The organism is Marinobacter sp. M1C, assembly GCF_023314135.1.
Taxonomy (GTDB): domain Bacteria; phylum Pseudomonadota; class Gammaproteobacteria; order Pseudomonadales; family Oleiphilaceae; genus Marinobacter.
The window spans coordinates 285391-1208136 of record NZ_CP092289.1; the positions used below are offsets into that span (position 1 = coordinate 285391).

General features: G+C 54.4%; 875 protein-coding genes, 18 tRNA genes, 6 rRNA genes, 1 other RNA gene, 25 pseudogenes and 1 riboswitch (2 of these 926 cut by a window edge). Of the genes and pseudogenes, 546 read left to right on the forward strand and 379 right to left on the reverse strand.

From position 1 onward, the window contains the following. From MIH19_RS01300 to MIH19_RS01310, 3 genes are all read right to left on the reverse strand, one after another. Positions 1-910, reverse strand: partial view of a TRAP transporter large permease gene (locus tag MIH19_RS01300; protein WP_249007193.1) — the 5' portion only. The gene continues 371 nt to the left of window position 1, outside the view; only the first 910 of its 1281 coding nucleotides appear in the window; it begins with the start codon at positions 908-910; the stop codon falls past the left edge of the window. A gap of 2 nt (positions 911-912) precedes the next feature. Further along, complete coding sequence (locus MIH19_RS01305) at positions 913-1506, reverse strand: TRAP transporter small permease (protein WP_249007194.1); 594 nt, start codon at positions 1504-1506, stop codon at positions 913-915. 70 nt (positions 1507-1576) lie between these two features. Continuing rightward, positions 1577-2650: a TRAP transporter substrate-binding protein gene (locus MIH19_RS01310; RefSeq protein WP_249007195.1), complete on the reverse strand. Its 1074-nt coding sequence runs from the start codon at positions 2648-2650 to the stop codon at positions 1577-1579. A gap of 424 nt (positions 2651-3074) precedes the next feature. On the opposite strand from MIH19_RS01310, the gene MIH19_RS01315 reads away from it, so the two are divergent. Both MIH19_RS01315 and edd read left to right on the forward strand, forming a co-directional pair. Continuing rightward, positions 3075-3725, forward strand: a complete 651-nt coding sequence (locus MIH19_RS01315) for a bifunctional 4-hydroxy-2-oxoglutarate aldolase/2-dehydro-3-deoxy-phosphogluconate aldolase (RefSeq protein ID WP_249007196.1) — start codon at positions 3075-3077, stop codon at positions 3723-3725. 91 nt (positions 3726-3816) lie between these two features. Continuing rightward, positions 3817-5637: a phosphogluconate dehydratase gene (gene edd, locus MIH19_RS01320; protein WP_249007197.1), complete on the forward strand. Its 1821-nt coding sequence runs from the start codon at positions 3817-3819 to the stop codon at positions 5635-5637. A 165-nt stretch (positions 5638-5802) separates the two neighbouring features. Here the strand turns inward: edd and MIH19_RS01325 are convergent, their stop codons facing one another. After that, on the reverse strand, positions 5803-6417 hold the full coding sequence (locus MIH19_RS01325; RefSeq protein ID WP_249007198.1) for a histidine phosphatase family protein: 615 nt from the start codon (positions 6415-6417) through the stop codon (positions 5803-5805). Further along, positions 6410-7501 carry a nicotinate-nucleotide--dimethylbenzimidazole phosphoribosyltransferase gene (gene cobT / locus MIH19_RS01330; RefSeq protein WP_249007199.1) on the reverse strand — a complete coding sequence of 364 codons (1092 nt, stop codon included), beginning with the start codon at positions 7499-7501 and terminating at the stop codon, positions 6410-6412. Before cobT ends, MIH19_RS01325 begins: the two co-directional genes overlap by 8 nt. A 189-nt stretch (positions 7502-7690) precedes the next feature. Between cobT and cobU the strand changes: the two genes are divergently transcribed. The 10 genes from cobU to bluB all read left to right on the forward strand — a co-directional run bounded on the left by cobU (position 7691) and on the right by bluB (position 17937). Beyond that, positions 7691-8209, forward strand: a complete 519-nt coding sequence (cobU, locus tag MIH19_RS01335) for a bifunctional adenosylcobinamide kinase/adenosylcobinamide-phosphate guanylyltransferase (RefSeq protein ID WP_249007200.1) — start codon at positions 7691-7693, stop codon at positions 8207-8209. Next, entirely contained in the window at positions 8209-9171 is a 963-nt protein-coding gene (gene cbiB / locus MIH19_RS01340; RefSeq protein ID WP_249007201.1) for an adenosylcobinamide-phosphate synthase CbiB, read from the forward strand. The genes cobU and cbiB overlap by 1 nt, the downstream gene beginning before the upstream one ends. Then, entirely contained in the window at positions 9171-10190 is a 1020-nt protein-coding gene (gene cobD / locus MIH19_RS01345; RefSeq protein WP_249007202.1) for a threonine-phosphate decarboxylase CobD, read from the forward strand. The genes cbiB and cobD overlap by 1 nt, the downstream gene beginning before the upstream one ends. A gap of 28 nt (positions 10191-10218) precedes the next feature. Continuing rightward, positions 10219-10429, forward strand: a riboswitch (cobalamin riboswitch). 160 nt (positions 10430-10589) lie between these two features. Next, positions 10590-12410: a TonB-dependent receptor gene (locus tag MIH19_RS01350; protein ID WP_249007203.1), complete on the forward strand. Its 1821-nt coding sequence runs from the start codon at positions 10590-10592 to the stop codon at positions 12408-12410. A gap of 104 nt (positions 12411-12514) precedes the next feature. Continuing rightward, complete coding sequence (locus tag MIH19_RS01355) at positions 12515-13336, forward strand: cobalamin-binding protein (protein ID WP_249007204.1); 822 nt, start codon at positions 12515-12517, stop codon at positions 13334-13336. Positions 13337-13366: 30 nt separating this feature from the next. Beyond that, positions 13367-14326 carry an iron ABC transporter permease gene (locus tag MIH19_RS01360; RefSeq protein WP_249007205.1) on the forward strand — a complete coding sequence of 320 codons (960 nt, stop codon included), beginning with the start codon at positions 13367-13369 and terminating at the stop codon, positions 14324-14326. After that, positions 14326-15093 carry an ABC transporter ATP-binding protein gene (locus MIH19_RS01365; protein WP_249007206.1) on the forward strand — a complete coding sequence of 256 codons (768 nt, stop codon included), beginning with the start codon at positions 14326-14328 and terminating at the stop codon, positions 15091-15093. Before MIH19_RS01360 ends, MIH19_RS01365 begins: the two co-directional genes overlap by 1 nt. 25 nt (positions 15094-15118) lie before the next feature. Continuing rightward, positions 15119-15730 carry a cob(I)yrinic acid a,c-diamide adenosyltransferase gene (gene cobO / locus MIH19_RS01370; protein ID WP_249007207.1) on the forward strand — a complete coding sequence of 204 codons (612 nt, stop codon included), beginning with the start codon at positions 15119-15121 and terminating at the stop codon, positions 15728-15730. Between the two features lie 3 nt (positions 15731-15733). Continuing rightward, the gene (locus tag MIH19_RS01375; RefSeq protein ID WP_249007208.1) at positions 15734-17242 is read left to right on the forward strand and encodes a cobyric acid synthase; all 1509 of its coding nucleotides are present in this window, start codon (positions 15734-15736) and stop codon (positions 17240-17242) included. Next, positions 17239-17937, forward strand: coding sequence for a 5,6-dimethylbenzimidazole synthase (bluB, locus tag MIH19_RS01380; protein ID WP_249007209.1), 699 nt, complete (start codon positions 17239-17241; stop codon positions 17935-17937). The genes MIH19_RS01375 and bluB overlap by 4 nt, the downstream gene beginning before the upstream one ends. A 71-nt stretch (positions 17938-18008) precedes the next feature. Here bluB and MIH19_RS01385 read toward each other — a convergent pair whose 3' ends face one another. After that, positions 18009-19424 (reverse strand): ATP-binding protein, encoded by a 1416-nt coding sequence (locus tag MIH19_RS01385; protein ID WP_249007210.1) that lies wholly within the window; start codon positions 19422-19424, stop codon positions 18009-18011. Then, complete coding sequence (locus MIH19_RS01390; protein ID WP_249007211.1) at positions 19415-20101, reverse strand: response regulator transcription factor; 687 nt, start codon at positions 20099-20101, stop codon at positions 19415-19417. Before MIH19_RS01390 ends, MIH19_RS01385 begins: the two co-directional genes overlap by 10 nt. 151 nt (positions 20102-20252) lie before the next feature. Between MIH19_RS01390 and MIH19_RS01395 the strand changes: the two genes are divergently transcribed. The 3 genes from MIH19_RS01395 to MIH19_RS01405 are packed head-to-tail and all read left to right on the forward strand — an operon-like array spanning position 20253 to position 23893. Next, on the forward strand, positions 20253-20972 hold the full coding sequence (locus MIH19_RS01395; RefSeq protein WP_249007212.1) for a thermostable hemolysin: 720 nt from the start codon (positions 20253-20255) through the stop codon (positions 20970-20972). After that, a complete protein-coding gene (locus tag MIH19_RS01400) occupies positions 20956-23124 on the forward strand; it encodes an AMP-binding protein (RefSeq protein WP_249007213.1) in 2169 nt (722 codons plus the stop codon). The genes MIH19_RS01395 and MIH19_RS01400 overlap by 17 nt, the downstream gene beginning before the upstream one ends. After that, positions 23111-23893, forward strand: coding sequence for an SDR family oxidoreductase (locus tag MIH19_RS01405; protein WP_249007214.1), 783 nt, complete (start codon positions 23111-23113; stop codon positions 23891-23893). Before MIH19_RS01400 ends, MIH19_RS01405 begins: the two co-directional genes overlap by 14 nt. Here the strand turns inward: MIH19_RS01405 and MIH19_RS01410 are convergent. Genes MIH19_RS01410 through MIH19_RS01470 form a run of 13 tightly spaced genes read right to left on the reverse strand, consistent with a single transcriptional unit; the run spans position 23888 to position 35586 of the window. Then, positions 23888-24796 (reverse strand): FoF1 ATP synthase subunit gamma, encoded by a 909-nt coding sequence (locus MIH19_RS01410; RefSeq protein ID WP_249007215.1) that lies wholly within the window; start codon positions 24794-24796, stop codon positions 23888-23890. The genes MIH19_RS01405 and MIH19_RS01410 overlap by 6 nt on opposite strands. Beyond that, positions 24780-26420 (reverse strand): F0F1 ATP synthase subunit alpha, encoded by a 1641-nt coding sequence (locus MIH19_RS01415; protein ID WP_249007216.1) that lies wholly within the window; start codon positions 26418-26420, stop codon positions 24780-24782. The genes MIH19_RS01410 and MIH19_RS01415 overlap by 17 nt, the downstream gene beginning before the upstream one ends. Positions 26421-26426: 6 nt before the next feature. Continuing rightward, positions 26427-27197, reverse strand: coding sequence for a F0F1 ATP synthase subunit delta (locus tag MIH19_RS01420; protein WP_249007217.1), 771 nt, complete (start codon positions 27195-27197; stop codon positions 26427-26429). 38 nt (positions 27198-27235) lie between these two features. Further along, on the reverse strand, positions 27236-27523 hold the full coding sequence (locus MIH19_RS01425) for a F0F1 ATP synthase subunit C (protein WP_249007218.1): 288 nt from the start codon (positions 27521-27523) through the stop codon (positions 27236-27238). Continuing rightward, a complete protein-coding gene (locus tag MIH19_RS01430; protein ID WP_249007219.1) occupies positions 27520-28284 on the reverse strand; it encodes a F0F1 ATP synthase subunit A in 765 nt (254 codons plus the stop codon). Before MIH19_RS01430 ends, MIH19_RS01425 begins: the two co-directional genes overlap by 4 nt. Then, positions 28284-28595 (reverse strand): ATP synthase subunit I, encoded by a 312-nt coding sequence (locus tag MIH19_RS01435; protein ID WP_249007220.1) that lies wholly within the window; start codon positions 28593-28595, stop codon positions 28284-28286. Before MIH19_RS01435 ends, MIH19_RS01430 begins: the two co-directional genes overlap by 1 nt. After that, entirely contained in the window at positions 28585-28923 is a 339-nt protein-coding gene (locus MIH19_RS01440; protein WP_249007221.1) for an AtpZ/AtpI family protein, read from the reverse strand. Before MIH19_RS01440 ends, MIH19_RS01435 begins: the two co-directional genes overlap by 11 nt. Next, positions 28920-29330 carry an ATPase gene (locus MIH19_RS01445; RefSeq protein WP_249007222.1) on the reverse strand — a complete coding sequence of 137 codons (411 nt, stop codon included), beginning with the start codon at positions 29328-29330 and terminating at the stop codon, positions 28920-28922. The genes MIH19_RS01440 and MIH19_RS01445 overlap by 4 nt, the downstream gene beginning before the upstream one ends. Further along, positions 29327-30766 carry a F0F1 ATP synthase subunit beta gene (gene atpD / locus MIH19_RS01450; RefSeq protein ID WP_249007223.1) on the reverse strand — a complete coding sequence of 480 codons (1440 nt, stop codon included), beginning with the start codon at positions 30764-30766 and terminating at the stop codon, positions 29327-29329. Before atpD ends, MIH19_RS01445 begins: the two co-directional genes overlap by 4 nt. Before the next feature lie 37 nt (positions 30767-30803). Continuing rightward, positions 30804-31709, reverse strand: coding sequence for a carbamate kinase (arcC, locus tag MIH19_RS01455; protein WP_249007224.1), 906 nt, complete (start codon positions 31707-31709; stop codon positions 30804-30806). A gap of 34 nt (positions 31710-31743) precedes the next feature. Then, positions 31744-32745 (reverse strand): ornithine carbamoyltransferase, encoded by a 1002-nt coding sequence (locus MIH19_RS01460; RefSeq protein WP_249007225.1) that lies wholly within the window; start codon positions 32743-32745, stop codon positions 31744-31746. 60 nt (positions 32746-32805) lie between these two features. Next, positions 32806-34035: an arginine deiminase gene (locus MIH19_RS01465; RefSeq protein WP_249007226.1), complete on the reverse strand. Its 1230-nt coding sequence runs from the start codon at positions 34033-34035 to the stop codon at positions 32806-32808. 45 nt (positions 34036-34080) lie between these two features. Then, positions 34081-35586, reverse strand: a complete 1506-nt coding sequence (locus MIH19_RS01470; RefSeq protein ID WP_349292885.1) for a YfcC family protein — start codon at positions 35584-35586, stop codon at positions 34081-34083. A 254-nt stretch (positions 35587-35840) separates the two neighbouring features. On the opposite strand from MIH19_RS01470, the gene MIH19_RS01475 reads away from it, so the two are divergent. The 5 genes and pseudogenes from MIH19_RS01475 to MIH19_RS01495 all read left to right on the forward strand — a co-directional run. Continuing rightward, positions 35841-36509: a DNA-3-methyladenine glycosylase I gene (locus MIH19_RS01475; RefSeq protein ID WP_249007227.1), complete on the forward strand. Its 669-nt coding sequence runs from the start codon at positions 35841-35843 to the stop codon at positions 36507-36509. 99 nt (positions 36510-36608) lie between these two features. Then, positions 36609-37169, forward strand: coding sequence for a YSC84-related protein (locus MIH19_RS01480; protein WP_283164082.1), 561 nt, complete (start codon positions 36609-36611; stop codon positions 37167-37169). Between the two features lie 326 nt (positions 37170-37495). Beyond that, positions 37496-38138: pseudogene (locus MIH19_RS01485) on the forward strand (class I SAM-dependent DNA methyltransferase); the annotation flags it as partial. A gap of 63 nt (positions 38139-38201) precedes the next feature. Continuing rightward, positions 38202-38675, forward strand: a complete 474-nt coding sequence (locus tag MIH19_RS01490) for an N-6 DNA methylase (protein WP_249007228.1) — start codon at positions 38202-38204, stop codon at positions 38673-38675. Positions 38676-39142: 467 nt separating this feature from the next. Beyond that, a pseudogene (locus MIH19_RS01495) lies at positions 39143-39313 on the forward strand (restriction endonuclease subunit S); the annotation flags it as partial. Between the two features lie 426 nt (positions 39314-39739). On the opposite strand, the gene MIH19_RS01500 reads toward MIH19_RS01495, so the two are convergent. Beyond that, the gene (locus MIH19_RS01500) at positions 39740-40015 is read right to left on the reverse strand and encodes a type II toxin-antitoxin system RelE/ParE family toxin (RefSeq protein WP_249007229.1); all 276 of its coding nucleotides are present in this window, start codon (positions 40013-40015) and stop codon (positions 39740-39742) included. Continuing rightward, positions 39993-40193, reverse strand: coding sequence for a stability determinant (locus MIH19_RS01505; protein ID WP_249007230.1), 201 nt, complete (start codon positions 40191-40193; stop codon positions 39993-39995). Before MIH19_RS01505 ends, MIH19_RS01500 begins: the two co-directional genes overlap by 23 nt. Positions 40194-40419: 226 nt before the next feature. Between MIH19_RS01505 and MIH19_RS01510 the strand changes: the two genes are divergently transcribed. Next, positions 40420-41211, forward strand: a complete 792-nt coding sequence (locus MIH19_RS01510; RefSeq protein ID WP_249007231.1) for a type I restriction endonuclease — start codon at positions 40420-40422, stop codon at positions 41209-41211. A 90-nt stretch (positions 41212-41301) separates the two neighbouring features. Continuing rightward, positions 41302-41835, forward strand: a complete 534-nt coding sequence (locus MIH19_RS01515; protein ID WP_249007232.1) for a type I restriction enzyme endonuclease domain-containing protein — start codon at positions 41302-41304, stop codon at positions 41833-41835. Between the two features lie 15 nt (positions 41836-41850). On the opposite strand, the gene MIH19_RS01520 is transcribed toward MIH19_RS01515, so the two are convergent. The 3 genes from MIH19_RS01520 to cobS form a co-directional block, all read right to left on the reverse strand. After that, a complete protein-coding gene (locus tag MIH19_RS01520) occupies positions 41851-42699 on the reverse strand; it encodes a DUF3037 domain-containing protein (RefSeq protein WP_249007233.1) in 849 nt (282 codons plus the stop codon). After that, positions 42696-43448, reverse strand: a complete 753-nt coding sequence (locus MIH19_RS01525) for a HipA family kinase (protein ID WP_249007234.1) — start codon at positions 43446-43448, stop codon at positions 42696-42698. Before MIH19_RS01525 ends, MIH19_RS01520 begins: the two co-directional genes overlap by 4 nt. 80 nt (positions 43449-43528) lie before the next feature. Further along, positions 43529-44314, reverse strand: coding sequence for an adenosylcobinamide-GDP ribazoletransferase (gene cobS, locus MIH19_RS01530; RefSeq protein ID WP_249007235.1), 786 nt, complete (start codon positions 44312-44314; stop codon positions 43529-43531). A gap of 265 nt (positions 44315-44579) precedes the next feature. On the opposite strand from cobS, the gene MIH19_RS01535 reads away from it, so the two are divergent. From MIH19_RS01535 to MIH19_RS01545, 3 genes are all read left to right on the forward strand, one after another. Continuing rightward, the gene (locus MIH19_RS01535) at positions 44580-45452 is read left to right on the forward strand and encodes an MBL fold metallo-hydrolase (protein ID WP_249007236.1); all 873 of its coding nucleotides are present in this window, start codon (positions 44580-44582) and stop codon (positions 45450-45452) included. 7 nt (positions 45453-45459) lie between these two features. Further along, positions 45460-47187, forward strand: a complete 1728-nt coding sequence (gene sulP, locus MIH19_RS01540; RefSeq protein ID WP_249007237.1) for a sulfate permease — start codon at positions 45460-45462, stop codon at positions 47185-47187. Between the two features lie 61 nt (positions 47188-47248). Then, the gene (locus tag MIH19_RS01545) at positions 47249-47908 is read left to right on the forward strand and encodes an energy-coupling factor ABC transporter permease (RefSeq protein ID WP_249007238.1); all 660 of its coding nucleotides are present in this window, start codon (positions 47249-47251) and stop codon (positions 47906-47908) included. A 45-nt stretch (positions 47909-47953) separates the two neighbouring features. On the opposite strand, the gene MIH19_RS01550 is transcribed toward MIH19_RS01545, so the two are convergent. The 5 genes from MIH19_RS01550 to gdhA form a co-directional block, all read right to left on the reverse strand. Beyond that, positions 47954-50071, reverse strand: coding sequence for a bifunctional diguanylate cyclase/phosphodiesterase (locus MIH19_RS01550; RefSeq protein ID WP_249007239.1), 2118 nt, complete (start codon positions 50069-50071; stop codon positions 47954-47956). A gap of 91 nt (positions 50072-50162) precedes the next feature. Beyond that, positions 50163-50696, reverse strand: coding sequence for a response regulator (locus MIH19_RS01555; protein ID WP_249007240.1), 534 nt, complete (start codon positions 50694-50696; stop codon positions 50163-50165). A gap of 22 nt (positions 50697-50718) precedes the next feature. Beyond that, positions 50719-51996, reverse strand: coding sequence for a HAMP domain-containing sensor histidine kinase (locus tag MIH19_RS01560; RefSeq protein WP_249007241.1), 1278 nt, complete (start codon positions 51994-51996; stop codon positions 50719-50721). 30 nt (positions 51997-52026) lie between these two features. Next, on the reverse strand, positions 52027-54621 hold the full coding sequence (locus MIH19_RS01565; RefSeq protein WP_249007242.1) for a PEP/pyruvate-binding domain-containing protein: 2595 nt from the start codon (positions 54619-54621) through the stop codon (positions 52027-52029). Between the two features lie 9 nt (positions 54622-54630). Next, a complete protein-coding gene (gdhA, locus tag MIH19_RS01570; protein WP_249007243.1) occupies positions 54631-55980 on the reverse strand; it encodes an NADP-specific glutamate dehydrogenase in 1350 nt (449 codons plus the stop codon). Between the two features lie 246 nt (positions 55981-56226). On the opposite strand from gdhA, the gene MIH19_RS01575 reads away from it, so the two are divergent. The 8 genes from MIH19_RS01575 (at position 56227) to MIH19_RS01610 (ending at position 71714) form a co-directional block, all read left to right on the forward strand. Continuing rightward, positions 56227-58254: a TonB-dependent receptor gene (locus MIH19_RS01575; protein ID WP_249007244.1), complete on the forward strand. Its 2028-nt coding sequence runs from the start codon at positions 56227-56229 to the stop codon at positions 58252-58254. A gap of 263 nt (positions 58255-58517) precedes the next feature. Next, positions 58518-59609: an efflux RND transporter periplasmic adaptor subunit gene (locus tag MIH19_RS01580; protein ID WP_349292886.1), complete on the forward strand. Its 1092-nt coding sequence runs from the start codon at positions 58518-58520 to the stop codon at positions 59607-59609. Continuing rightward, complete coding sequence (locus MIH19_RS01585; protein WP_249007246.1) at positions 59606-62974, forward strand: efflux RND transporter permease subunit; 3369 nt, start codon at positions 59606-59608, stop codon at positions 62972-62974. The genes MIH19_RS01580 and MIH19_RS01585 overlap by 4 nt, the downstream gene beginning before the upstream one ends. A gap of 17 nt (positions 62975-62991) precedes the next feature. Further along, positions 62992-64236 carry an HlyD family efflux transporter periplasmic adaptor subunit gene (locus MIH19_RS01590; RefSeq protein WP_249007247.1) on the forward strand — a complete coding sequence of 415 codons (1245 nt, stop codon included), beginning with the start codon at positions 62992-62994 and terminating at the stop codon, positions 64234-64236. Further along, on the forward strand, positions 64233-67430 hold the full coding sequence (locus MIH19_RS01595) for an efflux RND transporter permease subunit (RefSeq protein WP_249007248.1): 3198 nt from the start codon (positions 64233-64235) through the stop codon (positions 67428-67430). The genes MIH19_RS01590 and MIH19_RS01595 overlap by 4 nt, the downstream gene beginning before the upstream one ends. Continuing rightward, on the forward strand, positions 67427-68104 hold the full coding sequence (locus MIH19_RS01600) for an ATP-binding cassette domain-containing protein (protein ID WP_249007249.1): 678 nt from the start codon (positions 67427-67429) through the stop codon (positions 68102-68104). The genes MIH19_RS01595 and MIH19_RS01600 overlap by 4 nt, the downstream gene beginning before the upstream one ends. A 5-nt stretch (positions 68105-68109) precedes the next feature. Continuing rightward, the gene (locus tag MIH19_RS01605; protein WP_249007250.1) at positions 68110-70593 is read left to right on the forward strand and encodes an ABC transporter permease; all 2484 of its coding nucleotides are present in this window, start codon (positions 68110-68112) and stop codon (positions 70591-70593) included. Beyond that, complete coding sequence (locus tag MIH19_RS01610; protein WP_249007251.1) at positions 70590-71714, forward strand: lipocalin-like domain-containing protein; 1125 nt, start codon at positions 70590-70592, stop codon at positions 71712-71714. The genes MIH19_RS01605 and MIH19_RS01610 overlap by 4 nt, the downstream gene beginning before the upstream one ends. An 11-nt stretch (positions 71715-71725) precedes the next feature. On the opposite strand, the gene MIH19_RS01615 is transcribed toward MIH19_RS01610, so the two are convergent. The 7 genes from MIH19_RS01615 to MIH19_RS01645 all read right to left on the reverse strand — a co-directional run bounded on the left by MIH19_RS01615 (position 71726) and on the right by MIH19_RS01645 (position 78025). Continuing rightward, positions 71726-72643 (reverse strand): flagellar motor protein MotB, encoded by a 918-nt coding sequence (locus MIH19_RS01615; RefSeq protein WP_249007252.1) that lies wholly within the window; start codon positions 72641-72643, stop codon positions 71726-71728. Positions 72644-72646: 3 nt separating this feature from the next. Then, the gene (locus MIH19_RS01620; protein WP_249007253.1) at positions 72647-73432 is read right to left on the reverse strand and encodes a MotA/TolQ/ExbB proton channel family protein; all 786 of its coding nucleotides are present in this window, start codon (positions 73430-73432) and stop codon (positions 72647-72649) included. A gap of 72 nt (positions 73433-73504) precedes the next feature. Beyond that, complete coding sequence (locus tag MIH19_RS01625) at positions 73505-73903, reverse strand: YkvA family protein (RefSeq protein ID WP_249007254.1); 399 nt, start codon at positions 73901-73903, stop codon at positions 73505-73507. Between the two features lie 27 nt (positions 73904-73930). Further along, positions 73931-75256 (reverse strand): DASH family cryptochrome, encoded by a 1326-nt coding sequence (locus MIH19_RS01630; RefSeq protein WP_249007255.1) that lies wholly within the window; start codon positions 75254-75256, stop codon positions 73931-73933. Between the two features lie 203 nt (positions 75257-75459). Beyond that, a complete protein-coding gene (locus MIH19_RS01635) occupies positions 75460-76209 on the reverse strand; it encodes an SDR family oxidoreductase (RefSeq protein WP_249007256.1) in 750 nt (249 codons plus the stop codon). Positions 76210-76242: 33 nt separating this feature from the next. Next, the gene (locus tag MIH19_RS01640) at positions 76243-77370 is read right to left on the reverse strand and encodes an alkene reductase (RefSeq protein WP_249007257.1); all 1128 of its coding nucleotides are present in this window, start codon (positions 77368-77370) and stop codon (positions 76243-76245) included. 67 nt (positions 77371-77437) lie between these two features. Then, entirely contained in the window at positions 77438-78025 is a 588-nt protein-coding gene (locus MIH19_RS01645) for a TetR/AcrR family transcriptional regulator (RefSeq protein WP_249007258.1), read from the reverse strand. Between the two features lie 114 nt (positions 78026-78139). Here MIH19_RS01645 and MIH19_RS01650 point away from each other — a divergent pair, with 114 nt between their 5' ends. Next, a complete protein-coding gene (locus MIH19_RS01650) occupies positions 78140-79252 on the forward strand; it encodes an S-(hydroxymethyl)glutathione dehydrogenase/class III alcohol dehydrogenase (RefSeq protein WP_249007259.1) in 1113 nt (370 codons plus the stop codon). 103 nt (positions 79253-79355) lie between these two features. Here MIH19_RS01650 and MIH19_RS01655 read toward each other — a convergent pair whose 3' ends face one another. The 3 genes from MIH19_RS01655 to MIH19_RS01665 form a co-directional block, all read right to left on the reverse strand. Further along, entirely contained in the window at positions 79356-80402 is a 1047-nt protein-coding gene (locus MIH19_RS01655) for a peptidoglycan -binding protein (protein ID WP_249007260.1), read from the reverse strand. Then, entirely contained in the window at positions 80399-81127 is a 729-nt protein-coding gene (locus tag MIH19_RS01660; protein WP_249007261.1) for a flagellar motor protein MotA, read from the reverse strand. The genes MIH19_RS01655 and MIH19_RS01660 overlap by 4 nt, the downstream gene beginning before the upstream one ends. Before the next feature lie 140 nt (positions 81128-81267). After that, positions 81268-81951, reverse strand: a complete 684-nt coding sequence (locus MIH19_RS01665) for a type 1 glutamine amidotransferase domain-containing protein (RefSeq protein WP_249007262.1) — start codon at positions 81949-81951, stop codon at positions 81268-81270. 103 nt (positions 81952-82054) lie between these two features. Between MIH19_RS01665 and MIH19_RS01670 the strand changes: the two genes are divergently transcribed. The 3 genes from MIH19_RS01670 (at position 82055) to MIH19_RS01680 (ending at position 84306) form a co-directional block, all read left to right on the forward strand. Next, positions 82055-83437, forward strand: coding sequence for a ribonuclease J (locus MIH19_RS01670; RefSeq protein ID WP_249007263.1), 1383 nt, complete (start codon positions 82055-82057; stop codon positions 83435-83437). Positions 83438-83495: 58 nt separating this feature from the next. Further along, on the forward strand, positions 83496-83651 hold the full coding sequence (locus MIH19_RS01675) for a hypothetical protein (RefSeq protein ID WP_249007264.1): 156 nt from the start codon (positions 83496-83498) through the stop codon (positions 83649-83651). Positions 83652-83880: 229 nt separating this feature from the next. Further along, complete coding sequence (locus MIH19_RS01680) at positions 83881-84306, forward strand: hotdog fold thioesterase (protein WP_098419900.1); 426 nt, start codon at positions 83881-83883, stop codon at positions 84304-84306. Between the two features lie 39 nt (positions 84307-84345). Here MIH19_RS01680 and MIH19_RS01685 read toward each other — a convergent pair whose 3' ends face one another. Further along, positions 84346-84726, reverse strand: coding sequence for a rhodanese-like domain-containing protein (locus MIH19_RS01685; protein WP_249007265.1), 381 nt, complete (start codon positions 84724-84726; stop codon positions 84346-84348). A 345-nt stretch (positions 84727-85071) separates the two neighbouring features. Here MIH19_RS01685 and MIH19_RS01690 point away from each other — a divergent pair, with 345 nt between their 5' ends. From MIH19_RS01690 to MIH19_RS01725, 8 genes are all read left to right on the forward strand, one after another. Further along, the gene (locus tag MIH19_RS01690) at positions 85072-86085 is read left to right on the forward strand and encodes a DUF2235 domain-containing protein (protein WP_249007266.1); all 1014 of its coding nucleotides are present in this window, start codon (positions 85072-85074) and stop codon (positions 86083-86085) included. Between the two features lie 56 nt (positions 86086-86141). Continuing rightward, complete coding sequence (locus MIH19_RS01695) at positions 86142-87839, forward strand: methyl-accepting chemotaxis protein (protein ID WP_249007267.1); 1698 nt, start codon at positions 86142-86144, stop codon at positions 87837-87839. Positions 87840-87863: 24 nt separating this feature from the next. After that, positions 87864-88928: a TRAP transporter substrate-binding protein gene (locus MIH19_RS01700; protein ID WP_249007268.1), complete on the forward strand. Its 1065-nt coding sequence runs from the start codon at positions 87864-87866 to the stop codon at positions 88926-88928. 138 nt (positions 88929-89066) lie between these two features. Beyond that, positions 89067-90203, forward strand: a complete 1137-nt coding sequence (potA, locus tag MIH19_RS01705; RefSeq protein WP_249007269.1) for a spermidine/putrescine ABC transporter ATP-binding protein PotA — start codon at positions 89067-89069, stop codon at positions 90201-90203. Continuing rightward, complete coding sequence (gene potB, locus MIH19_RS01710) at positions 90187-91047, forward strand: spermidine/putrescine ABC transporter permease PotB (protein ID WP_249007270.1); 861 nt, start codon at positions 90187-90189, stop codon at positions 91045-91047. Before potA ends, potB begins: the two co-directional genes overlap by 17 nt. Beyond that, the gene (gene potC, locus MIH19_RS01715; protein WP_249007271.1) at positions 91047-91814 is read left to right on the forward strand and encodes a spermidine/putrescine ABC transporter permease PotC; all 768 of its coding nucleotides are present in this window, start codon (positions 91047-91049) and stop codon (positions 91812-91814) included. The genes potB and potC overlap by 1 nt, the downstream gene beginning before the upstream one ends. After that, positions 91811-92851: an extracellular solute-binding protein gene (locus MIH19_RS01720; protein ID WP_249007272.1), complete on the forward strand. Its 1041-nt coding sequence runs from the start codon at positions 91811-91813 to the stop codon at positions 92849-92851. Before potC ends, MIH19_RS01720 begins: the two co-directional genes overlap by 4 nt. A 345-nt stretch (positions 92852-93196) precedes the next feature. Further along, positions 93197-95338 carry a GGDEF domain-containing protein gene (locus tag MIH19_RS01725; protein WP_249018615.1) on the forward strand — a complete coding sequence of 714 codons (2142 nt, stop codon included), beginning with the start codon at positions 93197-93199 and terminating at the stop codon, positions 95336-95338. Between the two features lie 11 nt (positions 95339-95349). On the opposite strand, the gene MIH19_RS01730 is transcribed toward MIH19_RS01725, so the two are convergent. From MIH19_RS01730 to MIH19_RS01750, 5 genes are all read right to left on the reverse strand, one after another. Further along, positions 95350-95793, reverse strand: a complete 444-nt coding sequence (locus MIH19_RS01730; protein ID WP_249007274.1) for a universal stress protein — start codon at positions 95791-95793, stop codon at positions 95350-95352. A 15-nt stretch (positions 95794-95808) separates the two neighbouring features. Then, positions 95809-97095 (reverse strand): TRAP transporter large permease, encoded by a 1287-nt coding sequence (locus tag MIH19_RS01735; protein ID WP_249007275.1) that lies wholly within the window; start codon positions 97093-97095, stop codon positions 95809-95811. A gap of 50 nt (positions 97096-97145) precedes the next feature. After that, on the reverse strand, positions 97146-97736 hold the full coding sequence (locus tag MIH19_RS01740) for a TRAP transporter small permease (RefSeq protein ID WP_249007276.1): 591 nt from the start codon (positions 97734-97736) through the stop codon (positions 97146-97148). Positions 97737-97861: 125 nt separating this feature from the next. Next, positions 97862-98887 (reverse strand): TRAP transporter substrate-binding protein DctP, encoded by a 1026-nt coding sequence (dctP, locus tag MIH19_RS01745; protein WP_249007277.1) that lies wholly within the window; start codon positions 98885-98887, stop codon positions 97862-97864. A 138-nt stretch (positions 98888-99025) separates the two neighbouring features. Beyond that, positions 99026-99565 carry an alpha/beta hydrolase gene (locus MIH19_RS01750; protein ID WP_249007278.1) on the reverse strand — a complete coding sequence of 180 codons (540 nt, stop codon included), beginning with the start codon at positions 99563-99565 and terminating at the stop codon, positions 99026-99028. A 119-nt stretch (positions 99566-99684) separates the two neighbouring features. Between MIH19_RS01750 and MIH19_RS01755 the strand changes: the two genes are divergently transcribed. Both MIH19_RS01755 and ovoA read left to right on the forward strand, forming a co-directional pair. Further along, positions 99685-100233, forward strand: a complete 549-nt coding sequence (locus tag MIH19_RS01755; protein ID WP_249007279.1) for a glutathione peroxidase — start codon at positions 99685-99687, stop codon at positions 100231-100233. 158 nt (positions 100234-100391) lie between these two features. Next, positions 100392-102572 carry a 5-histidylcysteine sulfoxide synthase gene (ovoA, locus tag MIH19_RS01760; protein WP_249007280.1) on the forward strand — a complete coding sequence of 727 codons (2181 nt, stop codon included), beginning with the start codon at positions 100392-100394 and terminating at the stop codon, positions 102570-102572. Positions 102573-102640: 68 nt separating this feature from the next. On the opposite strand, the gene nfsA is transcribed toward ovoA, so the two are convergent. Beyond that, positions 102641-103414, reverse strand: coding sequence for an oxygen-insensitive NADPH nitroreductase (gene nfsA / locus MIH19_RS01765; protein ID WP_249007281.1), 774 nt, complete (start codon positions 103412-103414; stop codon positions 102641-102643). A gap of 162 nt (positions 103415-103576) precedes the next feature. Between nfsA and ttrB the strand changes: the two genes are divergently transcribed. The 3 genes from ttrB to MIH19_RS01780 are packed head-to-tail and all read left to right on the forward strand — an operon-like array spanning position 103577 to position 108608. Next, entirely contained in the window at positions 103577-104356 is a 780-nt protein-coding gene (gene ttrB, locus MIH19_RS01770; protein WP_249007282.1) for a tetrathionate reductase subunit TtrB, read from the forward strand. Next, a complete protein-coding gene (gene nrfD, locus MIH19_RS01775) occupies positions 104337-105446 on the forward strand; it encodes an NrfD/PsrC family molybdoenzyme membrane anchor subunit (RefSeq protein ID WP_249007283.1) in 1110 nt (369 codons plus the stop codon). Before ttrB ends, nrfD begins: the two co-directional genes overlap by 20 nt. A 60-nt stretch (positions 105447-105506) precedes the next feature. After that, entirely contained in the window at positions 105507-108608 is a 3102-nt protein-coding gene (locus MIH19_RS01780; protein WP_249007284.1) for a molybdopterin-dependent oxidoreductase, read from the forward strand. Between the two features lie 92 nt (positions 108609-108700). Here the strand turns inward: MIH19_RS01780 and MIH19_RS01785 are convergent, their stop codons facing one another. The 3 genes from MIH19_RS01785 to MIH19_RS01795 all read right to left on the reverse strand — a co-directional run bounded on the left by MIH19_RS01785 (position 108701) and on the right by MIH19_RS01795 (position 111120). Beyond that, entirely contained in the window at positions 108701-109264 is a 564-nt protein-coding gene (locus tag MIH19_RS01785; protein ID WP_249007285.1) for an NAD(P)H-dependent oxidoreductase, read from the reverse strand. Positions 109265-109410: 146 nt separating this feature from the next. Beyond that, positions 109411-110268, reverse strand: a complete 858-nt coding sequence (gene dsbG / locus MIH19_RS01790; protein WP_249007286.1) for a thiol:disulfide interchange protein DsbG — start codon at positions 110266-110268, stop codon at positions 109411-109413. Between the two features lie 39 nt (positions 110269-110307). Next, a complete protein-coding gene (locus tag MIH19_RS01795) occupies positions 110308-111120 on the reverse strand; it encodes a TlpA disulfide reductase family protein (RefSeq protein ID WP_249007287.1) in 813 nt (270 codons plus the stop codon). Positions 111121-111294: 174 nt separating this feature from the next. Here MIH19_RS01795 and MIH19_RS01800 point away from each other — a divergent pair, with 174 nt between their 5' ends. Together MIH19_RS01800 and secD are read left to right on the forward strand one after the other, a co-directional pair. After that, positions 111295-111669 carry a hypothetical protein gene (locus MIH19_RS01800; protein ID WP_249007288.1) on the forward strand — a complete coding sequence of 125 codons (375 nt, stop codon included), beginning with the start codon at positions 111295-111297 and terminating at the stop codon, positions 111667-111669. Positions 111670-111768: 99 nt separating this feature from the next. Further along, positions 111769-114303, forward strand: coding sequence for a protein translocase subunit SecD (gene secD / locus MIH19_RS01805; RefSeq protein ID WP_249007289.1), 2535 nt, complete (start codon positions 111769-111771; stop codon positions 114301-114303). On the opposite strand, the gene MIH19_RS01810 is transcribed toward secD, so the two are convergent. Next, positions 114300-114653 (reverse strand): ATP-binding protein, encoded by a 354-nt coding sequence (locus MIH19_RS01810; RefSeq protein WP_249007290.1) that lies wholly within the window; start codon positions 114651-114653, stop codon positions 114300-114302. The genes secD and MIH19_RS01810 overlap by 4 nt on opposite strands. A gap of 178 nt (positions 114654-114831) precedes the next feature. Here MIH19_RS01810 and MIH19_RS01815 point away from each other — a divergent pair, with 178 nt between their 5' ends. The 6 genes from MIH19_RS01815 to MIH19_RS01840 all read left to right on the forward strand — a co-directional run bounded on the left by MIH19_RS01815 (position 114832) and on the right by MIH19_RS01840 (position 118912). Further along, positions 114832-115614: a transporter substrate-binding domain-containing protein gene (locus tag MIH19_RS01815; RefSeq protein WP_249007291.1), complete on the forward strand. Its 783-nt coding sequence runs from the start codon at positions 114832-114834 to the stop codon at positions 115612-115614. 172 nt (positions 115615-115786) lie between these two features. Beyond that, positions 115787-115978 carry a hypothetical protein gene (locus tag MIH19_RS01820; RefSeq protein ID WP_249007292.1) on the forward strand — a complete coding sequence of 64 codons (192 nt, stop codon included), beginning with the start codon at positions 115787-115789 and terminating at the stop codon, positions 115976-115978. A gap of 255 nt (positions 115979-116233) precedes the next feature. Then, the gene (locus MIH19_RS01825) at positions 116234-116377 is read left to right on the forward strand and encodes a hypothetical protein (RefSeq protein WP_249007293.1); all 144 of its coding nucleotides are present in this window, start codon (positions 116234-116236) and stop codon (positions 116375-116377) included. A gap of 268 nt (positions 116378-116645) precedes the next feature. Further along, positions 116646-117560 (forward strand): AEC family transporter, encoded by a 915-nt coding sequence (locus tag MIH19_RS01830; protein ID WP_249007294.1) that lies wholly within the window; start codon positions 116646-116648, stop codon positions 117558-117560. Positions 117561-117569: 9 nt separating this feature from the next. Next, a complete protein-coding gene (locus tag MIH19_RS01835; protein ID WP_249007295.1) occupies positions 117570-118334 on the forward strand; it encodes a sulfite exporter TauE/SafE family protein in 765 nt (254 codons plus the stop codon). 62 nt (positions 118335-118396) lie between these two features. After that, positions 118397-118912, forward strand: a complete 516-nt coding sequence (locus MIH19_RS01840) for a CIA30 family protein (protein WP_249007296.1) — start codon at positions 118397-118399, stop codon at positions 118910-118912. Between the two features lie 11 nt (positions 118913-118923). Here the strand turns inward: MIH19_RS01840 and MIH19_RS01845 are convergent, their stop codons facing one another. The 3 genes from MIH19_RS01845 to MIH19_RS01855 form a co-directional block, all read right to left on the reverse strand. Further along, positions 118924-119115, reverse strand: coding sequence for a hypothetical protein (locus tag MIH19_RS01845; protein WP_249007297.1), 192 nt, complete (start codon positions 119113-119115; stop codon positions 118924-118926). Positions 119116-119147: 32 nt separating this feature from the next. Further along, on the reverse strand, positions 119148-119594 hold the full coding sequence (locus tag MIH19_RS01850) for a YaiI/YqxD family protein (protein ID WP_249007298.1): 447 nt from the start codon (positions 119592-119594) through the stop codon (positions 119148-119150). Positions 119595-119745: 151 nt separating this feature from the next. Next, on the reverse strand, positions 119746-120273 hold the full coding sequence (locus tag MIH19_RS01855) for a LuxR C-terminal-related transcriptional regulator (protein ID WP_249007299.1): 528 nt from the start codon (positions 120271-120273) through the stop codon (positions 119746-119748). A 236-nt stretch (positions 120274-120509) separates the two neighbouring features. On the opposite strand from MIH19_RS01855, the gene MIH19_RS01860 reads away from it, so the two are divergent. After that, on the forward strand, positions 120510-121136 hold the full coding sequence (locus MIH19_RS01860; protein ID WP_249007300.1) for a heme-binding beta-barrel domain-containing protein: 627 nt from the start codon (positions 120510-120512) through the stop codon (positions 121134-121136). Positions 121137-121307: 171 nt separating this feature from the next. On the opposite strand, the gene MIH19_RS01865 is transcribed toward MIH19_RS01860, so the two are convergent. From MIH19_RS01865 to MIH19_RS01875, 3 genes are all read right to left on the reverse strand, one after another. Next, positions 121308-121727, reverse strand: coding sequence for a hypothetical protein (locus tag MIH19_RS01865; protein ID WP_249007301.1), 420 nt, complete (start codon positions 121725-121727; stop codon positions 121308-121310). 163 nt (positions 121728-121890) lie between these two features. Beyond that, on the reverse strand, positions 121891-122103 hold the full coding sequence (locus MIH19_RS01870; protein ID WP_249007302.1) for a hypothetical protein: 213 nt from the start codon (positions 122101-122103) through the stop codon (positions 121891-121893). Positions 122104-122218: 115 nt separating this feature from the next. Further along, entirely contained in the window at positions 122219-124804 is a 2586-nt protein-coding gene (locus tag MIH19_RS01875; protein ID WP_249007303.1) for an EAL domain-containing protein, read from the reverse strand. 557 nt (positions 124805-125361) lie between these two features. Between MIH19_RS01875 and MIH19_RS01880 the strand changes: the two genes are divergently transcribed. Genes MIH19_RS01880 through MIH19_RS01890 form a run of 3 tightly spaced genes read left to right on the forward strand, consistent with a single transcriptional unit; the run spans position 125362 to position 129977 of the window. Then, positions 125362-126387, forward strand: a complete 1026-nt coding sequence (locus MIH19_RS01880; protein ID WP_249007304.1) for a spermidine/putrescine ABC transporter substrate-binding protein — start codon at positions 125362-125364, stop codon at positions 126385-126387. Positions 126388-126419: 32 nt separating this feature from the next. Next, positions 126420-127487, forward strand: a complete 1068-nt coding sequence (locus MIH19_RS01885; RefSeq protein ID WP_249007305.1) for a spermidine/putrescine ABC transporter substrate-binding protein — start codon at positions 126420-126422, stop codon at positions 127485-127487. 15 nt (positions 127488-127502) lie between these two features. Continuing rightward, positions 127503-129977 carry an EAL domain-containing protein gene (locus MIH19_RS01890; RefSeq protein ID WP_249007306.1) on the forward strand — a complete coding sequence of 825 codons (2475 nt, stop codon included), beginning with the start codon at positions 127503-127505 and terminating at the stop codon, positions 129975-129977. A gap of 203 nt (positions 129978-130180) precedes the next feature. Here the strand turns inward: MIH19_RS01890 and MIH19_RS01895 are convergent, their stop codons facing one another. The 5 genes from MIH19_RS01895 to MIH19_RS01915 all read right to left on the reverse strand — a co-directional run bounded on the left by MIH19_RS01895 (position 130181) and on the right by MIH19_RS01915 (position 135752). After that, the gene (locus tag MIH19_RS01895; protein WP_249007307.1) at positions 130181-130384 is read right to left on the reverse strand and encodes a hypothetical protein; all 204 of its coding nucleotides are present in this window, start codon (positions 130382-130384) and stop codon (positions 130181-130183) included. Between the two features lie 100 nt (positions 130385-130484). After that, the gene (locus tag MIH19_RS01900) at positions 130485-131756 is read right to left on the reverse strand and encodes an aspartate aminotransferase family protein (protein WP_249007308.1); all 1272 of its coding nucleotides are present in this window, start codon (positions 131754-131756) and stop codon (positions 130485-130487) included. A gap of 30 nt (positions 131757-131786) precedes the next feature. Then, entirely contained in the window at positions 131787-133232 is a 1446-nt protein-coding gene (locus tag MIH19_RS01905) for an NAD-dependent succinate-semialdehyde dehydrogenase (RefSeq protein WP_249007309.1), read from the reverse strand. Positions 133233-133277: 45 nt separating this feature from the next. Further along, positions 133278-134501, reverse strand: a complete 1224-nt coding sequence (locus MIH19_RS01910; protein ID WP_249007310.1) for a CaiB/BaiF CoA-transferase family protein — start codon at positions 134499-134501, stop codon at positions 133278-133280. 24 nt (positions 134502-134525) lie between these two features. Next, entirely contained in the window at positions 134526-135752 is a 1227-nt protein-coding gene (locus MIH19_RS01915) for an acyl-CoA dehydrogenase (protein WP_249007311.1), read from the reverse strand. Between the two features lie 303 nt (positions 135753-136055). Here MIH19_RS01915 and dctP (MIH19_RS01920) point away from each other — a divergent pair, with 303 nt between their 5' ends. From dctP (MIH19_RS01920) to MIH19_RS01930, 3 genes are all read left to right on the forward strand, one after another. Next, positions 136056-137075, forward strand: coding sequence for a TRAP transporter substrate-binding protein DctP (gene dctP / locus MIH19_RS01920; RefSeq protein ID WP_249007312.1), 1020 nt, complete (start codon positions 136056-136058; stop codon positions 137073-137075). After that, the gene (locus tag MIH19_RS01925) at positions 137068-137604 is read left to right on the forward strand and encodes a TRAP transporter small permease subunit (RefSeq protein ID WP_249007313.1); all 537 of its coding nucleotides are present in this window, start codon (positions 137068-137070) and stop codon (positions 137602-137604) included. Before dctP (MIH19_RS01920) ends, MIH19_RS01925 begins: the two co-directional genes overlap by 8 nt. 93 nt (positions 137605-137697) lie before the next feature. After that, entirely contained in the window at positions 137698-139017 is a 1320-nt protein-coding gene (locus tag MIH19_RS01930) for a TRAP transporter large permease subunit (RefSeq protein WP_249007314.1), read from the forward strand. Between the two features lie 103 nt (positions 139018-139120). On the opposite strand, the gene csiR is transcribed toward MIH19_RS01930, so the two are convergent. From csiR to dctP (MIH19_RS01970), 8 genes are all read right to left on the reverse strand, one after another. Further along, a complete protein-coding gene (csiR, locus tag MIH19_RS01935; RefSeq protein ID WP_249007315.1) occupies positions 139121-139831 on the reverse strand; it encodes a DNA-binding transcriptional regulator CsiR in 711 nt (236 codons plus the stop codon). Positions 139832-139897: 66 nt separating this feature from the next. Continuing rightward, positions 139898-141106 (reverse strand): glycolate oxidase subunit GlcF, encoded by a 1209-nt coding sequence (gene glcF / locus MIH19_RS01940; protein ID WP_249007316.1) that lies wholly within the window; start codon positions 141104-141106, stop codon positions 139898-139900. Positions 141107-141121: 15 nt separating this feature from the next. After that, a complete protein-coding gene (gene glcE, locus MIH19_RS01945) occupies positions 141122-142180 on the reverse strand; it encodes a glycolate oxidase subunit GlcE (RefSeq protein WP_249007317.1) in 1059 nt (352 codons plus the stop codon). Next, the gene (locus MIH19_RS01950; RefSeq protein WP_249007318.1) at positions 142173-143660 is read right to left on the reverse strand and encodes an FAD-linked oxidase C-terminal domain-containing protein; all 1488 of its coding nucleotides are present in this window, start codon (positions 143658-143660) and stop codon (positions 142173-142175) included. Before MIH19_RS01950 ends, glcE begins: the two co-directional genes overlap by 8 nt. 115 nt (positions 143661-143775) lie before the next feature. Further along, complete coding sequence (locus MIH19_RS01955; RefSeq protein WP_249007319.1) at positions 143776-144201, reverse strand: heme-binding protein; 426 nt, start codon at positions 144199-144201, stop codon at positions 143776-143778. Between the two features lie 68 nt (positions 144202-144269). Further along, complete coding sequence (locus tag MIH19_RS01960) at positions 144270-145814, reverse strand: TRAP transporter large permease subunit (RefSeq protein ID WP_249007320.1); 1545 nt, start codon at positions 145812-145814, stop codon at positions 144270-144272. Further along, positions 145811-146515, reverse strand: coding sequence for a TRAP transporter small permease subunit (locus tag MIH19_RS01965; RefSeq protein WP_249007321.1), 705 nt, complete (start codon positions 146513-146515; stop codon positions 145811-145813). The genes MIH19_RS01960 and MIH19_RS01965 overlap by 4 nt, the downstream gene beginning before the upstream one ends. A gap of 85 nt (positions 146516-146600) precedes the next feature. Further along, positions 146601-147716: a TRAP transporter substrate-binding protein DctP gene (gene dctP / locus MIH19_RS01970; protein ID WP_249007322.1), complete on the reverse strand. Its 1116-nt coding sequence runs from the start codon at positions 147714-147716 to the stop codon at positions 146601-146603. A gap of 289 nt (positions 147717-148005) precedes the next feature. Here dctP (MIH19_RS01970) and MIH19_RS01975 point away from each other — a divergent pair, with 289 nt between their 5' ends. From MIH19_RS01975 to MIH19_RS01985, 3 genes are read left to right on the forward strand one after another with little or no spacing between them, the layout of a single operon-like run. Beyond that, complete coding sequence (locus MIH19_RS01975) at positions 148006-148734, forward strand: FCD domain-containing protein (protein WP_249007323.1); 729 nt, start codon at positions 148006-148008, stop codon at positions 148732-148734. A 19-nt stretch (positions 148735-148753) separates the two neighbouring features. Continuing rightward, positions 148754-149122, forward strand: a complete 369-nt coding sequence (locus MIH19_RS01980; RefSeq protein ID WP_249007324.1) for a CidA/LrgA family protein — start codon at positions 148754-148756, stop codon at positions 149120-149122. Beyond that, positions 149115-149846, forward strand: coding sequence for an LrgB family protein (locus tag MIH19_RS01985; RefSeq protein WP_249007325.1), 732 nt, complete (start codon positions 149115-149117; stop codon positions 149844-149846). Before MIH19_RS01980 ends, MIH19_RS01985 begins: the two co-directional genes overlap by 8 nt. Here MIH19_RS01985 and MIH19_RS01990 read toward each other — a convergent pair. Then, a complete protein-coding gene (locus MIH19_RS01990; RefSeq protein WP_249007326.1) occupies positions 149827-150039 on the reverse strand; it encodes a hypothetical protein in 213 nt (70 codons plus the stop codon). The genes MIH19_RS01985 and MIH19_RS01990 overlap by 20 nt on opposite strands. A 480-nt stretch (positions 150040-150519) precedes the next feature. Between MIH19_RS01990 and MIH19_RS01995 the strand changes: the two genes are divergently transcribed. The 10 genes from MIH19_RS01995 (at position 150520) to MIH19_RS02040 (ending at position 158522) form a co-directional block, all read left to right on the forward strand. Further along, on the forward strand, positions 150520-151446 hold the full coding sequence (locus MIH19_RS01995) for a TRAP transporter substrate-binding protein (protein WP_249007327.1): 927 nt from the start codon (positions 150520-150522) through the stop codon (positions 151444-151446). After that, positions 151443-152000 carry a TRAP transporter small permease gene (locus tag MIH19_RS02000; RefSeq protein WP_249007328.1) on the forward strand — a complete coding sequence of 186 codons (558 nt, stop codon included), beginning with the start codon at positions 151443-151445 and terminating at the stop codon, positions 151998-152000. Before MIH19_RS01995 ends, MIH19_RS02000 begins: the two co-directional genes overlap by 4 nt. Further along, positions 151997-153277 carry a TRAP transporter large permease gene (locus MIH19_RS02005; RefSeq protein ID WP_249007329.1) on the forward strand — a complete coding sequence of 427 codons (1281 nt, stop codon included), beginning with the start codon at positions 151997-151999 and terminating at the stop codon, positions 153275-153277. Before MIH19_RS02000 ends, MIH19_RS02005 begins: the two co-directional genes overlap by 4 nt. 43 nt (positions 153278-153320) lie before the next feature. Beyond that, entirely contained in the window at positions 153321-154085 is a 765-nt protein-coding gene (locus MIH19_RS02010) for an aspartate/glutamate racemase family protein (RefSeq protein ID WP_249007330.1), read from the forward strand. A gap of 49 nt (positions 154086-154134) precedes the next feature. Then, positions 154135-154374, forward strand: a complete 240-nt coding sequence (locus MIH19_RS02015; protein WP_249007331.1) for a hypothetical protein — start codon at positions 154135-154137, stop codon at positions 154372-154374. 23 nt (positions 154375-154397) lie between these two features. After that, positions 154398-155102: a GntR family transcriptional regulator gene (locus MIH19_RS02020; protein WP_249007332.1), complete on the forward strand. Its 705-nt coding sequence runs from the start codon at positions 154398-154400 to the stop codon at positions 155100-155102. 80 nt (positions 155103-155182) lie between these two features. After that, entirely contained in the window at positions 155183-155389 is a 207-nt protein-coding gene (locus MIH19_RS02025; RefSeq protein ID WP_249007333.1) for a hypothetical protein, read from the forward strand. 93 nt (positions 155390-155482) lie between these two features. Further along, positions 155483-156913 carry a dihydropyrimidinase gene (gene hydA, locus MIH19_RS02030; RefSeq protein WP_249007334.1) on the forward strand — a complete coding sequence of 477 codons (1431 nt, stop codon included), beginning with the start codon at positions 155483-155485 and terminating at the stop codon, positions 156911-156913. 2 nt (positions 156914-156915) lie between these two features. Next, on the forward strand, positions 156916-157677 hold the full coding sequence (locus tag MIH19_RS02035) for a fumarylacetoacetate hydrolase family protein (RefSeq protein WP_249007335.1): 762 nt from the start codon (positions 156916-156918) through the stop codon (positions 157675-157677). A gap of 152 nt (positions 157678-157829) precedes the next feature. Further along, entirely contained in the window at positions 157830-158522 is a 693-nt protein-coding gene (locus MIH19_RS02040) for a glutathione S-transferase N-terminal domain-containing protein (RefSeq protein ID WP_249007336.1), read from the forward strand. Between the two features lie 23 nt (positions 158523-158545). On the opposite strand, the pseudogene MIH19_RS02045 reads toward MIH19_RS02040, so the two are convergent. Continuing rightward, positions 158546-159154 (reverse strand): annotated as a pseudogene (locus MIH19_RS02045) (hypothetical protein); the annotation flags it as partial. 189 nt (positions 159155-159343) lie between these two features. On the opposite strand from MIH19_RS02045, the gene MIH19_RS02050 reads away from it, so the two are divergent. From MIH19_RS02050 to eutC, 3 genes are all read left to right on the forward strand, one after another. Further along, positions 159344-159868 (forward strand): FGGY-family carbohydrate kinase, encoded by a 525-nt coding sequence (locus tag MIH19_RS02050; RefSeq protein WP_249008925.1) that lies wholly within the window; start codon positions 159344-159346, stop codon positions 159866-159868. A gap of 68 nt (positions 159869-159936) precedes the next feature. Continuing rightward, a complete protein-coding gene (locus MIH19_RS02055; RefSeq protein WP_249007337.1) occupies positions 159937-161331 on the forward strand; it encodes an ethanolamine ammonia-lyase subunit EutB in 1395 nt (464 codons plus the stop codon). Between the two features lie 11 nt (positions 161332-161342). Continuing rightward, a complete protein-coding gene (gene eutC / locus MIH19_RS02060; RefSeq protein WP_249008926.1) occupies positions 161343-162158 on the forward strand; it encodes an ethanolamine ammonia-lyase subunit EutC in 816 nt (271 codons plus the stop codon). Positions 162159-162193: 35 nt separating this feature from the next. On the opposite strand, the gene MIH19_RS02065 is transcribed toward eutC, so the two are convergent. Further along, positions 162194-163048 carry a LysR family transcriptional regulator gene (locus tag MIH19_RS02065; RefSeq protein ID WP_249008927.1) on the reverse strand — a complete coding sequence of 285 codons (855 nt, stop codon included), beginning with the start codon at positions 163046-163048 and terminating at the stop codon, positions 162194-162196. Between the two features lie 192 nt (positions 163049-163240). On the opposite strand from MIH19_RS02065, the gene MIH19_RS02070 reads away from it, so the two are divergent. Next, positions 163241-163546 (forward strand): hypothetical protein, encoded by a 306-nt coding sequence (locus tag MIH19_RS02070; protein ID WP_249007338.1) that lies wholly within the window; start codon positions 163241-163243, stop codon positions 163544-163546. A gap of 12 nt (positions 163547-163558) precedes the next feature. Here MIH19_RS02070 and bhcD read toward each other — a convergent pair whose 3' ends face one another. From bhcD to bhcA, 4 genes are all read right to left on the reverse strand, one after another. Further along, positions 163559-164563: an iminosuccinate reductase BhcD gene (gene bhcD / locus MIH19_RS02075; RefSeq protein ID WP_249007339.1), complete on the reverse strand. Its 1005-nt coding sequence runs from the start codon at positions 164561-164563 to the stop codon at positions 163559-163561. Positions 164564-164629: 66 nt separating this feature from the next. Then, complete coding sequence (bhcC, locus tag MIH19_RS02080) at positions 164630-165793, reverse strand: 3-hydroxy-D-aspartate aldolase BhcC (RefSeq protein WP_249007340.1); 1164 nt, start codon at positions 165791-165793, stop codon at positions 164630-164632. A 26-nt stretch (positions 165794-165819) separates the two neighbouring features. After that, entirely contained in the window at positions 165820-166782 is a 963-nt protein-coding gene (gene bhcB / locus MIH19_RS02085) for a beta-hydroxyaspartate dehydratase BhcB (RefSeq protein ID WP_249007341.1), read from the reverse strand. Between the two features lie 29 nt (positions 166783-166811). Beyond that, entirely contained in the window at positions 166812-167981 is a 1170-nt protein-coding gene (gene bhcA, locus MIH19_RS02090) for an L-aspartate--glyoxylate aminotransferase BhcA (RefSeq protein WP_249007342.1), read from the reverse strand. Positions 167982-168277: 296 nt separating this feature from the next. On the opposite strand from bhcA, the gene MIH19_RS02095 reads away from it, so the two are divergent. After that, positions 168278-169042 carry an IclR family transcriptional regulator gene (locus MIH19_RS02095; protein WP_249007343.1) on the forward strand — a complete coding sequence of 255 codons (765 nt, stop codon included), beginning with the start codon at positions 168278-168280 and terminating at the stop codon, positions 169040-169042. 57 nt (positions 169043-169099) lie between these two features. Here the strand turns inward: MIH19_RS02095 and MIH19_RS02100 are convergent, their stop codons facing one another. Beyond that, positions 169100-169756 carry a GntR family transcriptional regulator gene (locus MIH19_RS02100; protein ID WP_249007344.1) on the reverse strand — a complete coding sequence of 219 codons (657 nt, stop codon included), beginning with the start codon at positions 169754-169756 and terminating at the stop codon, positions 169100-169102. A gap of 276 nt (positions 169757-170032) precedes the next feature. Here MIH19_RS02100 and MIH19_RS02105 point away from each other — a divergent pair, with 276 nt between their 5' ends. From MIH19_RS02105 to MIH19_RS02180, 16 genes are all read left to right on the forward strand, one after another. Then, on the forward strand, positions 170033-170494 hold the full coding sequence (locus MIH19_RS02105) for a heme-binding protein (RefSeq protein ID WP_249007345.1): 462 nt from the start codon (positions 170033-170035) through the stop codon (positions 170492-170494). A gap of 385 nt (positions 170495-170879) precedes the next feature. Then, a complete protein-coding gene (locus tag MIH19_RS02110; RefSeq protein WP_249007346.1) occupies positions 170880-171854 on the forward strand; it encodes a TRAP transporter substrate-binding protein in 975 nt (324 codons plus the stop codon). A 100-nt stretch (positions 171855-171954) separates the two neighbouring features. Then, positions 171955-172503, forward strand: a complete 549-nt coding sequence (locus MIH19_RS02115) for a TRAP transporter small permease subunit (RefSeq protein ID WP_249007347.1) — start codon at positions 171955-171957, stop codon at positions 172501-172503. A gap of 31 nt (positions 172504-172534) precedes the next feature. Further along, positions 172535-173821 carry a TRAP transporter large permease gene (locus tag MIH19_RS02120; protein ID WP_249007348.1) on the forward strand — a complete coding sequence of 429 codons (1287 nt, stop codon included), beginning with the start codon at positions 172535-172537 and terminating at the stop codon, positions 173819-173821. Between the two features lie 19 nt (positions 173822-173840). Continuing rightward, positions 173841-174635: an enoyl-CoA hydratase/isomerase family protein gene (locus MIH19_RS02125; protein WP_249007349.1), complete on the forward strand. Its 795-nt coding sequence runs from the start codon at positions 173841-173843 to the stop codon at positions 174633-174635. Between the two features lie 39 nt (positions 174636-174674). Beyond that, positions 174675-175862 (forward strand): CoA transferase, encoded by a 1188-nt coding sequence (locus MIH19_RS02130; protein ID WP_249007350.1) that lies wholly within the window; start codon positions 174675-174677, stop codon positions 175860-175862. Between the two features lie 91 nt (positions 175863-175953). Further along, positions 175954-177162, forward strand: coding sequence for an aminotransferase class V-fold PLP-dependent enzyme (locus MIH19_RS02135; RefSeq protein ID WP_249007351.1), 1209 nt, complete (start codon positions 175954-175956; stop codon positions 177160-177162). A gap of 91 nt (positions 177163-177253) precedes the next feature. Next, the gene (locus MIH19_RS02140) at positions 177254-180205 is read left to right on the forward strand and encodes an FAD-binding and (Fe-S)-binding domain-containing protein (protein ID WP_249007352.1); all 2952 of its coding nucleotides are present in this window, start codon (positions 177254-177256) and stop codon (positions 180203-180205) included. A gap of 513 nt (positions 180206-180718) precedes the next feature. Then, positions 180719-181753 (forward strand): histone deacetylase family protein, encoded by a 1035-nt coding sequence (locus MIH19_RS02145; protein ID WP_249008928.1) that lies wholly within the window; start codon positions 180719-180721, stop codon positions 181751-181753. Between the two features lie 183 nt (positions 181754-181936). Next, positions 181937-183184: an FAD-binding oxidoreductase gene (locus tag MIH19_RS02150; protein ID WP_249007353.1), complete on the forward strand. Its 1248-nt coding sequence runs from the start codon at positions 181937-181939 to the stop codon at positions 183182-183184. A gap of 29 nt (positions 183185-183213) precedes the next feature. Then, positions 183214-183558, forward strand: a complete 345-nt coding sequence (locus MIH19_RS02155; RefSeq protein ID WP_249007354.1) for a RidA family protein — start codon at positions 183214-183216, stop codon at positions 183556-183558. A gap of 56 nt (positions 183559-183614) precedes the next feature. Continuing rightward, on the forward strand, positions 183615-185267 hold the full coding sequence (locus tag MIH19_RS02160) for a thiamine pyrophosphate-dependent enzyme (RefSeq protein ID WP_249007355.1): 1653 nt from the start codon (positions 183615-183617) through the stop codon (positions 185265-185267). Positions 185268-185875: 608 nt separating this feature from the next. Continuing rightward, positions 185876-186832, forward strand: coding sequence for a LysR family transcriptional regulator (locus MIH19_RS02165; RefSeq protein ID WP_249007356.1), 957 nt, complete (start codon positions 185876-185878; stop codon positions 186830-186832). A 614-nt stretch (positions 186833-187446) separates the two neighbouring features. After that, positions 187447-188529, forward strand: a complete 1083-nt coding sequence (gene dctP, locus MIH19_RS02170; protein WP_249007357.1) for a TRAP transporter substrate-binding protein DctP — start codon at positions 187447-187449, stop codon at positions 188527-188529. A 101-nt stretch (positions 188530-188630) separates the two neighbouring features. Continuing rightward, complete coding sequence (locus tag MIH19_RS02175; protein ID WP_249007358.1) at positions 188631-189176, forward strand: TRAP transporter small permease subunit; 546 nt, start codon at positions 188631-188633, stop codon at positions 189174-189176. Next, entirely contained in the window at positions 189173-190450 is a 1278-nt protein-coding gene (locus MIH19_RS02180; protein WP_249007359.1) for a TRAP transporter large permease, read from the forward strand. The genes MIH19_RS02175 and MIH19_RS02180 overlap by 4 nt, the downstream gene beginning before the upstream one ends. Before the next feature lie 185 nt (positions 190451-190635). Here the strand turns inward: MIH19_RS02180 and MIH19_RS02185 are convergent, their stop codons facing one another. After that, positions 190636-191115, reverse strand: a complete 480-nt coding sequence (locus MIH19_RS02185) for an Lrp/AsnC family transcriptional regulator (protein WP_249007360.1) — start codon at positions 191113-191115, stop codon at positions 190636-190638. Between the two features lie 156 nt (positions 191116-191271). Here MIH19_RS02185 and MIH19_RS02190 point away from each other — a divergent pair, with 156 nt between their 5' ends. Then, positions 191272-194838 carry an indolepyruvate ferredoxin oxidoreductase family protein gene (locus tag MIH19_RS02190; protein ID WP_249007361.1) on the forward strand — a complete coding sequence of 1189 codons (3567 nt, stop codon included), beginning with the start codon at positions 191272-191274 and terminating at the stop codon, positions 194836-194838. Next, positions 194831-195106 (forward strand): hypothetical protein, encoded by a 276-nt coding sequence (locus MIH19_RS02195; RefSeq protein ID WP_249007362.1) that lies wholly within the window; start codon positions 194831-194833, stop codon positions 195104-195106. The genes MIH19_RS02190 and MIH19_RS02195 overlap by 8 nt, the downstream gene beginning before the upstream one ends. A 283-nt stretch (positions 195107-195389) precedes the next feature. Here the strand turns inward: MIH19_RS02195 and MIH19_RS02200 are convergent, their stop codons facing one another. After that, on the reverse strand, positions 195390-196298 hold the full coding sequence (locus MIH19_RS02200) for a LysR family transcriptional regulator (RefSeq protein ID WP_249007363.1): 909 nt from the start codon (positions 196296-196298) through the stop codon (positions 195390-195392). A 113-nt stretch (positions 196299-196411) separates the two neighbouring features. Between MIH19_RS02200 and MIH19_RS02205 the strand changes: the two genes are divergently transcribed. From MIH19_RS02205 to MIH19_RS02225, 5 genes are read left to right on the forward strand one after another with little or no spacing between them, the layout of a single operon-like run. Beyond that, positions 196412-197524 (forward strand): tripartite tricarboxylate transporter substrate binding protein, encoded by a 1113-nt coding sequence (locus MIH19_RS02205; protein WP_249007364.1) that lies wholly within the window; start codon positions 196412-196414, stop codon positions 197522-197524. Positions 197525-197535: 11 nt separating this feature from the next. Then, positions 197536-199569, forward strand: a complete 2034-nt coding sequence (locus tag MIH19_RS02210) for a tripartite tricarboxylate transporter permease (RefSeq protein ID WP_249007365.1) — start codon at positions 197536-197538, stop codon at positions 199567-199569. A gap of 11 nt (positions 199570-199580) precedes the next feature. Further along, positions 199581-200651 (forward strand): tartrate dehydrogenase, encoded by a 1071-nt coding sequence (locus MIH19_RS02215; protein ID WP_283164115.1) that lies wholly within the window; start codon positions 199581-199583, stop codon positions 200649-200651. Positions 200652-200661: 10 nt separating this feature from the next. After that, complete coding sequence (locus MIH19_RS02220; protein ID WP_249007367.1) at positions 200662-201732, forward strand: tartrate dehydrogenase; 1071 nt, start codon at positions 200662-200664, stop codon at positions 201730-201732. 11 nt (positions 201733-201743) lie between these two features. Then, on the forward strand, positions 201744-202910 hold the full coding sequence (locus tag MIH19_RS02225) for a mandelate racemase/muconate lactonizing enzyme family protein (RefSeq protein WP_249007368.1): 1167 nt from the start codon (positions 201744-201746) through the stop codon (positions 202908-202910). Between the two features lie 143 nt (positions 202911-203053). Here MIH19_RS02225 and MIH19_RS02230 read toward each other — a convergent pair whose 3' ends face one another. The 4 genes from MIH19_RS02230 to MIH19_RS02245 all read right to left on the reverse strand — a co-directional run bounded on the left by MIH19_RS02230 (position 203054) and on the right by MIH19_RS02245 (position 206878). Further along, positions 203054-203491 carry a VOC family protein gene (locus MIH19_RS02230; protein WP_249007369.1) on the reverse strand — a complete coding sequence of 146 codons (438 nt, stop codon included), beginning with the start codon at positions 203489-203491 and terminating at the stop codon, positions 203054-203056. Between the two features lie 58 nt (positions 203492-203549). Continuing rightward, positions 203550-204215, reverse strand: coding sequence for a fumarylacetoacetate hydrolase family protein (locus tag MIH19_RS02235; RefSeq protein ID WP_249007370.1), 666 nt, complete (start codon positions 204213-204215; stop codon positions 203550-203552). A gap of 131 nt (positions 204216-204346) precedes the next feature. Continuing rightward, positions 204347-205030, reverse strand: a complete 684-nt coding sequence (locus tag MIH19_RS02240; RefSeq protein WP_249007371.1) for a GntR family transcriptional regulator — start codon at positions 205028-205030, stop codon at positions 204347-204349. Between the two features lie 120 nt (positions 205031-205150). Beyond that, entirely contained in the window at positions 205151-206878 is a 1728-nt protein-coding gene (locus MIH19_RS02245) for an IlvD/Edd family dehydratase (RefSeq protein WP_249007372.1), read from the reverse strand. 164 nt (positions 206879-207042) lie between these two features. On the opposite strand from MIH19_RS02245, the gene MIH19_RS02250 reads away from it, so the two are divergent. The 8 genes from MIH19_RS02250 to MIH19_RS02285 are packed head-to-tail and all read left to right on the forward strand — an operon-like array spanning position 207043 to position 215811. Further along, positions 207043-208011, forward strand: coding sequence for a tripartite tricarboxylate transporter substrate binding protein (locus MIH19_RS02250; protein ID WP_249007373.1), 969 nt, complete (start codon positions 207043-207045; stop codon positions 208009-208011). A 44-nt stretch (positions 208012-208055) separates the two neighbouring features. Further along, positions 208056-208541 carry a tripartite tricarboxylate transporter TctB family protein gene (locus MIH19_RS02255; protein ID WP_249007374.1) on the forward strand — a complete coding sequence of 162 codons (486 nt, stop codon included), beginning with the start codon at positions 208056-208058 and terminating at the stop codon, positions 208539-208541. A gap of 36 nt (positions 208542-208577) precedes the next feature. Continuing rightward, positions 208578-210086 (forward strand): tripartite tricarboxylate transporter permease, encoded by a 1509-nt coding sequence (locus MIH19_RS02260; RefSeq protein WP_249007375.1) that lies wholly within the window; start codon positions 208578-208580, stop codon positions 210084-210086. A 30-nt stretch (positions 210087-210116) separates the two neighbouring features. Continuing rightward, positions 210117-211238, forward strand: a complete 1122-nt coding sequence (locus MIH19_RS02265; RefSeq protein WP_249007376.1) for a mandelate racemase/muconate lactonizing enzyme family protein — start codon at positions 210117-210119, stop codon at positions 211236-211238. 2 nt (positions 211239-211240) lie between these two features. Next, positions 211241-212167: a dihydrodipicolinate synthase family protein gene (locus MIH19_RS02270; RefSeq protein WP_249007377.1), complete on the forward strand. Its 927-nt coding sequence runs from the start codon at positions 211241-211243 to the stop codon at positions 212165-212167. A 3-nt stretch (positions 212168-212170) separates the two neighbouring features. After that, positions 212171-213151 carry a D-glycerate dehydrogenase gene (locus MIH19_RS02275; RefSeq protein WP_249007378.1) on the forward strand — a complete coding sequence of 327 codons (981 nt, stop codon included), beginning with the start codon at positions 212171-212173 and terminating at the stop codon, positions 213149-213151. Between the two features lie 18 nt (positions 213152-213169). Continuing rightward, complete coding sequence (locus tag MIH19_RS02280) at positions 213170-214357, forward strand: alpha-hydroxy acid oxidase (protein WP_249007379.1); 1188 nt, start codon at positions 213170-213172, stop codon at positions 214355-214357. 47 nt (positions 214358-214404) lie between these two features. Beyond that, complete coding sequence (locus MIH19_RS02285; RefSeq protein WP_249007380.1) at positions 214405-215811, forward strand: hypothetical protein; 1407 nt, start codon at positions 214405-214407, stop codon at positions 215809-215811. 43 nt (positions 215812-215854) lie between these two features. On the opposite strand, the gene MIH19_RS02290 is transcribed toward MIH19_RS02285, so the two are convergent. The 8 genes from MIH19_RS02290 to MIH19_RS02325 all read right to left on the reverse strand — a co-directional run bounded on the left by MIH19_RS02290 (position 215855) and on the right by MIH19_RS02325 (position 222396). After that, the gene (locus MIH19_RS02290; protein ID WP_249007381.1) at positions 215855-216154 is read right to left on the reverse strand and encodes a hypothetical protein; all 300 of its coding nucleotides are present in this window, start codon (positions 216152-216154) and stop codon (positions 215855-215857) included. Positions 216155-216180: 26 nt separating this feature from the next. Further along, a complete protein-coding gene (locus MIH19_RS02295; RefSeq protein ID WP_249007382.1) occupies positions 216181-216951 on the reverse strand; it encodes an ABC transporter ATP-binding protein in 771 nt (256 codons plus the stop codon). A gap of 47 nt (positions 216952-216998) precedes the next feature. Next, positions 216999-217763: an ABC transporter permease gene (locus MIH19_RS02300; RefSeq protein WP_249007383.1), complete on the reverse strand. Its 765-nt coding sequence runs from the start codon at positions 217761-217763 to the stop codon at positions 216999-217001. Next, on the reverse strand, positions 217760-218788 hold the full coding sequence (locus MIH19_RS02305; RefSeq protein ID WP_249007384.1) for an ABC transporter substrate-binding protein: 1029 nt from the start codon (positions 218786-218788) through the stop codon (positions 217760-217762). The genes MIH19_RS02300 and MIH19_RS02305 overlap by 4 nt, the downstream gene beginning before the upstream one ends. Before the next feature lie 403 nt (positions 218789-219191). Next, positions 219192-219485, reverse strand: a complete 294-nt coding sequence (locus MIH19_RS02310) for a metallophosphoesterase (protein ID WP_249007385.1) — start codon at positions 219483-219485, stop codon at positions 219192-219194. Positions 219486-219648: 163 nt separating this feature from the next. After that, a complete protein-coding gene (locus tag MIH19_RS02315; protein WP_249007386.1) occupies positions 219649-220443 on the reverse strand; it encodes an SDR family oxidoreductase in 795 nt (264 codons plus the stop codon). Continuing rightward, positions 220433-221770: an SGNH/GDSL hydrolase family protein gene (locus MIH19_RS02320; protein WP_249007387.1), complete on the reverse strand. Its 1338-nt coding sequence runs from the start codon at positions 221768-221770 to the stop codon at positions 220433-220435. The genes MIH19_RS02315 and MIH19_RS02320 overlap by 11 nt, the downstream gene beginning before the upstream one ends. Positions 221771-221799: 29 nt before the next feature. Beyond that, positions 221800-222396 (reverse strand): MFS transporter, encoded by a 597-nt coding sequence (locus tag MIH19_RS02325; protein WP_249007388.1) that lies wholly within the window; start codon positions 222394-222396, stop codon positions 221800-221802. Positions 222397-222504: 108 nt separating this feature from the next. On the opposite strand from MIH19_RS02325, the gene MIH19_RS02330 reads away from it, so the two are divergent. Next, positions 222505-223410 carry a LysR family transcriptional regulator gene (locus tag MIH19_RS02330; protein WP_249007389.1) on the forward strand — a complete coding sequence of 302 codons (906 nt, stop codon included), beginning with the start codon at positions 222505-222507 and terminating at the stop codon, positions 223408-223410. 171 nt (positions 223411-223581) lie between these two features. Here the strand turns inward: MIH19_RS02330 and MIH19_RS02335 are convergent, their stop codons facing one another. Then, positions 223582-223902, reverse strand: a complete 321-nt coding sequence (locus MIH19_RS02335) for an enoyl-CoA hydratase-related protein (protein ID WP_249007390.1) — start codon at positions 223900-223902, stop codon at positions 223582-223584. Positions 223903-223928: 26 nt separating this feature from the next. Between MIH19_RS02335 and MIH19_RS02340 the strand changes: the two genes are divergently transcribed. After that, the gene (locus MIH19_RS02340) at positions 223929-224222 is read left to right on the forward strand and encodes a hypothetical protein (RefSeq protein WP_249009083.1); all 294 of its coding nucleotides are present in this window, start codon (positions 223929-223931) and stop codon (positions 224220-224222) included. Here MIH19_RS02340 and MIH19_RS02345 read toward each other — a convergent pair. The 3 genes and pseudogenes from MIH19_RS02345 to MIH19_RS02355 form a co-directional block, all read right to left on the reverse strand. Next, a pseudogene (locus MIH19_RS02345) lies at positions 224164-224546 on the reverse strand (transposase); the annotation flags it as partial. The gene MIH19_RS02340 and the pseudogene MIH19_RS02345 sit on opposite strands and share 59 nt — an antisense overlap. A gap of 251 nt (positions 224547-224797) precedes the next feature. Continuing rightward, entirely contained in the window at positions 224798-225094 is a 297-nt protein-coding gene (locus MIH19_RS02350) for a hypothetical protein (protein ID WP_249007391.1), read from the reverse strand. A 27-nt stretch (positions 225095-225121) separates the two neighbouring features. Continuing rightward, a complete protein-coding gene (locus tag MIH19_RS02355) occupies positions 225122-225688 on the reverse strand; it encodes a LuxR C-terminal-related transcriptional regulator (protein WP_249007392.1) in 567 nt (188 codons plus the stop codon). A 120-nt stretch (positions 225689-225808) separates the two neighbouring features. Between MIH19_RS02355 and MIH19_RS02360 the strand changes: the two genes are divergently transcribed. The 7 genes and pseudogenes from MIH19_RS02360 to MIH19_RS02390 form a co-directional block, all read left to right on the forward strand. Next, positions 225809-226981 (forward strand): acetyl-CoA acetyltransferase, encoded by a 1173-nt coding sequence (locus MIH19_RS02360; protein WP_249007393.1) that lies wholly within the window; start codon positions 225809-225811, stop codon positions 226979-226981. A 6-nt stretch (positions 226982-226987) separates the two neighbouring features. Next, a complete protein-coding gene (locus MIH19_RS02365) occupies positions 226988-228535 on the forward strand; it encodes an AMP-binding protein (protein ID WP_249007394.1) in 1548 nt (515 codons plus the stop codon). A 59-nt stretch (positions 228536-228594) separates the two neighbouring features. Further along, the gene (locus tag MIH19_RS02370) at positions 228595-229677 is read left to right on the forward strand and encodes a C4-dicarboxylate TRAP transporter substrate-binding protein (protein ID WP_249007395.1); all 1083 of its coding nucleotides are present in this window, start codon (positions 228595-228597) and stop codon (positions 229675-229677) included. A 34-nt stretch (positions 229678-229711) separates the two neighbouring features. Beyond that, entirely contained in the window at positions 229712-230236 is a 525-nt protein-coding gene (locus MIH19_RS02375) for a TRAP transporter small permease (protein WP_249007396.1), read from the forward strand. A 14-nt stretch (positions 230237-230250) separates the two neighbouring features. Then, positions 230251-231564 (forward strand): TRAP transporter large permease, encoded by a 1314-nt coding sequence (locus MIH19_RS02380; RefSeq protein ID WP_249007397.1) that lies wholly within the window; start codon positions 230251-230253, stop codon positions 231562-231564. Between the two features lie 22 nt (positions 231565-231586). Continuing rightward, a complete protein-coding gene (gene fabG / locus MIH19_RS02385) occupies positions 231587-232366 on the forward strand; it encodes a 3-oxoacyl-ACP reductase FabG (protein ID WP_249007398.1) in 780 nt (259 codons plus the stop codon). Between the two features lie 190 nt (positions 232367-232556). Then, a pseudogene (locus MIH19_RS02390) lies at positions 232557-232934 on the forward strand (L-2-hydroxyglutarate oxidase); the annotation flags it as partial. A 117-nt stretch (positions 232935-233051) separates the two neighbouring features. On the opposite strand, the gene MIH19_RS02395 reads toward MIH19_RS02390, so the two are convergent. The 8 genes and pseudogenes from MIH19_RS02395 to MIH19_RS02430 form a co-directional block, all read right to left on the reverse strand. After that, positions 233052-233948, reverse strand: coding sequence for a DMT family transporter (locus tag MIH19_RS02395; RefSeq protein WP_249007399.1), 897 nt, complete (start codon positions 233946-233948; stop codon positions 233052-233054). Positions 233949-234227: 279 nt separating this feature from the next. Continuing rightward, a pseudogene (locus tag MIH19_RS02400) lies at positions 234228-234374 on the reverse strand (transposase); the annotation flags it as partial. Positions 234375-235227: 853 nt separating this feature from the next. Further along, positions 235228-235422, reverse strand: a complete 195-nt coding sequence (locus tag MIH19_RS02405) for a hypothetical protein (protein WP_249007400.1) — start codon at positions 235420-235422, stop codon at positions 235228-235230. Positions 235423-236018: 596 nt separating this feature from the next. Further along, positions 236019-236455, reverse strand: a pseudogene (locus tag MIH19_RS02410) (VOC family protein). Between the two features lie 422 nt (positions 236456-236877). Next, positions 236878-237717, reverse strand: a complete 840-nt coding sequence (gene fghA, locus MIH19_RS02415; RefSeq protein ID WP_249007401.1) for an S-formylglutathione hydrolase — start codon at positions 237715-237717, stop codon at positions 236878-236880. A 60-nt stretch (positions 237718-237777) separates the two neighbouring features. Continuing rightward, on the reverse strand, positions 237778-238896 hold the full coding sequence (locus MIH19_RS02420) for an S-(hydroxymethyl)glutathione dehydrogenase/class III alcohol dehydrogenase (RefSeq protein ID WP_249008929.1): 1119 nt from the start codon (positions 238894-238896) through the stop codon (positions 237778-237780). A 154-nt stretch (positions 238897-239050) separates the two neighbouring features. Then, on the reverse strand, positions 239051-241573 hold the full coding sequence (gene uvrA, locus MIH19_RS02425; RefSeq protein WP_249007402.1) for an excinuclease ABC subunit UvrA: 2523 nt from the start codon (positions 241571-241573) through the stop codon (positions 239051-239053). 70 nt (positions 241574-241643) lie between these two features. Next, positions 241644-242534 (reverse strand): LysR substrate-binding domain-containing protein, encoded by an 891-nt coding sequence (locus MIH19_RS02430; protein WP_249007403.1) that lies wholly within the window; start codon positions 242532-242534, stop codon positions 241644-241646. A gap of 282 nt (positions 242535-242816) precedes the next feature. Here MIH19_RS02430 and MIH19_RS02435 point away from each other — a divergent pair. The 3 genes and pseudogenes from MIH19_RS02435 (at position 242817) to MIH19_RS02445 (ending at position 243745) form a co-directional block, all read left to right on the forward strand. Next, positions 242817-243004 (forward strand): annotated as a pseudogene (locus MIH19_RS02435) (hypothetical protein). Between the two features lie 97 nt (positions 243005-243101). Beyond that, positions 243102-243278 (forward strand): hypothetical protein, encoded by a 177-nt coding sequence (locus MIH19_RS02440; protein ID WP_249007404.1) that lies wholly within the window; start codon positions 243102-243104, stop codon positions 243276-243278. Between the two features lie 62 nt (positions 243279-243340). After that, a complete protein-coding gene (locus MIH19_RS02445) occupies positions 243341-243745 on the forward strand; it encodes a DUF2339 domain-containing protein (protein ID WP_249007405.1) in 405 nt (134 codons plus the stop codon). A 107-nt stretch (positions 243746-243852) separates the two neighbouring features. Here MIH19_RS02445 and MIH19_RS02450 read toward each other — a convergent pair whose 3' ends face one another. Next, complete coding sequence (locus tag MIH19_RS02450; RefSeq protein ID WP_249007406.1) at positions 243853-244176, reverse strand: hypothetical protein; 324 nt, start codon at positions 244174-244176, stop codon at positions 243853-243855. 503 nt (positions 244177-244679) lie between these two features. Here MIH19_RS02450 and MIH19_RS02455 point away from each other — a divergent pair. Beyond that, on the forward strand, positions 244680-244898 hold the full coding sequence (locus MIH19_RS02455) for a hypothetical protein (protein WP_249009084.1): 219 nt from the start codon (positions 244680-244682) through the stop codon (positions 244896-244898). On the opposite strand, the pseudogene MIH19_RS02460 reads toward MIH19_RS02455, so the two are convergent. Continuing rightward, positions 244849-246415: pseudogene (locus MIH19_RS02460) on the reverse strand (IS3 family transposase). The gene MIH19_RS02455 and the pseudogene MIH19_RS02460 overlap by 50 nt on opposite strands. Before the next feature lie 111 nt (positions 246416-246526). Here MIH19_RS02460 and MIH19_RS02465 point away from each other — a divergent pair. After that, positions 246527-246825 (forward strand): annotated as a pseudogene (locus tag MIH19_RS02465) (Abi family protein). Between the two features lie 314 nt (positions 246826-247139). Here MIH19_RS02465 and MIH19_RS02470 read toward each other — a convergent pair. After that, positions 247140-248321, reverse strand: a complete 1182-nt coding sequence (locus MIH19_RS02470; protein WP_249007407.1) for a DEAD/DEAH box helicase — start codon at positions 248319-248321, stop codon at positions 247140-247142. 680 nt (positions 248322-249001) lie between these two features. On the opposite strand from MIH19_RS02470, the gene MIH19_RS02475 reads away from it, so the two are divergent. Continuing rightward, positions 249002-249676, forward strand: a complete 675-nt coding sequence (locus MIH19_RS02475; protein WP_249007408.1) for a cold shock domain-containing protein — start codon at positions 249002-249004, stop codon at positions 249674-249676. A 1014-nt stretch (positions 249677-250690) separates the two neighbouring features. After that, positions 250691-251401, forward strand: a complete 711-nt coding sequence (locus MIH19_RS02480; protein ID WP_249007409.1) for a hypothetical protein — start codon at positions 250691-250693, stop codon at positions 251399-251401. Here MIH19_RS02480 and MIH19_RS02485 read toward each other — a convergent pair. Then, positions 251398-251625: a transposase gene (locus MIH19_RS02485; RefSeq protein WP_249007410.1), complete on the reverse strand. Its 228-nt coding sequence runs from the start codon at positions 251623-251625 to the stop codon at positions 251398-251400. The two genes, MIH19_RS02480 and MIH19_RS02485, sit on opposite strands and share 4 nt — an antisense overlap. 169 nt (positions 251626-251794) lie before the next feature. Here MIH19_RS02485 and MIH19_RS02490 point away from each other — a divergent pair, with 169 nt between their 5' ends. From MIH19_RS02490 to MIH19_RS02510, 5 genes are all read left to right on the forward strand, one after another. Continuing rightward, positions 251795-251941, forward strand: a complete 147-nt coding sequence (locus MIH19_RS02490) for an RRXRR domain-containing protein (RefSeq protein WP_249007411.1) — start codon at positions 251795-251797, stop codon at positions 251939-251941. A 5-nt stretch (positions 251942-251946) separates the two neighbouring features. Further along, positions 251947-252813 carry a helix-turn-helix domain-containing protein gene (locus MIH19_RS02495; protein ID WP_249007412.1) on the forward strand — a complete coding sequence of 289 codons (867 nt, stop codon included), beginning with the start codon at positions 251947-251949 and terminating at the stop codon, positions 252811-252813. 379 nt (positions 252814-253192) lie between these two features. Then, positions 253193-253375 (forward strand): stability determinant, encoded by a 183-nt coding sequence (locus MIH19_RS02500; RefSeq protein WP_249007413.1) that lies wholly within the window; start codon positions 253193-253195, stop codon positions 253373-253375. A gap of 221 nt (positions 253376-253596) precedes the next feature. Next, positions 253597-253995, forward strand: coding sequence for a transposase (locus MIH19_RS02505; RefSeq protein ID WP_249007414.1), 399 nt, complete (start codon positions 253597-253599; stop codon positions 253993-253995). After that, on the forward strand, positions 253992-255083 hold the full coding sequence (locus MIH19_RS02510; protein ID WP_249007415.1) for an IS3 family transposase: 1092 nt from the start codon (positions 253992-253994) through the stop codon (positions 255081-255083). The genes MIH19_RS02505 and MIH19_RS02510 overlap by 4 nt, the downstream gene beginning before the upstream one ends. On the opposite strand, the pseudogene MIH19_RS02515 reads toward MIH19_RS02510, so the two are convergent. From MIH19_RS02515 to MIH19_RS02540, 6 genes and pseudogenes are all read right to left on the reverse strand, one after another. Beyond that, a pseudogene (locus MIH19_RS02515) lies at positions 255064-255324 on the reverse strand (transposase); the annotation flags it as partial. The gene MIH19_RS02510 and the pseudogene MIH19_RS02515 overlap by 20 nt on opposite strands. Positions 255325-255445: 121 nt before the next feature. After that, the gene (locus MIH19_RS02520) at positions 255446-255874 is read right to left on the reverse strand and encodes an antitoxin Xre/MbcA/ParS toxin-binding domain-containing protein (RefSeq protein WP_249007416.1); all 429 of its coding nucleotides are present in this window, start codon (positions 255872-255874) and stop codon (positions 255446-255448) included. Between the two features lie 179 nt (positions 255875-256053). Continuing rightward, a complete protein-coding gene (locus MIH19_RS02525) occupies positions 256054-256464 on the reverse strand; it encodes a type II toxin-antitoxin system VapC family toxin (protein WP_249007417.1) in 411 nt (136 codons plus the stop codon). After that, positions 256461-256691, reverse strand: a complete 231-nt coding sequence (vapB, locus tag MIH19_RS02530; protein WP_249007418.1) for a type II toxin-antitoxin system VapB family antitoxin — start codon at positions 256689-256691, stop codon at positions 256461-256463. The genes MIH19_RS02525 and vapB overlap by 4 nt, the downstream gene beginning before the upstream one ends. Before the next feature lie 393 nt (positions 256692-257084). Further along, entirely contained in the window at positions 257085-258359 is a 1275-nt protein-coding gene (locus MIH19_RS02535) for a type II toxin-antitoxin system HipA family toxin (RefSeq protein WP_249007419.1), read from the reverse strand. Then, the gene (locus MIH19_RS02540; RefSeq protein ID WP_249007420.1) at positions 258356-258703 is read right to left on the reverse strand and encodes a helix-turn-helix domain-containing protein; all 348 of its coding nucleotides are present in this window, start codon (positions 258701-258703) and stop codon (positions 258356-258358) included. Before MIH19_RS02540 ends, MIH19_RS02535 begins: the two co-directional genes overlap by 4 nt. A gap of 411 nt (positions 258704-259114) precedes the next feature. On the opposite strand from MIH19_RS02540, the gene MIH19_RS02545 reads away from it, so the two are divergent. Both MIH19_RS02545 and MIH19_RS02550 read left to right on the forward strand, forming a co-directional pair. Continuing rightward, positions 259115-259357 (forward strand): hypothetical protein, encoded by a 243-nt coding sequence (locus tag MIH19_RS02545; RefSeq protein WP_249007421.1) that lies wholly within the window; start codon positions 259115-259117, stop codon positions 259355-259357. A gap of 140 nt (positions 259358-259497) precedes the next feature. After that, a complete protein-coding gene (locus MIH19_RS02550) occupies positions 259498-259737 on the forward strand; it encodes a hypothetical protein (protein WP_249007422.1) in 240 nt (79 codons plus the stop codon). 1 nt (position 259738) lies between these two features. Here MIH19_RS02550 and MIH19_RS02555 read toward each other — a convergent pair whose 3' ends face one another. The 7 genes from MIH19_RS02555 to MIH19_RS02585 form a co-directional block, all read right to left on the reverse strand. Next, complete coding sequence (locus MIH19_RS02555) at positions 259739-259930, reverse strand: hypothetical protein (RefSeq protein WP_249007423.1); 192 nt, start codon at positions 259928-259930, stop codon at positions 259739-259741. Positions 259931-260005: 75 nt separating this feature from the next. Continuing rightward, positions 260006-260761 (reverse strand): IS21-like element helper ATPase IstB, encoded by a 756-nt coding sequence (istB, locus tag MIH19_RS02560; protein ID WP_249007424.1) that lies wholly within the window; start codon positions 260759-260761, stop codon positions 260006-260008. Between the two features lie 11 nt (positions 260762-260772). After that, a complete protein-coding gene (gene istA / locus MIH19_RS02565) occupies positions 260773-262314 on the reverse strand; it encodes an IS21 family transposase (RefSeq protein WP_249006921.1) in 1542 nt (513 codons plus the stop codon). Positions 262315-262424: 110 nt separating this feature from the next. Continuing rightward, positions 262425-262826, reverse strand: coding sequence for a nucleotidyltransferase domain-containing protein (locus MIH19_RS02570; RefSeq protein ID WP_249007425.1), 402 nt, complete (start codon positions 262824-262826; stop codon positions 262425-262427). Positions 262827-262830: 4 nt separating this feature from the next. After that, a complete protein-coding gene (locus tag MIH19_RS02575; protein WP_249007426.1) occupies positions 262831-263070 on the reverse strand; it encodes a hypothetical protein in 240 nt (79 codons plus the stop codon). Positions 263071-263161: 91 nt separating this feature from the next. Continuing rightward, entirely contained in the window at positions 263162-263890 is a 729-nt protein-coding gene (locus tag MIH19_RS02580; protein ID WP_349292887.1) for a metallophosphoesterase, read from the reverse strand. Continuing rightward, positions 263868-264506 (reverse strand): 3'-5' exonuclease, encoded by a 639-nt coding sequence (locus tag MIH19_RS02585; RefSeq protein ID WP_249007427.1) that lies wholly within the window; start codon positions 264504-264506, stop codon positions 263868-263870. Before MIH19_RS02585 ends, MIH19_RS02580 begins: the two co-directional genes overlap by 23 nt. A gap of 1106 nt (positions 264507-265612) precedes the next feature. Here MIH19_RS02585 and MIH19_RS02590 point away from each other — a divergent pair. The 4 genes from MIH19_RS02590 to MIH19_RS02605 all read left to right on the forward strand — a co-directional run bounded on the left by MIH19_RS02590 (position 265613) and on the right by MIH19_RS02605 (position 268710). Further along, a complete protein-coding gene (locus tag MIH19_RS02590) occupies positions 265613-265846 on the forward strand; it encodes a hypothetical protein (protein WP_249007428.1) in 234 nt (77 codons plus the stop codon). Between the two features lie 230 nt (positions 265847-266076). Next, complete coding sequence (locus tag MIH19_RS02595) at positions 266077-266634, forward strand: PEP-CTERM sorting domain-containing protein (RefSeq protein ID WP_249007429.1); 558 nt, start codon at positions 266077-266079, stop codon at positions 266632-266634. Then, positions 266631-267416, forward strand: a complete 786-nt coding sequence (locus tag MIH19_RS02600; RefSeq protein WP_249007430.1) for a hypothetical protein — start codon at positions 266631-266633, stop codon at positions 267414-267416. Before MIH19_RS02595 ends, MIH19_RS02600 begins: the two co-directional genes overlap by 4 nt. A 13-nt stretch (positions 267417-267429) precedes the next feature. Beyond that, the gene (locus tag MIH19_RS02605; protein ID WP_249007431.1) at positions 267430-268710 is read left to right on the forward strand and encodes a hypothetical protein; all 1281 of its coding nucleotides are present in this window, start codon (positions 267430-267432) and stop codon (positions 268708-268710) included. A gap of 382 nt (positions 268711-269092) precedes the next feature. Here the strand turns inward: MIH19_RS02605 and MIH19_RS02610 are convergent. After that, positions 269093-269692: pseudogene (locus MIH19_RS02610) on the reverse strand (transposase); the annotation flags it as partial. A gap of 974 nt (positions 269693-270666) precedes the next feature. Between MIH19_RS02610 and MIH19_RS02615 the strand changes: the two are divergent. Continuing rightward, positions 270667-271329, forward strand: a complete 663-nt coding sequence (locus MIH19_RS02615; protein ID WP_249008930.1) for an IS1595 family transposase — start codon at positions 270667-270669, stop codon at positions 271327-271329. On the opposite strand, the pseudogene MIH19_RS02620 reads toward MIH19_RS02615, so the two are convergent. The 3 genes and pseudogenes from MIH19_RS02620 to MIH19_RS02630 all read right to left on the reverse strand — a co-directional run. Further along, a pseudogene (locus MIH19_RS02620) lies at positions 271320-272330 on the reverse strand (transposase); the annotation flags it as partial. The gene MIH19_RS02615 and the pseudogene MIH19_RS02620 overlap by 10 nt on opposite strands. Positions 272331-272375: 45 nt before the next feature. After that, on the reverse strand, positions 272376-272744 hold the full coding sequence (tnpB, locus tag MIH19_RS02625) for an IS66 family insertion sequence element accessory protein TnpB (RefSeq protein ID WP_249007432.1): 369 nt from the start codon (positions 272742-272744) through the stop codon (positions 272376-272378). Beyond that, positions 272744-273064, reverse strand: a complete 321-nt coding sequence (locus tag MIH19_RS02630; protein ID WP_249007433.1) for an IS66 family insertion sequence element accessory protein TnpB — start codon at positions 273062-273064, stop codon at positions 272744-272746. The genes tnpB and MIH19_RS02630 overlap by 1 nt, the downstream gene beginning before the upstream one ends. Before the next feature lie 101 nt (positions 273065-273165). Here MIH19_RS02630 and MIH19_RS02635 point away from each other — a divergent pair, with 101 nt between their 5' ends. Next, complete coding sequence (locus tag MIH19_RS02635) at positions 273166-273846, forward strand: SH3 domain-containing protein (protein WP_249007434.1); 681 nt, start codon at positions 273166-273168, stop codon at positions 273844-273846. 425 nt (positions 273847-274271) lie between these two features. Here the strand turns inward: MIH19_RS02635 and MIH19_RS02640 are convergent, their stop codons facing one another. The 4 genes from MIH19_RS02640 to MIH19_RS02655 all read right to left on the reverse strand — a co-directional run bounded on the left by MIH19_RS02640 (position 274272) and on the right by MIH19_RS02655 (position 276734). Beyond that, positions 274272-275357, reverse strand: coding sequence for an IS3 family transposase (locus tag MIH19_RS02640; protein WP_249006780.1), 1086 nt, complete (start codon positions 275355-275357; stop codon positions 274272-274274). Further along, on the reverse strand, positions 275354-275761 hold the full coding sequence (locus MIH19_RS02645) for a transposase (protein WP_249006779.1): 408 nt from the start codon (positions 275759-275761) through the stop codon (positions 275354-275356). The genes MIH19_RS02640 and MIH19_RS02645 overlap by 4 nt, the downstream gene beginning before the upstream one ends. 225 nt (positions 275762-275986) lie before the next feature. Beyond that, a tRNA-Arg gene (locus tag MIH19_RS02650) sits at positions 275987-276063 on the reverse strand. Positions 276064-276197: 134 nt separating this feature from the next. After that, a complete protein-coding gene (locus tag MIH19_RS02655; protein ID WP_249007435.1) occupies positions 276198-276734 on the reverse strand; it encodes a YaeQ family protein in 537 nt (178 codons plus the stop codon). 103 nt (positions 276735-276837) lie between these two features. Here MIH19_RS02655 and MIH19_RS02660 point away from each other — a divergent pair, with 103 nt between their 5' ends. The 12 genes from MIH19_RS02660 to MIH19_RS02715 all read left to right on the forward strand — a co-directional run bounded on the left by MIH19_RS02660 (position 276838) and on the right by MIH19_RS02715 (position 288289). Continuing rightward, positions 276838-277206, forward strand: a complete 369-nt coding sequence (locus tag MIH19_RS02660; protein WP_249007436.1) for a CidA/LrgA family protein — start codon at positions 276838-276840, stop codon at positions 277204-277206. Further along, positions 277199-277930 (forward strand): LrgB family protein, encoded by a 732-nt coding sequence (locus tag MIH19_RS02665; protein ID WP_249007437.1) that lies wholly within the window; start codon positions 277199-277201, stop codon positions 277928-277930. Before MIH19_RS02660 ends, MIH19_RS02665 begins: the two co-directional genes overlap by 8 nt. A 178-nt stretch (positions 277931-278108) precedes the next feature. Beyond that, positions 278109-279671 carry an ABC transporter substrate-binding protein gene (locus MIH19_RS02670; protein WP_249007438.1) on the forward strand — a complete coding sequence of 521 codons (1563 nt, stop codon included), beginning with the start codon at positions 278109-278111 and terminating at the stop codon, positions 279669-279671. Positions 279672-279794: 123 nt separating this feature from the next. Further along, positions 279795-280844, forward strand: a complete 1050-nt coding sequence (locus MIH19_RS02675) for an ABC transporter permease (protein ID WP_249007439.1) — start codon at positions 279795-279797, stop codon at positions 280842-280844. Then, positions 280841-281773, forward strand: a complete 933-nt coding sequence (locus tag MIH19_RS02680; RefSeq protein WP_249007440.1) for an ABC transporter permease — start codon at positions 280841-280843, stop codon at positions 281771-281773. Before MIH19_RS02675 ends, MIH19_RS02680 begins: the two co-directional genes overlap by 4 nt. A gap of 4 nt (positions 281774-281777) precedes the next feature. Continuing rightward, a complete protein-coding gene (locus MIH19_RS02685; RefSeq protein WP_249007441.1) occupies positions 281778-282776 on the forward strand; it encodes an ABC transporter ATP-binding protein in 999 nt (332 codons plus the stop codon). Further along, positions 282773-283786: an oligopeptide/dipeptide ABC transporter ATP-binding protein gene (locus MIH19_RS02690; RefSeq protein WP_249007442.1), complete on the forward strand. Its 1014-nt coding sequence runs from the start codon at positions 282773-282775 to the stop codon at positions 283784-283786. Before MIH19_RS02685 ends, MIH19_RS02690 begins: the two co-directional genes overlap by 4 nt. Positions 283787-283858: 72 nt before the next feature. Further along, entirely contained in the window at positions 283859-284776 is a 918-nt protein-coding gene (locus tag MIH19_RS02695) for a LysR family transcriptional regulator (RefSeq protein ID WP_249007443.1), read from the forward strand. Next, entirely contained in the window at positions 284766-286070 is a 1305-nt protein-coding gene (gene pepQ / locus MIH19_RS02700; RefSeq protein WP_249007444.1) for a Xaa-Pro dipeptidase, read from the forward strand. The genes MIH19_RS02695 and pepQ overlap by 11 nt, the downstream gene beginning before the upstream one ends. Positions 286071-286146: 76 nt before the next feature. Beyond that, positions 286147-286353 carry a bacterioferritin-associated ferredoxin gene (locus MIH19_RS02705; RefSeq protein WP_249007445.1) on the forward strand — a complete coding sequence of 69 codons (207 nt, stop codon included), beginning with the start codon at positions 286147-286149 and terminating at the stop codon, positions 286351-286353. 94 nt (positions 286354-286447) lie between these two features. Further along, positions 286448-286924: a bacterioferritin gene (bfr, locus tag MIH19_RS02710; protein ID WP_249007446.1), complete on the forward strand. Its 477-nt coding sequence runs from the start codon at positions 286448-286450 to the stop codon at positions 286922-286924. Between the two features lie 9 nt (positions 286925-286933). Beyond that, entirely contained in the window at positions 286934-288289 is a 1356-nt protein-coding gene (locus tag MIH19_RS02715; RefSeq protein WP_249008931.1) for a phosphomannomutase, read from the forward strand. A 111-nt stretch (positions 288290-288400) separates the two neighbouring features. Here MIH19_RS02715 and MIH19_RS02720 read toward each other — a convergent pair whose 3' ends face one another. Together MIH19_RS02720 and MIH19_RS02725 are read right to left on the reverse strand one after the other, a co-directional pair. Continuing rightward, positions 288401-289570, reverse strand: a complete 1170-nt coding sequence (locus MIH19_RS02720; protein WP_249007447.1) for a phospholipase A — start codon at positions 289568-289570, stop codon at positions 288401-288403. 58 nt (positions 289571-289628) lie between these two features. Continuing rightward, complete coding sequence (locus MIH19_RS02725) at positions 289629-289964, reverse strand: hypothetical protein (RefSeq protein ID WP_249007448.1); 336 nt, start codon at positions 289962-289964, stop codon at positions 289629-289631. 198 nt (positions 289965-290162) lie between these two features. Between MIH19_RS02725 and MIH19_RS02730 the strand changes: the two genes are divergently transcribed. After that, positions 290163-290576, forward strand: coding sequence for a c-type cytochrome (locus MIH19_RS02730; protein WP_249007449.1), 414 nt, complete (start codon positions 290163-290165; stop codon positions 290574-290576). A gap of 44 nt (positions 290577-290620) precedes the next feature. Here the strand turns inward: MIH19_RS02730 and rep are convergent, their stop codons facing one another. After that, a complete protein-coding gene (gene rep / locus MIH19_RS02735; protein ID WP_249007450.1) occupies positions 290621-292639 on the reverse strand; it encodes a DNA helicase Rep in 2019 nt (672 codons plus the stop codon). Between the two features lie 162 nt (positions 292640-292801). Here rep and MIH19_RS02740 point away from each other — a divergent pair, with 162 nt between their 5' ends. The 4 genes from MIH19_RS02740 to gshA are packed head-to-tail and all read left to right on the forward strand — an operon-like array spanning position 292802 to position 297375. Beyond that, positions 292802-293176, forward strand: a complete 375-nt coding sequence (locus MIH19_RS02740) for a hypothetical protein (protein ID WP_249007451.1) — start codon at positions 292802-292804, stop codon at positions 293174-293176. A gap of 19 nt (positions 293177-293195) precedes the next feature. Beyond that, entirely contained in the window at positions 293196-293354 is a 159-nt protein-coding gene (locus tag MIH19_RS02745; RefSeq protein WP_249007452.1) for an EAL domain-containing protein, read from the forward strand. 60 nt (positions 293355-293414) lie between these two features. Further along, positions 293415-295766: a Tex family protein gene (locus tag MIH19_RS02750; protein WP_249007453.1), complete on the forward strand. Its 2352-nt coding sequence runs from the start codon at positions 293415-293417 to the stop codon at positions 295764-295766. Positions 295767-295818: 52 nt separating this feature from the next. Further along, positions 295819-297375, forward strand: coding sequence for a glutamate--cysteine ligase (gshA, locus tag MIH19_RS02755; RefSeq protein ID WP_249007454.1), 1557 nt, complete (start codon positions 295819-295821; stop codon positions 297373-297375). A 15-nt stretch (positions 297376-297390) separates the two neighbouring features. On the opposite strand, the gene MIH19_RS02760 is transcribed toward gshA, so the two are convergent. Then, positions 297391-297855 carry a flagellar basal body-associated FliL family protein gene (locus tag MIH19_RS02760; RefSeq protein WP_249018616.1) on the reverse strand — a complete coding sequence of 155 codons (465 nt, stop codon included), beginning with the start codon at positions 297853-297855 and terminating at the stop codon, positions 297391-297393. Between the two features lie 59 nt (positions 297856-297914). On the opposite strand from MIH19_RS02760, the gene MIH19_RS02765 reads away from it, so the two are divergent. Then, a complete protein-coding gene (locus MIH19_RS02765; RefSeq protein ID WP_249007455.1) occupies positions 297915-298445 on the forward strand; it encodes a disulfide bond formation protein B in 531 nt (176 codons plus the stop codon). A 114-nt stretch (positions 298446-298559) separates the two neighbouring features. Continuing rightward, on the forward strand, positions 298560-299042 hold the full coding sequence (gene rsd / locus MIH19_RS02770) for a sigma D regulator (RefSeq protein WP_249007456.1): 483 nt from the start codon (positions 298560-298562) through the stop codon (positions 299040-299042). A gap of 71 nt (positions 299043-299113) precedes the next feature. Here rsd and MIH19_RS02775 read toward each other — a convergent pair whose 3' ends face one another. From MIH19_RS02775 to MIH19_RS02785, 3 genes are all read right to left on the reverse strand, one after another. Further along, a complete protein-coding gene (locus MIH19_RS02775; RefSeq protein WP_249007457.1) occupies positions 299114-299830 on the reverse strand; it encodes an FKBP-type peptidyl-prolyl cis-trans isomerase in 717 nt (238 codons plus the stop codon). Between the two features lie 173 nt (positions 299831-300003). After that, entirely contained in the window at positions 300004-300384 is a 381-nt protein-coding gene (locus MIH19_RS02780) for a DUF4124 domain-containing protein (protein ID WP_249007458.1), read from the reverse strand. Then, positions 300374-300943, reverse strand: a complete 570-nt coding sequence (locus MIH19_RS02785; protein ID WP_249007459.1) for a TIGR02444 family protein — start codon at positions 300941-300943, stop codon at positions 300374-300376. Before MIH19_RS02785 ends, MIH19_RS02780 begins: the two co-directional genes overlap by 11 nt. Positions 300944-300980: 37 nt before the next feature. Here MIH19_RS02785 and MIH19_RS02790 point away from each other — a divergent pair, with 37 nt between their 5' ends. Continuing rightward, positions 300981-302921: an ATP-binding cassette domain-containing protein gene (locus MIH19_RS02790; protein ID WP_249007460.1), complete on the forward strand. Its 1941-nt coding sequence runs from the start codon at positions 300981-300983 to the stop codon at positions 302919-302921. A gap of 78 nt (positions 302922-302999) precedes the next feature. Here the strand turns inward: MIH19_RS02790 and ppx are convergent, their stop codons facing one another. Beyond that, complete coding sequence (gene ppx / locus MIH19_RS02795; RefSeq protein WP_249007461.1) at positions 303000-304526, reverse strand: exopolyphosphatase; 1527 nt, start codon at positions 304524-304526, stop codon at positions 303000-303002. A gap of 278 nt (positions 304527-304804) precedes the next feature. On the opposite strand from ppx, the gene trxA reads away from it, so the two are divergent. Then, positions 304805-305131 carry a thioredoxin TrxA gene (gene trxA, locus MIH19_RS02800; protein ID WP_018402620.1) on the forward strand — a complete coding sequence of 109 codons (327 nt, stop codon included), beginning with the start codon at positions 304805-304807 and terminating at the stop codon, positions 305129-305131. 205 nt (positions 305132-305336) lie between these two features. Continuing rightward, positions 305337-305942, forward strand: a complete 606-nt coding sequence (mobA, locus tag MIH19_RS02805; RefSeq protein WP_249007462.1) for a molybdenum cofactor guanylyltransferase MobA — start codon at positions 305337-305339, stop codon at positions 305940-305942. Positions 305943-305950: 8 nt separating this feature from the next. Here mobA and MIH19_RS02810 read toward each other — a convergent pair whose 3' ends face one another. From MIH19_RS02810 to moaB, 4 genes are all read right to left on the reverse strand, one after another. Further along, complete coding sequence (locus tag MIH19_RS02810; protein WP_249007463.1) at positions 305951-306433, reverse strand: molybdenum cofactor biosynthesis protein MoaE; 483 nt, start codon at positions 306431-306433, stop codon at positions 305951-305953. 3 nt (positions 306434-306436) lie between these two features. Next, entirely contained in the window at positions 306437-306697 is a 261-nt protein-coding gene (gene moaD, locus MIH19_RS02815) for a molybdopterin converting factor subunit 1 (protein WP_249007464.1), read from the reverse strand. 2 nt (positions 306698-306699) lie between these two features. Then, entirely contained in the window at positions 306700-307914 is a 1215-nt protein-coding gene (glp, locus tag MIH19_RS02820; protein ID WP_249007465.1) for a gephyrin-like molybdotransferase Glp, read from the reverse strand. 83 nt (positions 307915-307997) lie between these two features. Then, entirely contained in the window at positions 307998-308570 is a 573-nt protein-coding gene (gene moaB / locus MIH19_RS02825; RefSeq protein WP_249007466.1) for a molybdenum cofactor biosynthesis protein B, read from the reverse strand. Between the two features lie 451 nt (positions 308571-309021). Between moaB and rho the strand changes: the two genes are divergently transcribed. From rho to MIH19_RS02840, 3 genes are all read left to right on the forward strand, one after another. After that, on the forward strand, positions 309022-310284 hold the full coding sequence (rho, locus tag MIH19_RS02830) for a transcription termination factor Rho (RefSeq protein WP_249007467.1): 1263 nt from the start codon (positions 309022-309024) through the stop codon (positions 310282-310284). Between the two features lie 177 nt (positions 310285-310461). Further along, positions 310462-311973: a 4-hydroxy-3-polyprenylbenzoate decarboxylase gene (ubiD, locus tag MIH19_RS02835; RefSeq protein WP_249007468.1), complete on the forward strand. Its 1512-nt coding sequence runs from the start codon at positions 310462-310464 to the stop codon at positions 311971-311973. Position 311974: 1 nt separating this feature from the next. Continuing rightward, positions 311975-312976, forward strand: a complete 1002-nt coding sequence (locus tag MIH19_RS02840) for a 2Fe-2S iron-sulfur cluster-binding protein (protein ID WP_249007469.1) — start codon at positions 311975-311977, stop codon at positions 312974-312976. 32 nt (positions 312977-313008) lie between these two features. Here MIH19_RS02840 and MIH19_RS02845 read toward each other — a convergent pair whose 3' ends face one another. The 6 genes from MIH19_RS02845 to MIH19_RS02870 form a co-directional block, all read right to left on the reverse strand. Continuing rightward, positions 313009-314250: a heme biosynthesis HemY N-terminal domain-containing protein gene (locus tag MIH19_RS02845; protein ID WP_249007470.1), complete on the reverse strand. Its 1242-nt coding sequence runs from the start codon at positions 314248-314250 to the stop codon at positions 313009-313011. After that, positions 314247-315410 (reverse strand): uroporphyrinogen-III C-methyltransferase, encoded by a 1164-nt coding sequence (locus MIH19_RS02850; RefSeq protein WP_249007471.1) that lies wholly within the window; start codon positions 315408-315410, stop codon positions 314247-314249. The genes MIH19_RS02845 and MIH19_RS02850 overlap by 4 nt, the downstream gene beginning before the upstream one ends. Before the next feature lie 13 nt (positions 315411-315423). Beyond that, positions 315424-316230 carry a uroporphyrinogen-III synthase gene (locus MIH19_RS02855; protein WP_249007472.1) on the reverse strand — a complete coding sequence of 269 codons (807 nt, stop codon included), beginning with the start codon at positions 316228-316230 and terminating at the stop codon, positions 315424-315426. Beyond that, positions 316211-317152 (reverse strand): hydroxymethylbilane synthase, encoded by a 942-nt coding sequence (gene hemC, locus MIH19_RS02860; protein WP_249007473.1) that lies wholly within the window; start codon positions 317150-317152, stop codon positions 316211-316213. The genes MIH19_RS02855 and hemC overlap by 20 nt, the downstream gene beginning before the upstream one ends. Before the next feature lie 129 nt (positions 317153-317281). Then, positions 317282-318028 carry a LytTR family DNA-binding domain-containing protein gene (locus MIH19_RS02865; RefSeq protein WP_249007474.1) on the reverse strand — a complete coding sequence of 249 codons (747 nt, stop codon included), beginning with the start codon at positions 318026-318028 and terminating at the stop codon, positions 317282-317284. Positions 318029-318050: 22 nt separating this feature from the next. Then, a complete protein-coding gene (locus MIH19_RS02870) occupies positions 318051-319070 on the reverse strand; it encodes a histidine kinase (RefSeq protein WP_249007475.1) in 1020 nt (339 codons plus the stop codon). 398 nt (positions 319071-319468) lie between these two features. On the opposite strand from MIH19_RS02870, the gene MIH19_RS02875 reads away from it, so the two are divergent. The 10 genes from MIH19_RS02875 to MIH19_RS02920 all read left to right on the forward strand — a co-directional run bounded on the left by MIH19_RS02875 (position 319469) and on the right by MIH19_RS02920 (position 331367). Further along, positions 319469-320362: a transporter substrate-binding domain-containing protein gene (locus MIH19_RS02875; RefSeq protein ID WP_249007476.1), complete on the forward strand. Its 894-nt coding sequence runs from the start codon at positions 319469-319471 to the stop codon at positions 320360-320362. 404 nt (positions 320363-320766) lie between these two features. After that, positions 320767-322182 (forward strand): argininosuccinate lyase, encoded by a 1416-nt coding sequence (argH, locus tag MIH19_RS02880; protein ID WP_249007477.1) that lies wholly within the window; start codon positions 320767-320769, stop codon positions 322180-322182. A 4-nt stretch (positions 322183-322186) separates the two neighbouring features. After that, entirely contained in the window at positions 322187-322372 is a 186-nt protein-coding gene (locus MIH19_RS02885) for a lipoprotein (protein WP_249007478.1), read from the forward strand. Between the two features lie 13 nt (positions 322373-322385). Further along, positions 322386-323636 (forward strand): diaminopimelate decarboxylase, encoded by a 1251-nt coding sequence (lysA, locus tag MIH19_RS02890; protein WP_249007479.1) that lies wholly within the window; start codon positions 322386-322388, stop codon positions 323634-323636. Continuing rightward, the gene (gene dapF / locus MIH19_RS02895; protein WP_249007480.1) at positions 323633-324631 is read left to right on the forward strand and encodes a diaminopimelate epimerase; all 999 of its coding nucleotides are present in this window, start codon (positions 323633-323635) and stop codon (positions 324629-324631) included. Before lysA ends, dapF begins: the two co-directional genes overlap by 4 nt. Before the next feature lie 15 nt (positions 324632-324646). Further along, the gene (locus tag MIH19_RS02900; protein WP_249007481.1) at positions 324647-325390 is read left to right on the forward strand and encodes a DUF484 family protein; all 744 of its coding nucleotides are present in this window, start codon (positions 324647-324649) and stop codon (positions 325388-325390) included. Positions 325391-325393: 3 nt separating this feature from the next. Continuing rightward, the gene (gene xerC, locus MIH19_RS02905; RefSeq protein WP_249007482.1) at positions 325394-326392 is read left to right on the forward strand and encodes a tyrosine recombinase XerC; all 999 of its coding nucleotides are present in this window, start codon (positions 325394-325396) and stop codon (positions 326390-326392) included. A gap of 39 nt (positions 326393-326431) precedes the next feature. Further along, the gene (locus MIH19_RS02910; RefSeq protein ID WP_249007483.1) at positions 326432-327814 is read left to right on the forward strand and encodes a GGDEF domain-containing protein; all 1383 of its coding nucleotides are present in this window, start codon (positions 326432-326434) and stop codon (positions 327812-327814) included. 56 nt (positions 327815-327870) lie between these two features. Beyond that, positions 327871-330720, forward strand: a complete 2850-nt coding sequence (locus MIH19_RS02915) for a transporter substrate-binding domain-containing protein (protein ID WP_249007484.1) — start codon at positions 327871-327873, stop codon at positions 330718-330720. Positions 330721-330767: 47 nt separating this feature from the next. Continuing rightward, on the forward strand, positions 330768-331367 hold the full coding sequence (locus MIH19_RS02920) for a hypothetical protein (RefSeq protein ID WP_249007485.1): 600 nt from the start codon (positions 330768-330770) through the stop codon (positions 331365-331367). Positions 331368-331388: 21 nt separating this feature from the next. Here MIH19_RS02920 and cls read toward each other — a convergent pair whose 3' ends face one another. Continuing rightward, positions 331389-332819, reverse strand: a complete 1431-nt coding sequence (cls, locus tag MIH19_RS02925) for a cardiolipin synthase (RefSeq protein ID WP_249007486.1) — start codon at positions 332817-332819, stop codon at positions 331389-331391. Positions 332820-333008: 189 nt separating this feature from the next. On the opposite strand from cls, the gene MIH19_RS02930 reads away from it, so the two are divergent. After that, entirely contained in the window at positions 333009-333818 is an 810-nt protein-coding gene (locus MIH19_RS02930) for an alpha/beta fold hydrolase (RefSeq protein ID WP_249007487.1), read from the forward strand. Positions 333819-333945: 127 nt separating this feature from the next. Next, positions 333946-334926, forward strand: coding sequence for an NADP-dependent oxidoreductase (locus tag MIH19_RS02935; protein WP_249007488.1), 981 nt, complete (start codon positions 333946-333948; stop codon positions 334924-334926). Positions 334927-334930: 4 nt separating this feature from the next. Here MIH19_RS02935 and MIH19_RS02940 read toward each other — a convergent pair whose 3' ends face one another. Continuing rightward, positions 334931-336781, reverse strand: coding sequence for a sodium:proton antiporter (locus MIH19_RS02940; protein ID WP_249007489.1), 1851 nt, complete (start codon positions 336779-336781; stop codon positions 334931-334933). 18 nt (positions 336782-336799) lie between these two features. Then, complete coding sequence (gene tcdA / locus MIH19_RS02945; protein WP_249007490.1) at positions 336800-337591, reverse strand: tRNA cyclic N6-threonylcarbamoyladenosine(37) synthase TcdA; 792 nt, start codon at positions 337589-337591, stop codon at positions 336800-336802. Between the two features lie 200 nt (positions 337592-337791). Here tcdA and MIH19_RS02950 point away from each other — a divergent pair, with 200 nt between their 5' ends. Next, positions 337792-338523, forward strand: coding sequence for an SDR family oxidoreductase (locus MIH19_RS02950; protein WP_249008933.1), 732 nt, complete (start codon positions 337792-337794; stop codon positions 338521-338523). Between the two features lie 46 nt (positions 338524-338569). Here MIH19_RS02950 and MIH19_RS02955 read toward each other — a convergent pair whose 3' ends face one another. The 8 genes from MIH19_RS02955 to MIH19_RS02990 all read right to left on the reverse strand — a co-directional run bounded on the left by MIH19_RS02955 (position 338570) and on the right by MIH19_RS02990 (position 346272). Then, positions 338570-339211, reverse strand: a complete 642-nt coding sequence (locus MIH19_RS02955) for a ChrR family anti-sigma-E factor (protein ID WP_249007491.1) — start codon at positions 339209-339211, stop codon at positions 338570-338572. Next, positions 339208-339807, reverse strand: a complete 600-nt coding sequence (locus MIH19_RS02960; protein WP_249007492.1) for a sigma-70 family RNA polymerase sigma factor — start codon at positions 339805-339807, stop codon at positions 339208-339210. The genes MIH19_RS02955 and MIH19_RS02960 overlap by 4 nt, the downstream gene beginning before the upstream one ends. 186 nt (positions 339808-339993) lie before the next feature. Further along, positions 339994-341178, reverse strand: a complete 1185-nt coding sequence (locus MIH19_RS02965; RefSeq protein WP_249018587.1) for a WD40 repeat domain-containing protein — start codon at positions 341176-341178, stop codon at positions 339994-339996. Further along, positions 341178-343142: an alpha/beta hydrolase gene (locus MIH19_RS02970; RefSeq protein ID WP_249007494.1), complete on the reverse strand. Its 1965-nt coding sequence runs from the start codon at positions 343140-343142 to the stop codon at positions 341178-341180. The genes MIH19_RS02965 and MIH19_RS02970 overlap by 1 nt, the downstream gene beginning before the upstream one ends. Then, entirely contained in the window at positions 343143-344009 is an 867-nt protein-coding gene (locus MIH19_RS02975; protein ID WP_249018580.1) for a DUF4123 domain-containing protein, read from the reverse strand. 169 nt (positions 344010-344178) lie between these two features. Beyond that, entirely contained in the window at positions 344179-345447 is a 1269-nt protein-coding gene (locus MIH19_RS02980) for an ammonium transporter (protein WP_249007495.1), read from the reverse strand. Positions 345448-345520: 73 nt separating this feature from the next. Next, entirely contained in the window at positions 345521-345859 is a 339-nt protein-coding gene (gene glnK, locus MIH19_RS02985) for a P-II family nitrogen regulator (RefSeq protein ID WP_007350272.1), read from the reverse strand. A 176-nt stretch (positions 345860-346035) separates the two neighbouring features. Beyond that, a complete protein-coding gene (locus MIH19_RS02990) occupies positions 346036-346272 on the reverse strand; it encodes a hypothetical protein (RefSeq protein ID WP_249007496.1) in 237 nt (78 codons plus the stop codon). Here MIH19_RS02990 and MIH19_RS02995 point away from each other — a divergent pair. From MIH19_RS02995 to trmB, 3 genes are all read left to right on the forward strand, one after another. After that, entirely contained in the window at positions 346271-346522 is a 252-nt protein-coding gene (locus MIH19_RS02995) for an accessory factor UbiK family protein (RefSeq protein ID WP_018402590.1), read from the forward strand. The genes MIH19_RS02990 and MIH19_RS02995 overlap by 2 nt on opposite strands. A 28-nt stretch (positions 346523-346550) precedes the next feature. Further along, the gene (locus MIH19_RS03000; RefSeq protein WP_249007497.1) at positions 346551-348086 is read left to right on the forward strand and encodes a YifB family Mg chelatase-like AAA ATPase; all 1536 of its coding nucleotides are present in this window, start codon (positions 346551-346553) and stop codon (positions 348084-348086) included. Between the two features lie 101 nt (positions 348087-348187). Then, on the forward strand, positions 348188-348928 hold the full coding sequence (gene trmB / locus MIH19_RS03005; RefSeq protein ID WP_249007498.1) for a tRNA (guanosine(46)-N7)-methyltransferase TrmB: 741 nt from the start codon (positions 348188-348190) through the stop codon (positions 348926-348928). 76 nt (positions 348929-349004) lie between these two features. On the opposite strand, the gene MIH19_RS03010 is transcribed toward trmB, so the two are convergent. The 10 genes from MIH19_RS03010 to MIH19_RS03055 form a co-directional block, all read right to left on the reverse strand. Beyond that, positions 349005-349553, reverse strand: coding sequence for a hypothetical protein (locus MIH19_RS03010; RefSeq protein WP_249007499.1), 549 nt, complete (start codon positions 349551-349553; stop codon positions 349005-349007). Between the two features lie 82 nt (positions 349554-349635). Continuing rightward, positions 349636-350787: a radical SAM family heme chaperone HemW gene (hemW, locus tag MIH19_RS03015; protein ID WP_249007500.1), complete on the reverse strand. Its 1152-nt coding sequence runs from the start codon at positions 350785-350787 to the stop codon at positions 349636-349638. Then, a complete protein-coding gene (gene rdgB / locus MIH19_RS03020; RefSeq protein ID WP_249007501.1) occupies positions 350784-351395 on the reverse strand; it encodes an RdgB/HAM1 family non-canonical purine NTP pyrophosphatase in 612 nt (203 codons plus the stop codon). Before rdgB ends, hemW begins: the two co-directional genes overlap by 4 nt. 22 nt (positions 351396-351417) lie before the next feature. Next, positions 351418-351873, reverse strand: coding sequence for a DUF4426 domain-containing protein (locus MIH19_RS03025; protein WP_249007502.1), 456 nt, complete (start codon positions 351871-351873; stop codon positions 351418-351420). After that, positions 351870-352475 (reverse strand): methionine biosynthesis protein MetW, encoded by a 606-nt coding sequence (gene metW / locus MIH19_RS03030; protein WP_249007503.1) that lies wholly within the window; start codon positions 352473-352475, stop codon positions 351870-351872. Before metW ends, MIH19_RS03025 begins: the two co-directional genes overlap by 4 nt. Next, positions 352472-353620 (reverse strand): homoserine O-acetyltransferase, encoded by a 1149-nt coding sequence (locus MIH19_RS03035; RefSeq protein WP_249007504.1) that lies wholly within the window; start codon positions 353618-353620, stop codon positions 352472-352474. The genes metW and MIH19_RS03035 overlap by 4 nt, the downstream gene beginning before the upstream one ends. Before the next feature lie 114 nt (positions 353621-353734). Next, positions 353735-355699 (reverse strand): dynamin family protein, encoded by a 1965-nt coding sequence (locus MIH19_RS03040; RefSeq protein ID WP_249007505.1) that lies wholly within the window; start codon positions 355697-355699, stop codon positions 353735-353737. A 256-nt stretch (positions 355700-355955) separates the two neighbouring features. Continuing rightward, positions 355956-356540, reverse strand: coding sequence for a YggT family protein (locus MIH19_RS03045; RefSeq protein ID WP_249007506.1), 585 nt, complete (start codon positions 356538-356540; stop codon positions 355956-355958). Between the two features lie 25 nt (positions 356541-356565). Continuing rightward, positions 356566-357396 carry a pyrroline-5-carboxylate reductase gene (gene proC, locus MIH19_RS03050; RefSeq protein WP_249007507.1) on the reverse strand — a complete coding sequence of 277 codons (831 nt, stop codon included), beginning with the start codon at positions 357394-357396 and terminating at the stop codon, positions 356566-356568. Positions 357397-357469: 73 nt separating this feature from the next. Next, positions 357470-358174 (reverse strand): YggS family pyridoxal phosphate-dependent enzyme, encoded by a 705-nt coding sequence (locus MIH19_RS03055; protein WP_249007508.1) that lies wholly within the window; start codon positions 358172-358174, stop codon positions 357470-357472. A 136-nt stretch (positions 358175-358310) separates the two neighbouring features. Here MIH19_RS03055 and MIH19_RS03060 point away from each other — a divergent pair, with 136 nt between their 5' ends. The 3 genes from MIH19_RS03060 (at position 358311) to MIH19_RS03070 (ending at position 362088) form a co-directional block, all read left to right on the forward strand. Further along, positions 358311-359345 (forward strand): type IV pilus twitching motility protein PilT, encoded by a 1035-nt coding sequence (locus tag MIH19_RS03060; RefSeq protein ID WP_249007509.1) that lies wholly within the window; start codon positions 358311-358313, stop codon positions 359343-359345. A gap of 73 nt (positions 359346-359418) precedes the next feature. Beyond that, positions 359419-360540, forward strand: coding sequence for a PilT/PilU family type 4a pilus ATPase (locus tag MIH19_RS03065; RefSeq protein ID WP_249007510.1), 1122 nt, complete (start codon positions 359419-359421; stop codon positions 360538-360540). 117 nt (positions 360541-360657) lie between these two features. Then, positions 360658-362088, forward strand: a complete 1431-nt coding sequence (locus tag MIH19_RS03070; RefSeq protein WP_249007511.1) for an outer membrane protein transport protein — start codon at positions 360658-360660, stop codon at positions 362086-362088. A 96-nt stretch (positions 362089-362184) separates the two neighbouring features. Here the strand turns inward: MIH19_RS03070 and polA are convergent, their stop codons facing one another. After that, on the reverse strand, positions 362185-364980 hold the full coding sequence (polA, locus tag MIH19_RS03075) for a DNA polymerase I (RefSeq protein ID WP_249007512.1): 2796 nt from the start codon (positions 364978-364980) through the stop codon (positions 362185-362187). Then, the gene (locus MIH19_RS03080; protein WP_249007513.1) at positions 364973-365146 is read right to left on the reverse strand and encodes a hypothetical protein; all 174 of its coding nucleotides are present in this window, start codon (positions 365144-365146) and stop codon (positions 364973-364975) included. Before MIH19_RS03080 ends, polA begins: the two co-directional genes overlap by 8 nt. A gap of 29 nt (positions 365147-365175) precedes the next feature. Between MIH19_RS03080 and MIH19_RS03085 the strand changes: the two genes are divergently transcribed. Both MIH19_RS03085 and MIH19_RS03090 read left to right on the forward strand, forming a co-directional pair. Further along, positions 365176-365511 (forward strand): DUF2782 domain-containing protein, encoded by a 336-nt coding sequence (locus tag MIH19_RS03085; RefSeq protein WP_249007514.1) that lies wholly within the window; start codon positions 365176-365178, stop codon positions 365509-365511. A 144-nt stretch (positions 365512-365655) separates the two neighbouring features. Further along, on the forward strand, positions 365656-366162 hold the full coding sequence (locus tag MIH19_RS03090; RefSeq protein WP_249007515.1) for a hypothetical protein: 507 nt from the start codon (positions 365656-365658) through the stop codon (positions 366160-366162). A gap of 78 nt (positions 366163-366240) precedes the next feature. Here MIH19_RS03090 and MIH19_RS03095 read toward each other — a convergent pair whose 3' ends face one another. Next, positions 366241-366867, reverse strand: coding sequence for a DUF4124 domain-containing protein (locus tag MIH19_RS03095; RefSeq protein WP_249007516.1), 627 nt, complete (start codon positions 366865-366867; stop codon positions 366241-366243). A 3-nt stretch (positions 366868-366870) separates the two neighbouring features. Continuing rightward, positions 366871-367509, reverse strand: a complete 639-nt coding sequence (gene pyrE, locus MIH19_RS03100) for an orotate phosphoribosyltransferase (protein ID WP_249007517.1) — start codon at positions 367507-367509, stop codon at positions 366871-366873. A gap of 80 nt (positions 367510-367589) precedes the next feature. On the opposite strand from pyrE, the gene MIH19_RS03105 reads away from it, so the two are divergent. Continuing rightward, a complete protein-coding gene (locus MIH19_RS03105) occupies positions 367590-368396 on the forward strand; it encodes an exodeoxyribonuclease III (protein ID WP_098419704.1) in 807 nt (268 codons plus the stop codon). An 84-nt stretch (positions 368397-368480) separates the two neighbouring features. Here the strand turns inward: MIH19_RS03105 and rph are convergent, their stop codons facing one another. Further along, complete coding sequence (rph, locus tag MIH19_RS03110) at positions 368481-369197, reverse strand: ribonuclease PH (protein WP_249007518.1); 717 nt, start codon at positions 369195-369197, stop codon at positions 368481-368483. Between the two features lie 231 nt (positions 369198-369428). On the opposite strand from rph, the gene MIH19_RS03115 reads away from it, so the two are divergent. Together MIH19_RS03115 and MIH19_RS03120 are read left to right on the forward strand one after the other, a co-directional pair. Then, positions 369429-370295, forward strand: a complete 867-nt coding sequence (locus MIH19_RS03115) for a YicC/YloC family endoribonuclease (protein ID WP_249007519.1) — start codon at positions 369429-369431, stop codon at positions 370293-370295. 70 nt (positions 370296-370365) lie between these two features. After that, positions 370366-371055 (forward strand): 2OG-Fe(II) oxygenase, encoded by a 690-nt coding sequence (locus MIH19_RS03120; RefSeq protein WP_249007520.1) that lies wholly within the window; start codon positions 370366-370368, stop codon positions 371053-371055. 19 nt (positions 371056-371074) lie between these two features. On the opposite strand, the gene MIH19_RS03125 is transcribed toward MIH19_RS03120, so the two are convergent. The 3 genes from MIH19_RS03125 to MIH19_RS03135 are packed head-to-tail and all read right to left on the reverse strand — an operon-like array spanning position 371075 to position 373827. Further along, positions 371075-371224 carry a DUF2256 domain-containing protein gene (locus tag MIH19_RS03125; protein WP_249007521.1) on the reverse strand — a complete coding sequence of 50 codons (150 nt, stop codon included), beginning with the start codon at positions 371222-371224 and terminating at the stop codon, positions 371075-371077. Further along, positions 371224-372726 (reverse strand): deoxyribodipyrimidine photo-lyase, encoded by a 1503-nt coding sequence (locus tag MIH19_RS03130; RefSeq protein ID WP_249007522.1) that lies wholly within the window; start codon positions 372724-372726, stop codon positions 371224-371226. Before MIH19_RS03130 ends, MIH19_RS03125 begins: the two co-directional genes overlap by 1 nt. Before the next feature lie 12 nt (positions 372727-372738). Continuing rightward, positions 372739-373827 carry a CaiB/BaiF CoA-transferase family protein gene (locus MIH19_RS03135; protein ID WP_249007523.1) on the reverse strand — a complete coding sequence of 363 codons (1089 nt, stop codon included), beginning with the start codon at positions 373825-373827 and terminating at the stop codon, positions 372739-372741. A gap of 266 nt (positions 373828-374093) precedes the next feature. On the opposite strand from MIH19_RS03135, the gene gmk reads away from it, so the two are divergent. The 4 genes from gmk to MIH19_RS03155 all read left to right on the forward strand — a co-directional run bounded on the left by gmk (position 374094) and on the right by MIH19_RS03155 (position 377803). After that, positions 374094-374738: a guanylate kinase gene (gene gmk / locus MIH19_RS03140; protein ID WP_249007524.1), complete on the forward strand. Its 645-nt coding sequence runs from the start codon at positions 374094-374096 to the stop codon at positions 374736-374738. Between the two features lie 83 nt (positions 374739-374821). Beyond that, positions 374822-375034, forward strand: coding sequence for a DNA-directed RNA polymerase subunit omega (gene rpoZ / locus MIH19_RS03145; RefSeq protein WP_026223933.1), 213 nt, complete (start codon positions 374822-374824; stop codon positions 375032-375034). Positions 375035-375192: 158 nt separating this feature from the next. Then, entirely contained in the window at positions 375193-377316 is a 2124-nt protein-coding gene (locus tag MIH19_RS03150) for a RelA/SpoT family protein (RefSeq protein ID WP_249007525.1), read from the forward strand. A gap of 100 nt (positions 377317-377416) precedes the next feature. Further along, entirely contained in the window at positions 377417-377803 is a 387-nt protein-coding gene (locus MIH19_RS03155) for a RidA family protein (protein WP_018402560.1), read from the forward strand. Here the strand turns inward: MIH19_RS03155 and MIH19_RS03160 are convergent. After that, positions 377800-378678 carry an NAD-dependent epimerase/dehydratase family protein gene (locus MIH19_RS03160; protein WP_249007526.1) on the reverse strand — a complete coding sequence of 293 codons (879 nt, stop codon included), beginning with the start codon at positions 378676-378678 and terminating at the stop codon, positions 377800-377802. The genes MIH19_RS03155 and MIH19_RS03160 overlap by 4 nt on opposite strands. 74 nt (positions 378679-378752) lie before the next feature. On the opposite strand from MIH19_RS03160, the gene MIH19_RS03165 reads away from it, so the two are divergent. The 3 genes from MIH19_RS03165 to MIH19_RS03175 all read left to right on the forward strand — a co-directional run bounded on the left by MIH19_RS03165 (position 378753) and on the right by MIH19_RS03175 (position 383247). Continuing rightward, positions 378753-379709 carry a hydrogen peroxide-inducible genes activator gene (locus MIH19_RS03165; RefSeq protein WP_249007527.1) on the forward strand — a complete coding sequence of 319 codons (957 nt, stop codon included), beginning with the start codon at positions 378753-378755 and terminating at the stop codon, positions 379707-379709. Positions 379710-379716: 7 nt separating this feature from the next. Then, positions 379717-381792, forward strand: a complete 2076-nt coding sequence (gene recG / locus MIH19_RS03170; RefSeq protein WP_249007528.1) for an ATP-dependent DNA helicase RecG — start codon at positions 379717-379719, stop codon at positions 381790-381792. A gap of 90 nt (positions 381793-381882) precedes the next feature. After that, the gene (locus MIH19_RS03175) at positions 381883-383247 is read left to right on the forward strand and encodes an HDOD domain-containing protein (RefSeq protein ID WP_249007529.1); all 1365 of its coding nucleotides are present in this window, start codon (positions 381883-381885) and stop codon (positions 383245-383247) included. 7 nt (positions 383248-383254) lie between these two features. On the opposite strand, the gene MIH19_RS03180 is transcribed toward MIH19_RS03175, so the two are convergent. The 13 genes from MIH19_RS03180 to rpsU form a co-directional block, all read right to left on the reverse strand. Further along, positions 383255-383725: a DUF2489 domain-containing protein gene (locus MIH19_RS03180; RefSeq protein ID WP_249007530.1), complete on the reverse strand. Its 471-nt coding sequence runs from the start codon at positions 383723-383725 to the stop codon at positions 383255-383257. 404 nt (positions 383726-384129) lie between these two features. Then, positions 384130-384696: a helix-turn-helix domain-containing protein gene (locus tag MIH19_RS03185; RefSeq protein ID WP_249007531.1), complete on the reverse strand. Its 567-nt coding sequence runs from the start codon at positions 384694-384696 to the stop codon at positions 384130-384132. 245 nt (positions 384697-384941) lie between these two features. Then, a complete protein-coding gene (locus tag MIH19_RS03190; protein WP_249007532.1) occupies positions 384942-385313 on the reverse strand; it encodes a hypothetical protein in 372 nt (123 codons plus the stop codon). A 268-nt stretch (positions 385314-385581) separates the two neighbouring features. Continuing rightward, positions 385582-385998, reverse strand: a complete 417-nt coding sequence (locus MIH19_RS03195) for a hypothetical protein (RefSeq protein WP_249007533.1) — start codon at positions 385996-385998, stop codon at positions 385582-385584. 2 nt (positions 385999-386000) lie between these two features. Then, on the reverse strand, positions 386001-386321 hold the full coding sequence (locus tag MIH19_RS03200) for a hypothetical protein (RefSeq protein WP_249007534.1): 321 nt from the start codon (positions 386319-386321) through the stop codon (positions 386001-386003). Then, positions 386318-386530, reverse strand: a complete 213-nt coding sequence (locus MIH19_RS03205) for an AlpA family transcriptional regulator (RefSeq protein ID WP_249007535.1) — start codon at positions 386528-386530, stop codon at positions 386318-386320. Before MIH19_RS03205 ends, MIH19_RS03200 begins: the two co-directional genes overlap by 4 nt. A 178-nt stretch (positions 386531-386708) precedes the next feature. Beyond that, entirely contained in the window at positions 386709-387443 is a 735-nt protein-coding gene (locus MIH19_RS03210; RefSeq protein WP_249007536.1) for a hypothetical protein, read from the reverse strand. 100 nt (positions 387444-387543) lie between these two features. Further along, the gene (locus tag MIH19_RS03215; protein WP_249007537.1) at positions 387544-387879 is read right to left on the reverse strand and encodes a hypothetical protein; all 336 of its coding nucleotides are present in this window, start codon (positions 387877-387879) and stop codon (positions 387544-387546) included. Positions 387880-387897: 18 nt separating this feature from the next. Further along, positions 387898-389133, reverse strand: a complete 1236-nt coding sequence (locus tag MIH19_RS03220) for an integrase arm-type DNA-binding domain-containing protein (protein ID WP_249007538.1) — start codon at positions 389131-389133, stop codon at positions 387898-387900. A 178-nt stretch (positions 389134-389311) separates the two neighbouring features. Beyond that, positions 389312-389388: transfer RNA gene (locus tag MIH19_RS03225), tRNA-Ile, on the reverse strand. A 97-nt stretch (positions 389389-389485) separates the two neighbouring features. After that, entirely contained in the window at positions 389486-391336 is a 1851-nt protein-coding gene (rpoD, locus tag MIH19_RS03230; protein ID WP_249007539.1) for an RNA polymerase sigma factor RpoD, read from the reverse strand. 107 nt (positions 391337-391443) lie between these two features. Further along, positions 391444-393180: a DNA primase gene (gene dnaG, locus MIH19_RS03235; RefSeq protein ID WP_249007540.1), complete on the reverse strand. Its 1737-nt coding sequence runs from the start codon at positions 393178-393180 to the stop codon at positions 391444-391446. A 159-nt stretch (positions 393181-393339) separates the two neighbouring features. Then, the gene (gene rpsU / locus MIH19_RS03240) at positions 393340-393555 is read right to left on the reverse strand and encodes a 30S ribosomal protein S21 (protein WP_007350211.1); all 216 of its coding nucleotides are present in this window, start codon (positions 393553-393555) and stop codon (positions 393340-393342) included. A 240-nt stretch (positions 393556-393795) separates the two neighbouring features. Between rpsU and tsaD the strand changes: the two genes are divergently transcribed. Continuing rightward, the gene (gene tsaD, locus MIH19_RS03245; protein WP_249007541.1) at positions 393796-394854 is read left to right on the forward strand and encodes a tRNA (adenosine(37)-N6)-threonylcarbamoyltransferase complex transferase subunit TsaD; all 1059 of its coding nucleotides are present in this window, start codon (positions 393796-393798) and stop codon (positions 394852-394854) included. Positions 394855-394905: 51 nt separating this feature from the next. On the opposite strand, the gene plsY is transcribed toward tsaD, so the two are convergent. Then, positions 394906-395499, reverse strand: coding sequence for a glycerol-3-phosphate 1-O-acyltransferase PlsY (gene plsY / locus MIH19_RS03250; RefSeq protein ID WP_249007542.1), 594 nt, complete (start codon positions 395497-395499; stop codon positions 394906-394908). Positions 395500-395639: 140 nt separating this feature from the next. Here plsY and folB point away from each other — a divergent pair, with 140 nt between their 5' ends. Both folB and folK (MIH19_RS03260) read left to right on the forward strand, forming a co-directional pair. After that, positions 395640-395999 (forward strand): dihydroneopterin aldolase, encoded by a 360-nt coding sequence (folB, locus tag MIH19_RS03255; RefSeq protein WP_249007543.1) that lies wholly within the window; start codon positions 395640-395642, stop codon positions 395997-395999. Beyond that, positions 395996-396544, forward strand: coding sequence for a 2-amino-4-hydroxy-6-hydroxymethyldihydropteridine diphosphokinase (gene folK / locus MIH19_RS03260; protein WP_249007544.1), 549 nt, complete (start codon positions 395996-395998; stop codon positions 396542-396544). Before folB ends, folK (MIH19_RS03260) begins: the two co-directional genes overlap by 4 nt. Here the strand turns inward: folK (MIH19_RS03260) and pgi are convergent. The 11 genes from pgi to dksA form a co-directional block, all read right to left on the reverse strand. Next, positions 396497-398209, reverse strand: coding sequence for a glucose-6-phosphate isomerase (gene pgi, locus MIH19_RS03265; RefSeq protein WP_249007545.1), 1713 nt, complete (start codon positions 398207-398209; stop codon positions 396497-396499). The genes folK (MIH19_RS03260) and pgi overlap by 48 nt on opposite strands. A 28-nt stretch (positions 398210-398237) precedes the next feature. After that, positions 398238-399086: a pantoate--beta-alanine ligase gene (gene panC / locus MIH19_RS03270; RefSeq protein ID WP_249007546.1), complete on the reverse strand. Its 849-nt coding sequence runs from the start codon at positions 399084-399086 to the stop codon at positions 398238-398240. Beyond that, complete coding sequence (gene panB / locus MIH19_RS03275; RefSeq protein ID WP_249007547.1) at positions 399083-399877, reverse strand: 3-methyl-2-oxobutanoate hydroxymethyltransferase; 795 nt, start codon at positions 399875-399877, stop codon at positions 399083-399085. Before panB ends, panC begins: the two co-directional genes overlap by 4 nt. A 115-nt stretch (positions 399878-399992) precedes the next feature. Further along, positions 399993-400499, reverse strand: coding sequence for a 2-amino-4-hydroxy-6-hydroxymethyldihydropteridine diphosphokinase (gene folK / locus MIH19_RS03280; RefSeq protein ID WP_249007548.1), 507 nt, complete (start codon positions 400497-400499; stop codon positions 399993-399995). Beyond that, positions 400496-401860: a polynucleotide adenylyltransferase PcnB gene (pcnB, locus tag MIH19_RS03285; RefSeq protein ID WP_249007549.1), complete on the reverse strand. Its 1365-nt coding sequence runs from the start codon at positions 401858-401860 to the stop codon at positions 400496-400498. Before pcnB ends, folK (MIH19_RS03280) begins: the two co-directional genes overlap by 4 nt. 179 nt (positions 401861-402039) lie before the next feature. Further along, positions 402040-402225, reverse strand: a complete 186-nt coding sequence (locus MIH19_RS03290; protein WP_249007550.1) for a hypothetical protein — start codon at positions 402223-402225, stop codon at positions 402040-402042. Between the two features lie 331 nt (positions 402226-402556). Then, positions 402557-403966 carry a sigma-54 dependent transcriptional regulator gene (locus MIH19_RS03295; RefSeq protein ID WP_249007551.1) on the reverse strand — a complete coding sequence of 470 codons (1410 nt, stop codon included), beginning with the start codon at positions 403964-403966 and terminating at the stop codon, positions 402557-402559. A gap of 7 nt (positions 403967-403973) precedes the next feature. Next, the gene (locus MIH19_RS03300; protein WP_249007552.1) at positions 403974-406955 is read right to left on the reverse strand and encodes an ATP-binding protein; all 2982 of its coding nucleotides are present in this window, start codon (positions 406953-406955) and stop codon (positions 403974-403976) included. Beyond that, positions 406945-407121 (reverse strand): hypothetical protein, encoded by a 177-nt coding sequence (locus MIH19_RS03305; RefSeq protein WP_249007553.1) that lies wholly within the window; start codon positions 407119-407121, stop codon positions 406945-406947. Before MIH19_RS03305 ends, MIH19_RS03300 begins: the two co-directional genes overlap by 11 nt. Positions 407122-407193: 72 nt before the next feature. Next, entirely contained in the window at positions 407194-408102 is a 909-nt protein-coding gene (gluQRS, locus tag MIH19_RS03310) for a tRNA glutamyl-Q(34) synthetase GluQRS (RefSeq protein WP_249007554.1), read from the reverse strand. A gap of 57 nt (positions 408103-408159) precedes the next feature. Next, a complete protein-coding gene (dksA, locus tag MIH19_RS03315) occupies positions 408160-408600 on the reverse strand; it encodes an RNA polymerase-binding protein DksA (RefSeq protein WP_249007555.1) in 441 nt (146 codons plus the stop codon). A 185-nt stretch (positions 408601-408785) separates the two neighbouring features. On the opposite strand from dksA, the gene sfsA reads away from it, so the two are divergent. After that, complete coding sequence (gene sfsA / locus MIH19_RS03320) at positions 408786-409517, forward strand: DNA/RNA nuclease SfsA (protein WP_249007556.1); 732 nt, start codon at positions 408786-408788, stop codon at positions 409515-409517. A 42-nt stretch (positions 409518-409559) separates the two neighbouring features. Here sfsA and MIH19_RS03325 read toward each other — a convergent pair whose 3' ends face one another. Beyond that, positions 409560-409916, reverse strand: coding sequence for a pentapeptide repeat-containing protein (locus MIH19_RS03325; protein ID WP_249007557.1), 357 nt, complete (start codon positions 409914-409916; stop codon positions 409560-409562). Positions 409917-409999: 83 nt separating this feature from the next. Further along, positions 410000-411577, reverse strand: coding sequence for a bifunctional aminoglycoside phosphotransferase/ATP-binding protein (locus MIH19_RS03330; protein WP_249007558.1), 1578 nt, complete (start codon positions 411575-411577; stop codon positions 410000-410002). A gap of 121 nt (positions 411578-411698) precedes the next feature. Here MIH19_RS03330 and mrcB point away from each other — a divergent pair, with 121 nt between their 5' ends. Beyond that, complete coding sequence (gene mrcB / locus MIH19_RS03335) at positions 411699-414029, forward strand: penicillin-binding protein 1B (RefSeq protein ID WP_249007559.1); 2331 nt, start codon at positions 411699-411701, stop codon at positions 414027-414029. Positions 414030-414046: 17 nt separating this feature from the next. Next, positions 414047-414622, forward strand: a complete 576-nt coding sequence (locus MIH19_RS03340) for a tetratricopeptide repeat protein (RefSeq protein ID WP_249008934.1) — start codon at positions 414047-414049, stop codon at positions 414620-414622. Positions 414623-414719: 97 nt separating this feature from the next. Here MIH19_RS03340 and hemL read toward each other — a convergent pair whose 3' ends face one another. The 5 genes from hemL to MIH19_RS03365 all read right to left on the reverse strand — a co-directional run bounded on the left by hemL (position 414720) and on the right by MIH19_RS03365 (position 419720). After that, complete coding sequence (gene hemL, locus MIH19_RS03345) at positions 414720-416000, reverse strand: glutamate-1-semialdehyde 2,1-aminomutase (RefSeq protein ID WP_249007560.1); 1281 nt, start codon at positions 415998-416000, stop codon at positions 414720-414722. 13 nt (positions 416001-416013) lie between these two features. Next, entirely contained in the window at positions 416014-416676 is a 663-nt protein-coding gene (thiE, locus tag MIH19_RS03350; RefSeq protein ID WP_249007561.1) for a thiamine phosphate synthase, read from the reverse strand. Next, positions 416664-417425 carry a hydroxymethylpyrimidine/phosphomethylpyrimidine kinase gene (locus MIH19_RS03355; RefSeq protein ID WP_249007562.1) on the reverse strand — a complete coding sequence of 254 codons (762 nt, stop codon included), beginning with the start codon at positions 417423-417425 and terminating at the stop codon, positions 416664-416666. Before MIH19_RS03355 ends, thiE begins: the two co-directional genes overlap by 13 nt. A 79-nt stretch (positions 417426-417504) precedes the next feature. Then, a complete protein-coding gene (gene hemJ, locus MIH19_RS03360; RefSeq protein WP_249007563.1) occupies positions 417505-417927 on the reverse strand; it encodes a protoporphyrinogen oxidase HemJ in 423 nt (140 codons plus the stop codon). A 2-nt stretch (positions 417928-417929) separates the two neighbouring features. Continuing rightward, the gene (locus tag MIH19_RS03365) at positions 417930-419720 is read right to left on the reverse strand and encodes a chloride channel protein (protein ID WP_249007564.1); all 1791 of its coding nucleotides are present in this window, start codon (positions 419718-419720) and stop codon (positions 417930-417932) included. A 177-nt stretch (positions 419721-419897) separates the two neighbouring features. Between MIH19_RS03365 and argC the strand changes: the two genes are divergently transcribed. From argC to erpA, 3 genes are all read left to right on the forward strand, one after another. Then, positions 419898-420935, forward strand: a complete 1038-nt coding sequence (argC, locus tag MIH19_RS03370; protein WP_249007565.1) for an N-acetyl-gamma-glutamyl-phosphate reductase — start codon at positions 419898-419900, stop codon at positions 420933-420935. A gap of 46 nt (positions 420936-420981) precedes the next feature. Next, positions 420982-421710, forward strand: coding sequence for a DUF6776 family protein (locus MIH19_RS03375; RefSeq protein WP_249007566.1), 729 nt, complete (start codon positions 420982-420984; stop codon positions 421708-421710). A gap of 111 nt (positions 421711-421821) precedes the next feature. Continuing rightward, a complete protein-coding gene (erpA, locus tag MIH19_RS03380) occupies positions 421822-422175 on the forward strand; it encodes an iron-sulfur cluster insertion protein ErpA (protein ID WP_249007567.1) in 354 nt (117 codons plus the stop codon). Between the two features lie 72 nt (positions 422176-422247). On the opposite strand, the gene MIH19_RS03385 is transcribed toward erpA, so the two are convergent. Both MIH19_RS03385 and MIH19_RS03390 read right to left on the reverse strand, forming a co-directional pair. Then, positions 422248-423345, reverse strand: coding sequence for an anhydro-N-acetylmuramic acid kinase (locus tag MIH19_RS03385; RefSeq protein WP_249007568.1), 1098 nt, complete (start codon positions 423343-423345; stop codon positions 422248-422250). A gap of 2 nt (positions 423346-423347) precedes the next feature. Continuing rightward, a complete protein-coding gene (locus MIH19_RS03390; RefSeq protein WP_249007569.1) occupies positions 423348-424790 on the reverse strand; it encodes a peptidoglycan DD-metalloendopeptidase family protein in 1443 nt (480 codons plus the stop codon). 302 nt (positions 424791-425092) lie between these two features. On the opposite strand from MIH19_RS03390, the gene tyrS reads away from it, so the two are divergent. The 54 genes from tyrS to rplQ all read left to right on the forward strand — a co-directional run bounded on the left by tyrS (position 425093) and on the right by rplQ (position 466497). Beyond that, complete coding sequence (gene tyrS, locus MIH19_RS03395; RefSeq protein WP_249007570.1) at positions 425093-426295, forward strand: tyrosine--tRNA ligase; 1203 nt, start codon at positions 425093-425095, stop codon at positions 426293-426295. 487 nt (positions 426296-426782) lie between these two features. After that, positions 426783-428333 (forward strand): 16S ribosomal RNA (locus MIH19_RS03400). 227 nt (positions 428334-428560) lie between these two features. Next, positions 428561-428637, forward strand: a tRNA-Ile gene (locus MIH19_RS03405). A 128-nt stretch (positions 428638-428765) separates the two neighbouring features. Beyond that, a tRNA-Ala gene (locus MIH19_RS03410) sits at positions 428766-428841 on the forward strand. Positions 428842-429194: 353 nt separating this feature from the next. Next, positions 429195-432087 (forward strand): 23S ribosomal RNA (locus MIH19_RS03415). A 99-nt stretch (positions 432088-432186) separates the two neighbouring features. Continuing rightward, positions 432187-432300, forward strand: a 5S ribosomal RNA gene (rrf, locus tag MIH19_RS03420). Together the 16S, 23S and 5S rRNA genes with 2 tRNA genes alongside form the textbook arrangement of a ribosomal RNA operon. Positions 432301-432518: 218 nt before the next feature. Then, positions 432519-433484, forward strand: coding sequence for a biotin--[acetyl-CoA-carboxylase] ligase (locus MIH19_RS03425; protein WP_249007571.1), 966 nt, complete (start codon positions 432519-432521; stop codon positions 433482-433484). Continuing rightward, the gene (locus MIH19_RS03430; protein WP_249007572.1) at positions 433481-434224 is read left to right on the forward strand and encodes a type III pantothenate kinase; all 744 of its coding nucleotides are present in this window, start codon (positions 433481-433483) and stop codon (positions 434222-434224) included. Before MIH19_RS03425 ends, MIH19_RS03430 begins: the two co-directional genes overlap by 4 nt. Positions 434225-434479: 255 nt before the next feature. Continuing rightward, a tRNA-Thr gene (locus MIH19_RS03435) sits at positions 434480-434555 on the forward strand. Between the two features lie 39 nt (positions 434556-434594). Then, a tRNA-Tyr gene (locus MIH19_RS03440) sits at positions 434595-434678 on the forward strand. A gap of 9 nt (positions 434679-434687) precedes the next feature. Continuing rightward, positions 434688-434762 (forward strand) — tRNA-Gly (locus MIH19_RS03445). Positions 434763-434775: 13 nt separating this feature from the next. Continuing rightward, positions 434776-434851, forward strand: a tRNA-Thr gene (locus MIH19_RS03450). A gap of 49 nt (positions 434852-434900) precedes the next feature. Further along, positions 434901-436097, forward strand: coding sequence for an elongation factor Tu (gene tuf / locus MIH19_RS03455; RefSeq protein ID WP_249007573.1), 1197 nt, complete (start codon positions 434901-434903; stop codon positions 436095-436097). 52 nt (positions 436098-436149) lie between these two features. After that, positions 436150-436225, forward strand: a tRNA-Trp gene (locus tag MIH19_RS03460). Positions 436226-436258: 33 nt separating this feature from the next. After that, positions 436259-436627 carry a preprotein translocase subunit SecE gene (gene secE, locus MIH19_RS03465; RefSeq protein ID WP_098419658.1) on the forward strand — a complete coding sequence of 123 codons (369 nt, stop codon included), beginning with the start codon at positions 436259-436261 and terminating at the stop codon, positions 436625-436627. Positions 436628-436639: 12 nt separating this feature from the next. After that, positions 436640-437173 carry a transcription termination/antitermination protein NusG gene (gene nusG / locus MIH19_RS03470; RefSeq protein WP_007350514.1) on the forward strand — a complete coding sequence of 178 codons (534 nt, stop codon included), beginning with the start codon at positions 436640-436642 and terminating at the stop codon, positions 437171-437173. Between the two features lie 102 nt (positions 437174-437275). Continuing rightward, positions 437276-437707 (forward strand): 50S ribosomal protein L11, encoded by a 432-nt coding sequence (gene rplK / locus MIH19_RS03475; RefSeq protein ID WP_249007574.1) that lies wholly within the window; start codon positions 437276-437278, stop codon positions 437705-437707. Position 437708: 1 nt separating this feature from the next. Continuing rightward, a complete protein-coding gene (gene rplA / locus MIH19_RS03480; RefSeq protein ID WP_249007575.1) occupies positions 437709-438407 on the forward strand; it encodes a 50S ribosomal protein L1 in 699 nt (232 codons plus the stop codon). Positions 438408-438675: 268 nt separating this feature from the next. After that, positions 438676-439206, forward strand: coding sequence for a 50S ribosomal protein L10 (rplJ, locus tag MIH19_RS03485; protein WP_249007576.1), 531 nt, complete (start codon positions 438676-438678; stop codon positions 439204-439206). A 39-nt stretch (positions 439207-439245) separates the two neighbouring features. Then, positions 439246-439617, forward strand: a complete 372-nt coding sequence (rplL, locus tag MIH19_RS03490) for a 50S ribosomal protein L7/L12 (RefSeq protein ID WP_007350510.1) — start codon at positions 439246-439248, stop codon at positions 439615-439617. A 240-nt stretch (positions 439618-439857) separates the two neighbouring features. Next, complete coding sequence (rpoB, locus tag MIH19_RS03495) at positions 439858-443934, forward strand: DNA-directed RNA polymerase subunit beta (RefSeq protein ID WP_249007577.1); 4077 nt, start codon at positions 439858-439860, stop codon at positions 443932-443934. 76 nt (positions 443935-444010) lie between these two features. Beyond that, on the forward strand, positions 444011-448225 hold the full coding sequence (rpoC, locus tag MIH19_RS03500; protein ID WP_249007578.1) for a DNA-directed RNA polymerase subunit beta': 4215 nt from the start codon (positions 444011-444013) through the stop codon (positions 448223-448225). Between the two features lie 164 nt (positions 448226-448389). After that, positions 448390-448764, forward strand: a complete 375-nt coding sequence (rpsL, locus tag MIH19_RS03505; protein ID WP_018405045.1) for a 30S ribosomal protein S12 — start codon at positions 448390-448392, stop codon at positions 448762-448764. A gap of 111 nt (positions 448765-448875) precedes the next feature. Further along, on the forward strand, positions 448876-449346 hold the full coding sequence (gene rpsG / locus MIH19_RS03510; RefSeq protein WP_007350506.1) for a 30S ribosomal protein S7: 471 nt from the start codon (positions 448876-448878) through the stop codon (positions 449344-449346). An 18-nt stretch (positions 449347-449364) separates the two neighbouring features. Beyond that, entirely contained in the window at positions 449365-451470 is a 2106-nt protein-coding gene (fusA, locus tag MIH19_RS03515; protein WP_249007579.1) for an elongation factor G, read from the forward strand. A 35-nt stretch (positions 451471-451505) separates the two neighbouring features. Further along, positions 451506-452702: an elongation factor Tu gene (gene tuf, locus MIH19_RS03520; protein WP_014869911.1), complete on the forward strand. Its 1197-nt coding sequence runs from the start codon at positions 451506-451508 to the stop codon at positions 452700-452702. 185 nt (positions 452703-452887) lie between these two features. Beyond that, the gene (rpsJ, locus tag MIH19_RS03525; RefSeq protein WP_007350503.1) at positions 452888-453199 is read left to right on the forward strand and encodes a 30S ribosomal protein S10; all 312 of its coding nucleotides are present in this window, start codon (positions 452888-452890) and stop codon (positions 453197-453199) included. A 75-nt stretch (positions 453200-453274) separates the two neighbouring features. Further along, a complete protein-coding gene (gene rplC / locus MIH19_RS03530; protein WP_007350502.1) occupies positions 453275-453913 on the forward strand; it encodes a 50S ribosomal protein L3 in 639 nt (212 codons plus the stop codon). Positions 453914-453924: 11 nt separating this feature from the next. Next, positions 453925-454530 carry a 50S ribosomal protein L4 gene (gene rplD / locus MIH19_RS03535; protein WP_007350501.1) on the forward strand — a complete coding sequence of 202 codons (606 nt, stop codon included), beginning with the start codon at positions 453925-453927 and terminating at the stop codon, positions 454528-454530. Continuing rightward, complete coding sequence (rplW, locus tag MIH19_RS03540) at positions 454527-454820, forward strand: 50S ribosomal protein L23 (protein ID WP_007350500.1); 294 nt, start codon at positions 454527-454529, stop codon at positions 454818-454820. Before rplD ends, rplW begins: the two co-directional genes overlap by 4 nt. A gap of 17 nt (positions 454821-454837) precedes the next feature. Next, the gene (gene rplB / locus MIH19_RS03545; protein WP_249007580.1) at positions 454838-455665 is read left to right on the forward strand and encodes a 50S ribosomal protein L2; all 828 of its coding nucleotides are present in this window, start codon (positions 454838-454840) and stop codon (positions 455663-455665) included. A 23-nt stretch (positions 455666-455688) separates the two neighbouring features. Continuing rightward, positions 455689-455964 carry a 30S ribosomal protein S19 gene (gene rpsS / locus MIH19_RS03550; protein ID WP_007350498.1) on the forward strand — a complete coding sequence of 92 codons (276 nt, stop codon included), beginning with the start codon at positions 455689-455691 and terminating at the stop codon, positions 455962-455964. Positions 455965-455981: 17 nt separating this feature from the next. After that, complete coding sequence (gene rplV / locus MIH19_RS03555; protein WP_014869923.1) at positions 455982-456314, forward strand: 50S ribosomal protein L22; 333 nt, start codon at positions 455982-455984, stop codon at positions 456312-456314. A gap of 11 nt (positions 456315-456325) precedes the next feature. Then, a complete protein-coding gene (gene rpsC / locus MIH19_RS03560; protein ID WP_007350496.1) occupies positions 456326-457009 on the forward strand; it encodes a 30S ribosomal protein S3 in 684 nt (227 codons plus the stop codon). Between the two features lie 12 nt (positions 457010-457021). After that, positions 457022-457435 (forward strand): 50S ribosomal protein L16, encoded by a 414-nt coding sequence (gene rplP, locus MIH19_RS03565; RefSeq protein WP_014869925.1) that lies wholly within the window; start codon positions 457022-457024, stop codon positions 457433-457435. Next, the gene (gene rpmC, locus MIH19_RS03570; RefSeq protein ID WP_249007581.1) at positions 457435-457626 is read left to right on the forward strand and encodes a 50S ribosomal protein L29; all 192 of its coding nucleotides are present in this window, start codon (positions 457435-457437) and stop codon (positions 457624-457626) included. Before rplP ends, rpmC begins: the two co-directional genes overlap by 1 nt. 1 nt (position 457627) lies before the next feature. Continuing rightward, the gene (rpsQ, locus tag MIH19_RS03575; protein ID WP_249007582.1) at positions 457628-457894 is read left to right on the forward strand and encodes a 30S ribosomal protein S17; all 267 of its coding nucleotides are present in this window, start codon (positions 457628-457630) and stop codon (positions 457892-457894) included. Positions 457895-457912: 18 nt separating this feature from the next. Continuing rightward, entirely contained in the window at positions 457913-458281 is a 369-nt protein-coding gene (gene rplN, locus MIH19_RS03580; protein ID WP_007350492.1) for a 50S ribosomal protein L14, read from the forward strand. Positions 458282-458298: 17 nt separating this feature from the next. Further along, on the forward strand, positions 458299-458619 hold the full coding sequence (rplX, locus tag MIH19_RS03585) for a 50S ribosomal protein L24 (RefSeq protein ID WP_249007583.1): 321 nt from the start codon (positions 458299-458301) through the stop codon (positions 458617-458619). Positions 458620-458643: 24 nt separating this feature from the next. Continuing rightward, complete coding sequence (gene rplE, locus MIH19_RS03590; protein ID WP_249008935.1) at positions 458644-459174, forward strand: 50S ribosomal protein L5; 531 nt, start codon at positions 458644-458646, stop codon at positions 459172-459174. 12 nt (positions 459175-459186) lie between these two features. Further along, positions 459187-459492 carry a 30S ribosomal protein S14 gene (gene rpsN / locus MIH19_RS03595; protein WP_014869929.1) on the forward strand — a complete coding sequence of 102 codons (306 nt, stop codon included), beginning with the start codon at positions 459187-459189 and terminating at the stop codon, positions 459490-459492. 88 nt (positions 459493-459580) lie between these two features. Then, positions 459581-459973 (forward strand): 30S ribosomal protein S8, encoded by a 393-nt coding sequence (gene rpsH / locus MIH19_RS03600; RefSeq protein WP_249007584.1) that lies wholly within the window; start codon positions 459581-459583, stop codon positions 459971-459973. Positions 459974-459982: 9 nt separating this feature from the next. Next, positions 459983-460516 carry a 50S ribosomal protein L6 gene (gene rplF, locus MIH19_RS03605; protein ID WP_249007585.1) on the forward strand — a complete coding sequence of 178 codons (534 nt, stop codon included), beginning with the start codon at positions 459983-459985 and terminating at the stop codon, positions 460514-460516. 9 nt (positions 460517-460525) lie between these two features. After that, positions 460526-460873, forward strand: a complete 348-nt coding sequence (gene rplR, locus MIH19_RS03610) for a 50S ribosomal protein L18 (protein WP_007350486.1) — start codon at positions 460526-460528, stop codon at positions 460871-460873. Between the two features lie 12 nt (positions 460874-460885). Next, on the forward strand, positions 460886-461386 hold the full coding sequence (gene rpsE, locus MIH19_RS03615; protein ID WP_249007586.1) for a 30S ribosomal protein S5: 501 nt from the start codon (positions 460886-460888) through the stop codon (positions 461384-461386). A 4-nt stretch (positions 461387-461390) separates the two neighbouring features. Further along, a complete protein-coding gene (rpmD, locus tag MIH19_RS03620; protein WP_007350484.1) occupies positions 461391-461579 on the forward strand; it encodes a 50S ribosomal protein L30 in 189 nt (62 codons plus the stop codon). 1 nt (position 461580) lies between these two features. Further along, a complete protein-coding gene (rplO, locus tag MIH19_RS03625; protein ID WP_249007587.1) occupies positions 461581-462015 on the forward strand; it encodes a 50S ribosomal protein L15 in 435 nt (144 codons plus the stop codon). 17 nt (positions 462016-462032) lie between these two features. After that, positions 462033-463355, forward strand: coding sequence for a preprotein translocase subunit SecY (secY, locus tag MIH19_RS03630; protein WP_249007588.1), 1323 nt, complete (start codon positions 462033-462035; stop codon positions 463353-463355). 30 nt (positions 463356-463385) lie between these two features. Continuing rightward, positions 463386-463499 (forward strand): 50S ribosomal protein L36, encoded by a 114-nt coding sequence (gene rpmJ, locus MIH19_RS03635; RefSeq protein WP_007350481.1) that lies wholly within the window; start codon positions 463386-463388, stop codon positions 463497-463499. A 138-nt stretch (positions 463500-463637) separates the two neighbouring features. Then, entirely contained in the window at positions 463638-463994 is a 357-nt protein-coding gene (gene rpsM / locus MIH19_RS03640) for a 30S ribosomal protein S13 (protein ID WP_018403738.1), read from the forward strand. Positions 463995-464007: 13 nt separating this feature from the next. Beyond that, positions 464008-464397, forward strand: coding sequence for a 30S ribosomal protein S11 (gene rpsK, locus MIH19_RS03645; protein ID WP_007350479.1), 390 nt, complete (start codon positions 464008-464010; stop codon positions 464395-464397). A 17-nt stretch (positions 464398-464414) separates the two neighbouring features. After that, positions 464415-465035 (forward strand): 30S ribosomal protein S4, encoded by a 621-nt coding sequence (gene rpsD, locus MIH19_RS03650; protein ID WP_249007589.1) that lies wholly within the window; start codon positions 464415-464417, stop codon positions 465033-465035. 35 nt (positions 465036-465070) lie between these two features. Further along, positions 465071-466075, forward strand: a complete 1005-nt coding sequence (rpoA, locus tag MIH19_RS03655; RefSeq protein ID WP_249007590.1) for a DNA-directed RNA polymerase subunit alpha — start codon at positions 465071-465073, stop codon at positions 466073-466075. Between the two features lie 32 nt (positions 466076-466107). After that, positions 466108-466497: a 50S ribosomal protein L17 gene (gene rplQ, locus MIH19_RS03660; RefSeq protein ID WP_249007591.1), complete on the forward strand. Its 390-nt coding sequence runs from the start codon at positions 466108-466110 to the stop codon at positions 466495-466497. 166 nt (positions 466498-466663) lie between these two features. Here rplQ and uvrA (MIH19_RS03665) read toward each other — a convergent pair whose 3' ends face one another. Beyond that, complete coding sequence (gene uvrA / locus MIH19_RS03665; RefSeq protein ID WP_249007592.1) at positions 466664-469507, reverse strand: excinuclease ABC subunit UvrA; 2844 nt, start codon at positions 469505-469507, stop codon at positions 466664-466666. Positions 469508-469661: 154 nt separating this feature from the next. Here uvrA (MIH19_RS03665) and MIH19_RS03670 point away from each other — a divergent pair, with 154 nt between their 5' ends. The 3 genes from MIH19_RS03670 (at position 469662) to MIH19_RS03680 (ending at position 474026) form a co-directional block, all read left to right on the forward strand. After that, positions 469662-471032: an MFS transporter gene (locus MIH19_RS03670; protein ID WP_249007593.1), complete on the forward strand. Its 1371-nt coding sequence runs from the start codon at positions 469662-469664 to the stop codon at positions 471030-471032. 58 nt (positions 471033-471090) lie between these two features. Further along, positions 471091-471687, forward strand: coding sequence for a single-stranded DNA-binding protein (ssb, locus tag MIH19_RS03675; protein WP_249007594.1), 597 nt, complete (start codon positions 471091-471093; stop codon positions 471685-471687). A gap of 158 nt (positions 471688-471845) precedes the next feature. Continuing rightward, positions 471846-474026: a DUF3141 domain-containing protein gene (locus tag MIH19_RS03680; protein WP_249007595.1), complete on the forward strand. Its 2181-nt coding sequence runs from the start codon at positions 471846-471848 to the stop codon at positions 474024-474026. Between the two features lie 90 nt (positions 474027-474116). Here MIH19_RS03680 and MIH19_RS03685 read toward each other — a convergent pair whose 3' ends face one another. From MIH19_RS03685 to glnA, 6 genes are all read right to left on the reverse strand, one after another. Further along, complete coding sequence (locus tag MIH19_RS03685; protein ID WP_249007596.1) at positions 474117-474539, reverse strand: BLUF domain-containing protein; 423 nt, start codon at positions 474537-474539, stop codon at positions 474117-474119. Positions 474540-474542: 3 nt separating this feature from the next. Then, entirely contained in the window at positions 474543-476255 is a 1713-nt protein-coding gene (locus tag MIH19_RS03690; RefSeq protein ID WP_249007597.1) for an EAL domain-containing protein, read from the reverse strand. A gap of 236 nt (positions 476256-476491) precedes the next feature. Beyond that, positions 476492-477934, reverse strand: coding sequence for a nitrogen regulation protein NR(I) (ntrC, locus tag MIH19_RS03695; RefSeq protein WP_249007598.1), 1443 nt, complete (start codon positions 477932-477934; stop codon positions 476492-476494). Next, positions 477931-479073, reverse strand: a complete 1143-nt coding sequence (glnL, locus tag MIH19_RS03700; RefSeq protein ID WP_249007599.1) for a nitrogen regulation protein NR(II) — start codon at positions 479071-479073, stop codon at positions 477931-477933. The genes ntrC and glnL overlap by 4 nt, the downstream gene beginning before the upstream one ends. A gap of 118 nt (positions 479074-479191) precedes the next feature. Then, complete coding sequence (locus tag MIH19_RS03705) at positions 479192-479713, reverse strand: DUF4124 domain-containing protein (RefSeq protein WP_249007600.1); 522 nt, start codon at positions 479711-479713, stop codon at positions 479192-479194. A 196-nt stretch (positions 479714-479909) separates the two neighbouring features. Next, on the reverse strand, positions 479910-481313 hold the full coding sequence (glnA, locus tag MIH19_RS03710) for a glutamate--ammonia ligase (protein ID WP_249007601.1): 1404 nt from the start codon (positions 481311-481313) through the stop codon (positions 479910-479912). 535 nt (positions 481314-481848) lie between these two features. On the opposite strand from glnA, the gene typA reads away from it, so the two are divergent. From typA to MIH19_RS03735, 5 genes are all read left to right on the forward strand, one after another. Continuing rightward, positions 481849-483660, forward strand: coding sequence for a translational GTPase TypA (gene typA / locus MIH19_RS03715; RefSeq protein WP_249007602.1), 1812 nt, complete (start codon positions 481849-481851; stop codon positions 483658-483660). Positions 483661-483796: 136 nt separating this feature from the next. Next, the gene (gene pip / locus MIH19_RS03720) at positions 483797-484756 is read left to right on the forward strand and encodes a prolyl aminopeptidase (protein WP_249007603.1); all 960 of its coding nucleotides are present in this window, start codon (positions 483797-483799) and stop codon (positions 484754-484756) included. A gap of 128 nt (positions 484757-484884) precedes the next feature. Further along, entirely contained in the window at positions 484885-485337 is a 453-nt protein-coding gene (gene dtd, locus MIH19_RS03725; protein WP_249007604.1) for a D-aminoacyl-tRNA deacylase, read from the forward strand. A 335-nt stretch (positions 485338-485672) separates the two neighbouring features. Continuing rightward, complete coding sequence (locus tag MIH19_RS03730) at positions 485673-486740, forward strand: porin (protein WP_249007605.1); 1068 nt, start codon at positions 485673-485675, stop codon at positions 486738-486740. 98 nt (positions 486741-486838) lie between these two features. Then, positions 486839-487789: a CYTH domain-containing protein gene (locus MIH19_RS03735; protein WP_249007606.1), complete on the forward strand. Its 951-nt coding sequence runs from the start codon at positions 486839-486841 to the stop codon at positions 487787-487789. 15 nt (positions 487790-487804) lie between these two features. Here MIH19_RS03735 and mgtE read toward each other — a convergent pair whose 3' ends face one another. After that, positions 487805-489148: a magnesium transporter gene (gene mgtE, locus MIH19_RS03740; protein ID WP_249007607.1), complete on the reverse strand. Its 1344-nt coding sequence runs from the start codon at positions 489146-489148 to the stop codon at positions 487805-487807. A 3-nt stretch (positions 489149-489151) separates the two neighbouring features. Continuing rightward, on the reverse strand, positions 489152-490333 hold the full coding sequence (locus MIH19_RS03745) for a potassium channel family protein (RefSeq protein ID WP_249007608.1): 1182 nt from the start codon (positions 490331-490333) through the stop codon (positions 489152-489154). A 94-nt stretch (positions 490334-490427) separates the two neighbouring features. Between MIH19_RS03745 and glnE the strand changes: the two genes are divergently transcribed. From glnE to MIH19_RS03760, 3 genes are all read left to right on the forward strand, one after another. Further along, positions 490428-493328, forward strand: coding sequence for a bifunctional [glutamate--ammonia ligase]-adenylyl-L-tyrosine phosphorylase/[glutamate--ammonia-ligase] adenylyltransferase (glnE, locus tag MIH19_RS03750; protein ID WP_249007609.1), 2901 nt, complete (start codon positions 490428-490430; stop codon positions 493326-493328). A 73-nt stretch (positions 493329-493401) separates the two neighbouring features. Then, on the forward strand, positions 493402-494328 hold the full coding sequence (locus MIH19_RS03755; protein WP_249007610.1) for a branched-chain amino acid transaminase: 927 nt from the start codon (positions 493402-493404) through the stop codon (positions 494326-494328). A gap of 101 nt (positions 494329-494429) precedes the next feature. After that, positions 494430-494834, forward strand: coding sequence for a DUF6165 family protein (locus MIH19_RS03760; protein WP_249007611.1), 405 nt, complete (start codon positions 494430-494432; stop codon positions 494832-494834). A 28-nt stretch (positions 494835-494862) separates the two neighbouring features. Here the strand turns inward: MIH19_RS03760 and MIH19_RS03765 are convergent, their stop codons facing one another. After that, a complete protein-coding gene (locus MIH19_RS03765) occupies positions 494863-495915 on the reverse strand; it encodes a glycosyltransferase family 9 protein (RefSeq protein WP_249007612.1) in 1053 nt (350 codons plus the stop codon). 150 nt (positions 495916-496065) lie between these two features. On the opposite strand from MIH19_RS03765, the gene MIH19_RS03770 reads away from it, so the two are divergent. The 5 genes from MIH19_RS03770 to MIH19_RS03790 are packed head-to-tail and all read left to right on the forward strand — an operon-like array spanning position 496066 to position 500446. Then, entirely contained in the window at positions 496066-496782 is a 717-nt protein-coding gene (locus tag MIH19_RS03770) for a 3-deoxy-D-manno-octulosonic acid kinase (protein ID WP_249007613.1), read from the forward strand. Continuing rightward, positions 496779-497903, forward strand: a complete 1125-nt coding sequence (locus MIH19_RS03775) for a glycosyltransferase family 4 protein (protein ID WP_249007614.1) — start codon at positions 496779-496781, stop codon at positions 497901-497903. Before MIH19_RS03770 ends, MIH19_RS03775 begins: the two co-directional genes overlap by 4 nt. Next, positions 497904-498977 carry a CDP-glycerol glycerophosphotransferase family protein gene (locus MIH19_RS03780; protein WP_249007615.1) on the forward strand — a complete coding sequence of 358 codons (1074 nt, stop codon included), beginning with the start codon at positions 497904-497906 and terminating at the stop codon, positions 498975-498977. It begins immediately after the preceding gene. Next, positions 498977-499759 (forward strand): glycosyltransferase family 25 protein, encoded by a 783-nt coding sequence (locus tag MIH19_RS03785; protein WP_249007616.1) that lies wholly within the window; start codon positions 498977-498979, stop codon positions 499757-499759. Before MIH19_RS03780 ends, MIH19_RS03785 begins: the two co-directional genes overlap by 1 nt. Next, positions 499760-500446, forward strand: coding sequence for a glycosyltransferase (locus tag MIH19_RS03790; protein ID WP_249007617.1), 687 nt, complete (start codon positions 499760-499762; stop codon positions 500444-500446). On the opposite strand, the gene MIH19_RS03795 is transcribed toward MIH19_RS03790, so the two are convergent. The 4 genes from MIH19_RS03795 to MIH19_RS03810 form a co-directional block, all read right to left on the reverse strand. After that, positions 500407-501732 carry an O-antigen ligase family protein gene (locus MIH19_RS03795; protein ID WP_249007618.1) on the reverse strand — a complete coding sequence of 442 codons (1326 nt, stop codon included), beginning with the start codon at positions 501730-501732 and terminating at the stop codon, positions 500407-500409. The two genes, MIH19_RS03790 and MIH19_RS03795, sit on opposite strands and share 40 nt — an antisense overlap. A gap of 82 nt (positions 501733-501814) precedes the next feature. Then, positions 501815-503830, reverse strand: a complete 2016-nt coding sequence (locus MIH19_RS03800) for an O-antigen ligase family protein (protein WP_249007619.1) — start codon at positions 503828-503830, stop codon at positions 501815-501817. A 76-nt stretch (positions 503831-503906) separates the two neighbouring features. After that, on the reverse strand, positions 503907-504812 hold the full coding sequence (locus MIH19_RS03805; protein WP_249007620.1) for a lysophospholipid acyltransferase family protein: 906 nt from the start codon (positions 504810-504812) through the stop codon (positions 503907-503909). Next, on the reverse strand, positions 504809-506230 hold the full coding sequence (locus MIH19_RS03810; protein WP_249007621.1) for a mannose-1-phosphate guanylyltransferase/mannose-6-phosphate isomerase: 1422 nt from the start codon (positions 506228-506230) through the stop codon (positions 504809-504811). The genes MIH19_RS03805 and MIH19_RS03810 overlap by 4 nt, the downstream gene beginning before the upstream one ends. Before the next feature lie 95 nt (positions 506231-506325). Between MIH19_RS03810 and MIH19_RS03815 the strand changes: the two genes are divergently transcribed. Further along, on the forward strand, positions 506326-507180 hold the full coding sequence (locus tag MIH19_RS03815; RefSeq protein WP_249007622.1) for a glycosyltransferase family 2 protein: 855 nt from the start codon (positions 506326-506328) through the stop codon (positions 507178-507180). Between the two features lie 13 nt (positions 507181-507193). On the opposite strand, the gene MIH19_RS03820 is transcribed toward MIH19_RS03815, so the two are convergent. From MIH19_RS03820 to MIH19_RS03835, 4 genes are read right to left on the reverse strand one after another with little or no spacing between them, the layout of a single operon-like run. Further along, the gene (locus MIH19_RS03820) at positions 507194-508228 is read right to left on the reverse strand and encodes a glycosyltransferase (protein WP_249007623.1); all 1035 of its coding nucleotides are present in this window, start codon (positions 508226-508228) and stop codon (positions 507194-507196) included. A 2-nt stretch (positions 508229-508230) separates the two neighbouring features. Next, a complete protein-coding gene (locus tag MIH19_RS03825; RefSeq protein WP_249007624.1) occupies positions 508231-509358 on the reverse strand; it encodes a glycosyltransferase family 4 protein in 1128 nt (375 codons plus the stop codon). A 2-nt stretch (positions 509359-509360) separates the two neighbouring features. Beyond that, positions 509361-510305 (reverse strand): mitochondrial fission ELM1 family protein, encoded by a 945-nt coding sequence (locus tag MIH19_RS03830; protein WP_249007625.1) that lies wholly within the window; start codon positions 510303-510305, stop codon positions 509361-509363. Next, positions 510289-511155 carry a lipid A biosynthesis acyltransferase gene (locus MIH19_RS03835; protein ID WP_249007626.1) on the reverse strand — a complete coding sequence of 289 codons (867 nt, stop codon included), beginning with the start codon at positions 511153-511155 and terminating at the stop codon, positions 510289-510291. Before MIH19_RS03835 ends, MIH19_RS03830 begins: the two co-directional genes overlap by 17 nt. Positions 511156-511383: 228 nt before the next feature. Here MIH19_RS03835 and waaA point away from each other — a divergent pair, with 228 nt between their 5' ends. Continuing rightward, positions 511384-512637 (forward strand): lipid IV(A) 3-deoxy-D-manno-octulosonic acid transferase, encoded by a 1254-nt coding sequence (waaA, locus tag MIH19_RS03840; protein WP_249007627.1) that lies wholly within the window; start codon positions 511384-511386, stop codon positions 512635-512637. Between the two features lie 30 nt (positions 512638-512667). Here the strand turns inward: waaA and MIH19_RS03845 are convergent, their stop codons facing one another. Continuing rightward, complete coding sequence (locus tag MIH19_RS03845) at positions 512668-514053, reverse strand: TolC family outer membrane protein (protein ID WP_249007628.1); 1386 nt, start codon at positions 514051-514053, stop codon at positions 512668-512670. Positions 514054-514276: 223 nt separating this feature from the next. Here MIH19_RS03845 and MIH19_RS03850 point away from each other — a divergent pair, with 223 nt between their 5' ends. The 3 genes from MIH19_RS03850 to cpdA all read left to right on the forward strand — a co-directional run bounded on the left by MIH19_RS03850 (position 514277) and on the right by cpdA (position 516361). Continuing rightward, the gene (locus MIH19_RS03850; protein ID WP_249007629.1) at positions 514277-514897 is read left to right on the forward strand and encodes an NUDIX domain-containing protein; all 621 of its coding nucleotides are present in this window, start codon (positions 514277-514279) and stop codon (positions 514895-514897) included. After that, entirely contained in the window at positions 514894-515379 is a 486-nt protein-coding gene (locus MIH19_RS03855; RefSeq protein ID WP_249007630.1) for a DUF1249 domain-containing protein, read from the forward strand. The genes MIH19_RS03850 and MIH19_RS03855 overlap by 4 nt, the downstream gene beginning before the upstream one ends. 157 nt (positions 515380-515536) lie before the next feature. Next, a complete protein-coding gene (cpdA, locus tag MIH19_RS03860) occupies positions 515537-516361 on the forward strand; it encodes a 3',5'-cyclic-AMP phosphodiesterase (RefSeq protein WP_249007631.1) in 825 nt (274 codons plus the stop codon). 7 nt (positions 516362-516368) lie between these two features. Here the strand turns inward: cpdA and metE are convergent, their stop codons facing one another. Further along, a complete protein-coding gene (gene metE, locus MIH19_RS03865; protein WP_249007632.1) occupies positions 516369-518681 on the reverse strand; it encodes a 5-methyltetrahydropteroyltriglutamate--homocysteine S-methyltransferase in 2313 nt (770 codons plus the stop codon). Positions 518682-518828: 147 nt separating this feature from the next. Between metE and MIH19_RS03870 the strand changes: the two genes are divergently transcribed. The 3 genes from MIH19_RS03870 (at position 518829) to MIH19_RS03880 (ending at position 521426) form a co-directional block, all read left to right on the forward strand. Then, complete coding sequence (locus MIH19_RS03870) at positions 518829-519749, forward strand: LysR family transcriptional regulator (protein ID WP_249007633.1); 921 nt, start codon at positions 518829-518831, stop codon at positions 519747-519749. 81 nt (positions 519750-519830) lie between these two features. After that, positions 519831-520220, forward strand: coding sequence for a glycine cleavage system protein GcvH (gcvH, locus tag MIH19_RS03875; protein ID WP_249007634.1), 390 nt, complete (start codon positions 519831-519833; stop codon positions 520218-520220). 9 nt (positions 520221-520229) lie between these two features. After that, the gene (locus tag MIH19_RS03880) at positions 520230-521426 is read left to right on the forward strand and encodes a class I SAM-dependent rRNA methyltransferase (protein WP_249007635.1); all 1197 of its coding nucleotides are present in this window, start codon (positions 520230-520232) and stop codon (positions 521424-521426) included. A gap of 37 nt (positions 521427-521463) precedes the next feature. Here the strand turns inward: MIH19_RS03880 and MIH19_RS03885 are convergent, their stop codons facing one another. Beyond that, positions 521464-522120, reverse strand: a complete 657-nt coding sequence (locus MIH19_RS03885; protein WP_249007636.1) for an HAD family hydrolase — start codon at positions 522118-522120, stop codon at positions 521464-521466. A gap of 196 nt (positions 522121-522316) precedes the next feature. On the opposite strand from MIH19_RS03885, the gene MIH19_RS03890 reads away from it, so the two are divergent. Genes MIH19_RS03890 through MIH19_RS03900 form a run of 3 tightly spaced genes read left to right on the forward strand, consistent with a single transcriptional unit; the run spans position 522317 to position 526465 of the window. Beyond that, a complete protein-coding gene (locus tag MIH19_RS03890; protein WP_249007637.1) occupies positions 522317-522844 on the forward strand; it encodes an RNA pyrophosphohydrolase in 528 nt (175 codons plus the stop codon). Between the two features lie 18 nt (positions 522845-522862). Then, on the forward strand, positions 522863-525175 hold the full coding sequence (gene ptsP / locus MIH19_RS03895; protein WP_249007638.1) for a phosphoenolpyruvate--protein phosphotransferase: 2313 nt from the start codon (positions 522863-522865) through the stop codon (positions 525173-525175). 21 nt (positions 525176-525196) lie between these two features. Then, a complete protein-coding gene (locus MIH19_RS03900) occupies positions 525197-526465 on the forward strand; it encodes a patatin-like phospholipase family protein (RefSeq protein WP_249007639.1) in 1269 nt (422 codons plus the stop codon). Positions 526466-526519: 54 nt separating this feature from the next. Here the strand turns inward: MIH19_RS03900 and hslU are convergent, their stop codons facing one another. The 6 genes from hslU to MIH19_RS03930 all read right to left on the reverse strand — a co-directional run bounded on the left by hslU (position 526520) and on the right by MIH19_RS03930 (position 534818). Further along, complete coding sequence (hslU, locus tag MIH19_RS03905) at positions 526520-527848, reverse strand: ATP-dependent protease ATPase subunit HslU (protein ID WP_249007640.1); 1329 nt, start codon at positions 527846-527848, stop codon at positions 526520-526522. Between the two features lie 12 nt (positions 527849-527860). Continuing rightward, positions 527861-528391 carry an ATP-dependent protease subunit HslV gene (gene hslV / locus MIH19_RS03910; RefSeq protein ID WP_249007641.1) on the reverse strand — a complete coding sequence of 177 codons (531 nt, stop codon included), beginning with the start codon at positions 528389-528391 and terminating at the stop codon, positions 527861-527863. A gap of 116 nt (positions 528392-528507) precedes the next feature. After that, entirely contained in the window at positions 528508-529143 is a 636-nt protein-coding gene (locus MIH19_RS03915) for an SPOR domain-containing protein (RefSeq protein ID WP_249007642.1), read from the reverse strand. A gap of 8 nt (positions 529144-529151) precedes the next feature. After that, a complete protein-coding gene (gene argS, locus MIH19_RS03920) occupies positions 529152-530837 on the reverse strand; it encodes an arginine--tRNA ligase (RefSeq protein WP_249007643.1) in 1686 nt (561 codons plus the stop codon). Positions 530838-530976: 139 nt separating this feature from the next. Next, positions 530977-532449, reverse strand: coding sequence for a hypothetical protein (locus MIH19_RS03925; RefSeq protein WP_249007644.1), 1473 nt, complete (start codon positions 532447-532449; stop codon positions 530977-530979). 206 nt (positions 532450-532655) lie between these two features. Next, positions 532656-534818 carry a primosomal protein N' gene (locus MIH19_RS03930; RefSeq protein ID WP_249007645.1) on the reverse strand — a complete coding sequence of 721 codons (2163 nt, stop codon included), beginning with the start codon at positions 534816-534818 and terminating at the stop codon, positions 532656-532658. Positions 534819-535121: 303 nt separating this feature from the next. Between MIH19_RS03930 and rpmE the strand changes: the two genes are divergently transcribed. Together rpmE and MIH19_RS03940 are read left to right on the forward strand one after the other, a co-directional pair. Then, positions 535122-535346 (forward strand): 50S ribosomal protein L31, encoded by a 225-nt coding sequence (rpmE, locus tag MIH19_RS03935; protein ID WP_249007646.1) that lies wholly within the window; start codon positions 535122-535124, stop codon positions 535344-535346. Between the two features lie 233 nt (positions 535347-535579). Continuing rightward, positions 535580-536845: a malic enzyme-like NAD(P)-binding protein gene (locus tag MIH19_RS03940; protein ID WP_249007647.1), complete on the forward strand. Its 1266-nt coding sequence runs from the start codon at positions 535580-535582 to the stop codon at positions 536843-536845. A gap of 125 nt (positions 536846-536970) precedes the next feature. On the opposite strand, the gene MIH19_RS03945 is transcribed toward MIH19_RS03940, so the two are convergent. Next, on the reverse strand, positions 536971-539496 hold the full coding sequence (locus tag MIH19_RS03945; protein ID WP_249007648.1) for a penicillin-binding protein 1A: 2526 nt from the start codon (positions 539494-539496) through the stop codon (positions 536971-536973). 205 nt (positions 539497-539701) lie between these two features. Between MIH19_RS03945 and MIH19_RS03950 the strand changes: the two genes are divergently transcribed. The 13 genes from MIH19_RS03950 (at position 539702) to MIH19_RS04010 (ending at position 557306) form a co-directional block, all read left to right on the forward strand. Then, the gene (locus MIH19_RS03950) at positions 539702-540766 is read left to right on the forward strand and encodes a pilus assembly protein PilM (protein ID WP_249007649.1); all 1065 of its coding nucleotides are present in this window, start codon (positions 539702-539704) and stop codon (positions 540764-540766) included. Beyond that, positions 540766-541332, forward strand: coding sequence for a PilN domain-containing protein (locus tag MIH19_RS03955; RefSeq protein WP_249007650.1), 567 nt, complete (start codon positions 540766-540768; stop codon positions 541330-541332). Before MIH19_RS03950 ends, MIH19_RS03955 begins: the two co-directional genes overlap by 1 nt. Next, on the forward strand, positions 541329-541940 hold the full coding sequence (gene pilO / locus MIH19_RS03960; RefSeq protein WP_249007651.1) for a type 4a pilus biogenesis protein PilO: 612 nt from the start codon (positions 541329-541331) through the stop codon (positions 541938-541940). Before MIH19_RS03955 ends, pilO begins: the two co-directional genes overlap by 4 nt. A gap of 2 nt (positions 541941-541942) precedes the next feature. Continuing rightward, complete coding sequence (locus tag MIH19_RS03965; protein WP_249007652.1) at positions 541943-542515, forward strand: pilus assembly protein PilP; 573 nt, start codon at positions 541943-541945, stop codon at positions 542513-542515. After that, positions 542515-544632: a type IV pilus secretin PilQ gene (gene pilQ / locus MIH19_RS03970; protein WP_249007653.1), complete on the forward strand. Its 2118-nt coding sequence runs from the start codon at positions 542515-542517 to the stop codon at positions 544630-544632. The genes MIH19_RS03965 and pilQ overlap by 1 nt, the downstream gene beginning before the upstream one ends. 139 nt (positions 544633-544771) lie before the next feature. After that, positions 544772-545338 carry a shikimate kinase AroK gene (aroK, locus tag MIH19_RS03975; RefSeq protein WP_249007654.1) on the forward strand — a complete coding sequence of 189 codons (567 nt, stop codon included), beginning with the start codon at positions 544772-544774 and terminating at the stop codon, positions 545336-545338. Then, on the forward strand, positions 545331-546422 hold the full coding sequence (gene aroB, locus MIH19_RS03980) for a 3-dehydroquinate synthase (RefSeq protein ID WP_249007655.1): 1092 nt from the start codon (positions 545331-545333) through the stop codon (positions 546420-546422). The genes aroK and aroB overlap by 8 nt, the downstream gene beginning before the upstream one ends. 25 nt (positions 546423-546447) lie before the next feature. After that, on the forward strand, positions 546448-548046 hold the full coding sequence (locus MIH19_RS03985; RefSeq protein ID WP_249007656.1) for an AAA family ATPase: 1599 nt from the start codon (positions 546448-546450) through the stop codon (positions 548044-548046). A gap of 219 nt (positions 548047-548265) precedes the next feature. Further along, positions 548266-552714, forward strand: a complete 4449-nt coding sequence (gltB, locus tag MIH19_RS03990; RefSeq protein ID WP_249007657.1) for a glutamate synthase large subunit — start codon at positions 548266-548268, stop codon at positions 552712-552714. 84 nt (positions 552715-552798) lie between these two features. After that, on the forward strand, positions 552799-554217 hold the full coding sequence (locus tag MIH19_RS03995; protein ID WP_249007658.1) for an FAD-dependent oxidoreductase: 1419 nt from the start codon (positions 552799-552801) through the stop codon (positions 554215-554217). 129 nt (positions 554218-554346) lie between these two features. Then, entirely contained in the window at positions 554347-555414 is a 1068-nt protein-coding gene (gene hemE / locus MIH19_RS04000) for a uroporphyrinogen decarboxylase (RefSeq protein WP_249007659.1), read from the forward strand. 36 nt (positions 555415-555450) lie between these two features. Next, complete coding sequence (radA, locus tag MIH19_RS04005) at positions 555451-556830, forward strand: DNA repair protein RadA (protein WP_249007660.1); 1380 nt, start codon at positions 555451-555453, stop codon at positions 556828-556830. Positions 556831-556907: 77 nt separating this feature from the next. Continuing rightward, positions 556908-557306, forward strand: a complete 399-nt coding sequence (locus MIH19_RS04010; RefSeq protein WP_249007661.1) for a PilZ domain-containing protein — start codon at positions 556908-556910, stop codon at positions 557304-557306. A 1-nt stretch (position 557307) separates the two neighbouring features. Here the strand turns inward: MIH19_RS04010 and ettA are convergent, their stop codons facing one another. Beyond that, entirely contained in the window at positions 557308-558969 is a 1662-nt protein-coding gene (gene ettA / locus MIH19_RS04015) for an energy-dependent translational throttle protein EttA (RefSeq protein WP_249007662.1), read from the reverse strand. 280 nt (positions 558970-559249) lie between these two features. Between ettA and glyA the strand changes: the two genes are divergently transcribed. From glyA to MIH19_RS04060, 9 genes are all read left to right on the forward strand, one after another. Beyond that, entirely contained in the window at positions 559250-560503 is a 1254-nt protein-coding gene (gene glyA, locus MIH19_RS04020; protein ID WP_249007663.1) for a serine hydroxymethyltransferase, read from the forward strand. Between the two features lie 69 nt (positions 560504-560572). After that, on the forward strand, positions 560573-561088 hold the full coding sequence (gene nrdR / locus MIH19_RS04025; protein WP_249007664.1) for a transcriptional regulator NrdR: 516 nt from the start codon (positions 560573-560575) through the stop codon (positions 561086-561088). Next, positions 561085-562200, forward strand: a complete 1116-nt coding sequence (ribD, locus tag MIH19_RS04030; RefSeq protein ID WP_249007665.1) for a bifunctional diaminohydroxyphosphoribosylaminopyrimidine deaminase/5-amino-6-(5-phosphoribosylamino)uracil reductase RibD — start codon at positions 561085-561087, stop codon at positions 562198-562200. Before nrdR ends, ribD begins: the two co-directional genes overlap by 4 nt. Before the next feature lie 53 nt (positions 562201-562253). After that, positions 562254-563369, forward strand: a complete 1116-nt coding sequence (gene ribBA / locus MIH19_RS04035; protein WP_249007666.1) for a bifunctional 3,4-dihydroxy-2-butanone-4-phosphate synthase/GTP cyclohydrolase II — start codon at positions 562254-562256, stop codon at positions 563367-563369. A 44-nt stretch (positions 563370-563413) separates the two neighbouring features. Continuing rightward, positions 563414-563890 (forward strand): 6,7-dimethyl-8-ribityllumazine synthase, encoded by a 477-nt coding sequence (gene ribE / locus MIH19_RS04040; RefSeq protein ID WP_018405127.1) that lies wholly within the window; start codon positions 563414-563416, stop codon positions 563888-563890. Further along, on the forward strand, positions 563890-564390 hold the full coding sequence (nusB, locus tag MIH19_RS04045) for a transcription antitermination factor NusB (RefSeq protein ID WP_249007667.1): 501 nt from the start codon (positions 563890-563892) through the stop codon (positions 564388-564390). Before ribE ends, nusB begins: the two co-directional genes overlap by 1 nt. 8 nt (positions 564391-564398) lie before the next feature. Next, positions 564399-565364 carry a thiamine-phosphate kinase gene (thiL, locus tag MIH19_RS04050; RefSeq protein ID WP_249007668.1) on the forward strand — a complete coding sequence of 322 codons (966 nt, stop codon included), beginning with the start codon at positions 564399-564401 and terminating at the stop codon, positions 565362-565364. Positions 565365-565405: 41 nt separating this feature from the next. After that, positions 565406-565936 (forward strand): phosphatidylglycerophosphatase A, encoded by a 531-nt coding sequence (locus MIH19_RS04055; protein ID WP_249007669.1) that lies wholly within the window; start codon positions 565406-565408, stop codon positions 565934-565936. Positions 565937-566078: 142 nt separating this feature from the next. Next, complete coding sequence (locus tag MIH19_RS04060; protein ID WP_249007670.1) at positions 566079-566741, forward strand: DUF2057 family protein; 663 nt, start codon at positions 566079-566081, stop codon at positions 566739-566741. Between the two features lie 99 nt (positions 566742-566840). On the opposite strand, the gene MIH19_RS04065 is transcribed toward MIH19_RS04060, so the two are convergent. Continuing rightward, positions 566841-567809, reverse strand: coding sequence for a polyprenyl synthetase family protein (locus tag MIH19_RS04065; RefSeq protein ID WP_249007671.1), 969 nt, complete (start codon positions 567807-567809; stop codon positions 566841-566843). A 254-nt stretch (positions 567810-568063) separates the two neighbouring features. Between MIH19_RS04065 and rplU the strand changes: the two genes are divergently transcribed. The 4 genes from rplU to proB all read left to right on the forward strand — a co-directional run bounded on the left by rplU (position 568064) and on the right by proB (position 571191). Further along, on the forward strand, positions 568064-568375 hold the full coding sequence (rplU, locus tag MIH19_RS04070) for a 50S ribosomal protein L21 (RefSeq protein WP_249007672.1): 312 nt from the start codon (positions 568064-568066) through the stop codon (positions 568373-568375). A 34-nt stretch (positions 568376-568409) separates the two neighbouring features. Next, on the forward strand, positions 568410-568670 hold the full coding sequence (rpmA, locus tag MIH19_RS04075; RefSeq protein WP_014870019.1) for a 50S ribosomal protein L27: 261 nt from the start codon (positions 568410-568412) through the stop codon (positions 568668-568670). Between the two features lie 169 nt (positions 568671-568839). Continuing rightward, positions 568840-570033, forward strand: coding sequence for an Obg family GTPase CgtA (gene cgtA / locus MIH19_RS04080; RefSeq protein ID WP_249007673.1), 1194 nt, complete (start codon positions 568840-568842; stop codon positions 570031-570033). Between the two features lie 30 nt (positions 570034-570063). Then, complete coding sequence (gene proB / locus MIH19_RS04085) at positions 570064-571191, forward strand: glutamate 5-kinase (protein WP_249008936.1); 1128 nt, start codon at positions 570064-570066, stop codon at positions 571189-571191. A gap of 72 nt (positions 571192-571263) precedes the next feature. On the opposite strand, the gene rpsT is transcribed toward proB, so the two are convergent. Then, positions 571264-571533: a 30S ribosomal protein S20 gene (rpsT, locus tag MIH19_RS04090; RefSeq protein ID WP_098422175.1), complete on the reverse strand. Its 270-nt coding sequence runs from the start codon at positions 571531-571533 to the stop codon at positions 571264-571266. Between the two features lie 389 nt (positions 571534-571922). Here rpsT and murJ point away from each other — a divergent pair, with 389 nt between their 5' ends. From murJ to MIH19_RS04155, 12 genes are all read left to right on the forward strand, one after another. Next, a complete protein-coding gene (gene murJ, locus MIH19_RS04095; RefSeq protein WP_249008937.1) occupies positions 571923-573416 on the forward strand; it encodes a murein biosynthesis integral membrane protein MurJ in 1494 nt (497 codons plus the stop codon). Between the two features lie 115 nt (positions 573417-573531). Further along, positions 573532-574512: a bifunctional riboflavin kinase/FAD synthetase gene (gene ribF, locus MIH19_RS04100; protein WP_249007674.1), complete on the forward strand. Its 981-nt coding sequence runs from the start codon at positions 573532-573534 to the stop codon at positions 574510-574512. Positions 574513-574546: 34 nt separating this feature from the next. Continuing rightward, on the forward strand, positions 574547-577366 hold the full coding sequence (ileS, locus tag MIH19_RS04105) for an isoleucine--tRNA ligase (RefSeq protein ID WP_249007675.1): 2820 nt from the start codon (positions 574547-574549) through the stop codon (positions 577364-577366). Beyond that, positions 577366-577896 carry a signal peptidase II gene (gene lspA / locus MIH19_RS04110; RefSeq protein WP_249007676.1) on the forward strand — a complete coding sequence of 177 codons (531 nt, stop codon included), beginning with the start codon at positions 577366-577368 and terminating at the stop codon, positions 577894-577896. The genes ileS and lspA overlap by 1 nt, the downstream gene beginning before the upstream one ends. A 5-nt stretch (positions 577897-577901) precedes the next feature. Next, positions 577902-578354 carry a peptidylprolyl isomerase gene (locus MIH19_RS04115; protein WP_249007677.1) on the forward strand — a complete coding sequence of 151 codons (453 nt, stop codon included), beginning with the start codon at positions 577902-577904 and terminating at the stop codon, positions 578352-578354. Between the two features lie 27 nt (positions 578355-578381). Then, a complete protein-coding gene (gene ispH / locus MIH19_RS04120; protein WP_249007678.1) occupies positions 578382-579332 on the forward strand; it encodes a 4-hydroxy-3-methylbut-2-enyl diphosphate reductase in 951 nt (316 codons plus the stop codon). A 176-nt stretch (positions 579333-579508) separates the two neighbouring features. After that, positions 579509-580027 (forward strand): GspH/FimT family pseudopilin, encoded by a 519-nt coding sequence (locus MIH19_RS04125; protein WP_249007679.1) that lies wholly within the window; start codon positions 579509-579511, stop codon positions 580025-580027. Then, positions 580024-580470 carry a type IV pilus modification protein PilV gene (gene pilV, locus MIH19_RS04130; RefSeq protein WP_249007680.1) on the forward strand — a complete coding sequence of 149 codons (447 nt, stop codon included), beginning with the start codon at positions 580024-580026 and terminating at the stop codon, positions 580468-580470. The genes MIH19_RS04125 and pilV overlap by 4 nt, the downstream gene beginning before the upstream one ends. Continuing rightward, positions 580467-581546: a hypothetical protein gene (locus MIH19_RS04135; protein WP_249007681.1), complete on the forward strand. Its 1080-nt coding sequence runs from the start codon at positions 580467-580469 to the stop codon at positions 581544-581546. Before pilV ends, MIH19_RS04135 begins: the two co-directional genes overlap by 4 nt. Further along, on the forward strand, positions 581543-582103 hold the full coding sequence (locus MIH19_RS04140) for a PilX N-terminal domain-containing pilus assembly protein (RefSeq protein ID WP_249007682.1): 561 nt from the start codon (positions 581543-581545) through the stop codon (positions 582101-582103). Before MIH19_RS04135 ends, MIH19_RS04140 begins: the two co-directional genes overlap by 4 nt. 23 nt (positions 582104-582126) lie before the next feature. Next, positions 582127-585867 (forward strand): PilC/PilY family type IV pilus protein, encoded by a 3741-nt coding sequence (locus MIH19_RS04145; protein WP_249007683.1) that lies wholly within the window; start codon positions 582127-582129, stop codon positions 585865-585867. A gap of 1 nt (position 585868) precedes the next feature. Then, positions 585869-586300, forward strand: a complete 432-nt coding sequence (locus MIH19_RS04155; RefSeq protein WP_283164091.1) for a type IV pilin protein — start codon at positions 585869-585871, stop codon at positions 586298-586300. Between the two features lie 645 nt (positions 586301-586945). On the opposite strand, the gene MIH19_RS04160 is transcribed toward MIH19_RS04155, so the two are convergent. Both MIH19_RS04160 and MIH19_RS04165 read right to left on the reverse strand, forming a co-directional pair. Continuing rightward, positions 586946-588340: a sigma-54 dependent transcriptional regulator gene (locus MIH19_RS04160; RefSeq protein ID WP_249007684.1), complete on the reverse strand. Its 1395-nt coding sequence runs from the start codon at positions 588338-588340 to the stop codon at positions 586946-586948. An 8-nt stretch (positions 588341-588348) separates the two neighbouring features. Further along, complete coding sequence (locus MIH19_RS04165; RefSeq protein ID WP_249007685.1) at positions 588349-590046, reverse strand: ATP-binding protein; 1698 nt, start codon at positions 590044-590046, stop codon at positions 588349-588351. Positions 590047-590182: 136 nt separating this feature from the next. On the opposite strand from MIH19_RS04165, the gene MIH19_RS04170 reads away from it, so the two are divergent. Next, the gene (locus MIH19_RS04170; RefSeq protein ID WP_249007686.1) at positions 590183-591847 is read left to right on the forward strand and encodes an NAD+ synthase; all 1665 of its coding nucleotides are present in this window, start codon (positions 590183-590185) and stop codon (positions 591845-591847) included. 39 nt (positions 591848-591886) lie between these two features. Here the strand turns inward: MIH19_RS04170 and MIH19_RS04175 are convergent, their stop codons facing one another. Continuing rightward, entirely contained in the window at positions 591887-593101 is a 1215-nt protein-coding gene (locus MIH19_RS04175) for a transposase (protein ID WP_249013660.1), read from the reverse strand. 20 nt (positions 593102-593121) lie between these two features. On the opposite strand from MIH19_RS04175, the pseudogene MIH19_RS04180 reads away from it, so the two are divergent. Beyond that, a pseudogene (locus tag MIH19_RS04180) lies at positions 593122-593208 on the forward strand (IS200/IS605 family transposase); the annotation flags it as partial. 163 nt (positions 593209-593371) lie between these two features. Here MIH19_RS04180 and MIH19_RS04185 read toward each other — a convergent pair. Next, a complete protein-coding gene (locus MIH19_RS04185) occupies positions 593372-594205 on the reverse strand; it encodes an outer membrane protein assembly factor BamD (RefSeq protein ID WP_249007688.1) in 834 nt (277 codons plus the stop codon). 145 nt (positions 594206-594350) lie between these two features. Here MIH19_RS04185 and rluD point away from each other — a divergent pair, with 145 nt between their 5' ends. The 3 genes from rluD to clpB all read left to right on the forward strand — a co-directional run bounded on the left by rluD (position 594351) and on the right by clpB (position 598814). Then, a complete protein-coding gene (gene rluD, locus MIH19_RS04190) occupies positions 594351-595328 on the forward strand; it encodes a 23S rRNA pseudouridine(1911/1915/1917) synthase RluD (protein ID WP_249007689.1) in 978 nt (325 codons plus the stop codon). Then, positions 595318-596073, forward strand: coding sequence for a peptidoglycan editing factor PgeF (pgeF, locus tag MIH19_RS04195; RefSeq protein WP_249007690.1), 756 nt, complete (start codon positions 595318-595320; stop codon positions 596071-596073). The genes rluD and pgeF overlap by 11 nt, the downstream gene beginning before the upstream one ends. A gap of 164 nt (positions 596074-596237) precedes the next feature. Next, the gene (gene clpB, locus MIH19_RS04200; RefSeq protein ID WP_249007691.1) at positions 596238-598814 is read left to right on the forward strand and encodes an ATP-dependent chaperone ClpB; all 2577 of its coding nucleotides are present in this window, start codon (positions 596238-596240) and stop codon (positions 598812-598814) included. A gap of 83 nt (positions 598815-598897) precedes the next feature. On the opposite strand, the gene MIH19_RS04205 is transcribed toward clpB, so the two are convergent. Then, on the reverse strand, positions 598898-599359 hold the full coding sequence (locus MIH19_RS04205) for a DUF4124 domain-containing protein (RefSeq protein ID WP_249007692.1): 462 nt from the start codon (positions 599357-599359) through the stop codon (positions 598898-598900). A 478-nt stretch (positions 599360-599837) separates the two neighbouring features. On the opposite strand from MIH19_RS04205, the gene MIH19_RS04210 reads away from it, so the two are divergent. The 21 genes from MIH19_RS04210 to MIH19_RS04310 all read left to right on the forward strand — a co-directional run bounded on the left by MIH19_RS04210 (position 599838) and on the right by MIH19_RS04310 (position 620942). Further along, on the forward strand, positions 599838-601556 hold the full coding sequence (locus tag MIH19_RS04210) for an acetolactate synthase 3 large subunit (RefSeq protein WP_249007693.1): 1719 nt from the start codon (positions 599838-599840) through the stop codon (positions 601554-601556). A gap of 2 nt (positions 601557-601558) precedes the next feature. Next, positions 601559-602050 (forward strand): acetolactate synthase small subunit, encoded by a 492-nt coding sequence (gene ilvN, locus MIH19_RS04215; RefSeq protein ID WP_007350353.1) that lies wholly within the window; start codon positions 601559-601561, stop codon positions 602048-602050. 88 nt (positions 602051-602138) lie between these two features. Further along, entirely contained in the window at positions 602139-603155 is a 1017-nt protein-coding gene (gene ilvC, locus MIH19_RS04220; protein WP_249007694.1) for a ketol-acid reductoisomerase, read from the forward strand. 89 nt (positions 603156-603244) lie between these two features. After that, the gene (gene pssA / locus MIH19_RS04225; protein ID WP_249007695.1) at positions 603245-604093 is read left to right on the forward strand and encodes a CDP-diacylglycerol--serine O-phosphatidyltransferase; all 849 of its coding nucleotides are present in this window, start codon (positions 603245-603247) and stop codon (positions 604091-604093) included. 582 nt (positions 604094-604675) lie between these two features. Further along, positions 604676-606226, forward strand: a 16S ribosomal RNA gene (locus tag MIH19_RS04230). 227 nt (positions 606227-606453) lie between these two features. Continuing rightward, positions 606454-606530 (forward strand) — tRNA-Ile (locus MIH19_RS04235). Between the two features lie 95 nt (positions 606531-606625). Next, positions 606626-606701: transfer RNA gene (locus MIH19_RS04240), tRNA-Ala, on the forward strand. Positions 606702-607054: 353 nt separating this feature from the next. Further along, positions 607055-609947 (forward strand): 23S ribosomal RNA (locus MIH19_RS04245). A gap of 99 nt (positions 609948-610046) precedes the next feature. Next, positions 610047-610160, forward strand: a 5S ribosomal RNA gene (gene rrf / locus MIH19_RS04250). A gap of 181 nt (positions 610161-610341) precedes the next feature. Then, the gene (locus MIH19_RS04255) at positions 610342-611892 is read left to right on the forward strand and encodes a 2-isopropylmalate synthase (protein ID WP_249007696.1); all 1551 of its coding nucleotides are present in this window, start codon (positions 610342-610344) and stop codon (positions 611890-611892) included. A gap of 40 nt (positions 611893-611932) precedes the next feature. Continuing rightward, positions 611933-612853, forward strand: a complete 921-nt coding sequence (locus MIH19_RS04260) for a 2-isopropylmalate synthase (protein WP_249007697.1) — start codon at positions 611933-611935, stop codon at positions 612851-612853. Positions 612854-612856: 3 nt separating this feature from the next. Beyond that, entirely contained in the window at positions 612857-613345 is a 489-nt protein-coding gene (rimI, locus tag MIH19_RS04265; protein ID WP_249007698.1) for a ribosomal protein S18-alanine N-acetyltransferase, read from the forward strand. A gap of 111 nt (positions 613346-613456) precedes the next feature. Continuing rightward, the gene (gene prfC / locus MIH19_RS04270) at positions 613457-615046 is read left to right on the forward strand and encodes a peptide chain release factor 3 (protein ID WP_098419536.1); all 1590 of its coding nucleotides are present in this window, start codon (positions 613457-613459) and stop codon (positions 615044-615046) included. Between the two features lie 36 nt (positions 615047-615082). Further along, positions 615083-615892, forward strand: a complete 810-nt coding sequence (locus MIH19_RS04275) for a TatD family hydrolase (protein ID WP_249007699.1) — start codon at positions 615083-615085, stop codon at positions 615890-615892. 182 nt (positions 615893-616074) lie between these two features. After that, positions 616075-616503: a 50S ribosomal protein L13 gene (rplM, locus tag MIH19_RS04280; RefSeq protein WP_018404896.1), complete on the forward strand. Its 429-nt coding sequence runs from the start codon at positions 616075-616077 to the stop codon at positions 616501-616503. A 12-nt stretch (positions 616504-616515) separates the two neighbouring features. After that, positions 616516-616908: a 30S ribosomal protein S9 gene (gene rpsI / locus MIH19_RS04285; RefSeq protein WP_007348971.1), complete on the forward strand. Its 393-nt coding sequence runs from the start codon at positions 616516-616518 to the stop codon at positions 616906-616908. A gap of 239 nt (positions 616909-617147) precedes the next feature. Continuing rightward, positions 617148-617741 (forward strand): ubiquinol-cytochrome c reductase iron-sulfur subunit, encoded by a 594-nt coding sequence (gene petA / locus MIH19_RS04290; RefSeq protein ID WP_249007700.1) that lies wholly within the window; start codon positions 617148-617150, stop codon positions 617739-617741. Continuing rightward, a complete protein-coding gene (locus tag MIH19_RS04295; RefSeq protein WP_249007701.1) occupies positions 617741-618973 on the forward strand; it encodes a cytochrome bc complex cytochrome b subunit in 1233 nt (410 codons plus the stop codon). The genes petA and MIH19_RS04295 overlap by 1 nt, the downstream gene beginning before the upstream one ends. Next, complete coding sequence (locus MIH19_RS04300; protein WP_249007702.1) at positions 618973-619728, forward strand: cytochrome c1; 756 nt, start codon at positions 618973-618975, stop codon at positions 619726-619728. The genes MIH19_RS04295 and MIH19_RS04300 overlap by 1 nt, the downstream gene beginning before the upstream one ends. Positions 619729-619836: 108 nt before the next feature. Then, positions 619837-620466: a glutathione S-transferase N-terminal domain-containing protein gene (locus tag MIH19_RS04305; RefSeq protein ID WP_007348967.1), complete on the forward strand. Its 630-nt coding sequence runs from the start codon at positions 619837-619839 to the stop codon at positions 620464-620466. Positions 620467-620528: 62 nt separating this feature from the next. Then, a complete protein-coding gene (locus tag MIH19_RS04310) occupies positions 620529-620942 on the forward strand; it encodes a ClpXP protease specificity-enhancing factor (RefSeq protein WP_249008939.1) in 414 nt (137 codons plus the stop codon). A gap of 184 nt (positions 620943-621126) precedes the next feature. Here the strand turns inward: MIH19_RS04310 and MIH19_RS04315 are convergent, their stop codons facing one another. The 3 genes from MIH19_RS04315 to MIH19_RS04325 are packed head-to-tail and all read right to left on the reverse strand — an operon-like array spanning position 621127 to position 624104. Beyond that, on the reverse strand, positions 621127-621717 hold the full coding sequence (locus MIH19_RS04315) for an SIS domain-containing protein (protein ID WP_249007703.1): 591 nt from the start codon (positions 621715-621717) through the stop codon (positions 621127-621129). Between the two features lie 9 nt (positions 621718-621726). Beyond that, positions 621727-622092 (reverse strand): YraN family protein, encoded by a 366-nt coding sequence (locus MIH19_RS04320; protein WP_249007704.1) that lies wholly within the window; start codon positions 622090-622092, stop codon positions 621727-621729. A gap of 26 nt (positions 622093-622118) precedes the next feature. After that, positions 622119-624104, reverse strand: coding sequence for a penicillin-binding protein activator (locus MIH19_RS04325; protein ID WP_249007705.1), 1986 nt, complete (start codon positions 624102-624104; stop codon positions 622119-622121). 68 nt (positions 624105-624172) lie between these two features. Between MIH19_RS04325 and rsmI the strand changes: the two genes are divergently transcribed. The 18 genes from rsmI (at position 624173) to lpxC (ending at position 643966) form a co-directional block, all read left to right on the forward strand. After that, complete coding sequence (rsmI, locus tag MIH19_RS04330) at positions 624173-625054, forward strand: 16S rRNA (cytidine(1402)-2'-O)-methyltransferase (RefSeq protein WP_249007706.1); 882 nt, start codon at positions 624173-624175, stop codon at positions 625052-625054. A 50-nt stretch (positions 625055-625104) separates the two neighbouring features. Then, an RNA gene (gene rnpB / locus MIH19_RS04335) (RNase P RNA component class A) lies at positions 625105-625461 on the forward strand. Positions 625462-625763: 302 nt separating this feature from the next. Beyond that, positions 625764-626213, forward strand: coding sequence for a division/cell wall cluster transcriptional repressor MraZ (gene mraZ, locus MIH19_RS04340; RefSeq protein WP_249007707.1), 450 nt, complete (start codon positions 625764-625766; stop codon positions 626211-626213). Continuing rightward, positions 626210-627187, forward strand: a complete 978-nt coding sequence (gene rsmH / locus MIH19_RS04345; RefSeq protein ID WP_249007708.1) for a 16S rRNA (cytosine(1402)-N(4))-methyltransferase RsmH — start codon at positions 626210-626212, stop codon at positions 627185-627187. The genes mraZ and rsmH overlap by 4 nt, the downstream gene beginning before the upstream one ends. Next, positions 627187-627594, forward strand: a complete 408-nt coding sequence (ftsL, locus tag MIH19_RS04350; protein WP_249007709.1) for a cell division protein FtsL — start codon at positions 627187-627189, stop codon at positions 627592-627594. Before rsmH ends, ftsL begins: the two co-directional genes overlap by 1 nt. Before the next feature lie 73 nt (positions 627595-627667). Next, positions 627668-629413, forward strand: a complete 1746-nt coding sequence (locus tag MIH19_RS04355; protein ID WP_249007710.1) for a penicillin-binding protein 2 — start codon at positions 627668-627670, stop codon at positions 629411-629413. Between the two features lie 2 nt (positions 629414-629415). Continuing rightward, complete coding sequence (locus MIH19_RS04360) at positions 629416-630900, forward strand: UDP-N-acetylmuramoyl-L-alanyl-D-glutamate--2,6-diaminopimelate ligase (protein ID WP_249007711.1); 1485 nt, start codon at positions 629416-629418, stop codon at positions 630898-630900. Continuing rightward, positions 630897-632276, forward strand: a complete 1380-nt coding sequence (gene murF / locus MIH19_RS04365) for a UDP-N-acetylmuramoyl-tripeptide--D-alanyl-D-alanine ligase (RefSeq protein WP_249007712.1) — start codon at positions 630897-630899, stop codon at positions 632274-632276. The genes MIH19_RS04360 and murF overlap by 4 nt, the downstream gene beginning before the upstream one ends. Next, positions 632261-633346: a phospho-N-acetylmuramoyl-pentapeptide-transferase gene (mraY, locus tag MIH19_RS04370; protein ID WP_249007713.1), complete on the forward strand. Its 1086-nt coding sequence runs from the start codon at positions 632261-632263 to the stop codon at positions 633344-633346. Before murF ends, mraY begins: the two co-directional genes overlap by 16 nt. A 15-nt stretch (positions 633347-633361) precedes the next feature. After that, the gene (gene murD, locus MIH19_RS04375) at positions 633362-634708 is read left to right on the forward strand and encodes a UDP-N-acetylmuramoyl-L-alanine--D-glutamate ligase (protein ID WP_249007714.1); all 1347 of its coding nucleotides are present in this window, start codon (positions 633362-633364) and stop codon (positions 634706-634708) included. Continuing rightward, positions 634705-635907 carry a putative lipid II flippase FtsW gene (gene ftsW, locus MIH19_RS04380; RefSeq protein WP_249007715.1) on the forward strand — a complete coding sequence of 401 codons (1203 nt, stop codon included), beginning with the start codon at positions 634705-634707 and terminating at the stop codon, positions 635905-635907. Before murD ends, ftsW begins: the two co-directional genes overlap by 4 nt. Further along, a complete protein-coding gene (gene murG / locus MIH19_RS04385; protein ID WP_249007716.1) occupies positions 635900-636985 on the forward strand; it encodes an undecaprenyldiphospho-muramoylpentapeptide beta-N-acetylglucosaminyltransferase in 1086 nt (361 codons plus the stop codon). Before ftsW ends, murG begins: the two co-directional genes overlap by 8 nt. Beyond that, positions 636978-638462 (forward strand): UDP-N-acetylmuramate--L-alanine ligase, encoded by a 1485-nt coding sequence (murC, locus tag MIH19_RS04390; RefSeq protein WP_249007717.1) that lies wholly within the window; start codon positions 636978-636980, stop codon positions 638460-638462. The genes murG and murC overlap by 8 nt, the downstream gene beginning before the upstream one ends. A 74-nt stretch (positions 638463-638536) precedes the next feature. Further along, positions 638537-639487: a D-alanine--D-alanine ligase gene (locus tag MIH19_RS04395; protein ID WP_249008940.1), complete on the forward strand. Its 951-nt coding sequence runs from the start codon at positions 638537-638539 to the stop codon at positions 639485-639487. Next, entirely contained in the window at positions 639480-640319 is an 840-nt protein-coding gene (locus MIH19_RS04400) for a cell division protein FtsQ/DivIB (RefSeq protein WP_249007718.1), read from the forward strand. The genes MIH19_RS04395 and MIH19_RS04400 overlap by 8 nt, the downstream gene beginning before the upstream one ends. 36 nt (positions 640320-640355) lie before the next feature. After that, on the forward strand, positions 640356-641591 hold the full coding sequence (gene ftsA / locus MIH19_RS04405) for a cell division protein FtsA (RefSeq protein WP_249007719.1): 1236 nt from the start codon (positions 640356-640358) through the stop codon (positions 641589-641591). Positions 641592-641688: 97 nt separating this feature from the next. After that, positions 641689-642846, forward strand: coding sequence for a cell division protein FtsZ (gene ftsZ, locus MIH19_RS04410; protein ID WP_249007720.1), 1158 nt, complete (start codon positions 641689-641691; stop codon positions 642844-642846). Between the two features lie 205 nt (positions 642847-643051). Then, positions 643052-643966: a UDP-3-O-acyl-N-acetylglucosamine deacetylase gene (gene lpxC, locus MIH19_RS04415; protein ID WP_249007721.1), complete on the forward strand. Its 915-nt coding sequence runs from the start codon at positions 643052-643054 to the stop codon at positions 643964-643966. Positions 643967-643976: 10 nt separating this feature from the next. Here lpxC and MIH19_RS04420 read toward each other — a convergent pair whose 3' ends face one another. After that, positions 643977-644423: a DciA family protein gene (locus MIH19_RS04420; RefSeq protein WP_249007722.1), complete on the reverse strand. Its 447-nt coding sequence runs from the start codon at positions 644421-644423 to the stop codon at positions 643977-643979. Positions 644424-644573: 150 nt separating this feature from the next. On the opposite strand from MIH19_RS04420, the gene MIH19_RS04425 reads away from it, so the two are divergent. From MIH19_RS04425 to ribA, 6 genes are all read left to right on the forward strand, one after another. After that, entirely contained in the window at positions 644574-645506 is a 933-nt protein-coding gene (locus MIH19_RS04425; RefSeq protein WP_249008941.1) for a M23 family metallopeptidase, read from the forward strand. Positions 645507-645643: 137 nt separating this feature from the next. After that, positions 645644-648379, forward strand: a complete 2736-nt coding sequence (secA, locus tag MIH19_RS04430) for a preprotein translocase subunit SecA (RefSeq protein ID WP_249007723.1) — start codon at positions 645644-645646, stop codon at positions 648377-648379. Positions 648380-648496: 117 nt separating this feature from the next. Beyond that, positions 648497-649714 (forward strand): bifunctional glutamate N-acetyltransferase/amino-acid acetyltransferase ArgJ, encoded by a 1218-nt coding sequence (argJ, locus tag MIH19_RS04435; RefSeq protein WP_249007724.1) that lies wholly within the window; start codon positions 648497-648499, stop codon positions 649712-649714. Beyond that, positions 649714-650691, forward strand: a complete 978-nt coding sequence (locus MIH19_RS04440; RefSeq protein ID WP_249007725.1) for a Nudix family hydrolase — start codon at positions 649714-649716, stop codon at positions 650689-650691. Before argJ ends, MIH19_RS04440 begins: the two co-directional genes overlap by 1 nt. 108 nt (positions 650692-650799) lie before the next feature. Continuing rightward, positions 650800-651297: a cyclic pyranopterin monophosphate synthase MoaC gene (gene moaC, locus MIH19_RS04445; RefSeq protein WP_283164092.1), complete on the forward strand. Its 498-nt coding sequence runs from the start codon at positions 650800-650802 to the stop codon at positions 651295-651297. Positions 651298-651395: 98 nt separating this feature from the next. Then, complete coding sequence (ribA, locus tag MIH19_RS04450; RefSeq protein ID WP_249007727.1) at positions 651396-652010, forward strand: GTP cyclohydrolase II; 615 nt, start codon at positions 651396-651398, stop codon at positions 652008-652010. A gap of 73 nt (positions 652011-652083) precedes the next feature. Here the strand turns inward: ribA and dxs are convergent, their stop codons facing one another. The 4 genes from dxs to MIH19_RS04470 form a co-directional block, all read right to left on the reverse strand. Then, positions 652084-654054: a 1-deoxy-D-xylulose-5-phosphate synthase gene (gene dxs, locus MIH19_RS04455; protein ID WP_249007728.1), complete on the reverse strand. Its 1971-nt coding sequence runs from the start codon at positions 654052-654054 to the stop codon at positions 652084-652086. 173 nt (positions 654055-654227) lie between these two features. After that, a complete protein-coding gene (locus MIH19_RS04460; protein WP_249007729.1) occupies positions 654228-655127 on the reverse strand; it encodes a farnesyl diphosphate synthase in 900 nt (299 codons plus the stop codon). Next, positions 655124-655423: an exodeoxyribonuclease VII small subunit gene (locus MIH19_RS04465; RefSeq protein ID WP_249007730.1), complete on the reverse strand. Its 300-nt coding sequence runs from the start codon at positions 655421-655423 to the stop codon at positions 655124-655126. Before MIH19_RS04465 ends, MIH19_RS04460 begins: the two co-directional genes overlap by 4 nt. 87 nt (positions 655424-655510) lie before the next feature. After that, positions 655511-656317: an NRDE family protein gene (locus tag MIH19_RS04470; protein WP_249007731.1), complete on the reverse strand. Its 807-nt coding sequence runs from the start codon at positions 656315-656317 to the stop codon at positions 655511-655513. 110 nt (positions 656318-656427) lie between these two features. Between MIH19_RS04470 and MIH19_RS04475 the strand changes: the two genes are divergently transcribed. The 4 genes from MIH19_RS04475 to MIH19_RS04490 are packed head-to-tail and all read left to right on the forward strand — an operon-like array spanning position 656428 to position 659414. Next, positions 656428-657225: a sulfite exporter TauE/SafE family protein gene (locus MIH19_RS04475; RefSeq protein ID WP_249007732.1), complete on the forward strand. Its 798-nt coding sequence runs from the start codon at positions 656428-656430 to the stop codon at positions 657223-657225. A gap of 9 nt (positions 657226-657234) precedes the next feature. Then, positions 657235-658023 carry a prolipoprotein diacylglyceryl transferase gene (gene lgt / locus MIH19_RS04480; RefSeq protein WP_249007733.1) on the forward strand — a complete coding sequence of 263 codons (789 nt, stop codon included), beginning with the start codon at positions 657235-657237 and terminating at the stop codon, positions 658021-658023. Continuing rightward, positions 658020-658859 carry a thymidylate synthase gene (locus tag MIH19_RS04485; RefSeq protein WP_249007734.1) on the forward strand — a complete coding sequence of 280 codons (840 nt, stop codon included), beginning with the start codon at positions 658020-658022 and terminating at the stop codon, positions 658857-658859. Before lgt ends, MIH19_RS04485 begins: the two co-directional genes overlap by 4 nt. 39 nt (positions 658860-658898) lie before the next feature. Beyond that, positions 658899-659414, forward strand: a complete 516-nt coding sequence (locus MIH19_RS04490) for a dihydrofolate reductase (RefSeq protein ID WP_249007735.1) — start codon at positions 658899-658901, stop codon at positions 659412-659414. Here the strand turns inward: MIH19_RS04490 and MIH19_RS04495 are convergent. Further along, positions 659393-660907: a DEAD/DEAH box helicase gene (locus MIH19_RS04495; protein WP_249007736.1), complete on the reverse strand. Its 1515-nt coding sequence runs from the start codon at positions 660905-660907 to the stop codon at positions 659393-659395. The two genes, MIH19_RS04490 and MIH19_RS04495, sit on opposite strands and share 22 nt — an antisense overlap. A gap of 141 nt (positions 660908-661048) precedes the next feature. Then, positions 661049-661387, reverse strand: a complete 339-nt coding sequence (locus MIH19_RS04500) for a hypothetical protein (protein ID WP_249007737.1) — start codon at positions 661385-661387, stop codon at positions 661049-661051. A gap of 122 nt (positions 661388-661509) precedes the next feature. Here MIH19_RS04500 and MIH19_RS04505 point away from each other — a divergent pair, with 122 nt between their 5' ends. Beyond that, positions 661510-662646 carry an AI-2E family transporter gene (locus tag MIH19_RS04505; protein ID WP_249007738.1) on the forward strand — a complete coding sequence of 379 codons (1137 nt, stop codon included), beginning with the start codon at positions 661510-661512 and terminating at the stop codon, positions 662644-662646. A gap of 166 nt (positions 662647-662812) precedes the next feature. Continuing rightward, positions 662813-664066 (forward strand): HDOD domain-containing protein, encoded by a 1254-nt coding sequence (locus tag MIH19_RS04510; protein ID WP_249007739.1) that lies wholly within the window; start codon positions 662813-662815, stop codon positions 664064-664066. A 6-nt stretch (positions 664067-664072) separates the two neighbouring features. On the opposite strand, the gene MIH19_RS04515 is transcribed toward MIH19_RS04510, so the two are convergent. From MIH19_RS04515 to MIH19_RS04525, 3 genes are read right to left on the reverse strand one after another with little or no spacing between them, the layout of a single operon-like run. Then, the gene (locus MIH19_RS04515; protein ID WP_249007740.1) at positions 664073-665524 is read right to left on the reverse strand and encodes a bifunctional DedA family/phosphatase PAP2 family protein; all 1452 of its coding nucleotides are present in this window, start codon (positions 665522-665524) and stop codon (positions 664073-664075) included. Continuing rightward, the gene (locus MIH19_RS04520) at positions 665524-666519 is read right to left on the reverse strand and encodes a GGDEF domain-containing protein (RefSeq protein ID WP_249007741.1); all 996 of its coding nucleotides are present in this window, start codon (positions 666517-666519) and stop codon (positions 665524-665526) included. The genes MIH19_RS04515 and MIH19_RS04520 overlap by 1 nt, the downstream gene beginning before the upstream one ends. Then, on the reverse strand, positions 666516-667502 hold the full coding sequence (locus MIH19_RS04525; protein WP_249007742.1) for a diguanylate cyclase: 987 nt from the start codon (positions 667500-667502) through the stop codon (positions 666516-666518). The genes MIH19_RS04520 and MIH19_RS04525 overlap by 4 nt, the downstream gene beginning before the upstream one ends. 135 nt (positions 667503-667637) lie before the next feature. On the opposite strand from MIH19_RS04525, the gene MIH19_RS04530 reads away from it, so the two are divergent. The 11 genes from MIH19_RS04530 to MIH19_RS04580 all read left to right on the forward strand — a co-directional run bounded on the left by MIH19_RS04530 (position 667638) and on the right by MIH19_RS04580 (position 678433). Then, on the forward strand, positions 667638-668894 hold the full coding sequence (locus MIH19_RS04530) for a glutamate-5-semialdehyde dehydrogenase (RefSeq protein WP_249008942.1): 1257 nt from the start codon (positions 667638-667640) through the stop codon (positions 668892-668894). Between the two features lie 3 nt (positions 668895-668897). Continuing rightward, complete coding sequence (nadD, locus tag MIH19_RS04535) at positions 668898-669548, forward strand: nicotinate-nucleotide adenylyltransferase (RefSeq protein ID WP_249007743.1); 651 nt, start codon at positions 668898-668900, stop codon at positions 669546-669548. 69 nt (positions 669549-669617) lie between these two features. Then, the gene (gene rsfS / locus MIH19_RS04540) at positions 669618-669974 is read left to right on the forward strand and encodes a ribosome silencing factor (RefSeq protein WP_249007744.1); all 357 of its coding nucleotides are present in this window, start codon (positions 669618-669620) and stop codon (positions 669972-669974) included. Between the two features lie 2 nt (positions 669975-669976). Further along, positions 669977-670447, forward strand: a complete 471-nt coding sequence (gene rlmH, locus MIH19_RS04545) for a 23S rRNA (pseudouridine(1915)-N(3))-methyltransferase RlmH (RefSeq protein WP_249007745.1) — start codon at positions 669977-669979, stop codon at positions 670445-670447. Between the two features lie 21 nt (positions 670448-670468). Further along, a complete protein-coding gene (gene mrdA, locus MIH19_RS04550; protein WP_249007746.1) occupies positions 670469-672376 on the forward strand; it encodes a penicillin-binding protein 2 in 1908 nt (635 codons plus the stop codon). Continuing rightward, a complete protein-coding gene (gene rodA, locus MIH19_RS04555; protein ID WP_249007747.1) occupies positions 672376-673518 on the forward strand; it encodes a rod shape-determining protein RodA in 1143 nt (380 codons plus the stop codon). Before mrdA ends, rodA begins: the two co-directional genes overlap by 1 nt. A 112-nt stretch (positions 673519-673630) precedes the next feature. Next, the gene (locus tag MIH19_RS04560) at positions 673631-674617 is read left to right on the forward strand and encodes a septal ring lytic transglycosylase RlpA family protein (RefSeq protein ID WP_249007748.1); all 987 of its coding nucleotides are present in this window, start codon (positions 673631-673633) and stop codon (positions 674615-674617) included. Positions 674618-674723: 106 nt separating this feature from the next. Then, positions 674724-675890 carry a D-alanyl-D-alanine carboxypeptidase family protein gene (locus MIH19_RS04565; protein WP_249007749.1) on the forward strand — a complete coding sequence of 389 codons (1167 nt, stop codon included), beginning with the start codon at positions 674724-674726 and terminating at the stop codon, positions 675888-675890. Positions 675891-675917: 27 nt separating this feature from the next. Then, a complete protein-coding gene (locus MIH19_RS04570) occupies positions 675918-676187 on the forward strand; it encodes a DUF493 family protein (protein WP_249007750.1) in 270 nt (89 codons plus the stop codon). A 2-nt stretch (positions 676188-676189) separates the two neighbouring features. Then, on the forward strand, positions 676190-676843 hold the full coding sequence (lipB, locus tag MIH19_RS04575) for a lipoyl(octanoyl) transferase LipB (protein WP_249007751.1): 654 nt from the start codon (positions 676190-676192) through the stop codon (positions 676841-676843). A 153-nt stretch (positions 676844-676996) separates the two neighbouring features. Then, positions 676997-678433, forward strand: coding sequence for an AarF/ABC1/UbiB kinase family protein (locus MIH19_RS04580; protein WP_249007752.1), 1437 nt, complete (start codon positions 676997-676999; stop codon positions 678431-678433). Here the strand turns inward: MIH19_RS04580 and MIH19_RS04585 are convergent. After that, positions 678382-678849: a YqaA family protein gene (locus tag MIH19_RS04585; protein WP_249007753.1), complete on the reverse strand. Its 468-nt coding sequence runs from the start codon at positions 678847-678849 to the stop codon at positions 678382-678384. The genes MIH19_RS04580 and MIH19_RS04585 overlap by 52 nt on opposite strands. 180 nt (positions 678850-679029) lie before the next feature. On the opposite strand from MIH19_RS04585, the gene MIH19_RS04590 reads away from it, so the two are divergent. Next, a complete protein-coding gene (locus tag MIH19_RS04590) occupies positions 679030-679281 on the forward strand; it encodes a GrxA family glutaredoxin (RefSeq protein ID WP_249007754.1) in 252 nt (83 codons plus the stop codon). 6 nt (positions 679282-679287) lie between these two features. Here MIH19_RS04590 and MIH19_RS04595 read toward each other — a convergent pair whose 3' ends face one another. Continuing rightward, positions 679288-680514 (reverse strand): HDOD domain-containing protein, encoded by a 1227-nt coding sequence (locus tag MIH19_RS04595; RefSeq protein WP_249007755.1) that lies wholly within the window; start codon positions 680512-680514, stop codon positions 679288-679290. A gap of 161 nt (positions 680515-680675) precedes the next feature. Next, complete coding sequence (locus tag MIH19_RS04600) at positions 680676-681938, reverse strand: 6-phosphofructokinase (protein ID WP_249007756.1); 1263 nt, start codon at positions 681936-681938, stop codon at positions 680676-680678. Between the two features lie 164 nt (positions 681939-682102). On the opposite strand from MIH19_RS04600, the gene mpl reads away from it, so the two are divergent. Together mpl and MIH19_RS04610 are read left to right on the forward strand one after the other, a co-directional pair. Then, positions 682103-683497: a UDP-N-acetylmuramate:L-alanyl-gamma-D-glutamyl-meso-diaminopimelate ligase gene (mpl, locus tag MIH19_RS04605; protein ID WP_249007757.1), complete on the forward strand. Its 1395-nt coding sequence runs from the start codon at positions 682103-682105 to the stop codon at positions 683495-683497. A 38-nt stretch (positions 683498-683535) separates the two neighbouring features. Next, positions 683536-684213 carry a flavin prenyltransferase UbiX gene (locus MIH19_RS04610; RefSeq protein WP_283164096.1) on the forward strand — a complete coding sequence of 226 codons (678 nt, stop codon included), beginning with the start codon at positions 683536-683538 and terminating at the stop codon, positions 684211-684213. A gap of 128 nt (positions 684214-684341) precedes the next feature. On the opposite strand, the gene MIH19_RS04615 is transcribed toward MIH19_RS04610, so the two are convergent. Then, on the reverse strand, positions 684342-685397 hold the full coding sequence (locus MIH19_RS04615) for an NAD(P)-dependent alcohol dehydrogenase (RefSeq protein WP_249007758.1): 1056 nt from the start codon (positions 685395-685397) through the stop codon (positions 684342-684344). On the opposite strand from MIH19_RS04615, the gene MIH19_RS04620 reads away from it, so the two are divergent. After that, entirely contained in the window at positions 685396-685830 is a 435-nt protein-coding gene (locus MIH19_RS04620; RefSeq protein ID WP_249007759.1) for a hypothetical protein, read from the forward strand. The two genes, MIH19_RS04615 and MIH19_RS04620, sit on opposite strands and share 2 nt — an antisense overlap. Positions 685831-686149: 319 nt before the next feature. On the opposite strand, the gene MIH19_RS04625 is transcribed toward MIH19_RS04620, so the two are convergent. Then, positions 686150-686236: transfer RNA gene (locus MIH19_RS04625), tRNA-Leu, on the reverse strand. Between the two features lie 330 nt (positions 686237-686566). Here MIH19_RS04625 and rnr point away from each other — a divergent pair. From rnr to MIH19_RS04670, 9 genes are all read left to right on the forward strand, one after another. Further along, positions 686567-689128: a ribonuclease R gene (gene rnr / locus MIH19_RS04630; protein ID WP_249007760.1), complete on the forward strand. Its 2562-nt coding sequence runs from the start codon at positions 686567-686569 to the stop codon at positions 689126-689128. A gap of 111 nt (positions 689129-689239) precedes the next feature. Next, positions 689240-689983 carry a 23S rRNA (guanosine(2251)-2'-O)-methyltransferase RlmB gene (gene rlmB, locus MIH19_RS04635; protein ID WP_249007761.1) on the forward strand — a complete coding sequence of 248 codons (744 nt, stop codon included), beginning with the start codon at positions 689240-689242 and terminating at the stop codon, positions 689981-689983. 262 nt (positions 689984-690245) lie between these two features. Further along, positions 690246-690662 (forward strand): 30S ribosomal protein S6, encoded by a 417-nt coding sequence (gene rpsF, locus MIH19_RS04640; protein ID WP_249007762.1) that lies wholly within the window; start codon positions 690246-690248, stop codon positions 690660-690662. A gap of 17 nt (positions 690663-690679) precedes the next feature. Continuing rightward, positions 690680-690910 carry a 30S ribosomal protein S18 gene (gene rpsR, locus MIH19_RS04645; protein WP_007348899.1) on the forward strand — a complete coding sequence of 77 codons (231 nt, stop codon included), beginning with the start codon at positions 690680-690682 and terminating at the stop codon, positions 690908-690910. Between the two features lie 25 nt (positions 690911-690935). Further along, on the forward strand, positions 690936-691802 hold the full coding sequence (locus MIH19_RS04650) for a hypothetical protein (protein ID WP_249007763.1): 867 nt from the start codon (positions 690936-690938) through the stop codon (positions 691800-691802). A 20-nt stretch (positions 691803-691822) separates the two neighbouring features. Beyond that, positions 691823-692269: a 50S ribosomal protein L9 gene (gene rplI, locus MIH19_RS04655; RefSeq protein WP_249007764.1), complete on the forward strand. Its 447-nt coding sequence runs from the start codon at positions 691823-691825 to the stop codon at positions 692267-692269. 192 nt (positions 692270-692461) lie between these two features. Next, a complete protein-coding gene (dnaB, locus tag MIH19_RS04660) occupies positions 692462-693868 on the forward strand; it encodes a replicative DNA helicase (protein ID WP_018404828.1) in 1407 nt (468 codons plus the stop codon). After that, positions 693868-694947, forward strand: coding sequence for an alanine racemase (gene alr / locus MIH19_RS04665; RefSeq protein ID WP_249007765.1), 1080 nt, complete (start codon positions 693868-693870; stop codon positions 694945-694947). Before dnaB ends, alr begins: the two co-directional genes overlap by 1 nt. A 34-nt stretch (positions 694948-694981) precedes the next feature. Continuing rightward, entirely contained in the window at positions 694982-695848 is an 867-nt protein-coding gene (locus tag MIH19_RS04670; RefSeq protein ID WP_249007766.1) for a sugar nucleotide-binding protein, read from the forward strand. Between the two features lie 14 nt (positions 695849-695862). Here the strand turns inward: MIH19_RS04670 and fnr are convergent, their stop codons facing one another. The 3 genes from fnr to ylqF form a co-directional block, all read right to left on the reverse strand. Next, positions 695863-696615, reverse strand: a complete 753-nt coding sequence (gene fnr, locus MIH19_RS04675; RefSeq protein ID WP_249007767.1) for a fumarate/nitrate reduction transcriptional regulator Fnr — start codon at positions 696613-696615, stop codon at positions 695863-695865. Positions 696616-696704: 89 nt separating this feature from the next. Continuing rightward, a complete protein-coding gene (gene fabB, locus MIH19_RS04680; protein WP_249007768.1) occupies positions 696705-697913 on the reverse strand; it encodes a beta-ketoacyl-ACP synthase I in 1209 nt (402 codons plus the stop codon). Between the two features lie 115 nt (positions 697914-698028). Next, positions 698029-698976 carry a ribosome biogenesis GTPase YlqF gene (gene ylqF, locus MIH19_RS04685; RefSeq protein ID WP_249007769.1) on the reverse strand — a complete coding sequence of 316 codons (948 nt, stop codon included), beginning with the start codon at positions 698974-698976 and terminating at the stop codon, positions 698029-698031. Between the two features lie 277 nt (positions 698977-699253). On the opposite strand from ylqF, the gene MIH19_RS04690 reads away from it, so the two are divergent. Further along, positions 699254-699685 carry a Spy/CpxP family protein refolding chaperone gene (locus MIH19_RS04690; protein WP_249007770.1) on the forward strand — a complete coding sequence of 144 codons (432 nt, stop codon included), beginning with the start codon at positions 699254-699256 and terminating at the stop codon, positions 699683-699685. Positions 699686-699730: 45 nt separating this feature from the next. Here MIH19_RS04690 and lipA read toward each other — a convergent pair whose 3' ends face one another. The 7 genes from lipA to MIH19_RS04725 all read right to left on the reverse strand — a co-directional run bounded on the left by lipA (position 699731) and on the right by MIH19_RS04725 (position 705823). Continuing rightward, complete coding sequence (gene lipA, locus MIH19_RS04695) at positions 699731-700810, reverse strand: lipoyl synthase (protein WP_249007771.1); 1080 nt, start codon at positions 700808-700810, stop codon at positions 699731-699733. 162 nt (positions 700811-700972) lie between these two features. Next, on the reverse strand, positions 700973-702250 hold the full coding sequence (locus MIH19_RS04700) for an aminotransferase class I/II-fold pyridoxal phosphate-dependent enzyme (RefSeq protein WP_249007772.1): 1278 nt from the start codon (positions 702248-702250) through the stop codon (positions 700973-700975). Positions 702251-702366: 116 nt separating this feature from the next. After that, positions 702367-702987: a trimeric intracellular cation channel family protein gene (locus MIH19_RS04705; RefSeq protein WP_249007773.1), complete on the reverse strand. Its 621-nt coding sequence runs from the start codon at positions 702985-702987 to the stop codon at positions 702367-702369. Between the two features lie 78 nt (positions 702988-703065). Next, positions 703066-703509, reverse strand: coding sequence for a PACE efflux transporter (locus MIH19_RS04710; protein WP_249007774.1), 444 nt, complete (start codon positions 703507-703509; stop codon positions 703066-703068). Between the two features lie 152 nt (positions 703510-703661). Beyond that, positions 703662-703738 (reverse strand) — tRNA-Met (locus MIH19_RS04715). 69 nt (positions 703739-703807) lie between these two features. Next, positions 703808-704470, reverse strand: coding sequence for a protein N-lysine methyltransferase family protein (locus MIH19_RS04720; RefSeq protein ID WP_249007775.1), 663 nt, complete (start codon positions 704468-704470; stop codon positions 703808-703810). A 108-nt stretch (positions 704471-704578) separates the two neighbouring features. Then, complete coding sequence (locus MIH19_RS04725) at positions 704579-705823, reverse strand: PAS domain-containing methyl-accepting chemotaxis protein (RefSeq protein WP_249007776.1); 1245 nt, start codon at positions 705821-705823, stop codon at positions 704579-704581. A gap of 280 nt (positions 705824-706103) precedes the next feature. Here MIH19_RS04725 and MIH19_RS04730 point away from each other — a divergent pair, with 280 nt between their 5' ends. After that, on the forward strand, positions 706104-707072 hold the full coding sequence (locus MIH19_RS04730; RefSeq protein WP_249007777.1) for an asparaginase domain-containing protein: 969 nt from the start codon (positions 706104-706106) through the stop codon (positions 707070-707072). 176 nt (positions 707073-707248) lie between these two features. Here MIH19_RS04730 and ychF read toward each other — a convergent pair whose 3' ends face one another. The 8 genes from ychF to MIH19_RS04770 form a co-directional block, all read right to left on the reverse strand. Continuing rightward, positions 707249-708340, reverse strand: coding sequence for a redox-regulated ATPase YchF (ychF, locus tag MIH19_RS04735; RefSeq protein ID WP_249007778.1), 1092 nt, complete (start codon positions 708338-708340; stop codon positions 707249-707251). A 160-nt stretch (positions 708341-708500) separates the two neighbouring features. Further along, positions 708501-709091, reverse strand: a complete 591-nt coding sequence (gene pth, locus MIH19_RS04740) for an aminoacyl-tRNA hydrolase (protein ID WP_249007779.1) — start codon at positions 709089-709091, stop codon at positions 708501-708503. Between the two features lie 21 nt (positions 709092-709112). Further along, positions 709113-709748 carry a 50S ribosomal protein L25/general stress protein Ctc gene (locus MIH19_RS04745; RefSeq protein ID WP_249007780.1) on the reverse strand — a complete coding sequence of 212 codons (636 nt, stop codon included), beginning with the start codon at positions 709746-709748 and terminating at the stop codon, positions 709113-709115. A 186-nt stretch (positions 709749-709934) separates the two neighbouring features. Then, the gene (locus tag MIH19_RS04750) at positions 709935-710885 is read right to left on the reverse strand and encodes a ribose-phosphate diphosphokinase (protein WP_249007781.1); all 951 of its coding nucleotides are present in this window, start codon (positions 710883-710885) and stop codon (positions 709935-709937) included. Positions 710886-710937: 52 nt separating this feature from the next. Further along, positions 710938-711012 (reverse strand) — tRNA-Gln (locus MIH19_RS04755). A gap of 19 nt (positions 711013-711031) precedes the next feature. After that, complete coding sequence (gene ispE / locus MIH19_RS04760; protein WP_249007782.1) at positions 711032-711919, reverse strand: 4-(cytidine 5'-diphospho)-2-C-methyl-D-erythritol kinase; 888 nt, start codon at positions 711917-711919, stop codon at positions 711032-711034. A gap of 80 nt (positions 711920-711999) precedes the next feature. Next, positions 712000-712605, reverse strand: a complete 606-nt coding sequence (lolB, locus tag MIH19_RS04765; RefSeq protein ID WP_349292902.1) for a lipoprotein insertase outer membrane protein LolB — start codon at positions 712603-712605, stop codon at positions 712000-712002. 50 nt (positions 712606-712655) lie between these two features. Continuing rightward, positions 712656-714521, reverse strand: a complete 1866-nt coding sequence (locus MIH19_RS04770; protein ID WP_249007784.1) for a tetratricopeptide repeat protein — start codon at positions 714519-714521, stop codon at positions 712656-712658. A gap of 206 nt (positions 714522-714727) precedes the next feature. On the opposite strand from MIH19_RS04770, the gene hemA reads away from it, so the two are divergent. The 4 genes from hemA to MIH19_RS04790 all read left to right on the forward strand — a co-directional run bounded on the left by hemA (position 714728) and on the right by MIH19_RS04790 (position 718904). Beyond that, positions 714728-716017: a glutamyl-tRNA reductase gene (gene hemA / locus MIH19_RS04775; RefSeq protein WP_249007785.1), complete on the forward strand. Its 1290-nt coding sequence runs from the start codon at positions 714728-714730 to the stop codon at positions 716015-716017. Continuing rightward, complete coding sequence (gene prfA / locus MIH19_RS04780; RefSeq protein ID WP_249007786.1) at positions 716014-717102, forward strand: peptide chain release factor 1; 1089 nt, start codon at positions 716014-716016, stop codon at positions 717100-717102. The genes hemA and prfA overlap by 4 nt, the downstream gene beginning before the upstream one ends. Next, a complete protein-coding gene (gene prmC, locus MIH19_RS04785) occupies positions 717092-718006 on the forward strand; it encodes a peptide chain release factor N(5)-glutamine methyltransferase (RefSeq protein ID WP_249007787.1) in 915 nt (304 codons plus the stop codon). Before prfA ends, prmC begins: the two co-directional genes overlap by 11 nt. 148 nt (positions 718007-718154) lie before the next feature. Then, positions 718155-718904 carry a molybdopterin-synthase adenylyltransferase MoeB gene (locus MIH19_RS04790; RefSeq protein ID WP_249007788.1) on the forward strand — a complete coding sequence of 250 codons (750 nt, stop codon included), beginning with the start codon at positions 718155-718157 and terminating at the stop codon, positions 718902-718904. Positions 718905-719002: 98 nt separating this feature from the next. On the opposite strand, the gene phrB is transcribed toward MIH19_RS04790, so the two are convergent. Then, positions 719003-720469, reverse strand: coding sequence for a deoxyribodipyrimidine photo-lyase (gene phrB, locus MIH19_RS04795; RefSeq protein ID WP_249007789.1), 1467 nt, complete (start codon positions 720467-720469; stop codon positions 719003-719005). A gap of 166 nt (positions 720470-720635) precedes the next feature. Here phrB and MIH19_RS04800 point away from each other — a divergent pair, with 166 nt between their 5' ends. The 8 genes from MIH19_RS04800 (at position 720636) to MIH19_RS04835 (ending at position 731476) form a co-directional block, all read left to right on the forward strand. After that, positions 720636-721502, forward strand: a complete 867-nt coding sequence (locus MIH19_RS04800) for a hypothetical protein (RefSeq protein ID WP_249007790.1) — start codon at positions 720636-720638, stop codon at positions 721500-721502. 120 nt (positions 721503-721622) lie between these two features. Then, positions 721623-722510 carry a mechanosensitive ion channel family protein gene (locus MIH19_RS04805; RefSeq protein WP_249007791.1) on the forward strand — a complete coding sequence of 296 codons (888 nt, stop codon included), beginning with the start codon at positions 721623-721625 and terminating at the stop codon, positions 722508-722510. Beyond that, entirely contained in the window at positions 722491-723033 is a 543-nt protein-coding gene (locus MIH19_RS04810) for an ATP-dependent zinc protease (protein WP_249007792.1), read from the forward strand. Before MIH19_RS04805 ends, MIH19_RS04810 begins: the two co-directional genes overlap by 20 nt. Continuing rightward, a complete protein-coding gene (gene rimK, locus MIH19_RS04815) occupies positions 723030-723935 on the forward strand; it encodes a 30S ribosomal protein S6--L-glutamate ligase (protein WP_007348862.1) in 906 nt (301 codons plus the stop codon). The genes MIH19_RS04810 and rimK overlap by 4 nt, the downstream gene beginning before the upstream one ends. Before the next feature lie 3 nt (positions 723936-723938). Continuing rightward, the gene (locus tag MIH19_RS04820; protein WP_249007793.1) at positions 723939-725006 is read left to right on the forward strand and encodes a succinylglutamate desuccinylase/aspartoacylase family protein; all 1068 of its coding nucleotides are present in this window, start codon (positions 723939-723941) and stop codon (positions 725004-725006) included. Between the two features lie 178 nt (positions 725007-725184). Next, positions 725185-727056: a DUF1302 domain-containing protein gene (locus MIH19_RS04825; RefSeq protein WP_249007794.1), complete on the forward strand. Its 1872-nt coding sequence runs from the start codon at positions 725185-725187 to the stop codon at positions 727054-727056. A 33-nt stretch (positions 727057-727089) separates the two neighbouring features. Next, positions 727090-728451, forward strand: coding sequence for a DUF1329 domain-containing protein (locus MIH19_RS04830; RefSeq protein ID WP_249007795.1), 1362 nt, complete (start codon positions 727090-727092; stop codon positions 728449-728451). A gap of 193 nt (positions 728452-728644) precedes the next feature. After that, positions 728645-731476 carry a LuxR C-terminal-related transcriptional regulator gene (locus tag MIH19_RS04835; protein WP_249007796.1) on the forward strand — a complete coding sequence of 944 codons (2832 nt, stop codon included), beginning with the start codon at positions 728645-728647 and terminating at the stop codon, positions 731474-731476. A gap of 30 nt (positions 731477-731506) precedes the next feature. Here the strand turns inward: MIH19_RS04835 and MIH19_RS04840 are convergent, their stop codons facing one another. From MIH19_RS04840 to pilB, 10 genes are all read right to left on the reverse strand, one after another. Then, positions 731507-732148, reverse strand: a complete 642-nt coding sequence (locus MIH19_RS04840; RefSeq protein WP_249007797.1) for a hypothetical protein — start codon at positions 732146-732148, stop codon at positions 731507-731509. 71 nt (positions 732149-732219) lie between these two features. Beyond that, positions 732220-733149 (reverse strand): glucosaminidase domain-containing protein, encoded by a 930-nt coding sequence (locus tag MIH19_RS04845; protein ID WP_249007798.1) that lies wholly within the window; start codon positions 733147-733149, stop codon positions 732220-732222. A gap of 138 nt (positions 733150-733287) precedes the next feature. Next, positions 733288-733848 carry a YfaZ family outer membrane protein gene (locus MIH19_RS04850; protein WP_249007799.1) on the reverse strand — a complete coding sequence of 187 codons (561 nt, stop codon included), beginning with the start codon at positions 733846-733848 and terminating at the stop codon, positions 733288-733290. Between the two features lie 209 nt (positions 733849-734057). Beyond that, complete coding sequence (gene yacG / locus MIH19_RS04855) at positions 734058-734255, reverse strand: DNA gyrase inhibitor YacG (protein WP_249007800.1); 198 nt, start codon at positions 734253-734255, stop codon at positions 734058-734060. Between the two features lie 76 nt (positions 734256-734331). After that, the gene (tsaA, locus tag MIH19_RS04860) at positions 734332-735087 is read right to left on the reverse strand and encodes a tRNA (N6-threonylcarbamoyladenosine(37)-N6)-methyltransferase TrmO (RefSeq protein ID WP_249007801.1); all 756 of its coding nucleotides are present in this window, start codon (positions 735085-735087) and stop codon (positions 734332-734334) included. A 5-nt stretch (positions 735088-735092) separates the two neighbouring features. Next, complete coding sequence (locus MIH19_RS04865; RefSeq protein ID WP_249007802.1) at positions 735093-736202, reverse strand: hypothetical protein; 1110 nt, start codon at positions 736200-736202, stop codon at positions 735093-735095. After that, positions 736174-736782 (reverse strand): dephospho-CoA kinase, encoded by a 609-nt coding sequence (gene coaE / locus MIH19_RS04870; protein WP_249007803.1) that lies wholly within the window; start codon positions 736780-736782, stop codon positions 736174-736176. Before coaE ends, MIH19_RS04865 begins: the two co-directional genes overlap by 29 nt. A 56-nt stretch (positions 736783-736838) precedes the next feature. Then, positions 736839-737714: an A24 family peptidase gene (locus MIH19_RS04875; protein WP_249007804.1), complete on the reverse strand. Its 876-nt coding sequence runs from the start codon at positions 737712-737714 to the stop codon at positions 736839-736841. Positions 737715-737717: 3 nt separating this feature from the next. Continuing rightward, on the reverse strand, positions 737718-738935 hold the full coding sequence (locus MIH19_RS04880; RefSeq protein WP_249007805.1) for a type II secretion system F family protein: 1218 nt from the start codon (positions 738933-738935) through the stop codon (positions 737718-737720). 2 nt (positions 738936-738937) lie between these two features. Continuing rightward, a complete protein-coding gene (pilB, locus tag MIH19_RS04885) occupies positions 738938-740653 on the reverse strand; it encodes a type IV-A pilus assembly ATPase PilB (protein WP_249007806.1) in 1716 nt (571 codons plus the stop codon). 243 nt (positions 740654-740896) lie between these two features. Between pilB and tviB (MIH19_RS04890) the strand changes: the two genes are divergently transcribed. The 3 genes from tviB (MIH19_RS04890) to MIH19_RS04900 all read left to right on the forward strand — a co-directional run bounded on the left by tviB (MIH19_RS04890) (position 740897) and on the right by MIH19_RS04900 (position 744760). Continuing rightward, positions 740897-742159 carry a Vi polysaccharide biosynthesis UDP-N-acetylglucosamine C-6 dehydrogenase TviB gene (tviB, locus tag MIH19_RS04890; RefSeq protein ID WP_249007807.1) on the forward strand — a complete coding sequence of 421 codons (1263 nt, stop codon included), beginning with the start codon at positions 740897-740899 and terminating at the stop codon, positions 742157-742159. 326 nt (positions 742160-742485) lie between these two features. After that, entirely contained in the window at positions 742486-743592 is a 1107-nt protein-coding gene (locus tag MIH19_RS04895; protein WP_249007808.1) for a UDP-N-acetylglucosamine 2-epimerase, read from the forward strand. Positions 743593-743608: 16 nt separating this feature from the next. Continuing rightward, a complete protein-coding gene (locus tag MIH19_RS04900; RefSeq protein WP_249007809.1) occupies positions 743609-744760 on the forward strand; it encodes a CDP-glycerol glycerophosphotransferase family protein in 1152 nt (383 codons plus the stop codon). On the opposite strand, the gene MIH19_RS04905 is transcribed toward MIH19_RS04900, so the two are convergent. The 12 genes from MIH19_RS04905 to MIH19_RS04970 all read right to left on the reverse strand — a co-directional run bounded on the left by MIH19_RS04905 (position 744761) and on the right by MIH19_RS04970 (position 756488). Further along, positions 744761-745195 (reverse strand): adenylyltransferase/cytidyltransferase family protein, encoded by a 435-nt coding sequence (locus MIH19_RS04905; RefSeq protein ID WP_249007810.1) that lies wholly within the window; start codon positions 745193-745195, stop codon positions 744761-744763. It lies immediately after the preceding gene. After that, positions 745188-747533 carry a glycosyltransferase gene (locus MIH19_RS04910; protein ID WP_249007811.1) on the reverse strand — a complete coding sequence of 782 codons (2346 nt, stop codon included), beginning with the start codon at positions 747531-747533 and terminating at the stop codon, positions 745188-745190. The genes MIH19_RS04905 and MIH19_RS04910 overlap by 8 nt, the downstream gene beginning before the upstream one ends. A gap of 204 nt (positions 747534-747737) precedes the next feature. Next, entirely contained in the window at positions 747738-748550 is an 813-nt protein-coding gene (locus MIH19_RS04915; protein ID WP_249007812.1) for a methionine biosynthesis protein MetW, read from the reverse strand. Continuing rightward, positions 748547-750274, reverse strand: a complete 1728-nt coding sequence (locus MIH19_RS04920) for an ABC transporter ATP-binding protein (protein ID WP_249007813.1) — start codon at positions 750272-750274, stop codon at positions 748547-748549. Before MIH19_RS04920 ends, MIH19_RS04915 begins: the two co-directional genes overlap by 4 nt. 69 nt (positions 750275-750343) lie before the next feature. Continuing rightward, positions 750344-751192 (reverse strand): glycosyltransferase family 2 protein, encoded by an 849-nt coding sequence (locus tag MIH19_RS04925; RefSeq protein ID WP_249007814.1) that lies wholly within the window; start codon positions 751190-751192, stop codon positions 750344-750346. A gap of 20 nt (positions 751193-751212) precedes the next feature. Next, positions 751213-753183, reverse strand: a complete 1971-nt coding sequence (locus MIH19_RS04930; protein WP_249007815.1) for a hypothetical protein — start codon at positions 753181-753183, stop codon at positions 751213-751215. Positions 753184-753232: 49 nt separating this feature from the next. Beyond that, the gene (locus MIH19_RS04935) at positions 753233-753661 is read right to left on the reverse strand and encodes a pilin (RefSeq protein WP_283164097.1); all 429 of its coding nucleotides are present in this window, start codon (positions 753659-753661) and stop codon (positions 753233-753235) included. A 234-nt stretch (positions 753662-753895) separates the two neighbouring features. Continuing rightward, the gene (locus tag MIH19_RS04945; protein WP_283164098.1) at positions 753896-754330 is read right to left on the reverse strand and encodes a pilin; all 435 of its coding nucleotides are present in this window, start codon (positions 754328-754330) and stop codon (positions 753896-753898) included. A gap of 367 nt (positions 754331-754697) precedes the next feature. Next, positions 754698-754934 carry a hypothetical protein gene (locus tag MIH19_RS04955; RefSeq protein WP_249007816.1) on the reverse strand — a complete coding sequence of 79 codons (237 nt, stop codon included), beginning with the start codon at positions 754932-754934 and terminating at the stop codon, positions 754698-754700. Positions 754935-755186: 252 nt separating this feature from the next. Beyond that, on the reverse strand, positions 755187-755618 hold the full coding sequence (locus MIH19_RS04960; protein ID WP_249007817.1) for a type II toxin-antitoxin system HicB family antitoxin: 432 nt from the start codon (positions 755616-755618) through the stop codon (positions 755187-755189). A gap of 40 nt (positions 755619-755658) precedes the next feature. Then, positions 755659-755841, reverse strand: coding sequence for a type II toxin-antitoxin system HicA family toxin (locus tag MIH19_RS04965; RefSeq protein ID WP_249007818.1), 183 nt, complete (start codon positions 755839-755841; stop codon positions 755659-755661). 104 nt (positions 755842-755945) lie between these two features. After that, entirely contained in the window at positions 755946-756488 is a 543-nt protein-coding gene (locus MIH19_RS04970; RefSeq protein ID WP_249007819.1) for a hypothetical protein, read from the reverse strand. Between the two features lie 134 nt (positions 756489-756622). On the opposite strand from MIH19_RS04970, the gene MIH19_RS04975 reads away from it, so the two are divergent. From MIH19_RS04975 to MIH19_RS04995, 5 genes are all read left to right on the forward strand, one after another. After that, positions 756623-756889 carry a YlcI/YnfO family protein gene (locus tag MIH19_RS04975; RefSeq protein ID WP_249007820.1) on the forward strand — a complete coding sequence of 89 codons (267 nt, stop codon included), beginning with the start codon at positions 756623-756625 and terminating at the stop codon, positions 756887-756889. Continuing rightward, the gene (locus MIH19_RS04980; protein WP_249007821.1) at positions 756886-757185 is read left to right on the forward strand and encodes a type II toxin-antitoxin system RelE/ParE family toxin; all 300 of its coding nucleotides are present in this window, start codon (positions 756886-756888) and stop codon (positions 757183-757185) included. The genes MIH19_RS04975 and MIH19_RS04980 overlap by 4 nt, the downstream gene beginning before the upstream one ends. Positions 757186-757421: 236 nt before the next feature. Next, positions 757422-757538, forward strand: coding sequence for a hypothetical protein (locus MIH19_RS22515; protein ID WP_349292920.1), 117 nt, complete (start codon positions 757422-757424; stop codon positions 757536-757538). Between the two features lies 1 nt (position 757539). Next, positions 757540-757842 (forward strand): helix-turn-helix domain-containing protein, encoded by a 303-nt coding sequence (locus MIH19_RS04990; protein ID WP_249007822.1) that lies wholly within the window; start codon positions 757540-757542, stop codon positions 757840-757842. 117 nt (positions 757843-757959) lie between these two features. Continuing rightward, the gene (locus MIH19_RS04995; protein ID WP_249007823.1) at positions 757960-758340 is read left to right on the forward strand and encodes a helix-turn-helix transcriptional regulator; all 381 of its coding nucleotides are present in this window, start codon (positions 757960-757962) and stop codon (positions 758338-758340) included. A gap of 31 nt (positions 758341-758371) precedes the next feature. Here the strand turns inward: MIH19_RS04995 and MIH19_RS05000 are convergent. Beyond that, positions 758372-758491: pseudogene (locus MIH19_RS05000) on the reverse strand (type II toxin-antitoxin system RelE/ParE family toxin); the annotation flags it as partial. A gap of 142 nt (positions 758492-758633) precedes the next feature. On the opposite strand from MIH19_RS05000, the pseudogene MIH19_RS05005 reads away from it, so the two are divergent. Continuing rightward, a pseudogene (locus MIH19_RS05005) lies at positions 758634-758822 on the forward strand (ATP-binding protein); the annotation flags it as partial. Positions 758823-758931: 109 nt separating this feature from the next. On the opposite strand, the gene bamE reads toward MIH19_RS05005, so the two are convergent. The 4 genes from bamE to MIH19_RS05025 form a co-directional block, all read right to left on the reverse strand. Then, the gene (bamE, locus tag MIH19_RS05010) at positions 758932-759405 is read right to left on the reverse strand and encodes an outer membrane protein assembly factor BamE (RefSeq protein WP_249007824.1); all 474 of its coding nucleotides are present in this window, start codon (positions 759403-759405) and stop codon (positions 758932-758934) included. 263 nt (positions 759406-759668) lie between these two features. Further along, complete coding sequence (locus MIH19_RS05015) at positions 759669-759941, reverse strand: type II toxin-antitoxin system YafQ family toxin (protein WP_249007825.1); 273 nt, start codon at positions 759939-759941, stop codon at positions 759669-759671. Beyond that, positions 759941-760198 (reverse strand): type II toxin-antitoxin system RelB/DinJ family antitoxin, encoded by a 258-nt coding sequence (locus MIH19_RS05020; protein ID WP_249007826.1) that lies wholly within the window; start codon positions 760196-760198, stop codon positions 759941-759943. The genes MIH19_RS05015 and MIH19_RS05020 overlap by 1 nt, the downstream gene beginning before the upstream one ends. 351 nt (positions 760199-760549) lie before the next feature. Further along, entirely contained in the window at positions 760550-761044 is a 495-nt protein-coding gene (locus MIH19_RS05025; protein ID WP_249007827.1) for an MgtC/SapB family protein, read from the reverse strand. 59 nt (positions 761045-761103) lie between these two features. Between MIH19_RS05025 and MIH19_RS22405 the strand changes: the two genes are divergently transcribed. Further along, positions 761104-761226 carry a hypothetical protein gene (locus MIH19_RS22405; protein ID WP_283164099.1) on the forward strand — a complete coding sequence of 41 codons (123 nt, stop codon included), beginning with the start codon at positions 761104-761106 and terminating at the stop codon, positions 761224-761226. 168 nt (positions 761227-761394) lie between these two features. Then, complete coding sequence (locus MIH19_RS05030) at positions 761395-761910, forward strand: sn-glycerol-3-phosphate transporter (protein ID WP_249007828.1); 516 nt, start codon at positions 761395-761397, stop codon at positions 761908-761910. Positions 761911-762219: 309 nt separating this feature from the next. Here MIH19_RS05030 and MIH19_RS05035 read toward each other — a convergent pair whose 3' ends face one another. After that, the gene (locus MIH19_RS05035) at positions 762220-762306 is read right to left on the reverse strand and encodes a type II toxin-antitoxin system HicB family antitoxin (RefSeq protein ID WP_249008946.1); all 87 of its coding nucleotides are present in this window, start codon (positions 762304-762306) and stop codon (positions 762220-762222) included. A 101-nt stretch (positions 762307-762407) separates the two neighbouring features. Beyond that, complete coding sequence (locus MIH19_RS05040; protein WP_249007829.1) at positions 762408-762539, reverse strand: type II toxin-antitoxin system HicA family toxin; 132 nt, start codon at positions 762537-762539, stop codon at positions 762408-762410. A 279-nt stretch (positions 762540-762818) separates the two neighbouring features. Between MIH19_RS05040 and MIH19_RS05045 the strand changes: the two genes are divergently transcribed. Both MIH19_RS05045 and MIH19_RS05050 read left to right on the forward strand, forming a co-directional pair. Next, positions 762819-763169 carry a DUF2784 domain-containing protein gene (locus MIH19_RS05045; RefSeq protein ID WP_249007830.1) on the forward strand — a complete coding sequence of 117 codons (351 nt, stop codon included), beginning with the start codon at positions 762819-762821 and terminating at the stop codon, positions 763167-763169. A gap of 186 nt (positions 763170-763355) precedes the next feature. After that, positions 763356-763613: a helix-turn-helix transcriptional regulator gene (locus MIH19_RS05050; protein WP_249007831.1), complete on the forward strand. Its 258-nt coding sequence runs from the start codon at positions 763356-763358 to the stop codon at positions 763611-763613. 31 nt (positions 763614-763644) lie between these two features. Here MIH19_RS05050 and MIH19_RS05055 read toward each other — a convergent pair whose 3' ends face one another. From MIH19_RS05055 to MIH19_RS05085, 7 genes are all read right to left on the reverse strand, one after another. Then, positions 763645-763935: a type II toxin-antitoxin system RelE/ParE family toxin gene (locus tag MIH19_RS05055; RefSeq protein ID WP_249007832.1), complete on the reverse strand. Its 291-nt coding sequence runs from the start codon at positions 763933-763935 to the stop codon at positions 763645-763647. Then, on the reverse strand, positions 763925-764173 hold the full coding sequence (locus MIH19_RS05060; protein WP_249007833.1) for a type II toxin-antitoxin system Phd/YefM family antitoxin: 249 nt from the start codon (positions 764171-764173) through the stop codon (positions 763925-763927). The genes MIH19_RS05055 and MIH19_RS05060 overlap by 11 nt, the downstream gene beginning before the upstream one ends. A gap of 178 nt (positions 764174-764351) precedes the next feature. Then, positions 764352-764606: a type II toxin-antitoxin system RelE/ParE family toxin gene (locus MIH19_RS05065; protein ID WP_249008947.1), complete on the reverse strand. Its 255-nt coding sequence runs from the start codon at positions 764604-764606 to the stop codon at positions 764352-764354. Between the two features lie 26 nt (positions 764607-764632). Beyond that, on the reverse strand, positions 764633-764905 hold the full coding sequence (locus tag MIH19_RS05070; protein ID WP_249007834.1) for a CopG family ribbon-helix-helix protein: 273 nt from the start codon (positions 764903-764905) through the stop codon (positions 764633-764635). Positions 764906-765065: 160 nt separating this feature from the next. Continuing rightward, positions 765066-765650 (reverse strand): histidine phosphatase family protein, encoded by a 585-nt coding sequence (locus tag MIH19_RS05075; RefSeq protein WP_249007835.1) that lies wholly within the window; start codon positions 765648-765650, stop codon positions 765066-765068. Positions 765651-765682: 32 nt separating this feature from the next. Continuing rightward, positions 765683-765889, reverse strand: a complete 207-nt coding sequence (locus MIH19_RS05080; protein WP_249007836.1) for a hypothetical protein — start codon at positions 765887-765889, stop codon at positions 765683-765685. 148 nt (positions 765890-766037) lie between these two features. Then, positions 766038-766781 carry a ParA family protein gene (locus MIH19_RS05085; RefSeq protein ID WP_249007837.1) on the reverse strand — a complete coding sequence of 248 codons (744 nt, stop codon included), beginning with the start codon at positions 766779-766781 and terminating at the stop codon, positions 766038-766040. Positions 766782-767113: 332 nt separating this feature from the next. Here MIH19_RS05085 and MIH19_RS05090 point away from each other — a divergent pair. Both MIH19_RS05090 and MIH19_RS05095 read left to right on the forward strand, forming a co-directional pair. Next, a pseudogene (locus MIH19_RS05090) lies at positions 767114-767824 on the forward strand (acyl-CoA dehydrogenase family protein); the annotation flags it as partial. A 226-nt stretch (positions 767825-768050) separates the two neighbouring features. Further along, a complete protein-coding gene (locus MIH19_RS05095) occupies positions 768051-768236 on the forward strand; it encodes a hypothetical protein (protein WP_249007838.1) in 186 nt (61 codons plus the stop codon). 41 nt (positions 768237-768277) lie between these two features. Here the strand turns inward: MIH19_RS05095 and MIH19_RS05100 are convergent, their stop codons facing one another. Continuing rightward, complete coding sequence (locus MIH19_RS05100; RefSeq protein ID WP_249007839.1) at positions 768278-769078, reverse strand: dienelactone hydrolase family protein; 801 nt, start codon at positions 769076-769078, stop codon at positions 768278-768280. Between the two features lie 159 nt (positions 769079-769237). On the opposite strand from MIH19_RS05100, the gene MIH19_RS05105 reads away from it, so the two are divergent. Beyond that, a complete protein-coding gene (locus tag MIH19_RS05105) occupies positions 769238-769810 on the forward strand; it encodes a glutathione S-transferase N-terminal domain-containing protein (protein ID WP_249007840.1) in 573 nt (190 codons plus the stop codon). A gap of 36 nt (positions 769811-769846) precedes the next feature. On the opposite strand, the gene MIH19_RS05110 is transcribed toward MIH19_RS05105, so the two are convergent. Continuing rightward, positions 769847-770185 carry a hypothetical protein gene (locus tag MIH19_RS05110; protein WP_249007841.1) on the reverse strand — a complete coding sequence of 113 codons (339 nt, stop codon included), beginning with the start codon at positions 770183-770185 and terminating at the stop codon, positions 769847-769849. A 67-nt stretch (positions 770186-770252) separates the two neighbouring features. Between MIH19_RS05110 and MIH19_RS05115 the strand changes: the two genes are divergently transcribed. Together MIH19_RS05115 and MIH19_RS05120 are read left to right on the forward strand one after the other, a co-directional pair. Continuing rightward, a complete protein-coding gene (locus MIH19_RS05115) occupies positions 770253-770711 on the forward strand; it encodes an acyl-CoA dehydrogenase C-terminal domain-containing protein (protein WP_249007842.1) in 459 nt (152 codons plus the stop codon). Between the two features lie 627 nt (positions 770712-771338). Next, positions 771339-772454, forward strand: a complete 1116-nt coding sequence (locus tag MIH19_RS05120) for a hypothetical protein (RefSeq protein WP_249007843.1) — start codon at positions 771339-771341, stop codon at positions 772452-772454. A 246-nt stretch (positions 772455-772700) separates the two neighbouring features. Here the strand turns inward: MIH19_RS05120 and MIH19_RS05125 are convergent. From MIH19_RS05125 to MIH19_RS05145, 5 genes and pseudogenes are all read right to left on the reverse strand, one after another. Then, positions 772701-773054 (reverse strand): annotated as a pseudogene (locus MIH19_RS05125) (DUF6444 domain-containing protein); the annotation flags it as partial. Between the two features lie 338 nt (positions 773055-773392). Beyond that, complete coding sequence (locus MIH19_RS05130; RefSeq protein WP_249007844.1) at positions 773393-774082, reverse strand: hypothetical protein; 690 nt, start codon at positions 774080-774082, stop codon at positions 773393-773395. A 331-nt stretch (positions 774083-774413) separates the two neighbouring features. Next, on the reverse strand, positions 774414-774752 hold the full coding sequence (locus MIH19_RS05135; protein ID WP_249008948.1) for a tRNA-binding protein: 339 nt from the start codon (positions 774750-774752) through the stop codon (positions 774414-774416). Between the two features lie 21 nt (positions 774753-774773). Next, positions 774774-775670 carry a DMT family transporter gene (locus MIH19_RS05140; protein WP_249007845.1) on the reverse strand — a complete coding sequence of 299 codons (897 nt, stop codon included), beginning with the start codon at positions 775668-775670 and terminating at the stop codon, positions 774774-774776. Positions 775671-775759: 89 nt separating this feature from the next. Further along, the gene (locus MIH19_RS05145; RefSeq protein ID WP_249007846.1) at positions 775760-776491 is read right to left on the reverse strand and encodes an AraC family transcriptional regulator; all 732 of its coding nucleotides are present in this window, start codon (positions 776489-776491) and stop codon (positions 775760-775762) included. A gap of 263 nt (positions 776492-776754) precedes the next feature. Here MIH19_RS05145 and MIH19_RS22520 point away from each other — a divergent pair. Then, positions 776755-776886 (forward strand): annotated as a pseudogene (locus MIH19_RS22520) (metallo-dependent phosphatase); the annotation flags it as partial. Between the two features lie 30 nt (positions 776887-776916). Here MIH19_RS22520 and MIH19_RS05150 read toward each other — a convergent pair. After that, a complete protein-coding gene (locus MIH19_RS05150; RefSeq protein WP_249007847.1) occupies positions 776917-778257 on the reverse strand; it encodes an MATE family efflux transporter in 1341 nt (446 codons plus the stop codon). Between the two features lie 539 nt (positions 778258-778796). Here MIH19_RS05150 and MIH19_RS05155 point away from each other — a divergent pair. After that, on the forward strand, positions 778797-780056 hold the full coding sequence (locus tag MIH19_RS05155; protein WP_249007848.1) for a PQQ-dependent sugar dehydrogenase: 1260 nt from the start codon (positions 778797-778799) through the stop codon (positions 780054-780056). Positions 780057-780137: 81 nt separating this feature from the next. Continuing rightward, the gene (locus MIH19_RS05160) at positions 780138-780473 is read left to right on the forward strand and encodes a cytochrome c (RefSeq protein ID WP_249007849.1); all 336 of its coding nucleotides are present in this window, start codon (positions 780138-780140) and stop codon (positions 780471-780473) included. A gap of 61 nt (positions 780474-780534) precedes the next feature. Here MIH19_RS05160 and MIH19_RS05165 read toward each other — a convergent pair whose 3' ends face one another. After that, complete coding sequence (locus MIH19_RS05165) at positions 780535-781569, reverse strand: hypothetical protein (protein ID WP_249007850.1); 1035 nt, start codon at positions 781567-781569, stop codon at positions 780535-780537. A 169-nt stretch (positions 781570-781738) separates the two neighbouring features. On the opposite strand from MIH19_RS05165, the gene MIH19_RS05170 reads away from it, so the two are divergent. After that, positions 781739-782743, forward strand: a complete 1005-nt coding sequence (locus tag MIH19_RS05170) for an MBL fold metallo-hydrolase (RefSeq protein ID WP_249007851.1) — start codon at positions 781739-781741, stop codon at positions 782741-782743. A gap of 96 nt (positions 782744-782839) precedes the next feature. Here the strand turns inward: MIH19_RS05170 and MIH19_RS05175 are convergent, their stop codons facing one another. Both MIH19_RS05175 and nspC read right to left on the reverse strand, forming a co-directional pair. Continuing rightward, on the reverse strand, positions 782840-784081 hold the full coding sequence (locus MIH19_RS05175) for a saccharopine dehydrogenase family protein (protein WP_249007852.1): 1242 nt from the start codon (positions 784079-784081) through the stop codon (positions 782840-782842). Positions 784082-784164: 83 nt separating this feature from the next. After that, positions 784165-785262: a carboxynorspermidine decarboxylase gene (gene nspC, locus MIH19_RS05180; protein ID WP_249007853.1), complete on the reverse strand. Its 1098-nt coding sequence runs from the start codon at positions 785260-785262 to the stop codon at positions 784165-784167. Between the two features lie 100 nt (positions 785263-785362). Here nspC and MIH19_RS05185 point away from each other — a divergent pair, with 100 nt between their 5' ends. After that, a complete protein-coding gene (locus MIH19_RS05185; protein ID WP_249007854.1) occupies positions 785363-785542 on the forward strand; it encodes a hypothetical protein in 180 nt (59 codons plus the stop codon). A gap of 135 nt (positions 785543-785677) precedes the next feature. After that, positions 785678-787804 (forward strand): methyl-accepting chemotaxis protein, encoded by a 2127-nt coding sequence (locus MIH19_RS05190; RefSeq protein WP_249007855.1) that lies wholly within the window; start codon positions 785678-785680, stop codon positions 787802-787804. A 119-nt stretch (positions 787805-787923) separates the two neighbouring features. Here MIH19_RS05190 and MIH19_RS05195 read toward each other — a convergent pair whose 3' ends face one another. Together MIH19_RS05195 and MIH19_RS05200 are read right to left on the reverse strand one after the other, a co-directional pair. Then, on the reverse strand, positions 787924-788937 hold the full coding sequence (locus MIH19_RS05195; RefSeq protein WP_249007856.1) for a class I fructose-bisphosphate aldolase: 1014 nt from the start codon (positions 788935-788937) through the stop codon (positions 787924-787926). A 158-nt stretch (positions 788938-789095) separates the two neighbouring features. Beyond that, entirely contained in the window at positions 789096-791771 is a 2676-nt protein-coding gene (locus tag MIH19_RS05200; RefSeq protein WP_249007857.1) for a mechanosensitive ion channel domain-containing protein, read from the reverse strand. Positions 791772-791907: 136 nt separating this feature from the next. Here MIH19_RS05200 and MIH19_RS05205 point away from each other — a divergent pair, with 136 nt between their 5' ends. From MIH19_RS05205 to MIH19_RS05215, 3 genes are all read left to right on the forward strand, one after another. Continuing rightward, the gene (locus MIH19_RS05205; RefSeq protein ID WP_249007858.1) at positions 791908-792165 is read left to right on the forward strand and encodes a hypothetical protein; all 258 of its coding nucleotides are present in this window, start codon (positions 791908-791910) and stop codon (positions 792163-792165) included. Between the two features lie 10 nt (positions 792166-792175). After that, on the forward strand, positions 792176-792769 hold the full coding sequence (locus MIH19_RS05210) for an endonuclease/exonuclease/phosphatase family protein (RefSeq protein WP_249007859.1): 594 nt from the start codon (positions 792176-792178) through the stop codon (positions 792767-792769). A gap of 126 nt (positions 792770-792895) precedes the next feature. After that, positions 792896-794920, forward strand: coding sequence for a PhoX family phosphatase (locus tag MIH19_RS05215; protein ID WP_249007860.1), 2025 nt, complete (start codon positions 792896-792898; stop codon positions 794918-794920). Positions 794921-795038: 118 nt separating this feature from the next. On the opposite strand, the gene MIH19_RS05220 is transcribed toward MIH19_RS05215, so the two are convergent. Continuing rightward, the gene (locus MIH19_RS05220) at positions 795039-795401 is read right to left on the reverse strand and encodes a DUF488 domain-containing protein (RefSeq protein ID WP_249007861.1); all 363 of its coding nucleotides are present in this window, start codon (positions 795399-795401) and stop codon (positions 795039-795041) included. A gap of 138 nt (positions 795402-795539) precedes the next feature. On the opposite strand from MIH19_RS05220, the gene MIH19_RS05225 reads away from it, so the two are divergent. Further along, a complete protein-coding gene (locus MIH19_RS05225) occupies positions 795540-796148 on the forward strand; it encodes a Yip1 family protein (protein ID WP_249007862.1) in 609 nt (202 codons plus the stop codon). Positions 796149-796336: 188 nt separating this feature from the next. Here the strand turns inward: MIH19_RS05225 and MIH19_RS05230 are convergent, their stop codons facing one another. Then, on the reverse strand, positions 796337-797173 hold the full coding sequence (locus MIH19_RS05230) for an OmpA family protein (RefSeq protein WP_249007863.1): 837 nt from the start codon (positions 797171-797173) through the stop codon (positions 796337-796339). Positions 797174-797197: 24 nt separating this feature from the next. Next, positions 797198-797584 (reverse strand): DUF4398 domain-containing protein, encoded by a 387-nt coding sequence (locus MIH19_RS05235; RefSeq protein WP_249007864.1) that lies wholly within the window; start codon positions 797582-797584, stop codon positions 797198-797200. Positions 797585-797760: 176 nt separating this feature from the next. On the opposite strand from MIH19_RS05235, the gene MIH19_RS05240 reads away from it, so the two are divergent. Then, complete coding sequence (locus MIH19_RS05240; protein WP_249007865.1) at positions 797761-798510, forward strand: divalent cation transporter; 750 nt, start codon at positions 797761-797763, stop codon at positions 798508-798510. A 70-nt stretch (positions 798511-798580) separates the two neighbouring features. On the opposite strand, the gene proX is transcribed toward MIH19_RS05240, so the two are convergent. From proX to MIH19_RS05275, 7 genes are all read right to left on the reverse strand, one after another. Next, positions 798581-799594 (reverse strand): glycine betaine/L-proline ABC transporter substrate-binding protein ProX, encoded by a 1014-nt coding sequence (gene proX, locus MIH19_RS05245; protein ID WP_249007866.1) that lies wholly within the window; start codon positions 799592-799594, stop codon positions 798581-798583. A 35-nt stretch (positions 799595-799629) separates the two neighbouring features. Continuing rightward, a complete protein-coding gene (locus tag MIH19_RS05250; RefSeq protein ID WP_249008949.1) occupies positions 799630-800985 on the reverse strand; it encodes a PhoH family protein in 1356 nt (451 codons plus the stop codon). An 85-nt stretch (positions 800986-801070) separates the two neighbouring features. After that, positions 801071-801562: a CBS domain-containing protein gene (locus MIH19_RS05255; RefSeq protein WP_249007867.1), complete on the reverse strand. Its 492-nt coding sequence runs from the start codon at positions 801560-801562 to the stop codon at positions 801071-801073. 58 nt (positions 801563-801620) lie between these two features. Continuing rightward, positions 801621-801872, reverse strand: coding sequence for a cell division topological specificity factor MinE (minE, locus tag MIH19_RS05260; protein WP_007348801.1), 252 nt, complete (start codon positions 801870-801872; stop codon positions 801621-801623). Between the two features lie 3 nt (positions 801873-801875). Continuing rightward, positions 801876-802688, reverse strand: coding sequence for a septum site-determining protein MinD (minD, locus tag MIH19_RS05265; protein ID WP_249007868.1), 813 nt, complete (start codon positions 802686-802688; stop codon positions 801876-801878). Between the two features lie 76 nt (positions 802689-802764). Further along, a complete protein-coding gene (gene minC, locus MIH19_RS05270; RefSeq protein ID WP_249007869.1) occupies positions 802765-803523 on the reverse strand; it encodes a septum site-determining protein MinC in 759 nt (252 codons plus the stop codon). Continuing rightward, positions 803523-803801 (reverse strand): DUF1244 domain-containing protein, encoded by a 279-nt coding sequence (locus MIH19_RS05275; RefSeq protein ID WP_249007870.1) that lies wholly within the window; start codon positions 803799-803801, stop codon positions 803523-803525. Before MIH19_RS05275 ends, minC begins: the two co-directional genes overlap by 1 nt. A 158-nt stretch (positions 803802-803959) precedes the next feature. Between MIH19_RS05275 and dinB the strand changes: the two genes are divergently transcribed. The 6 genes from dinB (at position 803960) to MIH19_RS05305 (ending at position 810739) form a co-directional block, all read left to right on the forward strand. After that, complete coding sequence (dinB, locus tag MIH19_RS05280) at positions 803960-805024, forward strand: DNA polymerase IV (RefSeq protein ID WP_249007871.1); 1065 nt, start codon at positions 803960-803962, stop codon at positions 805022-805024. 126 nt (positions 805025-805150) lie between these two features. Then, the gene (locus tag MIH19_RS05285) at positions 805151-805501 is read left to right on the forward strand and encodes a DNA polymerase IV (RefSeq protein ID WP_249007872.1); all 351 of its coding nucleotides are present in this window, start codon (positions 805151-805153) and stop codon (positions 805499-805501) included. A 117-nt stretch (positions 805502-805618) separates the two neighbouring features. Next, positions 805619-807811: an acetyl-CoA hydrolase/transferase C-terminal domain-containing protein gene (locus MIH19_RS05290; RefSeq protein ID WP_249007873.1), complete on the forward strand. Its 2193-nt coding sequence runs from the start codon at positions 805619-805621 to the stop codon at positions 807809-807811. A 17-nt stretch (positions 807812-807828) separates the two neighbouring features. Continuing rightward, positions 807829-808299: a peptidylprolyl isomerase gene (locus MIH19_RS05295; RefSeq protein WP_249007874.1), complete on the forward strand. Its 471-nt coding sequence runs from the start codon at positions 807829-807831 to the stop codon at positions 808297-808299. A gap of 22 nt (positions 808300-808321) precedes the next feature. Further along, a complete protein-coding gene (locus tag MIH19_RS05300) occupies positions 808322-809053 on the forward strand; it encodes a response regulator (protein ID WP_249007875.1) in 732 nt (243 codons plus the stop codon). Positions 809054-809134: 81 nt separating this feature from the next. Continuing rightward, the gene (locus tag MIH19_RS05305) at positions 809135-810739 is read left to right on the forward strand and encodes an ATP-binding protein (protein WP_249007876.1); all 1605 of its coding nucleotides are present in this window, start codon (positions 809135-809137) and stop codon (positions 810737-810739) included. On the opposite strand, the gene MIH19_RS05310 is transcribed toward MIH19_RS05305, so the two are convergent. Together MIH19_RS05310 and argF are read right to left on the reverse strand one after the other, a co-directional pair. Further along, entirely contained in the window at positions 810660-811739 is a 1080-nt protein-coding gene (locus tag MIH19_RS05310; protein WP_249007877.1) for an ABC transporter ATP-binding protein, read from the reverse strand. The genes MIH19_RS05305 and MIH19_RS05310 overlap by 80 nt on opposite strands. 2 nt (positions 811740-811741) lie before the next feature. Then, positions 811742-812656, reverse strand: coding sequence for an ornithine carbamoyltransferase (argF, locus tag MIH19_RS05315; protein ID WP_249007878.1), 915 nt, complete (start codon positions 812654-812656; stop codon positions 811742-811744). A gap of 307 nt (positions 812657-812963) precedes the next feature. Here argF and grxD point away from each other — a divergent pair, with 307 nt between their 5' ends. Beyond that, positions 812964-813290 (forward strand): Grx4 family monothiol glutaredoxin, encoded by a 327-nt coding sequence (gene grxD, locus MIH19_RS05320; RefSeq protein WP_283164100.1) that lies wholly within the window; start codon positions 812964-812966, stop codon positions 813288-813290. 146 nt (positions 813291-813436) lie between these two features. On the opposite strand, the gene MIH19_RS05325 is transcribed toward grxD, so the two are convergent. The 3 genes from MIH19_RS05325 to ccsA all read right to left on the reverse strand — a co-directional run bounded on the left by MIH19_RS05325 (position 813437) and on the right by ccsA (position 817960). Beyond that, positions 813437-815638, reverse strand: a complete 2202-nt coding sequence (locus MIH19_RS05325) for a DUF1631 domain-containing protein (protein ID WP_249007879.1) — start codon at positions 815636-815638, stop codon at positions 813437-813439. A gap of 178 nt (positions 815639-815816) precedes the next feature. After that, a complete protein-coding gene (locus MIH19_RS05330) occupies positions 815817-817097 on the reverse strand; it encodes an HlyC/CorC family transporter (protein ID WP_249007880.1) in 1281 nt (426 codons plus the stop codon). 56 nt (positions 817098-817153) lie between these two features. Further along, complete coding sequence (ccsA, locus tag MIH19_RS05335) at positions 817154-817960, reverse strand: cytochrome c biogenesis protein CcsA (RefSeq protein WP_249007881.1); 807 nt, start codon at positions 817958-817960, stop codon at positions 817154-817156. A 192-nt stretch (positions 817961-818152) separates the two neighbouring features. On the opposite strand from ccsA, the gene ffh reads away from it, so the two are divergent. The 10 genes from ffh (at position 818153) to recJ (ending at position 828053) form a co-directional block, all read left to right on the forward strand. Continuing rightward, on the forward strand, positions 818153-819538 hold the full coding sequence (ffh, locus tag MIH19_RS05340; protein WP_249007882.1) for a signal recognition particle protein: 1386 nt from the start codon (positions 818153-818155) through the stop codon (positions 819536-819538). 162 nt (positions 819539-819700) lie between these two features. Next, positions 819701-819940 carry a 30S ribosomal protein S16 gene (gene rpsP / locus MIH19_RS05345; RefSeq protein ID WP_007348783.1) on the forward strand — a complete coding sequence of 80 codons (240 nt, stop codon included), beginning with the start codon at positions 819701-819703 and terminating at the stop codon, positions 819938-819940. A 50-nt stretch (positions 819941-819990) separates the two neighbouring features. Next, complete coding sequence (gene rimM / locus MIH19_RS05350; RefSeq protein ID WP_249007883.1) at positions 819991-820518, forward strand: ribosome maturation factor RimM; 528 nt, start codon at positions 819991-819993, stop codon at positions 820516-820518. Positions 820519-820552: 34 nt separating this feature from the next. Then, complete coding sequence (gene trmD, locus MIH19_RS05355; RefSeq protein ID WP_249008951.1) at positions 820553-821278, forward strand: tRNA (guanosine(37)-N1)-methyltransferase TrmD; 726 nt, start codon at positions 820553-820555, stop codon at positions 821276-821278. Between the two features lie 25 nt (positions 821279-821303). After that, positions 821304-821660 carry a 50S ribosomal protein L19 gene (gene rplS, locus MIH19_RS05360; protein ID WP_249007884.1) on the forward strand — a complete coding sequence of 119 codons (357 nt, stop codon included), beginning with the start codon at positions 821304-821306 and terminating at the stop codon, positions 821658-821660. 13 nt (positions 821661-821673) lie between these two features. Further along, positions 821674-822618, forward strand: a complete 945-nt coding sequence (xerD, locus tag MIH19_RS05365) for a site-specific tyrosine recombinase XerD (protein ID WP_249007885.1) — start codon at positions 821674-821676, stop codon at positions 822616-822618. 100 nt (positions 822619-822718) lie between these two features. Further along, positions 822719-823468: a thioredoxin fold domain-containing protein gene (locus tag MIH19_RS05370; RefSeq protein WP_249007886.1), complete on the forward strand. Its 750-nt coding sequence runs from the start codon at positions 822719-822721 to the stop codon at positions 823466-823468. A gap of 120 nt (positions 823469-823588) precedes the next feature. Then, the gene (locus MIH19_RS05375) at positions 823589-824890 is read left to right on the forward strand and encodes a homoserine dehydrogenase (protein ID WP_249007887.1); all 1302 of its coding nucleotides are present in this window, start codon (positions 823589-823591) and stop codon (positions 824888-824890) included. Between the two features lie 26 nt (positions 824891-824916). Beyond that, entirely contained in the window at positions 824917-826317 is a 1401-nt protein-coding gene (thrC, locus tag MIH19_RS05380) for a threonine synthase (RefSeq protein ID WP_249007888.1), read from the forward strand. A gap of 5 nt (positions 826318-826322) precedes the next feature. Further along, positions 826323-828053, forward strand: coding sequence for a single-stranded-DNA-specific exonuclease RecJ (gene recJ, locus MIH19_RS05385; RefSeq protein WP_249007889.1), 1731 nt, complete (start codon positions 826323-826325; stop codon positions 828051-828053). 65 nt (positions 828054-828118) lie between these two features. Here recJ and MIH19_RS05390 read toward each other — a convergent pair whose 3' ends face one another. Together MIH19_RS05390 and MIH19_RS05395 are read right to left on the reverse strand one after the other, a co-directional pair. After that, positions 828119-828454, reverse strand: coding sequence for an addiction module antidote protein (locus tag MIH19_RS05390; RefSeq protein ID WP_249007890.1), 336 nt, complete (start codon positions 828452-828454; stop codon positions 828119-828121). Between the two features lie 12 nt (positions 828455-828466). Then, positions 828467-828763, reverse strand: a complete 297-nt coding sequence (locus tag MIH19_RS05395) for a type II toxin-antitoxin system RelE/ParE family toxin (protein WP_249007891.1) — start codon at positions 828761-828763, stop codon at positions 828467-828469. Between the two features lie 437 nt (positions 828764-829200). Here MIH19_RS05395 and MIH19_RS05400 point away from each other — a divergent pair, with 437 nt between their 5' ends. The 5 genes from MIH19_RS05400 (at position 829201) to MIH19_RS05420 (ending at position 831935) form a co-directional block, all read left to right on the forward strand. Then, entirely contained in the window at positions 829201-829473 is a 273-nt protein-coding gene (locus MIH19_RS05400) for a BrnT family toxin (RefSeq protein WP_249007892.1), read from the forward strand. Continuing rightward, complete coding sequence (locus MIH19_RS05405) at positions 829457-829711, forward strand: BrnA antitoxin family protein (protein ID WP_249007893.1); 255 nt, start codon at positions 829457-829459, stop codon at positions 829709-829711. The genes MIH19_RS05400 and MIH19_RS05405 overlap by 17 nt, the downstream gene beginning before the upstream one ends. Positions 829712-829769: 58 nt before the next feature. Continuing rightward, entirely contained in the window at positions 829770-831179 is a 1410-nt protein-coding gene (locus MIH19_RS05410; protein WP_249007894.1) for a plasmid pRiA4b ORF-3 family protein, read from the forward strand. 151 nt (positions 831180-831330) lie between these two features. After that, complete coding sequence (locus MIH19_RS05415) at positions 831331-831597, forward strand: type II toxin-antitoxin system HicA family toxin (protein ID WP_249007895.1); 267 nt, start codon at positions 831331-831333, stop codon at positions 831595-831597. Further along, a complete protein-coding gene (locus tag MIH19_RS05420) occupies positions 831594-831935 on the forward strand; it encodes a type II toxin-antitoxin system HicB family antitoxin (protein ID WP_249007896.1) in 342 nt (113 codons plus the stop codon). Before MIH19_RS05415 ends, MIH19_RS05420 begins: the two co-directional genes overlap by 4 nt. A 134-nt stretch (positions 831936-832069) precedes the next feature. Here MIH19_RS05420 and MIH19_RS05425 read toward each other — a convergent pair whose 3' ends face one another. Then, positions 832070-834217, reverse strand: a complete 2148-nt coding sequence (locus MIH19_RS05425) for a flagellin (protein ID WP_249007897.1) — start codon at positions 834215-834217, stop codon at positions 832070-832072. Between the two features lie 168 nt (positions 834218-834385). Between MIH19_RS05425 and MIH19_RS05430 the strand changes: the two genes are divergently transcribed. The 5 genes from MIH19_RS05430 to fliS all read left to right on the forward strand — a co-directional run bounded on the left by MIH19_RS05430 (position 834386) and on the right by fliS (position 839752). Next, complete coding sequence (locus MIH19_RS05430; protein ID WP_249007898.1) at positions 834386-834640, forward strand: hypothetical protein; 255 nt, start codon at positions 834386-834388, stop codon at positions 834638-834640. Next, complete coding sequence (locus MIH19_RS22410) at positions 834613-836484, forward strand: flagellin (protein WP_283164101.1); 1872 nt, start codon at positions 834613-834615, stop codon at positions 836482-836484. The genes MIH19_RS05430 and MIH19_RS22410 overlap by 28 nt, the downstream gene beginning before the upstream one ends. Before the next feature lie 69 nt (positions 836485-836553). Beyond that, complete coding sequence (locus MIH19_RS05445; RefSeq protein WP_249007899.1) at positions 836554-837036, forward strand: flagellar protein FlaG; 483 nt, start codon at positions 836554-836556, stop codon at positions 837034-837036. Between the two features lie 277 nt (positions 837037-837313). Beyond that, the gene (gene fliD, locus MIH19_RS05450) at positions 837314-839296 is read left to right on the forward strand and encodes a flagellar filament capping protein FliD (protein ID WP_249007900.1); all 1983 of its coding nucleotides are present in this window, start codon (positions 837314-837316) and stop codon (positions 839294-839296) included. Positions 839297-839353: 57 nt separating this feature from the next. Then, positions 839354-839752: a flagellar export chaperone FliS gene (gene fliS / locus MIH19_RS05455; protein ID WP_249007901.1), complete on the forward strand. Its 399-nt coding sequence runs from the start codon at positions 839354-839356 to the stop codon at positions 839750-839752. 61 nt (positions 839753-839813) lie between these two features. Here the strand turns inward: fliS and MIH19_RS05460 are convergent, their stop codons facing one another. Together MIH19_RS05460 and MIH19_RS05465 are read right to left on the reverse strand one after the other, a co-directional pair. Continuing rightward, on the reverse strand, positions 839814-840029 hold the full coding sequence (locus tag MIH19_RS05460) for a BrnA antitoxin family protein (RefSeq protein ID WP_249007902.1): 216 nt from the start codon (positions 840027-840029) through the stop codon (positions 839814-839816). Further along, the gene (locus MIH19_RS05465; RefSeq protein WP_249007903.1) at positions 840026-840313 is read right to left on the reverse strand and encodes a BrnT family toxin; all 288 of its coding nucleotides are present in this window, start codon (positions 840311-840313) and stop codon (positions 840026-840028) included. The genes MIH19_RS05460 and MIH19_RS05465 overlap by 4 nt, the downstream gene beginning before the upstream one ends. A 115-nt stretch (positions 840314-840428) precedes the next feature. Between MIH19_RS05465 and MIH19_RS05470 the strand changes: the two genes are divergently transcribed. The 6 genes from MIH19_RS05470 to MIH19_RS05495 all read left to right on the forward strand — a co-directional run bounded on the left by MIH19_RS05470 (position 840429) and on the right by MIH19_RS05495 (position 844652). Next, positions 840429-841640, forward strand: coding sequence for an argininosuccinate synthase (locus MIH19_RS05470; protein ID WP_249007904.1), 1212 nt, complete (start codon positions 840429-840431; stop codon positions 841638-841640). A 161-nt stretch (positions 841641-841801) separates the two neighbouring features. After that, a complete protein-coding gene (locus tag MIH19_RS05475; RefSeq protein WP_249007905.1) occupies positions 841802-842005 on the forward strand; it encodes a DUF2281 domain-containing protein in 204 nt (67 codons plus the stop codon). After that, positions 842002-842283 (forward strand): type II toxin-antitoxin system PemK/MazF family toxin, encoded by a 282-nt coding sequence (locus MIH19_RS05480; protein ID WP_249007906.1) that lies wholly within the window; start codon positions 842002-842004, stop codon positions 842281-842283. The genes MIH19_RS05475 and MIH19_RS05480 overlap by 4 nt, the downstream gene beginning before the upstream one ends. 128 nt (positions 842284-842411) lie before the next feature. After that, on the forward strand, positions 842412-842894 hold the full coding sequence (locus MIH19_RS05485; RefSeq protein WP_249007907.1) for a YajQ family cyclic di-GMP-binding protein: 483 nt from the start codon (positions 842412-842414) through the stop codon (positions 842892-842894). 74 nt (positions 842895-842968) lie between these two features. After that, on the forward strand, positions 842969-844315 hold the full coding sequence (locus MIH19_RS05490; protein WP_249007908.1) for an MFS transporter: 1347 nt from the start codon (positions 842969-842971) through the stop codon (positions 844313-844315). Positions 844316-844319: 4 nt separating this feature from the next. Continuing rightward, the gene (locus MIH19_RS05495) at positions 844320-844652 is read left to right on the forward strand and encodes an MGMT family protein (RefSeq protein ID WP_249007909.1); all 333 of its coding nucleotides are present in this window, start codon (positions 844320-844322) and stop codon (positions 844650-844652) included. Here MIH19_RS05495 and MIH19_RS05500 read toward each other — a convergent pair. The 3 genes from MIH19_RS05500 to MIH19_RS05510 form a co-directional block, all read right to left on the reverse strand. Beyond that, a complete protein-coding gene (locus MIH19_RS05500; RefSeq protein ID WP_249007910.1) occupies positions 844615-845796 on the reverse strand; it encodes a type II toxin-antitoxin system HipA family toxin in 1182 nt (393 codons plus the stop codon). The two genes, MIH19_RS05495 and MIH19_RS05500, sit on opposite strands and share 38 nt — an antisense overlap. Beyond that, positions 845786-846028: a helix-turn-helix transcriptional regulator gene (locus MIH19_RS05505; protein ID WP_249007911.1), complete on the reverse strand. Its 243-nt coding sequence runs from the start codon at positions 846026-846028 to the stop codon at positions 845786-845788. Before MIH19_RS05505 ends, MIH19_RS05500 begins: the two co-directional genes overlap by 11 nt. A gap of 97 nt (positions 846029-846125) precedes the next feature. After that, complete coding sequence (locus MIH19_RS05510) at positions 846126-846887, reverse strand: SDR family oxidoreductase (protein WP_249007912.1); 762 nt, start codon at positions 846885-846887, stop codon at positions 846126-846128. A gap of 139 nt (positions 846888-847026) precedes the next feature. Here MIH19_RS05510 and MIH19_RS05515 point away from each other — a divergent pair, with 139 nt between their 5' ends. The 6 genes from MIH19_RS05515 (at position 847027) to gspD (ending at position 853611) form a co-directional block, all read left to right on the forward strand. Continuing rightward, positions 847027-847548 (forward strand): FxsA family protein, encoded by a 522-nt coding sequence (locus MIH19_RS05515; protein WP_249007913.1) that lies wholly within the window; start codon positions 847027-847029, stop codon positions 847546-847548. 201 nt (positions 847549-847749) lie between these two features. After that, positions 847750-848037 (forward strand): co-chaperone GroES, encoded by a 288-nt coding sequence (groES, locus tag MIH19_RS05520; protein WP_007348748.1) that lies wholly within the window; start codon positions 847750-847752, stop codon positions 848035-848037. A gap of 82 nt (positions 848038-848119) precedes the next feature. After that, positions 848120-849772, forward strand: a complete 1653-nt coding sequence (gene groL, locus MIH19_RS05525) for a chaperonin GroEL (RefSeq protein WP_249007914.1) — start codon at positions 848120-848122, stop codon at positions 849770-849772. 214 nt (positions 849773-849986) lie between these two features. Beyond that, positions 849987-850778, forward strand: coding sequence for a type II secretion system protein N (gspN, locus tag MIH19_RS05530; RefSeq protein ID WP_249007915.1), 792 nt, complete (start codon positions 849987-849989; stop codon positions 850776-850778). Further along, the gene (locus tag MIH19_RS05535; protein ID WP_249007916.1) at positions 850779-851636 is read left to right on the forward strand and encodes a type II secretion system protein N; all 858 of its coding nucleotides are present in this window, start codon (positions 850779-850781) and stop codon (positions 851634-851636) included. Between the two features lie 46 nt (positions 851637-851682). After that, a complete protein-coding gene (gene gspD, locus MIH19_RS05540) occupies positions 851683-853611 on the forward strand; it encodes a type II secretion system secretin GspD (RefSeq protein WP_249007917.1) in 1929 nt (642 codons plus the stop codon). Positions 853612-853680: 69 nt separating this feature from the next. On the opposite strand, the gene MIH19_RS05545 is transcribed toward gspD, so the two are convergent. The 6 genes and pseudogenes from MIH19_RS05545 to purE form a co-directional block, all read right to left on the reverse strand. Next, on the reverse strand, positions 853681-853935 hold the full coding sequence (locus MIH19_RS05545) for a hypothetical protein (RefSeq protein WP_249007918.1): 255 nt from the start codon (positions 853933-853935) through the stop codon (positions 853681-853683). Then, positions 853917-855464, reverse strand: coding sequence for a M48 family metallopeptidase (locus MIH19_RS05550; protein WP_249007919.1), 1548 nt, complete (start codon positions 855462-855464; stop codon positions 853917-853919). Before MIH19_RS05550 ends, MIH19_RS05545 begins: the two co-directional genes overlap by 19 nt. Positions 855465-855468: 4 nt before the next feature. Next, positions 855469-855771 (reverse strand): annotated as a pseudogene (locus MIH19_RS05555) (LemA family protein); the annotation flags it as partial. Positions 855772-855973: 202 nt separating this feature from the next. Then, positions 855974-856552 (reverse strand): Fe-Mn family superoxide dismutase, encoded by a 579-nt coding sequence (locus MIH19_RS05560; protein ID WP_249007921.1) that lies wholly within the window; start codon positions 856550-856552, stop codon positions 855974-855976. A 108-nt stretch (positions 856553-856660) separates the two neighbouring features. Next, the gene (locus MIH19_RS05565; RefSeq protein ID WP_249007922.1) at positions 856661-857779 is read right to left on the reverse strand and encodes a 5-(carboxyamino)imidazole ribonucleotide synthase; all 1119 of its coding nucleotides are present in this window, start codon (positions 857777-857779) and stop codon (positions 856661-856663) included. A 134-nt stretch (positions 857780-857913) separates the two neighbouring features. Then, on the reverse strand, positions 857914-858405 hold the full coding sequence (gene purE / locus MIH19_RS05570; RefSeq protein ID WP_249007923.1) for a 5-(carboxyamino)imidazole ribonucleotide mutase: 492 nt from the start codon (positions 858403-858405) through the stop codon (positions 857914-857916). Positions 858406-858514: 109 nt separating this feature from the next. Here purE and MIH19_RS05575 point away from each other — a divergent pair, with 109 nt between their 5' ends. The 4 genes from MIH19_RS05575 (at position 858515) to MIH19_RS05590 (ending at position 859991) form a co-directional block, all read left to right on the forward strand. Next, the gene (locus tag MIH19_RS05575; protein WP_249007924.1) at positions 858515-859513 is read left to right on the forward strand and encodes a hypothetical protein; all 999 of its coding nucleotides are present in this window, start codon (positions 858515-858517) and stop codon (positions 859511-859513) included. 176 nt (positions 859514-859689) lie between these two features. Then, positions 859690-859765, forward strand: a tRNA-Val gene (locus MIH19_RS05580). Between the two features lie 66 nt (positions 859766-859831). Then, positions 859832-859908, forward strand: a tRNA-Asp gene (locus MIH19_RS05585). Between the two features lie 7 nt (positions 859909-859915). Next, positions 859916-859991 (forward strand) — tRNA-Val (locus MIH19_RS05590). Positions 859992-860056: 65 nt separating this feature from the next. Here MIH19_RS05590 and MIH19_RS05595 read toward each other — a convergent pair. Beyond that, on the reverse strand, positions 860057-861460 hold the full coding sequence (locus MIH19_RS05595) for a 3-oxoacyl-ACP reductase (RefSeq protein WP_249007925.1): 1404 nt from the start codon (positions 861458-861460) through the stop codon (positions 860057-860059). 236 nt (positions 861461-861696) lie between these two features. Between MIH19_RS05595 and MIH19_RS05600 the strand changes: the two genes are divergently transcribed. Beyond that, a tRNA-Met gene (locus MIH19_RS05600) sits at positions 861697-861773 on the forward strand. Positions 861774-861892: 119 nt separating this feature from the next. Here MIH19_RS05600 and MIH19_RS05605 read toward each other — a convergent pair. The 14 genes from MIH19_RS05605 to MIH19_RS05670 form a co-directional block, all read right to left on the reverse strand. Then, positions 861893-862252 (reverse strand): hypothetical protein, encoded by a 360-nt coding sequence (locus MIH19_RS05605; RefSeq protein WP_249007926.1) that lies wholly within the window; start codon positions 862250-862252, stop codon positions 861893-861895. Between the two features lie 494 nt (positions 862253-862746). Further along, a complete protein-coding gene (locus tag MIH19_RS05610; RefSeq protein ID WP_249007927.1) occupies positions 862747-864627 on the reverse strand; it encodes a head maturation protease, ClpP-related in 1881 nt (626 codons plus the stop codon). A gap of 76 nt (positions 864628-864703) precedes the next feature. Next, on the reverse strand, positions 864704-865150 hold the full coding sequence (locus MIH19_RS05615; RefSeq protein ID WP_249007928.1) for a hypothetical protein: 447 nt from the start codon (positions 865148-865150) through the stop codon (positions 864704-864706). Next, on the reverse strand, positions 865135-865623 hold the full coding sequence (locus tag MIH19_RS05620) for a hypothetical protein (protein ID WP_249007929.1): 489 nt from the start codon (positions 865621-865623) through the stop codon (positions 865135-865137). Before MIH19_RS05620 ends, MIH19_RS05615 begins: the two co-directional genes overlap by 16 nt. A 143-nt stretch (positions 865624-865766) precedes the next feature. Then, positions 865767-867218 (reverse strand): YfjI family protein, encoded by a 1452-nt coding sequence (locus tag MIH19_RS05625; protein WP_249007930.1) that lies wholly within the window; start codon positions 867216-867218, stop codon positions 865767-865769. Further along, positions 867215-868189, reverse strand: a complete 975-nt coding sequence (locus MIH19_RS05630) for a toprim domain-containing protein (RefSeq protein WP_249007931.1) — start codon at positions 868187-868189, stop codon at positions 867215-867217. Before MIH19_RS05630 ends, MIH19_RS05625 begins: the two co-directional genes overlap by 4 nt. Then, positions 868186-868425, reverse strand: a complete 240-nt coding sequence (locus tag MIH19_RS05635; RefSeq protein ID WP_249007932.1) for a hypothetical protein — start codon at positions 868423-868425, stop codon at positions 868186-868188. The genes MIH19_RS05630 and MIH19_RS05635 overlap by 4 nt, the downstream gene beginning before the upstream one ends. Next, positions 868422-868712 carry a hypothetical protein gene (locus tag MIH19_RS05640; protein ID WP_249007933.1) on the reverse strand — a complete coding sequence of 97 codons (291 nt, stop codon included), beginning with the start codon at positions 868710-868712 and terminating at the stop codon, positions 868422-868424. The genes MIH19_RS05635 and MIH19_RS05640 overlap by 4 nt, the downstream gene beginning before the upstream one ends. Then, complete coding sequence (locus tag MIH19_RS05645) at positions 868709-868903, reverse strand: AlpA family phage regulatory protein (protein ID WP_249007934.1); 195 nt, start codon at positions 868901-868903, stop codon at positions 868709-868711. Before MIH19_RS05645 ends, MIH19_RS05640 begins: the two co-directional genes overlap by 4 nt. A 111-nt stretch (positions 868904-869014) precedes the next feature. Next, entirely contained in the window at positions 869015-869506 is a 492-nt protein-coding gene (locus MIH19_RS05650; RefSeq protein WP_249007935.1) for a hypothetical protein, read from the reverse strand. Further along, positions 869503-869817: a Mor transcription activator family protein gene (locus MIH19_RS05655; protein ID WP_249007936.1), complete on the reverse strand. Its 315-nt coding sequence runs from the start codon at positions 869815-869817 to the stop codon at positions 869503-869505. The genes MIH19_RS05650 and MIH19_RS05655 overlap by 4 nt, the downstream gene beginning before the upstream one ends. Further along, a complete protein-coding gene (locus MIH19_RS05660; protein ID WP_249007937.1) occupies positions 869814-871109 on the reverse strand; it encodes a site-specific integrase in 1296 nt (431 codons plus the stop codon). Before MIH19_RS05660 ends, MIH19_RS05655 begins: the two co-directional genes overlap by 4 nt. A gap of 271 nt (positions 871110-871380) precedes the next feature. Next, positions 871381-873240 carry a GGDEF domain-containing phosphodiesterase gene (locus tag MIH19_RS05665; protein ID WP_249007938.1) on the reverse strand — a complete coding sequence of 620 codons (1860 nt, stop codon included), beginning with the start codon at positions 873238-873240 and terminating at the stop codon, positions 871381-871383. A gap of 98 nt (positions 873241-873338) precedes the next feature. Then, complete coding sequence (locus MIH19_RS05670; protein ID WP_249007939.1) at positions 873339-873884, reverse strand: hypothetical protein; 546 nt, start codon at positions 873882-873884, stop codon at positions 873339-873341. 377 nt (positions 873885-874261) lie between these two features. On the opposite strand from MIH19_RS05670, the gene MIH19_RS05675 reads away from it, so the two are divergent. After that, a complete protein-coding gene (locus MIH19_RS05675) occupies positions 874262-876343 on the forward strand; it encodes an EAL domain-containing protein (protein WP_249007940.1) in 2082 nt (693 codons plus the stop codon). A gap of 338 nt (positions 876344-876681) precedes the next feature. Here MIH19_RS05675 and MIH19_RS05680 read toward each other — a convergent pair whose 3' ends face one another. After that, on the reverse strand, positions 876682-877146 hold the full coding sequence (locus tag MIH19_RS05680) for a helix-turn-helix domain-containing protein (protein WP_249007941.1): 465 nt from the start codon (positions 877144-877146) through the stop codon (positions 876682-876684). Positions 877147-877391: 245 nt separating this feature from the next. On the opposite strand from MIH19_RS05680, the gene MIH19_RS05685 reads away from it, so the two are divergent. The 48 genes and pseudogenes from MIH19_RS05685 (at position 877392) to MIH19_RS05915 (ending at position 920604) form a co-directional block, all read left to right on the forward strand. Then, positions 877392-878183, forward strand: coding sequence for a hypothetical protein (locus tag MIH19_RS05685; RefSeq protein ID WP_249007942.1), 792 nt, complete (start codon positions 877392-877394; stop codon positions 878181-878183). Between the two features lie 124 nt (positions 878184-878307). Beyond that, entirely contained in the window at positions 878308-878577 is a 270-nt protein-coding gene (locus tag MIH19_RS05690) for a hypothetical protein (RefSeq protein WP_249007943.1), read from the forward strand. Positions 878578-878588: 11 nt separating this feature from the next. After that, entirely contained in the window at positions 878589-879560 is a 972-nt protein-coding gene (locus MIH19_RS05695; protein WP_249007944.1) for a hypothetical protein, read from the forward strand. Continuing rightward, entirely contained in the window at positions 879557-879916 is a 360-nt protein-coding gene (locus tag MIH19_RS05700) for a hypothetical protein (protein ID WP_249007945.1), read from the forward strand. The genes MIH19_RS05695 and MIH19_RS05700 overlap by 4 nt, the downstream gene beginning before the upstream one ends. A 162-nt stretch (positions 879917-880078) precedes the next feature. Further along, entirely contained in the window at positions 880079-880561 is a 483-nt protein-coding gene (gene rfaH / locus MIH19_RS05705; protein ID WP_249007946.1) for a transcription/translation regulatory transformer protein RfaH, read from the forward strand. Positions 880562-880748: 187 nt separating this feature from the next. Beyond that, positions 880749-881873, forward strand: coding sequence for a polysaccharide export protein (locus MIH19_RS05710; RefSeq protein WP_249007947.1), 1125 nt, complete (start codon positions 880749-880751; stop codon positions 881871-881873). A 2-nt stretch (positions 881874-881875) separates the two neighbouring features. Continuing rightward, positions 881876-882337 carry a low molecular weight protein-tyrosine-phosphatase gene (locus MIH19_RS05715; protein WP_249007948.1) on the forward strand — a complete coding sequence of 154 codons (462 nt, stop codon included), beginning with the start codon at positions 881876-881878 and terminating at the stop codon, positions 882335-882337. Continuing rightward, positions 882330-884570 (forward strand): polysaccharide biosynthesis tyrosine autokinase, encoded by a 2241-nt coding sequence (locus MIH19_RS05720; RefSeq protein WP_249007949.1) that lies wholly within the window; start codon positions 882330-882332, stop codon positions 884568-884570. Before MIH19_RS05715 ends, MIH19_RS05720 begins: the two co-directional genes overlap by 8 nt. 10 nt (positions 884571-884580) lie before the next feature. Further along, complete coding sequence (rfbB, locus tag MIH19_RS05725) at positions 884581-885645, forward strand: dTDP-glucose 4,6-dehydratase (protein WP_249007950.1); 1065 nt, start codon at positions 884581-884583, stop codon at positions 885643-885645. Further along, positions 885642-886550 (forward strand): dTDP-4-dehydrorhamnose reductase, encoded by a 909-nt coding sequence (gene rfbD, locus MIH19_RS05730; RefSeq protein ID WP_249007951.1) that lies wholly within the window; start codon positions 885642-885644, stop codon positions 886548-886550. The genes rfbB and rfbD overlap by 4 nt, the downstream gene beginning before the upstream one ends. Next, on the forward strand, positions 886544-888352 hold the full coding sequence (locus MIH19_RS05735) for an ABC transporter ATP-binding protein (protein WP_249007952.1): 1809 nt from the start codon (positions 886544-886546) through the stop codon (positions 888350-888352). Before rfbD ends, MIH19_RS05735 begins: the two co-directional genes overlap by 7 nt. A gap of 37 nt (positions 888353-888389) precedes the next feature. After that, a complete protein-coding gene (rfbA, locus tag MIH19_RS05740; RefSeq protein ID WP_249007953.1) occupies positions 888390-889262 on the forward strand; it encodes a glucose-1-phosphate thymidylyltransferase RfbA in 873 nt (290 codons plus the stop codon). A gap of 1 nt (position 889263) precedes the next feature. Then, the gene (gene rfbC / locus MIH19_RS05745; protein WP_249007954.1) at positions 889264-889824 is read left to right on the forward strand and encodes a dTDP-4-dehydrorhamnose 3,5-epimerase; all 561 of its coding nucleotides are present in this window, start codon (positions 889264-889266) and stop codon (positions 889822-889824) included. Further along, positions 889825-890925, forward strand: coding sequence for a DegT/DnrJ/EryC1/StrS family aminotransferase (locus tag MIH19_RS05750; protein WP_249007955.1), 1101 nt, complete (start codon positions 889825-889827; stop codon positions 890923-890925). It abuts the gene before it with no gap. A 35-nt stretch (positions 890926-890960) separates the two neighbouring features. Next, positions 890961-891866 (forward strand): hypothetical protein, encoded by a 906-nt coding sequence (locus MIH19_RS05755; protein WP_249007956.1) that lies wholly within the window; start codon positions 890961-890963, stop codon positions 891864-891866. 13 nt (positions 891867-891879) lie between these two features. Further along, positions 891880-892452 carry a hypothetical protein gene (locus MIH19_RS05760; RefSeq protein ID WP_249007957.1) on the forward strand — a complete coding sequence of 191 codons (573 nt, stop codon included), beginning with the start codon at positions 891880-891882 and terminating at the stop codon, positions 892450-892452. Between the two features lie 25 nt (positions 892453-892477). Next, positions 892478-893407, forward strand: a complete 930-nt coding sequence (locus MIH19_RS05765) for a ketoacyl-ACP synthase III (protein ID WP_249007958.1) — start codon at positions 892478-892480, stop codon at positions 893405-893407. Positions 893408-893418: 11 nt separating this feature from the next. Beyond that, positions 893419-893652, forward strand: a complete 234-nt coding sequence (locus MIH19_RS05770) for an acyl carrier protein (RefSeq protein WP_249007959.1) — start codon at positions 893419-893421, stop codon at positions 893650-893652. Between the two features lie 175 nt (positions 893653-893827). Beyond that, positions 893828-894109 (forward strand): hypothetical protein, encoded by a 282-nt coding sequence (locus tag MIH19_RS05775; RefSeq protein ID WP_249007960.1) that lies wholly within the window; start codon positions 893828-893830, stop codon positions 894107-894109. Between the two features lie 335 nt (positions 894110-894444). After that, the gene (locus tag MIH19_RS05780) at positions 894445-894810 is read left to right on the forward strand and encodes a hypothetical protein (RefSeq protein WP_249007961.1); all 366 of its coding nucleotides are present in this window, start codon (positions 894445-894447) and stop codon (positions 894808-894810) included. Positions 894811-895062: 252 nt separating this feature from the next. Beyond that, positions 895063-895899: pseudogene (locus MIH19_RS05785) on the forward strand (IS5 family transposase); the annotation flags it as partial. A gap of 150 nt (positions 895900-896049) precedes the next feature. After that, a pseudogene (locus tag MIH19_RS05790) lies at positions 896050-896696 on the forward strand (sugar phosphate nucleotidyltransferase); the annotation flags it as partial. A 54-nt stretch (positions 896697-896750) separates the two neighbouring features. Next, complete coding sequence (locus MIH19_RS05795) at positions 896751-897158, forward strand: FdtA/QdtA family cupin domain-containing protein (RefSeq protein ID WP_249007962.1); 408 nt, start codon at positions 896751-896753, stop codon at positions 897156-897158. Further along, positions 897155-897616, forward strand: coding sequence for an acyltransferase (locus MIH19_RS05800; protein ID WP_249007963.1), 462 nt, complete (start codon positions 897155-897157; stop codon positions 897614-897616). Before MIH19_RS05795 ends, MIH19_RS05800 begins: the two co-directional genes overlap by 4 nt. Beyond that, on the forward strand, positions 897616-898707 hold the full coding sequence (locus MIH19_RS05805; protein WP_249007964.1) for a DegT/DnrJ/EryC1/StrS family aminotransferase: 1092 nt from the start codon (positions 897616-897618) through the stop codon (positions 898705-898707). The genes MIH19_RS05800 and MIH19_RS05805 overlap by 1 nt, the downstream gene beginning before the upstream one ends. Further along, the gene (locus MIH19_RS05810; RefSeq protein WP_249007965.1) at positions 898695-899288 is read left to right on the forward strand and encodes an acyltransferase; all 594 of its coding nucleotides are present in this window, start codon (positions 898695-898697) and stop codon (positions 899286-899288) included. The genes MIH19_RS05805 and MIH19_RS05810 overlap by 13 nt, the downstream gene beginning before the upstream one ends. A gap of 1 nt (position 899289) precedes the next feature. Further along, positions 899290-899811: a hypothetical protein gene (locus MIH19_RS05815; protein ID WP_249007966.1), complete on the forward strand. Its 522-nt coding sequence runs from the start codon at positions 899290-899292 to the stop codon at positions 899809-899811. Between the two features lie 110 nt (positions 899812-899921). Further along, complete coding sequence (locus MIH19_RS05820; protein ID WP_249007967.1) at positions 899922-900884, forward strand: glycosyltransferase; 963 nt, start codon at positions 899922-899924, stop codon at positions 900882-900884. A gap of 148 nt (positions 900885-901032) precedes the next feature. Further along, on the forward strand, positions 901033-901158 hold the full coding sequence (locus MIH19_RS22415; RefSeq protein ID WP_283164102.1) for a hypothetical protein: 126 nt from the start codon (positions 901033-901035) through the stop codon (positions 901156-901158). A gap of 54 nt (positions 901159-901212) precedes the next feature. Then, positions 901213-901768, forward strand: a pseudogene (locus MIH19_RS05825) (IS5 family transposase); the annotation flags it as partial. Between the two features lie 606 nt (positions 901769-902374). Then, positions 902375-902860 (forward strand): annotated as a pseudogene (locus tag MIH19_RS05830) (reverse transcriptase N-terminal domain-containing protein). Positions 902861-902893: 33 nt separating this feature from the next. Next, a complete protein-coding gene (locus MIH19_RS05835; protein WP_249008952.1) occupies positions 902894-903883 on the forward strand; it encodes a reverse transcriptase domain-containing protein in 990 nt (329 codons plus the stop codon). A gap of 81 nt (positions 903884-903964) precedes the next feature. Further along, positions 903965-904408 (forward strand): annotated as a pseudogene (locus MIH19_RS05840) (IS5 family transposase); the annotation flags it as partial. A gap of 106 nt (positions 904409-904514) precedes the next feature. Next, positions 904515-904889, forward strand: a complete 375-nt coding sequence (locus tag MIH19_RS05845) for a polysaccharide biosynthesis C-terminal domain-containing protein (protein WP_249007968.1) — start codon at positions 904515-904517, stop codon at positions 904887-904889. A gap of 36 nt (positions 904890-904925) precedes the next feature. Beyond that, positions 904926-905828, forward strand: coding sequence for a hypothetical protein (locus MIH19_RS05850; RefSeq protein WP_249007969.1), 903 nt, complete (start codon positions 904926-904928; stop codon positions 905826-905828). Between the two features lie 32 nt (positions 905829-905860). Beyond that, a complete protein-coding gene (locus MIH19_RS05855) occupies positions 905861-906847 on the forward strand; it encodes a glycosyltransferase family 2 protein (RefSeq protein ID WP_249007970.1) in 987 nt (328 codons plus the stop codon). A gap of 49 nt (positions 906848-906896) precedes the next feature. Beyond that, a complete protein-coding gene (locus MIH19_RS05860) occupies positions 906897-907679 on the forward strand; it encodes a glycosyltransferase domain-containing protein (RefSeq protein ID WP_249007971.1) in 783 nt (260 codons plus the stop codon). 443 nt (positions 907680-908122) lie between these two features. Next, on the forward strand, positions 908123-909097 hold the full coding sequence (locus tag MIH19_RS05865) for a glycosyltransferase (protein ID WP_249007972.1): 975 nt from the start codon (positions 908123-908125) through the stop codon (positions 909095-909097). A gap of 4 nt (positions 909098-909101) precedes the next feature. After that, positions 909102-910079: a glycosyltransferase family 2 protein gene (locus MIH19_RS05870; RefSeq protein ID WP_249007973.1), complete on the forward strand. Its 978-nt coding sequence runs from the start codon at positions 909102-909104 to the stop codon at positions 910077-910079. Between the two features lie 95 nt (positions 910080-910174). After that, a complete protein-coding gene (locus tag MIH19_RS05875) occupies positions 910175-911272 on the forward strand; it encodes a glycosyltransferase (protein WP_249007974.1) in 1098 nt (365 codons plus the stop codon). Continuing rightward, complete coding sequence (locus tag MIH19_RS05880; protein WP_249007975.1) at positions 911269-912333, forward strand: glycosyltransferase family 4 protein; 1065 nt, start codon at positions 911269-911271, stop codon at positions 912331-912333. Before MIH19_RS05875 ends, MIH19_RS05880 begins: the two co-directional genes overlap by 4 nt. Positions 912334-912432: 99 nt before the next feature. Next, positions 912433-912711 carry a hypothetical protein gene (locus MIH19_RS05885; RefSeq protein ID WP_249007976.1) on the forward strand — a complete coding sequence of 93 codons (279 nt, stop codon included), beginning with the start codon at positions 912433-912435 and terminating at the stop codon, positions 912709-912711. A 3-nt stretch (positions 912712-912714) separates the two neighbouring features. Beyond that, complete coding sequence (gene asnB, locus MIH19_RS05890) at positions 912715-914688, forward strand: asparagine synthase (glutamine-hydrolyzing) (RefSeq protein WP_249007977.1); 1974 nt, start codon at positions 912715-912717, stop codon at positions 914686-914688. A 32-nt stretch (positions 914689-914720) separates the two neighbouring features. Next, a complete protein-coding gene (locus tag MIH19_RS05895) occupies positions 914721-915764 on the forward strand; it encodes an EpsG family protein (protein ID WP_249007978.1) in 1044 nt (347 codons plus the stop codon). Positions 915765-915866: 102 nt separating this feature from the next. Continuing rightward, entirely contained in the window at positions 915867-916973 is a 1107-nt protein-coding gene (locus MIH19_RS05900; protein WP_249007979.1) for a glycosyltransferase family 4 protein, read from the forward strand. A gap of 16 nt (positions 916974-916989) precedes the next feature. Further along, the gene (gene tviB, locus MIH19_RS05905) at positions 916990-918255 is read left to right on the forward strand and encodes a Vi polysaccharide biosynthesis UDP-N-acetylglucosamine C-6 dehydrogenase TviB (protein ID WP_249007980.1); all 1266 of its coding nucleotides are present in this window, start codon (positions 916990-916992) and stop codon (positions 918253-918255) included. A 159-nt stretch (positions 918256-918414) separates the two neighbouring features. Beyond that, the gene (gene glmS / locus MIH19_RS05910) at positions 918415-920256 is read left to right on the forward strand and encodes a glutamine--fructose-6-phosphate transaminase (isomerizing) (protein ID WP_249007981.1); all 1842 of its coding nucleotides are present in this window, start codon (positions 918415-918417) and stop codon (positions 920254-920256) included. 135 nt (positions 920257-920391) lie between these two features. Beyond that, on the forward strand, positions 920392-920604 hold the full coding sequence (locus MIH19_RS05915; protein ID WP_249007982.1) for a hypothetical protein: 213 nt from the start codon (positions 920392-920394) through the stop codon (positions 920602-920604). Between the two features lie 383 nt (positions 920605-920987). Here MIH19_RS05915 and MIH19_RS05920 read toward each other — a convergent pair whose 3' ends face one another. After that, positions 920988-922175, reverse strand: coding sequence for a Fic family protein (locus tag MIH19_RS05920; protein ID WP_249007983.1), 1188 nt, complete (start codon positions 922173-922175; stop codon positions 920988-920990). Between the two features lie 502 nt (positions 922176-922677). On the opposite strand from MIH19_RS05920, the gene MIH19_RS05925 reads away from it, so the two are divergent. Beyond that, on the forward strand, positions 922678-922746 hold the 5' portion of the coding sequence (locus MIH19_RS05925) for a hypothetical protein (RefSeq protein ID WP_249014199.1). Its footprint extends 228 nt past the window's final position; 69 of the gene's 297 nt are visible here — the first part of the coding sequence; it begins with the start codon at positions 922678-922680; its stop codon lies beyond the right edge, outside the window.

Below are 922746 nucleotides of genomic sequence, written 5' to 3' on the forward strand. Positions count from 1 at the left end.
TCTTGACCTGGCCGACCAGGGTTTGCGGCACCATATTGATGGTTAAAAACCAGGCAATCACCGTCGCAAACGCCAGCAGCATCATCACCATGCCGGTCAAACGGGCAGTGCGAATCAGCATGCCGCCCAGCTCTTTGAGCTTAAATTCACGATAAACCACCAGCGAAATAGCCAGGGCATAGAGCAGTGCCGCTACGGCGGCTTCCGTGGCAGTAAAAACGCCGCCGATAATACCGCCAATCACAATGATCGGTAGCACTAACGCAAGCCAGGCCGCTTTAAAGGCCTTCCAGAGACGATCCCAACGGAACTTTTGCACACCACCGCCCTGCTTGCTGGCGAGAATATAGGTGGTCACCATCAGCGCAAAGCCAATCAGTAATCCTGGAATAATACCGGCGATGAATAGGCGACTGATGGATGTTTCGGTGACAATACCGTACAGAATGAGCGGAATTGACGGCGGGATAATGATCCCGATCACCGATGACACGGTATTGATGGCTGTGGCATTGGCTGCGGTGTAACCCTGTTCTTTCATCGAAGGAATCATCATCGCGCCGGTGGCCGCCGTATCAGCCACCGCTGAACCACTGATGCCGCCGAAGAACATTGACCCGGTGATGGCTACCTGCCCCAACCCGCCGCGCATAAAGCCGACCAGCGCGCCAGCCAACTCCATCAAACGGCGAGCGATGCCGCCATGACTCATCACCTCACCCATTAAAATAAAGAACGGGATCGCCAGCAATGGAAAGCTGTTAACACCGCGAATAGACTGCTCGATCATGATCGACAGCGGAATATCAGAGAGTACCGCCATCACCAGTGCCGCCACGCCTAAACCAAAGGCAATGGGTAGCCCAATAACAATAGAGGCCAATAAAATAGTCAGAAAAATCCATAGCATGATTAACGTTCCCGCTCTGTGTGGCGAATAACGTTCAGGCTGACCCACATCCGCCAAATCGATACCGCCGCAATAAAGATGACGCACAGCACCAGCGAAAGGCTGATAAAACTCAGCGGCACGTCCATAATCGCCGAACGTCCACTTGAACGCGTCAGCACTTGGTAGCCACCCCAAATCATCACCACCATCAGGCCGGTGATAATCAGGTGCTGCAGGAGATAAAGCATATGCGCCACGCGCAGCGGCAGGCGCCGCACCAGGGCGTCGACGGCAATGTGCTCATAGCGGGAAAACGCCGCGGCGGCGCCGATAAATACCAGCCATATAAACAGCATACGCGCTAGCTCATCTGCCCACGGCAGCGAGTTATTAAACAGCGCACGACCGACCACGTTGCAGGAAACGGACACAATCAACGCGACTAGAATAGCGCCGATTAGATACTCCATACCTAAGGTGAGCCAGCGAAACGGCGCCGGGCCCTGGTGGGTATCAGTATCGATTTCCAATAGCTTGCGGTTGGGGTCGTCCAGATACACCGATGGATCTTCGACCGGCGAGGGGTCAGTAGGGGGCGTAGAGGAGGATGACATAGGAACTCCAGGGGCACTGACACGTTGGGCAGGCGCAATGGCCTGCCCGATGGCGCGCTAAACATAAGATTTAGTTGCTGCTCTTCTCAGCAATCTTTTGAATGTCGGCGATCAGGTCTTCGCCAATGCGCGGAGCCCATTCTTCATAAACCGGCTGAACGGCGTCTTGGAAGGCGGCTAGCTGCTCATCATTCAGGCTGGTAATTTCCATGCCACGCTCTATTAGCTGGTCGCGCGACCAATCATCGTACTCAGCAGACAGCTGAATCTGGTATTTAGCGGACTGACGTGCTGCTTCCAGCACCAGTTCTTGATACTCGGGCGCCATACGGTCCCAGGTGCGCTCGGAAAGCATCATGATGAACGGTGTATAGACGTGGCGTGTTTCAGTGCCATAATCCTGAACTTCGTTGAAGTTAGAGGACAGAATGGTGCTCCATGGGTTTTCCTGGCCATCAACGACGCCCTGCTCCATAGCGGAAAACAGCTCACCAAAAGCCATCGGCGTTGGGTTAGCGCCCAAGGCTTCCCATATAGCCAGATGTACGGGGTTTTCCATTGTGCGGACGCTTAATCCGCGTACATCCAGCCCTGCAACATCCTCAGGGCTAGCCACCGGGCGAGCGCTGTTAGAAAGCTGACGGTAACCGTTTTCAGAGAAGGTCAGGGCTTTTAAACCGGTGCCTTCGAATGCGTCCAGCATGCCCTGGGCCACGTCGCTGCGCATGACAGCCACAGCGGCTTCACGACTAGGCAGTAGAAACGGCAAGTCGAAGGCAGCAAGCTCCTCAACGTAGCCCGTGGTTGCTGAGCTAGACGGATAGGTCATATCCAGCGTGCCCGTTTGCAGCATTTCCATCATCTGTACGTCGTCGCCTAACTGGCTGTTAGGAAACACGTTAACGGTAATGCGGCCGTCAGTGCGCTGCTTCAGAATTTCACCAAAGTATTGGCTGGAAATGAACTGCGGCGAACTTTCAGAAAGGCCAATACCCATGCGTAGGGTATGCGAACCGTGGTCGCCCACTAGCTCGCCATTAATTTCAGGGGGATCTGAGAGTTCTGGACTCTGGGCATGGGCCATCCCAAAGGTCAGGGTGGTCGCACCGAGCAGGGTAAGCGTGCTGCGCCAAATAGCGGTCATAGCGTTATCTCCAAATACTTGTTGTTGTTAATGGCTAAGTGATTATTGACTGCATCGAAGCTCGGCGATTTGTTACCGGTAACATTCAATAAGCAAAGGCTAGCTACTTACCCAGGGCGTGTCAAAAAAAACTGCCAACTTACGACTAACGCCCAAGGAAACGCTGATCAAAAGCGTGGTTTTTAAAAAATCGTAAAGCTGACTCTGCAGGAACAGAATTTTATCGAGGTGAGAGTTGCTAACCGAATTGTGCGGGCAATGGCCCCTGAGGGCTGGGTTTCAATTCGATATTCGGTAGTAAAAATGTCAAAAAAGAATTTTTAGTTGGTATTTCGCGTTGCAGCTGTCAGTGTTTACCTATAATTACTACAAAATAGCGTAATCAGCGACTTCCCGAGGTCGCCTGATAAACTGAGAGAATAGAATGTCGCAGCTATCCATGCATCATCGTCATCAAATTCAAGCCATGCTTGCAGCCTGCCCGTTGGTGCCTGTTATCACCATCCAGCACCCCGACCATGCGGTACCGCTTGGCAGAGCTTTGGTGGCGGGTGGTATACGCATTCTTGAAGTCACACTGCGCACGGAACATGGTCTCGGCGCGATACGGCAATTGCGCAAGGCGTTGCCGGATGTCTGGGTAGGCGCTGGCACCGTTACACAGGTTGGCCAGTACCGAGAAGCGGAAGCAGCAGGGGCACAGTTTGTAATTACCCCGGGGGTAACGGAGCAGCTTCTTGCTTATGGGCTGAATGCTCAGGCTCCCTTGCTGCCAGGCATTTCAACCATCTCTGAAATGATGATGGGCTACGCCATGGGGTATCGGGAATTTAAGCTCTTTCCGGCGGAGATTGTCGGTGGCATAAAGGCATTGCAGGCATTTTCAGGACCGTTTGCGGATGTGACCTTTTGTCCGACCGGCGGCATTCGCCGTGAAACTGCGAAGGATTATCTGGCTTTGGATAACGTAGTGGCGGTCGGCGGTACCTGGTTAACGCCGAAAGACCGGATCGAGGCCGGAGATTGGCGCGCTATTACCGACCTTGTGTCGGGAAGTCTGAACGATATTGCCTGATTTTTCTGCCAGCAGCGCTATCACACGCTGCTGGCAGCAGATTGTTGGATCCCCCTGCTTTCACGAAACAAATAATGGTTGGAGAAAATCTATGCACGCCACAGTTAATAAGGTTACACGGCGCATCATTGAACGCAGCCGCAGCACGCGAGACGACTATCTCAACCGAATGAACATCCTGAAGGAGTCATCGCCTCAGCGCAGTGTGTTGTCTTGCGGCAACCTCGCTCATGGCTTCGCTGCCTGTGGCAGTGGTGACAAGAACACTCTCAAGTTAATGAACAAGGCCAATGTGGCTATTGTTTCGGCCTACAACGATATGTTGTCAGCCCATCAGCCTTACCAATGCTTTCCGGATCTGATTCGTAAGGCGGCCAACGGTATGGGCTCCGTTGCCCAGTTTGCCGGGGGAACGCCGGCGATGTGCGACGGGGTGACTCAGGGCCAGCCTGGTATGGAACTCAGCCTGTTTTCCCGGGATGTGATTGCCATGAGCACTGCGGTCGCCTTGAGCCACAACATGTTTGATGCCACTGTTTTATTGGGCATCTGTGACAAGATCGTGCCGGGGCTATTGATTGGTTCGCTAAGCTTTGGTTACCTGCCGACCATACTGATGCCGGCGGGGCCCATGCCGTCAGGCTTGCCAAACAAGGAAAAACAGCGCATTCGCCAGTTGTATGCCGAGGGCAAGGTGGGCAAGGATGAGCTGCTTGAAGCAGAGAGCAAGTCCTACCACAGCCCGGGAACCTGCACGTTTTACGGTACCGCGAACAGTAACCAGTTGCTGGTTGAGGTTATGGGGCTGCATCTGCCGGGCGCTGCGTTTATCAATCCCAACACACCTTTGCGGGACGAGCTGACGCGGGCCGCCACCGAGCAGGTCGTGAAGCTGTCGAAGCCAAACGGGGGCACGCTGGGGCTGGCGGACATGGTGGACGAAAAGAGCATCGTAAACGCGCTTGTAGCTCTGCTGGTCACCGGTGGTTCCACTAATCACACGATTCACTGGATCGCTATTGCAAGGGCGGCCGGTATCATTATTGACTGGAATGATTACGCGGAGCTGTCGTCAGTGGTGCCATCGATGACGCGTATTTATCCCAATGGTGAGGAAGACATCAACGCCTTTCATGATGCTGGCGGTACGCCATTTTTGATTCGTGAGTTGTTGTCTGAGGGATATCTCCACGAAGATGTTGAAACGGTAGTCGGTCGGGGGCTTGAGCAATACACCCGCATGCCATCTATAAAGGATGACAAACTGATATGGTCGCCGGCTGCTGCGGAAACCCAGGCCCCGACCGTACTGAGCAGCGCTGCAGAACCTTTCGCTCCCGACGGCGGCATGAAAGTGCTGGATGGCAATCTTGGCAGAGGCGTGATCAAGGTGTCGGCGGTGAAAAAAGAGCACCACAGGGTGGAAGCTCCAGCGGTTATTTTTGATCACCAGAATGACCTGAAGGCAGCCTTTGACGCGGGTGAGCTGGATAAGGATTGCGTGGTTGTGGTGCGATTCCAGGGGCCGAGAGCCAATGGCATGCCGGAGTTGCACAAGTTAACTCCCTATCTGGGCGTGTTGCAGGATCGCGGGTTTCATGTTGCTTTGGTAACGGATGGCCGTATGTCCGGTGCCTCCGGTAAGGTGCCGGCTGCGATTCATGTATACCCGGAAGCCGCCAATGGTGGTCCGCTGTCGAAAATCCGTAACGGGGATATCATCTGTGTCGATGCAGAAGCCGGTAAACTAGCCATCGCGCTCACGGATGAGGAACTGGATCAGCGGGCGCAGGTCACGGTGGATCTGAGTGCATCCCATACCGGTTTGGGGCGTGAAATGTTTGGATGGATGCGCCGTGCTGCCAGCAACCCGGAGGAGGGTGCAAGTTTTTTCTGGAATCACGATGCGTAACCGCAGCGAAGCGGCTTAAAACGGGAAGAGGGGCCAAATGAGCGCAACGAAGCAACGCATCCAGCCCGAATTTGAATGGGTTGAGCAAGGTCTTTGCCGGCAACTACATAGGGAACTTTGTCCCTAACAGTTTGATTCTGGTGGGCCCGAATCTTCCCCTAATGGTCAGTCGCTGATTAAACCGTGCCCGATCAGGCTTTGAAATCGGCCGTGGCTGGAGGTGTTGACCTGGATGCGGCTGCGGCATGCGTAAGGTGTGCTTATGCCGGAAAATGCATGTTCCAGCGGTATGTGCAGCACATCAGCTGCTATCATCCGCACAATCCCGCCGTGGCAAACGATCAACACCCGCTTGCCCGCAAGCTGTTCCTGCCAGTGATACCAACGCGCAATTACCCGGGTCTGAAAGTCGCTGACCGGTTCGCCTGAGGGAGGGGTGTTGGTGACCGGATTGGCCCAGAACTGGCTCAGGCGTTCGCCATCGGTGGCCATGACTTCTTCAGCAGTGCGGCCTTCCCAATCGCCGAAGCTGATTTCCCGCAGGTCGTCATCAAGATGCAGGGGGATTTGATAGCGTTCCGCCAGTTCCCGCGCAAAATGAACGCAGCGCAGCATGGGTGAGCTCACAATAACGTCCCAGTGATCTGCGCTGGTAATGGCATTGCGCATTTGCTGCCACCCGGCAGTGCTAAGAGGGTCGTCTTTACTGCCCCGATACATGGGCCCGCCTTCCGGTTCGCCATGGCGGATTACATCAAAAATCGTGGTGGTGTCAGTCATTGCGGCTGTTCGCTCCAGATTCAGGTGCATCATTCTGACCGTTATCTACGCCCGCGGTGTCAAAACTGGCCATATTATTGTGCAGAGCGCAGGCTGCGCGTATCAACGGAACCGCCAACGCTGCTCCGCTGCCCTCGCCCAGCCGCATGCCCATGTCCAATAGCGGTGTGGCCTTTAATGCGTCCAGAATAGCCTGGTGGCCGGGCTCGGCAGAGCGATGAGAAAACAACAGCCAGGCGCGAATATCGGGCTGTTCACTCACCGCGATCAGCGCGGCTACCGACACAATAAAACCGTCTATCAGTACCGGTATGCCTCGGGCAGCACAGCCTGAAATGGCGCCGGCCAGAGCGGCAATTTCGAAGCCACCAACGGCCTTGAGTACCGCCATGGGGGTTTGGTCATCGTTGTGGCGTTGCAGTGCCCGAATAATCACTTCGGCTTTGTGCCGCACCCCGGCGCTGTCGAGGCCCGTACCCGGGCCAGCCAGGCGCATTGGGTTTTTATTCAACAGTGCGCAGGCGATGGCGGCCGCAGACGTGGTGTTGCCAATACCCATTTCGCCGCCAATAAACAGATGGCAACCAGCGCGGTAAGCGCGCTCTGCAGCTTCATCACCAAAGTGTATGGCCTTGGTGACCTGCTGGCTGGTCATTGCGTCTATCTCTACAAAGTTACGGGTGCTGGGCGCAATGCGGGCGTTAATCACACCCGGCAGATCCGGCGTGTCGGTAACGGTACCCAGGTTGATCACTTCCAGCGTCGCACCTAACAGTTTTGCCAGCACACTGATGGCGGCGCCGCCGTTGGCAAAATTGGCAATCATCTGAGCGGTGACGGCTTGCGGATAGGCAGAAATAGCCTCCGCGCAAACACCATGGTCGCCGGCAAAAATGCTGATATGAATCTTGTCAGCTACTGGCAGCTCGGAGCTTTGCATGCTGGCCAGCTGTGTCGCAATGGCCTCAAGCCGGCCCAATGATCCCACAGGCTTGGTCAGCGTGTTCTGGCGCTGTATGGCAAGCTCCAGAAAATGGGCGGAAGGAAGCGCGGGGGGGTTGGTCCAACTGACGGGAAATAACATGATAATTACCTGTAAACTGCAAGCGCGTAGCGCCACGGCGATGGCAAACAATGTAAAAGCCGATGCCGAGGCGATAGTTAGGGCGATAGGCGCTGGATGATACTCTGAGTAGTCCAGATCCGGTAGAGTTCAAGGCCCGCCAGCTTGCCGGCTACCACTTACTTTTCCACCCTGAGGACTGAAACCAACATGCACACCCTTGTTATTGGTGGCATTCGCTCCGGTAAAACCGCATTGGCGGAACGCCTTGCCCGCAACACCGACGGCGAGGTGGTGTACCTCGCCACCGCAACCGCCGGCGACGATGAAATGCGCAGGCGTATTGACCGCCATCAGCGCCAAAGGCCTGCTAACTGGGGCTTAAGTGAAGAGCCCTTGGCCCTGGCCTCAGTGCTTGCCCTCCATGCCCGCGCAGGCCAAAAAGCGCCGTGCATTCTGGTGGATTGCATGAGCCTGTGGGTGAGTAATCTGCTGCACGCCGGCGAGACCGTTTTTGCGTGGGAGCGGGAAGAGTTTTTAACACAGCTGGTCCAGTACCCGGGTAAGCTGATTATTGTCAGCAACGAAGTGGGGCTGGGCATTATTGGCATGGACCCACTCACCCGACGCTTTGGCGACGAACTGGGCTGGTTGAATCAGGCCTTGGCCGAACACTGCGACACGGTGATGATGAGCGTCGCCGGTTTGCCGATGACCTTAAAATCGTAATGGCTCCTGTTTTCACTCCCTTTCTTGCGCCTTTTTTGGTTTGCCTGCTTGGCCTCATCCTTGATCAATTGTTGGGTGAACCCCGCCGACTGCACCCACTGGCAGGCTTTGGTAATCTGGCCAGCGTTTTGGAACGTCTGCTTAACAGCGCGCCACGAAATGCCTGGCGTAGCCTTATTCTGGGTGCTTTAGCCCTGTGTGCGCTTGTGCTGCCTCTGCTGTTTTTGGCGATCTGGTTGTCTGCTGTGCTCACGGGCTTTTGGTTGCTGCTGGCCCAGGCTGCTGCATTGTACTTCGCGCTTTCCCTCCGGGGCTTGGCAGAGCATGGTCTGGCCGTGGCCCAGCCGCTGCAAAGAGGCGAACTGGATGCGGCAAGGGGACAGGTCAGCCGCATTGTCAGCCGCCAGGCCAGCGCGCTGGATGAGCAAGGCGTGGCGGCCGCGGCCACCGAATCCATGCTGGAAAATGGCGCCGATGCTGTGTTTGCCAGCCTGTTCTGGTTTTTGGTGGGCGGTATACCTGGCGTTATTGTGCATCGTGCTGTGAATACGTTGGACGCCATGTGGGGTTATCGCAACCCGCAGTTTCTATACTTTGGCCGTGCCGCTGCCCGGCTGGACGACGTAATGGGCTGGGTGCCTGCGCGGCTTACGGCATTAACCTACACGCTGTTAGGCAATCGCAAGCTGGCCTGGTACTGCTGGCGCCGGCAGGCGCCCCAATGGGACAGCCCCAATGCTGGCCCGGTGATGGCGGCCGGCGCGGGTGCTTTAAATGTGCAACTCGGTGGCCCGTCGCCCTATGCGCAAGGTGTAAAACAGCGCCCGTATCTTGGCGGCACCAGCCCGGCCAGTGCCAACAGTATCCAGGCGGCTATTGCACTGGTACGCCACGGCACCTGGCTTTGGTTGGCTGTTATATTCGCCATAACCGGCCTTGTTGTCGCGGTGGCGGGGTCGTGATGCTACAGCACGGCGGGCGGCTGAATAACGCGGTAAAGCGCTGGGGCATTCCGCGCGAACAGTGGCTGGATTTATCGACCGGCATCAACCCGTTGGGGTGGCCGGTGCCGGAGTTGCCGGCAGATGTGTGGCAGCGCCTGCCAGAAGACGACGACGGCCTGGAAGAGATTATTCGTCATTGGTCAGGCGCACCCTTGGCTGCTGGTTGTGTGCCGGTTGCCGGCAGCCAAGCGGCCATTATGGCACTGCCCAAATTACGCAAACCCTGCCGTGTAGGTGTTCCGGTACCCGGCTATCAAGAACATGGGCACCACTGGCGTTCTGCTGGTCACAAAATGGTTCCAATAGGACGTGAACAGGTCAAGGGCGGCGCCTCGGGTTGTGACGATCGCTGGCTGGATCAGCTTGACGTGCTGGTGTGGATCAACCCTAACAACCCCACGGGTGCCGTCATTTCTCCCTCTACGCTGTTGCGCTGGCATAAGCGTTTGCAAAAACGCGGTGGCTGGCTGGTGGTGGACGAAGCGTTTATGGACCCCACGCCCGCTTTTAGCCTGGCCTGCCAGAGCGGCCGGCCGGGCTTGGTTGTTCTGCGCTCGCTGGGGAAGTTCTTTGGTTTGGCCGGGATACGCGCCGGCTTCGTGCTTGCCGATAAGAATCTTGTGGACAGGCTGACGGAAAAGCTGGGGCCATGGGCGGTGAATGGTCCTGCGCGCTATGTGATGGCAAAGGCGCTGTTGGATTTAAACTGGCAGCAAAATACCTGTGTCCGCTTGCAGAGTAGCGCTCAAAGGCTAAGAGAAATAGTGCATTCAGCCGGACTGAACCCGATGGGCGGAAGCGCTTTGTTCCATACTGTTCGCACCGATGCCCCAACCGCACTGGCGGACTGCCTCGCCGCGCAAGGCGTGCTGGTAAGAGTATTCGAACAGCCCGGTATGGTGCGCTTCGGCTTGGCGTCAGACGAGAGTCAATGGCGCCGTCTGGAAAAGGCGTTGGCGAGCGCCTCCCGTGATTAATCATTGACCAGAGATTAACGCGTTGTTAGCCTTGCCGTCGTTTTCAGGTGTTGTTTTGGCGTTATCATCATCGCCACAACAGTGAAACGGGAAGCCGGTTAAAGTCCGGCACTGCCCCCGCAACGGTAAGTGAGTGAACGGCTAAGAAAGGTGCCACTGTGCAAACGCATGGGAAGGCTTGTGCCGTTCAGCAATACAGCTCACAAGTCCGGAGACCGGCCTGTCAACACACCGAACGCTGCGGAGGGCAGTTGCGGTGGGTAAACACCGACCCTGTTTCACGGCATTTCCCCACCTTTTGTAAGGCGCCCGCTTCACTTGCGGCCTGCTTTTGCGCCTCTTTGCAGCACCAAAAAACTAACCATGCGGGTGCGCGTGGTGTGTCTACGAGTGCGTTTCATGAAAGCTTTCCGGTTTGTTGCCAGCAGTCTGTTGGTGCCTTTTGCATTAAGTCCTCTTTCTATTGCGGTTGCCCAAGAATCTACCGGCGCGACTCTGGATCCGATTGTGGTTACTGCTACGCTGGGCCCTAAAACTGTGGGTGAGAGCTTGGCGTCGGTGACTGTTATCAGCGAAGAAGAGATTCGCTCGAAAGCGCCTGCTGATTTTTCTGACCTTTTACGCGGCCAGCCGGGGATCAACGTGGTTGGTAACGGCTCCTTTGGCAAATCAACCAGCGTTTTTACCCGCGGTGTACAGAATGCCGGTACCGTTCTTCTGATTGACGGCGTAAAGCTGCACTCTGCAACGGGCGGCGGTGCCTCCTGGCAGTACGTTCCGACAGATCTTATTCAACGCGTGGAAGTTGTACGTGGCCCGCGTAGCTCGCTTTACGGCGCAGACGCTATGGGCGGTGTGGTTCAGGCTTTCTCGTTGGACCCGGAACAGGGTCAGCGGGGCTGGGTTGAGGCTGGTGCAGGTAACTTTGATACCCAAAAAACCAGTGCAGGTGCTTCTGGTTCGATTGGCAACACGCGTTTCAGCTTGAGCGGCTTGCATAAAGAGAGTGACGGCACGGCCATTATCGAGAACGGTGAAGATAAGGGGTTTCGCAATACCGCCGGCCTTGGCCGGGTTGTGCACACGCTCGATAACGGCGGTGAAGCCAGCATCATGTTGTTGCAGTCTGAGGGCAACACCGAGTACGAAGGTGGCAATATTGATTACCTGATCCGCACTGTCGGTTTTGGGTTGATGACGCCACTGACTGACAGTTGGCGAATGGGTATTCAGTTTGCCGAATCACGGGATGAAACTGAGTCGTTCACAGACTTTGGCGACAGCATTTATAACACGCGATTGCGCCAGGCTAGATGGGAAAATACCCTCTCGTTCAATGTCCATGAGCTGGTTGTGGGTGCAGAGCTGCAGCAGGATGAGGTCAGCGGTTCCCAGAATTATTCAGAAACCAGTAGAACCAATACGGCGGTATTCAGCCAGTTGCGCCTGAACTTTGGCCCGGTTGATGCTCAACTCAGTCTTCGCGGCGATGACAACGAAGCCTACGGCACCAACGAAACGGGTGGCTTGGCATTGGGTTACAGTTTTGACCAATCACACCGTGTCCGCGCGAGTTACGGTACGGCGTTCAGAGCGCCTACGTTCAATGACCTCTACTGGCCATTATCGTTTAACTACCAGGGCAATCCTGACCTGGAACCCGAGAAATCAGACAGCTATGAACTGGGCGTTAGCGGAAACTACCAGGTATGGTTTTGGGACCTGGCTGTTTATCAAATGGATATTGATAACCTGATTAGCTCTGGGCAGATTGGCACCGTTGATACTCGTGTTAACGTCGACGAGGCACGAATTCGCGGAGCGGAGTTAGGTGGCGGCTACGAACACGACGGCTGGCGGGCAGCGGTTGCACTAACCTTCATGGACCCTGAAGACCGTAACACCAAAAACCAGTTGGCACGCCGCGCGAAGCAAACGGCTCGATTTGATCTGGATAAAACCATCAATAACTTTGAGTTTGGTGGATCGGTGATTGTCGAAGGAGATCGCTATGACGACGGAGCTAACACTGAACGTTTGGCGGGCTTTGGGACACTGGATATCCGCGCAGGTTGGAGCTTTGCTTCAAACTGGAGCACCCGCCTGACTTTGGTTAACGCGCTTGATAAAGAGTACTCAACAGCAGAGCGTTTTGACGGTGTGAAGTACATCTCTGCAGGCCGCACAGCCATGCTGTCCGTTCGCTATGATATTCAGTAAGTCATAAAGACTGGAGTAAAAACGTGGTTTCTCACTGGTTGAATTTCAGGTTTGCTTTTGGGTTTCTAGTAGCAATCTTGGCGTATCCGACATCAGCCGGTGAGATGCAACGTTGCGCTGTGGATGACACCGGAAAAGAGCTTTGTTTATCAGCCCCCGCCCAGCGCGTCATCACTTTGTCGCCTGGCGCCACAGAGCTGATGTTCGCGGCCGGCGCCGGTGACAAAGTAATGGCCGTAGTCAATTACAGCGACTATCCCCCGGCGGCCCTTGAACGCCCTCTGATTGGCAGCCACACCCGTGTCGACATGGAAGCTTTATTGGCCTTTGATCCTGATCTGGTGGTTACCTGGGTAACAGGTAACCCGCCAGCACAGGTCGAGCTGCTTGATGAGTTGGGCGTGCCCACTTTTGCTATAGAACCCCGCACCTTTGCGGGGGTTTCTAACGTTATTGAACGGCTTTCCACCCTAGCCGGTACCGAGCTGGAAGGTTATGCCGAAGCTGAGCGCTTCCGCGTTGGGGTTGCCGCTTTAACGCAGCAGTATGCCGGCGTTAAACCCATACCGGTGTTTTACCAGGTGTGGGAGAAACCTTTAATGACCGTGAACAACAAGCACCTGATTGGCAAAGTGCTGAAGTTGTGTGGCGGTGTGAATGTGTTTGGCGATATGCAGCGGCTGATTCCCAGAATCAGTGCGGAAGTTGTGTTGCAGGCAGACCCCGATGCCATTCTTACCGGCAGCGTTGATGGCGTCAGCGACGACCAGTTGGATGAATGGAAGAAATATGCGGGGCTGACCGCGGTGGAAAAAAACAATCTGCTTTTCGTGCCGGCTTCGCCTATTTCCCGGCCTACGCCGAGGTTGCTTGATGCCATACAAACAGTCTGTGAAAAACTGGAAAACGCCCGTGAACGATTATAGACAAGGCCCTAACGCCCGGGTTCTGAACCGATGACCCGCGCTTTGGTCAGCTTAGGCCTGTTGGCTCTGGCATCCATGGCTTTTGCGCTGGCGCTGGGAAGCGTGACGGTTTCGCCTGCGGATGTGTGGCAGGTTATTAAGGGCGAAGGCAGTACGCTGCACCGAACCCTGTTGCTGGATTTGCGGTTGCCGCGCACGCTTGCGGCGTTTGGCACCGGCGGGTTGTTGGCAGTGGCAGGCGCCCTGATGCAAGTGTTGCTGCGCAACCCGTTGGCAGATCCTTACGTGCTTGGGCTTTCAGGCGGCGCAGCCGTTGGCGCATTACTGGCCATGCTGATGGGAATGGGCACGTTGATAATATCGGGCTCGGCCTTTGCCGGCGCCATGCTGGCAACCGTGCTGGTGTTTGGCCTTGCCCACGGCACCGGCAGCTGGACACCGTCCCGCCTGTTGCTGACTGGCGTTGTAGTAGCGGCCGGCTGGGGTGCGGTGATTACCTTGATGCTGGCCATTACCCCTTCCTACAAACTGCCCGGCATGCTGTATTGGCTGATGGGCGATGTGTCCTACGCCCGCTCGCCCTGGCCGGCAGTTGCAGTGCTGGCGGTGTCGGTGGTGGTGATTATGCCCCTGGCCCGTAACCTGAATGTGCTGGCGCGGGGGCCCATGCAAGCCGCGGCGCTGGGTGTGTCGGTGCGACCTTTGGAATGGACAATTTACGTTCTGGCCAGCCTGCTGACAGCAACGGCGGTCACCACCGCAGGCAGCATCGGATTTGTGGGTTTGATTGTGCCCCACATGCTGCGACTGATTCTGGGCAACGATCAGCGCATTATCCTTCCTGCCAGCGCACTGGCTGGCGGTACCTTGCTGGTATTGGCAGATACTCTTGCCCGCACTATGATTGCGCCCGAACAGCTGCCCGTTGGGGTGATTACTGCTTTGCTGGGCGTGCCTACGTTCCTGTACCTGCTGCACCGGAGCCGCTGATGAGCACGCTGAGCACCCGTGATCTGATTATCAACGTACCTGGTCGGCCTGACGGCTTCCCTTTGAGCATGAGCATAGAGCCCGGTCAGATATGGGGCGTGCTGGGCCCCAACGGCGCTGGTAAAACCACGTTATTGCACACATTGGCCGGATTACTGCCCGCCCGCAGTGGCCAGGTGCAGCTGAACAGCAGGTCGCTTACCGCACTGAAACGTCGCGACATTGCCCGGCAACTGGGCATGGTGTTTCAGGAGCGCCAGGACAGCTTTCCGGCGACCGTGCTGGAAACCGCTTTGATTGGCCGGCACCCCTGGTTATCGCCCTGGGACAGTGAGCAGGGTGAAGATCTGCGTCGTGCGGAGCAGGCTTTAACCACACTGGACGTGGACCATCTGTCAGATCGCCTGCTCAATACCCTGTCGGGTGGCGAGCGCCAGCGCGTGGCTATTGCCACCCTGATGACCCAGAACCCCGATGTTCTGCTGTTGGACGAACCCACAAACCACCTGGATTTGCACCACCAGGTGAAGGTGATGAATCTGCTGCGTGATCAGGCGGGTGCTGGCAAAGCCGTGTTCATGTGCCTGCACGATCTGAATCTGGCGGCACGCTGGTGCACTCACGCACTTTTGCTCTATACCAACGGCGATGCCTGCTGGGGGCCTGTGAAAAACATGCTGGTACCGGATGCGCTGGAGCGACTTTACGATCAGCGGCTGATAACCCTGCAGGCTGACGGTTTGACGGTCTTCGTACCGGCGCCATAAATTAATTCTGATGTGAGACACTACTATGAAAGATCGCGCTAAAGACCCCGAACGCCACGCCCGCCGTATGGCGGCCAAGCAGAAAATGATGCACGAACGCATTGCCCTCGCCCAGAAAGAGCAAGGCGTCTTGCTGGTGCTGACCGGCCCGGGTAAAGGCAAAAGCAGCTCCGGCTTTGGCATGGTTGCCCGCGCCCTGGGCCACGGCATGAAAGTGGGTGTGGTGCAGTTTATCAAAGGTGCCTTCAGCACCGGCGAAGAAGCCTTTTTCCGCAATCTGCCGGGTGTCGATTACCACGTGATGGGACAGGGCTACACCTGGGAAACCCAAAACCGGGAACAGGATGTGGCCTCTGCTACGGCTGCGTGGGAGATTGTCGCGGCCATGCTGAAAGACGACAGCTACGACATGATTCTGCTGGACGAACTGAACATTGCGCTGAAGTACGAATACATCGATCTGGACCGGGTACTGGACGACCTGCAAGGCCGGCCCGAGATGCAGCACGTAGTGGTCACCGGCCGCAACGCGCCCCAAGAATTGATTGACCTGGCCGACACCGTGACTGAAATGGGCGTGGTGAAGCACGCGTTCAAAGATCAGGGCATCAAAGCCCAAAAAGGCGTTGAGCTTTAGACCATGCCTACACTGATGATTCAGGGCACGACTTCTGACGCCGGCAAGACCACCGTGGTGGCGGCTTTGTGCCGCTGGCTGGCGCGCCAGGGTGTGTCGGTGGCGCCGTTCAAGCCGCAGAATATGGCCCTGAACAGCGCGGTGACCATAGACGGCGGCGAAATTGGCCGATCGACGGCACTGCAAGCGCTGGCGTGTGGCCTTGAACCCCACAGCGATATGAATCCGGTATTGCTAAAGCCACAAAGCGACTGCGGCGCCCAAGTAATTCTGCGCGGCCAGGTGCACGGCAATATGGACGCGCTGGATTATCACGCTTACAAAGCCGAGGCCATGGTGGCGGTGATGGACGCCTGGCGTGCGCTTAGCCAACGCTATGATGTGATCATCGCCGAAGGCGCCGGCAGCCCCGCTGAAATCAACCTGCGCGCCAATGACATCGCCAATATGGGCTTTGCCGAAGCGGCAGATTGCCCGGTGCTGTTGGTGGGCGATATTGACCGTGGCGGTGTGTTTGCCCAGCTGGTAGGCACTCTGGAGTTGATTTCCGCCAGCGAACAAAACCGCACAAAAGGTTTTATCATCAATCGCTTTCGCGGCGATATCGCTCTGCTGGAGCCAGGCTTGGACTGGCTGACTGAGCGCACTGGAAAACCGGTCATTGGCGTACTGCCGTATCTTCAAGGCCTGATTGTAGATTCCGAAGACAGCATTGGCACCAGCGGCTCAAGCGAAGCCGGCGCCCTGAATGTGATTGTGCCGGTGCTGCCGCGCATCAGTAACCACAACGATTTTGACCCGCTACGCCTGCATCCCGGCGTAAACCTGCAGTTTATTGGCCCGGACCAACCCATTCCAGCGGCCGACCTGATTATTCTGCCCGGCAGCAAAAGCACCCGCACCGATATGGCCTTTCTTCACGCTCAGGGCTGGACGCAGGCTATCCAAAAACACCTGCGCTATGGCGGTAAGGTGTTTGGCATTTGCGGTGGCTTTCAAATGCTGGGTGAGCGCGTGGACGATCCGGAAGGGCTGGAAGGCAGCAGCGGTACAACCGAATGCCTGGGTCTGTTGAATATGACGACCACCATGGTGGCCGGCAAGCAGCTCAAAAACGTCTGCGGCACGATATCCCTGCCAGCGCAGAATTCCGGCCAACCCGATGCCAGTTTTAGCGGCTATGAAATGCACAACGGTGTGAGCGAAGGCGCGGCTCTGGCGCGCCCATTAGGCCGGATGAACGGCAAAAACGAAGGAGCTATCAGTGCTGACGGTCAGATAGCGGGCACCTATGTACACGGAATTTTTGATGAGCCTGGGGGTTGTGATGCCGTGCTGCAATGGGCCGGGCTGGATCACTCAGACGCTGCGGTAGACTATCAGCAACATCGCCTGGCTCAGCTTGACCGGCTGGCGGATCAGGTGGAGCAACATCTTGATACCCACTGGCTGCGCGACTTGCTGGGGCTGAAGGCAGCGGCGACCACGCCTGGCCCGACGGGGCAGCCATGAGTGATCCCAACCGGCCTTTCACGGACGAAGAACGCGCCGGGCTGTATCGCGCTATTTTCGAGCGCCGTGACGTGCGCTCCCAGTTTTTGCCAGACCCCATCCCCCGGCCCGTATTGGCCCGGCTGTTGAAAGCCGCGCACCATGCACCGTCGGTGGGGTTTATGCAGCCCTGGGATTTTATCCTGATCGACAGTCTGGACGTGCGCGAGCAGGTGCTGGCCAGCTACCACGAAGAAAACGCCAAAGCCGCGAACAACTACAGCGGCGATCAGCAGGAAACCTACCGCAGCCTGAAACTGCAGGGCATTGTCGAAAGCCCCTTAAATCTCTGCATTACCTGCGATCGCAGCCGTGGTGGCACCCATGTGCTGGGGCGCAGTTCCATTGTGGAGATGGACTTGTTCAGCACTTGCCTGGCGGTACAGAACTTATGGCTGGCGGCGCGGGCGGAAGGCATAGGCGTAGGCTGGGTGAGCATTGTCGATCAAACCACACTGGCATGCATTCTGAACCTGCCGGATAACGTGTATCCGCTGGCCTATTTGTGCCTTGGCTACGTCAGCGAGTTTCTGGACCAGCCCGAGCTTCAGGCCAAAGGCTGGCGTTCGCGCCTGCCCCTGGCCGAGTTGATGCACGGCAATCGCTGGGGGCAGCCGGTGGACGATGAAACGCTCTTGAATGCGTTGAAATCTTAAAACCCGGTTTCCATTAACGTTCACCGTTGCAGCTCTCCATTGCCGCTCTCCATTGCCGTTCTGCACTGCTGCTATTTTGTACTATTGCAAAGCGCCGTGCGCGCCGGCAGCCAAAGGCTGACACAGAGCCCGGTCTGGCCGTCGGGTCGCGTGTTCAGGGTCAGTTGGCCGCCGTGGAGTTCCGCAATTCGCCGCGCAATAGCCAATCCCAGCCCCGCGCCGCCACCCATCCTTTGGTCAAGCCTCACGAAACGGCTAAGCGCCCGTTCCCGGTCCGCAGTCGCAATGCCGGGGCCCTGATCGCAAACAGTAACGTGATAGCCGTCTGCGGAGGGCACCAAGCGGGTTTCCACCACCGTGTGTTGTGGGCTGTATTGGATCGCGTTGGCCAGCAGGGATCGCATCAGGGTGTTGATTAGGGCGTTGTGGCAACACACCAGGGCTTCGCCGGCATCGTCCTGTAATACCGGCTCAATGTTCTTTTTCAGTGCCAGCGGTGCCACATCGGCAATACTCTGCTCGAGTATCTCAGACAGATTATGGTATTGCGGCGAAAAATCGGCGCCCGAGTCGACCCGATTCAGCAACAGCATTTGCTCTACCAGATGTGTCATGCGGTCAACGGACTGGATCAGGGTGTTGAACTGCTGTGGATTGCTATCACAGGCTTTTTCAAGGTTCAGTCGCAAGGCGGCCAGCGGTGTTCGCAATTCATGGGCGGCATCGGCTGAAAAACGCCGTTCCCGTTCCAGAGCCTGGTTCAGCCGCTTGAGCATACTGTTCACGGCCTGCACCAGCCCTGCAACTTCTTTTGGTGCCTGCCGGTCATCAAGGGGATGGATGCGTTCCGGTGCCATATTGCGTATGGGGCGCTCCAGCCTTAGTAGGGGGCGAAGCCCGATTCGAATGGCAGCGCTTGCAGCCAGCAGCAGTAACGGCAAGGCGAGGAGTAAGGGCAGAACGTTACCCAGGGCCAGTTCCTGGCTCAGTTCCTCGCGAATTTCCTCGCGCTGGGCGGTGCGGATCCAAAAGCCCGTGGTCGCGTCTTTAAGTGTGAACACCCGCCAACGATAGCCCTCGGATTCGGCCCATGAATAGCCCGGAGCCAAGCCTTCAGCGTCATCGGCGTTGAGCGTACTCAACAGGGGTATGCGGTCGGGCGTCCAGACTTCAAAGGCCAGTTTCTTCTCGTATTTGTGCCCTGCACCACCGGGCAGAATTTCGTCACCGCCTGCTTCCGGGTCAATGTCTTCAGCAATAGACAGTGTCAGCGTTTCGCGCAGGGTTTGCGGTAACTGCTCCATTGACTGGGTGTCTGCCAAGTGGCGAACCAGCCCTTGCACAATGCGCGTACTCTGCGCCAATTCGGCGTCGAACAGCTCTTCCAGCTCATGATTGCTTTCAACGTAACTCCAGGCAGCGGCGATCAGGGCGATTAAAAGCACGGTGGAGGTAACAAGCAGCGTGAGGGTGCGAGTCAGAGACATTCTGGCACTCCGGAGGCTGCCTGGCTATCCAGTAAATACCCGACGCCGCGGATCGTTCTGATGGTGGCTTTGCCTACCCGACGACGCAGATGGTGAATGTGCACTTCCAGGGCATTACTCTCTGCGCCCGGTTCCCAGCCATAGAGCTGCTCTTCCAGGCGCCTGCGGGTGGCAACCTGATCAGGGTGACGCATCATGTACTGAAGAATCTGAAACTCGCTGCGCGGCAGGGTTGCGGTGTCTGTGCCGGTGGTTAGCTGTGCTGAAGCCGGGTCCAGTGTTAGCTGGCCCACAATCAGTTGGTCCCGGTTTGTGGCTGATCTGCGGCGGGTAACGGCCCGAATTCGGGCCTTGAGCTCGGCCATGGCAAAGGGTTTGGTCAGGTAATCGTCTGCGCCTGCATCCAGGCCCTGCAGTTTTTCCTCAAGTTCAGCCCTGGCGGTCAGAATGATAATGGGCAGTTGATTGCCCTTTTTTCGGGTATGTCGAACGATATCGAGGCCGTCTACCCTGGGCAGGGTCAAATCCAGTATGGCGAGGTCAAAATGCTCATCCACCAGTGCATTCAGCGCCTGCTGGCCATCGTCCAGCCAGTCTACGGTGTGCTGGTCTGCCCTCAGCATGTCCAGCATGGTGCTGCCCAAAAGGTGGTCGTCTTCTACCAGTAATATGCGCATCAAGCGGGACCCGTGTTGGGAAAAATCGTCAAAACCTTAAGGCCGGTTTAAGAATTCTGGCGCCAGAGCTTAAGGCTGGGTTAAGGCTTGCTGTCTAATCTGATGGCTCATGATGTCGGGCGCCCCGCCCAGGAGCTGTTGGAGAATGCATATGAGCGACCCGCTTACAATGTCCATACACTGTCCACCGGATTCGCCGGAGCTGGTTCCGGCCCTTCGTTGTGCCGGGCGCTGGTTGAGCGAGATTACACCCGATACCGCTCTGGCGGCTACGGTTGCACAATTTATTCGGCGGCGGTTTTTGCAGGCCTATGGCGCCGAACCTTCGTTGCGGATACCGTTATTGCTGGCACTGACCTCGGCTCAGGGCACGCTTTTGGCTGCGGTGGGCGTTCGTAGTGCTGCCCGGGAACGCCTGTTTCTTGAAGACTACCTGACTGTTCCGGTCGAATCGGTAATGCCGTCGGCGGGAATTGCGCGCAGCAAAATTGCAGAGATTGCACACTTGGCTGGGGTAGAAGCCGGTGTCAGCAGACACTTGTTTGCCTCATTGACAGTGTGGCTGCAGGGCGCGGGTTATGACTGGGTGGTGTGTACCGGCACCGATCAGCTGCGCAACAGTTTTCACCGAATGGGTATTGCCACCCAGGTGCTGGCTAATGCGAACCCGGCGAGTTTGCCCGATGGTGGCGCTGGCTGGGGGCGCTATTACGACCATCAACCCGTGGTGATGGCGATCAAAGTGGCCGATAGCCTCGGCGCTTTGCAGCAGGTGGGGCTGCTACGGCGGATTCAGCCGGCGTCATTCGACATCGGTTCAGACGGTTCTGACAGTTTACAGCAGGAGGATGCTTATGGCCGCCTTGCCTGAACTGCTCAAACGTCAGGCACTGGCGCACCCGTCACGTATTGCCTTACGTGGGCCGGAAGCGGAGTTCAGCTATCAGCAGATGATGCAGGCGGCAGAAGCGATGGCCGAACAGCTGAGCGTACGGGGCATAAAGCGTGCCGGTGTGTGCGGCGACAACACCATTGGCTGGGTACTGGCCGACCTTGCCTGTTTGTTGGCCGGCGTGGTTTGTGTGCCGGTGCCGGTGTTTTTCTCCGAATCCCAAGTTGCCCACCTTATTGAACATGCGGGCCTGGACAGCTTGCTGTGCAGCGAAGAAGCAGACGGCAGCGAGCCTCTGGGCCAGGGTGTCTGGCTGCGCCCGCTGCCGGTTGTTGCAGCACCGCCGATACCTAAAGGCACAGCGAAAATCACCTTCACCTCCGGCAGTACCGGTACCCCTAAAGGTGTGTGCCTGTCGGTGGCGCAGATGACAGCAACGACTTTGGCCCTGAAAGAACGGCTGGCGGGCGTCGAATTACAAACGCATTTATGCATTTTGCCGCTTGCGACCCTTCTGGAGAATATTGCCGGCGTTTACCTGCCGTTGCTTATGGGAGCTACGGTCATGGTGGAGCCGTTGGCGCAGTTGGGCATGACCGGCAGCAGCGGCTTGAACCTGGGCAAGCTGGTTGCGGGAATCAATCAACATCAACCTCAATCGCTGATTTCGGTGCCGGAGCTGGCGATGGCACTGGTCAGTGCCGCCGAGCAGGGGCAGCTGAACAGCCGCTCATTGCGTTTTATGGCCGTTGGTGGTGGCCGGGTATCTGCCGAGTTGCTGGCCCGTGGCCGCGCTGCTGGCCTGCCATTGTACGAAGGTTATGGCTTGTCGGAGTGCAGCTCTGTGGTGGCGTTGAACGTGCCGGCTGCCGAGTGTGAGGGTAGCGTGGGTAAACCCCTGTCTCATGTCGATATCAAGGTGGATTCTGACGGTCACATTCTGGTTCGCGGTAACACCCATTTGGGCTATCTAGGCGACGAGCCGGGGCAGGGCGAATGGCTGGATACCGGTGACCTGGGCGCGCTCAGCCCGAATGGTTTTCTGACGGTTAATGGCCGTTCGAAGAATCTGCTGATCACCAGCTTTGGCCGCAATATTAGCCCGGAGTGGCTGGAAAGTGAGCTTATTCAGAGCCTGGGCATTCGCCAGGCCGTGGTGTTCGGCGACGGTGAGCCGCAGCCAATGGCACTGATAACGGTGACAGACGGGCGCTCGCCAGGCGACCTCGCCAGCGCATTGCGTCAACTCAATCAACGCTTACCGGATTATGCCCGCCTGGCTACGGTGTATATCCGCCGCCAGCCGCTGAGCCAGTCCGAAGGGTACATCACCGCAAATGGCCGCCCGGTGCGGTTGACCATTCAGGCCCATCTGCCGACCCTGTTGGCAAAAGCCTTTCCTTTATCTATGTCGACATCGTTAGCCAACCCATCAGGAGAATTCCACATGGCATTTTTTGACAGATTGCAGCAAGAAACAGCACAAGCACGGGCCCATGTTAGCGGCGCGCCGGTTGTGAAAGCGATTGGCGAAGGCTGTTTCAGCCTGGAGTCCTATACCTGGTTTCTGACCCAAGCCTTTCACCACGTTAAGCACACGGTGCCGTTAATGATGGCTTGTGGCGCAAAACTGCCCTCGCGGATGGAGTTCGTTCGCAAGGCGCTGGTTGAATACATTGACGAGGAGTACGGCCACGACGAGTGGATACTGAATGATCTGGACGCCTGCAACGCCGACAAGGAAGCGATTCGCACGGGCAAGCCGGATGTGTCCATAGAGCTTATGGTGGCGTACCTGTACGACCAGATTAACCGGGGCAATCCGGCGGCGTTCTTTGGCATGGTTCAAGTGCTTGAAGGCACCTCCATAGAGCTGGCCACGCCGCTGGCCGAGCAGATTCAGAAAATCCTTGGGCTTCCGAATCAGGCGTTCAGTTATCTGTACTCCCATGGCGCTCTCGATCAGGAGCACTTCGAGTTTTTCCGCAACCTGATGGACGGCATTACCGACCCGACCGACCAGCAGGCCATTATTGATTCTGCCCGCGTGGTATACCGGCTCTACGGCGATATGTTGCACAGCATTCCGCTGCCGGTCACGCGTAAGGAGCAGCAGCATGAAGTTGCATGATCGGGTTTTTCTCCTGTTGGGAGGCACCGGGGGTATTGGCAAGGCATTGGTAGAGCCGCTGGTTCGGGCAGGCAGCCGTGTCATCGTAGCCTCGCGCCACCCGGAACGTATCGGTCATTTAGAAGGCGTGTCGCCGGTGTATCTGGACCTGGCAGCTGTTGATCTGGACCAACAGCTGGCGCGCCTGACGGAGGCCTACCCGGAGATCGACGGCGTGATTCATTGCGCCGGTCAGAATCGCTTTGCCGAACTGGCGAGGATGTCGGTTGAAGAGCTCGATGCCCAACTTAACGTGAACCTGCGCTCGGCCATGCTGGTGGCCAGGCACTTTGCCCCCAGATTCGAGAAGGCGGGCAGCGGCGCGCTGGTGTTTGTGGGGTCGACCTTTGGCAGCATAGGCTTCCCCGGCTATACCGCCTATTGCGCCACCAAGTTTGGCCTGCGGGGGTTTACCGAGGCTCTGCGCCGGGAGTTAGCGGATACCGCTGTGCAGGTGGTGTACGTGGCGCCCAGGGCCACCGCCACCGACATGAATGCGGAAGCGGTGAACGAGTTGAATCGTGCGCTTGGCAACCGCGTTGACACGCCCCAGGCGGTGGCAACAGCCATTCTGAAAGCTATGGAAAACGGTGATCGCCGCCGATTTCTCGGCTGGCCCGAAAAATTGTTTGTGGTGATTAACGGGATACTGCCGCGCATTGTTGATAAAGCGATGCTTAAGCAGCTGCCGGTGATTCGGCGTTTTCTTAATGCAAAGGTTGCGTCATGAAGTAATGGGTGGTTGGTTGCGTTTTTTTGGCTTTTTTTTCAGTGCTTCAAACCCAATAATCACATCCATCAGTTCGTTGGTAATTTCGGTCTGGCGCACAGAGCGCAAATCTCCCGTTACAACGTCAATACGCTCATCCACCGACTGCTCGGCCTGCTGCATCAGCGCCAGGCGCGCAGCGTTTTCAGTCACCATGGCTTCGGCCGAGGCGCGAAATACGCTGGCAAAGATGTGGCTGCGAATCAGCGACGACAACAGCGCGTCGGCGGCCATGGTGTAATCTGGCAGCGCCCGGGAGTTCCAGCGCTTGGTGCTTTGTAACAGTGCTGGCTCCAGTGGCAGCAGGCGCCGGGTGACGGGTTCGCGGGTGCCGTGATCACCGCGCTGGGTGAACGCCAGGGTCACGCCGACGCCTAACAGGGACTGGCCACGGCTGAGAGCGTCAATGCGGGTGACAATATCGCCGGCCAAGCGGCCAATGCCGTCGGCGGAGGCGGGCGGTAGTAACGTAGCCTCCGGTTTCAAGTCCTGATCGGTGAGGGCATCCTGCATTTGCGCACCAATGCACAGCAGGCGCGGCTTGCCGGCGCTTTGGGCGTTTTGGTGCTGTTTCACCAACTGCGCCAAGCTTTCGTTGTAGTTGCCGCACAGGCCGTGGTCTGTGCCAAACACCACGATCAGCTGTTCGGCGCTGGCGTCCTGTTTCAGGCTGAGCCCACCGGTACGGTACGCAAACGCCGCAAAGCCCTGCAAAATAGTCTGGTGGTAGGCCTCTATGGAACGCGCTGCGCGCTCGTAGGGCGAGGCGTTAATGGCCGACAGGGTTTTCATGGTGTGCACAATGCCACGGATGCTGGTCAGCGTGTCGCTGTGGCGCTCCAGTGCTTCAAGAGATTGGGCCATTCCTTGCCTCCAAATCAGTCCCCAAATCAGTCTCAAAATCAGTTTCCAGGGCCGAACGAACCATAGCGATCACCCGCTCGCTGTCCTCTGGCCGTAACTCTTTGTCGTCCGCTATGCGTTGTTCAATCTCCTGCAACTGCTTCTTGGCCAGCGCGCGGATGCGCTGCATGGCGTCTACCAGTGGCTGCTCTTCCAGGCCGTCAAGTAAGCCTTCCATGGCCGCAATCAGCACCGCAAGTTGCTCAACCGCCGGCATCGGGTCGCGCTCGGCCTGGCGCAGGGAGTTGCGTACCGCCGCACCGCGCTTCAGGCGGGCGCGGGTCGCGTCATCCAGCCGCGTACCAAAGCGGGCAAAGTCTTCCAGTTCTTCAAATTGCGACAGAGTCACCCGCAGGTTGCCGGCGACCTTGCGCAGGGCCCGGCTCTGGGCCTTGCTACCCACGCGGGACACCGACAGCCCCTGATGCACCGCCGGGAATTGGTTTTTCTGCACCAGCTGTGGCGACAGGTAAATCTGGCCATCGGTGATGGAGATCAGGTTAGTGGGAATATACGCAGACAGATTCTCGGCCTGGGTTTCGACGACCGGAAGAGCGGTAATAGAGCCACCGCCCACCTCTTCGGTAAACTGGCCGGCCCGTTCAAGCAGGCGGGCGTGAACGTAGAAGATGTCGCCTGGAAATGCCTCACGCCCCGGTGGCCGGCGCAGCAATAACGACAATTCGCGATAGGAGCGTGCGTGGTGGGTCAGATCATCAAATATGATCAATACATCGCGGCCCTGATCGCAAAAATACTCCGCCATGGTCATGGCAGCATAGGGGGCGATGTAAGCCAGACCTGGTGTTTCCTCATCGCCTGCCGACATCACGATGCTGCGGGCCATCATGTCGCCTTTTTTTAGCGCGTCTATCACCCGTGACACGGCGTCGCCGCGCTGGCCAATGGCGCAATAGATACACATCACGTCGGACCGTATCTGATTGAGCATGGTGTCCACCGCGATGGAGGTCTTGCCGGTTTGGCGATCACCGATGATCAGTTCGCGCTGGCCCAGGCCCACCGGCACGGCGGCGTCTATGGCTTTGATGCCGGTCGCCAGCGGCTTGAAAATGGCCGAGCGGCTCAACACGCCGGGCGCTTCGGCCTCCACCGGGTGCTCGGCGACTGCCGCGATAGCCCCAAGGCCGTCGCGGGGAAGGCCGATGGCATTCACAACACGGCCCAACAGGGCGGGGCCAACGGGTACGCTGATCACCGTGCGGGTGCGCCGCACGTCTTCGCCAAGGCGGATGTGTTCCGATGGTCCAAGCAGAATAACGCCCAGCCGGCCGGGCTCAAGGTCCAGCACAATGCCGCGTACGCCGGACGCAAATATCAGCAACTCATCCGCCAGGGCGCGAGCCAGACCGGTCACTACGGCTACGCCATCACCCACTTCGATAACGCGACCCACCTCGGTCAGCACGGGTGCGGGTGTTGGTGTGGCCAGCAGGTCTTGCTGCCAGCGCTGGAACTGCTGTTCGAAATCCTGGCTCTGGCTCTGAGGCTGCGCGCTGGCAGGGTTTTGCGCCTGGCTGTTGTTAACGTTGTTGACGTCGCTGCTGCTGTCTCTATCGCTCATAGGGAATCATTCAGCCTCAGCTTTTGCCCGGCCTGAAGCGCCGGTGGTCAGACGCTCGTTTAGCAGGGCACCAAATTCGTCGGTATAACTGTCAACCGTCCACGCGACTTGGGCACCGCCTATTCGCAGAATCAGTCCGGGAGCCTGATCCGCATCGGTCTCGAAGCTCAGCGCCATGGCTGGCAGCAGTTTTTCGAGATCGGTTTTTAGCTGTGATTGTGCGGCCTCTGGCAAGGGCTCGCGGGTGGTTGCGATGGCTTGGGTGCTGCCCGCTGCCGCTTTTTTCAATTCGTCTACTAACGGTTCCAGGCGTTTGCCAACATGGCGCACTATGGCCTGTTCCAGAGTTTCATCGGCCAGGTCACGAAGGGCCTTGCGGGTGAGTTCCAACAGGGTCTCCTGTCCGGCCCGCTGTAGCCTGGCGGTGAATCTTTCGCGTTCCCGTTCCAGGTGTTTATGCCAGTCTTGTTGTTCCTGCTCCAGCCGGGCGCGGGCTTCTGCCAAAAGGCTGTCGCGCTGGCCTTCAGTATCGCGCAGCGCTTTCTGAATCATGGCGTCCTGGTCAGACTGCAGCTGTTTTTTCTGCTGCTGGAAGTCGGCTTGTGCGGCTTGTGCTTTTTGCTGAGCTTCACCGGCGGCGGCCATGCTTTTGGTGATTTCAGCTTCGCGCGCGTCAATACCGTCCAGAATAGGGCGGTACAAGAAGCGTTTCAGCAGCCACACCAGCACCAGAAAGTTGGCGAGTTGTGCCAAAACGGTAATCCAGTCAATGGACATAGTGGTTAACCTGTTGGGTGAATCAGCCAAATGGCAGGCTAGCTGGCGGTTACCGTCGCTGCCTGTACCGCAGCATCCCAAAACGGGTTGGCGAAGATAAGAATCATCGCCACCACAAAACAGTAAATGGCGGTGGATTCAATCATCGCCAGGCTGACGAACAGGGTACGGGACAGAGTAGGCGCAGCGTCTGGCTGCTGGGCAATGGCGGCAATAGCGGCCGCGGCCGCGCGCCCTTCAGCCAGGGACGGCCCTATGCAGCCAATCGCTATGGTGAAACCGGCGGTAAAAATAGAGATTGCCGCGATAATGGCAAGATCGGTCATGATTGTTCCTCGTTGTGGGACGGCGGCTGTGTTTGTTTGGGTAAGACTTTTTGCTCTTTATTCAAAGCTAATGGCTCTTTATTTAAAGCTGATGGCTCTTTTTCCGCGGTAGCAGAAGAAATATAGACGGTGGCCAGAATGGCGAAGATGTAGGCCTGGATCATGCCGGTGAGAAGGCCCAGCATGTCCATCAGCACCGGGAAGAAAAACGGTGCGACGGTCAGTAGAATGGCGGCAATAACGGCCCCGCTCATCACGTTTCCGTAAAGGCGGATAGCCAGCGAGATACCACGGGAAAATTCGCTGATGATATTGAACGGTAGCATGATGACCGAAGGTTCAATAAAGGTTCGCAGGTAGCTTTTTACGCCGCCGCTGGCAATGCTGAATACCGGAACGGCGACCAGCACCGACAGTGCCAGGGCCATGGTGGTCGACAACGACGAGGTGGGCGGCGAAAAGCCGGGAATCACCAGCATCAGATTCGATAGCGCAATAAACAGAAATAGAGTGCCGGCGAAGTACATCACGTGGCGGGCTGAATTCTGAGTGACTTCCTCAATCTGGCCCTGAATCAGTTTTACGATCACTTCCAGCGCAGTACGTAGGCGGTCGGGCGGCACGTCTGCGCGCAGGTTGCGAGTCACAAACCAGGAAATGCCCACCAGCAATACCATCACAATCCAGGTATTCACGATGGTCGCGTTCAAGCCCCAGCCACCGAGGGTGAGCACAATGGTGTTGTCCGGTGAAAACTGCATTACGCGCCCTCTTGTTCCGCTAAAGGTGTGGTTTCACGGTTTCTGGCCCAACGCAGCGCGACCATGCGCACTAACAAAAATGCCAGGGCGAAACCGGCCATGGGCCAGGCTGTGGCACTGCTGGTGGCAAGCCAGAAACCGACGCCCAGCAGCATGGCGATGCGCACGGTCGCGCTGAGCAATAACAGGGCTTCGGGCTGGCGCGAACGCAGAGCGCGTTTCATACCCCAGGCCAGCCCGACAAAAAATACGCTGCTGACGGCCACCCCTACGGCCAATCCCAGCAATACAGCTGACCAGTCAACCGTCATGTTTGTCTCCTTCGCTGGAGTCTGTGTGGTTATTATCGCCGCCGGCTTTTGGGGTTTCTTTGTCAATCCAGTTCCAGGCGATCATGGCGCCCACCACAATACCCCCCAAAATCAGCGCGATAGGCCAGGAAAAATTCTGCGGCGCTACCTTGTTCAGCCATAACCCCAGAAACGCCCCCGCAACGGCGGGTACCGCTACTGACCAGCCAATCATGCCAAAGGCACCGATGCCTCTTAATGGACTGGTTCCGGGCTGTTTGCGGGCGCGCTGAAGTCGTTCAGTGCTGCGGCGGATGTCGTCGGCAGAACGGTCTTTGCGGCTGCTCATAACGCGGGCTTCCGTAAGTCGCCAAAGCGTCGGACAATGTTGGCTTCCAACCGTGATAGCGCTGACCGGGCTACCCGCTCTTCTTCGTCTACCTCCACAAAGGCCGTTTGTATGGTGTCGTTCAGGGTGTCCAGACTGTCGCCCTGAACACCCCGGCGAATGGCGATGTCTACCTGATGGCCGGTTTTCACCAGCAGGCCCTCGTCGATACCAAAAAACAGCTCGTCACCGGTTTCGTCGGTCAGAATCAGCACAGACGGCACCAGTGCGGTGACAAAGTCGGTATGGTTGGGCAGCATGCCAAACGCACCGTTGACGGCGGTGGCAAATAGCCGTTGTGCGCGGCCTTCGAACAGAGTGCGGGTAGGCAGTCTCAAGGTAACCGTCATCACGTTGGCCAGGCTCATGACGAGGGCGCCAGATCTTTCAGCGAGCCGATCATATAATAGTCGCTTTCGTTATCGTTGAACTCGGTCTGGTTGAGGATGGTTTCGCAGTCGTTCAGTGTGTCTTTGATGGGCACGCGCCTGCCGTTGGCGCCGTCGGCCGAACCAATGGTGAAGAACGGCTGGGTCAGATAGCGTTCCAAACGTCGCGCCCGCGCCACAACGGCGCGATCGGCGGCTGACAGTTCTTCCATACCCAGCATGGAAATAATGTCCCGCAGGTCTTCATAATCGGCCAGGGTGCGCCGCACCGCGCGGGCGATGTCGTAGTGGCGCTGGCCGACAACCGCGGGCGTCAGCATCACAGAAGCCGAGGCAAGAGGATCGACCGCTGGGTACAAACCTTCGCTGGCGCGTTTGCGCGACAGCACCACCGAAGCAGACAGGTGCGAAAAAATATGCGCAGCAGCAGGGTCGGTGAAGTCATCCGCCGGCACGTATACCGCCTGAATAGAGGTGATGGAACCGTTGCGGGTGGAGGTTATGCGCTCCTCCAAGGTGGCCAGTTCGGTGGCCAGTGTGGGCTGGTAGCCCACCCGTGACGGCATGCGGCCCATCAAGCCGGATACTTCCGAGCCTGCTTGAACAAAGCGGAAAATGTTATCGATCAGCAGAAGAACGTCCTGCTTTTTATCGTCACGGAAATATTCGGCCATGGTGAGCGCTGTTTTGCCCACCAGAAAGCGCACGCCGGGAGCCTCATTCATTTGCCCGAACACCATCACGGTTTTGTCGCGCACTCCGGCGTCGCCCATTTCCCGGTAGAGTTCTTCGGCTTCACGGGAGCGTTCGCCAATACCGCAAAACAGGCTGACGCCCTCGTATTCCTGCACGGTGTTGTTAATCAGCTCGGTGATCAGCACGGTTTTGCCCACACCGGCGCCGCCAAACAAACCGGTTTTGCCGCCGCGCTCGATAGGCGACAGCAGGTCAATGGCCTTGATGCCGGTTTCCAGAATATCGCTGTGCACCACTCGGTCTTCCAGCGCCGGTGGTGGTTGGTGAATAGAACGGCGAATGTCGGTAGCAGGGGCGGGTTTGTTATCAATGGGCTCGCCGAAGACGTTCAGCATGCGGCCCAAAACAGCGTCTCCTACCGGAACCTGGATGGGTGCGCCGGTGGCACGCACAGAAACCCCCAGGCCCAGCCCGCGTACCGGTGCCAGCGCCATACAGCGCACGGCGCCGCTTTCCAGCAGTGACGTGACTTCCATCGCCAGATTACCGGCGTAAAGCAAATCGTGAATACGCGGAGAGTCCTGCGGAAAAAGAACGTCAACAACGCCACCGCGAATGCCGACGACCTCTCCATCAAGTTCGTGATTTGCGAGGTGCTCAGTAACAGAAGTAGGCTCCGGGCTACGCTGATCTGAGCCTGGAATAGCTTGATTCAACATGACGAAGCGCCTGAACAGTTAAGAGTTGTGAGTGGCATCACCCTGTGATGAGTGTTCCCGCGCGCGCCTCCAGAATGGCAAGCGCATCTTCTAACCGGCCAATGCCGCTGATGCCCCCGGTATCTGCAAAGTCGCAGGCCGCCGTTACCTTCGGTCCCATGGACCCGGCGGGAACGTCCAGCGTTCTTGCCTGGGCCGGTGTAACGGTGCGAACCGGAGCGGCGGTGGGTTTACCAAAGTCACGATAAACAGCATCCACGTCGGTCAGCAGCAGTAACGCATCGGCGCCCAACTCTCTTGCTAGCAGCGCACTGGCGGCATCTTTGTCGATGACCGCCTCAACACCGGTCATGCTGCCGTCGTTGCGGCGCAGCACAGGAATGCCGCCACCTCCGGTACAGATTATGACCACCTCTTGATCCAGCAGTAGTTTCAGTACGCGCATATCCGGAATTTCTTTTGGCGCAGGGGAAGGCACTACCCTGCGCCACTTGTCGCCATCGGCTGCGATATGCCAGCCGGCGGCCGCGGCGCGGGATTCCGCTTCTGCCTTATCGTACACCGGGCCAATAAATTTGGTCGGATTGGCAAAGGCAGGATCATTCGGATCGACAACAACCTGGGTCAGCAGGGTTGCCACCGGGCGATCATGGCCCAGAGCATTTTCCAGCTCTTGCTCAATCATATAGCCGATCATACCACCGGTCTCGGCACCCAGCACATCCAGCGGGTAGGCTTCTTCAGGCTTATAGGCGGCACCCTGCAACGCCAGCAAGCCCACTTGGGGGCCGTTACCATGGGTAATCACCAGTCGGTGCCCGGCGCGCACCAGTTCCGCCAGGGATGTCGCGGCTTTTCGGACATTGGTGCGCTGGGCTTCGGCGGTCAGTGGTTCGCCACGTTTCAACAGGGCGTTACCGCCCAGTGCTGCAACAATCAGCATAGTGTGTGTCCTTTTTCAGCAATCCGCGCCAGAGTCAGGCCCCAAGGGTGGCTACCAGCACCGCCTTGATGGTGTGCATACGGTTTTCGGCCTGGTCGAAAACAATCGAAGCCGGGCTTTCGAAAACGTCATCGGTTACCTCCATGGCACTGATTCCGAACTCTGCTTGAATTTCTTTACCAACGATGGTGTCGGTATTGTGAAACGCTGGCAGGCAGTGCATGAAGCGGGCACGGGGGTTGCCGGTTTTTTCCATCACCGCCGCGTTCACCTGGTAGGGCGCTAACAGTTTTATCCGCTCGCCCCATTTTTCTTTCGGCTCGCCCATAGACACCCAAACGTCGGTGTAAATAAAGTCGACCCCGGCCACCGCCGTATCGACATCCTCGGTAATGGTAATGCGGGCGCCGGTTTCCTTTGCAATCGCCTGAGCCTCATCCTGAATGGATTGCTGCGGCCAGCAGACTTTGGGTGCACACAGGCGCACATCCATGCCCATTTTGGCACCACCAATCAGCAGGCTGTCGCCCATGTTGTTGGCGGCATCGCCCAGAAACGCGTAGGCCACCTGGTGCAGCGGCTTCTCAACATGCTCCTGCATGGTCAGAAAGTCAGCAAGAATCTGCGTCGGGTGGAACTCGTCGGTCAGGCCGTTGTAGACAGGTACACCAGCATACTCTGCCAACTCCTCGACAATCTTCTGGCCAAAACCGCGGTACTCGATGGCATCGTAAACCCGGCCCAACACCCGAGCCGTGTCTTTTACCGACTCTTTGTGGCTGATGTGGGTGCCAGAAGGCCCAAGATAGGTGACCCGGGCGCCCTGATCGTAAGCGGCCACTTCGAACCCAACTCGTGTGCGGGTGGAATTCTTTTCAAAGATAAGCGCGATTTCTTTGCCGACAAGCTGCGGTACCTCTGTGCCGGCGTATTTCGCCGCTTTTAGATCTGTTGCCAGCTTGAGCAGAAAGCTGATCTCCCGGGGGGAGAAATCTCGCAAGGTCAGGAAGTGCCGATTCTTCAGGTTAAAAGCCATGGTCTTTGTCCTCTTGGCGGGCGGATGAGGTCAGGTGGAGTGATATAGAGTGATATAGGGTCAGATGGGGTCACGAATCGTGGGGCAGCTCATGCAGCGGCCGCCGCCCCGACCACGGCCCAGCTCAGCGCCGGGTATGGCCAACACTTCGATTCCCGCCGCTTTGAGTGCCGCGTTGGTGTCATCATTTCGGTCGTAGCCAATCACCACGCCCGGACTTATGGCCAGTACGTTGTTGCCATCGTTCCACTGCTCACGCTCGCGCTCGGCCGGGTCGTCGCCACCGGTTGGAACCACTTCCAGGGATTTGTAGCCAAGAACTTCTGCCACCACATCAAACAGCGGCCGTGAGTTCTGGCGGAAAGACAGGTGTGTTTTGCCCTCACCGGCGCGCAAGTCATAGCAGATCACTTCGTCCGCTACTTCCTTGAACGCTGTAACCACATTGCCGCCGCAGAAGGTGAATATGGTGTCCAGATGCATGGCGGTACGGGATTTTGGAATCTGGCAGGCAATGACTCGTTCCGCAGTGCCTTTTTCAAACAGAGCGTTGGCTAATTGTCCTACGGCTTGTGGTGATGAACGTTCGCCCATTCCTACAAGCACGGTGCCATTGCCCACGGGCATGATGTCGCCGCCTTCGAGCGTAGCCAGGCCATGATTCTTGGTAGGGTCGCCCCAAAGCACGTCTGCTTTGCCGGCGAACTTCGGGTGGAAACGGTAAATGCCGGCCATCAGCAGGGTTTCGGGTTTCCGCGCGGCCCAGTACATGGGGTTAAGTGTGACACCACCGTAGATCCAGGCACTGTTATCGCGGGTGAAAAGAAAGTTTGGCAATGGCGGCAGCACAAATCCGTAGTGCCCCAGGTGGTTGCCAAAAAGACCGGTTGGGTCAAAGGGTAAGTCGGCCACTTCCAGGCCACCAATCAGGTATTCGGAGAGTTTTGAGCCTGGCAGCTCGTCCATCCAGCTGCGAAGGTCCGAAATCATTCCGACTCCGATATCGTTCCAGGTGATTCGATGATCGAGAATCCATTTGCGGGCTTCAGGTATGTCTAAAGTGTCTGCCAATAAATCGTTGACGTCTAAAACCTCAATATCCCGTGACCGCATAAGCTCGGAAAATACGTCATGATCTTTCTGAGCCTGTTTCACCCAGAACACGTCGTCAAATAGCAGGGCATCACAGTTAGACGGTGTGAGCCTGCGGTGAGCCAGGCCAGGGCGACAGACAATGACCTGCCGCAGTTTTCCGGCTTCAGAGTGCACCCCAAGTGTTGGTTCAGACATGGTTAATCTCCAATGAGTGTGGCTTCGTTATTACTTCGAGCGATGTCAAAGCAATGCCGCAGCACTGATGACCACCGAAATGAAAACTGTAAGAATCAGCAATAAGGGCCAGATGAACACGAGCCAGCGATCGTATGACACCCGCGCAATGGCCAGGCCGCCAACGACAACGGCGAAGGTGGGGTTGATCAGATTGACCAGACCGTTGGCAGACTGAAAAGCAGTCACAACCAAGTCGCGTCCAACATTGGCGAAGTCGGCCAGCGGTGCAAGAATCGGCATAGACAACACGGCCAGGCCTGAAGACGACGGCACAAAGAAACTCATGCCCACTTCAATCCAGAACATCAGGTTGATAAACGCAAGCTCGGGCAGCCCGCCCAACGAGTTTTCGGCGCTGTGCAAAATGGTGTCGGCAATCATGCCCTGGTCCATAATCACCACAATGCCACGGGCCAGCCCGACCACTAGCGCAACGCCCAGCAAGTCACGGGCGCCATCGACAAAGCTGCCGGTCAGTTTTTTCTCGCCAAGGCGGGCAACAATGCCGATCACAATGGCCGAACCAAAAAATAGCGCGCCCATGCGGGCCATCCACCAACCCTGCGAAGACACACCCCAGATCATAAACACAAAGGTTGCAGCAAAAATCAGCAGGGCAACAATCTGGGTTTTGTTGAGTGTGGAATCATCAACTCCCTCACTTTGCTTGCTGAGGAAAAGGCGGCGGTGAGCATCCCATTGTTTGGCCACAACAGAGCGGGATGGATCCGCTTTAACGCGTATTGCGTACCGCATGACATAAGCGGCACAAATAAGCAGCCCACCAATCAGCAGAATAAAGCGCACCACAATGCCATTGGTAAAGGGAATGTCGGCCGCATTGGCGGCGATAACGGTGGCAAACGGATTGATGGTGGAGCCCAGTACGCCGATACCGGACCCCACCAGAATAATGGCTACCCCGGTAACAGCATCGTATCCGGCGGCCATCATCACCGGGATCAGAATGGCGTAAAAAGCCAGGGTTTCTTCGGCCATGCCATAGGTTGTGCCGCCGATGGCAAACAGGGTCATTAGTATCGGAATCATCCAGATTTCATGGCCCTTGAGGTGGCGCATGGCACTGCGTATGCCGGTATCAATGGCGCCGGTGGCATTCATGACACCCAGAAAGCCACCCAGGAAAATGACGAACAAGGCAACATCTATAGCGTTGGCCACATAGCTGTCGGGGTCATAAAACCCGGCTGTAGGTGCGAGCATTATGTCCACGAAACCCTGAGGGTTGGCCTCAACAACCTTATAGGTGCCAGGCACGGCCACCTCGCGGCCGACCTCTTCATTCATCACCCGGTCGTATTGGCCAGCAGGTATAATCCAGGTCAACGCAGCCACAAATATAATCAGCAGAAACAGAATGGTGTAGGCGGTAGGAAACCGCGTTGCCAGATCGTGTTCCGGGTTGTCTGAAGAGTTATTTGGAGAGTTATTTACAGGATCTGACGAATCGTCAGAGGGGGCTTTCAGGGGGTTGTTTTTATTGTTCACAGCATTTCTCCTTTATCCACACCGACAGCTATAAATAGAGCCAATGAAAGATCCTGATCCCGGCTGCGAACGCTTTAGCCTTGCCCAGTCAGGTGGGGCCGCGATTTCCAGATCGTTAGCCTTCAAGGTAGTTGAGAAAGGGCCAAGCGGAGTTGAGTTAGGTCACTATTATGTGAGAGTGCTATTAATTTTCAGTAATCCATCTATATGTCCACCCACTATCCAGCCATCCACACACCAAAAGATAAAATGCTATGCGCTTTTCAGAAATTCATGAGCGCGCGATTGCGCGCAAAGGTGGCGTTGCAGAGTTAAACGCCCGGTTACCCACGCCGCCGCCGGCCAGCGAGCTGGAGCAGCGCAGTGACGACCGTTATTTGGCAGAAATAACCTGCTGTGTGTTCAAGGCGGGTTTTGTATGGCGGGTGATTGACAAAAAATGGCCGGATTTTGAAGCCGCCTTTCACGGCTTTGTGCCGGCCTATTGGCAGCAAGTATCGCCAGACGTGCTAGAAACCCTGGCCTGCGACGAACGCATCGTACGCAACCTGCAAAAAATCCGCACGGTGCCGGAAAACGCCCGCATGATTATGGACACGGTCCACGAGCACGGCAGTTTTGGTGCATTTCTGCGCCAGTGGCCATCGTCTGATCAAGCTGGGTTGCTGCTGTGGTTCAAGCGCCATGGTTCGCGACTGGGTGGTAACAGCGCCCAGTATTTCCTGCGCCGGGTCGGCTGGGACGGCTTTATTATGTCCAACGATGTTATTCAGGTGCTGCGCCATGCCAAGCTTTTGGATGCATCAACGAGCAGTAAAAAAGGCCTGTATCAGGTGCAGGAGGCATTTAATGCCTGGCATCAAGAAACGGGCTTGCCTTACAGTCAATTGTCGCGAATAGCCTCCTATTCAATTGATGGTTAAAGCAAGTCAATCGATGGTTAAAGCAATGTGTCCCAGCTTTAACGGTTAGTTTTCAGCCAACAGATCTATAGTTTGGTGAACACTCAGGAGGACTGTGTCATGAATCGTTTAGGTAAAACCTTTTTTGGATTTGTATTCGCGCTAACGTCCGCCATGGCAATGACCGTTGCGAATCCGGCGCTGGCGGCAAGCGCTGAAGATCTTGACCGCAATGCAATGCAGTCGTTGGATACGCTGTATAAAGTGCATCCGGTGGCTGAAACTTTAGCAAAAAGTGCCAAAGGTATTTTGGTGTTCCCCAATATTGTGAAAGCTGGCTTGGTATTTGGCGGCAGCTATGGCGAAGGCGTGTTATTGAAAGGCTCGGCGGTAACGGATTACTACAATTCCATCACCGGTTCCTGGGGCTTGCAAGCCGGAGCTCAGTCCTACGCTTATGCGGTGTTTCTGATGACGGATGCCGCCGTGTCTTATCTGGAGAAAACCAATGGCTGGGAAATTGGCGTTGGTCCGACCGTCGTTCTGGTTGACGAAGGCGTGGCTAGAAATCTGTCGACCTCGTCGCTGAAAGACGATGCTTATGCGTTTATATACGGCCAGCAGGGCCTAATGGCCGGGCTGAGTATTGAAGGTACTAAAATATCGCGTATCAATCGTTAAGCTACTCAGTATTGACGGTTAAGCTATAGCGCGTAGACAAGGCTGTGGGTGGGCCCATCATTCGCAGCCTTGTTTTTCTATTTTCAGCGGCGAGTTCAGAGGAGATTTTAGTGGAGAGCCTGGCAGAGGGTTAGGCCAAACCCCCGGTAAGCGCTATCATACTGCCCATTATTCGAACCGTTACTACCGCGCCTTAATATCGCGTCCGTAAATAAAGGCAGTTCATGAGCAAGCAGTCTTCCTCCGTTAAAAAGAACACCCGCACCTTCGAACAAACCCTCTGGGACACCGCCGACAAGCTACGCGGCACGGTGGAGTTCTACACCATGAAAAACGTGTTTTACCTGCCGGAGCACGCCCGCTGGAACACACTGCAAAAACAGGCCAAGCAAGACGACATCGCGATAAAAATCGACACTGCGCTCTATGCCATTGAAAAGCTGAACCCGTCATTAAAAGGCGCACTGCCGGATAACTACTTTTCACGCATGGGGCTGGAAGCCAGCAAGCTGGCGGCGTTGATTGATTCCATCAACAACATCGCCACCGTGAGTGACCAAAGCAGTGCCGGGCCAGATGGTAATGAAGAAGACCTGGTTGGTAGGGTGTACGAATACTTCCTTGGCAAGTTCGCGGCCACCGAAGGCAAGGGCGGCGGCGAATTCTACACCCCTAAGTGCATCGTTAATCTGCTGGCGGAAATGATCGAGCCTTATCAGGGCAAAATTTACGACCCCTGTTGCGGTTCCGGCGGCATGTTTGTGCAGTCCGTGAAGTTTTTGCGCAACCACGAGGGCAACCAGAAAGACATCTCCATATACGGCCAGGAATACACCGCACTACCTACAAACTGGCGAAAATGAACCTGGCCATTCGCGGCATTGCCAGCAACCTCGGTGATGTTCCAGCGGACACCTTCTTCAAAGACCAGCACCCGGATTTGAAAGCCGACTTCATCATGGCGAACCCGCCGTTCAACATGAAAGCCTGGCGCGGCGCGGACGAGCTCAGCACCAACCCGCGCTGGGCCAGTTGTTCTACACCACCCAGATTCCGGTGTGCTTGTGGTTCGTTACCAAGAACAAAACAGCGCAGGCCATTGCTGGCCACAGCGACAGCAACCACCGTAACCGCGAAGGCGAGACCCTGTTCATCGACGCCCGTAACATGGGCTCTATGATCAGCCGCACCCACAAAGAACTCATCGCAGACGACATTGCCGCAATCACCCGCACCCACCACGCCTGGCGGGGCGAAGCCAAAGACGGCGGTTATGAAGACCTACCCGGTTTTTGCAAAGCCACCACCCTGGCAGACATCAAAGCCAACGATTACGTGGTCACGCCTGGCCGGTATGTGGGCGCTGCCGCGATAGAAGATGATGGTGTTCCGTTTGAAGTGAGAATGACTGAATTGAGCCAGACCCTTTATCAGCAGATGGCGGAAGCTGAAAAGTTGGATGTGGTGATTCGGGAGAATTTGGAGGGGTTGGGTTATGGGGAGTGATTGGCAAGAGATATCGTTAAATGACGTAGCTACTCTGCGGAACGGGGCAGGCATCAAGCAAGAGTTTTTCGCAGAACAAGGTATACCGTTAGTCCGAGTTTCAGATTTCACCCAAGACTCGATCGATATGGCTGCTTCTCGCTTCGTTGAAAATGAGCATGCAAAAAAGTGGTCTTCATACTTGCTTTGTAAAGACGACGTGATAGTAGCCACTGTTGGGTCGTGGCCGCCAAATTGGTCGTCTGTTGTGGGAAAAGTGATTCGTGTACCTGAGAAGGCTATAGGAGCAATCCAGAATCAAAACACATGCTGCATTTTGCCAAACGCTGATCTGCTGGATATCAAATTCCTCTTTTACCGATTAAGGCTGGAAGACTTCGCATGGCATGCGGCAAACTCGTCTGGCGGAAGCGCAAATCAGGCTCGACTTCCTATTCGGAAGCTCGGAGACTTTAGCTTTTGCTTGCTTGCCTGCTCTGCACTTGCAAAAAACCATCGCTCATATCCTTGGCATTCTCGACGACAAAATCGACCTCAACCGCCAAATGAACACCACCCTGGAAGCCATGGCCCACGCCCTGTTCAAAAGCTGGTTCGTCGATTTCGATCCGGTGATCGACAAGGCTCTGGCCGCCGGCAACCCCATCCCCGAACCTCTCCACGCCCGCGCCGAAGCCCGCAAAGCTCTGGGTGCACTCTGGACTTCCGCTGTACTGGATTTATGAGGCTCTTCAGCTACTTGACATTAAATCTATGGGTGCCGATTCAGCAGTCCCCGGGGTCAATCGGAACGTTATTTATTCAAAAAAATGGTGTTTCCTAAGCTGCAAGCGCTAGAGGAATACACTAAACAGATTTCAGCGATAACAAGCAGAAAAAAGACTGTAGATGCAGCGAACGAGGCCCTTATAACGTTGAGAGACACCCTCCTCCCCAAACTCCTATCCGGCGAACTCCGCATCCCCGAAGGCTAGCAGCAAATCGCCGAGGTGCTCTGATTCATGATCAGGTTCATGGGAGAGCCAACGGGAGAGGCGTGGGAGCGCCTGAAGAGCAGGAAAACCTTAAGGGTATTCCTGCCGTGCGTGCAGAACTCTCAGGATATCGATGAACTCGACGCCCGCCTGATAGATCACAAGGTAATTTGGGTGGACAACCGCCTCGCGAGTGCCGGTTACTCGCCCGCCTCTGAAGATCAGAGGCGCTGCCGGAAGGCCTTCTACGGTGCGCAATATTTCCGAGTGTAAAGACCACGCCGCAATGGGGTTGCGTTCGTCAATGTAATCGATGATTTCAATCAGGTCGCTGGTGGCTTCCTCAGACCAGCGGACGGTTAGCACGGGCTTTCCTGCGTTCTTCAAGCTCAGCCCGCACCTTCGACATGGCTTCGTCATGTGCCAGTTTTGGCTTTGTGCTGCTCATCGCTTCCTGCACTTTGGCGCGGAACCAGCGATCATAGCTGGCCGCTTGTTCCTCGGTCTCGAATTCGGACACGATTGGTGATAATTGAGCGCTCATGTTTTATCTCCTCTGCTCAAAGCAGTATACAGCTTCATTCAGCTATCGCTCAAACGAGGGTGGCCATTTTGCGAAGTCGCCGAATAAAACCATCTGCTGAGCAACCCTGATCCTTTATCGCAAAGCCAGGGCCCACTCTCTCATGGAGAAGCAAGTTGGTTTGTTACGCCGTCTGTGCAATATTGCGTTTGTAAGTGTGTAATGTGTTGAATTTACGGAGTAAGTAATGGGCTTTAATGAGGCACGGCTGGAACAAGCCATCATCGAACTGCTGCAGGCTCAGGGTTATCCCTATTGCCCCGGTTCTTCACTTGTGCGCGAACCCTCCGATGTGCTGATTAAAGCCGATTTAGCGGCGTTTTTGACACAGCGTTATTCAGCCGGTCACATTACCGGGGCGGAGGTCGCTTCTATCATTCGCCGGCTGGAAAGCCTGCCTGCGCTGGACTTATATGAATCCAACAAAACCATTCATAAACTGGTCGCGGACGGCTTCTTGTTGAAACGGGAAGACCGTAGCCGCAAAGATCTATATATCCAGTTGATTGACTACCAAGGTCTGGCCAAGATGCGCCTGCCCCGTGAGGGGGAAGTGCTCACGCTGGCGGCGGAAGTGCCGGAAAACTACGGCGGCCCGCGCAACATTTACAAGCTGGTGAACCAGATGGAAATCACCGGCAGCGAGAAGCGCATTCCCGATGCCGTGCTTTACATCAACGGCCTGCCGCTGGTGGTTTTTGAGTTTAAAAGCGCGGTGCGCGAAGAAGCCACCCTTCACGACGCCTACGTGCAGCTGACCACCCGCTACACCCGGGATATTCCCCAGTTGATGAAATACAACGCCCTGTGCGTGATCAGCGACGGGGTGAACAGCAAGATGGGCTCGCTGTTTGCGCCCTATGAGTTTTTCTATACCTGGCGCAAGGTAACCGGCAACGAAATTATTGGGCAAGACGGCATTAATAGCCTGCACACCATGTTTGAGGGCTGGTCAATCAGGATCGGCTGCGCCAGGTGATTCGACACTTTATCTACTTTCCGGATGTGTCCAAGCAGGAAGTAAAAGTGGTGTGCCGTTACCCGCAGTTTTACGCCGCGAATAAGCTGTATGCCAATATTCTGCAACACCGAAAGCCTGAAGGCGATGGCAAGGGCGGCACATACTTTGGCGCAACCGGCTGCGGCAAGAGCTTCACATTACAACGAGCGCAAGGAAGACGATGTGTTAGTCGGCAATGTTCTGGAAGATTTCACCGATACCATCATTGACCGCTACATGGATTTGATTCAGGCGCTGAAGCAGGAACTCGGTTCTTTTGAGGAGCTGGGCATTGATCTTGAAGAGAAAGCCTTTTACGACATTTTGAAAGACCTGGCCATCAAGTACGACTTCAGCTATGCCGAAGACAAGCTGTTACCCTTGGCGAAAGCGGTGAAGGTCGTGGTGCAGGAAAAGGTGAAGTACACCGATTGGAACCAGCGCGAGGACATCAAGGCGGAATTGAAAGTTGGCCTGATTCTGCTGCTGGCAAAACACGGCTACCCGCCGGTGGATCGTGACGAGGTGTACAAAGAGATTTTTGAGCAGGCGGAAAATTTCAAGCAGCATTCCAAACAAAACCAGGCCAGCAGCGGATCTTGAAGTGGCGCTTAACGACTAATGAGCGGCGAACTCCAGAATTCTGGCTTTTTCATTGTATAGCACCACCTCAATGGCATCGTCCGCCAGAGAATCCCGTGCTTCTTCGAATGCCTGAAACCTGATGTCTGAAGGGGGAACGTCTTCAGGCCCTTTAACCGGGAATAAAACTGGGCCATGAAGCAAGTTACGCTTCCTCAGCTGGTTCACCTTTAGCTTCCAGTGACCGCCGTGCTCGATAATTGCTGTAGAGTCCGCTTGCCCGAGAAATAAGGGTTTTATAACCTTAATCGCTTTATCGTCGTCTTGTTCGACAAAGGGGAATGTGACGCTGTACAGATGATCTTCAACTTTCCGTTTTGAAAAGTGGCGAGCCAGGTTGCTTTGTTCAAGTAGTTTTTTGATACCTTTTTCCAGAATAGTTTCCTGGTATTCCCTAGTTACAAAGTTCCGGCCAACGTAATAATTGAATAACTCTTGCAGGGTTTTTTGTGGATCTTCAGAAAGAATGCTGCGCCGCTCGCTGAATCGCGCGATGGTTTCTCTGGGGCGAATCAGCTCGTCAAATATGCCGTTATGGAAGCCGTATTCCATGCCGTCACCACTAAACTCGGTGGTTTTGTTGTGAAGCAGCATACTTTGAATTCTAAGCAGTTCTGCCTCTATATTAGCCATGGTTTTCAGGTAAACGGCTTTGTCCAACTCTTCAAAAAATTGGGTAATCCGGGCGTATTTTCGACGCAATAACTTGAAGCTCAAGCTGCGTGTTTTTGGTATCCACAACAATACACCGACATTGGCAAACTCGCCGGTTTCAATGTAAGGCATAAATCGCACTATGGCGTATTGACACGCGAACCTAGTCATTTTCTGCTCCAGAAGTCCCCGTTGTTGAAGCGTTGAAGATTTTCAAGCAATAAGTCCAGGTTCAGGTTGGTTTTCATCGTCATTTCCTGGTCGCTATAGAGCCATTCTTCTGGAATACGATTCACAATAGACTGCCAGTTGTGAAGGGCCTGCTCTGCTCTTAAAGTATAGTGGTCTCGTTCTAACAAGTCATCGAAGATACCAGGTGCGCAATCTTTAAATATATGAAGTTTAAAAAAATCATCGTTAGAGAACTCTGAATCAAAAGCTTGGTTATGATCAATGACCACTAAGCGCTGGGTGCCGGGCCCCCAAAACAGGTTCGGATTTCCCCCGCTCTCTGTCAGCATGCGATCTGCATTAAAAATCCACCAGTCAAAAAACAGGACGGCGCGCCTAACCTCCGGGCGGATGCTGCTAACTTGAGAGTACGACAGTTCTGTCACCATTTGCTCAACGGAGCCGAAAGCCGGGCCAGTACCAAGATCATGAGTATGTTCGACTGAAAGTAATTCGATTAACTCTTCTGGCACGTAAACAATGCTAAACGGCGCTATAGGTATACCAAAGCTTAGCGCAAGATTGCCCGCGATCCATTCCTTGATCTGACTGTCTCTGCCTGCACCAACTCCTTTCACGAAATACGTATTATCGTCGTCACCACGACAAATAAATGGGTGAGTTATACCTTGCTCTGAGCGACGGATAACTTCGACTATTTCGACGACGGATTTTTCTGGAGGTGACACAGGTTCGTTGATTCCTTTCTCTTATCCCTGTTAAAAGTCAATCTACTATAAGGGCGTGATATTGGGAGTCAATGCAATGCCTACATCCCCAATAGCAACACCAGCTCACAAAACACCACGCTGGCCCCCAGCGCGTCGCCGGTATAGCCGCCTAGCTGGCGCTTCAGATACCAACCCCACAGCAGAGCAACCCCAATCACCGCCACCGGTGCCAGCAGCCATAAGCCCGGCAGCCAGGCGCTGAACAGCAAAGCCACCAGTAGGGTAAACCCACTGCTGCACCAAAGCCGCCGGCGGGAAAAGCCTTCGGCCACCGGTTTGCTTTTGCTTTTGTCGGGATCGGTCACGTAATTCAGGAATGACATTAACAAAAGTGGTGTTTGCCGGCTGATGGCAGGAGCCAAAAGCAGCGCCAGCATGATGTGATGGCTTTCCACCAGCAGGGCGACTTTAAGCGCTAACGCCAGTACGAGCGCGACTGTGCCATAGGTGCCAATGCGGCTGTCTTTCATGATTTCCAAGCGCTTTTCAACGGTATAGCCGCCGCCAAACGCGTCGACGCTATCGGCCAGCCCGTCTTCGTGAAAAGCGCCGGTAATGAACAGATGAAAACACAGCACCAGCAGAACGCTGACCAGCGGGCTGCAAAACAGCCCGAGTAGCGCAAACAATCCGACGTACAAGGCGCCTAGCAACAAACCGACGAGTGGAAAGTACACGCTGCACTGATTCATCATTTTTTGGGAATAATCAATCGATACCAGCATGGGTATGCGGGTTAAAAATCCGACGGCCAGCCAGAAGGCCTGCCACTCGCGGGCAGCGGCTGTTGTGGTCTTTTTCTGTGTGGGATCTGGGCCAGTCAAAGCGAACTCCGTATGTGAGTCAGACCGGGGATAATACCGGATTGGCTGCGCTGGGTGTGGCGTTATGCTTCAGTGGCCGTAACGCCTCAGTTAAAATGCTTAAGATAGGTATTGTGTCTGATGGCCCTGGACCTTGTGGCCACAACATTCTTCTGTCAGCTGGGCTGCTTAGAAGAAAACAGCACTTCATTATATATTCCATCGTAGTATATGCTTAGAGCCTATTCAGAGGTTCGATATCTGCGAATTCGAAAGGAGTTTAGTAATGACCACGACCAATCCAACCGTTCAGCATTTTTTTGACGAGCCCACCAATACCTTCAGTTATGTGGTGCAAGACCCGGCGTCTAAGGCCTGTGCCATTATCGATTCGGTACTGGATTTTGATTACGCCGCGGGCAGCACTAGCACGGCCAGTGCAGACGCTATTATTGCCTATGTGCGCGAGCACAATTTACAGGTGGCGTGGATTCTGGAAACCCACGTGCACGCAGACCACTTGTCGGCGGCACCTTATCTGCACGCGCACTTGGGCGGGCAAACCGGCATTGGCGCACATATTTGCCAGGTGCAGGAGATTTTCGGCAAGGCGTTTAACGCCGGATCGGAATTCGCCCGTGACGGCAGTCAGTTCGACAGGCTGTTTAAAGACAACGACAGTTTCGCTATTGGTGGGTTGCAGGCTCAGGTTATGCATACGCCCGGCCACACGCCCGCCTGCCTGACGTATGTTGTCGGCAATGCGGCGTTTGTGGGGGATACGCTGTTCATGCCGGACTACGGTACGGCGCGCTGCGATTTTCCCGGTGGCGATGCCCATGTATTGTTCCGCTCAATTCGACGGGTTCTGGCCTTGCCAGACACAACCCGTCTGTTCCTGTGCCATGATTACAAGGCGCCCGGCCGAGAGATCTACGCCCATGAAACTTCCGTTGTGGAGCAGCGCGAGCACAACATTCATGTGCATAACGGAATCAGCGAAGACGACTTCGCAACTATGCGCAATGAACGTGACGCCACCCTGGATATGCCACGGCTGATTCTGCCTTCGGTGCAGATTAATATGCGCGCCGGCGAATTGCCCCCAGCGGAAGAAAACGGACAGGCCTATTTGAAAATTCCTCTAAACCTGTTCTGAGCTGCTGATGAACCTATCCCGTTACCTGCCCGTATTGCGGTGGGGCAAGCAGTATAATCGCCAGCAGGCAGGCAGCGATTTGGTGGCAGCACTGATTGTCACGGTAATGCTGATACCGCAGTCATTGGCCTACGCTTTGCTAGCAGGTTTGCCTGCTCATATTGGCTTGTACGCCAGTATATTGCCGCTGGTGTTATATGCGCTTTTTGGCACCAGCCGTACCTTGTCGGTGGGCCCGGTCGCCGTTGCGTCGCTGATGACCGCGGCGGCGCTTGCGCCTCTGGCGCAGGCCGGTAGTGCTGAATACATCATGGGCGCCGTTGTGCTGGCGTTGATGTCGGGGTTGATGCTGGTTTTAATGGGTGTGTTACGCCTGGGTTTTCTGGCCAACTTTCTTAGCCATCCGGTTATCTCGGGCTTTATCACGGCTTCCGGCATTGTGATCGCAGCGAGCCAGTTCAAGCACGTGTTCGGGATAACCGGGTCAGGCCATAACCTGTTTAATATAGGCCGTTCGCTTTGGGCATCGGCGAGTGACATCAATCTGGTTACGATGGCGGTGGGTGTGAGTACGCTGGTGTTTTTGATGTTGGCGCGTACTCGCCTTAAACCTGTCTTGTTGGCGTTAGGGATGGCACCGCGGCTGGCCGATGTGGCTACCAAAACGGCGCCCATTCTGGCGGTAGTGTTAACCACCCTGGCGGCCTGGTTCTGGCAGTTGCAGCTTCAGGGGGTAAAGCTGGTAGGGCATGTTCCTTCCGGGCTGCCACAGTTAGCCTGGCCACAAGCCGACTGGGTGCTTTGGCAGCAGTTGGCAGTGAGCGCTTTACTGATCAGCGTGGTCGGGTTTGTGGAGTCGGTGTCGGTAGGCCAAACCTTGGCGGCCAAACGCCGCCAACGGATTGACCCCGATCAGGAACTGATCGGGCTGGGCGCGGCCAATCTGGGTTCGGGTATCTCTGGTGGCATGCCGGTAACCGGCGGGTTTTCCCGTTCAGTGGTGAATTTTGACGCTGGTGCCGAAACGCCGGCGGCCGGAATCTACACGGCGGTGGGTATTGCGGTGGCCACCCTGTTCCTGACCCCGGCCATTGCCTGGTTGCCGCAGGCCACGCTGGCGGCGACGATCATAGTGGCGGTGTCTACGTTGATTGATATTCCGGCACTGAGGCGCACTTTCCGCTATTCACGCACCGATTTCGGTGCCATGCTTGCCACCATTGTGTTGACTTTGGGGCACAGTGTAGAGGCTGGTATTATCACCGGGGTGGCCTTGTCTCTGGGGCTATTTTTATATCGTACCAGCCGACCCCACTGCGCCGTGGTTGGTCGGGTGCCAGGCAGCGAGCACTTTCGTAATGTGTTGCGCCATAAAGTAGACGTATGCCCGACGGTGACATTTTTACGGGTAGACGAAAGCCTGTACTTTGCCAACGCCCGATTCCTGGAAGAAACGGTGTTGGATATTGTGAACCGCGAACCACAGCTGACGGATTTGGTGCTGGTGTGCCCGGCAGTGAATCTGGTAGATGCTTCGGCGCTTGAAAGCCTTGAGACGATTAACGAGCGCCTGATAGATGCCGGTGTGCGGTTGCACATGTCAGATGTAAAAGGGCCGGTGATGGACCGGCTTAAACGCACGGAGTTTTGTCAGCACTTGAGTGGTGGCATATTTTTGAGCGCCCATGAGGGCTGGAAAGCGCTGGTAACGGGCGCCAAAAACAATGATTCATAGCCGATAGAGATCAGCACGGCAGGTATCCGGTCGCCGCTGACTACGCAGATGGGCCAGACACATGGGTATGACTGAGAACCTGCTTTCTACCACCCAATGGGTGATTACGGCGTTGCTATTCGCCGTTATTTTGCTGGCGGCTGTGCGCAGTGTCGACTGGCATAAGCTACGGCAAGACACCTCGTTGCAGCACACTTTCTTCGGCGCCGCCGTGGTGCTCGGGTTTGTGTGGCAGTTGCGCGCTGGCATATCACCGGGGCTGTCTATTCACGTATTTGGCATTACCCTGGTTACCTTGATGTTGGGCTGGGGTCTGGCCGTATTGGCGGGTTTGCTGGCACTGATGATTACAGTGATCACTGGCCGTGAACCGCTGGTTATGTTTGCTGCCAATGGACTGATAACAGTGATGGTGCCTGCGCTGGTCAGTTACGCCATCATGCTGTGGGAGCGCCACCGCGACTTCAACAATTTCTTTGCGTATATTTTTGTCTGCGGATTTTTCGGTTCGGCCATTTCGGTGGCAGTGGCCGGCGTGGTGATGTGTCTGATGCTATGGACCAGCGGCGTGTACACCTTTGCCGAGCTGGTGTATGAATACCTTAGCTATCTTCCCTTGTTCATGATTCCGGAGGGCTTTGCCAACGGCGCGTTTGTAACAGGGCTAATGGTGTTCCATCCGGATCGCCTGACCACGCTGGATCAGCGCCGCTATCGTTGAGCCGCGGCTTTGTTGCCAGAGGTCAATGCAAGGGTGGCCAGGCTGCTACGGTGCGGTGTTAATGGCCGCTATGTGCGTGGTCAGGCACTGATTCTTTTGTTGCCAGCGCCGCACCCATGGCAATACCGTATCGCTGGCCATGGGCCGCGCCACGCCGAAACCCTGAATGCTATCGCAGCCTAACGTTTTCAGCATATTTGCCTGTTCCGGTGTTTCCACGCCTTCCGCCAGCACGTTAAGGTCAAAACGTTGGCACAGAAACATAATGCTTTCTACAATCGCTTTGTCGTTCGGGTTGTCCAGCATGCCGCTGACAAAACTGCGGTCAATTTTAATCATATTGACCGGTAAGGTTCGCATGTAGGTCAGCGATGAAAATCCGGTACCAAAATCGTCTAACGCCAGTGTCAAACCGAGTTCACGACAACAATCCAGCATCTGGCGCACCTGATGGATGTCGTCCAAAGCCGAAGATTCCAGCACTTCCAAGGTAATCAGATGCGCTGGTAGATCGGGAAACCGACCTAACTCCGCCGCGATAAATTCAAGAAAATGCCAGTTGCTAAGAAAAGTAGCGCTCATGTTAATACTCACGCCGATATCGTCAAACCCCTGTTTGCGCCAGCCTTGCAGAGTCTCCAGTGCCCGGTGGACGACCCATTTGCCCAGGGGTACGTCCAGATGACTGTTTTCAACATCGGGTAAAAATGCGCTGGGTAATAGTAGACCTCGCTCGGGGTGGTGCCAGCGGATCAGCGCCTCCAGGCCGATTAACGCGCTATCATTTAGCCGGATTTGCGGCTGATAAAACAGCTCGAATTCATTCTGGGCTAAGCCGCGGGAAATATCCGTAAGCTGGTCACGGCGCTTTTGCAGATGCTCGTTCAGCAGTGGATCGAATTGGTGAATCAGGTTGCGACCTTTTTCTTTGGCCAGGTACATGGCTTGATCGGCGTGACGAATCAGGCCTTCCGCGTCGGTGTTGTCTTCGGGATAGCGGGTAACGCCCAAGCTTGCTGACAGCTTTAGGGTGTCGCCATTGATGACCATCGATTCGCGCACAATGTCCAGCAGGTACTGGCAGCTGTTTTCATCGCGCGGCCGCTGAATAACCAGCAGAAACTCGTCGCCACCCACGCGCGCCACAATGTCGCCGGGCGGAAGTTGTGAGGCCAGTCTTTCTGACAAAATGCGCAGTGCGCGATCGCCAATATTAACGCCGTGCTGGTCATTGATGGCTTTGAAGCCGTCCAGATCCATAGACACTATCCACAACTGTCGCTGCTGCATGGCTGCGTGCAGGCAGGCTGCTTCAAGCCGCTGATTGGCCAGCTGGCGGTTGGGCAAGCCGGTCAGGGTATCGTAATGGGTGGCGCGGTCCAGATCTTTGGCGTGATTTTTCAGGGCGGTAATGTCAGAGAAGGATGCGATGTGATAATAACCGTTACCGTCGCTTAATTTTACCCTTTGGATTGACAGCAATTCCAGATATTCTTCTCCGTTTTTGCGCCGATTCCACACTTCGCCTCGCCAATAACCGCGGGTAAGCAGAGAACTCCACAGAGTCTGGTAGTAATCTGCAGATTGGCGGCCCGAACTCAATATGCGCGGATTTTGGCCAATCACTTCGTTGTGGTAGTAACCGGTAATCTGTGAAAACGCCGGGTTGGCGTCCACAATGACGTTGTTTTCATCGGTGATCAGAATGCCCTCGCAGCTTTGTTCGAACATGCTGTCGGCAATGCGCAGGCTACGCTGGGCTGCCTTGGTGGCAGAGATGTCACTCTGAATAATGATAAAGCCGGGCGCAACGCCTTCGATTTTACCCACTGGAATGCACTGGCAATGAACCCAGAATGGGTGTTTTTTGCTGTTGTAGACTTGCAGGTCAATATCGAACTGCGTGCGCTGCAGCATGCGCCGCCGGATAAACCGTATGCTGTTGATGTCGGTGCCTGGCCCGTACAGAAATTCCGCCGGGCGGGCGCCTTTTACGCTGGCCAGGGAGCGCCCGGCTATTTTTTCAAATGCGGTGTTTGCCCACACGATTCGGGCGTTTTCATCCAGCAACAAGGCTGTGTTCTGGCTCAATGCCGCAACCAGAGCGATGCCAGAAAGATGTTGTGAGTTGTCGCTCAGATTCGGGAGCTGCGGATATTTCATAGCCTGACAGGGTTACCTTTTGCAGTCGGTTGCACCATATGCTTTTTGGAAAAACGATTGCTAAGTGTGGTGATAGACGCAAAGCTTGCTCTCAGTTGCGCCAATGGGAGTGCTTCTGCAGCTTGCGCTGAAGCGTCCGGCGATGCATGTGCAACGCTCTTGCTGTGGCGGATATGTTGCCGTCGTGCTCGTCAAGAACGCGCTGTATGTGTTCGCGCTCCATTTCCTCCACCGAAGGCGGTTCCGACCGTACCTCCGGCGCTTTGTTCAGGAATTCAAAACCGGCAATCAGCTGGTTCACGGTTACCGGTTTGCACAAATAATTCACGGCACCGCGACGCATGGCCTCAACCGAAGTTGCAATACTGCCGTAACCGGTTAACACCAGAACGGCCAGGCGCGGCTTGCAGTTTAGCAACTCAGGCAGCAACTGTAACCCACTTTCGCCAGCCAGGTTAAGGTCTAGAACGCAGTGGCTGAAGTGTCGGTCGGCGAGCGCTGCGATTGCTTGTTGGGCCGTTTGTGCGGTTGTGGCTTCGATGTTCTGGCGTAACAGTGAGCGTTGCAGCACCTGCAAAAACGCTTCGTCGTCGTCAATCAATAACCACAGTGGTTGGTTGCTCATAACGGCTTGTTCATCTGCTTGTTCATAGAGAATACTCCGCGGCCGGCAACTCAATGATCATGGTGGTGCCGCGTCCATCGGCGCCGTTTGAGCGCGCCTTCAGCTTGCCACCAAGGCGGCCGATGGTGGCGTTAGACAAAAACAACCCAACGCCCATGCCGGTTTCGGAATTTACGATGCTGGCGCCGGGTGAATCCAGCAGCGCCGATGCCAGGCCGGCACCCTGATCTTCCACAATGATTTCTACCCAGTTTGGGTCGGGGGCTTGTGCGCTGACGGCAACCCATTGCGGGCTGGCAGTAATGGCATTGGCCAGCAGGTTCAGCACGGCTTGGTCCAGAGTGGCATCTACCTGCACGTTACGCGGCGGAAACGGTCGTTGCCAGTGTATGTTCGCCTCTGGCCAGAGCAAGGTTGTGGATTCCTGCAGGCGTTGCAGCCACTGCTCTAGCCGAAGGGTTTCCAACTGCGACAGTTTGGCTTGCATGGCGGAGGCAGACAACTGTTGTAAATGGTGGCTGCAGAGCGCCAGCTGCGACGACATCAGCTCCAGGTCGGCACTGAGATCGGCGTCGGGTGGCAGGGTTTTAAGCTCCTCGACCAGCAGCGTTAGCGTGTTCATCGGAGTACCCAAGCGATGGGCAATAGCGGCGGATGACAGCCCCAACGAAATAATCTGTTCATCCCGCAGGCGGGTTTCCCGGCTTTGGGACAGCCGCAATTGCTGGCGCCGCAGCTGGTGCGCCAGGGTGCCAACCGCCAGTACCAGAATAACCGCCGTCAGCACAAACGTAACCCACATGCCTATTAAATGCAGCTGGGCCAGGTTTGCACCGTGGTCGTGGGCCATGCTGGAAACGGCGCCGGAGCTGATGGGCTGGTGCCATAGCATTAGCAGTGAATATATCAGCACGCTGCCTATGGTCAGGCCAATGGCGTGATTCAAAGGCACCAGCACCAAGGCGATGGCCAGAGGCAACAACAGCAATGACACCAGTGGGTTGGTGTAGCCCCCGGTGTTATAAAGCCAGCAGCCTATTAACAACAGATCGAGCCCAAGCGTCATGGTGACCGGCGGTATGGATTGAGGCGGGCGACGGGTGAACCACAGCCAGGCCAGGGTGGCCAGCACGCCATAGGCGAGGCACACCAAAAGGGCCTGGGCGCGGTGGCTCAAGGTGATAAAAGCATCGGTGACGGCAATGGCCAGTAACATGATGGTTACTATGGCCAGGCGCATTCCCAGCAAATAGCGCGCGGCACCTTGAAAGCCGGTTTGGGAGAGTGTTAGCCATTCCATAGGGCGTTGGTTACCCGTTAGCGCTTTGAGTCATTCTTGGCGGTAGCACACCAGAACCTGGCTGAGCAGGTCGCCCGCCAGTTGCAGCGGCTTGTCGGCACTATCATACCACTGCAGGCATTCGGATAAGGCAACTTCGGCCGGGATGCTCAAAGGCTGGGTGTTGCTGTCAAGCCAGTCGGGCTGGTAGCTGCATTGGTTGTCTTGCGGGAAGAGCGCGACGTAGGCAATGCCGGTTTCCACCAGGTCCTGGAAAAAGTGCGAGCCATAAGATAGGTCCGGCACCATGTCACCGGACATTTCAGCTACTTCCACCAGGACAGCAACCCGTGCGATATCGGCGAAACGGACCGGTACGCCCAGCTCCGGGCTACTGGTACCCCAGCGGCCCGGACCAATCAGCATCACTTTCTGGTTCTCGGGCGTATCCCTTACCAGGGTGCCGACCAGACGCGCCAGATCGTGGCGCTGGCTGATCGTCAACACTGAGTAACGCGCCGCATCTACCCGAATAATGCGATGAATGGGCAGTTTGATGTTGCCGCCCATAAAGTGACCGTGAGTCCGGAACAATGTGTGCTTACGGCCCAGGTTTTCTGGAATGGTAACCGCTCCGGTGTCGCCCAGTGTGGCGAGAGGTCGGCATTGCACCAGGTTGATGGCGGGTTCGCCGTGACTATTGAGATGCAGAGTGAACTCTACATCGACCGGGTGTTGATAGGCAGTTTCCAGAGTATGGAGCAGCTGGGTCAGGCGCGGTACAAATCCGGTGTTGCGTACCAGTGGGCGGAATGTCAGCCGCCATACCGGTTCCGCCAGTTTCAGTTCCCGCGCCCGTTCGCTGGCTTCACGGTCTATCTCCGCCAAGTGCGCCATGGGCAAATCGGCTATTTGTTCTGTCAGCAGGCTCAGGGGACGGGTGACCAGTTCACCGCTGTGTAGGTCCAGGGCGTCTACCAGGTGTTGGGAAAATTGATAACTTTCACCGGGGTTGCGAAACGGCTGGCGGGTAGGGAAGTCCAGCGCCATAACGCAGGCATGGTCGCCTTCAATTCGGTCAACAGCGCGAGTGCCCAGCCCCATCACCAGCCGCACCATCCCGGCTTTCGGGTCCATGTCGGCATCCCAGGCGAAGGTGTTACGCGAAACTCCAACGGCGGCTGCGTCGGGCAGATAATACTGCCCATGGAAACGGCCGTTGACCCTCTGGATCAGCAGCGCCATGGGCTCTTCCTGCTGGTCAAGGCCCCGCTGCTGGCGGTACACCAGCGCGTCATGGCTCATGGACGACGCGTATACCGCGCGAATGGCATTCTCCAGAGCCAATAGCCGCTCTTCCGGTGGCCCCTGATTCACTACAAACACACTTTCGTATTTCCCGGCGAAAGCGTTGCCAAAACTGTCTTCCTGCAGGCTGCTGGAGCGTACCAGGATCGGATATTGGCCGTAGTGATCCAGTAAGCGTTCAAGTTCGCTGAGAACGTCGGGCGGAAATCTCCCGGTCAGAATGCCATCCCGCAGGGCGTCCGCTTCGGCCAGATACCCGGCGGCGGAACGCTGGCGCATGATAGCGGGCCACAAGCCATTGTGTACCAGAAAACCGTAGTAGGCGTCGGTTGCCAGGTAGTTGGAATCGTGGGGTTCCAGGCAGTGGTTGCCCAGAGCCGGTGTGTCTTTTTGCAGGATCGCACGGGCAATCAGCATGCCGGTGGCTTTGCCGCCAATAAAACCGGTGCCCACCATGCGGCTGCGAATGTTCAATAAATCGGCCAGCGTCAGGTACTTTTGGGCCAAGGCGAGCATGCGTTCTTCGGGACTGATAAGCAGCGGCAAAATAAGCTGATGGTAGTGGACAATAGCGCCCTGGTCGTTTTGCGCCAATGCTTCGCTGGCCTGTTGAAACAGTCGATCCCAATGGTCCAGTAACGGCTGTTGGTTGCTGCGGCTTTGCTCCAGACTGGCCTGCAGGCGGGTAGCGTCACTGCTGTCGGTTACCGGTGTAAAGCGACCGTCGTGCTCGCGATGAGGCAAAAACATAGTGGGTGATTGTCGTCGCCAGGCCTTCACCGGATGAATTTGTACGTTATCGCCGTGGCGATACACATCAATCATTACCTGGGTGGTGCGGCGAATTTTGTCTAAGGTAGCGCGGGAGTGGCGCTGGGGATGCAGTGCGAACCAGGCCACGGTGTCTAGCTGGAACAGAAGCGGGCATACCACCCGGAAAAAATTGCCCACCATAGCGTCTGTGGCCCAGGCATTGAGCAGATCGCTGAGGCAGTCACAGATATAAAAGGCGCCGCGGCCGTGGGTTTCAATCAGCTGCCATACGGCGCTGGTGAAGGTTTCAAAGCCGCCCAGCGCGTCAATAACAATGGTGTTAACGGCAGGGTTGTCAGCAACCAAAGGGGAGTGCTGACCGAATCGCATATAAATAACTTGGCGACCGGCGGCCGTAGCCGATTCAATAAACGGGGTAACGAAGCGGCGATAATCGGCCAGGTCGCTGACGCGCCAGACCACATTATCGCCAATGCGCAGGCTGTCCAGCACTTCATCCAAACCGTCAAGACCGGTTGAAACCCGGTCGGTTAAGGATGAGGTGCCAGCAGCCTGGTTAATCATATCAGCGGATCAGATCACGCCCATGGCATTCATTGCCTTGGCTACCCGGATGAAACCGGTGGTGTTGGCGCCTAGCACGTAGTCGCCTTCCGCGCCAAACTCAACCGAAGTCTCATAGCAGCTCTTGTGAATCTCGATCATGATTTCTTCCAGGCGTTTCTGGGTATAGTCAAAGGTCCAGGAATCACGGCTGGCGTTTTGCTGCATTTCCAGCCCGGAGGTGGCAACGCCACCGGCGTTAGCGGCTTTGCCCGGGCCGTACATCAAGCCAGCATCCTGGAAAAGCTGGATGCCTTCTGGCGTAGTCGGCATGTTGGCGCCTTCGGCTACAGCAATACAGCCATTTTCCACCAAGGTCTTGGCGTCATTGCCGTTGAGTTCGTTCTGGGTCGCACAGGGCAGGGCAATATCGCAGGGCACGGTCCAAATATTACCATGTTCAGTGTATTTGGCTTTTGGGTGGTATTCCAGGTAAGCCTTAATGCGGCGGCGCTCCACTTCCTTCAAACGCTTGAGCGTCTCGACGTTGATGCCATCTTCGTCGACGATTATACCGGCAGAGTCGGAACAGGCAATCACCTTTGCACCCAGCTCGTGAGCCTTGGCGATAGCGTAAATGGCGACGTTGCCAGAGCCTGAAACCACCACGCGCTTGCCGTCCAGAGAGTCACCACGGGCTTTCAGCATTTCGTGGGTAAAGAACACGGTGCCGTAGCCGGTGGCTTCTTTGCGCGCAAGGCTGCCGCCCCAGCCTAGTCCTTTACCGGTCAGCACGCCAGACTCATAACGGTTGGTGATGCGCTTGTACTGGCCAAACAAATAGCCGATTTCGCGGCCGCCAACGCCAATGTCGCCTGCGGGTACGTCTGTGTATTCGCCGATGTGGCGGTACAGCTCGGTCATCAAGCTTTGGCAGAAACGCATGACTTCGTCATCAGACTTGCCCTTAGGATCAAAGTCCGAGCCGCCTTTGCCGCCGCCGATGGGTAGTCCAGTCAATGCGTTTTTGAAGATCTGCTCAAAACCCAAGAACTTGATGATGCCCAAGTAAACCGACGGGTGAAAACGCATGCCGCCTTTGTAGGGCCCCAGAGCGCTGTTAAATTCAACGCGAAAGGCTCGATTGATCTGAATCTCGCCGCTGTCGTCTTGCCAGGGCACCCGAAAAATAATTTGGCGTTCCGGCTCACAAATGCGCTGAATGATTTTTTTGTCGGCGAATTCGGGGTATTTCACCAGTACCGGGCCCAGAGTTTCCAAAACTTCGTGAACGGCCTGGTGGTATTCGGTTTCGCCCGGGTTGCGGTGCAAAACGTCCTGGAAAATAGGTTCCAGTTTTTCGTCCAGTCGTGCGTTCATAAGTACCTCCTTGGAAGGCCTGAATAGTGTGAGTATCAAAGGATATGTAAAAAAAGGGGTAGAATTCCACCATATTCCATGGGTTATTACAAGAAAATACGTATAGAGTTTCTCTCAGATATATGCTTGCCACGCGCGCACGAGGTACCTCCTTTGGGCTGCGGCAACGTGCCACAGGCGGGCTGGCGGCTAGCTGGGTAACATTGGCATTAAATTTTGAACATGCGCCGATGGATGGGAACAAAAATGCGGAAAAAACCACTAGGCAGACTGGTTGCGTGCACATTGAGCGGCTTGACTCTGTTACCGCTGCAAGCCCATAGCCAACAGGCAGATGAAACCGAACAGCTGTTAATTCGGGTAACTGAAGGCCAACGCGCTGCCGTTGGTTTGGCCAGCATGGCCAGTGAACCGATACAGCGTTTGACCAGTAACCCGGCTGTTTCCCTGTCGCGTATGGGTGGCCGAGGGCTAGAGCCGATTATACGTGGACAAGGCCGGGAGCGGGTGGATGTGCTACTAGACGGTATTCGTGTGGAAGGCGCCTGCCCCAACCGTATGGACCCGCCCACCAGTCGCCTTAGCTCGGCGCTGGCGCCAAGCTTACAAGTGCTTACCAATAACCAGACATTGCGCTGGGGGCCGGTAGCCGGAGGCCAGATCGTCGCCACCACAGCCGACCCTTCATTCAATGGCCGGACAACCACTGGCCAAGTCACCGTGGGTGGGGCGGATAACGGTAACGGCAAATTGGCCAATGCAGCGGCCGCGGTAGGCAGCGACGATGCCTGGCTGAGGCTGTCTGGCGGTTACGACGAGGCCAACGATTATGAAGACGGTAGTGGTAATGACGTGCGCAGTGCCCATAAAAACGCGGAAGGCAGGGTAGAGGGTGGGTGGCGCAGTGCGAACGATGTTTATGTGAAAGCCATGACCAGTCGCCAGGAGGAACGTGATGTGAAATACGCCGGCTCCGGCATGGATGCGCCGAAAACCGACACCGATCTTTACCGCCTTGAATTGAGTGCGCCTGTGGCCAAGGGCGAATGGTCACTGCTGGCCTGGCAGGCCGATGTTGACCACATCATGGACAATTTCAGCCTGCGCCCGGTGGGTATGATGAAAATGCAGACCAATTCCACCACCCAGACCCGCGGCTTGCGCTTTATTCTGGACCAAAGTCCCACGGGTCGCATCGATTGGGCTGCCGGCGTAGACGTCGAAACCAACGACTGGGACGCCACGCTGTTCAATGTGACCGGGGCCATGCCAATGGCGGCCTCGCTGATGTGGCCAGGTGTGGGGCGTGAGCGGGCGGGCGTGTTTGCAGAAGCCTTCATGCGACTGGGCTCGGCGGCCAAAGTGGGTGCGGGCTTACGTTATGATCGGGTGGAAATGGACGCCACCAAGGCGGACCAGGTTGGGGGCATGGGGCTCACTCCGGCCACGCTGTATCAGAGTGAATACGGCGTAAACTCCATGCCAGCGAATGACGACAGCGTCAGCGGCTTTGCCAGTGCTGAATGGCGACTGCCCCAACAGCAGGCACTGACCCTGACTGGCAGCCGAAGCGTGCGCAGCCCTGGCGTAACGGAACGCTATATTGCTCGCAGCACGGCGAGCGATAGCTGGATAGGCAACCCCCAGCTGGAAACCGAGAAACACTACAAACTGGAACTGGCGCTCAGTGGCCAGAGTGGCAATTGGCGCTGGAAGCCGGTTGTATGGGCAGATCAAGTCGAGGACTTTGTATTGCGTTACAAGCAAGAAAATGGGGTTGAAGGCTGTAATAAGTCAGGTGGCTGTTCGCGCTACGAAAATATCGACGCCCGTTTGCTAGGCGTGGAAGCTAATTTAGGCTGGAGTGACGGCACCTGGAGCAGCAACAGCGCCCTGGCCGCCGTTCGTGGCGAAAATCGCGACGATAACCGGCCCCTGCCGCAAATCCCGCCGCTGCAATTTATACAGACGCTGGGCTGGCAGCAGCATGGCCACAGCATCGAAGCGCAGTGGCAGTTGGCGCGGCGTCAGGACCGTATTGACCTGGCTTCCGGCCTGGACGCAGGAGCCTCGCCCGGTTATGGCGTGTTCAATGTGTCAGGCAGCCATCCTTTGACCGGATATCTGACCTTCAATTGGGCCCTGGACAACCTGTTTGATAACACCTGGGCGCCTCATGTTAGCCGCAGTAACAGTGATCCGTTTAATCCTGAGGCCGTGCGTGTCAATGAGCCAGGCCGTACTGTTCGGGCAGCGTTAACTGCACGCTGGTAGTGCATGAAATTTGGGGGTTGTCCGCTTTAATAGCCAGTGGATGACCATTTTACCCCGTGCCGGTGCGAAACGCTGCGCACGGGGGTTTTTTATGGCGAGCCGTGTGCCGTTGTTGCTGGTGCCATGGGCTATGCTTTTGTCAGCCAACCTTGCCGGGTTGCAGTGTCCCTGCGGGGCGTATTCTGATAACCTACAGTTATTAGGTAATAACTTTTATGATTTGGCGTTTGCGGCTGAACAAGCTGCGAAACAAGGAGTATCCGGTGGTGAACAATCAGCTTATCAGCCGCCCGTTACGGGCTTATGTGGGCGCTGTTGTGGGCGTGCTCTTATGGGGTTTGACTTGTAGCGCGCAAGCGCAGTCTGTGTCTGGCGAGCTTGCCACGGCGGCGGTAGAAAGCCGCTCTTTGGCCGAAACCGTATTGCTGGACGGCGTGATTGAAGCCGTGCAGCAAAGCACGGTGTCAGCCCAGACCAGCGGCAAGGTATTGCAACTGCCGTTCGATGTGGACGACTCTGTTCGCCCTGGCGATCTGATTGTGCAGCTGGAAGACAGCGAACAGCGGGCTCGGGTGAGCCAGGCGCAAGCTGCCGTTAACGAAGCCCGGGCCGCATTGTCGGATGCGAAACAGCGGTTCGCCCGTATTGAAAGCGTGCACAAACGCGGTTTGGTATCGGGCCAGGAGTTTGATCAGGCCCGCAATAATCTGGCCGGCGCCCAGGCCCGCGCTGAGCGTGCCGATGCGGGTATGGTTGAAGCCCGCGAACAGCTCAGTTACACCCGTATTGAAGCGCCTTACGGCGGTATTCTGACCGAACGCCACGTGGAAATCGGTGAGTCGGTCAGTCCCGGTCAGGCCCTGTTAAGCGGTTTATCGCTAGAGCAGCTGCGGGTGGTCGTGGACTTGCCTCAACGCTACGCCGCCAGCGCCCGCGCCGAGCGCCAGGCCACCGTTACCCTGGCTGACGGCCGGGTACTGAAAACCGGCGAAATGACCTTCTACCCCTACGCCAATGCAAAAACCCACACCTTTCGCTTACGCATGGCACTCACCGAACCCAATGGTTCGCTGTTCCCGGGGATGCTGGTAAAAGTGGAGGTGCCGGTCAGCCGTTCGCAAACACTTTTGGTGCCGGCCAGCAGTCTGGTGCAGCACAGTGAGCTGCGCGCTGTGTATGTGATGGATAGTAACGGCAAACCGCGCCTGCGTCAGGTTCGCACGGGTAAAATAGCCGATAACCAGATCGAAATTCTGGCGGGCGTCAGTGCTGGCGAGGAAGTGGTGCTCAATGCCAGCGAATTACTCGGTAGCGCACTCCTTTTAATCCCGCCAGCGCAGGAGCAAGCGCTGTGAGCCAGTCGCTGCCACCGACGTCACCTTCGGGCTCTCCCTCGCAGCCTGCGCCCACTGCGCCATCAACCCCTTCAGCAGGGGTTGGCCTATCTGGCGCCATAGCGCGACTGTTTCAGGACAATCACCTGACCCCCCTGATTATGCTGTTGTCCATCATCCTGGGCGTTCTGGCAGTGGTGGTCACGCCAAAAGAAGAAGAACCGCAGATTGATGTCACCATGGCCGATATCATGGTGGCGTTTCCCGGTGCCAGCGCCCGCGAAGTGGAAAGCGCGATTGCCACGCCTGCCGAACAGGTGATGAGTGAAATTGCCGGTGTTAAACACGTGTATTCGGTATCGCGCCAGGGCCAGGCGGTGATTACCGTGCAATTTGAGGTGGGCATACCGCGCCAGGAGGCGCTGGTGCGGCTTTATAACCAGGTGTATTCCAACCAGGACTGGCTGCCCGCCAATCTGGGTGCCAGTCAACCGTTGGTTAAACCTAAAGGCATCGACGATGTACCGGTGATGACACTCACCCTGTATGACCCACAGCACGGCCATAGCGGCGAGGAGCTCACCCGCCTTGCGCACATGTTAGAAGTGGCCCTGAAGCGGGTGCCGGGTACCCGTGATGTATACACCGTGGGCGGCATACCCGACCGGGTGGATATCCGTTTTGATCCGGCCCTGTTGGCCGGTTTTGGCCTGACCGTTGACGATCTGCAACAGGCCCTGCTGGCCGCGAACAGCAGTTCTCAGGAAGCCCGAATTACCCGCAACAATGTATCGATCCCCATTCAGGCCGGTACGCTGCTAACCCAAATAGACGAAGTGCGCCGTCTGGTTGTGGGTATGGATCAGGGTGCGGCGGTTTATCTGGAGGATGTCGCCAGCGTCAGCCGCGGTAATACGGTTGCTGACCAAAGCGTGATGACCGGTTTTGGGCCGGCCCATCAGGGTTCTTTTCAAAAGGGTACTCATCAGAATAACAACAACTCGGCGTTCATAGGCCAGCCTGGGCAAGTCTTCCCGGCGGTCACCCTGGCCATCGCCAAAAAGCCGGGCGAAAACGCGGTGGAGATCACCCGAGCTATTGAGCAGCGCATAGAGCAATTACGCAATCGCGTTCTGCCGGTCGATGTGCAGGTGCTGGTGACCCGTGATTACGGCGCAACCGCCTCGCAAAAAGCCCGCAAACTGATTTCCGATCTAATATCGGCCACCCTGTGCGTGGTGCTGCTGGTACTGGTCGCCATGGGCTGGCGCCAGGCGTTGATTGTGGGTGTTGCGGTATTGATTACGTTGCTGCTAACCCTGGTATTTTCCTGGGCCTGGGGTTTTACCCTGAACCGGGTGTCGCTGTTTGCGCTGATTTTCTCCATCGGAATATTGGTGGACGATGGCATCGTGATTACCGAAAACATCAACCGCCGCATCCAGAACTCGCGCCGCCCGATCAAAGAGATTATTCCGCTGGCGGTGGACGAAGTGGGTACGCCCACCATCATGGCCAGTCTGACGATTATGGCGGCCTTGCTGCCTATGGCGTTTGTCAGCGGCTTGATGGGGCCCTACATGAGCCCGATTCCCATTAACGCCTCGGCCGGTATGGTGCTGTCGCAGATTGTGGCTTTTATAGTGGCGCCCTGGCTGGCTCTGCGCCTGCTGCGTCACAAAAAAGGCGATCTTGCGCAGCCGGAACACGAATCTGAAAGCTTCTCTGACCGTTCTTCTGACAGCTCTTTTGAAAATTCGGCCGAAGGCGTGAGCCCCCGCATGCTGGGCCTGTTCAGCCGCGTGCTGGTGCCATTTTTAGGGGACCATCGCTTGCGCCGTGGCCTGCTGGCATCGGTGGTTATCCTGCTGACTCTGGCAGCGACCGCACTGCCGGTGTTTCAGGCAGTGATCCTGAAGATGCTGCCGTTTGACGACAAATCTGAACTGCAGGTTGTCGTGGATATGCCCGAAGACACGCCGGTTGAGGTGACTGCCCGGGTGTTGATGGAAATGGGCCACTATCTGGAAACGGTGGAAGACGTCGACAACTGGCAGACATATGCCGGCACCGCGGCACCGATCAACTTCAACGGTCTGATTCGCCAGTACTATCTTCGCTCTGACCCGTACCAGGGCGATATTCAGGTCAACTTCAGTAGCGGTGACCGGCGTGACCAGCCATCTCACAATATCGCCCAGTCGTTGCGCCAGCCGCTGACCACCATTGGCGAGCGTTATGGCGCCAGTGTGAAAATTGTGGAAGTGCCGCCGGGTCCGCCGGTGCTGTCGCCGCTGGTGGCAGAGATTTACGCGGTAGACCCGCAGCAGCGGGCAACATTGGCGCGCTCTGTGGCCGCCGGTATGCAAGATGTGACCGGCCTAGTAGACATCGACACCACGCTTGAAGCACCTATCCGCCAGTGGGAAGTGGTGGTTGATCGTGACCGCGCCGCGCGCCTGGGAGTGTCGCAGAGGCAGGTGGTAATGGCATTGCAAACTGCCCTGGGCGGCAGCGGTGTGAGCTATCTGCACGACGACCACGCCAAATATCCGGTGCCCATCCGGGTGATTCTGTCAGACGCCGACAAAGCCCGCCCCCCGGCTTTGCTGTCGCTGAATCTGCGCAGCCGCGATGGCGGACTGGTGCCGCTGGCCAGTATTGCGGACATCCGTGAGGCAGGCTGGCAGGGTGCGATTTATCACAAGAACCTGTTGCCGGTTACCTACGTGACCGCGGACATGGCAGGCGCTATCGATTCGCCGCTCTACGGCATGTTTGCCATGGTCGACCAGTTGGAACAGCGAACGGACGCGCCCGAGCAGTTTTTCATTCGCCAGCCGGACTTACCCGAAGCTGGCGCCCTGAAATGGGACGGTGAGTGGCAGATTACCTACGAGACTTTCCGCGATATGGGCATGGCCTACAGCGTGGGTATTTTCATGATTTTTTTGCTTTTGGTAGCCCAGTTCCGGTCTTATCTGCTACCGCTGGTGATCATGGCGCCCATACCTCTAACCTTGATGGGCATTATGCCGGGCCACGCTCTTTTGGGGCGGGAATTCACCGCCACCAGCATGATTGGCATGATCGCGCTGGCCGGCATTATCGTACGTAACTCGATATTGCTGGTGGTGTTTATTCGCCAGTTGCTGGACGAAGGCATGAGTTTGGAAGACGCCGTCGTTCAGGCCGGTGCGGTGCGGATCAAGCCGATTGCGCTAACAGCAGTATCGGCGATGGTTGGCGCTTACTTTATATTGAATGATCCGATCTTTAATGGCTTGGCTATATCCCTGGTGTTCGGCCTGGCTGTGTCTACTCTTCTGACAGTGGTTGTGGTGCCCTTGTCATACTATGTCATGGCGCGGCGCCGGTGGATTTGAACAGGAAATTTTACCCGATGATAAAACGATTTTTGCCCTGGCTTGTTCTGCTGCTGGCCATTGCTGTGTTCATGATATTGCGAATGACCCGCCCGGAACCCGTTCAGGCTGAAGCCCAGGAGCGCGCTTGGTTAGTGGCCGTGCAAAGTGCTGAATTGATTAACGCTACGCCGCTGTTGCCGTTGTATGGACAGGTCGTGGCTCCGCAACAGCTGACCGTAACGGCAGCTTTGGCCGGGCAGATCGCGCAACGCCCGGTGTCGGAAGGCCAAGCGGTTGCCGCCGGCACGCTGTTAATAGCCCTGGATGACGCCGATGTGGCGCCAGTCCTGGCCCAGGCGCAAGCCGAAGTGACGGATTTGCAGGCGCAAATCGACGCCGAACAGCTGCGCCACGGCAACGATCAGCGTGCATTGAAAAGTGAGCAGTCCATTCTGGCCAGCGCGCAGCGCCAGTTGGAACGCAATGAGTCTCTGCTTAAACGCAACCTTACCTCCCGCGAAGCCTTAGACGGTGTTACCGACGCCTATGCTCGCGCCGAGCTAACCGTCAGCATGCGCCAGCGTACATTGGCTGAACACCCGGCGCGCTTGGCCAGCCTGCAGGCACGGCTGGCCAAGGCTGACGCCAACCTTCAGAGTGTCGAGCGGGATGCCGGACGGGCGCAGGTTATTGCGCCGTTTGACGGTGTGATCACCGATGTGCAGGTGGCCGCTGGCGACCGCGTTAGCAAAAATCAGGCGTTACTGAGTTTATACCCGCGCCAGGGGCTTGAGTTGCGGGCAAGGGTGCCTGACGTGTTTGTTGGGGAGTTGCAGCAAGCCCTGAACCGCGGTGAGCAGCTCAGGGCGACGACCGAAGACGATCGCTACGAATTTATTCTGGTGCGCTTTGCCGGTATTGGCAGTGCTGCCGGCACCGAAGCGATACTGGTGGCTGAGGGCGTGGTGTACGGCCTGCGCCCGGGCAGTTTGCTGCCAGTGACCTTGCAGCGCCCTGAGCAAAAGCAGGTGCTAAGTGTGCCTTACAGCGCACTTTACGGTGCCGATACCTTGTACGCGGTGGATGATGATTCACGCCTACAGCGCTTGCGGGTCGAGCGGGTAGGCGAGGCCCGTAGCGATGATGCCCAGCGTGACGATGCTCGCAACCTGCTGGTGCGCAGCGCCGAACTGCAAGTGGACATGCGCATCATTACCACTCATCTGCCAAACGCCATGAGCGGGCTGAAAGTGGACATTGCCGGAGCGCAGAGCCGGTGACCGATAGGCTCGCAACGGAACAGCCTGAAAGTAACGGTTCTGGTACTGCACCGCCTCGCCGCGGCGTGATAGGCTTTTTTGTGCATCATCGGCTGGCGGCCAATCTGGTCATGCTGGTGATGTTGCTGGGCGGTACGCTGGCGCTGACCCGCATGAACGTGCAATTTTTCCCCACCTTCGCGCTGGATGTGGTCAGCGTAAGGGTGGTGTGGAGCGGCGCCTCCGCTGAAGACATCGAACAAGGCATTACCAACCCCCTGGAGCAGCGCTTGCGCAGCGTTCAGGGGCTGAAAAAGATGACGTCTACGTCGGCCCAGAGTGTGTCGTCCATCACCCTCGAATTTCAGGAGGGCACCGACCCGATTCAGGCTTTAGACGATACCCGCCAACGGGTAGATGAGTTCAACAATCTGCCAGCAGAAGCCGAAGATCCGCGGGTGAGCCGAATTGAACGCTACGAGCCGGTGGCGCGCCTGCTGCTGTATGGCGACGTAGACGCCGACGAACTGCGCCACATGAGCTACCGTTTTGAAGACGAATTGCTACAGCGCGGTATCGACAGAGTGTCTATTCGCGGCCTGCCAGAACAACAAATCAGCATTGATGTGCCGGTGGAACGCCTGGAAACTCTGGGTCTGACGCTGGAACAGATCGCTGATCGTGTGGCCGCGGTGTCCCGTGACTTGCCCGCCGGTTTGTTGGGCCAGCAGGACGCCACCCGCGAATTGCGTGCGGTGGAACAGGCGCGCAGCCCGGAACAGTTTGGCCAGATTCCGCTGCTCAGCGGTGATCGTATTCAGCTACGGCTGGGAGACATTGCCAGCATCCGCCAGGAATCCCGCGATAGCCCGTTAACCCTGACCCGCAACGATTTTCCAGCCGTGGAGCTGCAATTGCAGCGGTCTGAAAACGGCGATTCGCTGGAAGCCGCCGATGCGCTGCAACAATGGTTAGCCGAAACCCGCGCCACCTTGCCACCCAACCTGCAGCTGGAGGTATACGACGAAACCTGGCAACTGCTGGATGACCGAATTTCGCTGCTGACAAGCAACGGCCTGAGCGGGTTATTGTTGGTAGTCTTGCTGCTGTATCTGTTCTTGCCCGGGCGCGTGGCCTGGTGGGTGGCGGTGGGTATTCCTACGGCTTTTTTGGCGGCTTTGGCCATCCTCTGGCTGCTGGGCGGCAGTATTAATATGATCTCGCTGTTTGCGTTGATCATGGCGCTGGGGATTATCGTGGATGACGCCATCGTGGTAGGCGAAGACGCCGACGCTCACGCCCGGATGGGGCAGCCGTCTATGGCGGCGGCCGAGGGCGCCGCAAAGCGCATGGTGTGGCCGGTGCTGGCGTCATCACTGACCACGGTGGCGGCGTTTACGCCTTTATTAATTGTGGGCGGGGTGATTGGCAATATTCTGGGCGATATTCCGCTGGTGATGATTTGTGTGCTGGTTGCATCATTGCTGGAGTGCTTTGTGGTGCTGCCTGCCCACCTGCGCCACGCTTTTATTATTCCTGAAGTGAAGCCGGTCAGCCGCAATGCGGCCGCTAAATGGCTGCGGGCGCCCGGTGCCGGCATCGGACGCTTTCGTGCCGGCTTCGAACGCCACTTTGAACAGTTTCGCGAAGGTCGTTTTCGCCGCCTCTCGCACTTCAGTTTGCGTCACCGCGGGCTGACTATGACCGGGGCAATGGCGATTGCGATCATGACCGTTGGTCTGTTGAGTGGCGGTCGCATTGGTTTTAACTTCTTTCCCACCCCCGAGCCTTCGGTGCTCTACGCTAACGCCAGCTTTGTGGCCGGCACCGACAGCCGCCGGGTTGACCAGTTTATGGTCGACATGGCGCAGAGCATTAACGCCACTGAGCAGGCTTTGGGCGGCAACCTGATATTGCACTCGGTGGTCACCCGTGGAGGTACCCTGGGCGCGGGAGGCAGTTCCCGCAGTGGTGAAGAGCTCGGTTCAATGATGATCGAGCTGGTACCGTCAGACCAACGTAGCGTGCGCAATCCAGAATTTATCAGTGAGTTGCGGGCGAGCCTGTTGCTGCCGGCAGGGTTAGAGAACCTGAGCATTACCGAGCGTGAAGCCGGTCCGCCGGGTCGCGATATTAATGTGCGCCTGACCGGCCCGGATGCGACCCGTTTGAAGCTTGCTGCTGAAGAAGTGGTGCAGGCACTGGCGGTGTTACCGGGTGTGCTGGACGCAGAAGACGATATGCCGTGGGGTCGCGAACAGTTGATCTATCAGGTTAGCCCCTGGGGCGAAGCTCTGGGCCTTACCACCACCGATCTGGGGCGCCAACTGAGAGCTGCTTTTGATGGTCGGGTTGCGCAGATCTATCAGGACGGTCGCGATGAAATGGAAGTGCGGGTGCAGCTGCCGATATATCAGCGCGAGCGCCTTGCCACCCTGTCGCAAATCACCATCCGCGTGCCTGATGGCCGTTTTGTGCCGCTTACTCAGGTGGTGATGTTGGATCACCGGCAGGGCTTTGAGGTCCTGCGCCACGCCGATGGCGTGCTGGCGGTAGAAGTGTCAGCGTCGCTGAACACAGACGTCAGCACCACCAGCGATGTTATTGCAAGCCTGGAAGCCGAAGCGCTGCCCGCCATCGTCAGCCGCTATAACGTGCGTTACAGCTTCGAAGGCCGCTCCGCCGACCAGCGCGAAACCATTGATGATATGAAAACCGGCTTGATTATCGGCGTCGCCTTGATGTACGTGATCCTGGCCTGGATATTTGCCTCCTGGAGCCTGCCGCTGATCGTAATGGCTATTATTCCCTTTGCATTGGTGGGTGCCATTCTTGGGCACTGGTTAATGGGCTTGCAGTTAACGGTGTTGTCACTGTTTGGATTATTTGGCCTGTCGGGCATTGTGGTGAACAACGCCATCATACTGGTGTCGTTTTACAACCAGCAGCGGGAAGCGGGGCTGGGCGTTGACGCAGCCCTGAACGAAGCCGTGGTGCAGCGGGTGCGTGCGGTATTGCTGACGTCGCTGACCACTATTGGTGGGCTGTTGCCACTACTGTTTGAGACCTCTTTGCAGGCTCAGTTCCTGATTCCCATGGCGACCTCTATTGCCTTTGGCTTGGGATTGTCCACCTTGTTGGTGCTGCTGGTGATTCCGGCGCTGCTGTCTTATCTTGAGCAACTAAGGGCCTGGTGGGCCAGGGAGCCAGCATGACTGAGCCGTTACTGAAAGTACGTGGTCTAGGTAAGCATTTTGCCAGCGCCGGGCAAACGGTGAACGTGCTGTCTGGCTTGGAGCTGACTCTGGCGCAGGGCGAATCCTTGGCGCTGATGGGTCGCTCCGGCTCTGGCAAAAGCACCCTGTTGAACATTCTGTGCGGTTTGGAGCAGCCCGACGCCGGCTTTGTGAGCATCGCGGGTGAACACTTTGCGGCGGATTCGAGCGCAAACGGGGCAGGCCAGCAACGCTGGGCCAGACTGCGGCGCCAGCGTATTGGCGTGGTGTTTCAGGAGGCTAACCTGATGCCGGCGTTGTCGTTGCTGGACAACGTGCGCCTGCGGGCCAGTCTTGCAGGGCAAAGCGATCAGCATTGCGGCGACTGGTTGAAGCGTCTGGGCATTGGCGAGTTGGCGCAGCGCTACCCGGACCAGGTATCCGGCGGCCAGCGCCAGCGCGCGGCTTTGGCCATGGTGTTTGCCATGCGCCCGTCACTGATACTGGCAGACGAGCCTACCGGCAGTCTGGACGCCCGCACCGCTCTTGAAGTGGCAGATGAGCTGTTTTACCAGCAAGCCGCCAGCGGCTGCGCGCTGGTGCTTGCCACCCACGATCCGGCATTGGCCGCGCGCTGTGGCCAGCGCCTGGACCTTGCTCAACTGGGGGCTTAGCGTCGATGTTCCTGCTTCCAGCGTCCCAGTTTTTAAATCTGTTTTCCGCCTTGTTCAGCCATTATCGCCGCCACCCGCTGCAACTGCTGGCGTTGGCGTTGATGATTATGCTGGCCACCATGCTGTGGACCGGCGTGAACCACCTGACGACTCAGGCGCGAGCCAGCTTGGGCCAAAGCGAGCAGGCTGTTGCCGCACGCAGTCAGGTAGAGCGCGTTGATGGCCAGGCGCTGACGGTGGCTGATTTTGTAACTCTACGCCGTGCCGGCCTGTGCGTAATGCCCTGGCTGGAAGTGGAACGCCAGGGGCAGGCCGGCCGGTTGGTAGGGGTAGACCCGCTGGCCGCTGGTTGCTTTGCGCGAGCTACCCCATCGACGGACGATAACAGCCTTGAACCACCTAAAAAACCTGAGCCAGCCTGGGTCCCGACGCTAAACGGTGAGCCCTTTATCGACATCAGCGAAGCCGCCGCGTTGGCGCAAAACGTCGCCTCACGTAACGTAAGGTTTAGCCTGTTAATTGTGCCGCCTAAGCCTGCTTCTGCGTTGCCCGCAGATTACCGGATGACAGGTTTCTCATTAGGTCCGGACACCGGCGAACTGGGCGAAAGCTTTTTGCTGAATCTGGACGCTCTGGGATTTTTGGTGCTGTTGATTACGGCCTTGCTGCTGCGCAGCGTGTACCAATTGGGCATGGCCCAGCGCCGTGACAGCTTTGCCCTGCTGCAGCGGTTTGGCGTTATGCCGTCAGCCATTAACCGGGTATTACTGGTCGAAATTCTACTGCTGGCGCTGCTGAGCGTGGTGCCGGGTGTGTGGCTGGGGCGCTTGCTAGCGGGCAGCGTGGGCGGTGGTTTTGGTCAGGCTTTGGACAGCCTGTTCGATACGCCGCTGTACGCCGGCCAGGCAGAAAACTGGCTGACGCCGATACTGACCATGATGGCCATCGTGCTGGCGGTGTGCCTGGCGCAGAATGTGCGGGCACTGCTGCTGCGCATGGCGGCCGCGTGGCCGTTTGCCCTACCGGCGAAGCTTTTAACTGGGTTTGGATTTGGAGTGAGCCCGTGGCCTTGGTTGGCGATGCCTTTGGCTGTGGCAGGCCTGGCGATGGCGCTGCTCGCGCAGTCGCTGCCGCTGGTGTTTGTCGCGGTCGCGCTGGTGTTTGCCGCTACCGGTATTGCCGCGCCATTTGCCATTGCCGCGCTGTCTGCCACCCTTGCCCGGAAAACGCGGGAGCCATTAGCGCGCTGGCGCCACACCGAGCTTGGAGTTATGGCCCGCAGGCTGGCCTTGCCTTTAGTCGCGCTGCAGTTTGCGCTGGCGATGGTGTTGGCGGTGCAGGCACTGGTAACAGTGTTTGAAGCCACCTTTGACGAGTGGCTGGGCCAACGCCTGGCCGCCGATTATTTTATTGAAGTGCCCTCCGGCGCCAGTGCGAATGCGGCCGCGCAGTGGCTGGCTGCGCAGCCGGAGCTGGCGCAAAGCGGTGACTGGCATCAAGTGGTGCGCGGCGTAGCGAAACTACCTGCAGCGTCGAATAACCCAGCAACGGCGGATCCAAAAATGGCGGATCCAGAAATGACTGCTCCAGAAATGACTGCTCCAGAAATGACTGCTCCAAAAATGAACAGAAAAGCGCAGGCGGTTGACTTGCTTGCATTAGGGCCCGTTAGCCCGCTGCTGACCATGTGGAGCCTGCAGGCCGCCGGTGACCAGCCCTGGCAGGGCTTTGCCGCAGGTGAAGGCGTTATGGTGAACGAGCAACTGGCGCGTCGTTACCCGCTGGCGGTAGGGGATACCTTGGTGCTGACATTGGCGGACACCCGCCTTGAACTGCCGGTGCTGGCGATTTATGCGGATTACGGCCGCCCAGCCGGGGAAGTGTTGATCAATCTTGAACTCTTGCCGAACGAGTTCGTGCCGGCGTTTGAAAGTTTTTCGATCAGCCCAGGTGTAATCGACATTGCGCTGATAACCGATGGCCTTCAACGGCTTTGGCAGGTAGACAGTGTGCGGGTGCGTGATAACAAGCGCGTTCGCGAACTGGCCGATGCGGTGTTTGACCAGACGTTTTTGCTGACCCGCGCCATGACCTTTGTCACTTTGGTGTTGGCGGCGGTTGCCTTGCTGATTATGGGCTGGGTGTTTTTCAGCACCCGGGCTTGGTATTTCCGCTTGCTTCAGGTTTGGGGATTAACACGACGCCAGGTTCTGATGCAGTTGGGCCGATTGGCGCTTACCCTGACCCTATCGATTACCCTTTTGGCATTGCCCCTGGGCGTCTGGTTGACCTGGGTTCTGGTGCACCGAATTAATCCATTGGCCTTTGGCTGGTCTTTACCCATGGCTATCTATCCCGGGTTCTGGCTTCAACTGGGGGTTGTGAGTGTGTTGATCGGGCTCAGCATCACGTTGCTGATGCGCAGCCAGCTTGGCGGTAGCGGCCCAAAACCGGTTTCCGCTGCCAGCCTGCAGGGTGATGAGCGATGATAAAAACACAGAAATGGCCCACAGGCCTTTGGCAAAAAGCCGCGACTTTTCTGCTGTTATTCACCACTGTGCTGGTGGCCGGGTGTTCGCAAGAGCCAGATACGGGTGGTTTCGCCGGCCTGGCTCAGGCCGGCGACGGCAGTCAGAGTGAAGCCTTCTTGCAGCCAGGGCCGGGGGATCGGTTGCATTTTCCCGATGACTGGGGCCAGCATCCGCAACACCGTATTGAATGGTGGTATTTAACGGCCAATTTGAAAACCGCAGACGGCGAGCCGGTGGGCGTGCAGTGGACCCAGTTTCGCCAGGCTATTGAGCGGCGCCCTGCGTCAGAAGAACCGCCGGCAGCAGAACTGTGGCCGTTGCAGGCAGCCTGGATGGCCCACGCGGCGGTCAGTCTTGAAGGTGAACACCGGTTTGCCGAAAAATTCGCCCGCGGCGACATTGGCCAGGCCGGAGCTGTGGCCAGCCCGCTAGACGTCTGGCTTGATGACTGGCAACTGACCCAACAGCCTGACGGTGCTTTGCGCCTGCAGGTGAACACGCCCGAGTGGGGGTACGATCTGTCATTGCGAGTTCAGGGCGAGCCGGTAGCCCATGGCGATCAGGGCTTCAGTGCAAAATCTGCAAGCGGTGAGGGCTCAATGTATTTCAGCCTGGTCGACATCTCCATCAGCGGTGAGCTGACCCTCAATGGCGAAACCCAAACGGTGACTGGCAGGGGATGGTTTGATCGGGAGTGGAGCAGCCAGTTTCTAAAAACCGGGCAGCAGGGCTGGGACTGGTTTGCCCTGCACCTGGATTCGGGCGATAAGGTGATGGCGTTTCAGTTGCGGCAGCAGGACGGTGGGTTTCTTTCGGGTACCTGGATTCCAGAGTCCGGCGAGCCGGTGGCATTGCCGCCTGATGCGCTTAGCCTGACAGCGCTGGGTTTCAGTGGTGCTACGCCCAATCTATGGCGCCTGCAGATACCGCAATATCAGGTGGATATTAATCTGGCGGCACCTGCCGGCCGCTATATCAATAACGGGCTCTTTCCCTATTGGGAAAGCCCGGTGAGCGTGTCTGGCAGCCACAGTGGTGAGGGCTATATGGAACTGACCGGGTACCGCGGTTCACCGTGATAGGCGGTTGTTTACCAGGTGATGCTTTCTACCGGAACCGGCCCGGATTGCATGTCGATCACCGCATCCTGACCCGGTAGCTGGCCGTCGATGATGTCGCGCAGTTGAATTTCTTGTTCTTCCAAGGGGTCAGACAGGTCAATAATGATTTCAACCCGACGGTTTTTCGCCCTGTTCTCGGGTGAATCGTTTTCTACCCGTGCCGCGGTATCCGCCAAGCCTTTTACCGCCAGCCGACTAGGCGCGACGGCTCCGCTTGCCAGTAACGCGTTGGCCACTGAGGCGGCGCGGGCGGCGGACAAGTCCCAGTTGCTGTAAAATCGGTCAGTACGGATGGGTACATCGTCGGTGTGGCCTTCTATCGTCAATTCGCCCGGAATACTGGCCAGTACTTCGGCCATTTCCAGCAGCAGGCTTTCGAACTCCCAGGTGAGCTTCGCCGATCCAGACGGAAACGAGCCTTTTTCTTCCACTCGAATCACAATACGATGCTGTTCTTGGGTCACGTTGATGCGGCCGTCGCTGAGCGCGGGTTTTAGCACCTTGCGCAGCTGTTCCAGCTGCTCCTGTATTTTTTTCTGCTCGGCAGCTGTGGCGGCGCTATCGACGGCGCCCCGCAGGGTATCCACTTTCGGTTTCTGATCGGTGGTAGTCTGCTTTATTTCATTGATTACGGTCGGCTCTGCCGGAGCCGACGAAAAGTTGTCAAATATTATGCTGGTGCCCATAGGCATTTCCACCGCGGGCACATCGCGCTGAACACCGAAGGCTGCGGACAGTTCGCCGGCAATCTGTTTAAATTTCTGCGCGTCGATTTCAGAAAACGACAGTAACAGCACAAAAAAGCACATCAACAGCGACATCAGGTCGGCAAATGTCACAACCCACGCCGGGATGCCAGGTTTCTCTTCTTCCGGGAAGTCTTCCATCGGTTAACTGTCTGCCGTGGCCGCGGTGGCTTCTTCAGATACCTTATCGCGCTCTTTGGGAGACAGATAACTGGATAGCATCTGCTCGATAATTCGCGGGTTAACGCCTTCCTGAATAGCGCCCAGCGCGTCTATATAGAGCGACTGCATGCGGGCCTCCTGGATCATTCGCAATGACAGTTTGTCGGCAATAGGTGAGGCAATCATGGTCGCCAACATGGCACCGTACAGCGTGGTTAGAAGCGCAACCGCCATGGCAGGGCCAATGGATTTCGGGTCTTCCATATTGGACAGCATTTGCACCAGGCCAATCAGCGTGCCGATCATGCCCATGGCGGGACCAACGTCTGCGAAGGCGGTGAATACCTTGGCTCCGGAGCGGTTGTGCTCCAGGGTCATCAGTTGCTCTTTATTGAGCAGTTGTTTGATGGTGGCACTGTCCTGGCCGTCGACCAACATCTGAATGCCGTTACCAAGAAACGGCGAGCTTACCTCGCGCCCTTCCAGGCCCAGCACGCCCTGGCGCCGCGCCACATTAGCAATATCTACCAGCTCGTCGATGGCTGCGCGGGTTTCCGGAAGTTTGAACTTGAAAGCGCGGATCGCTGCTTTAAATGCGCCCAGAAACTGCTGAAAACTGAATTTGGCCAAAACCACCAAAAGACTACCGCCAATAACAATCAGCAGCGCCGGGACGTTAAGAAACACGTCTGGTGACACGCCTAAAATAACCGCCGAGACGATCAACATCATCGCGCCAACCAGGCCAATAAGAGTGGCAAAATCCACAGTAACTCCAGAATACTCAAGTTGTTGTTATCGAAAGAGCCGGTGTTAGCGGCTGTTTTTACGCGGGCCTTTTCAGTTTGTTTCTTGCAGTTCTTTCCACGCTGCATAACGGTGCAGGTCTGACTCCACCAGTTTCAGGCACAAGGCAACCACACCTACATCGTCTACGAAGCCGATGGATAGAATAAGGTCTGGAATCAGGTCCAGTGGGTTTAACACGTAAATCAATGCGCCAACAATGGCGGCGATACTTTTCCACGGTATGCTGCGATAACGACCATTATAGTAGTCTCGCACCAACGAAAACATTAGTTTTATATCTGTTGTGAACCGGTCGAGCTTACCACTGTTTTTGACCTTTTCCTCTACCGCTTGCTGCTTTTCTAACAGGCGTTGAATATCGGCTTGTTTGACTTTGTCAGACTCCGATTCCAGCTGCCTGCGAGCGGTGCGTTCACTGATAAATGCCATAGCGTGTCCCGGTTGAAGGCCGATGGGTCAGGAAAGCGGCCAGTCCGCCGCATCAACGGTGTGCAGCCCCACGGGCTGCTCGGCGTGGCCGTTCCAGCGCTCAACAAAGGTACCGTTCGGGTCGTATTGCTGGGCTTGCTTGTCCAGATTGAATCTCCGCAGGCCGCGAGGATCGGCGCCCACGCCCGCCAGATACTGCCAGTTCCCGTAATTGCTGGCTACATCATAATCGATCAATTGCTGTTCAAACCAGGCCGCGCCATAGCGCCAGTCCAACTCGAGCTCGTTAATAAAGCAGCTAGCGACCAGTTGGCGGCTTCGGTTGCTGATGTAACCGGTCTCCCGCAGCTGATTCATGGCCGCATTCACCAGCGGATAAGAAGTGTTGCCTTCGCACCAGGCTTTGAAACGGTGGCCATAAAAAGTCACAGACCGGCGCTTGCCCTGCACACCGTCACGGCGAAATAACTCAGACCCGTGCCGCAATGCATACCAGTAAAAATATTCACGCCAAAGAACTTCAAACCAAAGCCAGTACGTGGATTCGTTGCTGGTGTGTTGCTGCTCATACAGGCTGATGCTGTCTGCAACCTCGCGCGCTGACAGGCAACCATGGGCAAGCCAGGGCGAGAACTTGGAGGATGAATTCCAGTCGTCCAGCGCATTGCGAGTTTCTTTGTAGGTGTCGATCGCGTGAGTGCCCGCTAAAAAATCCCGCAAGCGCGCCAGGCCGGCCTGCTCGCCGCCGCTAAACGCTGACGGCTGAGTGGGTTCCTGAATGGCAGGGCATTCACCGCGGTTATCGTCTGGCAAACCGGGTGCTGGCGGCAGCATTTTTACCGTTGGGATGCGCAATCGCGCAGGCCCTCTGTCGCCTTTTTTCTCGATCAGTTTGCGAAACTGGGAAAAGGTTGCCGGCAAATCCTGCAAGGGCATCGGCAGCAGGCTTTCGGTAAACAGGCCAAGGGTTTCGTATTGCGTGAACGCAATTTTCGAGAGTTTGTCCTGAAGAGTTTGCCACTGCACGGCTTCACGGGTACCGGGCTGGCGCGAACGCACAATTCGGCTGATGGCGTGGCTGTGGGCCAACGCAGGAATCACGGTTTCCGGATCGCCCCAGGCAATGTGCAGGCGCTGGCCCAAGGCGCGCAGGCTGCGTTCTAGCCCAATCAGGCTTTGCCATAAAAAGCGCCAGCGGTGGTGGCCCATGGTTTTGCACTGCAACGGCCCGGGTTTGAACCATCGGGGTTCCACAACGTAAACGCACAGCAACATGTCCGACTTGGACGCTGCCAGCAAGGCGGCGTTGTCGTGTAAGCGAAGATCCCTGGTAAACCAATAAAGCGTGCGCAACGTAAAATCCTCATTAATCCCCATGTGGTTATAACACTACGTTTCCGTGTGTTAAAAGGATTATCCACAACGCTTCTGTGAGGGTTCGTTTAAGTCTGAGGGTGCCATTCTGGATGTAAACCAGAAGGTCTCGGATATGACGGGGGGTATTGCCGGGCGCCAACAGGGTCGGCGCCCGGAACTTCACCAGCTCGAAAGCGGGTTTACAGTTCTTGAGCCGTAGGACGCAAGATGATCTCGTTGATATCTACGTCATGGGGCTGCTCAATGGCGTAGACAATGGCGCGGGCAACCGAATCGGCACTGATCGCGACCTTGTAAAGTTCCTCTGCCGCTTTTGCCGCATCGGGATCGGTAATGGTGCTGGTCAGCTCGGTGGCTACTGCACCCGGTGAAATGTTGGTGCTGCGAATTTCGTCACCGGCTTCTAGGCGCAAGCCTTCAGACAGGGCTCTGACTGCGTATTTAGTTGCGCAGTAAACCGCACCGCCCGGGAATACTTTGTGCCCGGCTACCGAGGACAAGTTGATCACGTGTCCGCTGTGTTGCTCGCGCATGGTGGGCAGCACGGCCGCAATACCATACAAAACGCCCTTGATGTTGACGTCGATCATCTGTTCCCACTCGTCTACCTTCAGGGCGTCCAGCGGCGCCAGGGGCATAAGGCCAGCGTTGTTGATCAAAACATCAATACGGCCAAATTTCTTTTTGGTTGCTGCAGCCAGACTTTCGACCTGTTTGCGATCGGTAACATCGGTGACCTGCCACAAGACTTCTGTACCTTTTGCTTCCAGCTCTTCGGCCAAAGACTTCAGACGGTCTTCCCTGCGGGCTGCCAGTACCAGTTTGGCACCACGGTCGGCCAGGTGGCGGGCGGTAGACTCGCCCAAACCGCTGCTGGCGCCTGTGATGATGACAATCTTGCCATTAATCGGATCGTTAGTGTTGCTCATAACTTTTCTCCTGTTTTGATCAGAAAATTCTGATCAGGCACTGATATCGAGTTCTTGCAGTGTTGGGTAATCGGTATAGCCGTGTTCACCGCCACCGTAGAAAGTGCTGTCATCCCACTCGTTGAGCGGTGCGTTCTGGCGGAACCGCTCGGGCAGGTCCGGGTTGGCAATAAACGGCCGGCCGAAGGTGACCAGGTCGCAACGGCCTTCGCTAATGCGCGTGCGGGCTTCTTCAGCTGTATAGGCGCCGTTGGCGATGTAAGTGCCTTTATATGCAGCTCGAATTGCGTCGATGATGTCTTCCGGGCGACCGCTGGCGTGATTACCCTGGAACGAGTCTTCTACCACCTCAAGATAAGCGATCCCCAAGTCGTTCAGGTGTTTGGCAAAGGCCGTAAAGGTTTCGATGGGGTTGTCATCGTGCATGCCGTTAAAGCTGCCGGTCGGGCCGACACGAACGCCCACTTTGTCTTTGCCCCACACATCAATGACGGCTTCAATCACCATCAGCGGCAGGCGCAGGCGATTTTCCAATGAGCCACCGTATTCGTCGGTGCGGTGGTTACTGCCGCTTTTTATGAATTGCTCCAACAGATAACCATTGGCGGCGTGAACCTCAACGCCGTCAAACCCTGCCTTTTGTGCGTTCAGGGCGCCCTGGCGATACTGTTCGACAATGCCGGCCATCTCGTGGGTTTCCAGCGCCCGGGGCTCAAGCACATCCACCATGCCGGAATCGGCACTGATATAGGTTTTGGCGCCTTCCGGTTTGATGGCAGACGGTGCAACCGGTAACTGGCCATTCGGCTGCAGTTCGGGGCGGGAGATGCGACCTACATGCCACAGCTGCATGTGGATACGGCCACCGGCAAGATGCACCGCGTCGGTAATGTTTTTCCAGCCATCAACTTGTTCCGGGGAATGAATGCCCGGTGTGAAAGCGTAACCCTTGCCCTGTGGTGATATCTGAGTGGCTTCACTCAGAATCAGTCCGGCACTGGCCCGCTGCTTGTAATAATGCACGTTCATGGCATTCGGAACATCGCCCGGTTGGCTTGAGCGTGAACGCGTTAGTGGAGACATCAGAACCCGGTTGGGCAGTGTCAGGTCCCCCATAGTCAAGGGCTGAAATAACGGGTCATTCAGTTTTTGGTTGCTCATAAAATATACTCTTGTCAGGTTAACTAATATTAATTAGACCAGTCTACTAGCGGGTGTCCTAAAAAAATTAGACAATGCCGAGGCACTGGGTGAAAAATACGCGGACAAACCGTTCCATCGGCTTTGTCGATTTCACAACTTTGGATCTCAGGATCGCGCCTTCCCAGCCAGACAGCAATACGCTGGCAGCATCAGAAGGATCAATACCCGCATCAATATCGCCGGCAGATTGCGCTTCGGCAATGCAGCGTTCAAAACGCTTTTCCCAAGCACAGAACACCTTGTCCAGTCGAACACGGAATATCTCGTCTTGCCCGGCAAGCTCCTGTCCCAGATTGCCAATAAGGCAACCACGGGTGCAGTCGCAATTCGTCATGTTGTCAAAGCCGGTATCAAAGTAGGCCCGCAGGCGGTCAACGCAGGGGCGACTACTGTCGTTAAGAATCTGGTTCAGCTTTTCATCGTATTCCTTGGCGAAGGTGTCAATGATTGCAAGGCCGAAGTCATTTTTACTGCTAAAATAGTGATAGAACGAGCCTTTCGGCACGCCAGCAACTGTCAGGATGCCATTAATGCCGGTCGCACCAAAGCCTTTCGTACCGATAAGGTCAGCGCCGGTTTGAATAATAAGATTGCGTGTGTCGTTCGTTGTCATGGCATCCATACTAGACCGGTCGTCTAGAATACGTCAAACTCTCGATATGCGGAATAACCGTAACGCTCTACTTTTAACTCTCTAACATTAACTCTGCCTGCAAGGAGATGTCCTGTGATTAAATCCCGTGCCGCCGTGGCTTTTGCTGCCAATCAGCCGCTGGAAATTGTAGAAGTGGATGTCGCACCGCCCCAGGAAGGCGAAGTTCTGGTGCGTATTGTGGCCACCGGTGTGTGCCATACCGACGCCTACACCCTGTCGGGCGCGGACCCGGAAGGCCTGTTCCCGACCATTCTGGGCCACGAAGGTGGCGGCATCGTTGAAGCCGTGGGCCCGGGCGTGAAAGACCTGGAAGTGGGTGATCACGTTATCCCGTTGTATACCGCCGAGTGCGGCGAATGTAAATTCTGCACCTCTGGCAAGACCAATTTGTGTGGCGCCGTGCGCGCAACCCAGGGTAAAGGCGTGATGCCCGATGGCACTTCGCGTTTCAGCTACAAGGGCGAGCCTATTTACCACTACATGGGCTGCTCAACCTTCTCTGAATACACCGTGCTGCCGGAAATTTCGCTGGCTAAAATCCCCAAAGAAGCGCCTTTGGATAAGGTATGCCTGCTGGGTTGTGGTGTAACGACCGGCATTGGTGCTGTGCTCAATACCGCCAAGGTGAAAGAGGGAGATACGGTCGCAATCTTTGGTTTGGGTGGCATTGGCCTGGCCGCGATTATCGGCGCCAAAATGGCCAAAGCCGGGCGCATTATTGCTGTTGACATTAACCCCGAAAAATTCGACATCGCGAAGCAGTTGGGCGCCACCGATATGGTCAATCCGAAAGATCACGACAAGCCTATTCAGGACGTGATCATCGAAATGACCGACGGCGGCGTGGACTACTCCTTTGAATGCGTGGGGAATGTGCAGCTGATGCGTTCTGCGCTGGAGTGCTGCCATAAGGGCTGGGGTGAATCCATCATCATCGGCGTGGCTGGCGCCGGCCAGGAAATCAGCACTCGCCCATTTCAGCTGGTTACCGGCCGAGTCTGGAAAGGCTCTGCTTTTGGTGGCGTAAAAGGCCGTACGGAACTGCCGGGCTATGTGGCAAAAGCCGAGAGCGGCGACATTCCGCTAGACGTGTTTATTACCCACAACATGCCGCTGGAAGACATCAATAAAGCGTTTGATCTGATGCATGAGGGGAAGAGCATTCGGACGGTGATTCACTTTTAAGCTTCTTCTCAGGACCGGGGACAGATTTTAAATCTGTCCCCGCATCCAAGGAGCAAGATAGGGGACAGACTTTAAGTCTGTCCCCGGTCAAATCTGCCCCCGGTCATCGGTCAGTCAGTTTGATTTCGATGCGCCGGTTTGCCTGTAAGGCGTCGGGCGTGGTGCCATCCGCCACCGGGAAGAACTCACCAAAACCCGCTGCGACCATGCGGTTTTGCGGCACGCTCTGATCGGCTAGGTAGCGCACTACCGCGACAGCGCGTGCGGTTGAAAGCTCCCAGTTGGAAGGGAACTGCGGTGTATTGATGGGAATTCGATCGGTATGGCCATCAATGCGCAGAATCCACTCTAGGTCTGCGGGTATGGTTTCAACCACATCCAGCAGCACTCCGGCGAGCTTGTCGAGTTCGCGTTTGCCTTCTGCGCCGAGAAGGGCCGAACCGGAAGCGAACAGCAACTCGGATGGCAGCAGGAAGCGGTCGCCAACAATGCGGATGTTTTCATTGGCGGCCAAAATGTTCCTCAACCGGGCGAAAAATTCAGACTGGTACTGCTCCAGTTGGTTGATTCGCTCCGCCAATAGGGTGTTAAGGCGCCGGCTGACATTTTCCAGCTCGTTTTCTTTACCGACGGTCATTTCTCTTTGCAGTTTTAAGGCAGTGGTTATTTGTCGTAGCTGGTTTTGCAGCGATGCGATCTGGTTGGATAGCCGCATGATCATATTTTGTTGGCTGTTGGAAAGCTCATCCTTGTTATCCAGATCCTGGTTCATACTCGCCAGGCTTTCAGCTCGGGCTTCGGCGTCGGCGGTTTGCCGCATTAATTGATCGCGGGAGGCTTCCAGCCGTTGCTGCAGGTCTTCATTTTGGGCAAGACTGTCGCTGAAGCTGTTTTGAACCATGAGCATTTGCTGCTCCAGAGCCGCCGTTGTGCCCTGTTCCAGCCCTAACAGCTGAGATATCTCGCTTAGCCGCTGGTTCAGCTGGGCCAGTTCGGAGTTGCGGTCAGAAAGCGTTTGCGACAGAAAAAGCTGGCTTACCACGTAAACCAGCAACATGAATATCACCAACATCAGCAGGGCCGAGAGGGCGTCTACGTACCCTGGCCAGACGTTGGTGGTGCTTCTGCTTCGGCGCCTGGACCCAATCATGGCTGACGTTCATTGCTGGTGAACGGGTCTAACAGGTTGGTAACGCCGGTCAGCCATTCTTCCAGTCCGTCATAGAATCGGTTCTGGGCATGGCCGGCCTGGATATCAAGAAAGCCGAGTATCAGGGAGCCGCCAAGACCGAACAGCGACGAACTGAACGCTGTGCCCATACCCTGCAAGGGCGTTAGCAGCCCGGCTTGGAGGTCCGCAAACACTTTGCTGAAATCACCTTGGCCCATGTCCAGATTGGTAATCACCGCACCCACTGCGTTGATGGTGCCCAGTAAGCCCCAAAAGGTGCCAAGAAGCCCCAGAAAAACCAACAGGTTGATAAAGTAACGGGTGATCTCACGCTGCTCGTCCATGCGGGAGTAAATGCCATCTAGAACCGTGCGTAGCGACATGGTAGAAAGCGTAAAACGATCACGTTTGGAATCTTCGCCCAGCTGCCTGGCCAGTGGCTTAAGCAGGCGGGGTTCTTCAAGCACTGACAGGCCTGACTGGCCGGTGCGGAACTGGGAAATCCAGCGCAGCTCGGGAAACAATACGAACACTTGGCGATAAGTAAGCCCTATGCCAACAAGAAGTACGCAGACAATCAACAGGTTAAAGACCCAGTTGGCCATGAAAGCGGTTATCAGCGGTTGGTGAATCAATACGCCGACGACGGCAACAATCGCCAGAAAGAACGTCATCCAGAAAAGGGTATGTTTTGGATTGCTCATGAAAAAAGTCAGCCTGTTGAGATTTTCGTCAAAACGTTAGCACAGACTAGCGGATGTTGATGCTTAATTGGCGGGAAATTATGGGGGTGAGAGGTCCCCGGCGAAGCAAACGGCCAAGCCAGGGCTAGGCATTACGAGTTTTAGCCTTCGAGCAAAGTCTGTACTACAGCCTTGGCCGCGCCTTCTGAGGAAGCCGGGTTCTGGCCGGTAATCAGTTTGCCGTCAACCACCACATAAGGTGCCCAGTCTTCGCCACAGCTGTAATCGCCGGCGTTTTCCTGAAGCATGTCTTCTACCAGGAAAGGCACCAGTTTGGTCAGCTGAACCGCTTCTTCCTCGGAATTGGAGAAGCCAGTGACTTTACGACCGCCGACGATATTCTGGTTGGGCTTTACGTCCACGTTTTTGAACACGCCAGGTGCATGGCACACCGCGCTGATGACTTTATCCTGCTCGTAGGCGCGTTTGATCAGCGCTATGGAATGCTTGTCGTTGGCCAAGTCCCAAAGTGGGCCGTGGCCGCCGGGGTAAAAGATGGCGTCGTAATCGTTCATGTCCACGTCGGCGAGTTTGCGGGTGCTGGCCAGGGATTCTTTGCCGTGTGCATCTTCTGAAAAGCGTTTTGTGCTGTCAGTCAAAGCGCCTTCGGCTTCACTGGCAGGATCGACTGGCGGCTTGCCGCCTTTAGGCGAGGCAATGGTGATGTGAGCGCCAGCGTCTTTAAATACGTAATAAGGCGCAGTGAACTCTTCCAGCCAGAAACCGGTTTTTTTGCCGGTGTCGCCCAGTTGATCGTGAGACGTCAAAACCATCAGGATATTCATAAACATCCGCCCTTGTTAAGCAATAAGTGAGTTACGGTGTGTTATCCGTACAATGACAGTTTGTGCCATAACGGCGAAAATTCAACCTGAGGGATTTTTAATCATGACGCCGGATTCCAATGACCTGTGGTTTTTACCCCTTGGTGGCACCGGCGAGATTGGCATGAACCTGAATTTGTATGGCCACGATGGCAGTTGGCTAATGGTGGACTGCGGCGTAACCTTTCCAAAACCGGGCCGTTTGACGGCAGACGGCAGCATGCACCATCACGGCGAACCGCCGGTACAAATGGCAGACCCCGCTTTTATTGCTGATCGCCGCGAAATGCTCTGTGGCCTGGTGATTACCCATGCCCACGAAGACCACGTGGGTGCCGTGCCTTACCTGTGGCCATTGTTGCAATGCCCGATTTATACCAACCGTTTTACCGCAGAAATTTTGCGTCGCAAACTGGCCGAGTTCAACATGCTGCACCGGGTTCCCATTGTCGTGATGGAAACCAATGATCGGCGTCAAATCGGCCCGTTCAACGTGCAGTGGTTGGCGCTGACCCATTCCATACCCGATCCCAACGCGCTGATGATTCGCACGCCGGTGGGTAATATTTTCCACAGCGGCGACTGGAAGCTGGACGACCAACCACTGATTGGCCATGGCTATAGTAAACAGACATTCACGGATTTGGCGCTCGAGGGCGTAGCCGCCATGGTGTGTGATTCCACCAACGCGACGGTCAAGGGCCATTCGGTGTCTGAAGGTGCCCTGCATAAAGGCCTGTTAAACGCAGTGAAAGGCGCAGACGGCCGTGTGGTGGTGGCGTGTTTTGGCAGCAACATTGCCCGCCTGCACACCCTGGCGGCCGTTGCCCGTCAAACCGGGCGCTATATGGGGCTGCTGGGCCGCTCGCTGGTGAATATGAGTTCCGCCGCAAAAGCCGCAGGCCTGTGGCACAGTGCCGACGAGTTAATCAATCCTGCCCACCTGGGCTATTTGCCGCCGCACGAGGTATTGGTGGTGGCAACGGGTAGCCAGGGCGAGCCGCGCACGGCCTTGCGCCGTCTCGCTAATGGCAGTCACCCGGATGTTGAGCTGGAAGCCGGTGACACGGTCATTTTCAGCGCCCGCGCCATTCCCGGTAATGAAGAGTTGATCGCCGCGCTGATCGGCCAACTGCAGGGAATGGGGGTAAAGGTGATTACCGCCGAGCAGTGTGACTTGCCGATACACGCGTCTGGCCACCCGGCGCAGGAGGAGCTTGAGGCTATGTATCGCTGGGTTCAGCCTGCCGTTGCCATTCCGGTACACGGCGAAGAAGAACACATGGCCGTGCACGCTCGACTGGCAAAGCAAACCGGGGTGCCCAAAACCCTGGTAGGGCGCAACGGAGATCTGTTTATGATTCGCCCGGTACCGGGTATGCGCCGTCAAATTACCGAAACAGGGCGCCTTGGTTGGCTGAAACAGGCGTTGGTGCGAGTGGTTTAAGCGCGCTGACGGCTTGGTAAAATGGCAGACGTTAGTGCGTCGCAAAAGGAGTAGTCCGATGAAATCCATACGCTTGTGGGATTTACCCACCGGGCTGTTTCACTGGCTGCTGGTGCTGGTGATTGCTCTGTCTGTTGCAGCATTAGCCGTTTGGGTGGCCAATGGCGTGCTATTGCCACCTCCGCCACCACCACCGCCGGATTTGGGGTGGTAGGCAGCGCAGGTACCAAATAAACGCTAGCAGCCTGTCGGAATGGCTGCGCTGAGCGCAGCCGCCAAGAAAAATCCTGATGCACGCATGATGTTCACTCTCTCGTTGGTACCAATGCCAGCTTGCAGGGCACTTGTGGGCGCTCGCAGTCTGGCTGTTCGCTTGCTATCTGGATAGACTAGTGTCAAATCCTACAGGTCACAAAAATACTCACTCACACAAGGCGCGAACCATGGCGATATGGACTCGAATTCCGACCAAAGAAGACATCATCAAAAGCTGTCAGAATACCGCCGTTAGTCACATGGGTATCGAATTTCTGGAAGTGGGTGACAACTTCCTCAAGGGCCGCATGCCCGTTGATGAGCGCACAGTTCAGCCATTTGGCATTCTGCACGGCGGCGCATCGGTGTTACTGGCCGAAACCCTGGGTAGCATGGCCGCTAACTGCTGCCTGCGTGATCCGGGTACCGTGGCGGTAGGACTTGAAATCAATGCGAATCATCTGCGTCCCGCAACCAGCGGCTGGGTTTATGGCACAGCAACCGCCATTCATTTGGGCAGCACGACTCAGGTCTGGGACATCGTGATCGAAGACGAGAACGGCAAAAAAACCTGCATTTCTCGCTTGACCATGGCCGTTACCAAGGCCCGTTAGCCCTTCTTGTTGCGCTTTGCCGTTGTTAACGCCCGGCTGTTAATTGAAGCTGGGCATTTCCGGCTTGGCTTGGGGTTTGCCCGCGGCCTGCCAGGCCTCAAAGCCGCCCGCAATAATTTGAACGTGCATGTAGCCCATATCTTTCAATGCCTTGGCAGCTAACGCTGAGCGCCCGGAGTTCTTGCAGTAAAGCACGATATCCAGGCCTCGATTTTCCAGCGAGGGGTCGTTGCTGAACTTGAACTCTAGCAAACCGCGGGAAATGTTAATCGCTTGAGGTATGTGGCTTTGGCGGTATTCATCGCCGTCACGCACGTCAATCAACAAGTCTGCTTTTTTAATGACTTCATCAGCCTCGGTTAGCGCTGTTTCCGAAACGTGCAATTTAGCCTCTGCCACCAGATCCTGAACGGTTTTCATGGCAACTCCTCGGTTTGAAATAAGGTTATTCTAAAACTGAATAAGCCGGTATTATGCCACTGTTAATCTTCAACTCAAAGTGTATCCGGGTTTGCCGACTATTCCCATTTCCTGATATTGCTTAGTGTTCAAGTAGTCGCGGAAGGATACTCTGGCCGTTTTCATGGCGAAAACCGGATGTTGGCTGCGAAACACTTCGCCATTTTCCAAAACGCTCAGTATCGGGGCAGCGTTTAAAATATACCCGCAATAGCGCAAACAGAGGCGGCCGTCACAAAACGTTCTGGCAGGGCCTGACTATACTAAATGGCAGGCATAAGCCCCACGGCTAACGAGAACAGTACTATGGCCAAACGGATCGTTATTTGTGCAGACGGCACCTGGAACCGGCCTGAAGAAGACCTGCAAAAGGATTTTCCAACCAACGTTTTGCGGCTGGCCAGAGCAATAACACCAGTGGCCGCGGACGGTATTTCGCAACAGGTGTTTTATGATTGGGGCATAGGTTCGTATCACAATGCGTTAATTGGCGGGGTGACGGGCCAGGGCCTGCATAAAAATATTCTTGATGGCTATCGTTATTTGGTTCAGAACTACGCGCCGGGTGACGAAGTTTATCTGTTTGGCTTCAGCCGCGGTGCCTACACGGTGCGGGCGCTGTGTGGCTTGATTAACAACTGCGGCATTGTTGCGCGAGTAGATGCTGCACGTATCCAGCAGGCGTTTGAACACTATAAAAAGCCCGGTAAAGACTATGCCCCTGACGGCATACAGTCGCTTGCGTTCCGCGCAGCCCACAGCCATCCCTCGCGTCAGGTCCGGTTTGTAGGCGTTTGGGATACAGTTGGTGCTCTGGGGGTACCCTTCTCGCTGATGGGCCTGTTTGACAGTAAAGACGAATTTTACGACACCAAGCTGGGTAGCAACGTGAGCTTTGCCCGCCATGCTCTGGCAATCGACGAGCGTCGGGAAGATTTTGAGCCCACGCTTTGGCTGTCGAGACCGGGGCTGGACTTGCAACAGGTGTGGTTTGCCGGCTCCCATAGCGATATTGGCGGAGGTTACGAGCCAGACGATCAGGGTTTGCGTGCCGCCGACTATTCATTGGCATGGATGTTAAAAGAAGCAGAAACCAGCGGCTTGGGGGTAGAAAACCATCTGTTTGAAGCACTCAAGCCCGATGCCCGCGCCAAATTGCACAACTCGCGGCGCCACGTATTCCGTTTCGCCCGCCCGCTGATTAGGCCTTTGCAGGTACCAGACATCGAAACCCGGCTTCACAAGTCGGTTGGCGAACGCTGGCGTCGCGATCCGGATTATCGCCCGCCCAACCTAAAAAGGGTTGGCTTTGCAGGCTAAGCCACTTAATGTGATGGTAAAATTAATAGTCAATTTTAATGAAAGGATGCATTTTAATGGACCTGCTAAGCCGCCTTCGCGTTCGCACACGCCTCTTACTTATCGCTCTGATTCCTGTTTTTCTCACTGCTGCGGCGATTAGTTTCATCAGCTTTGAACAGCTCCGTAGCAACGAACAACGCCAACTTGGCCAACTTGCGCAGCTGGAAGAGAGCCTGCTTGAATCCCGGAAAGACGGGCTAAAAACGCTGGTAGAGGTAGCCAAGATCGTAGCTCTGGAGGCTAAAAACAACCCCTTACTGACCGAGCGTGAGGCTAAGGAGGCGGTCGCAAACCAGCTGCGGGCCATCCGTTTTGACAGCAATAACTATATTTACGCCTACGAGCGCACCGGCCCTGGCCAGTTTAGAAATCTTGCTTATGCCCCTGACCCAAGTAAAGAAGGTGTTGTGTCTAGCCCGACCACCATTAGTGTTGTGCGGTCTTTATTTGATGCGACCAACGGCGATGGCTTTCTTGGCTATGACTGGGCGAATCCGGCCAGTGGTGAGAAGGAGCCAAAGGTTTCTTACACCGTGACCATACCCGACTGGGACTGGATGCTGGGTGCCGGTGTTTACGTGACCGATATCGATCGGCAGCTGGCCGTTATAAGAACCAACCTCGATGCCAAGCTGGCTGAAGCCCTTGCGTTTATTGCCCTGGCCACGGCGGTTATTGTGCTGCTTGCCGTGTTTATTGGTGTGTTTGTGGGGCGCACGGTGACCGGACCATTGAAGACTGTAAGCGACCTGATGGAAGACATCGCCAACGGCGATGGTGACCTGCGCAAGCGTCTGCCCGCCGAGGGCAACGACGAGCTGGCGGAACTGGGACGCCGCTTTAATACCTTTGTGATCAAAATTCAGGAAACCATTCGGCAGGTATCGGCTACCACCGATCAGGTGGCTTCCGCTGCGGAAGAGCTGAGCAGCGTGGCCAATGAAACCCGCGCTTCGGTTCAGCGGCAGGGTTCGGAAACCGATCAGATTGCATCTGCGATCCATGAAATGGTGGCGACTATCCAGCAGATTTCCGGCAACGCCAACGATGTTGAAAGTTCCGCATCCGATGCCGATCGCATGGCTCGGGAAGGCGGTAAGACCATCGCTTCGGCGCAGCAAGCCGTGCATCAGCTTTCCGACGAAATCCAGGCCAGTGCCACCACTATTAACTCACTCGCGGAGCGCTCAGACAATATTCAGAAAGTGCTGGACGTGATTCATGCGGTGACGGAGCAGACCAATCTGTTGGCGTTGAACGCGGCTATTGAAGCAGCTCGGGCCGGCGAACACGGCCGTGGTTTTTCGGTAGTGGCTGACGAAGTGCGCCAGCTGGCTCGGCGCAGTGCCGAATCGGCGGACCAGATTCGCGAGATGATTGACGGATTCGTGACTGAATCTCGTGCCGCCGCCGAGCGTATGAACCAGTCGCGGGAGCGTTCGACTGAAACCATCGAGCGTATCAGCCATGCTGCTCAGGCTTTAGCCACCATTGAAACCTCGGTTGGGCAGATACACGACCAGATCACCCAGATTGCCACCGCGTCCGAGCAACAAAGCCAGGTGGCCGAAGAGATAAATCAAAACGTGGTGCGTATTGTCGATGCGGCACAGCAAAGCGATACTGGGGTTGGCCAGACCCACGAGGCCAGCCATGAACTGGCACGTTTGAGTGAGTCTTTGCGACACTTGATCGGAAACTTCAAAGTTTAAACACAACAATAAGGTGACATAACAATGCGCAAACTGATCGTGGCCACTTTGGCCTTGGCCGCAACCCTGGCGACATCTTCAGCATTGGCTGAGGAAACTTATAACCTGCGACTGGCGGAAACCTGGGGCCCCAACTCGCCCATATTGGGGGACACCACCAAACACATGGCAGAGATGGCAGAAACCATGTCGGGCGGACGGCTGAAGATCCGTATTGACTCGTCCAACAAGCATAAAGCGCCTTTTGGCATTTTTGACCTGGTGCGCAACGGCCAATACGACATGGGCCACACGGCCTCTTATTACTACAAGGGCAGCATTCCTAACGCCATGTACTTCACCACCGTGCCGTTTGGCATGATAGCGCCAGAGCAATACGCCTGGTTCTATCACGGTGGCGGCATGGAGCTGGCACAGAAGGTTTACCAGCCTTTTGGCCTGCTGTCGTTTCCCGGTGGCAACACCGGCAACCAGATGGGCGGCTGGTTTCGTGATGAAATCACCTCATTGGATGACCTGAAGGGCATTAAAATGCGCACCCCGGGGTTCGCGGGTGAAGTGATGTCAGAGCTGGGTGTTGCGGTAACCAACATTCCGCCGGGCGAACTCTATAGCGCTCTTGAAAGGGGCACTATCGACGCCGTTGAGTGGGTAGGCCCGGCTCTGGATTTGCAGATGGGTTTTCACCAGATTGCCAAATACTATTATTCCGGCTGGCAGGAACCCGGCGCTGAAGTCCAATTTCTGATTAACGAGAAAACCTGGAACAAGCTGCCAGAAGACCTGCAGGAAATTCTGCGTGTGGCCATGCGCACTGCGGCCTATGACATGTACATCCAGAGCACCCATGAAAGCGGCGTGGCCTGGAGCCGTATGCAGCAGGATTACCCGGACGTTACCCACAAAGTCTTCCCGCCGGAAGTCATCAGCGCTCTGCGCGATGTCACCGAAAGACTGTTGAAAGAGGCCAGCGCCGCAGATCCGTTGGCAAAAGAAATCATTACTTCCCAGCAGGAGTACCTGAAGCAGGTGCGCCAATGGACTAACATTTCTGACAAGGCGTATCTGAACTCGGTCGTTAACGAATAAACAGGCGGAACACCAGGATTTGGCAGGGTCAAAAACTGGTTAAAAAGAATGCAACTGCGGGCGTTGTGGATTATCCTCACGCCCCTTTTGCTTTTTGCTTTCACCCACGGTGACACCGTTTCGATTTGGGCTGATTTGATGGAAAAAACGTTACTTTCGCTGAGCACAATCAGCAAACAGTTCGACGGTAAAACCGTATTGGATTCGCTCACGCTGGATATTTTTGACGGTGAGTTCATTACCCTGCTAGGCCCTTCCGGATGCGGCAAAACCACATTGTTGAGAATGATGGCAGGTTTTGAGCTTCCCGATAACGGCACCGTTACCCTCGCCGGAGTCGACATTACAGACCAGCCTCCCGAGCAGCGCCCCCTAAATACCGTATTCCAGAGTTACGCCCTTTTTCCCCACATGTCAGTGTATGACAACGTGGCCTATGGCTTGAAAATGGAAAAACGCCCAACAGCAGAAATCCGCGAACGGGTAGACGAAGTCTTGGCGATGGTACAGCTGGAAGATTTCGTCAAGCGTAAGCCGCATCAGTTGTCTGGCGGCCAGCAGCAACGGGTAGCGATCGCTCGCGCGGTGGTGAAGCGGCCAAAACTGCTGTTGCTGGACGAACCCTTGTCCGCACTGGATTACAAGCTGCGCCGCACCATGCAGGTAGAACTTAAGCGTCTGCAGCGTGAACTGGGCATTACCTTTGTGTTCGTAACTCACGATCAGGAGGAAGCGTTGTCTATGTCAGACCGCGTTGTGGTGCTGAAAGACGGCTATATCCAACAGCTGGGCACACCGCGGGAAGTTTACGAGCGCCCGGCCAACTTATTCACCGCGCGTTTTGTGGGGCAGACCAACTTTTTTCCGGGACAGGTCACCAGCATTGGCGATCGCGAGATCAGCGTGGATGTGTTTGGCCTGAAGCGGGTGCTGAGTAAACCCTCTTTCCGTGTAACCATAAACCAGTCACTGCACGTATTGCTGCGCCCGGAAGACATCCGTGTGCTGGCACCAGACGACAGCGAGGGCGTTGCCGGCGAGATTGTGGAGCGCAATTACAAAGGCAGCACTCTGGATTCGGTGATCGAGCTGGAAGACGGCAGCCAGGTGATGGCCAGCGAGTTTTTTGATGAAGACGACCCAACCTTCGATTACAACATTGGCGAGAAAGTTCGGGTTAGCTGGGTAGACGGCTGGGAATGGCTGTTGGCCGAGGAACAAGACCAACCGCTGACCGACGAAGAGGAGCAGGCGGCCGATGATGCTGAGCATTAGGCTACAGCCTTTTAAAACCGCTGTTTTGGTGCTGGTGTGGGGTTGGCTTCTGTTTCTGGTGCTGGCGCCCAACCTGCTGGTGGTGGGCGCCAGCGTGATGACCCGCGACCCATCCACGTTTATCGCCTTGCCGCTGAACCTGGATGCTTACCGCCAGTTGTTCAATCCGCTGTATCTGGATGTATTTTTGCACTCCTTGTGGATGGCGACATTGACCACGGCGATATGCCTGCTGATTGGCTATCCGTTTGCCTGGGCGTTGTCCAAAGTGCAGAAACGCCGGCAGATGCTGCTGATATTTTTATTGATCATACCCTTCTGGACCAATTCGCTGGTGCGGGTTTACGCGCTGAAGCTGATTCTGGCCGCCAACGGCCTGCTGAACAGCGCTCTGCTGTGGCTGGGCTGGATTTCTGAACCCTTGCAAATGTTGTACACCCAAGGCGCGGTGATCATTGGATTGGTGTATCTGCTGCTGCCGTTTATGATTTTGCCTCTGTACGCGGTGTTTGATGATTTACGTCAGGACGTGCTGCTGGCTTCCCACGATCTGGGCGCAGGGCGCTTTGCCACCTTCACAAATGTGATTATTCCGCTCACCTTGCCGGGTGTTTTGGCCGGCGTTATGCTCGTGTTGCTGCCGGCCATGGGGTTGTTTTTTGTGCCTGACATACTCGGTGGATCGCGTAACCTGCTGGTGGGCAACGTGATCAAAAACCAGTTTCTGGACGCCCGCAATTGGCCCTTTGGTGCTGCTGCCAGCATCGTGCTTACCTTGACCATGGCGCTGTTGATGTTTGCCCATCGCCTGAGCAAACAGCGCCTCGGCGAGGAGAGTTCCTGATGCGCTGGCTACCGCGGACTTACCTGGCGCTGGTCTACCTACTGCTGTACATCCCCATCGCTGTGTTGGTGGTGTTCTCGTTTAACGATTCGCGCACAGGCTATAGCTGGGGCGGGCTTAGCCTGCGCTGGTATGAATCGCTGTTTAACAACCACGCCATGATGAAAGCCTTGGGTAACTCGCTGTTCCTGGCGCTCACGGCCGCTACCGTGTCTACCCTGATTGGCGCGTTGACTGCGCTGGCGCTGCACCGCTATCGCTTTCGCGGTAAAAAAGCGCTGAAAGGCATGTTGTTTGTGGTGATGATGTCTCCCGAAATCGTACTGGCAATATCCTTGCTGGGTCTGTTTTTGCTGGCGGGAATCCAGCTGGGCTATGTGTCGTTACTGCTGGCCCACGTCACGTTCTGCTTGCCGTTCGTGGTGATTACCGTCATGGCACGGCTCAGCGGGTTTGACGAACGTTTGCCGGAAGCTGCGCGCGATTTAGGCGCCAGTGATTTCACCATGACTCGTACCGTGCTGATTCCGGTGATTATGCCGGCGCTGCTGGCGGGTTGGCTGCTGGGTTTTACACTGTCTATGGATGACGTGGTCGTCAGCACCTTTGTTAGCGGACCCAGTTACGAAATATTGCCCCTACGCATCTACTCCATGGTGCGTGTGGGCCTGAAACCTGAAGTGAATGCTTTAGGCACTTTGTTACTGGTGTTTTCACTGGTGATGCTGTTGTTGTCGCAATGGATATTGATGAGGAACAAAAAATGAAAAAACTGGCATTGGCGGGAATACTGACGGCTGGCCTTGTGGGCTGCAGCTCGGAAGAGCCCAAGGTACTGAACCTGTACAACTGGTCTGAATACATGCCTCAGGAGGTGATGACCCGCTTCGAGGAAGAAACCGGTATACAGGTGGTATACACCACCTATGACAGCAACGAGGCCATGTACGCCCGTTTGAAATTGCTGGACGACAGCGCCGCCTATGATCTGGCCGTGCCGTCTACGTATTACGTGAGCAAAATGCGCAACGAAGGCCTTTTGATGCCGATTGATCGCAGCAAGATTGAGGGCTTTGACCAGCTCGACCCGGAGCTGATCAATCTGGATATCGATAAGGGCAACGAATACAGCGTGCCTTACATGTGGGGCACCACCGGGCTGGGCGTAGACACCGCCGCCATTAACGGTGAGCCGGTCACCGCCTGGGCTGATTTGTGGGAAGAGCGTTTTAGCGGCCGCGTCATTCTGACCAACGACATGCGCGAGGTGTTTCACGTGGCATTGCGGGTGTTGGGTTACTCTGGTAACAGCACCGATCCGCAGCAGATTGAAGAAGCCTATGAAAAGCTCACCGAACTGATGCCTTCGGTAAGAACCTTCAACTCCGATGCCCCGCGCATGCCGTTTTTGGAAGGCGAAGTGGATATTGGCATGATCTGGAACGGTGAAGCGGTGATGGGCAAAGACGTCCTGGAATCGCTGGAATACGTGTATCCGAAAGAAGGTATTATTGTATGGCTGGACAGCTTCGTCATTCCGAAGAATGCGAAGAACCCAGATGCCGCCCACAAGTTCATCAGCTTTGTGCTGCGCCCGGAAATTGCTGCCCTGATCAGTACAGATATTGGCTACGCCACACCGGTGCTACCTGCGCGTGAACTGCTAGGCGATGCGGTTGCCAACGATCGCGCGAGCTACCCCACGGCGGCCGACATGGTAAACGCGGAGTTCCAGACCGATATCGGTGACGAGGCTCTTCAGGTTTATGCCAAGTATTGGGAAAAGCTGAAGTCAGGTCGTTAATCCGACCTGCTATAAGCGGCCTGCCTGTTGGCAATAGCGGCCAGGCAGGCCGATGAGTGCAAAAGCGAACTCGCAGCCGTTTATGCGTCGTAAAAGTAGGTCTCAGACATGGCAATGATCTACAATCATGTGATCACCACAGCCGGAAGGCCGCTTCTTTCGATGTTATTTGCACCCCTCCGCCTGACACTCCCGTGCCTCATTGTTGCTGTCCTGTTTTGGTTGGCGATAGCTTCTTCAGTTGCCTCTGCTGCCAGTCAACCGGTCACCGAAGGCTGGGAATATCGCTGGGGCGACTCCTCGATAGACGCCAACGGTGTCCCTACATGGACAGAAACGTCCGCCTTGGATCAGTGGTCCGCCATCGATTTCCCCTCAAACCCGCCCGACCGGAATGGTCGTAATAACGTGTGGTACCGAGTAACACTGCCGGCCGGCGACTGGCACGATCCGGTGCTCTATATATTCAGTGTTGATCTGATTGTTCAGGTCTGGCAAGGCGACCGGCAGATTTACCAGTTTGGTGAGTTCGATGCCGAAGGCCGTGGTGAGTTTGCCGGCTGGCCTTGGCATGCCATTGCACTGCCGCCGGATTACCACGACAAGCCCCTGTATTTCAGAATTTATTCCAACTACATCGATATTGGTCTTTGGGGCGAAGTGGCCATTATGGAGCAGCAGGCTCTGGTACCTTATATTCTAAAAAATTCGCTAAAATCACTGATCGTGGCAGGAATGTGCGCGCTTCTGGCCCTACTAGCCGCAATTTTTGCCTTTGTACGCAAAGACGATCGGGGCTTTAATGGCATTGCTTTATTTGCCTCCAGCTCAGCGCTCCTTCTATTCTCCGGTACGGATGCGAGCCAACTGCTATGGCGCCAGCCACTAATGTGGGAGTACCTGGAAGCCGGCTCTTATTACATGGTGCCAGTCGCTTTGGGTGTGATGTTGGCGCAGTGGCTTGGCCCAAAGCCGGCGCCGCTGCTCAAACGTCTGTGGCAGCTACACCTGCTGTACCTGGTGTTGGCGCTGGGGGCATCGCTTTTGGGTCTGGTCACGCTGGCATCTACCTACCCCGTGTTTGACGTGCTGTTTCTGGTGTCCCTGGTCATCATGTCGGCCATGGCGGTGTTCGGCATTCGCCAGATGTCTGGTGATCAGCGGCTGTTGCTGGCGGTATTTGGTGTTTATTGTCTTCTGCTGATGGCCGATATGGCGGTGGCTCACGGTTTTCTGCCTTGGGTAAGAGTGCCCGTCAGCTGGGGTGTTCTGTTATTTCTGCTGGCGGTTATCAGTATTTCGGTGGCGCATTACCGTCATATACAGATTCAGCTTCAGCAAATGAATGCGCGTCTTGAGCAGGAGGTGGCTGAACGCACGGCCAAAGCCGAGGCGCTGACCCTCCGTGAACGCCGGCGAGTAAAACTGTTGACGTTTGAAAACGAGAAAAACCGCCTGTCGGATGACGTTGTCGCGGGTCTGCAGAGCTGCACTTCGTTAGCGCAGGCGATGAAATTGCTGGTGCTCGAACTTCCTGACTTGACCAGTCCACTGCGGGGTGCCCTGTACCAGCCGGATGCGCTATGTACTTACTCACCTGAGGACTGCTGGCGCCAGGTTGTGAGCTGGGGTTACAACTCTAACTCTTCCGGCCCTTTCACCAACGCCAGTCCGCTGCCAGAGGCGTTTGATGGCTTAATAAACCTGCCGCCGCCCACTCGTCTGTTTGCGGACATCCGCGACTTGCCGCCAGACGATACCGATTTACCCGGAGCTCTGCACAACCTGTGTTTGTGGATTAACGTGCAAAAGGCTGAGAGCGGGAGTCACACTATTGGCTTTTTGCAGCTGGAAATACCGGAATACTTTTCTGCCAACACAACTGAATATGGCATCGCTCGCCTGTGTTTCTCAATGGATCAGATTATCCAGAAAATCGGGCTTACGCTGTCTGGCGTGTTGCTGCATCAGGATTTACAACGACTTTCCTATGAGGACGCGCTCACAGGGCTGCACAATCGCCGCTTTTTCGATCGGTTGATGAAGCACGAGATAGCCGTGTGTCGGCGCAGCCAGCGGTCGCTGACGCTACTGATTGCGGATGTGGATCACTTCAAACGCTTCAACGACGATTACGGCCATGAAGCTGGCGATCTGGTGCTGCAACGTATCGCCAGTGAATTGGCGCCAGCGTTACGTGAAAGCGATACGGTGTGCCGTTACGGCGGCGAAGAATTTGTGGTGCTTATGGCCGGTGCCAGCAGTGCCCAGGCGCAGGTAAAAGCGGAGGCGCTGTGCAAGCGGGTGCAGGACATCAAGCTCGAATATGAAGGTGTGGTTTTGCGGCCTTTGACGATTTCAGTAGGGGTGGCCAGTTGGCCGGACGACACCCTCCAGCCAGAAAAGCTGATGGGGCTGGCCGATAAGGCGCTTTATCGAGCGAAACGAAATGGCCGCAACCGCGTGGAGGTGTCTTCCAGCGGTTGAGGCAGGGCCAGTCAGACCACCAGCACCGGGCACTTGGCGTGGCTGGTTACCCGGTGCGATACGCTGCCTAATAATATGCCGTCTTTGTCGCTATGGGTGCCGCGGGTGCCCACCACAATCAAGTCAGCTTCTTTATCTTGGGCGAACTGTACGATGACTTTGGACGGCCGTCCGCTTTTGACAAAACCGCGCACATGAGTGGCGTTCTGCTCCTTGGCATGTTCTTTGGCGTGATTCACAACCTCCTTGGCGTACTCTGAAAGCACCTTGTCGGGGATGTCCATGCTGTCAGGGCGGTTGATGGACAAAGATGCCTCAAACAGGCTGTGGTGCTTGTACACGCACAGCAAAAAGATTTCGACGTCAGGAATCAGCTTTTGCAAACCGATGGCTTTATCCAAAGCGGTCATTGAGTTTTTTGAGCCATCGATGGCGACTAATATGCGTTTGAACATTCCGTTGTCTCCTGATTAGGCCGGAAAGGCCAGGTCGCGCAAGAACAGTGCAATCTGCGGGAACGCGATAATCAATCCAGCCGCAACGATTAACATCGCAATGAACGGCGGTGTGCCACGAATTACATCCATATAGGGCCGTTTGAAAATGGCGATGGCGGTAAATATGTCGCAGCCAAATGGCGGGGTGGCAGAGCCAATGGCCACCTGCAAGGTGATGAGTACACCCACTAACACAGGGTCTAGCCCTGTGGCCTGAATGGCCGGCGCAAATATCGGCGTCAGCACCAGAATCACCACAATCGGGTCCACAAACATGCAGGCAATAAAGAACGCGACACAGATGGTAACCAGCACACCAACCGGGCCGGCCTCATTGATTCCCACCGATTCCAGAATGGCCTGAGGGATCTGTGCAAACGACAAAATCCATGAAAAGCCATTGCCCACCGCCACCAGAATAAACACCACGGCGGTGATCAGACCTGTGGATTTGGCAATGCGGTAAATATCCGGGAGTTTCAGCGAACGGAAAATCAGAAATTCCAGCAAGAAGGCATACAACACGCATACCGCGGCGGCTTCGGTGGGGCTGAAAATACCGCCGTAAATACCACCGACAATAATGACCGGGAAAAACAACGGCCACAGAGCCTCGCGCACTGCGCGCCCGCGCTCGCCCCAGGTTGCTTTCGGTTCTGTGGGTACATTGTTCTTGTAGGCGTAATATAAGCAGTAGAGTGAAAACATGACCAGAATCATCAGGCCCGGGCCAATACCCGCGATGAACAATTCAGCAATGGAGGTTTGCGAGATAACCCCGTAAATGATCATGCCAATACTGGGGGGAATCAAAAACGCGATATCACTGGCGTTAATAATCAGCGCCAGGGTAAATGAATCGGAATAACCCGCTTTCAGCATTTTTGGCCGCAACGGTGAACCCACCGCTACCACGGTGGCCTGAGTAGACCCCGACACCGCTCCGAACAGGGTGCAGGAAGTGGCCGCACTAATAGCCAGTCCACCTTTAATGTGGCCAATAAACGCCATCACCATATTAATCAGGCGATCCGCGGACTGGCCGCGAGTCATAATATCTGCGGCCAGAATGAACATCGGCACCGCAATAAGCGATGCTGGGCGAATGCCGCCCATCATCTGCTGAATAAAAGTGCCCATCTGGCCGAAGCCGTCGAACATCATTACAAAGCCAACAACAGCAGCGGTTGTCAGCGGGATCATCATCGGAAAGCCCATTAGCAGGAGCCCGATCATAATGACCATCAGTATTGTTGCCATGATTCTTGCCTTTTATGGTCTGCTCAGAGTCTGGCCTGATTCAGGCTGCTTTAAACTTCGGTTTCGGTCTCTGCATAGCCGTCCACCACACCGGTGGATAAGTACACGCCTTTACTGGTTAAGTTTTTGACGGCGGTCAACAAATACTGAATGCCGGTAACAGCAAAACCGATGGGTGCCCAAACATAGATCATCCAGATGTCTATGCCCAACGCGGGTAGAATCCGACCGCGATCGTACAAAGTAACGATGTAACCGTAGGAGTGGTAGCACAGAAAGAACATCATCGCTGCGGTAAATAGAGCGATAATAATCATTAGTACTTTTCGGCCCTTAGCGGGAAAGGCGTCGTAAATTGCAGACATGCGAATGTGGCGCCCGTGGCGGGCGGCGTAGCCGATGCCGGCGAAGGTAACCAGAATAATGAGTATGCGGTTGATCTCGCCCGAGAAAAACATACCTTCACCGAATATGAAGCGAGCAATCACGTTCACGCAGGTGTTCATTGCCATCAAAATAATGCCGGCTGCAAGTATTATCGCCTCGGTTTTGGCAATCCACTCATCGATGGTGCCCAGAAAACCGGGCAGTCCCGAGTCATAATGGCCGGTGTCGTCTAAATCCGGGGAGTTTTCGGTCATGGGCTATGCTCCGGAATGGCAAAATCCCGGCCGGTAGGGGAAAAGCCCCGGCTGGGCGGGGTTAGTCTTTAAGCCCCGCAGGCAAATGATCGCGGGGCCATGAATACAAAAAGAATAACGAGCTGTTATTTTTTGATGTTTTTCAAATCCTGCTTGAACTGGTTCAACAGTTGCTGACCACTCTCGCCGGCCATCTCAACAAACTTCGCCTCAACCTGCGGGGCGCGCTTGCGGAACACGTCGATCTGCTCTTCGGTCAGGCGTGTAACGGTGACTTCGTCACTGCTAGCCTGGATTTTTGCCAGGGCTTCATCAGCCAGGCCGTCGATATGAACAAGAATTTCTTCAAAGGCGAAATCAGACGCTTTGTTCACTAACTCTTTGTCTGCGTCTGAGAGGCCGTTGTAGAAGTTCTGGTTGGCCATCATTGCGGTGGTGAACCAGCCGTGACCGGTAAAAACCAGGTTAGGTGACACTTCGTAAAGACCGCCGGACTGAATCCAGAAAATCGGGTTTTCCTGGCCCTGAAGCATATTGGTCTGCAGCGCGCCGTAAACTTCACCCCAAGGCAAGGGCGTAGGCGTGGCGCCAAAAGCGGAGTAGGTTTCCGACAGCAACGGGTTAGTCATCACGCGAATCTTCTTATTTTGCAGCTCTGCCGGGGTCGTAAAGGGTTCGTCGAGCGTGACGACCATTTCACCTTCCGGATACATCTGCAGCAACTTCAAGCCGTTTTCTGCGTAAAGCTTAGGGAAGTCTTCGTTGATAGCCTTACTTTCACGGAAAAAGGTAACCACCGTTCCCATGTCTGTAGGCAACAGATACGGGATAAAGAAAATTTGCGCTTCTGGAATCAGGGCCCCGGTAAAACCGGGCGACTGGTTTACAAAATTCAGAATGCCGGCCTGGGTCTGCTCCATAATGTCATCAGACTCGCCCAGTTCACCGAAGCGATAAACCTGCACCGTATTGTCGGAGTTGTCTTCGATGTACTCTTTAAATTTGTAAGCGAAAACGTCCTGAACATCGCCTTCGTATTCTTCGTGAGCATAACGCCAGTTGGCAGCGTTCACCGAGTTGGCTGCGGTCAGTGCCGCGAACGTCAGTGCAGAAATGCCTGCCAGTTTCTTGAATTTACTCATGCTGCTCATCGCGTAATCTCCGCTTCTTTTTCTGAATTGGTTATTCTTCTGTCTTTAGACTGGCAAAACAACGGGTGAAGCGCAAGTTTACAGATAAAAACTTGAGCTTCGCTTACTATCTTTTTCCTGGTCAATAACATGCTGGAATTAAGGCGTATTACGGTCTTCCAGACATGTTTGCAAAAAACGTTCAAACTCTTGGGTTATTCGCTGTACGCTGTTTTCGAGCCGGTGGCCATCGTTCAGTACAAGGGCGCTGATGCCTTGCTGTTGTGCCAATTCCAGCACAGGCATTACCGGAACAACGTCATCTTCCCAACCATGAATAATCTGGCTGAACGTGGCACAAATCTGCGGCCTGGGTTGTGGATAGCCCACGAGTGCCAGTGCGGGGGCTAATAAAAAGCAGCCCAGTACCGGATTCATGGCGCTTGTTTGCGCACACACCCAGCCGCCCATGCTGGACCCTGCCAAAACGGTACGCTGGGGGGCAGCCCCAACTCGCTCCATAGCTGCCTGCATCTGCTTCAGGCGGGTTGTCGGGTCTTTACTGCTGCGATGGTCCACCGCTTCGGCCACCACGCCCGGGTATTCTTCCGCGACCGCTTTCATAGCTTGAATCTTAGTACTGCGGGGGCCACTTTCCAGTCCGTGGGACAGAAATACGTGAAAAATGGGTAGTGTCATGGTTTGGCTCCTGAGGATTTATTTATTTCCCGGCGGCAAAAAACGGCGACGCAGAAAACCGTTGCGGCCGTGATCGCGTAACTTCATCTACTATTATAAAGAATAACAGGAGACGCATTATGTTCAGATGGCCAGTCAGCGTTGCACTGCTTTTGCTGTGGGGAGTTGCCCCGGTTGTGGCAGAAGAAGCCGTGGGTTGTCCGGCATTTTTGGACCACGATCTGCCGAAACTTCATTCCAAAGATACCGTCAATTTATGCGAACTGGCTGCCGGCAAGCCGATGTTGGTGGTGAATACTGCCAGCTTTTGCGGTTTTACCAACCAGTTCACCGCCCTTGAGCAGCTGCATCAGCGTTACGGTAAAGAGGGCTTGGTGGTGGTTGGTTTTGCCAGCAACGACTTCCGCCAGGAGGCAGACACCGAGGAGGAAGCGGCCACCATCTGTTTCAAAAATTTCGGCGTCACCTTCACTATGATAGCCCCCGGGCCGGTCACCGGTGCAAACGCAACGCCTGTGTTCGCCCACATCAATCAACAGAGCCAGCCGCCGCAGTGGAATTTCACAAAATACCTGTTGAACGATCAGGGCCAGGTAGTGGAATCTTTCTCAAGTAGCGTGCTCCCCAGCGACAAACAGATAACGCAGGCGGTGGAATCTGTACTCTAACGCAGAAAATGTCCGCGTCGAATGAAGCTGTTTCCTGGGCATCAGCGTACATTTCACCCAATCAGTATTTGCTCGCGGGTCGTTTTCCTGAGGGTATTTGAGAGTTTAAGGCTAACCCGCTGAAATAATCAGAATTAGAAAGGAATCAGGAGAGAATTGTGACTGAAAAAACCGCTGAATTGGTTGCCGCGCCGGACCCTGCCACCAAACCGGCTGAGCCGTTTAGCCGCACGGTTAATCTGGCCAAAGGTGACGTGCAGCAAAAGCGCGAGGAAATCGAGCGTTGTTTTTGCGACACTTTTGACACCTACGAATCCCTGTTTACAACATTGGCCGGTGACGACGCTTATTTTAAGAAGTCGATACCTTTGCGCCACCCGCTGATGTTTTATTTGGGCCATACAGCAACTTTTTTTGTCAACAAGTTGGTATTGGCAAAAATTCTGCCCGAGCGCATTGATCCTGCGATGGAGTCGACCTTTGCGGTGGGCGTGGATGAAATGAGCTGGGACGACTTGAACGAAGACCATTACGCCTGGCCTAAAGTGTCGGCAGTTATGGCCTATCGCCAAAAAGTTCGGGCGATGGTGGTGGATCTTATCCGCACCTTGCCCTTGCAGTTGCCGGTGGGCTGGAAGAGCCCGTTCTGGCCGATTTTGATGGGCATCGATCACGAGCGCATTCACCTGGAAACCTCATCGGTGCTGATTCGCCAGCAAAAGCTGGAGTATCTGCAGCCGCAGCCAGAGTGGACGCCCAACACTCAAAGCGGGGAAGCTCCGCAGAACAAGCTGCTGCCGGTGGCGGCGGGCGATGTGGCTTTGGGCCTGCCAGTTGACGGTGAGTATTACGGTTGGGACAACGAATATGGCCGCCATGAAGCCAGCGTAGACGCGTTTGATGCGTCAAAATATTTGGTGAGCAATCAGGAGTTTCTGGAATTCGTTGAAGCCGGCGGCTACAGCGAAGAGGCTTACTGGAGCGAAGAAGGCTTGGGCTGGCGCGCATTTGCTAAGGCCAGCCACCCCACTTTCTGGGTGTGGCGCAATCAATGGTTTCTGCGGTTAATGACCGAAGAAGTGGAAATGCGGTGGGATTGGCCAGCGGAGGTGAACTACCACGAAGCTAAAGCCTTCTGCGAATGGAAAACCGTGGATAGCGGCCGGCCTGTGCGGCTGCCCACTGAAGACGAATGGCACCGCCTGGCCGAAGTGGCTCAGGTAGCGGAAGTAGGCGCCGAGCCGGCTGCGGCCAACCTGCATTTGGATCACGGCGCGTCTTCATGCCCGGTTACGCGCTTCCGCCACGGCCAATGGTTTGATGTTGTCGGTAACGTATGGCAGTGGACTGAAACGCCGATGTACCCGTTTGCAGGGTTTGAGGTGCATCCGTTGTACGATGATTTCACCACACCCACATTTGATAATCGCCACAACCTGATTAAAGGCGGGTCGTGGATTTCTTGCGGTAACGAGGCGCGGCTCAGTGCCCGCTATGCGTTCCGCCGCCATTTCTTCCAGCATGCGGGATTCCGCTATGTGGCTTCGGAGGCTGAATTGAAGAACCCCAGCGCATATTACGAAAACGATGTCATTCTTGCCCAGTACTCGGAATTCAATTTCGGCGAAAACTGGCACGGCGAAGCCAACTTCCCCAAAGAACTGGCGATGGCCGGTATTGCGGCCTTAGACGAGCGCTCAGCGGCTGACCAAAGTGGCGTAAGCTATGGCCGCGCCCTGGATATCGGCTGCGCTTGCGGCCGCACCAGTTTTGAGTTGGCTACCCGCTTTGAGCATGTGGACGGCATCGACTTTTCAGCCAATTTCATTCAGAAAGGAGTGGAGATGGCAGAGCAGAAAGTGATTCGCTATGCCCGCCCGGAAGAGGGTGACCTGGTGAGTTACCACGAGCGCACCCTAGAGGAATTGGGCCTGACCGAGTCTGCCGAGCGTGTAGCCTTCCATCAGGGCGACGCTTGTAACTTGAAGCCGTTGTTTAACAACTACGACCTGATTGTGGCTGGCAACCTGATTGACCGCCTGTACGATCCGGCGAAGTTTCTGACCCGCATTCACGAGCGTCTGAACGACAACGGCGTACTGGTGATTGCATCGCCCTATACCTGGCTGGAGGAATACACTCCGCGAGACAAATGGGTTGGTGGTTACAAGAAAGACGGTGAAAATTACAGCACTCTGGACGGTTTGAAAGACTTGCTAGCACCGCATTTCCGTTTGATGAGCGCGCCGCGCAGCCTGCCATTCGTGATTCGCGAAACCCGTAATAAATATCAGCACAGCCTGTCAGAACTGACAGTGTGGGAAAAGGTCACGCCCTGATACGCATCACATCAGGAGCCAGGGACAGATTTCAAATCTGTCCCCGATTTACCATTCCGACGTGCCGCCTATTGCCGGCCTAAACCGCGCTTTTCCAGAAACTCCTTCAGATGCAGGCGCAGCTTGCTGGTGAACAGGGGTTTAAGCTGCTTCGACCAGTTGCTGGACTTATTACCGCCGAGGCGCTCGCTGTAATAGGTTTCCATAGTGGCGTCAAAGCCATCAATCAGCGCGTTGTCCTGTTCGCTGTTGTAACTGTCCGTTTTCACGATGACGCTAAGTGGCAGGCGTGGCTTCACTTGGGGATCCTGGTCCGGATAGCCCAGACACAGGCCGAATACCGGATACACCTGATCGGGCAGGTCCAGCAGGTCGCTAACAGCGGCCGGGTCATTACGGATACCACCGATGTAGCAAATGCCCAGCCCTTCAGATTCTGCTGCCACCACAAGGTTCTGCGCCATCATTGCTGAGTCTATGCTGGCCACCAGCAACTGCTCGGTGGTGCCGGTAATTATTTCGGCGCCAGCTCTTGCGGCAGCTTCGGTCGGGCGCTTCATATCGGCGCAAAACACGAAAAAGTTCGAGGCGGAAGCGACGTAGCCCTGGCCACCGGTCAGCTCTACCAAGCGCTCCCGCTTGACGGTATCGACGACGTGAATCAGCGTGTAAGCCTGCACGTGGCTGGAGGTAGCGGCGCATTGGCCGGCGTGCAGCAGATTAGACAGCAGCTCGGCCGGAATTTTCTGGTCAGTAAACTTGCGAATGGAACGGTGGCGGCTAAGCAGGTCAAGCACCGGGTTGGCAGATGCATTGAACGCTTTGTTTTGAATAGCAGTCATGGGGCCTCTTAGGCTGAAAAAATACAACAGTACTATGCCAGATGTGCCTATCTGTCGCATCAACTCTCCCAAAACTTGATGACGGTCAAATCAATCCCGGCAGTGAATGTTAGCCTGCTCACCAAACACCTCTGACAGACTTGACGAACCGCTGGAGAGCCCATGGACACCATGCGCCGAGCCCTGTTGGGGCAAATTGCCAAGCTTACTGCGGGCGCTGCTCTGGTGCCGCTGAGCAGCATTGCCTCTGCGGGCATCAACCACCAACCACCAAGGCGTGAAGGCGACCCCTCAAAACGCTATGCCATGCTGATTGACTTGCGCGCCTGTATTGGCTGCCAGGCCTGCACTGTGTCGTGCCACATTGAAAACGAGGCGCCATTGGGTAGTTTTCGTACCATTGTGTCCCAGTACGAAGTAGAGCACGAAGACAGCGGCGACATAGCCACATTCATGTTGCCGCGGCTATGCAACCACTGTGACTCACCCCCCTGTGTGCCGGTGTGCCCGGTGCAAGCCACCTTCCAGCGTGAAGACGGCATTGTGGTAGTGGATAACGACGTTTGCGTGGGTTGCGCCTACTGCGTGCAAGCCTGCCCGTACGACGCCCGGTTTATCAACGAACACACCCAAACCGCCGACAAGTGCACCTTTTGCGCCCACCGCTTGGACGTAGGTTTGTTGCCGGCTTGTGTGGAATCCTGCGTGGGCGGTGCCCGCATTATTGGCGACATTCGTGACCCAAACAGCCAGATCAGCCAGATGATTGCTGAGCACTCAAAAGAACTGATGGTATTGAAACCCGAGCAGGGCACCTCTCCCCATGTGTTCTATCTGGGTATGGATGACCGTTTCATATCACGCCCCGACGCCAAGCCGGCACTCTGGGATGTCCGCGGCCCAAAAGGTGAGGAGATGGGCTATGAATTCCATGGTCATTGAGGTTTTAACACCGCGCTACGCCATGGCCTGGTATCCCTGGGCGGTGCAGTATTTTTTTATGATCGCCATTTCCTACTCGGCGTTGATGCTCACCGTGCCTGGCCTGCTGCTAGGTAAACAGCGGTTTTTACTGTTAGCTAAAATTGCTTTGCTGGTCAGCGTTAGCTGCACTCTGGTGGGTCCGGTAGCCCTGTTGGCAGACTTGCACCAGCCGCTGCGATTCTGGCACTTCTACGCCAACATAACGCCTTGGTCCTGGATGTCTATTGGCAGTTTGCTACTGCCGCTGTACCTGGTCCTGGTGGTGGCTTACGCCTGGTTGGCCTGGCGCCCCGCCATGCAGGAGCAGGCTCAGGAAGAGGGCTGGATGGCTAGATTGTCCGGCTGGATCGCCTTGGGCCAGTGGCACTCACCCCGCTGGATGTTGATTTTGTCGGGTCTGGGCGCGCTGGTGTTTTCGTTCGGAATAATGCTCTACACCGGCGCCGAAGTGGCCGTTCTGCAATCCCGTCCGTTGTGGCATACCGAGTGGCTACCCGTGATGTTTGTGATCACCGGGCTGGTTGCCGCGGCGGGTCTGGTATTGCTGCTGAACCGGTTGATGACCGGCAACGACGAAGACGTGAACCGCCAGGGTCTGACGGTGATCTTTGTCGGCATGATATTGGCGGCAGTGGTTGCGGCCCTGTGGCTGACCGAGGGCATTACCGGCTACAGCCCGTCGGTTCAGGAAGCTTTTGCCTCTGTTAAAAACTCGCCCCAGTGGACCGCCGTTGCGGTGTGGGGCCTGCTGGCCGGTATCGCGCTGGTACTGTCAGCGGCGGTGTTGCTGAAAAAACAAAGCTGGCTGGGTTTTGGCTGGCTGGTAGGTTTACTGGCGCTGCACGTGGGCTGGACCTTCCGCTGGATGGTGCTGATGGAAGTGCAGACCGTGGCCAAGAACACGGCTGGTTACTACCAATACGCCATCGAAGCCGGCTCTTACGGATTTATGGGCATTATCGGCACCTTTGGCCTGTGGCTGGCGGCCCTGTTGATTATCGACATCCTGGTGCCCTGGAAAAAAGGCATGCAGGTGCGCGCACGCTGATTTTCGGCCCAGGCTGCCGCCGCAATAACGTCCGCAGCCGGCGTCTTGAGGAGTTTAGAAATGGACAAGAATCGTCGTAATCTGATCAAAGGTGCTGCCGCCGCTGGCGGTATAGCAGCGTTTGGGGCCGGCTATTACGGTCCGCTGGAAAAAATGGGCAAGGGCCTGATGAACGGTACCGCCGGTAAGAAAACCGCCGACCGCCTGCACGGCAATAGCTTGTCGCCAGAATACAGCGTAGACCCGCAAACCGGCGAGATTACACTCAACCCGGACCAGCGCATTGCCTTTACCGTGTGCTACGGCTGCACCACCCAGTGCGGCGTGCGGGTGCGTATTGATAACAATGAAGAAAAAGTTCTGCGGGTGTCGGGTAACCCTTACCACCCATTGTCTGCGGACGAGCATCTGGACGAAGATATCCCGGTGCTGGACGCCCTCAAGGGCCTGAGTAGTTTTCAGGATCGGGGCCAGCTCAACCGCTCCACCGCCTGCGCCCGCGGCAACGCCGCCATGGCTCAGCTCACCAGCAACAAGCGGGTATTGCAGTGCCTGAAGCGGGTGGGTCCTCGCGGCAGTGGCCAGTGGCAGACCGTTTCATTCGAGCAGCTGCTGGACGAGATTGTGGAAGGCGGTGACCTATTTGCGGAAGGCGCGGTAGACGGCCTGCGCGCCATTCGCGACGTTGAAACCCCGCTGGACGCCAATAACCCCGAATACGGTCCCAAAGCCAACCAGCTGCTGATGATGGAGGCCACCGACTACGGCCGTTCCGCACTGCTCAAGCGCTTTGCCTTTAACGCCTTTGGTACCCGCAACTACGGCCATCATGGCGCTTATTGTGGCCTGGCGTTCCGCATGGGTTCTGGCGCGCTGATGAACGATCTGGCTAAAAACGCCCACGTGAAACCAGACTTCGCCAATACAAAATTTGCCCTGTTTATTGGTACCGCACCCAGCCAGGCCGGTAACCCGTTCAAGCGTCAGGGCCGCTTGCTGGGGCAAGCCCGCAGCACTGGCTCTTTGGAATACGTGGTGGTAGACCCGGCCCTGAACGCGGCCGCATCCCACGCCGCCAGCGATCGCAACCGTTGGATTTCCATTCTGCCGGGCACCGACACCGCGCTGGCCATGGGCCTGATTCGCTGGATGCTGGAAAATAACGGCTACGCGGCGGATTACCTGGCACTGCCGGGCCACACCGCGGCCAGCGCCGCCGGTGAAGCGGGCCACAGCAACGCCACCCACCTGGTGATTGATGACGACAGCCACCCAAGGGCTGGCTACTTTCTGCGTTTGTCTGACCTTGGTCAGGCTGAAGCAGGATCTGAAAACGATCACCCGGTGGTAGTCAATAACGCCGGCGATCTTGAAAGCGCCGAAGCTGCCAGCCGCAGCCAGCTGTTTGTGAAACGCCAGGTAGATACCGCGGGTGGCACCACTACCGTGCGCAGCTCGCTGTTCAAACTGCGCCAACAGGCCCAGGCTTACAGCATTGAAGAGTACGCCGACTACTGTGGCATAGAGGCCGGTACCATAAAGGCCCTGGCTAAGCGCTTTGCCCGTTTTGGCCGCCAGGCCGTAGCAGACGCCCACGGCGGCATGATGTCCGGCTCGGGCTTTTACGCCTCTTGGGGCGTGAATATGCTCAACTTGCTGGCCGGCAGCTACAATCAGAAGGGTGGTATGGCCCACGGCGGTGGCAAGTACAACGGTATGGGTAATGGTCCGCGCTACGACCTGGAAAGCTTTCCTGGCCAGGTTGGCCCCAAGGGTGTGTTTTTGTCGCGTTCGCGTTTTCCCTACGAGAAAACCTCAGAATACAAACGCCATGTGGCCAACGGTGAATCGCCGTATCCGGCCAAAGCCCCCTGGCGCAAGCTGGCACCGCCGATTCTGACCGAGCACCTGTTATCCGGTATTGACGGCTACCCGTATCACATCAAAGCCATGATCGGAGTAATGGCAAACCCGCTCTACGGCCAGGCGGGCCTGACCGAGATGATTGAAAGCAAGCTGAAAGATCCGAAAAACATTGGCCTGTACGTGGCGGTAGACGGTTTTATCAACGAAACCAACCGTTACGCGGATTACATTGTGCCGGATTCGGTAATGTACGAAGTCTGGGGCTTCACCGGCGCCTGGAGTGGCACCGTGACCAAAATGACCACCGCCTGCTGGCCGGTGGTTGAGCCACGCCAGGCAAAAACCGCCGCCGGTGAGCCGGTCAGTATGGACAGCTTTTTTATCGAGTTGGCCAAACGGCTTGATTTGCCGGGCTTTGGCGACAACGCCATCGCCGGTGCCGACGGCAAGAACCATCCGTTGAACCGCGCTGAAGACTACTATTTAAGGGCGGCGGCGAACATTGCGCTGGCAGGTAAACCACTGGCAGATGCCTCCGCAGAGGACATCCACGCATCCGGTATTGAGCCGTTAATGGAGCGCTTGCAAGGCACTCTGGCGGCGGACGAAGTGGGCCCGGTGGCGCACCTGTACTCCCGCGGTGGTCGCTTCGAGAAAATGAAAAAGGCTTATGACAGCCAGAAACTCGGCTACACTTGGACTCGCCCGCTGTGCGTGTACAACGAAGAGGTGGGCACCACCATCGACAGCTACAGCGGTAAACGCCTTGTGGGTACGCCTATGTTTCATCCGCCCAGGTTCTGGGATGGCTCGGCGCTGCGGGATCACTTTACTCAGGAAGATTGGCCACTGTTGGCGTTCTCGTTCAAGTCCAACCTGATGAACTCCTATGCTATTGGTCTGGAACGGCTGCGCATGATCAAACCTTATAACCCGGTACTGCTGCACTACAAAGATGCCGAAAAATACGGTGTGAAACACGGTGACGCCATCGCCATCGAAAGCCCCGGTGGCAGGGTGGTTGCCCTGGCTCTGGTGGGCGAGCACGTACATGAGGGAGCGTTGGGTATCGAGCATGGCTACGGTCACCGCGAACTGGGCGCGGGTACCCATGTGATTGATGGCGAGAAGCGCCCGGGCAACGAATACCTGGGCGCTGGCGTGAACCTGAACGATCTGGGCTTTGCCGACCCCACCCGTAAAAGCGGAACCGCCACTTGGCTGGAAAACGTCAGTGGCGCCTCGGTGCGCCAGGGTTTGCCGGTGCGTATCAGCGTGGTGAACGACCTGATCTGACTCGGTAGACCTAACCCGGTGCTATCAAAAATATCAAAAAAGGCAGAGCCGAAGCTCTGCCTTTTGCATTTTTAAAGCGGGTGAATGCGGTGTTACCGCATGGCTTTCAGGCCTTTGGCCCATTTTTCAAGCTCCACCAGCAGGTCAGTGGCAGACGGGTCAATCAGTTCGTTGGAGTGAAACACCTTGTTATCATCAATCTGGTTCCAGGCCATGGGCACCATCACCCCTTCCACCATGGGCATCATTTTCAGGGTGGTGACCAGTTGCCGCGCCAGCAGGGCTGCGCGTACGCCGCCGCCGGCACCGCCATAGCTGACAAAGCCGCAGGGCTTGTAATTCCACTCGGTGTACACGTAGTTCAGCGCATTCACGAACGACGGCGGTGGGCAAAAATTGTATTCCGGCAAAACGAATACAAAGGCGTCAGCGCTGCTTACGCTGGCGGCCCAGCGGCGGGTATGTTCGTGTTCGTAAATCCCGCTTTTGGGGTGATTGGCCTCGTTGTAAACCGGAAGTTCGAAATCGACCAAGTCCACCAGCCGGCAGTCGAACGCAGAATGTTCACGGGCGTACTCCAAAAACCACTGGGCAATCGACGGCCCTATGCGGCCGGGGCGCGTGCTACAGGTCACAATGTTCAGTGTCAGTGCCATAAAAAATTCCTGTGGGTATACAGCGTGAAGTGACAAATATGTCTACTGGGCTTATCCATTAAACCTGAACTGCTTGCGGATCGGGGCAAACAACGAACCGTATCAAAGCACGGCTCACTGACGATGAAAACACCACTGCGAAACCATCAGGGCTGGGCACTTCCCATCACCGCCCGCATGTCTTCGGGGAGCGGTAAGCCTTGTTGCATTTGGATTTGGCCATTTTCATCTTTGTAATAGGTGCTGGGGGTAGCGCTAAGCCCTAATTCACCCATCAAACGGTTATTGGCAGTGATGCGTTTGCTATTAGCGCTGACCCGTTCGCGATTCACCTCTATGCCGCCGTTGTTGTAACTTTGCTGGTTGTCGCGCAGGGCTGCCTGGGGGTCGTCTGCACCCAGAATGGTGGCGGCTTTAGACAGGCTGTCCTCGCGCAGTATGCCCACCATCACGTGGCGTAGCTGCACTTGGCCGGCGTCAATCCAGGGTTCTGCAGCCTGGCGGAAGCGGTGGCAGTAAGGGCAATTGGGGTCGGTAAAGGTATACACGATGACCGGCGCATCGGCGCTGCCGTCAAGTACCCAGGCGCTATCGCCCATTTGTGCCCAGGCTTTTTGATTCAGCGGCCCTTGTACCAGTTCCTGGATTTTTGGCTCTGTAAGGTTGTCGCCGTTGGCGTTCAGCATCGGGCCCACAATAATATGGTCGCCGTCAGGCGTCAGGTAAAACGCGACTGGCCGGCCCTGCATATCGCCGGCATAGCCGGTCAGGCCGCCGGGTGCTTCGAAACTGTCAGCAATGGACACGCCGCGGTCAATTAACAGCTGCACCGCAGGTGGGTAGCTGTCCTGGGCGAAGGCGATGCCACTGGCGCCCAGAGTAGCTGCGGCCAAAGCCGACACTAACAATGGTTGCCAGCGGCCCGATGTCCGCAGTGCACGTGCGCGAGCCGCATCGGTGGTGCTTGTAGAGCGAACAGATGTAGAGCTAACGGGTGAAGCCATGGCGGTTTCTCCTTAAGTGTCAGATAGATTGGTTACGGCTCAAGGAGCCTTAAACGGCTCGAGCCTGCGGGCCAGCGTGGCATTAGACAACTCGCCCATGTGGGCATTTACCTGGCGGCCTTCGGTGTTATAGAACAGGGTAGTGGGTAGGCCGTGGCTGCCTGTATTGCGGCCCAGACTGCCACCGAAATCGGTTATCAGATTATTCAGGGTTAAGTCCTGCTCTTGCATAAAACGGCGAATCGTTTCCGGCTGCTCACCCTGATTTACAAAAACAAAGGCCACACCGGGATTGTCTTTCTGCGCCTGCTCCAACACGGGCATTTCGCGAATGCAGGGCGGGCACCAGGTGGCCCACAGATTCACCACCATGGGCGTGCCCGGAGCCAGTTCTGATAATTGTACGGGCTTGCCATCAAGAGTGGCGAGGCTGGCTTGGGGTAAGCTGGCGGTTTGTTGCTCCATCACGGCGATTAGCCCAGCAATTGCGCCCCAGCTGATCAGGCCCGCTGTCATGGCAATGGCCAGTGGGCGACGTATTCGCGCGTGCCGGCGCATGCGCCAGGCGATAAAAACCAAGGCCCCGGCAACGCCTGCCAGAACACTGAAACCGCCATCGCGAATATCAATAATGCCCAGCAGGTCATCGCGGTAATATTCGAAGTAAAGCGCAACAAAGCCAATGCGCGCTGTCAGCAGGGCGACCAGAAAAATATCTGCCAGGGTGCCAGCGATGGGGACACCTTCTTTGCGCCCGGCTATAGCACCGGTTATCAGCGCCACCACGAAGGCGAATACCAGCAGTAGATGGCCCATGGGCAAGCTAAGTGGCCCCAGATTCACGGAAAGCATCCTTACTCCTCAAAAATGACAGCAGTTGGCGCAGTGTGACTCGCAACGGTGCGGGGAGTTCCCCCGTTCGGTCCAGCCGTCTTTAATTGAAGCCTTATGACAATAGTGAAAACACTGAGTTGACGATTCACCGCGCCGGCCTCATATTAGTGATTGAACCAGCGAGACACCCCCATGCACCCACGCCCTTGCCATACTTTGCTGCCATCTGCCCGCTTCGGTTACGGGTTGTCATTGCTGCTGGCGGTGTTGGCTCTCGGGTTATTGCTGAGTGGTTTTTCTGCCCCGGCTGCAAACTCTGATTTCGGTTATATCAACCACAGCGATCAGGCTCTGGTGGCCAGCCATCAGGGCAGTCGTTGGCGGTTCGTGGCGCCAACGCCCGCCAACGGTGACAGTTCGCCAACGCCCTTTGCACTGGTGTCAGTGCTTTCTCTGCTATTGCCCCAGTTCAGCAGCCAAGTGGTGGTTTTCCATCCTGTTGCCGCGCATGTTGTTCGCCATCACCCCAGCTTCTGGCCCCTTCTGCGGGCTCCTCCTTTGGCTTAATGCCATAACGACCGTTTTTCGCACTGTCTGAAATTCCCGTTATTACGCCTGCCCTCCGCTGTTAAAGCTGCCGGCAGGCGTCGCCTGTGAGGATATGCCATGAAATCTTTGAAAGCCCGGGCTTTGGTCTATGGCTTGGTTATATTATTAGGGCTGATAGCCGCCCTGCCAAATCTGTTGCCAACGCAAATCGCCGCTAAACTTCCCGCCTGGTACACCAGTACCACAATATCTTTAGGCCTTGACTTGCAAGGTGGCTCGCACCTGTTGCTGGCGGCCGACACCGCCGAGCTGTTTGATGCTGAAATGCGCGCCATTGCTGAGGAGCTTCGGCCAAAGCTGGTAGACGCAGGGGTGACCGGTGTCAGGCCAAAGGCTGAGAGTGGCGCGGTGGTGGTTATGGCCAAGAAGCCCGAGCAACTGCAAGCGGCCGCCACCGTGGCCCGTGCGTTGGCTCGTGACAATAGAGACGGCACTCGACGCTTCGACGTCGCGGTAGAAGACGGCCAATTAAGGCTGACGTTGACTGAAAGCCGCATTGCCGCGTTAACCAATGACGCGCTTGAGCGCAGCCTGGAAGTGGTACGTCAGCGGTTGGACGAAAGCGGGTTGGTAGAACCCAGCATCACCCGCCAGGGCAACGATGGCATTCTAGTACAGATGCCCGGCGTGGCCGACCCCAGCAGTATTCGTAAACTGCTCGGCACCACTGCAAAAATGACCTTTAATTGGGTTGCCAATAGCAAGAATGAACCGGTAATGGATTTGCCGGGCAGCGAAGAAGGCGAACGTTACAGCTTGGAGCGACGGGTGGCGATGGAAGGCCAGCACATTAGCGATGCTCAGCTAGGCTTTAATTCTGACAACGGGCAACCGGTGGTGAACTTCAAGCTGGACAGCAGTGGCGCAAGCCAGTTTGGCGAGATGACTCGCGCTAACATCGGCCGGCCGCTTGCGGTGGTACTAGACGGCAAAGTGATTACCGCGCCGGTGATTCGCAGTGCCATTGCCGGCGGCAGCGGTGAAATCAGTGGTGGCTTTACCAGCGCCGAAGCCAGCAACCTGGCCCTGTTACTGCGCGGTGGCGCCTTGCCAGTGCCATTGAAAGTGCTGGAAGAGCGCACCGTGGGGCCAGACTTGGGCAGTGACGCCATTGCCATGGGCTTAAGTACCGGGCTGCTGGGTGCTGCTTTGGTATTCGCCTTTATGCTGGGCCTGTATGGCCGCTGGGGTGCGATTGCCTGTGTGGGCCTGGCGGTGAACGTAGGCCTGGTGTTCGGTGTGCTGAGCGTGCTTGGTGCCACGCTGACCCTGCCGGGCATCGCCGGTATTATTCTCACCATTGGTATGGCGGTAGATGCCAACATTCTGATTAACGAGCGCATTCGCGAGGAAACCCGTAACGGCCTCTCTGCCCCTATGGCGGTGCGCCAGGGTTTTAGCCGCGCTTACAGCACAATTCTGGATTCCAACGTCACCACGCTGATTGCTATCAGCCTGCTGTTTATGTTCGGCAGCGGCCCGGTGCGCGGTTTTGCCGTCACCATTGGCATTGGTTTGTTGACGTCGATGTTCACGGCCATTGCGGTCACCCGCTTGTTGATGGAATGGCGGGTGCGGGCCATGGGCCGCCAGCCTTTAACTATTCAGGGCATAAAAGCGCTGGACCGGCTGGCGGAGCGCGGTGTTGATTTTCTGCGCGGCCGTTTCATAGGTTTGGGGTTATCGGCCTTGCTGTCGATTGGCTCCATCGTTTTGTTTTTTGGTCCTGGACTGCAATACGGCGTGGACTTTACCGGGGGTACCCTGGTGGAAGTGCGGGCCGAAAACACCAGCGTAGAGCAGCTGCGCCAGGCTCTGGCTACTGCAGGCTTGGGCAGTGCGGCGATTCAGGAGTCAGGCCCGGCGGATGCAGGCCAGTATCTGGTGCGCTTGCCGGTGCTGAATCCTTCAGCGAGTGATTCCGATAGCAAGGCAGAAGGCGTGGTGGACTCCCTGAAAACCGCGGTGCGCACTCTTTCGCCAACGGCCGAATTCCCGAAAGTAGACATGGTCGGGCCGAAAGTCAGCGGCGGTTTTTCCGATGCTACGATTCTGGCGATTCTGCTGGCGGGTGCTGGCATGCTGGGCTACCTCTGGATTCGCTTTGAATCCCATTTTGCCGCCGCCGCAACCTTGACCATTGCGCTGGACCTGACAAAAACCATCGGCTTTTTTGCGCTGACCGGTCTTGAATTTAACTTAACGGCGGTTGCGGCTTTGCTGGCGCTGATCGGCTATTCGGTGAACGACAAAGTGGTGGTGTTTGACCGGGTTCGGGAAAATCTGCGGCTCACGCCCGACAAGCCCATGCTGCAACTGCTGAACGAGAGCATATCGTCTACCCTGACGCGCACCGTGTTTACCTCGCTTACCACCCTGCTGGCCCTGTTGCCCATGGGCATTGCCGGCGGCAGCGCGGTGGCCAGTTTTGCGCTGCCGATGTTGTTTGGCATTGTGGTGGGTACTAGCTCATCGATCTTCATTGCGGCGCCTTTGTTGTACTGGTTGGGCCAGCGCCGCCAACAAAAAGGCCTGCCGCAACTGCGCCCAAGCCGCGAAGAGCGTGATGCCGAGCTGGCGTTAATTCCTTAGTAAGGCGGGAAATCCAGGCCGAAGCAAACCCCGTGGGCGCTGTTTTCGGCGCTCGCCTGGCCATCGTGCAGTGCCATTATGGACTGCACGATGGCCAGCCCCAAACCGCCGGTTTCGCTGCTGTGTGAGCGTGCCTGATCACCACGGTAAAAGCGTTCAAATAACCGTGGCAGGTGTTCGGCTGCAATGGCGTCACCGCTGTTGGTCACGCTCAGGCGAATCGAGGTTGCGCTGCTGCTGGCGCTGACGGCAATGGTGCCGTTAGCGGGGCAGTGCAGCAGGGCGTTGTCTAAAAGATTGGCCAGCGCCCGCTGCAGTAAATCTGGCAATGCCAGCCTTATTAGATTCATTGCAACCTCTGCCTTAACCGGTGCTTAAGCTAGAACTATAAGTTTTAGCTCGGCATTTCTTTGATGGGCGTCAGAAGTTTGGGCGGATTGGGTTGCAATCACCAGTAGTTACGGTGTCCAATTCCAAGGTACTTAAGGCGCAGTCCGTGCGCCCAAACCAGTGATAAGGACATGTTGAATGCCGACCGCCATGAATTCTCTGACCGCTCGTGCTGTGAAAGGTATTAGCTACGGTTTATTGTCGCTGCTGTTATTCAGCGCGGCGGCGACCGCTGTAGGTGCGGAGAAACTGTACATTTTTACTGAAAAATACCCGCCCTATAACGACACCTTTTCTGGCAAAGCGGTTGCCCACAATGAAGAAGACATCACTGGTATTTGCACTGACATGGTTAAAGCCGCACTGGCTCGGGTTGATTATGATTACATGATGAAAATGCGGGCCTGGAATTACGCGTACAACTGGGTTCAGGGCCGAAAAAATCACGCTTTGTTTTGTACCGCAAAAACCGAAGAGCGCGCCAATCAGTTCCAGTGGGTGGGCCCGCTGGCGTCCATTCAGTGGACCTTGTTCGCTGCTCCAGATTCTGACATTACCTTGAATTCGCTGAACGACGCCAAAGACCTTCAAATCGCCGGCTACAAAGGCGATGTTATGTCGGATTATTTAACCGATCAGGGCTTTAACGTGATTATGGCGGCCTCGGGTGAGGTTAATACCCGCCGCTTGGTGCTGGGCCAGGCTGACCTTTGGGTAACAGACGGCTTGGTTGGCCCACTGGTGGCCAAGAAAGAATTTGGTGTTAGCGGCCTGAAGCCGGTTCTTACGTTCCGTGAAACGCCCATGTACCTGGCGTTCAGCAATGAAACCGACCCCGCCATTGTGGCAGACCTGCAGCAAGCGCTGGACGAAGCCCGCGCCGCGGGTGAGCTGGAGCGGATATTACAGCGTTACCAGTAGATTTAGCGTCGTGTTTCTGTACATGGTGACGCAATTAATGTCGAGGGCGCTATGCTTAAACAGCTGTAAAAAATCTCGTCTATCGTCATTGTTACTACTCGGCACTTTAGCTGTACTGGGCGTTTTGCCATTCGCCGTTATACGCTTTGTTCAAGGAAACGTCGTCGCGGCGATGGTTGATATGACCTTGGTACTGGGTATTGCCGGGCTGGTGGCTTATGCTTTCCGCACCGAAAAAACCCGAATTGCGAGCTTTGTAGCCGCGATATTTATCTCTATTGGCGTCGTGGTGATAGCCATCGTGAACGGGGTTGGCAGTTTTTTGTGGGTTTACCCGGTCTTTGCGGCCATGTTTTTTTGGTGAAACCGGTCGAGGCTTGTCTGATTAATTTTGTCGCCGGAATAGCTCTGGTGGCCCTGTCCGATATTTTTGATGTAATCCCGTTAGATTCCTTTGTCGCAACAATCATTATGTTATCAATGAGCGCCTTTGTGTTCGCAAACCAGGGTGTGAAGCAGCTTCGATTGCTAGAAATTCTGAATACCATCGATTGTCACCAACAATATCCGCAAAGGTGATCGTCTTTACCGTTAAGGAGGAGAAGAGTTTGCGCTGTTGGTGTACGGCGTTGATTCACAGCAGCAGCGTGCGTTTATCAGCAACCTTCAAGAAGCCATTAAAAACCAACTGAAAACGCCAGATGCAGCAGAAGTGACGGCGTCATTTGGTGTTGCGGCCTGGGTGCCGGGTACAACCAGCTGATAGCTGGCTAAAACGTGCAGATACGGCGCTTTATTTGGCCAAGGAACGCGGTCGTGACTGTGCCGTCTTCAGCGACGAATAATCAGCCCTGCCGAGTTTTTTGATGACTTTCCCCCGGAAAACGAAAGCCTGTTAATAACGGCTATCCTCTGTTATAGCGCATATCTTGATAACAGTCTGATTCAATAGTGTTGAAAGGTACCGGTTGTTCTGTCTGTAAATCTATAGCAAGCTTTGCATTGGTTTTTTCATTTTTCAGGGCTGGGCAATGAACGTTTTTTTCAATGCATTGGTGCCGGTTGTTCTGCTGATCACCCTGGGGCACCTTTTTCGCCGCTGGAATTTCCCCGGGCCGGAATTCTGGCCCCAGGCAGAACGCTTTACCTATTACGTTTTGTTTCCCGCCATGCTGGTGTACAAGTTGGGGCAGGCGCACATGGCGCCGTCGGTTTACGCAGATGTTGCCGTGCTGGTAGGCGCAACACTGGCATCGATGACTCTGATACTGGCCGTTATCCAGCGCTTCTGGCGCTGGAGTGGCCCGGTGTTCTCGTCGGTGTTTCAGGGCGCTATTCGCTTCAATTCTTACGTCGCACTGGCGGCAGGCGGCATGCTGCTGGGCGATGAGGGCCTGGCACTGACCGCCATCGTGGTGGCTATTATGGTGCCCATGCTGAATCTGCTGTGCATCGTTATGTTTTCGCTGACGACTGCTGGCCAGCGGATACAGCTTCTGCCCGTGCTGCGGATGATCATTACCAACCCATTGATTGTCGGATCGCTGCTGGGCATTACCTGGAGTTACTTCGAGCTGGGCTTTCACCCGCTGTTGGCAGGCACTCTGGGGCCATTGAGCAGCCTGGCTTTGCCTATGGGTTTGATGACGGTGGGTGCTGGCCTGCAACTGAGCGTGTTACGCGGCGCTTCGATGCCATTTGTGATGTCGTCAATTCTTAAGTTACTGGTGATGCCTGTGATTGCTGCGGGCATCGGCTATGTTCTAGGCTTTGAGCTCTTGCTGGTGCAGGTCATGATTCTGCTGGCGGCCTTGCCCACAGCCACCTCAGCTTACATTCTTGCGCGCCAGCTAGGCGGTGATGCACCGCTGATGGCAGGTATCATTAGCGGGCAAACCCTGTTGGCTGTGGTGTCTATTCCGCTGGTTCTAAGCTTCCTCTGGTAGGATAACTTCGTGCTTCTTAGCTTATCCAATGCGCTCCCGGACTCGGGATTCAGCGTTATTTTGCTTTTAGTGGTGTGTTTTGTCGCCGGTATGGTGCGCGGGTTTTCCGGATTCGGTTCGGTCATGATCATGGCACCGGTGTTCAGTGCGTTGTATGGTCCGGTAATCGCCGTGCCCGTCGTGTTGCTGGCGGATCTTATGATCGCGCTGCCGCTGGTTCGCAGCGTTTATAAAGACGCTCTTGGCGTAATGGTGCGGCAGATGCTGTTGGCCGCGATTATTGGCAGCTTGGCTGGTTTTGTTCTGATGCGACTGTTGCCCAGTGACACGCTGGCGACACTGGTAGCCATCACAGTGCTGGTGTTCGTGGGGCTAATGGCCCTGCAGAGCCGGCTAAAAGCGGAACCGATAGCAGCCTCGGTCCGACACAACTATCTGGCGGGCAGTTTGTCTGGCTTGTTTGGTAGTATCAGCGGTATGAGCGGGCCACCTGCGGTGTTGTTGATGATGCGTACGTCTGCGCCGGCGTTTACGGTGCGGGCCACCCTGATCGTGTATTTCATGCTAATTGATAGCGTGCTGGTAGTCTTCTATACGGTGCAACAGGGCCGGGTTGAAATGGCGTGGTTGTCGCTTTGTGCTATCGCGTTGATACCGATGATGTTCGGAGCATGGTTGGGTAGCCGTTTGTTTCATCTGGCTTCCGAGCAGTTGTTTCGCAAGCTGACGCTGGGCTTGATTGCCTGTTCAGCGCTTACTGCTCTTTTTCTGTGACTCTGACTAATTATGGATGTACGTTTTGCGTCTTAGTGATCTTTTTAAAGGAGCACAAACCAGTGAATACAAAAGCGAATAGTGGTTACACCTTGGTGGATTTTTCTGCGACCTCGCCCGCGCCTGAGTGGTACGCGGTTAACGACGGCGTCATGGGTGGCGAATCCCGCGGGGGACCAGCAATTGTGGACGGCCAGCTGATTTTTTCCGGACAGATATCGCTGGAGAACAACGGTGGTTTTTCGTCGGTGAAAAGCAGTGGCCACCAGTTTAACGTGAGTGCCTTTCATTCGCTGCGACTGCGGGTGAAAGGCGATGGTCGCAATTACCAGCTCAGGCTATACACCGACGCCCGTTATGGCCAATCACCCATTGCTTATACCGCCGAGTTCCCGACACTCGCAGGCGAGTGGACAGAGCCGGTTATCCTGATTTCCCAGCTCAGTCCGCATTTTCGTGGCCGCGCGCTTTCCGGCCCACCTCTGGATGTTGAACATGTAGAAGCCATTGGCTTGCTACTGGGCGACAAGCGCGCGGGTGCGTTCGAGTTGCGGGTTGAATGGATCAGGGCGGAATAAGCCCACCCGCACTATTGTGCGGGTGCCATACGGTAAAGTTTGCCCTTACGGGCATCGCTCAGCAGCCACAAAGCGCCGTCAGGGCCAAACCGGACATAGCCGCCGCGGGGCCGTGTTCGTGGGTCCAGATTTCGCCGGTCTGTGGGTGAACGGGCCCAGGCCAATAAGACAAAACTGATAACAGCTTGCTCTAAAACTCGCATAGGAGTCTCCCGGTTCCGTTTTCGACAAAAAACTATCGATTGCGTTGCAGCCAGCGGTCCAGTTTGTCCGCAAATTCTTTGCGGTCGCTCTGGCCGAAGGGCGCAGGGCCGCCGGTAACCTGGCCGGCGTTGCGCATCTCTTCCATAAAATTGCGCATGGCCAGGCGTTGGCGAATATTCTCTTTGGTGAATGCCTGGCCTCTGGGGTTGAATACATCTGCCCCCTTTTCAATGGCTTCTGCGGCCAGCGGGATATCTTGTGTGATTACCAGATCCCCTGCTTTAAGTTGATCCATAATTTCATTGTCTGCCACGTCAAACCCCTGCATCACTTGGCGGGTGTGAATAAACGGACCCGGTGGCAATGGAACAACGTGGTTGGCAATGAACGTGATGTCTACCTTCCAGCGCGCTGCCGCGCGGCAGATAATTTCGCGAATGGGCACCGGGCAGGCGTCGGCGTCAACCCATATGGCCATGACGAATTCCTTGGTGTGGGTGTTTAGTCGTTAATTTAGCAGATGCCTTAGACGGATGGGCGCCGAATGACCGTTGTTAGGTGATTTTTTTGCACATTTGTAATCTCGAAGAAAAACGGTTGGACGTTGATGTAGGGAATGGTCAGATTTCTTACAACAAATCTTCCATAAACCACGCGATAAAACTGACATTACTTGTGGTGGCGGATTTTTTGTAAATGCTGGTTAACTGATTTCGAACGGTCTTTTCAGAAACGTTTCTGAAGTCAGCAATTTCCTTGGCACTAAAGCCCTTTAAGGTAAACAAGGCGATGTCTGACTCACTGTTTGTCAGGCCCCAGCTTGAGAACTGATTTGATATTTCCTCACCAAAAATTCGTTTGGCAGAAATTAGCTCTTTAGATGCCTGCGCTGAATAAATTTTGGCTTCATCCAGTTCTTTCCGTAACTGCCTATTTCGCGTTGCATGGGCTCGACTATTTAAAAACAACATTAGCAACAACGATAGTGTTAATACACAAACAACAGACTCTTGCACAATGTGTAAGGAGTCTATCTCCAGCCACAAACTGGTCACTATGTCCGTTATGCTAGTGATCAATATTAGTACAAAAAATAGCCGGGTAATCAAGTCCCATTTCCCTGCGTCGATCATTACGCCTTCAATATTGAGTCTCATTAGTAGTTTACCTTGCATCTCCGGGGGCTTGATTGCGCATACTCTAATGTCCATTTCAGGTATGTGATATATATCCCATGCGTAAAAAACAATCGCTTAGAGCTACATAAGGATACAGCTCCCATAGAGCCACAGGCAGTTATTACGTAAGATCAAATCTGGTTTCAGGCCTGAGTTGTACTCACCAAAACGAACTCCAGGTATCCTTTCCTAATAACATTTAAATGGAAATAAAGATGAAAACTTTTAGATCCCTACCGGTGATCCTCCTGACATCAATTACTTTATCAATGTCCTTCAACGGATTCGCCGCAGCAGAAGAACCTGATTTCGGACCACTACAACCCCTCATCGGCTCATGGAAGACGGTTAGCCCTGGCGTTGACCTAGCACCCGGAAGAACAGATTCCGCTGCAGGGCAAGGTGGTCAAGCTGTAGAGCCGTTCTACGAAGTAAGAACATTTGAAGCCGCCGCAGATGCCGTCAATGCTAGCGACCAGTCTCTCGTTGCAATCTACTACAAGCAAGAAGTGTTTAGACAACGCGATGATGCTAAGTTTCATGATCAACGTGGTTATCTGATTTACGATAAAGAAAATCAGATGGTGTACAACTCCTACTGCGTACCGAGAGCGGTTTGCGTTGTAGCAGAGGGTAAGGCCGGAAAAAAAATGACGCTGACCGCGCCTGATCGAGGTATTTCAGAATCCTCATATATGAATGAAAATGCCACGACTCAAGCGTTCTCCATGACTATGGACATCGGTGCCAATACCCTATCTTACGCACAAACAACAAAACTCAATATCTATGGCAAAGACTTTATTCATACCGATGCCGCAAAACTAAAGAGAGTACGTTAATAACGTTGTAAGTATTTTTTCAGAAAGCCCCGCCTTGGTTGGTAATGGGTACCAAGGCGGGGCTTTTTTATAGCTTAAAAGTCATAATTGCGATAACAATAAATCTCTTCCTATACGAAAAAATTTTCTGCATTTGATATCGAATGGAAAGCCAGGTTAGTGCAATTTATCTTATACTGTTAATGGTTTTCCGGGATCTTTCTTCGATTGGCTGACGCTTAACCAGTTAATTGTTTCGAGGACAACTGTTGCAAAATAAAATGCACCAAGTAGAACGCCTATCAGAGTAACTGATATATGCATAGTTTGATTGGGCGCTATTGAGCCGCTCAGATTAATAGCTACCAAAACAGCAGTAATAAACCACAGTGCCAGGCTGGAAAGAGTCGCCTGGTTAGATCTAAGTTGAGTGGCAAACAAAAGCCCTAGAGCCATCCAGCCCAGTTCAGAATGTCCGTACTCACCATGCTGAGTAAGGCTTACCCCGCCAAGCAGAGACAGCGCGATTAGCCAGTGGGTTAAGCGCAGCTTGGCCGGCCAGATTAATGCTACAGGTCTAGTAAAAGATGAATTTGAGATCAAATTTTCCATTATTAATTTTCCTTCTGATATTCGATGCAGGCTCTACAATATCAGGCGTAACTGACAGGAAGCTGAAAGCAGAGCGCCACTGAACCGGAGCCAGACCTTCCTCCTGCTCAGTCATAGTGACCCGCCAGGTACGGCTTGGTTCAAGGTGCAGCTCGGCTGGGCCTCAAGATCGCCGTACCGGAAGGGCCTGGTACGTTTCCAGTGTATCCTTGCGGAACGGAATATCCCGACGAACCTGTTTGATCCGTTCGAGATCGATGTTGATCACGCGACACTCCTTGGACTGGCCAAATACGGTAGGTTTTATTCTGTCGTCTACCCAGGGAGAGCAGATGATTGACTGACCAAAATGTGGTTCACCACGATTTAAACTCATAAAATAAACTTGGTTTTCCGGAGCTCGGGTAACGACGAACGGGTGCCAGGAATGAAACGAACAGTCTTGAGCAAAGGCAACAGGATGAATAATGAGATCTGTCCCGGTTTTCCTTTCAACTTCTTCCCTTCAAGGCATCTACCGGCAAAAGATCAGGCAGTTTCTTCAATTCAGCCAAAGGCATTGGTCGGGCAAATAGGTACCCTTGCAAAATATCGCAGTGCCTGCGGGCCAGGTCTTCCTGCTGCTCCCGTGTTTCTATTCCTTCTGCAACCACGATCATATCCATGTGGTGGGCCATCGTGATGACGCCCTGGACGATGGCCGCAAACCGGTGATCGGTTGCAGCTTTCTCCACAAAACTGCGGTCAAGTTTCACTTTGTGAACGGGCAGGTCCCGAAGATAGCTCAGGCTGGAATAGCCCGTTCCAAAATCATCCAGAGCGACGCGCACGCCCAGGGCTTTCAAAGTTTCCATCAGTTCAATGACGGGTGCCGTGCCGTCCAGCAAGACGCTTTCGGTCACTTCCAGTTCCAGTAGTTGGGGTGGGATGCCGGTTTCGTTGAGCACCCGGCGGACGTCGTCAAGAAAGCCGTCACGAATAAATTGTAGAGATGAGATGTTGACGGCAACTCGCAATGCCCGTTCCCGGTTGGCATTGAAATCCGCCATTTCTGCGCAGGCCTGCCTGAGAATCCAAAGGCCCAGAGGCACGATCTGTCCGGTCTGCTCGGCCAGTGAAATGAATTCACCGGGGGCGATCATCCCCCGAGTAGGGTGATGCCAGCGCACCAATGCTTCTACGCTGCGCATGCGCCCGGTAACGGCGTCCACCAGCGGCTGATAATAGATTTCAAACTGATTTTCATTCAATGCGGCGTGAAGGTCATGCCGCAGATTTACGCTGTTCCGGCTGCGCTCGATTTTATGACTGCTGTACCACTGCCAGGTATTTCGTCCCTGCCGTTTGGCTCGTTCCAGAGCTAGGCCGGCAAACTGAAGCAGTTCTTGGGGTGCGCCCGGATGCGCACCGTTACAGGCAATTCCGATACTGACGCTGATGTGAACCATTTGGCCATCCACATCGATCGGCTGTGCAAGGTGTTCGAGGATGCGCTCGGCCAGATAAATGACGTCGTTCCGGTAGGTGTAGCCCAGTACCAAAAGGCCAAATTCATCTCCGTCCAGCCGGGCGACGGTCACCTCTGGCATGATCAGAGCGGTCAGGCGCTGGCCAATGGTCCTGAGTATCTGGTCGCCAACAGGATGCCCCAGTTCTTTATTGATGGGCTTGAACCCATCTAGCCCTAGACACATGGCAACTAACGACCCACGCTCACCATCGGCCGCAAGAGCATCACGCAGTGTCTCTTTAAACGAGGCCTCGTTAGGCAAGCCGGTGAGCAGATCATGGGTTGCCTGGAAGGTAATCTTCGCTTCCTGCTGTTTGTGATGGGTAATATCCTGTTGGTGACCAATGAAGTGAGTGCAAAGGCCATCCGTGTCAAATACGGGGCTGACCCGCAGATGGTTCCAAAAAGGCGTGCCGTCTTTTCGATAGTTAATCAGCTCGACGTTAATCTCGGTTTGATGGCGCAAACCGCGCTCTATGGCTTCGACGGCTTCCGGTGACGTGTTTTCGCCATGAAGAACGTGCCAGCTATGCCCAACGATTTCGCTGTGGGTATAGCCGGTTATTTCGGAAAACGCCGGGCTGGCATAGACCACCGGCAGGCCTGGGCTGCGTGCGTCTGCCATAACGATACCGTTGGGGCTTGCCTCAATGCCGCGTTTGAGTAAGTGCAGTTCGGCATCCTGATTTTTGCGTTCGGTAATGTCCCGACAGATACCGTAAACGCCAACGATCTCACCCCGAATGGTGACCGGGAAGTTGGTGATCTCCATGGGGTAGGGGTGGCCGGATGCGTGGCTGGCCACGGTTTCGTAGGTGAGGGCCTCACCGTTTCGGGCTCTGTCGAACGCCACCTGGGTCAGTGCGCGGTAGTCGGGTTCAACGAAGAATTCGAAGTGCCGCCCTGGCACGCTATCGGCGGTATAACCGGTAACGCGCTCCACCGCCGTGCTACAACTTAAAACGTAGCCGTCCAGATCAAAGGTGTACACGCAATCAGGGTGGTTATCGACCAGAGACTGGTGCCACTCGGAGAGAACCAAATGGTCTTCAGCATCTCGGTGGCGAAGAATGGCCAGTGCTGCGAGAGCAGCGCCCCGGGCTAGATTGCACCGAGCTTCTGCGGTCGGGCTAGCGGGTGCAGGATGGTAGATGGCAAAGGTGCCCAAGAGTTCATTGTCAGAGGTTAAAATTGGCATAGACCAGCAGGCTTGTACGCCCTCTGCCTTGGCGATGTCGTGGAAACCGTCCCAGCGGCTGTCCTGCTGAATGTTGTCGGTAACAACCAGTTGTTTGGTGAATGCAGCCGTGCCGCAGGTGCCCACGTTCTCAGATACCGGAATATCCTGCATGGCCCGAAAATAATCGTCAGAAAACCGGCCGCTGGGCATCAGGCTCAAGCTGTTGGTGTCTGGATGAAAGCGCATGATCGACACCCGTGCGCCGGGCATCATGCTACTGACCCATTCGGCTATTGCATCCAGGGTCTGTTCTAGCGGGTGATGCTGTGCAATCAGTTCATGGATTTTCTGCTGCGCTTCCAGCACAGAAAATTCAATGTCGCTCACAACGAAGTACCCCGTTCAGAGTTGGAACTCTGAACGGGAAGCGCTTAACGCACAATCTTCAGAGCAATTTCGAGCCTTTCGGCAGACAGCATAACGGTACCACTTTTTAAGTTAGGCAGATTGGATTAATTTTTGTAAAATTCGTCTTTCAGGTTTGAAGTGCCCGACAGAATTACTGCGCGGTGATGGTAGACATCACCAGCTTGCCATCTTTCTTGATGGGGCCATCTTCTTTGGCGCCCAAGGTATATTCAAACGCTCCGGTTTTCATACCGTCGTCTTTGGCGCACTCCTAACGGTTGGTTGTGCCCACCGAGTTGGAACCTTTTGAGGATGTGCTACTGACAGCTACGGGCGGGCAATGGCGAAGTTTCAGGAGGCGCTGATTTTTTTCAGGTCGTGTGGGTTACTATGGCTAACAATGGCCCCACAGGTTCAACGGCGGAATATCGCCAATTGTGGCTGAATACAACCGTAGATTATTATCTGAAATGAGTTAACGACAGGACTGTTGTTTGTGATCGATGGGGAACGTCATGTGTTTTCGTAAGGCTAAAGTGATCACATTTTTTTTGCTCTTTACCGCTGTTTTTGCGCAAGCGGCAGAATCGAAGGAACTGGTGTTCCTGAACTGGCCAAATTATATGGATCCGGAAATTATCGCGGAATTCGAACAGCTCACAGGTATCACGGTAAAGCAAAGCTATTTCGATTCTGACACTGTCAGGGACGAACTTCTGCTCGACACCGAAGGTAAAGGCTTCGATGTGGCGCTCATCAATGGCGCTTCCATCAGAATTCTGGCGAAACGCGGTTGGCTCGAGCGCCTTGATGAGTCGAGTGTCCCTAATCTGAAGCACATTGATCCACGTCGGCGCATCGAATTTGAAAAAGCCGAAGATTTTGGCGTGCCCTATTTCTGGGGTACGATTGGTATTGTTTATCGTCAGGATCTGGTTCCCTTCGCCGTTTCAAGCTGGATGGACCTGTTACAGCCGGTAGAGGAACTGCACGGTAAAATCAGCATGATTGGCGACAGCGCGGATATGATCGGTGCCGCTCTCAAGGCTTTGGGTTACTCGCTCAACAGCACCAACGAGGATGAGATGAAAGAGGCCGAGGCGCTGTTGGAAGCACAGGCTCCGGCGGTTAACACCTACCGCTATCTTTCCCTGAACGAAGATTCCGCGTTGTTAACCGGCGAGGTTGTCATGAGCATGATGTACAACGGCGATACCCGGATGTTGCAGGAATATAACGACAATATTGCTTTTGTACTTCCCAAAGAGGGCGGCAATATCTGGACCGATTATCTGAGCGTTCTTAGCGCCTCCCCCCGAAAGGCTGAAGCCAAACGGTTCATCAATTTTCTTAATGAGCCGGAGATAGCCGCGCGGCTTGCGCAGTACGTCTACTATGCGACGCCTAACCTAGCCGCTGAAGCATTGCTGCCGGTGGATTTCAGGAATGATCCTGTTATCTACCCGAGTGGCGAGGCGCTGGAAAATTCGGAAGCCTATCGTCGCCTGCCACCTCGGGCTCATAAGAATCGCGCGGCCATTTTCTCGCGGATTGTCTACTGATCGCCGAACCCTTATCTTATTGGCCTGTTATTATGAATAAAAAAAAAGCCTGCATAAGCAAATACAAGGCCTTGTGCTTGGCGCTTACCTTGATTGTGCTCAGCTGTCCGCTGCAGGCGTCAGAGCCAACGGAACTGCTATTCCTTAATTGGTCGGATTATATGGATCCGCAGATTCTGGAGGAGTTCAAACAACGCACCGGCGTTACGGTGAAACAAACCTATTTCGAGTCTGATGCCGCCCGGGATGAACTTCTGCTTGGAACGGGGGGTAGAGGCTTTGATCTGGCGATTATCGATGGTCCCTCGATTCGGATTCTGGCAAAACGTGGCTGGCTTGAACCTATTGATGAAACGGATATTCCCAACCTGGCATGTATCGATCCGCGCTGGCGCACTGTCCACGAGGAGGCCGGAGTGTACAGCGTGCCTTACTTCTGGGGAACGCTGGGTATAGCCTACCGCCAGGACCTGGTAGCTTTTCCGGTTACAAGCTGGATGGATTTGTTGCAGCCCGCCGAGGAACTGCTTGGCAGGGTGGCGATGATCAGCGGCACCAGAGACCTGATTGGCGTGGCACTGAAGGCATTGGGTTATTCGCTCAACAGCACCGACATACAAGAGCTCAAGGAAGCCGAGGCGCTACTCCAGGCGCAGGCGCCGGCCGTTAAAACCTACAAAGCCGTTTCCCGGGATGCAAATTCCGCTTTGGTGAATGGTCAGGTGGCCATGAGCATGATGTATAACTCCTATGCCTCGATGGTCCAGGAACACCATGACGAGATTGCGTTTGTCCTCCCGAAGGAGGGCAGTAATATCTGGGTCGATTATATAAGTGTTCTCAGTGCCTCTGCCAATAAGGCCGCCGCCAAACAGTTCATCAATTTTCTCAACGAGCCGGAGATCGCGGCGCGGCTGGCGCAGTTTGTCTATTCTGCCACGCCGAATCGGGCCGCCGAAGCATTGCTTCCGGCTGAGTTCAAGAACGATCCAGTTATCTACCCAAACGATAAGGCGCTGGAAAAGTCGGAAACCTACCACCGCCTGCCCGTCCGGACGCAAAAAACCCGTGCAGCGATTTTTTCGCGCCTCGTAAACTGAATCGGGTATTACTACATGCGTCTTCACGCCAAGGTACTGTTGGTTGTTGTACCCCTAGCGGTGATTCCGCTGCTGATAACAGGGTGGCTTGCCTATGAACAGCTACGTTCAACCGCGGTAGAGCGCAGTTCGATCCAGATGACAACGTTAATGGATCAAATGGCGCGCAATTTCCAGATGCATCAGGACGTTGCCAAGGCGAACGCCAAACTGTTTGCCGATGCCTCGTTGATGCGTGCGTACGCGCTGACGGAAGACGAGGAAGAACGGTATGTATTGATGCTGCCTTCGTTGTTGAAGTTGTTTTCCAGCTATTTGCGCGCCTATCCCGATTACACCGAGATCCGCTTCCTGCTACCAGATGGTTATGAAGACGCTCGTACCACCCTGATACCGATACCCAATATCACCGAAGAAGAAGGCGATACACCGTTCTTTCAAGAACTCAGCCGGTTCAAGGGCGATGCATTTGTCCAGGTTTCCACTCCCCCTGACAGCCATACGGTATCGCTACAGGTCGCGCGGCCCGTGCGTTTGATCGATCTGACTACTCAAGACCCGCTAAACGGCAAGCCGGCGGTGCGAGGTTATCTGGTCGTCACCATGGGGCTGGGTTTCATGGCGGAGCAGATGGCCAACAGCCGGATTGGCGAAAAAGGTCATACACTTATTATTAATGAAAACGGCGAGATTCTTTTCCATCAGGACCCCTCCCAGCTGGGCCGGACCATATCAGCGCCGCTGTTGAAGGCGGTTTTAAAAACCGGGAAAAGCGATCAGTTGGTGCCTGCGCTTTATCAAGAGGCGGACAGTCTGTTAGCGACCCGGCGTTTGCACGAGGGCCTGCTGCTGATCGGCATACTGCCGAAGGAAGAGCTGCTTAAAGAAAGTCAGCGGTTGGGGAGTATTGTTGGCTGGATTGTACTTGGCACGATAATGCTGCTGATTTTTGCGCTGTTAATTTCCATGAATGTTCTTATGGTTCGTCCATTGAAGCAGCTGATGGGCGCCGTTCGCGAGATTGGGCGCGGAAACCTGGCGCCGAAGATCGCGTTATCTACCAACGACGAGCTGGGCAAGCTGGCGTTGAGCTTTCAGGAGATGGCAGGCAACCTGGAAAAGTCACGGGTCAAGGTTGAACGCTTAGCCTATCACGACAGCTTGACGGGTTTGCCTAATCGATTTCAGGCTCATCAGACTCTTCGCCGAATGATCTCTTTTGCCCGCCGTGAGAGCCGTAGAATGGCCGTATTGTTCCTTGACCTGGACAACTTCAAGCGAGTGAACGACACATTAGGGCATCAGGTGGGCGATCAACTCCTCATGGAAATGGCTACTCGCCTTCAAGTCGTCCTGCGGGCGGAAGACGTTATCCACCAGGAAGTCTCTCACAGTGCGCCGGATGTGCTCGCTCGCCTGGGTGGCGACGAGTTTATCGTTCTGCTATCGAGCGTCGGCAGCTCCCGGGATGCGGCCAAGGTTGCCTCGCGTATTCTGGATATAATGAGGCTGCCGTTTTATTTTAATGATAACGAAATATACAGCGGTTGCAGTATCGGGATTTCACTGTTCCCCGGGGACGGTAGCGATGTGGATGACCTGATAAAACGCGCCGATGCCGCCATGTATCAGGCCAAAGAGCAGGGGCGCAACAATTACCAGTTTTATTCCGCTTCCTACAATCTTGCGGCGCTCGAACACATATCGCTGGAAGGCCGGCTAAGGCGCGCATTAAAAAACAACGAGCTGGTGCTTTATTATCAGCCGCTGGTACAGGCCAGAACAGGCAAAATTGTTGGGCTTGAAGCGCTGCTGCGCTGGCATGATCCGCTTGAGGGCATTATTCCGCCCGACAGGTTTATTCCTGTCGCCGAGGAGAGCGGCTTAATCCTGCCGCTGGGTGAGTGGGTTCTGCGTGAGGCGGGGCGTCAATTGAGCGCGTGGCATGCCGCGGGGTTCACCGATGCCAGTGTTTCCGTCAATGTCTCTGCCATACAGTTACAGCGCCAAGACCTTGTCACGATTGTCGAGCAGGTGTTGAAGGATAACGGGCTTCGCGCTGGGCAGTTGGAGCTCGAAATTACAGAAACCGCTCTGATGAGAATTCGGCCGGAAGTCATCGGCGATTTGAACGCAATGCGTCAAAAAGGGATCACTATTTCACTGGACGATTTTGGTACCGGTTACTCTTCTTTGAGCCTTTTGCAAGAGTTGCCTATAGGCAAACTCAAAATCGATAAAAGCTTCGTGCGAGATATGCTGGTAGACCCGAAAGATGCAGCGATCGTTTCGGCTGTTCTGTTTATTGCTAAAAGTCTGGGGCTACAGTCAACCGCTGAGGGTGTCGAAACGCCCGAGCAAGCGGCTCGTCTGGCGGAGGAAGGGTGTGATCAACTTCAGGGCTACCTGCTGTGCCGGCCGTTGCCAGTAGCGGAGATGACGGAGTTTTTGAAGAGTAGAAAAAACATTGAACTCCCCAAGCCATACTGAAGACGCGTTGTTATTCGTTTGCACATAAAAAATTGGAGGACACTATTTCAAAAATAGTAACCTCGTCTTCAAGGCAGGTTCAACGGCTTGAACAGGAGTCCGGCGAAATCGCCGGCGTGCTCGAGGTAATTCAGTAAACTGCAGGTTAGCGCAATGAGCGCGTTTCGCTTGGCGTTCGATGAGCTGATGCGTAGCTAATACGTTTAGGCTTCGCTTTTCCCCAATTCGCGCCTGTTGTCCCTGGCGGTAAAGGCCCAGCCAACAGCGGCTAGTAACATCAAACCTGTGATAATTGGCGAGACATCGCCGAAGCTGACCACTGCGCCAATGATAGAGGCGACGGACAGCACCGCCGACATCTTCCAAGAGTAAACACTGGTGCCACTCCCTCTTTCAGACATGCTCATGTTTTGCCTCCGGGAAATGTCTCTACTATAGCCGGATAGTTAACGCTGGAATAGCTTGTATAGGTGCTATAGGTGCTATAGGTGCTATAGGTGCGAGAGCTTAAGCTGCAAGCTCCGCAAGACATGCTTCAACGATTGCCAGGCCTTCGTCTAGTACCTCTTCTTCAATGGTGACTGGCATCAGGAAACGAAGTGTGTTGCCGTAGAAGCCACAGGCAATAAGGATCAATCCCTTCTCGCGCGCTAGCTTGCACATGGCCGCCGTCAGTTCCGCGTTTGGCTTATGGTCTGCTGTGACCAGATCGAAGGCCGCCATGGAACCCAGATGACGCACATTCTCAACGCTGGCAAATTGCTCCTGCCATTGTGTGAAGCGCTGCCCAAGTTTCTCGCCCAGGGCCATGCTTCGCGCCAGAATGTTTTCTTCTTCAAACACCTCAAGCACGGCCAATACGGCCGCGCAGGATGCGGGGCTTCCAGAGTAGGTTCCGCCCAGCGAGTTCGGGCCAGAGGCGTCCATATACTTGTCGGTGCCCACAATCGCAGAGATAGGCATGCCAGCCGCCATGCTCTTGGCCATGGTTATCAGGTCGGGCTGTACGCCACTGTGTTCAATGGCGAACATTTTTCCGGTACGGCCAAAGCCAGACTGAACTTCATCAACGATCATCAGCATGCCGTGCTCATCGCAGATGTCGCGAATCGCTTTGAGGAAACTCGCCGGTGCGGGATGAAAACCACCTTCGCCCAGAACCGGTTCAATAACGATCGCGGCTGTGTCGCGCGGGTTAGCATCGGTCTTAAGCGTTGTGTGCAATCTGCGAATCGCTTCTTCCTCGCTGACGCCAAGAGACGGCACCGGGTAGGGCGCACGGAACACGTTGCCCGGCATGGTGCCAAAATCGCCGGCATAGGGGGCTACTTTACCGTTCATTGCCATCGTAAAAAGCGTACGGCCGTGGTAGCCGCCGTCAAAGCAGATAACGTTGTTTTTGCCTGTTGCTGCCCGCGCAATCTTAACCGCATTTTCCAGAGCTTCCGCACCGGAGTTCACCAGCATAACTTTGCCGTGGCCGCGCACCGGAGCCAACTGGCTCAGTTTCTCGGCAACTTTGACATACCCTGCATAGGGAATCACGATCTGACACGTGTGCATCAGGTTTGCTACCTGGGCCTGTACCGCCGCCACAACTTTCGGGTGGCAATGGCCAATGTTTAATACCCCGATACCACCGGCGAAGTCGATAATACGATTGCCATCCGCGTCCCAAATCACGGCATTCTCTGCACGATCCGCAAACTGTGTGGCGGGGCTGGCGGCGCCGTTGGCGACATATTTGTTTTTCAGTTCGTTCAATTGCGCGTTGTTCATCAACTTTTCCTTATTAATCGGCAGCGGTGCTTAAAGACCGCCCACACACACGTATTTCAGCTCGGTAAACTCGTCTAGCCCGTGACGGGAACCTTCACGCCCAAGCCCAGACTCTTTTACTCCGCCAAAAGGCGCCAGCTCCGTTGAAAGAATACCTTCGTTCACGGCTACCATGCCGTACTCCAGCCCTTCCATAACGTGCCAGATACGCCGGTAATCTTTTGCGTAAAAGTAAGCGGCCAGGCCAGAGTTCGTGGCATTCGCCATAGCGATGGCCTGTTCGTCGGTGTCAAAGCGGAATACCGGTGCTAACGGACCGAAGGTCTCTTCCTGGGCCACACGCATGTCACTGGTGGCATCTGCAATGATGCTCGGCTCAAAGAAGGTGCCGCCCAGGGCATGGGCTTTGCCGCCGCATATCAAACGCGCGCCCTTTTCCAGTGCATCAGCAATATGTGCTTCGACTTTCTCTACCGCGGCCTGGTTGATCAGCGGCCCTTGCAACACACCTGCGCCTAATCCATTGCCAACTTTTAGCTGCTGGACGCGTGCTGCAAGCTTTTCGATGAAGGCGTCATAAACGCCGGACTGAACCAGAAAACGGTTGGTACAGACGCAAGTCTGCCCGGAATTTCTGTACTTTGAAGCAATGGCACCTTCTACCGCAGCATCAAGATCGGCATCATCAAACACGATAAAAGGTGCGTTGCCACCCAATTCCATTGACGCTTTTTTAACGGTACCTGCGCACTGGGCGAGTAACTTTTTGCCGACCGCCGTAGAACCTGTGAACGAAAATTTGCGTACGCGGGGATCGGTGGTCAACACATCGCCCACGGCGGCCGGCTGGCTGGCCGTGATCACGTTAATGACGCCGGCAGGAAGCCCGGCAAGTTCCGCTAAACGAACAAGTGCCAAAGCTGTCAGGGGTGTCGCTTCTGCGGGTTTGATCACGACTGTGCAGCCTGCGGCTAACGCCGGGGCGCATTTGCGGGTAATCATCGCCAGCGGGAAGTTCCAGGGCGTTACCGCCGCGACAACGCCGATTGATTCCCGAAACACCAGAATACGCTTATCAACACCGTGGCTTTGCAAGGTTTCGCCGGCCATACGCTTTGCTTCTTCAGCGTAGAACTCCACGAAGGAAGCCCCGTAGGCAACCTCACCCCGTGACTCCGCAATTGGCTTGCCTTGCTCCAAGGTCATCAGCCGGGCGAGGTCTTCCTGGTGAGCCATGATGGCTTCAAACCAGGCGCGCAAGAGGTTCGCTCGTTCTTTGGCGGTTCGCCGCTTCCAGTTCGGCCAGGCGGCTTCTGCCGCTGCTACGGCTTCCAGCGTTTCTTCACGGCCTAAATCGGGTATTTCCGCCAATACCTTGCCATTGGCTGGGTCTGTGACAGAAAAATACGTCTTCGCATCGCGCCACTCACCGCCAATAAAGGCTTTTGGTATTAAAATATCGGGCAATGTTTCCATGGTCTTTTCCTTTGTTTTTATTTAAGCCGGCAAACGCTTCAGGCGCTAAACCACGCCTTTCGTTTTTAGCGCTGCTATCTCACTGGCGGATTTTTGCAACACACGCTCAAGCACGGCGTCTGTATCTTCGCCCAGCGCTGGCGGCGCTTTGTGGTATTCAATCGTCGTTTTCGAGTATTTGATCGGATTGGCCACCCCTTTCACCGGGCCATAAGCGGAATCGAGTGTTATCTGCATTCCGCGCGCCTTAACCTGCGGATCATCGAATACCTGGGCGATGTCCTGAATCGGACCGCAGGGCACGCCAATCTCGTTGAGAAGCACCGTCCACTGTTTGAGCGTGCGTGTTTTGGTCACGCTTACTAAAATCTCGATGAGCTCAACGCGGTGTTTCACTCGCTCAGCATTGGTCGCAAAACGCACGTCTTGGGCAATCTCGCCGAGGCCAATGGTCTCGCACCAGCGCTGAAACTGTCCATTATTCCCGATGGCAATAATGATCTGCTGGCCGTCAGACGTAGGAAACGGCTGATAGGGGACAAGGTTGGGGTGGTAATCACCGGTACGTACCGGGGGCTTGCCACTGCAGAAGTAGTTTTGCGCCTGATTGGCGAGCCAGCTCACCTGTACGTCCAGCAGCGCTATATCGATATGCTGCCCTTCGCCTGTTTGTGTCCGGTGGTATAACGCGCCCAGTATGGCGATGGTGGCGTTCATGCCGGTGGTTAAATCCGCCACCGCTACACCAACGCGTTTGGGGCCGGCGCCAGGCTGGCCGTCTGCCGCCCCGGTAATGCTCATCAATCCGCCCTGGGCCTGAATCAGGTAGTCGTAGCCCGGCATTTCTGACATAGGCCCGGTGTGCCCGAAGCCCGTGATTGAGCAATAAATCAAGCCCGGGTTGAGCGCCGAGAGCGTGGCGTAGTCCAACCCCTTCTTCGCAAGACCACCGCTTTTGAAGTTTTCGACCAGAATGTCGCTTTGGCAAGCGAGTTCGCGAATCAGCGCCTGACCTTCAGGTTGACTGATATCCACTGTTAGTGAATGTTTACCGCGATTGGCCGCGAGGTAATAAGCAGACTCGCGGGTTTCCTGGCCATCCGCGGCCTGGAGCCAGGGCGGCCCCCAGTGACGCGTATCATCGCCGCTATCGGGCTTCTCGATCTTGATAACCTCGGCCCCCATGTCCGCCAGAATCTGGGTCGTCCAGGGGCCAGCCAACACGCGGCTAAGATCAAGTACGCGCAACTCTTTTAAGGGACCTGCCATGGTGCACACCTGCCGTTAGAAAAATCAGAAAAAGGCTTGGATGCCGGTTTGAGCCCGGCCCAGAATCAGCGCATGTATGTCGTGCGTGCCTTCATAGGTGTTAACCGATTCCAGATTCACCATGTGGCGAATCACGCCGTACTCGTCGGAAACGCCGTTGCCGCCGTGCATGTCACGCGACTGACGAGCGATGTCCAGTGCCTTGCCACAGTTATTGCGCTTGATCAGCGAAACCATCTCTGGGGCCCAGTTGCCGCTATCCATCAAGCGACCCACCTGCAACGCTGCCTGCAAACCCAAGGTGATCTCGGTCTGCATGTCGGCGAGTTTTTTCTGAACCAATTGGTTAGCAGCCAATGGACGGCCAAACTGCTTGCGGTCCAGGGTGTACTGACGTGCTGCGTGCCAGCAGAATTCAGCCGTGCCCATTACGCCCCAAGCGATACCGAAGCGGGCTTTGTTCAGGCAACCAAACGGGCCTTTCAAGCCGCTGACGTTCGGTAGCAAATTCTCTTCTGGTACAAACGCATCGTCCAACACGATTTCGCCAGTAACAGACGCACGAAGAGACACTTTGCCTTCGATTTTCGGCGTGCTGAATCCTTTGGTGCCGCGTTCAACAATAAAGCCTTTGATCTGGTTATCGTGGGCAGCGGATTTTGCCCATACCACTGCGATATCGGCAATCGGACTGTTGGTAATCCAGATTTTGGCGCCGGTGAGAGAATAGCCACCGTCGACTTTCACCGCACGGGTAATCATCGAGCCTGGGTCGGAGCCGTGGTCTGGCTCTGTCAGACCGAAACAACCAACGAGTTCGCCGCTGGCAAGTTTGGGTAAGTACTTGTGCTTCTGCTCTTCCGAGCCATAAGCTTCGATGGGGTACATCACCAGCGATGACTGCACGCTCATGGCCGAGCGGTAACCGGAGTCAACGCGCTCAACTTCGCGCGCAATCAATCCATAAGAAACGTGATTAACGCCCGAGCCACCGTATTCCGGTGAGACCGTTGCACCCAACAAGCCGAGTTCGCCCATCTCGCTCATGATTTCGCGGTCAAAACGTTCCTCGCGAAACGCTGACAAAACCCGCGGTTGGAGTTTTTCCTGGCAGTAGTCATGGGCAGCGTCGCGAATCTGGCGCTCTTCATCAGTCAACTGCTGTTCCAGCAGTAGTGGATCGTCCCAATTAAAATGGCTCATCGTCAAAACTCCTAAACAGATAATGGCGGTTGGTGGTGCAAGAAGCATTTAGACAAAATATCTACATTTTAACAAAACGTCAAAATAATTTTAAGTGCGCGAAACCCGGGTGGGCTCTTTGACACCGAATGGACATGATGCCGCTTGGTGCAAGACCACCAAAAGCAGGAATAGACTGTATATAAAAGCGACTTATTCGAATGTCTGAATAATGTGGATATTTTTCAAATTCGTCGAAATTTTATGGCATGTTTAGTTTACATGGGACTACACTAGATTTATGCAATGTGTTCTGGATACCCCCGTGCATCGACAACAAACAACAACATTCTTTATAAAAAGGTTCCTGTTATGAAGCTCTCAGCATTCGTGAAAAGCGTTCTTGCCACCTCCCTTGCGGTTTCCGTACTTGCCAGCCAGGCGGCTTACGCTGAAACGATGCGTCTGCGCATGCATACGTTTTACGGCACAGAAGTTGACCAAATCGCCGCTGATTTGAGCGACCGCGTCAAGGAAGCCAGTGATGGGTCTCTGCAGATCCAGTTTTTCCGGGGCGGTGAACTGGTCGATAGTGATCAGTTTGTGGAAGCCGTTGCGCAGGGCAGCATCAGTATTGCCCACGGTGTAGGCAGCTACTGGCCGGGTACCGTTGGTATCGGCACCATTGAAGCGGGCTTGCCAGGCGCCTGGGTGAGTGTGGAAGAAGCCCGCGATATTTTCACCAACCAGGGGTTGGATAAAATAATTGCAGAAGCCTACGAAGAAAAAGGCGTCAAGCTGATCGGACGCGGCTTCGGCAGTGATTACGGCCTGGTGACGACTAAGCCGGTCACCAGCCTGAAAGATCTTGGCGATATGCGTATCCGGGCCACCAGCTCTATTGCCACGGTGCTGCAGAAGTTTGATATTCCGACCGCCTTCATTCCAGGTGAAGAGCTTTACATCGCTCTTTCAACCGGCGTTATCGACGGCGCTGTCTATGGTGGCCCGGTAGAATACGAACAGCTGCGTATCAACGAGGTGGCCGGTTACTACACTGACCTGAACCTTCTTAATCCGGGCTGGACAGAAAACATGCTTATTAACCCGGATACCTGGGACAAGATGAGCGGCGAGCAGCAGCAGATTCTTCAGGCAGAGCTTGATCAATACCTGCTTGACGTTCACAACTGGCTTGAAGAAGGCAATCAGCGCCTGATCGACGAAGGCACGATGTTTAAATTCTCCAAGTTGCCAGAGGCGGATTCTCGAGCCTTGGCAGAAGCTTCCCTCCCCATCTGGAAAGAAGAAGCTGCCCGTTCTGAGCGCAACGCACGCGCGGTGGAAATCCTGATTAAAAACGCCAAAGCGAAAGGCCGCCTCAGTGAGTAAGATTACCCGCTATCTTCGTTTCCAGGATGGGCTTTCCGAATGGGTCGGCCGGGCCACCTCCTGGCTGACGTTAGGTATCATCGGTGTACTGCTGTATGAAGTCGCTGCCCGCTATATTTTCAACGCCCCCACCGTGTGGGGGCACGAGCTGGCAACGATGTTTTTCGGCGCGCTGAGCATTATGGCCGGAAGCTATACGCTGCTCCACCGGCAGCATGTTTGCAGCGACGTTATCTATCGTTTATTTCCGTTGCGTGGGCAGGCCTTCTGCGACGTGATTGTGTACGCATTAGGCATTCTCATTCTGGCTGTGTTTTTCAAAATGGCTTTGGAGTTCGCGTACCGCTCATGGCAGATAGGCGAGTACTCCAACAGCAGCATCTGGCGCCCACTGGTATGGCCCATCAAAGCCACAATCCCTGTTGCTGTCGGACTTCTGATCCTGCAGTCCATAGCCGAGCTTGTTCGTGCTTTAGTCCGCCTTTCGGGCGTTCCTTTTGACGACCCGAGAATTGACACGGACGAATAGTGAAGGCTCCCCCGGTAAGACAGGCAGCGCGATGATGTTAAATTGTGACGCAATAAGAAACACATTCAGGTATACCCTGAAAGGGCTTTTTCGATGACAAATTTAGACCCCATTACCATCACTGCGATCATGTTTTGCTCCATGATCGTGCTGATGGTAATTGGTGCTCCGTTGGCCTGGGCACTCATGATATCAGGCATGGGCAGTGCCTATCTGATGTTCGGCCCTGGCGGGCTGCAATTTCTGCTCTCGTCAGCCTTCAGCACCATGGACAACTTTCTGCTGGTTGCACTCCCTTTGTTCATATTTATGGGGCTGGTGCTGGAGCGCTCAGGGATCACTGACGATCTTTTTGAGATGATACACAAGCTGATGGGCCGGCTTCCTGGCGGTCTTGGTGTTGGCACCGTTTTGATTTGTGCCCTTATAGCCGCTATGGCTGGCGTCTCGGGTGCGGCGACCGTAAGCCTGGGTATTATTGCCCTGCCTGCAATGCTTAAACGCGGTTACGATAAAAAGCTGGCTACCGGTACCATTATGGCCGGCGGGGCACTCGGCTTTTTGATCCCGCCGAGCGTCGTGATGATCGTCTATGCGTTTCTTGCACGCGAATCTGTGGGCAAGCTGTTTGCTGCGGGTTTGATGCCGGGTTTGATGCTGGCGGGCATTTACATGGCATATATACTTATACGCTGCCGCTTGAACCCGGCACTGGGCCCCGCAGCGCCGGTGGAAGAGCGCTTTACCGCTAAAGAGAAATTTATCTCTCTGCGCCACCTTATCTCTCCGGGCATTCTGGTCACAACGGTACTGGGCTGCATTATTGGTGGCGTAACGTCTCCTTCTGAGGCGTCTGCGGTAGGCGCTGCCGGAGCGCTCCTGATCGCAGCCATGCACGGGCGACTGAGCTGGAGTTTGCTGCGTTACGTTATGCTGACCACCACAAAAATCACCGGCATGCTGTTGTGGATTGCGATAGCAGCGGTGTTTTTCAGTCGGATTTACATGGGGTTAGGTGCTGACATGATTGTCAGTGACTTAATCGATGCGTTCTCGCTGTCGCCCTATGCTGTCATCATTATAATGCTGGCCACCTTCTTCGTGCTGGGGATGTTTCTGGATGACTTTGCCATCCTGTTCATCACCATCCCGATTTACGTGCCAATCGTGCGCGATCTTGGTTTCGATACCACCTGGTTTGCGGTGTTGTTTGTTCTCAGTATGCAATCAGCGTATTTAACGCCCCCCTTTGGCTACAACCTGTTCTACATGCGATCGGTGGCGCCTAAGTCCATCACCATTGTGGATATTTATTACTCGGCGATGCCCTACGTTGGCTTGCAGCTTTTCGGTCTTGCATTGGTTGTCGCTTTTCCGAGCATTGCGCTGTGGCTGCCCGGCTTGTTGTTTTAAAAAACGCACCGCCTGCTTTACAGGTAGTAAAAATAAAAAAGGGGAGAACGATAACGTTCTCCCCTTTTTTATTTTTAACGGGCCTTTTTGCAGAATACTGGTTTCAGGCAGTTCCTTGCTGTTGCATGACTGCAGTGATGATCGGCACAGGCGTCATCAGGTGTTCGCGCATCATCTTCTCGGCCTCTTCTTTGCGGCGTGCAAGAGTAACCTCCACAAGCGCAGCGTGCTCCTGGCGCTTTTTTTCTAAGGCCTCGCTGGAAAAAACGGTTTCTTTCAGCCAGACATGGCGATAGCGCTGAACTTTATCAAAAAGCCCGTCCCGCACCTTCATTAGCTGAGGAGAACGGCAACCACAAACCAGAGCGATATGGAATTGGCTATGGCGGGCATCCCATACTTCCAGCAGTGAGCCGGGGGTATGGGTTTCACTCACTTTAGCGAGCTGATAGTTTCGGGCCAATATGTCCGCTTCCCAGTTGTCATCACCCCGTTCAATCGCCAGGCCAAGCATCATGGCTTCCAGCTCTGCGCGCGCATCGTAAATATCATGCAATTCTGCAAGCGACATTGGAGAAACGCGATAGCCTCTCTGGCTGATGGCCACGACTAATTGCTCGGCTACCAATTGCGACAAGGCTTCGCGTAGCGGCCCGATACCGAGGTCGTAGCGCTCCTTCAAGATGCTCATACGTAGCTTCTCGTCGGGGTGGAACTGACCCTTGATAATGTCATTCTTTAGCAGCTTGTATGCGCGGACACCGAGGTTCTCTCTGATATCCGCCTGCTCTTCTTGGCGTGTGTTCAGATTCATGGTTAACAGGTTCGAAAAATTGACCTCAAATCATAGCATAAATCGATTGAAAGCAGTGGAGTGGACTCATCGGTCCAGCAGTTCCACCCAATGCTGTACCGGCACCTTTGCCTTGGTTTCCAGATGCAGCTGGCAGCCAATATTGGCGGTGACGATGCGGTCAGGTTGGTCCAGGGCCAGCGCCTCGAGTTTGTTCTTCAACAGCTTCTGGCTCATTTCCGGCTGCATGATCGAGTAGGTGCCCGCGGAACCGCAGCACAGGTGTTTGTCTTTGGTTTTGGCCAGGTTAAAACCGACTTTGGTCAGCACCTGTTCCACCAGGCCATTTTTCTGCATGGCGTGCTGCAGGGTGCAGGGGCAGTGGAAGGCTATTTTGTCGGCGGATGCCTGCAGATCGAGCTTTTCCAGATCTTCGGCCAGCAACACTTCACTGATGTCTTTCATCAGTTCACTGACGCGCTTGGCTTTTTGGGCGTACACCGGGTCGTCGCGAAGCAGGTGGCCATAGTCTTGCACCATGGCGCCACAGCCAGAGGCGGTCATCACTATGGCCTCGGCTCCGGCTTCAATGGCGGGCCACCAGGCGTCGATGTTGTTGCGCATGAAGTTTAAACCTTCCTCATGGGCCGACAGGTGATAACTGACGGCGCCGCAACATCCAGCTTTCGGAGCCTCTACCAGAGTAATTCCAAGCTTGTCCAGCACTCGCGCCGTTGACGCATTGGTCGTGGGGGCAGCGGAGGATTGTGCGCAACCGGCCAGCCCCATCATCACCCGGGGGTGTCTGGCAGTGGGCCAGGGTGAGGCTTTGCGTCGCGGCGGCACCTTGGATTTCAGGGCCTCTGGAAGTAGGGGCCTGAACGTTTGCCCAAGCGCCAGCAGCGGCCCGAATCGGCTGCTGTACGGCAATATTTTTCGCAATGCCAGCCGCATTAACCGCTCGTTACGCGGGCGTTCCAGCTTTTCCTCAATCACGCCACGGCCAATATCTATCAGACGACCGTATTGGACACCGGAGGGGCAGGTGGTTTCGCAGGCGCGGCAGGTCAAGCAGCCGTCCAGATGGTCGCGGGTTTTGCTGGTGACTTCAGCGCCTTCCAACAGCTCCTTAATCAGGTAGATGCGACCCCGAGGGCCGTCACGTTCGTCATTGAGTTCCTGATAGGTCGGGCAGGTTGCGGTGCAAAAACCGCAATGGACGCAGGCCTGCAATATGGATTCGGCTTCCAGGCCCTCCGCAGTGTTCTGAAATTCAGCAACAAGGTTGGTCTTCATTGAGCACCTGCTAGGTTACAACCAGCTGTAGAGCCGCCCGGGATTGAAAAGGGCGTCTGGATCAAAGGAATGTTTCAGTCGTTTCTGGATGGTTTGGAGAGCGGGCTGCTGATGGTGCATGACTTCGCCGGTGCGGTCACCGCCGCGATACAGGCTGACCTGTCCGCCGGCTTTCTCGGCATGGGCTTCCATGGTGGCCATTTCGCCATCGCCACGGTACCAGCGTTGGGAGCCAGCCCAGTCCAGCAGCCAGGGGCCTGTTAGCGGTGGCGTTGCCGCGGTGGAGTTTATGGAGAAACGCCAAAGCGGTTGCTCGCCCGCAAAGAATTCTAATTGCTGATTGCGCAATTGTTGCCAGAAGGTGTTGCCGTCTGCCATTACCGGTATATCCCACTGCTTGGCCGTGGCTTCCACCGCAGAGTGGGCGCCGGACAGTCGTAAATACAGCGTACCATCCAGCCAACAGGCGCCGGACAAAGGCTTGGGCTCGGCGGCCCGGGCGCTCATAAAACGTATGGCTTCGGAATGCTCCATTTCCCGTGACAGGGTCAGGGTGATTGCCGGTCTGGGTAAAACCTTCAAGCTGATTTCTGTCATGACGCCAAGCGTGCCCATGGCGCCTGCCTGGGTGCGTGAGACGTCGTAGCCCGCAACGTTTTTCATCACCTGACCGCCAAAACGCAGCCTCTCGCCTTTGCCGTTAATCAGATTCACGCCCAGTACCTGGTCACGCACCGAGTTCCACCAGGGTCGGCCCGGGCCGGACTGGTTGCAGGCCAGGGTGCCACCGATGGTGGAGCGGTCGCTAAAGTACGGTGGCTCGAACGACAGCATCTGGTTTTTCTCGGCCAGTGCGGTTTCGATTTCGCTCAGCGGCGTGCCAGCGCGAACGGTTAAAACCAACTCCAGCGGCTGGTAGTCAACAATACCGCTATGGCCGCCAACGTCCAGTTGCTCGGCGTTGATCTTGCGGCCCATGAACTGCTTGCTGCCACCGCCCACAATGGCCAGTTTGTGGCCCTGGCTACGGGCTTCGTTGATCTGTTGCTGAAGGTGCTTGGTGATGTCAGGCATGCTGCATTTCCGGGGCCTGTGGTTTGGCGTTAATGGCTCGGTATTCCTGGCAATTGCGCAGGGTGGGTACGCCCTTGCCCGGGTTCAAGGTTCCCTGAGGGTCGAAGGCGCTTTTGACGGCATTTAGCTGTTCAATTTCGGGGTCCGTAAACTGCATGGGCATCTGGCGGATTTTCTCTACGCCAACACCGTGTTCGCCGGTAATGCAGCCGCCCACTTTAACGCAAAGCTCTAGGATGTCGCTGCCAAAGGCTTCTGCGCGCTCCAGTTCGCCCTCTTTGTTGGCATCAAACAGGATCAGCGGGTGCAGGTTGCCGTCACCGGCGTGAAATACGTTGGCGACGCGCAGGCCAAATCGCTTTGACATGTCTTGCATCTCGTTCAGTACTTGACCGAGGTGCGCCCTGGGAATAGTGCCGTCCATGCAGTAGTAGTCCGGAGAAATTCGGCCCATGGCAGGAAAGGCGTTCTTGCGGCCTTTCCAGAGCAGGGCTCGCTCAGCATCGTCTTTTGAGGTACGAATGGAGGTGGCGCCAAAATCCCGGAACAGGGCTTCGGCTTTTTCGATGTGTTCCTGTACTTCTTCCTTGGTACCGTCTACCTCGCACAGCAGTAGGGCGGCGGCTTCCACCGGGTAGCCCGCGCCGGTAAAGGCTTCTACGGCTATGATGGCATGGCTGTCCATCATTTCCAGCCCGGCGGGGATGATGCCCTGGGCAATAATGCCGCCGACAGCCGCGCCTGCTTCATCAACCGTGCCGAACCCAGCCATAATGACCCGCGCAATTTCCGGGGTTGGCAACAGCTTTACCTGTACTTCGGTAATGATTCCCAGCAGGCCTTCAGAGCCGGTAATCAGCGCCAGCAGGTCCATGCCACAGCTGTCCAGGCCATCGCTGCCGATCACCACACGCTCACCGTCTACGGTAACCATCTCGACGCTGAGAATGTTGTGGGTGGTTAGCCCGTATTTAAGGCAATGCACACCGCCGGAGTTTTCACCCACATTGCCGCCGATGGTGCAGGCGATCTGGGAGGATGGGTCTGGACCGTAGTAGAGATCATAGTCGGCGGCGGCTTCACTGATGGCCAGGTTACGCACGCCGGATTGCAGACGCGCCGAACGCGCAAGCGGATCGATGTGCAGAATGCGGTTGAACTTGGCGAGCGACAACACCACACCGCCAGCGTCGGGCATGGCGCCCGCACTCAGGCCGGTGCCAGCGCCGCGGGCGACCACCGGAATTCCGTACTGGTGGCACAGGCGCATTACCTGCTGCACCTGTTCTACGGTCTCTGGCAGCACCACCAGCAGCGGCATAACGCAATACATTGACAGGCCGTCACACTCGTAGGGCTTGAGCGTTTCTTCGTCGGTAATGACGAATTGTGGATCAATGAATTCCCGAAACATCTTTGCCAACTCGGCTTTGCCAGGCTTGCTGGCGGCAGTGTTTAACGGTTTTCTGTCAATGTTCATTACGCAACTCCGGCCCTGTGTGGGGCAGTCCTGTTTACGGGGCAGTTCTATTTATAACTACGTTATGTTCACCGTAAAGTGCTGTTACCAGTACAGTGCTGTTCACAATGAAGCGCTATGCACGACCAGAATTGAGGTGATCAATACCGGCCTGGGCACAATCCATATCCTGTTGCGGTGAACCGGAGCTTAGGCCAATGCCGCCAACCACTTCGCCGTCTACAACAACAGGCAGACCGCCACCGACCACGCACAAACGCCCGCCCTGCGAGGTATGAATACCGAATACCAGATTACCGGGTACGCAGGCGGCGTTGTATTCGTGGGTAGCCTTGCGGGCGGCGGCGGCGGTGTAAGCCTTGTCTTGAGCGACGATCACACTGCTGATTTTGCCGCCATCCATACGCTCAAAAGCGATCAGGTTACCGGACTCGTCGGTAATGGCAATACACATCGGGATGCCGATTTCCCGAGCCTTGGCGGCGGCGCCTTCGATCAACAGGCGGGCGTCTTGCTGGTCCAGTCTTTTCAGTGTGATCATTTTATATTTTCCTTAAATGGTTGAGTTGGCCGCTAGTTAGCGGCCTCGATTTTCTTAGGTGCCAGCCGTCAGCCGTATACCAGATTCGGCAGATAGGTGACGATGGCCGGGAAGACTATACACAGAAACAGACCGAGTGCCTGCAGCCCCAGGAACACCAGTGCTGACCGGAAGATGGTTGCCATCGAGATTTCCGGGGGGCACACCCCGCGGATATAGAAGAGCGCATACCCGAAGGGCGGACTCAGGAACGACATCTGCATATTCACCAGATACAACACCCCGAACCAGAGCACCACGTCTGAGCTATCAATGCCTGGCAAGCCGAACAGACCGTCGAAGGTCAGTGCTTCAACAATAGGAATGAAGATCGGCACGGCCAGCAAGAGGATGCCCACCCAGTCCAGGAACATGCCCAGAACCACCAACAGCAGCATCAGGAGGAACAACACGGCGTACGGAGACAGGCCAATGCCCAGGATGGTTTCAGTGATGAACACCTGGCCACCTTGCAGGATGTAGAAGCCTACAAACACCGAGGCGCCGAACATGATCCACAGCACCATGGCAGAGGCTTTGGTGGTGGTAACAGACGCATCCCGCAGCGCAGCAATAGACAGTGCGCCGTGTTTCCAGGCCACAATCATGGCGCCGAATGAGCCAATACCCGCAGCTTCCACCGGTGTTGCCACGCCGCCAAACAATAGGCCCAGCACCAGAAATACCAGAATCAGAGGCGCGATCAGGCTTTTCAGCAGACGCAGTTTTTCACCCATGGAAATGCGTTCTTCCAGTGGCACCGGCGGCCCGAGTTTTGGGTTAAGCCAGCTACGAATCAGCACGTAACCGATATAGGTGGATGACAACATGATGCCTGGAACGATTGAACCGAGGTACAGCTCGCCTACGGATTGCTGGGCAACCACGGCGTAAAGAATGGCCAGAATTGAGGGTGGGATCAGAATGCCCAGCGTGCCGCCAGCCATGATCGAACCCAGTGCGATCTTGTGATCGTAACCGCGTTTTAGCATGGCAGGCAAAGCAATGATGCCCATGGTAACCACCGCGGCACCGATAACACCGACCATCGCAGCCAGAATGGTAGAGGCCAAAATAGTGGCTACCGCAAGGCCGCCACTCAGGCCGCCCATCCATTTATAGACCACACTGAACATTTCCTCGATCAGCCCCGCTCGTTCCAGCATAGAGGCCATGAAGATGAACAGAGGAATGGCCGCTAGGTCAGAGTTGGTCATCATCGGGAAAATACGACTTGGCACAATGTTGAGCATCGCCGCGTCGCCGACCAGGTAAACAAACATCACACCCAGACCACCGGTCACGAACGCCAGCGGCAAGCCCATCATCAGGGCAACCATTAACGAGCCGAACATCAGGTAGGTCAGTGGCCCGATTTCAATATTGGACAGGCTTCCAGCAAAGCGGAACAGGAAAAAATCGTCACTGTAAGGGTCGAAAAACAGAATGTTGATCATTTCGATACAAATAATAAAACCGATCCCGAGAGTTGCCAGGATCATCAGCCAGGTGCCCAATTTACCGATAAGAGGGTTCTTCGGCGCAGGGTTGGCGTTGGCTGTTTGAGTGGTCATTCAGATGCCTCCCGGCCAAGACGAATAAAGACTGAAATGTCTTTCAGCAGTTTTGAGATACCGGCCAGTAGAATTAGCACCGAACCCAGCAACATAACGCCTTTGACCGGCCAGTACTGAATTCCCCAGGTTTCAACGGTGGTTTCGCCCATAGAGTACGCATTAGTGAAGTAGGTCCAGGAGGTTAGTATCAGTACCAGCGCAAACATGAAGAAGAACATAGATGTAAAAATATCCATGCCCACCCGTCCGCGCACAGGCAAATAGTTGTAGACCACGTCTACCCGCACGTGGGAGCCGTTTAACAGGGCGAAACCGCCCGCAAGCAAGTACTGCATGCCCAGTAGCAGGAAGCTGGCCTCATGCACCCAGATGGTCGGCATATTGAAGACGTAACGCATGATGACTTCGAAGAAATAGAAGCACACCGCATTAACGGTCCAGAATGAAATGAACAGGCCTGTTTTGTCGCTCATCCAGTCTACTGAACGGGTAAACAGGTTTTCGTCTGAGGGCCGGTAGGCAAGTGCGGAGGGCTCTTCCTGAAGTTCCCCGCCAACCGGAATGTCGGTTTTTGTATCGAGTTTCGGGTTGGCACGGCGCGGGCGATCCAGTGCAATCATGATAAGCGGCATTACCGCAAGCCAGCCCCAATACAGCCAATGCGGCATTACAAAGCCAAAGCCTTCCAGATCAGACATGATGAACTACCTCTGGTTATACCCAGATGTTGTAATGAAAAAAATAGGGGAGAGCGAGCGCTCTCCCCTGAGTTGTGCGGGCGTGTTACTTCAGGCCCTTGATGTCGTCTTCGCTAACGTAACCAACGATGTCATTCATCATGTATGCGAGCTGAATATCGAAGATGGCTCGGGCGTCTTCGTCTTTGTTGGCCCAACGGAACCAAGCCGGAATCGCCGCGCGACGGAATTTTTGCAGGTCTTCCTGGCTCAGGCGGGATACGGTGGTGCCCGCTTCCTTGAACTTTTTCATAGCTTCGATGTTACGGGCCTGAATGGCGAGATAGTGCTTCTGGGAATAAATACGGACTTCGTCTTCAACCAGTTGCTGAAGTTTCGGGTCGAGGGCGTTCCAGGCTCGCAGGTTGATGGTCAGGTCCATTAGGTCTACTGGTTGGTAAACCGACATGACGCCCGGAGGGCCCATCAAGATGTTGTCGGTGACCTGAGCAAAGCCCAGTTCCCAATTAACGGCGGGCCCCACATAGTCGGCCGCATCGATAGTACCTTTTTCCAATGCAGGGAAAATATCTGAGCCGGGCAGGCTGACCGACGACACGCCGAATTCGGCAAACACTTCCGCCACCATGCCACCGGGAAGGCGCATTTTTAGACCTTTGAGGTCTTCAAGGCTGTTAACTGGCTCTTTGGAGTGAATGATGTTGGCGTCGTGCTGGATAGGGCCGACATAGAACAGGCCGAATTTTTCATAGATTTCGCGGGTTTTTTCCAGCATGCCCAAGGCGTAGAACATGGTGTCCCACTGGTGTGGTTGATCAGGACCTCCAGGGTACGACGTCATAAATACCGAGGCCGGGATTTTGCCAGACCAGTATATAGTAAACGGGTTCATGCCTTGCAGTACGCCATTACGCACGGCATCGAACAGGCCATTGTTGTCGGCCGCAACCGCTTTGGCAGGAAAGCAGGTGAACTTGAGCTCGCCGCCACTTTTTTCTTCCATGCCGTCACACCAGCCTTTGAACAGGTCATAACCGACAGTGCCAGCGTCCCAAACGGACTGAATTTTCCAGGTGGTCGCTGCCTGAACGCTGCTGGCCAGCAATGTTGCACTGATGGCGGCGGACACCGCGAGGGTTTTTAGGAAGCCGCGACGATGTACCGCGCCTTCGTTCTCGATCTTGTGGTTGTTGTCAGTCATCGAAGAAACTCCAGATGCAGGGCTTTGTTGTTGGAACCACTCTGTAGGATGAGCGCCAAACGAATTATTCGTGAGCACTTCACATTACAAGGTGACTTTCACATAGTTTATGGTTCGAAACGGTATTCAAGTCTAGTTTTTTGCTAACTGGTCAGACCAGTTTTTGTGGACAGGCACGCAGGCATCAGCCATATTCTTTGTCAGGCGCGCTATCCGCTAACCTAAACTTTTTTTCATGGGAGGCTGGTCTGACCAGTTGATTTCAGTGATGCAGGAAAAACCCATTCCCATGTCCCGGGCGGTCGCGTACCGCCTTGAACAACTGATTCTCGACGGCAGTCTTGCGCCAGAGCAGATGATTCCCTCCGAACGGCAGTTGGCAAGCCGTTTTGGGGTTTCTCGCGCCATCGTTCGGGAAGCCCTTCATGAGCTTCAGGGCAGGGGCATCATCCGAACACAGCATGGCAAAGGTTCCTTCGTGTCGCATATGGTGCCGGAGCCCGAGGGCAACGGCCCCTTGATGCAGATGTTCATGGAGCACTCCCGCACCCTTTATGATCTGTTCGATGTGCGACAGGAATTGGAGGGAAAGGCCGCGTATCTGGCGGCAGAACGCGCCACAGAAAAAGACCAGTACCAGATTACCAAAGCCTTCGAAGCAATGGAGAAAGCCGATCCGCTCACCAATGCGGACCTCGACCATGCTTTTCATCGGGCCATAGTGAACGCTTGCCATAACCCGGTGCTGATTCACGTGCTCAACAGCTTGAAAGACCTCATGTTGAACTCGGTGCAGGCGTCGGTGGCCAATCTTAGCCACCGGGATGCATTCAAGCAGCAGATCGACAAACATCACCGCCAGATCTACCATTCAGTCATCAGCCGGCAATCCAAGTGGGCCCAAAAGGCGGCTATGGCGCATGTGGCTCATGTTGCTGAAGCGCTCAGAGCCATCGAAACGCAGGAGCATGGGCTGATCCGTGCTTCCATTACGCCGTCTGCTTTTCGCCAAACCTGATATTTCTGGATGACATTCAATGCAGTTAATTAATGGAATCACTCTGCTTCTGATTTACCAGCTGGCAGGTGAAGTTAGCGTTCGGTTGCTGGGGTTGCCGGTGCCAGGTCCGGTCATGGGCATGGTCATGCTCTTTATAACGTTGATGATACGGGGCCGGATGGCCAAAGCCGTTGAGCCCGCGTCTACTGCTCTTCTGGGTCACCTTTCGCTGTTGTTCGTGCCAGCGGGTGTGGGGCTTATTGTGCATTTTAGCCGCCTTGGCAACGAGTGGTTGCCCATCAGTGTCACCCTTTTGCTCAGTACCATTATTACCATGGCGGTCACCGCTTTGGTGATGCAGTGGGTAACCCGGCTGACTGCCAGGCGGGGGCCGAGCCATGATTGAACCGGATCTGACACGAATATGGGTTTATCTGTCGGCGTCACCCCTTCTGGGTTTGACCATGACCCTGGTGGCCTACAGCCTGGCGCACCGCCTTTACCTGCGCTCGGGTTCCAATCCTTTGCTCAACCCGGTGGTTACATCGGTCACGGCGCTCATACTGTTTCTGCTGGCGACGGATACGTCCTACGATGATTACTTTGATGGCGCCCAGTTCGTGCACTTTCTGCTGGGCCCCGCCACCGTAGCGCTGGCGATTCCTCTGTACCAGCAATTCAACAAGCTGAAACAGGTGTGGCTGCCGGTCACCGTGGCGTTGGTAACCGGGGTGGTCGTTGGCGCGTTCAGCTCGGTGGCCATTGCCCGGCTGCTGGGCGCGAGCCTTGAAACCCAGTTGTCGCTGGCCCCCAAATCAGTAACGGCCCCGGTGGGTATGGCGATATCGGAACAGATCGGAGGCCTGCCTTCGCTCACGGCAGCTTTGGTGGTGGTGACCGGCATTATTGGCGCCGTTATTGGCTCGAAATTGTTCGATTTAATGGGTATTCGAGACGACAGCGTGAAAGGTATTGCCATGGGTATGACATCCCACGGTATTGGCACCGCCCGGGCGTTTCAGGTCAGCGCCCAGATGGGCGCGTTCTCCGGTCTTGCAATGGCGCTATCGGCTTTCCTCTACTCGGTTTTTCTGCCATGGATGTTGAGTATTACCGGTGTGCTTGGCTGAACGCACCCACTTCGATTAGATATCGGTTGGCCTTAATAATGCTGGTGGTTACGCCCGAATTTACCGAAGAGTTACGGGCAATGGGCGGGTCGTCCGCATTACGGTAAGCTTCGGAGTTGTGGAAGTGAGTATCGCCATCGAATTGTCGAAGAACCCTGTCAACTGAGCAGATGAAACCGGGGACAGATTTCAAATCTGTCCCCTATTGAAGTTCCCCGATCCCCATACTTATGTTTCCTGGCCGTGAGTTCGCCGTGACGGCTCCGGCTGCCACTCAATAAACCCCAAGACCCCTTGGCTGCGTTAACTTTTCGGTTTCCATGCTGTTATTGATGAGCCGTTGCTCTGACTGCGACGGCCGAGCCCCTCAGACATTCCGCTTGGCTATTTAAGGTCATCCTTTCCATCGTTCGATTATCGTCAATATTTTCTAAAAGTTCATTTTTTAAAAAACTAAATTACTAATTTTAAAGATTAATTAAAAAAATAGTATTTTGTATTTTGAAATTTAAGAAAACTGGCTTATGGTTTTTCAACGCATCGTTTTTCTTGCCCGTATAGCAAGATCGTTTCAAAAAACCGCAGCGAAGGAAATCTCACTATGATAAAAACAACACGTCTAACTCGTCACTGCTGTACTTGGTTAATGGCTCTAGGGCTCAGCACACCGCTATTGGCCAGCGCCGAAAACCTGCGCTTTGGAGGAAACTTCCCGAGCGATCACTCCAGCAGTCAGGCCATGGAGATTTTCAAGAAAGAGCTGGCCAGCCGCACCGATGGCGACGTTACCGCCCAGCTCTTTCCCAACATGCAACTGGGCGGCGCAAGCGAGAACATCGATCAGGTGAGTTCCGGAGCAGTCATGGGCACTTGGGTGGGCATCGCTTACCTGTCGCGAATAGTGCCAGAATTTGAGGCACTAAGCCTGCCGTTCGCCTTCGACAATCGCGAAGATGCCTTTCGCGTCATCGACGGCGAAGTGGGCAATATGCTCGATAAGAAATTGGCCGAAAAGGGCTTTACCGCCCTTGGCTATATGGAACTTGGCTTTCGCAATATCACCAACAATGTGCGACCGATTGCATCTAAAGCAGATTTTGAAGGGCTCAAGATTCGCCTGCAACCCAACCAGACCCACCTCGATACTTTCCGCGCCCTGGGTGCCAACCCCGTGTCCATGGGCATAAAGGAAGTTTACGGCGCGCTCCAGCAGGGCGTAATCGACGGTCAGGAAAATCCTTATAGCGTCATCGCCACACGGCGTCTCGACGAGGTGCAAAAGTATCTTTCTGATAGCCGCCACTTCTACGACTACATCGTTATCATTGCCAACCTGAAAAAATTCAAATCTCTCAGCGAAGACCAACAGCAAGCTGTTAAGCAAGCCATGGATGTCGCTGTTGAGTGGCAGCGCAGCAAAGCTGCCGAGGAAGCCGACACCGCACGTCAGCAGCTGATCGATCGTGGCATGGAATTCACCTCCCTTTCGTTGAAGACTCGCGAAGAGCTGAGAAAAGCAACCCAAGGTGTGGTCGATGAATTGAAAGAAAAAATCGACGCGGAAATAGTCGAAAGCGTGCAAGCAGCGTTGAACAAATGAAACCTAAAACGCCCTGGCTGGAAGCGCATTCTTCCAGCCCGGCGCAACGTCGCTTTCTTGTGGCGATACTGGCGATCGATCGCACATCCTATTATGCAATCATTCTGGCCATGGGCCTGATGACGCTACTGGTATCGGCCCAGGTGTTTGCTCGTTTCGTGCTATCCACCTCAATCGACTCAGCGGATGAGCTATCGCGCTTGTTCTTCGTCTGGGCGATCTTTCTGGCCATTCCACACGGCATTAAGATCGGCATACACGTAGGTATTGACGCGGTAGCCAGCTTATTTTCCGAGACGTTTCAGCAGTATTTGTCTCGTTTAATGGCGTTGGCCAGCGCCGCTTTGATGTTGATCTTGGTATGGCTGTCGCTGGGAGCGGTGGGGGACAAATGGCAACAACTGATGCCCACCATTCCGGTGACCGCGGCCGTTTTTTATATCGCCGTGTTGATTAGTGCCGGGCACAGTCTGCTGCACCTGATCGTGCAAATTTTTCAAATCGAACCGTTGCCCAGCGCTCCCGCCGCGAGTGAGGAAGGAGAGACCTCATGACTTTAGCCATTATCATCACTTTCTTAGTTCTCGCCTTGCTGCGCATGCCGCTTGCCTTTGCCCTCGGCCTGGCCTCGCTGGTCGGGCTTTTCATCGGTGATATGGATTTTTCGGTCATGCCCCAGCGCATGATGCACTCCATCGACAACTTTCCATTAATGGCGATCCCGCTCTTTATGCTGGCCGGTGAATTGATGGTCGCCGCAGGCATTCTGCAACGCCTGGTTGACTTTGCTAACTCGCTGGTCGGCCGTGTGCACGGCGGTCTGGCCCACGTGGCGATTGTTGCGGGTATGGTGCTTGCTGCCGTCAGCGGCGCCGCCGTGGCCAGTGCCAGTGCCTTGGGCAGCGCCCTGATACCTTCTATGCGCGAGAAATATGGCACAGGATACAGCAGCGCGGTGGTGGCCTCTGCCGCCAACCTCGGGGCCATCATTCCACCCAGCAACGCCATGATCGTCTATGCGCTGATGGCAGGCTCGAGTGTCTCGGTCGGCGGACTGTTCATGGCCGGTGTGGTGCCGGGCATCATTCTGGCGGTCGGTTTCATGGGGCTTGCCTCGTTCATTTCAGCACGTCGGCGCTATCCCCTGAGCGAAGGCAGCATGGGGCTGAAGCATGTCCTCATCCAGACTTGGCGCGCTTTGCCAATCCTTTTGATGCCCGTTGTGATCGTCGGCGGCATCGTTGCCGGCGCTTTCACCGCTACCGAAGGCGCAGCGATTGCCGTGGTCTATTCGCTAATAATGGGTTTTTTCGTCACACGCCAATTACGGCTTTCCGATCTGCCCAAGGCCATGTTCAAAGCTGCGGTAACGGCTGCCATGGTCGGTGCTTTGATCGCTTTCGCTTCGACCATAACCTTCGCCTTCACCATTGACTTAATACCCATGCAGTTGGCCAATTGGCTGCAGGACTTCACCTCTGATCCGATGACTTTTTTGTTGTTGGTCATGGGTATATTGATCCTGGTAGGCATGTTCATAGAATCGAATGCCGCATTTATCATGCTGGTACCGCTGCTGGCGCCGATTGCCCTGTCCTACGGGATTGACCCTTTGCTGTTCGGCTTCTTGTTCGTGATGAATCTGGTCGTCGGCATGATGACACCACCCGTGGGCGTACTGCTGTTCGTGATGTGTGGTATTTCGAAGATCAGCCTTAATGAATTGATGAAAAGCGCTTGGCCTTTCATTGTTTTCCAGTACCTGGTGCTGGCCGCATGCATGCTTTTCCCCGACATCGTGACCTGGTTGCCCAGAACACTTGGTTATTGAAACAAACCAGACACCTTCGTATATACGAACCAAAGAGCCTGCCATGAAACTGCTAGTCATCAATCCCAATATTTCCCCAGACGTGACTCGCCTGATAGAGAATGAAGCCTCTCGCAGCATTCGCTCAGCAACCGAATTGACCATGGCCACCGCCCGTTTCGGCGTGGCTTATATCGAAACCCGGGCAGAAGCATTGATCGGCGGCTACGCTGCCATGCAAATCGCCGCGGAACTTTACCAGCAGCACGATGCCATCGTAGTCGCCGCTTTCGGCGACCCTGGCCTTGAAGCCTTGCGCGAGATCATGCCGATTCCTGTGGTGGGCATGACCGAGGCAGCGTTGATGAGTGCTTGCCAGCACGGTGGACGCTTCTCGGTCATCGCCATTTCGCAGCGTATACAGGCCTGGTACCGCGAATGCATCGCTTCCTACGGTCTAGAAGGGCGTCTGGCGAGCATTCGCGCCCTGGACGAGCCGTTGCAGCATATCGGCCGGGTACAGGAAAACCAGGGCGAGCGCCTGATCGAACTCGGCCGCCGCGCGGTAGAAGAAGATGGCGCCGACGTGCTGATTCTCGCCGGTGCCCCTCTTGCCGGTCTGGCCCGCTCAGTGGCCGACCGAATTTCGGTACCGGTCCTCGACGGTGTGACCTGTGCCGTGATTCAGGCTCAGGCCATGGTAGACATGGCAGTCAAGACGCCCTCCGCTGGTAGCTACACCCAACCCCCGGCCAAACCATGCAAAGGCCTTGGTTCCTCGCTTGCCGCATTGGTGGGCCGCCAACCTATGGATGAACCATTCACTTGATCACCAAGCGTTTATGCAAAGTGCTTATTCGCACTGCGAGCTATATTCCGTGATCCAGACCGTGGTTTCGCCGCTGGCTGGTATGCTGATCGAGGCAAGCCGTATCGATCTCAATGACGATACCGCATCGGTCATTTTTGCGTATCGGCCGGATCGCCTGAAGCTGATCTGCGACACAGATACGAACTTTACGTTGGGCCGCGATTTCAAATACACCGATGCCAACTCGATCTTCGCGGCCGCCATGCTGAGTGCTGCCGCAGCAAGCCTCTTCAGGGATCTCATTTAACTATTTATCAGGAGGTTCTGCGAATGAGCACAACCAACAACACTCCCCTAACATCTGACACCGCTGAAACGGTGCTTCATCCGCGCCGCATTCAATTTACTTCTCTGGCGCAGGAAGCTTATCAGATACTGCAGCAGATGATCGTTCATGGTGAGCTGGCTCCCGGTGCACGCATCGTTGAGCCGGCGCTGTGCGAACAACTTCAGATTTCCCGAACCCCGCTCCGCGAAGCGATCCGCATGCTGGCCAGCGACGGTCTGGTCGCAAGGCGGCCCAACCGAAACGCTGTGGTGACACTCATCGATTCCCAAGAGCTCGAATATCTGTTCGAGACTGAAGCCGGTATCGAAGGCCTTGCCGCGGAGCTAGCCGCGAGCCGAATGACCAACACCGACCTCAAGCAGCTGGAAACAATGCAGGAGCGGCTAGAGAAACTTCAAGCGAAAGGCGATCGCGCCGCTTATTTTACGCTCAACCAACGTATCCATGCCCTGCTAGTGGCCGGGGCCAAGAACCCGGTGTTGGAAGAAACTCACCGGCACTTGCTTGGTCGCCTTGAGCGGGCCCGTTATCTGGCTTTGAATAGTATCGACCGCTGGCAGGAGTCTACCGACGAACACCGTTCCATTCTGGAGGCGCTCAAGAATCGCAACGGCGAACTCGCTCGACGCCTGTTATCTGATCACGTTCGGCATACCGGCGAAGCGATTACTAGTAGCAACCGCTAGCGTGAGGATTTCCCATAGAGCCTTGGGTGATCGGGCCGCGCATCACCGCTGCTATTTTTCAAATCTAAAGGGAGGCTTTCATGCAGAAACACAACGATTTTAAAGTGCGTATGTTTGTTAATGGTCAGGCGCTGGCTGGCGGTTCCATAAATTTCGCGCTGGAAGACGGATCGGGGTCATTGAGCATGTGCCTAAGAGCGTCGGCGATGAGCCTGCCGGCCGTAGTCGATATCACGGCAAGCGGCGGTTGGCTTGTCTATTTGAAAAATCGACAGTCGAAGCTCTGAAACAAAGGCTGAATCTGTATCGAACGTATTTTTTGGCGGGATAAGACGTGCCGCCAGGACAGTATTCACAACGAAAATAAAGGCAGCAACATCATGCAGAACTTCGACACATTGATTATAAACGGCCGAATTATTACCGCTGTAGACTGCTACTACGCCGATATCGGCATCAGGGCGGGGCGCATCATGGCACTCGGTCATCAGCTGGGCACGGCCGCTGAAGTCATCGATGCTGAAGGGTTATGGGTGTTGCCCGGCGGCATCGACGCGCACTGCCATCTGGATCAACCGCTCAGCGATGGCGCGGTAATGGCTGACGGCTTTTACACCGGTACGCGTTCGGCGGCTTGCGGTGGCACCACCACTGTGATGCCATTTGCAGCCCAGCAGAAGGGACAGAGCCTACGTGCAGCGGTAGAAGATTATCATCGGCGCAGCGATGGCCAAGCTTTCATCGACTACGCTTTTCACATGATCGTCAGCGATCCTACCGAAACGGTGTTGAAAGACGAGCTACCGGCGCTGATCAAGGAGGGCTACAGCTCTTTCAAAATCTACATGACCTACGATGACCTCAAGCTCAACGATCGCGAGATTCTCAAAGTTCTGGCGCTGGCGCGTCGCGAAGGCGCCATGGTGATGATCCATGCGGAAAACGCCGACTGCATCGCCTATTTGACCGAGATTCTCACTGAGAGCGGTAACACCGGGCCTTATTATCATAGCGTGGCACATTCGAGCATTGGCGAGCGTGAGGCATCCCACCGCGCGATCTCACTGGCAGAGCTGGTTGATGTGCCGGTACTGATCGTGCACGTTTCCGGCACCGAGACCATTGAGCAGATTCGCTGGGCACAGAACCGGGGGTTACGCGTCTATGGTGAGACGTGCCCGCAGTATTTGATGCTTACGGCTAAGGATCTGGATCGCGACGGGTTCGAAGGTGCCAAGTATGTATGCAGCCCGCCACCCCGAGACCCGGCAGCCCAAGAAGCGGTCTGGCAAGGGCTCGAATCTGGAGTTTTCCAGGTGTTTTCATCGGACCATGCGCCGTTCCGCTTCGAGGACCCCAAGGGTAAGAAGCTAAACGGTGAACATGCTCATTTTGAACACATCCCAAACGGCATTCCCGGTCTCGAGACACGCCTGTCGATCCTGTTTTCTGAAGGGGTGGTGAAAGAGCGTATCGACGTTACCCGCTTCGTGGCGCTGACCGCGACCAACCCCGCCAAAATCTACGGGCTTTATCCACGCAAGGGCACCATTGCGATCGGCAGCGACGCCGATCTGACATTGTGGGACGCGACGGCGAAAAGCACCATACGCAACGCCGATCTGCATCATGCCGTGGACTATACCCCTTACGAGGGGCTTGAGCTGACCGGCCGCCCAATGCTTACACTTTGCCGTGGCCAAGTCGTATCCCGGGCCGGCAAGCCCGAGGGCGAGGCCGGTTACGGTGAGTTTCTCAAGTGCGACACACCACAGCCGGCGCGTCCACGGGGCAACGCCAAGGGGTTCTGAATATGACGCATGACGAGATCATAACCGCCGGCGCCCAACGTCTGATCGAGGCCTACGAGCGACACACTCAGATCCCGCTGCCCGAGGATATTCCGCTGACCGAAGTGCAGGACGCCTATGGCATTCAGGAGCGGGTGTCGGCGTATTTAGGTACGCCCTCAGGCTGGAAACTCGGTGGCATTATCAAAGGCGAAGCGCCACGATTCTCGCGGTTGTTTAGTGAACACAGCCGCCACTCGCCGGCGCGCCTTGCGCGGAAAGACTATCATAGGGTGTTTCTCGAACCGGAGCTGGCCGTCGTGCTGGGGGGCGACTTACCGGCGCGGGGCGCACCCTACACATTGGAGGAGATAGCCGCCCAAGTTGCCACCCTGCACGCTGCGATCGAGGTGGTCGATAGCCGTTTTGAACGCTGGCCCGATGTGCCGCCATTATGGCAACTCGCCGATGGACTGAGTCATGGCGGCTTCGTGCTGGGCAGCGGCGTTGATGGTGGAAACTTGCGGCAGATGAAGGACGCCGCCTATCGCTTGTCGCTAGATGGCGACATCGCCTTGTCGGGCCGTGGTGAACACCCCGGCGGCGATCCCGCACTATTGTTGATGCAGATGATCAACACCCGTATTGCCGCCAGTGGTGTGGGGTTTCAGGCAGGTGAAGTGATCACTACCGGCACCTTTAATGGCGTGCTGGAAATGCAGCGCGGCCAAAGTGCTCGATTAGTGTTCGAGGCAATAGGCGAGGTGGAGTTGACTCTTGACTGAAAACGGGATGGGTTGAAACACGCTATTTTCAGGTGTGCGCCCTTGTTTTAAAGAGCTACCTAAATTATTTTAGGGCGAGTGATCAAAAACTCAAACCAATAATAGCCTCTGGTCGCGAAAAAATCAGCCAGCCAGAGATGGAGCCTTCTTATATGATCCGTTTCTATTTCCATCCGACCCCCAATCCGGCCAAGATCGCGCTCTTCCTGGAAGAAGCCGGTCTGGATTACGAGGTAATACCGACCGACACCAGTAAAGGCGAGCAACACACCCCCGAGTTCCGAGCCATCAACCCCAATGGCAAGGTGCCCGCGATTGTGGATACCGACGGCCCGGGTGGAAACGCCGTGCGGGTTTTCGATTCCACCGCCATTTTACTGTATCTCGCCGAGAAAACCGGGCGCTTTAATGGCGCGCCAGAAGATCGCGGGGAACTGCTGTCTTGGCTTTCTTTCATCGGCACGGGCCTTGGTCCCTTCTCCGGTCAGGCGGTGCACTTTCAACTCGCGGCTCCGGAAAAACTACCCTACGTTATCAACCGCTATCGTCGGGAAGCCGAACGTCACTACCAGGTACTGGAAGATCACTTGAACGGCCGGGAATACATCGTTGGCAATGACTATTCTATCGCTGACATGTCCGCCTGGGGCTGGATCAACATGGCGGAGCGTGTGTTTTCAGGCGACGATAACCCACTGGCGGCATTTCCCAATATCAAGCGTTGGTTCGAGCTTATCGAAGACAGGCCAGCGGCGAGTCGCGCACGTCTGGTCGGCACTGACCACCCGTTCAAGAAAGAGCGGGACGAAGAGACGCTGCGTGCACTCTTTCCGTCGAACTATTAATCTACCGTCCGGTCGGTAGGTTTTTATCTTGAGCTGAGACGGATACAACAGCATCTCAATGCGTCGCTTTTTCCGACGACTGACGGCTGCGATTTCCTTAACCGGCGGTCGGCTATTTTGTCCCAGAATACTTCGGCGTCGCCGGTAACTTTGTCCCACTCTTCTTTGGGCAGTGACGTGAGCTCAAGCTTCCCGCCTTCTACACGGAGTTTTGCTTCTCCCGCCCAGTACCATACGTTGCGGTAATAGTGTGACTGGTCGATTGTGGACCGGAAGAGCGCCTGCAGATGTGGCGGCACCTTGTTCCAGCTTTCAGTGTTGGCAAAGTAAAAGCCACACCATGCACCGGTTATCGAATTGGTGAGTGCGTAGTTGCAAACGTCTGCCCAGCCAACTTCATAGGCCTCTGTGAAACCGCACCAGGCCACGCCATCAAGCTCGCCGGTCTGCAGTGCTACTTCAACGTCATCCCAGGGCACAGTCACTGGAATCAATCCGTACTGTGACAGGAACTTACCCGCTGTTGGTACACCGAAAACGCGTTTGCCTTTCATGTCGACGGGCGAGGCCATGGTAGCGTCGTCAGACTGAAAAGCATCGATCGTGCCGCGTTGCATGGCTCGAAAAAGCTCCACTTTATGGGCTTCGTCCGAGCGACCTCGAAATGACCTTTGGCACAGGTGCTTTTCTGCTCGGAATTAACCACTTTGACGGTAGCAAGCTGAGCAACGCAGACCGTTGGCTGGCAGAAATCCGGAGAGCCGCCAGTTTTTGCGTTGGAGGGTGGTGTGTATTCGGCAGCCTCCAAAGGGCTGATTTTCGTGCCTGCTCTTTCTGGTCTCGCCTGTCCACATTGGGATAGAAGCGCGAGAGGGAGCTGGATGGGACTGTCGCTGCACACAACGGCGACCGATATGGTGCAGGCCGTTCTGGAGGGTGTTGCTTTTCGCACTGCGGAAGTGTTTCTGGCCCTTGAGCGTAACCAACCCGTCACCGGAAGAATTTCACTGGATGGCCGGATGACCGAGAATGCTTTTTTCGTGCAGTTTTTATCGAATGTGCTGCAGCAGAATAGATTCAGGCTATGTGGCTCGTCAGCGAGTTATCACCTCGGGCGAGTCTTGCGCTTCGCTTCAGGAGTTATTCACTGCGGCTCGCACTGCTACTGCAGCCTTCGCAGGGTCGGCCCGGAAACCCACCTCGACCATTTCGAAATGACCTACTCTTGCCTCCGGGATCGGTTCATGGGAAAGTCGAAAGGGTCATGGAATTGCTCACCGGTTTGTCGGATAAGCGTGCCCAGGGGCAAGGTCTTGAGATCGGCAACCGTCTGGAAAATCTGTTAAAGAAGGTGGCATTCTGATGCGCAACCACCAATCAGTAGCACTCCTTCCTATTTACAACGGAGGCTGATATGGCAAGTTTTTCCCATACTGTCGGTGCCATCACCTACCGCTTCGACGACCTGAAAGACGTTATGGCCAAGGCCAGTCCAGCTCGCTCCGGGGACTTTCTGGCGGGTGTCGCGGCGTTAAACGATGGCGAACGAGTTGCGGCACAAATGGCCCTGGCAGACATTGAGCTGAAGCGCTTTTTGCACGAAGCATTAATTCCCTATGAAACCGATGAAGTCACCCGACTGATCATCGATACTCACGACAAAGCCGCGTTTTCCGCTGTTAGCCACATGACAGTGGGTGGCTTTCGCGACTGGCTACTGAGCGACGCCGCTGATGAGCAAAGTCTGCGCGCTCTGGCACCGGGCCTGACGCCGGAGATGGCCGCCGCCGTATCGAAGATCATGCGCGTGCAAGACCTGATCCTGGTAGCACAGAAAATCCGCGTAGTGACCCGGTTTCGCAGCACTGTTGGCCTGCGTGGTCGGCTCTCGACACGCTTGCAGCCCAACCACCCCACCGATGATCCGGCAGGAATTGCGGCGAGCATTCTTGACGGTCTGCTTTATGGTAATGGCGATGCGATGATAGGGGTCAATCCGGCCACTGACAGCACCTCTTCAATTTGCGCCATGCTGGAGATGCTCAATGCGGTGATTCAGCGCTTCGAAATTCCGACCCAGGCCTGCGTGCTGGCTCACGTTACCACCTCCATCGAAGTGATCAACCGTGGTGTGCCATTGGATCTTGTGTTTCAGTCGATTGCTGGCACCGAGGCGGCAAACGCAAGCTTTGGCGTGAGCCTGAACATTTTGCAGGAAGGTTACGAGGCGGGGCTGTCATTAAACCGCGGCACGCTTGGGCAAAACCTCATGTACTTCGAAACAGGCCAGGGCAGTGCATTATCAGCCAACGCCCACCACGGTCTGGACCAGCAGACCTGCGAAGCCCGAGCCTATGCTGTTGCCAGACACTTCAACCCGTTTTTAGTCAACACCGTGGTCGGCTTCATCGGCCCAGAATACCTTTACAACGGTAAGCAGATCATCCGTGCAGGCCTTGAAGACCACTTCTGCGGTAAATTGCTGGGCGTACCTATGGGTTGTGATATTTGCTACACCAACCACGCCGAGGCCGATCAGGATGACATGGACACCCTGCTGACTCTGTTAGGCGTAGCAGGAATCAACTTCATCATGGGCATTCCCGGCTCTGATGACATCATGCTCAACTACCAGACCACTTCCTTCCACGACGCCCTTTACGCCCGCCAGACCCTGGGGCTGAAGCCGACACCGGAATTCGAAACATGGCTGGCGAAAATGGGTATTTTTACCCAAGCTGATGGCAAAGTGCACTTTGGCAACAGCCTGCCACCGGCTTTCCGCCAGGCTCTAGCGCAATTGAAATGAGTGAGCACGTCATGGACAAACCGACCACTGATAACCAGAACAGGAACCAGAGTCCCTGGCGGCAACTGCGCAACCTCACGTCGGCACGGATTGCCTTGGGTCGCGCCGGCACCAGCATGCCCACAGCCGCGCAACTGGAGTTCCAGTACGCCCATGCTCAGGCCCGTGATGCTGTGCACCTGCCCTTCGATCACGTTGGGCTTAGCGCTCAACTTGCCGAGCATGGGCGTAACAGTCTGTTGCTACACAGCGCCGCCAGTGACCGCCACAGCTACCTACAGCGTCCAGACCTGGGGCGCCGTTTAGATGATGAATCTGCTCAGTTACTGAATCAGCATCGTACGGACAACCCAGCGGGTTACGACCTGGCTATTGTGGTGGCAGATGGCCTCTCCGCCCTGGCAGTGCATCGCAATGCCATGCCGATGCTGAAGCATATTGAAGAACAGGCCCTGGCTGAGGGCTGGAGCTTATCGCCCGTCGTACTTGTCAGCCAGGGCCGGGTAGCCGTGGCCGACGAAGTGGCTGAACGGCTCGGCGCGCGTATGGTGGTTATCCTGATTGGTGAGCGACCTGGCCTGAGCTCACCAGACAGCCTGGGTTTGTACTTCACCTACGCACCCAAGGTCGGCCTGACCGACGCTTACCGCAACTGCATCTCTAATATCCGCTTGGAAGGTTTGAGCTACCCGATGGCCTGCCATCGTCTGTTTTATTTGATGCGCGAGGCCTGTCGCCGTCAGCTGTCGGGGGTTAATCTAAAGGACGACGCTGAAGAACCACTATTGGCAGGTGCCGGCAAGAGCGGGAACTTTTTACTCGGTTGAGTGTTAGTGAACGTCTGATTATTGACCAGGCAAAATCATTGCAAGTTCTGAAAGGCACTTTTCACGTGGGCAGCCAAAGCGTTATTGAGGGGATTGGAGCCTCTGCGCACGAGTGCCAGCTGATAACGGCCTATCTCTGGCAGGTCGTCGCTGACAATCTGTTTGAGCGGTAACCGCACAAGGCTCAGGGGGAAAGGCGCAACGGCAAGGTCTGCAATCATCGCAGCTTCCTGGCCGGAGCAGTGCTCGCAGGTGTAGGCGATCCGGTATGGCGTGCCAGCGTTTTCCAGGGCGAGTAATGTCATCTGGCGCCATGCGCATCCCTCGTGAGCCACCGCAATCGGCAGGGGCCTGTCCAGATGCGCAGACGAACCCTCTTTGCCTGCCCAAACCAGTGGTTCTTCATGCACAACCTCGCCACGAATGCCCCTGACGCGTTCTGACACAGTCACCAGCACCATATCGAGTTCTCCCGCATCCAGCTTTGTCAGATTTTGCTTGCTTGAACCGACAACAACATCCACCAACACAGCCGGATAGGAACGCGCAAACTGGGCGAGTACCTCGGGTAGAATTCGAGTACCCACATCATCTGAGGTACCAAAACCCACCTTGCCCTCCAGCGCGGGTGCGATGAAATGCTCTACCGCTTCCTGGTTGAGTCGCAATAGCCGACGGCTGTATGCCAGTAACACCTCACCGTCATTGGTTAACCGCACCTGACGCGGCTCGCGAATAAACAGACGTTTGCCCAGGATTTTTTCAAGTTGCTTGATTTGCATGCTCAACGCCGACGGCGTTCGGTGGACGACTTTTGCCGCAGCGGTAAACGTGCCACATTCTGCAATCGCGACAAACGTTCTGAGCACCTCATTATCGAGCAGCGGCATCGTCACCTGATTACATCTCCTAAAAAAAGCATTGGCATTTGACTTAAGTATATCTGAAGGCAGAGTTAAATTCTTTTCGTTTGATTGAATGCAGAGAAGCCGCCATCATGCTGGCATAAACCAATGAGGTAGGCACGTTTGCAGACCTCAACCATTCATTTGGGTTAAAAACTCATACAAGGAGGAACAGCGATGCTAGGCTCCCATAAGAATGATCAGACAATCAGAATGCACGCCGCTACCTTGGTGGGTAGCTATTCCCGGCGCCAACAGTTTCGGCGCATGGCGCTGACGCTGTTGGCCGAGAAAGACAACACGCTGGCGGACCTGGGTTATAAGCGCTGGGAAATAAACGTGGCACTCAAGCTGCCGCTTCGGACCGATGCCATGGCTTTTCTGGAGCAGCACCGGCGAGCCTCAGGACTCGAAAACGACAACGAGAGCCTACGCTTTATGAAGGCTGGCAAACGTCCTAGCGGAGTTTATCAGTATGCTTGAAGCAGGCTCAATCTAAAGCGTGACTCGCTGAGCAAGCCCATGCGCTTCGGCAAGACTCGCGGCTGCTGAGGCAACCGCCAGGTCTTGAAGTCCGACACCGGTGCCATCGAATAAAGTGATTTCCTGCTCTGATTTCCGGCCCGGATGGGAACCGTTGATAACCTCTCCTATGGGCGTGATTTGCTCGACGAACAAGATCGCTGCCGCCACAGCATGCTGGGCTTCACCGATACTGATCGACTGGGCAATTTCGTCGGTGAAGACCGTTGCTTGCGCCAAAAGCCGTTGATCGACTTCTTGCTTTCCCTTGGTATCCGTACCCATGCAAGCGAGGTGTGTGCCGGGTTTTATCCAGTCGGCTTGCAGCAGAGCTTCGGAGGCTGACGTGATGGTAATAATAACATCCGACTGAGACCCCAGTGCCTGCGGGGAAACGGCCTCGAAGGGTAGGCCGTGTTCCCTGCACACGTCCGCCAGCCGAGCCAAGTGCTCAGGGTGGACATTCCAAGCCACTACTTTCTCGAAGTCGCGCTGCTCCAGCGCGGCGCGTAGCTGAAAGGTCGACTGAAAGCCTGCACCGATCATGCCCAGCACTTTGGCATTCTTTCGGGCTAGATGGGCAATCGACACAGCGGACGACGCGGCGGTGCGAACGGCGGTCAGATAATTGCCACCGACCAGGGCCTTGAGTTGTCCGGTATCCGGGTCGAACAGCGCCACGGTTGATTGATGATTGGTTAGCCCCTGAGCGGCGTTGCCGGGCCAGTAGCCGCCCGCTTTTACACCTAGGACCAATCCTTCGCGGTCAAAACCGGATTTGAAGCCGTAGAGGGCGCCGGCATGTCCGATCGCCTCCCGCACTACGGGGAAATTGTAGGCGCTCCCTTTGGCCATAGATGAGAATACCGACTCAACTGCCTGAAAGGCTTCACGACGGCCAATCACTTTCTGGCAGGCGTCTTCGCTTACGATCAGAATCTGATGCGGTTGAGTTAATGCTTTGGGCGAGGTTTCCATCGTTAGTCTCCTTTGTCATTTTAGCCAGCCCTCCGAATCGCGTCCGGAGGGCTGGCGCAGGCTGAATCAGAACATCTTGCCGCGGGCGCTGACGGGCCAGAGCGTTTCGACCTTGCCGTTGCGAACGCCGACGTACCAATCGTGGACGTTGCAAGTCGGGTCGCAGTGCCCCGGTACCAGTTTGAGTTTTTCGTTTATCTTGAGTACACCTTGGGGGTCACTGATGACGCCGTGCTCGTCTGAGCACTTGACGTATTCAACGTCGTCGCGGCCAAAGATAAACGGTAAGCCACTGTCCACAGATTGAGCTTTGAGACCCGCATCGCAGATAGCTTTATCGGCCTTGGTGTGGCTCATAACGCTGGTCAGAATGAAAAGTGCGTTCTGCCATTCGCCTTGATCGATGCGCTTGCCGTCTTTGTCCAGAATACGGCCATAATCGGCGTCCATGAAGGCGTAGGAGCCACATTGCAGTTCGTTGTAAACGTCCGAGTTGCTCTCGAAATAGTAAGAGCCGGTGCCACCGCCAGAGACAAGTTCCGGCTTCAGGCCTACCGCCGTCAAACCATCCACTGCGTCTTGCACCATGGCAATGGCTGCATCCAGTTTTGCCTGGCGCTCGTTGTAAGACTCCATGTGCTGCATGGCGCCCTGATACGCCTGGATTCCGGTGAACGTTAGGTTGGGCGCCGAGTCGATGGCCTGAGCAATGGTGACCACATCTTCAGTGGAGTTCACCCCGCACCGGCCCGCACCGCAGTCAATTTCGACGAAGCAGTGCAGTTCGGTACCATGCTTTTGGCACGCCATTGATAAATCCGAAACGTTAGCAACGTCGTCGACGCAGATAATAATGCGTCCGCCATATTTTGGCAGTTGGGCAAGGCGATCAATTTTCAGTGGGTCACATACCTGGTTGGACACCAGTATGTCCTTGAAACCCGCGCGGGCGAACACTTCGGCTTCAGAGGGTTTCTGGCAGCAGACCCCAATGGCGCCCCCCAGGTCTTCCTGTAGTCGTGCCACATCAACGGACTTGTGCATCTTGCCGTGTAATCGGTGGCGCATGCCGTGTGCTTTGGCGTAATCGCCCATTTTCTTGATGTTGTGCTCGAGTGCGTCCAGATCGAGGATCAGGCACGGGGTCTGAATCTCGCTTTCGTCCATGCCAATGGCGGCGGGGATGTTGTAACCAACTTCCAGTTCTTCAGGGCGTATAAATGTTGTCATGGTATGCCTCCTAATCGATGTTTTTTTTAGGTCCAGGGAAGTGTGTCCAGATCCACATTGCCGCCGGTGATGATCACGCCCACCCGTTTGCCCCGGAAGATCTCAGGGTTTTTCAGGATGGTCGCCAGGGGTACTGCGCAACTGGGCTCGATAACAATCTTCATTCGTTTCCAGGTCAGCTTCATGGCGTCGATGATTTCCTCCTCGGTCGCCGTGAAAATGTCTGAGACGAAATGGCTTACGAAATGCCAGGTCAGTTCCTTCAACGGCACTTTCAAACCGTCTGCTACGGTATTGGGTGCATCATCGGCAATGATGTAACCGGCCTTGAGAGAGCGGGCGGCGTCGTCGGCATTGAGTGGCTCAGCCGCGTAAATAGCAACCTCCGGTGCCAGGTTCGACAGAGTCAGGCACGTACCGGAAATCATCCCGCCGCCACCGATCGGCGCAATTACCGCGTCCAGATCCGGCACCTGACTCAGCAGTTCCAGTGAGCAGGTTGCCTGCCCTGCGATGACCCTGGGGTCGTTATAAGGGTGGACAAAATCAGCACCAGACGCGGCCACCACCTTGGCAAAGACCGCTTCGCGGGAGCTGGTGGAGGGCTCGCACTCGATGATTTTGCCGCCGTAGCCGCGTACCGCGTCTTTTTTGGCTTGGGGTGCGGTATGAGGCATGACGACCGTGACCGGGATACCTCGCCGGCCAGCCGCATAAGACAGTGACAGGGCATGATTGCCGGAAGAGTGGGTGGCGACGCCAAGGGCCGCTTTGTCTTCACTCAACCCAAAGACGGCGTTGCAGGCGCCGCGCACTTTGAAAGCACCAGCCTTTTGAAAGTTCTCACACTTAAAAAAAAGTTCGGCCCCGGTCAGCTCGTTCAGATAACGGGACGTCAGGACGGGCGTTTTGTGGATGTAGGGTTTGATCCGTTCGTGGGCCGACAAAACATCGTCAAACGTCGGTATCCGGTTCCTGTGATCACTCATGGTTCACCTCGTCAGTCTGCGTCTGCCGGTTACGCGATGGTGGCGCGAAAATGGTTTTGGGCGGCGCGGACGCCCGTGCCCAGTTCAATGGGGTAGTCAAGATCGGCCATGGCCATTTCAATGGTTGCCAACCCTGACAGCACCATGCTGCCTGTCAGCGAACCCAAGTGGCCGATACGGAAGGCTTTGCCGTGCATTTCGCCAAGGCCAATGCCGAAGGACACGCCGTATTTTGCATACGTGTGGTCGGTCAGCTCGTTGCTGTCGAATCCTTCGGGCACATAAATGGCGGTAACGGTATTGGAATACAGGTCAGGAGACTGCGCACACAGGGCCATGCCCCAAGCACGTGCCGCCTGCCGCACACCTTCGGCGAGCCGGAAGTGACGGGCGTAGACATTGTCTAACCCTTCTTCAAACAGCATTTTCAGGCTTTCTTTCAGGCCGTAGATCAGCTGCAAGGGCGGAGTGTAGGGGAAGCCGCCTTGGGCGTTGGCCGTCATCATGGCGCGAAAATCGAAGAACGCACATGGAAGCGTGGCGGTTTCCATTGCGGCCAGTGCTTTTTGGCTGACCGCGAGTATGGCCATGCCGGTTATCAGCATGAAGCCTTTTTGAGAGCCCGACACGGCGATATCAACACCCCAGCTGTCCATCTCGAACGGCATAGAAGCCAGGGAGCTGACGCAATCAACCAATAGCAGGGCAGGGTGAGAGCAGCTGTCCATGGCTTGACGAACAGCATCGATATCGCTTTTTACGCCGGTTGCAGTCTCGTTGTGGACAACCAGAACCGCTTTGATCTTGTGTTGAGTGTCGGCGCTTAAAGCCCGCTCAAACTCATTCGCCGGAGCGCCGCTGCCCCAAGGGCAATCTATAATTTGAACGTCTAGCCCGTGACGCTGACACATGTCAATCCAGCGACGGGAGAACATTCCGTAGCGGGCGATTAATACCTTATCTCCGGGTGACAGGGTGTTGCAGATGGCCGCTTCCCAGCCACCGGTCCCGCTGGCGGGGAATAGGATGACTTCGCCAGACTGGGTGTTGAAGATCTTTTTGCAATCCTGCAGCAGCGGGCGGAGTGTTTCCACGAAGCCCGGCGAGCGGTGGTCACTGCTCTGCACGTTCATCGCGAATCGCAACCGGTCAGGGATATTCGTGGGGCCCGGAATAAAGATTGGGTTTTGGTCAGACATAAGGAGTTCTCTCTCCGTGATTGCGATTACCAGAAGCCCCGTCGCCGGACTGCCTCTTCCGCTTCATGTCTTCACTCTAGATTCCTAAGTTTAATTTGCGCAATATGAAATTGTTCCACAATGTGGAAAATAAATAATATACACCGCCTTAGATTCCAAGTATTTGGTCTATAATAGAAAAATAGTGAGAATTGGCATTATTATAATTTCCACATTGTGGGATCTTAAATTCGCATAGTAGAATATTTAGCAATTATGCCTCTAATCTCACCTTACCGTTACATTCGGAGCTCCTGATGACTGACGCCAAAACTGAATCCCGAATTCAGGTCATTGACCGGGCCTCGCTGCTAATGGATGCGATTGGGCGCTATTCAAAGCCGGTCAAACTGAAAACGCTGGGCGCCGAGACTGGGCTTGCGCCTTCCACGGCCTATCGAATTCTTCAATCATTGATCAGCAATCGTTTTGTTGAGCGAGATTCCACCGGGGGTTACCGTCTGGGCCAGAAATTGCTGCAGTTGAGCAATTGTCTGCATTCGGATATTGACCTGCGAGGGGTCTCGCTGCCTTACATGCGGGAATTGTGTGACCGACTGGGTGAAACCATCAATCTCACGATTAGGGAAGGTGATGTAGTGATTTATTTTGAAAAGGTGACGCCGAATCGCATGATGCATGTAAACCAGATCGTAGGTAGCCGTGCACCTTTGCATGTCACCGCTGTGGGCAAACTTATGCTGGGCCTTGCGGGAGAGGATGAGATTGAGAGTTACGCCCGGCGAACCAATCTGCCTGCCTATACACGCAATACGCTGTCCTCATTGAACACGCTAGCGGACGCCTGTATGACCGACATTCGTCAGGGCTATTCACTGGATAACGAAGAAGCTGAGATTGGCGTGGGTTGTATTGGCGTCCTGCTTTTCGAAAAGTCCGGAAATGTGAGCGCGGGGCTGTCCATTTCCGCGCCGATCGAGCGGAGAAAAAATGAATGGATCGGTGAATTGAAGAAAGCCGGTGAGGAGATTTCCCGGCATCTAGGGTATCGGCCCGGTTAACGCCCTGGTGTGCCAGCGACGGTTCAGAGGCGAGGTGGCTGGGAGAGTTGCTCTGGATTAGTCGGTTATCATCCCCGTCAGATTGGCGGCCTCCAGCTTATGACCTAAGTGACTCCGGAGAATGTTGCCAAGACGTTCCCCATCGCGATTCTGAAGAGCCTCAATCATGTGTTCATGGTCGTTCACTGCTTTATGCCAGTAAGCGTCGGTCATCTGCGCGGAGTAGCGGATTCGTTTAATACGCTGACTAAGGTTGTTATACATTTCCAGAAGCACATCATTCTTTGACGCCAGCATGATGCATTCATGTATTTGCTGGTTGGCGCGGAAATATTCCTTGAGTTCACCACGATGAAAATGCTCGACCATTTTATTGTGAAGCGTCTGAATATGAGCAACTTCAGCATCACTGATGTATTGGCAGGCCGTTTCACCGGACAACCCTTCCAGGGCGCCCATGATGTTGTAGGTGTGCTCGACGTCCTTAGCGGTTAAGCGGGTTACCCGGGCACCGCGATTCGGCAGCATTTCAATCAGACCTTCGGATTTCAGAACTTTCAACGCTTCGCGGAGGGGCGTTCTGGAGATGCCGAACTTTTCGCAGAGCCCTTTTTCGGAAATTTTCTCTCCAGGCGCCAGTGTACCGAGTTCGATCAACTCCCTTATTCTATCTGCAGCTTCTTGATAAAGAACTCTATGTTGTATCTTTTCCATATGACCTTTTCTTAAGACAAGTAGTGAGTTGCCGGCAATTTTCGTGCGGTAGTTGTATCTCAGGATGGAATTCTGTAACTAAACTGTGCGCTGCATTCAAAATTCAAAATAAGGTACAGCGCGGCGATTTGCAAGGCACAGAGGCCTTAAATGCCCTTTTGCGGTGATGGTACTCCATTCGTTCTGTATGTTCTGGGAACGTGAGTGTTGCGCCATCTCCCGCGACCGGGAACTTCTATGTGGATTTGCTCACCTTGAATGATCCAGGGAAATTATATGGCAGGTAAAGTTTTTCGATCCAGCGTAAAAATTACACGGGCGCAGGCGCGCCAAATCGTAGACGGTGCATTTGCTGTGGCGCGAGCCCGGGATATGGATCCGCTGACGGCATTTGTTATGGATGGGGGCGGCAATATGATTGCCGCCGAACGGGAAGATGGCTGTGCACCGCTGCGTCTTCCTGTCTCAAGAGGCAAGGCGTTTGCTGCTTTGGGGAATGGTGCTTCCAGCCGAACGGTGGGGGAGCGCAACGAGCAACGGCCAGCCTTTTTAGCGTCAGTTGCGGCGGCTGCGGACGGCCAGTTCGTACCGGTAGCGGGCGGTGTATTGATTCTTGATCCAAACGACGAGGTTATCGGAGCAGTGGGGATTAGCGGTGCTTCTTCAGATGAGGATGAGCAAGTAGCGATTGCCGGCATTGAAGCTGCAGGTTTTAAGGCAGGAACCGCTCCCGACTGAGACTGAGAGCGGTCATGGCTCGTTTTTAAAGCGAAAAATGACCGCGTTCATTTTGTTCAGGTTCAGAAAGAGGATTGCGGCTTAAGTGTGCCCATTATTTGGCGGAATTATCTAATCTCTCCTATGCACCAAAGCGTGTTGGCACTGGCCCCGCGTCGTAATTAGACTAAAGTATAATATAGAATTATGAATTATGAATTCATATTTGGAGTGTGGTTGGTCCAAACGTCTTACCGGAACAATGGATTTTGGTGCAGAAATTGATGGGTCAGGCTCGCCGATCATCTTTAAAGGTGGTATGAGACGGCAACACGGTCATTTTGGAGAGATTTAACGATCGACGGTTTTGCTTGCAAATAAAAACAATGAAATATCGGAGACCAGTATGAAAATTTTGAAGACAGCATTGCTCGCTTCGGTGTTTGCGCTAGGTGTACAAGCCGCGCAGGCAGCAGAGACCCAGATCAAGTTTGGTCATGTAGGGGGTCCGGGATCTTTATTCGAAAAATCAGTCAACGAATTCGCAAGAATTGCCAATGAAAAGCTGGAAGGTAAGGCCGAGGTCATACCTTTTGGTTCCAGTCAGTTAGGCAGTGACTCCCAGATGCTGAATAAACTGAAATTGGGTACGTTGGACCTCGCTTTGCCCTCGTCCGTCATGAGCAGTGTCGCACCCGAATTTTCGGTGTTTGAAATGCCCTACCTGATTGAAGACAGGGAGCACATGAAGCGCGTACGGGATGAACTCGTGCGGGACGTGCTTTACCAGGCTGCAGAAGACAAAGGCTACCGAGTTATTGGCGTTTGGGAGAACGGCTTCCGGCAAATAACCAACAATGTTCGGCCTATCGTTGTGCCTGCGGATCTGGATGGCATCAAGCTAAGGACCCCCAACGGGGTGTGGCGCGTTGAGATGTTTCAAAGCTATGGTGCGAGTCCTGCCCCAATGGCACTTTCCGAAGCCTTCGTTGCGTTGCAGACAGGCGCGATGGACGGCCAAGAGAATCCTCTGGTCCAAATCTACTCCCAACGATTCCACGAGGTTCAGGATTACCTGTCAATAACCAATCACGTTTACACACCCGCCTATGTATTGGCTGGCGCCCGCTGGAGCCGACTGCCTGAGGATGTCAGAAATGTGCTGATTGAGACAGCTCAAGAAGTGGAAGCCTTTGCACTTGAACAAGGCGAAATGCTTGATAACAGTCTGGTCGAAAAAATGAAAGCTGAAGGGATGCAGGTAAACAAAGCAGATCAGAAAGCATTTGTTGCCGGCTCAGACGCGATCTACAAAAAGTTCGCTGATGAAGTAGAAGGCGGTCAGGAAATGCTGGATAAGGTTAGTCAGCTCCGCAAGTAATAAAGGACGATTCCTGTCTGTTGTGCATGGTTCGCGATCACTGCGCGGATCATGTGTTGCACGTAGGTACTAGCCGGCTCTCGTGTTTCAGGGGATATAAATGAATTCACTTACAAATTTTAAAAACGCTTATTTCAAGTTTCTTGAAGTTATTGTCGTTGCCATAATGATTGCTCTGGCATCGGTTGTTACCGTAGGTTTTCTCTCGAGACTTGTTGGTTCACCGTTTAGTTGGTATGACGAAGTCGCCTCTGTGGGTTTGGCCTGGCTGACTTATTATGGTGCCGCACTCGCTGCAGCCAAGGGTGCTCACATTGGTTGCCCGACCGTTGTTAACTATTTCCCCCCCGCAATCCGGTTGCCCATTGCGTTAGTCGCTGAGGCAATCACCATCGGTTTCTTTGTTTTACTCGCCTATACCGGCACGCAAGTCGTCCTGATCCTTGAGGGGTCAACGCTTATCAGTTTAACCAGTGTGTCCGTGCAGCTAACACAATCTGCAATTCCTATTGGGGCTGTCCTCTTTATTATCGCCGAGCTCTTACATCTGCCAGAAGTGATCGCCAGCGCCAAAGGTGATGGGTTCATAGACCATGAACTGGAAGAAGCGGGCCTAACCTACGACAAGGCTTCAATAACTACTAAATAGTAGCCTTGAGCGAGCCCAGGAGAATAATAAAATGATCATTTTTTTCATGTTTGTTGGTCTGATATGCCTGATTCTGATCAACGTGCCTGTAGCGATAGCGCTAGGTATCGTTGGTGCTGTTGCAACTGTCAGTAGTTACGGCGTCGCGGCATTACCCAATGTCGCGATGGTAATGTTTGATGGTGCGACGAAGTTCCCGCTCATTGCGATTCCGCTCTTTATATTAGCGGGTGCCATTATGAACGCCTCTAGTATCTCGCGGCGGTTGATTGATCTTGCATCGGCAATGCTTGGTTTTATAAAGGGCGGGCTGTCTATGGTTACCATAGGCGCTTCGATATTTTTTGCAGAAATTTCGGGGTCAGCTGTCGCGGGAGTCTCTGCTATCGGCAGTATTATGATTCCGGCGATGAAAAAGAAAGGCTACTCGAAGGAGTTCTCGGCGGCTATTTCATCCTCGGCGGCGAGCCTGGCGATTATACTGCCGCCATCCATCCCCATGATTCTTTATGCCGTAATGTCCGGCGTTTCTGTGGTTAAAATGTTTGTCGCCGGCATTTTGCCCGGGATATTGGGAGCTCTGGGCTTAGCCGCCATGTGTTACTACCTGGCGAAAAAGAATAACTTTCCGTCGGAAGGTGAGTTCCGGGCCAAAAAGCTCTGGGAAGCGTTCAAGGGTGCGATTTGGGCATTATCGATTCCGGTTATTATTCTGGGTGGTATATTTGGCGGGATCGTAACTGCGACCGAAGGTGCTGCACTGGCCGTTGTTGTTGCCATCTTCATCAGTACCGTTGTCTACCGTGAATTCAACCTGCGTATCTTCTACAAATCCTGTCTCGATGCGGGCGTTCAAACGGCTGTGGTTATGCTTCTGGTGGCGAGCTCCGCTGTCGTGGGGCTTTATCTCACCGAGACTCAGCTTCCACAGCAGCTCGCCAATTCCATCAGTGACATGACCGACAACAAGTACATCATCTTGGCGTTGCTCAATGTCGTCTTCCTGATTCTGGGCATATTCCTGCATTCTGCCGCCGCCATCATCCTGGTGGTTCCAATCGTTCTTCCGCTAATTCTCGCGGTGGGTATTGACCCGGTCCACTTCGGTTTGATCGTTACATTGAATCTGGCCATAGGCCAACAAACACCCCCTGTGGCGAGCGTATTGATTGCTTCGTGCTCCATTGCGAAATCTGATATCTGGGCGACTTCGCGCACCAACCTCTGGTTTCTGGGTGTGCTGTTCGCGATTCTCATCATAAATACCTATGTTCCAGCCTTTGCATTGTCATTGGTGAACCTGGTTTATGGCACCTAATAGCTGAAGGGGATATGAAATGAATAAACCTGACCAAGGCAGTGTCGACTGCAAGGTAAGCCAAGGGGTGGCCTGGGTTGGCTTCAATCGCCCAGCAAACCGCAATGCAATGACGTGGAGTATGTACGATTCACTGGAGCGGATTTGTGAAGAGATGGACGGGAAAGCTGAGGTAAGCGCTGTCGTTTTCTATGGCTACGGTGGGGAAGCATTCGTAGCCGGAACGGACATCAAGCAATTTGCTGATTTTGACCACGGTGATCAGGGCATTGCTTATGAACGCCGTATTGACAGTGTGCTCCATAGCCTGGAAACCATGAAAACGCCGACCATCGCGCTGCTTGAAGGTTTTTGTGTCGGCGGTGGAGCAGCTATTGCGCTTGCTTGCGATTTTCGTTATTGCACGCCCTCGCTGAAGTTCGGGGTACCGATTGCTAAAACCCTGGGCAATTGCCTGTCGGTCACCAACGTTTCACGCCTGATGGATCTCGTGGGTATCCCCCGAACCAAGGAGATTCTGATGGCGGCAAAACTGATCGAGGCACCGGAGGCCGCGTCCTTTGGGTTAGTCAGCGAGGTTTTTGAAGCCGATGTCATCAGGGATGAGGTCGACAAAAAAGCGCAGGCTTTCAGTCAGCGAGCGCCTTTGACGGTGCAGGCCGCCAAAGAAATTATCAACCGCGTGCTCGCACACAGACGGACGGCTGCGGATGTCAGTGATGACTGGGTGAGAACCTGCTATGCCAGTGCCGACTTCAAAGCAGCGGTCAATAAGTTCGTCACCAAGACGCCGTTTGAATGGACCGGCAAATAGGTTACTTACTGAACAGCTTTTCCAACATGGAGAAAACACATGCTTCCCTTGAAAAACATAAAAGTTCTGGATGTCTCGCAAATCATGGCCGGGCCTTATTGCACCATGGTGCTTGGTGACATGGGGGCAGAAGTCATTAAGGTGGAAAAGGCCAATGGTGGCGATGACAGCCGACAAATGGGGCCCTACGTTAACGACGAATCCACTTGTTTCTCCCAAATCAACCGAAACAAGAAAAGCATCTCTTTAAACCTGAAAGATGAACGGGCGAGGGCGATATTCTATCGGCTCGCCAACGACGCAGATGTCATTGTCGAGAACTATCGGCCCGGAGTGACGAAATCTCTGGGGATCGATTATGAGGCCATTAAAATGATCAACCCCGGCATAATTTACTGCTCTATTTCAGGCTATGGTCAAACGGGTCCTTACAGTAATAAAGGCGGTTTTGATCTGGTGGCCCAAGGCATGAGCGGTTTGATGTCGATGACGGGCGAGCCAGGTCGGCGGCCGGTAAAAACCGGCATTGCCGTTTACGATATCGGTGCTGGCATTACGGCGGTCTATTCGATTTTGGCGGCGTGCATACACAAAATGAACACCGGTGAAGGTCAACAGATTGATATAGCCATCACTGAATGTGGCCTGCCCTGGTTCAGTTGGGAGGCGGCGGCGTACTTCTCCGAAGGCACCGTGCCGGAAGCCACCGGCTGGCGTCATCGCGTATCCGCCCCTTATCAAGCCGTCAAAACTCAGGATGGCTACATGATGCTGGGCTGCGCTAACCAGCGAACCTGGGAGCGCTTCTGCCAGGATGTCATCGCGCGGGACGATTTAATTGCCGATGAGCGGTTTTTGACCAATAGCGACCGTGGACGCAATGTCGAGCAACTCGAACGTGTTCTGGAAGAAATCCTGTCCCTTCGTGAAACGGCGCACTGGCTGGATCGATGCGACATTGCAGGCGTGCCCGCCGGACCGATCAACAATTTCGCCCAGGCCGTGCAGGATGAGCATTTTCTCGCCAGAGGCATGGTCGAGGAAATCGACCACCCGGTGATCGGCAAGATGAAAACGATCGGTTTTCCCAGCAAATTTTCCCGTACACCCTCACAGATTCGTTACCCGGCGCCCCTCTTTGCGCAACACACCGATGAAATCTTGTATGGCGCTGGTTTGAGCGCAGAGGAGGTTAGTAATCTCCGCCAGGAGGGTTGTATCAAGTAGTTCATTACTTCGATATTTACCCATAATGCGCTTCATATGTGAATTCAAAATTCAGAATTTATAGACACCATAAACGTGCGGAGTATTTCCTATGTTGAAACTTGATTTTCATCCATCAGGCCGGCACTTCCTTCAAATACCCGGGCCGTCTCCGGTACCGGACCGTATTCTGCGCGCCATGAGCCTCCCGACTATTGATCATCGCGGGCCGGAATTTGGCGCTCTGGGGCTGGAGTTGCTGGCGAAGGTTAAGGTCATCTTTAAAACGACCCAGCCCGTTATTATCTACCCGGCATCCGGAACCGGTGCCTGGGAAGCCGCTCTCATTAACACGATGTCTAGCGGTGACCGGGTGCTGATGTTTGAAACGGGTCACTTCGCAACACTGTGGGAAAAAATGGCACGTCGGCTTGGCTTGGAACCAGAATTTCTGGGGCTTCCCGGTTATGAGGGCTGGCGTGCGGGTGTGCAGGCCAACATGATTGAAGATCGCCTGAGACAGGATACAGAACATACCATTAAGGCGGTCTGTGTCGTTCACAACGAGACCTCAACAGGTGTCACAAGCGATATCCCGGCAGTGCGTCGAGCCATGAATGCCGCTGGCCACCCAGCACTGTTGATGGTTGACACCATCTCCGGCCTGGCCTGTGCAGACTATCAACACGATGCGTGGGGCGTCGACGTAACGATTTCTGGTTCCCAGAAAGGTTTAATGCTGCCGCCGGGTATCAGTTTTAATGCCTTGTCGGATAACGCCATCGCTGCCAGTAAAACCTCAAATTTGCCAAAAAGCTTCTGGGCATGGGACGAGATTCTTGAGGCCAATAAAAACGGTTATTGGCCTTACACGCCCAACACGAACTTGCTTTACGGCCTGAATGAAGCGTTGGATATGTTGCTTGACGAAGGTCTGGAACAGGTGTTCGCGCGTCACCAGCGTTGGGCTGCCGGTGTGCGTGCGGCCGTTGAAGCCTGGGGGCTGGAAGTTCAGTGCCAAGAGCCAGATGTTTACTCACCGGTTCTGACGGGGGTCGTCATGCCTGAGGGCGTGGATGCGGATGCGGTTCGGCGCCTGATCTACGAGCGTTTCGATCTGTCGCTGGGCATGGGGCTGGGCAAGTCGAAAGGCAAGATGTTCCGAATAGGACACCTCGGCGACTGCAATGATCTGACTTTGATTGCCGCGTTAGGCGGCTGCGAGGCTGGTCTGAAGTTGTCTGGAGTGAACCTCAAAGGCAGTGGCGTTTTGGCAGCGCTGGAGTACTTCTCCCAGAACCGGCCGCACCACGTCAATTAATAGCGGTGTTTATAACGGCATAGATCAGGAGTAAACGATGAACTCGTTTTCAGAGCCTAAGATACAATCGCAAAATGCGCGAGTAAAACCGATGTCTGATGTTGCCGCTCGTTTGGCACATGAACTTGCGGGCGATGTGCTTTTTGACGACGCCTCACGCGGACGATACTCCACGGACGCGTCTATCTACCAGATTATGCCGGTCGGTGTCGTGATACCCCGCAATCAGGCGGACTTGCAACTAGCTGTTGATATAGCACGGGATGCAAAAGTTCCGGTACTTGCGCGCGGGGCGGGCACCAGCCAGTGCGGCCAGACTGTTGGCGAGGCGATCATTCTGGATACCAGCCGCTGGTTAAATCAGATTGTCGAGTTTGACGAAGAGAAACAGACAGTGGTCGTTGAACCCGGTCTGGTTCTTGACGACCTAAACCGCTGGCTCAAGCCCCATGGGCTTTGGTTCCCGGTTGATGTATCAACGGCCGCCCAATGCACCATTGGTGGTATGGCGGGCAATAACTCCTGTGGCTCAAGGTCCATCAAGTACGGCAACATGGTCCACAATGTTCTGGGTATCGACGCCTTACTTGCGGACGGTTCGCAAGGGCATTTTGGTTTGACCAGCAACCTACCTGTCAATGAAAGAATTCGCGCAATAGCCCAGCAGGTGCAGCACATCGCAGAGCGGGAAAACGCCAACATAATGGAGAGTTTTCCCAAGGTTCTGCGTCGCGTGGGTGGTTATAATCTTGATATCTTCAACTGCCAGAATTCGCGTCCTTATAACCTGGACGGCCAGGTTAATCTCGCACACCTGTTAGTCGGTTCTGAAGGAACTCTGGGGCTTACACAGAGAATCAAGCTTCAGCTTGCACCGCTACCGGTTCACAAAGTGCTGGCCGTAGTTAACTTCGTTCAGTTCTATCAGGCCATGGACCTGACCCAGCACATCGTTACTCTCAATCCATCAGCGGTAGAGCTGGTGGATCGCACCATGATAGACCTTGCGATTGAAAATGCAGCGTTCCGGCCCGTGATCGAGAAAGCGCTAATTGGCAAACCCAAAGCCATTCTGCTGGTTGAATTCTCCGGGGAAGACGCGCAGAAACTGCGAGGCGATCTGGCAAAGCTCAATGAGCTGATGGGGGATCTGGGTTTACCCGATTGTGTCGTTAGCATGACCGGCGCCGCTGAACAGGCCGCTTTGTGGAATGTGCGCAAGGCAGGCCTTAACATCATGATGAGTATGAAAGGTGACGGCAAGCCTGTTTCCTTTATTGAAGACTGCGCAGTACCGCTTGAAAGCCTTGCAGAATATACCAGTAAGCTCACCGAAGTATTTCATAGACATGGCACGGAAGGGACCTGGTATGCCCACGCCAGTGTTGGCACTTTGCATGTTCGGCCGATCCTGGATATGCGTCGTGACGGAGCGCAAAAAATGCGTGCAATCGCCGAAGAAGCGTCAGCGCTGGTGCGCGAATACAAAGGTGCTTTTTCCGGCGAGCATGGCGATGGGATCTGTCGCGGAGAGTGGGTGGCCTGGCAGTTTGGGCCACAGCTCAATGCGGCATTCAAGGAGATTAAACAGCTTTTCGATCCTGAGAATTTGCTGAACCCCGGCAAAATAGTCGATACCCCGCGAATGGATGATCCAGACTACTTCCGGTTTAATAAAGGGTATAAGGGCATACCAATAACGCCAGCGCTCGACTGGTCAGGCTGGGATGTACTTCGCGATCCGTTAACCGGCGAACAAAGTGCGCCGGGCAGTGCGGGCGATCCGACATCCGGGCTGATCAAAGCCGTTGAAATGTGCAACAACAACGGCCATTGCCGTAAATTCGACGCCGGCACCATGTGTCCCAGCTTTCGCATTACCCGGGAAGAACAACACCTGACACGAGGGCGCGCCAATACATTACGGCTGGCGTTGTCCGGACAGTTGGGGTCAGAAGGCCTGGCCGGCAACGATGTCAAAGAGGCACTGGATCTGTGTGTGTCCTGCAAGGGCTGCAAACGTGATTGCCCAACCGGTGTGGACATGGCCAAGATGAAAATTGAGGCACGTTCGGCCTGGTCAAAAAAACACGGAATTTCACTTCGAGATCGATTTGTGGCTGAAATGCCTCGTTACGCTGCATATGCTAGGCATTTTTCAAGCGTCATCGCTGCAGTTGAACGGGTGCCTTTTTTGTCAGACTGGATTAAGCGCACCTTAGGCTTGGCAGAACAGCGCGCTTTGCCGAACTTTTGCGGTAACTATCTGGCTGGCGCTGCTGCGAAGCCTGGTAGCGCAGTCTATGAAAAAGAAGTTTTGCTGTTTGTCGACACCTTCAATAACTACCTTGAGCCTTCTAACGCGGAAGCGGCACAACGGGTTCTTACTGCCGCCGGCTACCATGTGCACGTCAACAAAGCTCCGAGCGAGAGACCGTTATGCTGTGGCCGAACCTATCTTGCCTCCGGCCAGGTGGACAAGGCCAAAGCCGAAGCAAAGCGCACACTCGAGTACCTGATGCCGTTTGTTGAACGGGGCATCAGTATTGTCGGGCTGGAGCCATCCTGCCTGCTAACCCTACGCGATGAGTTTTTGCAGTATGGCTACGGTGAGCAGGCCGTGGCTTTGTCGAAGGCGTCCTTCCTGTTTGAGGAGTTTTTGGTCAAAGAACATGATGCTGGTCGTCTAAAGCTCGATTTAAAAGCCCTCGAAACATCCAGAATCCTTCTACACGGCCACTGTCATCAGAAAGCATTTGATGCTCTCCGGCCAGTCGAGCAGGTGCTTCGCTGGATACCGGAACTAGAGGTAAAAAACATCGAAACCTCATGCTGCGGAATGGCCGGCAGCTTTGGATACGAACGTGAACACTACGAGGCTTCGATGCAGATGGCCGAGCTTTCTCTTCTGCCCGCGGTTCGTAAGGCGGAGGCCGATGATCTTGTGGTTGCCGATGGCACCAGCTGTCGACATCAAATTCACGATGGCGCCAATAAAACCGCCTTGCATGTCGCAAAGGTGTTGGAAAGTGCATTAGCTTGACCGTGAAGTGGTTGATTGGATGTGACCAGCTCAGTAAAGGAATAATACCCTGAGACTGGAGAACGTGTATGACCAAAAGAACGTGTTTCCTCAGTCAACATCGGCCGTCGCCCTGAGTATTGCGCGAGGCGGCTGTGTTGTCTCAGGTCGGTCAATTTTGAGTCGACGTTAATGGGCTAATACTGTTCCGGCGCTATGCTTAACCACGAAGTTTTGAAACTGAAAATAGCGATACCATTCATTTAACATTACATGCCTCTTCTAAAGCTGTTACTCCCAATGTATTAGCTGTACTTATATTCGATATAATTTTATATCGTTTGACTCCCGATATTCAGTGCCATATATTTAGTGGATAATACTTATGCAAAATTTCAATATATTTTATAGTTAAAATTTTTCTAATGAATCTAATAATATAGACCTAAGACCGTTATTAGAGTTTTTTAAGTAAGAAAAATTTGCAATAAAAATTATAAAATAGATTTTGACAGAAATAATGGAATGAAGAAAATGAAAATATACAGTCACGAAAAACAAAAGCTTCATCATCCTAAAAGCTACTTTTCTCGAGGGCAAATGCGCCAGCCCCAAGAAACACCTGAGAGGTTGACTGAGTTATTAAAAGCTCCACAGATAATGGGGTTAGAAGTAACGACTGCGAAAGAAATAGGGATCGAGCCGATTTTAGTAGTACATGACTTCGACTATGTTGAGTTTTTAAAGCATGGTTATGAAGAATGGATGGCTTCGGGTGAGGATATGGGAGAGGAGGTTCAAACCACAGTCTATGTTCCAAACAACAATTCCGGGCTTGGTATTTTGGCAAAAGCGGCCAAGTATCAAGCTGATGGTAGCGCCCCAATTGGCAAGCATTCATGGACCTCTATTTATTGGTCCGCTCAAACGGCACTTAATGCTGCTGATTCATTATTAAATGATGAGATGCATCAAAATGATATTCAAATATGCCTGACGAGGCCCGCAGGGCATCACGCTAGAAAAAGCGCAGCAGGTGGTTTTTGTTATCTAAATAACGCAGCAATTATCGCTGAGCACTTACGCCAGAAATTTCAAAAAATCGCCATTTTAGATACCGACATGCATCATGGTCAGGGTATTCAAGAAATATTTTATGACCGTAAAGATGTTCTATATACTTCGGTGCATGGCAGTCCTATTAATTTTTATCCCGTAGTTGCAGGTCACGAGCACGAAAGAGGGCATGGGAATGGCTACGGTTATAATGTCAACTTCCCGATGCCGCACGGTACCGATGAAGTTGGATTTTTTCATTATGTAGATAAATCTATCGAAATTGTAAAGCTGTTTAATCCAGACGTTGTCGTTCATGTGTTAGGATTCGATGTCTATAAAGACGATCCACAAGCTAAATGTCATGTCAGTACGCAGGGTTTTAAAACGCTAGCAAAAAAGCTGAAGGCACTGAATAAGCCAGTGATTGTTTTAGTAGAAGGCGGTTACTGTATAGAAAAGCTCAATGAAAACCTACAGGCTTTTTTATCTGGACTTATTTCAAAGGATTAAAACTAATAGTTAGTTAGAAACGGAAAGTAAAATTTTTCTAAGCAAACCATTAATTTAGATAATTTTTCTGTTTAAGGTGCCTTCACTAAATTACCGATCGGCGAAAAATCGGGTGTTAATCAGATATTTATAATTTTGAGAGGCACATAGTATTTTATATACCGATCGTGAAGAGGAGATGATATGCGATATAAGGTCATCGTAATTGGTGCTGGTATGGTCGGAACGTCTATCGCCTGGCATCTACAAAAGAACAATTCTCAGGTTCTTCTGCTAGACAAGAAGTCACCGGGATTAGAAACGTCGTATGGCAATGCAGGATTGATTCAGCGAGAAGCGATTCATGTTCATCCTTTTCCTCGGCGGCTGATTGAACTGATAAAAATACTGCCGAATAAAAATACCGATATTCGTTATCGCTTACCTGCTGTTTTCCGTTATCGACACGCACTACTGCAGTACTGGCGGTTTTCTGCACCCTTGTCAGTCCAAAAAATAGAAAAAGAGTGGCAGACTTTAATTGAGCACTGTACAAGTGAGCATCAGAAAATGATCACGGCTGCTGACGTTGAGGATTTGATCAGACGTGACGGTTGGATCGAAATGCACCGAACGGAAGATAAGTTTAAGGCTGCCGTTACAGCAGCTAAAAATTCGCGTGAACAGGCGGTTGAGCATAAAGTTCTTTCCCTTGCAGAGTTGAAAAAACTAGAACCTAACGGAAATTTTGAAGGGTTTATTGGTGCAATTCATTGGTTAAATTCTTGGCAAGTCTCAAACCCAGGTGCGTTAGTGAATGCGTATGCCAAGAGCTACCAAGATATGCACGGTACGATAGGTAAATGTAGCGTCAAAAAAATTCTGCCGGACGGCAATGGTTGGCAAGTGGTAACCGATGATAAGGTTTTTTATAGTGATCATTTAGTTGTTGCTGCAGGCCCTTGGTCTAGCCAACTGATAAAGCCCTTGGGATATAATCTACCCTTATTTCCGATGCGTGGTTATCATCAGCACTTTGAAACTACCGATAAAAATACTACCAATCACAGTTTGGTAGATATGGATAAAGGGTTCGTGATGGGGCCAATGCAGCAAGGCGTTCGTGTTACCACTGGCGCAGAAATCACCTTATTGGATGCGAAAAAAGACTTTGGACAACTTCAAGCTGCATTGGAGTTCGCCAAAAATATTTTGCCGTTAAATGATGAAGTAGAAAGCGATCCATGGTGTGGGTCTAGACCTTGTATGCCTGATATGAAACCGGTTATTGGAGCTTCCGGGGAACACGATAATTTGTGGTTCGCATTCGGGCATGGCCATCAAGGATTTACGTTAGGACCGATTACAGGTCGTATCATTGAAGAGTTAATAAATAATAAACTCTTAACTGTTGATGTTGAGCCTTTTAATGCTCAACGATTTTCTAATTAGTAATAACAATATTTAAACAAACTGGGAACATGACTATGTTGAAATTAAAAAGCAATGAACGTATGAGCCAAATTGTTGTTCATAACCAGACAGTTTATTTGTCAGGTCAAGTCGGGGCTGTCGATGAGGATGTATCTGCTCAAACATTAACGTGTTTGAATAAAGCCAAAAAACTGCTGGAAGAAGTGGGCAGTGATAAATCAAAAATGCTATCAGCAACGATTTGGCTTAAAAGTATGAATGATTTTACGGCGATGAATAAGGTGTGGGATCAGTGGTTTGAAGGCACGTTGCCCCCAGCTCGAGCGTGCGGAGAGTCTGTTTTAGCGCACCCCGATTTATTGGTGGAAATCACCATAATCGCCGCTGAGTAAAGTGCGGAAGCATACTGGCAAACAGCCATCGCTCGTATTTAGAGAAGGTAACAATAATGAATAATACCATTCATGGTGGTCAAGCGATCGTAGACAGCCTTCAATTACATGGAGTTAGTCGCGCGTTTGTGGTCCCAGGCGAGAGCTACTTATCGGTATTGGATGGTCTATACAATACGGAAATTCAGACAGTAGTGTGCCGTCATGAAGCGGCCTGTACGTACATGGCAGACGCACACGGTAAGTTTACAGGTACTCCCGGTATTGCCATGGTTACGCGTGGGCCGGGCGCTGCGCAAGCTTATACCGGTATTCATACCGCATGGCAAGACGGTGTTCCTCTGATATTATTTGTTGGTCTGATTCCCGTTTCCGATAGAAATCGAGAGTCTTTTCAAGAGTTTGACCTCAATCAATGGTTCTCTAGTCAATGTAAGCGTGTATTGATATTGGATGAGGTCTCAAGAGCGTCCGAGATTGTGGCTAAAGCCTTTCACGCTGCCTTGGAAGGTAGGCCTGGTCCTGTTGTCGTCGGATTGCCTGAAGATATTATCCGGCAGGAGTTCCATGGACAACTGCATCCCGTGATACCCGTTGCCGAAGGAGGTGTCTCCGACGACAAGCTCGATATTATACTTGAAGCGTTATCAAACGCTGCCAAGCCGTTAATTTTTGCTGGCGGCCAAAACTGGACGTCGGAAGTTTCTGACCAATTAACGCAGTTCGCAGAAGCTAACCACATACCAGTGATTCATGATTGGCGTGCCTCGGATCGAGTTACTTTTGATTCTCCTGCGCATGCTGGATATCTGGGGTATGGGCGTTCAGACGATTGTGCTGCATTAATTGAAGATGCTGACGTTCTGCTGACGATAGGAACGGTTTTGGGTGACGTTGCTAGCGATGGTTATCGTTTACGGCAGTCCTTTGAAAAGCCGAATTATATCGTTAATTTAGATACTAGTTTGCGGGGGCACAGCGGCTCAGTCACTGAACATGTTGTCGCCAGTCCCATTAGCTTTATCAAAGTGATAGGCAGAGCATCGTTGCCAAGTTCGGTGTCTCGTGACGATTGGTTTAAACATTGCCATCAACAGCAAAGAAAAGATTGTGATCTATCAGAGAAAGAAAGTGAAAGTGTTAGCGCTGAGCAATCATACGCGAGTATGACGCAAGTCATCAGGGCGTTGACAGCGCTATTGCCTGCAGACGCCGTGTATAGTTTTGGTGCTGGTAATCACTGTTTGTGGGCGCAGCGTTATCTACCTACTCACACTTTTCCAAGCCAGTTAAGCACCAGAAATGGCGCTATGGGTTATAGTTTGCCGGCAGGTATCGTTGCAGCATTAGAGTCGCCAGAACGCCTATCTGTAGTAGTCACCGGTGATGGCGAATTTATGATGAATGAAGCGGAGTTATCCACATCAATCCGTTATCAGGCGCCTGTGTTAATAATTTTGATGGATAATCAACAGTTTGGCACTATACGTCAACATCAAGAAGCAAATTATCCTGATCGGGTGTCCGGTACGCAGTTGCATAATCCCGATTTTGCTGCGCTAGCCAATGCTTTTGGTGCACATGGCATACGAGTTGATAATGATAAAGATATCAAGATGAGTGTGGCCGAAGCGATGCAGGTTGTCATAAAAGAGCGAAGGGCTGTATTACTACATGTGATTACCGATCCTCGCAAGTTAGTGCCATAAAATCATGGAGCTATCAGTCACTTATAAAAAAGAGGCATCATGACAAGCTATCAAGTAACGAATCCTGCTAAAGGCGAGGCAGATGAGAAGTATCAAGGCCATTCCAGTCAGCAGATTTAAGATGTCGGCGGTGTTAAACAATCCGGTTTTGGCCGTGAGTTTGGACCTTATGGTATGAGCGAGTTTGTAACTTTTTCGCACGGGGGGAGCTGCCGTGCAAAGAACGAATTTTGCCAAAGCACAGTACGCCGCTAAGAAAAACCGGCGCTTTCTGTGTTTGGCCTGGCTAGCTTCTTACTGGCGTGCAGCCATAGGCTGCTTTCATGCTCCTAGAGTCCGCCAAAAGGGTGGGAAAAGCTCCATAGTGTGCTTATTGCTCATATAATTGGACTGCAAACTTGAAAACCGATAAAATTCTAATTTCACGGAGTCAGTCTTACGGTTTTTGAGTGACACGCTTTTGACCAGCGTCTCTCTAAAGACAGTGACGGAAAGCAAGCTGAGCCCCTGTGGGGTTGGGTCACATAAATATTAAGCTCTAGCGAATCCTGGTAAGCTTTTGCATTTTTAGTTATCAATATATTTAGAGCATAAATGCTAAAAATACTATGATACAAAAAAAACTAGCAGATAGTTTGAATTGGACATTGCTTCATGTGCTAATCGTTATATATGAAGAGGGAAGTATTAGTGTTGCCGCTAATCGCTTAAAAATTACCCAGTCCGCTGTCAGTCAAAACCTTAAAAAGCTTGAAGAGCAAATTGGAAGCCAGCTTGTTATACGTAATACAAAGCCTCTAAAACTTACTCCTATTGGCCATTACTGCTTGCAAGTTGCCCAAACAATATTTACAGAAATTACCTCTATCGAGGCTGTGAAGGGTTTTAATTCTCATCTTTTAGAAGGCGAAATTAAGCTCTTGGTAGCTAGCCGAATTCACAATCCAAAATATAATGATTTTTTGGTATATTTCAAAAAAAAATATCCGAACATCACTTTAGATTTGACAGTGAAATTAAGTAGAGATATTTTAAATGATATCGAACAAAAGAATCCTGCTGTTGGTATTTGTTTAGCTAGCCACACCCCAGAAACCCTTAATCAAAAGTTATTATTTAAGCAGCGCTATTATCTATACTGCGGATATCATCATCCTTTGTTTGTAGAAAAAGATTTGAGTTTTGACAGTCTACTAAAAGAAGATTTTATCGCTTTCAGGAGTGAAGATGTTGGCGAGGTCCTCTTTCCAATTACTGTATTTAAAGAAACCCATGGCTTAACAGGTCGTATTAGCGCCTACACCAATAATTTAGATGAGGCGGTGCGTTTAATTTACACCGGATATGGCATAGGTGCTTTACCTGATCAATTTGTTGCGTCGACCTACCTAGAGTCGAAGCTTAGACGTTTGCCGCCAAAAGAGGGTGTTGCCGACATACCTGTCCATATCTTTTGGCATAAACAACGAGCTTTATCAATTATTGAGACTAAGTTTATTGAAGAGATTGTAGATTTTGATATCTCTGTAAGTGCTCCTTCTGCTGAGAAAGGTGCGGCCGTATAAATATCCTATCTCGGTGGATTGTCTTAAAATATTGTATAAACAGAATTCAACCACCAACGAGAGAATGCCACACCAAAAAGCGCAAGACTCGCTGGAAAATTGTTTTGGAGCGGAGTGATAAGCTGATCTTTTGGATGCAATTGAAGATGTAGGTAGTCTAGGTTTGTCAAAACCAATGGGCTACTTTTTCTGGCCGCGTTCAGCAATTTGCTGGTGGGTAAAAATACTTGTCGGTGTAGGATGAGTGTGCATGAACTCTACCAAAACGGCGGAAAATTTGGAGTTACTCAAACCTTGACCAAAATGATCACTTCCAATTTATTAGCTGCACTTATATCCGATATTATTTTATATCGTTTGACTCCCGATATTCAGTGCCATACATTTAGTGGATAATACTTATTTAAACTTTCAGAAGATGTCTTCCGAATAAAATAAGGCTTTATTGAAATCATTAGTTTTTAATATAAAATATGGCTTTTAAGCTATTCGAGAATTTTGGTAAGTCAGAATCACTTGAATTAAAGAAGAGTGTATGGGTTTACAGTTTTAACGACCAGTTTTGCTGGCGTTGGATAATAAGCACAAAAACATCAACGAGAGATTCTACGCATATGAAATTAAAGACGTTTTCACGTATCGCCTTGGTTGCTGCTTTGCCGCTCGCCATGGCTGCCGTACAGGCTCAGGCTAAAGAAATGGCAATTGCCACTATTTTGCCCGAAAACATGAGCAACAACTCTGTCTATCCCGCGTTGGTGCGCTTCAAGGATCTGGTCGAGACGCGCACGGACGGTGAGATAACAGTTAGGATCTTCGGCAATAGCCAGCTGGGCTCGGAGGTCGACACCGCTAAGGAAGTTCAAGGCGGGCGCACTCTGCAGTCAACCATTATCACTACCGGCGCTATGTCGTCTTATTTTAGTGATTATCAGCTAATGACAGCACCCTTCGTGTTTGACAACTGGCGTCAGGCCTGGGCTTTTCTCGACGGTGACTGGTTTGCGGATTTTATGTCCAACACTGTTGAAGAAACCAATATGCGGTATTTGGGCACCTTCGATGACGGCGGCGGTTTTGTGGCCTTTACAAACAACGAACGTCTCATTAAGACGGTGGAAGACCTTAAAGGGCTTAATATCCGCACCGAGGAGAATCCCGGCCACGTTGCGATCATAAAGTCGCTGGGTGCGTCTGCCACGCCGTTGCCTTGGGGTGAAGTCATCACCGCACTTGAAACCGGTCTGGCTGATGGTCAGTTCAACGCGCCGGTGCTCAACACGACCTATAACTTCCACGAGGTGACCGATTACACCACCCTGACTGGCCACGTATACAACAGCGCTGCTTGGTTGATTAGTGAGGACTGGTACCAGGGGCTGACTGAGGAGCAAAAAGAAGCGATTGTTACCTCGGCGCGCGAAGCCATTGCGATAGGGCATGGCATGTCTGCAGCCTTGGCAACAGCAGGCTGGCAGGAGTCCTGCAAGACCTTCAAGGATTGCTACATCATGCCTACTAAGGAACGCGAGCGCATGGCTGATATTGCGCGTCCTGCCTGGAAGAGCTGGATCGTCGACGATTTTGGTATCGATGCTAAAAAGGTTGATGCTTTTTTGGCAGAGGTGAAGCGTGTTGGTGAAGAAGTGAAGTCGTCAGACATGGACAACTATGGTTCAGTTAAAACGGGTCAGTAGGGCTGGAGCATAAGCCTGGCCAGCAACGACTGACATTGCCCGCTCATCGATCGGCCGCCCGAATATTTCGGGTCGGTCGATGTTGTTTTTAAGGTGCATTAATGAAAATCCTTCTGCCTCTTCGCCGCCTGAGTGATTGGGTTAATCAGGCGGCGATTGTAGCCTGTGTAGCCTGCGTGCTTATCATGTTAGGCATCTCTTTCACGGCTTTTATTTATAAGCTAGCCACTGGCAGCAGCCTGAGCTGGACCTATTCATTAGCGAGACTTTTTCTACCCTGGATCGGCTTTCTTTCTATGACCATCTCATTGCGCTACGGCGAGCATGTGGCCATGACATTACTGGTTCGCAGTCTGCCCCGGGCGCTACTGACCCTTGCGGCTTCCACATGTCTGGTCATTATCGCCCTGTTTGGGATGCTGCTGCTTTGGTATGGCTGGTCCTACTTTGCGAGCGCAAACCAGGTTTACATGGTCTCTGACCAAATACAGATTTCTGCCAAGTTTACCACCGTCGTAGTGCCGATCAGTGGCGCCATCATTTTGCTGCACCTGGCACAGGGCTTTGCTCTACTCGAGCACTTCATCGATGACGACGAGCTGATCGATGAGCTTATCGGAACCCAAGATACGGAGATTCGCTCATGATATTCGCTATTGTTGCGTTTGTGGTGCTTTTGCTTATCGGCATGCCGGTGGCCGTGGTGATGGCTCTTTCCGGTTTGGCTGGCGGTTTTTCCATGGGTGGAGAACAGATGCTCAGCATCATTGCTGACCGCATGTTTGCCGGCGTTTCGGGCTTTATGCTTATTGCAGTGCCTTATTTCATCTTTACCGCTGAGCTGATGAATCAGGGCGGCTTGACCCAGAAGTTGATCGATTTCAACAATGCGCTTTTTGGCCGGGTGCGCGGAGCGCTGTCGCACGTCAATATTTCGGTGTCGGTATTCTTCGCAGGGCTAACCGGGGCGGCGATCACGGATACCGTGGCGATTGGTAAGATAATGATCCCCGAAATGAAAAGGCAGGGCTATGACGCCGAATATGCTGCGGCGATCACTGCCTGCTCCTCGATTATCGGGCCGATTATTCCGCCCAGCATAGTCATGGTGATCTATGCCACACTGCTGCGCGATATCTCGGTTATTGACCTATTTGCCGGCGGTATCATTCCCGGTCTTCTGATGGCTGTAGCGCTGCTTGCGGTGAGCTTTTTTCTGGCTTGGAAGCGCGGCTACCCCAAACAGGCGCCTACGCCGCTCAAGGCGGCAGGGCTGGCTTTTCTGGTGGCCTTGCCGGCTATGTTCGTGCCGGTGATCATTCTTGGCGGGATTCTGTCTGGGTTGACCACTATCACCGAGGCTTCGGGCTTTGCCGCTGTTTATGCCATCGTTATTGGCGTGGTGTTTTACCGCAACCTAACCTGGAAGAAAATCTGGGATGCACTGATAGTGACCGTGCGCTTCTCTGGCGTGGTGTTCTTCCTGTTGGCGACCTCGGCAGTGCTTGGCTGGTTTGTGACCCGCTCGGGCATAGCCCAGGATGCGGCGGGGCTCATCATCGGCTTCAGTGACTCGATGTTCATCCAGCTACTTCTGGTTTGCCTGCTGCTACTGCTGGTCGGTACCGTGATGGATGTGCTGCCGGCGCTTGTCGTTGTGGCGCCTGTGCTGGTGCCAGCAATGATTCAGCTGGGCGTGGATCCGTTGCACTTTGCGATTCTGATGATTGTGGTGCTCAATATTGCCAACGTTACGCCACCCGTGGGGATGACGCTAATGACGGCGGCCCGAATTGCCAACGTGCCCTTTGAGAGGGCGATCGTAGCCTCACTGCCGTTTTACTTCGCCTTCGCGGCGGTGATTCTGCTGCTGGTAGCATTTCCGGCACTTTCCACCTGGGTACCCTCGCTGCTCAAATAAAAGTTTGGCCTGAGGCTTCCTGGGGCTTAGCCATTGCTGTTAGCTGTGATTATGACGCTCTATTGTGACCAACGTCCGTGATCAATAGAGCGTTATTTAAAGGGCAATCGGTTGCTCGATGAAAAAGTTCGTAACGATTGTGCAGTGTTTGCTTTAGTGACATTAGCCCCAGATTAAGCGCCTGGCTATTCGGCTCGCCCTAACGGTATTGTCTGGGTGTTTTTGATCTCTCGCAGTGCAAAGTTGGAGTTAACCTGTGCAATACCCTGCAAGGTGAATATTTTTTCGTTCAGGAAGCGGTCATAGCTGGCCATATCCGGCACGATCACCCGCAACACGAAATCCGCATTACCGGTCACCGCGAAACACTGAAGCACTTCCGGATAGCTGCTCACCTGCCGCTCGATATCCGCCGTGCTGTCTATGGTGTGTCGTTGAAGTGACAGGTTGACCAGTACACACAATCCCTGGCCGATGCGCTCGGGTGCGAGCTGCGCGCTGTATCCCGTTATGATGCCTGTTTCCTCAAGCGATCGTACCCGCCGCCAGCAGGCTGCCGGTGATAGCCCGATCTGTTCTGCCAGTTGCTGGTTACTGATTCGTCCATCCTGTTGCAATATCGCAAGGATGCGCTGGTCGAGTTTGTCCAGTTCCACCTGTTTCATTTAGTAACACCTGGTTTTTATCAAAGAATCTTCGGTTCTATTTTCTTTTATCAAATAATGTTTCGCAAACCAAGATAATTCCTGCCCAATACGCAAGCACCTTTTGCGAACTTCCCTCTAGAATTCTGATCATAAAATCAACAAGAGGAGGGCTCCATGTCCACTGACATCTCTCAACCTGATATCGCTCAAGACCGTAACGCCGAGACGGGCAGCCCGCAGCTGGACAACTACACGCTTGAAGACCGCTACCTGCGTGACTCTGGCCGGGTATTCCTCACCGGAACCCAAGCGCTGGTTCGCATCCCTTTGATGCAGGCCGCGCTGGATCGCAAACTGGGGCTCAACACGGCCGGCATGGTAAGTGGCTACCGGGGTTCACCTTTGGGTGCTTATGATATGGCTCTTTGGCAAGCTCAAAAACATCTTGATGAAAACCGCATCGATTTCGTACCTGCAATTAATGAGGACCTTGCGGCGACCATCATGCTGGGTACCCAGCAGGTAGAGACCGATGATGACCGCACGGTGGATGGCGTGTTCGGGATCTGGTACGGGAAAGGGCCCGGAGTTGACCGCGCCGGGGATGCGCTAAAGCACGGCACCACCTACGGCAGCTCCCCCCACGGCGGCGTGCTGGTGATTGCAGGCGATGACCACGGCTGTGTGTCGTCCTCCATGCCACATCAGTCTGATGTAGCGTTCATGAGTTTCTTCATGCCCACGATCAACCCGGCCAACATTGCCGAGTATCTGGAGTTTGGCCTTTGGGGCATTGCGTTGTCGCGGTACAGCGGCTGCTGGGTTGGCTTCAAGGCAGTTTCGGAAACCGTTGAAAGTGCTGCGTCGGTGGAGCTGCCGCCGTTGCCGGAGTTTGTAACCCCGGACGATTTCACCCCGCCTGAAACCGGCCTGCATTACCGCTGGCCAGATCTGCCGGGGCCCCAACTGGAAACCCGCATTGAGCACAAGTTGGCGGCGGTGCAGGCGTTTGCCCGGGCCAACCCCATTGACCGTTGCCTGTTTGATAACGCTCAGGCGCGCTTTGGTATTGTTACCACCGGTAAAGGCCACCTGGATCTGCTGGAAGCGCTGGATCTGCTGGGTATTGACGAAGACAGGGCCCGTGAGATGGGGCTGGATATCTACAAAGTGGGTCTGGTCTGGCCGATCGAGCGCCGCGGCATTCTCAACTTTGTGCACAGCAAGGAAGAAGTGCTGGTTATCGAGGAAAAGCGGGGCATTATCGAAAGCCAGATCAAAGAGGCTATGTCGGAACCGGACCGCCCCGGCGAGGTGCTGATTACCGGTAAACAGGATGAACTGGGCCGCCCACTGATTCCTTATGTCGGTGAGTTAAGCCCCAAATTAGTCGCCGGTTTTCTGGCCGCCCGCCTTGGCCGCTTCTTCGGCAAGGATTACAGCGAGCGTCTGGCGGCTATAAACAGCATGAGCAACGCTCAGGATCCGGGTGGTGTAAAGCGCCTACCGTATTTCTGCTCGGGTTGCCCCCACAACACGTCTACCAAAGTGCCGGAGGGCAGCAAAGCGCTGGCTGGGATTGGCTGTCACTTTATGGCGTCCTGGATGGGCCGTAACACGGAATCGCTGATCCAGATGGGCGGCGAAGGGGTTAACTGGGTTGGTAAGAGCCGTTATATCGGCAATCCCCATATATTCCAGAACCTGGGTGAGGGCACCTATTTTCATTCCGGGTCTATGGCTATTCGCCAGGCGGTTGCGGCCGGCATCAATATTACCTACAAGATTCTGTTTAACGATGCGGTGGCCATGACCGGCGGCCAGCCTGTAGACGGTCAGATTACTGTGCCGATGATTGCGCAGCAGGTTACCGCCGAGGGCGTGCGGCGGGTTGTGGTGCTCAGTGATGAGCCGGAAAAGTACGACGGTAAAAAACACCTTTTTCCGGACGCCGTAACCTTTCACGACCGCACAGAGCTGGACAAGGTGCAAAGAGAGCTGCGAGATATTTCCGGTTGTACTGTGCTTATTTACGACCAAACCTGTGCGGCTGAGAAGCGCCGTCGACGCAAACGTAACCTGTATCCGGACCCCGCCAAACGGGCGTTTATCAACCATCACGTGTGTGAAGGTTGCGGCGACTGTTCGGTGCAGTCGAATTGTCTTTCCGTGGTGCCGCGCCAGACCGAGCTGGGCCGCAAGCGCAAGATTGACCAGTCGTCCTGCAATAAGGACTTTTCCTGCGTGAATGGTTTTTGCCCGAGTTTTGTGACCATCGAGGGTGGTCAGCTGCGCAAATCCCGCGGTATGGACACCGGCTCTGTGCTTATCGGCAAACTGACAAATATCCCTGAGCCGGTTTTGCCGGAGCTTACGGGCTCGTACGATTTGTTGGTGGGTGGTGTGGGTGGCACGGGCGTTGTGACCGTGGGCCAGCTCATCACTATGGCCGCGCATCTTGAAGGCCGAGGCACCTCGGTGCTGGACTTCACCGGCTTCGCGCAGAAGGGTGGCACGGTACTGAGTTATGTCCGCATGGCGCCGTCTCCGGACAAACTGCACCAGGTGCGTATCAGTAACGGCCAGGCCGATGCGGTGATTGCCTGTGATCTGGTGGTTGCCTCCTCCCAGAAAGCGCTGAGCGTTCTCAGGTCCAATCACACCCGTGTGGTGGCCAACGAAGCCGAGCTGCCTACTGCGGATTACGTGCTTTTCCGGGATGCGGACATGCAGGCAGACAAACGCCTGGATCTGATCCGTAACGCGGTAGGTGATGACAATTTCGCACAGCTGGATGCCAATGGCATTGCAGAGAAACTGCTGGGCGACACGGTGTTTTCCAATGTGATGATGCTGGGCTTCGCCTGGCAGCGCGGCTTGTTGCCGCTGTCACAAGCCGCGCTGATGAAAGCCATTGAGCTGAATGGCGTTGCCATTGAACGTAACAAGGAAGCCTTTGGCTGGGGTCGTGTGGCCGCGACGGACGTGAACGTTATCACAGATCTGCTGAACACCGGCGAGTCACGGGTAGATGAGGTAAAACCGGAGCAGGGACTGGATGAGCTGATCAACATTCGCCACAAACACTTGGTGAACTATCAGAACCGTCGTTGGGCCGATCGTTATACGGACATGGTAAAGCAGGTGCGCGAAGCTGAAGAACGTTTGGGCGAGACTAACCAGTTACTGACCCGTGCCGTAGCCCAGCAGTTGTACCGGTTTATGGCGTTCAAGGATGAATACGAAGTGGCCCGTTTGTTTGCGGAAACCGACTTCATGAAGGAAGTGAATAACACCTTTGAGGGCGACTTCAAGGTTCACTTCCATCTGGCTCCGCCGATCATGAACCGCGGCACAGATGCCCAGGGCCGGCCGAAGAAACGCCAGTTCGGACCCTGGATGTTCCAGGCGTTCAAGTTGCTGGCGAAGTTCCGGATACTGCGCGGCACGGCTATCGATCCGTTCAGCTATTCCGCCGACCGAAAGATGGATCGGGCGCAGCTGAAAGATTACCAGCAACTTGTGGTACGGATTGTCAGTGAGCTGGGGGCCAGCAATTACGATACCTTCCTGCAACTGGCGGAGCTGGCCGGTGAAGTACGGGGCTACGGCCCGGTGCGCGAACAGGCTGCAGAAGCCGTGCAAGAAAAACAGACGCAGCTGATCAAAGCTCTGGATACCGGCCGCCCGACACTGATTCGAACCAGTCAGGCCGACAGTAAGGAGGCAGACCATGTTTGAGTCGCTGAAGCAGTTACCTCAGGATCCGATTTTGCAGCTGATGCAGATGTTTCGCGATGATATCCGGCCCGACAAGGTCGATCTGGGTGTCGGAGTTTACAAGGATGACGCAGGCTGCGTGCGTTATCTGGCGGGCCAGGTACCGGAAATGGTGATTGCTGCTTCCTGTTCCAAGAACGTCGGCTTGTATCGGGAACGCACACACCGGAACAGGTTTGCCAGTTACGGGAAGAGCACGGCATCTACATGCTGGAAAGCAGCCGAGTAAACGTAGCAGGCCTGAATAATCAGGTGTTGCCAAGAGTTATCAACTCGATTCGCAGAGTTATGCAGTAACTTATTAACCCAATAACAACAAGTAATCAGAACCTCTTTCCCAGAGGCTTTAAATAATGACGATCTGACAAATTTTTGTGACCCGGTCACTGGCCTTTGGTCGGATGGGCGGAGGGATCTTATTTGGTGCCCTGTTCTTTGCATTGCTGCTGCTGGCGGCGGCGGTGATTTGCAACCCAGTTGTCCAAATACCTGCTGCTAAAGCGATTTTTGAGTTATTCAACTTGCCTTAAGGACAGCTCATCCGCTTTAGGCTGGAGCGTTTCGCGCAAGAGGTCGATGAACAGGCGCACCTTGGCGGACAGGTTCAACCGCTCTGGATAGACCGCATAGATGCCCGCCTCATGAGTCTTTTCGGGCAATACCACCTGCAATCGTCCTGTACGCACATGGCGCGCGATATCCCACTCCGAACGCAGCATGATACCGTGGCCTTCCAGTACCCAACTCACGGCGATTTCCCCGTCATTCGTGGATAGCTGGCCGGTGGCACGGACGTGCTCACCGTCATCGAAGCGCCAGATGTCATAGGCCTTGCGTTCCTGGCGCAGGATGATGCATTGGTGTTGGGTAAGGTCCTCAAGCCGCGTCGGCGTCCCGTGCTTTCGCAAGTAGGAAGGCGCGGCGACCAGTACCCGTTGGTTGGGCAGGAGCCGTGTCACAATCAGGCGGGAAGACGATGGCATGCCAAAACGTATGTTCAGGTCGTAGCCTTCCTCGACCATGTTCGCCGGCGCATCCGATAGCTCCAGTTGTACCTGAACTTCCGGATTCGTGCGGGCAAAACGGGATATGGCCGGAGCAATATATTCGCGGCCAAACTGGAAGGTAGCATTCACCCTTAACAGTCCCTGCGGCTCGGCGCTGGCTCGCGATAGCGACTGTTCCGTTTCCTTGATCCGGCCAATGATGTCGTGTGAGGCCAAAAGAAAGACTTCGCCATCGCTGGTGAGGCTCAACCGCCGCGTTGTGCGGTTCAGCAGGCGCACGCCGAGACGATTTTCGAGGCGGGTGAGTCGTCGGCTGACGGCTGAGGCGGTGAGGCCCAACTCCAGGGCCGCATGGGACAGATTGAGGCGGCGAGCAACACAGACAAAGAACTGCATATCACCGTCGCTGCTCATTGGCGTCATCTCTCTTATAAACTGTTCCCAAAAATCAATAATGTTTTGTTATTTGTGAAATTACAATCATAAAAAAAATGAATTACTGTGTTAGTGCTTCGGGATTTTGACCCGTGGCGCTGGCGCACCGTGTCAAATGCGGTGCGATCAGGGGGGCGAGAGATTGCGGCACTCGTGAACTGGCGAGCGGCCTCCACTGGCAAATCTCCTCTCTTCATAAAGGCCTAAATGGCATGACCCATGCCAGGCAAAATAAAATCTGGGAGGAACAGATGTCTATCAAAAAAAACCTAATAGCTACAAGTCTCGCGCTCATGGTGGCTGTGCCCGCTTTGGCACAATCCGATTTCCCAACCAAACCGATCACCTACATTATTCCCTTCAACGCCGGGGGGGAGTCTGATCTCTCCGCGCGATTCCAGCAGGCAGAGTGGAGGGAGCACACTGGAGAGGACGTGATCATCCAGTATCAGTCCGGCGCGGGTGGTGCGCAGGCTTGGTCGCAGTTGAACTCGATCCCGGGTGATGGCTATACCATTATGGGCATTAACCTGCCCCACACGGTTCTGCAACCCATGGAAGGTTCTGTAGGCTACAAGACTGATGAGCTGACCCCGGTCAACTACTTCCACTACACGCCAAACGCGATCTTCGTCACCAAGGACAGCGAGTACAAGACCCTCCAGGATCTGATCGACTACGCCAAAAAGAACCCGGGGGCTGTGACCCTTGCGGGGTCCGGTGCCAAGTCGGCAAATAATCTGGGGCAGTTGCAGTTTGATGAGCTTGCGGGGGTGAAGACGACCTACATACCGTTCTCCGGTACTGGGCCTTCAGTCACGGCCGTACTGGGCAGCCAGACCACTGCCGGCTTCAATTATGCTACCTCGGGAGCTAACCAAGGTGATGCTATGCGCATGCTGGCGGTTGCATCCGAAAAGCGTTTGCCTGCCTTCCCGGACGTTCCGACGTTCAAGGAGCTCGGTTTGGACATCGTGGGCGGTGCCTATCGTGGGGTGGCGGTGCCGGATTCAGCTTCCGAAGAAATGCGTCAGAAAATTTCGGATATTGTGACCGAGATTAATCAGGACCCTGACTTTATCAAGAAAATGGAGGACGGCGGTTTTGTACTGACCGACATTGGCTATGAGCAGATGCCGGAATTCATGAAAAAGATGAAGGCTGAATACGCCAAGAGCGCTGCAGCGCTTGGTATCGGCAACTAAGGAGCAGTCGTATGGAACTGCTTGGCTACTTTCTCGATGCATTGACGCCGTTTAATCTCATGCTCGCACTGATTGGTGTGATTCTCGGCACGGTGATTGGGGCGCTACCGGGGCTCTCGGCCACGATGGCGGTAGCCGTGCTGGTTCCGTTCACATTTACCATGGATCCCGCCTCCGGTTTGATCGCGCTTGGCGCGATTTATACCGGGGCAATCTACGGCGGGGCCTTCGCGGCTATTCTTGTTAATACGCCCGGAACTCCCTCGGCTATTGCGACGACATTTGACGGCTATCCTATGGCCCGTAAGGGTGATGGAGGGCTGGCGATAACATTGGCGAACCTGGCATCGGTCTTCGGTGGTCTGGTCGGCGCAATCGCGCTATTGCTACTTGCGCCGCCGCTGGCCAAGGTCGCATTGGTTTTCGGCCCGCCCGAATATTTCTGGCTGGCTGTTTTCGGGCTTACTCTGATTTCCGCGCTCTCTGTCGGCAACACACTCAAGGGGCTCATAGGGGCCTGTCTCGGGCTGATGTTGTCGATGGTGGGTGTTGCCGTCGTCGGTGGCGATGTGCGCTATACCTTCGACGTTCAAGCGTTTCTGGGCGGGATCGACATCACCTCGGCACTGATTGGTCTCTACTGCGTACCGGTTATCCTCGACCTGGTTTCAACTCGTGCCGCTCACCTGAAAGTCAACGCCGACGTCGCTAAAGGCGGCCTGCGGTTGCGCGAAGCGATGGGTATCGCCTGGCGTTCAAAATTCAACGTTGTCCGGTCGTCAGTTATCGGCACGGTCGTTGGCATCCTCCCTGGCGCCGGTGGCTCGATTGCCGGGTTGGTGTCCTATACCGAGGCGAGGCGTTCATCCAAAAACAGCGCGAATTTCGGCAAGGGTGAGCCGGATGGCGTGATTGCCACCGAGGCGGCGAACAATGCCACCGTGGGTGGCGGCTTTATTCCGACGCTGGTTCTGGGTATTCCTGGCACACCGCCGGATGCCATTATCCTGGGTGCCTTATTAGTTCAGGGCATCAAGATCGGGCCGAGGCTTTTCAATGACGAAGCCCAGGTTGTGTATACCTTCATCTTCGGGCTGTTGATCGCCACCGTATTGATGTTGCCCACAGGGTTGCTGATTGGGCGGTATGCGTACAAATCAGTGGTGTCGTTTCCGAAATCGCTGCTGGTACCCACCGTTGCTTTCATGACGGTCGTGGGTTCTTTCGCCATTCATTCCAACATCCAGGATACCCAAATGATGTTTGGTCTTGGTGTGATGGCTTGGGTGCTCAACCGCTACGGGTTCGCCCCGTCTCCGATCGTTCTTGGGCTGGTGTTGGGTCAGATCGCCGAACAGGGCTTCGTGCAGAGTTACCTGATTGGCAATGCCACCGGTAATATCAGCGGCATGTTCTTCGGTCGGCCAATCAGTATAGGCATTATCTTTGCTGCCATCCTGACACTGGGCTATCCGTTCTTTACCGAATGGCGTGCCCGCAAACGCGAGGTGCAGCCTTTGACCGAGCGAGCGATGGATGCGGAGGCACACCCGGCGAATCTCCAGCCGAAGTCAGCCACCCCAGACGCACCCAGAGGCCCCGATGCGGGCACGATCCTGCTTGCCGTCGTGTTTGCTGCGCTCGGTATCATGTCCTACGTGGCTACCGACGCCATGTCACCCATGGGCGCCGTATTTCCCGCCACCATCTCAGTTTTGCTGGTGGTGTTCTCCATCGGCCTGGTTATTTTCGCACTCCTGCGAAAGGGGAGCCCGTCGGATAAGGGCGACCCTGCAGCATCGACCACGCGCCGGATACTGCTCACCATTATTTTCGGTTTGTGGGTATTCCTCATTCCTGTGCTTGGATTTTTTGTCGCGGGGCTGGCTGCATTCGGCTCGATGATGGTGCTTGCCGAACACGAGCGTCGCCCGGCAAAGACTTGGTTGATACGCGCGATCACCGCCGTTGCGGTGGTGGCTGGCTTCTGGTGGATGATGGCTGACGTGCTGTTGTTACGGATGCCGATGGGACTATTTTTCTAAGGAAACTGATGATGAAAACTTACAAGATTGCGGCCATCCCGGGTGATGGTATTGGCATTGAAGTGATTGATGCTGGCCTGCGTGCACTAACAGCGCTGGCCGAAAGCGATGGCGGATTCAAGCTGGATGTGACGAACTTCGACTGGGGTAGCGATCGCTACAAACGGGAAGGCACGTTCATGCCCGCAGACGGTGCTGACCAACTCAAGGCCTTTGATGCCATTCTGTTTGGCGCGGTGGGCGCGCCGGACGTGCCCGATCACCTCACACTATGGGGGCTGAGGCTGGCAATCTGCCAGCCGCTCGATCAGTACGCCAACGTTCGGCCTACGCGGATACTGCCTGGCATAAAGAGCCCACTTGAAGGCGTGGGCCCCGGCGATCTGGACTGGGTCATTGTCCGCGAGAACTCTGAAGGTGAATACGCCGGCCAGGGCGGGCGCAGTCATCGGGGGCAATCCCATGAGACGGCTACCGAGGTGTCAATATTCACAAGAGTTGGGGTCGAGCGAATCATGCGCTATGCCTTCAAACTGGCTCAGTCCCGGCCGCGCAAGTTGCTGACGGTCGTCACTAAATCCAACGCGCAGCGCTACGGCATGGTGCTTTGGGATGAAGTGGCCGCGGAAGTCGCCGGCGACTATCCGGACGTGAAATGGGACAAGATGCTGGTAGATGCCATGACAGTGCGGATGACGATGAAGCCAAAATCCATCGACACGGTGGTCGCCACCAACTTGCATGCTGACATCCTTTCGGATTTGGCTGCGGCGTTGGCGGGCTCGATTGGTATTGCCCCAACCGCGAACTTCAATCCTGAAGGCGTGACGCCGTCCATGTTCGAACCCATTCATGGGTCTGCCTTCGACATTACCGGGCAGGGCATCGCCAATCCGGTGGGCACTTTTTGGAGCGCATCAATGATGCTCGAGCATCTGGGTGAGACTGCCGCGGCCAGGCGCATGATGAATGCTGTTGAAATGGTGACGGCCGATCGGGACCTGCATACACCCGACCTGGGTGGCAGCGCCACAACCGATCAGATAACCGAGGCGGTGATTGCCGCGATCCGCAACAACTAAGGAGACTAAGATGTCAGGCAGTACGATGAAAATTGCGGTGATTCCCGGCGACGGAATCGGCAAAGAAGTCATGCCCGAAGGAGTGCGGGTGCTGAAAGCCGCCGCCTTGAAATACGGATTTGACATGGTGTTTACCGACTTCGAATTCTCATCCTGTGAATACTACCAAACCCACGGCAAGATGCTTCCGGATGACTGGAAGCATCAGATTGCAGGGCACGATGCGATTTTTTTTGGCGCGGTAGGGTGGCCCGATACGGTACCGGACCACGTTTCGCTGTGGGGTTCGTTGATCCAGTTCCGGCGTGAATTTGACCAATACGTGAGTTTGCGCCCTGCGCGTCTCATGCCCGGGGTGCCATCGCCACTGGCTGGCCGCAAACCCGGCGACATCGACATGATGATCGTGCGCGAGAATACCGAGGGAGAATATTCTTCGATAGGCGGCAAAATGTTTCCCGGTACTGATCGCGAAATCGTGATGCAGGAAACGGTGATGACCCGTACGGGTGTAGACCGGATTCTGCGATATGCGTTCGACCTTGCAGAACGGCGCAGCGGTCGGTTGACGTCAGCCACCAAATCGAACGGAATATCCATCACGATGCCCTATTGGGACGAGCGAGTGGCCGAAATGGCAAAGGCCTATCCCGCTGTCAGTGTTGATAAATACCACATCGATATTCTTACGGCGTTATTTGTTTTGCACCCCGATCGCTTCGATGTTGTGGTCGCCTCGAACCTGTTCGGTGACATTCTGTCGGATCTTGGCCCTGCTTGCACCGGTACGATTGGCATCGCACCCTCTGGAAACATCAACCCCGAGCGCAAGTTCCCGTCCTTGTTCGAACCGGTCCACGGATCAGCACCGGACATTGCTGGGCAAGGAATCGCCAATCCGGTCGGGCAGATCTGGGCAGGGGCGATGATGCTAGACCACCTTGGTCATCCCGAGGCTGCAGCTGACATCGTCCGTGCGATTGAGAAAGTACTGGCCGAGCCGGGAATGCGTACTCGCGATTTGGGTGGCACCGCCGGGACGACAGACTGCGGTAAGTCAATTGCTAACGCGCTGAACTGAGGAAGAAAGCGATGCGGATTACAGATATACGCGAAAAAACGGTCTCAATTGCGTCACCAATGGCCAATGCTTATATCGACTTCTCCAAGATGACCTGTTCCGTTGTAGCGGTCGTCACGGATGTGGTTCGGGACGGTAAGCCGGTCATCGGATACGGGTTTAATTCCAATGGTCGCTATGGTCAGGGTGCACTGATGCGAGACCGCTTCATTGCTCGTGTGCTGGAGGCGGATCCCGCGACTCTGGTTGACGAGGCCAACGACAACCTCGATCCTTTCGCCATCTGGCAAGCGCTCATGACGAATGAAAAACCAGGCGGGCATGGCGAACGTTCCGTCGCGGTGGGCACCATCGACATGGCGGTCTGGGACGCGGTTGCCAAGATTGCAGGGGTACCGCTGTATAAACTGTTGGCGGATCGGTATCGCGGCGGTGTGCACGATGAGAAAGTCTGGGTGTATGCAGCGGGTGGCTATTATTATCCTGGTAAAGACCACGCTAAACTCCAGGACGAGGTACGTAGCTATCTGGATCGGGGCTACAACGTCGTCAAGATGAAAATCGGCGGTGCCTCGCTGCAGGAGGATCTTGCCAGGATCGAGGCCGTGATCGACGTGGTCGGTGATGGCAGCAGATTAGCGGTTGATGCCAATGGGCGCTTCGATCTCGAGACTTCCATCGCTTATGCAGAGGCACTGAGGCCCTACAAGCTATTCTGGTATGAAGAAGCGGGTGATCCACTCGACTATGCACTGCAGGCCGAACTGGCAGCGCATTACGACCTTCCAATGGCCACCGGCGAAAATCTGTTCTCCCACCAGGATGCGCGCAATCTATTACGTTACGGCGGAATGAGGCCCGACAGAGACTGGCTGCAATTCGATTGCGCCTTGTCGTATGGGCTTGTGGAATACCTGCGTACGCTGGACGTTATGAAATCCATGGGCTGGTCATCACGCAGGGTGGTGCCGCATGGTGGTCATCAGATGTCGCTGAATATCGCCGCCGGGTTACACTTGGGCGGCAATGAGAGCTACCCTGATGTGTTCCAGCCTTTTGGCGGTTTTGCGGATGAAATTGACGTGATCGATGGTTACGTTGGGCTGCCGGATATCCCCGGTGTGGGCTACGAGGCAAAGTCGTCGCTCTATGAGCTGATGAAAACGCTCACCGACTGATCGGACATTGTTCGCCGTTTGCCGACGATCTTTTATTGTAGCAGGCGCAGATTCTGATGGCGCTCGCACTTTAGCGATCGTGAGCAGATTCAGGGCAAAGCAGCCCCAAAAGTTGTGGCTGCTTCTCCAGGTATTATGGCGACTCAGTTCGTTCGGAACAGCTGTGTTTCGCGATCTTTGAAGGCCTTGAACTCCAGGGCATTGCCGGAAGGATCGTAGAAAAACATGGTGGCCTGCTCACCCGGCTCACCTTTGAACCGTATGTAAGGTTCAATTTCGAAAGCGACCCCATGGTCGCGAAGTTTTGCGGCCAGCTTATTCCATGCATCCATTTCCAGCACCACCCCAAAATGTGGAACTGGCACACCGTGACCGTCTACCGGATTTTTATGGTTGTCTGCGGGCCTCTCTTTCAACGCAGAGTTGAGATGGCAGACAAACTGATGACCATACAGGTTGAAGTCGACCCAGCTGTCGGAGGATCGGCCTTCAGGGCAGCTCAGAAACTCGCCATAGAATTGTCTGGCTTCATCGATATCGCGAACCTGAATGGCGAGATGGAATGGATCTTGTACGGCCATAATGCGTGCCTCTTTAAATAGTTATGAAACGAACAACTGAACCTGGCAGCACCGGCTTCTACGATGCAACCTGAGTTGTGAATTCGAAAGCACCGTCCAGGCTAAAATGCAGCGTCGCACCACGGGGCAGAATGCCAACGCCTGCCGGCGTCCCGGTCAGGATAACGTCGCCTGGCTCCAGCGTGAAGTGGCGGCTCATTTCTACCAGCAGCTGCGGTACCGAAAACAGCATGTCTGAAGCTTTGCCGATCTGGCGCAGTTCTTCGTTGATCGACAGGCTAAAACTCAATGAGTCCCAGTTTGGTACGTCTCTCACTTTTACAAAGGAAGAGAGAGGGCAGGCCCCATCAAAACCTTTGGCAATCTCCCACGGATGCCCTTTTCCTTTTAGCTTTGCCTGAACATCGCGCAGGGTCAGATCAAGCGCCAGTCCAAGCCCGACCACAGCACCCTCCGCCTGCTCTGTTGTAGCATTACTCAGCGGCTCACCAATCAACAGTGCAAGTTCCGTTTCATAGTGCACTTCACCGCGAATAGCCGGCGCGGTAATTGTATCTTCCAGGCGCACAGCGGCTGTTGCTGGTTTGATGAACAGAATGGGTTCAGTGGGCACCGGATTGTTTAGCTCTTTGGCATGCTCAGCGTAGTTTCGTCCGACGCAAACAATTTTGCCGAGCGACTGTCCAAAGTGTGAGTTATCGAGAAAGCGAGGGGTAAAAGTCATAGCGATAAAATACCGATTCAAGTGGAACGATGCACCAGACGTCTCTGTAATATGAGAACAAGGCGAGCACACTTCCGTGCTTAAGGATTGTCAGGGTAGATGCGTCAGCTTCTTAACCAGCTGGCTGGCTATCAGTTAAACCGTTTTCGATACAAATCAATGTAAATCTTTTTTGAGGGCAGAATGTGATCGCGACAAAGTGCGCAAAGCCTGGGGCGATCCTGCTGCTTGATGGCATCGATCATCGCCTGGTGATCGTCTCTGGCCCGCATGCGACTTTTGGTGTCCGTAATGGCGATAAAGCGAATGCCATGAGCCTTTTGGGCGAATTCGTTAATAGTCTCGGACAGTAAAGCGTTCCCGGTAAGGGAAAACAAGGCGTGGTGAAAGGCAATATTTAAACGAAATACACCACGCAGATCCTGATGTTCGACCGCGTCAGTGTAGCGGCGGTGTATGTCCTCAAGTTCTTCGATCATTTTGGGCGGAGCCGGCAACGGAATGGCTGATGCGCCTGCCAGTTCGAGAATTTCACGCATGGCGTACAGATCCTCGACTTCTTTGGGGGAATAGGCTCTGACGAACGCCCCCCGGTTTTTGATGCGCTCTATCAGGCCGATACCTTCGAGCTGGAACAATGCTTGACGGACAATGTGGCGTTTGCAGTCAAAACGCTCGGTCAGATCTTCCTCGACCAATCGTTCTTTGGGATGAAGGCGCCCCAATACAATGTCTTCTTCTACAGCAGCGACGATGTCATCAACACCGAGCGGTAATTTTTGTAGTTCATGTTCGTGTGTCTGCAGTGCTGTCATGGCTACGTATCCGCTCAGCGTTCTGGTGACTATTGACGCTATGGTTGGAAATTGGCGTAAAAATTTACAGATCTGACGCTTGTGAGTGTAACAATTTTTGCCAATATCATGCATCCCGACTCATCGTGGGACTTTGGACGTTTGAGGTGGGCGGCTGAAACGGAAATCACACCCTTCTTCGGCTTGCAGTATCTGCTCCAGAAACATCTTTCTGTAACCAAGTACGTTCTCTTCAGGCGTTTCACAGGGTGTTTCCTGGCGGCGCTTGTCGAGTTCTTGATCACTAACCTTTAAAGCGATAACCCGGTTTTCGACATCCAGCTCAATCAGGTCGCCATCACGGACCAACGCAAGAGGCCCGTTGTGGGCAGCTTCTGGTGAAACATGCAGCACGATAGTGCCAGAGGCGGTGCCACTCATGCGGCCATCAGATATACGCACCATGTCCTTGACTCCCTGTGTTGCGAGCTTCTTCGGGATTGGAATCAGTCCCGCTTCAGGCATGCCCGGTGCGCCCTTGGGGCCTATGTTCTGCAACACCAGAACGTCATTGGCATGAACGTCAAGATCCGGATCGTCAATCCGGTTGACCAAGTCCTCCATCGATGTAAACACCACAGCGCGCCCGGTGTGTTTCATCAGCCGAACTGAAGCCGCTGACTGCTTGATGATAGCGCCATTGGGTGCCAGGTTGCCTTTCAGCACCGCTATGCCGCCCTGACCAAAGATCGGATTTTCACGCGGGCGGACAACGTTCTGATTCAAAATGACAGGCACCGAATCGATATTTTCACCCAGAGTGCGCTTGTTGATGGTTATGACATCAGTATGCAGCAGCGGGCGGATTTCACGCAGCAGTGCGGCCAAGCCCCCTGCATGGTGAAGATCTTCCATGTAATAGTCACCAGACGGCTTGAGATCAATCAACACCGGTGTCTCACGACTCATCCGGTCAAACGCCGCGAGATCGATGTCGATCCCTAAACGACCCGCTATTGCGGTCAGGTGAATCAGGGCATTGGTCGAGCCGCCCAGTGCGAGCAGGACCCGCAAGGCATTCTCGAAGGCTGCCTCGGTCATGATGGATTCTGGCGTTATCTTCTCCAGAGCGATGCGAACCGCTTCGGTGCCGGTTTGTTCGGCAAATCTCAGGCGGTCAGCAAACACGGCTGGCGCAGTGGCGCTGCCAGGCAGCATCATGCCGAGCGCTTCTGCCAGACAGGCCATGGTGCTGGCGGTGCCCATTACAGAGCAAGTGCCTACGGTGGGCACAAGCTTGTCGTTCACTTCGGCAATTTCCTGGTCGTCAATTTCCTGACCCCGATACGAGGCCCAGAAACGCCGACAATCGGTACAGGCCCCTACGCGTGTGCCACGGTGCGAGCCGGCCAGCATCGGGCCGGTGACTAACTGAATGGCCGGGGTGCCAGCACTGGCTGCAGCCATAAGCTGGGCAGGTACTGTCTTGTCACAGCCCCCTATCAGTACGACTGCATCCATAGGCTGAGCCCGAATCATCTCTTCGGTATCCATGGCCATGAGATTGCGCAGATACATGCTTGTAGGATGCGAGAAGGACTCGTGAAGCGAGATGGTCGGGAACTCGATTGGTAAGCCACCGGCAAGCATGACACCGCGCTTCACACTTTCTATCAGTCCGGGAACATTGCCATGGCAGGCGTTGTAGCCACTGTAGGTATTGGCAATGCCAATGATCGGTCGCGACAGTGCGTCGTCGCTATACCCCATACCCTTGATAAAGGCCTTGCGCAGAAAAAGGGAAAACCCCTCATCACCATAATTCGTCAAACGGGTGGACATGCCTTGTTTGGAACCGTCGCGGCTCATGAGATTCTCCTGACTGAGCGTCCTGTTGGAGCGCCTAGTAATTGCTTGTTGTTTGTAGTTTCAGGCCGCAGTATGACTGTTAACAATATTATTGACAATCTTGTTGGAAAAGAAATACTCTCCATGGGTACACAACAAATACAACAATGAAGAAGGGTATCAAGATGAAACTTCTCAGCGCATCTATCCTGGCTTTGGCAGTTGCCACCGCCCCAATTGCCGCTAATGCCGAGTATTCCGCAGGCGATGAAATTACAGTCTTGCAGGGCTTTAAAGCGGGCGGGGGTAGCGACGCTCTTGCCCAGCTGACCCAACCCTTTCTGACCAAGTTGCTCGGTGTCGACATGGTCAACCAGTATATTCCCGGCGCAACCGGTGCTATTGCCTGGACACGCCTGGCGAAGCAATCAAAGCAAGATGGCGGCACGATCAGCATCACCAATACCCCTATGCTGATGACCAACTACATCATGAACGACGCGATTACCTACTCGATTGATGAGCTCACGCCGATAGCCAATGTCGTCACTGACCCAGGCATTATCGTCGTGCCCGGCGACAGCCCTTTCAAAACCGTTGAAGATTTGTTCGCGGCTGCCAAGAAAAGCCCTGGCAGGGTAACCGTCGGCAACTCTGGTGTTGGAGGTGACGATTTCTTTTCCGCCATCCTTGTTGAACAGGCTGCTGATGTGAAATTTCAGAGTGTGCCTTTCCAGGGCGATGGTCCCTCAGCTACCGCAGCTATGGGTGGCAAGATCGACGCCAGTTTCAATAATTTAGGCAACGTTTATGGCCACATTGTGGCCGGAAACTTGAGAGCTCTTGCGATATTCACCAAAGAGCGTGTTGATTTTTTGCCTGACGTACCGACGCTCGTGGAAAAAGACATCAACGTGGTAGCTGGTTCCTCGCGCGGCTACAGCGCGCCTGCTGGTATCCCTGAAAAAGCCCGCGAAGAACTGATAGCTGCATTTGAATCTCTCAAAGAGAATGAAGAGTTCAAGGCCATCGCAAAGGAGCGGGCGCTTGTTCTCGATATCGTCACTGGTGATGACTATCTTCAGATGATGAAAAGCATGGAAACTGATTACAAGAAAATCTGGAAAGAGATCAAAAGCGACACTGCCAAATAGGTCTGATGTCCAGCTCTTTCTCAGAAATTGGACGAGGTAACGTAATGAACACGAGCCGTTTGGTTTTGGGGATTTTTGGCGTAGGCATCGCGGTGGTTTTTGCTATCGACTCCACGGGATATCCTGATCAGGCGGCTCAGATGCCTCTCATATACTCGATGGCGGTAGCGTTGCTGTCATTGGGTATAGTGGTTCAGGAGCTGGTCAGTTTACGCCGCCATCGTACTGTGGCTGTAGAGTCCAATGACGCCCATTTAAATGATGATGCCAGTGATGATAAGAGCGATGCACCGAGTCGCTTTGGGGCCGTCTTCATCACATTTGTGCTGGCCATCATCTATGCCGTAATCATCAATTCCGCTGGCTATTTACTCTCTACGGTAGCTTTTATGCTGGCTGCGCTGTGGGTAACCCGTACGGTTTCGATCGTATTTTCGCTCATAGGTATCGCCGCGGTGGTGGCCGTCATCTGCATCGTTTTTATTGCCTTTCTTGGGCTCCCCATACCTCTTCTCCCGACGTTTTTCTGACAACTACTTTTGATGCCTGAATGGGGTTGATTGATCATGGATACTTCTCTGATCCTTGTGGGACTGGTTAATGTCATCACATTGACGAATATCTCGCTGATTCTTGGCGGGACATTACTGGGCCTTTTCGTTGGTGCTATGCCTGGCCTGTCTGCAACCATGGCATTGGCATTGTTGCTACCGCTCACTTACAACATGGACCCGGCGTCGGGCCTTAGCATGCTTGCGGCGCTCTACGTTGGCGCATCCTATGGTGGCTCGATCTCGGCTATTTTGCTGCGAACTCCGGGCACCCCGTCAGCAGCCGCGACAGTGCTGGATGGCTATCCGCTGTCGCAGCAGGGTCAAGCAGGCAGGGCGTTGGGGGTTTCGCTGTTTGCGTCCTTCGTCGGGGGCCTTATGAGCGGATTGGCGCTGTTGACGGCGGCGCCGCTGCTAGGCGTTGTCGTGCTTGAGTTCGGTCCGGTGGAAATGTTCGCAATTGCGGTGCTGGGTATCACCATTATCGGCTCGCTTGCCCAGGGTTCGATGATCACTGGGCTACTGTCTGGTGCTTTGGGTTTACTGGTGAGCACCGTGGGAATGGATTTTCTCACCGGGACACCACGCATGACCTTTGGTCAGATCAACCTGTTTTCCGGGATTGAATTCGTGGTGGCGTTGATTGGACTGTTCTCCATTCCACAAGCGCTGAGGTTGATCGAGAAATCCAATGGGGCCGCGAAGATCGCCAGCAAAATAACCGATCGCTTGATCCCGAGTTTTCGTGAACTCAAGCAATTGATGCCCAATATTTTACGGTCCGGATGTATCGGCATCATTGTGGGTGTGATTCCCGGAACTGGCGGCGATACAGCGAGCTGGTTTGCCTACAACGAGGCCAAACGGTTTGCCAAAGATAAGAGCCGTTTTGGCAAGGGCGACATTGCTGGGGTTGCGGCGCCGGAGTCCGCCAATAACGCGGTAGTCGGCGGCGCGCTGATTCCCACTATTGCGCTGGGTATTCCCGGTAGTTCTTCCACGGCTATTCTGCTCGGGGCATTGATGGTGCAGGGCATTCTGCCGGGCCCCAATCTGCTGACCGACTACGGTGATGTGACCTATACACTGATCTGGGCGGTCATCTTCGCCAATGTTGGCTTGTTACTGGTTGGATTGATGTTCACCAAGGCATGCGTCAGCGTGACCAAAGTACCTGATGCATTCGTCGCTTGTACCATCATCACGCTGTGCATTATTGGCTCCTTCGCCATCAACAACAGCATCTTTGATGTTGGTCTGATGCTCGGTTTTGGACTCTTCGGTTACTGGCTTAGTAAAGCCGGCGTTTCGCCAGCACCGATGGTGATTGGTTTGATCCTGGGACCGGTGATGGAAAACAGTTTCCATCAGTCGATGTTGATCGGCAATCACAGCTTTGCGGTCTTCCTGGATAGCCCAATTGCCATCGTGCTTTTGTGCATCGCTGTCCTGTCGGTTTTTCAGGCTACCCCCTTGTTCGGTTGGCTCAAAACGTTACGCCGTCAGCGACCTGCAAAAAACTGAGCACCAAAAACAACTTTAAGGAGAAACGTCATGACACGTATTACTGAGATTCGGGCGATAACTGTGAATGTTCCGCTTATTAATCCAACCAGCTTCTCGAATCGCCAAGTGCTCAAACGCGATTATGCGTTGGTCGAGGTGACGGGTGACGACGGAGTGAAAGGCATTGGCTTTTGCTACGGCGGAAACAACGCAGGTGCGTTAGTCACTCAAGCCGTGAGGGATCTGTTGCGCCCGATTTTGATCGGAGAGGATACCCACAGGGTCGAAGGACTCTGGCAGGAGATGTATCAGGAGTCGCTTCTGCACGGGCGCACTGGTTCTGTCATGCGGGCAATTAGCATCATCGACATGGCTCTATGGGACCGCAATGCGCGGGCTGCCAATCTGCCACTCTATAAGTTTCTCGGTGCTACCGAAACCGACAGCGTGCCGGCCTACGCCAGCGGCGGTTACTACCTTGAGGGCAAAACGCCGGAAAAACTGGCGGATGAAATGAAAGGCTATGTGGCGAAGGGCTTCAAGGCCGTCAAAATAAAGGTCGGCCGTGAAGACTTGGCCGGAGAAGAAGCACGTCTGGCAGCGGTTCGTGAGGCCGTGGGCTCGGATGTGTTGGTTATGCTGGATGCCAACAACGCATGGTCTGACCTGCCATCGGCGCTCCGATTTATGCGTATGGCTGAACAGTATTCACCGTACTGGATCGAGGAGCCGTTCAGCCCGGATGATATCGATAACCATCGTCGTCTTGCTGCGCGCACGCCGGTACCCGTTGCAACCGGCGAAATAGAGGCTGGGCGCTGGCGTTTCAAGGAACTGCTCGATAAAGAGGCAGCCATGATTTTGCAGACCGATGCAGCCGTGTGTGGCGGCATTACCGAGTTCCGACGCATCGCGGCGACCGCAGCCAGTTACGGTGTCGAAATCTTTCCCCATTGGTTTCACGACCTGCATATTCATCTGGTGGCATCTACGCCAAACGCCTCGATGGTGGAGTTTTTCGCCGATGACGAAGTGCTGAATTTCCGCAAACTCATCGACACCCAACTCGAATTCGTTGGTGGGCGCCTCAAGCTGCCCCAGACGCCGGGTCTGGGCTTCGGGTTCGATGAAGATGTCTTGGCACGTTATGCAATTGATTCATGGAGATGAGTATGTCCATGTCACAAGGAAACGTATGGTCACCCGTGATTACCCCTTTCGGCAGTGATCTCAGCCCGGATGTCGAGCGCCTGGTGAGTCATTGTCGCTGGTTAATATCTCAGGGGGTCGGTCTGGCGGTGTTTGGTACCAATTCGGAGGCAAATTCGCTGACCGTAGTCGAGAAGGTGGAGTTGCTGGAGGCGCTGGTGGCCGCCGGCATCCCTGCCGATCGGCTCATGCCGGGCACCGGAAGTTGCTCAATAGGTGATACGGTGACACTGTCCCGTCGTGCTGTGGAGCTAGGCTGTGCTGGCGTGTTGATGCTGCCGCCCTTCTACTACAAGGGCGTCTCGGACGAAGGCCTGTTTCGCTACTATTCTGAGGTGATTGAACGCATCGACGATGCTCGATTGCGCGTTTACCTCTATCACATTCCGCCTGTTGCTCAGGTTTCAATTAGTCTGCCGCTGGTAGAGCGCCTCATCAAGGCCTACCCGAGCACCGTTGTTGGCATCAAAGACAGTTCCGGTGACTGGTCGAATACTCAGGCATTAATTGATAAATTTTCTGAACAAGGCTTTCATGTCTACGCAGGGAGTGAACGTTTTTTACTCGCGACATTAAGAGCGGGCGGCGCTGGCTGCATCAGTGCTACGGCTAACGTCAATCCTGAGGCAATAGCCAGGTTGGGAAAAACGTGGCAGCAGCCTGATGCGGATGAACAACAAGCCAGTCTTAACCGTGTTCGCGCTGTGTTCGAACAGTTCCAGATGATTCCCGCCCTTAAGGCGGCAACGGGTCATTATAGCGGCGAAAAAGATTGGCTTAGAACCCGGCCGCCTTTAGTCGAGCTTCGTGCCGATAAGAGTAGAGAACTCTTTTCTCTATTGGACGCGGAGCATTTTGCGATGCCCGATCTGCGGTCCACAGGGGTTTAGTATATGAAACAACGCGTTGTTGTAGTGCGTCGTATGGACGAAGATCACTTGGCGCGTTTACGCCAACTGTTCCATGTGAATTATTTCGACACTCTGGGGCCAGACAATCAGCAGGACTATATCCGGGCTATGCGCAGCGCCCATGGCCTGATAGGTGGAAAACTCGTCATCAATAAAGAGATTCTGGATGAGGCGCCTCATCTGAAAGTAATTTCAACCATTTCCGTAGGCTATGACAATCTTCCGCTGGATGAACTTACGCGACGCGGAATACTGCTGTGCAATACTCCCGATGTGCTGACGGAAACAACGGCCGACACCGGATTTGCGCTGATCATGTCGACCGCTCGTCGTGTGGTGGAGTTGGCCGAGCTCGTTAAGCTGGGCAACTGGGTGGAGCATATCGACAAACCGCTGTATGGTCTTGATGTGCACAGTAAAGTGCTGGGCATTATTGGTATGGGGCGCATAGGTGCCGCCGTTGCCAGGCGTGGTGCACTCGGTTTTGGTATGCGCGTGCTTTATTCCAATTCATCGCCTAAACCAGCCCTTGAAAAAGAGCTCGGCGCCCTGCGTTGCGACATGGACGAACTCTTGGCCCAGTCGGATTTCGTTTGTATCACCGTGCCGTTGACGGCTGAAACTCATCACATGATTGGCGCCGACGCGTTTTTGAGGATGAAGTCCTCGTCGATCCTGATCAATATTGCTCGAGGTAAGGTGGTTGATGAGGCTGCTTTGATCGCTGCGCTCAACGAAGGCCAGATTGGTGGCGCTGGTCTCGATGTATTTGAAGAAGAGCCGGTGTCCGCTGACTCTCCGCTCCTGCAGATGCCGAATGTTGTTGCCTTGCCTCATATTGGCTCAGCTACTCACGAAACCCGTGCGGCGATGGCCAAACTCGCCGTTGAGAACCTGATTCTGGCGTTACAAGGTAAATCACCGAGGAATGCGGTCAATGAGCAGGTTCTGTTGGCCAAGTAACATCACAAGGAACTTTGGATGAAGGATCAGCACAGGCGATTGGCCTCAATTCTGAATTTGCATGATTTTGAAAAAGCCGCACGAGGACATCTTCCACGTCCCATCTTCGGTTACATCTCCAACGCAGCAGAAGATGGCAAGACGCTGCGCGCCAACCGGAGCGCTTTTGATAATTACTGTTTCCTGCCACGTGCGCTCGTTGATGTCTCGAAGGTCTCATTGCAAACGGAGCTTTTCGGCAAGCAGTATGCCGCGCCCTTTGGTATTGCTCCCATGGGAATCAGTGCCCTTTCGGCCTATCGTGGCGACAAGGTATTGGCTGAGGGGGCGGTTAAAGCCAACATTCCTATGATCATGAGTGGCTCCTCGCTGATTCCCATGGAAGATATCAGTGGGCCAAATGGCACAGATTGGTTCCAAGCGTATCTACCCGGTGATGAGGAAGGCATCGAAGCACTGCTTGCACGGGTTGAAAAGTCGGGATTCAAGAATCTGGTGATCACGGTTGATTACCCGGTTCCGCCCAATAGTGAAAATCATGTTCGTAGCGGTTTCTCATCACCATTGCGACCCAGTGTAAGGCTGCTTATAGACGGTTTGCTGCGGCCACGATGGTTATTTGGTACCTTTATTAGAACCCTGATAAATTTCGGCGTGCCTCATTTTGAGAACAACCATGCCACGCGTGGCATCTCGGTTATTTCAAAAAACGTCAATCGGGACTTTTCTGGTAGAAGCCACTTGAACTGGGCATCGCTTGCGCTGGTTCGCAAGCTCTGGTCCGGGAATCTGATTGTCAAAGGCATACTGCACCCTCAGGATGCCCTCAAGGCGGAAGCTGCAGGTGCCGATGGAATTATTGTCTCGAATCATGGTGGGCGTCAGCTCGACGGCACCATTGCACCGATGAATGTATTAAGCGCAATTGTAAAAGCGGTGAGCCTGCCGGTCATGATTGACAGCGGGTTCCGGCGTGGGAGCGACGTGCTCAAGGCGCTGGGTCTGGGTGCTAAATTTGTGTTTGTCGGCCGATCCTTCAATTATGCGGCAGCTTACGCCGGCGAGGAAGGGGTTAGTCACACCGTGAAATTGCTCTCAGCAGAGATCCAGCGAAATATGGCGTTGCTGGGAATAAACAGGGTAGAGGACATGAATTCTGAGCGAATGTGTCTGAAAGACGGACAGCCTCTTATCGTTTCATCATGAGTTAGTTACGTATTTTCACAATCACTGGAGATGAAGAAGCGGCCTGAATGACACTATTAAAACCCTCGCGTTATTTTGCCTTGGCCGGTTTTCTGCCGGCCGGGGTCGTCTTCTTGATGGTCTCATTCGAATACACGGGTTATTCCGCATTCGCAGTGGCGGCTTCGGTGCTGGCTGTGATCGCAGTGGCTATCTTCAGTTTTGGCGTCCGCGCCTCTCGGGTCGTGTTTGTGCTGATCGCGATCGCATTGGTGCTTTGGGCCGCGCTGACGAATACGGGGTGGATGGCAGCGACCGCATTAGCGGCGCAGCGTGGTGCGATGGTGATGGCGTTGTTCACCGCCCTGACGGCTATCCGCAATGCCGCCATAAGCGCGCCGGCAATCGTCGAATGCGGGCGTTTCCTTGCACGGCAGCGTTCGGGGTTGCGCTACACCGCACTGACCATCGGCGGGCATCTGTTCGCGCTGGTTCTGCTTTATGGCTCAATATCGTTGCTGGGGACCTTGGCGACCGAAAGTGCGGCGCGCGAGCCAGACCCTGAGATCCGCAGGCAGCGCACCCGCCGCATGATGATTGCGATCCAGCGGGGCTTTGCGTCCACCCTGTGTTGGTCGCCCCTGGGGTTTTCGATGATCATCAGCGTGTCCGTCGTGCCGGGTGCAAGCTGGAGTGCTGCTGCTCTGCCGGGGCTGGTCAGTGCGCTGATGATGCTGGTGATCGGATGGGGTCTGGACGCACTTTACAAGCCGCAAGTGAAATCGAATACACGCCCGCTGGAGACAGAGCGATGGGTGACTCAGTTGAGTCCACTGCTGGTGCTGCTGGGTCTTGTACTGGTCGGCGTCGCGTTGTTGCATACCGTCACGGGAGTCGAGGTGATCGGTGCGGTCATGTCGCTGATTCCAGTCATTGCCATTCTGTGGATCGCAATGCAACAACCCCCGGTTGGTTTGACGCGCAGCGTCAACGTCTGGCAGCGCGCTCGGCTGTTCGTCACGCGCGAGCTGCCCAGTTATCGCGGTGAGATCGTTTTGCTGTTCATGGCCGGCTTTATCGGCAGTTTGGGGGCATTCCTGTTGGTGCCGCTGGTGCAGGCACAAGGGCTTGATCTGACAACGATCCCACCCTGGATTATTGTCGCCGCGATGGTTTGGATCATCCCCGTTACCGGGCAGCTGGGCATGAACCCAATCCTTGCCGTTTCGCTGCTGGTGCCCATTCTGCCTTCGCCGGAGATTATGGGAATTCCACCTACGGCGATGGTCGTGGCGATCACAGCCGGATGGGCGCTGAGCGGGGCGACCTCACCATTCACCGCTTCCGTCATGCTGGCTGCGTCCTTGGGCGGAGTGTCACCCCTGAGGGCCGGGTTGGGCTGGAACGGGGTGTATGTTCTTGCGGCCGGCGCTGCGCTGACCCTGTGGGCGCTATTGCTTTTCTACATCCTTTGACCCGAGCGCATCACACTATATGCTGCGACAGCGCTCGACCGCATCAAGCACGGATATAAGCCCAGCCTTCGACTTGTCGCTCGGCCAGGGTGACCACGGCCGCCTCGACCTCAACGAGCCCTCGGGTATTATCAAGCCCTTGGGCAACGAGCGAATTGCGGCACAGTTGCAGCAGCGAGTCGGTCGCGTCAGGGGTGGCCAGGGCGGTTGCGACGGCGGCGCCGTTAGCGATAATCAGCACCTCGGCATCGGGCCGAGCGTTGCGAAGGTTAGCGGCGTTACGCCGGGCGCGAGCCAGTGCCTCGGCCGTCGGCGCATGAAGCAGCACGCGAAGGGGTGTCATGATGATCTCCAGGAGTAATGTTGTGGTCAGTGGTTGCCGATGATTGCTTCGACACGCTGCACCAGCGGCGCGAAGTCGGGGAGGTCACGACGCTCGTCGAGCGGAAGATTAACGCTGAGGGTCTCAACAACCCGAGCGGGCTGACCCTCCTCCTGGTTGCCTAGTATCATCACCCGGTCGGCGAGCAGTACCGCCTCTTCTATGTCGTGGGTGACGAAAACGATGGCGGCCTCGGTGCGTTGGCGCAGGGCGATCAGCTCCTGTTGCAATCGCCGGCGAGTGATGGCATCCAGCGATGCGAAAGGCTCGTCCATAAACAGTACTCTGGGCCGCACGGCAAGTGCCCGCGCAATGCCAACCCGCTGCTGCTGGCCACCCGACAGCGTATGTGGCCACCGATCGGCGTAGGCATCCAGGCCGACCAACGTCAGCGGCTGCATGGCCCGCTCGCGCCGCTCAGCACGCGACAGCCCCAGGCCTTCAAGTCCCAGCTCTACATTGGCGCGCACCCGTCGCCACGGGAACAATCGCGAGGCCTGGAAAACCATCGACCAGGCGCGAGTGCCATCGTCCTTGCCGGCAGGAATGTCTACCTCGCCGGTCTGCGGGGCGAGTAAGCCGGCTAGCGCTCGAAGCAGGGTTGACTTACCTACTCCTGAGGCGCCTACGACCGCCACGAACTCGCGCGGGTACAGCGCCAGCTCAACACCGGCCAGCACGGTGGTGTGACCAAAACCGAGGCTGAGGTCTCGAGCGTTGAGTACCGGTCCCGCGAAGCTGGCACGTGTAGTTGTCACATTGGGCGGCATTATAGATGTTGTTACAGATGTCGTCATAGCTATCGTCACGGCTGCCACCTTAACAATCGGCGCTGAATCAGCATGAATAGGAAATCGAACAGCGCATACAGCCCAGCGATGGTCAGCATGTAAACCACCACGATATCGGTGGCCAGAAGACTAGAGGCCTCCATCATGCGCTGGCCGATGCCGGGAATACCAAATAACTCGGCGGCGACCACGGTCATCCAGCCTTGGCCGAGGCCAGCGCGCAGGCCGCCCAATATGCCGGGGGCGGCCGCCGGCAAGTTGACCTTGGTGAGGCGGGAAAGGAAGCGCCGCTGGCCGAAGGCCTGGGCCACCTCGTCAAAACTGGGATCAATCGAATGCACCGCACTGTAGCTGGCGAAGTAGTTGATCCAGAACACCCCAATACTGATGATGAACGCAGCCGCCGAAGGGTTGATGCCAAACCAGATGATCGCGAAGGGTATCCACGCCAGCGGCGGGATCGGCCGCAGCAGGCGGGCCAGCCAGGCATGCAGCGCATCAAAGCGTGGCAGCAGTGCTGCCGCAACGCCAACGGTAATGCCCAAGCTGGAGCCAAGAAGTAACCCCACGCTGTAGTGCACAAGGCTTGAACGGACTACGTCCAGCCAGATACCGTCGATCAGCTCGTACCAGAAAACCTGCGGAATCGAGGATGGTAACGGTACCAGGCTGCCTGGCAGCAGACCACTACGCAGAGCCAGTTCCCACAGCAACACGAAGGCAACAAGGCCCGCGGCGCTCAATACGCTACGCCGGGAACGCGTCATGGTCGGGCTCATTGCGCGGACAGCTCCTTGCTTACCTCGTCGAAGAGTCGCGTGTCGAACAAAGCGTCAAGATCCACTTCTTTGCGCAGGGTGCCCTGGCTCAGTTGGAAGTCGTGCATGCGACGCGTGCCTTCGCGAATGGCGTGAGGGTCGCTGATGTAGTTGGATGACGGCGAACCCAGCGCGGCCTCAACGGTGGCCAGGTCGATCAGCCGGCGGCCGACGAACTCGCGCACATGAGGCGCGGCGCGCTTGGGTTCATTCAGCAGCAGGTCGGTGGCCCGTAAATGAAGTGCCACTAGCTTGCGCATCGCCTCGGGGTGTTCCGCCAGGGTAGCCTCACGGGCGGCCAACACGGCACCCGGCTGGCCCGGCAACATTTCGGCGGCACGCACGACCACGCGTGCGCTAGCATCGCGTTCCTGAACCGTGGTGAGAATAGGTTCCAGAATCGAGGCGGCATCCACCGCACCGGCCAGCAGTACTTGCTGTACGCGGTCGGCGCCCATGCCGATAACTTCCACGGCATCCAGGCCAACGCCCAGCTGTTCAATCAGCCAGTAGCGCAGTACGGTGTTCGGCACCGAACCCTGGGGGAAGGTGGCAATCTTGGGCTTGCGACCCTGCTCTTCGGTGAAGCGGGCGATGGCTTGGGCGGCATCGTTGTTTTCGAAGGCCACAGCGAAGTCGCCACGTGCAACCAGGCCGATCTGCTCTTGAATGCTTGCAGCCAACACTTTGATAGGCACGCCGTTGGCACGCGCAACCATTGCCGGGCCAATCCCGAAATACATGACGTCCAACTCGCCGGAGGCCAACGCTTGAACCATAGCCGAACCGCTTGTGAAACGGGTCAGTTCCAGATTCAAGCCTGCTTCCTTGGTCCAGCCCTCGCCCTCCATAACGAACAGCTGCGCGACGGGCAGGATCGGCATGTATCCCACTTCAAGAGTGGTAATGTGTTCGTCGGCCTGGGTCAGGCCGGAGAAAGTCAGCAGACCGGCGAACAGGGCTGCTAAAGGAAAGCGAGGTGACATGGCAAGATGAACTCTGTTGAGAAACATTAGCGCTTAGTCTAACGTTTTTTCACATATAACTGAATCGAATTTTAGATTTAATTATTATAACTATATTATAAAAATCGAATGCAGTCGTTTCAACAATAACTGCTATCGGCTTCATCACCCGTCATGGCAGCTTATGCGCTTTGAGAAAAGCCGCAGGTGCTCTTTGATAAGGTTTTTCATGTCACAACTCAAACGCCAGCGCAGATAGTAGAGTCACGGCAGGTTGCCACGCAGACTGATCGCCACGTTATGGATGTTCCCGCCCTTGGGCGCCGCACAGCCTGGAAATCAATCCAAACGTTACTTTTGCTGTCGCTATTTTTCGGTGATGCTTACCCGATAGCGTGCAAAAGATAAGCCTATTTAAGGACTCTCAATGGCCATTAAGAAAAACGAACTTTATCAGGAACTGCGCCGTTTCGAGGGGCAATAACGGGCCCGACAAACTGTCTCCAAGGTTAACTACGGCATCGACGCCGCGGCGTTTGATGTCTCGCACAAACGCCTTAAGTGCGGGTAAGTTTCCATGAATGTCTGAAATAACGGCAATACGCATAGAGTGAACTTTCACGATAACTATAAGAAAACATCCTAAAAGACGTAATTTTTGGCCACTTACGCCAACAGTCGCTGCCAAGCCAAGCCAAGCCAAGCCAAGCCAAGCCAAGCCTTATCCTGCCTAGCTGATGCGCACCGATGTATTGTCGTTATTGGCCAATATGCGAGATTCGTGAATGGCTGAAGTCGCCCCGAAGCAGTCAATTCGTGCAGATTAATGTTTAGTTATATTCGCCAAATCGTTCTTGTAAGAGCGGAGCATACGCATGCCATCAAGCGATGGTCTCGACCACACCGCCATCAACCCGAAGTGCCGCGCCAGTGGTGGCCGAAGCTTGGGGAGAAGCGGTGTAGACGACCAGATTCGCCACCTCTTCTACGGTCGCTGCGCGCTGGATGATCGAACTGGGACGATGCTTCATCACAAAGGCGGCCGCCGTCTCTTCCATCGACAGGCCCGATGCCTTCTGCTCTTCTTTCAGCATGGCTTCGAGGCCATCCGACAAGGTTGGACCGGGCAGAATGGCGTTGACAGTCACGCCCGTGCCCGCAACACGCTTGGCCAGCCCGCGTGAGATCGAAAGGAGTGCTGTCTTGGTGAAGCCGTAGTGGATCATGTCGGCGGGAATGTTCAGCGCCGACTCCGAGGATAGAAACAGTACGCGGCCCCAATGACGTTGCGTCATGCCAGGCAGGTAAGCGCGCGACAGCCGCACCCCCGACATGACATTGACCTCAAAAAATCGACTCCATTCGTCATCAGGAATCTCGAAGAAATCCTGCGGCCCGTAGATGCCGACGTTGTTGACCAGAATGTCGGCCGACGGTTGTGCCGCCACCAGTATCCCGCAGCCCTCGGCAGAGCCAACATCGGCCGCAACGCCGCGAATGTTGGCTTGCGCAACTTCCGACATCAGTTTGGCGACGGCACGTTCGACAGCGGCGGTTGTGCGGCCGTTCACTATTACTGCAGCACCCGCTTGGGCCAGTCCTTTGGCGATGGCATAGCCGATACCAGCGGTGGAGCCGGTGACGATGGCAGTTTTTCCGGAGAGGTCAATTTTCATGAGGAGAATCCTTTTGTGATGGAGATAAGAGGTGCGCGTAATTAGCCTGGAAAAGCGTGTCCAGATCGATGGCGTCAGCCATCGCCTTGTTGCCGCGATCACCTGGATGCAGGTGATCGCCCGAGTCGAATTCAGGCTTCAAACGGGCCGGATGCGCCGGGTCTCTGGCCAGCGCGTCGAAGTCAATCACTGCATCGAATTCGCCACTGTTGCGTATCCATGTGTTGATTTGCTGGCGCAGCTGGTCCTTGTCCGCGTGGTAGTAATTGTCCAGCGGCGTGTCCGGCAATGCGCCCTCGAACGGCGTCAGCGTCGCGCCGGCGACCCGCACGCCATGGGTGTGCGCACGCGCGATGAGCTGGCGATAGCCGGCGATCAGCGCGTCGACCGACGGCCTGATGCCTTGAGGATCGAACGCCGTGCCTGGCCAACTGATGTCGTTGATGCCGAGGAGGACCACGACCGTCTTGACCCGCAGCAGACTCAACACGTCCCGGTCAAAGCGCGCCAATGCATTGACGCCCATGCGGTCGCCGAGCAGGCGGGCGCCAGAAATACCGGCATTGAGTACCGCCACGTTTCTCGATACCAAACGTGCGGCAAGAAAATCGGGCCAGCGCGCATTGGCATTGATGGTTGCGCCATTGCCGTCGGTGATCGAGTCGCCGATCACGACCACCGTGCTGGCAGGTGTGGCAGTTTCGACCTGAATTCCGCGCAGGAAGATGCGCGCACCTGTGGTGGTATCTGTCTCGATATGTTTGGCCGCGACCTGATTACCCTTCACCAGATAGGCCGTCTGGCGACCATCCCAATGAAAGGTGGTGGCCTGCGTTTTGTTCGGCAGGAAGACGCTGACCGCCACATTAGCTAAAGGTGCGACTGTCAGATCGACCGGATCGCTCATCAGCGGCGCGCCCGGCGGTACGATGGCAGAGGTTTTGCCGCCGAAAGTGATGGGCCGATCCGTGCCGGCAACAATCGCCGACCCGGCATCGGCCAACGCGACATGCGCGGCGCCGATAACCAGCGGCTGGCTGCCATACTCGTTGGACAGCACGATGCGGATACGCTTGCCGCCGAGACTGATACGGGTCACCTGCCGAATGGTCTGATCCTGCAGCGTGGCTGGAATGTTGGTGGGGAAAGCGAAGTCCGGTCCCCAAATCGGTTGCGGGCTGGCCATCCAGGTGCCAATCCAGGCGCTGGGTTCGGCCGCGCTCACGGCAGAGGGCACGGCCAGCGAGGTCGCCAGCGTGACTGCCATGAATCGACGGAGCCAGGCCAGGCGGCGGGCATAGGGGCGAGTATTAAGGTTCGTTGTCATGGTGAGTCCTTGTCTTCAGTCAATTGGGTTCATAGAGAGGCTTGCCATCGGCACCCAGACGTTGCCCACGTTCCAGCCGGATGGCAGTCAGAGCCACGCCAAATGCGCACAACGGCACCAGCGCCGCCACCCAAGTAATACGCTGAGTCCGGGGCCGTACGCGATGACGACTCCGTCCAGCCAGGCACCGATGGCACGCCCAGAATATTGGCCAGCGTCAGGCCAGTAAACATGAAGGCGATTGCGGAGGCGCGTTTATCCGGCGCCACCAAACCGGTGGCAACCACAGAACCGACGCCGAAGAAAGTACCGTGGGCGAACGCAGTCAACACGCGGGCGGCCATCAAAAAGCCATAACTTGGCGCCAGCGCACACGCAGCGTTACCCAGAGTGAAAATCACCATCAGGCCCAACAGCAAGGTCTTGCGCGGCCAGCGCCCAGTCATCGCCGTAAGCAGCGGCGCTCCGACAACGACGCCCAGTGCGTAGCCGGAAATTAACCAGCCAGCCGCCTGGATTGAGACGCCAAACTCGGCACCGACTTCCAGTAGCAAACCCATGATGACGAATTCGGTGACACCGATGCCGAAGGCACCGGCGGTTAGTGCATAAAGAGCAATTGGCATCAGTCGAAGTCCTGTGAATTGATCTGCTATCAGAGGATAAATTATGAATTCAAATCAACTTGTGGAGTAGACTGCCTCCAGGAAAAACACTTGTGAGTTCATTTCAATATGGCGCGTCTGGATGTCAATCGATCAGGAGAAATGGATGTCTTCGTCCGCGTAGTCGAACTGGGCGGTTTCTCTGCCGCTGCGCGTGCGTTTCGCATGACGCCATCTGCGGTCAGCAAGCTGGTAGGACGGCTCGAAAGTCGATTAGCGGTACGCTTGCTCAATCGTTCGACCCGACAAGTGCAATTAACCCCCGAGGGCTGTGTGTTTTACGAGCGTAGCGTGCGGGTACTGGCCGATCTGGAAGAAGCGGAGCGCGGCGCTGCGACCAACGATGCGCCGCGCGGGCGGCTATGCGTGAACGCCAATGTGGCGTTTGGCGATCGCTTTTTGCTGCCGCTAGTGCCCGAGTTTTTGAATAAATATCCCGACATCACCCTCGACATTGTGCTGACCGATGAAGTGATCGATATCATCGGGAAGCGCGCGGACGTGGCGGTGCGCGCTGGTCCGCTGAAGAGTTCGAGTTTGCTGGCGCGCAAGTTGGGCGAAACGCGGATGGTCATTGTCGGCGCGCCTGCCTACTTTGAGCGCCATGGCGTCCCAACTCAAGTGGCTGACCTTGAGCAGCACAACCGACTGGGCTTCAACTATGCGCGAGCCATGGACGGATGGCCGCTGCTTGACCAAGGCCAAATCATCAATATGACGACGAACGGCAATGCCCAAGTCAGCGATGGCGAAGCACTGCTGCGCCTGGTCCTTGCCGGACTCGGTCTGGCACGGCTCGCAGCATTCCAGGTCAAGGACGACATTGCAGCCGGACGGTTGCTGTCGGTGCTGGAAGCATGTAATCCGGGGGATGTGGAGGAAGTCCATGCGGTCTTCCTCGGGCAAGGCGGTTATCTGCCTTCGCGGGTGCGTGCCCTGCTCGATTTTCTGGTGGAGAAAGTCCACTTCGATTGAAAGTGGATTTACGCTATAAGTAACGCAGGCATCCGTGCCTGCGCCCAGAGCCGTGATGTCGTAGTTGCGGCGCTTTGTAGCTTGCAACCGGCGATGACGGCAACGGCAATGGATGCGGGTGGGAGCTAGTCGAAGTTTCGAGAAATTTCGTCGGAAGTTTTGCCCGACACGTCAGGAAAACTGCGTGAAATCCGGTTTGCGTTTCTCCAAAAATGCGCTGATAGCTTCTTTCGCTTCCGGCGCTGGCAGCATTGCGCGAAAATATTTCCCCTCTTCTGCCATTTTTGCTTCGATCGCTGCTTGCTGACTGCTCTTCATCAAACGCTTGGCGGTGCGTATCGAAGAAGCCGGCAAAGCCACCAATTTAGCGGCCTGTTGACGGGCAAACTTCAGCAGTTGATTGAACTGGGGCGATGCTTCATCACAAAGGCGGCCGCCGTCTCCTCCACCGACAGGCATGATGCCTTCTGCGCTTCTGAAAGAAAAACGCACCGCTTAGAGCGATGCGTTTGAAATGAGTGACTGAAGGAAAAATCCTTTTTGATTACAAACCTAAGCGCTCGGTTGCTTCATCCATTGCGGCAGCATTCCAAGGCACGAAGCCAGTCATGCCGATTTTCGAAAGTGCATTTCTGCCAGCTTCGTTTTCCGACAAACCTAACAACAGACTTTTGACTTTTTCTCTATCTGTTTCGCTCAGTTTTTTCGAAGCGAGGAATTGCTTGATTGGAATCGGTTTGGTTTCCGCCGGTTATTGTCGACGGACACCGCGCCATCATCCAGATAGCGCGTCAGCGCTTTCCAGCGTTTAAGACTGTAATCCAGAGCTCTGGCCGTGCCTAAGCCACCCGGCACTTTTTGCCGGTGAGCCAACACTCATTGGTGTAAAGCATCGGAAGTGGGCCGGGCTTTTCATTTCTTATGAGCTGTCGTTTATCCAGTGATAGATCTTTGATTTCTCGCTCGACCTGGTACAACTGGCCAATGTATTCCAAGGCATGTACCTCCAGTTCACTCTGATAGGTCTGGTGCAGGTCATAGAACTTGTGCGGAGCATGGGTCATACAGCCGATTTCGGTGATGCCGTTGCCGAAGCCAACCTTGTAACCCGAGCAATCGTCGCAGACCAGTCTTCCAGGAAGGTGCAAGGAGACACGCCGGCGCCGCCGGGGCTCTGCCAGGGAAGCCCCTGAGCCAGCGCGGCCAACTGCTCATCGGTCAAACGCAGTTGATCGCCGCGTCAGGATTCGCCCCAGTAGAATTTGTCACGATTCACTCGGCGAGCGCAGGGCCAAACACCCAGGCCATCATTAATCGACACTTTCATTCGATTGCCCCGCTTGTTTGCGAACAGCTAAACACAATGAGACCTGGTTGAGTCGAACACCTAAAATGCACTCAATTTTAAAAGGTTTTGTTGAGGCGCAACGCACTTATGAAACTGATCGACCGGCCACTCCTCAACTACTTGCCCGCCGGCTCGGGGGATTTCGGTGCGAATGCTGCTACGCTTTTCTACGAATGGGGTTGTCACCGTCGGTAAATTGATGGGCACAAACGCGTGAGACAGGCTTTTATCTGCTTGCTTCGACTCGTTGACCCAGCGCCGAAGCAAGTTGGCGTTGAGGTCATTATCCAACGCAACACGGAAAACATAAGTTTCAAGACTCTGGCTTTCAGTCACCAGCTAGCTTTTTACCTGTAAGTCTTTTTAGACGGCAAGAACGATTTCAGAGACTAACTCGGCGACATTCTTTACACCAAATTTGTGCATCAGGCTGGCGCGATGCGCCTCTACGGTGCGGTGCGAAATAGATAGTGTGGCGCCAATCTCGCGCGAAGTGAGGCCATTGACAAGATGGTGTGCTACCTCGCGCTCCCGTGAGCTTATACTCACGGAGCGATAGGATCTGTTAGTGATTTTTTCAAAACTCCAGATCATCAAGGAGAAGGGATCTTTAGGTGTGAGTGTCATCCCTTTTGCTCGTGCCCAGAAAATCTCGCAACCCTTAGTCTGCATAAAGCGTTCGTCTTCGTAATAATTGTCGCCGGTTGCAAGCATTCGGTTTTCGCACTTTTCCCCTATTTGCTTGAAATCTGCGGTCGTTGGATAAAGCCGCCGCACTGAATGGTTCAAGACTTCGTCTCGGCTGTAGCCGAACAAGCGTTCAATGGCTTTGTTCGCCTCGACAATATGCCGGTGGCGTACGACGATTTGTGCTACTGGTGATTCCTGAAATCCCAGTGCCGCCGCCTTTTGCGCTACAGATGCATTCATAAACATGAAGTCCTTTACGCAGAGAATTAAGTAAATATACGTATTAAATTAAGTATTTTGACCAATATCATCAAATTTCTCGTGTGGCATTCTTAAGTATAGATTAATGAGGAGAATAGCATGACTACGGGAATATCCATCGTCGGCAGTGGCCACACAAAATTCGGACGTCTTCAAGAGAACCTCGAAGAGCTAATCGTCGCGGCGACGCGTGAGGCTGTTGAAGAGTCCGGCATCAATCCGGCCGATATCGACGCAGTGTTCTTGGGTCATTACAACTCGGGCTTGGTATCAGACGGATTTCCGTCTTCATTGATTCATCAGGCTTATCCTCAGTTACGATTTAAGCCTGCGATGCGGGCGGAAAACGCCTGTGCATCTGGTTCAGCAGCAATCCATGCCGGAATAAACGCAATTCAGGCAGGAAAGGCTCGTACTGTTTTGGTCGTTGGAGCCGAGAAGATGACCCACCGCTCGACCTCTGAGGTGACTGCAGCGTTGGCTGGTGCTGGTTATCAAAACAATTCTGACGAGGCAGCACTGAGTTTTCCGCAAGTGTTTGGCGTAGCAGCGCGCGAATACGAGGCGCGCTATACCAGCCCATTGGACGCGATGGCACGGATCGCGGTCAAGAATCACAAAAATGCGATGGCCAATCCACTGGCTCAGATGCACAAGGAATTTACCTTCGAGCATTGCAGCACGGTGTCCGATTCCAATCCCGCGATTGCGCCGCCGCTGCGGTTGGCTGACTGCTCTCTGATCACCGATGGCGCCGCTGCGATAGTATTGACGACCAACGAGAACTCAAGGAATTTCCCGAGATCAGTGTGTATTCGCGCAGCTACTCACGTCAGTGACTTCTTGCCGATATCGAGTCGTGATTTTCTAGCCTTTGAGGGGCCAGAGCAGGCATTTGCCCAGGCGTTTGAGTCTGCAGGCGTGACACTGGAAAACATCGACTTCGCCGAAGTGCATGACTGTTTCACTATCGCTGAGCTATTGATCTACGAGGCGATGGGGTTGACGCCAAAAGGGCAAGGTGCGAGTGCGCTCGAAGATGGCACAGTTTATCGAGAAGGTGCCTTACCCGTGAACTTGTCTGGGGGGCTTAAGGCTAAAGGTCATCCGGTGGGGGCTACAGGCATTTCGATGTATGTGATGGCTTATCGGCAGCTGACCGACCAGGCCGGAGACATGCAGAAGCCAAGCGCTAGTATGGGATTGGTCTTCAATATGGGGGGGGCAGCAGTGGCCAACTATGCTTCAATTCTAGAAGCGCGGAAGAGTTGATCCGAAATGAATATTTCACATTGGCTCTATCAAACTGCGTTGTCTCGCCCGCTTGCCCCAGCGATTAGGTTCGGTGCCAATCTACACGCAACTTATGGTGATTTTGCACAGCGCAGTTCAGCTATCGGGCATTATCTGGTTGACACATTGAAGATAGGTCGGGGTGATCGGGTTGCTTTGTTTGTGGGCAACTGCCCAGAATATTTAGAAGTTTTGCACGCAGTTTTTTGGATCGGTGCCATCGCCGTGCCCATTAACTATAAATTACACCCACGCGAGGCCGCATGGATAATTAGCAATGCTGAAGCCAAGGTGGCGATAACCGAAAGTGGTGACGTTTATCCTGGCGTAGATGATCTGGAAAGAGAGTGCGTCGAGCTGGGCATTCGAGGCGTTGAGCTCATAGATGTCGCGCGGAATGCACCCCCGGTGACTCCACCGGTCGACACAGCCTCTGACGAGGTCGCTTGGTTGTTTTATACGTCCGGTACGACGGGCCGCCCCAAGGGCGTCATGTTGACTCACCGTAATCTCATTGCGATGTCAATGTCCTATGCGCTGGACGTAGATACCGCATTACCGCAGGACAATTCACTTTATGCAGCTCCTATGTCCCATGGCGCGGGACTTTATCATTTTCCAATCATTCGCGCAGGGGGCTGCCATATCGTGCCACAGTCCTGCAGTTTCGATCCTGCAGAAATAGCCGGGCTAGCGCGAGAGCTCGGTAATCTGGTGTTCTTTGCAGCACCTACCATGGTCAAACGCCTGATTACCTATTCGATCGAAACCGGGTATGACGGAACGGGCATCAAGACGATCATTTATGGCGGTGGTCCAATGTACCGAGCCGATATCGAAGAGGCGCTGAGACGGTTCGGTAAGTGTTTTGTCCATATCTACGGTCAGGGCGAAAGTCCGATGACAATCACCGCGCTGCCCCGCGACCTCGTGGCTGACACCTCAAATCCCAATGCCAGCGCCCGGCTCGCCTCGGTTGGATTTGCGCAGGCCTGCGTACAGGTGCGGGTGGTGGACAAGGCTGGGCAGAACATGGTCGCCGGCGAGGTAGGCGAAGTCGTGGTCGCGGGAGATACGGTGATGAAAGGCTATTGGCGTGACCACGGTGCAACCGCCAAGGCGATTGTGGGCGGTTGGCTGTTTACCGGCGATCTTGGATCGATGGATCGGGATGGTTTCCTGACTCTGACGGACCGCTCGAAGGACGTCATTATTTCGGGTGGCACCAACATTTATCCTCGCGAGGTGGAAGAAACGCTGCTGGCGCATGACGCGATTTTTGAGGTTTCCGTGATTGGGATGCCGTGCACGGAGTGGGGTGAGGAAGTTGTTGCCTTCGTGGTTCTGGAGGCAGGTGAGGCTTGCGAGACCACCGAGCTTGACACCTGGTGCAAGAGCCGGATGGCTTCGTTTAAGAAGCCGAAACAGTATCATTTTTTGCAAGATCTGCCTAAAAACAGCTATGGAAAAGTCCTAAAAACTAAACTACGAAAACGTGCAGAACTACTGGGTAAAAAGGCAACGTCAGAGTGAGTTAGTAGAAAGAACCGAGTTTAAACAATAACAAATAATCTCAAATGATAGGTATCTATATGAAACGCAGAACATTTATGCAGTCAGGAGCGCTTGTTGCGGGTGCCGTTGCCATTGGAAATCCATCTCTTTTGTGGGCGGCAAAATCTATGAAGTACGATAGTTATGTGTCCGAAACAGCAGGGCCGTCGTGGATTGACCGCTGGTACTTAGACGAACTTGAAAAGCGCACAAAGGGCGAGCTGAAAATTCGCCGTTACTGGTCGGGATCGCTCAATAAAGTGGGTGAGCATCTCTCTGCCGTACGTGCCGGGATATCAGAAATCAGTCTGATTTCTCCAGGCTATTATCAGGCTGAGCTGCCGGTGACGCGCGGTCTGGAGTGGTATTTCCGAATGAATAGAGCTGACGCCTTGCAAAAGGTTTGTCGGGACGTTTATGAACAGTTCGATCCGCTGCGTGCCGAATGGGAAGAGCGGCATAATTCGAAAGTTCTTTATTGGACGAACTGGAACTATGCGCCGCTGATCCTGAGTAAGCCGATCAATTCCATCGAAGAAATCAAAGGAAAACGAATCCGGGCCTATGGCATTTCAGCCGACGTGATCGAGGCATTCGGCGGTACGCCGATTGCCATGGCTGCGCCCGAGGTTTATCAGGCGCTTGAACGCGGGATCATCGATGGAGTCTCTGGGTTCGATTTCGTGACGGCCGTTGCCTATAAGCTGCACGAAGCTGCGCCGTATTTCTACGATATCGGGGCCGGCCCGCACGCGCCGGCGGCAGTGATTATGAACAAGCAAACCTATGACCGACTTCCTGATGACGTTCGCAAAGTATCGGATGAAATTGTGGAGGAAATTTATGATGGTAAGTTCAGTGCTATCTATGAGGATGTATTGGCAAAATACGTCAAAATCGCTGAGTCCGAGGGCGCGATTCTGGGCACCATCCCCGATGATCAGAAAGCGCTGGCACGGGATCGCGTGCAGCCCGCGCAGGTCAATCGATGGCTAGAAGGTCCGGCGGAAGAGGCGGGTATAGACGGTAAAAAAATGCAATCTCTGATTGACGAGGCGATTGCCAAACACGATCCCAAGGGCACGCTTCTGCGCCCATACGAGATTAGCCAGGCGTCCTAACGGATAGCGGAGGCCACACCAAAAAGAGAACTGGATGATGCAGATTCTGAATAGAATCCTTAACCTTTTTTCCGACGTGCTTGGTGCGGTCTCCATGCTATTCCTGGCTTTTTTGATGCTCGGAACTACGCTGGATGTGATCGTACGCGCAGTGACCGGCAGTTCGATTTCCGGTGTGTTTGAGTTCACTGAAATCGCCTTGGTGATGATGGTGTTCTTAGGTGCTGGTTGGGCACAGCGCGGAAATTCACATATTCGCGTGACCTTCCTGATTGACAAGCTGTCCGATCCTGCCCGTACCCGGGTTGTCGGCATCGCTTGGGCGATTGGTGCGTTGGCACTACTTCTACTCGCAATTCCGTCCACGAGCGAGGCGATCTATTCCATCTCTATCTGGGAATTCCGCTGGGGTAATGTAAAGATTCCGATTTGGTGGACCAAGGCGAGTCTAGCGGCCGGTCTGTGGTTCGCCTTCATCCAGATGGCTGTCCAGTCCATTCAGTGCTTTGTCTTCGGCGAGCCGGACCAGCAAACTTCCGCTAAGACCGGCACTACCTAACTCAAGGAAAAACGATGGACTTCAGCCTTGCTCCATTTATCGCCCTGGCGCTGATTTTCGTATTAATGGCGCTTGGTGTGCCGGTTTTTGCCGCTCTGGCCTTATCAGGGGCGGCGGGGATCATCATGGTCGAAGACTTGTCGTTTTTGATGGCCCGGCTTCAATCGATATCCTACTCAACGACTGCTGTTTACGCTTTAACGATTATTCCGCTGTTCATTCTTATGGGCAGTTTTGCGCAACAAGCTGGAGTGGGAAAGAAACTGTTTGACGTCGCCCGCCAATGGGTTGGTCACCTGCCGGGCGGTCTGGCCATGGCATCAGTTTTGACCAGTGCAGGCTTTGCCGCGACATCGGGATCCAGCGTAGCGACGGCGGCGACTGTTGGCTCGGTCGCTATTCCGGAAATGAAAAAAGCCGGATATGAGGGCAGTCTATCGGCCGGTGCAGTGGCCGCTGGCGGAGTTCTCGGAGTTCTTATTCCGCCCAGCGTTCTGCTGATTTTTTATGCAGCGCTGACGGAAACTTCAGCGGGCCAAATGCTGGTTGCGGGATTCCTACCTGGCCTGCTGACAGCGGTCATGTTCATGATCGGAATCTATTTCATTGCTCGAAATACTGCGTCGGGCAAAGCAGTGACACAACGTGTGGCATTGGGAGCTGCTATATACGAAACCCGAAAAGCATGGCAGGTGGCTGTACTGTTTTTGGTTGTTATGGGCGGGATTTATATTGGCTTTGTCACCCCGACTGAAGCAGGCGCGCTGGGGGCTTTTGTTGCGTTCATCATGTTGTTGGCGCGCAGGGCCTGCTGGCCTGGCATGACGGGTAGAGTCATCGATAGTTTCCGCTCAACCATCAACACGACCGTGATGATCCTGTTCACGATGCTTGGAGCGGCTATTTTTAGCTATTTTTTGACTCTGATCCAAGTGCCCAACCAACTGGCCGAGTTGGTAGTGCAATCTGGTCTGCCGCCCTATCTGATCGTTGCAGCGCTACTGCTGGTTCTAGTGCCGATGGGTATGTTCCTAGATGCGTTCTCAATGCTGGTGATCACCATCCCGATCATGTTTCCCACCGTGCAGACGCTGGGGTTCGATCCAATTTGGTTCGGCATCTTAGTTGTTAAAATGTGCGAGATCGGTCTGATAACACCACCGGTGGGACTGAATGTCTATGTCATCGCCGGGATCGATCGTGAAACGCCGTTGCATGAGATATTCAAGGGAGCGTCCTGGTTTGTTTTGATGGAGTTTATTACGATCGCGATTCTCTTTATATTTCCTGCAATATCTACATGGTTACCCCAGATAATGTCTTCTTAACACGAACAAAAAAGGAAATCCTATGCTTTCCCTTGAGAAAGGCACTGCTGTAATTACCGGAGGTGGATCCGGGATAGGACGCGCCACAGCAATAATGTTAGCTGCAATGGGTGCGCCGGTGGCTGTGGCCGATATCGACGTTGAAGCCATTGAGGAAACGGTTGCTGAAATACGTAAATCCGGCGGCGAGGCTTTGGCCGTGCCAATCGATGTGCAGGATAAAGTATCCATAGATACCGCTTTCTCTAAGGTCGAAGCTTGGCGTGGTCCCGTTACAATTCTGGTCAACAGTGCCGGTATTTTACAAATTGACACATTCGTAGATTTTAATATTGAAAGCTGGAACCGAGTGCTTTCGGTCAATGTTACTGGGAGTTTCCTGTGTGGCCAGCGAGCTGCGCCAGGCATGAAAACTGCAGGCTATGGTCGGATCATAAACCTATCCTCGATTAGTGGATTTCGGGCCGGGGTAGGCCGCACAGCTTATGGCACTTCTAAGGCCGCGATAGCCGGTTTGACCCGGCAAATGGCTTTGGAGCTAGGCCGGGATGGGATTACTGTTAACTCAATCGCTCCTGGCGCCACATTTACTGCAATGACCGATGATATATATACGGATGAAACGTTGGCCTCGTTGCTGCCGATGATCCCTGCCGGATTTCTCGCCGATCCCGAAGATATTGCGATCGCTATCGTCTTTTTGGCTTCTTGTCAGGCGCGTTACGTCAATGGCCATACCTTACCAGTCGATGGTGGTTATCTGGCTTCGGGGATGCAACAAACCGGTTCGCTGTCGGTCTGACTATAGTTTAGACAGATGTTTGGATAGACCAATTCATCAAGGCGGTGAGGAGTTGGTTCGACAATTTCTTTTGGATTCAACGTCAGGATCTAACTCACTATCGGAAGTAGATCATCTGAGCTTTATTTTGGTAGCGGCCAGAGAGAGCCACCTGCGAATAAGCAGGCCGCAAAGGTAGATGCAAGAACAGAAGCGGGCGGGTTATCGTAAAGGCGATTTCTCACTCTCCGATACCATTTCTATGCTGTTTAACCTAGGGATCCGTAAGGCGCTCAAAGGTAACATTCGCTCCGGGCTAATCGAGATAAAAAACTCTCTCTATAAGCGAGGGTGCCTAAACGAGGTTCGTAAGTATTGTCCGAGTTTGACTCTTGATGACCTGCAGCCTCATCCAGCCGTCGTTCGATCGCAGGTAATTTCGAAAGATGGGGAGTTGATTGATGATTTTCTATTTGTTAACACCAAGCGCACTTTTAACGTATGTAACGCACCTTCCCCGGTCGCGACGTCAGCAATTCCAATTGGTCAGCATATTGTACAAGAGGTTTTGGCCCGTGTTCGGAGTTGAAGGGGAATGGGTTATTCCCCTTGGCTTCAACGTAGATTAGCCGGGAAGCTAATGGAAAATAGGTCTGTCCGGTTTTCATTATTTCATTCACTGGAATCTAGAGCCGATAAAACCACGTCATGATTGCTTTGCAGGCATCGTGGCGCGGGTTTCGCGATACCAGACGTAGAGCCCGCTGGCGACGACGACACCAGCACCGCTGATCGTCCACAGGCTCGGGACATCCCCAAACACCAGGAAGCCCCAGGCGATGGCAGCCACTACCTGCGCGTAGGTGAATGGTGCCAGCATAGAGGCCTCGGCCATGTGGAAGGCCTTTACCAGCATGAAGTGTCCGCCTGCGCCTGCTGCGCCCATCGCGATCATCAGGCCCCACTGAAACTCTGTTAGTGCTTGCCAATTGAAGATCACTATGCCGCTCAGGATCAGCGCGCCAAGCGCGGTCGAATAGAAAGTCGTCGCTGCGGGATCGTCCTGGTTGCGGATGATGCGAGTCATCATCATGTAGACTGCGAGCAGAACCGCCGTCGCTAACGGAAGTAATGCATTCCAACCGAGCACGCCTGACCCCGGTCGGGCCACCAGCAACACGCCGACAAAACCGAAAGCAACCGCCATCCAGCGGCGCGGCCCGACATGCTCTCCGAGCAGAAACCCGGACAGGACCGTGACTAGTACCGGTGCCAGAAACTGAATTGCCGCTGCATCGCCCAAAGGCATGCGGGTAATTGCTTCATACATAAAGAAGGTGGCACCGAACAGGGCAAAAGCGCGAATGAACTGCAGCCCGGGTCGCCGTGCGCGCAAAAACTGTAACGATCGGGTTTTCAGGCTGTAGGCGCTAAAGGTAATGACGGTGTGAAAGAAATATCGCCCCCACAGTACCATGATAATGGGGACTTCCAGCGCGAGGAATTTAGCCAACGCATCCATGCCAGCGAGGACAGCGCCGGTGGCGATGATGAGCGTAACGGCAACCGCCGGAAAACTGTTATGGTCGTTGAAATCTGACATATGGAGCGCCTGAGAGCAGAGGAACGGGAGGCTCGAATTGTCCCTCACCGAAACGCGAAGTCATAACGTAGCAGTTCAATGATTCCGGACACCAACGTAGATGGTAATATTGCCGTCATAAGCAAGGTGTCTGATGACCAGAAAACGACCGTTTGTTAGGTGGAAGTGAAGGAGGCAACCGCTGCTAAAGCGATTTGGCCTTTATTGAAACGATAGTGATCTTATCATTTCGTTTTCGATTTTAAGATGAATTCAGTGTGATTCGTTGTTTTACTGAGTCTCGGCCAATCGTTGGATTAACCGGTGTTGTCTGTCGATTTCGGGCAGTAGCAACAAACCGGCATCGGAGGTGATGTGGCCTCCGGAGAAATCGGCTTCAATCTGGCGACGGGAGAGTGCCGAGAAGGTCAGTTTTTGAGGTACCATTTCGGATGCGGCTACTGGTGTTTGGTGGATTGGTTAGGTTATTGAAACCATCGCACTTTTAGCCGCTTCTTTTTATCCCCTCATGAGAAATCCGGGCTAAGGGCACGAACGTCACGAAAGACAGCCAACGCGAGTCGAACCGAGCCGTAGATGAGATAAACAACTGCCCCAGAAAACGGCTGAGGTATCTAACACCGGCAGAGATCTTTTAGGCCTAAATTCAAGTAATAAGTGAAGCGCCACCTGTTTCCCTGAATTCAGATAATGACTGCAGCACTTTGGCGTAACCGAGTAGAGGAATGACAGTCGTTGCCGGTACCCCTCATTCGCTTTACCAATGGGCAAATGGGTAGGAGTCGGAGTCCTCCCCACCCTAGTCCGGCGTCATTGCGCCATACTGGAGTGTAGTGATCAACTAATCCCGGGCAGTATTTTAAGGTTTTCCCAGCTGTGGCCGGAGCAGTGCCGCCGTTGAATGCATGAGTTCGTTGGCGGTTTTACTGGTTAAGGTGGCTCCGCTATAAAAAGTAATTTTCCTGCAAGCTGAACGTTGATCGTGGGTCTGGAGTAGGCGTCCGTACATCCAGTGCCCAAATAACGTATGTACTGAGAACTTTGCCTCTGCTTTTGTTGCATACTAGGGACCGGTTTCCAAACGGGGATAAGACAGCTTTAGTTGATCAAGGCATCCCTCCGGCGCAAACGACTGCGTCTGCAGTGTGCGCGGGAGGGAGTCTTTATTGGGATGAGTTAATGCACCGTCTCGTCATTCGGCAAAAGTTCCGCTGGTTCATCCAGTAATTTATACATGGTGAGAACAAACTCGACTGGCTTAGACATTGGAAGATGATCGTCAGCATCCGGCGATGCCCTCCAGAACCGCCCATTTTGCCACTTCATGGATGAGCTGTTCTTGATGCGCTGTAACCTCAGCATGTTTCTTCTCAGCTTGGGCCAGGGCCTCATCAAGCCACTCGATTCTTACCCAAGCTGAGTCGATCATGGAGCATAATGACATGATTTCTTTGAGTTTATCGTTTTGGTTCATCGTTTACCTCGGTTAGTTGTTGGATAACACCAACAGAATAACGAGTATTTTGTAGGAGAAAGTTCGTCTAATTGAGCAAAAAGCGATTTGCGCGCATTTGTCCAAAAAAAGTGCGTTCTGATGCACTCTCAGGGGCGTTCTGGCGAGCCCGAGATAGCCCGATAGCCGCTTACGGTGTTTCCCGATTATTGGCAAAACCTTCCACCCTTGAATTCAGAGCAGGTCTTTGAGCCTTGCCCCTTTGTCTTTTAGCTGAGAGGTCGCGTCATCGGACCCGTCTAATGTTGCAAGTTCATTTGAGCTTTTTCTCAAAGGTTTGAAGATCCTCTTCCCTTCAGCAAGTAGTGCCCAAAGTGAATGAGAAAGGCAAAACCCCAGCCACGCTTCTGGGGCTGGCAAAAGGGCCGGTGGAGCTGGAAAAGATCATCTACCTAGATAAATACATTAAAGCAAAATCATAAAAAAAGGCCGGTGAAAATTCACCGACCCTTTCCGCTGCCCGACAGAACCAAGCCAGATCCACTTTAGCTGAACGGCTTGGGCGCGCGGGGCTTTAAAGTTCTTTGAGTTCCGGTGTCTTAGGAGTTGGTGGAAACTCAGCTTTTTTGGAAGAGCTGGGCTTCGCGGTCCTTGAAAGCTTTAAATCCTAAAGCGTTTCCCGAAGGGTCGTAAAAAACATGGTTGCTTGCTCCCCCGGCTCACCTTTAAAACGTATGTAAGGCTCAATCTCGAAAGTCACCCCGTGCTCACGCAGTTTTATAGACAGATTGTTCCATGCGTCCATTTCCAGAACGACCCCGAAGTGCGGAACGGGCACTCCGTGGCCGTCTACAGGGTTTGTATGACTACTTGCGGATTTCTCTTTTAATGCAGGGTTGAGATGACAAACAAACTGATGACCGTACATGTCGAAGTCGACCCAGCTGTCGGATGAGCGGCCTTCAGGACAGCCTAGAAAATCACCATAGAATTGGCGAGCTTCGTCTATATCTCGAACTTGTATCGCGAGATGAAATGGATCTTTCACGGCCATAGCGCGTGTCCATTTGTGATATGTATGAAACTAACAATTGAGTGGAGGCATACTAAGCGTTTTAGATAAAGCCTTACAAGGCAGCTTCTTCTTCGGGCCTACTCATATACCTAATTTTGTTCCTGATCCCGTTACCGATACGTTACCGAAACAGCTTAAAGCACTGATTTCACCTTCCTCATCACTGTCCGCCAGGCTTAGTTATTACAGGCCATCTCGGGCGGCCTATTGGCGGTATATGACGTTGGAATTGAAGCTATGAGGAAAAAGCATCACGCAAAGCCGCTGCGCGCCAATCTATACGTTGATTTGGTCATCAAGGAAGGGGTGACGTTGCCGGAGGCCGACAAACAGCGGCAGGAATGGATTGTAGGTTAGGACGTTTGCCGCGCCAGTCTGTATAACCGAAGCAATATCTGGCGCTACGCGCTTAAGTGCCTTGCATGGAACCGCAGGTGATCCTCGATGAAGCTGGCAATGAAGTAATAGCTGTGGTCATAGCCTACGCGGCGGTTCAACTCTAAAGGAAAGCCGCTCACCTTTGCCGCAGCCTCCAGCGTTTCCGGCTTTAATTGCTCCTCAAGAAAATTATCAGCGTCGCCCTGATCCACAAGCGCCGGAACAAATTCTGCGGCGCGGCGCATCAGCAGGCTTGCATCGTAATTCTCCCATGTGGCGGTGTCTTTACCCAGATAAGCGGTAAAAGCTTTCTGACCCCAAGGGCAGTTCACCGGGTTGCCAATCGGGCTGAAGGCCGAGACGGACTTGAAGCGGTCGGGATTATGCAGCGCCAGGACGAGCGCACCGTGACCACCCATCGAATGGCCAGAGATAGACCGCTTGTTGCTAACCGGAAAGGCGTCTTCAATCAGCTGCGGAAGCTCGTTCAGCACGTAATCATACATGCGATAGTGGCGGTTCCAGGGCGCCTGAGTGGCGTTAACGTAAAATCCTGCACCCTGACCCAGGTCATACCCGTCATCATCCGCTACATCCGCGCCACGCGGACTGGTATCGGGGGCGACAATGGCAACGCCAAGTTCAGCGGCCATGCGCTGGGCACCGGCCTTTTGTATGAAGTTCTCATCGGTGCAGGTGAGTCCGGACAGCCAATAAAGCACCGGCACTTTCTGTCCATTTTCGGTCTGCGGCGGCAAGTAGATTGCAAACCGCATGTCGCAGTTCAGCGTGGTTGAATGATGGGTATAGTGCTTGGTCCAACCACCAAAGCTTTTGTTAACGCTGGAGATTTCAAGTGACATACTGCACTTCTCATTAAGATGAGACGGTCGCGCCCAGTGGGGCGAGACCGTCGTAGTGATTTACTTGTCGAAGTGAATCACGGTGCGAATACTCTTGCCCTCGTGCATCAGCTCAAACGCCTTATTGATGTCTTCAAGGCCCATCGTGTGGGTAATGAAATCATTCAGTTTGAACTCGCCTTGCAGGTAGCGCTCGACGTATTCCGGCAGTTCGGAGCGGCCCTTGACGCCACCGAAAGCCGACCCGCGCCAGACTCGGCCGGTCACTAGCTGGAACGGCCGGGTCGATATTTCCTGGCCGGCTCCAGCGACGCCAATGACCACGGATTCACCCCAGCCTTTGTGGCAGCACTCCAGCGCAGAGCGCATGACATTCACGTTGCCAATGCACTCGAACGAGTAATCCACGCCGCCGTCGGTGAGTTCAACAATCACATCCTGAATCGGCCTGTTGTGGTCTTTGGGATTGATGAAGTCCGTCGCGCCCAATTTACGAGCCAGATCAAATTTGCTTTCGTTGATATCTATTACGATGATTCGACTGGCCTTGGCCATCGTCGCTCCGATCACCGCCGAAAGGCCGATGCCACCCATGCCGAAGATCGCGACGGTCGCACCTTCCTCAACTTTGGCGGTGTTCATCACTGCGCCCATACCGGTTGTGACGCCGCAGCCGAGCAGACAAACCTCTTCCAATGGCGCGTCCGGATTGACCTTGGCCAGCGAGATCTCTGGCAACACGGTGTATTCCGAGAAGGTTGAGCAGCCCATGTAGTGGTAAATCGGCTGGCCGTCTTTATAGAACCGGCTAGTGCCGTCGGGCATCAGGCCCCGGCCCTGAGTTTCACGGATCTTCTGGCACAGATTGGTTTTGCCGGATTTGCAAAATTTACACTCGCCACATTCAGGTGTGTAGAGCGGAATGACATGGTCGCCCACCTGAACACTGGTTACGCCTTCGCCAATGGATTCAACAATGCCGCCGCCTTCATGGCCGAGCACAACGGGAAAGATGCCTTCTGGGTCATCGCCAGACAGAGTAAAGGCGTCGGTATGGCAAACGCCGGAGGCGATGATACGGACGCGCACTTCGCCTTTCTGCGGTGGCATCACGTCAATCTCTTCAATCGAGAGCGGCTGGTTAACGGCCCAGGCGACGGCAGCCTTGGATTTGATCATTTCAGTCATGTAGGGCTTGCCTTGCTTTTGATGGATGAATTTTTTGTTCGTACAGTGATTGTTGTTGAGAATTTACACTATTTCCGCGTCGGGATAATCGCCCCATTCAGCAATTCATTTTTACCAGCCAACAACAATATAGAATCGGCAAGCGCTACGGGAGCAAGAAGGGGGCTGTTCGGCTGTTCTTCGATCTTGCCACACTCGCAGGCGAACCTTGGGCGACAACGGTGCCGCCTGCATCGCCAGCGCCGGGGCCGATGTCGATGATCCAGTCACTGCCCCTGGCAACCAGCATATTGTGTGCGACCATGATGACGGTGTTACCTGCGTCGACCAATCCATTCAACTGTGTCGTCAACATCGTCACGTCAGCCGGGTGGAGGCCTGTGGTGGGTTCATCCAGCACATAAAGTGTGTCACTTCGCTGCGCGCGTTGCAGTTCGGTCGCGAGCTTTATTCGTTGCGCTTCGCCGCCCGAAAGTTCGGTTGCGGGTTGGCCCAATCGCAGATAGCCAAGACCGACTTGCCGCAAAGCTTCAAGAGCACGCACAACCGGCGGTTCATCAACAAAAAATCCGTGGGCCATGTCGACGGTAAAATCGAGCACTTCGGCAATATTCTTGTCGCGATAGGTCACCTCCAACGTCTTGGCGTTATAACGCTGGCCCCGACATACCGGGCAGGGGGTGTAAACACTAGGCAGGAACAGTAACTCGACGCTGACAAATCCGGCACCTTCGCAGTTCGGGCAACGTCCTTTTGCAACATTGAATGAAAAGCGGCCGGCATCGTAGCGGCGCGTCTTCGCTTTGCGCGTCGACGCGAACAACTTACGAACGTGATCAAACAAACCGGTGTACGTGGCAAGATTAGATCGCGGGGTGCGACCAATCGCTTTTTGGTCAACGGTGACCAAGCGCCGAATGTGCTCCATGCCATAAGCAACTCGCCCGGCGGTGTGCGTTTCCAGTTCTTGTTCCAGCAGGTCGATTTCACCATTGGCGGTTTCAGTGGTTTTCTTTTGCCCCAACGATTCGCCAACCAGTTCGACGAGGGCCTGACTGACAAGGCTCGATTTGCCCGAGCCCGACACACCAGTAACCGTTGTCAAAACGCCTAAAGGAAACTCAACGTCCAGACCTTGGAGGTTGTTTCGCTTGACCCCCTCCAGCTTCAACCAGCGTGTCGTTTGCCGCGGCGTGTGCTCCATAACGATGTCCGGTGAGAACAGATATCGCCCGGTATGGGATTCACTAACCTCGCGCAGACCGTCTATCGGGCCATTGTAGACAACTTCGCCGCCGTGCACTCCCGCGTCTGGCCCAATGTCCACAATCCAGTCGGCGTGCCGAATAACGCTGTCATCATGCTCGACAACAAACAATGAGTTGCCAGCACGTTTGAGCTCATCCAGCGCACCCAGCAGTGCCAATGTGTCAGACGGGTGCAACCCTGCCGACGGCTCGTCAAGAACATAGACCACACCAAACAACTGCGACCGAATTTGCGTTGCAAGCCGCAGACGTTGCAGTTCGCCCGGCGACAAGGTTGGTGTGCTGCGTTCCAGCGATAGGTAACCCAAACCAAGAGTTGTAAGCGCTTCGACACGGGCCAAAATGTCGCGGGCGATTCGCTGTGCCACGATCACCTTTTCCGGGTGCAAGTCTTGCGCTACGGGTTTTGCGATGGAAGCATCGCGTAGCCGCTGGGCGAGTTCGCTCAACGTGAGTTGCGACAACTCACCAATATCCAGCCCTGCAAATTTCACCGACAGCGACTTGTGTTTCAATTTTTTGCCGTTGCAGTCCGGACACACGGAAATCTGCATGAACTGAGAGACGCGTTTCTTAGTACGATGGCTTTGCGTTGTCGCAAACGAATGCAATATATAGCGTCGCGCACTGGTAAATGTCCCGGTGTAACTGGACGGCAGGTCTTGCTCTTTCGCCATGCGCGTTTCATCGGGACTGAACCCTGCATAAACCGGCACAACGGGTGTCTCATCAGTAAACAGAACCCAGTCTCGGGTTTTTTGTGGCAGGTCTTTCCACGGCTTATCGATGTCGTAGCCGAGTGAAACAAGTATGTCGCGCAGGTTCTGACCTTGCCACGCTGGTGGCCACGCTGCGATAGCGCGATTTCGAATGGTTTTCGTGTCATCAGGAACGAGCAACTTTTCAGTCACTTCAAACACCCGCCCGATGCCATGGCACCGAGGGCAGGCACCTTCCGGTGTATTTGGCGAAAACGAGTCGGCATACAATATTTGCTGGCCACGGGGATACTGCCCGGCCCGCGAATACAGCATGCGAAGGCCGTTGGAAATCGTCGTAACGCTACCGACCGATGAACGGGCCGACGGCGCTCCTCGCTGTTGTTGAAGCGCGACTGCGGGCGGAAGTCCGTCAATGGCATCAACGTCTGGTTCGTCAACCTGGTCAATCAGCCGGCGCGCGTAGGGCGACACAGAATCAAGATAACGGCGTTGGGATTCCGCAAACAATGTTCCAAACGCAAGCGAAGACTTTCCAGATCCGGAGATGCCAGTAAAAACAACGAGCGCGTTGCGAGGCAAATCGACATCGATGTTCTTGAGATTGTGGACGCGCGCACCCCGCACCTGAATGCAATGGTCAGGATCGCATGGGACGCTCTTCGATTTATTTTGCGCCATTGGTCAGGTCTCCTTTGGCGATAGCAAAAATACGATTGAACTATATCTGTTTAGTACTATTTACAGCCAGTCAATGCGCAAGAGCAGAATGGCCGGATAATTCTTCGTCAAGATAATCGATCAGCATGCGTACTTTGGGTAACAGATGCCTGTTATGAGGGTAAATCGCCCAAACTCCTTCGTCGGGTGCGCAATACTTCTCCAGCAACGGCATCAATTGCCCGCTACGGATATAGCTCAACGCGTAATCCCCAGGAAGTTGCACAATGCCAAGCCCTTTTAACGCGGCATCCACCAGGGCGCGGCCGGAGTTGCAGCGCAGATTGCCACTAATATTTATATTGCGCGTTTTACCTTCGTCCTGAAAGTGCCAATGGTCAGCTGATCCCTGCAAACAATTATGATGGTTCAGGTCTGATAATTTATGAGGCTCACCGAATTCGGCAAGGTACGCTGGAGCGGCACACACATAGAGTGTTCGCGAGGCCAGGCGTTTAGCCATCATCGTAGAATCCTCCAGTTGACCCTGGCGAATGCCAAGATCATAGCCCTCGTCAATCAGATCCATTTTGCGGTTGCTCAACTGCAGCTCTAATTTCAGCTCAGGGTAACGGGCGAGGAAATTATTTATCAGCGGCGCAATGGTAATTTCACCATAGGTGACCGGCGCGGTGATCCTGAGTCTGCCCGTCGGTTTGGTTTGCAGGTCACTAATCGCATGCTCTGCATTTTCCAAACCATCCAGTAACTGTCGGCAGCGCTGATAGTAGATTGTCCCGGCCTCAGTTACGGAAACTTTGCGGGTGGTGCGGTGTAACAGTTTGGTAGCCAGGCGCGATTCCAGCGCACTGACTTGCCGGCTTACGTGGGCCGTTGAAATACTTAATTTTTTTGCTGCGGCCGTAAAACTTTCTGTCTCAGCAACGGTAACGAACTCTGCAACCCCTTCCCAGTTATACAAAATGCTCACTCCTGAAAATTACTTTGCTCAGTAACGACCCTTGCCGGTCCAGCCTATCTGCAAAAAACCTTAACAGGTAGCAATTCGTGCCACTCGCTTTCAGCCGGCCTCTAAACAACCATTATTTTAAATCTCACTGTTACCTGTGTGCAAAAGTAATTTTATGACTGGTGGGATTATCATTTATTTATACAAGCCTACAATCTCCTCATCGAATCAAACAGCGGCTAAACAACTGCGAGTCGATATCTTATTGATTTATCATTTGTCGGAGAATTATTAATGAGCATTTTTACCCATGTAACTGTTGGCACCAACGATCTGTAAAAGGCCCGCACTTTTTATGACAACGTTTTAGCGACGAAGGCGCTCCGGACACCCGCGGCTGGGCACCTAATGCCTACGCTGCTTATGCCCGTGACCCAGACGGTAACAAGCTCACCACCACCTACTGCTTCAAGCCAGCTTAAACCTTAGTTATCAGGATGAGGCTTGTAGATTCTGGCCTCGTCCTGGCTGAGCAAGTAGATTCGTTTCAATCATCAAATTTAGAGCAAGAAATTAAATATGAAAAAAGTAATTATCGCTGCAACCCTCACCGCTGTTTTTAGCACTATGGAAAATGCCCATTCCGGTTTAGCAGATCGTATTAATGAAGAACGGAGCTATCCCAACAAAACGATCGAGAAAGCAAGCCCGATTGAAGCTGTAAAAAAACCGTTGTTCAAGCATCCTGAATACTAAATAAATTTAGAGTGCCACGTTATGTTTAGTTGAACATCACTGGGCGCTTTAAATGAAAAAAAATGTCCGTTCTGATCGAGTATCTATTGCACCGAAATAGATACATCGCTCTTTTCTGCTTCTTCGCCCGAAAGAACGGCTATGCCGTGTTCTTTAAAGCCGGCATGGCCCTGCTGGGCAGTGTGATTGGAAAAATCTTCCTGATCGATATGGCAGGCTTGGAAAGCTTGTGGCGAGTTGCGGCCTTTTATGGGGCTGTGCCTGGCGCTGATGGAACTGGTCTGGGTGTATCAGAAAGTGCGGTCTTTCCCGACAAGGACTGCCTTGTCCCGGCCCTAGAGGACATACCCCACCCGACCGTGATGTCGATTGAAGCGTTGCGTATACACCCATTTAAGCTGGCGCACACGTTATCGAAGACTGATAGAAAGGCACGGACAAAACACAAGACCCCGTCGCTCCGGTGATTTAGCACAGACGCGGGTGGCGGAAGTCTCGGTCAGCCAAATTGCTCGGCGCTATGATGGCAACGGGAGAACGAAATTTTGGTAACCCGTTGCCCAAAGCTTGTGGCCTACGATCCTTCAGGCCAGACAAAATCGGGCCTCAGCCCTTCAAACACCGGTCGACCATCCTCAGGTTTGGCAACTCCGGCTGCAGGATCGAAAAACGCGTGATAGCTCGCCGCAGGGAAAGCAGCGTCAAAGCCCATCAAATTGGGCACGATCGCTCTTATCCGGTTTTGTTTGTCGTTCAGCATGATAGGCGTCCCGCATTCCCCACAGGTGCACAATTCCAGTGGACCATCGGGATTGTTCGCATTGAACGGCTGCCGGTTCAGCCCAGCTTCATTGTCTACCGCCACATCTTCGTGGTTGAAAAATACAACATGGGTCATGGGTTGCCCGGTTACACTCTTGCACACAGAACAATGACAGGTGTGATTGTCAATCGGGTCCTGTTCGGAATGGGTATGAATGTGATCACAACCACCTGAATATTTATGAGTCATTTTTCTCTCCCTTCCATCGAAAAAGTGTTGAAAAAACTGGTAATCATATCTCAGTCCGTGCCAAGCAGAACTCCTTAGTTCAGGGTAGTGCATACCTTAATAAAAATCGAGGTGCTCTAAGCAGAGCAGCCGCCGGTCGACTAAGCGCGAAGCCTGAATCGCGTCTTCCTGTCCATGGAGCTGTCCAGGTTTCCCCGCGTTGGCTTTTTTGACCAAGGCATCGATTTCGTTCAGATGCTGCTCTTTCAACTCGGCTTGAAGGAAAACACTTATGATCGTCCAGTCATTGTTTAACGAGTGGGGCCCATCTTCTAACAAAACAGTTGATTGGTCTTAAACAAAAGCTTAATTTGTGTTTATAGTTTCATTGTTAATTAGGGTATTTTATTATGATTATAAAATATATTGCCATTGCAGCATTAACATTAGTAGCTTTCAACCTGCACGCTTCAACTTTACCCAAACAAAGCTATCTGCCTCTAGATTTGGCGCAGAAAGCCGTCAATACTGCGCTTAAGCAATCGGTGATTTGCAACCCAGTTGTCCAAATAGCTGCGTTTAAGCAGCCTGTTTATTGCGCTCAATTTCCTGCAATTTTCCAGGGTTGAGCGATACGGCTCCGGCGACTGTCCAGTTTCGAATGTCACCAGACCAACGCCTGGAGTTCAGGCTCTTTGCTCGTTCATAAACTGCTTCACGTTTGGCTAACAACTCTGCATCAACACCTTGGTGTCGTTGTGCGGGCGTCACGAAGTTGATGCCGCTGTGCAGGTGCTCTTCGTTATAGGCCTGTCGAACAACAGCATCCATTCACGCACCGCTATCAGTGATCTAAAGCCTTTGGCGGGCCACTTCGGGCAGTACTTCAACGTTTTGAACAACGACTCTGAGTACGGGTTATCGTTGCTCACTCTGGGTCGGCTGTGAGACATCAACATACCCAATTCTGCCAGCCGCGCTTTCAGTGTGTAGGACGTCATCGGCGCGCCATTATCGGAGTGCAGCACCGGTGGGTTTTGCCAACATCTCTCGCGCAACAGAGCTCGATCTATGAGCTTTTTGGCAAGCTCGCCGGACTCTGCTTCGTGGATTTCCCACGCCACGATTTTGCGGCTGTAGATGTCCATGATCAGGTACAGATACCCGTGCTGACCGCGCACCTCTGAAGGACAATAACTGATGTCCCAGCTCCACACCTGGTTCGGGCCAGTGGCCGTAAAGCTGGTGGGCTCAGGGACTTTGCGCGGCGGTTTCATACGGCCCCGATGATTCAATTGCGGGTGCTTTTTGAGCACTCGGTAGAACGAGGACTCAGACGCCAGGTAAAGTCCTTTGTCAGCCAGTCGAGGCACGATCTGGGACGGTAGCAAGCTCTGATACTCCCGTTCATTGCAGGTATCCAGAATGGCCGCTTCTTCAGCGTGAGTGAGCTGGTGTGGCTGCACAACGCGCTCCGCTTGCGGGCGCTGGTCCTCTGCCACAGTGCCGTTAGCGCGTCGCCAGCGTTTCAACGTGCGCTGGCTCAGCTCCATCAAATCGGCCGCCTTGTAGCGGGCCGCGCCACTGGCAACAGCTTCGTCATAGTCGTTTAAAAGCCTTGTACGTTCGGTCAGCGGTGTCAGTTGTCCTCGCTGTCCGGGTCCTCGCCGTACAAGGCTTCGAGCTTTTTTGACAGCACCAACAAAGAAGTTGTTTCCGCCAGAACCCGGTCTTTACGGCGAACTTCCGCCTTCAGCTTTTTGATGGTTTTACGGGCGTCTCGCTGCTGTTTCTGAGCGGCTTTCTCTTGCCCTTCTTGCAGACCCGTACCGTGTAGGCAGGCCTCTTTCCAGCGCTGCACCTGCTCAGGATACAGGCCTTTCTGGCGGCAATACGCACCCAGTTCCGCTTCGGACATAGACGCCGTTTCGATCACGACGGCCAACTTGGCTTCAGGAGACCCATCGTCTCCTGCATTACGATAACCCGGCACAGGCACTCCTTGTTGTCGACACTGTTTTAACCAACTATACAGAGTCACATCCGATATGCCTTCCTCTGCCGCCACCTGCACCACACTGCGGTTCTGCGGAGGTAATAACTTCTTCAACACGGCCGCTTTACGTTCCTCGGAATAACGTGGCATGACTGCTCTCATACCGCCCAATCTGACATGAATTTAGGCAAAATCGCCAACTGGACAACTAGGCTGGCAGAGGGGGGCCACTATGGCCTGACATATTCGGCGCCAGAGTTGATGCCGGGCTGGGCTGCCTTGGAAGAGCTGACAATGGGTGCGCTATCGCACTTGTATGCAGGCCTGGCAAAGGACGCAGACAGAAAAGCGATTGCGAGACGCATGGATCTCCCTTGCCATTGCTGCAGTCGTGGCTCCACACATTGATGATAGTCCGCAATATTTGTGCTCATCACGCCAGGCTCTGGAACCGTGAGCTCGGGATCAAGCCGGAATTACCCAAAAAGGCTTCGTTTCTATGGCCTGAATCTCTGACTCGCCCTAGGGATAATGTTCGGGTGTTCGGGTTTATGTCGTGATGTGTATGCTCAATCACTTGATGTGCAAGGTCAGTCCAGATACGAACTGGCATCAACGAGTGAAAGGGGTGTTTGATGAGTTTCCTTCCGTGTCAGAAGAGGCTATGGGGTTTCCGGCTAGTTGGCGGAGCGACGTTTTTTGGAGTTGAGTGCTGGCAACCGAATTCCTGGAACTGATGAATATTGAAGTCAGCGAACTCGCCGAAGCTATGGGGGGGTGCGCAGAAATACTCTTAGCAGGATCGTGCATGACAAGAGGGCATTGCCTACTCCCATGGCGGCCAAGCTCGCAGCGGCTCAAGATTTGCTCCGCTCTACAGCAATCTGGTTTGCCCGGAAGAGCCAAACTGATACCCCATTGCCTTGTAGCCTTTCTCGCGTTTTCGGAACATTCGCTCTAGCATTGGCAGGCCAGCATCCAAGTAGTCATACACGGTAACCTCCTGCTTGCCATCGGCTTCGCGGTGTATCCTGCCGGCATATTGCGCCAGCGTTCCTTTCCAGGCGATTGGCAGAGCTAAAAACAGAGTGTCTAGCCGAGGCAAGTCAAAACCTTCTCCGATGTATTTCCCTGTTGCAACGATAACTTGAGTTTCATGTAACCGCGCCTCTGCATCCCGGCGCTCTCTGACGCGCATTCCCCCACGCAGCACAACCGACGGTATGGATTCAGCGTCCAGCATTATCGCCAGCGTCTCCGCGTGCTCTCGTCGCTCGGTCAGCAGAAGACAGTTTGCCTGGTTGCGCACACAGTTTGCGACATCCTGAACAATATCCTGATTCCGGGCGGGGCTCTGGGAGAGCCAACGGTAAACCGATGCTATATGGGGCCGCCCACCCGACTGATAAATGTCGGTGGGCGGACTTTCATGACGCTCCCGAATGATGAGGCGTTGGACAAACCTGGAACTGTGGTCCGCCCGAACTTTGTGACGAACGGGTCCCGCAACCATGAACATGATTTTTTGGTGCCCATCCTGACGGTCAGGTGTTGCCGTCAGGCCAACTACGTAACGGGCGCTGACTTCATTAAGAAGCATCTCGTAACGGGGAGCGGAGATGTGGTGGCATTCGTCTATGATGACCTGTCCATAATCTCTGACTAGGCTTGAGACGGTGTTGTCTTTTTTGTTGATCAGGCTCTGGTAGGTGGCAACATCGATCTGACCGGTAGGTTTCTTTTTGCCACCACCAATCACACCCACGGCTGCACCTTCAATGAAGGTTTCCAGGCGCTCCTTCCATTGGTCCAGTAACTGACGATTGTGAGTCAGGATCAATGTGTTGACCCCACGCTTGGCTACAATGGCAACTGCCGTTACGGTTTTCCCAAAAGCGGTCGGGGCGTGGAGTATTCCAGTATCGTGATCGGCAAGCGCCTTCACAGCCTTTTTTTGATCATCACGCAGGGTTGCTTTTAGACTGACGGCGACCAGCGGCTGACCCGAACTCCTGTGGTCATCGACCTCTATCGTTATCCGCTGATCCAGCAACAATGCTTGTAACTCATCAAAACAGCCTCTCGGTACCGATAGATAACCTTGCTCAATCCGGGCACAGGAGATGTAACGAGGAATACCACGAGTAGAGAAGACAGGATTCGAACCTGTGACCACTGCCTTCGGAGGGCGGTAATTTTACACGGTGAGATGAGATGTTAGTCGGCATAAAGTGTGCTTTTCAACAGCTTATGACCACTGTGCTAAAAATATTAAAACCCTTTTAAAACCGATATTTACACGTTTTACGCCACTTGTGGGCACACGATTGTCCGGTTTCTGGTGTCGAACTTTGCCCAATTTGAGTTCTGCCTAAATCGCTACTTCTCGATGAATTTGCCGAAATGCAGGCCTAAGCGACTCTAAAAATTGTCTGGTCTCATGTGTCGCATTTTCGCCAAGGGTCTTGGCCGCTGAAGCAGCAGTTCAGCTTCACCAGATCAACTTGTACTATATATGCGAAGTTGTAAAGTAAAGTAATGAGAACCGGCAAGAAAGGTTACTGGCTTTTTACTCTACATTTGAAGGTGCCTGGCTATTTCCTGCCGTGAGAACCGGCAGGGACACTAAAAACATCTAGTCGCGCGTATACAGCGCCACCGTTACCCGGGCTGCAGTGGTCAACTGAAGTTGGTCACCACTACATAATCAAAACAAAATATCACGGAGTTTCAACTGTGAAGTCAGGAAAAGTGGTCTCTTTCTCTGCGGAGAAGCGGTATGGATTCATCACAGCGAGTGACGATGAAAGTTATTTCTTCCACCAGAGCGATGTCTTTTCAGAACACCTCAAAGACATAAAGCGAGGAACCGCCGTTCAGTTTGATGATGTGCCGTCGCCTAAGGGTATGACCGCCAAGAATATAACGTCGGTGCAAACCTACGATATCTATCTATACACCGGTACTGATATTTTTGTCAGCAAAACGAATGCATGCGGACGTGACAACAAGTCTGTTCTCTCAATTGGGGCCGTCACGGTAGAGCACCAAGATCCCGACGCCGCAGTGACGTTACTGAAACAAAAGGCCGTTGCAGTGGGGTGCAACGCTGTTATCAATCTCCAGCGTGGCAAGCGCACTGGCTCCTCTTGGACAAACTCTAATTACAAATACACCATTCACAAGTTCACGGGTGAGATTGCTCTGGTTAAGGAGATGGCCAGCACAACAGATTGGGATAAAGCAGAAAAGAATCGCGTATCTTTAGAGAATGAGATCGATTCGATTAAGCAAAAGGGGAAGCCAAGGAATAAGTTAGTGTCTGATTCTGGTGGGCTGCTTGGCTTCTGCGTTGCCGTGATCGGCTTCTCAGTAATAGTGACAGTGATGATGATGATGTTTCGCAATTAACCACGAAGGGACAGAAAGGTATCTTCGCGAGCGCCCCAGTGGGTGGTTCTCCCGTCTGTTTTCATTTGTTGCAGATATGCCTTTCTTATCAATTGACCCCCAGGGGTTGTTGGGAGGGATTACCATCCCATCTGTCGGAGCACAAAAGGGGGATAGGCTGCCGTGCTTGAGTAGCGAGAACTGCCACGTAATTTAGCCTCAATGAATGTGCGGTAGCATTATTTTTGTAATATTTTCATTGCTTTATGTGTATTAATGTAATTTTAAGCGGCATAAGTTAGTGCGGCAAAGGATTGAACGCTAGAATGGACAACATTGGCTTTAGGACCGTTGGTATGGTTTTTGTTGCCAGTGAGTTTGCTCAGTGGTTGTGTATCTAATGGTGTTACGGAATATCACGATGACCATAGTCGTGCCTGAAACCTGGGTATTAGTCAGTTGCGAGATAGCAAGGTTCCGGCGGATCAGCTTTCCAGTAGTCTCATGTTAGCAACGGCAATGGCCATTAACTTTAGCTGGCTTATGAGCAAAGCGTCGCAGAGCATGAATTTTGCGCGCACTCTCGGTATTGGTCTGAATTGTGTCTTGATAAAGCCGAAAGATCGTAGTTTGTGCAGCATCATTATCGCCTAGATACTGGAAAATCAGGTGCGGAGTCCAGATAAACGCAAGCGCCTGACACACACCGTGCTAATGATCGCCGGACACTTATACAGAAACGGGCTGCATTTAATAATAAAGCGGTTCTTGCTGAATACGAAAACTAAGCTGACATATAGACGGCTCGCAACACTGCTTGAAAAGAGAACAATTGAAGCATTTAGAAGTGAAATTTTGTTTCGAACGAACGAAGTAAGCCCACTTATTTTGGAAACCGTTATGCGATCTAGAAAATCTGCTTTAGTAGCCGGGTCACTCTTGTCAGTGAGTTTACTCAGTGGTTGTGCGTCTACCGGTATCACGGAATACCACGATGATCACAGTCGTGCCTGGAACCTAACTCACTCGGTAGGCATGACCAAGCTAAAAGATTCCGCAGTTCCTCGCGGCCAAATTCCAAGTGCCGTTCTGGACACTTTAGACATGGGCATTGACGTCTGGTACTTCATGGACAGCCAGATGCTCAACATGGACTTCGGTAACGCTTTCGGGCTTGGCTTAATTGGCATGCTCACCCGACCTGATGCACAAGACAACCGCAGCACAATTGTTGCTTGGGTCCCAAAAGACGATGTAGAGAGTCAAGACGTTGCCCATCTGTGGCTAAATGCCCAACTCAGAGATGCAACACTGGAGGCAATGGAGACTCTTGGGCTGGAAGGTGGCGTAGAATTTCATAACGAGCAAAAGGGGATACCTTTTTTTGCCGAAACGTTCGCAACCAAGCTCAGCGGCATAAAGAAGGATGGCACTAGATGCGAAGCTCGCTTCGAGATTTTCCCTAGCACCGTTTCTGACCTGCAGCCTATTCCAGACTTTGTGGCAAAAAACATTCAAGGATATCGAGTGAATGCAGGTCACGATGTAGAATATCCAAGAGTCCAAGTCGGCTGTCTCGGAAAAGACGGCTTGATGCAATATGTTGAGTTCATGACGGAAATCAGTAAGAACTTACCTGAGAGTGTATTTTTCTACGCTCGTAGGGCAAAAGTCGAGGATCATACAGTTCCCCCCATGGTTTATGACCACGGAAAGGCGCTGTTCTTTCTCGTAGAGAAAAATTAATGTAACCGACCGCTAATCCCGCCCAGAGGGGGAGGCTGGCGACAGGCCTTTACCTGTTTTATGCACTTGCTGACCCAGCGCCTAAGCAGGTTGAGGTCATTATCCAGAGCAACGCGGGAAACAGATGCGCCAGGGATTTGGCTTTCAGCCACCAGCTGGGTTTTGAATTCTGGGGTGTATTGACGGCGTTTTCGATACGGGCGGGCTACGCTTACGTTGTTCATGATAAGTGTCCACTAAGGAATAAGTGGACACTATTTTGATCATTACAGCACAAGGGGGCGGAGCTGCGGCAAGTGGTCATTCTTTACTGCAAGCTGCCGAGGAACAGGGCCAGCTTTAACGGCGACAATTCATTGAATTTTGGTGGCTGGAACTCTGCCCGCCACCAAAATGAGTCGGCTCCAGTACCTGGTACCGGTGACATCCATCAGCCAAGAGTTTGTGCGGTTCGACACGCAGAAAATGGCCAATCCGGAGATCAGCGGTGCGGAATACCAGCAAGGCACTCTGGTTGAAGGGGGCCCCGCCCCGAGGTAACTGTCATGCCAAAATTCATGCAACCGGTAAGTAGTGATGAGCGAATCCGAGCACGCGCAGAAATAATTGCCGCGCTTGACCGCGGTGACATCGAACTGGGTGACGCGATCCGGCGTATGCGTCGTGAATGGACAGGCCTGAGCCAAGGACGGTTCGGAAAGATCGCAGGACTATCCGCCAATACGATGTCAGCCGTGGAACGGAATGCCAAAAGCGCGACAGTCAAAACGCTCAACCAGATTCTTAAACGCTTTGGGATGCGCCTGACACTGCGACAAATATCAGCGCATAATAAATTGACCGAGCAAGACCTCTTAAAAGGCTTAGACGCTCACACAGCTCATGCGGACGAGCTAGCCGATCCGCTGCCCCAGGAGCTTACGCCTTTGGAGCGCCTCAAGGGCTCGGTTAAGCACTATGACCGGCCATTCGATCCTGTCTGGGATGAGTGTCTTGGTTCCAGTGAGGGTGTTAGTGACGATTTAAGAGAGGACTCAGGCCAGGTTCTAGGTGAAGCCCTATGCAATGTCGCAGATGAGCCCGCTCCCCCCGGCCTAAGAGTGGCTATAAAAATACTTGATCGTTGGGGGTGCTCTCCCCACGAGCAGGCCCAGATTCTGGCATTATCGGGTTCCGGTTCAGCTAGCGGTCTGTCGAACGAGCAGCTACATCGAGTCAGCGGCGTTCTGAACCTACATGCAGCGTTGCGGGGGCGATTTACAAACCCGGAAAACGTTTACGGGTTCATGGCGAAACCAAACGCGCACCCTGTTTTTTCCGGACACCGCCCGATTGATAGATTGCTCAACGGCGATTTGGAGGATTTCAAGATGATTAGCCGCCACATTGACAGAATGGGCAGCTGGTCATAACGCGTTATTATCGAGCTAGTTGCAGAAACACTGAGTGCGTTGGTTGAACAACGCATCATAGTTTTTTTAGTGTGGCTGGGCTCGATAATCAAAGTATCGCCGAACCTGTTCCAGGTCTTTTTTCGAACGCTGCATCAGAATTAGTTACCAACTTTATTATCACGCCACAATTACTCCGCGTTTTGTTATCTTATTCATAACAAACCGCGGAGCTATGGTATGCAACCTATTCAGCACATGGAACATGTGGCTGCGGAATTCTCAGTCAAGTGGCCACGGCTATCTTTACACTGCAGCATCGTTTCGCTCGCTGTTTCCAGGGCTTAATCCTGGTGCCTACCGAGCGGTAAAGCAGCGTATACTGGCGAGGAGATAAAAAATGAGCGCTCAATTATCCCCCATCGTTTCCGAGTTCGAGACCAAAAAACAAGCAGACAGCCATGACCGTTGGTTCTGCGCCAAGGTCGCTGCTTCGCTGGCCAGCCCTGGCCCTGGCACTCCCCATGACGAAGTGATGGCTCGAATGGCTGCAATTATTGAAGATGCTGAGCGCGCTCGTTAAAGGGGCTGCGCGTGCCGGGGTCAAGCTGCGTTGCAAGGATGTTAATGAAGTTGGTAACTAAGCATCGCTCTCGCCTTTGTAAACATCCCTGTTTTAGTTGCACCGCTGATTAGAGTTTTCCGCCCGTTGGTCTTTCGCCAGCCCTGTCTGTCAACCTGACTCCATACACTCACTTAGTGAGTTAACATAGATCCAGGGCCATGGATTCAGGAGTCGTAGTCATGCCAAAGCCATCATTGCCAGAAACTCAGGTGTCGCCAGCACCGGAACTGGAGAAACGCACAAGGCGCCGATTCAGCACCGAGTACAAGCTTCGAATCATCGCTAAGGCGGATGCCTGCCAATATGGGGAGCTGGGTGCCATATTGCGGCGAGAAGGCCTTTACAGCAATCAGTTACAACAGTGGCGCCGTGAGCTTGAGCAAGGCGGGGCTGAGAGTCTGAGTAAAACCAACCCTGGTCCCAAGGCATCCAAGACTCCGGAACAACGCCGGATTGAGCAGCTGGAAAAAGAGAAAGCCCAGCTAAAACGCAAACTGCAAATGACGCAGGATTGTGTCGATCTCCAAAAAAAAGCCTTATCGATGCTGGACCAGGCCACCAGTGGGAACAACGAATGACAACGGTACTGCGCCAGCGCCCGGCGTCTCTACCTTTATCATTAGCGTGCCGGGCTTTGGGACTGAACCGAAGCACGGTTTATGCGCGGCACAAGGCGACGCAAAGCAACCAGCAGCCTCGGACATCGCGCAAACACTGCCGGCAGCCCAGAGCCCTGTCGGAGAAAGAGCGTGGGGAAGTCCGCCAGACGCTATACAGCGAAGAATTCCGCGACCAGCCGCCGTTTGAAGTCTTCTCAGAGCTGCTTGAGCAAGGGCGCTACCTGTGCTCGGAAAGCACCATGTATCGCTTGTTACGGGCTGACGGCAGCCAGGGTGACCGCCGCAAGCAGCGGCCCGCCCAAAGCCATGCTATACCCCGGTTGGTGGCCACACGGCCAAACGAAGTTTGGTCGTGGGATATCACCAAACTCCCGCTCCAGAAGCGCGGCGTTTACCTCTCGGCCTACGTGGTAATCGATCTGTTCAGCCGCTTTATCCTGGCCTGGATGATCTCGCGCAAGGAGAACAGTGCGCTGGCGCAACAACTGATGGATGAAGCCCTGAGCCGCTACCAGGTGGCATCAGGCCAACTCACGATCCATCAGGATCAGGGCTCACCCATGATCGCCCACAGCTACCTGGACTTGCTCGGGGAGCGCGGAGTGACCGGCAGCCATAGCCGCCCCCGGGTCAGTAACGACAACCCATTCAGCGAAAGTCAGTTCAAAACGACCAAGTATCAGCCGGACTATCCGGGCCGCTTTGAAAGTGTCAGTCATGCCCGTCAATGGTTCGAGAGCTATGTCGACTGGTACAACTTCGAGCACCATCACAGCGGTCTGGCCGGGTTCACGCCGGAACAGGTGTTTACCGGTCGATATCAGGAACTGGCTGTTACACGGCAGCAAGCGCTGGACCGCTGGTATCAGGCAAACCCTGAACGTTTTGTGTGCGGCCGGCCAGTTGCCCACATGCCGCCGACATCCGTGGCCATCAATCCGATTTCATCGGAAGAGGCTAAACTGGGAGTGCCATCTGCCGTGAACTTTCCCACACTCGCAAGAGCAAAACACACAGCACGAGAAACTACATTAATTCTGGAGTAGCTGTCCGAAACAGGTTGACAGGTTCCGCCAGATATTCCCATGGCGTCAGATCTTCCAGCGAATCGTGGGGACGCTCATCGTTGTATTCGGTCATCCAGAATTCAGTTAGCTGTCGGACTTCAGTCAGATTCCGGAACACATACATGTTCAGAATTTCGTCCCGGTACGTTCGATCGAAGCGCTCAACATAGGAGTTTTGAGTTGGTGTTCCCGGTTTGATGAACTCCAGCGTTATGCTGTTGGAGGACTTCAAGATGATTAGCCGCCACATTGACAGAATGGGCAGCTGGTCATTGCGCGTTATTATCGAGCTAGTTGCAGAAACACTGAGTGCGTTGGTTGAACAAAGCATCATAGTTTTTTTAGTGTGGCTGGGCTCGATAATCAAAGTATCGCCGAACCTGTTGCAGGTCTTTTTCCGAACGCTGCATCAGATCCATTGGTGAATCGCCGTTAAAGGGTTCATCTGAGGAGGGCCGCCGCAAACGCTGAGCGCCGCGCTGGGGATCTTTGTATAAGATATTCAGAGCTTTCGCGATACCCAGTAAGAGCGAACATTTGCGCGTTTCGAACACTGGCCTGTCGTTCTCTATCTCAGTCTGATATCCGCAAATAGAAAATAGCTCCAGACTGCTCAGGCGAAGCTCTTTTGCGACAGGTAACATTAACCGGTGCAGTGTTTCTGCATCATATTTTTGGTGTGAGAGCATCGTCAGGCCTATTTTTTTATTCCCAAAGACAGTCTGGCTAAAAACATTCGTCAGGATTTGAGAGCTTACGAATGCCCACAATCAGGTTTGCCCTGGCTGTAGAATCATAATAAAGTCGGTAACAACATAATAGAGTTGGTAACTTTAGAGTGAGTTTAAGTAGCGGAGCTGGCGTTGCCTGATAATAAAGTTGGTCACTATTAAGCTCTGGCTTTTGCGTCGGATTCCAATGTAGCTATACACCATCAGTTAATTTCGCATTAAACCCAGTCTTCGTAAACGAGACTAGGAACACGAGAAAATTCACGAACATTGTTCGTTACTAGAGTGCAACCCGTGGCGATTGCATGTCCCGCGATGGCCGTGTCGTTAGGGCCAATGGGAGTGCCTGCTTTGCGAAGCTGGCTCATCGCAGTGACTGTCGCGTCTACCGCCCTCTGATCCCATGACAGAACGGCGTCAACTCGCTCTACGAATTCATCAATCAACACCTTGTGCTTGGCCGAAGCTTTCTTGCCGATTTGTCCGTATCGCATTTCTGCATACGTAATGGCTGAAATGACAATTCGGTCGCCCTGCTCAACCTCGTAGGTCAATCGCTGTAACACTGACGCCGGATGCTCTCGCATGATGTATGAGCAGATACAGGTGTCGAGCATGTACGTAGTCACAGATTAAACCTGCTTTCATCACTCGCGACCACGGGGCGCTCATTAAGGAAATCGGCGTCCGCTTTTGGGAGATCGGCAAAAGAAGCCCAAGATGCCCTGACAGGGCGAAGAGTGATTACGTCCCCGTCTCGCGAAATTTCAAGCTCTCCAACGCCGGTATAGGCCATGTCAGCAGGTAATCGCACGGCCTGATTTTTGCCGTTTTTGAAAATAGAAACAGTCCGCATCTTTTTGTCTCCAATATGTGGCTAACAGAGGCAATATAGCACTTAACCGAAAGCATATGCAAGACATATGCTTGCCAATAATTAGGGCGCTTTCCCATTTGTTACTTTATCGGCACTGAGCTCAAATTACGGCGCTTATTTGCACTCCAGCCACATAGGCAACGCCAGCTCCGCTACTTAAACTCACTCTAAAGTTACCAACTTTATTATGTTGTTACCGACTTTATTACGATTCCACACTGGCGCACGGACAAACCAATACTGAACTCCTTAGACTCCTCCGCGAAGCGTATCGATTCGCTTGTAGGTTTCATAAAGCGCCCCAAAACGCGCACCCTGTTTTTCCGGACACCGCGACAGGATGAGCCGCTGGCAATAACACTATCTTCTGGATCACTTTACCTTCAGGGCTTTCTCTATATCACCATGGTCGAACGCGGACTCCATGTGGCGCCGATCACTCGCATTCAGGCCCACACGGTGGGCCAGCGCCTGCCACTGACCTACAGCCTCCGCGACCTCTGCCGCCACAATCTCCGCTTTATCCTGCTCCAGCCCGAAGTATTCAGAACACGCTATAACCGCATCCAGACTCCCGGTTCGATCCCCGTGTTCGTCCAGCGCTAACGCCATTACCCGTGGACCCACTTCTGCAGGCACTGGATTCATATCGTAGGCCGGAGATAATCGCCAGCCCAGGCCGGGCTCATGAAGAAAACCGTGATTGCGCAAATGGTCATCGGTGTTGGAGGTAAGCACATTGAACACCATGCGGCGCCAAAGCTGTCGTAAATCGGCGTTAGGGGAAGACGAAAATTGCAGGATTGCCTCAGCCAAATCCAGATAGCTTTTCGACTCACCATCGGATGCGCCCACCATTGTCAGAGCGCTGGCAAAAGGCAGGCGCTCCCCTTTCCGCCGATCAAAACGCTCCATCAACAGCACCGGTTTTTCATCCACTAGCTCCAGGTGATGGCGGGGCACATCAATGCCGGCGTTTTCGGCCATCATTAACATCAAAGTTTCCCAGCGAATCACCGGCCAGTCATCCTGCGCACGGTGAAACTTGGCGATCATCAGCTCACCAGTCTCACCCCGGACGGTAGCCTTGGGCCGCGCACCACCCAAGGAAGATCCTGGCGCCATCAACATCGCCAGATCTTCTTCAGTTTCCCGGCGCGCCTCCACCTTCGCCACCGAATGCTGAAGGTTCCGTAGGCGCACCAAGGGCGGAACGCCATCCTCTGTCAATGATAAGAAAGGGCTCTCGATACCCTCTACAGACACCACCGTGTAACGAAGCGCACCCATACGCCCCTCATCCTCCACTCCCAGCAAGAAGTCCACATCAAGCAGGGTTCGGCGTGAGCGCTTTTCGGCCGCCGCCTTATACTTCTCATGTCGGGCTACCAGGTATCGCCCCCACCGGTCAGGTGAAGAATCGCTAAAACAGTTGAACATGGTCCGCCCGGGGGCGGGGTACTGAACCCCTTTCACGAAAATGAGCTCCGGGTCCAGTGGGTACCGCAATGGATGACCAAGCCAGCTTTCCGCATACTCAAACCCGGACCTTTCCTGACCGCGCTGAAACACCACCCGGAGGACACCCACCATGACCGGCTTGCCGTGCAGATCCGCGTACACGTTAACAACTCTGAGGCTGCTCATTGCGCATCACCCTTTTTACCACCCTCTTTACCACCCTTGCTCATCGGCAGGCGCACCCGCTTTGGTAATTGCTCAACCTCTGCAAACAGACCCACTTCATCCGCCTGGCTATCCGCAAGACCTCTAAGTCGATCCGTCATCTGAAGCGCAAACAACGCCATTGCCACAGCTCCCCAGCTCACGGTGGGGTCGCCTTTCTCGATTTTCGCATAGGTTTTCCTGGTCACACCGATGCGCTCGGCCATAGAGTCTTCCGTCCATCGCCTTCGCTTTCGGCCCACCTCAATGTCTTGGCCAACTTTGCGCAGTGCCAGGTTCACACTTGGTGGTAACTTGCGTTTCATAAGCTGCAACTTTAAGAGTAGATAAATACCCACTATATGATATACCGGATATTATGCCACACTTAAAAGAAAACAAACCCTGACAGCCGGCTAATTTTCTGGCACCGATACCCGGTTTCCAATTAGAGGTTAAGGCCGGTTTGGTTCGCAAAATCCTCAGCCGTCATCAACCTGCTTCCAGTTGAGGCCAGCCTTAACTTAACAGCAGCAAGCAGCACCGGGGCCGGATAAGTGGTTACCACCCGCCGGTCAGTGCGGTTATGTGGCTCGCTTTTATCGAATAGTGAAGATCTATAAGCTTGAGCTGCGGCCGACTGAAAATAAGTGGATGAGAGAATTCCTGAATGACTGCCGAAACTGAATGCCTGCTATATTGTGATTCTTTGCGCATATAAAGGGGGAGGGTAAGCGATGTCTTTCAAACGAATGACAGAGCAGGAACTACTAGAAGGCCTCAATGCGAAAGGTGCTCATGCCGACGAACTGGCTGAACTATTGCCGCAGGAGCTTACCCCTCTGGAACGGCTCAAGGGTTTGGTTAAACGCTACGACCGGCCAACCGAGTCGGTCTGGGATGAGTTTTTTGATGCCGATGAGGGTGTCAGTGACGATTTTATGGAAGATCGCGACCAACCGCCGAAAGATAGGGAGTAACGACTAGGCCTCGCTTCATGGGCGTGACAAGTGCTGTGTATTCGGACTCGGTGTATAAGGGCAAAAGGATAGGCCCGTTAAAACGTGGCCACCCATGTTTACTTTGCTGAAATCTGATAGTTTTGGATAGGCGTTTAGCGATGAGCGATCACTTAAGCATCAGGGAATACGTTATCGAATTGGCTACTGAGTTTAGCATTCGGTATCACCCGACCCCTGACGATACGTTGGCAGAAATCGCTACACGTCTTGCGGGTGATGAAGTCGTGACTGATGAGATTGAAGATTTGATTGTGACGCTAAAGCGCGCCGGCGCGATTAGCGGCAATGAGATGGTGACTTTGTTGAGTCGGTATTTGTCGGAGAAGACCCAAATCTAAATCAGGCCTGCCAGACGATAATGCCCTCACTGGTAATCCTCTTCAAAACATCCAGATCGACAGGCCGCGATCGCTCAGGGTTTGACCATTCGGCCTCCCAAACCGGATATGGCCGGATGCGAACACCCGTTACCAACAAAATTTCATAAGCCACACAGGCAAGATGCGTAAACCGCTGAAGGTTGCCACCCATTCCACCTGAAGCCTGCCACCCGGACCGGAGCAAAGCTGCCACCCATCGGAGCGTAGCGACGCGGGGATTTCATTGTTACTCCAAAGCGGTGGTGCCCGTCAACTTTGCTTGTCGTTTTCGCATGGACTCACCCCTGAGATTGATCTTGTAGGCGTTGTGAACCAGCCGATCCAGAATGGCATCCGCCAGAGTGGCGTCACCGATGACGTCATGCCATTCGTCGATAGGGAGTTGGCTGGTGGCGATGGTGGAGCGACGGCCGTAACGGTCTTCCAGCACTTCCAGCAAGTCTCTTCGGTTCTCTGCGCTCAGTTTCATGAGCCCCCAATCGTCCAGGATCAGTACATCGACTTTGGCGAGATTTGCTAGCAGTTTGGGGTACTGACCGTCTCCTTTGGCGATGGTCAGTTCTCGTAGCAGCCGAGTCAGACGAACGTACTGCGCGGTGTAGCCTTCCCGACAGGCTTTGTGCGCCAGGGCACAGGCTAACCAGGTTTTGCCAACACCGGTGGGGCCGGTGACGAGCACATTCAGGTGTTCCTTCACCCATTGGCAGCTTGCCAGGGATTGGATTAATCCCTTATCCAGGCCGCGTGAGTTCCGGTAATCCAGGTCTTCGAGAACGGCGGTGTGTCGCAGTCCAGCCCGGCGCAGCCGGCTGGTCAAGCGTCGGTTGTCTCTTTCGGTCATCTCCCGGTCAACCAGCAGTCCAAGGCGTTCCTCGAAGCTCAGTTCTGTGATGTCGGGCGTGGCTGACTGATCAGCCAGTGCAGCGGCCATGCCGGTCAATTTGAGGGCATGGAGTTTGTCCAGAGTCGGATGTTTCAGCATGTCAGGTTCCCTCAGTGGTAGTAGGCCGGGCCGCGGATGTTGTCGTGGGTATCGGGTAAGGCCAGCTCTTGCTGCTCTTCCAGGGGCTTCTGGTCCAGGCGGTGTTTGAGAATGGATTCAATGCTTTTGTAGCGGCAGCTACCCAGCATCAGGGCTCGACGGCAGGCGGCTTCCAATCGTGCCTCGCCGTAGCTCTTTCCCAGCCGGAGAATGCCCAGGCAGGAGCGGTAGGCCTGCTGCGGGTGTTTTCGGGCACCCAGGGCGGTGCGGATGAGCTTTTCCGTCGCGGGCCCGGTCTTGGCCGCCCAGGCAATCAACCGTTCCGGCGACCACTCACCGGCCTGCCGATGGGATTCGGGCATATGGGCGGCGATGGTGGTATGCCGTCCCTTCTGGTCAGAGCGGCGATGGCTAGCAATCCGGTTGCCCCGGTAAAAACACTCAATGATGTTGTGGGTGATCCGGACCTCCACTTCCTTTTTGATCAGGGTGTAGGGCACCGAGTAATAATGCCCGTCAACGGCTATGTGGTAGTCGATGTTCACCCGGGCCTTCTTCCACTCCGCGTAGACATAACGCTCTGCTGGCAGGGGCTGTAGGGCGGGTTTGTCCAGCTGTTCGAAGTGGTCGCACCGGCATCCGGGCAGCTTTCGGAAGGGGCGGCGATTGAGCTTCTCCAGCAGCTCACGGAGGGTTGCATTGAGCTGCCCCAGGGAGAAGTGCTGACGGTGGCGCAGCGCCGCCAGGATCCAGCGTTCGACGATCAGCACACCGCCTTCCACCTTGGCTTTGTCTCGGGGCTTTCGGACCCTTGTGGGGACCACGGCTACGCCGTAATGGGCGGCCATGTCCTGGTAGGTCGGGTTGAGGTCTGGCTCGTAGCGGTGGGCCTTGGTAACACCGGATTTAAGGTTGTCCGGAACCACCAGTTCCGGCACACCCCCGAGGAATTCGAAGGCCCGGATGTGGGAGCCGATCCAGTCCGGCAGCTTCTGGCTCCAGGTGGCTTCGGCGTAGGTGTAGTTGGAGGCCCCAAGCACCGCCACAAAGACCTGCGCCTCGTGGATCTCTCCGGTGGTGCGGTCAATGACGGGCACGGTCTGGCCGGCGTAGTCCACAAACAGCTTCTCACCCGCTCGATGGTCCTGGCGCATCACCAGGTCCAGCTTGCCCTGCCAGGCCCGGTAGTGCTCACAGAACCAGCTGTACTGATACCCTTCCGGGTTCGCTTGCCGGTACTCCTGCCAGAGCAGGAACAGAGTGACGTATTGACCCTTCAGTTCGTCGTGGATCTGATGCCAGTCCGGTATGCCCCGGACCTGAGCCGGCAAGTCTGGAGGGGGTGGGAACAACAGCTGCTCAAGGCGAGCCTCACCCAGATCCTCCGGCAATGGCCAGCTCAGACCGGCCTCGGCTAAACGCCGAAGATACTCGCTTACCGTGGGGCGGCTGACGCCGCAGGCCGCCGCAATCTGTCGATTACTCAGCCCTCGCTCCCATTTGAGGCGAAGGACTTCTTTGATCTTACGCATGGATAACCTCTTCGCAGGCATCGGGTCTTCTCCGGATGAAAAGACTCAGAGTACCGTTAAGTTATCCCGCGCCGGACGGTTTCGATGGGGTGAGTCAGGCAGCCTGCCGGGGTGGCAGCTTTGCCGTGGAATCAGTGGCAGCTTTCGCGTGGAATGGGTGGCAGGCTTCGACTGGAATCAGTGGCAACCTTGGTCTGGAATACGCAGGCAAGAGCGAGCTTCACATCAACAAACTCTCTGAGCTCCTCATTTTCTCCGCGCAATAGGACAGCCATATTGATATCGCTTTCTGCGCTGTAGTCACCGCGAGCCCGGCTACCGTGCATAACCAACTGGACGACATCGAATTCTTTTGAAAGGGCTTCAGCGAACTTCAGAATGGGTTCGCGAATATCAACCTGGTTGGCGAGAACCGCCTGTTCATAGCCAACGGGTGCCGCCTGTTCCCAGGCCTGAAGCTCTGCGGGCACAGGCGCACTGAGATCGCACTGAGCGACTAACTCTTGCAAGCTATAGGGTTTTCGTTCCGGCATGGCTTTATCTCCTGGTTCCTCTACGCCCCAGAATCACAGCGGCCTGGAGGGTTGCTGCTTCTGGATCCGAAAAATGTTCCGGCGTTTGGTATTCGCCATCCCATTCCTGAGCATTTCGGTACCGAACAGCCGGCCGGGGCACTAGCTCGATAATATCGTCAAACCCGGTTTCATAACCCTCGACCAGAACCGGTGTATCCGGTGGCAAGGTTTTCAGCTGTGTGATCAATTCTTCGACCGTCATAGTTAACCTCTCTTGCCAACGACTGATAGCAGCGCGAGAAAACCAGAAACACACAAACCCTCAGTTGAACTATGGCGATCGATGGATCCCGTCACAGATCATCCAGATCGACACGCAGGCTGGGTTCGCTGAGGCGCTCCCTTACCAAATCAACGAGCGCTTGATCACGCGGTAACGGCTCGTTGGCAGAAATTTCCAACACCACGGGCGCATTGCAAGGTTGGTACCGGAGGGTGCACGTGCTGGCGTTAACCAGTCGGGTGTTGCCCAGGCGATACTCTCCGTACCCCTCATGAATATGTCCGAAGATGTGCGCTTTCAAAGCCAGTTGTTGAATGCGATCCAGCAGCTGCTCACATCCTGCGCTCTGGCATTTGAATCCCAGGTTTGCCTCGTCGCCAAAGCCTTTGGGCGGGCCATGGGTGATCAGAACATCGGTGTTGTCAGGAATCAGCGCCCATTTGTCACACAGAGCCTTTCCTCGCTCGAGCATAAACGCCCAGTCCATGAAGGTGGGTGTCCACGGTGAGCCCCAAAACCGAACGCCTTCGATTTCAATGCCACTGTCTTCCAGATACACCGCGTTCGTCAGTGCCTCCCGAGCCAGCGCCGGCGTTTCTTGAAACGCCCAGTCGTGGTTACCGGCAATCACAATTTTGTGCCGATGGGGCAGGGCGCCGAGCCACTCGTTCAGGTCTTCCACGTTGTCTAGTGTGCCTTGCCCCAGGCTGTCACCGGCGTGAACCAAAACATCGCCGTCCGGAATTTCCGGTATTTGCCTGTGCAGACTGTGGGTGTCAGAAATACAAACGATCCTCACAGGCCTTCTCTTCTCCCTGTGGGGTTAACAATTCCGCTTCTAACGTCCAATCCATAAAGGGCAATAAGCGCACCATGTTACGCGCGTCGTCTACGCCGCGGTGATGATGCCCTTCCAGCGCCAGTCCATGGAACTCAAGAGCATGGGCCATCCCGTTTTTACGTTTCTGCCCCGTGGTCCGGCGCCACAGTCGTTTCAGGTTTAAGTGCGGGTAGTTCATCAGCGATGGGAATACCCTGTGCTTCTCGCCGTCTGCTTGAATGTGTAGGCGATCATAGTTGCCCCAGCTGCACCAGAGAAAATCCTCGTGAGGTTGACCTAACCATACATTTATTAAGTGGCACGCTTCCGAAAAAACGGGGGCAGCATCGACCATCGACTGTTGGATGCTCGTTAGCGACTTGCAGAACTCACTGAACACAGGGTTTTGTGTCGGCCGCACCAGAAATGACTGACTATCCAACAACTCGCCGTCCCGAGTCGCCAGGGCACACCCAAACTCGATAATCTCCATATTATGCGTGCTTTGGCGCTCGCCAAAAGGTGCTAATCGACGCTCCCAACAGGTCGCTTCCAGATCAACAACTAATACCGGAGTTTCATAGGCGAAAGTCATTTTTGATAACTCTGGATCATAACCGACTCGTTTTATTTTGCGGCTCCATCAGACTGCCTGCTTTTTAGCTCCCGCACCATACCTAGTTCTGTGCGGGAGTTGGCGCTGTAGAACCAGTTCAGAGCATGAACTCTGTTGCCTGAGGCACAGATTTTGTTGCCGCTGGAGAGAAACAGTGCGGATTTTTTGTATAGAACCGGTTCCAAACCCCGCAAAAGCTCCATCAAACTGCCTGCTTTTTAGCTCCCGCACCATACCTAGTTCTGTGCGGGAGTTAGAATTACGAAACCAGATTAGAGCATAGAAAATGTTGCTGCTGAGCAAAGCACGAACCGGATTCAGATAACAGGTGCTGAAAGGTTTAAGTATGGTTCAGGTGCCGCCGTATAAACGTACTTTGCTTCCAGTTTGGTTCGTGACGGATGCTACAGGCAACACTTGGTTGGCCACAGGCAATGTAGACTGCACATTGCTAAAGCGAGAATCAAAAATATAACGTAACTCTATGTTTTATCGAGGAAAAACCATAATTAGTGGGCTAGACGAGAGACGGAGTTGAGAGACCTGGACGGGAGAAGACATATCCACAGGGAGCGAAATTTTTACTGATTGAGTTCTTTTTTTATTGAAAAATTACGTACTTATAGCGTTTTAAAATCTTGTTTTAAATGGTTTTTTTATCGATTCAGCAATGGTTAAACCGTCAGAGCCAAAGAGCGAACCATAGACGTCAATGGTCGAACCATGAGAGCGAAAACGGTTAGAATTACGGAACCAGGTCAGAGCATAGAAAATGTTGCCCTAGCATGAACTCTGTTGCCTGAGGCACAGATTTTGTTGCCGCTGGAGAGAAACAGTGAAGCGTAATTCGGCTTAAAGTTATCCCCAAAATTTGGGGAAAAGCCTGTGGTTAAAGCTGTTTTTCGTAGGTCTTTCCCCTCCGCTCCGGCAGACACGCTGAGTCGGTCAAAAAACAAACAAAGTGGCTTTACCCGCCCCGCGTCTACTGCTGACAACAGGTGTTATGGTAAACAGGCTATCTCCCAATGAACATAAGATCCGTTACCCGCAGTGAAGGATACCCTTAAAACACTGCGGGGGATTAGTTGACCATTACCGTAAGAGCGAACAGTTATAAAGGTTTATTAAAGGCTCTTGGGCCATCCGGTGTTTCCGCCCTTCTGGGAAGCGAAAGCACCCTCAGCCGGAAGGTGGTGCAAAGCAAAGGCTTCGCCTATCGAATGAACGCGTCGGAACTCAAGGCTGAATTCAACAACAATGCCCAGATCTCCATTTCTCTCCGATTTTCTTTTTGGGAGTGCCTGTTCAGCTTCGGTTAATCGGTTCGCGATCGGTTCGCCGGGACATTCAGTTCGCTGTCCGGGGTTCGGGGCCCAGCTCAATGCAGGTGCATCATTAAAAACGTCAGAATCGTTTACACGTTATTAATTTTAAGTAAGGTCGTAAGTTTCTTATCTTTTGACTCTTAAATGTTTTTTACTAGTTGGCCAAAATATTGCCTATTATCCCATGCTTGGGAAGTATGGATGACTATCAAATGGAGTTATGTATGAAAAAAATCATATCCGGTCTTTTTCTGACGGGATTTATGGCGGGAGCTCAAGCTGGTCCGATTGTTACCGCAGACTATACGGAGCTAGGCGGTAATCGCTGGCAAGCCGACTACATTCTCAGCAATCCGGTCGGCTCTCCGTTTGATATCAATTATTTTACGATCGATTACGTAGCCGAAGCCTATACTAACTTTACGCTGATTAATTCTGTGCAGGGATGGGACAGCTTTGTAGCTGAAGCCATTCCAGCATTTGGCTTTGGCGGGCTCTTTGACGCTTTCGCGTTGGATAACGCTGCCATACTGGCACCAGGCCAGAGCACAGGTTTTTTCTCTGTCGAGTTTGACTATTTCGGCAATGACAATCTCTCGGGCCAGCAGTATTCCGTGCTGGATCCCTCATCTTTTGAGTCCCTCGCCTCAGGCGCGATCAATCAACATAGCATTTCCGTTCCTGAGCCTAGTTCCCTGACCTTGCTAGTTGTCGGTATGGGGCTGGTTTGCTGGCGAAGAAGACTTGCTCAATTTGCTTGCGCCAAGGGGGTAAGACGGTGAAAAGCGCCCGGTTTCGTTTCTTAGTCGCAATAGCAACTCTGGCTTCGGGGGGATTAGCTCAAGCTGCCCCACTATCGGAAATAGAAGTCACCCAAATCCTCAACGTAGATACTCAGCAAATCTCACGCACCGTCTATGAGATCAGCTATCGTGTCTCGGTCGCAAGCAGCTACGACCATACCGTGACCGGACTCACCGGTACCATCACATCCGTCAGCACCGGTGTTGAGGTCCTAGATAGAACGGTGCACTTTGATGACATTGCAGCTGTCGGCAGCCAGCAGAGCCGGGACGCGATCCTTATTCGGCTGAACCGGCGAACACCTTTTAGTATGGACATGCTTCAGTGGTCGTTTGACGGCGAACTGGTACAGAACGGACTGCCGCCCGACCCAGGCAGCGCCGGCCGAGAGACTCTGGGAGGCATCGATAGCGACAAAGACGGCGTGAGAGATGACCTTCAGCGGAAAATCCTTGAGCAGAACCTTGACGAAGAGAAGACAAAAGCACTGATCCAGTACGCGATAGCACTCCAAGAAGCGATGCGCATTGGTGCTGCCGATCCCGCTAACGAATTACAACCGGTTGCTAAGTCGATCGTCGACTCGGTCGACTGTCTATACGCCCGGTTCGATGATGACGCCCGCGAGCAGGTGAAAGCCGTTGAGCGTCTCGCCATCAATACCGACGAGCGCTACCACGCTTACAACATCTTCAATGACCGTCTCTCCGGCCAGTTTTTTGGCGGAAACAGAGAGAATCAAGACGGCTGCCAACCTTAAAAGGAGAAAGGTTGTGTTAAGAAACAGCAAGGTAGAAGTGTTACTGGCATTGGTTATCGGACTGTGCTCCTTCGGCGCATCAGCCGAGCAAGATCTTTCCTGCGGTCAGACGACCACCAAGATTTACTTTGGCAATGGCGTGGATAACTCTCTGGCTGACGCGACAAGCTCAAAACAGGAACTAAAACGAGCGTACCTGAGTCAGTTGGAAAACACTTATCCCGAAGAGACTTTCGAATTCCAGTTGGCTTATAACCGCTCTGAGGGCGTGATGAATGACGTTTTGGAGGTTTTTCAGCAGAAGCTTTCCGAGAATGGCGACTGGCTCGACTGGTCTGCTGCAGAGTACCTCTCAGCCCTGAACATGCTGAGAAAGGTGCAACTCCCATATGAACATCCCTCGATCGAGATCTTTGCCGGCATTCTAGAAGAAATGTATGCGGTGGCGGTCGTCCGGGAGGCGAGTCTGTCAGAGCACGTCCAGAAGTACCAGGGGGACCTCCAAGCCGGGCACCGAGTCATCATCTTCGCCCACAGCCAAGGCAACTTGTTTGCGAACTCCGCTGTGCAAACAGTGGCGGGAATTGAGCCAGATAAAAAGAACAGTATCAGAGTCATCGGCGTTGCCAGTCCTGCCGCCTCAACGGTTAGCCCTAACAACTACTGGACGGCTTATGACGACCGGGTCATTAATCTTGCCCGATCTTTTTCTCTGGTCGGCGTCCTACCCGGCAATGTCGACAATGATCCTGGGATCTTCAACGATCGGCGCGACATCCTGAATCATAGCTTCTATGAGTCCTACTTTGACTCCACTTTAGTCAGCCGTGGGTACTTTAATCAAGAGTTTGCCGGCTTAGTTGCGACCATGCCGTTTCCTGAAGTTGAAGCGGGCGATGGCGCTATACGGGTAACTCTGAAGTGGGGCGGTCAGCCGGATGTCGATCTTCACGTTTACGAACCAAACGGCACTCACGTCTATTACTCAAATCGCAGAGGCCTAAGCGGATTCCTAGATGTGGACGATACGAACGGCTATGGCCCCGAAAACTATTTTGTGAGCTGCGAATCCCTGGAGACAGGGACATACCGTATCGGCGTCAACTACTATTACGGGCAAGCTCCAGAAGTTGCACAGGTACAGATTTCACTGAGTGATGGCCGCGCACTCAGCTTCAGCCAATCCCTATCCACAAGCCGAGGTAGCAGTGGCAATAACAGCCCACTTATTATGGCAACCGTGCATGTCGCTCGAGATGAAGAGACGGGCGCTTACTCGTATACTCTGAATTGAGTCAAGTCTTCTCTGTGGGCTTCGGTTATTCTGAAGCCCACGGAGCTTGAGTTTTCGCAGACAGCAGGATACCTGTAAAATAAAGCATTTCCAGCAGGGAGTCCTCGGAGAATCAACCTTCCCTATCCTTTTTTGATCCACGGATTAGGGTTTACAAACGAATCAACAAACGCCTGTCCCCTTATCAATTGCAATATTTTGTCCAGTAGTATGCCGCCCAACCTCAGTAGCCATCAGCGCAATAAAGCCCTTCGTACCCTCCTCACCACCAAGGCGGGTTGAACGGAACGCGCTCCATCTGCAAACACTCATTTTTAAGTTGCATTACTGAGTCGAATTTTTCGCCCGTTGTGTAAGCGCCCTTAAATCGACCCACTTGCCCTCAGTCGATCTGCGGCACTTTTTTTGAAGCCCGCTCCAGATTCACATTCCACGGCAGCAGTGCTTCCAGCTTTTCCAGCGTGTCTGCCTCGGCAATGCGGTCCAGCACATATTGGATATACGCCGAGGGCTCCAGACTGTTTGCCTTAGCGGTCTCGACCAGGGAATAGCACGTTGCACTGGCACGTGCGCCCCGTGAGGTATCTGCGAACAGCCAAGCCTTTCGACCTAGAGCGAACGGACGGATAGCGTTTTCGGCCAGCACGTTGCTGATCTGTAGGTCGCCTCGTTCGCAGTAGCCGACCAGGGTGGGCCACTGGTTCAACGTATAATCCATGGCCTTGCGAGTCATAGTGCCCTTGGCGACCTTGCCGGCGTTGGCCTCCAGCCAGATTTTAAGGGCGTCCAGTCTGGGCACACTCAGCTCTTGACGGATGCGATAACGCTCACTGTCACTCAGCTCTTTGATCTGACGCTCGATGGCGTAGAGTTTGTTGATATGGCTTAGAGCTACATCGGCCTTGGAGACCTTTGTGGCTTTGCCTTTACCTTGAGGCTTGGACCCTTTGATAGCTTCCACGAACTTACGTCTCGCGTGGTCCTTATGTGGAGCTCCACATAAGGACCATTATCCCGAGTCGGTTTTTATCTGGATTAAAACGCCAGACTGTAGGACCAGTGGGCACTGCTTGGCAGCGTGTGTTGGGATAAAATTCCGATTACCATTCCATAGTACAGACATCAGATGCAGCTCCGATCCGGGAAATCCCTCTCGGGCGAAGCCTGCGTGGCCGCTCAAGAGTGGCGCATGGCGAGATTGCCAAACTGCCCACTGCATCCGAAAGGCGGCTGCTCGTTCTCCCGACACGGCACCTATCCCCGTGTAACACCTGCCGGTACACGAATACCCCGCTGATACTATCCCGGAAGGTCATCGCACTTTCAGCCTGTTGCCGGAGTTCCTGACCTCTCAGAACGCAAAACCGTGGCAGCCCATCCCCGACTTGCTCTTCTTCCTGGCGTCGCTATAGCGGGCGGTAATTTTATCCTGTGTGAAGACAGCCCCATTACCGCATGAGTACTGGAATCTTCAGAGTCCACTCCAGATAAAAATCGACTCGGGATAATGGTCCCAGCAACCCATTCGAGTGATGTTGTTGTCTCGGCACACTTTGCCATAGCCAGAGTAACCATCGGCTATGTTCGGCTTAGCTGTTGATCCTGTACTAAACTATAGGAACCCCCAGCGATTGTCGGAGGTTTATAATGAAACAGGTCGAATTCAATCAACTCGCTATAGCCATCAACTCGCTCAGTCCCGGTCAACGACACCTGCTCCTGGAACGATTGCAGCATCCCGATGCTATACCTGAAATCATCGAGCACCTGGAACAGCAGCTTCAGTCCGATCTTAAATGCCCTAAGTGCAACCATGATCAAATTCATCGTTGGGGCACTCTCAAAGAGCTACAGCGTTATCGCTGCCGAGCTTGTCACAAAACTTTTACGGCCTTGACGGGTACGCCCCTGGCTCGACTACGGAAACGCGAGCTTTGGATGGAATACGCAGACTCCATGCTTAGCTCGGAAGCACTGCGTAAGGCAGCGGCGCGGTGCCACGTGCATCTATCCACCTCTTTCCGCTGGCGCCACCGCTTCCTTAAACTGGCGGATTACCTTAATACTCCTGTACTTACGGGTATCGTAGAAGCGGATCAAACAATGTTCCGCGAATCATTCAAAGGCCAGCGTAAAATTGCTAAACGGCCTGTTCGCAAACGCGGCAACGACAACAAAAAAAGCGCCAAGTGGGTGCCTGTTCTGGTGGCTCGCGACCGCAGCGCAGGTGAGGCCGACTTTGTTCTCAAGCACTTCACCCTGAAAAATGTCGAGCAGCACCTGCTACCCCTATTAAGCCGAGATATCGTTCTCTGTACAGACGCTCATCTGACTTTTGAAACGTTGACCCGAAAGCACCATCTCGAGCACAAGGTGCTCAATGCCAGCGCTGGCGAAAGAGTCAAAGCGTCAGTCTTCCACATTCAAGGAGTGAACAACTACCATCAGCGGCTCAAGGGCTGGATTCAACGTTTCCACGGTGTCGCCACCGAATATCTACCTCACTATCTTGGCTGGTTCCGATGGTTCGATAAGCATTCATCAAAAATAAATCAACCTTCTGATTTTATGGCGGATTTTGTGAAGGCAGACAGTTTTCAACATTTAATACAAACATAGCCGTAACCATCGGCTTGCAGGATACCGTTAAAATCATCGAGCAGACGCACCGGTACTTTGCCCGCCCGTGAAGGGTCGTATTCAAATAGAACCGACGGTTGCCCTGGCGGGCCACCGCGGGTGACCCACATCCACTTGTCCGACTGCGCCGTTTTGCCGTCTTCTTTCAGAACGTACATTCGGGATTCATCGGCTTGCAGGTAATCACTGCTGTTCTGCACTTCTCGCATCAGGTTGATCAGCGGTTTGAACACGTCATCCAGGCGGATCACCCAATGGGCCATGCTGGTACGGCTGATCTCATGACCCAAGCGCTTAAGCATGTGCTCTAAACGATACAGTGGCAGGCCATCGGCGTATTTTGAGGTAATGACGTAAGCCAGCAAAGAAGTGGTGGCCGTGCATTTGCCCAGTGGATGAACCGGGCGGGTGGCTGCCAGGATGCGCTCTTCACCATCCTGCTCGAACACGGCTTTTTCCTGCCAGTATTCCAGAACTTTGAGTTGGGCCGGGATGAACTGAAGCTCTTCTTTAACCTTGGTAAAAAAGGTTTTACTGGCGCCGACCTTCTCTTCGTCGCTGAGGGTCAGTTCGATGCGCTCGCGCAGCAGTGTATCCGAGAAGCCACGCTGACGACGTTTACGGGAGGCCGGCGGTGCTTTTTCCTCTGCAACATCGTCTGGCAACTGATCGCGCAGGGCATCAATCTCAACTTCCAGCTCGGCTTCGTCAAACAGATGAATCTGGTGTGCGGACTTCTCACTGCTGGCGCCAAATTGCTGAATCCGTTTCCAGTGCAGCAGTTCTTCGAGAATCTGGATGGTGTGATCGCGTTGTTTGACCGCTTGGGCGCCTTGTGCAACAGCGTGATCGCGCTGTTGGATTTCAGCGCTCTTGGCCATCAGTTCCTGCTGAAGACCTTCGACAACCGACCGTAATTCAGCGGCCGAAAGGCCGCTGATATCGGGTGTTTTTGAAGGTGCTTCAGGCTTTAATTTCATGAACAAAGTATAGCAAAAACAACACTCTGAAGCACCAAAAAAGAGCTAATTAACGGCCTCATAATGCAGGGTTTTGTGCCCTTTTAACAAGGCAATATCGTAGCCGTCCAGCAACCAGTTGATCTGCTCCCCCGTCAGTGACATCAGCTCATCCGAGGCCGTAGGCCACTTGAATTTCTCCTCCGCCAACGATTTGTAATAGAGCACAAACCCGTTGTCTTCCCACATCAGGCACTTGATCTTGTTTCGATGCCGGTTGGTGAAGACGTAAAGCGCTCCAGTAAACGGATTATGACCCAGTTCCTGTTCAACCAATACCGCCAGGCCCTGGGCCTGCTTGCGGAAATCAACGGGTGCCCGGTACAGATAAATCTCTGGCAATGACAAGGACGGGCGCAAATACCGGCGGCGCATTACAGCTGCCTCAGAACCACAGCCAACAACTCGATGTTGCCTGCGTGCAAACCGGTGATGGAGACACCACCGGGCAGCGATACGGTCAGGCCATCGGCTCCGCCGATGCCAACGCCAGGAGCAGAAACGACCCGCGTGAACCCGGTGACCGCTTGTTCTTGCTCCAGAGAGTCTTCAGTCGGGGCCAGCTTCCGGCGCCAATAAACAAATTGATGATAAACCAGTGACTGTTGCTTGCAGTAAGCGCTGCCGGACACGCCGGAGGCTTGCCAGTCAGCAATATGCTGCTGCCAGACCTGTGCTCGTTCGGTTGGGGTCATGCTGATTCCTCGTGGAATGAGTGAGAAGGTCAGTGTGTGCAATCGGCGAGCCGGAATGTAGGTGCTGATTTATTGGCGCTTACAGACAAACGACCATTGGTGTGGAAGTCGCGAATGTCCGTGAAGAGCCAGATACATCGGCGCAAGTCGCATGTCAGTTGAAGAGCGGAGATTCAGTACACTCACTGAAAAAGGATGGGGCCTGGCACCGGGTTTATGTCGCGGACACGGGCAAATTTGGTTGGATCCATCAATCCACTCTCGCCTCTCCAACATCAACCGATTCATCCGGTCATGTTGAACTTTTTGGCACCCCGCTTAAAACCGCCACCCGACAAGTGATGCGACAAACCCTGGCAAAGACCAACGTTATAATCATCCGGGAAGACAACGATTACTGGGTCGACACTTACAACTCTGCCTCTGAACTCAACGGCACAAATCAACTTAGTACTGGCTACACCAATGCAGGTGACCTTGCCTTTGCGCAGTATAGGTTTCCCTCCCGCATGGACAAACATCAGGTGACGCAAATCGCCGAGATGGTTGCCACAAAGTACGACAACTGGGACACAGTTGACGGCAATCCCGGCTTGGGAGATGTCGAATACCAGTGGAATGTGGACGGTATGATCATCCGAGTTTTTCGTGGCTGGCCGAATACCACAACCTTCCTGAAATATGAGATTCCCGGTAACCTAAGATCCATGCAGGCAGAGATTGAAGCGTCCAAAAAACGGACAACTGAACGCGAAGCACAAGGTCAGACAAAAGCTTTCTGACTTCATAAACGGAATTCGTGTTCGGGCGGGAGCGGTTAAAAAATCAATTTGCTCCCTCCAATCGTCGCTCTGCAATGGGCCCGTCTGAAGATCGTTTAGTTGTGCTCGTACTTTTCACTGCGCCTAACGGTGATTATGTTCAACGGAAGGCGACTAGCGAAAAGAAAACACCGTTTGTTGGGTAAAAGGGGCAATCGCTGCTAAAGCGATTTGGCCTCTATTGAAACGATAGTGATCTTATCACTTCGTTTCCAATTTCAGGCCGAACTCTGTGTTGTTGGTTTCTTTACGGTGAAGTGGTGGCAATGCCTCTTTAGCGTAGTTTTTGTTTTTAGCCTATCGGTAGAGATTTCGACTGGTTAGGCTGGCGTTTACTGTGCCCGACACGGAACATGTCAACCTCATATGGACAGCTCTTTAAAACGTTAACATCTATTTGCCCGCTCCAGCGCCTTTCGTGCTGCTGGTAACGTTGGGAAGTTCACAGCGCTACTTGTCTCACCCCCTATCGCCTCCGAAGTGATGGGGTTGATGTGGACAACTTCCGGCGGTAACGCGGCTTTTGGTTTCCCTTGGCAGAAGCGTTCCGGATGGTCTCTATAATACCGGTCCAGCGTTGCTTGCCGCACTTGGCCCACGGTTTGATAGTTGCCGGTGTAGACCTGAGTCGGCGTAAAGCCGGCCAGCCCGCTGTGGTGGTGTTCATGGTTGTACCAGCAAAAATAATCCGCTGCCCATAACCGTGCATATTCCAGGCTGTCAAAGCGTCCGGGAAAGTCAGGTTGCGTTTTGAGTGTTTTAAACTGGCTTTCACTGAATGGATTGTCATTACTGACTCTGGGGCGGCTGTGGCTGCAGACCACGCCCACATCGGCCATCAGGTCGAGAAAGCTCTGGGCGATCATAGGCGATCCACGGTCCTGGTGCAGGGTGACCCCGCGGTTGGTCAGCCCATATCGTGTCAGTGTTTGTTCCATGAGCTGCTGCGCCAGTTGACTGTTCTCTTTGCGGGAGATCATCCAAGCCACGACATAGCGGCTGAACAGGTCCATAACCACATACAGGTTCAGGTAGTTACCCCGGCGTGTAGTCGCCAATTTCGTAATATCCCACGTCCAAACTTCGTTTGGCCGTGTCGCGGTCAGGCGCGGTATAGCATGCGACTGAGGCGCACGTTGATTCCGGCGATCACCGGTCTGATTGGCTTGTCGCAGCACGCGATACAGTGTGCTGAGCGAGGCCAGGCACTCACCACGTTCCAGCAGCGTGTGATAGACCTGATACGGCGTTTGATCACAGAACTCGGGTTCGTTCATCCGCTCAAGTATCTGCACACGCTCCGAGGTTAAGAGCGCTCTGGGCTGCGGCGTCGTTTTACGAGAGCGCCTGACTGGGTCTGGTGCTGTGCTCTGACGTCGTCGCCACGCGTAAACGGTGCTCCGGTTCAGTCCCAAAGCATCACAGGCAGAGCGGAACGGAATGTGCGCCGGGCGCGCCTCAAGGACGGTCATGATGGATCGCTCCCATTGTTCGACAGATCGAGCATCGACAAGGCTTTTTTTTGGAGATCCACACAGTCTTCAGTCACCCGCAACCGGTGCTGCGTTTTGGTCAGCTCTTTCTCTAGCTGCTCAATGCGCTTCTGGTCCGGTGTTTTTGACGCTTTAGGCCCCGGCGCAGACTTGGATAAAGCAGCCTCGCCACCGACTTCCAACTGCTTACGCCAATCACGCAACTGGTTGCTATAGAGGTTTTCACGGCGTAATAAAGGGCCGAGTTCACCGTAGGCGCATTGATCCGCTTCGGCCAGTATTCTCAGCTTGTACTTTGTGGAAAATCGGCGACGGGTCCGCTTCTCCAACTGACTGTCTGGCAAGATGTGATTATCGGGTATCTGTGACTCAGGTTTTGGCATTGCTTACACTCCTCAATCCGCGCCCTGAAATCTATGTTAACTCATAGACCGGGTGTATGGACTGAGGTTGACACACAGGGGACAGGGGAGTTTCCGAATTCAGGGCAGGGTTCGTAACTTCAGGGGTAAGAAAAAGCAGTTTAAAATTTTGGGCACACCACGGGCACCGTTTGGGCACAGCCAAATAAAAAGGCCCTACGCTTTCACGTAAGGCCTTGAAAAATATGGCGCGCCCGACAGGATTCGAACCTGTGACCACTGCCTTCGGAGGGCAGTACTCTATCCAGCTGAGCTACGGGCGCTTACGAGCTTAACGGCTGTGCGCTAATTTCGAGTGCGTAATCTTACGTTTGCCGCGAGCGACTGTCCAGCCTTTGCCGGGAAGCGACGCTTAATTTGCTGGTTTGGTTCTATACAAGAGGCCAAATCAGCTTAGCTAAGCGAACGGCTCGGGCGTTAGAGCCACAAGCCCATGCTCATTACTGAAGGTCACTTCGCCGTCTTGAATGGTTACCTGAAAGCTCATTGCGCGATGGGCCAGGCCGGCCAGCTGTTCGGTGGCTTCCGGGTCCAGATTCACGCAGCTCAGGTTGTTGAAACGGGCCAGTTTTGCCTTGTTCTTGTCCCACCATATAGGCACGCCGCGGCCGCCGTAGGTGTAAAGAATGACCTGTTTTGAGCGGTTGCAGGCTTTGCGCAGGCGGCTTTCGTCTGGCAGGCCCAGTTCAATCCAAAGTTCAATTTCGTTGCTCAGGCTTTTTTGCCACAGTTCCGGCTCGTCGTCGGTGCTCAGGCCTTTTGTGAACTCCAGTTGGTCACTGGCGTTCAGTGCAAACGCTAGCAGCCGCACCATCATGCGCTCGTCGTTCTCAGACGGGTGGCGGGCCAGGGTTAGCTGGTGGTCGGCATAGTAATGGCGATCCATATCGGCAATATTCAGCGTGGCTTTGAAAATGGTAGCTTTAAGCGCCATGGGATTCCTATGGTAATCGCGGGGCTATTTGCGCCCTTTCGGTGCGTGGGGGACAATGCGCGCGACGAGTGTAATTCATTTAAGGGATAGCTGGGCGCCGCCTATGTCGATATTACGGGGTTTTCTGATTCTGGTGCTGTTTTTCCTGCTCGGCGAATCACTGCGGCTAGTTTTTTTAGTGCCGATTAGCGGCGGCATTCTGGGGTTGATGCTGCTCACGCTGTATTTGATGGCGACCGGTGGCGTGGGCAATGCGGTGGCCGGTGCCAGCCAGGCTCTGATCTCGGTGCTTATTTTGCTGATTATGCCCGGCCTAACAGAGATATTTTTCATCTCCGGCAAGTTCACCGGGCAGTGGCTGGCGGTGATTGTGTCTTTGCTGGTGGGCACCTTTTTGAGTGTGGTCACCACCTTGGTTCTATTAAATGTGCTGGCGCGCAAACTGCCCTCTGGATCAAACAACCATGAATAGTCCGTTGACGGTTTGGGAGCGTTTACTGACGCTGTCTCAAGTGCTGGCAGACACGCCGATGCTTGCCATCGCGATGACTATATTGGCGTTTTTTGCAGCGAACAGTGTGTACATCGCTATTGGCCGCCCGGTGTGGCTGCCACCGGTTGTGCCCGCAGCCGCCATTCTGGCCGGCATGATTGCGTTGCTAGGCTTAGATCCAGACAGTTATCGCGAAGGTGCGAACTGGCTAATGCTACTGTTGGGCCCGGCTACAGTGGCGCTGGGCGTGCCGCTGTATCAAAACATTCACCATATTCGTGCCATGCTCTGGCCTATCGTTCTTACCTTGCCCATAGCCGCCTCGTTGGCGGTCGGGTATACGCTGGTCATTGCCTGGGCGCTGGGTGCGTCGCCAACGGTTATGGCGTCGCTAGCACCAAAATCGGTTACGGCAGCCATCGCTCTGGGTATTGGTGACATCATTGGCAGTTCGGTTCCGATGTTGATGGCGGCCCTGTTGATTACGGGCGTATTTACCACCTTGTGTGTCGAGGTAGCCACCCGCGTGCTGAAAATTACGGATGAGCGGGTGATCGGTTTTGCGCTCGGCTTGAATGGCCACGCCATTGGCACCGTGCGGGCGTTTGAAATCAGCAGTACTGCAGGTGCTTTTTCTTCATTGGGCATGAGCCTGACAGGGCTGTTTACCGCGCTGCTGCTGCCGGTTCTTTTTAACCTGTGACAGGCTATTCACTCCAGCCCGTGTGTTCATTCAAACGCCTGTATGCATCTTGCGCATAGGGGTATGTCGCAATTTCAATTGCCGTTTTGCTGTGGGTTGACTAGGTTGCTAGTAGGTATCTGGCGCCCTTGGACGCCGATTCGTCCGTAAAATTCTTAAAACAGCAACGGAAAACGCGATGAGAAAGCTACTAACCGCATTTGTGGGCTCTATGGCTTTGGCCGCGGCGCCCTTGGCGCTATCTGCTGAAGCGACCAAAGAACTGAAAATGGCCTACGACGCCGATCCCGTCACCCTGGACATCCACGAGCAGTTGTCTGGCGGTATGTTGCAGCTGTCCCACATGACCTTTGACCCCCTGATACGCTGGAACAAAGACCTGGGTTTTGACGCCCGCCTGGCAGAAAGCTGGGAGCGTGTGGATGACAAAACCATGCGTTTCAAACTGCGCGAAGGTGTTAAGTTCCATTCCGGTAATGAGCTGACCACCAAAGACGTAAAGTTTACCTACGACCGTTTGAAGCAAAGCTCTGATTATAAGGCGATCTTTGCGCCGTTCATCGGCATCAACGTGATTGATGACTACACCTTTGAGCTGGTTACCGCCGAGCCTTACCCGCTGCTGCTGAACACCGCGACCTATATTTTTCCGATGGACAGCGAGTTCTACTCCGGTGAAACCGAAAATGGCCAAAGCAAAGCGGCCATTACCAAGCACGGCAGTTCCTTTGCATCTGGCAATCTGTCCGGCACTGGCCCCTACGTTGTTACGTCGCGCCAGCAGGGCGTGCGCATGGAGTTTGAACGCTTCGCCGATTACTGGGATGAAGCATCGCCCGGCAATGTGAAGAAAATCGTGCTGACCCCCATCAAGGAAAACAACACTCGCGTATCCGCGTTGCTGTCGGGCGGTGTGGATTTTATTGCTCCGGTACCGCCAACCGATCTGGACCGCATTAAACGCGATAAAGACACGGATCTGGTGACCATGAGCGGCACCCGCATCATCTTGTTCCACTTGAACCAGGATCGGGTGGAAGCCTTCAAAAACCCCAAAGTGCGCCAGGCGGTGGCTTACGCCATTAACCAGGAAGGCATTGCGGCAAAAATCATGAAAGGCTTTGCAACCCCTGCGGCGCAGATGTCACCGGCCGGCTATTCTGGCCATAACGCATCTTTAAAACCTCGTTATGATGTGGAAAAGGCGCAACAACTGATGAAGGAGGCCGGCTACGAAGACGGCTTTACCATCACCATGATATCGCCTAACAACCGTTACGTTAATGACGACAAGATTGCCCAGGCGGCTGCGGCCATGCTGGCGCGCATTAACATCACGGTTGATTTGAAAACCCTGCCCAAGGCGCAGTACTGGCCGGAATTTGATGCCCGCTCAGGCGACATGATGCTGATTGGCTGGCTCGCCGATACCCTTGACTCTGCGAACTTTTTCGAGTTCCTGACCTTCTGCCCGAACGCCGACACCGGCGCTGGCCAGTACAACGCGGGTAACTACTGCAATCCGGAAGTAGACGCGCTGGTGGCAAAAGCCAACGTGGAAACCGATCGTGAAAAACGCGCTGCCATGCTGCAAGACGCAGAACAGCAACTGTATGACGATGCCGCGTTCATTCCGCTGCACTGGCAGGACCTGGCCTGGGCCTCAAAAAAGAATGTGAAACTTGACCCCATTCTGAACGTGATGAACTTCCCTTACCTGGGCGACCTGGTGGTCGAGTAATCGCCTCTGACCACCCTAAATCGTACCTGATCAACCCGTAAAACCCGGCCGGTTGCGGGCACCCACTCTCTCTAGGGCGCCCGCAACCGGCTTTTTTATTGACGCCTAATCCGGACATTTTTCATGCTAGCGTTTTTGGTTCAACGGATTTCTCAGGCATTTCTGGTCATGTTCGTGATCAGCATGATCGCGTTTGCCATTCAGGACGGCCTGGGTGACCCGCTGCAGGAACTGGTGGGCATGTCGGTGTCGCTGGAAGAGCGTGATGCGATACGTGAAGACATGGGTTTGAATGACCCGATTTACGTGCAGTATGCGCGCTTTGCCGGTAATGCTCTGCAGGGAGATCTGGGCATTTCGTACTTCTACGGCAAGCCTACGTTACAGGTGATTGCCGAACACCTTCCGGCCACCTTGGAATTGGTGATTGGTGCCACCCTGATCATTATGGTTTTCTCGGTGCCCATCGGCGTGTACGCGGCCATTCGCCCGCAAGCATTTCTGTCGAAATTCTTTATGGGCATCAGCACCGTGGGTATTTCAATTCCGGTGTTCTTGACCGCCATTGTGCTGATTCAGCTGTTTTCGATTGGGGTTGCGATTGAAGTGTTTCCAACGGATACCGGTTGGGGCGCCTGGCTAAACGGCGCGCTGTCTACCGATGGCGGTTTGCCGTCTTACGGACGTGGTGACGAGCTTACCCATTTGTTCGGTACCTGGAATTCAGGGTTTTTCTCTTCGAATGGCCTTTGGCACCTAGTACTGCCCTGTGTGTCTTTGGCGTCTATCATGCTGCCGCTGTTTATCCGGCTGATTCGTGCGGAAATGTTGGAAGTGCTGCAAAGCGACTACATTCGTTACGCCCGCGCCAAGGGCTTGTCTTCCGGCCGTATCAACTTTCTGCACGCCCTGAAAAACACCATGCTGCCGGTGATTACGGTGGGCGGTGTACAACTTGGCATCATGGTCGCTTACACCATTCTTACCGAAACCGTATTCCAGTGGCCGGGCATGGGCTTGATGTTTCTGGAAGCCATTACCCGCAGCGACATTCCGCTAATTGTGGCCTACCTGATGGTGGTGGGGCTGGTGTTTGTAATTACCAACACGATTGTGGATCTGATCTACGGCCTGGTGAACCCCACTGTAAAACTGACCGGTAAAAAAGCATGATGACCGCGACTGTCTCCCGTTGGGCTCGCGTCCGCGACTCTTTCATCTGGTACAGCTTCAAGCGCGACAAGGTCGCCATTATTAGCTTCATCGTATTGTTGGCGATGGTTCTGTCGGCGATTTTCGCACCCTTGCTGGCGCCAACCGATCCGTACGATCTGGCGCAAATCGACATTATGAACTCGGAGTTGCCGCCGCTTGGTATGAGCGGCGCCGACGAGGCCTTCCCGTTGGGCACCGATGCCCAGGGCCGGGATATGCTGTCGACCATTTTGTACGGCACCCAAGTGTCGCTGATGATCGGTTTTGGTGCGGTTATTCTGCAAGCCGTACTGGGCATTTTGTTTGGTCTGTTGGCCGGTTACATGGGCGGTCGGGTAGACGCCATTCTGATGCGCATCGCTGACGTGCAGCTGTCGTTCTCTACCTTGATGGTGGCGATTATTGTGGGCGCGGTGTTCAAGGCCAGCTTTGGCAGCCTGATGTTTGGTGAAATCGCCATTTACATGCTGATTTTGATCATCGGGTTGGCCGAATGGCCGCAAATTGCCCGCACCGTGCGAGCCTCGGTGCTAGCAGAGAAGAAAAAGGAATACGTGGATGCGGCCAAGGTGATGGGTTTTCGTACCAATCGCATTATGTTTCGCCACATTCTGCCCAATACTCTGTCGCCCATTTTCGTCATTGGTACGGTGCAAATTGCCAACGCCATTATTTCCGAAGCGGCGTTGTCTTTTCTTGGCCTGGGTATGCCTGAAACCCAGCCGTCGCTGGGCTCGCTGATCAAATCCGGCTTCGACTATATTCAGAGCGGTTCCTGGTGGATCACCCTGCTGCCCGGCCTGGTGCTGGTGGTGTTGGTGCTGGTGATCAACCTGCTGGGCGACTGGCTGCGCGATGTAATGAACCCACGGCTGTACAAGGGATAATCCGATGGCATTGCTGGAAGTAAAAAACCTGGATGTTCGCTTTGCCGTGCGCGGTGGCGATTTGACAGCCCTGCGGGGCATCAGTTTCTCGCTGGACAAAGGTGAACGGCTGGGCCTGGTTGGGGAATCCGGTGCGGGTAAATCCGTGGCGGCCTTTTCCATTCTCAATCTGATTGCGCAGCCGGGCTACATTGCCGGCGGGCAGATTCTGTTCGAAGGCAAAGACCTGGCGGCCATGAGCGAGCGTGAACTGCGGAAAATCCGCGGCAATCGCATCGCCATGATTTTTCAGGACCCGATGATGACCCTGAACCCGGTGCTGACCATTGGCACCCAGATGGTGGAAGCCATCAAGGCCCACCGCCGGATCAGCACCAAAGATGCGCGGGCCATTGCGATAGACAAGCTGCGCAAGGTGCAGATTCCGTCCCCGGAGAAACGCCTGGACCAATACCCCCATGAGCTGTCTGGTGGTATGCGCCAGCGGGTGATTATTGCCATCGCCTTGCTGCTAGACCCGGAAATTATTATTGCCGACGAACCCACTACAGCTCTGGATGTGACCATTCAAGCGGAAATTATGGCTCTGCTGCTGGATTTGTGCGAACAGGAAAACGTCGCGCTAATGCTGATTACCCATGACTTGGGCGTGGTGTCCCAGGTGTCCCAGCGCATGCTGGTGATGTACTCCGGCCGTATCATCGAGCAGGGGCCTACCCGCGAAATCATCAACGATGCTCAGCATCCCTACACCCAGGGGCTGATAAACGCACTGCCGCAAATGGGCGAGCCCGGTGCGCGGCTGTTTCAGATTCCCGGTGCCATGCCGTCGTTGAAGAATGTACCCAGCGGGTGCCCGTTCAACCCGCGCTGCTCATTCGCGACCGATGAGTGCCGCAGCAGCATGCCCGAGTATGTGCGGGCCGGTAATGTAGATGTTGCCTGCTATGAGGTGGAACGTTTGATTGCACAAGAACAGCAAGCCCGGGAGGTGGCCCCATGAGCGCCTCGCCGTTGGTTGATATTCGCGGTCTGGAAAAGAAATTTGATCTGTCTGGTAGCCTGCTGGAGCAGGTCAGCTTCAAAAACGGACGTTTTCAACGCAAACAGGAAGCGGTACACGCCATCAACGGCGTGAATCTGCAGGTGTTCAAAGGCGAAGCCCTGTGCGTCGTAGGCGAGTCTGGCTGCGGCAAGTCTACGGTTGCCCGCACTATTATGGGCTTGCTGTCGCCCACCGCTGGTGAAGTGCACTATGAAGGCAAGCGCATCGACACGCTGGAAGGCAAAGCGCTGCTGCCGTACCGCCGCAAAATGCAGATGATTTTCCAGAACCCTTACGCCTCGCTGAACCCGCGGATGACCATTCAGCAAACTCTGGAAGAACCCATTCACTTTCACCACCCCGAGTGGAGCAAAGCCGACGTGCTTAATAAAGTACAGGAGGTAATGCAATCGGTGGGTATTGATCCGGATTGGGGCAGCCGCTTTGGCCACGAGTTCTCCGGCGGCCAGCGCCAGCGTATTGCCATAGCTCGCGCCTTGGCGGTCGACCCGGAGTTTATTGTGGCGGACGAACCCATTTCGGCACTGGATGTGTCTATTCAGGCGCAAGTGCTGAATCTGATGATGGACGCCCAGGAATCGCGCAATCTGACCTATCTGTTTATCACCCACGATTTGGCGGTGGTGGAGCACTTTGGCACCCGCGTGGCGGTGATGTATCTGGGCCGGGTCTGCGAACTGGCGCCTACCAAGGCGTTGTTTGCCACCCCGCGGCATCCTTACACCCAGGCATTGTTGTCCGCGATACCGCGGCTGGAAGACGGCCGGCCCAATTACATTCGCCTACAGGGCGAGGTGCCTACGCCGGTCAATTTGCCCCCTGGCTGTGTATTCCATGGCCGTTGCCCCTACGCTAATGATCGCTGCCGCCAGGAAATCCCGGAATTGTTCGCCACAGGTGACGGTGGCCAAGTGGCCTGCCACGGGGTTGAAGAAGGCCGTTTGTGAAGACTCATTAGCCGATGCGTTATTATGGCGCCTTTGATGTAAGTCCAATGGTCCGCAAGGTCGTGGGGGAAAATGGAAGTACGCTGGATGGAAGATTTTATGGCGCTGGCCCGTACCCGCCATTTTTCCCGTGCGGCTGAGCTTCAACACGTCAGCCAGCCTACCTTCAGCCGGCGTATTCGTCTGCTGGAAGACGCCATGGGTGCAACCTTGGTTAACCGCCAGACCCTGCCACTGTCGCTGACGCCCGCGGGTGAGGTTTTCGCCGAATTGTGCGCGCGGGTCACCCGCGATGTTCGCGACACCCGCGAGCGGGTAAAACACCTTGAATCCGAAGCCAATGCCCGCATCAGTGTGGGTTCAACCCAGGGTCTGTTCTCCCATTTTTACCAGACCTGGGCTCAACAGGCTGGGGTAGCCGAGCGGCTGCAACTGAATCTGAAGGCCACTAACTGGGTAGGCGAGCAGTTTCTGGACGCGCTCGACAACGGCGATTGTGACCTGGTGCTGTGCTACTGGCATGAAGACCTGCCCTGGCGTGAGCGGCTGAACAGCAGTGCCTACCGCTCTATGACACTGTCAAAGGAGGCACTGATACCGCTGAGCGTCGGTGACGAACAGGGCGCCCCACGTTTTGTTCTGCCGGGCAGTGCGGCGCAGCCGGTGCCGCTGATTGCTTACCATCCGCGGGGTTTTTTACAGCCCGCCATTACCACCCATCTGGCGCGGCAGAAGATCACCGCCAATCTGTTACCGCTGAATGAAAACGCCCAATCGTCTAGCGTGAAAGCCCTGGTAAAGCAGGGTTTTGGTATGGGCTGGTTACCCCAGCGCATGGCACAAAAAAGCGAAGAATCTGGCAGCCTGGTTCGCGCCGGTGATGAGCGCTGGGACGTAACACTGGAAATTCGATTGCTGCGCCTGAGCCAGCCCCGCACCCAAGATTTCAATACACTCTGGAACACATTGGAAACGCAATATGACCGATAACCAAATTCTGGCCCTGCAACCTGCCCACATTGCCGAGTTGCAGCAGCGCTACCAGCGTGCGCTGGCGGACCAAGGCTACAGCGCGCTGTTGATCAGCGCTGGTGCTGCGCCCATGCGCTATGGCGACGACCAGGGCGCGTCTTTCCAGGGCTTTGGTCCGTTCCTGCACTGGACCGGCCTGACCGGCTACGAACACGCCTGGCTGCTGATTCAGGCAGATGCAACGCCGGTGCTGTGGCTGTATCAGCCGGTGGATTTCTGGCACGCGACTTTGCAGCTGCCAAGCGAGCCCTGGCAGCAGGCGCTGGATATTCGCTACATTGCCAAACGCGGCCTGCCGCCATTGCCGGCCGAGACTGGTCAGGGTAAAGGGCTGGCCGTTGTGGGTGATCCGGCCCTGCTTACGGGCGTGCCAGGTGACCATAATCCGGCGGCGCTGACGGCGGCGCTGGATGAAACCCGCATGCACAAAACCGACTATGAAGTGGCCTGCCTGACCCGTGCCAATAATATTGCTCTGGCAGGCCACCAGGCTGCAGCCGCGGCGTTCACCTATGGCGCCAGTGAGTTTGCGATTAATTTGGCGTATCAGCAGGCTACCTTTCAGCGTGAAACCGAGGCGCCTTACCACAGCATTATCGGCCTGAACGAGCACGCCGGTACCTTGCATTACCAATATTACGACACCACGGCACCGGCGCAGTCCCGCAGCCTGTTGATGGATGCGGGTGTGCGTTACCGCGGTTACTGCTCGGACATTACCCGTACCTATGCGGCTGCGGGCGAAGGCCGATTCGCAGCACTGGTAAAAGGCATGGATTTGTTGCGCGAACGCCTGTGCCAGATGGTTGCACCCGGTGTTGAGTACCTGGCGATCCACCGCAAGGCTCACTCCGGTGTCGCTGCGCTGCTCAGTGCCAGTGGGCTGGTAAGCGGTATCAGCGATGAAGCCATGGTAGAGCAGGGCATTACCCGGGTGTTTTTCCCCCACGGCATTGGCCATTTTCTGGGTATACAGGTGCATGATGTAGCCGGTAAGCCTGTGCCCTCGCCGGCGGAAGCGCCGTTTTTGCGCCTAACCCGCACCCTGGAAGCCGGCATGGTGGTCACCATTGAACCGGGTCTGTATTTTATTCCTTCGCTGCTAGAACCGTTGCTAGCAGGACCATTGGCGCAGCATATCAACACCAAGATACTGATCGAATTGAAGGGCTGCGGCGGTGTGCGGCTGGAAGACAACGTGCTGGTTACCGATACGGGTGCACGAAATCTGAGCAGATTGAACGAAAATTAATACGCAAAGGGCTTGAACTTTAAGATCGCAATGGCAATAATTATCACTAACATTCCATTGCGTAAGTGAGAGTCCTATGTATGTGTGCCTTTGCCACGGCGTAACCGATCGCGATATCCGTGCCGCAGCAGACAACGGTGTAACGTCTATGCGCCAGTTAGGTAAAGAGCTGGGTGTGGGAACCCAGTGCGGCTGCTGCGCACGAACCGCTCGTGAAATCCTCCGCGATTACAACGCTCCAGATTATATGGCATTGGCCGGCATGCTGGCCCACCCGGCCTGAGTGCCCGTCCAGGTTTATCATTCCAGCGATTCTAACCATCGCCATAACGCGCTATTGTTACCCGAACTGATCAAAATCTTTGGGGAGAGGCGCTATGAAAGGTGATAAACAAGTTATTCAGTTCTTGAACAAGGTTTTGGGCAACGAGCTGACGGCCATCAACCAGTATTTTTTGCACTCACGCATGTACAAAGACTGGGGCATAGCCAAGCTTGCGGCTAAAGAATACGAAGAATCCATCGACGAAATGAAACACGCCGATCAACTGATCGAGCGCATCCTGTTTCTGGACGGCCTGCCTAACCTGCAAGATCTGAACAAACTGATGATCGGTGAGCACGTTCAGGAAATGATCGAATGCGATCTGAAAATCGAACACCTTGCTCATAAAGATCTGAAAGATGCCATCGTTCACTGCGAATCTGTTCAGGACTACACCAGCCGCGAGTTGTTCCGCAGCATTCTGGACAGTGAAGAAGAGCACATCGACTGGCTGGAAACCCAGCTGGAAATGATCAGCCAGATGGGTATTCAAAACTACATCCAGTTACAGTCTGGTGCAGCGGAGTAAATGTCGACAATGGATCTGTCCTGCTTTAAAGCGTATGACCTTCGTGGCCGTGTTCCAGACCAGCTGAACCCTAAGCTGGCGGAGCTTATTGGCCGTGCTTATGTGGAAGTAACCGGCGCGAAAAAAATCATTGTCGGCTATGACATTCGCTTGTCCAGCCGCGAGATCAGCCAGGCATTGTGCTCAGGTTTGATGGCTGCAGGTGCCGACGTCTACGACATCGGCCTGTGCGGTACCGAAATGGTGTACTTTGCCACCAGCCATTACGACATGGATGGCGGTATTATGGTCACCGCCAGCCACAACCCCCGTGACCACAACGGCATGAAAATGGTGGGGCCAGAATCGCGGCCGATCAGTTCAGATAATGGGCTGAACGACATCCGTGACCGCGTTTTGGAACCGTTTGCGGACGCCCAGGTTCAGGGCCGTTACGAAACCCTGGACACCATGAGCGCATACATTGATCACCTTCTGGGCTATATCAACGGTGCAGATCTGAAGCCGCTGAAATTGGTGGTCAATGCGGGTAACGGCGGTGCCGGGCTGGTGATTGATGAGCTTGAGGCGCACCTGCCGTTCGAATTTGTGAAAGTGCACCACAACGCAGACGGACATTTCCCCAACGGTGTTCCCAATCCCATACTGGAAGAAAATCGTGCAGCCACCGCAGACGCGGTAAAAACCAGTGGCGCTGCCATGGGTATCGCCTGGGACGGAGATTACGATCGCTGTTTTTTCTTCGATGAAAATGGCCGCTTTATTGAAGGCTATTACATTGTTGGCCTGTTGGCCGATCAGTTTCTGCGCAAGACCGGCCCGGGTAAGGTGATTCACGACCCGCGCCTGATCTGGAACACGTTGGACCTGGTTGCCGCTGCTGGCGGAGTTGCCGTTGAAAGCAAAACCGGCCATGCGTTCATCAAGCAGCGTATGCGCGATGAAGATGCGGTGTACGGCGGTGAAATGAGTGCCCACCATTATTTCCGGGATTTTGCCTATTGCGACAGCGGCATGATTCCATGGCTGCTAGTGGCCGAGCGCTTGTGCCAGGCGGGTTGCACGCTGTCATCGTTGATTGATGCCCGTATTGACGCCTACCCGGCCAGCGGCGAGATTAACCGCACGATCGCAGACCCCGCTGCTGTCATTGCCGCCATCGAAGCAAAATACGGCGCCGAGGCGAAGAGTGTGAGCCACATAGACGGCGTGAGTGTGGAATACGATCACTGGCGCTTTAATCTGCGTATGTCCAACACCGAACCGGTGGTAAGGCTGAACGTGGAGTCCCGTGGTGATATACCGTTGATGCGAGAGAAAACCGACGAACTGCTGGCGGAAATGGAGCGTTTGAACGCCCTGTAAGCGTGATTGTAATTTGCTCTGTGCAATCTGTGCAAAGGCCCTACCGGACAATCAAACCCGGCAGGGCCTTTTTGCTTCTTTATACTTCTGGCCCTGGCGCTGCGCTAAGGATTACAGCCAGTCGTTCAGCATAATTCCCACGCCGACTCTCTGAATGCGCTCGTTGTAGTCAATCAGGCTCTCACCGTAACCGTTGTAATAATGCACGAAGCCTTTGATGGTATCGCCCATGGGGAAGCTGTAGCCAAACTCCACCGAGGTTTTGTTGTCTGAGGCGCGCAGGTTGTTCAGCAGCTTCAGTGAGAAGGTGCGGTCTTCCGTCAGTTTGTACACGGCGTGGTAACTGGCATGGCCCAGATAGCGTTCAATATCGTCGTTGTCGTCGGTGTTGCCGTCTGGCAAGCGTATCCAGGGTTTAACCATGAACAGCCAGCGGTTGTAAGTGTAAGTTCCCATGCCAACAATGCGGTTCCAGCTGCGCGAGCGCGGCTCGGCCTGACCGTTTGACTGGTGGTTAATGCCCAGGTTCAACGTGTTCAGGCGGCCCGGCCCAATGTTCCAGTCGGATTGGTAGCGCAGAAACAGTTCAGGCTCGTAGTTGGTTTCACGAAACGGCGCGGACTCATCCTGATTGTAAAGCTGCCAGAAAGACTTCTGGGTGTAGCCGAACCAAAGCGTAGTGCGTTTATCCATAAAGCCGGTGAGCAGCGGAACTTTGAAGCTGATCTGGTACTTGGCTTCTTCCCGCTTGAGGCCGTAGTCGTAGCCGGTCACGCCCAGGCGCGGGCTTGTGGGTGTCTGGTTTGGGTGGTCTGACCAGGTGATTGGCAGAATGTAGTTCGGGCGGTGGCGAATAAAACTGCCAGAGAATGAAAACAGGGATTCTTCCGCTTCCAGGTAGCGGTCCAGAATCGATGACATCACCGCAGTTTCGTCGTTTGCTTCTGGGTTATCCAGCGCTTCTTCCATCGCCCGTTTGCTTGGCGGTAGTGCCTCGGTGGCGATTTCGACCCGTTGCCGTTGTTCGGTGCTGGCGTTGTCGCGGGCCTGATCAGGCTGGTAAATCTCATCGAAACAGGCCAGGCGTTGCAATCCATCGCGAATCAGTGCGCAGTCCTGGGCGGACAGCGGTTGATCTGCCATAGGCTCAGCGCCGGTTTGGGCACTGGTCGCAGGCGCCCAGGCCAAGGTGCACAATGCGGCGGCTAGTGCTGTGGATAGTGCCGGTGCCAACACGTGGCGGCGCTGCCGGATAATTGTTAACACAGGTGTGAATAGCATGTTGGTAGTGTCTCTGTGACCTTTAGCGGAAGAAAAACGGCGTGCAAATGGTGGCGTTTTACTGGGCGTTCAGGCTGATCCAGGTATTTGCTACGCCGTATAACCACACACTGGACATCGTCAACGCCAGCAATGCGAAAATTAGTTTATGGTGATTTTGACGCTCTGCGCCTGCGGTAACCACCCAGCGCAGGTACATCAGGCCAATAAAACTGGTAAAAACCAGCAGGCTGGCCATAGCGGGTATCAACAGCCAGGCGGGCGCCAGAACTTCGCCCGGCGGCGTACTGTAACCAAACCAGGTCATAGAGCCCAGTAGTATAGCTAGCGCGGTAAACTCTATAATTAATAGCGGCTTGCGCAAGCGATGGGAAGAGTGACTGGGTTGTGTCATGGTGAATTCCTGAGCGATAAACGGGCCTAGAACGTATGGTAACCATAACGGCGCGACAGGTCTTGTGATTTACCAAATACCAACAAACGGTGCTGAAATTGCTGTATCAATCTGCGTGTTGGTTTTTTTGCCGACGCACAGCCGCTATAATGCGGCAACTTATTATTATAACGCTTGAATGCGAGGTGCATTGTGAAGATGAAGAGAATTCTGGCCGCTGTTCTGCTTGGTTTTGGTCTGACAGCCGGCGCCGTTATGGCAAATGTTGATGACGAAATTCTGTCCCGTATCCAGCCGGTAGGCAGTCTCTGCTTGCAGGGTGAAGACTGTGGCGCAGCGGCAGCTCCAACGGTCGCAGCCAACGCTGGCCCTCGCTCTGGCTCGGAAGTTTATGGTGCGGTGTGCATGGCATGTCACACCACGGGAGCGGCTGGTGCGCCGGTTATTGGTAACGCCAGTGCCTGGGCGCCGCGTGTCGAGCAAGGCATAGACACGTTGATCTCCCACGCAATCAATGGTTACAACGCCATGCCAGCCAAAGGTGGCTGTGTTAGCTGCCCGGATGAAGAGATTGCTGCGGCCGTTGAGCACCTGGTGGCTCAAAGCAAGTAACACTGCGTAAAACCGGGCGGTTCGCCAATGCGGACTGCCCGGTGTCAGGCGCCCAGGTCCCCCAGCAGAGCGCTAAGCGTCGCTTTTCCCTTCTTTTGGTTCACTTCGACATCTGCGTCCCCTAAACCCAGCCAGCGCACATCACCTTCCGGCAGTTCGTCCAGGAAGCGGCTCGGAATGGTTTCTATTTTTTCGCCGTATTGCCGGCGAGACGCGGCATAGGTCAGGGTCAGGGTTTCCCGTGCCCGGGTAATACCCACGTACATCAGCCGCCGTTCTTCCTCGATGTTTTCTTCTTCAATGCTCATCCGGTGCGGCAGAATCTCTTCTTCCAGCCCGATGATAAACACGTGGGGAAATTCCAGGCCTTTGGAGGCGTGCAGGGTCAGCAGTTGCACTTTGTCGCTGTCGTCTTCTTCCTCGCGCTGCTCCATCATGTCCCGCAGGATCAGTTTGGTAATGGCGTCTTCCACGCCTATTTCGTCGGCGGTGCCTTTGCCATCGTCGAGCATGCGCTGGATGGAATCCACTAGATACCAGATATTCTCCATGCGCCGCTGCGCCTGTTTGGGAGAACCAGAATGCTGGTGCAGCCATTCCTCATACTCTATGTCCGTAAACAGCTGCTTGATTACCTGCACAGGGTCATCGTTGTGTAGCCTCTCACAGGTAGCGTCTGCCCAGTGGGCGAAGCGACGCAGGCGCTCCAGGCCCTTGTCGGTCACGTGGCTTTGCGCGCCCATATCGCCCAGTGCTTTGAACAGGCTGACGTTGCGAGCGCGGGCGTAGTGGCTTAATTGCTCGAGTGTGCGTGGGCCAATCTCACGGCGGGGCACGTTAACCACCCGTAAAAACGCGGCGTCGTCAGTGGGATTGATCAGCAAGCGCAAATACGCCATGGCGTCTTTGATTTCACTTTTGGCAAAAAACGATTGGCCGCCGGAGATGCGATAGGGAATTTGATAGGCCTGTAGCTTCACTTCCAGCAGTCGGGCCTGATGGTTACCCCGGTACAGCACCGCAAAATCTTTGAATCCCAAGCCCTGCTTCAGCTTCTGATCCAGTATTTCGGTGGCTACACGCTCGGTTTCTGCTTCTTCATTGCGGCAGCGGATAATGCGGATTTCTTCGCCAATGGCGTGATCGCTCCACAGCACTTTTTCAAAGGCGTGTGGGTTGTTGGCAATCACTGTGTTGGCGGCACGCAGTATGCGGCTTGTTGAACGGTAATTCTGCTCGAGCTTAACCACTTTCAGGCTGGGGAAATCCTGTTCCAGCTGTGCCAGGTTCTCTGGCCGCGCTCCGCGCCAGGCGTAAATCGACTGGTCATCATCACCCACTACGGTAAAAGCGGCGCGCCCTGCCACCAAGAGTTTTACCAGCTCGTATTGGCACATATTGGTGTCTTGGTACTCATCCACCAGCATGTAACGAATTTTACGCTGCCATTTCGCCAGCACGTCCGGGTGCTGGCGAAACAGCATCACCGGCAGTAGAATCAGGTCATCGAAGTCAACGGCGTTGTACGCTTTCAGGTACTCGTTGTAGTATCCATAAATGATGGCGATTCTCTGTTCACGCTCGTCTGCAGCCTTGCTCAGTGCTTCGGCAGGCGTACGCATGGCGTTTTTCCACGAAGAGATGGTCATCTGTACCGGGTTCAGTTCATCACCAGCGTCGGTGCTGCCATGAGTTAACATTAAGTCCTGCAGCAGGGCTTTGGCGTCTTCGGCATCAAAAATGGAAAATCCGGGGTGATAGCCCAGGTGGTCATGTTCCTCGCGGATTATGTTCAGGCCCAGATTATGAAAGGTGGACACGGTTAATCCACGGGTTAGCTTTCGATCGATGATGCGGCCAACACGCTCTTTCATCTCTCGTGCGGCTTTGTTGGTGAAGGTCACGGCCGCAATGTGCCGGCCAGGAATACCCAGTTGTTCGATTAGAAACGCAATTTTGCGGGTAATTACGCTGGTTTTGCCGCTGCCGGCCCCCGCTAGTACCAGCATGGGGCCATCGGCATAGCGCACGGCTTCGCGTTGTCTGGGATTGAGTTTTGTCACGGCGTCACAGCAGCCTGGTTGCAAAGTGCATTAATATCATGATTATTCTACAGCACCTGGGCAATCGGCACCCTACCGGAAAGTAAGCTATTGTTAATGAATTGTATGGCTTGAATTACAGCGCATTGGTGCAGAAAATCTTACAAACTCATGGATTCGCAGATGGTATCGCCTTTAGCTTTTTTTGATCAGCCTGGCATCCGCCTGTTGGTGCTGACTCCGGATTATCGCGATTTCCTATGGTTAAACAGCTGGGCAGCGGCCAGCGATGACCTGGTCATGAGTGCTGCCTGGTGTGCAGGCACCGCAAGTTTCGAGCGTGCTATGGCCAAGAAGCCGTTTGACGTAATGTTGTGGGACTGCCAGCTGGACAACGGTGACATGAATGCCTGGTTAGCCCATCTTGTTCAAGCCTGCGGAGATAAGCCCGTAGTTGTTATGGGCGCTGACCTGCCGGCAAGCCAGAGTATCACTACGACTGCGGCGGGAGCCGCAGATTATTTATGCCGCCAACAGTTGGACGGCTGGCAATACTAGCCTGGCCCATAGCCTTGATATGAGCGTAGCAGCAGAGGGCGTGGAAACATACGCGCAGATGGAGTTTTTACGGCAACCGAATTGCGACCACGTACAGGGTTACTATTTTGCCCGGCCGATGCCTTGGGGCCAGCTGGTGCAGTTCTTCCGTAATCAGAGGCAGTCTGCTTGCCTGTAATCCTGTGCCGCTGTACCTTTGCCACTTTGTTTGTCAGCGAACGTGATTAGCAGAGGTAGCATGAACAGTATTTCCCGACGCATTGCGAATGAGCTTGGTGTACGTGAAGAGCAGGTTAACGCCACCGTTGAACTGTTAAACGGCGGTGCGACTGTGCCCTTTATTGCCCGCTATCGCAAAGAGCTGACCGGCGCGCTTGACGACATCCAGTTGCGAGCCCTAGAGGAGCGCTTGCGCTATCTGCGCGATTTGGAAGACCGCCGCGCCACCATCCTCGCCAGTATTGACGAGCAGGGCAAATTGACCGATGTGCTGAAATCCAGCATTAATGGGGCAGACACCAAAAATCGTCTGGAAGATCTTTACCTGCCTTACAAGCCCAAGCGCCGTACCAAAGCCCAGATTGCCCGTGAGGCCGGCCTTGAACCACTGGCAAATAGCCTTTATAACGACCCAACACAAGCGCCAGAGGCTCTGGCAGAGCAGTTCGTTAACGCCGATGTGGCTGACAGCAAGGCGGCCTTGGAAGGCGCCCGTGCCATCCTGATGGAGCGTTTCGCAGAAGACGCCGAACTTCTGGGCCAGTTGCGCGGTTTCATCTGGCAGCAAGGCCAGCTGAAAGTCACCGTTATTGCCGGCAAAGAGGCCGAAGGCGCCAAGTTTCGTGATTACTTTGATCACAGCGAAGCGTTAAAAAAAGTGCCGTCACACCGCGCTTTGGCTATTCTACGTGGCCGCAACGAGGGTATTCTGAGCTACACCATTGCCGTTGGAGAAAACAGCGATGATCGTCGCCAGCCGCACCCGGCGGAATCTTACATTGCCGCCCACTGGAATGTCCGCGACCAGGGCCGGGCGGCCGACAAGTGGCTGGCCGAAGTGGTGCGCTGGACCTGGCGGGTAAAGTTGTCTGGCCAGCTCGAAACCGATCTGATTGGCCAGGTCCGAGAGGCCGCTGAAACCGAGGCTATCCAAGTATTTGCTGATAACCTCAAAGATTTGTTGTTGCTGGCTCCGGCCGGGCCCCGGGCCACTCTGGGCCTGGACCCAGGCCTGCGTACTGGCGTGAAAGTGGCCGTAATTGACGGCATAGGGCAGGTGGTAGACCACGGGGCTATATTTCCCCACGCCCCACGAAACCAGTGGGAAGCGTCGATAGAGCAATTGCGCAAATGGTGTCGCCAGTACAACATCGAACTGGTGGCTATTGGTAATGGCACTGCCTCGCGGGAAACCGATAAACTGGTGGCCGATCTGTGCAAGCGCTACCCGGAACTGAAATTGGCGCGCATTGTGGTCAGCGAATCGGGTGCGTCTATTTATTCAGCATCGGAATTCGCCTCGCGGGAATTGCCGGACTTGGATGTCACCATTCGCGGCGCGGTATCCATTGCCCGGCGCTTGCAGGACCCGTTGGCGGAACTGGTTAAAATTGAGCCAAAATCTATTGGTGTGGGCCAATATCAGCACGATGTATCGCAGGTACAGCTATCGCGCAGTCTGTATGCAGTGGTAGAAGACTGTGTAAACGGCGTAGGAGTCGATCTGAACACCGCGTCGGTGCCGCTGTTAACCCGTGTGTCTGGGTTAAACCCCACCATCGCCCAGAACATCGTGGATTATCGCAGCCAGAACGGTCAATTCCGTAACCGCAAGCAGCTGATGAAAGTGCCGCGTCTGGGCGCTCGCAGCTTCGAACAGGCGGCGGGCTTTTTGCGCATCAGCGATGGGGATAATCCGTTAGATCGGTCTTCGGTGCACCCGGAAGCTTATCGCGTGGTGGAAACCATCGCCGCTAAAAATCATCGGGATATGAACAACCTGGTGGGTGATGTAGCATTTTTGCGCAGCCTGAACCCGCAGGATTATGTGACCGAGCAGTTTGGCTTGCCTACGGTTAAAGACATCTTCGCCGAGTTGGAAAAGCCGGGGCGGGACCCGCGGCCGGAATTCCGCTTCGCCAGCTTTGAAGAAGGCGTAGAAACCTTGAAAGATCTGGAGCCGGGAATGGTGCTGGAGGGGTCGGTCACCAACGTCACCAATTTTGGCGCCTTCGTGGATATTGGCGTGCACCAGGACGGCCTGGTTCATATATCGGCGTTGGCAGACCGTTTTATAAAAGACCCACGGGAAGTGGTGAAAGCGGGCGATATCGTAAAAGTGAAGGTGATGGAGGTGGATATTCCGCGTAAGCGCATCGCTTTGACCATGCGCATGGGTGATCAGCCTGGCCAGCAGCCGGCTGAACGGCCCCGTGGTGACAAAACCTCAAGCCCAAATCGCAACAATGCGGCTGGCGCGCGTGAACCGGCGCCGGCTGCAAATCAGAATCCGGGTCAGGGTCAAGGTCAAGGCGCCATGGCAGGAGCTCTGGCTCAGGCCATGGCGTCGGCCAACAAGCGCGACCGTTAATTTACTTGGCAACTTTACTTGGCAACCATAGCGGTTGCAGCAGGAGTTTTTCATGGCTCAATCACGCCATCACATATTTGAGCAGTTTGCCGCCAGCGAGTGGCAGGGCTTTCGTAAAGGTGTTGAAAAAGAAGGTCTGCGTGCCGATGCCAGCGGCTTCATCGCACAAACCCCGCACCCGCACGCTCTGGGCTCGGCGTTAACCCACCCCCGCATTACCACCGATTATTCGGAATCTCTTCTGGAACTGATTACGCCGGTGTATAACACCACCGCCGGCATGCTCGAAGCGCTGGGCCACGCCCATCAATTTGTACAGCAGAACTTGGGCGACGAAGTATTCTGGGCCGCCAGTATGCCCTGTGGCCTGGATGGCGACAGCAGTATTCCCATCGCCAATTACGGCAGCTCCAATGTGGGTAAAATGAAACACGTGTATCGCCAGGGCTTGGCGGTGCGCTACGGGCGAATGATGCAAAGTATCGCCGGCACTCATTACAACGTGTCGTTACCCGAAGGGTTTTGGCAGCAGTGGCAGCAGGCTGTGGGCGGCAGCGAGCTGAGCCTGCAAGATTTCAAATCCGAGCAGTACTTCTGGTTGATTCGTAATTTTCGCCGCCGTAGCTGGCTGTTAATGCTGCTGTTTGGCGCTTCACCGGCGCTGGATCAGAGTTTTGTTGCCAACGTCAGGCACAACCTCAGCAGTTTTAATGCAAATACTTTTTATGGTGAGCAGGCCAGCTCGTTGCGGATGGGCGATTTGGGTTACCACAACAATGCCCAGGCATCTCTGAACATCTGTTTTAACGAGCTGAAAACCTATACCCGGACTCTGGAGCGAGCCATTCACACGCCCTGGCCGCCCTACGAAAAACTGGGCATAAACCGCGACGGTGAATACATTCAGCTCAATACCAACGTGTTGCAGATTGAAAACGAGTATTACAGTGCCTTACGGCCGAAGCGCACCGCCGCCAGTGGCGAAAAACCCATCCACGCGTTGATGAGCCGCGGAGTGGAGTACATCGAGGTGCGTTGTTTGGATCTGGACCCGTTTGCAGCCGTGGGTATTACCGCGCCGCAAGTGGATTTTCTTGACCTGTTCTTGTTGGATTGCCTGTTACAGGACAGCCCGTGGATTGGTGACGACGAGTGTGCCCGGCTGGATAACAATTTCAAGGATGTTGTCGCGCGCGGGCGCGGGCGCGACTTGGCGCTGCAAGTGGGCAATCGCAGTGTTAACGCTGGAGAGACGGCGCTTGAACTTCTGGACTCGCTGCAGCCACTGGCGGAACAGCTCGACGGTTGGAATGGCGACGCCACCTATGTGCGGGCTCTGGCGGAGCAGCGGCACAAGCTGGAAGGCAGTTGGTTTTTGCCATCGCAGCAGGTCCTGGATGCAATGACCAGCAGTGGCCTAGGTCACCGGGACTGGACGCTGGAAATGTCTCACCAGCACAAGCACAGCTTGCTCGCGCAGCCGCTGCCAGACGCTGTGCAGCAACAATATAAAGGGTTTAGCCTTGAGTCCTTGCAACAGCAGCAACAGATTGAAGCCGCGGATACGCTAAGCTTTGCCGATTACCTGCGCCAGTATCAGCAAAGCTGAACATCGGAGTATGGATTACTTCTGCACGACAAACTCGGTAAACAGCACACCGCTGACAACTTCACCGGTGTGCTGGTTTTCCAGTACCTGATTAACGCGGGCAGTGGCTTCTGTTGCCAGTGTCTGCTGAGTGTCTGGCCGGGTAAGGGCATCAACATCGCTTTGTTCGCCAAACAGCAGCACCAGCTCATGGCGTATGCGTGGCATGTGTGCTTCTACGGCGGGGCGAGTGGTGCTGGCGTCGGCGCGCAAGCTAACACTGGCTTTCAGATAGGAAAGCTTGCCGCCTGGTGGCCCTATGTGGGTCACAAACGCGGGCTCCAACGATATATAATCGGTAATGGTCAGTTCTGCTGGTTTTGCTGGTTCAGCCGATTCGTCGGGCTCTTCACTGTAGGCGAGAGCTGCGAGCGACATCGTAAACAGGGCGATGAAGATTTTTGGCAACATTTTTGGCGTCATTTTTGTCAATGCAGTCATAATCCTGATAATTACAGTAGTTGAACAACGAATATCACAATAACAGGCTGGCAGCCTGGATGCAGTCCCATTCCTATTTTCGAGGTGATCTTTTGACCAGCAGAATTATGTTTGCTGTTATTTTTCTGGTGTGTGCCGCACTGCTTGCGGTGGCATTTTATATGGAACATGTGATGGGGCTGGAGCCTTGTCCTTTGTGCTGGTTGCAGCGGTTTGCCTTCATGGCAGCCGGGCTGGTCAGCCTGTTGGCGTGGCTGCACGGCCCGGGGCCGATTGCCGCACGGGTATACGGTCTGTTTTTGGCGCTGGCTGCAGGTACCGGATTGGGCTTGGCCAGTCGCCAGCTCTGGCTGCAAAGCTTGCCTGCGGACCAGGTCCCGGCTTGCGGCCCATCGGTGGATTACATGCTGGATGTGTTGCCGTGGCTGGACGTGCTGGCAACCGCGGTTCGCGGGACCGGTGACTGTGCGACGGTGGTCTGGCGCTTTCTGGGACTGAGCATTCCGGGTTGGAGCGCGCTATTTTTCGTTTGTGTGGCGTTGATCGGTCTTTATCTGTGTTTGCGCCCCGCGTCTAAGCGGTCCTGGTAAGGCCGCAGCCACAAACGGTTGCGGCGGGTTACCGCCATAGGGTAACTTGCATTGACGTATGTTGAAGTTCAGCAGGCATTAGCCAGATAGAACACCCAGTGGAGTACAGCCGTTATGTTGGATCATTGTCGAAATGCCCGTGAGCGGTGGGGTGGGGTCAGTGATCTGATCGACCGTTGGCTTAAGGAGCGTCAGGATGTACTGGTGCGCTACTGTGAGCTGTCTGCCGAAAACGACTATTCCCAGACCGAAAGCCTGAGACCCAAACTGGTTCTGCTGTGCGAAATGTTGATGGATTACGTTTCCGCCGGGCACTTTGAAATCTACGAGCAATTGGTGCGTGAGGCGCGGGAATTTAACGACGATGAGGGCCTGGAATTGGCCGCGAAAGTGTATCCGCGTATTACCGAAACCACCCAAGTGATTCTTGATTTTAATGACAAGGTAGATGGCCGCGAACTTTCCGAGTCGGAAATGCAGGCGCTGTTTACGGAGTTATCGCGAGTGGGTGAAACCTTGGCCAGCCGTTATGAGTTGGAAGACCTTCTGATTGCTCACTTACACACCGCTAACGCAGACAAAGCAGAGCCCGCCTGAGAGGTTTGTGGGTAAGCCTGGGCGGCGAGCTCTTGTAGAACCGTCGCCCAGGTACCAACTACAATATACAGTTACTGGGCGCTGTCCGGGTTAATCGCCAACAGTTCCACATCAAAAACCAATGTTTCATTGGGGCCAATCGCACGATTGCCGCCCGGGCCATACGCCAGGTCTGACGGAATATAGAGTTTGTAACGCGCGCCTTCGTTCATCAGTTGCAGGCCTTCTGTCCAGCCGGGAATAACCTGGTCCAGGCGGAATGAAACCGGTTCACCGCGCTCGCGGGAGCTGTCAAACACCTCGCCACTCAGCAGTTCGCCCGTGTAATGGACTCTTACCGTGTCGCCGGTGCCGGGTTGCGGGCCATTGCCGGCTTCAAGCACTTCGTACTGCAAGCCGGAATCCGTGGTTGTTACGCCTTCGCGCTCGGCATTTTTAGCCAGAAAGGCGTTTCCCGCATCCACATTTTTCTGTGTCATTTCTTCAATCTGTTTGGCTTGATCTTCCTGCAGCTGCTGTTGGTAAGACATCAGCGCTTGCTGGATTTCTTCCTGAGTCATCCGGCGTTGTGCCTGGTCGCCGTTGTTGCCGTGCTGGATGCCCTGCAGAAACTGCTCCATCTGCAGGTCTGGCAGGTCGTTACCCATACGCTCACCCATAACCAGGCCCATGCCGTAGCTGACCTTTTCGCTGTTGGATTCTAACGCGGGGTCTTTCGGTGCTTCCTGAGCGGAAGAGCAGCCTGCAATAAGGCCGGCAATCGTCAGTGCAAACAGCGTTTTCTTCATGAATCCATCCTTCATATTAGTTAATGAGTCGCAACGTCGGGGCTTGGCCGGCGCTGGCTGACTGAGGGTATTCGATATAATGCTGGCGAAAAGGTACCTATAACACCGGCTTTACGCCACTGAACATCTGTTAATGGCCCGGTAGCCACTCACTTAACTGTCTGAAGCACCTACTAACTTCCTGAAGCGCCTACGCCCATGTTGAATGGCGCGCTATACGGCGCCTGCCAGTCGACTTTAGACTCTGCGCTACCAGCCGTGCCACGGGGAGGGTTCGGCCGTTCTATGGCCAAGGTGTTCCAGGGCCCCTTGGGCGGTGGCTGGTCAGCATAATGCCAGTTGCCATTGGTATCTTTCCACTTGAAAATGATGTCGGGTGAATCTATCACCACTGACTCTGGTACCAGAGTTTCGAAGGCGGGAATTTCTGCCGGTTTTGTTTCTTTAGCCAACGGTTGTGTCACTTGCTCGGGCGTTCCTAAACCAAACACGATCAGTAATAACAATACGCCCAAGGCAGGAAAAGCTAGCCGTACCAGCCATTTAATCATCATGTTGATTGCGCTCCGGGGGGCGCGAAAAAGTCAAAGCAGACGCCAGTTGATGAATATCCGAGGCAGCTGCTCGTGCGCTGTCTGCACAAGGCGCCGCTGCTGTCAGGTTGCCGATGATCAAAATGTTGCGATCTTGCATTGCCGGTTCTTCTATTTCAGTGTTCAGTGTTTGCCACGCCAGAGCGAGTTCGACACGCTCTGCTTCAAGTTCCAGGCGAGCCACGTCTACGCGCAGGTCATAACAACTTTCCGACTCTTTCGGCAGCGCCCTTTTTACGTCACGCAGTGCCACGGTTACACGGTTGCGCCACTCTGTTACCGTAACAGCTTCTAGCCCGGTGTAAGTTCTGCGCTGATTCGCCAGCCAGGCAGCACATAGAATGCGGGTCACACTCCAGCCTTGTTGTTGCAATAACAGACAGGCAGACGCTACGCCCGGTTTTTGCCAGCATGATAAGGCAAAAGACCAAAGCTCTGTGTCAGTCTGCAAATCTGCCGGCAGTGTCAGGCTGGCCGCGGTTTGCGGTATGATCGCGATATCGTCCGGTGCAGTGTCCAAGGCTTCCCTGAAATTATTAAAGTGCCAGAATTAAAACATGTTAACAATTAGTGATCTTAGTTTACAACGAGGTGGTGCGTGGTTGCTAGAAGGCGTCAGCCTGACCGTGCAACCGGGCCAGCGCATGGCCATTGTGGGTGCCAATGGTGCCGGAAAGTCCAGTCTGTTTCAGCTTATATTGGGTGATTTGGCGCCAGAGCAGGGCCATTTTTCTCTGCCCGGAGGTTGTCGCATTGCTCACATGGCTCAGGAAGTGGAAGCGACCGGGCGTAGCGCTCGAGACTTTGTATTGGATGGCGATTTCGACTTGCGTCGCTTGGAACACGAACTGGCACGAGCGGAAGCTGCGCAAGACGACCTGGCCCAAGCCCGTGTCCATGGCGAGCTAGACCTGCACGAGGCGTGGTCTGCATCGCGCCGAGCCGAGTCGCTGCTACGCGGGCTGGGCTTCGGTGATGGCGATGCTGATCACCCGGTTTCGAGTTTTTCGGGGGGCTGGCGGATTCGTCTGAATCTGGCTCAGGCGCTGATGCGCCCGTCCGACTTGATGCTGCTGGACGAGCCGACCAACCACCTGGATCTGGACGCCTGTCTTTGGTTGGAAAACTGGCTGAGGCGCTACTCCGGAACCCTGCTGTTTATCTCCCACGACCGGGATTTTATGGATCGAGTCGCGACACATGTCGTGCATTTTGATCGGCGCGATCTAGCGCTGTATAGCGGTAATTACTCAGCTTTTGAAGTCCAGCGCAGTGAACGGCTGGCTCAGCAGCAGGCCGGATTTGAGCGTCAGCAAGCTCGCATTGCTGAAATTCAGCGCTTTATTGACCGATTCAAGGCTCAAGCCACTAAGGCTCGCCAGGCTCAAAGCCGGGTAAAATCTTTGGAGCGCATGGAGAAAATTGCGCCTGCACACATTGATTCACCGTTCAACTTCCAATTTCCGTTGGCCGAAAAGGTGTCAAACCCGCTGCTGAGTATTCGCCAGGGCCAGGCTGGTCACGGCGACGTGACTATTTTGCGCAACCTGAACCTGAGCCTGTTACCGGGCAGCCGCATTGGTCTGCTTGGCCCTAATGGTGCGGGTAAATCTACCCTTATGGACAGTCTGCGGGGTGAGGCCACGCTGATTAACGGTGAGCGCACTTGCGGCGAGCATCTGGCCATTGGCTATTTTGCCCAGCATCAGCTCGAATCCCTGGATCTGGACGCCAGCCCCTTTTTGCATCTGCAGCGCTTGAGCCCGCGGGCGTCGGATCAGAGTATTCGCAATTTTCTCGGCGGTTTTGACTTTCATGGTAACGCGGCCCTGTCACCGATACGTTCCTTTTCCGGCGGCGAAAAAGCTCGGGTGGCGCTGGCGGTGATCGCCTGGCAGCGGCCCAATCTTCTGCTTTTGGATGAGCCTACCAACCACCTTGATCTGGAAATGCGCCAAGCGCTGACCATGGCGCTGCAAAACTTTGATGGTGCCATTGTGGTGGTGTCGCATGATCGCCACTTGCTGCGCAACACCGTTGACGAGTTCTGGCTGGTGAACGATGGTCGTGTCGTTGAGTACGAGGGTGATCTTGAGGATTACGAGCGCTGGTTGGCTGATCGCCGCAAAGACGATACCGAGGCGCCTAAGCGACAGTCTGCCGCTGCAGAGGGTGGTCAAGACGCGGCCGTCAATGGTGAAAGTGCCGATGATCGCAAGGCCCGCAAGCGTGCCGAGGCGGCTGTGCGCCAGAAAATCAGTCCGTTCCGCAAACAACAGGCCACACTGGAAAAACAGATGGACAGCATGCAGGCTGCGCTGGCGGAGATGGACGCCGAGTTGACCAATCCGACGCTGTACGGTGACAGCGGCAAACAGCAGTTGAAAACGCTGTTGGGGCGGCAGGCGGAGGCACGCCAAAAAATGGCAGTGGTAGAATCCCAGTGGTTAGACGTCAGTGAAACGGTCGAAGTTCTGGAAGCGGAGCTGGAAAGTTAAGGTTGCTTTACCGCTTTGCAGCAGAAACCGGCGCTTGCGGCGCCAGTTTCTTATTCAGTGCTTTTTATTCAGTGCTTTTTATTCAGTAACAATGTCCAGACTAAAGTCCTGGCGTAGCAGATAGTCCCGTTCATTTTCCAGGTCTGCCAAGGTGAGTGGGCGCTGTTCCAACCAGCCTTCGGGGAAGCGAATGCTGAGCTTGTTCGCAGACGCTTCCAGCGTCAGCTCTGGTGGTTCTTCCAGATTGCGGGCGTGCTGCAGCAACACGCCCAGGCGCACCAGTATGCATAGATAGCGCAAGCGCGGGATGTCTTCCGCTAAGGCTCCAGCCCAAATGGCTGCGGTAAACTTTCGCCGGTGCCCGCGCACCAAGGCCGCCAGATCCCACTGGAACTGTTGGGTAAAACCGGGCAAGTCTGAATATTGTAAAAGATAAGCGCCGTGCTTGTGGTACTGGCTGTGTGAGATGGTCAAGCCGATTTCATGCAGCTTGCAGGCCCAGCGCAAGGTGTCTTCGTCGCTGAAGCTGTTCACCTTCCAGGTTTCCGCAACCTGCGCCCAGGCAGCCACCGCGCTGGCTTCTACGGCGGCGCCGTGCAGCTGATCAACGTGGTAGCGTTCTTGCAGTGCAGAAATGGTTCGCTCCCGCACGTCTTCATGGCGTATTCGCCCAATAATTCCGTACAACAGACCTTCGCGCAGCGCGCCATCGGCAAAGCTCATAGTTTCAATGCCCAGTGATTGAAACGCGCCCATTAGAATAGCGAAACCACCAGGAAAAATATTTTGCCGGTCTGGGCGTACACCCAATTCGCCTAACCGCTCAACATGGCCCATGCTGACCAGCCGTTTACGCAGTTCCTGCATGGCTTCCAGGGTGATGGTGCCGTCGGTGATCTTGAGCGTGGTCAGAACCTGGCCAATGGCTTTTACCGACCCTGAAGAGCCCACAACGCTTTGCCAGCCCATCGCCCGATACTGGCGGCGAATACTCTGCAACTCTTGCTCGGCGTGGGTGATGGCATTGTCTAAACTGCGACGGTTGATTTTTCCGTCCTGGAAGTAGCGATTACTAAACGACACGCAGCCCATGTGCATGCTTTCCAGGGCTTCCGGCTCAAAGCGCTGACCAATCACAAATTCGGTGCTGCCACCGCCTATGTCAATTACCAACCGGCGGCCTGTGTCGTCAGAAAGGGTGTGGGAAACGCCCAGATAAATCAGTCGCGCTTCCTCGCGCCCGGCAATCACTTCTACCGGATAGCCCAGCACTTCCTCGGCGCGACTGAGAAACTCGTTGGCGTTGCGAGCAATGCGCAGGGCGTTAGTGCCAACAATTTGCACGGCTTCCGGCGGCATGCCCTGCAGGCGCTGGGCAAAGCGGCTCAGGCAGGCCAGAGCCCGCTCCTGAACTTCGTCGGTCAGGCGGTTCTGGGCGTCAAGCCCGGCACCGAGCTGAACTTTTTCGCCCATTTTTTCCATGGTGCGAATTTCGCCGTGCACCAGGCGCGCAACCACCATGTGAAAGCTGTTTGAGCCCATATCGATAGCGGCCAGCATATCAGGAGGCGCGGAAACGTTTTCGGCGTTGGGTTCTGCCGTCACGGGGTTAGGAATCCTTGTGGGATGAACGTAGGGCGTACTATAGCGATAACCCAAGGGCCTGTCAGCCAGCCTGACTGACTGTGGTTTAATGAGCAGGGAATTCCCCTCCTGTCAGCGAAGGCTTCACAACAGACGGAGCAATGGCGTAAAGTATTGGCCATTGAAAGCATGGTCCACGAAGAGAGCGTGAGTTATCGTGCGGTTTTCAAAACGACAGCGATAGTCAATACAGCTAACTGCATCTGTTACCGGGCAGATGCCAGAAACAGGAAATGAGAATGAGCGCAAATATTGTTAACGTAACCGATGCCTCCTTTGAACAGGACGTACTGCAGTCTGATGTGCCGGTACTGGTGGATTACTGGGCTGAGTGGTGTGGCCCGTGTAAAATGATCGCGCCGGTGCTGGAAGAAATTGCCGAGGAATACGCTGGCAAGCTGAAAGTCTGCAAGCTCAACATTGACGAGAACGAACAAACGCCGCCCAAGTTTAACATCCGTGGTATTCCTACGCTGATGCTGTTCAAAAATGGCAATGTGGACGCGACCAAAGTGGGTGCTTTGTCTAAGTCCCAGCTGGCAGCGTTTCTGGACAGCAATCTCTGATTGCATAGCCCGACTGAAAAGCCCGACTGAAAAGCCAGGTTGAAAAACCGCCCCGGAGCGCTGCTCTAGGGCGGTTTTTTTATGGTGCCAGCCTCGCCCCTGACGCCTGTAATAACAGTAGCGGAAATGCTGATTACGGTAATAATGCGGAAACCGGCGACAATGAACGCGACGGCAACAGGCAAAACGGCCATAAGAGAGCGTGATGAACACTGACACCAGCAGTTCCCAAGCCCCGTTGCCGGTTATTGGCCTGCTGCTGGCAGGAGGCGCGGGCACGCGTATGGATGGCAAAGACAAAGGCATGTTGCACTGGCGCGGCAGGCCTATGGCAGCATGGGTTGCAGAAGCTTTACGAGCCGCAACCGGCTCGGCGCTGATCAGCGCCAACCGTTCCCTCGAGGAATACAGCCGCTTGGGGGACGTGTTTACTGACGCTCCTGAGTTTGCCGGACAAGGGCCACTGGCGGGCCTGTTAGCAGGTTTGCAGGAGGCCGATTCCCGCGGATACGAGGCGGTTCTGGTGTGCCCTTGCGACACGCCGGGCGTTACCCCGGCGCTGCTGCGGCAGCTGTTACAGGCCTGGCGCAGCGCTCCCGGTCGGCCGGTGATAGCCCGGTGCGACGGGCGCGATCATCCGTTACACGGGGTTTATCCGGTGGCTATGGCGGCTGCGCTTAAGCAGCAGCTGTGTAACGACAACCGTCGGGTCATGATGTTTGCCCACAGCCAGCAGGCTCAATCGGTAGATTGTCCTGGGCTATCTGAGCTGTTCACCAACCGCAATCGGCCGCAAGACCTAGATAATTGACGGTTCTGCTACCAACCTTCTGTGCGCGCAACGTCTGATGCCTTCTGCTCGACCCAATGCTCACCTGCGTCGGTCAGCTCTTTCTTCCAGAACGGCGCCGATGTTTTCAGTGCGTCCATAATAAACTCGCAGGCGGCAAAGGCATCTCCCCTGTGGGTACTGCATACGCCGACAAATACAATCTGTGACTGTAAGGGCAGGCGGCCTATGCGATGTATCACTCGTGCTTTGCGCACATCCCAGCGCTGGCCAGCCTGTGTAATTAAATCGCTAATGATCTGTTCAGTCATGCCCGGGTAGTGTTCCAGAAACAGCCCGGTTACGCCTTGGCGATCACCGCTGTCGCGCACCAGCCCGGTGAATGTAGCAATAGCGCCTGTGCCCACGCCGCTGTCGCGCAGTTGCGCGTACTCCTGCGCTGCATCAAAATCCGCGTTTTGGATACTGACGCTGGGCACAGCCTGTGAACTGGCAGAGGAATTTTGTGGCATTCGCTAACCTCCTGTCACGGGTGGGAAAAACGCTACTTCATCCCCTGGTTTAACGGGCGATTGCGGTTTTGCCATGGCCTGGTTAATGGCGATCATCACCGGTTGGCCGGTGTTCAGCTGAGCCCAGGGCCCACCGCGGTTGGCCAAGGTAGCCAGCAGGTCTGCGGCGGTCTGGCCTGCATGTGCTGGCATGGTTAAGTGTTCAGTGCCCAGCTCTTCGCGCAAGCGGGCAAAAAAACGAACGCTAAGGGTCTGCTCAAGCATGGTCAGCTCACCAATTCAGAAAACGGAAAGTAAGTGATGATGTCGCCAGGGCTTAGAGTGCTGTGTTCCGGCACGGCTGCCAGGCCGTCAGCCCAGCAGGCTGAACTGAGAACACCGGAACTCTGGTTGGGGAACGCTTTAATGACTGTGTTGCCCCGGTTCTGTTCCAGCCGCGCGCGCACATATTCCCGTCGTACGGAGGCAGAACCAACGCTGAACCCGGCCGCGACTTGCTGGCCTGACGGATGGATGTGCAAGCGCCCCTGGCGTTGGCGAATATACGGCATGCCCACCACTAAAAATGTGACCAGCACCGCTGCAGGGTTGCCGGGTAAGCCCAGTACCGGGGTGCCGTTGATATCGCCAAACGCCAGCGGCTTGCCAGGCTTAATGGCCATACGCCACAACGAGAGCTGGCCAGATTCTTCCAGCACCGCGCGAACGTGGTCTTCTTCACCCACAGACACGCCGCCACTGGTGATCACTAGATCGGCGGCCTTTGCTGCCCGCTGCAGAGTTGATCGGGTACCCTCGCGGGTGTCCGCCAAACTCTCACACAGCACCACTTCACAGCCCGCTTGATCCAGCAGGCCCAACAACGTGTAGCGGTTGGTGTTGTAGATCTGACCGGCTTCAAGCGGTGTGCCTGGGTCAACCAGTTCATCTCCGGTGGTGAGTATCGCCACTTTAAGCTTTTCGAACACTTCAACCTCGGCAATGCCCATGCTGGCCAGCAGACCCATTTCCTGCGGACGAATCAAAGTGCCTTGGGCCAGAGCCAAGTCGCCCGCGGCCAGGTCCTGGCCGCGACGACGGATATTCTGATCGAGCTTCACATTGCCGTCGATCAGCATGCCATCGGCATCCACCTTTGTACGTTCCTGCATCACAACGGTATCGGCACCTAATGGAATTTCGGAGCCAGTAAAAATCCGCGCGGCGGTGCCGGCAACCAGTGCCCCTGGTGCCTGGCCTGCAGGAATGCGCGCCGAAATCAAAAGCGGCTTTCCAGGCCGAAAATCCTCTGCGCGCAAAGCATAGCCGTCTACCGCGCTGTTATCCGCTGGCGGCACATCGGCGGGCACGGTGTAATCTCGAGCCAACACCCGGCCCAGAGTGCAGTGAACCGGGGCAAGCTCAACCGCCGCTGGCGGTGCGGCAAGGGTTAGCAAATGCTGTATAGCATCTTCAACGGGGGTCAGATCGACGGCGGCCATGGTACCTGCTTACTTTGTTAGGGGTGGTTAGGCATGAAAATTGGATAACTGATTAGCGGTTAGCGCACTTTCTATCGTATTCGCTAACGCACGGCGCGTTTACCAATCACTTGCCCCAGTCGTGCCATTGCCCGATCTGGCTTGCGCCCGACCAGTGCCGAAAAGTTGCAAGGGCCGTGGCGGCTGTCCAGCTGGGTGGCCAGAATACCGTTCCAGCCGGTGCGACAGGCTCCGGTAGAGCCAGGCAGGCAGAATATGACCGTATGATTGGCCAGTCCGCCAAATGCCCGGGACTGGATAGTCGAGGTGCCAATTTCTGCGGCTGACAGCCGGCGGAATTCCTCACCAAAACCTTCAATGGTTTTGTCCAGCAAGGGCCCAAGGGCCTCTGGCGTGCTGTCGCGCTCATGAAAGCCGGTGCCACCGGTAATAACAACGGCATGAACCTGTGGGTCGGCTATCCAGCCGCTGATTAACGCACGCATCAAATAAACATCGTCTGGCAAAATGCGCCGCGCAATCAGATTGTGGCCGGCCTCGACCACGCTGTCTTCCAGAAACTGACCGGAACTGTCCTGATCTTCGCCGCGGGTGTCTGACACTGTCAATATCGCAATATTCATAGGAATCAGTTCGTGGCTTGGCTTGCTGCTCATGGGCGGCTCCTGTTTTCGGCGATAAAAATGTGAAAGAATCTGGCCTTTAGTATCCGCATCGTGGGGCATTAATGGAAGGGGAGTAACTCTTTGTGGGGAGCAGCCGAGAACCCGGGGCGCCGCACAACGCTCGGCGGAACCGTCGAAATCAAGTCTCTTAACGTAAGCTGAATCAGGATAAAACGGCCTGAACGTGCAATCTCTTGCGAAATTGGTGGTTTTTTTCGGCTCTGGCCTTGACATTCGGCGCCGAGGTAGCCGATTATCGATCCTGCCCGGCGAACGAATGTTCCCACTCTCTGGCTTCTGTTCTCATATTCCGGACTTTATTATCTCCCGGTTGCTTCATCTGGCCAGCATCCCGTTCTTTAGACTGTACTTATCAATCCGTTCCGGGGCACCCCTTCACCCTAACGTTCGCTTTCTTCCATTCCTGAAAAATCAATAAACTATGAATCTTACTGAACTCAAACAGAATTCCATGCCCGAATTGCTCGAAATTGCGCAAGAAATGGGCCTCGATAATCTTGCACGCTCACGCAAGCAAGACGTTATCTTCACCATACTCAAGCGCCACGCCAAAGGCGGAGAAGACATCTACGGCGATGGCGTACTGGAAATTCTACAGGACGGTTTTGGTTTCCTCCGTTCTGCCGATGCTTCCTACCTGGCGGGTCCTGACGACATTTACGTGTCACCCAGCCAGATTCGCCGCTTTAACCTCCGCACTGGCGACACCGTTTCCGGGAAAATTCGCCCGCCGAAGGACGGCGAGCGCTATTTTGCGCTGTTGAAGGTCAGCGAAATCAACTTCGACAAACCCGATAACGCCCGTAACAAGATCCTGTTTGAAAACCTGACTCCGTTGTTCCCAGACGAGCGCATGCATCTGGAAGCCGGTAACGGCAGCACGGAGGACTTGTCTTCCCGCGTATTGGATCTGGTTGCGCCTATTGGTAAGGGCCAGCGTGGTTTGATTGTGTCGCCGCCCAAGGCCGGTAAAACCCTGCTAATGCAGAGTATTGCCCAGTCAATCACCCGTAACCATCCGGAATGCCACATTATTGTGCTGCTGATTGACGAGCGCCCGGAAGAAGTAACGGAAATGCAGCGCACCGTGCGCGGCGAAGTGATTGCGTCAACCTTTGACGAGCCACCAGCCCGCCACGTACAAGTGGCAGAAATGGTTATTGAAAAAGCCAAGCGCCTGGTTGAGCACAAAAAAGACGTGGTTATCCTGCTGGATTCAATCACCCGTCTGGCCCGTGCCTATAACACCGTGATCCCGTCCTCCGGCAAAGTACTGACCGGTGGTGTTGACGCCCACGCCCTGGAAAAGCCCAAGCGTTTCTTCGGCGCCGCGCGTAATGTTGAAGAAGGCGGTAGCCTGACCATTCTGGCCACCGCTCTGGTGAACACCGGTTCCAAAATGGACGAAGTGATTTACGAAGAATTCAAAGGCACCGGCAATATGGAGATCCACCTGGATCGCAAGATTGCCGAGAAGCGTACCTATCCGGCCATCAACATCCGCAGCTCCGGCACCCGCCGCGAAGACCTGCTGATGAGCGAAGCCGATATCCAGAAAGTATGGATACTGCGCAAGCTACTGCACTCTATGGACGACGACACCGCAGCAATCGAGTTTTTGTTGGATAAGTTGAAAGACACCAAGACGAACGACGAGTTCTTCCAGTCTATGAAGCGCCGCTAAGATTTCTTGCGCATTTGTTTGGGGTGTTGCGCCGTGCCGGAGGAAAGTTTTCCCCGGCACGGCTCCCAGAATTCGTTCCCTCATCCTGTTCGGGCTTAGTGTTAAATTGTCTGAACGCTTAACCAGAACCAATCTCCCAGAACCCACGTACATGACCGGAACTAACCGGAGCAAAGCATGAAATACAACGACCTGCGGGATTTTATCAACCAGCTGGAAAAACTGGGTGAACTCAAACGCATTTCAGTCGAAGTAGACCCTCACCTGGAAATGACCGAAATCTGCGACCGCACACTGCGTGCTGGCGGACCGGCCTTGCTGTTTGAAAATCCTAAAGGGTATTCCATGCCGGTGCTGGCCAACCTGTTTGGCACCACTAGGCGGGTTGCTTTGGGTATGGGACAAGAGAACGTTACCGCGCTGCGCGACATTGGCAAACTACTGGCATTTTTGAAAGAGCCTGATCCCCCCAAGGGTTTCAGAGACGCCATCGAAAAACTGCCGCTGTTCCGCCAGGTTATGCGCATGAGCCCTAAAGTTTTGCGCTCTGCACCCTGCCAGGACGTGGTGATTGAGAAAGACAAAGTCGACCTTTACCAGATACCCGTGCAGCACTGCTGGCCGGGGGATGTTGGCCCGCTAATTACCTGGCCGCTGGTCATTACCCGTGGTCCCCTTAAAGAACGCCAGAATCTGGGTATTTATCGCCAGCAGGTGATCGGGCGCAATCGCTTGATTATGCGCTGGCTTAGCCACCGTGGTGGTGCGCTGGATTTTCGTGACTGGCAGAAAGCCAATCCCGGCCAGCCGTATCCGGTGGCGGTCGCTCTTGGTGCGGACCCCGCAACGATTCTGGGCGCAGTGACGCCGGTGCCGGACTCGCTGTCAGAATACGCCTTTGCAGGTTTGCTTCGTGGCAGCCGTACCGAGTTAGTGAAGGCCGGATTGAGTGATCTGCAGGTGCCAGCAAGTGCCGAGATTGTGCTGGAAGGGTTTATTTACCCCGACGATATGGCACCGGAAGGCCCGTTTGGTGACCATACCGGTTATTACAACGAGGTTGGCCAGTTTCCGGTGTTCACGGTCGAGCGTATCACCCATCGTAAAGACCCGATTTACCACAGTACCTACACCGGTCGTCCGCCCGATGAGCCGGCAATTCTGGGTGTGGCGCTGAACGAAGTGTTCATCCCCATTCTGCAAAAGCAGTTTCCCGAGATTGTTGATTTCTATCTACCGCCAGAGGGCTGTTCATACCGCCTGGCGATCGTGACTATGAAAAAGCAATACCCGGGACACGCTAAACGGGTGATGATGGGTGTGTGGTCATTTCTACGCCAGTTTATGTATACAAAGTTTGTTATCGTGACTGATGACGACATCAATGCCCGCAACTGGGAAGACGTTATCTGGGCCATGACTACCCGTATGGACCCGGCACGTGACACCATGATGGTGGAAAACACCCCCATCGACTATCTGGATTTTGCCTCACCGGTATCGGGCCTGGGCTCGAAAATGGGCATGGACGCGACGAATAAATGGCCTGGTGAAACCGACCGCGAGTGGGGTGAGCCCATCACCATGACTTCTGAGGTAAAACAGCGGGTGGATGAACTGTGGGATAGCCTGGGAATTACCTTGCCGGCGAATTCCGGGGTTGAAACTGTGTCCGGCCGCCCCGTCTAATATGGCGGACAGTTACCGGGTCCGGTTACAGCCTTGTGGGTTGGAGTACCGGGCCAATGCCGGTGACGATCTGCTTAGCGCCGCAGTAGCTGCAGGTATCGCAGTGCCCATGGCGTGCCGCAACGGTGTGTGCGAGATCTGTGAAGCCCGCATGCTTGCCGGCACGGCTGTAAACACGAGAAATCAAAATACACTAGCTGTTGCCAGCCGCCTGATGCTGTGTCGTACTCGGGCCCTGGCTGATGTGGAACTGGAGATAACGTCTGTGATCGCTGCTGGAAGTAATCCGCCGCGGAAAGTCCTTGCCAAAGTGCTGGACGTCCGCAAACTCAATCACGATATTTTTCGGATTGAACTGCAATTACCGCGGCGCCGCGAGCTGTTGTTCCATGCTGGCCAGTATTTGGCAATTCATCTGGATAACGCCGGCCCTGCCTATTTTTCCATTGCCAGCAGTCCGCAGCAGGCCAATATAGAATTGAACATTCAGGCTTCGCCGGGCTGGGCGTCGGGGCAGATTATTGTAAACGCGCTGCAAGTCGGCGCCGAAGTGATGGTGGAATTGCCTCATGGCAAAGCTTGTTTGGCGGCGATACCCAAAAAGCCGCTGCTATTAATCGCAGCAGGCACCGGATTCGCGCAAATGAAAAGCCTGATAGAGTACTTGCGCAGCACTGATTACAACCAACCGGTGGTGTTGTTCTGGGGCGTGCGCCAGCGACAGGACTTGTATTTGCAAGGCCTGGCCGAGCAATGGGCGATAGACTGGCCGCCATTCCGCTTTGTGCCGGTGGTGGGTGATAATGAAGACAACGAATGGTCGGGCCACCACGGCCAGTTGGTGCACGCGGTGCTCGGTGCAAACGTTGATTTGAATAATGTGGAAGTACACGCCAGTGGCTCGCCCACCATGGTATATACCTTGATGGACGCCCTAAAAGCCGCCGGAATGCCGGCTAACGTGTTCTTTTCAGATGTGTTGGAATATGCTCCGCGGCCATAGCGGCGGAGCACACTCAGCCCCAACCCCAACCGTCAGGCTTTTGGCATAGGCAGGCGGGGCAGGCCGTTATCCTTTTCCAAACTCTGCATCAGCAGATTTATGCTGGCGGTGTCGTGCCCCATGTGAGCGTTCAAGCGGCTCAGCTCGGCTAGGGTCTCACGCTTGCGCTGCAGTTTCAGGCTGGTTTCAAAGTATTCTCGTGCTTTCCCCCACAGCTCATTGCGCAAGCTTAACCGACCCAGCGCCAACAGCAGTTCGGCGTTATTTGGGCGGTCTTTTAGCCACTGCTCGGCCAGTAGCAGTTGCTCGTCAGGCGCCTGACTTTCTACTCGGCCGTAAAGATTAATCAGCTCGTCGCTCCAGTGATTACGCAGCACCTTGCGCAGCAGTATTTCAGCCTGCGCCTCATCCCCCAGGCCAGCCAGAAGGCTGGTGTAACTGAAGATTGTGCGTTCGTCACGGCGCATAGAGCTGGGTAACTGATCCCACAGACCGGTGAATGAGTCCAGGCTGGCGGCGGAGTTATTGGCTTGTTCCTTACGGCAGTTGCTGGCAGCCTTTTCCAAAAGATTGTGCCAGGTCTGGCGCTCAAGATCGTTCAGTTCGGCCGGAACAAGAATGTTGTGCTTGCGCAATTCCGGTAACAATTTCGACAGCTCGCGCCAGTCTTCCAAGCGTAAGTAGGCGTTTTTCAATAGCTTGAGTACAAACGGATGATGGGGCGACTGCTTGCGCAGGCGCAGCAACGTAGCCAGGGCCTGTTCCACCCGGTTGCCCGCCAGCTGCAGCTGGGCCTGGGTAATGCCGACGGCCATATCAGACCCCGGCGTGCTCTCAAACGCTTTGCGCAGCAGTTCGTCTACCGCTTCGTGGTCACCGCATTCAAACGAGGCCTGTGCGGCTGCCAGATAGTTGATCAGCGGCGTATCAGCGTTGCTTGCCGATGATGTCAGCATCTTTTTTGCTCGCGGCCAGTTGCCTTCGGCTAGCGCTAAAAGTCCTTGAGTGGTGCGGCGGCGCGCACGGCGCTCTTTGCCGCGGGCTATCCAACCCGACATCAGGCTGGTGCCGTTGCGTAAACGCCGCACCAGGCCAATCAGCATGACTGTCAGTACAACCAATACCACCAGCAGTGCCAGGCCTACCCAAAAGTTGGTTTCGACCAGATAATTGCCAAAGCTGACTCGAATGTAGCCTAAGTCATACTGCAGGCCGAACGCCAGCCCGGTTCCCAGCAGCAGTGCCAGTACAATAATGACCAGCAAACCTATCATAAATTGCCTCCGTTACCGGTGGCCCCATTGACTGGCACATTGCCATTCTGTCCATCGCTGTTTGCGGAGGCATCCTGATCGCCATTAGTGTTCGCGCCGCGGCCGGCAACACGCTGTTTTAGCAGTCCCAAAGAGCGGCTGATGTCTGGTAGTTCAGGGTCTACATTGCGGCTGGCGAGCTCGCCCAAAGTGTCTGCCAGAGCGCCAATACGGGCGTTATCGGCGTTATACCACTCCTGCACCGTGGTACGGGCTTTTTCCAGGGACTTCTGATAAAGCGCCTGGTTGCCGCGCAGGACCGCCAGTTCGGCTTCTTCCAGCATCAGCTGAAGATTCAGACGGGCGTAGGCGGATTGATCCGGCGACAACAAGGGTTTTACCTGTTCGTCCAGCCGTCTCACAACAACAACCTCTTTGAGCGTGCGGGTGAATGATTGCCAGGCGCGAACTGCCATGCTTGGCTCGCCCGCGTTGACGTCGGAGGTATCGGCTGTGAGCATGAAGCCGGGCGCGTTTTCATGAATCAGCGCCTGGTCGGTCAGTAGGTGAACACTGTCTATAACAGCTTCCAGTTGTAGGTACAGGCCTGTTCTATCCACCGCAACAATGCTCTTTAGTGCCAACATTTCCCGTGCTAATTGTTGGCGCACCGGATACACGCCGATATCATCCGATTCGGCCAATACGTCATCTGCGGCCTGCAGCGCAGAAGCCGCACCTTTAATGTCTTTCTCGATCAGCAGGCGTTGGTTGGCTACCCGCAACAGATACTCGGCTTCGGCCAACAGCCAGTCGGTGCGGGTTCGATTACCGGCTTCCAGCAGGGTGGTGGCATTGTGGTCTATCTGCCGCTGTTGGGTGGCAATCAGTTCTCGCTGTGCGGCCACCGCGTCGGTCAGCGACTGCAAGCGCTGAGCCTGCTGACTGCCGCGTTCACCGTAGCGTGAATCAAGCTGGGCGGTTTCCTGTTGCAGGTCTTTAAGAACTTGCTGGCTGGCCTGATTGTTATTCCACTGCTGCCAGTTCCAGAGCACGAGTAACAGCACCAGAACCAAAGCAATTATGCTGATCAGCCACAGCGGCCAGGTACGCGTTCGCTCCGGCTGCTGTTGCTGGGTTATGGGGGCGGGGAGTTGTTTCTGTGTGTTGGTCACGGGCATCCTTACTTCGCTTTTACAGGGCCACCGTCCGGCCAGTGAGTTGTGCTGTGACACTGGCCACTATGTTGTTGTCTGTCAGGCCTGCTGGAACGTGTGGGTTAATGAAGCCGGCTGCCTGAGCCTGCTCGGCCACCCGCTCTACGGGCACAATCAATAGTTTTCGATACAGATTATGGTCGTTCTTCGCACACAGCGCGACGAGATTCTTCAGGGTTTCACCCGATAAGGTAATCACAGCGTCCGGGTTAAAGCCCTCTAGAGCATGCGCCAATTGTGCCGCGGAATACTGCGGACAAAAGCGCTGATATAAGGGTAGCACAGTTATTTGAGCGCCCCGCTGGCGCAGGGTGTTCTGCAATAAGTCGCGACCTTCGCCGCCGCGGGCGAGCAGAACTCGCTGGTCTTCCAGGTTTTGTAGTGGCGGCAACGCCAGCAAGGCTTCGCTGGTCCAGCCTTGTACGGGCCTGCGAGCCGTAATTCCGTAACGTGACAGTTCAGCAACGGTGCCGGCGCCCACGCCATACCAGTGAATGCCTACGGGCAGTTGCGGCCACCAGGCATCAATCTGCTCCAGCAGTTGGCGCGCAGCGTAAGGGCTTGCCGCCACAATATGCTGGAACAGGTCCAGGTTTTGGATGTGGGCCTGGTGTTCTGCGCTCAGTGCCAGCGGTGCGCGGTCAATCAGCGGTAAGCACTCGGCCTGTGCCCCGGCTGCCTGAAAGGCCATCGCCAGGCGATCAGCCTCTGGCTGCGGGCGGCAGATAAGAATGCGCCGCCCGGCAAGGGGCAGTAGCGCAGGCTCAGGTCGGAGTGTAGCCATAGACTTCAGCCAGTACTTTGTCAGCGCCCTGTGCTAGCAGGTCTTCGGCTAATTCGCGGCCCAGGCGTTCCCCTTCGCTGCGGTGTACGCGGCCTTCGGCGCGGAAAATAACGCTGCCGTCCACCGCGCCCACCAGGCCGCGCAACCACAACATATCGTTGTCTTCCAGCAGCGCATAGGCCGCAATAGGTACCTGGCAGCCACCGTTAAGACGAGTATTCAGCGCACGCTCAGCTTTGACCCTATCCGCACTGTCGGTGTGATTCAACGGCTCCAGCATGGCCCGCAGTTCCTGATCGTCAAGCCGGCATTCAATGCCTAAAGCCCCTTGGCCCACAGCCGGTAGACTGAGCGTGTCTGGCATGCAGTTGCGAATGCGCGCTTCAAAACCCAGGCGCTTCAGGCCAGCGCTGGCCAATATGATGGCGTCGTAATTACCGGCGTCGAGCTTGGCCAAGCGAGTGTTTACATTGCCCCGCAGCATGCGAATTTGCAGGTCCGGGCGGTTGGCCCGCAGCTGAGATTCGCGGCGCAGGCTGGATGTGCCCACTACCGCGTTCTGCGGCAGGTCATCCAGGCTGTTGAAATGATTGCTGACAAAGGCGTCAGTGGGGTCGTCACGCTCGCAGATGGCTACCAGTCCCAATCCTTCGGGAAAGGCCATGGGCACGTCTTTCATGGAATGCACGGCCAAGTCGGCGCGGCCGTCTAGCATGGCTTCTTCCAGCTCTTTGACGAACAGGCCTTTGCCACCCACCTTGGCCAGCGGCACGTCCAGAATCTTGTCACCCAGGGTTTTAATCTTGACCAGTTCCACTGTGACGTTGCTGTGCAATCGTTCCAGCTCGGCTTTGATAAATTCTGCCTGCCACAACGCCAGTGCGCTGCTGCGGGTTGCAATGCGAAGATTTCTTGCGGACATGACACTCACTGTCGGTTCGTTAAATGTGGATCAAGGGTACCTTGTCGCCCAAAAAAAGTCTCGCTAGGGTCGGTCAGGTTGCTTGCTAACGTGGGCCAGCTCGCTCACTAGTGCCGATCAGGTTTTTCGCTAGTGTCTACCAGGTCGATAATCCTGCAGCCACTGGCGCAGCTCGCTGGCGTGGCGGCGGCTAACCGGTAGTTCGCCAAGCCCACCACGCAGAACCAGAATCGCCTGGCCGCTGGCGTTGCGGTGCAGTGCCTGAATAAATCGTGTGCCAACCAGGGTATTGCGGTGCACTCTTAACAGGTGGTCGCCATAATGCTGCTCAAGTTCTTTGAGAGTGTAATCGCACAATACGTCACCTTGTAAGTGGTGGAGGGTGACGTATTTTTGGTCAGCCTGGCAGTAGATCAAGGAGGTTAAGTCGATCAGTTCGGTGCCGCGATATGTGCGCACCGCCAGTTCGACTGCGGTCGGAGCAGTGCTGGTTGGGGGCTGCTGCCGGCGGTTGGTTTTTGCGGCCCGTTGCAGCGCCGTGGCCAGGGCGTCTTTGCGTACGGGCTTCATCAGGTAGGCAGATGCGTTTACCTCAAAAGCCTGTAGCGCGTAGTGATCATAAGCGGTGCAGAAAATGACCGCGGGTGGGCGCTCAAGCTGGCCCAGGTGGGCGGCAACGTCCATGCCGTCGGCGCCGGGCATGCGAATGTCCAGCAATACAATGTCCGGCTCCAGTTCGGCAACGGCGTGCAGTGTACTGCCGCCGTCGGCCGCTTCACCGCAAACGCAGTACCCGGGAAGTCCTTCGACTAGTCTCCTCAGGCGGTCGCGGGCCAGGGGTTCGTCGTCGGCAATCAGAATTCTCTGGTGGATCATAGGTTTTTTGTGGCGCTTCTTTTCATAATGTTTGTCGCTGCGCTTCTATTAACGATGTGCGTCGCTGCGCTCCCTGAGGGTCTACTTGCTGCGTGGGGAGGCGTAGGGTCACGGTGTAAATGTCGCCCTGATGGCTGTGTTTGAGCACCGCGCGGTCGCCGAATAACGCCTGGATACGGGCCTGAATGTTGTCCAACGCCATGCGGTTGCCGTCGTGGCCGCCGTGGCCGGGTTCGGGTTTTGGGTTCTGCACGAGCAAGTATACAAAATCGCCGCTGGTCTGCGCTTCTACGCGCACAATGCCGCCTTGGGCACGGGGTTGAATTCCGTGGTAAATGGCGTTCTCAATCAGTGGTTGCAGGGTTAGGGGCGGAATGGCCTGGTTTTGCAAGCCGTCAGCGATATGCCACTGCAGTTGAAGGCGGTCCCCCAGGCGCAGGACCTCAATATCCAGATAGCGTTGGCAAAGTTCCAGTTCGCGCTGCAGTGGAATCAGCTGTTCGCTGGTGCGCAGGCTGGCGCGGAAAAGCTCTGACAGGTCCAGCACCGCGTCTTCCGCCCGCTGGGGGTCGCTGGCGATAAGGCTGGCGATGGTGTTCATGCTGTTGAATAAAAAGTGGGGTTGAATCCGGCTCTGCAGCGAGCTTAAACGTGCTTGCAGTTCGGCTTCCTGTTGTTGTTGCCATTGGTGCTGAAGATAAAAGTAGCGAAGCACCATTAAGGTAATCAGCAACGCCAGCAGCATTTTTTTAGCAATGTTATGCCATTGAGGTGCGCCGGGCCCGGGATGCAACACCCGGTCAGCAAACAGGCTGAAAACGAAGACATCCGCCAGCACCAGAACAACAATGGCCAGCGTTGCGCTGGCCACCGACAGTTGCGCCAGGCGCGGACGCAGCGGGCAAATCATGGCAATGCTGGTGAGCACGGTCCACTGTACAAACAATGACAGCAAGCCAAAATACCCCCAGTCAATCCAGCCTTGCTGCACTTGCACCATCGCCAGTGCCAGCACCAGCAGTTCGCTGGTAACGAGTAGCATGAACAAGGCCCGCACCCTGCACAGGTCTGGCACAAAAAACCGCGAATCCGCGGCAGTCGCGCTGTTACCGGGTGTCTGCTTTAACCGGGTCAGAATGTTATGCTCCTGCTACGTTTTATTTATCCATTTTGGCCCTGTGACCTCGGGCTGCCAGTAGGAACTATAGATCATGTTTTGTACGCACTGAAGTGTTCGCTGTAACTGAGAATTAACCCCGGTCTTTGTCTGGGAAATGATCGGACTGCACGGCAAGTAAAAGCATATTTCGGAAAAGGCTAAGAACTGGCGTATGAGTCCATATAAGCCCATACCCATCACGAATAATTCTGCACCGGTTTTAGCTGGCGCAGGTGATCAATTTACATCAAGATAGTTTACGTACCCAAGCGGAACTCGTAATGCAGCTGACCAGGAATGACCGTGAACCTGCAATATTTTGCATGCCGTGGGGTGTTTCTTGTGCGGGGTTTTGCAAAGCTACTGTATTAATTGTTTCTTCATACGGCTTGGTTGTCCCAGGCTTTGCTGAGTGCAATATAACGTTGCGCTGGGACGATGATCCACCTTACTTCGTCGCTTACGGTAATAACGTTGCAGGCATCGATGCCGATGTCAGTCGTGAGGTCATGCGGCGACTGGACTGCAATCTTTCTCTGATTAAGCTTCCCTGGGCGAGGGCGCTCGCAGAATTGAGTCAGGGGCGTGTGGATATGGTCTCAGGTGCCTATCACACTCCCGAGCGGGAGCATTACGCGTATTACGCAAATACAGTGCCGACGGTCTCTCCCAATCTGTTGTTTATTCGCCGTTCTGACAAGGCTGACTTCGGTTTTTCCGGGTTAAAAGAGGTACTGGGTTCAGATTTCAGGTTAGGGGTGCAAATAAACGTATCTTATAGCGAAGAATACGACACCCTCGTCAAAGATCCTGACTACGAAAAAAACATTGAGTACACGTCACAACGACAAGCGCTCTGGCGAATGTTGGCACTTAATCGCGTCGATGGGGTAATTGCAGATAAGTTAACGGCTTTATACGAAATAAGGGCGTTGGGACTTGCCGACCAGATCACCGACAGTTCGATAGTTGTCTCTGACAAAAACGCTCATTATATTTTTTCAAAAAATTCTGTCAGCTCAGAATTTGTCGCAAATTTTGATCGTGCTCTGGAAGCGATGCAGAATGACGGCACGTATTCCGCCATCGTACATCGTTACGTTTGCCCTCCTGTCGTTATATTCCAGGGAGTTCGGGATATCTACCATTTCTGTCGTGATTTTTCAGCGCCATAGGATGTTCCCGGTGGCCGCAAGGTAAGGTACCTTCGAGGCCGCTTCCGGTCGCAACGACATGACGTTTTTCAGGTTGCTATTTAACGCTCTGCAAGACCAGGCAGAAGCACCAAACTCTGCAGTTTCGGAACCGCAGTCAGGGCTCGGGTAACTCCCGGCGTCAGGCTATTTTTAACGCCGGGTTCAGGGCATTGATTATCCTTTACCCGTCAACGTACGGATAGTGTCCGACGTGATGTTTGGCAAGGCCCGGTCACGCGCCGACATTTAGAGCGATTCTGGGATCTTGAGACGTTACAATGTAGGAAAGTTCACGCTAAAAATCGCGAAAACTGCCACTTTCATGATTTCTCATGAGGTTAGATGCTCGCCGGTCAATTACATGTAACAGGAGTACTGAAACGATGACGGATAACAAATCGCCGGAGCAGGCCTTAAGCTCGGAAAAACCTTGGGGTGGACGTTTTACCGAGCCTACTGACGCCTTTGTAGAGCGCTTTACCGCCTCTGTCGGTTTTGACCAGCGCCTTTATCATCACGACATTACCGGCTCTATTGCCCATGCCACCATGCTGGCAGCGGTGGGTGTTCTGACCGACGAAGAGCGCGACACCATTCTGGAAGGGCTGAAGGCGGTGAAGGCCGACATTGAAGCTGGGACTTTTCAGTGGTCGGTCAGTCTGGAAGACGTGCACATGAACATCGAGGCGCGGCTGACCGACCGCATCGGCGTTACCGGTAAAAAGTTACACACCGGCCGCAGCCGTAACGACCAGGTGGCCACCGACATCCGGCTTTATTTGCGTGACGAGATTGACGTGATTGCCGAGGAGATAAAACGACTGCAGGCCGGGCTGCTGAACTTGGCTGAACGCGAAGCCGATACCATTATGCCGGGCTTTACCCACCTGCAAACCGCGCAGCCGGTGACCTTTGGCCATCATTTGTTGGCTTGGTACGAAATGCTGGTGCGCGATGGTGAACGCCTGCAGGATTGCCGTAAGCGGGTGAATATCATGCCTCTGGGCGCCGCGGCACTGGCGGGCACCACGTATCCGATTGACCGTGCGATGACAGCCCGGCTGCTGGGCTTTGACCGCGCTTCGGAAAACTCCCTGGATTCGGTCAGTGATCGCGATTTCGCCATTGAGTTCTGCAGTTTTGCCGCGCTGTTGATGACTCATCTGTCGCGCTTCAGCGAGGAACTGGTGCTGTGGACCTCCGCGCAGTTTGATTTCATCGATTTGCCAGACCGCTTTTGTACCGGCTCCTCGATTATGCCGCAGAAGAAAAATCCGGACGTGCCAGAACTGGTCCGGGGCAAGACAGGCCGGGTGAATGGCCATTTGATCAGTCTGCTTACGTTAATGAAAGGCCAGCCGCTAGCCTATAACAAAGACAACCAGGAAGACAAAGAGCCGCTGTTTGACACCGTAGACACGGTGAAAGGCTGCCTGAGAGCCTACGCTGATATGATGCCGGCTATCACGGCCAAGGCCGACAATATGCGGGTAGCAGCCAAGCGTGGCTTTTCCACCGCGACGGATCTGGCCGATTATCTGGTCAAAAAAGGCATGCCGTTCCGCGACGCCCACGAAGTGGTGGGCAAGTCTGTTGCCTTTGGCGTAGAGCAGAAGCGCGATTTGTCAGATATGACACTGGCGGAGCTACAGTCTTTTTCGGGTACTATCAGCGAAGACGTATTTGACGTGCTGACTCTTGAAGGCTCGGTGCAGGCACGTGACCATCTGGGTGGCACCGCGCCGGCGCAAGTTCGGGCAGCCGTTAAGCGCGCCCGTAACGCACTTAAGCAGGGTTGAGATAATGGGTCTGAAATTCCCCGCGGTTGTTAAAGTCGTAGCGCTGTTAAGCCTTTTGTTGGTGGTCGGGCTTTCAGGCTGCGGCCAGAAAGGCGATCTCTACCGCGAAGCGCCTAGCCAGGAACCCTTAGCACAAAACGCGGAGCCGACGCCTGTGCCCATATCAGAAACATCGGGTCAGGCCCGTTAATTCAGGAATTTTTATGGATTATTTCATTTATAAGAATGATGAGCTCTGGGCCGAAGATGTGCCGCTGGCGCGCATTGCAGAGCAACACGGCACGCCGGCCTATGTATATTCCCGAGCGACTCTGGAACGCCATTACCGGGCTTACGACAACGCTCTGCAGAATCACCCGCATCTGGTGTGTTATGCGGTAAAAGCGAATAGCAATCTGGCGGTATTGGACGTGCTGGCCCGCCTGGGCGCGGGTTTTGATATCGTATCCGCCGGTGAGCTGGAACGGGTGATCCGGGCCGGTGGCAACCCGGCCAAAGTGGTTTTTTCCGGCGTTGGCAAGCAGCCCTGGGAAATGCGGCGCGCGCTGGAAGCGGGTGTGCGTTGTTTTAACGTAGAGTCTGACACCGAGCTGGACCGGTTGAACGCCATTGCCGGTGAGCTGGGCGTGAAAGCGCCAGTATCGCTGCGGGTAAACCCCGACGTAGACGCTGGCACTCATCCTTATATCTCTACCGGTCTGAAAGAAAACAAATTCGGTATCGATATTGACGTCGCGCCGGCGGTCTATGCCCGTGCAGCCAGTTTGCCCCACCTGGATGTGCGCGGTGTGGATTGCCACATTGGCTCACAGCTAACCACGGTGGCGCCATTTCTGGACGCTCTGGATCGGGTTCTGGCACTGGTGGACAGTCTGGCAAAGCAGGGGGTCGAGATAAAACACCTGGATTTGGGCGGTGGCCTGGGCGTTACCTATAACGATGAAACACCGCCGCAGCCCGGCGAATACGTGGAAGCGATTCTTGAGCGTCTGGGCGATCGCAAATTGGAACTGATTCTGGAGCCGGGGCGCTCAATCGCCGCCAACGCCGGCGTGTTGCTGACCCGTGTTGAATTTCTGAAGTGTACAGAGCACCGTAACTTCGCGATTATTGACGCCGCCATGAACGATCTGATTCGTCCTGCGCTCTACGGCGCCTGGCAGGCTATTGTGCCGGTGGCCCCCCATAGCAAGGGCGACGAAAAAGTCTGGGATTTGGTGGGCCCAGTGTGCGAAACCGGTGATTTTCTGGGTAAAGATCGCCAGCTTAGCCTGAGCGCCGGCGACCTGCTGGCGGTGCGTTCGGCCGGGGCTTATGGCTTTGTGATGAGTTCCAACTACAACACCCGTAATCGCCCGCCTGAACTGATGGTCGATGGCGATAAGGTACATGTGGTGCGCCGCCGCGAAACTTTGGAAGAACAATTGGCTCCCGAGAGTTGCCTGCCATTATGAGTGACGACGGGGAGCTGTTGGTCAGCGTTGACGGGCCGGTCTCCCGGCGCGGCGCTGGCGGCGCCTTTGTTGGTAGTCCGAGCGCCGCTTCTGGTGGCAATGCGGGCGGCACTCTGCGTTTTACAAAAATGCACGGCCTAGGTAATGATTTTATGGTGGTTGACGCCATCAGCCAGATGTTTCGCCTGCGCCCGGAGATGATTCGCGAGCTGGCCGATCGCCATTTTGGCATCGGTTTTGATCAGCTGCTGGTGGTGGAGCCGCCAGGGCTGCCGGATGTGGATTTTCGCTATCGGATTTTCAATGCCGACGGCTCGGAAGCGGAGCAATGTGGTAATGGAGCCCGTTGTTTTGCCCGTTTTGTGCGCGATCAGCGCCTGACTAACAAAAAAGTGATGCGGGTGCAAACAGCGGGTGGCATTATTGAGCTGCGGGTGGGGAAAGACGGGTTGGTGAAAGTCGATATGGGCGTGCCAAGGCTTGAACCCGCCATGGTGCCGTTCAGCGCTGAAGAATTTGCACCGGTTTACAACGTAGACGTAGATGGCCAGAACATAGAGTTGTCGGCGGTGTCTATGGGCAACCCCCACGGCGTTCTGGTGATTGACGACGTCGACAACGCTCCGGTGGCAACGCTGGGGCCGCTGTTAGAGAAGCATTGGCGCTTTCCTGCCAAAGCCAATATTGGGTTTATGCAGATTGTGGATCGCAGCCATATTCGCTTGCGGGTGTTTGAACGTGGTTGTGGTGAAACTCTGGCTTGCGGCACTGGCGCATGCGCTGCGGTTGTTGCAGGATGTTTGCGGGGTTTGCTCGATCCGCAGGTAGAAGTAGAACTGCCCGGAGGCCAGTTGATTATCGAATGGCAGGGGCCCGGAGCCGCTGTTATGATGGATGGCCCCGTTGCCAACGTTTTTGAGGGCCAGCTGCGACTGCCCGCAGAGCCTGGCATTCGCCGCCGTAAACCCGCCAGAACCGGCAGGCAACGATCCTGACACCAGGAGCACACGATGACAGATTCAGCGGCCCGCCAAGAGGCCGGCGTTCCAAATGCAGAGCAAGTGGCGCAATACCTGCGTGACAACCCTGATTTTTTTGTTGGACAGAGCGACCTGCTGCGCGACCTGACTTTACCCCACGATAGCGGGCGGGCCATTTCGTTGGTTGAGCGCCAGGTTCATCTTTTTCGCGAGCAGCGAGACACTCTGCGTCATGAGCTGGTTGAATTAGTGGGCATCGCGCGCCAGAATGACCAGCTGTTCCAGAAGAGCAAACGCTTGCTGATGCAGATTATCGAAGCCAAAAATCTGAACGACATGGCGGCGGTGATTGACGACAGTATCCGCGGTGACTTTGGTCTGGACGCGGTCAGTATAATTCTATTTACCGATGGCCCCCTACCGCAGGCGGCTCAAGGCGCCCTGCATGTGGTGTCGCCGGCGGAAGCGCACAAACGGCTGGGTAATTTGCTGGATGGCGGTCGCGCAGTGTGCGGCCAGTTCCGCGAAAGCGAGCGCGCTTTTTTGTTCCCTGATCGCGACGAGCCGGTTGCCTCGGTGGCTCTGGTGCCACTGCGCAACCATGAACTTGTCGGTGTGTTTGCCATTGGCAGCTGTGTACCGGGTTATTTTGACCAGAGCATGGGTTCGCTGTTTTTAAGTTATATCAGCGACACTTTAAGCCGGTTACTACCGCCAATGGTACAGCGCCACTTGGTAGCATTGCCGCTAACCGACATTGCCGAGTCTCGTTGACCGATGCTCTGGGCCGGTGACAAACCTCGACACACTGGCCTGTTTCAGGGTGTTGACGGCTTCATTCGCCACCTGGCCTCTGAAAAACGCCTGTCACCGCTCACCTGCGAGCATTATCAGCGAGATCTGCTGCGCCTGCAGCGCTGGCTTCAAGAGTGCTATTTAAAGCACTCGCTTAATCAATCTCAAGACGACTCTCAAAAACACTCTCAAGAGCACTCGGAAGCCAGCTGGCAAAACCTCAGCAGTCACGACATCCGCCGTTACGTTGCACACTTGAGCCGTGCGGGCCTGAACGGCCGCAGCATAGCCCGCCACCTTTCAGCCATACGCCGTTTTTACCATTACTTGTTGCGTGAAGGTCTGGCAGAAAATAGCCCGGCGGAAGGTATTAGAGCGCCAAAAAGCGGGCGGCGGTTACCTGTCGTTGCCGATGTAGACCAGCTAACGCACCTGTTGGATGCCCAGGCGGACGATCCGTTGGAATTGCGGGATGTGTGCATTTTTGAATTACTGTATTCTTCCGGTTTACGGTTGGCAGAAGTCGCCGCTTTGGATTTGGCCACGGTAGACCTGGCAGCCGCTCAGGTAAAAGTGACTGGTAAGGCCAATAAGCAGCGCGTTTTGCCCGTTGGGCGACCTGCCCTGGCGGCGCTTCAGGCTTGGTTAGCGGTGCGGCCAGGGCTTGCGGGTGCCGGGCAGCAGGCATTATTTGTCAGCCGCCGCGGCGACCGCCTTAGCCACCGAAGTATTCAGGTGCGACTGGCGCGGTGGGGCGTGGTAAAAGGCGCCGATCAGAAACTGCACCCGCACATGCTGAGGCACTCATTTGCCAGCCACTTGTTGGAATCCAGTGGCGATCTGCGGGCGGTTCAGGAGTTGTTGGGCCATGCGGACATTGCGACCACTCAGGTCTATACTCACCTAGACTTTCAACACCTTGCCAGTGTGTATGACCAAAGTCATCCAAGAGCAAAACGGCGACGAATCAATCATGAATAAGCCGATCAGCACACGGCCTTGTGACGCGCAGGAGGTCCCATGAGCGCAGAGTTGTCTTGGAAAGACCAATATCTACGGGAGTTGGATGCGGCCGAACACCGTGAGCAACAGTGGCAACAGCACCGCATGTTGCTTGAGCGAATGCTGGTGCGGACCAGCTTGGGTCTGAAGGGGCAGTCTGGCGAGCTTGACCAGCTATTAGATAGCGTTCGTGACCAAGTACGTAGTCCCTCTATTGACGTTGAGCGCTGGGAGGCGTTGCAAACAAAGATTGATTGCCAAATGGTGCTTCTGGAACAAGCGGAATTTGCTTCACAAGGTTCTGATGCTTGCCCTACCGCAGATTCTATGGACTTGGGCCAGGACGGCGAGCGCCTGCGTATTGCACGCCGTGTTGGCCAGTTAGTGGAACAAATCGTCAGCGAGATACCGATAAGTGCAGAAGCGGAAAAAAAAGCCCGCGCTCTGCAGCAGATTCTGCTTTATAGCGAAGATTGGAGCGCGTTGCGTAAAGGTCTGCGCGATGTGGCTGAATTGGTGATGATGGCTATTAAGCAATGCCGCGCCCAGTTTGACGAATTTATTCAACAGCTTGACCATCGCCTGGCCGTGCTGCGCCAGAGCTTTGTAGCGCATACGTCCGCACAAAGTGGCCGGCTGAGTGCATCAGAGGCGTTGGGCCGGGATTTGCAGGGCGGGATAACGCGCCTGAGCCAGCACATTCAAAGCAGTAACAACCTCGATCAGCTGAAACATTCTGTGGCTGCTCATCTGGACGACATAGCCCAGTCAGTCGTCCACTTTCGCGAGCGCGAAAGTGAACGTGAAAAAACCCTGGCGACTCAGCTGGAAACCATGCAGCAGAAAATCGTCACCATGGAAACCGAGTCTGAGCTGATGCGCGAACAGGTTCTTAAAGAGCGCCGGCGCGCCAATACCGATATGCTCACCCAGCTACCCAACCGTGACTCCTGGCACGACCGCCTGCAACTCGAGGTCGAGCGGTGGCAGCGTTATAAAGGTGAAATGACAATTGCCATTGTCGATATCGACCTCTTCAAGCGCATTAACGATTCTTACGGCCATAAAGCGGGCGACAGGGTGCTGCAACTGCTGGCGCGGGAGTTGAAAAAAGGACTGCGGTCGACAGATTTTATCGCCCGTATTGGCGGTGAGGAATTTGTGGTGTTGCTACCGGAAACCACAGGTATCCAGGCCAAACAAGTCATTGACGGCTTACGCGCCAATGTCGCAAAGTTGCCGTTCCACTTTAGTAATCAGCCGGTTACCATTACCTTTTCGGCAGGGATTGCGAGCATCAGAAGTGGCGATGACGAAGACACCCTTTTCGAACGCGCCGACCGCACGCTTTATATAGCCAAGAATGCCGGCCGCAACCAGGTTAAGATCAGCACGGACTAAACGGGCCAAGTCCGCTGTTATTTCGTTCAGCTCAACCAAACCTTTGAGGAACCTCAGTGAAGGCTGCGCATGTTCTAATTTTGTGCTGGCTGTTAAGCGGGCTTCATACTCAGCTGCGCGCCGAGCCGGCGAACATGCTGGGTGCTCCGGTTGTAGTCGGAGCCCCGGCTGCCAGCGCCAGCCCGTTTAACGACCCTCAGCTTGCCGCTCAGCCGCCCCTGGGCCTGGCGCCGGAAAGCGCCGACCGGCTTTGGTTGGCCGAACACGAGCGGGTGACCGTGTCGGTTAAGGCGGAGCAGGTGCCGCTGGCGTTTAATACCGGGAGCGGTTCCCTGGCTGGCATCTATATCGATTACCTGGCCAAGCTGTCGATAAAATTGGGCGTGCCGGTAGAGCCACGGCCGCCGGGTAGTGACGTGGATGCCTCACTGGTGACCCGTTTCAGCGATGCGCCGCCAGCCACCGATTTTGTGTATACCCAGCCTTTGATGTCGTTAACTTACGGCTTGTTCGCCCGCGCCGGTGACGGCATTATTCGCAACCTGGCAGACTTGGAAAACAGCCGGGTGGCGGTGATTAGCAACGATGTGAATCAATACCCGCTGCTTGATCCCGTGGAGAACTTTGAACCAGTTATGGTGGCCGACGTTGCCGATGCGGTGAACGTGGTGCTGTCAGGGCAGGCGGTTGGGTTTTTGGGGCCGGTGCCGGTTGTATCGGATTATCTGCAATCGGCGCGCGTGAATGGCATTAGCCTGGCTGTACTGCCCGACCAGAAAACCATTGATGTTGTGTTGCGGCTACCTGCGAGCGAAGCCGAATCGCCCCTGTTGCGACTGCTCAACGACGCCATAGCCCGCATCGACCGCAACGAGCACCGCCAAGTGCTGGAAGCCTGGCTGACCACGGAAGTGCCGCCCCAGGAAAAACCCGGCAACGACCTGTCAGCGCGGGATTTGGCCTGGCTCAAGAGCAACGCCAATTTGGTTGTGGCCTACCGCACAGATTGGCCGCCATTCGAGTTTCAGCAGGATGGAAAGCCCGCGGGCCTAGTACCGGATTTGATGTCGCGGCTGGAAGCCAAGCTGGGCGTGCGCTTTCAGAACACCGCGCCGGTTGACCGGTTGCAGGCTGAAGAACAGCTCAAAACCGGCGAAGTGGATATTTTGCCGGGCATTTCACGCACTCCCCGCACAGAACAGGATTTTCTGTTTACCCGGCCCTACCTGACCGTACCTATTGCTCTGGCGATCCGCGACGACGGCCGTTTCATCGGCGATTTGCGTGAACTACGCCAGGAAAAAGTGGGGGTGGTGAATCGCCATGCCGCTCACGATTACCTGTTGATCAATCATCCGAATCTGAATATCTATCCGGTGACCAGCGTGGAAGAAGGCTTGCTGGCGCTGTCGAACGGCGATCTGGACGTAATGGTAACGCACATTCCGGCGGTCAGTTACACCGTGACCCGCCTGGGATTAACCAACCTGCGCATTACCAGCGTGACGCCCTATGAGTATGAATTGCGATTGGCGGTGCGCAAAAACAATCCAGATTTGCAACGCATCCTCAACAAAGCGTTGAGCAGCATGGAAAGCGTGGAAACCGAATCCATTTATAACCGCTGGATTCACCTGGATATAGAACAGGCGACCGATTACACCGTGGTGCGCCGGGTGATTCTGCTGGCGGTGGTGGTGGTGCTGATATTCTTGTACTGGAATCGCAAACTGTCGCGGGAAGTGGACGAGCGAATCCGCTCGGAAAACGCGCTGCGGCGCAGTGAAGATGAACTGCGGGCGGCTAAGCTTGAGGCCGAGCGGTTGGCGCGGGAAGCGGAAGCCGCTAGTCTGACAAAAAGTGAGTTTCTGGCCAACATGTCCCACGAGATTCGGACCCCGATGAACGCGGTGATCGGCTACAGCGATTTGTTGAGCAATACGGTAACAGACCCACAGCAGCGTAATTATCTGGACGCCATTCGCGCCGGTAGCCGCGCATTGCTGATGCTGATTAACGACATTCTGGACTTGTCACGAATTGAAGCGGGCAAAATGCGGCTGGATTATGCGCCGGTGTCTATACGCAGGATGCTCGGCGATGTGTTGCACATTTTCGACCTGCGTGCCCGCGACCAAGGCGTTACCCTGGAGGTCAGCGTGGGTAAGAAGATGCCGGCAGCGCTGATGCTGGACGAAACACGCCTGCGCCAGGTGCTTTTCAACCTGGCGGGTAACGCTATAAAATTTACCCACGAGGGTGGGGTGACGGTACGCGCCAAGGCCAGCCCCTTACCAAAGCAGAGCTATCCGCCGGGCACCAAACCCGGAGAACCCGAGCACCCGCGCTACCGGCTGGAAATTACTGTCACTGACACCGGAATCGGTATTGCGACTGACCAGCAAGAGCGAATTTTTGATGCCTTCGAGCAGCAGGAAGGCCAGAACTCGCGGCGCTACGGCGGCACTGGCCTGGGGTTGGCCATCAGCCGTAAACTGGCGCTAATGATGGGCGGAGAACTGACCCTGAAAAGCACCCTGGACGAAGGTTCAGTGTTCAAGCTGATTCTTCCTGACGTGGCCTCAACCGGCGAAGAAGTCGAGGAAGAAGGCAAGCCGGAAGAAGGTGAGCGCCTACTGGCGCAGACTTTGAGTATGCAGGAGCGGGGTTGGTTGCGGCAGCAGTTGGCGGAAGATTTTGGTGACGAGTGGGAAAGCGTGCGCAAAAGCGGTGATCCGGAGAAAATGCGCGATTTCGCCGAACGCCTGGTGGCCTGGGGCCAGCGCTACCGTTCGCACTCGGTATCCAGCTATAGCGAAAAGCTGTTGGCAGACGTGTTGGCATTCAACCTTGATGCGGTGAATAGTTCATTAGAGTCGTTCCCGCGTCTGCTGGGCCAGGATTAAGGGCAGGGTAACTCGTCATTCTGATTCGATAGCAGAGGTAGCAGCATATGTTCCAGCTCATGTTTAAAGGCGAGTGTGTTGCAGACACTGACCCTGCTGCAGCTCGCAGTAATGCGCGGCAATTATTTAAGGCCAATGATACCCAGCTTGACCGCATGTTCAGCGGCAAGCCGGTGGTTATTCGCAACCAGCTCGACCAGGCCGAGGCCGAAAAATACCGCGCCTTACTGCAAAAGCACGGCATGCGGTCTTACGTTCAGGCTATGGTACCTGTGCAAGCCGGCGCGCAAGCGCAACCAGCGCGTTCAAACCTTGCACCGCAGTCCGCCGCTGCTCCCCAGCCACCGCAGCGCAACGCCCGTAGCCCCTTCGCGATAACTCAGGCGAGCGCCAGTGGCCTACCTATCGCTGGCGAGCGCACCGATGCGGTGCTGGCGGGGTCCGCGTTGACTCTGGACCCACCGGGCGTAACCCTAGCTGAGTCCGTGCCGGTAGAGGTCCCGAGTTTTGATCATCTTGATGCCTGGACCCTGGCACCGGCCGGCAGCGATATCGGCAGCAAAGACGAATTGCCACCGCCGATCGTGCCCGATACGTCGCACTTGGCCGTAGAGCCGCTGCCGTCTGGTGACGATAACCAGCGCTGAAATCGCTATCGGCTAGCGGCTTCACAGCAGCGGCGCGGCCAGGCGTATGGCACGGCAGGTAATTCGAAACGCCAGGGAACGGTCGCGATAATCGCGCTCGTCCATCAAGTGGGACTGTTTGAAGTCCTCGGTCAGCATCGCGTCCACTTCTTCTACAAACGTGCCTGATGTGTTGATTGCGGTAATTTCAAAATTCAGGCGCATTGAGCGGTTGTCCAGGTTTGCCGTGCCGACAGCGGTGTAGCGGTCGTCCACCAGAATCACTTTTTGATGCATGAACCCGGGCTGATAGCGATAAATCTGAATGCCGGCCTGGCAGGCCTGTACCAGATAGGAATAGGCCGCTAGGCCAATGATGCGGCTGTCGGATTTTTCCGGAATCAAAATTCTGACGTCTATCCCTCTCAGCGCCGCCAGCTGCAACGCGTTCATCACCTGAACATCGGGCACAAAATAGGGTGATGCAATCCACACCCGCTCGCGGGCGTTGTTGATGCAGTTGAGAAAAAACAGAGTACAGCTTTCCCAGCTGTCGGCGGGTCCGGTGGGCAGAATCAGAATTCGCTCGTCACCCGGGGTTTTGTGATGGGGTGCCCAGTTCAGCTCTGGAAAGGTGTCGCTGGCCCAGTTCCAGTCTTCTAGCCAGGCCAGTTGTAGCCCGGTTACCGCGGGGCCTTCAATACGGCAGTGGGTGTCGCGCCAGGGTTCTTGGTCCATAGCTGCGCCCAGATACTCGTCTGCCAGATTGATACCGCCAACAAAGCCTACTTTGCCATCACACACCAAAATTTTGCGGTGATTGCGAAAATTCATTTGAAAGCGCCAGCGGCGTACGTTGCCATCGCCAAAGGCGGCGGTGTGGGCGCCCGCTTGCGTCAGCTCCCTGATGTATTTGCGAGGCAAGCCAAAGCTGCCGATATTGTCGTGCAAAAACCACACTTCCACCCCTTCTGCCAGCTTGCGTTCCAGAATGGACTTTATGCGCTGCCCAACACGGTCAGAACGCACAATGTAGAACTCCAGCAGGATGTAGTGCTGGGCGTTTTCCATGCAGTCAAACAGGGCGTCGAAAGTCGCTTCGCCGTCGCGCAATAAAGTGCTGTAATTGCCTTCGGTAAACGGCTGGCGAGCCAGCTTGCTGAGTACCTGAAGTTCGTCGCTGAAATGTTCGTGCGCTGGTGAGCATAACGAGGTTTCTTGCTGTTCAAACCGGTTCAGCAGATTGGTCAGCGCCTCGTCGCCCATGCGTCGCGCTTTAATGTACCCACCAAAGCGCGAACGCCCAATAAGCAAAAACAATGGCAGGGTAATCCACGGCAGTGCCAGCAAGGCGATAACCCAGGCTAAAGCCCCCTGTGCCGTGCGATAAGTCATCAGAATCCGGTAGATGCACACCAGAGATGCCAGATACACCAGAGTAACAATAACGGCAATCAGTGAGAATTCGGGCATCTGGATTCCTGTATCAGTGTGCACCGCAAGCGCAGCGTTGTAATGGGCCAAGATAGCATGGCGCCTGTCATCAACCACATTTGTGGTTCTGCGTAGACAGTGCAGCCGATCTAAGAAGTGCAGGATCTTTGTCGATGCGGCTGTTCCAGTGCTAATCTAACGGCCAAAAGCGCCGTAAGGAAATCTCTGATGACTGTTGAACTCAACGCCCGCCAAGCCGGACCGGATGAATCCGGGCGCTTGCCATTAATCGTATTGCACGGGTTGTTCGGTTCGCTGGACAACTTGGGCGGAATAATCCGTCGTTTGGAAGACCGTTGGCAGATTCACGCCCTGGATCAGCGCAATCACGGCCAGTCGCCCCACACCGACACCATGGACTATCCATCCATGGCGGCGGACGTACTGGCCTATATGGATAAGCAGGGCCTTGAACGGGCTTGCGTGCTGGGCCATTCCATGGGTGGCAAAGTGGCGATGCAGTTGGCATTACTGGCGCCAGATCGAGTTGACCGGGTGATTGTTGCCGATATTTCGCCGGTGGCTTACAAACCGCGCCACGATGCCATTCTTGAAGGGCTTAAAGCCATGGACTTGAGCGCGGTAAGCTCGCGCACCGAGGCGGACCGACAGATGGCAAACTTTGTGGACGACGCCGGCGTTCGCCAATTTTTGCTGAAAAACCTGGAACGGATTCCGAAGGATCAAGCGATTGAAGGCGGGCCGGTTTTTCGCTGGTTGCTGAACCTGGCGACAATCGAGCGTTGCTATTCGCAGCTCTCCGATGCTCCGCAAGGTGAAGGCCCGTTTGAAGGGCCGGTGCTGTTTATTAAAGGCGCCGATTCGGCGTATCTGCAAAGCAAGCACAAAGACATCATTTTGCAGCTGTTTCCCAACGCCAGCGTAAAGGTGATTGAGGGCACAGGCCATTGGCTTCACGCCGAAAAACCGGACACCTTTGCCACCTTGTGTGTGGACTTTCTTGCCGCCGACGATTGAGTCAATATAAGGCTAAGCGTGATGTCTTGAATCAAGGGACACGCTGCCTTATCTGATACACTCGAAATGTGCAGAGTTCACTATTATCTCTGCCAAACGATGACTGACCCCTTTGCCGGAGCACCCCATGGAAGACACCGTTAACACCAGCATGCGAAAAGTAGTTTACGAAGAGTTTGGTGACCGTGATGTTTTGCAGCTTGTTGATGCTCCAGTGCCTGAGCCTCAGGCGGGCCAGGTGCTGATCAAGGTCCACGGCGCCGGGCTTAACCCGATTGACTGGAAAACCCGCAAAGGCTTGGGTTTTGTGGCCAAGCAGCTGAGTGAACAAGAGCTGCTGCCATGGACACCGGGTTACGATCTGGCCGGTGAAGTTGTAAGCGTCGGCGATAGTGTGACCACTTTGGCACCGGGGGACCGGGTGATGGGGTTGGTAGGTTTCGCCCTGACGGGCGGCGGCTACGCCAGCTATGTGCTGGCCCAGGCGGATGAATTGGCCATTGTGCCGGAAAATCTGGATTTGGTGACTGCCGGGGCGTTGCCGTTGGCGGCGCTGACTGCCTGGCAGGCGTTATTCGAGGTGGCTGACCTGCAGGCCGGTCAAAAAATTCTGATTCACGCCGGTGCCGGAGGCGTCGGGCACTTAGCGGTGCAATTTGCCCTGACCCAAGGCGCCCACGTTATTGCGACCGCCTCAAAGGCTAATCACGATTTTCTTGACGGTCTGGGTGTGCACGAAATCATCGATTACACGACCACCGACGCGGCTCAGGAATGTTTTGGCCTGGATGTGGTGTTGGATCTGGTAGGCAGCGACGCCGGCCGGCGCTCGTTAAACTGTCTGGGTGAAAAAGGTGTGTTGGTAACGGTGCCCACTGTGACTGCAGATGTGATTATTTGTGCCGCCGAAGCCATGGGCCTGAGAGCCCACGGCATGACGGTGCGCCCGGATGTGTTTCATCTTGAGGAAATCGCCGAGCTGATTGAAGATGGCGATGTCACCGTTCATATCGAAAAGGTGTTTTCACTGGCAGAGGTAGCGGCCGCCCATGAGTTGCTCGAAGGCGGCCACGTTCGCGGCAAGCTGGTACTGGACTGCCGCGACTGATTGGTTATTTTGCGCCGTTAACTTCGGCGTTATCACGGTCTTTGCGTTCCTTGCGCTCTTTCGGTGCGCGGGCCGGAACCAGGCTGATCAGCGTGGAATCTTCATCGGGCTTGAGTTTGTCCATGGATTTCACCGGCGTAATGCGGCCTTTGCCATCAAACATAAACAGTACCAGGGCCTGGCTCTGGTGCTTGTCCAAAAATTTTTGATAGCTGAATTCATCGCTTAGCTCGGTGGTTTTTACCGAGTAGCCTTGGCTTGCCAAGCTGGCCAGCTTGGCGTAGCTGACGCCGTTGAAAAGGCCGCGTGTCTGTTGGATTTTTTCGGCTGTTTGATGACGCGCTTTCTGGTCCTGATCGCCTTCTGCCAGGCTGTACACGCTGTTGTCACCAAACCAGTCCAGAAAGTGATAGGTGGCCAGGGAATTCATGTGTTTGTAGGGTGAAATGACCAGCAGGTTGCCGACTCCGGTCAAATCCAGCTGATTAGAGGCGTGCTCAGACACCGGGTTACCAAAGTACACCTGCAGATTTTCCATTCGCGCCTGGCGCACGTTCTCCCAGTTGGTGTCCGCAAGAACCACCGGCACCTCGTGTTTCTTTAAAGCGAGGCCAATCATTCGCGCCACCGGGTTAGCCCCCAGAATCAGAAATCCGAACTCCGCCGGCTCCGTTACATTCAGCAGGTTTGCCAGCGGCCGAGCGGTCAGGCTCTGAATGGTTACGGTGGCAATAATTAACATGAAAACCAACGGTACCAGAGCGCCCGCGCCTTCATAGCCCACTTTTTGCAGTTGGAAGGCGAACAGTGCAGACACCGCCGCGGCAACAATGCCCCGCGGTGCTATCCAGCTTAAGAACAGTTTTTCGCGCCAGTTCAGACTGGTACCAATAGCCGATAGAAAAATGCTCAGAGGCCGCGCTATCAGCATCAATATGGCCAATACCCAAGCCAGGCCCCAGCCCAAATCGGCGATGGCAGAAAATTCGATGCGCGCCGCCAGAATGATAAACAGCGCGGAAATCAGCAGTACGCTTAGGGATTCCTTGAACTCCAGAATACTGTCGACCGGCACCTGCTTCATGTTGGCCATCCACAAACCCATGATGGTTACCGTCAGCAGGCCGGATTCATGGGCCAGTTCGTTAGACAGCGCATACACGCCCAGCATGAAGGTCAGCGTGCCGGCATTGTGAAGGTATTGGGGTATCCAGTGTTTACGCAACACCTGACCGTTCAGGTAGCCCGCTGCGGCGCCAATCAAGGCACCTACTGCAATGGTTTTGGCGAAAATATACAGGGAGTGACCAAACACGTTGCCCTGGCCCCAGGACACAATGCCTTCGAACACCAGTACTGCCAGCAGGGCGCCAATGGGGTCAATAATAATGCCTTCCCATTGAAGAATGTTGGCCAGTTTTGAACTTGGCCTTACCGAACGCAGCAGAGGGGCTATCACCGTGGGGCCGGTGACAATGGATATGGCTCCAAACAGCAGAGCGATTTCCCAGGAAATGCCCAGAATATAGTGCGCCGACAAGGCGCCGATGGTGCCGGTAACAATCGCGCCAATTGGGAGCAAATTGCGAACCATTTTGCCGTGGCCACGAATTTCGGCAAAGCGCAGCGTCAGGCTACCTTCAAACAAGATAATGGCCACAGCCAGTGACACCATCGGAAAGAGTAGGTCGCCAAACACATCTTCGGGGTTCAAGTAGCCCAGCACCGGGCCCGACGCAATACCGCCGGCCAGTAAAAACAGTATGGCCGGCATGCGTACGCGCCAGGCCAGCCATTGGCAAAACAGTGATAGCACACCGATAGAAGCGAGCAGCAAAACAGTGCTTACGGGCATAGAAATCGGTTCCGTGAATTAGGGTTGGGCGCGTTGTGCAATTTTGTTAAGTAGCCGCGAGGCCGCAAAAAACCCGAAGCTAGCAGTCACCGGGCTGGCGGCGCCAAAGCCGGTGGCGCAATCCAGCCGAACCGGGCCTGCGTTAACCGGTTTTTGTAGGCAGGTTGTACCGTCGGCGGCGGGATACGTCAGCTGTTCCAGCGAATATACGGCTTCAATGCCGAAACGCCGCTGCGGATTGCGGGAAAAACCGTACTGTCGGCGCAGCAAGTTACGCACTTTGGCCAGTAGCGGGTCCTGGGTCGTTTTGCTTAAATCGGCCACGCGAATCTGGGTTGGGTCCATCTGCCCTCCGGCGCCCCCTGCACATACAATCGGCAACTTGTTGCGCTGGCAGTAAGCTAATAAAGCGGCTTTTGGCTTCACACTGTCTATCGCATCGATTACACCGGTGATGTCGGCGGTTATCCGTTGCGGGATGTTATCGATAGTAATAAACGCAAACTGGGTGCGGACATCTGCGGCAGGATTGATGGCCCGCAAACGCTCGGCCATGGCATCGGTTTTGGTTTTACCGTATTGGCCATTGAGCGCGTGCAGCTGGCGGTTGGTGTTGGATACACAGATATCGTCCATATCAATCAGCGTTAGCGTGCCTATACCGCTGCGAGCCAAAGCTTCTGCCGCCCAAGACCCCACACCGCCAAGGCCGACAATGGCAATGTGGGCCTTGCGAAAGGCCTCAAGCGCACTACGTCCATACAGGCGCTCAATGCCGCCAAAGCGGAAGGCGTAATCGTCGGCGTTCATAATCTCTCCAATGGGCTCGTGCCTGCTATTGTAACCCAGCGCTGGCAGATACAAAAAAGCTGAAATAATGAAGCAATGGCGCGGAATGTTGACCCTTTGAGTTTCGGTAGGCGTAACGTTTATTACGTAAAGCACGGCTTAGCTCTGCATGGCAACGAACCGCCGTGCACAATTCTTTTAAACTGACCTTGGTGAACACTATGCGGATTTTGATTGCGGGTGTGTCTGGCGCCATTGGCGCAGCACTGGCCGAAAAACTCGGGGCTCGAGCCGATGTTGAAATTATTGGCATTTGTCGTCAGCCGGAAAAAGCGCCAGCGTTTCTGCGCGAGTCACATCAGGTACTGGCCTGGGATGCAGAAAAACCCGAGGCCCTGGGTCAAGTTGCCGCGGAACTGGCCGCTATCGTGCCAAAAGCAGAAGGGCTGGATATGATCATCTACGCTGCGGGCATATTACACGGAGCGAATATGAAGCCAGAGAAGCGGCTAGAAGATTTGCAGGCCAGTTCTCTGGCGCGCGCTATGGCGGTAAACGCCAGTGGTTTCGGGTTGCTGGTGCAGGCGTTATTGCCTTGGCTACGGCACAAACGCGCAAAGCGCATTGTGGCGATTTCCGCCAAGGTAGGGGGCATCGGCGACAACCGCTTGGGGGGCTGGTATGCCTATCGTAGCTCCAAAGCAGCACTAAATATGCTGGTAAAAACGCTGTCTGTGGAATTGCCCAGGCGCATGTCGCCGGTGGCTTGTATTGCGTTGCATCCGGGCACAACTCGTTCGGCATTGAGTGAGCCGTTTTCGCAATCGCTGGCTAACCTGGAGGTTCACGATGCCTTAGAAACCGCGGCCAACCTGTTGGCAGTGATTGACCAGATTGACGAATCGGCGAATGGCAGCTTTTTATCGTGGGACGGCAGCACACTGCCTTGGTAAAAACAGTGTGCTGATAGTGATTTTCTTGGTTAATCCATAAACTTGCTCAGCTCATGAACGGATTGAGCAGCCGGGTAAAGGTACCCGTTAGTTTCAGCGGTGCACTAAGCACCGACAACGTAATGCAATCTTCGTGGCCAACAGCGACCGGGCGGTGATTGTCATTCTGGTCAAGCACTGCAAAATCCCACTGATTAAAAATACCGTTTTGGTCAGAGAATGCACCCTGCAAAACAATGGTGGTCTCGGTTCCACGGTGGGTGTGGGCAAGCGCTTTGCCTCCAGAGGACAATTTTTGCAATACCACCCTCTCTGTCTGCCCGGGGAAACGATCTGTTACGTCAAGCATGCTGACATCGCCCAGTTGGCGCTTCCAGGGCAGATCGTTGATATCGCAACCCAGCAATTTCTTTACAAGGTCTTGGCGTTTCTGAGGGGCACTTACAGGCGCTGTATCGCTGTCAATACGCGCAAGAATTGCGTCGAAGGTCGAGGCAGCCGGTTCGGAACTTTCAGTACGGGGTTGTTGTTCCAACATCACTGCACCCAAGCTTTCCAGGGTGTCTACCCGGCTGCGGCAAAGCGCACACTTTTCAAGGTGCAGCCGTATACAAAAGGCGTGAGGGTCAGACAATGTACCCGCGCTGAATTCCATCAGGCTTGTACTTTCGGGGTGATGCCGTGTCATTGGTTTTGATCCTGCAAAATCACTTTCAGTTTGTTGAGCGCTAGACGAACTCGGCTTTTTACTGTTCCCAGGGGTATTTGCAGTTCGTCAGCTACCATCTGATGAGACTTGCTTTCCATATACACTTTGGCAATAACAGTCGTTTGTTCTTCCGGTAACAGGCTGAGAGATTCACGTACTCGACGCTCCGACATTAAACGATGCAGCGACGTAACGGGCTCGTTTTCGTTATCACCGGGAATTTGCCACAGATCTTCGGTTTCTACCGAAATTTCGGCGCTAATGCGTTTCATTTTGCGCAGCATATCAATACGCTGATTTCTCGCAATGGTAAAAATCCAAGTCGATGCCGCTGCTTTGCGCCAGTCATAAAGACATGAACGCCTCCAGATCGACACAAACACTTCTTGCACCAATTCCTCAGCGTGATTCGCCATGCCATTTGCCATAGCGTAGTACTTAATCTGCGGGCCAAAGTGTTCGAACAGCTGATGGTAAGCCTGTCGGTCTTGGTTTTTTCCTACTTTTATTAGCAGGTTGCTCCAAGGGTCGTTACGCCCTTCGGATTTAACCGGCTTCTGCTCCAGTGTCGTCACCGGACGCTCCTTGACTGTTGCATGATTTGAGCTTTGTATTGTCATCATTCTATGCACTCGCCCCAGATTTGTCAGTCATTGATTTACGCCCAGTTGATGCGCCCAGATCACCATTCGCCGTGGTTTACCCCTTAGAACCCGGAGAAATCGTTGGTTATGGTCGGCGGTGACGGCTGCAGTTTCGAGCTATTTCACCACCCAAGCCCGCTCCAACGTCAGCTCTTCTGGGTCAAACTGATACACGCTGATGCCGCCGGTCGATTGATGCCCCATCACCAGGGTGCCCGATTCGGGTGAGGTGGCGATGGCGGTGTTGCGGTCGTACTGACTGCCGTAGGTGACCAATTTGGGTGACTCGCCGAGATCAAGATACTTCACGGGCCAGGGGCTGCCGGTTTTGAACAGGGCGGTGAAGTGGCTGTTGTTGCCGAAACGAAGGTAGTATTCGCTGTTGTGGATGAAGGCGACGGCGATGGTGAAGTTGTTGAGGCCGGGGGGTGCATCGATGAGCCCACTGTCATCCCAGTTTCGGAGGTCGCCCGTTTCAAAAGGCGAGTTGTCAAGGTAGACACCGCCGTAGTATGACGCTGACCGGTGTCGGGCTGCTGGCCGGCCTGTGTTCCAGAATAGCCCGATTCCAGCTTCGTCCGCACTGACGACCCACTGCCCATCTGGGCTAATGGTGGCGTGAGTTTTAGAAGAATTGCCATCCAGTTTGGCAGTTGGCTGTCCGGTTTCGAGGTTCCATAAAGCAACGCTGTACAGGTGCTGGTAGTCCGCACCCTGATCCAGAACTTCTTGTAGCGACCGATAATAAGGTGGTTCAAATCCTTTGGGCTCCCCACTTCCTGCAGAAACTATCCATTGCTCAGACTCGTCCATCGAGAGATTGAAGAGCTTGTGATAGCCAAGAAAAGCCCTGCGATCGGTTGCTTTCAGAGTCTCTGTAGAACCGTCTTCTGTTCTCCGAAATATGCCCCAGCCAATGCCGGAGTAATAATAGGTGCTGAGATCGTGAGTCATGAGGTGACCATAGGTGGGCTTGTTTAGCTCAAAAGCTGTTTTAACCTCGCCGTTTACCGATTGAGCGGTTACCGTATTGTCGAGATCCTGCCAGAGGAAAATGGGCTGGCGTTTGATGAAATATGCGCTGTAGATATTGGCGTTGCGACTGATAATTTTTCGTCTATGCCCTTCCAAATCCCACAGAATCAGCTTCTGATCCTTGTGAGCAGTAATGGCGAATGTCCCGTTTGAGGAAATTGAGGCGCTCATGATCGGCCCGGAGGAATGATATGCTTGCCACAAGCCGTATCCTGCAGCCAACGTGAGTCCCAGCAGCAAAAGCGCCCGTAGATTGAATTTGCTCATCAGTAACGTCCAAACTTTGAATTTGCCAGCAATCGGTTCTTCATGATTTGTCGCTGATAGACTTCTTCGAACAACTCTTGAGTGGGAATCCGCATCCCAGAGTGGCTAAAAAGCCAACGACTTTGATCTACCACTAGCCAGGACTCATTCAATAACCTATCTTCGAGGAATTTATCTCGAAAGGGTCCGGCAGTCTCGCCTGTCACTTCCTCAAACCCCACATACCCCAACGCAGGCCGTGGCCGTTGTTCCGGTGCCCAGTTGTTCGCAGCAAGCTTTTTTAAACGCAGAACATAATCTTTCGCCATTTGCGGGCTTACGCTGGCGTTATGGTTCAATGGCGCGAGCAGGGTGTAGTCAGGCGGCCGCTCGCCGTTGCGCAGGCAATCTATACAGGGTTGCCATAAAGCGTTTGCTTCGGTAAGAATGTCTTTCTCAAGTCGCGCCCAGTTCTCTTCAATGTCGGTTTTTATTCTGTTAAAAGTCGCTTCAAGACCATCGAGTCCTTTAGGCGTTGGGACATAGGCTGCAGACGGTCTGTCGGGATGGTCAGGAGCCCTCAGTGGAAAATAATCCTCGTAGAGCTTTGTAATGGCAGGCTCGAAGCCGTTCTCCAGAAAGCCCGGAAAAGTCCACCATTTTTTATCGTAGGCTCCCTTAAAGTAGCCGGCTATGTCATCCACGGGGTTATCTGAGGTTGCGGCGGTCCATGCGATAGTGGCTATGGGATGCTTGAATGACAGCGCCTTTCGCCATAAAACCGCGTCGTCACTATTATCCGGCCCAAGAATGCCGTCGCTACCGGAATGCAGCACCACAATCTTGCGAGCTGCGCTATGGGCGGCAGGAAACACGCCCAGCCCCAAAGGATGCACGTCTCGGCTGCTGTCGTTGGTGAGGGCATTGTCGGCAACGGCGGGTTGCCAGAGAAACAGGTGGTCAACCAGATCGCGTTTTCCGATGATGCCCATAATGTTCAGGGCGGTGAGCGCTACCCGTGCACCAAGAGAGTGAGAGAGCAGGTTGATGGCAATGCCGGCATTTGCCAACTGCAACAATAGCGGAGCCAGGCGCCGCCCGGATGCCATGGCGTTCAGCTCCGCCTGCATGAAATCGGTGGAACCGGTATCCCCCGGCCAGGAAATGTTAATGATGCGGCTATAGGGCATCCAGTCTTCGCCGTCGAAGCCTGCGGCGCGGTTCAACTGGTACTCCATATGAACAGCCCAATTATGAGCGCCGCCACCATTCAGCTTTTCGTCTTCCAGCGACACGAAGCTATTCGCCGACAGTGCTGCCGTATCCTGCCAGACCGTGGCTTTATTGGGATGCCAGGTATTGGCTTTCGCGAATGACGGCGCATTACCGTGGTAGGCCTCCCGGCTGCCGTCGTACTTCAAGAATCGCCCCCATTCACCATGAGGAACGTTGTAACCGTGCATAAAGATAAGCGCGTTGTTGCCGTTTGCCCGAAAGTAATCCAGTTGGTCGTCCGTCAGCAAATCTTCAGATGGGGAGGCCTCTTCACGCAGATTAATAAATACCGGTGGCGGTAGGTGTATCGCTCTGGCTTTGCGCTCGCCCTGGATGACGGTTAGCTCTACGCCTTCGCTAAGGGTATGGCCCGGGGCGAAGCGAAGCTGCTCGCTTACAGTATCAAACCCGATCAAATGCTCGCCCTTCGGTTCCTCAGGCCCGTACCACTGTGCGTTGCCCGTAAGGAGTTTGGTGAAGCGAGCCTCTGCATTGTCTGGCGTATGTTCTGTGCCATTTTGCAGCGTGGCGGTGAATGATCTACCGCTCTCATCCTCGATTTTGCCGGCATCAATAAAAGCCCTTGGTCGCCCCAAGGTGTCAGAGCGGCTCAACAGTACGTTTGCGGTTTCGCGCTTGCAAACGGGCGCGCCGTGGGCGCCGAGAGGCGTTGTGCTGGGAGAGAAGGGCAGGTTGCCAGTGAGTGTCATTCAGGTTCCGTCCTGTGAATGCGTTAATGTTGCGAGTGCGTCCAGCGTGTCGGACCAGTAGGCTCTTTGCCTCGTTCTACTTACGGTCGCAAGTTCCGCTTCGCTCAGCGCGCGGGTAAAACCCTGTGCTATTAATAGACCGGCGCCTTCCACCAAACCCTGCTCACTCGACGCGCCGAGTGTTGTCAGTTGTTGGAACCAGCAGGAAACAGTTTGCGCCGCTAATTTATTGTTGTCCGCCAGGCCTTTCGCCAATAGATCGCGACGATACACTTCGACGAAGGCGAGATTCTCCTGGGTTACTTCAAGAGGCAGAGGGTTCTGCTCTTTCGCTTCGGTCGGATGTGCCGGGGAATGGTCTTTTTTCAGCGACCAGTTGGTGCCGGCATAGCAGCCGTGTATTGCGGTTAGCGGGCCGAGAACCCGCAGGCGTTGGTGGTGTGACAGTGAGGCACCAAGGCTGCCAAACGTTGCCGTGTCTGCGTAGCGAAAAAGGCTGTCGCCATAAGGGGTACGAACAGTGTTCAGGCTTATAAGATGATCGCGTATTTCTTCTAATGTCAGCAACGGGCCCTGCAGAGCCAGAGCTTTGGCCTCTGCCAGCCATTTATGCAGCCATTTTTCACTTTGGTTTGTGGTGGGCTTGATAATTAATGGCCCGTCAAACGCCTGTTCATGATATTGCGTATGAATATAAGGCAAGTCGTAGATGGGTGAGGCGTCGTGCTCAAACAGTAAGCGCAAAACATCTGGGTGCTTGGCCTGGTCAACGAGATACCAACAGGCACCTGCATTAATGGGGTCTGCGTGAGGGTAAAACGACGTGGTTGTTTGAGCCTCATGGCTCAAGGCTGTGGCGTCCTTCATGGCTGCTTTCATCTATCCTTAGATGGCCGAATCTGTGCCATATGTTAGCTCAAGTGGCAGTTTCGATCAGCTTAAACCCGGGAAACGTGTCAGGTTTCTAAAATGGATGCCTCAAAATGCGAAGGGGCGCCCAAATGGGCGCCCCTTGTCACTGCTGTTCACAGCTTTGCTACTTGCTGCTAACAAACTCCGGGTAGGCTTCCATGCCGCACTCGGCAATATCCACGCCCTCGTACTCTTCCTCTTCACTAACACGTAAGCCCATGACCGCCTTGATAATGCCCCAGGTTACCAAGCTAGCCATGAACACCCAGCCAAAAATGGTTGCAGCGCCTATGAGCTGGCCGCTGAAACTGGCACCATCGTTGGTCACCGGTACCAGCAGCAGACCTAGCAGACCACAAACTCCGTGGGCTGAAATGGCGCCGACCGGGTCATCAATGCGCAGCTTGTCCAGACCGATAATGCTAAACACTACCAGGATACCGCCAAGCGCGCCCCAAAGGGTTGCCTGTAAGGCCGTGGGTGTGGATGGCTCGGCGGTAATAACCACCAGGCCAGCGATAGCACCGTTCAACAGCATGGTCAGGTCGGCTTTGCCAAACAGTATGCGAGCGGTAATCAGGGCGGCAATGGCACCGCCCGCGGCAGCTGCGTTGGTGTTCAAAAACACCACGGCGACCGAGTTGGCGCTGGCGATATCGCCCAGTTTGAGTACAGAGCCGCCGTTGAAACCGAACCAGCCCATCCACAAAATGAGGGTGCCCAAAGCCGCCAGGGGCAGGTTGGCGCCGGGAATCGCGCGGATTTCTCCGTTCGAGCCGTACTTGCCTTTGCGGGCACCTAAAAGCAACACACCTGCCAGTGCCGCCGCGGCGCCTGCCAAATGCACAATGCCAGAGCCGGCAAAGTCACTGAAGCCCAAATCACCGAGGTTATAAAGACCGAACACGTCTTTGCTACCCCAGGTCCAAGAACCCTCCAGCGGATAAATCACGCTGGTCATCACCACCGCAAAAGCCAGGAAAGCCCAAAGTTTCATTCGCTCGGCAACTGCGCCGGAGACAATGGACATGGCTGTTGCCACAAACACCACCTGGAAGAAAAAATCTGCGGCTGTGGAGTAAATGGCCGCGCCCTCGAAACCGTCTTCGCGGCCGGCGAAATCGGTCAAAACCGAAGCTGTATCGGTTTGGCCAATGCCCGAAAGCAAGATTGCGCCGTCGTACATGATGGCGTAGCCGCACACCATGTACATGGTGCAGGCGACGGCGTACAAGGCGATGTTTTTGGTCAGGATTTCGGTGGTGTTCTTGGCGCGTACCAGACCGGATTCGAGCATGGCAAACCCGGCGGCCATCCACATCACCAAGGCACCGCACATCAGAAAATAAAAGGTATCAATTGCGTACTGTAACTGAAAGACATTGCTGTCCATAAAAGACCCTCCGCACAAGGCTCTATTAAATGAAAAAGTTTTTTGCGTTGGTAGCTAAAGCATCAGAACGGATTCAGACCGCTTCCTCGCCCGTTTCGCCGGTACGAATCCGGATGGCCTGCTGTAACTCGGTCACAAAGATTTTGCCATCACCAATTTTTCCGGTGTTGGCGGCCTTGGTTATGGACTCGATTACCTGATCCATCAGATCATCGCCAATGGCGACCTCTACTTTTACTTTGGGCAAGAAATCCACCACGTATTCGGCGCCACGATACAGTTCGGTATGGCCCTTCTGGCGTCCGAAGCCTTTAACTTCGGTAACGGTGACACCTTGAACACCAATCTCGGACAAGGCTTCACGCACGTCGTCCAATTTGAATGGTTTGATGATTGCTGTAATCAGTTTCATTGATTTCTCCTTGGTAAAACTGTGCCAACCGGCAGCGCCATAAGGCTGCTGATTGGGACCGGGATGCGGCCAGCCCGCACGACAATTGTGCGGATTGTGTACGGGGCTTTAGCATCGGATGTGCCAACGCAAAAAAAATATTTTAAAAACAAATGGATAGAATTAAATCAGTGGTTTCAGGCTGGTTTTTCCTGCACCAAAATGGCGCGTTTTGAGCGCCATGGAATCATAATAGCGCGTTCCACTACACTCTTTGCATCCTTATTACTCTGTGGATTCGCTTCCGCCGTCACAGTATGGCAGGGCCGGCGGTGTGATACACTGCCGAGCAGCGATTCCACGGTGGATAGGATCTTTGAAGCCGCTGCCGCAAAGCGTGTTTCTGCGTGTTTACACAGATAAGGGGTGTTCATGAAAGGTCCACAGGACATTTTTTCCCAACTGCAGGGTCAGTTTGGTCAATTCGTACCGGATATGGCTCGTGCTGCCAAAGACGACTTTGAAGCACAGGCGCGGGCCAGTGTGGCTTCGGTGCTGTCGCGTCTTGAGTTGGTTACTCGCGAAGAGTTTGACGCCCAGCAAGCGGTATTGTTGAAAACCCGCGCCATGGTGGAAGCCCTGGAAGCCCGCGTAACTGAACTGGAGCAGTCAACCAAAGGCTGACGGAAAATAATAACCATGGAAGGTTACTATGCTTGCTATTGTTCAAACCCGTGCCTGTGTTGGTGTGTCTGCGCCGCCGGTCAGCGTTGAGGTACACCTGTCCGGCGGCTTGCCAGCGCTGTCGATTGTAGGCCTGCCAGAAACCGGTGTGCGTGAGAGTAAAGAACGGGTGCGCAGCGCCCTGATCAACGCCGGTTTTGATTTTCCCGCACGTCGTATCACCATCAATCTTGCCCCTGCGGATCTGCCCAAAGAGGGCGGTCGTTTTGACCTGCCTATTGCCCTTGGCATTTTGGCGGCTTCTGGCCAAATTCCGGCCGCGGCTCTGAGTACCTACGAATTTGTTGGTGAGCTGTCGCTAGATGGCGCGCTGCGCCCCTTGAAAGGCGTATTACCGGCGGTTCTGGCGGCCCGAGCAGAAGGTCGCCAATTGTTGGTGCCCCAGGCTAACGCCGCTGAGGCGTCACTGGCCAGCGAACACGACGTACTGGCCGCCAGCCATTTGCTGGCTGTGTGCGAACACTTGCACGGCCGTGCCCGGCTTGTGCCGCTGGCGCCTGCTGACTTAAGCGGTGGCGACAGTGGGCAGGCAACAACCGGGCCTGACCTGGCCGATGTTCGGGGCCAACAGGTGCCGCGCAGGGCGTTGGAAGTGGCCGCGGCTGGAGGTCATAACCTCCTGTTTTTTGGGCCGCCCGGAACCGGTAAAAGCATGCTCGCTAGCCGTCTGCCGGGCATTATGCCGGCGCTTGCCGACACTGCTGCGATGGAAGTGGCGAGCGTGCATTCTGTAGCGGGTATGGCAGTGGCCGAGGGCGGTTGGCGCCAGCCGCCTTTTAGGGCACCACACCACACGGCTTCGGCGGTGGCCATGGTAGGTGGCGGCAGCAGTCCGCGGCCCGGAGAGATTTCTTTGGCCCATCGCGGCGTGCTGTTTTTGGATGAACTTCCGGAATTTGAACGGCGGGTGCTGGAAGTGCTGCGTGAACCTATGGAAACCGGCGAAATTCACATCAGCCGCGCTGCGCGGCAGGTCACATTTCCCGCCCGTTTTCAGGTTGTGGGTGCTATGAACCCGTGCCCCTGTGGTTACAGCGGCCACCCCACCATCGAATGCCAGTGCAGTCCCGCCCAGATTATCCGCTATCGCTCGAAAATTTCTGGCCCGCTGCTGGATCGTTTCGATTTGCACGTAGAAGTGCCGGTGCAAGGTGGTGATGTGTTTATGCAGCACGGTGAGCCCGGCGAAAGCAGCGCCCAGGTGCGGGCACGAGTTGTAGCTGCTCGCAGCTTGCAGAACGCCAGAGGCACGTTAAACGCCGAGTTGTCGGGCAAGGCGCTGCAAACGGCGTGTCAGCTTGACAGTGACAGTGAGCAACTGTTGCTACGGGCAATGGAAAAACTCGGGCTGTCTGCCCGTGCCTTGCATCGGATACTGCGTGTGGCGCGCACGCTGGCGGACCTTGATGCCAGTGCCAATGTAGCCCGCGCCCACCTGGTAGAAGCCTTGGGTTATCGCCAGTTAGACCGCCGTAACGGCCAAAGTTCTCTGGTTTCGTCTTGAGCCGCTGTCGTGAGCTCACCTTGTACTCTGGTGAACGGGTGTCTGGTAAACTGACCACATCGATACGCCAGAGTCCGCGAGCAGCGGTTTGAGGATGCATAATGACTGAAGCAAATGTCCCACAGGATCACGCCAAAAACGGCCGCTCCGATGAGTCCCCGGTAACCACTCGCCGCGGTGTGCGCAGTTTTGTGTTGCGCCAGGGCCGGATGACCGAGGGTCAGCGTAAGGCCTACGAACGCAGCTGGCCCACATTCGGCCTGACGCGAGAACACGGTATGGTTGATCCGCGCCAAGTGTTTGGCCGCGATGCCATGCTCAATCTTGAAATCGGTTTTGGCATGGGGCGCTCGCTGGCGGATATGGCTGAGGCTGCGCCAGAGCAGGATTTTATTGGTGTGGAAGTGCATCTGCCTGGCGTAGGTGCCTTGCTGAAAGATATTGAAGACCGTGGTCTGGAGAACATCCGCATTTACAGCATTGATGCCAACGATGTGATTGACCTGTGCCTGGCGGATGCCTGCCTTGATCGGGTAATGGTGTTTTTCCCGGACCCCTGGCACAAAAAGCGCCACCACAAGCGCCGCCTGATACAGCAGGAATTTGTTCAACGCCTTCGCCACAAGCTAAGAGTTGGGGGCATTCTGCACTTGGCCACAGACTGGGAAAACTACGCTGAACACATGATGGAAGTGATGGCTGATTCCGAAGGCTTTGCCAATACCCGGGGTGAGGGTGGTTTCTCGCCAAAGCCGGAGGGCCGCCCGGTGACCAAATTCGAACAGCGCGGTGAACGCCTGGGCCACGGTGTCTGGGATTTGTTGTTTTACCGAACCAACTGATGAACAGTCAGCACAACACCCGTTAACGGTTTTCTGGTCGCCGTTTTTGGTTCCGTTTTACAACGTGCCTGCCAGCTCACGCGTGAGTAAGCGGGTGCCGCCGGGCGGCGCGAATAATCACTAGCCCTGCGCTGCCCAGCAGTAAACCGGTAAATTTCACCAGTGCAGAAAATGCGACAACCAAGCTGGCGAGGTCGTCTGGCTCTTTCAAATTGTTCAGTAGCAATAGGTTTTCAACGCAATCGCTGACGGCCGCCAACGCAAAGAGAGTAAGCACCCAGCGGCCCGCCGTGCGTTCGCGCACACCGGGGCGGTCTTTTAGAAGATGGTGGGTTAGCAGGAACAGCGTAGCGGAATAGAGCGCAACCAGTAAAAAATCCAAAAGCAACGAGATTCTGGCCCACGCCTGTTGTTGCGGGCTCCAGCTTTGCAATATATCGCGGGTATGTGCGGCGTTGCCCGCCAGTTGTAGGTTAACGATGCCTTGAGGCGCCTGGGGCGTATGTAGCAACTGGTTGATCAGCAGCAGGGCGATAGCGAGGAGTGCGGACAGCGCAAAGCCGACTTTTAGTTGCGCAGAGAGGCGCCGCCTGTCTGGCGGGCGTTGAATTGGGGCAAATTCCATTGGGTGTGCTCCTTTGCCGCTGGCGCTGTGATTACTGCCGCCATTATCACCGCTGCCATCACGTTGCCGTCACTACAGCCGTCTATAAAAACCGCTGTAATAGGCTGTTCAAATAGCGTTGGCCGAGTTCGGTGGCTTGAATGCGTTGAGGATGCATCAAACCCTCCTGCCTTAATGTTTCAAGTTGTACCGCAATCGTGCTTAAGGGTAAACCCGTGCGCTGTTGAAACAGGTTTTCGGGCACGCCCGCGCCAAGGCGCAGCGCGTTCATTAGAAACTCCAGCGGCCGCTCTGCCACTGATATCGCCTCGCTGCCGGCGGTACGGCTGCCTATTCGATTCAAATAGGCTTGCGGTTGGCGGGTTTTCCAGTAGCGCAAAATCTGGCCATCCGGTTGACTGATTTTACCATGGCCCCCGGCGCCCAGGGCCAAATAGTCGCCAAACGTCCAGTAATTCAGATTATGGCGCGATGCCATATTCTGCTGGCTCCAGGCGGATACCTCGTAATCGGTAAAACCGTGGCTGCGCAGGTAGTCGCCGCCCTGGCTGTAAATATCCCACAGCCGATCCTCGTCTGGCAGCTCTGGTGGCTGGCTATAAAATTCTGTGTTGGGCTCAACCGTAAGTTGATACCAAGACAAGTGCGGTGGTTGATACGATAGGGCCTGAGCCAGGTCGTCCAGTGCCTGTTCAGGCGTTTGACCTGGCAAACCGTGCATGAGGTCGATATTGAAGTTGTCAAAACCGGCCTGGCGCGCCGCGGTTATGGCGTTGTGAGCTGCTTGGCTGTCGTGAATGCGCCCAAGCACCTTTAAGTGCTCTGGGTTAAAGCTTTGCACGCCTATCGACAGCCGGTTGATGCCGGCCTCACGGAACGCTTCAAAGCGGCCCTGCTCGAGAGTGCCGGGATTTGCTTCCAGGGTAATTTCAGCATCTGCTGCAAATTTCAGCCGTAATTTAAGCTCGCGAAACAGATCCCTGTAAAAACCACCGCTCATCAGCGATGGCGTGCCACCGCCAATAAATACCGTTTGTATGACGCGGCCTGCGACCAGGCGTAAATCCTGATCGAGGTCGTCCAGCAGTGCCTTTAAATACGCGCGTTCAGGAATATCCCCGCTAATGGCATGGGAATTGAAATCGCAGTAGGGGCATTTGCGCACGCACCACGGTACGTGCAGATACAAGCTTAGAGCAGGCTCAACGGCTGCAGGTGTCGGGCTTAAGCTCAAGAGGCGTCCTGTAACTCGCGTTTCAGCTGATCGGTCATCATCGCCAGCGCCTGGCCGCGGTGGCTAAGCTGGCCTTTTTCTGCACGGCTTAGCTCGGCGGCGCTGCAGTTGCGTTCGGGCACAAAGAATATCGGGTCGTAACCAAAACCGCCGGCGCCTGAAGCCTGGCGCAGTATACTGCCGTGCCATTGGCCGTGGCACACCAGCGGGGTAGGGTCATCAGCGTGGCGCAAGTAAACCAGTACGCTGTGAAATTGGGCGTTGCGTTGGCCGTCAGGTACGTTTTCCATATTGGCCAACAAAGCATTCAGATTGTCGGTATCGCTAGCGGTGTCGCCGGCATAACGCGCGGAGCGCACGCCTGGTTGGCCGCCTAGGGCGTCTACAGCCAAACCGCTGTCGTCGGCCAATGCTGGCAGGCCGGTAATGCGGGCTGCATGGCGGGCTTTAAGAATGGCATTTTCAATAAAGGTGACCGCCGGTTCTTCAGCTTCACCCACGCCCAGTTTGCCTTGAGCAACGGGCGCCAGCCCCAAGGGGGCCAGAAGATCATTGAATTCTGCAATTTTGCCAGGGTTGTTGCTGGCAATAACCAATGTCTGGGGCATTGAAGGCTCAATTGTTAAAGGCTTAGTCGTTAAACAGGGCGTGGGAAAATCGTACCGGCAGTTCTTGATCGTGACCGTTTGGACGCGCGGTGAGATTGAACGTCAGCAATTCAGCCGTGCCGTACTGGTACGCGGCAATAAAGTATACCGCGTTGCCTTCCTGAATGCGGCGAAACGCCAGAAAGCGAACTTGTTGAATGTCGTTGGTAACTTGGCCTTCTACCTGGCCCGCTACCGGCGACAAGGTACCGTCGGCGTTGGTTTGCATAATGGCAACGTTCACAATGCCGATGCTTTTACTGCGCTGAAGATTGTTTTCTTTCGCAATTTCCGGCGTCAGAAATGTGCTGGGCAGCACGCTCCAGGAAACGGTGTATTCACCGAAATTCTTACTGTCGGCCTGGGCCAAGCCAGCAAAGCACAGCAGCACCAGCGCAAACGCCGAGTGCATAAAAACCGAGTGTTTGGCAATCATCATTGTAAATTCTCCCTGGTGATGCGGTAAATCGCGATTTCGCCCAGCAGGTTTGGCCACAAACGGGCCACCCAGCTGTTCTGATGCTGGCCGTCTACAACCTTGCGACTGGTGATGCGTATGCTTTTCTGGCGGCATAGAGCTTCAAAGTCCTGGAACGTACACAGCCGTATGTTGGGGGTGTTATACCACTTATACGGAAGCGCTTCGGATTCGGGCATGCGCCCGCTCAACGCCAATCCCCAACGCAAGCGCCAATGGGCAAAGTTGGGAAAGGTAACAATGCCTTCGTTGCCCAGACGCAGCATTTCGTCCAGCACTTTGTCGGGTCGGCGTACCGCTTGCAGGGCCTGGGTCATCAGCACGACATCGAAACTGTTGTTTTCAAAGTTGGCCAGCCCCTGGGTGTCGAGGTTTTGTTCTATTACTGATACGCCGCGGCTCATACAGTGTGTGATGTGCGCCGGATTAATCTCCAGGCCATAGCCGCTTGCGCCGCGTTCGCGCTGCAGAAAATCGAGCAGCGTGCCGTCACCGCAACCCAGATCCAATACGTGATGGCCCGGTTTTATCCACTGCTGGATAATTTCAAGATCGGCTCTCATGCTCCAACCTCCCGCGCAACACGGTCTATATAGGCGGTGAATACATCGGTATAACGTGGCGTGGGAATCAGAAACCCATCGTGACCCCAAGGGGCGTCAATTTCAGCGTAGCTGACTTTGCAGCGAGCGGCGATCATGGCTTTAACCAATTCTTCAGAGCGCTCTGGCGCAAAGCGCCAGTCGGTACTGAACGACAACACCAGAAATTCGCAGCGTGCGCCCTGCAGGGCTTTTGCCAGGTCACCGTCGAATTCGTAGGCGGGGTCGAAGTAGTCCAGGGCCTTGGTCATCAGCAGGTAGGTGTTGGCATCGAAGGATTCGGAAAAGCGTTCGCCCTGATAGCGCAGATAGCTTTCTACCTGAAATTCGGCGTCGTAGCCGAATTTGTAGGCTTCTTCGCGCAGCTCACGGCCAAACTTTTCGCCCATGGAAGCGTCAGATAAATAGGTAATGTGGCCCACCATGCGCGCCAGCATCAAACCGCGCCGGGGTAGTGTGAGATTGTCGCTGTAGCGCCCGGCGTGAAATTCTGGATCACTGGTAATGGCCTGTCGCGCTACCTCGTTAAAGGCGATGTTCTGAGCGCTCAGGCGCGGCGTTGACGCGATAACCGCCGCGTGGCGTATGCGCTCGGGGTAGGTAAGGCTCCATTGCAGTGCTTGCATGCCGCCCAGCGATCCGCCCACCACCGCCGCCCAGCATTCTATGCCGAGCTTGTCAGCCAGGCGCGCCTGGCTGTTGACCCAGTCAGTTACCGTGACAACTGGAAAGTCCGGGCCATACAGTGAGCCCGTGTCCGGGTTGATGCTGCTGGGGCCGGTGCTGCCGTGGCACCCTCCCAAATTGTTAAGGCTCACCACAAAAAAACGGCGGGTATCTATGGGCTTTCCGGGGCCAATACAACTGTCCCACCAGCCTGCTTTGCGTTCATCGGCGCTGTGATAACCGGCGGCGTGATGGTGGCCGCTGAGGGCATGACAAACCAAAATCGCATTGCTGGCGCTGGCATTCAGTTCGCCATAGGTTTCCACTACCAGCTCATAGCGGTTCAGCACCTTGCCGCAAGCAAGCTCCAGCGGTGTATCAAAATGGTAGGTCTGCGGGGTAACAATCCCAACAGAATCTGCGGGCAATGGATCAGGCATTGGCGCGACGACTTCCTGGCTAGAATCGAGAAATACGGATGCGCCAAAGAGGAGCGGCGCTCAAGCGTTTTAGTGTAAAGGCGGCAGCAGCGAGCTGCAACTGCCGCCGGGAAATCACATGGCGCTGGAGAGCTTAACCGCTTTTTGCTGAGAGAAGGTGGGTGCGGGCTTGCGAATTTGCCGGTGTATGGCCTCAGCCAGTTCAAGTTGGCGCTGCAGATCGCTGATGGCATCCTCGAGGCGCTTTGTTTCGGCACGGCCGTGGCGATCATTGTGCGCCAACTCCTTTAACCGTCCGATTTGATGTTGCAGCAGTTGTTTTTGCTCAAGTGTGTACTGCATCACCGGCAGCAGCGCTTGTCGCGGCCAGCGTTCCGCGTCTTGTTGTGCCATTAGGTACAGATTACGCACTTCGTTAATCATCAGGTTGGAAAACCGCCGCACCAGCACTGACTGTTCGGTGAGCAAATTGCGGGGATTGTTGCGAAAGCGCTCCGATTTCTGTCGCAGCTTGCGGATGGCGATTACATGACGGCCAGCCGGAAAGGGTGCTGGCTCTATGTGGCGAGCGCCAGGGTCATCGCTGTAGCGCTTGTAAATGGCAGTCACCATGCGCTCTGCCAGCCTGCTTTCGGTCAGCAGGTGGGAGAGGTCGCCTTCCAAACCGTCAAAAAACTGATCTATTGCCCGGTTCATACCCACTGTGGTCCAGCTTTTGGACATGTTTTCGCGTACCCGGGTCACTTGGGTTTCAAAGTGTGTCGCGGCCACCAACTCTTGCAGGGTCACGCCCTGGGCCTCTACCAGGCGGCGACTTGAACGCAGAATGATCAGTTTTTTATAATAGTACTCGTATTCAGTCTGGGTTTTTTCAGCCAGCCGCTTCAGGTGGGCTTTGTCGGGCGTGGGCCCGCTGTAAGCCTGCTGTTCCTCACGCAGCGTGCCCAGCTGGCTATGAAGTGCGGCCTGGCTGTTTTGAAGCATGCCGAGTAGATCATTGATAAGGCTGCCGGTAATCAGCTTTTCCTTATGCGCCAGAATGCGCTGAATGATCAGTTCTTCAAGTTGCTCAATTCCCGAGCGTTGGAACAATTCAAAATCGTTTTTTACGCGCCCGACCAAGCCCTGTTTGGCTGATACAGGTATTACATCCTGTGGTTGAATGCCTAAATGGTCGGCGCTGTAATTGCGAACCCTTTCGATGGCTTGTAGGGTGCTTGCTTCACCTTGAAGCTCGTCCCACAGCACATCTATCTTATTCATCACCGCAAAGCGACCGGCGCGGTGATCGGCTTGGTCGGTGGCAATAAAGTCACGCCAGATGGCCAGATCGCTAGCGGTTACGCCGGTGTCGGCGCTGAGAACGAATATTATGGCGTGGGCTTTTGGCAACAGGCTGATGGTCAGTTCCGGTTCGGAGCCCAAGGCGTTCAGGCCAGGAGTGTCCAGAATGCGCAGGCCGCGTTCAAACAGCGGGTGGCGAATGCTGATCTGCGCGTTCCGCCATGCCGGTATCAGAACCTGACCGGGATTGGCACGGTCGAGTTCTAGCATTTGCTCGTCGAAGCCCAACATGCGTGCTGAAGTCGGCGTTACGCTTTTTACTCGGGCCACTTCTTCTAATATCTGACGCATTTGGTCCGGGTTTTCCGGATCCAGCTGATGCTTTAACCAGCGCTCGGGCTGGGCGCGCAGCTGCTGCAATGAAAGTTCACCCACGCGGGTTTCTATGGGCAGCAGCAGTAAATAGTTTTCCTGGTGGTTGCGGTCAAAAAAAAGCTCGGTAGGGCACATCGTGGTGCGCCCAGCCTGGGAGGGCAGCATGCGCTGACCGAAATCGGAAAAGAACAGAGCGTTGATGAGCTCGGTTTTACCACGGGAATATTCGCCAACAAAGGCGATGGTCAGCTCGTCTTCCACCAGAAGCCGCAGGCCTTCATGAATACGCTCACTGATGTCGTCAGAATAAAGCCGGTTATCCTGCAGCCACAAACGATAGCGGCCAATCTGTCGAATCAGCTCTTTTTTCCAGCTGTGGTAAATCTCTACCTGGTGAGACAGCGCCCCGTGAGGTGTCATCGCAGAGTCCTTGAGCATGTTCGAGCCGCACCGGAACGAAAGGCGAAGAGCCATGGCGCATGAGCTTTAATGGTACTACTGACACGGGCAAAATATGTAGCCCAACAAGCGACATTTTATTTTGCAAAAATGATTAAGTCGGTAGGAATAGAGCGTTAAAAATAAAAAAGCCCGCAAAATCAGCAGATTGATTCAACGGGCCGGTGTGACGTTGCGGGTTTTTTGATTGTTATGAAATGTAATTATGAGACTTGGGTTACATTCCTGCCAACAGCGCCGGCATGCCGGTGGCGACCTTCATGTGATCAATCATCACAGTAATCACCTGCAGTATCAGAAATACAATAATGGGTGACAGGTCCAGGCCGCCCAGTGATGGCACCACTTTTCGCACCGGACGCATGACCGGTTCGGTAATCTGAGCCACCAACTGTATCGCCGGGTGGCTACTGCCGGGTGCGATCCAGCTGATAACCACCACGGCAATCACCGCCCAGAAATACAGAGATGCTACCAGACCCGCCACGTTCAACACGGACCAGGACAACAGCCACGCCGGATTGAACAGCGCTGCGCCGGCATCATACAGCAGTAATACCAAGGTAAAGGTGATGGCCTGAATCAGTATGGTCAGCACGATAGCTGCACCGTCAATACCGCCCCAGCCGGGAATTACCTTGCGCACAACACGCAGCGGCGGATTGGTGACCTTCACCACGAACTGCGAAATGGGATTGTAAAAATCGGCTCGCGCCAGCTGCAGCAAAAACCTCAGCAGTACTAAGGTCATGTAAAACGACGACGCGATCGACAAAATTGTGAGCAGAATCTTCGGCAGCATCAGCGGGTGTCTCCGTTTGCTATGGTTATTTACCGGCCAGTTCTTTGGCCATTTCCTGAGAGCGGGTATAGGCCGCTGAGTAGGCTTTTTGCACCAGTTCGCGCAAACCACCTTGCTCGAACCTATTCACTGCCTGCTCGGTAGTGCCACCGGGTGACATCACATTACGCTTCAGTTGCGCCGGTTCCAGGTCACTGCGAGCCGCCATTTCTGCGGCACCTGCCATGGTTTGGATGGCCAGTTCGCGAGCTGTTTCTGCCGCCATGCCAGCGTTAGTGGCGGCTTCTTCCAGAGCTTCCAGCATCAAGAAAAAATAGGCAGGGCCGCTGCCAGACAATGCGGTTACCGCGTGCAGTTGTTCTTCCTGCTGCACCCAGGTGGCAGAACCTACGCTGTCAAAAATGGCCGTAACGTCGTTTTTTTGCTGTTCGCTGACCCGCGAGTTGGCAAACAGGCCCGCGGCACCTTTGCCCACCAGCGACGGCGTATTGGGCATTACCCGTACCATGGGTACGCCACCGCCAAGCCATCCGTCAATCGTGTCGGCGGTCAGGCCAGCTGCGATTGAAACTATTAATGGCCGGGTATTACGCACCACCGCGGCAATATCTTCACACACGCTGGCCATTACCTGCGGCTTTACCGCCAATACGACAATGTCAGATTGTTGGGCGCAGTAGCGGTTGTCGGTGGTTACGCTGATGCCGAAACGTTTGCGCAAGCCTTGCAAATGCTCGTCGTCTGGGGCGCTGACCCAAATTCCGCCGGCTTTGTAACCGTTATCCAGCATGCCGCCAATAATGGCGCTGGCCATATTACCGGCACCGATAAATGAAATGGTCGGTGATTTGCTCAATATTCACTCCAGGGTTTGACCCAATCGAAAAAATGGTTGTGCCTGTTGCGGATCATAACAGGAACCGATGTTTTCAGCTCATTTGCTGGCGTGGACCAAACACGGCGGTGCCTACTCTTACCCAAGTTGAGCCTTCGCCAATCGCCAGCTCCAGATCGTCAGACATACCCATAGACAAGGTGTCCAGCGGCCCGGCACCGGGCTGGTCCTGGCGTAACTGGGTCAAGGCATTGTTCATGGCCCGAAAGCTCTCGCGCAAAGCAGCTTCTCCGCGCTCGGGGTCTGGAATCGCCATAAGCCCACGCAATGTCAGTTGCGGTAGTTCGGCAATCGCCGCTGCCAGCGCCGGCAGTTCGTTCAGCGAGCAGCCGGATTTGCTGGGTTCATTATCAATATTAACCTGTAGGCAAATATTCAAGGGGGGCAAGGCAGTGTCGCGCTGGTCGTTAAGGCGGTGGGCTATTTTCAGGCGTTCAACACTGTGTACCCAGCAAAACGCAGAAGCTATTTGTGCGGTTTTGTTGGATTGAATCGGCCCTATGAAATGCCAGCGTAACTCCGGTACATCCTGTAGGTTCGCTATTTTATCCAGAGCTTCTTGCAGATAGTTTTCACCGAAATCCTGCTGGCCTGCCGCCACGGCTTCGCGCAACTCGTCTGCCTGGCGGGTTTTACTAACCGCCAACAAGCGCACAGAACTGGGCTTTCGCCCCGCTTGTAGTGTTGCTTTTTCGATGCGCTGGGTTACGCTCTTGATGTTGTCTGCTATGCTGCTCATGGTGTGAAATCGCTCTGCTTGTACAGCTTCAGGTAGCGTTACACGTTACCCGCAGGTCACTGAAATGCCAAGTGATCACCGGTCTTGGTGTGCCGGTTACGGCAGCCGGCGAAAAAGAAAACTCCCGGGGAATTCTATGGATATTACCGAACTGCTTGCCTTTTCGGCGAAACAGGGCGCTTCAGACTTGCACCTTTCTGCTGGCTTGCCGCCGATGATTCGTGTGGACGGTGATGTACGCCGTATTAACCTGCCTCCTTTGCCACATAAGGAAGTGCACGGTCTGATTTACGACATCATGAATGACAAGCAGCGTAAAGACTACGAAGAGTTTTTGGAAACCGATTTCTCGTTCGAAGTGGCCGGGGTTGCCCGTTTCCGGGTTAACGCCTTTAACCAGAATCGCGGTTCCGGTGCGGTGTTCCGGACGATCCCCTCGAAAGTGCTGTCCATGGAAGACCTAGGCATGGGACAGGTGTTCAAAGACATTTGCGCGGTGCCACGGGGGTTGGTTCTGGTAACCGGGCCCACCGGTTCTGGCAAGTCCACCACGCTGGCGGCCATGGTAGACCACATCAACGACCACCGTTACGAACACATATTGACCATTGAAGATCCCATTGAGTTCGTGCACGAGTCCAAAAAGTGCCTGGTTAACCAGCGCGAAGTGCACCGCGACACCTTGGGCTTCAATGAAGCGCTGCGCTCGGCGCTGCGGGAAGACCCGGACATTATTCTGGTGGGCGAGTTGCGTGACCTTGAAACGATTCGTTTGGCGCTGACCGCCGCTGAAACCGGCCATTTAGTATTCGGCACCCTGCACACCACGTCGGCGGCAAAAACCATTGACCGGGTGGTTGACGTGTTTCCGGCCCAGGAAAAATCCATGGTACGGTCGATGCTGTCTGAATCTTTACAGGCGGTTATCTCGCAAACCCTGATGAAGAAGATGGGCGGCGGGCGTATTGCTGCTCACGAAATCATGATTGGCACCTCGGCTATTCGCAACTTGATCCGTGAAGACAAAATCGCGCAGATGTATTCGTCGATACAGACCGGTGGCTCGCTGGGCATGCAGACCCTGGACCAGTGTCTGGAACGCCTGTTGCAAAAGGGCCTTATTTCTCGCGATCAGGCGCGCTTGAAAGCAAAAATGCCCGATGCCTTTTAATCCTGACAGGATCTTCGCTGGCTGATACAAAACGACTCGGGTGCTTGGGCGCGCCCAACAAAAGGTGATGAAGATGGAATTTGAAAAGCTACTGCGGCTGATGGTTGAGAAAGGCGGCTCGGACTTGTTCATTACCGCCGGCGTTGCGCCCAGTATGAAAGTGAACGGTAAAGTGTGGCCTGTCACAAAGACCGCCCTAACACCCGATATGACCCGTGAGATGGTTTACGGTGCCATGAGCGACAAGCAACGCGCCGAGTTTGATGAAAGCCACGAGTGTAACTTCGCCATCAGCGCCCGTGGCATTGGTCGCTTTCGGGTTAGCGCGTTTTTTCAGCGCAATCAGTGCGGTATGGTGCTGCGTCGTATTGAAGTAAAGATACCGGAAATCGACGATCTTTCACTGCCCGACATCGTTAAAGAGCTGGCTATGACCAAGCGCGGGCTGATCATGTTTGTCGGCGCCACCGGCACGGGCAAATCCACCTCGTTGGCTGCGATGATTGGCTTCCGCAACCACAACAGCCGCGGCCATATCATTTCTATTGAAGACCCGATTGAGTTTATACACCAACATCAGGGTTGCATTGTGACCCAGCGCGAAGTGGGCATAGATACTGCCAGCTTTGAAGTGGCGTTGAAAAACACGCTGCGCCAGGCGCCAGATGTGATTTTGATTGGTGAGGTGCGAACCCGCCAGACCATGGAATATTCAGTACAGTTCGCCGAAACCGGGCACTTGTGCCTGGCGACTCTGCACGCCAACAACGCCAACCAGGCGCTGGACCGGATTATCCAGTTTTTTCCACCCGAACAGCACGGCCAAATCTGGATGGACCTGTCGCTGAACCTTCGCGCTATTGTTGCGCAGCAACTGGTGCCCACGCCAGACGGCAAGGGCCGGAAAGCGGTTATTGAAGTGCTGATCAATACGCCGCTGGCGGCTGACCTGATTCGCAAAGGCGAAGTGCACAAGCTCAAAGACCTGATGGCCAAATCCAACGAAATTGGTATGCGCACTTTTGATCAGGCGCTGTATGAGCTGTATTCCGAAGGTTCCGTGACTTATGAAGATGCCTTGGCACATGCTGACTCACCCAACGATTTGCGTTTGATGATAAAGCTTGGAACCGACGCCAAAGGGGTGGACAAGTTGTCGTCTTCGGTGGATAAGCTGACCATTCAGCAGGACTGAAGCACTAAGACAAACGTCTTGGTGCAGGTGTTATAAGCAATTGATGGTAATTGCAATTGTGACGGCCGTAACCACCTGAGTATACTTCGGCCGTTCATAATCAGGAGACGTCAAAAAATGAAATCAACCCGTCTTGTCCTTGCTATCCGCCTGACCACTCTGGCTGCCATTGCTGCGCCCGCGACTGTTTTTGCCGGTGGTTTTTCCCTGAACGAGCAAAGCGCCAGTGCTATGGGTGTGGCGAATGCGGGTGCCGCAGCAAATCCCGAGAATGCATCCACGGTGTTCTTTAACCCGGCGGGTATGAGCCAGTTGAAAGGGACCAATCTTTCATTTGGTGTGGCCGTTCTAGACATCGATGCTGAAGCTAAGGGCGGCAGCACCAGTGCAACCGACGCATTAGGCGATCCCGTTAAGGGCTCGGGCGGTGGCGATATTGCTGACCCGGCGGTGCTGCCCAATTTTTTTATAACTCACGAAGTGAACGATTCTATCGATGTGGGTTTCGGTATCCATGCGCCTTACGGGTTGGCGGCGGACTACGATGACGATTTTGTTGGCCGCTACTTTGCTGACAAAACCGAGCTGACAGCGATTTCGTTTACCCCTTCTATCGCTGTCAATAATGGCAAAGGTCTTTCAATGGGCCTGGGCATCAACATCATGTATGCGGAAGCTCGTTTGACAAAGTTCCAAGACATTAGGGCAGGGCTTGCAGCGCAATCTAATGACGCTACGGCTCGCGTACTGGCAAAAAACTACGAAGCAGCTTACGGGGCACCTTATTCTGATATTAACGGTGATGATATCGCCGTTAACTTTCGCGTTGGCTTTTTGTATGAACTATCTGACCGCACTCAATTTGGCCTGACGGCACAAACCGGAACCGAGTTTGAGTTGAAAGGCGATGCCGAAATAAGTAGGTTTCCTAAGCAGCAAACACCAGGCGTATTTGTGCCGATCACTTTGAAAGAAGCGGCCAGTGTACCGCTGGCCATTCCAGAGAGCATTACCGTAGGTGCTCGCCATCAGCTGAATGAGTCAGTGACCGTGCTTGCCGGCGCTACTTACGCGCGCTGGAGCCGGTTCGAGGGCCTTGACGTGTTCAGCACGGAAGGCGACGGTGGCCAGATATCTCAGGCTCTTGGGCGCACCGGTGATAAACCGCTCAGCCACGTTACTGAAAAATGGCAGAATACCTGGCAGTTCAACGTGGGCGGAATCTGGCAAGCTACGCCTGCATGGGCGTTCAAGGCGGGCTATGCGTGGGATGAATCGCCGGTTGGCGAATTTGTAACCGCGCGCGTTCCTTCATCAGACCGTCATTGGCTGACTCTGGGTACTCAGTGGAAAGACGCGCAAAGCGGCTGGACCGTGGATGCGGCCGTGGGCACTCTGTTGTTCACAGACGATCCGAAGATTAACGAATTCGTTTATCAGTATGATGCTCCTAGCCAGAAAGATCCGGCTGCGGGTAAGTCTAACTACAAAGGCGAATACGAGCTCGACGCCTGGAGTGCTTCACTACAAATCAGTAAAGCCTTCTAACGTCTGATTTGAAAGAAAGAACGGCAAACCGATTTAATCCGCCTGCCGCAGTGACAAAAATGCCCGCTTGAGCTCGCACTCAGCGGGCGTTTTTCGTTAGTGGGCCTGATCCCAGTTATCACCCACGCCGGCCTCCACCAGCAAGGGTACAGCGAGTTTCGCAGCGCCCGACATGCGCCTGATCAGTCCTTCGCGCACCGCTTCTACCGCGTCTTCTTTTACTTCGATGATCAGTTCATCGTGTACCTGCATGGTCATGCGAGCGCTGTCCCGGTATTCGGCCAGTAGCCAGCGTTCCACCTCAATCATCGCGAACTTGATAATGTCGGCAGCAGTACCTTGCATGGGCGCATTAATCGCGGTGCGCTCGGCTGCCTGCTGCAGTTGCTTGTTGCGTGCGTTGATCTCGGGCAGGTACAAGCGCCGGCCAAACAGAGTTTCCACGTAGCCGTCTTCGTGGGCCTGTTTGCGAATGTTGTCCATGTATGTCAGTACGCCGGGGTAGCGTTCGAAATAGCGGTCGATGTACTGCTGTGCCACTTTGCGCTCGACGTCCAGCTGCCGCGCCAGGCCAAACGCCGACATGCCGTAAATCAGTCCAAAGTTGATGGCTTTGGCGCTACGCCGCTGGTCGGTGTTCACTTCTTCTAGCGTGACCCCAAACACTTCTGCTGCGGTGGCTTTGTGAATGTCTTCGCCCTTGGCAAACGCGGTTAGCAAGCCTTTGTCTTTGGACAGGTGCGCCATAATGCGCAGTTCAATTTGGGAATAGTCCGCGGCCAGCAGCTTGTAGCCTTTCTCGGCGATAAACGCCTGGCGAATGCGCCGGCCCTGCTCGCTGCGAATGGGTATGTTCTGCAGGTTGGGTTCTGACGATGATAGGCGCCCGGTGGCCGTGACTGCTTGATGGTAAGACGTGTGCACGCGTCCGGTGCGATGGTGGATCAGCTCTGGCAGGGTGTCTGTGTAGGTGGATTTGAGCTTGCTCAGGCTGCGGTGTTCCAACAGCAGCCTTGGCAGTTCGTGGCTGTGGGCCAGTTCCTGCAGCACCGGTTCGGCCGTTGAGGGCGTACCCTTGGGCGTTTTTTTGAGAACGGGCAAACCCAGCTTTTCATAAAAAATAACCTGCAGCTGTTTTGGCGAGCCCAGGTTGAAGGTCTCCCCGGCGGCTTCATACGCGGCTGTTTCCAGTTCGGCCATGCGTTCAGCCAGTTCCTGGCTGTGCTGGCGCAGTGTGCTGGCGCTGATCAGCGTGCCCCTTTGCTCCATGCGCGACAGCACCGGTACCAAGGGCAAATCAATGTCTTCATACACCGACTGCAGCTTACCGGTGGCGGCTAGTTGCGGGCGCAGTGCCTGATGTAAGCGAAGGGTGATGTCGGCGTCTTCGGCGGCGTAGGGGCCGGCTTTATCAAGCTCCAGCTGGTTGAACGTCAGCTGTTTGGCACCTTTGCCTGCCAGGGATTCAAAGGTTGTGGTTTCCTCGCCCAGATAATGCAGGGCCAGGGCGTCCATATTGTGGCGTGAAGACACCGAGTTCAGCACGTAGGATTGCACCATGGTGTCTTCGGCAATGCCTTCCAGGCAGATGTCGTGGTTGGCCAGCACGTTTTTGTCGTACTTCAGATTTTGCCCGACTTTTTTATGGTCGGGGCTTTCCAGTAGAGGTTTGAGCTGGGCCAGCACCGTGTCGCGGTCCAGCTGTTCGGGCGCGCCCATGTAGTCGTGGCAAAAGGGCACGTAGGCTGCTTCAAACGGTTGTACCGCAAACGATACGCCCACAACCTCTGCAGCCATGTATTTCAGGCTGGTGGTTTCGGTGTCAAAGGCAAACAGTTCTGCGGCTTTTAAGCGCTCTATCCATTCATCCAGTTCTGCCTGGTCGGTAATAATGCTGTAGTGCTTGTCACGGGGCTGAGTGGGTTCACCAGGGCTGCTTTGATGTGCAGTGCTATTATCTGACGTGCTCTGATCAGACGTGCTTTGATCAACACCGGACTGCGCAGCAGCAGGCCCGGCGGTTTGGGGGCCTGAGTTTTCGAGTTCGTTGATCCAGCTGCGCAACTCGTATTCGCGGAACAGCTCCAGCAGTGCGCTGTTGTTCTGCTCGCGTTCCTGCAGATCTTCCAGTCCGAACGCCAGCTCTACGTCCAGTTTGATGGTGGCCAGTATCCGGCTCAAGGGCAGGGTTTCCCTGGCATCCCGCAGGTATTCCCCAACCTTGCCTTTGATGTCATCGGCATTGGCCATCAAGTTGTCGATATTCTGGTATTCCTGCAGCCATTTTACCGCGGTTTTCGGGCCGCACTTGTTCACGCCCGGTATGTTATCCACCTTGTCGCCCATCAGCGCCAGATAATCGATGATCTGCGCCGGTGTTACGCCAAACTTTTCTTCAACGCCCGCTGCGTCCATGTGGGTGTTGGTCATGGTGTTGATCAGCGTTACGTGCGCGCTTACCAGCTGTGCCATGTCTTTGTCGCCCGTTGACACCACCACATCGATGCCCTTGCTGGTGGCCTCGTGGGCCAGGGTGCCAATCACGTCATCGGCTTCCACGCCATCCACAATCAGCAACGGCAGGCCCATGTGCCTGACAATCTGGTGAATGGGTTCAATCTGTACGGCCAGGTCTTCAGGCATGGGTGGGCGGTTTGCTTTGTAATCCGCATACAGGTCGTTGCGAAAGGTTTTGCCCTTGGCATCGAACACCACCACAATTTTGGAGCCGGGGAAGTCCAGGTCTATCCGGCGTATCATGGCAATAACGCCCTTGATGGCCCCGGTTGGGTGGTTTTTGCTGGTCATCAGTGGTGGAAGTGCGTGGTAAGCGCGGAAAAGATAAGAGGAACCGTCTACAAGAACCACGGGTGGAGTGTGTTGTTCAGTCATAGCTGCCTGTGCCTGCAATCGTATTGAAGCGTGGGTTGCCTTGTGTAACTCTTATGGTAACAAGTAAGGCAATGGTAAAAAGTTCGGCAATGATAAAAAATACTGCGATTATTTCGGGTGCAAAACCAGCTTGAAAAAGCCAGCAAATCGGCAATAAGCGCATCATAAACAGATCGTCAAAAGGGTATCACGAAAATGAAAAGAATCATTTTACCACTTGTGTTGTTGGCCTGGCCGTTAGCGACCGTTGTTGCCCAGGAAACCGGTAATCTGGACGACACCATTGTAGAAACACCAAAACAGCCTGTGATCATATCGGACTATCAGCCGTCTAACGCCGGCACCCAGATTGTTATCCGCAGCGGCGAAAAAGAGGTGTATTACGAGTACCGGGTGAATGGTCAGGTGATGGAAATAAAAGTTGTGCCTCAAGTAGGGCCGGAGTACTACCTGGTGCCTGCCGACGGTGGCTGGGCCCGTGAAAGTGAATCCGGCATGCTCGTGCCAAGCTGGGTGCTGTTCCGCTGGTAGTGATGAATGCGTCGTCAACCCGGCTGGCAGAATAATTTTTGAACGATTTTTAGTTTTAGTGTGAACACTCTAACTTTTCTCCCTAATCTACACCCATAGATCGAAAACACTTTTGATCAACAAGCGCAGCACAGGAGAACTACCATGGGTGTACTTACCACTTATCAGCAACAGCTTCAGGATATGGTTAACAAGGGTATCGACGCCGCTGAAAAGCAGCAGAAGCGTTTATCTGCCAAGCCTTTTGACATGGCTGAAAAGCTGGAAGAAAGCGCTCGCACTCACAGCGTAAAATCCCTTCGTAAGAGCTATTACGGCTACAGTGAAAATGTATTTGACCAATTGCGCGAACTGAACGGCATGGTTGGTGAATTCACCTCCCAGCTGATCTCGCGCGTTGAAAAGCAAGTAACTGAAGGCGCTGATGTCGTAGAAGAAGGCGCAGTCGATGTTGTTGCCGCAGCAGAAGATGTAAAAGCAGCTGTTGAGCCCACCAAGTCGGCACGCAAGAGCACCCCGAACAAAGCCAAAGCCGCTCCTGTAGCCGCTGCCAAGGTGGATAAAGCTGAAGACAGCAAAGAAGTAAAAGCGAAAGAAGTTGAGCCGGCCAAAGCCAGCGATGCGAAAACCGAAGAAACGGCTTCTGCCTGATTACGTTCAGCGGCTCATGCTCACCAAGAGCGTGGGCCGGTTGAAATCGGCGAATGCCAATAAAGAAGGAAGGCTATTTTAGTCTTCCTTCTTTTTGTCGGTTAATTGTTGCAGCCGGCGAATATCTATTTCGTAAATTTCCTGTTGGGTCTGAATGTCTTGGGTCTGGCTTTCAATTTCCTGTTCAATATCCAGAATCTGAGCTTCCAGTCGACGAATTTTCTCCAAGGCTGCCTCGGGAATTTTTCGCCCAGAGCGTTCCAGATCGGCGGCGCGACTTTGTTCGGCGTTTAACTGCCCGGAGATGACCGTAATATTGCCTTTTTTCAGGCTGATCAGCCCTTTCAGCTCACGAGTTTTCCGATTCATAGCGCTGCGCGCCTGATCTGGATGGCTGAAGCGCTTTAGCAGTTTTAGGTCCTGTTCGCGTTGCAGCTTCAGGGCGTCTTGGCGCTGTTGCTCGGCACTGCGTTCGGCCAGCTCCTGTTCTGTAGGGGCGGGCGCAATAATGGTAACGACACGCCCATTGCTGTTGAGAATGTCATAGCCGCGTTGCGTTGCTTTCTGCGGAATGCTGCTGCCAATGACCACCTGGCCGTTTTCATCCGTATATCGGTACATGCCGGCGTGGGCCGACGTAGCACTGATGCCACAGGTGCCAATCAAGCTGAGCATGAGGAGTGAAGCGGTCAGGTGTTTTGCCATTCGTCAAACTCCGTAAGATTCCCGGTAGCGCGTTACCGCATCAGCGTGTTGGCCGAAGGCGGGGTTGAGACTGATGTAGTCTAGTACCTGGTCGAGCCCGATAATGCTGACCACGGGTATAGCGAACTGCTGTTCTACTTCCTGGATGGCAGACAAATTGCCTTTGCCTTTTTCCTGGCGGTCCAGAGCGATCAGTACACCGGCGGGTTCAGCCCCCGCCTGATGGATAATCTCAATTGCTTCGCGAATAGCGGTGCCAGCGGTAATGACATCATCTATAATCAGTACCCTACCATTTAGGGGCGCACCGACGATGCTTCCGCCTTCACCGTGATCTTTCTTTTCCTTACGGTTAAAGGCAAATGGTTTATTGTTACCAGCTTCTGCTAACGCCATAGCCGTTACGGTAGCCAACGGGATGCCCTTATAGGCGGGCCCGAAAATAATGTCATAATTCAGAGCGCTGCGGTTAATGGCTGCAGCGTAGGCTTGGCTTAACTGTAGAAGATCATTACCGGTATTGAACAGGCCCGCGTTAAAAAAGTAGGGGCTGATGCGACCGGATTTGAGTGTAAATTTGCCAAAACGCAGCACATTTCGCTGTATGGCAAACTCGATGAAATTTTTCTGATAATCATGCATGGCGCGGCTTCTAGGGCTGTTGGTCTTTAAAATCTGCTTAAAATCGGTATCATACACACAAACCGAATCAGGGAATACGTATGCGGGTAGTATCAATCAGCGTCAACGGTCTTGAACAGGCTGTTGAAAAAGGGTTTTTTGACTGGATAGCAGGGCAAGATGCCGACGTTATCTGCGTTCAGGACCACCGCATGCGCGCCTACGAGGTTGAAGACCGCCAGCTGGTGCCAGAAGGCTACCAGGCCTATTTTATTGACGGCGAAAACAATGAAGATGGCGGTGTTGGAATTTACACCCGTCACTTCCCTAAAGCCATCATGTATGGCTTTGCCAATGAGCAGGCCGACCGCGAAGGTCGGTTTATTCAGGCTGACTTCGACAAGGTGTCCGTCGCCAGCGTGCTGGCGCCATGCGCCCTTGGCTTGGAAGACGACCCGATTGGTGATGATGATCTGACCGTTCTGGATCACAAAGACGATTTCATGGACGCGTTTGCCGTACACATGCAAAAAACCCTGCGTAAACGCCGACAGTTTATTGTGTGTGCCAATTTGCAAAGTGCTCATCACGTTACCGACGCCAGTTCGCGCTATCACAAATTGGACGTATCCGGCTTTCTGCCTCACGAGCGTGCGTGGCTAGACCGCCTGTTCGACGAAATGGGCAGCATTGATGCGTTCCGTGATATTAACAAACAAAGCAATCAGTTTACCTGGTGGCCAGAGTGGGCTTCAGGTTGGCGCAAGCAGTCGGGTATTCGGGTGGATTATCAGATCGCTACGCCGGGTATTCGCAAGACCATTCAAGACGGCTGGATTGATGATGACACCCGTTTTTCTGACCATGCGCCGGTGGTGATGGATTACGACATCGAAATTGGATTTTAGGTTGACCTTGAACATCGGGGACGAATTTAAAATCCGTCCCCGATTTGGATCAAATCTCTGGCCCTCGACACCCAGGGTTTTGAGTTAGCCGTTAAGCGCTTCGTTCTGCAGCGCAAATAACGTTTCAATACCCTGTTTTGCCAGCACCAGCATGCTGTCCAGTTCTTCCTGAACGAAAGGCGCGCCTTCTGCCGTGCCCTGAATTTCGATAAAGCCGCCTTTATCCGTCATCACCACGTTCATGTCAGTTTCCGCAACCGAATCTTCCGGGTAGTCCAGATCCACAACCGGTTTGCCTTTGAAAATGCCGACGGATACCGCGGCAACCATCTGTTTCAACGGTGATTTCTTCAGGCGTTTTTGCGCCACTAGGAAATTCAGCGCGTCTACTAGCGCTACGCAGCCACCAGTTATGGCGGCAGTGCGGGTGCCTCCGTCGGCTTGAATAACATCGCAATCGATGGTGATGGTGTGCTCGCCCAGAGCTTTCAGGTCAACCGCAGCGCGTAGAGAGCGGCCAATCAGGCGCTGGATTTCAACCGTGCGGCCACCCTGTTTGCCGCGGGCTGCTTCGCGGCCCATGCGGCTGTTGGTTGAGCGGGGCAGCATGCCGTATTCCGCGGTAATCCAGCCCTGGCCTTCGCCGCGCAAAAACGGCGGCACCTTGTTTTCCACCGATGCCGTACAAATCACCTTGGTGTCGCCGAACTCGATCAGCACCGAGCCTTCGGCGTGACGGGTGTAGTTACGGGTAATGCGAATGTCTCTGGGTTGTTCGGGGGTTCTGCCACTGGGTCGCATATAAAAAATTCCTGATGGGTTAATGAGCAGCGTGCCTGGGTTGCAGGCCTGCTTGTGCAAATGAATGGGCGCGCAGTATAGCACGGCCGTGCCGGCTTCCGACCCGCCAGGCCCAAGCGGTGTGGTGCCGCCACAGAATACGCTTGCTGCGGTTCGCCGCTCGGCGCTCTAGCCTGATAGACTCTATAAAAGCTTGGCTGAACAGGCCGATAAACTTATGCCGGAGCGACCATGATTCGAAGTATGACTGCCTTTGCGCGCCAGGAAACTCGTGGAGCCTGGGGTGTACTGACCTGCGAAATTCGTACCGTTAACCATCGCTACCTGGAGCCGTCATTCCGCTTGCCGGAGTGCCTGCGAGAGCTGGAAAACGATTTTCGCGAACAGCTGCGCAAACAACTGAAGCGCGGCAAGGTAGACGTGAGCCTTCGCCTGCACGCCAGCGACCAGGCCCAACACAGCTTCGCCATTAATGAGCCGCTCACCCAGGCGTTGAACGACGCGGCCAAGCGCATTAGCCGGATTCTGGACAACCCTGCCCACATCAGTGCGCTGGATATATTGCGCTGGCCAGGTGTTATGGCAACGCCCGAGCAGGATTACACCGAGGCCAAAGCCGCCGCGGCCAGTCTGTTTGAGCAAACCATAAACGAACTGATAGCCGCAAGAACACGCGAAGGCGAGCGCTTGCTGGCTATATTGGAACAGCGTCTGGTCGCCATACACGTCCAAGTGGCTGACGTGCGTAAGCGCATGCCGCAGCTGCTTCAGGCTCAGGAGCAACAGCTGCGCGAACGCTTTGAAAAAGCCAAAATAGAGCTCGACCCGGAACGTATAGCTCAGGAAATGGTGATGCTGGCGCAAAAAAGCGATGTCGCCGAAGAACTGGATCGGCTGGACGCCCACGTGGCCGAAGTTCGCGATACCCTGGCCAGTGAAGACGCCGTCGGCCGACGCCTGGATTTTTTGATGCAAGAGCTGAACCGCGAAGCCAATACCTTGAGCAGCAAAAGCATTGACGCCGGCCTGACCCGCGCCGCGGTGGACCTGAAAGTGTGGATTGAGCAGTTGCGGGAGCAGGTGCAGAACATAGAGTGATATCCCTGGGGTTTTCGCTTATCAATAAAGCGTGAAGTAAGCCCGGTGTATGACAGTGGGGAGTGAACGCATGAGTGCACCGGTTCAATTTGATGATAACTGTGGCGCAGGTGATAGCCGGCACGTTTTTGAGGCGATTGCGGCAGACTTACTGGAGAAAGGCTACAGCATTAAACCCAATGCCGTTCCAACTCCTCTATTAGGCGGGCTTTGGCAACAGCTGCGTGGCATGCCACGCCACCAGTTTGATCCCGCCGGTGTAGGGCGCCAGCAAGCTCACACAGTCAACAGCTTTATCCGCAGCGACGCCATAAGCTGGATAGAGCGCGACACGGCTGCGGGCGAGGATTGGCTGAACTGGGCCGCCGAGTTGCAGCAGTATCTTAATCGCCGCTTATTTCTCGGCTTATTTTCCTTTGAAAGTCATTTTTCGCACTACGCGCCGGGTGATTTCTATAAAAAGCATCTGGATGCTTTCAGCGGGCAATCAAACCGGGTGTTGTCGGTGGTGCTGTATCTGAACCCGGACTGGGTGCCGGGCGATGGCGGCGAGTTGGCCCTTTATCACAGCGATCAGAGCCATGATGGTGAACGGAGCCAGAGCATGCTCAAAGTGACCCCCTGCATGGGCACTCTGGTGGCCTTCCTTAGCGAAGAATTTCCCCACGAAGTCCTCCCTACCAAGCGCGACCGCTACGCCATAGCCGGCTGGTTTCGGGTGAACACCACCAGCACGAAGTGGGCAGCCCCGCCGGATTAGAACTTCATTGGTTTGCTCTTTAACCGGTTTTTCCCCGATTACGATTACGCCGGCAGCGTTCCGAGCAATGCACTACCTGTTCCCAGCAGTTTTGCCACTTTTTACGCCAGTCGAAGGGGCGCCCGCAGGTGGGGCAGGTTTTTTGCGGCAAAGGTTGTTTTGCGGCCATTAGCGTCTTCTTTGATGGAAGTTGTTACTGCCGGGGGCATTCACGTGGCGTTGTAATACGCGCTCGGCTTCCTGTTTTACGTCCGGCCGGCTGCGCCAAGCCCACAAACGATCCCTGGCAGCAGCAGCTGCCGGCGCGAGTTCGAACAGCGGTGCTGGGTAGTGGTCACCAATGTGTAGGTCAAACATCTGTTCTTCCATCGGCGTCAGTAACCAAGGCTTATGCAATAGAGTGTCTGGTAGCTCTGCTAGCTCCGGTATCCATTGGCGAATAAACGCGCCCTTTGGGTCTTGCTCTTGCGACTGCAGTACCGGGTTATAAATCCGAATGGTGTTGATGCCCGTGACCCCGGCCTGCATTTGAAATTGCGAATAATGAATACCCGGTTCGTAATCCAGAAACAGCCGTGCCAAGTGATGTACGCCCCGCTGCCAGTCGATATTCAGTAAATGGCACAGAAAACTCACCAGCATGGCGCGCATGCGAAAGTTGATGTAGCCGGTAGCGTGCAGGCAGCGCATACAGGCGTCTACCAGCGGGTAGCCGGTGCGGCCTTCTTGCCAAGCTGCCAGGTCGGCGTTTACGCCATCATCTGTGCGATAGGGGTAAGCCAGATAGCCGCGATTCACTGGCCGCTGCTCCATGGCACATTCGCTTTCAAATTTCTGAATGAAATGGCAGTGCCAGTGCAGGCGCGAAGCAAAAGCTCGCAGTGACCGGTCCCAGCCCGGGTTTTGTCGGTTGGCGCGGTATTTCTGATAGGCCTGGCGTAGGCTGAGATTGCCAAAGGCCAAATAAGGTGAAAGCCGCGAACAATGGGTGCGGCTTGCGATGGGGCTAGATACAGAGCCACTGTAAAACCGGCCCCGAGCGTTGAAAAAGCTATCCATCCACTGGTTTGCGGCGAGCTCTCCGCCCGTTTGGAACTGCGAATCGGGGTGCTGCCATTCGTTGGGCGGTTGCCAGTCGGGCAAAGCTGTTGGGCGTATAACGCGAAGTTGCTGCAGATCAACGTTTTGCTGCGGTGCGCCTATTACCTGCTGCCAGTGACGGTCCCAGCCATCGCGATTAAACGACCCCCGGATCACCGCGTTGGTGGCAAATTCCTGCCAGTGTACGTCCTGCTGCTGGCACCAGTGTGTTACTTTTTGGTCGCGTTCAAAGGTGCTGGCATCGCCGGTTTCTTCATGGCTGAACAGCGTGTAAATGCGGTGGTGCTGTTGCAGTTGCTCCAAGGTTTCAATGCATTCGCCGTGCACCAGCGTAACGCTAGCCTCACAACCAGCACGTGTGAGCTGGTTGTTCATAGCGCTGATCGACTCAATGATAAAGCGCCAATGGCGCTTGCTAAAGTGGGGGTTCTGCCTCTGTGAGGGCTCCACCATATACAGCAGAATAATAGGTAATCGGGCCTTGCAGGCAGCAGACAGGGGAGCGTGATCCGTCAGCCTGAGATCGCGTTTAAACCACACTACATTAACGAACGATTGCTCTGGGTGCATGGCGCCTTGCCACTATTGTGAGTCTGTTTCGGTTCTTGTGTGCGATACGAATCGAATCGGGCTCCCGATCTGTTTCTGCATAACGCCGTCTCCACGGTCAACATCGCGCACCAGGCCACGAGCCTTTATCTGTGGGTGATTTGCTGCTTCTGCAATGCTGAGTACCGGCTCCACGCACGCGTCCTGATGCTCGAAAAGTGTTTGCCAATGGTCTAGGGTGCATTCGAAAATTTTGGCTGTGAGCGCTTCTTTCAGACATTGCTGATCTTCGGTTTTTGAACTTTGTGCCAAAGCTGCCAGTTCGGGCAGTTCCAGAGTGTCGAACAAACGTTTTGAAAACTGCGGCTCTAAACTGCCAATCGACAGCCACCGGTTGTCACTGGTTTGGTAGTAGTCATAGAAGCTGCCACCGTTTAGCAACGTCTGTTCTGGCCCCTGATCTGTACCGCCAGCAATGGCTGCGGCGCCGGCCATTGCGTTCAGCGCAAACGCGGCATCGGTCATGCTGATGTCAATAAAAACGCCTTGTCCGGTTTGCTGACGTTGAATGACGGCCGCCAGTATGCCCACCACAGCGTGGTGGGAGCCTCCAGCAATGTCGGCGATTTGAATACCCATCGGCGGCGGCCCGCCGGCTTTGCGGCCGCAATGGCTGGCAATCCCCGACAGCGAAAGGTAATTGATGTCGTGGCCCGCGCGATTCCTGTAAGGCCCTGTTTGGCCGTAGCCGGTAATGGCGCAATAAATAAGACCGGGGTTAATGGCACGCAAGGTTTCATAATCGAGCCCGAGGCGGTTCATTACTCCGGGCCGGAACTGTTCCACCACAATGTCGTAATCCGCCACCAGTGTTTTTACCAAAGCCTGTGCAGACGGATCTTTCAGGTTGAGTACTAATGATTTTTTGCCGCGGTTTAGCAGGGAATACCCGGTGGCCAGATCGCCGTCGAAGGGCGGCATGGTGCGAACCAAGTCAACGCGATCAGGGGCTTGAATCGTTAGTACCTCTGCGCCGAGATCAGCAAGCACCATGGTGGCGAAGGGCCCGGGTAGCAGTGTACTGAAGTCCAGAACTTTCAGAGAGTTGAGTAGCTTTGTCATCGTGTGCCTATCCTGTGCAGATTTTTTTATGGCAGGAAAAACGCCAGTTCAGGTCTTTGCTCCAGCGGGCTTCAGCGACCGCAGGCCGTGTATATCATATCCAGTTCGGGCAGCAGGGTTTCCTCAAAGTGACGGCAAGGTGAGTCAATTGCGCCAATAGTAGCAGTTGGCAAGCGCTGGGGTGCGGTGCCAGGCCAAACGCCGTATAATTTCTTGTTTAACGGTTCTGCCTACAGGCCGCCATTACAGATTGGGGAGTTATTTGCATGAGTCATGCCGGAGAGCAGGGCACCCTGTTTATTATTTCTGCCCCCTCCGGGGCCGGTAAAACCAGCCTTGTGGCGCAAATGCTGAAGCACGATGAGAAGCTTGGGGTGTCGGTATCACACGCTACCCGAGCGATGCGCAGCGGTGAGCAGGATGGCGTGAACTATCATTTTGTCAGCCGCAGCGAATTCGAGCTTATGATTGGCTGCGGCGATTTCCTGGAACACGCAAACGTGTTCGGCAACTACTACGGTACGTCGCAGGTATGGGTGCGCCAGACTCTAGCGGCGGGCCGTGACGTCGTGCTGGAAATTGACTGGCAGGGAGCCCAACAGGTTCGGCGTTTGCAACCCGATTGTGTGAGTGTGTTTATTGTGCCGCCGTCTGCCGAAACACTGCGGGAGCGCCTGATTGGCCGTGGTACCGACAGCGCAGACGTGGTTGAGCGGCGTTTGGCGGAGGCTGAAGATGAGTGTAGCCACGCCGTCGAGTTTGATTATCTGGTTGTTAATGACGATTTCGACCATGCCCTGGCGGATTTGCTGGCCATTGTTCGCGGCCAGCGTTTGCGTATGAACGTGCAACAGCAGCGCCATGCTGCGCTTTTGGTTGGGCTTTGCAATCATCGCGGGCTGCACGAGTAAGGGCTTTTACGGTATACAAATTGGTTGCCTGGCAGTACACTGGCTGGTCTGCAAAATCAGTCATTTTATTTGTCGGGGAAATCATGGCACGAGTTACCGTTGAAGATTGTCTTGAACACGTTGATAACCGCTTTCAGCTGGTGATGCTGGCTACCAAGCGCGCGCGCCAGATTGCCACCAAAGGTGCGGAGCCCATGGTACCGCCAGAAAACGACAAGCCGACTGTTATCGCGCTGCGTGAAATCGCTGCGGGTTTGGTCAGCCGTTCGTTGCTGACTGAAGACTTGGACGATTAGTAATAAGGCATTGAAATCTGTCCACACGGTTTTATAGTGTCACTATAGCAGCGTGCTTTAAGGACTATGGAAGGACCCGAATGCATGCATTCGGGTTTTTTTGTTTCCGGGGTTAATAAATAGGTGAGGGCGCGGTGTCATCAGAAGCAGCGGTAGACATGTTAACCAGAGAGCTAAGCAGCTATCTGGACACCAATCGCATCAATCAGGTGCGCCGAGCGTATTATTTTGCGGAACAGGCCCACGAAGGGCAAATGCGCAAGAGTGGTGACCGCTACATAACCCATCCCTTGGCCGTCGCCCGCATTCTTGCTGAAATGCGGCTGGACCATCAAAGCCTGATGGCCGCCATGCTGCACGATGTGATTGAAGACACCGGCATACCCAAAGATGCGCTCGCTGACCAGTTCGGTGAGGATGTCGCCGAGCTGGTAGATGGCGTCAGTAAGCTGACCCAGATTGAATTTCGCACCCGCGCCGAGGCCCAAGCCGAAAATTTCCAGAAAATGACGCTTGCCATGGCCCGCGATATTCGCGTGATTCTGGTAAAGCTGGCGGACCGCCTGCACAACATGCGCACCTTGGGCCCTATGCCCTATGAAAAGCGTAAACGCATCGCGACTGAAACACTGGACATTTACGCACCCATCGCTAATCGTTTGGGCATGCATAGCATTTCGACGGAGCTGGAAGACCTCGGGTTCTCGACGATGTATCCCATGCGTTCGAAATTCATTTCCAAAGCGGTGACCAAGCTGCGCGGCAGCCATCGGGAAATCATTGATGAAATTCGTGGCCGTCTGCACGAAAAGCTGGAAGAGCGGGGCATGCCCGGCCGGATTTTAGGGCGCGAAAAACACTTGAACAGCATTTATAACAAGATGAAGTTCAAGCAGAAATCATTTCATGAAATCATGGATGTATACGCGTTCCGCATCATTACCGACAATGAAGACGATTGTTATCGAATCTTGGGTGCCGTGCACAGTTTGTACAAGCCCATGCCCGGGCGTTTCAAAGACTATATTGCCATGCCCAAGGTGAACGGCTATCAGTCGCTGCACACCACTTTGTTTGGTATGCACGTGAATATCGAAGTTCAGATTCGCACGGAAGAAATGGAGCACATTGCCAACAACGGTATTGCCGCCCATTGGCTGTACAAGAATGAGCCGTCTAACGGCACCAGCGTGAACCAGACCCGGGTAGACCGCTGGGTGAAGGGTCTGATGGAAATGCGCGAGCGCGCTGATGATTCGCTGGAGTTTATTGAAAGCGTTAAAGAAGACCTGTTCCCTGACGAAATTTACGTGTTTACGCCCCGCGGTAAAATCATGGAACTGCCGGGCGGTGCTACGCCGGTGGATTTTGCTTATGCCATCCATACCGATATTGGCAACGCTACCGTGGCCTGCCGTATCAACCGCAATCTGGGCTCACTAAGCCAACCTTTGCAAAGTGGCCAGACGGTGGAAATTATCACCGCGCCCGGCGCCAGACCGAACCCCGCCTGGCTCAACTTTGTGGTAACCGGCAAGGCCCGAGGCAGTATTCGCCATGTGGTGAAAAGTGATAAGCATGCGGAATCTATTGAACTGGGCCATACGTTACTTAAGCGTTCCCTAAAAGGTTTCAGTACGCGTCTTGGTGATATCACTGACGCGCAGAAGCAGCGGGTTGTGGCTCACAATCAGGTCAACAGCTTTGAGGATCTGGTGAGCGAAATTGGCCTGGGCAACCGTATGGCGTTTCTGGTGGCACGCCAGTTGGTGGTGGGCGCGCCGGAGACAGAAGGTGATGCCCCGGCGGCTGCAGCGCTTCAGGAAAGCGGGCGCCAGGGCCCGGTGACCATTTGCGGCTCAGACGGCCTGCTGCTGAAATTTGCCAGTTGCTGCAAACCCATTCCTGGTGACCCGATTGTGGGCATCATGGATTCGGGTAACGGCATGGTGATTCACTCAGATACCTGCTCACACTTGCCAGATGACCAGCAGGGCCGCGCCATGCTGACCGATCTGAAATGGGCCAAGGACATTACCGATCAATTTTCGGTGGAATTGCGGGTGGAAATGGAGCGTCAGCGTGGCATTATTGCGGAAATGGCCAGCGCAGTAGCAATGGCCGACGGCAATATTGAACGCATTAACGTGGAAGATCAAAATGCTCGTTTTGGCGTTGTCAGCCTGGTGGTACACGTGACCGGCCGCCACCACCTGGCGCGGGTAATGCGACGGGTACGCAATATTCGGGCGGTTACCCACATCAGCCGGGTTCGCTACTAAAGGCCCATGGGTCTCTGCTATCGTAGGTTTGTCAGATTTAACACCTGGCGTTATGGCGGGTGAGGATTTTTATTTATTAACAACAGGGATATAAATAACCATGACCAACAAATCGATTATTGAAACCGAAAATGCACCGCAAGCAATCGGGCCTTATTCCCAGGCCGTAAAGGCCGGTGACACCGTGTACATTTCTGGTCAGATTCCGCTGGTGCCAGAAACCATGGAGCTGGTACAGGGCGATTTTGCGGCAAACACCCGTCAGGTATTCGAGAACCTGAAAGCAGTTTGTGTGGCATCCGGCGGCTCATTGCAGGATATCGTCAAGCTGAACATTTATATGATCGATCTGGCCAATTTCGCGGTTGTGAACGAAATTATGGCCACTTACTTCCAAAAGCCTTACCCGGCCCGCGCAGCGATGGCCGTTGCTGCGCTGCCAAAAGACGTACCCATCGAAATGGAAGCGGTGATGGTGCTGACCTAAGCGCCTTTGCGCTGATTAATCAGCTCACGGTATCCGGCGCGAAAGTCCGGATACCGAAATTCAAAGCCGGTTTTCAACAGACGCCGGTTACTGCACAGTTTGCTTCCTACCCGGCCACCACCGCGAGCGTCCTCGGCCGGCTTTTCGCAATCGGTATGTTGGCGAACCCATTGCACCACTTGATCCAGCCGAACCGGCTCGCAGTCGCTGGCCAGATAGCAGGATTGCAGAGTGTCACCTTCCGCCGCCATGTTGCTTAAATGCACGATAGCCCGAACAGCGTCTTGTTCGTGAATTCGGTTACTGTAATGTGAGTGGGTCGGCGGATTCAGTCGCCCATCGATCACCGCTTGAAGAAAACTCTGGCGCGACGGGCCATAAATGCCGCTGAACCGGACCACTGTGGCGGGAATACGGCTAGCCAAAGCCGTTTGCTCTCCCAGCAACACCTGCTGGCCGCTGAACCCGCTCGGCTGCGTAGGGCTTTCCTCATCCACCCAGCCGTTATCGTCTTGCCCGTAAACCCCGGTGCTGCTAATAAAGAACAACCGGCTTGGCGCCTGCCCCTGTAATTCAACCAGCAGGTTCTCCAGGGCGGTCACATAAGCCGCGTGGTAGCCCTGTTCGTTATAATCGGAGGGCGTCAGGCAATAAATAACCTGGTCCAGCCGTGATGGAAGTGTGTTTTTCAGGGTCGCGGGCTGGGTCAAATCCGCGGCTACCGGCGTGATACCTTGGGGTAGTTGAGCCGTTCTGCGGCGAAGACCAAACACTTCGGCCCCGGATTGCAGCAGCAGGGTGGCAATGGCGCCCCCCAGGTTGCCGCACCCGGCCAGCAAAATTCGTTGGTTTTTCAGGCTTTCAGCGATTGCCATAGACAATATCAATCCTTATGCTTTGAACCATAGATAAAGTCGACACTGAACGCTGTTCAGCACCGGAGCCCGCCATGACTCTTACCGAGTTACGATACGTTGTTACGCTCGCCCGTGAAAGGCATTTTGGCCGCGCCGCGGAGCGCTGTCACGTTAGTCAGCCGACCCTCAGTGTGGCGGTACGAAAACTTGAAGAAGAGTTGGGTATCCCATTGTTTGAACGCAGTAAAAGCAACATTCGGGTCACCGAAAGCGGGCTGCGCATTGTTGAGCAGGCGCAGCGAGTGCTGGACCAGGTGGGTGTGATTAAAGATATGGCCCAGGATGGCAAGAACCAGCTTAGCTCTCCGCTAAAGGTCGGTGCCATTTACACCATAGGCCCCTACCTTTTTCCGCATTTACTGCCGGAGCTGCGGCGCGCTGCGCCAGACATGTCGTTGTATATTGAAGAAAATTACACCGCGAGTCTGCGCCAGAAACTGCGCCATTCAGAACTGGACGCCATCATTGTGGCGTTGCCGTTTGAGGAAGCCGAAGTGGTTACCCTGCCGCTTTATGACGAACCCTTTGTGGTACTGCTGCCGGCAGATCATCCGCTGACCGCCTGCGATGAAATTACCGCGGAACAGCTGGCGCAAGAGCAGCTCCTGCTGTTGGGGCCGGGGCACTGCTTCCGCGACCAGGTACTGGAGTCCTTCCCGCCTTTGGTTGCGACCGTTACCCGGCGCAGCGAAGGCAATGGCCCCACGCTGGTGACCGAGGGCAGCTCGTTGGAAACTATTCGCCACATGGTAGCCTCGGGCTTGGGTGTGACCGTTGTGCCGCTGTCAGCGGCCACCGGCATGCACTATCACGAAGGTGTGCTGGCGGTACGGCCATTTGCTGCGCCCGTGCCCTTTCGGACGGTAGCTTTGGCTTGGCGGGTCACTTTCCCGCGGCCCAAAGCCATTGACGTGCTGTCGCTGGCGGCGAGCCAGTGCCGGGTTGTGGCAAAGGCCAGTGCCGCCAAGCCAGCAGCGGCTAAGGGCTAGGCCGGCCATGATGGCACTGGACGATATACCGGTCACTCAGCTTAAGGGCGTGGGCAACGCGCTCGCAGAAAAGTTGGGCAAGCTGGGTATCGCTTCGCTTCAGGATTTGCTGTTTCACCTGCCCCACCGTTATGAAGATCGCACCCGCATCACCGCCATGGGCAGCCTGCGCATTGGCGACGTGGCGGTGGTGGAAGGTGAGGTCATGAAAACCGACATTGTGATGGGCAGGCGTCGTAGCTTGCAGATCACCCTCAAAGACCACAGCGGCTTTGTCAGCCTGCGCTTTTTCCATTTTAACGCGGCCCAGAAAAACCAGCTTGCCGAAGGCACCCTGGTGCGCTGTTTTGGTGAAGTGCGGGCGGGCCGTTCCGGCTACGAGCTGTATCACCCCGAATACCAGACCAATCCGACGCCTATGGCGGATGAAGGCAGCGCCACATTAACGCCGGTATACCCACTTACCGAGGGTATTCAGCAGCCCCGGGTGCGGGCTTTGTGCCAGCAGGCGGTAGCGTATTTGAAGCGTTACCCCATTTACGATTGGCTGCCGCCCTGGGTATTGGTGGACTATCAGTTACCGGCCATCACCGCCGCGGTAGAACTGGTGCATTCACCACCCGCTAGCGCTTCGGTGGCGCAATTGCTGGAAGGGCGCCATCCAGCCCAACAGCGGTTGGTAATGGAAGAACTGCTGGCGCACCAGCTAAGTCTGTTACAAGTGCGCGAACAGATTCAGACGCGCCAGGCGTTGCCGTTGCTGCCGCAGGGCGATTTAAGTGAGCGCTTTTTAGAGTCTTTGCCATTTCGCCTAACCGGCGCTCAACGCCAGGTGCTTCAGGAAATCCGCCAGGACCTTACCCAGCCCCTACCCATGCTGCGTTTGGTGCAAGGCGATGTAGGTTCTGGCAAAACCGTGGTCGCAGCACTGGCGGCCTTGCAGGCCGTTTCGGCGGGCACTCAAGTGGCCTTGATGGCGCCCACTGAAATTCTGGCGGAGCAGCACTATCAGAATTTTTGCGCTTGGTTTGCGCCCTTGGGTATCCAACTCACCTGGCTGTCGGGCAAAGTGAAAGGCAAGGCGCGCCAGCAAGCCCTGGAGGCGGTTTCAAGCGGTGCCGCCAGTATTGCTATTGGCACCCATGCGCTGTTTCAGAACGATGTGGCATTCGATCGTCTGGCGTTGGTGATTATTGACGAGCAGCACCGCTTTGGCGTTCATCAGCGTCTGGCATTGCGGGAAAAAGGCGCCGCCGGCACGCTGGCGCCCCACCAGCTGATTATGACTGCCACGCCGATTCCGCGTACATTGGCTATGAGTGCCTACGCCGACCTGGACACATCAGTCATCGACGAGCTGCCTCCGGGGCGCAAACCCATCGAAACCATTGTTGTGCCCGACGGTCGCCGTGATGATGTGGTAGAGCGGGTACGCAATGCCTGTCAGGCCGGGCGGCAGGCGTACTGGGTGTGCACACTGATCGAAGAATCCGAGGTGTTACAGTGTCAGGCGGCAGAAGTAAGTGCGACCGAGCTCGCCGAGCGCCTGCCAAACCTGCGCATTGGATTGGTTCACGGGCGATTGAAAAGTAAGGAAAAAGCCGAGGTTATGGCGGAATTTAAGGGCGGTGCGTTAGACCTTCTAGTGGCCACCACCGTAATAGAGGTGGGGGTGGATGTGCCCAACGCGTCGCTGATCATTATTGAAAATCCTGAACGTCTGGGTCTGGCCCAGTTGCACCAGTTGCGGGGCCGTGTAGGGCGTGGCGAACAGGCCAGTTACTGCGTGCTGATGTACCACCCACCGCTATCGCTGAACGGTAAAACGCGGCTGCAGGCCTTGCGCGACAGTCAGGACGGTTTTGTGATTGCGGAAAAAGACCTTGAAATCCGGGGTCCCGGTGAGGTTTTGGGTACTCGCCAGACTGGCATGATGCAGTTCAGGCTGGCTGATTTCGAGCGCGACCAGCACTGGATTGAAGTGGTTCGTGAAATAGCGCCGCGACTTATGGGCAATAAAGCCGCGGTGCAGGGCCTGTTGCGGCGCTGGTTGGGTGAAAAAACCCGCTACGGTGAAGTTTAAATCTCATCTGCATTTGATGAAGGGCAACGATGTTATCCCCAGGTGGGCTGCTGTGATAACGGAAGAATGATCAACACGAGGTTATGTCCAATGGAAGTTCCGGCCACGGTTCGCCAGGCTCTTGGCGAATGCGCAACCAGCGTTGCATTGCGGGATGTCGATAAAGCCGACCCGGATCAACTGCTGCGAATGGTGTTGCTTAGCGACGGCTGCCACAAGCTTCAGGTAATTTACCGCAGCTGTGACTTGCTGGACCTTGAAACGCTGAACACACAGCTGGGCCACAGTTACGCACTGCTGCCGGCTGCCGAACAGCAAAGGCTGTGCGACCGGCTGGGATTGGCTGAGCTGCCTGCGCTGCCGGCTCTGACTGGCTGGCGTACGGTTATCGATTCGGCGGTAGATGCGGGCTCTGCAGTGGCCCTGGTACTGAAAGATCCTCACTTGGCCATGGTTATGCCCGTAAATGATTTTATGAATCTGTGCGGTGAGGTCGATCGCCTGGGCTGCGCAGTTGCTGTAGCGCCCCTGGCCGAGGCTGTAGCAGACCACGGAAATGATCGCGATCAGGTTCATTTTTCCATCAAGCGCTTTACCAGTTTGCGGATACGTCAACGCCTGGAAGACACGCTGGAACTACCGCCGCTTCCGGAAACGGCTCGCCGAATCATTCGCCTGCGCACAGATCCCAATTCTGTAATGGCTGATCTGGTCGACATTGTGGAGAGCGACCCCAGCCTTGCAGCGCAAGTCATCAGTTGGGCATCGTCGTCGTTTTACGCGGCTCCCGGCCGGGTAAACTCGGTGCACGATGCCATATCCCGTGTGTTGGGGTTTGATATGGTGATGAACCTGGCAATGGGGCTATCGCTAGGCCGGGTGCTGCGCCCACCGGCACACGGCATTCGCGGCTATCTGGATTACTGGCAGCAGGCCGCTTGGCTGGCTCACGGTGCCGGGCTGCTTGCCAGCCTGATAACCGGCGCTGAGCGCCCGGTTTTCGGTTTGGCTTATCTGGCTGGCTTGCTGCACAATTTTGGCACTCTGGTGCTAGCTCATTTATTCCCGCCCCATTTCAGCCTGCTTTGCCGCTCGCAGGAGGTCAATCCGGGCCTGGACTCGTCCATCGTCGAGCGCCACTTGCTGGGTATTACCAGCGGGCAGATTGCAGCGCAACTGATGGAAAACTGGAGCATGCCGGCGGAGGTAACCAGTGCCATTCGTCAGCACAAAAATTTTGCCGCTGCGGGCAAGCATCAAGTTTATAGCCAAGTGCTCTGGCTGGCACGGCAACTGCTGATTGAACGCGGTGTGGAACTGGGAGTAGGTGAGCCGATCTCCCCCGGAATATACCGACAGTTAGGACTGGACGCGAAGCGGGTGAACGAGCGTTTCGATCAGCTGGTTGCCAATCGCGATAGCGTGCTGGAGATGGTCAGCATGTTAACGCCTTGACGCCCTACTAGTTCACAACCTCGCTGAAGACATGCACCCGAATGGCAGTGGCTGCGCGGCGAATTTCGTCGGCGTGACCCTGTTCAATGGCATAACGTTCTTTGTCCATCTTATTGACAAACTTCGGCTCAGTTGCCAGCCGGGCCTGATGCGTAGGCATGTGTTGTAGCTTGTCGTGCACCTGCTGAAAAACGGCAAACGGCGATTTTTGCAGCAGCGTTGGCTCCACATGATCCAGCAGGCCTTTGATGCGCAAGCAGGCCTCAGAATACTCAACCTGATTCGCCTCTACCGCCTGAGCCAAGATACGGATACTTTCAATCATCGATTCCCGCCGCTTGCGCGAGAACTCGCTCGCCTTTTCGCTACGTCGCTGATCAGCGCTTAATGCATCGCGTTGGCGGTATATAAACAGCGCCAGAAGGACAATAGCGCCCAAGCCAAATGTAATTAACAGCCATTCTTGCCAGCTTTCCATGGAATGCTCCGTGTTGACGATACGTTTTCGCGCTTTGGAGATGCTTCGAGCTTTGACGAGTATACGGGTGGTGGGCCTTGCTTCTCTTGAACTAAGCCCGTAACAGCATGTTTAAAAAAGGTTTTATTTTTTCTATTTTCAAAAATACCCCCATAAATACCCCCAACTTTGCCCCGCTACCCTCGGTATTAATTGGTATGTAACAGCATACGCAAGGGCTCTGCTTTTTTCTCTTACTTCGCACACAAAAATATTCCTAATGCTGGCAGGCGTGACGGGTCACGGGAGCAGAATTGTTCGAGTGAATGCGAATCTGCTTTGCTGGAAGCCCGCACGCACGCTAACAGGGCGAACGATTGGCGAACGATTGGCGAACGATTGGCGAACGGGTCAGCCTGTGGTGGTTAGTGGGTTGTCTCGTCAGCCTTGGCAGCCTGGTATACGTTCACCTGCTCCAGCCATTCATCCAGTGAAGCGGCGGGCGCTGGTACGACAAACACGCCATGGGCAACGCCTTCAGCTTCAAGGCTGGCGGGGTAAATCTTGCTAGACGCATCAATGCCCAGGATCTTACAACGGCGCTCCATGGCTGCCATTAGGGTGTTCAGGTATCTGGGGTCGCCTGAAGTGCTGGCGGTTTTGGTGGTCGTGCGGCTGCCCCGACCGCCTTCCTCGGTGGTTTCGGTGGTCTGCTTTACCAGGGACAACTCCCAGCCCTTCCACGCCTCCCGTGTGATGAAATCCAAGCGGCGTAACTCCATGGCCTTGGCTGCCATGGTGTCTGCCATGGCTTCCGCCTGCCACTCCCTCTCAAGGCTCCGCAGCTCCCGCTTAATGGTGCTCAGGCTCAGGTTTAGCGTGTTGGCTATCTCAATTTGGGTGTATTCGCGTAAGCGCAGGCGGGCGATTTCGTGGCGGTCGTGCTCCCGGTGGTTTCTATTGCGTTTCTGCCCGGGTGCTCGGGTTGTCATGGGTTCACTCCTGTGGGGTCAATCAGCGGCGTTTACGGCCACGAGGTGCCGTTGTTGGCATGGCTGCGTTGTGTTGCGTGGGCGCTCTCTGGCGCTGCTCTGTGCTCGGTGTTGGGGGGTGCTTCCGCTATGGTAGCAGGTCAGCGGTCCCCGCTTTCTGCTTGCTGGCGGGCGGCTCTGGCGACGCTGGTGTCGGGTGAGTGTCCGCATAACCTATTCTCATGCGTGGTTTTGAAACCGATTAGCTATCGCAGCTCTACGGTATCTCCGTTCACTTCTTTGATATCAATGTCGAGGCAGTCCTGCGCCATTCGCCGTGCGTCCTCTCGGGTGGTGCCTTCCTGGTCCCGGCGCTTGAGCCACTTTGCCCACTGTTCCTTCAGGGCGGGGTCGGCGTCTTCCGGCATGGCGTAGATCAGCCAGGGTGCGCCCTCGTTGCCTTCCTGCTCAATCCTGGCCGGGTCGACCATTGTTGCTGCGGGCGGGCTGTCTGCCTCCGGCCAAAAGGCGCGCATGACAACCAGTTGCCCTTCCGCCTCGAATAGCTCCGCGACCAATCGGCTCTCGCCTGGCCCGGTCCATAGAACGACGGGGCCGCGCTTCGGTAGTTGTTTCATAGACAAATCACCTCGTCGTTTTAGCTTCTGTTTGGGGTGCGGTCTGGTCGTTTCGCCGCCGGGCTTGCGGTGACTACTGCGGAGATTAACGACAAAGAAAGACTACCACCCCTTGGTAAATTATAAAGCTCCCCGTATTTGGGGCAGTGAGTGCGGCAAAACTGGCCAGACTGCCCCGTATTTGGGGTAATGGCTGGCGATTTGTCGGGCCCGGCTGCATGACTACCCCATATTTGGGGTAAGTTGCCCCGTATTTGGGGCAGCGTATCTAATGTGTTTTGAGCATAGCCGCCAGATTTAGATAGCGAGCGCTTGGCGCTTTGGTAGGGCGAACGTCCAGCTTGCCGCCACAATCGTCTATAGAGTGCCAGGTGACTGCGTAAAGCGAACAACGGTTGCGGCCTCCCTGACGGGTCTGCTCGATGAGCCCAGCAGCCAGGAGCGCACTCAGGGCGGTACCCAGTGAGCTGTTCGACTTCCAGCCCCTGGGCTCCATGACGGTCATTGCTGCGCATAAATCGCCGTTGTTCTTGCCGTTGTACTGCCCGGCAATATCCACAAGCAAGCGCACGCCCCAGCCTTTCAGGCCCCTGTATGCATCGCTGTTTAGTACGCTGTGTGGTATCGCCAGAAATCGCCCATTGCCCGCTTTTCCGGTGGCCCTGGCGCGGGGGTCTTGGGCCATGGTTATTCCCCTGCATGGCCGGTACGCTCCCGGCGTTTGTAGTCTTGCAGCAGCCTCTCAGCCGCCAGCCGTGAGGCAGGGCATAGGCAGTACTCTCCGAAACGACAACGGCGGTTGTCCCGGTCTGTGCCTGTCTGCGGGGTTGTGATGATTGTCAGGCCTTTGTCGCGTAGGGCGTCAATCAATTGCGGCATACCATTTCCCCCAACGATGTCCAGTAGCTGGCGGACGGTTCGGGGTGCTTCCATCAGCGCGGCTAGGGCTCTAAGCTGGCGGGGTGAGTTAAGGCGCTTTGCTGTCGGGGCGGGCGCTTCCTTTTTCATGCTCGGCTTCCCCCCATGCGTTCAGCAATCCACTGTCGAATAACTGATTCAGGCCATGCTACGGCGCGGGCTCCGATTTTTACCGGCTTCGGGAATGTGCCGTTGGCCATGCCGTCATAAATCGTCGTGCGGGCCATGCCGGTGACTTGCTCGACCTCTGGGCGGCGTAGCATTCTTTCGAGTGGTGCGTACTGGTTTTGCGTTGTCATTCGATAACTCCCGTTTATGTCCGATGCGGAACGTAGAGCAATCCTGACTTTTACACTGTGCGGTTTGTAGTGGGGTAGGTGCCCCCCCTGGGTAGGGGGTATATAGCGTGGAAGCCGCGCCGTTACTGGCGGGTGCGGGGGGCGGTGAATACGTTGCAGGGTTGTTTGCTGGCGGCCTTTATCCCCACTTGGGTCGGATTAGCGGCGGTATGCTTTCGGCCTTGTTCCTCGATAAGCCCCGGCTTTCAAGCCACGCCTGAATGTCTGGGTTCTTCGGGTAGGTGTCGCGTTCCCCACGGGCTGCCCGCTGGTTCCAGTGTGAATGCCAGGCATTAATGGCCTCCTCAAGGTCTGGCAACTCTCCGCCAGCAATTGCGCCGTATAGCTGTTGGAACTTTTTAGGTAGGTCTTGCGGGGTATCGCTGGCGGTGTTGCGGCGCTGAATGCGGCCCGCTTTCGCCAGTTCCTCAAGGTCACGCGCCCATAAAATCAGGTCTGGCAAACAAGCAATGAAGGGGTCTCCGCTGGGGGCGTGCAACAAAACCAAGCGGCCAATTTCCGGCGCGTCGGCGCTTTGAGTCGCATGGTTCCTCAATCGCCTGTGGTCTATGAAAGCCTCGCGGACACTATAGCATTGCAATTGGCGCGGCCTTTCGCTCACGTACCCCAGCGGTGGCTGGTGCTCCGCTTTTGAGGTTTCTTTTTCTATTTGTTGAAGCGTTGAAGCGCATAGTTTCAAGTAAAAACCTTTGCCCGACTCCTCCGCCCCTGTGTCGGGATTTCTTAAGGTGATTTCATACTCGGCTAACGCGTAAATACCAAGGCGTTCGGTCACTCCAAAGTGAAGCGCATCCAATAGCGTCAACTGGTACGGGCTTTCGTCGAGCCTCGTCAAATAATAATACTTGTGCATATCGCGCCCCCTTTCAGCGCCCCTATGGTGTGGGTAGGCCATGCCGGGCGGGTAGGGTGCCCGCTTTTCGCCCCGTCAGGCTAGGCATGGCCAAAGCGGGTCAATGCTTTGTGGTGGCGGCGTCCTGTGACTCGCGGGTGGCAACAATTAAGGCATAGTGTCCTTTCAGGGAAGCGGCGGCGGCTTCCGGCGTGTCGGCGTAATGCCCTGGTGCTACTGAAAACACGCTGTTCTGGTTGCTACCTGCCATAAAACGCCCGTCAGCAGTCGCCAGGATGGTGAAATGTTCGCCGGGTGTTGCGTTCAATGCCGCCTCCCAGGTGGGCGCGTAGACGGTCTGGCGGCGCCCTGTGGCGAAGGACTCAAGGTGGAAGGGTTTCATGGTCGGCGCTCCGTTGCTCGGGGTTGGGATATCGGGGTGGCGCTGTGCTGCCATGGGGTGCGCTCCTATCGGTTACTTGCTGGCGGTCTGGCCTATGGCCACCACGTTGCCGCCGGTTCTCAGGTTGTCCAGGTAGTCGGCCCATTGCTGCATCATCTCCCGGCGCTCTGGCAGCCATGTTGTGCGGTTGTACGCCCTGCCGTGAACATCGCGGACGCGGTGGGCCATCTGCATTTCAATGATTTCAGTTCGAAAGCTCAGGCGCTCGGTGAGTACGGTTTTTGCCATGGCGCGGAAGCCGTGGCCCGTCATGATTCCTTTAAAGCCCATCCGGTTCAGGGCGGCGGTCATGGCGTTCTCGCTCATAGGGCGGCCCTTGCCGTGCCCGCTGGTGAATACCCATTCACTGCGTCCGTTCAGGGCTTCCATTTCACGCAGTATGGTTACTACCTGGCTGGCCAGCGGAACTACCAGGGGCTCCCCGTTTTTGGTGGTTTCGGTTGTCCATGTTGGCCCCTCCCAATCTATCTCAGCCCATCGCATCTGGCGCAGGTTGCCGGGGCGCAGGAAAACGTATGGCGCAATTTTCAGGGCAGCGCACACGGTCGGGTTGCCCCAATAGGCGTGTAACTCTTGCAGCAGGTGGGCGATTTCATCCGGTGTTATTACGGCGGGGTGGTGCCGAACGTCTGGCGCAGATAGCAGCCCGCGTAGGTCTGCGGTCACATCGCGCTTGGTGCGGCCTGTGCTGACACCATAGCGGAATACCTGGCCAATAATGGTTTTCAGCCGGTGGGCGTTGTCAGCGTGACCCTTGCTCTCGATGGTGCGTAGAACGTCCAGAACATCAGGGGGCTCAATGTCTGACAGCGGGCGGGTGCCCAGCTTGGGGTACACGTGCATTTCCAGGCGGCGGGCGTTCTTCTGGTAGGTGGTGGCCCCTACCGATTTATGGTGAACCTTTTCCAGCCATTCCAGGGCCACCGCGCGGAAGGTATTAGCGGCGGCCTCCCGGCGCTGGTTCTCAGATAGCCGGCGATATGCTGCGGGGTCGGTGTCGTTGGCCAGCATCTGGCGGGCTTCATCGCGGTAAGCGCGGGCCTGTTTCAGCGTGGTTTCTGGATATACCCCCAGCGCCAGCAATTTCTCTTTGCCGGCATAGCGGTATTTCAGCCGCCAGTAACGGCCCGCTGGTTGAATGTCCAGGTACAGCCCGTTACCGTCCGCCAGCTTGGTGCGCTTGCCGTACTTCTCGAACGTGGCAGCTTTAACTTCGGGGCCTGTCAGCTTATTAGTGGCGCGGGCCATAGCGGGCGCTCCGGGTTGGGGGTATGAGGTCGGGCGAAAGCCCATCTACCCCCGAATGTACCCCCATTCTTTAACGGTTACTAGGGGTATGTGTCGGTACGCTGTGGAACTAATTGTTGCTAGAAGTGAGTGTTTAAAGGGTCTGGCGGGGTGTTTTGGACGTTCTGGGAAGTCTTAATGGTGGGCCTTGCTGGACTTGAACCAGCGACCAATCGATTATGAGTCGATTGCTCTAACCAACTGAGCTAAAGGCCCGTAACGCGGGGTATTCCAATGCTTTTGCTTACGCAGTCCAAACAAAAGCGAGCGCCATTATAACGATGAGAGCAGGCGCTCGCCAGTGCTGTGACGCTTAAGTGTTGCCTTGATCGTCAATAAAGCCGCGCAAATGGTCTGAACGCGATGGATGACGCAGTTTGCGCAGGGCTTTGGCCTCAATTTGGCGGATCCGCTCGCGGGTTACGTCAAATTGTTTGCCGACTTCTTCCAATGTATGGTCGGTGTTCATTTCGATACCAAAGCGCATGCGCAATACTTTTGATTCGCGGGCGGTTAAGCCGGCCAACACCGAGCGGGTGGCTTCGCGGAGGCCTTCGGCTGTGGCAGAATCTACCGGCGACAAGGCTTGAATGTCTTCAATGAAATCGCCCAGATGGCTGTCTTCGTCGTCGCCAATCGGGGTTTCCATGGAGATCGGCTCTTTGGCGATTTTCAGCACTTTGCGAATCTTGTCTTCCGGCATTTCCATGCGCTCGCCCAGCTCTTCCGGCGTGGGCTCGCGGCCCATTTCCTGCAACATCTGGCGCGAAATTCGGTTCAGCTTGTTAATGGTTTCAATCATGTGCACCGGAATACGGATGGTGCGGGCCTGATCCGCGATGGAGCGGGTAATGGCCTGACGAATCCACCAGGTAGCGTAGGTTGAGAACTTGTAGCCACGGCGATATTCAAATTTGTCGACCGCTTTCATAAGGCCGATGTTGCCTTCCTGAATCAGATCGAGAAATTGAAGACCGCGGTTGGTGTATTTTTTGGCAATGGAAATCACCAGACGCAGGTTCGCCTCTACCATTTCTTTCTTGGCGCGGCGGGCCTTGGCTTCGCCAATGGACACCCGGCGGTTGATTTCTTTGATGTCGACAACGTCTAAATTTACATCCAGCTGTACGTTTTTGATGCGCTTTTGTAAGCGCACGATTTCGTCCAGGCGCTCGGAAATCGCAGAAGCATAGGGCTTCTTGCTGCGAGCAATTTTTTCAGCCCAGTCTAAGTTGATCTCGTTGCCGGGGAACGATTTGATAAATTCTTTACGATCCATCTTACTTTCGCGAATGCAGATGCGCATGATGGTGCGCTCATTCTGACGGATCATGTCGTTGGTGGAACGAACAACGTTCACCAGCCCATCAAACGCTTTGTTGCCTAACTTGAAAGGGGCAAACACCGCGCCCAACTCGTTCAGGGCTTTTTGGGTGCGCTTGTCGCTGCGGCCGTGCTGTTCCAAGAGCTCATTGGCGACTGCCAGTTTTTCTTTTAGCAGGTCAAAGCGCAGGCGGGTCTCTTCGGGATCTGGACCGCTCTCGGTTTCTTCTTCTTCGGCATCATCCGCATCGTCTTCGCTGTCTGCTTCTTCGGTGCTGGCAGAGGGTGCCGGGGCAGGCTCTTCCGGCATGAACGGTTCGGCGTCGTCAGGATCAAGGAATCCAGCAACAATATCGCTCAACCGGCCTTCATTCTCGACAATGCGATCGTAGCCTTGGATTACGGTACCGGTGGTGCCGGGGAAGTGGGCAACCGCAGCCATCACGTCGCGAATGCCTTCTTCGATACGCTTGGCGATAACAATTTCGCCTTCGCGGGTCAGTAGTTCAACGGTGCCCATCTCGCGCATGTACATTCGCACCGGGTCGGTGGTGCGCCCGGCGTCGGATTCTACTGCGGCCAGAGCCGCTGCAGCTTCGGCAGTCGCTGCTTCATCGGCGGTTGAATCACCATCAGTCATAATCAACGTATCAGCGTCTGGTGCAACTTCAGATACCTGAATGCCCATATCGTTGATCATGCGAATGATGTCTTCGACTTGGTCCGGGTCAGCGATGTCTTCCGGAAGGTGATCGTTCACCTCGGCGTAAGTCAGGTAACCTTGTTCCTTGCCTCGCGCGATGAGGTCTTTTAAACGTGATTTTTGCGAATTGCCCGACATAGACACCCTGTAAGCCCGCTAAAGTAAATAAATATTAAGCAACCAGTATAGCTGCCGACCTAATGCTCTGCCACCGAATGGTTAGATGGTGACCAGTGCTCAAATTTTCAAGTCCCGTTGTTCTTTGTGCCATTGCCTAATGTACGTAATTCAATGCGCTCTTCAGGACTCAGATTGGGCAAGTTGCGCACCAATTCGACAAACCTTTGTTGCCGCGATGCCTCCTCGGTTGGGCTGAGAAGTTCCCGTGCCGCTTCCAGTGTGTGCTCGCGTGCGGGTATATGCTCAATGCCGTCAAACAAATGAAAAAAACGGTCTCTGGCTTGAACGTCTGTCGCTAAAGCGCTAATTAGTGCCGGTTGATTGGCAAGTTTGCTTCCTAGGATCCAGTTGGCGAAGGCCGCTGCCTGAATAAATTGCCGTGAGCCACGAGCGGCTTCGGCCACTTCTGCGGCCAGATCTGGCGCTTCTGTCAAGGCCAGACACAGCAAGCTGTCTTTGCTCAGTTTTACGTCAATCCGCTGTTCTTGTATTCGTTCCCGCTGCCAGCCTTTGTTGCCGCCCCGTTCCTGCCAAGGTTTTTTCTGCCATTGGTCGCGGCCGCTGCAGAGGCGCAGCATTTCATGCCACATGGCGTCGCGCAGCGTGCACTTGGGCATTTTGTTGAGCATGGGCTCGGCCCGAGCGCGCAACTCTCCGCGGTGTTCGGGCAACTTTAAGTCCAAGCCATCGCTCTGGCGATCGAACAGATAGCGTGACAGCGGTATAGCCGCTTCAATCCGTTTACTAAAGGCTTCGGCACCTTCTTTGCGAATCAGGGTGTCCGGGTCTTCGCCTTGGGGTAGCATCAGAAATTGCAGATGCAGACCGTCGGCCATTAGTTCCAGTGCGTTTTCCAGTGCGCGATCTGCCGCGCGAAAACCCGCTGTGTCGCCATCAAAACAAAACACAATGTGGCGTACCTGGCGCATTAAGGCGCTCAGATTGTCATGATTGGTGGCGGTGCCCAACGTTGCCACGGCAAACTGAATGCCGTGCTGGGCCAAAGCGATGACGTCCATGTAGCCTTCTACAACCAGCAACTTGTCCAGCTGCTTCAAGTTCTGCCGCGCTTCATACAAGCCGTATATTTCACGGCTCTTATGAAAGACATCAGACTCCGGCGAGTTGATGTATTTGGCTTTGTCGTCACCCAGAGTACGCCCGCCAAAGGCGATGGTTTTGCCGCGGGTGTTGCGGATTGGAAACATCACCCGGTTGCGAAACAGATCTCTGGGCCGGCCATATTGGTCGGATACCGTTTTGGTTTCCAGCAGCGGTTCTTTAAAGCTGGTGCCCGCAGCGTCGCATAATGCTGTGCCGCCGGCGGGGGCAAATCCTAGCTGATATTGCTGGATAATGGCCTGATCCAGCCCGCGCTGCTGCAGGTAGTCGCGGGCAAAAGCACCGGCTTCGCTGCTTAGCGTCTGCTGATAAAAACGGCTGGCGAAATCCAGAGCCTCTGTCAGCGTGCGAGTTTGCTGCATTTCCTGCTTGGCCGCCTGATCGTAGGGCACTTCCATGCCGGCTCTGCGCGCCAGATCTTCAACTGCTTCGGTAAAACCCAGGCCTTCGAATTCCTTTAAAAAACTGATCGCGTCGCCGTGTGCGCCGCATCCGAAGCAGTGGTAAAAACCTTTGTCTGGCCGCACATTGAACGACGGTGTTTTTTCATCGTGAAACGGGCAGCAAGCTTTGTAATTCGCACCGGCTTTCTTCAAGGTAACGCGAGAGCCAATCAGCTCGGCCAGATCGATCCGGTCTAGCAGATCTTCAACAAACCGTTGCGGGATCAGTCCGCTCATTCGGGCTCCGAGTGTGGCCTTAGACGGGGCCGTAATAGCAGGATGGCCAATAGCCAAAAATGCCGCCGAAGCCAGGCCTCGGCGGCATTTTTAAATCGCTTTGAGCGGCCTGTAGCCGTTCAGGCGATTAATTTTGCAGTCAAGCAGCGTTGCTAAAACCTAGTACAAACGCTCAAACTTGCGCTGTTCACGCTGAAGCTTCTTGAGGTGACGCTTAACGGCAGCAGCAGCTTTACGCTTACGAACAGAAGTCGGCTTCTCGTAGTGCTCACGACGACGCACTTCGGAAAGGACGCCTGCTTTTTCGCAGGAACGCTTGAAGCGACGTAGGGCTACGTCAAACGGCTCATTCTCTTTCAGTTTAACAGCTGGCATTCGAAAATCACCTACCTGGGTATATTCGGTTCTATGGGTTCCGCTGGGCTTGCCCTGAGCGGTTCTAACACTGGCAGGAATGATTAAAACTCGACCAGTGCGTAATTTAGGGCGGCAACTATATCCCCTGGGTTGGGTTGCGGTCAATGTTTGTTCTGTGAAACTGCAGGTGGGCCTCGAGTTTCTGCTAAAATGCGTCGCCTCTGCATTTTGCTTCTTTTATTTTAATGGCTAATAACTATGCTGATTTTAGGTATTGAAACGTCTTGTGACGAAACCGGCGTGGCACTCTACCACACCGAGCGTGGTTTGTTGGCCCATGCGTTGTTCAGTCAGGTAGCGATACACGCTGACTACGGCGGGGTGGTGCCCGAGCTGGCCTCCCGCGATCACGTTCGCAAGCTGTTGCCATTGATCGAGCAAATTTTGGCCGAGGGAGGGCTTGCACGTGCAGACATCGAAGGTATTGCCTACACCGCAGGTCCCGGCCTTGTGGGCGCGTTAATGGTGGGCGGCGCCGTGGCTCACGCTTTGGGTTTCAGTATGGGAATTCCAGTTTTGGGCGTGCACCATATGGAAGGGCATTTGCTGGCGCCAATGCTCGAGCAGAATCCACCGGCTTTTCCTTTCGTTGCGTTGTTAGTGTCTGGTGGCCACACCCAGCTGGTGCAGGTCAGCGGTATCGGCGAGTACATTCTTTTGGGTGAGTCGGTTGACGACGCCGCCGGAGAAGCGTTTGACAAAACCGCCAAAATGCTGGGGCTGGATTACCCGGGGGGCCCCAGAGTCGCAGCATTGGCTGAGAAAGGGCAGGCCGGACGTTATCGCTTTCCGCGGCCGATGACAGACCGGCCGGGGTTTGATTTCAGCTTCAGCGGGTTGAAGACCTTTACTCTGAATACCGTTAATGCCGCGCGTGAAGCCGGTGATCTGGGCGATCAGACCCGTGCTGATATTGCCCTGGCCTTCGAATCTGCGGTGGTGGACACTCTGGCGATCAAATGTAAGCGCGCGTTAAAGCTCACCGGGTGCAAACGTCTGGTGATCGCCGGTGGCGTCAGCGCCAACACGCGGCTTCGGGCAGGGCTTGAGGTGATGACGGCGAAACTTGGCGCATCGGTGTTTTACGCGCGGCCGGAGTTCTGTACCGATAACGGCGCAATGATTGCTTACGCCGGCGCCCAGCGCTTGCGGGCAGGGCAGCAAGACGGTGATCGCATTGCGGCGGTGCCGCGCTGGCCGCTGGATACCTTGCCGCCCTTGACTCAGCGTTGCGATGACGGCCTGGCGGGTGCCTGATGGTTAGGGTTTAGAGTGCAGGCATTGCTAATAAGTTGAAGGCAGTGCTGGCTAGAAGCGGGTTTCGCGCCCCTGCGCCATTCGAATCAGGTTATTGCGGTGGCGAACTAACACCAGTAACGCCAGTAGGCTGAAGACGGGCAGAGTGTGGGGTTGAAACAGCGCGCTGAGCAAAGGCCCGCTGAGCACTGCTACCAAGGACGCCATCGCCGAGATGCGCCAGCGCCACATGACCAAAAGCCATATTGCGGCCATCAACCATGTGGTTGTGTATGCCAGTGCCAGGCCGGCCCCGAGAGCCGTAGCGACGCCTTTTCCGCCCTTGAAGCGATAGAACACCGGGATCATATGGCCGGTGACTGCGCACAGGGCCACTGCCGCCTGAACGGTTGTTGATAGCCCCCATTGTTGCGCCGCCCATACCGGCAGCCAGCCCTTGCCGGCATCCAGCATCAGCGTTAGCGCTGCTGGCGCCCAGCCACCGCTGCGAAATACGTTGGTGGTGCCCGGATTGGTAGAGCCCTGAGCGCGCGGATCAGGCAGTTGCCAGGCACGGCTGATGGGTATGGCGAACAGCACCGAGCCGCCAACATATGCAGCGGCACACAGCATTACCGTTAAAACGGGGGCGCTGGCAAATGTCATAGTGATGTGTCCTGGCTGGCGCAGACGACTTGAACCAAAATGTGCGAAAATAGCTAAATTTGTCGAGTCTGATAACTAACCTTAGCTGCGCTGTCGGGCCGATTCAATCCGAAAAAAGTGCAGCATCATCTGGAGTGTCTGTGGCAGATCGTGTGTTTATTGAGGGCCTGGAGGTCGAAACCGTTGTAGGAGTATACGACTGGGAGCGGGACATTACCCAGCGCCTGGTGGTAGATCTGGACATGGACTGGGACAACCGCGTGCCTGGCGCGTCTGATGACGTCAAGGACGCGCTGGACTACGCGGCGGTTAGCGACTGCGTTATTCGCTGTCTGCAGGCGTTGCAACCGAAGTTGCTGGAGCACGCCGCAGAGGTACTAGCGGCCGAGTTGCAACGGACGTTTGGTATCGAGTTTTTGCGGCTGAGCATTCGCAAGCCCGGCGCCGTACCGGCAGCCTCTGCGGTAGGCGTCAGCATCGAGCGTGGGCGCCGCCTGTGAGCACTCCGGTGCTGGTGGGTATCGGTAGCAACCAAAATCGCGAAGCCTGTTTGCAGGCCGCGTTAGATGCCTTGGCCGACTGGTTTGGTGAGCTGGCTTTGTCGCCGGTGTATGAAAGCCCGGCGGTGGGTTTTGACGGTTCCCCGTTTTTGAATATGGTTGCGGGATTCAATACCGCCATGCCGCTGGCCGAGTTGTCGCGCCGCTTTAAGAAGTTAGAGGCCGACCATGGCCGGGTTCGGGGCAGCGCCCGCTTCGCCGCGCGAACGCTGGATATCGACATTCTGACTTACGGTGAAAAGGTTGGCGTGTTTTGCGGTGTGGAATTACCACGTGCCGAAATATTGGTGAACGCGTTTGTGCTTAAGCCTTTAGCGGATGTGGCCGGGTCGCGTTTGCACCCCCAGTGCGGACAAAGCTATCAGGATTTATGGCAGTTACACCGCGCTGGCCCACCTTTGCATAAGGTCAACTTCAGCTGGCGCGGCGGTATAATTTCAAGCGCCGTTGGCGGCGCGGAAACGAGCGATCAAGGCATCGGTTGAGCTGTCGCTGTTACCCGCGTTTGCCGGTGCCGGCTGGCCCATCAGGCGCGGCAGAATGTTTTTTCCCAGCTGCTTGCCCAGCTCTACCCCCCACTGATCGAACGAGTCCAGATCCCAGATAACACCCTGTACAAAGGTACGATGTTCGTACAAAGCGATCATCGCGCCCAGTGTATAAGGCGTAAGCTGCTGCATCACCAGAGTGTTGCTGGGTTGGTTTCCAGGTACCACTTTGTGCGAGGCCAGGCGGTTGACGTCTTGCGCTGACAGGCCTTCGGCAATCAATTCGCGCCGGGCTTGTTCCAGAGTTTTTCCGGCCATCATGGCCTGGGACTGGCTCAGGCAGTTGGCGAACAGATCGGCGTGATGATTCGCAATGGGGTTGTGGCTGACCAGCGGAATAATGAAGTCTGCCGGAATCAGCCGGGTACCCTGGTGAATCAGCTGGTGGTAGGCGTGCTGTCCGTTGGCGCCGAGCCCGCCCCAGATGATCGGGCCGGTATGGTAGGTGACCGCAACGCCCGCGCGAGTCACGCGTTTGCCGTTGCTTTCCATATCCAACTGCTGAAGGTGATCTGGCAGGCTGCGTAAATATTGGTCATAGGGCAAAATGGCGTGGCTGCAGGCGCCCCAGAGATTGCTGTACCAGATACCCAGCATGGCCATCACCACAGGCATATTCTGCGCTAATGGCGCTTGCATGAAGTGTTCGTCCATGGTTTGGGCACCCGCCAGCAATTGGCGAAAATTGTCCATGCCTATGCTCAGGGCAACCGGTAAACCAATGGCCGACCAGAGCGAATAGCGCCCGCCAACCCAGTCCCACATCGGGAACAGGCTGTCTGCGTCGATACCGAAGGCTTGAGCGGCGTCGACGTTAGCAGATACTGCCGCAAAGTGGCACGCAACGGCGTCTGTTTGCGGGCAATGCTGAACCAGCCAGTCGCGGGCTACTTTGGCATTTTCCAGGGTTTCGGGGGTTTTGAAGGATTTTGACTGCACCAGAAACAGCGTGGTGTGCGGGCGTACCTGGCGCAAAATCTCGCAGATTTCAGTGCCGTCGATATTGGCTGCGTAGTGGCACCGCATCCCGCCGTGGTGATAAGGCGTTAGCGCCTCTGTCGCCAACTTTGGTCCCAGAAAAGAGCCACCAATGCCAATGCTGACCACGTCGGTAAAACGCTCGCCCGTGCAACCGCGGCGTTCACCGCCGGTAACAGCGTTAACAAACTGCTGCATTTGTTCCAGCGTGGCGTGAACTTCCTCCATCACGTTCTTGCCGTTCACTTGAATAGTCTGATCTGCACTTGCTCGCAGGGCGGTATGAAGCGCGGGCCTATTTTCAGTGTTGTTCACCGGCTCGCCGGCAAACAGCGCCTGGCGGCGGGCGGCCAGTTGGCACTCTTCGGCCAGGGCCATCAGATCGGCGAGGACGCCATCATCAAGCCGGTTTTTGGAGAAATCCAGGGTCAGGCCAGCCGCTTCAAGCAAATAGCGTGATGCCCGCTGGCTGTCCTCGGCGAACAGCTGTGCCATGGGCTTCGTGGTTAGCCGCTGTTGATGGTGCAACAGTGCTTGCCAGGCTTTTGTGGCGGCTGGTGTTGATGCATGGCCTTGCATGATGGCGTCCTTCGCAAAATGGCCGGCGCTTGGGTCGCCGGGCACAGAGTCTTCCGTAACAGGGCGGAGCCGGTCAGCGGACCAGTGAAATATTGTCAATGAGCCGGGTAGTGCCCAGAAACACTGCGGCCAGAATGGCGAGCTCGCGATCATCGACGGTTGCTGGCTTCAGGGTCTGGCTGTTAACAATATTAACGTAGTCGGGTCGTAAACCCGCATTCAGCAGTTCTGTTTTCGCGTGTTCAGACAGGCGTGCAAAGTGGGTGTCACCCGTTTGCAGGTCTTTCGCAATGGTCTGAAGAATCTTGTGTAGAGCCGGCGCAAGTGCCCGGTCTTCAATGCTGAGATAGCCATTGCGGGAACTTTTTGCCAGGCCATCGCCGTCGCGCACGATGGCGCCGCCAATAATTTCGACCGGCAGCATCAGGTCGCGCACCAGCTTGCGAATAATCGTTAACTGCTGCAGGTCTTTTTCGCCAAACAGAGCAAAATCCGGTTGCACCATATTTAGCAGCATAGTGACAACGGTGGCCACGCCGTCAAAGTGGCCAGGCCGGCTGGCACCGCAGTGGCCGTCGCTGACATCAGGCACCACCACTTTGGTCTGATGAGCCAGGCCCGCCGGATAAATGTCCGCAGCGGAAGGCGTAAACAGCAATGTGTTACCGGCTTCCATCAGCAGGTTCTGGTCTTCCATCAGGGTACGAGGGTAACTGTCGAGATCCTCGCTGGCACTAAACTGCATGGGGTTCACAAAGATGCTGGTTATCACGATGTCTGCGGCTTCTGCGGCTTTGCGAACCAGCGACAGGTGGCCTTCGTGCAAGTTGCCCATGGTGGGCACCAGCGCGATGGTTTTGCCCTGCTGACGCCAGCCGCGAACCATAGCGCGCAGCTCTTTAATGGTGTTGACAGTTCTCATGCTTTGAACGTGTGCTCTTCGGCGGGGAATGTGCGCTCGCTAACGGCTTTGGCGTAGGCTGCCAGGGCTTTGGCAACGGAGCCGTTTTCAACCAGAAAGTCTTTCACAAAGCGCGGTTTGCGGCCAGGGGTCATGCCCAGCATGTCGTGTACCACCAGCACCTGGCCGTCGGTGTCGGCGCCTGCGCCAATACCGATCACCGGTGCCTTGACGGCTTTTGCAATGCGTGCAGCCAGGGCGGCGGGCACGCATTCCAACAGAATAACATCGGCGCCGGCGGCTTCCAGTTCGCAGGCGTGTTCAACCATGAGGTCTGCGGCCTTTTCATCTCGCCCTTGCACTTTATAGCCGCCGAACTTGTTGACGAACTGTGGTGTCAGGCCAAGGTGTGCGCATACTGGAACACCGCGTTCGCTGAGCGCCTGAATGGTATCGCGCATCCAGTCAGTGCCTTCCAGTTTGACCATGTGGGCGCCGGCACGCATCAGCTCTGCCGCGTTTTCCAGTGCGGCTTCGGTGGTGCCGTAGCTCATGAATGGCATGTCGGCCATCACCAGCGAGCCGCGATTGCCTTTGGCGACGCAGCTGACGTGGTACACCATTTGATCCATGGTGACGGGCAATGTGCTGTCGTTGCCTTGCAGTACCATGCCGAGCGAGTCGCCAATCAGAATGACGTCTACGCCGGCTTCGCTGACCAGTTGGGCAAAGGTGGCATCGTAGGAGGTCAGCGCGGAAAATGCTTCGCCGCGCTGTTTGTATTCCCGCAGTGTGTTGATGGTAACGGCCATAAATTCCTCGCCTTTGCGATAGTTGGTCTAAATACCGGCTATGCCGGATCTCCACAATTGAATCTGCTGCTGAAACAGTATCGTTCCAACCCTAACACTAGCAAATTTCGGGTGGTTAGGAGTGCCCGTTTGTAGCGACTGGGGGCAGTTTACGTATTTGGTTGTCAGGGCACTGCTGGCGCAGCAAGGCTACTGGGGTGCCGTCGGGCAGGGTCAGCTTCGCGTTTAAGTCCAGCAGGGGTTGCAGGGCAAAGTCTCGTTGCGACAATTGTGCGTGGGGTACCGTCAGACGGTCATCGTTTAGCGTTTGCTGGCCGAACAGCAAGACGTCAAGGTCCAGCGTGCGTGGCCCCCAGTGCTGCAAGCGCTCGCGGCCGTGGGCCTGTTCAATATTCTGCAAATGGTCTAGCAAAACGTGAGGCGCCAGGCCGGTATTCAGCCATGCTGCACCGTTAACATAATCTGGCTGGTCCTGAGGGCCCACCGGTTTGCTGGCATAAAATGGGGATTGCGCAACCAGCGTGGTATTTGGCAAGGCTGCCAGTTCTGCAATGGCGCAACCCAGCTGCGCAGCTGGGTCTGCCAGGTTGCTACCCAGGCCAACAAATACGTCGGTCATCATGAATCCTGAGTTGGCCGCTTAACCGGTTTACGCCGACGCTTGCGAGGTTTGACTTCACCGCTGTCAAGATCTGTAATCATGCGCTCCTGGGCGCGTTCGTCCAGGCGCTGAAACTGTGTCCACCATTGGCCAAGACCGGGTTCAAGCTCGCCGGCGCTCTCACGCACCAATAAAAAATCATAGGCTGCGCGAAAGCGAGGGTGCCCAAGGGTAATCAGAGCACGTTTTCCCTGGCGCCGAGGCAGGCGTATCTGCAGTTCCCAGATTTCCTTCATGGGCCCGGAGAATCGCTTGGGGATAGACGTTGCCTGTACCTGGCGGCCAATCACCTTGGAGATCGCACCGTGCAGAGCCGGTTGTACCGGATCGCCATTGTCTTGGCGTCGGCGCCATTCGGCTTGCAGCGCAGGCCACAACATGGCGGCGAACAGGAAATACGGGGTAACGGATTTGCCTTGCGCTATGCGTGCGTCGGTGTTGCGCAGGGCTTGGCGAATTAATTCGTCGGGCTCGCCGGCTGCTAGCGCGCTGGCGGTGTCGGGAAATAGCGGTGCCAGCAAGTCGTAGTGGCGCAGTTTGTCAAAGGTTGCTTCGCCATAACCGGCGGAAAACAGCTTTAGCACCTCGTCAAACAGCCGCGCCGCGGGAATGTGAGTGAGTAGTTGTGCTAGCTCGGGAATGGGGGCCTCGGTGGCCGGCTCGATGGCAAAATCGAGTTTGGCGGCGAAGCGAATGGCACGCAGCATGCGTACAGGGTCTTCCCGGTAACGGGTTTCCGGGTCACCAATCAACCGCATCTGACGGTTGTTCAGGTCATCAATGCCGTTAGCGAAGTCAATCACGCTGAAATCGCGGATGCAGTAGTAAAGGGCATTGATAGTGAAATCCCGGCGCAGCGCATCTTCTTCGAGATTGCCGTAGACGTTGTCGCGCAGCAGCTGCCCGTGTTCGCTGGTTTTGCGATCGTCATCGTCGTCGTCGGCGGGGTTGGCATTGCCGCGGAAGGTTGTTACTTCAATGACTTCACGGCCGAAGACCACGTGCACAATGCGAAACCGGCGCCCTATCAGGCGCGAGTTGCGAAACAGTTCGTGCACTTCTTCCGGCGTTGCATCGGTCGCAATGTCGAAATCTTTGGGTTGGCCACTGAGCAGTATGTCGCGCACGCCACCACCTACAAGGTAGGCTTCATAGCCAGCTTTGTTGAGGCGATGCAAAACTTTTTTGGCGGGCTCACTGATGGCCGTGCGGGAAACACTGTGCTGGTCCCGTGAAATATCCCTTCGCTGATAGCCGAGAGGTTTTTTCCGGGAGCTGCCGGGTATGAACGAGCGCAGTTTGTCGACGAGTCTTTTAGGCATTGAAATCCGTTGCGGCCATAGCGGCGATGAGCAAAAACCATGAGTTTAACGGTTTGCGCCGCTTTTGCACATGTTTGCTGCGGATTGCTATGGTTTGCCTGTACCCAGGCATTCACCTGGGCCCATAAATTAAAGGGCGGATCCGCTTACACGAACCCGCCCACTAAAAATCTGACGATCTAAATTATTTTTATTATTGCCGGGATTTTTCTTACTTTTTGTGTCCCACCGTAAGCCCCAATATCAGGGTATTTCAAACAAACAGAAAGCTTTGAATACTTAGAGCGATCAAAAGCATTGTTCAAGCCTTGCGTATTGGCAGCGCCGCCTTGTTGACGATTCTTATCTGCCTCAACAACCTTCACAAGCTAAGGGACCGCTAAAAAGCCAGGCATCCAAAACACTCGATTCGCTCGCGCTCTATTTTTATTTTTGTTACTGAGCGCTTCTCGCAGCTATTTTTTTATTCTTGTTGGCACGCTGCGCTGTCACATCTTGTTTTTGTTGTTGTGCCCTAGATACATAGCAGTCACCGTGCCAGTTTTATAAAAGTTATCATAAACAATCGCTTGGCGTTTTCGTGAAGGTAGGTGTTACCCCGTATTTGGGGAAAGTGTTACCGGCAGGTCATAAATGGCGGGGAAAGTGTTACCAAGGGAAACAGTTGGTAACACAAGTAAGAGCAGTCGGCAGCGACTAATGCGAGTTGCCGGACGTTTTTTTGCGCGGGATGCCAAGGCGCTGGCGCCTTTCCCATAAAGACTTACGACTGATACCCAGCTTTTGGGCCAATTCGGTTTCACTCATTCGGTCCTGATTCTCCAGTACGAAGTGCTGAAAGTAGTCTTCCAGCGATAAATCGCCCTGGATGTCTGCACCTTGGGCTTGCTCGTTATCACCAGCCACCAGGGTTTCAGGGATGTACTCACTGTCGCCGTCGCCGTTCAGATCCAGCAGTGCGGGGGTAATCAGTTCCGAGTCACATAAAATAGTGGCCCGTTCAATGGCATTTTCCAGTTCCCTCACGTTCCCCGGCCAGCGATGCCGCTCTATAGTGTGCACGGCGTCAGCGCTGAACTGCAAATCGGGTTTGCCCATTTTGGCACCTTGGCGCTTTAAAAAGCGCCGCGCCAGTATCAGAATATCTCCCTGGCGATCGCGCAGAGGGGGGATGCGCACCTGCATTACGTTCAGGCGATAGAACAAATCCTCACGGAATTCGCCGGTGCGGGTCATCGCTTTCAAATTGCGGTGGGTGGCTGCCAGCATGCGCACGCTTACTTTGATGCTTTGGGTAGACCCCACCTTACGGATTTCACCTTCTTGCAGAACCCGCAGTAGTCGGGCCTGAGCTTCGGCAGGCAATTCGCCTATTTCGTCCAGAAACAGACTGCCGCCGTTGGCTGCCTCAATCAGCCCGGTACGGGCGCTGACTGCACCGGTGAACGCGCCTTTTTCGTGGCCGAACAGTTCTGATTCAATCAGGCTTTCGGGAATGGCGGCGCAGTTAACGGAAATCAGTGGGGCCGTCGCCCGTGGGCTCAGCAAGTGCAGGGCGCGGGCCGCCAGTTCTTTGCCGGTGCCGGACTCGCCCTGGATAAGCACCGTGGTTTCAGTGGGAGCCACTTTACGAATCAGAGTGAACACCCGCTGCATCGGTTCGCACTGACCAAACATGATGCTGGCCGGGTCTGAGTCGGTTGCTTGAGGTGTTGTTCTAGCAGTCACGGCGCTGCTGTCATCAGCTGCCTTGATCGTGGACTTGCGCGCCAGAATGGCGGCTACCGACGCCAGCATTTCGTCGTGATCAAAAGGCTTGGCGATGTACTCCACGGCACCCAGCTTCATCGAATCAACGGCGGAGCGCAGGCTGGCGTAACTGGTCATAATTAGCACCGGCGTTGCCGGCGCGCGCCGGATCATTTCGGTGCCCGGAGCCCCGGGTAATCGCAGATCGGATATGATCAGATCGAAACTGCCCAAGTCATGTTGTTCGGCTTCCTCCACCGAGCCTGCGTCGGTGACGTCGTAGCCGGCGTGGGTCAGCATCTTGCGGACTGCGGAGCGAATGATGTCTTCATCTTCAACAATCAGGATACGCGGCATATCTGTGCTAGGACCTTTGATTCTGGCTGTAGGCAGCGGGTGTGTCTTCGGGCTCGTATGCAGGCAGCTTCAGACGAATGCAGGTGCCCGGGTTGCGGCTGTCTGCGGCGTTGAGCTGCGCCGGACCCTTCGCCGGACTCTCCGCCTGAATGTTGCCATAGTGCTCTTCAACAATGCTGTAAACCAGTGCAAGACCAAGACCTGTACCTTTATTGGTGGGTTTGGTGGTGTAAAACGGCTCGAAAATGTGATCAAGCTTGTCGGCGGCGATACCGCTTCCCTGATCGATGATTTCGATGATAGCTGAGTAGCCGTCAGCCTTGCCAGTCACCCATACTTCGCCGCCATCTGGCGAGGCGTCACGGGCGTTGGTCAACAGGTTGACAAACACCTGCACCAGCCGCTGCTCATCCCCCAGAATGAGCAGCTCCGGCGGACACGCGTTGAGGTACGAAATGCCCAAGCCTTTGTCGCTCAACGACAATAAATTAATGGACTCCTGCACGCAGCGGCGTATTTGTACCGGTTCGTAACGGTTGGCGGGGGCGTGATTGCCGGTGCGGGCGAAATTCATCAACGACTGCAAAATATTTGAGATGCGCCGGGTTTGCTGCTGAATCTGGTCGGCGGTGTCGAGAACGTCCGGGTTATCGGTTTCCAGTCGCAGATTCTGCGCCAGCGAAGAAATGCCGGTAACCGGGTTGCCGATCTCGTGGGCGACACCGGCAGCCAGCCGGCCCACTGAGGCTAGCCGTTCGCTGTGCATCAGTTCGTCTTCCAGCAAGCGAATCTCGGTTTGGTCTTCCACCATAATAATGCTGCCGCTTTCGGCATGGTCGGGTCCGCTGAGGGCGGCTTTGTGCAAGTTCAGCCAGTGTGGCCGGCCACGCAAGTCCAATCGGTGTTTGTAGCGGTGCACGTCTTCGCCCTGGTTAAAGTCGTTCAGAAGCTGGTGCCAGTGTGGCGGCAAGGTGGCCAGGCGCGCGCCAACCACTTCGTCGGCACTGATGCCGGTCAGGCGTTCCATGGTTTGGTTCCACATCAGGATTTCGCCGTCTTCACCCACTGAACAGGCAGGTATGGGCAGATTTAACAGGGTCTGACGATAATGCCGGCGCAGGTTGTCTAGCTCACCGGCTAACCCGGTGAGCCGGTTCTGATAGTCGCCCAAGGCGCCTTCCACATAGCGAATATCCTGGGCTGCGCGCTGCATGGGTTTGAACCCCAAATGGCGCTTGACCATATCACGGGCGATTTCCGGCCCCATCAGGCCCGACAGATTGGCTTCCACCTGGTCTCGCAGGCGCCTTAGCTGATAAGGACGGTACTCAACTTCGGGTAGTGTCAGTTGTAACAGTGCGCGTTCCACCTCGCGCTGGGCGCCATCTTGTCCCAGAGGTTCGCTGAGCTGGCGTACAAAGTCTGCAGACGATGTGGCCAGCAATTCGCGCCGCTGCGGCCGCGACAAGGCTCCGAGCGAACAGGCCTGAGCGGCGCTGCGTTCTTCACTGTTGCTGGAACTAAGCACAGACACCGCTACGAACATCGCGACGTTGGCGCCCAGGCTGAGGAACATAAACAGGTGCCAGTTACCGGCGTTTGGCACTATCGGGCTGTCCAGCCACAACAGCAGGTTTGCAGCGCCGGAAAAGGGGAGTATCAGGGTGGTCACCCAGATTGCGAGCCCGGTCAGCAGGCCGGCGATCAGGCCGCGGCGATTGCCTTCGGGCCAGAAGATGACTCCCAGGGCGCCGGGTAACAGTTGCAGGGTACCGGTCAGAGAGATTGCACCAAGAATCGACAGCTGCAGATTTTTACCCAGGGTTTCATGAAACATCAGAGCCAGAAACAGGATCAGAGCAATCAGCAGCCGCTTGACCCATTGCAGCCAGCGGTAGATGTCGGCCTGATCTTTGGGCGTTTTCAACGGCAGTACAATGTGGTTCAGGGCCATGCCCGCAAGCGCCAGGGTGCTTACAATCATTAAACCACTGGCGGCAGAGAGGCCTGCAATGTACATCATCAGTGTTAACGCGGGGCTGCCCAAGGCCTGGCCAATACCAATGCTGTAGTAATTGGCCGCGGTGGTTACCCCAAGCTCCTGGCCGCCCCAAAGAATCAGCGGTATCGGCAGGCCCAGTAGCAACAAGTACAAGGGAAGGCCCCAACTGGCTTTGGCCAGCGACGCCGGAGACGGATTCTCGCTAAAAATCATGTGGTACATGTGTGGCAGTACCAGTACCGACGCGAAAGACGTCAGCATAACCGCCCGCCAATTGGCGTCGTCGATAGTCATAGCCATGTCAACGACGGGTGCTTCGTTTTGATCCAGCCAGAGCTGAAGGGTATCGGGGCCGCCGAACACACCAAACAGAACGATGCCGCCTAATAGAAGTAGGGCTAACAGCTTAACCAGTGAGTCAAAGGCGATGGCAACCACTAGCCCGCGGTGGTTGCTGGTGTGGGCGTTGCGGCGGGTGCCAAACAAAATGGCGAATAGCACCACGGTTACGCTGAACAGAGCGCTAATTACGTTAGGCGACACATCGGGGGCAAGAATGCTGGCAGAGCTGGTGACGGCCTGAATTTGCATGCTCAACAGAGCCAGAATGGCTGCGCCAGAACACAGTGTGACCAAAGTGCCCGCCCACTGACTGCGGTAACGATAGGCAAAAAGGTCAGCCAACGAGGTTAACTGATACGCCCGCCCGATACGCATGTAAGGATTCAGCAACACCGGCGCCAACAAAAACGCACCGCTGATTCCCACATAGTAGGCCAGAAAGCCATAACCGGTTTCCGCCGCCGCACCCACCGATGCATACACCGACCAAATGCCGGCGTACACGCCCAGGCTAAGCACGTAAATGAGCGGGTGGCGCACCAGCTTGCGTGGCAGCAAGCCACTCTCTGATACCCAGGCAATGCCGAACAGCAGGCTCAGATACGCAACGCTGACCAGCAGCAGGCCGGCAGCACTAAAATTCATTGGGATCACGCCGCCATTCCAACCATATGCCAATGACAATCAATCCGGCCCAGATCAGATACGGGCTGTACCAGGCATTGCCGGACGACATCCACCAGTCGAGAATATTGGGAGAGAAGACGTAAATCGCCAGGACCAGCAAAAAAACCAGACGATAAATGTACATCTAGAGTAACCGTGCCGCAGTGGATTCATGGCTTTATAACATGATCGCGGCGTTGCTGTCAGAAATGGCGGGCTACCAGTGCTGGGCGGTGGGCACAGGAATCGCGCTGCGCTGCCAATGGGCATGGGCCCAGGCAAGAACGGTGGCGGGTGGTTGCTGGGCCAGCTGCGCTGGCGGTTTTTGGCCTAAAGCGTTCAGCGCGGCCAGTAGATTTGCGCTGGCATTGGCGTCGTCCAGCGCCGGGGCGTGGTTCTGTTTGCTCAGCTTCTGGCCTTGCTGGTTACGTATCACAGGAATGTGCAAAAACTGCGGCACGACGGCACCCAGCGCCTGAAACATCTGATGCTGAGCTGCGGTCATGGTGCGCAGGTCTGAACCGCGCACTACGTGGCTGATGGCTTGATCGATATCATCGACCACTACTGCCAATTGATAAGCGTAGAAGCCTTCTTTACGCAGTATCACCGGGTCATCTGTTTCTGCCTTCAGGCTCTGTTGCTGTTCACCCAGCAGCTGGTCAGTCCAGCGGAAGCGTTGGCTGCGCAAAGCAAAGCGCAGGGCGAAGTCGCCGGGCGGCCAAGGGTGTTCGTTGGGTACGCTTGGGTTGAAGGAATGGTTACGGCAATGGTTGGGGTGTTGACCCTGGTTCGCCTTCAGCTGTTTGCGAGAGCAGCGGCAAAAATAGGCGTACCCGGTTTTCATCAGGGTTTCAGCAACGGCGCGGTAAGCGCTATGGCGTTGGGATTGGTAGCGCACAGGTTCATCGCCAATCAGGCCGTGGGCGCTCAGGCTGTGGAGTATTCGGGGTGTCGCATCTACCGGTTGGCGTAATGGGTCCAGATCTTCAATGCGCACCAGCCATTGGCCCTGGTGGTGCTTTGCCTCCAGATAGCTGGCCAACGCGCTCACCAGTGAGCCGAAGTGCAGAGGGCCGGTGGGCGACGGAGCAAAGCGGCCGCGGTAGGAAACGTTAGGCGTCATGGCAAATTACGCCGGTGCACTAGCAGTCGGCGCGGTTTTGACAGGTTGATAGACAGGTCAGATGCCGGTCTGGCGCTCGCGGATTTCCGCCAGGGTTTTGCAATCAATGCACAGTGTGGCCGTGGGCCGGGCTTCAAGCCGGCGGGCGCCTATTTCTACACCGCACTGGTCGCAGAAGCCGTAATCGTCTTTGTCGATGCGACCAACGGTTTTGTCGATCTTCTTGATCAGTTTGCGCTCGCGGTCACGGGTGCGCAGTTCCAGGCTGAACTCTTCCTCTTGGGTAGCTCTGTCGCTGGGGTCTGCGTAGTTGGCAGCATCTTCCTGCATGTGATGCATGGTGCGATCCACTTCTTCCATCAGCTCTTGCTTCCACTTCAGTAGCAGGCCTTTGAAGTGTTCAAGCATGTCCGCGCTCATGTATTCTTCACCCTTTTTCGTTTCGTAAGGAGTGAAGTTGGTGAAGTTTTCGCTTGAATTGGCTGTTTTATTGGTCATTGAAACCGGCCTCTTGTGAGTACTGCTACAAGAACGCTTTGCTTCCTTTCCCGTCAGCCCCCGTGGCTGTACGGTATAAAACCTGGATTATAAAGCATTCGCCCTGAAACGGGATTTGGCGGAAAATAGCAGATAAGTTGCGGAGGTGCCAGCTTTGCTGCAATACATACGACTAAGAGGTATGCATGAAGTTCGAACAACCGTTACTGGAGGGGCGGCTTATTCGCCGCTACAAACGCTTTTTGGCCGATGTGCGACTGGCCGATGGCAGCGAGGTGACCGCCCATTGCCCGAACACCGGCAGCATGCTGGGCTGTCAACCGGCGGATGGAAGGGTGTGGCTGAGCCGCAGCAATAACCCGGCGCGCAAACTGCCATATACCTGGGAGCTTGTTGAAACGGTTCCTGGCACCCTTGCCTGTATAAATACGGCAAGACCGAACTCCCAGGCCCGCGAGGCGATTGAAGCGGGCTGTATCAGTGAGCTGACTGGATATAGCCATTGCCGCCCGGAAGTAAAATATGGCGAAGAAAAAAGCCGGATTGATCTGTTACTTTCCGGGCATGACTCGAAGCCGAATGCTTGGGTAGAGGTGAAAAACGTAACGCTTGAGGAGAACGGCCAGGGCTTTTTTCCAGACGCCGTGACAATCCGTGGGCAAAAGCACTTGCGAGAGCTTACGGCTCAGGTTGCGCTGGGTGATCGTGCGGTGCTGTTTTTTGTGGTGAATCACACGGCTATCGAAACGGTGCGGCCGGCAGATCACATAGACCGGCATTACGGCCAGCTGCTGCGACAAGCCTGTGATGCAGGTGTAGAGATTATGGCCTACCGGGCAAACCTGGCCAACGATGATGGCAGCCCGTCCGGCGAGATGACTTTAACCGAACCGGTGCCGGTTATTCTTGAAGTCTGACGCCCGGTTCAGCTCTGCAGTCCAGCTTTACTTGCCTGCTTGTCACGTGCCTGTGCTGTATCGCATGCGTGTGCCGTTGTTCAGGGACATCAAAATCTCATTGGCTTGAAGCCGGTCAGGAAAGAAGCTGCCGGAAATCTTGGCACCCGCAATACTGGCGCCTTCCAGGTTTGAGTGACTGAAATCTATACCCCTCAGGTCCGCGCCTCGAAAATAGGCGTGGCTCATGTCGAGCCCTTTGGCATCCATGCCACGCAAGTCCAGCCCTCTGAAATCCCCATGAGAAAAACTGGGTAGGTCGCTCCGGACTGATTTTTTGGCATTGAAGGCGCTAATATCCTCCGTGCGAAGCGTTTCGTAGAGCGGGTCTTTAATATGATGCACGGCGTCGGTTTGCATGATGTTTCCTTGTAGCGTTCTGTTCCGGTTCTATAACGAGCATCGTTCATCCAATCCGTTTTGGCTCTGGTAGCTCCAGGAACTTACCTGGGGGGAAGGCCGAAATGCTGTCGAATTCGGTCTGCAACGGCTTCTGCCACATGTTCCTGATCGGTACGAAGATGGGCAGTATAGATTTTTTCTTCAGCTGTCAGGGGTTCAAACCAGTCTTTCTGGGCATCCAGCAATTCTTCTGTGGCTTCCGATGCGTCGCCTTTGCGCTTGCGTACCCATTCTTTTCGCAGCTCCTCTGGTGCTTCGCAGTGAATCAGCGCAAAGGGCACTCCCTGGTTTTCCGCAACAGCGGCAAACAGCGCGCGTTCCTGTTCTTTCAGACAGGCCGTGTCGGCTATAACCGGGAAGCCCGCAGCAAGCAGGTTACTGGCAAGTTTCGCCAAGCGGTCATAGGTTTTTGTGTTGGCGTCGGCGGAGTACAGGTTGCCCCCGGTAGGCGACTGACTGCCGTCCAGCGGCGCCAATCCATGTAGACGTTTACGTTCAACGTCCGATCGCAGCCGAATAAGGCCCAGTTCGCCCGCCAAAGCGGCGCTGACACGGGTTTTGCCGCTTGCGGATAAGCCAACTGTGGCAATAAAGTAGCGGTTTGGGATGCTGCTGTAATCTTCTGCAAGCTGAGCGTAGGCGTTATAACGCTGCATCAGCTCTTCTTTTTCACTGTCGCCCAAGGATGGATTGCCCATGGTGAACAGCGCAATCTTCGCTCGCACTACTGCCCGGTAAGCTTTGTAAAGCGGCAGCAGAGGCAGCGCATCAAAATCGTCGCGATATTCCAGGTAGGTGTTCAGCACCAAGTTGGCTTTGGCGGTTTCGCCCCGGGATTCCAGATCCATCAGCAAGAATGCCAGATCGTTAATAACATCAATCCAGCGGAACGGCTCGTTGAATTCGATGCAGTCAAACACCGTTACCTGATCGTTATATAGAGTGATGTTCGCCAGATGCAGATCGCCATGGCATTCACGCACCAGGCCTTGTTGGTGGCGTGCAGCAATCAGTGGCTGATGGCATTCGAATGTGGTGCGGGTCCAGATTTCCAAATTGTCCAGCTGTGCAAGTTGGCCGGCATCGCTCAGCAGCGGTCGAATCTGGTCGAAATTCTCCTGCATGGCGGCGTAGACCGCGTCGGGCGAACCCAGCGGGCTTGCGGGGTCAACCGGCGGCAGGCTGTGGTGAAACTCGGCTGCTTGTCGCGCCAGTGTTACCAGACGGCCCGGCTCCAGTTCGCCCCGTTCCTGCTGGCGATCGAACAAATCATCCTGGCGGAACTGGCGCATTTTCAGAACGTACTCAAAGGCTTCCCCGCTGCCACCCAGCACCGGATTCTGTGGCGTGCCGGTAATAGGGAGAACTTGCAGATACAAAGGCGCTGCCAGGCGCCGGTTCAGCCGCAGTTCTTCTTCACAGAAATGCTTGCGCCGCGGCAAGGTCGAAAAGTCGAGGAAGCCAAAATCCATCGGTTTTTTGATTTTGTAGGCAAACTCACCGGTCAGAAGAACCTGGGAAATGTGAGTTTCGATAACCTGAAACTGGTGAACCGGATGGTCGTACAAAGCCGGATTTTGTAAAGCTTGAACCAGTGTGTTCGGAGGCGAGTCGCTCAAAGTGTTTTCCTCGTGTTGCTTGAACCCATTAATTGTCAATGTGACATCATAATGGCTAGATTACGGAAATAACACACAACTGACCTGCTCGGAAGCTTTGAGCTTTCGTTATACTGCCGCCATGAAAAATACCGATAAGACCCGCAAGCCCGGTCGCAAAAAACCGGCTCCCCGTAAAAAGCCCGCCGCCGCACAGTCTCGCAGCAAGGGTTTCTGGCGTATTTTACTGCGTCTGGCACTTCTTGGCCTGGTATTGCTGGCGGGCTGGATGGTGTATCTGGATGCGTTGGTCACATCGCGCTTTGAGGGCCGTCGCTTCGAGGTGCCATCGCGGGTTTACGCCCGGCCGCTGGAACTTTACAGCGGTGCGCCGGTAAGTGCCGCTGCGCTGGAGCAGGAATTGGCATTGGCGGGTTTTCACAAAGGCGATGGTTCGCGCTCGGGCAGTTATCAGCGCAGCGGTGGGCGCTTTCTGATCAGCAGTCGCGGCTTTGATTTCCCCGATGGCAAGGAGCCGCGGCGGCATCTGGCGCTGAGTATAGCGGGTGATCAGGTGCAGAACTTAAAGGTTGTCAAAGGTCCGGATAGCGCGATTGTGCGCCTGGAACCGGCGCAGATTGGTGGTATTTATCCGGCGCATCAGGAAGACCGAATTTTAGTGCAGCTGGATAAATTGCCAGAGTTGCTGCCGGCTGCGCTGATGGCGGTTGAAGACCGTCGTTTTTATGACCACCACGGTATTGCGCCGCTGTCGATTGCCCGCGCCATGCTGGCGAACATTCGCGCTGGTGGCATTGTTCAGGGTGGCAGCACGCTCACCCAGCAGCTGGTGAAAAACTTTTTCCTGACCCGTGAGCAAACCCTGCTGCGCAAGGGTAACGAGGCGTTGATGTCGATTCTGCTGGAACTGCATTACAGCAAGAGCGACATTCTGGAGACCTATCTTAACGAAGTGTATCTGGGCCAGGCGGGCACACGCAGCATTCACGGTTTTGGTCTGGCCAGCCGGTTCTATTTTGCCGAGGCATTAGAGGACTTGCTGCCCCACCAATTGGCGCTGCTGGTTGGCATGGTCAAGGGCCCCAGTTATTACAACCCTCGTCGCCATCCGCAACGTGCCACAGCAAGGCGCAACCTGGTGCTGGACCAAATGCAGCAAGCAGGCCTTTTGGGTGAATCTGACGCGCAGCGCGCCCGGTCTTTGCCTTTGGGCGTAAGTGACAAGGCTTCTTTTTCGCAGAATCGCTACCCGGCCTATATCGATCTGGTTCGCCGCCACCTGGCACGGGATTACAAAGAGGAAGACCTGCGCAGCGAAGGCCTGCGAATTTTTACCACTCTTAACCCCGCTATGCAGATGGCTGCGGAGAAAGCGGTAACGGAGACGCTGCCGCGGCTGGGCGACGAAGCGCTGGAGTCGGCGTTGGTGGTGACCGCGAAAGACAGCGGCGAAGTGCTGGCCCTGGTCGGCGGGCGCGACCCGCGTTACGCCGGTTTCAACCGGGCACTGGATGCCAGCCGCCAGATTGGTTCATTGGTGAAACCCTTTGTGTACCTGGCCGCCTTGTCGCAGCCCCAGCGTTACACGCTGATTACTCCTCTGCAGGACACACGCTTCACCCTGAAATTTGAGAACGGCACGGTATGGCAACCAAAAAACTACGACGGTCTGGAGCGGGGCGAAGTGCCCTTGCATCAGGCGTTGTCTAAATCCTATAACTTGCCGGTGGTTCGGGTGGGACTGGACATTGGGTTGGCCGAGGTGAAATCCACGCTGCAGGCGTTTGGCACCGACTCGGCTATTTCCGACTATCCGTCTATGCTGTTGGGCGCCGTCGCGATGACGCCGGTGAATGTGGCGCAGATATACCAGGGCCTTGCGACATCAGGGTTTAACACCCCGCTGCGCACCATTCGGGAAGTGACCGACGCGGGTGGTAAACCGCTTAGCCGCTATAGCTTGCAGGTGAACCAGGTGGCGGACCCGGCCGCAGTGCACCTGCTGCAATACGCCATGCAGGAAACCATGCAAGAGGGCACGGGCCGTTCGGCTTATAACACGGTTCCCCGAGCTTTGGCGCTGGCGGGAAAGACAGGCACCACCGATGACGGCCGCGATGCCTGGTTTGCCGGTTTTAGCGGCGACTTGCTAGCGGTCGTCTGGGTAGGGCGGGACGACAACGGCGCTACCCGGCTAACGGGTGCCAGCGGAGCCTTGCCGGTGTGGTCGAATTTTATGGCTCAGGTGCCACAAAACAGTTTCACGCCGGTGGTACCCGATGGAGTGCAATACCATTGGGTAAATGTACAACAACAGGCGTTAACCGATGAACAATGCGAAAATGCGCGCCTGATGCCGTTTATCACCGGCAGTGAGCCACAGCAGAAAATTACGTGTGCTGGCTCTCTGCCACAAAAAATTCGTGGTTGGTTTGAAGGATTGTTTCAATAATGAGAGTACAAAAGAACATGCAGGATAAAGTACAGATGTTTGGCCGCGCAGTTGTCTGTGCCGTGTTGCTTCTGGCGGGCTGTGCCAGTGGGCCTGGTGGCGGTATTTACGTGCCTGCCGGAGAGCGTCCGCAGGCGCCTAAACCGCCGCTGACCGACGGCGCCGCCAAACCAGCCGATGAACCGCAGGTATGGCGCAAAAGCGAACAGCCGCCTGAACAGAAATCGCAACAGCAAACAGGCGTGCCTGGGTACCGCGAATCCGGTGATCAGATGCCAGATGCGGCAGCGAGCTTGGTAAAAGAGGCCGATACCCTGATGGCGCAGGGTAATGGGCCTGCGGCGATTGTCCGCCTGGAACGGGCGCAGCGCATTGCACCGCGGTCTGCGGCGGTGTATTTCAAGCTGTCTGAAGCCTACGTGATGACCGGCCAGCTTGGCAGCGCTGAGCAGTTTACTCTTAAGGGGTTGTCGCTGGCGGGGCGTGACGAGCGTCTGCAGCGTTCAGGCTGGTTACTGTTGGCCGATATTCGTAGAGCCCGGGGCAATGTGGCCGGTGCGCAACAGGCCGAAAGCCGCGCTGCTAGCCTGTAATTCAGGCAAAATGGTAGCTCGAAAAAAGCGGTTAGAAAAAAAAGGCCACTGCGTTTGGCAGTGGCCTTTTTGCTTGGGGCAACGTCGTTACAACATTTTAAAGCGTTGCAAATACCTTGCGCGCCGCGTTCAGAGTGAACTCGATGTCTTCATCGGAAATGGCGGCGCTGGTGAAGCCGGCTTCAAAAGCCGACGGCGCCAGGTAAATGCCCTCGGCCAGCATGCCCTGGAAGAACTTCTTGAAGCGTTCGATATCGCATTCCATCACTTGGTCAAAGCGGGTGACGGACGATTCCTTGCTGAAGAAAAAGCCAAACATCGCGCCGGCCCCTTGAACCGCCAGCGGAATACCCGCCTCATCCGCTGCTGCTTTCAGGCCAGCGCAGATTTTTTCAGTTTTACGGGTCAGGGCGTCGTGAAATCCGGGTTCGGAAATCGCGTTCAGGGTGGCCAGGCCAGCGGTCATCGCCAGCGGATTACCGCTCAAAGTGCCCGCCTGGTAAACCGGCCCCAAAGGCGCAATGTGTTCCATGATTTCGCGTTTGCCGCCGAAAGCACCTACCGGTAAGCCGCCACCGATCACTTTGCCTAGCGCCGTCAGGTCTGGGGTTACGCCGAACAAACCTTGGGCTCCGCCCAGTGACACCCGGAAACCGGTCATCACTTCGTCAAAGATCAGCACCGTGCCGTACTCGTCGCAAATCTCGCGCAGGCCTTCCAGAAACCCCGGAACCGGTGGAATGCAATTCATGTTGCCGGCTACCGGCTCTACAATGATGGCCGCGATCTCGTTGCCCATGGTGCGGAAGGTTTCGCGCACGTCATCAATATCGTTGAAGTTCAGGGTCAGGGTAAGTTCGGCCAAGCAAGCGGGTACACCCGGAGAATTTGGTAAGCCCAAGGTCAACGCTCCGGAACCGGCTTTCACCAGCAGTGAATCAACGTGGCCGTGGTAGCAACCTTCAAACTTGACCACTTTGTCGCGGCCGGTGTAACCACGGGCGAGGCGCAGTGCGCTCATGGTGGCTTCGGTGCCGGAGTTCACCATGCGCACCAGTTCGATGGAGGGCACCAGTTCACACACTTTCATGGCCATCTCGGTTTCGATGGCGGTTGGTGCGCCGTAGCCTATGCCTTTTTCAATCTGCGCGTGCAAAGCTTCTTTTATAAGCGGGTTGGAGTGGCCAATAATCATGGGTCCCCAAGAGCCGATGTAATCGATGTAACGGCGATCGTCTTCATCGTAAAGATACGCGCCTTGAGCACTTTTGAAAAAGATGGGCGTGCCGCCAACACCGCGAAAAGCCCGTACCGGGGAGTTAACGCCACCAGGAATGTATTTCTGGGCCTGTTCGAACAGGGTTTCGGAGTGCGTCATGTCTTGGCTCCTGTTAAATGCGTTGAGAAAATTGAGAACGATGTTCGGCAAACAGCCGGCTAAATTCGCGGGCGCGTTTTGCGGTGGCATTAATGTCGGTGCTGAAAAGCCCACCGGCCACCGCCAGCAAATCGGCACCAGCCCGAATCAGAGGTTCGGCGTTGCTCAGGGTAATGCCGCCAATGGCGGTCACCGGGAGTTTGAACTTTTTGGCCAGCCCCAGCACTTGCGTGTCGGCCGCGGAAGCGTCGGGTTTTGTGGTCGATGGATAAAACCGGCCAAATGCCAGATAACTTGCACCTTGCTCGCAGGCGGCTTGCGCCAGCGCTAAGTCGGCGTGGCAGGTAATGCCAATAATGGCCTGGTCGCCGAGCAGGCGCCGAGCGTCGATCAGGGCGGTATCACCTTGGCCCAGATGCACGCCGGCTGCTTGCACCCGCAAGGCCAGCTCGATGTTGTCATTAATTAGTAGCGGCACACCGGCATTGCTGCAGACGGATTGCAGAGCGCTGGCCTGGCGCAGCTGTTCTGCCGCCGGCAAGTGTTTTTCACGGTATTGCACCAGTACTGCGCCACCTTCCAGGACGGCTTCTACCGCCGTTATCAGTGTATCACTAGGGGTTAAGTAGCCGTCGGTAATGGCATACAGACCGGGTTTTAGCGTTAATGTTCCCATAGAACCCCCCGGTCGGGCACCGGTTGCCCCTCACCCACTTTCAGCGCCTGAACGATGGCACGATGCACGTAGTTTTGCGCCTGCGCGATAGCGGCACGCTGCGACAGGCCGCAGGCACGGCCTGCGGCAATAGAGGATGCCAGCGTGCAACCGGTGCCGTGATATTCGCCACCAATACGTTCGATATGCCAACGCTGGGGTTTGGCATCACGGCGGTACAGCACATTAATGATGGCTTCGCCGGTGCCGTGGCCACCTGTGGCCAGCACGTCACCGCAGCCAGCCAGCTGGAGTTTCGCGGCGGCTTTTTGCGGATCAGGTTCGCCGGTCAACAATTCCAGTTCCACACCGTTGGGCGTGATCATTTCCGCTAGGGGGAAGAGCCGCGTCAGCATGGCGTTAATGAGTTCCGAGTCTGCCAGATCACCGCCGCCGGCGGCTTTAATCACCGGGTCTACAATCAGCGGTATGTGCGGGCGTTTGCGGACAAATTCTACCAGCACGTCCACTACGTCGGCATTGCCCAGGGCGCCGGTTTTTATGGCGTGAATAGGCGTGTCGCCAGCCAGGCATTCGAGTTGTCGACGAATCAGATCGGCGTCAATCGGCTCCGCAGCATAAACGTTGTGGGTGTTTTGCACGGTCAGGCAGGTTAGCACTGGCAGCGGGTGACAGCCCATAGAGGTAACAGATTGAATGTCGGCTTGCACACCGGCACCACCGGAGGGGTCCAGTCCGGACAAAATCAATACTTGAGGACGGCTGCGGAGTTTGATGTCTCTCTCCTTGCGCTGAGATTGTTGTTGGGAGTGCTCGTGTAGTAACGGTTTAGAATGGCTGTACAACCGCAAGAATAACCACCGCCAGCAGCACAAATACGGGCAATTCGTTAAACCAGCGGTAAAACACGTGGCCGCGCGTGTTGCGATCGTCGCGGAACACTTTGACCAAGTGGCCACAGTAAAAGTGATAAACGATCAACAGCGCCACTAATACGAGTTTGACGTGCAACCAGCCCTGGCTGAAGTAGCCAGACACGTTATAGCTGATCAGCCACACGCCAAAAAATACGGTGGCAATCATAGACGGCGTGGTAATCCCGCGATACAGCTTGCGCTCCATAATCTTGAAGCGCTCGCGGCCCGGCTCGTCTTCGCAGGCCGCGTGGTAAACAAATAGCCGTGGCAAGTAAAAAATGCCGGCAAACCAGCACACCATCGAAATTATGTGAAAAGCCTTAACCCAAAGCATGCCTAACTCCGCCGATATTGATAGTAACTTTCGATATCCGATTTCAGCACAACGCCATGGATTCTCTGAATCATCGGCGCCACGTGGCGCTGAACATATAAAGCTTCTGCGCTGCTGTTATCAAATTCATACAAGGCTTCTTCCAGCGTGGCCTGATATTGCACCGGCGCCAGATCGCGACGGTTTGCCGGTATGTTCATCAGGTCAATCTGCTCGGGCAGAGGCTGGTCTTCGGTTTTTAGCAGTTTTTCGCTGTCCTCCAGAAAACGTGCCAGATCTACCGCCGGCATCAGCGACGTTGGTCCGCTGCTGCCGTCAATTACCAGCCACTTAGGCTCAGATTTCAGGATTTGACGGGCTTCTTCCGGCGTCAGCCGGCGTTGGATACGCAGGATACTCTTATCCATGATGGCGGCTACCGATACCCGCCGCAATGCTTGAATTACCGGAGAGTTCTGATAGCTCAGGCCCTGGGACTTGAGCATGGTCAAGAATAGCGATTTACGGCCAAACGCTTCGCTGGTCACCAGGCTTGAGGTGGTGATAATCAGCATGCCCGGCAAAATAATATTGGGGTTGCGGGTCAGTTCCATCAATGCCATCAGCGCCGCTAAAGGCGCTTGCAATACCGCGCCCATCATCGCGCCCATGCCCAGCATGGCGTAAAAACCGACAGACGAGGCGTGGCCCGGCATAATTTCTGCACCGATCAATCCCATGGCTCCGCCGAGCGTCGCGCCCATGAAAAGCGTAGGCCCTATGATGCTGCTGGGCATACCCAGACCAACCGTTAGAGCAGTGATCAAGAGCTTTGCGACGCCCACGCTCAAGAGCAGCCAGAAGCCGAGTCCGCCGTTTATGGCGTCATTGACCGTGTCGTAGCCGATCCCCATGGTTTGGGGAATGAAAATAGCGAAGGGAACCATTAGAGCGCCGGCAATAATGACGCGTAATAAGATGGGGCGGTGGCTGAAGCGCCCCATGTATTCCACCAGGTAAATAAAAAGCGCCGCTGCAACACCAATAATGACTGCAATGGCCAGAATCCAGGGTATCTCCAGCAGTGAGTTCGTCATCAGTGCGGGAACATTAAACGCGGGATCTGGGCCGTACACGATCTGGGTGACTATCGCGGCGCTAACGGCTGCAAGAATGATGGGTGTGAAGCCGGCGATGGTGTATTCCATCATCACCACTTCCATCGCGAAAATCACCCCTGCAATCGGCGTGTTGAACGATGCTGATATGGCCGCAGCGCAGCCGCAGGCCACCAGGGTGCGAATGCTGTTGTTGGGCAGCCGCATCCACTGCCCCATCAAACTTGAAAAAGCCGCCCCCAAATGAACGGCGGGCCCTTCCCGGCCTGCAGATTGCCCGGTAACCACGGTTGCAACGCCTACAATGAACTGAATAAAGGCGCTTTTGGCAGTGATATAGCCCTGGTGGTAGTTCAGGCGTTCCATAACATGAACAACCCCGACTTTACGGTCATGAGTTGCCAGACGATGCAACAACAAGCCAAGGCCAAACGCGCCGACCAGAGGTAAAACCCCTCGTGTGACAACATCCAGACCCTCGAAAGCCTCGGAGGGAAAAGCCCCGGTTCCATCCCCGGGTAGAAAATATTTCAAGGGCCACTCAATGGCGAGGCGGAAGATCAGAATAACGCCGCCGGTGACCAAGCCGGAAAGCAGACCCAGCACGGCCAGTTGCGGCAGCGCATCTGCCCCGGATACCCGGCGCTGGAAGCTGGCTTTCATCGTCGCCGTTAGCTGGCGTGTGGAACGGATCATAATGGGTACATGCAGGGCCTGGGCCGGTTGATGATTTTCATACCGGGTCTAATCCGGCGCAGACTGTCTTTGGTATTGTAGCCGCCCCGGTCAGGGCTGCAATAAGCGGTTGGCTTATCATGATAGAATGACTGTTAAAAATGCAATTTCAGGAAACAGACAAGCAGGAGCTTAAACGTGATTAAAGTAGGTATTGTTGGTGGCACCGGGTACACCGGCGTGGAATTGTTGAGGATTCTGGCGGTGCATCCCCAGGCACAAGTGCATTGCATTACCTCACGTTCGGAAGCAGGTATGCCGGTTTCTGACCTTTATCCCAATCTGCGCGGCCACTTTGATCTGGCGTTTTCAGAACCCGATGTGGCTGTACTCTGCCAATGTGATCTGGTGTTTTTCGCCACGCCACACGGTGTAGCCATGCGAATGGTGCCGGAGTTGATGGCAGCGGGTGCGCGCGTCGTGGATTTGTCGGCCGATTTCCGCCTGAAAGATCTGGACGTGTGGGCCAAATGGTATGGAATGCCACATGAGTGTCCGGAGTGGGCGGAAAAGGCCGTTTATGGGCTGCCAGAAGTAGTACGCAATCAACTCCGTGATGCCCAACTGGTGGCTAACCCCGGTTGTTATCCTACCGCGGTGCAACTCGGTTTTCTGCCTTTGCTGGAAAACAGGTTGGTAGACAGCTGCCGCTTAATTGCCGACGCCAAATCGGGCTCCAGCGGTGCGGGTCGTCAGGCCAGCGTGGGTATGTTGCACGGCGAGGTTGGTGAAAGTTTCAAAGCCTATGGCGCCTCTGGCCATCGCCACCTGCCGGAAATTCGCCAAGGCTTGAGTCAGGCTGCAGGAACTGCGGTGGGTGTTACATTTGTGCCACACTTGGTGCCAATGATTCGCGGCATAGAAGCAACACTTTACGCTGAATTACATAACCCGGGCGATTTTGACCGGTTGCAGGAATTGTATGAAGAACGTTATCGGGACGAGCCCTTTGTGGATGTCATGCCGTTTGGCAGTCACCCGGAAACCCGCAGTGTGCGCGGTGCGAATCATTGCCGCATGGCGCTGCACCGGCAGGAAAGCAGCAACGTGGTTATTGTTACCTCGGTGATTGATAACCTGGTGAAGGGTGCTGCCGGCCAGGCTGTACAGAATATGAACGTCATGTTTGGCATCCCTGAAACCATGGGCCTCGAAGCGCCGGCCATGCTGCCATGAGAGCCGCAACAGCTGTAAAAAGAGCTGCTGGCCTGGCGTTTTAAGGGTGGTTGGCGCCGCCCCCCAGGCAAGCAAACGTGGAAGTGTGGGCCGGCGCTGGCTGACGTTGGCGCTGGCCTGCGGGACGTTTTTGGCTGGCGGTTACTGGGCTGGAGTGCAGCACGGAACTGATAGTGAAATTGCACGCTTGGGCCAGGTTGAAGTTGAACGTGACCAGTTAGAGGCGTCTGCGACAAAGCTACGCAAACAGTATCAGGCAGCCCGCCAGCAACAGATAAGTTTGGAGCGGGGACGGGCGATTGATGAGCAAGCATTGAATCAAACCCGGCAGAGTATTGTGGCGCTGGAAACCCGCAATGCCCAGTTACGCTCGGACCTGGGTTTTTATAAAAAAATTATGGCTCCGGCAAGCGTGGCAAAAGGCTTGCAGATTGACCGCCTGAGTATTGATAGAAACCCCGAAGGCGGTTTTGATTTTCGGCTGGTGTTGACCCAGGTTGGTAATAATAAGCGCTATCAGTCGGGTGTGGTAGCGGTGAATCTGGTGGGCCGGTCCGGTGGTAGCGCAGAGGGCATACCGCTACGTGATGTATCACCAAAGACTGATGATTTGGGCATAAAGTTTCGTTTTCGCTATTTTCAGGACATTAATGGCTCACTCACGTTACCCGACGGGTTTGAGCCTCTGGAAGTGCAGGTAGTCGCGCAGCTAGGAGGCAAAGAAATAGTGCAGGCCGAACGCACCTTTTTGTGGAGCAAACTGGTGGCGAACTAGCCTGCAGTCTAAGGCGCCTTAATGCGTAATGTTTGCGCTCTGGTAATAGTTGATTGTTTTAGTCAAGAATACGATAATCATTGAAATTCAGCCAACATTCCGGAGGGGAACTTGAGCGCAGTTCAGCAACAGGTATCAGCCCCGCTGTTTTTCAGTGACAGTGCGGCGGCCAAAGCCAAAGAGCTTATTGATGAAGAAGGCAACGCCGATCTTAATTTGCGGGTGTATGTAACCGGCGGGGGGTGTTCTGGCTTTCAGTACGGGTTTTCATTCGATGACGCCCAAGACGACGAAGATACAATCATCGAGCGTGACGGCGTTAAATTACTGGTAGACCCGATGAGTTATCAGTACTTGGTAGGCTCGACGGTGGATTATCTCGAGGGCCTTCAGGGATCTCAGTTTGTGGTGAACAACCCTAATGCCAGCGCCACTTGCGGTTGCGGCAGTTCCTTTTCTATCTAAATCTAACGGGCTGTTGGCGTTGTCTAACTGGCTGCCGACACTGCATGATGAGCTGTTGAAACTCTGTATTCATCAGGCTGGGTAGATGGCGCCTAATACTCTCGGCCCGCTGGCGCCGGTTACTTCTGGCAGGTTTCCACTCAGTCCCAGAACGGTGCGACGGGCCAGCCAAGCAAACCCGACCGGTTCCACCCATTGCGGGTCGAGTCCAAGCTCCTCCGTACTGCACACGGCAGCCGGGCTAAGCGCCCGAGCCAGCTCGCGCATTAACACAGGGTTCAGCGCCCCTCCGCCACACACATACACTTTAAACGCCGTCGATTGCGGCATCTGCCGGGCAATACTGAGCACCGTTAGCTGCAGCAGTGTGCGCTGCACATCGGGGGCAAGTAAGTTCGGGTAACGCTGCAGCCGGGTTTTTATCCAGCCCAGATTAAAACGTTCTTTGCCGGTACTTTTCGGTGCCGGGCTTGCAAAGTAGGCGTCAGTAAACAGATCACTGAGCAGCGCCTCGTTGACAGTGCCTTCTTCGGCCAAGCGGCCGTCACAGTCAAAATGACGCCCAGTCTGGTCGGCGCACCAGGCATCTAAAAGAGCATTGGCCGGGCCTGTATCAAACCCGTAAACGCTTCCTGTTCCGGCCCTCGGTAGCCAGGTAATATTGGCAATGCCACCCAGATTAATAATGCAGCGATCTTCCTCTGCGCTGCTGAAGAATGACTGGTGAAACAGCGGCATCAGAGGCGCGCCTTGCCCCCCCGCGGCCATGTCGCGGCGACGAAAATCGGCAACGGTCGCCACGCCGGTGTGCTCGGCGATAATGCTTGGGTTGGCAATTTGCAGGGAAAATGGCGCGCTGCCGCTAGGCTGATGGCGTATCGTTTGGCCATGGCTGCCCACCGCGCCAATATCCGCTACTGGTATTCCAGATTGCTGAATAACAGTGTTGGCGGCCTTGGCAAACAGCTGGCCCGTCAGTGTGTCCAGTTCACCCAGCTCGTCGGGTGTTGCGTGATTCTGGGCGGCCAGTTCTAGTCTGGCTCGAAGTTCGGCGGGGTAGGCCAGGGTGTGGCGGGCGTGAAATTCTATGGCACTGGTTCCAAATGACACCAGCACGGCGTCTATGCCGTCCATGCTGGTTCCAGACATCAGCCCTATCCAGGCGGTCATGTTTACTTCCCTGAAGCCAGAGTCAGAGGCAGTTTTTCGTTACCGCGCAAATCGTCGAGCTGCGCCAGCTGTTGCTGAGTGAACTTTTTGAAGCGGGCCAGTTCGGTTTTTGGAATGGGCTTGGCATCTGGCAGCGTGACCGTCCGTGAGTTACGCGGCGCACCGTTAACCCGGAATTCATAGTGCAAGTGCGGGCCTGTGACCATGCCGGAAGAGCCGACGTAACCGATGGTTTCACCTTGCTTAACCCGTCCACCATTTTTTATACCTTTGCCCAGCCTGCTCATGTGGGCATAAAGCGTTGTAATGTTATCTCCGTGTGACAACACAACCGTACGACCGTAACCGCCTTTCCAGCCGGCAAATTTGATCCGCCCGTTGCCTACCGCCTTAATGGGCGTTCCGGGGGGAGCTGCATAGTCGGTGCCTTCGTGTGGCCTGACAACATCCAGTACCGGATGCCGACGCTGCAAGTTAAAGGATGACGAAACCCGCGCGTTCAGTGGTACACGCAAAAAGGCCTTGCGCATACTTCTGCCGGTAGGACTGTAGTAATCGGTTTCACCTTGAGCGTCTGTGTACAGCATGGCAATGTTGTCTTCGCCGCGATTAACAAAGTTAGCCGACAGGATGCGTCCGCTGCCAAATTTCTCGCCGTCAAGATAAAGCTCTTCATAAATCACTTCAAAGCGGTCGCCTTTGCGCACGTCGTATACAAAATCGATGTCCCAGCCAAAAATGCCAGACATTTCCATCGTTAGCCGGTCGTTCATACCGGCGGCGCGAGCGGCCAGATAAAGGGAACCATCGATGGTGCCTTTGGCAAACGCTGTTCGTACCTCTGGCTCTCGAACCACTTTTTTGCCAGTGAAACCGTCTGCACCAAGGGTTATGCTTAAACGTTCCAGTTTGCTACGTTGAAGCTCAACCCCTGTAAGGGCACCTTCAGAGCTCGTGGCGAAGCGGATGGTTTCACCAGCGTAGAGGCGCTGCAGTTTCTTCGCTTCGCCTGCTCCGTGAATAACCGACAGCATAATGCCATCGTTAAAGCCGGCTTTTTTGAACAGAGTGGATAGAGTATCACCTGAGCGAATATCAAGCGCTTGCCAGTCTATAGCCGGCTTGCCAAGGCTTGGGAGAAGGGTTTTCTCTGCTTTAGCTGTAAGCGCGGTTGAAGGCGTGACGGCCGTTGTCAGGTTCGAATTTACGTTGGTTGAGATCCTCGATGCCTGGGTTGCTTTTGCTTGTGTCCCAGGTACTGGCGATGCTGGCACCGCAGAAGGAGTAGCAACAACGGTGGCGGCTGTGCCCGATTCAAGATCAAGCGCGATAGACATGCGCTTGGCTTCTACATCTGCACTCGGGCTCATCAGCACGGCAGTGACAACAACAACGGTGGCCGCTGCTGCGATCGTGATGTGGGTCTTGGGGAATGTTTTGAACACGTATTTCACCCGTTTAAGTCGACATTTCGGCAGCTTGTGCCGCTGTATTAAATCTGGTTTTAATAGTCTAGCTGATAGATTACCGCATAAGAATCATCGGCAACAGACGTCAACATTACAGTTGCGGTGTTTGTTACACGGATTTATCGGAGCGCGATTGTTATAATACTGCGCCGCGACCATTCAGTGATGGTTAAAAACTGAACAGCTGTATCTTAGCAAAGTTTCGGCGAATAGGCAGAGTTGTTATCCAACTCTGTGAACTGGAACTGTTTCAAATCAAATTATGAGGTGGGGTGTTCATGGCATTGATTGATGAATCGCTGGCGCTGATCAAGCGTGGTATCGACGAGCTAATTCCCGAGGAGGAGTTAGTCGCCAAACTAAAAGAGGGGCGCCCGCTGCGTATTAAGGCGGGTTTTGACCCTACTGCGCCTGATCTCCATCTTGGCCACACGGTGCTTATTAACAAGCTGCGCCAGTTCCAGGATTTGGGTCATGAGGTCATTTTCCTGATTGGCGACTTCACCGGTATGATTGGCGACCCGTCGGGCAAGAGTGCTACCCGGCCGCCGCTGACCAGTGAGCAGGTAGCGGCTAATGCGGTTACCTATAAAGAGCAGGTGTTCAAAATTCTGGACCCTGCCAAAACTCGCGTTGCTTTCAATTCCGAGTGGATGAGTAAAATGAGCGCCGCGGACATGATTGCTTTGGCGGGGCAGTACACAGTTGCTCGCATGCTCGAACGCGACGATTTTGACAAGCGTTACACCGGTGGGCAGCCGATTGCGATACACGAATTTCTATACCCTCTCATTCAGGGATACGATTCGGTCGCCCTGGAGGCGGACGTCGAGCTGGGCGGCACCGATCAGAAGTTTAACCTGCTGATGGGGCGGGCACTGCAGAAGAACTACGGCCAAAAGCCGCAAGTCATATTGACGGTGCCCATTCTTGAGGGTCTGGATGGGGTGCAGAAGATGTCCAAGTCGTTGGGCAACTATGTAGGTGTGAATGACGCGCCTGGTGAAATGTACACCAAGCTGTTATCGGTACCCGATGAGCTGTTATGGCGTTACTTTGAATTGCTGAGCTTCCGGCCCCTGGCTGAAATAGAAGAATTTCAGGCCCAGGTAAGTTCCGGAGCTAACCCGCAGGACTATAAGAAACTGCTGGCAGAAGAGCTGATTACCCGCTTCCATAATGAAGAGTCTGCGAGAACTGCTCACAAGTCCGCAGGCAACCGTGTGACGCTAGGCGAAATACCCGACAACGTGCCAGAGGTAAGCGTTGCGCTGGAGGGGCAGGAGCAGTTGGCAATTGGCACGGTGTTGCGTATGGCCGGATTGGTTAAGAACGGTGCGGCAGCGCGGGATGTGCTGAGCCGTGGTGCCGTCTTTATAGATGGCGTAAAGCTTGAGGGCGACAGAATGTTTGCTGAGGGCGACACCTGTGTTATCCAGGCCGGCAAGAAGAAGGTTGCGCGTATTACTATGGTGAAATAGGTCGATGACGGGGATTTGAACTTTTTTCACTTTCCCCGTTGACCTGTTCCGAGAAGTCTGTAGAATGCGCATCTCGCTTGAGGGACAGCCCGGAATAGAGGGGCAGGAATTGAGCGGAAACTGTTTGGTAAGACGTTGAAAAGTTTAGGGAATGTGATTTAAACTTTGAACGCGAAAACGGTTGACACGGTTCGGATACGCTGTAGAATGCGCCTCTCGAATCAAGCAGTACCAGCCGGTTAGGTTGGGGGGTTTGGAAGGAAATGCTTCTAACGCTTCTCGAAATAAACGGTTGACAGGGCAGCGAAACGATGTATAATTCGCCTCCTGATTGAGCCACGGCTCAAACGCTCTTTAAAAAATTAACCAAGTAATTCGTGTGGGCGCTGACTGGAGTATTTCGGTAAGAAATACCAAGTCAACGACTCGTCAAGAATTGAGTTTTTGTACTTGAGCAGATTGAAGATCTTCGGATCTTGTATGATTTAAACTGAAGAGTTTGATCATGGCTCAGATTGAACGCTGGCGGCAGGCTTAACACATGCAAGTCGAGCGGAAACGATGGTAGCTTGCTACCAGGCGTCGAGCGGCGGACGGGTGAGTAATGCTTAGGAATCTGCCTAGTAGTGGGGGATAGCCCGGGGAAACTCGGATTAATACCGCATACGCCCTACGGGGGAAAGCAGGGGATCCGCTCTTCGGAGAGGACCTTGCGCTATTAGATGAGCCTAAGTCGGATTAGCTTGTTGGTGGGGTAATGGCCTACCAAGGCAACGATCCGTAGCTGGTCTGAGAGGATGATCAGCCACATCGGGACTGAGACACGGCCCGAACTCCTACGGGAGGCAGCAGTGGGGAATATTGGACAATGGGCGCAAGCCTGATCCAGCCATGCCGCGTGTGTGAAGAAGGCTTTCGGGTTGTAAAGCACTTTCAGCGAGGAGGAAGGCCTTAAGATTAATACTCTTGAGGATTGACGTCACTCGCAGAAGAAGCACCGGCTAACTCCGTGCCAGCAGCCGCGGTAATACGGAGGGTGCAAGCGTTAATCGGAATTACTGGGCGTAAAGCGCGCGTAGGTGGTTATGTAAGCGAGATGTGAAAGCCCCGGGCTCAACCTGGGAACGGCACTTCGAACTGCATGGCTAGAGTGTGGTAGAGGGTAGTGGAATTTCCTGTGTAGCGGTGAAATGCGTAGATATAGGAAGGAACACCAGTGGCGAAGGCGGCTACCTGGACCAACACTGACACTGAGGTGCGAAAGCGTGGGGAGCAAACAGGATTAGATACCCTGGTAGTCCACGCCGTAAACGATGTCAACTAGCCGTTGGGGATCTTGAATCCTTAGTGGCGCAGCTAACGCACTAAGTTGACCGCCTGGGGAGTACGGCCGCAAGGTTAAAACTCAAATGAATTGACGGGGGCCCGCACAAGCGGTGGAGCATGTGGTTTAATTCGACGCAACGCGAAGAACCTTACCTGGCCTTGACATGCAGAGAACGTTCCAGAGATGGATCGGTGCCTTCGGGAACTCTGACACAGGTGCTGCATGGCCGTCGTCAGCTCGTGTCGTGAGATGTTGGGTTAAGTCCCGTAACGAGCGCAACCCCTATCCCTAGTTGCTAGCAGGTAATGCTGAGAACTCTAGGGAGACTGCCGGTGACAAACCGGAGGAAGGTGGGGATGACGTCAGGTCATCATGGCCCTTACGGCCAGGGCTACACACGTGCTACAATGGCGCGCACAGAGGGCTGCAAACCCGCGAGGGGGAGCCAATCTCACAAAACGCGTCGTAGTCCGGATCGGAGTCTGCAACTCGACTCCGTGAAGTCGGAATCGCTAGTAATCGTGAATCAGAATGTCACGGTGAATACGTTCCCGGGCCTTGTACACACCGCCCGTCACACCATGGGAGTGGATTGCACCAGAAGTAGTTAGTCTAACCTTCGGGAGGACGATTACCACGGTGTGGTTCATGACTGGGGTGAAGTCGTAACAAGGTAGCCCTAGGGGAACCTGGGGCTGGATCACCTCCTTAAACGATGCCGAACGCTTCGGTCAGAGTCCACACGAATTACTTGGTTGATTGATTAAAGAGAGCAAAGGGTCTTTCAGGCCCGACGGTTTTAACCCTCAGGGGTTTGGCGCCGGATTCGAATCGATTGGCAAGGCGCAAGCTGAGCGAAGGCGGAAGCGTACTGTAGTACGTGACCAACTGAACGAGGATTGCAACGCAGACCAGGCGCTTCGAAGACAAGCAAAACCGGGTCTGTAGCTCAGTTGGTTAGAGCGCACCCCTGATAAGGGTGAGGTCGGTGGTTCAACTCCACCCAGACCCACCAAAATTGTGTTACCCGTCGTTATCGCCGGACTCACGTGCCACTCGCACGCCACGCCCGACGATGCCTAGGTTAACCCAATTTTCCGAGTAAGCCTCAGCTGATGAGGTCCATCGGAATAGCACCAAAATGGGGCTATAGCTCAGCTGGGAGAGCGCCTGCCTTGCACGCAGGAGGTCAGCAGTTCGATCCTGCTTAGCTCCACCATTATACAGACATGACGAGTTACTTGGTTACCCTGAATGCCTGACTTCGGTCAGTGTACAGAAAAAAGTGTTTCAGTTTAGCGTCCGCTAAGTCTGAAGGCCTTCTTTCTGATCACTGGGTCAGATTTGCTCTTTAACAAATTGGATGAGATAGAACACGAATGCTTTCCTCTACGGTCTTTGAGGGAAGTGTTCAAGTGATAACGATTTTTTCAAGCGTTATCCGGTGTTGTCGTTGAAGTGGTTGTGTATGACTTCGAGTGACTATCTCTAGTGTTCCTGGAACACGCTGTCTAACTTCGGTTAGCTGGCCGTGATCTGTGGGCGTTAGAGTCAGTTGTCTTGGGGTTATATAGTCAAGCAACTAAGCGCATACGGTGGATGCCTAGGCAGTCAGAGGCGATGAAAGACGTGGAAGCCTGCGATAAGGTTCGGGGAGCTGGCAAACGAGCTGTGATCCGGACATTTCTGAATGGGGAAACCCACCCGATCTAGGTCGGGTATCTTACACTGAATACATAGGTGTAAGAGGCGAACCGGGAGAACTGAAACATCTAAGTACCCCGAGGAAAAGAAATCAACCGAGATTCCCTAAGTAGCGGCGAGCGAACGGGGACTAGCCCTTAAGCTAGACAACTGGTAGGAGAAGGCTCTGGAAAGTGCCGCCATAGTGGGTGATAGCCCTGTATCCGAAACCTGAGTCTAGTGAAATCGAGTAGGACGGGGCACGAGAAACCTTGTCTGAACATGGGGGGACCATCCTCCAAGGCTAAATACTCCTGACTGACCGATAGTGAACCAGTACCGTGAGGGAAAGGCGAAAAGAACCCCTGTGAGGGGAGTGAAATAGATCCTGAAACCGTATGCGTACAAGCAGTCGGAGCAGACTTGTTCTGTGACGGCGTACCTTTTGTATAATGGGTCAGCGACTTATGTTCAGTGGCGAGGTTAACCGTTTAGGGGAGCCGTAGGGAAACCGAGTCTGAATAGGGCGAATTAGTCGCTGGGCATAGACCCGAAACCGGGCGATCTATCCATGAGCAGGTTGAAGGTTGAGTAACATCAACTGGAGGACCGAACCCACTGTCGTTGAAAAGCCAGGGGATGACTTGTGGATCGGAGTGAAAGGCTAATCAAGCCCGGAGATAGCTGGTTCTCCCCGAAAGCTATTTAGGTAGCGCCTCGGACGAATACCACAGGGGGTAGAGCACTGTCTCGGCTAGGGGGTCATCCCGACTTACCAACCCGATGCAAACTCCGAATACCTGTGAGTACTATCCGGGAGACACACGGCGGGTGCTAACGTCCGTCGTGAAGAGGGAAACAACCCAGACCGCCAGCTAAGGTCCCAAAATTCCAGTTAAGTGGGAAACGATGTGGGAAGGCTCAGACAGCTAGGAGGTTGGCTTAGAAGCAGCCATCCTTTAAAGAAAGCGTAATAGCTCACTAGTCGAGTCGGCCTGCGCGGAAGATGTAACGGGGCTCAAACTGGATACCGAAGCTGCGGCTGCATACTGTGTATGCGGGGTAGGGGAGCGTTCTGTAAGCCTGCGAAGGTGAGTTGAGAAGCTTGCTGGAGGTATCAGAAGTGCGAATGCTGACATGAGTAACGACAATGCGAGTGAAAAACTCGCACGCCGGAAGACCAAGGGTTCCTGCGCAACGCTAATCGGCGCAGGGTGAGTCGGCCCCTAAGGTGAGACCGAAAGGTGTAATCGATGGGAGACGGGTTAATATTCCCGTACCTTGAATCACTGCGATGGAGAGACGGAGAAGGCTAGGTAAGCCGGGCGACGGTCGTCCCGGTTTAAGCGTGTAGGGAGGGGACTTAGGCAAATCCGGGTCCTCAATTCTGAGACGTGATGACGACTGCCCATGTGGCGGGAAGTTATTGATGCCATGCTTCCAGGAAAATCTTCTAAGCTTCAGGTGATTTGAGACCGTACCCCAAACCGACACAGGTGGTCAGGTAGAGAATACCAAGGCGCTTGAGAGAACTCGGGTAAAGGAACTAGGCAAAATGGTGCCGTAACTTCGGGAGAAGGCACGCTGGTGGTATGTGACACCCCTCGCGGGTTGAGCAGAAGCCAGTCGAAGATACCAGGCCCCTGCGACTGTTTATTAAAAACACAGCACTGTGCAAACACGAAAGTGGACGTATACGGTGTGACGCCTGCCCGGTGCCGGAAGGTTAATTGATGGGGTTATCCTTAGGGAGAAGCTCTTGATCGAAGCCCCGGTAAACGGCGGCCGTAACTATAACGGTCCTAAGGTAGCGAAATTCCTTGTCGGGTAAGTTCCGACCTGCACGAATGGCGTAACGATGGGGGCGCTGTCTCTACCCGAGACTCAGTGAAATTGAAATCGCCGTGAAGATGCGGTGTATCCGCGGCTAGACGGAAAGACCCCGTGAACCTTTACTATAGCTTCACAGTGAACTTTGAACATGTTTGTGTAGGATAGCTGGGAGGCATTGAAGCGTGAACGCCAGTTTGCGTGGAGCCAACCTTGAAATACCAGCCTGGCATGTTTGAGGTTCTAACTCTGTCCCCTTATCGGGGATGAGGACACTGTGTGGTGGGTAGTTTGACTGGGGCGGTCTCCTCCTAAAGCGTAACGGAGGAGCACAAAGGTGGGCTAAGTACGGTCGGACATCGTACGGTTAGTGTAATGGCACAAGCCCGCTTGACTGCGAGACAGACACGTCGAGCAGGTACGAAAGTAGGTCATAGTGATCCGGTGGTTCTGTATGGAAGGGCCATCGCTCAACGGATAAAAGGTACTCCGGGGATAACAGGCTGATACCGCCCAAGAGTTCACATCGACGGCGGTGTTTGGCACCTCGATGTCGGCTCATCACATCCTGGGGCTGAAGCCGGTCCCAAGGGTATGGCTGTTCGCCATTTAAAGTGGTACGCGAGCTGGGTTTAGAACGTCGTGAGACAGTTCGGTCCCTATCTGCCGTGGACGTTGGAGATTTGAGGAAAGCTGCTCCTAGTACGAGAGGACCGGAGTGGACGAACCTCTGGTGTTCGGGTTGTCACGCCAGTGGCATTGCCCGGTAGCTATGTTCGGATAGGATAACCGCTGAAAGCATCTAAGCGGGAAGCCCCTTCCAAGATGAGATCTCCCTGGGCCCTAGAGGCCCCTGAAGAGCCGTTCAAGACCAGGACGTTGATAGGTCGGGTGTGTAAGCGCTGCGAGGCGTTGAGCTAACCGATACTAATTGCTCGTGCGGCTTGACTATATAACACCCAAGACAATTGCGGATATCGCAACGAAAAAATCGTATCACGGCCCTAAAAAGCCAGCGTTCTATCTCATCCCCCAGTGATCAACCGTTTTGTCTGACGACTATAGCGGCTTGGTACCACCTGATCCCATCCCGAACTCAGAAGTGAAACAAGCCTGCGCCGATGGTAGTGTGGTTCGTCCATGTGAGAGTAGGTCATCGTCAGACTCTTATTGCTAAATGCCCCGACAGCTCACGCTGCCGGGGCTTTTTTTTGGCTGAATAAAACGAAACCAGCCCAAAACAGGGACGGATTTCAAAGCCGTCCCTCAGTGAAACCGGTCCCCACCTGGTGATTCGCCAATTCCAACGTCATGCATAGGCTTTGAATTCGTGCGGATTTAGTGTTTAATCCAGCGCTTAGTCATTGACACGGGCATCCCTGAATGAAAGCCAAGGTATTGATAACCCGTTTGAATGACGGCAAGATCCATTCCGGACAGTCACTCGCCATGGAGTTTGGCGTTAGCCGCACCGCAATATGGAAGATCGTACGGCGGGCGTTGAAGGAGGGTTTTGATATACGCACCGTGCGTGGCCGGGGCTATCAGTTAGCACACCCTGTGGATTTCCTGAACCAGGAAATTATCGCGAAAAACGTCGGGTCGGCTAGCTCGCGGCCGCTGGCGTTAAGCGTGATCGATGAAATTGACTCAACAAACGCAGAAGTGATGCGCATGCTGGCCAGAGGCGAGAGTGCAATGCCTGTTGTCACCGCCGAAACCCAGACAGCCGGCCGTGGACGGCGCGGCCAGCCCTGGTGTAGTCCGGCGGGCGAGAATATCTATCTGAGTATGGGGTTGTCGTTGTCCGGCGGGTTTTCTGCGGTCGATGGTCTCAGTCTGGTGCTGGGCGTGGCGGTGGCAGAGGCACTGGAGTGCCTTGGAGCTGCGCCGGTAGGGCTAAAGTGGCCGAACGACATTTTCATTGACGGAGCCAAGGTTGGCGGCATTCTTGTTGAGCTGCAGGGTGAGCTTCAGGACGGCGTTGTACACGCCATTGTGGGTCTCGGCCTGAATGTGCACATGACCGCGGCACCAGCCATTGATCAGGCCTGGACCAGTCTCGTGCTTGCGCGGCCGCAAATGACTTGGAGCCGTAATGCACTAGTAAGTGCGCTGATTACTAGTATTGCGGATGCTAGTGACAAATTTCAGAGTGTTGGCTTTGCTGGGTTTCGCAGTTCCTGGCAATCGCGAGATGTGTTTTTTAGTCGTCAACTTATGGCTCGTGACGGCGAGCTACAAGGCGTTGGGCAAGGTATCGATCACAGTGGTAATTATATAGTGCGCACAAATGAGGGCGAGTTCGCTGTACGGTCCGGTGAAATCAGCTTGCGAGTCGCCTCGTGATACTGTTGGTTGACTCCGGAAACACGCGTCTGAAATGGCGGCTTGACCGTCAGAAAAGTGCCGAGGTGCTAGTGCAGGGCGTTGGTCTTTTGAGCGACGCAGATCCACTGCAGGCTCTGTGCTTGCCCAAAGGTGAGCGGGTAATGTCCGTGGCAGTCTCAACTGTCGCCTCTGAGCAGCGCCAGCACAACCTTGTGGCGGCTTTGGAATCGCGGTTTGCTGTCCCGGTGACCTGTTATTGGTCCGAACGTGAGCGCGGTGGGTTGATTAATGGTTATCAGCAACCGGCAAAGATGGGTGCTGACCGTTGGCATGGCATGTACGCCGCTTGGCAGAGGCGTCGGCAGGGTTTTGCTGTCATAGACGCGGGCAGCGCGGTAACCGTCGATTACGTGGCTGCAGACGGCCATCACCTAGGGGGTTACATACTGCCTGGCTTGCAAATGATGTTGCGCAGCTTGAGCAGCGATGCTGCACGTATTGGTTTTGAACCAAAGCCCAACTTAAAGACTCTGCCGGGGCTGTCGACCAACGAATGCGTCAATCACGGGTTGGCCTGGCTAAGCGCTGCCTTTTTAGATCGGGTGTTGGCAGACATACAGAGTTATGGACTACGCGATCTGGTGCTGACTGGCGGCGATGCCTTAAGGCTCCAGCACATAGGTTTGCAAGGGGAGATAGAGCCGGAACTGGTGCTTGATGGCCTGGCAAAAGTTCATCGCGAGCGGTTCTGCGATTAGTTGAGGAGCGCAAATGCACATAGAGTTTAAAAATAATTGGTGGAAACACTTGTCAAGGGTGGCAAAAGCACGGTGATTTCGGCTAAGCTACGCGCTCGTTTTTGAGTGAGGCTGCACTTGGTTGTTGAGTGGCCTGTCCGGTCATAGCAGGTTGCTCTTGGTGAGTCCATTTTGTTGCCTTCAATAAGCGCCAAGGTGTTGCAAAGCCGAAAGATAATCCGTAGTATACCGGCCTCGTTGTTAAGGCGAGTGTGGGCTGGCGTAGCTCAGTTGGTAGAGCAGCTGACTTGTAATCAGCAGGTCGGGGGTTCGATTCCGTCCGCCAGCTCCAATTTAAAGTTTTTGCAGGTCCGCGTAGCGGATTTAGCTCGGAGGGGTTCCCGAGTGGCCAAAGGGATCAGACTGTAAATCTGACGCGAAAGCTTCGCAGGTTCGAATCCTGCCCCCTCCACCATTATTGCTCGCGGGCATCGTATAATGGCTATTACCTCAGCCTTCCAAGCTGATGATGTGGGTTCGATTCCCACTGCCCGCTCCAATTTAGTTCTTGTGCTCATGTAGCTCAGTCGGTAGAGCACATCCTTGGTAAGGATGAGGTCAGCGGTTCGACTCCGCTCATGAGCTCCATTATTTACCGGTCAACGTTACGGTCCTGGTTGATTAGGGAGTTTGTCAGATGTCTAAATCTAAATTCGAACGTAAGAAGCCACACTTGAACGTGGGCACCATTGGTCACGTTGACCATGGTAAGACCACTCTGACAGCTGCTCTGACGCGTGTATGTCATGACGTATGGGGAACAGGTACTGCAAGTGCTTTTGACCAGATCGACAATGCTCCGGAAGAACGTGCGCGCGGTATTACCATCGCCACGTCTCACGTTGAGTACGATTCCCCGAACCGTCACTACGCACACGTAGATTGCCCGGGCCACGCTGATTATGTGAAAAACATGATCACCGGTGCGGCGCAGATGGACGGCGCTATCCTGGTTTGCTCCGCTGCTGACGGCCCTATGCCGCAGACTCGCGAGCACATCCTGCTGTCACGTCAGGTAGGTGTTCCTTACATCGTTGTGTTCCTGAACAAAGCGGACATGGTTGACGATGAAGAGCTGCTTGAATTGGTAGAAATGGAAGTACGCGATCTGCTGGAAATGTACGACTTCCCAGCTGACGACACTCCGATCATCACCGGTTCTGCGTTGATGGCTCTGGAAGGTCGTGATGACAACGAAATGGGCACGACTGCTGTTCGTAAGCTGGTAGAAGCTCTGGATTCTTATATCCCTGAGCCTGAGCGTGCGATTAATCTGCCGTTCCTGATGCCTATCGAAGACGTATTCTCTATCTCTGGCCGTGGTACCGTTGTAACCGGTCGTATAGAGCGTGGTATTGTCAAGATTGGTGAAGAAGTGGAAATCGTGGGTCTCAAAGACACGGTCAAAACGGTTTGCACCGGCGTTGAAATGTTCCGCAAACTGCTCGACGAAGGTCGTGCAGGCGAGAACGTTGGCGTACTGTTGCGCGGCACCAAGCGTGACGACGTTGAGCGTGGTCAGGTTCTGTGTAAGCCAGGCAGCATGAAGCCGCACACCAAGTTTGAGTGCGAAGTGTACGTGCTGAGCAAGAACGAAGGCGGCCGTCATACTCCGTTCTTCAAGGGCTATCGCCCGCAGTTCTACTTCCGTACCACCGACGTCACCGGTGCTTGCGAATTGCCAGAAGGCGTAGAAATGGTTATGCCAGGTGATAACGTGAAGATGGAAGTGACTTTGATTGCTCCGATCGCCATGGAAGATGGCCTGCGCTTCGCAATTCGCGAAGGCGGCCGTACTGTAGGCGCCGGTGTTGTCGCCAGGATTCTCGAGTAATACCCAAGTTAGGGTGTTACTGGAGTGAAAGTGCACTGAGTTGTTTCGGTGCAGGCCAGTAGCTCAATTGGCAGAGCAGCGGTCTCCAAAACCGCAGGTTGGGGGTTCGATTCCCTCCTGGCCTGCCATTTTTTAACATCTAGATACATAAGTTGATTCCTATGGAGTCAAGATCTGTTCAATCAAGCAGCCGCTTAGATGTTGTAAAGTGGCTTGTAGTATTTTTACTGGTCACGGTTGGCGTGGTTGGTAATCAGTATTTTGCTGCTGAGTCTTTGCTTTATCGTGTGATTGCATTAGTAGTATTAGCTGCTATCGCGGCTTTTATTGCAGTGCAAACGTCACGAGGTGGCCGCTTTGCCGCGCTTCTAAAAGAGGCGCGTGTCGAAATTCGCAAAGTGGTTTGGCCCACAAGGCCGGAACTCATACAGACAACAGCTATTGTGATTGTGTTTGTTTTAGTTGTGGCTTTGCTGTTGTGGGTTATGGACTCGCTAATCAGTTTGTTGGTCGCCGGATTTATCGGTTAACGGGAGTGGGCAATGGCTAAGCGCTGGTACGTGGTACATGCGTATTCTGGCTTCGAAAAGCATGTAATGCGCACCCTGAAGGAGCGCGTTGCTCTTAACGGACTGGAAGAGCAGTTTGGCGAGATCCTGGTTCCGACCGAGGAAGTCGTCGAGATGCGCGACGGCAAGAAGCGCAAAAGCGAACGTAAGTTTTATCCAGGATACGTATTGGTCCAGATGGAACTTGAAGACGCAACATGGCATCTTGTAAAGAATACACCGCGTGTTCTCGGATTTATTGGCGGTACGAAAGAGAAGCCTGCGCCTATAACGGAAAAGGAAGCGGACGCGATTTTACGCCGCCTTGAAAGCGGCGCTGACAAGCCTAAGCCGAAGACGTTGTTTGAGCCGGGCGAAGTTGTTCGCGTCGTTGAAGGACCCTTTGCGGACTTTAATGGCGTTGTTGAGGAAGTTGATTACGACAAGAGTCGTGTCAAGGTTGCTGTGTTGATCTTTGGCCGATCCACTCCGGTTGAATTGGAGTTTGGTCAGGTAGAAAAAGACTGATTTAGCAGCAATAAAGTAAAAGCTCGCGCGCCATGGCGTCGCGGGCTTTTTGTGTCTGCAAACGGGGAGCTGAAAAGCGTTTGAACCCATAGGAGAGTTATCATGGCGAAGAAAATTGATGCCTACATTAAGCTACAGGTTGCTGCCGGTAAGGCCAACCCAAGCCCCCCTGTTGGCCCAGCTTTGGGTCAGCGCGGCGTAAATATCATGGAATTCTGCAAGGCGTTCAACGCTAGAACGCAGGATATGGAGCAGGGCCTTCCTATTCCTACCGTGATCACCGTATACAGCGATCGCAGCTTTACGTTTATCACCAAAACCCCGCCCGCGCCGGTACTGCTGCTGAAAGCGGCAGGCGTGAAAAGTGGTTCAGGTAAGCCAAACACTGATAAAGTTGGCAAGGTAACTCGCGAGCAGCTTGAAGAAATCGCGAAAATGAAAGAGCCGGATCTCACCGCCGCCAGTATGGATGCCGCGGTTCGGACCATTGCAGGTACAGCCCGTAGTATGGGTCTGACCGTGGAGGGCCTGTAACATGTCAAAGCCAAGCAAGCGTCAAACGTTGATTCGTGAAAAAGTAGAAGCTGGCCGTGCATACTCAATGGAGGATGCGGTTGCCCTTTTGGTTGAGCTGGGTCAACAGGTCAAGTTCAAAGAGTCTATAGATGTTGCCGTAAATCTGGGTGTGGATGCGCGCAAATCCGACCAAGTTGTACGTAGCAGTACGGTTCTGCCGCACGGTACCGGTAAAACGGTTCGCGTTGCCGTATTTACACAAGGCGCTAACGTCGAGAAAGCCAAAGAAGCCGGTGCTGACATTGTTGGTATGGATGACTTGGCCGATGAAATCAAAAAAGGCATCATGGATTTTGACGTGGTTATTGCCAGTCCCGATGCCATGCGCGTTGTGGGCCAGTTGGGTCAGATCTTGGGCCCCCGTGGCCTTATGCCAAACCCGAAAGTAGGTACCGTAACCCCAGACGTAGCCACAGCGGTGAAAAACGCTAAAGCAGGTCAGGTTCGCTACCGCACCGACAAAAACGGCATTATCCATTCTCCACTGGGTAATGTTGAATTCTCTGCGAAGAACATTCAGGAAAACCTGGAAGCTCTGATTGCAGATTTGAAAAAGGCTAAGCCTTCATCGTCCAAAGGCGTGTATCTGAAGAAGATCACACTGTCTTCGACCATGGGGCCTGGCCTGACTATCGATCAGAGCGCTTTGGAAATCTAAGCGTCTGATCGGTAGTTGCTTTGTAGTCTGGGCGGAAGCCAAGGCTGTCAAAGACCGCAGGCCCCCGAAACTGCTTTGTTGAAAGCGCTACAGGGGTTAAAGCAATACCTGCGCAGACGGTGTGAAGACGTTCTCTGAACCCAAACACCGTTAGGAGCCCGTAGAAAGTTAATCGCAACTGCTGCAGAAAGTGGCAGGTTTTTGAGAAGCTTTCGAGGGCATAGATGGGTTTGCCGGGATTTTCCCGGCGAAATCGAGGAGAAATCCAGTGGCAATTAGACTCGAAGACAAGAAAGCGATCGTCGCTGAAGTCAACGAGACTGCCGGTGGTGCTCTGTCTGTTGTTCTGGCTGACTACCGTGGTGTCACCTCTGGTGATATGACGGCTCTGCGTGCAAGAGCTCGTGCTGAAAATGTGCATCTCCAGGTCGTTCGTAACAACCTGGCTAAGATCGCCATTCGCGGCACAGAGTTCGAGTGCATCGGCGAGGCCCTGGTCGGCCCGACTATTCTGGCTTTTTCGATGGAAGATCCAGGCGCCGCTGCGCGTCTGTTGAAAGATTTTGCCAAAGAGAAAGAAGCGTTCGAAATCAAAGGTCTTGCCGTTGGCGGAGTTTTGATGGGCGCAGACCAGATCGATCGCCTTGCCAAGCTACCAACGCGTCACGAAGCGTTGACTATGCTGGCAGCGGTTACACAGGCACCAATCACCAAGCTCGCACGTACTTTGATCGAAGTTCCAACCAAAGTAACCCGTGCAGTAGCGGCAGTCCGCGACCAGAAGCAAGAAGCTGCTTGATTCTGTTGAACACCATTTTATTATTTTTCGGAGAAAGTCATGGCTCTGTCCCACGAAGAGATTTTGAACGCAATTGCTGAAATGAGCGTAATGGATGTTGTTGCTCTGGTTGAAGCAATGGAAGAAAAGTTCGGCGTTTCTGCTGCCGCTGCTGTTGCCGCTGCACCTGCTGCCGCTGCCGCTGAAGTTGTTGAAGAGCAGACCGAGTTTGACGTAGTATTGACCGGAATCGGCGAAAAGAAAGTTAACGTCATCAAAGCCGTTCGCGAACTGACAGGCTTGGGCCTGAAAGAAGCGAAGGAAATGGTTGACGGCGCTCCTTCTACTATTAAGGAAGGCGCTAGTAAAGCCGAAGCTGAAGAAGCCAAGAAGAAGCTTGAGGAAGCAGGCGCTTCTGTTGAGCTTAAGTAATAGTCGGTTTCTGATCGGCGCCATGCACTAGCATGGTCAGGCTGGTGGCTTATGAGCCATCGGCCTTTTTCTGTTGTATATGCTATAGAGTCTGATCGCGGGTTTTGGTTGATTTTGAGCCACCTGGCCGTAATCAGATTCACGTTCAAGACGGCGCGATATGCCGAGCAATTCGGCCCCGAAGCAGAACAATGGTTGCTTCTTGATACCAGGTATCAGATTTAACGCTGGGGAATGCAGATGAGTTACTCCTACACTGAAAAAAAGCGGATCCGCAAAGATTTTAGTAAATTGCCGTCCGTGATGGATGTCCCCTATTTGCTGTCTATTCAGCTGGACTCGTTCCGGGACTTTCTTCAAAGCGAATCCGCTGCTGAAGATCGCCGGGAAACCGGTCTTCATGCGGCCTTCAAATCCGTATTCCCGATTGCCAGTTACTCTGGTAATGCCGCGCTTGAATACGTGAGTTACCGTATAGGTGAGCCGGTTTTTGACGTCAAAGAATGTCAGCTTCGGGGCGTCACCTATGCCGCGCCTTTGCGCGTAAAAGTTCGCCTGATTATTTATGACCGTGAATCGTCCAACAAGGCGATCAAGGACATTAAAGAACAGGAAGTCTACATGGGCGAAATGCCCCTGATGACTGAAAACGGTACCTTCGTTATCAATGGTACCGAGCGTGTTATCGTTTCCCAGCTGCATCGTTCACCTGGTGTATTCTTTGATCACGACAAGGGTAAGACCCACTCCTCCGGCAAGCTGTTGTACTCAGCCCGGGTGATTCCTTATCGTGGCTCCTGGTTAGACTTCGAGTTTGACCCGAAAGATGCCGTATTTGTGCGCATCGATCGTCGCCGCAAACTGCCGGCGACCATCCTGCTGCGCTCGCTGGGTTACACCTCCGAGCAAATGCTGGCAATGTTCTTCGAAACCTCGAAGTTCCACATTGGTGCTGAAACGTGCAAGCTCGAGCTGGTTCCAAGCCGTCTTCGAGGCGATATCGCAACGTTCGATATTAAAGACAACGACGGTAACGTGATTGCTGAAGAAGGCCGTCGTATTACCGCGCGCCATATCAAGCAGCTTGAAAAAGCCAACATCTCCGAGCTGGTAGTGCCGACCGAGTATCTGTATGGCCGCGTTTTGGCCAAAGACATGATCGACACCAAAACCGGGGAAATGCTGGTTGAGTGTAACGCGGAGCTGACCGCAGAGCTGATCACCACCATCCTGGACGCCGGCGTTACGGACATTGAAACGCTGTACACCAACGATCTGGATTGTGGTCCGTTCATGTCGGACACGTTGCGCAACGATCCTAGCCGTACACCGCTGGAAGCGCTGGTAGAAATTTACCGGATGATGCGCCCCGGAGAGCCGCCCACGAAAGAGTCGGCGGAAAATCTGTTCAACAATTTGTTCTTCTCTGAAGAGCGCTACGACCTGTCTGCCGTCGGCCGTATGAAGCTGAACCGCCGTTTACGCCGCGATGAAAGCACCGGTGAAAGCATTCTGACCCACGCCGATATTATCGACGTGCTTAAGACGCTGATCGACATCCGTAACGGCCAAGGCCAGGTAGACGACATCGATAACCTGGGCAACCGACGTGTGCGTTGTGTCGGCGAGATGGCCGAAAATCAGTTCCGCGTTGGTTTGGTGCGCGTAGAACGTGCCGTGCGTGAGCGTCTGAGCCTGGCAGAAAGTGAAGGCTTGATGCCTCAGGACCTTATCAACGCCAAGCCAGTTGCGGCGGCGGTGAAGGAGTTCTTTGGCTCTAGCCAGCTGTCCCAGTTTATGGATCAGAACAACCCGCTGTCAGAAGTGACTCACAAGCGGCGCATTTCTGCGCTTGGGCCAGGCGGTCTGACCCGTGAGCGAGCCGGCTTTGAGGTTCGCGACGTACACCCGACCCATTACGGCCGCGTGTGCCCGATCGAAACACCGGAAGGCCCGAACATCGGCCTGATCAACTCTCTGGCGACTTTTGCCCGTGCCAACTCCTACGGCTTTTTAGAAAGCCCGTACCGGAAAGTAGCTGATGGCCTGGTTACCGACGAGTTGGTGTATCTGTCTGCTATTGAAGAAAGCAACTACGTTATCGCCCAGGCCAGCGCAGAAATGGACGACGGTAATCGTCTGGTTGAGGAGCTGGTGACGGTTCGTCACCAAAACGAAACCACGGTTATGCCACCGGAAGCGGTTAACTTCATGGACGTGTCACCGCGTCAGGTTGTTTCCGTAGCCGCATCGCTGATTCCGTTCCTCGAGCACGATGATGCTAACCGCGCTCTGATGGGTGCGAACATGCAGCGCCAAGCCGTACCTACGCTGCGCGCACAAGTGCCTTTGGTGGGTACTGGTGTTGAGCGTATCGTGGCCCAGGATTCTGGCGTGTGCGTAACCGCTCGTCGTGGCGGTGAAATTGAAAGTGTTGACGCAGCACGTATTGTAGTGCGCGTGAACAACGAAGAGACTGAAGCTGGTGACGCTGGTGTGGATATCTATAACCTCACCAAATACACCCGCTCGAACCAGAACACCTGTATTAACCAGCGCTCGATCGTGCGCCGGGGCGACGTCATTGCTCGTGGTGACATACTGGCCGACGGTCCATCAGTAGATCTTGGTGAGTTGGCGCTGGGCCAGAACATGCGTATCGCATTCATGCCCTGGAACGGTTACAACTTTGAGGATTCCATCCTTATCTCTGAAAAAGTGGTGCAGGAAGATCGCCTGACCACGATCCATATTCAGGAACTGACCTGTGTGGCGCGGGATACCAAGCTGGGTAGCGAGGAAATTACCGCCGACATCCCGAACGTGGGTGAGAGCGCGCTGTCCAAGCTGGATGAGTCCGGTATTGTTTATATTGGTGCGGAAGTCAGCGCCGGAGATATTCTGGTCGGCAAGGTAACACCGAAAGGTGAAACCCAGTTGACGCCGGAGGAAAAGCTGCTAAGGGCTATCTTCGGTGAGAAGGCGTCTGATGTAAAAGACACCTCCTCCCGTGTGCCGACAGGCACCCGTGGTACGATTATCGATGTTCAGGTATTTACCCGTGACGGCATCGAAAAGGACCAGCGTGCGCAAGTGATTGAAAAGCAGCAGCTGGACAAGTACCGCAAAGATTTGAAGGACGAGTATCGCATTGTTGAAGGTGCCACCTACGAGCGTTTGCTGAACGCCCTTGAGGGCCAGGAAGTGATCAGTAGCCCAGGCCTGAAAAAAGGCAGCAAGCTGGAAGCGGATTATCTGTTGAATTTGCCGCGTCCGGAATGGTTTAAATTGCGCATGAAAGGCGACGATTTGAATGAGCTGCTGGAGAAATCTGAGCAGGGTCTGGAAGAGCGCAAGAAAGATCACGAAGCGCGTTTTGACGACAAGAAAGGTAAGTTGCAGCAGGGTGATGATCTGGCGCCGGGCGTTCAGAAAATCGTCAAGGTGTACTTGGCTATCAAACGCAGCATCCAGCCAGGTGACAAGATGGCGGGTCGTCACGGTAACAAGGGTGTAATTTCGGCGGTTAAGCCGATTGAAGATATGCCGTATGACGAGTTCGGCAACACCGTTGATATCGTTTTGAACCCTCTGGGTGTGCCTTCGCGCATGAACGTCGGCCAGGTTCTGGAAACCCATTTGGGTGCCGCAGCTAAAGGCTTGGGCGAACGTATCAGTCGTATGCTGGACGAACAGCGCAAGGTTGCTGAGCTTCGTAAGTTGCTGGATGAGATTTACAACCATTCGGCCGAAGTGACACAGGCAGATTTGGATTCCCTGAACGATCGGGAGATTCTCGACCTGTGTAACAATCTTCGCGGTGGTGTGCCCATGGCTACGCCGGTGTTCGACGGCGCTCAAGAAGCTGAAGTCAAACACATGCTCGAGCTGGCAGGCCTTAGCACAACCGGTCAGACCCAACTGTTCGATGGTCGTACCGGTGATGCCTTCGATCGTCCGATCACAGTAGGGTATATGTATATCCTCAAGCTGAACCACTTGATCGACGACAAGATGCACGCTCGTTCCACTGGCTCGTACAGCCTGGTGACCCAGCAGCCGCTGGGTGGTAAGGCGCAGTTCGGTGGTCAGCGCTTCGGCGAGATGGAAGTGTGGGCTCTGGAAGCCTACGGTGCAGCGTATACACTGCAGGAAATGCTTACCGTCAAGTCTGATGATGTAAACGGTCGGACCAGAATGTACAAGAACATTGTTGATGGCGATCATCGTATGGAGCCGGGCATGCCCGAATCCTTCAACGTTCTTGTCAAAGAAATTCGCTCGTTGGGTATCGACATCGAGCTAGAATCCGATTGAGCCGAATTGTTTTTGGCAGCGTGAGCGGGCACCAACGGTGCCCGCCCGAGATTAACGCCATCCGGAGCTTTTACTGATGAAAGATTTATTGAATCTTCTCAAGAGCCAGAATCAGAGCAAAGAATTTGACGCCATCCGTATTGGTTTGGCATCACCTGACATGATCCGTTCCTGGTCCTTCGGTGAAGTGAAAAAGCCTGAAACGATCAACTACCGCACGTTCAAACCAGAGCGTGACGGTTTGTTCTGCGCCAAAATTTTTGGTCCAATCAAAGACTATGAGTGCCTGTGCGGAAAGTACAAGCGCTTGAAGCACCGCGGTGTCATTTGCGAAAAGTGCGGCGTGGAAGTGGCTTTGGCCAGCGTCCGCCGTGATCGCATGGGTCACATCGAGCTGGCCAGCCCGGTAGCTCACATCTGGTTTCTTAAGTCGCTGCCGTCACGCATTGGTCTGATGCTGGACATGACTCTGCGCGACATAGAGCGGGTGTTGTATTTCGAATCCTTCATCGTGATCGAACCAGGCATGACCACGCTGGAGCGCGGTCAGCTGTTGAACGACGAGCAGTATTTCGAAGCTCTGGAAGAATTCGGTGATGAGTTCGACGCTCGCATGGGCGCCGAGGCCATCAAAGAACTTCTGCAAGCTATCGACCTGCAGGAAGAAGTTGATCGTTTGCGTGAAGAAATTCCGCAGACCAACTCGGAAACCAAGATCAAGAAATTCAGCAAGCGTCTGAAAATTCTTGAGGCGTTCCTGTATTCCGGTAACAAGCCGGGCGACATGGTGATGACTGTTCTGCCGGTTCTGCCGCCAGACCTGCGCCCCTTGGTACCGTTGGACGGTGGTCGCTTTGCGACCTCTGACCTGAACGATCTGTACCGTCGGGTGATCAACCGTAACAACCGCCTGAAGCGCCTGTTGGAGCTGAACGCTCCCGACATTATCGTGCGTAACGAAAAGCGCATGTTGCAGGAAGCAGTTGACGCGTTGCTGGATAACGGACGCCGTGGGCGTGCCATTACTGGCACTAACAAGCGTCCGCTGAAATCTCTTGCCGATATGATTAAAGGCAAGCAAGGTCGTTTCCGTCAGAACTTGCTGGGTAAGCGAGTCGACTACTCGGGCCGTTCGGTCATCGTAGTAGGCCCGTACTTGCGCCTGCACCAGTGTGGTCTACCCAAGAAGATGGCGCTGGAATTGTTCAAGCCGTTTATTTTTTCCAAACTTGAGCATCGCGGCCTGGCCACCACCATCAAAGCGGCCAAGAAAATGGTCGAGCGCGAAGAGGGTGTGGTCTGGGACATTCTGGACGAAGTCATCCGTGAACACCCGATCATGCTGAACCGTGCGCCTACGCTGCACCGTTTGGGCATACAGGCGTTCGAGCCGGTACTGATTGAAGGCAAGGCTATCCAGCTGCACCCGCTGGTGTGTGCTGCTTACAACGCCGACTTCGACGGGGACCAGATGGCGGTACACGTACCGTTGACTATTGAAGCCCAGCTGGAAGCGCGGGCGTTGATGATGTCCACCAACAACGTGCTGTCACCGGCAAACGGCGAACCTATCATTGTGCCGTCGCAAGACGTAGTGCTGGGTTTGTATTACATGACCCGCGAGCGTAAAAACGCGCTGGGCCAAGGCATGGTGTTTGCCGATGTTAAAGAAGTACATCGCGCTTACGGCGCGGGCAAAGTACACCTGCAAGCCACCGTTAAAGTCCGGGTAAGGGAAGTGGCGATCGCCGAAGACGGCAGCCGCAGCGAGAGTTATAACATCGTGGAAACCACGGTGGGTCGTGCGCTGTTGTTTGACATTGTGCCCGATGGTCTGTCTTACAGCCTGATCAACAAGCCGATGGTCAAGAAAGCGATCTCTAACCTGATCAACATCTGTTACCGCGATGCGGGTCTGAAAGAAACGGTTATTTTCGCTGACCAGTTGATGTACACCGGTTATCAGTACGCCACCGTATCCGGCATTTCGATTGGCTTTAATGACTTCGAAATCCCGCCAGAGAAGTACCAGTTGGTGGATGCTGCGACACAAGAAGTAAAAGATATTGAGAACCAGTACGCGTCCGGTCTGCTGACTCAGGGCGAAAAGTACAACAAGGTTATCGACATCTGGTCACGCGCCAACGACAAGGTCTCTAAGGCCATGATGGAGCGTCTGTCCAAAGAAGCGGTTATGGGGCCTGATGGCAAGCCGTTGATGGATGAGAACGGTGAGCCGGTCATGCAGGAGTCTTTCAACTCCGTGTACATGATGGCCGATTCCGGCGCCCGGGGTTCCGCGGCGCAGATTCGTCAGCTGGCTGGTATGCGTGGTTTGATGGCCAAGCCAGATGGCTCGATCATCGAAACGCCGATTACCGCCAACTTCCGTGAAGGTCTTAACGTACTGCAGTACTTTATTTCCACCCACGGTGCTCGTAAAGGCTTGGCAGACACCGCTCTGAAGACCGCGAACTCCGGTTATCTGACCCGTCGCCTGGTGGATGTGTCTCAAGATTTGGTGGTGACCGAAGTCGATTGCGGAACCACCGAAGGTCTGCTGATGATACCGCACATCGAAGGCGGCGACGTTGTTGTGCCTTTGGGTGCGCGGGTACTGGGCCGGGTAACGGCACGTGATGCGTTTACTCCGACCGACAAAGACAACGCTATTATTATGGCCGGCACTTTGTTGGACGAAAAAGCCATCGAAGCGATTGAAGGCGCTGGTGTCGACGAAGTATGGGTGCGCTCTGCGATTACCTGTAATACCCGACACGGCATCTGCTCCAAGTGCTACGGACGTGATCTGGCGCGTGGTCATCAGGTTAACGTGGGCGAAGCTGTCGGCGTTATTGCAGCCCAGTCTATTGGTGAGCCAGGTACCCAGCTGACCATGCGTACCTTCCACATTGGTGGTGCGGCAAGTCGGGCGTCTGCGGTAGACAATATTCAGGTCAAGCACGGTGGTATTGTTCGCTTGCACAACTTGAAGTCGTTGGAAAAGAGCAACGGTTCGCTAGTTGTTATCTCTCGCTCTTCAGCGTTGGCGATCGCCGATGAACAGGGTCGTGAACGCGAGTGGTACAAGCTGCCTTACGGCGCCGTACTGTCGGTGAAAACCGGCGACGTGATTGAAGCTGGCGTAGTTGTGGCAAAATGGGATCCGCACACTCACCCGATCATTGCCGAAGCCGAAGGTACAGCCAAGTTCGTCAACATGGATCAGGGCATTACCGTGCGCACCCAGACCGACGATCTTACCGGCCTGTCGACGATGGAAGTTATCGATCCGAAAGAGCGCCCGGCCGCTGGTAAGGACATTCGTCCTGCTATCCAGATGTTGGATGAGGCCGGCAACGATGTTGATTTGCCGACGGGAGGCGCGGCGATCTTCTTCCTGCCCGCCAACGCTTTGGTGACTATGGCGAACAGCGCTCGCATCGAGCTGGGTGACGTGGTTGCACGTATTCCCCAGGAAAGTTCGAAGACCCGTGACATCACCGGTGGTCTGCCGCGGGTTGCCGATCTGTTTGAGGCTCGTCGCCCGAAAGAGTCGTCGATTCTTGCGGAAGTCAGCGGTACCGTGTCTTTTGGCAAGGAAACCAAAGGCAAGAAGCGCCTGGTGATCACTCCGCGTGACGCCGATGTTTATGAAGTGCTGATTCCCAAGCACCGTCAGATGAACGTGTTTGAAGGCGAAACGGTTGAAAAGGGTGAGGTAATTTCGGACGGCCCGTCGAACCCGCACGATATTTTGCGTCTGTTGGGTGTTGTTGAGTTGGCAAGGTACATTACCAACGAAATCCAGGACGTCTACCGTCTGCAGGGCGTGGTTATCAACGACAAGCACATCGAAGTTATTGTGCGTCAGATGCTGCGCAAAGTTGAAATCACCGATCCGGGCGATACCCAGATGATTTCCGGCGATTCTGTCGAAATCAACCGGGTACTGGAAGCCAACGAAGCGGCCAATGTCGCCGACAAAGAGCCGGCAAGGTTCGAACGTCTGTTGTTGGGTATTACCAAAGCGTCGCTGGCAACCGAATCGTTTATTTCCGCGGCTTCGTTCCAGGAAACCACGCGGGTACTCACCGAAGGTGCAGTAACCGGCAAACGTGACTACCTGCGCGGCCTGAAAGAAAACGTGGTAGTTGGTCGACTGATACCTGCGGGTACCGGTCTGGCGTATCACGCTGCACGTCGTCGCAAGCGCGAACTGGAACAGCAGGGCGTGACTGCGGCCGATGTTGAAGAAGCACTGAGCGCCGAACTCAACCGCGAAGGCTGAGTTAAACGGCGGCCACCTAGGGGTAGTTACTCACACCTGGGTGGTTAAAAAGAGAACAGTCATCTTGACTGTCCGGGGGCGTAGGCTTAAACTTGCGTCCCCTAAATTTTACCCCCTTCATTGGGGGTAGATTTCATTTATACGGTTTTTTGGAGTTTGCTTACATGGCAACGATTAATCAGTTGGTGCGTAAGCCTCGTAAGCGCAAGGTAGCCAAGAGCGATGTTCCTGCTCTTCAGGCATGTCCTCAGCGCCGTGGTGTGTGCACTCGTGTGTATACCACAACGCCAAAGAAGCCGAACTCAGCACTGCGTAAAGTGTGTCGTGTTCGTCTTACTAACGGCTTCGAGGTTTCCTCTTACATTGGTGGTGAAGGTCACAACCTTCAGGAGCACAGTGTTGTGCTAATCCGGGGTGGTCGAGTAAAAGACCTTCCGGGTGTGCGCTATCACACTGTTCGCGGAACACTGGACACCCAAGGTGTACAGAACCGTAAGCAGGGCCGCTCCAAGTACGGTACAAAACGACCCAAATCCTGATTTTAGATCGGGTGTCTTTTGTCGTTGCTTGTTAGAACGATGAGAGTAAGGCTGAGTAGCTAATGCTATCTCAGGGGTTCCTGAAGACCTTTTGACATTAAGGGCTTATCGATGCCTAGAAGAAGAATTGCAGCAAAGCGGGAAATCATCCCAGATCCTAAGTTCGGCAGTGCACGTCTTGCCAAATTCATCAACCACGTGATGGAAAGCGGTAAAAAAGGCGTAGCAGAGCGCATTGTTTATGGCGCGCTCACTATTGTTGCCGAAAAATCCAAAGAAGAGCCGATCGACATGTTCGAAAAGGCACTGGAGAACATTCAGCCGATGGTAGAGGTTAAGTCTCGTCGTGTGGGTGGTGCTACCTACCAGGTGCCGGTCGAAGTACGGCCTTCCCGTCAGCACGCGCTGGCTATGCGTTGGCTCGTTGACTTTTCACGAAAGCGCGGTGAGAAATCCATGGCGCAGCGCCTGGCCGGGGAAATCCTCGATGCTGTAGAGAGTAAGGGTGCCGCCGTCAAGAAGCGGGAAGATGTTCACCGCATGGCAGAAGCCAACAAGGCGTTCTCTCACTTCCGTTTCTAAACAGCCGAGGTTTATACAGTGGCACGTAAGACTCCGATTAAGCGATATCGAAACATTGGTATTGTTGCGCACGTTGATGCGGGCAAAACCACAACCACCGAGCGGGTCCTGTTCTACACAGGTGTCTCGCACAAAATCGGTGAAGTCCATGATGGTGCGGCGACCATGGACTGGATGGAGCAGGAGCAGGAGCGTGGTATTACTATTACGTCTGCTGCAACGACCTGTTTTTGGCAGGGTATGGACAAGCAGTATCCTGAGCATCGCATCAATATTATCGACACTCCGGGACACGTTGACTTTACCATCGAGGTAGAGCGTTCATTGCGTGTGCTTGACGGCGCTGTTGTTGTGTTCTGTGGTTCTTCCGGTGTTGAGCCGCAGTCCGAGACTGTGTGGCGCCAGGCCAATAAGTACGAAGTGCCGCGCATGGTGTTCGTCAACAAGATGGATCGGGCTGGTGCTAACTTCCTGCGCGTAGTTGGTCAGATCGAAAAGCGCCTGGGTGCAAAATGTATTCCGGTTCAGTTGCCGATTGGCGCGGAAGAGGATTTTGCCGGTGTAATCGACCTGATTCGTAATAAGGCGATCTACTGGAATCCGGACGATTCTGGCGTAACTTATGAGCAGCGTGATGTTCCTGCCGAGATGGCGGACGAAGTGGCCCAGTATCGCGAAAAGATGATGGAAGCGGCTGCAGAAGCGAACGATGAACTAACCATGCGCTATCTCGACGAAGGCGAGCTCAACGTCGAAGATATCAAGAAAGGTCTTCGGATGCGCACCCTGGCAAACGAGATCGTTGTCGCGACCTGTGGTTCTGCGTTCAAGAATAAGGGCGTCCAGGCAGTGCTGGATGCGGTCGTTGAGTTCTTGCCGGCACCGGATGAAGTTAAGGCGATTCGTGGTGAAGTTGACGAAAACGGGGCTGAAGAGACCCGTAAAGCTGACGACGCTGCGCCGTTTGCCGCTTTGGCATTTAAGATTGCGACAGATCCCTTTGTTGGCACTCTGACGTTCTTTCGGGTTTATTCTGGCACACTTCAGTCTGGTAACGCCGTCTACAACTCCGTAAAGGGGAAAAGAGAGCGTGTTGGCCGTATGGTCCAGATGCATGCTAAGGACCGTCAAGAGATCAAGGAAGTTCTTGCAGGCGATATTGCTGCTGCAATTGGTCTGAAGAACGTCACCACCGGCGATACTCTATGCGACGAGAACCACAAGATTGTTCTTGAGCGTATGGAGTTTCCGGATCCGGTTATTTCTGTAGCGGTTGAGCCAAAGACAAAAGCCGATCAGGAGAAGATGGGCGTTGCACTTGGTAAGCTGGCTCAGGAGGATCCGTCCTTCCAGGTCCGTACTGACGAAGAGTCTGGTCAGACGATCATCTCCGGTATGGGTGAGTTGCACTTGGATATCATCGTTGATCGCATGCGTCGTGAGTTCAACGTTGAGGCCAACATCGGTAAGCCCCAGGTGGCCTATCGTGAGTGCATCCGCAAGTCGGTGGATGTTGAAGGCAAGTTTGTGCGTCAGTCGGGCGGTCGTGGTCAGTACGGTCACGTTAAAGTCAGGATTGACCCGCTGCCCCTGGACAAAGAAGACGCCGAAAACTTCATCTTCGTCAACGAAATCGTTGGTGGTACTGTGCCCAAGGAATATATCCCGGCGGTTCAGCAGGGTATCATTGAGCAGATGCAGAACGGCTGTCTGGCTGGTTACCCGTTGCTGGGTATCAAAGCAACCTTGTACGACGGCTCCTTCCACGATGTGGACTCCAACGAAATGGCGTTCAAAATCGCGGGTTCCATGGCGATGAAGAAGGGCGCGCTAGAGGCGAGTCCGGCTTTGCTGGAGCCGATGATGAAGGTTGAGGTGGTGACACCTGAAGATTACATGGGTGATGTGGTAGGTGACCTGAACCGTCGTCGTGGCCTGATTCAGGGCATGGAAGACGGTGTTAGTGGAAAGATCGTGCGTTGCGAAGTTCCGTTGTCGGAAATGTTCGGTTACGCCACAGATCTGCGCTCCGCTACTCAGGGCCGTGCGTCCTATGCGATGGAGTTTTCGCGGTACGCCGAAGCGCCGAATAACATTGCCGAAGCAATTATCAAAAAGGGTTGATACCCAAGACTTGAGTAACAGGAAGAGGTGTAACTGTGTCTAAATCTAAATTCGAACGTAAGAAACCACACTTGAACGTGGGCACCATTGGTCACGTTGACCATGGTAAGACCACTCTGACAGCTGCTCTGACGCGTGTATGTCATGACGTATGGGGAACAGGTACTGCAAGTGCTTTTGACCAGATCGACAATGCTCCGGAAGAACGTGCGCGCGGTATTACCATCGCCACGTCTCACGTTGAGTACGATTCCCCGAACCGTCACTACGCACACGTAGATTGCCCGGGCCACGCTGATTATGTGAAAAACATGATCACCGGTGCGGCGCAGATGGACGGCGCTATCCTGGTTTGCTCCGCTGCTGACGGCCCTATGCCGCAGACTCGCGAGCACATCCTGCTGTCACGTCAGGTAGGTGTTCCTTACATCGTTGTGTTCCTGAACAAAGCGGACATGGTTGACGATGAAGAGCTGCTTGAATTGGTAGAAATGGAAGTACGCGATCTGCTGGAAATGTACGACTTCCCAGCTGACGACACTCCGATCATCACCGGTTCTGCGTTGATGGCTCTGGAAGGTCGTGATGACAACGAAATGGGCACGACTGCTGTTCGTAAGCTGGTAGAAGCTCTGGATTCTTATATCCCTGAGCCTGAGCGTGCGATTAATCTGCCGTTCCTGATGCCTATCGAAGACGTATTCTCTATCTCTGGCCGTGGTACCGTTGTAACCGGTCGTATAGAGCGTGGTATTGTCAAGATTGGTGAAGAAGTGGAAATCGTGGGTCTCAAAGACACGGTCAAAACGGTTTGCACCGGCGTTGAAATGTTCCGCAAACTGCTCGACGAAGGTCGTGCAGGCGAGAACGTTGGCGTACTGTTGCGCGGCACCAAGCGTGACGACGTTGAGCGTGGTCAGGTTCTGTGTAAGCCAGGCAGCATGAAGCCGCACACCAAGTTTGAGTGCGAAGTGTACGTGCTGAGCAAGAACGAAGGCGGCCGTCATACTCCGTTCTTCAAGGGCTATCGCCCGCAGTTCTACTTCCGTACCACCGACGTCACCGGTGCTTGCGAATTGCCAGAAGGCGTAGAAATGGTTATGCCAGGTGATAACGTGAAGATGGAAGTGACTTTGATTGCTCCGATCGCCATGGAAGATGGCCTGCGCTTCGCAATTCGCGAAGGCGGCCGTACTGTAGGCGCCGGTGTTGTCGCCAAGATTCTCGAGTAATCTACTCGTAGGATCTGGAAAAGGGGCTGACTTGATCAGCCCCTTTTTCTATTTCAGTTGCAATGTATGCGTCGGTCGAGCCAGTCAGAGTAGCTGTTGACAAGGCTGTCTATTATGCATACAATGCGGCTCCTTTTTTGAAGGTCAGCGACGGGTTCGCTGCTACGAGTGGAGTTTGGTGCAAAATGCAAAGCCAAAAGATTCGGATTCGGTTGAAGGCGTTCGATTACCGCCTGATCGACCAGTCTACGCAAGAGATTGTCGACACCGCTAAGCGGACCGGCGCTCAGGTGCGCGGACCTATTCCTTTGCCTACGCGCAAAGAAAAGTTCACGATTCTGGTTTCACCGCACGTCAACAAAGACGCGCGCGACCAGTATGAAATTCGCACCCACAAGCGTTTGCTCGACATTGTTGAGCCAACGGAAAAGACAGTAGATGCTTTGATGAAACTAGACCTGGCAGCAGGTGTAGACGTTCAGATCAGCCTCGGTTAATACCGCCCGGTATTAACCTGTGTAACTGTCATAAGGCCATAGAGGGTGCAAGCCCCGTACACTTAGAGGTGAAACATGGCAATTGGTATTGTCGGTCGTAAGGCCGGTATGACCCGTATATTTACGGAAGACGGGCAAGCGTTGCCCGTAACGGTGATCGAGGTTGATTCTAACCGCATCACTCAACTTAAGACTCTTGAAAACGACGGCTACCGTGCAGTTCAGATAACGGTGGGATCGCGTCGTTCCTCTCGTGTTAACAAGAGTGCAGCAGGCCATTTCGCAAAAGCCGGTGTTGAAGCGGGCCGTAGCGTATGGGAATTTCGTTTGGCAGACGGCGAAGGTGAAGACCTGGTTGCCGGCGGCGAAATTACTGCGTCAGTCTTTGAAGACGGTCAGGCCGTTGATGCCACAGGTACATCTAAAGGTAAAGGTTTCCAGGGCGGCGTGAAGCGCTGGAACTTTGCCATGCAGGATGCTACCCACGGTAACTCCCTGTCTCACCGTGCTCCGGGTTCCATTGGTCAAAACCAGACTCCGGGCAAGGTATTCAAAGGCAAAAAGATGGCGGGCCAGATGGGTAATGCGCAGGTTACTGTGCAGAACCTGAAAATTGTCCGTGTCGACGCTGAGCGCAATCTTCTGCTGGTTAGTGGTGCCGTCCCCGGCGCTACTGGTGGCGATGTTGTCATCAAGCCTGCTGTTAAAGCCTGAGGAGCGGTTCGATGGAATTGACAATTACAGGTAGCGGTCAGGGAATTACGGTTTCCGAGGCTACTTTCGCAAAAGATTTTAACGAAGCACTGGTTCACCAGGTGGTTGTAGCCTATATGGCTGCTGGCCGTCAGGGTACCAAAGCTCAGAAGACCCGTTCAGAAGTCAGGGGTGGTGGTAAGAAGCCTTGGCGTCAGAAGGGTACTGGTCGTGCCCGTGCTGGTACTATTCGGAGCCCGATTTGGCGTTCCGGTGGTGTTACCTTTGCAGCGAAGCCTCGTAGCTACGAGCAAAAGGTAAACCGTAAAATGTACCGCGCTGCAATGCGCTCCATTTTGTCCGAGCTGGTCCGTCAGGAACGTCTGATTGTGGTTGACGATTTTTCAATCGACACCCCCAAGACCAAGGCCTTTACTGCCAAGTTGGCTGACATGGGTTTAAGCAACGTGTTGATCTTGTCGGAAAATCTTGATCAGAACCTGCACCTGGCCTCGCGCAACGTGCCTCACGTCGATGTGCGTGATGTTGCTGGTCTGGATCCGGTTAGCCTGGTTGCTCACGAGAAAATCGTAGTGACTGTTCCCGCTCTGAAGAAAATCGAGGAGATGCTGGGATGAATCAGGAACGTATCTATAAGGTTCTTTTAGGGCCTCACGTATCGGAGAAAGCATCTCGCGTGGCCGAACATGGTCAGGTAGTGTTTCGGGTCGCCCCGGACGCCACCAAGCCCGAGATTAAAAAAGCCGTTGAACAATTGTTCAACGTCACCGTCGAAGGTGTTCAGGTTCTGAATCGTAAGGGCAAGCTTAAACGCACAGCTCGCGGGTTCGGCAAGCGTAATGACATTCGTAAGGCTTATGTAAAGCTGGCTGAAGGTCAGGACATCGATTTTCTGGATGTGGAATAAGGTAAAGGGGTCGTAATATGCCGATCGTCAAAACCAAGCCAACATCTCCCGGACGCCGTCACGTTGTAAAGCTGTACAACCCGGATTTACACAAAGGGCGCCCTTACGAACCGTTGGTCGAATCGCAAAGCAAATCGGGTGGCCGTAATAATAATGGCCGTATCACTACCCGTCACATTGGTGGTGGCCATAAACAGCACTACCGCATAATAGACTTCAAGCGGATTAAAGATGGTATTCCTGCGACAATCGAGCGCATTGAATACGATCCTAACCGCTCGGCGCACATCGCGCTGATCAAGTACGCCGATGGCGAGCGCCGTTATATTATCGCTCCCAAGGGTATGCAGATCGGTGAACCTGTGCGCTCAGGAATCGACGCGCCTATCAAGGTGGGAAGTACATTGCCGCTGCGGAATATCCCGGTTGGTTCTGTGATCCATTGCGTTGAGCTCAAGCCTGGTAAAGGTGCACAGTTGGCTCGCTCTGCGGGCGCATCAATACAGCTGGTTGCTCGGGAAGGCGCTTACGCGACTATCCGCCTGCGCTCAGGTGAAATGCGAAAGGTGCTTGTTGATTGCCGTGCTACGTTGGGTGAAGTGTCCAACAGTGAACACAGTCTCAAGCGGCTTGGTAAAGCGGGTGCATCACGTTGGCGCGGAAAGCGTCCAACGGTACGTGGTGTGGCTATGAACCCAGTTGACCACCCACACGGTGGTGGTGAAGGGCGTACCTCTGGCGGGCGTCACCCAGTTACTCCATGGGGTGTTCCGACCAAAGGGCATAAGACTCGTAAGAACAAGCGTACTGATAAGATGATAGTACGTCGTCGTTCAGCCAAGTAAACGACTAAATAGAGGTAAATGCTGTGCCACGTTCTTTAAAGAAAGGTCCCTTCATAGACCTGCATCTGTTGAAGAAGGTCGAGGCAGCTCTGGAAGTGAACGACAAGCGACCAATTAAGACCTGGTCGCGCCGTTCCACGATTTTCCCAGAGTTCGTAGGCTTGACCATCGCAGTCCACAACGGCAAGCAACACGTGCCGGTTTATGTTACCGAAGATATGGTCGGTCATAAACTAGGTGAGTTCGCAGCAACGCGCACTTATCGTGGCCATTCGGCCGACAAGAAAGCTAAACGCTGATTGTGAGGGGAAATGAAATGGAAGTAGCAGCCAAGTATAAGGGCGCTCGCCTCTCAGCTCAGAAAGCTCGTCTTGTTGCCGATCAGGTTCGCGGCAAGGCTGTTGAGGACGCTCTGAATATTTTGACTTTCAGCCCTAAGAAAGCAGCTGGGATTATCAAGAAAGCTCTTGAGTCCGCAATTGCTAACGCTGAGCATAACGAAGGTCTGGACGTAGATGATTTGCGGGTCTCCACTGTTATGGTGGATGAGGGCCCAACGCTCAAGCGAATTAAAGCTCGAGCCAAGGGGCGCGCTGACAGAATCATGAAGCGCACCTGTCATATCACCGTCAAGGTCGCCGACAAGTAGGAGATGCTCAGATGGGTCATAAAGTAAATCCGATCGGCTTTCGCCTGGGTGTGATCAAAGAGCACAACTCAGTATGGTATGCCGATAAAAAGGACTACGCGAAAAACCTGTTGAACGACATTCAGGTTCGTGAATTCCTCGACAAGCGTCTGGTAAAGGCGTCTGTCAGCAAGATTGTGATCGAGCGCCCTGCTCAGAACGCCCGCATCACGATCCATACCGCCCGCCCGGGTATTGTTATCGGGAAGAAGGGTGAAGATGTTGACCGTCTTCGTCGTGAAGTTAGCGACATGATGGGTGTGCCTGTGCACATCAACATCGAAGAAGTCCGCAAGCCGGACCTGGATGCCCGTTTGGTAGCGCAAAACGTTGCCGGTCAGTTGGAGCGTCGTGTGATGTTCCGTCGTGCTATGAAGCGCGCGGTACAGAACGCCATGCGCCAAGGCGCCAAGGGCATCAAGATTCAGGTTGGCGGTCGTCTCGGGGGAGCTGAAATTGCCCGTTCCGAGTGGTATCGCGAAGGTCGTGTTCCGCTGCACACATTACGTGCAGATATTGATTACGGGACCTACGAAGCGCATACCACTTACGGCGTAATCGGCGTCAAGGTATGGATCTTCAAAGGTGAGATTCTTGGTGGTATGGAACAAGTCCGTGCTGACAAGAAAGCCTCTGGGAAGAAAGGTTCTAAGTAAAGGGGCACTCTTATGCTGCAACCAAAACGCACCAAATTTCGCAAGGTAATGAAAGGCCGTAACACCGGCCTTGCTCACCGCGCTAACAAGGTGAGCTTCGGTGAATACGGATTGAAGGCGGTTACTCGCGGGCGTATAACTGCTCGCCAGATTGAAGCCGCACGTCGTACCATGACCCGTAAAATCAAGCGGGGCGGTAAGATTTGGATTCGCGTCTTCCCGGACAAGCCGATTACTGGCAAGCCGCTGGAAGTTCGTATGGGTAAAGGTAAAGGTTCTGTCGAGTACTGGGTGGCTGAAGTTCAGCCGGGCCGTATGCTCTATGAGATGGAAGGTGTGACTGAAGAAATCGCACGCGAAGCTTTCACTCTGGCGGCTGCGAAGCTGCCGGTACAGACCACCTTCGTAACGAGGACGGTGATGTGATGAAAGCAACAGAGCTGCGTGCAAAGTCAGCCGAGGAGCTGAACAAAGATCTGATCGGTCTCCTGAAAGAGCAGTTTAATCTGCGCATGCGTAAGGCAACAGGTCAGCTGAATCAGTCTCATCTTCTCCCTGGGGTGAAGCGTGATATTGCTCGCGTGAAAACAGTATTGAACGAAAAGGCAGGACAGTGACATGACCGAAACTACCCAAACTGCCAGAACTCTGAGCGGCAAGGTCGTGAGCAACAAGATGGAGAAGTCCATCGTGGTGTTGGTCGAGCGTCAGGTAAAGCACCCTCTGTACGGTAAGTACATGAAGCGTTCAACCAAGATCCATGCTCATGATGAGAGCAACCAGTGCAATATTGGTGACAGTGTGATCATTAAGGAAACCCGCCCGGTCTCCAAGACCAAAAGCTGGGCCTTAGTGGAAGTCACTGAACATGCATCCAAGGTGTAAATCGCCCGGAGAACAACCATGATTCAGACTCAAACAATGCTTGAAGTCGCGGATAACAGCGGTGCGCGTCAGGTGATGTGCATCAAGGTCCTGGGCGGTTCACACAGGCGTTATGCTGCAATCGGGGACATTATCAAGGTAACCGTTAAGGAAGCCATTCCCCGCGGTAAAGTGAAAAAAGGCCAGGTACTGAAGGCTGTCGTAGTGCGCACCCGTAAAGGTGTGCGTCGTCCAGATGGATCTCTGATCCGTTTTGATGGCAACGCGGCCGTACTTCTGAACGCCCAGGACGCACCCATTGGTACCCGTATCTTCGGACCGGTTACCCGTGAATTGCGAAATGAGAAGTTCATGAAGATTATCTCACTGGCACCCGAAGTACTTTAAAGGACCAGAGGCCGGACATGAAAAAGATCAAACGAGATGACGAAGTAATCGTCACTACGGGGAAAGACAAAGGCAAACGTGGTAAAGTCCTGAAAGTTCAGGACGATGGTAAGGTAATTGTTTCTGGCATCAACATGATGAAGAAGCACACCAAACCAAACCCGGCGCTGAGCACCCCTGGTGGCATCGTCGAAAAAGAAGCGCCTATCCAGGCTTCTAACGTGGCTATTTTTAATCCGCAGACCGGCAAAGCCGATCGTGTCGGCTTCCAGATTAAGGAAGACGGCGCAAAACAGCGGATCTTCAAAGCGACGCAAGAAGCTGTCGATAACCAGTAAGCGGTGGTGGTTACGATGCTGAACATGAAAGAGCAGTACAGTAAGGAAGTGATACCCGCCCTGCAGCAGGTGTTCGGTTACAAGAACATCATGCAGGTGCCGCGTATTCAGAAAATCACCCTGAACATGGGTGTTGGTGAAGCGATCGGTGACAAAAAGCTGATTGATAACGCAGTCGCTGATCTTGAACGCCTGGCGGGTCAGAAAGTGGTTGTGACCAAGGCACGCAAATCGGTTGCGGGTTTTAAAGTCCGTGAAGGTTGGCCAATTGGTTGCAAGGTTACTCTGCGTGGCGAGCGTATGTGGGAATTCTTTGATCGTCTGGTGCACATTGCGGTTCCCCGCATTCGTGACTTCCGCGGTCTGAACCCAAAGTCGTTCGACGGCCGTGGTAACTACAGCATGGGTGTGCGTGAGCAGATCATCTTCCCTGAGATTGAATACGACAGGGTTGATAAGATTCGTGGTCTGGATATTACCATTACCACCTCTGCCGGTACTGACGATGAAGGTCGTGAACTGTTGAAAGCGTTTGGCTTTCCGTTCAAGAAATAAGGAACGAGAGTAATGGCAAAGGTTTCCATGAAAAACCGTGAGCTCAAGCGCGAGCTGACCGTTGCGAAATATGCAGCGAAGCGTGCTGAGATCAAGGCAACTATCAAGAACCCCAATACCAGCGATGATGACCGCTGGAATGCACAGATGAAGCTGCAACAGCTTCCTCGCGATGCATCTCCTTCGCGTCTTCGTAATCGTTGCCAGATAACGGGTCGCCCACACGGCGTCTTGCGTAAGTTCGAACTTTCACGGATTAAACTCCGCGAGTACGGCATGCGCGGTGACGTTCCGGGTCTGACCAAAGCAAGCTGGTAAGATAGGCTTCCTGGCTTTGGTCAGGAGCCTGTTGGTAAGCGGTGCGGCGCGCCGCTGCACAACTAAAAAGATCAGGAGCCTCATACCAATGAGCATGCAAGACACGCTTGCGGATATGTTTACACGTATCCGTAATGCCCAGATGGCATCGAAAGCAGACGTTAAGATGCCGTCTTCGAAGATGAAAATCTCCGTGGCACAAGTCCTGATGGACGAAGGTTACGTTGCAGATTTTGTTGTTTCGGCTGACACCAAGCCTGAGCTGACGATTACTCTGAAGTACTTTGGTGGCAAGCCGGTTATTGAATCTATCGACCGTGTAAGCCGTCCGAGTCTGCGCCAGTATAAAGGCGCTGCGAAGCTACCGAAAGTATCCGGTGGTTTGGGAGTCGCGATTGTCTCTACGTCCCAGGGCGTAATGACAGACCGCGCCGCACGTGCTGCCGGCGTGGGTGGCGAAGTCATCTGCACCGTATTCTAGGAGAATCACATGTCCAGGGTTGCCAATAATCCTGTCGTGCTGCCTTCCGGTGTTGAAGTGAAGCTGAACGGTCAGGAAATCAACGTAAAGGGCTCCAAAGGAGCGCTTCAGTTTTTAATTCACCAAGCGGTTGAAGTAAAGCAGGAAGAAAATCTTCTACGCTTTGCTGCCCGTGATGGTGCTAAACAGTCCCGCGCTCTTGCTGGTACAACCCGCGCTTTGGTCAGTAATATGGTGACCGGCGTGACCACAGGCTTCGAGCGTAAGCTCCAGCTGATCGGTGTAGGTTACCGGGCTCAGGCGCAAGGTACGAAGCTCAATCTAACACTGGGGTTTTCTCACCCCGTTGCGTACGAGCTGCCCGAGGGGATTACCGTTGAAACTCCGTCAAACACGGAAGTGATTATTCGCGGTATCGACAAGCAACAGGTTGGCCACGTCGCCGCTGAAATCCGCGCTTTCCGTCCACCCGAGCCTTATAAAGGTAAAGGTGTACGTTATGCGGATGAGCAGGTAAGACGCAAAGAAGCCAAGAAGAAATAGGGCGGGACTATGAGCGCGAATAACGAAAGATTGCGTCGCGCACGTAAAGTGCGCATGAAAATTCGTGAGCTGGGTACAAACCGTCTGTGCGTTCACCGCACACCGCGTCATATGTATGCTCAGGTTACGACAGCAGATGGCAGCCAAGTGCTAGCCACTGCCTCCACGTTGGATAAGGAGCTGCGCCAGGGTGCGACCGGTAACGTGGATGCCGCCAAAAAAGTCGGTCAGCTGATTGCTGAACGCGCTAAGGCGGCGGGTGTTGAGCAGGTTGCTTTTGACCGCTCCGGTTACCGTTATCACGGCCGTGTGCAGGCTCTGGCCGACGCAGCCCGCGAAGCTGGCTTGCAATTCTAAGAGGTGGAGAAGATGAGCGTTAACGAACAGAAGGCGCCTGAGCTCCAGGAAAAGCTGGTTCAGGTAAACCGCGTTGCCAAGGTAGTAAAAGGCGGGCGTGTGTTTGCTTTTACCGCATTGACTGTAGTGGGTGATGGTAAAGGTCGTGTTGGTTTTGGTCGTGGCAAGGCGCGTGAAGTGCCGGTTGCTATACAGAAAGCCATGGAAGCTGCGCGCAGAAATATGGTCGACGTGCCGCTGGACGGTACTACCCTGCAGTATCCGGTTCGGGCACAGCACGGTGGTTCACGGGTGTTTATGATGCCTGCGTCCGATGGTACCGGCATTATTGCCGGTGGCGCCATGCGCGCTGTGTTGGAAGTGGCTGGTGTCCATAACGTACTGTCCAAGTGCTATGGCTCTACCAACCCGGTGAACGTGGTACGTTCCACCATCAAGGGTCTTCAGGCAATGCAAGCGCCAGAAGATATTGCAGCCAAGCGCGGTAAATCCGTCGAAGACATTCTGGGTTGAAGTCATGGCGAACGCAAAAACGATCACAGTTACACTGATCCGCAGCCCAATCGGCTGCCAGCCTAAGCACAAGCTTTGTGTGAAGGGCTTGGGTCTTCGTAAAATTGGCCAGTCCGTTGTTTTGGAAGATACTCCTTCCATTCGCGGTATGGCTAACCGGGTAGACTACCTGGTTCGGGTTGAGGAGAACTAAGATGCGTCTTAACGAACTAGCTCCAGAACCCGGTTCACGCCCCAACGCAAGGCGCGTTGGTCGTGGAATCGGTTGTGGTTTCGGCAAAACTTGCGGCCGCGGCCACAAGGGTCTGAAAGCCCGCTCCGGCGGCAGCGTTGCCCCCGGTTTTGAGGGCGGTCAGCAGCCGTTGGCACGGCGTTTGCCAAAGTTCGGCTTCACGTCCCGTCAGCAGCGTTACGTTGCTGAAATTCGCCTGAATGAACTGGCGAAGGTAGAAGGCGATGTTGTCGACCTCGACGCTCTAAAAAAAGCAGACATTATTCGCGACGAAATTCGCGAAGCAAAGGTCATGTTGTCCGGTGAAATTGACCGCGCAATGACCGTGCAGGGTTTGCGGGTGACCAAAGGCGCACGCGAGGCGATTATCGCCGCGGGCGGCAAAGTAGAAGACTAACGCGAGTCGAGGACTAAATGGCCAAGACAGCATCATTGCCTGCGGGCGCGGGTAAAGGACTAGCAGAGCTGCGTTCGCGGCTCTGGTTCGTTTTCCTGGCATTGCTGGTGTACCGAGTCGGTGCCCACATTCCGGTGCCTGGTATAAACCCCGACCGCTTGGCGGCACTGTTTGAGCAGAATCAGGGCACAATCCTGAGCATGTTCAACATGTTTTCCGGTGGTGCACTTGAGCGCATGAGTATCTTCGCGCTGGGTATCATGCCGTATATTTCGGCTTCTATTATCATGCAGCTCATGACAGCGGTCAGTCCGACGCTGGAGCAGTTGAAAAAAGAAGGCGAGGCAGGTCGTCGTAAGATCAGCCAATATACGCGGTACGGTACCGTAATCCTGGCCCTGCTTCAGGGTGCTGGTATTTCTGTCGGTTTGGCGTCGCAGGGCGTTACCTTCAATGACACTCTCAGCTTCCACTTTGTGGCGGTTGTATCGTTTGTTAGTGGTGCAGTCTTCATGATGTGGCTGGGCGAGCAGATCACCGAGCGGGGTGTCGGTAACGGCATTTCACTGTTGATTTTCGCCGGTATTGTCGCCGGGTTACCCGGCGCGATCGGTCAGACTCTGGAGCAGGCCCGTAACGGTGAAATGAGCTTGTTGTTGGTACTTGGTATCGGTGTGCTGGCAATTGCCGTCATCGGTTTTGTGGTGTTCATGGAGCGCGGTCAGCGCCGATTGACCATTAACTACGCCAAGCGACAGCAGGGTGGCCGGGTATTTGCCCAGCAATCCAGTCATTTGCCCTTGAAAGTGAATATGGCCGGTGTTATTCCGCCCATCTTTGCATCTTCCATTCTGTTGTTCCCGGCATCGCTGGGGCAGTGGTTTGGCCAGGGTGAAGGCATGGAGTGGCTGAGCGATATTTCACAAGCACTTGCGCCCAGTCAGCCTTTGTATATTATTCTGTTCGCTGCAGCAGTGGTATTTTTCTGCTTCTTCTATACGGCTCTGATGTACAATCCACGGGAAGTCGCGGATAACCTCAAGCGCTCAGGCGCTTTTATTCCGGGCATTCGTCCGGGTGAGCAAACAGCCAAGTATATTGATGGCGTCCTTACCCGTTTGACATTGTTTGGAGCAATGTACATTGCAGCAGTTTCCCTGTTCCCTCAGTTTCTGATGGTAGCCGGGAACGTACCCTTCTATTTGGGCGGTACGTCTCTGCTGATTGTTGTAGTCGTCGTGATGGATTTCATGGCTCAGGTTCAATCGCACCTGATGTCTCACCAGTATGAATCGCTGATGAAGAAGTCCAATCTCAAGGGCTATGGTCGGAACGGGTAAACCTGTTCCCCTTGAAAACTGGAGTCGACAATGAAAGTACGCGCTTCGGTAAAGAAAATTTGCCGTAACTGCAAAGTAATTCGTCGCAATGGCGCCGTAAGGGTCATTTGCTCGGAGCCTCGCCACAAGCAACGTCAGGGCTGATTCCTTCGGGAAACCCCTTGCTTGTAAAAGGCGTACAATGATGGCGCTTGACTCGATACCGGGTCAGGCGTTATTATTTCGCGCCCTTTTAGTGGCGGACAATTCACACAGCATAGCTTTGAACGCGGAGTAATTTGGATGGCACGTATAGCCGGTGTCAATATACCCGATCACAAACATGTTGTTGTATCGCTCACCTATATTTTTGGTGTGGGCAAAACAACAGCTCAAAAGCTTTGCGATGCAACCGGCGTTAAGCCGGACGTCAAAGTCAAAGACTTGACTGACGAACAGCTGGAGTCACTTCGTACCGATGTGACTAAAGGCACCGTCGAAGGCGATCTGCGTCGTGAAGTACAGATGAACATCAAGCGTTTGAAGGATCTCGGATGTCATCGTGGTCTGCGTCACCGTCACGGGCTTCCAGTCCGCGGCCAGCGCACAAAGACCAACGCTCGCACCCGTAAAGGTCCGCGCAAACCTATTCGTAAGTAACAGGTAGGCAAACATGGCAAAGCCAGGTACACGTACCCGTAAAAAGGTGAAAAAAACGGTTGTTGATGGCGTCGCGCACATTCACGCTTCCTTCAATAACACTATCGTGACCATTTCGGACCGCCAGGGCAACGTATTGTCCTGGGCCACTGCTGGTGGTTCTGGTTTCCGCGGTTCACGTAAGAGTACACCTTTTGCTGCGCAGGTAGCAGCTGAAAGAGCCGGTAATGCGGCTGCTGAATACGGCCTTAAAAACCTGGATGTTGAAGTCAAGGGCCCCGGCCCTGGTCGTGAATCTGCAGTTCGTGCGCTTAACTCGTGCGGCTACAAGATCAACAACATCACAGATGTGACGCCGATTCCCCATAACGGATGTCGCCCGCCTAAAAAGCGCCGCGTCTAACACAGGAGACAGTAATTATGGCTCGTTACATAGGCCCGAAGTGCAAACTGTCTCGTCGTGAAGGGACAGATCTTTTTCTGAAAAGCGGTGTTCGCGCTCTCGACACTAAGTGTAACCTTGAAACCCCCCCGGGTATGCACGGTGCGCGTCGCAGTCGTTTGTCGGAATACGGCGTCCAGCTGCGGGAAAAACAGAAAGTTCGTCGTATCTACGGCGTACTGGAAAAGCAGTTCCGCAACTATTATAAAGAGGCAGCTCGTCTGAGAGGCGCAACGGGTGAAAACCTGCTGCAACTTTTGGAAGCGCGTCTTGATAACGTTGCTTACCGCATGGGTTTTGGTTCAACCCGCGCGGAGTGCCGCCAGCTCGTTTCTCACAAGGCAATTCTGGTCAATGACAAGGTTGTGAATATTCCTTCCTACCAGGTTAAGCCAGGTGATGTTGTGAGCGTGCGTGAAAAAGCCAAAAACCAGTTGCGCGTTAAAGGCGCTCTGGACTTGGCCTCCGGTCGCGCAGCGGTGAGCTGGGTAGATGTTGACGCCACTAAGATGTCCGGCGTTTACAGTTCAGTGCCAACACGGACTGAATTGCCGGCCGACATCAACGAGAACCTCATCGTCGAGCTTTACTCTAAGTAAAGCCCAGTTAGCAACGATAGCAGATAGGGGCGTCTATGCAGCGTTCAGTACATGAGTTATTGACACCTCGTACCATTGACGTGAAGGAATCCGGTTCCACGCGTGCCAAGGTCACTCTGGAGCCTCTTGAAAGAGGGTTCGGGCACACTCTGGGCAGTGCGTTACGCCGTATTCTCTTGTCCTCAATGCCGGGCTGCGCTGTAACTGAAGCGCAGATTGACGGTGTGTTGCACGAGTACAGCGCCATTGAAGGTGTCCAGGAAGACGTTATAGAGATTCTTTTGAATCTTAAGGGCGTTGCTGTAAAAATGCACGGCCGTGACGATGCAGAGCTTATGCTCAGCAAGAAGGGTCCGGGTGTTGTTACAGCCGGAGATATTAAGCTGGATCATGATGTCGAGATCGCCAATCCAGAACACGTTATCTGTCACCTGAGTGAAAATGGTGAAGTTAATATGCGTCTGAGCATTGCTCGCGGTCGTGGCTATGAGCCCGCTGATCAGCGCGGTCTGGATGAGGACGAAACTCGTGCCATCGGACGCTTGCAGCTGGATGCTACTTTCAGTCCGGTTCGCCGCGTTGCCTACTCCGTGGAAAGTGCACGGGTAGAGCAGCGTACCGACCTCGACAAGCTGGTTATTGATCTGGAGACAAACGGTACTATCGATCCGGAAGAAGCTATTCGCCGGGCCGCTACTATTCTCCAGCAGCAATTGGCCGTGTTTGTTGATTTTGATCATGAAAAAGAACCGGAGCGTGTTGAGGAAGAGGAAGAAATTGATCCGATTCTGCTGCGCCCGGTTGATGATCTGGAGCTGACAGTACGTTCCGCCAACTGCTTGAAGGCTGAGAACATTTACTACATCGGCGATTTGATTCAGCGCACAGAAGTTGAGCTGTTGAAGACGCCTAACCTGGGTAAAAAGTCGCTGACAGAGATCAAGGACGTATTAGCGTCCCGTGGTTTGTCTCTGGGAATGCGTCTTGATAACTGGCCGCCGGCAAGCCTTCGTGGTGATGACCGGGTTCTGGGCGGTTAATCGCCGATTAGTTAAGCTAAGGGATCAGAGCAATGCGTCATCGTAAGAGTGGTCGTAAGTTCAACAGGACCAGTGCGCATCGCAAGGCCATGTTTCGTAACATGTCTGCGTCACTGGTTGAGCACGAGTTGATCAAAACAACGTTGCCGAAGGCTAAAGAGCTTCGTCGGGTAGCGGAACCTTTGATTACTCTGGCTAAAATCGATTCGGTCGCGAATCGTCGTCTGGCGTTTGCGCGCCTGCGTGACGATGCAGCGGTTGCCAAGTTGTTTACTCAGCTGGGCCCCCGTTACAACGAGCGTCCGGGTGGATATCTTCGTATTCTGAAGTGCGGTTTCCGCGCAGGCGACAATGCCCCTATGGCATATGTCGAGCTGATCGGTCGTCCGTTGGACATCGAAGCTGAAGAAGTTGACGGGTAGTAGGGTTTTATAGCTCTTTATTTGTCTGAAGAAAGCCGGATACCTTTGGGTAGCCGGTTTTTTTTCGTCTGCGGGAAAGCTTGAAGTAATGGGGACGGATTTCAAATCCGTCCCCGATCTGGTTTCACCTCAAGGGACAGATTTCAAATCTGTCCCTATCTGCTATCTAAGATTTTTGGGCTGCTTTTTGCTTTTCCAGCAGGGGCTTCAGGTAGCGGCCAGTGTGACTGGCTTTGTTTTCTGCTACTTGTTCTGGCGTTCCCTCGGCAATAATCAAACCGCCGCCGGACCCGCCTTCGGGGCCCAGGTCTACAATCCAGTCTGCGGTTTTTATTACGTCCAGATTGTGCTCTATGACCACAATGGTGTTGCCGTGATCGCGTAGGCGCTGCAATACGGTTAACAACTGCTGAATGTCATAGAAGTGTAGGCCGGTGGTGGGTTCGTCCAGGATATACAGAGTTTGGCCGGTGTCGCGCTTGGACAACTCTTTGGCAAGCTTCACCCGTTGGGCTTCACCGCCGGATAGCGTAACAGCACTTTGGCCAAGGCGGATGTACGATAAGCCCACGTCCACTAAGGTCTGAAGCTTTCTAGCCAGGAAAGGTACGGCGTCGAAGAATTCGCGGCCTTCTTCTACTGTCATAGACAGCACTTCATGGATGTTTTTGCCCTTATAGCGCACTTCCAGAGTTTCGCGGTTATAGCGTTTGCTTTTGCAGACGTCGCAGGGCACGTAGATGTCTGGCAGGAAGTGCATTTCTACTTTGATGACGCCGTCGCCCTGGCAGGCTTCGCAGCGTCCACCTTTGACGTTGAAGGAAAAGCGGCCGGGCTTGTAACCTCTTGAGCGTGCTTCCTGGGTGCCGGAAAACAGTTCGCGGATGGGGGTGAACAGCCCTGTGTAAGTGGCCGGGTTGGATCTTGGTGTACGGCCGATCGGGCTCTGGTCGATGTCGATGACTTTGTCGAGCAGGTCTAACCCTTCAATGCTGGTGTAAGGGCCGTGGCTTAGGGTTGTGGCCTTGTTCAACGCCGTGGCCGCTATCGGGTACAGGGTGCCGTTAATCAAAGTGGATTTGCCGGAACCGGACACGCCGGTAATACAGGTCATTACGCCCAGGGGTATCGCCAGGTCAACGTTGGTTAGGTTGTTGCCGCTGGCGCCGGTCAGTCTTAGGTACTCGCCGGACCCGGGATTGCGTTTTTCGGGTATGGCGATGCACTTCGTGCCGTTAAGATATTGGCCCGTCAGCGAATTGGGGTTTGCGAGTATATCTGCCGGTTTGCCTTGGGCGATTATTTGGCCGCCGTGTACGCCGGCGCCCGGGCCTATATCGATAACGTGGTCTGCCGCCAGTATGGCATCTTCGTCATGCTCTACCACAATCACTGTATTGCCCAAATCGCGCAGGTGGTAAAGAGTTTCCAGCAAGCGGTCGTTATCGCGCTGGTGCAGACCAATAGACGGTTCGTCAAGGATGTACATGACGCCCACCAGGCCGGCACCAATTTGGCTTGCCAGGCGTATACGCTGGGCTTCGCCGCCGGAGAGTGTATCAGCGCTGCGCTCAAGGGACAGGTATTCCAGCCCCACGTTGACCAGAAATTGCAGGCGTTGGCGGACTTCTTTCAGAATTTTTTCGGCAATTTCGCCTCTGGCACCTGGCAGTGTCAGTTGGCTAACGTAGCGGTGCGCTTCGCCAACCGGCAGGTGGGCAATGGCTGGCAGGTTTCGATTGTCAATAAACACGCTGCGCGCTGAGCGGCGTAAGCGTGTGCCGCCGCAGTCTCTACACGGCTGGGTGCTAAGGTTGCGGGCCAGTTCTTCCCGTACACTTTGGGAATCGGTTTCGCGGTAACGCCGTTCCAGGTTGGGTAATATGCCCTCGAACGAATGCAGCCGTTCCATGATGTGGCCGCGGCTGTTTACGTAGCGGAAGCTTATGTCCTCGCCACCGGAACCATGCAGCATCACCTGTTGCACCGGATCGGGCAGGTCGCACCAGGGAGTGTCCAGATCAATGTTGTAGTGTTCGGCCACGCTGCTAAGAAGCTGGAAGTAATACACCGCGCGGCGGTCCCAGCCCTTGATGGCGCCGGAGGCAAGATTGGCTTCTGGATGCTGGATAATTTTGTCGGAGTCGAAAAATTGCTTTACGCCAAGCCCGTCGCAGGTAGGGCAGGCACCTGCCGGGTTGTTGAACGAGAACAGCCGCGGCTCTAGCTCGCTGATGGCATAACCACACTGGTTACAGGCGTAGCGCGCAGACAGCGTGGTGTCTTCGCCGCTGCCGTCCATGGCGGCTACTAGCGCTATGCCGTCTGCCAAGGCCAGAGCGGTTTCAAAACTCTCGGCCAGGCGTTGTTCCAGGCCGGGTTTGACCTTGAAGCGGTCAACCACCACATCAATGTGGTGTTTACGTTTTTTGTCCAGAGCCGGAACGTCATCAATGTCGAAAACAGTGCCATCTACCCTTAGGCGGATAAAACCTTGGCTGCGCATGGTTTCAACCACTTGCAGATGCTCGCCTTTGCGGTCACGAATCACCGGGGCCAGAATCATCAGCCGCGAATCTTCTTCCATCGCTAAAACCTGATCCACCATTTGGCTCACGGTTTGGGCTTCCAGTGGCTGGCCGTGGTCGGGGCAGCGAGGTTCCCCGGCGCGGGCAAACAACAGGCGCAGGTAATCGTATATCTCGGTAATTGTACCGACGGTAGAGCGCGGATTATGGGACGTGGACTTTTGCTCGATGGAAATGGCCGGCGACAGGCCTTCAATATGGTCCACGTCGGGCTTTTCCATCATCGACAGAAACTGGCGGGCATAGGTCGACAGCGATTCCACATAACGCCGCTGGCCTTCGGCATAAAGAGTGTCGAACGCCAGTGACGACTTGCCAGAACCTGACAAACCGGTAATCACAATCAGTTTGTCCCGGGGTATATCCAGGTCGATGTTCTTCAAATTGTGGGTGCGGGCACCCTTGATCTGGATCTGGTCCATATAACCTCGCGAGGAAAAAGTGATGAGTATACCGCGTTCTGCCGCCGCCTTGTGAACGCTGCAGCTGTGTAATACGGCTTCGCGCCGGCCGTGGCGGTTCTGGTACACTACGGCGCTTGATTTTAGTCTCTGCTAACGTCTGAGGAACTGTTCCATGAACGCCCTTGAAAAACGCTCGGTTTCCGCTTTGGCGTCGGTGTACGCCATTCGTATGCTTGGGCTGTTCATGGTTATGCCGGTGTTTGTGCTGTTGGGCGGCGAGCTTGAAGGCGCAACGCCCGCGCTGCTGGGCCTGGCCATTGGTGCTTATGGGCTAAGCCAGGCGCTGCTGCAAATTCCGTTCGGTTTGTTGTCTGACCGGATCGGGCGCAAACGCATGATCTACCTTGGCTTGATTCTATTTGCGGCGGGCAGCCTGCTCGCTGGCTCAGCCGACTCCATATACGTTGTGATTCTGGGACGGATTCTTCAAGGTGCCGGCGCCATTGCCAGCGTATTGATGGCTTTGCTCAGTGACCTGACCCGCGAAGAAGAGCGCACCAAGGCCATGGCCACGGTGGGTATCTCTATCGGTATTTCGTTTTCCGTGTCTTTGGTGCTTGGGCCGCTCCTGGGTGCGCGATGGGGCCTGTCTGGCATTTTTTACCTGACTGCCGCGCTGGCATTGATTGCGCTCTTGGTTGTGTGGCGCCTGGTGCCTACGCCCCACCAACGAAAAATCAGTGCAGAGCAGCAGCCGGCCCGAGCCATGGTGGGTCGGGTGTTGAAAGACCAACGCCTGCTGCGGCTGGACTTTGGTATTTTTGCCCTGCACCTGGTGCTTACCGCGCTGTTTCTGGTTTTTCCCTCATTGCTGCAAGATCGCCTGGGTCTGCCCAGCAGCTCACACTGGTGGTTTTACCTGAGTGTGATGCTCACATCGTTTGTTGCCATGGTGCCGTTTATCATTATTGGCGAAAAAAAGCGAAAAATGAAGCCAGTGTTGTGCGGTGCAGTGGCCTTGCTGGCGTTGTCTTGCGCGGCCCTGTCGGGTGTGGGTGAAAGCCTGCTGGCTGGCTGGTTTATGCTGTTTTTCTTTTTCATGGCGTTCAATTTGCTGGAAGCCAGCTTGCCGTCTCTGCTTAGTAAAGAGGCGCCGGCAGCTAGCAAAGGCACGGCGATGGGGGTGTATTCTACCTCCCAGTTTATGGGCGCCTTTCTGGGCGGTGCGTTGGGCGGCTACCTGCTGCAACAAATCGGCGTAACCGGCGTGCTGGGTTTGATGGTGGCTGTACTGGTCGTGTGGCTGTTAGTGGCACTGACCATGCCAGCTCCAGGGTACACCAGTGGCTTTGTGGTAAAGTTAGAGCCAGATGTAGCGCGAAGCTTTAGCGATGTAGACAGTTTTTTGCGGGCCCTGCCAGGCGTGCAAGACGTGGTTATAATGGAAGAAGCAGCGACTGCCTATTTAAAAATAGATCGCCAGTTTTTTGATGAGGCTTTGCTTGCCGACACCGGATTTGTGCAGCAGACTAACAATCCTTAAAATTTTGGCGGCGCGCAAGGAATGCGGGCCGCCGCGACACTTTATCTAGGAGCAGAACATGGCACGAGGTATAAACAAAGTCATTCTTATCGGCAACCTGGGACAAGACCCGGATACCCGTTATACCCCCAACGGCAACGCCGTGGTAAATCTAAGTATAGCCACCGACGAAAGCTATAAAGATCGCCAAACCGGTCAAATGGTGCCAAAAACCGAATGGCATAAAATTGTCATGTTCGGAAAAGTGGCGGAAGTAGCGGGCCAGTACCTGCGCAAAGGCTCGAAGATTTATGTTGAGGGCAAGCTGCAAACCCGAAAATGGCAGAACAAGGACGGCCAAGACGTTTACACCACCGAAGTGGTGGTGGATATCAGCGGCCAGATGCAGATGCTGGACAGCCGCAATAGCGACGGCGGTGGTATGAGTCAGGGGCAAGGGCAGGGTCAACAAGGCCAGGGCCAGCCGCAAAATCGCCAGCAGCAGGCGCCTGCGCGTCCGCAGAATGCCAATCAGTCTGCGCAAGACGATGGCGGCTATAATCAGGGCTACCAGAACGACAATTACAATCAGCAACCGGCCAACGCGCCGTCATCGCCGCAGAAAAACACTATGCCGGATCCGGTGGATGATTTTGATGATGATATTCCTTTTTAGAGTTGACCTGAGATCATAAAGGTTAATATTTTAATGTGTCAGCCCCGCTAAATGCGGGGTTTTTTGCAGTCCATGACGGGCTGCTCGCGCTACAAAAAGAATCAGCGTTACGTGCTGAGGCTTTTAGTGCCCTGTTAAGCGGATTTAGGAGCGAATAAGTGAGTGCAAATCCTCGGTCTGCAGTCATTCCCGGCGGGCGTGCCATCACTGAATACACACTTGATGCGTTACAGCGCAGTGTTTTGTTTTGCGATGTGTTGCGCCAACGCAGTCAAGACTATTACCGACACAAAGCGATGACGATACCGCACGTGCTGGGGTTTGATCTTGAAATAATTCTGGATGCGCGAAACTTCGAACGCCCCGTCAATTTCTGGCTTGCCCGCATTGAGCCTCCTGCTGGAGTGGTGATTGATCCGTTCAAGCGGCCGTTCGTGGTGTTTGATCCCCGCGCAGGCCAGGGGCCCGGTATCGGCGGATTCAAAGCTGATAGCGAGCTGGGTGTAGCCATGCAGGCCGGCCATACCTGTTATTTCGTAGGCTTCACGCCAGACCCGCTACCGCACCAGACCATCGACGACGTTATGCGCGCCCATGGGCATTTTCTGGAGACGGTTATTGCCCGTCACGCCGAAGCAGAGGGTAAACCCTGCATTATTGGTAACTGCCAGGCGGGCTGGGCGGTGATGATGCTGGCGGCTGTGCAGCCAGAGTTGTTTGGGCCGATTATTATCGCCGGAACGCCGCTGTCGTTCTGGGCTGGCTTGAAAGGGCAAAACCCGTCCCGCTACTCCGGCGGAATGGTGGGCGGCAGTTGGCTGACCGCACTCATCAGTGACATTGGCGGGGGGAAATTCGATGGCGGCCATCTGGTCAGTGGTTTTGATAATCTTGATCCTGCCAACAGTCTTTGGAACAAGTATTATTACCTCTGGAACAATATCGACACCGAGGCGCCAAGGTTCCTCGAATTCGAAAAATGGTGGGGCGGCCATGCTGATTTATCCGCTGAGGAAATGCAGTGGATTGTTGATGAGCTGTTTATCGGTAACCGGATGGCAACCGCAAAGCTGGTCAGTGGCGATGGCACCCGGATTGACCTGCGCAATATCCGTTCGCCGATTCTGTGCTTCTGCTCTGAAGGCGACAACATCACCCCGCCACCCCAGGCGCTGGGTTGGATTTGCGACTTATACAGCTCGGATGAAGAGATTTTTGCTGCGGACCAGACTATCGTTTACGCGATTCACGAAAGCGTTGGTCACCTTGGCATCTTTGTTTCCGGCAGCGTTGCCCGTAAACAGCATCAGGAGTTTTCCTCGAATATCGACTTGATCGACATTCTGCCTCCCGGGCTCTATGAAGCGGTTATGACGCCAAAAACTGACGACACGGTCAACCCGCAATGGGTTGAGGGCGATTGGCTAGTACGCTTCGAACCGCGCTCTCTGGCAGACGTGGCGGCGGTTGTTCAGCCAAACCTTTATGATGAGCGACGTTTCGCAACGGTCAAGCGGATTTCGGATATAAATCTTGGGCTCTACCGCACACTGCTGCAACCCTTGGTGCGCGCCCAGGTCAAAGCAGTCGCTGCGGTGACCGCTCAAGCCAATGCAGATGTGACGGAGTGGTTGCATAGATTAACGCCGGCCGAGCTCCCTTACTATCTGTTTTCTGAACGTAATCCGCTAATGGCACCGCTTGCCAGCCTGGCCGGGCGGGTGAAAAAGGCGCGCAAGCCGGTCTCTGACGATAACTGGCTGCTCAAGCAGCAGGAAAACTATTCCCGTTCCGTGGTTGCGGCGCTGGACGGCTTTCGCGACTTTCGTGATGGCGCCATTGAAAGCTGTTTTATGGCGTTCTACGGTTCCCCTGTCACCCAGGCGATGGCAGGCCTGAGAACCGCAGACGGCGCGCCTCGCCCACAACCGGGGCAGAGCCCGGAAGGCATCGTCCGTATTGAACAGCGCCTGGCCGAAAACTCCGCGCGCATTGGCAAAGGCGGAGTGCACGAAGCCACATTTCGCAGCCTTTTATATATTGCAATGGGTGGGGATGGAATCGATGGGCGATCCTTTAACGCCCTGCATGAGATGCGTGCTGAATACAGCAAACCTTACCGGCCAATCCATTTAAAACAAACCGTGCGCGAGGAGTTTTTTGCTTTGAAGCTCGATCAACAGGCGGCGCTCGATGCTATTCCGGCGATGCTGTCCGTTGAACCCCAGTTCGCAAGCAAGGCGCTGAGCGTGATATGCCGGGTTGTATCCGCCACCGGCAAGCTGAGTGCCGAGGAGAACAGGCGGCTTGCGGTGGTTGAGGGGCTGTTTGCGGATTGAATAAAACAGGGGATAGAGAACAGGACGGGGACAAATTTGAAATCTGTCCCCAACACCACATTCACTATGCCACTACAGCCTAGCTGCCGCCTATGTTGACGGTAACCCCAAGTCGACGCAGCAAGCCTGCACGAACCCGAGCACAGTCGCAGCGTCAAAATGCGTAGCGGGTAGGCCTGGGAGGTAGTCGATCTCTTCGAATCGCCGGCTGTCGATACTGCTTTTCAGGCGCAATGCCATCCACTGGTCGGTAAACATCCGAGTGTTTACCCGAGAGGTTTGACGCAACTGCACGTCCTCGTGCCGTGGGTCGGCGGCAATGATCGCAAAGCGCTCCTGCACACGAAACGGCTCGCCTTCGAGTACCTGCACGAAATAGCCGTCCAGGAACAGTAGCGCACCGGTCAGGTTATATTCGCTATTGCGGTTGTGGGCAACACGAATGATGTCGTAGACGCCGCGCGCGTCAACCGTTGGCTGCGCACGGCTGATGTAGAGCAGGCGATCAAACATGGTTCAGGGCTCCTCTGCAGCAGTCAGTGATAGCTTTCGAATGACCTCCACGATCTCGGCAGCCGTGCACGGGCGGCCAACTAGGTATCCCTGCACTTCGGTGCAACCTAGCTGTTGCACTATTTGCAGTTGTTGCGGCGTTTCGATGCCTTCCACCGTCGTGCTCATGCCCAAGCTGTGGCTTAGCTCGACCACGGCGCGAATGATGGCCTGTGTGACTGAACTCGTATCAACATCGCGCACGAACGAACGATCGATTTTGATGCGGTCGAAAGGAAAGTCGCGCAGGTAGCTCACCGACGAGTAGCCGGTGCCGAAATCGTCTAGGGCCACCTGAACGCCAAGACTGTGTACCTCGCGCAGCGTCGACAGCGCCTGTTGCGCGTCGGCTAGAATAACACTTTCAGTGATTTCGAGCTCCAGCCGGCTGGCTGGTAGACCGCTAAGCTGAAGTGCCCCGAGCACGTCGCGCAGTAGGCTGCCGTGTCGGAATTGCACCGCTGATACGTTGATGGCAACGCGGACCGATGCCGGCCACATCATCGCGTCGCGGCACGCTTGCTCAAGCACCCAGCGGCCGATAGGTATGATCAGTCGCGTGTCTTCGGCCAGACCGATAAAATCGAGCGGACTCACAACGCCTAGCTGCGGGTGGCGCCAACGCAGCAGTGCCTCGACGCCACAGACAACATGGCTCGCGGCGTTGACCTGCGGCTGATAGGCCAGCTCGAACTCTCCACGTTCCAGCGCCAGGCGCAGATCTGCCTCAAGATTGCGGCGCGGGCGCATGTCGGCGTCCATCTTTGGCTCGAAGAAGCGCAGGGTACCGCGACCGTCGCTTTTGGCGCGGTACATCGCCAGATCCGCGCTTCGCAGCAGGCTCATGGCGTCGGCCCCATCGAAGGGCGCGACGGCCACGCCCACGCTCGTGCTGATGTGCACCGGCTGGCCGTCGAGATCGAACACTGACGACAGTGAATCGATGATCCTCCCCGCCAGCACGGTCGCACTGGTGGGCTGCTGCGCGCCCGCCTGGACGATGGCGAACTCGTCACCGGCCAAGCACACAACCAAATCGCTGCTGCGCGCACACGCCCGCAGCCGGGCAGCGACCTGTCGAAGCAGCTCGTCGCCTACCGCGTGCCCAAAGCTGTCGTTGACCGGCTTGAAACGATCCAGGTTCAGGCACAGCAACGCCAGCTCACCGCCGCGTGCGACGTGCATGAACGCCCGGTCGAGCTCTTCGTGCAGTACGGCTCGATTGGGAAGTTGGGTGAGTAGGTCATGGCGTGCCAGAAAGGCGATTCGCAGATGCGCATCGCGCAATTCGGTCACATCCTCACAGAGGGCTATGCAGCTGCCATCAGCGCGGCGCGAGACCACGACTTCCACCACGCGACCGTCGTCTAGCGTCCATTCACGCTTGCGCGTACCTTCACTGCCGGGCTCCAACCTCGGCTGTGAGCGGCTGTGCTCGGTTTCGCAGCCGAGGGTGTGTTCCATGATCTCGGCGAGCGTCGTACCCGGCCGGACGGCGTACTCAGGGAGTGACCAAATCTCGCGATAGCGCGCGTTGGCCAGTAGCAAGCGGTCTTGTCCGTCGAAGGCGCACAAACCCTGCGGCAGACGCCCGAAGGCATCGCGCAGCAGCGCGTTCTCTGCCTTCAGCCGCTCGAGATCCGAGGGGGCAGGTAACTCTAAACGGTCTTTTTTCATCGAGAGTTGCCAGGGATGGCGTCGGCGGCCGGGCATTAAAGCGTCGGCAGAGTGGGGCGTTGACAGTTAGCAAGATCAGCCCTCGTAATATAAGGACTTTTTGTCTGGTGCTTGTCAATACATGAAGCAATATTAGGTACATAATTAAAATCTGTCCCTAAGGACAGGGAGCAAAATAGGGGACGGATTTCAAATCCGTCCCCACGGATAGGGACAATAAGCTGGCGGGGACAGATTTAAAATCTGTTCCCGCCAGTGTCCGGTGAGTCCGCCGAACTCAGCTCTAGTTCATTGATTTTGCGGGTTAGAGTGTTGCGGCCCCAGCCCAGTAATAAGGAGGCGTCACGGCGGCGGCCTGCGGTGTGGTGCAGGGCTGCGTTGATCATGATTTTTTCAAACTCCGGCAGCGCGCCGGTCAACAGATCACTGCGGCCGCGCTTGAACTCCTGTTCCGCCCAAAGGCCAAGGGCTTCCTGCCAGGTTTTACCGGTGGCGCTGCTGGCAGCTTGTTGGCGCAGCTCTGGCGGCAGGTCGTCCACGTGAACTTCGCGGCCGCTGGCCATTACCGTTAACCAACGGCAGGTGTTTTCCAGCTGGCGCACATTGCCGGGCCAGGGCAGGGTAGACAAGTAAGCCTCGGCGTCTGGGCGCAGCAGCTTGGCGTCCACATTCAGCTCTTTTGCCGCACGTTTGAGAAAATAGCTCAGCAGTTGCGGTATGTCTTCGCGGCGCTCGGTCAGCCGCGGCAAGTGTATGCGTATCACGTTCAGGCGGTGGAACAGGTCTTCCCGAAAGCTGCCGGCCTGTACCAGGGTTTCCAGGTTTTGATGAGTGGCGGCAATAATGCGCACATCCACCTTGACCGATGTGGTGCCACCCACTCGGTAGAATTCACCGTCTGCCAATACTCGCAGCAGGCGGGTCTGGCTGTCTGCGGGCATGTCACCAATTTCGTCCAGAAACAGGGTGCCGCCGTCGGCTTGTTCGAAGCGCCCCTGGCGCGTAGATGCAGCGCCGGTGAACGCGCCTTTCTCGTGGCCGAACAGTTCTGACTCCACCAGGTCTTTTGGAATCGCGGCCATATTCAGCGCGATAAACGGCTGTCCGGTGCGGGGGCTGTGGTTGTGCAGGGCCTGTGCCACCAGCTCTTTGCCTGTGCCGCTTTCGCCGTTAATCAGCACGGTAATGTTAGAGTGCGACAGTCGGCCTATGGCGCGAAACACCTCTTGCATGGCCGGTGCTTCGCCAATAATTTCGGCGCCGTCAGCGGCCTTTTCATGAACGCTGTCGGTTTTTGCGCGACGTTCGCGGCTGTGGCCGGCGGCGCGCCGAACCAGAGCCACGGCGTCGTCCAGATCAAACGGTTTTGGCAGGTAATCAAACGCGCCTGTCTGGTAGCTGCTCACTGCGCTTTCCAGGTCAGAATGGGCGGTCATGATAATCACCGGCAGGCCGGGGTGGCTCTCGGTAATGCGCGCCAACAGGCTCAGGCCGTCTATGCCCGGCATGCGAATGTCGCTGATGATGACGTCCGGCTGCTCGTGCTCGAGCTGGCGCATGATGTTGTCACCGTTGTCGAAGCTGCGGGTGCGCAGTCCGGCCTGGGTCAGCGCTCGGTCCAGTACCCAGCGGATGCTGCGATCGTCATCAATAATCCAGGCCACTGTAGACGTACTCATGTGCACTCCTCGAGGGGCAGATAAATAACAAAGTTGGTGTGTCCGGGTTCGCTGTTGCATTCCACCAGTCCATGGTGGCGGCCAATAATGCTCTGGGTAATGGCCAGCCCCAAGCCATTACCGCTGGCGCGCCCGCTGATCATCGGGTAAAAAATATTCTGTTGCAGTTGTGGGCTGATGCCCGGGCCGTTGTCGATAACGTCTACCCTGCATACCAAACGGTGACGAACCGGGCCTATGGTGAACTGGCGCAGGGCACGGGTGCGGAAGGTTATAGTGGCCGGTTCGCTGGTGTTGCTCGAAGAGTTGCCATTGCTTTGAGGGCTGTTAAGGCTATCAGAGTTGCCAGGGCCGTCAGGGCTCTCTAGGCAAGCTTCCATCGCGTTGCGGGCAATGTTCAAAAATGCCTGAATCAGCTGTTCGCGGTCAGCGCAGAACTCCGGCAGGCTGGGGTCGTAATCCCGCTTGAACGTCAGTTTGCCGTGGCTTTCGGCTTCTAACAGCGCACGCACCCGTTCCAGAACCTCGTGGATATTGGTACGGATAAGCCTGGGTGCTTTGTTGGGCCCCAGCATACGGTCAACCAGGCTACGCAGCCTATCGGCTTCGTCGATGATCACCTGGGTGTATTCGCGCAGTTCGGCGCTCTGCAACTCGCGATCCAGCAGTTGCGCCGCGCCGCGTATACCGCCCAGGGGATTTTTGATTTCGTGCGCCATGCCGCGTACCAGCACCCGATTGGTTTCCTGCTGCGACAGAATGTCTTCTTCACGATTAATGCGCAGCAGCTGGTCGCGGCGCCAGATTTCCAGCAGCAAATCACCCTCTGAGTTAATCGGCGTTACTGTGTAATCCACGATCATGCGCGCACCGTTCAACAACATGTACTCGGCTTCATGCTGGCTGAAAGACCGCCCGTGGTCGGCTGCTGCTTTCAGCCGACGTTCGGTATCGCCGGCAACCAGCACAATGGAGCTGAAGGCCATTCCATGGCTGCGGGTTGCGCTCACTGCCAGCAGATTTTCGGCGGCTGGGTTCATATAGTGAATAAGTAGATTGCGGTCCATCACCAACAGCGCGGTGCTCAGGCTGTCAACAATGTGCGGGTAACCGGTCACCGGATTTGAAGCGTTAGCCATAACAAGCGGGTTCGCTGTATTTGAGTGGGTCTGGCTTTGGCAGACGGCCTGGGTCTAAAAAAAGCAAGAACCGGGCCAGGCTAAGAGCCATCAGCGTTAATTACACCCGAGGGAACGCTCAGTTTAGGCGGGAAGGGCGGTGAATGGTGAAGGTAATGCCAGTGCCCGAACCAACCTGAACACCACTGCGGTTGACGATGTTGACTCCGGCTTGATGGGTACCACGGGCAATTTGCTGCACCAAAATGGCGCCTGACGTGCTTTGGCCCACGGGCTGGCCGTCCAGGGTTACTTCGTACTTGTGCCCGTCGCGCAGTTGCGGGCTGCTGATTACGCTGAATTCTACGTCGCCATTGCCGCTGTGGAACGCCTCGTTATTTCGCGGATAAACAATCCTCACCAGCTCATAAAGAGGGCTTGGCGGCTGTTCCTGCTGCGGTTGCTCAAGCTGTTCCAAATCCTGCATTTTCGGCAGCGTAATGGTGGTTGCCGGCCTTACCTGTATGGCTTCGGCACCCGAAGAGGGCTGGTCAGAAAAGGTCACATTGCCTTGGGCGTCTACCTGGCGATACACCTCGGCCTGCGCCACTCCGTTGATCAGCAACAGGGTCGCAGCAGCAATCACAATAGCCGGTTTCATACGCTTTCCTCGGGACTGTATATGAGCTTGATTATCAGCGCCCGGGCGCTTTATTTCAACGCCGCTCGATTGCCATACAGACATAAAAAATGGGAGACATAAAAAAACCGGAGAGGCTGATGGGCAGCCGCTCCGGTTTCAATGAGCCATTGCCTAGGCTCTGGGTTAGCCCGGGCAATGGCGATGCGTCACTTGTTTAGCAAGAATAGTAGAGTTCGAATTCAACCGGGTGAGTGGTCATGTTCATACGCTCTACGTCAGCACGCTTTAGATCAATATAAGCGCGAATCATGTCTTCGGTGAACACACCGCCACGGGTCAAAAACTCGTGATCAGCTTCCAGGCACTGCAGTGCTTCTTGCAGGGTCTCGGCCACTTTTGGGATGTTCAACGCTTCTTCTTTTGGCAGATCGTAAAGATCTTTGTCCATGGCGTCGCCAGGATGAATCTTATTCTGGATGCCGTCCAGGCCAGCCATCATCAGCGCTGAAAATGCCAAGTAAGGGTTAGCAGCCGGGTCTGGGAAACGCACTTCAACACGGCGGGCCTTCGGGCTGTTCACGTAGGGAATCCGGATAGAAGCCGAGCGGTTGCGAGCAGAATAGGCCAGCATCACCGGAGCTTCATAATGCGGCACCAAACGCTTATAGCTGTTGGTGGCAGGATTGGTGAACGCATTAATCGCTTTGGCGTGCTTGATGATGCCGCCAACATAATACAATGCCATCTCACTCAGGCCCGCATAGCTGTCGCCGGCAAACAGGTTCTTGCCATCTTTGCTCAACGACATGTGTACGTGCATGCCTGAACCGTTATCACCCACAACGGGCTTGGGCATAAAGGTCGCGGTTTTGCCGTAGGCATGAGCCACGTTGTGCACGCAGTATTTCAGAATCTGCACTTCATCGGCTTTTCGGGTCAAGGTAGCTGCGCCCACGCCAATTTCGCACTGACCAGCGGTGCCCACTTCGTGGTGATGCACTTCAATGACCAGGCCCATAGACGCCATAGCACCGCACATTGCGCCGCGCAGATCGTGCAGGCTGTCTACCGGAGGCACCGGGAAGTAGCCGCCTTTTACCCGCGGGCGGTGGCCGGTATTGTTGCGACCAAAATCCTCGCCTGAAGACCATGCGGCCTCTTCGGAGTGAATTTCGTACATGGAGCCCTGCATATCGGTCTTCCATTTGACCGAATCAAACACAAAGAATTCGGGCTCAGGGCCAAACAAAGCGCTGTCGGCAATGCCGGTAGACTTCAAGTATTCCTCGGTCCGGCGTGCTACTGAACGAGGGTCGCGCTCGTAGCCTTGCATGGTGGTGGGTTCCACAATGTCGCAGCTGATGTTAACGGTGGATTCTTCGGTGAAGGGATCAACCACTGCGCTGCTGTCATCCGGCATCAGAATCATGTCGGATTCGTTAATGCCTTTCCAGCCAGCAATTGAAGAGCCATCGAACATTTTGCCGTCGATGAAAAAGTCTTCAGACGCTTCGGTGGCCGGCATGGTGACGTGGTGTTCTTTGCCATGAGTATCGGTAAAGCGTAGGTCGATCCACTTCGCATCGTGCTGAGTGATCAAATCAATGGTTTTGGACATCTGCATGCTCCGTTGGGGGGGTGAAAGCCAATCTGTTTCAGGATGTTTGTTTCAGGATTTGCAAAGCTTAGCAAATGTCTGTGTGAGTTACCTGCCTTTTGAGCCGCCGCAAGTCGCCTTGTCACGGGCTCTGATTCGGCCTTTGCACAATGCCAAGCAAACAGCTTGCCAGTTTTAATGTGGCCAAGCCTATGGGCCTGAACTCTACAGAATGGCGGGCTAGCGCGCAGGGTGTAAGCGCTGCCTAAGGTCTGTGAACAGTCACCCTCGCACCACATTTGTGCGGCTTTCGCTTTTTCGCCCAATACTGGTGCGTAAATTGTTTAAGAAATAAACATTCACGCGCATATTATCGAAACCGACTTTTCGCTATAATGCGCGACCCTCATTGCTCTGGCGATTACCTTGTGCCGGAGTCTGGCCACGCCCAGTGCCAGCGAATGGGTTCATTTTATAGATTTGAGACGGTCCAGGTGAGGCCCAGCCTTCTTAACGCCCTCTCAGGTCATTGTAAGCACGCCGCAGGACTAAAGTTGTGATTGAGAAGCTTCGTAATATCGCCATTATTGCCCACGTTGACCATGGTAAAACCACGCTGGTCGACAAACTGCTGCGCCTCTCTGGCACCCTGGACCGTAAAGAGCTCGAAAGCGAGCGCGTTATGGATTCCAACGATCAGGAAAAAGAGCGTGGCATCACCATTCTGGCCAAAAACACCGCGCTGAAATGGAACGGCTACGACATCAACATCGTAGACACTCCGGGGCACGCCGATTTTGGCGGCGAAGTGGAACGTGTAATGAGCATGGTGGATTGTGTGCTGCTGGTGGTTGATTCCATCGACGGCCCTATGCCACAAACTCGCTTTGTAACCCAGAAAGCTTTTGCTGCGGGTTTGCGTCCGATTGTTATCGTTAACAAAATTGATCGCCCGGGCGCCCGCCCGGACTGGGTTGTAGAGCAGGTATTTGACCTGTTTGACAGCCTTGGCGCTACCGACGAGCAGCTGGACTTCCCGATTGTTTATGCCAGTGCGCTGAACGGCATTTCCGGCTTGGAGCACGAGCATCTGGTCGACAACATGGACCCGGTATTTCAGGCCATCGTTGACCACGTGCCAGCGCCTAATGTTGACCGTGAAGGCCCCTTCCAGATGCAGATCTCGCAGCTGGACTACAGCAGCTTTCTGGGCGTTATTGGTATTGGTCGTATTGCCCGCGGCAAGATAAAAACCAACACACAGGTGATTGCCATCGGCGCCGACGGTAAAAAGCGCCAGGGCCGTATTTTGAAAATCATGGGCCACTCCGGCCTGCATCGGGTTGAAGTAGACGAAGCCCAGGCCGGCGATATTATTTGTATCAGCGGTTTGGACCAGATTCACATCTCCGACACTCTGTGCGACATCAATAATGTAGAGGCTTTGCCGCCGCTGACGGTTGACGAGCCCACCGTATCCATGACGTTCCAGGTCAACGATTCGCCCTTCTGCGGTAGAGAAGGCAAGTTCGTGACCAGCCGTAACATCAAAGACCGCCTTGAAAAAGAGCTGCTGCACAACGTAGCCCTGCGGGTTGAAGACGGCGACACCATGGACAAGTTCAAGGTGTCTGGCCGTGGCGAGCTGCACCTGTCGGTGTTGATTGAAAACATGCGTCGTGAAAACTTCGAGCTGGCCGTAGGCCGCCCGGAAGTGGTCATCAAGGTAGTGGATGGCGTAAAGCAAGAGCCCTATGAAAATGTCATCGTCGACATTGAAGAGCAGCACCAGGGCCCGTTGATGGAGCAGTTTGGATTGCGCAGGGGCGAGCTCACCAACATGGTTCCCGATGGTAAAGGCCGCATGCGCCTGGAGTACACCATTCCGGCCCGTGGCTTGATTGGCTTCCGGAACTCGTTCCTGACCATGACATCGGGTACTGGTATTCTGACCTCGACCTTCAGCCATTACGGCCCGATCAAGGCCGGTGATGTCACCAGTCGCCAGAACGGCGTATTGGTTTCCATGGCCACAGGTACAGCGCTGACTTACTCGCTGGAAACCCTGCAAAGCCGTGGCAAGCTTTTCCTTGACCCGGGTCAGGCCATTTACGAAGGCCAGTTGTGTGGTATTCACAGCCGCGACAACGATCTGGTGATCAACCCGACCAAGGGCAAGAAGCTGGATAACATGCGCGCGTCTGGCAAAGACGAAGTGATTCCTTTGGTTCCGCCCATCAAGCATACCTTGGAGCAGGCGCTGGAGTTTATTGACGACGACGAGCTGGTGGAAGTGACGCCCAAGTCGATCCGTTTGCGCAAGAAGCACCTGACCGAAAACGATCGTAAGCGCGCCGGCAAGAAGTAACGCTGGCAGCGTAGAAAAAAACCGGCCGCTGGAAACAGCGGCCGGTTTTTTTTGGCGTGCTGTATATCAATCGTGTCCCCGCTGCGCGGTAACTTCGCTACACTAACGTCATCATTCCTATGACTGTGGAGCTGCTATGCGCACCTTGTTCCCCGATATAAAGCCCTACGCCACACACCGGCTCGCGGTTGAAGAGCCCCATCAACTTTACGTTGAAGAAAGTGGTAACCCTGATGGCATACCGGTGCTGTTTATACACGGCGGCCCCGGTGCAGGTTGCGAGGATTATCACCGGCGTTTTTTTGATGCCGAACGGTTCCGTATTATTTTGATGGACCAACGGGGCGCAGGGCGCTCAACGCCGCTGGCGGAGCTTGCCAACAACAGTACCGACCGTTTGATAGCGGATATAGAAACCCTGCGTGAGTTTTTGGGTATTGATCGGTGGCTGCTGTTCGGTGGCAGCTGGGGCTCCACCTTAAGCCTGGTGTACGCGCAGGCCCATCCGCAGCGGGTAACGGGCATGGTGTTGCGCGGCATTTTTCTGTGCCGGCCCGAGGATATTCACTGGTTCTACCAGAGCGGCGCCAGCCGGGTGTTCCCTGACTACTGGGAAGATTACCTGGCGCAGATTCCAGAACACGAGCGTGGCGAGATGGTGCCGGCCTACTACAAGCGCCTGACCAGTCGCAATGAACTGGAGCAGATTCAGGCGGCAAAGGCCTGGTCTATTTGGGAGGGGCGCTGCGCCACTTTGCACCCCAATCCAGGCGTGGTCGAACATTTTGGCCACCCCCACGTGGCGATCGCCTTGGCACGTATCGAATGCCACTACTTTATGAATCAGTCGTTTCTTGAACCTGACCAAATCGTGCGCGATGCCCACAAGCTGGCAAACATTCCTGCGGTAATCGTGCATGGCCGCTACGATATGGTGTGCCCACTGGACAACGCCCTGGCTCTTAGCCGCGCCTGGCCGCAAGCGGATTTGCAAATTATTCGCGATGCAGGCCATAGCGCGTCAGAGCCCGCCATTGTGGACGCCCTGATACGTGCGGTGGAAAACCTGGCTTCAAAAGCCGAACGGGCGAGCTGACAAAAAATTCGACAAAAAAGAGGACAAAGTCAGATGCTGATCGTAGTGGGGTTGCCATACTGAGCCAGCATGGATAAACTCTTACCGGTTCGTAATAAACGGTCGACTCCCACCCACGGGGATTTCGAATGAAAGCACTGCTCCAGCGAGTGACACACGCTAAGGTCACCGTCAACGGCAATACCATCGCGAGTATTGGTCGTGGTGTTCTGTTATTGCTGGGAATCGAGCAGTCCGACACGCCGCAGCAGGCAAAAGACCTGTGCCGACGAACTATTAATTACCGTATTTTCCCTGATCAGCAAGGCCGCATGAATCTGAGTCTGAAAAGTCTCGGCGGCGGTCTGCTGGTCGTTCCCCAATTTACGTTAGCCGCCGACACCAGCAATGGCGCGCGCGCCAGCTTCTCCAAAGCAGCTGCACCAGACGGCGCCCGTAAGCTTTACACCCAATTTGTGGAGGAAGCTTTCAGCGCCTTGGGCGAAGACAAAGTGGGACAAGGTAAATTTGGCGTGGATATGCAGGTGGGGCTTATAAACGATGGCCCTGTCACATTTTTACTGCAGTCGAAGGCTGTATGAATAGCCGAAAAATTGTGAAGATAGATTTTTTGATTATTAAATATGCAAAGAAATCGCCAAAAAGCCAATAAATAGACATTAAGAATTTGCAAAAGTTCCGTCGGTGTATTAAAAAGGGCATGTAATGCGAAGCATGAAAAACGCTCGCTAACTCATTGAGAGTCAAGCTAGACAATAAGAAATAAGTAGAGAGTTACAGCGTCAGTCAGTGTGTGTCACGAAAGTGACACAGAGTTTATGGATGATTTAGTTCGCTCAAGCTGGCAAGCGGTATCGAAAATCGGGATTCATCTCGACGTTAAAACCTGAACAAAACCCCAAAAGGAAGACGTAAAATGAAAAAGACACTTATCGCATCGGCTATCGCCGCTATCTCCTTCTCTGGCGCTGTTGCTGCTCAAGCTACTTTGAACGCTTCTGAAATGGCAGAAAAAATGGATGCCATGCCGCAGGTATACGGCAACATTCAGCTCGTTACTACTTACGACGATGTTAAAGACGGCGCCAACTCAACTGATTTCGCTGATAATGGTTCCACTATTGGTGTGAAGCACGATCACCTGATCGCTCCTGGTATCACCGGTTTCTTCAAAGCCGAGCTGGAATTCAATGCTGACGACAAAGCCGGCAACAAAGGCCTTGATTCGTTTGACGAAGCTTACATCGGCGTGAAAGGCGATAGTTTTGGCCAAGTCTGGATTGGTTCGGACGACTCCACCTTTGAGCGCGCTGTTGAAGAAATTTCCAACTTCTGGGAAGTTGCTACTCTGAGCTTGTCTGGCAGCTATGACACCGGTGAAGGCGATCTAGTTCAGTACATGACCCCCTCATTTGGTGGAATGACTTTGGGTGCAGCGGTTCAGATAAACGGCAATGACAAGGCTGGCGGTAAATCTTACCCGTACCAGTTGTCTGCGGTGTACGCTGTTGACGCTTTGGAGCTGGCCATCGCTATGGATTCAAACGATGGCGCTAGCGCCTATTCGAAGAGATTCGATCCAGCAGTTGCTAGCACCCAATCCGTCAACAACGAAAACACCTACGGTCTGCGTGCCAGCTACACCCTGGACAACCTGCGTCTGACTGGCCAGTTCCAGACCCGCAAGAACGTTCGCGATTCTTATGGTTTGATGGGCGTTTACACCCTGGGCCAAAATCAGTTCGCGCTGTCTTATGAAGTTCGCGAAAAGGATGGCACGGCTAAGACTGGTAATAACACCACAGACACCATTGCAATTCAGGCGCTGCGTAACCTGTCTGACAACCTATATGTGTACGCTGAAGGCTACTTAGGTGGTGGCGATGACGTTTACGACACGGGCCGAGTAGATGGTACTACTGGCAGCAAGATCTTCTCCGACGAGCGCACAGTTGCAGCCGTTGGCGCAACCTACTACTTCTAATTCAGCTAAGTTAATTAGCTAATTCGGTAGTAATAAAAACCGGTGATCTTCGGATCACCGGTTTTTTTATGACTGAAATCTGTACAGCAGGAGCATTTATGGCTGTTGAATTGGAAATCAAGCTGACCTTGTGTCCGCAACAGATCCCGCAAGCTGTGGCTTGGCTGCTGCAACAGCCGCAAGCCAGCGATGGCGGGCACAAACGCCTGGTGAATACTTACTACGACACCCCCAGCAACGAACTGAACGGTCAACGCATCGCCCTGCGCCTGCGTGAAGTAGGTGGCCGCATCATACAAACCCTGAAAACCCAGGGCGAATTTGTCAACGGCGCCCACAAACGCAATGAATGGGAATGGGAGATCCCCGGCCCTAATCTGCAGCTGGGCTTGCTGGCAGACACGCCGCTGGCGGGTAACGTGAATCTGGCAAGGCTAGCACCGGTGTTCGAAACCAACTTCGAGCGTCAGGTGATTATGCTGGAGGACGACATCGCCGTTATCGAAGTGGCAGTGGATACCGGCGAAATTATTGCCAACGGTCAAAGTCGCGCGCTCTGCGAAATCGAATTTGAACTAAAATCCGGCAACCCAGACAGCCTGTTGATCTGGGCGCAGAAGCTGGCGCAACAATGCCCCGTGTTTTTGAATCTGGTGAGCAAAGCCGAACAGGGTTATTTTCTGGCGGATGAATCAATGGCTACTGCACGTGCTATTGAGAGTGCCATTGAGAGTGATGGGAAGAATTCTGAAGAGAATGCGGTGGCTTCTGAAGAGTCCGGGCGTTCTGGTGAGGCAACAGCCTATTTGAACAGGCTGCTTCAGTGTTTGAGTCAGAGTTGGTTAAAGCAGCAATCCGTAAGCATGAAACGTTTGAATCTTGATGCCCTGGTGCAGTTGGCGGCGCGCAGCGACATGGCTCAGCCCTGGTCAGAGCTTGCGGAACAACTGCAAAACGGTACTAAGGTCAGCGATCTGTTACAACAGCCATTACTGGGTCAGCTCCAGTTGGCAATGCTGCGGCAAGTGGCGGACGAGCAGGGCGTTTGAGGCATCAAGCATTACTTACGGGCTAAGTATGGCCGTGGCTATGGTGAAGTAAATCATTACTCCGCTAACGTCCGCGATGGTGGTTATCAGCGGAATGCTGGCGGCGGCGGGGTCTATTCCCAGGCGGTTCAGCAGCAGCGGTAGCAGAATGCCAATCAGGCCCCCGGCCAATACAACGGCCACCATGGTAATCGCAACGATGGTGGCAATGGCCAGTTCAGTGCGGAATATACCCACCGTCCATACGGTTATGGCCATGGTCAGCCCCAGGGCCGAGGCTACAAGCAGTTCTTTCTTGAACAGTTTCAGCCAGTCGCGGTTAACCACATCGCCGGTGGCAATGCCGCGCACCACCAGTGTGGCCGACTGCGCACCGGCGTTACCGGCGCTGGCCACCAACAACGGCATGAAAAATAACAGCGCCAGGTGCGCGCCAATAAGTTCTTCAAAATGAGCAAGACCGGCGCCGGTAAAAATATTGGCAAACACCAGAATCACCAACCACTGAATGCGCGAGCGGTACAGGGAAAACGGCGATGCCGCATTAATGCCGCTGTCCAGATTGCTCACCGAGCCGCCTTTGTGGATATCTTCGGTGGCTTCTTCTTCAATGACGTCCATGGCGTCGTCGTAAGTAATAATGCCTAGTAACCGGTTTTCGGCGTTTAGCACCGGCAGCGCCAGCAGGTCGTATTTTGTGATCAGTCGCGCCACTTCGTCTTGCGAGGTGTCGGTGTATGCAAACACCAGCCCATTGGCAATTAGCGAATTAATAATGGTATCTTGCGGCGCAATAATCAGCCGGCGCAGCGATACAACGCCAATTAAGGTGTGGTGTTCGTCTACCACATAGGTCTGGTAAATGGTTTCTTTGTCGGTGGCGGTGGCGCGCAGAATATCGATGGCGCGGCCCGCGCTGATGCCAGATTCGAACGCGGCGTAGTCGGTGTTCATCAAGGCGCCGGCGGTGCCCTCTTCGAACGCCAGAAGGCTGGTCAGGTCTTCCCGGTCTTGGTGGCCCAAGAGTTTAATCAGCAGTTGTTGGCGCGATTCATCCAGCAGGTTAAAAAAGTCGGCGCGCTCATCCGAAGGCATTTTGGTAGCCAGCTCAGCCAGTTCAGCCAGCGGCGTGGCCTGGGTCAGAGTTACCTGATCGTCGGAGTTAATATAACCCAACACCTTGGCCCGCAGCTCCATCGGCAGCTTCTGAAACAGGCCGTTGCCGGCGCTGTTTTTGATATTTTGCTCAACAAACTCGGCAAGGTCGGCTGCGTTGAATCGCTGGGCAGCGTCAACCACCGGCTGGTGCTGGCCGGTGCCCAAAGCGTCAATCAGAAGCTGGAAGGACAAAGGTGTCATGGCTCAGGAACCGGTGCTGCTGTTTGGGGCTGTGTCACTGTGGTTGCCATTGTCACTGTTCTGACTGTTTCGCCACTTTTCGAGAAACTTCCGGTAGCGTTCCAGGGCTTCTTTGACTACGTCCAGCCCTGGGGTGTCATTGGAGCGTACCAGCACAATCAGGCCTTTGCCTTTTATCGGTTCTTTGATGGGTGGCTGGCAAATCACCTCGCCATCGTCGTCTATGTAGGCCAGGGCGGTGCCTATGCCGTGGCGAATCAATGCGCTGACAATGTCGGCCCAATTCAGGTCTTCCAATAGCAAATCGTAGCGGTGGGGGTGGTCATGTTCATAGTTGAACATGTCTTCCAGTACTTTTTCTGATCCGGGTGCCACCACCGCGCGCACCATAATTTCCGGGTAGGTGCGTACTGGCCGAATCACTGCGCGAATGCCCAGCGCTTTCAATCGGCTGCGATTTGCATCGGTCACACACTCGGCGGTGGTCTGGTAGCCCAGGTTGAGCTCACTCAAACGATGGGCAATGTCGAAGATTATGCTGTCGGAACTGGCGTCGGTTTCATCGGTTGCCAGTATCACAATGTGCCGGGCGCTGCCGGCGTGAACCGCCTGCAAGGCAGACGGGTCAGACCCGGTGCCGTGAAAGTGCACCAGCCCCATGTCCGTCAATTCGGGTGGTAAACCGTTTGGAAACTGGCGGGTGAGCAGCATAATAGGAACAGTTTCATACCCGGGGTTAGAGCGTATTTGCGACGCAAAGCGCAAGAAATACTGCTCGCCGCCGTGCTGGGGTGTGTTGATGATAACGATGTGCTCTTTCATTTTGTAAACCCAAAGTCCGCGTAGAATACGTTCCCGGCGATAAAACCGGTATTCGATGAAGTCGCTGATAATCAGCGTGAGCACCGTAATGGCGCCTACAAACAGCACTATAATAGTGCTTAAGCGGCCAATCAGGGTTTGCGGCGCGTAATCGCCGTAGCCTACGGTCGACACGGTGGTCATGGTAATCCATATCGATTCGAACAAGGTCAGGTCTTCCACTGTCCAAATCACCAACACCTGGAAGATTAGCAGCCCAATCAACATCGCAAAAAGTGTTTTCATGCGCTTGCGGATCAACCCGCCCATAGGCAAATGCGATTGAGAGTGTTCGGCGTTCAGTGGGCGACGATTGCGTAGCATCCGGGCGCTGGTGTCCTGTGGGTCTGATTCGTTATACAGTACCTTTAATAAGGTGCTAAACCAAAAATATAACAGAGAAACAGAGGTTTGCTTTATGTCTCAGCCTTGGAGCGCACTGCCGCAGGTTTTGGCCGACGACGTTGCCGGGCGCTGGCCTGGTATTTTCGCGGACGGCGTGCCTGCCTGGCTCATAGAATCTGGCGCTATTACCACCGAGTTACTCGCAGCGGCCATTGGCAGTAGTCCTTTTTTAGGCCAAACCCTGGAGCGGCAACTCGATGCGGTGCGCGAACTGCTGGCCTCGCGCTGCCTCAGCAAACCCACCACCGTCGCCTATCTGCAACAGCGCTGGCTGGAATATCTGGCGCACATCAGTGACGAGCCGGGCTTGCATCAGGCTTTGCGATGCTTCCGCCGGGAAATCCAGTTTCGCATCATTTGGCGCGATCTTTTGCGCCAGGCCGACCTGGCCGAAACCATGGCCGCCACCAGCGGTTTCGCCGATATCTGCATCGATGGCGCACTTAGCTGGCTTTATAACAGCGCTTGCGAACAGTTCGGCACACCTTGGGGTATCAGCCCGGTCAACGGCGAAGACGCACCGCAAAAAATGGTGGTGCTGGGTATGGGCAAACTGGGCGGGCGCGAACTGAACGTGTCTTCTGATATTGACTTGATATTTGCTTTTCCTAGCAAGGGTGAAACCCGCGGCGGGCGGCGGGCCTTAGACAACCAGCAGTTTTTTGTGCGCCTTGGCCAGCGGTTGATTCAGGCGTTAGACCAGATAACCGCTGATGGTTTTGTTTTCCGTGTAGACATGCGCTTGCGGCCCTACGGCCAGAGTGGCGCCCTGGCCCTGAGCTTTGCCGCGCTGGAAACCTATTATCAAGACCAGGGTCGCGACTGGGAACGCTATGCCATGGTTAAGGCTCGGGTAGTCGCCGGTGACCAAGAAGCCGGTGTGGTGCTGATGGAAAGCTTGCGGCCGTTTGTGTATCGCCGCTATGTGGATTTCGGTGCTTTTGAATCCTTGCGCAGTATGAAAGCTATGATTGGCCGCGAAGTGCGCCGCAAAGGCCTGGAAAACAACATCAAGCTGGGCAGCGGTGGCATCCGCGAAATCGAGTTTGTGGTACAGGCGTTCCAGCTGATTCGTGGTGGCCGGGACCGGGAACTGCAGCAGCGCGAATTACTGCGGGTGCTGAACGAATTTCTGGAGCTGGAACTGCTGCCACCGCAGGTGATTAGCGAGCTGCGCGCGGCCTACGTCTTTCTGCGCAATCTGGAACACGCACTACAGGGCATGGAAGACCAGCAAACCCAGCTATTACCGGACACCGATCTGGCCCGCGCCCGAGTGGCGCATATTATGGGTTACAACAGCTGGCCGCTGTGCCAGCAGCAGCTGGATGAACACCGGGCGCAAGTGGCTACGCACTTCAGCAATATTATTACCAGTGATGACGACGACAGCCCGCAGAACAACCTTGATGAGGGCTGGCAAGAGCTGTGGTTTTGCGAAATGGACGAACCAACCGCGTTGGCCTGGCTGGTTGAAAAGGGTTTTGAAGCGCCTGAAGAAACCCTGACCGCATTAACCAACCTGCGCACCAGCCGCACCATAAAATCGCTGCAGACCCAGGGCCGAAAACGCCTGCATCAGTTTATGCCCATGCTGCTGGCCACCCTGACCGAAGTCGAAAACCCATCCCATACCTTCGGCCGGGTGCAGCCTTTAATAGAAGCCATATTGCGCCGTACCGCTTACATGGTGCTGTTACTGGAAAACCCGGGGGCCTGTTCCCAACTGGTGTCCCTGTGCAGTGAAAGCCCGTGGATAGCGCGCGAACTGGCCGACACGCCGCTGCTGCTGGATGAGCTTTTAAACGCCGAAAGCCTGTATTACCCACCTGCCAAAGCCGAATTACAGGACGACTTGCACCAGCAGATGCTGCGCATTTCCTATGACGATCTGGAAGACCAGATGGAGTCTTTGCGGCATTTCCGCAAAGCCCACACCTTGCGGGTGGCTGCCGCTGAAATGAAAGGTACCTTGGCGCTGATGAACGTCAGTGATTATTTGACCTGGATTGCCGAGGTGGTACTGGAACACGTGGTGGATGTCGCTTTTGCCAATCTGGTCAGCCGCCACGGCTATCCGCGGCGAGCCGATGGTTCGGTATGCGATTCGGATTTTGCGGTGATTGGGTACGGCAAGCTAGGCGGTATTGAGCTGGGCTACAGTTCCGATCTAGATTTGGTGTTTGTTCACAGCGCCGACCCCCAGCAAAGTACCGATGGCGAAAAGTCCATCGACAACGCGGTGTTCTACACCCGACTGGGCCAGCGCATTGTGCATATTCTGAGCACCCAGACACCCTCCGGCCAGCTTTACGATGTAGACATGCGGTTGCGTCCGTCTGGCAGCTCAGGCCTGTTGGTAACCACTTTGCAGGCCTTTGAAAAATATCAGCACACTGACGCCTGGACCTGGGAACATCAGGCTCTGGCTCGCGCCCGCGGCATAGCCGGGTGCCCGCGCACTCTGGAGGGCTTTGAACAGATCCGCAAGAGTACCCTGTGCCAGCACCGCGACCGTCTGGCGCTGCGCAGCGAAGTAGTGGCCATGCGTGAAAAAATGCGCACCAGCCTGGCTACTCCTGCCAGCCGCCGAGCCGAGATATTCCACGCCAAACAGGATCCGGGTGGCATTGTGGATATCGAGTTTCTGGTGCAATACCTGATGCTGGCCTGGAGTGAGGAATACCCCACATTAACCCGCTGGCCAGACAACATTCGCCAAATGGAAGAGTTGGGTCAGGCCGGCGTATTGCCCACAATCGACGTTAAAACACTGCGCGCGGCCTACATTGCGCTGCGCTCCGCCATTCATCGCCGCACCCTGCAAGATATGAACAGCCATTTGTCGGGCGATGCGTTCATTGCAGAGCGGGATTTTATCCGTTCCATCTGGCAACGAGTCATGATTGAATAACGGCTAAAACTTTTCTCGGTGATCCTGATAGAATACCGATCCCACAAGAACTGCTTTTTTGGAGCAACCTAGTATGTCGATGGCTGATCGTGACGGTGTTATTTGGCTGGATGGAGAAATGGTGCCCTGGCGTGAAGCCAAAGTGCATGTACTGACCCACACCCTGCATTATGGTCTGGGCTGTTTTGAAGGCGTGCGAGCTTACAACACCGCTGAAGGCGCCGCTATTTTCCGCATGAAAGATCACACCGACCGGCTATTCCGTTCAGCCCACATTTTGAATATGAAAATGCCGTTCAGCAAAGACGAAATCAACGCCGCCCAGTTGTCTGCGGTACGGGACAACAATCTGGACGAAGCCTACCTGCGCCCGATGGTATTTTATGGCTCCGAAGGCATGGGCTTGCGCGCCGACAACCTGAAAACGCACGTCATGGTTGCGGCCTGGAATTGGCCATCGTATATGTCGCCAGAAGCCAAAGAGCAAGGCATTAAGGTGCGTACGTCTTCCTACACCCGCCACCATGTGAACATCACCATGTGTAAGGCCAAGGCTAACGGCAACTACATTAACTCCATGCTGGCACTGCAAGAAGCCGTCTCCAGCGGATGTGAAGAAGCCCTGCTGCTAGACAACGAAGGCTACGTGGCTGAAGGCTCTGGCGAGAATGTGTTTATTCTGCGCAACGGCGTGCTGCACACCCCGGAACTGACGTCCTGCCTGGAAGGCATTACCCGCCAGACCATCCTGGACTTTGCCAAAGAACTGAACATTGAAGTGAAAGAACGCCGCATTACCCGTGACGAAGTCTACGTGGCTGAAGAAGCCTTCTTCACCGGCACCGCCGCCGAAGTTCTGCCCATCCGCGAGCTAGACGGCCGCGCCATTGGTACGGGTAAACGTGGTCCGTTGACTGAAAAATTTCAGGCCATGTACTTTGATGCGGTGAAGGGCAAGTCACCCCGGCACCGGGATTGGTTGTCGGTGGTTAACGGCTGATAGCTTAAGAGTTGATAACTCAAGGTGCAAAAGCTGCTGTTCGTTGCGCGCAATCGCGCAGCAGCTTGCTGTTTTAATGATTGATCGTGTAGGTGTAATAAATGGCAGATGTCATAAAAGTTCCGGTTTCCTTCGGTGAAGTTCTCGACAAAATCACGATTCTTGAAATCAAATCGGAGCGCATCAAAGATGACACGAAGCTCAAAAACGTCAAGCTGGAACTGAACGAGCTAAACGCAACATGGACCGATGCGGTCAGTGACCAAAGCGCCATCGCGCAACTACGACAGCAACTCAAGGCGGTCAATGAAGAGCTTTGGGTGATTGAAGACGACATTCGTGATCAGGAGGCCGGCCAGAATTTTGGTGCCCGCTTTATTGAATTGGCACGGGCGGTTTATGTCACCAACGATAAACGTGCCTCTTTGAAAAAAGACATCAACCTGGCGCTGGGTTCGCGCTTTGTTGAAGAAAAGTCTTATCAGGATTACACCGCTCGTAAGTAACTGCTTCTCTTTAACATTAAGTCCGGAGTCAGGCCCCGCGTTCTGGCTCCGGCAGCTTTGTCCGTATCCACTTATCCAACATGTCAGTGGCGTCTGCCACTTCAACCAACTCCATTGCGCCTTCAAACTCTGCCTTTGTGCCCCAGCGAGCCTTGCTCGCAGTTGTATGTGCAAACGTTTGCAGCGCCTGGTCGTAACGATTAACGCACCAGGACAACGAATTATACGGCCCTGAACGCAGCGGGTTACTGGCGGCATACAGGCCTAATACATCAGTGCCCATTGCGCTGGCGATATGCGCCGGGCCGGTATCCGGTGCGATAACAATATCGGCGCGGCTCAGCATTGCGGTAAGTTGCTTCAGGGTGTCTTTGCCACAAATATTAACCGGCGCTTCCTGCATGGTTTGCACAATCGCCGCACAATAAGCCATCTCGAAAGGTGCGGGGCTGCCCACCAGTGTTACCTGCATGCCGTGCTGGCGGATCGCATAATCTGCGAACTGTGCGTAGCGCTCGGCCGGCCAGTTTCTCAGTTTGTGACTGGCGCAGGGGCTGATAACCATATTGGCGCGATCATTCGCAAGGTGGGCATCGGCAAAGGCGTAATCGCTTTCAGTCAGTGGAATCTTCCAGTGCGGCGGGGCTGGTTTTAACCCTAAGGGTTCCAAAAAACTGGCCAGGCAGTCGCGTACGTGTTGGCGCTGTGCCGGCGCGATACGGCGGTTGATGATCAAGCCGTGCAGGTCTTTGCTGCGGGCCTTGTCATACCCCACCCGGATCGGTGCAGAAATGCACGCTGCGGCAAGATTGGCGCGCAGGGCAACTTGCATGTGTAACAAGGCATCAAACTTGCGGCCCTTCAGTTGTTTATATAGGCCTGCATAAGCGCTGCGTCCGGTTTTTTTGTCAAAAACAATGAATTCTACGCAGGGCAAATCGCCAATTAATTTGGCTTCAATTTTGCCAATGATCCAGGTGATGCTAACGCCTGGAATCTGTTCCTGCAGGCTGAGCACAACCGGGATCACATGAGTGACATCGCCAATGGCGGAAAGCCGGAGAATGCAGATCGATTTCATCGAATGAATATCCGTTGATGCCCGACAAAACAGTGGCTGGAGCTTTGCGGCGGTTCGTTGATAAACTAGACGTTATTCTATCTTACTTGCCAGCCAAGGTCGCGACGGCCTCAAGGCTGGGTAAAGAGCTGTTGGCAGCTGCGGGGTTTCATGGCTGAAGTTGAAGTGTTCAAGCGGGAAATGCAGTGTGTGTTACTGATTCATCCCAAACTGGCTCACGGCGTGACATTTGACTGGTTTGACCCTGCACACTGGGGCAATTGTGCCCGGCTTGTGGACAGCGGAGGACGAGGCGGAGCCTGGTTTCTTAACGCCGATAGCGGCGACTGTGTTTTGCGAGAATACCGGCGTGGTGGTCTGGCATCACGGCTATCCCGCTGTACTTATACCTTTGCCGGCGAGGATCGGGTGCGCTCCATAATGGAGTTTCGCATGCTGATGCGGTTATCAGCACTGGGCTTTCCAGTGCCAAGACCGGTCGCCGCCTATTATAGGAAATTGCCGGTTCTACGTTATCAGGCGGCGATCATCGTCGAGCGTATCTCCGACACAGCACCACTGGCGGACCTGATTGATACCCGCTTGGATGCCGACTGGCACCGGTTGGGGCAGCTAGTACGGCGCTTCCATGATGCCGGTGTGCGCCACGCAGACCTGAATTGCTTTAACGTACTGGTGCGTGGTGACGAGTTCTACCTGATTGATTTTGACAAGGGGTGTATCATGCCGCCCAACAGCTCGCACGGCTGGAAAAATAGCAATCTCAAACGCTTTGCCCGCTCTGTTAAAAAAATCGCCGGTGAGCAGGTATTGAATAAGGTCTGGAGAGCATTTGAACATGGTTATAAAGGGAGTGTTGCCGCGTGACTGACAAACAAAAACAACAACCGAAAGCGCTGCCGGCCGTTTTGTGTTTGACCGATGCCTGTGACCGCCCGGAAACAGAGTTGTTTATAGGTCTCAAGCGCGCTGGTTTCGATGTGGATGTGATGTGTAACCCGCAAGGCCGAAATTATCAGCGCCTGGTTGATGAGAACATGGTCGTTCAGCCGATGGCTGTAAAAAGTCGCTTCGACAAAGACGGTATAGCGGCTATTCGGAAGCAGTTAAACACAAAGAAATACGACATTATTCACGCCTATAACCCCCGTGCTTTAGCTTGCGGTTTACAAGCATCAAAGGGCACTGAGATCAAAGTGGTCGCCTATCGGGGCGTTATTGGCAACGTCAGCTTTTTGAATCCTGAATCATGGATTACATTCCTGCACCCCCGGGTCAGCAAAATTGTGTGTGTGGCTGATGCCATCAAAGACTTTTTCTCCAGCCTGAAATTTCTGTGGCTACGAGTGCCTGCCAGCAAGCTGATCCGTATTTACAAAGGGCATGACCTGAGCTGGTACCAGGCCGAGCCGGCGGACCTGACGCAGTTTGGCGTTCCTGCCGGAGCTTTCGTGGTGTGCAGCACCGGGCGAAACAACCCGCGAAAAGGTTACGATATTCTGATCGACGCCGTCAGTAAGCTGCCGGCGGATGTACAGGTGCACCTCGTACTGGTGGGTGACGCCATCGACAACGCCGAGTTGCAGGCCCAAGTCAGCCAGTCAGCGCACCCGGACCGTGTTCATTTTACGGGCTATCGTAATGATGCCCCGGCCATTGCCGCTGCCAGCGATGTGTTTGTGTTGCCATCCACCGAGCGTGAAGGGCTGCCAAGAGCGGTAATTGAAGCCATGGCCTACGGTGTCGCGCCCATTGTTAGCCATGTTGGCGGCATGCCTGAACTTGTGGAAAAGGGCGTTAGCGGGCTTGTGGTCCCGCCAAAAGATGCTGCTGCCCTTGGCGCAGCCATAGAGCAGCTCTACCGCAACCCGGAGTTAACAAAACAATTTGGGCAAGCTGCTCAGGCGCGTATCGAAAACCACTTTCATACCTCGCAAACCGTTCGTGAAACCTCGGAGCTATACCGCTCCCTGTTAGGCAGCCACTGAATGCGCCGGTATCTTTTTTTTGTTAATCAGCCTTATTCCTACTCTATTTTGCGACCCTTGCAGGATGAAATACGAAGCCGTGGTGACGAAGCCGCCTGGTTTGTAGCGGGCTGCTCTGCTGAGCCATTGCGCCCCGATGAACAGCGTTTAAAAACCGTTGCAGATGTGATGGCCTACCAGGCCACCGCAATGTTTGTTCCTGGTGACTGGGTTCCCTATTTTTTCCCTGGCATCAAGGTTGAAGTGTTCCACGGCATGGCGCGCAACAAACGTGGTCATAGCAGCGAAAATGAAAGCGACCATTACCGCATCCGCGGCTGGTTTGATCTCTACTGCACTCATGCCGTCAGCGACACCGCAAAATTTCAGACACTGGCGCAGCAGCACCAGCATTTTGCCGTAGCTCATACTGGCTGGCCAAAACTAGACCCTTTGATGTCAAAGCCTGTCGCAGGCCGGCGTAAACGCGCTGATGGCGAGCTACCAGTGGTGTTTTTCGCCTCTACGTTCAGTCGTTCGGTAACCGCGGCGCCGGCGTTGGTGGATAAAATTGCCGAGCTGGCTGCAAGTGGTCGCTGGCAGTTCATAGTGACGCTGCATCCGAAAATGGACCCGGCAGTGGTACAGCAATACCGCAGTCTGGCCGGTGAAAATTTGAGATTTGTAGAAAGCGATGAAGATCTTCTGCCCATTCTTCCGCAGGCGGATGTGATGCTGTGCGACACGTCGTCAATCATGTTCGAGTTTATGTTTCTGGATCGCCCGGTTGTTACTTTCAGAACCAAAATGCCGGGGCCTTACCTGATCGACGTCGATGCCGTTGAAGAGCTGGAACCTGCGCTGGTCAAAGCCATGGATTACCCGGATGGGCTGATGAGCGCGGCGCGCAGTTTGTGTGATGATTTGCACAGCTTTCGTGATGGGGCATCAAGCGCGCGCGTTCTGAATGCTATAGACAACTTCTTGGCCAAAGAGAAGGCTGATTTACGTAGCAAGCCATTGAATTTATTGAGAAAAATTAAGGTGAGACGTCGCCTGCGCCGAGAGCTCAGATTATTCGACGATGGACGCTGATGGATAATTTTTCGAATAAATCCGATGTGAACGTGTTTGTGCTGACGCTAAAAGGTTCAGTGGATCGTCAGTTGCGTATTAAACAGGCTCTTGATAAAGCTGACATTGATTTCGAGTTTTTCTGGGGTGTAGATGGTCGTAAAGGCCCGCATCCGTTGCTGGCTCTCTACGACGAGCCAAGGCGAATGCGGACGAAGGGCCAACCGATGACGCCCGGTCAACTCGGTTGTTTTGCGAGCCATTTCAATATTTGGACGCGTTGTGACAAGGAAGACAAAAACTGTATCGTTCTTGAAGATGACGTGGTGTTTGACGCTGTCATGTTGAAGTCATTTATCGAGGAGATTCATCAGCTGCCCGCACACTTCGAATGCCTGCGATTGTTTGACAACAAAACCCGTAATCACAAGAGCTATGTGCTAGCCGAGTTTGAGCAAGTCCGTGTTTTGAGATACACCAAAGGGCCTATGAGTACGATGGGCTATTTTCTTACGCCGCGTGCTGCTCGCAAATTTTTGGCTTCTAGCAGCCCAGTGTTCCTACCAGTTGACATCTATATGGACAGATACTGGGTGAACGGTGTTGTGTGCCTAGGAATTCAACCAGCCTTTGTATTTCATGATTACGGCTTTGAGTCGTTGATCGGCTACAACAAGAAAAATGGGAGGCGTTCCTTGTTTACGCGTTTGAACAGGGAGCTTTTTACCTTAAGCGAACGGTTGCGGCGTTTTTTTTACAATCTGAGATTGAACAAAAGGTTTCTTGGAAATAGGGGTGAGTGAATGATCTGTAAGATTCATGCGATTTGGCTTGGCTATAAAATGCCACCTCTGTCACACGCCTGTCTGGATGATTGGGCAAAAATGGGATTTGAGTACAGGTTGTGGACGGAATCCGATGACCTGGTCATGGATTGGATAGAGTCATGTTCCTTTGCTAAGGCCTGCTATGAGCGCGGTCTTTACGCGTTCGTTTCGGATTATCTCAGATTGAAAATTCTTCAAGAGGAAGGTGGGCTATATCTTGATACGGATGTGACTATCCGAAGGGATCCTTTTCCTCTTTTTTTGGAGAAAAAATTCGTCATAGGATATGAAACCACTGAATACTTGGGTACGGCCGCGATATACGCAAATAGAGATTCGATAATATTGGCTGAACTGATCACGTTTTATGAGTGCGGAATATGGGAATCTCCTCTTTATATCGGGCCCCAGATCGCTACGCATTTTATTTTGGGACAGGGGCTTTTTGAAAAAGAAAAGTGCGACTTGCTACCTACCACTTTTTTTTACCCATACCAGCAGGAGCCGTTGGGTTTTAAGTGCCCCGAAGAGAGTTATCTGGTGCACTGGTTCCAGCACAGTTGGAAGCGTTCACCAAGAATGATCTTTCTGAAGTCAAAACACTTGGGCGTGTTGGGTAAGCTCTATGTGCGACAGAAGTATTTTTTTCGGGGTTTTTCTTGAACTGGGTTGGGGGTGGTTTCAAGTGAGATAAACCGGAAGCTGTAGATAATTCCGAAGAAAACAGAGAACATGTATATTCCATTGGCAGAATAAAAATAGGACTCAAAACAATTAACGGCTATCCAAAAAAGCGTAACAATGAGCGAAAACGTCTTCCATGTTTTTCGCACTGATGGCTCTGTTGCCACAAAAGTGAAAATAGGGGGCCATAATATTAAAAAATAAACGAGACAAGCTCCTACTAAGCCAAAGCTCAAAATGGTTTCTATGTGCGAGTTATGCAGGTGTGTGAAGTTGGATTTCACCGACTCGGGAAGGCGTTCTGATTCACTAATAACCAGTTCTCTTGAGTCTTCGCCGCTACCCAGTATCGGCCGTTCTTTGATCCACTCCCATCCCTCCAGCCAGAGATGAATTCGCACTCCAATGCTTGTGTTATCGGGAATAGCTTCAAACTCCATGTTTACGATCTTTGACAGAGTGTATCCCTCGGTAGACACGCGGTTTTTAATTATATCGAGGCTTGAAGCAGCGCTTATTATGAGTGTAAATACGAGATAACTGATGAGCATTGTTCTTTTTGATGTTCGCGAATGTGAAATTGCGGTATAGGCCAGAGGTGTTAGAAAAAGACATGCGACCAAGGCAAGCCAGACTTGCCTTGATTGGGTAATAATTACAATAAGGGTAAAGAAAGCAATAAAGACCGTAGCGATTGTCTTCTTCAGAATTTCCGGTGTAAAACTGAGATTAATCTTTACAAGAAATAGGAATGCGGCGGCAATCACTCCAAAACCTGCAAAAAGTGAAGTGTATTGTGCATTTACTACACTGAAGTCGATGCGCGCTCCGCCGAGGCCGCGAAAAAGCTCGCCGAAGAAATCTGCTGAATGGCTGATATATATCCCGAGAATGCTGAGGCAATATGTAAAAAGGATCGCTGCAATTCTCTTGTTCTTCCCTTGCGTCCAATAAGCAATAAACCAGAAGAAGAAAAAGCTATAGAAAAAAAATGGAGAGGGTGATGCCTTGGCAAGTTCGGGGATTTGAAGTCTGCTGTTGGCCCAGCTCAAAATCGGAACGATTAGAGATATGAAGAAAGCAATAACAACCGGGTCTTTTCTCACTGTGCGGGCATTATAATAGGCGGATAAAAGCGTACCGATCACAACGAAAGAAAAGAAAACGTCACCCAGATCTCGGTAAAATCTCTTGAACAGGACAAATCCTAATACGCAGGTAAACATTGCGAGCGAAAAATTCCGTCCTTTTACAGCAGACTCCATATTCTTAATCAAGATGTCACCAAAGTTTGACCAGTTTGAATGTGCCCCGTGGGCAGATTCTCTGCTGTAAGTTAAGTCGGGGCTATTCTCGATCAGAGCAAGAAGGGCGGCGGTCGAGAGTCCAAAGCCCCACGTATTTATTAAAAGTAACCTGGGCATAAGTCACCGCGGTCAGATAGCCCACTGCGCCGTCGAGAAAGCCAAAGCGGATGAAATACACCTGAACAAATGTCATCAGCCCTCTGAGAGTAGGGTAAAGCATGGTTCGGGTTTTCTTACCTCTGCGATGTTTCTCCAGCGACCCCAGCCACGCATATTTCGCACTTTTTTCCAGTGAGTGGCCAAAATCCCGATGGGTATAGTGGGTCAGTCGGCCGCGAAGTGTTTTCGTTTTTCGGCCTTTGGGTATCAGGATGCGTTCGTGCACCAGTGCATCGGAAAAGCTTACGCCCTCACGGCGGAATAACCTTAATGGTGCGCGTCCGCTGCGGCCGAAGTCCAGGCGGGCACCGTAAATAGTCACTGCCCAGGGCAGTTTGTAGGCGTCTGCGTCAGGCGCCGCGAGCCGGTGATTGATTTCACGGCCCAGCTCAGGGCTGATGCGTTCGTCGGCGTCTAGCGACAGCACCCATTCCCCGGTTGCTTTTTCCAGAGCTCGCTGTTTTTGAACACCAAAACCGGGCCAGTCTGTCACCTCAACACTATCTGCGTACCGCTTCGCGATTTCGACGGTTCTGTCAGTACTTCCGCTATCAAGAACGATAATTTCATCTGCTACCAGCCTCGCCGATTGCAGACATTCGGCAATATGATGCTCTTCGTTTTTGGTGATGATGGTGGCCGATACTTTTACCGATCGCCGCCCGGTATACGATGCGCTGAGCTCGTGGAACAGTGCCGCAGCAACACCCGAAATCGACAGCAGGTAAAAGGTCAGGAAAAGTGTGCGGTTGAACGTGGCTTCGGTCAGTCCGAACAGGAAATAGCCGGCGCTGATCATGGTGCCGGTTGCCGCTAGGTGAGCGCTCGGCTTGTGCGTGCTAAAAAGATGCCGGCCGAACAGTGCCAGCGGTATCAGCAGCAGCAGCGCCCAGCTCAGAATTCCTGGAACGCCGCTGGTTGCAGCGACGTTGAAAAAGTCACTGTGGGCATGGCCGGTGCAGCATTGAAGCAGAACTTCCGGCGACTCTCCCGATGCTACGGCAGCCTCTATGCCGCGGCCGTAACCGCCAAGCCCTTTACCGGTCAGCGGGTTTTCGCTAAACATCTGCCAGGCCTGATCCCAGACTTTAAACCTGATGGCTATACCTGGGTCAGGATTGTTGTTCTGCATCAGATTGCGTAAGGAGCCCGCCATGCGATCATTACTGATAAGCGCGCCGGCCAGAATGACGGGAGTAACAAAGGCTAGGGCAATCCGCAGCCGCTTCCCAAACAGCGGCATCAACAGAAGCAAAAGCACAGGCAGAGCAATCAGATTGCTGCGGGTTTGCGAAAGCGTGGCGACAACAACGGCAGCAGCTCCCAGGAATAGCAGTAAAAAACCTGCGGACTGGCGCCGTGTGTATAGGAAGTAAATACCGCCGGTCAGGGTGGTCATGCCGCCCAGGAGCGCAATGTTGCCAAAGACGATGGGATTGATGCCACCTCCGAAGCGGCCGTTTAATAGCTGCTCGACCGAACCATGACCGGAGATCAAGGCAGCTGAAAGCAAAGCCAGGGTCGACACCGACAGTAGCGCGGTGCCTGCAAAAACGATGGTTGCGCCAATACGTGCGTAAGTGAGCGCCAAAAGCAGTGGCCAAAGCAGAATAAAGCGGGCGTGAGTGCCCAATGTTTTGCCACCTTCGTAGCTGAAGCCTTCCAGAGCCCAGGAGGCTGTGCTTACAAGAACAAAAAACCAAAAGGCAAAATGCAGCAGTCGCAATTCCTTTGGTTTGTCCCAGCCGTTGTTGTATAGAATTTTGCGATAGCCGATCACCATTCCCGCAATCGCAATAAGCAGCGTTGTGGCCGCTAATATTGTTGACGACAGAAGCGCTCCACCGATGCCAAAGCAAAAAAGCAGGGCGATGAGCCAGCGGCCAGGTGTCGTCATAAATTTATCCGTGCAATATTTGGGATTGGCATAAGGCGTTGTGTGCGCGGCGATCAGCGTTTTCCGTTGGTCGTTTTCAGCACACCCTATCGGGATTATAAGGATTGATTTCCCCAGGCGGCCGATGTCTTAAGCGTTTGTATTCCCATTGATACTGCGCCGGTATTTTGCGGATGCAATGCTCTATGGACTGGTTCATTGCAGTGCTAGCCTGAACCAGATCTTTGCTATTCAGGTTCGGTTCGGCTTCGCGCACAACAAGGCGGAAGCCCTCAGCATTATTGAGCCGTTCGGTGTAAGTCATTAGCACCTTGGCGCCGGTGCGTTGCATCAGCTTGGCCACTAATGTCATCGTTTTCACTTCCATGCCAAAAAAGGGCGCAAAGGCGTTGCCTGCGCCGCGCGGCGATTGGTCGGGAAGTATACCGGCAACGCCGCCTTCACGCAGAAGTGCAGCAAGCCTTGCAAGCCCGCGGCGGTCACCGCGGACCAGTTCCGACCCTAACCGGCCGCGTACCCTGATCATGTAGTCTTCAAGTTCGGGAACGTTTGGCGGGCTGTAAAGCGCGGCCATTTTGTAGCGTGAGGAAAAAAACAGCCCCGTCAATTCCCAGTTGCCAAGGTGAGGTGCTAGCAAAATCAATCCGCTGCCATCGGCCATGGCCTCGTCAAGCAGCTCCAGACCTTGGGTGTCTTTTACCAGGTCAAGGCATTTGTCGACCGGCCACTCCCACATTAACGGCACTTCAAACATGGTCATTCCGGTGTTGGCCAATGACGCCTTTGAGAGGTCTGCGCGCTCTGTCGGTGTTAATTCAGGTAGGCAGATCGACAAATTGGTCGCGGTGACGTCACGGGGCTGTGTCGGCCATTTCCACAACAGCCATCCCACCATGCGCCCCAGGCGCTGGGCAGTGGCAAGTGACAGTGAACCCGCAATTCGCAGCAGTCCCGCGATAAGAAAATATTTTAGCTTATTCATTTGCGCCCGTATCGGTCTTCGTATCTGACAATGTCGTCTTCCCCGAGATAGGAGCCAGATTGCACTTCAATGAGTTCCAGATTTATCACGCCGGGGTTTTCTAGAGAGTGCACCTGTCCCACAGGGATGTAGGTAGACTGGTTTTCGGTCACCAGATAGGTTTTCTCGCCATTGGTGACTTTGGCGGTGCCGCTGACCACAATCCAGTGTTCCGCGCGATGGTGATGCATCTGCACCGACAGCTTGGCCCCAGGCTTCACGGTAATCCGTTTAACCTGATAGCGTTCGCCGCTGTCGATGGAGTCGTACACGCCCCAGGGCCGATAAACTTCCCGATGGTTCAGGTGCTCGTGGCGTCCGTCTGCTTGCAGCTGCGCCACCAGTTTTTTTACATCCTGCACTTTGTCTTTGTGTGCCACCAGCACCGCGTCTTTGGTTTCTATGATCACCAGATCGTCAACGCCAAGTGTCGCCAGTAAGCGGCTGTCGGCGCGCACCAGGGTATTATTGGTGTCCAGAGTCATCACGTCGCCACTGGTACTGTTACCGTGGGAATCCTTCGGGCTGACTTCCCACAACGCAGACCAGGAGCCGATATCACTCCAGCCAGCGTCCAGTGCGACAACTGCCGCAGCGTCGGTTTTTTCCATTACCGCGTAGTCTACCGATTCATTCGGGCACTCCGCGAAACGGGCCTCGTCGATACGGGTAAAATCAAAATCCTGACTTACGTTTTCCATGGCTGCCTCGCAGGCGGCCAGAATATCCGGGCGATGTTTGCCCAACTCCTCCAGATAACGGCCGGCGCGAAACATGAACATGCCGCTGTTCCACAGGTAGTTGCCAGATTCCAGGTAGAATTTTGCGGTTTCTACATCGGGCTTTTCAACAAAGGCTTTAACAGTGTGGCCGTGCTCGTTAATGGCCTCGCCGTGGCAGATATAACCGTAGCCGGTTTCCGGATGTGTTGGCGTAATACCAAACGTAACCAGTTTGTTGGCTTGTGCCAGGGTGCTGGCCTGTTGAACACACCTTTGAAAGGCCGGCACATTCTGAATAAGATGGTCTGCGGCAAGAACCAGCATTACCGGGTCTTCTTCGCCTTGCTGGCGGGCCTTTTGCAATTGCAGTGCGGCGAGCGCGATGGCCGGCGCTGTGTTACGGCCGCAGGGCTCGAGTATAATATGAGCACTCTGAAAGCCCGCCTGGCGCATTTGCTCAGCGGCAATGAAGCGGTGCTCTTCGTTACAGATGATCAGCGGCGGCTGCACCGGCAGGCCATTGAGCCTGGCGACGGTGGATTGCAGCATGGACCACTTCGGGTCTGTCAGTTTCAGAAACTGTTTGGGATTGAGCTGGCGAGAAAGTGGCCAAAGTCGTGAACCAGTGCCACCGGCCATAATTACCGGATAAATCATGAGCCTACTCCGGGCTTGATTGAGCGCAAAAGCGCCGTGATGAACTAAAGTGCTGATCCGCCTAATGTTACCACAGAGAGGTGATTATATTGCTTTTGCCCGAGTCACAATTAAAGCCCCAGCAGGAATTCGCCGGCAAGCTTCCGGTTTCTGTGTATTACATCACCCAAAATGAAGAAACGCGCCTGCCCGAATCGCTGGCAAAGGTAACAGGCTGGGCGGATGAAATTATTGTGGTCGATTCCGGCAGCACCGATAAAACACAAGCCATTGTGGAAAGCGCTGGTGCGCGTTTTGTGCACAACCACTGGCAGGGCTTTGCCTCACAAAAAGCGTTTGCGGCCAGTCTGTGTCGCAATGACTGGGTGTTGGACCTAGACGCAGACGAAGTACTGTCTGATGCCTTGGTCGACAATATTAAGGAGCGTTTTTCCGCGCCGATTGAGGATGATATAGCGGGATTTCGGATGCGTTGGGTGTTGTCTCAGCCTTATCCGGAACATCCTTTTCGTTATGATCGTCCCAAGAAGATTCTGCGCCTTTACCGCCGTTCAAAAGCCGCGATCAAGCCGGAAAAAGACAGCAACAACGATCGTCCACAAGTTCGCGAAGGGCGCGTTGAGTATATTAGAGGGGATGTACTGCACCGGACGCTCATCACGCTTGGGCAGATGGAAGAAAAGTATCGTCAGCTATCGTCAGAGCAGGCGAGGTTTCTGGCAGCGAAAGGTCGCCGTATTTCTTCGTTGAGACTGTTTGGAGAATTCCCGCTGAAATTTCTGAAGTACTATTTGCTACGCCGTCAGTTCATGAACGGCTGGTTCGGCCTCAGTTTGTCTATCATCGCGGCAAATCGAAATTTTATGCGATTGGCAAAAGCGAAAGAACTTCAGGTATTGGCGCAGATTGAGCGCAGAAAAAGCGCAGAAGCCGGTGCCAACAAAGAATAAGGGCAGGGCCACTTTAAGATCGCACGAGGGCCTTATGATAAACCGCTACAGTGCTGTTGATCATGGCCTCTATCGTCAATTCTTTGTAAGCGCGTTTCCGAGAACAGGCCTGGTCGTGGTGAACGGTGGGTAGGTCACTATTCAACAGCTTGGCGAAACCATCGGAGCTGTTGCCGCGGTAAATATGGTGTTCCGGCAGAAACTCATTGGCAATAGGCACGTTGGTCGAAATGACCGGTTTTGATGCCAGCATGGCCTCGGCGAACACATAGGAAAATCCCTCCCGCTGTGACGAGATGACCACGCCATCGGAGGCGGCCATTAACGCTGGAATGTCATCGCGATGGCCGAGCAGGGTAACCCTGTGTTGCAGTTCGTTATCGAGAATTTTCTGTTGTAACAGCGTTTTGTCAGGGCCATCGCCGGCAATATACAGGCAACCTTTCACGCTTTTGAAGCTGTCGATCAGGAAGTCGAAACCTTTCACGCTTACCAGGCGCCCAACGGCAAGCCATACCGGTTTTGGCGCGGATGTTATCAGCGTTTCTGAAGGGGTTGCCTCGCCGTATTCGGCTGGCAGACCGTTGTACACAACCTGAACCTTGGCGCACGGTAAGTGCTCAGCAAGCGCGTTGCTGACGGCAATCACCGCGGTGAAGCGGTGCAAGGCAGGGTAGCGGGATTTGAAACCGTGAAAGCTGGCCACCAGGGCTGGCGCAAGTGAGTGCGAAAAACGCGCTAGTGTTGCTATTAGCGCAGCGGCTTTGGTGCCCTGAGCATGTACCACGTCGTACTTCCCGTCGCGAATGTGCTTATAAAGCCTCGCTAATAACAGAGGGTTGTAGCGTGACTGTTTTGGGTTCAGCGCAATGCGCCCAATTCCTTGATCGAGTACATGCTGGTGCGCAGTGGCGCAGATGACGGTCACGCGGTGGCCGGCTTTTGCCAGGCCGTTCGCCAACTCACGGGTGTGTTTCTCCAATCCGCCAACACCGGGGTTTGCCGATACCATTACCAACAGAGTTTTCAAAGTGTTCGAATCGGCCATCGCTATCGCTCCCGTGCCGCCAGAACGCGTTCATAGACGCCCAGGGTCGTGTCTGTTTGCGCCTGTAGTTTGAAGCGGTAGGGGATTTCGATGGTGTGTTGGTCGTGGCTGAGCAAGTGCTGAGCTGTTTTTGCAAAGCCGGACACATCGTCTGGTGTGACCAGTCCTTCGCGAAAGCAAGCTTGCAGGGTTTCGGCGGCACCGCCGCGGTTAAACGCAGCAACCGGCGTACCGGATGCCAGGGCCTCAGTGACAGTGCGACCAAAGGGTTCGGGTTTGGTGGACAGGTGACACACCAGGTCGGCTAGCTGGTACAGCTCTGCCATATCGCTGCGCTGGCCCAGAAAACTGACGTGCTGCTGCAGGCCTAGTTGGTCGCGGCGCTGGGTCAGCTCTGCCATAAAGTGTTCTTTGCCGGGTTCGGCCCCACCTACCACAATACCGTGGTAAGGCCGTTCGTTTGCTCCAACAGGGGTGTTATGAACCAGCTCAGCCATCACCTCCAAAAACTGTAGCTGTCCCTTCCAGCGGGTAATTCGCCCGGGCATCATCAGAATGCGCTTATCACGCAGTTGGGGATAGCTTAGCAATAAATCCTGGCGCCACTGCTCAGATGGCGGGCGCTTGCGGAAGTAGTTCACGTCAACACCGCGCTGAATCACGGTAATCTTTTGCTCCGGTACAGAAAACTTGTTGATCACGTAGTCTTTTACACAGTTCGACACCGCAATAATATGATCCGCTTTGGTCATTACCGCGCTGTAGGGGCTTACCGAATACATACCGTGGAAGCTACTGACAATGGCCGGTCTCTGTTGTTTATTAAGGGTTTTGAGGGCTAGGTGGATAATCCAGGCGGGCATGCGTGACCGCACATGTACAATGTCTGGTTGCACCTCTTTCAGCAGCCGCGCCATTGGCAGTATCTGGCCAAATGAGGCCAGTGATTTGCGGTGTATAGGCATGGTGATGTGGGTGCTGCCCTCTTGCTCCAGCATTTCCGCCAGTGGCCCACCGCTAGACACAACATAGGAACAATGGCCCAGATGCGCTAGCTGTCTGGCGAATTCGACGGTGCCCCGCTCTACACCACCACTGTGCAGCGCTGGCAGCGCCTGAAGAATTTTCATCGTTAAAGTCCAGTTGATAAAAAGTGTTTCATAACCCAGCGTGCCGCAGCGTCTGCTTGCCAGAATAGAATACGTGATCCGGGGCTAGCGGTCATAACCTTGTAGTGATCATCCCAGGTGGCCACCAAATGTTGATCTTGCATTGCGGCCAGGCCCAACGCAACGCGGCTGCGGCGCTTGGCCGGCAATTGGAACACCCCGGTGGGTACGCCAGACGTTGCCGCTTCGCACACCATTGAACTGCTATCTGGGGTCACCCAGGCGCAGCGGCTGTGCGCCAAGGCGTTGCTCAACCAGTGTTCACCGGTGTCCTGCGGTGTTAACACCTGAATGCGGTTGGTTTCCAGCGCAGCCAGGGCTTGCTGACAGCTGGCGGGCGTGCGTCGGGAACTGCTGATAACCCAGCTCCATTTTGGGTACTTGTGTAGCAGCTCGTGAATCTGGGCCATTATCGCGTCATCGCTCCAGAAAAAATGCGCTGATGGACCGCCTACTAATATCAATCCACGGGGCTGCGTGCACATTTCTTTTATTGGGGTGATGGCATTGATGGCGCCCTGGCTCAGAAACAGGTTCGGGCCGGGTTTCACGCTGTCGTGTTGGGGGATAATGGCGCCGTCTACCCAGCGCAGGGGGAAGCCCGGCTTCATCAGCACCAATGTGCGCGCGCCTTTGAGCTTGCGCATGGCCAGCAGCATTTTGTGGGTTCCGGAGCCGGCAGCAATAATCAGGTCTGGTTGCGGCAGGGCAGGCATCAGAACAGGTGGCCGTCCCAGCAGTACTCGCCATAGTGGCGTCTTGACGGTGCTCACGTCTACCCAGTGCAGCGAGGCGCCAGCCAGCACCCGCAGGCGGTTGCCCAGGCCTTTGAGTTGGTTGCGGTGGCCCGGTTTGTTGTCGGTTAGCAGCCAGATAACCGGACAGGATGTGTTAGCGTTTGCGGCCATAGAAGCCTGGGTCATCTGGATCGGGTCGGGTTTTGAAACGACGGTGCATCCATAGGTACTGGTCCGGTGAACGTTTTATTTCCTGCTCTATGGTCTGGTTGATCGCGGTTGCGTCAACAAGGTCGTCGCCACTTGGAAAGTTCTCCAGAGCCGGGTGAAAGTAAATGTCGTAGCCCGGTTTGCCGCTGCGGCGAAAGTGGCTAAATGGTACCACCTTGCAGCCACTGCGTTCGGCAATGCGGGAGGTGGCGGTAATGGTGCCGGTTGGTATCCCGAAAAAAGGCGCAAACACGATGTCTTTGCGGCCGTAATCCTGGTCGGTAGCGTACCAAACGGCGTGGTTCTGTTTCAGACTGCGAAACAGTCCACGCAAGTCGCGCGCGCCATGCACCATGCCGTAGCGGCGCTCGCGGGCCCGAGTCATTGTCGCGTTCACCAACGGGTTGTTATGGTCCCGCTGCATGACGCTTGATTCTATAAAATGGGTGGCAAGGCTGCCCCCCATTTCCAGGGTGCTGTAGTGCCCGCCGACCAACAGCACGCCTTTGCCGCCTTCCAGCGCGCGTTCGAAGTGCTCCAGCCCATGTAAGGTGGTAATGGCTTTGAGTTTGGCGGTATCGCAAAACCAACACACACCAATTTCCATCAAGCCAATGCCATTGGCGATAAAAGATTTTTTGACCAATTCGCGTTGCTGCTGCTCAGTGAGTTGCGGAAAACACAGGCCAATGTTGGTTTCGGTAATGCGCCGCCGGCTGCTACTTAGGCGTAAAACCAGACGACCCAGGCCGGAGCCGAGCCACCACTGCGCGCGTAAGGGTAGCTGTGCGACCAGCCACATAAAAGACATGACAGCCCAAGTAGGCCACCAGCGTGGGTGACGATACGCGCTCAAATCAGTATTTCGCGGTTGTTTACGGTATTTCTTCTTCACTAAGGTCAAACTCGCAAGTCTTTGAAGTTTTGGGTAAGCCAGAGCACCGGCAAGCCCGGTCGCTAGCAATAGCGGGTGCCGCTGTTAAAGGCAAATCGCTGGTGTTTGGTCTATGATAGCGCACTGCCTTATTCGGAGCCCGCTGTGCTGCAATTTATCTATTCCCAACTGATCCGCCTGCTGCTGCCTTACATTTTTCTGCGCCTGTGGTGGGGCGGTCGCCATTCTCCGCGCTTGCGCCGTAACTGGGCTCAGCGTCTTGGCTTTGCGCCGGCGGTCAGCTCACCTGTTATCTGGGTACACGCGGTGTCGGTAGGGGAGACGATTGCCGCGGCACCCATGGTACGGCGACTTTTGGAGCGTAATCCGGATGTTACCATTTTGATGACGGCGATGACCGATACCGGGCTAGCCCAGGCTCAGAAAATGTTTGGCAATAAGGTGCAATACGCTTACGTGCCTTACGATACACCAGGCGCGGTAAAGCGTTTTCTGGCGCGGGTTCAGCCAAGTATTCTGGTTATCATGGAAACGGAGATCTGGCCTAATCTAATCAGTCAGAGCCGTAAAGCGCACGTGCCTGTGTTTTTGATCAACGCGCGCCTGTCGGAGCGTTCGGCGCGGGGTTATGAGCGCGTTCGAAGTTTGGCGAGACCCGTCATGCAGAGTATTAGCTGGGTGGCGGCGCAAGCTGAGCAAGATGCAGCGCGGTTTCGTCGAATTGGCGTGGCGGCTGACAAGATTGCCGTTACTGGCAGTGTGAAGTTTGACGTGGACATTGAACCGCGGGTGCGTGAGCAGGCTCAGCAGTTGAAGGCGCAGTTTGGCGGTCGCCCTGTCTGGATCGCCGGTAGCACCCACGATGGTGAAAGTAGGCAGCTGCTTAAAGCCCACCGAAAACTACTGGCGGCTGTACCCGATGCCCTGATGATTATTGTGCCGCGCCACCCCGAGCGTTTCGAACTGGTTGCCAGCGCTGTTACAAAGGCAGGTCTCAGCCTCGCTCGTCGATCGTTGAACGATAGCCCCGCTGCTGCTCAGGTGTATTTAGGCGATACAATGGGCGAATTGATGATGCTGTATGGCGCCAGTGATCTTGCTTTTATTGGCGGCTCGTTGATTGAGCGCGGCGGCCACAATCCTTTGGAACCGGCGGCCTGGGGGATAGGGGTGATCTCTGGCCCCCACGTATTCAACTTCGAGTCGATTTATAAGTGCCTGCAGGAGCACGACGGAGTAACCATCGTAGAGTCTGCTGGGGAGTTGTTAGTGTGTTTGACTCGGCTCTTAAATAATCAACAGGCGTTGCACGAAAGCGGTCAGCGCGCTTTGGCAGTAGTAGAAAGTAACCGAGGCGCGTTGGACCGCGTGGTGGCAGGCATCAGCCAGCGGGTTTAGGCCCGCCGGCTGAAAAATGCGGTTACCGGCTTACTGGCTCATTGTTTGGCTATTTAACGTTGTGTCGTCGTTGGCCAGGGCTTCGATGCCCGGCGCGTTTGCGCTCAGCCAATTGTTCAGCTCTACCAAGTCCTGCGGGCTTAGGGTGCCAGCCGACTGTTTAAGCCGCAACGAGTTCACCACGTAGTCGTAGCGGGCGTTGGCGAAGTCTCGCAGCGCTACATAGTAAGCGCGCTCGGCGTCCAGCACTTCTACAATGTTACGTGTGCCTACGTCATAACCGGCACGGGTGGCGTCCAGCGCGCTGCGCCGCGATATAATAGTCTGATCCAGCGCCGCTGCGGTTTGAATGTTGTTATTGATGGTCAAAAAGCGACTGCGGGTGTTCACGCGAACGTCACGGCGCACCGTGTTCAGCGACTCTTCGGCCACCGTCAGCAACGAACGCTGCTGGCGCACACCGGCTTGAATGCCACCGCCGGAGTAAAGTGGAACGTTTAGCTGGAAGCCAATAACGCCCTGGGTGGTGGTGCCGTTGCGCTGCTGGGTTAACGGGCCGCTGCTATCAAGGCCGCCGATTTTGGACGTGCCGTAAGACGCCTGAAAATCCACCGTTGGATAATGCCCGGCCTTGGCCGCTTTCAGAGTTTTTTCGCTGGCTTTCAGGTCAAAAATGGCCGCCTGAATGGTCCAGTTCTGCTCCAGCGCGGTGGTTTCCCACAAATCCGGATTCATCGGCTCGGGCGGGTTCAGGGGAAAGTTCTGGCGCAGATTTTCAAGCTGCTCTGTGTATTCGCCGGTTAAACGAGCCAGCTGCTCGCGGGCGATGTTAAGACTGTTTTCCGCAGCAATTCTCTGGCTGCGGCTGTCATCAAACGTGGCGCGGGCTTCAAGCACTTCGGTAATCGCAATCAAACCCACATCGAAGCGTTCCTGGGCCTGGTCGTATTGGCGCTGTATAGCGGTTTCGGTGGCTCGCAGGGTGGTCACTGTGTCTTGCGCCCGCAGTACGTCAAAATAGGCTGAGGCCACATCCAGAATCAGCTGCTGTTGGGCAAGATGGTACTGGGCGCGAGCCGAGTCGGTCTGGAATTTGCTGGCATCGTAGTTGAACCAGGCATCTGCGCGAAACACTGGCTGGGTCAACTGCAGGCCAAGGCCCAGGGTTGTGTAATCCACATTCTGTGACGGGCCGTCGCTATCCGTATAATTAGCATCGGCGGAGGCGCCAAGCTGCGGCAGCAATTTGCTGCGGCTGATATCGCTGGCTGCCTGCCGGGCTTCAAAACTGGCGCGGGCAGACGCAATTCCGGAGTCGTAGGAAAGTGCTTTTTCGTAGGTTTCAATCAGGTTCATGGCAAGCACGGGCGTAGCCGCAAAAAGGCCGATAAGCCCGGATAGCAATTGTTTCTTCATTCTGTCTCCTGAGAACCTGTGCGCTTGGGCGAGTGCCCGCTTGATGGCAAGCAAATCTGTACCACCTATTATGGCCAATTATCGCCGGCAGCTCTACCATTGTAGAATACATGTATTTTAAAATTGTACTCAAACTCAATACTCGCCCTAAACCTACGCATAACTTGCAATCAGCGCTGGCCAGCGATTATCTTTCATAATTGTTTTTAGCTTAGGGCAACCCATGACCAAACCGTTCCAGTTTCAAGCCAACAACGTCAGCGTCGAAAAGCGTGAAACCGTGTTTCAGGGTTTTTTCCGCATGGACAAACTGTGGCTAAGCCACCCGCGTTTTGACGGCCGCACCATGCCCACTTTCACCCGCGAGCTGTTTGTCCGCGGCGACGCCACCTGCGTGCTGCCTTATGATCCGCAGCGCGATCAAGTCGTATTACTGGAGCAGTTTCGCCTGGGGGCGATCGGGCGCAACCAGTCGCCCTGGCTGCTGGAGCTGGTGGCGGGCATGAACGAAGAGGGCGAAAACCCGGAAGACGTGGCCCACCGCGAAGCCGACGAAGAAGCCGGGCTGAGTTTTAAGCGTCTGGACCCTATTTGCAGTTACTTGGTGTCGCCCGGAGGCACCACCGAAATGATTTACCTGTATTATGGTGAAATCAGCAGTGCTAACGCCGGCGGTCTGTTTGGCCTTGAACACGAACACGAGGACATTCGCGCGCACGTGCTGGCTGCTGAAGACGCCATAGCGATGATCAAGGACGGTCGTATCAACAACGCCGCCGCCATTATTGCTTTGCAATGGCTGGAGCTGAATCGCCCGCGCCTGCGGGAAGGTATGAATCGATGAATCAGTGGACCATGAAACCCAAACGCTATGTGCCAGACCTGCGGCAGTTGGGCGCTTTGGGTGATGGTAATTATCAAAGGCTGCGTAAGCTGCGCCAGTTGGAAGCCAACGGTCAGCCCGTTGCAGAGTTCGAGCTTCACCGAGAACACCAGTATTTAGGCCGGGTGCGTATCGAAATTCTGCAAACCGCGCGCTTTACCGAAACCCTGCTACTTGAGCAGGTGCACAACGCCGGGCGCTGGCTGAACAATCCGCAAATGACCGTGCGGGTTTATCATGATGCCAGTATGGCGGAAGTGATCAGCTGTTACCGTGATCGCCAAATTGCGCCGGTGAACGATTACCCTAATCGCTATATGCACCATCCCGATGAAAAAATGCAGGTGAACAGTTTTTTGACTGACTGGCTGGATTACTGCCTGCGTTTTGGCCACCTGCCAATGGAGCATGCGGTCTGGACATCGGGTGACTGCCAGAATTAATTCCGCCCAACCGTTTTGATAACCTGCTGAACCGCACAAAAACACGGCCTGAATTGGCCAGAATGTGACTTCTTTAGCATTCAGCAAAGGGTCCGTAAGCTCCGGGGAGCGTAAACTGGGGGTCACCCTTAAACGCGATGTTTGCCGGATCTGCTCCATGATGACTCAATCCCTGTTGCAAGAGTTGCAAGAGCTGCGACCGCTTAGAGTTCTGCAGCTGACAGACCCCCACCTGAGTGCCGACCGCGATGCCAGGTTGCTTGGCATTAACACTCGCGACAGCTTGGCGGCGGTGATTGATGATGTGCTGAAACACGGCGGTCAGCCGGATTTGGTGCTGGCCACCGGTGATTTGGCACAGGATGGCAGCGTTGATGCCTACGAGGCGCTGGCGCGGGCGTTGGCGAGATTCGATTGCGACAGCCTGTGGATTCCGGGTAACCACGACAATACCGAGCGGCTGTGGCCGGTTGCCCGCCGCTACCGTGCCGAGCGCAAACACCTGAAGCAGGGCGGCTGGCAGATTCTGATGCTGGACTCATCGGTACCGCACAAGGTGCACGGCGAGTTAACCCAGCGAGAGTTGGAATGGCTAGACGCAACCCTGGAAGCCAACCCCCGGTTGCCCGCGCTCATAGCTCTGCATCATCACCCGGTGGATATAACCGCCAACTGGATGGCAGACATTGGCCTGCACAATCGTGACGCTTTCTGGGCAATTATTAATCGCCACCCACAGGTTAGGGTTGTTACCTGGGGCCATATTCATCAGGAAGTGGACCGGCAGGAAAACAGCGTGCGCCTGTTGGGCACGCCCTCAACCTGTATTCAGTTTACCGCCGGCGCCCGTGAGTTCTCGGTTGAAGAGCGGGCACCCGGGTACCGTTGGTTCGAGCTGGGCAGCGCCGGTGGGTTCACTACTGAGGTGCACCGGGCGCTGGATTTCAAGGTGGTGCTGGATCGCGACAGCGGGGGTTACTAAGCGCTGCTCAAGCGGCTTGCTCTGCCAGTTTCTGGCGCAGCTCTTTGGCAGCGCTCACCATGGCCCGCAGCGCTGGCTGCACTTCCTCCCAACGGCGGGTTTTCAGGCCGCAATCCGGATTTACCCACAACCGCTGCGCCGGAATCCGTTCTGCTGCCTTGTTCATCAAGCCGGTAATCTGATCGACCTGCGGAATGTTCGGGGAGTGAATGTCGTAAACACCGGGGCCAATGTCGTTAGGGTAGTCAAAGTTCTTGAAGGCGTTCAGCAGTTCCATGTCGGAACGCGACGTTTCAATGGTAATCACGTCGGCATCCATGCGGGCGATGGCAGCGATAATGTCGTTGAACTCCGAATAGCACATGTGGGTGTGAATCTGGGTTTGATCACTCACGCCATTGGCGGTTATACGGAAAGCGTCTACCGCCCACTGAAGATAGCTGTCCCAATCGGTCTGGCGTAATGGCAGACCTTCGCGCAGCGCCGCTTCGTCAATCTGGATGATTTTTACGCCAGCTGCCTCCAAATCCTGCACTTCCTCGCGAATAGCCAGCGCCAACTGTAAACAGGTGTCACGGCGGGGTTGATCGTCGCGCACAAAGGACCAATTCAGAATGGTGACCGGGCCAGTCAGCATGCCTTTAAGCGGTTTGCTGGTGAGCGACTGAGCGTAGTTTATCCAGTCCACCGTCATCGCTTTTGGCCGCGAGATATCACCGAATAGAATCGGTGGCTTCACACAGCGGGAGCCGTAAGACTGCACCCAGCCAAAGCGACTGAACACATAGCCGTCTAGCTGTTCGCCGAAATACTCCACCATGTCGTTACGTTCGGCTTCACCGTGCACCAGTACATCCAGTCCCAATTCTTCCTGCTGGCGGACACAGTGGGCGATTTCCTCGCGAATGCGCTCTTGGTAAGCGGCGGCATCCAGCTCACCCTTGCGAAATTGCAGTCGGGTTTGGCGAATCTCAGCGGTTTGCGGAAAAGATCCGATGGTGGTGGTTGGAAAGGCCGGCAGATTCAAGTGCTGCTGTTGCAGAGCAATGCGTTTGCCAAACAGGCTCTTACGCTGGCCCAGTTCGGGCGTGATCGCCGCCACCGATGCGGCTACTTTTGGATTGTGCACCCGCGGTGAATGGCGACGGCTGGCCAGCGCTTGCGCGTTGGCGGTAAGTTCTGCGGCAACAGTGTTGCGGCCGTGAGTTAAGGCGCGGGCCAGCAGGTTCAGTTCTTCCAGTTTCTGTTGGGCGAAGGCCAGCCAGTTGCTTACCTCGGCATCCAGCTCGGTTTCCTGGGTCAGATCCACCGGCACGTGCAGCAGTGAACAAGACGGCGCGAGCCATAGCCGATCACCCAGTTTCTGCTGTATTGGCTCCAGCCAGTCCAGCGTTGCCGTCAGGTCGGTTTTCCAGATGTTGCGACCGCTGATGATTCCTAACGACAACACTTTGTGGCTTGGCAACCAGTCAACCAAGCGTTGAACTTCCGCTGGTGCGCTAACGGCGTCCAGATGCAGGCCCGCCACTGGCAGCTCGCAGGCCAGCTGAAGGTTCTCGCGCAGCTCGCCAAAATAGGTGGTCAACAGCAGCTTTACCGGTGCGGATTTGAACTGGTGGTAGGCCAGCGTAATGGCATGGCGCCAGTCGCTGTTCAGTTCGGTGACCAGCGCCGGCTCATCAATCTGTACCCAGCTGGCGCCATTGTCCGCCAGGGTTTGTAGCAGTTGGCCGTACACTGGCAGCAGTTTGTCCAGCAGGGCCAGGCGGTCGCTGTCGTCTTTGCTTTTGCCAAGCAACAGATACGATACCGGGCCAAGAATCACCGGTTTTGCGGCGACGCCTTGCGCGCGGGCTTCAGCCAGTTGGGCAACCAGGCGATTGGCGTTCAGACTGAACTCGGTGCCGGCATGAAACTCCGGCACGATGTAGTGGTAGTTGGTGTCGAACCACTTGGTCATTTCGCCTGCGTGGCACTCGTTCATCTCAACCGCACGGGCGGGACTACAGGCACTGTCGCTGGCGGAGCGGCCGCGGGCCACGCGGAAATAACGGTCCAGCTCGGTGCCGCTGGCGCGCTCTGGCAGGTTGCCCAGGGTAGAGCTCATGTCCAACACTTGGTCGTATAGAGAAAAGTCCCCCACCGGCACCCAGTCCAGCCCCTGCGCCTGTTGCTGCTGCCAGTGTTTGGCGCGTAAGGTGGCTGCGGTAGACTGCAGTTCGTCAGCGTTAATTCTGCCCTGCCAGAAAGCTTCCTGAGCGAATTTTAGTTCGCGCTGAGCGCCAATGCGAGGAAATCCCAGGTTGTGGGTAATGGCCATGTTCATCTCCGGAATAAAGCGTGTGTTTTGATTGCTATTGGTTATGAGTAACCACATTACCCCCGAGTAGTTATGAAAAATAATGGTATTATTTCACATATCCATGAATTCTATTCACGTTAGGCTGAGCTATGAGTAGGCATATCTGTGATTGAACGTAACCATCTGGAAGTTCTGCGGGCCGTAAACGCGGGCGGCTCCTTGACCGCTGCTGCCGAACGCCTGCACCTGACCCAGTCGGCGCTGAGCCATTCCATCCGTAAACTGGAGCAGCAGCTCGGCACGCCTTTATGGTCGCGCGAAGGCCGGCAACTGCAGCTGACCCAGGCGGGCAAATACCTTCTTGCTCTGGCGAACCGTTTGCTGCCGCAATTCGAGCATGCAGAACTGCAAATCGACCAGTTCGCCCGTGGCCAGGCGGGCACTCTGCGCATTGGTATGGAATGCCACCCCTGTTATCAGTGGCTGTTAAAAGTGGTGGGGCCGTATCTTGGGCACTGGCCCACGGTAGACGTAGACGTAAAACAGAAATTCCAGTTTGGGGGTATAGGCGCGCTGTTTGGCCATGATATTGACTTGTTGGTAACGCCAGACCCGTTGCATCGGCCAGGCCTTGTGTTTGAACCGGTGTTTGATTACGAGCAAGTGCTGGTGGTGCACAATGGCCATCGATTGGCACACAACGATTGGATCAGCGCGCAGGATCTGGAGCCAGAAATTCTGATTACCTACCCGGTGGCGGTGGAACGTCTGGACGTATACACACATCTCTTACTTCCGGCCAATATTCGCCCGTCGCGGCACAAAACCATCGAAACCACCGACATTATGTTGCAGATGGTCGCTGCCGGCCGCGGTGTAGCGGCTCTGCCACGTTGGCTGGTGCAGGAATACCAGCAGCGTATGGCCATTGTGCCAGTGCAGCTGGGCGAAACGGGCATTGGTAAACAGATCTTTCTGGGCTGTCGCGAGCGCGACCGCAATGTGGATTACCTCAGCGCGTTTATGAAGCTGGCCACAGAGGTTCGCCGAGACGACATCGCGCTAAACGCTGGATTGACGAATTAGCCAGACGAGACGTCGGTTATTCAGCTAAAATGCGGCCAATCTGGTACTACAAACCCATTTTAATCTATCAGGATTCGACCGATGAGCGATGTTCCTTCTGATTTGAAATACCTTGAAACCCACCAGTGGGTGCGGGTAGATGAAAACGGCCTGGCCACCGTGGGTATTACCGATTTTGCCCAACAGCAGTTGGGTGATGTGGTCTATATTGGCGTTCCGGAGCTGGGCGCCACGGTGACCGGCGGCGAAGAAGCCGGCGTGGCGGAGTCGGTCAAATCTGCCTCAGACGTATTCAGCCCGGTGACCGGCGAAGTGGTCGAAATTAACGAGTTGTTAGAAGATGAGCCGGAAAAAGTGAACGAAGACCCTTACGGCGAAGGCTGGCTGTTTCGGGTGAAGATGACCGACGACGGCGAACTTGATGGGCTGATGGATGCAGACACTTACAGCGACCTGGTCGCAGCGGAGTAACAATCCTTTATGAATTTCCCGGTGTTATACCTCCGCAAAGGCGCCGAGCGCCGTCTGCGGGCAGGCCACTTGTGGGTCTACAGTAATGAAGTGGATATGAAACGCTCGCCGCTGACCGGCTTCGAAGCCGGTATTCAGGCAGAGCTGCGCGCATCGAACGACAAGCCACTGGGCACCGTGTTTGTGAATCCCCATGCGCTGATTTGTGGCCGGCTGATTAGCCGTGACCCAACCCATGGCATGACCCCACAACGGCTTACCCAGCGCATGGAAGTGGCGCTGGAACTGCGCCAGCGGCTGTTTAACAAACCGTTTTACCGCTGGGTGTTTGGTGACAGCGATGGTCTGTCCGGGCTGGTGATTGACCGCTTCGGGGACACCGTGGTGGTGCAAATTTCCAGCGCCGGCATGGAACAGATGAAGGAAGCCATTGTACGGGCAATACAAAGGCTGACCCAAGCCAGCTCTATTGTGCTGAAGAACGACGGTAAAATGCGCAAAGTGGAAGGTCTGGAAAGCTATGTGGAGCAGGCCCACGGCAGCGCTCCTGACATGCTTGAGCTGGAAGAAAACGGCGTCAAATTTGAAGTGCCGCTGGCGGGTGGGCAGAAAACCGGCTGGTTTTACGACCACCGCATGAACCGTGCGCGTTTGCAGGCCTACGCGCCGGGCAAGCGGGTGCTGGATGTATTCAGTTACGTGGGTGGTTGGGGCATACAGGCCGCCAGTGCCGGCGCCACCAGCGTGACCTGCATAGACAGCTCGGCGTCAGCCATTGAGTCGGTGCACCACAACGCTCGCCTGAACGGACTGACGAACGTTGACACCATTGAAGGCGACGCCTTTGACGCGTTAAAAGCATTGGCGGATGAAAAACAGAAGTTCGACATTGTGGTGCTAGACCCGCCTGCACTGATACCCCGCCGCCGCGACCAGAAAGCCGGTGAGCAAGCCTATGCCCGCTTGAATCAGCTGGGACTGCGCCTGCTGGAGCGGGATGGCTTACTGGTATCGGCGTCTTGCTCTATGCACTTGTCCCAGGAAAAGCTGGTAGACATTATCCGCGGCAGCGGCCGTAAAATTGACCGCTTTGTGCAGCTGCTGGAGCAGGGTCATCAGGCGCCAGACCACCCGGTTATTCCGGGCATTGCGGAAACTGATTACATCAAATCCTGCTTTGTGCGTTCGCTGACCGGGTTTTTATAAGCTCGGCTATCCCGCGCCTGAAAAGTCGCTGGGGGAATCAATCCCGTAGCGACATAACGGGCCAACCGCGCTCGCCGGCCATGGCTTCCAGGCGCGAATCCGGATCAACGACTACCGGGTTCGCAACCTGTTCCAGCAGCGGTGCATCGTTGATGGAATCGCTGTAGAACCAGGCGCCGTCCAATGATTCATCGTTTTCATTCAGCCACTGCTTCAGACGCGTTACCTTCCCGCCCTGAAAACTGGGCGTGCCCGACACCTCTCCAGTAAAGCGGCCATTCACCACTTCCGGGTTGGTGGCAATCAGGTGCTCAATGCCCAAAAGGTCGGCGATTGGCTTGGTAATAAAATGATTGGTGGCCGTAATAATCATCAGTGTGTGGCCTTGGCTGCGATGCTGTTGCAGCAGCACGGCGGCTTTGGTTTGCAGCATCGGTTGCACGTGGCTAGCCATAAAACGCTCGCGCATGGCGTGCAGTTCGTCCATTGAAAACTGCGCCAGGGGTTCCAACACAAAACGCTGATAGCGAAACACGTCCAGCTCGCCGTTCAGGTAATCCTGATAAAACCGGTCATTGGCTTTACGGTGCGCATCGGCGTTTACAATGCCTTGCGCCGCCAGAAAAACGCCCCAGGCGTGGTCGCTGTCGCCGTTCAGTAAGGTGTTGTCCAGATCGAATATGGCCAGAGTCATGGTGCTGCCTCAGTGATTAAGGTGGCTCAAAGCCGGCACTTACCGGCGTCTTGAAGTGTGCAGCAGCTTATCATGGCCGCACGCAAACAGCCGTGATTGCCGATTTCTTGGGATTCTGCAAGAATGAGAGCATCTTGGAAAAATCTGGCCGTCGCATTTTGCCGCGGTTAACCGACTCTTAAAGAGGTACTGTACCGTGATCGACTCCGACGGTTTCAGACCCAACGTCGGAATCATTCTGGCCAACCACAAAGGGCAAGTGTTGTGGGCGAGGCGCATAGGCCAAAACTCCTGGCAGTTTCCGCAAGGCGGAATTCATCAGGATGAAACACCGGAACAGGCATTGTACCGGGAGCTTGGGGAGGAAGTTGGGCTGTGCGCCCGCGATGTGGAAATTATCAGTTGTACGCGGGGCTGGTTGCGATACCGCTTGCCGCGACGGATGGTTCGCCACAATTCGCACCCGTTGTGTGTAGGGCAAAAACAAAAATGGTTCCTGCTGAGGATGCTTTCGCCAGACGCGCAGGTATGCGTAGATGGTACCGATTCACCGGAATTCGACGGCTGGCAGTGGGTAAGCTACTGGTATCCGTTGGGGCAGGTGATCTCATTCAAAAAAGAAGTCTACCGACGTGCGCTGCGCGAGCTGGCGCCGCGGCTGTTCCATAACATGGAGCAGGCGCGGCGTGCCGAGCACAACCGGCGCTTGAAGGAACAATCATGACGACGGGCTAATCCCAACATGCTGAGTACATTGCGAACGATCGTCCAGGAAGTAAACAGCGCCCGCGACCTGCAGGAGGCGCTGAGCATTATTGTTTCGCGTGTGCAAAAAGCCATGAACACCGAAGTGTGTTCGGTGTATCTGCTAGACCCTGCTACCAACCGCTACGTACTGATGGCCACTGAAGGGCTGTACCGCAAAGCCGTGGGCAAGGTTAGCCTGGGTTATTCCGAGGGCCTTGTGGGTCTTGTGGGCTCGCGGGAAGAGCTGATTAATCTGGAAGATGCGCCTTCCCATCCCCGTTACCGTTACTTTCCTGAAACCGGCGAAGAACGCTTCCGCTCGTTTCTGGGTGTGCCCATTATTCACCATCGCCGCCTGATGGGTGTATTGGTCGTGCAGCAGCGTGAGAGTTCCCGCAGTTTTAATGAAGGTGAAGAAGCCTTTATGGTGACTATTTCGGCTCAGCTCAGCGGGGTGATCGCCCACAGCGAGGCCACGGGCGCCATTGGTGGTTTGTCGCTCACCGGCGAGGAGGCTCATGACATCGGTTTTGACGGCGTGCCCGGCGCCCCCGGCGTGGCCATTGGCACCGGCGTAGCCGTTTACCCGGCGGCAGACCTTGACCTTGTGCCGGAAAAAACCACGGATGATATTGAGCACGAACTGGACCTGTTCCAGTGCGCGGTAAGCGCCGTGCGCGAAGACATTGAACGGGTAGCAGCACGACTGGCTTCGCAGCTGAGGCCGCAGGAACAGGCGTTGTTTGATGTGTACCTGCGCATGCTCAGCGATGAAGCCCTGCCGGATGAAGTGAACGGTAAAATTCGCGAAGGTAACTGGGCCCAGGGATCGCTAAAACAGGTTGTGCAACAGTACGTGCGCAATTTCGAGATGATGGATGATCATTATCTGCAGGAGCGGGCGGTAGACGTGCGCGACCTGGGTCGGCGTTTGTTGTCACACCTGCAGGAAGGCGAGCAAGCCGGCCTGGAATACCCCGAACGCACCGTATTGGTGAGTGAAGAGATCACCCCCGCTATGCTGGGCGAAGTGCCCAAGGGCCAGTTGGTGGGATTGGTTTCGGTGAAAGGCTCCAGCCACTCTCACGTGGCCATTCTGGCTCGCGCCATGGGCATACCCACGGTGATGGGGCTGGTTGACATACCGGTGAATCAGCTCGACGGCAAGGAACTGGTGGTCGACGGCTTCGAAGGCCAGATCTTCGCGTCGCCATCGGCGGAATTGCGCGCTTATTTTCAGGTTATCTGCGACGAAGAAAACGAGCTGATTCGCGGCCTCGAAGCCCTGCGCGATTTGCCTTGTGAAACCACCGACCATCACCGGGTATCCATGCTGGTAAACACCGGATTGATGACTGACGTGGTGCGGTCGCTGAATCACGGCGCCGAAGGCATTGGCCTGTACCGCACGGAAGTGCCGTTCATGATTAAAGATCGCTTTCCTTCGGAACAGGAACAGCGTGAATACTACCGCGAGCAGTTGGAAGCCTTTGCGCCTAACCCGGTGACCATGCGCACCCTGGATATCGGCGGCGACAAGTGCCTGACGTATTTCCCCATCCACGAGGAAAATCCGTTTCTGGGCTGGCGTGGCATACGGGTCACCCTGGACCACCCGGAGATTTTCCAACTACAGGTGCGGGCGATGATGAAGGCCAGCGAAGGCCTGAACAATTTGCAGATTATGCTGCCAATGATCAGCAATATTTCCGAAGTGGAAGAGTCTCTTCATCTGATTTACCGCGTATATCACGAAGTGCGCGAAGACGGTTACAACATCCACATGCCAAAAGTGGGCGTAATGATCGAAGTGCCGGCAGCGGTCTATCAGATACGCGAACTGGCCGACCGGGTGGATTTCCTGTCGGTGGGTACTAACGATCTGACCCAGTATTTGCTGGCGGTAGATCGTAATAATCCCCGTGTGGCCCAGCTGTACCATTCTTACCATCCTGCTGTGCTGCAGGCGCTGGTGCGTATTGCCCAGGACGCCCATGCTGTGGGCAAACCGGTGGGGGTGTGTGGCGAATTGGCGGGCGACCCGGGCGGCGCCGTATTGCTGATGGCCATGGGCTACGATTCACTGTCGATGAACGCAGCCAGCCTGCCAAAAGTGAAATCGGTGATTCGCAGTGTCAGCCTTGAGTGGGCGAACAATCTGTTGCAAGACATCCTGCTGCTGGATTCGCCCCATGTGATCAAAAGCTGTGTTGACCTGGCGTTGCGCAATGCCGGATTTGGACGCTATATGCGGCCCGGAAAATCCACGGGCAAAACCTTGGCAGAGGTAGCTTCGGCATCCGCCTGAATAACTCGATAAGGCCAAATCATGAGTAACGGCAAACTGACAAAAAAACCGAAGCCGGCGAATGCAAACGGCAGCAAAAAGCCCCGAATCGGTCTGGCGTTAGGCGGTGGCGGCCCGATTGGCGGCATTTATGAAATAGGTGCACTGAGGGCGCTTGACGAAGCTCTGGAAGGGCTGGACTTCAACGATCTGGATGTTTACGTAGGGGTGAACTCGGGGTCGTTTGTGGCGGCTCATCTGGTGAACCAGGTAACCACTGCCCAGCTGTGTCGAATTTTTGTGCGCAACGAATCCGAATTGCACCCGTTTCATCCCGGTGTTTTTTACCGCCCGGCCTTCGCTGAAATGGGCCGCCGTTTACTGGCCATACCCGGGCTGATTACCACCGCGTTCACCCGCTTCTTTCACAATCCCTACGATCAGAGCCTGCTGGAAGCCTTGACCATTTTGGCCCAGGCCGCACCCGCCGGGCTGTTCAATAATGAAGGCTTGCACCATTACTTAAGGCGCGCATTCACCATGCTGGGCCGCACCAACGATTTCCGCCAACTCAAGCGCCAGCTGTTCATTGTGGCCGCCGATGTGGAAAGTTCGAAGTCGGTTTGTTTTGGTGCGCCGGGGTTTGATGCAGTGCCCATCTCCAAAGCTATTCAGGCCAGTACGGCTTCCGCTGGAATTTACGTACCGGTGGAAATAGACGGCCATTACTACGTCGATGGAACCTTACGCAAAGGCCTTCACGCCTCGGTAGCGTTTGATCATCAGGCTGACTTGGTGCTGGCAATCAATCCCCAGGTACCGCTAGACGCCACTGCCGCCATGAAAACCGGTACCTTGGCAGCCGGCGAGATGACCCGCTCTGGTATGCCCAATGTGTTGGCGCAAACGTACCGCACCATGGTGCATTCGCGCATGCAGTCCGGGATAGACCGTTACGCTCAGGACTATCCAGATAAAGACATTGTGCTGTTTGAACCCAGCAGTGACGACGCCCTTCTGTTTGGCGCCCATGTGTTCAGTTTTGAATCGCGGCGTTTGCTGTGCGAACACGCCTATCAGGCTACTCGACGCGATTTGCGCCTTCGCGCCGCAGAACTGGAACCCAAATTGGCGAAATACGGCATTGCCCTGCGCCACGACTATCTGAATGACGCAGATCGCACGGTCAGCACCAGTCTGTTTGGCGAGCCACCACAGGCCACGTTAAAGGCAAAAACGCAGACACAAAAAAGCCGGCTGGCGGCCGGCTTGCAAAGCGTTAACGGGCAAGCAGAAAAGGCTCGGTCCTGATAGTGCGCGACCAGAACGCATTCTTGCCCTGGTCGCGGCTTTCGCTATCGCCTGCTACAGAATGTAGCGGCTTAAATCTTCGTCTTCCGCCAATTTACCCAGTTTCTCCTCGACGTACTCGGCAGTGACTTCGAACTCTTCCGTGATCTTGTCGCCGGCATCGAATGACAGGCTTTCCAACAGTCTTTCCAACATGGTGTGTAAACGCCGTGCGCCGATATTTTCGGTGTTCTCGTTCACTTTCCACGCCACTTCTGCCAAGCGGGTGATGGCGTCGTCGGTAAAGCTGAGCTTCAGGCCTTCGGCGCCCATCAATGCCTCGTACTGCTGCACCAACGAGGCATCCGGCTCTGTCAGAATGCGCTTGAAATCGTTTGGCGTTAGCGCATGCAGTTCCACGCGAATTGGCAGGCGGCCCTGCAGCTCTGGAATCAGGTCTGACGGTTTGGTTAGGTGGAAAGCGCCAGAGGCGATAAAAAGGATGTGATCGGTGCGAATAGCGCCGTACTTGGTGGTGACTGTGCTGCCTTCAATCAGCGGCAAAAGGTCACGCTGTACGCCCTCGCGGGATACATCCGAGGAGGCGTTTTCAGAGCGCTTGGCCACTTTGTCGATTTCATCCAGAAACACGATGCCGTTTTGCTCAACAGCCTGTACCGCTTTCTGTTTGATTTCTTCTTCGTTCACCAGCTTGGCGGCTTCTTCGTCTTTCACCCGGCGCAGGGCATCCGCCACCCGCATCTTGCGGGTTTTGCGCTTGTCCTGGGACATGTTGGCAAACATGCTTTGCAGCTGATTGGTCATTTCTTCCATGCCCGGCGGCGCCATGATTTCAACGTTGGCGCTGCTGTTGCGCAGATCAATCTCAATTTCTTTGTCGTCTAGCTCGCCTTCCCGCAGTTTCTTACGGAACATCTGGCGGGTGGCAGATTCTTCCTGCGGCTTGCTGTCTTCTTTGAAATCCCGTGCCGGTGGCAACAGGGCGTCTAGAATGCGATCTTCCGCGGCGTCTAGAGCGCTGTTTTCGTGGCGCTTCATTTCCTGTTCACGCAGCATTTTCACGGCCATGTCAGCCAGGTCGCGAATGATGGAGTCAACATCGCGACCGACGTAACCCACCTCGGTGAACTTGGTGGCTTCCACTTTCAAAAAGGGGGCGTCTGCCAGTTTGGCCAGGCGCCGGGCAATTTCGGTTTTACCAACACCGGTGGGGCCAATCATTAGAATGTTTTTGGGGCTGATTTCTTCACGCAGTTCGTCGCTAAGTTGCATACGGCGCCAGCGATTGCGCAGGGCTATGGCCACCGCACGTTTAGCTTCCTGCTGGCCAACGATGTGTTTGTCCAGTTCGAGGACAATTTCTCTGGGAGTCAGTGCAGACATGATCGCTCCGGATTAATCGTTGGCAGAAAGCACTTCAATGGTGCGGTTCTGGTTGGTGTAAATGCAGATGTCAGCCGCTATGATCAGGCCTTTTTCGGTAATCTCGCGGGCACTCATGTTGGTGTTCTCTAACAGCGCGCGGGCAGATGCCTGGGCGAAAGGGCCGCCGGAACCAATGGCAATCAGGCCCATTTCAGGCTCTATAACATCGCCGTTACCGGTGATGATGAGTGAGGCGGTTTTGTCGGCCACCGCCAGCAGGGCCTCCAGTTTTCGTAACGCGCGGTCTGATCGCCAGTCTTTGGCCAACTCCACCGCGGCGCGGGTTAGGTTGCCCTGGTGTTTTTCCAGCTGCGCTTCGAAGCGCTCGAACAGGGTGAACGCATCGGCGGTACCCCCGGCAAAGCCCGCTAAGACCTGGCCGTTGTACAAACGGCGCACTTTGCGGGCGTTGCCCTTCATGACGGTATTGCCAAGGGACACCTGGCCGTCACCGCCCATGGTGACTTCGTCGTCGCGGCGTACGGAAAGTATGGTGGTCATGTGGGCTCCAGTTGCCTGATCGAATGTGTTAGCGCAGTTATGGAGGCAGCGCCGCGATTTTCAAGGCAGAGAGTTCAGCGCTCAGTGTTAGATTTACGCATCAGGAGCAAACGAGACTAGCCCTTTTTGGGGATTTTCCGCACCAGCGGCTGAATTCTGATAGACACCAACTTGTCTATAGCAGCGTTCATGTGACTGCGGGAGGTAAATGGGCCTACATTCACCCGATACCAGACATTACCTTCCTCCATATCGACTTTTTGCACCGCTGCGCGCAAACCCTGGAAAGCGATTTCGGCGCGCTGTCGTTCGGCGTCCTCGGCCTTGCGAAACGAACCGGACTGCAGCAGGTAATCGACTTGCGGGCGGCCTGGGCCAGGCGTGTATTCGTCCACCGTGGACGGCATTATCTCGGTTTCTGGCAGCATTTCGTAAAAACGGAATTGGGGTTTGGCGATTTCCGGTTGTATCGGCGCAGGCGTTTTGGCCGGTGCCTTCTGTACAGTGGGCGCCGCGTCTTTGGCGGGTGCCTCGCTGCCAGACAAGCTGTTCAGGTAAACAATAAAGCCGATGAAACCGCCCACAGCCGCCAGTGCCAATACCGATTTCATCGACAGGCTACCGTGTTGAGCTCGCGCCGGAGCCGCGGCTTTCGGCGCCCGGGTGCGGGCAGGTCGGCCAGGCTTGCCCGGCTTTTGACGAGGCGTAGTAGCCTGGTTAGGTGACGATTTGCGGGCGTAGTCTCGCGGCATTTTTTTGATTACATCTCTTCCGGAGCGCGAACGCCCAGCAGGCCTAAGCCATTTTCGATGACCTGGCGTACGGCCAGGTACAGGCTGATGCGGGCATCGCGCAGGGCGGTGTCTTCAATCAGCACCTTGTGGGCGTTGTAATAGCTGTGGAATAGGCCGGCCAATTCCCGCAGGTACTGGCTCAGGGTGTGGGGCTCGCGCTGGGCAGCGGCGCTGGCAACCAGCTCTGGATATTTTGCCAGCTGGTTGGCCAGTTCTTTTTCTTCATCCAGCGTCAGCAGAGTCAGGTCGCCTGCGCATTCGTGACGGCCACGCTGCACGCCTTCGACAGTCAGCTTGCGCAACACGCTGCAAATGCGGGCGTGAGCATACTGGATGTAATACACCGGGTTCTCGTTGGTTTGCGAGCGTGCAAGATCAATGTCAAAGGTCAGCTGGGAATCCACTCGCCGTGCGGCCAGGAAGAAACGGGTAGCGTCGCGACCTACTTCTTCAATCAGGTCGCTAAGGGTGACATAGCTGCCTGCGCGCTTGGAGATTTTCACCTCTTCACCGCCACGGGTTACCATCACCATCTGGTGCAGCACATAGTCTGGCCAATCTTCTGGAATACCGATATTTAACGCCTGCAAACCGGCGCGAACGCGGGTAACGGTTGAATGGTGGTCGGCACCCTGTTCGTTAATAACCGTGCTAAAACCGCGCTGCCACTTGTCCAGATGATAAGCAACATCTGGCACAAAGTAGGTGTAGCCACCGTCGGTTTTGCGCATAACCCGGTCTTTGTCGTCGCCAAATTCGGTGGTTTTCAGCCACAGGGCGCCGCCGTCTTCGTAGGTGTAGCCATTTTCCTGCAGGCGCTTTACGGTAGCCTCAACTTTGCCGTCGTTGTACAGCGAGGATTCCAGGAAATACACGTCGAACTCGACGCCAAAGGCTTTCAGGTCAAGGTCTTGCTCGCGGCGCAGATAAGCCACGGCAAAATCCGTGATGGCTTCAAGGTTGTCCGGCTCGGCCTGGCCGGTCACCGAGCGGTCGTCCGCTGTAATCGTCTTTCCGGCCAGATAGGCCTCGGCCACATCGGCAATATAGTCGCCGCGGTAACCATTTTCAGGCCAGCTTTCGTGATCCGGTGTCAGGCCTTTTACCCGGGCTTGAACGGATAACCCCAGGTTGTTGATTTGGGCGCCCGCGTCGTTGTAATAAAACTCGCGGGTAACCTGGTAGCCGTTAGCATCCAACAGCCGACTAATGCAGTCACCTATTGCAGCGCCACGGCCGTGGCCCACATGCAAAGGGCCGGTGGGGTTGGCGGAAACAAATTCCACCTGTACTTTTTCGCCCTTACCGCTGTGGTTGCGGCCAAAGTTTTCAGCCTGTTCCAGTGCCGTATTCACAACGCCAAAGGCACTGGCCGTACTCATGAAAAAGTTGATAAAACCGGGCCCGGCAATCTCCACTTTGTCGACCGCTGCACTGGCCGGCAAGTTGGCCACCAGCGCTTCCGCCAGTTTGCGCGGCGCACAGCCGGCAGACTTGGCCGCCACCAGCGCAATGTTACACGCGTAATCGCCGTGGGATTTGTCTTTGGTGTTGCCAATCTGTGGCGCAAAGCTTTGATCTGCTGGCAAAACGCCTTCAGATTGCAGCGCCGCCAGGGCAGACTGAAGCAGGTCGGAAACGGTCTCTTTCATGCTGTAGAATAACTCGGCTGAACGGAAGTGGAAATGGGGCAGGGCGCCCACCAGAGTAGAAACGCGATATTATCGCGGAAACGGATTTTGTAAGCAAAAAGCCCGGCGTCAAGGCCGGGCTTTTTGCTTGATGGATTAATCAAATGGTGAGTACTTTCTCATCAACTTCGTCAGTTGGTGTTGTAACTGTAACGATTAGAGAGCCGCTGTCCGTTGGCGTTGTGCGCTCGGCAAAAACGCAAACCTCGTAGTCAGATTGACTGCTAGGAAATGCGGTTCCCCCAACGTCGTACGATGTTTTGGACGATAGTAGAGTAATTCCGTTACCGTTAAATTCTACTGTTGTTCCGGTTGGAGGATGCACGCGGGTGCCATTACTCCTAGCGGTCGACACTGTCGCACAATATTGTTTAGCTTCACTACCTGCTGCCAAGGTAACTCTCGGATCTCTTGAACTTGAGATTAGAAGCGTTACTTGCTGAAATATTGTGCCGACCTCTCCATTTATTTTTTCGCCAATAGTAGATGCAACAATTTTTGGTGTGTCGACAAATGGTGATTGACTACGCCACTTGACCACACATGTCCCTTCGTTATTTAAATTGCATTCTGGTTGCACAGACCCGCCATCTGTTGTGAAGTTAACGGTTGTGTTGCCGCGAATATTTTGTCCATTTTTGTCTGTCGCAAACAATGAAAGAGACACCTCTACACCCGCCGTGAATTGGGCGTCAGGGATGAAGTTATCGGCTGCCAGAGTGAGGCCGGATTCGTAGGGTATGAGAGAGTTGATCGCAATTGGGTCGGATTGTGTACTTTTAGAATTACTTCCAACTTCTATGGTTGCTATTACGCGAACAACTGTCGAAGCTGACCCAGCGATAACCTTGGTCGTTACAATCCCTCCGCTCCCGGAGGATGCTTCTTGCTGACTAAGGGTTACGGGAATTTTCGCGCTCGAATCATCCCCAGTTAATGAAAATTTGACATTGACTCCCCTTAAGCCACCGCCATTTTTGTCAACAATTTGAAATGAGACAGAGGCTTCTGAAGGTCGTGCCGTTGATCCGGCACCGGTTGGAGCTATTGATGTTTCGGTAAGCGGTATAGACACAACTCTGTCTGCTTCTGCCGTTGCAATGTTTAGCGTGAAGCTCGCTTCTGCACCATTAACTTTTGCTAAAATAGTGTCGGTAGGTGAGCAGCCTTTTGCGGTGTATGTTGTTTCAGCTACACCGGTTGAGGTGACAATGGGAGAAATCAATTCTGCATCGTTGGTAGATACACAGTTTGATGAGAATCGGACTTCTGTTTCTTCGCCAGTTAGAAGCCTGTTAGAGTTATTTCTATCAACAATAAAGACGCGGAGTCTCGTCGTTCCGCCTGCAGACAGCGCTTTTATGTCGGACTCTATCTGACCTTCTATGAATGTATCTCCAGAATTAATGCCCAAACCTAAAAATACCTCCTGAGGTGAGTCCCCTCCTGAGCTACCATTTCCTCCAGACTCTCCAGTGTCCACTAACGGCGTAGAGTCACCTCCACCTCCACAAGCTGCCAACAGCAATGCAAGCGACAATGCTGGCACACGTGCAAGAATTTTCCCTGACATTATTCTCTCCAGTTCGCTACAGCAAAGCTGCTGTTCCGGCGTCACCTTGGCCTCTGTTGAGCGCTACAGGATGTGGCTCGGATATTTTTAAGTTTTTGATATACCGTCTGTAAAATTCTAGCATAGCTTTTGTCGCTAAAATTGCGATCGCAGTTTCTTTTTCTATTTCTTTTCAAATGTGTGAGTCACGGCTAAATTCGGTACATTTAACCGGTCTCCTGCGGGTCTACGTCGATCATCCAGCGGCTGCCGGAGGGTTGTTTTTGTTGATCCAGATGCAGGCAAACGTCGGCGAGGGTTTTGTTCAGGCGCTTGCGGTTATCAGCGTTTATGACCAATTGGGCGCGGTAGCGGTCGGCGCGACGGGCAATTAACGCTGGCAGTGGGCCCCAGATTTCCAGGCCCGGAGCCTGTGCCAGGGGTTTTACGGTATCCAGTATCTGCAGGCTTTTTTCCATGGTGTCGGCTTCGGCGCGGAATATGGCCATAGCGCGGTAAGGCGGCAGCTGACCGTCTTCGCGCTCGGCTAAAAGCTGTTCGGCCATATCCCCGTAGCGGCCCGTACAAAGTGTTCTTAACAGTGGATGGTCGCTATGGCAGGTCTGCACCAGCACGGTGCCGGGCTTGTCGCCGCGACCCGCACGGCCGCTGACTTGCAGCAGGGTTTGTAGAAGTTGTTCAGGGGCGCGGAAGTCCACGCTGAACAGGCCACCGTCGGCGTTTATAACCACCACCAGCGTTACGTTGGCAAAATCGTGGCCTTTGGCCAGCATTTGAGTACCCACCAGAATGCAGGGCTCGCCGGTGTTTACGGTTTTCAGAATGGCTTGGATGCTGCCTTTACGTTGGGTGCTGTCGCGGTCAACCCGCACCACCGGGGTGTCAGGGAAGGCGGTGGTCAGTATCTCTTCGCTGCGTTCGGTGCCTTGGCCGACAGGCTTGAACGCATCACTTTGGCACTTCGGGCACTGGGTCGTTGCGGCGGCTTGAAAGTCGCAGTGGTGGCAACGCATGGCGTTGTCGCGGCGGTGGTAGGTCAGGCGGGTGTCGCAGCGCGGGCACTCCACCATGTGGCCGCAGTCAAAGCACATCATGACCGGCGCGAAGCCGCGGCGGTTCACATACACTAGCACCTGTTCGCCGTTGTCCAGAACCTGCTTGATGGTGTTAAGGGCGGGGCGCGACAGGCCGCCTTCTAAAGGCCGGCTGCGAATGTCCAGCAGTTTTATTTGCGGTGGTCTGGCGTTGCCAGCCCGCTCCTCCAATGTGGCCAAGGTGTATTTGCCCTGCCGTGCGTTGTGCCAGGATTCCAACGAGGGCGTGGCCGAGCCGAGTATCACCGGGCATTTGTTCAGGTGGGCACGGTATACCGCAAGGTCGCGCGCTGAATAGCGAAAGCCATCGCCCTGTTTGTAGGAGCTATCGTGCTCTTCGTCCACAATCAGCGTGCGCAAACCGGTAAAGGGCAACAAAACCGCCGAACGGGTGCCAATGAGTATGACGGGTTCGCCGTGGCGTATTTTCAACCAGGTGTCGAGGCGCTCGCTGTCGTTCAGTGCCGAGTGCCACACCACAATCCGCTGGCCAAAATAGCGCTGGAAGCGGGCCACGGTTTGCGGTGTCAGGTTTATTTCTGGCACTAGCACCAGGGCCTGATCCTGTTCACTCAAATGTTGCTTTAAATAGTGCAGGTAGATTTCTGTTTTACCGCTACCAGTGATGCCGTACAAAAGGCAGGCGCTAAAGCCCTGGGCCGGTTCTGGAAGCTGTGCTGCGGTATCTGTTTGCGCCGGTGATAACGTAGGTGCTGCAAAGCTCTCTGTGGGTGTTGTTGCCAGCACGGGCTCGGTGGCTTCAATCAGCTGCTTTTGTTCCAGGGTCTTCAGCTGGCTGCGATTAAAGCCGGCGCTTAAGATGGCGCTTGTGGCAGCGCCTTGGGAATACTGCAAAAGCCAGGCTAGCAAGGCTTTTTGACGGTGGGCTTGGGGTGGCAGCTCCGCACCGCTGCTGCGGGCTCGCCACCAGGCCTCGGTTTTGCGCAATGCTGGCCGGCCGCGCCTGAGCGCTGGCGGTAAGGCCGTAAACAGGCATTCACCCAGCGGGTGTTGGTAATAGTCGCTGGCCCAGCTCAGCAGTCGCAGTGTTTCCTTTGGCAGCGCAGGCCAGTCTTCCATAGCACTTCGAACCGGCTTCAGTGATACCCCGGGCGGCGGGGTTACGCCAACCGCAGTGACCAGTCCGGTTATCTGTTGGCGGCCAAAGGGAACCTGCACCCGCTGGCCGGGCTGAAGGCTGAGGCCGGAGCCAAGGGTGTAGTCAAACAGCCGCCGCAGCGGGCGGTTCATGGCGATGCGTACAACCTTGGTCACGGGTTTTGCGCATTTAGATGGAAGCTATGTCTGGCAGGCGCTGCAGTGGCTATTGGTGTCACGGTATGTTCGTATCCTTGTGCAAGCGCCAGTTGCGGCGGCCTGCGCCGGTGGGCATGGGAATTCAGCAGTGTGGCGCTTGCCTGGGTGGCAGTTTGCAAGTAATATTCGCGCTCTGTTGGACAGGGTCGATTGTGCCCCGTCTTTCTTATTGATTCAAATATGCGGTGCCTGGCATACGGAACATTCTTCGGAACAGCCGTAATCGTGACCAGGTGGCGGCATAACCTGACGAGGTTCGCCATGAAAGAAGGTATCCACCCTAAGTACGACAACATCACCGCTACCTGTTCTTGCGGTAATGTGATCCATACCCGTTCTACCGTTGGTAAGGATCTGCAGTTAGACGTGTGTTCACAGTGCCACCCGTTCTATACCGGCAAGCAGAAAGTTATGGATGCCGGCGGCCGTATTGACCGTTTCCAGAAGCGTTTTGGCAGCCGTATTGTTGGCAAGAAAGAAGATTAATGCCAGCGAATTGCAAAAAAGCGCCTTCGGGCGCTTTTTTTTGTTCTAAAAAATGACAGAGCTCGCTTGTGTGGCCGAACATACGCAATAAGACGTATTGACGATTTAACGGATGGTGGGATTGCCCTTGTCGTTTTCTACGGCGCGGGCCATAATGCTGCCCCGCTATAAGTATATTTGTAACTGAGTATGGCGGCTTTACACCCTTAAACGTGACAAACGGAATAGTGGCAATGTCTCAAGATCTGAAAGAAGCAGCCCTTGAATATCACGCCAAGCCGCGGCCTGGCAAGCTGAGTGTAGAAATCAGCAAGCCCACAAAAACAGCCCGCGATCTTGCACTGGCCTACAGTCCCGGGGTTGCCGAACCGGTTCGCGAAATCGCTCGTGACCCCGAAAACGCCTACAAATACACCATGAAAGGCAATCTGGTGGCGGTTATTACGGACGGCACCGCGATTTTGGGCCTGGGTAATCTTGGCCCATTGGCCAGCAAGCCGGTAATGGAAGGTAAAGGCCTTCTTTTCAAGCGCTTTGCCGGTATTGATGTATTTGATATTGAAGTCAATTCTGAAAGCCCTCAGGCTTTTATTGAAACTGTTGAGCGCATTGCCGATACCTTTGGCGGCATTAACCTTGAAGACATCAAAGCGCCTGAGTGTTTTGAAATCGAGCGCGCGTTGATTGAAAAGTGCAGCATACCTGTATTCCACGACGACCAGCACGGTACCGCCATTGTAACGGCCGCCGGCATGCTCAACGCGTTAGAACTTCAGGGCAAGAAAATCGAAGAAGCCACCATTGTGTGTCTGGGTGCCGGCGCTGCCGCCATTGCCTGCATGAAGTTGTTGATCAGCTGTGGTGTGCGTTCCGAGAATATCTTTATGCTGGACCGCAAGGGTGTGATCCACTCTGGCCGCGACGATCTGAACCAGTACAAGGCAATGTTCGCCAACGACACTGACAAGCGTACTCTGGACGATGCCATCGACGGCGCCGATGTGTTTGTGGGTTTGTCGGGCCCGGACTTGCTGAGCGGTGAACAGCTCAAGAAAATGGCACCTAACCCGGTTGTGTTCGCCTGTTCAAATCCGGATCCGGAAATTGACCCGGCGATTGCTAACGCAGTGCGCGATGACCTGATCATGGCCACGGGCCGCTCAGATTACCCTAACCAGGTGAACAACGTGCTGGGCTTCCCCTTCATTTTCCGTGGCGCTCTGGATGTTCGTGCCACCGTGATTAACGAAGAGATGAAGATTGCTGCGGTAAACGCGATCCGCGAACTGGCCAAAGAGCCGGTGCCTCAGGAAATCTGCGAAGCCTACGGCGCTGACAGCTTCGAATTTGGTAGAAACTACATCATTCCAAAGCCGATGGACGTGCGTTTGCTGGAAGTAGTTCCAGCGGCTGTTGCTCGTGCGGCGGTTGACAGCGGTGTAGCTCGTAACCCGTACCCGGCGCATTACCCGCTTAAATCCATGGACGATATTATTTAATCGACCAAACGGTTAGTGAATAGAAAACCGGCGGTGCCTGTTAAATGCAGGCTCCGCCGGTTTTTTTGTGGGCGCTCGGTTCGCTATTTTGATTGGCGGCAATTAGGCCAATCGCAACCCGTTGCCTAGAACAGCTGCCGCGAAATATCGTCGGTGTCGCCCGTTCCCAATCCGCCGCGTTCTTCTGCGCTGATGGCCTCGGGTTCGTCCTCTTCACGGAACAGCTCAAATAGGCCTTCTTCGCCGGGGCGGGCGCGCCTGCCGGTTTCTGCATTAATGCGCACATTCACAATGCCATTGGGGCGCGGCATATTCGCAGAGGGCGTCTGGTCCAGAGCGACTTTCATGTAGTCGATCCAGATGGGTAGGGCGGTGCTGGCGCCAAATTCGTTCCGGCCCAAGGGTGCTGGCTGGTCAAAGCCCACCCAGGCAATAACCGCCTGCTGATAGTTGAAGCCGGCAAACCAGGTGTCTATCTGTTCGTTGGTGGTGCCGGTTTTGCCGGCAAGATCGTCCCTGTTCAGGGCGCTGGCACGGCGGCCGGTGCCCAGTTTGATTACATCGCGCATCATAGAATGCAAAATGTACACTGAGCGCTCGTCGGCCAGTCTTGGCATCAGTCGGGCCGGCGCTTGTACGACGCTTCCCAAAGGCTCGTCGCTCAGTTCGGTTACGATGAAGTCGTCGTTTGTGTCACCGCTGTTGTCCGTGTCCTGCAAGCCAATTTCTTCTATTTCGACGGCGTTACCGCAGTTGCTGTCGCAAAGAATCACGTCGGGTGCTTTGTAGACGACGGTGCCGCGCGCGTCTTCAATTCGGCGGATCAGGAAAGGCTCTACGTCATAACCACCATTAGCAATAACGGCCATGCCTCGTGCCAGTTCCATCGGCGAAAGCAAGCCACTGCCCAGTGCCAGCGATAAATTAGCGGGCATGTCTGCAGTGGGCACTTTTAACTTTTCGAGGTAAGCCAGCATTGGTTGAATGCCCAGGTCGCGTAGCAAGCGAACAGACACCAGGTTGCGTGAGCGGTAGAGGGCTTCGCGTAGGCGTGTGGGGCCGTAGAACTGGCCGGATGAATTTTGCGGGCGCCAGGCTGTTTCTTGGCCGTTCTCTTCCAGTACGATGGGCGAGTCGTTAATCAGCGTCGCCGGGGTAAATCCAGATTCCAGAGCGTTCAGGTAGAGAAACGGCTTAAACGTGGAGCCGGGTTGACGCTTTGCTTGGATGGCTCGGTTGTATTTGCTTTGCCCGAAGCTATAGCCGCCGCTCAGCGCTTCAATGGCACCGGTTTCTGCGGTTAAGGCTATTAGTGCGCCTTCAACTCGCGGCACCTGATATAGCGCTACGTTTTGCACGACGTCAGTGAGGGGTTGTTTTTGGCCGTCGTCGGTGGGTCGGGGGGCGGCTTTATTCAGCGCCTTCACATAAATCACATCGCCAGGGCTGAGTACGTCTGACGGTTTTTTTGGCGCTGGGCCGGTCAGGTTTTCAGTGCGGTAACGCTGAGCCCACGTCATGGTGTTTAACGTCATGGTCACGGGGCCAAGAAAACGGGCGTGCAGCGCGGCCGTGCCGTTATTATCGTCAATTTTCAACACCACGGCAGGAATCAGCGGCCCGGTTTTAGGGTAAGGGCGCAGGGCTGTGGCGAGCTCGTTGGCGTCCAACGATTGGGTGTCAATGGTCCCTACCGCACCGCGAAACCCGTGACGGCGATCATAGGCTTCCAGCCCCTGGCGCAGGGCGTCAGTGGCAGTTTGCTGTTTTACGCTGTCAACGGTCAGGGTCACCGAGTAACCATCGGTGTAGGCGTTATCGCCAAAGCGCCGAACCATCTCAGAGCGGGCCATTTCGGCGACGTAACCGGCGTCTACTTCGGTTTCGGTGGCGTTGTAGGTGGCTGTCAATTCGGCATTAACGGCTTGTTCATAGTCGTCCTGAGAAATCATCTCAAGCTCTTTCATGCGCCCCAATATCCAGTTTCGCCTTGCTAGAGCGCCGCTTGGATTTGCCAGGGGATTAAACGCTGACGGTGCCTTTGGCAGGCCGGCGAGCATAGCCATCTGGGCCAGCGTTAATTCGCTCACGGGTTTGTTGTAGTAAACCTGGCTGGCGGCAGCAATACCGTAGGCGCGGTTGCCTAAATAGATCTTGTTGAGGTACAGCTCAAGTATCGTGTTTTTGTCTAGCTCACGTTCAATTTGTAGGGCCAGTAAAATCTCGTTGAATTTACGAATGAACGTGCGATCCCGCGACAAAAAGTAGTTTTTTGCCACCTGCATGGTGATAGTGCTGCCTCCGGACTGTATGTGGCCGGTAGAGGCCAGTTCCAGTGCGGCTCGCGCCAGGCCTCTTATGTCCACGCCGAAGTGCTCATAAAAACGGGCGTCCTCTGCAGCAAGAAATGCCTGCAGTTGGAGCTCGGGAACTTGCTTGATTGTGACGGGTGTCCTTCTCTTTTCGCCAAATTCTGCTATTAATTTGCCGTCCTGACTGAATATCCGCAGCGGTGTTTGAAGCTTTATATCAAACAACTGCTCGGCGGCGGGCAGGCCCGGCCGAAGATACAAATAGAAGCCGGAACCGAGGACGAGGGCAACACTCAGTCCGGTTAGAAAAAGCCAGATGAAAAGGCGAGAAGTACGCATCAAATAGGACATTTTTTTCTGACAACAGTTGGATATAGGTCTATGATTTGAACCATTGCATGAGGAAGGGAGACTACTTCGCTGATACAAAAGCCCTGCGTTAAGAAGAATAGGGATTGTAATCGGAAAACAGAAGAATTTCTCTTAAATAAAAAACATACAAAGTACATAACCGGCTGCAATTAACCAGTTATAGGGTGAGCGCGTGTTTGGATCTTTCGGGAAGAAATCCAGTGCTGTGCTGGGCTTGGACATAAGCTCAAGCTCGGTCAAGCTTTTGGAATTGTCAAAACAGGGCGACCGCTTTCGGGTTGAAAGTTATGCCGTCGAACCTTTACCTGCAAATGCTGTGGTGGAAAAAAACATCACGGATGTTGAAGCCGTAGGTGACGTGATCAAGCGTGTGGTATCGAAATCCCGCTCCGGCGTCAAGCAAGTGGCCGTTGCCGTGTCCGGTTCCGCGGTGATCACCAAGGTGATCCAGATGGATGGCGGCATCAACGAATTCGAAATGGAAGACCAGATTGCCCTGGAGGCAGACCAATACATTCCTTATCCGCTGGATGAAGTCGCGATTGATTTCGAAGTACAGGGCCCCTCTGAATCGAACCCGGACAAGGTTGATGTGTTGATTGCGGCTTGCCGCAAAGATAACGTTGATGTGCGCCAAGACGCACTGGATATTGCCGGCCTGACCACCAAGGTGGTTGACGTAGAGGCTTATGCCCTCGAGCGTGCCTATCAACTGATTGAATCGCAATTGAACTCCCACGGCGACGATCTGGTTGTGGCGATCATGGATGTGGGCGCTACCATGGCCACGTTGAGCGTGATTGCCGAAGGCAAAACTGTGTATACCCGCGAACAGGTCTTTGGTGGCAAACAATTAACCGAAGAAATCCAGCGTCGCTACGGTTTGTCGCTGGAGGAAGCCGGCCTGGCCAAAAAGCAGGGTGGTTTGCCCGATGACTATGAGGCTGAAGTGCTGAACCCGTTCCGCGAGGCCGTGGTGCAGCAGGTCGCTCGGGCGATGCAGTTCTTTTTTGGCGCCAGCCAGTACAACGCGGTGGATTATGTGGTTTTGGCCGGCGGCACCTCGGCAATTCCCGGGCTTGTTGACATGGTAGAGGAAAAAACAGGCACGCCCACGCTGGTAGCCAATCCGTTCGCGGATATGGCTGTTAGCTCGCGGGTTAATGCGTCGGCGTTGAGTAACGATGCTCCCTCGTTGATGATCGCGTGTGGTCTGGCAATGAGGAGCTTCGACTGATGGCAAGAATCAATCTTCGGCCCTGGCGTGAAGAGCTGCGGGCAGAAAAACAGAAACAGTTTGTGGTGATGCTGCTGGGCGCTGCCATTATTGCTAGCGGCTTGGTGTTTTTGTGGAAAAACAACGTAGACAGCCGCATTGCCTATCAACAATCCCGCAATGCTTATATTCAAACAGCGGCCAGTAAGCTGGATGAGCAGATCAAAGAAATTGAAAGCCTGAAGCGTAAGCGCAACGAGCTGCTGGCACGAATGAAAGTCATTCAGGACTTGCAAGGCAAGCGTCCGGTTATTGTGCGAGTATTCGACGAGCTGGTGCGCACTGTGCCAGATGGCCTGTATTTCAGCGATTTGAAGAAGGTCGGTGATCGCCTGGACTTGGTGGGTATGGCAGAGTCTAACAGTCGGATTTCATCGCTGATGCGGCAGTTTGAAGACTCCGACTGGTTTACCAATCCCAATCTGTCCAACGTGTCGACTGCTGATGCCCGCCGTGCAGGTTACAGCCAGTTCAATCTGTCCGTCAGTCAGCAAACCCCTGGCGTTGAAGGGGAGGAGAAACAATGAGCCTTGCGGACTCGCTGAAAAGCCTGAACGAATTCGATATCAATGATCTGGACATAAACAACGCCGGTATCTGGCCGGCACCGGTCAAAGCCATTGTGCTACTGCTGGTGTTTGGTCTGATTATGGGTGGCGGGTACTGGTTCTTTATAAAAGACCAGTTTGCGCAACTGGACGGGGTAAAAAGTACAGAGCTGGAACTGCGCAAGAATTATGAGAGTAAGGCTTATCAGGTGGCTAACCTCAGCGTGTTCAAAGCGCAGATGGTAGAAATGGAAGAAACCTTCGGTGCGTTGGTGCGTCAATTGCCGAGTGAAACCGAAGTACCAGGCCTGTTGGAAGACATTACCAATACCGCGCTCGGTAGTGGTCTGGCTCTGCAGGAAGTGAAACTGCAGCCGGAGCAGAAACGGGATTTCTATTCCGAACTGCCTATTAATATCAGGGTTTCGGGCTCTTACCATGAACTGGCAGCGTTTGTTAGCAGCGTGGCGAGCTTGCCGCGTATCGTGACTCTGCATGATTTGACGATTAAACCCATCGGAGCGGACAGCGATCAGCTGGACATGCAGGTTGTTGCCCGTACCTATCGCTACCGGGCCGGAGAATGAGCATGACGGTAAACCATGCCGGAAAAGCCTGTCTGGGCCTGTGCCTGGTATTGTCGCTGACAGCCTGCTCGCAGAGCAGCGGCTTTTCCGATCTCGACGTGTTTATGGAAGAGACCCGCGCAAAACCCCGGGGTTTTGTCGAACCATTGCCGGAGTTCAGCGCTTACGAGGCGTTTAGCTATTCGGCATCAGATCAGCGCTCGCCGTTTGAGCCGCCCATCGACGTGCAGCTGACGATGATCAGCGAGCAGGAACAGCAAGCGATGAGTGACGTAAAACCGGATCTGGACCGGCCGCGAGAAGTGCTGGAAAACTTCGATCTGAAAGAACTGGGTATGGTGGGCACCCTGCGTAACAGCGCAGGCACGCTGTTTGCTTTGTTAAAAGACAGCAGTGGCGGCATTCACCGTATTAACAGCGGCAATTTTGTCGGTAAAAACTACGGTCGAATTGTGGGTGTTGGCGAGACCCGCGTCGAACTGATGGAAATCGTGCCCGATGGCCGTGGGGGATGGGTAGAACGCCCGCGCCAACTGTCGCTGGACGAAGGTGATAGCGATGGAGCGGCACAATAATGAATAACAGCAACATGAATGCACAAAAATGCTTGAAGCCGAGGCTAGCGATGTTCAAAAAACTCAACGTAATTGTCTGTGCGGTAACCGTTGGGTTGTTGTCCAGCCTGGCCAGCGCTGCCACTTTGCAGGATGTGTCGTTTTCATCTTTACCTGGGGATCGGCTGGAAGTGACTTTGCAGTTTGACGGTCCACCGCCTGAACCTACGGGTTACACCATTGAGCGCCCCGCTCGTATTGCGGTAGACCTGAAAGACACCACCAGTGCCCTGGGTGCCCGCAGCTTGCCGTTGGGCAGCGGGAATGCGCAAAGCATGACCGTTGTTGAAACCAACGACCGTACCCGCCTTATTTTCAACCTGATTGAGCTGGTTCCTTACACCACTCAGCGCAATAATAACGCGTTGGTGATGATTATTGGCGGCGATTCCGCAGATTTAGCCAGTGGCGTTTCGGGATCTGACGGTGCCAGCCCTGTTGCTTCGGCAGCGGACGCGGCGCCGGCGTTGGTAGACGTCGATTTTCGTCGCGGTGCACAAGGCGAAGGCCGTGTGGTTGTGCGGCTGGCCAGTGCGACGACTCAGGTTGACCTGAGCGAACTGGGCGGAAAAATCAGACTGACCATGCCGGATCTGACTGTGCCCGAGCGCCTGCGTCGCCGTTTAGACGTGACAGATTTTGCCACGCCGGTACAACGGATCGACACCTTTATTGAGGGTGGCGGTGCGGTTATAGAAATTCGTCCGGAAGGCGACTATGACTACATTGCGTACCAGTCTGGCAGCGAATTTACCGTGAGCGTTGAACGGCTCAGCGAGGAAGAAGCAGTAACCCGCCGTGAAGAGAAGTTCCCATATTCCGGCGACAAGCTCTCGCTAAACTTTCAGGACATTGAAGTTCGCTCGGTGCTTCAGCTGATTGCTGACTTTACCGGTTTGAATCTGGTGGCCAGCGATACCGTTGGTGGAAGCATCACGCTGCGCTTGCAGAATGTGCCTTGGGATCAGGCGCTGGATCTCATTTTGAAAACCAAAGGCTTGGATAAGCGCCAGATTGGCAATGTATTACTGGTAGCGCCCGCCGATGAAATCGCCGCTCGTGAACGGCTGGAACTGGAAACAACCAAGCAGATCGCCGAGCTTGCCCCAGTGCGTTTGGACATCATTCAGGTCAATTACGCAAAAGCGGCCGAAGTAGTAGCGTTGGTGCAGGCCGACCAAGAGCTGATTTCAAGCCGCGGTTTCATTTCCTCAGACGACCGAACCAACACCATCAGCGTGCGCGAAACCATTGAAAAACTGGACGAGATCCGTCGCCTGGTGTCCACCTGGGACGTCCCCGTGCGTCAGGTTTCCATTGAAGCCCGGATTGTGCGCGCACAAACCAACGTGGCCGAGAGCCTGGGTGTGAGCTGGGGCGGAGCAGCTTACAGCGTGAGCGGCAACAACGTAATTTCCGTAGGTGGCTCACAATCTGCAGTTGAGGAGGCACGCAACGCTGCGACCGGCGGATCTGGAACGATTACTTTCCCTGGGGCGTTAGCGGTAGATCTGGGCGTTAGCGGCGACGGGGCCTCTTCTTTTGCGATTGGTTTTGGCAGCGATGACTTCCTGGTAGACCTTGAACTGTCTGCGTTGGAAAGTGATGGTAAAGCGGAAATCGTGTCTCAGCCCAGAGTTGTTACAGCGGACCGCCAGACGGCGTCTATCAAATCGGGTCAGGAAATCCCGTATCAGGAAGCCAGCAGCAGCGGCGCCACCAGCACTTCCTTTAAAGAAGCGGTGTTGTCATTGGAGGTAACGCCGCAGATTACACCGGATGACAAAATCATCATGGACCTTGAGGTGACTCAGGACTCCCGTGGCGAAGACACCCCCAGCGGTCCGGCCATCAACACCAACTCGGTGACAACTCAGGTACTGGTCGCCAACGGTGAAACCATTGTTTTGGGCGGTATTTTCGAATCGACCAACACCGAAACCACCACCAAGACACCGTTCTTGGGCGATATTCCCTACCTGGGCAGGTTGTTCAAGCGCACTCAGACTACCGAGCTGCGTAGCGAACTGCTGATTTTCATCACCCCGAAAATCATCAAAAACGACCTGGTTCGTTAAGTTATCCGCAACAAAAAAACCGCCGCCTAAAAACGGCGGTTTTTTTGTGCCTTTGCAACCCCGGCAGAACCGGACATTCATTATAGAATGACGGCCCCTATGCTATTCTGACCGGCTTGAACCTTATTGAGCGGACGTTATGTTGTTGCCCAAGCGAGTTATTCTGGTGGGTCCCATGGGGGCCGGTAAAAGTACCATCGGCCGTATGCTAGCGCGTGAGCTGGGCTACCGCTTTTTGGATACCGACCGAATTATTGAAGAGCGCTGCGGTGCCAATATTCCCTGGATTTTCGATGTAGAGGGTGAAGACGGGTTCCGTCAGCGCGAAACCGCCATGCTGAGCGAGCTGTCTACCGAGGCAGGTATCATTCTTGCGACCGGTGGAGGCGCGGTTATGCGCGACGTAAATCATGAACTGCTGCGCCGTAATTCGGTGATTGTTTATTTGCGCACGTCGGTTGAGCACCAGGTAGAACGCACCCGTAAAGACCGAAATCGTCCGCTGTTGCAAACAGCGGATCCGGAGGCGGTGTTACGCCACCTTTTTGCGATCCGTGATCCTATTTACACCGAATTGGCCACCTTCATCATGTACACGGATCGTAAGAGCCCGCGTTTGGTGGTGCGCCAACTGGTTAATCTGCTGAACCCAAAAACACCCCGTCACATACGCCAGATTCGAAAGGAAGGTCGTCATCATGCCTAAATTACTCCGTGAACTTGAGGTAGACCTGGGCGAACGCAGCTATCCGATACTGATTGGCCAGCAGCTGTTGGGGCAATATGACTTGACGCCTTATGTTGGCGGTTCTCAGGTTATGATTGTGTCTAACCACACCGTGGCGCCGCTTTATCTGGAGCAGGCAAAAGCCTGTTTTGAAGGCAAGCAGGTAGATTCGGTGATTTTGCCGGATGGCGAAAAACACAAAGACTGGCAAACCCTGAACCTGATTTTTGATGCCCTTCTGCAGCACAGGCACAATCGCACGACCACCCTGGTAGCTCTGGGCGGAGGCGTAGTGGGGGACATGACCGGGTTTGCGGCGGCAAGCTACCAGCGCGGCGTAGCGTTCATCCAGGTTCCAACAACGCTGCTGTCGCAGGTGGATTCCTCCGTTGGTGGCAAAACCGGCATCAATCACCCCTTGGGTAAAAACATGATAGGGGCCTTTCATCAGCCCCAAGTCGTGCTGATTGACACCGATACCCTGGTGACGCTGCCAGACCGGGAAGTGTGTGCCGGGATGGCGGAAGTCATCAAATACGGTCTGATTCGCGATCTGCCTTTTCTGCACTGGCTGGATCAGAATCTTGAATCTTTGCTTGAAAAGGATCCGCTGCATGTGGCGGAGGCCATCTACCGTTCTTGCGTCTGCAAAGCGGAAGTGGTGGCCATTGATGAACGCGAAGGCGGCCTGAGGGCAATACTCAATCTTGGCCACACCTTCGGCCACGCTATCGAGACGTTCGCCGGCTATGGCAATTGGTTACACGGAGAAGCCGTTGGCACCGGCATGTTGATGGCAGCGGATCTTTCCGCCCGCGAAGGTTTTATCAGTGCTGCCGAATGTCAGCAGATTTACAACCTGATCAGCCGTGCCGGATTGCCGCCGCTGGCGCCTGTAGCCATGCGCCCGGACGACTTCATAGAGCGGATGGCAGTGGATAAAAAGAACGTAGATGGGCAGCTCAGGCTGGTTCTGCTGCAGGCGGTGGGCGAAGCGGTTGTGACCGCCAAAACTGCGCGCAAAAACCTTGAAGCAACCCTGAACGCTTTTTGCCAGCGTTGAACCCAGAGCCCGAGACGATATCGCCATGGTCAACGACGACAATCTGAACAGTCAGGAAGCCGGGGGTCTTTTCCCCCGCCTACAGGAGCGCTTTGGTCTGCGGGCAGACCCTTCCGCGATGGAAGCTCCGTTTTTTACCGGCGCCCAGCGCCAATCTGCCCTTGAATCCTTGCGCCAGATGAGTGGTTTCGGCGATATGGCGGTGTTGGTCAGTGCCCCATCCGGGTTAGGCAAAACCCGGCTGCTGGCAGAACTGGTGCGCAGCGAATCGTCGCGGCTGGAGTTTCATCGCCTGGGTAGTGCCGCATTGGGTAGCCCTCAGGCACTGGTGCGGGATTTGTCTATAGTGGCCCGCGGCCTGGATTTAGAGGCCGGTCCAAAGGCTGCCTTGTCGCAGTTTTTTAAGTGGTCTGAGCAGCGCGCCGGCAAAGGCCAGCGCATGGTACTGCTGATCGATAACGCTGAGCAGGCGCCGGCAGAAGTGCTGAATCTTTTGCTGAATGGTTTTTTGGGCGCCAATCGTAGTTTGGCCGCTTTACCGGTGTTCGCCGGCACGGAAGCGCTGCATGGCTTGATGGAGCTTGCACAACAGGCTTCCGGAAACGTGCACCAGATAACACTGGCACCCCTAAGCCGAGATGAACTGGCGGAATATCTGCAGCCTAGGGTGAAGCTTGCTGGCGGTAATGCCGGTGAGCTGTTAAGCCCGGATCGCTTAAAACAGATTTATACCCGCAGTTTGGGTAACTTTTGCGCGATTCAACGTATAACGCCTACGGTATGGCTGAATATGGCGGGCCGTGTGGCTCCTGAGCGGCACCGTGCCAAGATGCCCTGGCGTACGTTGGTATGGCCGTTACTGGCGCTCGTTTTGCTGGTTGCTTCCTGGTGGTTTGTTTCCCGCCAGTACGACACGGTGAAAAGCGAAGAAGACGCCAACGCTGAGGCACACACGACAGAGCGCGTGCGCAAGAGCATAACCATTGGCCCGGAGGCAGCACCAGAGCAACGCACGGCAGCGCAGCCAACGCCGTCAATGGGTTCGGGCGCACCAGAGCCGGTCATTCCTGTGGATGACTCAAAGCCCAAATTAGAGCGAGAGTCGATGATACAGCCCGAATCCGTCGCGCAGCCAACATCGCGCTCAGGCAGCCAGCTTGCGACAGGCGAAGGCCCCATTGCAGGCACTGACCCCACTGGAAAACAGGTCATTGATAATCCAGAGCCCGAGCCCGAGCCCGAGCCCGAGCCCGAGCCGGCAACGGTAGCTAAAGCTCAACCTGTACCCTCGCCGCGAACCACAGTGGAGGCAGTGCCTGCTCAAGCTGCGTTTACGCCGGCCATGCCGGATCGCTTCGTGCCCTTGCCGCAACGCCGCAGCAGTGGCGGCTGGACCATTCAGCTGGTTGGCGGCAACTTGGAGCAAACCGCATTGAATGTTCTGCGTCGTTATCCGCAAGTAGATGCGATGGTGTATACCCGCGGTGAGCGTAGCGGCAAACAGTGGTTTATGGTGTTTCAGGGCAATTATCCCACTCAGAATGCCGCACAGCAGGCGGCACAAACTCTTCCCCCCGATCTGGTTTCGGGTGTGCCCTGGGTGCGTGAGAACCGGAGTTTGTAGTCCCGAATGGCCAAAAACGACTCGTTTTGGTGCGCCGATGGAATTCTTGGGTTTTCCTGACCCGTGCTGGTGCATAACGTTTAAAATGTAAAAATGCCGTTTGAGCGGCGAATTTTCATCTGCGTAAACTGTCCGACCTATGTTAGAAATATCAGAGAACTATTTGTATGATTTTTAATAGCTCTTTGATAAAAAAGCTTTTACAGAGAGATTGCGCTTATGACGACTGGCTTGTACCAACTCGGTGAATTCAAAGATAACTGTGGCTTTGGCCTGATTGCTCACACCAAGGGCGAAGCCAGCCATCAATTGCTACAAACCGCCATTGAGTCGCTAACGTGTATGACTCACCGCGGCGGTATTGCCGCCGATGGTAAAACCGGCGATGGGTGCGGCCTGTTGCTGCAAAGCCCGGACAGTTTTCTCCGCAAGGTTGCCCGTGCACAGTTTGGCAAAGAGCCTGGTGATCTGTTCGCTGTGGGCCAAGTGTTTTTGAGCTCTGAAGAAGACCAGGCGGCGGCCGCCAAGGCGGTTCTGGAAAGGCGTCTGTGTGAGCAGGGGCTGGAGGTGATGGGATGGCGCGATGTGCCGGTCGATACTTCTTGCCTGGGCCCCATGGCGCTGGATTGTATGCCACGCATTGAGCAAGTGTTTGTATTGCCTGCGGGCAAACCAGAAAGTGACTTTGCCATCAGCTTGTTTGTTGGTCGCCGCTTTGCCGAGCGTGATCTGGCTGACGACAGCGAATTCTATATTTGCAGTCTGTCGCACCGCACGCTGGCCTATAAAGGCTTGATGATGCCGGCAGACCTGGCGAATTTCTATCGCGATCTGGACGACCCGGATCTGCAGACCGCCATTTGCGTATTCCACCAGCGTTTTTCCACCAACACCATGCCGCGCTGGCCGCTGGCGCAGCCATTCCGTTATCTTGCCCACAACGGCGAGATCAACACCATTGATGGCAACCGTAATTGGGCGATTGCCCGTGCAGCCAAATTCAGCTCGCCGCGCCTGCCGGACCTGAAAACGCTGCAACCTCTGGTTAACCTGACAGGCTCCGATTCATCGAGCATGGACAACATGTTGGAATTGCTGCTGGCAGGCGGTGTCGATCTTTTCCGCGCTGCGCGGATGATGGTGCCGCCAGCTTGGCAAAACGTAGACACCATGGACGCAGACTTACGCGCCTTCTACGAATACAACTCCATGCACATGGAACCCTGGGACGGCCCTGCCGGCCTGGTATTGACCGACGGCCGCTACGCCCTGTGTATGCTTGACCGCAACGGCCTGCGCCCGGCGCGTTGGGTACATACCAAAAACGATTTTCTCACCGTCGCCTCGGAAATCGGCACCTACGGTTATAAGCCTGATGACGTGCTGGCCAAGGGTCGCGTTGGTCCCGGGCAGATGCTGGCCATTGATACAGAAACCGGCGAGATTCTGCACACCCGCGATATCGATCAGCGTCTGAAAACGGCTCAGCCTTATAAACGCTGGCTGCGGGAAAACGCTCTGCGGGTCGAGTCGACGCTGCATCAGGACGCCCCGGATTTTGAGCTGCTGGGCGCCGACGAGCTTCTGGTGCATCAGAAGATGTTCAACGTGTCATTTGAAGAACGCGACCAGATACTGCGCCCTCTGGGCGAAAATGGCCAGGAAGCAGTGGGTTCCATGGGCGACGACACTCCAATGGCTGTGTTGTCGAGCAAAGTGCGTCACCTGGCGGACTATTTTCGCCAAAAGTTCGCCCAAGTCACCAACCCGCCCATTGATCCGCTGCGCGAAGCCATCGTGATGTCGCTGGAAACCTGCCTGGGTGCCGAGCGCAATGTGTTCGAAGAAGCGGCTGAGCATGCCGATCGGGTGATTTTGACGACACCGGTTTTGTCACCGGCAAAATTCCAGCGCATGTTGGCGAGTGAACGCCCCGGCTTTGCAGTAGCAACAATTCCATTGAGTTATGCCCCGGAAGAGGGTCTTCAACAGGCCGTTAGACGCGTTTGCGCCACTGCAGAACAGGCGGTGCGCGATGGAAAATCGCAAATTCTTCTGAGTGATAGTAACTTGCAACAGGGCCAGTTGCCCGTGAACGCGCTCATGGCTACCGGCGCCGTGCACCATCATCTGGTGGCTCAGGGCTTACGCTGCGACTCTAACATTGTGGTAGAAACCGGTTGGGCGCGAGACCCTCACCATTTTGCCGTGCTGTTCGGTTTTGGCGCCACGGCGGTGTACCCGTACTTAGCGTATCAAGTGCTTAATGACCTGATTCGCACCGGCGAAATGCTGGTGGATCCCATCGACGCCAAGAATAATTACCGCAAGGGTATTAACAAAGGGTTGCTCAAAATCCTGTCCAAAATGGGCATCTCTACCATTGCCTCTTACCGTGGAGCGCAGCTGTTTGAGGCCATCGGGCTGGCCGATGAAGTAGCCGATCTGTGCTTCAAGGGCGTGCCCTGCCGGATTCAGGGCGCCGATTTCTACGACTTTCAGCACGACCAGGAACAACTGGCCAAGCTGGCTTGGAAGCCGCGGAAGCCCCTGTCACCGGGTGGCATTCTGAAGTACGTGCACGGCCAGGAATACCACGCTTTCAATCCGGATATTGTGGCCAAGTTGCAAGATGCTGTTACCAGCGGCGACTATCGTCAATATCAGGAATACGCCGGGTTGGTCAATCATCGGCCGGTGGCCACGCTGCGGGATCTGCTTGGGCTCCGCGAAGGCATTCAGCCAGTGGACCTGGCCGACGTTGAGTCGGTAGAGAAAATTTTCACCCGCTTTGATTCGGCGGGGATGTCCTTGGGTGCACTGTCGCCAGAGGCCCATGAGGCCCTGGCGGTGGCTATGAACACCTTGGGTGGACGCTCCAATTCCGGTGAGGGCGGCGAAGACCCTGCTCGCTATGGCAACGAGAAACGCTCCAAAATTAAACAGGTAGCCTCGGGCCGTTTTGGTGTTACTGCTGAGTATCTGCGTAGCGCTGACGTTATGCAGATAAAAATTGCCCAGGGCGCGAAGCCGGGCGAAGGGGGCCAACTGCCAGGTGGCAAAGTGAATGAGCTGATTGCTCGTTTGCGTTATTCGGTGCCGGGCGTAACGCTGATTTCGCCGCCACCACACCACGATATTTACTCTATCGAGGATTTAGCCCAGCTGATTTTTGATTTGAAGCAGGTTAACCCGCAAGCGTTGGTGTCGGTGAAGCTGGTGTCTGAGCCGGGCGTGGGCACAATCGCAGCGGGCGTCGTAAAAGCCTATGCGGATTTGATTACGGTGTCGGGTTACGACGGTGGTACGGCGGCCAGCCCGCTAAGTTCGATCCGCTACGCCGGCTCGCCCTGGGAGCTCGGGTTGGCGGAAACCCAGCAGGCCCTACGAGCCAACGATTTGCGCGGCAGAGTTCGCCTGCAAACCGATGGTGGCATAAAAACCGGCCTGGATGTGGTGAAGGCCGCCATTTTGGGTGCTGAGAGCTTTGCGTTCGGCACCACGCCGATGGTAGCGCTGGGATGTAAGTTCCTGCGAATTTGCCACCTGAACAACTGCGCCACCGGTGTGGCAACCCAGAATGAGCAGCTGCGCGAAGAACACTTCAAAGGCACGGTTGAAATGGCGATGAACTTCTTCCGCTTTTTAGCGGAAGAAACCCGTGAATGGATGGCACAGCTGGGAGTGCGTTCCTTGCAGGAACTGGTAGGCCGCACAGACCTTCTGGTGCGTCTGCCGGGTGATACCGAACGCCAGCGTAAACTGGACCTGAATCGCTTGCTAAACAACGATCAAATTCCAGCGGACAAACCGCAAACCTGCCAGGTCCCACGCAACGAACCCTTTGATAAGGGCACGCTTGCGGAAAAAATGCTCAGTGACGTCCGCAGTGCCATCGACAACAAGAGCGGTGGTGCCTGGAGTTATCGAGTAACGAATTGTGACCGTTCCATTGGTGCACGGCTGTCTGGTGAAATAGCCGCTCTGCATGGCAACCAAAGTATGGCAGACGCCCCCATTACGCTGGATTTGACCGGTACGGCTGGCCAGAGCTTTGGTGTGTGGAGCGTCGCCGGCCTGAATCTGATATTAGAAGGCGACGCCAACGATTATGTGGGTAAAGGCATGACCGGCGGCAAGCTGGTGCTTTACCCCCCCCGCGGCAGTGTTTTCAAGGCTCGGGAAACTGCGATTATCGGTAATACCTGTTTGTATGGTGCTACTGGTGGCAATTTGTTTGCGGCAGGTACGGCCGGCGAACGCTTTGCCGTGCGCAATTCCGGCGCCCATGCGGTGGTAGAAGGCGCAGGTGACCATTGTTGCGAGTACATGACAGGCGGCCTGGTGACCGTGCTGGGCAGCACCGGACACAACTTCGGAGCGGGTATGACCGGTGGTTTTGCTTATGTGCTGGACCTGAACAATACCTTCGTTGACAAATACAACCACGAACTTGTGGAGATACAGCGAATCTCCAGTGAAGATATGGAAGCCTATCGCAACCACCTGCGCAGCATCATTCGTGGGCACATTGCGGAAACTGCCAGTGAGTGGGGTCAGCAGCTGTTGGCGAATTTCGACGATTACATTGGCCGATTCTGGCTGGTAAAGCCCAAGGCCGCAAACTTGCGCAGCCTGCTGGCCAACACCCGGGCACGCCCGGAGTAAAGCCAGCGCGGGCCTGCCCGTCGACACCCAACGGATTCGCCTCGCGGCGGATCAGTGCGAACAGACGAATGTAGAGAACAAACCATGAAAGAGCGACTGAATAACGATTTCCAGTTTGTAGAAGTAGGGCGCGTAGACCCGAAAAAGGTCCCGGCCCGTAAGCGCAAAAAGGAATTCAAGGAAATATACACACCTTTCACCCAGGGCCAGGCGGCGTCCCAGTCTCACCGTTGTCTGGAGTGCGGTAACCCCTACTGCGAGTGGAAGTGCCCGGTACACAACTACATTCCCAACTGGCTGAAGCTGGTGGCCGAAGGCAATATTATGAAGGCCGTGGAGCTTTGCCATCAGACCAATTCACTGCCCGAGGTGTGTGGGCGGGTGTGCCCGCAAGATCGTCTGTGTGAGGGTGATTGCACCTTGAATGACGGTTACGGCGCGGTGACCATCGGCTCGGTAGAAAAATACATTACCGATACTGCCTTTGCTCTAGGTTGGAAGCCGGACATGTCTAAGGTGGTGCGCACCGACAAGCGCGTGGCGGTGATTGGGGCAGGGCCCGCGGGTCTCGCATGCGCCGACGTGCTGGTGCGTAGCGGTGTAACGCCGGTGGTGTTCGACATTTACCCGGAAATTGGCGGACTGCTGACCTTTGGCATCCCCGAGTTCAAATTGGAAAAGTCGGTAATGGCACGCCGCCGCAAAGTGTTTGAAGAAATGGGCGTTGAATTCCGCCTATCCACCGAGGTGGGTAAACACATCCAGATGAGCGATTTGCTCAGCGACTTCGATGCGGTATTTATGGGCATGGGCACCTACACGTCTATGCAAGGTGATTTCCCCGGCGAAGATCTGGCCGGTGTTCATAAGGCTCTGCCATTTCTGATTTCTAACGTAAATCGCCGTCTGGGCTTTGAAGCCAACGCCGAAGATTTTATCGATATGCAAGGTAAGCGAGTGGTGGTGCTTGGTGGCGGAGACACGGCTATGGATTGCAACCGCACCTCTATTCGCCAGCAAGCCGCCAGCGTGACCTGTGCTTACCGTCGCGATGAAGCCAATATGCCCGGCTCACGGCGGGAAGTATCGAATGCCCGCGAAGAAGGCGTGAACTTCATGTTTAATCGCCAACCGGTGGCTATCGTTGGTGACGGTCAGGTGGAAGGCGTGAAAGTGGTGTCTACCGAGCTTGGTGAGCCTGACGAAAACGGTCGCCGTCGGCCGGAAGTGATTCCGGGCACTGAGGAAATCATCCCTGCAGACGCGGTGCTGGTGGCCTTTGGTTTTCGCCCCAGCCCGGCAGAATGGTTTGGCCAGCACCAGGTGAGTACCAGCGATTCCGGCCTGGTAACGGCGCCAGAGCAAGCGGATTTTGCCTTCCAGACCAGCAACCCCAAGGTATTTGCCGGCGGTGACATGGTGCGCGGCTCCGACCTGGTAGTCACGGCTATCTGGGAAGGTCGCCAGGCCGCCGAAGGCATTATGGATTATCTGGATATCTGAAATCGGCGTTGATGTGAATCGGAGGGCGGTCTGTCAAAAACAGGTCGCCCTTTTTTATTGATACAAACGGGGTATCATTGCCTGCCGAATGTTATGACCTTTTAATGATTGAGAACGCTGGACATTTTTATGACTGAACTGAAGAACGATCGTTTCCTTCGCGCCCTGATGGGCCAGCCTGTAGACCGCACGCCGGTCTGGATGATGCGCCAGGCCGGTCGCTATCTGCCGGAATATCGCGCTACCCGCGCCAAGGCCGGTGACTTTCTCAGTTTGTGCAAAAACACGCCGCTGGCCTGTGAAGTGACTCTGCAACCGCTAGAGCGTTTCCCGCTAGACGCAGCCATTCTGTTTTCTGACATTCTGACCATTCCTGACGCGCTGGGTCTGGGCCTGTATTTTGAAACCGGTGAAGGCCCGAAGTTCAAGCACACCATCCGTTCCGCTGCCGATGTAGACGCGCTGCCAAAAATCAACGCCGAGGTCGACCTGGATTACGTGATGAACGCAGTGTCGACGATCCGCAGTGCGCTGAACGGACGGGTGCCGCTGATTGGTTTCTCCGGCAGCCCCTGGACCTTGGCCACTTATATGGTGGAAGGCGGTTCGTCGAAAGATTTCCGCGAAGCCAAAAAACTGATGTACGGCCAGCCCGAAGTCATGCACAAGTTGCTGGATCATCTGGCAGATGCGGTTACCGATTACCTGAACGGGCAGATTCGCGCCGGCGCCCAAGTGGTGCAAATTTTTGACACTTGGGGCGGCGTACTCACCACCTGGGCCTATGAAGAGTTCTCCCTGAAGTACATGCGCAAAATCATCGCTGGCCTGAATCTGGAAAGCGAAGGCCGTAAGGTGCCGGTGATTGTATTCACCAAGAACGGCGGCCAGTGGCTTGAATCGATCGCCGATTGCGGCGCGGATGCCGTGGGCCTGGACTGGACGACTGACATTGGCAACGCCCGCGCTCGAGTTGGCGACAAGGTCGCGCTGCAGGGCAATATGGACCCGACCATGCTGTACGCGCCGCCCGCGCGTATCCGTGAAGAAGTGGGCGATATCTTGCGCCGCTTTGGCCATGGCACGGGCCACATTTTCAATCTGGGCCACGGCATTACGCCGGATGTAGACCCTGCGCACGCCGGCGCGTTCATAGAAGCGGTGGTAGAGCTTAGCCCTCAGTACCACCAAGATTAAGAGCACCATCAAAACGAACCGTACCAGAGCTGATTTATGGCCAAAGTAAAAACCTCGTATGTTTGCACCGATTGTGGTGCCGACTATTCCAAATGGCAGGGCCAGTGCACGGCGTGTAAAGAATGGAATACCATTAGCGAGATGCGTGGCCTTTCTGCCCCGGCCCATAAAAGCGCCCGCGGTTCGCGCTTCGAAGGCTTTGCTGGCAGTTTGTCGGCGGTGCAGAGCCTGAATGATGTCAGTTTGGCGGAACAGGTTCGCCTGAGCACCGGCATGGCCGAATTTGACAGGGTTCTGGGCGGGGGCCTGGTAGAAGGTTCGGCGGTGTTGATGGGCGGACACCCGGGCGCCGGTAAGAGCACCCTGCTGCTACAGGCTGTGTGCAACTTGGCAAGCTCGGTATCGGCGCTTTACGTAACCGGCGAGGAATCTCTGCAACAGGTGGCCATGCGCGCCAAGCGGCTTGGCCTGCCCACCTCAGATTTAAAAATGCTGTCAGAGACCAGCGTCGAGCGGCTGTTACAGATCGTTGAAGTGGAAAAGCCACGAATTCTAGTGATCGACAGTATTCAGGTGATGCACGTGGCCGATTCCGAATCGGCGCCCGGCAGTGTGTCACAGGTACGTGAAAGCGCGGCGTTTCTGACCCGCTTTGCAAAACAGACCGGCACCATTTTGCTATTGGTGGGGCACGTCACCAAAGACGGTAGCCTGGCCGGGCCAAAAGTGCTGGAGCACATGATTGATTGCTCCATTTTGCTGGAAGGCTCAAGCGACAGCCGCTATCGCACTCTGCGTGGTATTAAAAACCGCTTTGGTGCAGTGAACGAACTGGGCGTATTCGCCATGCTTGAGCAGGGCCTGAAAGAAGTGAAAAACCCGTCCGCTATCTTTTTGAATCGTGGCGAAGAGGCTGCGCCCGGTAGTGTGGTGATGGTGGTGTGGGAAGGCACCCGGCCCATGCTGGTGGAAATTCAGGCGCTGGTGGATACGGCTCAGGGTAGTTATCCCCGGCGAGTGGCAGTGGGGCTAGATCAAAATCGGCTGGCCATGTTGTTGGCGGTTCTGCATCGTCATGGTGGCATGCACGTAGCGGATCAGGATGTGTTTGTGAACGTGGTGGGCGGCGTGAAAGTCGCTGAAACCAGTGCCGATCTGGCACTTTTGGCGGCTGTTGTGTCGTCATTCCGCGACCGTGCGCTACCGCAAGATCTGATGATTTTTGGCGAAGTAGGTTTGTCCGGCGAGATTCGCCCGGTGCCCAACGGTCAGGAACGGATCAATGAGGCAGCCAAGCACGGCTTTACCCGCGCGCTGGTGCCAAAAGGCAACGCCCCGCGTAAAGCCATTAACGGCATGAAGGTTATTCCGGTGACAAAGCTGAGTGACGCGCTGACGGCTCTTGATGAGCTTTAAGCTGCCAGCTATTGGTGCTTTCGGTTTGTCTTGGGCCGGTCTATAGTCATTAGATAGTCCGTCTTCAGGAGTTCTTTGTGACAACCCCCGCTACCGAGCAACGCCGCTTTCACCGCATTGAGTTTGATGCCGCCTGCGAAGTGCAGTGGCAAGAGCAGATCTGGCAGGCTCAGGTGCTGGATATTTCGCTGAAAGGCGTGCTTTTGCGATGTCCGTCGCAATGGGCTGTGGCAGTGGATGAACCCTGTGAGATAACCGTATTTCTGAACGGTACCGAGGCCGGTATTGTGATGGCGGTGGTGTTGCGCCACGTCGAAGACCAGCGTTTGGGGTTTCAGGTTCAGTACATAGATATGGACAGCGCCACGCATTTGCGCCGGCTGGTGGAGCTGAATCTTGGCGATCCTGCTCTGTTGGAGCGGGAATTAGGGAATCTGCTGACGCCCGTGGGCGGGCAGACTCCCCAAGCTGACTAGATCACGCTAGTTTCTTGTACTTCATGCGCTGTGGCACCATCGCAGAATCGCCTTTGCGTTTCTTGTGGTCTTCGTCGTAGTCGCTGAAGTTGCCTTCGTAATAAATCACTTCGCCGTCGTCTTCAAACGCCAAAATGTGAGTGGCTACCCGGTCTAGAAACCAGCGGTCGTGAGAGATCACTAAAGCGGAACCTGGGAAGTTCAACAGGGCTTCTTCCAGAGCACGCAAGGTTTCTACGTCCAGATCGTTAGTAGGTTCGTCCAGCAGCAGCACGTTGCCGCCTTCTTTTAACAGGCTGGCCAAGTGCAGGCGATTGCGCTCGCCACCGGACAAGTCACCCACCCGCTTTTGCTGGTCGGAGCCTTTGAAGTTAAAACGGCCGGCATAGGCTCGCGATGGCGTTTCGTAGTTGCCTATCTTGATAATGTCCTGGCCTTCGCTGAGCAGCTCCCAAACGGTTTTGCTGCCGTCCAGATCTCGGTTCTGGTCCACATAAGCCAGCTTTACGGTCTCGCCGACGGTAATGCTGCCGGCATCGGGTTGGTCTGCGCCGATGATCATGCGGAACAGTGTGGATTTACCTGCGCCGTTTCCGCCGATGATGCCCACTATGGCACCCTGTGGTACTCGTAACGACACGTTTTCATACAGCAGGTGATCGCCAAAAGCTTTACTAATGCCGTTCACTTCAATCACCTCGTCACCTAAACGAGGCCCGGGCGGAATATATAGCTCATTGGTTTCGTTGCGTTTTTGGAATTCCTGCGAGCTCATTTCTTCGAAGCGCGCCAGGCGGGCCTTACTCTTGGACTGGCGGCCTTTGGCGTTACTGCGCACCCATTCCAGCTCATGTTTTACAGCTTTTTGATGTGAGGCTTCTTGCTTGGATTCCATCTCCAGGCGATTCTGTTTGTTTTCCAGCCATTGGCTGTAGTTGCCTTCAAACGGAATACCGTGGCCGCGATCCAGCTCCAGAATCCAGCCGGCAACGTTATCCAGGAAGTAACGGTCGTGGGTGATGGCCACAACAGTCCCTTCGTAGTCGTGCAGAAAACGCTCCAACCAGGCAACCGATTCGGCATCCAGATGGTTAGTGGGTTCGTCCAGCAGTAGCATGTCCGGGCCCGACAGCAGCAAGCGGCACAGGGCAACGCGGCGGCGTTCGCCACCGGACAGGTTTTTCACCATCTGGTCCCAGGCCGGCAGGCGAAGGGCGTCGGCGGCGACTTCCATTTTGCGTTCAATGTCGTGGCCGTCGGTGGCCTGAATCACAGCCTCCAGTTTTTCCTGCTTTTTGGCTAGGGCGTCAAAGTCGGCATCCGGTTCGGCATAAGCGGCGTACACTTGGTCGAGTTCTGCTAGCGCGTTGTGAACTTCGGCTACGGCTTCGTCGACAATCTCCTTAACGGTCTTGCTGTCGTCCAGTTCTGGTTCTTGAGGCAGGTAGCCCACATTAATGCCAGGCTGGGGGCGGGCTTCGCCGGAATAATCCTGATCAATGCCGGCCATAATGCGCAGCAGAGTGGATTTACCAGACCCGTTCAAACCGAGCACGCCAATTTTGGCGCCCGGGAAAAAACTCAGGGAAATGTCCTTGAGTATCTCGCGTTTGGGCGGAACCACTTTGCCAACGTGGTTCATTGTGTATACGTACTGGGCCATAAGAGTGGAATCCTCCGGGGTTTCAAATGTGTGGAATTAACCGCAGTAAGGTAGCGAAATGGCCCAGTTATAGCAATTGAAGCAGATTTCACTTTGCCTGGGAACAGATTTGAAATCTGTCTTCCGCTTCAAATCTGTCCCCGATTTGAGCAGTACGGAATTATGTGTTGGCCTGCGTCAACAGTCGTTGGCGGTTTAGAGGGTGATTTTACCCCCGACAATGAGCTAGAATAGCGGGCTAAAATTTACGGTCAGCCAAGCACACAGAGGCAGCGCATCCATGTTTAATCGTGATATGAAAATCGCCGGTTTTGACGACGAGCTCTGGAACGCCATGCAGGCGGAGAGCCATCGCCAGGAAGCTCATATCGAGCTGATTGCGTCGGAAAACTACACCAGCCCGCGGGTGATGGAAGCGCAGGGCAGCGATTTGACCAACAAGTACGCCGAAGGTTATCCCGGCAAGCGTTACTACGGCGGTTGTGAGTTTGTAGACATTGCCGAGCAGCTGGCTATTGATCGCGCCAAAGAATTGTTCGGAGCGGCTTACGCCAACGTGCAGCCGCACTCTGGTTCACAGGCCAACTCGGCGGTATTTTTAGCGCTGCTGAATCCGGGTGATACGGTACTGGGCATGAGCCTGGCCCACGGTGGCCACCTGACCCACGGTGCCAGCGTGAATTTCTCCGGTAAAATCTACAACGCCGTTCAATATGGTATCGACACCGACACAGGTCTGATCAATTACGACGACGTGGAAGCGTTGGCGGTGGAGCACAAGCCGAAGATGATCATTGCCGGCTTCTCCGCTTATTCGCAGTATCTTGATTTCGCCCGTTTCCGCGAAATTGCCGATAAAGTGGGTGCCTACCTGTTTGTCGACATGGCTCACGTAGCTGGCCTGGTGGCAGCGGGTGTTTATCCTGACCCGGTCCCCCACGCCCACGTGCTGACCACAACTACCCACAAAACCCTGCGCGGCCCCCGCGGCGGGCTGATTCTGGCCTGCGACGACGAAGCTCTGCACAAGAAGCTGAACTCCGCGGTATTCCCCGGTGGCCAGGGTGGCCCGCTGATGCACGTGATCGCGGCTAAGGCAATCTGCTTCAAAGAAGCCATGAGCCCCGAGTTCAAGACGTATCAGCAGCAAGTGGTTAAAAACGCCGCGGCCATGGCCGAAGTGTTTGTTGATCGCGGTTTTGACGTGGTGTCCGGCGGTACCAAAAATCACCTGTTCCTGTTGAGCCTGATCAAACAGGAGATCACCGGTAAAGACGCCGATGCAGCACTGGGCCGGGCTCATATCACCGTGAACAAAAACGCGGTACCGAACGACCCGCGCTCGCCGTTTGTTACGTCGGGTCTGCGCATCGGTACGCCGGCCATTACCACTCGTGGTTTTGCCGAAGCGGAATGTCGCGAACTTTCCGGCTGGATTTGTGACATTCTTGCCGACCTGAACGACGAAGCCGTGATTGACCGTGTGCGCGGGCAAGTTGAAGCCATGTGCGCCCGCTTCCCGGTATACGCGTAAGTTGCCCGTTGTTACCCCGGGTCAGGCCTGTTTAGGTCGGGCTTGGGGTTCTCTTTAGAGTTTCTGATTATGCATTGTCCATTCTGTGCCGAAGACGATACCAAAGTGATTGACTCGCGCCTGGTGGCAGAGGGCAATCAGGTGCGTCGCCGCAGGGAATGTTTTTCGTGCCGCGAACGGTTTACTACCTTTGAAACCGCCGAGCTGGTTATGCCGCGGGTCGTGAAACAGGATGGCACTCGCCAGCCTTTTGACGAAGAAAAGCTGCGTTTCGGGTTGATGAAAGCGCTGGAAAAACGCCCGGTCAGTATCGAGCAAATAGATACCGCACTGAGCCACATCAAGGCGCAGTTGCGTGCCACCGGCGAGCGCGAAGTAAAGTCTATGCGTTTGGGTGAAGAGGTGATGACTGAGTTGCGCCAGCTAGACAAAGTAGCCTATGTACGGTTTGCGTCGGTGTATCGCAGCTTTCAGGATGTGAACGAATTCAAGGAAGAAATCGAGCGTCTTACCGCCGGCAATGGAGATTCGGTGGCAGATGTAGCTAAGGCGCTGGCGGATTCGGGCGCGGAAAAAAAGTCATGATCACCACTCGCGACCGGGCCTTTATGGCCCGTGCTGTCCAGTTGGCCTGGCGTGGCCGTTATTCCACTCACCCGAACCCCCGCGTGGGCTGCGTGATTGCGCGCGGGGATCGCATTCTGGGTGAAAGTTGGCATGAACGCGCCGGAGAAGCCCACGCCGAAGTGCGTGCTTTAAGCCAGGCCGGTACTGCCGCCCGCGGCTCTACGGCGTATGTCACTCTGGAACCCTGCAGTCATTTCGGGCGCACACCGCCCTGCGCCAAAGCGCTGATAGAAGCCGGGGTTGCACAGGTTTTTTTTGCCACGCTGGACCCAAATCCGAATGTTTCCGGGCGCGGGCTGGAAATGCTCAGGGCTGCTGGTATTCGCGTTCACGTGGGTTTACTGGCAGGCGAAGCCGCCAAGCTGAACCCGGGTTTTATGAAACGCATGACCAGCGGGCGCCCTTGGGTACGGCTGAAAATGGCCGCTAGCCTGGACGGCCGCACTGCCATGGCGTCGGGCGAAAGCCAATGGATCACCGGGCCAGAGTCGCGCAGCGATGTTCAGCGCCTGCGTGCCATGAGCGACGCCATTTTGACCGGAGTGGGTACGGTGCTGGCGGACGACCCGTCGTTAACCGTGCGGCGCGCAGAAATGGGCGATATTGGCAGCGCTACCGAGCCTGCGCGGCAACCGCTACGGGTAATTGCCGACCGCGATACCCGCACGCCGGCATCCGCTAAAATCTTCCGCGGCGGTAAAGTACAGGTCTTTTGTGCCACCTCCTCGCTGGCGACCAGCGCGGCTCAAGATTTGGCTGCGTTAGGTATACGCCTGCGCGGCGTGGCTTGGCACGACAAGGGCGTAAACGTGGCTGAAATGTTGGACACGCTGGGCGATATAGGCATCAATGAAGTACTGGTAGAGGCCGGGCCAACTCTGGCGGGCAGCTTTATCAGTGAGGATCTGGTGGATGAACTTTGGCTCTATCAGGCCCCGGTATTCCTTGGCAGTACCGGGCGGCCAACGGCCAGTTTGGCGCTGGAATCCATGGCAGACAAAATACAATGGCAGGTGCTTGACCGGCGTCAGCTAGGCGTCGACCAGAGGCTGATTCTGGCGCGTCGCTAACTATCAATTCACGGAGGCTCCGGGCAGGAGCGCTGCAAGGGTGCAACCGCGTTATGGCACTGAATACGATCGAAGACTTAGTTGAAGATATTCGTCAGGGCAAAATGGTTATTTTGATGGACGATGAGGATCGCGAGAACGAGGGCGACCTGGTCATGGCGGCTGAGCATTGTGAAGCCGAGCACATCAACTTTATGGCCCGTTTTGGTCGTGGGCTGATCTGTATGCCGATGACCCGCGATCGCTGCAAGCAGTTGGGGCTGTCGTTAATGGTTAACCAGAATGCATCTGGTTTTGGCACTAAGTTCACCGCGTCTATTGAGGCAGCGGAGGGTGTTACCACCGGGATTTCAGCTGCGGACCGCGCTCGTACGGTGCAGGCCGCTGTAGGCCGCGATGCCCAAGCATCAGACCTGGTGCAGCCAGGCCATATTTTTCCGCTGATGTCAGACGCTGGCGGCGTGCTCAGCCGCGCTGGCCACACCGAAGCGTCTTGCGATCTGGCTGCGTTGGCGGGTTGTGAGCCTGCGGGCGTGATCTGTGAAATTATGAAAGATGATGGCTCTATGGCGCGGCGCGAAGATCTCGAAGCCTTTGCCGCCGAGCACAACCTGAAAATAGGCACCATCGCAGACCTGATACACTACCGCACCACCAACGAACGCACGGTTGAATGCATAGAGCAAAACGAACTGGACACCGAATACGGCCTGTTTAAGCTGCACACTTACCGTGACAGCATTCATGGCACCATTCATCTGGCCTTAACCATGGGGGATATTTCCCCGGAGCAGCCGGTGCATGTGCGTGTACACATTACCGATACCCTGCGCGACTTGTTGGGAGCCCGCCGGCGCGATTCCCGCAGTTGGCCGTTGCATCGGGCACTGCAAAAGGTGGCTGCTGAGGGGCTCGGTGTTGTGGTTTTGCTCAACGGTGCTGAAGACAGTTACAACCTGGAAAACCGTATTCAGGAATTCTATGAACATGGCCGTAGCGGTGCCGGCAAAGACAGCTCTGGCGTGTACTTTACGGTAGGCACTGGTTCGCAAATTCTGCGTGATATTGGTGTGGGCAAAATGCGCCTGTTAAGCCCGCCGATGAAATTCTCCGCCATTTCCGGCTTTGATTTGGAAGTGGTTGAGTACGTGCCTTATATTCCCGAATGATCAATCCGCTGCCGTATGCTGCGGCAGCCTGACAGGAGCCACCGATGGCGGAAATTCAAGTAATTGAAGGCGACTTTATCCACTGCAGCGGCCGTTATGCTCTGGTTGTGGGGCGGTTTAACGGTTTTGTGGTAGAGAGCCTGGTGGACGGTGCCCTGGATACCCTGACCCGCCACGGTATCGCGGATGAAGACATTGTTGTGATTCGTGTACCAGGTGCTTACGAAATGCCGTTGGCGGTCAAGCGCGTGGCAGAAACGGGTAATTACGACGCCATTATCGCCCTGGGTGCTGTTATTCGTGGTGGCACGCCGCACTTTGAGTACGTTGCTGGCGAAGCTGCCAGTGGTTTGGGTGCTGTCAGCCTGGAAACCGATATTCCGGTAGCCTTTGGTGTTTTGACGGTGGATTCCATCGAACAGGCTATTGAACGTTCAGGCACCAAGGCCGGTAATAAGGGCGCAGAAGCGGCCATTACAGCGCTCGAAATGGTCAGCCTGTTCAAGAAGCTGGGTGAGTAATGAGCCTACCTGAAGACACTATTCCTGGTTCATCTCCCGAACCAACCTCAAACCCGGGAAAACCTGCCCAGCCCAAAGCCGGTGATCGCCGCCGCGCTCGCGGAATGGCGATGCAGGGGTTATACCAGCGCCATTTCAGCAAAAGCGCAATTTCCAACATTGAAGCCGAGTTCATGGTCGATAACGACATGAGCAAAGTGGACCTGTTGTATTTTCGTGACCTGCTGCACGGCACCAGCCGAGAACAGGCTGAACTGGACCGCTTGATCGAGCCGTTTCTGGACCGCCCGCTGCAAGAAGTCGATCCGGTAGAGCTAGCCATTGTGCGCTTGGGCGCCTATGAGTTGAAATTTCGCCTGGATGTGCCCTACAAAGTCGTCATTAACGAAGGCATTGAGATGGCGAAACGCTTTGGCGGGACTGAGGGCCACCGGTTTGTAAACAGCATCCTCGACAAACTAAGCCGCCGGCTGCGGCTGGCTGAAATTCGCCCGCGTTAGTGGCAGCGATGGGTGAGTTTGAGCTGATTCGCCGCTACTTTGCGCCAATGGCGAAGGCCGCCAAGCCTGCCTTAGACGGCTCCGGTTTGTTGCTTGGAGTGGGTGACGATTGCGCTATTCAGCGTGTGCCTGCCAATCAAGACCTGGTGTTTTCAGTGGACACGCTGGTTGAAGGCGTGCATTTTCCAGTTAGCTATTGTCCGCGTTTTTTGGGTTGGCGCGCGCTCGCTGTTGCGGTGAGTGATCTGGCCGCTATGGGCGCACAGCCGGTGTGCTTTACACTGGCTCTGACCTTGCCTGCGGCCGATGAAGCCTGGTTGGAAGGCTTTGCCGCCGGGCTGGCTGAAGCCAGCCAACAGTTTGGCATTGTGCTGGCCGGTGGTGATACGACTCGGGGCCCCCTAACGCTGAGCCTGCAAGTGCATGGCACCGTTCCCCAGGGCCAGGCTCTGCGTCGCGACGGCGCACGTGAAGGAGACCTGGTGTGCGTTAGCGGTCAGCTGGGTGATGCCGGTGCGGCGCTGGATTTTTTGTACGACACGGCTCCCGCAACAGACGCCGCCAGCGTACTGCAGCGCTACCATTACCCGCAGCCACGGCTGGAACTGGGTATTGCGCTGCGTTCGGTGGCTTCAGCAGCGGTTGATATCTCTGATGGGCTGCATGCCGATTTGCTGCATATTTTGCGAGCATCTGGCGTGGGTGCAACCATCGATCTTGCAGCACTACCTCTGTCGGCAGCCCTGCGGCGGATCAAGGGCGACGCAGCGGCAGGGTTTGCATTGCAGTCTGGTGACGATTACGAACTCTGCGTAACCGTTCCAGAACAGCTCTGGGCCGCCGCCAGCCGCGGGTTGCAACAGCAGCTGACGGTGATCGGGCAGGTGCAGCAGGAGCCAGGCTTGCGGCTAAATGCAGACGCAGGTATGGTCTGTTCACGGCGTCCAGGCTTCGACCACTTTTCGATCACTTAGCAACGGGTTGCTGACATTCTTCATACTTCATCAGGGTCCCGATGAGCCAGAACGACTTTCTAACAGAACCGGATTTGCCAGAAGGCTTATTGCCGCCCGGATTTCTGCGTGATCCTGTTCACCTTCTTGCGTTTGGCTTCGGCAGCGGCGCAATGCCCCGTGCACCCGGAACCTGGGGCAGCCTGGCGGCCATTCCTATCTGGTACACGTTTGCCTGGCTACCCCAGCCAATATACTGGGCGATTGTGGCTCTGGCGTTCATTGTGGGTGTGTGGCTGTGCGGGAAAACTTCCCGCGATCTGAAAGTGCACGATCATGGCGGTATTGTCTGGGACGAGTTTGTGGGCATGTGGATTGCCCTGGGGCTGTTTCCGGACCACATCGTTGGTGTATTGCTTGCGTTCGTCATGTTCCGTTTGTTTGATATTATAAAACCCTGGCCCATCAACTGGCTGGACGAGCGCCTACCTGGGGGCTTCGGTATTATGGTGGACGACGTAGTGGCCGCCATAATGGCCCTGGTTTGCCTTTACCTGATTGATTTATGGATTATGCCGCAGGTTTTTTCCTGACAACGGCATAGTTTTTGTAAAACAGGGCCTGCGGCGCTTGCCCTGTTCACGGCCGCTGGTCAGAATGCGTATAACAAAAGCTGGCTGTAGCCGATACAGTTGATTTTGCACCTTTTCTTTATTGTTGCATCAAGGAGATTCAATGAATCATTGCCGTCTGTCTGGCTCGTTTTCAGTTTTCCGGTTGCTGCTGCCTGCCGTTATGCTGGTAGTTCTTGCTGGCTGCTCCAGTTCCATGACCCGTATAGAAACTTGGCAAGGTAATCCTGCCCAGGCCGTGAATGCGGCGACGTTGAAAGCGCCGGGAGAAATTCGGGTAACCCAGGTTAACGGGCGTTCCGTGGGTAACTTCCTGATGAACGATCTGGCGCTGGACTACGCTTTGTTGCCCGGTAAAAACGATGTGGTGTTTGTTTACAAAACCATCTGGGCAAAGACCACTGTCGTGGATAACGGCGAATCCAAGGTTGACGTAGTTGAAAGCAAGCCGCAACTGGCCAGCTTTGACGCTAAAGCCGGCACCGTTTACGAGTTTCGCTTTGACAAGCCGGCGACGCGTAGAGAAGCCGAGCGTGAGATGAAAGATTTTTCAGCAGAGATTGTAAGCAGTGCTGGCCAGGTAGCGACCGCATCGGCGAATTACGTGCCAAGCCAGGCGCCGGCCAGAACACCTATTCCGGGAATAGCAGGTGTTCAAGCGACATCAGCCGCAGCGCAAGGCAATGCTCTGGACACTCTGAAGGCCGTGTGGGCAACCGCCTCAGACGAAGAAAAGAAAAACTTTCTGCGCTGGGCGTTCGAGTAACGCTCACGTTCTAGAAACTCTTTACCCACAAAAAAACCTGCATCGCTACGATGCAGGTTTTTTTGTGGGTAAAGAGTTTCGATTGCCGGGGGCTGCTGTTTAGTTGATGCGGGCAACCGCAATGTCGGTCAGCAGGTGGAGCGCGTCCAGGTGATCGCTAGCGGGTAGACTTTGCAAGCAGTCCTTGGCCTGCTGCGCCTGATCTTTGGCTTTAGCCATGGCGTAATCCAGCGCGCCGGTGGTGTTTATAATCGCCAGCACTCGTTGCAGATCGTCTAGCCCGCCCTTGCGGATCGCGCGGCGAATCAGCTGTTTTTCGTCATCGTTACTGTTGGCTATTGCATAAATCAGCGGCAATGTGGTTTTGCCTTCGGCCAGATCATCACCCACGTTTTTACCCATGGTTTCGGCGTCACCGCGATAGTCCAGTACGTCGTCCACCAGTTGAAACGCCAGTCCCAGGTGCTTGCCATAATTTTTCAGTGCTTCTTCATGGGCGTGGCTTGCGCCGGCCAGCAAGGCGCCGGAGTGCGATGAGGCCTCGAACAGCATCGCCGTTTTGTTATGAATCACCTGCATGTACTGGTTTTCGGTCAAGTCTGGATTCTTCACATTCATCAACTGCATCACTTCGCCTTCGGCTATCACCGCGGTGGCGTGTGATAGCACCTTCATGATTGGCAGGCTTTCCAGCTCGACCATCATTCCAAAGGCGCGGGCGTATAGAAAGTCGCCCACCAGCACACTGGGTGCGTTGCCCCACTTGGCGTTGGCAGTGCTGCGCCCCCGACGCATGTCGGAGGTGTCCACCACGTCGTCATGGAGAAGGGTGGCGGTGTGCAAAAATTCGATAACAGCGGCCAGTTTCAGGTGATTGTCTTCGTTGTAGCCGGCAGCGCGGCTTGCAAGCAGGACCAGCAGCGGCCGCAAGCGTTTGCCGCCGCTTTCAATAATATACTGCGCAATTTTTTCGACCATCGGAACATCGGATGACAAGCGCTGAATAATCAGTTCGTTAACGCGGCTGAAGTCGTCTGCTACGGTGTCGTAGATGCGTTGGGTTGTCATGAAGGGTTCCGGTGTTTGGCGGTGTTGTTGCTGTCGATAAAACAGGCGGGTCGCAGCAATGCTAGGTAACAAGGCGAAGGGTGTCAACGTAACAAGGTCAAGAGTGTCAACATAGCTTGTATTGCGTGTCGGCTTTTCGTACAATCACGCGCCCAACTCATCCCAACCTGCGCTCCCTGCTATAGGGTCGCCAAAGCGCTTCCCTTAGAACCAGGTGGATAAGAGCAGGGATGGGTCAATCGCGGAGAGCAGACATGTACGCAGTTATTGTTAGCGGTGGCAAACAGCACCGTGTAAAGGAAGGCGAAACTCTGAAGCTGGAGAAGCTGGAAGTAGAAACCGGTAGTAACATTGAATTCGACCGTGTTTTGCTGATCGCCAACGGCGACGATGTTAACGTAGGCGCGCCGGTTGTTGAAGGCGCCAAAGTGACTGCGGAAGTCGTCAGCCACGGTCGTCACGACAAGATCCAGATCATCAAGTTCCGTCGCCGGAAGCATTCTATGAAGCGTCAGGGCCACCGTCAGTGGTTTACTGAAGTAAAGATCACGGGTATCCAGGGCTAACCCCGGGAATCACCCCTTAATTAGGAGGCTTATCATGGCTCATAAAAAAGCAGCAGGTAGTACCCGTAACGGTCGCGATTCCGAGTCGAAACGACTTGGTGTGAAGCGCTACGGCGGCGAAAGCGTATCCGCAGGCAGCATTATTGTTCGTCAGCGTGGCACGCGTTTTCACCCAGGCACCAACGTTGGGCTGGGCAAGGATCACACCTTGTTCGCCAAAGCCGAAGGCCAGGTGAAGTTTGAAGTAAAAGGCCCTAAGAACCGTAAATATGTAAGCATCGTTTCAGCTGCATAAGTAGTGGTCTCTGAAAGCCCCGCACCGCTTTATTGAGGCTGCGGGGTTTTTTGGTTTGTAGGGTTTCGCTTTTAGTGCACCGTTATCAGCAAGAGCTTCAGCCGACACCGTAAAGATCAGCCAGCACCGTAAAGAACAGCAGCCAATACCATAAAGAGCATCAGCCAATATGAAATTTGTAGACGAAGCCACCATCATTGTGGAAGCAGGTACAGGCGGCCACGGTTGCCTGAGTTTCCGCCGTGAAAAATACGTGCCTCGGGGCGGGCCTGACGGTGGCGATGGTGGCGATGGCGGTTCTGTGTATCTGGAAGCCAACGATGCCCTGAATACTCTGATTGATTACCGCTTTCAACGCCAGCACAGAGCCCATAACGGCGAACAGGGTTCCGGCCGCAATTGCACCGGTATTAAAGGCGAAGATCTGGTGCTTCCGGTGCCGGTAGGTACCACCATAGTGGACATGGACACCCACGAAGTGCTGGGTGACTTGACCCGCATAGGTCAGCGCCAGAAAGTCGCTCAGGGTGGTTTTCACGGCCTGGGCAACACCCGCTTCAAGTCCTCTATTAACCGTGCGCCACGGCAGACTTCGAAAGGCTCCGAGGGTGAAACCCGGAATCTGCGGCTAGAGCTGAAAGTACTGGCTGATGTGGGTCTGTTGGGTATGCCCAATGCCGGTAAGTCGACCTTTATTCGTTCTGTATCTGCGGCGACGCCAAAAGTGGCGGACTATCCGTTTACCACCCTGGTGCCAAACCTGGGCGTGGTCAGAGTGCAGAATCACCAGAGCTTTGTGATTGCCGATATTCCCGGCCTGATTGAAGGCGCAGCCGAAGGTGCCGGTCTGGGCATCCGCTTTCTGAAGCATTTGGTGCGTACCCGCCTGCTGCTTCACCTGGTAGACGTGGCCCCCTACGACGGTTCATCGCCGGCTTATGCGGTAAAGGCCATCGCCCACGAGCTTGAAAAATTCAGCGAAACACTGGCTAATCGTGATCGCTGGCTGGTGCTGAATAAAGTCGACATGGTGCCGGAAGATGAGCGCGAGGCGCTCTGCCAGGCCATCGTTGATGAGCTGGAATGGAAAGGTCCGGTATTCAGTATCTCTGCTCTGAGCGGCGAAGGTACCAAGCCCCTGACTCAAGCCGTTATGCGCTGGATTGAGGAGCGTGCGGCAGAAGAGGCTGAAAACCCCGAAGCTGCCGAGCAGGAAGCAGCCCGCCGCCGCCAGATGGATGAAGAGGCCCGCGCCCGCATCACCGAAGAAAAGGTGGCTCGCCGCGCGGCCCGTGAAGAAGACAGCGATGACGACTTCGACGACGATGATGGTGACGTAGAAGTCGTTTACGCGCCGGAGTAAGTGGCACCTGTAAGAGACCGTATTCAAATCATGACTGAACGCGCCCAGCTGCAACAGGCCCGCCGCCTGGTGGTGAAAATCGGAAGTGCTCTGCTAACTAACGACGGAGAAGGCCTGGACGTGCCTGCTCTGGGCCGCTGGGTAGACCAGATGGCGGCGCTGATGCAGGCCGGTGTCGAGCTGGTGGTGGTGTCATCCGGCGCTGTTGCCGAGGGCATGAGCCGTTTAGGCTGGGCTCGCCGGCCGCAGCAGGCGCATGAATTGCAGGCAGCCGCGGCCGTAGGGCAGATGGGGTTGGTACAAACCTGGGAGGCCCAGTTCAAGCGCCACGGCATACACACCGCCCAGATTCTTCTGACCCACGACGACCTGTCTGATCGCAAGCGTTATCTGAATGGCCGCAGCACCCTGCGGGCGTTATTGGAGCTGGGCGTTGTGCCGATCGTGAACGAGAACGACACGGTGGTGACCGATGAAATCCGCTTTGGTGACAACGACACCCTGGGTGCGTTGGTGGCCAATGTGGTTGAGGCTGACGGCCTGATTATCCTCACCGATCAGCTGGGTCTGTTTGATAAAGACCCGCGCAAACACAGCGACGCAACATTGGTGAACGAGTGCTTCGCCAGTAACCGCGACTTGGATTCCATGGCTGGCAGTAGCGCCGGCGCGGTGGGCCGTGGGGGTATGCAGACCAAGCTTCGCGCGGCGCGGTTAGCGGCACGCTCAGGGGCCTTCACGGTGATTGTGGGCGGGCGCATCGACAATGTTCTGGGGCGTCTGCGCGAACGCGAAGCGCTAGGAACGCTTTTATTGCCGGAGCAGGGCCGTGTAGCGGCTCGCAAGCAGTGGCTGGCCAGCCATCTGCAAACCCGGGGTACTTTAGTGATTGATGATGGCGCGGCGCGGGTGTTGCGACAGGGTGGTCGCAGCTTGCTACCGGTTGGCGTTACCCGTATCACCGGTGAATTCCGCCGCGGCGAAATGGTGGCGTGTCTGGATGAGCAGGGTAAAGAAGTGGCTCGCGGCCTGGTAAATTACGACGCCGCTGCTGCACGTTTGATTGCTGGCCAGTCCAGTGATCGCATCATGGAATTATTGGGCTTTATGACCGGCGAAGAGCTGATTCACCGCGATAACATGGTGATTGCCTCTTAGCGTTATTCCTTGCCGTTTCTGCAGACATAAAAAAACCGGCCAGCTGGCCGGTTTTTTGTGCACCCAAATGGCTTACGCCGCTTGCAGTGCCTTCACCTTGATATTCAGGCGGCTCTTAATGCGAGCAACCTTGTTCTTGGGGAAGATACCTTTGTTAACCATGCTGTCCAGAATCGGCTGGGCTTGCAGAAAAGCAGCTTTCGCGCCTTCATAATTGCCTTCGGCGATTTGAACGTGAATCTTTTTCATGTACGTACGAGCCATAGAACGCAGGCTGGTGTTGTGCTTGCGACTGTTCTCGTTTTGACGTGCACGCTTTTTGGCTTGCGGGGAATTTGCCACCGTAAAACTCCTGAAAGTACTTGAATTCGTTGCTGAATATTTGGTTTGAGAGCGCAAGATGCAGTTGCAGTAACCCTTCAGTCACCCGTATCGCAACTCTCTTTCATCGCGGGCGCGCCAGATCCAGCGCGTCGAAATAAATGACGCAGAATTGTGCCGCCAACGGCGAGACTTGTCAAGTCAAAAAGTGATCTATGCCAGCGGAGGCAGGGCTTGTGATAAACTCCCGCTTCTCTATTTTTGTCGGCTAAAACACCATGTCTGAACAGTCTCCCGGGCCTCAAGGCCCGACACCCGAATCGCCGCGCCCATCAGAGCCGTCGGTGCCCGCCGTGAGCGCGATTAAACCTGCGCCGGGCCTGCTGCGTTCGTCTGGTGTCGTAGGGGTGATGACCATGACGTCGCGGGTGCTAGGGCTGGTGCGGGATATGGTGATCGCTCGTTATTTTGGCGCCGGTGCGGGCGCAGACGCGTTTTTCGTGGCCTTCAAAATTCCTAATTTTTTGCGTCGGCTGTTCGCTGAAGGCGCGTTTTCGCAAGCGTTTGTGCCCGTGCTGTCGTCTTATCGCGAAAACCAGCCGATAACGGAAGTAAAGCGTTTGGTGGATGCAGTCGCCGGTTCACTCGGTCTGGTGCTGCTGGCGGTCACTCTGGTGGCAATGCTGGGCGCACCGGTGTTGACGGCGGTGTTTGCCCCGGGCTTTCTGGGCGACGACATAAAATTCGCACTGGCCAGCGACATGTTACGGATCACCTTTCCATATTTGTTATTGATTTCGTTGACGGCGTTTGCCGGAGGCATTCTTAACAGTTACGACCGCTTTGCCATTCCCGCGTTTACACCGGTGTTGTTGAATCTGGCGATGATTGCTGCCGCCGTGTGGCTGGCGCCGCTCATGAACGAACCGATAATGGCGCTGGCCTGGGGTGTGCTGATTGCGGGTGCTTTACAGTTGTTTTTTCAGCTACCGTTTTTGATGCGTCTGGGCTTGCTGCCGCGGCCACGAGTGGATTACCGCCACGAGGGTGTTAGCCGAATTCTGAAGCTGATGGTGCCGGCGCTGTTTGGCGTATCGGTAAGCCAGATAAATCTATTGCTGGATACCGTTCTGGCCTCGTTTCTGCAAACTGGCAGTGTGTCTTGGCTGTACTATTCCGATCGCCTTACGGAGTTGCCTTTAGGAGTGTTCGGCATAGCCATTGCCACGGTGATTTTGCCCAGTTTGTCGCGTAAGCACACGGCGGACTCGGCGGCTCAGTTCTCCGCCACTCTGGACTGGGCGTTGCGGGCGGTGTTAATCATTGGCGTACCGTCTGCGCTGGCCCTGGGATTGCTGGCCGAGCCGCTCATTGCCACTTTGTTTCACTATGGCGAAGTGACTGATTTCGATGTGGCCATGTCGGCTCAGAGCCTGCGTGCTTATTCCGCGGGCCTGCTGGCATTCATGGTCATCAAGGTGCTGGCGCCGGGCTTTTTTGCCCGTCAGGACATTCGCACCCCGGTGAAAATTGGCATCATTGCCATGGTCGCTAACATGGCGTTCAACCTGATACTGATCTTCCCCTTGGCACACGCAGGCCTGGCGCTGGCTACATCGGTTTCAGCGTGGCTCAACGCCTTTTTGCTGTGGCGCGGTTTGAAGGCCATCGGCGCCTGGCGCAGCCAGCCCGGCTGGGGCAAGTTCGGGCTGCAGCTCGCGCTGGCGAACGGCGCGCTGGTGGCGGTGATTTTGTGGCTGAACGCGCCGGTGAATCAGTGGCTGGCGGCCGGCGGCTTTCAGCGCTCCCAGGATATGGCAATACTGGTGATTGCAGGCGCACTTGCGTACTTTGGTACACTGGCACTGGCCGGGGTGCGTATAAAACATTTTCGCCACAGGTGAGGTATAATCCCGCGCCCTATCATGATGTGCCAAACGCTTACTGACTCTAATTTTTGGCACGATTTTATTGCCGTTATTGATCGGCAATATTCACTAGCAAAGAGGTTTGCTTTGCATGCGCTTTATTCGCGGCCTGACCAACCTGAAAACGCTGTCGCAATCGGGCGAAGGCCCACTGGCGCGTGGCTGTGTGGCCACCGTGGGCAACTTTGACGGCGTTCACCGCGGCCATCAAGCGATTCTGGAACAGGTAAAAACGCAAGCCGCAAAGCACAACTTGCCCTCGGTGGTGGTGATTTTTGAGCCCCAGCCCCAGGAGTTCTTTCGCGGTGTGGATGCGCCGCCGCGGCTGACCGGTTTCCGCCAAAAAGTGGAAGCTTTGCGAGGGCAGGGTATTGATGCGGTGCTGTGCTTGCGTTTTGACGAGCAGTTCCGCCAATTTTCGGCCTGGGGCTTTGTGGATAGCCTGCTGATTCAAGGCCTGGCGGTGAAACACCTGGTGGTGGGCGACGACTTCCGTTTTGGTTGTGACCGCTCCGGCGATTTTAATTTTTTGGAGAAAGTGGGCGCCGACGCCGGCTTTACGGTTGAAAACACCCGCACCGTGGTGGTCGAAGGCGACCGCGTTAGCAGCACTCGCATCCGTAAACTGCTGGCTGATAACCAGTTGGATAGCGCCGAACATTTGCTGGGGTGGAAATATCACATTGCTGGCCGCATTGTTTATGGGCGCCAGCTGGGGCGTGAGATTGGCGCGCCAACGGCGAACATCCGCCTGGCCCAAATGCCCGCCTTGCAGGGTGTTTACGTGGTAAAGGTAAGGTTGGCCGATGGCACCGAGCACGACGGCATTGCCAATATTGGCTTGCGGCCGACCGTCGACGGCAAACACCCGGCACTGGAAGTGCACCTGTTTGATTACGCCGGCACGCTTTACGGCCAGAGGCTAGATGTCACCTTTCGCCACGGCCTGCGCGATGAAGTTCGCTTTGAATCGGTGGACGCCCTGAAAACCCAGATAGCCAAAGATTTTAGTAGCGCCCGGCTTTGGCTAGCCCAGAACCTTGCTGCGAATCACACTACGAATACCGACTGACCTAAACTGACCCAATAGAGCACGCACAGCCATCATGAGCGACTACAAGCACACTCTGAATCTGCCGGAAACCGCTTTTCCCATGCGCGGTAACCTGGCCAACCGCGAGCCCGAAATGCTCAAGCGCTGGCAGGACCTGAACGTATACGCCAATCTGCGCGAACAGCGCGCCGGGCGTAACAAGTTCATTCTTCACGATGGCCCTCCTTACGCCAACGGCAGCATTCATATTGGGCACGCGGTTAACAAAATCCTGAAGGATATGATTGTTAAGTCCCGCGGATTCATGGGCTTTGATGCGCCTTACGTGCCCGGTTGGGACTGCCATGGCCTGCCTATCGAGCACAAAGTAGAGCAGAAAATCGGCAAAGCTGGTGTGAAGGTCGATTTCAAAACCTTCCGCCAGGCCTGCCGCGATTACGCGACCAAGCAGATTGCCGGGCAGAAAGCCGACTTTATTCGCTTGGGCGTGATGGGTGAGTGGGACAAGCCTTACCTGACCATGGACCCGAAAGTAGAAGCGGGCATTGTGCGTGCGCTCGGTAAAATTGTTAAAAAGGGCCACCTGGTGCGCGGCTACAAGCCAGTGTACTGGAGCGTAGTAGGGCAGTCGGCTCTGGCCGAAGCGGAAGTAGAGTACCAAGACAAGACATCTACCCAGATCGACGTGCGTTTTACCGCAGTGGATCAAGCCAAAGCCCTGTCGCTGTTCAATACCAGCGCCGGTGAGGGCGATGTGTCCGTCGTCATCTGGACAACCACGCCCTGGACCATTCCCGCCAATCAGGCGGTGTCATTGGGCGCCGAGCTGGATTACTCGCTGGTGCAAGCCGATGTCGGCGCCGGTCCCGAGCGAATGATCATGGCCAGCGCTATGGTAGAGGGCGTTATGGCACGCTGGGATGTGACCGGTTACCAGGTGCTGGCACAATGCACCGGTGCCCAGCTGGAGCATCTGGCGCTGCAACACCCGGTTTATGACAAACAGGTACCGGTGATTCTGGGCGATCACGTGTCTACCGACGCAGGTACTGGCGCCGTTCACACCGCGCCAGACCACGGTGTGGAAGACTTTGTGGTAGGTAAAATCTACGGCATTGGCACCCTGAATATGGTTCAGGCCGATGGCACCTACACCAGCGCTACCGGCGAGTTCGCCGGTGTTCACGTATATAAGGCTGATGACCCGGTCTGCGACGCGCTGACCCGGGAAGGCAAACTGGTACGCAAAGAAAAGTTCCGCCACAGCTTTCCCCATTGCTGGCGCACCAAAACACCGCTGATTTACCGCGCCACACCGCAGTGGTTTATCAGCATGGAAAAAGAAAACCTGCGCGCCGACGCTCTGGAAGCGATTAAGGGCGTGCGCTGGGTGCCTACCTGGGGCCAGAACCGCATCGAAGCCATGGTGCGCCAGTCGCCAGATTGGTGCGTATCGCGCCAGCGCACCTGGGGTGTGCCGATTACCCTGTTTATCCACAAAGAAACCCAGGATCTGCACCCGAACACCCAGAGCCTGATCGAAAAAGTGGCTCAGGCTATCGAGATCGATGGCATTGATGCCTGGTATGACCTGGATGCCCGCGAGCTGTTAGGCGACGACGCCGATCACTACGAAAAAGTGCTGGACACCCTGGACGTATGGTTTGATTCCGGTGTGACCCACGATTCGGTATTGCGAGTGCGCGAAGAGCTGGGCCAATTCCCGGCCGATTTGTACCTGGAAGGTTCTGACCAGCATCGCGGCTGGTTTCAGTCGTCCCTGAAAACCTCCATCGCCATCAACGGCGTGGCACCGTACAAGCAGGTGCTAACCCACGGCTTTACCGTGGATGGCAAGGGTTACAAAATGTCCAAATCCTTGGGCAACGTGATCGCGCCACAAGAGGTTACTAACGACCTGGGCGCCGACATCCTGCGCCTGTGGGTTGCGGCCACCGATTACAGCGGTGAAATGACCGTCTCTAAAGACATTCTGCGTCAGAGCGCCGACGGCTATCGCCGCATCCGCAACACCGCGCGCTTCCTGATGAGCAACCTGACCGGCTTCGAGCCGACCGAGCACACCGTGGCTCCGGCCGATATGCTGGCGCTCGACCGCTGGATGGTAGATCGAGCACTGCAATTGCAGAACGAAATCCACGAAGACTATGAAAACTACGCCTTCCTGAAGATTTACCAAAAGGTATACAACTTCTGTGAATCCACTCTGGGCGGCTTTTACCTCGACATCATCAAAGATCGCCAGTACACCACCCAGGCCGACAGTCTGACGCGGCGTTCGTGCCAGACCGCGCTCTACCATGTAGCCGAAGCGCTGGTGCGTTGGATTGCACCGATTCTCAGCTTTACCGCCGATGAAATCTGGCAGCACCTGCCGGGCGAGCGCGGTGACACCGTATTCTACGAAATCTGGTACCAAGGCCTGAGCGAAATGCCCCAGAGCGTGGAGCTGGGCCGTGATTACTGGCGTGACATTTCCGCTGTAAAAGAAGCGGTGAACAAACGCTTGGAAGACGCCCGCAAACAGGGGATTATCAAAGGCTCCCTGAGCGCCGAAGTAACGCTGTTCTGCGACGGCGAGTTGGCTGAAAAACTAAAACACCTGGGCGAAGAATTGCGCTTTGTGCTGATTACCTCGGAGGCTGATGTGAAGCCGCTAAGCGAGGCAGTTGACGCCGAACCAACCAGCTATGAAGGCTTGTTGGTGCAGGTGCGCCCCTCCGGTAACACCAAGTGCGAGCGTTGCTGGCACCACCGCGCCGACGTGGGCAGCCATGTCGATCACCCCGATTTGTGCGGTCGCTGTATCACCAACGTTGATGGCTCGGGTGAAACCCGCGCCTTCGCCTGATGGGCTCTGCCATGGCAAAATCCGGCGATAGCGCTAAGCCCCGCGCGGGCAAACTGAGGTGGTTGTGGCTGACGGCGCTGGTGATCGCGATTGATCTGGGCACCAAAGCCCTGGCTACCGCCATGCTCAGTTACGGCAACCCGGTACCGGTGATGCCGCTGTTTAACTTTACGCTGCTGCACAACACCGGCGCCGCCTTTAGTTTTTTAGCCGGTGCCGCCGGCTGGCAGCGCTGGTTCTTTGTGATCCTGGCGTTGGTGGTCAGCGTAGTGCTGGTGCTATGGCTGAGAAAACTGGAGCGCCATGAAACCTGGTCTGCCATTGCCTTCGCGCTGATTCTTGGTGGCGCTCTGGGTAATGTGTACGACCGGGTGGTACACGGTTACGTAGTGGATTTTCTCCATTTTTATTGGCAGAACTGGCATTTCCCGGCCTTTAATCTGGCCGACACCGCCATCACCATTGGCGCCGCCATGATCATACTCGACACGTTTCGCAAGCCCGCCGATGCGGACAAAAAAGGCGACTGACCATCATGAAAGAACTTCCTGTAGACAAAGGCACTCGGGTTACCCTGCATTTTGCGCTGAAATTTGACAGCGGCGAAGTGGTTGATACCACCTTCGACAAAAACCCGGCCACCCTGGATATTGGCGATGAAAGTCTGCCAGCGAATTTTGAAGCCTATTTGATGGGCATGATAGCCGGTGACAAAGCCAGCTATCAGGTGCCACCGGAAAAAGCCTTTGGCCAGCGCAATCCCAACAACTTACAGTTGATGAAGCGCCATGTGTTCGGTGCCGACATGGTGCTGGAGCCAGGCGTGGTGGTTTCCTTTGCCGACGCGCGCAAGCAAGAGCTGCCGGGTACCATCAGCCGGGTAGAGGGCGACGAAGTAGAAGTGGACTTCAACCACCCGCTGTCTGGGCGTACACTGACCTTTGACGTAGAAATTATAGACGTAGAGCCGGTAGGCGCTGCGCACTGAACTCCTGTGGGCTGAGATAGGAACACTATGCAAATTCGTCTGGCAAACCCCCGTGGATTCTGCGCCGGTGTTGACCGCGCTATCGATATTGTTAACCGTGCTTTGGACGTGTTCGGCGCGCCTATTTATGTGCGTCACGAAGTGGTACATAACAAATTCGTGGTCGACAACCTGCGCAAGCGCGGCGCCATCTTTGTGGAAGAGCTGAGCGAAGTGCCAGACGACAAACTGGTAATTTTCAGCGCCCACGGCGTGTCCCAGGCGGTGCAAAAAGAAGCCGCCAACCGCGGCTTGAAAGTCTTCGACGCTACCTGCCCGCTGGTCACCAAAGTGCACATAGAAGTCATGCGTTACAGCCGTGACGGCAGCGAATGCGTGCTGATTGGCCACCATGGCCATCCGGAAGTGGAAGGCACCATGGGCCAGTACAATTTCGCCAACGGCGGCGATATTTACCTGGTGGAAAACGAAGCCGACGTTGCCACGCTGAACGTCAAAAACCCCGAAAAGTTGGCCTACGTCACCCAGACCACCTTGTCGATGGACGACACCGCCCGGGTAATCGACGCCCTGCGGGCCAAGTTCCCGAAAATTGAAGGGCCGCGCAAAGACGACATTTGCTACGCCACCCAGAACCGACAGGATGCCGTCAAACAACTGGCCGGCGACTGCGACTTGATGCTGGTGGTGGGCTCCCCCAACAGTTCCAACTCTAACCGCCTGCGCGAACTGGCCGAGCGCATGGGTACGCCGGCCTACCTGATCGACGAAGCCACACAAATTGACGCTGCCTGGCTAGACGGTAAAAAATCCATCGGCGTAACCGCCGGCGCTTCCGCCCCGGAAGTACTGGTAAGCGCCGTGATCGCCCGCCTGCGTGAACTCGGTGGTGATGTTCCGGAAGAGATTGCCGGGCGTGAGGAAAATATTGTGTTTTCTATGCCGAAGGAATTGCGGATTGATGCTATGAATGTGTGATGGGTATCACGCACTAACACCTTGAAGGCCGCTTGTCCTCTGTAAACCGCCATTTGTCTGGAACAACTGGCGGTTTTTTAGTGCTGTTGTATCTTACGATTATGAAAATTTATTCAGGAACGGAATTCATTGGCTTAGTTTCCTATAGCGTCATCACGTAATGAAGGGGTGTTTTGATGAAAGGTGTGAAAGGTTTCACGCTGATTGAATTGATGGTGACTATTGTTGTAATGGCGATCCTGGCCAGCATTGCGCTGCCGTCATTTCGCAACCTGATTGTGAGTAATCGATTGAATGCACTCGCTACTGAAATGGTAGATGCCGTCAGTTTTGCTCGCTCCGAATCGGTCAAGCGTAATAGTTCGGTCGTTTTTTGCCGCGCCGCAAGCGATACCGCAACAGTTTGTGATCCGGGGACGTCCTTCTGGGAGCATTGGGTCATTCTTGCAGGTACGGATGTAATCCGCAGGGGTGAGGTGAACAGCCATAACTCGACGATAGAAGTGTCTTCTGATCTGACGGATGACGAAGTCGTTTTTGGCGGCGATGGCCTGGCACGCACCAACGGGGATATCATCAGCGAATCCGAAATTTCCATCTGCAGTTCGTCTGGCGCTGGTGAGTCAATTCGAAATGTCACTTTTGGGGCTGCAAGCCGGTTGTCTACGAACAGGGTCGCGGGTACGTGCCCATGAATACACCAAAGGCAATAACAAGCTTTAACACCCAACGCGGGCTCGGTCTCATCGAGGTGCTGATTACGGTTCTTGTACTGGCCATTGGTTTGCTCGGCTTGGCGTCACTACAGCAGGCGTCCATACGCAACAATCAAAGTGCGATGGAACGGTCGATGGGGGTGGTGCAATCCTATTCCATCATCGAAGCAATACGCGCCGACCCGGACTCTGCCAAGAGCGGACGTTTCAACGTCGCGATAGGTGCGACACCCACAGGCAGTACCTTTCCAGCCAATACTCTGGCGATGTGGCGTAGCCAATTGACACAGAACCTGGGCGCCGCCGCGACGGGATCGGTTAACTGTGATGCTGCCAGTTGCACCGTGATTATCCAGTGGAACGACAGCCGTGGGCTGGCTGGCAATAACACACAGCAGATTATGACAGAGGTGCATTTATGAGGCGCACGTTTTCCCGACCTATAATTGCATTCTATTTCCATAGCAGAGGTCTGGCGCTAGTAGAGCTGATGATCTCCCTCGTGTTGGGCCTGCTTATTATTAGTGCAGTGACCGGCATCATGCTTTCCAATATGCAGGGGTTTCGCACCACGCGTGGTTTGTCGCAAGTGCAGGACGCTGCACGGGTCGGTTTTGAGCTGCTTGCGCGAGATATTCGTCAGGCGGGGAACGTCCCATGTGGGAACGACATCACCATCGTTAATATCCTCAACCCCGCTAACGATGGTGGCACAACGCCCTGGCAGTATGATTGGGACAATGCGGTAAAAGGATTTGATGGCGACACGGCACTATCTAGCGTCACCAGTGATATAGATGGCATGACTAGCGTCGACAACCAGATCCTCGGCACAGAATCCCTGGTTATGCTTTCTGGCCAAGCGTCCAGCACCTACATGACGGAATATGACTCAGCCACCAATTCGGCAGACTTCCTCGCCGGCCCTGCTGGAAACAGCCTCGGAGATGGCGACATCCTTTTTGTATGTAATGAGAGGCTGGGGACGATCTTCCAGATGAAATACAAGACGGGTGCCGCTGGCGAAATCGTGTCCAACATTGATGCCAGCCCTGAACCAGGTAATTGCAGCAGTAATTTGGGGGAATTTACTTGTGGGGGTTCTGGCGAAGTGCAGGCAGCCTATACCCCTAATACGGTCATTGCACAGCTGAGCTCAACTGCGTGGTACTTGGGCAACAACGGCCGTCCTGAAGAAGGTGGCCGATCTCTTTATATGGTGCGTTTGAGTAATAGGGCGGGTAACGCAACGCTGAATCGTATTGAAATTGCCTCTGGTGTGACCGAACTGGGCTTCCGTTACCGACTGGTTGATACTGCAGATTTTGTTGATTCTGACACCATTACTGCGGCCGATCGGTGGGCTGATGTGAATGCAATCGAAGTCTCTATGACTCTTTTTAGTCAGGATCAGAACATATCCACATCAGCCGCTGATGATGGCCGTCTTGGGCGCAGCTTTACCAGTGTGGTGGCCATCAGGAGTCGTTCGTTATGAAAACAAATCAATTGCGACGCGGACAATCCGGTGCGGCACTCTTGGTTGCCCTTATCATGCTTCTGATATCGACAATGGTCGGGCTGGCTTCGATCCGCGGTACCACAATGAATGAAAAGATGAGCTCGAATATGTACGACCGCTCGCTTTCCTATCAAGGAGCGGAAGCCGCACTCCTTGCCGGCGAGGCTGCGGTACTGGCTAATCCTGCACACCCGAAAATTATAGACTGTACCGCTATGAATGCTGAATGCCCCCCTTCACCCGCCACCACTTTCACCGGCGACACGCCCGATTGGACTACGGTAGACGCTGATTTTGAGGTGAATGACGCTCTGCTGGGTTCAAAGCCACAGTTTTACATTGAAAAGATGGGTGTCGTGGGTGGTACTGACGAGCTTGGGTTAGGTGAAAGCGCTAATTGTTCCAATTACGCGGGGTGCGACGAGGCACCGCCAAATGCAGCCTCATTTCGTATTACGGGCCGAAGCGGAATACCAGCAACGGACGGGCGTTCGGTTGTGGCGCTTCAAATTACTGTCAAACAGAATCTGTGATGCACCAGAGAGGAGAGTTACCCATGAGAATTTCAATGCGTGAGCGCGTACAGTCAGGTAGCGCTGCCTTTCTGGTTTTATTGCTACTTTTTGGCACCGGCAGCAGCTATGCCAGCGTAAAGATCGACCAGCAGCCTTTGTTGGTGGCCAAGCCTGTGCCGGGCAATATGGCGATTGTTGGATCGCTCGAATTCCCGACGATGGTCTCGAAAGCAAACAATGGAGTAACGGGGGATCGCGACAACACATACGATCTTAATAAATCTTATGTGGGCTATTTCGACAGCCAGAAGTGCTACAGCTACGTTTATGGGATTGGTGCTACCCAAGTTGAGCGCTACAGCAATAGCTACTTCAAGCCGGAAAATTTAGACGGTCCAAGTTGTGCTGACAATTTTTGGAGTGGCCACTTTCTGAATTGGTCGACAACGCAGGCAATCGATGTTTTCAGGAGTGTACTTACTGGTGGTTATCGTTGGGTTGACACTGAAGCGATTACGATCCTCGAGAAGGGAGTTCAAACCGGTCAAGGCGGTAACTCCAACTTCCCCGACGGATATGTAGAAGATGATAGCGATATAAAAAATGCTACTCCCACCCAGTGGGGTGAATTCAATACCCGTATTTTGCATCTGGGTAATCGCATGCGATTCACCGATCAGACTAGTAGAAGCCGCAGTTGGTCTGGTACAAACAGCATAGTTGAATATGATCCCTCAAAGCATAAGCTTGGTGGGACTCCGGGGTTCGAGAGCGGAAAAGTATACGAGCTTGTCGTGAGGGTTCAGGTGTGCTTACCTACTATGCCGGAATCGAATTGCGTGAAATATGGCAGCAATTATAAGCCTGAGGGTCTTATCCAGAGTAATGCCGATAATATGAGATATAGCGCTTTTGGTTATCTAAATGATAACTCTTCACCGAACCCAAACAGGGATGGTGGGGTTATGTACGCGCGCATGAAGTACGTTGGGCCTGAAAAGACTACTGACAACAACACCGTGGTCGATAACCCGAACAAGGAATGGAGTGAAGCTACTGGTGAGTTCATCGCAAACCCGGATGAAACAGATGCGAGTGCTACCACTACGCGATATGGTATAGACCCGATAGTCCATAGTGGCGTAATAAGTTACATCAATAATAGCGGACAGATTGTGCCAGGGACTTTATTTAAACGTTACGATAATGTGAGCGAGCTATTTTACGCAGCATATCGATACCTCAAAGGACTACCAAATCGGTCAGAGTACATCGTTATCAGCCAAACAGGTGACGCGGCAAAAAAACTCGTAGGGGGCTTACCTGTTATTGACTGGGCTGCTAATAATACAGACGATCCACTTAGTGATTTAAACGATCCAATGCAGTTCTCCTGCCAAAAGAATTTTTTCCTTGGAATTGGTGACACTAATACTGCTCCAGACTCCAGAGTACCAAAAGCTGATGATGAAGTTGATATCGCTGCAAGGGTCGCCAGAATATCTGCATTAGAAGGTGGTTTTACTAGCGCATCGCGGGGGATCGCGGGTCTTGCTTTCGATGCGAATACTGTTGACTTAAGGCCTAATATGCCGGGAAAGCAAACTGCCTCGACTTATTGGATCGATATTTTGGAGTTTGGCGATCTGAAGGGGCGGAAGAACAACCAGTATTGGCAAGCCGCCAAATACGGTGGTATGAAAGTGCCTGATGATTTTGATCCTGCTTCAAACGCAATAGAAGAGAGTTGGTGGTACACCAATGGGGAGCTTTTAAAATCAACTGACAAGCGGCCTGATAACTTTTATGTGGTGGATAAAGCCGAAGATCTTGTTAACGGACTAATTAAAGCCTTTGCCGATATCCAGAAAGAGCAAACGGGCAACCGCTCTTCATTGGCCCTGAACTCGACCACGCTCGAAGCAGGCTCGGCGACATTTCAGGCTGAGTACACCAGTGGTACTTGGACAGGTGACCTGAATGCGTTCACTTTGGATGAAAATACCGGTGCGTTGAGTTTGAGCCCTGCCTGGACGGCGTCGTCGAAACTTCCGTCGCCAGCAAGTCGTAACATTAAGACTTGGAATGGGAGTGCTTTTGTCAATTTCACTACCATCACTGATATTGGCAATGTAACACTGACTAATTTGTTGAAAGCTCACTCCGGCACAAGTGCCAGCTATACGGCTATAGATGTTGTTAACTATCTGCGAGGCGATCGGGCCAACGAAGATAATTCAACCGGATTACGGGGGCGACAGGGTGTACTCGGCGATATCGTCAACTCCCAACCGGTGTTCATTGGAAGCCCAAAGCCTGGTTTATTTCGTGGCCAAGCCTTTGATGGTTCGGATGAGTATGATGCCTGGGCAAGAAGCTTGAGCCGGACGTCGACGGTTTATGTTGGCAGTAACGATGGTATGTTGCATGGCTTCAACGCGACGACTGGAGGAGCTAACAGCGGCGTCGAAACCTTCGCTTACGTCCCCAAGACTGTCATCGAGAACGGGCTGGGTGAACTGGCAAATCCCGCATACAACCACAGATACTTCGTGGACGGCGAGCTTACGGTGGCTGACGCTTATAACGGATCGGTTTGGCGCACCATTCTTGTGGGTACCCTGGGTGCTGGCAGTGTGGCGAAAGATCGCTCTACCACCAGTAATGCTATCTTTGCATTGGATGTAACCGATCCGAGCAACGTGACATTCCTATGGGAGAAAAACTCAACAGACATTCCCGAGCTTGGTAACAACCTGGGCAAGCCTGTTATAGCGCAGATTGCCGATGGAAACTGGTCTGTATTGCTGGGGAATGGGCCTAATAGCACCGGCGGTAAAGCTCAGTTGGTCTCGATTAATCTCTTCACTGGGACTGGAGCCATCAAAGCTACGGAAATGTCCGCTGATACCAATAATGGGCTTTCAGCAGTCAGGACTTGGGATACTGATGGCGATGGCTTGACCGACACCGTATATGCCGGCGACTTGCAAGGCAACCTCTGGAAAATATCGGGTTTGGCCAGCGCCTCCCCGACAGTACAGAAGCTGTTTCAGGCGAGGGACGCCTCTGATAATCCTCAGCCAATCACGTCCTCGCCCTTGGCAGGAAGATCTCCATTCAGTCAAGAAGTATGGTTGTTTTTCGGTACTGGCCAGTATCTTAATACCAGCGACCTGTCCGATATTTCGGTACAGACCTGGTACGGTATAAATGATGATGAATCAACAACTACCGTCAGCCGTAGTGACTTGCTGGAACGCAAGATTCTGCTGGATGTTCCAGTGACGACAGAGGTTTCGGCGCGGGTCATCGAGGCCGGTGCGCGGGAAGATCTTTTGGGTAAACGTGGATGGTATATCGAACTCTTGCCCAACGGGACTCGTCCGGGTGTGGGTGAGCGTATGGTGACGCCTAACCAGTTCCAGGGTAGCGCCTTGATCGGTAATACTCGGATTCCGGATGCAAGCGACCCCTGCGCGCCTACCGGTCGCGGCGTTATAATGTCGATCGATCCTTTTACCGGGGCGCGGCTCGTCGAAACGTTTTTCGACCTCAATGGTGATGGTGTCTTCAATGCTGACGACATGGTTGAGATCGACGGGGTGAACACTGTGGTCTCCGGTGTTGGACTGAATACAGGGTTCAGTAATCCGTCTTTTCTTGGTCAGAAGATGTATATTCCGACCGACGACGGCGAGATTTTAACTCTGGACATCCAGCCGTTTACCACCGGCGCCAGCAGAACGTCCTGGCGTGAACTGATCAATATGGGAAATTGAAATGAAGCCTATAAGCGAGTGCTGCAGAGTGGCAAGCAAGGTTAAACGCCAAGCAGGTTTTACCTTGATTGAAATCATGATCGTGGTGGCCATTATCGGTATCGTGGCGGTGATTGCCTTGCCAGCGTACCAGCAGCATGTCGTTCGTACCTACCGCGATAGCGCCAAAGCCTGTCTGGCTCAGCATGCTCAGTTCATGGAACGCTATTACAGTACTAATCTCACCTATGTTGGAGCCGCACCTGTGCTGGGGTGTACGACTGAGTCTAATATGGCCAGTCGCTACACCTTTGCTGTAAGTAACTTGGCTCAGAGCACCTATACGCTAACGGCTGCAGCCGCGGCAGGAACGGCCCAGGCGGCCGATTCCTGCGGCGATCTTGGACTGACACATACCGGTGCAAAAACCGCGTCCGAGACATCCTGCTGGTAGAAAGGTCAGCAGCGTAGTGGGCGTCCTCTTGAGTCTTCGGGGACGCCGTCATTATTCGTATCTCTGGCGAACCTTACCTGGCCACCTCTATTAATTATAATCTGGCCTGCGAGCGAAGCGTCCCGTGATTTTGGGCACCAAGTTACGTTGCCCAAGTCACTGTGGACGAACCCGGTGGGCCTGAACTGAAAAAAGCTGCGGTTTAATGAGCGGACGACAAGGCGCCCGTTGCCACTTGGCGAGATTGTTCTAAGAAGAGCTTTCGGCCCAATCAGTTTTCTGGAGTTGTTAGGATCTAGAAAAGCGTGGATGTCGCCATTCCAATCCCTGCTGCAAGTGTCCGTGGCGTCAAGTGGGCAGACCGTAACGATTGCGCCGGTCATCACCGCGTGTTGCCTTGCAAAGGCAAATACGCCCATCAGGCCATACAAAGCACTTTTTCGTTCCTGATTATTTATGAAAGAAGTAAATGAGGGTAACGCTAGATTCATGAGTATTGCGGCGACAGCCAGCACAATCATTAATTCCAAAAGCGAAAAGCCACAATTTTTGAGTGTAATCATTTTTCAACATCCATGTTTTAACAGTTACATAGCGAACGCATCCTGCGTGTCGCTGCCATTCAGTTTCAAAATACCCTGAAAGTCACTCCAATCCCAACTTCTTCAACTTATACCGCAACGCCCGAAAACTGATCCCCAGCTTTTTCGCCGCCGCCGTTTTATTCCAACGCGTGGCTTCCAGCGCCTGTTCAATAGCCTTGCGCTCTATGCTCTCCAGATACCCCTCAAGGCCCAGGCCCTGCTCCGACAGTTCAATATCTGCCGTTGCCACTACCGAAGCTGTGGGTGCCAGCAAAGACGGATCAGTGTTGTTGTCATAGCTGTAGGAACTGCCAAGCTGAAGGTCGCCGGTGTCAATAACGTCTCCGTCGCAAAGTGTAAACGCCCGCTCCAGAATGTTTTCCAGCTCGCGCACATTACCCGGGAAATGGTAGCCCTTTAAATAGTCGACGGCGGCATCGGTAAGGGCGATGGGTGTGCACTCGTATTCGCGGGCGATGCGCAGCAATATGTGTCTGGCAAGCAGCGCTATATCACCGCTGCGTTCGCGCAGAGGCGGCACGCGGATTTCAATCACGTTGATGCGATAGAACAGGTCCTGGCGGAAAAGGCCATCTTGTACCAGCCCCGGAAGATCTTTATGGGTTGCACTAAGCACACGGATATCGACCGGCACTTCGTGGCTGTCACCGACAGGGCGTACGGCTTTTTCCTGAATGGCGCGCAGCAGCTTTACTTGCATGGGCAGTGGTAAGTCGGCGATTTCATCCAGAAAAAGCGTGCCGCCGTTGGCGCTTTGAAACAGGCCTGGCTTGTTGTCCACCGCTCCGGTGAAGCTGCCTTTTTTGTGGCCGAAAAACTCACTTTCCATTAACTCAGACGGAATAGCGCCACAGTTCACGGCTATGAACGGCCCATCACATCTAGGGCCCTGCTGATGAATGGTGCGCGCGACCAGCTCTTTACCGCTGCCGGATTCGCCTTGAATAAAGACCGGCGCTTGGCTGCGAGCCAGTTTGCGGGCCTGATTGCGTAAGGTTTGAATTTGGGCGGAATTGCCCAGCAGCAAGCCCGGGTCGTTATTGTCTTCTGGCCCAGGCTCCGGGCTTTGGGCAAGTTTCAGGGCAGTGTTGACCAGCTCCCGCAGCCGCGGCAATTCGACGGGCTTTGACACAAAATCAAAGGCACCTGCCTTCAGGGACTCAATGGCGATGTCCATACTGCCGTAGGCTGTTATAACGGCGACCGGCGTATTGGGGGAATGCTGTTGAATCCATTGCACCAGCTCGATGCCTTTGCCATCTGGCAGGTTCATGTCGGTCAGGCACAAATTTGGCGTGTGCTTTTGCATGCCTGCGATCCCCCCTGCCAGAGTGCCCGCGGTGACCGTATTCAGGCCCATGCGGCTGAGGGTTATCTCTAGTAGGTCACGGATGTCGGGTTCGTCGTCTACGATCAGCGCGGTCAGTTTGGTCATAGTACCCTTTAGATTATACGCCCGGGATGGGCAAACATAATGCGAAAGCAGCACCCTGGCTGTTCGGTGTTAATCAGCGACAGGTGAGCCTGATTCGCCTCACACAATTCTTTTGCCAGATAGAGGCCCAGTCCGGTGCCACTTTTGTCGGTTGTAAAAAACGGTTCGAATACAGACGACGTGTTTTCTTTGGCAATGCCCGGGCCGTAATCCTTGATATCAATGTAGGCGCGGGCGCCGTCGGCGGCGATTCCGGTGACTATTTCTATTTTAGCCTCGCCACAATGCAATTCACTGTAGCGTAAGCCATTGTCGCATAGGTTGATCAGAATTTGTTCCAGCTGGCTGGTGTCGAAACGCGCAGTGGGCTGAACGCCTGGCTGAACCTGAAGGCGGATTAGCACGGGTTCATGTTGACTGTGGGTTTGCAGAAAATCGTCACGAAACTGTTCTAGCCAGGGCTGCAGGTTAATCGGCTCGGCGGCTGAGGTTTCACGGCGGGACACACCCAGCACATTCTCTATAATGGCGTTCACACGTTTTGAGTGGCGATGAATAATCGCCAGCATCTTTTGGTCGGCCGTATCCATATTCGGCGACTCGTCCAAAAGTTGTGCGGCGTGGCTGATGGCCCCCAGCGGGTTGCGAATTTCATGGGCGATGCTGGCCGTTAACTGGCCCAGTGAGGCGAGCTTCATTTGTTGCGCCTGCTGGGTTACGCGGCTGATGTCTTCCAGAAACACCAACACTAGCTCGCCGCTGTTTTGGTCCAGGTGCGCAAACGTGGCTTGTATGGGGGGCGACGTGCTTGCGGGCTGAAAGGGTGCGATGCTTAGTTGCGGATGCAGCAGCCAGCTTTTGAATCCGGCTAGCAGGTTTGCGGGCAGAAGGTGCGCGCCAGTTGTTTGTCCGGCCTCTGCTCGCTGCGCAGAAACTGTATACCCCGCCAGCATTTCGCTGGCAGCGGCGTTCATCAGGCGAACCTGGCCTTCACGGTCTAGCACCAGTATACCGGTGCGCATGCGCTGAATGATTTGTTGGTTAATCTGTTCCAGCTCGGCGAGGCTTCGGGCACGACTGTTGGCAAGAGTCTCGCTGCGGCGCAGGCGGATGGCAATGTATTGCAAAGCGGCGGCGGTCACAAAATAAACAATACCCAATGACCCGGCCCGCACCACGTCATCGGCGCTTTTGCCCTGTTCCAGCATCGCCCAAAGTGCAATGGCCAGTGAACTGAGAGTGGCTAAAGCAGCGTAAAATGTACCCATGCGCCCCGGTGTCATGATGTTGCCGGCGGCGACTGATACGATCACGAGGTTTGCCATGCCATTGGTGATGCCGGAACTGCTGACCAGCAGGCCATGAATGATCAGTATATCCAGCAAAATGGAGACGCTGATGTTGCGCTCACTGGGCTGGAAACCGGTAATCATTAACACCGCTATAAACGCGTTTACGGCCAGATAGGCGATTACGCCCGCCTGAAAGTAGTCCAGTTGGCGGAATCGACCGTCAAAACTGGTGGTATCCACCAGCAGTAGCCCGATAAGCAATATACCCAGCACCAGACGATAGTAGTTATAGACCCGAAACAGTTCGCCGCGCTGGCGTGTGCTCAGCAAGTCGCCAGCGCTGGCTGCGAGCGCCGTCGTTGTGGAAAGTGTTGACGGATTGGAGAGCGTGGGCGGCGTGGAAGACGCTGTCATAAGTAGTGCCATATACCCGGTGAAAGCAACCTTTAGCTGCCGGTAGTGGTGGTGCTATAAGGGCGCTGCCGCAGACTTGGCGCGGCAGCGCGTTTATAATAGCCCTTTTTAAGGCATCAGTAACAGGAGCCGACCTATGTCGTTAACAGCGGATCAGCCCCGATCCCCACAAACACCGGGCCCTTTGCGCGTGGTGATGGTTCAACAGGATTTTTTGGTCGGTGACATACCCGGCAACGCCCAACGGATTATTGCAGCGGTAAGGCAGGCCGATGACCATCACCAGGCTGACATTGTGGTATTCCCCGAGTTGGCGCTAACAGGCTATCCGCCGGAGGATTTGCTGCTTCGGCCAAGCCTGGACATCCGCGTACAAGCGGCAATCGATGAAATCTGCGGCGCAGGGTTGGCGCCGGTTGTGGTGTTTGGTGCGCCGGTGCGTGAAAACGGCAAACTCTATAATGCTGCGCTGGTGATGGAAAATGGCAAGATTGGCCATCGTTATTTCAAACAGTGCCCGCCCAACTACCAGGTTTTTGATGAGAAACGCTATTTCGCCAGTGGGTTTGAACCATTGGTGGTCAGTTTGCGGGGCGTCGATGTCGGCATTACGGTGTGTGAAGACTTGTGGGCCGAGGGTCCGGTTGAGACGGCCGCCGCAGCCGGCGCAAAACTGGTACTGAATTTGAACGCGTCGCCTTACTCCCAAGGCAAACAGCTGCGGCGTAAAGCATTGGTTCAACGCAAAGCAAAAGCCGCTGGCGTTGCCATTGTGTACGTCAACCTGGTTGGCGCTCAGGACGAGCTGGTGTTTGATGGTGGCTCGCTGGTAGCCGACGGCAAAGGCGAGATTGCCGCAGAAGCGCCGCAATTTGAACAGGGCCTGTTCGTTGTAGACTTTGAGTGTGGAGAAACCTGCCAGCCGGTTACTCAACCATTACCACAGCCGCTGCCCGCAGGTGCGGCGGTTTATCAAGCGTTGGTGATGGGTGTTCGGGATTATGTGGGGAAAAATGGCTTTAAGTCTGTGGTACTGGGTTTGTCAGGAGGTATCGATTCTGCGCTGACGTTGGCCATAGCGGTAGACGCGCTGGGCAAGGAGCAGGTGCGTGCGGTGATGATGCCGTTTCGCTATACTGCGGATATCAGCCTGCAAGACGCAGAGGCCCAAGCCAGCACGATGGGCGTGCACTACGATGTGTTCTCAATCGAGCCCATGTACGATGCTTTTATGGCAACCTTGGCCGAGCCCTTTATCGGCACCACTGTGGACACCACAGAGCAGAATCTTCAGGCTCGCCTGCGGGGTGTTTTGCTGATGTCGCTGTCGAACAAATTCGGCTCTTTGGTGCTGACTACGGGCAACAAAAGCGAGATGGCGGTCGGCTACTCGACTCTTTATGGCGATATGGCTGGCGGCTTTGATGTGCTCAAAGATGTTGCCAAAACCCAGGTGGTCGAGCTGTCGCGTTACCGCAATACGGTGGCACCGGTTATACCCGAGCGGGTGATTACGCGGCCGCCGTCGGCTGAGCTGGCGCCAGACCAGAAAGATGAAGACAACCTGCCGGGTTATGACGTTCTGGACGCGATTCTGCAACGCTATGTCGAACAGGATGAAAGCGCCGAGGTGATTATCGCTGCAGGCTTTGACCGCGCGGATGTAGAGCGGGTGATCCGTTTGGTGGATATCAATGAATACAAGCGCCGGCAGGCGCCAATCGGTGTGCGGGTTTCAGAGCGGGGCTTCGGTAAAGATCGCCGTTATCCCATCACCAACGGTTGGAAAAGCGGCGTTTGACATCCTCCCCGCCCTGAAGGACGGGGATTCCTACTGCGCTCAGGCGTGGCATTGAGCCATCCTTGAGTCGCTTCGGTGGGTTCCTGTTGCTGACGGCATTACCGCACCGTTCACTTCACAGGTTAACCGGGCATGACCTGCCCTTAAAATATTGATGGCGGCGTTGAGGTCTGCATTTTCAGCATACCCACATTCGACACATTCGAATTGCGATTGAGTCTTGCGATTCTCTGCGGAAATATGACCGCAGGCCGGACACGTCCGGCTGGTGTTACGAGGGTTGACGGCAAACACTTCACCGCCCAGCCACGCCTGTTTGTATTCCAACTGGCGGCGGAACTCGCCCCAGCCCTGATCGAGAATCGACTTATTAAGGCCGGATTTGGCGTTTACGTTTCGTCCTGGTGCCTCAAGTGTGCCGCTTGCTGACTTGCTCATATTCGTGACTTTCAGATCTTCGATGACGACCATCGCGTGGTTTTTGCTGATGATGTTCGAGGTCTTGTGGAGAAAGTCATTGCGGGTATGAGCAACCCGTTGATGCAACTTGGTGATACGGGCCTTCGCCTTTTTCCAATTGCTGCTGAATTTGACCTTGCGGCTCATGCGTCGCTGATACTTTGCCATCTTAGCAGCGCTGGTACGCAGCGCATTGACCGGCTCGAACATCGTGCCGTCAGAGAGCGTCGCGAATAGCGTGATACCCGCATCGAGGCCGACTATCGACGTTGATGGATGTAGTGGCTGCCCAACTTCGCGCTCGGTCTGAATGCTGGCGTACCACTTGCCAGCCACACAGGAAACGGTGATGTTCTTTGCCAGTCCGATGATGCCACGGCTCTTGCGGTAGCGAATCCAGCCTAGCTTTGGGAGTCGAATACGTCGATTGGCTTCGTCAATCTCGAAACCTTGCGGAAAGCGAAAGCTGTCTGACGACCTACCTTTTTTCTTGAATTGTGGAAAATCGGCACGCTTCTCAAAGAAGTTCTTGTACGCAGCGGCCAGGTCTTTTGTGACTTGTTGTAGTGTTTGTGAGGGAGAGTCGCACAAGTACGAGAATTCCTGCTTCCACGCTGGCAGCCAATTATTCATGCCAAAGCTATTGGTGAATTTTTCACCGGCAGTCTGTAGCTCTTGCTGACGATTCAAAGCCAAATTCCAAATCTTGCGAGCATTACCAGCGTACTGACGCATGGCGCGGATTTGCTCACCGTTTGGCTCAATCTGAAATTTGAATGCTTGAAGGCGTTTCATAGCTCAACCATAGTTAGTCTATGGAAAAAAACAATGATATTAGGCACGGGCGGCATTGCGTTTTTAGGATGCACGTTCACTTGGTATTTGTGACGAAATATCGTCGCGGCGCAGCAGCAAACGCCGGAATGAGAATGTTGCTAACGAGAGGGACACCTGCGGTGTCCGCGCTATTCATCCCCGGCCTGAAAGCCGAGGTTTTTCGCGCATTCCGATAAAAAATCGGGGGCCGTTTATGGCCCCCGATTCAGCAGCTTGCGGACAGCGACGTTATTCGTCGCCCATCAGGCCAAAGGTGATCACATTTGCAAGGGAGCGGTTCTGCTTGCGCAGAATATCGGGCTCAAATTCCCCGCTCTGGTTAAACGCTTTGCTGTCCGGGAAGTTTGTCCGCAGCAGCGCAACGGCGTCTTGGCTGCCTTTTTTTATGTCCATAAAGCGAAATGTTTCCGCCAGAATAATGATGGCTTCTTCCACCACCGGTGAGCTGGGGTAATTCTCCACCACATAGCGGGCGCGGTTATTGGCTGCAATGTAGGCTTCCCGCGTGATGTAATAGCGGGCCGCGTGAAGTTCCAGCTCGGCCATACGGTTGCGCACCGCAATCATCCGCTGGCGGGCATCGGCGGCGTACAGGCTGTTAGGATAACGGTTGAGCAACTCGGAAAAGTCGCGGAACGCCTGCAACTGTTCGCCTGGGGCACGGGCGTTGGCTTCTATCGGGAAGTAGCGCGCGGCCAATCCAATGTCCAGGTTGTAAGAGGCCAGACCACGCATATACAGAGCGTAGTCGCCGTGTTCGCTTTGCGGATTCAGTCGCAGAAAGCGATCCGCCGCGGCGCGGGCGCCTTCCAGATCAAGATTTTGGTAACGTGCAAAAATCAGGTCAAGCTGGGCTTGCTCGGCGTAGCGGCCAAACGGATAGTAGGTTTCCAGAGCGTCCAGATTGGTTTCCGCTTCGTTGAAATTGCCCGAATTCATGGCGCTGCGGGCGTTCTCGTAATAGGTTTGCTCGGGTAATACCTGCTCTTGCTTATTTGTGGCGCAGGCGCTGAGTAGCACAACCACTACGGACACTACCCATAAACGGACAACTGATCTCATGCCGGAATCCCGTATAATGTCGAAAAGTTCAAAGAGCCGCCATTGTAACGGGGAAGGCACTGGATGTGCAGTAGAAGCACAACAGAAGCCCGGCTGTTTGTCGTAATATAAGCCAAACGTAACACAACCAGGCCCTGGGGGCTTAATGTCAGCTGAAAACCGAATTATCGCCAGTTTTGTAATACCACCCAAACTGAGCGACAAACGCCTGGACCAGGCCGCCGCAGAGCTAATGCCCGAGCACTCGCGCTCGCGCCTGCAATCCTGGGTAAAAAGCGGCGCCCTGACTGTGAACGGCGGTCAGTGCAGACCCCGCGATAAAGTGATGCTGGGTGACAAAATCGAGTTAGACGCCGAACCGGAAGCGCAGGTGACCTGGCAGGCAGAAGCCATCACCCTGGATATTGTTTATGAAGACGAGCACATACTGATCATCAACAAGCCAGCCGGTTTGGTGGTGCACCCGGCGGCTGGCCATGCCGACGGTACCCTGGTGAACGCGATACTGAATATAGCTCCAGAAGTAGAAAATTTGCCACGGGCTGGCATTGTGCACCGCCTGGATAAAGACACCTCCGGCGTTATGGTGGTGGCTCGTAGCCTGATTGCCCACACCTCGCTGGTAAGCCAGCTGCAAACCCGCACCATGGGCCGTGAATACGAAGCTGTTGTGGTAGGCACCCTGACCGGCGGCGCGACTGTGGATGCCCCAATCGGGCGCCACCCTACCGAACGCAAAAGGATGGCGGTGGTGAAGTCCGGCAAGCCAGCCGTTACGCATTACCGCGTGATTGAGCGTTTTGCGGCCCACACTCATGTGCGCTGTAAACTGGAAAGCGGACGTACCCACCAGATTCGTGTGCACCTGACCCACGTAAAGCACCCGTTGGTGGGCGACCCTGTCTACGGCGGGCGCCTGCGTTTGCCTAAAGGCACCACCGAAGAATTGCGCGAAGTGTTGTCTGGCTTCCACCGCCAGGCTCTGCACGCACGTCAGCTGACTCTGGAGCACCCGCAAACTGGCGAAACAATGAGTTGGGATGTGCCCTTGCCAGAGGATTTTCAGTTGCTGCTGGCAGCGCTGCGCAAGCACGTAAAAGATATGGAAAGCGATGAATTCTGATCTGCAGTTAATAACGCCTGTCTGGTCAGCTCCGGCCAGCGTGCAGGCGTTTAGCAGCACCCGCCAGGGCGGCGTTAGCGCGGCGCCTTGGGATCAACTGAATGTGGGCGGTCACGTTAACGACCGCCCTCAGCACGTGGCCGCGAACCGTCAACGATTGGCGGATCATCTTGGCTTGTCAGCGCAACGTTTCGCCTGGTTAAATCAGGTGCACGGAACCGTTGTTGTCGAAGTAACGGCCCAGAACCTAAGCCAACTTCCGCCCGCCGACGCCAGTTACACCCGCGAACCCGGCGTGGTATGCGCCATTCTTACCGCCGACTGTCTGCCGGTCATACTCTGCAACCGCCAAGGAACGATAGTCGGTGCTGCCCACGCCGGCTGGCGCAGCCTGTGCGGTGGCGTGTTAGAAAACTTGATCGCAGCAATGGCCGAACCCGCCGAAAATCTGATGGCCTGGCTCGGCCCCGCCATCGGCGCCGATCAGTTTGAAGTAGGGCCAGAAGTACGCCAGGCGTTTATCAACCACAGCCCGCAAGCATCCAGCGCGTTCGCAAGCCAAGGCGCCCGCCCCGGTCACTACATGGCCGACATTTATCAACTGGCAAATCAGCGTTTGCAACAAGCCGGTGTTAGCTCGATAGATGGCGGCGGCTTATGCACCGTCAGCGACAGCCTGCGTTTCTACTCCTACCGCCGCGACGGCCACACTGGCCGGATGGCTACCTTGATAGCTTTTCATTAAAGCATCAGCTGTTTTAAATGCCAGTCGTAACTGATCCCCGTCAATTTTCTGACACTCCAATCGGTTACTAACTTGAAGTCTGCCTATTAGCCCCTACATTAAGTAACAAAGCAGATTCAATAGGCCGACACCGGCCCATCGCACAAAGAACCGGAGAGCCCCTCATGAGAATCGACAAGCTAACCAGTCGCCTGCAAAGCGCTCTGGCCGATGCCCAATCCCTCGCTGTTGGCAAAGACCACAATTTTATAGAGCCGTTGCACTTGATGCAGGCCTTGTTAGACCAAGATGCCAGTTCCATTAAACCGCTGCTGAAACAGGCTGGCGGCGAGCCCACTCGCATCCGCCAAGCAATCATTAAAGAAATCGAGAGCCTGCCCGAAGTGAAAGGCAGCGCCGGCGACGTTGCCATGTCCAACGACATGGGCCGCCTATTTAACATCGCCGACAAACTTGCGCAAAAGCGTAAAGACCAGTTTGTCTCTAGCGAACTGATGTTGCTGGCGGCGCTGGAAGATCGCGGTAGCTTGGGGCGGGTGCTGCGTGAACAAGGCGTAGACAAGGTTGCGCTGGAAAAAGCCATCGAAAACGCTCGCGGTGGCGAATCCGTTGACGACGCCGGCGCTGAAGAAAATCGCCAGGCATTGGATAAATACACCATCGACCTGACCGAAATGGCTGAGTCTGGCAAGCTTGACCCGGTGATTGGCCGTGACGACGAGATCCGCCGCACCATTCAGGTACTGCAGCGCCGTCGCAAGAACAATCCGGTATTGATTGGTGATCCTGGCGTGGGTAAAACCGCCATTGTAGAAGGCCTTGCCCAGCGTATTGTAAATGGCGAAGTGCCTGAGGGCCTGAAAAACAAGCGCGTATTGTCTCTGGATATGGGTTCGCTGATTGCCGGTGCCAAATTTCGCGGTGAGTTCGAAGAACGCCTGAAAGCTGTGTTGAAAGAACTGACAAAACAGGAAGGTCAGATTATCCTGTTTATTGACGAAATTCACACCATGGTGGGTGCTGGTAAGGCCGAAGGTTCGATGGATGCCGGCAATATGTTGAAACCGGCGCTGGCCCGCGGTGAACTTCACTGCGTGGGCGCGACCACTCTGGATGAGTACCGGGAACACATTGAAAAAGACGCTGCCCTTGAGCGCCGGTTTCAAAAGATTCTGGTAGACGAACCCAGTGAGGAAGACACCATTGCGATACTGCGCGGCCTGAAAGAACGCTACGAAGTTCACCACGGTGTTGAAATAACCGACAGTGCCATTATCGCCGCAGCCAAACTGTCGAGTCGTTACATTGCCGACCGTAAACTGCCGGACAAAGCCATTGATCTGGTGGACGAGGCTGGAAGCCAGATTCGTATGGAAATGGACTCCAAGCCTGAACCGCTGGACCGCCTGGAACGCCGCCTGATTCAGCTGAAAATCGAGCGCGAAGCGCTGAAAAAGGAGACTGACCCGGCATCGAAGAAACGCCTGGAAGAACTCTCCAGCGTGATTGACGGGCTGGAACGCGAATACGCCGATTTGGAAGAAGTTTGGAGCGCCGAAAAGGCCGCTTTACACGGCTCGCAGAAGATCAAAAGCGAGCTTGAACAAGCGCGAACCGAATTGGAGAGTGCCCGGCGGACCAGTGACCTTGGACGAATGTCCGAATTGCAGTATGGCCGCATTCCTGAGCTTGAGCGCCAGCTGGATATGGCAAGCCAAGCCGAGATGATGGAAATGACCCTGCTGCGCAACCGGGTGACCGAGGAAGAAATTGCTGAAATCGTCTCCAAGTGGACCGGCATTCCGGTGTCGAAAATGCTCGAGGGCGAGCGCGACAAATTGATGCGGATGGAAGAGGCCTTGCACAAGCGGGTAATCGGACAAAACGAGGCCGTAGAAGCGGTGGCTAACGCCGTGCGTCGTTCCCGTGCTGGGCTGTCGGACCCCAATCGTCCTAACGGCTCCTTCTTATTCCTCGGCCCCACCGGTGTAGGCAAAACCGAATTGTGCAAGGCGCTGGCATCCTTCCTGTTTGACACCGACGACGCCATGGTGCGCATAGACATGTCGGAGTTTATGGAGAAGCATTCCGTCGCGAGGCTGATCGGTGCGCCCCCGGGCTATGTGGGTTATGAAGAGGGCGGTTACCTGACTGAAGCCGTGCGCCGGCGTCCTTATTCGGTGCTGTTGCTGGACGAAGTAGAAAAAGCGCACCCGGATGTGTTCAACATTCTGCTGCAGGTTCTTGACGATGGACGTCTGACCGACGGCCAGGGCCGCACCGTCGATTTTCGCAACACCGTTATAGTGATGACGTCTAACCTGGGCTCTGGAATCATCCAGCGGCATGCTGGCGAAGAAAACTACGACGCTATGAAAGCCCTGGTGATGGACGAAGTCGGCACTCATTTTCGCCCCGAGTTTATCAACCGGGTAGACGAAGTGGTGGTGTTTCATCCCCTGGCAGCGAACCAGATCCGTGGCATCGCCAAAGTGCAGATCGAGCTTCTCGACAAGCGCTTGCAGCAGCAGGATATTGCTCTGGAGCTGGACGAAAGCGCGATGGAGTTGCTTGCCAATATCGGTTACGACCCGGTTTACGGCGCAAGGCCGCTGAAGCGGGCGATTCAGCGGATGATCGAAAACCCCTTGGCGCAACAGTTGCTGCAAGGCAACTTTGGCCCCGGGGACACCATTCGCACCCGTGTTGAAGAGGGCGCGCTGGTGTTCAGCAAGGCCTGACAGGCCCCGAATATGTGATGGTCAGGCTGTAGTGAATTGAGTGGGCATTGAATGTACCCTGAACCCGCCCGTAACGGGTGGGTTCAGGGTGCTTTTTCAGCACCGCAGTTTTGTTCAACGATGTCTTCGTACGTCTGTTTTTGCTGCGAGACCTCGTCTGGGGTCAGGAATCGTTGCTCGCCATCCTCGGTGATTCGGATACGGGCGTTGTTGCTGATTATCTCAAGATTTTGTTGCGCCGCGTCGCAGTTTGTTTTGCGTTGTGCCTGGCGGGTAGCCGCAGCATCGATTTCGCTAGATTCTTCGCTGGCAGCTTGCTGGCGTTTTTCCATCTCTTTCAGCTGTTGCTGGGCCGATGAGTGGGTGTTCGCAGAACTGGGCTGGCCAGACTTTACCCGAATCTGTTCGGCCTGAGCGCCCGTGGGCTGGCGATCGCCAAAGTGGGTTACGCCGTCTGCGTCGGTCCACTTATACACCGTTGCTGCGTTTACCATGGCTGGCGCCATTGCCAGAATCAGAGCCATCGTTTTCAGTTGCATCTTCATCGTTTATCGTCCGCTGTAGTTAACCTGTCGCAGGAAACCGGTGAATGGCCAATTATGCTTTAGTCATAGCGTATTGAGACAATCATGCCAGCTCATTTGGTTTTTTTCTTTTGCCTGGTTCAAATAAGTAACAGTCTATTTAGCCAAAGCGGCTATTGACAGGGAGTTTCCCGCTGTCAGAATTACTGATTGCCTGAGGGCGGGAGGGGATGTAGCCGGCAATCCCGTTCATATTTCCCCCGTTTATTACCGCGCCTGACACACCGCCCATCGTTGCGGTTTTGGTTGTTGCTTACGTGCAATCTGTTGACTGGCTGTTCTCCGCAACCCTCAGGAGGGCGGCTGGCCGGGAGACAACCTTTGTTGATTGGGGCGTGATGGAGTATCGGTTCAGCTTTCACAAAAAGTCACACAACCGTATATCCAGGTAGCCGGGGTGGTACCCCGATTAACTCATTTGCAGAAGAGGGTCGAAAACGTGGAGTTATTGTCTGGCGCCGATATGCTCATCCGGTCGTTACAGGATGAAGGCATAGAGAACATTTATGGCTATCCGGGTGGAGCAGCCCTGCACATATACGATGCTCTGTTCAGGCAGGATGCCGTCAAGCACATTCTGGTCAGGCACGAACAGGCGGCTGTGCACATGGCTGATGGCTATGCTCGTGCTACTGGCAAAGCGGGTACAGTACTGGTTACCTCGGGGCCCGGTGCGACGAACACCATCACCGGTATTGCGACTGCTTTTATGGACTCCATTCCGATGGTGGTTCTGTGTGGGCAGGTAGCATCAACGCTGATTGGCGAAGATGCCTTCCAGGAAACCGACATGATCGGTGTTTCCCGCCCGGTGGTGAAGCACAACCTCAGCGTGCGCCACCCGTCCGAAATTCCAGAAATTATTCGCAAGGCCTACTACATTGCGACAACCGGCCGACCTGGCCCGGTGGTTGTGGACATTCCAAAGGACATGACCGCGCCTAACGATCGCTACGAGTATGTGTTTCCGAAAAAACCGAAATTGCGGTCTTATAATCCCGCCATTCGTGGCCACGCCGGCCAGATCAAAAAAGCAGTGGACATGCTGCTGGCGGCCAAGCGACCGATTGTTTACGCCGGCGGTGGTGTCATTCTGGGCAAGGCTTCTGGCCAACTGACTGAAATGGTGCGCGGCCTGGGTTATCCCATCACGAATACCTTGATGGGTATCGGTTGTTATCCGGCGAGCGACAAGCAGCACATTGGTTGGTTGGGCATGCACGGCACCTACGAAGCCAACATGGTTATGCATCACGCGGACCTAATTCTGGCTATCGGTGCGCGCTTTGACGACCGCGTTACCAACGCGACCGAGAAGTTCTGCCCTGGCGCCCGCATTATCCACATTGACATCGATCCGGCATCGATTTCCAAAACCATCAGCGCCGATGTGCCCATTGTTGGGCCGGTGGATGCTGTGCTGAAAGAAATGCAGTCGCTGATCAAGGAAAGCAAGGTCAGGCCCGACGCCGATGCGCTGGCATCCTGGTGGAAGCAGATCGACGAATGGCGTGCTTTTCACGGTATGCGCTATGAAACAAGTGATGACGTTATCAAGCCGCAGGAGGTGGTGGAAATGCTGCACCGCCTGACCAATGGCGATGCCTATGTCACCACCGATGTGGGGCAGCACCAGATGTTTGCCGCTCAGTACTACAAGTTTGACAAGCCCAACCGCTGGATCAGCTCCGGTGGTCTGGGCACCATGGGCTTTGGCTTGCCGGCAGCGATGGGCATAAAGCTGAACTTCCCCGATGAAGAAGTGCTCTGTATCACCGGCGAAGGCAGTATCCAGATGAACATTCAGGAGCTGTCGACCTGCAAGCAATACAACTTGCCGGTGAAGATCATCAACCTGAATAATCAGGCTCTGGGTATGGTCAAACAGTGGCAGGATATGAATTACGGGGCTCGCCACTCGCATTCTTACATGGACTCCTTGCCGGACTTCGTCAAACTTGCGGAGGCCTATGGCCACGAGGGTATGAAGATTACGCGCAAGGAAGACCTGGAACCCATGCTCAAAAAAGCACTGGCCATGAAAGACAAGCTGGTGTTCGTGGACATTTACGTAGACCCTTCTGAGCACGTCTACCCGATGCATGTGGCCCGTGGCTCAATGAAAGATATGTGGCTCAGCAAAACGGAGAAGGTGTAATCATGCGTCGAATCATTTCTGTTTTGTTGGAAAACGAGCCGGGTGCGCTGTCGCGGGTAGTGGGTCTGTTTTCACAGCGCAACTACAACATTGAAACCCTGACGGTTGCGCCCACCGAAGACCCGACAATGTCGCGTTTGACGGTAACGACTACGGGTTCCGAGCGGGTGATTGAGCAGATTACCAAGCAGTTGAACAAGTTGATTGAAGTGATCAAGCTGGTTGACCTCACCGAGGGTGCTCATATCGAGCGTGAACTCATGCTGGTGAAGCTGAAAGCAACGGGCTCCCAGCGCGCCGAAATCAAACGCACCGTAGACATCTTCCGTGGTCAGATCGTTGACGTCACCAGCTCGGTGTATACCGTGCAACTGGCGGGTGACAGTGCCAAGCTGGATGGCTTTATTCAGGCCATCGGTGCAACCGGTGTTCTGGAAGTAGTTCGTAGCGGTGTATCCGGTATTGCTCGCGGTGAAAAAGTGCTCAGCCTTTAAGGTTATCGGTTTTCACGGCTATTGATTTTAAAGAATTCATAACGAAGAACGCAGGCCTTCAGGGCCGCTCAAACAATAGAGGTTAGTCATGCAGGTTTATTACGATAAGGATTGCGATCTTTCGATCATTCAGGGTAAAAAAGTAGCCATTATTGGTTTTGGTTCTCAAGGGCATGCCCATGCCTGCAACCTGAAAGATTCCGGTGTCGACGTAACGGTTGGTTTGCGCGCCGGTTCGTCGTCTATTGCCAAAGCAGAAGCCTATGGTCTGAAAACGGCTGATGTACCCTCAGCCGTTGCAGCCGCCGATGTGGTGATGGTTTTGACCCCGGACGAGTTCCAGTCACAGCTTTACCGCGACGAAGTTGAGCCGAATCTGAAGCAGGGTGCCACTCTGGCCTTTGCCCATGGTTTCGCCATTCACTACAACCAGGTCGTTCCCCGTAAAGATCTGGACGTGATCATGATCGCTCCTAAGGCGCCAGGCCACACAGTACGTACCGAGTTTGTCAAAGGCGGTGGTATTCCCGACTTGATCGCTATTTACCAAGACGCATCCGGTAACGCTAAAAACCTGGCGCTGTCTTACGCCAGCGGCATAGGCGGCGGCCGTACCGGGATTATCGAAACTACGTTCAAAGACGAAACTGAAACCGATCTGTTCGGTGAACAGGCGGTTCTGTGTGGTGGTGCGGTTGAGCTGGTAAAAGCCGGTTTTGAGACCCTGACCGAAGCGGGTTATGCGCCTGAAATGGCCTATTTCGAGTGTCTGCACGAGCTCAAGCTGATTGTCGACCTGATGTACGAAGGCGGCATTGCCAACATGAACTACTCCATCTCTAACAATGCAGAGTATGGCGAGTATGTGACAGGACCGGAAATCATCAACGCGGAATCGCGTGCGGCCATGCGCAACGCATTGAAGCGCATCCAGAGCGGCGAATATGCCAAGATGTTCATCTCGGAAGGTGCTCTCAACTACCCGTCCATGACTGCTGCACGTCGTACTAACGCTGCCCATCCTATTGAGCAGACTGGCGAAAAGCTGCGCGGTATGATGCCGTGGATCTCTGCCAACAAGATCGTAGATAAAGACAAAAACTAAAAGTCCAGGCTTTTGGTTTTGTAAGACGCGGCCCGTGTGGCCGCGTTTTTCGTATATACTGCGGCCAAATACTTTCCGGAGTAATTGGAATGACTGACGAAAAGAAATCTGCCGAATCCAATCCGGCCAACAAGCCAGATGTGCGCGCTTCTGCCGGTCAAGGTTCGGAAGACGTTCACGAGCTCCCGCCGGGAGAGGTTATTGAAGAAGAGTTGATTGGAGGGGCGCCTGTTCGCCATAAAGGTATTTTTCTGCTGCCTAATGCGCTCACTACAGCCTCTTTATTTTCGGGCTTTTACGCGATTGTCTCTGCTGCCAACGGTATTTTTGACAACGCAGCGATCGCCATCTTTGTGTCTATGATTCTGGATGGGCTAGATGGGCGTGTAGCGCGCATGACCAACACCCAAAGCAAATTTGGCGAAGAGTATGATTCCCTGGCCGATATGGTGGCCTTTGGTGTGGCGCCTGGGTTGGTGGCGTTCTTCTGGTCGCTGAATGGCCTGGGTAAGCTGGGTTGGGCGGTCACCTTTATCTATGTGGCCGGAACGGCTCTGCGCTTGGCTCGCTTTAACACGCAGATCGGGTCGGTCGACAAGAAGTACTTTGTAGGTTTGCCAAGCCCTGCGGCAGCAGCTGCGGTGGCAGGAATGGTCTGGTGCTTTCATGCGTTCGAGCCATCGGCCTGGTTAACGGCTCTGACGCTGTTCGTGGTTGCCGGTGCTGGCGTGTTGATGGTCAGTAACGTGCTTTACCAGAGCTTTAAAGATCTCGACATGCGGGGCCGGGTGCCATTCGCTGCGATTTTGCTGGTGGTGCTGATTTTTGTGGTGATTGCGCTAGATCCCGCCACGGTTTTGTTCTCTGCATTTTTGGTATACGCGATGACAGGGCCAGTGCGGGCCTTATTTCGTAAAAAACCCCGTCGCCCAGCGTAATGTGGGGTGTAAGTAAGTTGCGGGTAGAGTACAAAGAAGGGGCTTCGGCCCCTTTTCTGATTGTGTGGGGGTTGCGGTTTTGGAGTGAAGTAAGGGCAAACCGAGATATAGGGAATCTTTTTCACTTTCCCCGTTGACCTGTTCCGAGAAGTCTGTAGAATGCGCATCTCGCTTGAGGGACAGCCCAGAATAGAGGGGCAGGAATTGAGCGGAAACTGTTGGGTAAGACGTTGAAAAGTTTAGGAAATGTGATTTAAACTTTGAACGCGAAAACGGTTGACACGGTTCGGATACGCTGTAGAATGCGCCTCTCGAATCAAGCAGTACCAGCCGGTTAGGTTGGGGGGTTTGGAAGGAAATGCTTCTAACGCTTCTCGAAATAAACGGTTGACAGGGCAGCGAAACGATGTATAATTCGCCTCCTGATTGAGCCACGGCTCAAACGCTCTTTAAAAAATTAACCAAGTAATTCGTGTGGGCGCTGACTGGAGTATTTCGGTAAGAAATACCAAGTCAACGACTCGTCAAGAATTGAGTTTTTGTACTTGAGCAGATTGAAGATCTTCGGATCTTGTATGATTTAAACTGAAGAGTTTGATCATGGCTCAGATTGAACGCTGGCGGCAGGCTTAACACATGCAAGTCGAGCGGAAACGATGGTAGCTTGCTACCAGGCGTCGAGCGGCGGACGGGTGAGTAATGCTTAGGAATCTGCCTAGTAGTGGGGGATAGCCCGGGGAAACTCGGATTAATACCGCATACGCCCTACGGGGGAAAGCAGGGGATCCGCTCTTCGGAGAGGACCTTGCGCTATTAGATGAGCCTAAGTCGGATTAGCTTGTTGGTGGGGTAATGGCCTACCAAGGCAACGATCCGTAGCTGGTCTGAGAGGATGATCAGCCACATCGGGACTGAGACACGGCCCGAACTCCTACGGGAGGCAGCAGTGGGGAATATTGGACAATGGGCGCAAGCCTGATCCAGCCATGCCGCGTGTGTGAAGAAGGCTTTCGGGTTGTAAAGCACTTTCAGCGAGGAGGAAGGCCTTAAGATTAATACTCTTGAGGATTGACGTCACTCGCAGAAGAAGCACCGGCTAACTCCGTGCCAGCAGCCGCGGTAATACGGAGGGTGCAAGCGTTAATCGGAATTACTGGGCGTAAAGCGCGCGTAGGTGGTTATGTAAGCGAGATGTGAAAGCCCCGGGCTCAACCTGGGAACGGCACTTCGAACTGCATGGCTAGAGTGTGGTAGAGGGTAGTGGAATTTCCTGTGTAGCGGTGAAATGCGTAGATATAGGAAGGAACACCAGTGGCGAAGGCGGCTACCTGGACCAACACTGACACTGAGGTGCGAAAGCGTGGGGAGCAAACAGGATTAGATACCCTGGTAGTCCACGCCGTAAACGATGTCAACTAGCCGTTGGGGATCTTGAATCCTTAGTGGCGCAGCTAACGCACTAAGTTGACCGCCTGGGGAGTACGGCCGCAAGGTTAAAACTCAAATGAATTGACGGGGGCCCGCACAAGCGGTGGAGCATGTGGTTTAATTCGACGCAACGCGAAGAACCTTACCTGGCCTTGACATGCAGAGAACGTTCCAGAGATGGATCGGTGCCTTCGGGAACTCTGACACAGGTGCTGCATGGCCGTCGTCAGCTCGTGTCGTGAGATGTTGGGTTAAGTCCCGTAACGAGCGCAACCCCTATCCCTAGTTGCTAGCAGGTAATGCTGAGAACTCTAGGGAGACTGCCGGTGACAAACCGGAGGAAGGTGGGGATGACGTCAGGTCATCATGGCCCTTACGGCCAGGGCTACACACGTGCTACAATGGCGCGCACAGAGGGCTGCAAACCCGCGAGGGGGAGCCAATCTCACAAAACGCGTCGTAGTCCGGATCGGAGTCTGCAACTCGACTCCGTGAAGTCGGAATCGCTAGTAATCGTGAATCAGAATGTCACGGTGAATACGTTCCCGGGCCTTGTACACACCGCCCGTCACACCATGGGAGTGGATTGCACCAGAAGTAGTTAGTCTAACCTTCGGGAGGACGATTACCACGGTGTGGTTCATGACTGGGGTGAAGTCGTAACAAGGTAGCCCTAGGGGAACCTGGGGCTGGATCACCTCCTTAAACGATGCCGAACGCTTCGGTCAGAGTCCACACGAATTACTTGGTTGATTGATTAAAGAGAGCAAAGGGTCTTTCAGGCCCGACGGTTTTAACCCTCAGGGGTTTGGCGCCGGATTCGAATCGATTGGCAAGGCGCAAGCTGAGCGAAGGCGGAAGCGTACTGTAGTACGTGACCAACTGAACGAGGATTGCAACGCAGACCAGGCGCTTCGAAGACAAGCAAAACCGGGTCTGTAGCTCAGTTGGTTAGAGCGCACCCCTGATAAGGGTGAGGTCGGTGGTTCAACTCCACCCAGACCCACCAAAATTGCTCAGCTCGTCGTTATCGAGTGACTTGCATAGAAACGCTATGCGGCGCCCCTCGATGCCTAGATCTGAGCAATTTGTAGAGTAGCTTCTGGGGCTATAGCTCAGCTGGGAGAGCGCCTGCCTTGCACGCAGGAGGTCAGCAGTTCGATCCTGCTTAGCTCCACCATTATACAGACATGACGAGTTACTTGGTTACCCTGAATGCCTGACTTCGGTCAGTGTACAGAAAAAAGTGTTTCAGTTTAGCGTCCGCTAAGTCTGAAGGCCTTCTTTCTGATCACTGGGTCAGATTTGCTCTTTAACAAATTGGATGAGATAGAACACGAATGCTTTCCTCTACGGTCTTTGAGGGAAGTGTTCAAGTGATAACGATTTTTTCAAGCGTTATCCGGTGTTGTCGTTGAAGTGGTTGTGTATGACTTCGAGTGACTATCTCTAGTGTTCCTGGAACACGCTGTCTAACTTCGGTTAGCTGGCCGTGATCTGTGGGCGTTAGAGTCAGTTGTCTTGGGGTTATATAGTCAAGCAACTAAGCGCATACGGTGGATGCCTAGGCAGTCAGAGGCGATGAAAGACGTGGAAGCCTGCGATAAGGTTCGGGGAGCTGGCAAACGAGCTGTGATCCGGACATTTCTGAATGGGGAAACCCACCCGATCTAGGTCGGGTATCTTACACTGAATACATAGGTGTAAGAGGCGAACCGGGAGAACTGAAACATCTAAGTACCCCGAGGAAAAGAAATCAACCGAGATTCCCTAAGTAGCGGCGAGCGAACGGGGACTAGCCCTTAAGCTAGACAACTGGTAGGAGAAGGCTCTGGAAAGTGCCGCCATAGTGGGTGATAGCCCTGTATCCGAAACCTGAGTCTAGTGAAATCGAGTAGGACGGGGCACGAGAAACCTTGTCTGAACATGGGGGGACCATCCTCCAAGGCTAAATACTCCTGACTGACCGATAGTGAACCAGTACCGTGAGGGAAAGGCGAAAAGAACCCCTGTGAGGGGAGTGAAATAGATCCTGAAACCGTATGCGTACAAGCAGTCGGAGCAGACTTGTTCTGTGACGGCGTACCTTTTGTATAATGGGTCAGCGACTTATGTTCAGTGGCGAGGTTAACCGTTTAGGGGAGCCGTAGGGAAACCGAGTCTGAATAGGGCGAATTAGTCGCTGGGCATAGACCCGAAACCGGGCGATCTATCCATGAGCAGGTTGAAGGTTGAGTAACATCAACTGGAGGACCGAACCCACTGTCGTTGAAAAGCCAGGGGATGACTTGTGGATCGGAGTGAAAGGCTAATCAAGCCCGGAGATAGCTGGTTCTCCCCGAAAGCTATTTAGGTAGCGCCTCGGACGAATACCACAGGGGGTAGAGCACTGTCTCGGCTAGGGGGTCATCCCGACTTACCAACCCGATGCAAACTCCGAATACCTGTGAGTACTATCCGGGAGACACACGGCGGGTGCTAACGTCCGTCGTGAAGAGGGAAACAACCCAGACCGCCAGCTAAGGTCCCAAAATTCCAGTTAAGTGGGAAACGATGTGGGAAGGCTCAGACAGCTAGGAGGTTGGCTTAGAAGCAGCCATCCTTTAAAGAAAGCGTAATAGCTCACTAGTCGAGTCGGCCTGCGCGGAAGATGTAACGGGGCTCAAACTGGATACCGAAGCTGCGGCTGCATACTGTGTATGCGGGGTAGGGGAGCGTTCTGTAAGCCTGCGAAGGTGAGTTGAGAAGCTTGCTGGAGGTATCAGAAGTGCGAATGCTGACATGAGTAACGACAATGCGAGTGAAAAACTCGCACGCCGGAAGACCAAGGGTTCCTGCGCAACGCTAATCGGCGCAGGGTGAGTCGGCCCCTAAGGTGAGACCGAAAGGTGTAATCGATGGGAGACGGGTTAATATTCCCGTACCTTGAATCACTGCGATGGAGAGACGGAGAAGGCTAGGTAAGCCGGGCGACGGTCGTCCCGGTTTAAGCGTGTAGGGAGGGGACTTAGGCAAATCCGGGTCCTCAATTCTGAGACGTGATGACGACTGCCCATGTGGCGGGAAGTTATTGATGCCATGCTTCCAGGAAAATCTTCTAAGCTTCAGGTGATTTGAGACCGTACCCCAAACCGACACAGGTGGTCAGGTAGAGAATACCAAGGCGCTTGAGAGAACTCGGGTAAAGGAACTAGGCAAAATGGTGCCGTAACTTCGGGAGAAGGCACGCTGGTGGTATGTGACACCCCTCGCGGGTTGAGCAGAAGCCAGTCGAAGATACCAGGCCCCTGCGACTGTTTATTAAAAACACAGCACTGTGCAAACACGAAAGTGGACGTATACGGTGTGACGCCTGCCCGGTGCCGGAAGGTTAATTGATGGGGTTATCCTTAGGGAGAAGCTCTTGATCGAAGCCCCGGTAAACGGCGGCCGTAACTATAACGGTCCTAAGGTAGCGAAATTCCTTGTCGGGTAAGTTCCGACCTGCACGAATGGCGTAACGATGGGGGCGCTGTCTCTACCCGAGACTCAGTGAAATTGAAATCGCCGTGAAGATGCGGTGTATCCGCGGCTAGACGGAAAGACCCCGTGAACCTTTACTATAGCTTCACAGTGAACTTTGAACATGTTTGTGTAGGATAGCTGGGAGGCATTGAAGCGTGAACGCCAGTTTGCGTGGAGCCAACCTTGAAATACCAGCCTGGCATGTTTGAGGTTCTAACTCTGTCCCCTTATCGGGGATGAGGACACTGTGTGGTGGGTAGTTTGACTGGGGCGGTCTCCTCCTAAAGCGTAACGGAGGAGCACAAAGGTGGGCTAAGTACGGTCGGACATCGTACGGTTAGTGTAATGGCACAAGCCCGCTTGACTGCGAGACAGACACGTCGAGCAGGTACGAAAGTAGGTCATAGTGATCCGGTGGTTCTGTATGGAAGGGCCATCGCTCAACGGATAAAAGGTACTCCGGGGATAACAGGCTGATACCGCCCAAGAGTTCACATCGACGGCGGTGTTTGGCACCTCGATGTCGGCTCATCACATCCTGGGGCTGAAGCCGGTCCCAAGGGTATGGCTGTTCGCCATTTAAAGTGGTACGCGAGCTGGGTTTAGAACGTCGTGAGACAGTTCGGTCCCTATCTGCCGTGGACGTTGGAGATTTGAGGAAAGCTGCTCCTAGTACGAGAGGACCGGAGTGGACGAACCTCTGGTGTTCGGGTTGTCACGCCAGTGGCATTGCCCGGTAGCTATGTTCGGATAGGATAACCGCTGAAAGCATCTAAGCGGGAAGCCCCTTCCAAGATGAGATCTCCCTGGGCCCTAGAGGCCCCTGAAGAGCCGTTCAAGACCAGGACGTTGATAGGTCGGGTGTGTAAGCGCTGCGAGGCGTTGAGCTAACCGATACTAATTGCTCGTGCGGCTTGACTATATAACACCCAAGACAATTGCGGATATCGCAACGAAAAAATCGTATCACGGCCCTAAAAAGCCAGCGTTCTATCTCATCCCCCAGTGATCAACCGTTTTGTCTGACGACTATAGCGGCTTGGTACCACCTGATCCCATCCCGAACTCAGAAGTGAAACAAGCCTGCGCCGATGGTAGTGTGGTTCGTCCATGTGAGAGTAGGTCATCGTCAGACTCTTATTGCTAAATGCCCCGACAGCTCACGCTGCCGGGGCTTTTTTTTGGCTGAATAAAACGAAACCAGCCCAAAACAGGGACGGATTTCAAATCCGTCCCTAGTCTGTCCCCTATTCGTGAAATCTGTCCCGGTGGTATACTGCCAGACCAAAGCCCAATAAGCCTGATGGAGTTGCTGCATGCCTGCCAACGATCACCTCGTCATATTTGACACCACTCTGCGCGATGGCGAGCAAAGCCCCGGCGCCACCATGAACAAGGCCGAAAAGCTGCGTATTGCCAAAGCATTGGAAAAACTGCGTGTTGACGTCATTGAAGCCGGCTTTGCCATAGCCAGCCAGGGCGATTTTGAGGCAATCAAAGGAATCGCGGAAACCATCAAAGACTCCATAATATGCAGCCTGGCTCGTGCCATTGATGGTGACATTGATCGGGCTGCCGAGGCTGTGCGCCCGGCAAATTGCAGTCGCATTCACACATTTATAGCTACGTCCCCTATCCATATGAAGCACAAGCTGAATATGTCGCCTGACGAGGTGGTGGAGCAGGCCGTCCGTGCGGTTAAACGCGCGCGCAATCACGTTGCTGATGTGGAGTTTTCTTGTGAAGACGCGGGTCGTTCCGAGTTGGATTTTCTATGCCGCATTATTGAAGCGGCGATTGACGCAGGCGCTACAACCATCAATATTCCGGACACCGTGGGTTACGCTATACCCCATCAATTCGGCAATACCATGGCCCAGTTGTTGAATCGCATCCCCAACGCCGACAAGGCTATTTTCTCGGTTCATTGCCACAATGACTTGGGGCTTGCCGTCGCCAACTCTTTGGCAGCTGTATCTCAGGGCGCACGCCAGGTTGAATGCACCATTAACGGTCTAGGTGAGCGCGCCGGTAACGCCTCCTTGGAAGAGATTGTGATGGCGGTGCGTACTCGTCAGGACTACTTCAATCTTGATACCCGCATAGACGCTACTCACATAGTGCCGGCTTCCCGCTTAGTGTCGACCATTACCGGTTTCCCGGTACAGCCTAACAAAGCGATCGTAGGCGCCAACGCCTTTGCCCACGAGTCCGGTATTCACCAGGACGGCGTACTCAAGCACCGCGAAACCTATGAAATTATGAGGGCTGAAGACGTTGGCTGGCACACCAACAGCTTGGTGATGGGCAAGCACTCCGGCCGTAATGCATTCCGTACGCGGTTGTTAGAGCTCGGCATCCAGTTTGGCACCGAAACCGAGTTGAATGAGGCGTTTGCCCGCTTCAAAGCTCTCGCGGATCTGAAGCACGAAATTTTTGACGAAGACTTGCAGGCGATTGCCAGCAACACCCGTCAAAAAGATCAGTTAGGGCGCTTCGGATTGGTGTGCATGAAAGTGTGCTCGGAAACGGGTGTGATTCCGAAAGCCGATCTGACGATCACCATGGATGACAAAGAGCACAGTGTGCAGGCCGAAGGCAGTGGGCCGGTAGATGCGACATTCAAAGCCATTGAGTCATTGGTGGATTCCGGTTGCAAGCTTCAGCTCTACTCGGTGAACAACATTACCAGCGGTACCGATTCACAGGGCGAGGTTACGGTACGTCTTGAGCGCGGTGGTCGCATCGTTAACGGCGTAGGTGCAGACACTGACATCATTATTGCTTCGGCCAAAGCTTACATAGCAGCGTTGAATTTGATCAGTGCGGGCGGTATACGGCACCATCCGCAAGAAGCTGATGTATAAAAGTTATTAAGACACGTTTGAATAATTTGGCAGGATGTTAATGCGGACCCACGAAGCGGAACGGCAATTTTATTTGGCGATGGCCGGTGTGCAGCTCTGGTATGCTCGCGAGCCGCTGCCGGGTGCTGCGCCTAGCCCTGAATTCGTGTTTCCGTTAGAGCGCGCTCCAACGACTCCAGTGTTGCCAATGCCTGCCGGGAACCCTTCTGCGCCCATTCACGCGCCTTCTTCGGCCCACTTACCTAAAGCCAAACCGTTGCGCCGGGCAGATCCTGCGGCGGCTGCCCGCATTGCTGATCTGCAGTCGCTGATGAAAGCGGGAAAAACCGAGGCATCCCAGCCTGATCGCCGCCCCAAGCCGGTAGAAGATGTTCTTGCCAGCACCCGTTTGACTCCTGATCAGACGTCTGCCCCAGTGACGGATGCGTCGCCGGCGGTGGAAATCGCGCCTTTGCCAGCGGCGCTCTCGCCAACAACCCGCAATTCCGACCAGGTTGTGCCAACAGCTGATCCGCTAAAGGTTACCCTGGCGTTGTGGCAGGGCCGTAATGTCAGCCTGATAGCGGCACTCTCGAACGACGCCAGTGTCAAGTTGCAACAAGCGCTTGCGCACAATATTTTGCGAAGCCTCGGCGAAAAAGAGTCGAGTGAGAGCGTAACCGTAAACTGGCCGGTGTTTAACAACCTTCTGGTGCCTGGCAACCAGCCGCAGGATCTGGTTGGCGTTCTGAAACCGATTTTATCCGGCTTGAACGCTCAACATCTGATCGTACTGGGTGCGAATGCTGACGACCGTTTAAGCGCTGATCATGCCGGGGGCCCCGTGCCGTCCTGGCTAGCAGAAGCATTGCCGACAGTAAAACAGCCGCTGATGGCGTTCAGGTTCAGTCTTGCCGAACTTGCAGCGCAGTCTCAGTACAAGAGGGACCTGTGGAGTGCCATCAGGGAATGGGTGAGCTGAGTCATGGGAGACCGAACTAAGGCGTATCAGCAGGTGGCTCAGGGCGACCTCGTCATAGACACCTTGACTCCGGAAGAGCTGCCGGCAATCCTTGAAATAGAGCGCGGCTGCCATTCCAATCCCTGGTCCGCAGGTATCTTTGAAGATTGCTTTAAGTCCACTTATAAACTGTGGGCGGCGCGCCGTAATGGTGAGCTTGCCGGCTACGCGGTGGTGACCTATCAGTACGATGAAGCTCACCTACTGAATCTTTGCGTAGCACCCGCGGCACGCAGCCTGGGTGTCGCACGGCGGCTGTTACAGTATCTGATTGCGCAGTCCGGCCACGACGGTATGCAGCTGTTGCTGCTGGAGGTTCGCCATAGCAATCGGCACGCCTATCGCTTGTATTGCTCTGAGGGTTTTGATCAGGTTGGTGTGCGCCCGGATTATTACCCTGCGACCAATGGCCGTGAAAACGCTCGGGTGATGACGCGCCCCTGTTTGCTCTAAGCCACTGCACCGGGGTTCGCGTATAAACGCCTTAAGCCCTATAATGATGCCCTTCTCAGCACTTTCTATTCAGGTTGTCTTGTTACTATCTATTCAGGTCGTTTTGATACTATGTCGAATCCTTCCCAGCTCTCAACGGAAGTGGCTAACCGTCGCACTTTCGCGATTATTTCCCACCCGGACGCCGGTAAAACCACTATTACTGAAAAGGTGTTGCTGTTCGGTAAGGCTATTCAAAGGGCAGGCACTGTAAAAGGCAAAAAATCGGGCCAGCATGCCAAATCAGACTGGATGGAAATGGAAAAGGAGCGGGGCATTTCCGTCACCACCTCGGTGATGCAATTTCCCTACCACGGCAGTTTGATCAACCTGCTGGATACACCGGGACACGAAGACTTTTCCGAAGACACCTACCGTACCCTGACAGCCGTAGACTCCTGCCTGATGGTCATAGACAGCGCCAAAGGTGTTGAGGCGCGCACCATCAAGTTGATGGAAGTGACGCGCCTGCGAGATACGCCCATCATTACGTTCATGAACAAACTGGATCGAGAGACCCGTGATCCGGTAGATCTGATGGACGAAGTCGAAAGGGTTCTCAATATCGCCTGTGCGCCCATTACCTGGCCTATCGGCATGGGAAAGAGCTTTAAAGGGGTGTACCACCTGCTGCGGGATGAAGTGATTTTGTATCACACTGGGCAAGGCCATATGATTCAGGATGAGCGAATTATAAAAGGTCTCGACAATCCCGAGCTTGAGGCCGCCCTGGGTGGCTATGCCGCAGAACTGCGTGACGAGGTAGAGTTGGTGAAGGGCGCGTCTCACCAATTCGACCAGCAGGCTTTTCTGGCCGGAGAGTTAACGCCGGTATTTTTTGGCACCGCACTGGGAAATTTCGGAGTTGATCACATGCTGGATGGGCTTGTGGAATGGGCGCCTGCGCCACAGCCGAGGCAAACCGACCAGTGCCTGGTGCAGCCGGTGGATGAAAGTTTTTCTGGTTTCGTATTTAAAATACAGGCCAACATGGACCCACAGCACCGCGACCGCGTTGCCTTTTTACGGATAGTTTCAGGCCAGTATGCGCCAGGAATGAAAGCGCGCCACGTGCGGCTAGGCAAAGATGTGCGCTTTTCTGATGCGCTTACCTTTATGGCCGGAGACCGGGAGCGCGCAGAGGAGGCGTTTGCGGGTGATATTATCGGTTTGCACAACCACGGTACTATTCAGCTGGGGGACACCTTTACCTCCGGTGCCGACATGAAATTTACCGGCATCCCAAACTTTGCGCCTGAACTGTTCCGCCGCATCCGCTTGAAAGATCCGCTAAAAGCCAAACAGCTGCAAAAAGGGCTGATTCAACTGTCAGAAGAGGGCGCTGTTCAGCTATTCCGCCCGCTGCGCAACAACGATTTGATAGTTGGTGCTGTTGGGGTGCTGCAGTTTGACGTAGTGGTTAGTCGTCTGAAAACCGAATATAAGGTAGAGGCCATTTACGAGCCGATTAATGTATCCACGGCGCGCTGGGTAACCTGCACTGACGAGCGCAAGCTGGACGAGTTTAAACGCAAGAATAACGACAACCTGGCCCTCGATGGCGCTAATCAGCTAGCGTACATTGCGCCTACCATGGTGAATTTGAGCTTGGCTCAAGAGCGGTATCCCGACGTGGAGTTCCATAAAACCCGGGAGCATTGATTTTACCCGTTGCTATTCGGTTCAGAGGCCGACGTGATGCTGGTTGACGTCCATTGTCATTTCGATTTCCCCCAGTTTGACGGGCGGCGCGAGCAATTGATGGGCGAATTGCGTGGGCAGGGCATTGGCGGGCTGGTGATACCTGGCGTTCGCTGCGCCGATTGGCCGAAAGTACAGCAAGTCGCTATGGCTCATTCTGGTGTTTTTTACTGTTTGGGTATTCACCCTTGGTATATTGACGAACATGGCCCTGAGGATCTGCAGCGGTTGCGGGGCCGCTTGGCTAACGCGAGCGAGCTATGTGTGGGTGTTGGTGAGTGCGGGCTAGATCGGCTTCGGGGTAGCCTGAGCGAACAGATGCCATGGTTTGAAGCTCAGGTGAGAATTGCCGCCGAGTATCGGAGAGCGCTGGTGATCCATTCCGTTAAAGCTCATGATGAGGTTGTCGAGGTATTAAAAGCGGCGAATTGGACGGGTAATGCGTTGGTTCACGGCTTTTCCGGTAGCTATCAGCAAGCTGTAAAATTGATAGATTTGGGCTGTATGTTAGGGGTGGGTGGTGTGATTACTCACGCCAAAGGCGGTAAAACACGCGACACGTTAACGCGTGTCCCGGCCTCTGCGTTGGTTCTAGAGACAGACGCACCTGATATGGCACCGGCCGGTGTTCGGCACGGCCAGAACTCTCCGCAGTATCTGCCGGATATACTGCGAGAACTGGCCCTACTGCGTGGCGTAGCCGAGCCCGAATTAGCAGCTGTCCTGCTCGAAAATAGCTGTCGACTCTATGGTTCTGCGCTACAAGCGGAGCTTTTTCGGTCGCAACTGGGTGATTACCGAAACTGACGATATCGGGGTTGGATTTTTTTGCGACCTAAAGTATACTTCGCGACCTGGCTTTTCAAGGCGTTGATACTGTCTCAGCCCCGAACAGTTCAGCGCAACCAACAGGTAGAGAAATCTGCTGCTGTTATTTTCAGCGTAAAGCAGATTTTAACGATTATTTTATAGCGTTCAAGGCGGAATCAATGAAGACTCTGAGTGCGAAACCAGAAACTGTAAAACGTGACTGGTACGTTGTAGACGCAGCCGGCAAGACGCTGGGTCGTCTTTCAACCGAAATCGCCCTTCGTCTGCGGGGCAAGCATAAGCCTGAGTACACCCCCCATGTAGACACTGGCGATTATATTATTGTTATCAACGCCAGCCAGGTGCGGGTTACCGGCAAAAAGGCATCTGACAAGATGTACTACAGCCATACCGGCTTTCCGGGTGGAATCAAGTCCATCAGCTTTGAGAAGTTGATCGAAAAGGCCCCTGAGCAAATCATCCAGAAGTCTGTCAAAGGCATGCTTCCGAAGGGTCCGCTTGGTCGCGCCATGTTCCTGAAGCTGAAAACCTATGCCGGCGCTGAGCATCCTCACGCAGCCCAGCAGCCCAAAGAACTCGACATTTAACGGAAGGCGGATATGTCTGTAGCACAAAATTACGGTACCGGTCGCCGCAAAACCTCAACGGCTCGTGTTTTTATCAAGCCTGGAAGCGGTAGTATTTCCATCAACGGTCGCACCATCGAAGAATTCTTCGGTCGCGAAACCTTGCGTATGATCGTGCGTCAGCCTTTGGTTGTTGCCGAGTCTGTGGATCGTTTTGATATCAACGTCACGGTAAAAGGCGGTGGTATCAGTGGTCAGGCCGGCGCTATTCGCCACGGTCTGACACGCGCTCTGATGGAATACGACGAAACATTGCGTCCAGCCATGCGCAAAGCGGGTTATGTAACCCGTGATGCCCGTGAAGTTGAGCGTAAGAAAGTGGGTCTGCGTAAGGCGCGTAAGCGTCCTCAGTTCTCCAAGCGTTAATTTTTTGCTGGAGCAGACACAAAAACCCGGCTTATTGTCGGGTTTTTTTTCGCCTGTGTAACTCGCAACCAAATTGACTTGGCGCATGGTAAGAAGCCGCTGTAGCGGCTTTCCGACTTGTAAGGAAGTGGTAATTTCATTACTATTTGTGCGCTTATAATCTTGGGTTGTGAAGTCCTTTTAGATGCGCATTGCCGCAATGTTTGCGGTGTGTCATCGCCTGATGGGAGAAAACCATAATGAAAAATGGCGACGTGAGCCATGGTCGGCGTCGGTTTTTAGTCGGTGCTACGGCTGCGGTCGGCGGGGTTGGGATTGTTGGTGCTGCAGTGCCCTTCGTGGCGTCCTGGAATCCCAGTGCCAAAGCGGAAGCTGCGGGCGCACCGGTAACTGTCAATATTGAAAAAGTTGAGCCGGGTCAGCAGATCACTGTGGCGTGGCGGGGTAAACCGGTGTGGATTATCCGTCGTACACAAGAGATGCTGGATAATATTGAAAAGCTCAGCGACCAGGTGAAAGATCCCCAGTCGGAGTCTGAACAGCAACCGGCATACGCCCAGGACGTTTTTCGTTCAATAAAACCAGAGATCGCTGTTCTGGTGGGCTTGTGTACCCATTTGGGTTGTGTACCGACGTATCGGCCCGAGTTAGCTCCGTCCGATCTGGGTAAAGAGTGGTTGGGCGGTTTGTTTTGCCCCTGTCACGGCTCCCGCTACGACTTGGCCGGCCGCGTTTACGATGCGCAGCCTGCACCCCTGAACCTTGAGGTTCCGCCTTATCGGTACGATGACGACACGACCATTACCCTTGGTCTTGATCCGGAGGTTGCGTAATGTCAAAGCTAGTGCAGTGGGTAGATGAACGTCTCCCAATTGTTGAAGCCTGGAACAAACACCTGGCGAAATATTACGCGCCGAAGAACTTCAACTTTTGGTACTTCTTCGGTTTTTTGGCCATGGTGGTGTTGGTTAATCAGCTCGTTACCGGTATTTGGCTGACCATGAGTTACAATCCCTCCGGCGAAGGCGCTTTTGCCTCGGTGGAATACATCATGCGTGATGTACAGTGGGGCTGGCTGTTGCGTTATCTGCACTCTACCGGCGCTTCCGCGTTTTTCATTGTTGTCTACCTGCACATGTTCCGCGGTCTTTTGTATGGCTCGTACCAGAAGCCCCGTGAGCTGATCTGGCTGTTTGGCATGCTGATTTACTTGGTGCTGATGGCTGAAGCCTTCATGGGATACTTGCTTCCTTGGGGACAGATGTCCTATTGGGGCGCGCAGGTTATCGTGAACCTGTTTGGTGCTATTCCGGTGATTGGTGAAGACTTGTCGCTGTGGATTCGTGGTGATTACCTGATCTCTGGTATTACCTTGAACCGCTTCTTCGCTCTGCACGTTGTGGCCCTGCCTATCGTTTTGCTTGGACTAGTAGTGCTGCACATCCTGGCACTGCACGAAGTGGGTTCGAACAACCCTGATGGCATCGACATCAAGAAGAACAAAGACGAAAATGGCATTCCGAAAGACGGTATTCCGTTCCACCCGTACTACACCGTGCATGATTTGATGGGTGTAGGCGTATTTCTGTTCATTTTCTTTATTGTGGTGTTCTTCTTCCCTGAAATGGGCGGTCTATTCCTCGAAGCGCCGAACTTTGAGCCTGCCAATCCGTTGAAAACGCCTGCGCACATTGCTCCGGTATGGTACTTCACGCCATTTTACGCGATGTTGCGTGCGGTAACCGTTGACTTACTGGGGCTGTCTGCAAAGTTTTGGGGCGTAGTGGTGATGGGTGGTGCAATCGCCATACTGTTTGTTGTGCCTTGGCTGGACCGTAGCCCGGTTCGTTCCATGCGTTATAAAGGCTGGATGAGCCGTGTGGCGTTGGCTGTTTTTGTCATCAGCTTCGTTATTCTGGGTTATCTTGGCCTGGTACCGACGACTGAAGGCCGTACCATAGCCGCTCAGATTCTGACCGTGTGTTACTTCCTTTTCTTCATTCTTATGCCGTTCTATACGCGCATGGAGAAAACCAAGCCAGTTCCAGAGAGGGTGACAGGATAATGAAAAAGCTGATTCTTGGTCTTTTCATGGTCATCCTGCCGGCACTTGGGCTGGCAGCGGGTGGCGCCGTGCCACTGGACCACATCAAAACCGATCACACCGATAAAGCGTCATTGCAGCGCGGTGTGGCAATGTTCACTAACTATTGCATGGGCTGTCATTCCATGGAATACGCCCGCTACAAACGCGTGGCGGACGATCTGGAAATTCCGGTTGATCTGTACACGGAAAATCTAATTTTCACCGGTGCAAATATCGGTGAACTGATGAAAAACGCTATGAACAAGGATATGGCCGCTGGCTGGTTTGGTGCGCCGCCTCCGGATCTGACGTTGGAAACTCGCCTGCGTGGTGAGAGCTGGGTATATTCTTATCTGCGTGGGTTTTACAAAGACGACAGCCGCCCGCTAGGCGTAAACAACGTGGTATTCGCCAACGTGGGTATGCCCCACGTATTGGTTGAGCTACAGGGTTTGTGCGCGGTCAAGCCAAATATTGGCGTGGAAGCGTCGGTTGAGCCGCTCAGTGGTAATGTCAATAACGCAGACATCTGTCCCAGCTATGCCACCAAGGGCAGTATGTCGTCGGCAGAGTTTGACAGCGCCATATATGACCTGACCAATTTCATGTCTTACATGGCAGATCCGGTTAAGGTTGAGCGTGAACGCCTTGGTGTTTTTGTGCTGATTTTCGTCGCGATTTTCTTTGTGTTCGCCTACCTGCTCAACCGCGAGTACTGGAAGGATATACACTGAGAAATAGGGTATAATTAACAGCCCTGAGCTTTAGCGAGTCATGATTGGCTCGCTGGGCTTTTTTTGTTTTTCAGGGCCAATTTTTTTGATCAATCATGAGGTAGTGCTATGGGCGTTGTGACCAAGCGGTCGTCGATGACGTTTTTTTCAGACCCCGCGAGCCAGTATAGCCACAGGGTTCGTATCGTATTGGCTGAGAAGGGCGTTACCGTTGATATCGTAGATGTAGATCCGGATAACCCTCCGGCCGAGCTTGCTGACCTCAACCCGTACAACGCGTTGCCGACTCTGGTGGATAGGGATCTTGTGCTTTACGAGCCCAATATCATGATGGAATATCTGGATGAGCGTTTTCCTCATCCGCCGTTGCTGCCGGTTTACCCGGTCGCCCGTGCTAACAGCCGCCTGATGATTCATCGAATTCAGCGCGACTGGTGTGTCAAGGTCGATCAGATTGTGGCCCAGCCCAATGCCAAGGCTTCGGAAGTCGCTCGTAAGGAATTGCGCGAAAGCCTGCTGGCCACTGCGCCGGTATTCGGTGAAATGCCGTTTTTTCTGTCGGAAGAATTTACCATCGTGGATTGCTGTATTGCGCCGATTCTGTGGCGTTTGCCGGCTCTGGGTATTGAGCTGGACGACAAGCAGGCTAAGCCGCTGGATAAGTATATGAAGAGTATTTTTAGTCGCGAAGGTTTTAAGGCCAGTCTGTCTGACCTTGAAGAAGACATTCGTAGCTAAGCAGTGATTAATACGCCAGTCGTCGCAGCAGGAGAGTCGCAGTGGCCGATGTAAAAACTACCATGAGCTCCAGTCGCCCATATCTGGTGCGAGCGTTGAACGAGTGGGTTCTGGACAACGATTGCACGCCTTACATCGTGGTTGACGCCGGGATCCAAGGTGTGCAAGTTCCGAATGAGCACGTGGCGAATGGCCAGATCGTGCTCAATATCAGCCCTGGTGCTGTCAAGTCTCTGGTTATTGGCAATAGTGCTTTGGAATTCAACGCCCGTTTTGGTGGTGTGCCCATGCAAGTATTTGTGCCATTGCAGGCGGTGATCGCTATTTACGCCAAAGAAAATGGTGAAGGTATGGTGTTTGGTTCCGAACCTGGCATGCCAGATCCGAATGGCGCAGGTGAGCCCCGTAACGCCGATGGCTCCAAGTCCAAGGAGGATCGCCCGAGTGGTCGTCCGACTCTGAAGGTTGTTAGATAGAGTTATCCGCTCGTAAAAGCTGATGTTCTGGCAAGTAAAAACCGCTTTATTCAACCTGTCTTCTGACAGTGAGGGTGCAGCGGTTTTTTTTGGCTAAAATTCGTTAGCGCCCCGTCTGGCTAATTTTTGAGCACTCAGGCGCTCAGTCGGTCTACAAATTAGTCAGACGGGACATTGGCCGTTATTAACCACCGAACAGCTTACTGTCAACTCTGGCACACAGAACGTTGATGAGCAGCATTAGTATCGGCATGGCATCGCTTGGGCTGAGATTATTCAGTGCGATTTCATGATCTTGCGGATCCAACAAAGACGTAATATCGGATTTTTCATGGGCGCTCAATACGGCAACACTCATGTCACGATCGTGTGCGGCCTGAATGGCTTGAATAAGATTCGCCTTGTGGCCGTCGTCTACAATTAGAAATAGAAGGTCGCCGGGCTTGCCCACGGCGCGGATCTGGCGCGAGAAAGTGTCGTTAAAGCGGTTGTCCCGACAGATTGCCGAGTAGGTAGTGGCGTCTGAGCCCAGATTGATAGCCGGCAAGGCGGGGCGGTCTTGTTCGAAGCGGTTCAGAAATGCGGTGCAAAAATACTGCGCTACCACGTTGGCGCTGCCGTTGGCGCAGGTCACGATTTTTCCGTCTTGTAATAATACATTTACAAAAGCGTCAGCCATGGCTTCAATATTTTCGGTGGCCATACTTGCTGCCATAGCGGTATGTTCCATATGGCTGGCAAACCGCTGGTTGATCTCTTGTGCAGAATCGGTCATGGGTTGAAATCATCCTGCCTGTAGTGCGTTTTTAAGCCATTGTACCCGGTATTTTTTTAAGCTACCGGGACCAATAGCGATAACGTCAATACGGCTGTCGGTATTGCTCAGTTGGTGGCGGTGCAAATAAAAGCGCGCCGCTTGAATCAGGCGTTGCTGTTTACGCCAGGTAATAGATTCAGCCGCTCCGACCAAGCTGCCGGCGCGGCGATAACGGACCTCAAAAAAGACCAATGTTGTTCCATCCTGGCCGATCAGGTCGATTTCTCCACCGCGATTGTAAACATTTCGCGCCAGAATTTTTACGCCATAACTGGCCAGGTAGCGTGCAGCTACCCCTTCGTAGTAATCGCCGATTTTACGTTTGCCATCCATGGCTTTGGCTGTCCTTTGTCAGGTGATCAGAGTGCGCCCCCGGCAATCGCCGGCTTGGCCTGGGGCTGGTTGGCGTCGGTTTCTGCCTTGGGTAAGCTGGCAGGTATTGCTGGCAGCAGTTCGACGTTGCCGGAACTAAAGCGGGCCCAGCGCTGATAACGGCGAATACTGCCGGACGGCGTCATTGTCAGTACACCGGTTTGACCGTCAATAGTGGCTTCTGGAACCTGCTTAAGCAGGGGCAGGCGTTTGCTTAGGTGCCAAGCGTCTGCGCCCATGGCAAACAGGCGGCCGAGCTGTCCGCGCGTGGCGCCTGGAAGCTGGCTGCCGGCTTCATCCCGGAGAGGATTTTTTTCATCCAGCACCCAGGGTATGTCGGTAAATGTCACTCCGTTCAGGTCGCGGTCGCGGCCAGGCGCAGAGGTGCCCGCATAAACAATAGAGGGTGCGTAAACAGGCAGATCGCCGGCGAAATAAAACGCAAACAGGGGGTTCAGTTGACGTGCGGTATCAGGCTCGGCCACCATCACAATGGCTTGGGCATCTTGGCGACGCCGCGCTTCAAACTCAATATTGAGGCCTATGGTACGTTCCACATCAATAGCGCGGTCGCGGGAAGTGTTGATGCCCAGCAGGTCGGCAGTAACCGCGCGCAGGTTGTCCTCTCGCAAAAACCTCTGGCTGCCAATAACGCGCCCGCTATGTTTGGCCATCTGTTCGATTAAGGCGGCTTCTACGCGGTTGCCCCATTCGCCACTGGGAATGATCACCAGTATGCGTTTAAGCCCTTCGGCGCCCAGCCGATCCGCAATTTGCCGGGCTTCATCTTCAGCGGACAAGCCAAACTGGTACAGTCCTGCGGGGGCACTGACGCCCGGGGGCAGATAGTTAAGGGCCAGTGTTTGCAGGGGCAGACTGGGCAATTTGCCCAGTTCGGCCAGAGCGTCTTTATCCAGCGGGCCTACCAACAGGTCTACTGGTTGCTTCGCCAGTTCTTGATACAATTCCCCAAAAGTCTTCTGTTTGCTGTCGACAACCCGTATTCGCGTGGCTTCGCGGTCAACGGATGTATCGCTGAAGTAAGCAGCCAGAAAACCGTCTCGTATGGCTTTACCGGCGGTAGTCAGTGGGCCATTCAAGGGCAGTGCCAGAACAATCTGCTCAGGCCGGCTGGCCGCAAGGCCGGCAATCAGCTTCAGCTCAGAGGGCAGAAGCTGGGCCGCAGGATGACCTGGCCAGTTTGACTGCCAGCGCCGGATAGTCCGGCCCTGCTCGTCGAAGCCCATACCTGGTAATCTCACCTGTGTTGTCAGTTCCAGCCAGCCCTGGGTCTCGTAGCCTATTTCGCGACTGTCGGCGCTACTAAGTTGTGTGTCGCTGACAGTTTTTAACAATTGCCAGATGCGATCGTGCAGCGGTTGTGCGTTGGCGCTGCTGTCAGCTTGGGCCAGGGCGATCAAGGTTTTGGCGGCTTTTAGCGGATCGCCCGCCAGCGCGAGCGTCTGCGCCTGCAGGCTGCCGGCGCGATTAAGCAGCTCTGGCGTTACCTCCATAAAGCTGTTGATGCTCAGGTTTGCGATAATCTGCTGCGCCCACGTTTGGTCTTTAAGCGTCACCGCGCCGTTCATGGCCAATAATCGTTTCTGGCTGGCCAGCTTGGGTAGGGGTTGCGCCAATTGCCCGCTTTGCAGTAGCTTGCGCGCTCCCTGATGATCACCCTGCTGCTGAAAGCGGCTGGCGATGCGCAGCAGGTAGCGTTGTGCTGTATCTTGATTGCGCTCCTGGCTGGCCAGTTCCAGAGCTTGCGCTGGTGTGTCAACGACCTGGGACTGCAGATCAATCCCTGCGCAGCCGGCGGTTAGCAGAATAGCGGCCAATAGGCCGGCAATGGCGGGGTGGGCAAGGCGCTTGTTAGTCATAGCTGGCTCAGCGTGCTCCGAGTGGTTAAGCTTGGGAGAAAAACCCGCAAAGCTTAGCAGTTCCGGCATTAATTCACATGAAGTAAGTGTCATGCCGCGCTTCTATAAGCGCGCGGGTTCATACACACAGTCTCGCTTTTGCGGGCAAGGCGGTTAACACGATGGTTACAAAGCACGCAGACAAAGCTCAAGCCACTAGCGCCGGGGTGCTTTATATTGTCGCAACGCCCATTGGTAATCTGGACGACTTATCGACGCGTGCGGTAAAAACCCTGGCAACGGTAGACCTGATTGCCGCTGAAGATACGCGCCACAGCGGGCGCTTGCTGCAGCACTTGGGCTTGCACAAGCCAATGATGGCGCTACACGATCACAACGAGCGCGGCCAACACAGTCGGATACTCGCTGAGCTAGGGGCCGGCCGTAGTGTGGCTTTGATTTCCGATGCCGGAACGCCATTGATTTCAGATCCCGGTTTTATTTTGGTGCGCGAAGCCCGAGTCCAAGGCTTTCAGGTTAGCCCCATACCCGGTGCTTGTGCTCTGGTCGCAGCCTTGAGCGCCAGTGGCCTGCCCACCGATCGTTTTCAGTTTATTGGCTTTTTGCCGGCCAAAGGTTCCGGCCGTCGTTCGGTGCTGGAATCGCTGCAGGCCGAAACGTCAACTCTGGTTCTATATGAGTCACCCCATCGCATCACAGATACAATTGCTGATGTCATTACGGTAATGGGCGCAGGCCGGGAGCTGGTGCTGGGGCGGGAGCTGACCAAGGCGTTTGAAACCTTTTATAACGGCACAGCCGAGCAGGTGCTGGCCGAATTGCAGCAGGACCCCCACGGCAGTCGCGGTGAGTTTGTGGTGATGATTCACGGCGCAGCTCCAGAGCCGGATAGTGAGCAGACAACGCTGGACACCGATCGCCTATTAACGATTTTGTTGACCGAATTGCCAGTTAAGACTGCGGCGAAAATGGTGGCGGAGATTACCGGCCGCAAGAAGAACGAGCTTTACCAGCGCGCCTTGCATCTTAAAAGTGGTGGCTGAGCGCTGCGCTTTTGCTTGCATGGGCTGCGGCGCCGCGCTATTGTCAGCGCCGAGCTCGCCAGACAGTCGCCGCCGTTTTATCGGGGGAGGAAAGTCCGGGCTCCATAGGGCAAGGTGCCAGGTAACGCCTGGGCGGCGTGAGCCGACGGAAAGTGCAGCAGAGAGTAGACCGCCTAAGCCAGCGGATTCGTCCGATGGCCGGTAAGGGTGAAAGGGTGCGGTAAGAGCGCACCGCGTGGCTGGCAACAGTTCACGGCATGGTAAACCCCACCTGGAGCAAGACCAAATAGGAGTCCGTTGGCGTGGCCCGCGCTGGACTCGGGTAGGTTGCTTGAGGCCTGTGGTGACGCAGGCCCTAGATGAATGACTGTCCACGACAGAACCCGGCTTACCGGCGAGCTCGATTTTTTCACCCCTCTTTTAATCCCCGTTTAATCGCCTCTCGGCGAGTAATAGCCAAAAGATCTCACACCTCAACGACAGTCTGCGGTGTTCATTGCAGGTATTTGATTTTGTTTATTTTCTTAAGTTTAATCTAGCAGTTCCCCTTCAGCTCTGTTTGTAACTCATTGTCTTAAAAGCAAATTTTTTATATTAGCTCTCATAGTCGATGCTTGCATTGTCGAGTGCGTGTTTCTATAGTATGCACAAGTGGGAAAAAGTGGTTTTTAGTGGTTTATAGTGGATTCAAACCCCAGAGACAGGGCTAATGAGTAACTTTTTTGGCAGTCATGCGATCAATATGGACGTTAAGGGTCGCTTGGCGATCCCTGCCAAAGTGCGCGAGGAGCTCATTCAGGTCTGTGGCGGCCGTTTTATATTAACGGTTGCAGACGCCGACCGTTGTTTGCGGCTGTATCCGCAATCTGCGTGGGATGAATTGCGTCCCGCGATTGAAGCCCTTCCCAACATGAGTAGAGCAGCATTACGCCTGCAACGCCTGGTACTGGGTAATGCCGCTCAGATGGAACTGGATTCGGCAGGTAGGATTTTGATTCCACCCACGCTCAGACAATACGCCCGGCTGGAGAAAAAACTGATGTTAATAGGCCAGGGTAAAAAGCTGGAACTGTGGAGCGAGGAAAGCTGGAACCATTTGCTGGACACACCTCCTGACGCCGAAGAGATGACCGATGCTATGAAGGGCTTATCGCTGTGACGCTGACGTCGACGAATGGCGCTGCGGGTTCGTTCTCGCATCGCTCGGTATTGCTGGACTCAGCGGTAGATTTATTGCTGACCGATAGCGGCGGCCGCTACGTTGACGCTACGTTTGGCCGTGGCGGCCACAGCCGCATGATTCTTGAACGCCTGGCTGAAAATGGCGCGCTACTGGGTATCGATAAAGACCCGCAGGCCATCGATGAAGCTCGTGCTCTGGCGGCGGCAGATTCACGTTTTAATGCTTTTCATGGCTCGTTTGCTGACCTGAGTCAGGCGCTGGAACAGACGCATTGGCCTCAGGTTGAAGGTGTTCTGATGGATTTAGGTGTGTCTTCGCCACAGCTGGACGACGCCTCTCGTGGTTTTAGTTTTATGCGCCAGGGCCCACTGGACATGCGAATGAATCCTCAGCAATCGCCCAGTGCCGCAGAGTGGCTGGCCAGCGCTGATGAAAAAGTGATTGCTGACGTTATTTTTAAATACGGTGAAGAACGATTCTCCCGCCGTATTGCCCGGCTGATCGTGGAACGTCGAGCGGAAGCGCCGATCACCACTACTCTGGAGTTAGCAGAACTGGCAGCTAAGGCGGTGCCAAAAAAGGAAAAACACAAACACCCGGCAACCCGGACATTCCAGGCTATTCGCATTTTTATCAACCGCGAACTGGAGGATCTGGAGCTGGGATTGAAGGCCGCTGCCGAAAAACTGGCCCCTGGTGGCCGTTTGGTAGTGATCAGTTTTCACTCGTTGGAAGACCGGTTGGTGAAGCGTTTTATGCGTGATCTGGCGCGCGGTCCGCAGATGCCAAAGGGTATTCCGGTCACCGCAGCGGAAGAGTCATCGGCGTATCGCCTTATTGGTAAAGCCAGCAAGGCGGCGCCTGATGAGGTGAGCGATAACGTAAGAGCCCGCAGCGCGGTAATGCGGGTGTTGGAACGTCGCGCAGACATTGCACAGGAGAATATCTGATGGGCGCTGTGGCTATTGAAGAGCGGGTGCAAACCCGCCGCTTGAACACCAAGGTGGTAAGGAGTGGCGTAGCATCTGCGCTGCGCATTTCCGGCCAAGTGTTCGTTGCAACACGGCAAAGCAACGTTTTGGTCTCGCTGGTGCTGGTGACTATGTTGCTGGCTTCTGCCATTGGTGTGGTGGTGAGTGCCCATAAAAATCGTGTTCTGTTCAATGGGCTGTCACAACTGCATGAAGAACGTGACGGTTTCCAGAGAGAGTGGAGTCAGTTACTGGTAGAGCAAAGTGCGTTGAGCGCTTACGGGCGTGTTGAAAGCTTGGCGTCCACGCGTTTCGGTATGGTTGTGCCCGGGCGCCAGGACATTGTGTTGGTGCCACTTCTGGTGCCAGCAAAACAATCCTATTGAATTTCACGCATCTGCCAAAGCGTGTCATTAGGCCACTTGATAATGAAAAAAATCTCGAGCAGGAATCGCTAACGTGTCCGATCCGCAAGCCACAGCTACATGGAGTCAGCGCATCGCCGCTAACTGGCGCTATGGCTTTGTGTTGGGCGTATTTATATTTGTGATCGGTGCTATTTCCGTGCGCTTGGTGGATTTGCACGTTATCGACAACGAATTTTTGCGCCAGCAGGGCGATGCTCGGACCATTCGCGTAGAAAGTATAGACGCCCATCGCGGCGTTATTACCGATCGTTACGGCGAGCCACTGGCAGTTAGTACGCCGGTACAGACGCTTTGGATGAATCCATCGGAGATGGACGCAAAAGATCCGCGCATCGCCACTCTTGCTCGCTTGCTTCAGCTTGACGAAGCGACTCTGCGTCAGCGATTGACTGACTATGCCGCTCGGGAATTTATTTACCTTCGCCGAAAAATCCAGCCTGAACTGGCGCGTAACGCCATGGCTCTGGGTATCGGCGGAGTTTACTCCCGCCAGGAATATCGGCGCTACTACCCTGCTGGAGAAGTCACTGCGCACGTTGTTGGCTTTACCAACATAGACGAGAAGGGTCAGGAAGGTATTGAGCTGGCTTACAACCGGGTTTTGTCCGGAGAGTCCGGGCGTAAGCGGGTGTTGAAAGACAACCGTGGTCGGCTGATTAAAGATTTGACGCTGATTCGTGATGCCCGTCCGGGTGGCGAACTGACATTAAGCCTCGATCTGCGACTGCAGTATTTGGCTTACCGCGAATTGAAAGCGGTCGTTAGCGCACACAATGCCCGCGGTGGCACCCTGGTGATGCTGGATGCGAACAGTGGCGAAGTGCTGGCGATGGTGAACCAGGGTTCCTATAACCCTAATGACCGCAGCCAACTGGCGGCGGAAAATCTTCGCAACAAAGCCATTACCGATCTGTTTGAACCGGGTTCTGCGATGAAGCCCCTGGCTATGGCCGCGGCGCTGGAAACTGGTCTATACACGATCGGCAGCCAGATTGATACGTCCCCGGGTTTTCGCCGTTTTGGCCGTTTTACCATTCGTGACAGTGGCAACTATGGGGTTTTGAGTCTGACGGATATCGTTGTGAAGTCCAGCAACGTAGGCATGAGCAAGATTGCCACCGAGATTGGCGGCCAAGTGATTCGCGATTTTTACGCCCGGGTCGGCCTGGGTCAGCCGACGGGCATTGGCTTTCCGGGTGAAGCTATCGGGGTTCTACCATCGCCCGTTAAATGGCGCCCGGCGGCAGAGGCCACGCTGTCTTACGGTTACGGGCTTAGCGTAAATGCGCTGCAGTTGGCCCAAGCTTATATGGTCATTGCCAACGGTGGCGTGCGCTATCCGTTGAGCTTGTTGAAGCTGAATCATGCGCCGACCGGCGAGCGTGTGGTGTCAGAGCAGGTAACAGCACAGATTCGCAGCATGCTCAGTGACGTTGTCACTCGCGGTACCGGCAAGCGCGCGCAACCGGGGTTCTATTCTGCCGGAGGTAAAACCGGCACCGTTCACCTGGTGGGTGCCCAAGGTTACGAAGAGGGCCAGTACAAAGCCATATTTGCTGGCATGGCGCCCATTGATAACCCGCAAATTGTCACTATCGTGGGGGTGGATGCGCCCCAGTCTGGCGGGTATTACGGTGGTGAGGTGGCCGCGCCGGTGTTTGCGCGGGTGATGAGCGACGCCTTGCGGTTGCTCAATGTCAAACCGGAGTTGGACATAGTGCACAGCGGTGCGCCGCGGCCGTCAGCACCTTCATCCGCCAGCGGGGAGAGGGGCTGACCATGCAGATAACGTCGTTAAATACACTGTTGCAAGGCGTAGTTGTGGTGCCGTCGGTATTCGATGTGACCATCCATGGCTTGCAAACTGACAGCCGTAAAGTGCGGACCGGTGATGCGTTTGTAGCGCTGGCGGGCGCCCATACAGGGCCCGAACAGTATATAGACGACGCTATTCGCGCTGGCGCATCGGTGGTTTTGCTGGAATCTGAACAGGCTGGTGAGTGCAGCGAGCGTAGTGGCGCCTTGATCGTGCTGGTGCCCGAATTAAAAGCCCGGCTGGGTAAGCTTGCAGACCGTTTCTTTGAATACCCGTCACAGCGCCTGCAGCTGATTGGCGTAACGGGTACCAACGGTAAAACCTCGGTAACCCAGTATATTGCACAGCTACTTCAAGCGGCGGGTACGCCCTGTGGCTTAATGGGCACGTTAGGTAACGGCATGCCCGAGGCTTTGCAGCCGGCGACGCACACAACCCCCGACGTGGTGCAAGCCAATCGGGTACTGGCAGGTATTTTAGCCAGCGGCGGCCGTGCTGCGGCGATGGAGGTGTCTTCCCATGCGTTGGATCAGGGCCGTATTGATCGTCTTACTCTAACGGCCGCGGTGTTTACCAATTTGACCCGGGATCATCTTGATTACCACGGTTCCATGGCCGCCTATGGTGAAGCCAAGGCCAAGCTTTTCACCCGTGAAGAGTTGCGCTTTGTGGTGATTAATGTCGACGACCCATTTGGTCGTACGCTATACCACCAGCTTGAAGGCAAGTGTGACCGCCTCCGCTTCAGCCTGCATGAGCCGCAAGTGGAGTTATCGCTAAAAGAATTCTGCGTTTTGGACAACGGCTTTCGCGCCGTGCTGGATGGCCGGTGGGGCGAATTCACCATCGAGGCGCCACTGATGGGCCGCTTTAACGCCAGCAATGTACTGGCTGCGGTTGCCACAGTGATGGCGTTGGGGGTTGATGTAACCCAAGTGCAGCAAGGCGTTCGCCGGCTAGTGCCACCCGCCGGACGCTTGCAGGTGTTTACCGCCGGCGACGGTGCCCGGGCGGTGGTGGACTATGCCCACACCCCTGATGCTTTGCACAACGCGTTGGCGGCGTTGCGCCCTCACGTAAGCGGGCGGCTGATTTGCGTTTTCGGCTGTGGCGGCGACCGTGACAGTGGCAAACGGCCCGAAATGGCGCAACAGGCTGAAAACGGCGCTGATCTGGTGATTGTCACTGACGATAACCCGCGTACCGAAAATCCATCCGCTATCACAGCCGATATCATGGCCGGATTTATAGCTCCAGAAAAGATTCAACTGATTCACAGTCGTGCCCAGGCCATCGCCACCGCCCTTGCTCTGGCCGGCCCGAACGATCTGGTACTGGTGGCTGGCAAAGGCCACGAAGACTATCAGGATATCGCCGGTTGCAAGCATCCCTTCAGTGACAGCGAGCAGGTAACCCATGCACTAAAGCAGCGGGAGGAAGTGGCATGATGCGCGCCTTTTCGCTAGCGGAAGCCGTGCAGTGGTTGCAGCCTGACTGTCATTTTGACGGGCCGGACAATTTAACGTTTAACGCGGTCAACACCGACACCCGCAGCTTGCTGCCAGGGCAGTTGTTCGTGGCGCTGCGCGGTGAGAATTTTGACGGCCACCGGTTTTTGCAGCAAGCACAGGAGCAGGGCGCAAGCGCCGCCGTTGTGGATCGTATTGATGCCACTGTGGGCCTGCCCCAGTTGCTGGTCAGCGACACCTTGATCGCGCTGGGCCAACTGGCAACGGCGCACCGTGAAACCAGCAACGCGGTTCTGGTTGCCATTACCGGCAGCAGCGGCAAAACCACGGTTCGCGAAATGACCGGGGCCATTTTGCAGCAGATGGGCCCGGCTTTGATTACCCAAGGCAATCTGAACAATCACATTGGTGTGCCGCTGACCCTGTTTGGCCTGGCTTCTCAGCACCGCTTTGGTGCGATCGAGCTGGGCGCCAGTGGCCTTGATGAAATTGCTTATACGGTGGCCATGGTGAAACCGCAGGTGGTGATTCTGACCAACGCGGGCCAAGCCCATCTTGAAGGTTTTGGCAGCTACCAAAACATCGTGCTTGCCAAGGGCGAAATTATCGACGGCGTGGCCGATGACGGCCTGGTTGTGCTTAATCGGGACGATCCGGCGTTTGATCAGTGGCTGGCGCGTGCCGGCCGTCGCCGTGTGGCAAGCGTAAGTCGCGTAGGCCATGCCGGAGCTGATTATAGGGCGACAGCCGGGGCTGGCGGCCAGCTGCAGATCAGCGGGCCAGATGGTTGGCTTTGCGACCTACGGCTTGGTCTTGAAGGTGAGCACAATCTCAGTAACGCCGCTATGGCGGCAGCTGCAGCGCGGGAGTTGGGCGCCACCAATGAACATATTAAAGCCGGGCTGGAGCAGGTGTTAGCGGTGAAAGGTCGCTTGCACATACGACCACTGGCGCAGGGTTGGACCCTCATTGATGACAGTTACAACGCCAATCCGGAGTCGATCAAAGCCGCGCTGGCGGTGCTGGCAAAACGCCCGTCACCGCGCATTGCGGTGCTGGGCGCCATGGCTGAACTGGGCGAGCAGGCTGCCCAGCTGCACCAGGAAGTCGCGCAATACGCCCGTGATCTTGGCATTGAGCGGTTGCTGGCGGTAGGCCCGGGCTGTGAGGGCTACGCCCGGGGGTTTGGTGCCACGGTGGAAATCTGCACCAGTCACGACCAGGCGATTAATGCCGTTTTAAAAAACACACAGGTACCGGCCACCGTGCTGGTGAAAGGTTCTCGCAGTTCCGCCATGGAGATTGTGGCGGAGGGAATAAAAAATAAGGTGAATAACACATGCTGCTCTGGTTAACAGAGATACTCTCACAGTACTTCACATCGCTGACGGTGTTTCAGTACCTTACTTTGCGCGGCATTCTGGGCACGCTCACGGCGCTGTTGATTTCATTGCTGGTGGGCCCGGTGATGATTCGCAAGCTGGCGCAATACCAAATTGGCCAGGCGGTGCGCGACGACGGCCCGCAAACCCATCTGAGCAAAGCCGGTACGCCCACGATGGGTGGCGCGCTCATTCTGGTGGCCATCGCCGTCAGTACCTTGTTGTGGGCAGACTTAAGCAACCGCTACGTGTGGATTACCCTTCTGGTCACTCTGTTATTTGGCGCTATCGGCTGGGTAGATGATTACCGCAAGGTGGTTGAGCGCAACCCTCGTGGCCTGCCGGCCCGGTGGAAGTATTTCTGGCAGTCGGTGGTGGGTGCCGGTGCCGCTATCACGTTGTTTATGACAGCGTCTTTGCCCCAGGAAACCTCGCTGTATCTGCCGTTTTTCAAACAGGTGTCGCTCACCATGGGGCCAGTGCTGTTTATTCTGCTGACCTATTTCGTGATTGTTGGCACCAGTAACGCAGTCAACCTCACCGACGGTCTAGACGGCCTGGCGATTATGCCCACGGTGATGGTAGCTGCTGCGCTTGGCATATTTGCCTACCTGTCGGGCCACGTCCAGTTTGCCAATTACCTGCTAATTCCTCGCTTACCTGGCAGCGGCGAACTGATTGTGTTTTGCGGCGCCATTGTCGGCGCCGGTCTGGGATTTTTGTGGTTCAACACCTATCCCGCTCAGGTGTTTATGGGCGATGTCGGTGCTCTTGCTCTGGGCGCAGCTCTTGGCATAGTGGCGGTGATTGTGCGCCAGGAAATTGTGCTGTTCATCATGGGCGGCGTGTTTGTGATGGAAACCGTATCAGTGATTTTGCAGGTGGCGTCGTTCCGCCTGACCGGGCGGCGAATTTTCCGCATGGCGCCGCTGCATCACCATTTCGAATTGAAGGGCTGGCCCGAACCGCGGGTTATCGTGCGTTTTTGGGTTATTACCGTGGTTCTGGTGTTGATTGGTTTGGCCAGCTTGAAGCTGAGATAAGGAGTGTTGCCGAATATGGGTGTCATTGTATCGGATCGTCGCACGTTAATCGTAGGGCTGGGTAAAACCGGGCTTTCCTGCGTGCGCTATCTGGCAGCACAAGGCCGCAAGCTGGCCGTGGCTGACACCCGTAAGGCGCCACTGGGCCTTGCTGAGCTGCAAACCGGTTGGCCTGACGTCGAAGTGCATCTGGGTGCGTTTGACAGCGACTTTTTCAGCGCTTTCAGTGAACTGATTGTAAGCCCGGGTGTCAGTGTGGCCGAGCCCGCTATCGCTGCTGCAGCCGCCAGTGGCGCGCGTATTCGCGGTGATATTGACCTGTTTGCAGAAGCCGCCGATGCGCCGATTATCGCTATCACCGGCTCCAATGGCAAAACCACGGTGACCACGCTGGTCGCTGACATGGCTCGTGATGCCGGCTACCAGGTTGCAGTGGGTGGCAATATTGGCACTCCGGCGCTGGATTTGTTGAATACCGGTGCACGTTTATACGTGTTGGAGCTGTCCAGTTTTCAACTGGAGACCACGGACGAACTGAATGCGCTGGCGGCCACGGTGCTCAATGTCAGCGACGACCATATGGACCGTTACCCAGACAAAATGGCCTATTACCAAGCCAAACAGCGGATATTCCGCGGCTGCCAGTACGCCATTGTGAATCTGGATGACGCCCTTAGTACACCTATGGCGCGGAATACGCTGCGCTTTATCTGCTTTGGCATGAACCGTGTCAATCCGGAGACCTTTAGCACCCGTGACGACAGTGTCAGTGGCCACCCCTGGGTAACCTGGGGGCTGGATAACCTGATTCGCGCCGACGAACTTGGACTGATCGGCCGCCATAACCTCAGCAACGTGATGGCGGCGCTTGGTCTGGGCAAAGCGGCCGGTTTGCCGATGGATAGCATGCTGACGACCGCGCGCGCATTTCACGGTTTGCCCCACCGTTGCGAATCACTTCGCGTGGTCAACGGCGTTGAGTACATCAACGACTCAAAAGGCACCAACGTGGGCGCTACAGTTGCCGCGCTCGACAGTCTGGCACCGGCGGCGGGCAAGATTGTGCTAATTGCTGGCGGCGATGGAAAAGGCGCCGATTTCAGCCCACTGGCAGAACCTGCGCGTCTACACTGCCGTGCGGTGGTGCTGATTGGCCGGGATGCGGCGCAGCTGCAAAACGTTCTGGCGCAGGGCACTGCAACCCACATTGAAGACAGCTTGGCCGACGCGGTGGCGAGCGCCGCGCGGCTGGCGCAACCGGGTGACAGGGTGTTGTTGTCGCCGGCCTGCGCCAGTCTGGATATGTTCCGTGATTATATCGATCGCGGTGAGTGCTTCCGCACGCTGGTGGAGGCGCTATGATTCAGGCCCAATCGGTATTGCCCGTATACGGCAATCGTCATTCAGCGCTGCAGCCCTTGCCATTGCTGATTGTTAGCGCCGCGGCGTTGATGGTGTTGGGGCTGGTGATGATTTCGTCTGCGTCTATGGACATTGCTAGTGCGACCTTTGGTAATAGTTACCACTTTATATTTCGCCAGCTTGTGTTTGTGGCGCTCGGCTGCGTGCTGGCTCTGATCGCGGTTAATGTGCCGGTTTCTTGGTGGCAGACTAGCGGCTGGCTGCTGCTGGGCGTGGGGTTGTTGGTTTTGGTGTTGGTGCTAACGCCGCTAGGGCGCACGGTAAACGGCTCTACTCGCTGGATTCCGTTTGGCATTTTCAACGTTCAGGTGTCCGAAATCGCCAAGCTTTGCCTGGTGGGCTATCTGGCCAGCTACGTGGTGCGTCGCCGCGACGAGTTGTTGAATACCTGGCCCGGTTTTATCAAGCCGCTGGCGGTAATGGGCGTGGCCTCTGGTTTGCTGATGGTGCAGCCGGACTTTGGCGCCACCGTGGTGCTGGTGGGCGCAGCCGCCGGCATGATTTTCCTTAGCGGTGTCAGCCTTATGCGCTTTGCACCCCTGGTAGTGGCGCTGGCTGCACTGGGTGCCCTGGCAATAGTTGCCGAGCCTTATCGAATGAAACGCGTGGTGAGCTATCTGGACCCTTGGCAAGACCAGTTTAACAGCGGCTATCAGCTGACCCAGTCGCTGATTGCGTTCGGCCGTGGCGAATGGGCCGGCGTCGGTCTGGGCAATTCTATTCAAAAGCTGTTCTTTCTGCCCGAGGCCCATACCGACTTTATTTTCGCCATTATTGCCGAAGAATTCGGCCTGATTGGGGCTTTGTTAGTGGTGGCGCTGTTTACCATTCTGGTGATCAGCGGTTTTGTGATTGCCCGCCGCGCAGAGCTGGCCAAGCAGCCATTTGCCGCCTGTTTCGCCTATGGCATCAGCCTGCTGATTGGCCTGCAGGCGGCCATTAATATGGCAGTAGCCACCGGTTTGCTGCCTACCAAGGGGCTAACGTTGCCGTTGGTCAGTTACGGCGGTTCCAGTTTGATGATGACCTGCGTGTGCCTGGGCATATTGGCACGCATAGAGATGGAGCGCTTGGATGCAGCAACGGCGGCCGCCGAGCCTGCCGGCAAAAAACACCGGGGAGGGGCTGCTTATGACTGAACCCAGGCGTTTTTTGATGATGGCCGGTGGCACTGGTGGTCATGTGTTCCCGGCGCTGGCTACCGCCCGCGCCTTGCAGGCCCGTGGCCATCAGGTGTTTTGGCTGGGTGCCGTTGGCGGCATGGAACAGCGGCTGGTTGCCGATACCGATATTGAAATGTCGTTGATCCATATTTCTGGTTTACGCGGCAAGGGCAAGCTGGCACTGATAAAAGCACCGTTCAAACTGATGCGTGCCCTGGGCGAAGCGTACACCATTATGCGGCGTATTCGCCCGCACTGCGTGGTTGGCATGGGGGGTTTTGTGACCGGCCCCGGTGGATTAGCGGCCAGATTGACCGGCACACCCTTGGTTATTCACGAACAGAACGCCGTTGCCGGTATGACCAATAGACTGCTGGTGCGCTTTGCCGACACCGTATTGGAAGCATTCCCCGGTAGTTTTGATACAAAAACGGTCACCCGCTGCACCGGCAATCCCGTGCGCACGGATTTTGCCGCGCTGGCAGCGCCAAAAGAACGTCTGGTGGGGCGCACAGGCCCACTGCGGTTACTTGTCGTTGGTGGCAGTCTGGGCGCACAGGTGTTCAACCAGCAGGTGCCCCAGGCGCTGGCACAAATGGCGGGCGAGTGCCGCCCACAAGTGCGCCACCAGTGTGGTGAAAACCACGCCGAGGCCGCTCGCGATGCCTATCAGGCAGCAGGCGTTGAAGCCAGCGTGGAGCCATTCATTACCGATATGGCTGCGGCTTTTGCCTGGGCCGATCTGGTGTTATGCCGCGCGGGTGCGTTAACCGTGTCGGAACTTTGTGCCGCCGGTTGCGCCGCCATTCTGGTGCCTTTCCCCCACGCGGTGGATGATCATCAAACACGCAACGGCGAACAGATGGTTAGCGCCGGTGCGGCCTTGCTTATACCCCAGCCGCGCCTGACCCCCGCGCTGCTGGCAGACACTCTGGGCGATCTGGCAAATGATCGCGAGCGGGTATTAATAATGTCGCAGGCAGCTCGCAAGCTAGCCCGCATCGATGCAACGGAGAGAGTCGTGAACTATTGTCTGGAGGCCGCCAATGGCTGATGCCAACACACTGCCACTGGTATATCAGGTACCGGAAATGCGCCGCATCCGCCATATTCACTTTGTCGGTATTGGCGGCGCCGGCATGAGCGGTATTGCCGAGGTACTAAAGAATCAGGGCTATAACGTGTCCGGCTCTGACTTGCGCCACGGAGCCGTCACCCAGCGCCTGACGGCCATGGGTATTGATGTACAGATTGGCCATCGTGCTGAAAATACTGAAAAAGCCGATGTGGTCGTGGTGTCTTCAGCGGTGGCCGCCAACAACCCGGAAGTGGTTGCTGCGCGCAGCAATCGCATTCCTATAGTGCCGCGAGCGGAAATGCTGGCGGAAATCATGCGTTATCGCCACGGCATTGCGGTTGCCGGAACCCACGGCAAAACCACCACCACCAGCTTGATTGCTTCGGTGTTTGCTGAGGCGGGCCTGGACCCGACCTTTGTGATTGGTGGCAAGCTGAACAGCGCCGGCACTAATGCCAAGCTGGGCGGGTCGCGCTACTTGATCGCGGAAGCCGACGAGAGCGACGCGTCGTTTCTGCACCTGACACCGCTGATTTCCGTGGTCACCAACATTGAAGCCGACCACATGGACACCTACGGTGGCGATGTGGAAAAGCTGAAGCAGACTTTTGTTGATTTCCTTCACAACTTACCGTTTTACGGCGTGGCCGTGATGTGCATAGACGATCCCTACGTGCGTGAAATATTGCCGCGTATCTCGCGCACCATTATTACTTACGGTATTGATAATCCGGAGGCCGACTACCGCGCCGAGAATATTGTGTCTGACGGCCTGCGCACGCGCTTTCTGGTAAAGCGCCCGGGGCCGCGGGCCGATTTGCCGGTAGAGCTGAAAATGCCGGGCCGCCACAACGTGCTCAACGCTCTGGCGGTGATTGCCGTGGCCACCGATGACGGTGTTGATGACGCCTCAATCGGCCGTGGTTTGGCGGGTTTCGCCGGTGTTGGCCGGCGCTTTCAGGTGTACGGCGACTATCCGATCGCCAAGGGTTCCATAACCCTGGTTGACGATTATGGCCACCACCCCACCGAAGTCGCCGCGGTCATTCGCGCCGCTCGTGATGCTTGGCCCGGCCGACGCGTGGTTATGCTGTACCAGCCGCACCGGTTCAGCCGCACCCGCGACCTTTACGAGGATTTTGTCAAAGTGCTGTCTACGGTGGATGGTTTGCTGCTGATGGACGTTTACTCCGCCGGCGAAGCAGCAATCCCCGGATGTGACGGCCGTGCCCTGTGCCGCAGCCTGCGCCAGCGAGGCAAAGTAGAACCGGTGTTTGTCGAGCACAATAAAGACATCGAAAGCCTGTTGGCCAGCGTGTTGCGCGATGGTGACTTGTTGATAACTCAAGGCGCCGGTGATATCGGGGCGGTGGCAGCCCGCCTGGCAACAACGGGCGTGGTAGAAACAGGCGCGGTGCAAACAGGCGCAGTGCCAACAGGAGATAAGCGGTGAGTGACCAGCAGCACTATCCATTGCAGCACTATCCAATACTGCACCAAATACAGCCGTTTCTGGCCGAGCCCGCCATGCTGCAGGCCTTTGGCCGGGTGGCCGTGTTTATGGGTGGTGATTCCGCGGAGCGCGATGTGTCGCTGAAAAGCGGACAGGCAGTGCTTTCGGCGCTGCTGTCAGCGGGTGTAAATGCCTTTGGCGTAGACGTGCAGGGTTGTCTGTTGAAAACCGTGGAACAGCCAGAGTTTGACCGGGTATTTATTGCGCTGCACGGTCGCGGCGGTGAAGACGGGACGCTGCAGGCGATTCTGTCCCAAGCCGGTATTCCGTTTACTGGCAGTGACGTGATGGCGTCGGCCCTGGCCATGGACAAGCTGCGCACCAAATACGTGTTTGCCGGTTGCAGTTTGGCCACGCCCAAGTTCCGCACCATGGCGTCTGCGGAAGACGCCACCCGCATCGCAGCTGAGTTGCGCATGCCGCTGAGCGTGAAGCCGTCGCGTGAAGGATCCAGTATTGGCATCTGTAAAGTCACCAGTGCCGGCGAGTTAGTGCAGGCATGGCAGGCGGCCGCGGCGCTAGATACCTCGGTGTTGGTGGAAGAGTGGATTGAAGGCCCGGAATTTACCGTCAGTGTGTTGCAAGACCGCGCGCTACCGGCCATCGGCCTGAGCACCGATCACGTGTTTTACGATTACGACGCCAAGTATCTGGCCGACGACACCCGCTACTGCATTCCCTGTGGGCTATCAGCAGACGAAGAACTGCGTCTTCAGCAGTTAGCGCTGGAAGCCTTCCGGGTTGTGGGCTGCCGCACCTGGGGCCGGGTCGACATTATGCAAGATGCTGACGGTAAGTTCTGGTTGCTGGAGGTGAATACCGTGCCGGGAATGACCGACCACAGCTTGGTGCCAATGTCTGCACGGGCAGCGGGCATTAGTTTTGAGGAACTTGTGGTGCGCATTCTCGCCGACACTCTGGAGCAAAACGGCGCAGAACAAGAAGGAGCGCCAAGCCATGCTTGATAACCTGCTGATCCGGACTCGGACACTGCCGTCCGAACCGCCGCAACGCCGGGGGGCAACAACCCTTGGCCCGCAGCATGACCGGTTCGCAGTGTTAAAAGCGGTATTTGGTGTCGTGCCTTGGTTGCAGTTTGGTTTGGGTATTGTGGTGATCCTGACGGCAGCATTGGTGCCCTGGGGCGCCAGTAAAGTACTGGCGGCGATGGATCAGCAGATTCTGGCCATTGACGTGAATGGCACGCTGGTCGGCGAAAACCAGGTGGGCCTCGAACGCCACCTTGGGGCCTGGATTGGAGGCAGCTATTTCGCCACCGACCTGGAAGAGATCAAGGCCAGCCTGGAGCAGCGCCCGTGGGTTGAATCGGCGGCCGTGAAACGCGAATGGCCAGACCGTCTAACGGTCAACATCCGCGAGAAAAAGCCGCTGGCCTACTGGAGTGACGGTCGTTTGGTTAGCCGCACGGGCGAGCTGTTCAGCCCACCTAACCCGCAAGTGGCCGGCGCGCTGCCGCTGCTGTCCGGCCCTGACGAGCGGGTGCGGGATGTGATCGCTATGGCACGCGCGTTAAGTGATCAGCTGGTTGCCCATGGCCTTGGCTTCAGTGGCCTGAATCTGGAGCAGCGCGGGGCGTGGACCTTGCGCCTGAGTAACGGCATAGATGTTGTGCTGGGCCGTGATCAGGTCGAGCAGCGTTTTGAGCGGTTTATGACCGTGTATCAGGCCCGGCTGGCATCCCGGGCAGATGAAGTCAGTCGGGTGGATGCGCGCTACACCAATGGTGTTGCGGTGCAGTGGAAGGCGGTTACGGCTGCCTCAACTCCGAAAACATAACAACGGTTTATTCAGACCTAGGGTTTGGTGGAACACATGTCATCGGTTGAAACGGAAAACATGATTGTCGGCCTGGATATTGGCACCTCAAAAGTGGTGGCCATTGTCGGCAAGCGCAAAATGGACGGATCTATTGAGGTGGTGGGCGTCGGCTCTAACCCCTCAAAAGGGCTGAAGCGCGGTGTCGTCGTCAATATTGAAGTTACGGTTCAGGCTATTCAGCGCGCGGTGGAAGAAGCCGAACTGATGGCCGGTTGTCGCATTCATTCTGTGTACGCAGGCATTGCCGGTAGCCACATCAAGAGCCTGAACTCTCACGGTATTGTGGCCATTCGTGATCGCGAGGTGACCCAGGCGGATATCGATCGGGTCATTGACGCAGCCCAGGCCGTGGCCATTCCGGCCGATCAGAAAATTCTGCACATACTGCCGCAGGAATTCGTGATTGATAACCAGGAAGGTATTAAAGAGCCGTTGGGCATGTCGGGCGTGCGCCTGGAAGCCAAGGTGCACTTGGTGACCTGCGCGGTGAACGCTGCCCAGAATATTGAAAAATGCATTCGTCGCTGTGGCCTTGAAGTCGACGACATCATTCTTGAGCAGCTGGCTTCCAGTCACGCCATTCTCACTGAAGATGAAAAAGAGTTGGGCGTATGCGTGGTGGATATGGGCGGCGGTACCACCGACATCGCCGTGTTTACCGGTGGCGCTATTCGCCACACCGCTGTGATTCCGATCGCCGGTGATCAGGTCACCAACGACATCGCCATGGCATTGCGTACGCCAACCCAGAACGCCGAAGAAATCAAAATCAAATACGCTTGCGCGCTGACCCAGCTGGCGGGTGCGGATGAAACCATCAAAGTGCCCAGCGTTGGCGACCGTGCTCCGCGGGATTTGTCACGTCAGGCTTTGGCCGAAGTGGTTGAACCCCGCTACGAAGAACTGTTCATGCTGGTGCAGTCGGAGCTGCGACGCTCAGGATTTGAAGACATGATTCCGGCCGGCATTGTGATTACAGGAGGCGCGTCCACCATGGAGGGTGTGGTTGAGCTGGCAGAGGAGATTTTTCACATGCCGATCAGGCTGGCCTGTCCGCAGGCCGTGTCGGGTATGACGGAAGTGGTCAACAACCCGATTTACGCCACCGGCGTTGGCTTGTTGATACACGGTTTCCGCCAGATTGACCTGGGGCGGGCACCGGTAATTAAGGGAGGGAGTGCTCCCACAATGTTTGAGCGAATGAAAGCCTGGTTTACCGGCCATTTTTGAGCCATCAGGTGAGCACAACAGCAACTGTTTTGAACCATCAAATTTCAAAAAAGAACAGCCGTAAAACAGGCTGACTAAAGCACGAAGGAGTGGGGATATGTTTGAACTTGTCGATAGTGTGCAGCAAAACGCAGTTATAAAAGTGATCGGTGTCGGTGGTGGTGGCGGTAACGCGGTGCGCCATATGCTTAACAGCGACATTGAAGGTGTTGATTTTATCTGTGCCAACACGGACGCCCAGGCTTTGAAAGACCTGGACGCACGCCAAATCATCCAGCTCGGTGGCGCTATCACCAAAGGCCTGGGTGCCGGTGCTAACCCGGAAATAGGACGCCAGGCGGCGCTGGAAGATCGCGACCGTATTTCGGATGCCATCAGTGGCGCCGATATGGTGTTTATCACCGCAGGTATGGGCGGCGGCACCGGAACCGGTGCCGCACCCGTTGTTGCCCAGGTGGCACGGGAGCTGGGTATTCTGACGGTTGCCGTAGTGACCAAGCCATTCCTGTTTGAAGGTGGCAAGCGCATGAGCATGGCGGAAGCCGGTTTGCGCGAGCTGGAAGAATGCGTTGACTCGCTGATTACCATTCCTAATGAGAAACTTTTGTCGGTGATGGGCAAAAACACCAGCCTGCTGGATGCTTTTGCTGCTGCCAACGACGTACTGTTAGGTGCTGTTCAGGGTATTGCCGATCTGATTACCCGCAATGGCATGATCAACGTCGACTTCGCCGACGTGAAAACAGTGATGTCTGAAATGGGCATGGCGATGATGGGTACTGCACGCGCAACCGGTGAAAACCGTGCCCGTGAAGCCGCCGAAGCCGCTATTCGCAGCCCGCTGTTGGAAGACGTTAACCTGCACGGTGCGAAGGGTATTCTGGTGAACATTACCGCCGGTATTAACCTGAACCTGGGCGAGTTTGCCGAGGTAGGCGACATCATTCGCGAATTTGCCTCAGATACGGCCACCGTGGTTGTGGGTACCGTGATTGACCAAGACCTGACCGACGAACTGAAGGTAACGGTAGTGGCTACCGGCCTGGGTGGCAGTCGCGAAAAACCGACCAAGGTGGTCGATAATAGCCGTACCCTGGATGGTAAAACCGACTACAACCAACTAGATCGGCCGGCCATTCTGCGCCGTCGCGCAGTGGCTTCCGGTAATGCTGCGCTTGATCAAGGTCGCGACAGCGCGGAAACGAATGTGGACTATCTCGATATTCCCGCATTCCTTCGCCGCCAGGCCGATTGATATACTGGTGTAAATATGACTCGGAGCCGGCTGGGGCAGGTGTTTGAAACCTTCAGTCGGGAAAGTGTGCACTGGTTACCTATGGTCCGTTTTGGCTGTTTTTTGAGCAGAAAAGGGCGTTTTCATGGTGGCCAGTTGTATTTTCTGATACTATGCGAGCAGGTTTTTGCTTAGCGTATCGCCTTTTCGACGGAACTATGTACCGATGATCAAACAACGGACTCTGAAAAACACCATTCGTGCCACCGGCATTGGGTTGCATTCGGGTGAAAAGGTGTATCTGACCCTGAAGCCCGCACCCATTGACGCTGGCATTATTTTTTGCCGTACCGATTTGAACCCTGTGGTCGAAATTCGTGCTCGTGCAGAAAATGTCGGCGAGACCATGCTGTCAACCACGTTGATGAAAGACGGCGTACGGGTGTCAACGGTGGAGCACTTACTGTCGGCCATGGCCGGCCTTGGCATCGATAACTGCTTTGTTGAACTGAGCGCGTCTGAAGTGCCGATCATGGATGGCTCGGCAGGGCCTTTCGTGTTTCTGCTGCAGTCTGCCGGCATTGCCGAGCAAGACGCAGCCAAGAAGTTTATCCGCATCAAGCGTGAAGTATCGATCACAGACGGCGATAAAAGCGCCACCTTTTTGCCATTTGAAGGCTTCAAGGTCAGCTTTGGCATCGACTTTGATCACCCTGCTTTCAAGGGCCGTGCCCAGAGCGCCACTGTTGATTTCTCCAGCACTTCGTTTGTGAAAGAAGTCAGTCGGGCCCGCACCTTCGGTTTCATGCGCGATATTGAAAAACTTCGCTCCATGAACCTGGCTCTTGGTGGCAGCGTTGACAACGCCATCGTTGTTGACGATTACAAAATTCTTAACGAAGACGGTTTGCGCTATGACGACGAGTTCGTCAAACACAAGGTTCTGGACGCTATCGGCGACCTGTATCTGTTGGGCAAGAGCCTGATTGGTGAGTTCCGTGGCGTGAAATCCGGCCACGACTTGAACAATCGCTTGCTGCGTCTTCTTATTTCAGAGCAGGACGCGTGGGAAGTAGTCACCTTTGATGACGAAGCCAATGCTCCGATTTCTTACGTCAAACCTGTATTAGCCAGCGCCTGAAGATCCATCGTCAGTCGCGAACGTGACTGGCGAGCTTTTCCAGAATCTCGCGCAACGCTTTGTCTTTTGTGTGCCCGGCTTCTTCTTTGAGGAGTTGGGCGTTTTCTTTACTCAGTGGCAGTTTTTTGGCCATCGCCTTGTCCTGAAAGCGCGGCGGTACCACCTTTACTTTCAGCTTCCAGACAAAGCGAAATAACTCCAGATTACGCGCGGCAGCCATGATGTCATGCTGGCGAAAGCGAATCTGGCTGGCTTTGGGCCCGCTGTTTGCTGCAAGAACAAGTTCGCCCTCATGACAGCTCACAAAACGCGTACCTGACTGCAACGACGGCGGTAATTCAGCCAGCAGAGCCCCTTCAGCAAGCCGGTGCTGCTCGGCCCGCGCCACCAGTTTGCGTAAGCCGGCCGGCCCGGAGAATGGGTCGAAGGTCATTTTCTGTTCATTTTTTGGCGTCATTGCGGCCTGGGTACTCGACTGAGCTGTAAACCATTGGGTACACTTCTGTTTCTTTTTCAGGTGAGCACCCCGACTGTTCATAGACAGTGTAACCGCTGGTGGGTGCTTTAAACATCGGTTTGCGATCCACTGCAACAGCCACACATTATGATGACAACAAACAGAGTTTCTGATCCGCTCCCGCCTCCGGCCATCATACTGAATCGCCGTTTTTTACTTGCCTTGCTGCTTTTTGCTCTGGTGCTGACAGCCGTTGCTAGTTGGGTTGGCTACACGCTGGCGGTGGCGAAAATTGAAGCTGAAACCCCCGCTAGTGCCGAGTTGGTTGTACGCTGGCAGGCTCGCTTGCAAGAGCAGAAGGCCGCACTGGCCCAGGTTGAAACAGACGTGCAGCATCAGGTCGATGCCATGACGCTACGCTTGGGTGCGATGCAGGGCCGCCTGTTGCGGCTGGACGCTTTGGGGCAACGATTTGTCGAAAGTGGACTGGTAAACAACGAAGAGTTTGATTTTAGCGCTCCGGCGCCCGTGGGCGGCCCCGAAGTGCTATTGCCGCCAGAGTCTTACAGCGTGCCGGGTCTAAGCGAGATGATTGAGCGCTTGGAACACCGTTTAGACAACCGCGAGCAGCAGTTGCGTTTGCTGGACAAGCTGGCCTCGCGGCAAAAATTGGATGATGAACGTTTTGTTGAGGGCCGCCCTATCTCCTGGGGTTGGCTGTCATCTGAGTATGGCTACCGCACGGATCCGTTCAGTGGCAAACGCACCTGGCATGGCGGCGTCGATCTGGCAGGCAAAGACGGCAGTGACATTGTTGCGGTGGCCGCGGGCGTTGTTACTTGGGCCGGCAAACGTCGTGGCTATGGCAATCTGGTGGAAATCGCCCATGGCGATGATCTGGTTACCCGCTACGCCCATGCTAAAACCGTGAGTGTAAAAGTCGGTGACTTGGTTCAGAAAGCCCAAGTAGTGGCGCTGATGGGCAGTACGGGCCGGTCCACCGGTCCCCACGTGCATTTTGAAGTACTGAAACATGGCCGCACGACGGATCCAGTGAAGTACATGGCGCGGGCCAGCCATTAGAAAATCCTGTAACACACATGTGATTGGCAGCGCCGAATTGTCGGCTGACGTTGTTGTCACAGGCTGTGGCTTTTGCCCCGCCGCCAAATAAAGGTAGAATGCCGGCTTCCTCCGTTTAATCAAAGAAGCATTGGTCTATGTTCACAAAGCTTGCAACGAAAGTATTCGGTAGTAAGAACGCCAGGGAAATCAAGCGAATGCGCAAGATTGCCGTGCGTATTAATGAACTTGAAGAGCAATTTGGCAGCCTGACCGACAGCGAGTTGCAGGGAAAGACCTCAGAATTCCGTGAGCGCCTGCAAAAAGGCGAAAGTCTAGACGAGCTGATGCCCGAGGTGTTTGCCTGCGTGCGCGAAGCCAGTGGCAGAGTCATGGGCATGCGCCATTACGACGTGCAGTTTGTAGGTGCTGTTACCCTGCATGAAGGCCGCATAGCCGAAATGAAAACCGGTGAGGGTAAAACCCTGATGTCCACCGCGTCGGCCTATCTGAACGCTTTGTCTGGCAGGGGCGTTCACGTGATCACCGTGAACGATTATCTGGCTCGCCGCGATGCGGACTGGATGGGTAAGCTGTATAGCTTTATGGGCCTGCAAGTGGGCGTTGTGCACGCCGGCCAGCCGGGCGAAGAAAAGCGTGCCGCTTATCAGGCTGATATCACCTACGGCACCAACAACGAATTCGGTTTTGACTACCTGCGCGACAACATGGCGTTCAGTACCGCCGACAAAGTTCAGCGCGGTCTGCATTTCGCCATCGTTGACGAAGTTGACTCCATTCTGATTGACGAAGCCCGTACGCCGCTGATTATTTCTGGCGCCGCCGAAGACAGCTCGGAGATGTATCAGGCGATTAACATTCTGATCCCGATTCTGGAAAAAGGTGAAGTGCCAGAGGAGGGCGATCCTACCGGCGATTTTACTATTGACGAAAAAACCCGTCAGGTAGAGCTAACCGAACGCGGTCACGAAAAAGTGGAGCAGTTGCTGCTGGAGCGGGAACTGCTTAAAGCCGGTGAAAACTTGTATTCCGCCGCCAACCTCAGCCTTCTGCACCACGTGCATTCAGGTTTGCGGGCCCATAACCTGTTCCAGAAAAACGTGGATTACATCGTTCAAGGCGACCAAGTGGTCATTGTTGACGAGCACACCGGTCGTACAATGCCGGGCCGGCGCTGGAGCGAAGGTCTGCATCAGGCGATTGAAGCCAAAGAAGGTGTGAAGATTCACGCAGAAAGCCAGACCCTGGCGTCCACCACTTTCCAGAACTACTTCCGGCTGTATGAAAAGTTGTCGGGCATGACCGGTACCGCAGACACCGAAGCGTTCGAATTTCGCCAGATTTACGGCCTGGATGTGGTGGTCATTCCGCCTAACAAACCGATCCACCGGACCGATTACAACGATTTGGTGTACCTGACGGAAGAAGAAAAATTCCACGCCATTATCGACGAAATCAAAGACGTTACCGCCGAAGGTCGGCCTATTCTGGTGGGCACTGCGTCCATCGAGGCGTCTGAGCGCCTGGCCGGCCTGCTGAAGAAAACCCAGATCGAGCACAAAATCCTGAACGCCAAGCAGCACGAATCTGAAGCCCAGATTATTGCCCAGGCGGGCCGCCCCGGCGCCGTTACTATTGCCACCAACATGGCTGGCCGGGGTACCGATATCGTGCTCGGTGGTAACTGGGAATATGAGCTGGCAGGACACGATAGCCCGACCGAGGAACAGAGCGCGGTACTGAGAGATGCGTGGACTGAGCGCCACAACAGCGTGTTGGAAGCCGGCGGTTTGCACATCATTGGCACCGAGCGTCATGAAAGTCGCCGCATTGATAACCAGCTGCGGGGCCGAGCCGGCCGCCAGGGCGACCCGGGTTCATCTCGCTTCTTCTTGTCTCTGGAAGACAACCTTATGCGGATATTTGCGCCGGATAAGGTCAAGAGTCTGATGCAGGCCATGGGGATGAAAAACGGCGAGGCGATTGAGCACCGCATGGTTACCAATGCCATTGAGAAATCCCAACGCAAGGTCGAAGGCCGAAACTTCGACATGCGCAAAACGCTGCTGGAATACGACGACGTTGCCAACGACCAGCGCTCGGTTATTTACGACCAGCGCAACGAGGTAATGGGTTCAGACGACGTGTCGGAAATAGTGAAAACCATTCGCGCTGACGTGGTAGACACCCTGGTGAGTGCTCACATTCCACCGCAAAGCATGCCGGAGCAGTGGGATGTTGCGGGCTTGGAAGCTCAGCTGCAGTCGGAAATGGGCATTGACCTGCCGGTTCAGCAGTGGCTGGATGAAGACAGCAAACTTTACGAGGACAATCTGCGCCAGAAAATTCTGGAGCTGATTGTGATTGCCTACGACGCCAAAGAGGCGGTCGTCGGCGCAGAACCCATGCGTAAGTTTGAAAAACAAGTGTTTTTGCAGGTACTGGATACCCTGTGGAAAGAGCATCTGTCGAATATGGATCATCTGCGCCGCGGTATTCACCTGCGTGGTTACGCCCAGAAAAACCCGAAGCAGGAGTTCAAGCGCGAAGCCTTCAATTTGTTTGAAAGCATGCTGGAAGCCATGAAGGGCGATGTTATTCGGGTACTGTGCCACGTTAAAGTGCAAAGCCAGGAAGAGCTGGAAGAAATTGAGCGCCAGCGTAAAGATGCGTTGGCCAGTGAGTTGGCACGTGCGCGCCTGCGCCACGACGAAACCAGCGCAACAGCTCAGGCGGGCGCCGGTGGCGACGACAGTTCACGCCAGGCCATGCCGGAGACTTTTGTGCGTAACGAGCGAAAAGTGGGCCGTAATGAGCCTTGTCCTTGCGGGTCTGGTAAGAAGTTCAAGCAGTGCTGTGGCAAAATTAGTTAAACAGCACTGCTATTGAAAGCAATTTTCAACCCGCAATCTGGTTCATTCAGGCTGCGGGTTTTTACGTTTTGAATGCCCACGGGCAGTCTTCATTCATTATTTGTCAGGAGAATTACCATGGCGGTAGGCCCCGGAACCTTACCCGAATTTTTTCCCATTACCGGCGTAGAGCTGGGCATTGCCAGTGCCGGTATTAAAAAGCCTGGCCGTAAAGACATCGTATTATTTTCGTTGGCTGAGGGCACTCAGGTAGCCGGGATTTTCACCCGCAACCAGTTCTGTGCGGCACCGGTTACGCTTAGCCGCAAGCATCTTGCTGCAGGCGCGCCGCGCTATCTGCTGATTAACACCGGTAACGCCAACGCGGGCACTGGCGAACGCGGCCTGGCCGACGCAGCTGCCTGCTGCGAGGCTCTTGCAGCCGCCGCCGGCGTTGTTGAGCATCAGGTGTTGCCATTCTCCACGGGCGTGATCGGTGAGCCTCTGCCGGTGGCCAAAATTGTCGCAGCGCTGCCCGATGCACTGGCGGATACTCGCGTAGATCACTGGGTCGAAGCGGCAAACGGCATTATGACCACCGACACCCGCCCCAAAGGGGCATCGGTGCAAGTGGATTTGGGCGGCCATACGGTGAGTATTTCCGGCATCAGCAAAGGTGCGGGCATGATTCGCCCTAACATGGCGACCATGCTGGGGTTCATTGCCACCGACGCTCGCATCGCGCCAGATGTTTTGCAAGCCCTGGCCTCGGAGCTGGGTGAGCAATCCTTCAATCGCATTACCATCGACGGCGACACCTCCACCAACGATGCCTGCATACTGATCGCCAGCGGATGTTACGGCGGTCCGCAAATAACCGCTGACAGCCCGCTATTGGCGCCGCTAAAAGACGCTTTGCGTCAGGTGTATATGGACCTGGCCCACGCCATTGTGCGCGACGGTGAGGGGGCAACCAAGTTTGTAACCATTGAGGTTAACCACGCAACGACAGTCAATGAAGCTCTGGACGTAGCCTATACGGTCGCCCATTCGCCGCTGGTTAAAACTGCACTGTTTGCGTCAGACCCGAACTGGGGTCGCATTCTGGCCGCCGTTGGCCGGGCCGGCGTCGAAGGCCTGGATTTGAACGCCTTGGAAATTTACCTGGGAGACGTGTGCCTGGTCCGCAATGGCGGTCGGGCAGACGATTACTCGGAGGAACGCGGCCAGGCGGTAATGAACCAGGAAGAAATCACCATTCGCATCGACCTCAAACGAGGCGCAGTGCACGAGACGGTTTGGACCTGCGACTTCTCCCATGACTACGTCACCATCAACGCCGACTACCGCAGCTGATGCCGGAGAAAGTGCCAAGCGTCTTACCAGAAGTGCACGTGGCCGTTGGCGTGATCATTCGCGATGGGCGGGTACTGATTGCCCGCAGGCCCGAACACGCCCATCAGGGCGGACTACTGGAGTTTCCGGGCGGTAAAGTGGAGCCGGGTGAAACCGTGCAGCAGGCGTTGGTGCGTGAGATTGCCGAAGAAACCGGATTAAAGTTGATCGAATCCGCTTTACAGCCCGTAATTGGTATCCGACACAACTATGGCGACAAGCGTGTTTTTCTGGACGTTTGGTCGACCGACGCCGCAGCGGGCGAGGCTCATGGCCGCGAAGGTCAGCCGATTCGGTGGCTACTGCCGCAGGAGTTACGCGACGCGGATTTCCCCGCAGCGAATCGCTCGATTATCCGTGCTCTTCAACTGCCTTCGCAGTTGGCGCTAACGGGCAGCGACGTGGCAGAGGGTGAAAGTGGCCTGAAACGCTTAAAAACAGCGCTACAGGTTCGCCGGCCGCCGCTGATCGTGTTGCGGGCCCCGGCTTTGACTGAACAGGCGGTAGCTTACAATCGCTTGGCGCAGAGTGCTTTGGTGCTATGTCAGAGTAATGGCAGCAAGCTTATGTTACACGGCGTGCCCGAGTTGATGGACCGCCATCCCCAAGCTGCTGGCGTGCATTTGCCCTGGCGCCACGCCAGGCAGTGTCAGCAGCGTCCGGTGGCTGAATGCTTCAGGCTGGGAGTTTCCTGCCATAACGCAGAGCAACTGGCGCACGCTGCGGCCATCGGTGCCGACTATGCAACCCTGGGGCATGTGTTGGATACGCCTAGTCACCCCAATGAGGCGCCTCTGGGCTGGTGTGCGTTCAGCCAACTGGTATCAGCGGCACGACTACCGGTGTATGGCATTGGTGGATTATCGCCAACCGATCTGCCGCAGGCTCGCCAGTGCGGTGCACAAGGCATCGCTGGCATTGGCTTCTGGTGGTCATAAGTCGGCGTTTAACAGCGCAGCGCAGCGCCACATTTGTTATGATGTAACATGTTTTACAGCGTGGATGTGTATTGAACCAATACCGTCGAGGGTGTTTATTCGGCGATTATGCCAACGGGAGAGGCTGTGAGCAAACTGACGCACCTGAATGACAAAGGCGAAGCACGCATGGTCGACGTTACCGCCAAAGCGGTAACCGAGCGCGAAGCCCGCGCCGAGGCCACGATCAGTATGTCGGCCCAAACTCTGGCTATGATCGTGGATGGCCAACACCCGAAGGGTGACGTTTTGGCGGTGGCACGTATTGCCGGCATTATGGCGGCCAAGCGCACTCACGATCTGATCCCCCTGTGCCACGCCTTAAACCTGACCTCGGTGAAGGTAGAGCTAGAACCCGGTGCAGACGGTATGTCGGTTCACATTCGCACCTTGTGCAAATTGTCTGGTCAGACCGGCGTAGAAATGGAAGCGCTAACGGCGGCCAGTATCGCCGCGTTGACCGTTTACGACATGTGTAAAGCCGTCGACAAGGCCATGGCTGTAAGCAATTTGCGCTTGGTGGAAAAGAAAGGCGGCCGCAGTGGCCACTGGCAGGCCAGCACCTGATCCGTAGAAACCCAGCACCTGATCTATTAGAAACAACGTACCTGCCGCAGGCAGGCTGCTCCATCTAAGATCATAAGATCGAACCACGAGGAATTATAGTGGCTGTTCGTTACATTGAGACTTGCCGGCTGCCGACCCCGTTTGGGGTTTTTGACATGCACGGTTTTGAAGAGCCGGACACCGGCAAAGAGCACGTTGCGCTGACGCTGGGTGATCTGGCTGGCGACGAGCCTATGTTAGCCCGCGCCCACTCCGAGTGCCTGACCGGTGACGCTCTTTACAGCATGCGCTGTGACTGTGGTTATCAATTGGAAGAAGCCTTGCGCAGCATCGCTCGTGAAGGTCGCGGTATTTTGATGTATCTGCGCCAGGAAGGCCGCGGTATCGGTCTGCTCAACAAGATTCGTGCCTACAACCTTCAGGACCAGGGTGCCGACACAGTCGAAGCCAACGAACGTCTGGGTTTTGCAGCGGATCTTCGTGACTACAGCATGTGCAAAGATATGTTGGAGCACTTGGGTATAAAGCGCTTGCGGTTGATGACGAACAACCCGCGCAAAGTAAAGGCGTTGTTGTCATACGGCATTGATGTTGTGGAAAGAGTCGAGCTGCATGTAGGAAGAAACCCCCATAACGAGCACTATCTGGACACTAAACAGAGCAAACTCGGCCATTTTCTGGCGATTCATCAGGATGATGACCCACAGCTATGAGCCTTTGAGCGCAGCAGGCGGCTTTCATACCCCGCCTGCTGAGTCTCCAACTTTTGTCAGAGCCAGGCAATTATCAGTAAGACTGCGCGGCTTTGCCCGATTGGCTGGCCAAACGTTGCACGCGGTCAGTTATACTGCGCTCGATAGTTGCGGCATCCAGACCGCATTCCTCCAATAGCTGATTGCGGCTGCCGTGGTCAACGAATTTGTCGGGCAGCCCCAGCTGCAGCACCGGCATGGTAATTTCTTCCTGATTCAACCATTCGCAAACCGCACTGCCGGCGCCCCCGGCGATGGCATTTTCTTCCAGAGTCACCAGCAAATCGTGCTGCTCTGCCAACTGGCGTATCAAAGCTTCATCCAACGGTTTTACAAAGCGCATATCGGCCACTGTGGCGTCCAGCGCCTGTGCGGCTTTCAGGGCTCGCGGCAAAAGGGTGCCAAAATTCAGAATGGCGATACGGCCGCTTGCGCTCTTGCGCTCGCGTTCGCGAACAATTCTGCCTTTACCCAAGGGCAGTGTGTGCAACAACGGGTCAATCTCGACTCCACTGCCGCTACCGCGGGGATAGCGCACCGCCGCCGGGCCTTCATGCACCAGCCCGGTGTGCAGTAACTGCCGGGTTTCGTTTTCGTCAGACGGTGTCATCAACACCATATTGGGGATGCAACGCAGATAACTTATGTCGAAGGCCCCGGCATGAGTTGGGCCGTCTTCGCCCACCAGGCCGGCGCGGTCAATGGCAAACAATACGTCCAGATTCTGAATGGCTACATCGTGGATAAGCTGATCGTAACCACGCTGTAAGAAGGTGGAGTAGATGGCCACCACCGGTTTAGCGCCATCACAGGCCATGCCAGCAGCCAAAGTAACGGCGTGCTGCTCGGCAATGGCAACGTCAAAATAACGCGCGGGAAAACGCTCGGCAAAGGCCAAAAGATCAGAGCCCTCGCACATGGCGGGGGTTATGCCCATCACTCGCTCATCCGCGGCTGCGGCATCACACAGCCATTGGCCAAACACGTTGGCGTATTTGGGCGCGGCCGGGCCAGACTTCACCGGCGCCGGTATGCCGCTGGCAGCCGTGGCTGCTACTAGGGGTTCTATCTTGTTGATGGCGTGGTAGCCAATCGGGTCGGCTTCTGCGGGAGCAAAACCTTTGCCTTTGGTAGTGACAATGTGCAAAAACTGCGGGCCGCTGAGCTCGCGGATGTTCTCCAGAGTTTCTACCAGTAATGGTAGGTCGTGGCCGTCAATGGGGCCGATGTAATTGAACCCCAATTCTTCAAATAGGGTGCCTGGCGCAATCATTCCTTTGAAGTGTTCTTCGGTTTTTTTCGCCAGTTCGCGCAAGCCCGGGGCTATCTCAAGCACTTTTTTGCTGCTGTCGCGCATTTGATGATAGGTGCGGCTGGACAACAGCTTGGCAAAATAATTGGACAGGCCACCTACGTTGCGGGAAATCGACATGTCGTTGTCGTTCAGAATCACCAATATATCGGCCTTCAAATGGCCGGCGTGATTCAGTGCCTCAAATGCCATGCCGGCGGTCATGGCGCCATCACCAATCACCGCGATGCTCTTGCGCGCCAGCCCTTGATGATTGGCGGCAATGGCCATGCCCAGGGCGGCGCTGATAGAGGTGCTGGAATGGCCCACACCAAAGGTGTCGTAAGGGCTTTCAGTGCGTTTGGGAAACCCTGCCAAGCCGTTTTTGCGGCGAATGCTGCCCATCTGTTCGCGGCGCCCTGTCAGGATTTTATGAGGGTAGGCCTGATGGCCCACGTCCCAAACCAGGCGGTCTTCCGGCGTATTGAACACATAGTGCAGGGCAACCGTTAGTTCCAGTACGCCCAGGCCGGCGCCAAAGTGGCCGCCTGTCGTGCCCACCGACCACAATAGAAACGACCGCAGCTCTCGTGCCAGCTGGGTTAACTGATCGGCGGGTAACTGGCGCAAGTCTGCCGGCGAGCCAATACGGTCCAGCATAGGGGTGTTGGGTCGCTGTAATGGGATTTCCCTGAAAATCATTGTGTCCTGCATCTGCTTGGTTCTTTTTTGCATAATCGGCAAGGGTCGTAGTTGTATACGCTGTATCGTCGGGTTGTATCAGCGCCGCGCCTTGTCGTTTGCCACGTGTTTATCCCGCAGTGTGCGCCTCGTAGCGGGAGCGACTCAATGCCCGGAATGTTACGCGGGTGTTTGCTTCGTGGCTATTAGTGGCTTCGAGCCACTACGTAATCTGCCATGGCGTGCAGGGCGTCGGCCTGAATACCAAGCCCTTCGAGGCTGTCGTGAGCCTCGGCTAGCAGCCTTGCCAAGTGTTCGCGCGCGCCTTTCGGCCCCAATAGTGAGGGGTAAGTGGGTTTGCCGCGGGCGATATCAGCGCCTTGGGTTTTGCCAATCACCTGGGTATCGCCTTCTATGTCCAGCAAATCGTCCTGCACCTGAAACGCCAGTCCCAGCGCGCGGGCGTAACGAGCCAGGGCGTCTAGCAACGCGGCGTCTGTTACGCCACCGGCCAGGGCGCCAAGGTGTACGCTGGCTTCAATCAGAGCGCCGGTCTTATGGCGGTGCATATTCTCTAGCTGTTCCAGAGTCAGGGTTCTTGCCACAGACTCCAGATCAATAGCCTGCCCGCCCACCATACCGCTTGCCCCGCAGGCGTTCGCCAAAGCTTTCACCATAGCCAGTTTGACTTCAGCGCTTAACCGCGGCGCCGTGGCCAGTACCCGAAACGCCTCTGCCTGCAGAGCGTCGCCAGCAAGTATGGCCGAAGATTCGTCGAATGCGATGTGTGCGGTGGCGCGGCCGCGGCGCAGATCATCGTCGTCCATGGCCGGTAAGTCGTCGTGCATCAGCGAGTACGCGTGAATCATCTCCAGAGCACAGGCCGGTGCCAGAGCGATTTGGCGCTGACCGCCAACGGCTTCGGCAGCGGCCAGGCAAAGCGCCGGGCGAATGCGCTTGCCACCGCCCAACAGTCCATAGCGCATGGTGTCCTGCAGGCGCTGGGATGCGCTGGCTTGATTCATGTAATCGGCTAGCTGCTGGTCAATCTCGGCGCGGCAGTGTTGCAAAAACTCACTGGCTGGCAAGCGCGTGGCGGTGTTCACGAATCGCTACTCTGTCCACTTTTTTCATTACTCTGATCAAGGAACGGTCGGGTTTCCAGGCTGCCATCGCTGTTTTGTATCAGCATTTCTACCCGCTGCTCGGCACTTTTCAGAGCTTGTTGGCAATCACGGGTAAGGCCGACGCCACGTTCGAAGGTAGCCAGCGATTGCTCCAGTGTTAACTCGCCGTGCTCCAGATCACGCACCAGCTGTTCCAGCTCTTCCAGGGACTTTTCAAAGCCACCCAACGAGGGTGCTTTTGTCGCGGCAGCCGCGGTATCTTTTTTGCCAGCCATAAAAGCCTCCGCTGTGATCGAATCGAATAATGCCGCCAGACGGGGCACTAGATGCATTTTCCGGCGGATTATAACAGAGCTTACGGGCTACTGCTGCCAGCACATTTGCCGACATTCACCGAGTTTTCCGCCGGGTTGCCAGGTTTGCTCGGTAACCCGTATTTCGCCACTGGCGGCCACGGTCACCACCGTAGTCACGCGGGTGCCGTAATGCTCGCCCACAATGAACGCCGGTGACAACACTCGCTCGGTATCAAGCCCCACACCGGTGCGGGGCAACAAATGATCCGGGGCCGGTGTGGAGTCAACCAGGTGATTGATAAGAGCCTGATGCAAAGGTTCGCTGTCTTCACCGGCTGCGATTACGGTGTTGGTGACATGTTGGCGCAGACGCAACAGTTTGGGCCAGGGCGTTTGCAGCAGATGATTGCTAACGCCGTAGCTGCCGCGGTGCAGGCTGCGCCCCGGGTGAGCGTCGCGGTTGCTGAAATACCAGCCGCCGGGGCCGGCCGCGCGGCCCTGGCCGGCATCGAGTGTCACCAGATTAAAACCGGAATAGCGGCTGGCGTTATCGGCCAAGTGCTTGCGCAAGGCCTGGGGCGATTGTTGTAAGGCGCGCAGAGGCAAATCACCGCGGCTGATAACGCCGGGCTCCGGGCTGCCTTCGCGCACATTGGTGACCGCGCTGACGACACCGCTGGCGCTGATAGCCAGCCAGGTACCGCCGGCCTGTAAATCCCGGCCTGCCAGAATCTGCTCTGAAGCCAGCGCATGACTTGTACCCGTCCACCAGTCGATAGCGGCCGTAGGCCGGTTGAAGAATTCATCCCGGTTAGCAGCAACCACCAGCGGATAGTGCCGGTTCTGGCCCAGAGTAAACGCAATCAAACACATATCCGCGCTATTTCCTTAATGTTGTATATACAAAAGGTTGGTGCAATGGAGCCTTGTTTTCACAAGGTGTATCATACCCATCCATAAATGTAACGGCGGTGTGCGCTGCAATGTCTTTCATCATGCTTTTTTCGCTGTACCTCGCCTTGGGGGCGCTGGCGGGCAGTCTAGCCGGCCTGTTTGGCATTGGTGGCGGACTGGTTATTGTGCCGGTACTGATCTTCAGCTTTGGTGCCCAGGGCTTTAGCCCCGATATCGCCGCCCACATGGCAGTGGGAACCTCGCTGGCCACTATCGTGTTCACCTCGTTAAGTTCGATACGCTCACATCATGTTCACGGCGCAATTCGCTGGGACATTTTTCGGTCAATGACCTTGGGCATCGTATTTGGTGCTTTAATTGGTGCCTGGACCGCATCGCTGCTCAGCGGGCCAGCACTCGAACTGATCATTGGTGTATTTGTGATTGTGGTTGCGGTAAAAATGTTGTTTGGCTTTGATCCCAAACCCAGTCGATCGGTGCCTGGCAATACAGGGTTGAGGGTAGCGGGCGTCGTAATTGGCTGGGTGTCGGCCATCTTTGGAATTGGTGGCGGTACATTAACCGTGCCCTACCTAAGTCGTTGCAACATTAAAATGCAGCACGCTATCGGTATTTCCGCAGCCTGCGGCCTGCCCATTGCGCTAGCCGGAGCTCTGGGCAACTTTTGGACCGGCTGGGGTAACCCGGAACTACCGACACACAGCCTTGGTTTCATCTATTTACCGGCGCTGATCGGGGTCATACTCACCAGCGTGCTATTCGCCCGTGTGGGCGCCAATCTGGCGCACCGCCTCAATGCGCCCCTATTGAGGCGCATCTTTGCCATTATGCTGGTGCTGATTGGCCTCCGCTTTCTACTAAGTTAAGGGATTACAATGTTGCAACATCCGCAGATCGATCCGGTGGCCATTGCTATCGGGCCACTGAAAATACACTGGTATGGCCTGACCTACCTGGTCGGCTTTGCGGCTGGCTGGTGGCTGGGGCGCTTACGCAGCCGCAAACCCTGGTCGCCGGTTAACGAAGAGCAAGTGGGCGACCTGCTGTTCTACTTGGCGCTGGGAGTTATTCTGGGTGGCCGCTTTGGCTATGTCATCTTCTACAACTTTGACGTGTTCCTGGCGGACCCTTTGTGGCTGCTGCGAGTGTGGGAAGGCGGCATGTCGTTCCACGGCGGCTTGCTCGGTGTGATGCTGGGCATGTGGTGGTACGGCCGTAAAATAGGTGCAGGCTTCTGGCGCATGACCGATTTTGTTGCGCCACTGGTGCCTGTCGGCCTAGGGGCAGGGCGCATTGGCAACTTCATCAACGGCGAACTCTGGGGCAAACCCACGGATGTGCCCTGGGGCATGGTATTTCGGCAAGCGCCAGACGCCTTGGCCCGACACCCCTCTCAGCTCTATCAGTTCGCCCTCGAAGGCGTGCTGTTCTTCATCATATTGTGGTGGTTCTCGGCTAAACCCCGGCCGCGTATGGCCGTATCTGGCCTGTTTCTGATCTGCTACGGCGTGTTCCGCTTCGCGGTGGAATTCGTGCGTGAGCCTGACGCTCAACTGGGCTACCTGGCTTTTGACTGGCTTACTATGGGGCAAGTGCTGTCATTACCCATGGTGATAGCTGGCCTGATTCTGATGACCATAGCCTACCGGAGAAACGCCGTATGAAAGCCTATCTGGACCTGATGCAAGACATAGCCGACAACGGCAGCGACCGCGATGACCGCACTGGTGTAGGCACCCGCTCGGTATTCGGCCGCCAGGTTCGCTTCAATCTGCAGCAGGGTTTTCCCTTGGTCACCACCAAAAAGATCCACCTGCGCAGCATCATCCAGGAACTGTTGTGGTTCCTGCAGGGCTCCACCGACAACAACTGGCTGACCGAACGCAAAGTCAACATCTGGAATGAGTGGGCTCTGGATAACGGCGATTTAGGCCCAATTTACGGCAAACAATGGCGCAGCTGGCAGTGCCACGACGGCCGCGTGATTGACCAGATCAGCGACCTGATCGACCAGATTCGCCAAAAACCCAATTCCCGCCGCCTGATTGTCTCCGCCTGGAATCCGGCCGAACTGCCCGACGAATCCATCGGCCCGCAAGACAACGTGCGCCATGGCCGTATGGCACTGGCCCCATGCCATTGCCTGTTTCAGTTCTACATCAACGACGGCAAACTCTCCTGCCAGCTTTACCAGCGCAGCGCCGATCTGTTTTTGGGCGTACCCTTCAATATTGCCTCCTACGCCTTGCTTACTCACATGATCGCCCAGCAATGCGATCTCGACGTTGGCGAATTTGTACACACCTTTGGCGATTGCCACCTGTACAGCAATCACTTGACTGACGATATCGTATTCGAACAACTAAAGCGTAAACCACGGGCGCTGCCAAAGCTGGTGATCAAGCGCAAGCCTAACTCCATCTTCGGTTACGATCTGGACGACTTTGAGTTTGAAGGCTACGAGCCATATCCCGGAATAAAAGCACCGATTGCTATTTAATAGTTGAGCTAGCTTTCCGTGTTAAAAAAGGAAACCATCATGCAAAAAGCACTCATTGTTGCGATGGCTCAAAATCGCGTCATCGGCCGTAACAACAACTTGCCATGGTACCTGCCTGGCGACCTAAAATACTTCAAACAGGCCACCATGGGCAAACCCATCATCATGGGCCGCAAAACATGGGACTCTATTGGTCGCCCCTTACCAGGACGCATGAACGTGGTTATCACACGTAATGAAGAATGGCAGGCACCGGCAGGCACCACCGCAGCCACAAGTTTGCAGGCAGCACTAAAAAAAGCCGAAGCGCAGGCTGAGTTGGACGGTATTGAGGAAGTGATGGTGATTGGCGGCGGGCAAATTTACGCTGAGGCGTTACCGCTGGTGGACCGTATCTACATTACCCTGGTGCACGCGAACGTGGAGGGCGATGCTTACTTTCCGGAAGTGAACTGGGAAGAGTGGAACGAAATCGGACGCGAAAATTTCTTCGCGTCCGACAACAATCCTTATGACTACAGCTTCGTAGTGTATCAGCGCTTGGCGTCAGACTGACGCGGCGGGCGCTTGCCAGCGGGTTTGCCGGCAAACTTGCCTTTGCCGCCTGGCGCGCCGCCACTTGGACGCTTATTGTAGCTACCAGGCTTAGGACCCTTGCGGAATTCGCCAGGGCGACCGGCTTTACGGTCACGATTTGGCTGCGTGGTTGATACCGTTGGCAGAGCTTCCGGCTGTTCCAGCGGTAACGAGCCCGGCTGCGTGGCTTCCAGCATGCACGCCAGAGCGCCTGCAATCATGGAGACGTCCATCTCGTTGCGCTCAGCGATATCGTCCAGCATCGCCATTGCTTTGCTCAGCTTGCGATCTTCCGAAAAACCGATCAGTTGGCTTTCGAACTGATCTACGCGCATTTTCTGCAGCGCCGCCGGCGAGGGCAACTCATAGGCTTCCATCGTCGAATTGGTAGCGCGTTCCAGAGTGCGCAGCCAACTGCGCTCGCGCGGCGTGACCAGCAAAATGGCTTTGCCATCACGACCGGCACGGCCAGTACGACCAATGCGGTGAATATACGCTTCGGTGTCGTAGGGTACGTCGTAGTTGATCACGTGTGTGATGCGCGGCACGTCCAGACCACGGGCAGCAACGTCGGTAGCTACAACGATGTCTTTCTTGCCACGCTTCAGATCTTCAACCGTCTGCTCGCGCTGACGTTGGTTCAGGTCGCCGTTCAAGGGCGCCACAGCGTGGCCGCGAGCAGCCAGCTTTTCCGCCAACACGATGGTTTCGGCTTTGGTACGCACAAAGATGATCGACGCATCAAACGGTTCCACTTCCAGAATGCGGGTCAGGGCATCAAGCTTGCGCTCAGCGTACACCGGCAGAACGTACTGGGAGATAGCATCAACCGTGCGGCTTGCGCTTTCGATACGCACTTCAACCGCATCTTTCAAATAGGTCTGAGCAACCTTCTTGATTTGCGGAGGCATGGTGGCCGAGAACAGGGCGCGCTGGCAGTTTTCCGGGGTTTTCGACAGAATCGCTTCAACGTCGTCAATAAACCCCATGCGCAGCATTTCATCGGCTTCGTCCAGCACCAGAGCTTTCAGGTTGTCCAGCTTCAGGGTGCCTTTGCGCAGGTGGTCCAGCATGCGGCCAGGGGTGCCAACGATAACGTGGGCTCCGCGGCGCAGGCCTTTAATCTGCGGGAAAAAATCTTGACCGCCATAAATAGGCAGTACGTGAAAATTAGGGATCTTGCTGGCGTAAGTAGAAAACGCCTCAGCCACTTGAATGGCTAACTCGCGGGTAGGCGCCAAAACCAAAATCTGCGGCGCGTTGATGCTTGGGTCAACCCGGCTTAGCAGTGGTAAAGCAAAGGCGGCGGTTTTACCGGTGCCTGTCTGGGCTACGCCCAATAAATGACGGCCGGATAAGAGCGCAGGAATAGATTGCGCTTGTATGGGTGTGGGGGTTTCGTAGCCAACGGCGGTCACCGCTTCAAGAACAGCAGGATCAAGCCCCAGTTCGGCAAAAGACAATTCAGACATTGATGTACTCGGAATTCGAAAGGTAAAGCATTGACGTGCAATGCGTGATGTGAACGGATTATACCGGTTTTGTTGCTGCTTTAATACGCAAAAATGAGGGCTGGCCCGTAGGTAGTTGTCCGCGGATGTCAAAAAAGGGTGTCAGGCGCTCTTATCAGGCCCAGGGAGGCGATTTGAACGTTTGTCGTCCCAGCTCAACTCCTGTGGTTTATACCAGCCGATGGCCCGTAATACTTTCTCGCGTGTTTGCATCGACAGGGTAACCCAGAGTTGTTGGAAATCGTCCAGGCCCTGCTCACGCAGGCGGGCCTGCCTACTTTGCAGTCGGCTAACGGTGCGAGGCAGGTTCAGCGCGGCACCCAGTTGGCCGGGCACTGTCACTTCATGCCCCAGCACTGTGCGGCGATGGGTGCGCGCTGCCAGCACTCGCTGCAATTCAACGGCGGCATCTAGCGCTGTGTCTTCGGTAAATGTGTCCATTTGCAATGATTTTGCTCGCAATAATGACAATTTTTTAATAAACCACGACATGCTGCTAGCTATCCCCGCTCCTATGGTGCCGTGGTAGGCTTAGGTCCGCAACAAGGAGAGTTTGGATCACTATGTACGCAAAACTTGAAACACGCGCGTTCTTGGCCATGCTGGTCGGGGTGTCAGTCGCCTTTATATTCTTGATGAAGCCTTTTTTCGGGCCGATATTCTGGGCGGTGGCCATTGCTCTGATTTTTCATCCGGTTCAGTTAAAACTGGCCCGGCGCTTTGGTGACCGGCCCAACACCAACGCATTGATCACCCTCTTTCTGTGCATGGTGATTGTGGTCATTCCCGTGCTGCTGTTGGTAACTTCCCTCGTAGCAGAGGGCGTTGGCCTGTATCAGAAAATTCAAGACGGCGACGTGCGGCCCGGCGAATATATCGACCAGGTGAATCAGTCGTTCCCGGCCATTCAGTCTTTTCTGGGGCAGTTTGACGTTAGTTTTGCTGAACTGCGTGATCGCGCTGTCAATCTGGTGGTAAGCGGCAGTCAGTTTCTGGGTAAGCAGGCGTTAGGTCTGGGTCAGAATACCTTCCAGTTTTTTCTTGGCCTGGCACTGATGGTGTATCTGGCGTTCTTTTTGCTGCGTGATGGGGTAAGCCTGGTAGAACTTCTGATCCGCGCTTTGCCGCTGGGAGACGAGCGTGAACGCTTGCTGTTTGCCAAGTTTGCTGAGGTTACCCGGGCGACGGTTAAAGGCAATTTGCTGATTGCTATTATCCAGGGTGCTATGGGTGGTCTGATTTTCTGGGTTCTGGGTATTCAGGGCGCACTTCTTTGGGGTGTGGTGATGGCCATTGTGTCGCTATTACCGGCGGTGGGTGCGGCATTGGTGTGGGTGCCTGCCGCTATTTACTTGGCTGCCATAGGCGATGTGGTTCAAGCGTTGATATTGACAGCCTTCGGAGTTGTGGTGATTGGTCTTGCCGATAACGTATTACGTCCGATTCTGGTTGGGCGCGACACCAAACTGCCAGATTACATTGTGTTGCTGTCTACCTTGGGCGGCCTCGCAATGTTTGGTATCAACGGCTTTGTTATGGGTCCTCTCGTGGCGGCGCTGTTTAACGCTTTTTGGGGTATCTTTATTCGCGAGTTCAGCCAGGAGTCGCCCATTACCCAGGCGTGGTTACGCGACGGCGAGGTTAAAAATTCAGGCAAAGCTGATACGTCCGTAGAAACGGATAATACCAAACCCGGCTAACCATTAAGGCAATGGTTAAGCTTTCAGGATTGATCGAAACAACCGATTTTCGCGGTTAATGAATGCGGGTTTCCGCCGTTTGTGCATGGTTGTTTTGCGCACCGCTGGTTACACTTTGTATTTAGACTGCCTTTATTTATAAATTACGCGCCAGAGGAGTAACTTCATGGGAGGTCATGAAAGCCTGTCACTTCGTCAGCTGAAAGCTTTCCAGCCTTTAAACAGGCTAACCGATGATCAGCTGGTGCTGCTGGCTAGCCGCGCCGAACGTTGTCTGTTTAAAGCCGGTAAGAGCATCATGAAACGTGGCGCCCGTGACGGCCAAGAGTTTTTTCTGTTGGCCGGCGAAGTAGAGCTGACGTCCGAAGACGGTCGCCATGGCCGCATTGCTGCCGGCAGCGAACGCGCGCAGAATCCCATCGCCCGCTTGCAGCCGCGCATGTACGACGTGAAAGCGGTAAAGCCCTGCGAGTTTTTGGTGATTGCTCAGGATGTTCTGGCGCAGATGCTGGGCCGTGCGCCCATGAGTCAGGTGGAAATGCACGCCAGTGATGGCGACCAGGCCGGCACCGAACAGCAACAGCTGTTGATGGAATTCCATGCCGAGCTGCGCTCGAATCAGGTGCAGCTGCCCAGCGTGCCGGATGTAGCCTGGAAAGTGCGGCGTCTGGTAGACCGAGCGGATACTGGGGTAGATCAGGTTGCTATGGCTATATCGGCAGATCCGGCGATGTCTGCAAAGCTGGTGCGAGCCTGCAATAGCCCTCTTTATCGCGGTTTTAACGATGTCCGCAATGTACGCGAGACAGTGGTGCGTCTGGGTATGAAGACAACCCGCCAACTGGTGACCGTATTTGCCATGCGTGACGTGTTTAGGAGTCGTCAGCCGTTGCTGCAGAAACACATGGAGCGTTTATGGCAGCACTCTCGCGAAATGGCAGCGCTTTGCTGGGTGCTGGCTGATGAGGCGACCAGAATCAACCCGGAAGAGGCCATGCTAGCCGGGTTACTGCACGACATTGGCGTGGTGCCAATATTAGTGCACGCCGAGCATTATTCCCATTTGTTTAACGACGAAGATCGCTTATTGGCCGTCATCGCAGAGCTGCGCGCAGATACTGGCACCGGGGTGCTGGAAAACTGGGCGTTTCCTGCGCCGTTTTTAGAAGCGACCCGCCACGCTCAAGACTGGGGGTATGTCAGCGATCAGCCGCAACCACAGCTGGTAGACGTAGTGATTGTGGCGCAAATGCACGCCATGATTGGTTCTGGCCAGAGCGAGGGGCTGCCACGTTTTGATCAGTTGCCTGCTTACAGTCGTCTGGGCGGGCTTGAGTTGAATGCGTCGCGCAGCCTGGATTTGTTAACCCGCGCCCGCAGTCGTGTGGATGAAGTAAAACAGCTGCTGGCAATTCGTTAGGCTCACTCAGCTGATGGCCGGCGCGTAGTCGGCCAGCGCCTGGGGCCAGCGCAAATAAAGATAGCCTCCGCAAAATACTAACCAGGCCGTGAAAGCTGCAACGGTTGTGCTGTCTGGATAGAGCGCAACTCGGTCATAACGACTGTAGCTTGCGCGCACCAGACCCGTAATCGCCAGTCCAAGCAACAAACCACCCACAATATCGCTGAACCAGTGCACACCCAGATAAAGCCGGCTTAAGGCCACCGGAAACAGCGGCAGCGATGCCAGCATATATATCTGCCAGCGTTTGCGGGCGCTGGCTTCGGCTGCAATAAAACCAGCCGCAAGAGTCACCAGCACCGTAATGCCGGCGGTATGGCCGCTGGGAAACGAACCGGATTGCGGCGGTGCAAACACCGTTTCCGGTCGTGCTGCAGCAAAACCGTTTTTCAGTGCCCACACCAGAACAGTGGTCAGCACGCCAGCGGCCAGGCAATGCAGTGCGCCGGCGTAAAAACCGCGAAACGTTAAGGCCAGACAGGCAAGCGCGCTGGCTATCAGTAAAACCGCCGGGTCGCCTAGCGAGGTAATCGCAACAGCGGGTATGTCCAACAGCGGTTGGCGCCAGGCCGTAAACCATTCCAGTACCGCTTGATCAAAAGGCCGCAAAACATCGGTAAATACCGCCAGCTGGCCCCACAACACAAACAGACTGGCGCTGCCCAGACCCAGCATAAGAGATGCCAGAGGAAACTCCCCCTCGTTAGTAGGGCGTTGCTTGCTGTACAGATGCCAGAATCGATGGCTGGCGCGGTAGTTTTGCACAACCTGCTCTAAATACTGGTACACACGGCCGCGGCCCGTCAGGCCCAGGTGGGCGCGAAATAACACCAGATACACCAACAACAGAACGCCCACGCTGACTAGGCTAACGGCATAGACGTGGGGCGGTGGCCGTAACTCTGACGTAAGCGCGCTGCCTACTAGAAATCCCGGCAATACATAAACGGGTGCCCATGCAACAGCCGAGCTGATATTGAAGACAACAAAGCGGTGCCAAGGCATCCAAAGCGCACCAGCAACCAGGGGAATGATGGGCCTGATCGGGCCAATAAAGCGCCCCGCCACAATACTAAAGGCGCCGTGCCGGTAAAAAAAGGCCTCTCCCCGGGCCACGATGGCCGGGTAGCGGCTCATGGGCCAAACGTCATTAAGCCTTCCGGCCAGCAAGCGCCCCAGGGCAAAACTCAGGGTATCGCCGACAATGGCGCCAAAAAATACCCAGAACAGAGCCTCGCCCAGTGCCATACCGGTTTGTCCGGCCAAGACAGTCAGCGCAAACAGAATGGCCACGCCGGGCACCAGTAGACCGGCAACCGCCAGCGACTCCACCAGGGCAGTGGCAAACAGCGCGGCGCTCAGCCAGCCCGGATTTGCAGCCACTAAAGCGCTAAGCTCACCTAGCCAGCCCGGCATTATAAAGCTTCGAATCCGGGCGCAAACCGTACACTGTTGCCGCCGGTCTTACGGGCTTGGCTGGCACCGTTATGAGCCCGTTCTATCAAAGCGTTGCTTTCGCAATCAGCGGACATGCGTGTGGCGCAGCCTATACTGACGCTGCTGCTTTCGACCGGCAGCCATTGCCGTTCGGCGATCGTGCGACGAATGCGCTCGGCGATTACTCGCGCGCCCTCCTCTGGGGTGAATGGCAATATCAGGAATAGAGTCGATTCGCTAAGGGTATAAAGAATATCGCCGGCGCGAATGATTTCGAACAGCTGCTGAATAATTTGTCGCTGTAAAGCAGTCAGAGTGTCGTTGCCATGCAGGGTCGCCACTTCATCAGCGTGATCCATATCCAGAGCAATCACCGACAATGGATGTCCGGTTACCTTGGCTCGGCTGATTTCCTGTTGCAGGTTTTCGTCCAGAAACCGGACGTGGTGGGCTCCCGTCAACGGATCGATAATGGTCAGATCATCCGCAGATTGCGCCATGGTATTGTAGCGCCGCACTGCCAACGCGACGGTTCCCAATAGCATGGCCATGCCACCGAAAGCCGCCAGAGCTTCTGTGGTGCCGACTTTTAGCATTAACAGCAGTGTCATCAGTACCAGCAATAGCAGCGACAGGCCCAGGCCTTCGCGCGCCGGCAGAATGAGTAAGTTCAGCGCTAGCAAAGGCATTGCCCAGTGGCTGATAATCGGGCTCTGACTGGCAGCGCTGGTCGCCAGCACGGCGCCATTGAGGGTGCACAGTACAATGAAATGACCTTGTGCGGTCAATTGCTGGCGCCTGTTCATAATGGTGTAGGCCAGGCCGGATCCGGCCAACACAGCCATGGCCAGAGCGACAAAAAACAGCCCGTAAAAACCGTAACGCAGATTTAGCAGGCCCAGCATCAGCAAGAATAGGGCGGTGAGCAGATACGCTATGCCATAGGTGCGGGTGCGCAGCCGGGTTTCGGTCATGCCTTTGGCTCCTGGTTCTGCCGGTTGAAGGTCTGGCTGTTATTGCTGGCGTGTTGCTGGGCCCTGCGCAATACGCCTGTGGCGCTGCGTTGCAGGCTGTTGGCGTCATCGCCAATGTTGAGTCCGGCGGCGCCGATACTGATTGTCATGGTCAGTTGGTGACTGGTTAACAGTTGTTGCACGCCGCGCCGCAGAGTCTCGGCCTGCCGCGAGGCTTCGGAACTGGTAATACCGGGAAGAATAATCAGGAACTGAAGATCTGCAACGCGATAATAAGCGTCAAAGTCGCGGATGTGGCTGTGCAAATAGCGCCCGATTTGCGGCAGAATCGAACGCAAATCGGCATCTGCCGGCTCTGTATCGTTGCCGGTTTTTAATGCAAGCATGATGACTGACAGGGTTGTGCCTTCACGCTCGCTGCGTTGTATTTCTTTATTCAAGTCGGCGGTCAGATGCTGCTGGCTGGCGGCGTTGGTCAGCTCGTCGGTGCGTCGCAGGGGCGCTAGTTGACGGCGTTTGAGCTCCAGTAGAAAGATCAGCATCAGGCTGAGGAGCAGGGTCAGAAAAAATGCGCCGATCATCTGATGGCGCTGGGCAATGCCGCTGGCCTGATACACCATAAACATGGCGATGGCGACGACCGCAATAATGGCAATCCATGCCCCGCGCCGCGGCACTGCAACATAGGCTAGCAGTGGCAGGCCGTAGAGCCAGTAACTCATAAACCACCGGTCTGCTAATGCGGCAGTGGCGACCAATAGCACCAGAATAACAAAAAATCCGCCGCGCAGGGCAGGCCAAGGTGCGGAGCCATGGCGTTTGCGGAACGTTGGGCTGCACACCACAATGCCGCCAACCGTTGCAGCGCAGGCGGCTAACAGTGGCTCACTTGCCAGCACACAAATCGCAACCAAAACTGAAGCACCAATGAAGGCGGTGTGTGCAAGGGGTTTTAACAGCACGGAGCCGGCCATCGTGGCCATGTTCGTGTTCCTTTTAGTGACAGCTGGTTTTCGAAGTTTAAGGCACGAGTATACTAGTTGTTTGGGGTGCGTACTTGAATGCAGACAGGTAAAGTTATGGCTCTTGCGACATCAGAATTCAAAGGTAACAAGCGCATGGACATTGCAGCATACATGAATGAAGTGGGTGCCGAGGCCCGTGCAGCAGCGAAACACGTTGCCCGATCAACCACAGCGGTTCGTAATCAGGCGCTGCTGGCTATGGCTCAGGCCCTGGACGCCGCCCGCGACGAATTGGCAGAAGCCAATCAGCAGGATCTTTCTGCTGCTAGAGCCAGTGGCCTCGATAGCGCTATGCTAGACCGCCTGGAACTGACGCCGGCGCGAGTAGACGCCATGATTGAAGGGCTACTGCAGGTGGCCGGCCTGCCAGACCCGATTGGCGTAATAACCGATATGGCCTATAGGCCTTCGGGCATTCAGGTCGGCAAAATGCGTGTGCCGCTGGGCGTTATCGGGATTATCTATGAGTCACGCCCGAATGTGACTGTTGAAGCGGCCAGCCTTTGTCTGAAGTCTGGTAACGCCGCCATATTGCGCGGCGGCTCTGAATCCATTCATTCCAATCAGGCGATTGCGCGCTGTATTGCCAGTGGGTTGGCTCAAGCCGGTCTGCCGGAAACGGCTGTTCAGATTATTGCCACTGCTGATCGCGCCGCAGTGGGCGAACTGATCACTATGCCGCAGTACGTTGACGTTATCGTGCCGCGCGGTGGCAAAGGCCTGATTGAGCGCGTCAGCCGTGACGCCCGGGTTCCGGTGATCAAGCACCTTGATGGCGTATGTCACGTTTATATCGACAGTCACGCCGATCCTGAAAAGGCGCTGGCGGTGGCTGTGAACGCTAAAACCCAACGTTACGGCACCTGTAATACCATGGAAACTCTGCTGGTGGATGAGGAAATCGCCGCCGACATGCTGCCGCTGCTGAACGCTGCGTTCATAGAAAAAGGTGTAGAACTGCGCGGCTGTGAGCGCAGTCGGGAGATTGTCAGCGAGATGACGCCGGCGACAGACGCCGACTGGGAAGCAGAATACCTGGCCCCTATTCTTGCGGTAAAGGTGGTGGATGGCCTGGACGGCGCTATTGCTCATATCAGTCAGTTCAGCTCCCAGCACACCGACAGTATTGTCACCGAAAATTACACCCGCGCCCGGCGCTTTCTTACCGAAGTGGATTCCAGCTCGGTGATGGTGAATGCCTCCACCCGCTTTGCCGATGGTTTTGAATACGGTCTGGGCGCGGAAATCGGAATTTCCACTGATAAAATCCACGCCCGCGGGCCGGTGGGCCTGGAAGGCCTGACGTCGCAAAAGTACGTGGTGTTCGGTGACGGTCATATTCGGGTTTAGCGCATGCACGTAATTTATGGTGGAACCTTTGACCCCGTGCACCACGGCCACCTGCGACTGGGCCTCGAGCTCAAGGATTATCTGGGAGTGGCTCAGGTGCACCTGGTGCCCAGCTATACTCCCCCGCACCGTGGCGCAACAGGCGCAACCGCAGACCAGCGACTTCGGCTTTTGCAACTGGCGATTAAGGGCGAGCCGGCGTTGGCGATTGACACGCGCGAGTTGGATCGCGGCGGTAAATCCTTTACTGCCGACACCCTGCGCCAACTGCGCGCCGAATTGGGCCCCGATTGCCCACTGGTGATGGCCGTGGGTACCGATGCGTTTGCCGGTTTTGATCGCTGGCGCCAATGGCAGGACATTCTGGCACTGGCGCATATTGTGGTGGTCAGCCGCCCTGGTCCGGCGGTAGATCCACAGGGCGTGCCCGCCTTTTTGCTGTCGAAGCATCACGTCGAACACGGCAATGAGCTTAAAAACTCGCCTTGTGGCCGAATTGTAATGTTTGCGCCGCCCTTGCTGGATATTTCCGCGACCGCCATTCGTCAGCGTCTGGCGGCGGGTCATTCCGCGCGCTACCTGCTGCCTTGGCCAGCGCTGGCAGAAATTCACCGGCAAGGGCTCTATGGTGCCTGCCCTGCGGTGGAACTTTAGTGCTACAATTGTCTTAATAACGATTTTTCGGGCGGCCATTCTGGCCAGAGCCCGGGCAACAGGGTGATTATGCAGGCTGAACAATTGAAAGATCTGGTAATAAACGCGCTGGAAGATGTAAAAGCCCAGGATTTAAGTGTTATTGATGTGCGTGAGCGCACCGATGTCACAGACTTCATGGTTTTGGCGTCTGGCACGTCCAACCGACACTTGAAAGCGTTGGCCAATTCGGTCGTCGTTGACGCTAAAGAGCAGGGTGTTCGGGTTGATCATATAGAAGGCGCAGGCGGTAGCGACTGGATACTGGTGGATTTGGGTGACGTCGTGGTGCATGTAATGATGCCGGCGGCCCGCGAATTTTATGACTTGGAACGATTTTGGCGTGACGCCCCTGCACCTGAGTTTGGTCTCGCGGGCGGCGAATAATCATGCGTTTACGTCTGATCTGCGTGGGGCAAAAAATGCCCGACTGGGTCAGTGCCGGTTATCTGGATTACGCTCGCCGCATGCCTCCGGAGTTATCTCTGGAGTTGGTCGAAATTGCCATGGCACACCGGGGTAAAAACCCGGATATTCCCAGGCTCATGCAGCGCGAAAGCGATGCCATTCTTGTCGCTACCCAACCGAAAGACCGGGTGGTGGCGCTGGAAGTGGGAGGACAGCCTTGGTCTACAGAAAAACTGGCCGCGCAACTGGAAAACTGGCAACAGGATGGCGGCGACGTCAACTTTCTGGTGGGCGGGCCGGACGGGCTTGCTGACGCCTGTCGCCAGCGCGCCGACCAGCAATGGTCTTTGTCGCCGCTGACGTTACCTCACCCGCTGGTACGCATTGTGTTAGCGGAACAGCTTTACCGAGCTTGGTCTATTACCCGCAATCATCCTTACCACAGGGCGTAGGGTGCACGATGGGAGTGCTTCATGCCTTGGGGTGAATTCAAGAACATAGCCGCTGAACGCCGTTTGTTCCAGCGCCGCACTCTGGTCATGCTGATTTTTGTGATGTTGCTAATGGGAGCGTTGATTGCGCGCCTGTACCAGTTGCAAGTAGTAGAACACGAGATCTACACCACACTGTCTGACAATAATCGGGTTCAGGTGCAGTCGGTGCCGCCGCCCCGGGGGTTGGTATACGATCGCAATCGCGTGCTGCTGGCGGAAAATCGCCCGGTATTTAGCGTGACTCTGGTGCCCGAGCGCATTACTGATATGAGCGCTACCCTGGTGCGCCTGCAAACCATTCTGTCCATTTCCGATGAGGACCTTGAACGCTTTCAGCGCCGCTTGAAAGAGCGCCGTCGTCCGTTTCAGGAATTGCCTCTGCGTTATGATCTTAATGAAGAAGAAATCGCCCGGCTAGCGGTGCTGCGCCATGAGTTACCGGGCGTAGAAGTGCAAGCCGAGCTGGTGCGCTACTACCCCTACAGCGAATTTACCGCCCATGCCTTGGGCTTCGTGGGGCGCATTAACCAAAGTGAGTTGCAGCGTATTGATCCGGTTAACTACGCCGGCACTAATTACATCGGAAAATCTGGAATTGAGCGTTTTTACGAGCAGCAGCTGCACGGCAAGGTTGGCTTTCAGCATGTTGAAACAAACGCTCGTGGCCGCACCCTTAGGGTGTTGGAGCGCAAAAATCCGGTGCCCGGTGAAAATATTCAGCTGCATCTGGATTTGCGCTTACAGAAGCTGGCCCACAAGCTGCTTGACGGTCGGCGAGGAGCCATTGTAGCGATTGAACCGGCAACAGGCGGCATTCTGGCGTTGGCCAGTGTGCCGGGGTTTGACGCCAACCAGTTTGTGACCGGCATCAGCGTAGAAGACTATCGCGAACTGAGTGAAAGCCGCGATAAACCTTTATTTAACCGCGCCCTTCGTGGGCAGTACCCCCCTGGCTCTACTCTGAAACCGATGCTGGCGATTGCGGCACTGGATAGCGGTGCAACAAATCGCACACGCCGGGTATGGGATCCGGGTTATTTCCAGTTTAACTCGTCTGGGCGGCGCTATCGGGACTGGAAACGTTCAGGGCATGGGTGGGTCGACCTTAACCTGGCCATAACCCAATCCTGCGATGTGTATTTTTACGAAATCGCGGTGGACATGGGGGTTGATACCATTCACCACTATCTTTCGCGATTTGGATTCGGTGAAGACGCCGCGCTGGACGTGGCGGGGGCGCTGAGTGGCCTGCTGCCGTCGAAGGAATGGAAGCAAGGCGCCCGCCAGGAGCCCTGGTACCCCGGTGACACGGTTAATCTGGGTATCGGCCAAGGTTTTATGTTGGCCACGCCCTTGCAGTTGGCAACAGCCACAGCGCTGATTGCCGACCGTGGTTATTGGGTAGAGCCGCGGCTGCTAAAAAGTATTGACGGCAACAACGATCTCACGAGTTTTTTGCCGGAGCAAAATCACGCGCCGTTAACGCTAAAGAATCCGGATAACTGGGAGTTTGTAGTGGAGGCCATGGCCGATGTGATGCACGGCGCGCGCGGAACCGCCCGGGCCGCTGGTGCAAACGCCAGTTACCGAATGGCCGGTAAAACCGGCACAGCCCAGGTTTTTTCCTTAGCTGAAGATGAAGAGTACGATGCGGAGGAAGTGAGAGAGCGGCTGCGTGATCACGCGCTGTTTGTTGGTTTTGCGCCGGTAGATAATCCGCAGATTGCCGTGTCGGTGATTGTGGAAAACGGCGGTGGCGGCAGCAGTACGGCTGCGCCGGTGGCGCGCGCCCTGTTTGACGCCTGGCTGTTGGAATTCGGCGAGGGCGGAGGTGATAGGGAGGGCAGCGCCGCCGCAGACATCGCCAATGTCGAGGGCCTTCGCTGATGGCCAATCGGGATATATTGCACGGCACCGACAGCAGCTCCTTGGGAAACCCCCGCGGTTTCTGGGCTACGGTGCATCTGGACCCCATTCTGCTGATGTTGCTGCTGATGTTGATGGGTGGCGGCCTTTTTGTGCTTTACAGCGGCGCCGACCGCAATATAGACGTTGTCAAAGCCCAGGGTATTCGTCTGGTAATTGCCTTCGTCGCAATGGTAGTGCTGGCCCAGCTTGACCCCGCCGTGTTTCGCCGCTGGGCACCGCTGTTTTACACCCTCGGCCTGGTGGCTCTGGTGGCTGTGCTGCTGGTGGGCGTTGGTGCCAAGGGCGCCCAGCGCTGGCTGTCGGTTCCCGGTTTGCCCCGGTTCCAACCGTCCGAATACATGAAGCTGGTGGTGCCGATGATGGCCGCTTGGTATCTGTCGCGTCACTATCTGCCGCCACGCTTGCGTCATCTGGCGGTGGGCATGGCCATCGTGCTGTTGCCTATGGTGATGATCGTAAAACAGCCTGATTTGGGCACCTCCCTGCTGGTCGGCATGGCAGGTATTTTCGTGGTGTTTTTTGCCGGTATCAGCTGGAAGCTCATTGCGGCATTCTTTGCGTTGGTATCTGTGTCGGCGCCGGTGATGTGGATGTACGGCATGCGCGATTACCAAAAACAGCGGGTGCTGACCATGCTGGATCCGCAAAGTGACCCGCTGGGAGCAGGCTGGAATATCATCCAGTCTAAAACCGCTATCGGTTCCGGTGGCTACGATGGCAAGGGCTGGCTGCACGGTACCCAGTCGCACCTGGAATTTCTGCCCGAAAGCCACACCGACTTTATTGTGGCGGTGCTGGCTGAAGAGTTTGGCTTTATTGGCATGATGGTTTTGCTAACGGTGTATTTTCTGATTATTTTGCGCTGCCTTTACATTGCAGTTTCTGCTCAGGATTCGTTTAGTCGCTTGCTGGCAGGCGCATTGACCATGACGTTTTTCATTTATATTTTTGTCAATATTGGTATGGTCAGCGGTATGTTGCCTGTGGTCGGCGTGCCGCTGCCCCTGGTCAGTTACGGTGGTACCTCCGGGGTTACTCTTATGGCGGCATTCGGGGTGTTGATGTCGATTCACACCCACCGGCGCATGATCTGTTCGTGAACAGTTCCGTATCGCAACCATGGCTGCCTGGTAATGGCGTATTACCAGCCGCAGCCGTTAGAATGGGGCAGTGCCCGCTTTTTCGGTTTCCAATTATGGGGGATATCCCACTGTGATCATCAAGTCTGCCCTGTGGGTCGTGTTGGCGGGGGCTCTGGCCGTGCTGGTCGGCTGTGCTTCCGCGCCCGCGGAAAAAGACCATTCCGGCCGTTATACGATCCGCCAGGATCGCGCGCCTGACGGCAACTTTGACGCCTCCGGGCTAAAAGACGCGCAACCGCGCTTTGAAGAGCCGCGGCGAGCGGGCAACAAATCGCCTTACACCGTGTGGGGCAAAAAATACAGCGTGATGGACGATAACAACGGTTACGTGGCTGAGGGCATGGCAAGCTGGTACGGTGAAAAGTTTCACGGCCATAAAACATCTAACGGCGAAGTGTTCGATATGTACCAGATGACCGCCGCCCACAAATCACTGCGCATTCCCAGTTACGCGCGGGTGACCAACCTTGCCAACGGCCGCTCAGTGATCGTGCGGGTAAATGACCGCGGGCCCTTTCATGGCGACCGGATGATTGATTTATCCTACGCGGCAGCCAAACGACTGGGTTACCAAGGCCAGGGTGTTGCGAAGGTAGAGGTAGCGGCGATAACAGTGAGCCCGGACGGCACCTTGTTTGTGGCTAATAAACCGTTTGGTGGAGCCGACGGGGCTCAAGTATCAACTGCGCAAAAGCCGACGGGCTATTCAGAATCCAAGCCAGAACCCCAACGCTCAGAACCTCAGCGCGAACCTGTGGTGGAGAAACTGTCCGCGGCAGAACGTTCGGATAGCGCAACATCGGTTGTGCCTGCTGCGCAGGGCGTATTCGTGCAGTTGGCGTCATTTTCGAGCAACGTTGCGGCCGAAAATCTGATCCGAAAAGTTCAAAACCAAGTGCAGACACCCATGCGGGTTAAAGTGGCCGACACCGGTAGCGGGCGTTTTCACCGTGTTCAGGCTGGCCCCTTTAACAATGAACAGAGTGCCCTGCAAGCCCAACAGTTGCTGCAGACCTACGGCTTTCATCAAACCATTTTGCTGACGGATTCTCGTTGACGGACTCTCGCTGACCGATTCGCGCTGGCTGATCCAGGCACAAGAGCCAGGCTGAAGAGTCGCCGGTAAATCCTATCCATACACTGACTGATAAATGAAAAAAACCATGGCTTTTGTATCTTTGTTTCGTTCCGCTTTATTTGTGTACACACTGTTGTTGGTCGTCGCTGGCAACGCTCTGGCCCAGACCGTACTGATACCGGCGCCGCCGCAAATTGCCAGCAGTTCCTACGTGTTGATGGAGCCCAAAAGTGGGCACGTCATTATGGAAAACAACAGCAGTGAGCGCCTGCCGCCCGCCAGCCTGACTAAAATGATGACCGCGTACATTGTTGAGCGCGAGCTTGATGAGGGCCGTATTGCCATGGGCGACATGGTGCCCATCAGTGTCACTGCCTGGCAAACCGGAGGTTCCCGCACCTTTGTGCGTGAAGGCACTAGTGTAACGGTAGAAGATTTGTTACGTGGGGTAGTGATTCAGTCCGGTAACGACGCCTCGGTGGCCCTGGCGGAATTTGTTGCCGGCAGCGAGGGCGCGTTTGTCGACATCATGAACCAGCAGGCTGAACTCCTGGGCATGACCAATACCAATTTTGAGAACGCCACCGGATTGCCGTCATCCAACCACTATTCAACCGCTCACGATTTGGCTCTTTTGGCCCAGGCCACCATCAACGATTACCCCGAAACCTATCCGATTTACGCCGAAAAGCAATTCACCTTCAACAACATTCGCCAGCCAAATCGCAACAGCTTGCTGTGGCGTGACAACAGCGTAGACGGGCTGAAAACCGGCCATACCGAAGAAGCCGGATATTGTCTGGTAGCTTCGGCAAAACGCGATGACACCCGTTTTATAGCGGTGGTAATGGGCGCTCGCAGTGCGGAATCGCGCTCACAAGAAGTGCAGAAAATGCTGAACTATGGCTTCCGTTATTATCAGAGCGAGCGTTTGTTCAGCGCCGGTCAAGAGCTGATTAAGTCGCCGGTTTGGGGTGGTGCTGTCAACGCTTTACCCGTTGGGGTTTTTGAAGATGTTTATGTCACCATTTCCCGCGGTGCCCGCAATCAGCTCGAGTCTGTTATCGACCTGGACTCCGTGGTTAGAGCGCCGGTTAGCGCTGGCGATGAATTGGGCCGCATCAAGGTTTCGTATCAGGGCGAGGTACTGGTAGATCAGCCCGTGCTGGCGCTAGTAGACGTGCCTGACGGCGGGTTTTTCAAGCGTATCTGGGACACAGTAAAGCTGTTTTTCGTGCAGTTGTTCCAATAAGCCTCAACCCTAAAGCCGGACGGTAAGATGAGTGACGTAAAAGCACCAAAAATCGAATTTCCCTGCGATTACGCGATCAAAGTGATTGGTAATGCCGCTCCGGATTTCAGGGAGTTTGTGTTAGCAGTGGTTGAGCGCCATGCACCGAGGCTAGATGTTAGTACAGTGACCGTTAACGACAGCCGCAACGGCCGTTTCTGTTCGGTGCGGCTGACCCTGGCCGCAACCGGAGAGCCGCAACTGCAGGCGCTGTTCAACGAGCTTAAAGCCAGCGGCCGCGTGCACATGGTGTTGTAACCGTGGGCCATCTGATTGTGCGCTCTTTGGGCGAACAGCCCTACCTGGAAACCTGGCATGCTATGCAGGCATTTACCGCCAGCCGCGACAAAAACAGCGCTGACGAGCTCTGGTGTTTACAGCACCCGGCGGTTTACACCCAAGGGCAGGCCGGTAAGGCCGAGCATATTCTGGCGCCTGGTGATATACCCGTGGTTCAGGTAGACCGGGGTGGTCAAGTGACATACCACGGCCCTGGCCAACTGGTCATTTATCTGCTGATTGATCTAACTCGCAGTGCTCTGGGTATTCGCGCGCTTGTCAGCCATATTGAACAGTCCATCGTAAACACTCTTGCACCTTTGGGTATCAGCGCCGCGCCGCGAGCCGATGCGCCGGGGGTTTATGTGGATGGCGCGAAAATCGCGTCGCTGGGTTTGCGTGTACGACGCGGTTGCTCATTCCACGGCCTGGCGCTGAATGTCGCCATGGATATGGAACCCTTCGCGCGAATCAACCCGTGCGGCTATGCCGGTATGGTCATGTGCCAGGTGCAGGACTTTGCGCAGCACGCCACATTTGCACAAATAGAGCAGCAGCTTGCCGAACAACTGGTTGCCGCCTTGGGCCATAGCTCGACAGGCGAGGGCTCGGTAAGCTGGCAGCAGGGCTGGTAAATCTGTGCCGAGATTAGACAGCGGTAGGCTAAAATACATTTGAATCAGTACATAGGTACGTTAGAGAGCACTTGAGTGAGTGCGTATCTAAGTGAAAGTGTATTTAAGCTCGAGAGATTTAGGGCTGAGGATATTTAGGGCTGGAGAGTATTTATGGCAAAAAAGGGATCAGACAACTCTGTCTCACGCATAAAAACCGGCAGCTTCGAACGCAGGCTTAGCCTCACCCGTGCCGGCCTGTTTGCCGGCACCCGCATGGCTTCCCACATGGCGACCAATTGGCTGGGTGGGAAGGAACGCCGCGAACAACGTCACAAGGCCATGTTGTCCTCCCAGGCTCGCTTTCTGGTAGAGGAGCTCGGCCAATTAAAAGGCAGCGTGGTCAAGATTGGCCAGGTGATGGCCTTGTACGGCGAACATTTTCTACCCGATGAAGTGACCGAAGCCCTGCATACTCTGGAAGATCAGACCACGTCTTTGGCGTGGCCAGCTATCGAACGCGTGTTGCAATCGGAATTGGGCAGTGAACGCCTGGCGCAGCTGGATATTGAACCTCAGCCTATTGGCGCCGCTTCACTGGGCCAGGTTCACCGCGCCAGGCGCTTGAGTGATGGCCTTGAACTGGTGCTGAAAGTGCAGTACCCAGGTGTAGGCGATGCGGTCGACAGCGACCTAAACGCCGTTGCCAAGCTGCTAAAAATGGCCCGCTTAGTTAATTTTGGTCCCGAATTCGACGATTGGCTGGAAGAAGTACGGGTAATGATGCACCGCGAGGTGGACTACCGCCTGGAAGCCGACACCACCGAGCGTTTTCGTCAAATGCTGCTAGACGACACGCGTTTCATTGTGCCGCGGGTGCTGCCGGAATACTCCAGTGCCCAAGTAATTGCCTCCACTTATGAGCGTGGGCACTCTGTTAACTCGCCAACGGTTGCCGGAATTTCTTTGGAGCGCCGCAATGAACTGGGTAAGGCCGCCCTTGAACTGTTCTTTCGCGAGTTGTTTGATTGGGGGGAGATTCAAACCGACCCGAACTTTGGAAACTATCGCATTCGCTTGGCCGGGGAGCCGGGCGCAGAGGCAGATCACGATCGTATCGTGTTATTGGATTTCGGCGCGGTGCAGCGCTACACCGATGACTTTTTACAGCCGGTTATTCAAATGATTCGTGCCTCCTATGAAAACGATTTGGGTGCTGTGATCGATGGCGGCGTGCAACTCCGGTTTATGAGCCGTGACTGGCCCATTGAGGTGTTGGAAACCTTTGGCCGAGTATGTATGTCCGTGTTGGAGCCGTTAATTGGCGACCCCAGCGAATGGCCACCCGGGGCTGTGAACAGCGCCGGTCAGTATCGCTGGAAACAAAGCGACTTACCTTCACGGGTAGCACGGCAGGCCGCTCGTTCTGCTATTAGTCGCTACTTTCGCGTGCCACCAAAAGAGTTTGTGTTTCTGAACCGCAAGTTGATCGGAGTTTACACGTTTATTGCCGTTTTGCAGGCTGAGTTCAACGGTGAGCCAATGTTACGGTGTTATCTTTACCCCGAGAACAAAAAACCCGACACCAGCGCCTCGGTTTCGGGGCCGTAGGCACTGAGTACCAGCCACAACACAATGGCGTAACGCAAGCCCTTGCCGATGCCAACCAGAATCACAAAGTTCAGCCAAGGCACACGCATAATACCGCCTACCAGGGTAAGCGCGTCGCCGCCAATCGGTAACCAGCCCAGCAGTAACGACCATTGGCCAAAGCGGTTAAAGCGGTTGCGGGCATTGTGCAATTGCACTTCGGTCATCGGAAACCAGCGCTTGTGCTTGAATCGATCTACTTGGCGTCCGATCATTCCGTTCACCACAGACCCCAGCGTATTTCCGGTTGTGGCCGCAAACCACAACCAGAATGGCCCGTAGCCCTGGGCTAGCAGGGTGCCCAGCAGGATTTCCGAATACGCAGGTAGCAGCGTCGCAGCGGCAAAAGCGGTGGCGAACAGGGTCAGGTATACCACGGGTTCTCCGTTTAGGGATTTCATAGTTGGCCAAACGGAATACTAGACTATCGTGGCTATTCAAACAGTCAATTTTCATTCTCCGGCAGCCGTGCCATCATGATTACATCAATAGAAAAAACATCGATTAAGCCAATAGCCATCAACCTAACAGGTAGGCATTAATAAGGGGAGCAAGTTATGGAAAAAGTCACAATTTTCGGTCGTACCAGTTGCGGTTTTTGCGTAGGGGCCATTCGTTTGTGCGAAGCTCGTGGTTTCGATTTTAAGTGGGTAGATATGATTGAGGAAGACATTACTAAAGCGGATATTGCACAGAAAATAGGCAAGCCGGTACATACCGTGCCGCAGATTTTCGTGGGTGAGCAGCACATTGGAGGCTATGATGAATTTTCCACTTTTGTCCGTCAGCAAGAAACTGCCGAGCATTAATCGCGGCTAATTGCCCATCCCGTCCAGAACCTGATTGGCCCAACCGCGGCTTTCCAAAAAATAGTGGTTAAGTGTAGCAACCACTTCGTCACTGGCATTGGTCAGGCGGCCCTTCTCAAAAGCTTTTACTAGATGAAGGGTCTTGCCAAGTGAGCCCTCGTGAGCAAGCAGTGCTTGCTTGACACTTGGAGCGAGGGGAAGTTGGTCACACAGTAGCTCAAGCTTTTGGCCGAGCAGCACATCAACCATCGACAGCAAGCCCACCATAAATGCGGGTTCTTTGTTTTCCTTGCAGTCTCGCGCAGCCAGCCGCGAGCACATGGCTGCGCGGGTAAGCGCTTGTGGCAACAATAACATGTTGCACGGGTCGTCATTGGCCAGTACCAGCATGGTGACCAGATTACGAAGACGGTCCAGGCCAATCAACACTATGGCCTGACGCATGCTAATGATTTGGTGGGGCAAATTGTAACTTGCAGAATTTACTGTGCGCAGCATTTGCACCCCCAGCTGAGGTTCCTGCACCAGTAACCGTTCCAATTCGTTGTAGTCTGCTTCGGGTTTTTGTAATTCGCCCAGAAGGCGAATTTGTGCCGACTGATTGCGCCCGCGCTTGAAGGAAGTAGATTGCCGGGTTTCCGGGTGGGCGTAAAAGTAACCCTGAAAAAGAGTAAATCCCATGGCCCGGGCTTGATCAAACTCTTTTTTGGTTTCCACCTTTTCGGCCAACAAGGTGATGCCGCGGGCCAGGTAGTGTTCTACCTGCTTTCCGGTTGGGGGCTGCTCCAGCATGTCCAGTTTGATAATGTCGGCCAGATCCAGAAGCGGTCGGGTGGCGTCGGTCAGTACAAAGTCATCCAATGCTACGGTGTAGCCCTGGGATTTTATGCGCCTCAGTGCTGCAAGGATCTCTTCGTCACCCTCTACGCTTTCCAGTACCTCGATAACGACCTGCTTCGGGCTGGGCGGCAGTAATGCCGGGTTCAGCAGCCATTCACGGGGGGCGTTGAAAAACAGCTTCCTACGGCCGCAAAGAGACTCAATACCGGCTTCGTAAAAGGCTGCATTGCAGGCCCGCGCAGTGGCGATAAGGCCATCTTCTATGACAGCGGAACTCGCGCCTGCGGTGGCTCGGTAAAGTAATTCGTCGGCCACGTGGGCCATATTGGCATCGCAAATTGGCTGCAGGGCAATGCAATAGGAGCTGGTGTTGGGTTTTTGTGAGTTCGTCATGAATCATTAGCACCCAAAGAATAACACTGGCGGCAAAAGCCAAGCGAGATTGCAGCATACAATAGAGAGACTACCGCACAAACAAAGGATATTTTATTTGGCTGCGAAGCTAGCATCACGGCAGCCTCAGGGGCTGCCGTAATGATTATGGCGGGGTTGTCTTAGAGCTCAAATGCGGTTTTAAGGCGTTTTTCCACCAATTGGTTTTTCAATTTGGCTACCTTTGGCAAGCCATTTTCAAAAGGTGGAAAACTTTCGCCCTGAATCAGTGGGCTCAAGTAGTCGCGGCAGTCTTGGGTAATGCCGAAGCCATCATCGGTGATGTAGTGAATCGGCATTTTCTTTTCCTGGTTAGCGACTTCGCTCAGCGGTGCCTCTCCCACTCTCCAGCGATAAGGCATGGCCTGCTCGCGAACGATGATGGGCATCAGCGCCTGCTTGCCGGCAATCGCCATTTCAACCGCTGCCTTGCCGACGGTGTAGGCCTGCTCTACGTCGGTGGCCGAGGCGATATGGCGTGCGCTGCGCTGCAGATAATCGGCTACGGCCCAGTGGTACTTGTAGCCCAGAGCCTGCTTCATCAGATTTGCCAGCGCGGGTGCAACGCCGCCTAATTGGGTGTGGCCAAAGGCGTCGCGGGCCCCGGCTTCCGCCAGAAAGCGACCGTCTTCATATTGGGCGCCTTCAGACGCAACGATCACGCAATAACCGTATTCCTTCACGCAAAAGTCCACTCGGGCTAAAAAGGCCTCGCGATCAAACGGAACTTCCGGAAACAGAATAATGTGTGGCGGCTCACCTTCGCCCTGACCGGCAAGCCCGCCTGATGCAGCAATCCAGCCGGCGTGGCGGCCCATCACCTCCAGAATGAACACCTTGGTGGAGGTCTCGCACATGGATTTGATGTCAAGGCTGGCTTCCATCGTGGAGATGGCAATGTACTTGGCCACCGAGCCAAAGCCCGGGCAGCAATCGGTGAAGGGCAGGTCGTTATCAACGGTTTTGGGTATACCGATGCAGGTAATGGGATAGCCCATTTTTTCGCTGATCTGCGATACCTTGTAAGCGGTGTCTTGGGAATCGCCACCGCCGTTATAGAAGAAATACCCGATGTCGTGGGCGCGGAACACTTCAATTAAACGCTCATATTCGCGGCGGTTTTCAGAGATGTTTTTAAGCTTGTGGCGACACGATCCAAAAGCACCACCGGGGGTATGCATCAGCGCGGCAATGGCGCCATCGGACTCCAGACTGGTATCGATCAGTTCTTCTTTCAGTGCACCGAGAATACCGTTGCGACCGGCATATACCTTGCCGATTTTATCCGGGTGCCGGCGGGCGGTTTGAATAACGCCACAGGCGCTGGCGTTTATAACGGCGGTGACACCACCGGATTGTGCATAAAATGCGTTTTTAATGGCCATCTGGCAGGTAAGCCTCTCACGGGTTCGATGATGGCGCGCATGATACGCCAATTACCAACAATTTTCATGACCGGTAAAACCGAAACGACCAGCAGTGCATGCTTGACGGGCCGCAACGTATGGGGGACGCTTGGCAGCGTTTTTATCAGGAGGCGCTCGGTTTCATGCACATTCATATATTGGGTATTTGCGGCACCTTTATGGGTAGCCTGGCGGTATTGGCTCGTGAGCTGGGGCACAAGGTGACTGGTTCTGATCAAGGCGTTTATCCGCCCATGAGTACCCAGCTGCAAGCTCAGGGGATCGAACTGATTGAAGGCTACCACCCTGACAACCTTAAATCGCGGCCCGATCTGGTGCTGATCGGCAACGCCATGTCCCGCGGCAACGCAGAAGTGGAACAGGTGCTTAACCGCAATATTCCTTATATGTCCGGCCCTGAATGGCTGGCGCGGGAAGTGTTACACCAGCGTTGGGTGCTGGCGGTAGCCGGCACCCACGGCAAAACCACCACCACCGCCATGCTGCTGTGGATACTGGAGCAGGCGGGGTTTGACGCCGGTTATCTGGTGGGCGGCGTACCCAAAGATTTGCCGGTGTCTGCACGCCTGGGCAGCAGTGACTTTTTTGTAATTGAGGCTGATGAATACGACAGCGCGTTTTTTGACAAGCGTTCGAAGTTTGTTCACTACCGCCCGCGCACACTGATTTTAAACAACCTGGAATTCGACCACGCCGATATTTTTGACAACGTGGAAGCCATCGAACGCCAGTTCCATCATCTTATCCGTACCGTGCCGTCCCAAGGCTTGATTCTGCGCCCGACATTGGACAACCACCTCGACAACGCCATCGCCATGGGCTGCTGGACTCCGCAGCAAACGCTTTCTATTGGTGGCGAAGCGGACACTCCGAGCCACTGGCGAGCCGAGCTGCTGAGCGACGACGGCAGCCATTTTATGGTATTGCACCACGAGCAACCGGTGGCCGCCGTAAAGTGGGCTCACAGCGGCTTGCACAACGTGCGTAACGCCCTTTCGGCCATTGCCGCAGCGCGCCATGTGGGCGTTACTCCAGATCACGCCATTAGCGCGTTGTGCCGTTTTTCCGGAGTAAAAAGGCGCATGGAGTTGCTGGCGGACATTAATGGCGTAAAGGTGTATGACGACTTCGCCCATCACCCCACGGCCATCGCCACTACCTTGGAGGGCTTGCGTAAACAGGTGGGCGACGAGCCTGTGCTGGCGTTGATCGAGCCCCGTTCCAATACCATGAAACAGGGTGTGCACAGCGACACCCTTTTACCCAGCGCGGCAGCCGCCGATCGCGTGCTCTGGGCCAACCTGAACGATTCCAGCTGGTTGCCGAAATTGGTTGAACGCTGGCAGCAGGCCAACGCCGGCAGCAGCTTGCACAGGGTCGAAGCATCAGTAGACGATTTGATAGCGCGGGTAATGGCAGACTTACCCAGCCCCTGCCACATTGTGATTATGAGCAACGGTGGTTTTGGCGGCATTCATCAACGACTGATTGCTGAAATCGAACGTACCAACGGGTAATCCAAATTACGCCGCCTTAGAATGGGAGTAAGCCGTGCATGAATGAGGTGCCCGCAATGAGTGATACAGCAGCAACAATGGATGCGCCGCGAGTCATCAACCTGGCGTTTACCGGTGCTTCGGGCGCGCCTTACGGCCTGCGCCTGCTGCAATGCCTGGTAGCTGCCGGCTGTCGGGTTCAGGTGATGATCAGCAAAGCCGCGCAGATTGTGATTGCCACCGAAACCGACCTGAAATTGCCCGGTACACCGGCGGCCATGCAGCAGTGCCTGAGCGAATACAGCCAGGCCGCCCCCGGCCAGGTGTTGGTATTTGGCCGCGAAGACTGGTTTTCACCGCCGGCCTCCGGTTCCGGCGAAAAAGCCCCACTGGTGATTTGCCCCTGCAGCACCGGTACCCTGTCGGCCCTGGCCACGGGCGCCAGCAACAACCTGATAGAAAGAGCAGGGGACGTCGCTCTGAAAGAGCGCCGCCAGCTGATATTGGTGCCGCGCGAGGCGCCCTATTCAGAAGTTCATCTGGAAAACATGCTGAAACTGACCCGCATGGGCGCCGTCATCATGCCGGCAAGCCCGGGATTTTATCACAACCCTGAAACCATCAATGACCTAGTGGATTTTGTGGTGGCGCGGCTGCTGGACCATTTGGGTGTTGATCAGAAACTGATGCCCCGCTGGGGTGAAGAAAGGGTGGCGCGCAAGCTGAAGGGGGCGTGAGCTTGGGGGGCCCTAGCGGTCGCTTTAGAAAGAGTGATCACTTCAACCCCATAGAAGCGGCAAGACAAACCGCTGGTTTAGACGGGTTAGGCGCTTAAAAATAGCTTTATCCCAGCTTCTCTATTGAATCAGGCGTCTTTTAAAGTTGCCATATCAATCACGAAACGATACTTCACATCGCCTTTTTTTATGCGCTCGTAAGCTTCGTTGATATTCTTGATATCGAGCATTTCGATATCGCAGCTAATGCCGTGTTCAGCGCAGAAATCCAGCATTTCCTGGGTTTCCGGCATGCCACCGATCAGCGAGCCGCCCAATACCCGACGTTTAAGGACCAGGTTGCCAGCTTCCAGCGGGGGGTCAATCGGATCCAGAAGACCCACCAGAATGTGGGTGCCATCATGGCTGAGGCAGTTCAGGTAGGGATTCAGGTCGTGCTGAACCGGCACTGTATCCAGCATGAAATCAAAAGTTTCAGTGGCGTCCTTCATCTGTTGTTCATCGGTGGAAATTACCACATGGTCGGCGCCCTGTTTCTTGGCCTCTGCAACCTTGCTTTCAGAACGGGTGAAGATGGTCACTTCAGCACCCAGCGCCTTAGCGATCTTCACGCCCATATGGCCGAGGCCGCCCATCCCGATGACACCCACCTTGTCACCCTTTTTGACACCATAGTGGCGCAATGGGGAATAGGTGGTTATGCCGGCACAAAGCAGCGGTGCAGCGGCGGCGGGGTCCAACTTCTCCGGTATCCTGACCACGAAACGCTCGCTGACGACCACGTTGTCTGAGTAGCCACCAAAAGTGACGGATTGATCGTAACGATCTTCGCCGTTGTAGGTGCCGGTCATACCCTCTTTGCAATATTGCTCAAGGCCGGATTCGCAGGCGGAGCAGGTGCGGCAAGAGTCCACCATGCAACCCACGCCAACCATATCCCCAACCTTGTAGGCTGAGACATCGTTGCCTACAGCGGTAACCCGGCCAACAATCTCATGGCCCGGAACTACCGGGTAAACAGTCACTCCCCAGTCATTATGCGCAAAGTGAATATCGGTGTGGCAGACACCGCAGTAATCAATTTCGATGGATACATCGTCGGGGCGAGGTTCTCGGCGGTCGAAACTAAACGGTGCGACGCCTGATTGCGCAGATTGTGCGGCGTATGCTTTGGTGTTAGCCATGTCTGTAGCTGCTCTTCAATGGATGTTGAGTCATGTGGAAAATGACCATAATAATTTTAACAGCTCACGTGCCTTGTACGTGTCAGCGATTGTCCTTAGGCTCTGCTGCTGGGGAGGGAGCAAAAGCTCAGATCCGGTCCAAGGTGGGGCACCCGTTCCATGTCATCAGGAATTTGTTCCGTCACTGGAAATTGCCATCTATGGCGCAAGTTTCTGGATGCCTGACCTGAAGCTGTCAGGGCTAACTGCCATCGTCGGTGTTGGTGTCATCTGGCAAACGCTAGCTGACGCATTGCTGTTCTTTTTGATGATTGTTGCAACCCAATATGATGGCAAAGTTAGGAGGCTTTTTTTGAGGCAGAGTGCGCGAACCTACAGTTACAGGGCAATTTGGCATTCAGTTCGCCTAATTTCCTCAAAGGTCGTCTTCTGAAAACGATAAGGGCGGTAAAATGAGAAGGAAATATCTCTGTTGCTGTCTTTAATGGGAAGCGGTTACTAAATCGATAGAGAATAACCTCAGGCGATCCATGCCACTGACAGAATCGGAGCGAGCAGATATGGCTTGGTTTGATGCGTCGAAAGGGAGAAAGCTGAGTTAAAAGGAAAAACCCATTCGCCCTCGGACGACATAGTGAGCACATTCGTAAACCCACAGAAAAATCGTCTGCGTACCATTTTTTGTACCAGAGAGATTATGAAAATATTGATTGAAGGGTAAATCTTTGATCTGGAAGGCCATTCAAAAAGAATGGTGCCGAGGAGAGGACTTGAACCTCCACGCCCTTGCGAGCACTAGCACCTGAAGCTAGCGTGTCTACCAATTTCACCACCTCGGCAGGTGATTCACAAAATATTCGATGTTAAGAACTCAAAATTTTTTGCCACCGGCCAAGTTTGCACCCGACCAATGGCGCGTACTTTAATGATTCGTCGAAAAGCTGTCAAACACTTTTTTTAAAAGGCTGATATGTTTATTTGCCGTCTCTGGCGCTATAAAGGAAAGGGTTACGGGCGTGTCCAAGTGTAACTACTGATGCGCTTTCTACCTGCTTTATAAAGCCCGTGTATCAGGCAGTTTCGGCGAACCGGCGTTATACTGTTATGCTAACGCCCATTGACTCAATACAGTTGTGCCGCTGAGGCGCAGATAGCAAACAAGGATCCGAATGGTTTCCAGTAAGAAGACATCCAACGACCCCCACGCCAAACGTGAGGCCCAGAATTACGACAACCCGATTCAGAGCCGCGAGTTTATTCTTGCGCATTTGAAAAACCGGGGCGCGCCGGCCACACACGAAACCCTGTGCGAAGAACTGGGGCAGTCGTCCGAAGAGAGCATTGAAGCCCTGCGCCGCCGCCTGATTGCGATGTGCCGTGACGGTCAGCTTATTTGCAACCGCCGCAACGCTTTTTTGCCGATTGAAGAAGCCGACCTGGTGAGCGGCCGGGTGATTGGCCATAAAGATGGCTTCGGTTTTTTAACACCCGATGGTGATGGCACGGACCTGTTTTTGACCGCGCGCCAGATGCGTCAGGTGGTTCACGGCGACCGTGTGGTTGCCCGCGTTGACAAAGTAGACGATCGTGGCCGCCGTGAGGGCGTGATTGTTGAGGTGTTGGAGCACCGCACCACGCAAACTGTCGGCCGCTTCTTTAAAGAAAGCGGCATTATGTTTGTAGTGCCTGAAAACGCCCGCATCAACCACGAAGTATTGATACCGGATGAGATGGCGGGCGCCGCACGTCATGGGCAGTACGTGGTGGTTGACATCATTCGTCAGCCCACTCTGCGCAGTCAGCCCACCGGGCGCGTCACCGAGGTGCTGGGTGAACATATGGCTCCGGGCATGGAAATTGACGTAGCGATTCGTGCCTACGACATTCCCCATTCCTGGCCGGATGCGGTAGGCGAGCAAACCGCGGCTATTTCCGAGCAGGTCACCGATGCTGACAAGCGCAACCGCGTGTGCATTCGTGAGCTGGCACTGGTGACCATTGACGGTGCAGACGCGCGTGATTTCGACGATGCCATTTATTGCGAGCCGCGCCCGCGCGGTGGCTACCGGTTGCTGGTAGCCATTGCCGATGTGTCGCACTATGTGCGCCCGGGCTCACCGCTGGATGACGAAGCGCTGAATCGCGGCACCTCAGTGTATTTTCCAGACCACGTAGTGCCCATGCTGCCAGAAAAGTTGTCCAACGGCCTGTGTTCGCTGAATCCGGAGGTGGATCGCCTGTGCATGGTGGCGGATATGACCATCAGCGCCGCCGGCAACATCAGTAGCTACACCTTCTATCAGGCGGTAATGAACAGCCACGCGCGGCTGACTTATAACAAGGTCAGCGATATTCTGGAGCATCCCGAATCTCCTCGTGGTATCGAGCTGAGCAACCAGTATTCCGCCGTATTGCCCGAGCTGCACAATCTATATGGCTTGTATAAGCTGCTGCGCAAAGCGCGTACTGAGCGTGGTGCCATTGATTTTGAAACCACCGAAACCCGCATCGTGTTTGATGCCGCGCGGAAGATTGAAGAAATCGTGCCGGTGCAGCGCAATGACGCCCACAAAATTGTGGAAGAATGCATGCTGGCGGCCAACGTGGCTACGGCGCGCTTCCTGAAAAAACACAAAATGCCGGCGCTGTATCGAGTGCATGATGGCCCGTCGGAAGAACGCCTTGGTTCCTTGCGGCTGTTTTTGGGCGAGTTAGCGTTGCAGCTTGGCGGTGGCGATAAGCCTACGTCGGCTGATTACCAGCAACTGCTGGGCTCTATCGGTGAGCGGCCTGATGCTCAAGTGATTCAGACTGTCATGCTGCGCTCTCTGAGCCAAGCAGTTTACAGCCCTGAAGAAGCCGGCCACTTCGGCCTGGGGTATTCGGGCTACGCACACTTTACCTCGCCGATTCGGCGATATCCGGACCTGATCGTGCATCGGGCAATCAAAGCCTGTATTCATGCAGACCAGCCAACGAAAGACGTGATTGCGCCAGACCAGGCAGACGCGGAACTGGCAAAATATCCGTACGATTATGCGCGTATGGAGAAGTTCGGTGAGCATGCTTCGATGGCCGAGCGCCGCGCTGACGATGCCACTCGTGACGTAATGGCCTGGCTGAAGTGTGAGTTCCTGAGTGACCACGTAGGTGAGGAATACGACGGCGTCATTGCGGCTGTTGTTGGTTTTGGCTTCTTTGTAGAGCTTGCCGATATCTATATCGAAGGCCTGGTGCACGTGTCGACGTTGAATGGCGACTACTTTCAGCACGATCACGCCAAGCACCGGTTGATTGGCGAACGTACCGCAATCAGCTTCCGCCTTGGTGATGAAGTGCGAGTCAAAGTGATGCGCGTGGGTATGGAAGATCGCAAAATTGACTTGGAGCTGGTAAGCACGCCAAAGCGTCGCCAGGCTGACCGCGATGCGCTTGAAGTGAACGGCCGCGCCGGTCGAGATGTAGGCAAAAACGGTAAAGGTGGCAAAAAAGACGGTAAAGCCAAAGGTGAGCGCACTAAGCGCGGTGGCAAGTCGGATAAGCCAGCTACAGGCCGCGGTTCCAGATCCGCAGGCCCGAAATCTGGCCGTGCCAAGCCGGTCGCCGGCTCTGCGCGTGATCAACTGGCTGCCGATGCGGCTCGTGCTGCTGGTGGCAAGGCCTCGGCAAGCGACGGCGATGCCGGTGGCGGCGAATTGCGTAAGCCGCGCAAGCGCCGACCCAAGAGCTAGTGAGCCCAGCTGACTTTTTATAGTCTTTCGCTGACCACCACCTTGCCGACTTTAATATGCGCGCAAGGCGGTGGTAGATTTATCAAAATTTTCTAGCAGGAAATACCGTCAGTGGCAGAGCAATTTGTATTTGGCTGGCATGCCGTTGAAGCCGTCTTAAAGCGTGAACCCGAGCGGCTGCTGCAAGTTTGGATTCAAACCGGTCGCCAGGATAAGCGGGTAAAAAGCACCACCGAACTGCTGGATACCCTGGGTGTGTCTTGGGAGATTGTGCACCGCAAACTGCTGGACAGCCGCGTTGCCGGTGTCCATCAGGGCGTTGTTGCGTCGGTCAGCGAAAGCCGCGAATGGAGCGAAGATGATTTGCTGGCGTTGCTGGCAAACTCTGAAAAGCCGCCGTTCCTGTTGATTCTGGACGGCGTTACCGACCCCCATAACCTGGGCGCGTGCATGCGCACCGCCGACGCAGTTGGCGTGCAGGCGGTAATTGTGCCGAAAGACAAATCCGCCACCTTAACGCCGGTTGCCCGCAAGGTTGCTTGCGGTGCGGCAGAAACCGTACCTTTTGTGCGTGTTACCAATCTGGCACGCCTGCTGCGCACCTTGCAAGAACAGGGCGTTTGGCTGGTCGGCACGGCGGGTGAAGCCACCACTACCTTGCACCAGGCCGACCTGACTGGCCCGCTGGCGTTGGTGATGGGCGCCGAAGGCAAGGGTATGCGGCGGTTGACCCGTGAACACTGTGACCAATTGATCAACATACCGATGATGGGCGACGTTGAAAGTCTGAACGTATCTGTTGCCAGTGGTGTGTGTCTTTACGAAGCCTTGCGCCAGCGTACTGCCAAGGGCTAACCGCGACACCTTATCAACCCTTGCATACCTGGCGGCACCCGCATAGAATACCTCACCCCTTTCCTGGGGTGGTTCTTTATTGCCTCAACAAAGGCAATGCATTACCTCGCCAGCGCCGGCAAACGTTTTTTCGATAAAGTGTTCCGGGCCTGGCACAAAAACGGCAGTTCTGCTGCCACCTCCTTGCTTTTACGTTGTGCGGCATTGATGGCGTTTACGCCCGCCGCAAATCTAGGGGCTGTTCAATCCGTAGGGAGAATTCATGCGTCACTACGAAGTTGTATTTATGGTACACCCGGATCAAAGCGAGCAAGTGCCCGCTATGATCGAGCGTTATACCAGCCTCATCACTGAAGATGGTGGCCAGGTAGATCGCTTGGAAGATTGGGGCCGTCGTCACCTGGCATACCCGATCAACAAGATTCACAAAGCTCATTACGTGCTGATGAACATTCAATGTTCACAGACCGCGATGGACGAGCTGACTCATAACTTCCGCTTTAACGATGCCATCATGCGTGAGCTGATCCTGCGTCGTGATGAAGCTGTTACCGATATGTCTCCGATGAAAGCTGCCGAGTCTCGCGAAGACCGCCGCCCAAGTGGAGATGATCGTCCGCGCCGCTCAGCCGAATCTGACGAAAGCCAGAAAGCTGACGACACAGACGAAGAAGAGTAATTAACCGGAGTTAAGTTATGGCTCGTTTTTTCAGACGTCGCAAGTTCTGCCGGTTCACGGCAGAAGGTGTTAAAGAGATCGATTACAAGGATCTGGACACCCTGAAAGGTTATGTCACTGAAACAGGCAAAATCGTGCCTAGCCGCATTACCGGCACCAAAGCACGTTATCAGCGTCAGCTGGCCACCGCTATCAAGCGCGCCCGCTTCCTGGCACTGCTGCCGTATTCGGACAGCCACGATAACTAAGAACAGATAAACAGGACTTGGGACCATGCGTGCACTGGCACAATTTGTAATGCGCGGTCCCCTGCAGGCCAGCGGAGTAGCGGCTTTAACGACGGCTATACCACTGCTTTTCTGGGTTGGTGCAGCGGTTGTCGGGCTGGTTATATTACGGCTTGGCATTCGCCAGGGGCTGAACGTTGGCCTTTGGGCATTGCTGCCGGCACTGGGCTGGAGTTGGTTCGGGCAAGACCCTACTGCTCTGGCCGTGTTGCTGGAAGTGATGCTGATGACAGCTCTGTTGCGAGTGACTTCGTCGTGGGACAAAGCTCTGTGTGGCGGTACTTTTCTGGCGATTGTGACCGGATTGGTTCTGCCGCAGCTGTACCCTGGCCTGATGGACATTCTGGTGCAAACCGGAGTTCAGTTTTACCAGCAATACAACGCCGACGTAGCACAGTCGCTGGGTAACAACCTGGAATCTGTGATTCGGCAAACCATGAGCGCCAGTATGGCGGGTACCTATCTGGCTTTGGCCCTAGGTATGACCCTGCTGGCCCGTGGTTGGCAGGCAGCACTGTACAACCCTGGCGGTTTGCGTACAGAGTTTTACGGGCTGCGCCTGTCGCCGGTATTTGCAGTTGTGTTTGCCGTCACCATGGTAATTGGCCCCGTGCTGGGGTTAAACACCGTGCTGCTGGCCTGGGCTGCGGGAACCCCGCTGTTTCTGGCCGGGCTGGCGCTGGTTCATGGTGTTGTAGCGCGTAAAAAACTGAGCCGCCAATGGCTGGTGATGTTTTACGTTGCGCTGGCATTGCTGGGTCCAAGTCTGATGATTCTGTTAGTAGTTCTGGCTTTTGTGGATAGTTGGCTGAATATTCGGGGGCGAATCAACCCTCCCGGACCGGTCGAATAAAGCACGAAGAGGTTAACGAGATGGAAGTTATTCTGCTCGAAAAAGTTGCAAACCTGGGTACCCTGGGTGACAAGGTTAATGTGAAATCCGGTTACGGCCGTAATTTCCTGTTGCCTTATGGTAAAGCGGTTCCGGCCACTGAAGCCAACTTGAACGCGTTTGAAGAGCGTCGTGCCGAGCTTGAAAAAGCCGCAGCTGAAAAACTGGCTGTTGCGCAAGCCCGCGCTGAAAAGCTCGCAGACGCATCTTTCACCATCAGCTCTAAAGCCGGTGATGAAGGCAAGCTGTTTGGTTCTATTGGTGTGCGCGACGTGGCTGATGCCATCACCGCTGCCGGTACCGATGTAGAAAAGAGCGAAGTTCTGCTGCCAGAAGGCCCGCTGCGGGCTGTTGGCGAGTACGAAGTTGAGCTTAAGCTGCACAGCGATGTGCACGTAACCGTTAAGCTGGCGGTTGTTGCCGAGTAACCGGCAGCAGTTCAGCATCAGGCGATAGTGGTCAGTTCTGATCTTTATTGCCGCACAGTAGGCCCGGAACGGTAGCAATACGGTTTCGGGCTTGCTGCTTTCTGGTATGCTTCAAAGTCTTGTTTCCTCTCCCATTGCCACTGAGCATTCGTAATTCTTACGCCAGAGCAGTGGTCAACTGAAGACGTGTTCATGGCAAAGCCGAATCTTAAGCCCGCAAATAGCGACCCAGAAACCAGCCGAATTAAAGTGCCGCCGCATTCCTTGGAAGCGGAGCAGGCCGTGTTGGGTGGGCTGATGCTGGACAACCGCCGCTTTGATGAAATCTCCGAGATGATTTCGGCGGTGGATTTTTATCGCCAGGACCATCGGCTGATTTTTGGCGCGGTGGAACGCCTGGCCAGTGAAAACGAGCCGCTAGACGTTGTTACTCTGGCCGAATTTCTGGAGCGGGCAGGGGACATCGAACACGCCGGTGGCCTGTCGTATCTGGCTGAGCTGGCTGAAAAAACACCCGGTGCAGCAAACATCCGCGCCTACGCCGATATTGTTCGCGAACGTTCTATTTTGCGTCAGTTGGTGGAGGCGTCGGGTAAGATTTCCGATTCAGCGTTCAACCCATTGGGTCGCAACAGCAGTGAAATTTTGGACGAAGCCGAACGCACGGTGTTCCAGATTGCCGAGTCGCGGGTTAAAGAAGGTTCTGGTCCTAAGGGCATTAATCCGATTCTTACGCAAACCTTAAGCCGCATTGAAGAGCTGTTCGAATCTGGCGAACAGACCACCGGCTTGACCACGGGTTTTCGTGATTTGGATGAACGCACCTCCGGAATGCAGCCCTCAGACCTGATCATTGTTGCCGGGCGGCCGTCTATGGGTAAAACCACGCTCGCCATGAACATCGTTGAAAACGCCCTGATTTCTAGCGGTTTGCCGGTATTGGTGTTCAGCATGGAGATGCCAGCGGACGCCTTGGCCATGCGTATGTTGTCTTCGCTTGGGCGCATAGACCAAACCAAAGTGCGCAATGGCAAGCTTGAAGAAGACGACTGGCCCCGGTTAACCTCGGCGGTTAGCCTGCTGAAAGACAAACCGCTGTATATTGACGACACTCCCGGCCTTAGCCCAACCGAGCTGCGCTCGCGGGCACGGCGCATTGCGCGGGAGAATGGCGGCAAAATCGGGCTGATTATGGTGGATTACCTGCAGCTGATGCGGGTGCCTGGAAACACTGAGGGCCGCACCGCGGAAATCTCCGAAATTTCACGCTCACTCAAGGGCATCGCCAAAGAGCTGAGCTGCCCGGTGGTTGCGCTGTCGCAGCTCAACCGCAGCCTGGAACAACGCCCCAACAAGCGGCCCATCAACTCGGATTTGCGTGAATCCGGGGCTATCGAGCAAGATGCAGACGTTATTATGTTTGTCTATCGTGATGAGGTTTATAACGAAGATACTCCAGATAAAGGTGTGGCCGAAATTATCATCGGCAAGCAACGTAATGGCCCTATTGGTACGATACGTTTGGCGTTTATTGGCAAATACACCAAGTTTGAAGATCTTGCCCACGGTAATTATGGCGAGTATGGAGACGACTACTGATGTCAAGGGGGTCCTTTGCGCTGATAGACTCAAAAGCGCTGCAGCATAACTACCAAGTGGCCTGCCAGCGTTCTGGGCAATCCAGTGCCATGGCGGTGATTAAAGCCGATGGCTACGGCCACGGCATTGCGGGAGTTGCGGGTGCCTTGGCTGCGGTGGCGCCCAAATTTGCGGTGGCGTGTATTGAAGAGGCCGTCGCCATTCGTAATGCCGGCGTAAGCCAGCAGCCTGTTGCTTTGCTACAGGGGGTTCACAGTGAACAGGATCTGGCGACTTGCATAGAGCACAACTTTGAACCGGTGCTGCACTGCGACGACCAGTTGCAGTGGCTTGTGCGAGCGCCAGTTGCGCCGCGCATCTGGCTGAAAGTAAATACCGGGATGAATCGCCTGGGTTTTCATCCAGAGGAGCTGGCCCAGGTTATGGCGACGCTTGCGCATCACCAGCTGACGCCAAAGGTGATTGGTTTTGTGACCCACTTTGCCTGTGCCGATGACGAACGCAGCACCATGACGCAGCAGCAGACCGAGCGTTTCGAGAAGGCGACCGCGCCTTGGCCCGGGTTGCAGCGCAGCGTTGCCAACTCGGCGGCGTTGTTCAGGTCAGGCCAAAAGCTGTTTGGCTGGAGCCGCCCCGGCATCATGTTGTATGGCGCGTCGCCCATTGTTGGTACGTCGGCTGCGGAGCTGGGGTTAAAGCCAGTAATGACGTTACAGGCGCCGCTGATCAGTACCCGTCTGTTGCAGCCTGGCGACAGCGTGGGTTACGGCGCAAGTTGGGTTGCGAACAAGCCTACGCGCATGGGCGTTGTCGCCTTGGGCTACGGCGACGGTTACCCTCGCCATGCGGGCACGGGTACCCCTGCTGCTGTCCATGGTCAGCGCATACAGCTTATCGGTCGGGTGTCGATGGATATGCTGGCGGTCGATCTGAGCGCTGCCCCCGCGGCGCGCAATGGCGACCCGGTAGAGCTGTGGGGCACCACGGTGCCGGTGGATGACGTGGCCGGCCACGCCGGTACGATTGGTTACGAGTTGCTGACCGGCGTTACAGCCCGGGTACCTCGGCGCTGGCGTTAGTCTTACTTAACAGGATTGGAGGTAAAGAAGACCCGTGCATGTTCTGGTAGTTCACGATTACGGCCCCTTGGGTAGAGTATTGCTGGAGCAGCTGCGCGCCACTTCTTTGCAGGTCAGTCCTTTGCTGGTGAGTAACACGGCCAGCGTGGATCTGGCGGCCCTGGAAAGCTGGATTCCGGCGGATACGGACTTGATTGTCAATGCGCTTTGGCTGGCCGATCCGGAATCCGCCCAGGAACACCCTGATGACGTCAAACGCGCGGCTTTGTCATTGCCTCTGGCGCTGGGCGAGTTTGCCCGCGATCGCAATATCGCGATGCTGCAATTGTCCACTTGCTATATTTTTGATGGCCGCAAACAGACGGCTTATATTGCTTCTAACCCCGGGCAGCCGGTGAACCAGTTGGGTGTTTGGCAGTGGGAGTGCGAGCAGGGCCTGCGCGGTTTATTAACCCGCCACATTATTTTGCGAACAGGATGGAGTCTGGGGCGCTTTATACGGAAGGTTCAGGCCAGCACAGCTGCTGGCACCCGCTTGTCGTTGCCCGGCCGCTGCGTTGGTCAGCCCTTGGCAGTCACCGATTTGGCGCGGGTCATGCGCGCGATTATTCAACAGCTTGATTGCGGGGCTGAAGTGTGGGGCACCTATCAGTACGCCGGTTCTGAGGATATCAGTCTGTATGAGCTGGGTTTGGCCATCGCCGGCTTGCCGGGTATTCCCGAGGATTTACATCTGGTGGATGAGGTCAGCGGATGGGGTCAGTTGGAGCCGGTAAACACACGCTTGGTGTGCACAAAAATCCGTAACACCTTTGGTATCAAGCAAGTCCCATGGCGTGTGGGGCTGACAGATGAGCTGACTCTGCTAAAAGCGCCAGATCCGGTTAAGCCCGTCAGCTAACTGGAAACGCTTTTTTAGCGACAACCCTGGCGGGCAAAATCGCGGGTAACCACTTGCAGGGCTTTTACGTCTAGCAGTTCAACTTCACGGCCGCGAGCTTTGATAATGCCCTGATTCTGGAAGCGGGTGAACACCCGGCTAACCGTTTCTACCGCCAGGCCCAAAAAGTTCGCGATATCGTTGCGTGCCATCGGCAGGCTGAAATTAGTGGGCGACATGCGCCTGCGCTGAAAGCGGCTGGACAGCGACAACAACAAAGCTGCAATACGCTCCTCCGCGGTGTTCTTGCTCAGCAGCATGGCTAGTTGGTGACTGTTTTGTATCTCCTGGCTCATCAGGTGGTATATGTGGTGCTGAAGCTCAGGCAACTTGCGCGTAAGGTGCTCCAGTTTGTCTACTGGAAATTCGCATACGCTGGTGCGCTCAAGTACCTTGGCGGTGCAGGCGTAGTTGTCGGTTGCCATGCTGTCGAGCCCAATCAGCTCGCCAGGCATGAAAAAACCGGTAACCTGTTCATCTCCGCCTTCGGTAATAATCGAGGTTTTTACCGACCCGCTACGCACCGCAAAGCACGACTTAAAAGGCGTGCTTTGGTCAAAAATATGTTCGCCCCGATTGAAGATTTTGCCTTGCAAAACAATGTCTTCAAGGCGTTCCAAATCATTCTCTTCCACAGCAAGGGGCAGGCAAAGATTGCTCAGACTACACTTGTTACATGTAGCCTTGAGCTGTGACGCAACCTGATGGAGTCGAATTGCTTGGTTCATAGCAGATGGCCCGTCAAATTTGATCCATATCAAACATTAGTTTAGTACGGATCAATCCGTTTGCCAATGGCGTTTCTGGCCGGCCTTCCCTACAGACGCTCAAATATCAGCGATGCATTGGTGCCGCCGAAGCCAAAGCTGTTGGACATCACCGCGTTAAGGGTGGCTTCTTGGCCCGCCGGTCCCACAATGGGCAGATCAGCAATGGCCGCATCCAGCTCGTGCAGATTTGCGGTTCCGGCGATAAAGCTGTTTTGCATCATCAGCAACGAGTAAATGGCTTCCTGTACACCGGCAGCGCCCAGCGAATGCCCAGACAATGACTTGGTAGAAGAAATCGGCGGTACTTTGTCAACGAAAGTGTTGCGAACAGCACCCATCTCCGCAGCGTCGCCAACCGGGGTGCTGGTGCCGTGGGCGTTGATGTAGTCAACTTTGCCATGCATGGTCGCCATGGCCTGCTTCATGCAGCGCTGGGCACCCTCGCCAGACGGTGCAACCATGTCGTAGCCGTCTGAAGTAGCTCCGTAGCCGGTTAGCTCGGCAATAATGTGGGCGCCGCGCTTGCGGGCGTGCTCCAGTTCTTCCATTACCAGCATACCGCCGCCACCGGCAATCACAAAACCGTCACGCTTGCTATCAAACGGCCGCGATGCGGTTTCCGGTGCATCGTTGTATTTGGTCGACAGGGCACCCATGGCATCAAACATCATGGTCAGGCTCCAATCTTCTTCTTCACCGCCGCCGGCAAACACAATGTCCTGCTTGCCCAGCTGGATTTGTTCCATAGCTTGGCCAATACAGTGTGCGCTGGTGGCGCAGGCCGACGATATGGAATAGTTCACGCCGCGAATCTTGAAGGCAGTCGCCAGGCACGCAGAGACAGTGCTGGCCATAATGCGCGGTACCATATAAGGCCCAATGCGCTTCACGCCTTTGGCGCGCAGAATGTCAACGGCTTCCGCCTGGCTTGAGCAAGACGCGCCGCCAGAGCCTGCAATCAGACCGGTGCGGTCGTTTGATACCATGTCGTCGGTCAAGCCGGCCTGGGCAATGGCCTGTTGCATAGACAAGTAGCTGTACATGGCCGAGTCAGCCATAAAACGACGTACTTTTCGGTCAATGACCGAGGTGTCGACATCCGGTGCGCCGCAAATCTGGCTGCGAAACCCCAGTTCTTTATAGGTTTCACTGAAGCGGATGCCAGATTTCCCGGTTTTCAGACTGTTGGTAACTTCGTCCAGGCTGTTGCCCAGGCAGGAAATAATCCCCATTCCGGTGACGACGACACGTCTCATAAATCTCTCCTTACCGGCGCCCGGAACAGGCGCTTGTGTTGCGTTATAAAGGTGTAATGGTAAAGCTTTTCATCAGCGTACGGTATATGACCATGGTTCAGACGCAGATGCGACTTTAACGTTTGCGGTTACGTCGGGTTTTAGCCTTCTTTTTGCTATCCGCAATCGCCTTTTCTGCATCCAGTGCTGCTTGAACTTCGGCTTCAGCCAGAGCAATCTCGGTTTCATGCTGGATCAGACGCGGTGTTTCCAGAGAAATTCGCCCCAGGGTGCCGGCGCGGAATTCGTTCAGTAACACCTCCGACACTTTGTGTAAATCCGGTATGCCGCCGCGCCCAAAAAACCGGCGTCTGGCCGCAATGGCGTCCATTGCGGCCAGACCGTCAACAGGTAGCGGGTCCAGTCCGTAACGGCTGGTCAGGAATTCCGGGTAATGAGCCAGCAAATACTCGGCGGCAAACAGCGCAACGTCTTCAAAATCCAGCACAGCGCTGCGAATAGCGCCGGTGACCGCCAGGCGATAACCACAGGCCGCCGGTGAAAGCTTGGGCCACAAGAAACCGGGGGTATCGTACAGCAAAATGTTATTTGGCAGTTTAATCGCTTGCTGGGCTCGGGTGACGGCCGGCTCGTTACCGGTTTTTGTGGCCGGTCGTCCGGCCAGGGTATTAATCAAGGTCGATTTGCCGACGTTAGGAATGCCCAGAATCATTACCCGCAGCGCGCTTTTCTGGCGATCGTGATTCGGCGTCAGCTGTTCGGCCAGGGTAAGAATGTCCAGTGCTTCGCCGCGCTGGTTGTGGGTCAGGGTAATGGTTTTTACACCACGCTCCCGCTCCAGCCAGCCTTGCCACTGGCCTGTCACATCGGGGTCGGCCAGGTCGCGTTTGTTAAGCACTTTGATCAACGGCGTATCACCGCGCAGTTCAGGCACCAGCGGGTTTTCGCTGCTGAAAGGAATGCGGGCGTCCACCACCTCGATGATCAGGTCCATCTTCGGCATGACTTCTTTGATCTCCTTGCGGGCTTTGTGCATATGCCCTGGAAACCAGTTAATCGCCATCGTGCTACTCCCGCTGCCCGTAAATGCACTGAATTCGAAACGCCGATTTCAAAACGCGCTGGCCAGTGTGTGTGAATAAAAAGAGCCGCCATTATGCAGCAATTTCAGCGCAATACCGAAAGTCGATGACCAAACTTTCATATTTGCCTGAAAATCGCCGTAATGGTGGGCTGGCAGCCGCTTTGGCGGCTATTATTCGAAATCAACAGCCATCGTGGGGTGCGACTTACCCGCATGATGCTTTAGGGTGTGTGACGTTATTCAAACGGAGAGCAGTATGAAATTGGTAAAAGCACTGGGAACAGCACTGATTGCGGTAAGTTTGTCGGCGCCGGCATTGGCGCAACAGGCAAATGGCCAGCCCGACCGTATTGACCAGCTGGCGCAAATGGTTGGCCTGAACGACGAGCAACAAGAACAGGTCCGCGGCGTGTTTGACGAGTTGCAGGGTCAGATTGTAGATCTGCGCCAGCAGGCACAAACTCTGCAACAGCAGTTGCAAGCCGAGGTAAAAGCGGATTTCAACGAAGATGCCATTCGCGAACACGCGGAAGAGCTGGGTGATGTAACCGGCGAGATGGCAGCACTGTCTACTCTGATGCAGGCGAAGGTAGAAAGTATTTTTACCGATGAGCAGCGCAATGAGCTGAAGGTGCAAATGCAAAAAATGCAGCAGATGCAACAACAGCGTCAGCAGGGCGGCCAGTAAGCGCAGCTCCGCCGACAGCGGTAAGATGCCAGTGCAGGTGCTCGGTCAGCTTACGGATGTGACCGGTATCTGCATGGCGTTGACTGGCTCGGATCCTGCCGGTGTTGTTTTTACTGAGGCAGGAACTGCTGGCACCGCCAATCCCAAGTTGTTCTTGTCAAATACTCGATCTGCACGATAGCTCGACCGCACCATGGGGCCTGATGGCACTTCCATAAAGCCCTTGGCCAGGCCAATTTCCCGGTAACGGTTGAATTCTTCCGGTGTGACGTAGCGCATCACCGGCAAATGGTTCGGAGTAGGTCGCAAGTACTGGCCCAGCGTCAGAATATCCACGCCCACCGCCAGCAGGTCGTCCATGGTTTGCTGAATTTCTTCGTCGGTTTCCCCCAGGCCCAGCATCAGACTGGTTTTCGTTAGGACATCCGGGCGGTATTGCTTGGCGTGCTTGAGTACGCTTAGAGTCTTCTCATAGCCAGCTCGCGGGTCGCGTACCGGATGAGTCAGACGACGAACGGTTTCGACGTTCTGGGCAAACACATCCAGGCCCGAGTCTACTACCTGCTCTACGTGCTTCATGACAGCGTCAAAGTCCGGCGTGAGTGCTTCCACTCTGACGTCCGGCGTGCGGTGTTTGATGGCTGATACACAGGCTGCGTAATGGCCGGCACCGCCGTCAGGCAGGTCGTCGCGGTCAACCGATGTCAGCACAATGTAGCGCAGGCCCATCAGTTCCACCGATTTTGCCGTATTCTCAGGTTCGTCTTTGTCTAGCCAGCCGTTCGGGTTGCCGGTGTCTACCGCGCAGAATTTGCAGGCGCGGGTGCACACCGAACCCATTACCATCAGCGTTGCCGTACCGTTGGCCCAGCACTCACCGATGTTGGGGCAGTGAGATTCCTGGCACACGGTGGCAACTTTGTGGCTGTTCACATTCTTTTTGACAGCCTCATAGCGCTCACCACCGGGCATACGTGCACGCAACCATTTGGGCTTTGGATCGTTGCTGACGCCTTCGCTTGAAACATTGCGGCTTTGCTTAACGCCGTCCTTAATAGCAGCAAAGCCATGTTCACTGCGGAACTTGGTGCCACTGGCCACACGGGGCTTAGTGTTTGCGGTCATGGATGAGGGACTCTCGTTCTGTACAAAAGACTTTGGTTAGACTTGAAAGGTTAAAGCCGGGACGCGTCAGATACAAGGACAGTAAGGATAAACACGGGCATGGAATTGACGTGCAACATCTGCGCTACTGGGCCAGGCTGGCAGTGCAGATGGCTGAAATGCTCAGCGAACGGCGGCGTCCAGGGCCTGGGCAACATCGGCAATTATGTCGTCAATGTGCTCAATGCCAATCGACAGGCGCACCAGATCTTCGCTAACACCCGCAGATTTCAACTCGTCCGGGTTTAGCTGGCGGTGAGTGGTGGTTGCCGGGTGGCAGGCCAGGGATTTGGCGTCGCCAATGTTGACCAGGCGCAGCACCATGTCCAGCGCGTCGATGAAACGCGCGCCGGCGTCTCGGCCGCCTTTAATGCCAAAGCTGAGAATACCAGAGGCTTTGCCACCGCAAATTTTTTCGCAGGTTGCGCGGAACGGGCTGTTAGCCAGACCGGCATAGTTAACCCATTCTACAGACGGGTGATCCTGTAGGAACTGAGCGACTTTTTGGGCGTTCTCGCAGTGGCGTTCCATCCGCAGAGCGGCGGTCTCAATGCCCTGCATAATCAAGAACGCGTTAAACGGCGACAGCGCGGCACCGGTGTTGCGCAGCGGGATTACTCGGCAACGGCCAATAAATGCAGCGGCCCCCAGGGCCTCGGTGTACACCACACCGTGGTACGACGGGTCTGGGTTGTTCAGCATCGGGAACTTGTCGGCGTTGGCTTTCCAGTCAAATTTGCCGGAATCCACCACAACGCCGGCAACGGTGGTGCCATGGCCACCCAGATATTTGGTCAACGAGTGAACTACGATATCTGCGCCATGTTCGATGGGGCGGCACAGGAACGGTGTGCCAACGGTGTTGTCTACGATCAGCGGCAGGCCGTGTTTGTGCGCTATCTCGGCCCAGCGTTGAATGTCCACAACGTTGCCGGCCGGGTTGCCGATGGATTCACAAAACAAGGCACGAGTGTTTTCATCAATGGCGTTTTTTACGCCGTCAAAGTCATCGTGGGTGAGCATTTTGCAGGTAATGCCCTGGTTCGGCAGGCTGTGGGCAAACAAGTTGTAGGTGCCGCCGTAAAGCTGGCTGGTGCTGACAATGTTATTGCCCACGGTACAGATGGTTTGCAGGGCATAGGTGATGGCAGACATGCCCGAAGCAACTGCCAACGCGCCAATGCCGCCTTCCAGTTGCGCCATTCGCTCTTCCAGCACAGCGTTGGTGGGGTTCATGATGCGGGTATAAATATTGCCCTGCACTTTCAGATCAAACAGGTCAGCGCCGTGCTGGGTGTTATCAAAGGTATAAGAGGTGGTTTGATAAATCGGCGTGGTTGCCGCTCTGGTGGTGGGGTCGCTTTTGAACCCGGCGTGCAACGCTATGGTTTCCCGCTTCATAACGGCTCATTCCTTTTGGTTATAGAAAGTGGACATGTGCAATCTTGCAGTATGCCACAGTCACAACCGGTTAAAAGAGCCGCCTTTCGAATTAGAAATTCTAAGCTAATGCGCGATCAGTCGTTCCAGCGTGCGGGGTCGTATGAGAACACCGGAAGTGACCAATGCCAGCGAATAGCTGACATGCGCAGGGCCAGGCCAACGCTGAACGCCGCCAGCAAGCTGATGTCGTCGTGCACCTGTTTGTGTTGCAGATAAAGATAAAGCAGGGCCACAATTAACGACACACTGGCGTAAAGCTCGTGGCGCAAAACCTGAGGCGTTCGGTTGCAAAGAATGTCCCGCAGTATGCCGCCAAAAATCCCGGTGATCAGGCCTGCCATAATCACAACCGGGATCTCGTAATCCAGCTTTAGAGCCACCTGGCAGCCGATAATAGTGAAGGCGATCAGGCCGAGGGAGTCCAGAACCAGAAACAGTTGATGCAGGCGCCGCATATAACGGGCGATCACCATGGTAAACAAGCCGGCGCTGACGGTGATGTAGATGTAGCCGGGGTGCTGGGTCCAGTTAATCGGGTAGTTGCCCAGCAACATGTCTCGCACCGTACCGCCACCCAGTGCTGTAACAAAGGCAATCAACGCCACGCCAAACATATCCATGTTGCGCCGGCCCGCGGCAAGCGCGCCAGACATGGCTTCGGCGGTGATGGCAATCAGATAAATCGAGATGAGCACACACAATTCCTATGCTGCGAGGCGCGCTATTATACAAGCGCTGGCATGGCGACAGGGGACAGATTTCAAATCTGTCCCCTACTTGAACTCGGTCCCCGATTTGTGAAAAGGCTGGCCAATGGGGAAGAGGGTGTCGTAGGCCCAAGTAAAGGCAAAGGCGTACACTAGATAAAACGACATAAAACCCAGGTCTATGACCAGAGCTTCCATCAGGCTTACATTCAATATGCGAGATACAATCGGCAGGAAGACGATCAGCAGGCCCAGCTCAAAACCAAAGGCATGAACAGCTCTCAGCTTAACGGATTTCTTGGGCGTGCCGGTGTACTTCAGCAGGGCGTGATCAAACAGTAGGTTGTAGATGTAGTTCCAAACGGTAGCGATGGTGGCACCAATAGCGCTTAGCAAGCCGAAGTCCTTCATGGAGTAGCACAGTACGAGGGTGCCAAAGCTGATAACAACAATCAGACCAATCACTTCAAAACTGACCGCTTGGCGAATACGGTCTGGTGTGGTGCGCATCAACAAAACTCCGTTGCAGCGGGCCGTCCCGAATGCTGTGTCCCCAAATAGGCGAGGTCGTCCTCGTGATGTTTGCGAAAATACGGTTATACCCGTAAATCTCCCGCAAACAAAAAAAAGACCCACAGCGTTAGCTGTAAGTCTTTGAAATCTGGTAGCAAGGACTGGAATCGAACCAGTGACCCCAGCATTATGAGTGCTGTGCTCTAACCAACTGAGCTACCTTGCCAGCGCGCCATCAACGATGGAAGCGGCGCGTATAATAAGTTTCGCTGTCGAATGTGTCAAGGGTTGGGCGTCAGATATTTCGGGAAAACTCGAGGATATGGCCTTTAAACGGCTTCTCAAGATAGTCGGTGTGAATGGGTTTTGTATGGCTGTTGCTGAAACCGTGCGCGGCCAGTTTCACGCTGACTTTGGTTTTTCGACCGCGGCCCGGATCTACCAGAATTACGTCGCAGCGAGGTTTGGCGTGATTGTTAATAAACTCGGCAAGTAACTGAACGTGCTCGTCTTCGTACAACAGATCACTGCCAATGATCAGGTCAAAAAGTCCCAGTTCACTGCGGTCATCGGCCCAGTCTGCCCGCTCAAACGCAATGCGTTTGCCCTGGTTCAGCAGAGTGTTGCGAATTAGGAAGTGTTCAACTTCGGGGTGATAGTCGGTCGCCGTGATATCGGCTTGGCGCGCGTTCAGCAACAGGCTTGATAGCGCCATGCCGCAGCCTATTTCCAAGATGCGTTTGCCCTCAATCGGCCAGTCCAGCATATGGTTTGCCAGCACTATGCTAGACGGCCATAACACGCCAAAAATCGGCCAGGCCGCAGACGAAATACCAAGGGCATCGGCTGCTCCCTCGGGGTCGTTGAACTGTTGATTGTCGCGCAGGGTGCACAGATGAATATCAGTATTCCCAACTTCGATGGTTTGGTAACGCAGGCGCAAAGGAAGACTGTTCATGATTTCTGCTCAGGTAAAGCCGCGAAGCCAGGCAGAAAATAACTGGCAAGAAGAACTAGAGAATGAGAATAAAGCAATCTGTTGATCGCGCAAAGCTAATGTTCGGATTCAAAAGAACATTAGTTGGTCAGTAGGGCACCCTTTTTTCTTTAAGGAAATCCCGTTGCGACTTTGTCTATACTCCCTATCCACGGCATGCTTGGCGCTGGCTCGGAGGGTAGTGATGATCTTCTGAATGGATTCGGTTGACCCGCGTGTTTTTTGCGCCAGTGAGCGAACTTCGTCTGCTACAACCGCAAACCCGCGGCCTTGCTCACCCGCTCGGGCGGCCTCAATGGCAGCATTGAGAGCCAGTAGGTTGGTTTGGTCTGCAATGGATTGAATTAAGCTGGCTGCTGTATTGATGTGGTCAGTTTCAGTCGCCAGGCTTTCCACGGCAGTGCGCACTTGATAACCCGTAATGGACAGCGCTTCAATCACCTTTAGTGTGGTCTGGGCGACATCACTGCCCCGTGCAACCAGGGAAGTGGCGCTTTGAGCTTCTTCAGCCGTCAGCTGAATGTTGGATGCTACTTCGTTAATTGAAGCCGTCATTTCGGTCATGGCCGTGGCCGCCATATCCGCTTCGGCGCGTTGTTCAACCAAGGCGTGTTTGGTTTTACTGGCAAGAACCTGGGCGTCCGCAGCGCCTTCGCTGGTCTGCTCGGCGTAGTCACCTATTCGTGTCAAAACAGTTCGAATTCGTGCACCTTCGCTTATTAAAACCATTCGTAGTTTTGCGGTTACATCCCGGTCTTCGGTAAACACCCGGGCGGCCATCTCGCTGTCGAAGGCGTCAGGAACCTCTTTCATCGCTGCACTGATGCGGCTCTTGAATTGACGGCCGGCTATAACGCCTGCGATAACGGCGCTGATCAGCGGAATGCTTGCTTCCGCAAAGGATGCTCCAGCTATCAATGCTGCGGCAGCGGCGACGAGGCCAACAGCCGTTGGAATCCAAAGCTCAAAAAACGCTGATTTTACAGCAAGCACCGCAGGCGATGTCAGTTTGCCTGAATTGATGCTGGCGTAAAGCTCTGCAGCCCTGGAAACGCGCTCGAGGCTCGGCCTGGTGCGAACAGACTCGTATCCAGTCAACCTGCCGTTGTCGAAGGTTGGGGTAATGTAGGCGTCCACCCAATAGTGATCACCGTTCTTGCAGCAGTTTTTCACAATACCCATCCAGCTCTTTTCGGCCTTCAAACACTGCCACATGTGTTCGTACACAGAGGGAGGCATGTCAGGGTGCCGGACAATGTTGTGAGGGCTGCCAATCCGCTCTTCCCTGGTGAAACCGCTGACGGCCTCGAACACATCATTGCAGTATAGAATGTTGCCTTGGCATCTGTAGTAGATATGAGTCGCTGAGACGGGTCAAAGCTGCGTTCTTGTTCTGTCAGGGGAAGATTCTTACGCATCAGGGCGGCTCTTTTGATTTGAGATTAAAATGGTATTATCGGTACTTGGCCCGTTCATTGAAAGTTTGCATGAGCTAACGGGCATTTATTAATTTTGGGCAAAAATGCCAAAACCGAAGTATTTGTTCTGTACTTTGCGATCGAACATCCTGACCATTTTTCCTGAAGATATAGATATGAAAAATACTGTAGTACTTATTTCACTGGGCGGCACCATCGCCAGTCTTCCGGGCAGCTCGGGAGGGGCGATTGCGGGTGCTCTTTCAGGTAAAGAATTGATGGACAAGTTGCAGATTAAAAGCGACGGTCCGGTTGAAGTGATCACTCTTTGCCAGAAGCCCAGTAATGCCATTACCACTGAAGACCTGCTGCAGCTCAGAGTGTTGTGTCTTGAGTTGTCCCAGCGCAAAGATGTGGCCGGGTTGGTGGTGTCCCAAGGCACAGACACCCTCGAAGATACCGCTTATTTTCTCGACACAAGCCTGGCGCTTGAAGACACGGCGCTTGTGGTCACCGGCGCTCAACGCGTGCCCTATGCCACGGGCTCAGATGCCGGCCCCAATCTTCGCGATGCGTTGAAGGTAGCGAATGCACCGCAGGCACGGGGCGCCGGCGTATTGGTGGTGTTCAATGAGGAAATTCATGCGGCAAGCTCTGTGCGTAAACTCAGCAGCTATCAGCTTAATGGCTTTGGTTCACCGGGTATCGGGCCCGTGGGGTTTGTCGATGGCGATGAGGTCAGGCTCACCAAGCGGGTGCAGCGCTTGAGTGCCATTGCGCCAGGCGAGCAACTGCCGCGGGTGGATATTCTTCCGGTGGCGATTGGCGCATCGCCCGCCCTGCTTGAAGCAGCGGTGGCCAGCGGTGCCCAAGGGTTGGTGATAGACGCTGTCGGCCGTGGACATGTTCCGCCGAACTGGATGAAACCGCTGGGTGTTTTGAGAGCCGCGGGCGTTCCTGTGGCGGTCGTGTCTTCTACCCAATGGGGCAGGCTTGCAGAAGTTTATGAGTACCGGGGATCACTGGCTGAACAGGTCGCGATAGGCGTGCTCAAGGCCAGTCACCTTAATGCTAGAAAGGCCCGCCTGAGGCTTATGTGCGCCTTGTCGTGCAATATGCCAATCGATCAGTCGCTATTTTCCTGACAACCTGGCTTCCCATTATAATAGCGACCGTTTCAGACTCTTCGAAAAGCGTTGAGTGTTCTTGAGAGGCTAGACCTGACCGATTACCGCTGTGTAGAGTTATTTATAATTGATAGCGGGCTCACCCCGCCGCGACGCATGACTTGGTCAAGGTTCGGCGGGGCCCGTTATTCTAGTCAGACATTAAAGCGGAAGTGCACCACGTCGCCGTTTTTCACGATGTATTCTTTGCCTTCCAGGCGCCATTTTCCGGCGTCTTTAGCGCCCGCTTCACCTTTGAACTGGATGAAGTCTTCGTAGCCAATCACCTCGGCACGAATGAAGCCACGTTCGAAATCGGTGTGAATCACGGCAGCCGCCTGGGGCGCAGTGGCGCCAATTTTTACGGTCCAGGCGCGCACTTCTTTCACTCCAGCGGTGAAGTAGGTCTGCAGGCCAAGCAAGCCGTAGCCGGCGCGAATTACGCGGTCCAGCCCGGGCTCTCCCATGCCCATCTCGTCAAGAAACATGCTTTTTTCGTCGTCTTCCAATTCGGAGATTTCTGCTTCAATTTTGTTGCAAATGGGCACTACCACGGCGTTTTCAGCAGCGGCAATTTTGCGCACGGTGTCCAGGTAAGGGTTGTTCTCGAAGCCGTCTTCCGCCACGTTGGCGATGTACATGGTGGGCTTGATGGTCAGCAGGCACAGCTCGCGAATCAGCAGCAACTCGTCTTTATTCAGGCCCATGCCGCGCACGGGTTTGCCTTCGTTCAGAACCGGCAGCAAGCGTTCAAAAATATCCAACTGGGCCTTGGCTTCTTTGTCGCCGCCTTTGGCGATTCGTTGTACCCGCCTGATGGCTTTTTCCACAGTGTCCATGTCGGCCAACGCCAGCTCGGTGTTGATCACTTCTATGTCGTCTGCTGGGTCTATCTTGTTCGACACGTGAATCACGTTGCTGTCGTCAAAACACCGTACAACATGGGCAATGGCTTCGGTCTGGCGGATGTTGGCCAGAAACTGGTTGCCCAGCCCTTCACCTTTAGAGGCGCCGGCGACCAGCCCGGCAATATCCACAAACTCCATGGTGGTTGGCACAACACGCTGGGGCTTAACAATCTCGGCCAGTTTGGTCAGGCGCGGGTCGGGCATAGCGACTACGCCGGCGTTGGGCTCGATGGTGCAGAACGGAAAGTTTTCTGCGCCAATGCCTGCTTTGGTCAGTGCGTTGAACAGGGTAGATTTGCCGACGTTGGGAAGGCCGACGATGCCGCAGTTAAATCCCATGGAGTGCCTCTGATGATGCTGAAAAATGTGCCTAGGGGACAGATTTAACATCTGTCCCCGCTGTGTGCTGCTTGCTTAGGGACAGATTTAAAATCTGTCCCTGGTTTCCCGGTTCGTGCTGAGGGACAGATTTCAAATCTGTCCCTTGTTTAAGCGTGTGTCAGGCGTTGGCGTCAAAGCCGTGCAGTCGGTTCATGGCCGCAGCCATGTTGCCGTTGGCGGCGTCTGGCAATACGCGCATGGTTTCATCGAAGACCGCATTCAGCGCTTCGGCTTCCTGTTTGCCCAGGCGTCCCAATACATAGCCGGTCACTTGGCGGGCTTCACCAGGGTGGCCAATGCCAAGTCGCAAGCGCTGAAAATCGTTGGTGCCAAGGTGTGCAATGCTGTCGCGCAAACCATTATGACCGCCGTGGCCGCCACCTTTTTTCAGTTTCGCAGTGCCCGGAGGGAAATCAAGTTCGTCGTGGGCGATCAGAATCTGTTCGGGGGGTATCTTAAAAAAGTCTGCCAGGGCTTTTACCGACAAACCGCTGCGATTCATGAACGTTAAGGGGTTCAGTAAATGCAGTTCCAGGCCTTGCCATTGAATACGGGCATACAGGCCGTGGTATTTCTTTTCAAGGCGAAGCGCCTGACCCGCATCGCGGGCCAGTGCCTCAACGAAGAGGGCGCCGGCATTATGGCGGGTATTCTCGTAATCGGCACCAGGGTTACCCAGTCCAACCACCATGACAATATCCTGTGCCATCTGCCGTCGTCCCCGCAGTGATTACTGCTTGTCTTCGCCTTCTTCTTCATCTTCAACGGTGTCAGATTTAACACCTTTAGGCTTGTTGATGGTAACAACAGCCTGGTCGTGTTCTGCGCCGTGCTGCAGTGCAGGAATACGAACGCCTTCTGGAAGCTTCAGGTCGCTCATGTGCACAATGCCATCCATCTCGACGTCAAACAGGTCGATTTCGATGAACTCAGGCAGCTTTTCCGGCAAACAGGCGACTTCTACCTGGGTCATCAAACGGAAAGCAACACCGCCAAAGGTTTTGATGGCTGGAGCACTTTCTTCGTTCACCAGGTGCAGCGGTACGTGAACGAAGATTTCTTCGTCTTTGTTAACGCGCTGGAAGTCAGCGTGGCTCAGCAACGGCTTGTACGGATGACGCTGCAGATCCTTCAGGATAACGCTTTCTTTTTCGCCGTTCAGTTCAATGGTCAAAACGCGGGAGTAAAAGGCTTCGTTTTCAAGCGCTTTTTTCAGCTCGTTGTGCCAGATTGCGATGGGCGTAGCATCTTTATGACCACCGTAGATGATGGCCGGGATTTTACGCTCTTCGCGACGCAGGCGGCGGCTCGCACCTCTCCCCTGGTCGTCACGAGGAAATGCTTCAATTACAAAGTCCTGAGACATGGTAAGTATCCTTATCGTCATCTGCACGGCCCGCGACCAGGCTCTTTACAGATGAGGTTTTAAAAAGCCGGCGGTGCCAGCTATGAAAAGGTACGGGAGCCGTTGTGGCTCCCGTACCGGTATTTGCTTTTGCGGTCTATTTGAAGCTGTTCCGATTATTCGGAACGGTTCAAAAATCAGATCGACTTAGACGTTCTCGAACATGGCACTGATAGATTCTTCGTTGCTAACGCGGCGAATAGATTCCGCAAGCAGACCGGCCATACTGAGGGGGCGGATTCTATCACACTGCCGGGCTTTGTCACCCAGAGGAATGGTATCGCACACCACCAGTTCGTCTAATTCGGAGTTGTTGATGTTTTCGATGGCCTTGCCTGACAGCACCGGGTGGGTAATGTAGGCCACAACCCGCGATGCTCCGTGCTTTTTCAAGGCTTCAGCGGCTTTACACAGCGTGCCGGCGGTATCAACAATGTCGTCAACCAGAATGCAAACTTTGCCACGCACATCACCAATAATGTGCATCACCTGAGACACATTGGCCTTGGGGCGACGCTTGTCGATGATCGCAAGGTCTGCGTCATCCAGGCGCTTGGCCACGGCGCGGGCCCGTACAACACCGCCAACGTCGGGCGACACCACAACAAAGTTTTCAAAACGCTGCTTTTCAATATCTTCAATCAGTACCGGTGTGGCGTAAATATTGTCCACCGGAATGTCGAAGAAGCCTTGAATCTGATCGGCGTGCAAGTCTACGGTCAGTACCCGGTCCACACCGATGCTGGAAATCATGTCAGCAACCACTTTGGCGCTGATGGCAACACGGCTGGAACGAACCCGGCGATCCTGACGGGCGTAGCCGTAGTAGGGGATAACCGCGGTGATACGTGATGCGGAGGCCCGGCGCAAGGCGTCGGCCATCACAATCAGCTCCATCAGATTGTCGTTGGTGGGGTGGCACGTAGGCTGGATGATAAAAACATCGTGGCCACGTACATTTTCGTTAATTTCAACGGTGGTTTCACCATCGCTAAAACATCCAACTGTCGCGTTGCCAACTGGAATATGGAGTTGCTTGGAGATTGCATGGGCAAGGTCAGGATTGGCGTTGCCGGCAAAAATCATTAACTTGGACACGATGGCATCCTTCTCGGTATCGGCGTGTGATTCAGAAGAAGCGGGAGAAAGATGGCTGGGGTGGCAGGATTCGAACCTGCGCATGACGGGATCAAAACCCGTTGCCTTACCACTTGGCGACACCCCAGTGTCGTGCTTATTTGGCATCATTTTAGCTCTGCTAGTTTCAGGTGTAGAGGTGAATGATTCACCCCTCTAGCTACGAAACCCTTGATGCCGGAGGGTCTGCTTTCCCAGATGATCCGGGCTGCGGATTCTGTCGGGAAACGGCCAAAAATGCAAGCCCCTGTTCCGGTTAATCTTGCAGGTCCGAATTGCGAAAGCCAATCCAGACTTTTGGCGACATCAGGATACAGTTCACGAACCGTTGCTTCACAGTCGTTTTTGTACCTCGAGGCGTCTCCCTCAAAAGCGGGCGCTATTGTCATTTTTGGAGTGTTCCTTGTCAACCCTATTGCCGAAAAAATCTTGGCAGTCTGAATGTCGCATTCGGGTTTCAGCACCACAAACCAGTCCTGTGGCGGGTTTGCAGGCGTTAGCTGTTCACCGACGCTTTCGCCGATGGCTGCGCGGCCGCGTACAAAAACCGGCACATCGGCGCCCAATTCCAGGCCCAGTTCTGCCAGAGCGTCTTCGTCATGGCCAAGCTGCCACAGGTAATTCAGCGCCAGCAGAGTGGTTGCGGCGTTCGAACTACCGCCGCCCAAACCACCGCCCATAGGCAGTTTTTTGCAGATACTGATGGTTACACCGGGCAACTGCGCCAGCGCGTTCCCGGCCAATGCGTGAGCAGCCTTGATGATTAGGTTGTTGGCATCGGCTACCCCGGGCATCGATTGCGCCAGGCGCACGCCGGGCTTATCGGGAGTCAGCTCGAAGGTCAGTTCATCGCCGTAGTCCAGAAACTGGAATAGGGTTTGAAGCAGGTGGTACCCGTCAGCGCGGCGGCCATTGATGTGCAAGAACAGGTTGATCTTTGCCGGCGCCGGCAGGGTGATCGTCGTCATAGTGATGGCCGCTATTGTTGCCGTCATAGTTTCTGTCAGAGTTGTTTTGAGAGTTGTTTTGAGAGTTACCTTGAGAGTGATCTTGAGAGCTGCATCGCGAGTTACCGTCAGCGCTGGAGGGGCTGCCAGTCAGTGATTGCCATGCGCACACGTTTCTCGCCCTTGGTGGCAGTGATGCGGGCGGGCAGTGCCGGCAGTTCTGCGCTGGCGCTGTACCAGCGATCGTATTGGATATACCAGCCGCTCTGGCGAATAGCCACCAGTTCCCCGGTGCTGTCGAACAGCAGGCGGTAGTCGCCATCGGGCGCGGTTAGGCCCCGCACCCACCAGGTCAGCTGGTTCAGTGGCAGGCGCCAGCCCGTCGCCGCCAGTACCAGCTCGTCTGGTTCAGTGGACTGGTAACGCTCGCCGTTGGCCAGTGTCAGTTCAATAAAGTCAGGTGAGCCTTTCAGTCGGGTGCGGCCCATGCCCAGAAAAGCAGACGACAGGGTCAGGTCATAGTCTTCGTTGTGCTGTACCCATTGGTTAATCAGCGCGCTGCCGCTGTCAGAAGGTTGCTTGACGGCGAGTTTGCCGGTCAGTTGCCAATGGTCAAGATTCTGCCGCTGGCGCACTGTGTCTGCCCACGATGCCGGCGGTTGGTCGGTCAGGCCCTCCGGCAAGGGTTCCAGAATAATCGTGCTACATGCGCTCAGCGTAGCCAGTACAAGCATTAAAACAGCGTGGCGCAACCGTGCTTTGGTCAATGTTAAAAAAAACACGGTTATTCGCCAGCCGTAGCATCAACAGCGTCGGTATTTGGTACCGGCTGCGAGCCTAACCGCTCAATGGTTTCCAGCAACACTTCGTGCTGGGGGTCTTGTTTTAATCCCTGTTCCCAGATAATGCGCGCCTGCTCGTCGGCGCCGGTCATCCACAAGACTTCGCCGTAATGGGCGGCTACTTCAGGATCTGGGAAGGCGGTCCATGCGCGGGACAGGTAATCCAGAGCCTGTTGCAATTTGCCTTCGCGGTACAGTAGCCAGCCCATGCTGTCGAGAATGGCCGGGTTTTCGGGTTCCAGCTCCAGCGCTCGCCCAATTAACTGCCGGGCCTCAAAAAGACGCTCGGTGCGAATGATCAGAATGTACCCGAGAGCGTTCAAAGCCACTGCGTTGTCGGCGTCGTCGCGCACAATCTGCTCTAAGTCTTGCACCGCTTCGGCGGTATTGCCCTGACTGTCCATCATCATGGCGCGAGCGTAACGAATCTGGATGTTGTCCGGGTGCTGCAGTAGCGCCTGCTCAATGGCCTCGGCGCCTTGCTGTTGCTGCCCCTGCTCCAGCAGCAGGTTGATTTCAATCATCCACAGTGCTTCGGAGCGCCCGGGGTTGGTTTGGCGTAATCGCTGTATGGCATCAACCGCTTGCTCGAGCTCGCCGGTTTCAGCCAACAAGGTGCTGGCTCTGGCTTGGGCGGGCAGGTAGTAGACGCCCTCGCCCACAGCCTGGTAGTAGTTAATCGCCTGTACACGTTGATTCTCATTGTCTGCCAGTTGGCCTAAATAATAGTTGGCTTCAGCGGCTTGCTGGCCGCGGTTCAGCAAAAAGGTCAGCTCTTTGCGGGCTATGTCTCCCTGCTGGTTTTCAATCGCCACCAGCGCGTGGGACAGGCGCAGTTCAGACATGTCCGGGTAGCGCGCAACCAGCCGCTCGAATTCGTCTTGCGCGGCTTGCAATTCGCCCTCATTAACCAGCATGCGGCCGTACAGAGCGCCCATTTGCCGGTTGCCGGGAAAGCGCCGGGTATTGGTCATCAGGTGGTCAAGCGCGGCGCGTTTCCGGTCGCTGCTGTACAATAGGTCGCCTTTTAAAATGATGGCCGGTTGGAACGTGGGGTGTTTTTTCAGCAGCGTTTGCAGTCGCGCCAGTGCCGGCTGCGGCATGTCGCGTATTTTCATCAATAGGGCAATACTGTATTCCAGCTCTGGACTGTCGCTGTGGCGCTCGGCCAAATTCAGATACAGCGACAACAATTGCTGCTGGCGCTCAGCCGGCAGGCTGCCTGCCATGGCTGCCAGGCTGTCAAGGTCGGCGTCTCCGCCGAGCTCCATAATTCGTTCCATGTGCACCAGTGCCAGTGCCAGATCATTACTTTTTACCGCCTGAATGGCGGCAGAACGGTGGGCCTCAATGCTGTCGGGTTCTACTTCCAGCCACAATTTCACCAGCTCCTGCTGGGCGTTGTCGCTGTTCAGGGATTGGGCGATGCGAGTTGCCCGCTCAATAACGCCGACATCACGGGAAACCTGGGCGGCCCGCACGTAGTGGCCCAAAGTGATATCATAGCGACCGCGCTGAGCGGCAATTTCTGCAGAGGTCAACAGGTAGAGGACCTCAGGCTCGAAATTCCCGTACACCGGCGTAGAGTCGGGCGCCACAGAGGCGGGCATAGAATTGGGTGCAGAGGCACTCGATTCGGCGACATCCACGTCTGGATTGACGTTATCAAAGCCCGAAAGGCTGCTGCAGCCCGAAATCGCCAGGCCCAGCAGGCCGGTGGCCAGAACACGATGAAGGTTGTGATGGCGAGTGGAAAGACGATTGCCATCAACTGCGCGGTAAAAGAGCCCGAAAAAGAATGTTTGCATGCAAAATTCCGTATGTTGAGCAGGCGTAAAACCCGATGTGGAGCGCCAAAACCGTATAATGGCATAACCGCCAGATGTTGCCTAACGTGTCCGCACTTGCCGCAGCGCAAGGCTTATGGGTGGCAGCGCGGCCTTCAGACCGTTAAAATACAGGTAATATTAAAATTTCATTAATCGCAAAGCGCGCAGGGTTGTTGAATTACAAAATGGCACTGGTAACGCTTGGTATTAATCATCGCACGGCGCCTGTAGCAATTCGCGAGCGGGTGGCGTTCACCCCTGAGCGCATGGCCGAGGCATTTGCCGAGCTGCGCGTGGCTGCCGGAGCAACCGAGGCGGCCATACTTTCGACCTGTAACCGCACCGAAATTTATCTCGCAGCTGATGAAGATTGTGCCCCGTTGATATTGCGCTGGTTGGCCGGTTTTCACAACGTTGATGCTGGCGATTTGGAAGACGTGATTTACGTGCATCACGATAGTGAGGCGGTGCGCCACCTGATGCGGGTAGCGGCCGGGCTGGATTCCATGGTTTTGGGAGAGCCGCAGATACTGGGTCAGCTTAAAGACGCCTATGCCCTGGCGCGGGAACACAAGTCCTGCGGCTCGTTTCTGGCGCGCCTGTTCGAGCACACTTTCTCGGTAGCCAAACGAGTTCGCACCCAAACCGCTATTGGCGAAAATCCGGTTTCTGTCGCCTACGCGGCGGTCAGCATGGCCAATCGCATTTTTGCCGATATGTCGCGCAACAAAGCGCTGCTGATCGGCGCCGGCAAAACCATCGAACTGGTTGCCCGCCACCTGGCAGACGCCGGCGTGAAAGATTTCCTGGTAGCCAACCGTACCCTGGAGCGGGCGCAAACGTTGGCGCAGGTCCACGGCGGTAAAGGCATATTGTTGTCTGGCATCGCCGAACACCTGCACGAAGTGGACATTATCATCTCGTCCACCGCCAGTCCGCTGCCCGTTCTGGGCAAAGGCACCGTGGAGCGGGCTCTGAAAAAGCGCAAGCACCAGCCCTTTTTCATGGTGGATATTGCCGTTCCGCGGGACATAGAACCGGAAGTGGCCGAACTCGACGACGTGTATCTTTACACCGTTGACGACCTGCGCCAGGTGATTGAAGAGAACATTCGCTCCCGTGAGGGTGCCGCCCGGGAAGCCGAAAACCTGATTGACCAGGGTGTGCAGGAATTTCTGAACCAGCTGCGCGCACTGGACGCCGTATTCACCTTGAAGCAATTCCGCCAGCGAGCCGAAGACCTGCGCGACGCCGAAACTGAAAAAGCGCTGCGTTCCTTACGCAACGGCGCCGACCCAGAAACCGTGATGCGCAGCCTGGCTCGTGGTATTACCAACAAGTTGCTACACCAACCGTCAATTCAGGTACGCAAGGCCACTACGGCCGGGCGCACCGAGGTCACCGAATGGTTGCGGGAATTGCACCAGCTTGATGCAGAAGAAACCGACCATAAGACCCCCGTTGGAAAACTATGAAGCCGTCTATTCAGTCTCGCCTTGAACAGCTTGTTGAACGTTTTGAAGAAGTCAGTGCCTTGCTCAGCGATGCCGGCGTGATTGCCAATCAGAATAAATTTCGCGAGCTGTCCCGCGAATACGCCGAAATAGAGCCAGTGGTGCAGTGCTTCCAGGCCTGGCAGCACTCCCTTGTGGACATCAACGAAGCCCGAGAACTGTGCAAAGACGGCGACGCCGACATGCGTGAAATGGCGGAAGAAGAGCTGCAAACTGCCCAGCAAGCCAGCGCAGAGCTGGACGCAGAGCTGCAGGGCCTGATGCTGCCAAAAGACCCGAACGACGGCAAAAACGTGTTTTTGGAAGTGCGCGCCGGCACCGGCGGCGACGAAGCTGCCATATTTGCCGGCGATCTGTTCCGCATGTACAGCCGTTTTGCTGAACGCCGGCGCTGGCAGGTGGAAATTCTCAGCGCCAGCGAAGGCGAACACGGCGGCTACAAAGAAGTGATTGCCCGGGTGGCAGGCAGCGGCGTATACGGCACGCTAAAATTTGAATCCGGTGTGCATCGCGTGCAAAGGGTGCCGGAAACCGAATCCCAGGGCCGTATTCACACCTCGGCCTGCACGGTGGCTGTTATGCCTGAAGCCGACGAAGCCGAAGCCGTGGAAATCAATAAGGGCGACTTGCGGGTAGACACCTTTCGCGCCTCTGGTGCAGGCGGCCAGCACGTTAACAAGACCGACTCTGCTATCCGTATTACCCATTTGCCAAGCGGATTGGTGGTGGAATGCCAGGAAGAACGCTCGCAGCACAAGAACCGCGCTAAGGCCATGAGCCTGTTAGCGTCGCGGCTGCAAAATATTGAAACCGACCGTGCCCACCAGAGCATGTCGGAAACCCGTAAAAGCCTGGTGGGCAGCGGCGATCGCTCCGAGCGCATTCGCACCTACAATTTCCCCCAAAGCCGGGTGACCGATCATCGCATCAACCTGACGCTGTACAAGCTGGATGAAGTGATTGCGGGCGATCTGGATTCGGTGGTCAAGCCACTAGTGCAAGAACACCAGGCCGAGCTGCTGGCTGCGCTGGCCGATGACCGCTGATTCTGCTGACGACCCGGGCGCTTTTTATCCAGGCGCTTTCGGCCCCGCCACTTTTGAGTCAGCTACTTTACGCTTTGACGAGTTGCTACGCGCCGCCGCGAGCCGCATCGGCGGTGATTCGTCCCAGCTAGACGCCGAGCTGTTACTGGCCCAGGTAACCGGATGGTCCCGAACCCGCTTCCGCGCTTTTCCCGAACAACAGGTCAGCCTTGTGCAAGCGGCCGCGTTTGAGCAGCTTGTGGACAAGCGCGCGGCTGGCGAACCCGTTGCTTATGTGCTGGGACAGCAGGAGTTCTGGTCTCTGCCGTTGCAGGTGAGCGCCGCCACGTTGATTCCACGGCCCGATACCGAATGTGTGGTCGAGCAGGCGCTGACCCTGGATTTGCCAGCCCGGGCTCGTGTCCTGGATTTGGGCACGGGTACCGGCGCCATTGCCCTGGCGCTGGCCAGCGAGCGGCCTGATTGGCATATAACCGCCAGTGACTTTGTAGATGCCGCCGTCGCCTTGGCGCAGAGCAACGCAGAGGCGCTGAACCTGCCAATTCATTTGGTGAAAAGCCATTGGTTTGACCAGCTCGCAGCTGTCTGCTTTGATCAGGGCTTTGATTTGATCGTGTCTAACCCGCCTTATATTGCCAGCACCGACCATCACCTGAGTGAAGGCGATGTTCGTTTCGAACCGGCCTCTGCGCTGGTATCGGGTGCCGATGGCCTGGATGACATCCGCCATATTGTGGCCGCCGCGCCCGGTTGGCTGAACGCTGGCGGTTGGCTGCTGCTAGAGCATGGTTATGATCAAGCGCAGGCAGTGCAGGCATTGCTTCAGCAACAGGGCTTTGACCAGGTACACAGCCGCCAGGATTACGGCCGCAACGACCGAATGACTCTCGGCCAGGCGAGGTAGGGGACGGATTTTAAATCCGTCCCCGCTTTCCGTCCCCTCTTTCTCCCAAGACAGGGGGCAGATTTAAAATCTGTCCCCTGTATGCCCGGACATCCCACCCAAGGGGACAGATTTCAAATCTGTCCCTGATCTGTCAACGGAGCCCATCATGCTAACTGACGACGAGCTGTTACGTTACAGCCGCCAGATTCTAATGCCGAATTTTGACATTGCCGGCCAGCAGGCGCTGAAATCCGCGCGCGTATTAATAGTTGGCTCCGGCGGCCTGGGTTGCCCCGTGGCGCTTTATCTTGGCGCAGCCGGAGTAGGGCACCTGACCCTGGTAGACGACGACCATATTGAAGTAGCCAACTTGCAGCGCCAAATCGCCTTTGAAACTGCCCAGCTGGGTGAGTCCAAAGCCGAGCGGCTGGCCGATCGCATTCGCGGTATAAACCCATTAATAACGGTAGACGTGATTCGCCAGCGGCTGGAGGGCGAAGATTTTGACGCGCCCGTGACACAAGCAAGCCTGGTGCTGGATTGCTGTGACAACTTCAACACCCGCTTTGCCCTGAACCGAGCCTGCGTGAAAGCCGGCGTACCGCTGGTGTCTGGTGCGGCCATTCGTGGCGAAGGTCAGATCAGCGTGTACGACAGCCGTCAGCCACAATCCCCTTGCTACCACTGCCTGTATTCTGAACAAGGTAATGAAGACCTGACTTGCTCCGAAGCCGGTGTAATCGCCCCGCTGGTTGGCATGGTCGGCGCTGCCCAAGCGATGGAAGCGATAAAAGTTATCAGCGGCGTGGGCAAAACCCTGGTCGGCCGCCTGTTGATTGTTGACGCCTGGCGCATGGAATGGCGCGAAATGAAGCTGGCCAAAGATCCCGCTTGCCCGGTGTGCAGTAACAAATAGGGGACAGACTTCAAGTCTGTCCCCGGTTCTACAGTCTACCGCCGGGGACGGATTTCAAATCCGTCCCCACTTTCTTGTCCCCGGCCGCTCCCGGCCATTCAGTCCCTCAGCGCCTGAAACCGCGCTATCGCCTCTTTCCGGCTTTCTTTCAAATCCACAATCGGCCTGGGATACCCCCCAGGTATTACCCCGCCTTTACCGGGGTTATGAACCCGCTTGCTGTCCAGCTTCGCCAATTCTGGCACCCAGTGGCGGATAAACTCGCCGTCTGAGTCAAATCGCTCACCTTGAGTCATCGGGTTGAATACCCGGAAGTAGGGTGATGCATCGGTGCCGGTAGACGCGCTCCACTGCCAGCCACCGTTGTTCGACGCCAGATAGCCATCCGCTAGTTTTGACATGAAATAGGCCTCGCCCCTACGCCAGTCAATAAAAAGATTCTTGGTCAAAAACATCGCGGCCACCATCCGCAGCCGGTTGTGCATCCAGCCGGTGGCGTTAAGCTGGCGCATGGCGGCGTCTACCATCGGTATGCCTGTTCTACCATTTTTCCAAGCCTCAAAATGCTCGTCGGCCGTATTCCAGTGTAGAGCCTCGGTTTCGGGCTTGAACGCCCGGTGCATGCTCACCCGCGGGCAGTGGTAAAGAATGTGAATATAAAAGTCGCGCCAGGCCAGTTCGGTCACCCAGGTAAAAAAACCTTCCTCGGCGTTGGCCGCCTTGCCAAAAGAGCCGCCCATGGACTGTTTTAGTTGCCATGCTGCCTGCACACACTGGCGTCCAGACAGCGCGCCTATGGCCAGGTAAGGCGACAACTTGCTGGTGCCATCAATTGCAGGAAAGTCGCGGTCTTTTTTGTAATCACCCGCCCGCTCTTGCAAAAAATCCTGCAACGCATCGTGAGCGGCGTTTTCGCCCGTGGCTACCAGCGCCGGCGGCGCCTCGCCAAACAGCTTGTCTACTTCTTTTTTTAGAATCACGCTGCTGCTGTTTTTAACGTCGGCGCCTGTTATCGCTTCGCCCACTTTCTTCGGCACTGCTAACAAAGCCGGTTGCTGCTCTTCCTGCCAGCTGCGCCAGCGCCGGGAAAACGGCGTGAACACCGAATAGGGCTCGCTTTGCTGGGTCAGTACTTCGCCCACCGGCACGGCGGCCTGGTCACGGTACTTGCTGGCTTTAACGCCAAGCGCGTCCAGCCGCGGCTTCAGAGCCTTGTCGCGGCGGCGCTCGTTCACGCCGTATTCTTCGTTAAAATGAACCTGGCTAATCTTGTGCTCGCGGCAAAAAATTTCCAGCGCGCCCAGTGATTGCTCAAAGTCTGCGGCGCGCAAAAAACTCAGGGCAATGCCCAGTTTGGCCAGTTCCTGCGCCAGCGCATTGGCGTGGTCTAGCATCAGGCTCACCTTGGCCGCCGACCAGTCGTGGCTGAGCCACTGCTCCGTTGTGATTATAAAGCAGGCTGCAACCGGCTCGCCGGATGATTGCGCAGCGCTCTGGCAGGCGGCGGCCAGGGCCGGATTGTCGGCGGCTCTAAGGTCGTTACGGAACCAGACCAGCTGAGTCATGGTGTCTCCTGAGTATGGGTAAAAGGGGTTAAGCAGAGCGAACCATACGGGTAATTACACGCCGCACAGCCAGTAAAATCACGCGCTTATCTATTCGCTGCTATTGTGGTATTGGATTATAGTGAGTGCAACATGGCGACTAACAAAACAGGAAGATAACCGGCGTATGAAACAGCCCGCAGAGCGCTCTCTAAAGCACTCTCCACAGCAATCTCTAGCCGCTGACCAGCGCTGGAAATCCAGCAACGATGACGGCTTGTGGGCCAGCCCGTACACCCTGAAATCCGGCGAAACGCAGCACCACAGCCTGGGCCACTCGCAAATCTGGGTGACCTTGCTGGACATGGAATGGCAAATACGTTCCCAGCAGGAGGAACAGCAGCAGGTGCCTAAAGACTGGAAACTGGTGACCGGCCATTCACTGCCATCGTCAGACATTCCGGTGCAGCGTTTCATCCGTAACGGCGATGCTGAAATGGTGACCTATGTTCCCGCCATGGCGGACCGCCCAACGGTTATTCGGCCTTACCAACCACTCACCATAGCCGCCGATGGGCAGTGCGTTATCTATGTTGGCACCGCCCTGTGGATGAACGTGTGCATTGGCCCCAAACAGGTGTTGGTGGCAAGCATACCGCTGTCGGAGCCGTCGTTGACATGGGTCGGTAGCAACACCATGGAAGGCGAGCTGTGTTATTCCGCCCAAAGCTACGCCCGCCTGGCGTTAGACGCGGTGCCCAAACGCCCCTGGCGCGCTGTTACCCCCGTTAACATCCATAACCGGCGACCGCAGCCTTTGTTAGTAGAGCGCTTCAACCTGCCTACCCAGCTTCTATCGATTCACCGCAATCATCTTGGCCAGCTTTGGACGCCCGGGGTGAATGTGGAAGTAGACACCGACGTGACAGCCGCCAGTATGCGGGTAGACCCATCGCCCCCGCCGGCTGCCGGCCCCTGCGAGCCTCTGGGCCCGGCCCGGGAGCAAGTCAGCCGCGGGCGTTTTGTGCGCACTCTGGACCGGATATTTGGTTGACCTTTTATTTTGCTGACCTTCTATTTGGCATGATCTTTTATCTAATTGACCTTCTATTTGGTTAGCCTTCCATTTGAGTGGCATTTTATTTAGTTAGTTCAGACCAGGAGAAAACGTACCGTGTTAGAACAACTAAAACACATGGCTGCTAGCGTGATTGATGGCATTGCCTGGGGCCAATGGTTCAGTTCGCTGTTCCTGTTTGGTTTAGGCCTGCTATTGGCTACGTTTGCCGCCCGCAGTGTCGGGCGCTTTATGGCCAAACGTGCCTCGCGCCATCACACGGTGATGCTAAAGCGCCTGGTGTTTTATGTGATTGTGGTGATTTTCGCGGTGGCCGCCCTGCGTGAGGCGGGCTTTTCGCTGGATGTGGTGCTGGGGGCGGCCGGTATTTTAACCGTAGCCATCGGTTTTGCCTCGCAAACATCGGCCTCCAACATGATCAGCGGTTTGTTTTTGCTGGTGGAAAAGCCGTTTGAAATTGGCGACGTAATTGAGGCCGACGCCACCATTGGCGAGGTGGTCAGTATTGATATGCTGAGTGTAAAGCTGCGCACGCCAGACAACCTGTATGTACGCATTCCCAATGAAACCCTGATCAAAACCAAGGTGGTTAACCGTTTCCGCTTTCCCATTCGCCGGCTCGACCTGACGGTCGGCATTGCTTACGCTGAAGACGTAGAACGGGTAGAAAAACTGCTGTTGGCGCTGGCGGAAAAACACCCAACCTGCCTGAAAGAGCCCAACCCATTTGTGTTGGTGACCGGGTTTGGCCAGTCGTCGGTAGACGTTCAGTTTTCATTCTGGGTACCTAGAGAAAAACTGGCGGCCAGTCGCAGCAGTATGATGATTGCGGTTAAAAAAATGCTCGACCGGGAAAAAATTGAAATCCCGTTTCCCCATACCAGCATTTACGCCGGTAGCCACTCAGAACCTTTCCGTGTGCAGCTGATGGCGCCGCAAAATTTGCCAGACAAGGAACAGCCAGATGTCCACAAAGACAGCTGAAGACATAACAACAAATAAAGGCTCCACAACATCTGAAGGCTTAACACCAGCTAAAGGCTCCAAAACAGCCGAACAATCTACAGCAGTGCGCCTGGGTTGGCGCGAGTGGGTGGCTCTCCCCGATTTGGGCATTAGCCTGATTAAAGCCAAGGTAGACACCGGTGCGCGTACATCGTGCCTGCATACCTTCCGCACCGAGCCCTACACTGAAAACGGCGAGCGCCGGGTGAAGTTCTGGGTGCACCCAACACAGAATGACCTGCAAGAGGTGATTGAGTGCGACGCGCGGGTGCTGGATGAACGCAACGTGTCCGACTCCGGCGGCCACAAAGAATTGCGGCTGGTGGTTGAAGCCACCCTAGTGGTGGGCGACCAAAGCTGGCCCATAGAAATGACACTGACCAATCGGGACTCCATGCGTTTTCGTATGTTGATTGGCCGTACCGCCATGGCGGGCCGGGCCACCGTTTTCCCGGAAGCATCTTATCTGGCCGGGCAACCGGCATTGAGGAACGAATCATGAAAATTGCCGTGCTATCCCGTAACCGCAAATTGTATTCCACCCGCCGGCTGGTGGAGGAAGGAGTCAACCGTGGCCACGAGGTGCGGGTAATTGACTGCCTGCACTGCTCCATGAATATCACCTCGGCAAATCCGGCGATTCATTATCACCAACAAGTGCTGGAAGATTTTGACGTGGTTATTCCGCGTATCGGTGCGTCAGTCACCTTTTACGGCACCGCGGTATTGCGTCAGTTTGAAATGATGGGCACGTTTCCGGTTAACGAATCAGTCGCCATTACCCGCTCCCGCGACAAACTACGCTCGCTGCAGTTGTTAGCCCGCAAAGGCGTTGGCATGCCAGTCACAGGTTTCGCCAACAAGCCCGATAGCGTTCCTGATCTGTTGAAAATGGTGGGCGGCGCCCCGGTGGTTATCAAGCTGCTACAAGGCACCCAGGGCATTGGCGTAGTGCTGGCGGAAACACGCACCGCTGCGGAAAGCGTTATTGAAGCGTTTATGGGCCTGAAAGCCGACATACTGGTGCAGGAATTCATCAAGGAAGCCGGCGGCGCCGACATTCGATGCTTTGTAATAGGCGACAAAGTCATCGCCGCCATGAAGCGCCAGGGTGCTGACGGCGAATTCCGTTCCAATTTACACCGCGGCGGCACCGCCTCGCTGATTCGTATTACGCCGGAAGAACGCCGCACCGCCATTACCGCGGCCAAGGCCATGGGCCTGAACGTGGCCGGTGTAGATCTTCTGCGTTCGTCCCGCGGGCCGCTGGTGATGGAAGTAAACTCCTCGCCAGGGCTTGAGGGCATTGAAAATGCCACAGGCAAAAACGTCGCCGGTTTGATCATGAGTTGGATTGAAAAAAATCAGGCCCCCAGCCGCACAAAAACCCGAGGCAGAGGATAACCGATGGCACGAGCTCCCTTTGAAATCGCCGGCATTCAGGTTCAACCGGGCACCCGTAAAACCATAGAAGTTCAGGTGGCCAAACTGTACACCCACACTCCGCTGCACATTCCGGTGGAAATCGTCCACGGCCGCCGTGACGGCCCGGTGCTGATGGTGTGTGGCGCCATTCACGGCGATGAAATCAACGGCGTGGAAATTGTGCGCCGGGTACTCACCAACACTGCGCTGCGCACATTGCGCGGTACCTTAGTAGCCGTGCCCATTGTTAACATCTTCGGCTTTGTGCAGCGCACCCGCTACCTGCCAGATCGCCGTGACTTAAACCGCTGTTTTCCCGGCAGCGAAAGCGGGTCTCTGGGCGGGCGTATTGCGTATCTGCTACGCACCCAGATTATGGAACATGTTACCCACATTATTGACCTGCACACCGGCGCCATACATCGCTTTAACCTGCCACAAATTCGCGCCGAACTGAAAACCCCTGAAACCGCCCGCATGGCGGAAGCTTTCGCTGCGCCAGTGATTATAGACGCCGGCCTGCGCGAGGGCAGCCTGCGCGCCTACGCCGATTCACAAAATATTCCAGTGATTACCTATGAGGGCGGCGAAGCCCTGCGCTTTGACGAAGTGGTCATCGCCAGCGGTGTTAAAGGCGTGATGCGGGTAATGCGGGAACTGGAAATGACGCCCGCTAAAAAGAGCGTAAAACCGCCGCGCAAACGCTCCGAAATTGCGGCCAGCTCCCAGTGGGTAAGAGCCGATATAGACGGCATAATGCGCCCGGTGGCCAAGCTTGGACAAAAGATTATTAAAGGTCAGAAACTGGCTATGGTTGCTGATCCTTTTGGAGCCTCGGAAACCGCCATCATTTCCCCCTGTTCCGGAATTGTGATTTGTGTGAATAACCTGCCGCTGGTGAACGAAGGCGAGGCGATTTATCACATTGCCCGTTTTGACGAGCTCGGCGAAGCCGAAAAAGCCATGGACTATTTCCGCGACAGCATGGAATCGGAAGTCAGCGAAGCGGTATTGCCGGTTCACCCCTGGGATGAACTGCAAAAACAGTAATGTCGCGGACTGCTGGCGGGTTGACTATAGTCAGATCAGGCAAACCCACGCCTAACCAGTGGGGATGAAAGTGAAAATCATACTTTTGACTGATAAGAACAGGAGAGGGCGTTGGTATAGTGTGATTCTGGTAGTTCTATCACAGCAAGAACACAATAATAAATGGAGTAGTCTCCCAATGATAAAAAACCAACACGCGCCGCGTATCTGGAAACGACTGCCGCTGGCGATTGCCATCGCGGCCGGCTTTTCCAGTTATGCCTCAGCTTATTCTTTTGATTCCGAGAAACTGGGCGGTGTAGAAGCTCAGTTCAATACCACACTCACAGCCGGCGCTACTTGGCGTACCGAGAGCCGTGACAAGGGTTTGGTAGGGCAGGGCAACGGCGGAACAGCTTCTTCGACCAACTACGACAACGGCAACCTGAACTTTGACAAGGGCGATACGGTTTCCAAACTTGTCAAAGGCAACAGCGAACTTTTCCTCAGTTACGATATAGGCAGCAGTGTGCTCACCCGCGTAGGTGCGCTGGTACGTGGCCGCTACTGGTACGATTTTGAACTGAAAGACGAAAACCGTCAGCATGTGCCACTAAGCTCGGATGGCAGAGACAACGCCTCCGGCGGTGAAATTCTAGACGCGTACGTGTTTACGGACTGGTATCTGGGCAACGTGCCGGTCAGCGCGCGCTACGGCAATCAGGTGGTCAGTTGGGGTGAGAGCACCTTTATTCCAGGTGGTATCAACACCATCAACCCTATTGATGTAAACGCTTTCCGTGCGCCAGGTGCCGAATTGAAAGATGCTCTGCTACCGGTAGAAATGTTCTACATTTCTGCGGGTATCACCGAAAACGTCACTATTGAAGGTTTTGTTCAGACCGACTGGGAGAAAACTCGTATTGATGACTGTGGCACCTTCTTCTCCACGGTGGATTTTGTGGCGGATGGTTGTGGGCCGATCAATCCGGTTGGCAGTCTCAGCGATGCCCAGAGTGCACAATTCGCCAGGGCCGGAGTTGTCATTCCCCGATTGGCGGATCGCGAACCGGATACTAAAGATCAGTTTGGCGTGGCATTGCGCTGGTATGTGCCAGCCCTGAACGATTCTGAAATTGGCCTTTATTACATCAAGTACAACAGCCGATTGCCGTATATTAGCGGTGTTGTTAACAGCAGTCCTGGCGGAAGTGGTAGCAGTCCGTCGTCACCAAACTTCCCTGATTTTCCTGATTACTTTATTGAGTATCCGGAAAATATTGACCTGTTTGGCATTAGTATCAACACGACCATACCGGGTGGCTGGTCGTTAGGCGCCGAGTACAGCTTCCGCAAAGACCTGCCTCTACAGTGGAATGCCTTTGAGCTAATCACTGCTGGTCTGCAAACTGGAACCAGCCTGCTGGAGCAGCGTCGCCGCGAGGAACTGGGGTTGGTTGGTGGCTCGATCGACGGGCTTGTCGCTTCTGGTAACGACCGTTACGACGTGTCCCAGGCCCAATTTACTTTGATTAAATTCTTTGACCAGGTCATGGGCGCCAGCCGCTTGTCGCTGATTGGCGAAGCCGGTGCCAACTGGGTCCACGACCTGCCAGGGTTTGACGAAGGCCGCTTCGGGCGCTCAGGCACTTACGGTATCGGTCCCACCTTAGTGGATACACCCTTTGGCCAGCTAGACCTGTGCGGTTCGGATGCAGTCCTTATAGGGCGTACGCCGTTGAACTCCAACACTGCCTACTGCGAAAACGAAGGCTTCACGACTGACTTCTCTTGGGGCTACCGCACCCGCCTGGTATGGGACTACCTGAACGCATTCTCTGGCGTGAACCTATACCCGCGCTTGGCCTGGAGCCACGATGTGAAAGGCTACGCCCCGCAACCTGGTGGCGCGTTTAACGAAGGTAACAAGTCTGTTGGCTTTGGCTTAGAGGCGGTGTATCAGAACAAGATCAGTGCTGATGTCAGCTACACCAACTACTTCGGCGGCAAACCTTATAACGAATTCAGAGACCGCGACTTCATCAGCGCGAGCGTTTCCTACTCGTTCTAATCCGGCTCTTATTCGTTTAGCGAGGTAATATTTATGAAATTGAACAAGAAATTACTGGCCACCGGAATTCTTGCGGCATCGATGTTCAGCATGAACGCCTTTGCCGCGGTGTCAGGCAGCGAGGCCGCCAAGCTGGGCGATACGCTGACCCTGATGGGCGCAGAGCAAGCTGGCAACGGCGGCGCTATTCCAGCCTTTGAGGGTGGCTTGACGACCCCACCGGCCGGCTACAAAAACGATGGCATCTACGTGAACCCGTTCCCGTCAGATGTGCCAGAATTCACCATCGACCGAAGCAACGTAGACCAGTACCGCGATAATTTGTCACCGGGCCAGGTGGCGATGATCGAAAAGTACGACGACTTCGTGATACCGGTGTACCAAACCCGCCGCACCATGGCGTACCCGCAAGCGGTGCAGGACCAAACCCGCGCCAATGCCACCACGGTGGCATTGAAGGAAGGGGGTTCCGGGCTGGAAAATTATCAGGCTGGCACGCCTTTCCCGATGCCACAAAGTGGCCTGGAAGTTTACTGGAACCACATTACCCGTTACCGCGGCGGCTCGGTGCTGCGTAACATTGGCCAGGTAACACCCACAGAAAGCGGCGATTTCAGCGTAGTGCGGTTTCAGGAAGAGTTGACTTACCGCACATTCCTGGAAGACGCTAATCAGAACCCCGATCCCAACGTGCTGTTTTACTTCAAACAGGCCATTGTGGGCCCGGCTCGGCTGGCAGGTAATGTGCTGCTGGTGCACGAAACCATCGACCAGATCGCCGAACCCCGCCGTGCGTGGATTTACAACGCTGGCCAGCGTCGTGTTCGCCGGGCGCCTCAGGTAGCGTATGACGGCCCGGGCACCGCGGCCGACGGCATGCGTACCTCAGATAACCTGGACATGATGAACGGCGCCCCAGACCGCTACAACTGGGAGCTGGTGGGCAAAAAAGAAATGTACATTCCGTACAACTCTTACAAGCTGCTCGATCGTGACCTCAAGTACACCGATATCGTGCGGCCTGGCCATATCAACCAGGACCTGGCCCGTTATGAACTGCACCGGGTATGGCATGTGCGCGCTACTTTGAAGGAAGGCGAACGCCACATCTATGCCAAGCGCGACATCTACATTGACGAAGATTCCTGGCAGGCAGCGGTGATTGATCAGTACGACGGCCGCGGTGAGTTGTGGCGGGTGTCAGAAGCCCACGCTCTGCAGTTCTACGATCGCGATGTGCCCTGGTATGCCATTGAAACCATCTCTGATGTGCTTTCTGGCCGCTATCTGGTGTTGGGCCTGACGAACGAAGAAGCCAACCCGTACGAGTTTGGTATTCAACGGCAGTCCCGAGACTACACTCCGGCCGCGCTACGCAGGTCTGGTGTGCGCTAGTTCTTAAGACAGTAGATTGTAAAAAGTACTTTTTAAATCGAAAGTACTATTTTGAATAGAAAGTGCTTCTTTGAATAGAAAGCGCTTTTTTGAATCGAAAGTATCTGGAAATGAAATGGCGGGCCTTGGTGCCCGCCATTTTTATGCTAATCTGCGCTGTACCTTAATCGCGGTAGCTAAGCCGTCGATTATAATGCCACTTTTGGAATTTGCCGGTCAGCGCAGGGCTTTTGTTCGCCAAGCGCCGGTATCGACGGGGCAGTGCGTGAAACAAGTTGAACAGGGTAAGGCAGCAAACGACGAATTCCAGACCGCTAACAGCGCGCTTCAGCGTGGCGAGCGGGTACGTGAGCTCCTGCAGCAGCGGGTAAAACTGCCATTTGATGAAAAACATCTGCAAGGTTTGCTGGTTCGGCCGGAGTTAAATCAGGCGCTGATGGCCAACGTGGTGTCCGCCGGATTGCTGAACATTCACGGCCCTTGCGGCTATGGCAAATCGGCCGCCGCTACGCAGGCGTTGTTGGCGTCTGATTTCTCCCCCGCGCATATTCGCTGGTTAACCCTGAACGCTCAAGATAACGCCCCCGAGCGTTTTTTAATGCTTCTAGCGGTAGCGCTGAATCAGCCTGAACCTGCACACAGCGGAGCATTTGCCGATGGTTTGCAGTGGTTGCTGGCGGCCATAGAACAGCCCGACTCGGCCAAGCTTCTGCCTCAAGTGCTGGTGCTAGACAATCTGGATGCAATCAGCAACCCGGCGACCTTGGCATTGTTGCAACAACTGGTGGATAACCTGCCAACGCAATTGCGCCTGCTGGGAATATCCCGCGGCCCGCTAGCCATCAGTACCCATTCCCTGGAGCTGCAAAACCGTTTTACCAGCTTCGGCCCGGATAGACTCGAATTCAGTCGCAGCGAAGTGTTTGAGTTTTTCGCCAGCGAACTGCAGAAACAGCAATTGACCACCGTTTCGGTAGACAATCTTTACAGTCTCACCGAAGGCTGGCCAACCCCCCTGGGTCTGTACCGCGGTGAGCTGCGCAGTGGCCGCGAGCGCAAAGCCCTGCAAGACACCGCAAGTGTTCAGCGATTTCTGGCGGATGCCGTATTGGGCCATTACACAAACGCGCAGCTGTTGGCGTTACGGGCGCTGGCCGAGCTTGACGTGTTTTCCGACGAGTTATTCACTGCGCTGGCGGATACCACGACTGAATTAGCCTCAGCACCTTCACAAACACTGCCCTCGCAGATAACGCCTACACCGATAGCACTCGCACAAATAGTACCCTCCCAGGCGGTAGAGCGGGGCTTGCCGGCAAAACTGATGGCCGGCCGCGGCCGCTGGTATCGGCTGAACCCTTTGCTGCTGGATTGGTTGCAAACTCCGGTACTGAGCGGCAGCGCTCAGCGCATGTTGCGGGTGAGTGAGTGGTTCGCCCAGCGTCGGCAGTACTCCGAAGGTTTGAAATACGCTCTGTTGTCTGCAGACGTGGCGCAGATTCGGCGCATGGCAGCGGAAGGCTCCGAAGCTTTGCTGCTGGGGCAAGACACCGCATCGCTATTACGCCTGCGGCGTAGCTTGCCGGCAACGGTGCTGGCCGGCAATCCGCGGCTGCGGTTGGTTTTTGGCTGGGTACACGCCATTGGCGGGCAATGCCGCCAGGCAACCGAGCTGGTTGAACATTTAGGCGAGGCGGAAAAACACGATATTCCCCTCGGGCGGATTCAGGCCTTACAGGCCTTTATTGCTCGCGGCCAAGGCCAGGTAGAGCCAGCCCTGATGCTGGCCGAAGCTGCCCTGGAAGATTCTGAATTATCGGTTCAGGGCCAGCTGGTTACCCAACTGGTGCGCTCCAGCGCTTTGTGTGCATTGGGCTGTTTCGCCGATGCCCGCGAGGCCAGCCGCGAAGCCGCGCGCTTGGCGCGACAGGCTGGTGATACCGGCTCGGAAGCCTTGGCGGTTTACGCCCATGCCCGCATTGAATTGAGCAAAGGCGAATTGCGCCATACCGAACACCTACTGCGCAGCAGCCTGGACACGGCCATGCAAGAGTTGGCGCGGCCGGCGCGGGTAGGGGAAATTCGGCTACAGCTGAATCTTGCTCTGGTGTTATGGCATCAAGGTAGATATCAGGATGTAGACCGGGTGTTGGCCGTGTGCACACGGCAAGCCGAACAAACCCGAGATTTGGGCCTATTAATGGCCATGTGTCTACGGGTCTTTATTTGCCGCAGCCAGAGCCACTTTGACGAAGCCTTTGCCTGGATTGCCCGCGCCGAACGTACTATGCAGTCATGGCAGGTAGACGGTGAACTCTACGTGCCGGTATTGGAAGCATTAAAGGCATCGTGCTGGCTGGCCCAGCGCGAGACCGACAGAGCGGCCCTGGCGATGGCCAAAATATTGCCTTATCGCCAGGCTGGCTATTCACCGGAACTCTTCCCCACCATGCCGGGGCTGATGGATTGCCTGCAAGTGCGCATTGCCATGGCCCGCGGGGAATATGGCGCTGCCAGAACCCGGCTGAATGGCCTGCGTGCCGGCTATCGCGATGCTATTCCCATGGGCGTAGACATGCACATGAACCTGCTAGACGCCGCGCTGCTTGCCCTGGAAAAAAGCCCGGCTCAAGCCGTCAAACGCCTGGTCAGTATTGTTGAGTTGGCGGCCAAAGAGCATTTCATTAGCCCGTTTAACGAGCTGAAACAAGAGATTGAGCCACTGCTGCGACAAACGTTTGAGCAGCTTTCAACCGGTGTTTTTACTGATGCCCTGGCAAAGCTGTTCGGCATCAAGGCTGCGATAAGCATGATTGTGCCTCTGGCCGAGCCCATCAGCGAACGGGAAAAAGGCGTGCTGGAGTGTATTGCCCGCGGCCTGTCAAATCAGGAAGTCGCAGACAAACTGCACATTTCACTGCACACCGTCAAAACCCACGCCCGCCGAATAAACGCCAAGCTGGGTGTGAAATCCCGAACCCAGGCCATTGTCCGGGCCCGCGAACTGGGCGTACTCGAGACCTGAAACCCCGAACCGCACAGGGGGTCAGCGCCTTCATAGGCGCGGTGATAAAAGAGTACCGCCGCAAACATCACGAACTTTCTCATCATTTGAGCCCCCTGTTTGGATAGATAGCTCGCACGTCACCGGGTGCGGGTTTGAATGGGAAAAGTGGCCCTGCAATCGCGTAATGGGCTGAGTAGTGAATGTAGCGTTGGCGAAGCAGGGCTTCCTCTGCAGCAGACAGTCGCAGTGGTTGGCCTTCGTTGATGTGATGGGTTCCACGGCATTCAATGGTACACCCGCATCTTTCGCCAGCCGGTACATTTGCCGCAGAGCCACCCGAGAGTATTCAGCCTGTACGCGCCGGTCCAGCCAGAGTCGGAACTGCAGTTCGACTTCGCCTTCTTTCAGTCGACGCCGGTAGGCTTCTTCTATGGTAAGCGTGCCGCGCGGGTTATTTGGCCCCAACCAACCTTGGTCAATCATCTGCCTGCGCTCCATCAGTACCATTGTGTACTCATAGCTGTCTCTGGGGTGTTGGCCGAGAAACCTACGGGGCAGGGCCGCCTGAATGTGTTCGTGGAAGTTATGAGGGTAGCCACCGCCAATATCGGAGTGGGCACCGGGCAGTACCCACTCGCCAAAATGTTCCGGCAGGCGACCATGAGGTTGCTCATGATGTATTCCTTCCATGGATGATAACCAGTTTTAATCCGAAAACTGGCTTGCTTTACGTTAACATTGCTTCTGGTTACCGGCGGTTTCTAGCGCGGCATCAGCTCATCAATATTGCGGGCGCTGGCCAGTTGTTGCAAGTGGGCCGGGGTGCGATCCTTCAAAATCTCAGCAAATGCCTGATCGTACACGGCCAGATTGTTATGGCGGATCATTGCCGTTATCTCGCCGACGTACTCTTCTCCGCGCTCGGAGTAAAGTTCCAGCCCCGCGGCCAACTCCCTGCCAGACAGCGGCTCCTGTTGTTTGCGATCGGTCAGGCGAATATCCCGCAATGGCTGATAGGCAGGGTGGCGGTTCAAATTCTGGATATAGGCCCGTACCGAACGATAGGGCGAAGAGAATTTGGCCACCTCGTGGCTGGCGCCCGATACCCGGCTAAGCGGAACCAAGCCGCAGCCAGCGGTGAAACACCATTGGCCGAAAAGATTGTTACCATCCACCGCAAAGCGCGACGTTCCCCAAGCGGACTCATTAGCCGCCTGGGCCATAATCAGCGACGGCGGTATTACGTCCAGGCGTCTTTTCAGCTTGGCAATCTGGGCTTTGCCCGCCGGAGCGGGATCGACCCGCAGGCGCTTGGCTTCGTTTTTCAGCCATTGTTTTTCTTTGCCTGTAAGCTGGGACTTTGCAGCCAAAGCGTCCAAGTACTCACGTTCCAGTAAAATGCGGCTGTTGGCCAGCACAATGCGCGGGAACAGAAATTCAAAAAAAGCGGCTTTTTTTTCGTCAGTATCTGCGTAGCCAGAAAAATCTGGTAGGCGTGCATTGGCCCAGCCGGGTAGCGACGGTAGCGTGGCAAACGGAAATTCTTCGCCGGCGTTGTCACGGCTGCTGAGTGCGCTCGGTGACGGTTTATAAAATGCTCCAAATAAAGCACCGGCAATCAAAAATAGAATGAACGCCAGAGCATGACGCTTCTTGGCAGCGGGGGAAGGTGCGCCTGTGTTGACTGACATATCACCTCTGGGCTTTACAATAACCTTACGGGTTATTGTGATTAAATGATCAAAATAGCAGCAGATCAGCCAATATACAAAAATCCCCGGACCGCAGTACGCGGGCCGGGGATTCCTTCAGGCTCGGCAGAAAATTGATCAGAAGTACAATTTCATTCCGGCCATTAAGCCTTCATCCAGGTTCAGATCGCCGCGGCCATCCAAATCTGTGTTCAGGTAGCGATAACCGCCAAACAGCTCTGCGTTACGAATCACACGGTAACTAACGCGGGCTTCAAGGCTGGTCATGTCATCGGAGTCGCCAAACGCCAGAATACTGGGTGCATAGTGCAGGCCGCCAGTCACTGACAGGCCCGGTACATCGGGAATATTCACGGTTGCATAGCCACCCAGCGCCAAAGCGCCGCCGTCTACCCGGTCATCGTCCCAACCGATCAAGCGCATACCAAGGCCTGCGGTGGTAGGCAGATTGCCAAGGGCTGTGCGGCCTTGGGCGTGAAAATCCACGTTGCCGATGTGGCGGCTGCCTTCGTGGTAGGTATAACCGGCGCCCAACTGCATGTCGTCGCGGCTGTCAAAGAAGTTCATCTGTGCCTTTGCGGAATCTGTGGTCAAGCTCAGGTCAACGTCGCTGGCCAGCGCAGGTGCTGCGCCCATAGCAAGTGACAGGGCCATCAGGGAAATACGAGAGGCTTTCATAATGCTACCTTTTTGGTGATGAAAGAGTGATGAGCGGGTCATGAACGAAAGTGTAAGCTGCCGGCAATGGCGGAAGGCTCTTAAGGCGATGATAAAGCGCACGACGGTAACCCACAACTTAAAAGCCCGTAACCGCCGGGTATGAACGGTTTGCACAATCCACACTGTTTTTTTTGCATATGGTTTGAAAACGGCTACAAACAGTACGCTCAGTGCCGGGTGTCGTCTTCCAACTGGTCCAGTTGATCCAGGTCTTCGGAGCTTACATTCTGTGCCGGTACTCCGTATTCCTCATTGGCCCAGGCGCCCAGGTCAATCAACTTGCAGCGGTGCGAACAGAATGGGCGATCCGGATTGGCATCGGTCCATTCCACGGTTTTACGGCAGGTGGGGCAGTCAACGTTCATAGCAACCTTTCTAATCTTTGGTGAAGTGAAAAATCTATCCAAGCACTTATGAAATAACAAACCAAGCGAAAATATTTTAACAAACCGTCAGCACTTCCACACGGCTGCCGGTTTCGTCGGTTACAAATCGAAAACGCACATTAACATTGTACAAATGCGCACCGTAAATTCGCTCTTCTTCACGGCCACGACGAAACGACGGGCGCGGATCGTAACTCACCACATCCTCAATCAGCGCGGCAAAATCCGGATATTTCTGTAAAGAATTCTCTGTACAAAGCTCGCCCAGCTGCTGCTGTGCCTCGGGTAAAAATACCACCGGCAAACGCTCCACCGGCGCCTCTTCGGCCCAACTCAGGTGCGCGCCGCTTATCGCGTCTGCAAATGGCAGATACGGTTTGATGTCCAGAATCGGCGTGCCTTCGATCAAATCGTGATCACTGATTTGTAACACCAGCTTGCCTTGCTTGCGCACCAGCCCGCGGTTACGCACTGCCGAAAGCCCCAGGCTGTTGGGGCGAAACGGCGAACGGCTGGCAAACACCCCAATCTTGCGGTTGCCTCCCAAACGGGGTGGCCGCACCACAGGCCGCCACTCGGCTCGCACCGCCTGATGAAACTGAAACGTCAGCCATAAATGGCTGGCGCTCTCCAAACCGCGAAAAGCATCCTCACGGTCAAACGGCGGCTGAATCAATAAGTCCGCGTGGGCATGGCGGGTTAAGCCCGGCTGCCGCGGCACGCCAAACTTGTCAGCAAAGCAGGAGCGAGTGATGGCAATCGGAGTCAGAGTCAGTGCTTCAGTGGCATCTTTCGCGTTATGGCGAGGCATAAGTGCTAGTTGCGCCGAACAATGTTGCCAGAAAAATACATTTCCAATCGCAAAATCAGTGAGCTGTCGTCTTTAAACGAATTATCCCGCGCAAACTGCAGCGCGGGAATAATCTCTCCGAACAGCCAGTCGCCGTACATACGGTAGCGCCAAGTCACGTCGGCAAAGACTTCGGTGGTGCGCCAGCCGGGCTGGCTTTCACCTAGCACGCCAACCCGGGGCGTAAGCACGGCACGGTTATTTAATCGCTTGCTAACGCTAAACACCTGGGCCGCCACAAATTCCCTGTCGCTGTGTACCCACTCAAGCTCAGACGAGTTTTTAAACTCCCAGCCCTTACCTAAATCGTGCCGCGCCTCGAACCAGCTGCGCGAACCCCAACCGTTTTGATGGTAATAATAAAAACGCTGTTGAGCCAGCAAGCCCCAGTCTCCTGATGGCCGCCAATTCTTGCGCACGGTGGCACGCCAGAATGCATCGGGGGGCAAGTGTAGGCGCGCGCCAAAATCATTGGAGAAATTAATCGAGTCACCCACTTTTCCCAAAAACCGGAGAGCGCCCGTGGTACCGGTTGAAGAGCGTTCCGGTTCCGTAAGCTGCCGGTCGCGCTGCCGCTCTGCCAGCGGAATCAGCTCTTCGCTTTCGCTTTCAATCACCAGTCTCAGCTTTTTGCGGGCAGTGGGTATATCCACCCGGAAGCGCGCCTCTGGTTCAAAATCCAATACTGCACCGGCACGGGTTTCGGTGGCAAAGCTTAGCCGTAAATAACTTTCGTTCAGCGGCAGGCTGTGACTTTCGCCAGACAGGGTTCGGTCTGCCCATTGCCCCAGATGTTCCACACGCTCACCTTGAGTGCGCTCCTGCAACAGCACCCAGTTACTGAAGGTCATCCAATAGGAGTCTTCCGGTTCGGCCCAATATTCCTCTGGCGCGAAGTCGTAAAAGTTGCTGGGTAACGACTGCGGGGCAAGGTGCTGTGGAATAGATCGCTGGTAGAACTGTATTGAAGGTTCCAGTGCATAGGCTGAGGGCGCTGTAAGCACTGCAGCAATAGTAAAGAAACCGGCGCCAAATATCTGACGCCGGTTAATGGCCAAATTCCACCAGCAGCGCATTGTGGGCGTCTCGCACTTGTTGGCGCACGTTGTCTTTGGTGCCGCCGTTATCAATAATCAGGTCGGCCTTATCAAGCCGCTGCTGGCGCGGAATCTGTGCGGCAATAATGCGTTCAACCTGGTCTCTGGGGTTGTTGTCCCGAGCCATGGTGCGCTGTATTTGCACGCTCTCTGGGCTGTCTATAACAATCACCCGCTCGGTAATGGTGTGCTGAATCGTTTCAAATAACAGCGGCGACACCAGCAGTACGTAGGGCAAGTCGTAATCGTCGGGCTTTAGCTGGCGTTCCAGTTCGGTGTGAATAATGGGGTGTATCAATTCTTCCAGCCACCTGCGCTCTTCGGCGTCGTCAAACACCAGCTTGCGCAAGGCTGCGCGATTCAGCGCCCCACCAGACATCAAAATGTCGTGACCAAAGTGCTCGGCAATCAGCTCCAGCGCTCGGGTGCCGGGTTCTACCACCTGGCGGGCGACATCGTCTGCGTCTACCCAATGCACGCCAAGGGCGCCAAAGAGGCTGGCAATCACTGATTTTCCTGATCCAATACCACCGGTCAGCCCCACAATTTTGGGTGCCATACGCGCGCATACTCCTTATTTAGCCAAGTTCATATAACCAAATTTATAAACCAAGCCTATACACCAATAAAACCGAACCACACACCCACAATTTCATCACCAAACCACAAACACATCAAGCCAGCCGTGGCCAAATAAGGCCCAAATGGAATGGGCACCTCTCGGCCCTGCTGTTTGAACACCATCAAGGCTATACCAACGGCTGCGCCTACAACAGAGGATAACAGAATAACCGCTGGCAATAACGTCCAACCCAGCCACGCGCCTAACGCTGCCAGCAGCTTGAAATCGCCGTAGCCCATGCCTTCCTTGCCGGTAACCAGCTTGAACAGCCAGTAAACCGACCAGAGTGCCAGGTAACCGACTACGGCGCCCCAGAATGCCTCATTAAAAGGCACCAGTTGGCCAAAGTAATTCACAATCAGCCCTAACCAAAGCAGGGGCAGAGTAATGGAGTCTGGCAACAGTTGAGTATCAAAATCAATCATCGTCAGCGCCACCAGCGCCCACACCAGCAATAACGCCCAAAGCGCCGCAGGCGTTGGCCCCAGCAGGTACACGGTAAGTACCGAGAACACCGCTGTCGCTAACTCGATAATTGGGTAGCGCGCTGAAATCGGTTTGCTGCAACGGGCGCACTTGCCTTTCAACAGCAAGTAGCTGATAACCGGTACATTCTGCCAGGCGCGAATGCCGTGGCCGCAGTGGGGGCAGGTAGAGGCTGGCTTTGACAGGCTTAGCACCGTCGCCGGTTCCCGCTTGGCCTCTGGCACTTCCAGCAGCTCTTCACATTGGCAGCGCCACTCCTGCTGCATCATTGCCGGCAGGCGAAAAACAACCACGTTCAGAAAACTGCCAATGCACAAAGATAGAAAAGCAACCGTGCTGTACAGCAGCCAGGGTGTGTCCAAAAAGATGCTAAAACTCATCATGAATTAAACAACCTGGCCCATTTGGAAGATCGGTAGATACATGGCGATAATCAGGCCGCCCACCAGAATGCCCAGTACAACCATAATCATCGGCTCCATCAGCGCAGTCAGGTTGTCGACCATGTCATCCACTACTGCTTCGTAGTGCTCGGCCACTTTTTCCAGCATTTCGTCCAGGTTACCAGATTCCTCGCCAATGGCTGTTAGCTGAACCGCCATCACCGGAAACACGTTCTGCGCCCGCATAGAGGCTTGCAGTTGGGTGCCGCTGGACACGTCATTGCGGATACGCATAACGGCATCGCGATATACCGCATTGCCGGTAGCACCGGCTACGGATTCAAGGGCGTCTACAAGGGGAACGCCGGCTGCAAAGGTTGTTGACAACACCCGGCCAAACTTGGCAACCGCAGATTTGTCCAAGATTTCACCCATAATGGGTACTTTTAAAATGTACTTATCAACAATGTCCGAGAATTTCTGTGACCGCCGTTTCGACTCTTTGAATAAAACAATGGCACCGATAATTCCCAGCATCACCACGAACCACCAAGTCTGCATCCATTCCGACAGGCGCACCACCATCTGAGTAAAAACCGGAAGCTCTGCACCGAACCCGTTAAATAGTGCTTCAAATTGTGGCACTACTTTCACGAGCAGAATTGCGGTGACAATAATAGCGACCACTACAACGGCGATAGGATAGGTCATCGCTTTTTTGACTTTTTTCTTCAGAATTTCTGTTTTTTCCATGTAGGTGGCAATACGGTCGAGCATCTTCTCGAGCGCACCGGCTTTTTCGCCGGAATCCACCAAGTTGCAGTACAGGTCGTCAAATTGACGGGGGTGTTTACGCAACGATCCGGCGAAACTGTTACCAGAGGCAATGTCGTTCCGAACCGACATCACCAGTTCCTGTAGGCCTCTGTTTTCCAGGCCATCGGCCACGATATCAAAGCTTTGCACCAGGGGCACACCGGCTTTCATCATGGTGGCCAGTTGTCGGGTGAGCATGGCAATGTCAAAAGGCGTAATTTTTTTGCTGCCGCCGAACAAGGGTTTGGATTTCTTTTTCACCTTGTCTGGAACTATGCCCTGCTTGCGCAACTGGGCCTTGGCCAAAGCCAAGCTAACGCCAGGCATTTCACCCTTGGCTTTGTTGCCTCGGCGATCTTTGCCTTCCCAAACGTAAGATTCCAGTTTCTTCGCTTTCTGAGCCATGCTTAATCCTTGGTCACGCGGTTGGCTTCTTCAAGGCTGGTCACACCCTCAATCACTTTTAACAGGGCGGACTGGCGCAGGGTTCGGAAGCCTTCAGCCTGAGCTGCTTTTGCAATCTTGATAGAACTGGCCTCTTCCATAATCATACTGGCCAGCTGCTCGGTTACTTTCACCACCTCGTAAATGCCGACACGGCCTTTATACCCATTAGTGCATTTATCACAGCCCTTCGGATGGTACAACGTGATCCCTGTTTCAATTTGTTCAGTTGAGAACCCTTCGGCTAAAAGAACGTCTTTTGGGATGTCTCCGGCCTGCTTACAGCTGCAAAGTCGCCGGCCCAGGCGCTGTGCAATAATCAGGCTAACAGACGTGGCAATGTTAAACGCCGGCACGCCCATGTTCATCATGCGGGTTAAGGTTTCGGCCGCGCTGTTGGTGTGCAGCGTGGATAACACAAGGTGACCGGTTTGTGCCGCTTTAATGGCAATGTTGGCGGTTTCCAGGTCTCGAATCTCGCCCACCATGATAACGTCAGGGTCTTGCCGCAAAAACGCCCGTAGCGCTTCGGCGAAGCCAAGCCCCACTTTGTTGTTCACGTTGACCTGATTCACGCCTTCCAGGTTAATTTCCGCCGGGTCTTCCGCGGTGGAAATATTGCGCTCGTCGGTGTTCAGAATGTTCAAACCGGTATACAGAGATACGGTTTTACCGGAACCGGTGGGCCCCGTGACCAGAATCATGCCTTGGGGTTGCGCCAGGGCGTCCATATACAGCTTCTTCTGGTCTTCTTCATACCCTAGGGCGTCAATGCCCAACTTTGCCTGGCTGGGGTCCAGAATACGCAGCACGATTTTCTCGCCCCACAACGTGGGCAGGGTGTTCACCCGAAAGTCGATGGACTTGGTTTTGGACAGCCTCATTTTTATGCGGCCGTCTTGCGGCAAACGTCGCTCGGAAATGTCCAGCTGCGCCATGATCTTTATTCGCGCGGATATTTTCGGTGCCAGCTTTATAGAGGGTCGCGACATTTCTTTTAGAATGCCGTCAGTGCGAAAGCGTACGCGGTAGGTTTTCTCGTAAGGTTCAAAGTGAACGTCTGAAGAACCCCCGCGAATCGCATCTAGCAGCATTTTGTTCACATACTTTACGATGGGTGCATCGTCTACTTCGGCAACAACCACTGCACCGTCGTCTTCGTTTCCATCCGCGCCTTCTGTTTCGATACCTTCAAGGTCTGTATCGGCCAGGTCGCCCATGGAGCTTTCACTAGACGCCAAATACTTTTCGATAGCCGCGCGCAGCTTGGAATCGTCCACCAGAATTGCATCGGTGCTTAAGCCGGTATTGAACTTGATTTCGTCCAGAGCCTGAACGTTGGTGGGGTCACTTACTGCAATAAACAGCCGATTGCCACGCTTATACAGGGGCAGGGCGTTGTGCTTGCGCAGCAGTTTTTCGTCCACCAGCTTGTCGGGCATCATCTCCGGCAAAAACGCATCCAGGTCCAGCACTGAAATACCAAACTCCATGGCCGCCGAAAACGCCAACGCCGAGCTGTTTGCCAACTTGTGCTGAGTTAGGTAGGTAATCAGCGGAATACGGTTCTGAGAAGCCTGAAAAAAGGCGTCTTTGGCCGTGGATTCATCCAGCAAGCCGTCGCTTACAAAGCGCCGTGCCAGACCCGTTAAGGTGATGTTGCTTGTGTTTATTGTCATAGATTAGGGCGCTGCAGCCTGACGGTTGGGGTGCGAGTAACGACGAGGCTTGAGTTTAGATGGGTGGGGGCGATTTGGAAAGCTTGGGGGTGTTTCCTCCAGTGCCTGTCTATGATCAGATCTATAAATGATTGATGGCCTGAGCACCGTTAAATTAATTCATAAAAATACGCTTGCGGCACGCCAGCCAGCCAAGCAGGATACCGTGGTGCGAAAACACGCCAAAACGGGCCTGGGGACTGTATGAAGAAAATTGCGATTGTGGGGCTGGGGTACGTTGGGCTGCCACTGGCCGCCGCCTTTGGTGCGAGCCGACCGGTGGTAGGCTTCGATATCAACAGCACCCGCGTGGAAGAGCTCAAAAGAGGGTTCGACCGAACACGGGAGGCTACTAAATCTGAACTCGATTCTGCCCCACTGCTGACGTTTACCAACACCGAGAAAGCAATAGCAGACTGTCAAATTTACATAGTGACCGTGCCCACACCGATAGACCAGTACAAAGCGCCTGACTTTACCCCGCTTATCACGGCTTGCGAAAGCGTAGGAAGCGTTTTGAAATCGGGTGACCTGGTTATCTTTGAATCAACGGTATTCCCCGGTACTACAGAAGAAGTATGCGTACCACGGCTTGAACAAGTTTCTGGCCTAGTGTTTAACAAACACTTTTTCGCCGGTTACAGCCCCGAACGCATCAACCCCGGCGACAAAAAACATCGCCTCGCCGACATCGTTAAAATAACTGCAGGCTCTACCCCTGCGATCGCAGACGAAGTAGACGAGCTCTATGCAAGCATTGTGAAAGCGGGAACGCACAAAACTAGCTCCATTAAGGTCGCGGAAGCAGCGAAGGTCATCGAAAACACCCAGCGAGACCTGAACATAGCCCTAATGAACGAGCTTTCCATGATCTTCGCCCGCTTAAAAATAGACACCCACGAAGTGCTTGCGGCAGCCGGGACAAAATGGAATTTCCTACCCTTTACGCCAGGCCTGGTTGGCGGGCACTGCATAGGCGTAGACCCTTACTACCTCACTCACAAAGCCCAGGCCATTGGCTACCACCCCGAAATCATATTGGCCGGGCGGCGCGTGAACGACAACATGGCACCCTATGCGGCAACTGAACTTATCAAAGCCATGATCAAAAAAGGCCACACCATAGCAAACTCCCGAATTCTCGTGCTGGGCCTCACCTTCAAAGAGAACTGCCCGGACCTGCGGAACACCAAAGTGATCGACGTGATTCGGGAACTTCGGGAATTCGGTTGCCAAGTCGATGTAAGCGACTGCTGGGCCGACAAACAAGAAACTCTGGACGAATACGGCATTACATTGATTGATCATCCGGAGGCTGGCCACTATAACGCCGTGATGCTGGCTGTGCCGCATTCGGAATACAGGGCTCTGACGGGTACTCAGCTGCGGGAATACACGATTGAGTCCGGGCTGATTTTCGATTTGAAAGGTATACTGCCTATTGGGGAGTCGGATTTCAGGCTTTGAGTAAAAGCCGGCGAGAGCTGTGTAATTCGGTTGCTCCGAGCATGAGCTCATAGAACCCTTCAGTAAAGCCTTAGAGAATAAGCACGACCGAGCCAAATAGGTAGGGAACAAGATTAATGGAAAGGCGATTGCAAGACATAAAAACTCAAAATCGTGGCTACCGAGCGAAAAACACTGTGTGCCTGTTCATAACTTGATTATTTGAACAAACAGGCTGCCCCAAGGATTCCGGCGGAAAAAAGTTCCTCTGGCATACTATGACTTCTAGAAAATATCCTGCAAAATAGGATGCTTACAAAACATGGCGGGTAAAGAAGGGAAACAGCGTGACACTGCGATCTCAAAAGCACTTTGTTTTTATAATAGGCACCCGCGCACAGCTAATCAAAGTAGCCCCAGTCATCGTTGAATGTGAACGGATGGGCCTCCCGTCCACCTTGCTTATGACCGGGCAGCACCAAGAAACTATGCAAGACTTACTGGACGAGTTTGGGGTGAAGTCAGCACAAGTTACAGCTACTTTTGCAAAAGAACACTCTACAATACTTTCTCTGATCACCTGGCTTCCAATGGCCTACTTGGGCATCAAAAAACAGCTAAAAGCACTAAGCACAGATCCCAAGTTCGTCAATATCCTGGTGCACGGAGATACCCTTTCCACAGTACTGGGCGCCTTGGTAGGCCGGCAAATAGGTGGATGTGTTGTTCACTTGGAAAGCGGGCTAACGTCAAACAAAATATTCGACCCTTTCCCCGAAGAACTATCCCGTCGCATTGTCTTCCGGCTGAGCAATATAGCCATGTGCCCTAACCCGGAAACCGTAAAGCACATGAGAACCAAACACCCCGATTGCCAGTCAATTGACACCGGGGGCAACACAATTCTAGACTCAATAAAGCTAACCGGAATTAGCCGTGCCACCTTCAATTTAGAATCAAGTTACATTGTCGCCTCACTACACCGCTTCCAGAACATTTATAACACGAGGCGATTAGCCGACTTGGTCGAACTACTGGAAAACATAGCTAAAACACATCTGGTCTATTTTGTTCTGCACCCAGCAACACGTAAGCGGCTAACCAAGACCGGGCTTTTGGAGCGTTTGGAAACGCACATAGGCATCATATTGCTTCCGCGCCTGGGTTACAGCGATTTTCTTCGCTTGGCTGCCGAATCAGCTTGCGTTCTCACTGACGGCGGCTCAAATCAGGAAGAACTGGCCTCACTTGGCGTGCCAACAATCGTGATGCGGCAAGCTACAGAACGCAGTGATGGGCTGGGCAAAAACGCAATTTTAGAAGGCGAGCTTTCCAGCGGAGTGCTCAGTTACATTGAACAAAAAAGATATCAAGCACTGAAAACACCCAGCAATGACGAACAGGCGGAAAGCCCGTCTGCCTGTATCATGGATTACTTGGCAAACAACGCATGAGTTCGAGACATCGCGCATGAAGATTGACCGCCGCAACCCCTGGCACTGGGTTTTGCTGTCGCTTTTCGGCGCCAATGTCTTGCTCGCTCTGCTATTGCGGCCCTTTGTTCGCAAGGATGGCCGCAAAGTCCTTTTGTATGGCCACAAACTCAACGGCAACCTGCTTGCGCTCTACCTTGAGTCCGACGCAGGTGATACTGGACTTGAGCTCGAGTTCCTGACTATGGATCCGCTTTACTGGCGAGAAATCCGGCGGCAGGGCATACGCACCGCGCTGGCCATTAGCCCCCGAGCCGCATGGCTTCTCGCCCGAGTTGATGCCTTGGTGACGGATCACGGACTTCACGCCATGGCCCCACTGCCAAAGCTGACTAATATCCGTTTTTACGATGTCTGGCACGGCATTCCCTTCAAAGGCTTCGATTCTGCCGACTTTCGCACCCAACACCAATATTGCGAAACGTGGGTAACCAGCCCTCACCTAAAACGCTTGTACGTCGACACGTTTGGGTTTCGCAACGACCAAGTGGTGGTGACCGGCTACGCCAGAACTGATCGACTTGTAAATGCAACCGAATCCTCGGAGCAAGTCCGGCAGCAATTATCATTGCCGGCTGATCGCAAGCTGGTCTTGTTCGCCCCGACTTGGACTCAGGACTCACAAGGAAGAAGCGTCTTCCCTTTCGGCCTCGACGAGGCGCAGTTCATGGGGCAACTTTCCACGTTTGCCGAACACCACGATTGCAGTATCCTGCTAAGATCGCACCTGAACACGCCGTTGAGCTCGACGACCGAGTACCCGCATGTTTACGTCCTGTCATCAAGAACCCACCCAGATACCGAACAGATTCTTCTGGCCTCAGACGTGCTGGTTTGTGATTGGTCATCCATTGCCTTCGATTTTTTGTTGCTGGGCCGGCCGGCCATCTTTCTAGATGTGGAACCACCTTTTCGCAAGGGGTTTTCGCTGGGGCCAGAATTCCGATTTGGCCGCATTGTAAGGGGATCAGATGATCTGGAATTTGCGCTCAAGGGCGCAATCCTAGCTCCGGCGCTTGCACTTCAACAGCAGGCAAGCCAGCGGGAAGAGGTCACGAGGAAAATCTATGGCGAGTATGCCGATGGATGCTCCTCCCAGCGGGGCCTCGCCAGGCTGGAGCATCCTTGATTAATAGCGAATTTTTTCAATGACCGCAGTCGTCGAGATCGCGGGTGTACGTGTTAGGTAAACTACATCACAGATATCGCTGAACTCGTCGAACTTTCCTTTCCAGTCGTCGCCCATCACCAGCACATCCGCATTGTGATCAAGAAGGTACCGCCGCTTTTCTTCCAGTGAATGCTCAAAAAACACCGTATCCACGCAACGAAGGGCCCCCAAAATCCGAGCACGCTCCGCTTCCGCAAACACCGGATAACGTCCCTTCTTCTTCCGATTTAACTCATCACTGGAGACGCCGACAATCAGCCGTCCTCCATGCGAACGGGCCCGCTCAAGAATATTGAGGTGGCCGACGTGGAACACGTCGAAAGTGCCGAAGGTGACGACAACTTGATCTATTTTTGGCCCCATATTTCGTTCCGAAAAATCACTATCAACCATTCGATTCCTTGCTCCATATTGATGAGGTCACCAGCTTCTCAAACTGGCTAAGTGCGAAACGGTTATGTTCTTTTATATCATAATTCCGATAAGGGACTTCCTCAGCGATTGCGGCAAGCATACCTTCAACAAGTCCCTCGACGCTATTATCCACGACGAGTCCGTATCCTTGTGAAAGCAGCTCGGCGGGGCCTGGGATATTAGTTGAAACGATGGGAACGCCCAGCGCAAGAGACTCAAACAAAACCAAACCAATCCCTTCATAAAAAGATGAGAATACAAATGTGTCCATCTTTTTCAGCAATGGCATGACATTGTTCGAGCCTTGCGCCACAAAAATGCGCTCACTCACAGCAGAATGATTAGTTCGCTCCTTTATCTTATTCTCATCAATGCCGTGGCCACCTACGATATAAAGTTGCAAGTTTCTATGTCGCTCACAAACTTTTTCAAATGCCTCGATAAGGCGCAACTGCCCTTTTTCTGGAGAGAATCGAGCAATATTTATAAAGCGGAACGAGTTTGGATCATCAAGGGATGATATTATTCTTTCTCTGTCGCTCGGTTTTATATTTCGTGAAAATGCCGATTTGATCTTGTCGTTTGCTCGCTCTGAATAGGATAGGGATAGCGTGTTCGGCACATAAAAACACTTTTCATTGAAATTGTAGTGAGATGCACAGTAGCTTGACTCTGCTCCTTCTCGGACGGTGGCGACACTTGTCGAAATCCCGTATGAAAACTCAAGAAGTCTTAGGTCAGCTATGCGATTCGCCTCGATCTCCTTAGCCATATCGTTATGTACAAAAATGGCCGAAGGGCAACGTAATCCGCCGGACAGAAAAGCGGCGCGCCAAGAGTATCCGTTAAAGTTCACAAATAAATCAAAATCTGCATGGCCGAACAATCTGTCTGCCTCTCTTTCCCATACTCGCCGAATCCAGTCTCGCTTGCTGAACCAGTTTTTTTCAAACATGTAGAGATAGCTGAATCTCACGATATCAATAAACTTTAAACTTATGGCGAGATTCAAGGGGATGAACTGAATCATATCCGGGATATTTTTAAAAAAAGCTTCGGACTCCTCAGTGCTGCAGCTGGTATCAGCAAGGATCGTTATATCAAACTTTGATGTGTCCACGCTTTTAACTAAGGACTTGAATGATGCCGTAATCCCATTGTGAGAAAGCCCGCCTGTGTAAATAAGTAGTTTTGGCTTTGTCCCACCGCCATCAAGCGCAGGCCTCTCAAATGAGTCTTTTTTCTCGAAAAATGAAGCGCAAACTCTTTCTGTATTATTTCCATCATCCCATGAGCAGTAAGTGTTAATAAAAGAGCGATATGCTGGCTCCGAACCGGGGGCTTGCAAGCTTTCGTGCTGCGCGATGCGATTAACCCAATTTGACAGGTCTTCGGGAGTTTTTAGCATGGGGAATGGCAGACTTGCCAACGGCAGGCTAAAGTTCCTTTCCCTCGCGTAAGTGTCGAGATCTGGGGAGTAAAGAAGGATCGGGCGTTTTGTGATTGCATAATCAAACATTACCGACGAATAATCGGTGATTAGTGCATCGCACTCTGCTAAATGTTCATAAGGCTCTTTGTCACTAGGAAACGGCTGAATTCTATTATATCCATCAACGTTGACCATACCTTTTGCCAGAGGGTGGAGTCGAACCGAGATTTTTATGTTTTCGTCAACCGTCGCCTCCAAGTAATCTAGCGCCTTCTTAAGATCACTAGCGAAATCATCGCCTGCGCTCTGTATGTTGCCAAAATTGCCCCGCCAAGTTGGCATAAATGCGATATAATATTTTTTCGTTGTTTTAGTTTTATTTTGGGTGTGGTATAAAATATCGTTTCTAGGGTATCCACAACGCAGGAGCTGCGTCTTTCTCACACTGGAAAGCATGTAATCCTTAATCAATACTCGCTCGGTGTGATGGTTTGGGAAAAGGATGTGGGTGGCATGGAAAAAGTTTCTTTGCGTGTTTCCTACATATAGGAAGGTATCTTTCTCGGTTTTTCGACCCAACGTTTTCAAGGGCGTACCATGCCAAGTATTCAGATACTGCTGGCCGTGGCGTATAGAAAAATATTGAGGAAAAGTCACGTCATTAATGAGCCACTTGCAGGTCGCAAGATAGAAACAGTACTTTACCCCCCCTTTTCTACAGGTGACAACTCGATTGTTTCCGTGCGCTTTAATAAATTGTTGCCCTACGCTTTTCGGGCAAACCAAAACCAGGGTAAAGTGAGAATAAAAGTCATTACTTGCTAGGTAAGAGGCAATTGCTCGTGGGCTTCCTATAAAATCAGCCCCGTGATGGGACTCTAACAAGACACAATTTACCGCTATACGGAATCGGTTTCGAAAATATCCATATATCATCCCATACAGATAAGTTTTTCGTATCAGGCCTCGAGCGAGAATCCTAAGTCTGTTGGGTGTGTTTCTCATGTTCATTCCAGTTATCTCTTCCTAAAACTTGCACGCTGGGCACTGTCGGTTAAACGCATTGGTTAAATAATTTTCTAAAGGGGGCTATTCAGACTCTGTGGGCATGAGGCTCAACTCGTAGACGACTTGGTCAGCAAATATGGAAGGCCATTTTTTGACAAACCAACGAACGAACCTGTCCCCGCTATCAAACTGCCCCTGTATAGCATTGATGTTTAGACCCAGCATGTCGCTCCATTGCTTAAAGTCTTTTACTGTCCAGAAACGAACATGTTCCTTCATATGAAACACTATCGAGGTGACAGGGAATCGACCGCCAATCATCAATCTGAGTCGGTGTTTTAGGCATCCAATGTTCGGGATAGTCACAAAGATGCGCTCAGGCGCTAGTTCTATCACCTGTCGCATTAAGTCTTCGGCATCAACATGGTGTTCGATCACTTCCATTAGTGTTATAACAGTCCATTTAGACTCTATTTGGTTCTTTAGTCGCTTATAGGGGCATATGACTTTCCCTTCTAAGCCCCGATTATTAACTTGTTCGATTGCAGTGGGAGCAATATCGACTCCAAAAGATTTCACGTTTGGTTTTTTGTCGCTTAGATGGCTAAGGAATGTACCATCGCCGCAACCAATATCGAGAACACGATCATCTTGTTTTATTGCATCTGTGATGATTATAAATCTGTTGCGTAATTGGTTTGAATTACCGATGGCGACCCTTTGATCCCAGTAAGCACTGTAATCGGCGAACTCCTTAAGCGGGGCGGGCTTGCTTATTTCCTCAAGTAGTCGCGCAATAATCCTGACTAAAGGTATTTTTGCCATGGCGCCGATAATGCTCCAGCGGGAGTTGCCTTGCTCTTTTGTATTCTGCTGGTTTGGATTTTGATTCATAAGTTGTTTTCGGTAATCGTGGTGAGTGTATGCACTTTATCGCAATTTGCTATTGCCGTTTTTCTGTGGGCAATGATCACGACAGTTTTCGCTCGTGAGAGTTTTGTGACAGCTTGGTTAATGCTTGCTTCTGTGAGTGAGTCCAGCGCGCTTGTAGCCTCATCAAGAAAAAGGATAGGTGGATCTCGGTAAAGTGCTCGTGCTATGCCGACACGCTGCCGCTGCCCGCCAGATAGACGTATGCCGCGATCTCCAATCGGGGTGTCATAGCCGTGATTTAATTCAGTAATAATGAAGTCGTGTATTTGTGCCGCTCGGGCCGCATGTTCCACAGCCTGCATGTCGATATCACCTTGGGCGACGCCGAAAGCGATATTCTCCGCAACGCTCGCGTCCGCCAAGTAGATATGTTGGGGGACATAACCGATGGCACGCTGCCAAGCGCCAACGTTGCCGGCATCGATTGGAACGCCGTCTACGCTTAACCTGCCGGCCTGCGGTTGGAGCAGGCCGAGCAGTATGTCCATCAGAGTGCTTTTGCCAACTCCGCTCTTACCGATGATGCCGGTGCTGGTGCCGACTGGTATGGTTATATCAAAACGGTCGAACACCTGCTTGTCCGGGGCGGTTGGGTATGCGTAGCTAACCTGTTCTAAACGGATTTCCCAGCATGGAGTCAATGCTACTTTCGGATCAGTAGTTTGTTGGATGGGCAGAACAAGGTCGAGATGGATGGCGTTCAACGCGGGCGAGGAAAATCGCAACTTTGCAAAGCCGCGAAACATGATTTGTGCCGACGGCAACATTCGGTATGCGGTAAAGCCGTATAAGCCTAGCGCTGGCAGAACGTGCGCAATGTCGCCACTTTTTAGCATTAATGCCAGGGCGATGATAATGAGCCCGCTATACCCCACTGCTTCTACAAGATACTGCGGTGACTGACTGAGCGTATCGCTTGTGGCCATGTGACGCGAGAAGAGCCTGGAAGCTCGTTCAAATTTTTTTTGATATGTGGCGGCGGCCTGAGTAACCTTCACATCTTTTATTCCGCTTAGTGTCTCATTGCAGGTCTGAAAGCGTTGCCCGTTCGCCTTTTGGCGCTCGGTGCCGATTCGGGAGAGTCGCTTGCGCACCACGCCGTAAATTGCTAAGTACATCAATCCGACGACTGTCACGGCAACGAAAGCGGTGACTGGATCATAGAACACGATCAGAAGCACCATACCTAGAACCACTGCGCCTTGTGCGATCAATTGTGCCAGCGGAGTGATCAGGTTGAAAGTAAGTTGATCCACTTCAGACAATACGTTGCGGCTCAGCACGGAAGGGTTGTTTTTCAGAAAGAAAGTATAGGGCTGACTGAGATATCGAGAAAGTAACCGTGAGCTGATCGAGTGTCGTTGCAGGTGTATAAATCGATTCATCAGGTGAAGTGTGGTGGTCTTGAATACCGATGAAGCGAGCACAATGACAATAGATGCTAATCCTAGAGCGATGCTGAACTCACGTATCCCCTGGAAGCCAAACCCTCCATATAGGGCCTCTAACCATGGGTTTTCGTGGATGATAGCCGGGCGGCCGAGCACGGACAGGAACGGCATGATCGACAATACACTAGCAGCCTCTGCCACTGCCATTAGGACGACCAGCATCAGCATCCATACAGCCTTGCGCCGTTCAGCCTTTGTAAATACTGCCCAAACCTTTTTTAGATCGCCCTTCATTCAGTTGGTGCTCTGGTTGTAGTCTGGTGTGAATCTTGCGAAGTCGGCACTCATTGTAGTGGTAGAGATCTATTTTTCTCTATACATTAACGTTGTAATCTGTTCTGAGACCAATCCAACCATAAAGATAGTAAGCGCGGTAGTGAACATTAGCGCACTCATATTAGTGAAACGACCCAAAGCAAAATAGGTATACGCATAATACCCGATGCCTAGTGAAAAAATCGAAAACGCTAATGGGAAAAAAAGCTTCAGAGGTGAATAAAGCGTCCCTATCTTAAATATAATAAGGAGAAATCTTACGCCATCCTGTATCGGTTTAATATGACTTTTCCCCTCCCTTTGGCCAGTATGGATAGGCTCATAACACACAGAGTAGCCTGCCCTAAAAAAAGCCATGGTCGATGTCGTGGGATATGAGAAACCGTTAGGCAACAGGCTTAAAAACTGCAGGAATTTAACTCTTCTGACGGCTCGGAAACCAGACGTTAAGTCTTCAATTTTCTGACCTGTCATATAGCTTGCGAACCAATTATAGAACTTGTTGGCCAGCCCTCTGCCAACACTCGCTTGCGACCCGGACTGACGAGCTCCGACTACCATATCAAAGCCTTGATCAAGCTTATTTAGTAAGCGGTGCACATCATCTGGAGAATGCTGTCCATCGGCATCCATAAAGAGAATGATGTCTCCTGTTGCAGCTCTTGCCCCGCTCTTGATAGCCGCACCGTTCCCCTTGGAATAGGGATGTCGAATCACACTTGCCCCCAGCTTTTCGGCAATATCGCCGGTGCCATCAGTAGAGCCGTCATCAACAACAATAATTTCTTTCAAGCCGGGCAAGGCCAATAACTTTTCTATTAAAGAGGGTAATGACCGGAATTCGTTCTTTGCCGGGATAACCACGGATGCTTCCATGTGCAGTTCTACCTCAGATATTAGTGTGACCCAGACCGGCTTTGTTCTGCAGGCGGCTCTTTGGCGCCTGCAATATCATTTTCTACCACCTCGATAAAATGCTCAACTTCGTCAAGAGGGGGAGATTCTACAGCGGCGCGCCCAGTTATTTCACCGGACTGAAGTCTTTCTCTGACAAACCTCGCATCCTCCAGAGCTTGCACTAAGAGACCTGCACTCGCCTTATGCGCGGCAATGTTCATTCTCGTGTGCAGTGACGAACGGGACTGCAATGCTTTATCGAGCATTACCAGACCCTTTTTTTGTTCACCGTTCTGCAACAGCGCCAAGCCATGATAGTAGTGCAGTTGAGCGTATGCCAGCGCACTTGGCGAGGTATAACGGGAGCTGTTCAATAATTTTTCTGTAATTACCAAGGCGTCACGAGAGGAAATCCCTTGGCAATTATCGTTAGGCGCGTTCGTTAGGAGGCTGCCTAAAAGGTTAAAGTCAGTGTGCCTGTACGGGCCCATTTCAGCGAGCGACTTTACTGCCGTGAGATCTTCAGACCGTGCGCCCCCTGTCATACACTGAACCAACACTTGCGTCAGGCGTAAACGGAAGTCATCCGGGATACGCTCCGCAGCCTCGTTTAGGAGATGCCTGGATTCAAGCACTTGTCCGCTCATAAACAGCATTTGCGCTGCTTCAGTCTGGGAACGGACAGAGTCAGGCTTTTGGGTTGCCCAAACCATTGTGAGCTTCTGGTAGTCCCCCCATAGGCTTGATGCTGAAAACGTAAGGCCAGCCATCACAACGATCATTGCAACGCCAAGGCCTACCTTCAGGCGCGGCTTCAGACTCTGCGACGCCCACAATATCATGGGAAGGAATAGAAAGGCGCTGCCCAGATAAATCCGGTGGTCAAACTTCATCTCGAGACCGATTGTTGTCGACTCGATAGCAAGAGAAGAAAAATAGAAAAGAATCGCAAATGACGTTACTGGCCAGACCTTGCGCTTCATGATTGAAATGCTGATCAGCCCAACAACCAACGCGGCAGAAATGATCGTTGTTACCGGGGCAAACAGCCCACGACTGGTGGCGAAATCGTCATAAAATATCTGCCCTCCAGAAGAGTTTGGGGCAAACCAGCTATACAGATATGACAAAACAACTCTGAACTGTGTCAGCAAACGCTCATACGGTGAAAAATCCCTGGTCCCGTAGTCCTGAAACCAGCTGCCCAGCATCGGCCCTTTCAATAACAGCAAAGCCAAGGCAATAGACGGAAGAATCAGAGCCCCCCACTTCCATAGTCGATTGAGAGATGGAAGACGGCTATTTGCGTTTACGACCGTTGCTTCAAGGGATAACACCATGAGAGCAAGCGCTGCGCCGTTTTCCTTTGAAAACGTGGCGAGAACCGTCCCCAAACCCACACCCACGGTCATGCAGATATAACTTCTTACTGGATTCTCCACCACCCTAAGCCGGCCATACAGGTACAGCCAGATGCCGACAAGACAAAACGTTGTTGACAGCATCGCCATACGCTGAATAACGTACAGCGTTGTTGAAGTCAGGTATGGATGCAGTAGCCAGAGCCCCGCGACCATAAAGGCAACCCACACACCTTGATGGTTTGGAACCGACTCACGAAGCCGCAAAATCTGGAGCGTCACCGCGAACAACAATGTTCCGTTCAACAGATGAAATAGCACATTGGTGTACTTGAAACCGAACGGATCTGCCGGCCAGTTATTCGCATCCAGCAAAAAGGTTAGAAGAGATATCGGCCTGCCGGTGGGCCCAGAAAAACCGCCAAAAACAAACGAATAGAAGGTATCCCAGTTAGTGACACCACCGTATAACCCGAGGGTTTGCAAATTGGGGGCATCATCAAATATAAAGCTACCGTCGAGCCCTGGGTAGTAGACAGCAAAGCCCAGCAGAAGCAAAACAATCCAACTTAAAGCTGCTAACGGCAATTTGTAACGGCTGATGGGCAAAGCTGACACCTATGAAGTAAACATTTATTTTAAAAGGTTTAGATATCCATTATCGGCAACTTTGTGGCAGGTAGCGAGCGTTGCCGGAAAAAGTGCAGCCCCAGACAATAGTGCCGCCTGGCGATGTCACAGGCGTTAACGTAAGAACCTTTCCAGTCAGAAATTCTGAGACATCGTTGCCCAGAGTGACTGAGACTATGCCGTCAGTGACAGCCACCGACTCAACGTAACTGCCTTGTACACTCGCCGCAGCAGGGATACCGTTTGTCTCACTATCGATGCCGACGAAGCTGCCGGTTTTGGCCATAAAAGAACTGGCTATCTCACTTCTTACCCCGCTGGAAACCGTTATGGCTTCGGAGAGCTGAACCCGTGCAAAATAATTTTGATAAACAGGAATGGATAACGCTGCTAATATCCCAACAATCGCAATAACAATCATTAGTTCTATTAGCGTAAAGCCTTTAATGTTAGACATGCCTTATCCTTCTATTCCAGTCTACTTAGGCGCGCGCTTCAATCCGCAATCACCTCCTTATAAGCAGCTGAGGAAGACTGACTGCGATACCCGAAATTGCCATTTCTGCTGACCACAACTATAAAAAGTGCTCTACAGACCACCAATTTTGTTCTGCTAAAAGAAAATGCGTTTGAGACCATTAAAAAAGGCCCGCAATTGCGGGCCTTAGTTCTACTAGCTATAAATTAGAAATTAACGGCAGTTAGTAGGTAGGTACTTGCCAGGAAGGTCCGTACCTTCCCGGCAAGTCCATCTAATACTGCCTGCAGAAGTTACTGCGGAGATTTCGAGAGTCGACCCGTCAATCTGTTCGTTAACGCCTACGCCAAACGTGACCTCAATCACACCGGGGTCGGTGCCAGCATCTACACCGGACACGTAAGAACCCGTGATACTTGTGGGTGCCTGCAGCCCAAGAGAGTCGTTATCGCCTGGGAAGCGCCCAGTGCTGTTGTAAAATTCGGCCAAGGCAGTCTTGGCACCAGAAGCCAGAACCAAACCTTCGGAAACCTGCGCACGAATGGTGTAATCCTGATACGCCGGAATTGCGATGGCTGCCAGAATACCGATGATCGCTACCACGATCATCAGTTCGATAAGTGTAAAACCCTGTTGAATTTTATTCATGTGTTTATCTCCAAGCTTACGTTAATGTTACCCAGATGATAGGGAGGCAGCCTAATATAGACAGAGCATATTCCGCGCCACATTTATCAAACCTTTACATTAACCATTAAAATCAAACAACTAACCGATATGAGGCTTTTGTACGCTGCCCTTCCCACCGCTCTGAAGTGCCCGCCTTAGTCATTTAGTGACAAATTTTGTCACCTCAGTCTCACGTTGGTAATGGCCTTTACTGCCTCTCTTAGATTGGCTTATTGCTATTTAGACGAAGGAAACCAAATACAATTCTGTATAGATACCAGATTCCTGCCGCTATCAGAATGAATATCCCGATGAAGAAATACAGTAAAACAACACCCACAACAGTCTAGAGAATGCTCCACCAAAATGTTCGGATTTGCCAGGAAAAGTGCGACTTGGCCACGTGGCTGGTCAACTCACCCCGTTTGACGTAGTTAATAATCACACCAATGAAGAATGTGATACCTATAAAGCATGACAATGCTTGAAGGCCGTAAACAACCATAGCCAATTGTTTCTCATCCGCAGGAACAACAATGGTGGGTTCTGCAGGTGCCGAAGGGGTGTTGGTTGTGTCGGTCATAGGTAGCTCCTTGAATGGATTCGCGCTACCCGCCATCATAACAAACCTTGATCATGGACAGGCACAACGAATATCCCTATTGATCAGACGCTTATGAGGGTTGAGGGTTGAGGGTTGAGGGTTGAGGGTTGATGGAGTTGATCATGGACAGGCACAGATAATATCCTTATTAATCAAATGTTTACTAAATAACTAGGGACAGGTACACAAGACCTACACAAGATTCCTCTCAATAATCAAAGCGACCCTGCGTTATGCCAGGGTTTTAGCCTTGTCGTGCGATTTACGCATCCTTTCCAAAGCTGCCTCAGATAGAAACGCAGAGCGTGACCGCGCCTCGTTCGGGTGCTCCTTCACATATCTGTCAATCTGACGCAAAACCAAACGGGGCACGGTGATATTGATCTTCTCTGCCTTGCCCAGGAGTGGTGTTACATCGATCTCGATAAAGCCCCACACCGCACCCTCAAAGTCTGCGTTTGTACGGTGCTCGGCAATAGAGTTGGCAGTAGGAATGTCTTCTCCAAATTCTGCTAATAGCTCAAGGTGACCAAGAATTGCCTCACGTGCGTTGTCTAAAGCCTTGTCTTCGTTGCTGCCTGCAGAGAAGCAGCCAGGAATATCGGGCACAGTAACGCCGTAGTTCTTTCCATCATCTGTATGAAGTGCTACTGGGAAACGCATAGCGATTACCTCAAGTGTGATCAGTGGCCCTTTGGGGCCGTTATTTCCAACCGGCCTGCTTCCAGATATTGTTCAACGTACCCTTTGGCAGTTCTGACTTAGGGTGTGGCAGCGTAACCAGCCCCGGCTTTGTGGAATGCTTAAAGTGATGATGGCTCCCATTCACTCGCACCAACTCCCAGCCATCTTTTTCCAGTTTCTTTTTAACCTCATCGCTCGTCACGTTAGTTCCTTCTAATTTATGGTGGTTATTATACCCACTCATTTAGATTAAGCAACTGATTGGTCGTGGACAGGCACAGTTTTACCCGTTGATCATGGCTAGGCTCAAGCTGCTCTTCGCCTATGACAGCGGTAATCGTTGTAGGTTGTTTCAAACTGCGTAGCTCGCTCGCACCAACGGTCTGGGTCGAGGTTAAGGCGCTTTAAAATCGGCAGCATGTTCTCTTCAATAGCGCCGCGCTTGTCTTCACGTGCGATGCGCCCGGTGCAATCAACCAGCGTAAGGTAATCCTCGAACCCGAATAGAATGCCGCGTTGGAAGCCTTTACGGATAACGCCCTCGAAACCCAGAAGGGGTTTTAACGGGACTGTAAAGTTGTTCAAAGCGTGCTGGGCTGTCTGACTTTGTATCGCCTCTGCCAGGTCGAACTGCGGCGCTATGCGCTCTTTTATGCTGGTGTGTTCGGAAGTTTCCGGCGTTGGCGCAATTGCGACTCGAACCGGATTCAGGTCAACGTAGGCCATGCAGGAAAGCACGGCTTCTTCGGTATCCAAAGCCTGTGACTTGAACCGACTTTCCCAGAAATGCCCTGTACAGTTGTCCTCTTTATTGGCTTGCCGCGCTACAGGCTCATTCAAACACTTCATGAACCAGCTTAGTTTTCACCAGAGACAGGCACCGCGACCAGTTCCGCGACCATGCAACAATCGCCGACGTGTTGTTGGCTGGTCGGCTCCAAAAGGTGTATGTTGTATTGCATATGCAATGCAAGGTGTTTGTTATGAAATCAGCCACAATTCCACCACTGCGTGTTACACCTGAATTACGGCAAGCCGCTGAAAGTGTGCTTCAAGAGGGCGAGAGCCTTAGCAATTTTGTTGAAAAATCGCTGGTAAAGCAGATCGAATTTCGCAAGAGCCAAGCGGCATTCATTGCAAGGGGTTTAGCCGCGCGTGAAAACGCTAAAGATTCGGGTAAGTACGTGAGTAAGGAAGGCTCCCTGGAGGCCTTGGACGCTATTCTGGATAAATATCGCGGCACTAAATGAGCTATCAACTGCGTGTATCGGAAGCTGCGCAGGAAGACCTGGAGCGGTTATTTGAGTTTTTGGCGGAGAATGACCCGAGCGCTGCGGTACGTGCTCGCGCAGCGATAGAAAAGGCTTATGAATTTGCCGAGTTAATGCCGTTCGCATGTCGTAAAGCCGACGACTCAAATCCATTTCTTCGTGAGCTTGTTATTGCCTTTGGGGCGGCAGGATACGTTGCGCTGTTTGAGGTTGAGGACGCAAATTACGTCACCATCTTGGCTATTCGCCATCAGCGCGAAGATGACTTTTATTGATTCTCGCTTTTTCAGCTTTGGTGCAGTAGATCCCCAAGACAGGCACTCTCAATAATGCGGACAGAGAAAATGTTCTTGCGGCAATTTTGGTTCTGAAAGGAAAGGGGCCCCTGTTATCACGGCCATACGTAGACAGCGTATACGGGTCTGCTCACAGCAACATGAAAGAATTGCGGATATAAAGTAAAGGTAATCCTATTCGAGCATTCTTTGCGTTCGATCCAACTCGAACAGGCATCGTCCTCTGCGCCGGTGAAAAAACCGGCAAAGAGAAACGGTTTTATGAGGAAATGATTCCCGTAGCCGACCGTGAGTTTTCGGCGCACCTAGAAGAGCTTCAGCGAGGTAAATGACATGGCTAATTCCCTGGACAAACTTTTGGCGAGTGAGAAGCCGGAAGTCATAAAACGAGCGCAGGTTAAATCGGAGAATATTCTGTTAGAAATTCGTTTGAACGAAGTGCGCGCCTTATTGCAGAAAACACAAAAAGAGATGGCAAAGGCTATGGGCGTGACGCAGCCTACGATTGCAAGCATGGAGAAAATTGGAAAAGACTTGAAGCTGTCTTCCATTAAACGGTATGTGGAAAGCGTCGGCGCGAAGGTTCGTCTGGATATTGAGCTTCCGGACGGAACCCACCATGCTATTCCGCTGTGAACTCTGGCTATCTTGTAGTGGCGTAGTGAATTGGGTCTGATCGAGGACAGGCATAACAAATATCTTGTTGATCATGGACAGGCACTATAGCGCGGGTTCAAGAGGAGATGTTTACAAATGAGCGCACAAATTATCGAACGCGAAGGAAAGCCGGAGTATGCCGTATTGCCTTACCATGAGTACGTGCAGTTGATGGAGCTGGCTGAAAGTGTGCGGGATGCGAGAGACGCAAGAGAAGCTATGCGTGAGCTCGACAGCGGCGAGGACGAAGCCATCCCCGCCAACATCGTTGGCCGTTTGATCGCCGGAGACGACCACCCGCTGAAAATCTGGCGGGAGTATCGCAAGCTTACCCAAGCAGCTTTGGGTAATGAAGCCGGGGTGGGCAAGTCCTATATCAGCCAGATTGAAACCGGCAGCAAAACTGGCTCAGCCAAAGTGCTGAAGGCGCTGGCGGAAGCTCTGCAGGTGGATATGGATGATCTGTTGGTAGAGTGATCAGTCGTGGACAGGCACAGGAAGTTGGTATTTAGATTCGTCGGTGAGCCCGACTGTACACCGCACCACGCTCTCGCTTGCCCACGGCGACCACCGTTACAACGATGCGCTCGTCTTCGACCTCATAAACCAATCGGTAACCTGCGCTGCGAAAGTGACTAGGGACAGGCACAACGAAAGGCCCGATTGATCAGATGCTTACAAAGAAGGCCCGCGGATTCGTCCCCGGGCCTTTTTGCTGTCCTGCGCATAAGGAGGCGTTGAAAATCCGACCATGGACAGGCACACATCCCGGCCGTGTCATCGTCACCAGTAACCTCCCATTCTCACAGTGGGCCAGTGCCTTCTATGGCGACACGACATTAACCGCTGCGCTATTGGATCGGCTGTTACATCACGCGCACATCGTCCAAATCCGGTCAGACCATGGACAGGCACTGTTAATTGTGAGATCACAGACGTTCAGCGATTCCATGCAGTAAACGACCCAGAGCAGGTAGCTCCTGCGCCCCAACTGCAGGGGGCGCTAACATCTTTCGGGGGGGATGCCTTGCAGCATTGTTGGAGACGGACGTGTTTGTGTCCGGAAACTCAATTAACCCCGTTAGCGGCATCGACCAGAGCATTGCCGGTCGCGCTTGAGCGGGAATTAGTTTTATAGGCCTTCACCACCTTGCCGGACGTGTTAAAACGAACGACTGTGGTTTCATTAATATTTCCACTAAAGTGAGTTATTTCTGAGAAAGGGTAAGACCAAATCTCGCCACCGTTTGAGTTGTCGATTTCAGGCGGATTGCCAATAAGCTGTTCAACCTCTGCAGATCTCATACCCACTTCAATTTGCGCCAGCTGAGCTTCAGTCACCTGCACGCCATTGCGGTATGGCTGAAACAGGCCACCCACAGCTGAGCCAATCCCGGAAGCAACACCTTTCACCGCGCTGCCTACATTTTGGGCCGCACTGCTTAGACCTGAATCCTGGCCACCGTTTGAAGCGCAACCGGTTAGCACTACGCCGAGCGCTGCGATTACCAATCCTTGTTTAGCTTTTAAAATCAACTTCATGAACAGCCTTTCTTTTGTGTTAGTGGACGATCGATACTGTCGAGGCCAGTATAAAAGAAAATATACGATAGATCATACGATGATGAGATTTGTAAAGAATTAATCTTACAGGAATCTGATCATGGACAGGCACAACGAATACGGATTCGTCCCCTGAAATCTGATCATGGACAGGCATAAATTACCCTATCTTTCCTACTCATCAGGGACCTATTATTTAGATTTTTCGTCTACGTCTTTGGTAACCGTCCACACAGACGGAACTACTCCTGAAACAAATCCGCGTGCGTTCCGGTTCGGGCTAACTGCAATTCCTTGTCGGTCACTCGGTACAAAAGCAACCAGTCCGGCTCAATATGCGCGTCTCGATAGCCCTTCCAGTTCCCCCGTAAAGGATGATCTTGATAAGCTTCGGGTAACGGTGCCTGGCGAATCAGCAAACTGAGCGACATCTTTAGTTTGTCCAAGTCTTTGCCCCGCTTGCGGGCTTTCTTCACGTCTTTTTTGAACTGGGTCGATTGCACTGGCGTTAGCACTACAACCCCAGATCGTCAAACAGCGCCTGTTCGTGACTGAAACGCTTGCCCTTGCCAGCTTCCAGCTCTTCCATGGCCTTGACCGTTTTGGCATTGGGCACTTGCACCGCAAACGGCAATCGCTGTTCGTCAGCAATCTTGAGCATGAGCAAGCGTATGGCGTCTGAAACGGACAGGCCCATGGCGTCCAGCGCGGCGGTGGCGCGGGCTTTGGTGTCACTGTCGATGCGGGCACGAACTACAGAATCGGTATTCATAAGGGCCTCAATTTAGTTGTAGCGTCAGTGTAGCTACAAACTATCCAGACTTTCCCCGCTCAGCGCAAGTGAAATTTCCCATGGGCATGGGCAATCTGATCAAAAAAAATCTGATTATGGACAGGCACAGCTTAGCCTGACCTGATTGCATAAATATCCGACCATGGACAGGCACACATCCCGGGGACAGATTTGAAATCTGTCCCCTAACGGACCATGGACAGGCACTGGCAGGGATTATCCCAGCTTTGTCTATGAGCTGATGCGCTGCCGTGTACACGTGCGTTGTCAGCTTGGCGACTTGCATGGCCTGTCGCTTGTCGAGCTTTTTGCGCCCGAGCCCGCTTGAGATCAGTCGTCCACCTTTTCCGCAGTTTTGCGCTCCAGCACAAGCGGCAACAGCTGCAAGATAATTAATGCCAGCAACGTAGTCATAATGGCCACCACTTCCTGGCCCAGACCTATCGCGACACCCATGGCGGCGGTCAGCCACAAACCAGCCGCGGTCGTCAGACCCCGGATATTGGACAGCGACTCGCTCTTGATGATGGTGCCCGCACCAAGAAAGCCGATGCCGGCCACCACACCTTGGATAACGCGACTGATTGAGTCATTGAAAGTGCCGGTGGGATCTGCGCCAATGACAAACAACGCGGCGCCTAGGGACACCAGCATATGGGTGCGCAAGCCCGCGGCCTTGCCCTGACTTTCACGCTCATAGCCGAGCACTCCGCCGAGCAAGACAGCCAGCACCAATCTCACCCCGACGCGTGTGTTCTGCTCGATATCGTTGATATCTGAAAACTCCGCGGTGACGGTTGCGACAATCACTTCCCATACGGACATCCTGTTACTCCTTATGTTGCACTGCGCTGCAGGGCGGGCGCTGAGCTCGCGCCCGTTACATGTTAAAGAATTTAACGACCCTGATAAAAAAACCGAGCCAGAACAAAACCGAGCAACTCATGTCTCTGGGCGGCGGAATGATGATGCTGCTGCTGCTGCGTAAGGGCATTACCCGCCCCTGATTAATCGGCGCAGTTTACTCATCGGAGTGGCATAATCTGGCCATGGACTAGCATAACAAACATCCCCGAACTCAATACGCCGGGATTTCTTCACGATGAAGTTAATCCAGCTTCCAAAAGACTGTGCTTTTGAATCTAGATATCAAAGGTTTGCCAGGAGGCATGTTTATGTTTTTAAAACATTTTCTTGTGTGTCGACGATATCGGCTGGCGCTGTTTTTGTTGGTTGTCCAAATTTTTTTCCAAGTTCACGCCGATGTTCTTCGCGAAGGTGAGAGCCTGATGCTGCAGGGCGGCCCTTATGTGCTGCATTGGAATGAAAATGATAAGGACTCAAAAAGAAACTCGTGGCCGGCGCTGCTGGGTGCTGAGTGGGAGAACGCTGAGCGCTGGGAGCTGGGAACTGCCGTTTTCAGAAATTCGTTTTACCAGTCCAGCGTTTATGTCTATGCCGGTCGGCGCTGGTTTCTGCCCCGGGTTGCCGATGGGCTCTACGTCAAACTGACCGGCGGCCCGCTTTACGGTTATCGCGGCGAGTACGAAAAGAAGGTGCCATTCAACTATAACGGCCTCGGTTTAGCGGTGTTGCCGGCATTAGGCTACCAGTACGGAAAGGCAAACGTGCAAACCGTTTTTCTAGGCACGGCGGCGGTTATTTTTACGTTTGGCTATGAGTTTGACTGAGGAGCCCCGTGAATGTCTCCCTACGGTAACTCCTCATTTTCCAACACGAGATGAAACCCACCAACGCCTCACTCTACTCGATATTTGTGGTACAGGTTGTAACCTTTCTCTCTGTACCAGGCCTGCCGCATCTGATCATGAAACTGATCATGGACAGGCACAACGAATATCTCGATTGATCAGATGCTTACCAAGAAGGCCCGCGGATTCGTCCCCGGGCCTTCTTGCTGGTCTGCATATAAGGGTGCGTTATGGTCAGCCGGTGCAACGGCTATAGCGCGACAATTAACTTGGCCGGTCCGTATTGCCTCAGTAAAGAATCAAACTCATAGCCGGATTGTCTAAAGCCTTGTCTTCATTGGTGCCTGCAGAGAAGCAGCCAGGAATATCGGGCACCGTAACGCCGTAGTTCTTTCCGTCATCTGTATGAAGTGCTACTGGGTACTGGGAAACGCATAGCGATTACCTCAAGTTTAATCAGTGGTCCTTCGGGACCGTTATTTCCAACCGGCCTGCTTCCAAATATTGTTCAATGTACCCTTTGGCAGTTCCGACTTAGGGTGTGGCAACGTAACTAGCCCCAGCTTTGTGGGATGCTTAAAGTGATGATGGCTCCCATTTACTCGCATCAACTCCCAGCCATCTTTTCCCAGTTTCTTTTAACCTCTGGTTGGACATTACCGCATAAGCCACAGACCATGAACAGGCACACATCCCGTCATAAGCTAGCTTCATTGAAAATGATTTGTTCAAATGACCATGGACAGGCACAAATCCCGCAAATCCCGGGGACAGATTTGAAATCTGTCCCCTAACGGCCCAGGCCCCAAACCGGCGCGTTAGGAGGTTTTATCGACTTCAGTACGCTGTATTCTTTTGCCGCTGACGCGATACTTATTACGCATGTATTGTTCGTAGCGTTTGTCGTTTTCGGGCTGATACTGGTTTATGCAGGCTTTTTTCTGAAGTGGCAGTGGGTGAGAAACGTGTGGTTCCGTAGCGTGCACCTGGTTGCAATCGGCGTTGTGGTTTTGCAATCTTGGTTTGGTTTTGTTTGCCCGCTTACAACCTGGGAAATGGGTCTGCGGGCGAGGGCAGGTCAAAATGTTTACGATGGTTCTTTCATGGCACATTGGCTGCACCAGATTTTATATTTCCAAGCGCCGCCGTGGGTCTTTATTGCCTGCTACACCGCTTTTGGTGGGCTGGTGTTGCTCAGTTGGTTTCTGGTTCGACCAAACCTTGCCTCTCGAAATTGATTTTCGTAGATGGAATCATAATGTAGTGGTTTACTGAGCACCTTAAAACGCCTATTTCTCGCCTGTGTCGTCGTCTTCAACCTCGTCCGGATGCTCCTGCTTATAACGCTCCCAGTCTTCCCAGTCATGAGGCGTTCCAGCATGGGTTTTTTCAGGTGCCTGGCATGCTCTTTCGCAAAAGAAGCTATGCGTGAGCTCGACAGCGGCGAGGACGAAGCCATTCCCGCCAACATCGTTGGCCGTTTGATCGCCGGAGACGACCACCCGCTGAAAATCTGGCGGGAGTATCGCAAGCTTACCCAAGCAGCTTTGGGTAATGAAGCCGGGGTGGGCAAGTCCTATATCAGCCAGATTGAAACCGGCAGCAAAACTGGCTCAGCCAAAGTGCTGAAGGCGCTGGCGGAAGCTTTGCAGGTGGATATGGATGATCTGTTGGTAGAGTGATCAGTCGTGGACAGGGACAGGAAGTTGGTATTTAGATTCGTCGGTGAGCCCGACTGTACACCGCACCACGCTCTCGCTTGCCCACGGCGACCACCGTTACAACGATGCGCTCGTTTTCGACCTCATAAACCAATCGGTAACCTGCGCTGCGAAGTTTGATTTTGTAGCAGTTCTTGAGATCGGATAGGGCGTCTGGCGGCACGTGAGGATCGTCGAGCCGCTGTTTGAGCTTTTTCTTAAACTGAGCCTGCAGCGCCGGTGCGAGCTTCTTCCATTCTTTAAGGGCAGAGGGTTTGAATTCTAGAGCGTACTTAGAGCTCATTCAGGGACACCGGGATGCTGCGTTCTGATCGGCGCGACTCCACCAGGCGAGCCAATTCTTGATCGTCCAGGCGATCCAGCATAGCCTCGTAAACATCCGCTGGCACGCAGTAGAATGCTGGTTTATTTCGGTTCAAAACAACGATGGGAAACCCCTCGCCGGCACTAACAGCTGCCATTGGGTTTTTCTTTAACTCCGAGATACTAGCCGCAATTTCGGTATAAATGGGTTGAGTCATGGACGAACCTCCTGAGACCTATTAACAGGTCATATATTATCAAAGATACTCAAACCTTGCATCTCGCAACTTTTGTGTTCGGCGACTACTGGATTGATCACCATCTGATCATGGACAGGCACAACGAATACGGATTCGTCCCCTGAAATCTGATCATGGACCGGCACAAATTAATCTATCAAAAGCCCGCTTCTTTTTGGTGCCGGAAGGCCAGAACATATACTGCATCGTCGGCCGGTTCATGGTGGTACAGGGCCACATACCCGGAGTTCCCGAAGGCAATAACTAATTCGCGCAATTCAGGCATTTCAGCGAACGGCCGGCCAATACCCGTGGCTGTTTCCAAAAACAGGAAGTGCCGTTCGATGGTTTGTCCTGCCCGCCTACTGGCTTCCGGGGCTTTGGCGGCTAAGAATTTGCGGCATCGTTCCAGACCTTTCGCAGCGCCTTCGGTGATGATTACTCGTGGCACTCTGGCGCCGCCTTCTCATCATCGTTGCCCCAAGTATTCAACCAGGCGCGAGCTTCTTGGCCGGTCAGGTGTCTGCCGGTTTCCTTGTAGGCTGACCAAGACGCTAAGGCCTCCTGCTTGAAACTCTCGCGTGCTTCCTCGCGCTCAACGTACTGCTGTATGGCTTCCAGCATGATCCAGTGCGGAGAGCGGCGGCGTTGGTTGGCGATGTGATGAACGCGGCTTTTTAGTGTGTTGTCGATTTTGAGAGATGTTGCCATGAGTAAGCCTCGTATCACTTGGTAGTACTTAGTGATAATTTAACGCCTTTTTGCGCCAAGAGTCCATTTCTGAACGCTATAATTCGATCGTGGATATCTTGGACAGGCACGATCAATTCAGAACAATAGGTAATGGAAAGGAAAATGAGATTCCGAGGTGTCAATCCGACGGCGATACGCGAGCCAAAACCTTGGGGTTCTCTGACAGCGGCAGCGAAATGATGACCCCTTCGTTTGACGACGGGTATACGTCCGCCAGTGCGGTAATATTCACCTGGTGCGACACCATAATCACCGGTTTGCCCGGCGGCATCTCGTTCACTTGTTTAACGGTCTGCTGGGTTTGCAGCCTTCCATCACCACGCCCCAGAAAGAACGAATTTAACGACGGCCACTCGGTTACGGAGCCCGTGTCCATCCCGTTCGCTGTGTCCAGGCACCGGCACCATTGGCTGCTGAACACCCGGGCTTCATTAATACCCCGCGCCGCCAGAAAAGGCTTCCACGCCCGCGCTTGCCTGCGGCCCTCTGCGTTCAGATTACGTTGGGTACTGCAGTCCTCCAGTTGAAAAGATTCCGGATCGCCAAAGCCCGGCGCCAAAGCATGACGCAGTACCAGCAGCGCCTTGCCTTCTTTCAGTGCCTGCCAGGCAGCATTTTCATCGGGAGTAGCGCCAGCCGCCGCCGGCCCGGACGTCAGCGCCAACATAGCTGTCACAAGCAGGCAGCGAATAAGTTGAGTCATGAAGTAATGGTTCGCTGAGGACTTTAAAACGCCTATTTCTCGCTTGTGTCGTCGTCTTCCACCTCATCCGGATGTTCCAGCTTATAACGCTCCCAGTCTTCCCAGTCATGAGGCGTTCCGGCATGGGGTTTTTTCAGGTGCCGGGCATGCTCCTTCGCGTTATGTTGCAGGCTGTGGTCCTGTTTTTCTTCCTCGTCGTAGCCGTGCTTCTTCAGAAAGTCCGTTGCGCTGATTGGCATCTCGAAATACCTCCGGGGTTACCCATGCTCTTAAGCATATTACGCTGGTTTTCCAGCGGCGGATTTGCGGGTGGTGGTGGTGTGTTTGAGTATAGCAGAGCGTGAGTATGGACAGGCACAGCTTGGTTTGGGCGTGCATAACCCGATTTCACCGCAGGTCTTTTTTAATACTGGTCCAAAGCTGGCGATAAGCGCCGGCCGCTGCGCTTCTGGCATCCAGTTTTTCCAGAGGCTGGCCTTCTTCGCCCATACGCTCAACCACGCTTGCGTAGGGTATTGCCACGTTAAGGCAGTTGCCTGTCAGCTCCGAACCACGTTCAACCAATTCCCGGTGCAGCTTCTTGCGGCGATCGACCATAGAGAAAAACGGGCGCAGCTTTTTAACACCCAGTTTTTTGCTCTTGGCAAAATCGTGCAGCTGGTTCCAGCTGTTCATAGACAGCCAGGTAGGCACCAGTGGCACGTAAACCTGGTCTGCCACTTCCAGTACCTGTTCGGTTAATCGTGACAGCGTAGGCGGGCAGTCCAGAATCACCAGGCTGGTTTCTTCGGAGAGTGGGGCAAGCAGTTTTTTGAGTTGGTTGCCATCGGTTTCCTGATCAAGCTTGATGTCGAAGTTGCGGAAACTCGAGTGTGCCGGGATAAAATCCAGGCGGGGGTAAACATCACTATGGATAAATTTGGCGATGGGCGATTTGCCCTCAAGCAGCTTGGAGAGTTTGTTGCCTTTGAGCGGCTCGGCGCCGGAAAGATAGAAGCTGGAGGCGCCCTGAGGGTCGAGATCCCACAATAGAGTCTGGCAGTTGTCCTTGCTTGCAAGGTATGCAACGTTCACTGCCGCCGCCGTTTTGCCAACTCCGCCCTTGGGACTATAGAACGCAATAATCCTCATTGCCGCCCTGTTCCTGTATTGAATCCAGTGAATTGAGACCTACAGGGTAACAGGCGTTTGGTTCTGCTTGATGACACTTTTATGACACAGCCTGATCACGTACAGACACAGATCAGCCCTGCGCGGAAAAGCGGATCTTGGGCGAGCATAAATACGTCATAGACCGGTGAACCACAAAATTAAAACAGTCGTATGAATTGACGCTGAACAATAAGACCAAAGAACCCGATTGAGGAGAGTGCTCATGAAATACCAGGCCCGGCAAATGATCTTCGTTTTTGTTGTTTGATGTACTGGGCGTAGACCGGCTTCATGAGCTGGAAAAATACGCCGATGCCACACCGGATCTGATTTCTGCGGTTATTGATGAAGCCGGCAAACTGGCGGCCGAAGTGATTCAGCCGACCAACCAGGCCGGTGATTGCGAAGGCTGCCATTACTACCCCGAAACCCACGCCGTAACCACGCCTGAAGTGTTCAAGCCGGCCTACAAAAAGTTTGTAGAAGGTGGCTGGAACGCACAGGATGCGCCGGTGGAGTTTGGCGGGCAGGGGCTGACCCACGGTGCTATTAGTGCACTGCATGCCCACGGTTCCGGTGAGTTCAAACAAACCTATCTGGAAAAACTGGTATCCGGCGAGTGGACGGGCACCATGTGACTTACGGAATCCCAGTGTGGCACCGACTTGGGCCTGATTCGCTCCCGCGCTACGCCCAACGCAGATGGCAGCTACGCGATTGAGGGCACTAAAATCTGGATTACCGGCGGTGAACACGATCTAACCGACAACATTGTGCATCTGGTGTTGGCAAAACTGCCCGGCGCGCCTGACACCACAAAAGGCATTTCTCTATTTATAGTTCCCAAGGTTCTGCCGGAGTCTGGCGAGCGCAATCCGGTGTTCTGTGGCGGCCTGGAACACAAAATGGGCATTAAAGGCCCCGCGACCTGTGTTATCAATTTTGAGAATGCCAAAGGCTGGATGGTGGGCGAACCCAATGATGGCATGCGCGCCATGTTTACCAGGATGAATGAAGCGCGCTTTAAACTGAGCCTGAAAGGCGGGCAGCTTGTGCGCACCCTGTTTGGCGTATTCGAGAGCTACCTAAAGGACAACCCGGAAGCACCCCATCGCGATGAGCTGAAAGGCGCTGTAAGTACGCTGGAAAAGGCCACTCTATGGCTGGCGACCAAGGCTCCAAAAGATCCGGAGCAAGCAGGTGCTGCTGAACCTTTCGACCGTGCTTATTGGCTTTTATGGCGCCCGGTTGTTCGCACTTAATCGTCAGCAAAGCATTTCGATCACTTTGGAGGCTGGCCTCCAGAACAGTGGCCTGTCGATGTTGTTGGCGCTGGGTATGCTGAACAATTACGCGATGTCGCTGGTACCCGCGATTTACACTGGGGTGATGTTTATCACCGCTGGCGTAGTAGGTGGTGGTGGAGAGCGCTGAATCCGGCCGGATTCAGCGCTCTCCCTGCTGCGCACGAAAGACTACTGGGCGAAGATGTCCCTATAGAACGCCATTGTGCCTTCCCAGGCACGATTTGCGGCTTCTTCATTATAGGCCATGGGCAACCCAAACTTTTCACCGGTATCGTCAGCCGCTTTGGAGGTGAAGGAGTGCTTGACGCCGGGGAACACAGTCAGGCTAAGATCTGCACCGGCTTTGGTCATTTCACTGACAAAGCCGGTGACCTGCTCCACTGGAACGAACGGATCAGCGCCACCGGTGTAGGCCAAAATCCGAGCCGTAACTGCGCCCTGTTCGGGCTGAATGTCGCTACCCAGTGATCCGTGCAGGCTGACGACGCCGTCAAGATCGAGGCCGAGCCGTGCCATGTTGAGCACGACAGCACCACCAAAACAATAACCCTGGGCCGCAATCCGGGATTCGTCGACCGTTTCATGGTCCTGCAGAATGCTCATGGCCTCGCGGAAGCGGGCTTCGAGTGCCTGTTTGTCGCCCATGGTGGCCTGCATGAACTTCTTGGCGTCGTCAGGATGTTCGGCCAGCTTACCGGTGCCGTACATGTCCAGTGCAAACGCAGTATAGCCCTCTTCAGCCAGCCTTTCGGCCTGGCTGCGGACAAATTCGTTGTGGCCCCACCACTCGTGAACTACCAGTATTCCCGGGCGCTCGCCCTCAATATCGTCGTCATACACCATGTAGCCGGTGAAGGAATCACCATCGACGGTATACTCCACCGTTTCAGACACTATCTCGGCAAAGGCTGCAGTAGTGAAAACGAGAGAGGTCGCCGCGGTAAGCGCGAGCCGTTGTATCATGTTCATTGTCCGGATCCTTTTGCTTTGGTTATTGTAAGGCCTGATTGTTCACTGTTCATAAGTGGCCGCTCCGTGCCATATTATCGGGACTGCCTGTTGCCCGGTCTGGCGCTACGAGTTTAGATACAGGCACTTAATACAATAACACGATTAATTGGAGGCTCCATGAAGCTGCTTGGCTCGACCACATCCCCTTATGTCCGACGCACCCGGCTGCTGCTGGCGGACCGTCCTTATGATTTTGTGAACCTGGATATCTACGGCGAGGGGCGAGACGAGTTGCGTAAAAATAACCCGGCGCTCAAAATTCCGATGCTGGATGATGACGGCCAGAAAATATACGATTCCCGGGTTATCGCTCGCTATCTTGGGGCTAAGCTGGGCATCGCCGCCCCGAGCTGGGATCAGGAAAACCAGCTAACGTTGATTGATGCGGCCAACGATTCCTGTGTCACGATGCTGTTGTCGAAACGATCCGGCCTCGACATTGAGCAGGATGCGATGTTTTACAACATTCAGCGCGAACGCATCATGACGACCTTGCGTGCGTTGTCAGCCATGGTGGATGCGGGCGAATTCACAGACTGGCATTATCCGTCAATCTGTCTGTTCAGCCTGATCGACTGGTTGGATTTCCGGGCCCTTGTCGATTTTGAGGGCATCGAGAGTTTGTTGTCATTCCGGGACCATAATTTGCAACAACCTATGGTCGCGGAAACGGACCCCCGCAAAACCTGACTTCTTTGCGCCCAGAGCGGCGCGCCGCTCTGGGCATCAGTCCGCTTTAACTGAGGCGAGAATATCCAATGCGTGGCGCCGCTTTACAGGGTCATAAAGATCCACAGTAAACATCAATTCATCCACCTTCACTGTGGTGAGAAGTTTTTCCAGCTGGCTTTTGACGGTCGCGCAGTCGCCCTTTACTTGCAGATCAAGGAAGCCCCGAACACCGGCTTCTTCCTCACGACTCCAGAGCCCATCCATGGTTTCTACCGGAGGTTTTAGCCACAGTGGCTGGCCCTGAAACAGTGCCAGGATGCTTTGGTAGCTGGTGGTGGCCAATAATGCGGTTTCTTCATTGCTGTCAGCCGCGACGGCTGGCACGCACAGCATGGCATAAGGCTGTGACAGGCTCTGTGAAGGTTACGAAGGTTCCAGCAATACGAACATCGGCCTGCAAGTGCTTGGCGGTTCGGGCTTCACCACCGACTGGCCGCTGGAGCAGCTGGTTCGCGATAGCCGCATTGCGCGAATCTATGAAGGCACAAACGGCATACAGGCGCTGGATTTGGTGGGCCGTAAACTGAATCTGAAAGGCGCTTTAAGTATGCTGGGAAAAGCCACCCTATGGCTGGCAACCAACGCTCCAAAAGGTCCGGAGCAGGCCGGCGCCGCGGCCACGCCATACCTGCGTCTGAAGGCCCTAACGGTTATCGGTTACATGTGGTCACGCATGGTCAACGTTGCCGGCCAGCAGATTGAAGCCGGTGAGGGCAGCAAGCCTCTGCTGGAAAGCAAGCGGGTGTCTGCCCGCTTTTACTTTGAAAAGCTGCTGCCGGAAATTCACTGGTTGCTAAGCGACATCGAAAGCGGCAAGGACAGCCTGATGGATATGGGAGACGATCACTGGGCGGCGTGAGCCTAAATCCCGGCGTTTTGAATCAAACCACGCACCGCGTGGCTTTTTTAGGGGCGATGTGTTCTACGGTGAGCAAGTTGCTCCGGCTTTTTGGTTTGAATCAAGTCAGTAAAACGATATCAACTTTGCAAAACAGAGCGGGGTGGTGGGGAATTTTTTTCGCCAGAAATGGGTGTTTGAGCGCAGCGAGTTCCATTTCCAAGAAAAAACATTCCCCGCCACCGCGATCAACCCACCAAAACCCAAAGGCTACAATTTCGTAATGGACAGGCATGTCCGTACTCTCTGTCCATACTCTCAAACTAGAAGTGATTCAAATCATCTATGCCGATTGGCATACATGCGCCTATGCCGTTCAGGGGACTCTAAAGATCTGATAACGGACAGGCACAGTCAATATGTGTTTTTGCATGAGGCATTCAACAAAACGTTACAAAAACCGAGAGGCGACTCCGCTAAAAGCACTATATTATTTTCCGCCCAAACCAATGAACCTGCTTTTCTCTGACTAAGGAGAGAGATATGAAAACAAAGGCTTTAGTTGTGCTCGTCGCAATGGGTGTTCTGGCGGGCTGTGCGAGTTCGCAGCGGCCAATGACGGCCGAACAACAGGCGCTTGTGGCGGAAATGCAAAAAGCCTTCATCGCGCGGATGAGCGCCGGTACCCCGCAGCCATTTCAGCGCGAAGCGGCGAAGCCTATTCAGCACGCAGAGCCGGTAAACGCGATGAGCGAGCAGGAGCTTGCTGATCGGATTACGGCGGTGGGTGGAGGCGAGTCATCGCTTGAAATTCGACGCGTGCGTGATGGGTTAATAGTTGGTGGAGCTGCGTATCTCGATCCTGAAGGCGAGATTACGGGATTCACAGCCAATGCGTTAACCGGAGATATTGTTTATTCCCTGAAGACTGGAAAAAACCAGATAACGGTCAAGTATTTATTCAGCGCTAATTTGTCCGAGCCTGTAACGCTTGGTTTCGCAGTGCGGAACGCAGAGAATATTTCTTTTACTTCCGTAACGGATAAAAAGCTGACCGGCGACGATATTACTCTTACATCTGAGGGCGTGTTGATCACGCGCAACACCTCAGCGTTCCATTATAAGCCGGGCAATCCGGTGACATCGGTTATGGCTCCTGATAATTACCACGTTACGGCTATGCAAAAAGGTGATTTTGGCTCAACCGGTTATTTGCTGCTCGAAAAGAATGAAGGCGAAACCAAGGGTATCGCCGGGCTTACAAATCTTATGGGGTCGCTGGGCGAGACGGTAGGGTTGTCTGAGGCCGATGGTTATATGCTTTGGAACGCGCAAACCGGCGATGTGGTGAAGCTGGACATTAGCACCGACGATAAAGATGTTTCTGTTGGCCGTGGCTGCACGCGACAAAATGACCTTGTTAACAAGTGCACGTCGTTTGATTCCTATGAAAGCCTGTATCGCCAAGATGGCACACGCAATCGTGGGCATTATTTCTGGCGTGTTGACTGGATGACATCGCCCCAAGGGCCATACGCTGTTGTTCAGGAAGCGGGTAGCCGAAAAATTAATGTGATTGATTTACAGCACAATGAGCGGGTCACAGTGCTTGAGCGCACACTGGGTATTGGATCACACGATGTCACACAAGCGGCGAACGGCACCATTCGTATTGAGGCCCAGATGGGCTTTTCAAAAGAGGTCGTAAACGACGCCGTGGTTGCTTACAGCACAGGTATGCAAAAGCTCGCGACTGCGGATTAATTAATCCTCCTCAATAGCCCCTTTATGAAAGCTGATGGCGGCGTCGACCTCTTCGATGCCGCACATTTTTTGCTCAGGCGGTTCATCGCCGGCCAGTACGCGCAACACCGAATGTCCGTTGCGGAATAAGGTTCGGTGTTGTAGAGAAATAACTCTGGACAGGCATAGTTTAACAATGGAGCGGGCCTCAAAAAAAGTGCCGCAGATCGACTGAGGGCAAGTGGGTCGATTTAAGGGCGCTTACTCATAACCGTCTTCTTGGTACTGCCGCCCTCTTGGCAGAGAGCGTCGATCGACGTTGAGTTCCTTCACCGCATCCGGGTCATTGACTGGCTTCAAGGTCGTTCCGATACGCCCCTTCTGGCCACCAGGCTTTCTAGTGCGCTCCCCCTTTCTGGAGGACTTCTCTCGGTTCGGATCTGAGGAGGGCGGCTTGCTGTTGTTTTTGCTATTGAGTGTGGTGCGGTTGAGGAGCATCGCCACCAAAAGGAGCAACACCTCCAGTGCTGCCTTGAGTGAAGGCGACAGATCGCGCTCTTTCTCGAGAAGTTTTTTGACGGATCCGATCGCCGAATCAACGTCAATATTTTCTATCTTCAATGTCTGCCCGCACCTGGATGGCTTTGTGAGGCGTCCATTATCGCAGGGGGTTTCAGAGCGACATTTTTGGCTCTGAGGGCCATTCTGAGGCGATTAAAAAGCTGAGGCCGTCCCGTGATCGAAATCGGTTAGTAGAGCCCTTCAGCAGACCTTATGCCGTCGGCTATGGCCTGCGTGGTGGCATCGGTACGAATGCCGATAAAGCGGGAAGATTCAAGCAAAAACCCTGTCAAGAACTTTCGCAGTTTTTTTGAGCTGAATAGTTACACCAATTTTTATATTGTTGGCGTGAAGTTCCATGGCAAAACACCAATTAAAGCCATAAAATTGGATATATTTCATTCATCGCCAGCGCTCTTTGAAAAATAATGAATAGAAATCAATTCAGATTCATAACTATCAATATGCTTGAAACCTACATTAGTGCAGCTTTCAATAATAAAGCTTTTAGTATAAGATTTAGATTCAAAATCTAGGCCTCTAAATACATCGCCTTCGTCAGTTTTCTTTAAAAAAATATGTGAGATTTCACATCTTTTGTAATAATCAAGCCTGATTTCTTTAGCCTTATCTGTCGTGTTGAATTGGGAAATAACAACGTCAAAGCCATGGGTGTAGCAATTGTGTATCTGAGACTTACATTCATTTAAATTCCCAATTAAATTAAATGAAAATACACACAAAATAGGGACTAATTCAATATTTAGTAGCTTATAAAAATCAGATAAGCAGGAGTTAATAAATTTACCTTCAACATGACTATTTTTTGAAAGATATTCATCGATGCATGGCTTAAGGCTGTCTCGAATATCTACGCCAATATAGTTAACCCCGTTCATGGCGCTACAATCATAAAGTCTAACCTCGTCACACCCCAGCTCAATTAAAGTTCCATATATGTTTTTAGATAAAATTTTTGATATGTATGCTTGCTCATAATTTAAATATCTAACAATTTCTTTACTGAAATTATCAGTATTCATTATTTGGCTTCCATCTTTGCCAACATAATAAGTGTTATTTTTCATTGTCTAACTCCATGTATTAAAAGCACACAAGCCGAGCTAAACAGAATGTATTGCTTAGCTGCTTTTGTACGATTATTTTCGAAGCAAATGCACAAAAATAGCGTAACTTTGCGTGTACGGCTGAGGCCTTCCCTCCTGGCACTTCCATTCTATGGTTACTGTAAAAATCTCAGTATCTAGCTTGAGCCAAAAAAATTGGGTAACAAGTAAGTGTCAGCCAGCACACCGTACTAATGATGGCCGGACTCTCAAAGAGAGAAGCATATACGGCCAATCTATTTGCGAACGCTAGCCAGCAATGGTGTTGCCCAATGTTTCAGGCTGACAATAATCAGAAGAGCCTCTTGCCATTTGCGACCGGGAAATCCGGAGTTACCAATGCTACTGCACCCACTTCTGTTTGCACTCCGGTAACCAGACATTCAGACACGAACGGACCGATCTGTTTGGGAGGAAAATTGGTGACGGCGAGCACCTGCTTGCCGTTAAGCGTTTCCTTGTCATATAGCTCAGTGAGCTGTGCGCTGGATTTACGAACACCGACCTCAGGACCGAAATCCACCTTCAACTTGTAGGCAGGTTTTCGTGCTTCAGGAAAATCCTCTACCTCGATGACAGTACCAACCCTTAGTTCTACCTTTTCAAAGTCATCCCAACTAATCATATTCAGTTCCTCCAGAACAAAGATTGATCAATAAACGGTTTCAGATTCGGGCAGCGGATGACGCTTTGCACTACCGGCGATCAGGGAACCCAGCACAATCAGAACACTGGCGGCGAGAACCGCACCGGTGGCATTGCCATAACCCGCGACGATCAGCAATACCACTGAAATGAGCGGAGCGCTGTAAGCCAGAGTACCAAGCAACTGGATGTTGCCGTGCTTCACTCCATAATCCCACGTGAAAAAAGCGATACCGACCGGTCCCAGACCAAGACCCAACACGCCAGCCCATTGCACCCATCCCGTTGGCCATACCGTTGTTTCCCACACCAAGTGACACAGCAGGGCCAGAACAGCGGTCACACCGCAAAACCAGCCTACTGCATCGGTCGGTACACTCTTTACCAGCCGGGACAAAACGGAGTAAGACGACCAGATCAACGCGCAGCTAAAGGCAATCAAGTAACCGTCGAGATTGCCCATAGTAAAACCACTGCTATTGCTTCCGATCAACAACCAGCATCCCAGGAGGGCGAGCATGGCACCCATAACGTGCTGTTTTCGCAAGGACTCCCCAGGCAAAAATGAGGACATCAGAACGATAAACAACGGCCAGAGATAGGCAAGCAAACTCACCTCTATCGCCGGAGCCAGCGTCATGGCCTTGAAATAAGCAAAGTGGTAACCGAACAGACCGCCAACCCCGATGCACCAGGCCAAAAGTGGCTGACGTAAATACCGGGTCCCACCATGGCCAGCGCGGAACCAGCGAACGCACATCAATAGAAATGCAATGCCAAAGGTCATCGCCATCAGCTGAAATTCCGGAATGTCCCCACCGGAAAGCTTGGTCAACAACGCAAGCGTTCCCCACAAAAATACAGAGATCGAGCCTATCCACGTCGCCGCAATAATGGTTGCCATGACTTCCCCTGAAAACAATCAGTTCATAACCTACAGGGGACGAAGTTTATGATCAGTCGAGGGTCGTCTGCTTTCTAATTACGGCAGCGTTATTTCGATTTTCGGCGAAAATGACTTGGTGGTTTTCCAAAGTGGCAGGAAAAGCGATCACTGAAAGACGACAGTGAGCCGTACCCTACAGCGTCAGCAATTCGCTGAATATTGAGATCCGACTGTTCCAGTAATCGCCAGGACTCCTGCATACGTAGCTCGGTCAGGTAATGGTGAGGAGTCATGCCAATCTGTTTACGAAACAACTCATTAAGCTGACGAATACTCAGATGGGCAACAGTCGCGAGTTCGGCGGCGCTAATTTTCTTGTGGAAGTTATCGTCAATAAATTGCTTCGCCGCAGATACTCGCCGGTCCAGGTTCAGTTTGTCGCCGTGGCGTTCCTGTAGAAGTTGAATCAACAACAGTAACATCTGATGCTGTGTGTGAGATGACACCGCACCGTTTACCAGTTGGGAGTGCAGAAACTGGACGTAGTGAAGCAATGCCGAATCCAGCTCAACAAAGAAGGGGAGCCGCTCCAATGCAGGTGCAAGGGCCTCTGGTACATCAGCTACCAGAAATCGATTTTCTTCGGATGCAAAATACCCGTGGTCACTTCCGGACGGAATAATAGCGGCCCGGTTCCGTTCAACGTCACCCTCGGTTTTGTCTATAGACAGCGAAAGCTTACCCAGCAGGGGCAACACCAATTGGTGGTGGCCATGGGAATGTTGTTTTCCTTCATTACCATAGCTTCGTAGGTGGAGATTAACGTCAGATGTGGCCATATAAGGAGTATATTCGAATGACGCCGCATAGAGGAGTAACTTGGCACCGACGATCAATTACAGGTGCGCAACATGAGCCTGCCTCTTGTCGGGTCAAACTAACATCACAGAAAAAACGCTGAGAAGGTCATCGCCGCAGCCGCACGCTGGCAACTTCTGAGTGAGCCCGCGAACGAGAAAACCGGGGCAGATTTATTTTCTGTAATAGTTTTGGACTAAATTTTAAGATCGGCAGAATCCAGGTTTTCCAAGGAGATAAGACTGTGCGTTTGCGAATATTGTCGGATTTGCACGTTGAGTGTTTTCAGGAAGGTCGCGATCTGCCTGATGTGGCCGCGGATGTGGTTATTCTCGCCGGAGACATTCATCGTACAACGGAAGGCCTCACCTGGGCGGCGGGACAAATAACTCTGGACAGGCATAGCTTAATCGTGGGGGCTTCGGCCTTTTGGTTTGGGCTTAGTCTGCTGGGTTGAGAGTCGGCGCGGGAGCGAACCAGTCCGAGGTAGCCTGCTAATTTCCCGCTTAGTATAAAAGTGCGCAACCACAGAGCTGACCATCACCACAATCACGATGGTGTAGAACATGGAAACCATGGGATAGCCCCAAAGCACAATCAGCACGTAATTAATAACCGCAGGTATCACCAGTTGCCGCGCAATACCAAGGTACATCGGGAACATGGGCTTGCGCATTGCCTGCAGCACCGCCACGCTTTGAAACAAAACCACATACGCATAAAACGCTAAAGCATCGATCCTGAGATAGGTTACGCCGGTGTTCTTGATGGCATCGGTGTCGGTGAAAAAACCCATCATAAGCGGAGACAAAAAATACATAACAGGTATTGAAACCAGTGCCATAGCCAGTCCGATTAACAAACTCTTTTGATAAGTTTCGGCCACACGCGAATTGTTGCCCGCACCCAGGTTCTGGCCGGCAATCGCCATAACCGCACTGTTTAAGCCTAGTGCGGGCAACAATAAAAGTTGTTCAAGTCGCAAGCCCACGGTGTAACCCGCCACGTGATGGCTGCCAAACTGCCCAATGAGCGCCACGGTAATGAAGCCACCCAGAACAATGGTGAGTGTATTGAAGCTGGCTGGCAGCACCTGCTTGAGCAAAGCTTGCCACCGAGGCCAGTCGAACGCCGGTCTTATGCGTATGTTCAGCCGTTTAGCAAGCACCCGTAACAAGTAAAAGGCAGTCGCCAATTTAATAATAACGGTCGCTAACGCTATGCCCGTCACGCCAAGCCCAAGGCCGAACGTGAAAAGTGGGTTTAATGCAAAGTTCGCAAAAAAACCAATGCCCAGTGCGTTGCGGTTGGACTTAGTATCGCCCAGGGCCATCAAAGCACCCGCGGCACCAAAAGAGAGCGTGAAGCCGATAGAGCCTGCCAAAGTTACCCACAAATACTCCATGGCTAATGGCTCAATGTGCGGCTCTGCTCCCAGTAATACGACCAATGGTCGCGCCGCCAAAGCGCCTAGCAAAAATGATATAAGACTGAATCCAATCGCTATTCCGCTGACGTTGTCGATCCAGCGCTTGACCTCACTTGTGCCACCCTCTGTGCCACCTTTTATGTCGGCTCGCCCAACTCCCGGCGCAATCATGGCGGACGCACCCGCCTGTATCCCGAGACCAATGGAGAGTAAGAGGAAAAACACGCTGCCAGCTATTGATAATCCCGCCAGGGCATCGTCGCCCAGGTAGCCCGCGAACCAGATGTCTGTGAGGTTGTACAAGGTGTTGAACACCATTCCCATTGATGCCGGGATTGATAGCCTTATCATGTGGGCTAAGACTGAGCCACTCGTCAGGGAGGGTGAAGGCTGGGTGCTTTTCAAGGCGAACTTTGAATAATAAATGTGACCAAGGCTGATAAGCTTTGCAGCGCCTTTTTACCCGTGCTCTTCACTTTCATATTGGGCCTGTCGCTATTGGGAATGCTAAATACTTCGGTCGCCATTTTCGGAATAGTACAGCAAAACCTGATTTTTTTGCCACCGTGTATTTGGCTGGCAGGGGGCTACCCGGCGGTGCTACAGACGTTGCTATCAGTGCACTGCACGCCTACGGCTCTAATGAGCGTAAACAAACCTACCTGGTAAAACGGGTGCCTGCTCTACGGTCTGATTTCATGGATAGGCAGATTCAATTTCTCTCATTGAATGTTCGAGCCCAGGTCATATAGGTGGTCTGACCAGTTATTCACCGTGAATTCTTGACACCCATGTTGCCGACGCCTTAACTCAGATCTCGAAGACTGGTTAAAAACCACACAGCGGAAGCACTTACAATGATAAAAAAACCATTAGTGATTCTTACTACTTTGCTTGTCGCCACACAGATTCAGGCGCAGGGAACAACCGACGAGACGCTGAAGACACTTGGGCAGTTCAAGGTCACGGGCGATTCCGAATTCACCACCATTGATCAGAATAGCAGCAGCGCGGACGCTATCCGCAACATACTGAAAAATGTTTCAGTACCCAAAGGCTTTGAGATCACCCTTTATGCTCTGGTGCCTGACGCCCGTCATATGGCAGTGGGTCCTCAGGGGGTGGCGACGTTTGTGGGTACGCGCAAAACAGAAGTCTGGGTGGTTACTGATCGGGACAAAGATCGGGTAGCAGACGAGGTGAAAAATTTTGCGCCATCCGTTTCGAAGAAAGTACCCAACGGGCCTTGCTTCTCCCCTCAGGGTGTCTTGTACATTGCGGAGCAAAACCGCGTTCTAGCCTACCCCGCAGCAGAGTTTTTCTATGAGGGCACGGATGTTGTCGCCGCAGAGCTGATCGCCGGTGGTCAGCTGATTCCAGAGGAATACGTTAGCTATAACCATACTGCGCGCGTTTGCGATGTGGGGCCAGACGGCAAGGTTTATATCTCTTTGGGGCAGCCCCACAATGTGCCACCCAAAAATCTGTGGGATGACTATCAGTCTAAGGGGCTCGGCGGCATTATTCGCATAAATCAGGATGGTACTGGCCGGGAAGTCTATACTCTGGGTGTCCGTAACTCCGTTGGCCAGGACTTCAATCCTGCAACCGGCGATCTCTGGTTTACCGACAATCAGGTAGACGGTATGGGAGATGATATACCACCGGGCGAAATCAACCGGCAGACCGCGCAGGGTCAGAATTTCGGCTTTCCCTACTACGGGGGTGGCGAGGTTCGCACAGCTGAATACAAGGGGGATGAGCCGCCCGCCGATGTGGTTTACCCTGTTAGCAAGACCATTGCGCACGCAGCAGACCTGGGGATGATGTTCTACACCGGCAATATGTTCCCGAAAGAGTATAAGGGTGGTATTTTCTCGGCCCAGCATGGGTCCTGGAACCGCACCGAAGCGGTCGGTGCAAGGGTGATGTTCACTCCCGTAGACGCTGAGGGCAACATGACTGGTGAGCCCCGTCCCTTCGCCGAAGGCTGGCTCACGGATAATGGCGAGTATCTGGGGCGCCCGGTGGATGTTGCACAACTGAAAGACGGCTCTTTGCTGGTGTCAGATGACCTGGCAGGCGCTATCTATCGGATTGCCTACACCGGCGAGTAACAGCGGCCGGTTAAGTTAGCCCGGTTCGTATCGATGCCAGGGGCGGTAATGCCCCTGGCCTATTCCCAGGACTGATATTTTATGCGCTATTCGGCACCGCTGTTCACTCTCGGCCTGACTGCTATTATGGTCATCGCCACTCCCGCCAGTCATGCGGGTGACCCCGGTAAAGGCAAGGTTTTGGCAAAACAATGTCAGACCTGCCACGGCCTTGATGGTATTGCCAAAATTCCCATTGCACCCAACATCGCCGGCGAAAGTCAGATCTACCTTGAGCTCCAGCTCAAGCGCTTTCGTGACGGTCAGCGAGAGCATGAAATGATGACCGTGGTTGCCAAGAATCTGACGGATACCGAGATTGAGGATCTGGCCACCTGGTATGAATCCATTCAGGTAACGGCGACACTACCGGAATAGAACGCTGCGACGAGGCACAGTCAATTCAACAAGGGACAGATTTCAAATCTGTCCCTTATCTTTAGGACTTCGGCTGAAGAACCTTGCGTGCCGCTGCGGATTTGTAAAAAGCGGATAGCCGCCGCCGCATCAGGGCCTCGATATAACCCTCATCCTGAAGCACGCCTATCACCGGAATGGCCCAGGCGTCCGCTTCTGCCATGATGACTTCACGGGTAACGCCCAGATCGTCAAGCAGATCGGTCAGTGGTCGGTCACCGTACTTTACAAAAAAGTGCGCAACCACGGCTCGGGTGCAGCCGTCAAAATAGTCGGTTTTCCGGAACTGCAGCCAAAACTCATAGCCCAGCGCCACAAACTCCTTTAGCTGAACAGCGCCCAGCCCTCCTTGAAGCTCGGCAAGCGTTTTATCTTCCACATCTTCCCAGGCAGCCAAAACCGTTTTGCGCACTTCATCGTCTGATATCGCGCCCTGCAAAAATTGCTCGCTACGGCTGATCAGCCCGGGCAGGCTCTCTGCGAGCCACGCTTTCAAACGGCGCTCAAATGTTTCATCAAGTCCTGGCACAGCTTTGTTCGCCATGCGCTTGCCAAATTTCATCATCGAACCAATGCCGGGCACCGACTTGGTAATCAGGTTGTCTTCATACAGGTAGTTAACCACGCCGTGGTACACCATGTTTGAAATCAGCTCCTGGTAAATCGGGTGTGCAATAATCTCACTGATTATCCGCTCACGTTGGTGCCTTAGTTCTAGCGTCGCATCCAGAAAGCCGGTCACTTGGTCTTGGGTGACAATTTCCCCCAAAGTGGTTGTTTCCTGAATCGGCGCGTTTAGAACTTCGGTTGCCATCTCAGCCGCCAGCTCTGGAACGCCTGCGTCTAGCTCCATATTCACAACAACGCGCTGAAGGGTTTCTGCCACCTGGTTTTCCGAAGCGATACGATTCAGTGTGATATTGCCCGCGTGATCAAGAAGCTCACTAACCTCCTGCCTCAAAAACTTGCGAAGCTTTGCGCCCTTCAGTGAGGCAACCTCATGCTTCACGTGCAATTCAAGCAGCTGGCTGACTGTATCGTTGTTGTGGGTGGGCATGGTGTTGGCGGCCTTGTTGATGCGATTGAAAAGTGGGAACCAGGGACAGATTTTAAATCTGTCCCTTATCTTAAGAACCTGTCTAGCATAGCCTATGCTGATAGGTGACGGCTGCGTTGTCGTAACTGTTGTTGCCAGTCGCACAAAAACCACGTGGAAGGAATATTTCATGTTTACGCAATCGAAATTCGGAGCTTTGAAAAGACTTGCTGGTGGGCTATGTCTGTCGTTGGGCCTGTCGTTGGGCTTAGTGCCTGGCGGAATGGCTGCAGAAGGTGATGTAAAAGTCACGCCCCTTGGAAGTCACGATGGCGAGTTTTGTGCCCTGGACCGGGCCATGGTGTTTGAAGACCCCAACGGTACCCGCATTCTTTATGACGCTGGCCGCACCGTAGCCGGCCCTGATGACCCCCGCCTCGGCAATATCGACGTGATTCTGGTGTCGCACATGCACGGCGACCACGTGGGGGATCGCCGTATCAAGGAGACGAACGCCGGCACGTGTGGTGGGCCGGAGTTCCCGGTGGTGACCTTGCCGCAGTCAAACACCGTAGACATTGCGGTGAAAAAGCAGGCAAAGATTGTAACCGGTAGCGAAATGCCGGCATTTTTCGCCGCCAAACTTGAAGCCGCCGGCGGCGACCCCGCCAACTCCATGTTGGTGCGCTTTGGCGGGGAGCAGGAAGTGGGTGGCGTGCGCTTTACGACCGTGCCGGCGTTTCACAGCAACGGGGTTTCACCCTCGTTTCTTACCGGCCCGCTGGCGGAATATTTGAAAGCCGCAGGCGTTAGTGCCGATGTTGGGCCGCCAACCGGTTACGTGGTGACTTTCTCAAACGGCCTGGTGGTTTATCTGTCGGGGGATACCGGCATTACGGCCGAGCAGAAACTGGTGGTGAAAGACTATTACGGTGCCGAGCTGGTGGTAATGAATATTGGGGACACCTACACCACCGGGCCCAAAGAAGCAGCCTACGTGATCAATGAACTGATTGAGCCGAAAGCCGTTATTGCTTCCCATGCCAATGAGCCGGCAACTTCAGGAGGTAAGCTGGAGCAGGGCTCGCGAACCGCCCGTTTCAAAGAGCTGGTGAACGTGCCTGTGCATGTTCCTTTGAGCGGACGCACTATCGCGTTCAACGGAGACGGTGGCTGCACGGCCGGCTGTGATTAACAGACTGAGCATGGACAGGCACAGCCCTGTTTACTGGAAGCCTAAACAGTAAAAAGCCAGCAATAGCCGGCTTTTTTGTCTTTATTTAAAAATAACTCAGGAAAAAGTCAGCGGCCTTTCACCGGCTTCATCACGAATACAAGTGGGCAAGCCCATCTGGTTAAGCAGGTTCAGAAAAGGTCGGGGTGGCAGTTCTTCCACATTGGCCATGGTGCCGATATCCCAGGTGCCATCGGCAATCAACAGGGCGGCAGCTACCGGTGGAACACCTGCCGTATAGGAAATGCCCTGGCTGCCCACTTCTTCGTAAGCGTCTTTATGGTCGGCCACATTGAAAATAAAGACCTCCCTTTCCTTGCCATCTTTTTGACCTTTGACCAGGTCACCAATACACGTCTTACCGGTGTAATTCGGTGCCAGGGAAGAAGGGTCGGGCAAAATTGCTTTCACCAACTTCAAGGGAATCACCTCTAGGCCTTCTGCCGTTTTCACGGGTTGCTCAGAAAGTAAACCCAGACTATTGAGTACCGTAAATACCGTGATGTAGTGCTCGCCAAAACCCATCCAGAAACGAATGTTGGGCACATCCAGGTTTTTGGACAGTGAATGAATTTCATCATGCCCGGTCATGTAGCTGGTATGTTCACCCACCACAGGCAGATTATCTGTGCGCTTATTCTCGAACATCTTGTTTTTGGTCCACTGGCGATTCTGCCAGGACCAAACGCGCCCGGTAAATTCACGGAAGTTGATCTCGGGATCAAAGTTGGTGGCAAAATAACGGTCATGATCCCCGGCATTGATGTCGATAATGTCGATGGAATCAACCGTGTCAAAATATTCATCAACCGCCAGCTTGGCATAGGCATTAACGACACCCGGATCAAAGCCCACACCTAGAATGGCCGTGGTCTTGGCCCTTGCAAATTCATCCTTGCGCGTCCATTCATAGTTACCGTACCAGGGCGGCTCTTCGCAAATCTTATCCGGCTCTTCGTGAATGGCGGTGTCCAGGTACGCAGCGCCGGTATTGATGCAGGCGGTCATCACCGACATATTGATGAAAGCCGAGCCAACATTGATAACAATCTGAGATTCTGTCTGATAGATCAGTTCTTCAGTGGCGGGGATATTCAGGGCATCCAGCGCAAAGGTTTGAATTTTGCCGGGCACTTTCATGCTGCCTTTTTCTTCCACGCTTTTAACAATGGCATCACACTTGGATTGAGTACGTGAAGCCAGCGTGATTTGGCCCAGAACGTCGTTATTCTGAGCGCATTTATGGGCGACCACCTGAGCAACGCCCCCACCTCCGATAATCAAGACATTTTTTTTCATTTCCAGACACAACTCCAATTTTAAAATCACTGTTCATTTGTTGGGAGCAAGATGTTGTCAGTTCAGGCCGCCCACGGCAAACTCTACGACAATGCCTGCACAAAATCCTCATAGTTAAACGACTTTACGAGCTCGATACGCCCATCCAGTTGTTTAACCGCAATAGACGGCATCTTCACGCCGTTAAACCAGCTTTTCTTGACCATCGTGTAGCCGGCTGCATCCTGAAAAGAGAGGCAGTCACCGATCTGCAAGGGCTTTTCAAACTGAAATTCGCCAAAAATATCACCGGCCAGGCAAGATGTACCGCAAACCTGATACGTGTAATTACCACGGTTGGGCTTAAGTTTTGCGGTTTCCCGGTAGATCAATAGATCCGGCATGTGAGCTTCAATAGATGAGTCAACAATCGCCAGGTCTTTGTCGTTGTTGAGCAGGTCAAGAACGGTGACTTCCAGGCTGGTAGAGTTGGTGATGGCGGCTTCGCCGGGCTCCAGATAAACCTGCACAGCATATCGCTCAGCAAAGGCCTTCAGTCTCTGGCAGAAACGCTCCAGAGGATAGCCTTCTCCGGTAAAGTGAATGCCACCACCCAGGCTGACCCAGCTGACTTTTTCCAGCAGGTGTCCAAAACGTGTTTCGATTACTTGCAGAAGTTCATCAAAGCGCTCGAAGGAGGCATTTTCACAGTTGTTGTGAAACATGAAGCCTGAGACCTGATCCAGAATGCCAGCGATTTTTTCCGGGTCGTGTTCACCCAGGCGGCTGTGCGGGCGGGCCGGATCGGCAAGGGCGAAATCCGAGGAGCTGACACCGGGATTGACTCTCAGTCCCCGGGTTTTGTTTGCAGATGACTCAGAGAAGCGCTGCAGCTGACTGATGGAGTTAAAGATGATTTTATCGCTGTGAGCCAGAACTTCTTCAATCTCATCATCAGCGTAGGCGACACTGTAGGCGTGTGTTTCCCCTGCAAATTTTTGCTTACCCAGTTTGACTTCATTGAGAGAAGAAGATGTTGTGCCATCCATGTACGCCTGCATCAAGTCAAAGACACCCCAGGTGGCAAAGCACTTGAGCGCCAGCAAGGATTTGGCACCGGATTCTTCCCGCACCCGGGCAATGATTTCCAGGTTGCGCAGAAGTTTGCTTTTATCGATCAGGTAATAGGGTGTTTTGAGCATTTTCTTCCCTCAAAAACGCGCGATTATATACGATAAACACTCTTGGTCATTACTTTTGACATCTGTCTCCACCAACATCCTGTATTCAAGGACTTTTATTATGGAAACACTACTGATCATACTGGCGGCGCTGTTTGTGGCGCTGATCGTTATTCTGCCGCTGGTTGAGAAATATGCGCCGAACGGTGAATCGCGTGATTATGGCAACCTCACGCGGTTCATTTTCCCGCTGATGGCCGTGTTGATTTTGGCGCAAATGATTCGGCATTTCTTTTTCTAAGAAAACTCAGACTCCAGGGCTACTAGTCACGATTATGCGCGGGCACGAGAACCACAATAACCACAATAACTAAGGCAACGCCCCGTTACACGAAACCAACACTTCTCTATTAACGCCCGAAAGGTTACCTGGGATATGAAAAAATTATCGCTCAAGTTCAAACTGTACGTGTTCGTTATCAGCTTGTTGCTGGTGATGGGTGTCAGCATGGTAATAACAGCACAAGTGTCGCTCAGCCAGATGGAAGGTCGCCTAGTGTCAGAAACCAGTCAGCTGGTACAGAGGATTGTAATGGATCGTCTGTCCGCTACCGCCGGTGAGTATGGGGAGGAAATTAGCGGTCAGCTCAATGCCGCGCTCAAAGTGCCCGATGTGGTCGGAAGTATTATTGAAGAAAACATCGCTGCGGGCAGTTCATCGCAGGTCAGTCGCAGCGGGCTATCGGATGCGGTGCGTGCCGTGTTGACATCGGAGGGTTACCTCAGTGCTATGTACGCACAATTTGAGCCGAATGCTTATGACGGCCTGGACCGATACTTTAACGACGGCCTTGATGACCACAGTACCGATATAGGCACGTTGGAAATTTACTATATTCGGGATAGCAAAGGCAACGTTCAGCTGGAGCGGGTGGAAGATCCTGAAGAGAAATACGATGAAACCCTGAACGAGTTTGGTGCTCGTGAAGCAGAGTGGTACCTCTGCCCTATGGAGACCAAAACTGCCTGCATAATGGAGCCTTACAATTACGAGATTGCAGAGGGCTACACTGAACTGATGACGACTCTTGTTGTTCCTATTATGAATGGCCAAGAATTTGCCGGCGTCGTTGGTGTGGATATTAATCTAGAAACTTTGCAAAAAACCGTAAAAGCGATCAGTCAGCAGCTTTATGACGGTCAATCCAGGGTCACCTTATTGAGCGAGCAGGGGCTCATTGTTGCGGCCAGCCACAATAGCGATGCGCTGGCTCGGCCTCTGGCGGAGGTAATGCCGGAACTGGCGAGTGAAATGGCGGGGCTACACCGTTCCGGTGGGCGTTATGATGACGGTGAAACACTGGCGGTCTCTTACCCAGTTCATATAACGGATACGGGAGGGGAATGGTCTTTGCTGGTTGAACTGCCGCGCGCAACAGCACTGGCAGAGCTGGATGAAATTACCACCTTGCTTTCTGAAGAGGTTGCGGCCACGGCGCAGCGCCAACTGCTGGTCGGTATTATCGTGTCAATTCTGGCGGTATTGCTGCTGATTGTGGTGGTTCGCTCGGTGGTCCGGCCACTGGATGAAATCCGCGACCGGATGAACAATCTCAGCAGCGCCGATGGTGATCTGACCCGTGAGCTTGATATTGATACCCATGCAGAGTTGATTGACCTTGCCGGTGGCTTTAACACCTTTCTCAGGCGTCTGAGGGATATGATCAACGATCTGAAAGCGGTGAATGTTCGCGTTCATCAGCAGGCAGCGGATGTGGGGACTATAGCCCGTGACACGGAAGAGAATACCGCCAGACAGCATCGTGAAGTAGACGGCGTGGTCACGGCGATGAATGAGATGTCTGCCGCTGCTGGCGAGGTCGCCGGGTTTGCCAGCGAGTCAGCAGAGAATGCGCGCAAGGCACAGGACGGTATCCGCTTTACTCAATCCACTCTTGGTTCCGCCGTTGAGGGTGTCAGTGCGCTGGCAGGTGATATGGTTGAGGCCAGCGAGGCTATCGGTCATGTCGCCAGTCGCAGTGATGAGATTAACCGGATTCTGGATGTTATCAGGGGTGTTGCCGAGCAAACCAACTTGTTGGCTCTGAACGCTGCTATTGAGGCGGCGCGGGCAGGTGAGCAGGGCCGTGGTTTTGCGGTTGTGGCGGATGAGGTGCGCACATTGGCCTCGCGCACACGGCAATCAACAGATGAAATAAGCCAGATGATTGATGGGCTGCAACAGGACGTGAAACAGGCGGTTGGCGTTATTAACGCCGGTGTCGATCGGGCGACCATGGCGGTTGAGGGTACCCGCGAGGCGGATCACTCACTGGCAACTGTCGTAACGCGCATAGACACTATTGTTGAACATGTGATCCAGGTGGCGACTGCAGCGGAAGAACAAAACTCCGTGAGCGAGGAAATTAACCACAACCTGACCGCCATTGGTGACGCCGCCAGTGACCTGCGTGAACTGGCGCAAAGGCTAAGGGGCAGTGGCGAATCTCTGGATAATGAAGTTGAAATACTGGATGGAGAACTGAACCGTCTGAAAACTTGAAACAGATGAGGGGGCTGCTCTGGGATCTGGTAAAAACTCCCGTGCGTGTCTCGTGGAGCGGGCGCACCATAGCTTGCGATCACAAGATATGGTGCTTTTGCAACCGGCGATAACTGATTTCAGCTTTCCATCTCCGCTTTATACTCCCCAGAGCTGGCCGCGCCGTTAAGCCTGGCTCGCTTGAGCATGGCGTTTTGGGCAGCGTGTTTGTTGTCCAGTTTGCCGGCCCAAGCTTTCTGTGCCGGTTCCTGCAGGGCACGTCCATAAGAAAAACTCAGGCTCCAGGGTTGCCGGCCAAGGCTGTTCATCGCGTTCAGGTTGAGGGTAGCTTCTTCGGGAGTCTGTCCGCCGGAGAGGAAGTTAATACCCGGGACGGCCGCCGGAACAACTCGGCGTAATACCCCCAAAGTGGCTTCTGCTACTGCTGCCGGAGATGCCTTCGCACACGCTTTGCCGGGCGTTACCATGCTGGGCTTCAGAATTATGGTTTCCAGTTGCACGCGGTGGCGGCGCAGGGCGTTGAAAACCTCCGCAATCACGGCTTCATTTACTTCTGCAGATCGTTCGATGGTGTGGTTACCATCAATCAGCACCTCTGGCTCTACAATGGGCACAATACCTTTGGATTGGCATAACGCGGCATACCGGGCCAGCATCTCAGCGTTGGCTTCCACCGCCTGGCGTGAGGGCAGTGTGTTAGAGACGTTGTACACAGCCCTCCACTTGGCGAAACGGGCGCCCTGGTTCTTGTAGATTTCCAGCCGGTCATCCAGGCTGTCGAGGCCATAGGTTATTTCATCGCCCGGAGCATTGATCAGGGGCTTTTTTCCCGTATCTACCTTGATGCCCGGCACAATTCCCTGGCTTTCCAACAGCTGGGTGATCGGTGCATTGTTCAGGCTGTTCTGACCCAGGGTTTCTTCAAAAAGAATCACACCGCTGACGAATTCTCCAAGCCCGGGTGTGGAAAAAATCAGGCTGCGGTACTCCCGGCGTTTATCTTCTGTAGATTCAACACCCACCGCATCGAAGCGTTTCGCGATAGTCGGGTGGCTTTCGTCCGCAGCAAGAATACCCTTGCCTGGCTGAACAAGATCCTGAATCGTTGAATGCAATTCGGCGTGAATATCCATGCCCGCTCCTATGCCATATTGAATGTTGTCATCTTTTTCGGTTTTCTTTGCTCAACAGTATAGTTCGTCCATTCGCCATGAGTGCTGAAGTGTCGCTCACATTCAAGGTAGGGGACAGATTTGAAACCTGTCCCCGATTTAGTCCCCGGATTCAAAGCTCAGCTCGGCTCCGGCCGGGTGTGCACGTGAATGTCACGCTGCGGGAACGGAATGTCTATGTTCGCTTTGGTTAAGGCTTTTGTGATGGACGCGTGAAGTTCGTGAGACAGCGGCATCATGTCTACTAACAGGTCTTTTACAAACACCCAAACCTCGAAATTAATGCAGCTGTCGCCAAATCCGACACAGAAAGCCGACGGTGCCGGGTCATCCGTAACGCGCTCGTTATTTTGCGCTACCTCGGTGAGTATGGCTTGAACCTGGTCTATGTCACAGTCATAGGCGACACCCACCTTCACGACGATTCGGGTAATCGGGTCTGACAGTGTCCAGTTTGTAAAATCTTGGGTTACAAAGGTTTTGTTAGGAATGATCTGTTCTTTTCGATCCCAATCAACCAGGGTTGTTGCGCGAATGCGTATGCGTGACACAGTGCCGGTAATGCCGCCAATCGTTACGGTGTCACCCACCCGAATAGGGCGCTCGAAAAGCAGGATGATGCCCGACACAAAATTGGCGACGATTTCCTGAAGCCCGAATCCAAGGCCAACCCCGAGGGCCGCGATCAGCCACTGCAGTTTGGACCACTGAACACCAATCACCCCTAGGCAGAACAACACGCCCAGAAGCACGACTATATAAGTGGTAATGGTTGTGATGGCATAACCAGAGCCAGGTTGAAGGTGCATTCTGCTCAGAAGGGTGACCTCCAGCGTTCCCGGAAGGTTTTTTGCAGCAATAACGGTACCCGCCGCAATCAGTAACGCCAGCAGCGCATCCGCCAGCGTGATGGGCAGTGGGTCACTACCGTCAAGCTCTGTTGCAATGGTCCACAGGGTGATGTCGTTGAACAGTTGCAGGGCGGGAATAATATCGGCCCATAGAAACATGAGGCCGGTCAGGGCCAGTACAGACATAATAACCCGGAGCAGGGAAGAGCTTTGCTGGCTGATGTCTGCAAGATCCATTTCTGGCATATCCGGAGTCAGTGGAAGTGCGTCGCCGGGCGTGTCTGCTGCTTCTTTGGCTTCCGCTATTTTGTGTTCGGCCGCGCACTGTTCTACCAGGCGTTCCAGAGTGATCCTGCGTTCACGCACGGAAAGCGCTCGTAAGCCGAGGTAATAAAGCACTGCATTAAACGCCAGCCAGCAAATAGAAATGAACAGGTTGCGTTCAAGCTGAAGGGCGGTGTAGTGATAGCCCACCAGCGATGCCGCGGCCAGCGCGAGCGGTGTAGCAACGGCGATGATATGGAGGAAATGCAAAAATCGGCTGTGGGGTTTGTGCGCTCTTACGGCGGCCATAATGCGCTGAGCGAATACTGCCAGCACAACAGATACCACCGTAAACAACAGGCGGCCGAGACTGTCATCAAACTGTGCGCCCTCGGGGGTTGAGCTGTAAGCGGTGGTCACAATGGCAACAGGTATAACAAACGCCATAAGGATAGGGAGTGCCTGGCGAATTGCCTGCAGGGAGCTGGTGTTCCAGTGGAAGTGGCTTTCGCCCAGCCCCTGTTTACGGGCAACGTTACGAATAAACGCCAGCAGGAACATGATAAAAGCGGCCGCGGTAAAGCCTTTGGATAACGCCGAAAAGAACGCGGTGCCTTCCATAAGTACAAGCGCCGCCAGGGAGAATACAAGAACGCCGGGCAGCGCCAGCAGAACGCTGTTCATCAGCGCCAACAGTGTAGAGGCTGTGCGGTCATGCCCAACATTGCCGATAAACTGGCTGTTGGCGCCCAGGTTTTCTATGATCGCATGTCGTTTGATGGTCAGTATGATAAGCAGCAACACGATTAGCCCAATGCGGCCGGCACGTTCAGCCAGCGACGTGGAAACGGCTTCTTTAAACGGGGCATATTTGAGTTCCGAATGCAGCCACTGAATTGCCTGATAAAGCTCACTGAATGTTTCGGTGCCCACCCGCGAGGCACTCGGAAGCCAGAACAGCCGTTGTTTTAAAAGTGTCTGGTATTCCAGTACCTGGTTCTGAAGTGCTGTCACGGTGCCGTAATAATCATTCAGAACGTCGATATGCTCGGTAACCGATTTGTGGAGTGCTCGCAGTAAGTCCGATCGGCGGCTGCGCAGTTGGCCACGAACATCGTCGCCAGGTTCGGTAATGGCTTCGAACTCCTCAAGCTTGAGTTGTTCCTCCCGTGCCGCGGAGAGTTTGTCTTGTATGCCTTCAATTAAATCGCTGGCAACACTCTGCCGCTGAAGCCGTTCAAGCCGCTGCTTTAAAAGGCTGGCATAGTTAGACGTCAGGTTCAGCCCTGCGGTTTCAAGCGTCAGTTCGAAGCTTTCGTATTCGTCTTTCAGGCGGCTGAGTAATGATTCGGCATACATCAGTTGTTGGCGGCTGGATGCGACGGCAGTGCGGCGCTGTTCCAGTGAGAGGCCCAACGCACGGACTTGCTGCTGAATATCGGCGTTAACGGCGTCGGGTAGTTCAATCTCGGGAGTTGCATCTGAGCCGGCCTGCAGCTGAGGTTGCACGGCCGGGCGGGCTTCTTCTGGCTTCTGAGGCGTATCTTCCGTTTGCTCTGGGGCCGGCTCAGTAGCTTTGTCGGTGTCTGCGGCAAGAATGGATGACGTCGAAAAGCAGAGTAGAAAAATCCCGGCCAGCCATGCTGTCAAAAATGTGTGTCGGGAAAAGCGTTGTTTCATGGACGTGCGATCCTTGAAGTATAAGGTAGGGGGCAGATTTCAAATCTGTCCCCGGTTTGGCAAAGTTGAGCATGGACAGGCACGGCAGGGGCGCGCAGGATATAACCGACTTCATTTCATGTGAAATTGTAGCCTAATGACTCTGACTCTTGTTTTTTTTACCGTTTTCATCGTGCTGGCAACGCTGTTGCCGTTATGGCGGAACCCGCACTGGAGCGTTCGTGGGTTCGATTTTCCGCGATTGCAGATCGCCGTGGTGGCATTGCTCGTTATTGTTTGTCAGCTGGCGCTTCTAGACTTGAGCAGCGCCTTTAGCTGGCTGCTGATTGCTGCCACAGGGCTTTGCCTGGCCAGCCAGCTTTGGCGGGTTTTGCCGTACACGCCACTTGGATAATTTGTATGGCATGCACGTTTTTTCCAAGCTTCCACTGCACGAGGCGGAGAAAGCATACCTGGTTGAAGACGGAGTTCCGTCGATGCATGGGTTGGTAGAGCTTAGGTCTGGCGATAAAGTGCGGATTCACTTCTTGCACCCGGCGCCACCCAGCCCCAGCGAAAATGAAGAGTCTTCAGAGCGGGATGCCGAGCTTATTATTGTGGCGCAAAGTGTTGCTGACGATGATCAGCCTACAATCGTGACCGGCGACCTGAATGACGTGGCCTGGTCACCCACCACGCGGCTGTTTCGTAAAATCAGCGGGCTGTTGGATCCGCGGGTTGGCCGGGGCATGTTCAGTACGTTCCACGCGAAATACCCTTTTATGCGCTGGCCGTTAGACCACCTCTTTCACAGTGAGCACTTTACGGTAAAAGACATTCGTCGTTTGCCAGACATTGGGTCTGATCATTTCCCGCTGCTGACACGTCTTGAATATGTGCCGGACAGGCGCTCCGAGCCGGAAACTCCTGATGCCGATGCAGAAGAACGCCGATGGGCGCAGGACATTGCTCGTGAAAAAGGTGCGAGTAAAAAGGATGTGTCTGAGCCAAGTGCGTAGGGCGTGCTTGTCACTCACTCATGCTTTTTTTTTTGACTGTCTCCGCACTGTCATATCTCCCTCCGACACTGTGTTCCTGACAACATCTATTTTTTGATGATCGAGAGCAACTAGGAGAGGCATAACATGGCGAAGCACAACGTTGATTCCAAGTATCTGGACCCCGATTACGAGCCGGTTGTAAATCACTCGGGCAACAAAGTATTCGATGACGTGCTGAATGCACGTGTGCAGCGCCGTACCCTGATGAAAGGCGGCGTTGGTGCGGCGTTGGCCAGCATCATGGGTTTCGGCCTTGCAGGCTGCGGCAGCGATAGCAATAGCGCTAGTGCGGGTTCAAACCCTGATGGCGATAACGTTAGTACGACGGCCCTTGGCTTTGACGCGATCGCCGTATCCACCGCCAATAATGTTGTTGTGCCTGCGGGCTACTCGGCAAAAGCTTTCCTGCCCTGGGGAACTCCAATTACCGGGTCTTACCCGGAATTCTGGCCTGACGCGTCTAACTCCGGCGCCGAGCAGGAGCAGCAGGTGGGCATGCACCACGATGGCATGCACTTTTTCCCGATTGATTTCAAAGCTGGCGGCAACCGCTCTGATGAGGGGCTGCTGGTAATGAACCATGAATACATCAACCAGAAAGCCCTGCACCCTGACGGCCCCACTTATAACCAGAGTGGCATGCGCCCGGCCGATGAAGTGCGCAAGGAGATAGCCGCGCACGGCGTGTCGGTGGTGCATATAAAGCAAGACGGTGCGGGCACCTGGGACATCGTGTTTGGAAGCCCTTTCAATCGCCGGGTGACGGGCAATACAGAAATGGATATCCGCGGGCCGGTTCGTGGTTACCAGAAGCTGTCAACCCGCTTCAGCCCGAATGGCACCCAGACACGGGGCACGCTGAACAACTGTTCGATGGGCCCTACGCCCTGGGGAACCTACCTTGCGGCGGAGGAAAACTGGCACGGCTACTTTGCGAACGGCTCGCAAACGCAGCCACGGGAGCAGACCCGTCACGGTGTTGGTAGTGCTACCCGCTACGACTGGGAACTGGCCGACGGTGGCGAGGATCAGTACATTCGATTCAACATCACCCCCGCGGCCGCAAGCGCTAAAGACGACTATCGGAACGAAGCAAACACCTTTGGTTATATGGTCGAAATTGATCCGTTTACGCCGGAAAGCAAACCTCAGAAACGCACAGCTCTAGGTCGATTTGGGCACGAGGGCGTTATTTTCGCGCCGGTTGAAGACGGTAAGCCGGTTGTCTGCTATTCCGGTGACGATTCCCGCTTTGAGTATATCTATAAGTTTGTTTCTTTACGGCCCTATTATGCGTCAACCGCCAGCGGCTATCTGCTGGATGAAGGCACCCTGTATGTCGCACGTTTTAACGAAGACGGCTCGGGCGACTGGCTCTCGCTGTCGCTTGATAACCTGGATTTTGCGGCCCGCGTGCAGGCTGCACAAGGTTCATCGGTGGGTGCCGTTCTGTTCGAGGGCTTTGAGAATCAGGCGGATGTTCTTCTGAATACGCGCCTCGCCGCCGACATTGCCGGAGCGACGCCGATGGACCGCCCGGAATGGGGCGCGGTAGACCCGAACACCGGTGAAGTCTATTTCACCCTGACCAACAACTCGCAACGCACGGAAGAGCAGGTGAATGCGGCCAACCCCAATGCAGAAAATCGCACGGGCCACATCATTCGCTGGAGTGAGGCCGATAATGACTTTGCCGCGGTTGAATTTCAGTGGGATATCTTTGTGTTTGCTGGGGAGCAGGGTACAGAGACGATCGTAGATGGGAAAGTTGTGGTGTCGCTGACGGATGACAATATCTTCAACAGCCCGGATGGCCTGTGGTTTGACTACAATGGCCGTCTCTGGATCCAGACCGATGGCTCTGATGCTGCGCCTTACCAGAACAACATGATGTTGGCGGCTAACCCCGCAACCCGGGACATTAGGCGCTTTTTTGTGGGGCCTCAGGGTTGTGAGGTAACCGGTGTTGTGACTACGCCGGACGTTAGAACTATGTTTGTGAATATTCAGCATCCGGCTGGTGACTGGCCCTTTGGCACCGAAGGCGATCACCCGCGGGATGCGACCGTCATCGTTACCCGCGACGACAACGGGGTGATCGGCGCCTGAGCGCGCGGCCCGACATAGACCAGGCATAAGGCGGCGAAAACAAGATAGGGGACAGATTTCAAATCTGTCCCCTTTTTTCTGGATCCTTTTGGAGCAGCAACTTTCGAACTTTATTTCGTCATACGTCACCGTTTTTTATGAATGCCTTCAGTGCCACGGCGTTGTTGTGTTGCGTGTCTTTGGCGGCGAACACCAAGGTAAGTCGCTTGTGCTGCTGAACGCATTGCTTGAGTTCTGTAAGCGAATCATTGTCTGCAGACTTCAATTCTTCCAGGTAGCGTTTCTGAAATTCTTCCCATTTCTCTGGATCGTGATCGAACCATTTTCGGAGATCGGTAGACGGAGCCAGTTCTTTCAGCCAATTTGAAATATTCGCATCTTCCTTGCTAACCCCCCGGGGCCATATACGATCTACCAACAGGCGTGGCCCGTCGGAATTGGCAGCGTCATCGTAGGCGCGTTTCAGGCGAATTTCTGTCATGGCATCCTCCAACAGGCTTTTATGCGACGATAAGGGGTGAACTTTAATTTCCAATTTCAATCGCCGCTGATCTGGCGGAATCGGAAGTGTCGTATATACTCTCGTAAACAACAACAGTAACAATAATAGGTGGTGCTAATGCTTCTTTCACACGCTTTTGGATTATTCACGAAACCGGATGCAGAGTGGGCTTCCATTCGTAACGAGCACGAAACACCCCGCCGGCTTTACGTTGCCTATGTCGTGATTCTGGCCGCGATAGCGCCGATTTGTGCTTATATATCAACGGCTATTTTTGGTTGGAAAGTGGGCAGCGAAAGGATTGTCAAGCTGACCGAGATCAGCGCGGCCCAACTCAGTGTGCTAACGTATATTGCTATGCTGGTGGGCGTTTTTGCACTGGGTTATGCCGTGAACTGGATGGCTAAAACCTACGGCGCCAAAGAAGAGATAACGCCGTCTAACGGTATTGCACTGGCGGCGTATTCTTGCACGCCCATGTTCCTGGCCGGCTTCGCTTTGTTGTACCCGGTGCCTTGGTTTAATGCCCTTGTGTTTTTGGCGGCCGCCTGTTACGGCGGCTGGTTGATGTATGACGGGCTTCCTATCGTGATGGGTATTGATCAGGACAGAGCCGTATTTTATGGCGGCGCATTGCTGACCGTGGCTCTTGTTATTCTGGTCGCTACCCGCGTGGGTTCGGTGATTATCTGGAACTTTGTAGCAGCCCCTGTTTTTGTGGGGTAACGCTACTTGCGATTACATTAGTTCGTCATTATTGCATTGAGCCTCGAAGCTGGAAACTTCGGGGCTCAATGTTAATACTGATTTGTTTGGCCGGCCTGCACCGCGGTATTGGTAAAGAACAGGCCCTCAAGCCGTTTTAAAGCAGACTTGAGGGCCTCCTTGAGCCGGCTTATTACGAATTTAGTTTCTCAGTCTTCCCGGGTATCAATATTCCCGTCTTTATCGGAAATGACAATTTCAACACGACGATTTTGCTGGCGCCCGGATGAACTGTCGTTACCAGTCACCGGGTATTGCTCGCCATAGCCTCTGCTTTCAATCCGAGTGGAGGAGATGCCCCGATTGACCAGTGCGTTGCGTACTGATTCAGCGCGGCGTTCGGATAATTGCTGGTTATAAGATTCAGCGCCGGTACTGTCGGTATAGCCTTCAACTCTCACCCGACGGTCTTCATATTCACGCATGAATTCTGCCAGGCGACCTACAGTCTGTTCGCCGGCTGATTTTAGATCGGCCTGATTCAGATCAAACAGCACATCGCCAAGCGTAAGCACCATGCCACGATCGGTTTGTTCTGCCTGCAATTCGGCCATGCTTTGGCGTAGCGCTTCTGCTTCGCGGCGGGCAGCTTCTGCTTCGCTGCGGGCTGCACTGGCATCGCCGGTCTGCTCTGCCAGCATCAGTTCTTTGCGGCGCGCTTCGGCCGATTCAATCTGAGTTTGCAGTTCTGACTTCTCTCCCTGCTGGCTGGCGATTTGTGCGTGGCGGTGGGCCAAGTACGCCGCCTGTTCAATACTTCTGCTGTCTCCACCGTCTTTCAACAGCGATTCCGCGCGATTGAGCTGGTCCCGCGCACTGCGCAGCTGGGTGTCGCCGCTACGGGCTACGGCAGGATCATTCTTGATGCGGTCGTAGGAGGCACGGGCTTCGTCTACTTTCGCATTTTGTGGTGGTGTGGAAGCACAGCCGGTCATTAATACCGATAAACCTATGGCCAAACCTAACGTTGTGTTGCGTTGTTTCATCACTGTCCCCTTTGGCAATGGCGATTACTGGCTCTGATTAATGCGCTGGCGCAGCGCTTCAATATTGCGATTGACTTCTTCAACCGCCTGGCGGGCCTTGGCGGTTTCAGCGCGGGCTCCGGCCAACTGCGCATCTACCGAGGCCTGTTGCAGTAAGCGCTCGGCGCTCTGATATTCTTCTTTTTCAATCAGCCCTTTGGCGTCGGCGACTTTATTTTGCGCGTCGTTTAGAAGCACTGGCTCGTATTGCCGAGCATCGGCCGCGACAGCTTGCTGCAAGGCCGACTCGGCGCTTTGCAGATCGGCATCCGGGCGTTCACCGGGGCTGGCACAGCCGCCCAGAGCCAGGGCGAGGCCTGCTAGCAAGGCCACTTTGCCTGAACGAATTGTTATTGAGCTATGTTTTCTCATGCGTAATCTCCTATCAGGGATATGCAAAGGATGCATAATTAAAGCGGTGTGCATCTGTATAAATCTTAGCAGTCTGTTTGCGTTGTGGCATGAAGGATTGGCAACAATGGTAGCGTTGGGTAGTCTGTCGTGTGCTAACGCGGCATTGATCGAAAAAAGAGGAGATACATGCAGTTATGACTTCGTTATGGACGACCATTGTATTGGCTACGGCGGCTGGCGCGGCCATTCCAACAGGCGCTTTGCTGGGAAGAATTGAACACATTGGTCCCAGTTGGCTAGACAGCGAGTTCCGCCACGCGGTGATTGCATTCGGCGGTGGCGCATTGTTGTCGGCGGTAGCGCTGGTGCTGGTGCCAGAAAGCGTTGATCTGCTAAACGGATGGTGGATTGCGCTGGCCATGATTATGGGCGGGCTGGGATTTGGCTTGCTGGATGTCGTGCTGGCAAAGGCAAAGGGCTCGGTGTCGCAGTTGATCGCGATGCTGGCGGATTTCATACCGGAAGCGCTGGCGCTGGGGGCTGTGTTTGCGGTGGGCGGCGAGGGCGGCATGCTGCTGGCGCTGTTGATTACCGTGCAGAATTTACCGGAAGGCTTCAACGCCTATCGTGAGATGACCGCAGCGGAAGATCCGGCCACGATTCATCGCAGCCGCAAAGCCCAGGGTATGGAAGGTAAAAAGGTGTTGTTGATCTTCTGCTGCCTGGTGCCGTTGGGCCCGGCTGCAGGTATCGCAGGGCACGTGTGGCTGGCGCAATACGATGAGGTTTTGGACTTTATTATGTTGTTTGCGTCAGGTGGTATTTTGTATCTGGTGTTTCAGGACATTGCTCCGCAGGCGAAGTTAGAAAAACACTGGTTGCCGCCTATGGGCGCGGTTTTAGGGTTTTTATTCGGGGTGCTGGGTCAATTGGTTGTAGGTTGAAAAAAAACCCGGTCAGCAAAGCAACTGACAGGGCTTTTTTATTCAGGTTTTAAACACTTGGCGGGCGGTGTTACTTGGTTGCTGCACGTGCGGTTTTCAGCCATCTGTTATAAATGTCTTGGTTGGCTTTGATCCACTGGTCGGTGTGGCGCGCTATGTCTTCGTCGGTGTTCTGACCGTTACGCATCGCCAGATTTTGCGCGGAGATATGCTCGCCGGATAGGTTCATGGCCTGGAACAGTGTTTTGGCAGCCGGATTGTCATCAATGAATGTTTTGTTGGCCACAATGCGCTGAGTGTTAACACGGAAACCGTAGTTGGAACCGTCTGGCAATTTGGTGTTGATCTCATTACCGCCTTCGCCTGGCAGAGACGAGAAGGGTACTTCCATCCACACCACGTCTTTACCCGGCTTCATCACCGCGCTCACCCAGTAGGGCACCCAGCTGTAATACAAAACCGGCTCGCCTTTGTTGAACCGGGCAATAGTGCTGGCCATCAGAGCCGAGTGGGGCCCCTGGTTGTGATCAACGGTGTTGCGCAGGCCATAGGCGCCCATGTGGTGCTCAATGATCTGCTCGCAGCCCCAGCCCGTTGGGCAGCCGGTCAGGTCGGCTTTGCCATTGCCATTGGTGTCGAACAGTTTGGCGATTTCCGGGTCTTTCAGCTGAGCGATGTTGGTAATGCCGTACTCGTCTGCGGTTTTCTTGTCGATCAGATAGCCGCTGAAAGCGCCTCCCGAATATACGTTAGAGCGGAACAGCTTGTCGTCGCCGCCGGCTTTTTCATAGAAATCCGTGTGCATGGGGTACCAGTGGTCAGCGATAAAGGTGCCGTCGCCGTTAGCAATCGCAACGTGGGCTGCCGGGTATTCCAGCTCGCGGATTTTTTCCACATTAAATCCCAAGTCTGTCAGCGCGCGGCTGATCAGTAGCGTTTGAAAGGTTACTTCGGCAATGGAGCTTTTCACGGGAATAACGGTGACGCCTTCACCCGGCGTGTCGTTAGCCTGAACGCTTAAGCTGGTGGCTAATGTTACGGCTAGCAAGCCTTGCCCGGCTTTCTTCATCCATGATGAGTTCATGTTGCCTTCCTGTTTAATAGTATTGTCTTCATAGTTTACAGATTGGCTTCTGCGAATTCCGCCAATGCCGAACGGGGCACGCCTTGCAGGTGTATGTGGCCACCGTGGCGAAACGTTTTGAAGCGTTCGGTCATGTAGGTCAGGCCGGAGCTCAGAGCGCTCAGGTAAGGGGTGTCAATCTGCGCCAGATTACCCAGGCAGATCACCTTGGAGCCGTTACCGGCGCGGGTGATGATGGTTTTAATCTGGTGCGGGGTCAGGTTCTGGGATTCGTCAATAATGATCAGGCTATGCTGGAAGCTGCGGCCCCGGATGTAGTTCAGGGATTTAAAGTGCAGGGGCACTTTGCTGAGAATGTAATCCACGCTGGCGGTCACGTTCTCGTCGTCTTCATGCAGCGCCTCGAGGTTGTCCACAATGGCGCCGAGCCAGGGCTCCATTTTTTCCGCTTCGGTGCCCGGCAGAAAGCCGATGTCTTCGTCTAACCCCTGGGTGCTGCGGGTAGCAATAATACGTTTGTAGAGTTTGCTGGCCACGGTCAGCTCAATGCAGGCCGCCAGCGCAAGAATGGTTTTTCCAGAGCCGGCGGCGCCGGTCAGGTTCACCAGGTGGATGTCTGGGTCAAGCAACAGATTCAGGGCAATGGCCTGATAGATATCGCGGGGAATCAACCCCCAGACTTCTTCGTTCATCAGGTCGTGCTGGTGCAGGTCGCGAATGACCAGGTAGTCGTCGCCCAGCTCGCACACTTTGCCCACAAAGCCCTGTTGGTCCAGCACAAACTCGTTGATGTTCAGCCGCGCCAGTTCGCCTTCGCGCTTGAATCTGTGCTCGGTGGCGCCATCCCGCTGCTTGGTTTCCACTTTGCTGACGGTGTCCCAGAACGAACCGGGGAACTCGATATAGCCCCGGGGCAGCAGGCCTATGTCGTCTACCAGCTGGTCGTTGTGGTAAGCCTGGGCTTCTACGCCAAAGCCGCGGGCTTTCAGCCGCATGTTGATGTCGTTGCTAACCAGAATGATGTCGCGGTTGGTGTGGTGTTTCTGCAGGGCGGCCAGGCTGTTGATAATTTTGTTATCGTTCAGGTGCTCGGGCAGGGCATGGCCGCTTACCGATTCCGAACTCATCAGGATCGACAGGGTTCCCATGGGTTCTGCTTTTTCGCCCCGTGCAATAGGCACACCGCTTTCAATCTGCTTCGGGCTGGCGTCGCCCAACAGTCGGTCGATGGTGCGAATGGCCTGGCGACAATCGGCCGCTACTGTCTGCTTGCCGGATTTCAGGCTGTCGAGCTCTTCCAGCACGGTCATCGGAATGATGACCTGGTGCTCTTCAAAATTCAGCAGGGCGTTGGGGTCGTGAATCAGAACATTGGTGTCTAGCACGTACATCTTGAGGCGGTCTTGCGATGCTGCGGGCATAAGGGGCAGTACCTCTACAACGGGCGAGTCGGATGGCGGATACGGGCTGCGCGGTTCAGTCTTGCATCGCGCAGCGCTGGGTCATATTGCGGTCGGCGATAATCTTTAGAAGGTCGTAAGTGGTAATAATCCCTGATATGTTTCCATCAAGAGTGACAAATATCCGGTGCAGATGCTCGGCCATCATGGTTTTGGCAATTTCGCGCACCGGCGTGTCTTCGTCAACCGACAGCAGAATAGGGGTCATTATGTCTCTGACCTCCACCGGCAGTTTGCCCATACCCTCGTAAATAACCATGCGCAAACGGCGAGCTTCGCGGGCTTCGTCTTCCGTCAGCCGTGCCTCGGTCTCTGGGCGGCTTGCGTTCCAGCGAAATTCGGTAATATCCTTCAGGGTGACTATGCCAATAATGTCACCGCTGTCATCGGTAACCGGGCTACCAGCGATTTCGTTGTCGGTCAGAAAGCGGGCCAACCTGTCCATAGTCCAGGACTGGGGCACCGCCTTGATACTCGGGGTCATTATCTCGCGTGCAAGCAACGGCATGGTTCAGGCAGCCTATTTTGAAAAGAGGGTAAAAGCTTAGCCCGAACCCGTGCCGGCGTCACTTCTCGGGCAGCGTTACGTTCAGTTCAAGCACCGAACACGTGTCGGTGCGGTCTATCTCTACTTGTACCATGTCGTCGCTGATGTCCACATACTTGCGGATAACGGCCAGCAGTTCCTGCTGCAGCGCCGGCAGGTAGTCCGGTTGTTTGCGATGACCACGCTCGTGGGCCACAATAATTTGCAGCCGCTCCTTGGCAACGTTGGCGGTGTTGGTTTTTTTGCTCCTGAAATAGTCCAGAAAACTCATTTGCTAGCCTCCCCTGAACATCCGTGAAAAGAAGCCCTTCTTATGGGCTGTCATAAAACGGTGTTCCCGTTCTTCTCCCAGCAGGCGCGCCACGGCATCATCATAAGCCTGGCCAGCGTCGCTTTCGGTTTCTAAAATAACCGGAAGGCCCTGGTTAGAGGAGTTCAGCACTATTTGGCTTTCCGGAATAACACCCATCAGCGGTATCGCCAGAATTTCTTCTATATCGGCCACCGACAGCATCTCGCCACGCTCTACCCGTGCCGGGTTGTAACGGGTAACCAGCAGGTGTTCTTTTACCGGGTCCTGGCCCTTTTCGGCGCGGCGTGACTTACTTTGCAAAATGCCTAAAATACGGTCAGAGTCGCGCACCGAAGATACTTCCGGGTTGGTGACAACAATGGCTTCATCAGCAAAGTAAAGGGCCATCTGGGCGCCGTGTTCGATACCGGCCGGCGAGTCACAAATGATGTAATCGAAGGTTTGTGCCAGCTCGTTGATGATCTTTTCCACGCCTTCTTTCGTCAGCGCGTCTTTTTCCCGGGTTTGCGATGCCGGCAGAATGAACAGGGTGTCTACCCGCTTGTCGCGGATCAATGCCTGGTTCAGTGAGGCTTCGCCCTGAATCACGTTGACGAAGTCGTACACCACACGGCGTTCGCAGTTCATGATCAGGTCCAGATTACGCAGGCCCACGTCAAAATCGATGACCACGGTTTTATGACCGCGTCTGGCTATGCCGGTGCTGATCGAAGCGCTGGTGGTGGTTTTGCCAACGCCGCCTTTTCCTGAGGTTACTACAATAATTCTAGCCAAAATTTGGTTCCCGCATTGCGATGTCGTGGTTGTCGAGGCCTGGCAAACCGGTTACTGCTGGCAAACCCGGGTCTGGTCAGGCCTTTTCCAGTGGCGTTACCACCATCAGATCGTCCCTGAGCTGAAGTTGCACGGCGCTTTTCCAGCCGCTGCCTTGCAAGTCTTCAGATATTTTATAATGCCCGGCGATAGACACAAGTTCGGCCTCTAACGACTGGCAGAAAATGCGCGCGTTTTCGTCGCCGTTTACACCCGCCAGTGCGCGACCTCGCAGCGGGCCGTATACATGAATATTTCCGGCTGCCATCACTTCGGCACCGGGTTGCACTGGCGCTAAAATCACCAGGTCACCCTCTGAGGCACAAACCTGCTGGCCGGAACGTACCGGCTGGCTGATGATTTTGGCGGGCACTGCCACCGCTGGCGCAGATATGGGTTCTGCGATGGTTTCGGGGGCAGGCGCTTCGGTGGTCGGCTCGCTGGCATGATCTTTATCGCGCGCGTTGGTGCCGGGTATTAATGCCAGCGACGCACCGCGGGCCATGCGGCGGTGGTTTTCATTGCCACCACGCACGCCCACCACGTGAATATTGTTGCGCCGGCAGGTGCCAATAATGCTGAAAAAATCCAGATCGCTGTCCATGCCTTCGTACTTTTCAAGACTTATAATCAGCGGAACGTCTTTAAAAAAGCCGGGCGCCTGGCTGATCTTGTCCCGCAGGGTGGCTTCAAAATCTTCGCTCTCGAAATAATAAAGCTCCAGAGCTGTCATCGACACACTGGCACTTTTTAACTGAAAGCCCTGTTTAGCGCCGGTGGTTGGGGTATCGGTCATTAATGGTGATCCTGCTTTGGGCCGCTCTGGTAGCGTTGTTTCCATTCATCGTAGGGCATGCCGTAAATTGCTTCGCGCGCTTGCGGGTCGGTCATATTTACACCCTGCTCCTGTGCTGCGGCAAGATACCATTTTGACAGACAGTTGCGACAAAAATCGGCCAGGTTCATCAGGTCACTATTTTGCACCTCGGTATGTTCACGCAAGTGCCTAATAAGGCGACGGAAAGCGGCCGCTTCCAGTTCGGTACGCTGGGCGTCTGAAAGGGGTTGGGTCATGATATAGATGGCCTTTTGCGATGTCAGAAAGATGGATAGAAATTCATGCAATACGGTTTTATAAGCGGCTTGCCGTGGACAATCCTGACATTTTGAGCAACTGGAGGTAAGATGCAAGGCTGTATGCATATACAGCGGGTGTGGTTAAGCGGGGTTTTATGTCTCAACGCAAGATAATTCACGTAGATTGCGACTGCTTTTATGCCGCCGTGGAGATGCGTGATGACCCTTCCCTACGGCATGTTCCTCTGGCGGTGGGCGGACAGGGTGGGCGCGGCGTGGTGACCACCTGCAATTACCAGGCCCGCGCTTACGGCGTGCGCTCGGCCATGCCAGGCGGCGAGGCCCGGCGCCTGTGCCCGGACCTGGTGACCGTGCCGGTGGATATGCCGCGTTACCGGGCGGTGTCGCAGCAGGTGATGGCCATATTGCGTGAGGTGACCGATTTGGTAGAGCCGTTGTCGTTAGATGAAGCTTTTTTGGATGTGTCTGACGTGACTGAACACCAGGGTAGCGCTACGCTGATTGCCCGCCACCTACGCGAGCGGGTAAAGCAGCAAACCGGCATTGTTATTTCTGCCGGGGTGGCCCCTAACAAATTTTTGGCCAAAATTGCCAGCGACTGGGAAAAGCCCGACGGCCTGTTTGTGATTCGCCCCCAGGACATTGCCGGGTTCGTGGCCAAACTGCCCGTGCAAAAGTTGTTTGGTGTGGGTCAGGTAACCGCGGGCAAGCTTCACGCCATGGGAGCCCGAACCTGTGGAGACCTGCAGCAGCTGGGCGCAGAAATTCTGATAGAGCGTTTTGGCAAGCAGGGTTACCGCCTGTACGAAATGGCCCACGGCCGCGACGAGCGCCCGGTGGTTGTGTCGCGCAGCGCTAAATCCCTGAGCGTTGAGCGCACCTTTGCGCAGGATTTGCCAGACAAAGCCGCTTGTGACGCAGTGCTGGTGAACCTTCTGGACGACTTACGCGCGCGCCTTGCCCGCAAGGCAGAGCACAAGCCCTTACACAAACTGTTTGTAAAAATCCGTTACAGCGATTTTTCCACGCACACATTGGAACGGGTGCGTGAATCCGCGGCGCCGCCCGTTATTGCAGACTACCAACAATTGTTGAATGAACTGATGACCGACACTCAGCGGCCGGTGAGGCTGCTGGGAATGGGAGTAAGGTTTCGAAATGATGAGGCACCGGTCACACAACTACGGTTGTTTGACTGACCAGGCAATAAACGATGCGAAAATGTGCGCTGAAACACAGCACAGATGCTGAAGTGTATTAGACTTTGGCCTATCCAGTTTGTATAATTTTAAGTCAGCTAATAATCCTAATAATCGTTGCGCATTATGATTCTTCGACTATTTTTCACATTGCTCATTATTAATATTGCCATCTTTGCGGCCAGCGTAGATGCGTCTGAGCAAATAGGCAGTAGCGATCGTGGCACGGTGAAAGAATCTGTCACTATGGCCGATGTCAAACAGCTGCAAGCCGTCATGGCAGGGCGAAGTTACGCCACCATTGACCAGACGGAAGGCAGTGCCGATATTCTGGCCGAAGTGGGCTCACGCCTGCTGACCCTGTCGCTGACCCGCCGCGACACTTCCCGCCGCTATGCCTACGAAACGATACGGGCCGACCACGGCCTTGCCCTGATTGACGAAGGCGCCTGCCTGAATCTGAAGTGGACCTTCTGAAACCGCTGAATCAGCCTCGCGAGACACCCGGTTACTGATCTGACGCATTGTCTGGCCGTGCTGCCCGTGTGATGATTCTGTTAACAGGATTCATTATGGGTTAACGGGAACCGGAAAATGGCCGAAGATTGCACGATGCGAATGGACGACGCAGACGCCTGTGTCGAAGAAGTAATCCGCCGTGTTGGCAACAAGATTATTCTTGGTTTGCCTCTGGGTTTGGGCAAGCCCCTGCGCTTTGTAAATGCCCTTTATCAGCGCGCCAAGCGCGACCCCCAAATCGAACTGCACATTTTTACGGCCTTGTCGCTGGTGAAACCCAGTGGCCGTTCGGCTCTGGAAAAGCGCTTTCTCGAACCTTTTGCAGAGCGCTTGTATGGCGCGATTCCGGATCTGGAATACGCTCTGGATTTGCGGGCTAACAAACTGCCGCCGAATGTGAAAGTGTCGGAGTTCTTTTTCAAGGCCGGCAGTTTTATGCACAATTCGTCGCAGCAGCGCCACTATATCAGCCTGAACTATACTCACGCGGTGCGCGATTTGATGGCTAAGGGTATCAACGTGGTGGCTCAAATGGTGGCGCCAGGTGATCAAAACGGTGAGCCGGGGCAGGTGAGCCTGAGCTGCAATCCGGACCTGACCTTGGACATTATCCCGCTTTTGCGTGCGCGCCAGCGCGAAGAGGGCGTGCCCACCGTATTGGTGGGTGAGCTGAACCGGCATTTGCCCTGGCTGGGCCGTGATGCCCAGATGGCCGAAGCCGATATAGACGTGGTTTTGGCGCAACCGCAAAGCGATTATCCGATGTTTCCGGCGCCACAAATGGCCATCAGCCCGCCGGACCATCTCATTGGTTTCTATGCCAGCACCTTGATAAAGGACGGTGGCACGTTGCAGGTGGGTATCGGTTCCCTGGGTACTGCGCTAATCAATAGCACCATTTTGCGCCACCGCCATAACGACGCCTGGAAGCGCTTATATCAGCATCTGGACATCGCCGCGCGCTATCCGGCTGTCGATGGTATTGGTGGCACCGGCACGTTTGATCAGGGCCTTTACGGTTGCAGCGAAATGATCATTGACGGCTTTATTCACCTGGTGGAAGCCGGAGTGTTAAAGCGTGAAGTGTTTGCTCACCAAGGGCTGCAGGAGTTGCTGAACCGCGGTGACATTAGCGTGCAGATCAACCTGGATACACTTGATGTGCTATTGCGTGAGCATATTATTGCCTCGCCGCTGAGGCCGCAGGATCTGGAGTTCCTGCAGAAATTCGGGATTGTGCATTCTGAACTGTGTTTGCAGGATGGCAAGCTTAGCCTGCAGCAGCGCACCGTGCCTGCCGACATCAACCATCCCGACACCCGCCGGCTACTGCAAGACGGCGGCTTGGGCGACAAGCTGAGCGACGGCGTGGTGATGCACGGCGGCTTCTACATCGGCCCCGAATCTTTCTACCAGGCACTGCGTGACCTGTCGCCACCGCAGCGTCAGCGCATCTGCATGACCAGCGTAAATTACATCAATGACCTGTACGACCACCGCTTTGGCAATCAGGCGTTGAAAGCCGCCCAGCGCCAGCACGGCCGCTTTATAAACACCGCGATGATGTACACCCTAGCGGGTGCGGCTGTGTCTGACGGCCTGGAAGACGGTCGCGTGGTCAGCGGCGTAGGCGGTCAGTACAACTTTGTGGCTATGGGTATGGAATTGACGGGCGCGCGGTCCATTTTGTGTTTGCGCAGCACTCGCAAAACGGCGGGCAGAGTACTATCGAATATTGTGTTCAGCTACGGCCATTGCACCATCCCCCGTCACCTGCGGGACATTGTGATCACCGAATATGGCATTGCCAATTTGCGGGGCCAGTCTGACGAGCAGGTATACCTGCGGCTGATCGCGATTGCCGACGCCCGCTTCCAGGCCGGCCTTTTGCAGCAGGCGAAAAAAGCCGGCAAGGTGGCGAAGAGTTTTAAACCGCCAAAAGCTTGGGCCGATAATACGCCGGCACACATCCACAAAGCCTTGGCAGCGGTACCGGGCAACAACCGTTTTCCACCATTTCCCTTTGGCTGTGACTTTACCGCTGAAGAGTTGGTGATTGCTAAAGCACTGAAACGCATACAGGCCGAAACCGCCACAGGTCGTGGTAAACTTATGACCCTGGTACGGGCTGCCCGCGCCGGTGACGACCAAAGCCGCTTCCAATCGCTGCTAGAACGCATGCAACTGGCCGCACCGAAAGGAGTTCGCCAGAAGCTGGAGCAACGGTTACTGATTTACGGCCTGCGACTGACCAATACACCCCAATAAGAGCAATGACGCAACCTATGCAAGATTCTTCTCCTACAATTGACGTGTTCACCGTTCACTATGTACTTAAAAACGCCGTTGGTGAGCTGGTAGATACCTCTGAGGGCAGCGAGCCGCTGCATTTTGTGTACGGCAGCCCGGACATTGTTGAGGGTATTCAGCGTGCCGTGAAAGATCGCCGCGTGGGTGACTGCCTGGAAGTCACCGTACCGCCAGCGATGGCCTACGGTGAACACCGGGCCGACCTGGTGCGTAAAGTACCGCGCTCGATGTTCGAAGGCGTAGAGAACTTACAAGCGGGCATGAAGTTTCAAACCAACACAGGCACCGAGGCGCAGATTGTCCAGGTGATGGGTTTTGACGGCAATTTGGTGCGTATTGATGCCAATCACCCGCTGGCTGGTCTAACCTTGTATTTTGATTTGGAAATTGTTGGCCGCCGCAGCGCTAGTGCAGAGGAAATTGCCCAGGGCCGGCCCTTGTCATAGCCTGAAGTTAGGAAAGACTGTTATGGAACTGACGACTGACAACTGGCGAATCCTGATTGTAGAAGACGACGAACGGCTGGCCAGCCTGACCCGCGATTACCTGCAGAATAACGGGCTTACGGTGTCTATTGAGTCCCACGGTGGGGCCGCTGTAGAGCGTATTCGAAACGAACAGCCAGACCTTGTGGTGCTTGATTTGATGTTGCCCGGCGAAGACGGCTTGTCTATCTGCCGCCGGGTAAGGCCGCAATACAGCGGCCCGATAGTGATGCTAACCGCCAGAACCGATGACATGGACCAGATACTGGGCCTGGAAATGGGCGCCGATGACTACATTGGCAAACCGGTACAACCGCGATTGTTACTGGCGCGCATTCGTGCGTTGATGCGCCGCGTTGCCGAAAAAAACCAACCCTTGGTCGGCAGCGGTCCCGTGAGCGAAGGCCCGGTGCGTGTAAAGTTCAACGAATTGGTGATAGACAGCTCGATGCGCGAAGCCTGGCTGTCTGGCGTTACAGTGGATTTAACCAGCGCCGAGTTTGATTTGCTGTGGTTGCTGGCCAGTAATGCGGGCAGGGTGCTCAGCCGTGAAGAAATCTTTACGGCGTTGCGTGGCATTGAATACGACGGCCAAGACCGTTCGATTGACGTGCGGGTGTCCCGTATACGGCCAAAAATTGGTGACGACCCCATCCATCCACGGCGCATAAAAACCGTGCGTAGCAAAGGTTATCTGTTTGTAAAAGAAGCCTGAGTAGTTGCAAAAACCTGAATAGTTGCGACAGCCTGAGTAGCTGCTTAAGCCCGAGTTTTTGTTTGAGCCAGAGTGCGCACCATGCCCCTGATCTACTTTCTAAAACTTTATGCCCGCCTGGCGGGTTTTGTGCTGTTGATCGCAGTGCTTTGTGTGTTGCTGTTCCAAGGTTTAAACGGTATTCGCCAGCAAATGTGGCTTGAACACCATGGCACAGCGCTGATGCAATGGCTGGCGGAGTCTGCAGACCCTGTTGCTCATTACGCGTGGCTGGTGCCGGCTTATAATCTTGAAGTAGGCTCGGCCACGCAGTTGGCAGATACCGCGGTTATTCGCGAACGCCTGGGTTACGGCCAGGTCGTGGTATTGCCGTCCAGTTTGGGCCAGCGCTTGTTAATCGCCCGTGAAGACGGCCAGATCCTCGCCCTGAACCTGGCCACGCCTTATAGCGACATTGTGCGTGCCAGCGCGTTGGTTTTCCGCTGGCATCTAGAAAACTCACCGGTTGAACGTCGCCCCGAAACCCTGCGTTATTTGAGCGCATCATTAGGCCTTGGCGCTTATTCCATTGACACCCGCGAGCGCCTGCCACCCGCCGATGTTTTGCGGCAATTAGTTCGTGACGGCCTGGTTCTGTATACCGCGCAATCCGGAGATGGCCCCCGCGTGGCGTTGCAGTTGGCTGACGGCGAGATGGTGGTGCTGGTGCCACCACCGCCGTTTAAACCCTGGAGTCTGGTGATTATATTACCACTGTGCCTGCTGATTGCCGCGGCGCTGGCACTGCTGCTAGGGTTTGCGGCACGCTCTTGGGATGGGCGTTTGCTGAAGGTTGAATCCGCAGCGCTGCGCATTGCCCGAGGTGATTTGGCGGCGCGGGTAGAGCCCGGCTCCAGCTTGTTGCAACAGCGCTTGGCGACAGCTTTCAATAGCATGGCCGAGCATATTCAGCGCCTTGTGCAGGTGCAGCATGACATGATCCATGCGGTGTCCCACGAGCTACGCACCCCGGTGGCGCGCATTCGTTTTGGCGTGCAGATGTTGGCCGACAGCGATAAGTCGCAGCGTAGCGAGGAGCAGTTGCAGGGCATAGACGGCGACATTCAGGAACTGGACGATTTGATAGACGAAATACTGACCTACGCGCGACTGGAGCAGAGCGAGGCCAAGTTCCTTTTGCAGCAGACATCTGTGCCTGATCTTCTGCGCCAGGTCATTGCCCAGCAGCAGCTCTTGCACCCAACCGTCGTTATGGAGCTGGATGTGGATGGCGCCAGTGAGGCACTGGCCGCCGAGGTAGAACCGCGTTATTTACACCGCGCACTCCAGAATCTGGTGGGTAACGCCGCACGCTATGCCAGCCGCCAGGTGCGCGTGCGCTGTCGGTTAGACAGCGACAATTGCCGCATTGATGTGGAAGACGACGGCCAAGGTATACCGCGCTCTGACTGGGAACGGGTATTTATTGCATTTTCACGGCTGGATAACAGCCGTACCCGCACCTCGGGCGGGTACGGGCTAGGACTGTCGATTGTGCGGCGCATCATGTACTGGCACGGTGGCCAGGCCTTCGTCGGTGCAAGCGCCAGTCTTGGCGGAGCTTGCTTTAGCCTTGTATGGCCTCGTGTTCAAACGCAATCAGGTGGTCTGCATCAACTCGCACCGGAACAAAGTCACCCACATTGAAATCCAGGTGGCTGCGGAACAGCGCCTCGAACTCGGTGGATTCGGAACAGCGAAAACGATAGAGCGTGGATGTGCCGGCAAAGGTTTTTTCAATCACCTTGGGCCGCAAAGGCGAATGTTCATCATAAACGATGTCATCGGGCCGAATCAGCACATCGACCGGTGTGCCTGCTTCCCATCTATAAGCCCGGTTACCGTGAATAACGCCGAGTTCTGACTTTATGGCGTCTGGCCCCAGGGTGCTGCCAAGTACAAAGCTACCTTGGCCCACAAAACTGGCAACAAAACGGTTGGTAGGCTCGTGATACAGGTTAAACGGCACGTCCCACTGCTGGATGCAGCCTTTTTGCAGCACCGCCACCTGATCGCACATTGCAAAAGCTTCTTGCTGGTCGTGGGTAACTAGAATGGCGCTGATGCCCAGGGTTTTTAGAATGTCACGCACATCCAGGCTCAGCCGCCGGCGCAAATCTGCGTCCAGATTTGAAAACGGTTCGTCTAGCAAAATCAGCGTGGGTTCTGGCGCCAGCGCGCGAGCCAGCGCAACCCGCTGTTGCTGCCCGCCCGACAACTCGTGAGGGTAGCAGCTGGCAAGATCCTGCAGTTGCACCAGTTCCAGTAATTCAGTGACCTTGCGTTGGCGCTCGGCTTTGCTCAGGCGGTTCAAACCAAAACCAACGTTGTCGGCAATGCTTAGGTGCGGGAAGAGTGCGTAATCCTGAAACACCATCCCAATACGGCGTTTTTCCGGCGGTAGAGCGCGGCCGGGCAGGCTGATGGCCTGGCCTTGAAGGCTGATTTTGCCATCGCTAAGCGGTAAAAAGCCGGCCAGCGCGCGCAAAATAGTGCTTTTGCCACAGCCGCTGGGGCCCAGCAGGCAGCCAATGTCGCCTTGGCGCAGGGCGAAACTGACGTTCTTCACCACGGTTTCGCCGCCATAGCCGCAGCACAGATTGTTGACTTCAAGCAGCCAGTCAGACGCGATTGCGGGCTTGTCCATAATTAATCCAGACGTTTGAGAATCAGGAATTCCAGCAGGGCTTTTTGAGCGTGCAAGCGGTTTTCCGCTTCCTGCCACACGACCGAGCCCGAATGCTCCATCATGTCTTGCGAGATTTCTTCGCCGCGATGTGCCGGCAGGCAGTGCATAAACAAAGCGTCTTTAGCGGCCAGTGCCATCAACTGCGGATTAATCTGGTAGCTCGAAAATGCGAGTTTACGGGCTTTCTGCTCGCTTTCCTGGCCCATGGAGGCCCACACATCGGTTACCAGCAGGTTGGCGTCGCGGGCGGCGTCTGCCGGCTCACGCATCACGGTGACATGCTCTTTGTGTGCTTCAAATACGGCGGCGCCAGGCTCATAGCCTTTCGGGCAGGCCACATTCAAATGAAAGCCGAACATTGCCGCGGCGTTGATGTAAGAATGGCACATATTGTTACTATCGCCGATCCAGGCTACCGTGGCACCGCGAATGCTGCCGCGGTGTTCGCGATAGGTTTGCATATCGGCCAGTAGCTGGCAGGGGTGGAAGTCGTCAGTCAGCGCGTTGATCACGGGCGCTGAGGAGGCAGCCGCAAAGCGCTCCACGGTATTGTGCGCGAAGGTGCGAATCATCACCGCATCGACCATGCTGGAGATAACAATGGCCGAGTCTTCAATCGGTTCGCCACGGCCCAACTGGGTGTCGCGGGGCGACAAAAACAACGCCGAGCCGCCAAGCTGCATCATGCCTGCTTCGAAGGATACCCGGGTGCGGGTAGATGACTTTTCAAAAATCATCGCCAGCACACGATTTTTCAAGGTGTCGCGGGTAACGCCCTGGTGCCACTCACGACGCAGGCGTGAGCCGTGGTCCAGTAGCGCTTCCAGTTCATCGGGAGTCAGGTCGTTCAGTGTTAAAAAATGCCGTACTGCCATGAAATGGCCCTTACCTCGCTGGAGGCCCGGGTTGCCGGGGCTTCTAGCCTGATGGTTGTGGATGTAGAGTGAAAAAATAGGGGCAATCAGTCTAGCCGCTCTGCGGTGGCATGACAACGATCAGGGCGCCGCCGGCGCCCTGTCTTTAGCCTTAGGGGACAGATTTCAAATCTATCCCTGGTTTTCGAAAGCGCCGCAACCGGCGACGGTTGGTAGGTCTGCCGAGGCAGTGTACAATGACTAAAATTGATTGCCTGAAGGCAAGCTTTCTTTTTTCATTTTAGCTTCCAGCACAGAGGTAGATAACATGGATATGAACGACACCATTAAAAGCCAACTCGAAGAAAACTCGATTATTCTGTACATGAAGGGTTCTCCTCAGGCGCCGCAGTGCGGTTTTTCGGCAAAAACAAGTCAGGCCTTAATGGCCTGCGGCGAGAAATTTGCTTTTGTGAATATTCTGGACAACCCGGAACTGCGTGAAGCGTTGAAAGTGCACTCTAGCTGGCCTACTTACCCGCAACTGTATATTAGCGGCGAATTGGTTGGTGGCTGCGACATCATTATGGAAATGTCGGAAAACGGTGAACTGGCCACAGCTGTAAAAGCTGCGTGTAAGCAGACAGAAGCCTAAAGCGAATTTTTCAGCGCTAAGAAAAGCTGCACATTGCGAATGAAACCTGCGCAGTTGGAATAGAACTCGCGCAATTGGAAAAGTGTGCACCTCAAACGAATAATGCCGGCGATACGCCGGCATTATTCGTTTGAGGTGCAGGGTTCTCAACCTGCTTTGCTTCGCAGAGACCCCACCACAGCGTTCAGTGCTCGGTCAATCAGCGCTCCTTGCTCCAGCAGCGTTAGCCGGCCCCGGCACATTTCTTGGGCAAGCTCGGTACGGGTTTTTTCAATCACTTTCAGGCCCATGCGGTTAACGAATACAAAACAGTCAGCTTCTTCAATAATAGCCGACAGTTTGCAACGGAAGCTGGCGCCGTTTACCAGGCTGAATTCTACCCAGCTGCCGGTTTCAATCTGATCAATCTGATCCATGTATTCAGAAATGGAGTTATCTTGCAGTTCTTCGCCGATGTTCGCTTTTTCAGAATCCGGCGCCACTACCAAAGGCTCTGTGCGGGTTTCTATAGCAGCGTTGGTGCGGAAAGCTTCGGCCAATTCGTATTTGAGCTGGGCCATCATTTCGTCGAGTTTGGATGAATTGAACGATACTTCTTCAAGCCCGGCGCGCAGGGTTTTCAGCAATCCCGGCACCACACGAACCCATTGGTCGCGCTCGGCTTCCTCGTGATGGGGATGCAGGCACCAGATAAGGTCGTCAAGCACTTTTACCGACTCGTTCCAGCGGTGCTCCATTTCGTCCCTGAGGTAAGTCAGGAACATAACCCGGCTCCAACCATTAACAACGATGGTGTGGATGGTTTTCGGCAGTTTGTAACGGGCCAGCTTTTCTTTCAATATCGTGTCAACGGTTTGCTGGGCTTTCTGGGATTTTATGCGGCCACGCTCAGATTCGCGGGTGCGTTGCTCTACCAGGGTTGAACGTTTGTTTTCGCGCTCCAGAAAGGCGTCGAATTCGTCATTCAGGGCAACAAACAAAGACACGTCGCCGTCAAACTCTTCAAGAATGCGCTGCACAATGGTGTGAATCTGGTTATACAGTTTGTCTCGCGACTTTTCGTCACTGTTGCTCCAGCCAATGCCGGCGCGGGCAAGGTTGTTGAGCAGGCGCCGGGCGGGATGGCCACCATGACTGAAGAAGGTTTTATCGCGCATCACCACTTTTAATATGGGTATTTGCAGGCGGCTGACCAGCACCTGAATGGGTGCTGACAGGTTATCGTCGTCGAGAATGAAATCGAACAGCATAGACACAAGATTAATGAGGTCTTCATCGGCCTCTGTTATAGCGGCTTTGCGGCCGTCTTTGCGCTTTACCTGCGCCAGAAGTTGGTGCATCAACTCCAGTAAATCTATGGTTAATGGTTCGCCCTGGCTCAGGTCTTCGCCGAAGCCTGTGTAGCTGGCGCTGTCAAATGTCTTCTGCGCAGGCAAAGCGTTAAGAAGTTCGCCAAGCTCAGCGGCAGACACTCGGTGTACCGGGCGGCTATCGGAGCGTTGCTGCGGAATACCGGCGTTGCTACGCTGGTGCGCAAGCATGCTACGTATCTGTTCGAACACCGCGCTTTCGCTTGCAGCATCAATCTGCGATGCGCCCATTGAATCCGCGTTATCGGCTGCCTTGCCGCCGCTGCCCTGATTTTTTGAGGTATTTTTACCCTGATGGCGGAAGTGAGGGATAACCCCGGCCTTCACCAAAATGCGGTTGGCTTCGTCTAATAGCATGCCAAGATTTGACATAACGTAGCGGTCAAACTGCTTTAGCAGAATCAGGCGCTCACGAATTTGGATTTCCATGGGCTGTATGGCGTGTATGAACGCCATGCCTAAGTGTTCTGGCGCCAAGGGGTTCGCTATAACACCGTCTGCGGTTTTGTATACTTGGCTGAAACGCGCCTCCAACTGAATCAGCTGGCCTTGAAAGTGCGCTTTGGCTTTCCCGGCCATGGCGTTCAGCGCAACCTGTTCTTCTAGGTCATCATTGCCCACCAGCGCGAGGTTGTCTGCGTCTATGGCTTGGGGCTGGTTATCGGGACGGGTCTGGCTGGGTGGCGACACAAAAAACGAACTAATTGCCTCGCTGAACTGGCGTTCAACGCCTTTGCGCTTGATGCGAATTTCCCGCATGGCTTCAAAGTAGCGGTTTTGTTCGTTATTGTTGCGGCAGTTGTTGGCGAGTTCAAACAGCGAGTCGTCGACAGCGTCCAGTGCGCCCTGTAACAGGTCGCCCAAGCCGGCAACAACGGTTTCCCGAACGCGTACCGCTTCGAGTGGAACAGGCGCGGCTTCACCATTAACGCCTTTCTGACGCTGGTGGATATAATGAATGCCGGACTGTTCGTTCATGGCAGGGTCCTGTCTGTCTCGCGCCGCCTGGGCCTTTTGTAGGCTACTTTATACAACGGAAATTAAGATTATTGGTCAAATTTAACCCATCTGAATCTTTTTTTATACGTTTGCTTTTTAGTTTTCACGACGAACTGACAAAATCATGCACCAACGGTCACTAAGGCTGGCTTGATGTTCAGCGGCCAAGCCCGCGTTTCTTGCGTTTTTTGGGATGCACAATGGCCGCCTTCACAACATTATCCTTAATCTGTAGCACTTCAACTCGATGCCCGCCAACTCTCAGGCACACGTTGCTGTCGGGAATGTTCTCCAGAGTTTCGGTAATCAACCCGTTTAGGGTTTTAGGGCCATCCAATGGCAATTTCCAGGACAAACTTTTGTTAATTACCCGCAGAGAAGCTGTGCCGTCAATAATATAGGTACCGTTATCCTGGGGAATAATGTCTGGGCTGGTGGATGCATAGTCGGTGGTGAATTCGCCCACAATTTCTTCAAGAATGTCTTCCAGCGTGGCTAGGCCCAGTACTTCGCCGTATTCGTCTACGACAATGCCAAAGCGACGGCGACCCTTCTGAAAGTTAATCAACTGGGTGTTCAAAGGTGTGCTTTCCGGAACAAAGTAAGGCTCGGTGCACAGCTGTACAATCATGTCTTTGTTCAAGTCATCCTTTTGCAGCAGTTTGGTGGTGTTGCGCAAATGCAGAATGCCCTGAATTTCATTAATGTCGCCTTTATAAACCGGCAGGCGGGTGTGCTGGCTGTTGCGTAACAGGCGCAGAATGCTGTCCAGGTCGTCATCCAGATCAATCCCGACGACTTCGTTACGGGGCACCATAATGTCCGTCACGGTCACTTTTTCCAGGTCCAGTATGCTTACCAGCATATCCTTGTGCTTGGCTGGAATCAGCGCACCGGCTTCGTTCACCAGGGTTCGCAGCTCCTCGCGGCTGAGGTGATCGTTGGCGATGTCTTCCGGCGACACCCGCAGCACTTTCAAAATGCCACCGGTGAGCAGGTTTACCGCCCATACCACCGGGTAAAGTATTTTTAGCAGCGGAGCGAGCACATAGCTGGCAGGAAAGGCGATTTTTTCTGGAAACAGCGCGGCCAGGGTTTTGGGCGTCACTTCCGCAAAAATCAAAATAACAATGGTCAGCAACACCGTTGCTATGGCAATGCCGGCGTCGCCCCAGATGCGTATCGCAATCACCGTGGCAATGGCCGAGGCAAAGATGTTAACGAAGTTGTTGCCAATCAGGATAACGCCGATCAGCTGATCGGTTCGTTGCAGAAGTCTGTGGGCGCGCTTGGCACCTTTGTGACCGGTTTGCGCCATGTGCTTCAGGCGATACCGGTTCAGCGACATCATTCCGGTTTCAGAGCTGGAAAAGAAGGCCGATAATAGAATCAGTCCGGCGAGTGTAATAAACAGCGCGGTCAGCGATGTTTCGTTCAAGCGAGGTATCCTCTTTATTTGTGAAAAGCGTGAAGGGCGTGGAAGGCGCTACCGTTTTACAGGCCGCGATGGAAAATCAGTTCCAGAGCCAGCTTGCTGCCGTAGAACGCTACCATTAATAATGCGCAGCCTGCCAGTGTCCAGCGGCTAGCGGTCACTCCGCGCCAGCCTTTGGTGTGGCGGCCAATCAGCAAGGCCACAAACACCAGCAGCGAGAGTATCGAAAACAGAGTCTTGTGGGCAATGTCCTGGGCGAACAGGTCTTCCACAAAAAGAGCGCCGGTAACAATGGCTAGAATCAGTAGCACAACGCCTGCCCACACCAGTTCGAACAGTACCGACTCCATGGTTTGCAGCGGGGGTAAGTTGCGCAACAGGCGGCTGTTGTGGTTGTTTTTGAGTTGGCGGTTCTGGACAGACAACAGCACGGCTTGAATGCCTGCCAGGCTGAACAGGCTGTAAGCGGTTACTGACAGGGCAATGTGGGTGAGCATGCCGTAGCTGTGCTCTGGCACCAGCCTCGCCGGAGAGGGCGCTGCCAGTGCGACAATAATCGTCATGCCGGCCAGAGGGTATACGCCTAATAAAAGGTTTTGCAGGGGCTTGGTAAGATTCAGCCCCAATAGCAAGAATGTGATCAGCCAGGAGATAATCAGCGAGCTGCGCACGATGCTGAAATCGAAGCCGCCGTCATGATGCACAATCTGAGTGATCAGCAGTGCGTGGCCCACCAAGGCAAGAATGCCCACCAAAGTGGTCATTGCCAAGCTGCTTTGCACCCGGCCGCGGAAATGAAGAGCCTGCAAGGCCGTGCCAATGCTGTATAACAGAAGTGAGGTAACCGCGAGAATCAGCGTTCCCATAAAGTGTTAATCCTGGGCTGCCCTATATGCCACTGTTCAGGCTGAGGTTTACGGCGCATTAAAAGTGATTTCACTGAGCTGGTCGTTTCGGGACGATAGTCTGGTTATAATGTGCCAATTATGCAACCGGAATCAACAGGCCCCGGGGTCTGTTGATTCCTGAATACTCTTATCCGGGTACGGAAGAACCGCATGTTTGAAAATCTACAGGACCGACTCTCCGGCAGTCTGCGCAAAATCACGGGTCAGGCGCGGCTTACCGAAGACAATATCAAAGATACGTTACGTGAAGTTCGCATGGCGCTGCTTGAAGCCGACGTTGCTTTGCCGGTGGTCAAGGACTTCGTAGAGAGTGTTCGCCAACGTGCCATTGGCCAGGAAGTTCAGCGTAGCCTGACACCCGGCCAAGTATTTGTGAAAGTGGTGCAGCAGGAGCTCGAGCGGGTGATGGGCGAGGCCAACACCGGCCTGAACCTGTCGGTTGCCCCGCCTGCGGTCATTATGATGGCGGGCCTGCAGGGTGCCGGTAAAACCACCACCGTTGCCAAACTGGCGCGATTCCTGAAAGAGCGCCAAAAGAAAAGCGTGATGGTGGTCAGTGCCGACATCTACCGCCCGGCTGCTATCAAACAGCTGGAAACCCTGGCCAACGAGGTAGGCGTAGAGTTTTTCCCCAGCTCCGCTGACCAGGACCCAGTCGCCATTGCCGAAGGCGCCATCAGCGCAGCGCGCAAGAAACACATTGATGTGGTGATACTGGATACGGCCGGCCGCCTTGCCATTGATGAAATGATGATGGGCGAAATCAGCCGCCTGCACGCCGCGGTAAAACCGATAGAAACCCTGTTCGTGGTAGACGCCATGACCGGGCAAGACGCCGCCAACACCGCCAAGGCTTTTAATGAAGCCCTGCCGCTGACCGGCGTGGTGCTCACCAAAACCGACGGCGATGCCCGTGGTGGTGCGGCCCTGTCGGTACGCCACATTACCGGCAAGCCGATCAAGTTCCTGGGTGTGGGCGAAAAGTCCGACGCTTTGGAGCCGTTCCATCCAGACCGCGTGGCGTCACGCATTTTGGGTATGGGCGATGTGCTCTCCCTGATAGAGGAAGCCGAGCGCAAGCTGGACCAGAGCAAAGCCGAGAAGCTCACCCAAAAGATCAAGAAAGGCAAAAGTTTTGATCTTGAAGACTTCCGTGACCAACTCCAGCAAATGAAAAGCATGGGCGGTATTGGTGGCCTGATGGACAAGCTGCCGGGTATGGGCCAGATGGCCAAAGTAGCCCAGCAGCAGGTAAACGATAAATCAATGGGGCAAATGGAAGCGATTATCTGTTCCATGACGTCCAAAGAGCGCCGTTACCCGGACACCATCAACAACTCGCGCAAGCGCCGTATTGCCAACGGTTCCGGTTCGCAGATTCAAGATGTGAACCGACTGCTGAAGCAGCACAAGCAAATGCAGAAGATGATGAAAAAATTCAGCAAGAAAGGCGGAATGGCCAACATGATGCGCGGTTTGGGTGGTATGATGCCGCCCGGCGGTGGAGGCGGTCAGCCTCCCTTTGGTCGTATGTAAAATGCCTTACGCCTAAAACAGGGAAACAACCGGTTTCGCTGTTTTCTTTGGCGCTTTTTTAGCATAGAATAGCGCCCCTTTCGAGTATGGGTCTTCATGTTAGCCGCTTCTGGCTGCATTGAATCGTACAAAGTTCGTACAACAGAACAGGATATTGGTTAAATGGTAAAAATCCGTTTGGCTCGCGGCGGCTCCAAGAAGCGCCCGTTCTACCATCTGACAGTGACCGACAGCCGCAAAGCACGCGACAGTCGTTTTATTGAACGTGTCGGCTTCTTCAACCCGATCGCCCGTGGACAAGAAGAGCGTCTACGCGTTGATCGTGAGCGTGTTGCGCACTGGATCAGCCAAGGCGCACAGCCTAGCGATCGTGTTGCCCAACTGCTGAAAACCGCAGACTAGTTTATTAGAGCAATCTGAAGATTAGCCTGACACACCCCGGGGTGACACACATGGCAGAATCCTCGCAGGAAACTGTTATCGGCCGTATTACCGCGGTGTTTGGGATCAAGGGTTGGCTAAAAGTCTACTCTTTCACCGATCCCAGAGACGGAGTACTAAACTACCGCAACTGGACCCTGGTTCAGGACGGCAAGCGTATTCCTGTGAAGCTTGAAGAGGGTCGCCGCCAAGGGCAGGGGATCGTCATCAGGCTGAAGGGTGTTGACGACCGTGATGTTGCCCAGCGTTATTGCGGGGCTGACATTCATGTGCCAACCGAACAGTTACCAGAGCTGCCCAAGGGCGACTATTACTGGTATCAGTTGGAAGGCCTTGAAGTGTTCACGGTTGAAGATGAATGCTTGGGAACAATGCATCATATGCTGGAAACCGGCGCCAACGACGTATTGGTAGTGCAGGCAAGCCCTGCTTCTATTGATCAGCGCGAACGGCTAATCCCTTACCTGCCTGACGAAATCGTTATGCAGGTGGATTTAGCCAATAAGCGTATGGTGGTTGACTGGGATCCGGAGTTTTAAGGTGTGGATTGGCGCTGTCAGTCTGTTCCCGGAAATGTTTTCAGCGGTAACCGATTATGGCATCACCAGCAGGGCCGTACGTGACGGGTTAATAACCTTTCACAGCTGGAACCCGCGGGATTTTACCCATGATCGTCATCGCACAGTAGACGACCGCCCCTACGGTGGCGGCCCCGGTATGCTGATGAAAATTCAGCCGCTACGGGATGCTATTCACGCTGCACGGCAAGCGGCTCCGGGCCCGGCTTGTGTGGTGTATTTATCGCCTCAGGGTGAAACCCTGAATCAGGCAGTTGTTGAATCTCTGGCAGCAGAGCAGCGGCTAATACTGGTGGCGGGCCGTTATGAAGGCGTGGATGAGCGCCTGATTACGGCAGAGGTAGATCGTGAAGTGTCGCTGGGAGACTTTGTGCTTTCCGGTGGCGAACTGGCAGCCATGGCTGTTATTGATGCGGTTACGCGCCTCATCCCCGGAGCGCTGGGTCATGCGCAGTCGGCAGAGCAGGATTCGTTCGCCGACGGTTTACTGGATTGTCCGCACTATACCCGGCCCGAAGTGTATGAAGGTCAGGCTGTGCCGGATGTTTTGTTGGGCGGTCACCATGATCAGATCCGGCGTTGGCGGCTTAAACAGTCGCTGAGGCGAACCAGCGAGCGACGCCCCGACCTGCTTGAACAGCGGGAGTTTTCGGAAGAAGAGCGCAAGCTGCTGGCAGAGATTTTAAACGAACCGTGTGCCTCTGAATCTTCAGGGCATTAAAAGATTGGGAATCAGGAGCATAACGATGAGCGGCAAGAACAACATCATCAATCAAATTGAAACAGAACAGATGACCAAGGAAATTCCGCCGTTCGCGCCGGGTGATACCGTGGTCGTTCAGGTTCGCGTAACTGAAGGCACCCGTGAGCGTCTGCAGGCGTTTGAAGGCGTTGTAATCGGTAAGCGCAACCGTGGCATGAACTCTTCCTTCATCGTACGTAAGATTTCTTACGGCGTGGGCGTAGAGCGTACATTTCAGAGTTTCTCCAAGCTGATTGAAAGCGTAACAGTGAAGCGTCGTGGCGTTGTGCGTCAGGCCAAGCTGTACTACCTGCGCGAACTGTCTGGTAAGAAAGCTCGTATCACGGAAAAGCTGGGCTGATTGGCCTCTCGCCATGCTCAGTGTTAAAAAAGGCAGCCACGGCTGCCTTTTTTGCATTTCGGCAGAAGACGAGGCAGTCATCGCACGCTTCTGCGACGCCATCTGGCTGGAAGATGGGCTCAGCGAAAAAACCCGTGAAGCCTACCGCAGCGATCTGGGCGGCCTGGCGCAGTGGCTTCAGAGCCAGCTCGGCACACCGTTGCTGATAGCCGCCCAGCGTAGTGATTTGCTGGCTTGGCTATCCGGCGGGCTGGCAGGCGGCGTGAAAGCCTCTACGGCTGCACGCCGGTTGTCTGGCATTCGCCGCTTTTACCGCTATTTGCTCCGCGAAGGCTTGATACCCGAAGACCCAACCCTTCGCATAGACAGCCCCAAGCTAACGCGGCCGCTTCCAGACACCCTCACCGAAGCCGAAGTAGACGCGCTGTTGGCCGCGCCTGACCCCGAAGTGCCTATAGAGCTGCGCGACAAAGCCATGCTGGAAATTCTGTACGGCTGCGGCTTACGGGTGACCGAATTAACGTCATTGCGGTTGGACCAGGTGAACTTGCGCCAAGGCGTGGTGCGCATTACTGGTAAAGGCGATAAAGACCGCCTGGTGCCCTTGGGCGAAGAGGCCATAGACTGGCTGTTACGCTACATAAAAGAAGCGCGACCGGAATTGCTGAAAGGCCACGCCTGTGACGACCTGTTCCCCGGCAACCGCCCAAAAGCCATGACGCGCCAAACGTTCTGGCACCGCATCAAGCATTACGCGGTGCGCTCCGGTATTCAAAAGCACCTGTCGCCGCACACCCTGCGGCACGCTTTCGCAACTCACTTACTCAATCACGGTGCGGATTTACGGGTGGTGCAAATGCTGCTGGGCCATGCGGATTTATCCACTACCCAGATATACACCCACGTGGCGCGCCAGCGCCTGCAGGAACTGCATCGGCAACACCACCCTCGAGGGTGAGAATGTTCGTTTTGCTGCTCTTCTACGTCGATTTTTTGCTACCCTAAGCCCGTGCTGAATTAACTCGGTCTGTTTTTTTAACCATATTGCGGACACCCATATGTCTTTTTCTCTGCCTGTTGTTTCCCGTCTTGTTGCCGCGACCCTGTTGGGTGGCTTACTGCTGCCAGCATTCGCCGTTGCAGAGGATATTGAAGAGCGCATCACCCAGCGCCTGCAAGCCGCCGTACCCGGCCTGCAGGTAGAAAGCATGGCGCCGGCAAAAGCGCCGGGCATTTACGAAGTGCGCACCAACAGCGGTCAGATTGTGTACGCCACCGAAGATGCGGAATATCTGTTTATTGGCGACCTGGTCAAACTTGAAAACGCCGGCTACGTTAACCTTACCGAACAGGCACGCACCAGCCAGCGCCGGCAAACTATAAACGAGCACGCCAAAAAGGGCGGCTTGATCCAGTACGCCGCCAAAGGCGAACAAAAAGCGGTGATTGACGTGTTTACCGACATTGATTGCGGTTACTGCCGCAAATTACACGGCGAAATGGACGAACTTAACGAACTGGGCATTACCGTGAATTACTACGGCTTTCCCCGTTCCGGTCCGGGTACCGAATCCTTCCGCAAGTACGTGTCCGTGTGGTGCGCAGAAGATCCGCAAGCGGCTATGAACAACGCCAAAAGCGGCGGCGCCGTCAAGCCCGCTGACTGCGCCAACCCGGTGGCTGAGCAATACAACCTTGGCCGACTGGTCGGCGTAACCGGCACCCCCGCTATCGTATTGGAAGACGGAACATTAATGCCCGGCTACGTGCCTGCCGAAACCCTGGCGCGCGGTTTGGGTATTCTCTAAATAATGTGCATTCTTTAGGCAATCAGCCGCCGCCAGGTCTTATTCCGCAAGCTGTGAATCGGTATACTGTGCGGCCTTAATCATCAGCTATCAGCAGCCATCGTCATCAGAGGTAAAAGAGTGAAACAGGTCAGTGTCGGAATTTGCGGACTCGGAACCGTGGGCAGCGGAACCTTCAAGGTACTCACTCGTAACGCGGCGATCATTGCCGGCAGATCCGGGTGCAACATCCAGATTACCCGCATCGCCAGCCGAACCCCTCGCTCAGACATCGACTTGGGCGGGGTTCCCTTCAGCACTGACGTCTATGACGTGGTGAACGATCCTGCCATTGATATTGTGGTGGAAGTGATTGGCGGCTACGATGCCGCTAAAGAGCTGGTGCTGACCGCGATCAAAAACGGCAAGCACGTGGTTACCGCCAACAAAGCATTGATAGCAGAGCACGGCACCGAAATTTTTGCCGCGGCTGAAAAAGCCGGTGTAATCGTGGCTTATGAAGCGGGTGTAGCCGGCGGTATTCCGGTTATCAAAGCCATCCGCGAAGGCCTGGCGGGCAACCGCATTGACTGGATTGCCGGCATTATGAACGGCACCGGTAACTACATTCTGACCGAAATGCGCGCGGGCCGTGAATTCGCCGGCGTGCTGGAAGAGGCCAAGGCTCTGGGTTATGCCGAAGCTGACCCGACCTTTGACGTGGAAGGCATAGATGCGGCCCACAAGCTCACCATTCTGGCCTCGGCCGGCTTCGGTGTGCCGCTGCAGTTCAACAAAGCCTACACCGAAGGCATCTCTAAAATTACCCCTTACGACATCGCTCACGCCGAACAGTTGGGTTATCGCATCAAGCATCTGGGCATTGCCCGCCGCCGCGAAGACGGCATAGAACTAAGGGTTCACCCCACGCTGGTGCCCCAGAGCCACCTAATTGCACAGGTAGACGGCGTACTGAACGCCATTCTGGTAGACGGCGACGCCGTTGGCCAAACCATGTACTACGGCCCGGGTGCCGGCGACGAAGCCACCGGTTCTGCCGTGGTTGCCGACATTATCGACGTTGCCCGCATAGTCGCCAGCGGCAGCAGCTTACGCGTACCCTTCCTGGGTTTTGCGCCAGAAGCGATGGAAGATCTGCCGGTACTGGAAATGGAAGACGTACAGTCGGCGTATTATCTGCGCATCACCGCGTTTGATCGCCCAGGTGTGCTGGCCAAAATCGCGACTATTTTGAGCGACAGCGGCATCAACATTGAATCCATCATGCAAAAAGAATTCGAAGTGAAAGACGGCCGCATCCCGGTGATTATCCTGACTCACACAGTGCAGGAACGGCAGATGAACGGCGCCATTGCAGAATTGGAAAACCTGCCAGACATAGACGGCCAGGTGGTTCGTATTCGCGCTGAAAACTTTTACTAACAGCTTTCACTAACAGGTAGTCGCACGTGAGATACATCAGCACGCGGGGTGAAGCGCCCGCACTGGGTTTTGAAGACGTTCTATTAACCGGCTTGGCGCCAGACGGCGGCTTGTATGTGCCCGAAAGTCTGCCCCAGTTCAATCTGGAAGAAATTCGCAGCTGGCGCGGCCTAAGCTACAGCGAACTGGCGTTTAAGGTGATGTACCCGTTTGTGGAAGGCGCCATTCCCGCCGACGATTTCCGCACCATGCTGGACGACACCTACGGCGTTTTCGCCCACAAGGCCATTGCCCCGCTGGTACAGATCGACAGCAACGAATGGGTGCTGGAATTGTTCCACGGGCCAACTTTGGCGTTCAAAGACTTCGCACTGCAACTGCTGGGCCGCCTGCTGGATTACGTGCTGGAACGGCGTAAGCAGCACGTGGTGATTATGGGCGCTACCTCTGGCGACACCGGTTCGGCCGCCATCGAAGGCTGCCGCCGCTGTGAACACGTGGATATCTTTATACTGCACCCGTACCAGCGCGTGTCTGAAGTACAGCGCCGGCAGATGACCACGGTGCAAGGCGATAATATTTACAACATTGCCGTAAAAGGCAATTTTGATGACTGCCAGCGCATGGTTAAAGCCAGCTTTGGTGACCAGTCATTCCTGGGTGGAAAAACTCAGCTGGCGGCGGTGAACTCCATCAACTGGGCGCGCATCATGGCCCAGATTGTGTATTACTTTCATGCCTCTCTGGCTCTGGGTGGGCCAGATCGCAGCATGGCGTTCTCGGTGCCAACCGGTAACTTTGGCGATATTTTCGCCGGTTACCTGGCGCGGAAAATGGGCCTGCCCATTTCTCAGCTGGTGATTGCCACCAACCGCAACGACATACTGCATCGCTTTATGAGCGGCAACAAATACGAGCAGCACCATCTGGAGCATACCCTTTCGCCAAGTATGGACATTATGGTGTCCAGCAACTTCGAGCGTCTGCTGTTTGATCTGCACGGCCGTGATGGCCACGCAGTGAAAACGCTGCTGGAAGATGCCTCCAAGGGCCCGGTCAGCATCGACGACTTCCGTTGGAAACAGGCCCGCAGTCTGTTTGACAGCAGTGCTGTAGACGACAAAGACACCTGCGACACCATCCGCGACGTGTTCCAGCAGAACGCATATCTGCTAGACCCGCACACCGCCATTGGCGTGCGCGCCGCCCGTAACTGCCGCCGCGATGCCAGCATACCGATGATTACCCTGGGCACCGCCCACCCGGCGAAATTTCCCGATGCGATAGCAGCATCTGGTGTGAGCGCCAGGCCTGAACTGCCGGCGCATCTGGCCGACCTGTTCGAGCGGGAAGAGAAATACACTGTGCTGGATAACAATATTGCCGACGTTCAGGCCTTTATTGCCAAGCACTGGAAAAACACCTGAGCGGCATGACCCCCAAAAAAATCCTGCGTCGCCCCCAGCCAGCCAACGTGCCGGGTTGGGGGCAAGACTTGCCGCCCATATTACGCCGTCTTTACGCCGCCCGCGGTGTAACCTCTGACGACCAACTCAGCTACACCCTGCGCCACTTGGCATCGCCGCTTCAGTTACGGGGCATAGACCGTGCCGTAGAATTGCTGGCCGAAGCCATCGAAAAACAGCAGCGGGTGCTGATACTCGGGGATTTTGACGCCGACGGCGCCACTAGCACCGCCGTCGCCCTATTGGGTTTGGGCATGCTGGGCTTAAAGCACGTGGATTTTAAAGTACCCAGCCGGTTTTCGGACGGTTACGGGCTAACCCCCGGCATTATTTACCGCTTGCAAGAAGACGGCCCGCTGCCAGATTTGATTGTGACGGTGGATAACGGCATAGCCGCCGTGGAAGGCGTGCGCGCCGCCCGCGAATTGGGCATGCTGGTGGTGGTAACCGACCACCACCTGGCGGGCGACGAACTGCCCCAGGCCGACGCCATTGTGAATCCCAACCAGCCAGGTTGTGAGTTCATCAGCAAAAACGCCGCCGGCGTAGGCGTGATGTTCTACGTGCTAACCGCCCTGCGCAAACACCTGCGCGAGCAGGGCAGGCTGCCAGACCCCGAGCCCAATCTTGGCACTTTGCTGGACTTGGTCGCATTGGGAACCGTGGCCGACGTAGTGCCGCTAGATCACAACAACCGCATATTTGTAGAACAGGGCCTGCGCCGTATACGTCAGGGCAAAACTCGCCCCGGTATACTGGCGCTGCTTGAAGTAGCAGGCCGCGACCACACGGCCATCGGCAGCACCGATTTAGGCTTTGTAGTGGGCCCGCGCCTGAACGCCGCCGGTCGCCTGGACGATATGAGCGTGGGCATCGCCTGCCTGCTGGCTTCAAGCCCAGACGAAGCCCGCCGCTTGGCGCAAGAGCTGGATACCTTCAACCGCGAACGCCGCACCATCGAAAAAGGCATGAAAACCCAAGCTCAGGATTTGCTGGCGTCTATGTCGTTGGATTTGGAAGGTTTACCTTGGGGTTTGGCGCTGTTTGATCCGGACTGGCACCAAGGGGTAATCGGCATACTCGCCGCACGCATCCGCGAACAAACCAACCGGCCCACCGTTGCTTTCGCAGCGGATGATAACGGCAAAGACATAAAAGGCTCCGCCCGCTCCATTCCCGGCCTGCACATTCGCGATGCCCTAGCGGTCGTTGACGCTCGCCACCCCGGCCTGCTGAAAAAATACGGCGGCCACGCCATGGCTGCCGGCATGACTCTTGCCGCGGGCGACCTGGAAGCCTTTTCCAACGCCTTCGACAAAGCCGTACGCGACAAGCTAACAGCCGCAGACTTGGAAGCCGCCATCACCACCGACGGCCCCCTAAGCGCCAGCGAACTCAACCTGGACACCGCCGCCTTACTAAAACGCGCTGGTCCCTGGGGCCAACACTTCCCCGAACCCCTGTTCGACGGCGAATTCAGCGTCGTCAGCCAGCGCATAGTCGGCCAGAACCACCTAAAACTGGTGTTGCAACCCACAGAGGGTGGCAACATCATCGACGGCATAGCCTTTAACACCGGCGCCGAAGTGCCGGACTACACCCTTACGGGTGTGAGGGTGGTGTACAAACCAGACGCCAATACCTTCCGCGGCAGAACCAATCTGCAGTTGATGATTGACTACCTGGAGCCGCGCTGACCCCAAGGTTTTCGGGGCAGTGCGAGGTTATAAAGATTCACCAAAAGGTGCGTCTAGCCTTGGTTCTAACGCCTAAAGTTTTGCTTACCAACAGGAGGTGGCACCGCCTGCAAATGAACGCCCAAGGCGTGCAAAACGCGGTTTATGGTGTCAAAGCGCGGACTTGCGCCCGGCTTCAGAGCTTTGTAAAGGCTCTCTCTGCTCAGCCCGGTAGCGCCAGCAATCTCAGTCATACCTCTGGCGCGGGCAACATGCCCCAGAGCCCTCAGCAGTTCATCGTTATCGCCATCCTCGATGACTTCAGACAAGTAAGCCGCGATAACCTCATCGTTATCAAGGAACTCAGTGATATCGAAAGGTGTGAAACCGTGTTTTTTGTACGCTTCTTGGTTGATAGCCATGGTCAAATCCTCTTACTTTTGCAGCTCAGCCGCCATGCGCTTGGCCAGTTCGATATCTTTATTCTGGCTGGCCTTATCACCACCAACCAGTAAGAAATACACCCTGTCGCCATCCTGGATGTAATACAGCCGGTAGCCTGGCACGGTCTGGATACGCATCTCGTTAACAAAATCGCCAACACTTTTGGTGTCGCCAAAGTTGCCATTTTCAGCCCGCTCAATTCGGCGCGCAATGCTGATAACGCCCATCGGGTCTTTCAGCTTCTTCAGCCAGCTTTTGAATGTTTTGCTTTGGCGAATAATGTTCATAGGCTGACTGTATCCATTCGGATACATAGATACAAATTAAATAAAAGGAAACACCTATTTCACTCCGTCTGACGAGCCCGAAAACAGGGTGAACGCGTTATGCTCATCTCCAATTCATAATGTATGGGGAAGAACGGTGGGCCGCGATTGGATTAGTGCAGGAATGGAAAGCCAGGCTGCAAAGCGCTGATACATAGGGGGACGGATTTCAAATCCGTCCCCAAATCCCAAACTTCGCTCGAGGGGACAGATTTCAAATCTGTCCCCGGTTTCGAAAAGTGCAGTAACAGTTACAAAAAAGCCCGACGAGGATTCCGAATCGAGCTTTTTTGGGGCGGTTTTCACTGCGCAGCAACTCTGGTATTTGCGGCAACAGATGGTCTTTTTTAGGGCTACCTGTTAATTTGTATGTACAAAAGTAATTACAGGGATGTGTAATGTATTTTGAGTGGGATGACTCGAAGAACGCGGCCAATATCAGTAAACACGGAATAGACTTCAGAGATGCGATTGATATGTTCAATCACCCTATGCTGACAGCGATTGATGAGTGCTTTATGTACGGGGAAGAGCGATGGACAGCGATCGGGTTAATGCGTGAAATGGTTGGCGTCGTCGTTTATACGGAGAGGCGTGAGAGCGTGGTGCGAATAATTTCTGCCCGAAAAGCGACCAGACGAGAGGTGAGGTTATATGAGCAAAACATCTAAGACAGACTGGAAGCGATTGACCGAAATGGAAGACGATGCAATCGACACCAGCGATATTTCCGAGCTAGATGATAAATTTTTTCAGAACGCCGAACTTCTCATTCCAACAAAGCAGCCGGTGACTCTGCGCATCGATGAAGATGTGCTGGTCTGGTTTAAGGCGCAAGGACGAGGGTATCAGACTCGCATTAATAAATTGTTGAGGCATTACATGGAGAGTCAGGTTACGAAGCGCTGATACAGAGGGACAGATTTAAAATCTGTCCCTGCTTTCTACCTACAACTGCGGAGGCTACGTGACGAAAAAAAGTAACAATCTCTACCAAATCAAAGTCTCACTCATCGGCGCCCAGCCACCCATCTGGCGCCGATTACTGATTGATCCAGACACAACCTTTCAGGATCTTCACCGCATCATCCAGCTGGCCATGGGCTGGCAGGTGTCGCACCTGCATTTGTTCCAGGCTCAGGATGGCACGCTTCTAGGCGACCTGGCCGAAGACGAAGACAGCATGCTGAACGTAGAGGACGAATCCGCCGTAGCGGTCTCCAGCCTGCTGGCTAGAGAAGGGCAGGCGCTGATGTACGAGTATGACTTTGGCGACAGTTGGGAGCATGAAGTAAAGCTGGAAAAGATCCTGCCGAGCGATCAAGAAGAGCCACTGCCCCGTTGCATCAAAGCCGTGCGGCAGTGCCCGCCAGAGGATGTTGGCGGGTTACCGGGCTTCTATGAATTTCTCGGAGCCATGGAAGACGCCACTCATCCCGAGCACGCTGCGATGCGGGAATGGCGTGGCGGCGAGTGGTTCGACCCCGAATATGTGAACCTGAATCAGATCAACGAAGACCTTCATGAACGCCATGCCCTGTTTGCTCAATACGCTTATGATGAACCGCCGATGGCAGCCATCGATTTCTGCGGCCTTAGCCCTAACCAGATGCATGAACTTCTGCAAAGTCCCTTCAATTGCCCCGCAGTATTCAAACCACTATTCAACGCAGAAGTCGTGAACCAGGTGCTCGATACCGCGCCGGTTGTCCGCATGGCAAAAGTGTTGATCGCCGCCATGGAAGGAAAAGGCATTCGCCTGACCAGCAAAGGCAACCTGCCTTTGAAGCAGGTTCAAGCCATGATTCAAGCCGGTGGCGAGGAGATTGTTTTTCCCATGGCCAGATTTGGCAAAGCACGGTCAGAGGAACACGTTCTGGGTGTCCACCTTACCCGCGTGCTGCTGGAGCTTGTCGGTTTTACAAAAACCGAAAAAGGCCACCTGCTGCTGAAAAAAACAGCGCAAACCCGCTTGGCGAAAAAGGGCTGGCTGACATTTTATCGGGACATCTTCTCCACAGCGCTGTCACAGTTGAACTGGGCCTGGATAGACAGCCGTGAAGGAATGGAAGCGGTTCAATACGTTGCCCCATTCTGTTTCTGGTTGCTGTCAGAAAATGGCAGTCAGTGGCGGCCCGTGCAGGACTACCTGGCGGACATGCTTAAAGCCTTTCCCCAGTTGCCTCGTGGTGCCCAGCCCAGCGCTTACATAAGTGAGGAGCAGCAGGCCAAATGGGCGCTAGACGCTAGAATGCTGGAACTTTACCGAATACTCGGCCTGATAGAGCGAAACCCGGAGCAGGCCGAGTTTCGGGAAGCAGATAAACAAATGATGCGACGAACGACGTTGTTTGAAGGAATGTTTGTGCGGGCGTAAAAAAAGGGGACGGATTTCAAATCCGTCCCCGGTTTCGTTTGTAGTGTTGTAGTGGTGGTCAAACTGGCGGCCAACTGGCCGACATGCAATGCGGTTGCATAACCTTGAGTGCAACTATATATTAGTTGCAAAACCTGATCAGGATGATCGCATGGTAAACAAGGAAAAGTTCGCGGTTAGACTGCTCCGAAAGCCGACCCCTAAAAACATAGCCTGGTCTGAGCTTCGTGGCTTTCTGCTAACGCTGGGGTTTGAAGAAGAGCAGGGTAATGGCTCCAGAGTGCGCTTCTATCTGCAGCTGGAGCCGGATAAGCGAGGCGTAATGATCAAGCTGCACAGACCACATCCAGAGAACGTGTGCGGCCCGTTAATGGTTAAAGATGTTGTGCAGATTTTAAAAGCGTGGGGTCTTTTATGAATAGCAATGTCATGAAATATAAAGGGCAGGTTGGCTCTATAGAGCATGATTTAGAGCAGGGTGTGCTCTACGGAAAGCTTCTTTTTATAAGCGATCTGGTGACTTATGAAGCAGAAAACCTGAGAGGCCTGGAGGCAGAGTTCAGGACCTCGGTTGGCGAATACCTGGCGGATTGTGAAAGCATGGGCATTTTGCCGAACAAGCCTTTCAAGGGATCATTTAATATCCGAATCGGACGGGACTTGCATCAGAAGCTGGCGATGAAAGCTGCGGATGAGGGGCTTGGATTGAACGAAGCTGTTCAGAGAGCCGTCGAGAAATTCGTCGTTCCGCAATAACTTGCCTGAAAACGGGGGCAGATTTTAAATCTCTCACGTAAGACCTGGGACGGATTTTAAATCCGTCCCAAATCCGCCCTAGGGGACAGATTTCAAATCTGTCCCGGCTTTGCCTTTCCGTCTGCTTTCGGCGATTAACCCTGCAGCAACTGCAATACCTGCTGCGGCCGCGCATTGGCCTGGGCCAGCACCGACAGGCCTGCTGACTGAAGTACCTGGGTGCGGGCCAGTTCCGCTGTTTCTGCTGCAAAATCCGCGTCGCGGATCCGGCTGTTAGCGGCCGACAGGTTCTCAGAGGTGGTACTCAGGTTGGCAATGGTGGACTCGAAGCGGTTCTGTAGGGCGCCCAGTTCCGCCCGGAAGCCGTTGATCTTGTCGAAGGCGTAATCGATCGCAACCAGGGTCTCTTCGGCGCCAGCGGCGGTGTCGATTGCGAGATCGTTCACGGAGACGGTGTTGTTTGCGGGCGTCGCATTCAGGACCTCGTTGATGCGGGGCGTTATGCCATCCGCTTTGAGAAGATTGGGGCTTGTAATCGAGACGTCGTAGCTTTCACCAAACGGGGAGGAAAAAATGATACTTTCATTGGCAGCGTTTAGGTTGGCGCGAATGCCGGTCTCTACGGTCAGTGAGTTGATTTTCGCGACGATATCATTGAGTGACCGTGCCTCAATCTGAAACGCTGTTCCATCAACGTCGACGTCAAACGTGACGCTGTTGCCGCTTTCAAAGCTTTGGGCGAGTGTCAGCCCTGCGGCGGCATCGATGGGAGTCGTGCTGGTGACAGAGCCGTTTGCTGTGCCGCCGTCAGCGGCAGTGAAGTCGGAGATTGAATATGTGCCGACGTTGCCATTTTCAATGTTGATGGCTGTGCCACTGGCTACAGCGGTCAGCTCATTAAAACCATTTGCCGCAAGCTGAGTATTGATTTCACCAATCACGGTGCTGAGATTGTTTGTACCATCAGCTCCCACCGTGAACGCGATTGCTGTCCCGTCCACTTCAAAGGAGCCTGTAACCCCTGATGTAAAGACTATGTCGGCCCCCAAATCAGCCAGTTCCTGCGACCCTGCCGTCGTCAGGGTTCCCTCGCTAGCGATCGTACCGGTCTGGGCAGTACCTGCGGCCGCCGGAGAAGTAACATTAGTAATGGAATAGGCGGTGGTGGACGAGTTGACCAGTTCAAGGTTGTCACCTGTTATCTGAACACTCAGATTATCAAAACCTTTATTCGCCAAATCGGTATTGAGTCCAGCTAGCAGCTGAGTGTCACCATCACTAGCGGCAGTATCCATCGTAAACGTGATTGCTTGGCCACCAACTTCAAAGCTGACCGTGGGGTCACCAGAATAATCGCGGGAGGCTGCCAGGGTGACCAACGTATCCGTATCTGCTCCAACAGTAGCTGCATCCAGCGTTCCATCCGTTCCATCTATTGTTACTTTAGTGCCGGTGTCGTCGGTGAGGGTGACGGCAGCCGTCACGGCGGCATCAGTGGTGTTGGAAAACACGATGGAGTTGCCGTCATCAGAGGCGGCTGCAGTTACGCCTGTCAGGTTGCCGTTGGCGGTAATGGCATTGTTGATAGCAGTCGCCAGCGTGCCCGCATTGGCCACAGAGCTGGTGTCGACGGTCAGCGCCTCACCGCCCAGGGTAATGTCCGCTGTGATCGTTGCGGTGAGATCCAGTCCGGAGGTGTCGAGGGACAATTCTCCAGCTGCTCCGGAGCCCAGCGGTTGGGTAAGCAGGTTGGCTGTTCGAGAAATGACCCCCCCGATCTGGCTACCCCGGGAATCCAGCCCACTAATGCCAATTGTTTCACCGGCATTGGCACCTACCTGAAAAGTCTGCGTACCAAACGTACCATCAAGTACCTTCAAGCCATTGAACGCAGTTTGCGTAGAAATGCGGTCGATTTCATCAAGCCGCTGCTTGACTTCATCATTCAGAGCCTCACGATCGAAAGAGCTGTTAGTGGCGTTGGCTGACTGCACCGCCAGTTCACGAATGCGCTGCATGTTATTGATGATTTCATCCATGGCACCTTCGGCCGTCTGCGCCAGGGAAATACCATCGTTGGCATTGCGCTGAGCCATGTTCAGGCCGGTAATCTGAGCCTGAAAGCGCGTAGAGATGGCGAGGCCAGCCGCGTCATCCTTGGCTGAGTTAATGCGCAGTCCGGAAGACAAGCGCTCAAGGGCCGTATTCGCCTGCGTTTGTGAGGCGTTCAAATTCCGCTGTGCGTTCAGCGACGCGATGTTGGTATTAATGACTTGAGGCATAGCATGTCTCCCTGCGCTTGTTTAAAGGCCGGAACAGGGCGGTGCAAATAACAGAATCCCTGGCCGACAAAATTCAAATAGTTGCCGTTTGGTCTTAATCAATGCGAAAGCCATGCCAGAACGTAGATAGTGCTACCAGAGAGCTGTTTTGAAAGGGAAAGTGATAAAATGGGCGTTGCGGCCCTGATGGCTGTGGCGATTTTCTGGCAGGAAGGTAGGCAGCACCTTGCCGCTTTTTTGAGCAAGTTACATTCTTTTACAAAGTTTTTAGAAATCCGCCTAAAGGAACCGAGGGTTGCGCCGTTAAGTGAAATAACAGGGCGGCGCTCCAAACTAAAAGAGAACGCCAGACCTCTTTCACGCAATAACGACTACACAGTCGAAGGAGATTCACCATGGCTCTCGGAATCAACACCAACGTAGCCTCACTTAATGCCCAGAATCAGCTGAGCAAGTCACAGGGCATGAACGATCAGGCCTTGCAGCGTCTTTCTTCCGGCCTGCGCATTAACTCGGCTAAAGACGATGCGGCTGGTTTGGCGATCTCTACACGGTTTACCTCGCAAATCTCCGGTTTGAACGTTGCTGTGCGTAACGCCAATGACGCAATCTCTCTGTCGCAGACAGCTGAAGGTGCGCTGAACGAGGTGACCAACAACCTGCAGCGTATCCGTGAACTGGCTGTTCAGTCTGCCAACTCCACCAACAGTTCTTACGACCGCGAAGCACTGAACGAGGAAGTCCAGCAGCGCATTGAAGAAGTAAATCGTATTGCTGGGCAGACTGCTTTCAACGGTTTGAAAGTACTCGACGGCAGCTTCGGTGACGCCGTATTCCAGGTGGGCGCCAACGTGGGTGAAACCATTGGTCTCGATCTTAACGCCAGCGTGCGTACTGATGCTATTGGCGGTGTCGCCCAGGCGGTATCAGCCGATTTGAGTACGCAGATTACCGAGGCGGTTACCGCGGTAACGGGCTCCGCGGCTACGTATGCCGTTGACGCAACAAACCTGATTGCCGACTACAGCACGGTGGCGGCCACAGCAACGGATTCACTGGTCTCTGGCGCGTATACGCAGGCGGCTTCCACTACCACGACTGACGCTTTTCAATTCTCAATCGATGGCGTAGTGGCGTCAGACAATGTGGTTGGGGATGCTACCGCTGCTAAACTTGATACTGACATCGCAGCCTTTGTTACTAATTCTGGTGGTGCTTACACGCAAGCCGGAACTGTAGCTGGCGGTGATTTGGTGATTAGCAAGACCGATGGCACCGATCTGACTTTGTCAACGTCATTTTCTGACGCCGTTAACTCAGTAGCCACTGCCACTGGTCCCACTTCAGGCGGCACGTTTGCAACTACGAACTTTACTGGTACGGCGGTTACTACTGGAGCCGTTGAAAACACCAGCGCCAACATCACGTTCACAGTGACCGACCCCGAGAGCAACGTGCTGTCTGTAACACTCGATAGCAATATAACCTCGGCAGCGGATCTAGCTACGGCGATCCAGGGCCAAACCGGGTATGGCGCAGCCACCTTCACGGCCGCGGCTGATGGTGACAATGTTGTCCTTACTGACGGGTCTGACATTGATGGCAATTTCACGATTACTGGTACCGATGCCGCGCTGGTGACGGCTGAGAATGTAGCAGCCAGCACCGCAGCCGGCGCTACTGAAGTGATCGGGGTGGTTGCTCAGGAAATCGTTGTGGGCGCAAACGAACTCACCTTCCAGTTTGGTGATGGCGATGCGTTAGCCGTTGCCGCTGGCACTTACAGCACGGTTCAGTCCTTCGTGGATGGTGTGAACACGGCACTGGGTGGTAACGCAAACGCCGTGTTGGGTGACGATAATGTGCTCACCATCACGTCCGGTGAAGCCATCACTGTAGCAGCCACAGGTGGTGCCAGCACCGTCTTTAGCACCGGCGCAAATGCCGTGTCAGGCAACCTTCAAGACGCCGACGTGCTCACTGTGGATGGCGCCAATACGACTATCCAGCGTGTCGATGCGGCGCTGACCTCAATCAGCGACCTGCGCAGCACCTTTGGTGCCATCCAGAACCGCTTTGAGTCCACCATTGCCAACCTAAGCACGTCAGTGGAAAACCTGTCAGCGGCCAACAGCCGTATTCTGGACGCAGACTTCGCCTCGGAAACGGCGGCGCTGGCCAAGTCTCAGGTATTGCAACAGGCCGGAATTTCGGTTCTGGCCCAGGCCAACGCTCGTCCTCAGCAGGTTCTGTCCCTCCTGCAGTAAGGGGTTAGCGGTAACAGCTGGAGCCTTCGGGCTCCGGTTTTAAGCCGTTTGAGTACAGTGAGGTAAGCTATGAATGACGTTACCCTGAACAGTACGGATCTGAAACTGGCTCGCTCCGGCGAGGCTGTTCCGGCTCGGGCACTGTCGTCATCTTCTGCTGAAGGTATGCGTGCCGCGGGCTCTGTTGCCAATAGCTTCGCTGTCAGCCAAAGTTCCGCCGCGAGCGTGAAGGGCTCGCCTTTAGTGGGCAATGTGAATGTGGTGCAGCAACAAACTCTGACTGCAGCTGACCAGGCCACACAGGCCAGGGAATTGATTGAATCGCAGAAAGAGCAGCTGACCAGTGCGGTATCGCAACTGAACAGCTATGTTCAGAATGTACAGCGGGATTTGCAGTTCGAGGTAGACAGCGAGTTGGGCCAGACCATCGTAAGAGTGGTGGACCAGAAAACCCAGCAAGTGATTCGGCAAATACCTGATGAGCTAGCGTTAAGGTTGGCAGAGAAATTGCAGCAGGACGAACCGCTGACGTTGTTTAACATCAAGGTATAAAAAGTGTAAAGAGTTGCCGCTTTTGATTTGATGTTGGCAATGATTATTCAGCACCGCCGCACCCTTAATGGGCTGGCGGTGCTCTGGTTTTAGGTAGGGGACGGACTTAAGTCCGTCCCCGGTCTCGGTAAGGCGGTAAGGTAAGGCGGGGACAGACTTGAAGTCTGTCCCCTGGTCCCCGGCCCCAGAAATATATTTGCCGAGAGGGGCAAAGTTTTGCCGCTTGCGGCCGTTAACCAAAGTACGAAGTGATTGGCGCCTTCAAGGAGGCATTGGTATGGCAAATATTTCATCACTGGGAATTGGCTCTGGCGTGTTAACGTCAGACTTGGTAGATCAGTTGGTTAAGGCAGAGCGCGCACCTGCTGACAACCGGTTTACCCGGCAAACCCAGCAGTCAGAGGCGATGCTGTCTGCCTATGGCAAGTTGCGCAGTGCCGTCACCGAGCTGCGCTTGCCCATGCGCCAGCTAAGTTCTGCCGGCAACCTGAAGGCCTTTTCCGCTACCTCATCCAATGAAGATATCGGTGTATCGGTAGACAGCGCCAAAGCCAGTCGCGGCAGCTATAGCCTGGATGTCACCAGCTTGGCCACCGCTCAGGCATTGGCATCGCAAGACGTGTTCGCCGATCGCGACACCACCTCCGTGGGCGAAGGCAAACTGACCATCGCCGTGGGTGACAAAACCGCCAACATCACGATCGACAGCAGCAACAATTCTTTGCAAGGTCTTGCCAACGCTATTAACGATGCGGGTGTGGGTGTGTCCGCCGGCGTTATTGATACGGGTAATGGCTTTCAGTTAGTGCTGTCAGCAGATGAAACCGGTACGGCTAATGCGATGAGCATCACGGCCGCCGACAGCGATAATGCCGATGGCGCCGACCTTTCCCGATTTGCCTTTGACGCCAGTATCGAAGCGGGAGCAGGAACGGGTTTTAGAGAAAGTATCGTCGCTACCGATGCGGTTATGAGCATCAACGGTATTGACGTTACCCGTTCCACCAACAGTTTCGAAAATGTGATTGATGGTCTGTCGTTCGACATCAAGGACATTGGCACTTCCACCGTCAAAGTCAGCCAGGACGTGGGTGCCGTTACCGATCGTGTTCAGGGCTTTGTTGAAAAGTTCAACGCATTGCAGGTCACCATCGATAGCCTGGCGGGCTTTAATGCCGAAGCGGGCGTCGGTAGTCTGTTGACTGGCGACAGCACCGTGCGGGCTCTGCAGAGCCAGCTACGGCAAGTGCTGACCGGTGTCGTGCCCGGGCTGGAAAACGCCAACGTGCGCAGCCTGGCCGACGTGGGCATAAAGACCGATCCGAATACCGGCACTTTGGAGTTTGATCGCAGTATTTTCGAAACCCAGCTCAAGAACAATCCGGACGATGTAACCGCGCTGTTTGCCGAGCAGGGCAGAACGACCGATGGCCAGGTGGAGTTTGTGCGCAGTGGATTGAGCACTCAGCCGGGCCGGTACGATATCAATGTTACCCAGGCGGCTACCCGGGGCCAGCTGACTGCGGGCTCTGCATTGGCATCGTCAGTTGATGTGACGGACACAAACGATGAGTTTGCACTAACGGTCAATGGCGAAACTACGGTAAACCTGAAGCTTACTCAGGGCACGGGTGTTACGGCTCAGGCGCTGGTAGACGACATTCAGGCCCAGTTAAACAGTAACGCAGCCCTGAACGCCTCTGGCGAATCGGTACAGGTGTCGCTGGACAGTGACAATAAGCTTGTATTTACATCCGGTAAATACGGCTCTGAATCCAACGTTAGTATTAGCTCGCAAGAAGATGCTGATGCTTTTGGCCTGACTGGCGCTAGTGGAACCACTGGCCAAAATGTGGCCGGCACCATTGGCGGCAAGGTTGCAGAGGGTGATGGCCAGGTTCTGTTCCTGGGTAGCGATTCCGGTCCGGCATCGGGCTTGCAAGTCCGCATTCTAGGTGACCAGACCGGTTCCCGCGGTTCTATCAATTTTGTCCAGGGCTTGGGTAAAAACACCGTTGATTTGGTGAATAGCTTTGTAGGTGCAGAGGGTAGGCTGGAATCCCGCACCAGCAGCTTGAACCGCGAACTGGAACAAGTTAAAGAAAACCAGATAAAGCTGGAAGTGCGCATCGAATCCTACCGCGAGCGCCTGGTAAAACAATTCAGCGCCGCCGATTCGCTGATTTCCCAGCTTAACAACACCCGCGATTTCGTAACCCAGCAGCTTGAAGCGCTGGCACCGCAGAATTTCAACAAGTAGTCATTCCGGCTAACGCTTTGATAAGTCCGGCGCAGCCGGCGAGAAACGAGGTTACCAATGAAAGGTTTAAAAGCATACCAGCAGATAAACACCCAAACCAGCATCACCGATGCCGACCCGCACAGGCTGATTCAGCTTTTGTACAACGGTGCGCTAGAGCGTATCAATATGGCCAAGGCCCGCATGCAGGCCAAAGATTTTGAGGGCAAAGGCAAGCTGATTAGTAAGGCTATCGAGATTATTGGAGGGCTGCGCAGCTTTCTGGACTTTGAAAAAGGCGGCGAGTTGTCTGTAAGGTTGGAAGGCTTATACGACTACATGGAGCGCACCTTACTTGAAGCCAACGCCAAAAACGACCTTGCCAAGCTGGACGAAGTGGCTAGCCTGCTGCACGCCGTAAAAGAAGGCTGGGACGGCATTCGCAGCGAAGTGGTTGCCCAGGCCCAGGCTGTTTGATTTGTGCGGAAAGCCCCCGCTTCACTTATAGGGGTGGGGACTTGTGCAATTGGGGATCAGGTCAATCCCAGCGAATGTCTATGGTTCGTTTGTTAGCCATACAGTCCCTTAAATATAAGTTAATCAGGGTCTGATAAGGGACGCCGGTTTCGCTGGCCATTTCTTTAAAATAATCCAGTACGTCTTCGCCCAGCCTCATAGTTATCGGCTTTTTCAGCCGTGCCGCATAAGGATTGGGCCGCGATTTCATAGATGAGAGATCGTATTCTGCTTTCATGACAGGCCACCATGGTAATGAGTGCGTTCTGTAACGGTTGCCTTCCTTGCTGAAATTATCCGGATTACGCTGCCTCCTTTGCGCTCACAGTGACAGACAAGTACTAGCCTGCCTAGGGCGCTTGTTCCCAGCATAATAAACCTGTCCTCATGAACTGAGTTTTCTTCGTCAAAAAACTGGACGGCAAGCTCATCGAAAAACACGCTTTGTGCCTCTTCGAAGTTTACTCCATGCTTTTTCTCATTTGAGGCGGCTTTTGTTCGATTCCATTCGAATTTAATCATACGTACAGTGTATGTACGCGGCGCTGGGAGTCAATAGCCAATTCAAAGACTCTCCCGTACAATATGCGCCCTTCCTATTGAACATCTGTTTTTCTTTTTAGTCTGGAGCAAGGGCATGTCTGATATCAACAAAGTAGTACTGGCCTATTCCGGTGGCCTGGATACCTCGGTTATCGTGCGGTGGCTGCAAGACACCTACGGTTGTGAAGTGGTTACCTTTACGGCTGATATCGGCCAGGGCGAAGAAGTAGAACCGGCGCGGTTAAAAGCTAAGGCGCTGGGCGTAAAAGAAATCTACATTGAAGACCTGCGCGAAGAATTTGTGCGCGATTATGTATTCCCCATGTTCCGCGCCAACACCGTTTATGAAGGCGAATACCTGCTGGGTACCTCTATCGCCCGCCCGCTGATTGCCAAGCGTCTGATTGAAATTGCCAACTCCACCGGTGCCGACGCCATTTCCCACGGCGCAACCGGCAAAGGCAATGATCAGGTGCGTTTCGAGCTGGGTGCCTACGCTCTGAAGCCCGGCGTAAAAGTCATCGCGCCCTGGCGCGAGTGGGATCTGAATTCCCGCGAAAAACTGCTGGCCTACTGCGCCGAACGCGACATTCCGGTCGACATGAAGAAAGGCAAATCGCCTTATTCCATGGACGCCAACCTGCTGCACATCTCCTACGAAGGCATGAACCTGGAAGATCCCTGGTGCGAAGCCGAGGACGACATGTGGCGTTGGAGTGTTTCGCCACAAGAAGCGCCAAATACCGCGACCTACATTGAAGTCACCTACGCCAAAGGCGATATTGTTGCCGTAGATGGCCAGGCCATGAAAGCCCACGAGGTGCTGGAGCACCTGAACAAGGTTGGCGGCGACAACGGCATTGGCCGCCTGGACATCGTAGAAAACCGTTATGTGGGCATGAAGTCCCGCGGTTGCTACGAAACTCCGGGTGGCACGATTATGCTGCGCGCTCACCGCGCCATTGAGTCCTTGACTCTGGACCGCGAAGTAGCGCACCTGAAAGACAGCCTGATGCCGCGCTATGCCGAGGTAATCTATAACGGTTATTGGTGGTCGCCAGAACGCGAAGCTCTGCAGGCACTGATTGACCAGACCCAAGCCTACGTTAACGGCACCGTGCGCCTGAAACTGTACAAGGGCAACGTAGACGTAGTCGGCCGTAAGTCAGACGATTCGCTGTTTGACGAGAAGATTGCCACCTTTGAAGAAGACGAAGGCGCTTACAATCAGAAAGACGCCGAAGGCTTCATCAAGCTAAACGCTCTGCGCTTGCGCATTGCCGCCAGCAAAGGTCGCAAGCTTTAAGTTTCAGTTGGCGACTGGAAGATAGCGCGATACTTCCGGGCCGGCTCTGCCGGCCCCGGTTGCTCCGGCCGGAATTTTTACTTTAATTTGCCCGAACTCTTCGAGGAATTTTGACTTACGTTGTGTGATACTAATTCAAAGCAACTGAGCTAGCGGGAGGCATGATGGAAAGCCGGGTTCAGCAGTTGATTAAAAAGCTTGAGCATCTTCCGTCGGGTCGCTTGTCGGAGGTGGAAGACTTTATTGATTTTTTAAGCCAGAAAGATCGAGAACATCACATGCGCAAGGACTTCGCGCAAGGGGCAGAGGCTCCTTTCCAGAAGGTATGGGATAATGACGATGATTCAGCCTACGACAAGTTATGAATTTGGGAATGTCGTTCTTGTTGGCTTTCCTTTTACCAATCTTAAAGCGCCCCGCAGTAATTCTCAGCTCCACTTCCTATCAGGCTTACCGCCCCGATGTCATATTGCTGGCGATAACCAGCCGGATTAAGGATCCCCTGACTTACGGCGAAGCTATGATTGCTGACTGGGGGCAGGCAGGTTTAATTAAACCGTCATTATTCAAACCCCTGATAGCGACAGTCGATCAAGTGATTGTTCTTAAAAAGCTGGTGCAGAATGTTCTAGACCTTGTCTGAGGTGTAATTCGCACCGCGTTGCCTATTCATCCATTGTCAGGTGCGGGGAGAGCTATGGCTTGGTATGCTTGCTCACCATTATTTTACGTTGTGGGTATACCCGCCTCAGGTTTTGGAGAATAACGATTATGCCTTCTTTTGATATTGTTTCTGAAATCGATATGCACGAAGTGACCAACGCGGTTGACCAAACCAAGCGCGATCTTGGCAATCGTTGGGACTTCAAAAATGTAGACGCCGATGTAGAGCTGGACGACAAAGGCATTACCATCAGCGCCCCGCAAGAATTCCAGTTGGAGCAGCTGCTGGACATGCTGCGTATGGCCTTCGCCAAGCGCAACATTGATGGCCGCGCGCTGTCGGAAAACGGTGAAAGCAAAGCCGGCAAGTTGGTGAAGCAACACCTGGAACTGAAGCAAGGCCTTGAAACCGATATGGCCAAAAAGATCGTGAAACTGATCAAAGACCAAAAGATGAAGGTTCAGTCCAGCATTCAGGGCGACAAGGTGCGGGTAACTGGCAAGAAACGTGATGACCTGCAAGAAGCCATGGCCATGCTGCGCGAAGCCGATTTGGACGTGCCCCTGCAATTTAACAACTTCCGCGAATAAGGCGGCTCATCATTTCTGCTGAACCCCGGCGGGCCGCCTGGCGGGAAACCCTCCGACTTTATTCCCGCTGGCAAGTGGTTGCCCTGTTGTTTCTGGGGTTTTCGGCTGGCCTGCCATTTCTGCTGGTGTTTTCCACGCTGAACGCCCGCTTGGCAGATGTGGGCGTGGAAACCGCCACCATCGGCTTTTTCAGCTGGCTGGGTATTACCTATTCCATAAAAGTGTTCTGGGCGCCGGTGGTCGACCGTCTAAAGCTGCCCGTTCTGGATAAGCTGTTGGGCAAACGCCGCAGCTGGATGTTGCTGGCCCAGGTAGGCATAGCCGCTGGCCTGTATTTGATGGCCCACACCGATGCCACTCGCGCGCCTGAAATGATGGCCCTGTGTGGCCTGCTGGTGGCGTTCTCGTCTGCCACTCAAGACGTGGCCATAGACGCTTACCGTATTGAAATCGCCGAACAACGCCTGCAAGCGGCCCTGGCCGCCACCTACATATTCGGTTACCGGCTGGCGTTACTGGTAGCCGGTGCCGGCGCCCTGTATCTGGCGGAATTCTGGTCATGGCAGGTGTCTTACGAGGTGATGGCCGCGCTGGTGGGCGTAGGCATGGCGACGGTGCTCATTGTGCGTGAGCCGACCGTCAATCATTTTAAGGCCGCGCAGGATATTGCCGAAAAAATTCAGCTGCAGGCGGCCCACCACACCCACCTTCCGCCACGCCTGGCCAGGTTCGCAAGCTGGTTTTACGTGGCGATTGCCGGGCCGTTTGTGGATTTTTTCCAACGTTATCGCGAGCTGGCGGTGGCCATACTTCTGTTGGTGGCGTTGTACCGCGTTTCCGACATTGCCATGGGCGTGATGGCCAATCCGTTTTATTTGACCTTTATGGGCTTCAGCAAAACCGAAGTCGCCGACGTCACAAAAATCTTCGGATTTTTCATGACAATAGGCGGCTCGCTGCTGGGCGGTCTGCTGGTAATACGCTACGGCGTGCGGCGTATATTGCTGCTGGGCGCCATTATGACGGCGTTAACCAATCTACTGTTTGTGGTGCTGGCTCAATATCCACCGAATCTTGCAACTCTTGCCATCGTGGTCAGCGCTGATAACTTAAGCGGCGGCATCGCCAACGTGGCCTTGATTGCCTGGTTGTCCAGCATGACCAGCGCTTCCTTCACGGCTACCCAGTATGCACTGTTCAGTTCGTTGATGACCTTGCCCGGAAAATTCCTCGGCGGTTTCTCGGGCATGGTGGTGGCCAGCTACGGCTACGCTGAGTTTTTCCTGGTGGCGGGATTGCTGGGCGTGCCGGCCATTGTGCTGACCCTGATAATGATGCGACATGGTAAGCGCCTTGATGCGCTGGCGCCGGACAACTCGGGCCGCAAGGATGGACCTGCGAGCGAGACAGCAAGGGAGTAGGGCGATGAAGGATAGTCCTTCAGAAGGAGGCGTGGTTGAACCCAGCAAAGACCAGAAGATCTGGTTGGTAGTGCTGGCAATACCACCGGGCAAAGTAGCAAGTTATGGCCAGGTCGCTGCCATGGCAGGCCTGGGCCGGCAAGCTCGTTACATCGGCCGAGCCTTGGGCAAGCTTCCACCAGGCCACAGCGTGCCCTGGTATCGCGTAATCCGCAGTAATGGCCAGATCGCCTTTGCGCCAGGCTCAGAGACCTATCAGGAACAAGTCAGCCGCTTACGCGAAGAAGGCGTCGCAGTGGTTAACGGGCGGGTTTCGATGTCGCGATTTGGTTGGTAATCAGAGTTTGCAGATGTTCCAACACCCTGAACTGGTCGCTGTCGGGATTCTGGTTCAGCCGTGTGGTCAGGTAGGGCAACAGTCTCCCCAGTGCATTCAGGCACTCTTCAAACAAGTCCCCGGCGCGGGACGCACTCAAATCACAGGCTTGCACACCAAATCGTTCAAGATGTGTGCGGGAAAACCACTTCTTACTGCCAGTGAGCGTCAGCGCAGGAATGTCTTGCTGTATATAAGCGGTAGTGCACACCACATCGTAAGCAGGCGCCAGGCGGATGTTGTTGATGTCAGTGTATAGCATGCCAAAGTTCTTGAGATGGGCGTCTCCGTTTTGTAAAGCATTGCTAAGCACGATGACTTTGAAGAACTGCTCCAAAGAGGCCTGCTTATGGGCAGGGCTTGCAAAGGTCTTGATGGTTTTGGCGACTTGCTCGTAGCTGCCGTCGTATTTGTCGTCGCGGGTTTTTGCCTGGAGTACGCACATGTCTTCAAAGCCTAGGGCCGTGCCGTCGTCATTCAGGTCAAATCGCTTCATGATGAACAGCGATTCGTCGTCAGACAGGTAAAACTCCGGCACGGAAACCCCCGCGTATTGGCAAACCAGCATGCAGCAGTACTCGTTCAGCGCCAGGGCAGGGTAGTCATGCCCCCAGGCTTTAACGATGAAATCCTCCAAGCTTAGAGTCGCTTTGTTTTCGAGTTGTGCCAAAACCTTGGGCTGCACACCGCTCAACGCCGAGCGCAGGGCAAAACGTGTCACCAGTTCTTCGAACAAATCCGGATTGGCCGAATGCAGTAATGTGTCCAGGTTGAGCGACGGTTTTTCAGAATACTTGTTGCCTGCGTATTCAACGCGGCCGCGAATATTGGGCGCCAGCAATGTGAGTAGCCCGAAGTCACCGGTGTCGGTGATTTTGGAAAATTGTTTTTTGATGATGGAGAGCAAATAGCCTTCTGGCAGATGCATTTCGAATAAAGGGGGTAGGCGGTGATGGCTGTAGTCTTTTTTGCGTACGGGCATAGACAGCGACACAAACTGATGGGAAAGCGCTGACTCGTTATAACGAAAAATACAGCCGCCAGCTTCCTGAAACAGTGTGCCGGCCTGCGTGCCGTTCACCCGCACATTGAGTTCATTGGCCATCGCGCAGCTCCTCAAATGTCGGGAACGGCGATTTATCTCGAATAACCAGCTCTTTGCCCAGGTAATCGAGTATTTTCATGACTTTGCGGATGCCAATGTCGCCTGATCGGTTATTTTCAAGAGCGTTAATTGTAGCGCGGGAAATATCGAGGTGGTTTGCCAGCGTTTGCTGGGATACGCCGTTTTGCTGGCGCAGTGTCGAGAGGGTTTGACCTAAGATTTGATAATCCATAATACACCTCGGCTGGCTAATATACTTTACATTTAAGCTTCAATTACACTTTTTGTAAAGTATTTTAGCCAGTCTAGGCGATTTTTTAGCTACTTAGCTACAGACGCATGGCGCCGTCGACTTCAATGACGCGGCCGCTGACGTAATCGTTCTCAAGAATGAACGCGACGGTCTGGGCGATTTCGTAAGGCTGGCCCATGCGCTTGGCGGGGATGCCTGCGCACAATTTTTCCAGAGCTTCCTGCTTCATAGACGCGGTCATATCGGTTTCGATAAAGCCTGGTGCAATGGCCATGCTGCGGATGTTGTAACGGGCCAGTTCTTTGGCCCATACGGTGGCCAGTGCGGCTACGCCGGCTTTCGCTGCGGAATAGTTGCTTTGGCCCATGTTGCCAGCGCGGGCAATGGATGAAATATTGATGATCGCACCACGGCTGTTGGTTTTGATCATCTGGGTGGCGGCTTCACGGCCACACAGGAATACGCCGGTCAGGTTCACGTCAATCACGGCCTGCCAGTTTGCCAGTTCCATGCGCTTAACGATTTCGCCGTCTTTTGCTTTAACCATCAGGCCATCGCGCAAAATGCCGGCGTTGTTGACCAGCGCGTTAAGCTGACCAAAATCTTCAGCGATTTGCGCGAAAGTTTTTTCAACGTCTTCCTCTTTCGCTACGTTGCAAACGTAGGCTTTTGCTTCAACCCCAGCTTCCTTGCAGGCGGCAACGGCTTCTTCCAGCTTTTCCGGTACTAGGTCAATCAGCGCCAGACGGGCGCCTTTGGTCGCCAGAAATTCAGCCATGGCACGGCCAAGGCCTTGGCCGCCGCCAGTTATTACTACTACGGAATCTTGAAGTATCATAATTTGCCCTAAAATAGTGAGTTAACAGTACGGTTGCGGATACTGTGTGCCCGCTAAACATTTATAGGTATTTTACGAAGTAGTATAACAGGTCGTTATCTGTACGTTGCTATCGAAATTACGCTTGAAGGAGAGTTCGGTGCCATTTTTTTTGTTGCTATTTGTTGCTGTGCCCGTTGCAGAGCTGGTTGTGCTGATAAAGGTAGGTAGCATGATCGGTGCCTTGCAGACGGTGGCATTGGTATTCCTGACGGCGATTCTGGGCGCCTGGCTGCTTAAGCAGCAGGGCCTGGCCACCCTGCTAAGGGCCCGCCAGCGCATGAATTCTGGCGAGTTGCCTGCTCAGGAAGTGGCCGAGGGGCTGATTCTGGCGGCCGGTGGCGCGATGCTGTTAACGCCGGGGTTTATTACGGATTTCTTCGGTTTTATGTGTTTGCTGCCGTTCACCCGCCAATGGTTGGTGGGGCAGGTCATCAAGCGGCTGACGATAGTTGGCTCTGCTAGCGGCTTCTCATTTAATGGCCAGCCCGGTCAGTTTGGTGGGGAGCAGGGTCCGTTCGGGGGCCAAAAACCGTTTGACCGCGACGCCAACGGCGACATCATCGAAGGCGAATACCGCGACGAAACTGAAACCCACCACGATCGCATTGATAAAAAGTAAAATTTTTTTCTGGTGGGCGTTGAAAACCCCTACGCATTACCCCAAATACCCTTCACAAGTTCACCGCAGGCAGGCAGCCGCTGATACGTTAGCAGGCGAGCAGGTCGGGTAATCCCGGCAGGGCAGTGCACAAGCGGGTTCGCCCTCTTTTCTAGCAACTGTTTTTGCCACATTTAATCTGACTATTGGAGCATTCGAGCAATGAAAATTCGTCCGCTACACGACCGTGTTGTCGTGCGCCGTAAAGAAGAAGAAGAAAAAACCGCAGGCGGCATCGTGCTACCCGGTAATGCTAAAGAAAAGCCGTCCCAGGGCGAAGTCATCGCTGTGGGCAATGGCCGCGTTCAAGACAACGGCGAAGTTCGTCCTCTGGCCGTTAAGGCTGGTGACACCGTGGTATTCGGCCAGTATGCCGGTAACACCGTGAAAATCGACGGCGAAGACCTGCTTATCATGAGCGAAAGCGACATTTACGGCGTGCTTGAGTGATCTGAAAGCTCTGGCATATTGCGCACATTCTCATTAACCCGGTGATTTCATCATTTCGGTTTAACGGATAGGAACAGAAGACATGGCAGCTAAAGAAATTAAGTTTGGTGACAGCGCACGCAAGCGCATGGTTAAAGGCGTTAACGTTTTGGCCGACGCAGTACGAGTCACCTTGGGGCCCAAAGGCCGTAACGTGGTACTGGAAAAGTCATACGGCGCACCTGTAGTCACTAAAGATGGCGTATCTGTAGCCAAAGAAATCGAACTGAAAGACAAGTTCGAAAACATGGGCGCGCAGATGGTGAAGGAAGTTGCTTCACAGGCCAACGAAACAGCCGGTGACGGCACCACCACCGCTACCGTTCTGGCCCAAGCCATCGTTAACGAAGGCCTGAAAGCCGTTACTTCCGGCATGAACCCGATGGACCTGAAGCGCGGCATCGACAAAGCCACTATCGCTGCGGTTAAAGCGATTGGTGATATGTCCAAGCCCTGCGACGACAGCCGCAGCATTGCCCAGGTAGCGACCATTTCTGCCAACGGCGACGAAACCATTGGCCAGCTGATTGCTGACGCCATGCAACGCGTGGGTAAAGAAGGCGTTATCACCGTTGAAGAAGGCCGTGGCCTGGAAGACGAGCTGGACGTAGTTGAAGGTATGCAGTTCGATCGCGGCTATTTGTCGCCGTACTTCATCAACAACCAAGACAACATGAGCGTCGAGCTGGATGACCCGTACATCCTGCTGGTAGACAAGAAAATCTCTAACATCCGCGAATTGCTGCCGGTGCTGGAAGCTGTTGCCAAATCGGGCAAGCCGCTGATGATCATCGCTGAAGACATTGAAGGCGAAGCGCTGGCTACTCTGGTCGTCAACAACATGCGCGGCATTGTGAAAGTAGCCGCTGTGAAGGCGCCTGGTTTCGGCGATCGTCGCAAGGAAATGCTGCAGGACATCGCCATCTTGTCTGGCGGTACTGTGATTTCCGAAGAAGTGGGCCTGAGCCTGGAGAACGCCACTCTGGACGACCTGGGTACCGCCAAGCGTGTGAACCTGACCAAAGAAAACACCACCATTATTGACGGTGCCGGCGCACAGGCTGATATTCAGTCCCGCGTTGAGCAAATCCGTAAGCAGATCGAAGACAGCACCTCAGACTACGACAAAGAGAAGCTGCAGGAACGTGTAGCCAAGCTGGCTGGCGGCGTTGCCGTTATCAAGATTGGTGCCGGTTCTGAAGTAGAAATGAAAGAAAAGAAAGCCCGCGTTGAAGACGCACTGCACTCCACCCGCGCAGCGGTTGAAGAAGGCATTGTGCCTGGCGGCGGCGTAACCCTGATTCGCGCTTTGGCGGCTCTGGATAACGTAGACGTTGCCAACGACGAGCAAAGAGCCGGTGTGAACATTCTGCGCCGCGCAATGGAAGCCCCTCTGCGCCAGATCGTATACAACGCCGGCGGCGAAGCCTCTGTTGTTGTTGCGAAAGTACGTGAAGGCACCGGTGCATACGGCTACAACGCCGCCACCGAAGAGTACGGCGACATGCTGGAGATGGGTATTCTTGACCCAGCCAAAGTCACCCGCTCTGCGCTGCAGGCAGCAGCTTCCGTAGCCAGCCTGATCATCACTACCGAAGCGATGATTGCCGACGAACCAGAAGACGAGAAGTCTGGAGGCAGCATGCCCGATATGGGCGGCATGGGTGGAATGGGAGGCATGGGCGGCATGATGTAATGCCCCTGGCCGCTGGTTAACAGCGGCCAGCCTGCTATACCCATAGTTTAAAACCCCCGAATGGTGCTTCGCATAAAACTGCGGCCACCGTCGGGGGTTTTTTATGGCCTCGAATTTAACCATTTGCTTAGGACCTGAAGCCCCGCCTTTGTTAGACTCTGCTGCCAACTTTAGTCATCTTGAATGATCACTCTTAACGGTTACTCTGAACGCCATGCTTACTGATAGTGCCACCAAGCCTTTTTTTCGCCCCGGTAAAGTGATTTTACTACTGGTGCTTGGGTTGTTGGTTTATGTGTTGGCCCTGCTGGCATTATTGCCCGCAAGCTTTGCGTGGCAGCAGCTGCGCCCGCAAATACAGTTGCCGCCGGGGGTTAGCGTTACTCAGGTGTCTGGTTCTTGGTTGAGCGGTGCGGCAGCGGTGGTGGTGAGTGGTTACCCCCTGCGGCTGCAATGGCAGCTGGGTTGGCCGATGAACGAGCTGGCAGCGCCCATTAACTGGCAACTGGACAGCGCGCGTTCGGAGTTGCAAGGAAAGGTCACGCTGGCCTGGCCAGGTGACGCAACCGTGACCGCCCGCGGCACTTTGGTGGTGGATGAGTTTGAGGCTTTGATTCGCCAAAGCGGCGGTGCCATGATTGCCGGTACGGTTAGCGTTGAGCGCTTTCAATTGCAGTGGCAGGATAACCGTGTGGTGTCTGCCAGTGGCCTGGGCCAATGGCCCGGAGGGCTGGTGAGTTGGCCAATGGGTGCCAGCACTGGGCAAGCCAGCTTCCCGCCGATGCAGGCCAGCCTGGAACCCACCAATGGCGGACTGGAATTGATGATTGCGGCGAGCGATGGCAGCGGGCCCGCTGCCATCGCCAGTGTGCTTTGGACCGGGATGCTGGACTTGCAGGTGTATAGGCGCATGCTGGACCTGGCCGGGCAGCCCTGGCCCGATACCGCGCAGCCGGGTGATGTGGTGTTCCGGGTGCGCCAACCGTTATTGCAGGGAGCCCGTTGAATGGCTTTGGTTACTGCTCAAAAATCACCTTTGGCGTTGCGCCTGGCAAACGGGTTGCTGCTAGCGCTGGTGCTGTACCTGGGATTTATCGCGGCGCAGCTAACCTGGTTGATGTTAGCTCCGCAGCAGTCGATGTCGCGGCCGCAAGCTGCAGATGCCCTGAACATAGGCGCAGCCGGCGGTCTGTATCCGGTGGCCAGCTATAGCCTGTTTGGCAGCGCACCTTCGGCGCAAGGCGTAGCCGAAGGTGCCAAGCGCCAAGCTCCGGAAACGGGCTTGCAGCTGCGCCTGTCTGGGGTGCTGGTAGGCCGGCAACTACAGAGTTCCGGTGCTATAGTTGCAAAGGCTAACGGTGACGCCGCTTATTACCGGGTAGGTGATGCCTTGCCTGGCAATGCTGAATTGATGGAAGTGGAGTCCGGGCGCATTCTTATTCGCCGTAATGGCCAGTATGAAACGCTGACCTTCGAAGATCCGTTGCTGGCAACTCGCGGCGCAGGCATTGAAAAGGTTGCGCAACAGAGTGGTCAAAGGTCAGAATTGGCCAACAGTTTTTTGGACGACGCCCGTGCCAGGCTTGACAGCAAAGGCGTAGTGGCGCTGGCGCCCTTTGGTTTACGACCGGTGCAAGACAGCAGCACCGGCTACGTGTATGACGGCACAAACGCTATGCTGAATGCGGTTAACCTGCAGGCTGGCGATGTCATTACCGCTATTAATGGCCAAACGCTGGGCGACATAGAACAGGATAAAATTTTGCTAGACAGTTGGCGGGGGCAACCTCAAGTCGATATTGAAATTGAGCGTAACGGCCGGTATCTCACCGTCAGTTACGCGATTCCCGAACAGTGGCGCTGATCGGGCTTAACACTTGAATTCAGAGCAACCAGGATAAAGCTGCCAGATGCCTATTTACACGACCAACCTGATGCGGGCGCTTGCGCTGTTTTTGTTACTGCCGCTGATGTCCTCTGCGCTGGCCCAGGAAGGTACTTGGCGCCTGAATATGAAAGACGCCGACATTCGCGCTTTTGTTACCCAGGTAGCCGACATTACCGGTTACAGCTTTGTGATTGACCCACGGGTGCAAGGCAAGGTTACTGTGCTGTCTAGCGCGCCTATGAACAAAGACGAGATTTACGACCTGTTTCTGGCGGTGCTGGGAGTTCATGGATTTACCGCCATTCCTGGCGAAGAAGTCATCAAAGTGGTGCAGCAGGTAGATGCCAAGCAGTCTGCCGAGTCCCTTGACCGTTTTGCCATAACGCCGTCAGAACAGCTGATTACCCGTGTTATTCAGGTTGATAACGCCAACGCCCTGGAACTGGTGCCTATCCTGCGCCCGCTGGTGGCCACGTACGGCCATCTGGCGGCGGCGGCGGCAGCCAACGCGCTGATCGTGAGCGACCACTACGCCAATATTCAGCGTATTGAACAGATTGTCAAAGAGCTGGACAGCCCGTCGAAATACGAAGTGGAAGTGATTCAGCTCAACGAAGCCTGGGTAGGCGATATGGTGAGCTTGTTACAGGAGCTGGCGCCGGATGAGTTGGCCCGCAATGGCGCTGGAAATGCGGCGCGCAAGTACAGCGTAACCGCCGACGAACGCAGCAACCGCTTGATTCTGAGGGGCGATCAAAGCTTCCGCGGCAAAATGCGAGGCCTGATTCGCCAGCTTGACCAGCCTTCTGCCAGCGGTGGTACCACCAAAATATTGCGGCTGAAGAACGCCGATGCCAAATCTCTGGCGGACTTGCTGCAAGGGCTGATGGGTGAGTTGGTGAAAGAGGCGACCGGTGTTGCCGGTAATCCCTCCAGCGGCCAGTTTGCAGTGTTTGCCGATGAGGGCTTGAACGCGTTGGTTATTCGCGGTGAACCCTCGTTGATGCAGGAAGCCGAGCAGATTGTGCTGGCGCTGGATGTGCGCCGTGCCCAGGTAATGATTGAAGCCGCGATTGTGGAAATCAGCGATGATATGGGCAACAGCCTTGGTGTGCAGTTGGCCGCCGGCGGTGAAAGCGCGGGTGGTTTTCCAGTACTGGGAACCAACCTGGCCAGCGGCGGTATGCTGGGATTGAACCAGGTGATTGGTGCGGTGCTGGGTGACGGGGCAGTGCCGACGTTGGCGGGCGGTATAACGGTCGGTGCCGGCGAACGTAACCGCAATGGGGTGACCTGGGGCCTACTGATTCAGGCGTTATCGACGTCTTCGGCGGCTAATCTGCTGTCTACGCCCAGCATTATTACCCTGGATAATCAGGAGTCTGAAATCATTGTGGGCCAGAACGTGCCATTCCGCACCGGGCAGGCGGCAGTGAGCGGCGAAGGGCTTACCAATCCGTTTACCACCATCGAACGTCGCGACGTGGGCCTGACCTTGAAAGTAACGCCGACCATCAGCGCTGACGGTTTGGTGCGCCTGGTGGTGGAGCAAACTACCGAGAATGTGTCGTCCACCACCGTTGCTGGGGCCTCCGACTTGATCACCAATAAGCGTGAAATAAAAACCACCGTACTGGCAGACGACGGTGAAACCATTGTGTTGGGCGGTCTGATGAAAGACGACTACGAAGTGCAGAAGAACAAAGTGCCGCTGCTGGGTGATATTCCTTATTTGGGCCGTTTGTTCTCGTCAGAGTCAGAAAGCCGGGTGAAGCGGAATCTGCTGGTGTTCCTGCGCCCGACCATCATGCTGGGTAAAGTAGACGCCGCCGCCGTCACCGACAACAAGTACCAGTCGCTGCGGGAAATCGACCTGCACCTCCGCGAAAAGCTGGGCCTGCCGGATAACGGCGCGAACCGTTCGATTGACAGCCTGTTCAGCCCCAGATAAGGGACAGATTTCAAATCTGTCCCTGCTTTGCCCAGACTTCAGATCTGTCCCCGGGCCGGTCCCACGCGCTTAGTTGATCAGTGGCGGCATAGGGCAGTCCAGCTGGTCTGCAACCAGCCGCATCATCTCGTATTCCCGCACACTGATGTGGCCATTTTGGCTCACGCATTCGGCGCTGGCGTCTATAATCGCCGGCTTCAGCAGCGGCGACAATCTATTAAGTTCTGTCAGGGCCTGATTCAGCTCGCGCAGGCTCACACGTGCCAGTATTTTCGGTACCGCAACACTGCTCACCCCAAAGCCGGCTATGGCCTGGTTGAACAACGCCTGAGCCTGCTGGCCAGAGCTGTTACCGTGGGCAGCAGTTTTTGCAGAATCGGCTCTTGATGGCCGACCACCGGATGTTCCGGCAGCAGGGCCAGGTAGCCTTGCTGCTGGTCTGCGGGTAAGTCAGCAATCAGCAGGCTGTAGCTGAGCTGCACCGCACCGGCGCGGGTATAGAGCAACCCGCGGTAGGTGGCCGGCAGTTGGTTCAGCAGGTCCTTGGCATAGCTTTCACTACCCGGATACACCTGCCCAACGCGCACCGACATAGGCGCATCTGCGGCCATTCGGTAGCGATTGTTGCCCGCCAGCGGCGAGCCGGTACTGTTTCTAGTGCTGGAGCTGGTGTTGAACGGAGCCGGGTCGGCAAAACCCATGGCGCTAACCGGAGTGCTGGTTTGGATGCTTTCTGGTGTACTGCCTGGCGCATTGCCTTGAGTGTTGGCTTGACGTTGTGCGCTGTTCTCGGCCTGTGTGTTGCGCAATGCCCCGCTGCTTCGGGTATCACGCAGGCGGCTGCGCAAGCGGGTGATCAGCCCTGGCTGCAGGGCGTTGATGCGATCTTCAATGGGCGGATGCGACGCCAGCAGCCCCATAAACTTCATACGGGCGCTTTCGCCGAGACACAAATGGTTCATGTCGCTGGCGTGACGGGTGGTGTCCAGATGACTGCCTTGCAAACCTATTTTGAACAGCGCGCCGCCGATACCATCCGGGTTGCGGGTGAACTGCACCGATGAGGCATCGGCCAGGCGTTCGCGCTGGCGGGACACAGCCGCTTGAATCAGCCGGCCGCAAAACATGCCAGCGTAGCCAATCACAACAAGCACTACGCCCAAGGCGCCCAGGGCGAATTGGCCACGGCTGTTCCGGCGAGTGCGCACCGCGCCGCTGTAGAAGCCCGCGCGGGCCAGAAACAGCCCAATCTGGCCAATCATCAGAATGCCCGCCAATAAGGCTATAAGGCGTACGTTCAGGCGCATGTCGCCATTCAGAATATGGCTAAATTCGTGGCCTACCACGCCTTGGAGCTCGTCGCGGGTAAGCTGGGTGAGTGCACCATGGGTAACCACCATAACCGCCTCAGCGGGGCTGTAGCCGGCTACAAAAGCGTTGATGCCGGTTTCCTGGTCCATCACGTAGAGTTCAGGCACCGCCACGCCGCTGGCGATGGCCATTTCCTCAACAATATTGCGTAGGCGCCGTTCCAGCGGGTCGCTGGTGTTTGGGTTTATAGGTTGGGCACCTACCATTTCGGCCACTCGCCGGCCGCCATCGGCCAGATCAATCCAGCGTATCAATGAGCCCACGCCCATCAGCGCCACACTGGCGCCGGCAGTAATCAAGCCGTGGCTGGTTAGTAGCCAGTGGTGAAAGGGCAGGGCGCTGGTGGTACTGCGGGTAACCATGTAACCCACCACGCACACCGACAGCGTAATCAGCATGACTGCGGCTGAAAACAGTGCCACCAGCAGTAAGGTGTTACGGCGGGCTTTGGCCTGGCGCTGAAAGAAAGGCGAGTGAGCCATGGGTGTCGGCGCCGCCCAAGCGTTGAATACGCTTGCCGTCATCGGGATTTTTAGCCGCTTCCTGCTGTGCATCAACGGCGTTGTTACGGGCGTTCATCACTTGGGTGAGGGTGTTTTTTTCATGGCTTAAATAGGCTTTGGCGGATTCTACTATATTGGGGATCAGGTCGTGGCGGCGCTGCAGTTGCACATCAATTTGGGAAAATCCGTTGCGGAACTGGTTGCGCAACGCCACCAGCCGGTTGTAGATAATGATCAGGAACAGGGCAATGGCGGCAATAATAATCAGGCCGATCGTAGTTGTCATGGCGTGTCCTTTAGGTGTTTTTAAAAACGGGGACTAGTCCCCATAAAGCCTAACGGCTTGATAGCGTAAAAACACTGACCTGTGTGGCAACTTTGTTCGGAAACCGGTGTTCGCTGTTTTTCGCCCACAAAAATACCCGCACTGAGCGGGCATTTTTGTATAACGGATAAGGGACGGATTTGAAATCCGTCCCTGGTTTTACCTAAGCCAAATTTTTGTTCACGAAGTCCCAGTTTACCAGCTTCCAGAAAGCAGCTAGATAATCTGGACGTGAGTTGCGGTAATCCACGTAATAGGCATGTTCCCAAACGTCAACCGTCATCACCGGCTTGTCTGCGCCAGTCAGCGGGGTCTCTGCGTTGCTGGTGTTTGCAATGGCAACACTGCCGTCGGCTTTCTTAACCAGCCATGTCCAGCCAGAACCGAAGTTGTTGGCGGCTTTGTCGTTGAATTCTTTTTTGAAGGCATCGAAAGAACCGAAGGCTTTTTCAATGGCGTCTTTGGCTGCGCCGGTTGGCTCGCTGCCGCCTTTGGGGCTCAGGCAGTGCCAGTAGAACGTGTGGTTCCACACCTGGGCTGCGTTGTTGAACAGCGGGCCGCTGGCGCTTTTGATGATGTCTTCCAGCGACTTGTTGGCGTCGTCGGTACCTTCAACCAGGCCGTTCAGCTTGGTGACATAGGTGTTGTGATGCTTACCGTAGTGATAATCCAGAGTTTCCGCGGAAATGTGCGGTTCCAGAGCGTTTTTTGCGTACGGCAGTGCAGGTAGTTCAAAGGCCATGAGGTCGTTCTCCGTTTTCTCTCGATTTTATATGGATAGCTTTGTTATCAGAGCTTCGTTATCAATGCTTCGCTACAACTACTAACTATAGGTCCGCTTTGAGCCAGATCAACCCTTTGAAATTAAGGAACTGTTAAATTCCGGGCAACCGGGCAAAAATTGAGCGCAATTAAGCACTCGCCACACCAGCTCTTGGTAACTGTCGGCCAGAATATTCACGTGGCCCAGTTTGCGACCAGGTCGCTCCTGTTTGTTATACAGGTGAACATGGGCGTAGGGCAGTTGCAAAATTCGTTCGATCTCGCCGTGCTCGCCAATAATATTGATCATGCAGCTAACGCCTCGCGGTTCTACGTTACCCAGAGCGTGTCCACTGACGGCACGTACGTGATTTTCAAACTGGCTGGTCATGGCGCCTTCTATGGTCCAGTGCCCGGAATTGTGCACTCTCGGCGCCATTTCATTCGCCACCAGGCCGTTTGTCGTTTCAAACAACTCAAGCGTTAATACGCCCACGTAGTCCAATTCGGTCAGTAAGCCGCGGATATAGTCTTCTGCTTCGCTTTGCAGGTGGGGTTGTAATTTTGGCGCAGGGGCAACTGAGTAGCGCAGAATGCCCTGATGGTGGTCGTTATCCGCCATGGGGTAAAACGCCACATCGCCGCACTCGGCGCGCACGGCAATAATCGACAGTTCGCGGTTGAAGTCGACAAACTTTTCGACCATCAGGCGTGAATGGCCAATACTCTGCCAAGCGGCGGCAGCGTCTTCCGGGCTTTTCAATACGGCCTGGCCTTTGCCGTCGTAGCCTTCGGTGTTGGACTTGGCGACGACCGGGCAGCCCAGTTCTTTAGCGGCGGCCCGCAGGGCTTCGGCGCTGTCTGCGATTTTCCATTGCGGTGTAGGAATCCCCAGCTGGCCAAACAGTGTTTTTTCAGCTTCGCGGTTCTGACATATCTGTAATGCGCGCGGGCAGGGATGCACGGTGGTTTTCGCGGCAATGCGTTCTGCCACTTCTACCGGCAGGTGTTCAAATTCGTAAGTTACGCGGTCAACCTTGCTCAGAAACTCGTCCAGCCTTTGGCCTTTGGGGTCGCTGATGGTTTCGCCTATGCCGGCACTGGGGCTGCCAGACATATCGTAGAATACAAACTCTTTGGCCAGTGGGTAACCTGCCAGGGCGAGCATTCTTCCCAGTTGGCCGGCGCCTAGTACGCCAATTCTCATTTGTTTTCTCCTGTCATTTTGGTTCGCAACTTAATTTGAGTGCTGCCCCATCCGTGCTGGCTGGCTTCTGTGCTGAATTCATTACAACATCGTGCGTTTCGGTGAAAATCTGCTCATTGATTCTGGCGCTACCGTTACGGAACCGACGGATCCGGGTTGTCCAGAATCGTTTGTGTTTGCGTGCTGCGGAATTCGTCAACAGCTTGGCGCACGGTCTGGTCAAAGGTGCCGATAATCTGCGCGGCGAGCAAACCCGCGTTGGTGGCGCCGGCGTTGCCGATGGCCAGGGTGCCCACGGCGATGCCGCCAGGCATTTGTACGATAGACAGCAGTGAGTCCAGTCCGCTCAGGGCCTTGGACTGTACGGGCACGCCAAGCACCGGTAAAGAGGTCTGTGAGGCTACCATGCCCGGTAGGTGGGCTGCACCGCCGGCGCCGGCTATGATAACTTTCAGGCCGCGGTCGGCTGCGGTTTTGGCGTATTCGAACAGCAGGTCGGGGGTACGGTGGGCGGAAACGACTTTGGTTTCATAGGCGACGCCAAGCTTGTCGAGCATGTTGGCGGCGTTTTCCATGGTGGGCCAGTCGGATTTGGAACCCATGATGAGTCCTACCAGCGGTTGCATAAGCAACAATCCTTCGATGATTGGAAAGCCGGCTATTGTATGATGTGGCCCAAAGCCATGCAATCAGCGCGGCGTAAGCGCAGAACAGCGACTCAGTTAAGGACCCGATATGGAACCTATTCGACCAGATAACGATGAATTAAGAGCCGAGCGGCCGGATAGCCCAATGGGCTCTGCGAGGGCTGTGGGCAGCGCCAAACCTGCGCCAGCCAGCCAGAGCAAGCCGACGAAGGCCCCTGAAACCCCGAAAGCCGCGGCCGGTAGCGGGTCGAAAGGCAGCAATAATGGCAAGGGCGGAGCAGGGATTTTGTGGCTGCTGGTTATTGTGTTGGCGTGTGTGGCCGTTGGCGGCTGGTACATTCAGGGTCAGCGTATTCAAGCGCTGGAAAGCCAGGTGGAGGAAGCCGACAGCTGGGTACGCCAAAGCAAGCTGGCGCTGGCGCGATTTGAGGGTACCTTGTCTGAGACCGGCGAGAACCTTCAGGACGCCGGTGTGTCTTTGGATGAGCAACTGGCGTCACAGAAGACGCGGCTGGATAACGCCGATAGTGAAATTCGTAAACTGTGGGTTATTGCCAATGAGCGTAACAAGCAGCAGTTAGAGCAGCAGGCGGCGGCGATTAGCGAACTTGAAACGGCACTTGGCAAAAATCGCAACGATTTGGTGAGTGTTCAGACCTCGGTGGCGAGCGCAGAAACGGCTTTGAGTGAAGCCGTAAAACGGCAACAGAGCGAGCGCACCGAGCTTGCGGCCCAGGTAAGTGCTGTTCAGACCAGTGCATCGTCGCTTAAAACGGAGCTGGCTGCGGCAAATCAGAAAACTGAGACCTTAGCCAAGAGCGTTGACGAACGCATTGCAGCGCCCATCCGCCGTTTTGAGCAAGAACAGAAACTGACCACTAGCAGTATTGAAAGCCGTATTGCCGCCCTGGAAAAAAAGGTCACAAGCACAACCAGTGGTAACGGGCTGGACACCGTGCAGATGGAAATCGCCGGGCTGAAAAAAACCGTTGAGGTGATTGATTCGTCGCGCTCGCAAATGACATCGCGCCTGGTGCGATTGTCGCAGGAAGTGAATGACGTGCAGGCGAAGCTCGCAGGCCAGTAGACAGATCGGTAAATAGGTCAATGAATGAACGGATTTCCGGCGTGACGGCTTTTTAAGGGAATTTTAGGCAAAACATTTGACACCGGAGCAGAAATACTTAGAATGCGCAGCTCACTTGTTTGAGACACATTTGCCAAGTGGCAGATGCAAGCAGTGAATCTTTGAAAGGCCAAAGCGGGCGGTTAGCTCAGCTGGGAGAGCATCGCCCTTACAAGGCGAGGGTCACTGGTTCGATCCCAGTACCGCCCACCACTTAACTTTCAAAGATCTGTCAGGCACACTACCTGACATTGCATTCGGGTAAATCCGGATGGCTGCGGAGCGGTAGTTCAGTTGGTTAGAATACCGGCCTGTCACGCCGGGGGTCGCGGGTTCGAGTCCCGTCCGCTCCGCCAACTATCTGGGTGGTTAGCTCAGCTGGGAGAGCATCGCCCTTACAAGGCGAGGGTCACTGGTTCGATCCCAGTACCACCCACCATATTTGAAAAACGGGCAGCCCCATTGAGGCTGCCCGTTTTTTATGCGTGACGATAACCGCCGGCGTTAGGCGCCCAACAGAGACTGCCCGCAAACCCGCACCACATTGCCGTTTAGGCCACCCGACCCCGGACTGCAAAGCCAGCTGACGGTTTCGGCCACATCCACAGGCTGCCCCCCTTGGGACAGGCTGTTTATGCGTCGCCCAGCTTCGCGAACGCCTATGGGCATGGCGTCTGTCATTTTAGTTTCAATAAATCCGGGCGCAACTGCGTTTATGGTGGTGCCGTTTTTGAGCTGCCGAGCCTCAGCCTGTACATAGCCAATAAGCCCGCTTTTTGCCGCGGCGTAATTGCTTTGCCCGCGATTGCCGGCAATACCGCTAACCGATGACAGGCACACAATGCGCCCGTTAGCGTGCAATAACTCATGCCGTTGAATTCTTTCGGTAATAGCCATGGCCGCTGTCAAATTCACACTGATGGCCGCGTTCCAAGACTGCTCTGGCATATTGCCCAGGGTTTTGTCGCGGGTAAGGCCGGCATTGTGAATCAGCAGGTCCACGCCACCGAGCTGCTCAATAAACGTGGCTATCAGCTGGGGCGTATCGGCTTCAGTAATGTCCAGCGCCAGGGCATGGCCTTTCAGGCTTTGCATCTGTTGTTGTAATTCTTGCCGCGCGGCGGGCAAGTCCACGCCGATGACGGTAGCGCCGTCGCGGCTTAAGGTTTGTGCGATGGACAGGCCAATACCGCGGGCTGCGCCGGTCACCAGGGCCAGCTTGCCGGTGAGAGGCGCCACAGGGTTGGAGGCTGCTGTGCTGGTACTTTTATCGATCTGGGTAACCTGTCCGGACACATACGCTGATTTTGCGGACAGAAAAAACCGTAGGCTGGTGTTCAGGTTATTTTGGGCGCCAGTGGCTACCCTTAGCAGGTTTGCAGTGGCACCTTTATTGCCAATCTCTTTCGCGACGCTGCGCACGAACCCTTCTAAAGCCTGTTGTGCCGCCGCATGGGCCGGCTTACGGCAATTTTTTACGGGCTGGCCTAGCACTACTACGCGCCCGTGCTGAGCCAAGCTTTTTATACTGGCGTGAAAAAACTGATACATCCCGCTCAGCTCTTCGGGCGTGTTGATGCCGCTGGCGTCAAACACCAGGGCAGAAAAATGGCCAGGCTTGCTCAGCGGCAGAACCATGGGTTTCGTCCGGTTTCCAGCCTTGGCTGAATCCACCAGACGTTTATCGCCGCTGGCGTGATAGAGCGTAGCCGCACTGGCGCCCAGTGTTCGCCCAACCTCGGAAATCAGCTTCCCGCCGCCTGCGGCGCCCAGCAGAACATCACCTTCAATGAATGGCTGGTCTACTCGTTTTAGCCGCCGCAAAGGTACCGGTGAGGGCAAGCCCAAGGTATTGGCTGCGGTTTGGCCGAGTGAGGTGTTGATCAGCTTGAAATACAGATCCGACATGGCAGTGATCCTCTGGCGATGATGACGTTTCCTTTGAGCAGGTGATGTAAATCATACTCCTTTTGGGCATAGCCCCAAGGATGCTGCTGGAGGGGATTGGCAAGGGGTCGAGCCGGCTCGCGCGATTTATGGCTCATTGCTAATTTAGCCTTTGACACCGGGGCGCTCAATCCGTACTATGCGTTTCACGTTGATTAGAGGCAGAGAAAAAAGCCTTTAGTAAACAAACAGTTTGATGCGGGGTGGAGCAGTCTGGTAGCTCGTCGGGCTCATAACCCGAAGGTCGTAGGTTCGAATCCTGCCCCCGCTACCATATTATCAATTAAACCAGTCACTTACGGCTGGTTTTTTTGTTTGCGTATCTTTCTACCTATCATCAATAAAGTTATGTCATGTTCCGCCTTGCGGCTGGCTCGTACATGCTTTTTGCGATCAGGGTAGGCCCATCAGCTTTTTCCAAGCGATTGCAGATCGTTCAGCAGATCCATCCCGCCAAGCTTTGGCGCGGGCCTGGTCTTCCTCGATCGTTGCAACACTCCAGTAGCAAACTGCCGGGCGCTTGTAGTGTCCGAACTTTGGGACCTCGCAAGTCTGGGCCCTCATTATCGTTTCGCTTTTCACGAGCCCCTGGTTTTCCATCAGCTTCAAAGCTCTTGATGTATTCCGAACATGGCCGCCTATCAGCAGGACAACATCAGCCGCGCAATACGGTGGCGGGCCATACTCGAGGTATCCGCCATTGTGATAGTCGCCGCGCAGAGCTTTCAGAATCTGGCGTTTGTTTTCCGTCATTCGCATAAGGTCAGCCCAACGGTGGTTGTCATTAAGAAATACTTACTCAACTGAACGGTGGTTGTCATTAAGGAATAAATCAAAAGGTACTCCAGGGAGTCAGGTGTTACGGGTAGCGCGGAGCGCAATCTTTGAGAGTTTTTGGAGTGTTCCCGGCTTTGTTTATTACTGCGTGGTGCTGGCGGATCGGGCGAACCCCAACAACAACCGCTATGTAGTTCAAAAAACTCTCAAGAACCGCGATTCCGCGTACCCGTACGGCCCTATAGCCCAGGAGTACCTTTTGATTTTTTTCTGGATATGGGGGGGTAGCGTACTGACAAGACTGACAAGTAATGCGCTGGGCACGGAAGTTATAACCAGAGAGGTGCATTGCTAGAAGGGTGCAAAGTGGGCACCTTGCCGCCAGCTGCCAAGCCTGATCCCGTAATACTGGCGTCCGGTGGTGCCCATGCCCTGCGAGGAACCAACTCCAGGGCCCGGTTACTGCTGTGTTATTGGGCGATCTGTAGCTTCACCAGGCCGCGATAGTCTACCGGCACTGCGGCAAACTCCATGCGGGACTTAACGTGCAGTCCGTCAACCTCCCAGCCTTCGCGCTGTTCAAAGTAAGGGCGTTCTTCACCAGCCAAGTATGCACGGGTAATGGTGTCTATCTGACTCGGGCTTGCAGCCAGGTAACAATCACTGCCTACCTCATCCAAGCGCGAATCAACCACCAGAGTCAGACCACGGATAAACGAGGGGTTTACGGTGTCGTTGGCCTTGCTTGGGTCTACCAGTGTGGCCAGCAGCTGCTCGGCCTGGGTTTCCAGTGCAGCCGGTACGATTAGGAATTGCGGAACCACGTTGATGGGCGCGGCGCTGTTGATGCCTTTCTGCATACGCATAAGGGTGCGGCCCTGGGCGATTGCTTCCACGTTTAGCGCGGTCAGGCCGGACACGATGTTGCCGTGGGTGGCATGAAACAGGGCCACGTTGTCCGCCAGATTCGGGTTACCGGTCAGCACCTGATACACCAGATCAGCTTCCTTCCGCTTGGCAGACTTGCCAAATGCTGCTGGCAGCCGGGTGAATGCGCTCAGGTCGTCGTTAATGATGGCCTCGCGGGTCAGCGTAAACAGCCGTCCATACTTCTCAATTCGGAAGGTCATACCGCTGTCGCTGAATGAGCCCTCGGTGTACTCGCCGCCTTCGTTCACTTTCAACAGGTCAGGCGCTTCGGATAGCTGTACCAGTGATTGCGGTTTGAAGTCTTGAACTTCGGTTTCACCTGTCCAAATCTCGTGAGAACCGAACTCGTCCTGGTACGCTTCACGCAAGCTCTTGCCAGCCACGTTACCCAGCAAAGAACCAAAGTCGCTTGTGGTGTGATGAACAACGCTGCTCATTGCAAACGCTTTATCAATAACCTGGCGTGGGCTCATCATATCGGTTGATATGCCATTCAGGGTCAGGTGTTGGCGGGCAATGCCTACCGGGTTACTACGTGACATTGCGCGGGCGGCATCGCTGGCGTTCTTCACCGGCATGTTATTGCGCAACAGCAGTGCGTCGGTGGCATCGTTCATAAAACTTTCAGTGCGGTTGTCCATGGTGCTGATTCTCGTGCTGTGGGTGTAGATGGGTTCGGATCCTTCGGCCATTTTGGCCAGGATGTATTCGCCTGCTTTGGCGCGGGTGTTGCAGCCAGCGGTCAGAACTTCATCCAAGCTAATTCCGTTTTCAATACGGTTTTGATTGCCTCGGGCTAACAGGGCTTTGATGTCCGCCAGCTCGCCCGCCTGCTCCTGGTGCTTTTTCAATAGATGCTCGGGGACGTTGTTAAAAACGCTCAAATCTGCGCTTGCCGCAATGGCCATACTTCCCGCGATTTCGTCAGCAAAGCCCAGCGCGACAGCTTCCTGTGCATTCATCCAGGTTTCAGCGGTCAGCATGTCGTTGATGCGGTTATCGGCCAAGCCGGTCTTTTTGATGTAAGCCTGAGTCAGCGTGGGTTGAAACTTGTCCAGCACTTCGCCCGCCTTGCGCATATCGTCAGAGGTGCCTACGGCGGCGCTCCAGGGGCGGTGGATCATCATTAGGGCGTTTTCCGCCATAACGACTTTACCGCCAGCCATTGCAATAACAGACGCTGCGCTGGCGGCTATGCCATCCACATAGCAAACCACGTCGGAGCATTGCAGTAGGGCGTTGTAAATGGCCAGGGCGTGGGCCATGTCGCCACCACCGGAATTGATGCGAACGTGAACAGTCTGGGTCAGGTCTAGGGTTTTTAGCTTGTCGACGAATCCTTGCGCAGATATATCGAGTTCGCCAATGGCTTGGTAGATGTAAATTTCGTTGGTTTCGTGAAGGGCTTTAATTTGTGTCATCGGCTGGCTCCTTGGTTGATACCTTCCAGCCTACCGAATTGATTTGTTTCCGATATAAGAGGGCTTTGACCTGAATTTATGGGGTTTCCCGCTTAATGATGTCCTGAACACTTTTCCAGTGCAGGGCCATGGTGGTGTTGCCCCGGTCATCGGTGCAAAGCCGCCGCAGGCGCATCAGCAGAATGCGGGCCTCGTGGTTTTCAACTTCGGGAACGCCGGTGCTTATGCTGTGGCTAATGACCATTGCCCGTTGGCATTTTTTCAGCCCGGCTAGCTTGCTGGCTGCTCCGCAAATCAGCCGGTTCCGTTCTTCACGCCGCCAGGCGTTGCGCAGCAGCTCCGGCGCTTTACCCTGGCCAACCGCCAGCCCCAGCCCTTCATCCACGGTGCGCACACTTCCAGCGCGGCACAGCTTGAAGCCGTGCAGCAACCAGTCGCGTAAGTCGTCCTCCAGCTTGTCCCTCGTTTCTAGTGTGGCTATCAGTTCGTTTACGGCCTGCATGGGAGTTATCTGGCGCTGCATGATGAACGCTCCCCAGCTTTGGCTTGGTGGGTGTCCAAATAAGTTTGCCGATATTGTTGGCCGTCCTTGCAGTAATGGCCCTGTGGCGCTCGGCAGGCGCTACAGTCCATAACGTGATTGATGAACAGTTCATGGGCAGTTTCCCAGCTCTCGCGCCAGTCCGCAGTGTCGTCGGCGTTTTGGCGGCGTCTATTGGCGACCTGTTCCATTAGCCGGTCAAGATGCCACTGCGGATCAACAAGTGGTTTGCGGTCTGCCTTCATGGCGTTTAGATAGTCCGCAAGCTGGCTAGCCGTGATAAGGCCGGCCCCGATTTGCTCCTGGTCATCATCCGACAAAAGCGCCAGCACCATATGACGGTCGGCATTCAGCTGGCGGGTTACTTGGTCGATTACCTGCGTTTTCTGGATATGGGGGGGTAGCGTACTGACAACACTGACAGAACCACCTTTGTCAGCGTTGTCAGTTAGCACCCCCCGCGTATCTGAATAAACATCAGTGTTTTTTTTCTGGAAATGGGGGGGTAGGGCACTGACAACACTGACAGAACCGCCCTTGTCAGTTTTGTCAGTAGGGATACCCCCCGTTTCAGATATTTTTTTAAGCCAGCGGCCCATCACGTACCCCCGTTGAACTGGTAGATGAAACGGTTGGTGTCTGGCTCTGGCCATGACTTAACGATGTGATAGTGATCTTCCAGCACTTCCAGGGCTGCGGCCACGTCTTCTTTGGTGGTCAAGCCAGCCCATCCTTTGCGCTGAATGTCCCGTGGTTTGAATAGCCCGGGTATCTGGTCACGGCGTCGTAAGATTAGCTTTGCGCCTTCAACACCGCCTTGTGTGGCTATGCTGTAAAACCGGTCTGAATGGCTCCTGAGGTAATCCATAAAGTCGAGGGCCATGGCTGTGGCCTCGGTGCCTATCGTTGCACCACGATTGCCGCAGAGCTCAAAGATCAGAGCAATAGCGGCGGCTGCCTTCGGTAGCTTTACCAGGTGGCTTTCAATGGCGGGATGTAGGTCGCCAGAGCGGGCTTCTATCTGGGTTTCCGTGTACCACTGAATAAAGCTTTCCCGGGCATCATCCGAAAACGTCATGGGTTCGCTGTAGCGCTCGAGGTCCGCCAGCTCCATGAACAGCGCTCTATAGTTCTCGTGAGCTACCTGGCTGCGCTGGCGGTCCCTGTATTCCCAGGCTGCGTCAACGTCTGGCCATACGGTGAGCTGAAAGCGTTGAATCAGTCCATCGTCTTCACTGCCGGTAATGGCACCCCGGATCAATGGCGCTATCTTGCTGGGTTGGATACCACCGATAATGGCCAGGGTGGTCGAGTGAACATCAATGGTCCCGCGGCCAATACGATCAACGGTGAAGCTGCCATTACCATCAAAGCATTCCAGGTAAAAAGCCCGTTCTGCTTTGGCATCGTCACGGCTCATGCGAGCAAGCCAGCCGGAAAGCTCGTCACGTTCAAGCAATAGGCCGGCTGGGTTTTCATTCATCAGGTCCGCCAGCTTTTCCATGGTCGTGTCGTTCACCACCAAGCGCTTTCGTGTGGGTTGTTCCGGTTGCTGCATGCCATCACGAAGGGTCTGTAAAGCCAGGTCGGCGTTTCCGGCTTTGTGTGCTTTCTTTGCGGCGTCCTTGGCCGATTTTGAGGCAATGTCCGCCAGCTCTAGCTCTGCCTGGTAGTTTTCCCGCTCGCCTTCAAAGTCTTCACGGTAACTATTTTCCAAGGCGTGAAGCGGTGACAGTGCAGCCTTCATGCTCGGGCTTTTCATTGCAGACGGCCGGCCAATAATTGCGCCCCATAAGTTCGGCACAATCTCCCAATCATCGTTGGCTTTGGGTCGAACTCGAACCTTGTTACCGATTACGGCGGACAGTGAGCAAATCGCGGATATCGCCACGAAGTCTGGCGGGCATTGCATACGCTCTGCGGTATCGGCTACAAAATCACGGATACGCGGGGGCAGCGCTTCAAACGGCAGCGCCATTACCGGTGGCAGATCGGGCAGGGGCTGCGGCTTTGGTGCAATGGTGGGTATTTGAGAATTCATAAAGCTCATATGGTCCCCCGTTGCCAGCTGGCCAGGTCATTGAAGTCTGAAAGGTGCTGTGGGGCGTCATGGGGGAACTTGGGCAGAGCAAAACGGCAGTTAGCGGCGTCAGCGGCGGCGCGTGCGGCTGTTTTCCCGGGGTTTCCTTTCGTCTGGCGGTCATCGTCACCGCAGATCACCACTTCCAGGGTTGGCCATGCCTGCCGGGTAGCTTTGGCCACGGCTGCCAGGTTTCCGGCGTCAATGGCGGCCAATACTAGGCAATTGGGCATTTTTTCGGCAAGAGTGCGGCCGGTGGCCCATCCCTCACAAATCAACACACGTTTTGGGTAATCCGTGCCCCCTGCAACAATGAAGTGGCCAGCTTTTTTGCCACCAGATAGCAGCCGCTTGTCACCGTCGGTGTCTATCAGTTGCAGACTCCAAACCCTGCCGGTGAAGTCGATCAGCGATAACATCAGCTTGTTACCCAGCAGCCGGGCGTTATGGGGCGTTATTCCTTTGCGTACCAGGTAGGGGTGTTCAGCAGGAGCGGGACCGGCTTTAAGCCACATCGTTTCAGCTCGAATGGCTGTGGCCTCGTGCTTGCGTTGCTGTTCTTCGTGTCGCCGGCGCTGTGCTTCCTCAATCTGGCGTTTAAGTTGGCGGCGTTCGTCTTCGGTCAACGTATCGCCGTTGCTGGCTATCCATTTCAACTCGGCGCCCGTTTTCCAGTCCCCGGCAACTGCAACAGCAGGCAGGCCACGGTTAAAGTGGACAACGATCCAACCATTATTTTTTCGGTGTTTGGTGGCCGTTTTGAATCGCACCAGCTGCCCATCCGCTAGCCGACTGATTACGTGGTTGGTGTTTAACGGTTCAATGCCTGCGCTGTGTAAGGCATCCACTAGGCTCGTTATTCGTTCGGCATAACTGGAACCGCTGTTATACTGGCGCTGGGCATGGCGCTTTGCTACTTCGGTGGCGGGCGCTTTTTTCATTTCTGGCCTGCCTTTTTGTTGATTTCATCAGCGATTGAGTCACTGATTTTTGCGGTGCTATCTGCAACAACGTACATGGCGCGTTCGAGTCCCCCCAGGGCGTATTCTGTGAGGTAGTCCGGGTGGTCTGCATTGCCAAGGAAATCGGCGCGCATTTGTTCGTAAAGAGCGGTCACCGCAGATAAGGCGGCGGTATTCGCCCGTAGCTGTTCCGCCTGGTGTTGAAGTGTTTTCATTTGGCACCCCGCTCAACCGGCTGAACGGCGTTCTCCGCGTTGTTCCGTGCAAGCATGCGCAAACTACCTTCCAGGTCAGAGTTCAACCCCTCCAGCAATTCAGCCATCAAAATGGCGGCGGACCGTGCCGCACTTATACTGCGAACATTCACGTACTCTGGGCAGTCGTCCCCGGCCTCCGCGTCTATTTCCATTTCGTGGATAAGAGCAAGTAGGTTGGCCAATTCTGCGGACTTAAGACTGGCGGCACTGGCCAGGCCTTGCAGGCTGTCGAATATTGCGCTCATGACAAAACCTCCTGCTTTGCTTCCCAGGCTTCAATGTCAGAAAGCCGCCAGCGGGTGCAGTTGGGGCTCAGTCTGACCGGTGCAGGGAAGGTGCCGGATTGAATCCAGCGCCAGGGAGTGGCCCGGGCAACGCCAAAGCGTTTTGCCAGGTCTTTATCTGAAAGGAATTTCGGGGTTTCGTGTGGTGTCATTCTCATTACTCCGCGTGATTATGTGTCGCACGGTGTAATGATGCTGGCGGGCAGCTATTGCGGGTTACTCGATAGCATTTAGAAAATTAGGGAGCTATTGGGCATCGTTAGTTAGCTTTGGCGCGCCTCCTCGATCCAACGAGTCAAAGTGGATTGCCCTGGTTCATCTAAACCAGCTTCCGTCATAATTTCTCTGGCCAGTGAGCTGGCACCGGTGCCTGGTTCGTAGGCAACCGCCAGCCTCACAGCCGCCTGGTGCAATTTCATTTCCCTGGTCCGGGCGGCAGGAAGCGTATCGGTTAACGCTATTCTGCATTCCGTTTGTGCTTGCAATGCGCTGTTCCAAGCCTCGTTGATTCGGTCGGCCATACTGCCAAACTGATCCAGTCCCAACTGCAACTCCCGGTGCAGTGGTTCAAGCGCTTTCACCAGGGCGTCAGACTTACGCAAAGCCGTTTCGAGCTTGCCTTTTAGCTCTTCGCGTTTGTTTTGAGCTTCGCCCGGTAACAGCTGTCGGCCGTCCGCCAGCTCATCCCGCCTGCGTTTCTCGTGCAGGTATTCGGCGGCATCGATTACCCATTTTTTTCGATCTAACTCACTCATTTGGCTTCACGCTCTGCTGGCGTTACGATCCGCTCGATTTGCCGCGGACTTAATCCGTGCTGGGCTGCTAGTTCGACGTGATTGTTACCCTGGAAGTTGGCGCGGATTGTTTCGTTCCGCAATAGTCTGTTTGGGCGTGGAATGTAAAGCGGCCCGCCGCCATGCTCGCGGCGAATGCCTACAGTTATTTCATCTGCCATTTTTGAAGCGGCCGCCTCGTCCATGTGCAGGCGATTTACCAGGGTAGACGCCACCAGGCGGAATAACTCATACGCTGTTTCGGTATCAGAATTGAAGACTGAGTGAATCAAGATTTACTCCCGCCAATGGCTATGATTTTTGCATCGTTGTTGTTTTGCTTACCGTAATAACAGAACCGTTCCCAGTCGTTCATCAGCTGGCGGCGCTTGTCCAGCAATTCAGAGCGAGCGTAGGCGGCCCGGGTGGCATCGCTGTTAACGTGGGCCAGGGCCAGCTCGGATACTTCGTCAGCGTATGCGGTAAATTCCCGCGTCCAGTCTTTGAATGTCGATCGGAAGCCGTGAACGGTATATGGCCGCTCCATTCGTTTCATTAAGCTGGTAAGAAAATTGTTTGACGCTATCTCGCCGCCGGCGCCGGGAAAAATGGAATCATTGGGCACACCCTGGCGAACGGATTGCAGTAATCTTACTGTCTGATCGGTCAGCGGTACGCGGTGAAGTTTGCCGCCCTTCATTTTTTCCGTGGGTATGGTCCATAAGCGTTTTTTCAAATCGATCTCGCACCAGAGCACGCCCTGTTTATTAATAGCGCGATCACCTATCACCTCGTTTGTTCGGCTTGCGGTCAGAATCAAAAACTCCAAAGCCCGGGCGGCGTTGCCGCGGCGTTTTTGCAGCTCCTGGAAAAATTGTGGAATCTCAGCGCTTGCCATTGCTTCAAAATGGCTCTTCTTCGCTATCTTGGTAGGTGACGGCAACACTTTATCCAGGTAACCGCGCCAGCGTGCCGGGTTTTCTTCACTGCGGTAACCGTGCACAGCTGCCCAACCCAAAATGGCTTCAATTCGGGCGCGAACGCGGGTGGCTGTGTCCGTTTTGGTTGTCCAAATTGGTTCGAGCACAGCTTTCACCAGGGCTAGATCAATCTGGCTTACTGGTAGTTTGCCGATCACCGGGCTGGCGTAGGTGGCCAGGCTGTTTTCCCAGTGTTTGCGCTGCCGGGGGTTTTTAAACTCTTTGGCTTTTTCAGCTATGTATTTAACCGCGGCATCATCAAACGTAATGCGGGCCAGCTGCGCCGTAACCAGGCCTATGCGAGCCTGCTGGCGTTGCTCGATAGGATCAATACCGGAACGGATCAACTCGCGATATTCTCGGGCGGTATCGCGGGCCTGCGCCAACGTCACATCAGGATAACCGCCAAGGCCAATACTTCGACGCTTGGTGCCTATGGTGGTTCGGTATATCCAGGACTTTGCGCCGGTGGGTGTGACTTGCAGAAGTAGGCCGGAAACGCCGCCAACAGAATGAAGGGCGTTGTATTCCTTTCCGGTCTTGCTGGTTGAGTGCGCCAGGCGTTTTACCTCAGCTGCACTCATTTCCTTGGTTTTCTTTGGCATCTTGTACCGCCCTATGTACCTATCAAAAATAAAGTAATTGAAAGGTACAACAACGTACGGCAAGTTACAAGATAATGGGGTAAGTGTTCGGCCTGTAAGGAGTTATTGAAATAAAAGTCTTTTATAACAGTGTGTTAGGTCGGTTTTTTGTAGCTGCCCCCGCTACCACATCTAAAAAGCAGATCAGTAAATCACTGGTCTGCTTTTTTTTGCTTGTCAAAATTCCGCCATGCCTTCAGCTTGCCCTGCTTGCGACCGGCTGCTCTAGTTGCTATTGGATAGGCTGGCCTGTGATCATTTTCTCAACTGCTATGTCATGGGCTTTCTCTACCATTAACAGGTGGTGGAGCAGTTTGGCTTCCATTGGCATGTAATAGTAAAAGCCCTGAACGTAGTCAGCGCCGTGCCGGATGGTAATATCACTTTGCTCGTGATTTTCGATACCCTCAACAATCGTTTGCACACCCATTTTGCTGGCAATGCTAATAATTCCCGCCAAAAATTGGCTTTTTTTTGCGTTTGTCTCGATGTCGGCCACAAAACAACGATCAATCTTAAGCTTGTCAATTTTCAATCGATGCAGATACTCAAGCGATGAATATCCGGTTCCAAAGTCATCCAGCGCGAATTGGAGGCCCATGTTACGAATTTTTTGGATCACGGGAACGCTTCGCTCGAAATCGATAGCAGCATTATCTTCAGTGACCTCAAGGCATATCTGACGGGCTGGAATGTGACGGCTGAGCAAATGTGCTTTAAGAATATTCGGTAGTTGCTCACAAATCATGGATGGGTTCAGATTGATCGATAAAAATCCGTTAAAATTCATTGTTGAGAATAAATGTGCAGACTCCAAAGCTGCTTGACGCAAAATCCAGATCCCCAAGTCCTTGCCCAGGCCGTTTTGCTCACAAATATTGACAATCTGGTTGGGCGGGATGTCAATTTCATCATTTAAGCGGCCTCGTAGAAGAACTTCAGCACCGGCAATCCGGGTACTGAACATCGCCGTCACGATGGGCTGATACACAAGCCAGAGTTTCAAATCGCCCTTGTTGTGACGAAGCAGTTTGACCAATTCCCGTAAAATTTCAGCCTTGGTATCAAATGCTAAGCGCATTTCGTCGTCGCTTATACGGTAGTTGATCTGTTTTTCAAGGGCATAGTTAAGCGCTCTAAGAGCGTTACGGTGGCGCGTATGCCAGCATCGAGTTGCATGGTTGTCGTTAACAGCAGGGTCTATGCCCGCAACGAAGCGGATAGGAACCTTGGTATTGCCTATCGTCCATTCAAAATTAGCTCGATTTATCAGTTGATCGATAATAGGTCCACTGTTATTCGGTGAGCTATTTTTCTTAACAATGACAAATTCGCAGTAAGACGTATGAATCAGTAAATCGTGCTTTTGAATGCTGTTGCTTAACTGCTTCGCACAGAGTTGAACTAACGTATCGGCCTCTGCGCCGCCGTGTTCTGTCAGGATTTGCTGGGAGTTTTGAATCTCTACGGCAATGTAAGTATCTGATTTTTTGACCACATATTTACGCTGCAGGTAATTGCGGTTATAAGTTCGTGTAATTGGATCTATTACGAATTGTTTACGTAAGTAAGTCAGAGCAAAAGCGTAATAGATAAGCACACCCCAGAGCATGACTAGCAACCCTACTTTTATAATCCGGAGTTGGCCCAGGTCCCTGTCATGCTGCTCGGTTATATCGCCGCTTTCACCGCCTATTAAGTTTTCGACTACCAGCTGTCTGATGTCCACGTTGATGCCGTTCCATCGTTCACGGACAAGCGCCAGCGTGGCAGTGTCTGAGGTGCCGCCAGCAATGTCCGCAACTGGCTGGCTCAGTTGATTAAACCGGGTATAAAGATCCTCAATACTCTCTGTATTAGAGCCAAGGCGCCGAAGTACAGATACCTCTGTGCTATTTAAAAGATAAGTAAAGCGACTCCACAAAATGTCATAGTGGATCTTCAGCAATAATGGGTTTGCAAGTTCTGAATCTACCAGTAACAGATATCTGTCAAACATATTGGCTTCGTCACGGAACTGTGTTAAGCCCCACGAGGCTAAGCGGATATCTTGCAACGACACGTAGTTGCGTTCGCGAGCGTTCAGATTCATAAAACTGGACGCAATAAATAACAGTGCCAGGCAAACGAAAACGCCGACAGTTATTTTGTGGGAAAACAGCCGGTGTAAAACGCTAGAGCTCGACCAGATCACTGTGACTCTCCAATAATAATATCGCTAAGTTGCCAAATCATTAGTCGATAAAAATTTTCGTTTTCAAGATCTGGCCTCTTGTTCAGCGGGAGAATGATCCAGAACGGCCCACGATCCCTGATCGACATCGGAAGGTCGTTCTTTCTTGTCGCCACGATGGCGTCGGCGTGTTTTAGCTTGCCGAACGTGGTTTGAATGGAATAGTTGTTGAGTGCAATAAGTTTTATAGGTGTACTTTCCTTTGGCTCGGCACTGAATGCAGCCGCTAAAAGATCCGCAAGGAGTGGGCCGCTGAACGTTTTCGTCCCTGGAAAAAAAGGTGAGTGGGTGGTGATGCGTTGTTGTGACAAGGCGTCCACTTTCCCCAGAGACCAGGATTGTACTAATCCGGTTGAGCTTTTTGAAATTTGGAGGCTTACCTCAGGGGCTTGAGCTCTCGCAACAAACGAGCAACATAGAAAAAATACCCCGAGTACTACAAAAAATACAGTGAGATTTCCTTTGTATTTTTTGATGAATGTAGGTGTTTCCATGTTGCTCACGCTAACCTCGCCCTTAAATCCTAAAAAAATTGATAGTTACAATACATTAAAATAGTACGTTTTTCTCTTCCATTCGATCCAGAGTCGGAAATTTTAATTTTAGAAATTTGGAACCGTTTTTATCGGTATAGACTCTAATTATTGTATAATAATCAGTAGTTTGTTTTTATTTTTGTGTTCTAGAGTGATTTTTCAGCCATGATTTTAGATCGAAAAAAAGATTTCGAATATAGAATTTTGTCAATTTTTTTCTGTTTTAAAATTTTTTACGCATTAATAGTAATATTAAATCCAACTATTATTGACAGAATAGGTTTAGAAACACTACATTTTCACTGTAAAAAGGCCCCAGGAAAAGTTGGCGTGAAAATGCAGCTATGATGTTGATCAAAGGTGGCAAGAAGTCTGTTGATACAGGTCGGCCAGTTTCGACAAAGGTGCCGAGAGCGCCTATGTTCTATTCGCAAGTTTTTTACGAGTTGCCTATCCCAGGTTTCATTGTAGATGTCGAAGCCGGTAGCAAGATCGTCGATGCCAACTGGGCGGCAGTCGATGCGTTCGACACAACGCCGTCAAAAATTATCGGTTCTGCATTTCCTGAGTTGTTTGTTGTTAATTCCCCGGACAGTTGTCTCGACCACGACCAGTTGCCTTCAATTGGCAGCGAATTTACCTGCCATTTCATGGCATCAGGTTTACAGTCTTCCATCGAAATTTCGGGTGTCTCACGTTTTGATATCGATGGAAAAACGTTCGCCACTATACTTTTCCGCCTTAAAAAACTGTCCGACTGGGTTCAGGCAGACTTGCAAGAACGAATGTTTCTGGATATTCAATCAGGCTTGCCGAATGGCTTCGCGGCAAAGCGCAAGCTGGAAATGTTTGGTCAGACAGGCTTAAGGCAGTCTAGAATTTATGCGGTCGCCATTTTTTCACTTGAAAACTGGCAGCAAACTAAGGTGCTGCCAGAGGTCAGAGTTGCTGCCATCATTTTAAAGTTGGCGCTGCGTATAAAACTTTGGGAGGAGCGCGGCGTTTTCTTGTCACGTCACGAAAAAAATGGTTTTCTTATTATTCTTCAAGACCGGGCAGACTATAAAAAGATCCTGGAAAATATTTTTGGCGACTTGTCAGAGCCCGTGGTGTTAGAAGGCAATACCTACACTTTCCCGGTAAATGCGGGTGTTTATGTCTGGAGTGTTTGGGAGCCCCCCGTGGCGCTCGAAATGCTGACCAAGGCCCGCGAGGCCCATTACCAGTCATTACTGATTGGTCTAAACAGGTGGTGTTTTTACAGCGAGGGCAAAAATCGCAAGGACTGGCAAGAAGTTGAAGGCAGGCGTATTACCGATGCATTTCGCCGCGGGGACTTCTGTCTGTACTTTCAGCCTTTGATGCAATTTAACTCTGCAGTTCCCCATAGTGCAGAAGCATTACTGCGCTGGAATGACCCAGGCAAGGGCATTAAAGAGCCTGTTGAGTTTTTGGCCAAATTAAAAAGCCTACCTATTTATGACGATATCAGTCTTTGGGTATTGGACCTGGCGCTTATCACGCTAGAGCGTTGGTACAAGTCCGGTCATTACACAAAGCTGTGTATCAATATTGAAGCAGAGCAGTTGGCGAAACCTGAGTTCGTTGAGCGAATGTTGATTGTCATGAATGGGTTTTCGTCCAGAGCCTTCAGTTTTCTCAGTATTGATATTGTAAATAGTAGCAAGCTAGCTGATTTTGGTGCCTTGGTGTCCTCACTCCGAGCACTTGGCGTTTACGGGGTGGATTTCTCAGTTGATGATTTTGTTTTCAGCGATGCTCAGCTGTTGGAAGCCAAACCGGTTTCGGTACGGTCGTTAAAGATAGCCCGCCACTGTCTGAAAAACCTGGAGCACAATTTAACTGACATGCGTTTGGTGCGAAACGTAGTTTGCCTGGCCGCTCGGCACGGCGTAACCGTGTATGCCAAAGGCGTCGAGCGCTCCGCTCAACATAACGTATTGAAAGCTTTGGGGTGTGACGGTGTGCAGGGTCATTTGCAGTCGGGCCCCCTGGTGGAAGCCGGCTTTTTGAGTTACTTGGCGACATGCGGTCAACCAGAAAATGCCGCCGAAGATGCTGAGTATCTGAAAGGTTTCTCAGAGGCTTTGTCTAATGCCCGTCGTATGCTTCAGGATAAAATTTGGGCCTGCCTTAATACCTGCAATATTCATCTAATTTCAGAATCTGTGCTGCAATCGTTGCTGATCACAATGAGTGACATTGAAGCGAGAGACTGTTTAACGGACGAAGGAATAAGCAAGGTTAAAGCAGCCGAACAAGCTGCGCGTCACACACTGAAATTGACCAGAAAAGCAACAACACTGTCTTCTACTGACGACGGTGAGAAGAGGGATAGGCTGCTGCTCAGAATTCTTGTTTCGCTTAGTGATCTGGTTGTTGCTCTTGACAACATTATTGAGTAAGCCGCAAGGGGTGGGGTGATCATATGCAACACAGGTACAATCAGGCGTCGGCGCTGCTAGGCCTTGCTATTCTATTGTTATCTTGCGCTTTGTACGTTCTTTTTCTTGAAAGGCTTTATATTCTCGCCGTTTTTCTTTTACTAATGGATTTGCTGATAGTGTACCTGGTGCTAGGTCTGATTAAACAATTTGCCAAGGATGACACCGAAAAAAATAAATTTTATCCGGTGAGGGCGAGCAATAAAGACATTATTCTGAGTGTGAGAATAAGTGAAGACGAATTGCTAATCAGAGCAGATCGTCCTTTTTATTAAGTTGTACCCAGCGAAATCCTGCCCTCAGGCCGTCTTTTTACCCGGTACGCTGCCGTCGCTTTCCTGATTGTAGAAAAACTGTGCCTGTAGGGTTTCAAATCGGTGCTCCAGCGCACGCAACCGTTGCCGGTGTGCTGCCTCACTTAGAATGTCTTCTAAATCTTCGTGGGAAAGGGTCTCAAGAATTTCGTAAATCTGCATTCGTATGACCGAATCTTCATCCGTTACGTTGTGATTAAAGGCGGCGGGGCTGGCTGAGTTGTCGCGCATCATTTGGCCTTCGCCATACAGGAGCCAGTCTAAAGAAGCACCTTTGGTTTTCGCGCACTCTACGCACAGTGCGTAAGGAACCGCTGCGCGTTGCCTCCAGGAGCTTAGCGTTTGTGGACTGATCGCGAGCGCTCGCGCTAGGTCAGCGTCCCGCTCGACGCCAAAAATCTTCTTCATCCTTGAAAGTACGATATCTACCTCAGAACTCATACTTTTCATACGTATCTCTTTTGTATCGTCATAATTATTGACAGTTCCGGCAGCATGGTACTAATATCAAGTACAAGCGGGGGCTGTCATTGCGATTTTACTTTAACTTGTTCGTCTGTTGAAAATCAAAACTGTGTCACACTTTTGTTATATGCATATATATATTAATATTTTGTAATTTACATCCGGTTCGTTGCACGGGTTGCATTTAGGATGCTCGTTTGTTTTAGAGTCTTATATCGAGAGGGTAGCACATGTTACGCAATACAAGGCTGAACAAAAAGCAACCACGCTGCAGTACAACTTTGGATTCTGCGTATTCTGCGTACGAAAGCACCCTCAAAGGCGTTGCGGTTTACAGTCGCAGAACGGATTTGGTCGGATTCGTGTTTGCCTTGGAAGGGGCAGAGTATGGTGAAGAGCCCGGTGAGCAAGGCCGCGAAGCGCTGTCGGTTGCCAGCCTGAACGAGGCGGTGGCCGGTTTAGAGCGAGTATTGTCAAGCTGCAGTTCTGCTAACAGCCTGTCGAGGCCATCGGGTTTATTTCGGTACGCCCAGATCATACTAAAAATTAATGTACGTCTGCTACTCGTTGAACGTTTCTGCCGCTTGCTTGCAGAGGCTTCAGAAACGCTTACCTTGGCGGGCTACAACCTTTCAGTTGCGGTTGACAGCAATAATCTTTTGTTTGTGCGTGAATATCGAGAGCTGCGGCAGATCATGTTCTTGTTGGCCGATGTGGGTGTCGATTTCACTCTTGAAAACCCGGCGCATGAAGCAGGCTTACCGGCGCAGATTACGGCCTTGGAAGGCGCTTTTTCTTCCGTGTCGATAACCCCGCAGTGGTTGGGTATTCATCAGTCGGAAGATATGCTGGACTTGTCGCATTACATGGCGGCCGTAAGTCGACTGAGTGTTCTGATTCATGAAAAAGGCAAACACGTCATTTACGATGGCGTTTCAAACAACTGGCAGCGCTCGTTTGTGACGTCGCTCCCGGTCAGACTGTACACAAGCCCTGGCAGCTCAGACGACATTTGTGTTTGATGGTAGGCCAAGCCCTTCAGTACCACCTTCATCAAAATCAAAGCAAACCATCTTGACTTGACCGTCTGTAAATACTACTTTTGCACATGTTAAAGAAAATTGTACGCTAATGGAGTAGGAGCAGATGGGTGGCATCCGTAAGCACTTAATGCAAATGGCGGAGCTATTTGCAGACTTTGCGAAAAACCACTCGAGCGTTGGCGGGCAAGGCCCATCACACGCTGGCTTTGCAAACCAGGACCTGTCTGCAAGGCATCTTATGCTGCAAAAGTGGAGCGGCCTAGAGCACAGCAGCATTTCCGACAACACCTTCGGTGACGGCTCCAATGTGGACGGCAGTGGGGCAGAGCCCGAAACGCTGGGAAACTTTGAAGCTTTCGATCCCCAAACCTAGGAGATTGTTTGATGCACCAAGCGCTTAGAAACGCTGCGGAAACATCCGTGGCGCAAACGGGTTCTGCAGAAGGCATTGCTGTATTACTGGAGCGACCCCCCCGCCGTGCGACCAGTGGTAAACGGCGCCTTCTGCAGATTTTAGTTGCCGCACTGGTGTTGCCAGCATCGCTGGCCCAGGGGCAAAACGCACTGTCAGAACAGGAGTTTTTGGACTACCTGCGTAGCCTGTCTCAGCCTGCCGGCAACTCAGAGCCGTCCGCGGCCCTGCAGCGGCGAATGTCCACCCTCGGACTGGGCATGATGGCGGTACCGCCGCCCAACGTGTCCACCTTTGGCATCAACAGCGGTTTTGGCCTGCCCGGGGGTTCCATGTTTGCGGCCGGCGCCATAACCGACGTGCGTGACCGCGTTCAGGGCTCCAGCATGGACGGTTCAGGCGCCGTGGGCTTGGGTTTCGGCGATGCCAGTCAATCGATAGGCGCAGATTTAAGCGTTGGTATTCTAAGTGTAGACCCAAACGACTTTGGCGAAGACGGCAACGTCAGCGCCCGGGTGTTTCGTCAGTTACCAGGATTTGGCAGCAGCGGCATCAGCAGTGTCGCCCTGGGTGTGGCTAACGCGGCAAGCTGGGGTTCTGCCAAAAACATCGACAGCAACTACTTCATTGCCGGCTCTACCATCATCGACATCAGCCTGAGCGCCTCCGGTTACCTGCCGCTGATGCTCAGCGCCGGTTATGGCACTGGCGTAAAAAATCTGGAACGCGACCCGGCCGGCTTTTTTGGCGCCGGCATTGGCTTCACCTCACGCTTCTCTGCCAGCACATCCTGGAGTGGCGACGAGGTCATGGTAGGCCTGGGTATTCGCCCATTCCTGCGCTACAACAGCCAAATAACACTCGGTATGGGCGATGTCACCAACCGGCTGGATGGCCGCCGCTGGATTATCACCGGATACTGGTTTTGGGAGGACTTATTTTGAAACCTAATCAGGCGTTACACACCGTCATTCTGTTGGTACTGGCCTTTGGCGCCGGGCTTGCCCGCAGCGGGGAAGTATCGGTTATTCCACCCACCGCCATCATAACCCCGCCAATGACCATAACCCCGCCAACGATTGTTATTCTGCCAGTTAGCCCGCCCTCGGCTGCCGCAGCTCTGCAGCGCCTGCAGGCAGTTGTTGCCTCATTCCCGCTCAGTGCTATGAGCACCCAGGGCCTGCAGCAGGCCGCCAATTTAGTGACGCAGGCGCAAGCGGCCGGCACCCTAACGCCAGCGGAACAAAACGCGTTGGCTGACCTAGCAAATAATATTCAAAACGAATTGTCCGGCCGTTAGCCGATCGGGAAAATCCTTAATATGAATACTAATGCTACAAAAAAACACGAAAATCCGATTTTTGTTACTTGTATAGAGTATTTTGATCGGTATACTTTGTACTCCAATTGAGGTTCCAAATGCTTTACTAGGAACTACTCAGCGCAACAACGGGGGCGCGGCATGGCTTGGTACGTGGTTCAGTACAAACCGCTGGAAGGCGACAGAGCATTCGTTAATTTATCGCAACAAGGTATCGAATCCTTTTTCCCGAAAATTACCGTGCAGCGCATCCGCAACCTCAAGCGTACCTGGGTTGAAGAGCCACTGTTCAAAGGTTACCTGTTCATCAACATGCAGACGGAGGATCCGCTTTGGTCAAAAATACGCTCAACCCGTGGCGTCAGCCGCGTAGTCATTTTTGGTGGGCGCCCGGCCGTGCTGGCAGACACCATAATGCAGCAAATACAGAAAACTTTGGACGGCATCAATAATCAGGACGGCCTTCAAAAGGGCCAGGAGTTGAAGCTTGAAGGTGGCCCGTTTAGCGGTATCAACGCCATTTTTCAAAGTTATGACGGCGATGAAAGAGCCATCGTGCTGATCACCTTTATGCAGAAGCAACAAAGGGTAAAAGTGCCGCTGTCGGCCTTAGCGTCGGCTTAGTATGGGCATAGTACACGCATAGCGTCGCTCAGCCGGTAAACACATTGCAGTAGCGAATTTTTGAGCAAAAACCTGCGATTGTGCCGGTTTGCATTTCCTTGATGGAATCTTTTTTGTCCTAGGCCGGTGAAAACCGTGCGGTAGCGTGCCCAGTCAAAAAGTTTCAACCAGTCGGATATATTCCTTAATGATACGAAATTTTGTGATCGGCTTATTTGCGTGTGTCGTGCTGTCGGCCTGCACCATCATACCGGGCAGCCATTTGTCAGTACCGGCGCCCGAAAATTCCGGCAGCGATCAAGACCTAAGCCAGCAAGTAGACGTCTACGCCATTACCCCGCAGCTGGTGGCCACTATGGTAAAACCCGGCAGCGACCAGCCCGTCGTAGACAACGGGCTGAACAAGCAAATAAAACAGTACGATTACATCGTCCGCCCTGGCGATAATCTGAATATTACGCTGTACAGCCACTCCCAGATCAGTAGCGGGCAAAGCCAAAGTGCAGAAGGCGATGTCGCGGCCAGTGGTTACTACGTCCACCACGACGGCAACATTATTTACCCTTACCTGGGCGCCGTACCCGTGGCCGGGCTAACTACCATAGAAGTCCGCCAGGAGCTGACGGAAAAACTGCTGCAATACTTACAAAAGCCGGTGCTAGACGTAACCGTTACCAACTTCCGCTCCAGCAGCGTGTACATCACCGGTGCGGTGGGTAGCCCTGGCAAGCAGTACCTGTCTAACGAAGCCATGACCCTGTTCGAAGCCGTCACCCTGGCTGGCGGGCTTAGCAAAAACGCTGACTGGACCAACGTAACACTGATTCGTGACGGGCAATCCATACGCTATTCCCTGCGCCTGCTCTATGAAAATGGCGATAGCCGCCAAAACGTATTGCTGCGCCCCAACGACGCAATACACATCGCCACAGACGACGCCGCCAAAGTGTTTGTGCTGGGCGAAGTAGGCCGGCCGCAAACTATTAGCCTCGGCCGCACCGGCTTAACCCTGGCCGACGCGCTCACCCAGGCCGGTGGCTTCAGCCAAACCACCGCCGACGCCAGTGGCATCTTTGTGGTCCGCCGCGCCGCGCCTGACAGCGGCATACTGGCCCAAGTGTTTCAACTCAACGCCAAAAACGCCATCGCCTTGGTGTTGGCAGATCAGTTTATGCTGGAAAAACGCGACATTGTGTACATAACCGCCGCGCCGGTTGCGCGCTGGAACCGGATTATTGCCCAGCTGCTGCCCACCGTTCAGCCGCTTTTCCTGATCAACGCAATTAACGACAATCTTATCAATAACGAGTAATAATGATGCACCTTAACAGCGTGCTGATGGTGTGCGTCGGCAACGTTTGCCGCAGCCCTCTGGCGGAGCACCTGCTGCGCTCAAAGCTTTGCCCTGGCAGTGGCGTTACCGTGGCATCCGCCGGTTTGCGCCCGCCCCTAGGTTCGCCGGTGCATCCGATTGTGGAAGAACAATTGCAAAGCCGCGGATTAACCGCCGCAGGCTATCGCGCCCGCCAGGTGAACTCGGAACTGCTGCTGCAGCACGATGTGGTACTGGTGATGGAACCGGCCCACATAGACCTATTGCACAGGATAGAACCGCTGGCCCGCGGCCGTATATTTCTGCTGGACCACTGGGGCGAACAACAACCCATACCCGACCCAGTACGCCAGCAGCGCGAAGCGTTTGACCACGTTGACCAATTGATTGACCAAGCCACCAACGCCTGGCTTAGCTACCTGGACACCCCCGTTAATGAGTGAACAACCCAACACCGCTGCACCCCAAGACCAACAAGTCGACTTACTGGCCCTGCTAGGCCTGCTCTGGGACAGCCGCTACTGGATTATCGCCATCGCGGCACTGGGCGCAGGTATTGCGGCCATATACGCCAGCAGCCAAACTCCGATCTACAGCGCCAACGCGCTGATTCAGGTAGAACCCGGAAACTCCGGTGTGCTGTCCGTGCAAGATCTGGGCAGCCTGCGCGGCGCCGGCTCCGGTGCCGCCGCTGAAATAGCCTTGATTGAAAGCCGCTTCGTACTGGGGCAGGTGGTAGACGAGCTTAGCTTGAACGTATTCTCCGCCAAACATTATTACCCCTTCATTGGCAAATTCATGGCCTCGCGCTTTAGCGGTCCCGCCGGCACCCTGGCCGACCCCCTTTACGGCGAAGGTTACGCCTGGGGTGGCGAACAGCTGGAATTGGCACGCTTTAACGTGCCACCACAGGCGGTTGGCGGTGCTTTAACCTTACAGGCGCAAAGTGCAAACACCTGGGCTTTGTACCCCGGCAGCCCCGACAACTTTGACCGCCGCACCGCCGGCGCACCGCTGTTAACCGGCACCGTGGGCGAACTGGCCGAAAACAACGGCTTTAGTACCTTAGTGCAAACCCTTGTAGCTCACCCCGGCACCTTATTCCAGGTACAAAGCCAGCGGCGCCAAAACGCCATCTTAGGTCTGCAAGGTCGCCTCAACATTGCCGCGGGGCGAGAAGGGTCCGGCATGCTGCGGTTGTTCCTGGAACACCCAAACCCCGCCGTGGCCGAATCCATCCTGAACGCCGTGGCCGCCCTCTACGTTAAACAAAACATCGAGCGCAGCAGCGCGCCCATCGTGCAATCGCTGAACTTCCTGCGCGACACCCTGCCGGGTGTAAGAGAAGACCTGGAAGCCGCTGAAACACGCCTGAACAACTATCAGATTCGGGCCGGCATCATCGACATCAGCGCCGAAGTCAGCGTGGTATTCAGTGAATCCGTGCGCCTGCAACAACAACTGACCGAGCTGAAATTCCAGCGCCGCGACATTCAGGGCAAATACCAGCCCGATCATCCAGCCTATCAAGACTGGTTGTTCCGCATCGCCGAAACGGAAGCCCGTCAGCAAGAACTTGAAAAAGAAATCGCCCGGCTGCCACAAACCCAGCAGGAACTCATTCGCCTGCGCCGCAACGTGGCACTGGGTAACGACATTTACCTGCAAATGCTGTCAAAAATTCAGCAGCTAGACATCGCCAAGGCCGGCGCCGTAGGCAACACCCGCGTAATAGACCAAGCCGTATCCAGCTCGGGCCCCATCAAACCCCGTAAATCGATGATCACCCTGATCGGCCTGGTGGCGGGCATTATCGCCGGCTGCTTACTCACACTGGGCCGCGCAGCCTTTAACCGCGGCGTAGAAAACCCCGAAGTAATTGAAAAAATGGGTCTGCCGGTCTACTCCGGCGTGCCGTTTTCCACCACCCAGCGAAAACTGGAATCCAAACGCCGCAAAAAATCCGACCACGGCGACGAAAAATCCCAGCTGTTAGCGGTGATCAACCCGGCAGATTCAGCGGTTGAAGCCCTGCGCAGCCTGCGCACCAGCTTGCACTTTGCCATGTTGGGGGCCAGCAACAACGTACTGATGATCACCGGGCCCAGCACCAACGTCGGCAAAACCTTCCTATCCACCAACCTGGCGGTGTTAATGGCGCAAAGCGGCCAAAAAGTCCTGCTGATAGACGCCGATCTGCGCCGCGGCACCTCCCACATCACGATGGGCGTGCCCAACGGTAAAGGCCTGTCGGCGGTACTGCTGGGCAACGCCAGTCTGGAACAAGTGGTGCGCAACACCGGCGCCAACACGCTGGACTTTATCTCCCGCGGCTCGGCCCCGATCAGCCCCTCGGAACTGTTAATGGGTAAAGGCTTTGCTGATCTGTTAGAACAGGCTTCCAAACAGTATGACCTGGTGATCATAGACACCCCGCCCATACTTGCGGTAACCGACGCAGCCATTGTCGGCAAATACGCCGGCACCACCATGCTGGTCACCCGCTTTGGGTTGAACCCCGCCAAAGAAATCGACCTGGCGCGCAAACGCTTCGAACTTAACGGCGTCACCATAAAAGGCGTGGTGTTCAACGCCATCGTCAAGAAAGCCTCGGCTTACGGTTATGGCAGTTACCGCTACTATAACTACAACTACAAATCCGAAAAAACTAAGTAAGAAAAACACTATGAACATACTGGTAACAGGCGGCGCCGGCTTTATCGGCTCCGCGGTGGTGCGGCACATCATCCGCAACACCCCTCACAAGGTCGTGAACGTGGATGCACTGACTTACGCCGGCAATCTAGACAGCCTGGCCGACACCCTGCACAGCGAACGTTACCGCTTTGAACACCACAACATCTGCGACCGTGCGGTCATGGACGCGGTGCTGAACAGCCATCAGCCCGACCTGATTATGCACCTGGCGGCGGAAAGCCACGTTGATCGCTCTATCGACGGCCCGGCGGAATTCATCGGTACCAACATCGTTGGCACTTACACCCTGCTGGAAGCCACCCGCCAATACTACAACAGCTTGAACGGCGACAAAAAAGCTGGGTTCCGCTTTCATCACATCAGCACTGATGAAGTCTACGGCGACCTGGAAGGCACCACCGACCTGTTCACCGAAACCACCCCTTACGCCCCCAGCAGCCCGTACTCGGCCAGTAAAGCCAGTTCCGATCATTTAGTACGCGCCTGGCACCGTACCTATGGCCTGCCGGTGCTGATTAGCAACTGCTCTAACAATTACGGGCCTTATCATTTTCCGGAAAAACTCATTCCGCTGATGATTCTGAACGCCCTGGAAGGCAAGCCTCTGCCGGTGTACGGCCAGGGCGAACAAGTGCGCGACTGGCTGTACGTGGAAGACCATGCCCGCGCCCTCTATAAAGTCGTCACTGAAGGCCAGGTGGGTGAAACCTACAACATTGGCGGCCACAACGAAAAACGCAACATAGAGGTAGTACACACCCTGTGTGACCTGCTGGAACAACTGGCCCCCGCCAAACCCAAAGGCGTAACCCACTACCGCGACCTGATCACCCACGTAACCGACCGCCCGGGGCACGACCAGCGCTATGCCATAGACGCCAGCAAAATCCAGCAGCAACTGGGCTGGGTGCCAGAAGAAACGTTTGAAACCGGCCTGCGCAAAACCGTGCAGTGGTACCTGAACAACACAGACTGGTGCCAGCGCATCGCCAACGGCAGCTACCAGCGTGAACGCCTGGGAGCCAGTGCATGAACATCCTGCTACTGGGCAAAAACGGCCAGGTAGGCTGGGAATTGCAACGTGCACTGGCGCCCTTGGGTTCGGTGGTGGCACTGGGCCGCGAAACCGAAAACGGCCTTTGCGGTGATTTAGCCAACCCCGAAGGCCTGCAGCAAACCATTCAAACACTGCGCCCCAGCGTGATTGTAAACGCCGCGGCCTACACCGCCGTAGATGCCGCCGAACAAAATTCAGAGCTGGCCCACCGCATAAACGCCACAGCCCCCGGTGTACTGGCCGAAGTTGCCAAAGCCGTAGGCGCCTTGCTCGTACATTATTCCACCGATTACGTGTTTAACGGCGCCGGCGACTTGCCCTGGCAAGAACACCACAGCACCCACCCGCTAAACACCTACGGCGCAAGCAAACTGGCCGGTGAACACGCCATACAACAGGCCGGCGGCCACCACATGATTTTTCGCGCCAGCTGGGTGTACGCCCGCCAAGGCCGCAATTTTGTCAACACCATGGCTAACCTGGTGCAGCAAAAGCCTAGCTTGAACATAGTGGGGGACCAAATTGGCGCGCCCACCTCGGCAGAACTGATTGCCGACATCACCGCCCACTGCCTGCGCACCCGCCGCGCCGGCATGATCGACAACGGCGTTTACCACCTGACCGCCAGCGGCGACACCAGTTGGTGTGATTACGCCCGCTACATCGCCGAAACCCTGCAAGCCCTAGGCGCCCCGGTCACCGCAACGCAGCAGTCCATAATGCCGATCGCCAGCGAACACTACTCTACGCCGGCCCAACGCCCGCTGAATTCACGCCTGAACACCCAAAAGCTGCAAACCCGTTTTGGCCTAACCTTGCCCCACTGGAAGTTAGGCGTGACGCGGGCACTGATGGAAATAGTGAAACACCCTATATGCTGAAACAACTGCTAGAACTCTACCGCCTTCTGACCAAACAACAGCGCAAAAAGCTCATCAAACTTCAGCTGTTAGTTGTATTGATGGCCTTCGCTGAAATTGCCGGTGTGGTGTCCATCGGGCCATTTATGGCTTTGGTCGGCGACATGAGCCAACTGCAAGGCGATGGCCGCCTGGCGCAGATTTACAACGTCACCGGCGCCAGCTCGCCAGAGCAGTTTTTGTTTTGGGTAGGCATTGGAGTAATGGGCCTGCTGACACTGGCGGCCGTTATTTCAACAATTACTACGTGGCGCATGTTGATGTACGGCGCGCGGATCGGCGCGGAAATGAGCACCCGCTTGTATCGACATTACATGCATCAGCCCTGGTTGTTTCATGCCAGTGGCAGCAGCAGTGAATTGACCAAGCAGATTATGGGGGAGTGTGGTCGGGTTACAGGGGGCATTATTAATCCCTTTATGCAGATGAACGCAAAGCTGGTAATGGCCATCTTGATGGCCGTTGGCATATTTTTGTACAACCCCACCGTGGCGATCACCGGCATCGCTATTTTTTCCACAGCTTACTGGTTGTTGTTTTACATCGTGCGCAAACGATTAATGGCCAACGGCCAAACCATCAGTCGCACCCAGAAAGCAAGATTCAAATTAATGGCCGAAGGCTTTGGCGGCATAAAAGACACGCTGCTATTAGGCCGGCAGCCAGATTTCATCAGCCGCTTTGCTAAAGCCAGCAGCCAATTCGCCCACGCCCAAGGCACCAATGGGGTGATGAGCCAGGTGCCACGCTTCGCCATGGAACTGGTGGCCTTTGGCTGCGTGATCTTCTTGATCCTGTATTTGCTGACTAGCCACCAGGGTAATTTGGGAACTATTCTGCCGGTGTTGTCCGTGTACGCACTGGCAGGCTTCAAACTGCTGCCCGCGTTTCAGCAGATTTACAGCAGTCTATCTGGAATGCGAGGCAATATGTCAGCCTTCGAAGCCATAAAAGGCGACCTGCAAGCCAGCGCAGTCAACGAATCTGTAGAAGCGAAAACGGCTCAACAAACAAGCAATACGCACCTGGTTCCTAAAACCTCCATTCAGCTCACAAACGTGACGTTCGCCTACCCAGGCAAGAAAAACCCCGCGCTGAAAAATCTGGATATCACTATATTCGCTAACAGCGTGATTGGCCTGGTAGGTTCTTCCGGCTCTGGCAAATCCACCGCTATTGATTTGGTACTGGGCCTGATGCAGCCCGAACAAGGCCAGTTATTAGTAGATGGCAAGCCCATTACCAAAGACAACCTGCGCGCCTGGCAGAACACCCTGGGCTTTGTACCGCAATCCATCTTTCTGGCGGACAGCAGCATTCGCGAAAACATCGCCTTCGGCCTGCCTGAACATGAAATAGACGACCAAAAGGTCCGCAGCGCCACCAAAATGGCCCACCTGGAAGAACTGGTCCAGGAGCTGTCAGACGGCTTGAACACACGAGTAGGGGAGCGCGGTGTGCAACTGTCCGGCGGCCAGCGTCAGCGTATAGGCATCGCGAGAGCCCTATACCACGACGCCGAAGTGCTGATTCTAGACGAAGCCACCAGCGCTTTGGACGGCATTACCGAAAAACTGATCATGGACGCCATCCACGATTTCGCCGGCCAAAAAACCATCATCATGATTGCCCACCGCCTGGCCACCGTAAAGCAGTGCGACATCATCTATTTATTAAGCAAGGGCACCGTTGTGGATGCCGGCACCTACACCCAACTGACTGAAAGAAACCAGATCTTCAAGCACATGGCACAGCACGCGTAACCGAACGACACCTGCAACTAACCACTCAGGAACATCCATGAAAGGCATTATTCTGGCCGGCGGCTCAGGCAGCCGCCTGTACCCCATCACCCGTGCTATCTCCAAACAACTGCTGCCAGTGTACGACAAGCCGATGATTTACTATCCACTGTCGGTGCTGATGCTGGCGGGCATTCGCGAGGTGTTGATTATCACCACCGCCGAAGACCAGGCGGGTTTTATACGCCTGCTAGGCGATGGCGCACAATTTGGCGTGAACATAAGCTACGCTGTTCAGCCAAGCCCAGACGGCTTGGCGCAGGCGTTCATCATCGGTGAAGAGTTTATAGGGCAAAGCAGCGTGTGCCTGGTACTGGGTGACAACATCTACTACGGCCAAGGTTTTAGCGAACTATTGCAAAGCGCCGCAGCGCGCCCACGCGGTGCTACCGTGTTTGGATACCGGGTAACCGACCCAGAACGCTTTGGCGTGGTGGAATTTGATGAACACCGGCGCGCTATCTCTATCGAAGAAAAGCCCACCAAGCCAAAATCCCATTACGCCGTGACCGGCCTGTATTTTTACGATAACGACGTAATCAACATCGCCAAAGCGGTTAAGCCCTCCCACCGCGGCGAACTGGAAATCACCAGCGTAAACCAAGCCTACCTCCAGCGGGGGGACTTGAACGTTGAGTTATTAGGGCGCGGTTACGCCTGGCTAGACACCGGCACCCACGACAGCCTGCACGAAGCCTCTAACTTTATTGAAACCCTGGAAAAGCGCCAGGGCCTGAAAGTGGCTTGCCTAGAAGAAGTGGCCTGGCGCATGGGCTACATCACCACCCAAAAACTGCTGCAGCAAGCCGACGAACTGAAGAAAAACGGTTATGGCGCCTACCTGAAGCAACTGGCCGAGCAGGAAGGCTGATATGAAAATAATCAGCACCGCCATACCCGATGTAAAAATACTGGAGCCAAAAGTCTTCGGCGACGATCGCGGTTTTTTTATGGAAACCTGGAACGTCGAACTGTTCAGTTCGCTGGGTATAAACGCGAATTTTGTACAAGACAACCACAGCCGCTCGGTGAAAAACACCCTGCGCGGCCTGCACTACCAGATCAAGCAGCCCCAGGGAAAACTGGTGCGAGTTACCCGCGGCGAAGTCTTCGATGTAGCGGTAGACCTGCGCAAAAGCTCACCCACTTTTGGCCAGTGGGTGGGCGAATACCTGTCGGAAGAAAACAGACGCATGATGTGGGTGCCGCCAGGCTTTGCCCACGGCTTTCTGGTGACCAGTGACGTAGCAGATTTTCAATACAAGTGTACGGATTTTTATGCGCCAGAGTATGAGCGCACAATTCGCTGGGATGATGCAGATTTGAATATCCAGTGGGGGCCAGAAAAAACAGACGACCTGCTGCTTTCAAAAAAAGATGAGCAAGGTAAATGGTTTGCGCAAGCCAGAGCTGAAATTGAGGGATACGCCTGAATGATACCTGTCACAAAGCCTTATTTACCCAGCCGCGAAAAGTTCGACAATTATCTGGATGGCATTTACGAGCGTCAGTGGCTTACGAACAACGGTCAACTGGTACAGAAACTGACTTCTCGATTGGAGGAACATCTGGGGGTAGAGAATCTGCTACTTGTTGCTAACGGCACTCTGGCGCTTCAGGTTGCCTATCGTGTACTGGGTGTAAGCGGTTCAGCTTCAGGTCAAAAGCCAGAAGCGATAACCACCCCCTTTACTTTTATCGCTACCGCCAGTTCTCTTAAGTGGGACGGAGTAGAACCTGTTTTTGTTGATATCGACCTAGAAACCTGGTGTCTCGATCCACAAAATATTGAAGCCGCAATTACACTCAATACTCGAGCAATTGTTCCGGTTCATGTTTTTGGTAATGCGTGCGATGTCGAGAAGATTGAGGCCATCGCCCAAAAACACAACCTAAAAGTCATCTACGATGGCTGTCATGCGTTTGGCGTAAGGTACAAAGGCGAAAGCCTGCTCAAATGGGGAGACGCCGCCACCTTGAGCTTTCATGCTACCAAGCTTTTCCACACTGGAGAGGGTGGCGCCATCATCTTCAAGCGCAAGGAAGACCTGGAACGAGCGAAGAAGATGATCAACTTCGGCATTACCGGGCCGGAGGCCATTGAAGAGCTGGGCATCAATGCCAAAATGAACGAATTACAGGCGGCAATGGGGTTGTGTGTTCTGGATGAAATCGAACAAATCAGCCGAGATCGCAAAGCCGTTACTGATACCTACGACCGGCTTTTTGAGGACAACCTTCAAAAGCAGAGCATTCAAACTGGTGCGAGCTACAACCATGCCTACTATCCGGTAGCATTGGAAAACGAGGCTCAGGTAGTCGAGCTTCTGTCCTCGCTTCGTGATTCGGGCGTTCTTGCGCGCCGTTATTTTTATCCATCCTTGGATTCAGTAGGTTCTCTGGATGCACATTCAACGGCTTGTTCTGAATCCAGAAAACTCTCTGAACGCATTGTTTGCTTGCCAATTTATTCCGGGCTGAAGACTGAAGAAATTGAGATGATATCCAAAAAGGTTCTGGAGGTTACTCGGTGACAGTTCGGCCAACGGGAGCCTTTTTTAGAACACCGGTGAGCTCTTCTAAAATTATCGCTTTTGTTGAGACGTTGGTTGGCCCCATCAAGCTTACCGGTGCAGCTGACCTGGAATTGACCGGCACCTGTGACTCCCGTGCCGGTGGCCATAGGCAACTGGTATTTGCTAACTCCGAGCATTACGGTGAAGGTAAAGAACTAATAGGCTCCTTTGTTTTGACGGAAGAATTGCCGAGTGAATCAATTCAAGGCTCCAACCAGTTCTGTGTAGTATCAGATCCCAGAGCTGTGTTTATGGATGTGTTGGCTTGGTTAATTGATTCTGTCGGGATCGATGCTCACTGGCGTGGTTTTACCTGCGAAGCGAAGATTTCGAACGCAGCGGAGGTTGCAAGCTCAGCCGTTATCGAGCCTGGCGTCGAGGTGGATACGGGGAGCGTCATCTGTGCCGGAGCCGTTATCAAGCGTGGCTCACGAATTGGCAGGAATACCATCATTCGGGAAAACGTGGTGATTGGCAGCGATGGCGTGACAGTGTACCGAGCGGCTGACGGCCGACTGCTCAAGTTTCCCCATGCGGGTGGTGTGTCAATTGGCGACAACACTGAAATAGGTGCAAATGCTGTGATTGCCGGTGGCATTCTGGCCCCTACGTTTATTGGTCACGATGTGGTGATTGGTAATCTTTGCAACGTAGGCCATGGGGCCGTTGTCGAGGATGGGGTTTGGATGTCTGTAGGCTCACTGCTTGGCGGCCATACAACGGTTCACGCTGGTGTGACCATCGCAATGGGCGTCAGTGTTCGCGACAATCTGGTGATTGGCGCAAAAGCATCGCTGGGCATGGGCAGTGTTGTGGTCAAAAATGTTGAGTCGAACCATTCGATGTTCGGTAATCCCGCCAAGCGAATGGTGGGCCTTAAAACCGGCCCCAAACGATAGGCTAGGAGTTGTCATGTCGGAAGTGCTGAAAGTTGTGTTCAAGGGCAGCCGAAATTATATCCAAGGAACCAGTTTGTTTAACGCATTGGTTGACGCAGCCGGTCAAAGAGGATTGATGGAAAGCAAGATCAATGTGTCATTCAAACACATGATCCACAACTCAGTTTGTATACTCGAGGAGCGTGCGCCAACGGCAGCGGATGCGGTAGTCGCTAAAATAGCTGGGCCTAACGGCGAGAGTTACCCATTGTGCATCAATGCAGCTACCGAAACCGAAGAAGCGGTGCGACAGGAATTTGATGAGCCCGAAGCATGCCGTGGTTCCATCGTCGGAGATAAGTCCATCGCTCAGAACAACCCTCACCATACGGACAGAATTGAACTGCTCGTATCGCTCTGCAAGAAAATGCATCAGGACTGCGTGGATAGCACCAAGAAATGGGTCTTCTCCCGATATGATGGTCGATTCCCAATTCCGGCTATGGATAAAGTGGAGCTTCGCATCACCAAGCAGGTGGGCACACGGCTAACTTGCAGCGATGTCCTAGTTAATGGCGAGAAAATCGCTGATATGTACTTTTCGTGACACATCAGAGCAAGAGGAACCACTCATGTTAGGGATTCAGTCGGTAGCGAGTTACCTCCCGAAAGGCCGAGTCAATAATTTGGAACAGGCAGATCGCTTCGAGACAGACAGGGACTTTGTCGAACAGAAAATCGGCGTTGCCACGCTGCCTCGGTTTGAAGAGACGGACAGCGTTGTGAGCGCGAGCGTTGCAGCCTTTGATCGCCTATGTAAAAAAGTGAATATTGATAAGTCAGAGATTGAGTGCGTGGTTCTGTGTACTCAAAACCCTGACAATGGTGGCTTGCCGCACAACTCAGCTTTGGTTCACGCTGCTCTGGAGCTACCGGAAGAATGCGCCTGCTTCGATATCGGGCTGGGATGCTCCGGGTATGTATATGGGTTGAGTGTGATTCAGTCTTTTATGGCTGCGAGCGGGATGAAAAAGGGATTACTCTTTACCTGCGACCCTTATTCCCGAATTCTTGATCCGGAAGATAAAAATACGTGTCTCCTTTTTGGCGATGCTGCGTCTGTTACGTTGATCAGCGACACCCCACGTTACAAACTTTCCACAGCAAAATTCGCCACCAAAGGTGCCGGCAGCGAGGCGCTTCAGAAAACAGCCCATGGTTTGGAAATGAACGGTCGGGCGGTTTTCAACTTTGCCTTGCAAGACGTGCCAAAGCAGATCAAACGCACGCTGGCATCCGCAGAATTGACTGCAGATGACATTGACCTGTTTTTGCTGCATCAGGGCAGTCGTTTTATGCTGGAGAACACCATAAAAAGAGCTGGTATTCCTAGTGATAAGGCACCCATAAGACTCTCCGAAACAGGAAATACTGTTTCATCGGCCATTCCGCTGTTGCTGGAAACAGAGCTGGACAATAGTCCGCAAAGAATTCTCATGTCAGGCTTTGGTGTGGGGCTGTCCTGGGCCACCGCAATTTATGAAGAAGTAAAATCGAGCTGATAGGAAATATTATGAACCGCGAAAAAGCTGTAAAAATCGTTATGTCCATGCTGGAAAAAAATGTTGAAGATCTGGAGATGTCTGAAGACAAGATGGGCAAAACACTTGTGGATCTGGGTGTGGATTCACTGGATTTGATGTTGGTGATTATGGACGTGGGCGAGGCCGCTGGGGTTGCTATTAGTGACGATGAGGCTGAGGTTCTGGATACGCCTGAGAAAATTGTTGAGTTTATAATTAAGTAATAAAGCATAGAGGTCATAAGCTGAGGCGTAGTAAAAACTCCTCGCTTTATACCAAAGTGCCAGTATAGCGACATCAACACTTGGCACTTTTTTCAATATCAAGGAATGCGCGAACTTCAAAGACCTAGACCTGCTGGAATCCTTAGCCTGTCAGATTGCCGCCATCAACCGCTCGGTGGAGAAGGGCATTGCTGGTTTGCCAGAGCATGAGAAGCTGGTTGTTCAGTACGAAGACTTCTGTCCGCGACCGGAGTATTACTACAACGAAATAACCCGCCGCTTGGTTGCGCAGGGCGGAGTGAGTGCGGAACAGGTGCCTGCTTACTCCGGCGAGGCGAGTTTCTCTAATACCAATCGTTGGCGGTTAGAGGAGTATTCGCAGAAGGAAGCGGAGCAAGTTTATGAAGCAGTCGCTGAACGCAAAGAAATTGAAATGAGGTACAAGGGGAAATCGTGAAAATAAATACAAAAATAGAGCTTAGTGGTGAGGATCAGCAAGAACTTACCCGAATTTTAGATTGTTCAGTAGACGGCCTTCCAGACGCACGTTAACGCATTTTCCCTTGGTGTCGGGGGATAACGTTCAAGACAAATGGCGATATTCGCCAGGTTAATAATGTTCCAGCGCCCTATGCGCGGATAGCGCTTTCAACCAAAGATGGCCTGAAATGGGACAGAATCAAGCGGTGAGACAAAAGCAAAGCCACGGCAAAAGTCACACCAACGACGATTGGGCTGAAAGCGCTGGGAGCCTATCTCGACAAAAAAAGCTTTCCGAAATCCCACACCCGAATGGAAGCATTGAAGCAGGTACTAGAGGCGCAAGGTAATTTCAAGTCTGCCTTTGTCTGGTTTTATAACAAGGAAAACGAAGAGCAGCGTCTGCAGAAGGAAAAACGCAGCTTTGATGTCACCCTCAAAGAGCTGGATGCCGTGCGCGCCGCGATTAGTGCAATATTCCCGGCCATCAGCAACCCTCATATTGAAGTAAACCCGTTACGGCTGGCGGTAACCATCAACGGCGAAACGCTGGATCTTATGCAGCTGAGTGACGGTTACAAAACCCTGCTGGGCTTGGTGGTTGATCTGAGTATGAGGATGGGCTTGGCAAATCCGCATCTTGATGATTTGCCAAAAGCCGATACGACGATGAAATAGACAGCGTACTGCCGCTGGCAGCCAGTGATGTGCGGGTGTACCGGATGCAAAGCGGCATTGTAAATGCTTGCGTATATAGGTAACCAACATCCGGTATGCCAGTCGCCGGTCGGAACTAAGCCTGGAAGAGAAAGGCAAAAAAGTCACGGTGAGCCTGAGGAGCGGCGAAGAAGCTAAGGAACCTCTGAATAACTTTCCAAAATCAGCGATAATGCAGCCATCGCTAACCGCATAGGATTCGCCGCCACCATGGGCCAGAACGGTCGGCCACCGTACGCGTTGTCTTCCATGCTGCGGGTTCACTGCATGCAACTGTTTTACAAGCTTAGTGGTCCGACACATCGGGATCCGGCGATGGAAGATGCGCTGTACGAGATCGAATCCATGCGGTGCTTCGCTGGCCTGAAGCTGGATCGTTTGCCGGACGAAACCACCATTCTCAAGTTCCGTCATTTCCTGGAACGCCACGGCCTTGGCAAGGTGTTGTTCAAAGAGGTGAACAAGCACTTGGAGAAGAATGGCTTGATGCTGCGCGAAGGCAGCATTGTGGATGCCAGCATGATTTCGGCTCCGAGCTCCACCAAGAATGAGAGCGGCCAGCGTGACCGCATCGGCGGACCGCCAGAAATGCACCAGACCAGGAAGGGCAACCAATGGTACTTCGGCATGAAGATTCACATTGGTGTCGACGACACACTCGGGCTGATTCACAGCATCGACACCACGGCCGCCAACGTCCACGACATCGTACCCGCCGACAAGCTGCTGCACGGTGATGAGCGGCGGGTATTCGGCGATGCCGGTTACTTGGGCATCCAAAAACGGGCTGAGCATAAGCATCGTAAAGATGTGTCCTGGTTCATTGCCAAGCGCCCTGGCACTCGCAAGAAGCTAGATGCGGATAAGTTAAAGGCCGAGAAAATCAAAGCCAGCATCCGGGCCAAAGTGGAACACCCGTTCCGGTACATCAAGCAAGTCTTTGGCTACAGCAAGGTGCGCTACCGTGGCCTATCAAAAAACACCCATCGGCTGCACCTGCTGGCCGCATTCACCAACTTGATGATCGGTGAAAAATATCTACTGGCGTAGGGCCAGTGGGCCCGAATTCCGCCAAAATGGCGGGAAACGGGCAAAAAACGAACAACTGAAGGGGGTAATTACGCCTGAACCCAGGTTAAATGGCTTTTTTTCGAGCTGAAAAGCGATTCAGCGGAGAATCGGGCGTTAATCAGACCCTCCCTAAGTTACGAAATACAGCCAAGCCCAGATGGCTTGGCTCAAGCCTTTATTGTGGGCGAAGAGTTATTGGTGGCGATAGCGTGTGCCTGGTGCTGGGCGACAACGTCTTTTACGGGCAAGGCTTTACGCCCAAACTGAAACAAGCCGCCCAGCGCACTGAAGGCGCCACCGTATTTTGTTACCAGGTAAAAGACCCAGATCGCTTTGGTGTCGTAGAATTTGACGAAAATAACCGCGCAATCTCCATCGAAGAAAAGCCAGAACACCCGAAATCCAACTACGCCGTAACCGGCCTCTACTTCTACGACAACAGCGTGGTAGCCATCGCCAAACAGGTAAAACCCAGCCACCGTGGCGAACTCGAAATTACCTGCGTAAACCGGGCCTATCTGGAACAAGGCAAGCTGAACGTAGAGCTCCTGGGCCGGGGCTTCGCCTGGCTAGATACTGGTACCCACGAAAGCTTGCTAGAAGCCGCCCACTTTGTGGAAACCATCGAAAAACGCCAAGGCTATAAAATAGCCTGCCTCGAAGAAATCGCCTTCAACCAAGCCTGGCTGACCAAACAACAATTATTGGAACAGGCAGGGAAACTCAAAAAAAATGGTTACGGAAAATACCTGCAAGAACTCGCAAATGAAGCCTGAACGGCGGATGAGCATCGACACTGTCAATCAGAATTCGAAGGTTAAAAAACCAATATGAGCTTGATTAAGTGGATTGATTTTCAGAGCCTTGGAGATGAACGCGGCAGCCTGGTTGCCGTTGAAGTTGAATTGGATAAAGCTGTCCCCTTCGATATCAAACGGGTGTATTACATCTACCACACTGAACAAGGTGTAAGCCGCGGTTATCACGCCCACAAGAACCTGAAACAAATAGCCATCTGCGTTTCCGGAAAATGCCGCATGGTGTTGGATGATGGCACAACTCGAGAGAAAGTGTGGATCGACTCCCCAACCAAGGGCGTGGTAATCGAAGACATGGTATGGCATGAAATGCATGATTTCAGCAAAGACTGCGTGCTGCTTGTACTTGCCAGCGAGCACTATGATGAATCGGACTACATTCGAGAGTACGACGATTTCCTGAAGCAGGTGAGCCAATGAGCTTTGTCCACCCACTTGCAGACGTTGCAGACTGCACCATAGGGCAAGGCACAAAGGTCTGGCAATTTGTAGTCATCCTTAAAGGTGCAAAAATTGGCCAGAACTGCAACATTTGCGCCCAAGCCCTTATTGAAGGCGATGTGGTTGTTGGCGATAGAGTAACCGTGAAATCTGGCGTTCAGCTTTGGGACGGTACTCGTGTGGAAGATGATGTTTTCATTGGTCCTAATGCAACATTCACAAACGATCCTTACCCTCGGTCAAAACAGTATCCGGAAAAATTTGCCGGAATTACAGTTTGTAAAAGCGCAAGCATTGGAGCAAATGCCACGATTTTGCCCGGTATTACCGTTGGTGCAGGTGCAATGGTAGGGGCAGGGGCTGTGGTCACTCAGGATGTTCCTCCGAAAGCCGTTGTTATAGGCAATCCGGCTCGAATCATCAGGTACGTTGAATAATGATTCCTTTCCTAGACCTAAAAGCCATTAACGCCCAATACCGCGACGAACTCGTAGCCGCCGCCACCCGAGTTATTGACTCTGGCTGGTACATCCAGGGCACCGAAGTAAAAGCCTTCGAACAAGAGTTCGCTGATTACTGCGGCAGTAAGCACTGTATAGGCGTAGCCAATGGGCTGGACGCGCTAACGCTCACCCTCAGGGCCTGGAAAGAAATGGGCAAACTGAAAGAGGGCGATGAAGTTATCGTGCCAGCCAATACGTATATCGCCAGCATACTGGCCATCACCGAAAACCGGTTGAAACCCGTGCTGGTCGAGCCAGACGAGGCCACATTTAACTTGTGCCCTAAAAAAACCGCTGCCGCCATTACCCCCAACACCAAAGCCATCGTTGCTGTTCACCTCTACGGCCAGATATGCCCTATGAGTGAGTTAATGCAACTGGCAGATGAACACGGCCTATTGGTATTGGAAGATGCCGCCCAAGCGCACGGTGCATCCATAAATGGCCGTAAAGCCGGCAGTTGGGGCCACGCTGCGGGGTTTAGCTTTTACCCGGGCAAAAACCTCGGCGCACTGGGGGATGCGGGTGCCGTTACCACCGATGACGAAGCCCTGGCCAAAACCATCCGGGCGTTGGGTAATTACGGTAGCCACAAGAAATACGAAAATCTGTACCAAGGCGTAAACAGCCGGCTGGATGAGATTCAAGCCGCCATGCTCAGAGTAAAACTGCAGCATCTGGATGAAGAAATTCAGAGCCGCCGTGAAGTAGCAGAGTATTACCTCGCACACATTGATCATCCCAGCATTCAGTTACCCGCAGTAGCCAACCGTGAAAACCACGTTTGGCATTTGTTTGTTGTGCGCTCACCCCAGCGCGATGCGTTGCAGAAGCATTTGGCCGAGCAGGGGGTGCAAACGCTGATTCATTACCCGATACCGCCACATCAGCAGAAGGCTTACGAGTGCTGGCATACCGAGCATTACCCGGTTACAGAGAATATGCATCAAACCGTGTTGAGTTTGCCGATGGGGCCGCAGATAGATTTAGTGGATCAAAAAGCGGTAATTGAATGCCTAAATTAAGATTTAAGCATCTGACGAAGGGCTTGTTTCGAAGATTGAATAGACTGATGCGAGTTCTTCGGTTCTCGCTTTTTTCAACCAACGATAGAATTATTGGGCGGCCCGAAAAAAATCAACCGGTTTTTTTTAGTGGGTTAGGTTCAATAACATTTGGGAAAAACGTCAAAATTGGTGTTAGTTCTTCACCAGGCTTCTGGTCCACATATTGTTACCTCGATAGCAGAGGGGCAGGCGCCTCTATTAACATTGGCAGTGGTACATGGATTAATAACGGCTTCGCGGCGATAGCCGAAAAACGCACCATTGATATTGGGCGCCGATGTCTAATAGGGCATGATGTGGTAATTCTTGACAGCAATTTTCACAGCTTAGATCCGAACTCTCGTCATAGTGGGGGTCCGGTCAGCGTTGGAGATGTTATCATATCTGACAATGTGTTTATCGGCTCACGGGTCGTGATCTTGAAGAATACAAAGATCGGTTCAGGATCCGTTGTCGCGGCAGGTGCGGTTCTTGCAGGGGATTTTCCAGCAAACTGCTTAATTGCTGGAAATCCTGCTGTTGTGATTAGGAATTTATAAAGTGTCATCACGCGGCTTGATAAAGTCCATGATAGTTATTGGCAGTGCGAAATCTATCAATATCCTGATTTCCATTCTGCGGATGAAAGTACTGGCGATCCTTCTTGGGCCAGCCGGCATTGGTTTACTCAGCATCTACAACAGCCTGCAAGGGCTAATGTCTACGGCTGCCGGTTTGGGCATGGGCTCCAGCGGCGTGCGGCAGATTGCCAGCGTTAAGGGTGAAGAGCAGGCGCTAAGTCGTGTTCGCCGTGTTTTATTGGCAGCCCACCTGGTGCAGGGGCGGTGGCCATGCTGGGCGTGTGGTTACTGCGCGCGCCTATATCTGATTGGTTGTTCACTCACCATTTTGGCACGCAGATGCCGGTTAGGTGAGGAGGAGTCCATCCCATTGCTTACGCAGAACCACTCGCTCGGCGCTCACTACGGACCGTCTGCGGCGATAGTCGTAATAGCTGGACCGCGATACTTCAAACGCTTTACAGACCATCTCAACCGGCTTGTGATTTTAATTTGTGACTAATCTGCCTATGTAGAAGATGCATTTAAAGGTACGTTCTCTCAAATATATTAACCTTTGGAGTTCATCATTCCAGATGATCTCTCGACCGATAAAACATTCCCGAGAAATCTATGACTCAAGCGCCCCAAACCCTGCTGGAGCGTCCGCTCGTCACTTTCGCGCTGCTTGCCTATAATCAGGAGAACTATATCCGCGAGGCGGTAGGCGCGGCGTTGAGTCAGGATTATTCCCCGCTGGAGATCATCCTGAGCGACGACTGCTCCAGCGATGCGACATTCGAGATCATGCGTGAGATGGCTGACCGCTATGCTGGGCTGCATTCAATAGTGCTCAATCGTAACGTACGGAATCTCAATGTCGGTGGCCATATAAATAATTTAAACAGGTTGGCTAAGGGCGAGTTGGTAGTTGCGGCTGCCGGAGACGATATTTCAAAACCCGACCGCGTCAGCCGGCTGGTTGAGGCGTGGCTGGCAAACGGGAAGCGATCCGGGCTGTTGCACTCTGCACGCATCATGATCACAGAGGCTGGCGCATTGATTGGGGAGAGGGGCCATTCAGCGCTAGAGGAGCTAACATCCGCGGAGTCAGCGATTGTTAACAATGCTCATGTCATCGGGGCAACCGAAGCGTGGGACAGGTGTCTTTTCAATAGTTATGGTGACTTTAGTGAGGGCTTGGTCCATGAAGATCTGGCGCTTACCTTCCGGTCACTACTGGCCGGCAGGCCCGTGACCTACATCGATCGACCTTTGGTGCTATATCGATACGGGGTAGGGATCACTGCCAGTTACTTTGGGCCGACTTCACGAAATACCTCAAAGAGGATGGTCTTGCTCAGGCGCCTGCGTACAGATGCGCTGCAACGGCTGGACGACTTGAAGGTGTTTTCGAATTCTGTTGTTGAGGCAGCTGCCACATTAGCCTTGCACAAGTACGACGTCGCTATTAGATTCGAAGACGGTATACCCGGCCCTATGGAACTCACTGGAATGATCAAGAGAGTTGGCTTTTCTTGGGTTGCACGTATGTTCATAAAATATTTGATAAACATATGGAGAGACAAGCGATGAGCGCCATTGATCTGGCTGGCATTATCATTGTTAACGCTGCGACTTGTGGTGCTCGGTTGGCCTTGCCGGTCACGGTCGTGTGATTGGGCGCACCTCTCAAGCGCCTGGTATATGGCGCGGCGATATTTTTTCAAGTTTGATATGACGCATGAGTGATAGCGGAAATCCGCTGGTGACCTTTGCCTTGTTTGCCTACAACCAAGAGCAGTTTGTTCGCGAGGCTATCGAGGGCGCCTTTGCCCAGACCTATGGAAACACTGATTTATTCCCCTGACTTTGCCAGTTTAGTAGAATGGTAGCCTTTCCTCAGGAGTAGCCAGAGACTGCCATGAAGCAAACGAGTTTCGCCCAGGCAGAGTTTGCTGCCAAGAAAAAGACGACCCGCCGTGAGCGATTTTTGGCAGAAATGGAGTAGGCCGTGCCTTGGTCGAGGCGGCTGAAAGCTCTTTCACCATACTACTATCCTGATTCGCGCGGTAAACGGGGCCGCCCCCCCAATACCTTTCAAGCGCATGCTGCGGATGTACTTTGTGCAACAGTGGTATGCCTTGGCGGACGAAGCGCTGGAAGACGCCATCTATGACAGCCAGGCGCTGCGCAATTTTGTTGGGATTGACCTGGCTGTGGAATCGGTCCCGGATGCCACGACGCTGTTGAAGTTCCGCCACTTACTGGAAAAGCAGGCCTTAACCCAGGTGATCTTCGAGCAGATCAACGGCCACTTGGCTGACTGCGGCATGCTCATGCGCGAGGGTACGATCGTGGATGCCACTATTATTGCGGCACCGCCCTCCACCAAGAATAAAGCGAAGGCGCGGGACCGCATCGGCGGACCGCCAGAAATGCACCAGACCAAAAAAGGCAACGAGTGGTACTTCGGCAGTGCGACCTGAAAGTCGCATGTATTTCTGTTTCGCAGGGTACGTCTACCTGACGAAACCGGTTGTTTCACCAACCGTTCCCTACCCGGACGTGCGGAGCCGGTAACAGCACCGTGCGAAGCTTCGGGGACAATGTAACCGCCGACTCAGTCGGTATGTCGACCCGTGAGGAACGACATAATCTGCCAGCATCGAGGCGGAAAGGAGCTAGGGACGAGCGGCTACGGCCAACAGATGTGAATCTCTTATAAACGTCGTCATGCCAGACAAGCCAAAGATGCTGATAGGCTTGAACCAAAAAGGTGTGCGGTCAGGTATGGGCTCTTACCGATAGCCCATCGTGAATACGGTACCGCCGGCGAAATGGAGAGGTCCGCCCCGCTCTGAAATACATGTGGAACAGGGTAAGCCCGTAGTATCGCCATAAATGGCAGGTGAACCGCGAGGAACACTGTGGGTGCTGCGGGTAAAGGAATGTGGAAAAAGCGAAGATCTCTCCGTAATCGAGGGAATATGGATTGAAACATTATCCGGCGCGAAAGCGAGCAGACTTCCACAAGGTCTTTCATGGCGAGATAACTTGAGCAATTGTTTAATGAGGGAAAGCAGATGACGGAACCAGAAATCAGCGTGCAAGCGCCGGTCTCGGGTACTGGTGCGCCCTCGCATTCTGAACGGTTATGGCTCCAGACAGACTGGAGAAAAGCTGAGAAGGAAGTAAGACAACTCCAAGAGCGTATCGCCAAGGCAACACAGGAAAGCAGATGGGGTAAGGTGAAAGCCTTGCAGCGTCTGCTGACTCGCTCTTATTGCGGCAAATGACTTGCGGTAAAGAGAGTGACGGAAAATCGAGGTAAAAGAACACCGGGGATCGATGGCAAGGTTTGGTCGACTCCGGCCGCCAAATTAAAGGGAGCACTGGCGTTGAAGCATCGCGGTTATCGACCGCAACCGCTAAGACGTATCTACAGACCCAAGAGCAATGGAAAGAAACGTCCGCTAGGGATACCGACGATGCGAGACAGAGCGATGCAATCCTTGTGGAAGCTCGCTTTGGAACCGGTTGCCGAAACTCAAGCAGATCCGAACTCCTAGGGTTTCAGACCCAAGCGTTCAACGGCAGACGCCATCGCACATTGTTTCAATGCGCTCGCAAAGCAAACATCCGCCAAGTGGGTGCTGGAGGGCGACATTCGCGGGTGTTTCGACAACATCAGCCACGAGTGGCTGCTCCGAAACATTGCCATGGATAAAGTCGTGCTGCGTAAATGGCTTGAAGCAGGGTATGTAGAGGAAGAAACCTTATTCGCTACGGAAGCCGGAGCACCACAAGGTGGAATTATCTCCCCGGTGCTGGCGAATTTGACGCTGGATGGACTTGAACAGGCAATCAACATGAGTGTAGCTCCGACGAGCAGCCCTCGACGCCCGTTTAAAATTCACGTCGTGAGATATGCCGATGACTTTATCGTAACTGGGGCCTCGAAAGAGGTCTTGCAACACCAAGTTCGCCCGGCAATCGAGGTGTTCTCGAGGGCGCGGGGCTTAGAGCTCTCGGACGAGAAAACTCGGATCACGCATATCGCACAAGGTTTCGATTTTTTGGGCCAAAATATCCGAAAGTATTCGGGCAAACTGCTTATTACCCCTGCCCGTAAAAGCGTGAAGGCGCTTGTGGATAAGGTCCGAGAAATCGTGAATGGAAACAAAGCAGCGACACAGGCGAATCTGATTCTGAATCTCAACCCGGTGATCCGAGGTTGGGCAATGTATCACCGCCACATTGTGTCGAAGGCTCGCTTTGCATGGATAGACCCTCAGATTTGGCGAATTCTGTGGCGATGGGCTGTGCGTCGGCACGCCATGAAAGGTGCTAAATGGGTAAAGCAAAAATATTTCCACGTCGAAGGAGCAAGGCACTGGGTGTTTGCGTCTGATGATCGAATTAATGGCATAAGCCAACGGTTGCGGCTGTTCTCGGCGGCGACAGTTCGGATCGTACGACACATTAAAATACGCAGTGCAGTGAATCCCTATGATCCGTTGTGGACCGCTTACCTGGAGCGCCGCCATCGACCTATTTTCCGTAGTGAGGCCCGGTCATATTTAGGCTGTTGAAAGGCTTGAGCCGTATGAGGGGTGACTCTCACGTACGGTTCTTAGGGGAGGAGGGTGTGGTAACACACTGTCCTTACCCGACTGAAGGCGCATATTGGCACGGATACGGACTCTGGACTGGTCCACAGTCTAACGGGCACGGCTGCCAATGTAGCGGATATCACCGAGACCGAGCGCCTGTTGCATGGTGAAGAAAGCGATGTGTTTGCTGACGCGGGTTACACCGGTGTGGCAAAGCGTGACGAGCTTAAGGATAAGAACGTTGCCTGGCACGTGGCGGAGAAACGCGGCAAGCTCAAGAAAATGACAGAGGGCCCGCGCAAAAACCTGGTGACCCGGTTCGAGCGAGCCAAAGCCCAGATTCGGGCCAAGGTGGAGCATCCCTTCCACGTGGTCAAGAACCTGTTTCGGCATCGGAAGGTGCGCTACCGGGGGCTGTTAAAGAACACTGCGCAGCTGTTTACGTTGTTCGCTCTGGGCAACCTGATACTCGCTCGCAGGATAAATCCGGCTCAAAGCGCCTGATATCTGCCTGAAAGGCGGAATTTTGGCCGTAAAAGGGCTTTTATAACCTGAAAACAGGACATTTAATGATTCTGGCTCTCGAATCGGCCAGCAATCGTGCTGAAATTTGAGTGGAGCTCACTCCGGCAGGGAATCACGATTTGATCAGCGCTTCCCTTACGGGGTGTTTGGGATTGTCGTTAGCCAAGTTATTGGGTCGTTTCTTGCGCTTATTCCTAATACCTACTTTTCTGCTCGGTTAGTTGGATATTCTTTAATTGATCAGGTTAAGGATGTTATAAAACCAATCTTTGCCGCGTTAGTTTCAGGATTTGCGTCTTGGTGTTTCGTTGAGCAGGGTGAGCGCAGTTTACCTCTATGGATTGTTGGCGGTGGCCTTGTTGGATTGGCAACCTATATCGCGGTATCTCTGTTGATTCGCGTTGAAGGTATAGGTTTGCTGCTTAAGAAAGTTAAAGCTCGAAAAGCCACCATCGTATAGGCACGCTTAAAATATTCGAATTGGGAAAAATATATTTTGAAGTTTATTATTTGGACGCCAGTGTATCGAGATAATAGTGGAGGTATTATTGTCCTTCATAAGTTGGCCAGCATGCTTCGGGAAGCAGGGCATGTTGCGTTAATATGGCCACAACCAAAACCTTCGATATTTGAATTGAAAGCTTGGCGCGGCTGGGTAAAACTTGCTAGATGGAAGAAGTTCTTGGTGGGTAACTTAGTGAAGCATAGGAATTTCAGTTCGCCATACCAATTAGACGTTGCAAGAAACCGAGACATTAAAAGTGCAATTGTTATCTACCCGGAAATCACTTCAGGCAACCCATTGGGGGCAGTTTGTGTTGTTAGATGGCTATTAAATAAACCAGGCGTGATAAGTGGCGTGACAGAGTTCGGTGATAGCGATTTGTTCTTTTACTATCATGAGGCCTTCAATGACTGGGCGTTGAACCCCCATAAATATCGCCGTCTGAATGTTACAGAATTAAAGTCAGATGTTTACCAAAAATCTAATGAAGGTGATCGTTCAGGTCAATGTTATATGGTTCGAAAAGGCCGTGATAGAACTCTAAATTATCATGAGGCCGGTGCCCAAAACGTGGATGGCTTTGCTCATGTAGAGCTGGCGAAGATTTTTAATGAGTGTAAGTATTTCATTTGCTATGACCTTTACACAATGTATTGTCGGTATGCGGCAATGTGTGGGTGTATTCCAATAGTGGTTCCACAGAAAGGGCTATCTAAAGAGGGGTGGCGGCCCGAAATCGAAATTCGCTTTGGGATTGCCTATGGATGGGAAGATGTTTTCTGGGCTGTTGAGACGAGAAGTAAACTTCTTGATCATCTTGCCGAAGCAGAAAGTCGAGGCGTCGATTCTGTTGATAGGTTTGTAACTATTGTTGAACGCTATTTTGTGGGTTAATCGGATATCTAAAAGACGGCTGAAAAAAAACAATGAAAATCTCCATAGCCATGGCCACCTACAACGGTGCCCAATACATACAAGAGCAACTCGAAAGCTTCCTAGACCAGACCCGGCAACCGGATGAACTAATCATCACAGACGACTGCTCCACCGACGAGACCGAAACCATCGTTCGCGAATTCGCCAAAACCGCGCCCTTTACGGTCAAGTTTTATCGTAATGAACGGAACCTGGGATACTGCGGAAATTTTAACGCTGCTTTAATGAAAACCACAGGTGACTTGGTTTTTTTGAGTGATCAAGATGATCTGTGGTTCCCAGAAAAAATCGAACACATGGTTTGCTTAGCTGAGCAGAACCCCGGTGCACTAGTGTTGATGAATGATGCGGTTCTCACTGATAAGAATTTAGAGAGTGTCGGTCTAACTAAACTTGGACAGATACGCTCGGCAGGGTTTTCAGATAATGCGTTTGTTATGGGATGTTGTTGTGCGGTTCGGCGAGAGTTATTGAATATTTGTATGCCTATCTTGCCAGGCTTCAAAGCTCACGATAACTGGATTGTTGGATTTTCTGATCAATTAAATAAAAAATTTATTTGCGACGAGCCGCTTCAATATTATCGCCGACATGATTCGAATGAGTCTCAATTTATTGCAAACCGAACTACCAAGGTTACACGATGGCATGCATTTTTCCATGCTAAGAGAAATCTTCTGTCTCGCACTGATGATAAAGTGGAGTTATTTGAATTAGAGCAGCGGAAATTGCTCAGCCAAGGTATTCGGCACGCTTTAATGAATGCACCCCTTGAGTTTCATCCCGGTCTTTCTGAAATGTTGCGAGAGAATGATCAGCCATTTGACATTATAGAAACTCGTATTAATTTTCGTCAAAAGCGATTCTGTCAACGAGTTTTTGCTATTGTGGGTTTTGCGGCTGGAGGTGGCTACCGTAGTGCTAACGGAGTGCGATCCATCCTTCGAGATTTTCTTGGCGGACGAAGTAAGCTGTAACAAAAATTCGAGAATCAGAAAAGTCTTAGCAGCTTATGAGAATATGCATATGAGAAAAGTTTTAGTTTATACTGCTATAGAAAACGAATATGACTTTTTGAGTCCAACGCCTTATGGTTTTAATGACTTTCACTACGTGTGTTTTTCAAATACGATAAGTAAAAAATATAAAAATGGATGGCAAATTATAAAGAACCCTTCGGCAGAAAAATCTGCAGTCTTAAAGTGTAGAGATGTTAAAATAAATCCTCATAAATACTTAAGTAATTATGACTATTCTATTTGGGTCGATGGTAGTGTTGTTTTTTCAGCTGAATTTCTTAATTATATTTTAAATTGTATAGCTGAAAAAGATACTATTATTTTGGTGAAACACCGGGTGCGCAGTTGTGTCTATGAAGAGGCTAAGGCATGTCGGCGAAGCTTGAAAGAGAGCGGCGATATAATTGAACGTCAGGTTAACTTGTATTTAGAAGATGGTTATCCTGAAAAAAATGGGTTAGTTGAAACCGGGGTTATGCTGAGAAAGCATAGTGACATATCACTACAAAGCGTTATGGATCTCTGGTGGAGTAATGTTAAATCGCATAGCCATAGAGATCAGCTGAGTGTAAATTATTGCCTTTGGAAAAAGTCGGTCGACTATAAGTTGATGCCTGGAACGATGTCCAGCAACAATCCTGGCTTTATTGTTCAGCCCCATAGAGGGAAAATGCTGGCAAATTGGTACTTCTTCTTAGAGGCAAGGGTTTTCCAAGGAAAAAATTTATTTTATCCTGCTTATGTGTTGTTGGGGTGGGCCAAGAAGATAAAGATGCTTATAAAATTATGAAGGTGTTGATAATATTAGGGGATTTCTCAGTAAATTTCTAATATTAATGATAATGATTCTATTGCCATAGATTTCACTTCTTCCGTCGAGCGACTGACCTTCTTCGAAACCGAGAATACGCATAAAAATACAATGCCCAAGATACGCTGATAGATCGGATAGGCAGGTTGATCCCTTCTGGGAAATTAGAAAAGAAAGCGGTTCATTACTATTTCAAAGACCAAAGGTAATTTAAGAGGATCTTTGACTGTAGGAAGATGTCTTATTTTTATTTGTCAAAAATAATAATGAAGATATTAATAACATCTAAAATTAGGCCAAATTATTTTTAAACTAAAAATTGAGCCAGCACAAAATCTAGCGCTAATCATACGTTCGCTGGAGTAAATTTCTGAATTAATACACTAAAAATACCCATACTAATCTGAGAGCTATCTAAAACAGTGAAACTTGTAACAGTGTCCATCGCCCTAACGACCTATAATGGTGCGCTTCATCTTCAAGAACAGCTTGATAGCTATGTTAAACAAACACGGCGCCCCGACGAGGTGGTCATTTGTGATGATGGATCGACTGACGATACCCTTTCCATTATTACTGAATTCGTGAAGACTGCTCCGTTTTCGGTGCGTGTCATCCGTAATGATCATAATCTCGGATATACACAGAATTTTGCCAAGGCCTTGTCGCTCTGTTCTGGTGATATAGTTTTTGTGTCCGACCAAGACGATGCTTGGTTTTACAACAAAATCGAACGTGCTCTCGCTTTAGCTGTCGAAGAGTCTAAATGCTGGGTCCTAGTACATGATGGGCAGCTCACGAATCAAACTGGTTACCCGACAGGTTTAACGAAGATGGGGCAGATTCGCTCAGGTTATGGGTCCTCGGACTATACGATCACAGGTGCACTGAGTATGGTGCGCCGCGAATTCCTGTTGATTGCTTTACCGATTCCAGATGACGTAATTGGGCACGACATTTGGCTCCACAAACTGTGTAGTTTATTTGAGGGCCGCAGAATCGTTACGAATGACTGCCTTCAAATCATTCGTCGCCACGACTCGAACACCTCTGAGTGGGTCGTAAATAGCAGCAAGAAGATCAAACCATTGGATGTGTTGAAGGCGCAGATGCGTACTCGGCCTGCTACAGATTACGGCGAGCGTATCGCATTGAACATGGGCCTGCGGGCGCGCCTGTCCGAAGTAGTAGCCGCCCGCCTTGACCGCCAAGATCAAGAGTCGGTGACCGCTGCGCTAGTTCGGTTGGAACGCGAACATCGGGCGCTCAGCGCCCGCCAGAATCTGGCCCAATCGGGCGCTTTGGCCCGGAGGCTCCAGGCGCTGGCAATGTTAGTGCGCCGCGATTACGCCGAATTTAACGGGTTGCGCAGTTTTCTGCGCGATATGGTGCGCTGACCCTATGAAAAATCCAGTGCTTTCCCTTGTCGTGCCGTTCTTTAATGCTGCGGTCTTTTTTAAAGACTGCCTTGTTTCTGTTCGAGATCAGATGACGTCTGATTGCGAATTGATCTTAGTCGATGACGGCTCCAGCGATGAGAGTGTTAGTATCGTAAAGGAGTGCTTTGCTAAAGAGCTTCAACAAGGAAAAGTTTTACTGATACAGATTGGCAATTCCGGGCCAGGCGAAGCACGTAATATAGGCGTCCGTGCTGCCCGCGGGCAATATATTGGCTTTCTCGATAGTGACGATATTCTGCTGCCGGGGTACTTCGATACTGTTCTCACGGCAATCAGGACGAGTGAGCCGCAGATTGTTCAGTTCCATCTGGTCCTATTCGAAGGTAGTGACGAGACAAAAGGTGAGATTATTCTAAGTCACCAAAGTCCCGCAGGGCGTTATACGCTTGATGAGGTCCGCTACGATATATTCGGAACGGGTAAATGGTTTCCTTGTACGCGCGCATATCGCAAGAAATTGCTTCTTGATCATCCCTTCCCCAGTGAGCGTGTTTTTTATGAGGATTTGATTACTCTGCCTTACCTTTTTTTAGAATTATGCAGTATCGTATTATTGGATTTACCGTTGATCGCATATCGTTCCAACCCTGCTGGTACCACAAGCAACCATCGACCAGAGCATGTCGCAACATTGGTAAATTTTTTCAAGAGCCTATCGCGTATGCGGGAAAACCCTGCAACTGACTTGTTGCGTGTACAATTGGCTAGGTCTATCGTGTTCTGTACTTTGGAATTGCGGCTCAAGAGTATCCATCTTGCTGATATCTTATTGCAGATACGAAATATCAATAATAAATCAGAACTTATTCCGTATTTGAGGCGCGTTGACGCGGTATTTCTCCGGTTTCCCCGGTGCTACTTAATTGCTGAATGGGCGCGTCAGTATTTTCTGCGGATTAAAAGTAAGAACGTTAGGTAACACTCTTTTAAATAAACAAAGTTACATAAAATTAAAAATTTCATTAGAAAAAAGTCGAGCCCGATAGTCTGTTATAGGGATATACAACACTTATTATGAATGAAGTTAAACGAATCTGCGTCATGATGGCGCGTTACGCGATTTCCGGCGTCCCCCTAGCTCAAATACGATTAGCAAAGGCGCTAGCTGAACGAGGTTATGACGTAGATTTGGTTGTAGGCTTTGTGTCTGAAGAATACACCATGCCGAAAGTTGAGGGCGTTAACACGATTTTGCTTGATACGCCGCAGGCTCGCGATCTGCTACCAATACTTATAAAATATCTTCGACGAAGAAATCCAGATGTTTTTTTTACGGCTGAGGATCATCTGAATGCGATAGTCCTAATCAGCGCTATTCTGGCACGATCTAAGGTGAAGATCAGTGCATCTTCACGAGTGACTCCTTTTGACACTTATAGTAATCGTCCTTTTACCAAACGCTGGTTTCTTAAACAGGTTATGCGCGCGGTAATCTGGCGTGCGGACGTACTAACATGCGTTTCAAAGGGGATGGTCGAACAGTACCGCACCTTGTTTCGTAATGCTCCGCATGTCTGCGTATACAATATCGTGGATACTCCTGCAGCCCATGCCCGGATTGCGGAGCCTGTAGATCACCCGTGGTTCAACGATCCAACTGTTCCCGTCCTCGTCGCAGCAGGGCAATTGGGGCCATGGAAGGGCTTTTCCGATCTGATTTCCGCCGTTCACATTGTATCCAAAAAGCAGCCCGTCCGGCTGTCGATCTTTGGCGAGGGCGCACAGCGCGCGGAGCTGCAATCGCTCATTGATCGGCTGGGCATGAGTGAAAGCATCAAACTAGAGGGGCATGTCAAAAATCCGCTCAAATATTTTGCACACGCTAACGTTTTCGTGCTGTCATCGCTGCTCGAGGGCATGCCAAACGTTATGATCGAGGCCATGCTGGCAGGCTGCACCCCTGTCGCGACCGATTGCCCAACAGGTCCTCGAGAGATCCTCGAAAGCAGTCGATACGGTTATCTCGTTCCCATGAACGATATAGCCGCACTTGCCGCCGGAATCGAGAGCGCGCTGCGCAATCCCGTGCCGGCCGAAGTTCTGGCCGAAGCGATCAAACCCTTTCAGGAGGACGCCGTTCTGGCGGAGCATTTCCGGTTGTTGGGCATATGAAACGCATCGTACAGCTGATCCCCTATGACGCAATTGGAGGGGTCGAGGTGGCGGCGAAGTCCATACACGCCGGAGATCATAACGAGGCTAATGGCGGGCTGCGCTTTGAACGCCAATATCTGGTCAATCGCTCAGGGGCCGCGTGTGGGCCTGCGAACTATCAAGGCCCCGATCAGTCCCTCTACGACCCGCGCCCATACCTGCATGCCTTTTGGCGGCTCTTTCGCAAGCCACCAGATCTGTTGGTCGCCTCCCTGTGGCGCAGCGCACTAGTGATGATCTTGCTTAAGATAGCGCGGCCTAAACAAAAGGCTGTCCTTTTCTTACACTTAGCCCAGGACGTGCATTGGCTCGACCGCATCGCGAACCAGATCGCCATGCGCCTTGCCGATAGTATCTGGGCAGATTCAGCTGCGACATTAGAACAGCGCGTCCCGCCTAACCGGCAGCATAAGGGCCGGGTAATTTCGTTCTTACTTAATCGATGCCCCCTACCTGAAATATCAGAGCCCACCCCTGAGTTCATTTTTTGGGGGCGCCTCAGCCAGCAAAAGGGACTGGAGCGCGCACTAACGATCTTTTCAGAGATTTTGGCCCTTGCCCCAGATGCCCATTTCAAAATCATCGGTCCAGACTGTGGTGTCGAGAATGATTTAAAAGCACGGGCCAGGCAGCTGGGAATCGCGGAAAATGTTAGCTTCGCCGGCGCACGATCACAGGCGGAGATCCACACCATCGCGAAGCGCGCATCCTTTTACTTGCAAACAAGCATCGATGAAGGCATGGCCTTGTCAGTGGTTGAGGCAATGCAGATTGGCCTTGTTCCTGTTGTAACGCCGGTTGGCGAGATTGCGCGGTACTGTGTTGATGGAAAAAACGCAGTATGCGTTCAAGACGACGTCACTGCTGTCAATACTGTGCTTGGCTTATTGTCGGACACGGAACGATATAGGTGTATGTCCTACGCAGCGGCTGAGTATTGGCAGGCGAAACCGCTCTATCAGGATGAGTTTCTTGCTGCTGCGAAAGAGGTAATTGAGGGTTCAGCGGCCAATGTGTAATTCGGGGTAACACGGAGTTCGCCCTCTACCGAGCGTTATGTTGTGGATATTCGGGATGCTCTGAGAAGGGCTTGCGATGAAACGGGAGTTTGTTTGTTAATGATCAGAGCTACAGAAAACGTGCAGGAGGAATTGCCAGGCATCCCGTTAGATATTGAGCAGTGGACTGAAGAATCAGAAGCAGGTTTTGTTTCCGGTATGGCTGAATCGGTAAGTGAATGGGCTGAGGCTTTGATAAAAATTCTGAGTTCCAGGCATCTACAGTCGGAGTTCGGTGAAGCTGGGCGGCTAGCGGTCGAGCAGACGTACTCACTGCAGGTGCAGGCACCGGTATTAGCTGAGATTCTCCGAAGTGTCGCGCAGCGAGGTAACTCCTGAATTATGTGCGGCATTACCGGTATTTTCAGAGGAGTTCCATCAGACATCGCTCTTAAGCCTGCCGTGCAACAGATGGCAGATGCGATTTTTTATCGTGGTCCTGATAGTTCAGGCGTTTGGGAAGAGCCTTCGGTGGGCTTGGGGTTGGGGCATCGGCGCCTTTCGATTGTGGATTTGTCGCCTGCAGGCCATCAGCCTATGCAATCCAATTGTGGGCGCTTTGTCGTTGTGTTTAACGGTGAAATATACAATCACAACGCGCTGCGCAAGAAACTGGAATCTTCTGGTGATGCATTAACAGGGTGGAAAGGGCACTCAGATACAGAAACGTTGCTTTGTGCGTTCACGGTATGGGGCGTACAGAAAACCCTTGAAATGGCAACCGGTATGTTTGCCATTGCCCTGTGGGATCGCAAAGAACAAACGCTTACATTGGCTCGGGATAGGTTTGGGGAGAAGCCTCTTTTTTATGGTTTGGTAGCAGGCGCCCTGGTATTTGGGTCGGAGCTTAAAGCATTGCAGCGGGCACCAGGGTGGCAGGGCGAGATTGGCCCCAATGTGTTAGAGAACTATCTCCGCTTTGGTTGTGTGGGTGGTCAGCAAAGCATTTTCAAAGATGTGTTGAAGCTACCACCGGGCTGTTTAATAAAAGTTTCTCTCCTGGATGCCCGTAACGGTGTGCTGCCTAAGGTGGTTCAGTGGTGGTCTGCAGTTGAGGCGGCACGCACTGCACTGGAAGGCCGAAATAATAGCCCTGAAATTGCCTTGAACAATGTTGAGCCGGCGTTGGTTGCTTCGGTTGGCCAGCAAATGGCGGCAGATGTACCACTTGGGGCCTTTCTTTCTGGTGGTGTAGACAGCTCGTTAATTGTGGCGCTGATGCAAAGCCAGAGTCGCCAAAAGGTTCGTACCTTTTCGGTTGGGTTTGACGACCCCCGTTACGATGAGTCTGCGCATGCAGCCGCTGTGGCGGCGCATCTTGGTACAGATCACTCGACGCTCCGCGCGACTTCCCAAATGGCTTTGGAACTCGTTCCTAAGTTGCCTGAGTTATACGATGAGCCATTTGCTGATTCATCCCAATTGCCCACTTGCCTGATATCCGCGCTTACTAGGCAGCATGTGACGGTTGCTTTAAGCGGCGATGCAGGCGATGAGCTGTTCGGTGGTTATAATCGCCATATTTGGGTGCCAAAGGTGTGGGGCAAGTTAAGCCGTATGCCGCTGCCCATACGGCAGGCGCTGGCGCGTATGCTGAAACTTGTGCCCTCGTCTGGATACGATGGCGTGATGGCGATGGGCAGCAAGGTTCTGCCCTCCAGATACCAGGTTCGCACCTTTGGCGAAAAGCTCTACAAATTGGCAGATGTGCTTGCTTGCAGCACAGACCGGGCTCTTTATGGTGGCCTGGCGTCTATGAATCGCCACCCCGAGCAACTATTAAGGCCGGACTACCGATCTGGAAATCCCGTTGAGGATTTATACCCTGCCTTGGTGGGGTTTGATCAGGTGGAATGGATGATGTTGATGGATACCCTCAACTTCATGGTAGATGACGTGCTGGTTAAGGTAGATCGAGCCAGTATGGCCAGTAGCCTTGAGGTTAGGGCGCCCTTCCTTGACCCAGCTGTATTCGCAGCAGCCTGGCAGTTACCACTGGACATGCGCGTTCGAAACGGCGAAGGCAAGTGGGCTTTGCGCCAGATACTTTATCGACATGTGCCCCGGGAGTTGATTGAGCGGCCCAAGATGGGTTTTGCGATTCCGTTGGATGATTGGTTACGTGGGCCATTGAGGGAGTGGGCGGAAGACCTGCTTTCCTCTGTCAGTTTGTCTGCGCTTCCCATGCTAAACGCAGCAGCCATTCGAAAGCTGTGGCACCTGCATTTGAAGGGCCGTGGTCATTATGCCCAGCAGCTTTGGGCCGTTCTGCAGTTGCTGGCCTGGCAACGGCGTTGGCAACCATCCGTTCGTTGATGTGTATTTTATTTATTGAGAATGGAACCTGAATGCTTCTGTACTGGTTATTGTTTTTGATTCCTGCCGTTGGTGTCTTTTCTCCCGGGGTGCTTAATGCCCGCTCCCAACGATACGTTTTTTGGCTTATTGGAGCTGTGTTTACTCTGGCAATTGGGCTTCGGTTCCAGGTTGGCGGGGATTGGGGTTCTTACCTCAAGTATCTTGACCGCGGCGCGGCTCTGACTTTTTTTGAGGTTTTTGAGCAGGGTGATCCGGGCTATTACCTGGTCAACTGGCTGGTTGGCAGCCTGGGCGGTTCGATTTACTGGGTGAATGGCCTTTGTGGGTTGGTGGTAATGGCAGGGGTGATTCGTTTTGCGCTTCGTCAGCCACTGCCTTGGTTGGTTTTGTTGGTGGCTGTTCCTTACCTGATTATGGTGGTTGCCATGGGTTATACCCGGCAAGCTACGGCGTTGGGGTTTGTGTTGTTGGGGTTGGTGGCACTGGGGGACGGCAAGTTACGGGGGTTTGTTGTCTGGGTGTTGATTGCAGCAGCCTTTCACAAATCAGCCGTGTTGATGATTCCAGTAGCTGCACTGGCGTCTGGCGGAAACCGGCTTTGGATCGGCTTCTGGGTGGGGCTGATGACCTTGCTGGGGGGCTATCTGTTTCTGTTTGATTCTGCGGATGCACTCTGGACCAACTATGTGGAAGCGGACTATCAATCCTCTGGTGGTTTTATCCGGGTGATGATGAATGCAGTACCGGCCTTGTTGTTTGTTCTGCTTCGCGATCGGCTTGGCTTGAACCCGGCGGCCAGCAGGCTCTGGTGGTGGATGTCTGTGCTGTCCATCATTTGTATTCCTTTAGTGCTGTTGTCTTCTACCGCTACGGATCGGGTGGCGCTGTACCTGATCCCGATTCAGTTGTTTGTATTTGCTCGTTTGCATCTGATCAGTACCGACCTGTTCTGGCGTTCCATGATTGTGCTGGGTGTGGTGGCTTACTACGCACTGGTGCAGTTTGTCTGGTTGAATTTTGCGACTCACGCGTATTTCTGGTTGCCGTACCAGCTGGTTTGGTTTGTCGAGTAACCCTATTATTCCCTGGCCGTTTCCCGGCCTTCCTCTGAATTTTCTGAATCTTCTCTTATGACGTCCCTCAATGCACTTCCGGTTTCCACCGGAGGCCCAGTGGTGCTTGTCTCCAACACCTCCTGGTACCTCTATAACTTTCGCCGGGGCACGATTGCGGCCCTGAAAGCTGCCGGTTATGTGGTGGTGGCCTTGTCGCCTACGGATCCTTTTTCGGCACGCCTGGAGTCGGAACTGGGGGTGTGTCACCGCCATCTGGATCTGGATGGCAAGGGCACGCGCCTGCTGGGCGAGGCGAAAAGTCTGTTTGGTTTGGGGTTGTCGCTTCGGCGCCTGCAGCCGGCCTTTGTTTTCAACTTCACGGTTAAGGCCAATATTTATTCTGGCCTGGTGTGCCGGGCGCTTGGGATTCCCTACGCCAACAATGTATCGGGCCTGGGTACGGCATATCTTCACGACAGCTGGCTGTTTCGCCGGGTGCGGGCGCTTTACGGCTTTGCCAATCGCGGCGCCCGGCGGGTGTTTTTTCAAAATCAGGAAGATCACCGCCTGTTTCACGCCCATGGGTTGTTAAAGGCCACGCCAACCACCGTGTTGCCGGGCTCTGGTATGGATTTGACCCGCTTTGCGTTTTCACCCTTGCCGGATGGCCCGCTGACCTTTGTGATGGTGGCCCGCTTACTGGGTGATAAGGGCGTGCGTGAATACGCCGGTGCCGCCGCGCAGGTACGCAAGGCTCATCCGGATGTTCGTTGCCTGTTGGTGGGCCCGCTGGGTATTTCCAACCGCACTGCCATTACCGCCGACGAAGTGACCGCCTGGGTCAACGCTGGCCAGCTGGAATACGCCGGTGAAACCGACGACATACAGCCGTTTATTCGCCAGGCCCACGTGTTGGTGTTGCCGTCTTATCGCGAGGGCATGCCGCGCACGGTATTGGAAGCCGCCGCCATGGGCCGCCCCGCGATAGTGTCGGACGTGCCCGGTTGCCGCCACGCCATACGCGCCGATGAAACCGGCTGGCTGTGTGAGGTGCGCAGCGCCAATTCCTTAGCCCAACAAATGCTGGATGCTGTAACGCGCCCCCGCGGGCAATTGGCCGCCGCCGGAATATTGGCGCGGGCGTTTATGGAAGCTGAGTTTGATGAAGCCATTGTGATACGGGCGTATTTGTCTTGCCTGGACGCCGCTGGCGAACCTGTTCTTTAACAATTGGAGAAGTGTGATGTCGCAAACCATAGCTGTAATTGGCCTGGGTTACGTCGGTCTGCCGTTGGCCGCTGCGTTTGGAATGAAGCGCCGGGTGATCGGTTTTGATATCAACACCACCCGCGTACAACAGCTGCGCGACGGTGTGGATGTTACCCAGGAAGTCTCCAGCGAAGAGCTGGCGGAGGTGTCGTTGTTGTCTTTCACCACTGAACTGGAAGACCTGCGTGAGTGCTCGGTGTTCATCATCACCGTGCCAACGCCCATTGACGAGTTCAAAGCCCCGGATTTAACACCGCTGATCAAAGCCAGTGAAACCGTGGGCCAGGTGTTAAAAGCTGGCGATATCGTGATTTACGAATCCACGGTTTACCCCGGTGCGACAGAAGAAGTGTGCGTGCCGGTGCTGGAGCGGGTCTCTGGCTTAGTATTTAACAAGGATTTCTTTGCCGGTTACAGCCCGGAGCGCATCAACCCAGGTGATAAAGAACACCGGGTAACCACCATCAGGAAAGTCACCGCAGGTTCCACGCCAGAGATTGCCGAGCTTGTCGACCAGCTGTATGCCGATGTGATCACCGCAGGTACTTTCAAAGCCAGCTCTATTCGCGTGGCGGAAGCCGCCAAAGTGATTGAAAACACCCAGCGGGATGTGAACATCGCGCTGATGAACGAACTGGCGATGATCTTTAGGCGCATGAACATCGACACTCACGAAGTACTGGCCGCCGCCGGCACCAAGTGGAACTTCCTGCCGTTTAAACCTGGCCTGGTGGGTGGGCACTGTATTGGGGTAGACCCCTACTACCTGACCCACAAAGCCCAGGCTGTGGGTTATCACCCAGAAATCATCCTGGCCGGGCGCCGCATCAACGACGGCATGGGCGCCTACTCCGCCGCCGAATTAGTCAAAGCTATGATCCGCAACGGCCAAACCATCTCCGGCTCCCGCGTGTTGATCATGGGCCTGACCTTCAAAGAAAACTGTCCAGACCTGCGCAACACCAAAGTGGTGGACCTGATCAAAGAACTGGGTGAATTCGGCTGCCAGATAGACGTGACCGACAGCTGGGCCAGCAACGCCGAAGCTGAACGCGAGTATGGGCTTAGTTTGGTGGAACAGCCGCAGCCTGGTACCTATAACGCTTTGGTGATTGCGGTGGCTCATAAACAATACACCTGTCTGTCTGAAGGCGACTTCCGCGCGCTGCTGCAGCCGGGAGGGGTGTTGTTTGATTTGAAGGGAGTGCTGGCGTTGGGTGCTTCGGATTTGCGGTTGTAGGGAAGATGAGTGGCAAAGTGGGGACAGATTTGAAATCTGTCCCCGGGGTTGGGGGTGATGCTGAAAGGGGGCGGATTTCAATTCAAGTGTGTAAACCCTGTTGTTATTCACTCTCTGGGCTGAGCCAGGAACTCTTTCAATCTTCAAGGATTCTACGCTATGTGTGGAATTGTGGGTGCGCTGAGCACAGCGGATGTGGTGCCGTTTTTGCTGGATGGCTTGAAAACTCTGGAATACCGCGGTTACGACTCAGCCGGGTTGGCGTTGGTGAACGAGAGTCTCATTCGTGTGCGCGCCATGGGGCGCGTGTCCCGCCTTGAGGCGGAGGTGGCCAAGGCTGTGGTGTCTGGCGGGCTTGGCATTGCTCATACGCGTTGGGCTACTCACGGTGTGCCGGCCGAGCGTAATGCTCACCCTCACGTGTCGGGCGGACTTGCGGTTGTGCACAACGGCATTATCGAGAACCATGAAGCATTGCGGCGGCAGCTTGAATCGCTGGGTTATACGTTTAGCTCAGAGACGGATACTGAGACGATTGCGCACCTGATTCAAGCCTGCCTAGACGGTAAAATTGGCCAGGGCGCCGGCGATGTGTTTACGGCGGTGCAGCATGCCGTTACCCGCCTGCAAGGTGCTTATGCGTTGGCTGTCATTCGGGTTTTAGAGCCAGACAGAATGATTCTGGCGCGGGAAGGTTCACCGCTGATGCTGGGGCGCGGAGAAAACGGATATTTCGCGGCCTCAGATGCCTCAGCGCTAGTAGCGGTCACCCGGGATTTGATCTATCTGGAAAACGGTGATGTTGCCTGCGTTACGCCAGGCGGTGTCGAGATGGTAGACAGGCAGGGCCGGGCCGTAGTTAGGGCGATTACCCGGTCTGCGGTGGATGCCTCGGAAGTTGCGCTGGGTCAGTTTGACCATTACATGCAAAAAGAAATCTTCGAGCAGCCCCGCGCCATTGCTAATACCTTGGAGCTGCTGGCGGGTGATGCGGGTATACAGGCCGAGGTATTTGGTAACCAGGCTGGAGTTATCTTGAACGCGGTAGATTCGGTACTGATACTCGCCTGCGGCACGTCTTATTACTCCGGCTTGACTGCTGCTTACTGGCTGGAGGCGGTGGCTGGATTGCCGTGCAAAGTGGAAGTGGCAAGTGAGTATCGCTATCGGATATCTGTGGCCCGGCCAAGCCAGTTAGTGGTGGTGATTTCTCAGTCTGGCGAGACGGCCGACACCATGGCAGCGCTGGAGCACGCGAAAGCTCAAGGGCACTGCCATACGCTGGCCATTTGCAATGTGCCTGAGTCATCTTTGGTACGTGCGACGGCGTTGAGCTTTATTACCCGGGCCGGGCCGGAAATTGGCGTGGCTTCTACTAAGGCCTTTACCACCCAGTTGTCTGCGCTATTCGTACTCACTTTGCTGCTGGCCCGGGCTCAGAACGCGCTGACGGCTGAGGCTGAACGGAATTACCTCAATGAACTTAGGCATTTGCCGGTAGCGGTGCAAAAAGTGCTGGATCTGGATCCAGAGATCAAAGCCTTGGCGCAGAGCTTTGCCAGTAAACATCACGCGCTGTTTTTGGGCCGGGGGCATCATTTTCCGATAGCGCTTGAGGGCGCTTTGAAGCTGAAAGAAATTTCTTACATCCACGCCGAAGCCTACCCGGCAGGTGAGTTAAAGCATGGGCCCTTAGCCTTGGTGGATGCCGATATGCCGGTGATTGTGGTGGCACCCGCTGACAGCCTGCTGGAGAAGCTGAAAGCCAACATGCAAGAGGTACGGGCCCGCGGCGGCCAACTGTATGTGTTCGCCGATGCAAACAGCCAGGTTCAAGCGGAACCCGGAATTTCGGTTCTACGGTTACCAGAACACTATGGGCTTTTATCACCGGTACTGCATGTAGTCGCCCTCCAGCTTTTGGCTTACCACGTAGCATTGGTAAAAGGCACCGACGTAGACAAACCCCGTAACTTGGCAAAGAGCGTTACGGTGGAGTGATTCGTTAAATCGTAGTTTGGGCAATTGTCAGAGTATATTAAAGTTTGATAAATCATAATAAATTTTGATAATTTATATTAAAGTTTGATAAAAACAGGTCTCCTGCCATTCCTAACTTAGTAGGGGGCCTTTTTCATGACAGACACCAATAAACGCATTGACCCAAGCCACGAAAAGCGACTCAAGACTCGTGGTAAGGGAGTGGGCAAAGCCTATGAGCCGTTCATCAAAGTTCATGAACTCAGCAGCCAGGGTGAAATCGTTCGAATCCGAAGTGCTTCCGTCGGGCGAGTAGTAAGCGCCCATAACTCAGCACCTACACCCCAGCTCGGTAATTGCACACACTGAACGCCTCATTCATTCCACGAGGATTCAGTATGACCCAACCGAAAAAGTGCACTTCTGGCAGCAGCAGATTAACGATTGGGAAGTGACCGACTTGTCTGGCAATGCTTTCTGCAAGCAACAGTCGCTGATTTATCATCAATTCGTTTATTGGCGCCAGAAGCTAACGTCTGGTAAAGATTATCCGAAGCAGGCGCCGGCAGCCACCGGATTCACGCGAGTTATTTCTTCAGCTCCCCGCATCCCAGGCAATACCTAAACAAAAGCGAACTTTCTCGGCCCCTCTTTCGCCAATTTTTAAGCCATTAAAGTCTTGGAATACTCCGCAGAAATGTTCGCAGTAATGGGGTAGAGCCCCTCGGGGTCGGGCTTTTCCATGGAACCACCTACTGGGGTGAGAGTTTGGGGAAATAGACTGGCTCAGCATGTTCCGGAACAGACCAAAGAAGTGGCGAGCGACTATCCTTTGGGTCTGCATCGACCAGCAAGCCTTGATCGCGAAGCTTTTTAAGCAGTCGCCGGGCAGTCCGCTCATCACGCTCCCCAGTTAATGTCAGGGCATCAGACCTTGAGATCGATCCCTGAATGAACGCCTGATACAGAACCCATATAGAAGCGGGTTTCAGGTCATCCCTGCTCGCCACGAAGTCTTCGATTCGACGTTTCATCGATTTCAGGTTCAGAAGTTCTGAAATATAGCTGACTTGGTCAACGGAGGTGTCCAGAACGAAATGACAGAATCGGGCCAGACCAAGCTCACTGAGCGGGCCTCTGCCATCGGTTTGGCCCTGCTGGACGGCGTCAGCTTGAGCCAAGTTGCTTTTGTACTTCTCGGAGTAAATCGCAAGCCCACGGCTCAAACACCAGACGCCTACGCTTTCCAGTCCAGCCGCCCGGAATGCCGCATCCGTCCAAAGACGAACAACTCGGCCATTGCCATCCAGGAATGGGTGGATCCAGAGGAATCGGTGGTGTGCAGCTGCGATTGCGATCAGACGTCGATCACCTTGGTGTCTGACGCTTTTATATTCGTTGCAGAACTGCGTCATTAGCTGTTCCAGGTGTTCGGCATCAGGCGGTATGTGCCGACCAACCTTTACCCCTCGATCCCTGAACTTTCCACCCTCAACCCAGGCGACTTCCCCCGTTTCATCCAGCTCGACCTTTTTAAGATCGCTAGGCAAGTCCCTGTAGAATCGGCGATGCAGCTCTTTGATGAAGTCCACGGAAATAACTTCTCCCAGACTCCGATCCTCAGAAGCTATCCACGCCTGTACGTCGATGTGGGAAAGAGACTCAATCTGTTTGTCCCGAGCAACCGGATCGTCCTCAAAATTTCCCCGCTGGGCCTCGCGGATCTGGTGAGGAAGGGTTCGATTGCCTTCAATCAGATTGCTGTAGTACGAGTTGATGACAGCCATGTGCCGGCGCAACGTATCCGCTGTCTCCGGCTCAAGCTGGCCGGCGACCTGAGCGGCCTTCCTGTTCAGGATGCTGGCCAGATCGAGAAGCCCCTCTTCCGTACAGGATTTCTCGTTTGGCGCAAAAGGCGCGGCACTCATCCAGGATGTCATCTGATACCTTAATTCGTGTAGTGATTCTGAGTTTCTGACCGGCAGTTTGTCCGGGTATTTGTCCGGTATTCTGACCGGTTGCCAGCAGCGGCACAGAGTTCCCGCTGACGGCAATATATTTGCCTTGGAGCCATTATAAATAGGCACTGACACCATTTCCAGTTTTTTGGAGCTCCGTTTTATCTGGTCATATTTGCTGTTTTACTGTCCGGCCAAGTGACCGGCAATTTGTCCGGCAAAAACTTGTTTGGCTCTCTTAATCTTTTATGGAGGGAAACCACTCGAATTTTGAGTTCTTGATCTATCCAAGAACAGAGTCAGAGGCTGGGATCTCGCCAGCTCTGGGTGAACCTTATAGGTGGTTAGGGCCAAATATTTATCAAACGTTATTATTCATACACCGAAAACCTTGTTGGAGCAAAGGCTACACCAAGTTGTTGCTGGCGCATTGGATCTGATTGAAGAGCATCGTATCCGGGCTGAGGAACAGGAATGCAGACGCTTGGCGTGGCAAGATGCAAAAGATCGGCATGACCGCCAAGTGGAGTTTGGCAAACTTGAGCTGGAACAA

What these genes read in the sequence shown, in the direction of transcription:
- MIH19_RS01390 (WP_249007211.1), bottom strand. Translation starts at nt 20,101, where the DNA reads ATGCGCATATTACTGGTAGAAGACGACCACCTTTTGGGCAGCACCATG.
- MIH19_RS04875 (WP_249007804.1), bottom strand. Translation starts at nt 737,714, where the DNA reads ATGATGAGTTTTAGCATCTTTTTGGACACACCCTGGCTGCTGTACAGC.
- groL (WP_249007914.1), top strand. Translation starts at nt 848,120, where the DNA reads ATGGCAGCTAAAGAAATTAAGTTTGGTGACAGCGCACGCAAGCGCATG.
- fabB (WP_249007768.1), bottom strand. Translation starts at nt 697,913, where the DNA reads ATGAGACGTGTCGTCGTCACCGGAATGGGGATTATTTCCTGCCTGGGC.
- rpsP (WP_007348783.1), top strand. Translation starts at nt 819,701, where the DNA reads ATGGTAAAAATCCGTTTGGCTCGCGGCGGCTCCAAGAAGCGCCCGTTC.
- MIH19_RS02365 (WP_249007394.1), top strand. Translation starts at nt 226,988, where the DNA reads ATGAATATTTCACATTGGCTCTATCAAACTGCGTTGTCTCGCCCGCTT.
- MIH19_RS02570 (WP_249007425.1), bottom strand. Translation starts at nt 262,826, where the DNA reads ATGCCGGAACGAAAACCCTATAGCTTGCAAGAGTTAGTCGCTCAGTGC.
- murJ (WP_249008937.1), top strand. Translation starts at nt 571,923, where the DNA reads ATGACCATGACGTCGCGGGTGCTAGGGCTGGTGCGGGATATGGTGATC.
- rpmE (WP_249007646.1), top strand. Translation starts at nt 535,122, where the DNA reads ATGAAAGAAGGTATCCACCCTAAGTACGACAACATCACCGCTACCTGT.
- dctP (WP_249007322.1), bottom strand. Translation starts at nt 147,716, where the DNA reads ATGACTGACAACAACCACAAGATCGAGAACGAAGGCGCGGTACATCGT.
- MIH19_RS02210 (WP_249007365.1), top strand. Translation starts at nt 197,536, where the DNA reads ATGGAACTGCTTGGCTACTTTCTCGATGCATTGACGCCGTTTAATCTC.
- MIH19_RS02195 (WP_249007362.1), top strand. Translation starts at nt 194,831, where the DNA reads ATGTTTGAGTCGCTGAAGCAGTTACCTCAGGATCCGATTTTGCAGCTG.
- MIH19_RS03080 (WP_249007513.1), bottom strand. Translation starts at nt 365,146, where the DNA reads ATGATGCGCTTATTGCCGATTTGCTGGCTTTTTCAAGCTGGTTTTGCA.
- cobO (WP_249007207.1), top strand. Translation starts at nt 15,119, where the DNA reads ATGAAAGATCGCGCTAAAGACCCCGAACGCCACGCCCGCCGTATGGCG.
- MIH19_RS03115 (WP_249007519.1), top strand. Translation starts at nt 369,429, where the DNA reads ATGATTCGAAGTATGACTGCCTTTGCGCGCCAGGAAACTCGTGGAGCC.
- metE (WP_249007632.1), bottom strand. Translation starts at nt 518,681, where the DNA reads ATGGCCATTACCCACAACCTGGGATTTCCTCGCATTGGCGCTCAGCGC.
- MIH19_RS02230 (WP_249007369.1), bottom strand. Translation starts at nt 203,491, where the DNA reads ATGGCCGTACAAGATCCATTCCATCTCGCCATTCAGGTTCGCGATATC.
- hydA (WP_249007334.1), top strand. Translation starts at nt 155,483, where the DNA reads ATGCAGAACTTCGACACATTGATTATAAACGGCCGAATTATTACCGCT.
- MIH19_RS04745 (WP_249007780.1), bottom strand. Translation starts at nt 709,748, where the DNA reads ATGTCTCAGGACTTTGTAATTGAAGCATTTCCTCGTGACGACCAGGGG.
- MIH19_RS01820 (WP_249007292.1), top strand. Translation starts at nt 115,787, where the DNA reads ATGGTTGATATGACCTTGGTACTGGGTATTGCCGGGCTGGTGGCTTAT.
- MIH19_RS05895 (WP_249007978.1), top strand. Translation starts at nt 914,721, where the DNA reads ATGCTTCTGTACTGGTTATTGTTTTTGATTCCTGCCGTTGGTGTCTTT.
- MIH19_RS05780 (WP_249007961.1), top strand. Translation starts at nt 894,445, where the DNA reads ATGGAAGCATTGAAGCAGGTACTAGAGGCGCAAGGTAATTTCAAGTCT.
- MIH19_RS05225 (WP_249007862.1), top strand. Translation starts at nt 795,540, where the DNA reads ATGCTTCTTTCACACGCTTTTGGATTATTCACGAAACCGGATGCAGAG.
- MIH19_RS03855 (WP_249007630.1), top strand. Translation starts at nt 514,894, where the DNA reads ATGAATCAGTGGACCATGAAACCCAAACGCTATGTGCCAGACCTGCGG.
- MIH19_RS05715 (WP_249007948.1), top strand. Translation starts at nt 881,876, where the DNA reads ATGATGCACCTTAACAGCGTGCTGATGGTGTGCGTCGGCAACGTTTGC.
- MIH19_RS02150 (WP_249007353.1), top strand. Translation starts at nt 181,937, where the DNA reads ATGCGATATAAGGTCATCGTAATTGGTGCTGGTATGGTCGGAACGTCT.
- MIH19_RS02380 (WP_249007397.1), top strand. Translation starts at nt 230,251, where the DNA reads ATGGACTTCAGCCTTGCTCCATTTATCGCCCTGGCGCTGATTTTCGTA.
- dtd (WP_249007604.1), top strand. Translation starts at nt 484,885, where the DNA reads ATGAAAGCACTGCTCCAGCGAGTGACACACGCTAAGGTCACCGTCAAC.
- MIH19_RS03830 (WP_249007625.1), bottom strand. Translation starts at nt 510,305, where the DNA reads ATGGCCGCAAACGCTAACACATCCTGTCCGGTTATCTGGCTGCTAACC.
- vapB (WP_249007418.1), bottom strand. Translation starts at nt 256,691, where the DNA reads ATGCGGACTGTTTCTATTTTCAAAAACGGCAAAAATCAGGCCGTGCGA.
- MIH19_RS02445 (WP_249007405.1), top strand. Translation starts at nt 243,341, where the DNA reads ATGTCCGTTCTGATCGAGTATCTATTGCACCGAAATAGATACATCGCT.
- rpmD (WP_007350484.1), top strand. Translation starts at nt 461,391, where the DNA reads ATGGCGAACGCAAAAACGATCACAGTTACACTGATCCGCAGCCCAATC.
- MIH19_RS04495 (WP_249007736.1), bottom strand. Translation starts at nt 660,907, where the DNA reads ATGTCTGAATTGTCTTTTGCCGAACTGGGGCTTGATCCTGCTGTTCTT.
- MIH19_RS03045 (WP_249007506.1), bottom strand. Translation starts at nt 356,540, where the DNA reads ATGCTGCCGAAGATTCTGCTCACAATTTTGTCGATCGCGTCGTCGTTT.
- MIH19_RS01780 (WP_249007284.1), top strand. Translation starts at nt 105,507, where the DNA reads ATGGACAAGAATCGTCGTAATCTGATCAAAGGTGCTGCCGCCGCTGGC.
- MIH19_RS05690 (WP_249007943.1), top strand. Translation starts at nt 878,308, where the DNA reads ATGGGTGGCATCCGTAAGCACTTAATGCAAATGGCGGAGCTATTTGCA.
- MIH19_RS05240 (WP_249007865.1), top strand. Translation starts at nt 797,761, where the DNA reads ATGACTTCGTTATGGACGACCATTGTATTGGCTACGGCGGCTGGCGCG.
- MIH19_RS02780 (WP_249007458.1), bottom strand. Translation starts at nt 300,384, where the DNA reads ATGATGATTAAATGGCTGGTACGGCTAGCTTTTCCTGCCTTGGGCGTA.
- moaB (WP_249007466.1), bottom strand. Translation starts at nt 308,570, where the DNA reads ATGAGCAGCAAGCCAAGCCACGAACTGATTCCTATGAATATTGCGATA.
- thiE (WP_249007561.1), bottom strand. Translation starts at nt 416,676, where the DNA reads ATGGGAACATTAACGCTAAAACCCGGTCTGTATGCCATTACCGACGGC.
- MIH19_RS03215 (WP_249007537.1), bottom strand. Translation starts at nt 387,879, where the DNA reads ATGGCAGCACAGCGCCACCCCGATATCCCAACCCCGAGCAACGGAGCG.
- uvrA (WP_249007402.1), bottom strand. Translation starts at nt 241,573, where the DNA reads ATGGCGCAAAATAAATCGAAGAGCGTCCCATGCGATCCTGACCATTGC.
- rimI (WP_249007698.1), top strand. Translation starts at nt 612,857, where the DNA reads ATGGGAGACCGAACTAAGGCGTATCAGCAGGTGGCTCAGGGCGACCTC.
- MIH19_RS03705 (WP_249007600.1), bottom strand. Translation starts at nt 479,713, where the DNA reads ATGAAACCGGCTATTGTGATTGCTGCTGCGACCCTGTTGCTGATCAAC.
- MIH19_RS02330 (WP_249007389.1), top strand. Translation starts at nt 222,505, where the DNA reads ATGGCGCGTCTGGATGTCAATCGATCAGGAGAAATGGATGTCTTCGTC.
- MIH19_RS04615 (WP_249007758.1), bottom strand. Translation starts at nt 685,397, where the DNA reads ATGGCTAACACCAAAGCATACGCCGCACAATCTGCGCAATCAGGCGTC.
- MIH19_RS03800 (WP_249007619.1), bottom strand. Translation starts at nt 503,830, where the DNA reads ATGACGACACCTGGCCGCTGGCTCATCGCCCTGCTTTTTTGCTTTGGC.
- MIH19_RS03690 (WP_249007597.1), bottom strand. Translation starts at nt 476,255, where the DNA reads ATGAAAAAAGACCGTTTAGAGTTACCTGCCCCCTCGGATCTCGAGCGG.
- rpsD (WP_249007589.1), top strand. Translation starts at nt 464,415, where the DNA reads ATGGCTCGTTACATAGGCCCGAAGTGCAAACTGTCTCGTCGTGAAGGG.
- MIH19_RS01400 (WP_249007213.1), top strand. Translation starts at nt 20,956, where the DNA reads ATGGCCGCCTTGCCTGAACTGCTCAAACGTCAGGCACTGGCGCACCCG.
- MIH19_RS05480 (WP_249007906.1), top strand. Translation starts at nt 842,002, where the DNA reads ATGAATTTGGGAATGTCGTTCTTGTTGGCTTTCCTTTTACCAATCTTA.
- lipA (WP_249007771.1), bottom strand. Translation starts at nt 700,810, where the DNA reads ATGACCGCAAACACTAAGCCCCGTGTGGCCAGTGGCACCAAGTTCCGC.
- MIH19_RS04155 (WP_283164091.1), top strand. Translation starts at nt 585,869, where the DNA reads ATGAAGCCTATAAGCGAGTGCTGCAGAGTGGCAAGCAAGGTTAAACGC.
- yacG (WP_249007800.1), bottom strand. Translation starts at nt 734,255, where the DNA reads ATGAACGTTGACTGCCCCACCTGCCGTAAAACCGTGGAATGGACCGAT.
- MIH19_RS05470 (WP_249007904.1), top strand. Translation starts at nt 840,429, where the DNA reads ATGTCTGATATCAACAAAGTAGTACTGGCCTATTCCGGTGGCCTGGAT.
- murG (WP_249007716.1), top strand. Translation starts at nt 635,900, where the DNA reads ATGACTGAACCCAGGCGTTTTTTGATGATGGCCGGTGGCACTGGTGGT.
- MIH19_RS02260 (WP_249007375.1), top strand. Translation starts at nt 208,578, where the DNA reads ATGGATACTTCTCTGATCCTTGTGGGACTGGTTAATGTCATCACATTG.
- MIH19_RS01610 (WP_249007251.1), top strand. Translation starts at nt 70,590, where the DNA reads ATGATAAAAACACAGAAATGGCCCACAGGCCTTTGGCAAAAAGCCGCG.
- MIH19_RS02290 (WP_249007381.1), bottom strand. Translation starts at nt 216,154, where the DNA reads ATGACACCCCTTCGCGTGCTGCTTCATGCGCCGACGGCCGAGGCACTG.
- MIH19_RS02220 (WP_249007367.1), top strand. Translation starts at nt 200,662, where the DNA reads ATGTCAGGCAGTACGATGAAAATTGCGGTGATTCCCGGCGACGGAATC.
- MIH19_RS03900 (WP_249007639.1), top strand. Translation starts at nt 525,197, where the DNA reads ATGAGTAACGGCAAACTGACAAAAAAACCGAAGCCGGCGAATGCAAAC.
- MIH19_RS02850 (WP_249007471.1), bottom strand. Translation starts at nt 315,410, where the DNA reads ATGCCCGTGACCAACACACAGAAACAACTCCCCGCCCCCATAACCCAG.
- MIH19_RS02190 (WP_249007361.1), top strand. Translation starts at nt 191,272, where the DNA reads ATGTCCACTGACATCTCTCAACCTGATATCGCTCAAGACCGTAACGCC.
- rfaH (WP_249007946.1), top strand. Translation starts at nt 880,079, where the DNA reads ATGGCTTGGTACGTGGTTCAGTACAAACCGCTGGAAGGCGACAGAGCA.
- ssb (WP_249007594.1), top strand. Translation starts at nt 471,091, where the DNA reads ATGGCACGAGGTATAAACAAAGTCATTCTTATCGGCAACCTGGGACAA.
- MIH19_RS03185 (WP_249007531.1), bottom strand. Translation starts at nt 384,696, where the DNA reads ATGACAACCCGAGCACCCGGGCAGAAACGCAATAGAAACCACCGGGAG.
- rpsJ (WP_007350503.1), top strand. Translation starts at nt 452,888, where the DNA reads ATGCAAAGCCAAAAGATTCGGATTCGGTTGAAGGCGTTCGATTACCGC.
- MIH19_RS01800 (WP_249007288.1), top strand. Translation starts at nt 111,295, where the DNA reads ATGCACCCACGCCCTTGCCATACTTTGCTGCCATCTGCCCGCTTCGGT.
- MIH19_RS03010 (WP_249007499.1), bottom strand. Translation starts at nt 349,553, where the DNA reads ATGGAATTTGCCCCAATTCAACGCCCGCCAGACAGGCGGCGCCTCTCT.
- MIH19_RS04690 (WP_249007770.1), top strand. Translation starts at nt 699,254, where the DNA reads ATGAAATTGGTAAAAGCACTGGGAACAGCACTGATTGCGGTAAGTTTG.
- MIH19_RS02875 (WP_249007476.1), top strand. Translation starts at nt 319,469, where the DNA reads ATGCAGCTGACCAGGAATGACCGTGAACCTGCAATATTTTGCATGCCG.
- MIH19_RS01405 (WP_249007214.1), top strand. Translation starts at nt 23,111, where the DNA reads ATGAAGTTGCATGATCGGGTTTTTCTCCTGTTGGGAGGCACCGGGGGT.
- pcnB (WP_249007549.1), bottom strand. Translation starts at nt 401,860, where the DNA reads ATGCCTAAAAGACTCGTCGACAAACTGCGCTCGTTCATACCCGGCAGC.
- prmC (WP_249007787.1), top strand. Translation starts at nt 717,092, where the DNA reads ATGACCGCTGATTCTGCTGACGACCCGGGCGCTTTTTATCCAGGCGCT.
- rplD (WP_007350501.1), top strand. Translation starts at nt 453,925, where the DNA reads ATGGAATTGACAATTACAGGTAGCGGTCAGGGAATTACGGTTTCCGAG.
- MIH19_RS05100 (WP_249007839.1), bottom strand. Translation starts at nt 769,078, where the DNA reads ATGAACATGATACAACGGCTCGCGCTTACCGCGGCGACCTCTCTCGTT.
- MIH19_RS05660 (WP_249007937.1), bottom strand. Translation starts at nt 871,109, where the DNA reads ATGCCAAAGAAAACCAAGGAAATGAGTGCAGCTGAGGTAAAACGCCTG.
- MIH19_RS02995 (WP_018402590.1), top strand. Translation starts at nt 346,271, where the DNA reads ATGAAAGGTCCACAGGACATTTTTTCCCAACTGCAGGGTCAGTTTGGT.
- MIH19_RS05630 (WP_249007931.1), bottom strand. Translation starts at nt 868,189, where the DNA reads ATGAAAAAAGCGCCCGCCACCGAAGTAGCAAAGCGCCATGCCCAGCGC.
- MIH19_RS05565 (WP_249007922.1), bottom strand. Translation starts at nt 857,779, where the DNA reads ATGAGAATTGGCGTACTAGGCGCCGGCCAACTGGGAAGAATGCTCGCC.
- lpxC (WP_249007721.1), top strand. Translation starts at nt 643,052, where the DNA reads ATGATCAAACAACGGACTCTGAAAAACACCATTCGTGCCACCGGCATT.
- MIH19_RS01810 (WP_249007290.1), bottom strand. Translation starts at nt 114,653, where the DNA reads ATGAATCTAATAAGGCTGGCATTGCCAGATTTACTGCAGCGGGCGCTG.
- MIH19_RS01975 (WP_249007323.1), top strand. Translation starts at nt 148,006, where the DNA reads ATGTCCCGGGCGGTCGCGTACCGCCTTGAACAACTGATTCTCGACGGC.
- bhcD (WP_249007339.1), bottom strand. Translation starts at nt 164,563, where the DNA reads ATGGAAACCTCGCCCAAAGCATTAACTCAACCGCATCAGATTCTGATC.
- lolB (WP_349292902.1), bottom strand. Translation starts at nt 712,605, where the DNA reads ATGCTTGTACTGGCTACGCTGAGCGCATGTAGCACGATTATTCTGGAA.
- MIH19_RS02040 (WP_249007336.1), top strand. Translation starts at nt 157,830, where the DNA reads ATGATCCGTTTCTATTTCCATCCGACCCCCAATCCGGCCAAGATCGCG.
- MIH19_RS02255 (WP_249007374.1), top strand. Translation starts at nt 208,056, where the DNA reads ATGAACACGAGCCGTTTGGTTTTGGGGATTTTTGGCGTAGGCATCGCG.
- xerD (WP_249007885.1), top strand. Translation starts at nt 821,674, where the DNA reads ATGCTCAGTGTTAAAAAAGGCAGCCACGGCTGCCTTTTTTGCATTTCG.
- MIH19_RS02105 (WP_249007345.1), top strand. Translation starts at nt 170,033, where the DNA reads ATGGCAGGTAAAGTTTTTCGATCCAGCGTAAAAATTACACGGGCGCAG.
- MIH19_RS04170 (WP_249007686.1), top strand. Translation starts at nt 590,183, where the DNA reads ATGTCGTTAACAGCGGATCAGCCCCGATCCCCACAAACACCGGGCCCT.
- edd (WP_249007197.1), top strand. Translation starts at nt 3,817, where the DNA reads ATGCACGCCACAGTTAATAAGGTTACACGGCGCATCATTGAACGCAGC.
- MIH19_RS05390 (WP_249007890.1), bottom strand. Translation starts at nt 828,454, where the DNA reads ATGGCTATCAACCAAGAAGCGTACAAAAAACACGGTTTCACACCTTTC.
- MIH19_RS02110 (WP_249007346.1), top strand. Translation starts at nt 170,880, where the DNA reads ATGAAAATTTTGAAGACAGCATTGCTCGCTTCGGTGTTTGCGCTAGGT.
- MIH19_RS04565 (WP_249007749.1), top strand. Translation starts at nt 674,724, where the DNA reads ATGGCTTTTGTATCTTTGTTTCGTTCCGCTTTATTTGTGTACACACTG.
- MIH19_RS03670 (WP_249007593.1), top strand. Translation starts at nt 469,662, where the DNA reads ATGAACGCCCTTGAAAAACGCTCGGTTTCCGCTTTGGCGTCGGTGTAC.
- MIH19_RS02730 (WP_249007449.1), top strand. Translation starts at nt 290,163, where the DNA reads ATGAAGAGAATTCTGGCCGCTGTTCTGCTTGGTTTTGGTCTGACAGCC.
- MIH19_RS05220 (WP_249007861.1), bottom strand. Translation starts at nt 795,401, where the DNA reads ATGACAGAAATTCGCCTGAAACGCGCCTACGATGACGCTGCCAATTCC.
- MIH19_RS02200 (WP_249007363.1), bottom strand. Translation starts at nt 196,298, where the DNA reads ATGAGCAGCGACGGTGATATGCAGTTCTTTGTCTGTGTTGCTCGCCGC.
- MIH19_RS03190 (WP_249007532.1), bottom strand. Translation starts at nt 385,313, where the DNA reads ATGAAACAACTACCGAAGCGCGGCCCCGTCGTTCTATGGACCGGGCCA.
- murC (WP_249007717.1), top strand. Translation starts at nt 636,978, where the DNA reads ATGGCTGATGCCAACACACTGCCACTGGTATATCAGGTACCGGAAATG.
- MIH19_RS03995 (WP_249007658.1), top strand. Translation starts at nt 552,799, where the DNA reads ATGAAAGAGCGACTGAATAACGATTTCCAGTTTGTAGAAGTAGGGCGC.
- MIH19_RS04980 (WP_249007821.1), top strand. Translation starts at nt 756,886, where the DNA reads ATGAGCTATCAACTGCGTGTATCGGAAGCTGCGCAGGAAGACCTGGAG.
- rpoB (WP_249007577.1), top strand. Translation starts at nt 439,858, where the DNA reads ATGAGTTACTCCTACACTGAAAAAAAGCGGATCCGCAAAGATTTTAGT.
- MIH19_RS02375 (WP_249007396.1), top strand. Translation starts at nt 229,712, where the DNA reads ATGATGCAGATTCTGAATAGAATCCTTAACCTTTTTTCCGACGTGCTT.
- MIH19_RS02685 (WP_249007441.1), top strand. Translation starts at nt 281,778, where the DNA reads ATGGCATTGCTGGAAGTAAAAAACCTGGATGTTCGCTTTGCCGTGCGC.
- MIH19_RS01795 (WP_249007287.1), bottom strand. Translation starts at nt 111,120, where the DNA reads ATGCTTTCCGTGAATCTGGGGCCACTTAGCTTGCCCATGGGCCATCTA.
- argH (WP_249007477.1), top strand. Translation starts at nt 320,767, where the DNA reads ATGACGGATAACAAATCGCCGGAGCAGGCCTTAAGCTCGGAAAAACCT.
- MIH19_RS03165 (WP_249007527.1), top strand. Translation starts at nt 378,753, where the DNA reads ATGACTCTTACCGAGTTACGATACGTTGTTACGCTCGCCCGTGAAAGG.
- bfr (WP_249007446.1), top strand. Translation starts at nt 286,448, where the DNA reads ATGAAAGGTGATAAACAAGTTATTCAGTTCTTGAACAAGGTTTTGGGC.
- MIH19_RS03820 (WP_249007623.1), bottom strand. Translation starts at nt 508,228, where the DNA reads ATGGCCGATTCGAACACTTTGAAAACTCTGTTGGTAATGGTATCGGCA.
- rplW (WP_007350500.1), top strand. Translation starts at nt 454,527, where the DNA reads ATGAATCAGGAACGTATCTATAAGGTTCTTTTAGGGCCTCACGTATCG.
- MIH19_RS02355 (WP_249007392.1), bottom strand. Translation starts at nt 225,688, where the DNA reads ATGAATGCATCTGTAGCGCAAAAGGCGGCGGCACTGGGATTTCAGGAA.
- rplP (WP_014869925.1), top strand. Translation starts at nt 457,022, where the DNA reads ATGCTGCAACCAAAACGCACCAAATTTCGCAAGGTAATGAAAGGCCGT.
- hemJ (WP_249007563.1), bottom strand. Translation starts at nt 417,927, where the DNA reads ATGCTTTGGGTTAAGGCTTTTCACATAATTTCGATGGTGTGCTGGTTT.
- MIH19_RS02975 (WP_249018580.1), bottom strand. Translation starts at nt 344,009, where the DNA reads ATGAAGGACGCCACAGCCTTGAGCCATGAGGCTCAAACAACCACGTCG.
- MIH19_RS01695 (WP_249007267.1), top strand. Translation starts at nt 86,142, where the DNA reads ATGGACCTGCTAAGCCGCCTTCGCGTTCGCACACGCCTCTTACTTATC.
- hemL (WP_249007560.1), bottom strand. Translation starts at nt 416,000, where the DNA reads ATGACGCACTCCGAAACCCTGTTCGAACAGGCCCAGAAATACATTCCT.
- rpsQ (WP_249007582.1), top strand. Translation starts at nt 457,628, where the DNA reads ATGACCGAAACTACCCAAACTGCCAGAACTCTGAGCGGCAAGGTCGTG.
- MIH19_RS02495 (WP_249007412.1), top strand. Translation starts at nt 251,947, where the DNA reads ATGCCAAAATTCATGCAACCGGTAAGTAGTGATGAGCGAATCCGAGCA.
- MIH19_RS05185 (WP_249007854.1), top strand. Translation starts at nt 785,363, where the DNA reads ATGGAAACACTACTGATCATACTGGCGGCGCTGTTTGTGGCGCTGATC.
- fabG (WP_249007398.1), top strand. Translation starts at nt 231,587, where the DNA reads ATGCTTTCCCTTGAGAAAGGCACTGCTGTAATTACCGGAGGTGGATCC.
- MIH19_RS03125 (WP_249007521.1), bottom strand. Translation starts at nt 371,224, where the DNA reads ATGGCCGCAAAACAACCTTTGCCGCAAAAAACCTGCCCCACCTGCGGG.
- MIH19_RS04880 (WP_249007805.1), bottom strand. Translation starts at nt 738,935, where the DNA reads ATGGCTCAGAAAGCGAAGAAACTGGAATCTTACGTTTGGGAAGGCAAA.
- MIH19_RS05875 (WP_249007974.1), top strand. Translation starts at nt 910,175, where the DNA reads ATGAATGAAGTTAAACGAATCTGCGTCATGATGGCGCGTTACGCGATT.
- MIH19_RS02315 (WP_249007386.1), bottom strand. Translation starts at nt 220,443, where the DNA reads ATGAAAATTGACCTCTCCGGAAAAACTGCCATCGTCACCGGCTCCACC.
- gdhA (WP_249007243.1), bottom strand. Translation starts at nt 55,980, where the DNA reads ATGAACGCACGACTGGACGAAAAACTGGAACCTATTTTCCAGGACGTT.
- rplI (WP_249007764.1), top strand. Translation starts at nt 691,823, where the DNA reads ATGGAAGTTATTCTGCTCGAAAAAGTTGCAAACCTGGGTACCCTGGGT.
- MIH19_RS03105 (WP_098419704.1), top strand. Translation starts at nt 367,590, where the DNA reads ATGCGGGTAGTATCAATCAGCGTCAACGGTCTTGAACAGGCTGTTGAA.
- MIH19_RS03745 (WP_249007608.1), bottom strand. Translation starts at nt 490,333, where the DNA reads ATGCTACGCAATCGTCGCCCACTGAACGCCGAACACTCTCAATCGCAT.
- MIH19_RS02690 (WP_249007442.1), top strand. Translation starts at nt 282,773, where the DNA reads ATGAGCGCCTCGCCGTTGGTTGATATTCGCGGTCTGGAAAAGAAATTT.
- MIH19_RS05805 (WP_249007964.1), top strand. Translation starts at nt 897,616, where the DNA reads ATGATTCCTTTCCTAGACCTAAAAGCCATTAACGCCCAATACCGCGAC.
- MIH19_RS04310 (WP_249008939.1), top strand. Translation starts at nt 620,529, where the DNA reads ATGAGCTCCAGTCGCCCATATCTGGTGCGAGCGTTGAACGAGTGGGTT.
- MIH19_RS03940 (WP_249007647.1), top strand. Translation starts at nt 535,580, where the DNA reads ATGTCTCAAGATCTGAAAGAAGCAGCCCTTGAATATCACGCCAAGCCG.
- ilvN (WP_007350353.1), top strand. Translation starts at nt 601,559, where the DNA reads ATGCGTCGAATCATTTCTGTTTTGTTGGAAAACGAGCCGGGTGCGCTG.
- MIH19_RS04490 (WP_249007735.1), top strand. Translation starts at nt 658,899, where the DNA reads ATGCAAAAAGCACTCATTGTTGCGATGGCTCAAAATCGCGTCATCGGC.
- MIH19_RS04850 (WP_249007799.1), bottom strand. Translation starts at nt 733,848, where the DNA reads ATGAAAGCCTCTCGTATTTCCCTGATGGCCCTGTCACTTGCTATGGGC.
- fghA (WP_249007401.1), bottom strand. Translation starts at nt 237,717, where the DNA reads ATGTCACTTGAAATCTCCAGCGTTAACAAAAGCTTTGGTGGTTGGACC.
- MIH19_RS01505 (WP_249007230.1), bottom strand. Translation starts at nt 40,193, where the DNA reads ATGAGCGCTCAATTATCACCAATCGTGTCCGAATTCGAGACCGAGGAA.
- MIH19_RS04360 (WP_249007711.1), top strand. Translation starts at nt 629,416, where the DNA reads ATGCAGATAACGTCGTTAAATACACTGTTGCAAGGCGTAGTTGTGGTG.
- glmS (WP_249007981.1), top strand. Translation starts at nt 918,415, where the DNA reads ATGTGTGGAATTGTGGGTGCGCTGAGCACAGCGGATGTGGTGCCGTTT.
- MIH19_RS02500 (WP_249007413.1), top strand. Translation starts at nt 253,193, where the DNA reads ATGAGCGCTCAATTATCCCCCATCGTTTCCGAGTTCGAGACCAAAAAA.
- ribE (WP_018405127.1), top strand. Translation starts at nt 563,414, where the DNA reads ATGGCGGAAATTCAAGTAATTGAAGGCGACTTTATCCACTGCAGCGGC.
- MIH19_RS02320 (WP_249007387.1), bottom strand. Translation starts at nt 221,770, where the DNA reads ATGACAACGAACCTTAATACTCGCCCCTATGCCCGCCGCCTGGCCTGG.
- MIH19_RS05055 (WP_249007832.1), bottom strand. Translation starts at nt 763,935, where the DNA reads ATGAGCTCTAAGTACGCTCTAGAATTCAAACCCTCTGCCCTTAAAGAA.
- rho (WP_249007467.1), top strand. Translation starts at nt 309,022, where the DNA reads ATGAATCTTACTGAACTCAAACAGAATTCCATGCCCGAATTGCTCGAA.
- MIH19_RS02630 (WP_249007433.1), bottom strand. Translation starts at nt 273,064, where the DNA reads ATGACCCCAACCGAACGAGCACAGGTCTGGCAGCAGCATATTGCTGAC.
- proB (WP_249008936.1), top strand. Translation starts at nt 570,064, where the DNA reads ATGACTGAACGCGCCCAGCTGCAACAGGCCCGCCGCCTGGTGGTGAAA.
- MIH19_RS02535 (WP_249007419.1), bottom strand. Translation starts at nt 258,359, where the DNA reads ATGAGCAGCCTCAGAGTTGTTAACGTGTACGCGGATCTGCACGGCAAG.
- MIH19_RS02185 (WP_249007360.1), bottom strand. Translation starts at nt 191,115, where the DNA reads ATGAAACAGGTGGAACTGGACAAACTCGACCAGCGCATCCTTGCGATA.
- rplA (WP_249007575.1), top strand. Translation starts at nt 437,709, where the DNA reads ATGTCAAAGCCAAGCAAGCGTCAAACGTTGATTCGTGAAAAAGTAGAA.
- MIH19_RS05695 (WP_249007944.1), top strand. Translation starts at nt 878,589, where the DNA reads ATGCACCAAGCGCTTAGAAACGCTGCGGAAACATCCGTGGCGCAAACG.
- MIH19_RS03425 (WP_249007571.1), top strand. Translation starts at nt 432,519, where the DNA reads ATGAAAGCCAAGGTATTGATAACCCGTTTGAATGACGGCAAGATCCAT.
- MIH19_RS04325 (WP_249007705.1), bottom strand. Translation starts at nt 624,104, where the DNA reads ATGACACTTACTTCATGTGAATTAATGCCGGAACTGCTAAGCTTTGCG.
- MIH19_RS04700 (WP_249007772.1), bottom strand. Translation starts at nt 702,250, where the DNA reads ATGAAGCGGGAAACCATAGCGTTGCACGCCGGGTTCAAAAGCGACCCC.
- secY (WP_249007588.1), top strand. Translation starts at nt 462,033, where the DNA reads ATGGCCAAGACAGCATCATTGCCTGCGGGCGCGGGTAAAGGACTAGCA.
- hslU (WP_249007640.1), bottom strand. Translation starts at nt 527,848, where the DNA reads ATGTCTGCACTGACTCCCAGAGAAATTGTCCTCGAACTGGACAAACAC.
- minC (WP_249007869.1), bottom strand. Translation starts at nt 803,523, where the DNA reads ATGACCGATACCCCAACCACCGGCGCTAAACAGGGCTTTCAGTTAAAA.
- nusG (WP_007350514.1), top strand. Translation starts at nt 436,640, where the DNA reads ATGGCTAAGCGCTGGTACGTGGTACATGCGTATTCTGGCTTCGAAAAG.
- MIH19_RS01605 (WP_249007250.1), top strand. Translation starts at nt 68,110, where the DNA reads ATGTTCCTGCTTCCAGCGTCCCAGTTTTTAAATCTGTTTTCCGCCTTG.
- MIH19_RS03135 (WP_249007523.1), bottom strand. Translation starts at nt 373,827, where the DNA reads ATGACAAAGCTACTCAACTCTCTGAAAGTTCTGGACTTCAGTACACTG.
- MIH19_RS02575 (WP_249007426.1), bottom strand. Translation starts at nt 263,070, where the DNA reads ATGACGGTCGAAGAATTGATCACACAGCTGAAAACCTTGCCACCGGAT.
- MIH19_RS03340 (WP_249008934.1), top strand. Translation starts at nt 414,047, where the DNA reads ATGCAGGATAAAGTACAGATGTTTGGCCGCGCAGTTGTCTGTGCCGTG.
- MIH19_RS02265 (WP_249007376.1), top strand. Translation starts at nt 210,117, where the DNA reads ATGACACGTATTACTGAGATTCGGGCGATAACTGTGAATGTTCCGCTT.
- MIH19_RS05215 (WP_249007860.1), top strand. Translation starts at nt 792,896, where the DNA reads ATGGCGAAGCACAACGTTGATTCCAAGTATCTGGACCCCGATTACGAG.
- MIH19_RS03040 (WP_249007505.1), bottom strand. Translation starts at nt 355,699, where the DNA reads ATGACACCTCACGGGGCGCTGTCTCACCAGGTAGAGATTTACCACAGC.
- cpdA (WP_249007631.1), top strand. Translation starts at nt 515,537, where the DNA reads ATGATGACTCAATCCCTGTTGCAAGAGTTGCAAGAGCTGCGACCGCTT.
- MIH19_RS02485 (WP_249007410.1), bottom strand. Translation starts at nt 251,625, where the DNA reads ATGAACAACGTAAGCGTAGCCCGCCCGTATCGAAAACGCCGTCAATAC.
- MIH19_RS05750 (WP_249007955.1), top strand. Translation starts at nt 889,825, where the DNA reads ATGATACCTGTCACAAAGCCTTATTTACCCAGCCGCGAAAAGTTCGAC.
- ispH (WP_249007678.1), top strand. Translation starts at nt 578,382, where the DNA reads ATGCAAATTCGTCTGGCAAACCCCCGTGGATTCTGCGCCGGTGTTGAC.
- rplE (WP_249008935.1), top strand. Translation starts at nt 458,644, where the DNA reads ATGAAAGAGCAGTACAGTAAGGAAGTGATACCCGCCCTGCAGCAGGTG.
- MIH19_RS02845 (WP_249007470.1), bottom strand. Translation starts at nt 314,250, where the DNA reads ATGATAGGTTTGCTGGTCATTATTGTACTGGCACTGCTGCTGGGAACC.
- MIH19_RS05400 (WP_249007892.1), top strand. Translation starts at nt 829,201, where the DNA reads ATGTATTTTGAGTGGGATGACTCGAAGAACGCGGCCAATATCAGTAAA.
- rpsC (WP_007350496.1), top strand. Translation starts at nt 456,326, where the DNA reads ATGGGTCATAAAGTAAATCCGATCGGCTTTCGCCTGGGTGTGATCAAA.
- rpsL (WP_018405045.1), top strand. Translation starts at nt 448,390, where the DNA reads ATGGCAACGATTAATCAGTTGGTGCGTAAGCCTCGTAAGCGCAAGGTA.
- csiR (WP_249007315.1), bottom strand. Translation starts at nt 139,831, where the DNA reads ATGAATCTGAACACACGCCAAGAAGAGCAGGCGGATATCAGAGAGAAC.
- MIH19_RS05625 (WP_249007930.1), bottom strand. Translation starts at nt 867,218, where the DNA reads ATGAGCTTTATGAATTCTCAAATACCCACCATTGCACCAAAGCCGCAG.
- dsbG (WP_249007286.1), bottom strand. Translation starts at nt 110,268, where the DNA reads ATGGCTTCACCCGTTAGCTCTACATCTGTTCGCTCTACAAGCACCACC.
- dksA (WP_249007555.1), bottom strand. Translation starts at nt 408,600, where the DNA reads ATGACCAATAAAACAGCCAATTCAAGCGAAAACTTCACCAACTTCACT.
- MIH19_RS03850 (WP_249007629.1), top strand. Translation starts at nt 514,277, where the DNA reads ATGACCAAACCGTTCCAGTTTCAAGCCAACAACGTCAGCGTCGAAAAG.
- MIH19_RS01885 (WP_249007305.1), top strand. Translation starts at nt 126,420, where the DNA reads ATGAATAAAAAAAAAGCCTGCATAAGCAAATACAAGGCCTTGTGCTTG.
- MIH19_RS04970 (WP_249007819.1), bottom strand. Translation starts at nt 756,488, where the DNA reads ATGAAGTGTTTGAATGAGCCTGTAGCGCGGCAAGCCAATAAAGAGGAC.
- MIH19_RS02980 (WP_249007495.1), bottom strand. Translation starts at nt 345,447, where the DNA reads ATGGACAGCAATGTCTTTCAGTTACAGTACGCAATTGATACCTTTTAT.
- MIH19_RS01395 (WP_249007212.1), top strand. Translation starts at nt 20,253, where the DNA reads ATGAGCGACCCGCTTACAATGTCCATACACTGTCCACCGGATTCGCCG.
- MIH19_RS03765 (WP_249007612.1), bottom strand. Translation starts at nt 495,915, where the DNA reads ATGAAATCGATCTGCATTCTCCGGCTTTCCGCCATTGGCGATGTCACT.
- MIH19_RS03925 (WP_249007644.1), bottom strand. Translation starts at nt 532,449, where the DNA reads ATGTCAGGGAAAATTCTTGCACGTGTGCCAGCATTGTCGCTTGCATTG.
- MIH19_RS05395 (WP_249007891.1), bottom strand. Translation starts at nt 828,763, where the DNA reads ATGAACATTATTCGCCAAAGCAAAACATTCAAAAGCTGGCTGAAGAAG.
- rplK (WP_249007574.1), top strand. Translation starts at nt 437,276, where the DNA reads ATGGCGAAGAAAATTGATGCCTACATTAAGCTACAGGTTGCTGCCGGT.
- MIH19_RS04520 (WP_249007741.1), bottom strand. Translation starts at nt 666,519, where the DNA reads ATGACCGAAACCCGGCTGCGCACCCGCACCTATGGCATAGCGTATCTG.
- MIH19_RS02870 (WP_249007475.1), bottom strand. Translation starts at nt 319,070, where the DNA reads ATGCTACTCGTTACCAGCGAACTGCTGGTGCTGGCACTGGCGATGGTG.
- MIH19_RS04840 (WP_249007797.1), bottom strand. Translation starts at nt 732,148, where the DNA reads ATGGAAGGAATACATCATGAGCAACCTCATGGTCGCCTGCCGGAACAT.
- pssA (WP_249007695.1), top strand. Translation starts at nt 603,245, where the DNA reads ATGACTGACGAAAAGAAATCTGCCGAATCCAATCCGGCCAACAAGCCA.
- MIH19_RS05250 (WP_249008949.1), bottom strand. Translation starts at nt 800,985, where the DNA reads ATGTACGTGCTAGACACCAATGTTCTGATTCACGACCCCAACGCCCTG.
- MIH19_RS01910 (WP_249007310.1), bottom strand. Translation starts at nt 134,501, where the DNA reads ATGGCAGGTCCCTTAAAAGAGTTGCGCGTACTTGATCTTAGCCGCGTG.
- MIH19_RS05800 (WP_249007963.1), top strand. Translation starts at nt 897,155, where the DNA reads ATGAGCTTTGTCCACCCACTTGCAGACGTTGCAGACTGCACCATAGGG.
- MIH19_RS05460 (WP_249007902.1), bottom strand. Translation starts at nt 840,029, where the DNA reads ATGAAAGCAGAATACGATCTCTCATCTATGAAATCGCGGCCCAATCCT.
- MIH19_RS01460 (WP_249007225.1), bottom strand. Translation starts at nt 32,745, where the DNA reads ATGGCTTTTAACCTGAAGAATCGGCACTTCCTGACCTTGCGAGATTTC.
- MIH19_RS04160 (WP_249007684.1), bottom strand. Translation starts at nt 588,340, where the DNA reads ATGACCAAACTGACCGCGCTGATCGTAGACGACGAACCCGACATCCGT.
- istA (WP_249006921.1), bottom strand. Translation starts at nt 262,314, where the DNA reads ATGCCTGCGAAGAGGTTATCCATGCGTAAGATCAAAGAAGTCCTTCGC.
- rplF (WP_249007585.1), top strand. Translation starts at nt 459,983, where the DNA reads ATGTCCAGGGTTGCCAATAATCCTGTCGTGCTGCCTTCCGGTGTTGAA.
- MIH19_RS01410 (WP_249007215.1), bottom strand. Translation starts at nt 24,796, where the DNA reads ATGGCCCAATCTCTTGAAGCACTGGAGCGCCACAGCGACACGCTGACC.
- eutC (WP_249008926.1), top strand. Translation starts at nt 161,343, where the DNA reads ATGGACAAACCGACCACTGATAACCAGAACAGGAACCAGAGTCCCTGG.
- MIH19_RS05080 (WP_249007836.1), bottom strand. Translation starts at nt 765,889, where the DNA reads ATGCCAATCAGCGCAACGGACTTTCTGAAGAAGCACGGCTACGACGAG.
- phrB (WP_249007789.1), bottom strand. Translation starts at nt 720,469, where the DNA reads ATGACTCAGCTGGTCTGGTTCCGTAACGACCTTAGAGCCGCCGACAAT.
- pepQ (WP_249007444.1), top strand. Translation starts at nt 284,766, where the DNA reads ATGACCGATAACCAAATTCTGGCCCTGCAACCTGCCCACATTGCCGAG.
- MIH19_RS03965 (WP_249007652.1), top strand. Translation starts at nt 541,943, where the DNA reads ATGACGGTAAACCATGCCGGAAAAGCCTGTCTGGGCCTGTGCCTGGTA.
- cobT (WP_249007199.1), bottom strand. Translation starts at nt 7,501, where the DNA reads ATGTTATTTCCCGTCAGTTGGACCAACCCCCCCGCGCTTCCTTCCGCC.
- MIH19_RS01465 (WP_249007226.1), bottom strand. Translation starts at nt 34,035, where the DNA reads ATGTCTGAACCAACACTTGGGGTGCACTCTGAAGCCGGAAAACTGCGG.
- ychF (WP_249007778.1), bottom strand. Translation starts at nt 708,340, where the DNA reads ATGGGATTTAACTGCGGCATCGTCGGCCTTCCCAACGTCGGCAAATCT.
- MIH19_RS01850 (WP_249007298.1), bottom strand. Translation starts at nt 119,594, where the DNA reads ATGGCCATATGGGTTGACGCCGACGCCTGCCCGGTGCCCATTCGCGAA.
- MIH19_RS02405 (WP_249007400.1), bottom strand. Translation starts at nt 235,422, where the DNA reads ATGAACCAAAACGATAAACTCAAAGAAATCATGTCATTATGCTCCATG.
- MIH19_RS03810 (WP_249007621.1), bottom strand. Translation starts at nt 506,230, where the DNA reads ATGATTTATCCGGTAATTATGGCCGGTGGCACTGGTTCACGACTTTGG.
- MIH19_RS02275 (WP_249007378.1), top strand. Translation starts at nt 212,171, where the DNA reads ATGAAACAACGCGTTGTTGTAGTGCGTCGTATGGACGAAGATCACTTG.
- MIH19_RS05680 (WP_249007941.1), bottom strand. Translation starts at nt 877,146, where the DNA reads ATGAAAAGTATGAGTTCTGAGGTAGATATCGTACTTTCAAGGATGAAG.
- MIH19_RS04975 (WP_249007820.1), top strand. Translation starts at nt 756,623, where the DNA reads ATGAAATCAGCCACAATTCCACCACTGCGTGTTACACCTGAATTACGG.
- nrfD (WP_249007283.1), top strand. Translation starts at nt 104,337, where the DNA reads ATGAATTCCATGGTCATTGAGGTTTTAACACCGCGCTACGCCATGGCC.
- MIH19_RS01690 (WP_249007266.1), top strand. Translation starts at nt 85,072, where the DNA reads ATGGCCAAACGGATCGTTATTTGTGCAGACGGCACCTGGAACCGGCCT.
- MIH19_RS05425 (WP_249007897.1), bottom strand. Translation starts at nt 834,217, where the DNA reads ATGCCTCAAGTCATTAATACCAACATCGCGTCGCTGAACGCACAGCGG.
- MIH19_RS05610 (WP_249007927.1), bottom strand. Translation starts at nt 864,627, where the DNA reads ATGACACAAATTAAAGCCCTTCACGAAACCAACGAAATTTACATCTAC.
- ribD (WP_249007665.1), top strand. Translation starts at nt 561,085, where the DNA reads ATGATCACCACTCGCGACCGGGCCTTTATGGCCCGTGCTGTCCAGTTG.
- MIH19_RS05885 (WP_249007976.1), top strand. Translation starts at nt 912,433, where the DNA reads ATGATCAGAGCTACAGAAAACGTGCAGGAGGAATTGCCAGGCATCCCG.
- MIH19_RS01560 (WP_249007241.1), bottom strand. Translation starts at nt 51,996, where the DNA reads ATGGAATGGCTAACACTCTCCCAAACCGGCTTTCAAGGTGCCGCGCGC.
- ptsP (WP_249007638.1), top strand. Translation starts at nt 522,863, where the DNA reads ATGCTGAGTACATTGCGAACGATCGTCCAGGAAGTAAACAGCGCCCGC.
- xerC (WP_249007482.1), top strand. Translation starts at nt 325,394, where the DNA reads ATGCTCTGGGCCGGTGACAAACCTCGACACACTGGCCTGTTTCAGGGT.
- MIH19_RS03325 (WP_249007557.1), bottom strand. Translation starts at nt 409,916, where the DNA reads ATGCAAACCGACGCCGTGCATCATATTAAAGACCCGCTCTACGAAACG.
- pilV (WP_249007680.1), top strand. Translation starts at nt 580,024, where the DNA reads ATGAATACACCAAAGGCAATAACAAGCTTTAACACCCAACGCGGGCTC.
- MIH19_RS01575 (WP_249007244.1), top strand. Translation starts at nt 56,227, where the DNA reads ATGCGGAAAAAACCACTAGGCAGACTGGTTGCGTGCACATTGAGCGGC.
- MIH19_RS02645 (WP_249006779.1), bottom strand. Translation starts at nt 275,761, where the DNA reads ATGCCAAAACCTGAGTCACAGATACCCGATAATCACATCTTGCCAGAC.
- MIH19_RS04900 (WP_249007809.1), top strand. Translation starts at nt 743,609, where the DNA reads ATGAAGATTGACCGCCGCAACCCCTGGCACTGGGTTTTGCTGTCGCTT.
- MIH19_RS03685 (WP_249007596.1), bottom strand. Translation starts at nt 474,539, where the DNA reads ATGTTTGATCGCCTGCTCTACATCAGCCGTGCGCAGCCAACGGTTGAC.
- MIH19_RS05310 (WP_249007877.1), bottom strand. Translation starts at nt 811,739, where the DNA reads ATGGACAAGCCCGCAATCGCGTCTGACTGGCTGCTTGAAGTCAACAAT.
- MIH19_RS02555 (WP_249007423.1), bottom strand. Translation starts at nt 259,930, where the DNA reads ATGGGTGGCAACCTTCAGCGGTTTACGCATCTTGCCTGTGTGGCTTAT.
- MIH19_RS04580 (WP_249007752.1), top strand. Translation starts at nt 676,997, where the DNA reads ATGGCAAAAAAGGGATCAGACAACTCTGTCTCACGCATAAAAACCGGC.
- MIH19_RS04305 (WP_007348967.1), top strand. Translation starts at nt 619,837, where the DNA reads ATGGGCGTTGTGACCAAGCGGTCGTCGATGACGTTTTTTTCAGACCCC.
- MIH19_RS02865 (WP_249007474.1), bottom strand. Translation starts at nt 318,028, where the DNA reads ATGATCCACCAGAGAATTCTGATTGCCGACGACGAACCCCTGGCCCGC.
- MIH19_RS01425 (WP_249007218.1), bottom strand. Translation starts at nt 27,523, where the DNA reads ATGACCGATCTTGCCATTATCGCGGCAATCTCTATTTTTACCGCCGGT.
- nfsA (WP_249007281.1), bottom strand. Translation starts at nt 103,414, where the DNA reads ATGACTGCTATTCAAAACAAAGCGTTCAATGCATCTGCCAACCCGGTG.
- MIH19_RS01555 (WP_249007240.1), bottom strand. Translation starts at nt 50,696, where the DNA reads ATGAGCAACCAACCACTGTGGTTATTGATTGACGACGACGAAGCGTTT.
- MIH19_RS04275 (WP_249007699.1), top strand. Translation starts at nt 615,083, where the DNA reads ATGCTGGTTGACGTCCATTGTCATTTCGATTTCCCCCAGTTTGACGGG.
- MIH19_RS03205 (WP_249007535.1), bottom strand. Translation starts at nt 386,530, where the DNA reads ATGACAACGCAAAACCAGTACGCACCACTCGAAAGAATGCTACGCCGC.
- nadD (WP_249007743.1), top strand. Translation starts at nt 668,898, where the DNA reads ATGCACGTAATTTATGGTGGAACCTTTGACCCCGTGCACCACGGCCAC.
- MIH19_RS02490 (WP_249007411.1), top strand. Translation starts at nt 251,795, where the DNA reads ATGAGTCGGCTCCAGTACCTGGTACCGGTGACATCCATCAGCCAAGAG.
- MIH19_RS04125 (WP_249007679.1), top strand. Translation starts at nt 579,509, where the DNA reads ATGAAAGGTGTGAAAGGTTTCACGCTGATTGAATTGATGGTGACTATT.
- MIH19_RS01865 (WP_249007301.1), bottom strand. Translation starts at nt 121,727, where the DNA reads ATGGAAAATTTGATCTCAAATTCATCTTTTACTAGACCTGTAGCATTA.
- MIH19_RS02020 (WP_249007332.1), top strand. Translation starts at nt 154,398, where the DNA reads ATGAGCACAACCAACAACACTCCCCTAACATCTGACACCGCTGAAACG.
- MIH19_RS03730 (WP_249007605.1), top strand. Translation starts at nt 485,673, where the DNA reads ATGAAAAAGACACTTATCGCATCGGCTATCGCCGCTATCTCCTTCTCT.
- MIH19_RS01730 (WP_249007274.1), bottom strand. Translation starts at nt 95,793, where the DNA reads ATGTTCAAACGCATATTAGTCGCCATCGATGGCTCAAAAAACTCAATG.
- MIH19_RS03780 (WP_249007615.1), top strand. Translation starts at nt 497,904, where the DNA reads ATGCGCCGGTATCTTTTTTTTGTTAATCAGCCTTATTCCTACTCTATT.
- MIH19_RS01475 (WP_249007227.1), top strand. Translation starts at nt 35,841, where the DNA reads ATGCGCTTTTCAGAAATTCATGAGCGCGCGATTGCGCGCAAAGGTGGC.
- hemC (WP_249007473.1), bottom strand. Translation starts at nt 317,152, where the DNA reads ATGTCCGCAAGAAATCTTCGCATTGCAACCCGCAGCAGCGCACTGGCG.
- MIH19_RS01860 (WP_249007300.1), top strand. Translation starts at nt 120,510, where the DNA reads ATGAAAACTTTTAGATCCCTACCGGTGATCCTCCTGACATCAATTACT.
- rlmH (WP_249007745.1), top strand. Translation starts at nt 669,977, where the DNA reads ATGCGTTTACGTCTGATCTGCGTGGGGCAAAAAATGCCCGACTGGGTC.
- MIH19_RS05420 (WP_249007896.1), top strand. Translation starts at nt 831,594, where the DNA reads ATGAATAGCAATGTCATGAAATATAAAGGGCAGGTTGGCTCTATAGAG.
- MIH19_RS04205 (WP_249007692.1), bottom strand. Translation starts at nt 599,359, where the DNA reads ATGAAGATGCAACTGAAAACGATGGCTCTGATTCTGGCAATGGCGCCA.
- clpB (WP_249007691.1), top strand. Translation starts at nt 596,238, where the DNA reads ATGAGAATCGACAAGCTAACCAGTCGCCTGCAAAGCGCTCTGGCCGAT.
- MIH19_RS05640 (WP_249007933.1), bottom strand. Translation starts at nt 868,712, where the DNA reads ATGAGCGCAATATTCGACAGCCTGCAAGGCCTGGCCAGTGCCGCCAGT.
- MIH19_RS05170 (WP_249007851.1), top strand. Translation starts at nt 781,739, where the DNA reads ATGTTTACGCAATCGAAATTCGGAGCTTTGAAAAGACTTGCTGGTGGG.
- MIH19_RS03880 (WP_249007635.1), top strand. Translation starts at nt 520,230, where the DNA reads ATGAATTTCCCGGTGTTATACCTCCGCAAAGGCGCCGAGCGCCGTCTG.
- MIH19_RS01600 (WP_249007249.1), top strand. Translation starts at nt 67,427, where the DNA reads ATGACTGAGCCGTTACTGAAAGTACGTGGTCTAGGTAAGCATTTTGCC.
- MIH19_RS05210 (WP_249007859.1), top strand. Translation starts at nt 792,176, where the DNA reads ATGCACGTTTTTTCCAAGCTTCCACTGCACGAGGCGGAGAAAGCATAC.
- MIH19_RS05190 (WP_249007855.1), top strand. Translation starts at nt 785,678, where the DNA reads ATGAAAAAATTATCGCTCAAGTTCAAACTGTACGTGTTCGTTATCAGC.
- MIH19_RS05485 (WP_249007907.1), top strand. Translation starts at nt 842,412, where the DNA reads ATGCCTTCTTTTGATATTGTTTCTGAAATCGATATGCACGAAGTGACC.
- MIH19_RS05550 (WP_249007919.1), bottom strand. Translation starts at nt 855,464, where the DNA reads ATGGCTCACTCGCCTTTCTTTCAGCGCCAGGCCAAAGCCCGCCGTAAC.
- MIH19_RS01830 (WP_249007294.1), top strand. Translation starts at nt 116,646, where the DNA reads ATGAACGTTTTTTTCAATGCATTGGTGCCGGTTGTTCTGCTGATCACC.
- glnK (WP_007350272.1), bottom strand. Translation starts at nt 345,859, where the DNA reads ATGAAACTGATTACAGCAATCATCAAACCATTCAAATTGGACGACGTG.
- MIH19_RS02920 (WP_249007485.1), top strand. Translation starts at nt 330,768, where the DNA reads ATGTTCCAGCTCATGTTTAAAGGCGAGTGTGTTGCAGACACTGACCCT.
- tsaD (WP_249007541.1), top strand. Translation starts at nt 393,796, where the DNA reads ATGCTGATTTTAGGTATTGAAACGTCTTGTGACGAAACCGGCGTGGCA.
- pilQ (WP_249007653.1), top strand. Translation starts at nt 542,515, where the DNA reads ATGAATAACAGCAACATGAATGCACAAAAATGCTTGAAGCCGAGGCTA.
- thiL (WP_249007668.1), top strand. Translation starts at nt 564,399, where the DNA reads ATGGGTGAGTTTGAGCTGATTCGCCGCTACTTTGCGCCAATGGCGAAG.
- MIH19_RS02285 (WP_249007380.1), top strand. Translation starts at nt 214,405, where the DNA reads ATGACACTATTAAAACCCTCGCGTTATTTTGCCTTGGCCGGTTTTCTG.
- aroB (WP_249007655.1), top strand. Translation starts at nt 545,331, where the DNA reads ATGCCTAAATTACTCCGTGAACTTGAGGTAGACCTGGGCGAACGCAGC.
- MIH19_RS02280 (WP_249007379.1), top strand. Translation starts at nt 213,170, where the DNA reads ATGAAGGATCAGCACAGGCGATTGGCCTCAATTCTGAATTTGCATGAT.
- MIH19_RS04810 (WP_249007792.1), top strand. Translation starts at nt 722,491, where the DNA reads ATGTCCACAAAGACAGCTGAAGACATAACAACAAATAAAGGCTCCACA.
- MIH19_RS02970 (WP_249007494.1), bottom strand. Translation starts at nt 343,142, where the DNA reads ATGACACTCACTGGCAACCTGCCCTTCTCTCCCAGCACAACGCCTCTC.
- MIH19_RS04515 (WP_249007740.1), bottom strand. Translation starts at nt 665,524, where the DNA reads ATGCCGGGCTGGCTAGGTGAGCTTAGCGCTTTAGTGGCTGCAAATCCG.
- MIH19_RS04710 (WP_249007774.1), bottom strand. Translation starts at nt 703,509, where the DNA reads ATGCGCACCACACCAGACCGTATTCGCCAAGCGGTCAGTTTTGAAGTG.
- rsmI (WP_249007706.1), top strand. Translation starts at nt 624,173, where the DNA reads ATGGTTACAAAGCACGCAGACAAAGCTCAAGCCACTAGCGCCGGGGTG.
- MIH19_RS02965 (WP_249018587.1), bottom strand. Translation starts at nt 341,178, where the DNA reads ATGAGCAAATTCAATCTACGGGCGCTTTTGCTGCTGGGACTCACGTTG.
- MIH19_RS02145 (WP_249008928.1), top strand. Translation starts at nt 180,719, where the DNA reads ATGAAAATATACAGTCACGAAAAACAAAAGCTTCATCATCCTAAAAGC.
- MIH19_RS03755 (WP_249007610.1), top strand. Translation starts at nt 493,402, where the DNA reads ATGTCGATGGCTGATCGTGACGGTGTTATTTGGCTGGATGGAGAAATG.
- MIH19_RS02035 (WP_249007335.1), top strand. Translation starts at nt 156,916, where the DNA reads ATGACGCATGACGAGATCATAACCGCCGGCGCCCAACGTCTGATCGAG.
- gmk (WP_249007524.1), top strand. Translation starts at nt 374,094, where the DNA reads ATGAGTCATGCCGGAGAGCAGGGCACCCTGTTTATTATTTCTGCCCCC.
- rdgB (WP_249007501.1), bottom strand. Translation starts at nt 351,395, where the DNA reads ATGCCCCAGACATTGGTTATTGCCAGCAACAACCCTGGCAAAATTGCA.
- MIH19_RS02450 (WP_249007406.1), bottom strand. Translation starts at nt 244,176, where the DNA reads ATGACCCATGTTGTATTTTTCAACCACGAAGATGTGGCGGTAGACAAT.
- rfbB (WP_249007950.1), top strand. Translation starts at nt 884,581, where the DNA reads ATGAACATACTGGTAACAGGCGGCGCCGGCTTTATCGGCTCCGCGGTG.
- MIH19_RS04620 (WP_249007759.1), top strand. Translation starts at nt 685,396, where the DNA reads ATGTCTGTAGCTGCTCTTCAATGGATGTTGAGTCATGTGGAAAATGAC.
- MIH19_RS05860 (WP_249007971.1), top strand. Translation starts at nt 906,897, where the DNA reads ATGAGAAAAGTTTTAGTTTATACTGCTATAGAAAACGAATATGACTTT.
- MIH19_RS01670 (WP_249007263.1), top strand. Translation starts at nt 82,055, where the DNA reads ATGACGCCGGATTCCAATGACCTGTGGTTTTTACCCCTTGGTGGCACC.
- MIH19_RS01660 (WP_249007261.1), bottom strand. Translation starts at nt 81,127, where the DNA reads ATGAGCAATCCAAAACATACCCTTTTCTGGATGACGTTCTTTCTGGCG.
- gluQRS (WP_249007554.1), bottom strand. Translation starts at nt 408,102, where the DNA reads ATGACGCCTAACGTTTCCTACCGCGGCCGCTTTGCTCCGTCGCCCACC.
- MIH19_RS01310 (WP_249007195.1), bottom strand. Translation starts at nt 2,650, where the DNA reads ATGACCGCTATTTGGCGCAGCACGCTTACCCTGCTCGGTGCGACCACC.
- MIH19_RS03790 (WP_249007617.1), top strand. Translation starts at nt 499,760, where the DNA reads ATGATCTGTAAGATTCATGCGATTTGGCTTGGCTATAAAATGCCACCT.
- MIH19_RS03130 (WP_249007522.1), bottom strand. Translation starts at nt 372,726, where the DNA reads ATGCACCCAGAGCAATCGTTCGTTAATGTAGTGTGGTTTAAACGCGAT.
- MIH19_RS05920 (WP_249007983.1), bottom strand. Translation starts at nt 922,175, where the DNA reads ATGACATCCTGGATGAGTGCCGCGCCTTTTGCGCCAAACGAGAAATCC.
- MIH19_RS02940 (WP_249007489.1), bottom strand. Translation starts at nt 336,781, where the DNA reads ATGCCCGTAAGCACTGTTTTGCTGCTCGCTTCTATCGGTGTGCTATCA.
- MIH19_RS01915 (WP_249007311.1), bottom strand. Translation starts at nt 135,752, where the DNA reads ATGCTTCTTGCACCACCAACCGCCATTATCTGTTTAGGAGTTTTGACG.
- MIH19_RS04935 (WP_283164097.1), bottom strand. Translation starts at nt 753,661, where the DNA reads ATGTCTAACATTAAAGGCTTTACGCTAATAGAACTAATGATTGTTATT.
- ribBA (WP_249007666.1), top strand. Translation starts at nt 562,254, where the DNA reads ATGGCACTGAATACGATCGAAGACTTAGTTGAAGATATTCGTCAGGGC.
- MIH19_RS01900 (WP_249007308.1), bottom strand. Translation starts at nt 131,756, where the DNA reads ATGAACAACGCGCAATTGAACGAACTGAAAAACAAATATGTCGCCAAC.
- polA (WP_249007512.1), bottom strand. Translation starts at nt 364,980, where the DNA reads ATGACTGAACAACACACTCCACCCGTGGTTCTTGTAGACGGTTCCTCT.
- lspA (WP_249007676.1), top strand. Translation starts at nt 577,366, where the DNA reads ATGGGCTCTGCCATGGCAAAATCCGGCGATAGCGCTAAGCCCCGCGCG.
- MIH19_RS01655 (WP_249007260.1), bottom strand. Translation starts at nt 80,402, where the DNA reads ATGATTGGGTCCAGGCGCCGAAGCAGAAGCACCACCAACGTCTGGCCA.
- MIH19_RS02140 (WP_249007352.1), top strand. Translation starts at nt 177,254, where the DNA reads ATGTCTGATGTTGCCGCTCGTTTGGCACATGAACTTGCGGGCGATGTG.
- MIH19_RS03090 (WP_249007515.1), top strand. Translation starts at nt 365,656, where the DNA reads ATGGGTGTACTTACCACTTATCAGCAACAGCTTCAGGATATGGTTAAC.
- rpoD (WP_249007539.1), bottom strand. Translation starts at nt 391,336, where the DNA reads ATGTCGGGCAATTCGCAAAAATCACGTTTAAAAGACCTCATCGCGCGA.
- ntrC (WP_249007598.1), bottom strand. Translation starts at nt 477,934, where the DNA reads ATGAGTACGTCTACAGTGGCCTGGATTATTGATGACGATCGCAGCATC.
- MIH19_RS02005 (WP_249007329.1), top strand. Translation starts at nt 151,997, where the DNA reads ATGACTTTAGCCATTATCATCACTTTCTTAGTTCTCGCCTTGCTGCGC.
- glnL (WP_249007599.1), bottom strand. Translation starts at nt 479,073, where the DNA reads ATGGCTAACGCTTCAAATCCGGTGACCGGTTACCCGCACATTGTTGAC.
- MIH19_RS04820 (WP_249007793.1), top strand. Translation starts at nt 723,939, where the DNA reads ATGGCACGAGCTCCCTTTGAAATCGCCGGCATTCAGGTTCAACCGGGC.
- MIH19_RS02725 (WP_249007448.1), bottom strand. Translation starts at nt 289,964, where the DNA reads ATGACACAACCCAGTCACTCTTCCCATCGCTTGCGCAAGCCGCTATTA.
- dxs (WP_249007728.1), bottom strand. Translation starts at nt 654,054, where the DNA reads ATGCAGGACACAATGATTTTCAGGGAAATCCCATTACAGCGACCCAAC.
- rpoA (WP_249007590.1), top strand. Translation starts at nt 465,071, where the DNA reads ATGCAGCGTTCAGTACATGAGTTATTGACACCTCGTACCATTGACGTG.
- MIH19_RS05535 (WP_249007916.1), top strand. Translation starts at nt 850,779, where the DNA reads ATGGCTTTGGTTACTGCTCAAAAATCACCTTTGGCGTTGCGCCTGGCA.
- MIH19_RS03095 (WP_249007516.1), bottom strand. Translation starts at nt 366,867, where the DNA reads ATGGCAAAACACCTGACCGCTTCACTCCTCATGCTCAGCTTGATTGGC.
- MIH19_RS02160 (WP_249007355.1), top strand. Translation starts at nt 183,615, where the DNA reads ATGAATAATACCATTCATGGTGGTCAAGCGATCGTAGACAGCCTTCAA.
- glyA (WP_249007663.1), top strand. Translation starts at nt 559,250, where the DNA reads ATGTTTAATCGTGATATGAAAATCGCCGGTTTTGACGACGAGCTCTGG.
- MIH19_RS05765 (WP_249007958.1), top strand. Translation starts at nt 892,478, where the DNA reads ATGTTAGGGATTCAGTCGGTAGCGAGTTACCTCCCGAAAGGCCGAGTC.
- MIH19_RS05770 (WP_249007959.1), top strand. Translation starts at nt 893,419, where the DNA reads ATGAACCGCGAAAAAGCTGTAAAAATCGTTATGTCCATGCTGGAAAAA.
- rplS (WP_249007884.1), top strand. Translation starts at nt 821,304, where the DNA reads ATGAGCGGCAAGAACAACATCATCAATCAAATTGAAACAGAACAGATG.
- MIH19_RS05635 (WP_249007932.1), bottom strand. Translation starts at nt 868,425, where the DNA reads ATGAAAACACTTCAACACCAGGCGGAACAGCTACGGGCGAATACCGCC.
- dctP (WP_249007277.1), bottom strand. Translation starts at nt 98,887, where the DNA reads ATGAGCAGCATGAGTAAATTCAAGAAACTGGCAGGCATTTCTGCACTG.
- MIH19_RS02270 (WP_249007377.1), top strand. Translation starts at nt 211,241, where the DNA reads ATGTCCATGTCACAAGGAAACGTATGGTCACCCGTGATTACCCCTTTC.
- MIH19_RS02640 (WP_249006780.1), bottom strand. Translation starts at nt 275,357, where the DNA reads ATGACCGTCCTTGAGGCGCGCCCGGCGCACATTCCGTTCCGCTCTGCC.
- MIH19_RS04260 (WP_249007697.1), top strand. Translation starts at nt 611,933, where the DNA reads ATGCGGACCCACGAAGCGGAACGGCAATTTTATTTGGCGATGGCCGGT.
- MIH19_RS02505 (WP_249007414.1), top strand. Translation starts at nt 253,597, where the DNA reads ATGCCAAAGCCATCATTGCCAGAAACTCAGGTGTCGCCAGCACCGGAA.
- rpsH (WP_249007584.1), top strand. Translation starts at nt 459,581, where the DNA reads ATGAGCATGCAAGACACGCTTGCGGATATGTTTACACGTATCCGTAAT.
- MIH19_RS01565 (WP_249007242.1), bottom strand. Translation starts at nt 54,621, where the DNA reads ATGATTAACCAGGCTGCTGGCACCTCATCCTTAACCGACCGGGTTTCA.
- MIH19_RS04960 (WP_249007817.1), bottom strand. Translation starts at nt 755,618, where the DNA reads ATGCGTTTCCCAGTAGCACTTCATACAGATGATGGAAAGAACTACGGC.
- MIH19_RS02225 (WP_249007368.1), top strand. Translation starts at nt 201,744, where the DNA reads ATGCGGATTACAGATATACGCGAAAAAACGGTCTCAATTGCGTCACCA.
- MIH19_RS04065 (WP_249007671.1), bottom strand. Translation starts at nt 567,809, where the DNA reads ATGACAACCCAACGCATCTACGACACCGTAGCAGACGACTTCAGCCGC.
- MIH19_RS01445 (WP_249007222.1), bottom strand. Translation starts at nt 29,330, where the DNA reads ATGAGCCTGGCCAACGTGATGACGGTTACCTTGAGACTGCCTACCCGC.
- MIH19_RS04395 (WP_249008940.1), top strand. Translation starts at nt 638,537, where the DNA reads ATGCTGCAGGCCTTTGGCCGGGTGGCCGTGTTTATGGGTGGTGATTCC.
- MIH19_RS03985 (WP_249007656.1), top strand. Translation starts at nt 546,448, where the DNA reads ATGGTCAACGACGACAATCTGAACAGTCAGGAAGCCGGGGGTCTTTTC.
- MIH19_RS05070 (WP_249007834.1), bottom strand. Translation starts at nt 764,905, where the DNA reads ATGGCAACATCTCTCAAAATCGACAACACACTAAAAAGCCGCGTTCAT.
- MIH19_RS04570 (WP_249007750.1), top strand. Translation starts at nt 675,918, where the DNA reads ATGAGTGACGTAAAAGCACCAAAAATCGAATTTCCCTGCGATTACGCG.
- MIH19_RS01950 (WP_249007318.1), bottom strand. Translation starts at nt 143,660, where the DNA reads ATGAACATTGACAGAAAACCGTTAAACACTGCCGCCAGCAAGCCTGGC.
- sfsA (WP_249007556.1), top strand. Translation starts at nt 408,786, where the DNA reads ATGAAGTTCGAACAACCGTTACTGGAGGGGCGGCTTATTCGCCGCTAC.
- panB (WP_249007547.1), bottom strand. Translation starts at nt 399,877, where the DNA reads ATGGCCGTTACCATCAACACACTGCGGGAATACAAACAGCGCGGCGAA.
- bhcA (WP_249007342.1), bottom strand. Translation starts at nt 167,981, where the DNA reads ATGTCTGACCAAAACCCAATCTTTATTCCGGGCCCCACGAATATCCCT.
- MIH19_RS04500 (WP_249007737.1), bottom strand. Translation starts at nt 661,387, where the DNA reads ATGGACACATTTACCGAAGACACAGCGCTAGATGCCGCCGTTGAATTG.
- bhcB (WP_249007341.1), bottom strand. Translation starts at nt 166,782, where the DNA reads ATGAGTGATCACAGGAACCGGATACCGACGTTTGACGATGTTTTGTCG.
- MIH19_RS02025 (WP_249007333.1), top strand. Translation starts at nt 155,183, where the DNA reads ATGCAGAAACACAACGATTTTAAAGTGCGTATGTTTGTTAATGGTCAG.
- MIH19_RS02545 (WP_249007421.1), top strand. Translation starts at nt 259,115, where the DNA reads ATGTCTTTCAAACGAATGACAGAGCAGGAACTACTAGAAGGCCTCAAT.
- rplN (WP_007350492.1), top strand. Translation starts at nt 457,913, where the DNA reads ATGATTCAGACTCAAACAATGCTTGAAGTCGCGGATAACAGCGGTGCG.
- ttrB (WP_249007282.1), top strand. Translation starts at nt 103,577, where the DNA reads ATGGACACCATGCGCCGAGCCCTGTTGGGGCAAATTGCCAAGCTTACT.
- MIH19_RS02595 (WP_249007429.1), top strand. Translation starts at nt 266,077, where the DNA reads ATGAAAAAAATCATATCCGGTCTTTTTCTGACGGGATTTATGGCGGGA.
- MIH19_RS05120 (WP_249007843.1), top strand. Translation starts at nt 771,339, where the DNA reads ATGCAAAAAGCCTTCATCGCGCGGATGAGCGCCGGTACCCCGCAGCCA.
- MIH19_RS03305 (WP_249007553.1), bottom strand. Translation starts at nt 407,121, where the DNA reads ATGTACATTTATCGTCTGGTTTTTTTGCTGGTCCTGGCGATTTACGTC.
- MIH19_RS02175 (WP_249007358.1), top strand. Translation starts at nt 188,631, where the DNA reads ATGAAAATCCTTCTGCCTCTTCGCCGCCTGAGTGATTGGGTTAATCAG.
- MIH19_RS04425 (WP_249008941.1), top strand. Translation starts at nt 644,574, where the DNA reads ATGACAACAAACAGAGTTTCTGATCCGCTCCCGCCTCCGGCCATCATA.
- MIH19_RS03735 (WP_249007606.1), top strand. Translation starts at nt 486,839, where the DNA reads ATGGCTGTTGAATTGGAAATCAAGCTGACCTTGTGTCCGCAACAGATC.
- proX (WP_249007866.1), bottom strand. Translation starts at nt 799,594, where the DNA reads ATGAACTCATCATGGATGAAGAAAGCCGGGCAAGGCTTGCTAGCCGTA.
- MIH19_RS01700 (WP_249007268.1), top strand. Translation starts at nt 87,864, where the DNA reads ATGCGCAAACTGATCGTGGCCACTTTGGCCTTGGCCGCAACCCTGGCG.
- MIH19_RS04135 (WP_249007681.1), top strand. Translation starts at nt 580,467, where the DNA reads ATGAGGCGCACGTTTTCCCGACCTATAATTGCATTCTATTTCCATAGC.
- dinB (WP_249007871.1), top strand. Translation starts at nt 803,960, where the DNA reads ATGTCTCAACGCAAGATAATTCACGTAGATTGCGACTGCTTTTATGCC.
- MIH19_RS02660 (WP_249007436.1), top strand. Translation starts at nt 276,838, where the DNA reads ATGTCGATATTACGGGGTTTTCTGATTCTGGTGCTGTTTTTCCTGCTC.
- MIH19_RS02910 (WP_249007483.1), top strand. Translation starts at nt 326,432, where the DNA reads ATGAGCGCAGAGTTGTCTTGGAAAGACCAATATCTACGGGAGTTGGAT.
- MIH19_RS04790 (WP_249007788.1), top strand. Translation starts at nt 718,155, where the DNA reads ATGCTAACTGACGACGAGCTGTTACGTTACAGCCGCCAGATTCTAATG.
- secE (WP_098419658.1), top strand. Translation starts at nt 436,259, where the DNA reads ATGGAGTCAAGATCTGTTCAATCAAGCAGCCGCTTAGATGTTGTAAAG.
- rnr (WP_249007760.1), top strand. Translation starts at nt 686,567, where the DNA reads ATGGTTTCCAGTAAGAAGACATCCAACGACCCCCACGCCAAACGTGAG.
- MIH19_RS04315 (WP_249007703.1), bottom strand. Translation starts at nt 621,717, where the DNA reads ATGACCGATTCTGCACAAGAGATCAACCAGCGGTTTGCCAGCCATATG.
- MIH19_RS01740 (WP_249007276.1), bottom strand. Translation starts at nt 97,736, where the DNA reads ATGACCGAAAACTCCCCGGATTTAGACGACACCGGCCATTATGACTCG.
- MIH19_RS01960 (WP_249007320.1), bottom strand. Translation starts at nt 145,814, where the DNA reads ATGACCACTCAAACAGCCAACGCCAACCCTGCGCCGAAGAACCCTCTT.
- MIH19_RS03210 (WP_249007536.1), bottom strand. Translation starts at nt 387,443, where the DNA reads ATGCACAAGTATTATTATTTGACGAGGCTCGACGAAAGCCCGTACCAG.
- MIH19_RS03385 (WP_249007568.1), bottom strand. Translation starts at nt 423,345, where the DNA reads ATGACCGCCTGGATAGGGCTGATGTCTGGAACCAGCATGGACGGCATA.
- MIH19_RS05650 (WP_249007935.1), bottom strand. Translation starts at nt 869,506, where the DNA reads ATGAGTGAGTTAGATCGAAAAAAATGGGTAATCGATGCCGCCGAATAC.
- argF (WP_249007878.1), bottom strand. Translation starts at nt 812,656, where the DNA reads ATGGCAGTACGGCATTTTTTAACACTGAACGACCTGACTCCCGATGAA.
- MIH19_RS04730 (WP_249007777.1), top strand. Translation starts at nt 706,104, where the DNA reads ATGAAAAATACTGTAGTACTTATTTCACTGGGCGGCACCATCGCCAGT.
- MIH19_RS02010 (WP_249007330.1), top strand. Translation starts at nt 153,321, where the DNA reads ATGAAACTGCTAGTCATCAATCCCAATATTTCCCCAGACGTGACTCGC.
- MIH19_RS04650 (WP_249007763.1), top strand. Translation starts at nt 690,936, where the DNA reads ATGCGTGCACTGGCACAATTTGTAATGCGCGGTCCCCTGCAGGCCAGC.
- MIH19_RS02765 (WP_249007455.1), top strand. Translation starts at nt 297,915, where the DNA reads ATGCAGTCCCATTCCTATTTTCGAGGTGATCTTTTGACCAGCAGAATT.
- mrdA (WP_249007746.1), top strand. Translation starts at nt 670,469, where the DNA reads ATGCCTTGGGGTGAATTCAAGAACATAGCCGCTGAACGCCGTTTGTTC.
- fliD (WP_249007900.1), top strand. Translation starts at nt 837,314, where the DNA reads ATGGCAAATATTTCATCACTGGGAATTGGCTCTGGCGTGTTAACGTCA.
- MIH19_RS04465 (WP_249007730.1), bottom strand. Translation starts at nt 655,423, where the DNA reads ATGGCTGGCAAAAAAGATACCGCGGCTGCCGCGACAAAAGCACCCTCG.
- MIH19_RS01755 (WP_249007279.1), top strand. Translation starts at nt 99,685, where the DNA reads ATGTTCAGATGGCCAGTCAGCGTTGCACTGCTTTTGCTGTGGGGAGTT.
- MIH19_RS03065 (WP_249007510.1), top strand. Translation starts at nt 359,419, where the DNA reads ATGGAATTTGAAAAGCTACTGCGGCTGATGGTTGAGAAAGGCGGCTCG.
- mrcB (WP_249007559.1), top strand. Translation starts at nt 411,699, where the DNA reads ATGAAAAATACCGATAAGACCCGCAAGCCCGGTCGCAAAAAACCGGCT.
- ftsW (WP_249007715.1), top strand. Translation starts at nt 634,705, where the DNA reads ATGATTCAGGCCCAATCGGTATTGCCCGTATACGGCAATCGTCATTCA.
- secA (WP_249007723.1), top strand. Translation starts at nt 645,644, where the DNA reads ATGTTCACAAAGCTTGCAACGAAAGTATTCGGTAGTAAGAACGCCAGG.
- MIH19_RS01675 (WP_249007264.1), top strand. Translation starts at nt 83,496, where the DNA reads ATGAAATCCATACGCTTGTGGGATTTACCCACCGGGCTGTTTCACTGG.
- MIH19_RS05465 (WP_249007903.1), bottom strand. Translation starts at nt 840,313, where the DNA reads ATGATTAAATTCGAATGGAATCGAACAAAAGCCGCCTCAAATGAGAAA.
- rph (WP_249007518.1), bottom strand. Translation starts at nt 369,197, where the DNA reads ATGCGACCCAGTGGCAGAACCCCCGAACAACCCAGAGACATTCGCATT.
- MIH19_RS05160 (WP_249007849.1), top strand. Translation starts at nt 780,138, where the DNA reads ATGCGCTATTCGGCACCGCTGTTCACTCTCGGCCTGACTGCTATTATG.
- MIH19_RS04865 (WP_249007802.1), bottom strand. Translation starts at nt 736,202, where the DNA reads ATGCGCTGCTGGTGGAATTTGGCCATTAACCGGCGTCAGATATTTGGC.
- MIH19_RS01415 (WP_249007216.1), bottom strand. Translation starts at nt 26,420, where the DNA reads ATGAGCGATAGAGACAGCAGCAGCGACGTCAACAACGTTAACAACAGC.
- MIH19_RS05605 (WP_249007926.1), bottom strand. Translation starts at nt 862,252, where the DNA reads ATGACGGAAAACAAACGCCAGATTCTGAAAGCTCTGCGCGGCGACTAT.
- MIH19_RS01665 (WP_249007262.1), bottom strand. Translation starts at nt 81,951, where the DNA reads ATGAATATCCTGATGGTTTTGACGTCTCACGATCAACTGGGCGACACC.
- fliS (WP_249007901.1), top strand. Translation starts at nt 839,354, where the DNA reads ATGAAAGGTTTAAAAGCATACCAGCAGATAAACACCCAAACCAGCATC.
- MIH19_RS02180 (WP_249007359.1), top strand. Translation starts at nt 189,173, where the DNA reads ATGATATTCGCTATTGTTGCGTTTGTGGTGCTTTTGCTTATCGGCATG.
- MIH19_RS01645 (WP_249007258.1), bottom strand. Translation starts at nt 78,025, where the DNA reads ATGACAACGAACGACACACGCAATCTTATTATTCAAACCGGCGCTGAC.
- MIH19_RS04295 (WP_249007701.1), top strand. Translation starts at nt 617,741, where the DNA reads ATGTCAAAGCTAGTGCAGTGGGTAGATGAACGTCTCCCAATTGTTGAA.
- MIH19_RS02760 (WP_249018616.1), bottom strand. Translation starts at nt 297,855, where the DNA reads ATGACTGCATTGACAAAAATGACGCCAAAAATGTTGCCAAAAATCTTC.
- MIH19_RS01615 (WP_249007252.1), bottom strand. Translation starts at nt 72,643, where the DNA reads ATGGAAGACTTCCCGGAAGAAGAGAAACCTGGCATCCCGGCGTGGGTT.
- MIH19_RS04055 (WP_249007669.1), top strand. Translation starts at nt 565,406, where the DNA reads ATGAGCCAGAACGACTTTCTAACAGAACCGGATTTGCCAGAAGGCTTA.
- ribF (WP_249007674.1), top strand. Translation starts at nt 573,532, where the DNA reads ATGCGCTTTATTCGCGGCCTGACCAACCTGAAAACGCTGTCGCAATCG.
- MIH19_RS01980 (WP_249007324.1), top strand. Translation starts at nt 148,754, where the DNA reads ATGCAGTTAATTAATGGAATCACTCTGCTTCTGATTTACCAGCTGGCA.
- MIH19_RS02990 (WP_249007496.1), bottom strand. Translation starts at nt 346,272, where the DNA reads ATGAACACCCCTTATCTGTGTAAACACGCAGAAACACGCTTTGCGGCA.
- MIH19_RS05645 (WP_249007934.1), bottom strand. Translation starts at nt 868,903, where the DNA reads ATGACACCACACGAAACCCCGAAATTCCTTTCAGATAAAGACCTGGCA.
- MIH19_RS03120 (WP_249007520.1), top strand. Translation starts at nt 370,366, where the DNA reads ATGAGTGCACCGGTTCAATTTGATGATAACTGTGGCGCAGGTGATAGC.
- MIH19_RS04510 (WP_249007739.1), top strand. Translation starts at nt 662,813, where the DNA reads ATGGGAGGTCATGAAAGCCTGTCACTTCGTCAGCTGAAAGCTTTCCAG.
- tviB (WP_249007807.1), top strand. Translation starts at nt 740,897, where the DNA reads ATGAAGAAAATTGCGATTGTGGGGCTGGGGTACGTTGGGCTGCCACTG.
- MIH19_RS05880 (WP_249007975.1), top strand. Translation starts at nt 911,269, where the DNA reads ATGAAACGCATCGTACAGCTGATCCCCTATGACGCAATTGGAGGGGTC.
- MIH19_RS03025 (WP_249007502.1), bottom strand. Translation starts at nt 351,873, where the DNA reads ATGATGATTGCCAAACACTCGGTTTTTATGCACTCGGCGTTTGCGCTG.
- ispE (WP_249007782.1), bottom strand. Translation starts at nt 711,919, where the DNA reads ATGACGGCAACAATAGCGGCCATCACTATGACGACGATCACCCTGCCG.
- MIH19_RS02070 (WP_249007338.1), top strand. Translation starts at nt 163,241, where the DNA reads ATGCTAGGCTCCCATAAGAATGATCAGACAATCAGAATGCACGCCGCT.
- MIH19_RS03825 (WP_249007624.1), bottom strand. Translation starts at nt 509,358, where the DNA reads ATGAAAATTCTTCAGGCGCTGCCAGCGCTGCACAGTGGTGGTGTAGAG.
- MIH19_RS02120 (WP_249007348.1), top strand. Translation starts at nt 172,535, where the DNA reads ATGATCATTTTTTTCATGTTTGTTGGTCTGATATGCCTGATTCTGATC.
- MIH19_RS01355 (WP_249007204.1), top strand. Translation starts at nt 12,515, where the DNA reads ATGCAACGTTGCGCTGTGGATGACACCGGAAAAGAGCTTTGTTTATCA.
- MIH19_RS05020 (WP_249007826.1), bottom strand. Translation starts at nt 760,198, where the DNA reads ATGAATACCGATTCTGTAGTTCGTGCCCGCATCGACAGTGACACCAAA.
- MIH19_RS01430 (WP_249007219.1), bottom strand. Translation starts at nt 28,284, where the DNA reads ATGCAGTTTTCACCGGACAACACCATTGTGCTCACCCTCGGTGGCTGG.
- MIH19_RS22405 (WP_283164099.1), top strand. Translation starts at nt 761,104, where the DNA reads ATGTTAAAGAATTTAACGACCCTGATAAAAAAACCGAGCCAGAACAAA.
- prfC (WP_098419536.1), top strand. Translation starts at nt 613,457, where the DNA reads ATGTCGAATCCTTCCCAGCTCTCAACGGAAGTGGCTAACCGTCGCACT.
- gcvH (WP_249007634.1), top strand. Translation starts at nt 519,831, where the DNA reads ATGAGCGATGTTCCTTCTGATTTGAAATACCTTGAAACCCACCAGTGG.
- rplL (WP_007350510.1), top strand. Translation starts at nt 439,246, where the DNA reads ATGGCTCTGTCCCACGAAGAGATTTTGAACGCAATTGCTGAAATGAGC.
- MIH19_RS05285 (WP_249007872.1), top strand. Translation starts at nt 805,151, where the DNA reads ATGATTCTTCGACTATTTTTCACATTGCTCATTATTAATATTGCCATC.
- MIH19_RS02950 (WP_249008933.1), top strand. Translation starts at nt 337,792, where the DNA reads ATGCGGATTTTGATTGCGGGTGTGTCTGGCGCCATTGGCGCAGCACTG.
- MIH19_RS01735 (WP_249007275.1), bottom strand. Translation starts at nt 97,095, where the DNA reads ATGGCAACAATACTGATGGTCATTATGATCGGGCTCCTGCTAATGGGC.
- MIH19_RS04770 (WP_249007784.1), bottom strand. Translation starts at nt 714,521, where the DNA reads ATGCAAACATTCTTTTTCGGGCTCTTTTACCGCGCAGTTGATGGCAAT.
- MIH19_RS02540 (WP_249007420.1), bottom strand. Translation starts at nt 258,703, where the DNA reads ATGAAACGCAAGTTACCACCAAGTGTGAACCTGGCACTGCGCAAAGTT.
- MIH19_RS03805 (WP_249007620.1), bottom strand. Translation starts at nt 504,812, where the DNA reads ATGAATAAGCTAAAATATTTTCTTATCGCGGGACTGCTGCGAATTGCG.
- lysA (WP_249007479.1), top strand. Translation starts at nt 322,386, where the DNA reads ATGGATTATTTCATTTATAAGAATGATGAGCTCTGGGCCGAAGATGTG.
- MIH19_RS05200 (WP_249007857.1), bottom strand. Translation starts at nt 791,771, where the DNA reads ATGAAACAACGCTTTTCCCGACACACATTTTTGACAGCATGGCTGGCC.
- rpsU (WP_007350211.1), bottom strand. Translation starts at nt 393,555, where the DNA reads ATGCCAGCTGTTAAACTGAAAGAGAATGAGCCGTTTGACGTAGCCCTA.
- rpmJ (WP_007350481.1), top strand. Translation starts at nt 463,386, where the DNA reads ATGAAAGTACGCGCTTCGGTAAAGAAAATTTGCCGTAACTGCAAAGTA.
- MIH19_RS05710 (WP_249007947.1), top strand. Translation starts at nt 880,749, where the DNA reads ATGATACGAAATTTTGTGATCGGCTTATTTGCGTGTGTCGTGCTGTCG.
- MIH19_RS22410 (WP_283164101.1), top strand. Translation starts at nt 834,613, where the DNA reads ATGGCTCTCGGAATCAACACCAACGTAGCCTCACTTAATGCCCAGAAT.
- MIH19_RS02705 (WP_249007445.1), top strand. Translation starts at nt 286,147, where the DNA reads ATGTATGTGTGCCTTTGCCACGGCGTAACCGATCGCGATATCCGTGCC.
- cgtA (WP_249007673.1), top strand. Translation starts at nt 568,840, where the DNA reads ATGAAATTTGTAGACGAAGCCACCATCATTGTGGAAGCAGGTACAGGC.
- MIH19_RS04835 (WP_249007796.1), top strand. Translation starts at nt 728,645, where the DNA reads ATGCCACTTTTGGAATTTGCCGGTCAGCGCAGGGCTTTTGTTCGCCAA.
- MIH19_RS01685 (WP_249007265.1), bottom strand. Translation starts at nt 84,726, where the DNA reads ATGAAAACCGTTCAGGATCTGGTGGCAGAGGCTAAATTGCACGTTTCG.
- MIH19_RS05915 (WP_249007982.1), top strand. Translation starts at nt 920,392, where the DNA reads ATGACAGACACCAATAAACGCATTGACCCAAGCCACGAAAAGCGACTC.
- MIH19_RS04720 (WP_249007775.1), bottom strand. Translation starts at nt 704,470, where the DNA reads ATGAACAGTCTTCCTTTGCGCCTGCGTTACCAAACCATCGAAGTTGGG.
- MIH19_RS03155 (WP_018402560.1), top strand. Translation starts at nt 377,417, where the DNA reads ATGACCAACAAATCGATTATTGAAACCGAAAATGCACCGCAAGCAATC.
- MIH19_RS03200 (WP_249007534.1), bottom strand. Translation starts at nt 386,321, where the DNA reads ATGAAAAAGGAAGCGCCCGCCCCGACAGCAAAGCGCCTTAACTCACCC.
- MIH19_RS02000 (WP_249007328.1), top strand. Translation starts at nt 151,443, where the DNA reads ATGAAACCTAAAACGCCCTGGCTGGAAGCGCATTCTTCCAGCCCGGCG.
- rplU (WP_249007672.1), top strand. Translation starts at nt 568,064, where the DNA reads ATGTACGCAGTTATTGTTAGCGGTGGCAAACAGCACCGTGTAAAGGAA.
- recG (WP_249007528.1), top strand. Translation starts at nt 379,717, where the DNA reads ATGATGGCACTGGACGATATACCGGTCACTCAGCTTAAGGGCGTGGGC.
- MIH19_RS02100 (WP_249007344.1), bottom strand. Translation starts at nt 169,756, where the DNA reads ATGGAAAAGATACAACATAGAGTTCTTTATCAAGAAGCTGCAGATAGA.
- pth (WP_249007779.1), bottom strand. Translation starts at nt 709,091, where the DNA reads ATGGCACAGGATATTGTCATGGTGGTTGGACTGGGTAACCCTGGTGCC.
- MIH19_RS03000 (WP_249007497.1), top strand. Translation starts at nt 346,551, where the DNA reads ATGCTTGCTATTGTTCAAACCCGTGCCTGTGTTGGTGTGTCTGCGCCG.
- MIH19_RS04115 (WP_249007677.1), top strand. Translation starts at nt 577,902, where the DNA reads ATGAAAGAACTTCCTGTAGACAAAGGCACTCGGGTTACCCTGCATTTT.
- alr (WP_249007765.1), top strand. Translation starts at nt 693,868, where the DNA reads ATGTCAAGGGGGTCCTTTGCGCTGATAGACTCAAAAGCGCTGCAGCAT.
- MIH19_RS04300 (WP_249007702.1), top strand. Translation starts at nt 618,973, where the DNA reads ATGAAAAAGCTGATTCTTGGTCTTTTCATGGTCATCCTGCCGGCACTT.
- MIH19_RS04525 (WP_249007742.1), bottom strand. Translation starts at nt 667,502, where the DNA reads ATGGCCACGATGGCCGGCTCCGTGCTGTTAAAACCCCTTGCACACACC.
- argS (WP_249007643.1), bottom strand. Translation starts at nt 530,837, where the DNA reads ATGAAAGAGACCGTTTCCGACCTGCTTCAGTCTGCCCTGGCGGCGCTG.
- MIH19_RS02720 (WP_249007447.1), bottom strand. Translation starts at nt 289,570, where the DNA reads ATGCTATTCACACCTGTGTTAACAATTATCCGGCAGCGCCGCCACGTG.
- hemA (WP_249007785.1), top strand. Translation starts at nt 714,728, where the DNA reads ATGGCACTGGTAACGCTTGGTATTAATCATCGCACGGCGCCTGTAGCA.
- MIH19_RS04255 (WP_249007696.1), top strand. Translation starts at nt 610,342, where the DNA reads ATGCCTGCCAACGATCACCTCGTCATATTTGACACCACTCTGCGCGAT.
- glnA (WP_249007601.1), bottom strand. Translation starts at nt 481,313, where the DNA reads ATGTCCAAAACCATTGATTTGATCACTCAGCACGATGCGAAGTGGATC.
- MIH19_RS02550 (WP_249007422.1), top strand. Translation starts at nt 259,498, where the DNA reads ATGAGCGATCACTTAAGCATCAGGGAATACGTTATCGAATTGGCTACT.
- murD (WP_249007714.1), top strand. Translation starts at nt 633,362, where the DNA reads ATGGGTGTCATTGTATCGGATCGTCGCACGTTAATCGTAGGGCTGGGT.
- rplM (WP_018404896.1), top strand. Translation starts at nt 616,075, where the DNA reads ATGAAGACTCTGAGTGCGAAACCAGAAACTGTAAAACGTGACTGGTAC.
- fnr (WP_249007767.1), bottom strand. Translation starts at nt 696,615, where the DNA reads ATGAACCAAGCAATTCGACTCCATCAGGTTGCGTCACAGCTCAAGGCT.
- MIH19_RS03955 (WP_249007650.1), top strand. Translation starts at nt 540,766, where the DNA reads ATGGCAAGAATCAATCTTCGGCCCTGGCGTGAAGAGCTGCGGGCAGAA.
- MIH19_RS05300 (WP_249007875.1), top strand. Translation starts at nt 808,322, where the DNA reads ATGGAACTGACGACTGACAACTGGCGAATCCTGATTGTAGAAGACGAC.
- MIH19_RS05025 (WP_249007827.1), bottom strand. Translation starts at nt 761,044, where the DNA reads ATGTCCGTATGGGAAGTGATTGTCGCAACCGTCACCGCGGAGTTTTCA.
- mraZ (WP_249007707.1), top strand. Translation starts at nt 625,764, where the DNA reads ATGAGTAACTTTTTTGGCAGTCATGCGATCAATATGGACGTTAAGGGT.
- purE (WP_249007923.1), bottom strand. Translation starts at nt 858,405, where the DNA reads ATGCAACCGCTGGTAGGACTCATCATGGGTTCCAAATCCGACTGGCCC.
- MIH19_RS01305 (WP_249007194.1), bottom strand. Translation starts at nt 1,506, where the DNA reads ATGTCATCCTCCTCTACGCCCCCTACTGACCCCTCGCCGGTCGAAGAT.
- MIH19_RS04845 (WP_249007798.1), bottom strand. Translation starts at nt 733,149, where the DNA reads ATGTCAGTCAACACAGGCGCACCTTCCCCCGCTGCCAAGAAGCGTCAT.
- MIH19_RS02840 (WP_249007469.1), top strand. Translation starts at nt 311,975, where the DNA reads ATGGCGGACAGTTACCGGGTCCGGTTACAGCCTTGTGGGTTGGAGTAC.
- MIH19_RS03150 (WP_249007525.1), top strand. Translation starts at nt 375,193, where the DNA reads ATGTTAACCAGAGAGCTAAGCAGCTATCTGGACACCAATCGCATCAAT.
- rpsK (WP_007350479.1), top strand. Translation starts at nt 464,008, where the DNA reads ATGGCAAAGCCAGGTACACGTACCCGTAAAAAGGTGAAAAAAACGGTT.
- MIH19_RS05275 (WP_249007870.1), bottom strand. Translation starts at nt 803,801, where the DNA reads ATGACCCAACCCCTTTCAGACGCCCAGCGTACCGAACTGGAAGCGGCC.
- MIH19_RS01785 (WP_249007285.1), bottom strand. Translation starts at nt 109,264, where the DNA reads ATGGCACTGACACTGAACATTGTGACCTGTAGCACGCGCCCCGGCCGC.
- MIH19_RS05665 (WP_249007938.1), bottom strand. Translation starts at nt 873,240, where the DNA reads ATGAATCTGAACGCTCGCGAACGCAACTACGTGTCGTTGCAAGATATC.
- MIH19_RS01550 (WP_249007239.1), bottom strand. Translation starts at nt 50,071, where the DNA reads ATGAAATATCCGCAGCTCCCGAATCTGAGCGACAACTCACAACATCTT.
- MIH19_RS03915 (WP_249007642.1), bottom strand. Translation starts at nt 529,143, where the DNA reads ATGCCGCGAGACTACGCCCGCAAATCGTCACCTAACCAGGCTACTACG.
- MIH19_RS02670 (WP_249007438.1), top strand. Translation starts at nt 278,109, where the DNA reads ATGAGAAAGCTACTAACCGCATTTGTGGGCTCTATGGCTTTGGCCGCG.
- rimM (WP_249007883.1), top strand. Translation starts at nt 819,991, where the DNA reads ATGGCAGAATCCTCGCAGGAAACTGTTATCGGCCGTATTACCGCGGTG.
- ftsL (WP_249007709.1), top strand. Translation starts at nt 627,187, where the DNA reads ATGGGCGCTGTGGCTATTGAAGAGCGGGTGCAAACCCGCCGCTTGAAC.
- MIH19_RS02370 (WP_249007395.1), top strand. Translation starts at nt 228,595, where the DNA reads ATGAAACGCAGAACATTTATGCAGTCAGGAGCGCTTGTTGCGGGTGCC.
- MIH19_RS02930 (WP_249007487.1), top strand. Translation starts at nt 333,009, where the DNA reads ATGACTGTTGAACTCAACGCCCGCCAAGCCGGACCGGATGAATCCGGG.
- ilvC (WP_249007694.1), top strand. Translation starts at nt 602,139, where the DNA reads ATGCAGGTTTATTACGATAAGGATTGCGATCTTTCGATCATTCAGGGT.
- MIH19_RS02325 (WP_249007388.1), bottom strand. Translation starts at nt 222,396, where the DNA reads ATGCCAATTGCTCTTTATGCACTAACCGCCGGTGCCTTCGGCATCGGT.
- uvrA (WP_249007592.1), bottom strand. Translation starts at nt 469,507, where the DNA reads ATGGACCAGATCCAGATCAAGGGTGCCCGCACCCACAATTTGAAGAAC.
- MIH19_RS01640 (WP_249007257.1), bottom strand. Translation starts at nt 77,370, where the DNA reads ATGAGCAACCAAAAACTGAATGACCCGTTATTTCAGCCCTTGACTATG.
- ileS (WP_249007675.1), top strand. Translation starts at nt 574,547, where the DNA reads ATGAGCGACTACAAGCACACTCTGAATCTGCCGGAAACCGCTTTTCCC.
- MIH19_RS03060 (WP_249007509.1), top strand. Translation starts at nt 358,311, where the DNA reads ATGGATATTACCGAACTGCTTGCCTTTTCGGCGAAACAGGGCGCTTCA.
- tuf (WP_249007573.1), top strand. Translation starts at nt 434,901, where the DNA reads ATGTCTAAATCTAAATTCGAACGTAAGAAGCCACACTTGAACGTGGGC.
- MIH19_RS04485 (WP_249007734.1), top strand. Translation starts at nt 658,020, where the DNA reads ATGAAAGCCTATCTGGACCTGATGCAAGACATAGCCGACAACGGCAGC.
- rplV (WP_014869923.1), top strand. Translation starts at nt 455,982, where the DNA reads ATGGAAGTAGCAGCCAAGTATAAGGGCGCTCGCCTCTCAGCTCAGAAA.
- MIH19_RS02245 (WP_249007372.1), bottom strand. Translation starts at nt 206,878, where the DNA reads ATGAGCCGCGACGGTTCCAAACAAGGCATGTCCACCCGTTTGACGAAT.
- MIH19_RS01720 (WP_249007272.1), top strand. Translation starts at nt 91,811, where the DNA reads ATGAAAAAACTGGCATTGGCGGGAATACTGACGGCTGGCCTTGTGGGC.
- potA (WP_249007269.1), top strand. Translation starts at nt 89,067, where the DNA reads ATGGAAAAAACGTTACTTTCGCTGAGCACAATCAGCAAACAGTTCGAC.
- pilB (WP_249007806.1), bottom strand. Translation starts at nt 740,653, where the DNA reads ATGACAATAAACACAAGCAACATCACCTTAACGGGTCTGGCACGGCGC.
- MIH19_RS04800 (WP_249007790.1), top strand. Translation starts at nt 720,636, where the DNA reads ATGAAACAGCCCGCAGAGCGCTCTCTAAAGCACTCTCCACAGCAATCT.
- MIH19_RS01895 (WP_249007307.1), bottom strand. Translation starts at nt 130,384, where the DNA reads ATGAGCATGTCTGAAAGAGGGAGTGGCACCAGTGTTTACTCTTGGAAG.
- MIH19_RS03795 (WP_249007618.1), bottom strand. Translation starts at nt 501,732, where the DNA reads ATGGAGTCTGCTGTAAAAGGACGGAATTTTTCGCTCGCAATGTTTACC.
- rluD (WP_249007689.1), top strand. Translation starts at nt 594,351, where the DNA reads ATGTCAGCTGAAAACCGAATTATCGCCAGTTTTGTAATACCACCCAAA.
- rfbD (WP_249007951.1), top strand. Translation starts at nt 885,642, where the DNA reads ATGAACATCCTGCTACTGGGCAAAAACGGCCAGGTAGGCTGGGAATTG.
- MIH19_RS04905 (WP_249007810.1), bottom strand. Translation starts at nt 745,195, where the DNA reads ATGGTTGATAGTGATTTTTCGGAACGAAATATGGGGCCAAAAATAGAT.
- trxA (WP_018402620.1), top strand. Translation starts at nt 304,805, where the DNA reads ATGAGCGCAAATATTGTTAACGTAACCGATGCCTCCTTTGAACAGGAC.
- MIH19_RS05060 (WP_249007833.1), bottom strand. Translation starts at nt 764,173, where the DNA reads ATGACTCAACCCATTTATACCGAAATTGCGGCTAGTATCTCGGAGTTA.
- MIH19_RS02585 (WP_249007427.1), bottom strand. Translation starts at nt 264,506, where the DNA reads ATGACTTTCGCCTATGAAACTCCGGTATTAGTTGTTGATCTGGAAGCG.
- MIH19_RS02125 (WP_249007349.1), top strand. Translation starts at nt 173,841, where the DNA reads ATGAATAAACCTGACCAAGGCAGTGTCGACTGCAAGGTAAGCCAAGGG.
- ffh (WP_249007882.1), top strand. Translation starts at nt 818,153, where the DNA reads ATGTTTGAAAATCTACAGGACCGACTCTCCGGCAGTCTGCGCAAAATC.
- MIH19_RS05145 (WP_249007846.1), bottom strand. Translation starts at nt 776,491, where the DNA reads ATGGCCACATCTGACGTTAATCTCCACCTACGAAGCTATGGTAATGAA.
- MIH19_RS05795 (WP_249007962.1), top strand. Translation starts at nt 896,751, where the DNA reads ATGAGCTTGATTAAGTGGATTGATTTTCAGAGCCTTGGAGATGAACGC.
- MIH19_RS02055 (WP_249007337.1), top strand. Translation starts at nt 159,937, where the DNA reads ATGGCAAGTTTTTCCCATACTGTCGGTGCCATCACCTACCGCTTCGAC.
- MIH19_RS02480 (WP_249007409.1), top strand. Translation starts at nt 250,691, where the DNA reads ATGACCAAGCTAAAAGATTCCGCAGTTCCTCGCGGCCAAATTCCAAGT.
- mobA (WP_249007462.1), top strand. Translation starts at nt 305,337, where the DNA reads ATGAACACTGACACCAGCAGTTCCCAAGCCCCGTTGCCGGTTATTGGC.
- MIH19_RS01845 (WP_249007297.1), bottom strand. Translation starts at nt 119,115, where the DNA reads ATGCGAGTTTTAGAGCAAGCTGTTATCAGTTTTGTCTTATTGGCCTGG.
- MIH19_RS02740 (WP_249007451.1), top strand. Translation starts at nt 292,802, where the DNA reads ATGGTATCGCCTTTAGCTTTTTTTGATCAGCCTGGCATCCGCCTGTTG.
- MIH19_RS01680 (WP_098419900.1), top strand. Translation starts at nt 83,881, where the DNA reads ATGGCGATATGGACTCGAATTCCGACCAAAGAAGACATCATCAAAAGC.
- MIH19_RS01520 (WP_249007233.1), bottom strand. Translation starts at nt 42,699, where the DNA reads ATGACTAGGTTCGCGTGTCAATACGCCATAGTGCGATTTATGCCTTAC.
- prfA (WP_249007786.1), top strand. Translation starts at nt 716,014, where the DNA reads ATGAAGCCGTCTATTCAGTCTCGCCTTGAACAGCTTGTTGAACGTTTT.
- MIH19_RS02095 (WP_249007343.1), top strand. Translation starts at nt 168,278, where the DNA reads ATGACTGACGCCAAAACTGAATCCCGAATTCAGGTCATTGACCGGGCC.
- MIH19_RS02680 (WP_249007440.1), top strand. Translation starts at nt 280,841, where the DNA reads ATGATGACCGCGACTGTCTCCCGTTGGGCTCGCGTCCGCGACTCTTTC.
- MIH19_RS02955 (WP_249007491.1), bottom strand. Translation starts at nt 339,211, where the DNA reads ATGACACGGCATCACCCCGAAAGTACAAGCCTGATGGAATTCAGCGCG.
- ftsZ (WP_249007720.1), top strand. Translation starts at nt 641,689, where the DNA reads ATGTTTGAACTTGTCGATAGTGTGCAGCAAAACGCAGTTATAAAAGTG.
- MIH19_RS05500 (WP_249007910.1), bottom strand. Translation starts at nt 845,796, where the DNA reads ATGGCCAATGAACTCAATGTGCGGGTGAACGGCACGCAGGCCGGCACA.
- hemE (WP_249007659.1), top strand. Translation starts at nt 554,347, where the DNA reads ATGACTGAACTGAAGAACGATCGTTTCCTTCGCGCCCTGATGGGCCAG.
- istB (WP_249007424.1), bottom strand. Translation starts at nt 260,761, where the DNA reads ATGCTGAAACATCCGACTCTGGACAAACTCCATGCCCTCAAATTGACC.
- MIH19_RS02615 (WP_249008930.1), top strand. Translation starts at nt 270,667, where the DNA reads ATGCTTAGCTCGGAAGCACTGCGTAAGGCAGCGGCGCGGTGCCACGTG.
- MIH19_RS04185 (WP_249007688.1), bottom strand. Translation starts at nt 594,205, where the DNA reads ATGAGATCAGTTGTCCGTTTATGGGTAGTGTCCGTAGTGGTTGTGCTA.
- asnB (WP_249007977.1), top strand. Translation starts at nt 912,715, where the DNA reads ATGTGCGGCATTACCGGTATTTTCAGAGGAGTTCCATCAGACATCGCT.
- MIH19_RS02745 (WP_249007452.1), top strand. Translation starts at nt 293,196, where the DNA reads ATGAGCGTAGCAGCAGAGGGCGTGGAAACATACGCGCAGATGGAGTTT.
- MIH19_RS05370 (WP_249007886.1), top strand. Translation starts at nt 822,719, where the DNA reads ATGTCTTTTTCTCTGCCTGTTGTTTCCCGTCTTGTTGCCGCGACCCTG.
- MIH19_RS02130 (WP_249007350.1), top strand. Translation starts at nt 174,675, where the DNA reads ATGCTTCCCTTGAAAAACATAAAAGTTCTGGATGTCTCGCAAATCATG.
- MIH19_RS01815 (WP_249007291.1), top strand. Translation starts at nt 114,832, where the DNA reads ATGCCGACCGCCATGAATTCTCTGACCGCTCGTGCTGTGAAAGGTATT.
- MIH19_RS05615 (WP_249007928.1), bottom strand. Translation starts at nt 865,150, where the DNA reads ATGCAGCGCCAGATAACTCCCATGCAGGCCGTAAACGAACTGATAGCC.
- MIH19_RS02655 (WP_249007435.1), bottom strand. Translation starts at nt 276,734, where the DNA reads ATGGCGCTTAAAGCTACCATTTTCAAAGCCACGCTGAATATTGCCGAT.
- MIH19_RS04610 (WP_283164096.1), top strand. Translation starts at nt 683,536, where the DNA reads ATGAATGAGGTGCCCGCAATGAGTGATACAGCAGCAACAATGGATGCG.
- MIH19_RS05575 (WP_249007924.1), top strand. Translation starts at nt 858,515, where the DNA reads ATGGAACCTATTCGACCAGATAACGATGAATTAAGAGCCGAGCGGCCG.
- pilO (WP_249007651.1), top strand. Translation starts at nt 541,329, where the DNA reads ATGAGCCTTGCGGACTCGCTGAAAAGCCTGAACGAATTCGATATCAAT.
- MIH19_RS02775 (WP_249007457.1), bottom strand. Translation starts at nt 299,830, where the DNA reads ATGAAGAAAACGCTGTTTGCACTGACGATTGCCGGCCTTATTGCAGGC.
- panC (WP_249007546.1), bottom strand. Translation starts at nt 399,086, where the DNA reads ATGAGAACTGTCAACACCATTAAAGAGCTGCGCGCTATGGTTCGCGGC.
- plsY (WP_249007542.1), bottom strand. Translation starts at nt 395,499, where the DNA reads ATGACATTTGCCAGCGCCCCCGTTTTAACGGTAATGCTGTGTGCCGCT.
- MIH19_RS05445 (WP_249007899.1), top strand. Translation starts at nt 836,554, where the DNA reads ATGAATGACGTTACCCTGAACAGTACGGATCTGAAACTGGCTCGCTCC.
- rimK (WP_007348862.1), top strand. Translation starts at nt 723,030, where the DNA reads ATGAAAATTGCCGTGCTATCCCGTAACCGCAAATTGTATTCCACCCGC.
- MIH19_RS02115 (WP_249007347.1), top strand. Translation starts at nt 171,955, where the DNA reads ATGAATTCACTTACAAATTTTAAAAACGCTTATTTCAAGTTTCTTGAA.
- MIH19_RS02750 (WP_249007453.1), top strand. Translation starts at nt 293,415, where the DNA reads ATGAACAGTATTTCCCGACGCATTGCGAATGAGCTTGGTGTACGTGAA.
- MIH19_RS03785 (WP_249007616.1), top strand. Translation starts at nt 498,977, where the DNA reads ATGGATAATTTTTCGAATAAATCCGATGTGAACGTGTTTGTGCTGACG.
- MIH19_RS05475 (WP_249007905.1), top strand. Translation starts at nt 841,802, where the DNA reads ATGATGGAAAGCCGGGTTCAGCAGTTGATTAAAAAGCTTGAGCATCTT.
- MIH19_RS02250 (WP_249007373.1), top strand. Translation starts at nt 207,043, where the DNA reads ATGAAACTTCTCAGCGCATCTATCCTGGCTTTGGCAGTTGCCACCGCC.
- MIH19_RS02305 (WP_249007384.1), bottom strand. Translation starts at nt 218,788, where the DNA reads ATGTCACCTCGCTTTCCTTTAGCAGCCCTGTTCGCCGGTCTGCTGACT.
- MIH19_RS01375 (WP_249007208.1), top strand. Translation starts at nt 15,734, where the DNA reads ATGCCTACACTGATGATTCAGGGCACGACTTCTGACGCCGGCAAGACC.
- MIH19_RS05735 (WP_249007952.1), top strand. Translation starts at nt 886,544, where the DNA reads ATGCTGAAACAACTGCTAGAACTCTACCGCCTTCTGACCAAACAACAG.
- MIH19_RS02665 (WP_249007437.1), top strand. Translation starts at nt 277,199, where the DNA reads ATGAATAGTCCGTTGACGGTTTGGGAGCGTTTACTGACGCTGTCTCAA.
- MIH19_RS04600 (WP_249007756.1), bottom strand. Translation starts at nt 681,938, where the DNA reads ATGGCCATTAAAAACGCATTTTATGCACAATCCGGTGGTGTCACCGCC.
- metW (WP_249007503.1), bottom strand. Translation starts at nt 352,475, where the DNA reads ATGAGAGCCGATCTTGAAATTATCCAGCAGTGGATAAAACCGGGCCAT.
- MIH19_RS01635 (WP_249007256.1), bottom strand. Translation starts at nt 76,209, where the DNA reads ATGAGCAACACTAACGATCCGATTAATGGCAAGATTGTCATCATCACA.
- tviB (WP_249007980.1), top strand. Translation starts at nt 916,990, where the DNA reads ATGTCGCAAACCATAGCTGTAATTGGCCTGGGTTACGTCGGTCTGCCG.
- mgtE (WP_249007607.1), bottom strand. Translation starts at nt 489,148, where the DNA reads ATGACACCTTTGTCCTTCCAGCTTCTGATTGACGCTTTGGGCACCGGC.
- groES (WP_007348748.1), top strand. Translation starts at nt 847,750, where the DNA reads ATGAAAATTCGTCCGCTACACGACCGTGTTGTCGTGCGCCGTAAAGAA.
- MIH19_RS02155 (WP_249007354.1), top strand. Translation starts at nt 183,214, where the DNA reads ATGACTATGTTGAAATTAAAAAGCAATGAACGTATGAGCCAAATTGTT.
- MIH19_RS05040 (WP_249007829.1), bottom strand. Translation starts at nt 762,539, where the DNA reads ATGCGAGTAAATGGGAGCCATCATCACTTTAAGCATCCCACAAAGCTG.
- gspD (WP_249007917.1), top strand. Translation starts at nt 851,683, where the DNA reads ATGCCTATTTACACGACCAACCTGATGCGGGCGCTTGCGCTGTTTTTG.
- MIH19_RS01315 (WP_249007196.1), top strand. Translation starts at nt 3,075, where the DNA reads ATGTCGCAGCTATCCATGCATCATCGTCATCAAATTCAAGCCATGCTT.
- recJ (WP_249007889.1), top strand. Translation starts at nt 826,323, where the DNA reads ATGACCCCCAAAAAAATCCTGCGTCGCCCCCAGCCAGCCAACGTGCCG.
- radA (WP_249007660.1), top strand. Translation starts at nt 555,451, where the DNA reads ATGGCCAAAGTAAAAACCTCGTATGTTTGCACCGATTGTGGTGCCGAC.
- rpsI (WP_007348971.1), top strand. Translation starts at nt 616,516, where the DNA reads ATGTCTGTAGCACAAAATTACGGTACCGGTCGCCGCAAAACCTCAACG.
- MIH19_RS02360 (WP_249007393.1), top strand. Translation starts at nt 225,809, where the DNA reads ATGACTACGGGAATATCCATCGTCGGCAGTGGCCACACAAAATTCGGA.
- MIH19_RS05140 (WP_249007845.1), bottom strand. Translation starts at nt 775,670, where the DNA reads ATGGCAACCATTATTGCGGCGACGTGGATAGGCTCGATCTCTGTATTT.
- MIH19_RS04915 (WP_249007812.1), bottom strand. Translation starts at nt 748,550, where the DNA reads ATGAATCAAAATCCAAACCAGCAGAATACAAAAGAGCAAGGCAACTCC.
- grxD (WP_283164100.1), top strand. Translation starts at nt 812,964, where the DNA reads ATGGATATGAACGACACCATTAAAAGCCAACTCGAAGAAAACTCGATT.
- MIH19_RS03770 (WP_249007613.1), top strand. Translation starts at nt 496,066, where the DNA reads ATGGCTGAAGTTGAAGTGTTCAAGCGGGAAATGCAGTGTGTGTTACTG.
- MIH19_RS02935 (WP_249007488.1), top strand. Translation starts at nt 333,946, where the DNA reads ATGGAAGACACCGTTAACACCAGCATGCGAAAAGTAGTTTACGAAGAG.
- MIH19_RS01870 (WP_249007302.1), bottom strand. Translation starts at nt 122,103, where the DNA reads ATGAGTTTAAATCGTGGTGAACCACATTTTGGTCAGTCAATCATCTGC.
- potC (WP_249007271.1), top strand. Translation starts at nt 91,047, where the DNA reads ATGCGCTGGCTACCGCGGACTTACCTGGCGCTGGTCTACCTACTGCTG.
- MIH19_RS04945 (WP_283164098.1), bottom strand. Translation starts at nt 754,330, where the DNA reads ATGAATAAAATTCAACAGGGTTTTACACTTATCGAACTGATGATCGTG.
- rplX (WP_249007583.1), top strand. Translation starts at nt 458,299, where the DNA reads ATGAAAAAGATCAAACGAGATGACGAAGTAATCGTCACTACGGGGAAA.
- rplB (WP_249007580.1), top strand. Translation starts at nt 454,838, where the DNA reads ATGCCGATCGTCAAAACCAAGCCAACATCTCCCGGACGCCGTCACGTT.
- tyrS (WP_249007570.1), top strand. Translation starts at nt 425,093, where the DNA reads ATGGCATTGATTGATGAATCGCTGGCGCTGATCAAGCGTGGTATCGAC.
- MIH19_RS02855 (WP_249007472.1), bottom strand. Translation starts at nt 316,230, where the DNA reads ATGGCTACACTCCGACCTGAGCCTGCGCTACTGCCCCTTGCCGGGCGG.
- MIH19_RS01890 (WP_249007306.1), top strand. Translation starts at nt 127,503, where the DNA reads ATGCGTCTTCACGCCAAGGTACTGTTGGTTGTTGTACCCCTAGCGGTG.
- MIH19_RS02240 (WP_249007371.1), bottom strand. Translation starts at nt 205,030, where the DNA reads ATGACAGCACTGCAGACACACGAACATGAACTACAAAAATTACCGCTC.
- murF (WP_249007712.1), top strand. Translation starts at nt 630,897, where the DNA reads ATGATGCGCGCCTTTTCGCTAGCGGAAGCCGTGCAGTGGTTGCAGCCT.
- MIH19_RS03070 (WP_249007511.1), top strand. Translation starts at nt 360,658, where the DNA reads ATGAAATCAACCCGTCTTGTCCTTGCTATCCGCCTGACCACTCTGGCT.
- MIH19_RS02395 (WP_249007399.1), bottom strand. Translation starts at nt 233,948, where the DNA reads ATGTCAGATTTCAACGACCATAACAGTTTTCCGGCGGTTGCCGTTACG.
- MIH19_RS04470 (WP_249007731.1), bottom strand. Translation starts at nt 656,317, where the DNA reads ATGTGTTTGATTGCGTTTACTCTGGGCCAGAACCGGCACTATCCGCTG.
- potB (WP_249007270.1), top strand. Translation starts at nt 90,187, where the DNA reads ATGATGCTGAGCATTAGGCTACAGCCTTTTAAAACCGCTGTTTTGGTG.
- MIH19_RS05295 (WP_249007874.1), top strand. Translation starts at nt 807,829, where the DNA reads ATGCAAGATTCTTCTCCTACAATTGACGTGTTCACCGTTCACTATGTA.
- MIH19_RS04145 (WP_249007683.1), top strand. Translation starts at nt 582,127, where the DNA reads ATGAGAATTTCAATGCGTGAGCGCGTACAGTCAGGTAGCGCTGCCTTT.
- MIH19_RS04990 (WP_249007822.1), top strand. Translation starts at nt 757,540, where the DNA reads ATGGCTAATTCCCTGGACAAACTTTTGGCGAGTGAGAAGCCGGAAGTC.
- MIH19_RS02135 (WP_249007351.1), top strand. Translation starts at nt 175,954, where the DNA reads ATGTTGAAACTTGATTTTCATCCATCAGGCCGGCACTTCCTTCAAATA.
- MIH19_RS01750 (WP_249007278.1), bottom strand. Translation starts at nt 99,565, where the DNA reads ATGACACTACCCATTTTTCACGTATTTCTGTCCCACGGACTGGAAAGT.
- MIH19_RS01350 (WP_249007203.1), top strand. Translation starts at nt 10,590, where the DNA reads ATGAAAGCTTTCCGGTTTGTTGCCAGCAGTCTGTTGGTGCCTTTTGCA.
- MIH19_RS04920 (WP_249007813.1), bottom strand. Translation starts at nt 750,274, where the DNA reads ATGAAGGGCGATCTAAAAAAGGTTTGGGCAGTATTTACAAAGGCTGAA.
- MIH19_RS05235 (WP_249007864.1), bottom strand. Translation starts at nt 797,584, where the DNA reads ATGAGAAAACATAGCTCAATAACAATTCGTTCAGGCAAAGTGGCCTTG.
- gltB (WP_249007657.1), top strand. Translation starts at nt 548,266, where the DNA reads ATGACGACTGGCTTGTACCAACTCGGTGAATTCAAAGATAACTGTGGC.
- tsaA (WP_249007801.1), bottom strand. Translation starts at nt 735,087, where the DNA reads ATGCCTCGCCATAACGCGAAAGATGCCACTGAAGCACTGACTCTGACT.
- MIH19_RS03885 (WP_249007636.1), bottom strand. Translation starts at nt 522,120, where the DNA reads ATGACTCTGGCCATATTCGATCTGGACAACACCTTACTGAACGGCGAC.
- MIH19_RS05870 (WP_249007973.1), top strand. Translation starts at nt 909,102, where the DNA reads ATGAAAAATCCAGTGCTTTCCCTTGTCGTGCCGTTCTTTAATGCTGCG.
- MIH19_RS04995 (WP_249007823.1), top strand. Translation starts at nt 757,960, where the DNA reads ATGAGCGCACAAATTATCGAACGCGAAGGAAAGCCGGAGTATGCCGTA.
- MIH19_RS22415 (WP_283164102.1), top strand. Translation starts at nt 901,033, where the DNA reads ATGAGTGATAGCGGAAATCCGCTGGTGACCTTTGCCTTGTTTGCCTAC.
- ylqF (WP_249007769.1), bottom strand. Translation starts at nt 698,976, where the DNA reads ATGGCGATTAACTGGTTTCCAGGGCATATGCACAAAGCCCGCAAGGAG.
- MIH19_RS05305 (WP_249007876.1), top strand. Translation starts at nt 809,135, where the DNA reads ATGCCCCTGATCTACTTTCTAAAACTTTATGCCCGCCTGGCGGGTTTT.
- MIH19_RS04955 (WP_249007816.1), bottom strand. Translation starts at nt 754,934, where the DNA reads ATGACCGACACAACCAACACCCCTTCGGCACCTGCAGAACCCACCATT.
- MIH19_RS05855 (WP_249007970.1), top strand. Translation starts at nt 905,861, where the DNA reads ATGAAAATCTCCATAGCCATGGCCACCTACAACGGTGCCCAATACATA.
- rfbC (WP_249007954.1), top strand. Translation starts at nt 889,264, where the DNA reads ATGAAAATAATCAGCACCGCCATACCCGATGTAAAAATACTGGAGCCA.
- MIH19_RS01590 (WP_249007247.1), top strand. Translation starts at nt 62,992, where the DNA reads ATGATAAAACGATTTTTGCCCTGGCTTGTTCTGCTGCTGGCCATTGCT.
- MIH19_RS04595 (WP_249007755.1), bottom strand. Translation starts at nt 680,514, where the DNA reads ATGACGAACTCACAAAAACCCAACACCAGCTCCTATTGCATTGCCCTG.
- rsd (WP_249007456.1), top strand. Translation starts at nt 298,560, where the DNA reads ATGTTGGATCATTGTCGAAATGCCCGTGAGCGGTGGGGTGGGGTCAGT.
- rpsE (WP_249007586.1), top strand. Translation starts at nt 460,886, where the DNA reads ATGAGCGTTAACGAACAGAAGGCGCCTGAGCTCCAGGAAAAGCTGGTT.
- MIH19_RS02810 (WP_249007463.1), bottom strand. Translation starts at nt 306,433, where the DNA reads ATGCCACAAAATTCCTCTGCCAGTTCACAGGCTGTGCCCAGCGTCAGT.
- MIH19_RS01930 (WP_249007314.1), top strand. Translation starts at nt 137,698, where the DNA reads ATGACAAATTTAGACCCCATTACCATCACTGCGATCATGTTTTGCTCC.
- MIH19_RS05130 (WP_249007844.1), bottom strand. Translation starts at nt 774,082, where the DNA reads ATGAAAAATAACACTTATTATGTTGGCAAAGATGGAAGCCAAATAATG.
- ftsA (WP_249007719.1), top strand. Translation starts at nt 640,356, where the DNA reads ATGTCATCGGTTGAAACGGAAAACATGATTGTCGGCCTGGATATTGGC.
- MIH19_RS03300 (WP_249007552.1), bottom strand. Translation starts at nt 406,955, where the DNA reads ATGAATTTTAGTGCTGCCGGCCTGCTGCTGGTCAGCGTTGCGTATCTG.
- bluB (WP_249007209.1), top strand. Translation starts at nt 17,239, where the DNA reads ATGAGTGATCCCAACCGGCCTTTCACGGACGAAGAACGCGCCGGGCTG.
- MIH19_RS02300 (WP_249007383.1), bottom strand. Translation starts at nt 217,763, where the DNA reads ATGAGCCCGACCATGACGCGTTCCCGGCGTAGCGTATTGAGCGCCGCG.
- MIH19_RS05505 (WP_249007911.1), bottom strand. Translation starts at nt 846,028, where the DNA reads ATGGATTATCAAATCTTAGGTCAAACCCTCTCGACACTGCGCCAGCAA.
- bhcC (WP_249007340.1), bottom strand. Translation starts at nt 165,793, where the DNA reads ATGACAACATTTATACGCCCTGAAGAACTGGAAGTTGGTTACAACATC.
- MIH19_RS04165 (WP_249007685.1), bottom strand. Translation starts at nt 590,046, where the DNA reads ATGACAGCGTCTTCCACGCCGCCCACGCTCTCCAATCCGTCAACACTT.
- MIH19_RS03295 (WP_249007551.1), bottom strand. Translation starts at nt 403,966, where the DNA reads ATGCCGCGTATCCTGATTGTTGAAGATGAAGACATCATTCGCTCCGCA.
- moaC (WP_283164092.1), top strand. Translation starts at nt 650,800, where the DNA reads ATGCCAACGGGAGAGGCTGTGAGCAAACTGACGCACCTGAATGACAAA.
- MIH19_RS02215 (WP_283164115.1), top strand. Translation starts at nt 199,581, where the DNA reads ATGAAAACTTACAAGATTGCGGCCATCCCGGGTGATGGTATTGGCATT.
- MIH19_RS04925 (WP_249007814.1), bottom strand. Translation starts at nt 751,192, where the DNA reads ATGGAAGCATCCGTGGTTATCCCGGCAAAGAACGAATTCCGGTCATTA.
- MIH19_RS03220 (WP_249007538.1), bottom strand. Translation starts at nt 389,133, where the DNA reads ATGGCCCGCGCCACTAATAAGCTGACAGGCCCCGAAGTTAAAGCTGCC.
- MIH19_RS04475 (WP_249007732.1), top strand. Translation starts at nt 656,428, where the DNA reads ATGTCTTTCATCATGCTTTTTTCGCTGTACCTCGCCTTGGGGGCGCTG.
- MIH19_RS01360 (WP_249007205.1), top strand. Translation starts at nt 13,367, where the DNA reads ATGACCCGCGCTTTGGTCAGCTTAGGCCTGTTGGCTCTGGCATCCATG.
- MIH19_RS05495 (WP_249007909.1), top strand. Translation starts at nt 844,320, where the DNA reads ATGAAGGATAGTCCTTCAGAAGGAGGCGTGGTTGAACCCAGCAAAGAC.
- MIH19_RS05085 (WP_249007837.1), bottom strand. Translation starts at nt 766,781, where the DNA reads ATGAGGATTATTGCGTTCTATAGTCCCAAGGGCGGAGTTGGCAAAACG.
- rplC (WP_007350502.1), top strand. Translation starts at nt 453,275, where the DNA reads ATGGCAATTGGTATTGTCGGTCGTAAGGCCGGTATGACCCGTATATTT.
- MIH19_RS04505 (WP_249007738.1), top strand. Translation starts at nt 661,510, where the DNA reads ATGTACGCAAAACTTGAAACACGCGCGTTCTTGGCCATGCTGGTCGGG.
- MIH19_RS05230 (WP_249007863.1), bottom strand. Translation starts at nt 797,173, where the DNA reads ATGAAACAACGCAACACAACGTTAGGTTTGGCCATAGGTTTATCGGTA.
- rpsM (WP_018403738.1), top strand. Translation starts at nt 463,638, where the DNA reads ATGGCACGTATAGCCGGTGTCAATATACCCGATCACAAACATGTTGTT.
- rpoC (WP_249007578.1), top strand. Translation starts at nt 444,011, where the DNA reads ATGAAAGATTTATTGAATCTTCTCAAGAGCCAGAATCAGAGCAAAGAA.
- MIH19_RS05415 (WP_249007895.1), top strand. Translation starts at nt 831,331, where the DNA reads ATGGTAAACAAGGAAAAGTTCGCGGTTAGACTGCTCCGAAAGCCGACC.
- MIH19_RS01535 (WP_249007236.1), top strand. Translation starts at nt 44,580, where the DNA reads ATGACCACGACCAATCCAACCGTTCAGCATTTTTTTGACGAGCCCACC.
- MIH19_RS05720 (WP_249007949.1), top strand. Translation starts at nt 882,330, where the DNA reads ATGAGTGAACAACCCAACACCGCTGCACCCCAAGACCAACAAGTCGAC.
- secD (WP_249007289.1), top strand. Translation starts at nt 111,769, where the DNA reads ATGAAATCTTTGAAAGCCCGGGCTTTGGTCTATGGCTTGGTTATATTA.
- MIH19_RS02675 (WP_249007439.1), top strand. Translation starts at nt 279,795, where the DNA reads ATGCTAGCGTTTTTGGTTCAACGGATTTCTCAGGCATTTCTGGTCATG.
- ccsA (WP_249007881.1), bottom strand. Translation starts at nt 817,960, where the DNA reads ATGGGAACGCTGATTCTCGCGGTTACCTCACTTCTGTTATACAGCATT.
- MIH19_RS01480 (WP_283164082.1), top strand. Translation starts at nt 36,609, where the DNA reads ATGAATCGTTTAGGTAAAACCTTTTTTGGATTTGTATTCGCGCTAACG.
- MIH19_RS05820 (WP_249007967.1), top strand. Translation starts at nt 899,922, where the DNA reads ATGACTCAAGCGCCCCAAACCCTGCTGGAGCGTCCGCTCGTCACTTTC.
- MIH19_RS05155 (WP_249007848.1), top strand. Translation starts at nt 778,797, where the DNA reads ATGATAAAAAAACCATTAGTGATTCTTACTACTTTGCTTGTCGCCACA.
- dnaB (WP_018404828.1), top strand. Translation starts at nt 692,462, where the DNA reads ATGGCAAAGCCGAATCTTAAGCCCGCAAATAGCGACCCAGAAACCAGC.
- MIH19_RS05110 (WP_249007841.1), bottom strand. Translation starts at nt 770,185, where the DNA reads ATGCTGTGCGTGCCAGCCGTCGCGGCTGACAGCAATGAAGAAACCGCA.
- MIH19_RS03085 (WP_249007514.1), top strand. Translation starts at nt 365,176, where the DNA reads ATGAAAAGAATCATTTTACCACTTGTGTTGTTGGCCTGGCCGTTAGCG.
- MIH19_RS05595 (WP_249007925.1), bottom strand. Translation starts at nt 861,460, where the DNA reads ATGTCGGATCTGTATTTCAAGCTGATCAACACCTCACTCGGCCAAACC.
- MIH19_RS01855 (WP_249007299.1), bottom strand. Translation starts at nt 120,273, where the DNA reads ATGAGACTCAATATTGAAGGCGTAATGATCGACGCAGGGAAATGGGAC.
- MIH19_RS02235 (WP_249007370.1), bottom strand. Translation starts at nt 204,215, where the DNA reads ATGACTTTTACCCCTCGCTTTCTCGATAACTCACACTTTGGACAGTCG.
- MIH19_RS01965 (WP_249007321.1), bottom strand. Translation starts at nt 146,515, where the DNA reads ATGTCTGATCTGGAAGGCTTTGGCTTTGTAATGCCGCATTGGCTGTAT.
- rplQ (WP_249007591.1), top strand. Translation starts at nt 466,108, where the DNA reads ATGCGTCATCGTAAGAGTGGTCGTAAGTTCAACAGGACCAGTGCGCAT.
- trmB (WP_249007498.1), top strand. Translation starts at nt 348,188, where the DNA reads ATGACTGAAGCAAATGTCCCACAGGATCACGCCAAAAACGGCCGCTCC.
- bamE (WP_249007824.1), bottom strand. Translation starts at nt 759,405, where the DNA reads ATGAAGTTGATTTTAAAAGCTAAACAAGGATTGGTAATCGCAGCGCTC.
- ubiD (WP_249007468.1), top strand. Translation starts at nt 310,462, where the DNA reads ATGAAATACAACGACCTGCGGGATTTTATCAACCAGCTGGAAAAACTG.
- petA (WP_249007700.1), top strand. Translation starts at nt 617,148, where the DNA reads ATGAAAAATGGCGACGTGAGCCATGGTCGGCGTCGGTTTTTAGTCGGT.
- MIH19_RS05510 (WP_249007912.1), bottom strand. Translation starts at nt 846,887, where the DNA reads ATGATACTTCAAGATTCCGTAGTAGTAATAACTGGCGGCGGCCAAGGC.
- rpsN (WP_014869929.1), top strand. Translation starts at nt 459,187, where the DNA reads ATGGCAAAGGTTTCCATGAAAAACCGTGAGCTCAAGCGCGAGCTGACC.
- MIH19_RS05205 (WP_249007858.1), top strand. Translation starts at nt 791,908, where the DNA reads ATGACTCTGACTCTTGTTTTTTTTACCGTTTTCATCGTGCTGGCAACG.
- MIH19_RS03160 (WP_249007526.1), bottom strand. Translation starts at nt 378,678, where the DNA reads ATGGCAATCGCTGAAAGCCTGAAAAACCAACGAATTTTGCTGGCCGGG.
- MIH19_RS01420 (WP_249007217.1), bottom strand. Translation starts at nt 27,197, where the DNA reads ATGTCCATTGACTGGATTACCGTTTTGGCACAACTCGCCAACTTTCTG.
- MIH19_RS03945 (WP_249007648.1), bottom strand. Translation starts at nt 539,496, where the DNA reads ATGCGTACTTCTCGCCTTTTCATCTGGCTTTTTCTAACCGGACTGAGT.
- rodA (WP_249007747.1), top strand. Translation starts at nt 672,376, where the DNA reads ATGGCCAATCGGGATATATTGCACGGCACCGACAGCAGCTCCTTGGGA.
- gshA (WP_249007454.1), top strand. Translation starts at nt 295,819, where the DNA reads ATGGCTCAATCACGCCATCACATATTTGAGCAGTTTGCCGCCAGCGAG.
- MIH19_RS05290 (WP_249007873.1), top strand. Translation starts at nt 805,619, where the DNA reads ATGGCCGAAGATTGCACGATGCGAATGGACGACGCAGACGCCTGTGTC.
- nusB (WP_249007667.1), top strand. Translation starts at nt 563,890, where the DNA reads ATGAGCCTACCTGAAGACACTATTCCTGGTTCATCTCCCGAACCAACC.
- glnE (WP_249007609.1), top strand. Translation starts at nt 490,428, where the DNA reads ATGTCTCAGCCTTGGAGCGCACTGCCGCAGGTTTTGGCCGACGACGTT.
- cobD (WP_249007202.1), top strand. Translation starts at nt 9,171, where the DNA reads ATGCTACAGCACGGCGGGCGGCTGAATAACGCGGTAAAGCGCTGGGGC.
- minE (WP_007348801.1), bottom strand. Translation starts at nt 801,872, where the DNA reads ATGAGTTTTCTGGACTATTTCAGGAGCAAAAAAACCAACACCGCCAAC.
- MIH19_RS02455 (WP_249009084.1), top strand. Translation starts at nt 244,680, where the DNA reads ATGATTATAAAATATATTGCCATTGCAGCATTAACATTAGTAGCTTTC.
- MIH19_RS01625 (WP_249007254.1), bottom strand. Translation starts at nt 73,903, where the DNA reads ATGGCATTTATCAGTGAACGCACCGCTCGCAGGCAGCTGGAATCGGAG.
- rpmA (WP_014870019.1), top strand. Translation starts at nt 568,410, where the DNA reads ATGGCTCATAAAAAAGCAGCAGGTAGTACCCGTAACGGTCGCGATTCC.
- rfbA (WP_249007953.1), top strand. Translation starts at nt 888,390, where the DNA reads ATGAAAGGCATTATTCTGGCCGGCGGCTCAGGCAGCCGCCTGTACCCC.
- folK (WP_249007548.1), bottom strand. Translation starts at nt 400,499, where the DNA reads ATGATGACCGACGTATTTGTTGGCCTGGGTAGCAACCTGGCAGACCCA.
- rpmC (WP_249007581.1), top strand. Translation starts at nt 457,435, where the DNA reads ATGAAAGCAACAGAGCTGCGTGCAAAGTCAGCCGAGGAGCTGAACAAA.
- MIH19_RS02510 (WP_249007415.1), top strand. Translation starts at nt 253,992, where the DNA reads ATGACAACGGTACTGCGCCAGCGCCCGGCGTCTCTACCTTTATCATTA.
- MIH19_RS01440 (WP_249007221.1), bottom strand. Translation starts at nt 28,923, where the DNA reads ATGAGCAGCCGCAAAGACCGTTCTGCCGACGACATCCGCCGCAGCACT.
- MIH19_RS04830 (WP_249007795.1), top strand. Translation starts at nt 727,090, where the DNA reads ATGAAATTGAACAAGAAATTACTGGCCACCGGAATTCTTGCGGCATCG.
- dapF (WP_249007480.1), top strand. Translation starts at nt 323,633, where the DNA reads ATGAGTGACGACGGGGAGCTGTTGGTCAGCGTTGACGGGCCGGTCTCC.
- MIH19_RS03035 (WP_249007504.1), bottom strand. Translation starts at nt 353,620, where the DNA reads ATGCCTGATCCATTGCCCGCAGATTCTGTTGGGATTGTTACCCCGCAG.
- MIH19_RS02900 (WP_249007481.1), top strand. Translation starts at nt 324,647, where the DNA reads ATGACAGATTCAGCGGCCCGCCAAGAGGCCGGCGTTCCAAATGCAGAG.
- MIH19_RS05325 (WP_249007879.1), bottom strand. Translation starts at nt 815,638, where the DNA reads ATGAACGAACAGTCCGGCATTCATTATATCCACCAGCGTCAGAAAGGC.
- cobU (WP_249007200.1), top strand. Translation starts at nt 7,691, where the DNA reads ATGCACACCCTTGTTATTGGTGGCATTCGCTCCGGTAAAACCGCATTG.
- MIH19_RS04140 (WP_249007682.1), top strand. Translation starts at nt 581,543, where the DNA reads ATGAAAACAAATCAATTGCGACGCGGACAATCCGGTGCGGCACTCTTG.
- atpD (WP_249007223.1), bottom strand. Translation starts at nt 30,766, where the DNA reads ATGTTGAATCAAGCTATTCCAGGCTCAGATCAGCGTAGCCCGGAGCCT.
- MIH19_RS05405 (WP_249007893.1), top strand. Translation starts at nt 829,457, where the DNA reads ATGAGCAAAACATCTAAGACAGACTGGAAGCGATTGACCGAAATGGAA.
- nspC (WP_249007853.1), bottom strand. Translation starts at nt 785,262, where the DNA reads ATGCTCAAAACACCCTATTACCTGATCGATAAAAGCAAACTTCTGCGC.
- MIH19_RS05810 (WP_249007965.1), top strand. Translation starts at nt 898,695, where the DNA reads ATGCCTAAATTAAGATTTAAGCATCTGACGAAGGGCTTGTTTCGAAGA.
- rplR (WP_007350486.1), top strand. Translation starts at nt 460,526, where the DNA reads ATGAGCGCGAATAACGAAAGATTGCGTCGCGCACGTAAAGTGCGCATG.
- MIH19_RS03835 (WP_249007626.1), bottom strand. Translation starts at nt 511,155, where the DNA reads ATGTCTTTTATGTGGCTGGTCGCACAGCTACCCTTACGCGCGCAGTGG.
- MIH19_RS05150 (WP_249007847.1), bottom strand. Translation starts at nt 778,257, where the DNA reads ATGGTGTTCAACACCTTGTACAACCTCACAGACATCTGGTTCGCGGGC.
- cbiB (WP_249007201.1), top strand. Translation starts at nt 8,209, where the DNA reads ATGGCTCCTGTTTTCACTCCCTTTCTTGCGCCTTTTTTGGTTTGCCTG.
- MIH19_RS05430 (WP_249007898.1), top strand. Translation starts at nt 834,386, where the DNA reads ATGGGCGTTGCGGCCCTGATGGCTGTGGCGATTTTCTGGCAGGAAGGT.
- arcC (WP_249007224.1), bottom strand. Translation starts at nt 31,709, where the DNA reads ATGCTGATTGTTGCAGCACTGGGCGGTAACGCCCTGTTGAAACGTGGC.
- MIH19_RS01325 (WP_249007198.1), bottom strand. Translation starts at nt 6,417, where the DNA reads ATGACTGACACCACCACGATTTTTGATGTAATCCGCCATGGCGAACCG.
- MIH19_RS05030 (WP_249007828.1), top strand. Translation starts at nt 761,395, where the DNA reads ATGTTTTTAAAACATTTTCTTGTGTGTCGACGATATCGGCTGGCGCTG.
- MIH19_RS05175 (WP_249007852.1), bottom strand. Translation starts at nt 784,081, where the DNA reads ATGAAAAAAAATGTCTTGATTATCGGAGGTGGGGGCGTTGCTCAGGTG.
- MIH19_RS04440 (WP_249007725.1), top strand. Translation starts at nt 649,714, where the DNA reads ATGCCGGAGAAAGTGCCAAGCGTCTTACCAGAAGTGCACGTGGCCGTT.
- MIH19_RS01510 (WP_249007231.1), top strand. Translation starts at nt 40,420, where the DNA reads ATGGGCTTTAATGAGGCACGGCTGGAACAAGCCATCATCGAACTGCTG.
- MIH19_RS02695 (WP_249007443.1), top strand. Translation starts at nt 283,859, where the DNA reads ATGGAAGTACGCTGGATGGAAGATTTTATGGCGCTGGCCCGTACCCGC.
- MIH19_RS05560 (WP_249007921.1), bottom strand. Translation starts at nt 856,552, where the DNA reads ATGGCCTTTGAACTACCTGCACTGCCGTACGCAAAAAACGCTCTGGAA.
- aroK (WP_249007654.1), top strand. Translation starts at nt 544,772, where the DNA reads ATGTTGTTGCCCAAGCGAGTTATTCTGGTGGGTCCCATGGGGGCCGGT.
- rplO (WP_249007587.1), top strand. Translation starts at nt 461,581, where the DNA reads ATGCGTCTTAACGAACTAGCTCCAGAACCCGGTTCACGCCCCAACGCA.
- nrdR (WP_249007664.1), top strand. Translation starts at nt 560,573, where the DNA reads ATGCATTGTCCATTCTGTGCCGAAGACGATACCAAAGTGATTGACTCG.
- hslV (WP_249007641.1), bottom strand. Translation starts at nt 528,391, where the DNA reads ATGACCACCATACTTTCCGTACGCCGCGACGACGAAGTCACCATGGGC.
- MIH19_RS03175 (WP_249007529.1), top strand. Translation starts at nt 381,883, where the DNA reads ATGGAAGTTCCGGCCACGGTTCGCCAGGCTCTTGGCGAATGCGCAACC.
- cls (WP_249007486.1), bottom strand. Translation starts at nt 332,819, where the DNA reads ATGCCCGAATTCTCACTGATTGCCGTTATTGTTACTCTGGTGTATCTG.
- MIH19_RS05050 (WP_249007831.1), top strand. Translation starts at nt 763,356, where the DNA reads ATGCGTGAGCTCGACAGCGGCGAGGACGAAGCCATTCCCGCCAACATC.
- MIH19_RS05255 (WP_249007867.1), bottom strand. Translation starts at nt 801,562, where the DNA reads ATGCCGTTGCTTGCACGCGAGATAATGACCCCGAGTATCAAGGCGGTG.
- dnaG (WP_249007540.1), bottom strand. Translation starts at nt 393,180, where the DNA reads ATGAGCGGACTGATCCCGCAACGGTTTGTTGAAGATCTGCTAGACCGG.
- MIH19_RS03365 (WP_249007564.1), bottom strand. Translation starts at nt 419,720, where the DNA reads ATGATCCGTTCCACACGCCAGCTAACGGCGACGATGAAAGCCAGCTTC.
- MIH19_RS01385 (WP_249007210.1), bottom strand. Translation starts at nt 19,424, where the DNA reads ATGTCTCTGACTCGCACCCTCACGCTGCTTGTTACCTCCACCGTGCTT.
- pgeF (WP_249007690.1), top strand. Translation starts at nt 595,318, where the DNA reads ATGAATTCTGATCTGCAGTTAATAACGCCTGTCTGGTCAGCTCCGGCC.
- MIH19_RS01515 (WP_249007232.1), top strand. Translation starts at nt 41,302, where the DNA reads ATGCCAATATTCTGCAACACCGAAAGCCTGAAGGCGATGGCAAGGGCG.
- trmD (WP_249008951.1), top strand. Translation starts at nt 820,553, where the DNA reads ATGTTTTCAGCGGTAACCGATTATGGCATCACCAGCAGGGCCGTACGT.
- rsfS (WP_249007744.1), top strand. Translation starts at nt 669,618, where the DNA reads ATGCAGGCTGAACAATTGAAAGATCTGGTAATAAACGCGCTGGAAGAT.
- MIH19_RS01955 (WP_249007319.1), bottom strand. Translation starts at nt 144,201, where the DNA reads ATGATCACACTGAAAAGACTGGACCAGCAAGACGCCCGCCTGTTGATC.
- tnpB (WP_249007432.1), bottom strand. Translation starts at nt 272,744, where the DNA reads ATGCGCCGCCGGTATTTGCGCCCGTCCTTGTCATTGCCAGAGATTTAT.
- MIH19_RS02715 (WP_249008931.1), top strand. Translation starts at nt 286,934, where the DNA reads ATGGATCTGTCCTGCTTTAAAGCGTATGACCTTCGTGGCCGTGTTCCA.
- MIH19_RS02440 (WP_249007404.1), top strand. Translation starts at nt 243,102, where the DNA reads ATGAAAAAAGTAATTATCGCTGCAACCCTCACCGCTGTTTTTAGCACT.
- MIH19_RS03180 (WP_249007530.1), bottom strand. Translation starts at nt 383,725, where the DNA reads ATGGAAAGCTGGCAAGAATGGCTGTTAATTACATTTGGCTTGGGCGCT.
- mraY (WP_249007713.1), top strand. Translation starts at nt 632,261, where the DNA reads ATGCTGCTCTGGTTAACAGAGATACTCTCACAGTACTTCACATCGCTG.
- MIH19_RS04060 (WP_249007670.1), top strand. Translation starts at nt 566,079, where the DNA reads ATGAATCATTGCCGTCTGTCTGGCTCGTTTTCAGTTTTCCGGTTGCTG.
- MIH19_RS02790 (WP_249007460.1), top strand. Translation starts at nt 300,981, where the DNA reads ATGTTAACAATTAGTGATCTTAGTTTACAACGAGGTGGTGCGTGGTTG.
- gspN (WP_249007915.1), top strand. Translation starts at nt 849,987, where the DNA reads ATGCTTACTGATAGTGCCACCAAGCCTTTTTTTCGCCCCGGTAAAGTG.
- mpl (WP_249007757.1), top strand. Translation starts at nt 682,103, where the DNA reads ATGCACATTCATATATTGGGTATTTGCGGCACCTTTATGGGTAGCCTG.
- MIH19_RS05165 (WP_249007850.1), bottom strand. Translation starts at nt 781,569, where the DNA reads ATGCCCACCCACAACAACGATACAGTCAGCCAGCTGCTTGAATTGCAC.
- rpsR (WP_007348899.1), top strand. Translation starts at nt 690,680, where the DNA reads ATGGCTCGTTTTTTCAGACGTCGCAAGTTCTGCCGGTTCACGGCAGAA.
- pip (WP_249007603.1), top strand. Translation starts at nt 483,797, where the DNA reads ATGCGCACCTTGTTCCCCGATATAAAGCCCTACGCCACACACCGGCTC.
- tcdA (WP_249007490.1), bottom strand. Translation starts at nt 337,591, where the DNA reads ATGAACGCCGACGATTACGCCTTCCGCTTTGGCGGCATTGAGCGCCTG.
- MIH19_RS05685 (WP_249007942.1), top strand. Translation starts at nt 877,392, where the DNA reads ATGTTACGCAATACAAGGCTGAACAAAAAGCAACCACGCTGCAGTACA.
- coaE (WP_249007803.1), bottom strand. Translation starts at nt 736,782, where the DNA reads ATGGCACCCAAAATTGTGGGGCTGACCGGTGGTATTGGATCAGGAAAA.
- MIH19_RS04530 (WP_249008942.1), top strand. Translation starts at nt 667,638, where the DNA reads ATGGACATTGCAGCATACATGAATGAAGTGGGTGCCGAGGCCCGTGCA.
- ettA (WP_249007662.1), bottom strand. Translation starts at nt 558,969, where the DNA reads ATGGCCCAGTACGTATACACAATGAACCACGTTGGCAAAGTGGTTCCG.
- lgt (WP_249007733.1), top strand. Translation starts at nt 657,235, where the DNA reads ATGTTGCAACATCCGCAGATCGATCCGGTGGCCATTGCTATCGGGCCA.
- MIH19_RS03760 (WP_249007611.1), top strand. Translation starts at nt 494,430, where the DNA reads ATGGCAGATGTCATAAAAGTTCCGGTTTCCTTCGGTGAAGTTCTCGAC.
- MIH19_RS01905 (WP_249007309.1), bottom strand. Translation starts at nt 133,232, where the DNA reads ATGGAAACATTGCCCGATATTTTAATACCAAAAGCCTTTATTGGCGGT.
- MIH19_RS05675 (WP_249007940.1), top strand. Translation starts at nt 874,262, where the DNA reads ATGATGTTGATCAAAGGTGGCAAGAAGTCTGTTGATACAGGTCGGCCA.
- MIH19_RS03195 (WP_249007533.1), bottom strand. Translation starts at nt 385,998, where the DNA reads ATGGCCCAAGACCCCCGCGCCAGGGCCACCGGAAAAGCGGGCAATGGG.
- MIH19_RS01985 (WP_249007325.1), top strand. Translation starts at nt 149,115, where the DNA reads ATGATTGAACCGGATCTGACACGAATATGGGTTTATCTGTCGGCGTCA.
- MIH19_RS04400 (WP_249007718.1), top strand. Translation starts at nt 639,480, where the DNA reads ATGCTTGATAACCTGCTGATCCGGACTCGGACACTGCCGTCCGAACCG.
- sulP (WP_249007237.1), top strand. Translation starts at nt 45,460, where the DNA reads ATGAACCTATCCCGTTACCTGCCCGTATTGCGGTGGGGCAAGCAGTAT.
- MIH19_RS01435 (WP_249007220.1), bottom strand. Translation starts at nt 28,595, where the DNA reads ATGACGGTTGACTGGTCAGCTGTATTGCTGGGATTGGCCGTAGGGGTG.
- MIH19_RS04420 (WP_249007722.1), bottom strand. Translation starts at nt 644,423, where the DNA reads ATGACGCCAAAAAATGAACAGAAAATGACCTTCGACCCATTCTCCGGG.
- MIH19_RS02885 (WP_249007478.1), top strand. Translation starts at nt 322,187, where the DNA reads ATGGGTCTGAAATTCCCCGCGGTTGTTAAAGTCGTAGCGCTGTTAAGC.
- pyrE (WP_249007517.1), bottom strand. Translation starts at nt 367,509, where the DNA reads ATGCATGATTATCAGAAAAATTTCATCGAGTTTGCCATACAGCGAAAT.
- MIH19_RS01545 (WP_249007238.1), top strand. Translation starts at nt 47,249, where the DNA reads ATGGGTATGACTGAGAACCTGCTTTCTACCACCCAATGGGTGATTACG.
- MIH19_RS02420 (WP_249008929.1), bottom strand. Translation starts at nt 238,896, where the DNA reads ATGATCAAATCCAAGGCTGCCGTCGCCTGGGCCGTTAACCAGCCGCTC.
- MIH19_RS05105 (WP_249007840.1), top strand. Translation starts at nt 769,238, where the DNA reads ATGAAGCTGCTTGGCTCGACCACATCCCCTTATGTCCGACGCACCCGG.
- MIH19_RS04825 (WP_249007794.1), top strand. Translation starts at nt 725,185, where the DNA reads ATGATAAAAAACCAACACGCGCCGCGTATCTGGAAACGACTGCCGCTG.
- MIH19_RS04320 (WP_249007704.1), bottom strand. Translation starts at nt 622,092, where the DNA reads ATGGATGGCAAACGTAAAATCGGCGATTACTACGAAGGGGTAGCTGCA.
- glcE (WP_249007317.1), bottom strand. Translation starts at nt 142,180, where the DNA reads ATGCCTGACATCACCAAGCACCTTCAGCAACAGATCAACGAAGCCCGT.
- MIH19_RS05195 (WP_249007856.1), bottom strand. Translation starts at nt 788,937, where the DNA reads ATGGATATTCACGCCGAATTGCATTCAACGATTCAGGATCTTGTTCAG.
- MIH19_RS05760 (WP_249007957.1), top strand. Translation starts at nt 891,880, where the DNA reads ATGTCGGAAGTGCTGAAAGTTGTGTTCAAGGGCAGCCGAAATTATATC.
- MIH19_RS03845 (WP_249007628.1), bottom strand. Translation starts at nt 514,053, where the DNA reads ATGAAGAAACAATTGCTATCCGGGCTTATCGGCCTTTTTGCGGCTACG.
- MIH19_RS04175 (WP_249013660.1), bottom strand. Translation starts at nt 593,101, where the DNA reads ATGAAACGCCTTCAAGCATTCAAATTTCAGATTGAGCCAAACGGTGAG.
- moaD (WP_249007464.1), bottom strand. Translation starts at nt 306,697, where the DNA reads ATGCTTGAGCAGACCCTTAGCGTTCGTTTTTTTGCCCGCTTGCGCGAA.
- glcF (WP_249007316.1), bottom strand. Translation starts at nt 141,106, where the DNA reads ATGAAGACCAACCTTGTTGCTGAATTTCAGAACACTGCGGAGGGCCTG.
- MIH19_RS04590 (WP_249007754.1), top strand. Translation starts at nt 679,030, where the DNA reads ATGGAAAAAGTCACAATTTTCGGTCGTACCAGTTGCGGTTTTTGCGTA.
- rpoZ (WP_026223933.1), top strand. Translation starts at nt 374,822, where the DNA reads ATGGCACGAGTTACCGTTGAAGATTGTCTTGAACACGTTGATAACCGC.
- glp (WP_249007465.1), bottom strand. Translation starts at nt 307,914, where the DNA reads ATGGCCGCCGTCGATCTGACCCCCGTTGAAGATGCTATACAGCATTTG.
- MIH19_RS01365 (WP_249007206.1), top strand. Translation starts at nt 14,326, where the DNA reads ATGAGCACGCTGAGCACCCGTGATCTGATTATCAACGTACCTGGTCGG.
- MIH19_RS02065 (WP_249008927.1), bottom strand. Translation starts at nt 163,048, where the DNA reads ATGCCGCTGCTCGATAATGAGGTGCTCAGAACGTTTGTCGCGATTGCA.
- dctP (WP_249007357.1), top strand. Translation starts at nt 187,447, where the DNA reads ATGAAATTAAAGACGTTTTCACGTATCGCCTTGGTTGCTGCTTTGCCG.
- argJ (WP_249007724.1), top strand. Translation starts at nt 648,497, where the DNA reads ATGGCGGTAGGCCCCGGAACCTTACCCGAATTTTTTCCCATTACCGGC.
- MIH19_RS02165 (WP_249007356.1), top strand. Translation starts at nt 185,876, where the DNA reads ATGATACAAAAAAAACTAGCAGATAGTTTGAATTGGACATTGCTTCAT.
- rpsG (WP_007350506.1), top strand. Translation starts at nt 448,876, where the DNA reads ATGCCTAGAAGAAGAATTGCAGCAAAGCGGGAAATCATCCCAGATCCT.
- dctP (WP_249007312.1), top strand. Translation starts at nt 136,056, where the DNA reads ATGAAGCTCTCAGCATTCGTGAAAAGCGTTCTTGCCACCTCCCTTGCG.
- rpsF (WP_249007762.1), top strand. Translation starts at nt 690,246, where the DNA reads ATGCGTCACTACGAAGTTGTATTTATGGTACACCCGGATCAAAGCGAG.
- MIH19_RS03055 (WP_249007508.1), bottom strand. Translation starts at nt 358,174, where the DNA reads ATGAGCAGCATAGCAGACAACATCAAGAGCGTAACCCAGCGCATCGAA.
- MIH19_RS05075 (WP_249007835.1), bottom strand. Translation starts at nt 765,650, where the DNA reads ATGACTCAACTTATTCGCTGCCTGCTTGTGACAGCTATGTTGGCGCTG.